Annotated in this window: 838 protein-coding genes, 11 tRNA genes and 6 pseudogenes (2 of these 855 cut by a window edge); 495 read left to right on the plus strand and 360 right to left on the minus strand. The window is 69.5% G+C overall.

What is annotated here, in order from left to right; genetic code table 11:
* From H7694_RS00265 to H7694_RS00280, 4 genes are all read left to right on the plus strand, one after another.
* Positions 1-1,160 carry the 3' portion of an ABC1 kinase family protein gene (locus H7694_RS00265; protein ID WP_193597611.1) on the plus strand. Its footprint begins 502 nt before the window's first position, so the window shows 1,160 of its 1,662 coding nt (coding positions 503-1,662); its start codon lies off the left edge, out of view; it ends in the stop codon at positions 1,158-1,160.
* Between the two features lie 128 nt (positions 1,161-1,288).
* Entirely contained in the window at positions 1,289-1,711 is a 423-nt protein-coding gene (locus tag H7694_RS00270; protein WP_193597612.1) for an ArsR/SmtB family transcription factor, read from the plus strand.
* A 1-nt stretch (position 1,712) separates the two neighbouring features.
* A complete protein-coding gene (locus tag H7694_RS00275; RefSeq protein WP_193597613.1) occupies positions 1,713-2,702 on the plus strand; it encodes an SRPBCC family protein in 990 nt (329 codons plus the stop codon).
* A 146-nt stretch (positions 2,703-2,848) separates the two neighbouring features.
* A complete protein-coding gene (locus H7694_RS00280) occupies positions 2,849-3,883 on the plus strand; it encodes a mechanosensitive ion channel family protein (RefSeq protein ID WP_193597614.1) in 1,035 nt (344 codons plus the stop codon).
* A gap of 154 nt (positions 3,884-4,037) precedes the next feature.
* Here H7694_RS00280 and H7694_RS00285 read toward each other — a convergent pair whose 3' ends face one another.
* The 3 genes from H7694_RS00285 to H7694_RS00295 all read right to left on the minus strand — a co-directional run bounded on the left by H7694_RS00285 (position 4,038) and on the right by H7694_RS00295 (position 5,928).
* Positions 4,038-4,334, minus strand: a complete 297-nt coding sequence (locus H7694_RS00285; RefSeq protein WP_193597615.1) for a DUF503 domain-containing protein — start codon at positions 4,332-4,334, stop codon at positions 4,038-4,040.
* Positions 4,335-4,403: 69 nt separating this feature from the next.
* Positions 4,404-5,078: a hypothetical protein gene (locus H7694_RS00290; protein ID WP_193597616.1), complete on the minus strand. Its 675-nt coding sequence runs from the start codon at positions 5,076-5,078 to the stop codon at positions 4,404-4,406.
* Positions 5,079-5,163: 85 nt separating this feature from the next.
* Positions 5,164-5,928, minus strand: coding sequence for a ribonuclease H family protein (locus tag H7694_RS00295; RefSeq protein WP_193597617.1), 765 nt, complete (start codon positions 5,926-5,928; stop codon positions 5,164-5,166).
* A 55-nt stretch (positions 5,929-5,983) separates the two neighbouring features.
* On the opposite strand from H7694_RS00295, the gene H7694_RS00300 reads away from it, so the two are divergent.
* Positions 5,984-6,478 (plus strand): hypothetical protein, encoded by a 495-nt coding sequence (locus H7694_RS00300; protein ID WP_193597618.1) that lies wholly within the window; start codon positions 5,984-5,986, stop codon positions 6,476-6,478.
* Between the two features lie 5 nt (positions 6,479-6,483).
* On the opposite strand, the gene H7694_RS00305 is transcribed toward H7694_RS00300, so the two are convergent.
* Genes H7694_RS00305 through H7694_RS00320 form a run of 4 tightly spaced genes read right to left on the minus strand, consistent with a single transcriptional unit; the run spans position 6,484 to position 9,300 of the window.
* Positions 6,484-6,759 carry a hypothetical protein gene (locus H7694_RS00305; RefSeq protein WP_193597619.1) on the minus strand — a complete coding sequence of 92 codons (276 nt, stop codon included), beginning with the start codon at positions 6,757-6,759 and terminating at the stop codon, positions 6,484-6,486.
* A 34-nt stretch (positions 6,760-6,793) separates the two neighbouring features.
* On the minus strand, positions 6,794-7,708 hold the full coding sequence (locus tag H7694_RS00310) for a VOC family protein (protein WP_193597620.1): 915 nt from the start codon (positions 7,706-7,708) through the stop codon (positions 6,794-6,796).
* A gap of 43 nt (positions 7,709-7,751) precedes the next feature.
* Positions 7,752-8,246, minus strand: a complete 495-nt coding sequence (locus tag H7694_RS00315; protein WP_193597621.1) for a protealysin inhibitor emfourin — start codon at positions 8,244-8,246, stop codon at positions 7,752-7,754.
* Positions 8,221-9,300 (minus strand): M4 family metallopeptidase, encoded by a 1,080-nt coding sequence (locus H7694_RS00320; protein WP_193597622.1) that lies wholly within the window; start codon positions 9,298-9,300, stop codon positions 8,221-8,223. Before H7694_RS00320 ends, H7694_RS00315 begins: the two co-directional genes overlap by 26 nt.
* A gap of 81 nt (positions 9,301-9,381) precedes the next feature.
* Here H7694_RS00320 and H7694_RS00325 point away from each other — a divergent pair, with 81 nt between their 5' ends.
* Positions 9,382-10,902 (plus strand): SDR family oxidoreductase, encoded by a 1,521-nt coding sequence (locus tag H7694_RS00325; protein WP_193597623.1) that lies wholly within the window; start codon positions 9,382-9,384, stop codon positions 10,900-10,902.
* A 200-nt stretch (positions 10,903-11,102) separates the two neighbouring features.
* On the opposite strand, the gene H7694_RS00330 is transcribed toward H7694_RS00325, so the two are convergent.
* Both H7694_RS00330 and H7694_RS00335 read right to left on the minus strand, forming a co-directional pair.
* On the minus strand, positions 11,103-12,335 hold the full coding sequence (locus H7694_RS00330) for an Nramp family divalent metal transporter (protein WP_227468200.1): 1,233 nt from the start codon (positions 12,333-12,335) through the stop codon (positions 11,103-11,105).
* A 245-nt stretch (positions 12,336-12,580) separates the two neighbouring features.
* On the minus strand, positions 12,581-13,516 hold the full coding sequence (locus H7694_RS00335; protein WP_193597625.1) for a dihydrodipicolinate synthase family protein: 936 nt from the start codon (positions 13,514-13,516) through the stop codon (positions 12,581-12,583).
* A 179-nt stretch (positions 13,517-13,695) separates the two neighbouring features.
* On the opposite strand from H7694_RS00335, the gene H7694_RS00340 reads away from it, so the two are divergent.
* From H7694_RS00340 to H7694_RS00350, 3 genes are all read left to right on the plus strand, one after another.
* The gene (locus H7694_RS00340) at positions 13,696-14,700 is read left to right on the plus strand and encodes a LacI family DNA-binding transcriptional regulator (RefSeq protein ID WP_193597626.1); all 1,005 of its coding nucleotides are present in this window, start codon (positions 13,696-13,698) and stop codon (positions 14,698-14,700) included.
* Between the two features lie 301 nt (positions 14,701-15,001).
* Complete coding sequence (locus H7694_RS00345) at positions 15,002-15,421, plus strand: hypothetical protein (RefSeq protein WP_193597627.1); 420 nt, start codon at positions 15,002-15,004, stop codon at positions 15,419-15,421.
* A gap of 23 nt (positions 15,422-15,444) precedes the next feature.
* Positions 15,445-15,699, plus strand: coding sequence for a helix-turn-helix transcriptional regulator (locus H7694_RS00350; protein WP_227468353.1), 255 nt, complete (start codon positions 15,445-15,447; stop codon positions 15,697-15,699).
* A gap of 58 nt (positions 15,700-15,757) precedes the next feature.
* Here the strand turns inward: H7694_RS00350 and H7694_RS00355 are convergent, their stop codons facing one another.
* Positions 15,758-16,447, minus strand: a complete 690-nt coding sequence (locus H7694_RS00355; RefSeq protein ID WP_193597629.1) for a FadR/GntR family transcriptional regulator — start codon at positions 16,445-16,447, stop codon at positions 15,758-15,760.
* A 20-nt stretch (positions 16,448-16,467) separates the two neighbouring features.
* Here H7694_RS00355 and H7694_RS00360 point away from each other — a divergent pair.
* Both H7694_RS00360 and H7694_RS00365 read left to right on the plus strand, forming a co-directional pair.
* Positions 16,468-16,698, plus strand: a pseudogene (locus H7694_RS00360) (N-acetylmannosamine-6-phosphate 2-epimerase); the annotation flags it as partial.
* A complete protein-coding gene (locus H7694_RS00365; protein ID WP_193597631.1) occupies positions 16,698-17,648 on the plus strand; it encodes a DUF4862 family protein in 951 nt (316 codons plus the stop codon). The pseudogene H7694_RS00360 and the gene H7694_RS00365, both read left to right, overlap by 1 nt.
* Here the strand turns inward: H7694_RS00365 and H7694_RS00370 are convergent.
* Together H7694_RS00370 and H7694_RS00375 are read right to left on the minus strand one after the other, a co-directional pair.
* Positions 17,620-20,121, minus strand: coding sequence for a DEAD/DEAH box helicase (locus H7694_RS00370; protein ID WP_193597632.1), 2,502 nt, complete (start codon positions 20,119-20,121; stop codon positions 17,620-17,622). The two genes, H7694_RS00365 and H7694_RS00370, sit on opposite strands and share 29 nt — an antisense overlap.
* A 174-nt stretch (positions 20,122-20,295) precedes the next feature.
* Positions 20,296-21,147 carry a sigma-70 family RNA polymerase sigma factor gene (locus H7694_RS00375; protein WP_193597633.1) on the minus strand — a complete coding sequence of 284 codons (852 nt, stop codon included), beginning with the start codon at positions 21,145-21,147 and terminating at the stop codon, positions 20,296-20,298.
* Positions 21,148-21,239: 92 nt separating this feature from the next.
* Between H7694_RS00375 and H7694_RS00380 the strand changes: the two genes are divergently transcribed.
* Entirely contained in the window at positions 21,240-21,986 is a 747-nt protein-coding gene (locus tag H7694_RS00380) for an SDR family oxidoreductase (protein ID WP_193597634.1), read from the plus strand.
* A 25-nt stretch (positions 21,987-22,011) separates the two neighbouring features.
* On the opposite strand, the gene H7694_RS00385 is transcribed toward H7694_RS00380, so the two are convergent.
* Complete coding sequence (locus tag H7694_RS00385; protein ID WP_193597635.1) at positions 22,012-22,362, minus strand: zinc ribbon domain-containing protein YjdM; 351 nt, start codon at positions 22,360-22,362, stop codon at positions 22,012-22,014.
* A 98-nt stretch (positions 22,363-22,460) separates the two neighbouring features.
* On the opposite strand from H7694_RS00385, the gene H7694_RS00390 reads away from it, so the two are divergent.
* Both H7694_RS00390 and H7694_RS00395 read left to right on the plus strand, forming a co-directional pair.
* A complete protein-coding gene (locus H7694_RS00390) occupies positions 22,461-22,823 on the plus strand; it encodes an ArsR/SmtB family transcription factor (protein WP_193597636.1) in 363 nt (120 codons plus the stop codon).
* 8 nt (positions 22,824-22,831) lie between these two features.
* Positions 22,832-24,475, plus strand: coding sequence for a SulP family inorganic anion transporter (locus tag H7694_RS00395; RefSeq protein ID WP_193597637.1), 1,644 nt, complete (start codon positions 22,832-22,834; stop codon positions 24,473-24,475).
* Between the two features lie 53 nt (positions 24,476-24,528).
* On the opposite strand, the gene H7694_RS00400 is transcribed toward H7694_RS00395, so the two are convergent.
* Positions 24,529-25,566, minus strand: a complete 1,038-nt coding sequence (locus H7694_RS00400) for an FUSC family protein (protein ID WP_193597638.1) — start codon at positions 25,564-25,566, stop codon at positions 24,529-24,531.
* A gap of 59 nt (positions 25,567-25,625) precedes the next feature.
* On the minus strand, positions 25,626-26,336 hold the full coding sequence (gene deoD / locus H7694_RS00405) for a purine-nucleoside phosphorylase (protein ID WP_193597639.1): 711 nt from the start codon (positions 26,334-26,336) through the stop codon (positions 25,626-25,628).
* Positions 26,337-26,376: 40 nt separating this feature from the next.
* On the opposite strand from deoD, the gene H7694_RS00410 reads away from it, so the two are divergent.
* Entirely contained in the window at positions 26,377-27,432 is a 1,056-nt protein-coding gene (locus H7694_RS00410) for a DUF998 domain-containing protein (protein WP_227468201.1), read from the plus strand.
* 8 nt (positions 27,433-27,440) lie between these two features.
* Here the strand turns inward: H7694_RS00410 and H7694_RS00415 are convergent, their stop codons facing one another.
* Complete coding sequence (locus H7694_RS00415; RefSeq protein ID WP_193597640.1) at positions 27,441-28,106, minus strand: DNA alkylation repair protein; 666 nt, start codon at positions 28,104-28,106, stop codon at positions 27,441-27,443.
* A gap of 97 nt (positions 28,107-28,203) precedes the next feature.
* Here H7694_RS00415 and putP point away from each other — a divergent pair, with 97 nt between their 5' ends.
* The 8 genes from putP to H7694_RS00455 all read left to right on the plus strand — a co-directional run bounded on the left by putP (position 28,204) and on the right by H7694_RS00455 (position 41,132).
* Positions 28,204-29,718 carry a sodium/proline symporter PutP gene (gene putP / locus H7694_RS00420; protein ID WP_193597641.1) on the plus strand — a complete coding sequence of 505 codons (1,515 nt, stop codon included), beginning with the start codon at positions 28,204-28,206 and terminating at the stop codon, positions 29,716-29,718.
* 81 nt (positions 29,719-29,799) lie between these two features.
* Positions 29,800-31,659 (plus strand): glycoside hydrolase family 35 protein, encoded by a 1,860-nt coding sequence (locus H7694_RS00425; RefSeq protein WP_193597642.1) that lies wholly within the window; start codon positions 29,800-29,802, stop codon positions 31,657-31,659.
* A gap of 101 nt (positions 31,660-31,760) precedes the next feature.
* Entirely contained in the window at positions 31,761-32,048 is a 288-nt protein-coding gene (locus H7694_RS00430; RefSeq protein WP_193597643.1) for a hypothetical protein, read from the plus strand.
* The gene (locus H7694_RS17830) at positions 32,045-35,014 is read left to right on the plus strand and encodes a helix-turn-helix transcriptional regulator (RefSeq protein ID WP_193597644.1); all 2,970 of its coding nucleotides are present in this window, start codon (positions 32,045-32,047) and stop codon (positions 35,012-35,014) included. The genes H7694_RS00430 and H7694_RS17830 overlap by 4 nt, the downstream gene beginning before the upstream one ends.
* Positions 35,015-35,156: 142 nt before the next feature.
* Positions 35,157-35,366: a heavy-metal-associated domain-containing protein gene (locus tag H7694_RS00440; RefSeq protein ID WP_193597645.1), complete on the plus strand. Its 210-nt coding sequence runs from the start codon at positions 35,157-35,159 to the stop codon at positions 35,364-35,366.
* Positions 35,366-36,334, plus strand: coding sequence for a heavy-metal-associated domain-containing protein (locus H7694_RS00445; RefSeq protein ID WP_193597646.1), 969 nt, complete (start codon positions 35,366-35,368; stop codon positions 36,332-36,334). The genes H7694_RS00440 and H7694_RS00445 overlap by 1 nt, the downstream gene beginning before the upstream one ends.
* Before the next feature lie 20 nt (positions 36,335-36,354).
* Positions 36,355-38,664, plus strand: a complete 2,310-nt coding sequence (locus tag H7694_RS00450; RefSeq protein ID WP_193597647.1) for a heavy metal translocating P-type ATPase — start codon at positions 36,355-36,357, stop codon at positions 38,662-38,664.
* A 251-nt stretch (positions 38,665-38,915) separates the two neighbouring features.
* On the plus strand, positions 38,916-41,132 hold the full coding sequence (locus tag H7694_RS00455) for a heavy metal translocating P-type ATPase (protein ID WP_193597648.1): 2,217 nt from the start codon (positions 38,916-38,918) through the stop codon (positions 41,130-41,132).
* A gap of 18 nt (positions 41,133-41,150) precedes the next feature.
* On the opposite strand, the gene H7694_RS00460 is transcribed toward H7694_RS00455, so the two are convergent.
* Positions 41,151-41,747: a GNAT family N-acetyltransferase gene (locus H7694_RS00460; protein ID WP_227468202.1), complete on the minus strand. Its 597-nt coding sequence runs from the start codon at positions 41,745-41,747 to the stop codon at positions 41,151-41,153.
* A gap of 165 nt (positions 41,748-41,912) precedes the next feature.
* On the opposite strand from H7694_RS00460, the gene H7694_RS00465 reads away from it, so the two are divergent.
* The 6 genes from H7694_RS00465 (at position 41,913) to H7694_RS00490 (ending at position 47,829) form a co-directional block, all read left to right on the plus strand.
* A complete protein-coding gene (locus tag H7694_RS00465; RefSeq protein ID WP_193597650.1) occupies positions 41,913-42,548 on the plus strand; it encodes a hypothetical protein in 636 nt (211 codons plus the stop codon).
* A gap of 107 nt (positions 42,549-42,655) precedes the next feature.
* Positions 42,656-43,519, plus strand: a complete 864-nt coding sequence (locus tag H7694_RS00470; protein ID WP_227468203.1) for an ABC transporter ATP-binding protein — start codon at positions 42,656-42,658, stop codon at positions 43,517-43,519.
* A 154-nt stretch (positions 43,520-43,673) separates the two neighbouring features.
* A complete protein-coding gene (locus H7694_RS00475; RefSeq protein WP_193597651.1) occupies positions 43,674-44,705 on the plus strand; it encodes an iron-siderophore ABC transporter substrate-binding protein in 1,032 nt (343 codons plus the stop codon).
* Positions 44,706-44,719: 14 nt separating this feature from the next.
* Positions 44,720-46,777: an iron ABC transporter permease gene (locus H7694_RS00480; protein ID WP_193597652.1), complete on the plus strand. Its 2,058-nt coding sequence runs from the start codon at positions 44,720-44,722 to the stop codon at positions 46,775-46,777.
* Positions 46,778-46,855: 78 nt separating this feature from the next.
* Positions 46,856-47,524, plus strand: coding sequence for a GTP pyrophosphokinase family protein (locus H7694_RS00485; RefSeq protein ID WP_193597653.1), 669 nt, complete (start codon positions 46,856-46,858; stop codon positions 47,522-47,524).
* Positions 47,521-47,829, plus strand: coding sequence for a hypothetical protein (locus H7694_RS00490; protein WP_227468204.1), 309 nt, complete (start codon positions 47,521-47,523; stop codon positions 47,827-47,829). Before H7694_RS00485 ends, H7694_RS00490 begins: the two co-directional genes overlap by 4 nt.
* A gap of 108 nt (positions 47,830-47,937) precedes the next feature.
* On the opposite strand, the gene H7694_RS00495 is transcribed toward H7694_RS00490, so the two are convergent.
* The 3 genes from H7694_RS00495 to H7694_RS00505 form a co-directional block, all read right to left on the minus strand.
* Positions 47,938-49,152 carry an amidohydrolase gene (locus tag H7694_RS00495; RefSeq protein WP_193597655.1) on the minus strand — a complete coding sequence of 405 codons (1,215 nt, stop codon included), beginning with the start codon at positions 49,150-49,152 and terminating at the stop codon, positions 47,938-47,940.
* A 55-nt stretch (positions 49,153-49,207) separates the two neighbouring features.
* Positions 49,208-49,900, minus strand: coding sequence for an SDR family oxidoreductase (locus H7694_RS00500; RefSeq protein WP_193597656.1), 693 nt, complete (start codon positions 49,898-49,900; stop codon positions 49,208-49,210).
* Between the two features lie 356 nt (positions 49,901-50,256).
* Entirely contained in the window at positions 50,257-50,886 is a 630-nt protein-coding gene (locus tag H7694_RS00505) for a TetR/AcrR family transcriptional regulator (protein WP_193597657.1), read from the minus strand.
* A gap of 193 nt (positions 50,887-51,079) precedes the next feature.
* Between H7694_RS00505 and H7694_RS00510 the strand changes: the two genes are divergently transcribed.
* The 6 genes from H7694_RS00510 to H7694_RS00535 all read left to right on the plus strand — a co-directional run bounded on the left by H7694_RS00510 (position 51,080) and on the right by H7694_RS00535 (position 59,148).
* Positions 51,080-52,720, plus strand: coding sequence for an ABC transporter substrate-binding protein (locus H7694_RS00510; RefSeq protein WP_227468205.1), 1,641 nt, complete (start codon positions 51,080-51,082; stop codon positions 52,718-52,720).
* 83 nt (positions 52,721-52,803) lie between these two features.
* Positions 52,804-53,628 carry an ABC transporter ATP-binding protein gene (locus H7694_RS00515; protein WP_193597659.1) on the plus strand — a complete coding sequence of 275 codons (825 nt, stop codon included), beginning with the start codon at positions 52,804-52,806 and terminating at the stop codon, positions 53,626-53,628.
* A complete protein-coding gene (locus H7694_RS00520; protein WP_193597660.1) occupies positions 53,625-54,458 on the plus strand; it encodes an ABC transporter ATP-binding protein in 834 nt (277 codons plus the stop codon). The genes H7694_RS00515 and H7694_RS00520 overlap by 4 nt, the downstream gene beginning before the upstream one ends.
* A complete protein-coding gene (locus tag H7694_RS00525; protein ID WP_193597661.1) occupies positions 54,455-55,543 on the plus strand; it encodes an ABC transporter permease in 1,089 nt (362 codons plus the stop codon). Before H7694_RS00520 ends, H7694_RS00525 begins: the two co-directional genes overlap by 4 nt.
* Positions 55,544-55,687: 144 nt before the next feature.
* On the plus strand, positions 55,688-56,791 hold the full coding sequence (locus H7694_RS00530; protein WP_193599000.1) for an ABC transporter permease: 1,104 nt from the start codon (positions 55,688-55,690) through the stop codon (positions 56,789-56,791).
* The gene (locus H7694_RS00535) at positions 56,788-59,148 is read left to right on the plus strand and encodes a glycoside hydrolase family 3 N-terminal domain-containing protein (RefSeq protein WP_227468206.1); all 2,361 of its coding nucleotides are present in this window, start codon (positions 56,788-56,790) and stop codon (positions 59,146-59,148) included. The genes H7694_RS00530 and H7694_RS00535 overlap by 4 nt, the downstream gene beginning before the upstream one ends.
* 143 nt (positions 59,149-59,291) lie before the next feature.
* On the opposite strand, the gene H7694_RS00540 is transcribed toward H7694_RS00535, so the two are convergent.
* Genes H7694_RS00540 through H7694_RS00560 form a run of 5 tightly spaced genes read right to left on the minus strand, consistent with a single transcriptional unit; the run spans position 59,292 to position 65,672 of the window.
* On the minus strand, positions 59,292-59,987 hold the full coding sequence (locus H7694_RS00540) for a potassium channel family protein (RefSeq protein WP_193597662.1): 696 nt from the start codon (positions 59,985-59,987) through the stop codon (positions 59,292-59,294).
* A gap of 30 nt (positions 59,988-60,017) precedes the next feature.
* A complete protein-coding gene (locus H7694_RS00545; protein WP_193597663.1) occupies positions 60,018-61,379 on the minus strand; it encodes a TrkH family potassium uptake protein in 1,362 nt (453 codons plus the stop codon).
* A complete protein-coding gene (locus H7694_RS00550; protein WP_193597664.1) occupies positions 61,376-62,056 on the minus strand; it encodes a response regulator in 681 nt (226 codons plus the stop codon). Before H7694_RS00550 ends, H7694_RS00545 begins: the two co-directional genes overlap by 4 nt.
* Positions 62,053-63,543 (minus strand): ATP-binding protein, encoded by a 1,491-nt coding sequence (locus tag H7694_RS00555; RefSeq protein ID WP_193597665.1) that lies wholly within the window; start codon positions 63,541-63,543, stop codon positions 62,053-62,055. The genes H7694_RS00550 and H7694_RS00555 overlap by 4 nt, the downstream gene beginning before the upstream one ends.
* On the minus strand, positions 63,540-65,672 hold the full coding sequence (locus tag H7694_RS00560; protein ID WP_227468207.1) for an APC family permease: 2,133 nt from the start codon (positions 65,670-65,672) through the stop codon (positions 63,540-63,542). The genes H7694_RS00555 and H7694_RS00560 overlap by 4 nt, the downstream gene beginning before the upstream one ends.
* A 196-nt stretch (positions 65,673-65,868) precedes the next feature.
* Between H7694_RS00560 and H7694_RS00565 the strand changes: the two genes are divergently transcribed.
* Positions 65,869-67,062 carry an MFS transporter gene (locus H7694_RS00565; protein WP_227468208.1) on the plus strand — a complete coding sequence of 398 codons (1,194 nt, stop codon included), beginning with the start codon at positions 65,869-65,871 and terminating at the stop codon, positions 67,060-67,062.
* A 114-nt stretch (positions 67,063-67,176) separates the two neighbouring features.
* Here the strand turns inward: H7694_RS00565 and H7694_RS00570 are convergent, their stop codons facing one another.
* The 3 genes from H7694_RS00570 to H7694_RS00580 all read right to left on the minus strand — a co-directional run bounded on the left by H7694_RS00570 (position 67,177) and on the right by H7694_RS00580 (position 70,945).
* Positions 67,177-68,181, minus strand: coding sequence for a LacI family DNA-binding transcriptional regulator (locus H7694_RS00570; RefSeq protein ID WP_193597666.1), 1,005 nt, complete (start codon positions 68,179-68,181; stop codon positions 67,177-67,179).
* A gap of 100 nt (positions 68,182-68,281) precedes the next feature.
* Complete coding sequence (locus tag H7694_RS00575) at positions 68,282-69,943, minus strand: glycoside hydrolase family 13 protein (RefSeq protein WP_193597667.1); 1,662 nt, start codon at positions 69,941-69,943, stop codon at positions 68,282-68,284.
* 69 nt (positions 69,944-70,012) lie between these two features.
* Complete coding sequence (locus tag H7694_RS00580) at positions 70,013-70,945, minus strand: 2-hydroxyacid dehydrogenase (RefSeq protein ID WP_227468209.1); 933 nt, start codon at positions 70,943-70,945, stop codon at positions 70,013-70,015.
* Positions 70,946-71,124: 179 nt separating this feature from the next.
* Between H7694_RS00580 and H7694_RS00585 the strand changes: the two genes are divergently transcribed.
* The 8 genes from H7694_RS00585 to H7694_RS00620 all read left to right on the plus strand — a co-directional run bounded on the left by H7694_RS00585 (position 71,125) and on the right by H7694_RS00620 (position 80,635).
* Positions 71,125-72,435: an ABC transporter substrate-binding protein gene (locus H7694_RS00585; RefSeq protein WP_193597668.1), complete on the plus strand. Its 1,311-nt coding sequence runs from the start codon at positions 71,125-71,127 to the stop codon at positions 72,433-72,435.
* Between the two features lie 2 nt (positions 72,436-72,437).
* On the plus strand, positions 72,438-73,400 hold the full coding sequence (locus H7694_RS00590) for a carbohydrate ABC transporter permease (protein ID WP_227468210.1): 963 nt from the start codon (positions 72,438-72,440) through the stop codon (positions 73,398-73,400).
* Positions 73,397-74,344, plus strand: coding sequence for a carbohydrate ABC transporter permease (locus tag H7694_RS00595; RefSeq protein WP_193597669.1), 948 nt, complete (start codon positions 73,397-73,399; stop codon positions 74,342-74,344). The genes H7694_RS00590 and H7694_RS00595 overlap by 4 nt, the downstream gene beginning before the upstream one ends.
* Positions 74,344-76,056: an amylo-alpha-1,6-glucosidase gene (locus H7694_RS00600; RefSeq protein ID WP_193597670.1), complete on the plus strand. Its 1,713-nt coding sequence runs from the start codon at positions 74,344-74,346 to the stop codon at positions 76,054-76,056. The genes H7694_RS00595 and H7694_RS00600 overlap by 1 nt, the downstream gene beginning before the upstream one ends.
* 95 nt (positions 76,057-76,151) lie before the next feature.
* Positions 76,152-77,462, plus strand: a complete 1,311-nt coding sequence (locus H7694_RS00605; RefSeq protein ID WP_193597671.1) for an ABC transporter substrate-binding protein — start codon at positions 76,152-76,154, stop codon at positions 77,460-77,462.
* Complete coding sequence (locus H7694_RS00610; RefSeq protein ID WP_193597672.1) at positions 77,459-78,349, plus strand: carbohydrate ABC transporter permease; 891 nt, start codon at positions 77,459-77,461, stop codon at positions 78,347-78,349. The genes H7694_RS00605 and H7694_RS00610 overlap by 4 nt, the downstream gene beginning before the upstream one ends.
* Positions 78,346-79,242, plus strand: coding sequence for a carbohydrate ABC transporter permease (locus tag H7694_RS00615; protein WP_193597673.1), 897 nt, complete (start codon positions 78,346-78,348; stop codon positions 79,240-79,242). The genes H7694_RS00610 and H7694_RS00615 overlap by 4 nt, the downstream gene beginning before the upstream one ends.
* A gap of 142 nt (positions 79,243-79,384) precedes the next feature.
* Positions 79,385-80,635: an ATP-binding protein gene (locus H7694_RS00620; protein ID WP_193597674.1), complete on the plus strand. Its 1,251-nt coding sequence runs from the start codon at positions 79,385-79,387 to the stop codon at positions 80,633-80,635.
* Between the two features lie 29 nt (positions 80,636-80,664).
* On the opposite strand, the gene H7694_RS00625 is transcribed toward H7694_RS00620, so the two are convergent.
* Complete coding sequence (locus H7694_RS00625) at positions 80,665-81,336, minus strand: GntR family transcriptional regulator (protein WP_227468211.1); 672 nt, start codon at positions 81,334-81,336, stop codon at positions 80,665-80,667.
* Between the two features lie 111 nt (positions 81,337-81,447).
* On the opposite strand from H7694_RS00625, the gene H7694_RS00630 reads away from it, so the two are divergent.
* The 11 genes from H7694_RS00630 to H7694_RS00680 all read left to right on the plus strand — a co-directional run bounded on the left by H7694_RS00630 (position 81,448) and on the right by H7694_RS00680 (position 94,151).
* A complete protein-coding gene (locus H7694_RS00630; RefSeq protein ID WP_227468212.1) occupies positions 81,448-83,523 on the plus strand; it encodes a beta-galactosidase in 2,076 nt (691 codons plus the stop codon).
* 8 nt (positions 83,524-83,531) lie between these two features.
* Entirely contained in the window at positions 83,532-84,941 is a 1,410-nt protein-coding gene (gene gcvPA, locus H7694_RS00635; RefSeq protein WP_227468213.1) for an aminomethyl-transferring glycine dehydrogenase subunit GcvPA, read from the plus strand.
* On the plus strand, positions 84,938-86,551 hold the full coding sequence (gene gcvPB / locus H7694_RS00640; protein WP_193597677.1) for an aminomethyl-transferring glycine dehydrogenase subunit GcvPB: 1,614 nt from the start codon (positions 84,938-84,940) through the stop codon (positions 86,549-86,551). The genes gcvPA and gcvPB overlap by 4 nt, the downstream gene beginning before the upstream one ends.
* Positions 86,548-87,705: an ATP-NAD kinase family protein gene (locus H7694_RS00645; RefSeq protein ID WP_193597678.1), complete on the plus strand. Its 1,158-nt coding sequence runs from the start codon at positions 86,548-86,550 to the stop codon at positions 87,703-87,705. Before gcvPB ends, H7694_RS00645 begins: the two co-directional genes overlap by 4 nt.
* A gap of 22 nt (positions 87,706-87,727) precedes the next feature.
* Complete coding sequence (locus H7694_RS00650) at positions 87,728-88,486, plus strand: SDR family NAD(P)-dependent oxidoreductase (RefSeq protein ID WP_193597679.1); 759 nt, start codon at positions 87,728-87,730, stop codon at positions 88,484-88,486.
* 128 nt (positions 88,487-88,614) lie between these two features.
* Entirely contained in the window at positions 88,615-89,640 is a 1,026-nt protein-coding gene (locus H7694_RS00655; RefSeq protein ID WP_193597680.1) for an iron-siderophore ABC transporter substrate-binding protein, read from the plus strand.
* Positions 89,641-89,680: 40 nt separating this feature from the next.
* The gene (locus H7694_RS00660) at positions 89,681-90,745 is read left to right on the plus strand and encodes an iron ABC transporter permease (RefSeq protein WP_193599007.1); all 1,065 of its coding nucleotides are present in this window, start codon (positions 89,681-89,683) and stop codon (positions 90,743-90,745) included.
* Complete coding sequence (locus H7694_RS00665; protein ID WP_193597681.1) at positions 90,745-91,869, plus strand: FecCD family ABC transporter permease; 1,125 nt, start codon at positions 90,745-90,747, stop codon at positions 91,867-91,869. Before H7694_RS00660 ends, H7694_RS00665 begins: the two co-directional genes overlap by 1 nt.
* Positions 91,866-92,666 (plus strand): ABC transporter ATP-binding protein, encoded by an 801-nt coding sequence (locus H7694_RS00670; protein ID WP_193597682.1) that lies wholly within the window; start codon positions 91,866-91,868, stop codon positions 92,664-92,666. The genes H7694_RS00665 and H7694_RS00670 overlap by 4 nt, the downstream gene beginning before the upstream one ends.
* Positions 92,656-93,615: a siderophore-interacting protein gene (locus H7694_RS00675; RefSeq protein ID WP_193597683.1), complete on the plus strand. Its 960-nt coding sequence runs from the start codon at positions 92,656-92,658 to the stop codon at positions 93,613-93,615. Before H7694_RS00670 ends, H7694_RS00675 begins: the two co-directional genes overlap by 11 nt.
* 104 nt (positions 93,616-93,719) lie before the next feature.
* Positions 93,720-94,151 (plus strand): DUF1761 domain-containing protein, encoded by a 432-nt coding sequence (locus H7694_RS00680; RefSeq protein ID WP_193597684.1) that lies wholly within the window; start codon positions 93,720-93,722, stop codon positions 94,149-94,151.
* 112 nt (positions 94,152-94,263) lie between these two features.
* On the opposite strand, the gene H7694_RS00685 is transcribed toward H7694_RS00680, so the two are convergent.
* The 4 genes from H7694_RS00685 to H7694_RS00700 all read right to left on the minus strand — a co-directional run bounded on the left by H7694_RS00685 (position 94,264) and on the right by H7694_RS00700 (position 98,395).
* Positions 94,264-96,579 carry an immune inhibitor A domain-containing protein gene (locus H7694_RS00685; RefSeq protein WP_227468214.1) on the minus strand — a complete coding sequence of 772 codons (2,316 nt, stop codon included), beginning with the start codon at positions 96,577-96,579 and terminating at the stop codon, positions 94,264-94,266.
* A 208-nt stretch (positions 96,580-96,787) separates the two neighbouring features.
* Complete coding sequence (gene purQ, locus H7694_RS00690; RefSeq protein ID WP_193597685.1) at positions 96,788-97,495, minus strand: phosphoribosylformylglycinamidine synthase subunit PurQ; 708 nt, start codon at positions 97,493-97,495, stop codon at positions 96,788-96,790.
* Positions 97,492-97,755 (minus strand): phosphoribosylformylglycinamidine synthase subunit PurS, encoded by a 264-nt coding sequence (gene purS, locus H7694_RS00695; protein WP_193597686.1) that lies wholly within the window; start codon positions 97,753-97,755, stop codon positions 97,492-97,494. The genes purQ and purS overlap by 4 nt, the downstream gene beginning before the upstream one ends.
* A gap of 112 nt (positions 97,756-97,867) precedes the next feature.
* Complete coding sequence (locus H7694_RS00700; RefSeq protein WP_193597687.1) at positions 97,868-98,395, minus strand: adenine phosphoribosyltransferase; 528 nt, start codon at positions 98,393-98,395, stop codon at positions 97,868-97,870.
* A 188-nt stretch (positions 98,396-98,583) separates the two neighbouring features.
* Here H7694_RS00700 and H7694_RS00705 point away from each other — a divergent pair, with 188 nt between their 5' ends.
* From H7694_RS00705 to H7694_RS00725, 5 genes are all read left to right on the plus strand, one after another.
* The gene (locus tag H7694_RS00705; protein ID WP_227468215.1) at positions 98,584-99,894 is read left to right on the plus strand and encodes an ABC transporter substrate-binding protein; all 1,311 of its coding nucleotides are present in this window, start codon (positions 98,584-98,586) and stop codon (positions 99,892-99,894) included.
* Positions 99,895-99,963: 69 nt separating this feature from the next.
* Positions 99,964-100,935 (plus strand): sugar ABC transporter permease, encoded by a 972-nt coding sequence (locus H7694_RS00710; protein ID WP_319805261.1) that lies wholly within the window; start codon positions 99,964-99,966, stop codon positions 100,933-100,935.
* The gene (locus tag H7694_RS00715) at positions 100,932-101,819 is read left to right on the plus strand and encodes a carbohydrate ABC transporter permease (protein WP_193597689.1); all 888 of its coding nucleotides are present in this window, start codon (positions 100,932-100,934) and stop codon (positions 101,817-101,819) included. The genes H7694_RS00710 and H7694_RS00715 overlap by 4 nt, the downstream gene beginning before the upstream one ends.
* Positions 101,820-101,824: 5 nt before the next feature.
* Positions 101,825-103,246 carry a glycoside hydrolase family 1 protein gene (locus H7694_RS00720; protein ID WP_193597690.1) on the plus strand — a complete coding sequence of 474 codons (1,422 nt, stop codon included), beginning with the start codon at positions 101,825-101,827 and terminating at the stop codon, positions 103,244-103,246.
* Positions 103,247-103,373: 127 nt separating this feature from the next.
* A complete protein-coding gene (locus H7694_RS00725) occupies positions 103,374-104,369 on the plus strand; it encodes a LacI family DNA-binding transcriptional regulator (RefSeq protein ID WP_193597691.1) in 996 nt (331 codons plus the stop codon).
* Positions 104,370-104,476: 107 nt separating this feature from the next.
* Here the strand turns inward: H7694_RS00725 and H7694_RS00730 are convergent, their stop codons facing one another.
* Positions 104,477-105,115 carry a GntR family transcriptional regulator gene (locus H7694_RS00730; protein WP_193597692.1) on the minus strand — a complete coding sequence of 213 codons (639 nt, stop codon included), beginning with the start codon at positions 105,113-105,115 and terminating at the stop codon, positions 104,477-104,479.
* A 310-nt stretch (positions 105,116-105,425) separates the two neighbouring features.
* Between H7694_RS00730 and H7694_RS00735 the strand changes: the two genes are divergently transcribed.
* The 5 genes from H7694_RS00735 to H7694_RS00755 are packed head-to-tail and all read left to right on the plus strand — an operon-like array spanning position 105,426 to position 111,681.
* Positions 105,426-106,703 carry an NRAMP family divalent metal transporter gene (locus H7694_RS00735; RefSeq protein ID WP_193597693.1) on the plus strand — a complete coding sequence of 426 codons (1,278 nt, stop codon included), beginning with the start codon at positions 105,426-105,428 and terminating at the stop codon, positions 106,701-106,703.
* A 33-nt stretch (positions 106,704-106,736) separates the two neighbouring features.
* Positions 106,737-107,531 (plus strand): LamB/YcsF family protein, encoded by a 795-nt coding sequence (locus H7694_RS00740; protein ID WP_193597694.1) that lies wholly within the window; start codon positions 106,737-106,739, stop codon positions 107,529-107,531.
* Between the two features lies 1 nt (position 107,532).
* Entirely contained in the window at positions 107,533-108,333 is an 801-nt protein-coding gene (locus tag H7694_RS00745) for a putative hydro-lyase (RefSeq protein ID WP_193597695.1), read from the plus strand.
* Complete coding sequence (locus tag H7694_RS00750; protein ID WP_193597696.1) at positions 108,333-109,976, plus strand: urea amidolyase family protein; 1,644 nt, start codon at positions 108,333-108,335, stop codon at positions 109,974-109,976. The genes H7694_RS00745 and H7694_RS00750 overlap by 1 nt, the downstream gene beginning before the upstream one ends.
* Positions 109,945-111,681, plus strand: a complete 1,737-nt coding sequence (locus H7694_RS00755; RefSeq protein WP_193597697.1) for an acetyl/propionyl/methylcrotonyl-CoA carboxylase subunit alpha — start codon at positions 109,945-109,947, stop codon at positions 111,679-111,681. Before H7694_RS00750 ends, H7694_RS00755 begins: the two co-directional genes overlap by 32 nt.
* Before the next feature lie 616 nt (positions 111,682-112,297).
* Here H7694_RS00755 and H7694_RS00760 read toward each other — a convergent pair.
* From H7694_RS00760 to H7694_RS00785, 6 genes are all read right to left on the minus strand, one after another.
* Positions 112,298-112,756 carry a CinA family protein gene (locus H7694_RS00760; RefSeq protein WP_193597698.1) on the minus strand — a complete coding sequence of 153 codons (459 nt, stop codon included), beginning with the start codon at positions 112,754-112,756 and terminating at the stop codon, positions 112,298-112,300.
* Between the two features lie 453 nt (positions 112,757-113,209).
* A complete protein-coding gene (locus H7694_RS00765) occupies positions 113,210-114,538 on the minus strand; it encodes a uracil-xanthine permease family protein (RefSeq protein ID WP_193597699.1) in 1,329 nt (442 codons plus the stop codon).
* Between the two features lie 179 nt (positions 114,539-114,717).
* Entirely contained in the window at positions 114,718-115,581 is an 864-nt protein-coding gene (locus H7694_RS00770) for a phosphoribosylaminoimidazolesuccinocarboxamide synthase (RefSeq protein WP_193597700.1), read from the minus strand.
* A gap of 122 nt (positions 115,582-115,703) precedes the next feature.
* Complete coding sequence (locus tag H7694_RS00775; RefSeq protein ID WP_193597701.1) at positions 115,704-116,201, minus strand: hypothetical protein; 498 nt, start codon at positions 116,199-116,201, stop codon at positions 115,704-115,706.
* 17 nt (positions 116,202-116,218) lie between these two features.
* Entirely contained in the window at positions 116,219-116,590 is a 372-nt protein-coding gene (locus H7694_RS00780; protein WP_193597702.1) for a PH domain-containing protein, read from the minus strand.
* Positions 116,591-116,611: 21 nt separating this feature from the next.
* Positions 116,612-117,616 carry an Ltp family lipoprotein gene (locus tag H7694_RS00785; protein WP_193597703.1) on the minus strand — a complete coding sequence of 335 codons (1,005 nt, stop codon included), beginning with the start codon at positions 117,614-117,616 and terminating at the stop codon, positions 116,612-116,614.
* 258 nt (positions 117,617-117,874) lie between these two features.
* Between H7694_RS00785 and H7694_RS00790 the strand changes: the two genes are divergently transcribed.
* From H7694_RS00790 to H7694_RS00800, 3 genes are all read left to right on the plus strand, one after another.
* On the plus strand, positions 117,875-119,134 hold the full coding sequence (locus tag H7694_RS00790) for a sensor histidine kinase (RefSeq protein WP_193597704.1): 1,260 nt from the start codon (positions 117,875-117,877) through the stop codon (positions 119,132-119,134).
* 54 nt (positions 119,135-119,188) lie between these two features.
* A complete protein-coding gene (locus H7694_RS00795) occupies positions 119,189-119,869 on the plus strand; it encodes a response regulator (protein ID WP_193597705.1) in 681 nt (226 codons plus the stop codon).
* Between the two features lie 174 nt (positions 119,870-120,043).
* Positions 120,044-121,462, plus strand: a complete 1,419-nt coding sequence (locus H7694_RS00800) for an MFS transporter (RefSeq protein ID WP_413782930.1) — start codon at positions 120,044-120,046, stop codon at positions 121,460-121,462.
* A 45-nt stretch (positions 121,463-121,507) separates the two neighbouring features.
* On the opposite strand, the gene H7694_RS00805 is transcribed toward H7694_RS00800, so the two are convergent.
* Positions 121,508-121,993: a hypothetical protein gene (locus H7694_RS00805; protein WP_193597707.1), complete on the minus strand. Its 486-nt coding sequence runs from the start codon at positions 121,991-121,993 to the stop codon at positions 121,508-121,510.
* A gap of 113 nt (positions 121,994-122,106) precedes the next feature.
* On the opposite strand from H7694_RS00805, the gene H7694_RS00810 reads away from it, so the two are divergent.
* The 4 genes from H7694_RS00810 (at position 122,107) to H7694_RS00825 (ending at position 125,356) form a co-directional block, all read left to right on the plus strand.
* Positions 122,107-122,301, plus strand: a complete 195-nt coding sequence (locus H7694_RS00810) for a helix-turn-helix transcriptional regulator (RefSeq protein WP_193597708.1) — start codon at positions 122,107-122,109, stop codon at positions 122,299-122,301.
* The gene (locus tag H7694_RS00815; protein WP_193597709.1) at positions 122,288-122,725 is read left to right on the plus strand and encodes a hypothetical protein; all 438 of its coding nucleotides are present in this window, start codon (positions 122,288-122,290) and stop codon (positions 122,723-122,725) included. The genes H7694_RS00810 and H7694_RS00815 overlap by 14 nt, the downstream gene beginning before the upstream one ends.
* Before the next feature lie 69 nt (positions 122,726-122,794).
* Positions 122,795-123,328 carry a GNAT family N-acetyltransferase gene (locus H7694_RS00820; protein WP_193597710.1) on the plus strand — a complete coding sequence of 178 codons (534 nt, stop codon included), beginning with the start codon at positions 122,795-122,797 and terminating at the stop codon, positions 123,326-123,328.
* Between the two features lie 141 nt (positions 123,329-123,469).
* Positions 123,470-125,356 carry a heavy metal translocating P-type ATPase gene (locus H7694_RS00825; RefSeq protein WP_193597711.1) on the plus strand — a complete coding sequence of 629 codons (1,887 nt, stop codon included), beginning with the start codon at positions 123,470-123,472 and terminating at the stop codon, positions 125,354-125,356.
* A gap of 52 nt (positions 125,357-125,408) precedes the next feature.
* On the opposite strand, the gene purD is transcribed toward H7694_RS00825, so the two are convergent.
* Both purD and H7694_RS00835 read right to left on the minus strand, forming a co-directional pair.
* A complete protein-coding gene (gene purD, locus H7694_RS00830) occupies positions 125,409-126,689 on the minus strand; it encodes a phosphoribosylamine--glycine ligase (RefSeq protein WP_193597712.1) in 1,281 nt (426 codons plus the stop codon).
* Between the two features lie 163 nt (positions 126,690-126,852).
* Complete coding sequence (locus H7694_RS00835; protein WP_193597713.1) at positions 126,853-127,551, minus strand: NUDIX hydrolase; 699 nt, start codon at positions 127,549-127,551, stop codon at positions 126,853-126,855.
* 74 nt (positions 127,552-127,625) lie between these two features.
* Between H7694_RS00835 and H7694_RS00840 the strand changes: the two genes are divergently transcribed.
* The 5 genes from H7694_RS00840 to H7694_RS00860 all read left to right on the plus strand — a co-directional run bounded on the left by H7694_RS00840 (position 127,626) and on the right by H7694_RS00860 (position 131,116).
* On the plus strand, positions 127,626-127,982 hold the full coding sequence (locus H7694_RS00840; RefSeq protein ID WP_193597714.1) for a sterol carrier family protein: 357 nt from the start codon (positions 127,626-127,628) through the stop codon (positions 127,980-127,982).
* A 148-nt stretch (positions 127,983-128,130) separates the two neighbouring features.
* Positions 128,131-128,448 carry a potassium transporter Trk gene (locus tag H7694_RS00845; RefSeq protein ID WP_193597715.1) on the plus strand — a complete coding sequence of 106 codons (318 nt, stop codon included), beginning with the start codon at positions 128,131-128,133 and terminating at the stop codon, positions 128,446-128,448.
* Between the two features lie 156 nt (positions 128,449-128,604).
* Complete coding sequence (locus H7694_RS00850; protein WP_193597716.1) at positions 128,605-129,528, plus strand: metal ABC transporter substrate-binding protein; 924 nt, start codon at positions 128,605-128,607, stop codon at positions 129,526-129,528.
* Positions 129,525-130,259 carry a metal ABC transporter ATP-binding protein gene (locus H7694_RS00855; protein ID WP_193597717.1) on the plus strand — a complete coding sequence of 245 codons (735 nt, stop codon included), beginning with the start codon at positions 129,525-129,527 and terminating at the stop codon, positions 130,257-130,259. The genes H7694_RS00850 and H7694_RS00855 overlap by 4 nt, the downstream gene beginning before the upstream one ends.
* Positions 130,256-131,116: a metal ABC transporter permease gene (locus H7694_RS00860; RefSeq protein WP_193597718.1), complete on the plus strand. Its 861-nt coding sequence runs from the start codon at positions 130,256-130,258 to the stop codon at positions 131,114-131,116. Before H7694_RS00855 ends, H7694_RS00860 begins: the two co-directional genes overlap by 4 nt.
* Positions 131,117-131,157: 41 nt before the next feature.
* Here H7694_RS00860 and H7694_RS00865 read toward each other — a convergent pair whose 3' ends face one another.
* Positions 131,158-131,757: a zinc-binding alcohol dehydrogenase gene (locus H7694_RS00865; protein ID WP_193597719.1), complete on the minus strand. Its 600-nt coding sequence runs from the start codon at positions 131,755-131,757 to the stop codon at positions 131,158-131,160.
* Positions 131,758-131,940: 183 nt separating this feature from the next.
* Positions 131,941-132,249, minus strand: coding sequence for a hypothetical protein (locus H7694_RS00870; protein WP_193597720.1), 309 nt, complete (start codon positions 132,247-132,249; stop codon positions 131,941-131,943).
* A 239-nt stretch (positions 132,250-132,488) separates the two neighbouring features.
* On the opposite strand from H7694_RS00870, the gene purM reads away from it, so the two are divergent.
* From purM to H7694_RS00885, 3 genes are all read left to right on the plus strand, one after another.
* Positions 132,489-133,610: a phosphoribosylformylglycinamidine cyclo-ligase gene (purM, locus tag H7694_RS00875; protein WP_193597721.1), complete on the plus strand. Its 1,122-nt coding sequence runs from the start codon at positions 132,489-132,491 to the stop codon at positions 133,608-133,610.
* A gap of 28 nt (positions 133,611-133,638) precedes the next feature.
* A complete protein-coding gene (gene purF, locus H7694_RS00880) occupies positions 133,639-135,117 on the plus strand; it encodes an amidophosphoribosyltransferase (protein WP_193597722.1) in 1,479 nt (492 codons plus the stop codon).
* A 187-nt stretch (positions 135,118-135,304) separates the two neighbouring features.
* Positions 135,305-136,612, plus strand: coding sequence for an MFS transporter (locus tag H7694_RS00885; RefSeq protein WP_193597723.1), 1,308 nt, complete (start codon positions 135,305-135,307; stop codon positions 136,610-136,612).
* A 150-nt stretch (positions 136,613-136,762) separates the two neighbouring features.
* Here H7694_RS00885 and H7694_RS00890 read toward each other — a convergent pair whose 3' ends face one another.
* Positions 136,763-136,951, minus strand: a complete 189-nt coding sequence (locus H7694_RS00890; protein WP_193597724.1) for a DUF3073 domain-containing protein — start codon at positions 136,949-136,951, stop codon at positions 136,763-136,765.
* 152 nt (positions 136,952-137,103) lie between these two features.
* Between H7694_RS00890 and H7694_RS00895 the strand changes: the two genes are divergently transcribed.
* Positions 137,104-137,646 (plus strand): universal stress protein, encoded by a 543-nt coding sequence (locus tag H7694_RS00895; protein ID WP_193597725.1) that lies wholly within the window; start codon positions 137,104-137,106, stop codon positions 137,644-137,646.
* A 25-nt stretch (positions 137,647-137,671) separates the two neighbouring features.
* Here H7694_RS00895 and H7694_RS00900 read toward each other — a convergent pair whose 3' ends face one another.
* Together H7694_RS00900 and H7694_RS00905 are read right to left on the minus strand one after the other, a co-directional pair.
* Positions 137,672-138,301: a PadR family transcriptional regulator gene (locus H7694_RS00900; protein ID WP_193597726.1), complete on the minus strand. Its 630-nt coding sequence runs from the start codon at positions 138,299-138,301 to the stop codon at positions 137,672-137,674.
* Complete coding sequence (locus H7694_RS00905) at positions 138,298-139,143, minus strand: DUF4097 family beta strand repeat-containing protein (protein ID WP_193597727.1); 846 nt, start codon at positions 139,141-139,143, stop codon at positions 138,298-138,300. The genes H7694_RS00900 and H7694_RS00905 overlap by 4 nt, the downstream gene beginning before the upstream one ends.
* Positions 139,144-139,319: 176 nt before the next feature.
* On the opposite strand from H7694_RS00905, the gene H7694_RS00910 reads away from it, so the two are divergent.
* Entirely contained in the window at positions 139,320-140,084 is a 765-nt protein-coding gene (locus H7694_RS00910) for a MerR family transcriptional regulator (protein WP_193599010.1), read from the plus strand.
* Between the two features lie 98 nt (positions 140,085-140,182).
* A complete protein-coding gene (locus H7694_RS00915) occupies positions 140,183-141,565 on the plus strand; it encodes a flavin monoamine oxidase family protein (RefSeq protein WP_193597728.1) in 1,383 nt (460 codons plus the stop codon).
* Here the strand turns inward: H7694_RS00915 and H7694_RS00920 are convergent.
* Entirely contained in the window at positions 141,489-142,205 is a 717-nt protein-coding gene (locus H7694_RS00920; RefSeq protein ID WP_227468216.1) for a Pr6Pr family membrane protein, read from the minus strand. The genes H7694_RS00915 and H7694_RS00920 overlap by 77 nt on opposite strands.
* Positions 142,206-142,317: 112 nt before the next feature.
* Between H7694_RS00920 and H7694_RS00925 the strand changes: the two genes are divergently transcribed.
* The 4 genes from H7694_RS00925 to H7694_RS00940 all read left to right on the plus strand — a co-directional run bounded on the left by H7694_RS00925 (position 142,318) and on the right by H7694_RS00940 (position 147,246).
* Complete coding sequence (locus tag H7694_RS00925) at positions 142,318-142,710, plus strand: FluC/FEX family fluoride channel (protein ID WP_227468217.1); 393 nt, start codon at positions 142,318-142,320, stop codon at positions 142,708-142,710.
* A complete protein-coding gene (locus H7694_RS00930; RefSeq protein WP_193597730.1) occupies positions 142,707-143,066 on the plus strand; it encodes a fluoride efflux transporter FluC in 360 nt (119 codons plus the stop codon). Before H7694_RS00925 ends, H7694_RS00930 begins: the two co-directional genes overlap by 4 nt.
* A 90-nt stretch (positions 143,067-143,156) precedes the next feature.
* A complete protein-coding gene (locus H7694_RS00935; RefSeq protein WP_193597731.1) occupies positions 143,157-143,735 on the plus strand; it encodes a TetR/AcrR family transcriptional regulator in 579 nt (192 codons plus the stop codon).
* 10 nt (positions 143,736-143,745) lie between these two features.
* Positions 143,746-147,246 carry an efflux RND transporter permease subunit gene (locus H7694_RS00940; RefSeq protein WP_227468218.1) on the plus strand — a complete coding sequence of 1,167 codons (3,501 nt, stop codon included), beginning with the start codon at positions 143,746-143,748 and terminating at the stop codon, positions 147,244-147,246.
* Between the two features lie 14 nt (positions 147,247-147,260).
* On the opposite strand, the gene H7694_RS00945 is transcribed toward H7694_RS00940, so the two are convergent.
* Positions 147,261-148,178, minus strand: a complete 918-nt coding sequence (locus H7694_RS00945; RefSeq protein WP_193597732.1) for an aldose 1-epimerase family protein — start codon at positions 148,176-148,178, stop codon at positions 147,261-147,263.
* Positions 148,179-148,445: 267 nt separating this feature from the next.
* Here H7694_RS00945 and H7694_RS00950 point away from each other — a divergent pair, with 267 nt between their 5' ends.
* Positions 148,446-150,731 carry a DEAD/DEAH box helicase gene (locus tag H7694_RS00950; protein ID WP_193597733.1) on the plus strand — a complete coding sequence of 762 codons (2,286 nt, stop codon included), beginning with the start codon at positions 148,446-148,448 and terminating at the stop codon, positions 150,729-150,731.
* Positions 150,732-150,854: 123 nt separating this feature from the next.
* The gene (locus tag H7694_RS00955; RefSeq protein ID WP_193597734.1) at positions 150,855-151,040 is read left to right on the plus strand and encodes a hypothetical protein; all 186 of its coding nucleotides are present in this window, start codon (positions 150,855-150,857) and stop codon (positions 151,038-151,040) included.
* Between the two features lie 23 nt (positions 151,041-151,063).
* Here H7694_RS00955 and H7694_RS00960 read toward each other — a convergent pair whose 3' ends face one another.
* Positions 151,064-152,605, minus strand: coding sequence for an Rv2578c family radical SAM protein (locus H7694_RS00960; protein WP_193597735.1), 1,542 nt, complete (start codon positions 152,603-152,605; stop codon positions 151,064-151,066).
* Positions 152,606-152,706: 101 nt separating this feature from the next.
* On the opposite strand from H7694_RS00960, the gene H7694_RS00965 reads away from it, so the two are divergent.
* The 3 genes from H7694_RS00965 to H7694_RS00975 all read left to right on the plus strand — a co-directional run bounded on the left by H7694_RS00965 (position 152,707) and on the right by H7694_RS00975 (position 155,057).
* Positions 152,707-153,627, plus strand: coding sequence for a M15 family metallopeptidase (locus tag H7694_RS00965; protein WP_193597736.1), 921 nt, complete (start codon positions 152,707-152,709; stop codon positions 153,625-153,627).
* A 130-nt stretch (positions 153,628-153,757) separates the two neighbouring features.
* Positions 153,758-154,462, plus strand: coding sequence for a ClpP family protease (locus tag H7694_RS00970; protein WP_193597737.1), 705 nt, complete (start codon positions 153,758-153,760; stop codon positions 154,460-154,462).
* 1 nt (position 154,463) lies between these two features.
* Positions 154,464-155,057: a ClpP family protease gene (locus H7694_RS00975; protein WP_193597738.1), complete on the plus strand. Its 594-nt coding sequence runs from the start codon at positions 154,464-154,466 to the stop codon at positions 155,055-155,057.
* 49 nt (positions 155,058-155,106) lie between these two features.
* Here H7694_RS00975 and H7694_RS00980 read toward each other — a convergent pair whose 3' ends face one another.
* A complete protein-coding gene (locus H7694_RS00980) occupies positions 155,107-155,475 on the minus strand; it encodes a helix-turn-helix domain-containing protein (RefSeq protein ID WP_193597739.1) in 369 nt (122 codons plus the stop codon).
* 199 nt (positions 155,476-155,674) lie between these two features.
* Between H7694_RS00980 and H7694_RS00985 the strand changes: the two genes are divergently transcribed.
* Entirely contained in the window at positions 155,675-156,838 is a 1,164-nt protein-coding gene (locus H7694_RS00985) for an acyl-CoA dehydrogenase family protein (RefSeq protein ID WP_193597740.1), read from the plus strand.
* Between the two features lie 156 nt (positions 156,839-156,994).
* Here the strand turns inward: H7694_RS00985 and H7694_RS00990 are convergent, their stop codons facing one another.
* Complete coding sequence (locus H7694_RS00990) at positions 156,995-157,411, minus strand: hypothetical protein (protein ID WP_193597741.1); 417 nt, start codon at positions 157,409-157,411, stop codon at positions 156,995-156,997.
* 157 nt (positions 157,412-157,568) lie between these two features.
* On the opposite strand from H7694_RS00990, the gene H7694_RS00995 reads away from it, so the two are divergent.
* On the plus strand, positions 157,569-158,543 hold the full coding sequence (locus H7694_RS00995) for an AraC family transcriptional regulator (protein ID WP_193597742.1): 975 nt from the start codon (positions 157,569-157,571) through the stop codon (positions 158,541-158,543).
* Between the two features lie 18 nt (positions 158,544-158,561).
* Here H7694_RS00995 and H7694_RS01000 read toward each other — a convergent pair whose 3' ends face one another.
* The 3 genes from H7694_RS01000 to H7694_RS01010 all read right to left on the minus strand — a co-directional run bounded on the left by H7694_RS01000 (position 158,562) and on the right by H7694_RS01010 (position 161,794).
* Complete coding sequence (locus tag H7694_RS01000; RefSeq protein WP_193597743.1) at positions 158,562-159,407, minus strand: energy-coupling factor transporter transmembrane component T; 846 nt, start codon at positions 159,405-159,407, stop codon at positions 158,562-158,564.
* Positions 159,404-161,107, minus strand: coding sequence for an energy-coupling factor transporter ATPase (locus tag H7694_RS01005; RefSeq protein ID WP_319805262.1), 1,704 nt, complete (start codon positions 161,105-161,107; stop codon positions 159,404-159,406). Before H7694_RS01005 ends, H7694_RS01000 begins: the two co-directional genes overlap by 4 nt.
* 144 nt (positions 161,108-161,251) lie before the next feature.
* A complete protein-coding gene (locus tag H7694_RS01010; RefSeq protein WP_193597745.1) occupies positions 161,252-161,794 on the minus strand; it encodes an ECF transporter S component in 543 nt (180 codons plus the stop codon).
* Positions 161,795-162,140: 346 nt separating this feature from the next.
* Between H7694_RS01010 and H7694_RS01015 the strand changes: the two genes are divergently transcribed.
* A complete protein-coding gene (locus tag H7694_RS01015) occupies positions 162,141-165,152 on the plus strand; it encodes a S8 family serine peptidase (protein ID WP_193597746.1) in 3,012 nt (1,003 codons plus the stop codon).
* Positions 165,153-165,307: 155 nt separating this feature from the next.
* Here the strand turns inward: H7694_RS01015 and H7694_RS01020 are convergent, their stop codons facing one another.
* Positions 165,308-165,604: a GNAT family N-acetyltransferase gene (locus H7694_RS01020; RefSeq protein ID WP_193597747.1), complete on the minus strand. Its 297-nt coding sequence runs from the start codon at positions 165,602-165,604 to the stop codon at positions 165,308-165,310.
* 88 nt (positions 165,605-165,692) lie between these two features.
* Here H7694_RS01020 and recQ point away from each other — a divergent pair, with 88 nt between their 5' ends.
* The gene (gene recQ, locus H7694_RS01025) at positions 165,693-167,777 is read left to right on the plus strand and encodes a DNA helicase RecQ (protein ID WP_193597748.1); all 2,085 of its coding nucleotides are present in this window, start codon (positions 165,693-165,695) and stop codon (positions 167,775-167,777) included.
* 37 nt (positions 167,778-167,814) lie between these two features.
* On the opposite strand, the gene H7694_RS01030 is transcribed toward recQ, so the two are convergent.
* Positions 167,815-168,231: an OsmC family protein gene (locus H7694_RS01030; protein ID WP_193597749.1), complete on the minus strand. Its 417-nt coding sequence runs from the start codon at positions 168,229-168,231 to the stop codon at positions 167,815-167,817.
* A 109-nt stretch (positions 168,232-168,340) separates the two neighbouring features.
* On the opposite strand from H7694_RS01030, the gene H7694_RS01035 reads away from it, so the two are divergent.
* The 30 genes and pseudogenes from H7694_RS01035 (at position 168,341) to H7694_RS01175 (ending at position 204,379) form a co-directional block, all read left to right on the plus strand.
* Positions 168,341-169,120: a methionine ABC transporter ATP-binding protein gene (locus H7694_RS01035; protein ID WP_193597750.1), complete on the plus strand. Its 780-nt coding sequence runs from the start codon at positions 168,341-168,343 to the stop codon at positions 169,118-169,120.
* Positions 169,117-169,788 carry a methionine ABC transporter permease gene (locus H7694_RS01040; protein WP_227468219.1) on the plus strand — a complete coding sequence of 224 codons (672 nt, stop codon included), beginning with the start codon at positions 169,117-169,119 and terminating at the stop codon, positions 169,786-169,788. Before H7694_RS01035 ends, H7694_RS01040 begins: the two co-directional genes overlap by 4 nt.
* Before the next feature lie 69 nt (positions 169,789-169,857).
* The gene (locus H7694_RS01045; protein ID WP_193597751.1) at positions 169,858-170,676 is read left to right on the plus strand and encodes a MetQ/NlpA family ABC transporter substrate-binding protein; all 819 of its coding nucleotides are present in this window, start codon (positions 169,858-169,860) and stop codon (positions 170,674-170,676) included.
* 341 nt (positions 170,677-171,017) lie between these two features.
* The gene (locus tag H7694_RS01050) at positions 171,018-173,069 is read left to right on the plus strand and encodes an acyl-CoA dehydrogenase (protein ID WP_193597752.1); all 2,052 of its coding nucleotides are present in this window, start codon (positions 171,018-171,020) and stop codon (positions 173,067-173,069) included.
* Between the two features lie 137 nt (positions 173,070-173,206).
* Complete coding sequence (locus H7694_RS01055) at positions 173,207-173,605, plus strand: cupin domain-containing protein (protein WP_193597753.1); 399 nt, start codon at positions 173,207-173,209, stop codon at positions 173,603-173,605.
* Positions 173,606-173,612: 7 nt separating this feature from the next.
* Entirely contained in the window at positions 173,613-174,194 is a 582-nt protein-coding gene (locus H7694_RS01060; RefSeq protein ID WP_193597754.1) for a DNA-3-methyladenine glycosylase I, read from the plus strand.
* Positions 174,195-174,391: 197 nt separating this feature from the next.
* A pseudogene (locus H7694_RS17600) lies at positions 174,392-176,851 on the plus strand (Ig-like domain-containing protein); the annotation flags it as partial.
* Positions 176,852-176,990: 139 nt separating this feature from the next.
* Entirely contained in the window at positions 176,991-180,392 is a 3,402-nt protein-coding gene (locus H7694_RS17605) for an Ig-like domain-containing protein (protein WP_227468220.1), read from the plus strand.
* A gap of 49 nt (positions 180,393-180,441) precedes the next feature.
* Positions 180,442-181,413: an AAA family ATPase gene (locus tag H7694_RS01070; protein ID WP_193597755.1), complete on the plus strand. Its 972-nt coding sequence runs from the start codon at positions 180,442-180,444 to the stop codon at positions 181,411-181,413.
* A complete protein-coding gene (locus H7694_RS01075) occupies positions 181,413-182,672 on the plus strand; it encodes a DUF58 domain-containing protein (RefSeq protein WP_193597756.1) in 1,260 nt (419 codons plus the stop codon). Before H7694_RS01070 ends, H7694_RS01075 begins: the two co-directional genes overlap by 1 nt.
* Positions 182,669-185,059, plus strand: coding sequence for a transglutaminase-like domain-containing protein (locus H7694_RS01080; protein WP_193597757.1), 2,391 nt, complete (start codon positions 182,669-182,671; stop codon positions 185,057-185,059). The genes H7694_RS01075 and H7694_RS01080 overlap by 4 nt, the downstream gene beginning before the upstream one ends.
* Entirely contained in the window at positions 185,056-186,408 is a 1,353-nt protein-coding gene (locus tag H7694_RS17770) for an RDD family protein (protein WP_193597758.1), read from the plus strand. Before H7694_RS01080 ends, H7694_RS17770 begins: the two co-directional genes overlap by 4 nt.
* Positions 186,405-187,217: a PP2C family protein-serine/threonine phosphatase gene (locus H7694_RS01090; RefSeq protein WP_227468221.1), complete on the plus strand. Its 813-nt coding sequence runs from the start codon at positions 186,405-186,407 to the stop codon at positions 187,215-187,217. The genes H7694_RS17770 and H7694_RS01090 overlap by 4 nt, the downstream gene beginning before the upstream one ends.
* Positions 187,214-188,608 (plus strand): FHA domain-containing protein, encoded by a 1,395-nt coding sequence (locus H7694_RS01095; protein ID WP_193597759.1) that lies wholly within the window; start codon positions 187,214-187,216, stop codon positions 188,606-188,608. Before H7694_RS01090 ends, H7694_RS01095 begins: the two co-directional genes overlap by 4 nt.
* A complete protein-coding gene (locus H7694_RS01100; RefSeq protein ID WP_193597760.1) occupies positions 188,605-190,221 on the plus strand; it encodes a serine/threonine-protein kinase in 1,617 nt (538 codons plus the stop codon). The genes H7694_RS01095 and H7694_RS01100 overlap by 4 nt, the downstream gene beginning before the upstream one ends.
* The gene (locus H7694_RS01105) at positions 190,209-190,949 is read left to right on the plus strand and encodes a hypothetical protein (protein WP_193597761.1); all 741 of its coding nucleotides are present in this window, start codon (positions 190,209-190,211) and stop codon (positions 190,947-190,949) included. Before H7694_RS01100 ends, H7694_RS01105 begins: the two co-directional genes overlap by 13 nt.
* The gene (locus H7694_RS01110) at positions 190,946-192,445 is read left to right on the plus strand and encodes an RDD family protein (protein WP_193597762.1); all 1,500 of its coding nucleotides are present in this window, start codon (positions 190,946-190,948) and stop codon (positions 192,443-192,445) included. Before H7694_RS01105 ends, H7694_RS01110 begins: the two co-directional genes overlap by 4 nt.
* A 19-nt stretch (positions 192,446-192,464) precedes the next feature.
* On the plus strand, positions 192,465-196,976 hold the full coding sequence (locus H7694_RS01115; RefSeq protein WP_193597763.1) for an FtsK/SpoIIIE domain-containing protein: 4,512 nt from the start codon (positions 192,465-192,467) through the stop codon (positions 196,974-196,976).
* 101 nt (positions 196,977-197,077) lie between these two features.
* Positions 197,078-197,365 (plus strand): WXG100 family type VII secretion target, encoded by a 288-nt coding sequence (locus H7694_RS01120; protein ID WP_193597764.1) that lies wholly within the window; start codon positions 197,078-197,080, stop codon positions 197,363-197,365.
* A gap of 84 nt (positions 197,366-197,449) precedes the next feature.
* The gene (locus H7694_RS01125) at positions 197,450-197,785 is read left to right on the plus strand and encodes a hypothetical protein (RefSeq protein WP_193597765.1); all 336 of its coding nucleotides are present in this window, start codon (positions 197,450-197,452) and stop codon (positions 197,783-197,785) included.
* Positions 197,785-199,107 (plus strand): hypothetical protein, encoded by a 1,323-nt coding sequence (locus H7694_RS01130; RefSeq protein WP_193597766.1) that lies wholly within the window; start codon positions 197,785-197,787, stop codon positions 199,105-199,107. Before H7694_RS01125 ends, H7694_RS01130 begins: the two co-directional genes overlap by 1 nt.
* Before the next feature lie 31 nt (positions 199,108-199,138).
* Complete coding sequence (locus H7694_RS01135; RefSeq protein ID WP_193597767.1) at positions 199,139-199,600, plus strand: hypothetical protein; 462 nt, start codon at positions 199,139-199,141, stop codon at positions 199,598-199,600.
* A complete protein-coding gene (locus H7694_RS01140) occupies positions 199,597-200,181 on the plus strand; it encodes a hypothetical protein (protein WP_193597768.1) in 585 nt (194 codons plus the stop codon). Before H7694_RS01135 ends, H7694_RS01140 begins: the two co-directional genes overlap by 4 nt.
* Positions 200,172-200,723 carry a hypothetical protein gene (locus H7694_RS01145; protein ID WP_193597769.1) on the plus strand — a complete coding sequence of 184 codons (552 nt, stop codon included), beginning with the start codon at positions 200,172-200,174 and terminating at the stop codon, positions 200,721-200,723. The genes H7694_RS01140 and H7694_RS01145 overlap by 10 nt, the downstream gene beginning before the upstream one ends.
* Before the next feature lie 101 nt (positions 200,724-200,824).
* On the plus strand, positions 200,825-201,112 hold the full coding sequence (locus tag H7694_RS01150) for a WXG100 family type VII secretion target (RefSeq protein WP_193597764.1): 288 nt from the start codon (positions 200,825-200,827) through the stop codon (positions 201,110-201,112).
* 67 nt (positions 201,113-201,179) lie between these two features.
* Positions 201,180-201,392, plus strand: coding sequence for a hypothetical protein (locus tag H7694_RS01155; protein ID WP_193597770.1), 213 nt, complete (start codon positions 201,180-201,182; stop codon positions 201,390-201,392).
* Positions 201,389-201,670 carry a hypothetical protein gene (locus H7694_RS01160; RefSeq protein ID WP_193597771.1) on the plus strand — a complete coding sequence of 94 codons (282 nt, stop codon included), beginning with the start codon at positions 201,389-201,391 and terminating at the stop codon, positions 201,668-201,670. Before H7694_RS01155 ends, H7694_RS01160 begins: the two co-directional genes overlap by 4 nt.
* On the plus strand, positions 201,667-203,232 hold the full coding sequence (locus H7694_RS01165) for a hypothetical protein (protein WP_193597772.1): 1,566 nt from the start codon (positions 201,667-201,669) through the stop codon (positions 203,230-203,232). Before H7694_RS01160 ends, H7694_RS01165 begins: the two co-directional genes overlap by 4 nt.
* Before the next feature lie 2 nt (positions 203,233-203,234).
* The gene (locus H7694_RS01170) at positions 203,235-203,723 is read left to right on the plus strand and encodes a hypothetical protein (RefSeq protein WP_193597773.1); all 489 of its coding nucleotides are present in this window, start codon (positions 203,235-203,237) and stop codon (positions 203,721-203,723) included.
* Positions 203,720-204,379: a hypothetical protein gene (locus H7694_RS01175; RefSeq protein ID WP_193597774.1), complete on the plus strand. Its 660-nt coding sequence runs from the start codon at positions 203,720-203,722 to the stop codon at positions 204,377-204,379. Before H7694_RS01170 ends, H7694_RS01175 begins: the two co-directional genes overlap by 4 nt.
* A 67-nt stretch (positions 204,380-204,446) precedes the next feature.
* On the opposite strand, the gene H7694_RS01180 is transcribed toward H7694_RS01175, so the two are convergent.
* Both H7694_RS01180 and H7694_RS01185 read right to left on the minus strand, forming a co-directional pair.
* Entirely contained in the window at positions 204,447-204,911 is a 465-nt protein-coding gene (locus H7694_RS01180; RefSeq protein WP_193597775.1) for a recombinase family protein, read from the minus strand.
* A 57-nt stretch (positions 204,912-204,968) separates the two neighbouring features.
* Positions 204,969-205,958: a malate dehydrogenase gene (locus H7694_RS01185; RefSeq protein WP_193597776.1), complete on the minus strand. Its 990-nt coding sequence runs from the start codon at positions 205,956-205,958 to the stop codon at positions 204,969-204,971.
* A gap of 106 nt (positions 205,959-206,064) precedes the next feature.
* Here H7694_RS01185 and H7694_RS01190 point away from each other — a divergent pair, with 106 nt between their 5' ends.
* A complete protein-coding gene (locus H7694_RS01190; protein WP_193597777.1) occupies positions 206,065-206,439 on the plus strand; it encodes a hypothetical protein in 375 nt (124 codons plus the stop codon).
* On the opposite strand, the gene H7694_RS01195 is transcribed toward H7694_RS01190, so the two are convergent.
* On the minus strand, positions 206,418-207,476 hold the full coding sequence (locus H7694_RS01195; RefSeq protein WP_193597519.1) for an IS110 family transposase: 1,059 nt from the start codon (positions 207,474-207,476) through the stop codon (positions 206,418-206,420). The two genes, H7694_RS01190 and H7694_RS01195, sit on opposite strands and share 22 nt — an antisense overlap.
* Before the next feature lie 118 nt (positions 207,477-207,594).
* On the opposite strand from H7694_RS01195, the gene H7694_RS01200 reads away from it, so the two are divergent.
* On the plus strand, positions 207,595-208,245 hold the full coding sequence (locus H7694_RS01200) for a neutral zinc metallopeptidase (RefSeq protein WP_193597778.1): 651 nt from the start codon (positions 207,595-207,597) through the stop codon (positions 208,243-208,245).
* A gap of 131 nt (positions 208,246-208,376) precedes the next feature.
* Positions 208,377-209,342, plus strand: coding sequence for a prolyl aminopeptidase (gene pip, locus H7694_RS01205; protein ID WP_193597779.1), 966 nt, complete (start codon positions 208,377-208,379; stop codon positions 209,340-209,342).
* Between the two features lie 127 nt (positions 209,343-209,469).
* Here pip and H7694_RS01210 read toward each other — a convergent pair whose 3' ends face one another.
* Both H7694_RS01210 and H7694_RS01215 read right to left on the minus strand, forming a co-directional pair.
* A complete protein-coding gene (locus H7694_RS01210) occupies positions 209,470-211,332 on the minus strand; it encodes an aldehyde dehydrogenase family protein (protein ID WP_227468222.1) in 1,863 nt (620 codons plus the stop codon).
* 58 nt (positions 211,333-211,390) lie between these two features.
* Positions 211,391-211,651: a glutaredoxin family protein gene (locus H7694_RS01215; RefSeq protein WP_193597780.1), complete on the minus strand. Its 261-nt coding sequence runs from the start codon at positions 211,649-211,651 to the stop codon at positions 211,391-211,393.
* A 135-nt stretch (positions 211,652-211,786) separates the two neighbouring features.
* Here H7694_RS01215 and H7694_RS01220 point away from each other — a divergent pair, with 135 nt between their 5' ends.
* Positions 211,787-212,971: a glycosyltransferase gene (locus tag H7694_RS01220; RefSeq protein ID WP_227468223.1), complete on the plus strand. Its 1,185-nt coding sequence runs from the start codon at positions 211,787-211,789 to the stop codon at positions 212,969-212,971.
* Positions 212,972-213,108: 137 nt separating this feature from the next.
* Positions 213,109-213,366: a DUF6458 family protein gene (locus H7694_RS01225; RefSeq protein WP_193597782.1), complete on the plus strand. Its 258-nt coding sequence runs from the start codon at positions 213,109-213,111 to the stop codon at positions 213,364-213,366.
* A gap of 214 nt (positions 213,367-213,580) precedes the next feature.
* Here the strand turns inward: H7694_RS01225 and H7694_RS01230 are convergent, their stop codons facing one another.
* The 4 genes from H7694_RS01230 to H7694_RS01245 form a co-directional block, all read right to left on the minus strand.
* Entirely contained in the window at positions 213,581-213,838 is a 258-nt protein-coding gene (locus tag H7694_RS01230) for a hypothetical protein (protein WP_193597783.1), read from the minus strand.
* 153 nt (positions 213,839-213,991) lie between these two features.
* Positions 213,992-214,912, minus strand: a complete 921-nt coding sequence (locus tag H7694_RS01235) for an NADP-dependent oxidoreductase (protein ID WP_193597784.1) — start codon at positions 214,910-214,912, stop codon at positions 213,992-213,994.
* A gap of 167 nt (positions 214,913-215,079) precedes the next feature.
* Positions 215,080-216,579, minus strand: a complete 1,500-nt coding sequence (locus tag H7694_RS01240) for a deoxyguanosinetriphosphate triphosphohydrolase family protein (RefSeq protein WP_193597785.1) — start codon at positions 216,577-216,579, stop codon at positions 215,080-215,082.
* A 64-nt stretch (positions 216,580-216,643) separates the two neighbouring features.
* Positions 216,644-218,026, minus strand: a complete 1,383-nt coding sequence (locus H7694_RS01245; protein WP_193597786.1) for a DUF1524 domain-containing protein — start codon at positions 218,024-218,026, stop codon at positions 216,644-216,646.
* 293 nt (positions 218,027-218,319) lie between these two features.
* Here H7694_RS01245 and H7694_RS01250 point away from each other — a divergent pair, with 293 nt between their 5' ends.
* Positions 218,320-218,736, plus strand: a complete 417-nt coding sequence (locus tag H7694_RS01250) for a YkvA family protein (protein ID WP_193597787.1) — start codon at positions 218,320-218,322, stop codon at positions 218,734-218,736.
* 186 nt (positions 218,737-218,922) lie between these two features.
* Here H7694_RS01250 and H7694_RS01255 read toward each other — a convergent pair whose 3' ends face one another.
* On the minus strand, positions 218,923-219,261 hold the full coding sequence (locus H7694_RS01255; RefSeq protein WP_193597788.1) for a hypothetical protein: 339 nt from the start codon (positions 219,259-219,261) through the stop codon (positions 218,923-218,925).
* A 62-nt stretch (positions 219,262-219,323) separates the two neighbouring features.
* Between H7694_RS01255 and H7694_RS01260 the strand changes: the two genes are divergently transcribed.
* From H7694_RS01260 to H7694_RS01270, 3 genes are read left to right on the plus strand one after another with little or no spacing between them, the layout of a single operon-like run.
* Entirely contained in the window at positions 219,324-219,605 is a 282-nt protein-coding gene (locus H7694_RS01260) for a DUF1778 domain-containing protein (RefSeq protein WP_193597789.1), read from the plus strand.
* The gene (locus tag H7694_RS01265) at positions 219,598-220,098 is read left to right on the plus strand and encodes a GNAT family N-acetyltransferase (RefSeq protein WP_193597790.1); all 501 of its coding nucleotides are present in this window, start codon (positions 219,598-219,600) and stop codon (positions 220,096-220,098) included. Before H7694_RS01260 ends, H7694_RS01265 begins: the two co-directional genes overlap by 8 nt.
* 36 nt (positions 220,099-220,134) lie before the next feature.
* Positions 220,135-220,656, plus strand: a complete 522-nt coding sequence (locus H7694_RS01270; RefSeq protein WP_193597791.1) for a DUF1643 domain-containing protein — start codon at positions 220,135-220,137, stop codon at positions 220,654-220,656.
* Positions 220,657-220,929: 273 nt separating this feature from the next.
* Here H7694_RS01270 and H7694_RS01275 read toward each other — a convergent pair.
* The 3 genes from H7694_RS01275 to H7694_RS01285 all read right to left on the minus strand — a co-directional run bounded on the left by H7694_RS01275 (position 220,930) and on the right by H7694_RS01285 (position 221,239).
* Positions 220,930-221,002, minus strand: a tRNA-Phe gene (locus tag H7694_RS01275).
* A gap of 63 nt (positions 221,003-221,065) precedes the next feature.
* Positions 221,066-221,139 (minus strand) — tRNA-Asp (locus H7694_RS01280).
* A gap of 27 nt (positions 221,140-221,166) precedes the next feature.
* Positions 221,167-221,239, minus strand: a tRNA-Glu gene (locus H7694_RS01285).
* A gap of 229 nt (positions 221,240-221,468) precedes the next feature.
* Between H7694_RS01285 and H7694_RS01290 the strand changes: the two genes are divergently transcribed.
* Positions 221,469-222,851, plus strand: coding sequence for a M23 family metallopeptidase (locus H7694_RS01290; RefSeq protein WP_227468224.1), 1,383 nt, complete (start codon positions 221,469-221,471; stop codon positions 222,849-222,851).
* A 120-nt stretch (positions 222,852-222,971) separates the two neighbouring features.
* On the opposite strand, the gene ppa is transcribed toward H7694_RS01290, so the two are convergent.
* Entirely contained in the window at positions 222,972-223,463 is a 492-nt protein-coding gene (gene ppa, locus H7694_RS01295) for an inorganic diphosphatase (protein WP_193597792.1), read from the minus strand.
* A gap of 165 nt (positions 223,464-223,628) precedes the next feature.
* Between ppa and tilS the strand changes: the two genes are divergently transcribed.
* Positions 223,629-224,621: a tRNA lysidine(34) synthetase TilS gene (tilS, locus tag H7694_RS01300; protein WP_193597793.1), complete on the plus strand. Its 993-nt coding sequence runs from the start codon at positions 223,629-223,631 to the stop codon at positions 224,619-224,621.
* Positions 224,622-224,722: 101 nt separating this feature from the next.
* Here tilS and H7694_RS01305 read toward each other — a convergent pair whose 3' ends face one another.
* Positions 224,723-225,319, minus strand: coding sequence for a DUF937 domain-containing protein (locus H7694_RS01305; RefSeq protein ID WP_193597794.1), 597 nt, complete (start codon positions 225,317-225,319; stop codon positions 224,723-224,725).
* 265 nt (positions 225,320-225,584) lie between these two features.
* Here H7694_RS01305 and hpt point away from each other — a divergent pair, with 265 nt between their 5' ends.
* From hpt to H7694_RS01355, 10 genes are all read left to right on the plus strand, one after another.
* Positions 225,585-226,136 (plus strand): hypoxanthine phosphoribosyltransferase, encoded by a 552-nt coding sequence (gene hpt, locus H7694_RS01310; RefSeq protein WP_193597795.1) that lies wholly within the window; start codon positions 225,585-225,587, stop codon positions 226,134-226,136.
* 174 nt (positions 226,137-226,310) lie between these two features.
* Positions 226,311-228,314 (plus strand): ATP-dependent zinc metalloprotease FtsH, encoded by a 2,004-nt coding sequence (gene ftsH, locus H7694_RS01315; RefSeq protein WP_193597796.1) that lies wholly within the window; start codon positions 226,311-226,313, stop codon positions 228,312-228,314.
* A 1-nt stretch (position 228,315) separates the two neighbouring features.
* Positions 228,316-228,936 (plus strand): GTP cyclohydrolase I, encoded by a 621-nt coding sequence (gene folE / locus H7694_RS01320; RefSeq protein ID WP_193597797.1) that lies wholly within the window; start codon positions 228,316-228,318, stop codon positions 228,934-228,936.
* Positions 228,933-229,742 carry a dihydropteroate synthase gene (gene folP, locus H7694_RS01325; RefSeq protein ID WP_193597798.1) on the plus strand — a complete coding sequence of 270 codons (810 nt, stop codon included), beginning with the start codon at positions 228,933-228,935 and terminating at the stop codon, positions 229,740-229,742. The genes folE (H7694_RS01320) and folP (H7694_RS01325) overlap by 4 nt, the downstream gene beginning before the upstream one ends.
* Position 229,743: 1 nt before the next feature.
* Entirely contained in the window at positions 229,744-230,142 is a 399-nt protein-coding gene (gene folB / locus H7694_RS01330) for a dihydroneopterin aldolase (RefSeq protein ID WP_193597799.1), read from the plus strand.
* Positions 230,142-230,678, plus strand: coding sequence for a 2-amino-4-hydroxy-6-hydroxymethyldihydropteridine diphosphokinase (gene folK / locus H7694_RS01335; protein ID WP_193597800.1), 537 nt, complete (start codon positions 230,142-230,144; stop codon positions 230,676-230,678). Before folB ends, folK begins: the two co-directional genes overlap by 1 nt.
* Positions 230,675-231,139, plus strand: coding sequence for a DUF3180 domain-containing protein (locus tag H7694_RS01340; RefSeq protein WP_193599016.1), 465 nt, complete (start codon positions 230,675-230,677; stop codon positions 231,137-231,139). Before folK ends, H7694_RS01340 begins: the two co-directional genes overlap by 4 nt.
* Positions 231,108-231,863 (plus strand): PH domain-containing protein, encoded by a 756-nt coding sequence (locus H7694_RS01345; protein ID WP_227468225.1) that lies wholly within the window; start codon positions 231,108-231,110, stop codon positions 231,861-231,863. Before H7694_RS01340 ends, H7694_RS01345 begins: the two co-directional genes overlap by 32 nt.
* Entirely contained in the window at positions 231,860-233,659 is a 1,800-nt protein-coding gene (locus H7694_RS01350) for a PH domain-containing protein (RefSeq protein ID WP_227468226.1), read from the plus strand. The genes H7694_RS01345 and H7694_RS01350 overlap by 4 nt, the downstream gene beginning before the upstream one ends.
* Positions 233,660-233,663: 4 nt before the next feature.
* Positions 233,664-234,368: a DUF2520 domain-containing protein gene (locus H7694_RS01355; RefSeq protein WP_193597802.1), complete on the plus strand. Its 705-nt coding sequence runs from the start codon at positions 233,664-233,666 to the stop codon at positions 234,366-234,368.
* Positions 234,369-234,541: 173 nt separating this feature from the next.
* Here the strand turns inward: H7694_RS01355 and H7694_RS01360 are convergent, their stop codons facing one another.
* Positions 234,542-235,516, minus strand: coding sequence for an arsenic resistance protein (locus H7694_RS01360; RefSeq protein WP_193597803.1), 975 nt, complete (start codon positions 235,514-235,516; stop codon positions 234,542-234,544).
* A gap of 53 nt (positions 235,517-235,569) precedes the next feature.
* On the opposite strand from H7694_RS01360, the gene cmtR reads away from it, so the two are divergent.
* The 3 genes from cmtR to H7694_RS01375 are packed head-to-tail and all read left to right on the plus strand — an operon-like array spanning position 235,570 to position 236,917.
* On the plus strand, positions 235,570-235,935 hold the full coding sequence (gene cmtR / locus H7694_RS01365; protein ID WP_193597804.1) for a Cd(II)/Pb(II)-sensing metalloregulatory transcriptional regulator CmtR: 366 nt from the start codon (positions 235,570-235,572) through the stop codon (positions 235,933-235,935).
* Positions 235,932-236,600 carry a cation diffusion facilitator family transporter gene (locus H7694_RS01370; RefSeq protein WP_193597805.1) on the plus strand — a complete coding sequence of 223 codons (669 nt, stop codon included), beginning with the start codon at positions 235,932-235,934 and terminating at the stop codon, positions 236,598-236,600. The genes cmtR and H7694_RS01370 overlap by 4 nt, the downstream gene beginning before the upstream one ends.
* Positions 236,597-236,917, plus strand: a complete 321-nt coding sequence (locus H7694_RS01375; protein ID WP_193597806.1) for a hypothetical protein — start codon at positions 236,597-236,599, stop codon at positions 236,915-236,917. Before H7694_RS01370 ends, H7694_RS01375 begins: the two co-directional genes overlap by 4 nt.
* 24 nt (positions 236,918-236,941) lie before the next feature.
* On the opposite strand, the gene H7694_RS01380 is transcribed toward H7694_RS01375, so the two are convergent.
* Positions 236,942-238,774 (minus strand): DUF2207 family protein, encoded by a 1,833-nt coding sequence (locus H7694_RS01380; RefSeq protein ID WP_227468227.1) that lies wholly within the window; start codon positions 238,772-238,774, stop codon positions 236,942-236,944.
* Positions 238,775-238,867: 93 nt separating this feature from the next.
* Between H7694_RS01380 and lysS the strand changes: the two genes are divergently transcribed.
* Entirely contained in the window at positions 238,868-240,391 is a 1,524-nt protein-coding gene (gene lysS / locus H7694_RS01385; RefSeq protein ID WP_193597807.1) for a lysine--tRNA ligase, read from the plus strand.
* A 24-nt stretch (positions 240,392-240,415) separates the two neighbouring features.
* Complete coding sequence (locus H7694_RS01390) at positions 240,416-241,591, plus strand: MarP family serine protease (protein WP_319805263.1); 1,176 nt, start codon at positions 240,416-240,418, stop codon at positions 241,589-241,591.
* A gap of 49 nt (positions 241,592-241,640) precedes the next feature.
* Here the strand turns inward: H7694_RS01390 and H7694_RS01395 are convergent, their stop codons facing one another.
* Positions 241,641-242,759: a DUF4192 family protein gene (locus H7694_RS01395; RefSeq protein WP_193597809.1), complete on the minus strand. Its 1,119-nt coding sequence runs from the start codon at positions 242,757-242,759 to the stop codon at positions 241,641-241,643.
* Between the two features lie 188 nt (positions 242,760-242,947).
* On the opposite strand from H7694_RS01395, the gene H7694_RS01400 reads away from it, so the two are divergent.
* The 3 genes from H7694_RS01400 (at position 242,948) to H7694_RS01410 (ending at position 245,513) form a co-directional block, all read left to right on the plus strand.
* Positions 242,948-243,124, plus strand: a complete 177-nt coding sequence (locus tag H7694_RS01400) for a hypothetical protein (RefSeq protein ID WP_193597810.1) — start codon at positions 242,948-242,950, stop codon at positions 243,122-243,124.
* Positions 243,125-243,266: 142 nt separating this feature from the next.
* A complete protein-coding gene (gene cls / locus H7694_RS01405; RefSeq protein ID WP_193597811.1) occupies positions 243,267-244,724 on the plus strand; it encodes a cardiolipin synthase in 1,458 nt (485 codons plus the stop codon).
* Between the two features lie 54 nt (positions 244,725-244,778).
* A complete protein-coding gene (locus H7694_RS01410) occupies positions 244,779-245,513 on the plus strand; it encodes a hypothetical protein (protein ID WP_193597812.1) in 735 nt (244 codons plus the stop codon).
* Positions 245,514-245,525: 12 nt separating this feature from the next.
* On the opposite strand, the gene H7694_RS01415 is transcribed toward H7694_RS01410, so the two are convergent.
* On the minus strand, positions 245,526-246,524 hold the full coding sequence (locus H7694_RS01415; protein WP_193597813.1) for a diacylglycerol/lipid kinase family protein: 999 nt from the start codon (positions 246,522-246,524) through the stop codon (positions 245,526-245,528).
* A 115-nt stretch (positions 246,525-246,639) separates the two neighbouring features.
* On the opposite strand from H7694_RS01415, the gene serS reads away from it, so the two are divergent.
* From serS to H7694_RS01435, 4 genes are all read left to right on the plus strand, one after another.
* The gene (serS, locus tag H7694_RS01420) at positions 246,640-247,962 is read left to right on the plus strand and encodes a serine--tRNA ligase (RefSeq protein ID WP_193597814.1); all 1,323 of its coding nucleotides are present in this window, start codon (positions 246,640-246,642) and stop codon (positions 247,960-247,962) included.
* Positions 247,923-248,753: an HAD family hydrolase gene (locus H7694_RS01425; RefSeq protein ID WP_193597815.1), complete on the plus strand. Its 831-nt coding sequence runs from the start codon at positions 247,923-247,925 to the stop codon at positions 248,751-248,753. The genes serS and H7694_RS01425 overlap by 40 nt, the downstream gene beginning before the upstream one ends.
* Positions 248,754-249,068: 315 nt before the next feature.
* A tRNA-Ser gene (locus H7694_RS01430) sits at positions 249,069-249,153 on the plus strand.
* Between the two features lie 21 nt (positions 249,154-249,174).
* The gene (locus tag H7694_RS01435) at positions 249,175-250,443 is read left to right on the plus strand and encodes an LCP family protein (protein WP_193597816.1); all 1,269 of its coding nucleotides are present in this window, start codon (positions 249,175-249,177) and stop codon (positions 250,441-250,443) included.
* A gap of 69 nt (positions 250,444-250,512) precedes the next feature.
* On the opposite strand, the gene H7694_RS01440 is transcribed toward H7694_RS01435, so the two are convergent.
* The gene (locus tag H7694_RS01440) at positions 250,513-251,694 is read right to left on the minus strand and encodes a 4-hydroxybenzoate 3-monooxygenase (RefSeq protein WP_193597817.1); all 1,182 of its coding nucleotides are present in this window, start codon (positions 251,692-251,694) and stop codon (positions 250,513-250,515) included.
* Positions 251,695-251,787: 93 nt separating this feature from the next.
* Positions 251,788-252,537 (minus strand): IclR family transcriptional regulator, encoded by a 750-nt coding sequence (locus tag H7694_RS01445; protein ID WP_193597818.1) that lies wholly within the window; start codon positions 252,535-252,537, stop codon positions 251,788-251,790.
* A 94-nt stretch (positions 252,538-252,631) separates the two neighbouring features.
* Between H7694_RS01445 and H7694_RS01450 the strand changes: the two genes are divergently transcribed.
* From H7694_RS01450 to H7694_RS01465, 4 genes are all read left to right on the plus strand, one after another.
* Entirely contained in the window at positions 252,632-254,554 is a 1,923-nt protein-coding gene (locus tag H7694_RS01450; protein WP_193597819.1) for an FAD-dependent monooxygenase, read from the plus strand.
* Between the two features lie 74 nt (positions 254,555-254,628).
* Positions 254,629-255,057 (plus strand): MarR family winged helix-turn-helix transcriptional regulator, encoded by a 429-nt coding sequence (locus H7694_RS01455; protein ID WP_193597820.1) that lies wholly within the window; start codon positions 254,629-254,631, stop codon positions 255,055-255,057.
* Positions 255,058-255,066: 9 nt separating this feature from the next.
* Positions 255,067-255,723 carry a nucleotidyltransferase domain-containing protein gene (locus H7694_RS01460; protein ID WP_193597821.1) on the plus strand — a complete coding sequence of 219 codons (657 nt, stop codon included), beginning with the start codon at positions 255,067-255,069 and terminating at the stop codon, positions 255,721-255,723.
* A 77-nt stretch (positions 255,724-255,800) separates the two neighbouring features.
* Positions 255,801-256,679, plus strand: a complete 879-nt coding sequence (locus H7694_RS01465; protein ID WP_193597822.1) for a Fic family protein — start codon at positions 255,801-255,803, stop codon at positions 256,677-256,679.
* 183 nt (positions 256,680-256,862) lie between these two features.
* On the opposite strand, the gene H7694_RS01470 is transcribed toward H7694_RS01465, so the two are convergent.
* Positions 256,863-257,759 (minus strand): LysR family transcriptional regulator, encoded by an 897-nt coding sequence (locus tag H7694_RS01470; RefSeq protein ID WP_193597823.1) that lies wholly within the window; start codon positions 257,757-257,759, stop codon positions 256,863-256,865.
* A gap of 106 nt (positions 257,760-257,865) precedes the next feature.
* Between H7694_RS01470 and H7694_RS01475 the strand changes: the two genes are divergently transcribed.
* The 8 genes from H7694_RS01475 to H7694_RS17615 all read left to right on the plus strand — a co-directional run bounded on the left by H7694_RS01475 (position 257,866) and on the right by H7694_RS17615 (position 265,086).
* Positions 257,866-258,897: an amidohydrolase family protein gene (locus tag H7694_RS01475; RefSeq protein WP_193597824.1), complete on the plus strand. Its 1,032-nt coding sequence runs from the start codon at positions 257,866-257,868 to the stop codon at positions 258,895-258,897.
* Positions 258,898-258,914: 17 nt separating this feature from the next.
* Positions 258,915-259,607 (plus strand): 4-carboxy-4-hydroxy-2-oxoadipate aldolase/oxaloacetate decarboxylase, encoded by a 693-nt coding sequence (gene ligK / locus H7694_RS01480; RefSeq protein ID WP_193597825.1) that lies wholly within the window; start codon positions 258,915-258,917, stop codon positions 259,605-259,607.
* Between the two features lie 3 nt (positions 259,608-259,610).
* Positions 259,611-260,555 carry an amidohydrolase family protein gene (locus tag H7694_RS01485; RefSeq protein WP_227468229.1) on the plus strand — a complete coding sequence of 315 codons (945 nt, stop codon included), beginning with the start codon at positions 259,611-259,613 and terminating at the stop codon, positions 260,553-260,555.
* Positions 260,556-260,574: 19 nt separating this feature from the next.
* Positions 260,575-261,978, plus strand: coding sequence for a protocatechuate 4,5-dioxygenase subunit alpha/beta (locus tag H7694_RS01490; RefSeq protein ID WP_227468230.1), 1,404 nt, complete (start codon positions 260,575-260,577; stop codon positions 261,976-261,978).
* A gap of 27 nt (positions 261,979-262,005) precedes the next feature.
* Entirely contained in the window at positions 262,006-262,971 is a 966-nt protein-coding gene (locus tag H7694_RS01495; protein WP_227468231.1) for a Gfo/Idh/MocA family oxidoreductase, read from the plus strand.
* Positions 262,968-263,942, plus strand: a complete 975-nt coding sequence (locus tag H7694_RS01500) for an aldo/keto reductase (protein WP_193597826.1) — start codon at positions 262,968-262,970, stop codon at positions 263,940-263,942. The genes H7694_RS01495 and H7694_RS01500 overlap by 4 nt, the downstream gene beginning before the upstream one ends.
* The gene (locus H7694_RS01505) at positions 263,939-264,643 is read left to right on the plus strand and encodes a substrate-binding domain-containing protein (protein ID WP_193597827.1); all 705 of its coding nucleotides are present in this window, start codon (positions 263,939-263,941) and stop codon (positions 264,641-264,643) included. The genes H7694_RS01500 and H7694_RS01505 overlap by 4 nt, the downstream gene beginning before the upstream one ends.
* A gap of 185 nt (positions 264,644-264,828) precedes the next feature.
* Positions 264,829-265,086 (plus strand): hypothetical protein, encoded by a 258-nt coding sequence (locus tag H7694_RS17615; protein ID WP_227468232.1) that lies wholly within the window; start codon positions 264,829-264,831, stop codon positions 265,084-265,086.
* Positions 265,087-265,114: 28 nt separating this feature from the next.
* Here H7694_RS17615 and H7694_RS01515 read toward each other — a convergent pair whose 3' ends face one another.
* The 5 genes from H7694_RS01515 to H7694_RS01535 form a co-directional block, all read right to left on the minus strand.
* Positions 265,115-266,290, minus strand: a complete 1,176-nt coding sequence (locus H7694_RS01515; protein ID WP_227468233.1) for an MFS transporter — start codon at positions 266,288-266,290, stop codon at positions 265,115-265,117.
* Positions 266,291-266,447: 157 nt separating this feature from the next.
* The gene (locus H7694_RS01520) at positions 266,448-267,869 is read right to left on the minus strand and encodes a rhamnulokinase (RefSeq protein ID WP_193597829.1); all 1,422 of its coding nucleotides are present in this window, start codon (positions 267,867-267,869) and stop codon (positions 266,448-266,450) included.
* Entirely contained in the window at positions 267,866-269,902 is a 2,037-nt protein-coding gene (locus H7694_RS01525) for a bifunctional aldolase/short-chain dehydrogenase (RefSeq protein ID WP_264674911.1), read from the minus strand. The genes H7694_RS01520 and H7694_RS01525 overlap by 4 nt, the downstream gene beginning before the upstream one ends.
* A gap of 34 nt (positions 269,903-269,936) precedes the next feature.
* A complete protein-coding gene (gene rhaI, locus H7694_RS01530) occupies positions 269,937-271,100 on the minus strand; it encodes an L-rhamnose isomerase (protein WP_193597830.1) in 1,164 nt (387 codons plus the stop codon).
* The gene (locus tag H7694_RS01535; protein ID WP_193597831.1) at positions 271,097-271,447 is read right to left on the minus strand and encodes an L-rhamnose mutarotase; all 351 of its coding nucleotides are present in this window, start codon (positions 271,445-271,447) and stop codon (positions 271,097-271,099) included. Before H7694_RS01535 ends, rhaI begins: the two co-directional genes overlap by 4 nt.
* A gap of 209 nt (positions 271,448-271,656) precedes the next feature.
* Between H7694_RS01535 and H7694_RS01540 the strand changes: the two genes are divergently transcribed.
* From H7694_RS01540 to H7694_RS01565, 6 genes are all read left to right on the plus strand, one after another.
* On the plus strand, positions 271,657-272,334 hold the full coding sequence (locus tag H7694_RS01540; RefSeq protein WP_193597832.1) for a DUF624 domain-containing protein: 678 nt from the start codon (positions 271,657-271,659) through the stop codon (positions 272,332-272,334).
* Positions 272,335-272,434: 100 nt separating this feature from the next.
* On the plus strand, positions 272,435-273,970 hold the full coding sequence (locus H7694_RS01545) for an extracellular solute-binding protein (RefSeq protein ID WP_193597833.1): 1,536 nt from the start codon (positions 272,435-272,437) through the stop codon (positions 273,968-273,970).
* A gap of 52 nt (positions 273,971-274,022) precedes the next feature.
* Complete coding sequence (locus H7694_RS01550; RefSeq protein WP_193597834.1) at positions 274,023-274,997, plus strand: ABC transporter permease; 975 nt, start codon at positions 274,023-274,025, stop codon at positions 274,995-274,997.
* Entirely contained in the window at positions 274,997-275,878 is an 882-nt protein-coding gene (locus H7694_RS01555) for a carbohydrate ABC transporter permease (protein ID WP_193597835.1), read from the plus strand. The genes H7694_RS01550 and H7694_RS01555 overlap by 1 nt, the downstream gene beginning before the upstream one ends.
* Complete coding sequence (locus H7694_RS01560) at positions 275,875-276,519, plus strand: DUF1961 family protein (RefSeq protein ID WP_193597836.1); 645 nt, start codon at positions 275,875-275,877, stop codon at positions 276,517-276,519. Before H7694_RS01555 ends, H7694_RS01560 begins: the two co-directional genes overlap by 4 nt.
* Positions 276,516-279,161 (plus strand): Tat pathway signal sequence domain protein, encoded by a 2,646-nt coding sequence (locus tag H7694_RS01565; RefSeq protein ID WP_193597837.1) that lies wholly within the window; start codon positions 276,516-276,518, stop codon positions 279,159-279,161. Before H7694_RS01560 ends, H7694_RS01565 begins: the two co-directional genes overlap by 4 nt.
* A 186-nt stretch (positions 279,162-279,347) precedes the next feature.
* On the opposite strand, the gene H7694_RS17835 is transcribed toward H7694_RS01565, so the two are convergent.
* The 6 genes from H7694_RS17835 to H7694_RS01595 form a co-directional block, all read right to left on the minus strand.
* Positions 279,348-285,632 carry a fibronectin type III domain-containing protein gene (locus tag H7694_RS17835; RefSeq protein WP_319805264.1) on the minus strand — a complete coding sequence of 2,095 codons (6,285 nt, stop codon included), beginning with the start codon at positions 285,630-285,632 and terminating at the stop codon, positions 279,348-279,350.
* A 230-nt stretch (positions 285,633-285,862) separates the two neighbouring features.
* On the minus strand, positions 285,863-288,067 hold the full coding sequence (locus H7694_RS01575) for a beta-galactosidase (protein WP_193597838.1): 2,205 nt from the start codon (positions 288,065-288,067) through the stop codon (positions 285,863-285,865).
* The gene (locus tag H7694_RS01580; RefSeq protein WP_193597839.1) at positions 288,064-289,032 is read right to left on the minus strand and encodes a serine hydrolase domain-containing protein; all 969 of its coding nucleotides are present in this window, start codon (positions 289,030-289,032) and stop codon (positions 288,064-288,066) included. The genes H7694_RS01575 and H7694_RS01580 overlap by 4 nt, the downstream gene beginning before the upstream one ends.
* Entirely contained in the window at positions 289,032-290,783 is a 1,752-nt protein-coding gene (locus H7694_RS01585) for a glycoside hydrolase family 35 protein (protein ID WP_193597840.1), read from the minus strand. The genes H7694_RS01580 and H7694_RS01585 overlap by 1 nt, the downstream gene beginning before the upstream one ends.
* A gap of 46 nt (positions 290,784-290,829) precedes the next feature.
* Complete coding sequence (locus tag H7694_RS01590) at positions 290,830-291,504, minus strand: rhamnogalacturonan acetylesterase (RefSeq protein WP_193597841.1); 675 nt, start codon at positions 291,502-291,504, stop codon at positions 290,830-290,832.
* A gap of 75 nt (positions 291,505-291,579) precedes the next feature.
* Positions 291,580-292,575 carry a LacI family DNA-binding transcriptional regulator gene (locus tag H7694_RS01595; RefSeq protein ID WP_193597842.1) on the minus strand — a complete coding sequence of 332 codons (996 nt, stop codon included), beginning with the start codon at positions 292,573-292,575 and terminating at the stop codon, positions 291,580-291,582.
* A gap of 95 nt (positions 292,576-292,670) precedes the next feature.
* Between H7694_RS01595 and H7694_RS01600 the strand changes: the two genes are divergently transcribed.
* The 10 genes from H7694_RS01600 (at position 292,671) to H7694_RS01645 (ending at position 303,636) form a co-directional block, all read left to right on the plus strand.
* Positions 292,671-294,527, plus strand: coding sequence for an ABC transporter ATP-binding protein (locus H7694_RS01600; protein ID WP_193597843.1), 1,857 nt, complete (start codon positions 292,671-292,673; stop codon positions 294,525-294,527).
* 72 nt (positions 294,528-294,599) lie between these two features.
* Positions 294,600-295,496, plus strand: a complete 897-nt coding sequence (locus H7694_RS01605; RefSeq protein WP_193597844.1) for a PmoA family protein — start codon at positions 294,600-294,602, stop codon at positions 295,494-295,496.
* 82 nt (positions 295,497-295,578) lie between these two features.
* A complete protein-coding gene (locus H7694_RS01610; protein WP_193597845.1) occupies positions 295,579-296,682 on the plus strand; it encodes a Gfo/Idh/MocA family protein in 1,104 nt (367 codons plus the stop codon).
* 178 nt (positions 296,683-296,860) lie between these two features.
* Positions 296,861-298,153, plus strand: coding sequence for an ABC transporter substrate-binding protein (locus H7694_RS01615; protein WP_193597846.1), 1,293 nt, complete (start codon positions 296,861-296,863; stop codon positions 298,151-298,153).
* Positions 298,154-298,232: 79 nt separating this feature from the next.
* Positions 298,233-299,228 carry a carbohydrate ABC transporter permease gene (locus H7694_RS01620; protein WP_193597847.1) on the plus strand — a complete coding sequence of 332 codons (996 nt, stop codon included), beginning with the start codon at positions 298,233-298,235 and terminating at the stop codon, positions 299,226-299,228.
* A complete protein-coding gene (locus H7694_RS01625) occupies positions 299,225-300,139 on the plus strand; it encodes a carbohydrate ABC transporter permease (protein WP_193597848.1) in 915 nt (304 codons plus the stop codon). The genes H7694_RS01620 and H7694_RS01625 overlap by 4 nt, the downstream gene beginning before the upstream one ends.
* Positions 300,140-300,141: 2 nt before the next feature.
* Positions 300,142-300,819, plus strand: coding sequence for a hypothetical protein (locus tag H7694_RS01630; RefSeq protein ID WP_193597849.1), 678 nt, complete (start codon positions 300,142-300,144; stop codon positions 300,817-300,819).
* Positions 300,820-300,976: 157 nt separating this feature from the next.
* Positions 300,977-302,266 carry an ABC transporter substrate-binding protein gene (locus H7694_RS01635; protein ID WP_193597850.1) on the plus strand — a complete coding sequence of 430 codons (1,290 nt, stop codon included), beginning with the start codon at positions 300,977-300,979 and terminating at the stop codon, positions 302,264-302,266.
* Positions 302,267-302,369: 103 nt separating this feature from the next.
* The gene (locus H7694_RS01640; RefSeq protein ID WP_193597851.1) at positions 302,370-303,392 is read left to right on the plus strand and encodes a LacI family DNA-binding transcriptional regulator; all 1,023 of its coding nucleotides are present in this window, start codon (positions 302,370-302,372) and stop codon (positions 303,390-303,392) included.
* 152 nt (positions 303,393-303,544) lie between these two features.
* Positions 303,545-303,636 (plus strand) — tRNA-Ser (locus H7694_RS01645).
* Positions 303,637-303,655: 19 nt separating this feature from the next.
* Here H7694_RS01645 and H7694_RS01650 read toward each other — a convergent pair.
* Genes H7694_RS01650 through H7694_RS01660 form a run of 3 tightly spaced genes read right to left on the minus strand, consistent with a single transcriptional unit; the run spans position 303,656 to position 305,611 of the window.
* A complete protein-coding gene (locus tag H7694_RS01650) occupies positions 303,656-304,807 on the minus strand; it encodes a tyrosine-type recombinase/integrase (RefSeq protein ID WP_193597852.1) in 1,152 nt (383 codons plus the stop codon).
* The gene (locus H7694_RS01655) at positions 304,804-305,028 is read right to left on the minus strand and encodes a helix-turn-helix transcriptional regulator (protein WP_193597853.1); all 225 of its coding nucleotides are present in this window, start codon (positions 305,026-305,028) and stop codon (positions 304,804-304,806) included. Before H7694_RS01655 ends, H7694_RS01650 begins: the two co-directional genes overlap by 4 nt.
* A complete protein-coding gene (locus tag H7694_RS01660; protein ID WP_227468234.1) occupies positions 305,021-305,611 on the minus strand; it encodes a hypothetical protein in 591 nt (196 codons plus the stop codon). Before H7694_RS01660 ends, H7694_RS01655 begins: the two co-directional genes overlap by 8 nt.
* A 114-nt stretch (positions 305,612-305,725) precedes the next feature.
* Here H7694_RS01660 and H7694_RS01665 point away from each other — a divergent pair, with 114 nt between their 5' ends.
* On the plus strand, positions 305,726-306,394 hold the full coding sequence (locus tag H7694_RS01665; RefSeq protein WP_193597854.1) for a ParA family protein: 669 nt from the start codon (positions 305,726-305,728) through the stop codon (positions 306,392-306,394).
* 482 nt (positions 306,395-306,876) lie between these two features.
* The gene (locus H7694_RS01670) at positions 306,877-307,143 is read left to right on the plus strand and encodes a glutaredoxin family protein (protein WP_193597855.1); all 267 of its coding nucleotides are present in this window, start codon (positions 306,877-306,879) and stop codon (positions 307,141-307,143) included.
* 125 nt (positions 307,144-307,268) lie between these two features.
* Here H7694_RS01670 and H7694_RS01675 read toward each other — a convergent pair.
* The 3 genes and pseudogenes from H7694_RS01675 to H7694_RS01685 form a co-directional block, all read right to left on the minus strand.
* Positions 307,269-307,539, minus strand: a pseudogene (locus H7694_RS01675) (CNNM domain-containing protein); the annotation flags it as partial.
* 109 nt (positions 307,540-307,648) lie between these two features.
* Positions 307,649-308,647, minus strand: a complete 999-nt coding sequence (locus tag H7694_RS01680) for a TerC family protein (protein ID WP_193597856.1) — start codon at positions 308,645-308,647, stop codon at positions 307,649-307,651.
* Positions 308,648-309,062: 415 nt separating this feature from the next.
* Entirely contained in the window at positions 309,063-309,608 is a 546-nt protein-coding gene (locus H7694_RS01685; protein WP_193597857.1) for a hypothetical protein, read from the minus strand.
* 229 nt (positions 309,609-309,837) lie between these two features.
* Here H7694_RS01685 and H7694_RS01690 point away from each other — a divergent pair, with 229 nt between their 5' ends.
* From H7694_RS01690 to H7694_RS01705, 4 genes are all read left to right on the plus strand, one after another.
* Positions 309,838-310,881, plus strand: coding sequence for a TerC family protein (locus tag H7694_RS01690; protein ID WP_147040069.1), 1,044 nt, complete (start codon positions 309,838-309,840; stop codon positions 310,879-310,881).
* The gene (locus H7694_RS17630; RefSeq protein WP_206495394.1) at positions 310,874-311,335 is read left to right on the plus strand and encodes a hypothetical protein; all 462 of its coding nucleotides are present in this window, start codon (positions 310,874-310,876) and stop codon (positions 311,333-311,335) included. Before H7694_RS01690 ends, H7694_RS17630 begins: the two co-directional genes overlap by 8 nt.
* A gap of 2 nt (positions 311,336-311,337) precedes the next feature.
* Positions 311,338-311,811 carry a hypothetical protein gene (locus H7694_RS01700; protein ID WP_193597859.1) on the plus strand — a complete coding sequence of 158 codons (474 nt, stop codon included), beginning with the start codon at positions 311,338-311,340 and terminating at the stop codon, positions 311,809-311,811.
* Positions 311,812-311,922: 111 nt separating this feature from the next.
* On the plus strand, positions 311,923-312,840 hold the full coding sequence (locus H7694_RS01705) for a cation-transporting ATPase (protein WP_193597860.1): 918 nt from the start codon (positions 311,923-311,925) through the stop codon (positions 312,838-312,840).
* Between the two features lie 349 nt (positions 312,841-313,189).
* On the opposite strand, the gene H7694_RS01710 is transcribed toward H7694_RS01705, so the two are convergent.
* A complete protein-coding gene (locus tag H7694_RS01710; RefSeq protein WP_193597861.1) occupies positions 313,190-314,143 on the minus strand; it encodes a zeta toxin family protein in 954 nt (317 codons plus the stop codon).
* A gap of 37 nt (positions 314,144-314,180) precedes the next feature.
* Complete coding sequence (locus H7694_RS01715) at positions 314,181-314,417, minus strand: hypothetical protein (RefSeq protein WP_193597862.1); 237 nt, start codon at positions 314,415-314,417, stop codon at positions 314,181-314,183.
* Positions 314,418-314,907: 490 nt separating this feature from the next.
* On the opposite strand from H7694_RS01715, the gene H7694_RS01720 reads away from it, so the two are divergent.
* The 3 genes from H7694_RS01720 (at position 314,908) to H7694_RS01730 (ending at position 319,653) form a co-directional block, all read left to right on the plus strand.
* The gene (locus tag H7694_RS01720; protein ID WP_193597863.1) at positions 314,908-315,120 is read left to right on the plus strand and encodes a hypothetical protein; all 213 of its coding nucleotides are present in this window, start codon (positions 314,908-314,910) and stop codon (positions 315,118-315,120) included.
* A 205-nt stretch (positions 315,121-315,325) separates the two neighbouring features.
* The gene (locus tag H7694_RS01725) at positions 315,326-318,139 is read left to right on the plus strand and encodes a DNA methyltransferase (RefSeq protein ID WP_227468235.1); all 2,814 of its coding nucleotides are present in this window, start codon (positions 315,326-315,328) and stop codon (positions 318,137-318,139) included.
* A complete protein-coding gene (locus H7694_RS01730; RefSeq protein ID WP_193597864.1) occupies positions 318,136-319,653 on the plus strand; it encodes a hypothetical protein in 1,518 nt (505 codons plus the stop codon). The genes H7694_RS01725 and H7694_RS01730 overlap by 4 nt, the downstream gene beginning before the upstream one ends.
* Positions 319,654-319,769: 116 nt before the next feature.
* On the opposite strand, the gene H7694_RS01735 is transcribed toward H7694_RS01730, so the two are convergent.
* On the minus strand, positions 319,770-320,102 hold the full coding sequence (locus H7694_RS01735; protein ID WP_193597865.1) for a hypothetical protein: 333 nt from the start codon (positions 320,100-320,102) through the stop codon (positions 319,770-319,772).
* A 61-nt stretch (positions 320,103-320,163) separates the two neighbouring features.
* Between H7694_RS01735 and H7694_RS01740 the strand changes: the two genes are divergently transcribed.
* The 9 genes from H7694_RS01740 (at position 320,164) to H7694_RS01780 (ending at position 332,477) form a co-directional block, all read left to right on the plus strand.
* Positions 320,164-321,183, plus strand: a complete 1,020-nt coding sequence (locus H7694_RS01740) for a DUF5677 domain-containing protein (protein WP_193597866.1) — start codon at positions 320,164-320,166, stop codon at positions 321,181-321,183.
* A gap of 377 nt (positions 321,184-321,560) precedes the next feature.
* Entirely contained in the window at positions 321,561-322,610 is a 1,050-nt protein-coding gene (locus tag H7694_RS01745; RefSeq protein WP_227468236.1) for a hypothetical protein, read from the plus strand.
* Complete coding sequence (locus H7694_RS01750) at positions 322,598-324,679, plus strand: sensor histidine kinase (RefSeq protein ID WP_193597868.1); 2,082 nt, start codon at positions 322,598-322,600, stop codon at positions 324,677-324,679. Before H7694_RS01745 ends, H7694_RS01750 begins: the two co-directional genes overlap by 13 nt.
* A complete protein-coding gene (locus H7694_RS01755; protein ID WP_193597869.1) occupies positions 324,663-325,322 on the plus strand; it encodes a hypothetical protein in 660 nt (219 codons plus the stop codon). The genes H7694_RS01750 and H7694_RS01755 overlap by 17 nt, the downstream gene beginning before the upstream one ends.
* Entirely contained in the window at positions 325,319-326,341 is a 1,023-nt protein-coding gene (locus H7694_RS01760; protein ID WP_193597870.1) for a ComEC/Rec2 family competence protein, read from the plus strand. The genes H7694_RS01755 and H7694_RS01760 overlap by 4 nt, the downstream gene beginning before the upstream one ends.
* Before the next feature lie 333 nt (positions 326,342-326,674).
* On the plus strand, positions 326,675-329,704 hold the full coding sequence (locus H7694_RS01765; RefSeq protein ID WP_193597871.1) for an AAA family ATPase: 3,030 nt from the start codon (positions 326,675-326,677) through the stop codon (positions 329,702-329,704).
* Positions 329,704-329,964 carry a hypothetical protein gene (locus H7694_RS01770; protein ID WP_193597872.1) on the plus strand — a complete coding sequence of 87 codons (261 nt, stop codon included), beginning with the start codon at positions 329,704-329,706 and terminating at the stop codon, positions 329,962-329,964. Before H7694_RS01765 ends, H7694_RS01770 begins: the two co-directional genes overlap by 1 nt.
* 6 nt (positions 329,965-329,970) lie before the next feature.
* Entirely contained in the window at positions 329,971-331,248 is a 1,278-nt protein-coding gene (locus H7694_RS01775) for a hypothetical protein (protein ID WP_193597873.1), read from the plus strand.
* 74 nt (positions 331,249-331,322) lie between these two features.
* Positions 331,323-332,477, plus strand: coding sequence for an AI-2E family transporter (locus H7694_RS01780; RefSeq protein ID WP_193597874.1), 1,155 nt, complete (start codon positions 331,323-331,325; stop codon positions 332,475-332,477).
* A 280-nt stretch (positions 332,478-332,757) separates the two neighbouring features.
* Here the strand turns inward: H7694_RS01780 and H7694_RS01785 are convergent, their stop codons facing one another.
* Positions 332,758-333,825: a DUF4113 domain-containing protein gene (locus H7694_RS01785; protein ID WP_264674915.1), complete on the minus strand. Its 1,068-nt coding sequence runs from the start codon at positions 333,823-333,825 to the stop codon at positions 332,758-332,760.
* A gap of 121 nt (positions 333,826-333,946) precedes the next feature.
* Here H7694_RS01785 and trxB point away from each other — a divergent pair, with 121 nt between their 5' ends.
* From trxB to chrA, 6 genes are read left to right on the plus strand one after another with little or no spacing between them, the layout of a single operon-like run.
* Positions 333,947-334,921 (plus strand): thioredoxin-disulfide reductase, encoded by a 975-nt coding sequence (gene trxB / locus H7694_RS01790; RefSeq protein ID WP_193597876.1) that lies wholly within the window; start codon positions 333,947-333,949, stop codon positions 334,919-334,921.
* Positions 334,918-335,244: a thioredoxin gene (gene trxA, locus H7694_RS01795; RefSeq protein ID WP_045263242.1), complete on the plus strand. Its 327-nt coding sequence runs from the start codon at positions 334,918-334,920 to the stop codon at positions 335,242-335,244. The genes trxB and trxA overlap by 4 nt, the downstream gene beginning before the upstream one ends.
* Positions 335,241-336,329, plus strand: coding sequence for an ACR3 family arsenite efflux transporter (gene arsB / locus H7694_RS01800; RefSeq protein WP_193597877.1), 1,089 nt, complete (start codon positions 335,241-335,243; stop codon positions 336,327-336,329). The genes trxA and arsB overlap by 4 nt, the downstream gene beginning before the upstream one ends.
* On the plus strand, positions 336,326-337,330 hold the full coding sequence (locus H7694_RS01805) for a metalloregulator ArsR/SmtB family transcription factor (protein ID WP_193597878.1): 1,005 nt from the start codon (positions 336,326-336,328) through the stop codon (positions 337,328-337,330). The genes arsB and H7694_RS01805 overlap by 4 nt, the downstream gene beginning before the upstream one ends.
* Before the next feature lie 15 nt (positions 337,331-337,345).
* A complete protein-coding gene (locus H7694_RS01810; protein ID WP_193597879.1) occupies positions 337,346-337,753 on the plus strand; it encodes an arsenate reductase ArsC in 408 nt (135 codons plus the stop codon).
* Positions 337,754-337,761: 8 nt separating this feature from the next.
* A complete protein-coding gene (gene chrA, locus H7694_RS01815; protein WP_227468237.1) occupies positions 337,762-338,988 on the plus strand; it encodes a chromate efflux transporter in 1,227 nt (408 codons plus the stop codon).
* Here chrA and H7694_RS01820 read toward each other — a convergent pair whose 3' ends face one another.
* The gene (locus tag H7694_RS01820; RefSeq protein WP_193597880.1) at positions 338,989-339,372 is read right to left on the minus strand and encodes a MerR family transcriptional regulator; all 384 of its coding nucleotides are present in this window, start codon (positions 339,370-339,372) and stop codon (positions 338,989-338,991) included. It lies immediately after the preceding gene.
* Between the two features lie 189 nt (positions 339,373-339,561).
* Here H7694_RS01820 and H7694_RS01825 point away from each other — a divergent pair, with 189 nt between their 5' ends.
* Complete coding sequence (locus H7694_RS01825) at positions 339,562-341,076, plus strand: SulP family inorganic anion transporter (protein ID WP_193597881.1); 1,515 nt, start codon at positions 339,562-339,564, stop codon at positions 341,074-341,076.
* Positions 341,077-341,107: 31 nt separating this feature from the next.
* Here H7694_RS01825 and H7694_RS01830 read toward each other — a convergent pair whose 3' ends face one another.
* The 13 genes and pseudogenes from H7694_RS01830 to H7694_RS01890 form a co-directional block, all read right to left on the minus strand.
* Positions 341,108-342,406 (minus strand): hypothetical protein, encoded by a 1,299-nt coding sequence (locus H7694_RS01830; RefSeq protein ID WP_193597882.1) that lies wholly within the window; start codon positions 342,404-342,406, stop codon positions 341,108-341,110.
* 665 nt (positions 342,407-343,071) lie between these two features.
* Positions 343,072-343,407: a helix-turn-helix domain-containing protein gene (locus H7694_RS01835; protein WP_193597883.1), complete on the minus strand. Its 336-nt coding sequence runs from the start codon at positions 343,405-343,407 to the stop codon at positions 343,072-343,074.
* On the minus strand, positions 343,397-344,452 hold the full coding sequence (locus H7694_RS01840; protein WP_193597884.1) for a tyrosine-type recombinase/integrase: 1,056 nt from the start codon (positions 344,450-344,452) through the stop codon (positions 343,397-343,399). Before H7694_RS01840 ends, H7694_RS01835 begins: the two co-directional genes overlap by 11 nt.
* A 223-nt stretch (positions 344,453-344,675) precedes the next feature.
* Positions 344,676-344,930: pseudogene (locus tag H7694_RS01845) on the minus strand (DNA polymerase V subunit UmuC); the annotation flags it as partial.
* A 6-nt stretch (positions 344,931-344,936) separates the two neighbouring features.
* Positions 344,937-345,365: a LexA family protein gene (locus H7694_RS01850; RefSeq protein WP_193597886.1), complete on the minus strand. Its 429-nt coding sequence runs from the start codon at positions 345,363-345,365 to the stop codon at positions 344,937-344,939.
* A gap of 104 nt (positions 345,366-345,469) precedes the next feature.
* A complete protein-coding gene (locus H7694_RS01855) occupies positions 345,470-346,429 on the minus strand; it encodes an ATP-dependent DNA ligase (protein WP_319805265.1) in 960 nt (319 codons plus the stop codon).
* Between the two features lie 36 nt (positions 346,430-346,465).
* Positions 346,466-346,693, minus strand: a complete 228-nt coding sequence (locus tag H7694_RS01860) for a DUF2188 domain-containing protein (RefSeq protein ID WP_193597887.1) — start codon at positions 346,691-346,693, stop codon at positions 346,466-346,468.
* A gap of 291 nt (positions 346,694-346,984) precedes the next feature.
* Entirely contained in the window at positions 346,985-347,689 is a 705-nt protein-coding gene (locus tag H7694_RS01865) for a DUF305 domain-containing protein (protein WP_227468238.1), read from the minus strand.
* Positions 347,631-348,032, minus strand: coding sequence for a four-helix bundle copper-binding protein (locus H7694_RS01870; protein WP_147040934.1), 402 nt, complete (start codon positions 348,030-348,032; stop codon positions 347,631-347,633). The genes H7694_RS01865 and H7694_RS01870 overlap by 59 nt, the downstream gene beginning before the upstream one ends.
* Positions 348,033-348,148: 116 nt before the next feature.
* On the minus strand, positions 348,149-348,415 hold the full coding sequence (locus H7694_RS01875) for a hypothetical protein (RefSeq protein ID WP_193597888.1): 267 nt from the start codon (positions 348,413-348,415) through the stop codon (positions 348,149-348,151).
* 152 nt (positions 348,416-348,567) lie between these two features.
* Positions 348,568-349,374, minus strand: a complete 807-nt coding sequence (locus tag H7694_RS01880) for a F510_1955 family glycosylhydrolase (RefSeq protein WP_227468239.1) — start codon at positions 349,372-349,374, stop codon at positions 348,568-348,570.
* Between the two features lie 195 nt (positions 349,375-349,569).
* Entirely contained in the window at positions 349,570-350,178 is a 609-nt protein-coding gene (locus H7694_RS01885) for a DUF305 domain-containing protein (RefSeq protein ID WP_147040938.1), read from the minus strand.
* 90 nt (positions 350,179-350,268) lie between these two features.
* Positions 350,269-350,718 carry a DUF6153 family protein gene (locus H7694_RS01890; RefSeq protein ID WP_147040940.1) on the minus strand — a complete coding sequence of 150 codons (450 nt, stop codon included), beginning with the start codon at positions 350,716-350,718 and terminating at the stop codon, positions 350,269-350,271.
* Between the two features lie 201 nt (positions 350,719-350,919).
* Between H7694_RS01890 and H7694_RS01895 the strand changes: the two genes are divergently transcribed.
* The 3 genes from H7694_RS01895 to H7694_RS01905 all read left to right on the plus strand — a co-directional run bounded on the left by H7694_RS01895 (position 350,920) and on the right by H7694_RS01905 (position 353,805).
* Positions 350,920-351,177, plus strand: coding sequence for a YHS domain-containing protein (locus H7694_RS01895; RefSeq protein ID WP_193597889.1), 258 nt, complete (start codon positions 350,920-350,922; stop codon positions 351,175-351,177).
* Positions 351,178-351,248: 71 nt separating this feature from the next.
* Positions 351,249-353,465 (plus strand): heavy metal translocating P-type ATPase, encoded by a 2,217-nt coding sequence (locus tag H7694_RS01900; protein ID WP_413782922.1) that lies wholly within the window; start codon positions 351,249-351,251, stop codon positions 353,463-353,465.
* Between the two features lie 22 nt (positions 353,466-353,487).
* The gene (locus tag H7694_RS01905) at positions 353,488-353,805 is read left to right on the plus strand and encodes a metal-sensitive transcriptional regulator (RefSeq protein WP_188399009.1); all 318 of its coding nucleotides are present in this window, start codon (positions 353,488-353,490) and stop codon (positions 353,803-353,805) included.
* A 46-nt stretch (positions 353,806-353,851) separates the two neighbouring features.
* Here the strand turns inward: H7694_RS01905 and H7694_RS01910 are convergent, their stop codons facing one another.
* From H7694_RS01910 to H7694_RS01930, 5 genes are all read right to left on the minus strand, one after another.
* Positions 353,852-354,043: a hypothetical protein gene (locus H7694_RS01910; protein ID WP_147040820.1), complete on the minus strand. Its 192-nt coding sequence runs from the start codon at positions 354,041-354,043 to the stop codon at positions 353,852-353,854.
* Between the two features lie 130 nt (positions 354,044-354,173).
* Positions 354,174-354,857, minus strand: a complete 684-nt coding sequence (locus H7694_RS01915; RefSeq protein WP_147040818.1) for a cation transporter — start codon at positions 354,855-354,857, stop codon at positions 354,174-354,176.
* Complete coding sequence (locus H7694_RS01920; protein ID WP_147040816.1) at positions 354,854-355,219, minus strand: ArsR/SmtB family transcription factor; 366 nt, start codon at positions 355,217-355,219, stop codon at positions 354,854-354,856. The genes H7694_RS01915 and H7694_RS01920 overlap by 4 nt, the downstream gene beginning before the upstream one ends.
* Positions 355,220-355,441: 222 nt before the next feature.
* Positions 355,442-356,335: a prolipoprotein diacylglyceryl transferase gene (gene lgt / locus H7694_RS01925; protein WP_193597890.1), complete on the minus strand. Its 894-nt coding sequence runs from the start codon at positions 356,333-356,335 to the stop codon at positions 355,442-355,444.
* A 161-nt stretch (positions 356,336-356,496) separates the two neighbouring features.
* Positions 356,497-356,790, minus strand: coding sequence for a metal-sensitive transcriptional regulator (locus H7694_RS01930; RefSeq protein WP_033105407.1), 294 nt, complete (start codon positions 356,788-356,790; stop codon positions 356,497-356,499).
* Between the two features lie 294 nt (positions 356,791-357,084).
* Between H7694_RS01930 and H7694_RS01935 the strand changes: the two genes are divergently transcribed.
* From H7694_RS01935 to H7694_RS01965, 7 genes are all read left to right on the plus strand, one after another.
* Positions 357,085-357,450: a thioredoxin family protein gene (locus tag H7694_RS01935; protein ID WP_033105406.1), complete on the plus strand. Its 366-nt coding sequence runs from the start codon at positions 357,085-357,087 to the stop codon at positions 357,448-357,450.
* A 160-nt stretch (positions 357,451-357,610) separates the two neighbouring features.
* Positions 357,611-359,020, plus strand: a complete 1,410-nt coding sequence (locus tag H7694_RS01940) for an MBL fold metallo-hydrolase (RefSeq protein ID WP_182252225.1) — start codon at positions 357,611-357,613, stop codon at positions 359,018-359,020.
* 17 nt (positions 359,021-359,037) lie between these two features.
* Positions 359,038-359,808, plus strand: a complete 771-nt coding sequence (locus tag H7694_RS01945) for a sulfite exporter TauE/SafE family protein (RefSeq protein ID WP_193597891.1) — start codon at positions 359,038-359,040, stop codon at positions 359,806-359,808.
* A 20-nt stretch (positions 359,809-359,828) separates the two neighbouring features.
* Positions 359,829-360,347 carry a DUF4395 domain-containing protein gene (locus H7694_RS01950; protein ID WP_033105402.1) on the plus strand — a complete coding sequence of 173 codons (519 nt, stop codon included), beginning with the start codon at positions 359,829-359,831 and terminating at the stop codon, positions 360,345-360,347.
* A 32-nt stretch (positions 360,348-360,379) separates the two neighbouring features.
* Positions 360,380-360,745: a rhodanese-like domain-containing protein gene (locus tag H7694_RS01955; protein ID WP_033105401.1), complete on the plus strand. Its 366-nt coding sequence runs from the start codon at positions 360,380-360,382 to the stop codon at positions 360,743-360,745.
* A gap of 374 nt (positions 360,746-361,119) precedes the next feature.
* On the plus strand, positions 361,120-361,491 hold the full coding sequence (locus H7694_RS01960; RefSeq protein ID WP_222591668.1) for a recombinase family protein: 372 nt from the start codon (positions 361,120-361,122) through the stop codon (positions 361,489-361,491).
* Between the two features lie 46 nt (positions 361,492-361,537).
* Positions 361,538-362,020, plus strand: a complete 483-nt coding sequence (locus H7694_RS01965) for a helix-turn-helix domain-containing protein (protein ID WP_227468241.1) — start codon at positions 361,538-361,540, stop codon at positions 362,018-362,020.
* Between the two features lie 185 nt (positions 362,021-362,205).
* Here the strand turns inward: H7694_RS01965 and H7694_RS01970 are convergent, their stop codons facing one another.
* The 12 genes from H7694_RS01970 to H7694_RS02025 all read right to left on the minus strand — a co-directional run bounded on the left by H7694_RS01970 (position 362,206) and on the right by H7694_RS02025 (position 373,189).
* Positions 362,206-362,466, minus strand: a complete 261-nt coding sequence (locus tag H7694_RS01970) for a hypothetical protein (protein WP_147039227.1) — start codon at positions 362,464-362,466, stop codon at positions 362,206-362,208.
* Between the two features lie 83 nt (positions 362,467-362,549).
* Positions 362,550-362,996 carry a single-stranded DNA-binding protein gene (locus H7694_RS01975; RefSeq protein WP_186806186.1) on the minus strand — a complete coding sequence of 149 codons (447 nt, stop codon included), beginning with the start codon at positions 362,994-362,996 and terminating at the stop codon, positions 362,550-362,552.
* Between the two features lie 38 nt (positions 362,997-363,034).
* On the minus strand, positions 363,035-363,514 hold the full coding sequence (locus tag H7694_RS01980) for a hypothetical protein (protein WP_193597893.1): 480 nt from the start codon (positions 363,512-363,514) through the stop codon (positions 363,035-363,037).
* Positions 363,511-363,900 (minus strand): hypothetical protein, encoded by a 390-nt coding sequence (locus tag H7694_RS01985; RefSeq protein WP_193597894.1) that lies wholly within the window; start codon positions 363,898-363,900, stop codon positions 363,511-363,513. Before H7694_RS01985 ends, H7694_RS01980 begins: the two co-directional genes overlap by 4 nt.
* Positions 363,897-365,714, minus strand: coding sequence for a type IV secretory system conjugative DNA transfer family protein (locus tag H7694_RS01990; RefSeq protein ID WP_193597895.1), 1,818 nt, complete (start codon positions 365,712-365,714; stop codon positions 363,897-363,899). Before H7694_RS01990 ends, H7694_RS01985 begins: the two co-directional genes overlap by 4 nt.
* A gap of 13 nt (positions 365,715-365,727) precedes the next feature.
* Positions 365,728-366,996, minus strand: a complete 1,269-nt coding sequence (locus tag H7694_RS01995) for a MinD/ParA family protein (protein ID WP_193597896.1) — start codon at positions 366,994-366,996, stop codon at positions 365,728-365,730.
* Entirely contained in the window at positions 366,993-368,582 is a 1,590-nt protein-coding gene (locus H7694_RS02000; RefSeq protein WP_193597897.1) for a hypothetical protein, read from the minus strand. The genes H7694_RS01995 and H7694_RS02000 overlap by 4 nt, the downstream gene beginning before the upstream one ends.
* Positions 368,579-370,072 carry an SCO6880 family protein gene (locus H7694_RS02005; protein ID WP_193597898.1) on the minus strand — a complete coding sequence of 498 codons (1,494 nt, stop codon included), beginning with the start codon at positions 370,070-370,072 and terminating at the stop codon, positions 368,579-368,581. The genes H7694_RS02000 and H7694_RS02005 overlap by 4 nt, the downstream gene beginning before the upstream one ends.
* Entirely contained in the window at positions 370,069-371,433 is a 1,365-nt protein-coding gene (locus H7694_RS02010; RefSeq protein ID WP_193597899.1) for a hypothetical protein, read from the minus strand. The genes H7694_RS02005 and H7694_RS02010 overlap by 4 nt, the downstream gene beginning before the upstream one ends.
* A gap of 95 nt (positions 371,434-371,528) precedes the next feature.
* Positions 371,529-371,816, minus strand: coding sequence for a hypothetical protein (locus tag H7694_RS02015; protein ID WP_193597900.1), 288 nt, complete (start codon positions 371,814-371,816; stop codon positions 371,529-371,531).
* 19 nt (positions 371,817-371,835) lie between these two features.
* Positions 371,836-372,453 carry a M23 family metallopeptidase gene (locus H7694_RS02020; RefSeq protein ID WP_227468242.1) on the minus strand — a complete coding sequence of 206 codons (618 nt, stop codon included), beginning with the start codon at positions 372,451-372,453 and terminating at the stop codon, positions 371,836-371,838.
* A 1-nt stretch (position 372,454) separates the two neighbouring features.
* On the minus strand, positions 372,455-373,189 hold the full coding sequence (locus H7694_RS02025) for a hypothetical protein (protein ID WP_193597902.1): 735 nt from the start codon (positions 373,187-373,189) through the stop codon (positions 372,455-372,457).
* A 279-nt stretch (positions 373,190-373,468) separates the two neighbouring features.
* On the opposite strand from H7694_RS02025, the gene H7694_RS02030 reads away from it, so the two are divergent.
* The 3 genes from H7694_RS02030 to H7694_RS02040 all read left to right on the plus strand — a co-directional run bounded on the left by H7694_RS02030 (position 373,469) and on the right by H7694_RS02040 (position 374,307).
* Positions 373,469-373,786, plus strand: coding sequence for a helix-turn-helix transcriptional regulator (locus H7694_RS02030; RefSeq protein WP_193597903.1), 318 nt, complete (start codon positions 373,469-373,471; stop codon positions 373,784-373,786).
* A gap of 27 nt (positions 373,787-373,813) precedes the next feature.
* On the plus strand, positions 373,814-374,023 hold the full coding sequence (locus H7694_RS17775) for an AMP-binding enzyme (protein WP_264674912.1): 210 nt from the start codon (positions 373,814-373,816) through the stop codon (positions 374,021-374,023).
* Between the two features lie 178 nt (positions 374,024-374,201).
* A tRNA-Ser gene (locus H7694_RS02040) sits at positions 374,202-374,307 on the plus strand.
* A gap of 83 nt (positions 374,308-374,390) precedes the next feature.
* Here the strand turns inward: H7694_RS02040 and H7694_RS02045 are convergent.
* Both H7694_RS02045 and H7694_RS02050 read right to left on the minus strand, forming a co-directional pair.
* Entirely contained in the window at positions 374,391-376,934 is a 2,544-nt protein-coding gene (locus H7694_RS02045; RefSeq protein WP_193597904.1) for a hypothetical protein, read from the minus strand.
* Positions 376,915-377,700: an IclR family transcriptional regulator gene (locus H7694_RS02050; protein ID WP_193597905.1), complete on the minus strand. Its 786-nt coding sequence runs from the start codon at positions 377,698-377,700 to the stop codon at positions 376,915-376,917. The genes H7694_RS02045 and H7694_RS02050 overlap by 20 nt, the downstream gene beginning before the upstream one ends.
* A 229-nt stretch (positions 377,701-377,929) precedes the next feature.
* Here H7694_RS02050 and H7694_RS02055 point away from each other — a divergent pair, with 229 nt between their 5' ends.
* Genes H7694_RS02055 through H7694_RS02075 form a run of 5 tightly spaced genes read left to right on the plus strand, consistent with a single transcriptional unit; the run spans position 377,930 to position 383,332 of the window.
* On the plus strand, positions 377,930-379,021 hold the full coding sequence (locus tag H7694_RS02055; RefSeq protein ID WP_227468243.1) for a zinc-dependent alcohol dehydrogenase: 1,092 nt from the start codon (positions 377,930-377,932) through the stop codon (positions 379,019-379,021).
* 45 nt (positions 379,022-379,066) lie between these two features.
* On the plus strand, positions 379,067-380,356 hold the full coding sequence (locus H7694_RS02060; protein WP_193597906.1) for an ABC transporter substrate-binding protein: 1,290 nt from the start codon (positions 379,067-379,069) through the stop codon (positions 380,354-380,356).
* 2 nt (positions 380,357-380,358) lie between these two features.
* A complete protein-coding gene (locus H7694_RS02065; RefSeq protein ID WP_193597907.1) occupies positions 380,359-381,300 on the plus strand; it encodes a carbohydrate ABC transporter permease in 942 nt (313 codons plus the stop codon).
* A complete protein-coding gene (locus H7694_RS02070) occupies positions 381,297-382,175 on the plus strand; it encodes a carbohydrate ABC transporter permease (protein ID WP_227468244.1) in 879 nt (292 codons plus the stop codon). The genes H7694_RS02065 and H7694_RS02070 overlap by 4 nt, the downstream gene beginning before the upstream one ends.
* Positions 382,172-383,332, plus strand: coding sequence for an SGNH/GDSL hydrolase family protein (locus H7694_RS02075; RefSeq protein ID WP_193597908.1), 1,161 nt, complete (start codon positions 382,172-382,174; stop codon positions 383,330-383,332). Before H7694_RS02070 ends, H7694_RS02075 begins: the two co-directional genes overlap by 4 nt.
* A 28-nt stretch (positions 383,333-383,360) precedes the next feature.
* On the opposite strand, the gene H7694_RS02080 is transcribed toward H7694_RS02075, so the two are convergent.
* Together H7694_RS02080 and H7694_RS02085 are read right to left on the minus strand one after the other, a co-directional pair.
* Entirely contained in the window at positions 383,361-384,239 is an 879-nt protein-coding gene (locus tag H7694_RS02080) for a LacI family DNA-binding transcriptional regulator (protein WP_193597909.1), read from the minus strand.
* An 11-nt stretch (positions 384,240-384,250) separates the two neighbouring features.
* Positions 384,251-386,716: a glycoside hydrolase family 2 protein gene (locus H7694_RS02085; RefSeq protein ID WP_193597910.1), complete on the minus strand. Its 2,466-nt coding sequence runs from the start codon at positions 386,714-386,716 to the stop codon at positions 384,251-384,253.
* Between the two features lie 173 nt (positions 386,717-386,889).
* On the opposite strand from H7694_RS02085, the gene H7694_RS02090 reads away from it, so the two are divergent.
* From H7694_RS02090 to H7694_RS02100, 3 genes are all read left to right on the plus strand, one after another.
* Positions 386,890-388,050, plus strand: a complete 1,161-nt coding sequence (locus tag H7694_RS02090) for an ROK family transcriptional regulator (RefSeq protein WP_193597911.1) — start codon at positions 386,890-386,892, stop codon at positions 388,048-388,050.
* Between the two features lie 105 nt (positions 388,051-388,155).
* Entirely contained in the window at positions 388,156-389,775 is a 1,620-nt protein-coding gene (locus H7694_RS02095) for a sodium-dependent transporter (protein ID WP_193597912.1), read from the plus strand.
* On the plus strand, positions 389,772-389,906 hold the full coding sequence (locus H7694_RS02100) for a methionine/alanine import family NSS transporter small subunit (protein ID WP_193597913.1): 135 nt from the start codon (positions 389,772-389,774) through the stop codon (positions 389,904-389,906). The genes H7694_RS02095 and H7694_RS02100 overlap by 4 nt, the downstream gene beginning before the upstream one ends.
* A 3-nt stretch (positions 389,907-389,909) precedes the next feature.
* Here the strand turns inward: H7694_RS02100 and H7694_RS02105 are convergent, their stop codons facing one another.
* Complete coding sequence (locus H7694_RS02105) at positions 389,910-390,725, minus strand: alpha/beta hydrolase (RefSeq protein WP_193597914.1); 816 nt, start codon at positions 390,723-390,725, stop codon at positions 389,910-389,912.
* Positions 390,726-390,803: 78 nt separating this feature from the next.
* Here H7694_RS02105 and H7694_RS02110 point away from each other — a divergent pair, with 78 nt between their 5' ends.
* The 3 genes from H7694_RS02110 (at position 390,804) to H7694_RS02120 (ending at position 392,306) form a co-directional block, all read left to right on the plus strand.
* Entirely contained in the window at positions 390,804-391,475 is a 672-nt protein-coding gene (locus H7694_RS02110; RefSeq protein WP_193597915.1) for a GntR family transcriptional regulator, read from the plus strand.
* A 51-nt stretch (positions 391,476-391,526) separates the two neighbouring features.
* Positions 391,527-392,162, plus strand: a complete 636-nt coding sequence (locus H7694_RS02115; RefSeq protein ID WP_227468245.1) for an asparagine synthase — start codon at positions 391,527-391,529, stop codon at positions 392,160-392,162.
* A 71-nt stretch (positions 392,163-392,233) separates the two neighbouring features.
* Positions 392,234-392,306: transfer RNA gene (locus H7694_RS02120), tRNA-Arg, on the plus strand.
* 182 nt (positions 392,307-392,488) lie between these two features.
* On the opposite strand, the gene H7694_RS02125 is transcribed toward H7694_RS02120, so the two are convergent.
* The gene (locus H7694_RS02125; RefSeq protein ID WP_193597916.1) at positions 392,489-393,424 is read right to left on the minus strand and encodes a LysR family transcriptional regulator; all 936 of its coding nucleotides are present in this window, start codon (positions 393,422-393,424) and stop codon (positions 392,489-392,491) included.
* A gap of 97 nt (positions 393,425-393,521) precedes the next feature.
* Here H7694_RS02125 and H7694_RS02130 point away from each other — a divergent pair, with 97 nt between their 5' ends.
* Positions 393,522-395,036 carry an L-serine ammonia-lyase, iron-sulfur-dependent, subunit alpha gene (locus tag H7694_RS02130; RefSeq protein ID WP_193597917.1) on the plus strand — a complete coding sequence of 505 codons (1,515 nt, stop codon included), beginning with the start codon at positions 393,522-393,524 and terminating at the stop codon, positions 395,034-395,036.
* 73 nt (positions 395,037-395,109) lie between these two features.
* Here the strand turns inward: H7694_RS02130 and H7694_RS17840 are convergent, their stop codons facing one another.
* Positions 395,110-395,259, minus strand: a complete 150-nt coding sequence (locus H7694_RS17840; protein WP_319805283.1) for a hypothetical protein — start codon at positions 395,257-395,259, stop codon at positions 395,110-395,112.
* Here H7694_RS17840 and H7694_RS02135 point away from each other — a divergent pair.
* Positions 395,213-395,875, plus strand: a complete 663-nt coding sequence (locus H7694_RS02135; protein ID WP_319805274.1) for an ABC transporter ATP-binding protein — start codon at positions 395,213-395,215, stop codon at positions 395,873-395,875. The genes H7694_RS17840 and H7694_RS02135 overlap by 47 nt on opposite strands.
* A complete protein-coding gene (locus H7694_RS02140) occupies positions 395,872-396,606 on the plus strand; it encodes an ABC transporter permease (protein WP_193597919.1) in 735 nt (244 codons plus the stop codon). Before H7694_RS02135 ends, H7694_RS02140 begins: the two co-directional genes overlap by 4 nt.
* A gap of 29 nt (positions 396,607-396,635) precedes the next feature.
* Here the strand turns inward: H7694_RS02140 and hrpB are convergent.
* The 5 genes and pseudogenes from hrpB to H7694_RS02165 form a co-directional block, all read right to left on the minus strand.
* Positions 396,636-399,192: pseudogene (hrpB, locus tag H7694_RS02145) on the minus strand (ATP-dependent helicase HrpB).
* A gap of 77 nt (positions 399,193-399,269) precedes the next feature.
* Entirely contained in the window at positions 399,270-400,889 is a 1,620-nt protein-coding gene (locus tag H7694_RS02150; RefSeq protein WP_193597920.1) for an SPFH domain-containing protein, read from the minus strand.
* 246 nt (positions 400,890-401,135) lie between these two features.
* On the minus strand, positions 401,136-402,482 hold the full coding sequence (locus H7694_RS02155; protein WP_193597921.1) for an HNH endonuclease: 1,347 nt from the start codon (positions 402,480-402,482) through the stop codon (positions 401,136-401,138).
* Positions 402,483-402,597: 115 nt separating this feature from the next.
* Entirely contained in the window at positions 402,598-403,035 is a 438-nt protein-coding gene (locus H7694_RS02160; RefSeq protein WP_193597922.1) for a MarR family winged helix-turn-helix transcriptional regulator, read from the minus strand.
* A gap of 289 nt (positions 403,036-403,324) precedes the next feature.
* Positions 403,325-403,507 (minus strand): hypothetical protein, encoded by a 183-nt coding sequence (locus tag H7694_RS02165; RefSeq protein WP_193597923.1) that lies wholly within the window; start codon positions 403,505-403,507, stop codon positions 403,325-403,327.
* Here H7694_RS02165 and H7694_RS02170 point away from each other — a divergent pair.
* Positions 403,502-403,741 carry a hypothetical protein gene (locus tag H7694_RS02170; RefSeq protein WP_193597924.1) on the plus strand — a complete coding sequence of 80 codons (240 nt, stop codon included), beginning with the start codon at positions 403,502-403,504 and terminating at the stop codon, positions 403,739-403,741. The two genes, H7694_RS02165 and H7694_RS02170, sit on opposite strands and share 6 nt — an antisense overlap.
* Before the next feature lie 303 nt (positions 403,742-404,044).
* On the opposite strand, the gene H7694_RS02175 is transcribed toward H7694_RS02170, so the two are convergent.
* Complete coding sequence (locus tag H7694_RS02175) at positions 404,045-405,496, minus strand: MBL fold metallo-hydrolase RNA specificity domain-containing protein (protein ID WP_193597925.1); 1,452 nt, start codon at positions 405,494-405,496, stop codon at positions 404,045-404,047.
* Positions 405,497-405,573: 77 nt separating this feature from the next.
* Positions 405,574-407,238 (minus strand): GAF domain-containing protein, encoded by a 1,665-nt coding sequence (locus H7694_RS02180; RefSeq protein ID WP_193597926.1) that lies wholly within the window; start codon positions 407,236-407,238, stop codon positions 405,574-405,576.
* A 190-nt stretch (positions 407,239-407,428) separates the two neighbouring features.
* Here H7694_RS02180 and H7694_RS02185 point away from each other — a divergent pair, with 190 nt between their 5' ends.
* On the plus strand, positions 407,429-408,070 hold the full coding sequence (locus tag H7694_RS02185) for a response regulator (RefSeq protein ID WP_193597927.1): 642 nt from the start codon (positions 407,429-407,431) through the stop codon (positions 408,068-408,070).
* Here H7694_RS02185 and H7694_RS02190 read toward each other — a convergent pair.
* On the minus strand, positions 407,994-408,527 hold the full coding sequence (locus H7694_RS02190) for a universal stress protein (RefSeq protein WP_193597928.1): 534 nt from the start codon (positions 408,525-408,527) through the stop codon (positions 407,994-407,996). The genes H7694_RS02185 and H7694_RS02190 overlap by 77 nt on opposite strands.
* Positions 408,528-408,720: 193 nt before the next feature.
* On the opposite strand from H7694_RS02190, the gene H7694_RS02195 reads away from it, so the two are divergent.
* Positions 408,721-409,374 carry a hypothetical protein gene (locus H7694_RS02195; RefSeq protein WP_193597929.1) on the plus strand — a complete coding sequence of 218 codons (654 nt, stop codon included), beginning with the start codon at positions 408,721-408,723 and terminating at the stop codon, positions 409,372-409,374.
* 28 nt (positions 409,375-409,402) lie between these two features.
* On the opposite strand, the gene H7694_RS02200 is transcribed toward H7694_RS02195, so the two are convergent.
* The gene (locus H7694_RS02200) at positions 409,403-410,368 is read right to left on the minus strand and encodes a formylglycine-generating enzyme family protein (RefSeq protein WP_193597930.1); all 966 of its coding nucleotides are present in this window, start codon (positions 410,366-410,368) and stop codon (positions 409,403-409,405) included.
* A 119-nt stretch (positions 410,369-410,487) separates the two neighbouring features.
* Here H7694_RS02200 and H7694_RS02205 point away from each other — a divergent pair, with 119 nt between their 5' ends.
* The 6 genes from H7694_RS02205 (at position 410,488) to H7694_RS02230 (ending at position 415,548) form a co-directional block, all read left to right on the plus strand.
* Positions 410,488-410,853 (plus strand): ArsR/SmtB family transcription factor, encoded by a 366-nt coding sequence (locus tag H7694_RS02205; protein WP_193597931.1) that lies wholly within the window; start codon positions 410,488-410,490, stop codon positions 410,851-410,853.
* The gene (locus H7694_RS02210; RefSeq protein WP_193597932.1) at positions 410,850-411,974 is read left to right on the plus strand and encodes a cation diffusion facilitator family transporter; all 1,125 of its coding nucleotides are present in this window, start codon (positions 410,850-410,852) and stop codon (positions 411,972-411,974) included. Before H7694_RS02205 ends, H7694_RS02210 begins: the two co-directional genes overlap by 4 nt.
* 74 nt (positions 411,975-412,048) lie before the next feature.
* Positions 412,049-412,696 carry a GTP cyclohydrolase I gene (folE, locus tag H7694_RS02215; protein WP_319805275.1) on the plus strand — a complete coding sequence of 216 codons (648 nt, stop codon included), beginning with the start codon at positions 412,049-412,051 and terminating at the stop codon, positions 412,694-412,696.
* A 46-nt stretch (positions 412,697-412,742) separates the two neighbouring features.
* Complete coding sequence (locus H7694_RS02220) at positions 412,743-413,882, plus strand: NAD(P)/FAD-dependent oxidoreductase (RefSeq protein ID WP_193597934.1); 1,140 nt, start codon at positions 412,743-412,745, stop codon at positions 413,880-413,882.
* Positions 413,883-413,917: 35 nt separating this feature from the next.
* The gene (gene folP / locus H7694_RS02225; RefSeq protein WP_193599032.1) at positions 413,918-414,796 is read left to right on the plus strand and encodes a dihydropteroate synthase; all 879 of its coding nucleotides are present in this window, start codon (positions 413,918-413,920) and stop codon (positions 414,794-414,796) included.
* Positions 414,797-414,807: 11 nt separating this feature from the next.
* Positions 414,808-415,548, plus strand: coding sequence for a dihydrofolate reductase family protein (locus H7694_RS02230; protein ID WP_193597935.1), 741 nt, complete (start codon positions 414,808-414,810; stop codon positions 415,546-415,548).
* On the opposite strand, the gene H7694_RS02235 is transcribed toward H7694_RS02230, so the two are convergent.
* A complete protein-coding gene (locus H7694_RS02235) occupies positions 415,536-416,693 on the minus strand; it encodes an FUSC family protein (RefSeq protein ID WP_227468246.1) in 1,158 nt (385 codons plus the stop codon). The genes H7694_RS02230 and H7694_RS02235 overlap by 13 nt on opposite strands.
* 227 nt (positions 416,694-416,920) lie before the next feature.
* On the opposite strand from H7694_RS02235, the gene thrC reads away from it, so the two are divergent.
* Positions 416,921-418,339, plus strand: coding sequence for a threonine synthase (thrC, locus tag H7694_RS02240; RefSeq protein WP_193599034.1), 1,419 nt, complete (start codon positions 416,921-416,923; stop codon positions 418,337-418,339).
* A gap of 33 nt (positions 418,340-418,372) precedes the next feature.
* Here thrC and H7694_RS02245 read toward each other — a convergent pair whose 3' ends face one another.
* Both H7694_RS02245 and H7694_RS02250 read right to left on the minus strand, forming a co-directional pair.
* Positions 418,373-418,642 (minus strand): thioredoxin domain-containing protein, encoded by a 270-nt coding sequence (locus tag H7694_RS02245; protein ID WP_193597936.1) that lies wholly within the window; start codon positions 418,640-418,642, stop codon positions 418,373-418,375.
* A gap of 55 nt (positions 418,643-418,697) precedes the next feature.
* The gene (locus H7694_RS02250; protein ID WP_193597937.1) at positions 418,698-419,705 is read right to left on the minus strand and encodes an FUSC family protein; all 1,008 of its coding nucleotides are present in this window, start codon (positions 419,703-419,705) and stop codon (positions 418,698-418,700) included.
* A gap of 159 nt (positions 419,706-419,864) precedes the next feature.
* On the opposite strand from H7694_RS02250, the gene H7694_RS02255 reads away from it, so the two are divergent.
* The 6 genes from H7694_RS02255 (at position 419,865) to H7694_RS02280 (ending at position 427,596) form a co-directional block, all read left to right on the plus strand.
* On the plus strand, positions 419,865-421,205 hold the full coding sequence (locus H7694_RS02255) for a purine-cytosine permease family protein (RefSeq protein ID WP_193597938.1): 1,341 nt from the start codon (positions 419,865-419,867) through the stop codon (positions 421,203-421,205).
* Positions 421,206-421,242: 37 nt separating this feature from the next.
* A complete protein-coding gene (locus tag H7694_RS02260; protein ID WP_193597939.1) occupies positions 421,243-422,790 on the plus strand; it encodes a hydantoinase/oxoprolinase N-terminal domain-containing protein in 1,548 nt (515 codons plus the stop codon).
* Between the two features lies 1 nt (position 422,791).
* Positions 422,792-423,889 carry a DUF917 domain-containing protein gene (locus H7694_RS02265; protein ID WP_193597940.1) on the plus strand — a complete coding sequence of 366 codons (1,098 nt, stop codon included), beginning with the start codon at positions 422,792-422,794 and terminating at the stop codon, positions 423,887-423,889.
* A complete protein-coding gene (locus H7694_RS02270) occupies positions 423,886-424,989 on the plus strand; it encodes a DUF917 domain-containing protein (protein ID WP_193597941.1) in 1,104 nt (367 codons plus the stop codon). Before H7694_RS02265 ends, H7694_RS02270 begins: the two co-directional genes overlap by 4 nt.
* 61 nt (positions 424,990-425,050) lie before the next feature.
* Positions 425,051-426,085 (plus strand): DUF917 family protein, encoded by a 1,035-nt coding sequence (locus H7694_RS02275; RefSeq protein ID WP_193597942.1) that lies wholly within the window; start codon positions 425,051-425,053, stop codon positions 426,083-426,085.
* Positions 426,082-427,596, plus strand: coding sequence for a PucR family transcriptional regulator (locus H7694_RS02280; RefSeq protein ID WP_193597943.1), 1,515 nt, complete (start codon positions 426,082-426,084; stop codon positions 427,594-427,596). The genes H7694_RS02275 and H7694_RS02280 overlap by 4 nt, the downstream gene beginning before the upstream one ends.
* Before the next feature lie 54 nt (positions 427,597-427,650).
* Here H7694_RS02280 and H7694_RS17850 read toward each other — a convergent pair.
* The 3 genes and pseudogenes from H7694_RS17850 to H7694_RS02295 all read right to left on the minus strand — a co-directional run.
* Positions 427,651-427,758 (minus strand): annotated as a pseudogene (locus H7694_RS17850) (RtcB family protein); the annotation flags it as partial.
* Positions 427,759-427,768: 10 nt separating this feature from the next.
* Complete coding sequence (locus tag H7694_RS02290; protein ID WP_193597944.1) at positions 427,769-428,113, minus strand: TfoX/Sxy family protein; 345 nt, start codon at positions 428,111-428,113, stop codon at positions 427,769-427,771.
* A 10-nt stretch (positions 428,114-428,123) separates the two neighbouring features.
* Positions 428,124-428,735, minus strand: coding sequence for a TetR/AcrR family transcriptional regulator (locus H7694_RS02295; protein ID WP_193597945.1), 612 nt, complete (start codon positions 428,733-428,735; stop codon positions 428,124-428,126).
* An 85-nt stretch (positions 428,736-428,820) separates the two neighbouring features.
* Here H7694_RS02295 and H7694_RS02300 point away from each other — a divergent pair, with 85 nt between their 5' ends.
* The gene (locus tag H7694_RS02300) at positions 428,821-429,489 is read left to right on the plus strand and encodes a hypothetical protein (protein ID WP_193597946.1); all 669 of its coding nucleotides are present in this window, start codon (positions 428,821-428,823) and stop codon (positions 429,487-429,489) included.
* A gap of 45 nt (positions 429,490-429,534) precedes the next feature.
* Here the strand turns inward: H7694_RS02300 and H7694_RS02305 are convergent, their stop codons facing one another.
* The 5 genes from H7694_RS02305 to H7694_RS02325 form a co-directional block, all read right to left on the minus strand.
* Positions 429,535-429,792 carry a hypothetical protein gene (locus tag H7694_RS02305; protein WP_227468247.1) on the minus strand — a complete coding sequence of 86 codons (258 nt, stop codon included), beginning with the start codon at positions 429,790-429,792 and terminating at the stop codon, positions 429,535-429,537.
* 75 nt (positions 429,793-429,867) lie between these two features.
* A complete protein-coding gene (locus H7694_RS02310; RefSeq protein WP_193597948.1) occupies positions 429,868-430,266 on the minus strand; it encodes a VOC family protein in 399 nt (132 codons plus the stop codon).
* A gap of 66 nt (positions 430,267-430,332) precedes the next feature.
* Positions 430,333-430,740 (minus strand): VOC family protein, encoded by a 408-nt coding sequence (locus H7694_RS02315; RefSeq protein ID WP_193597949.1) that lies wholly within the window; start codon positions 430,738-430,740, stop codon positions 430,333-430,335.
* Positions 430,741-430,848: 108 nt separating this feature from the next.
* Positions 430,849-431,262, minus strand: a complete 414-nt coding sequence (locus H7694_RS02320) for a VOC family protein (protein WP_193597950.1) — start codon at positions 431,260-431,262, stop codon at positions 430,849-430,851.
* A 50-nt stretch (positions 431,263-431,312) separates the two neighbouring features.
* Positions 431,313-432,080: a siderophore-interacting protein gene (locus H7694_RS02325; protein ID WP_193597951.1), complete on the minus strand. Its 768-nt coding sequence runs from the start codon at positions 432,078-432,080 to the stop codon at positions 431,313-431,315.
* Positions 432,081-432,172: 92 nt separating this feature from the next.
* Here H7694_RS02325 and H7694_RS02330 point away from each other — a divergent pair, with 92 nt between their 5' ends.
* From H7694_RS02330 to H7694_RS02345, 4 genes are all read left to right on the plus strand, one after another.
* Positions 432,173-433,162 carry a siderophore ABC transporter substrate-binding protein gene (locus H7694_RS02330; RefSeq protein ID WP_193597952.1) on the plus strand — a complete coding sequence of 330 codons (990 nt, stop codon included), beginning with the start codon at positions 432,173-432,175 and terminating at the stop codon, positions 433,160-433,162.
* 61 nt (positions 433,163-433,223) lie between these two features.
* Complete coding sequence (locus tag H7694_RS02335; RefSeq protein ID WP_193597953.1) at positions 433,224-434,213, plus strand: ABC transporter permease; 990 nt, start codon at positions 433,224-433,226, stop codon at positions 434,211-434,213.
* A gap of 16 nt (positions 434,214-434,229) precedes the next feature.
* Positions 434,230-435,243, plus strand: a complete 1,014-nt coding sequence (locus H7694_RS02340; RefSeq protein WP_193599035.1) for an iron chelate uptake ABC transporter family permease subunit — start codon at positions 434,230-434,232, stop codon at positions 435,241-435,243.
* Positions 435,240-435,995 carry an ABC transporter ATP-binding protein gene (locus H7694_RS02345; RefSeq protein WP_193597954.1) on the plus strand — a complete coding sequence of 252 codons (756 nt, stop codon included), beginning with the start codon at positions 435,240-435,242 and terminating at the stop codon, positions 435,993-435,995. The genes H7694_RS02340 and H7694_RS02345 overlap by 4 nt, the downstream gene beginning before the upstream one ends.
* 125 nt (positions 435,996-436,120) lie before the next feature.
* Here the strand turns inward: H7694_RS02345 and H7694_RS02350 are convergent, their stop codons facing one another.
* The 9 genes from H7694_RS02350 to H7694_RS02390 form a co-directional block, all read right to left on the minus strand.
* Complete coding sequence (locus H7694_RS02350; RefSeq protein WP_193597955.1) at positions 436,121-436,669, minus strand: histidine phosphatase family protein; 549 nt, start codon at positions 436,667-436,669, stop codon at positions 436,121-436,123.
* Positions 436,666-437,862, minus strand: a complete 1,197-nt coding sequence (locus tag H7694_RS02355; RefSeq protein ID WP_319805276.1) for an ABC transporter ATP-binding protein — start codon at positions 437,860-437,862, stop codon at positions 436,666-436,668. Before H7694_RS02355 ends, H7694_RS02350 begins: the two co-directional genes overlap by 4 nt.
* A 46-nt stretch (positions 437,863-437,908) precedes the next feature.
* Positions 437,909-439,591 carry an ABC transporter permease gene (locus tag H7694_RS02360; RefSeq protein ID WP_193597956.1) on the minus strand — a complete coding sequence of 561 codons (1,683 nt, stop codon included), beginning with the start codon at positions 439,589-439,591 and terminating at the stop codon, positions 437,909-437,911.
* The gene (locus tag H7694_RS02365) at positions 439,591-440,628 is read right to left on the minus strand and encodes an ABC transporter substrate-binding protein (RefSeq protein ID WP_193597957.1); all 1,038 of its coding nucleotides are present in this window, start codon (positions 440,626-440,628) and stop codon (positions 439,591-439,593) included. The genes H7694_RS02360 and H7694_RS02365 overlap by 1 nt, the downstream gene beginning before the upstream one ends.
* A 25-nt stretch (positions 440,629-440,653) precedes the next feature.
* Positions 440,654-441,442 (minus strand): metallophosphoesterase family protein, encoded by a 789-nt coding sequence (locus tag H7694_RS02370; protein WP_193597958.1) that lies wholly within the window; start codon positions 441,440-441,442, stop codon positions 440,654-440,656.
* On the minus strand, positions 441,439-442,110 hold the full coding sequence (locus tag H7694_RS02375) for a tyrosine-protein phosphatase (RefSeq protein WP_193597959.1): 672 nt from the start codon (positions 442,108-442,110) through the stop codon (positions 441,439-441,441). Before H7694_RS02375 ends, H7694_RS02370 begins: the two co-directional genes overlap by 4 nt.
* Before the next feature lie 210 nt (positions 442,111-442,320).
* Positions 442,321-443,148 carry a MurR/RpiR family transcriptional regulator gene (locus H7694_RS02380; protein ID WP_193597960.1) on the minus strand — a complete coding sequence of 276 codons (828 nt, stop codon included), beginning with the start codon at positions 443,146-443,148 and terminating at the stop codon, positions 442,321-442,323.
* Positions 443,149-443,387: 239 nt separating this feature from the next.
* Positions 443,388-444,335 carry a DNA-3-methyladenine glycosylase family protein gene (locus H7694_RS02385; protein WP_227468248.1) on the minus strand — a complete coding sequence of 316 codons (948 nt, stop codon included), beginning with the start codon at positions 444,333-444,335 and terminating at the stop codon, positions 443,388-443,390.
* 194 nt (positions 444,336-444,529) lie between these two features.
* The gene (locus tag H7694_RS02390; protein WP_193597961.1) at positions 444,530-445,222 is read right to left on the minus strand and encodes a winged helix-turn-helix domain-containing protein; all 693 of its coding nucleotides are present in this window, start codon (positions 445,220-445,222) and stop codon (positions 444,530-444,532) included.
* 337 nt (positions 445,223-445,559) lie between these two features.
* Between H7694_RS02390 and H7694_RS02395 the strand changes: the two genes are divergently transcribed.
* From H7694_RS02395 to H7694_RS02405, 3 genes are all read left to right on the plus strand, one after another.
* Positions 445,560-445,868, plus strand: a complete 309-nt coding sequence (locus tag H7694_RS02395) for a GNAT family N-acetyltransferase (protein WP_227468249.1) — start codon at positions 445,560-445,562, stop codon at positions 445,866-445,868.
* A gap of 96 nt (positions 445,869-445,964) precedes the next feature.
* Complete coding sequence (locus tag H7694_RS02400) at positions 445,965-447,194, plus strand: exonuclease SbcCD subunit D (RefSeq protein WP_193597962.1); 1,230 nt, start codon at positions 445,965-445,967, stop codon at positions 447,192-447,194.
* The gene (locus H7694_RS02405) at positions 447,194-450,214 is read left to right on the plus strand and encodes an AAA family ATPase (RefSeq protein WP_193597963.1); all 3,021 of its coding nucleotides are present in this window, start codon (positions 447,194-447,196) and stop codon (positions 450,212-450,214) included. The genes H7694_RS02400 and H7694_RS02405 overlap by 1 nt, the downstream gene beginning before the upstream one ends.
* 61 nt (positions 450,215-450,275) lie before the next feature.
* Here the strand turns inward: H7694_RS02405 and H7694_RS02410 are convergent, their stop codons facing one another.
* Positions 450,276-450,833 (minus strand): nucleoside phosphorylase, encoded by a 558-nt coding sequence (locus H7694_RS02410; RefSeq protein ID WP_193597964.1) that lies wholly within the window; start codon positions 450,831-450,833, stop codon positions 450,276-450,278.
* 50 nt (positions 450,834-450,883) lie between these two features.
* Here H7694_RS02410 and nadE point away from each other — a divergent pair, with 50 nt between their 5' ends.
* From nadE to H7694_RS02425, 3 genes are all read left to right on the plus strand, one after another.
* Positions 450,884-451,702, plus strand: a complete 819-nt coding sequence (gene nadE / locus H7694_RS02415) for an ammonia-dependent NAD(+) synthetase (RefSeq protein ID WP_193597965.1) — start codon at positions 450,884-450,886, stop codon at positions 451,700-451,702.
* A 94-nt stretch (positions 451,703-451,796) separates the two neighbouring features.
* Positions 451,797-455,297, plus strand: coding sequence for a TM0106 family RecB-like putative nuclease (locus H7694_RS02420; protein ID WP_193597966.1), 3,501 nt, complete (start codon positions 451,797-451,799; stop codon positions 455,295-455,297).
* A gap of 10 nt (positions 455,298-455,307) precedes the next feature.
* Positions 455,308-456,276, plus strand: a complete 969-nt coding sequence (locus H7694_RS02425) for a hypothetical protein (protein ID WP_227468250.1) — start codon at positions 455,308-455,310, stop codon at positions 456,274-456,276.
* Here the strand turns inward: H7694_RS02425 and upp are convergent.
* Entirely contained in the window at positions 456,261-456,893 is a 633-nt protein-coding gene (gene upp / locus H7694_RS02430) for a uracil phosphoribosyltransferase (protein ID WP_193597967.1), read from the minus strand. The two genes, H7694_RS02425 and upp, sit on opposite strands and share 16 nt — an antisense overlap.
* A 125-nt stretch (positions 456,894-457,018) precedes the next feature.
* On the opposite strand from upp, the gene H7694_RS02435 reads away from it, so the two are divergent.
* The gene (locus tag H7694_RS02435; RefSeq protein WP_413782931.1) at positions 457,019-457,450 is read left to right on the plus strand and encodes a nucleoside deaminase; all 432 of its coding nucleotides are present in this window, start codon (positions 457,019-457,021) and stop codon (positions 457,448-457,450) included.
* A gap of 89 nt (positions 457,451-457,539) precedes the next feature.
* On the opposite strand, the gene H7694_RS02440 is transcribed toward H7694_RS02435, so the two are convergent.
* Both H7694_RS02440 and H7694_RS02445 read right to left on the minus strand, forming a co-directional pair.
* Positions 457,540-458,430: an alpha/beta hydrolase gene (locus tag H7694_RS02440; protein WP_193597969.1), complete on the minus strand. Its 891-nt coding sequence runs from the start codon at positions 458,428-458,430 to the stop codon at positions 457,540-457,542.
* Positions 458,431-458,438: 8 nt separating this feature from the next.
* Entirely contained in the window at positions 458,439-459,410 is a 972-nt protein-coding gene (locus H7694_RS02445) for a cation diffusion facilitator family transporter (protein ID WP_193597970.1), read from the minus strand.
* 78 nt (positions 459,411-459,488) lie between these two features.
* On the opposite strand from H7694_RS02445, the gene proC reads away from it, so the two are divergent.
* Positions 459,489-460,328, plus strand: coding sequence for a pyrroline-5-carboxylate reductase (gene proC, locus H7694_RS02450; protein ID WP_193597971.1), 840 nt, complete (start codon positions 459,489-459,491; stop codon positions 460,326-460,328).
* Positions 460,329-460,483: 155 nt separating this feature from the next.
* Here the strand turns inward: proC and H7694_RS02455 are convergent, their stop codons facing one another.
* The 3 genes from H7694_RS02455 to H7694_RS02465 all read right to left on the minus strand — a co-directional run bounded on the left by H7694_RS02455 (position 460,484) and on the right by H7694_RS02465 (position 463,747).
* Positions 460,484-461,548, minus strand: coding sequence for an alpha/beta fold hydrolase (locus H7694_RS02455; protein WP_193597972.1), 1,065 nt, complete (start codon positions 461,546-461,548; stop codon positions 460,484-460,486).
* 104 nt (positions 461,549-461,652) lie between these two features.
* Positions 461,653-462,315, minus strand: a complete 663-nt coding sequence (locus H7694_RS02460; protein WP_413782932.1) for a potassium channel family protein — start codon at positions 462,313-462,315, stop codon at positions 461,653-461,655.
* 1 nt (position 462,316) lies between these two features.
* Positions 462,317-463,747 (minus strand): TrkH family potassium uptake protein, encoded by a 1,431-nt coding sequence (locus H7694_RS02465; RefSeq protein WP_193597974.1) that lies wholly within the window; start codon positions 463,745-463,747, stop codon positions 462,317-462,319.
* Between the two features lie 113 nt (positions 463,748-463,860).
* Here H7694_RS02465 and H7694_RS02470 point away from each other — a divergent pair, with 113 nt between their 5' ends.
* Complete coding sequence (locus H7694_RS02470) at positions 463,861-464,271, plus strand: ArsR/SmtB family transcription factor (protein WP_193597975.1); 411 nt, start codon at positions 463,861-463,863, stop codon at positions 464,269-464,271.
* A gap of 21 nt (positions 464,272-464,292) precedes the next feature.
* Here H7694_RS02470 and H7694_RS02475 read toward each other — a convergent pair whose 3' ends face one another.
* Entirely contained in the window at positions 464,293-464,811 is a 519-nt protein-coding gene (locus tag H7694_RS02475; protein WP_193597976.1) for an ABC transporter permease, read from the minus strand.
* Positions 464,812-464,918: 107 nt separating this feature from the next.
* On the opposite strand from H7694_RS02475, the gene H7694_RS02480 reads away from it, so the two are divergent.
* From H7694_RS02480 to H7694_RS02520, 9 genes are all read left to right on the plus strand, one after another.
* A complete protein-coding gene (locus H7694_RS02480; RefSeq protein ID WP_227468251.1) occupies positions 464,919-465,332 on the plus strand; it encodes a TetR/AcrR family transcriptional regulator C-terminal domain-containing protein in 414 nt (137 codons plus the stop codon).
* A 110-nt stretch (positions 465,333-465,442) separates the two neighbouring features.
* Positions 465,443-465,634 carry a helix-turn-helix domain-containing protein gene (locus H7694_RS02485; protein WP_193597978.1) on the plus strand — a complete coding sequence of 64 codons (192 nt, stop codon included), beginning with the start codon at positions 465,443-465,445 and terminating at the stop codon, positions 465,632-465,634.
* Positions 465,635-465,753: 119 nt separating this feature from the next.
* Complete coding sequence (locus H7694_RS02490) at positions 465,754-465,852, plus strand: 30S ribosomal protein bS22 (RefSeq protein ID WP_003792170.1); 99 nt, start codon at positions 465,754-465,756, stop codon at positions 465,850-465,852.
* Positions 465,853-466,005: 153 nt separating this feature from the next.
* Complete coding sequence (locus tag H7694_RS02495) at positions 466,006-466,299, plus strand: rhodanese-like domain-containing protein (protein ID WP_193597979.1); 294 nt, start codon at positions 466,006-466,008, stop codon at positions 466,297-466,299.
* Positions 466,296-466,583 (plus strand): glutaredoxin family protein, encoded by a 288-nt coding sequence (locus tag H7694_RS02500; RefSeq protein WP_193597980.1) that lies wholly within the window; start codon positions 466,296-466,298, stop codon positions 466,581-466,583. The genes H7694_RS02495 and H7694_RS02500 overlap by 4 nt, the downstream gene beginning before the upstream one ends.
* Positions 466,580-466,879 carry a Dabb family protein gene (locus H7694_RS02505; protein WP_193597981.1) on the plus strand — a complete coding sequence of 100 codons (300 nt, stop codon included), beginning with the start codon at positions 466,580-466,582 and terminating at the stop codon, positions 466,877-466,879. The genes H7694_RS02500 and H7694_RS02505 overlap by 4 nt, the downstream gene beginning before the upstream one ends.
* A gap of 120 nt (positions 466,880-466,999) precedes the next feature.
* Positions 467,000-467,827 carry a basic amino acid ABC transporter substrate-binding protein gene (locus H7694_RS02510; protein WP_193597982.1) on the plus strand — a complete coding sequence of 276 codons (828 nt, stop codon included), beginning with the start codon at positions 467,000-467,002 and terminating at the stop codon, positions 467,825-467,827.
* A gap of 31 nt (positions 467,828-467,858) precedes the next feature.
* Positions 467,859-468,650 carry an amino acid ABC transporter permease gene (locus H7694_RS02515; protein WP_193597983.1) on the plus strand — a complete coding sequence of 264 codons (792 nt, stop codon included), beginning with the start codon at positions 467,859-467,861 and terminating at the stop codon, positions 468,648-468,650.
* On the plus strand, positions 468,647-469,402 hold the full coding sequence (locus tag H7694_RS02520; RefSeq protein WP_193597984.1) for an amino acid ABC transporter ATP-binding protein: 756 nt from the start codon (positions 468,647-468,649) through the stop codon (positions 469,400-469,402). The genes H7694_RS02515 and H7694_RS02520 overlap by 4 nt, the downstream gene beginning before the upstream one ends.
* A gap of 49 nt (positions 469,403-469,451) precedes the next feature.
* Here the strand turns inward: H7694_RS02520 and H7694_RS02525 are convergent, their stop codons facing one another.
* The 5 genes from H7694_RS02525 to H7694_RS02545 all read right to left on the minus strand — a co-directional run bounded on the left by H7694_RS02525 (position 469,452) and on the right by H7694_RS02545 (position 474,021).
* On the minus strand, positions 469,452-470,543 hold the full coding sequence (locus H7694_RS02525) for an ABC transporter ATP-binding protein (protein WP_193597985.1): 1,092 nt from the start codon (positions 470,541-470,543) through the stop codon (positions 469,452-469,454).
* Positions 470,540-471,337, minus strand: a complete 798-nt coding sequence (locus H7694_RS02530; protein WP_193597986.1) for an ABC transporter permease — start codon at positions 471,335-471,337, stop codon at positions 470,540-470,542. The genes H7694_RS02525 and H7694_RS02530 overlap by 4 nt, the downstream gene beginning before the upstream one ends.
* On the minus strand, positions 471,334-472,248 hold the full coding sequence (locus H7694_RS02535; RefSeq protein WP_193597987.1) for an ABC transporter permease: 915 nt from the start codon (positions 472,246-472,248) through the stop codon (positions 471,334-471,336). Before H7694_RS02535 ends, H7694_RS02530 begins: the two co-directional genes overlap by 4 nt.
* Positions 472,245-473,384: an ABC transporter substrate-binding protein gene (locus H7694_RS02540; protein WP_193597988.1), complete on the minus strand. Its 1,140-nt coding sequence runs from the start codon at positions 473,382-473,384 to the stop codon at positions 472,245-472,247. The genes H7694_RS02535 and H7694_RS02540 overlap by 4 nt, the downstream gene beginning before the upstream one ends.
* Positions 473,385-473,481: 97 nt before the next feature.
* Positions 473,482-474,021: a GNAT family N-acetyltransferase gene (locus H7694_RS02545; protein WP_193597989.1), complete on the minus strand. Its 540-nt coding sequence runs from the start codon at positions 474,019-474,021 to the stop codon at positions 473,482-473,484.
* Positions 474,022-474,093: 72 nt separating this feature from the next.
* On the opposite strand from H7694_RS02545, the gene H7694_RS02550 reads away from it, so the two are divergent.
* Entirely contained in the window at positions 474,094-474,912 is an 819-nt protein-coding gene (locus H7694_RS02550; protein ID WP_193597990.1) for a sulfite exporter TauE/SafE family protein, read from the plus strand.
* A gap of 104 nt (positions 474,913-475,016) precedes the next feature.
* On the opposite strand, the gene aspS is transcribed toward H7694_RS02550, so the two are convergent.
* Positions 475,017-476,804: an aspartate--tRNA ligase gene (aspS, locus tag H7694_RS02555; protein WP_193597991.1), complete on the minus strand. Its 1,788-nt coding sequence runs from the start codon at positions 476,802-476,804 to the stop codon at positions 475,017-475,019.
* A gap of 137 nt (positions 476,805-476,941) precedes the next feature.
* Here aspS and H7694_RS02560 point away from each other — a divergent pair, with 137 nt between their 5' ends.
* Complete coding sequence (locus H7694_RS02560) at positions 476,942-477,565, plus strand: histidine phosphatase family protein (protein ID WP_193597992.1); 624 nt, start codon at positions 476,942-476,944, stop codon at positions 477,563-477,565.
* Positions 477,566-477,666: 101 nt separating this feature from the next.
* Here H7694_RS02560 and H7694_RS02565 read toward each other — a convergent pair whose 3' ends face one another.
* On the minus strand, positions 477,667-478,557 hold the full coding sequence (locus H7694_RS02565) for an NAD(P)/FAD-dependent oxidoreductase (protein WP_193597993.1): 891 nt from the start codon (positions 478,555-478,557) through the stop codon (positions 477,667-477,669).
* A 61-nt stretch (positions 478,558-478,618) separates the two neighbouring features.
* Here H7694_RS02565 and H7694_RS02570 point away from each other — a divergent pair, with 61 nt between their 5' ends.
* The 5 genes from H7694_RS02570 (at position 478,619) to ccsB (ending at position 483,274) form a co-directional block, all read left to right on the plus strand.
* Positions 478,619-479,044 (plus strand): MerR family transcriptional regulator, encoded by a 426-nt coding sequence (locus tag H7694_RS02570; RefSeq protein ID WP_193597994.1) that lies wholly within the window; start codon positions 478,619-478,621, stop codon positions 479,042-479,044.
* Positions 479,045-479,133: 89 nt separating this feature from the next.
* Positions 479,134-479,784 carry a TlpA family protein disulfide reductase gene (locus H7694_RS02575; RefSeq protein ID WP_227468252.1) on the plus strand — a complete coding sequence of 217 codons (651 nt, stop codon included), beginning with the start codon at positions 479,134-479,136 and terminating at the stop codon, positions 479,782-479,784.
* Positions 479,781-480,551 (plus strand): cytochrome c biogenesis CcdA family protein, encoded by a 771-nt coding sequence (locus H7694_RS02580; RefSeq protein WP_193597996.1) that lies wholly within the window; start codon positions 479,781-479,783, stop codon positions 480,549-480,551. The genes H7694_RS02575 and H7694_RS02580 overlap by 4 nt, the downstream gene beginning before the upstream one ends.
* On the plus strand, positions 480,532-482,277 hold the full coding sequence (locus H7694_RS02585; RefSeq protein WP_193597997.1) for a cytochrome c biogenesis protein ResB: 1,746 nt from the start codon (positions 480,532-480,534) through the stop codon (positions 482,275-482,277). The genes H7694_RS02580 and H7694_RS02585 overlap by 20 nt, the downstream gene beginning before the upstream one ends.
* A 1-nt stretch (position 482,278) precedes the next feature.
* Positions 482,279-483,274, plus strand: coding sequence for a c-type cytochrome biogenesis protein CcsB (ccsB, locus tag H7694_RS02590; RefSeq protein ID WP_193597998.1), 996 nt, complete (start codon positions 482,279-482,281; stop codon positions 483,272-483,274).
* Between the two features lie 293 nt (positions 483,275-483,567).
* Here the strand turns inward: ccsB and H7694_RS02595 are convergent, their stop codons facing one another.
* Both H7694_RS02595 and H7694_RS02600 read right to left on the minus strand, forming a co-directional pair.
* Entirely contained in the window at positions 483,568-485,613 is a 2,046-nt protein-coding gene (locus H7694_RS02595; RefSeq protein WP_193597999.1) for a YhgE/Pip family protein, read from the minus strand.
* Positions 485,610-488,567 (minus strand): MMPL family transporter, encoded by a 2,958-nt coding sequence (locus H7694_RS02600; RefSeq protein ID WP_193598000.1) that lies wholly within the window; start codon positions 488,565-488,567, stop codon positions 485,610-485,612. The genes H7694_RS02595 and H7694_RS02600 overlap by 4 nt, the downstream gene beginning before the upstream one ends.
* Positions 488,568-488,707: 140 nt before the next feature.
* Between H7694_RS02600 and H7694_RS02605 the strand changes: the two genes are divergently transcribed.
* The gene (locus H7694_RS02605) at positions 488,708-489,325 is read left to right on the plus strand and encodes a TetR/AcrR family transcriptional regulator (RefSeq protein ID WP_193598001.1); all 618 of its coding nucleotides are present in this window, start codon (positions 488,708-488,710) and stop codon (positions 489,323-489,325) included.
* Positions 489,326-489,392: 67 nt separating this feature from the next.
* Here the strand turns inward: H7694_RS02605 and H7694_RS02610 are convergent, their stop codons facing one another.
* On the minus strand, positions 489,393-490,373 hold the full coding sequence (locus tag H7694_RS02610; RefSeq protein ID WP_193598002.1) for an o-succinylbenzoate synthase: 981 nt from the start codon (positions 490,371-490,373) through the stop codon (positions 489,393-489,395).
* A gap of 35 nt (positions 490,374-490,408) precedes the next feature.
* Positions 490,409-491,431, minus strand: a complete 1,023-nt coding sequence (locus tag H7694_RS02615; protein ID WP_193598003.1) for a GNAT family N-acetyltransferase — start codon at positions 491,429-491,431, stop codon at positions 490,409-490,411.
* A gap of 78 nt (positions 491,432-491,509) precedes the next feature.
* Between H7694_RS02615 and H7694_RS02620 the strand changes: the two genes are divergently transcribed.
* Positions 491,510-491,842, plus strand: coding sequence for a PadR family transcriptional regulator (locus H7694_RS02620; RefSeq protein WP_193598004.1), 333 nt, complete (start codon positions 491,510-491,512; stop codon positions 491,840-491,842).
* 1 nt (position 491,843) lies between these two features.
* Entirely contained in the window at positions 491,844-492,785 is a 942-nt protein-coding gene (locus H7694_RS02625; protein ID WP_193598005.1) for a permease prefix domain 1-containing protein, read from the plus strand.
* 127 nt (positions 492,786-492,912) lie between these two features.
* Here the strand turns inward: H7694_RS02625 and H7694_RS02630 are convergent, their stop codons facing one another.
* Complete coding sequence (locus H7694_RS02630) at positions 492,913-493,611, minus strand: peptidylprolyl isomerase (protein ID WP_227468362.1); 699 nt, start codon at positions 493,609-493,611, stop codon at positions 492,913-492,915.
* Positions 493,612-493,699: 88 nt separating this feature from the next.
* Here H7694_RS02630 and H7694_RS02635 point away from each other — a divergent pair, with 88 nt between their 5' ends.
* The 5 genes from H7694_RS02635 to H7694_RS02655 all read left to right on the plus strand — a co-directional run bounded on the left by H7694_RS02635 (position 493,700) and on the right by H7694_RS02655 (position 498,641).
* Entirely contained in the window at positions 493,700-494,611 is a 912-nt protein-coding gene (locus tag H7694_RS02635; RefSeq protein WP_227468363.1) for a 1,4-dihydroxy-2-naphthoyl-CoA synthase, read from the plus strand.
* Positions 494,612-494,652: 41 nt separating this feature from the next.
* Positions 494,653-495,783 carry an AMP-binding protein gene (locus tag H7694_RS02640; protein WP_193598008.1) on the plus strand — a complete coding sequence of 377 codons (1,131 nt, stop codon included), beginning with the start codon at positions 494,653-494,655 and terminating at the stop codon, positions 495,781-495,783.
* 102 nt (positions 495,784-495,885) lie between these two features.
* On the plus strand, positions 495,886-496,677 hold the full coding sequence (locus tag H7694_RS02645; RefSeq protein ID WP_193598009.1) for a class I SAM-dependent methyltransferase: 792 nt from the start codon (positions 495,886-495,888) through the stop codon (positions 496,675-496,677).
* 74 nt (positions 496,678-496,751) lie between these two features.
* A complete protein-coding gene (locus H7694_RS02650; protein ID WP_193598010.1) occupies positions 496,752-497,939 on the plus strand; it encodes a sensor histidine kinase in 1,188 nt (395 codons plus the stop codon).
* Positions 497,940-498,005: 66 nt separating this feature from the next.
* On the plus strand, positions 498,006-498,641 hold the full coding sequence (locus tag H7694_RS02655; protein WP_193598011.1) for a response regulator: 636 nt from the start codon (positions 498,006-498,008) through the stop codon (positions 498,639-498,641).
* Between the two features lie 128 nt (positions 498,642-498,769).
* On the opposite strand, the gene H7694_RS02660 is transcribed toward H7694_RS02655, so the two are convergent.
* Genes H7694_RS02660 through H7694_RS02670 form a run of 3 tightly spaced genes read right to left on the minus strand, consistent with a single transcriptional unit; the run spans position 498,770 to position 502,774 of the window.
* Positions 498,770-499,390, minus strand: a complete 621-nt coding sequence (locus H7694_RS02660; protein WP_193598012.1) for a response regulator — start codon at positions 499,388-499,390, stop codon at positions 498,770-498,772.
* Entirely contained in the window at positions 499,387-500,682 is a 1,296-nt protein-coding gene (locus H7694_RS02665; RefSeq protein WP_193598013.1) for a sensor histidine kinase, read from the minus strand. The genes H7694_RS02660 and H7694_RS02665 overlap by 4 nt, the downstream gene beginning before the upstream one ends.
* Positions 500,648-502,774 carry an MMPL family transporter gene (locus H7694_RS02670; RefSeq protein ID WP_193598014.1) on the minus strand — a complete coding sequence of 709 codons (2,127 nt, stop codon included), beginning with the start codon at positions 502,772-502,774 and terminating at the stop codon, positions 500,648-500,650. Before H7694_RS02670 ends, H7694_RS02665 begins: the two co-directional genes overlap by 35 nt.
* 160 nt (positions 502,775-502,934) lie before the next feature.
* On the opposite strand from H7694_RS02670, the gene H7694_RS02675 reads away from it, so the two are divergent.
* The 4 genes from H7694_RS02675 (at position 502,935) to H7694_RS02690 (ending at position 506,420) form a co-directional block, all read left to right on the plus strand.
* A complete protein-coding gene (locus tag H7694_RS02675) occupies positions 502,935-503,696 on the plus strand; it encodes an ABC transporter ATP-binding protein (protein ID WP_193598015.1) in 762 nt (253 codons plus the stop codon).
* Positions 503,693-505,174, plus strand: coding sequence for an FtsX-like permease family protein (locus tag H7694_RS02680; RefSeq protein WP_413782923.1), 1,482 nt, complete (start codon positions 503,693-503,695; stop codon positions 505,172-505,174). Before H7694_RS02675 ends, H7694_RS02680 begins: the two co-directional genes overlap by 4 nt.
* A 146-nt stretch (positions 505,175-505,320) precedes the next feature.
* Positions 505,321-505,983: a 2-phosphosulfolactate phosphatase gene (locus tag H7694_RS02685; protein ID WP_193598016.1), complete on the plus strand. Its 663-nt coding sequence runs from the start codon at positions 505,321-505,323 to the stop codon at positions 505,981-505,983.
* A 62-nt stretch (positions 505,984-506,045) separates the two neighbouring features.
* Positions 506,046-506,420 (plus strand): DUF3054 domain-containing protein, encoded by a 375-nt coding sequence (locus tag H7694_RS02690; protein WP_193598017.1) that lies wholly within the window; start codon positions 506,046-506,048, stop codon positions 506,418-506,420.
* A gap of 32 nt (positions 506,421-506,452) precedes the next feature.
* Here the strand turns inward: H7694_RS02690 and H7694_RS02695 are convergent, their stop codons facing one another.
* The 4 genes from H7694_RS02695 to H7694_RS02710 form a co-directional block, all read right to left on the minus strand.
* Positions 506,453-506,941, minus strand: coding sequence for a SprT-like domain-containing protein (locus tag H7694_RS02695; RefSeq protein WP_193598018.1), 489 nt, complete (start codon positions 506,939-506,941; stop codon positions 506,453-506,455).
* A 55-nt stretch (positions 506,942-506,996) separates the two neighbouring features.
* On the minus strand, positions 506,997-507,527 hold the full coding sequence (locus tag H7694_RS02700; protein WP_193598019.1) for a hypothetical protein: 531 nt from the start codon (positions 507,525-507,527) through the stop codon (positions 506,997-506,999).
* 99 nt (positions 507,528-507,626) lie between these two features.
* On the minus strand, positions 507,627-508,496 hold the full coding sequence (locus H7694_RS02705) for a spermidine synthase (protein ID WP_193598020.1): 870 nt from the start codon (positions 508,494-508,496) through the stop codon (positions 507,627-507,629).
* Between the two features lie 41 nt (positions 508,497-508,537).
* On the minus strand, positions 508,538-509,782 hold the full coding sequence (locus H7694_RS02710) for an LCP family protein (RefSeq protein WP_193598021.1): 1,245 nt from the start codon (positions 509,780-509,782) through the stop codon (positions 508,538-508,540).
* Between the two features lie 153 nt (positions 509,783-509,935).
* On the opposite strand from H7694_RS02710, the gene H7694_RS02715 reads away from it, so the two are divergent.
* The 5 genes from H7694_RS02715 (at position 509,936) to H7694_RS02735 (ending at position 519,384) form a co-directional block, all read left to right on the plus strand.
* Positions 509,936-510,244, plus strand: a complete 309-nt coding sequence (locus H7694_RS02715; protein ID WP_193598022.1) for a hypothetical protein — start codon at positions 509,936-509,938, stop codon at positions 510,242-510,244.
* Positions 510,245-510,508: 264 nt separating this feature from the next.
* Positions 510,509-514,009, plus strand: a complete 3,501-nt coding sequence (locus tag H7694_RS02720; protein WP_193598023.1) for a DNA-directed RNA polymerase subunit beta — start codon at positions 510,509-510,511, stop codon at positions 514,007-514,009.
* A 46-nt stretch (positions 514,010-514,055) separates the two neighbouring features.
* Positions 514,056-517,931 (plus strand): DNA-directed RNA polymerase subunit beta', encoded by a 3,876-nt coding sequence (rpoC, locus tag H7694_RS02725; protein ID WP_193598024.1) that lies wholly within the window; start codon positions 514,056-514,058, stop codon positions 517,929-517,931.
* A 200-nt stretch (positions 517,932-518,131) separates the two neighbouring features.
* The gene (locus tag H7694_RS02730) at positions 518,132-519,049 is read left to right on the plus strand and encodes a PfkB family carbohydrate kinase (protein WP_193598025.1); all 918 of its coding nucleotides are present in this window, start codon (positions 518,132-518,134) and stop codon (positions 519,047-519,049) included.
* Between the two features lie 254 nt (positions 519,050-519,303).
* Positions 519,304-519,384: transfer RNA gene (locus tag H7694_RS02735), tRNA-Tyr, on the plus strand.
* 56 nt (positions 519,385-519,440) lie between these two features.
* On the opposite strand, the gene H7694_RS02740 is transcribed toward H7694_RS02735, so the two are convergent.
* Together H7694_RS02740 and H7694_RS02745 are read right to left on the minus strand one after the other, a co-directional pair.
* The gene (locus H7694_RS02740) at positions 519,441-519,830 is read right to left on the minus strand and encodes a GNAT family N-acetyltransferase (RefSeq protein ID WP_193598026.1); all 390 of its coding nucleotides are present in this window, start codon (positions 519,828-519,830) and stop codon (positions 519,441-519,443) included.
* A 142-nt stretch (positions 519,831-519,972) separates the two neighbouring features.
* Positions 519,973-520,287 carry a DUF2249 domain-containing protein gene (locus tag H7694_RS02745; RefSeq protein WP_193598027.1) on the minus strand — a complete coding sequence of 105 codons (315 nt, stop codon included), beginning with the start codon at positions 520,285-520,287 and terminating at the stop codon, positions 519,973-519,975.
* Positions 520,288-520,345: 58 nt separating this feature from the next.
* Between H7694_RS02745 and H7694_RS02750 the strand changes: the two genes are divergently transcribed.
* From H7694_RS02750 to H7694_RS02810, 13 genes are all read left to right on the plus strand, one after another.
* Complete coding sequence (locus H7694_RS02750; protein WP_193598028.1) at positions 520,346-521,026, plus strand: helix-turn-helix transcriptional regulator; 681 nt, start codon at positions 520,346-520,348, stop codon at positions 521,024-521,026.
* Positions 521,023-522,276 (plus strand): hypothetical protein, encoded by a 1,254-nt coding sequence (locus H7694_RS02755; RefSeq protein ID WP_227468253.1) that lies wholly within the window; start codon positions 521,023-521,025, stop codon positions 522,274-522,276. The genes H7694_RS02750 and H7694_RS02755 overlap by 4 nt, the downstream gene beginning before the upstream one ends.
* Entirely contained in the window at positions 522,273-525,173 is a 2,901-nt protein-coding gene (locus tag H7694_RS02760; RefSeq protein ID WP_227468254.1) for a multicopper oxidase domain-containing protein, read from the plus strand. The genes H7694_RS02755 and H7694_RS02760 overlap by 4 nt, the downstream gene beginning before the upstream one ends.
* 204 nt (positions 525,174-525,377) lie before the next feature.
* Complete coding sequence (locus H7694_RS02765) at positions 525,378-526,076, plus strand: ankyrin repeat domain-containing protein (protein WP_193598029.1); 699 nt, start codon at positions 525,378-525,380, stop codon at positions 526,074-526,076.
* A 5-nt stretch (positions 526,077-526,081) separates the two neighbouring features.
* Positions 526,082-526,579, plus strand: coding sequence for a nucleoside deaminase (locus H7694_RS02770; protein WP_193598030.1), 498 nt, complete (start codon positions 526,082-526,084; stop codon positions 526,577-526,579).
* 149 nt (positions 526,580-526,728) lie between these two features.
* Positions 526,729-526,938: a hypothetical protein gene (locus H7694_RS02775; protein WP_193598031.1), complete on the plus strand. Its 210-nt coding sequence runs from the start codon at positions 526,729-526,731 to the stop codon at positions 526,936-526,938.
* A 9-nt stretch (positions 526,939-526,947) separates the two neighbouring features.
* On the plus strand, positions 526,948-527,439 hold the full coding sequence (locus tag H7694_RS02780) for an FBP domain-containing protein (protein ID WP_193598032.1): 492 nt from the start codon (positions 526,948-526,950) through the stop codon (positions 527,437-527,439).
* Positions 527,440-527,553: 114 nt separating this feature from the next.
* The gene (locus tag H7694_RS02785) at positions 527,554-528,372 is read left to right on the plus strand and encodes an enoyl-CoA hydratase/isomerase family protein (RefSeq protein WP_193598033.1); all 819 of its coding nucleotides are present in this window, start codon (positions 527,554-527,556) and stop codon (positions 528,370-528,372) included.
* Positions 528,373-528,486: 114 nt separating this feature from the next.
* Positions 528,487-529,656, plus strand: coding sequence for a hypothetical protein (locus H7694_RS02790; protein ID WP_193598034.1), 1,170 nt, complete (start codon positions 528,487-528,489; stop codon positions 529,654-529,656).
* A complete protein-coding gene (locus tag H7694_RS02795) occupies positions 529,653-530,444 on the plus strand; it encodes an inositol monophosphatase family protein (protein ID WP_193598035.1) in 792 nt (263 codons plus the stop codon). The genes H7694_RS02790 and H7694_RS02795 overlap by 4 nt, the downstream gene beginning before the upstream one ends.
* A 232-nt stretch (positions 530,445-530,676) precedes the next feature.
* Positions 530,677-531,966 (plus strand): M23 family metallopeptidase, encoded by a 1,290-nt coding sequence (locus H7694_RS02800; RefSeq protein WP_227468255.1) that lies wholly within the window; start codon positions 530,677-530,679, stop codon positions 531,964-531,966.
* 67 nt (positions 531,967-532,033) lie between these two features.
* Positions 532,034-532,105, plus strand: a tRNA-Thr gene (locus H7694_RS02805).
* Positions 532,106-532,138: 33 nt separating this feature from the next.
* Positions 532,139-532,212, plus strand: a tRNA-Met gene (locus tag H7694_RS02810).
* Here the strand turns inward: H7694_RS02810 and H7694_RS02815 are convergent.
* Both H7694_RS02815 and H7694_RS02820 read right to left on the minus strand, forming a co-directional pair.
* Positions 532,210-533,226 carry a tyrosine-type recombinase/integrase gene (locus H7694_RS02815; protein WP_193598036.1) on the minus strand — a complete coding sequence of 339 codons (1,017 nt, stop codon included), beginning with the start codon at positions 533,224-533,226 and terminating at the stop codon, positions 532,210-532,212. The two genes, H7694_RS02810 and H7694_RS02815, sit on opposite strands and share 3 nt — an antisense overlap.
* Before the next feature lie 33 nt (positions 533,227-533,259).
* Complete coding sequence (locus H7694_RS02820) at positions 533,260-533,670, minus strand: hypothetical protein (RefSeq protein ID WP_193598037.1); 411 nt, start codon at positions 533,668-533,670, stop codon at positions 533,260-533,262.
* A gap of 146 nt (positions 533,671-533,816) precedes the next feature.
* On the opposite strand from H7694_RS02820, the gene H7694_RS02825 reads away from it, so the two are divergent.
* A complete protein-coding gene (locus tag H7694_RS02825) occupies positions 533,817-533,966 on the plus strand; it encodes a hypothetical protein (protein ID WP_193598038.1) in 150 nt (49 codons plus the stop codon).
* 359 nt (positions 533,967-534,325) lie between these two features.
* On the opposite strand, the gene H7694_RS02830 is transcribed toward H7694_RS02825, so the two are convergent.
* The 3 genes from H7694_RS02830 to H7694_RS02840 form a co-directional block, all read right to left on the minus strand.
* Positions 534,326-535,027 (minus strand): replication initiator, encoded by a 702-nt coding sequence (locus tag H7694_RS02830; protein ID WP_319805267.1) that lies wholly within the window; start codon positions 535,025-535,027, stop codon positions 534,326-534,328.
* Between the two features lie 60 nt (positions 535,028-535,087).
* Positions 535,088-536,311: an IS256 family transposase gene (locus H7694_RS02835; RefSeq protein ID WP_193596582.1), complete on the minus strand. Its 1,224-nt coding sequence runs from the start codon at positions 536,309-536,311 to the stop codon at positions 535,088-535,090.
* A gap of 1,537 nt (positions 536,312-537,848) precedes the next feature.
* Positions 537,849-538,958 (minus strand): ROK family transcriptional regulator, encoded by a 1,110-nt coding sequence (locus tag H7694_RS02840; RefSeq protein ID WP_193598040.1) that lies wholly within the window; start codon positions 538,956-538,958, stop codon positions 537,849-537,851.
* A gap of 98 nt (positions 538,959-539,056) precedes the next feature.
* Between H7694_RS02840 and H7694_RS02845 the strand changes: the two genes are divergently transcribed.
* The 4 genes from H7694_RS02845 to H7694_RS02860 are packed head-to-tail and all read left to right on the plus strand — an operon-like array spanning position 539,057 to position 544,390.
* Positions 539,057-541,225 (plus strand): alpha-galactosidase, encoded by a 2,169-nt coding sequence (locus H7694_RS02845; protein ID WP_193598041.1) that lies wholly within the window; start codon positions 539,057-539,059, stop codon positions 541,223-541,225.
* 36 nt (positions 541,226-541,261) lie between these two features.
* A complete protein-coding gene (locus H7694_RS02850; RefSeq protein WP_193598042.1) occupies positions 541,262-542,545 on the plus strand; it encodes an ABC transporter substrate-binding protein in 1,284 nt (427 codons plus the stop codon).
* Position 542,546: 1 nt separating this feature from the next.
* Entirely contained in the window at positions 542,547-543,485 is a 939-nt protein-coding gene (locus tag H7694_RS02855) for a carbohydrate ABC transporter permease (RefSeq protein ID WP_193598043.1), read from the plus strand.
* Complete coding sequence (locus H7694_RS02860; protein WP_193598044.1) at positions 543,485-544,390, plus strand: carbohydrate ABC transporter permease; 906 nt, start codon at positions 543,485-543,487, stop codon at positions 544,388-544,390. Before H7694_RS02855 ends, H7694_RS02860 begins: the two co-directional genes overlap by 1 nt.
* Before the next feature lie 523 nt (positions 544,391-544,913).
* Here the strand turns inward: H7694_RS02860 and H7694_RS02865 are convergent.
* Entirely contained in the window at positions 544,914-545,858 is a 945-nt protein-coding gene (locus H7694_RS02865) for a LysR family transcriptional regulator (protein WP_193598045.1), read from the minus strand.
* 235 nt (positions 545,859-546,093) lie between these two features.
* Between H7694_RS02865 and H7694_RS02870 the strand changes: the two genes are divergently transcribed.
* From H7694_RS02870 to H7694_RS02935, 14 genes are all read left to right on the plus strand, one after another.
* Positions 546,094-547,395, plus strand: coding sequence for a DUF6379 domain-containing protein (locus H7694_RS02870; RefSeq protein ID WP_193598046.1), 1,302 nt, complete (start codon positions 546,094-546,096; stop codon positions 547,393-547,395).
* Positions 547,396-547,546: 151 nt separating this feature from the next.
* Positions 547,547-548,845, plus strand: a complete 1,299-nt coding sequence (locus H7694_RS02875; RefSeq protein WP_193598047.1) for an extracellular solute-binding protein — start codon at positions 547,547-547,549, stop codon at positions 548,843-548,845.
* Positions 548,846-548,922: 77 nt separating this feature from the next.
* Complete coding sequence (locus H7694_RS02880) at positions 548,923-549,882, plus strand: carbohydrate ABC transporter permease (protein ID WP_193598048.1); 960 nt, start codon at positions 548,923-548,925, stop codon at positions 549,880-549,882.
* A 1-nt stretch (position 549,883) separates the two neighbouring features.
* Positions 549,884-550,720 (plus strand): carbohydrate ABC transporter permease, encoded by an 837-nt coding sequence (locus H7694_RS02885; protein ID WP_193598049.1) that lies wholly within the window; start codon positions 549,884-549,886, stop codon positions 550,718-550,720.
* Between the two features lie 80 nt (positions 550,721-550,800).
* Positions 550,801-551,595, plus strand: a complete 795-nt coding sequence (locus H7694_RS02890; RefSeq protein WP_193598050.1) for a TIM barrel protein — start codon at positions 550,801-550,803, stop codon at positions 551,593-551,595.
* Positions 551,592-553,112 (plus strand): GMC oxidoreductase, encoded by a 1,521-nt coding sequence (locus H7694_RS02895; protein WP_193598051.1) that lies wholly within the window; start codon positions 551,592-551,594, stop codon positions 553,110-553,112. Before H7694_RS02890 ends, H7694_RS02895 begins: the two co-directional genes overlap by 4 nt.
* Before the next feature lie 50 nt (positions 553,113-553,162).
* On the plus strand, positions 553,163-553,567 hold the full coding sequence (locus H7694_RS02900) for a DUF6379 domain-containing protein (RefSeq protein WP_193598052.1): 405 nt from the start codon (positions 553,163-553,165) through the stop codon (positions 553,565-553,567).
* Positions 553,564-554,682, plus strand: coding sequence for a sugar phosphate isomerase/epimerase family protein (locus H7694_RS02905; protein ID WP_193598053.1), 1,119 nt, complete (start codon positions 553,564-553,566; stop codon positions 554,680-554,682). Before H7694_RS02900 ends, H7694_RS02905 begins: the two co-directional genes overlap by 4 nt.
* A gap of 11 nt (positions 554,683-554,693) precedes the next feature.
* Positions 554,694-555,731, plus strand: coding sequence for a sugar phosphate isomerase/epimerase family protein (locus H7694_RS02910; RefSeq protein WP_193598054.1), 1,038 nt, complete (start codon positions 554,694-554,696; stop codon positions 555,729-555,731).
* 33 nt (positions 555,732-555,764) lie between these two features.
* On the plus strand, positions 555,765-556,541 hold the full coding sequence (locus tag H7694_RS02915) for a nuclear transport factor 2 family protein (RefSeq protein ID WP_193598055.1): 777 nt from the start codon (positions 555,765-555,767) through the stop codon (positions 556,539-556,541).
* Positions 556,542-556,549: 8 nt separating this feature from the next.
* The gene (locus H7694_RS02920) at positions 556,550-556,966 is read left to right on the plus strand and encodes a DUF6379 domain-containing protein (protein WP_193598056.1); all 417 of its coding nucleotides are present in this window, start codon (positions 556,550-556,552) and stop codon (positions 556,964-556,966) included.
* Entirely contained in the window at positions 556,963-558,144 is a 1,182-nt protein-coding gene (locus H7694_RS02925; RefSeq protein WP_193598057.1) for a Gfo/Idh/MocA family protein, read from the plus strand. Before H7694_RS02920 ends, H7694_RS02925 begins: the two co-directional genes overlap by 4 nt.
* A gap of 2 nt (positions 558,145-558,146) precedes the next feature.
* The gene (locus H7694_RS02930; RefSeq protein ID WP_193598058.1) at positions 558,147-559,154 is read left to right on the plus strand and encodes a sugar phosphate isomerase/epimerase family protein; all 1,008 of its coding nucleotides are present in this window, start codon (positions 558,147-558,149) and stop codon (positions 559,152-559,154) included.
* 8 nt (positions 559,155-559,162) lie between these two features.
* On the plus strand, positions 559,163-560,032 hold the full coding sequence (locus H7694_RS02935) for a ThuA domain-containing protein (protein ID WP_193598059.1): 870 nt from the start codon (positions 559,163-559,165) through the stop codon (positions 560,030-560,032).
* Here H7694_RS02935 and H7694_RS02940 read toward each other — a convergent pair.
* Together H7694_RS02940 and H7694_RS02945 are read right to left on the minus strand one after the other, a co-directional pair.
* Positions 560,014-561,525, minus strand: a complete 1,512-nt coding sequence (locus tag H7694_RS02940) for a hypothetical protein (protein WP_227468256.1) — start codon at positions 561,523-561,525, stop codon at positions 560,014-560,016. The genes H7694_RS02935 and H7694_RS02940 overlap by 19 nt on opposite strands.
* Before the next feature lie 87 nt (positions 561,526-561,612).
* Entirely contained in the window at positions 561,613-562,890 is a 1,278-nt protein-coding gene (locus H7694_RS02945; RefSeq protein WP_193598060.1) for an ROK family protein, read from the minus strand.
* A gap of 104 nt (positions 562,891-562,994) precedes the next feature.
* Here H7694_RS02945 and H7694_RS02950 point away from each other — a divergent pair, with 104 nt between their 5' ends.
* The 13 genes from H7694_RS02950 (at position 562,995) to H7694_RS03010 (ending at position 580,123) form a co-directional block, all read left to right on the plus strand.
* Positions 562,995-564,026: a Gfo/Idh/MocA family protein gene (locus tag H7694_RS02950; protein ID WP_193598061.1), complete on the plus strand. Its 1,032-nt coding sequence runs from the start codon at positions 562,995-562,997 to the stop codon at positions 564,024-564,026.
* Positions 564,023-564,799: a hypothetical protein gene (locus H7694_RS02955; protein WP_193598062.1), complete on the plus strand. Its 777-nt coding sequence runs from the start codon at positions 564,023-564,025 to the stop codon at positions 564,797-564,799. The genes H7694_RS02950 and H7694_RS02955 overlap by 4 nt, the downstream gene beginning before the upstream one ends.
* A 106-nt stretch (positions 564,800-564,905) precedes the next feature.
* Positions 564,906-565,925, plus strand: a complete 1,020-nt coding sequence (locus H7694_RS02960) for a VOC family protein (protein ID WP_193598063.1) — start codon at positions 564,906-564,908, stop codon at positions 565,923-565,925.
* A gap of 91 nt (positions 565,926-566,016) precedes the next feature.
* A complete protein-coding gene (locus H7694_RS02965) occupies positions 566,017-567,012 on the plus strand; it encodes a fumarylacetoacetate hydrolase family protein (RefSeq protein WP_193598064.1) in 996 nt (331 codons plus the stop codon).
* Positions 567,009-568,001: a cyclase family protein gene (locus H7694_RS02970; protein WP_193598065.1), complete on the plus strand. Its 993-nt coding sequence runs from the start codon at positions 567,009-567,011 to the stop codon at positions 567,999-568,001. The genes H7694_RS02965 and H7694_RS02970 overlap by 4 nt, the downstream gene beginning before the upstream one ends.
* 36 nt (positions 568,002-568,037) lie before the next feature.
* Complete coding sequence (locus tag H7694_RS02975; protein ID WP_193598066.1) at positions 568,038-569,171, plus strand: FAD-dependent oxidoreductase; 1,134 nt, start codon at positions 568,038-568,040, stop codon at positions 569,169-569,171.
* A complete protein-coding gene (locus H7694_RS02980) occupies positions 569,168-570,172 on the plus strand; it encodes an amidohydrolase family protein (RefSeq protein ID WP_193598067.1) in 1,005 nt (334 codons plus the stop codon). The genes H7694_RS02975 and H7694_RS02980 overlap by 4 nt, the downstream gene beginning before the upstream one ends.
* Positions 570,169-571,137 (plus strand): fumarylacetoacetate hydrolase family protein, encoded by a 969-nt coding sequence (locus tag H7694_RS02985; RefSeq protein ID WP_193598068.1) that lies wholly within the window; start codon positions 570,169-570,171, stop codon positions 571,135-571,137. The genes H7694_RS02980 and H7694_RS02985 overlap by 4 nt, the downstream gene beginning before the upstream one ends.
* A gap of 146 nt (positions 571,138-571,283) precedes the next feature.
* Complete coding sequence (locus H7694_RS02990) at positions 571,284-572,771, plus strand: MFS transporter (RefSeq protein ID WP_227468257.1); 1,488 nt, start codon at positions 571,284-571,286, stop codon at positions 572,769-572,771.
* A 17-nt stretch (positions 572,772-572,788) separates the two neighbouring features.
* A complete protein-coding gene (locus tag H7694_RS02995) occupies positions 572,789-574,393 on the plus strand; it encodes a GMC oxidoreductase (RefSeq protein WP_193598070.1) in 1,605 nt (534 codons plus the stop codon).
* 168 nt (positions 574,394-574,561) lie between these two features.
* On the plus strand, positions 574,562-576,031 hold the full coding sequence (locus tag H7694_RS03000; RefSeq protein ID WP_193598071.1) for a DUF3375 domain-containing protein: 1,470 nt from the start codon (positions 574,562-574,564) through the stop codon (positions 576,029-576,031).
* Positions 576,024-576,782, plus strand: a complete 759-nt coding sequence (locus H7694_RS03005) for a DUF4194 domain-containing protein (protein ID WP_193598072.1) — start codon at positions 576,024-576,026, stop codon at positions 576,780-576,782. The genes H7694_RS03000 and H7694_RS03005 overlap by 8 nt, the downstream gene beginning before the upstream one ends.
* Positions 576,779-580,123: an ATP-binding protein gene (locus H7694_RS03010; RefSeq protein ID WP_193598073.1), complete on the plus strand. Its 3,345-nt coding sequence runs from the start codon at positions 576,779-576,781 to the stop codon at positions 580,121-580,123. Before H7694_RS03005 ends, H7694_RS03010 begins: the two co-directional genes overlap by 4 nt.
* A gap of 97 nt (positions 580,124-580,220) precedes the next feature.
* On the opposite strand, the gene H7694_RS03015 is transcribed toward H7694_RS03010, so the two are convergent.
* Both H7694_RS03015 and H7694_RS03020 read right to left on the minus strand, forming a co-directional pair.
* Positions 580,221-581,630: an aspartate aminotransferase family protein gene (locus H7694_RS03015; RefSeq protein WP_193598074.1), complete on the minus strand. Its 1,410-nt coding sequence runs from the start codon at positions 581,628-581,630 to the stop codon at positions 580,221-580,223.
* The gene (locus H7694_RS03020; RefSeq protein WP_193598075.1) at positions 581,627-582,097 is read right to left on the minus strand and encodes an Lrp/AsnC family transcriptional regulator; all 471 of its coding nucleotides are present in this window, start codon (positions 582,095-582,097) and stop codon (positions 581,627-581,629) included. Before H7694_RS03020 ends, H7694_RS03015 begins: the two co-directional genes overlap by 4 nt.
* 107 nt (positions 582,098-582,204) lie before the next feature.
* Here H7694_RS03020 and H7694_RS03025 point away from each other — a divergent pair, with 107 nt between their 5' ends.
* The gene (locus H7694_RS03025) at positions 582,205-583,560 is read left to right on the plus strand and encodes an NAD(P)/FAD-dependent oxidoreductase (protein WP_193598076.1); all 1,356 of its coding nucleotides are present in this window, start codon (positions 582,205-582,207) and stop codon (positions 583,558-583,560) included.
* Between the two features lie 79 nt (positions 583,561-583,639).
* Here the strand turns inward: H7694_RS03025 and H7694_RS03030 are convergent, their stop codons facing one another.
* The 3 genes from H7694_RS03030 to H7694_RS03040 are packed head-to-tail and all read right to left on the minus strand — an operon-like array spanning position 583,640 to position 588,007.
* A complete protein-coding gene (locus H7694_RS03030) occupies positions 583,640-585,064 on the minus strand; it encodes a gamma-aminobutyraldehyde dehydrogenase (protein WP_193598077.1) in 1,425 nt (474 codons plus the stop codon).
* A complete protein-coding gene (locus H7694_RS03035) occupies positions 585,061-586,431 on the minus strand; it encodes an aspartate aminotransferase family protein (protein WP_193598078.1) in 1,371 nt (456 codons plus the stop codon). The genes H7694_RS03030 and H7694_RS03035 overlap by 4 nt, the downstream gene beginning before the upstream one ends.
* Before the next feature lie 7 nt (positions 586,432-586,438).
* Positions 586,439-588,007, minus strand: a complete 1,569-nt coding sequence (locus H7694_RS03040; RefSeq protein ID WP_193598079.1) for a CoA-acylating methylmalonate-semialdehyde dehydrogenase — start codon at positions 588,005-588,007, stop codon at positions 586,439-586,441.
* 186 nt (positions 588,008-588,193) lie between these two features.
* On the opposite strand from H7694_RS03040, the gene H7694_RS03045 reads away from it, so the two are divergent.
* Positions 588,194-589,921, plus strand: a complete 1,728-nt coding sequence (locus tag H7694_RS03045; protein ID WP_227468258.1) for a PucR family transcriptional regulator — start codon at positions 588,194-588,196, stop codon at positions 589,919-589,921.
* Between the two features lie 120 nt (positions 589,922-590,041).
* Here the strand turns inward: H7694_RS03045 and H7694_RS03050 are convergent, their stop codons facing one another.
* Together H7694_RS03050 and H7694_RS03055 are read right to left on the minus strand one after the other, a co-directional pair.
* On the minus strand, positions 590,042-591,511 hold the full coding sequence (locus H7694_RS03050; RefSeq protein ID WP_193598080.1) for a purine-cytosine permease family protein: 1,470 nt from the start codon (positions 591,509-591,511) through the stop codon (positions 590,042-590,044).
* On the minus strand, positions 591,508-591,666 hold the full coding sequence (locus tag H7694_RS03055; RefSeq protein WP_193598081.1) for a hypothetical protein: 159 nt from the start codon (positions 591,664-591,666) through the stop codon (positions 591,508-591,510). Before H7694_RS03055 ends, H7694_RS03050 begins: the two co-directional genes overlap by 4 nt.
* Before the next feature lie 134 nt (positions 591,667-591,800).
* Between H7694_RS03055 and H7694_RS03060 the strand changes: the two genes are divergently transcribed.
* Complete coding sequence (locus tag H7694_RS03060) at positions 591,801-592,460, plus strand: TetR/AcrR family transcriptional regulator (RefSeq protein ID WP_193598082.1); 660 nt, start codon at positions 591,801-591,803, stop codon at positions 592,458-592,460.
* 66 nt (positions 592,461-592,526) lie between these two features.
* On the opposite strand, the gene H7694_RS03065 is transcribed toward H7694_RS03060, so the two are convergent.
* The 9 genes from H7694_RS03065 to H7694_RS03105 all read right to left on the minus strand — a co-directional run bounded on the left by H7694_RS03065 (position 592,527) and on the right by H7694_RS03105 (position 603,458).
* Positions 592,527-592,889 carry a cupin domain-containing protein gene (locus tag H7694_RS03065; RefSeq protein ID WP_193598083.1) on the minus strand — a complete coding sequence of 121 codons (363 nt, stop codon included), beginning with the start codon at positions 592,887-592,889 and terminating at the stop codon, positions 592,527-592,529.
* A complete protein-coding gene (locus H7694_RS03070; protein ID WP_193598084.1) occupies positions 592,886-594,325 on the minus strand; it encodes an NAD(P)/FAD-dependent oxidoreductase in 1,440 nt (479 codons plus the stop codon). The genes H7694_RS03065 and H7694_RS03070 overlap by 4 nt, the downstream gene beginning before the upstream one ends.
* Before the next feature lie 212 nt (positions 594,326-594,537).
* Positions 594,538-596,175, minus strand: coding sequence for an amidohydrolase (locus tag H7694_RS03075; RefSeq protein WP_193598085.1), 1,638 nt, complete (start codon positions 596,173-596,175; stop codon positions 594,538-594,540).
* Between the two features lie 95 nt (positions 596,176-596,270).
* Positions 596,271-597,251, minus strand: coding sequence for an ABC transporter permease (locus H7694_RS03080; RefSeq protein WP_319805268.1), 981 nt, complete (start codon positions 597,249-597,251; stop codon positions 596,271-596,273).
* Positions 597,248-598,138, minus strand: coding sequence for an ABC transporter permease (locus H7694_RS03085; RefSeq protein ID WP_227468259.1), 891 nt, complete (start codon positions 598,136-598,138; stop codon positions 597,248-597,250). Before H7694_RS03085 ends, H7694_RS03080 begins: the two co-directional genes overlap by 4 nt.
* Positions 598,131-599,318 (minus strand): spermidine/putrescine ABC transporter substrate-binding protein, encoded by a 1,188-nt coding sequence (locus H7694_RS03090; protein WP_193598086.1) that lies wholly within the window; start codon positions 599,316-599,318, stop codon positions 598,131-598,133. The genes H7694_RS03085 and H7694_RS03090 overlap by 8 nt, the downstream gene beginning before the upstream one ends.
* A 22-nt stretch (positions 599,319-599,340) precedes the next feature.
* A complete protein-coding gene (locus tag H7694_RS03095) occupies positions 599,341-600,558 on the minus strand; it encodes an ABC transporter ATP-binding protein (RefSeq protein WP_227468260.1) in 1,218 nt (405 codons plus the stop codon).
* A 218-nt stretch (positions 600,559-600,776) separates the two neighbouring features.
* A complete protein-coding gene (locus H7694_RS03100) occupies positions 600,777-601,520 on the minus strand; it encodes a hypothetical protein (RefSeq protein ID WP_193598088.1) in 744 nt (247 codons plus the stop codon).
* A gap of 78 nt (positions 601,521-601,598) precedes the next feature.
* Positions 601,599-603,458 (minus strand): acyltransferase family protein, encoded by a 1,860-nt coding sequence (locus H7694_RS03105; RefSeq protein ID WP_193598089.1) that lies wholly within the window; start codon positions 603,456-603,458, stop codon positions 601,599-601,601.
* Positions 603,459-603,616: 158 nt separating this feature from the next.
* Here H7694_RS03105 and truA point away from each other — a divergent pair, with 158 nt between their 5' ends.
* Together truA and H7694_RS03115 are read left to right on the plus strand one after the other, a co-directional pair.
* Entirely contained in the window at positions 603,617-604,483 is an 867-nt protein-coding gene (gene truA, locus H7694_RS03110; RefSeq protein WP_193598090.1) for a tRNA pseudouridine(38-40) synthase TruA, read from the plus strand.
* A 43-nt stretch (positions 604,484-604,526) separates the two neighbouring features.
* Positions 604,527-605,195, plus strand: a complete 669-nt coding sequence (locus H7694_RS03115) for an endonuclease/exonuclease/phosphatase family protein (protein WP_193598091.1) — start codon at positions 604,527-604,529, stop codon at positions 605,193-605,195.
* Positions 605,196-605,401: 206 nt separating this feature from the next.
* Here H7694_RS03115 and H7694_RS03120 read toward each other — a convergent pair whose 3' ends face one another.
* Positions 605,402-606,577, minus strand: coding sequence for a hypothetical protein (locus H7694_RS03120; protein ID WP_193598092.1), 1,176 nt, complete (start codon positions 606,575-606,577; stop codon positions 605,402-605,404).
* A 272-nt stretch (positions 606,578-606,849) separates the two neighbouring features.
* On the opposite strand from H7694_RS03120, the gene rplM reads away from it, so the two are divergent.
* The 4 genes from rplM to H7694_RS03140 all read left to right on the plus strand — a co-directional run bounded on the left by rplM (position 606,850) and on the right by H7694_RS03140 (position 610,611).
* Complete coding sequence (gene rplM / locus H7694_RS03125) at positions 606,850-607,296, plus strand: 50S ribosomal protein L13 (protein ID WP_193598093.1); 447 nt, start codon at positions 606,850-606,852, stop codon at positions 607,294-607,296.
* 29 nt (positions 607,297-607,325) lie between these two features.
* Entirely contained in the window at positions 607,326-607,811 is a 486-nt protein-coding gene (gene rpsI, locus H7694_RS03130) for a 30S ribosomal protein S9 (RefSeq protein ID WP_193598094.1), read from the plus strand.
* 17 nt (positions 607,812-607,828) lie between these two features.
* Entirely contained in the window at positions 607,829-609,190 is a 1,362-nt protein-coding gene (glmM, locus tag H7694_RS03135; protein WP_193598095.1) for a phosphoglucosamine mutase, read from the plus strand.
* 92 nt (positions 609,191-609,282) lie between these two features.
* Entirely contained in the window at positions 609,283-610,611 is a 1,329-nt protein-coding gene (locus H7694_RS03140; protein WP_193598096.1) for a UDP-glucose dehydrogenase family protein, read from the plus strand.
* A 31-nt stretch (positions 610,612-610,642) separates the two neighbouring features.
* Here the strand turns inward: H7694_RS03140 and H7694_RS03145 are convergent, their stop codons facing one another.
* Positions 610,643-612,139 (minus strand): hypothetical protein, encoded by a 1,497-nt coding sequence (locus H7694_RS03145; RefSeq protein WP_193598097.1) that lies wholly within the window; start codon positions 612,137-612,139, stop codon positions 610,643-610,645.
* A complete protein-coding gene (locus H7694_RS03150; protein ID WP_193598098.1) occupies positions 612,136-612,918 on the minus strand; it encodes a glycosyltransferase family 2 protein in 783 nt (260 codons plus the stop codon). Before H7694_RS03150 ends, H7694_RS03145 begins: the two co-directional genes overlap by 4 nt.
* Positions 612,919-612,981: 63 nt before the next feature.
* On the opposite strand from H7694_RS03150, the gene H7694_RS03155 reads away from it, so the two are divergent.
* Positions 612,982-613,422: a GtrA family protein gene (locus H7694_RS03155; protein WP_193598099.1), complete on the plus strand. Its 441-nt coding sequence runs from the start codon at positions 612,982-612,984 to the stop codon at positions 613,420-613,422.
* 226 nt (positions 613,423-613,648) lie between these two features.
* On the opposite strand, the gene H7694_RS03160 is transcribed toward H7694_RS03155, so the two are convergent.
* Positions 613,649-614,020: a hypothetical protein gene (locus H7694_RS03160; protein ID WP_193598100.1), complete on the minus strand. Its 372-nt coding sequence runs from the start codon at positions 614,018-614,020 to the stop codon at positions 613,649-613,651.
* A 42-nt stretch (positions 614,021-614,062) separates the two neighbouring features.
* Between H7694_RS03160 and H7694_RS03165 the strand changes: the two genes are divergently transcribed.
* The 3 genes from H7694_RS03165 to H7694_RS03175 all read left to right on the plus strand — a co-directional run bounded on the left by H7694_RS03165 (position 614,063) and on the right by H7694_RS03175 (position 617,971).
* Positions 614,063-614,599, plus strand: a complete 537-nt coding sequence (locus tag H7694_RS03165; RefSeq protein ID WP_193598101.1) for a DapH/DapD/GlmU-related protein — start codon at positions 614,063-614,065, stop codon at positions 614,597-614,599.
* Entirely contained in the window at positions 614,596-615,747 is a 1,152-nt protein-coding gene (locus H7694_RS03170; protein ID WP_193598102.1) for a glycosyltransferase, read from the plus strand. Before H7694_RS03165 ends, H7694_RS03170 begins: the two co-directional genes overlap by 4 nt.
* 160 nt (positions 615,748-615,907) lie before the next feature.
* Positions 615,908-617,971: an endo-1,3-alpha-glucanase family glycosylhydrolase gene (locus H7694_RS03175; RefSeq protein WP_193598103.1), complete on the plus strand. Its 2,064-nt coding sequence runs from the start codon at positions 615,908-615,910 to the stop codon at positions 617,969-617,971.
* Between the two features lie 28 nt (positions 617,972-617,999).
* Here the strand turns inward: H7694_RS03175 and H7694_RS03180 are convergent, their stop codons facing one another.
* Positions 618,000-618,608 carry a hypothetical protein gene (locus H7694_RS03180; RefSeq protein WP_193598104.1) on the minus strand — a complete coding sequence of 203 codons (609 nt, stop codon included), beginning with the start codon at positions 618,606-618,608 and terminating at the stop codon, positions 618,000-618,002.
* Positions 618,608-620,074, minus strand: a complete 1,467-nt coding sequence (locus H7694_RS03185) for a polysaccharide biosynthesis tyrosine autokinase (RefSeq protein WP_193598105.1) — start codon at positions 620,072-620,074, stop codon at positions 618,608-618,610. Before H7694_RS03185 ends, H7694_RS03180 begins: the two co-directional genes overlap by 1 nt.
* 119 nt (positions 620,075-620,193) lie before the next feature.
* On the opposite strand from H7694_RS03185, the gene H7694_RS03190 reads away from it, so the two are divergent.
* Complete coding sequence (locus H7694_RS03190) at positions 620,194-621,672, plus strand: hypothetical protein (protein ID WP_193598106.1); 1,479 nt, start codon at positions 620,194-620,196, stop codon at positions 621,670-621,672.
* Here the strand turns inward: H7694_RS03190 and H7694_RS03195 are convergent.
* From H7694_RS03195 to H7694_RS03205, 3 genes are read right to left on the minus strand one after another with little or no spacing between them, the layout of a single operon-like run.
* Positions 621,648-622,625 (minus strand): GDP-L-fucose synthase family protein, encoded by a 978-nt coding sequence (locus H7694_RS03195; RefSeq protein WP_193598107.1) that lies wholly within the window; start codon positions 622,623-622,625, stop codon positions 621,648-621,650. The two genes, H7694_RS03190 and H7694_RS03195, sit on opposite strands and share 25 nt — an antisense overlap.
* On the minus strand, positions 622,622-623,653 hold the full coding sequence (gene gmd, locus H7694_RS03200; protein WP_193598108.1) for a GDP-mannose 4,6-dehydratase: 1,032 nt from the start codon (positions 623,651-623,653) through the stop codon (positions 622,622-622,624). Before gmd ends, H7694_RS03195 begins: the two co-directional genes overlap by 4 nt.
* 55 nt (positions 623,654-623,708) lie before the next feature.
* Positions 623,709-624,419: an SGNH/GDSL hydrolase family protein gene (locus H7694_RS03205; RefSeq protein WP_193598109.1), complete on the minus strand. Its 711-nt coding sequence runs from the start codon at positions 624,417-624,419 to the stop codon at positions 623,709-623,711.
* Positions 624,420-624,667: 248 nt separating this feature from the next.
* Between H7694_RS03205 and H7694_RS03210 the strand changes: the two genes are divergently transcribed.
* Together H7694_RS03210 and H7694_RS03215 are read left to right on the plus strand one after the other, a co-directional pair.
* Positions 624,668-625,975, plus strand: a complete 1,308-nt coding sequence (locus tag H7694_RS03210; protein ID WP_227468261.1) for a hypothetical protein — start codon at positions 624,668-624,670, stop codon at positions 625,973-625,975.
* Entirely contained in the window at positions 625,975-626,667 is a 693-nt protein-coding gene (locus tag H7694_RS03215; protein ID WP_193598111.1) for an acyltransferase, read from the plus strand. The genes H7694_RS03210 and H7694_RS03215 overlap by 1 nt, the downstream gene beginning before the upstream one ends.
* A gap of 62 nt (positions 626,668-626,729) precedes the next feature.
* Here H7694_RS03215 and H7694_RS03220 read toward each other — a convergent pair whose 3' ends face one another.
* On the minus strand, positions 626,730-627,482 hold the full coding sequence (locus H7694_RS03220; protein ID WP_193598112.1) for a CDP-alcohol phosphatidyltransferase family protein: 753 nt from the start codon (positions 627,480-627,482) through the stop codon (positions 626,730-626,732).
* A 186-nt stretch (positions 627,483-627,668) separates the two neighbouring features.
* Here H7694_RS03220 and H7694_RS03225 point away from each other — a divergent pair, with 186 nt between their 5' ends.
* Together H7694_RS03225 and H7694_RS03230 are read left to right on the plus strand one after the other, a co-directional pair.
* Positions 627,669-633,182, plus strand: coding sequence for a LamG-like jellyroll fold domain-containing protein (locus tag H7694_RS03225; RefSeq protein WP_193598113.1), 5,514 nt, complete (start codon positions 627,669-627,671; stop codon positions 633,180-633,182).
* 9 nt (positions 633,183-633,191) lie between these two features.
* Positions 633,192-634,547 carry a phenylacetate--CoA ligase family protein gene (locus H7694_RS03230; RefSeq protein ID WP_193598114.1) on the plus strand — a complete coding sequence of 452 codons (1,356 nt, stop codon included), beginning with the start codon at positions 633,192-633,194 and terminating at the stop codon, positions 634,545-634,547.
* 37 nt (positions 634,548-634,584) lie between these two features.
* Here H7694_RS03230 and H7694_RS03235 read toward each other — a convergent pair whose 3' ends face one another.
* The 6 genes from H7694_RS03235 to H7694_RS03260 form a co-directional block, all read right to left on the minus strand.
* Complete coding sequence (locus H7694_RS03235; protein ID WP_193598115.1) at positions 634,585-635,802, minus strand: glycosyltransferase family 4 protein; 1,218 nt, start codon at positions 635,800-635,802, stop codon at positions 634,585-634,587.
* A 4-nt stretch (positions 635,803-635,806) separates the two neighbouring features.
* Positions 635,807-637,351 (minus strand): sugar transferase, encoded by a 1,545-nt coding sequence (locus H7694_RS03240; RefSeq protein WP_193598116.1) that lies wholly within the window; start codon positions 637,349-637,351, stop codon positions 635,807-635,809.
* Between the two features lie 231 nt (positions 637,352-637,582).
* A complete protein-coding gene (locus tag H7694_RS03245; protein ID WP_193598117.1) occupies positions 637,583-638,026 on the minus strand; it encodes an adenylyltransferase/cytidyltransferase family protein in 444 nt (147 codons plus the stop codon).
* A gap of 209 nt (positions 638,027-638,235) precedes the next feature.
* Positions 638,236-638,589 carry a hypothetical protein gene (locus H7694_RS03250; protein WP_193598118.1) on the minus strand — a complete coding sequence of 118 codons (354 nt, stop codon included), beginning with the start codon at positions 638,587-638,589 and terminating at the stop codon, positions 638,236-638,238.
* A gap of 97 nt (positions 638,590-638,686) precedes the next feature.
* Positions 638,687-639,433 (minus strand): low molecular weight phosphatase family protein, encoded by a 747-nt coding sequence (locus H7694_RS03255; protein WP_193598119.1) that lies wholly within the window; start codon positions 639,431-639,433, stop codon positions 638,687-638,689.
* Between the two features lie 48 nt (positions 639,434-639,481).
* Positions 639,482-640,519 (minus strand): LCP family protein, encoded by a 1,038-nt coding sequence (locus H7694_RS03260; protein WP_193598120.1) that lies wholly within the window; start codon positions 640,517-640,519, stop codon positions 639,482-639,484.
* Between the two features lie 117 nt (positions 640,520-640,636).
* On the opposite strand from H7694_RS03260, the gene H7694_RS03265 reads away from it, so the two are divergent.
* The 3 genes from H7694_RS03265 to H7694_RS03275 all read left to right on the plus strand — a co-directional run bounded on the left by H7694_RS03265 (position 640,637) and on the right by H7694_RS03275 (position 643,744).
* Positions 640,637-641,176, plus strand: coding sequence for a VanZ family protein (locus tag H7694_RS03265; RefSeq protein WP_193598121.1), 540 nt, complete (start codon positions 640,637-640,639; stop codon positions 641,174-641,176).
* Between the two features lie 119 nt (positions 641,177-641,295).
* Entirely contained in the window at positions 641,296-642,483 is a 1,188-nt protein-coding gene (locus H7694_RS03270; RefSeq protein WP_193598122.1) for a glycoside hydrolase family 99-like domain-containing protein, read from the plus strand.
* 1 nt (position 642,484) lies between these two features.
* Entirely contained in the window at positions 642,485-643,744 is a 1,260-nt protein-coding gene (locus H7694_RS03275) for a hypothetical protein (RefSeq protein ID WP_193598123.1), read from the plus strand.
* Here the strand turns inward: H7694_RS03275 and H7694_RS03280 are convergent.
* Positions 643,716-644,942 (minus strand): hypothetical protein, encoded by a 1,227-nt coding sequence (locus H7694_RS03280; RefSeq protein ID WP_193598124.1) that lies wholly within the window; start codon positions 644,940-644,942, stop codon positions 643,716-643,718. The two genes, H7694_RS03275 and H7694_RS03280, sit on opposite strands and share 29 nt — an antisense overlap.
* Positions 644,943-645,063: 121 nt before the next feature.
* On the opposite strand from H7694_RS03280, the gene H7694_RS03285 reads away from it, so the two are divergent.
* Both H7694_RS03285 and H7694_RS03290 read left to right on the plus strand, forming a co-directional pair.
* Positions 645,064-646,257: a polysaccharide pyruvyl transferase family protein gene (locus H7694_RS03285; RefSeq protein WP_193598125.1), complete on the plus strand. Its 1,194-nt coding sequence runs from the start codon at positions 645,064-645,066 to the stop codon at positions 646,255-646,257.
* Positions 646,258-646,263: 6 nt separating this feature from the next.
* Positions 646,264-647,259, plus strand: a complete 996-nt coding sequence (locus H7694_RS03290; protein WP_193598126.1) for a glycosyltransferase — start codon at positions 646,264-646,266, stop codon at positions 647,257-647,259.
* A gap of 8 nt (positions 647,260-647,267) precedes the next feature.
* Here the strand turns inward: H7694_RS03290 and H7694_RS03295 are convergent, their stop codons facing one another.
* Complete coding sequence (locus H7694_RS03295; protein WP_193598127.1) at positions 647,268-648,089, minus strand: glycosyltransferase; 822 nt, start codon at positions 648,087-648,089, stop codon at positions 647,268-647,270.
* A gap of 302 nt (positions 648,090-648,391) precedes the next feature.
* Here H7694_RS03295 and H7694_RS03300 point away from each other — a divergent pair, with 302 nt between their 5' ends.
* Together H7694_RS03300 and H7694_RS03305 are read left to right on the plus strand one after the other, a co-directional pair.
* Positions 648,392-649,762 carry a sugar transferase gene (locus tag H7694_RS03300; protein WP_227468262.1) on the plus strand — a complete coding sequence of 457 codons (1,371 nt, stop codon included), beginning with the start codon at positions 648,392-648,394 and terminating at the stop codon, positions 649,760-649,762.
* Between the two features lie 252 nt (positions 649,763-650,014).
* A complete protein-coding gene (locus H7694_RS03305; RefSeq protein WP_193598129.1) occupies positions 650,015-651,928 on the plus strand; it encodes a DUF4012 domain-containing protein in 1,914 nt (637 codons plus the stop codon).
* Between the two features lie 200 nt (positions 651,929-652,128).
* Here the strand turns inward: H7694_RS03305 and H7694_RS03310 are convergent, their stop codons facing one another.
* Positions 652,129-653,955, minus strand: a complete 1,827-nt coding sequence (locus H7694_RS03310) for a DUF4012 domain-containing protein (protein WP_193598130.1) — start codon at positions 653,953-653,955, stop codon at positions 652,129-652,131.
* Between the two features lie 302 nt (positions 653,956-654,257).
* On the opposite strand from H7694_RS03310, the gene H7694_RS03315 reads away from it, so the two are divergent.
* Entirely contained in the window at positions 654,258-655,685 is a 1,428-nt protein-coding gene (locus H7694_RS03315; RefSeq protein WP_193598131.1) for a glycosyltransferase family 2 protein, read from the plus strand.
* A gap of 342 nt (positions 655,686-656,027) precedes the next feature.
* Here H7694_RS03315 and H7694_RS03320 read toward each other — a convergent pair whose 3' ends face one another.
* The 3 genes from H7694_RS03320 to H7694_RS03330 all read right to left on the minus strand — a co-directional run bounded on the left by H7694_RS03320 (position 656,028) and on the right by H7694_RS03330 (position 659,800).
* Positions 656,028-656,873: a response regulator transcription factor gene (locus H7694_RS03320; RefSeq protein ID WP_193598132.1), complete on the minus strand. Its 846-nt coding sequence runs from the start codon at positions 656,871-656,873 to the stop codon at positions 656,028-656,030.
* 123 nt (positions 656,874-656,996) lie between these two features.
* Positions 656,997-658,121: a hypothetical protein gene (locus H7694_RS03325; protein ID WP_193598133.1), complete on the minus strand. Its 1,125-nt coding sequence runs from the start codon at positions 658,119-658,121 to the stop codon at positions 656,997-656,999.
* Positions 658,118-659,800 (minus strand): MFS domain-containing histidine kinase, encoded by a 1,683-nt coding sequence (locus tag H7694_RS03330; protein ID WP_193598134.1) that lies wholly within the window; start codon positions 659,798-659,800, stop codon positions 658,118-658,120. Before H7694_RS03330 ends, H7694_RS03325 begins: the two co-directional genes overlap by 4 nt.
* A 72-nt stretch (positions 659,801-659,872) precedes the next feature.
* On the opposite strand from H7694_RS03330, the gene coaA reads away from it, so the two are divergent.
* From coaA to H7694_RS03345, 3 genes are all read left to right on the plus strand, one after another.
* Complete coding sequence (gene coaA / locus H7694_RS03335) at positions 659,873-660,823, plus strand: type I pantothenate kinase (RefSeq protein ID WP_193599047.1); 951 nt, start codon at positions 659,873-659,875, stop codon at positions 660,821-660,823.
* Between the two features lie 361 nt (positions 660,824-661,184).
* Entirely contained in the window at positions 661,185-663,029 is a 1,845-nt protein-coding gene (gene glmS / locus H7694_RS03340) for a glutamine--fructose-6-phosphate transaminase (isomerizing) (protein ID WP_193598135.1), read from the plus strand.
* A 406-nt stretch (positions 663,030-663,435) separates the two neighbouring features.
* Complete coding sequence (locus H7694_RS03345; RefSeq protein WP_193598136.1) at positions 663,436-664,617, plus strand: ROK family transcriptional regulator; 1,182 nt, start codon at positions 663,436-663,438, stop codon at positions 664,615-664,617.
* Between the two features lie 54 nt (positions 664,618-664,671).
* Here the strand turns inward: H7694_RS03345 and H7694_RS03350 are convergent, their stop codons facing one another.
* Positions 664,672-666,192, minus strand: coding sequence for a family 20 glycosylhydrolase (locus H7694_RS03350; RefSeq protein ID WP_193598137.1), 1,521 nt, complete (start codon positions 666,190-666,192; stop codon positions 664,672-664,674).
* 103 nt (positions 666,193-666,295) lie between these two features.
* Here H7694_RS03350 and H7694_RS03355 point away from each other — a divergent pair, with 103 nt between their 5' ends.
* The 3 genes from H7694_RS03355 to tsaE all read left to right on the plus strand — a co-directional run bounded on the left by H7694_RS03355 (position 666,296) and on the right by tsaE (position 668,434).
* Positions 666,296-666,658, plus strand: coding sequence for a holo-ACP synthase (locus H7694_RS03355; protein WP_193598138.1), 363 nt, complete (start codon positions 666,296-666,298; stop codon positions 666,656-666,658).
* 199 nt (positions 666,659-666,857) lie between these two features.
* Positions 666,858-667,955 carry an alanine racemase gene (gene alr / locus H7694_RS03360; RefSeq protein ID WP_193598139.1) on the plus strand — a complete coding sequence of 366 codons (1,098 nt, stop codon included), beginning with the start codon at positions 666,858-666,860 and terminating at the stop codon, positions 667,953-667,955.
* Positions 667,952-668,434, plus strand: a complete 483-nt coding sequence (gene tsaE / locus H7694_RS03365) for a tRNA (adenosine(37)-N6)-threonylcarbamoyltransferase complex ATPase subunit type 1 TsaE (protein WP_413782924.1) — start codon at positions 667,952-667,954, stop codon at positions 668,432-668,434. Before alr ends, tsaE begins: the two co-directional genes overlap by 4 nt.
* 467 nt (positions 668,435-668,901) lie before the next feature.
* On the opposite strand, the gene csrA is transcribed toward tsaE, so the two are convergent.
* The 28 genes from csrA to H7694_RS03505 form a co-directional block, all read right to left on the minus strand.
* Positions 668,902-669,153 (minus strand): carbon storage regulator CsrA, encoded by a 252-nt coding sequence (gene csrA, locus H7694_RS03370; RefSeq protein ID WP_193598140.1) that lies wholly within the window; start codon positions 669,151-669,153, stop codon positions 668,902-668,904.
* Positions 669,154-669,162: 9 nt separating this feature from the next.
* Positions 669,163-671,238 (minus strand): flagellar biosynthesis protein FlhA, encoded by a 2,076-nt coding sequence (locus H7694_RS03375; RefSeq protein WP_193598141.1) that lies wholly within the window; start codon positions 671,236-671,238, stop codon positions 669,163-669,165.
* A gap of 40 nt (positions 671,239-671,278) precedes the next feature.
* Positions 671,279-672,379, minus strand: a complete 1,101-nt coding sequence (locus H7694_RS03380) for a flagellar biosynthesis protein FlhB (protein ID WP_193598142.1) — start codon at positions 672,377-672,379, stop codon at positions 671,279-671,281.
* A complete protein-coding gene (locus H7694_RS03385) occupies positions 672,376-673,137 on the minus strand; it encodes a flagellar biosynthetic protein FliR (protein WP_193598143.1) in 762 nt (253 codons plus the stop codon). Before H7694_RS03385 ends, H7694_RS03380 begins: the two co-directional genes overlap by 4 nt.
* 1 nt (position 673,138) lies before the next feature.
* Complete coding sequence (fliQ, locus tag H7694_RS03390; protein WP_193598144.1) at positions 673,139-673,414, minus strand: flagellar biosynthesis protein FliQ; 276 nt, start codon at positions 673,412-673,414, stop codon at positions 673,139-673,141.
* Positions 673,411-674,328 carry a flagellar type III secretion system pore protein FliP gene (gene fliP, locus H7694_RS03395; protein WP_227468263.1) on the minus strand — a complete coding sequence of 306 codons (918 nt, stop codon included), beginning with the start codon at positions 674,326-674,328 and terminating at the stop codon, positions 673,411-673,413. Before fliP ends, fliQ begins: the two co-directional genes overlap by 4 nt.
* Positions 674,325-674,858 carry a flagellar biosynthetic protein FliO gene (gene fliO, locus H7694_RS03400; protein WP_319805277.1) on the minus strand — a complete coding sequence of 178 codons (534 nt, stop codon included), beginning with the start codon at positions 674,856-674,858 and terminating at the stop codon, positions 674,325-674,327. The genes fliP and fliO overlap by 4 nt, the downstream gene beginning before the upstream one ends.
* Before the next feature lies 1 nt (position 674,859).
* Positions 674,860-675,519, minus strand: a complete 660-nt coding sequence (gene fliN / locus H7694_RS03405) for a flagellar motor switch protein FliN (protein WP_193598145.1) — start codon at positions 675,517-675,519, stop codon at positions 674,860-674,862.
* Positions 675,516-676,436 carry a flagellar motor switch protein FliM gene (locus H7694_RS03410; RefSeq protein WP_193598146.1) on the minus strand — a complete coding sequence of 307 codons (921 nt, stop codon included), beginning with the start codon at positions 676,434-676,436 and terminating at the stop codon, positions 675,516-675,518. Before H7694_RS03410 ends, fliN begins: the two co-directional genes overlap by 4 nt.
* Before the next feature lie 45 nt (positions 676,437-676,481).
* On the minus strand, positions 676,482-677,291 hold the full coding sequence (locus H7694_RS03415; RefSeq protein ID WP_193598147.1) for a flagellar motor protein MotB: 810 nt from the start codon (positions 677,289-677,291) through the stop codon (positions 676,482-676,484).
* A complete protein-coding gene (locus H7694_RS03420) occupies positions 677,288-678,124 on the minus strand; it encodes a motility protein A (RefSeq protein ID WP_193598148.1) in 837 nt (278 codons plus the stop codon). Before H7694_RS03420 ends, H7694_RS03415 begins: the two co-directional genes overlap by 4 nt.
* On the minus strand, positions 678,124-678,354 hold the full coding sequence (locus tag H7694_RS03425) for a flagellar FlbD family protein (protein WP_193598149.1): 231 nt from the start codon (positions 678,352-678,354) through the stop codon (positions 678,124-678,126). Before H7694_RS03425 ends, H7694_RS03420 begins: the two co-directional genes overlap by 1 nt.
* 468 nt (positions 678,355-678,822) lie before the next feature.
* Complete coding sequence (locus H7694_RS03430) at positions 678,823-679,986, minus strand: flagellar hook protein FlgE (RefSeq protein ID WP_193598150.1); 1,164 nt, start codon at positions 679,984-679,986, stop codon at positions 678,823-678,825.
* 64 nt (positions 679,987-680,050) lie between these two features.
* On the minus strand, positions 680,051-680,482 hold the full coding sequence (locus H7694_RS03435) for a flagellar hook assembly protein FlgD (protein WP_193598151.1): 432 nt from the start codon (positions 680,480-680,482) through the stop codon (positions 680,051-680,053).
* 15 nt (positions 680,483-680,497) lie between these two features.
* Positions 680,498-682,027 (minus strand): flagellar hook-length control protein FliK, encoded by a 1,530-nt coding sequence (locus H7694_RS03440; protein WP_193598152.1) that lies wholly within the window; start codon positions 682,025-682,027, stop codon positions 680,498-680,500.
* Positions 682,024-682,443 (minus strand): hypothetical protein, encoded by a 420-nt coding sequence (locus tag H7694_RS03445; RefSeq protein WP_193598153.1) that lies wholly within the window; start codon positions 682,441-682,443, stop codon positions 682,024-682,026. The genes H7694_RS03440 and H7694_RS03445 overlap by 4 nt, the downstream gene beginning before the upstream one ends.
* Complete coding sequence (locus H7694_RS03450; RefSeq protein WP_193598154.1) at positions 682,440-683,735, minus strand: FliI/YscN family ATPase; 1,296 nt, start codon at positions 683,733-683,735, stop codon at positions 682,440-682,442. The genes H7694_RS03445 and H7694_RS03450 overlap by 4 nt, the downstream gene beginning before the upstream one ends.
* Positions 683,732-684,337: a FliH/SctL family protein gene (locus H7694_RS03455; protein WP_193598155.1), complete on the minus strand. Its 606-nt coding sequence runs from the start codon at positions 684,335-684,337 to the stop codon at positions 683,732-683,734. Before H7694_RS03455 ends, H7694_RS03450 begins: the two co-directional genes overlap by 4 nt.
* Positions 684,327-685,325: a flagellar motor switch protein FliG gene (gene fliG, locus H7694_RS03460; RefSeq protein WP_193598156.1), complete on the minus strand. Its 999-nt coding sequence runs from the start codon at positions 685,323-685,325 to the stop codon at positions 684,327-684,329. Before fliG ends, H7694_RS03455 begins: the two co-directional genes overlap by 11 nt.
* Positions 685,322-686,962: a flagellar basal-body MS-ring/collar protein FliF gene (fliF, locus tag H7694_RS03465; RefSeq protein ID WP_193598157.1), complete on the minus strand. Its 1,641-nt coding sequence runs from the start codon at positions 686,960-686,962 to the stop codon at positions 685,322-685,324. The genes fliG and fliF overlap by 4 nt, the downstream gene beginning before the upstream one ends.
* The gene (gene fliE, locus H7694_RS03470; RefSeq protein WP_193598158.1) at positions 686,962-687,261 is read right to left on the minus strand and encodes a flagellar hook-basal body complex protein FliE; all 300 of its coding nucleotides are present in this window, start codon (positions 687,259-687,261) and stop codon (positions 686,962-686,964) included. The genes fliF and fliE overlap by 1 nt, the downstream gene beginning before the upstream one ends.
* Entirely contained in the window at positions 687,261-687,653 is a 393-nt protein-coding gene (locus H7694_RS03475; protein WP_193598159.1) for a flagellar basal body rod protein FlgC, read from the minus strand. The genes fliE and H7694_RS03475 overlap by 1 nt, the downstream gene beginning before the upstream one ends.
* Positions 687,650-687,994 (minus strand): flagellar basal body rod protein FlgB, encoded by a 345-nt coding sequence (flgB, locus tag H7694_RS03480; protein ID WP_193598160.1) that lies wholly within the window; start codon positions 687,992-687,994, stop codon positions 687,650-687,652. The genes H7694_RS03475 and flgB overlap by 4 nt, the downstream gene beginning before the upstream one ends.
* 593 nt (positions 687,995-688,587) lie before the next feature.
* On the minus strand, positions 688,588-688,854 hold the full coding sequence (locus H7694_RS03485; RefSeq protein WP_193598161.1) for a hypothetical protein: 267 nt from the start codon (positions 688,852-688,854) through the stop codon (positions 688,588-688,590).
* Positions 688,851-689,249: a flagellar export chaperone FliS gene (fliS, locus tag H7694_RS03490; protein ID WP_193598162.1), complete on the minus strand. Its 399-nt coding sequence runs from the start codon at positions 689,247-689,249 to the stop codon at positions 688,851-688,853. The genes H7694_RS03485 and fliS overlap by 4 nt, the downstream gene beginning before the upstream one ends.
* A gap of 2 nt (positions 689,250-689,251) precedes the next feature.
* Positions 689,252-690,634 carry a flagellar filament capping protein FliD gene (gene fliD / locus H7694_RS03495; protein ID WP_193599051.1) on the minus strand — a complete coding sequence of 461 codons (1,383 nt, stop codon included), beginning with the start codon at positions 690,632-690,634 and terminating at the stop codon, positions 689,252-689,254.
* A 71-nt stretch (positions 690,635-690,705) separates the two neighbouring features.
* Positions 690,706-691,890, minus strand: coding sequence for a flagellin (locus H7694_RS03500; protein ID WP_193598163.1), 1,185 nt, complete (start codon positions 691,888-691,890; stop codon positions 690,706-690,708).
* An 81-nt stretch (positions 691,891-691,971) separates the two neighbouring features.
* On the minus strand, positions 691,972-692,784 hold the full coding sequence (locus tag H7694_RS03505) for a sigma-70 family RNA polymerase sigma factor (RefSeq protein WP_193598164.1): 813 nt from the start codon (positions 692,782-692,784) through the stop codon (positions 691,972-691,974).
* Between the two features lie 190 nt (positions 692,785-692,974).
* On the opposite strand from H7694_RS03505, the gene flgN reads away from it, so the two are divergent.
* From flgN to H7694_RS03550, 9 genes are all read left to right on the plus strand, one after another.
* The gene (gene flgN, locus H7694_RS03510; protein WP_193598165.1) at positions 692,975-693,457 is read left to right on the plus strand and encodes a flagellar export chaperone FlgN; all 483 of its coding nucleotides are present in this window, start codon (positions 692,975-692,977) and stop codon (positions 693,455-693,457) included.
* Positions 693,458-693,469: 12 nt separating this feature from the next.
* Entirely contained in the window at positions 693,470-694,870 is a 1,401-nt protein-coding gene (gene flgK / locus H7694_RS03515) for a flagellar hook-associated protein FlgK (protein ID WP_193598166.1), read from the plus strand.
* A 10-nt stretch (positions 694,871-694,880) separates the two neighbouring features.
* Positions 694,881-695,762 carry a flagellar hook-associated protein FlgL gene (gene flgL, locus H7694_RS03520; protein WP_193598167.1) on the plus strand — a complete coding sequence of 294 codons (882 nt, stop codon included), beginning with the start codon at positions 694,881-694,883 and terminating at the stop codon, positions 695,760-695,762.
* On the plus strand, positions 695,759-696,130 hold the full coding sequence (gene fliW / locus H7694_RS03525) for a flagellar assembly protein FliW (protein ID WP_193598168.1): 372 nt from the start codon (positions 695,759-695,761) through the stop codon (positions 696,128-696,130). The genes flgL and fliW overlap by 4 nt, the downstream gene beginning before the upstream one ends.
* 155 nt (positions 696,131-696,285) lie before the next feature.
* The gene (gene tsaB, locus H7694_RS03530; protein ID WP_193599052.1) at positions 696,286-696,873 is read left to right on the plus strand and encodes a tRNA (adenosine(37)-N6)-threonylcarbamoyltransferase complex dimerization subunit type 1 TsaB; all 588 of its coding nucleotides are present in this window, start codon (positions 696,286-696,288) and stop codon (positions 696,871-696,873) included.
* The gene (gene rimI, locus H7694_RS03535) at positions 696,870-697,472 is read left to right on the plus strand and encodes a ribosomal protein S18-alanine N-acetyltransferase (RefSeq protein WP_193598169.1); all 603 of its coding nucleotides are present in this window, start codon (positions 696,870-696,872) and stop codon (positions 697,470-697,472) included. Before tsaB ends, rimI begins: the two co-directional genes overlap by 4 nt.
* The gene (gene tsaD, locus H7694_RS03540; protein ID WP_193598170.1) at positions 697,469-698,530 is read left to right on the plus strand and encodes a tRNA (adenosine(37)-N6)-threonylcarbamoyltransferase complex transferase subunit TsaD; all 1,062 of its coding nucleotides are present in this window, start codon (positions 697,469-697,471) and stop codon (positions 698,528-698,530) included. Before rimI ends, tsaD begins: the two co-directional genes overlap by 4 nt.
* A complete protein-coding gene (locus H7694_RS03545; RefSeq protein ID WP_193598171.1) occupies positions 698,527-698,967 on the plus strand; it encodes a hypothetical protein in 441 nt (146 codons plus the stop codon). The genes tsaD and H7694_RS03545 overlap by 4 nt, the downstream gene beginning before the upstream one ends.
* 3 nt (positions 698,968-698,970) lie before the next feature.
* Positions 698,971-700,194, plus strand: coding sequence for a hypothetical protein (locus tag H7694_RS03550; RefSeq protein ID WP_193598172.1), 1,224 nt, complete (start codon positions 698,971-698,973; stop codon positions 700,192-700,194).
* A 15-nt stretch (positions 700,195-700,209) separates the two neighbouring features.
* Here the strand turns inward: H7694_RS03550 and H7694_RS03555 are convergent, their stop codons facing one another.
* On the minus strand, positions 700,210-701,583 hold the full coding sequence (locus H7694_RS03555) for a class I SAM-dependent methyltransferase (RefSeq protein WP_227468265.1): 1,374 nt from the start codon (positions 701,581-701,583) through the stop codon (positions 700,210-700,212).
* A 220-nt stretch (positions 701,584-701,803) separates the two neighbouring features.
* Here H7694_RS03555 and groES point away from each other — a divergent pair, with 220 nt between their 5' ends.
* The 3 genes from groES (at position 701,804) to H7694_RS03570 (ending at position 704,529) form a co-directional block, all read left to right on the plus strand.
* The gene (gene groES, locus H7694_RS03560) at positions 701,804-702,100 is read left to right on the plus strand and encodes a co-chaperone GroES (protein ID WP_099196502.1); all 297 of its coding nucleotides are present in this window, start codon (positions 701,804-701,806) and stop codon (positions 702,098-702,100) included.
* Between the two features lie 123 nt (positions 702,101-702,223).
* Positions 702,224-703,141, plus strand: coding sequence for an EamA family transporter RarD (gene rarD / locus H7694_RS03565; protein ID WP_193598173.1), 918 nt, complete (start codon positions 702,224-702,226; stop codon positions 703,139-703,141).
* A gap of 113 nt (positions 703,142-703,254) precedes the next feature.
* Complete coding sequence (locus H7694_RS03570; RefSeq protein WP_193598174.1) at positions 703,255-704,529, plus strand: ABC transporter substrate-binding protein; 1,275 nt, start codon at positions 703,255-703,257, stop codon at positions 704,527-704,529.
* Positions 704,530-704,783: 254 nt separating this feature from the next.
* Here H7694_RS03570 and H7694_RS03575 read toward each other — a convergent pair whose 3' ends face one another.
* The 4 genes from H7694_RS03575 to H7694_RS03590 are packed head-to-tail and all read right to left on the minus strand — an operon-like array spanning position 704,784 to position 708,802.
* Entirely contained in the window at positions 704,784-705,536 is a 753-nt protein-coding gene (locus tag H7694_RS03575) for an ABC transporter ATP-binding protein (protein WP_193599054.1), read from the minus strand.
* Between the two features lie 20 nt (positions 705,537-705,556).
* Complete coding sequence (locus H7694_RS03580) at positions 705,557-706,498, minus strand: ABC transporter ATP-binding protein (protein ID WP_227468364.1); 942 nt, start codon at positions 706,496-706,498, stop codon at positions 705,557-705,559.
* Positions 706,499-706,550: 52 nt separating this feature from the next.
* Positions 706,551-707,528: a branched-chain amino acid ABC transporter permease gene (locus tag H7694_RS03585; RefSeq protein WP_193598176.1), complete on the minus strand. Its 978-nt coding sequence runs from the start codon at positions 707,526-707,528 to the stop codon at positions 706,551-706,553.
* Between the two features lie 2 nt (positions 707,529-707,530).
* Entirely contained in the window at positions 707,531-708,802 is a 1,272-nt protein-coding gene (locus H7694_RS03590; protein ID WP_193599055.1) for a branched-chain amino acid ABC transporter permease, read from the minus strand.
* A 350-nt stretch (positions 708,803-709,152) separates the two neighbouring features.
* Here H7694_RS03590 and guaB point away from each other — a divergent pair, with 350 nt between their 5' ends.
* From guaB to H7694_RS03620, 6 genes are all read left to right on the plus strand, one after another.
* Positions 709,153-710,655 (plus strand): IMP dehydrogenase, encoded by a 1,503-nt coding sequence (gene guaB / locus H7694_RS03595; protein WP_193598177.1) that lies wholly within the window; start codon positions 709,153-709,155, stop codon positions 710,653-710,655.
* 179 nt (positions 710,656-710,834) lie between these two features.
* Positions 710,835-711,110, plus strand: coding sequence for a DUF2277 domain-containing protein (locus tag H7694_RS03600; protein WP_193598178.1), 276 nt, complete (start codon positions 710,835-710,837; stop codon positions 711,108-711,110).
* 81 nt (positions 711,111-711,191) lie between these two features.
* Complete coding sequence (locus H7694_RS03605) at positions 711,192-711,743, plus strand: OsmC family protein (protein ID WP_193598179.1); 552 nt, start codon at positions 711,192-711,194, stop codon at positions 711,741-711,743.
* Between the two features lie 151 nt (positions 711,744-711,894).
* Positions 711,895-713,250 carry an MFS transporter gene (locus H7694_RS03610; RefSeq protein WP_193598180.1) on the plus strand — a complete coding sequence of 452 codons (1,356 nt, stop codon included), beginning with the start codon at positions 711,895-711,897 and terminating at the stop codon, positions 713,248-713,250.
* Positions 713,247-714,704: a pyridoxal phosphate-dependent decarboxylase family protein gene (locus tag H7694_RS03615; RefSeq protein ID WP_193598181.1), complete on the plus strand. Its 1,458-nt coding sequence runs from the start codon at positions 713,247-713,249 to the stop codon at positions 714,702-714,704. Before H7694_RS03610 ends, H7694_RS03615 begins: the two co-directional genes overlap by 4 nt.
* A gap of 64 nt (positions 714,705-714,768) precedes the next feature.
* The gene (locus H7694_RS03620; protein WP_193598182.1) at positions 714,769-716,457 is read left to right on the plus strand and encodes an ABC-F family ATP-binding cassette domain-containing protein; all 1,689 of its coding nucleotides are present in this window, start codon (positions 714,769-714,771) and stop codon (positions 716,455-716,457) included.
* Positions 716,458-716,611: 154 nt separating this feature from the next.
* Here H7694_RS03620 and H7694_RS03625 read toward each other — a convergent pair whose 3' ends face one another.
* Both H7694_RS03625 and H7694_RS03630 read right to left on the minus strand, forming a co-directional pair.
* Positions 716,612-717,457 (minus strand): endonuclease domain-containing protein, encoded by an 846-nt coding sequence (locus H7694_RS03625; protein WP_193598183.1) that lies wholly within the window; start codon positions 717,455-717,457, stop codon positions 716,612-716,614.
* A 170-nt stretch (positions 717,458-717,627) separates the two neighbouring features.
* Positions 717,628-718,722, minus strand: coding sequence for an FAD-dependent oxidoreductase (locus H7694_RS03630; RefSeq protein ID WP_193598184.1), 1,095 nt, complete (start codon positions 718,720-718,722; stop codon positions 717,628-717,630).
* Between the two features lie 60 nt (positions 718,723-718,782).
* Between H7694_RS03630 and H7694_RS03635 the strand changes: the two genes are divergently transcribed.
* From H7694_RS03635 to H7694_RS03680, 10 genes are all read left to right on the plus strand, one after another.
* Complete coding sequence (locus tag H7694_RS03635; RefSeq protein ID WP_193599056.1) at positions 718,783-719,901, plus strand: GuaB3 family IMP dehydrogenase-related protein; 1,119 nt, start codon at positions 718,783-718,785, stop codon at positions 719,899-719,901.
* Complete coding sequence (locus tag H7694_RS03640) at positions 719,898-720,707, plus strand: SURF1 family protein (protein ID WP_227468268.1); 810 nt, start codon at positions 719,898-719,900, stop codon at positions 720,705-720,707. The genes H7694_RS03635 and H7694_RS03640 overlap by 4 nt, the downstream gene beginning before the upstream one ends.
* Before the next feature lie 234 nt (positions 720,708-720,941).
* Positions 720,942-725,528, plus strand: a complete 4,587-nt coding sequence (locus tag H7694_RS03645) for an ExeM/NucH family extracellular endonuclease (protein ID WP_227468269.1) — start codon at positions 720,942-720,944, stop codon at positions 725,526-725,528.
* Positions 725,529-725,642: 114 nt separating this feature from the next.
* Positions 725,643-726,110, plus strand: a complete 468-nt coding sequence (locus H7694_RS03650; RefSeq protein WP_193598185.1) for a DUF3817 domain-containing protein — start codon at positions 725,643-725,645, stop codon at positions 726,108-726,110.
* Positions 726,107-727,693 carry a glutamine-hydrolyzing GMP synthase gene (gene guaA / locus H7694_RS03655; RefSeq protein ID WP_193598186.1) on the plus strand — a complete coding sequence of 529 codons (1,587 nt, stop codon included), beginning with the start codon at positions 726,107-726,109 and terminating at the stop codon, positions 727,691-727,693. Before H7694_RS03650 ends, guaA begins: the two co-directional genes overlap by 4 nt.
* 99 nt (positions 727,694-727,792) lie before the next feature.
* Entirely contained in the window at positions 727,793-729,211 is a 1,419-nt protein-coding gene (locus tag H7694_RS03660) for a glycosyltransferase (protein ID WP_193598187.1), read from the plus strand.
* Between the two features lie 42 nt (positions 729,212-729,253).
* Positions 729,254-729,475, plus strand: a complete 222-nt coding sequence (locus tag H7694_RS03665) for a type II toxin-antitoxin system VapB family antitoxin (RefSeq protein ID WP_193598188.1) — start codon at positions 729,254-729,256, stop codon at positions 729,473-729,475.
* A complete protein-coding gene (locus tag H7694_RS03670; RefSeq protein WP_193598189.1) occupies positions 729,472-729,870 on the plus strand; it encodes a PIN domain nuclease in 399 nt (132 codons plus the stop codon). The genes H7694_RS03665 and H7694_RS03670 overlap by 4 nt, the downstream gene beginning before the upstream one ends.
* Before the next feature lie 178 nt (positions 729,871-730,048).
* Positions 730,049-730,474: a YciI family protein gene (locus H7694_RS03675; RefSeq protein WP_193598190.1), complete on the plus strand. Its 426-nt coding sequence runs from the start codon at positions 730,049-730,051 to the stop codon at positions 730,472-730,474.
* Positions 730,475-730,476: 2 nt separating this feature from the next.
* Positions 730,477-731,760, plus strand: coding sequence for an RNA polymerase sigma factor (locus tag H7694_RS03680; RefSeq protein WP_193598191.1), 1,284 nt, complete (start codon positions 730,477-730,479; stop codon positions 731,758-731,760).
* Between the two features lie 124 nt (positions 731,761-731,884).
* Here H7694_RS03680 and H7694_RS03685 read toward each other — a convergent pair whose 3' ends face one another.
* Positions 731,885-732,157 carry a GlsB/YeaQ/YmgE family stress response membrane protein gene (locus H7694_RS03685; protein ID WP_193598192.1) on the minus strand — a complete coding sequence of 91 codons (273 nt, stop codon included), beginning with the start codon at positions 732,155-732,157 and terminating at the stop codon, positions 731,885-731,887.
* A 184-nt stretch (positions 732,158-732,341) separates the two neighbouring features.
* On the minus strand, positions 732,342-733,244 hold the full coding sequence (locus tag H7694_RS03690) for a Bax inhibitor-1/YccA family membrane protein (protein ID WP_193598193.1): 903 nt from the start codon (positions 733,242-733,244) through the stop codon (positions 732,342-732,344).
* A 90-nt stretch (positions 733,245-733,334) separates the two neighbouring features.
* On the opposite strand from H7694_RS03690, the gene H7694_RS03695 reads away from it, so the two are divergent.
* Positions 733,335-734,318, plus strand: coding sequence for a glycerophosphodiester phosphodiesterase family protein (locus tag H7694_RS03695; RefSeq protein WP_227468270.1), 984 nt, complete (start codon positions 733,335-733,337; stop codon positions 734,316-734,318).
* A 36-nt stretch (positions 734,319-734,354) separates the two neighbouring features.
* Here H7694_RS03695 and H7694_RS03700 read toward each other — a convergent pair whose 3' ends face one another.
* Positions 734,355-734,762: a pyridoxamine 5'-phosphate oxidase family protein gene (locus H7694_RS03700; protein ID WP_193598195.1), complete on the minus strand. Its 408-nt coding sequence runs from the start codon at positions 734,760-734,762 to the stop codon at positions 734,355-734,357.
* A gap of 110 nt (positions 734,763-734,872) precedes the next feature.
* Here H7694_RS03700 and H7694_RS03705 point away from each other — a divergent pair, with 110 nt between their 5' ends.
* The 3 genes from H7694_RS03705 (at position 734,873) to ligD (ending at position 739,700) form a co-directional block, all read left to right on the plus strand.
* Positions 734,873-737,335 carry an ATP-dependent helicase gene (locus H7694_RS03705; RefSeq protein ID WP_193598196.1) on the plus strand — a complete coding sequence of 821 codons (2,463 nt, stop codon included), beginning with the start codon at positions 734,873-734,875 and terminating at the stop codon, positions 737,333-737,335.
* A gap of 42 nt (positions 737,336-737,377) precedes the next feature.
* A complete protein-coding gene (locus H7694_RS03710; protein ID WP_193598197.1) occupies positions 737,378-738,544 on the plus strand; it encodes an SseB family protein in 1,167 nt (388 codons plus the stop codon).
* Positions 738,545-738,638: 94 nt separating this feature from the next.
* Positions 738,639-739,700: a non-homologous end-joining DNA ligase gene (gene ligD / locus H7694_RS03715; protein ID WP_193598198.1), complete on the plus strand. Its 1,062-nt coding sequence runs from the start codon at positions 738,639-738,641 to the stop codon at positions 739,698-739,700.
* 41 nt (positions 739,701-739,741) lie between these two features.
* Here the strand turns inward: ligD and H7694_RS03720 are convergent, their stop codons facing one another.
* The 3 genes from H7694_RS03720 to H7694_RS03730 all read right to left on the minus strand — a co-directional run bounded on the left by H7694_RS03720 (position 739,742) and on the right by H7694_RS03730 (position 742,409).
* Complete coding sequence (locus H7694_RS03720) at positions 739,742-740,776, minus strand: ATP-dependent DNA ligase (protein WP_193598199.1); 1,035 nt, start codon at positions 740,774-740,776, stop codon at positions 739,742-739,744.
* 116 nt (positions 740,777-740,892) lie between these two features.
* Positions 740,893-742,071, minus strand: coding sequence for an MFS transporter (locus H7694_RS03725; protein WP_193598200.1), 1,179 nt, complete (start codon positions 742,069-742,071; stop codon positions 740,893-740,895).
* Positions 742,068-742,409 (minus strand): ArsR/SmtB family transcription factor, encoded by a 342-nt coding sequence (locus H7694_RS03730; protein WP_193598201.1) that lies wholly within the window; start codon positions 742,407-742,409, stop codon positions 742,068-742,070. Before H7694_RS03730 ends, H7694_RS03725 begins: the two co-directional genes overlap by 4 nt.
* A gap of 83 nt (positions 742,410-742,492) precedes the next feature.
* Here H7694_RS03730 and H7694_RS03735 point away from each other — a divergent pair, with 83 nt between their 5' ends.
* The gene (locus H7694_RS03735) at positions 742,493-743,794 is read left to right on the plus strand and encodes an NAD(P)-binding domain-containing protein (RefSeq protein WP_227468271.1); all 1,302 of its coding nucleotides are present in this window, start codon (positions 742,493-742,495) and stop codon (positions 743,792-743,794) included.
* 60 nt (positions 743,795-743,854) lie between these two features.
* Here H7694_RS03735 and H7694_RS03740 read toward each other — a convergent pair whose 3' ends face one another.
* Positions 743,855-745,306 carry a phytoene desaturase family protein gene (locus H7694_RS03740; RefSeq protein ID WP_193598203.1) on the minus strand — a complete coding sequence of 484 codons (1,452 nt, stop codon included), beginning with the start codon at positions 745,304-745,306 and terminating at the stop codon, positions 743,855-743,857.
* 70 nt (positions 745,307-745,376) lie between these two features.
* Here H7694_RS03740 and H7694_RS03745 point away from each other — a divergent pair, with 70 nt between their 5' ends.
* Positions 745,377-745,880 carry a hypothetical protein gene (locus H7694_RS03745; protein WP_193598204.1) on the plus strand — a complete coding sequence of 168 codons (504 nt, stop codon included), beginning with the start codon at positions 745,377-745,379 and terminating at the stop codon, positions 745,878-745,880.
* Between the two features lie 66 nt (positions 745,881-745,946).
* On the opposite strand, the gene H7694_RS03750 is transcribed toward H7694_RS03745, so the two are convergent.
* Positions 745,947-746,606, minus strand: a complete 660-nt coding sequence (locus tag H7694_RS03750; RefSeq protein ID WP_193598205.1) for a TetR/AcrR family transcriptional regulator — start codon at positions 746,604-746,606, stop codon at positions 745,947-745,949.
* Between the two features lie 131 nt (positions 746,607-746,737).
* On the opposite strand from H7694_RS03750, the gene sucC reads away from it, so the two are divergent.
* Complete coding sequence (sucC, locus tag H7694_RS03755) at positions 746,738-747,904, plus strand: ADP-forming succinate--CoA ligase subunit beta (protein WP_193598206.1); 1,167 nt, start codon at positions 746,738-746,740, stop codon at positions 747,902-747,904.
* A gap of 30 nt (positions 747,905-747,934) precedes the next feature.
* Positions 747,935-748,837: a succinate--CoA ligase subunit alpha gene (gene sucD / locus H7694_RS03760; RefSeq protein ID WP_193598207.1), complete on the plus strand. Its 903-nt coding sequence runs from the start codon at positions 747,935-747,937 to the stop codon at positions 748,835-748,837.
* A gap of 92 nt (positions 748,838-748,929) precedes the next feature.
* Here the strand turns inward: sucD and H7694_RS03765 are convergent, their stop codons facing one another.
* Positions 748,930-749,508: a TetR/AcrR family transcriptional regulator gene (locus tag H7694_RS03765; RefSeq protein ID WP_193598208.1), complete on the minus strand. Its 579-nt coding sequence runs from the start codon at positions 749,506-749,508 to the stop codon at positions 748,930-748,932.
* Positions 749,509-749,582: 74 nt separating this feature from the next.
* Between H7694_RS03765 and H7694_RS03770 the strand changes: the two genes are divergently transcribed.
* The gene (locus tag H7694_RS03770; protein ID WP_193598209.1) at positions 749,583-749,990 is read left to right on the plus strand and encodes a VOC family protein; all 408 of its coding nucleotides are present in this window, start codon (positions 749,583-749,585) and stop codon (positions 749,988-749,990) included.
* Between the two features lie 64 nt (positions 749,991-750,054).
* Positions 750,055-750,807, plus strand: coding sequence for an MBL fold metallo-hydrolase (locus H7694_RS03775; RefSeq protein ID WP_227468272.1), 753 nt, complete (start codon positions 750,055-750,057; stop codon positions 750,805-750,807).
* Positions 750,808-750,972: 165 nt separating this feature from the next.
* Here H7694_RS03775 and H7694_RS03780 read toward each other — a convergent pair whose 3' ends face one another.
* Positions 750,973-752,457 carry an NCS2 family permease gene (locus H7694_RS03780; protein WP_193598210.1) on the minus strand — a complete coding sequence of 495 codons (1,485 nt, stop codon included), beginning with the start codon at positions 752,455-752,457 and terminating at the stop codon, positions 750,973-750,975.
* A 91-nt stretch (positions 752,458-752,548) separates the two neighbouring features.
* On the opposite strand from H7694_RS03780, the gene H7694_RS03785 reads away from it, so the two are divergent.
* The 8 genes from H7694_RS03785 to H7694_RS03820 all read left to right on the plus strand — a co-directional run bounded on the left by H7694_RS03785 (position 752,549) and on the right by H7694_RS03820 (position 763,233).
* Entirely contained in the window at positions 752,549-753,820 is a 1,272-nt protein-coding gene (locus H7694_RS03785; RefSeq protein ID WP_193598211.1) for a DUF6350 family protein, read from the plus strand.
* 4 nt (positions 753,821-753,824) lie between these two features.
* On the plus strand, positions 753,825-754,400 hold the full coding sequence (gene purN / locus H7694_RS03790; protein ID WP_193598212.1) for a phosphoribosylglycinamide formyltransferase: 576 nt from the start codon (positions 753,825-753,827) through the stop codon (positions 754,398-754,400).
* Positions 754,401-754,461: 61 nt separating this feature from the next.
* The gene (purH, locus tag H7694_RS03795; RefSeq protein WP_193598213.1) at positions 754,462-756,069 is read left to right on the plus strand and encodes a bifunctional phosphoribosylaminoimidazolecarboxamide formyltransferase/IMP cyclohydrolase; all 1,608 of its coding nucleotides are present in this window, start codon (positions 754,462-754,464) and stop codon (positions 756,067-756,069) included.
* Positions 756,070-756,240: 171 nt separating this feature from the next.
* Positions 756,241-757,746 carry a DNA-3-methyladenine glycosylase 2 family protein gene (locus tag H7694_RS03800; RefSeq protein WP_193598214.1) on the plus strand — a complete coding sequence of 502 codons (1,506 nt, stop codon included), beginning with the start codon at positions 756,241-756,243 and terminating at the stop codon, positions 757,744-757,746.
* Entirely contained in the window at positions 757,743-758,237 is a 495-nt protein-coding gene (locus H7694_RS03805) for a methylated-DNA--[protein]-cysteine S-methyltransferase (RefSeq protein ID WP_193598215.1), read from the plus strand. The genes H7694_RS03800 and H7694_RS03805 overlap by 4 nt, the downstream gene beginning before the upstream one ends.
* 356 nt (positions 758,238-758,593) lie before the next feature.
* Positions 758,594-760,561, plus strand: coding sequence for an ABC transporter ATP-binding protein (locus H7694_RS03810; protein ID WP_193598216.1), 1,968 nt, complete (start codon positions 758,594-758,596; stop codon positions 760,559-760,561).
* On the plus strand, positions 760,558-762,366 hold the full coding sequence (locus H7694_RS03815) for an ABC transporter ATP-binding protein (RefSeq protein ID WP_193598217.1): 1,809 nt from the start codon (positions 760,558-760,560) through the stop codon (positions 762,364-762,366). The genes H7694_RS03810 and H7694_RS03815 overlap by 4 nt, the downstream gene beginning before the upstream one ends.
* Before the next feature lie 75 nt (positions 762,367-762,441).
* Positions 762,442-763,233, plus strand: a complete 792-nt coding sequence (locus H7694_RS03820) for a hypothetical protein (RefSeq protein WP_227468273.1) — start codon at positions 762,442-762,444, stop codon at positions 763,231-763,233.
* Between the two features lie 264 nt (positions 763,234-763,497).
* Here H7694_RS03820 and H7694_RS03825 read toward each other — a convergent pair whose 3' ends face one another.
* Positions 763,498-764,463 (minus strand): acetylxylan esterase, encoded by a 966-nt coding sequence (locus tag H7694_RS03825; protein WP_193598218.1) that lies wholly within the window; start codon positions 764,461-764,463, stop codon positions 763,498-763,500.
* Positions 764,464-764,618: 155 nt separating this feature from the next.
* Between H7694_RS03825 and H7694_RS03830 the strand changes: the two genes are divergently transcribed.
* From H7694_RS03830 to H7694_RS03845, 4 genes are all read left to right on the plus strand, one after another.
* Positions 764,619-766,046, plus strand: a complete 1,428-nt coding sequence (locus H7694_RS03830; protein WP_193598219.1) for a GH1 family beta-glucosidase — start codon at positions 764,619-764,621, stop codon at positions 766,044-766,046.
* 186 nt (positions 766,047-766,232) lie between these two features.
* Positions 766,233-767,231: an ABC transporter permease gene (locus tag H7694_RS03835; RefSeq protein WP_193598220.1), complete on the plus strand. Its 999-nt coding sequence runs from the start codon at positions 766,233-766,235 to the stop codon at positions 767,229-767,231.
* A 13-nt stretch (positions 767,232-767,244) separates the two neighbouring features.
* Entirely contained in the window at positions 767,245-768,180 is a 936-nt protein-coding gene (locus H7694_RS03840; RefSeq protein WP_193598221.1) for a carbohydrate ABC transporter permease, read from the plus strand.
* A 29-nt stretch (positions 768,181-768,209) separates the two neighbouring features.
* On the plus strand, positions 768,210-769,964 hold the full coding sequence (locus tag H7694_RS03845) for an ABC transporter substrate-binding protein (protein ID WP_193598222.1): 1,755 nt from the start codon (positions 768,210-768,212) through the stop codon (positions 769,962-769,964).
* Positions 769,965-770,088: 124 nt separating this feature from the next.
* Here the strand turns inward: H7694_RS03845 and H7694_RS03850 are convergent, their stop codons facing one another.
* From H7694_RS03850 to H7694_RS03860, 3 genes are read right to left on the minus strand one after another with little or no spacing between them, the layout of a single operon-like run.
* Complete coding sequence (locus H7694_RS03850) at positions 770,089-770,706, minus strand: YesL family protein (protein ID WP_193598223.1); 618 nt, start codon at positions 770,704-770,706, stop codon at positions 770,089-770,091.
* Positions 770,706-771,680 (minus strand): LacI family DNA-binding transcriptional regulator, encoded by a 975-nt coding sequence (locus tag H7694_RS03855; RefSeq protein WP_193598224.1) that lies wholly within the window; start codon positions 771,678-771,680, stop codon positions 770,706-770,708. The genes H7694_RS03850 and H7694_RS03855 overlap by 1 nt, the downstream gene beginning before the upstream one ends.
* A complete protein-coding gene (locus H7694_RS03860) occupies positions 771,674-774,013 on the minus strand; it encodes a glycosyl hydrolase family 95 catalytic domain-containing protein (RefSeq protein WP_193598225.1) in 2,340 nt (779 codons plus the stop codon). The genes H7694_RS03855 and H7694_RS03860 overlap by 7 nt, the downstream gene beginning before the upstream one ends.
* A gap of 60 nt (positions 774,014-774,073) precedes the next feature.
* Between H7694_RS03860 and H7694_RS03865 the strand changes: the two genes are divergently transcribed.
* The 3 genes from H7694_RS03865 to H7694_RS03875 are packed head-to-tail and all read left to right on the plus strand — an operon-like array spanning position 774,074 to position 780,909.
* The gene (locus H7694_RS03865; RefSeq protein ID WP_193598226.1) at positions 774,074-776,104 is read left to right on the plus strand and encodes a beta-galactosidase; all 2,031 of its coding nucleotides are present in this window, start codon (positions 774,074-774,076) and stop codon (positions 776,102-776,104) included.
* Positions 776,105-776,107: 3 nt separating this feature from the next.
* The gene (gene yicI / locus H7694_RS03870; RefSeq protein WP_193598227.1) at positions 776,108-778,414 is read left to right on the plus strand and encodes an alpha-xylosidase; all 2,307 of its coding nucleotides are present in this window, start codon (positions 776,108-776,110) and stop codon (positions 778,412-778,414) included.
* On the plus strand, positions 778,411-780,909 hold the full coding sequence (locus H7694_RS03875) for a glycoside hydrolase family 3 C-terminal domain-containing protein (RefSeq protein ID WP_193598228.1): 2,499 nt from the start codon (positions 778,411-778,413) through the stop codon (positions 780,907-780,909). The genes yicI and H7694_RS03875 overlap by 4 nt, the downstream gene beginning before the upstream one ends.
* A gap of 95 nt (positions 780,910-781,004) precedes the next feature.
* Here the strand turns inward: H7694_RS03875 and H7694_RS03880 are convergent, their stop codons facing one another.
* The 5 genes from H7694_RS03880 to H7694_RS03900 form a co-directional block, all read right to left on the minus strand.
* A complete protein-coding gene (locus H7694_RS03880; protein ID WP_413782925.1) occupies positions 781,005-781,886 on the minus strand; it encodes a carbohydrate ABC transporter permease in 882 nt (293 codons plus the stop codon).
* A complete protein-coding gene (locus H7694_RS03885) occupies positions 781,883-782,842 on the minus strand; it encodes a carbohydrate ABC transporter permease (protein ID WP_193598229.1) in 960 nt (319 codons plus the stop codon). The genes H7694_RS03880 and H7694_RS03885 overlap by 4 nt, the downstream gene beginning before the upstream one ends.
* Before the next feature lie 57 nt (positions 782,843-782,899).
* A complete protein-coding gene (locus H7694_RS03890) occupies positions 782,900-784,207 on the minus strand; it encodes an extracellular solute-binding protein (RefSeq protein WP_193599062.1) in 1,308 nt (435 codons plus the stop codon).
* A gap of 127 nt (positions 784,208-784,334) precedes the next feature.
* Complete coding sequence (locus H7694_RS03895; RefSeq protein WP_193598230.1) at positions 784,335-785,345, minus strand: LacI family DNA-binding transcriptional regulator; 1,011 nt, start codon at positions 785,343-785,345, stop codon at positions 784,335-784,337.
* Between the two features lie 319 nt (positions 785,346-785,664).
* Positions 785,665-786,123, minus strand: coding sequence for a GNAT family N-acetyltransferase (locus tag H7694_RS03900; protein ID WP_193598232.1), 459 nt, complete (start codon positions 786,121-786,123; stop codon positions 785,665-785,667).
* Positions 786,124-786,261: 138 nt separating this feature from the next.
* Between H7694_RS03900 and H7694_RS03905 the strand changes: the two genes are divergently transcribed.
* On the plus strand, positions 786,262-788,481 hold the full coding sequence (locus H7694_RS03905; RefSeq protein WP_193598233.1) for an NADP-dependent isocitrate dehydrogenase: 2,220 nt from the start codon (positions 786,262-786,264) through the stop codon (positions 788,479-788,481).
* A gap of 215 nt (positions 788,482-788,696) precedes the next feature.
* Here the strand turns inward: H7694_RS03905 and H7694_RS03910 are convergent, their stop codons facing one another.
* Positions 788,697-790,142 (minus strand): L,D-transpeptidase, encoded by a 1,446-nt coding sequence (locus H7694_RS03910; RefSeq protein ID WP_193598234.1) that lies wholly within the window; start codon positions 790,140-790,142, stop codon positions 788,697-788,699.
* Between the two features lie 345 nt (positions 790,143-790,487).
* Here H7694_RS03910 and H7694_RS03915 point away from each other — a divergent pair, with 345 nt between their 5' ends.
* Positions 790,488-791,267, plus strand: a complete 780-nt coding sequence (locus tag H7694_RS03915; protein ID WP_193598235.1) for a glucosamine-6-phosphate deaminase — start codon at positions 790,488-790,490, stop codon at positions 791,265-791,267.
* A 63-nt stretch (positions 791,268-791,330) separates the two neighbouring features.
* On the opposite strand, the gene H7694_RS03920 is transcribed toward H7694_RS03915, so the two are convergent.
* The 5 genes from H7694_RS03920 to H7694_RS03940 all read right to left on the minus strand — a co-directional run bounded on the left by H7694_RS03920 (position 791,331) and on the right by H7694_RS03940 (position 796,966).
* Positions 791,331-791,726, minus strand: a complete 396-nt coding sequence (locus H7694_RS03920) for an NUDIX hydrolase (RefSeq protein ID WP_193598236.1) — start codon at positions 791,724-791,726, stop codon at positions 791,331-791,333.
* On the minus strand, positions 791,719-793,080 hold the full coding sequence (locus H7694_RS03925; protein WP_193598237.1) for an FAD-binding oxidoreductase: 1,362 nt from the start codon (positions 793,078-793,080) through the stop codon (positions 791,719-791,721). Before H7694_RS03925 ends, H7694_RS03920 begins: the two co-directional genes overlap by 8 nt.
* On the minus strand, positions 793,077-793,448 hold the full coding sequence (locus tag H7694_RS03930; RefSeq protein WP_193598238.1) for a YrdB family protein: 372 nt from the start codon (positions 793,446-793,448) through the stop codon (positions 793,077-793,079). The genes H7694_RS03925 and H7694_RS03930 overlap by 4 nt, the downstream gene beginning before the upstream one ends.
* 73 nt (positions 793,449-793,521) lie before the next feature.
* Positions 793,522-795,321, minus strand: a complete 1,800-nt coding sequence (locus H7694_RS03935) for a sigma-70 family RNA polymerase sigma factor (protein ID WP_193598240.1) — start codon at positions 795,319-795,321, stop codon at positions 793,522-793,524.
* 469 nt (positions 795,322-795,790) lie between these two features.
* A complete protein-coding gene (locus H7694_RS03940) occupies positions 795,791-796,966 on the minus strand; it encodes an N-acetylglucosamine-6-phosphate deacetylase (RefSeq protein WP_193598242.1) in 1,176 nt (391 codons plus the stop codon).
* Positions 796,967-797,221: 255 nt separating this feature from the next.
* Between H7694_RS03940 and glyA the strand changes: the two genes are divergently transcribed.
* Both glyA and H7694_RS03950 read left to right on the plus strand, forming a co-directional pair.
* Positions 797,222-798,496 carry a serine hydroxymethyltransferase gene (gene glyA / locus H7694_RS03945; protein ID WP_193598244.1) on the plus strand — a complete coding sequence of 425 codons (1,275 nt, stop codon included), beginning with the start codon at positions 797,222-797,224 and terminating at the stop codon, positions 798,494-798,496.
* 96 nt (positions 798,497-798,592) lie between these two features.
* On the plus strand, positions 798,593-799,474 hold the full coding sequence (locus H7694_RS03950) for a bifunctional methylenetetrahydrofolate dehydrogenase/methenyltetrahydrofolate cyclohydrolase (RefSeq protein ID WP_193598245.1): 882 nt from the start codon (positions 798,593-798,595) through the stop codon (positions 799,472-799,474).
* Between the two features lie 109 nt (positions 799,475-799,583).
* Here H7694_RS03950 and H7694_RS03955 read toward each other — a convergent pair whose 3' ends face one another.
* The 10 genes from H7694_RS03955 to H7694_RS04000 form a co-directional block, all read right to left on the minus strand.
* Entirely contained in the window at positions 799,584-800,294 is a 711-nt protein-coding gene (locus H7694_RS03955) for a DUF6882 domain-containing protein (protein ID WP_193598247.1), read from the minus strand.
* A gap of 150 nt (positions 800,295-800,444) precedes the next feature.
* Complete coding sequence (locus tag H7694_RS03960) at positions 800,445-801,539, minus strand: mandelate racemase/muconate lactonizing enzyme family protein (protein WP_227468275.1); 1,095 nt, start codon at positions 801,537-801,539, stop codon at positions 800,445-800,447.
* A complete protein-coding gene (locus tag H7694_RS03965) occupies positions 801,536-802,471 on the minus strand; it encodes an NAD-dependent epimerase/dehydratase family protein (protein WP_193598251.1) in 936 nt (311 codons plus the stop codon). The genes H7694_RS03960 and H7694_RS03965 overlap by 4 nt, the downstream gene beginning before the upstream one ends.
* A gap of 14 nt (positions 802,472-802,485) precedes the next feature.
* Positions 802,486-803,832 carry a Gfo/Idh/MocA family protein gene (locus tag H7694_RS03970; RefSeq protein ID WP_193598253.1) on the minus strand — a complete coding sequence of 449 codons (1,347 nt, stop codon included), beginning with the start codon at positions 803,830-803,832 and terminating at the stop codon, positions 802,486-802,488.
* A 143-nt stretch (positions 803,833-803,975) separates the two neighbouring features.
* Positions 803,976-804,779 carry an HpcH/HpaI aldolase family protein gene (locus H7694_RS03975; protein WP_193598255.1) on the minus strand — a complete coding sequence of 268 codons (804 nt, stop codon included), beginning with the start codon at positions 804,777-804,779 and terminating at the stop codon, positions 803,976-803,978.
* Positions 804,764-805,549 carry a fumarylacetoacetate hydrolase family protein gene (locus H7694_RS03980; RefSeq protein WP_193598257.1) on the minus strand — a complete coding sequence of 262 codons (786 nt, stop codon included), beginning with the start codon at positions 805,547-805,549 and terminating at the stop codon, positions 804,764-804,766. Before H7694_RS03980 ends, H7694_RS03975 begins: the two co-directional genes overlap by 16 nt.
* 100 nt (positions 805,550-805,649) lie before the next feature.
* Positions 805,650-806,816 carry a 3,4-dihydroxyphenylacetate 2,3-dioxygenase gene (hpaD, locus tag H7694_RS03985; RefSeq protein ID WP_193598259.1) on the minus strand — a complete coding sequence of 389 codons (1,167 nt, stop codon included), beginning with the start codon at positions 806,814-806,816 and terminating at the stop codon, positions 805,650-805,652.
* Between the two features lie 44 nt (positions 806,817-806,860).
* Positions 806,861-808,381, minus strand: a complete 1,521-nt coding sequence (gene hpaE, locus H7694_RS03990) for a 5-carboxymethyl-2-hydroxymuconate semialdehyde dehydrogenase (protein WP_193599063.1) — start codon at positions 808,379-808,381, stop codon at positions 806,861-806,863.
* Positions 808,381-809,073, minus strand: coding sequence for a GntR family transcriptional regulator (locus H7694_RS03995; protein WP_193598260.1), 693 nt, complete (start codon positions 809,071-809,073; stop codon positions 808,381-808,383). The genes hpaE and H7694_RS03995 overlap by 1 nt, the downstream gene beginning before the upstream one ends.
* Complete coding sequence (locus H7694_RS04000) at positions 809,070-810,626, minus strand: fumarylacetoacetate hydrolase family protein (RefSeq protein ID WP_227468276.1); 1,557 nt, start codon at positions 810,624-810,626, stop codon at positions 809,070-809,072. Before H7694_RS04000 ends, H7694_RS03995 begins: the two co-directional genes overlap by 4 nt.
* 131 nt (positions 810,627-810,757) lie before the next feature.
* Between H7694_RS04000 and H7694_RS04005 the strand changes: the two genes are divergently transcribed.
* Positions 810,758-812,143 (plus strand): MFS transporter, encoded by a 1,386-nt coding sequence (locus H7694_RS04005; protein ID WP_193598262.1) that lies wholly within the window; start codon positions 810,758-810,760, stop codon positions 812,141-812,143.
* 96 nt (positions 812,144-812,239) lie between these two features.
* Here the strand turns inward: H7694_RS04005 and H7694_RS04010 are convergent, their stop codons facing one another.
* Entirely contained in the window at positions 812,240-812,929 is a 690-nt protein-coding gene (locus tag H7694_RS04010; RefSeq protein ID WP_193598263.1) for an IclR family transcriptional regulator, read from the minus strand.
* Positions 812,930-813,111: 182 nt separating this feature from the next.
* Between H7694_RS04010 and H7694_RS04015 the strand changes: the two genes are divergently transcribed.
* The 5 genes from H7694_RS04015 to H7694_RS04035 all read left to right on the plus strand — a co-directional run bounded on the left by H7694_RS04015 (position 813,112) and on the right by H7694_RS04035 (position 818,599).
* Positions 813,112-814,980: an FAD-dependent monooxygenase gene (locus tag H7694_RS04015; protein ID WP_193598264.1), complete on the plus strand. Its 1,869-nt coding sequence runs from the start codon at positions 813,112-813,114 to the stop codon at positions 814,978-814,980.
* Positions 814,981-815,128: 148 nt separating this feature from the next.
* The gene (locus tag H7694_RS04020) at positions 815,129-816,085 is read left to right on the plus strand and encodes an ABC transporter ATP-binding protein (RefSeq protein ID WP_193598265.1); all 957 of its coding nucleotides are present in this window, start codon (positions 815,129-815,131) and stop codon (positions 816,083-816,085) included.
* A 1-nt stretch (position 816,086) separates the two neighbouring features.
* Entirely contained in the window at positions 816,087-816,842 is a 756-nt protein-coding gene (locus H7694_RS04025) for an ABC transporter permease (protein ID WP_193598266.1), read from the plus strand.
* Between the two features lie 9 nt (positions 816,843-816,851).
* Positions 816,852-817,961: a sensor histidine kinase gene (locus tag H7694_RS04030; RefSeq protein WP_227468277.1), complete on the plus strand. Its 1,110-nt coding sequence runs from the start codon at positions 816,852-816,854 to the stop codon at positions 817,959-817,961.
* Between the two features lie 5 nt (positions 817,962-817,966).
* Positions 817,967-818,599: a response regulator transcription factor gene (locus H7694_RS04035; RefSeq protein WP_193598267.1), complete on the plus strand. Its 633-nt coding sequence runs from the start codon at positions 817,967-817,969 to the stop codon at positions 818,597-818,599.
* Between the two features lie 26 nt (positions 818,600-818,625).
* Here the strand turns inward: H7694_RS04035 and H7694_RS04040 are convergent, their stop codons facing one another.
* The 7 genes from H7694_RS04040 to H7694_RS04070 all read right to left on the minus strand — a co-directional run bounded on the left by H7694_RS04040 (position 818,626) and on the right by H7694_RS04070 (position 826,980).
* Entirely contained in the window at positions 818,626-820,350 is a 1,725-nt protein-coding gene (locus H7694_RS04040) for a thiamine pyrophosphate-binding protein (protein WP_193598268.1), read from the minus strand.
* Between the two features lie 146 nt (positions 820,351-820,496).
* The gene (locus H7694_RS04045; RefSeq protein WP_193598269.1) at positions 820,497-821,309 is read right to left on the minus strand and encodes a class II glutamine amidotransferase; all 813 of its coding nucleotides are present in this window, start codon (positions 821,307-821,309) and stop codon (positions 820,497-820,499) included.
* Between the two features lie 163 nt (positions 821,310-821,472).
* Positions 821,473-822,564 (minus strand): ABC transporter permease, encoded by a 1,092-nt coding sequence (locus H7694_RS04050; RefSeq protein ID WP_227468278.1) that lies wholly within the window; start codon positions 822,562-822,564, stop codon positions 821,473-821,475.
* Positions 822,561-823,502: an ATP-binding cassette domain-containing protein gene (locus H7694_RS04055; RefSeq protein ID WP_227468279.1), complete on the minus strand. Its 942-nt coding sequence runs from the start codon at positions 823,500-823,502 to the stop codon at positions 822,561-822,563. Before H7694_RS04055 ends, H7694_RS04050 begins: the two co-directional genes overlap by 4 nt.
* A gap of 1 nt (position 823,503) precedes the next feature.
* On the minus strand, positions 823,504-824,352 hold the full coding sequence (locus H7694_RS04060; RefSeq protein WP_193598271.1) for an ABC transporter ATP-binding protein: 849 nt from the start codon (positions 824,350-824,352) through the stop codon (positions 823,504-823,506).
* Positions 824,349-825,275 (minus strand): ABC transporter permease, encoded by a 927-nt coding sequence (locus H7694_RS04065; protein WP_193598272.1) that lies wholly within the window; start codon positions 825,273-825,275, stop codon positions 824,349-824,351. Before H7694_RS04065 ends, H7694_RS04060 begins: the two co-directional genes overlap by 4 nt.
* A 97-nt stretch (positions 825,276-825,372) precedes the next feature.
* Positions 825,373-826,980 carry an ABC transporter substrate-binding protein gene (locus H7694_RS04070; protein WP_193598273.1) on the minus strand — a complete coding sequence of 536 codons (1,608 nt, stop codon included), beginning with the start codon at positions 826,978-826,980 and terminating at the stop codon, positions 825,373-825,375.
* Between the two features lie 432 nt (positions 826,981-827,412).
* On the opposite strand from H7694_RS04070, the gene H7694_RS04075 reads away from it, so the two are divergent.
* A complete protein-coding gene (locus tag H7694_RS04075) occupies positions 827,413-829,722 on the plus strand; it encodes an arylsulfatase (protein WP_193599066.1) in 2,310 nt (769 codons plus the stop codon).
* A 52-nt stretch (positions 829,723-829,774) separates the two neighbouring features.
* Here H7694_RS04075 and H7694_RS04080 read toward each other — a convergent pair whose 3' ends face one another.
* From H7694_RS04080 to H7694_RS04095, 4 genes are read right to left on the minus strand one after another with little or no spacing between them, the layout of a single operon-like run.
* The gene (locus H7694_RS04080) at positions 829,775-831,256 is read right to left on the minus strand and encodes an MFS transporter (protein WP_193598274.1); all 1,482 of its coding nucleotides are present in this window, start codon (positions 831,254-831,256) and stop codon (positions 829,775-829,777) included.
* Positions 831,257-831,265: 9 nt separating this feature from the next.
* Positions 831,266-832,690: an amidohydrolase family protein gene (locus H7694_RS04085; RefSeq protein WP_193598275.1), complete on the minus strand. Its 1,425-nt coding sequence runs from the start codon at positions 832,688-832,690 to the stop codon at positions 831,266-831,268.
* 1 nt (position 832,691) lies between these two features.
* Positions 832,692-833,594, minus strand: a complete 903-nt coding sequence (locus H7694_RS04090; RefSeq protein WP_193598276.1) for an acetamidase/formamidase family protein — start codon at positions 833,592-833,594, stop codon at positions 832,692-832,694.
* Positions 833,591-834,586 carry a branched-chain amino acid transaminase gene (locus H7694_RS04095; protein WP_193598277.1) on the minus strand — a complete coding sequence of 332 codons (996 nt, stop codon included), beginning with the start codon at positions 834,584-834,586 and terminating at the stop codon, positions 833,591-833,593. The genes H7694_RS04090 and H7694_RS04095 overlap by 4 nt, the downstream gene beginning before the upstream one ends.
* Before the next feature lie 293 nt (positions 834,587-834,879).
* On the opposite strand from H7694_RS04095, the gene H7694_RS04100 reads away from it, so the two are divergent.
* The 10 genes from H7694_RS04100 (at position 834,880) to H7694_RS04145 (ending at position 842,413) form a co-directional block, all read left to right on the plus strand.
* Positions 834,880-835,704 carry a hypothetical protein gene (locus H7694_RS04100; RefSeq protein ID WP_193598278.1) on the plus strand — a complete coding sequence of 275 codons (825 nt, stop codon included), beginning with the start codon at positions 834,880-834,882 and terminating at the stop codon, positions 835,702-835,704.
* Between the two features lie 11 nt (positions 835,705-835,715).
* On the plus strand, positions 835,716-836,534 hold the full coding sequence (locus tag H7694_RS04105) for an MBL fold metallo-hydrolase (protein ID WP_193598279.1): 819 nt from the start codon (positions 835,716-835,718) through the stop codon (positions 836,532-836,534).
* Between the two features lie 123 nt (positions 836,535-836,657).
* A complete protein-coding gene (locus H7694_RS04110; protein ID WP_193598280.1) occupies positions 836,658-837,329 on the plus strand; it encodes a cysteine hydrolase family protein in 672 nt (223 codons plus the stop codon).
* Positions 837,330-837,348: 19 nt separating this feature from the next.
* Positions 837,349-838,053: a hypothetical protein gene (locus H7694_RS04115; RefSeq protein WP_193598281.1), complete on the plus strand. Its 705-nt coding sequence runs from the start codon at positions 837,349-837,351 to the stop codon at positions 838,051-838,053.
* Positions 838,050-838,877 (plus strand): MBL fold metallo-hydrolase, encoded by an 828-nt coding sequence (locus H7694_RS04120; protein WP_193598282.1) that lies wholly within the window; start codon positions 838,050-838,052, stop codon positions 838,875-838,877. Before H7694_RS04115 ends, H7694_RS04120 begins: the two co-directional genes overlap by 4 nt.
* Before the next feature lie 68 nt (positions 838,878-838,945).
* A complete protein-coding gene (locus tag H7694_RS04125; protein ID WP_193599067.1) occupies positions 838,946-839,866 on the plus strand; it encodes a polysaccharide deacetylase family protein in 921 nt (306 codons plus the stop codon).
* Positions 839,863-840,276 carry a cupin domain-containing protein gene (locus tag H7694_RS04130; RefSeq protein WP_193598283.1) on the plus strand — a complete coding sequence of 138 codons (414 nt, stop codon included), beginning with the start codon at positions 839,863-839,865 and terminating at the stop codon, positions 840,274-840,276. The genes H7694_RS04125 and H7694_RS04130 overlap by 4 nt, the downstream gene beginning before the upstream one ends.
* Positions 840,273-841,028 carry an aldolase/citrate lyase family protein gene (locus tag H7694_RS04135; protein WP_193598284.1) on the plus strand — a complete coding sequence of 252 codons (756 nt, stop codon included), beginning with the start codon at positions 840,273-840,275 and terminating at the stop codon, positions 841,026-841,028. The genes H7694_RS04130 and H7694_RS04135 overlap by 4 nt, the downstream gene beginning before the upstream one ends.
* A gap of 10 nt (positions 841,029-841,038) precedes the next feature.
* Positions 841,039-841,656 (plus strand): cupin domain-containing protein, encoded by a 618-nt coding sequence (locus tag H7694_RS04140; protein ID WP_193598285.1) that lies wholly within the window; start codon positions 841,039-841,041, stop codon positions 841,654-841,656.
* Between the two features lie 31 nt (positions 841,657-841,687).
* A complete protein-coding gene (locus H7694_RS04145) occupies positions 841,688-842,413 on the plus strand; it encodes a hypothetical protein (RefSeq protein ID WP_193598286.1) in 726 nt (241 codons plus the stop codon).
* Between the two features lie 9 nt (positions 842,414-842,422).
* Here the strand turns inward: H7694_RS04145 and H7694_RS04150 are convergent, their stop codons facing one another.
* Entirely contained in the window at positions 842,423-843,316 is an 894-nt protein-coding gene (locus H7694_RS04150; protein WP_193598287.1) for a polysaccharide deacetylase family protein, read from the minus strand.
* Between the two features lie 79 nt (positions 843,317-843,395).
* On the opposite strand from H7694_RS04150, the gene H7694_RS04155 reads away from it, so the two are divergent.
* From H7694_RS04155 to H7694_RS04170, 4 genes are read left to right on the plus strand one after another with little or no spacing between them, the layout of a single operon-like run.
* A complete protein-coding gene (locus H7694_RS04155; RefSeq protein WP_193598288.1) occupies positions 843,396-844,775 on the plus strand; it encodes a hypothetical protein in 1,380 nt (459 codons plus the stop codon).
* Positions 844,772-844,945: a hypothetical protein gene (locus H7694_RS04160; protein WP_193598289.1), complete on the plus strand. Its 174-nt coding sequence runs from the start codon at positions 844,772-844,774 to the stop codon at positions 844,943-844,945. Before H7694_RS04155 ends, H7694_RS04160 begins: the two co-directional genes overlap by 4 nt.
* Complete coding sequence (locus H7694_RS04165) at positions 844,938-846,368, plus strand: amidase (protein WP_193598290.1); 1,431 nt, start codon at positions 844,938-844,940, stop codon at positions 846,366-846,368. The genes H7694_RS04160 and H7694_RS04165 overlap by 8 nt, the downstream gene beginning before the upstream one ends.
* Positions 846,369-846,372: 4 nt before the next feature.
* Positions 846,373-846,882, plus strand: coding sequence for a phosphoribosyltransferase (locus H7694_RS04170; protein WP_193598291.1), 510 nt, complete (start codon positions 846,373-846,375; stop codon positions 846,880-846,882).
* A gap of 27 nt (positions 846,883-846,909) precedes the next feature.
* On the opposite strand, the gene H7694_RS04175 is transcribed toward H7694_RS04170, so the two are convergent.
* From H7694_RS04175 to H7694_RS04210, 8 genes are all read right to left on the minus strand, one after another.
* Complete coding sequence (locus tag H7694_RS04175) at positions 846,910-848,433, minus strand: ATP-dependent DNA ligase (protein ID WP_193598292.1); 1,524 nt, start codon at positions 848,431-848,433, stop codon at positions 846,910-846,912.
* 81 nt (positions 848,434-848,514) lie between these two features.
* A complete protein-coding gene (locus tag H7694_RS04180) occupies positions 848,515-849,285 on the minus strand; it encodes an enoyl-CoA hydratase/isomerase family protein (protein ID WP_193598293.1) in 771 nt (256 codons plus the stop codon).
* 74 nt (positions 849,286-849,359) lie between these two features.
* Positions 849,360-850,523: a 1,2-phenylacetyl-CoA epoxidase subunit PaaE gene (paaE, locus tag H7694_RS04185; protein ID WP_193598294.1), complete on the minus strand. Its 1,164-nt coding sequence runs from the start codon at positions 850,521-850,523 to the stop codon at positions 849,360-849,362.
* Entirely contained in the window at positions 850,523-851,035 is a 513-nt protein-coding gene (gene paaD / locus H7694_RS04190; RefSeq protein WP_193598295.1) for a 1,2-phenylacetyl-CoA epoxidase subunit PaaD, read from the minus strand. Before paaD ends, paaE begins: the two co-directional genes overlap by 1 nt.
* Positions 851,036-851,061: 26 nt before the next feature.
* Positions 851,062-851,961 (minus strand): 1,2-phenylacetyl-CoA epoxidase subunit PaaC, encoded by a 900-nt coding sequence (gene paaC, locus H7694_RS04195; protein ID WP_193598296.1) that lies wholly within the window; start codon positions 851,959-851,961, stop codon positions 851,062-851,064.
* A complete protein-coding gene (gene paaB / locus H7694_RS04200; protein ID WP_193598297.1) occupies positions 851,958-852,284 on the minus strand; it encodes a 1,2-phenylacetyl-CoA epoxidase subunit PaaB in 327 nt (108 codons plus the stop codon). Before paaB ends, paaC begins: the two co-directional genes overlap by 4 nt.
* Positions 852,284-853,258, minus strand: coding sequence for a 1,2-phenylacetyl-CoA epoxidase subunit PaaA (gene paaA / locus H7694_RS04205; RefSeq protein ID WP_193598298.1), 975 nt, complete (start codon positions 853,256-853,258; stop codon positions 852,284-852,286). Before paaA ends, paaB begins: the two co-directional genes overlap by 1 nt.
* 85 nt (positions 853,259-853,343) lie before the next feature.
* The gene (locus H7694_RS04210; RefSeq protein WP_193598299.1) at positions 853,344-853,763 is read right to left on the minus strand and encodes a pilus assembly protein CpaE; all 420 of its coding nucleotides are present in this window, start codon (positions 853,761-853,763) and stop codon (positions 853,344-853,346) included.
* A 94-nt stretch (positions 853,764-853,857) separates the two neighbouring features.
* On the opposite strand from H7694_RS04210, the gene H7694_RS04215 reads away from it, so the two are divergent.
* The 3 genes from H7694_RS04215 (at position 853,858) to H7694_RS04225 (ending at position 856,566) form a co-directional block, all read left to right on the plus strand.
* Positions 853,858-855,969 (plus strand): RecQ family ATP-dependent DNA helicase, encoded by a 2,112-nt coding sequence (locus H7694_RS04215; protein ID WP_193598300.1) that lies wholly within the window; start codon positions 853,858-853,860, stop codon positions 855,967-855,969.
* A 76-nt stretch (positions 855,970-856,045) separates the two neighbouring features.
* Complete coding sequence (locus H7694_RS04220) at positions 856,046-856,309, plus strand: type II toxin-antitoxin system Phd/YefM family antitoxin (RefSeq protein ID WP_193598301.1); 264 nt, start codon at positions 856,046-856,048, stop codon at positions 856,307-856,309.
* Entirely contained in the window at positions 856,306-856,566 is a 261-nt protein-coding gene (locus tag H7694_RS04225) for a type II toxin-antitoxin system RelE family toxin (protein ID WP_193598302.1), read from the plus strand. The genes H7694_RS04220 and H7694_RS04225 overlap by 4 nt, the downstream gene beginning before the upstream one ends.
* Before the next feature lie 159 nt (positions 856,567-856,725).
* On the opposite strand, the gene paaI is transcribed toward H7694_RS04225, so the two are convergent.
* Genes paaI through pdhA form a run of 8 tightly spaced genes read right to left on the minus strand, consistent with a single transcriptional unit; the run spans position 856,726 to position 865,819 of the window.
* Positions 856,726-857,133 carry a hydroxyphenylacetyl-CoA thioesterase PaaI gene (paaI, locus tag H7694_RS04230; protein WP_193598303.1) on the minus strand — a complete coding sequence of 136 codons (408 nt, stop codon included), beginning with the start codon at positions 857,131-857,133 and terminating at the stop codon, positions 856,726-856,728.
* Entirely contained in the window at positions 857,130-859,325 is a 2,196-nt protein-coding gene (paaZ, locus tag H7694_RS04235; protein WP_227468280.1) for a phenylacetic acid degradation bifunctional protein PaaZ, read from the minus strand. Before paaZ ends, paaI begins: the two co-directional genes overlap by 4 nt.
* Positions 859,322-860,176, minus strand: a complete 855-nt coding sequence (locus H7694_RS04240) for a 3-hydroxyacyl-CoA dehydrogenase family protein (RefSeq protein ID WP_193598304.1) — start codon at positions 860,174-860,176, stop codon at positions 859,322-859,324. The genes paaZ and H7694_RS04240 overlap by 4 nt, the downstream gene beginning before the upstream one ends.
* Positions 860,173-860,940: an enoyl-CoA hydratase/isomerase family protein gene (locus H7694_RS04245; RefSeq protein ID WP_193598305.1), complete on the minus strand. Its 768-nt coding sequence runs from the start codon at positions 860,938-860,940 to the stop codon at positions 860,173-860,175. The genes H7694_RS04240 and H7694_RS04245 overlap by 4 nt, the downstream gene beginning before the upstream one ends.
* Positions 860,933-862,123: a thiolase family protein gene (locus H7694_RS04250; protein WP_193598306.1), complete on the minus strand. Its 1,191-nt coding sequence runs from the start codon at positions 862,121-862,123 to the stop codon at positions 860,933-860,935. The genes H7694_RS04245 and H7694_RS04250 overlap by 8 nt, the downstream gene beginning before the upstream one ends.
* Before the next feature lie 2 nt (positions 862,124-862,125).
* On the minus strand, positions 862,126-863,676 hold the full coding sequence (locus H7694_RS04255; protein ID WP_193598307.1) for a dihydrolipoamide acetyltransferase family protein: 1,551 nt from the start codon (positions 863,674-863,676) through the stop codon (positions 862,126-862,128).
* On the minus strand, positions 863,673-864,719 hold the full coding sequence (locus H7694_RS04260; RefSeq protein ID WP_193598308.1) for an alpha-ketoacid dehydrogenase subunit beta: 1,047 nt from the start codon (positions 864,717-864,719) through the stop codon (positions 863,673-863,675). Before H7694_RS04260 ends, H7694_RS04255 begins: the two co-directional genes overlap by 4 nt.
* Positions 864,716-865,819, minus strand: a complete 1,104-nt coding sequence (gene pdhA / locus H7694_RS04265) for a pyruvate dehydrogenase (acetyl-transferring) E1 component subunit alpha (protein ID WP_193598309.1) — start codon at positions 865,817-865,819, stop codon at positions 864,716-864,718. The genes H7694_RS04260 and pdhA overlap by 4 nt, the downstream gene beginning before the upstream one ends.
* 164 nt (positions 865,820-865,983) lie before the next feature.
* On the opposite strand from pdhA, the gene H7694_RS04270 reads away from it, so the two are divergent.
* Complete coding sequence (locus H7694_RS04270) at positions 865,984-866,421, plus strand: Lrp/AsnC family transcriptional regulator (protein WP_193598310.1); 438 nt, start codon at positions 865,984-865,986, stop codon at positions 866,419-866,421.
* 55 nt (positions 866,422-866,476) lie between these two features.
* On the opposite strand, the gene H7694_RS04275 is transcribed toward H7694_RS04270, so the two are convergent.
* Both H7694_RS04275 and H7694_RS04280 read right to left on the minus strand, forming a co-directional pair.
* On the minus strand, positions 866,477-867,880 hold the full coding sequence (locus H7694_RS04275) for an MFS transporter (protein ID WP_227468281.1): 1,404 nt from the start codon (positions 867,878-867,880) through the stop codon (positions 866,477-866,479).
* 176 nt (positions 867,881-868,056) lie between these two features.
* Complete coding sequence (locus H7694_RS04280) at positions 868,057-868,707, minus strand: HAD-IA family hydrolase (protein WP_193598311.1); 651 nt, start codon at positions 868,705-868,707, stop codon at positions 868,057-868,059.
* A 250-nt stretch (positions 868,708-868,957) separates the two neighbouring features.
* Between H7694_RS04280 and H7694_RS04285 the strand changes: the two genes are divergently transcribed.
* From H7694_RS04285 to H7694_RS04295, 3 genes are all read left to right on the plus strand, one after another.
* On the plus strand, positions 868,958-870,406 hold the full coding sequence (locus H7694_RS04285; RefSeq protein ID WP_193598312.1) for a glyceraldehyde-3-phosphate dehydrogenase: 1,449 nt from the start codon (positions 868,958-868,960) through the stop codon (positions 870,404-870,406).
* A 170-nt stretch (positions 870,407-870,576) separates the two neighbouring features.
* Positions 870,577-871,638: a winged helix DNA-binding domain-containing protein gene (locus H7694_RS04290; protein WP_193598313.1), complete on the plus strand. Its 1,062-nt coding sequence runs from the start codon at positions 870,577-870,579 to the stop codon at positions 871,636-871,638.
* Between the two features lie 16 nt (positions 871,639-871,654).
* A complete protein-coding gene (locus H7694_RS04295) occupies positions 871,655-872,431 on the plus strand; it encodes a thioesterase family protein (protein WP_227468282.1) in 777 nt (258 codons plus the stop codon).
* A 52-nt stretch (positions 872,432-872,483) separates the two neighbouring features.
* On the opposite strand, the gene H7694_RS04300 is transcribed toward H7694_RS04295, so the two are convergent.
* A complete protein-coding gene (locus H7694_RS04300; RefSeq protein WP_193598315.1) occupies positions 872,484-873,926 on the minus strand; it encodes an XRE family transcriptional regulator in 1,443 nt (480 codons plus the stop codon).
* Positions 873,927-874,036: 110 nt separating this feature from the next.
* On the opposite strand from H7694_RS04300, the gene H7694_RS04305 reads away from it, so the two are divergent.
* Both H7694_RS04305 and H7694_RS04310 read left to right on the plus strand, forming a co-directional pair.
* Positions 874,037-875,908 carry a phosphoenolpyruvate carboxykinase (GTP) gene (locus H7694_RS04305; protein ID WP_193598316.1) on the plus strand — a complete coding sequence of 624 codons (1,872 nt, stop codon included), beginning with the start codon at positions 874,037-874,039 and terminating at the stop codon, positions 875,906-875,908.
* A 163-nt stretch (positions 875,909-876,071) separates the two neighbouring features.
* Complete coding sequence (locus H7694_RS04310; protein ID WP_227468283.1) at positions 876,072-876,521, plus strand: hemerythrin domain-containing protein; 450 nt, start codon at positions 876,072-876,074, stop codon at positions 876,519-876,521.
* A 28-nt stretch (positions 876,522-876,549) separates the two neighbouring features.
* Here H7694_RS04310 and H7694_RS04315 read toward each other — a convergent pair whose 3' ends face one another.
* The gene (locus tag H7694_RS04315; RefSeq protein ID WP_193598318.1) at positions 876,550-878,427 is read right to left on the minus strand and encodes an ABC transporter ATP-binding protein; all 1,878 of its coding nucleotides are present in this window, start codon (positions 878,425-878,427) and stop codon (positions 876,550-876,552) included.
* A gap of 466 nt (positions 878,428-878,893) precedes the next feature.
* On the opposite strand from H7694_RS04315, the gene H7694_RS04320 reads away from it, so the two are divergent.
* Positions 878,894-879,925 carry a S66 peptidase family protein gene (locus tag H7694_RS04320; RefSeq protein WP_193598319.1) on the plus strand — a complete coding sequence of 344 codons (1,032 nt, stop codon included), beginning with the start codon at positions 878,894-878,896 and terminating at the stop codon, positions 879,923-879,925.
* A gap of 114 nt (positions 879,926-880,039) precedes the next feature.
* Here the strand turns inward: H7694_RS04320 and ribH are convergent, their stop codons facing one another.
* The 6 genes from ribH to H7694_RS04350 all read right to left on the minus strand — a co-directional run bounded on the left by ribH (position 880,040) and on the right by H7694_RS04350 (position 885,213).
* Positions 880,040-880,516, minus strand: a complete 477-nt coding sequence (ribH, locus tag H7694_RS04325; RefSeq protein ID WP_193598320.1) for a 6,7-dimethyl-8-ribityllumazine synthase — start codon at positions 880,514-880,516, stop codon at positions 880,040-880,042.
* On the minus strand, positions 880,513-881,781 hold the full coding sequence (gene ribA / locus H7694_RS04330) for a GTP cyclohydrolase II (RefSeq protein WP_193598321.1): 1,269 nt from the start codon (positions 881,779-881,781) through the stop codon (positions 880,513-880,515). The genes ribH and ribA overlap by 4 nt, the downstream gene beginning before the upstream one ends.
* On the minus strand, positions 881,778-882,419 hold the full coding sequence (locus tag H7694_RS04335; protein ID WP_193598322.1) for a riboflavin synthase: 642 nt from the start codon (positions 882,417-882,419) through the stop codon (positions 881,778-881,780). Before H7694_RS04335 ends, ribA begins: the two co-directional genes overlap by 4 nt.
* Complete coding sequence (gene ribD, locus H7694_RS04340; protein WP_193598323.1) at positions 882,419-883,447, minus strand: bifunctional diaminohydroxyphosphoribosylaminopyrimidine deaminase/5-amino-6-(5-phosphoribosylamino)uracil reductase RibD; 1,029 nt, start codon at positions 883,445-883,447, stop codon at positions 882,419-882,421. The genes H7694_RS04335 and ribD overlap by 1 nt, the downstream gene beginning before the upstream one ends.
* Positions 883,448-883,695: 248 nt before the next feature.
* Positions 883,696-884,559 carry an Fpg/Nei family DNA glycosylase gene (locus H7694_RS04345; protein ID WP_193598324.1) on the minus strand — a complete coding sequence of 288 codons (864 nt, stop codon included), beginning with the start codon at positions 884,557-884,559 and terminating at the stop codon, positions 883,696-883,698.
* A gap of 90 nt (positions 884,560-884,649) precedes the next feature.
* Positions 884,650-885,213 (minus strand): GNAT family N-acetyltransferase, encoded by a 564-nt coding sequence (locus tag H7694_RS04350; protein ID WP_193598325.1) that lies wholly within the window; start codon positions 885,211-885,213, stop codon positions 884,650-884,652.
* A gap of 153 nt (positions 885,214-885,366) precedes the next feature.
* Here H7694_RS04350 and H7694_RS04355 point away from each other — a divergent pair, with 153 nt between their 5' ends.
* From H7694_RS04355 to H7694_RS04380, 6 genes are all read left to right on the plus strand, one after another.
* Positions 885,367-886,242: an EamA family transporter gene (locus H7694_RS04355; protein ID WP_193598326.1), complete on the plus strand. Its 876-nt coding sequence runs from the start codon at positions 885,367-885,369 to the stop codon at positions 886,240-886,242.
* 53 nt (positions 886,243-886,295) lie between these two features.
* Complete coding sequence (mfd, locus tag H7694_RS04360) at positions 886,296-889,826, plus strand: transcription-repair coupling factor (protein ID WP_193598327.1); 3,531 nt, start codon at positions 886,296-886,298, stop codon at positions 889,824-889,826.
* A 70-nt stretch (positions 889,827-889,896) separates the two neighbouring features.
* Positions 889,897-890,682, plus strand: coding sequence for an alpha/beta fold hydrolase (locus H7694_RS04365; protein WP_227468284.1), 786 nt, complete (start codon positions 889,897-889,899; stop codon positions 890,680-890,682).
* The gene (locus H7694_RS04370; RefSeq protein WP_227468285.1) at positions 890,679-891,137 is read left to right on the plus strand and encodes a GbsR/MarR family transcriptional regulator; all 459 of its coding nucleotides are present in this window, start codon (positions 890,679-890,681) and stop codon (positions 891,135-891,137) included. The genes H7694_RS04365 and H7694_RS04370 overlap by 4 nt, the downstream gene beginning before the upstream one ends.
* Before the next feature lie 111 nt (positions 891,138-891,248).
* Positions 891,249-891,407, plus strand: a complete 159-nt coding sequence (locus H7694_RS04375) for a hypothetical protein (RefSeq protein ID WP_193598329.1) — start codon at positions 891,249-891,251, stop codon at positions 891,405-891,407.
* A 59-nt stretch (positions 891,408-891,466) separates the two neighbouring features.
* The gene (locus tag H7694_RS04380; RefSeq protein ID WP_193598330.1) at positions 891,467-892,063 is read left to right on the plus strand and encodes a gamma carbonic anhydrase family protein; all 597 of its coding nucleotides are present in this window, start codon (positions 891,467-891,469) and stop codon (positions 892,061-892,063) included.
* Positions 892,064-892,183: 120 nt separating this feature from the next.
* Here H7694_RS04380 and gdhA read toward each other — a convergent pair whose 3' ends face one another.
* Together gdhA and H7694_RS04390 are read right to left on the minus strand one after the other, a co-directional pair.
* The gene (gdhA, locus tag H7694_RS04385) at positions 892,184-893,542 is read right to left on the minus strand and encodes an NADP-specific glutamate dehydrogenase (protein WP_413782933.1); all 1,359 of its coding nucleotides are present in this window, start codon (positions 893,540-893,542) and stop codon (positions 892,184-892,186) included.
* A 128-nt stretch (positions 893,543-893,670) separates the two neighbouring features.
* A complete protein-coding gene (locus H7694_RS04390) occupies positions 893,671-896,340 on the minus strand; it encodes a phosphoenolpyruvate carboxylase (RefSeq protein ID WP_193598331.1) in 2,670 nt (889 codons plus the stop codon).
* Between the two features lie 75 nt (positions 896,341-896,415).
* Between H7694_RS04390 and H7694_RS04395 the strand changes: the two genes are divergently transcribed.
* Together H7694_RS04395 and H7694_RS04400 are read left to right on the plus strand one after the other, a co-directional pair.
* Positions 896,416-897,582: a Na+/H+ antiporter NhaA gene (locus H7694_RS04395; RefSeq protein ID WP_193598332.1), complete on the plus strand. Its 1,167-nt coding sequence runs from the start codon at positions 896,416-896,418 to the stop codon at positions 897,580-897,582.
* A gap of 27 nt (positions 897,583-897,609) precedes the next feature.
* Complete coding sequence (locus tag H7694_RS04400; protein ID WP_193598333.1) at positions 897,610-898,296, plus strand: MazG family protein; 687 nt, start codon at positions 897,610-897,612, stop codon at positions 898,294-898,296.
* Positions 898,297-898,372: 76 nt separating this feature from the next.
* On the opposite strand, the gene H7694_RS04405 is transcribed toward H7694_RS04400, so the two are convergent.
* A complete protein-coding gene (locus tag H7694_RS04405; protein WP_193598334.1) occupies positions 898,373-898,702 on the minus strand; it encodes a type II toxin-antitoxin system PemK/MazF family toxin in 330 nt (109 codons plus the stop codon).
* A 9-nt stretch (positions 898,703-898,711) separates the two neighbouring features.
* Positions 898,712-898,948 (minus strand): hypothetical protein, encoded by a 237-nt coding sequence (locus tag H7694_RS04410; RefSeq protein ID WP_193598335.1) that lies wholly within the window; start codon positions 898,946-898,948, stop codon positions 898,712-898,714.
* A 77-nt stretch (positions 898,949-899,025) separates the two neighbouring features.
* Here H7694_RS04410 and H7694_RS04415 point away from each other — a divergent pair, with 77 nt between their 5' ends.
* Positions 899,026-900,372: a histidine--tRNA ligase gene (locus H7694_RS04415; RefSeq protein WP_193599071.1), complete on the plus strand. Its 1,347-nt coding sequence runs from the start codon at positions 899,026-899,028 to the stop codon at positions 900,370-900,372.
* 123 nt (positions 900,373-900,495) lie between these two features.
* Positions 900,496-901,269, plus strand: coding sequence for an SGNH/GDSL hydrolase family protein (locus H7694_RS04420; protein WP_227468286.1), 774 nt, complete (start codon positions 900,496-900,498; stop codon positions 901,267-901,269).
* Positions 901,270-901,289: 20 nt separating this feature from the next.
* On the opposite strand, the gene H7694_RS04425 is transcribed toward H7694_RS04420, so the two are convergent.
* Positions 901,290-902,525: an APC family permease gene (locus tag H7694_RS04425; RefSeq protein ID WP_193598336.1), complete on the minus strand. Its 1,236-nt coding sequence runs from the start codon at positions 902,523-902,525 to the stop codon at positions 901,290-901,292.
* A 165-nt stretch (positions 902,526-902,690) separates the two neighbouring features.
* Here H7694_RS04425 and H7694_RS04430 point away from each other — a divergent pair, with 165 nt between their 5' ends.
* The 13 genes from H7694_RS04430 to H7694_RS04490 all read left to right on the plus strand — a co-directional run bounded on the left by H7694_RS04430 (position 902,691) and on the right by H7694_RS04490 (position 915,382).
* A complete protein-coding gene (locus H7694_RS04430) occupies positions 902,691-903,785 on the plus strand; it encodes an enolase C-terminal domain-like protein (protein ID WP_193598337.1) in 1,095 nt (364 codons plus the stop codon).
* Entirely contained in the window at positions 903,782-904,627 is an 846-nt protein-coding gene (locus tag H7694_RS04435) for an amidohydrolase family protein (protein ID WP_193598338.1), read from the plus strand. The genes H7694_RS04430 and H7694_RS04435 overlap by 4 nt, the downstream gene beginning before the upstream one ends.
* Positions 904,624-905,643: a Gfo/Idh/MocA family protein gene (locus tag H7694_RS04440; protein WP_193598339.1), complete on the plus strand. Its 1,020-nt coding sequence runs from the start codon at positions 904,624-904,626 to the stop codon at positions 905,641-905,643. The genes H7694_RS04435 and H7694_RS04440 overlap by 4 nt, the downstream gene beginning before the upstream one ends.
* 175 nt (positions 905,644-905,818) lie before the next feature.
* Complete coding sequence (locus H7694_RS04445) at positions 905,819-906,664, plus strand: fumarylacetoacetate hydrolase family protein (protein ID WP_193598340.1); 846 nt, start codon at positions 905,819-905,821, stop codon at positions 906,662-906,664.
* Positions 906,665-906,745: 81 nt separating this feature from the next.
* Positions 906,746-907,111 carry a GntR family transcriptional regulator gene (locus H7694_RS04450; RefSeq protein WP_193598341.1) on the plus strand — a complete coding sequence of 122 codons (366 nt, stop codon included), beginning with the start codon at positions 906,746-906,748 and terminating at the stop codon, positions 907,109-907,111.
* A complete protein-coding gene (locus H7694_RS04455; protein WP_193598342.1) occupies positions 907,108-908,145 on the plus strand; it encodes a DUF1648 domain-containing protein in 1,038 nt (345 codons plus the stop codon). Before H7694_RS04450 ends, H7694_RS04455 begins: the two co-directional genes overlap by 4 nt.
* Positions 908,142-909,116 carry a CPBP family intramembrane glutamic endopeptidase gene (locus tag H7694_RS04460; protein ID WP_193598343.1) on the plus strand — a complete coding sequence of 325 codons (975 nt, stop codon included), beginning with the start codon at positions 908,142-908,144 and terminating at the stop codon, positions 909,114-909,116. The genes H7694_RS04455 and H7694_RS04460 overlap by 4 nt, the downstream gene beginning before the upstream one ends.
* Before the next feature lie 32 nt (positions 909,117-909,148).
* Positions 909,149-909,811 carry an O-methyltransferase gene (locus tag H7694_RS04465; RefSeq protein ID WP_193598344.1) on the plus strand — a complete coding sequence of 221 codons (663 nt, stop codon included), beginning with the start codon at positions 909,149-909,151 and terminating at the stop codon, positions 909,809-909,811.
* A 174-nt stretch (positions 909,812-909,985) separates the two neighbouring features.
* Positions 909,986-911,266, plus strand: coding sequence for a phosphopyruvate hydratase (gene eno, locus H7694_RS04470; protein WP_193598345.1), 1,281 nt, complete (start codon positions 909,986-909,988; stop codon positions 911,264-911,266).
* Positions 911,267-911,310: 44 nt separating this feature from the next.
* Entirely contained in the window at positions 911,311-911,859 is a 549-nt protein-coding gene (locus H7694_RS04475) for an FtsB family cell division protein (protein WP_193598346.1), read from the plus strand.
* 54 nt (positions 911,860-911,913) lie between these two features.
* Complete coding sequence (locus H7694_RS04480) at positions 911,914-912,450, plus strand: DUF501 domain-containing protein (RefSeq protein WP_193598347.1); 537 nt, start codon at positions 911,914-911,916, stop codon at positions 912,448-912,450.
* Positions 912,447-913,808, plus strand: coding sequence for a S8 family serine peptidase (locus H7694_RS04485; protein WP_193598348.1), 1,362 nt, complete (start codon positions 912,447-912,449; stop codon positions 913,806-913,808). Before H7694_RS04480 ends, H7694_RS04485 begins: the two co-directional genes overlap by 4 nt.
* 20 nt (positions 913,809-913,828) lie before the next feature.
* A complete protein-coding gene (locus H7694_RS04490) occupies positions 913,829-915,382 on the plus strand; it encodes an NAD(P)/FAD-dependent oxidoreductase (RefSeq protein ID WP_193598349.1) in 1,554 nt (517 codons plus the stop codon).
* Between the two features lie 147 nt (positions 915,383-915,529).
* On the opposite strand, the gene H7694_RS04495 is transcribed toward H7694_RS04490, so the two are convergent.
* A tRNA-Leu gene (locus tag H7694_RS04495) sits at positions 915,530-915,602 on the minus strand.
* Between the two features lie 71 nt (positions 915,603-915,673).
* On the opposite strand from H7694_RS04495, the gene H7694_RS04500 reads away from it, so the two are divergent.
* From H7694_RS04500 to H7694_RS04510, 3 genes are all read left to right on the plus strand, one after another.
* Entirely contained in the window at positions 915,674-916,915 is a 1,242-nt protein-coding gene (locus tag H7694_RS04500) for an alanine racemase (RefSeq protein WP_193598350.1), read from the plus strand.
* Complete coding sequence (locus tag H7694_RS04505; protein WP_193598351.1) at positions 916,912-918,225, plus strand: D-arabinono-1,4-lactone oxidase; 1,314 nt, start codon at positions 916,912-916,914, stop codon at positions 918,223-918,225. The genes H7694_RS04500 and H7694_RS04505 overlap by 4 nt, the downstream gene beginning before the upstream one ends.
* A gap of 72 nt (positions 918,226-918,297) precedes the next feature.
* Positions 918,298-918,864: a LemA family protein gene (locus H7694_RS04510; RefSeq protein WP_193598352.1), complete on the plus strand. Its 567-nt coding sequence runs from the start codon at positions 918,298-918,300 to the stop codon at positions 918,862-918,864.
* A gap of 173 nt (positions 918,865-919,037) precedes the next feature.
* Here the strand turns inward: H7694_RS04510 and H7694_RS04515 are convergent, their stop codons facing one another.
* Positions 919,038-920,324 carry a winged helix-turn-helix domain-containing protein gene (locus H7694_RS04515; RefSeq protein WP_193598353.1) on the minus strand — a complete coding sequence of 429 codons (1,287 nt, stop codon included), beginning with the start codon at positions 920,322-920,324 and terminating at the stop codon, positions 919,038-919,040.
* A 69-nt stretch (positions 920,325-920,393) separates the two neighbouring features.
* On the opposite strand from H7694_RS04515, the gene H7694_RS04520 reads away from it, so the two are divergent.
* Entirely contained in the window at positions 920,394-921,590 is a 1,197-nt protein-coding gene (locus H7694_RS04520) for an AI-2E family transporter (RefSeq protein ID WP_193598354.1), read from the plus strand.
* Positions 921,587-922,746: the 5' portion of a threonine ammonia-lyase gene (gene ilvA / locus H7694_RS04525; RefSeq protein WP_193598355.1), read on the plus strand. Its footprint extends 70 nt past the window's final position; only the first 1,160 of its 1,230 coding nucleotides appear in the window; it begins with the start codon at positions 921,587-921,589; the stop codon falls past the right edge of the window. Before H7694_RS04520 ends, ilvA begins: the two co-directional genes overlap by 4 nt.

A 922,746-nucleotide genomic window follows, 5' to 3' on the forward strand; every position in this document is an offset into this window, starting at 1 on the left:
TCGACCTCGCGGCGCTGCGGCGGGTGGCGGGGTGGCTGCGGCGGGTGCGCATCGTCTCGGATCGCGTGGACGCGCCGGCGCTGGTCGAGGAGTTCGCGCAGACCTGCTCAGAAGAGATCGACTACCTGCATGAGGCGGCCAGCGCCGAGCGGTTCGACGAGGCGTTCGCCGCCGACTCGCGCGTGGACGCGCCGGCGGTCGTCTGGGAGCGCACCACCCGGCGCGTGCTCACCCTCGAAGACGTCACGGCCATCAAGATCAACGACACCGATGCTCTGCGCGCCGCCGGGATCGACCCGGCCGAGGTGGCGCAGGTGTTCGCCGAGGTCATGCTCGACCAGGTCTTCTCGCACTCGTTCGTGCATGCCGATCCGCATCCCGGCAACATCTTCGTCACCCCCGCGCCTGCCACCACGCGAGGCTGGCGGCTCACCTTCATCGACTTCGGGATGATGGCCGAGGTGCCCGACGCGCTGCGCGACGGGCTGCGGTCGCTGATCATCGCGGTCGCCGCGCGCGACAGCCGGGGGCTGGTGGATGCCGCTCAGCAGATCGGCGTGCTGCTGCCCTCGGCGAACACGAGCGAGCTCGAGCGGGCGCTCGCCGCCCTGTTCGCCCGCTTCGGCGGCATGGGCTTCAACGAGCTGCGCCACGTCGACCCGCGCGAGCTGCGCGAGTTCGGCACCGAGTTCGGCGAGACCATGCGGGCGCTGCCGGTGCAGTTCCCCGAGAAGCTGCTGCTGCTCATGCGCGCCGTCTCGCTCACCTCGGGCATGTGCAGCTCGCTCGATCCCAGTTTCAACATCTGGGAGCCGGTCGAGCCGTACGCTGCCCGGCTGCTGCGCGATGCGACCGGCGGGCTGGTGCGGGATGCCAGCCGGCAGGTGGTCGCGAACGCCGGCATCCTGTGGCGCCTGCCCGACCGCATCGAATCGACCCTCAACCGGCTCGACAACGGCGCCCTCACCTTCGACACCTCGCGCCTGGAGCGCCGCCTCGACATGATCATCGATATCGCCCGCCGGGCGATCTCGGCGGTGCTGTTCGGCGGGATGCTCATCGGCGGCATCCTGCTGCTCGGCCCGGTACCCTGGCTCGGCGTGACCCTCATGTCGGCATCCGCTCTGCCGCTGCTGCACGCGATCTTCGCCCGGCGCTGACGCGCCGCACTCCCCCCGAGAATTGCGCTGCCGACCGGGACAGCTGCTGCCGGGGTGATCCTCACGCGGCAGAGCAATTCTCGCGGGTCGGTTGACACCGGCATACTCCCGTCGTAACGTACAACCAAATGGTTGTACGAAGTGAACTCAGCGAAGCGGAGATCGACCGTGTGTTCCATGCACTGGCGACGTCGACCCGGCGTGACATCCTGCGCCGGACGATCGAGCGTGAGCAGTCGGTATCCGAGCTCGCCCGCGACTACGAGATGTCGTTCGCCGCGGTCCAGAAGCACGTGGCCGTCCTCGAAGAGGCACGGCTCATCGTCAAGCGCGCCGAGGGACGCGAGCGGCTCGTCCGCGCGAACCCCGAGATGATCGCCCGCGCACGGGCGCTCCTCGCCCGATACGAAGAGCTCTGGCGGTCGCGCATCGCCCGGCTCGACGACCTGCTGGCACGCCCGTCGAGCGACTCGGCCGCGCCGCCGGCATCCGAGAACACCGACACATCGACAAGCTCAGCCACCCATGCTGACAACGATCAAGGAGCCTGAAATGCCTGTCACCGACATCGCCACCGACACCGAGAACCTGACGATGACCGTCACCGCCGAGTTCGACGCTCCCATCGAGCGGCTCTGGGAGGTGTACTCCGACCCGCGCCAGCTCGAGCGCTTCTGGGGCCCTCCCAGCTGGCCCGCCACCTTCCGCAGCTGGCACCACAGCGTCGGCGGGCGCGCCCACTACTCGATGACCGGGCCGCGCGGCGAGAAGTCGCACGGCTACTGGGAGTTCCTCAGCATCGAGCAGCCCTACCGCTTCTCGGTGCTCGACGGCTTCACCGACGAGCACGGCGAGCCCAGCAGCACGCTGCCGTCGATGCGAATGGACTTCGTCTTCGAATCCAGCGGCGAGGGCACACGCATGGTGAACACCACCGTCTTCGATTCGCTCGTCGCGCTCGAGCAGGTCATCGCGATGGGCGTGATCGAGGGCACCCGCCAGGCGATGTCGCAGATCGACGCCGTGCTGCGCGACCTGCGCGAGTACGCCCAGGGCAAGGGCACCCGCGTCGAGCTGCTCGACGACACGCACGTGCGCATCACCCGGCTCGTCGAGGGTCCGCGCGAACTGGTCTGGCGCGCCCACACCGAACCCGACCTGATCCGGCAGTGGATGCTCGGGCCCGACGGGTGGGAGATGACCGAGTGTGAGGTCGGCCTTGCCGCCGGCGACCGCTACCGCACCTCGTGGGCGCCGGTCGGCGACACCGAGGGTGAGCCGTTCGGCTTCGAGGGTGAGACACTGCTCGTCGACGCCCCGCGTCGCGCGGTGCAGCTCGAGCGGATGCAGGGCACCGACGGCCCCGATGTGCTCAACGACCTGAACCTCTATGAGGAGGACGGCGCCACCCTGGTCACCGTGCTCATGGAGTTCCCCGACCGGGAGACCCGCGACGCGATCCTCGGCACCGGCATGGCCGACGGCATGGAGGCGTCGTACCAGCGGCTGGAGTCCGCGGTGCTCGCTGGCCAGCCGTCGTAACTCCGCAGAAACCGGCCGGTCCGCGCGCGGATCGGCCGGTCTCGGGCGTCCGGGGCGGGGGCAGCGCCGGCGATCGGCGCCCGCCGGTCAGCATCCAGAAAGCCGCCGTACACGGGGCTCGGAGCCGCCGCACGTAGGGTGGGGCCATGGCTTTCGAATGGAACTCGTGGATCGGAACCATCGCCCTGATCGCCCTCGCGGTCGTGCTCGCCGCCGCCGCGGTGCTGGTGACGCAGCTGATCGCCTCGCTCGTGGCGCGCCGCGTGCCCTGGGTGCGCGACCTGGCCCACCGGGTGCGCAACGCCCTGTGGGTGAGCGCGGTCGTCGTGGCGGTGTGGATCGCCTGCGCGCTCACCGGCCCCGGCGAAGAGGGATGGTGGCCGGTCGTCTCGCGGCTGTTCCTCATCGTCACGATCATGGCCGGCGCCTGGCTGCTCGCCGCGTTCGTCTCGTTCGGCTTCGAGTCGATGATGTCGCGCGAGCACGGCCTGCTCATCGGTGCGGAAGGACGCCGGCGCCGGACGCAGCTGCTCGTCATCCACCGCCTCGCGCTCGTGATCATCGGCGTCATCGCGGTCGGCGCGGCGCTGTTCAGCTTCCCCGAGATGCGCGCGGTCGGCACCAGCATCCTCGCCTCCGCCGGAATCGTCAGCATCATCGCCGGCCTCGCGGCGCAGTCGATCCTCGGCAACCTCATCGCCGGCATCCAGATCGCCTTCACCGACGCGATCCGGGTCGGCGACGTCGTCGTCATCGAGGGCGAATGGGGGCGGATCGGCGAGATCAACCTGTCGTACGTCGTCGTCTACATCTGGGACGAACGCCGCCTCGTGCTGCCGTGCAGCTACTTCACCACCAACCCGATCGAGACGTGGACGCGTCGCTCGGACCTCATCCTCGGCACCGTGTACATGGACCTCGACTGGCGGGTGCCGATGGATGCCGTGCGCGAGCGCTTCCAGCAGCTCATCGAGGCGTCGCCGGCCTGGGACCGCCGCAGCTCCAGCGTCGCGGTGACGGATGCCCAGGGCGGCCACGTCACCGTGCGCTTCGTGATGTCCGCGAAGGACTCGGACGACCAGTGGACGCTGCGCTGCGACGTGCGCGAGGGCATCATGACCTGGCTGCAGCAGGAGCACCCGGAGGCGCTGCCGCGCACCCGGGTGACGATGGGGGAGTGAGCTGACAGGTGTGGGTTGCTGAGCCTGTCGAAGCACCCGTCCCGAACCCGCTGGGGCCCTTCGAGAGCCTCAGGGACCCAGCGGGGCGAGCGTGCTTGCGATGCTGGGGCCCTTCGAGAACCTCAGGGACCCAGCGGGCTTAGGGGCCCAGCAGTCAGTCGTCGCTGGAGTGCAGGCCGCGGCGGGCGGAGAGCACGGTGACCTCGGGATGCCCGTCGACCAGCATCCGCTCGGCCTCGTCGAGCACGTCGCGCACGTGCGAGGCGTGCGTGGCGACCACCGACACCCCGATCGCGGTGCGGCGATGCAGATCCTGCGCGCCGACCTCGGCGGCGGACGCCTCGGTGCGCCGGGCGAGCTCCGAGATGATGGGCCGGATCACACTCCGCTTCTGCTTGAGCGAGTGCACGTCGCCCAGCAGCACATCGAACTCGATCCAGCCGATCCACACGTCGTCAGTCTCGCACCGCTCCACCAGCCACACCAGCGCGGCCACATCAGCGCCGGGCCACGCCCGCTGTCACACCAGCGCGGGCAGCTCCTCGCGGCGATCCTGGAACGCGATGGTCGCGAACACCCCGATCAGCAGCACCAGCTCGAAGGCGTTCGTGATCGCCCCGCTCGGCACCGGCACGGGGACGGCGCTGCCGACGATGAGCACGAGCGTCGCCAGCGTCAGCCACGCCCACCGCTGACGCACCCACGCGCACACCCCGGCGACGAGCAGCGCGACGGCGACGACCAGCACCATGAGCGGTGGGCCCTCGGGAGCGTTCGCGTTCGCGTAACTGAGCGCACCATATTCGTGCTCGGGCACCAGTCTCATCGGCGCGGCGCCGACGACGATCTCGTAAACCATCAGCGCCAGCGTGACCACAGCCGCCGCGAGCACCGCCCACACGTTCGCCAGCCAGCGGATGCCGCTGCGCGCCATCACATGCCAGGCGACCATGACCAGCAGCGGAGTGAGCAGCGCGTGCAGCCAGTAGCGCGCGCCGTTCAGCGCCTGCAGGACGCCGCCCTCGCCGATGAGCGCTCCGATGCTCAGCACGGCGTTGTCGTAGACGAGCCCCAACACCACGAGCAGCGCCAGATCGCTGACGATCAGCTCGCCGCGGCGCACCGCGATGGCGATTCCCCAGAGAAGCAGTCCGAAGTGCGCGGCCGCGAAGAACAGGAACAGTACCGAGTCCATGGTGGCCTCCCACTCGCAGACGTTGCCGTGGGATTGCGCCGGTGACCAGGGGGTTGCGCTGGGCCGCTGTGATCTGGGAGTGCGCTCAGATCAGGCGGCGCAGCGCCTCCTCCAGCGAGACGCCCTGCGCCTCGGCACGGTCGCGCAAGCGGGCGTGCTCGGCGGCGGTGAGAGAGATGCGCAGATCGACGGGAGCGGATACCGTGGCATCATCCAGCCCGTCGAGCAGATCGGATGCCTCCGCCCAGAGCGTCGCCGGCGCGGCAGCGCGCGGCGCAGCGCCATCGGATGACCCCGCACCCTCGGATGACCCCGAACCACCGGATGCCGCACCGGACTCGGCCTGCACAGCCATCGCCCCGGCCAGCACCGCCCCGCCGTCGGATGCCGACGAGAACCCGGGTCCGCGGCGCGGCTCCTGCTTCTGCTGATATGCCTTGGCGGCGCTGTTCGCCCGCTCGTCGGCGGCCTCGTTGAGCGGGTGCCCGGCGTGCCCCTTCACCCAGGAGAACTCCACGTCGCGCCCGCGCAGCGCCTCGTCGATGCCCTCGAGCAGTTCGCGGTTCAGCACGGGCCCGCCGTCGGACTTGCGCCACCCGCGGCGCTTCCATCCCGGCATCCACTTGGTCACCGAATCGATCACGTACCGGCTGTCGCATTCGATGATGAGCTTCTCGTCGATGCCCGCGGTGGCCCGCAGCAGTTCGAGCACCGCCTGCAGCTCGCCCTGGTTGTTCGTGCCGTGCGGCGATCCGCCGGCCGCCCAGCGGTCGTCGTCGATGTACCAGGCCCAGCCGTTCGGCCCGGGGTTGCCGAGGGCGGAGCCGTCTGCGGCGGCGGTGATCGTCATCCCTCCACCGTACGGCGTCGGGGCGACACCGCCGGGCAGTGGGTATCGTCAAGGGGTGTCCTCGTTCGCCGTGAAGGCCGTGATCATCGTCATCGTGATCGCGCTGATCGGCGTGCTCATCGCGCGGGCATTCCGACGGGTGCGGCCCGGTGCCGCCGGCACGACAAGGCAGCGGATGCCGTTGCTGTTCGCCCTCGCCGGAGCCGTGCTGCTCGCGATCGGATTCGTCCTCGCCCTGGCGTCGTTCACGTCACGCTACACGGCCGACCTGCTGCCCGCGCGCATCGCGGCGGTCGTCGCCTTCGCCGCCGGTGTCGTCGTGCTGCTCGCATACCGCAACTGGTACGTCGAGACGGGGATGGATGCCGTGCGCTTCCGCACGATCACCGGCCGGGAGAAGCAGATCGCCTACCGCGACATCGTCTCTCGCGAGACGGTGCGCTTCCTCGGGCGCCCGCGTGTGGTGGTGCGCTCCCGCGACGGGGTCACCCTGCGGGTCGACGCGCGACGGTACGACCTCGCACGCGTGGTCACTGCCAGTCGCGGCTGACGCGCCTACTCGGCGCTGTCGGCGTCCGCGCCGGCAGAGTCGGCGTCGGCATCCGCATCGGCATCCGGGCCGGTATCGCCGTCGGTGACGTCCGCCGCCTCAGGGGCGGGCGGCGCGACGGGGAAGACCACCGTGGTGTACTTCGCGGTGAGGCCGACATCCATCAGGTCGAGCGAGGGCGCCTCGTCCAGGCGCTCGGCGACGTCGTGCTCGTCGAGCGGTTCGCCGGGCAGCGCCGCCCAGGCACTCGGCTCCTGCTGCTTCTGGCTGAACAGTCCCATGCACCCATTGTCACGCCATCGACGTGATCGCGGGTCAGAAGTCCGCGATCACGAGCTTCTTCATGTTCAGCATCCGCTCGTACGCACCCGGCCTCGCCATCAGCTCACCCATGTTCTCGGGCACGATCTGCCAGCTGATGCCGTACCGATCCACCAGCCAGCCGCACTGCTCGGCCTCGGGCACCGCCGACAGCGCCTCCCAGAGACGGTCGATCTCGGCCTGTTCCCTGCAGCGGACCTCGAGCGAGACGCCCGGCGTGAAGCCGAACTCGTGCTCGACATTCGAGTCCATCATCGAGAACCACTGGTCGCCGACGTGGAACTCACCGAACATCACACTGCCGGCGCCCGCCGTGCCGGTGCGCTGCGGGTAGGCGATGACCGTTCCGATCGCGGCGTCGTCGAGCAGCGACGTGTAGAACTCCACGGCCTCGCGAGCCTGATCCTGCACGTCGCCCGAGAACATCAGCTGCGTGATCACGAACGGACGCGGATCGCCCTTCGGATCCGTCAGCATCAGCTGCCAGCTCACGCCGTAGCGGTCCTGCACCCAGCCGTAGTGCGGGCTGAACGGATACTCGTCCAGCGGCATCAGCGCCTGCCCCTCCTCCGACAGCGCGGCCCAGGTGCGATCGAGAGCGGCGCGCGCGGCATCCGCATCGCCGTCGAAGAGCAGCGGGTCGAAGTTCAGCATGAACGAGATCGACGGCGTGGGCCGGAAGTCGTCGCCGGCGTTGATCAGCATGATCCGGAATCCGTCGACGACCAGATCGACGACCAGATCGACGACCAGCGGCTGGCCGGCGTACTCCGCCTGCCAGTCGGGCACCTCATCGGGGTAGCGCGCCGCCAGCGTCGAGGTGGTGTTCGGCAGGGCGGCGCTGTAGAACTCGCCGGCCTCGGCGGCGTTCCCGTCGCACCACACGTTGGGGATGATCTTCTGGGTCATGCGCTCACTCCTTCGTGTCACGTCCCGGCTGCAGCGGATGCCGTCAGCGGGCGCCCTTGTCGCCGCGCGGCCGGGTGTCGTCCTCCGGCGCCGCCCCGCGTCCGGCTCCGGGGCCGGTCGGGTCCGGCGCGGCGCCGCTGTCGGCATCCGTCGCGGAATCGGCATCCGTGTCGGGATCGGCATCCGTGTCCGCATCGCGCAAGGCGTCCGCATCCCGGACCGCATCGACCAGCTCACGCCATGCGCCGCGCAGCAGAGCATCCGGGATCACCTGCTCGTGCTGCTGCTCGCGCACGCGGGCATGGATGCTCCAGACGTACCGATCCGCGCCCCGTGTGCCGTCGCCGTCGAGACTCTCGTCCCACGGGCAGCGCTCGACGAGCGCGACCCACTGCGGCGCCTGCGCGGGCTCCGGCTCGACGCGCCAGCGGCGACGGAGCCCTGCGAGGCCGCCGGTGCGCACCACGGCGACGACGATGCGGCCGGTCGCATCGTCCGCGGCATCCGCACCGTCAGCGGGGGGCTCGTACTCGCGCATCCTCGATCACTCCGACGGCGATCCACGCGTCGCGAACCGCCGACTCCACGGTATCCCCGATCGAGGCCGCAGCGGCCATGGTCTGCTCGGCGAACTCCGTGAACGTCGCCGTGGATGTCAGCTCACCCGTCAGCGCGCGGTACCAGGCCAGCCCCGCGCCCTCCCAGGCATTGCCGTCGAGCGCCGTGGCGGCCAGCGCGAAGGCGCGGTTCGGGATGCCGGAATTGATGTGCACGCCGCCGTTGTCCTCGGTGGTCTCCACATAGTCGCGCATGTGGCCCGGCTGCGGATCCCTGCCCAGCTCGTCGTCGTCATAAGCCGTGCCCGGCTCGATCATCGAGCGCAGCGCGCGGCCCTGCACGGCATCCGTGAAGATCCCCTCGCCGACCAGCCACGTCGCCTGGTCGGCGGTCTGGCCGAGCAGATGCTGCTCGGTGAGTACGCCCAGCACGTCGGCGATCGACTCGTTCAGCGCACCCGACTGGCCCTGGTAGATCAGCCCGGCCGTGCTCTGGATCACGCCGTGGCCCAGCTCGTGCCCGATCACCGAGACCGAGCGGGTGAACCCGGTGAACACCTCGCCGTCACCGTCGCCGAACACCATCCGCGAGCCGTCCCAGAAGGCGTTGTCGTAGTCCTGGCCGTAGTGCACCGTCGCGTTCAGCGCGGCGCCCGCACCGTCGAGCGAGTTCCGCTCGAACGACTCCAGCAGCATGCGGAACGTGGCGCCGAGCCCGTCGAACGCCTCGTTGACCGTGGCATCCGCCACCGGCTCGTCGTCCTCCTCACGCACGATCATGCCGGGCAGTAGCTCGGTGTTCTGCGCGTCGAAGATGGTGCGGGTGGGGGCTGCGGTCACCTCGGCGACGAGCGCGCCGTCGGCGCCGATCGACAGCTCCAGCGCGGAGTGGAACGCCGGACGTCCGGCGATCAGGGTCTGGCGGGCGGCCTGCGCCGCGTGCGTGTACCGGTCGGAACGGGCAAGCCGGGCGAGCAGGTACCCGGGCACGATGCCCTGGCGGATGCGGGTCTCTGGGACGGCTGCGTTGCTCATGCAGCTGACCATACGCCGGTCGTCCGACAGCGGGCCGAACCCGGCCGGGACCATTCAGGTTCGCCGCGTAGAATCGGCCCAATGACCGATGCCCCTTCCGCCGCCTCGGGCGTTCCTGCAAGCGGCATCCACCCCGACGACCTGGCCACCGCCCTCCGCGTGCTCGCGAGCCTCGACCAGGTCGATCAGCAGCATCCGGATTATCTGGCCGTCCGCCGCGCGACGGCCAACATGTTCAAGGCCGTCAAGCGTGCCCGCCGCAAGGAGATCCGGGATGCCATCGCCGAGGCCGACAAGGCCGTCGTCGCGCGCACCGCGACCGGCGCACCCGACCGCATCGACGACGAGACCCGCGGCCTCGACCTCGCCACCAGCGTCGTCGACGCGCCCATCGCCGGCGAGCTGCTCAAGCCCCGCAACTGCTACATCTGCAAGCAGCCGTACACGATCGTCGACGCGTTCTACCACCAGCTCTGCCCCGAGTGCGCCCGCTACAGCCACGGCAAGCGCAACGCTCGCACCGACCTCACCGGCCGGCGCGCGCTGCTGACCGGCGGCCGCGCCAAGATCGGGATGCACATCGCCCTGCGCCTGCTGCGCGACGGCGCGCACCTGACGATCACCACCCGCTTCCCGCGTGATGCGGTGCGGCGATTCTCGTCGCTGCCGGATTCGGCGGATTGGCTGCACCGGCTGCGCGTGGTCGGCATCGACCTGCGCGACCCGGCGCAGGTGATCGGCCTGGCTGACTCGGTCGCCGCTCAGGGGCCGCTCGACATCCTCATCAACAACGCCGCACAGACCGTGCGGCGCTCGCCGGGTGCGTACTCGCTGCTCGCGGATGCCGAGCTGCAGCCGCTGCCCGACGGGCCGCTACCCGAGATGGAGACCTTCGGGCACACCGCCGACCCGCACCCGCAGGCGCTGCAGGCGTCGGTGGATGCGCATCCGCTGCTGTCGGTCGCGGCCCTCGGCGGCACGGTCGCCGAGCAGGGCGGGCAGGCGCTCACCGCCGAGGACCTCGCCCGGCTCGCCATGGCTCCCGGGTCGTCGTCGCTGGAGAAGCACGCCGACGGCACCGCCATCGACGCCGGCGGACTCGTGCCCGACATCAACGTCGTCAACAGCTGGGTGCAGTCGGTCGACCAGGTCGACCCGCTCGAGATGCTCGAGGTGCAGCTGTGCAACACCACGGCGCCCTTCCTGCTGATCAGCCGGCTGCGCCCCGCGATGGCCGCCTCGACCGCCCGGCGCAAGTACGTCGTGAACGTCTCGGCCATGGAGGGCCAGTTCTCCCGCCGCTACAAGGGCCCCGGCCATCCGCACACGAACATGGCCAAGGCGGCGCTGAACATGCTCACGCGGACCAGCGCCGGCGAGATGCTCTCGACCGACGGCATCCTGATGACGGCCGTCGACACCGGCTGGATCACCGACGAGCGCCCGCACTACACGAAGGTGCGCCTGGCCGAAGAGGGCTTCCACGCCCCGCTCGACCTCGTCGACGGCGCCGCCCGCGTGTACGACCCGATCGTGCAGGGAGAGGCCGGCGTCGATCTGTTCGGCGTGTTCCTGAAGGACTACGAGCCCAGTCCCTGGTGACTCAGCCCTCGGTGACCGTCTGACTGCGGGCCCCCAGGGTACGGATGCACGACCCGGGACACCTGCACGACCGAATCACTGGTTTCGTCGTGCATCCGTTCCCGAGTCGTGCAGGTGTACCGCACGGATGCCGTTCTGAAGGGTGATCCTGCATGCAGAATCCTTCAGAACGGCATCCGTTCTTCAGAAATGACGTGTGCTCAGGTGATGAGCGTCACCAGGAGCCGGATCGAGAGGGCGAGCACCGCCGCCAGCCCGATGACTCCCGCGACGTTCTGCCACCATGTGTTGCGCATGTCGTGCATGAGCTTGCTGCGGTTCGCCATGATGACGATCAGCGCCGCCAGAACCGGGGCGATGAAGACGGTCAGAGCCTGCGCGATGACGATCAGCTGCACGGGTGACGACTGGAAGATGACAGTCACGGTGACGCCGAACGAGAGGATTCCCGCGCTCACGAGCTTGGCCGTGAGCGAACCCGATGACGCACCCCGACCGAGCCCATCGGAGAGCATCGTGCCGCCGGCCGTCGCGTTGGCGAGCATGGACGAGAACGCCGCGCCGAAGAACCCGAGGGCGAAGACTGTCGACCCGATCGGGCCCGCGAGCGGCTCGAAGATCCCCGCGAGGGCGACGATGGTCGGCGCGGCTTCACCGGTCTGCCCAAGCACCGATGCCGCGACGACGATGACGAGCGCGGTCATGATTCCAGGGGCGATGATGCCGGGGATGGTGTCGACGATCGTGACATCTCGGTACTCGGCCTCGGTGCGGCCGCGCTCCTTCGTGCCGTAGGCCGTGTAGAACGCGGCGTTGATCGAGAAGTTGGTCCCCACCAGTGCCACGATCAGCAGCCACGCACCCGAAGGGAACGTCGGCAGCAGGCCGGCCCCGGCTGCGGCCCAGTCCGGATTCGAGATGAAGGCGGATGCGATGAAGGCGATCGCCATCAATGCGACGATCACGACCAGCACCTTCTCCACCACCCGGTAGACGTTGCGCAGCAGCAGGAGCGTCGCGACGGCTGCGGTGCAGATGATCGTCCACATGATGGGGCTTCCACCGAACAACATCGACAGTCCGAGCCCGGAGCCCACGGCGTTGCCGACGGAGAAGCACAGCGTGATGAGGAAGACGCCGATGCCGGCGAGTACACCCACCCAGCCGCCGAGATGATCCTTGATCGATGAGATGAGTGAGACGGGCGACTTGATGCCCAGTCGTACGCACATGTCCGTGAGAAAGATCATCAGGATGGTCGAGACGACGATGACCCAGATGAGGGTGTACTGGTAGCCGCTGCCGGCCTGGACTGCCGTGGTGAGGTTGCCGGGCCCGAACTGCCAGGCGCCGGCGACAAAGGCAGGGCCGATGAGCGCCAGATGCTGCCAGAACGAGCGGCGTTGCGTGCGTGTGGAGACGATGTTCTTCATCGTCTCAGTCGAGACCCGACCATAGCCAGTGCCAGGTGTGGAAGCCGTGTGCCGAATCTTGGTGGGTTCGCTCATGTTCGTTTCTCCTTCGTTGGAGGGCGACACGCAGGTCGCGAAGTCTTCTTTGACTGGGGTGCTCGAGCGGGTCGAGTGGGTCGAGCGGGTCGAGGGGGTCGAGCGGATCAGGGTCGGATACGAGTTGGTGGAGGAGAGCGCGGCAGCCCGAGGCGGCCGCGCTCTCCGGGTCACGCCGGGACTGTCACGCTGCCGAGGCCGGCGAGCGCGAATGCGGCGGCGATTTCAGCATCCGCTCCATCCTGCAGGGGCAGCAGGGGGGTGCGAACGGTGGCGTGGTTGAGGATGCCGCGCTGCACCAGACCCCACTTGAGTGCGACGGTGCCTTCCATGTGCGAGCCGCGGTGGTACACGTTCTGCGTGACGGGCATCAGGCGCTCGTGGATGGCGTGTGCGGCGTCGTAGTCGTGCGCCTTGCCCGCGGCGATGAGCTCGACGAGGAGTTCGGGTGCGACGTTGCCGTAGCCGACGAGGAGCCCGTCGACGTCGAACATGGTGGGCAGCAGGTACTCGTCGTGGCACGACAGGATCTGCAGTTCGGGGTACGCGGTGCGCAGAGCGGGGATCTCGGTGTACCAGCGGCGCATGTTGCGCACACCGTTCTTGGTCGCGAACACACCCTCCTGCCCGGCGATCTCGAGCTGGGTGTCGAGGTCGTACGTCGCCTTGGTGTTGTCGGGGTACTGGAAGAGGATCAGCGGCAGGCCGGACTCCTCGTAGATCTCGCGGTAGCGCGCCTGCGGCGCACCCTGCTGATAACCGAAGCGCAGCCAGCCGTGCGAGGGGTAGACCAGGCCCGCTGTGGCGCCCGCATCGAGCGCGGCCTTCGCCTCGAGCCCGGCGGTCTTGTTGCCTTCCTTGGTGATGCCTGCGATGACCGGCACCCGGCCGTCGGTGGAGGCCACGAACGCGCGGATGACGTCGAGCTGCTCACTCTCGGTGAGGAACGTGCCCTCGCCGGCGTGGCCGAGCACGACGAGGCTCTTGACCCCTTCGATCGAGCCCAGCCAGGAGCCGAGACGCTGGATGGCTTCGTGATCGACGGCACCGTCCTCGGTGAAGGGGGTTACGGGGGCCGGGTTGAGACCGCGGAGATCGAGAGTCATGATCGTTGCCTTTCGGTGGAGCTTCTTTGCTGGAGATCGACGACTGCAAACGTTCGCGGGAACGTTTGCAGGAACGATTGCAAGTATGATCGAGGAGTCCGGTCGTGTCAACATCCGGATTTCGGTCGGGGTCGACCCGGTCGTCGGATGCCACGCTGAGGCGAGTGAGGAGAGTTGCCGTGGAGCAGAACGAACGACGCGTGGTCACACTGAAGGATGTGGCCGCGGCGTCCGGCGTCAGCATCTCCACGGTCAGCCGGATCCTGGATGACCGGACTCCGCCGTCGCGTTCGGAGACCGCAGCACGAGTGCGTCGGGTCGCGGATGAACTGGGCTATCGGCGAAACATGTTCGCCTCCGGCCTGCGTCGCGGGGCGACCGGCACCATCGGTGTGCTCGTGCCGCGACTGACGGACCATGTGATGGCTCTCATGTTCGAGGCGATCGAGCGCACCGCGCGTACACGCGGATCCTTCGCGATCGTCGCCACCTGTGGGGACGATCCGACCGAAGAGCGGCAGGCCACGGAGACGCTGCTGGACCGCAACGTCGACGGCCTCATCCTTGCCACGGCTCGCCTCGATGACACCCTGCCCGCCTCGTTGCGGGAACGTGGAGTCGCGCATTCGCTCGTGTTGCGCACCGATGGTGCCAGCCCGTCGGCTCTGGGCGACGATGAAGCAGGCGGATACTTCGCGGCGCGACACCTCATCGACCTCGGGCACAGGGAGATCGCGGTGGTCACCGGACCGTGGTTCACCTCCAGCGCTCGCAGCCGGCTCGCCGGTGCGCGACGTGCGCTCGAAGAGGCAGGGATCATCCTGCGCGAGGACCGCATCGTCTCCACCGGGTACGGGATCGAGTCCGGTAACGCAGCCGGGCGGAAGCTGTTCGCCGCGGCTTCCCCGCCGACGGCGGTGTTCGCCGCGAACGACAACCTGGCGATCGGCATGGCTTCGGCCGCGGCAGCTGCTGAGATGCTCGTCGGGAGAGACGTCTCGATCGTCGGCTACAACGACATCCCCTTGGCGGGGATGCTGCCGATCCCTCTCACCTCGGTGCGCACGCCGTTCGATCAGATCGCTGCCAGTGCGCTGGATCTGCTCGGCTCGACGAGTGGCACTGTGACCAAGGCTCTTCCGACGCTTATCCCTCGCGCATCGACCGCCGCTCCTCGGGAGTGATACAGCTGCTCGCCTGAATGACATCTGCCGTCGACTCCTGTGCGGTCGCCGAGCGGCACATGTAGGTGCCGCGCGCTCGAGTGAAGGTCACGGCTGGGCCGCCAGGGTACGGATGCACGACCCGGGGACACCTGCACGACCGGATCGCCCGATTCGTCGTGCATCCGTTCCCGAGTCGTGCAGCTGTGCCCGACGGATGTCGACCAGCCCGACGGATGCCGCCCGCGCGCGCCGTTCGCTGACCGGCCAGTACTAGCACCACACGGTCATCCCGTGTCATCGACGGTCCTCCGGCACCGGGGTGATCGAGTCCGACGGGCAGTCGCACGAGGTCGGCGCCGGTGGCCTCGTGCTCGTGCCTGAGGGCGCCGTGCTGTCGGCCCGGTCAACCTCGGCCGACGTCGCGTTCGGCTCCATCCGGTTCGCCGCCTCGCCGGAGGTGCTCAGTGCGCTCATCGCCGGCATCCCGCCCCGATCGGATGCCGGACGCGACCCCGCCGTCGCATCCGCCTTCGACGAGGTGATCGAGGCGTGGTCGCGGAAGGGCCCGGGCCGATCGCTCATCGCGGCCGGTTCGCTGGCCGTGGCGCTGGGCCGAGCGACCGATTCGTCGCGCGGTCGCCACAGCGGCAGCCGACTCACCCCGTCCGGCACCTCGCGGCCGGCCGCCGGCGCGACCCGCGGATCACCCGCATCCTCGAGCGCATCGCCGCCGATCTGACGGTCACGCCCGACCCCGCCGAGCTGTGCGAGGTCGCGCACATGAGCGAATCGACGTTGCGTCGCAGCTTCAAGGAGCACACCGGCAAGACGATCGGCGAGCACCTGCGCGAGCTGCGTGTGGCCGCCGCCGCGCGGCGGCTCGCGTTCGGCGACGAGCCGGTGCGCGAGATCGCGCGGGCGGTCGGCCTGCCGGACGCCAACTACTTCGCCCGGGCGTTCCGGGAGGTGTTCGGCCTGTCGCCGAGCGGGTACAGCAGGGCCGTCCGGGAGACCTGACCGGCCGGATGCTGCGCTTCGCGGCGGGCCGATGCCGGACAGCACCGGCCGGATGCCGTCAGTGCGCCTCGGTGTTGGCCAGCACGCGCTGCAGGGGCTGGTAGTGCGCGATGACGGCCTGGCGGTACGCCTCGACGTCGCCGGCGCGCACCGCGGCGAGCATGTCTCCGTGCGCCTTCGCGGTGAGCGTGATGTCCTCGGGCGGGGCGATGTCGAGCTGGGGGAGCACGGCGGTGTGCACGTCCCAGAATGCCCCGACGAGCTGACCGACCAGGCGGTTGCCGGTCGACTCGAACAGCCGGGTGTGGAACGCGCGATCTGCCTCGAGGAAGTGCTCACCACGGTCGGCGCGGTCGACCATCTCGTCGACGAGTTCGCGCAGCTCGGGGTCGTCGGCATCCGTGGCTCCCGCGGCGACGACGCGCTCGGTCATCGACAGGTCGAGCGCGAGGCGCACCTCGACGACCTCGCGCAGCGACTGCAGCGAGCCCTCGGGCGAGAGCACGCTGCGGAAGACGAGCGTGGCGACCATGGGATCCAGCGACATCTCGCCGACGTAGGTGCCGTGACCGTGGCGCACGTCGACGATGTCGAGCGTCGACAGCGAGCGGATCGCCTCGCGCACCGAGGAGCGCGACACGTCGAGGGTCTCGCAGAGCTCGGCTTCGGTGGGAAGCGGGTCTCCTGGTCGCAGTCCCTGCGAGAGGATTAGCTGTTTGATCTGGTCAGCAGTGGTGGAGCGCCGCATCCGCGCAGCCCGTGATGGTTGGACCCGACCTCGAGTTGATCTCGCTGATCGCCGCGCACTGCAGTCGGCCGGTCGTCGCGGAGGGGCGCATCCACAGTCCGGCACAGGCCGTCGCCGCGCGGGACGCCGGTGCGCTCGCCGTATGCGTGGGCACCGCCATCACGCACCCGTCGACGATCACCTCGTGGTTCGTGGGGGCGCTCGCGGCTGATGCTGCTGGGGCTTCGCGGGGTTCCGGGGGTTCGCACTGATGGGCCGGCTGATCCAGCTGAGCGCCTATCCGCTTTCGCCGGCGTTCGCGCGCTGGGATCCGCAGATCGAGGGCGAGGTGCTCGACGGGCTGGCGGCGCTGCCCGGCGTCGCCGCGCTCGAGGTGCCGTGGATCGACGGCATCCACCCGCACGACTCGGAGTGGTTCCTGCAGAACGTACCGGCCATCGGGCTCGCGGTCACTCCGCTGCCCTGGATCATGCGTCGAGTAGGCGCATATGCCGGCTACGGCATAGCAGCCGCGGGCGATGACGGACGGTCGACGGCGATCGCCGACCTGCGTCGCGTCGCCGCCGATGTCGCCGAGATCACCGCGCGCAGCGCGGCCCGGGTCGTCACGGTCGCGCTGCACACCGCCCCACGGGGAACAGCGGATGCCGAGGCGCTCGCGCGCTCGCTCGGCGAGATCTCCGAGTGGGACTGGTCGGGGGCGCAGCTGATCATCGAGCACTGCGACGCGCACGTGCCCGGTCAGACCCCCGAGAAGGGCTTCCTCTCGCTGCAGGGCGAGATCGAGGCGATCCGCGCCTCGGGCGCCGAAGTCGGCCTTTGGATGAACTGGGGGCGTTCGGCGATCGAGCTGCGCGACCCGGATGCCGTGGCCGGTCAGATCGCAGTGGCTGCCGAGTCGGGACTGCTGGTGGGCCTGTCGCTCTCCGGAGCATCCGACCGGGAGGGGTCGTACAGCGGACCGTGGATCGACGCGCATCACCCGTTCGCGTCGATCGACCCGGATGCCGCCTCGCTGCTCACCGACGGCCGGGTGCGAGCGGCTGTGCAGGCGGCCGGTGATACGCCGTGGCTGGGAGTGAAGGTCAGCCGGCGCCCGGATGCCGTGACCTCGGACGTCGTCCTGCGCGTCGCCGAGCGGCACCTCGAGGCGCTGCGCACCGTTGAGGGCACTACAGGCGGTCGACGGCCGTCACGGTGATCACGGCCTCGCCTGCCTCATCGGATGCCGTGAGGTCGATGGTGGCCGAGATGCCCCAGTCGTGATCTCCGGCGGGATCGTCGATGATCTGGCGCACCGTCCAGGCGTCTGCGCCCTCGGTGATCAGCAGCAGCGCTGAACTGCGCGCATTCGCCCCGGTGAGGATCTCGTCGTGCTCGGCGAAGTACGCGTCGAGCGCGGCATCCCACCCGTCGGCGCCGAAACCGGGATCGAGCTCCGCCAGTGCGGCGACGTCCTCGCGGGCCGCGAGCTGTACCCTGCGGAACAGTTCGTTGCGCACCAGGATGCGGAAGGCGCGCACGTTCGCGGTGAGCCGCTTCGGCGCGGGCGGGACGACCGGTTCGTCGCCCTTCGACAGGCTCAGGGACCCAGCTCTTGGTAGCCCGTTCACCAGCTCTGACCACTCATCCAGAAGTGAAGAGTCCACCTGCCGCACCAGCTCGCCCAGCCATTCGATCAGGTCGCGCAGCTCTTCGGTCTTGAGGTGCTCGGGGATGGTCTGCGAGGCGGCGCGATACGCGTCGGAGAGGTAGCGCAGCACGACGCCCTCTGACCGTGCGATCTTGTAGAACGCGACGTATTCCCCGAACGACATGGCTCGTTCGTACATGTCGCGCACCACCGACTTCGGATGCAGTTCGAAGTCGCGGATCCACGGCTGGGCGGCGCTGAAGGTGAGGAAGGCTGCGTCGAGCAGCTCTTCGAGCGGCTTCGGGTAGGTGATCTGCTCGAGCAGCTCCATCCGCTCGTCGTACTCGATGCCCTCCGCCTTCATCGCGGCAACCGCCTCACCGCGGGCGATGAACTCCTGCTGAGAGAGCACCGCGCGCGGATCGTCGAGCGTCGCCTCGACGATCGAGATCATGTCCAGCGCGAACTGTGGAGTCGAAGGGTCGAGCAGCTCGAACGCGGCCAGCGCGAACGGCGAGAGCGGCTGGTTGAGGGCGAAGTTCGGCTGCAGGTCGACCGTGAGCCTGACCTCACCGGAGGCCACCTCGACGACGCCCGATTCGAGCAGCGTGCGGTAGATGCCGATGGCGCGCAGCGCCAGCACACGCTGCCGAGAGCGCGGCTCGTGATTGTCGTATACCAGCGCACGCATATTCGCGAAGACGTCGCCGCCACGGCCGATCACGTTGAGCATCATGGCGCTGGTGATCTGCATGTGCGAGGTGAGCGTCTCGGGCTCGGAGTCGACGAGCTTGAGGAACGACGGCTCGCCCCACGACACGAAGCCGTCGGGGGCCTTCTTCCGGATGATCTTTCGCTTCTTCTTCGGGTCGTCGCCCGCCTTCCTGATCGCGGCGAGGTTCTCGGTCTCGTGCTCGGGCGCCTGCGCGACGACCGTCCCCGCCGTGTCGTACCCGGCGCGGCCCGCCCGACCGGCGATCTGGTGGAACTCGCGGGCGTTCAGCTGCCGCATCCGGGTGCCGTCGAACTTCGTCAGCGCCGTGAGCAGCACCGTGCGGATCGGCACGTTGATGCCGACGCCCAGGGTGTCGGTGCCGCAGATCACGCGCAGCATCCCGCGCTGGGCGAGCTGCTCGACCAGACGCCGGTACTTCGGCAGCATCCCGGCGTGGTGCACGCCGATGCCCAGCCGCAGCAGGCGTGCGAGGGTCCGCCCGAACGCGGTCGTGAAGCGGAAGCCGCCGATCAGCTCGGCGATCGCGTCGCGCTGCTCACGGGTGGCGACCTTCGCGCTGGCGAGCGCCTGCGCCCGCTCCATCGCCGCGGCCTGCGAGAAGTGCACGATGTACACGGGGGCGCGGTCGGTGTGCAGCAGATCGTCGATGGTCTCGTGGATCGGCGTGGTCTCGTAGTGGAAGTGCAGGGGAACCGGCCTCTCGACGCCGGTGACCACGGCGGTCTCGCGCAGGGTGCGGCGGGTCAGGTCGGCGGCGAGCCCGGAGACGTCGCCGAGCGTCGCCGACATGAGCACGAACTGCGCCTGCGGCAGCGAGAGCAGCGGCACCTGCCACGCCCAGCCGCGGTCGGGGTCGCCGTAGAAGTGGAACTCGTCCATCACGACCTGGCCGACCTTGGCATCCGCACCCTCGCGCAGCGCGAGGTTCGCGAGGATCTCGGCCGTGCAGCACACGATCGGGGCGTCGGCGTTGACCGCCGAGTCGCCCGTGACCATGCCGACGTTCGCCGCCCCGAACACGTCGACCAGGGCGAAGAACTTCTCGCTGACCAGGGCCTTGATGGGGGCGGTGTAGTAGGTGCGCCGGCCGTCGGCCAGCGCGGCGAAGTGTGCGCCGACGGCGACCAGTGACTTGCCCGTGCCCGTGGGGGTGCTGAGGATCAGGTTCTGGCCCGAGACGATCTCGATGAGCGCCTCGTCCTGGGCGGGGTAGAGGGTGATGCCGGTCGACTCCGCCCATTCGACGAACGCCGCGTACACGGCATCCGGATCGGCGCCGCGGACGAGGGAGGGATCGAGAAGCATGATGCTTCGATCCTTTCACCTCCCCGCCCGTGCTCCTCCCGGCATCCATTCCCGAGCTCGCACGAAACGCAGGACTTCGCACGAAATGGAGGAGGGCATCCAGCATCCGGCCCTGCATTTCGTGCGATCTCCTGCATCCCGAGCGCCGCGTCCGCGCCGGCCGGCGGCCCGGCGTCAGAGAGACAGGGCGGCCAGGCGGTGGGGGTCGGCGAGCACCCGCAGCGCGACGATGCGGCCGGCGTCGATGTCGAACGCCATCAGCGAGACGACGCGATCGCCGAACGTCGCCGCCACACCTGGACGGCCGTCGATGAGCACCGGCGTCGCGTGCGCGGCGAGCCTCGCCGACAGCACGGCCTGCGCGGCGATCTCCGCCGCCCCCGCGAGGTGCTGAGTGCGCGTCCCGTAATCCGCATCGAGCACGGCGTCGTCGTGCAGCAGCCCGAGCAGCGCCCGCAGATCGCCGTGCTGGGCGGCGAGCAGCCACGCATCGACGAGCGCGCGCTCGCGTCGGCGATCGTCCCGAACCGGAACGGATGCTGCGCGCAGGCGCCGCCGTGCTCGCGAGGCCAGCTGCCGCGCCGCTGCCGGCGTGCGATCGACTGCGGCGGCCACCTCGCCGAACGGCTTGCCGAACACGTCGTGCAGCACGAACGCGATGCGCTCCGCAGGGGTCAGCGCGTCGAGCACCACGAGCAGCGCGACGTTCACCTGGTCGGCCTCGGCGACGGAATCCGCCGGGTCGGCATCCGGATCGATCGGCTCATCGCGCCACGGCTCCACCTGCCACGACTTCTCGCGGGTCATCCGGGGCGCGCGCAGCAGGTCGAGGCAGATGCGCGAGACGACGGTCGTGCACCACGCGTCGAAATTCTCGATCCGCGAGGCATCCCTCCGCGTCAGCCGCAGCCAGGTCTCCTGCACGGCATCCTCGGCATCAGCGTTCGAACCCAGCATCCGCGCCGCGATCGCGCGCAGCCGCGGACGCGCCGTCTCGAAGCGCTCGGCGAGTTCTTCCTCCGTCATGTCACATCTCCTCGGTGCGGATCGTCATGACCTCGACGGACGCGCGGGCCGGAATGTGACCGGCCGGCGCACACGAAGAGAGGACCACCACCATGAACACCCCGATTCTCGTCACCGGCGGCACCGGAACCATCGGCCGCCGCACCGTGCCGCTGCTGCGCGCAGCCGGCCGCGACGTGCGGATCCTCACCCGGCATCCGAGGGCGTCCGAGCCGGGCGTCGAGCACGTCGCCGGTGACACCGTGCGCGGCACGGGTCTCGATGCGGCGCTCGCCGGAGTCGCCACGGTACTGCATCTGGCAGGCGGCGCAAAGGGCGACGACGTCGCGGCGCAGACCCTCGTGGCCGCCGCGCAGCGGGCCGGAGTGCGGCATCTCGTGCTGATCTCGGTGATCGGCGCCGACCGGATGCCCATCGGATACTTCCGCATGAAGGCCGCCGCCGAGCGGACCGTCGAGCAGAGCGGCATCCCGTTCACGATCCTGCGCGTCGCGCAGCTGCACGAGTTCGCCGTGCCGATCGTGAAGACCCTCTCGAACATGCGCATCGCCCCGCGCGGGCTGCGGTTCGAATCGGTGGGCGTCGACGATGTGGCAGCCCGGCTCGCCGAGCTCACCCTGGGTGATCCGGCGGGACGGGTCGCCGACCTCGCCGGCCCGCAGGTGCACGAGGTGGCCGAGATGGTGCGCTCCTTCGACAGCGCCTGCGGCACGTCGCGGCGCAGTCTCGGCATCCGCATCCCCGGCGCCGTCGGGCGGGCCTACCGGGCCGGCGACAACCTCGCCGACCCGTCCGTGGTGCGCGGACGCACCACGTGGGAGGAGTTCCTCGCCGCGTGACGGGCTCTGATCCGACCGCGCCGGATCAGGCCTTCTTCACGAGGCTCGACTTCAGCAGCATCGCGCCGAATCCGTCGACCTTGCAGTCGATGTCGTGCCCGTTCACCGGCGGGATGAGGCGGATGCTGCGCACCTTCGTGCCGGCCTTGATGCCCTGCGGGGAGCCCTTGACCTTGATGGTCGTGGTGACCACGACGGTGTCGCCGTCGGCGAGGACGTTGCCGACGGCATCCTTCACGACCGGCTCGGCGGGAGCATCGGACTCGGATGCCGTCTCTGACGGCACCCATTCGTGACCGCACATCGGGCAGACGAGCAGGGCGCCCATCTCGTAGGCGTGCTCGCTCGAGCATTCGGGGCAGAGGGGGAGGGCCATGCACCCACCGTATCGCGATATGATGAAGTCGTCATGTCGGGCGGGATGCTGATGAGCTGACGCCGCCGAGCGAATGAGCCGAAGAGAGGGGAGAGCGGATGCTGAGCGATCCGAACCGGCCGCTGTACGAGGTGAAGGCCGGCCTGTTCAAGGGTCTCGCGCACCCCATCCGCATCCGCATCCTCGAGGTGCTCTCGGCTGCGCCCGAGGCGTCCGTCTCGGAACTCCTCGACGTCGTCGACCTCGAGGCCTCGCACGTCTCGCAGCACCTCGCCGTGCTGCGTCGCAACCGGCTGGTCGTCTCCGAGCGCCGCGGCAGCCTGGTGTACTACCGGCTCGCGTACCCGCAGGTCGCCGACCTGCTGCGCGTGGCCCGCACCCTGCTCGGCGAGATCCTGCAGACCACCCAGCAGCAGCTGACCGAGCGTGAGGGGCTGCCCGAGATTCCAGTGCGGGCATGAGTGCGGTCATGAGCACAGGAACGAGCGCGCGCGGGCTGCTCGCGCTGCTTCCCTCGCGCACCGACTACCGTGCCGTGCCGCGCACCTGGCGCGCCGATCTGCTGGCCGGCCTCACCGTCGGCATCGTCGCTCTGCCGCTCGCGCTCGCCTTCGGCGTCAGCTCGGGTGCGGGGGCTGAGAGCGGCCTGGTCACCGCGATCATCGCGGGCATCGTCGCGGCGATCTTCGGCGGATCGAACGTGCAGGTCTCCGGGCCCACCGGCGCGATGGTGGTCGTGCTCGCCCCGATCATGGCCTCGCAGGGCACCGGGGCGCTCGCTCTGATCTGCCTGCTCTCCGGTGTGATCGTGCTGCTGGCCGGCGCGCTGCGGCTCGGGCGGACCATCAGCTACATCCCGTGGCCGGTCATCGAGGGGTTCACGCTCGGCATCGCGGTGATCATCTTCCTGCAGCAGGTGCCCACCGCCACCGGCACGCAGCCGGGCGAGAGCACCAACGCCGCGGTCTCTGCCGTGCAGGCCGCGCTCACCGCGACCTGGCCGAAACTCGGCTGGTCGCTGCTGCTGGTCGCACTCGTCGTGGCGATCATGCTCGTCGGCGCGCGCTTCGCGCCGCGGTTCCCGGCATCCCTCGTCGCGATCTTCATCGCCGGCCTGCTCGCGGCCCTCCTCGACCTGCCCGTCGACGTCATCGGCGAACTGCCCGCCCGCCTGCCCGCGCCGACCCTGCCCGTCGTCGAGCTGCACGCCGCGGCCGGCCTGGTCGGCCCGGCTCTCGCGGTCGCCGCACTCGCCGCGATCGAATCGCTGCTGGCGGCGCGGGTCGCCGCCAGCATCTCGGACACCGGCCCGTACGACGCCGACCGGGAACTGGTCGGCCAGGGGCTGGCATCCATCGCCTCGGGGCTGTTCGGCGGGATGCCGGCCACCGGCGCCATCGCCCGCACGGCGGTCAGCATCCGCGCCGGTGCACGCACCCGCCTCGCCGCGGTCGTGCACGGCCTGCTGCTGCTGGCGATCGTGCTGGTCGGGGCGTCGGTGGTCTCGCGGATCCCGCTCGCGGCGCTGGCGGGGGTGCTCATGGTCACGGCCTGCCGCATGGTCGCGCCGGCGACGGTGCGCGCGGTGATGGGATCGACGAGGGCGGATGCCGTGGTCTTCGTCGTTACGGCGATCGTGACGGTGAGTGTCGACCTCGTCTACGCGGTGCTGATCGGGCTGCTCGCGGCCGGGTTCTTCGCGCTGCGTCAGCTCGCGAAGGCCAGCGGCGTGCACCGCGAGGAGCTGCCCGGAGCCGCGCAGCCCGGGGATGAGCGCATCGCCGTGTTCCGGCTCGAGGGTGCACTGTTCTTCGGTGCGGCGGAGCGGATGCTCGAACGCGTCAGCACGCTGCGCGACATCGAGGTCGTGGTCATCCGGATGTCGCAGCTGCAGATCCTCGACGCGACGGGCGCGCAGGTGATCACCGACATGATCCACTCGCTGGAGCGGCGCGGTATCACCGTGCTGGTCAAGGGCATCCAGCCGCAGCACCTGCAGCTCGCCGAGCGGGTCGGCGTGCTGGCGTCGCTACGGCACCAGAACCACCTCTTCGACGACCTGGCCGCTGCGGCCGCGCACGCGCGCAGCCACGTCGCCCGCGCCGCCGTCTGACCCGCCGACCGCGGGTCACAACCACCCACCCGTCCGAGACGCGGTAGTGGTGGTCAGCGCTCGGCGCGCAGTTCGTCGTGGATGCGGCGCAGATCCTCCATCAGCGAGCCGACCAGGATCCAGTGATCGGATGCCGGCGGCCGCACCACGAGTGGCGCTGTCAGCGCCGGGATCGCCGAGGTGAGCGCATCGGGCTCGGGCACGGCATCCGCCGCCTGCACCGCCAGCCGGGCGTCGTGACCGGCGCGGCGCAGCTGTTCGGCGATCGCCCGCACCGCGGGGTCGGTTGCGAGGGCATCGTCGTAGTGGTCGAAACAGGCGCGGGTCATCCCGATCACCTGCGTCACGACCGGCGAGAGCCGATCGAGCAGGGCACGCAGCTCGACGAGGTCGTCGCGGTGGCGCGAGCGTCGCGGGTTCAGCGACAGCGACTCCTCACCGGCGACCAGGGATGCCTCGGCGGCATCCTTCATCGGCCGCAGCAACCGCGCCTCGAGCATCAGCTCCTCACGCTGCGCCGGGGTGAGGGTGGCGGGCAGGGCGTCGGCGAGCCTGTCGAGGGATGCCGCGAGCTCGCGGCCCAGCATCCCGATGTCGCGCCGGGCCGGGGCGGTGAGCACCGGCGGCACGATCGCGACGTTGACGATGAAGCCGATGGCCGCGCCGATCAGCGTCTCGATGATCCGGTCGACCGCGTAGTCGGGGCTCGACGACCCCAGTGCGAGCACGAGCACCGCCGAGATCGCCACCTGATTGCCCGTACCAGGCGAGGCGCGCAGCGCCCACGCGATGAGCATCGCCACCACGATCGCCGCCAGCACCACCCAGCTCTGCGCACCCAGCAGCAGGCTCAGCAGCACCGCGATGACCACGCCAGCGATCACCCCGGCGCTGCGCTCGAGCGCCTTCACCAGCGACTGGTTCACGCTGGGCTGCACCACCAGCAGCGCGGCGATCGCCGCGAACACCGGCAGCGGCCCCGGGATCAGCCAGCCCGCGAGAAGCCAGGCCGCGATCGTCGCCGCAGCCGACTTCAGCACCTGCAGCAGCGGAGCGCGGCGGGCGGACTGGATCGCGGCGGGGATGCGCATGGCTCAACGGTAGCCCGGCTGCGCCCCTTGGAACGGGAGGCGAAACCGGCCCCAAACTCTCAGGTGGTCGCCGCGCGCAGCGCGATCTCGATCATGTCGCCGAAGGTCTGTTCGCGCTCCTTGGCGGTGGTCTCCTCGCCGGTGACGATGTGGTCGCTGACCGTGCAGATCGCGAGCGCCCGGCGACCGTAGTAGGCGGCGAGCGTGTAGAGGCCGGCGGCCTCCATCTCCACGCCCAGGATGCCGTGCTCGACGAACGGCGCCGTGAGCTCGGGGCGGGTGCTGTAGAACTGGTCGCTCGAGAACAGCTGACCCACGTGCACCGCGCTTCGCAGCTCGAGCGACTCGCTCGCCTCGACGGCGGCGCGCAGCAGCGAGAAGTCGGCGACGGGCGCGTAGTCGAGTCCGTGGAAGCGCACCCGGTTGATGCCCGAGTCGGTGCTCGCGCCGTTGGCGATGATGATGTCGCGCACCTTGAGCTTCTCGGTCAGCGCCCCGCACGACCCGACCCGCACGATGGTCTGCACGTCGTAGGAGTCGAACAGCTCGTTGGCGTAGATCGCCATCGACGGCTGCCCCATGCCCGAGCCCTGCACCGAGACGCGGTGCCCGTTCCACGTGCCGGTGAAGCCCAGCATCCCGCGCACCTCGCTGTAGAGGCGGGCGTCGTCGAGGAAGTTCTCGGCGATCCATTTCGCCCGCAGCGGGTCTCCGGGGAACAGGACGACGGGGGCGATCTCACCGGGCGCGGCGGCGATGTGGGTGCTCATGCACCCAGCGTATGGGGGACCGGCATGGTTCGATGGACGGGTGCCGACGGACATCGAGCGGATGCTGCGCGAGCAGGCCCGTGCCCTCTGGGCCACGGCGATCTGCTTCGCCGTCGGCGTGCTCGCGGGCACGGCCGTGCTGTGGGGCGCGGCCCGCCCGTTCAGCGGTGACGGCTCGGTGATCATCCCGACGGCGCTGGTCGCCGGAGTCATCTCGGCTGCGGCGTTCGTCGTGAGCACGCGGATGCACCGGGCCGGTGAGACCGCGCCGATGCCGCTGTGGCAGACGCTCGTCTCGAACATCAGCGAGGCCGCGGTCACGCTCGCGCTCGCCGGGGTGACCGGGCTCGGCGTGCTGCTGGCCGGCGAGGTGCTCGCCACCGGACTGCAGGGGCTCGAACTGCCGCCGATCGGCGGCGGTGCGTTCACGGGAGTCGCCTCCGCCATCGGCGGAAGGCTCGCGTTCCGCACCGGCATCCGCCTGGGCACCCGCGACATCGCGGGGCTGCTGTTCGCCTTCCTCATCATCGGCACACTGTTCGCGATGCTCACCGCGGCCGACGCCGCCTGGTGGGAGAGCAGCTTCTCGGACCTCGGCATCGGCGCCGGCGGCTGGGCGTTCAACGGCACCGTGATCACCGCGGGTCTGCTGATCGCGACGACCGGCTCGTACCTGGGGCGCGACCTGCACCGGATGCTGGGCGACCCGGCGCTGCGCGGGATCGCCGCCGTCGTGCTCGCCTGGGCAGGCGCCGGACTCGCGCTCGCCGGCGTCGGTCTGCTGCCGCTCGATCGCGTGCCGGTCGCCCACGCGATCGCCGCATTCGCGACGCTGGCCCTGATCCTCGCGGCGGCGATCATGACGACGTCGCTGATGGCAGAACTGCGGATGCTGCGCATCCTCACCACCGTGCTGGTGGTGCTCGTCGCGCTCGCGGTCGCGCTCGCCTTCGGATTCGGGATGCTGTCGGTCGCGGCGCTCGAGGCGGTGGTCGTCGGACTGGTGCTGCTGTGGCTGGCGACGCTCGTGCAGCTGCTCTGCATCCTGGCCCCCGCCGAGTCCCGGCCCTCCGCCCGCCGCTCCCCGCTGCGCTGAGTGCAGCGTCAGCCCTGGCGGCGCACCATCTCGGCGATCCAGAGGGGAGCGAACGGCGAGGTGCAGTTCGGCGGCACCGGGTAGTCGGCGAGCACCTGCAGCCGCTCGCCGATCGCGACGGCACGCTCGCGCAGTGCCGGGTGGTGGATGCCGATGTACGCGAGGGTCTCGTTCATCGCCCACTGCTCGCGCGAGGGCGCGTCGCGCAGCTCGCGCTCGATGCGATCCAGCAGCCCGTCCAGGTTCAGCCCGTCCGGCTTCTTCGCCACGCGCACCGAGGTCAGCGACCACGCGGCGGCCCGGGCATCGGCATCCGCATCGTCGATCCAGCGCAGCCGCAGGTCGTCGCCGAGAGGCGACTTCTTCGCGATGTAGTTCACCAGCCAGTCGTGCGCCTTGGCGCTGAGGGTTCCGCGCAGCATCCGGTCGATCTCATCCGCCGACAGTTCGCGGGGCTTGGCGATCAGCAGACCGAGCAGCTGTCCGGCGACGTCGCCGCTGTCCCACAGCTCACGGGCCAGATCCGTCGATGTCCCGACTTGCTTGGCGAGACCGCGCATCTTCGACAGGTTGACCCCGTGCGCATCGCCGTGCCGCTCGTTCACGGCTCGTGCCTTCGGATCCTCGAGGGCGGCGAGCGCGGCGAGTGCGTCAGCGGCGGTCATCGACGGCATGGTCTCAGAGTAATCGCGCGTCGCCCTGGCAGGGGAGCCGCACCCTGTGGCAGGGTCGGAGGCAACAGCGGTGCCGTGCACCGCAGAAGGGACGACGATGTCCGATCAGATCTTCCTCTATCTCGCTCTGGGGCTGTACTTCGCGGCGATGCTGCTCATCGGCTACCTCGCCTACCGCCGTACCGATGACCACGAGGACTACATGCTCGGCGGACGCAACCTGCCGCCGTGGGTCGCAGCGCTCAGCGCCGGGGCATCCGACATGTCGGGATGGCTGGTGATGGGCCTTCCCGGCGCGATCTTCCTGACCGGCCTCATCGAGGCGTGGATCGCGATCGGCCTCACCATCGGCGCCTACCTGAACTGGCTGCTGGTCGCCCCGCGACTGCGCGCCTACACCGAGGTATCGCGCAACTCCATCACGGTGCCGAGCTTCTTCGAGAACCGGCTGCGCGACAGCACCCGGCTGCTGCGCATCCTCTCGGGCCTGGTCGTGCTGGTGTTCTTCACCTTCTACATCTCCTCGGGAATGGTCGCAGGCGGCGTCTTCTTCGAGAGCTCCTTCAACGGCGACTACCTCGTCGGGATGCTGCTGGTCGGCGGCATCACCCTGCTGTACACGCTCTTCGGCGGGTTCCTGGGCGCCTCGTTCACCGATGTGGTGCAGGGCCTGATGATGGTCATCGCCCTGATCGTCGTGCCGATCTCGGCGGTCATCGCCGTCGGCGGCATCGACGAGACCACCTCGCTGATCGCCGAGAACGCCGGCTCCGGGCACCTGTCGATGCTCGGCGGGGCCGCGGTCACCGGCGGCACGGTGATCGCGATCATCTCGGCGCTGGCCTGGGGCCTGGGCTACTTCGGGCAGCCGCACATCATCGTGCGGTTCATGGCGCTGCGCTCGCCGCAGGAGGCCAAGTCGGCCCGCCGCATCGGCATCTCGTGGATGATCGTCTCGCTGTGCGGCGCGATCCTCTCGGGCCTGGTCGGCATCGCCTACATGGCCTCGCAGGGCATCGACCTCTCCAACCCCGAGACGGTCGTGCTGGTGATGTCGCAGACTCTGCTGCATCCGTTCATCGCCGGCCTCATCCTCGCCGCGGTGCTCGCCGCCATCATGAGCACCATCTCGAGCCAGCTGATCGTGTGCTCGTCGGCGCTCGTCGAAGACCTGTACAAAGTGTTCCGCAAGCAGCCGCCGAACCCGAAGTCGCTGGTGCTGATGGGCCGCCTGGCGGTGCTGGCCGTGGCGATCATCGCGATCGTGCTCGCCATCACCCCGAACGACACGATCCTCGGCCTGGTGGCGTTCGCCTGGGCCGGGTTCGGTGCGGCGTTCGGCCCGATCATCCTGCTGAGCCTGTTCTGGCGCAAGCTCACCAACTGGGGCGCGCTCGCAGGCATGTTCGTCGGCGCCGCCACGGTGTTCATCTGGAGCAGCCTCGGCACCGGACTGTACGAGCTGCTGCCGGCGTTCGTGCTGGCCCTGATCGTCGCGGTCGTGGTGAGCTTGGCCACCTACCGCCACAACGAGGAGATCCAGCGGGAGTTCACCGACACCGGCACGCTGCTCACGGTGCCCCGTCCGCACGCGGTCGGCGACACCCCCTGACGACCACCGGCGGGCGCACGGACGGTGCGCCCGCCGGTAGGGTGTGATCGTCAACACGGCGGCACATCTCACCGGAGCGTCATGTCCTCAGCATCCCTCACCTGGCGCGACGGCCGGGTCTTCCGCGACGGCGCACCGCACCGCATCCTCTCGGGCGCCGTGCACTACTTCCGCATCCACCCCGACCAGTGGGAGGACCGCCTGCGCCGCCTGGCGGCGATGGGCGCGAACACCGTCGACACGTACGTGGCGTGGAACTTCCACGAGCGCACCGAGGGCGAGATCGACTTCACCGGCTGGCGCGACGTGGCGCGCTTCATCCGCATCGCCGGCGAGGTCGGGCTCGACGTCTTCGTGCGCCCCAGCCCGTACATCTGCGCGGAGTGGTCGAACGGCGGCATCCCGTTCTGGCTCTCGGGCCGCACCCGCGCACTGCGCACCAGCGATCCGGCGTTCCTCGCCGCGGTCGACGCCTGGTACGACGCGCTCATCCCGCAGCTCGCGCCCCTGCAGGCCGCCCACGGCGGCACGATCCGGCTCATCCAGGTCGAGAACGAGTACGGCTCCTTCGGGTCGGATGCTGCGTACCTCGCGCACCTGCGCGATGGCCTCCGTGCCCGCGGGATGGTCGAGATGCTCACCACCGCCGACGGCACCACCGCCGACATGGTGCGCAACGGCAGTGTGGCGGATGCGATGGGCACCTTCACGTTCGGCACCGGGGTCGCGCTCGCCCAGGCGTTGCGCCGCGACGACCACCACCTGATGTGCAGCGAGCTGTGGGGCGGCTGGTTCGACCACTGGGGCGAGCAGCACCACGTGCGCTCGGCCGACAGCATGATCGGCACCGTGCGCGAACTGCTGGATGCCGGCGGCTCGGTGAGCATGTACATGGCGCACGGCGGCACGAACTTCGGCCTGTGGGCCGGCGCGAACCACTCGGGGCCCGCGGGCGGCGTCATCCAGCCCACGATCACCAGCTACGACTCCAACGCGCCGATCGGCGAGGACGGCACGCTGAACGACAAGTTCCACGCGCTGCGTGCCGCATTCGCGCCGTTCCACGACGGTGAGCTGCCGCCGGTGCCCGATGCTCCCCAGCGTCAGCCGGCGGCATCCGCAACTCTGATTCCGGTGGCCTCGCTGCTGGAGGTCGTGCGCGCGCAGCCGGTCGTCGCGAGCGGTCCGCAGCCGCTCACGTACGAGCAGCTCGGGGCGGAGGACGGCCTGGTCACCTATGAGGCGGACGTCACGTTCGAGGCCGGTGAGGTGCTGACGCTGCTCGAGCTGCGCGACCGCGCCACGGTCTTCCTCGACGATGAGCGCCTCGGGACGATCGAGCACGACGGTCCGTCGACGCTGCCGCTGCCCGCGGAGGGCGGCAGCGGACGGCTGACGATCATCGTCGAGAGCCTCGGCCGCATCAACTACGGACCGCTCACCGGTGAGCACAAGGGCATTCTGCGCGGAGTGCTCATCGGCCGCCGGTTCGCGCACGGCTGGGAGCACCGGATGCTGCCGCGCGACGTCATGCCCCTCCCCGATGGGTCCCTGAGCCCGTCGAAGGGCCCGTTGCAGGATGCCGATGAGGCCAGGGGCCCTTCGAGAGCCTCAGGGACCCAGGCCTCAGGGACCCAGGCCTCTGGAACCCAGGCTTCGGGCACCCAGGACGGCATGGCCACGACATCCTTCTCCATCACCGAGCCGGCGGACGCCTGGCTCGCCTTCCCCGGCGGGGCGAAGGGCATGGTCTGGCTGAACGGCTTCCTGATCGGCCGCTACTGGGAGCGTGGCCCGCAGGTCACTCTGTGCGCACCGGCGCCGCTGTGGCGCGCCGGCGAGAACGAGGTCGTCGTGCTCGACACCGACCGGCTCGGCGCGACCGTCGAGATCCGCGAGCAGCCCGACTTCGGCGAGGCCGAGGAGTTCATCGGCTCATGACGGCGATCTGAGGCGCCACGGGCGCAGGAATAGGGAATCCTCCCGATGCTCGCCCACCCCCTCAGCGAGGAGTGTAGGGATGCACCGGAAGGGGACATCCCATGTACCAGAATGACTACCTCACCTATCGCGTGACCAGCGCTGAGACCGAGCGTGCGACGCGGCTGGCCGAGCGCCGCCGGATGATCGAGGAGCACGCCGACCGCATCGTGCCGCGCCAGGGACTGCTGAGCCGGATCGTGCGAGCCATCGCTCCGCGCTCCGCCTCGCAGCACGCCACCTCGCAGCACGCCACCGCGCGGACGGCGAGCCCCGCCGCACCCCGCGCGCGGCGTGTAGCCGAGACGGCCTGCCCGGCCGGCGCCCGCTGCGCCCTGAACGACGCATGACCGACGGTCGCGACGCGCTGCTCGCCGGCGGGCGGATCCCGCCCGCCGGTGGGCAGACCCGCCCCGATGGCGGCGGCTGGTGGCACGATGAGAACATGTCCGTCATCGTGTCGAGCCCCGAGATCGTGGGCCGCGACGCCGAACTGGAGTTGCTCGACGCCGCGCTGCGTCGCGCCGTCGCCGGCGAGCCGGCATCCGTCCTGGTCGCCGGCGAAGCAGGGATCGGCAAGTCGCGCCTGCTGCGCGAGTTCCGCGACAGGACGGCGGATGCTGCGCTCGTGCTCACCGGCTGGTGCCTCGACTACGGCGCGACGCCCGCGCCGTACGGGCCGCTGCCGGCGATCCTGCGCGGTGCGCTCGCCGCCCTCGGGGATGCCGCTGCCGAGACGGCGGGGCCGGCACGCGAGGCGCTGCGGGTGCTGCTGCCCGAACTCGGTGACGAGGCCGTCGACCGCGCGGTCGGCGCCGAGGGCGTGCGCGAGGCGATCGCCAACGTGCTCGAAGCCGCGGCGGCACGGCATCCGGTCGTCGTCCTCGTCGAAGACCTGCACTGGGCCGACGACGCGACCCTTTCGACGCTCGCCTTCCTGCTGCGCGCGCTGGCCGGGCACCGCATCCTCTTCGCGATCTCCTGCCGCGTCGACGAGGTGCGCCGCGGCGGCGCAGTGCGCACCTTCCTCGTCGAAGCCGAGCGTGCGCGACTGCTCGAACGCGTCCCTCTCGGGCGTCTCGAGCCGGTGCAGGTGCGCGATCTGGCCGAGGCGCTGAACGCGTCCATCGACGACGCCGCCTTCGCGCGGCTGCTCGAGCGCTCGGAAGGCGTGCCGTTCTTCATCGAAGAGCTCGCCTGTGGCGCCACCGGGCCGCTGCCCGACTCGCTGCGCGAATTGCTGCTGGTGCGCTTCGACGCCGTCAGCGACGACGCCAAGCGCATCATCCGGGTCGTCTCGGCATCCGACGACGCGATCGACCACGATCTGCTGTCCGCACTCGTCGGCCTGCCCGACGAACGCCTCGACGCCGGCATCCGCGAGGCCGTCGGGGCGGCACTGCTGGCCGTGCGCACCGACGAGGCCTACGGGTTCCGGCACGCGCTGCTGCGCGAGGCGGTGCACGACGACCTGCTGCCCGGGGAGCGCGCCCGCCTGCACCGCGCCTACGCCGAGGCGCTCGAGGAGCGGTCGGCCCGGGGCGTCTCCGGACTGGAGTCTGCGCTCGCCTTCCACTGGCACCAGGCGCACGACGCCCGCCGGGCGCTCATCGCCGCGATCCAGGCGATGCGCAGCGCCAAGTCCCGCTTCGCGTTCGCGACCGCCGGCCGGTTCGGCGAGCTCGCCCTCGAGCTGTGGGATCAGGTGCCGGATGCCGCCGACGCGGTCGGCATCACGCACATCACCCTTCTGTCGCGACTGGGCTCTGTGCTGCGCAACGCCGGCTACGACGAGCGCGCCCTGACCGTCGTGAACCTCGCCCTGGACGAGGTCGACGACGACACGCCCCCGATCGTGCGGGTCAAGCTGCTGCGCGACAAGGGGCAGTATCTGAAGAACGTCGGCCGGCCCGGCTCGGTGGCACTCCTGCATGAGGCGCTCGAGCGGATGAAGGATGTCGACGATGAGGGCCTGCATGCGACCCTGCTGAACGTGCTCGCCGGCCGGCTCATGATCGAGGGCAGGGTCGAAGAGGCCATCGCCACCGCCGACCAGGCGATGGAGATCGCGCGGCGGGTCGGCCTCGACACGCAGCTGTCCATCGCCGCGAACCTGCGGGCCTGCTGCCTGCTGCACCTGGGCGAGATCGAGCAGTCGATGCGGGGCTACGCGATGGCCTGGGAGCATGCCCACGACACCGACGCGCGACTGCGCTACTGGGTGAACCACTCCGACTCGCTGAGCATCATCGGGCGCTACCGCGAAGCTCTGCACACCGCCGAGACCGGCATCGCCCACGCCCGCGAGATCGGGCTGGAGCGCTCGACCGGATCGATCCTCACCGAGAACATGGTCGGCCCGCTGCTCGAACTGGGCGAGATCGACCGCGTCGACAAGCTGCTGTGGAACGACCTCGCCGCCCGCAGCTACCGGATCTTCCGCGTGTACACGACACTGTCTCGGATCCGCGCGATGGTGTGGCGCGACCGCATCGATGAGGCCGAGGCACTGCTGCGGGAGTGGCGCCCGGTGATGCAGTCGATCGCCGAGTTCGAACGACAGGTCTGGTACTCGCTCACCGACGTCGAGATGACCCTCGCGATCGGCGCAGGACGGCTGCTCGACGCCGCCGACACCCTCGAGCGCATGATCGAGAACGAGCACCCGCGACTCGCGAACAGCGCCAGGAGGTTGCTGGACGGCGGCCTGATCGTGGCGGGACTGCGGGCGACCGGAGCGCACGCGCGCGCAGCCGAACTCGCCGGGCGGGTCCGCACGGCGTGGATGAGCAGCGTGCGCGAATTCGCCGACTGGGGCGTGCTGCTGGAGGCACTGCTCGACGGCGGATCCACGGCGCTGCGCGCCGCGATCCCGGTGGCCGACCGCATCGACGGTCCGGTGATGTTCACCGCCGCGCTGCGGCTCGAGCTCGCCCGCGCGCTCGTCTCCGAGCGCGGCGACCGGGCCGAAGCGGCATCCGCTCTCGCCGAGGCGGCGCGCATCGCGCACCGGATCGGACACGCACGACTGCAGCGCGAGACGGCCGAGTTCGCGGAGGCCAGCCGGCTCGGTGCGGCATCCGCCCGCGGCGGCGGCAGCGAGCTGACCGAGCGCGAGCGGCAGGTGCTCGACCTGCTCGCCGAGGGACTCAGCAACCGGCAGATCGGCGAGCGCCTGTTCATCAGCGTCAAGACCGTCAGCGTGCACGTCTCGGCCGTGCTGCGCAAGCTCGGCGTCGCCACGCGCGCCGAGGCGGCGGCGCGGCACCGTGATGCGCGCGAAGTTCCGGATGCCGTGGCGGCGCCCGCGCGCTGAACGCGCGCGCCCGGCCGCGGTGGCCGCGCACGAACAGGCTGTCCGCGAATAATTCCTGCCGCGAGGGAATACCCCTAGGGGGTATCTTGTAGTAACGTTGTGCAAGTACCCCGAGGGGGTACTCCGACGAATGGGAGGCACCATGACCACGACTGAGTTCCAGGTGACCGGGATGACCTGCGGCCACTGCGAGATGTCCGTGCGCGAAGAGGTCGAGAAGATCTCGGGCGTCGAGAGCATCGATGTCAGCGCGCAGACCGGCCGGCTCGTCGTCGGCTCCGCCGCACCCATCGACGTCGCCGCAGTGATCGCGGCCGTCGATGAGGCCGGCTACCAGGCGGTGTCGGCCTGATGAACGCCGCGGCACGCCTGGGCCTGTTCGGCCTGGGTCTGGTGGCGGTGTTCGGCCTCGCCGCAGCCGCATCGGGTGCGATCGCGCCCGAGGGCACCGCCACCGAATGGACCACCTCGCAGAAGGAGGCAGCCATGCAGGACCATGAATCCTCCGCGCCGCACGACGACGCGGCATCCGACGGCGGCACCAGCGCCGATGCCTACGGCCACGGCAGCACCAGTGCCGAGGCCGGCGGCCACGGCGCAGCGCCGGCGCACCTCGGTGGCCTCGCCATCGAGCAGGGCGGCTACACGCTCGGCGAGATCAGCGCCCCCGCCGCCACCGGCGAGAGCGGAACTTTGAGCTTCCGTATCCTCGACGCCCACGGCGAGCCGGTCACGGCCTACGAGATCGAGCACGACAAAGAGCTGCACCTCATCGTGGTGCGCACCGACGGCGCCGAGTTCCGTCATGTGCATCCGGAGCGGGATGCCGACGGCGTCTGGTCCATCGACTGGACCTGGGCACAGGCCGGCTCGTACCGCGTGTTCGCCGACTTCGCGGCATCCGGAGCCGACGCCGTCACCCTGTCGCGCACCGTGCAGGTCGCGGGGTCGCTGACCCCGTTCGACCCGCAGCCCACACGCCACACCGTCGTGGCCGGTTACGACGTGCAGCTGCGCGGCGACCTCGTCGCCGGCGCGGCATCCGAACTGACCGTCTCGGTGACCGAGGACGGCGCACCCGTCACCACCCTCGAGCCCTACCTCGGCGCCTTCGGTCATCTCGTCGCGCTGCGCCAGGGCGACCTCGGCTACGCGCATGTGCACCCCGACGGCGCCATGCCGCAGGCCGGCGACACCTCGGGCCCTGACGTGCCGTTCACGGCATCCGCGCCCACCGAGGGGCGCTACCTGCTCTACTTCGACTTCCAGATCGACGGCGTCGTGCACTCCGTGCCGTTCGTCGTCGACACCACCCGCTGACCCCCTCGAGGAGCACCATCATGAGCGCCGCAGAGCAGACCCGCATCGATCTCGAGATCGGCGGGATGACCTGTGCGTCGTGTGCGATGCGCATCGAGAAGAAGCTCAACAAGCTCGACGGCGTCACCGCGACCGTGAACTACGCGACCGAGAAGGCCCAGGTCACCGTCGACGGGCCGATCGACCCGGCGGTGCTGATCACCGAGGTCGAGAACGCCGGGTACTCGGCGGCCCTGCCCGCGCCTCCGGATGCACCCCGCGCCGACGACGCCGAGACCCGCGAGGACCGTGAGCTGCGCTCGCTGCGTCACCGGCTGATCGGCTCGATCGTGTTGTCGGTGCCGGTGATCCTGCTGGCGATGATCCCCGCCCTGCAGTTCACCTACTGGCAGTGGGCATCCCTCGCGCTTGCCGCGCCGGTGATCGTGTGGGCGGCGTGGCCGTTCCACCGCGCCGCCTGGGTGAACCTGCGCCACGGCGCAGCCACCATGGACACGCTCATCAGCATCGGCACCACGGCCGCGTTCCTCTGGTCGCTCTACGCGCTGTTCCTCGGCACGGCCGGCGAACCGGGGATGACGCACGGGTTCTCCTTCACGATCGCCCCGAGCGACGGCGCCGCCAACATCTACCTCGAGGTCGCCGCCGGAGTCACGATGTTCGTGCTCGCCGGACGCTACTTCGAGAAGCGCGCCAAGCGCCGCGCCGGGGCCGCACTGCGGGCGCTGCTCGAGCTGGGCGCGAAGGACGTCGCCGTGCTGCGCGGCGGCGTCGAGACGCGCATCCCCACGGCGGATCTGCGCGTCGGCGACGAGTTCGTCGTGCGGCCAGGCGAGAAGATCGCCACCGACGGCGTCGTCGTCTCGGGCTTGTCCGCGATCGACCAGTCGATGATCACCGGTGAATCGGTGCCCGTTGAGGTCGGCGCCGGGGATGCCGTGACCGGCGCGACCGTGAACGCCGGCGGACGGCTGGTGGTGCGGGCGACCCGCGTCGGCGCCGACACCCAGCTGGCGCAGATGGCGCGGCTGGTCGAAGAGGCGCAGACCGGCAAGGCCGAGGTGCAGCGCCTCGCCGACCGCATCTCGGGCGTCTTCGTGCCGATCGTCATCGCGATCGCCGTGGCGACGCTCGGCGCCTGGATGGGTGCCGGGTTCCCGGCATCCGCTGCCTTCACCGCCGCCGTGGCGGTGCTCATCATCGCCTGCCCCTGCGCGCTCGGGCTGGCCACTCCCACCGCGCTGCTGGTCGGCACGGGGCGCGGCGCGCAGCTCGGCATCCTCATCAAGGGGCCGGAGGTGCTCGAGTCGACCCGTCGCGTCGACATCGTCGTGCTCGACAAGACCGGCACGGTCACCGAGGGACGGATGAGTGTCGTCGCGGTCGTGCCCGAGGAGGGGGCGGATGCCGCGCAGCTGCTGCGGCTCGCCGCAGCCGTCGAGCACGCCAGTGAGCATCCGATCGCCCGCGCGATCGCCTCGGCGGGCGCGGAATCCGCGGACGAACTGGTCGGCGGCCGGCGCGCCGCCGGCGGACATGCCGCCATCGACGCGAATGGTCCGGGTTCTCCGGATGCTGGGCTGCCGCCGGTCGAGTCGTTCCAGAACGTCGAGGGGCGCGGGGTCACCGGCGTCGTCGAGGGGCACGCCATGCTCGTCGGCCGGAGCTCGCTGCTCGAGGACTGGGCGATCCACCCCTCGGACGCGTTGCTTGCGGCGAAGGCGGATGCCGAGAGCGCGGGCCAGACCGCTGTACTGGTCGCCTGGGACGGCGCCGCCCGCGGCATGATCGTGGTCTCCGACGAGGTCAAGCCCACCAGCGCCGAGGCGGTCGCCTCGCTCAAGGCGCTCGGCCTGACGCCGGTGCTGCTCACCGGCGACAACGAGGCTGCGGCCCGGCACATCGCCGCGAAGGTCGGCATCGACCAGGTCATCGCCGAGGTGCTGCCGGCGGACAAGGTCGCCGTCGTGTCGCGGCTGCAGGCCGAGGGCAAGGTCGTCGCGATGGTCGGCGACGGCGTCAACGACGCTCCCGCCCTCGCGCAGGCCGACCTGGGCATGGCGATGGGAACGGGAACGGATGTCGCGATCGAGGCATCCGACATCACCCTGGTGCGCGGTGACCTGCGCGCGGCGGCGGATGCCATCCGGCTCTCGCGCCGCACGCTCGGCACGATCAAGGGCAACCTGTTCTGGGCCTTCGCCTACAACACCGCGGCGATTCCGCTCGCCGCGCTCGGTCTGCTGAACCCGATGCTCGCCGGTGCGGCGATGGCGTTCTCGAGCGTCTTCGTCGTCGGAAACAGCCTGCGCCTGCGCACCTTCCGCTGACCCACCCACCCCTCGCTCCCATACGGGAGCCGGTGTGGTCGGGGCGTCTTCTCCGTTCAGGTCGCACTTCGTCCCGGTATGGCGGCGGCCGCTTTCCGGGACGGATCGCGACCTGGACAGGTACTGTCGGGCGTGAGCGGGTCGGATCGCGACCCGAGGGTTGTGGACCGGTAGCCGCGGGAATACCCTAGGGGGGTATTCGGTTGCGGACAACAAAGGCCGACGTCGTCGGCTGAACCGAGGAGGCTCGCATGAACCAGGATCCCCACGCCGGACACCACGGCCACGAGCACGATCACTCCGCGCACCACGCCTCCGTTCAGGAGGAGAACCCCCGGACGGGCGGCGAGCACGCGGGCCACGACATGCATGCCGAGCACGCGGGTCACGACGAGCACGCGGGCCACGACATGCACGCCGGCCACGACGCGCACGCCGCCCACACCGGCCACGACGCTCACGCCGGCCACGGCGGACACGCGGGACACGGCGACCACGTCGGGCAGTTCCGGCGGCTGTTCTGGATCAACCTGCTCATCGCCATCCCGGTTGTCGCCTTCAGCGGCATGTTCGCGATGCTGATCGGCTACGAGATCCCCGACTTCCCCGGCGCACGATGGATCGCCCCGATCCTCGGCACCGTCATGTACGTCTGGGGCGGGCGCCCCTTCCTCACGGGCGCGCTCAGCGAGCTGAAGGACCGCAAGCCCGGCATGATGCTGCTGATCGGGCTGGCCATCACGGTCGCGTTCTTCGCGTCGTGGGGTGCGAGCCTGGGCATCCTGCACCACGAACTCGAGTTCTGGTGGGAGCTCGCGCTGCTGATCGTGATCATGCTGCTCGGCCACTGGCTCGAGATGCGCTCGCTCGCCCAGACCACCTCGGCACTCGACTCGCTCGCCGCGCTGCTGCCCGACGAGGCCGAGCGCGTTGACGGCGACGAGGTCGTGACCGCGCAACCGTCCGACCTGCGGGTGGGCGACGTCGTGATCGTGCGGCCCGGCGGCAGCATCCCCGCCGACGGCGTGATCGTCGAGGGCCGCGCCGACCTCGACGAGTCCATGCTCACCGGAGAGTCCCGCACGGTCAGCCGCGAGACGGGCGACCACGTCACCGCCGGCACGGTCGCCACCGACTCCGGCCTGCGCGTCGAGGTCACGGCCATCGGCGACGACACCGCGCTCGCCGGCATCCGCAAGCTCGTCTCCGACGCGCAGGCGTCGAGCTCACGCGCGCAGCGGCTCGCCGACCGCGCGGCCGCCTGGCTCTTCTGGTTCGCCCTCGGGGCCGCGGTCATCACCGCCCTCGTCTGGTCGTTGTTCGGCAACCCCGACGCGGCCGTCGTGCGCACCATCACGGTGCTCGTGATCGCCTGCCCCCACGCGCTGGGCCTGGCGATCCCGCTGGTCGTCTCGATCGCCACTGAGCGGGCCGCCCGAGCCGGCGTGCTCGTCAAGGACCGCCTCGCGCTGGAGAGCATGCGCGACGTCGACGCCGTGCTGTTCGACAAGACCGGCACCCTCACCAAGGGCGAGCCGACGGTCACCGCCGTCGCGCCGATCGCGGGTGAGGATGCGGATGTCGTGCTGGCGCTCGCCGCTGCGGCCGAGGCCGACAGCGAGCACCCGCTGGCGCGGGCGATCGTGCGCGCGGCATCCGCCCGCCCTGCTCAGGGGCCGACCGCGCAGCCGAAGGCGACCGGCTTCCGGTCGTCGCCGGCGGTCGGCGTGACCGCGACCGTCGACGGTCACGAGATCCGGGTCGGCGGTCCGTACATGCTCAGCGAGGTGGGTGGCCAGGAGCTTCCGGATGCCGAGGGCTGGCGCGCCGAAGGCGCGATCATCCTGCATGTCGTGCGCGACGGCGACGTGATCGGCGCCCTGCGCCTGGCGGACGAGATCCGGGCCGAGTCGCGCGAGGCCGTTCAGGCACTGCAGCGCCGCGGCGTGGAGGTCGTGATGATCACCGGCGATGCCGAGGCCGTCGCCCAGACGGTGGCCGGCGAGCTCGGCATCAAGCGGGTGTTCGCCGGGGTGCGCCCCGAGGACAAGGCGGCGAAGGTCGCCGAGCTGCAGCGTGAGGGCAAGAAGGTCGCCATGGTCGGAGACGGCGTGAACGACGCGCCGGCCCTGGCGCAGGCCGACGTGGGCATCGCGATCGGTGCAGGCACGGATGTCGCGATCGGCTCGGCCGGGGTCATCCTGGCCTCCGACGACCCGCGTGCCGTGATCTCGGTGATCGAGCTTTCGCGGGCGAGCTACCGCAAGATGAAGCAGAACCTGTGGTGGGCGGCCGGGTACAACCTGCTGTCGGTGCCGCTGGCCGCGGGCGTGCTGGCGCCCGTCGGGTTCGTGCTGCCGATGTCGGTCGGCGCGGTGCTCATGTCGCTGTCGACGATCGTGGTCGCCCTCAACGCTCAGGCGCTGCGCGGACTCGACCTGCGGCCCGAGCGGGTCGTCGAGCGCTGAAGCCGGTACGGAGAGCCGTCAGGTCGGCCACTCCTCGGCGAGCAGTGCGTAGTTGAGCCCATCGAGCCACTGACCTGAGCGGTGCAGGCCGGTGGCTCGGCTGTCTTCCTCACGGCGCATGCCGATCCGCTCCATGAGCCGCCAGGAGGGCTCGTTGGCGGTGAAGCATCCGGCGTGCACGCGCAGCAGGCCGAGCGGTCCGAAGCAGCAGCCGATCACCGCGCGCACCGCCTCGGTCGCGAATCCGCGACCGACGTGAGACGGATGCAGTGCCCAGCCGAGCTCGGCCTGCACGCCGCGCGCCTGCTCGGCGACCTCGGCCTGCGCCCAGCCGTCTTCGATGTGCACGGCGACGTCGCCGATCAGGGGGCGGCGACCGTCGGCATCCGTTCCCGAATCGTCCGCGAGCTCGATGACGAGCATCGAGCCGAGCAGGGCCGGGGCGGAGTAGACCGTATGGAAGTCCTCCCGGGTCTGCGGCGCCCGGGAGAGCCAGTGGTTCACCTCGGGAAGCCGGCGGTACTCCCACACGGCGTCGAGGTCGTCGACGGTGCAGGCGCGGATCACCAGCCGCGGGGTGCGGAGCGGCAGGACGTCGGCGAGCACGGGGGACACCCGGCCAGCGTAGTCCGCCCGCAGCCACCGCAACTCTGAAGGATGATCGCAATTCTGAAGGATGCCGACAGCCGCGGCGTCCTTCAGAACCGCATCCATCCTTCAGAGGGTTAAGCACAGCCAGAGCCGCGTCCGGGCATCCGCCGAGTGGGATACGGTGCGAAGGTGACTGATTCGCATGACCTCGCCGATTCCGTCGCGGTGCTCGATGCGGATGGTGCTCCGCTCGCTCAGGCGCCGTTCGCCGACGGGCCGCTGCAGCTCGCGGGTGCGCGGCTGACGTGTGCGTCTGCCCAGCATGGCGACTGGCAGGTGCGTGCGGTGCGCGTGGAATCGGGCGATGTGGCGGGCCTGCGCCTCACGGGCTCCGAACTGGTGACGGCACCGCACGATCCGGTGCTGCTGACACAGGTCGACCAGGGGGTCGACCTGTGCGCGGCCCTCGGTGGCGGTGATGACGCCGTCGAGGACCACAGCGAGCTGCGCATCCTCGTTCCGTACGACGCCGTCGTCGACGACGTGCGCCGCAGGGATGCTGAGTACCGCACCACCGGGATGCCGCGTGTGACCGTGCGTGATGTGCCCGCGGGGTACCCGGTCGTGGTCGCGATCCGGCGCGGGGCGGAGCCGCCGTCGATCCCGCAGATGGAGGAGCGGAAGGCCGAGGGCGCCGGCAAGCCCGTCCGCGTGTGGCGCACCGGCTCGTCGATCCCGATGGTCGAGCTGAACCGCGGCCCTGGGGGCCTGCGCATCGATGTGCGCTGGCCCGATCGCGAGACCGCGTCGATTCCGATGGACTGACGGGCCGCTGCGTCATAGCGGCATCGGTGCCGGCAGCGCTGACCACGAGCCCGGCCCGCGCGAGGGGGGTGTGTGCACGCCGCCGGTATAGGTTAGGCTCTCCTAACGTGAAGACCATCGCCGATATTCCCGGGGTCCACGCCGACGAGCTGCACGGCGAGGCGCTCAGCCTCAGCTACGGCCGCACCCGTGTGGTGCACGAGGTGTCGCTGCACCTGCGCCCGGGAACGGTGACCGCCCTGATCGGCCCGAACGGCAGCGGCAAGTCCACCGCGCTGCGCGCTCTCGCACGGCTGCACAAGGTCGATGCCGGCAGCGTCCGCATTGAGGGGGAGCGCGGAGTCCGCGACGCGGCGGCCCTCTCGGCCAAGGAGTTCGCCTGCACGGTCGCGATGCTCTCGCAGTCGCGCCCGCATCCCTCCGGCCTGGAGGTGCGCGACGTGGTCGCCTACGGTCGCCACCCGCACCGCGGCCGGTTCGCCGGGCTGACGGATGCCGATCGCGCCGCGATCTCCGGCGCCCTCGCGCTCACCGGGCTCGAGGCGATGACGCACCGCCCGGTCGACGAGCTCTCGGGAGGCGAGCTGCAGCGCGTGTGGCTGGCCACCGCGCTCGCGCAGAGCACCGGCATCCTGCTGCTCGACGAGCCCACCAACCACCTCGACCTGCGGTATCAGATCGAGACGCTCGACCTGATCTGCGACCTCGCCGACCGCGGCACCGCGGTGGGTGTCGTGCTGCACGACCTGGGGCATGCGGCATCCGTCGCCGATGAGGTCGTGCTCATGCACCGCGGCCGCGTGTACGCCGCCGGATCTCCGGCGGCGGTGCTGACCACCGAGAACCTCACCGAGGTCTACGGGCTGCCCATCGAAGCCGACGTCGACGTGCGCACCGGCCGCGTGCACATCAGCCCGCGCGGACGCCACCACGAGCGTGCCCGGCGCAGCCTGGCCGCTCTGCCCGCCTGACCCCCGGCATCCCGCACCGCACCCGCCGCACCGAACTCACCAACCGCACCCGCCGCACCGCACCCACCAACCGCACCACCCGCTCGTCCCGCCTGCCTTTCACACGCACCGTCACTCACACGCACCGTCCCCTCACCATCCCGGAGCATCACGCATGAACAAGCCCCTCGCAGCCCTCGCCACTCTCGGCGCCCTCACTCTCGCGCTCACCGCCTGCGGAACCACCTCCGCGGCCCCCGCGCCCGCGGAGACGTCGACCTCGGCCGCGACCGGCGTCGGCTGCGCCGACGACAAGACCAGCACCTCGACCGACGCGGTCGAGCTGACTGACGCGTTCGGCCGCACGGTCACGCTCGACGAGCCCGCCCAGAAGGTCGCGGTGCTCGAGTGGCAGCAGATCGAGGACGTGCTCTCGCTGTGCCTGACCCCGGTCGCGGTGGCGGATGCCGAGGGCTACAGCACCTGGGACACCGCCGAGGAGCTGCCCGAGGGCGTCGCCGATGTCGGCACCCGCCAGGAGCCGAACCTCGACGCGCTGTTCGCCGCCGAGCCCGACCTGGTGATCGTCGAGGCGTACACCCGTGACGACGCGATCATCGGCCAGCTCGAGAAGTACGGAGTGCCCGTACTCGCCACGCTCGGTGCCGACGCGAAGGACCCGATCGCGCAGATGCTCTCCACCTTCGACCTGATCGCCGAGGCGACCGGCCGCACCGAGCGCGCCGATGTGGTCAAGGGCGAGTTCGAGCAGAAGCTCGCCGACGGCAAGGAGGCCGTCGCCGGTGCCGACCTCGAGGGCGCGCCGTTCGTGTTCTTCGACGGCTGGGTCGACGGCGGCAACGTCTCGCTGCGTCCGTTCGGCCAGGGCTCGCTGATCGGCGAGCTCGGCGAGGAGCTCGGTCTCACGAACGCCTGGACGGGTGAGGTCGACGCGGCATACGGCCTGGGCCAGACCGACATCGAGGGCATGACCACGATCGGCGACGCGATGCTGCTGCACACCGGCACCGCCGACCCCGACTCGGAGAGCGTCGTCGACGCCGCCGCGAAGAACCCGGCCTGGGCGTCGATCCCGGCGGTCGCCGAGGACCGCATCCACGCGTTCCCGGCCGGCATCTGGACCTTCGGCGGACCGCGCTCGGCCGAGCAGATCATCGACGCGTACGTCGACGTCATCACCAAGTGAGCGAAGGGCCGGCCGTGTCGTTCACCTCTTCGCTCAGCAAGCGCGACGAGGTGAGCGAGCCGGCTTCGATCATCGACCGGTCGGGCACGGGGCGCGCCGTGGGCGTGCTCGCGGCCCTGCTCGTCGTGCTCGTGGCCGCGGCCGGCTGGCACCTCACGCAGGGGACCAGCGGGCAGGTGCTCGCCGACCCCGAGATCCTGTTCGGCTCCCGCCTGCCGCGGCTGGCCGCCGGCGTCGCGGTCGGCTTCGCGCTGGGTGTCGCGGGCCTGCTCATGCAGTCGCTGGCCCGCAACCCGATCGCCTCACCCGACACCCTCGGCGTCACCGCCGGGTCGTACTTCGCCGTCACCGCGGTCACCGCCTTCGGCATCAGCATCCCGTTCTGGGCCTCCGGGCTCGTCGCCTTCATCGGCGGGCTGGCCGCCGCGGCGCTCGTGCTGGGCCTGGCGGGAGGCGCCGCCTCATCGACCACCCGGCTGGTGCTCGCCGGCTCCGCTCTGGCCCTGGCGCTGCAGGCCGGCACCTCGGCGCTGCTCGTGCTCTTCGACGAGGAGACCAAGGGCCTGTTCGCCTGGGGCAGCGGCAGCCTGTCGCAGCTGGGCATCGAGTCGTTCCTGCGCGCAGCGCCCGTGATCGCCGTCGCCGTCGCCCTCGCGCTCGCCCTCACGCGGCGCCTGGACGTGCTCGCGCTCGGCGACGACACCGCCGCATCCCTCGGTGTGCCGATCCGATCCACCCGGGTGATCGGCATCCTGCTGTCAGTGCTGCTCACCGCCGCCGCCGTGACGCTGGCGGGACCGGTCGGATTCGTCGGACTCTGCGCGCCCGTCATCGCCCGCCTGCTGTCGCGGCTGGTCCCGGCGCTCACCCGGCATGCGCTGCTCATCCCGGCGACGGGACTGATGGGCGCGATCATCGTCATCCTCGCGGATGCCGTGCTGCGGGCGATCATCGGCGCCGAGGGCGCGATCGCCGTCCCGACCGGCGTCGCCACGACGCTGCTGGGCGCGATCGTCCTCATCCTCATGGCACGCCGGCTGCGCGACGCGGGACCCACCCGCCGGCCTCCGAGCATCCGCTTCGGCGTGCGCAGCACCCGCCGCTTCGTCATCGTGCTCAGCGCCGGCAGCGCCGCGCTCGCCGCCGTCATCCTGATCGGGATGCTGGTGGGCGCCACCCCGCTGCTCACCGGCGACATCGTGCTCTGGCTGCAGCAGCAGGTGCCGCCGCTGGTGTCTTTCGCGCTCGACGAGCGCGCTCCGCGCGTGATCGCGGCGGTCGTGGCTGGAGCCGCCCTGGGCCTGGCAGGCACCGTCACGCAGGGCGTCAGCCGCAACCCGCTCGCCGAGCCGGGACTGCTCGGCATCACGGGCGGTGCGGGCCTGGGGGCCGTGCTCGTGGTGACCAGCGCCGCGGCATCCACGCTCGGCATGCTGCTGGCAGCGATCACCGGAGCACTGCTGGCCTTCGGGCTCGTGTACGCGCTGGCCTGGCGTGGCGGACTCAGCGCCGACAGGCTCGTGCTCATCGGCATCGGCGTCTGGTACGGCACGGTCGCGCTGACCACGTTCGTGCTGCTGCGCTCGAACCCGTGGGACACCCCGAAGATCTACACCTGGCTGTCAGGCACCACCTACGGGCGCATCTGGGAGCAGGTCATCCCGCTCGTGATCGTGCTCGTGATCGCACTGCCGTTCGTGATCGCGCAGCGGCGCGACCTCGACATCCTCGCCATGGACGAGGACACGCCCCGGCTGGTCGGCATCCGTCTCGAACGCACGCGGCTGGCGCTGCTGGCGACCGCCGCCGTGCTCGCGGCGCTCAGCGTCGCGGCGGTCGGCGTGGTCGGCTTCGTGGGGCTGGTCGCCCCGCACGCCGCGCGGGCGCTCGTCGGCGCCCGGCACACCCGGGTGATCCCCGTCGCGGTCGTGCTCGGTGCGGTGCTGGTCGGGGTGGCGGATGCCGTGGGCCGCACCGTGCTCGCCCCCGCGCAGCTGCCCGCCGGCATCGTCGTCGCGCTGCTCGGCGCCCCGTACTTCGTCTGGCTGCTCTGGCGGTCACGCGATGCCTGATGCGCCGCGTCTCGCAGCGGGTTCGCCAGGGACGAACGTCCAGCCCATTCCGAATCACGACGGCGTAACGTCGGGGATATGACAACGCTCCCCGTCGACGACGCTGCGATCGCTGAGGCGAGGCAGCTGCGCGACGCGTTCCAGCGGTTCCTGCGCGAGTACGAGTTCGGCATGCGCGAGGTCGAGACGAAGATCTCGATCCTGCGCGACGAGTTCACGCACATGCACGCCTACAACCCGATCGAGCACGTCAAGAGCCGGCTGAAGTCGCCCGACAGCATCGTCGAGAAGGTGGCAAGGCGGGGCATCGAGGCCGATTTCGACAGCATCCGGACCGGAATCACCGACATCGCCGGCGTGCGGGTCACCTGCAGCTTCGTCAGCGACGTGTACCGGCTGTTCGACCTGCTCACCCAGCAGGACGACGTCACCGTCCGCATCGTCAAGGACTACATCGCCTCGCCGAAGGAGAACGGCTACCGCAGCCTGCACGCGATCATCGAGGTGCCGGTCTTCCTGTCGACTGGCGCGGTGGCGATCCCGGTCGAGGTGCAGTTCCGCACCATCGCGATGGACTTCTGGGCCAGCCTCGAGCACAAGATCCACTACAAGTTCGACGGGCGGGTGCCCGCCCACCTCGTGCAGAGCCTGACGGATGCCGCGGAAGCCGCGCAGGAGCTCGACCAGCGCATGGAGCGCCTGCACCGCGAGGCCCACGAGATCAACCACCGCGTGCTGGAGGCGTGACCATGCGAGTCGTGGAGCAGACCCGCACCGAAGAGACCGGCACCGACGAGGCCGTCGACACCGGCGAGTCGGTCGACCTCAGCGAGCTGCCGAACCTCGAAGGCGGCGAGACGCCGCGTTGCGAGTGCGATCACGGCACCGAGACGGAGTACATCCCGTGCGGACGCCGCGCCCGCTGGCGGGTGAGCATCGACTGCAACTGCGGCGAAGGTCATCCGCGCGTCGTGGAGATCCTCTGCGGCCGCTGCCTGCGCACGCTGCGGCGCACGCAGGGTCGTGAGGCGATCACCGCGCGCCGGATCTGACGCCGGCTCGCCCCTGCCCTGGGTCCCTGAGCCGGGCCCACGCGCCCGGAGGCTCCGCGCAGTGGGGAGCGATGCGTGGAGGGGGCGTGGGGAGCGAAGGGCCGGACCTCAGTCCAGGAACTCGCGGGCCGCGACGACCATCGCCGTCACGCCCGCATCGATCGTGGGCTGGATGACCGGGGCGTAGAACGGCGAGTGGTTGGTGGGCACGTCGCGGTCGAGGGTGCCGTTCGCCTCGGCCTCTGCGTAGGCGATCGGGTCGTGGCCGCCCCAGAACCAGAACACCAACGGGACGCCGGCATCGCGCGCGAACCAGGACACGTCCTCGCTGCCGGTGAACAGGCCGGGGTCGATCACCCTCTGCTCGCCGAATGCGGCCTGGAAGGCCGCGACCGCCCTGGCCGTGGCATCCGCGTCGTTGATCGTCGCCGGCAGCGAGTGCAACGTCGAGAATTCAGGTTCGCGCTCGGCGCCGGATGCCATCGCCTCGGCGCGCACGACGCGCTCGACCTTCTCGAGCACCTTCTCGCGCAGCTGCTCGTCTGGGTACCGCAGGCTCAGCTGCAGGTTCGCGTCGGCCGGGATGATGTTGTTCTTCGTGCCCGAGTGCACGGCTCCGACCGTGACCACGGCGAGATCGTGCGGGTCGACCTCGCGCGAGACGACCGTCTGCAGGCGCATGATCGTCGCCGCCGCCATCACGATCGGGTCGATCGTCGAGTGCGGGCGCGAACCGTGCCCGCCGCGACCGTGCAGCACCACCTGGATGCCGTCGGATGCCGACATCTGCGGCCCCGGCCGCACGCCGATCACGCCCGCCGGGAGAGGTGTGACGTGCTGGCCGAGCACCACGTCGGGGCGGGGGAAGCGGTCGAGCAGGCCGTCGTCGAGCATGGCCCGGGCGCCCGCGCCGAACTCCTCGGCGGGCTGGATCACGACGACCACGGTGCCCGACCACTCAGCGCGCTGTGCCACCAGCCGTTCGACCGCGCCGATCATGGCGGTCACGTGCATGTCGTGGCCGCAGGCGTGCATCACCGGCACCGCGGCGCCGTCGGGATCGATCCCGGTCGCGGACGACGCGTACGGCAGCCCGGTCTCCTCGGCGACCGGCAGGCCGTCCATGTCGGCCCGCAGCCAGACCACGGGCCCGCTGCCGTTGCGCAGCACGCCGATCACCCCGGTGATGCCGATGCCCTCATGCACCTCGAGCCCGAGATCTCGAAGATGGGATGCCGCGACGCCCGCCGTGCGGGTCTCCTGGAAGGAGAGCTCGGGATGCTTGTGCAGATCGATGTACAGGGCCTCGAGGTCGATCGTCATGCCCAGAGCCTACGGTGCGGGTCGGACTCAGCGGTCAGGGCTCAGAGATCAGGGCTCACAGATCAGGGCGCACCGTCACGTCGGAGATCACCGCGTCGCGCGGCAGATCGAGCGCGGTGAGGACCGCCGTGGCCACGGATGCCGGGTCGATGAACTTCGACGGGTCGTAGGTCCGGCCCTCCTGCCGGTGCACGAGCTCCTGCATTGGCGTGGCGGTGCGGCCCGGATACACGGACGTGATGCGCACGCCGTTGGCACGCTCCTCACCGCGCAGCGCGTCGGCGAGCGCCTTGAGGCCGTGCTTGGATGCCGCGTACGCCGACCAGTCCGGATGCGCGCTGAGCCCGGCACCGGAGTTGATGAACAGCACCTGGCCGCGCGCTGCGCGCAGCCGCGGCAGCAGCAGCCGGGTCAGCTCAGCGGGTGCGGCGAGGTTCACGGTGAGCTGGCGGGTCCAGTCGTCCAGGGCGAGGTCGGCGACCGGCCCGAGCCGGACGATTCCGGCGGCGTGGATCAGACTGTCGACCCGGTCGGGAAGATCCGCAGCGGCAACGGCATCCGCGAGGTGTCCCGGGTGGGCGAGGTCGGCGGCGATTGTCAGGGATCCCGGATGCCGTGCGGCGAGCTCCTGCGCACGGGCCTCGTCGCGGGCGACCAGGACGAGCCGGTCGCCGCGTTCGGCGAGACGCTGTGCGATGACCTGCCCGATGCCGGAGCCGGCGCCCGTGACGACGTGAACCTGCCTCATCCCCCCATCCTCCCACCCCCGCCCCCGACCCTGCCGGGTCCCTGAGCCTGTCGAAGGGCCCGCCCGCCTGGTGAACGTCCCACCCGCTGGGTCCCTGAGGCTCTCGAAGGGCCCCAGCGGCAGCACAGGTGTCGGGCTGGGATGCTTCGACAGGCTCAGCAACCCATCCCTCCCGCACGTCCCACCCGCTGGGTCCCTGAGGCTCTCGAAGGGCCCCAGCGGCAGCACGGGTGTCGGGCTGGGATGCTTCGACAGGCTCAGCAACCCATGCTTCGACAGGCTCAGCAACCCATGCTTCGACAGGCTCAGCAACCCATGCTTCGACAGGCTCAGCAACCCACGGGCTCAGCAACCCATCAGGCGTAGGACTCGAGGGCGGGGCCGGGGTGCAGCACGCTGTTCACGATCGCGCGGATGGCGAACTCGCTGGTCTCGCCGAGGTCGATGACCTCGGGATGCAGCAGCCACTGCAGCTGCAACCCGTCCATGACGGCGAGGATGCTCGCCGAGGCGGCGGCGATGGATGCCGTGTCGGTCACGCCCTCCGCTTCGCACAGCACCGCGAAGGCCTCGGAGACCTCTCGTCGCAGCGTCGTGTACCGCTCCTCGAAGTACTCGCGGCCGGGATGCCCGTCGGTGACCGACTCCGATGAGAGCACCGTGTACGCCTGCACGATGCCCGGCCGATGCGCGTTCGCGTACGCGGTGCGCACCAGGTGCAGGAACAGTTCCGGCCCGCCCGGGATGTGCTTCTCGGCGAGCTCGGCCACGTCGGCCTGGTCGCGGTAGGCCAGCACCTCGAGCAGCAGCTTCTGCTTCGAACCGAAATGGTGCAGCACGCCCGCGTGCGTCATGCCGACCTGCTCGGCGACGTCGGCGAGCGTGCCGTTCGTCGAGCCCTTGCTGCCGAAGATCTCCACTGCAGCCTTCAGGATCTCGATGCGCTTGTGCTGCGCCGCACGGGTGCGGGGCGTGTCCTTTGCCACGTGGAGTCCTCCTGAGGCGAGTGTAACGGTCTGATAATGCTCGCTTGCAAGCTTACTGACTAGTAGGTAATCTGCTCACAGTTCACTTTCTCGCCAGTAAGTGAACAGCACTCGAGCGAAGCCGCTCACATCCCCCGACACCCGGATCAGTGCCCTAGGAGAAGCAATGAAGCTCAGCAGATCAGTTCTCGCGATGACCGCGATCGCCGCGCTCGGCGTCGGCGCGCTCGCCGGATGCGCCCCCGCATCCGGCGACGACGGCGGCACAGCGTCATCCGGCGCGGCGCTCACGATCGCCAAGCCCGACGGCGCGATCACCACCGAGTCGCACAACCCCTACCTGGGCGACTCCTCGGCGTCGAAGTACGGCTACGCGAAGGTGATCTTCGAGCCGCTCGCCCTCGTGAACCCCACCGGTGACCTCGGCACGACGCCGTGGCTGGCGGAGTCGGTGGAGTGGAACGACGACTACACCGAGCTGACCGTCGTCCCGCGCAGCGGCGTGAAGTGGAGCGACGGCGAGGACTTCACCGGCGACGACATCGTCTTCACCTTCGACCAGTTCCTCGAGGGCAGGCTCGCCGACACCTCGGGGCTGAAGTACGAGGGCGCCACCGTCGACGGCGACCGGATCACGCTGAAGTTCGCCGATTCGAAGTACACCGCGCAGTCGCGCGTGCTGCACACCCCGATCGTCCCCAAGCACATCTGGCAGGACATCGCCGACCCGAACACCGACCCGCTCACCGGCGAGGGCCTCGCAGTCGGCACCGGACCCTACGTGCTCGACAACTGGTCGACCGAGTCGGTCACGCTGACCGCCAACGAGGACTACTGGGGCGGCGAGCTGGCCGTCCCCGAATTGCACTACGTCTCCTACGGTGACAACGCCGCACTGACCACGGCACTCGTCTCGGGCGAGGCCGACTGGGCGCAGGCCTTCATCCCGCAGATCGAGGAGAGCTACCTCGCCGCCGACGAGGACAACCACTTCCTGGTCTCGCCGACCGCCGGCGCCGGAACCCTGTTCATGAACCTGCAGGCCGAGCCGTTCGACGATGTGGCGCTGCGTCAGGCGCTCGCCTGGACCATCGACCGGCAGGCCTACGTCGACATCGCCCGCGAGGGCGCGAGCGAGGCGGTCTGGAACGTCACCGGACTCGGCAAGCTGCTCGAAGACGAGATCCAGCCCGAGTACAAGGACCAGAACTACGAGGTCGACGTCGACAAGGCCAGGCAGATCCTGACCGACGCCGGCTACACGTGGAAGAGCGAGAAGCTGATCGACCCCGAGGGCAAGCCGGTCTCGTTCTCGATCTCCGTGCCCGCCGGCTGGAGCGACTGGAACACCGAGCAGGCGCTGCTGGCCGAAGAGCTCGACGAGGCGCTCGGCATTGAGGTCAAGGTCGACCAGCCCGACTGGGGTGGCTGGGATGCCGCACGCCAGGAGGGCACCTTCCAGGCGATCATCCACTGGCTCGAGGACACCGGCAACGCCTACGGTCTGTACACCTCGACCATGGACCCGAAGTGGATCGTCGACGGCAAGGCCCAGTTCAACTTCGGCCGCTTCGACGACCCGGCCGTCACCGAGGCGCTGAACACCTACGCCAACGCCGCCTCCGAGCAGGAGCGCACCGACGCCGTCGCCGTCATGCAGAAGGCGTTCGTCGAGAACGTGCCCGCCATCCCGCTGGGCGCCCACCCGCTGCTGGGCGAGTACAACACCCGCAACTACGTCGGCTGGCCCACCGAGGACGACCAGTACGCCTCGGCCGACCCGACCCAGCCCGGCATCGTGCAGGTGCTCACGAAGCTGACGCCGGCGAACTGATGACACTGCGGGGCCCTGCGCGCACGCAGGGCCCCGCACCCGGCATCCGTTCCCTTCCCTCCCGGCACGAAAGCGACCACACCATGCCCGAACCCCTGCTCTCCGTGCGCGACTTCTCGGTCGTGTACGACGTCGACCCGCCCGTCGCGGCCGTCCGCGACGTCTCCCTCGAACTGCGACGCGGTGAGATCCTCGGTCTCGCCGGCGAGAGCGGATGCGGCAAGACGACCCTCGCCTACGGCATCCAGCGCCTGCTGAAGGCCCCGGCGGTCATCACCGGTGGCACCGTCACCTTCCACGACGCGTCGGGAGACGCGGTCGACGTGGGAGCCCTGGATGCCGAGCAGATGCGCCGCTTCCGATGGGACCGGATCTCGATGGTCTTCCAGGGTGCGATGAACGCGCTCAACCCGGTGGCCACGATCGGCTCGCAGCTCTCGGACGTCTTCGAGGTGCACCGCCCCGAGATGACTCGCCGGCAGCGCCGGCTCGAGGTCGAGGAGCTGCTCGAGCTCGTCAAGGTCGGGCGCGACCGCATCCGCTCGTTCCCGCACGAGCTCTCGGGCGGCATGCGCCAGCGCGTGATGATCGCGATGGCCCTCGCCCTGCGTCCGCAGCTGATGGTCATGGACGAGCCGACCACCGCACTGGACGTGCTCGTGCAGCGCGAGATCCTGCGGCAGATCTCGCAGCTGCGCCACGAATTCGGCTTCTCGGTGATCTTCATCACCCACGACCTGCCGTTGCTGCTGGAGATCAGCGACCGCATCGCCATCATGCGCGATGGCGAGATCGTCGAGCTGCAGACCGCTGGGCGGATCTGGAACAGCCCGCAGCACGAGTACACCCGCCGGCTGCTGGAGTCGTTCCCGCGCCTGACCGGTGAGAGGGGAGTGGTGGTGCGATGAGCATCCTCGAGTTCGACCACGTCACCAAGAGCTACAACGTCCGCGGCGCCGGCCAGATCAAGGCGCTCGACGACGTCTCGTTCACGCTCGAGTCGGGCCGCACGATCGGCCTGGTCGGCCAGTCCGGCAGCGGAAAGTCGACGATCGCCAAGATCCTCACCCAGCTCGAGACGCCCAGCAGCGGCGAGATCCGCCTGGACGGCAAGCCGATCCCGCGCCGCGGACGCGGGCTGCGCACGTACCGGCAGCGGCTGCGGATGGTGTTCCAGGACCCGTTTGCGTCGCTGAACCCGTACCACTCCATCCGGTACCACATCGAGCGTCCGCTGCGGCTGGACGATGTGGTGCCGAAGAGCGAGACCGAGGGGGAGGTGCGGCGGCTGCTGGATCGGGTGCGGCTGGATCCGGATGCCGTGATCGACCGGCGCCCGCACGAGCTCTCGGGCGGTCAGCGGCAGCGCGTCGCGATCGCCCGCGCCCTGGCATCCCGGCCGCAGCTGCTCGTCGCCGACGAGCCGGTCTCGATGCTCGACGTCTCCATCCGGCTGGGAGTGCTGAACCTGCTGGCCGACCTGCAGCGCGAGGAGGGACTCGGCGTGCTCTACATCACCCATGACCTGGCGACCGCCCGGCACTTCAGCGACGAGATCATCGTGCTGAACCAGGGGCGCATCGTCGAGCAGGGGCCCGCCGACGACGTCATCCTGAATCCGCAGGACCCGTACACCCGGCAGCTGCGCGCCGCGTCGCCCGACCCCGAGCGCTGGTTCGCGGCCGGAGGGCGCGCGGACGCGGCCGCCGGTGCGGCCACGGCAGGAGGTGCGCGATGACCGCCGTCGAACCGCACGTCCCCGAGACCGCCCTTCCCGAGACGGATGCCGTCGCCTCGGGCACGACCGCCACCGCCGTCAGCAGCCGGCACGCGCGCGTGCCGTGGCGGTTCCTCGCCAACCGGGCGGCGTTCTACCTGTTCACCCTGTGGGCCGCGATCACGATCAACTTCTTCCTGCCCCGCATGATGAAGGGCGATGCGGTCACCCAGTACCTCGCCCGCAACCGCAACGTCTCCCCCGAGGCCGCCGACGCGCTGCGCGCGCTGCTCGGCCTCGACACCGACAAGACGCTGATCCAGCAGTACATCGACTACTGGGCGCTGCTGCTGCGCGGCGACCTCGGCGTCTCGCTGCTGCACGGGCTTCGCCCGGTCACCGAGGTGATCAGCCAGGCGCTGCCGTGGACGATCGGACTCGTCGGCTTCGCCACGATCGTGTCGTTCGCGATCGGCACCATCGGCGGCGCGATCGTCGGCTGGCGCCGGGGCAGCCGCCTCGACGTGTTCGTGCCGATCACCACGTTCCTCAGCACCATCCCGTACTTCTGGCTGGGCCTGCTGGCCATCGCGCTGTTCTCGGTGAACCTGAGGTGGTTCCCGATCGGCAAGGCGTACGGCGTCGGCATCCGCCCGGAATGGACGTTCGAATTCATCGGGCAGGTCATCCATCACGGGGCGCTGCCCGCGCTCACCATCGTCATCGCGTCGCTGGGCGGCTGGATGCTGGGGATGCGCAACATGATGCTCACGGTGCTCGACGAGGACTACATCATGGTCGCGCAGGCCAAGGGGATGCCGAACCGCCGCGTGCTGTGGCGGTACGCCGCCCGCAACGCCGTGCTGCCGCAGATCCAGAGCTTCGCACTGTCGATCGGGTTCATCGTCGGCGGCACGATCGTGATGGAGATGGTCTTCAGCTACCCGGGCGTCGGCAAGCTGCTACTGGATGCCACCAACGCGAAGGACTACGCGCTCATGCAGGGCGTGTTCCTCGTGATCACCCTGTCGGTGCTCATCGCGAACCTGCTCGCCGACCTCGCCTACGCATTCCTCGACCCGCGCACGCGCCAGACGGAGGCCTGAGCCATGACCGCCGAATCCGACACCCGCGCCTCTGGCGCCCGTGAAGACCGCGTCTCTGGCGCTCGTGAAGATCGCGCCTCTGGCGCACCCACCACGCGTGAGACGGTCAGCCCCGCCGCGCGCGTGGCGCGCGCCGACGGGACCATGGCGGTGCGCACCGCCCGGCCGCTGGACGAGCCCCGCGAGCCCGGCCTGTGGTCGCGCCTGGTCGGCGCGTTCGCGATGTTCCGCAACGGCAAGTCGATCACGGGCCTGGTGATCCTGGGCTTCTTCGTGCTGATCGCCCTGTTCGCCGACGTGATCGCACCCTACGCACCGACCAAGGTCGACAACACCGCGCGGTTCCAGCCGCCCTCGGCCGCGCATTGGCTGGGCACCACGCACATCGGCGAAGACGTGCTGAGCCAGGTCATCCACGGCACCCGAGGCATCATCATCGTCGGCTTCCTCGCCGCGATCATCGCCACCGTCATCGCGATCACCGTGGGCGTCATCGCCGGCTACCTGACCGGCTGGCGCAGCGAGTCGCTGTCGGCGCTGACCAACGTCTTCCTGGTCATCCCGGGTCTGCCGTTGATCATCATCGTCGCCTCGATGTTCGAGGACCCGCCGCTGTGGCTCGTCGCCGCCGTGCTCGGCATCACCGGCTGGGCGTGGGGAGGGCGCGTGCTGCGCGCCCAGACCATGTCGCTGCGCAACCGCGACTTCATCCAGGCCGCGCGCGCCAACGGCGAGCCGTTGCGGCGCATCATCACGATCGAGATGCTGCCGAACCTGATGGCGCTGATCGCCGCGAGCTTCGTCGGTACCGTGACCGCCGCCATCCTCACCCTCACGACGCTGTCGTACATCGGCGTGATCCCCGTGACCACCTACAACTGGGGCACGATCCTCAACTGGGCCAGTGCCCAGGGCGCGTTCCGCCAGAACCAGTGGTGGTGGTACCTGCCGCCTGGGCTCTGCATCGCGTTCATCGGCGTGGCTCTCGCGCTGATCAACTTCGGCATCGACGAGTACGTCAACCCGCGACTGCGCTCGGCAGGCGAGCGCGCCAGGGCGATGAAGAAGAAGGGCCTCGACGTGAACGACGCCGTCACGGCCGTCCGTCCCGAACTCGCGGCCGCGGTCAGCGGCATCCGATCCCGCTCCGTGACGGACGACCGGCGCGTCGCCGACCGAGCCGACGACCGAGTCGACCGCCGAGCCGCCGACCGAGCCCAGCACGACCAGAAGGAACCGACGTCTTGACCAGCACTGCAAGCCTCCTGACCAGCCACGCCTACCAGGATTCCTCCCGGCACATCGACGAGCGTGTCGCCGACCTGCTGTCGCGCATGAGCGTCGAGGAGAAGATCGGGCAGATGCTGCAGCTCGACGCGCGCGACGACCTCGCAGAGCACGTGCTGCGCCGCCACGTCGGGTCGATCCTGCACACCTCGCCCGAGCGCATCGTCGAGGCGAACCGGCTGACCGCGCAGACGCGGCTGCGCATCCCGCTGCTGGTCGGCGAGGACTGCATCCACGGTCATTCGTTCTGGCCGGGCGCGACGATCTACCCGACCCAGCTCGGCATGGCCGCATCGTGGGATGCCGAGCTCGTGCAGCGGGTGGCCAGGGCGACCGCCGTGGAGGTGGCCGCCACCGGCATCCACTGGACCTTCTCGCCGGTGCTGTGCATCGCACGCGACCTGCGCTGGGGGCGGGTCAACGAGACCTTCGGCGAGGATCCGCACCTGATCGGCGAGCTCGCCAGCGCCATGGTGCGCGGCTACCAGGGTGAGGGACTCGCCGATCCGACCGCCATCCTCGCCACGGCCAAGCACTTCGCCGGATACTCCGAGACCCAGGGCGGGCGCGACGCGAGCGAGGCCGACATCTCGCCCCGCAAGCTGCGCTCGTGGTTCCTGCCGCCCTTCGAGCGGGTCGCCCGCGAAGGATGCCGCACCTTCATGCTCGGCTACCAGACCACCGACGGCGTGCCGATCACCGTCAACGACTGGCTGCTCAGCGACGTGCTGCGCGGCGAGTGGGGCTACACCGGCACGCTCATCACCGACTGGGACAACGTGGGCCGCATGGTCTGGGAGCAGCAGGTGCAGCCCGACTACGCGCACGCGGCCGCGGCCGCGGTGAAGGCCGGCAACGACATGGTGATGACCACCCCGATGTTCTTCGAGGGTGCGCTCGAGGCGGTGGAGCGGGGGATGCTGACCTCCACCGACTTCGATGCCGCGGTCGCGCGCATCCTCACGCTGAAGTTCGAGCTCGGGCTGTTCGAGGATCCGCGGCTGCCCTCGGAAGGACTCGCAGACGTCGTGGGACAGGCAGCGCACGCCGACCTCAATCTGGAGGTCGCACGGCGGTCGCTGGTGCTGCTGCAGAACGACGGGACGCTGCCGCTTTCGCCGGCTGCGCCTGGTGGGCCGCTTTCGCCGGCTGCGCCTGGTGGGTCGCTTTCGGCGGCTGCGCCTGGTGGGCCGGTGCCGGATGCCGGCGGCGTGACGGCGGTGCCGGGCGCGATCGCGCGCATCGCCGTCGTCGGGCCGCTCGCCGACGACGCACAGGAGCAGCTCGGCGACTGGGCCGGAGGATCCGGACAGGCCGGCTGGATCGACGGGCAGCCGCGCGAGATGATCACGACCGTGCTCGACGGACTGCGCGAGATCGCGCCGTGGCAGGTCGTACACGCCCGCGGCGCCGACATCCTCAGCCTCGAACCCGACCCCGCGGGCGAGACCTGGCCGGACGGGCAACCCCGCCCGCCGGTGGTCCGCCCGATCCCGGCCGACGACGCGCAGCTCGCCGAGGCGGTCGCCGCGGCGGAGGATTCGGATGCCGTCGTCGCCGTCGTCGGCGACGCGCGGGGGCTGTACGGCGAGGGCCGCTCGACGGCGACCCTCGAGCTCATCGGCGGGCAGATCGCTCTGCTCGACGCGCTGATCGCGACCGGAAGGCCCGTGATCGTGGTGCTGATGGCGTCCAAGCCGCTCGTGCTGCCGGCATCCGTCTCCCGAGCCGCCGCGGTGCTCTGGGTCGCCAACCCGGGGATGCAGGGCGGCCGGGCGATCGCCGAACTCATCACCGGTGCGATCGAGCCGACCGGCCGGCTGCCGATCTCGTTCGCCCGGCATGCCGGGCAGCAGCCGACCTATTACAACCAGGTGCGCGGGCAGCACGGCGACCGCTACGCCGACCTCACCCAGGCGCCGGCCTGGGCGTTCGGTGAGGGCCTCTCGTACACGACGGTCGAGTACTCCGCCCTGATGCTGGCATCGGCGGTGCTGGATGCCGACGGCGTGGTGTCAGCGTCGGTGACGCTGCGGAACACGGGAGAACGCCCCGCGCTCGAGACCGTGCAGGCGTACGTGCGCGACGAGGTGACCTCGGCGAGCTGGACCGACCGCGAGCTGAAGGCGTACCGGCAGGTGACGGTGCCGCCCGGTGAGACGGTGCGCGTCACGATCGAGGTGCCGGTTTCGGCCTGCACGATCGTGGATGCTCGCGGCGACCGCGTCGTCGAGCCCGGCGCCTTCACCCTGCTCGTCGGCCCGTCCTCCCGCGAGCAGGACCTCCTCCCCGCCCCCTTCACCGTCCTGGGTCCCTGAGCCCGTCGAAGGGCCCTGAGCCGCTGGGTCCCTGAGCCTGTCGAAGGGCCATGCCCCCGCTGGGTCCCTGAGGCTCTCGAAGGGCCCCAGCGCAGCAAGGGTGGTCGGGATGGGATGCTTCGACAGGCTCAGCAACCCATCCCTCAGCGCAGCTGCGCGAACTTCTCCACCCTGTTGATCGGGCCGACCACGAGCATCGTGTCGCCCGGCGACAGCACCGTGTCGGGGCTGGCGTTGCTCCACTCGCCGCGCTCCGAGCGGTACGCCGCGACCGTCACGCCGTGCTCCGCGCGCACGTGGGCGTCGGCGAGCGAGATCCCGTGCAGAGACTGCGGCGCGACGGTCTTGACGATCGCGAAGCCCCTGTCGATCTCGAGGTAGTCGGCGGCGGCGCCGCGCACGAGATGCGCGACGCGACGGCCCATGTCCTTCTCGGGGTAGATCACGCGGTGCACGCCGAGCTGCTCGAGCACGGCGCCGTGGCGCTCGTCGACGGCCTTGGCCCAGATGACCGGAACGTTCATCTTCAGCAGCAGTGACGCGGTGAGGATCGAGGCGGTGATGTCATTGCCGATCGACACCACAACACGGTCGAATTCCCCGATCGACAGCTGCTGCAGTACCTCCAGGCGGGTGGCGTCGGCACGCACGACCTGGGTGAGCTCGCCGTTGAGCGACTGCACGACGTCGGCGTCGTCGTCGACCCCGAGCACGTCGGTGCCCGACGCCATCAGCTCGAGCGCCAGGGAGGTGCCGAAGCGGCCGAGGCCGATCACGGCCACGGCATCCGCCTCGGCGATGCGCCTGGCGTCGTCTCCGAAGGAGAGGAACTTTGACACGGGGATCCTTCCGTTCACGGAGCGTGGCGATCAGCCGATCGCCGGACGCTCCTTGGGCAGTTCGTAGGCGATGCGGCGCTCGCGCAGCGCGAGTGCCGAACCGAGGGTCAGCGGGCCGATGCGGCCCAGGAACATCAGGGCGATGATGATGAGCTGCGCGGAGGCAGGCAGGGTCGCGGTGATGCCCGTCGACAGGCCGACCGTCCCGAAGGCCGAGACCGCCTCGAAGAGCACCTGGTCGAGGTCGAGGTCGGTCATCGTGAGGATGCCGATGACACCGGCCATGACCGCGGCGATCGCGACGAGCACCACTGTGATCGCCTCGCGGTGCACCGCGCGCGAGAGCCGCTTGCCGAACACGTTCACCGCGGCGCCGCCGCGCAGCTCGGTCCACAGGATGAAGAACAGCACGGCGAAGGTGGTGACCTTGATGCCGCCCGCGGTGCCTGCGGGGCCGCCGCCGATGAACATCAGCACGTCGGTGATCAGCCACGTCTCATCGTTCACCGCGCCGATGTCGACCGTGTTGAATCCGGCGGTGCGCGCCTGCACCGAGTACGTGAACCCGGCGAGCAGACGGGTGCCGGGATCGAGGGCGCCGAAGGTGCGAGGGTTGTCCCACTCGATCACGGTGACGCACAGCATGCCGACCGCGAGCAGTGCGAGAGTGGCGGTGACCACGATGCGGGTGTTCATGGTCCAGTGCAGGGGCCGGCGCAACTCCCGCCGCAGCTGGCGCAGCACCGGGAACCCGAGCCCGCCGAGGATGATCGCGCCGCAGATCGGCAGGCAGATCCACGGGTCGGCGACGAAGCCCATCAGGCTGTCGGTGTACAGCGCGAACCCCGCGTTGTTGAACGACGAGACCGCGTGGAACACCGCATGCCAGGCGGCCTTGCCCAGGTCGTAACCGTACCCGGTGAGGAACCGCAGGAACAGCAGCACGGCCACCGCCGCCTCGATCAGCAGGGTCGTGAGAAGGATCCCCATCGCGAGGCGCCTGACGTCGCCGGAGTCGGGGCTCTTCGTCTCGGAGGTCGCGAACAGTCGCGACCGCACCGACAGCCGGCGGGCGAGCGCGAGGCCGACCAGCGCGGCGAACAGCATGATGCCCAGGCCGCCGAGCTGGATCAGCAGCAGGATCACGACCTTGCCGAACGGGCTCCAGTACACGGCCGTGTCGACCACGGCGAGCCCCGTGACGCAGGTCGCCGAGGTCGCGGTGAACAGTGCGGTGATGGGTTCGGTCCAGCGGCCCTGGGCCGACGAGACCGGCAGCATGAGCAGCACCGACCCGATCAGGATCGTCAGCACGAAGCCGCCGGCGGTCGCCTGAGCTGGCGCAAGGCGACGCCGCGTCGCCCGCAGCGGCGCGACGGTCCGCAGCCTCATCCGAGCACCAGCCGGTAGCCCATGCCCGATTCGGTGAGCAGGTGCACGGGCGCGCTCGGTTCACGCTCGAGCTTCTTGCGCAGCTGCGACATGTACAGCCGCAGGTAGCCCGAGTCGGTCACCTGGTCGCTGCCCCAGATCTCGCGCAGCAGCTCGAGACGGGTCACCAGGGCGCCCGGATGCCGGCAGAGGTGCTCGAGCATCCGCCATTCGGTGGGCGTCAGGTGCACGCGCGCACCGCCGCGGGTGACGAGTCTCGTCGCCAGGTCGACCGCCACATCGCCGAAGCGCACCGTCGTCTCGTTGGCCTCGCCGGCCGGCGCGACGCGGCGGGCGAGCGCGCGCAGCCGCGCGAGCAGCTCGTCGACCTGGAAGGGCTTCGTGACGAAGTCGTCGGCGCCGGCGTCGAGCGCGTCGACTTTGTCGGCCGACCCGGTGCGCCCCGAGACCACGATGATCGGCGCCTGTGTCCAGCCGCGCAGCGCGTGGATCACTTGCATGCCGTCGAGCTGCGGCATCCCCAGGTCGAGCAGGATGATGTCGGGATGCTCGCGCGCGGCGAGCGTGATCGCCTCGGCACCGTCGGATGCCGGGATCACCTCATAACCGTGCGCGGCGAGCGTGATGCGCAGCGCGCGCACCAGCTGCGGGTCGTCGTCGGCGATGAGCAGCTTCATGAGGCGTCCTCGGTCGTCGAGGGGGCGGGGTCGGGTGCGGCGGGGGCGGATGCCGCCAGCGGCAGCGAGATCACCATGGTCAGGCCTCCACCAGGGGTGTCTTCGGGGATGAGCGTGCCGCCCATGCCCTCGGTGAACCCCTTCGACAGGGCGAGGCCGAGCCCGAGTCCCGTGCCGTTGTCGGTGTCGCCGAGGCGCTGGAACGGCGCGAACATGCCGGGCTGGCGGTCGCGGGGCACGCCCGCACCGTGATCGATCACCCGGATCTCGCCGTGGCGACCGCGCCGCGCGGTGGTCACCGTCACCGCGGCATCCTCCGGCGCGTGCCGGTGCGCGTTGGCGAGCAGGTTCACCAGCACCCGCTGCAGCAGCACGGGGTCGGCCTGCAGCGGCGGCATGGCGGGGTCGAGACGCAGCTCGACGTCGGAGGGCGGCAGAGCCAGTTCGTCGAGCGCGGAGAGCACCGACTGCTCGGCATCCGTCGCCGTCAGCGACACGGCCAGCACCCCCGCCTCGACCCGGGTCACATCGAGCAGGTCGGTGACCAGCGCCGACAGGGTCGCCAGGCTCTCGTCGGCGGTGGTGAGCAGCTCCTCACGGTCGGCGGGGGAGAGGTCGTGGGCGGCGCGCAGCCCGCCGATCGCGGCGACGGCCGAGGCGAGCGGGCGGCGCACGTCGTGGCTGAGCGCCGACAGGAGAGCGCTTCGCACCTGGTCGGTCTCGGCGAGCGCCGCAGCCTCCTGCGCGGTGGCGCTGAGATCGGTGTGCTCGAGCGCGGCGCCCAGCTGCGCCACGATGACGTCGAGCAGGCGGCGGGCGGGGGCATCCAGCGGCCCGCCGTGCAGCTCGAGGGTGGCCTGCGTCGTGGCGGATGCGCCCGAGCGGGGCACCGCGACGGCCGTGAACCGTCCGTCGCGCACCGGCTCGCCGTCCAGGGCGAGCACCTCGCCGTCGGCGCCGATCAGGCGCACGCCGCTCAGCCCGAACGCCTCACGCGCGCGGGAGATGAGCGCCTGCACGGCGTGCTCACCACGCAGCACGTTGCCGGCGACGGCGGCCAGCAGCTCGGCCTCCGCGGTGGCGCGCATCGCCTCGCGCCCGCGCCGGGCCGCGGCGCTGACGATCAGGCTCACCAGCACCGCGATCACCACATACAGGCCGAGGGCCACCGCGTGCAGCGGGTGCGCGATCGTGATCGAGAACTCGGGGGCGACGAACAGCAGATCCAGCGTGAGGCCCGACAGCACCGCGGCGAACACGGCCGGAAGCATCCCGCCGATCAGGGCGACCACCACGACGAGAAGCTGGTACCACAGCACCTCGGCGGTGATCGATTCCGGGCTGCGCATCGCGAGCAGCAGCCAGGTCAGCAGCGGCCCGCACACCAGGGCGACGGCGAACCCGGCGAGCTGGCGACGCCAGCTCAGCGACACCCGGGAGATGCGCGGGAGCAGACGCCGCGCCTCACCACCGCCTTCGATGCTCATGATCGTCCTCCCGGTCGCATCGTAGCCCCGGCGGCGGGGACGGATGCGGCGGCATCCGGTCGCGTGCCGGCGGCGGCATCCGGTGGTCCTGCCGGGCGCTGGGCCCGTCGCCCCGTGACGACGGCCGGGCGGCCCGCGCGCTCCTGGCCGGGCACCGGCCGGGAACGGCGGCCGTAGATGAGCTCCGACGAGTCGAGCAGCCACGGCACCAGGGCGATCGACACACCGTGCACGAGCATGAGCTGATTGGCGATACGCCGTGCGCGGCGGTTGTGCAGCAGCGCCTCCCACCAGTGGCCGACGATGTACTGCGGCAGGTACACGGTCACGACAGCCGGGCCGTGCTTCTCGCGGTGACGCTCGATGAACTCGGCGACCGGCTGCGCGAACGAGCGGTACGGCGAGTCGAGGATCACCAGCGGCACAGGGATGCGGTGCTGGCGCCACTCGCGCTGCAGCTGGCGACCGTCGTCGGCGTTCAGCGCTACGTGCACGGCGAGCGTCTTGTCGTGCTCGGCGGCGATGGCATAGTCGATCGCCTTCAGCACGGGCTTCTGCAGCCGGTTGACGAGGATCAGCGCCACGTCACCGCTCGAGCCGAAGTGCGGGGAGTCGTCCACCGCGATCTCGTGCTCGACATCGCGGTAGTACCGCTGCACGCCCAGCATGAGCAGTGCCAGGATCGGGATCGCGAAGAACACCAGGTACGCACCGTGGGTGAACTTGGTGACGGTCACGATGACCAGCACGAGCACGGTGAACACCGCGCCGGTCACGTTGATGATGAGTCCGCTGACGACCGGACGGCGCTCGGGGACCCGATCCGCTCCGGTGTGCGAGCGGGGTGCTCGCAGCACCCGCCGCCAATGCCGCACCATGCCGATCTGCCCGAGCGAGAACGACACGAACACGCCGATGATGTACAGCTGGATCAGCGTCGTCAGCCGCGCCTGGAACACGATCAGCACGGCGATCGCGCCGAGCCCGAGCAGGATCATGCCGTTCGAGAACACCAGCCGGTCACCGCGGGTGTTCAGCGCCTTCGGGGCGTAGCCGTCGCGGGCGAGCACGGCGCCCAGCAGCGGGAAGCCGTTGAACGCGGTGTTGGCGGCGAGCAGCAGCACACAGGCGGTCGCCGCCTGGATCAGATAGAACGGGATGCTGCCCGCGCCGAAGGTCGCCGAGGCGACCTGCGCCATCAGGCTCGGCTGCGGTGTCGTGCAGTCGAAACCGACCAGCGCGCACGGGTTCTCGGCGTAGTGCACCCCGGTGATCAGGGCCAGCGCGGTCAGGCCCGCGAACAGGCAGACCGCGATCGTGCCCATCATCGTCAGGGTCATCTGCGCGTTGCGCACCTTCGGCGCGCGGAACGCCGGCACGCCGTTCGACACGGCCTCGACACCCGTCAGGGCCGAGCATCCGCTCGAGAACGCCCGCAGCACCAGCAGGATGACGGCGGCCTGACTGAGATCCTCCGCGTGCATCGCGAACCCGGCACTCGAGGCGACCGGCGCGTCGCCGGCAGCGGTGCGCGCCAGGCCGACGACGATCATCACCACCACCGATCCGATGAACACGTAGGTGGGGATCGCGAACACGAGCGACGCCTCGCGCACACCACGCAGGTTGATGATCACGATGACGATCACGAACGCGACGGCGAGCTCGACGCGCATCGGGTCGAGCTGCGGCAGCGCCGAGATGATGTTGTCGACGCCCGACGCGACCGACACCGCGACCGTCAGCACGTAGTCGACCAGCAGCGCCGCGGCGACGATCACCCCGGGGATCTCGCCGAGGTTCTTCGACGCCACCTCGTAGTCGCCGCCGCCCGAGGGGTACGCCTTGATCAGCTGCCGGTAGCTGAGCACGACCACCGTCAGCAGCAGCACGACCGCAGCCGCGACCCAGGGGGCGAAGCTGAGGAAGGCCAGGCCGCCGAGCGCCAGGATCATCAGCAGCTCCTGCGGGGCGTAGGCGACCGAGCTCAGTGCGTCGGAGGCGAAGATCGGCAGCGCTCGGCGCTTGGGCAGCAGCTGCTCATCGACCTGCTCGGTCGTGAGAGGGTCGCCGATCAGCAGCCGCTTGGCGACGAGCTGCGGAGCGTCGGCGAGGTCTTTTCCGTCCACGTCCGACGACGCTACGCCGGGTGCGGGGGCCGTACTCCGATCCTCACGGGATGCCTACGGCTGCGACCCGGCTCATCACGGAATCCTCACGGGCGGATGCCGTGCCTGACACACTGCGCTCGATGTCGCCGTCGTCGGAGGAACGCCTTTTCCCGACAGGGATCGAATCGGTTCGGAACTCTGCTTGGATGATCAGGTGCGCACCACCGATGAGACGCGTCCCGCAGGGTTCGGGGCGCTGCTGTGGCTGTCGCTGGCGACCTTCTCGATGGGCATCGACGGGTACGTACTGGCGGGCCTGCTGCCGCAGATCGCCGAAGACCTTGCCGTGTCCGACGCCGTGGCCGGCCAGCTCGTCGCGGTGTTCCCGCTGACGGCTGCGATCGCCGGCCCGGTGCTCAGCGCGCTGACCGGACGGTGGGAGCGCAAGCTCATCATCGCGATCTCGCTGGGTGTGTTCGTCGCAGGCAACCTGCTGATCGCGATCGCGCCCGATTACGCGACCGCGATGGCGGGCCGCGTCGTCTCGGCCATCGGCGGAGCGCTGCTCAGCGCCGTGGTCAGCGCCTACGTGCTCGCCAAGACCGCGCCCGAGCGCCGCGGTCGCGCGCTGTCGTTCGTGCTCGGAGGCTTCCTCGCGGCGACCGCCCTCGGCGTGCCGGTGGGGCTCGTGATCGGCCAGCAGGACTGGCGCCTGCCCCTGTTCCTGGTCACCGGCGTCGGCGCGGTCGCGCTCATCGGCATCCTGATCAACGTCCCCCGGCTGCACCTGCCGGCCCTGTCCCTGCGAGCGACGCTCAGCCCGCTGGCGCGGCCGGCGGTGATCGGGGCGATCCTCGTCGCCACCGGCATCATGTGCGCGAGCTACCTGTGCTTCACCTATGCGGCGTACATCTTCGAGCCGCGCATCGGCAAAGAGCTGATCGTCGCGGCGATGTTCGGCTACGGCGTGGTCAGCCTCGGCGGCAACATCCTCTCGGGCCGGGTCACCGACCGGATCGACCCGAAGAAGGTCATCGCGCTGATCATCGGCATCCTCATCGTCGTCGCCCTGCTGGGCACCGTCGGCCTGCTGCTGCCCGGCATCGCCGGAGCGGTCGCCGCCTTCGCCTGGTTCTTCGGCTGCGCGTTCTTCAACGGCGGGTCGGGTGTGGCGCTGCAGTCGCGCCTGGGGGATCTCGAGCCCGAATCGATCTCGCTCGTGCTCGCGCTGAACGGCAGCGGGATGCAGCTCGGCTCGGCGCTGGGCGGGATGCTCGGCGGCGCGCTGCTGGCATCCGGTCTCACCGCCGACGATCTCGTGCCCTCGTCGGCCGTCGTGCTCGCCGCGACCATGGTGCTGCACCTGTTCGTCTCGCGGGCGAAGCCCCGCGTCGCCCTCGCCGCCTGACGGCGCCGGGCGCCGCGCGCGGCCGCCGAGACTTGCGATTCAGCACGACACAGGGCGCCAGAGAGCCTGTCTCGTGCTGGAAGGCAAGTCTCGGGGGGAAGAGAGGGGCGGATGCTACCGCCGGGCGGTCGTGCCGCGGACGATGAGCTCGTAGGGCAGGTCGCCGCCGGCCGGAGCATCCGTCACACCGTCGAGCTGCGCGAGCAGCGCGGCGGCCGCACGCTCGCCCTGCGCGAGCGGCGCCTGGTCGACGGTGGTCAGCTGGAAGAACTCGCCCAGCTCGTGACCGTCAATGCCGACGATCGACAGGTCCTCGGGCACCGCGAACCCGAGGTCGCGGGCGGCGAGGATCGCGCCGATCGCCATCTCATCCGAGGCCGCGAAGATCGCCGTCGGGCGGGGCCCCGGCCGGCCCAGCAGCTGCTTGGCCGCCCGGTAGCCGCCGTCAACGGTGAAGTCCGCCGGCTCCAGGAACTCCGGCTTCAGCCGGATCCCGGCATCCGCCAGCGCCTCTTCGAAACCGAGCCGGCGCTGGGTGGGGATGTGGAAGTCGAGGTCGAACTCGGGGTTCGCGCCGATGTGCGCGATGTCGCGGTGGCCCAGGCTCAGCAGGTGCTCGGTGGCAAGCCGCGCCACCGCCGTGTCGTCGACGGTCAGCGTGTGCAGGCGCGGGTTCGGCCCGCCGATCGCGATGACAGGCAGGTCGAGGGCGAGCAGCCGGGAGGTCTCATCCTCGTCGAGTTCGATCGACACCGCGATCACGGCATCCACCCGCTGACGCCGCAGGAACGTGGCGAACACCTCGCGACGCACCGCGGCGTCGGCGGTGATGTTGTACAGCGTGACGTCGTAGCCGGCGCGCATGAGCGCGCTCGTCACCCCCGAGAGCACGGTGCTGAAGAACCAGCGGTCGAGGAACGGCACGATCACGCCGACGTTCTGCGTGCGCCCGGATGCCAGGCTCGACGCCCGTGACGACACGACGTAGCCGAGCGACTCGGCGGCGACCCGCACGCGCTCCCGGGATGCCGGCGACACGTGCCCGCGTCCGCTGAGCGCGCGCGACACGGTCGCCGTCGACACGCCGGCGAGCTTGGCGACCTCGTCGATGCTCACCATGTCGGCGCATCCTCTCCGTGAGAAACCACATTCAGCATGAGACACCACGTCCGGCGTGGTTTCTCACGCAGAACATGGTTTCTCACGGCGGGGGCCGGGCTCAGGCGCGGGTGAACCAGGCCGCGGTGTTCTGCGGCAGGGCGGTGCCGGTGAACGGCTCGCTCTGCACGACGAAGGTCACGCCCTCACCGAGTTCGATCGGCTCGGTGCCCAGGTTCGCGACCACGTGCAGGTCACCGCGGCGGAACGCCACGGCATCCGCTCCTGCATCCTCCCACACCAGCGATCCGGTGCCGAGCACGCGCTCACGGCGCTCGGAGATCAGGCGGCGGTACAGGTTCAGGGTCGACTCGGCGTCGCCGTCCTCGACGTCGCGGGCGAACTGCGCCCACTCCGCAGGCTGCGGCAGCCACGACGCACCGGTCTCGTTGAAGCCGAACGCGGGGGCGTCGGCCGACCAGGGCAGCGGCACACGGCATCCGTCGCGGCCGTACCGCTCACCATTCGTGCGGAACCAGGTCGGGTCCTGGCGGAACTCGTCGGCGATCTCCATCGCCTCGGGAAGCCCCAGCTCCTCGCCCTGATAGATGTACGCCGAGCCGGGCAGCGACAGCATGAGCGTCGTGGCGGCGCGGGCGCGCGACAGACCGATCTCGGGGTCGGGCTTGCCGGGCGACTTCGGACCGATGCCGTCGCCCTGCGGGCTGTCGGCCGTGAGCGCGAGCCGCGAGGCGTGCCGGATCACGTCGTGGTTGGAGAGCACCCAGGTGCTCGGGGCGCCGACCTTGCCGAACTCCTCGAGCGACTCGCGGATGACGGCGCGCAACTGCTCGGCATCCCACGGCGTCATCAGGTACGGGAAGTTGAAGGTCTGGTGCATCTCGTCGGGACGCACCCACAGCGCCGTCTTCGCGAGGGTCGGCAGCCACGCCTCACCGCACAGCGCGCGGTCGCCGTCGTACTCGGCGAGCACCTCGTGCCAGTCGCGGTAGATGTCGTGCACCTCGTCCTGACCCCAGTACGGCACGTTCTCCTCGCCGCCTCCCATGGAGTCGGCGTCGGCGACCGGTGCGTAGTCGGGCAGGCCCGCCTCCTTGACCATGCCGTGCGCCACATCGACGCGGAAGCCGTCGACGCCGCGGTCGAGCCAGAAGCGCAGGATGCTGCGGAACTCCTCCTTGACCTCTTCATTGGTCCAGTCGAAGTCGGGCTGGGTGACGTCGAAGATGTGCAGGTACCACTGGCCGGGCTTGCCGTCGGCCTCGATCACGCGCTCCCACATGCCGCCGCCGAACACGCTCTCCCAGTTGTTCGGGGGCAGCTCGCCGTTCTCGCCGCGACCGTCGCGGAACACGTACCGGGCGCGCTCGGGGCTGCCGGGTGCGGCCTTCAGCGCCTCCTGGAACCAGACGTGCTGGTCGGAGGAGTGGTTCGGCACGAGGTCGACGATCACGCGGATGCCGCGAGCGTGTGCCTCTTCGAGCATCCGGTCGAAGTCGGCGAGGGTGCCGAAGATCGGGTCGACGTCGCGGTAGTCGGCGACGTCGTAGCCGGCGTCCTTCTGCGGGCTGGTCATGAACGGGCTCAGCCAGATCGCGTCGACGCCGAGCTTCTTCAGGTCATCCAGCCGGCTCGTGATGCCAGGCAGGTCGCCCAGGCCGTCGCCCGATGCATCCGCGAAGGAGCGGGGGTAGATCTGGTAGATGACGGCCGTGCGCCACCATTCGGAGCCGGGGGAAGCGATCTGCTCGAGCTGTGCCATGCGACCAGGCTACTGCAAGCGCTTACAGTCCGGTAGTGCGGGGGATCGAATCGGTTCGATCTCCCCGCCTCAGCCCGGGATGACGACGTTCAGCGGCGGCTCGCCGGCCAGCATCCGCTCGATCTGGGTGCGCACGAGCCGCGCCATGCGCGGATTCATCGCGGTCGACGCCCCTCCGCCGTGCGGGCTGACGAGCAGGTTGGGGGCGGACCAGAGCGGATGCTGCTGCGGCAGCGGCTCCTGCTCGAAGACGTCGAGCGCGGCGCGGATGCGGCCCTCGCGCAGAGCGGGCAGCAGTGCGTCGGTGTCGATGAGCGGCCCGCGGCCGACATTCACGAGCAGCGCGTTCTGCGCCATCCGGCCGATGAGGTCGGTGCTGAACAGGTGGTGCGTCTCGGCGCCGCCGGGCAGGCTGAGCACGACGATCTCGGCCTCGGGCAGCAGTGCGGGCAGCTCGTCGATGGCATGCACCGCCACCTCGCCGACGCCCTCGACCTGCTCGGTGCGGGCGCTGCGCGCGACGGCGGTGATCTCGACCTCGAACGGTGCGAGGCGCTGGGCGATGGCCTTGCCGACTCCGCCGAAGCCCACCAGCAGCACGCGGCGATCGGCCAGGCTGTCCGCGAAGACGGGGGACCACTCGCCGCGCTCCTGCGCGAGCACGAACCGGGGCAGCCGGCGCTGCGCGGCGAGCATCAGTGCCAGGGCGAGCTCGGCGGTCGAGGCCTCGTGCACGCTCGCGGCGTTGGCGAACGGCATCCCGGCCGGCAGCAGCTCGGCCACCCCGTCGTAGCCGATCGACTGGCTCTGCACGAGGCCGACGCTGAGTTCCTCGAGCGCGCCGAGCGAGCCCGTGCTGCCCATGTACGGGGGCACGACGATGTCGATGTGCTGCGCCGGCGCGGGGGACTTCATGTCCCAGACCCGCAGGTCGACCTCGTCGGGGACGGCGCCGATGTTCGCGGCGAGACGGTCGGTCGGAACAGTGACGAGAAGGCTCACACCTCGACCCTAGACGCACCGCCGATCCCTGCCGCCGGTGAGTCGGTGATGGTGACCGCGAACGGCTGAGATCTCAGATCGGTCACAGTGGTTGACACATCTGCGTTTTGTATACAGAATACCAAATACTCAAAAGTCGCCGGCTCCCCGGCTCTTCCAATGACGAAAGAGGTTGCGGAATGTCCCGCTCCAGCACTCGGAAGTATCTCGCCGCCTTCGCGGTCGGTGGACTCGCGCTCGGACTCGCCGCGTGCAGCGGCGGCGGCGGAGGCGGCGGCGGCGTCGATGCCGACGGCAAGGCCACCGTCGTCTGGTCGACGTGGGGAACGCCCGAAGAGCTCACCCGGTTCGAGGAGTTCAACGAGGACTTCATGGACCGCCACCCCGACATCACCGTCAAGCTGCAGCCGGTCGCCTCGTACGGCGAGTACCACTCCAAGCTGCTCGCCCAGCTGACCAGCAACACCGCCCCCGACGTCTTCTACGTCGGCGACGACATGATCGGCCAGTTCGTCGACTCCAACCGGCTCATGCCGCTGAGCGACCTGATGGCCTCGGACGCCAGCAAGACCAAGCACGACGACTTCTTCCCGGGCCTGTTCGGCGCCGCCGAGAAGGACGGCGAGGTGTACGCCGCCCCGAACGACTCCAACCCCGACGTGCTCTGGTACGACAAAGAGGCTCTGAAGGCCGCCGGTGTCACCGAGGACCCGGCGACGCTGGCCGAGAACGGCGAGTGGACCACCGACAAGTACCTCGAGATGAACGCGGCCCTGGCCGACGCCGGGCTCACCGGCTCGATGTTCTGGAACTACTGGGCCACGCACTGGAGCTGGCTGTCGTCGCAGGGCCTGGACGCCCCGTACGACGACGGTGGCGCCTTCGTCGCCCACGAGGATGCCGACACCGTCGCCTCGGTTCAGCAGTTCGGCGACCTCTTCCAGGACGGCACGTTCGTCGTCGCCGACACCCTCCCCGAGGGCGCCGGCGCCGACAGTCTGTTCGTGACCCACAAGGCCGGCTTCTTCGTGCAGGGCCGCTACACGATCGGCACGCTGAACTCAGCCGGCGTGCAGGACTCGTACGACATCGTGCGCTGGCCCACCCCCGACGGCGAGGCAGCACCGACCGGCGTCGCCACGTCGTTCCTCGCGATCAACGGCAAGACCGAGGTGAAGGATGCCGCCTTCACCTTCTGGACGGAGTTCCTCTCGGCCGAGGGTCAGATCTTCCGCCTGCAGGGCGAGGGCAACGCCGTGCCGTCGATCAAGGGCGCCGACGAGGTCGTGCTCGAGGGCGGCTACCCGGCGCACGCACAGACCTTCCTCGACATGCGCGACATCGGCTTCGAGGACTACCCCGCCGAGGCCCGCGTGCCCGGCCTGCCCGTCGCGATCAGCGAGGAGTTCCAGAAGCTCTACGAGGGCAAGGCCGACGCGCAGCAGACGCTCGACGCCATCGCCGGACTCGTCGAGGAACGGTCGAAGTAAGAGTGACGCAGCAGATCGGCACGGAGCGGATGCCGCAGGTGACCCCTGCGGCATCCGCCCCGCGCCTGCGCAGGGAGTCCGCCTGGCGGCGGCGCGACCGGCTCTGGGGCTACGTGTTCGTCGGCCCGCAGCTGCTGGGCATGGCGCTGTTCGTGGTGCTCCCGTTCACCGCGAGCCTGGTGCTCGCCTTCGCCGACTGGGACGGGCTCGGTGAGCTGACCTGGGTCGGCGCCGACAACTTCGTCGACCAGCTGCAGGACCCGCTGCTGCTGCGCTCGATCCTGAACACCCTGGCGATCGCCGTGGTCACCGTGCCGATCGGCCTGGGACTGGCGGTCGTGATCGCCGTCGCGCTCGAGCGTCTGAAGACCCGGGCGCTCTACCTCGTGCTGTTCTTCTCACCCGTCGTCACCGCCACCGTCGCCATCGCGATGATCTGGCAGCAGATGTTCCGCGTCGACGGCGTGCTCTCGACCACCATCTCGACCGTGTTCGGCATCGAGCCGCCGAACTGGCTGCAGGACCCGCGACTGGCCCTGCTGGCCGTCTGCATCGTCACGATCTGGTCGTCGCTGGGCCTGAACGTGGTGATCTTCCTCGCCGGACTGCAGAACATCTCGCCGTCCGTGATCGAGGCGGCCCGCATCGACGGCGCAGGCGCGGTGCGCCTGCTGCTCAGCATCCGCCTTCCCCTGCTCTCGCCGATCGTGTTCTTCTCGTCGGTCATCGCGTTCATCTCGTCGCTGCAGACCTTCGACATCGTCTACGTGCTGGTCTCGGGCGGTGGGCCCGACAACGCGACCCGCACGATCGTCTATCACATCTACGATCTGGGCTTCGGGCGCTTCGAGTTCGGCCCGTCGAGCGCGGCGAGCATCATCCTGCTCGTGCTCACGCTCGTCATCACCGGCATCCAGTTCGCCGCGCAGAAGAAGTTCGTGCACTACGAGGACGACCCCGCATGAGCGAGATCACCACGCCCCGCCTCACCGACGGCACGGCACTGCCTCCCACGGACTCGACCATCGCCATCGTCGCACCGGGCACCAGGCGCCAGCGCCCCGGCCGGCACGCCGCCGGACGCCGGCGCACCGGCGCCGTGCTGCTGCACATCACGCTCGTCGTCGCCGGCATCGCGATGGTGTTCCCGTTCGTGTGGATGCTGCTGACGTCGCTGAAGACGCTGCCGCAGCTGCTGCAGCGTCCGCTGGAGTTCCTGCCGAATCCGTGGAGCGTGCAGAACTACGCCGACGCGTGGAATGCCGTGCCGTTCGGGCAGGCGTACCTGAACAGTGCGTACATCACGGCGCTGGTGGTCGCGGGCACCCTGCTGACGGCATCGATGGCCGGGTACGCGTTCGCGCGCATCCGGTTCCGCGGCAGCAAGGTGCTCTTCATCGTCTTCCTCGCGACGCAGATGATCCCGGCGCAGGTGACGCTGATCCCGTTCTACCTGCTGATGTCCAACCTCGGCTGGGTGGACTCGCACCTGGCGCTGATCGTGCCGGGCATGATCGCGAACCCGTTCGCCGTGTTCCTGATGCGGCAGTTCGTGCTGTCGCTGCCGAAGGAGCTCGAAGAGGCTGCGCTCGTCGACGGCGCCGGCCGCCTGCGGATCTTCTTCAGCATCGTGCTGCCGAACCTGCGCCCCGGCCTCGCGGCGCTCGCCATCATCACCTCGCTCAGCGTGTGGAACGCGTTCCTCTTCCCGCTGATCCTGCTGAACACGCCCGACCTGTTCACCGTGCCGCTGCTGCTCACCTCGTTCCAGGGCCAGCACGGCTCGATCAACTACGGGCTGGTCATGGCGGCATCCGCGATCGCCACCCTGCCGATGCTCATCGTGTTCGTGATCGGACAGCGGAAGATCCTCAACAGCATGGCCGCCTCGGGACTCGGTGGCCGCTGATGACGGATGCCGCCGGCCTCGCCGCGCTCGCCGCAGGCCACCTCGACCTGATCACCGCGCCGTTCACCCTGCCCAGGTCGCGGATCCTCGTGTTCCGCTCGGAGGACGGCGACGGGGTGCGCGTGCACACCTCCGAGTACGAGAAGCCGCTCGACGAATGCCGCCTGCTCGACGGCGTGACGGTGACGGATGCCGCGGGGCAGGTGCTGCCGGTGTCGGACGTGCTTCCGTGGCGCATCGCCTTCGGCTCGTCGCCCGCCTGGGTTGCCGGCCCTTCGACAAGCTCAGGGACCCAAACGGGACCGCCCACTCTCACGTTCGACGGACCCGCCGCCCTCTCGATCGCGGGCCCGGAGGGCACGCGGGTCGAGCTGCGGCATCCCGACGGTCGGATCGAGACTCTTCCGCTCACCCCCGCCGGCATCCGCTTGCGCCTCGGCGCCGGCCGCACCGCCGTCACCGAGGACGGCGACCACGCCGCCGCCCTCGCCGCGTGCGAGGCGCAGTGGCTGGAGTGGTTCGCGAAGTGCCCGCGCGTGCGCACCGACCTGCAGCCGATGACCGCGTTCTGCTGGTGGGTGCTCGGCGCCAACATCGTCGAGCTGCCCTCCCTGGGTGACGCCAGGGCCGTCGTCCCCTCGAAGATCGGCTACGTGGGCCTGTGGCAGTGGGACGCGTACTTCATCGCCGTGGGCCTGCGCCACGGTGACCCCGAGCTCGCCCGCGAGCAGCTCGACATCGCCTTCCGGTTCGCCGGCGCCGACGGGCAGCTGCCCGACGTCGTGCACGAGCAGGGCATCCTCGCCTCCAGCGACGACCTGCCCGAGAGCGACCGCGCGACGCTCCGTCGCGCCGGATCGCAGATCGCCGACCCGTCGCAGCCGGTGCCGCTCACCAAGCCGCCGCTGGCCGCGTGGGCGCTGCGCCGGGTTCTCGAGGTCGAGGATGCGCCCGACTGGGCGCGCTGGCAGCTCGACCGGGTGATCCGGTCGCAGGACTGGTGGTTCGCGGCATCCGATCTCGACGGCGACGGGATGCCGGAGTACGGCCACCCCTACTCGTCCGGACTCGACGACAGCCCCGTCTTCGACGGCCCTATCCCGACCGCCGCCCCCGACCTCGGGTCGTACCTGGTGTGCCAGGACCGCGAGATCGCGGGGCTGCTGGCCCGGTACGAACCGGATGCCGACGCCACGCGCTTCGTCACGCGCGCCCAGCGCACGCAGGAGCTGCTGCTGCGGATGTGGGATGCCACGTCATCCCGCTTCATCGCCTTCGGCGCGGGCGAGCAGATCCGCTCCGACACGGTGCTGGGGCTGCTGCCGCTGCGCACCGGCACGCTGCCGGACGACGTCCGCGACGCGCTGCGCACCGCGCTCGACGACCCGGAGCGCTACGCCCTGGCGTGGGGGCTGCCCACGGTGGCGGCATCCGACCCCGATTTCTCACCCGAGCGCATGTGGCGCGGGCCGATCTGGATCAACACCAGCGCTCTCGTCGCCGAAGGCCTCGAGGCCTCCGGCTTCGCCGACCGCGCGCGCGAGCTGCGCGAGCAGACCGTGCGCCTGGTGGTACACGGCGGCGGGCCGCACGAGTACTACAACCCGCACACCGGCCTGAAGGCCGGCCGCGCGACCACCGCCTTCGGCTGGTCGGCCGCCTTGTTCATCGACCTGGCCGTCCGGCTGACCGAGCCCGACCCGCACTCCTGATCCCCTCGCGCGGATCTCCGACCCCGTCACCCGCGCGAAATCCGACTGACAATTTCATACCCGATCGCTGTATTCAATATTCAATGGAGGATGACATGAAGAAGCCCCTCGCCCTCGCCGCTCTGACGGCGTTCGGCCTCGCGCTCACCGGCTGCGCCACCGGCGGCGTGCCCGCAGCCGGTGGCGACGCGAAGATCGAATCGGACGCCGAGCTCAGCGGCGAGATCACCGTCTGGTCGTGGGACGTCGGCGCCGTCGCGCTGGAGCGCCTCGCGGCGGACTTCGAGAAGGCCAACGAGGGGACGACCGTGAACGTCGTCGACGTCGGCTACGACAACGCCTACGACAAGATGGCCGTCGGCTTCCAGGCCGGCACCGGCCTGCCCGACGTCGTGACCATCGAGACCGAGCAGTCGGCCGGGTACATCACCCAGTTCCCGAAGGGGATGCTCGACCTGAGCCCCGTGCTCGGCGACCAGGAGTCCGACTTCGACCCGTTCAAGTGGGCGGCCGGATCCGACAAGAACGGCGCCCTGCGCATCGCCCCGTGGGACTCCGGCACCGTCGCGCTGTACTACCGCACCGACATCATCGAGGAGGCCGGCGTCGACATCGCCGGAGCCGACACCTGGGACGAGCTGATCGAGCTGGGCAAGGTCGTCAAGGAGAAGACCGGGCACACCCTGATCTCGGTCGACCTCTCCAGCAACGGTACGTTCCAGATGCTGCTGCAGCAGCTGGGTCAGGGCCTGTTCGACGAGAACGGCGACATCACCCTCGCCAGCCCCGAGGCCGAGCGCGTGCTCACGATGCTGCGCGACCTCAACGACAACGGCCTGCTCAAGAACGTGCGCGGCTGGGACGGCCGGGTCACCTCGGCCAAGGACGGCGACTCCGCCGTCACCGCAGAGGCCGTCTGGTGGATCGGCACCCTGCAGGGCGACGCACCCGAGCACGCGGGCAAGTACGGCGTGCTGCCGCTGCCGGCCTTCGACGAAGGCGGCACCCGCACCTCGAACAACGGCGGCTCCGGACTCGCGGTGCCCTCGCAGTCGAAGAACCCGCAGCTCGCGGCGGCCTTCGTCGACTTCGCGCTGGCCGAGACGGCCAGCCAGACGTCGATGATGCAGAACGAGGGGCTGTTCCCGTCGTACCTGCCCGCGCTGGAGGACGAGCTGTTCTCGCAGCCCGTCGAGTACTTCGCAGGCGAGCCCGTGTACGAGACCTTCGCCGAGCTGACCGCCGAGATCCCGCCGATCGTCTACACCTCCGACAGCGCCGAGGCCGCCGACGTCGTCATCAACCTGGTCAGCGCGGTCGTGCTCAACGGTGCGGACCCGAAGCAGGCTCTCGCCGACGCCGCCCAGCAGCTGGCCACCTCGACCGGCAGGAGCATCGCGGAATGACTCTGCTCGCCCCTCGGCGGCGGCGTCGCGGGGTCGACCCGGGGCGGGCAGGACGCTGGTTCGTCCTGCCCGCCGTGGGCCTGCTCGCCTTCTTCTTCGCCTACCCGCTGCTCGCCTCACTGTGGCAGAGCCTCACGAGCACCGAGGCCGGCGTCTCGCTCTTCGTGGGCATCTCGCAGTACCAGCGGCTGTTCGCCGACCCGCTGATCGCGAAGAGCCTGTTCAACGCCGGGATCATCCTCATCATCCAGGTGCCGCTGATGATGGCGCTCGCCGTGGGACTCGCCTACCTGCTGAACCAGTCGTGGCTGCGGTTCCGGTCGGGCTTCCGGCTGCTGACCTTCCTGCCCGCGGTGACCACGCTGGTCGCCTACGCGGTCGTCTTCCGCGTGCTGCTGGCCACCGACGGCGGCGCCGTGAACCAGCTGCTGGGCCTCGCCGGCATCGGGCCGGTGGACTGGCTGAACAACGAGTGGTGGGCACGTGCCGCGGTCATCGCGGCGGTCACCTGGCGATGGACCGGCTACAACATGGTCATCATCCTGGCGGGACTGCAGTCGATCCCCGGCGAGCTGTACGAGGCCGCGCGCATCGACGGCGCCAGCCGCTGGCAGACCTTCTGGCATGTCATCCTGCCCCAGCTGCGGCCGGTGCTCATCTTCACGAGCGTCACATCGACCATCGGCGCACTGCAGCTGTTCGACGAGAACTTCATCCTCACCGGCGGCGGGCCCAACGACGCGACGCTCACCCCGGTGCTCTACCTGTACAAGGTCGGATTCCGGCAGTTCGACTTCGGCTACGCCTCGGCGATCGCCTGGATGCTCGTCGTGCTCACCGCGATCATCGCCGTGGTCCAGTTCCGTGTGATGAGGGAGAAGCCATGACCGACCTCGCGACCAGAGTCGTCGTGACCGGCAACGCCGACGGCGTCAGCCGCGGCGCGGGGGAGCGCGGCCTGCGGAGCCGGATGCTGCGCCTGCCGCTGTATGCGCTGCTGATCCTCGCCGCCGTCGTGTCGATCGTGCCGTTCCTGTGGATGATCATCGCGTCCACGCACCCGACCTCGGCGCTGTTCGGCACGCCGCTGCCGATGCTGCCGGGCGACCAGCTGTGGGAGAACCTCGCCCGCCTCGAGGAGCGGATCGGGTTCAGCCGCGTGATGCTGAACAGTCTGCTGATCGCCGTCATCTACACGGTGTTCAGCTCGATCGTGAGCATCATGTGCGGCTACGGACTGGCCACCTACCGCTTCCGGGGCCGGGGTGTGCTGCTGGGCGTCGTGCTCGTCACGATGATGATCCCGATGCAGGTGCTGCTCGTGCCGCTGTTCCAGATCATGGCCGGCATGGGCTGGATCGACACGTATCAGGCGGTCGTCCTGCCGTTCCTGGCCAATGCGTTCGGCATCTTCCTCATGCGGCAGGGGTTCCTCGACTTCCCGCCCAGCCTGATCGAGGCGGCGCGGATCGACGGGGCCTCCGAGCTGCGCACGTTCTACCGCATCGTGCTGCCGGTGGCGAGGCCTCAGATCGCAGCGCTGGTGATCTACACGTTCATCAGCCAGTGGAACTCGTTCATCTGGCCGCTGCTCATGCTCAACACCGAGCAGAACTACACCGTGCCGGTGGCGCTTAACACCATGATCGGCATGAGCCGGGTGGACTACTCCGGTCTGATGCTCGGCTCGCTGCTGGCGACGCTGCCGCTGATGCTGCTGTTCCTGGTCTTCCAGAAGCAGTTCGTGTCGGGCCTGCTCGGCGGAGCCGTGAAGGGCTGACACGTGGGCGTGACCATGATGGTGAAACGGCGAGCACGGGGTGGTGAAACGGCGCGCATAAGGTGGTGAAACGGCGAGCAGAAGGTGGTAAAACGGCGAGCATAGGGTGGTGAAACGGCGAGGTTTCTCGTACGATCGCACCATGGAGAACCCCGGGTTGATTCATCGCAACGTATTCGGACGCGTCGAGTCTGCGCTTGCCGATACGCGGATCGTGGTCATCCAAGGGGCTCGGCAGGTCGGCAAATCCACACTCTCCAGTCAGTTGCTCGAGAGGCGCGAAGGTATCACCGTCACGCTGGATGACCAGGAGTCCTTCGATTTCGCCCGAACCGACCCTGCTGGATTCGTCGGGCAGGCGGGCGAGCGAATGCTCGTCATCGACGAACTCCAGCGGGTCCCGCAGCTCGTTGTCGCCCTGAAGGCTGCAGTCGACCGCGATCAGCGGCCGGGGCGCTTTCTCGTGACGGGCTCGGCGGATCTTCTCGACCTGTCAGCGACACACGAGTCACTTGCGGGACGGGCGGAGCGGATCGACCTCTATCCGTTCAGCCAACGCGAGCTTCACGGTGACGGCGGCTCATTCATCGACACAGTGTTCTCGGGGGCCAACCTCGGAGATCACGAGAGCCCTCTCGTTCGGTCCGACTATCTCGAGCTTGCCGTCGCCGGCGGCTACCCTGAAGCGCTCCGTCGAGGGTCCTCTCGGCGGAGACAGGACTGGTACACCGCCTACCTCGCGCAGATCGTGAAGCGAGACGCCGTCGACATCTCCGGCCTTCAGCGGCTCGCTGATCTTCCACGACTGCTGCGGCTGATCGCGGCACGTATGGGGGGCACGATGGTGTGGAGTGGGCTCGCTGCGGATGCCGGGATCCCGCGACGCACTCTCGAGCCGTATGCCGCTCTACTTGAGACGCTTTACCTCACGCACACGCTGCCCGCCTGGGCGGTGAATCTGACATCCCGCGAAGTGAAGCAACCCAAGGTGTTTCCCGTCGATTCGGGTCTCGCGGCCGCTCTACTCGGACTCGGTGACGGTTCGCTCGGACCGATCTCCCCTTCGGCCGGCCCGCTTCTGGAGTGCTTCGTGGTCGGTGAACTGCGGCGTCAGCTCGGGTGGGCCGACGCGAGAGCGACGCTTCATCACTATCGGGACAGTCGTGGCGTCGAAGTGGACGTCGTCCTCGAGACGCCGGATGGTCGTGTCGTAGGGATCGAGGTGAAGGCGGCGGCGACCGTCAATGCGAAGGATGCCGCGGGGCTGGGTGTGCTGCGCGAGCGGTTGGGCGACCGCTTCGTCGCCGGTTATGTGCTGCACACGGGTGCGCGGGCGGTCGCGGTGGGCGAGCGCATCACCGCATTGCCGATGGACGCGATCTGGACGCGCTGAGTATCGCCGTCTGACGACCCGGCGACGGCTCAGGCTGTGAAGTACTGGCTCGACGAGTTGTCGAGGATGCGGCGCATGCCGGAGTTCCAGTTGACCTTGAGCGCCTCGATGGCGGCGGGGATGTCGCCGGCGGTCAGGTGATGCGCGATCGCGCCGTGCTCGGCCGCCACGCGCTCGACCATGACGTCGGCAGCGACGAGCAGCGACTCGTAGCGATGGAAAGCGCTGCGGGTGCTCTCGATCACGTCGAGCAGCCTGCGGTTCGGGCACGCCGAGAGCATGAGGGCGTGCCACTCGTCGTCCTTGGTGATGATCAGGCCGTGCTCGGCGATCTCGTCGGCGAAGGCGGCGGCGAGGTCTGCCAGCTGCGCGCCGATGCGCTTGAGCTCGTCGATGGGCGACAGCTCGAGCGCGAGGCTCTCCAGCGCGGCCATGACGGGGGCGAGCTCTTCGAACTCGCGCGCCGACAGCGGCACGAAGCGGAAGCCCTTGCCGTTCTCGCTGGTGATCTGCCCCTCGGACTCGAGGGCGATCAGCGCCTCGCGCAGCGGGGTGCGGCTCACGCCGATCTCGGCGGCCAACTGCACCTCGTTGATGCTCCCGCCGGGCTGCGCCAGGCCGGTGCGCATTCGCGCAAGCAGTTCCTCGCGCACCTGAGATCGGAGATTCTTGCGCTCGATCGCCATTTCGGTCCCTTCCACCGCTTCGGTCAGCTTAGAGCTTGACCACGTCATTCTTTGTGTTTACGCTATTCTGTATACAGAATACATTGAACAGTGTTCGTGTCGACCCTGACTCAGAGAGGAGCCGCTGTGGCTGACGAGATCGCCGATGAGCGCATCCGCCCTGTCCGCATCGACGCTCTGGCCTTCGGCGGCGATTACAACCCCGACCAGTGGTCGGAGGAGACCTGGCTCGAGGACATCCGCCTCATGAAGGAGGCCGGCGTCACCATGGTGAGCCTGCCGATCTTCAGCTGGCCGCAGCTCGAGCCCGAACCCGGTGTCTACGACTGGGGATGGCTCGACCGCATCCTCGACCTGCTCCACGAGGCGGGCATCCGCATCGACCTCGCGACCGCCACCGCGACCCCGCCGTCCTGGCTGCTGCGCGCCCACCCCGAGATGGCGCCGTGGGACTCGGAGGGGCACCGGCTGGAGTTCGGCTCACGCCAGACCTACTGCCCGTCATCACCGATCTGGCGCGAGCACGTCGCCCGGATGGCCCGCGCCATGGCCGAGCGCTACGGCGAGCACCCCGGGCTTGCCATGTGGCACATCTCGAACGAGTACGGCGACCACATCTCGCGGTGCTGGTGCCCCGAATCCGCCGCGCACTTCCGCCGCTGGCTGCAGAACCGCTACGGCGACCTCGACGGGCTCAACGAGGCGTGGGGCGTGAACGTGTGGGGTCAGCGCTACACCTCGTGGGAGCACATCGAGACGCCGAAGAAGGCGCCGGGCCCGATCAACCCGACCAAGCTGCTCGACTTCGAGCGGTTCTCTTCCGACGCGATGCTCGAGCTGTTCCAGATCGAGATCGACGTGCTGCGCGAGGTCACCCCCGACATCGCGGTCACCACGAACTTCATGAGCATGTTCCGCGACCTGGACTACTGGGACTTCGCGGCGCGTGAGGACATCGTCACCGACGACGCCTACCCCGAGCCCGCCGACCCGACCTCGCACGTGGGCGCCGCCCTGAACTACGGACTGATGCGCTCGCTCAAGGGCGGCCGCCCCTGGCTGCTGCTGGAGTCGTCGGCCAGCGCCACCAGCTGGCGCGACGTGAACGTGCCCAAGGCGCCGGGGCGGATCCGCGTCGAGAGCCTGCAGGCCGTGGCACACGGATCGGATGCCGTGATGTTCTTCCAGTGGCGTCAGGCCAAGTACGGCCAGGAGAAGTTCCACTCGTCGATGCTCGGCCACCGCGGCGAGCGCTCGCGCAGCTTCCAGGAGACCAAGGCGCTCGGCCACGAACTCAAGCGGCTCGAGGCCGTGCGCGGCACGCGCGTGCGCTCACGGGTCGCACTGGTGGTCGACTGGGACTCCTGGTGGGGGTCGAGCGCCGTCGAGTCGCTGCCCTCGCAGCGACTGCGCTGGGACGAGCAGGCCAGGACCTGGCACCATGCGTTGCACACGCTCGGTCACGCGGTCGACACCGTGCGCGCCACGGGCCCGTTCGAGGGCTACGACCTCGTCGTCGTGCCGAACCTGTACATCACCGAGCAGCCGCAGGCCGACGCCCTCACCGCCTTCGCCGAGAGCGGGGGCACGGTCGTGGTCGGCCCGTTCTCGGGCGTGGTCGATGCGACCGAGAAGGTGCACGACGGCGGTGCCCCCGGCCCGCTGCGCGCGCTGCTGGGCGTCGAGGTCGACGAGCAGTGGCCGATCGCCGACGGACTCAGCGGGCAGGTGGGCTACGGCGCCGCCGAGCTCGCCGTACCGCACTGGGCCGAGTGGATCGAGGCCGACGCCGATGTCGAGGTGCGCGGCGGCTACGCATCCGGCGTGCTCGACGGCCACCCCGCCGTCACGCGCCGCCCTGTCGGCGACGGAGCGGCCTGGTACGTCAGCGCGAAGCTCGAGCACGACGGGATGCTGACGGTCTTCCGCGACATCCTGCACGCCGCGGGTCTCCCCGCACGCGACGTCGTGAACGTCGAGGCCGAGGCTGTGACCCGCGCCGACGACACCACCGACTACACCTTCCTGCTCAACCACGGCACGGATCCGGTGGCGTTCGAGCTGCCGGCATCCGGTGTCGACCTGCTCACCGGGGCAGATGCCACCGGCCGGGTCGAACTCGGCGCCTACGGCGCCGCGGTCATCGCCTCGCCGCGTGCGGCATCTGTGCCCTTCCTCACCCTGACCACCACGACCGAATGAAGGATGCTGTGACAGAGTCGTTCGTCCACCCGTACATTCCCAACACCGCGCCAGAGGTCCGGCGCGCGATGCTCGACGCCGTCGGCGCGGCATCCGAGGAGGACTTCTACGCCGACGTGCCGGCCGAGCTGCGCCTGCAGCGAGAGCTCGACCTGCCGGCTCCGCTGCCGGCCGAGCACGATCTCGCCCGGCACGTGCGCGGCATCCTGTCGCAGAACCGCTCGACCGAGGAGCGGCTGAGCTTCCTGGGTGCGGGCACCTACAACCACTACGTGCCGGCCGTCGTCGACGAGGTGATCCGTCGCAGCGAGTTCCTCACCGCCTACGCCGGCGAGCCCTACGAGGACCACGGCCGCTTCCAGGCGCTGTTCGAGTACCAGTCGCTGATGGCCGAGCTGCTCGCGATGGACGTCGTGAACGTGCCCACCTACGACGGCTATCAGGCCACCGCCACCGGCATCGCGATGGCGGGCCGGCTGACCGGACGCAGCCGCGTGCTGGCCGTCAGCGACGTGCTGCCCGAGAAGTTCTCGAAGGTGCACGACTACGTGCGCGCGAACGTGACCATCGAGCGGATCGGCACCGCCGACGGCATCGCCGACCTCGAGGCGCTGCGCGCAGGCCTCGGCGACGACGTCGCCGCGGTGTGGATCGAGACCCCCAGCGCGACCGGCGCCGTGGAGACCCGTCTGGCCGAGATCGCCGAAGCCGCGCATGCGGCAGGCGCCGTCGTCGTGGTCGGCACCGACCCGATCGGCTACGGCGTGCTCACCCCGCCCGCGCTGCACGGCGCCGACATCGTCACCGGCGACATCCAGTCACTCGGCCTGCACCAGTGGTTCGGCGGCGCGCACGCCGGGTTCATCGCCGTGCACGACGACCCGCGGTTCGTCATGGAGATGCCCTCGCGCCTGTTCGGCCTGGAGTCCACCGACGTGCCGGGTGAGTACGGCTTCGGCGACGTCGCCTACGACCGCACCTCGTTCGCCCACCGCGAGGAGGGCAAGGAGTGGGTCGGCACCGCCGCCGCCCTCTGGGGCATCGCCGCGGGCGTCTACCTGTCGCTGATGGGGCCCGCCGGCATGGCAGAACTCGGCAGGCTGCTGCTGGCCCGCACGCGCTACGCCCAGCAGAGGCTCTCGGCGATCGACGGCGTCGAGCTGGGCGACCAGGCGCTGCACCTGCGCGAGTTCACCGTGCGGTTCGCCGGCATCCGGGCCGCCGAGGTCGTCGACGCCCTGCGCGCTGACGGCATCGAACCGGGCGTGGTCACGGGTGAGCACACCCTGCTCGTCTGCGTCACCGACACCACCTCCGCCGCCGACATCGACCGCCTCACCGGCGCGATCACCGATCTCATCACCACGACCCGGTCCTCGAGCGCGCTCGGCGCCGACAGCAAGGAGGTTTCGAAGTGAGCCTGCCCATCACCCCCGCATCCAGCCCGCGCAGCTTCCACCAGGCGAGCTGGAACGAGCCGATCGTCTTCGAGCTGTCGACCCCCGGTGAGCGCGGCATCGCCGTGCCGGCCGTCGAGGCCGGCGTGCGCGAGGTCGTCGGCGACGTCGTCGCAGCCCTTCCCGAGGGCATGCGCCGCCCGCAGCCGCCCGCGCTCCCCGAGATCGCGCAGATGCGCGTGCTCAAGCACTACCTGCGCCTGTCGCAGGAGAACCTCGGCTCCGACCTGAACGTCGACATCGGGCAGGGCACCTGCACGATCAAGTACTCGCCGAAGATCAACGATCAGCTGATCGAGGTGCCGCAGCTGCGCGCGCTGCACCCCGCGCAGGACCCGGCCGACACGCAGGGTGCGCTGGAGATGATCTGGCGGCTCGAGCAGCTGATGGCCGAGATCTCGGGCATGGATGCCGTCTCGCTGGCCTCGCCCGGCGGCTCGGCCGGCATCTGGACGAACATCGCCATGATCCGCGCGTACCACGAGTCGCGCGGCGAGGCTGAGCAGCGCGACGAGGTGATCACCACGATCTTCAGCCACCCCTCCAACGCCGCCGCCGCGAAGGTCGCCGGCTACAAGGTCATCACGATCTACCCCGACGCCGACGGCTACCCCGACATCGACGCGCTCAAGGCCGCGCTCTCCGAGCGCACGGCGGCGATCATGGTCACCAACCCCGAGGACACCGGCATCTACAACCCGGCCATCCGGGAATGGGTGGATGCCGCACACGCCGTGGGCGCCCTCGCCTCGTACGACCAGGCCAACGCCGCCGGCATCCTGGGCATCACGCGCGCCCGCGACGCGGGCTTCGACGTGTGCCAGTTCAACCTGCACAAGACCTTCTCCGCCCCGCACGGCAGCGGCGGCCCCGGTGCGGCGGCGAACGCCGTGAGCGCCGAACTGGCGCCGTTCCTGCCCGGGCCGCGGGTCGAGCGGGTCGACGGGCGGTTCGTCGTGCGTGAGCCCGGCGAGCTGTCGATCGGCCACGTCGCGCCGGCTCACGGCGTGATCCTGCACGTGGTGCGCGCCTATGCGTGGATCATGGCGCTCGGTGCGGAGGGCATGCTCACCGCCTCGCAGATCGCCGTGCTCAACAACAACTACCTCCTCAAGCGCGTGCTCGAGATCCCGGGGGCATCGGCGCCGTACGCCGCCGGCCGCCGGCGCATCGAGCAGGTGCGCTACTCGTGGCAGGAGCTGTACGAGGACACCGGCATCAGCTCCGAGGAGATCGGCATCCGGATGGCCGACTACGGCTTCCACTACTGGACCAGCCACCACCCGTACGTGGTGCCGCAGCCGTTCACCCTCGAGCCGACCGAGTGCTACTCGAAGGCCGAGATCGACGAGTACGTGACCGCGCTCGCGCAGGTCGCGCAGGAGGCGCGCGAGAACCCCGAGCTGGTGCGCACCGCACCGCACAACCAGACCGTGCACCACACGCACCACGACGACCTCGACGACCCCGAGCGCTGGGCCATCACCTGGCGCGCCTACCGCCGCAAGTACTTCGGCGAGCTGCGGGCCGACGCGGTCGCCCCTGCCCTCGAGGGTGCCGCCGCGTCGTGATCGGACTGGTCGTCAACCCCGTCGCCGGGGTCGGCGGGCCTGCGGGCCTCGCCGGCTCCGACGGCGCGGACGTGCAGCGCCTCGCCCTCGAGCGCGGCGCGCACGCCCGTGCCCCGCAGCGGGCGACCGCCGCGCTGCGGGTGTTGGCGGCCCGGCATCCCGCGCTGGTCGTCATCACGGCCGGCGGGACGATGGGGGCGGATGCCGTGCGCGCGGCCGGCCTGGAACCCTGGGTCGTGCATCAGCCGGGCCCCGCGACGGATGCGGCGGACACCTCCGCCGCGGTCGCAGCGGTCGCCGCGGCCGGGGCGACGCTGATCCTGGTGGCGGGTGGCGACGGCACGCTGCGGGATGCGGCGGCGGGTCTCACGAGGACCCCCGTCGGTCAACTCGCTACCGACCAGCCGGCCGACCAGCCCGCCGTGCTCGGCATCCCCGCCGGGGTGAAGATGTACTCGCCGGTGTTCGCGGTCAGCCCGCACGCGGCCGGCGCGCTCGCCGCCGAGTGGGCCGACGGCACGCTGCCGACCGCTGAGCGCGAGGTGCTCGACGTCGACGAGCAGGCCATGCGGCACGCCCGCGTCGACCCCGTGCTGCACGGGATGCTACGTGTCCCGTTCAAGGTCGGCCGCACCCAGTCGCGCAAGGCCGCGACCCCGGCATCCGAGGCCGCCGCCGTCGTCGCCGCCGCGCGTGGGGTCGTGCGGCGGATGCTGCCCGGCATCCGCTACCTGCTGGGTCCTGGAAGCACGACCGCCGAGGTCGCCGGGCAGCTCGGCATCCGCAAGTCGCCGCTGGGTGTCGACGTGATCCTCGACGGGCGCCAGGTGATCGCCGCCGCCAGCGAGGAGCAGCTGCTCGCCGAGGTGGCGAAGGGGCCCGCCCAGGCCGTCGTCACCGTGATCGGAGGGCAGGGATTCCTGCTGGGCCGCGGAAACCAGCAGCTCTCAGCAGCCGTCATCCGCGCCCTCGGCGACGACCCGCTGATGGTCGTCGCCCCCGAGCAGAAGATCATCGATCTGCTCGGCAGGCCGCTCATCGTCGAGACCGGCGACCCCGATCTCGACGCCCGGCTCTCCGGGCACATCCGCATCGTCACCGGAGTCGGCACGACCAGCATGTACGCTGTCGCCGCGCCCGACCCGGCCCTCTGAAACCGAACCGAAAGGGAATCCCATGCGTCTGCAGAACAAGAAGGCCATCGTCACCGGCGGAGCCGGGGGCATCGGCCGTGCCACCTCGCTCGCGTTCGCCGCCGAGGGCGCCGCCGTCGCGGTCGTCGACCTGAACGCCGAGGCCGCCGAGGCCGTCGCCGACGAGATCCGCGCCGCAGGAGGCACGGCGATCGCCATCGGCGCCGACGTCTCCAGCGAGGACGACATCATCCGGGTGGTCGCCACCGCGAACGAGGCGTTCGACGGCATCGACGTGGTCTTCAACAACGCCGGCATCATCCGTCGCACCACCGCCGTCGAGACCACCGTCGAGGAGTGGGACCGCGTGTTCGGCGTGAACGTGCGCGCGATCTTCCTGATGTGCAAGCACGTCGTGCCGGTCATGAAGGCCGCCGGCGGCGGCTCGATCGTCAACACCGGATCCGGCTGGGGTCTCAAGGGCGGCGGCCAGGCCATCTCGTACTGCGCCTCGAAGGGCGCCGTGGTCAACATGACCCGCGCGCTGGCCATCGACCACGGCCCCGACGGCATCCGGGTCAACTCCGTCAACCCGGGCGACGTCGACACCGGGATGCTGCGCGACGAGGCCGAGCAGCTCGGCCAGGACCAGGCCGGCTTCCTCGCCGAGGCCGCCGAGCGGCCCCTGAACCGCATGGGTCAGCCGAGCGAGATCGCCGCTGCCGTGGTGTGGCTGGCCAGCGACGACGCGTCGTATGTGACCGGCTCGGCGCTGGTCGTGGACGGCGGCGGCATCGCCTGACCGCAGTCCCGGCGAGACGTCACAGAGGCGGGGAGGGGAGGTGAGGCTTGCCTAAGTCGTGATACCTTAGGCGAGCCTTACCGAAGCGCGGCTTCCCGCGCCGCGCCCCCGACCGAAGGAAATCGCCCGTGCGCACTTCCCGCCTTCTCGCCCTCGGCGCCGCAGTCGTCCTCGCCGCCGGTCTCACCGCCTGCTCATCCGCAGCATCCGGGGACTCCGCCGCCGACGCCGGCTCCGCCGCATCCGACTCCGCCTTCCCCGTCACGATCGAGCACGTGTACGGCGAGACGACCATCACCGAGAAGCCCGAACGCGTCGCGACCGTGGCGTGGGCCAACCACGAGGTTCCGCTCGCCCTCGGCATCGTGCCGGTCGGCATGAGCAAGGCCACCTGGGGCGACGACGACGGCGACGGCGTGCTGCCGTGGGTCGAGGACAAGCTCGAAGAGCTCGGCGCCGAGACGCCCGTGCTGTTCGACGAGACCGACGGCATCGACTACGAGGCCGTCGCCGACACCGCGCCCGACGTCATCCTCGCTGCGTACTCGGGCCTCACGCAGGAGGAGTACGACACCCTCTCCAAGATCGCCCCGGTCATCGCCTACCCTGGCGTCGCCTGGGGCACCTCGGTCGACGAGATGATCGAGCTCAGCTCGAAGGCGCTCGGCCTGGCCGACGAGGGCGAGGCCCTGATCGAGAAGCTCGATGCCGAGGCGGATGCCGCGCTCGAGGCGAACAGTGCGCTGAAGGACAAGAAGCTGCTGTTCACCTACATCGACCCCGCCGACCTCAGCCAGATCAGCTTCTACACCGCGGCCGACACCCGCCCCGGCTACCTGCACGACCTCGGGCTGCCCATGCCGGCGGTCGTCGAGGAGAGCGCGGACAGCACCGACTTCTACGTGTCGGTCAGCGCCGAAGAGGCCGACAAGTTCAACGACGTCGACGTGTTCGTCACCTACGGCGACGAGTCGATCATCGCCACCCTGCAGGCCGACCCGCTGCTGTCGAAGATCCCGGCCGTCGCCGAGGGCCGCATCGCCGTGCTCGGCGACGCCACCCCGCTCGCGGCATCCGCCAACCCCTCGCCGCTGTCGATCCCGTGGGGCCTCGACGACTACTTCGCCGTGCTGGCGAAGCCGCTCGCGGACTGAGCGCACGCGGAGCACGCATCCCGTGAGCACCACGACCGCCATCTCCCAGGACTCGCGAGCTTCGCAGGACCAGGGCAGAGCGACACCGGGCGTCGCCGACCTGCGACGCCCGGTGTCGGTGCGCACGGCGTGGCTGCTCGCCGGGGTCGGCGTGCTCGCCGTGCTCTGCGTGCTCTCGGTCGCCTTCGGGGTGCGCGAGGTGTCGGCCGCCGACGTCGTCGCGGCTCTCACCGGGCACGATGACACGATCGCCCAGGCGGCGATCATCAAGCGCATCCCCCGAACCGTGCTCGCCCTGCTGGTCGGGGCGGCGCTCGCGCTGTCGGGGGCGACCATGCAGGCGGTCACCCGCAACCCGATCGCCGAGCCCGGCATCCTCGGCGTCTCGAACGGCGCCGCGCTCGCCGTCGTGGTCGGCATCGCCTTCGCCGGCATCACCTCGGCCTACGGCCAGATGGCCCTCGCCATCGCCGGCGCTGCGCTCGCCGCCACCTTCGTCTACGCAGTCGGCTCACTCGGACGTGGCGGTGCCACGCCGCTCAAGCTCGCCCTGGCCGGTGCCGCCACCTCGGCGGCGTTCGCCTCGCTCGTCAGTGCGATCATGCTGCCGCGCGTCGACCTGCTGCAGGCGTTCCAGTCCTGGCAGATCGGCGGCGTGGGCGGTGCGGAGTGGCCACGCATCGCGATGACGGCCCCCGTGCTCGCGGTCGGTGCGCTGATCTGCTTCGCCGCCTCGCGCGGCATGAACTCCCTCGCCCTCGGCGACGACATGGCCGCCGGCCTGGGAGAGCACGTCTTCCGCACGCGGCTCGTCTCGGCGCTGGGCGCCGTGATCCTCGCCGGGGCTGCGACCGCGATCGCCGGCCCGATCGGGTTCATCGGCCTGGTCGTCCCGCACGTGTGCCGGATGCTGATCGGCACCGACCACCGCTGGCTGCTGCCGTTCTCGGCGCTGGCCGGTGCCGCGCTGCTGACCGCGAGCGACGTCATCGGCCGGGTCATCGCGCCGTCGTCGGAGGAGATCCAGGTCGGCATCATCACCGCTGTGCTGGGTGCACCGTTCTTCATCTGGATCGTCCGGCGGCAGAAGGTGCGTGAGCTGTGATGACCACGATCGGATCCGGCCCGGTGCGCGAGGCGCAGGACGAGACGGCGGATGCTGTGCACGCTGCGCGCTCCGGCGCTGCCGCGCCGTTCGCGCGTTCCGGCGTTGCGGCGATCCTGGCCGGGCGCCGCGCCCGCCGGCGCCGCCGCATGGTCGCAAGCGTCACCCTCGGCATCCTGCTGCTGGCGACGTTCGTCGTCGCCCTCATGGTCGGCAACACCTTCTACGGGCTCGACGAGATCATCCCGGTGATCTTCGGGCAGACCGTCCCGGGCGCCTCGTTCACGGTCGGCGAGCTGCGCCTGCCCCGGTCCGTGCTCGCGGTGCTCGCCGGTCTCGCGTTCGGCATCGCCGGCGTGACCTTCCAGACCCTGCTGCGCAACCCGCTCGCCTCGCCCGACATCATCGGGATCTCGCACGGCGCGGGCGCCGCTGCCGTGGTCGGCATCATCGTGCTCTCGCTCGACGGACCCCTGGTCTCGCTGCTGGCCCTCGGCGGGGCCCTGCTCACCGCCGCCGTCATCTACCTGCTCTCGAACAAGGGCGGATTCGCCGGCACCCGGCTGATCCTGATCGGCATCGGCGTCGCCGCGATGCTGCAGAGCGTGATCTCGTACCTGCTCTCGCGTGCCGCCAGCTGGGACATCCAGACCGCCATGCAGTGGCTCACCGGCAGCCTCGGCAACGCCTCATGGGAGCGGGTGCTGCCGCTCGCGGTCGCCGCCGCGATCACGGTGCCGCTGATGCTGCTGCAGAGCCGATCGCTCAGTGCCATGCAGCTCGGCGATGATTCGGCATCCGGTCTGGGCGTGCGAGTGAACCTCGCCCGCGTGCTGCTGATCGTGGGAGCAGTGACCCTGCTCGCCTTCGCCACCGCTGCCGCCGGCCCGATCGCCTTCGTCGCCTTCATGGCGGGCCCGATCGCCGCACGCCTGACCGGGCCCGACTCGAACCTGCTCATCCCGGCGGGACTGGTCGGCGCGCTGCTCGTGCTCGGCGGCGACCTGATCGGCCAGTTCGCTCTCGGCGCCCGCTACCCGGTGGGCGTCGTCACGGGCGTGCTCGGCGCCCCGTACCTGATCTACCTGCTCATCCGCACCAACCGATCCGGAGGCTCACTGTGACCGCGGCGCACACCCTGTCGGCCGAGTCCGTCACCCTGGCCTACGGCGACCGCACCATCATCGACGGCCTCGACCTCACCCTCGCGCAGGGACGCATCACCTCGATCGTCGGTGCGAACGGGTGCGGCAAGTCGACCCTGCTGCGCTCGCTCGCGCGTCTGCTCTCGCCCACCGCCGGGCAGATCGTGCTCGACGGCAAGTCGGTGCACGCACGGCCCTCGAAGGAGGTGGCGCGCATCCTCGGCCTGCTGCCGCAGTCGCCCATCGCACCCGAGGGCATCGCCGTCGCCGATCTCGTCGGCCGCGGTCGGCATCCCCACCAGGGAGTGCTCTCGCGCTGGAGCACGCACGACTACGAGGCCGTCGCCGACGCACTGGCTGCCACCGGCATCACCGATCTCGCCGACCGCAACGTCGACGAGCTCTCGGGTGGGCAGCGGCAGCGGGTGTGGATCGCCATGGCCCTCGCGCAGGAGACCGACATCCTGCTGCTCGACGAGCCGACCACCTTCCTCGACGTCGCCCATCAGGTCGAGGTGCTCGATCTGCTCACCGACCTGTGCGTCTCGCACGGCACCACCATCGTGATGGTGCTGCACGACCTCAACCTCGCGGCGCGCTACGCCGACGAGCTGGTCGCAATGAAGGACGGCCGGGTGCACGCCGCCGGCACCCCGCACGACGTCGTCACCGCTGAACTCGTCCAAGAGGTCTTCGGCCTCGCCAATCAGATCACCATCGACCCGGTCTCCGGTAAGCCGATGGTCACGCCCATCGGGAGGCACCATGTCCGCTGAGACCACCACGACCACCAGGACGCGACCCGCCTACGCCCTCGCGCTGACCGAGGTGCGGGCCGTCGACCGCGTCTCGCCGAACTTCGTGCGGATCACGTTCGGCGGCTCCGACCTCGACGATTTCGGCACACCCGGCGAGGTGTTCGACTCGCGTATCAAGATCGTCTTCCCGCCGTCGCCCGACGTCGTGCCGGCGATCGACCGCGACAGCGACGACTGGTGGGGCTCGTACCTGGCGGTGCCCGAGGCCGAGCGCGGATCCATGCGCACCTACTCGGTGCGCGAGCTGCGCACCACGGATGCCGGCACCGAACTCGTCGTCGACTTCGTGCTGCACCTGCAGCCCGGGCTCACCGGTCCCGCCTCGACCTGGGCGAGCACGGCCAGGGTCGGGCAGCCGCTGTTCATCGTCGGCCCGCGCCGCAACGTGCCGATGCGCGAGCACGGCGGAGCCGAGTTCTCGCCGGGCGCGGCACGATCGGTGCTGCTGGCCGGAGACGAGACCGCCGCTCCGGCGATCGCGCGCATCCTCGAGGACGCCCCGCGCGACCTGCGCGGCACGGCCTTCATCGAGGTGCCCACGGCGGATGACGTCCTCACGATCGACGCCCCCGCCGGTGTCGAGGTGACCTGGCTGCCGCGCGAGACCGGCGAGCTGCACGGCACCGCGCTCATCCCCGCCGTGCTGCAGCACCTGGGCGGGCATGCCGCCGCCGTCGAGGTGCGCGACGTCGAGACCGAGGAGCTGCTCTGGGAGACGCCGGTGTACTCCGCGCTCGGCGAGGAGATCGCCGCGACCGATGCCCCCACCGACCGCTACTACTGGATCGCCGGTGAGAGCGGCGTGGTCACCACCCTGCGCCGCCACCTGGTCAAGGACCTCGGCGTCGACCGCGCCCAGGTCGCCTTCATGGGGTACTGGCGCCGCGGCGTCGCCATGCGCGGCTGATCGGCTGTCGGCCGGCGGGCCGGCCGGCAGCGTGCGACTGGCCCGGCTGCCGGGCCGATCGGCCGCCGGGGAGTAGTCTGACCGCATCCGAGCGAGGAGGCAGGATGACCATTCCGGAGATCAACTACTGGGCAGTGCTGCTGGCGACGGTCTCGACCATGATCGTGGGATCGATCTGGTACGCGCCGAAGGTGTTCGGCACGCGCTGGTCGAGGCTCGCGAACGTCGACATGGACCGGCCGGGGTCGAGCGCCATCATCCCGATGATCACGACCGTGCTGGTGAGCTTCATCACCGCCTGGGTGCTCGCCGGTGCGGCATCCATCGCCTGGCACTTCTACGAGGGGTCGTACTTCTGGGCGGCCGTCGTCACCGCGGTCACCCTGTGGGCCGGGTTCACGGCGGCGCGCTTCATCACGCACGACGCCTTCGAGGGCCGCTCGACCAAGCTCACCACCCTGAACATCGCCCACGAACTCGTCACCATCGTGGTGATGGCGATCATCATCGGCGTCTGGCCGCCCGCCGGCATCTGAGACAGCGGATGCCGTGCGCCACGGCATCCTTCCGCATCCGTCGAACACGAAGTCCGGGCCCGCCCCCTGAGGGGACGGGCCCGGACCGTGTGTCATCCGATGCGGCCGGTGACTACTCCGCGGGGTTGGCGACCGAGACGGTCATGGCGCTGCCGGTCGTCTGACCGGTCACCGTGATCGTCACGCCGTGGCCGGCCACCAGCACGCCGCCGAGCGGGTTCGAGTCGTCGTAGAACGCCTCGGGAACGGCATCCGTGAACGTCGCCGTCTGCGTGCCGGGGGTCGAGCTGGCCGTCATGGTCTGCATGGTCTGCTTCTTGCCCTTGCCGACCAGCACCTGCTTGTGCAGGCTCACCTGGTCGAGGGCGTTCAGACCGAACGCCGCATCGAACGGCTGACGCCGGTTGCTGGGCATCGTGCCGTCCTCGTACACGATCGGCACCGGGTTCGCGTCGACCGGCAGCGCCAGCCCGTGACCGAGGTGGTCGATCGTGTTGTTGTCGCCGTACGACTCGTCGATCGCCCAGACGAGCATGCCGTCCTGGAACGGGAAGTGCTCCACCCAGTTCGGCCGGGTGATGCCCTCGCTGAACTGGTACGGGCCGACCCGCAGCGTCGTGTCGTAGTCGACGTAGGTGCGGTTCTCGGCGAGGTAGTAGCGGTCACCGGTCGAGGTGTGCGTGCCGTCGCTGAGCGTGAACCCGCCAGCCGCCGTCCAGCCGTTCTCGCCGGCCTCGACGTCGTCGGTGAGCAGGGTCGTCCCGCCGCTCTTGACCACGATGTCGTCGAGGAACGCACCGGCCAGGTGCACGCCGCCGTCGCTCTGGTACCGGAACCGGAACAGCGTGTCGGCGCTGCCGCCGGGCACCGAGTACCGCAGTGCGGCCCACCGTCCGCTCGAGCTGCCGTCCAGCGGCTTGCCCACCTGGGTCCAGTTCGCGCCGCCGTCGGTCGAGTACTCCGCGTACAGGAAGTCGTACCCGGCCTCGATGTCGTACCAGGCCTTCGCGGTCACCGTCGCCGAGCGGATGCCGGTCAGATCGAACGACCGCGTCAGCGTCGTGTTCAGGTCGTCGGCGCTCGAGGTCCACCATGCGTGGCCGCCGGCCGGTTCTACGAGTGTCGTCGTCCTGGTGGCATCCGGGACGTCGACGATCAGCGCCTGCTCCTGGCCGTCGACCTGCCGGGCCGCGGGGCTCAGCGTGAAGTCGCCCGACTCGCCGGGGTTGACGATGGCGTAGTCGAGCCAGCCGAGCTGCAGTTTCTCCCACGGGCCCATGTAGTTCGGCGTCGTGCCGATGTCGACCTGGCCGTCGCCGAGCCACGAGCCGCTGGACATCAGCGTCCAGAAGCCGGTGGAGTTCTCGCCGCCCGCCGTGTCGTACAGGTCGGGCAGGCCGAGGTCGTGGGCGTACTCGTGCGCGAACACGCCGAGTCCGCCGTTCTCGGCCTCGACGGTGTAGTCGCCGATCCAGATGCCGCTGTCGCCGATCTGGGTGCCGCCGAACTCGGCACCGGCCGGCCCGGTCTGGCCGAAGTCGGTCGCATTCACGTACCAGCGGTGCGACCAGATGGCATCCGCACCCTGCACGCCGCCTCCGGCGTCCTCGCCCTCACCGGCGTGCACGGCCTGGAAGTGGTCGATGTACCCGTCGGGCTCGTCGAAGTTCCCGTCGGCGTCGTGGTCGTAGCGGTCCCACACATCGAACGTCGCCAGGTCCGCCTGGATCTCGGCCGCGGTGCGGCCTGCGGCCACCTGCGCCGCGTACCAGGCGTTGGCCGCGTCGGCGATGAACTGCCACGCGCCACCGGCATCCTCGACGGCGTTGTCGCCGTAGGTCGACGCATTGCCCGGCACCTGCACCCAGTCACTGACCTCGCCTGCGACCGTGTACGCCCCTGACGACTGCTTGGAGTAGAAGTCCGCGAAGGACTGCTCGGTGGTGCCGGCGTCGCCGTCACCGAAGAACAGGTCGTGGTAGTAGGCGGTGTTGAAGTCGGCACGCCAGTGCGTGCTGTTGTCGAGGGTGCGGTCGGGCTCTGCGATCTGGTTGTGCAGCGGGCCCGGGTCGGTGCCCAGCTTGCCGCTGCCCTGATCGCCGAACTCGGCGAGGATCGTGAACAGCCGTCCCGTGCCGGTGACGGCGGCCTCGTAGTACTTGTCGCCCTCGGCGTTCAGGGCGACGACGCCGTCTTCGTTCGGCGTGGCCTGACCCGAGAGGATCAGCTTCTGTGCGGCCTTGCGCCGCTCGTTCTGCCGCTCGGTGAGCGGGCCGGGGCGGTTGTCCGGGCGCTGCACCGAAGAGTCGGTGGAGGTCGGACTCTCTCCCGGAGGGGCTGCCGACGCCGGCGGGACGAGCATGACCCCCGCGATCGCGGTGGCACCGGTGGCGGCTGCGGCGAGGATGCCGCGGGCACGTCGTTTCACGTTCACTCCTTTGTGTACTGGCCCGGGATCGCCGGGCACGACGACGTCAAGCTAGCACGCAGGAGGAGCGAGGGAAACGGGTTGCGGAGCATCACCCGGATGCGGCATGGGACACGCGCGCGTCAGCGGGTGCGAGCCGGGAGGATGCCGGTCAGGTGGCGATCGGCGACGATGAGGGTCGCCCGGCGTCGCCGGATCGGGATGCCGGTCAGGCGGCGATACGGGCGACCGCGGCGACGGCGCTCTCGAAGAAGCCCAGGCCGTCCACGCCCGAGCGCATCGCGTCGCGGGTGTCGGGGCCGAAGCCGGGCTCGGTGGCGTGCTCGGGGTGCGGCATGAGGCCGACCACGTTGCCCGCGGCGTTGGTGAGCCCCGCGATGTCGCGCAGCGAGCCGTTCGGGTTGACGCCCGCATAGCGGAAGGCGACCAGGCCCTCGCCCTCCAGACGGTCGAGCGTCTCGTCGTCGGCGATGTAGCCGCCCTCGCCGTTCTTCAGCGGGATGACGATCTCCTGGCCCTGCTGGAAGGCCGTCGTCCAGGCGGTGCCGGCGTTCTCGACCGTGAGCTTCTGGTCGCGGCGCACGAAGTGCTGGTGGTCGTTGCGGATCAGTCCGCCGGGCAGCAGGTGCGCCTCGACGAGCATCTGGAAGCCGTTGCAGATCCCCAGGATCGGCATGCCCTTCGCGGCAGCATCCTTGACCTCGGCCATGATCGGCGAGAGCGCGGCGATCGCACCCGAGCGCAGGTAGTCGCCGTAGCTGAAGCCGCCCGGCAGCACCAGCGCGTCGACGCCCTCGAGGTCGTGCGAGCCGTGCCAGAGGGCGACGGGCTCGGCGCCGGCGATGCGCACCGCGCGCTGCGCGTCGCGGTCGTCGAGCGAACCGGGGAAGGTGATGACCCCGATGCGAGCGGTCACTCCGCCACCTCGGCGTCGCTCACCGACACGGCGACGACGTCTTCGATCACGGAGTTCGACAGCACGTCCTCGGCCACGCGGCGGGCCTCGGCGAGCACCTCATCGGTGACCTCGCCGTCGACGGTGAGCTCGAAGCGCTTGCCGATGCGCACCTGGCTGAAGGCCTCGACGCCCAGGCGGGCGAAGGCTCCGGAGACGGCCTTGCCCTGCGGGTCGAGCAGTTCGGCCTTGGGCATGACGTCGACGACGATGGTGGGCATACTCAGACTCCGGATGTCGCGGGCGGGATCAGGGAGAGTCTACCGCGCGAACCCGGGCGTTCCGTCGTCGACGACAGCCGCGGGCGAGCGGGCTGGAAGCGGGCGAGCGCGGTCAGGCGGAGTGGAAGACCGTGTGCAGGTCGCCGATCAGATCGCGGCCGCCCAGGCCGTCGATCTCGAACAGCACGCTGATGCCGGCGACCGTGCAGCCGAGACGCTCGACGAGGTGACGGCCCGCAGCGAGGGTGCCGCCCGTGGCGAGCACGTCGTCGATGAGCAGGATGCGGGTGCCGGCGGGCAGGTCGTCGTGCATCTCGATGGTGGCGGTGCCGTACTCGAGTGCGTAGTCGACGGATGCCGCGGGCCGGGGGAGCTTACCCGCCTTGCGGATCGGCACCAGGCCGACACCGGCGGTGATGGCAGCCGCGCCCGCGAGGATGAAGCCGCGCGCCTCGATGCCGGCGACGACGTCGAAGGTGCCGGCGAACGGCTCGATCAGGGCCTCGGTGGTCACACGCAGCGCCTCGGCATCGGCCAGCAGCGGGGTGATGTCGCGGAAGAGGATGCCGGCTTCCGGGTAGTCCGGGATCGAGCGGATCAGGGACTCGGCGCGGGTGAGGGCGGGGGAGAGTTCGGGCACCGGAGAAGGTTACCGGAGCAGGCTGTGCGCGCCGCGGGCGGCATCCGGTCCGGTGGTCGCGCTTGACATTCGTGGGAGCGCTCCCATAGATTGATCCATCAGTCCGTGGGAGCGCTCCCAAAGCGCGCCGCGGACAACCCGAAGCACGACCCGCACACCCAACGCACTACTGCACAAAGGAGTGACCTGTGAACACGCACGCGCGACGCCGGATGCTGGTGACGGCATCCCTCGCATCCGTCTCGGCCCTCGCCCTCGCCGGCTGCAGCGGCACCGCTGACGCCGGCACCGACGGCTCCGGCGACGAGAAGATCACGCTGACCATCACCACGTTCGGAACGTTCGGCTACGACGACCTCTACAAGGAGTACGAGGACGCGCACCCGAACATCACCATCGAGGCGACCAACATCGACACCGGCGGCAACGCCCGCACCGACGCCTTCACCAAGATCGCCGCGGGCAGCGGCCTCAGCGACATCGTCGCGATCGAGGAGGGATGGCTCGGCGCCATCATGGACGTCTCCGACGTCTTCGTCGACCTGCGCGACCACGGCATCGAGGAGCGCAAGGGCGACTGGGTGGACTGGAAGTACGGCCAGGCGACCGACGCCGAGGGCCGCGTGATCGGCTACGGCACCGACATCGGCCCCGCCGGCATCTGCTACAACGGCGCCGCGTTCGAGGCGGCAGGGCTCCCCAGCGACCGCGAGTCGGTCGCCGAGCTGCTCGAGGGTGACTGGGAGAACTACTTCACCGTCGGCCAGGAGTACACCGACAAGACCGGCAAGGCCTGGTACGACCACTCGGGCTTCGTCTGGAACGCCATGGTCAACCAGCTCGACGAGGGCTACTACACCGCCGACGGCGAGCTGAACGTCGAGGGCAACGACGAGCTGAAGGAGCGCTTCGAGCTGCTGGGCGCCGCGACCGAGGGCGGCCAGTCGGCTGCGCAGGCCGCCTGGGACTGGAACGGCGGCAAGTCGTTCGTCGACGGCACGTTCGCCACGTTCGTCTGCCCCGGCTGGATGCTGGGCGTCGTGCAGGGCCAGGTCGAGGCCGGCGGCGGCGACGCATCCACCGGCTGGGACTTCGCCGACGTGTTCCCCGGCGGCGCGGCCAACTGGGGTGGCGCGTTCCTGTCGATCCCCGAGACCTCGCAGCACCATGAGGCGGCCGCTGAGCTCGCCGACTGGCTCACCCAGCCCGAGCAGCAGGTGAAGCAGTCCGCCGCCGCGGGCAACTTCCCCTCGACGATCGAGGCACAGGAGAAGCTCGCCGCCGACGCGACGCCGAACGCGTTCTTCAACGACGCGCCCACCGGCGCCATCCTCGCCGAGCGCGCCAAGGGCGTCGTCGCCCAGTTCAAGGGCGCCGACGACTCGGTGATCCAGGAGAACGTCTTCGGTCCGGCGCTGAGCGCGCTGGATCGCGGCGAGACCGACACCGCCGGTGCGTGGGAGCAGGCGATCTCGCTCCTGGGCGACCTGGTCGACTGACAGTCATTCCGGTCGCAGGCCGCGCCTGAGCGCGCGGCCTGCGACCGGATGCATGAAAAGAGCCCCTTCATGACGTGGAAACATCGAGTCTCCCGGTTCGATCAGAACGCCTCGCCGTACTTCTACATCTCGCCGTTCTTCCTGCTGTTCGGCCTGGTGGGCCTGTTCCCGCTGCTGTACACCGTGTGGGTCGCGGTGCACGAGTGGGACCTGCTCAAGGGGCAGGGCGAGTTCCTCGGCTTCGGCAACTTCACCGAGATCCTCGCCGACAGCATGTTCTGGAACTCGATCTTCAACACGCTGAGCATCTTCCTGCTCTCGGCGATCCCGCAGCTGGCGATGGCCCTGCTGATCGCCTACCTGCTCGATCGCGGCCTGCGCGCCCCGACATTCTGGCGGATGAGCGTGCTCATCCCCTTCGTCATCACCCCGGTCGCCGTCGCCATCATCTTCTCGAGCATCTTCAACGAGGCCGACGGCCTCGCGAACAACCTGCTGAACCTCGTCGGCATCGTCGACCAGGAGTGGAAGCACAGCACCTTCCTCTCGCACATCGCCATCGCCGTCATGGTCAACTTCCGCTGGACCGGGTACAACGCCCTCATCCTGCTGGCCGCGATGCAGGCCGTCCCGCGTGACCTGTACGAGTCCGCGGCCCTCGACGGGGCCGGCGCCGCGCGCCGGTTCTTCTCCATCACCATCCCGACGATCCGCCCGACGCTGATCTTCGTCGTGATCACCGCCACCATCGGCGGGCTGCAGATCTTCGCCGAGCCTCGCCTGTTCGACGTCTCCACCGCAGGCGGCATCGGCGGCTCCGATCGGCAGTTCCAGACCACGGTGCTGTTCCTGTGGGAGATGGCGTTCTTCCGCCGGGACCTCGGTGAAGCATCCGCCGTCGCCATCCTGCTGTTCCTGCTCATCCTCGGGATCGGCGTGATCAACTTCCTCATCTCGCGCCGGGTCGCCACCGGCGACTCCCCGCGCCCGCGCACGGTGCGCCGCCGCGCCCGCGCCCTCACGACAGGAGCCGAGCGATGACCGCCACCATGGCCCTCAGCGTCCCCGAGCGCATCCGCCGCCGTCGCGTCGCCGCCGGCACCGCCGGAATCGGCAGCCGACCCGGCTTCCTCACCTACGGACTGCTCGCCGCGTTCATCATCGGCAGCGTCTACCCGCTGTGGTGGTCGATCGTCGTCGCCAGCGGCGACAACTCGACCCGAGGCGAGACCCTGCCGCTCATCCCCGGAGGCAACTTCCTGGCCAACGCGGCGAAGGTGCTCGACGCCATCCCGTTCTGGCTGGCCCTGGGCAACTCGATCATCATCTCCTCGGTGATCACCATCTCGGTGGTGACCTTCTCGACGCTCGCGGGCTACACCTTCGCCAAGCTGCGCTTCCGCGGTCGCGACGGTCTGATGGTGTTCGTCATCGCGACGATGGCCATCCCCACTCAGCTCGGCATCATCCCGCTGTTCATGGTGATGCGCGAGCTCGGCTGGACCGGCTCGATCGGCGCGGTCATCGTGCCGACCCTCGTCACCGCATTCGGCGTGTTCTTCATGCGCCAGTACCTCGTCGACGTCATCCCCGACGAGCTCATCGAGGCGGCGCGCGTGGACGGCGCGAACCAGTTCCGCACCTTCCTCACCGTGGGACTGCCCGCCGCCCGCCCCGCGATGGCGATCCTCGGCCTGTTCACGTTCATGACCGCATGGACCGACTACCTGTGGCCCCTCATCGTGCTGCCCCCTCAGAACCCGACCCTGCAGACGGCGCTCAGCCAGCTGCAGTCCGGGTACTACATCGACTACTCGATCGTGCTCGCCGGCGCCGTGCTCGCGACCCTGCCCCTGCTGCTGCTCTTCGTCGCAGCGGGCAAGCAGCTGGTCAGTGGCATCATGGCCGGTGCAGTGAAAGGATGACCCCCATGACCCGACCCTTCCCCGAGAAGTTCCTCTTCGGCGCCGCGACAGCGGCCTACCAGATCGAGGGGGCGGCCTTCGAGGACGGACGCACGGCATCCGTCTGGGATGCGTTCACGCGCGTGCCGGGTGCGGTCGTCAACGCCGAGAACGGCGACGTCGCCTGCGACCACTACCACCGCTACCCGCAGGACGTCGCGCTCATGAAGCAGCTCGGCCTGCAGGCGTACCGCTTCTCGACGTCATGGTCGCGGGTGCGCCCCGACGGCGGTGCGGTCAACGAGCAGGGCCTCGACTTCTACAAGCGCCTCGTCGACGAACTGCTCGACGCCGACATCGTGCCGTGGCTCACCCTGCACCACTGGGACATGCCGCAGGCGCTCGAGGAGCGCGGCGGCTGGACCAGCCGCGCGGTCGTCGACCGGTTCGTGGAGTACGCGCTGAGCGTGCACGACGCGCTCGGTGACCGGGTGCAGCACTGGACCACGATGAACGAACCCTGGTGCTCGTCGTTCCTCTCCTACACCGCCGGCGTGCACGCGCCGGGGCGCACCAGCATCCTCGACGGCCTGCTGGCCTCGCACCATCTGCTGCTCTCGCACGGCCGTGCCGTGCAGGCGCTGCGCGAGCGCGCGCCGGGCCTCGATCTGGGCATCACCCTGAACCTCACGTTGGCCGAGCCCGCCGACCCGGACGACCCGCTGGATGTCGACGCCGCCCGCCGCATCGACGGGCAGTTCAACCGGTGGTTCCTCGACCCGATCTTCCGCGGTGCGTACCCGGCTGACATCGTCCGTGACATCCGCGAGGTGGATGCCGAGGCCGTATCGGCCTGGCAGGATGCCGTGCAGCCCGAAGACCTGGATGCCATCTCGACCCCGCTGGACGCACTGGGCATCAACTACTACCACGGTGAGATGCTGTCGGGGCACCCGCAGCCGGGCGTCGAGGGCAACCCGCACGAGACCGACGGGCAGGAGCGCCCCACGGCGTCGCCGTTCCCGTCGCACGAGGGCATCCACTGGGTCGAGCGCGGCCTGCCGCGCACCGACATGGACTGGGAGGTGCAGCCCGAGGGGCTCACCCGCCTGCTGGTGCAGGTCGGCGAGGAGTATGCGCCCGGCGTGCCGCTGTACGTCACCGAGAACGGCGTCGCCTACGACGACGTCGTCGAGGCGGACGGTACGGTCGCCGACGAGGACCGCGCCGGGTTCCTGCGTGATCACCTCGCGGCGACACTGGATGCCGTCGAGCAGGGCGCCGATGTGCGCGGCTACTTCTACTGGTCGCTGATGGACAACTTCGAGTGGGCGTGGGGATACGCGAAGCGATTCGGCATCGTGCGCGTGGACTACGACACACAGGAGCGCACGATCAAGGACAGCGGCCGGGAGTACGCTCGGATCATCGCCGCTCGCGCGATCTGACCCTCTGGGGCCCTGAGCCTGTCGAAGGGCCCTGAGCCCTGCTGGGTCCCTGAGGCTCTCGAAGGGCCCTGAGGCTCTCGAAGGGCCCGCCCGCCCCACCAGTCCCACCGCCCGAGAAGGAGAACCGATGGCCCGCCCCACGATCGAGCAGGTCGCGGCGGCCGCGGGCGTCTCACGGTCCACCGTCTCGCGCGTCGTGAACGGTTCGACCGCGGTGAGCCCCGAGGCGCTCACCGCGGTCAACGACGCGATCTCGCGGCTGAACTACGTGCCCAACCGTGCGGCACGCACCCTCGCCAGCCGGCAGACGCACGCGATCGCGCTGGTCGTGCCCGAGGACACCACCCGGTTCTTCGGCGACCCGTTCTTCGCGGCGATCGTCTCGGGCATCAGCGAGCGGCTCACGCGCTCGGACTACGTGCTCAACCTGCTGATCGCGAGTGACGACCCTGGTGACAAGACGACGAGCTTCGTGCGCAACGGCGGCGTCGACGGCGCGATCATCGTCTCGCACCACACCAGCGACTCGTTCGTCGACCGCATCGCCGAGGCCGTGCCGGTGGTGTTCGGCGGCCGCCCGGCGAGGCCGCACGACAGCAACTTCGTCGTCGACGTCGACAACGTGCAGGCCGCACGCGACGCCACCGACCACCTGATCGGCCTGGGCCGCACGCGCATCGCCACGATCACCGGCCCGCAGACGATGCCCCCTGGGCTCGACCGCCGCCACGGGTACGACGAGGCGCTGGCCGCAGCGGGGCTGGAATCGGCCGGCGTCCACGACGGCCAGTTCAGCGAGGAGGGCGGCGCGGAGGCGACCCGGCGGATGCTGGCCGCCGAGGTGCTGCCGGATGCCGTCTTCGTCGCCAGCGACCTCATGGCGCGTGGTGTGCTCAGCGTGCTGCGCTCAGCCGGCATCCGCGTTCCCGACCAGATCGCGGTCGTCGGCTTCGACGACTCGCAGGTCGCGGTCACGGTCGATCCGCCGCTGACCACGATCCGTCAGCCGACGCATCAGCAGGGGGTCACCATGGCATCCGTGCTGCTCGACGTGCTCGCCGGCCGCGAGCCGGAGCGGGTGACGATCCTGCCGACCGAGCTGGTCGTCCGCGAATCCGCCTGATCGACGCCGAGTCCTACGGCGTCAGCGGACGCCCTTTGCCGTGACCCCGCTCGTGTCCGATGGCGTTCGTCGCCGTCCAGGCGCCGGACGACCAGATCGAGTCGTCGCTATGCCTTGCCCATGCGGGTGAAGGCACCCAGGACCGTGCGCTCGGATGCCATCAGGTAGCGCTCCAGCTCGTCGGCGGCGGCCTCCGGACCGCGCTCCATGAGAGCCGTGAGCACCGCGCGGTTCTTGCGGACGAAGGGTTCGTGCAGTGATCGGGGATCGTCGATCTCAAGGAATACCAGGCGCAGTTCGGCTGCGACATCGCGGTAGGTGCGTGCCAGTCTCGGGCTGTCGGCGAGGGCGACGATCGCATCATGGAAGGCCATGTTCGCACTGCCGACCCGCCGCCAGTCCTCGAGCGGCAGATGGCGCTCGGCATCCGCCAGCGACGCGCGCATGAGCTGCACCGCCGGATGCTCCGGCTCCGACTGCCGCAGCGCGGTGCACTCGATGATCCGGCGGGCCCGGTAGATGTCGATGATGTCGGCGATCGTCGGCGAGGCGACCGAGACGCCGCGATGGGGGACGTGCTCGATGAGCCCCTGCTCGGCCAGTACCCGGAACGCCTCGCGCAGCGTGTTGCGCGACACGTCGAGCTGCTCGGCCAGCGCCGACTCGGACAGGCGCGACCCGGGTGCGAAATCGCCGTCGATGATGCGCTCTCGCAGAACGTCGGCGAGCGGCGCGCGGGTGGTCATGCAACCAGGGTACGGGTGGGTTGCTGAGCCTGTCGAAGCACCCAGTGATGGTCTGGGTGTGTGTGGCTGGGTTGCTGAGGCTCTCGAAGCACCCGGGGTGCAGCTTGGGGCCCTTCGAGAGCCTCAGGGACCCAAGCTGGGTTGGTCAGCCTGACTGCTGGGCTGCTGAGGCTCTCGAAGCACCCAACAGTGCAGTTTGGGCCCTTCGACAGGCTCAGGGACCCAAGCCAAGAATTGTTGAACAATCCGGGCTGATATGTTCTACACTCGGTGTCATCCGACACCCACCAACGACGATGGGACCTCCCTCATGTCCGAGCAGGCATCTGCTTCCCTCTCCGCCGAGGACGAAGCCCGCATCTCCGCCGCGAAGAAGCGCGCGGGCCGCAGTGCCGTCATCGGCGCGATCTTCCTCATGGCCACCAGCGCCATCGGTCCCGGCTTCATCACCCAGACCGCCACCTTCACCCAGCAGCTCGGATCGGCGTTCGCCTTCGCCATCCTCGTCTCGGTGCTGATCGACATCGCCGTGCAGCTGAACATCTGGCGCATGATCACCTCGTCGGGCAAGCGCGCCGGTGAGCTCGCCAACAGTGCCATCCCGTTCTCGGGTCACGTCATCGCCGTGCTGGTGATCATCGGCGGCCTGGCGTTCAACATCGGCAACATCGCCGGTGGCGGGCTGGGCCTGAACGCCCTGCTCGGCATCGACCCGAAGATCGGCGGGCTGCTCACCGGAGCGCTCGCGATCATCCTGTTCCTCATCAAGAAGGCCGGGCGGGTGATGGACATCGTGCTGATCATCCTCGGCATCGGCATGATCGTGATGACCGTCATCGTCGCGTTCGTCTCGCAGCCGCCGGTGGGCGATGCCCTGCGCCAGACATTCGTGCCCGACAGGATCAACTTCGCCACGATCACCACGATCGTCGGCGGCACGGTCGGCGGCTACATCACCTACTCGGGCGCGCACCGCTACCTCGACTCGGGCCACACCGGCCCGCAGCACGCCGGCCCGGTCATGCGTGCGGCCGCCAACGGCATCCTCGTCACCGGCATCATGCGGTACGTGCTGTTCCTCGCGATCCTCGGCGTCGTGGCATCCGGCGTCACCCTCGACCTCTCCGGTCAGGCCGCCAACCCCGCCGGCCAGGCGTTCGGCGCCGTGCTCGGCGACGCCGGCCTGCGCATCTTCGGCGCGATCTTCTGGGCCGCGGCCCTCAGCTCGGTGATCGGCGCCGCCTACACCTCGGCGTCGTTCCTGTCGTCGTTCAACAAGCGCTTCCTGGGCGGCTGGTCGCTGCAGCTGGCCACCGTCGGGTTCATCGTGGTCTCGCTGATCATCTACCTGCTCATCGGCACCGCACCGGCCGCGATCCTCGTGTTCGTCGGCGGCTTCAACGGCCTCATCCTGCCGATCGGCCTGACCGTGTTCATGTACATCGGCTGGTTCCGCCGCGACCTGCTCGGCTCGAAGAAGTACCCGCTGTGGCTGCTCATCGCCGGAACGCTCGTGACCCTGCTGACCTGGTACATGGGCATCGTCTCGGTCGGCCCGATCTTCGCGTTCCTCGGCGTCGGTGCGTGATGATGGCCCCACGCACAAGGAAGGACGGATGACATGGCATCCATCGACCTGAACTCGGATCTCGGCGAGAACACCCCCGACCGCATCGTCGGCGACGACGAGGCGATGCTCGAGATCGTCACCAGCGCGAACGTGTCGTGCGGGTTCCACGCGGGCAGCCCCGAGGGCATCCGCGAGACCCTCGCCGCCGCGGTGCGCAACGGTGTCGTGATCGGCGCGCACCCCGGGTATCGCGACTACGACAACTTCGGGCGCACGAACGTCGAGATCGACTCGGCGACGCTGCAGGCGCACGTCGAGTACCAGCTCGGCTCGCTCGAGGGACTCACCCGTTCGGTCGGCGGCGCGGTCGCGTACGTCAAGCCGCACGGCGCGCTGTACAACACCATCGCCCGTGACGAGCGTCAGGCGAAGGATGTCGTGGCCGCCATCAAGGCGATCGATCCGGGCCTGGTGCTGCTCGGGCTCGCCGGCGGCGTCGTGCTCGACGTGGCACGCCGGGCCGGCCTGCAGGTCGCGGCCGAGGCGTTCGCCGACCGGGCGTACCAGCCCGACGGGCAGCTCGTCTCACGCACCCAGGAGGGTGCGGTGCTGCACGACCCGGCCGCCGTCGCCGAGCGCATGGTGCGCCTGGCCGAGACCGGCGTGATCCGCGCGATCGACGGCACGGACGTGCGCGTCGAGGCGCAGTCGATCTGCGTGCACGGCGACAGCGCCGGTGCGATCGCGATGGCCGCGGAGACGAAGCGGATGCTGCAGGCCGCCGGCATCACGATCGCCCCGTTCGCGGGCCGTTCGGCCACGCCGTTCGACACCGCGGGAGCCTGAGATGACCGTCGTCGCCACCCCCGATCAGCTCGCCGCCGCGCGTGCCGCGCGCCGTGCGTACCGCGAGGGGCTCGCCGAGCCGACCAGCGGGGTGGCGGCGGGTCTCACGCAGGCCAACCTCATCGCCGTGCCCGCCGACTGGGCCTTCGAGACGCTGCTCTACGCGCAACGCAACCCGAAGCCGTGCCCGGTGCTCGAGGTCATCGAGCAGGGCCAGGTCGAATCCGCGCTCGCGCCGGGCAGCGACATCCGCACCGACATCGGCCGGTACCGCATCTGGCGCGACGGCGAGCTCGCCGAAGAGGTCACCGACGCCACGGATGCCTGGGCCGAGCATCCCGACCTCGTCGCCTTCCTCATCGGCTGCAGCTTCACGTTCGAGACCGGCCTCGCCGAGGCCGGCATCCCGATCCGCCACCAGGAACTCGGGCGCAACGTGCCGATGTACCGCACGAACATCGACTGCACGCCCGCCGGCCGGCTGCACGGCGAGATGGTCGTCTCGATGCGCCCGATCCCGGCATCCCGGGTGGCGGATGCCGTGCAGATCTCGGGCCGCACCCCGGCGGTGCACGGCGCACCCGTGCACATCGGCGACCCGGCCTCGCTCGGCATCCTCGACCTGAGCCGCCCGGACTTCGGCGATGCGCCCGAGGTGCGCGACGGTGAGATCCCGGTGTTCTGGGCGTGCGGGGTCACCCCGCAGGCGGCGATCATGGCATCCCGTCCGCCGTTCGCCGTCACGCACGCACCCGGCCACATGTTCGTCACCGACGTGCCCGACGCGGAGTATCTCGTCTGATGCGCATCCTCACGGCATCCGACCGCACCCTGCTCGTCGAGGCCGCCGACCTCGACGAGGCGATGCGGCTGAACCTCGCCTGGGACGGCGTGCCCGGCGTGGTCGAGCGCATCCCCGGCGCCCGCACCGTGCTCGTGCGCTTCGATCCGCTGCGGGTGTCGGCGGCGGAGCTCGCCGCGGTGCTGGAGGCGACCGAGGTGGATGCCGAGCACGTGCCGCACACCCGCGAGGTGACCGTGCCGGTGCGCTACGACGGCGAGGACCTCACCGACGTCGCCGCACTGCTGAGCGTCTCCGCCGAGGAGGTCGTGAACCGCCACCTCGCCGCCGAATGGCAGGTGGCGTTCTCGGGCTTCGCGCCGGGCTTCGGCTACACGGTCTCACCCGACCCGCTCTTCGATGTGCCGCGCCGCTCTTCGCCGCGCACGCGCGTGCCGGCCGGCTCCGTCGCGCTCGCCGGGCACTTCACCGGCGTCTACCCGCGGGAGAGTCCCGGTGGCTGGCAGCTGATCGGACGCACGGATGCCGCGATGTGGGACATCGACCGCGACCCGCCCGCCCTGCTGTCGCCGGGGACGCTGGTGCGGTTCGAGCGCGCTGAGCGGCCGACGGCGCGCGCAGCTGGGTCCCTGAGCCTGTCGAAGGGCCCCGAAACCGCAGACGGGGTGCTTCGACAGGCTCAGCAACCCAGCTCTCACGTCGAGCAACCCAGCTCTCACGCCGTCGAGGTCGTCCGCCCCTCCCTGCAGCTGCTCGTGCAGGATGCCGGCCGCCAGGGCCACGCGGCCCTCGGCGTCTCGGCATCCGGGGTCGCAGACCGCACCGCGATGCGCGACGCCAACCGCGCCGTCGGCAACCGCAGCCGCGCCGCCGTGCTCGAGAGCGTGGGCGGAGCCGAGCTGCGCTTCCACGGTGACGGCGTCGCGGCCGTCGCCGGCGCGATCGGAGAGCTGACACTGACGGATGCCGCAGGCGTGACGCACACCGTGCCGCACGGCATCCCGTTCGCGATCGCCGACGGTGACGAGCTCACGATCGGCCACCCGACCCACGGGCTGCGGTACGTGATCGCCGTGCGCGGCGGCATCGCCGCGGATGCCGAGCTGGGCAGCGTGGCATCCGACACCCTCGCCGGGCTGGGGCCTGCCCCGCTGCAGGCGGGCGACGTGCTGGGGATCGGCGCCGACGCTCCGAACGCGGTCGACCCGTATCCGCTGCCGCGTGCGCTGCCGGCATCCGGCGACCTCATCGAGCTCGAGATCACGCTCGGGCCGCGCGACGACTGGTTCGCCCCCGCCGCGATCCGTACGCTCACCGAGCAGGAATGGCTGGTCACGCCGCGTTCCGACCGGGTCGGCATCCGCCTGCACGGCGACGTGCCGCTCGAACGCGCCGTCACCGGAGAGCTGCCCAGCGAGGGTGCCGTGAACGGCGCGATCCAGGTGCCGCCCGACGGGCAGCCGGTGCTGTTCCTGCCCGACCATCCGCTGACCGGCGGATATCCGATCATCGGAGCCCTCACCGACAGCAGTCTCGACCTCGCCGGTCAGCTGCCGCCGGGGGCCCGCATCCGCTTCCGCATCACCGACCCGTCCCCGAGAAGAGCACCACATGAAGAAGATCCTGATCGCGAACCGCGGTGAGATCGCCGTGCGCGTGATCCGCGCCTGCGCCGAGGCCGGGCATGCGTCGGTCGCCGTGTACGCCGACCAGGACGCGGATGCCCTGCACGTGCGGCTGGCGGACGAGGCCGTGGGCCTGGGCGGCGTCACCGTCGCCGACACCTACCTGTCGATCGACGCGCTGCTGCGCGCCGCCGAAGCCGCGGGGGCGGATGCCGTGCACCCCGGGTACGGCTTCCTGTCCGAGAGCGCCGCATTCGCGCGTGCCGTCGAGGATGCCGGGCTGATCTGGATCGGCCCCAGCCCCGAGAGCATCGACGCGCTCGGCGACAAGATGACCGCGCGGCGCATCGCCCAGCGGGTCGGTGCACCGCTAGCCGCCGGCACCGACCAGCCGCTGGCCGGGCACGACGAGGCTGTCGCCTTCGCCGAGGAGCACGGCCTGCCGATCGCGATCAAGGCCGCGTTCGGCGGCGGCGGGCGCGGCCTGAAAGTGGTCCGCGAGCTGGCGGAGGTGGCGGATGCCTTCGACGCCGCCACCCGTGAGGCGATCGTCGCGTTCGGCCGGGGGGAGTGCTTCGTCGAGCGGTTCCTCGAGAGCCCGCGCCACATCGAGGTGCAGGTGCTCGGCGACGGGCGCGGCGGCGTGGTGGCGGTCGGCGACCGCGACTGCTCGATGCAGCGCCGCAACCAGAAGCTCATCGAAGAGGCGCCGGCGCCGGGGCTGAGTGACGAGCAGCGTTCGCGCATCCACGAGGCCGCCCGGCGCATCTGCGCCGAGGTCTCGTACCGCGGTGCGGGAACCGTGGAGTTCCTGCTCGCCGCCGACGGCACGATCTCGTTCCTCGAGGTGAACACGCGGCTGCAGGTGGAGCATCCGGTCACCGAAGAGGTCACCGGCGTCGACCTGGTGCGCGAGCAGTTCGCGATCGCGTTCGGTGAGGGGCCGTCGCTCGAGGCGACGCCCGAGCCACGAGGGCACGCCTTCGAGTTCCGCATCAACGCCGAGGACCCGGGGCGTGGGTTCCTGCCCAGCCCTGGTGTCGTGTCGGCACTGAGGGTGCCCGGTGGGCCCGGCGTGCGCTGGGACACCGGGATCGAGGCGGGGGATGCCGTGCAGGCCGCGTTCGACTCGATGATCGCGAAGCTGATCGTGCGGGCGGATTCCCGTGAGGCGGCGCTCGTGCGCGCTCGCCGCGCGCTGCGCGAGCTGGTGGTCGAGGGGCCGGCGACGGTCGTGGACTTCGACCGGCTCGCCGTGGACGCGCCCGAGTTCGCGACGGATGGTTTCGCCGTGCACACGCAGTGGATCGAGTCGACGTTGCTGCCGAGGCTCGAGCCGCAGCTGCGTCCGGCGCCGGTCGCCGAGTCGGGGCTGCAGCGGTTTCCCGTCGAGATCGACGGGCGGCGGGTGATGCTCGGGCTGCCGACGGAGTTGCTGACTGGGTTCGCGGCCGGTGCGGGTGTTGATGCCGGGGCGGGTGTTGTTGGCGGGGCGGGTGGGGCTGTCGTGGATCCGGGTGACTTGCGCGCCCCCGTCCCTGGAACGCTCGTACGCTGGCTCGTCGACGACGGTGCGGAGGTCGCGGAAGGTGACACCGTCGCAGTGCTGGATGCCATGAAGATGGAGACTCCCGTCACCGCGCACCGTGCGGGCACGCTGGCACGGTCGGCCGAGGCCGGTGCGATGGTCGTCGCGGATGCCGTGATCGCCCGCATCACCTGACTTCTGCGCTTGGGGCTGGGCCCGTCTGTTCCCCGGGGCATGTCCCATCTGTTGCGGGTGTGCGCTCGGTCGACCCGCATCTTCTGGGACACCTCACCTGGGCATGTCTCAATAGTCGTGGGTCCGCATGCCGTGCACCCGCGCCTTCTGGGACGCCCCGCCGGGGCATGTCCCACTAATCGTGGTTCCGGATGCCCTGCACCCGCACCTTCTGAGACATGCACGCGCGGCGTGTGCGCACCCGGCCTCCGCGCTTACGCCTCACGCGCGTCCGTCGTCATCCTTCCAGGCATGTCCGCTTTGTTGCGGGTGCGGGCCCGGCCGACTGCCATCTTCTGGGACACCCCGCCGGGGCATGTCCCACTAGTTGCGGGTCCGGATGCCGTGCACCCGCGTCTTATGGGACGTGCACGCGCGGCGTGTGCGCACGCGGCCTCCGCGCTTACGCCTCACACGCGTCCGCGGTCATCCTCCTGGGCATGTCCGCTTTGTTGCGGGTGCGGACTCGGTCGACCCGCACCTTCTGAGACACCGCGCCGGGGCATGTCCCACTAGTCGCGGGTCCGGATGCCGTGCACCCGCACCTTCTGGGACATGAGCGTGGGTGGTGGAGGGGTCATGCCTCCGGGGCGTGGAAGGTCAGCATCCGCACGGCCGCCGCGATCGTCGCGGCGAGCACTTCGTCAGGACTCCCGTCGAGCTGCAGATGCCGATGGCCAGCATCCGTCCGCGTCGCCCAGCCGAGGTACACCGTGCCCGGCGGATGCCCTCCGTCGGGTCCGGGGCCGCCGACGCCCGTGGTCGAGACGGCGAGGTCCACTTCGAAGAGCTCGCGGGCGCCGCGGGCCAGCTGCTCGGCGCACTCGGCAGAGCACGGATCCGTCCCAGGCTCGAGTCCGAGCAACCGCTCTTTCACGTCGGTGAAGTAGGCCACGATCCCGCCGGCGAACCATGTGGCGGTTCCTTCGCCGGCCCCGACGTGACCGGCGAGGTTTCCCGAGGTCAGCGATTCGGCGACGGCGATCCGCAAGCCGCGCGTGCGGGCGATGTCACTGAGCTGGTCGAGGTCTTCCATGAGGCACGACGCTACGCGGCGGCCGCCGACGGCGCCACGGGGCTTGACACCGCATCCTGCGAGACGTGCGCGCGGCGGATGTCCCAGAACCTGCGGGTCGATGGCGCACGCACCCGCGTCTTCTGAGACATGCGACCGCAGGATGTCTCAGAACCTGCGGGTGGTTCGCATCCGCACCCGCGTCTTCTGGGACATGCGCAAGGCGGGGCGGGTGAACCTGCCGGCGGAGGGGATGTCTCAGAACCTGCGGGTGGAACGCGTCCGCACCGGCAAGTATTGGGACACGCGACCAGGGGATGTCCCAGAACCTGCGGGTCGTCGGCCTCCGCACCCGCATCTTGTGGGACATGCGACCCCGGGTCGGATCGGGGCGGGGCGCCCAGGCGCCAGCACGAGAACGACGAAAGACCCCGGATACCGCGCAGCGCAGCATCCGGGGTCCTTGGGGTCAGATCAGGCGGGGTCGCCGCCGATCGGACCGACCGCCTCGAGAGGCTTCGGGTCGTCGGCGCCCGACTTGCGCACCCGCGCGATGAGGTTGCCGAGGTGATAGATCAGGATGGCGCCGACTGTGGCGAGCACGATGCCGCCGAGCTGGAAGCCCGAGTCCGGGTCGACGATCTGGAACCCGCCGACCGCGACGATCAGCCCGACCGCGGCGGTGTACTGGTTCACCGGACGCGAGAAGTCCACCCGGTTGTCGACCCAGATCTTGATGCCGATCACGCCGATGAGGCCGTACAGCGCGGTGGTCACGCCGCCGAGCACGCCGGCGGGCACCGAGTTGATCACGGCCCCGAACTTCGGCGACATGCTCAGCAGGATCGCGGTGATGCCGGCCACCCAGTAGGCCGCGGTCGAGTAGACGCGGGTGGAGGCCATGACGCCGATGTTCTCGCCGTAGGTGGTCGTTCCCGAGCCGCCGAAGAATCCGGCCAGCGAGGTCGAGATGCCGTCGGCGATCAGCGCCTTGCCCGTCTGTTTGTTGATCGACGGGTCTTCGACCATGGTCGCGACACCGCGCACGTGGCCGACGTTCTCGGCGATCAGCACGAGCACGACGGGCAGGAACATCGCCATGGCCGTCCAGGTGCCGGGCGAGACGAAGTCGGGCAGATGGAAGCTCGGCAGACCGAACCAGTCCGCAGCCTCGACGGCACTGAAGTCGAGCTCACCGCGAACGGCCGCGAAGATGTACCCCGCGATCACGCCGAGGAAGATCGAGATGCGCCCCAGGAACCCGCGGAACACCACCGCGAAGAGGATGGTCACGGCAAGGGTGAACGTGGCAGTGATCGGGGACAGCTCGTAGTTGCCTCGTGCGGCGCCGGCGAGGTTGAACCCGATGAGCGCGACGATCGTGCCGGCCAGCACCGGCGGCAGGAAGCGGTCGACCCACTTCACGCCGACGGTGTGCACGACGACGCCGATGACCCCCAGCAGCACGCCGACGGCGACGATGCCGGCGAGAGCCGAGCCCATTCCGGCCGTTGCGGTCGCCGCCGTCACCGGGGCGATGAACGCGAACGACGAGCCAAGGTAGCTGGGCAGCTTGTTGCGGGTGACCAGCAGGAACAGGATCGTGCCGACACCGCTGAACAGCAGCGTGGTCGGCACCGGGAAGCCGGTGAGGATCGGCACCAGGAACGTCGCGCCGAACATCGCGACGACGTGCTGCACGCCGATCGCGATGGTGGCGGGCCAGCTCAGGCGTTCTTCGGGGCGGACGACGGCGTCGGGCGCGACGGTGCGACCGTCGCCGTGGATCTTCCACAGCGGCATGCGGGCTCCTCGGGGGATCGGGGCGGGTCGGCCCCCAGCCGTGCGCGGGGCCGAGGAAACACTATCGCGGGATCGGATCTCACCCACCGTCCCGGTGCTCTCCGTCTATATGTCACGAAGTACCGGTATAAGCGGCGGATACCGGTACTTCGTGACATATAGACGGGAGGGGCGGATGCTCAGCCCTTGAGCCGGTCGATCAGCTCGCGGTAGCGGTCGGCGGTGCGCTCGACGATGTCGGTGGGAAGGGCGGGCGGCTCGCCCTGCTTGTCCCAGTTCGCGGCGAGCCAGTCGCGCACGATCTGCTTGTCGAAGCTCGCCATCCGCGCCTCGGGCGTCGCCCCGGTGCGCCAGGTCTCGGCATCCCAGTAGCGGGAGGAGTCGCTGGTGAGCACCTCGTCGGCCAGGCGCAGCACGCCGTCGGCGTCCACTCCGAACTCGAACTTCGTGTCGGCGAGGATCAGTCCGTGCGACTCGGCGATCTCGGCGGCGCGACGGTAGGTGTCCAGCGAGACGTCGCGCAGCTGTGCTGCGCGCTCCGCGCCGACGAGCTCGACCACGCGCTCGAAGGTGATGTTCTCGTCGTGCTCGCCCATCGGAGCCTTGTACGCGGGGGTGAACAGCGGCTCGGGCAGCCGATCGCCGTTCTTCAGACCGGCGGGCAGCGGGATGCCGCACACGGTGCCGCTCTCGACGTACTCGGCCCAGCCCGAGCCGGTGATGTACCCGCGCACCACGCACTCGATCGGCAGCATGTCGAGCGCCATCGCGAGCATGGCGCGGCCGGCCACGGCATCCGGGATCTCTCCCTCGGCGATGTGGTTGGGCACGTCGTCGAGCTTCTCGAACCACCACGTGCTCAGGGTCGTGAGCAGCTCGCCCTTCTGCGGGATTCCGGGGGAGAGCACGAAGTCGAACGCGCTCACCCGGTCGGATGCCACGACCAGCAGCCGCGTGTCGGACGGATCCTCCGAGGCGTACAGGTCGCGGACCTTGCCGGAGTAGATGTGCCGCCAGCCGGGGATGCTCTGTGCTTCGCTCACGCGTACATCATCCCATCCCGTCGCGCCGCACTCCTGCCCCGAGACGAGCGCGAGGCGCGGCCCCTCAGAGCGCGAGGCGCGGCCCCCTCAGACCGCGCCTCACTGTTCCCCTCGTCCCCAGGTCAGTCCCGCGTCAGCGTCAGCGTCTTCGTCGCGCCCTGAATGGTCAGGTCGAACGAGATGCCGCCGTTCGCGAAGCTGAACTCCTTCTCGGTCTCACTCGAGGCGAGCAGCGACTTCTGCATCGCCTCGGTGTCGCCAACCGAGATGAAGGTGTAGGTGTCCTCGCCCGGTTCGGGCGGAGTGAACGAGCCGGCCCAGTACAGAGCGCTGTCCATCGTGCCGCTGAAGGCATCGCCCTCCTCGCCCACCTCGAAGCTCGGCCAGAAGATCTCGATCCGGTCGGTGGTGATCGTGGCGGTGAGTGTCTGCTCGGGGTCGGGAGCCTCGTGCCAGGACCACTCACCCGTGAGGTCGAGCTGTTCCGGCGTGGGCTCGGCGGCGGCCGGGGATTCTCCCGCAGAGCTGCTGCTGGCTTCCGGCGTCGCAGCGGCGGAGCATCCCGTCACTGCGAGAGCAACGGCGATCAGTCCGGCGGCCGCGGAACGGCGAAGGTTCATCGGGATTCTCCTCGTCATCAGTGATCGTTCAGCACGGCCCAGGCGATCAGGCTGTCGATGCGCCGCACGTCGGCGCCCTTCGCGAGCTTGACCTTGATGTGACCGGCCTTGGTCCACAGCTCCAGCTCGGAGTTCCAGTCGAGGGTGCCGGCATTCTCCGACGACCACATCAGGATCGAGCTGTAGGGCAGCGAGTAGATCTCGACCTTCTTTCCCGTGATGCCCTGTGCGTCGCGGACGATGAGACGCTTCGTGGTGAACGTCGCCGAGTCACGGAACGTCTTGAACGAGGTGATCGCCTCCTCGCCCTGCGCCAGCAGTGCGAGCACATCCGGCGGAACCGGGATCTCCTGCTGCAGTGTCCAGCTGAGGATTGCGGAATTCTCCATGGTTGGGTCCTTTCTCGTGGCTCAGTACCCGACAGCGGCCAGTGCGAAGTCGATCTGCTCCGGTGTGAATTTCTCGAATGCCAACTGGTCGGCCAGACCGTCTCGCGAGAAGGCCGACATGTCCGTGTACTGCTTGGCCTTCTCGGCTGCCTCGGCGTTCCAGTCGGCCTCGGCGTTGTCCGCGCCGAATGTGGCGGACTCGGTGCTGTAGCCCTCGAACTCCAGCTGGCTGATGAGTCCGGCACGAGAGAACCCGCTGAAGTTGAGGTAGTCCTTCGCCTTGGCGATGGCATTCGTCTGCTCGACGGTGAGCTTCGGCTTCGGAGGTTCGACAGTGACGATGACCTCGGTGCCCTCTTCGACCTCCTCGCCCGCGGCGATCGACTGAGTTGCGATGACCGAGTCGTCCGTAGCGTCGGCGGGGGCGGTGAAGACGAGCCCGTATGCCTCAGCGATGGGGCGGGAGATGCTGATCCGGGTGCCGACCATGTTAGGGACGATCGCCGTCTCCGGCTCATCGGCCGTAGTAGCGTCCGCATTCTCCTCGGCCGGTGCGCTCGCCGCTGGCGGATCGGCGATCGAAGCCGCGACATCGGGCTTCGGGCTGACGATGTTGAGAATGATCCCCACCAGAATGACGGCTCCTGTGACGATCCATGCGACCTTCTTGTGATCTCCATAGCCCGCCAGCGCACGACCCGAGCGATCCCGGGTCGCACCGGCGAGCACCATGATCAGGTCAACGAGCCACCAGACGCCGATGCCACCGAGGGTTACCAGCTTCAAGATGCCCGTGCCGACCTTGCCCAGGTAGAAGCGGTCGATGCCGAGGTACCCCACCAGCAGCGAGAGCAGCCAGGTGGCGAGGAACGACTTATCGCCTTCGACCGCTCGCTGACCTGCGACCGGTGTCGGAGCCGGTGCTGGGGGCGTGACGGCTGGCGCGGCGACCGTCGAGGTGGGCTGCGGCGGGGTGATCGCACTCGGCGGCGGGGGTGGAGTCGGGCTGCTGTTCTGCTCAGTCATGTGGTTGTCCTCTGTTCGGGTGCAGGGCGCCGGGACGGCGTTCTACACGGATAACCGATGCCCCAGGGGTGGCATCGATGCTCCGCATCAACAGATGTCTATCGGTAGCTGCGGACACGACGTTACGGGCTTCATGCTCTCGTGACGTCGTCGGCGCACGGATCCGCTACCCGGGTAGACCTTCCTCGGCCGTTCGGGGGAGGTCGTAGCGGCCGCTCGGTGGACGTGGACGTCGGATGCCGGCAATACGCTCGTCGTGTGTCGTCATCGAGCATCCCCGCAGCACCGCGCCGTCGCCGCGTGGCGTTCGCGGGCGGCTCCATCGGCCTGATCGTCGGCGGGGTCGTCTTCGACGTCGCGGCGCTGCTCAACGTGCCGGGCGCCGCGCGCTTCACAGATGGCGTCACAGGAGAGGCGAAGGTGACCGACCTCGGCACCGGCCTCGTGCTGCTCGTCATCGCCGCCTGGATCACCGTGATCTGGCGCCGCCGTGCGCCGCTCGTCGTCATGGCGGCCGGCGCCGTGCTCGCCGCCGTCGGCACGTCATACGTGCTGCTGCTGATCGGTGCGGTCGGGGTCGTGCGCCGCACACCAGGACGGATGCCGCTCATCGCCGCGCTGACTTCCGGCGCGGCGCTGCTCTTCGCCGCCCGCGAGGCGTTCACGAGCTGGGGTGCGGCTCTGCCGTGGTACTTCACGACGCGGACCTCGGCACCGAACGAGCCGGTGTGGGTCGTCATGCCCTTCGCCTTCGCGCTGCTCTCCCTCGCGGTGGCGGCGGGGATCGTGCTGTACGGCCGGGTGCGCACGCGCGCCGATCGCAGCGACGAACGGGCAGCCGCCGAGCACCGTCGCGCGGACGCGCTCACCGAGCAGATGGTGAGGCAGGCCGAGCGCGACCGGATCGCCCGTGACATGCATGATGCGCTCGCTCACCGACTGTCCGTGGTCTCCTTGCACGCCGGGGCGCTGGAGGCGGCGGCATCGGCCGGGGTGTCCGGGGGCACGGGCACCGGAGAGATCGCCCGAACCGTCCGGGAGCAGACCCATGCCGCACTGCAGGACATGCGCGGGCTCATCGGCGATCTGCGCGGCACCATGGGAGCAGCGTCGAGCGCGCCCGCATCGATGAAGGCGATCGGTGCTCTGCTGGCAGAGCTGCGCGCCGGCGGTGCGGCCATCACCGCGCACGTGCTGCTCGAGTCCCCCGAACGCGCCGCCGCTCTTCTGGACACCGCGGTGTTCCGCATCCTGCAGGAGGCGCTCACCAACGCGATCAAACACGCCCCCGGAGCGGTGGTGGACGTCTACGTCCAGGCGGAGCCGGGTGTGGGGGCCCGCATCCGCGTCACCAACCCGCTCGCCGTATCCTCGGGCCGCGCACTGGTGCCCGGAGGGGGAAACGGCACCCTCGGCATCCGCGAACGGGCGTCCGCGCTCGACGGCACGGCGTGGATCGGCGAGTACGACCACGCCTTCATCGTCGACGTCACCCTTCCCTGGCAGGAACGCGGATAGCGTCGCGCGTCGTCCCGGCCCTCACGCGTCGGACGCCGTCGCTAAGCTCGGGGCGTGACTGACACCGCTCCCGAACTCGTGCGCGTGCTCCTGGTCGATGACGAGCCGCTCATCCGGAGCGGACTGCGCGCCGTGCTCGCCTTCGCGCCGGCGGTCGAGGTGCTCGGTGAGGTCGCCGACGGAGCGGCGGCGGTCGAGTTCGTGCGCAGCCACCGCCCCGACGTGGTGCTGATGGACGTGCGGATGCCGGGGATGGCGGGACCGGAGGCGACGGCCGCGATCGTCGCGCAGTCGGATGCGCGCGTGCTGGCGATGACGAGCATCGACTCCGAGGATCAGCTGATGGGGATGCTGTCGGCCGGCGCCAGCGGCTACCTGCTGAAGGACGAGTCTCCCGATCGCATCGTCGAGGCCGTGCTGCGTACGGCTGCCGGCGACACCGTGATCTCCGGTCGCAGCACCGCGCAGCTGGTGCGCCGCGTGGTCGAGGCCGAGGGAGGCGCCGGTCGCCGCGCCGCCGAGCAGCGGGTCTCCGGGCTGTCGGGGCGCGAGCGCGACGTGGCCCAGGGCGTCGCGCGCGGCGAGACCAATCAGGAGATCGGCGTGGCCCTGCACATTTCGGCCGGAACTGTGAAGACGCACCTCGAGCAGGTCTTCGCCAAGCTCGGTGTGCGCAGCCGGGTGCAGGTCGGCGTGATCCTCGAACGGGCAGGGCTGGGCCCGGCTGAGCTCTGACCGAAGAGTTCGGTGCGGCGTCCCGGCCGGATGGGGCGCCGCTGTCGGATGCAGACGGGGCACCCCGATGTCGCACCCGAGGTGTACCGTTGCCGGGTGACTTCGCCGGTGACATCCCCCATCCCGACCCGAAGCCCCTGGCCCGCCCTGTGGGCGCTGGTCATCGGGTTCTTCATGATCCTCGTCGACACGACGATCGTCTCGGTCGCCAACCCGGCCATCAAGGCCGCCCTCGATCCCGACACGAACAACCTCGACAACGTGGTGTGGGTCACCAGCGCCTATCTGCTCGCCTACGCGGTGCCGCTGCTGATCACCGGGCGGCTTGGCGACCGGTTCGGGCCGAAGAACATCTACCTCATCGGGCTCGTCGTCTTCACGGCATCCTCGCTGTGGTGCGGTCTGTCGACCACCCTCGAGGGACTCATCGCCGCCCGGGCGGTGCAGGGCCTGGGCGCGGCGTTCATGACTCCGCAGACGATGGCCGTGATCACCCGAACCTTCCCACCCGAGCGCCGCGGCGCGGCGATGGGACTGTGGGGTGCCACAGCCGGCGTCGCCACGCTCGTCGGGCCGCTGCTGGGCGGCGTGCTCGTCGACGGACTGGGATGGGAATGGATCTTCTTCATCAACGTGCCGGTCGGCATCGTCGGCTTCGTGATGGCCTGGATGCTCGTGCCGCGCCTCGAGACGCACCCGCACCGCTTCGATCTGGTCGGCGTCGTGCTCAGTGCCGTCTCGCTGTTCCTCATCGTCTTCGGTCTGCAGGAGGGCGAGAAGTACGACTGGGGCACCATCGTCGGCCCGATCTCGGTGTGGGGGCTGATCGGCGCCGGGCTCGCGCTGCTGACCGTTTTCGTGCTGCAGCAGTGGAAGACCCGCAGCGAGCCGCTCGTGCCCCTCGGGCTGTTCCGCGACCGCAACTTCTCGGCATCCAACCTCGGCATCGCCGCCGTCGGCTTCACCGTGACCGGGATGTCGCTGCCGTTCATGTTCTACCTGCAGCTCGCACGCGGGCTGACCCCCACCGAGTCGGCGCTGCTGATGATCCCGATGGCGGTGCTGTCCGGCGTGCTGGCGCCGTTCGCCGGTGGTCTGCTCGACCGGGTCGACCCCCGGTTCATCCTCATCCCCGGGCTGTTCTGCGTCGCGGGCGGCGTGCTCTGGAACGCCGCGCTCATGGACACGAGCACCCCGACGTGGATGTTCCTGCTGCCGTCCGCGCTGCTCGGCGTCGGCAACGCGGGCATGTGGGGTCCGCTGGCGACCGAGGCCACCCGCAACCTGCCGCGCCGTCAGGCCGGCGCCGGCGCCGGCATCTACAACACCACCCGCACCATCGGCTCGGTGGTCGGCTCGTCCGCGATCGCCGCGTTCATGCAGGGCCGCCTGGAGGCGAACCTCCCCGGTCTCGAGTCCGCCCCCGCCGGGTTCGGCGAAGGTGGGGCGCTGCCGGATGCTGTCGCCGAGGGGTTCTCCGCCGGCATGGCCCAGGCGATGCTGCTGCCGGCATCCGTCATGGCCGTCGCCCTCGTGGCCGCACTGTTCCTGCGCCGCCACCGGAACGGCGACGGCAACGGCTCCGCGCGCTGACGCGCAAGGCCCGCGCCGTGACGGGCGATCGCCGGAAGAACCGGGTCACCGGAAGAGCGCGATGCCGGCCTGTCCGATCAGCGCGAACACGATCGCCCAGACGATGATCGAGACAACCTGCCAGAAGATGACGAGGTTGCGGTCGGCGCCGAAGGACACCATCATGCCCGAGGTGATCTGGCTCGGCAGCACGGTCTGACCGAGCAGGCTGACGCCGGGGACGCCGAAGCGGTCGAACATGCGCTTGACCTTCTGGCGCCGAGCGGACGGCTCCTCGGGTTCGGCGCCGCCATTGCGACGGGCGAGCACCTTCTGCCGTGCGGTCGCCGCGGCGAACACGAAGGCGAGCATCGAGATCACGTTGCCGATCACCGCGGCGAGCACCGCGATCGGCACCGGCACGCCGGCGACGACGCCGACCAGGGTGCCGAAGTACGACTCGATGAACGGGATCGCTGCGGCGAGCATGACCCCCGCCCACTGCAGCCACAGGGGAAGGGACTGGGTGAAATCGACGAGTGCTTCCTGCATGGTTTCCTCCGGTGCGATGTGTAAAGCGCGTTTGACATGACAAGCATGCTTGACACGTCTGGACGATGTCAAGTCGGCTTTACACGCGTGTCGTGCTCCCGTACGGTTGAGACGTGCGCAGCAGGGTCAAGGAGCTCAGGACCGAGCGCGGGCTCTCGCAGCAGGCCCTCGCCACGGCCGTCGGCGTGTCCCGGCAGACGATCAACGCCATCGAGACCGGCCGCTACGACCCCTCGCTGACACTGGCCGTGCACCTCGCGCGTCACTTCGGATCGACCGTTGAGGAGGTCTTCGATGTCGATGGATGAACCGGTCGACGAGGAGAACGGGGGACGGATGCGGTGGCCGATGTCGCTCGTGAACACGATCCTCGTGGGTGTGTGCGCGGTGGGGGCACTGGTGTGCTTCGTGCTCGGCGCGCAGATCGCCGGCGTCGCGCTGCTGCTCGGCGCGATCGGCGGCGGGGTGGGCGCGATCCTCGCGCGTCGCTCGGGCTCGGGCGACCTCGAGCGGGTCAACGCGCTGGAGTACGCCGACGAGCGCGACCGTGCCGCGGCGGCCAAGGGACTCGCCGTGGTGGGTGTGCTCGCGCTCGTGCTCAGTGCGGTGCAGATCATCGTGCACGCCGCGGTCGACACCGACCCGGTCTCGCGCACGATGGCGATCATCACGTTCTTCGCACTCGTGATCTGCTGGTTCGCCGCGAACTGGTTCTTCGTCCGGCGCGGCTGAGCCCGCGGCATCCGGGTCGGTCGAGCCCGCCGTCCGTGCCGGACGGCGCCGACGTGGTGTGATGGACGGATGACCATCGCCCTCGCCGCACCCTCCGCGGACCTCTTCGACTCCTGGGCCGCCACCGTCGCCGAGTTCGGCGGCGTGCACATCGACGGCGCCGGACTCGAACTGGGCACGGTGCCGGATCGCGAGGCGTGCGGGGCGTTCGTCGCCAAGGCGCAGCTGTACGGCCGCGCCAGCGCTCAGCTGCCGGACGGGCACGTGCCGTGCGACTACTTCTGGATCACCGACGACGGTGAGGTCGTCGGATTCATCGCCTTCCGCCGCGAGCTCAACGACTGGCTGCGCCGCGTCGGCGGGCACATCGGCTACTCGGTTCGCCCCTCGCGGCGCCGGCAGGGCATCGTGCGCGCGGCGCTGAACCTGGTGCTCGAGCGCGCACGAGCCGAGGGCTACGACCGCGTCATGCTCACCTGTGACGACGACAACGAGGGCTCGTACCGCACCATCGAGGGGGCCGGCGGCGTTCTCGAGGACGTCATCGAGGCTCCGGATGCCGGACACCCGCGCCTGCGCCGATACTGGATCGCCCTGTCCTGAGGCTCGCGTTGTCCTGAGACTCGCGCTGTCCTGACCGCGGCCGCCACCACCGACCGCGGCCGCCACCGCTGACCGCGGAACCCGGGCTTTGACGCGGCGCAGATCAGAGCGGACGCCGCCGGCATCGGGCACAGTGGAGCCATGAGGCTTCTGCGTCCGGCGCGGCGGTATCCGATCCTCAGCTTCGGGCTGGTCGCGACGATCGCCGTGATCGTGCTGTGGCTGCTGGGGGCATCCGAGGCCGTGCGCTGGATCTCGTACGTCGTCGTCGGCGCGGTGATCGTCTGGACCGCCTGGGGGATGCTGCGCGACATGTTGCGTGGCCACTTCGGGCTCGACGTGCTGGCACTGGTCGCCATGATCGCCACCCTCGCCGTCGGCGAGTACGTCGCGGCGCTGGTGATCGTGCTTATGCTCTCCGGGGGCGAGGCGCTCGAGGACTACGCCCAGCGTCGCGCCGCCCGCGACCTCACCGCACTGCTGAGTCGCTCGCCGCAGATCGCGCACGTGATCGACGACGGCGAGCGCAGCGAACCGCGCGATCTGCCCGTCGACGAGGTCGAGCCTGGGATGACCCTGCTGGTGCGGCCCGCCGAGATCGTGCCGGTCGACGGCATCCTGATCACCGCCGAGGCGAGCTTCGACGAGTCGTCGCTGACGGGCGAGAGCATCCCGGTCACCCGTGCCGCCGGCGACGAGGTGCTCTCCGGTGCCGTCAACGGATCGGCCGCGGTGCGGATCACCGCATTGCGACGCAGCGCCGACAGCCAGTACCAGCAGATCATCGCGCTGGTGCACGAGGCGCAGCGCTCCAAGGCGCCGGTCGTGCGGCTGGCCGACCGCTTCGCCATCCCCTTCACGATCGTCTCGCTGCTGATCGCCGGCGTCGCCTGGGCGCTCGCGGGCGACCCGCTCCGGTTCGCGCAGGTGCTCGTGCTCGCCACGCCCTGCCCGCTGCTGATCGCCGCCCCGGTCGCGTTCCTCGGCGGGCTCTCGCGCACCGCCAAGGAGGGCGTGATCGTCAAGGGCGGCGCCGTGCTCGAGCAGCTCGCGCGGGTGCGCTCGGTCGCCTTCGACAAGACCGGAACCCTCACCGAGGGCAGGCCCGAACTGGTCGAGGTGCGCGCCGCGGAGGGAGCGGATGCCGATGAGCTGCTGCAGCTCGCGGCATCCGCCGAGCAGTACTCCAGCCACGTTCTCGCCGAGGGGGTGCGTCGGGCCGCCGCCGCCCGGGGGCTGCACCTGCTCGCCGCCTCGCACGCGGAGGAGGTCGCCACCAACGGGGTCACCGCCGTCATCGGTGGGCGCACCGTCGCGGTCGGCAAGCCGGCGTTCATCGCCGAACTCGCCCCGGATGCCGTGCGCACCCCGCTCGCGGCGGGCCAACTTGCCGCCTACGTCGCGGTGGATGGCCGCTACGCCGGAGCACTCGTGCTCGCCGACGCCGCACGGCCCGAGGCGGCGGAGACCATCCGCGGCCTGCGCGCGCACGGGGTCGAGCGGATCGCGATCCTCACCGGAGACGCGGATGCCACGGCGGCCTCGATCGCCGGCCGGCTCGAGGTGGCCGAGGTGCACGCCGAGCTGCTGCCCGCGCAGAAGGTCGCCCTCGCCGCCGAGATGTCGCCGCGACCGCTGCTCATGGTCGGCGACGGAGTGAACGACGCACCGGTGCTGGCGGCGGCCGACGTGGGCGTCGCGATGGGTGCGCGCGGGTCGACGGCGGCGGGAGAGGCGGCGGATGCCGTGGTGCTCAAGGACTCGCTGCGGCCCGTGCTCGGCGCCGTCGAGATCGGCCGGCACACGCTGCGCGTGGCCTACACGTCGATCTGGATCGGCATCGTGCTGAGCGTGGGGCTCATGCTCGTCGCGACCACCGGCGTCATCCCGGCCGTCGCGGGCGCCTTCACACAGGAACTCGTCGACCTGGCGACGATCCTGTACGCGCTGCGCGCGCTGACCGGCCCGCGCCGGCGTGCGGAGATCGCGGCATCCGGGTCATCCGGGGCGGAGCGGATCGCGGCCTGACGAGTGCCCGGCGGGCGCCGGGCAGGCCCCGTTCGCTTCGACGCGCTGTGCGCTACTGCTGCGCGACGCGCGCCGCGATGTCGTGGCGGTAGTGCGCGCCGTCCAGCGAGATCCGCCCGATGGCGTCGTACGCCCGGCTGCGGGCATCCGCGAAGTCCGACCCGGTCGCGACGACGTTCAGCACGCGTCCGCCGGTCGCGATCAGCGAGCCGCCGGGAGCATCCGGGCCGGCGGTCGCGGCGTGCACGATGGTGACGCCCTCGACGGATGCCGCCTCGGCGAGGCCCTCGATCATCCGGCCGGTCTGCGGTGCCTCGGGGTAGCCCTCGCTGGCGAGCACGACGGTGATCGCCACCTCGTCCGAGAACTCGGGCTGCGGCTCGTCCTCGAGGTGACCGGATGCCGCCGACAGCAGCAGCCGCGACAGCGGCGTGCGCAGCCGCGGCAGCACGACCTGGGTCTCGGGGTCGCCGAAGCGGGCGTTGAACTCGATCACCCGCACGCCGGCCGGGGTCAGGATGAGGCCCGCGTACAGCAGGCCGATGAACGGCGTGCCCTCGGCGTCGAGCTGACGGATCACCGGCATCGCGACCGTCTCGGTCACCTCGGCGACGAAGTCCTCGACGCTGCCGAAGTCCTCGGAGAGCCAGGGGAGCGGGGAGTACGCGCCCATGCCGCCCGTGTTCGGTCCGCCGTCGCCGTCGAGGGCGCGCTTGAAGTCCTGTGCGGGGCTGAGCGGGCGCACCGTGTCGCCGTCGCTGAGGAAGAACAGCGACACCTCCGGGCCGGTGAGGAACTCCTCCACCAGCACGGGGCCCGCGGGCAGGTAGTGCTCGGCGTGGGCGAGCGCCTCGGCGCGGTCGGTGGTGACGATCACGCCCTTGCCGGCCGCGAGTCCGTCGGCCTTCACGACGTGGGGTGCACCGAAGTCGTCGAACGCGGCCTCCACCTCGGCGGCCGTGGCGGCGCGCACCGCGCGTCCTGTGGGCACGCCCGCGGCATCCATGATCCGCTTCGCGAACGCCTTCGAGCCCTCCAGCTGCGCGGCGGCCTTGCCGGGGCCGAAGACCGGGATGCCGCGCTCGCGCAGAGCATCCGCGACGCCGGCGACCAGGGGCGCCTCGGGACCGATCACGACGAGGTCGACGGCGTGCTCGTTGGCGAAGGCGGCGACTGCGGCGCCGTCGAGCGGGTCGACGTCGACGAGCGTCGCATCCTGCGCGATCCCGGCATTGCCGGGGGCGGCGAAGATCTCATGCGGGGTCTTCTCCGACCGCAGGGAGAGGATGATCGCGTGCTCGCGCGCGCCGGAGCCGAGGACCAGGATCTTCATCCCGCCAGCCTACCGGCGCCCCCGCTTCCCGTGACCTCCCCATCCGCCCCATGACACCAGGCCACCCGCCCCTCGCTCCCGTATGAGTTTGTGCCGCCTGTTCGCCGATCAGGCGGCACAAACTCATACCGGAAGGAGTAGCGGTCTGCGGGTTCTGTGGCGGTCAGAGGGGGACGGGGCGCTCGATCGTGGTGTCCCAGGGCACCGACCAGCCGGCGGCATCGAAGAGCGCGTCGAGGATGCCGGCGGTGAATCCCCAGACGAGGGTGCCGTCGATGTCGAACGCGGGGCCGCGGTAGGTGCGGCCGTCTCGCCGGACCGTCGACGTGTGCCGGTTCGCCGGATCGAGCAGCTGCGCCACCGGCACGCGGAACACCTCGACCGTCTCGGCATGATCCACCGCCGCCACGCGCGACGGGCTGCGCCACCAGCCCAGCACCGGCGTCACGAGGAAGTTGCTCACCGCGAGCGGGATCTCGGGCAGCGTGCTCAGCACCTCGACGCCGTCGGGGTCGAGGCCGGTCTCCTCCTGCGCCTCGCGCAGCGCGGTGGCGACGGCGTCGGCATCCGTCGCATCCCTCCCGCCACCGGGGAACGAGACCTGACCCGGATGCGATGAGAGCGTCGCAGCCCGGCGCTGCAGCAGCACATCGAGGTCGGCGGCGACGGTGCGCTCGTCGGAACGGGCCGGGATGCTGTCGAGACGCCCGAACAGGATCAGGACGGATGCCGGAGTCGGGTCGTCCACCGTCATCGGGAACGGCGGCACCCAGCGGCCGGCCCGGCCGGCGGCATCCAGCAGCTCGGCCCGCGCGCCACGCAGCGTGCCGTCTTCGATGCTGTTCCCGACTGTGTCCGTCATCCCTGTCGAGCCTATGCCCGCCGCGCCGACTCTTGCCTCCTCCCGAAGAATCCTGCCCGGCGTAGCCTGGTCGCATGCCCGCTCGGAAGATCGACATCGCCGACGGACGCGCCGCGCTCGCCGCCGTCGCCGCAGGCGACGCACCCCGGCCCGCCCTCGCGACGGCCGTGCGGTACCTGCTGCAGCTGCTCGACGAGAAGGCGCCGGGCAACAGCGTCGAGGTGCGCGTGCCGCCGTTCGGCGCGGTGCAGGTCGTTCAGGGCCCGCGCCACACGCGCGGGACGCCGCCGAACGTCATCGAGACGGATGCCGCGACCTGGATCGCCCTCGCCACGGGCGAACTGACGTGGGCGGATGCCGTGGCAGCTGGCCGCGTCCTGGCATCCGGCACCCGCGCCGACCTCGCCGACCTCCTCCCCCTGCGCCCCTGACGCCCGCGCGCTCCCGCGCGCCGTCGTATTCCCGCCGCCCCATCCGTCTATATGTCACAAAGTGCCGCTATTCGCAGGGAATAGCGGCACTTTGTGACATATGGACGGGAGTGGGTACGGGCGCTGCGGGGCGTGGGAGAATGGAGGCATGTCCCGCAGAACGACGAACCAGACGGTCGAGGCGACGGTCCGACCCGTCCCGCGCTACGGCGTGTTCATGGGGCTCGGCGTCGTGCTCGGCGTCATCGCGGCGGGCATCCTCACCGCGGTCGGCAGCTACGACAAGTCCGCCGTGCTCGACGTCGTCTACCCGCCCGGGCAGGTCTTCGGCTTCGCACTGCTGTGGACCGTGCCGATCGGCATCGCTCTCGGCGGCGCGGTCGCGCTGATCCTCGAGCGCGTCGCCCGCAAGCACGCCCGCGTCGTGCGCGTCGAGCACGAGCACGTGACCGACGACCCCGCCTGAGCCGCGAACGTCTGAGCCGCGAACGCCTGACGCGCAGAGAACTTCTTCGACCCCGCTGGATTCCAGCGGGGTCGTCGCATTCGTGCACCCCGAAAGCGGCACGACGACCACGTCAAGGGTTTGATTTTTAGGTGCACCGAAAAATAGCATGTGAGCATGCTCAGTCGCCGATCGATTCGCGCCGGTTCCGTGGCCGCAGTGCTGCTCGCCGCGGGCCTGACGGGCTGCGCATCCCCGGCCGTCGAGCCCGCCGATGACCGGCCTCTGGTCCTGACGACCTTCACGGTGCTCGCCGACATCGCCCGCAACGTCGCCGGCGACCACCTCGCCGTCGAGTCGATCACGAAGGTCGGCGCCGAGATCCACGGCTACGAGCCCACCCCCAAGGACATCGCCCTCGCCTCGGATGCCGTGCTGATCCTCGACAACGGGCTGAATCTCGAGCTGTGGTTCGAGCGCTTCGTCTCCTCCGTCGACGCGCCGCACGTGGTCGTCTCCGACGGCATCGAGCCCCTCGACATCACCGAGGACGCCTATGCGGGCAAGCCGAACCCGCACGCCTGGATGAGCCCGCTCAATGTGCAGATCTACGTCGACAACATCGTGGATGCCTTCAGCGACCTCGCACCCGAGCACGCCGCCGACTTCGAGAGCAGCGGCGAGGCGTACAAGGCCGAGCTGCAGGCCGTGCAGGACGACCTGGTCGACGCCCTCTCGGCTCTTCCCGAGAACGAGCGGGCGCTCGTGACCTGTGAGGGCGCGTTCTCCTACCTCGCCCGCGATGCCGGACTGACCGAGGCGTACATCTGGCCCGTGAACGCAGAGCAGCAGGCGACCCCCAAGCAGATCGCCGCCGTGATCGACCTGGTCGAAGACGACGGCATCCCGGCGGTGTTCTGCGAGTCCACCGTCTCCGACCGGCCCATGCAGCAGGTCGTCCAGGCGACGGGCGCCGCGTTCGGCGGCATCCTGTACGTCGATTCCCTCTCCGAGCCCGATGGGCCGGTGCCCACCTATCTCGACCTCATCCGGCACGACGCCGACCTCATCGTCGCGGGACTGACGGGCTCCGGATCATGATCAGCGTCGAGGACGTCTCGGTCCGTTACGGCGAGGTCGTCGCCCTCGACCGGGTGTCGCTGACCGTCGAGCGGGGCAGGGTCACGGGCCTGATCGGCATGAACGGATCGGGCAAGTCCACGCTGTTCAAGACGATCACGGGCATGGTGCGCCCGACGGGCGGCACCGTGCGGCTGGATGGCGGCACGCCTGCGGTCGCGCGCCGGCGCGGTCTGCTCGGCTACGTTCCGCAGAGCGAGGATGTCGACTGGACGTTCCCGGTCTCGGTCCGCGACGTCGTCATGATGGGACGCTACGGCGGACTCGGGCCGACCCGCCGTCCGCGGGCTGCCGACCGGACGGCGGTCGACGAGGCGCTCGAGCGCGTGGAGCTCACGCACCTCGCCGACCGTCAGATCGGCGCCCTCTCGGGCGGTCAGCGCAAGCGTGCCTTCGTCGCGCGCGGGATCGCCCAGGGGTCGGAGATCCTGCTGCTGGACGAGCCGTTCGCCGGGGTCGACAAGAAGTCCGAGGCGACGATCGTGCGGCTGCTGCGCGAGCTCGCCGCCGACGGCCGCACCGTGCTGGTCTCCACCCACGACCTGGCAGCGCTGCCCGCGCTGGCCGACGAGGCGGTGCTGCTGCTGCACCGGGTCGTCTTCCACGGCGGCGTCGCGGATGCCCTGCGCCCGGAGAACCTCGCGCGGGCCTTCGGCCTCGACGTGCTCGGCGGGGAGGGGGATGCCGCATGAGCATCATCGACCTGCTCTGGGAACCCCTGCAGTACGAATTCATGGTGCGCGCCCTCGTCACCACCGTCATCGCCGCGATCGTGTGCGCAGTGCTGTCGTGCTGGCTGGTGCTGGTGGGATGGTCGCTGATGGGGGATGCCGTCTCGCACGCCGTGCTGCCCGGAGTGGTGCTGGCCTACATCGTCGGCGCCCCGTTCGCACTCGGAGCACTCGTCTTCGGGTTCCTCGCGGTCGCGCTGATCGGCCTGATCCGGGGCACGAGCCGGGTGAAGGAGGATGCCGCGATCGGCATCGTGTTCACCACCCTCTTCGCGCTCGGGCTGGTGCTCGTCTCAGTCACGCCGAGTCAGACCGACCTGAACCACATCGTCTTCGGCAACATCCTGGGGGTGTCGAACTCCGACCTCATCCAGGTCGCGATCCTCGCGGTGATCGCCTTCGCGGTGCTCGTGTTCAAGCGACGCGATCTGACCCTGTACGCCTTCGACCCCACCCACGCCTTCGCGATCGGCCTGTCGCCGAAGCTGCTGGGCGCGCTGCTGCTGGGCGTGCTCGCGCTGACTGCGGTCGTCGCCCTGCAGGTGGTCGGCGTGATCCTCGTGGTCGCGATGCTGATCATTCCCGGCGCGACCGCGTACCTGCTCACGGATCGGTTCGGCCGGATGCTGATCATCGCCCCGGTCATGTCGGTGACCTCGTCGGTGATGGGCATCTATCTGAGTTACTGGATCAACGCGTCCTCGGGCGGACTCGTGGTCGTCGTGCAGGGCGTCGTCTTCGCGCTCGTCTACCTGCTCAGCCCCCGGCACGGGGTACTGCTGCGCCGGCTGCGGCGCCCGCAGGCGCGAGCGCGCTGACGCACAGGGCACAGCGGCGTCGGCCCTCGGCATCCGCCCCGCTATGCGAGCTCGGCGATCACCGGACGCATGGCGGCGTCGAACGCCACCACGTCGCGACGCAGGCCGTCGGTGACGGCCACCGTCAGCGAGCCGATCCACCAGATGCCGCGCTGGCTGAACGGCAGCACCTGCACGTTCAGCTCGAAGGAGTGCGCGCGTCGCCCGATCTCGCGCTCGAACTCGGCGATCGCGCTCGCGTAGGCGCGGTACGCGCCGCCCGACGAGCTCACCGAGTCGACGTAGCGGTTGTGGGCATCCTGCGCGTAGCGCAGCGCGGCGGTGGCGTGCGGCACGATCGCGTCGCGCAGGTCCTCGGCACCGGTCGACGGCAGCGCGACGAGTGTGTCGAAGCCGTCGACCAGCTCGAGCGGCACCTCGGAGCGGTGCGCGCGCGGCTCGACGGTCATGTCCCAGTACTCGCGCCACTGGCTCTCCAGGGCGTCGTCGGCATCCGCGGCATCCGGGGCGCGCACCTCGAGACCGCGCAGGGTCGGCAGATCCTCAGGGGCCCGGATGCCGAGCAGCTGACGCAGCGCGAGCGCGACGAGCACCGAGGTGCCGGCGTCTTCGCGGATCAACCACTGCGGCTTGTCGACCATGGCCCCATCGTAGGGTCCTCCCCGGAGGGATGGAACGTTCCGCCCCGCCGGTTCTGCGCCGTTGGCGGGTCCCGAACGGCTGGCTCGCGCGAGGGGAGGCAGCACTTCGGGACCCGCGAGTCGACGACGGATGCCGGAACCCGGCGGGATGCCGGAACCCGGCGGGATGCGGTGGCGCGGCGCTCAGCGCCGGCGGGCGAGGATGCGGCGACGCAGCCGCTCGCGGCTGCGGGACGGCGGGCGGGTGGCGTCGACCAGCGCCTGCCGGGCGGCGGCGAGGGTCGGGTAGGCGCCGATCCGGCGGCTGTGGCTGTCGTGCACGACATGCGTGTTGCGCTCGACGGCGACGAAGCCGGCGAACTCGCCGTCGCTCGTAGCGACGAACACGTCGTGGTCGGCCTGACGCCACGCGAGCCGCGCGGTCGGATCGGTCGGGGTAGGTGTCTGCTGTTCGGGCGCGCCGGAGCGCGCAGAGGTTTCGGTACTGCTCATGATTCTTGATTCGTCTTCGGGCGGCACGCTGCCGCCTCGTCTCGGCCGGGACGGGGGATCCGCGTCTGTGCGGACCCGGCCTTGCTGGCCCTGGCCGGGGTGTGCGCTGCGCCGGTGAGATGCGGCGGGCTCGCGCAACCATTCATCATAGCAGAGGTTCGGCAACGGCATCCTTCGCAGCGGCATCCGACCCCGCAACGGCGGACTTCGACACGCCCGCGGGCCGGTAGGCTGTACGGGTGGCAGCCTCTCCCACCAATCCCTATGCCCAGGCCGGTGTCGACACCGCCGCCGGCGATCTCGCAGTCGAACTCATGAAGGCCTCGGTGCGGGCGACGCACGGGCCCGAAGTGCTCGGCGGAGTCGGCGGATTCGCCGGCATGTTCGATGCCAGTGCCCTGCTCGGCTACCGGCGCCCGCTGCTGGCCAGCAGCACCGATGGCGTCGGCACGAAGGTCGCCATCGCGCAGGCCATCGACAAGCACGACACGATCGGGCAGGACCTGGTCGGAATGGTCGTCGACGACATCGTCGTGGTGGGGGCGAAGCCCCTGTTCATGACCGACTACATCGCGTGCGGCAAGGTCGTGCCCGAGCGCATCGCCGACATCGTCCGCGGCATCGCCGAGGCGTGCGCCGCCACCGGCACCGCGCTGGTCGGCGGCGAGACCGCCGAGCATCCGGGTCTGCTGGGGCCGCGCGACTACGACGTCGCCGGGGCGGCGACCGGTGTCGTCGAGGCGGATGCCGTGCTCGGCGCCGACCGCGTGCAGGACGGCGATGTCGTGATCGCGCTGGCCTCGAGCGGCCTGCACTCCAACGGCTACTCGCTGGTGCGCCACATCGTCGCGAACGCCGGCATCGGCTACGGCGACAACGCCGCCGACTTCGGCACCACCTGGGGTGAGACGCTGCTCGAGCCCACCCGCCTCTACACGGCCCCGCTGCTGAAGCTCATCGACACGCTTCCCGCCGACGCGGTCCACTCCCTCAGCCACGTCACCGGCGGCGGCATCGCCGCCAACCTCGCCCGCGTGCTGCCACAGGGCAGCTGGGCCGAGGTCGACCGCTCGACCTGGTCGCCCAGCCCGGTCTTCCGCGTGCTCGCCGACATCTCCGGCACGCCGCTGGTCGACACCGAGGGCACCTGGAACCTCGGAATCGGGTTCCTCGCCGTGGTCGCGGAAGAGCAGAAGGATGCCGCGATCGCGGCCATCGAGGCGCAGGGCATCCCGGCATGGCAGGTGGCGACGGTGCGCACTGGCGCCCGCCCGGCCGGTGAGTTCGAAGAGGGCGCCAAGGGCGTCGATGGCGGAGCCGTGCGCCTGGTCGGCTCCTATGCGGACAGCGCTCGCGGCTGACTGAACGAATGGACGTGAAGTAACACCCATGTGCGGCATCGTCGGAATGGTCGGCAGCGGCCCCGTCAACCAGGACATCTACGACGCGCTCCTGCTTCTGCAGCATCGCGGGCAGGATGCCACAGGCATCGCCACCGCTGAGCCCAACGGCGTCATGCACCTGGCCAAGGCCGAGGGCATGGTGCGCGAGGCGTTCCGCACCCGCGACATGCGCTCGCTGCTGGGCAACATCGGTCTCGGGCACGTGCGGTACGCCACCAAGGGCACCGCGTCCAGCGAAGAGGAGATGCAGCCGTTCTACGTGAACGCGCCGTACGGCATCATCCTCGTGCACAACGGCAACCTCACGAACACGCGCGAGCTGACCGCCGACATGGCGCGTCGCGACCGGCGGCACCTGAACTCGTCGAGCGACACCGAGCTGCTGCTGAACGTGCTCGCGCACGAGCTGCAGACGACCACCTCCACCGTCGACCTCGACCCCGAGCGGATCTTCGAGGCGGTCGCCCGCACCCACCGCCGCATCGAGGGCGCCTACGCGGTGATCGCCATCCTCTCCGGCTACGGACTGCTCGCATTCCGCGACCGCTTCGGCATCCGTCCGCTCATCCTCGGCCGCCGCAAGGCGTCGTCCGAGAAGGGGGCCCTGTCGAACGGCGACGAGTGGGTGGTCGCGAGCGAGTCGCTCGTGCTCGAGAACGCCGACTACGAAGTCGTGCGCGAGGTCGAGCCCGGCGAGGCCGTGTTCATCTCGAACGACGGCGAGCTGTTCACGCGGCAGTGCTCCGACGACACGCAGCTCACGCCGTGCGCGTTCGAGTACGTGTACCTGGCCCGGCCCGACTCGGTGATGAACGGCGTCTCGGTGTACGAGTCGCGCCTGCGCATGGGTGAGCGGCTGGCCGACACGATCGCCAAGCATGTGCCGCTCGACGAGATCGACGTGGTCATGCCCATCCCCGACTCGTCGCGCCCCTCGGCCATGGAGGTCGCGCGCAAGCTCGGCAAGGAGTACCGCGAGGGCTTCTACAAGAACCGCTACGTCGGGCGGACGTTCATCATGCCCGGCCAGGCGGTGCGCAAGAAGAGCGTGCGGCAGAAGCTGAACGCGATGTCGACGGAGTTCCGCGGCAAGAACGTGCTGCTGATCGACGACTCGATCGTGCGGGGCACGACGAGCAAGCAGATCATCCAGATGGCACGGGATGCCGGGGCGAAGTCGGTCATCTTCGCCTCCGCGGCCCCGCCTGTGCGGCATCCGCACGTGTACGGCATCAACATGCCGTCGCGGGCCGAGCTGGTCGCCCACGGCCGCACGATCCCCGAGATCGCCGAGGAGCTGGGCTGCGACCACATCGTCTACCAGGAGGTCGAAGACCTCAAGGCGGCGATCATCGAGGGCTCGGACCTCACGGATCTCGACATGAGCTGCTTCGACGGCCGGTATGTGACGGGGACGGTCACCGACGAGTATCTGACCTGGGTCGAGAAGTCCCAGACGTCATGACCGCCCGGGGCGGCTGGGTGCTTCGAGAGCCTCAGCAGCCCACCCCTGTCGCCCATCCTGGGTCCCGGAGTCCATCTGGGTCCCTGAGGCTCTCGAAGGGCCCCAGCCAGTCATCTGGGTCCCTGAGGCTCTCGAAGGGCCCCAGCCAGTCACCTGGGTCCCTGCGCCCGTCGAAGGGCCGCCCGAGATGACCACCGCACCGCTCTGGCGCGGCCGCGCGCTCGCCGTGATCGGCATCCTGCTGTGCGCCTTCTCGCTGCGCACAGCGGTGGCCTCGCTGTCGCCGGTCACCGAGCTGATCGCCGCCGACTTCCCGCTGACGTCCGCGGTGCTGGGCTTCATCGGCACCCTGCCGCCGGCGTGCTTCGTGGTCTTCGGGCTGCTCACGCCCGTGCTCGAGCACCGGATGGGGCTGGAGCGCACGACCCTCGTCGCGCTCGTGGCGATCACGGCCGGTCTGGGGCTGCGCGGCTTCGTCGGCGAGTCGACGGGGCTGGTGCTCGCGACGGCCCTCGTCTTCGCGGGCGTCGGCATGGGCAACATCCTCATGCCGCCGCTGGTGAAGAAGCACTTCCCCGACCGCATCGGCCTGATGATGACGCTGTACACGACGGCGATGGCGCTCGCGACGTTCGTGCCGCCGCTGGTCGCGGTGCCACTGGCGGATGCCGCAGGCTGGCGGTTCTCGCTGACACTCTGGGCCGCATTCGCCGTCGCCGGCATCATCCCCTGGATCGTGATGCTCTCACGCCGCACCCCGGCCCCTGAGCCTGTTCAAGACGCCTGGGATGCCGAAGGGCCATCGGCCGAGCAAGCCGCGGCATCCGACCCCGCCGACTTCACCGCGACCGGACCCATCGGAACCCCGACCGCCAACCGCAGCCTGTTCGTGCGGCTGGCACGCATCCCGCTCGTGTGGGCGCTGTCGCTCACCTTCGGAACCTCGGCGACCATGGCGTACGTCGCATTCGCCTGGCTCCCCGCGATCATGGTCGACGTGGCCGGCGTCGACGCCGCCACCGCCGGGCTGATGCTGTCGGTGTTCGCATTCGTCGGCCTGCCGTCGTCGCTGCTGATCCCCGTGCTCGTCGTGCGCTTCCAGGCGACCAGGCCGCTGTTCCTCGTCGGCGCGCTCGGCGGCGCCGCCGGCATCGCCGGCCTGCTGACACTGCCCGTCTCGGGCCTGGTGTGGGTGTGGGTGGTGCTGTTCGGCTTGGTGGGCGTGCTCTTCCCGCTGTCGCTCGTGCTGATCAGCATCCGCTCCCGCACGCACGAGAGCGCGGTGCTGCTGTCGAGCTTCGTGCAGAGCGCCGGCTACGTGATGGCCGCGATCTTCCCGGTGCTCTTCGGCGTGCTGCACGACGCGACCGGCGGCTGGACGGTGCCGCTGATCGTGCTCGCGGCCCTGCTCATCGCGGCCATCCCCACCGGCATGATGGCCGGCCGCCGGCGCACGGTCGAAGACGAGTGGGAGCGCCGCCACGGCGCGTGGTGAACACGTCGCGACAACGACGAAACCCTGGTCGACTCAGCGGATGCTGGTCGCCAGGGTGTCGGCCCTTCGAGAGCCTCAGGGCCCTTCGAGAGCCTCAGGGCCCTTCGACAGGCTCAGGCCCTTCGAGAGCCTCAGGGGCCTTCGAGGAGGTCAGGCTCGTTCGAGCTCGTCCTCGTCTTCGTCTTCGTACTGGTCGGCCCACTTGTCGACGTACTCGTCGCCGTCGGAGCTCGGGTGTCCGAGCTCGCGCTCCAGCGCAGAGTAGTTCACCTCAGGACTGTACGCCTTGAGTTCGCGAGCGATCTTGGTGTGCTTCGCCTTCTGACGGCCACGGCCCATGCGCGAGACCCCCTTTTACGAGTTCAGCAGCGGGCTGTGCGACGCCCGATGATATTCACGGCACCGGCTCGAGGCCGGTAAGAGTAGCATTCAGGATAGCACGCACGCCAGAGCCTGAGGCCGTCCTGCGGCCGGTGAGGGGAACGATCATCATGACAGATTCCACGCCCACGGCATCCGACGAGAGCGCTCAGAACGCCGCACTGCAGAAGGCGGTGATCGTCGGCATCCAGCCCGGTCAGCCCGCCCACGTGCTCGGTGAGGCGCTGCGCTACGCGAAGCTGCTCGGCTCACCCCTGGTGGTGGCGCATGTCGACGTCACCCGCTTCGTCACCTACGAGGATCCCGACGGCTACGTACACTCCGCGCCCATCGATCTGAACCTCGACGCCGGCGCCGCCGAGTTCGAGGACGTGCAGAAAGAGGCCGCGGCCGCCCTGCAGAACGAGAACATCGTCTGGACGGCGCGGCAGCTCGTCGGCGATCCCGCGCTGGCCATCAAGCAGCTCGCGAACAAGCTCGATGCCGAGCTGATCGTCATCGGCACCCGCAAGCGCGGACTCGGCGAGTCGATCCGAGAGTTCTTCACCGGTTCGGTCGCCGCACGCCTGGCGCACCGTCAGCACCGCCCGGTGCTCGTCATCCCGCAGGAGGACCCGGTTCCCGACGAGCAGAAGGACATCTGGACCGAGTAGCGACGCGCACGGCGCCCCCCGCAGATCACTGCGGAGGGGCCGCCAGTGCGCGTGTGACCGCGCGGCCCGCCTCGTCGAGCGCGTTCTCGAGATCGGCGACGACGGATGCAGGCAGCGTGCCACCGCGTGCGACGTGGGTGCGCAGATCCGTGCGCACCTGCGCACGGAAGGCGTTGAGCGCGGCATCCGCCCGCTGCAGCTGCTCGCGGCCGGCGACGCGCTCATCGCTCATCCCCTCGGCGCGCGAGCGCGCCTTGGCGGCCTTCTTCTCCTCCTGAGCGGCGGTGGCGAGGTCGGCGCGCAGGCTTCGCATGGCCTCCTTCACGCTCTGGCGCACCTCGGAGGCGATCAGGCGCACCGAGTCGGCGAGACCCTCCTCGATGCCGACGAGGTCGTCCTGACGGGCGGTGAGCTCGGCGCGTCCGGCATCCGTGATGGCGTAGATCGTGGTGCGGCCGTCGACGGTCTTGGTGACCAGGCCCTCCTCCTCGAGCTTCGCCAGGCGCGGATAGATGGTGCCGGCGCTGGGCGTGTAGGTGCCGCCGGTACGGTCGGTGAGCGCCTGGATGATCCCGTAGCCGTGCTGCGGTGCCTCGTTCAGCAGCGCGAGCAGGTACAGGCGCAGGTCGCCGTGCGAGAAGACGGCCGGACTCATGCCTCCTCCTCCCACTCCGCGTCGTCGGCGACCGACACCTGCGGGCGGCGCAGCACGGTGATGCCGCCGGAGACGGTGTTGGCGCGCACGTCGACGAAGCTGCCGGCGAGCTCGCCCATCTGCCCGGTCCAGCTGCTGGGTCCGCCGCTGGAGCGCTCGATGCCGTCGATGAGCAGCTTGCCGCTCATGCTGCGCAGCACGTAGTTGGCGGGCAGGGTCTCGTCGAGCCGCACGGTCACGGCACCCGAGACGGTGTTGAGGTTGGTCGTGTTCATGTCGCCGATGGCGTCGACGAGGATCGAGCCAGAGACGGTGTCGACGGTCGCCTTGCGCAGCGTGCCGGTCACGGCCACGTCGCCCGAGACGCTGTTGGCGTTCACCGAGCCGACCAGGCCGCGGATCTGTACGTCCCCCGAGACGGAGTTGGCGGTGAGGTCGCCGGTCACGCCGTCGGCGATGATGTCGCCCGAGACGGTATTGAGCCGCAGATCGTTGCGGATGCCGGAGACGAGCGCGCCCGCGCTCACGACGCCGAGCGTCAGGGCGATGCCGCGCGGCACGGCGATGCTGATCTCGGCCTTGGGGCCGCCCGCACCGAAATTGCGGAACACCTCGAGGAAGTTGTCCCAGCCGATCTGCGGGTGGTCGATCTCGACCTCCGTGCCGTCGGACTCGATGCGCAGGTCCTTGGTGGTGACCCCGTGCACCTCGATGCGGATGCCGGGTTCGTCGTGTGCGATCACATCGACCTGTCCACCCACGAGCCCGACCTTGAGCCGGGACGCGGATGCGATGTCGATGACGCGTTCCTCGCCCGGGGCGATGAGCCACTTCTCGGTCATGTCGTTCTCTTCCTGATCGGAGCGATATCGAGATATATCGCGTGTTGCGAGCGTAACACGATATATCTCGAGTTTGTCCTGCGTTCGGGAAGATCTCAGGATTCGCGCTTGACCTTGACGCGACGTCAACTTCTAGCGTGGAACTCATCGACGAACGCGAGACGGAGGAGGACGTCATGGACTGGTCGATCCAGGAGATCGCCCGGCTCGCCGGCACCACCAGCCGGACGCTGCGCCACTACGACGACATCGGCCTGCTGGCGCCCTCTCGCGTCGCAGCCAACGGCTACCGGCACTACGACCAGGCGGCGCTCGTGCGCCTGCAGCGCATCCTGCTGCTGCGTGAGCTCGGCCTCGGCCTGCCGCAGATCACCCAGGTGATCGACCGTGAGCACAGCGAGGCCTCGGCTCTCGAGACGCACCTGGCCTGGCTGCGCCAGCAGCAGCAGCGCCTCACACGGCAGATCGCGTCCGTCGAATCCACCATCACCGCATTGAGAGAAGGAGAGGGTCTGATGGCAGAGAACATGTTCGACGGGTTCGACCACACGCAGTACAAGGACGAGGTCGAGCAGCGCTGGGGTGAGCAGGCGTACGCCGACGGCGACGCCTGGTGGCGCGGCCTGAGCGCCGACGAGCGCAGCGCCTGGCAGCAGCGTGTGGCCGACTTGAACCACGACTGGGCCGCCGCCACCGAGAGCGGCGTCGACCCGGCATCCGAGGCGGCGCAGGCGCTCGCCGCGCGTCACGTCGAGTGGCTGCGCGGCATCCCGGGCACCCCGGCCGCGTCCGGTGACATCAAGGGGTACGTCCTCGGGCTCGGCGAGATGTACGCCGCCGACCCACGCTTCGCCGCGAACTACGCCACGAGCCAGGGTGGAGCCGCCGGCGCGGAGTTCGTCCGCGACGCGCTGCGGATCTACGCCGAGGCCAACCTGTAGGCGCGACCCTTCGAGAGCCTCAGGCACCCGGGCTGGGTTGCTGAGGCTCTCGAAGCATCCCGGCCGAGCCGCACACCGCCGGGTAGTCTGGCTGGACGATGAGCATCACTCGCCGCACTCTGCTCCTCGGCGCCGGCACCGGTGCCGTCGCGGTGCTTCTCGCCGCCTGCACGCCCGAGCCGCCGGCGCCCGTCCCCACGCGCACGACGCCCCGGCCCCGGCCCAGCGCGCCGTCGCAGATCCCGGCCCCGCCGGGCTGGGCGCGCAGCACCTGGTCGGCCGATCCGTATTCGTTCGGCGCGACCAGCTACCTGCCGGCCGGATCCGACCCGACGCACCGTGAAGCGCTGGCCGAGTCGGTGCTCGACCGGCTGTTCTTCGCAGGCGAGGCGGTCGACACCGCCCACCCCGGCACAGTGCTCGGCGCCGTCGACTCCGGACTCAGCGCCGCCTTCGCGGTGAGCACAGTCGCCGCCCCCGACGACCGGGTGGCGGTGATCGGCGCCGGTGCGGCCGGCGTCGTCGCCGCACGGATGCTCGCGGATGCCGGGCACGAGGTCACCATCTTCGAGGCGCGCGAGCACTCGGGCGGACGCATCCTCAGCCAGACCGGCGACGAGTGGCCGATCCCTGCCCAGCTGGGCGCTTGGCTCATCGACGAGGAGCAGGTCGCCGCACTGAACGACCGTCTGGCCTCACTGGGCGAGAGCACGCTCGTCTTCGACACGGCCACCGGATGGACCGAAGACGGCGCGACAGACACGGTCTCGGGCGAGCCGATCGCGCAGGCCGTCGAGAAAGCGCAGACCCTGCCCGCCGACGTCCCTCTCGCCGAGGCGCTCGAGCACAACGGCGCCGACCTCGAGGATCCCGCGCTCGCCGCGGCGCTGGCCTGGCTCTCGGCCACCACGGGCGCCGACCCGGCCCGGGCATCCAGCTGGTACCCGCCCGCGTTCGCACCCGACCGGCTCACTGGCCTGACCGACGACCTCAGCGCCTTCTTCGACGATCACCTCGCCGGGCTCGAGGTCACCCTCGCCTCACCCGTCGTGCGCATCGCCTACGACGACGCCGGGGTCAGCCTGCGGATGGGAACGGGCGAGGCGCTGTCATTCCACCGCGTCGTCGTCACCGTCCCGCTGGGCGTGCTGCAGCAGCAGGGCATCGAGTTCGCACCGCAGCTGCCGTTCTCGCACCGCGGTGCGATCGCCGCGCTGGCGCCGGGCTTCATCGAGACGGTATGGATGCGGTTCGACGAGCCGTTCTGGGACGCCGAGGCACCCATCTGGCACGTGATCGGCGGCGACGGGCTCATCCGCACCTGGATCAACCTCATGCCCTCGACCGGCGAACCGGTGCTCGTCGGCATCGTCGGCGGAGCCGAGGCCGAGCAGTTCGCCGCGCTCAGCGATCGCGAGGCGCGCGCCGCAGCACGTCAGTCACTCGTCTTCTTCGCACCTCGTGACGAGGACGAGAGCTGAGCTCACCCCACGGGAACACGGTCACCCGGTGGTGGCTCAGCAGCACGAGCACCGAGGCGACCGCAGCGAAGATCGACAGGGCCATCGCGCACGACAGTGCCATCTCGAGCGGCCCGGACACCTGCCTGGGGTCGAGGAAGTAGTACGGGTACCAGCCGATGATGCCGCCCCGCCAGATCGTGAACACGCCCCAGATCACCGGATAGAGCAGCACGAACGGCACCATCCGCCAAGATGCCTCGCGTCGGCCGGGGCCGATCAGCCACGAGATCACGGCGAGGGCGGGCAGCACGTAGTGCAGCACGACATCCGACCAGGGCACGGTGATGGGGATGCCGCGCAGCCCCGCCTGCCAGACGATGATCGAGAACGCCAGCCCGGCGGTGACCGTCCAGCTGATCACGAGCGCGCGGGCGGTCGTCAGCCAGACCGGATCCTCGGCGCGCAGGAAGGCCGTGATCCCCGCCACGATCGCCAGCAGCGCGAACGCGATGTTCGACTGGATGGTCAGGTACGCGAAGAAGTTGTCGCTCGCGAGGGTCTGCGAACCCATGCCCCACAGCATCCGGTGCGCGAGGGACACGATGCAGACGGCCGCGGCGAGCAGCCGCGACCATCCGAAGATCGTTCTCGTCAGCACGCGGGCGTCGTCCTCCTGGCGGGTGCGCTCGTTCGGGTGGAGCGGCAGCCGTGCACCGAGTCTACGTAACCCCTCCGAAGGCGGGCGGGGCGCCGCGACTAGAGTGACGCTGGTGAGCACGAGTACCCCCGCCCGTACCCCGGCGCGCGTCGTGCTGCGCCGGGCGGCGCTCGCGGCCCTGGGCGGGACGCTGGGCACGGCGGCCCGGCTGGGGCTGGGGATGCTGATCCCGGATGCTGCGCTCGGCGTGCTCGCCGCGAACCTCGTCGGCGCGCTGCTGCTCGGCATCCTCACCGCCCGCCTGCCCGCCCCGGACCTGCGGATCCTGCTGGGCACAGGCCTGCTGGGCGGCTTCACCACCTACAGCGCGTTCACGGTCGACGCGGTCGGGCTGTGGGGCGCGTCGCCGGTGATGGCCGCCGGCTACGTCGTGGTGAGCATCGCCGGCGGCCTCGCCGCCGCGGCACTCGGACTGCGCCTCGGCCGGAAGCGGGCCGCGGCATGAGCCCGGTCGTGTTCCTGCTGGCGGCCGCCTGCGGCGGCCTGGGCGCGGCGACCCGCTACCTCGTCGATCTCGGCATCGCCCGGCTGACGGGCACGCGCTTCCCCTGGGGTGTGATGGTCATCAACGTCACCGGGTCGCTCGCCCTGGGGGTCGTGGTCGGGATGCTGCCCGGCGTCGTCTTCGTCGCCGGTGCCGGGTTCCTCGGCGGGTACACGACGTTCAGCACCGCGATGATCGATGCGGTCGCGCTGTGGCGCGACGGCGAGCGGCGTGCATCCGCCGCCTACGCGGCAGGGATGCTGCTGGCCGGCATCGCCGCAGCCGCCCTCGGGCTCGCGCTGTCCTCTGCCCTCTGAGTTCGGCTGCCGGGACCCCGTCACCCGGGCAGGGTTCCCAGCGTGCTCCTAGCGCGATCATGTACAGATGTACAGAAGGGGGAGGTGGGGATGCCGGATGCTGTTCAGCGCCGCAGGCGTGATCCCGAAGCGCGTCGCCGCGCGATCATCTCCGCCGCCGCCGAGCTGATCGTCGAGTCCGGCTCCGAGGCCCTCACGCACCGCAAGGTCGCCGCCCGCGCCGGCGTGCCGCTCGGGGCGACCACGCAGTACTTCGAGACGCTCGACGACCTGCGCACGGCCGCGCTGCGCGCGCTCGCCGACGAGGTCGACGCCCGGCTCGACGGCATCCGCACCGCCCTCGCCGAACGCGGCGCGACGGCCGCCGTGCTCACCGACCTGCTCACCCGGCTCGCCGACGCCCACGCGATCGAAGCCGATCGCGCCGTCGTCACCGCAGCCGTCCACGACCCGCAGCTGCGTGCGCTGGCCCGTGCCTCGTCGGCGCGCTTCGCCGGATTCCTCGCACCGGAGTACGGTCAGGAACGGGCCACCGCGGCTGCGATCTTCATCGACGGCATCCTGTGGCACTCCCACCTCAGCGACGAGCCACTGAGCCGCCGGCTCATCGAGACCGCCCTCGCCGGCATCCTCGGCGACGACACCCACCAACCGCCTGCGAACGACTGAAACGAGAACCGTGTCGAATCTCTCCGTTCTGAGCCTGCGCAACCGCGCGCTGATCGCCCTCATCACGATCGTCGCCGCGGTGTTCGGCGGGCTGGCGCTGAACAACCTCAAGCAGGAGCTCATCCCCTCGCTCGAGCTGCCGGCGCTCGTGGTGATGACCAGCTACCCGGGCGCCTCGCCCGACGTCGTCGAGAACGACGTGTCCACCCCCATCGAGACCGCCATCCAGGGGGTGCCCGGCCTCGAATCCACCAGTGCCACGAGCACCACCAACGCCTCGATCGTGCAGGCGATGTTCACCTACGGCACCGATCTCGCCACCGCCGAGCAGAAGATGCAGCAGGCGATCAACCGCATCTCGGGTCAGCTGCCCGAGGATGTCTCGCCGCAGGTGCTGAGCGTGTCGATCGACGACTTCCCCGTCATCCAGATCGCCGTCACCGGGCTCGGCGACGGTGAGAACGCGCAAGCCGAGCTCGAGAGCGTCGTGATCCCCGAGATCGAGGACGTCGACGGGGTCAACGCCGCCCAGCTGGTCGGCGGCGTCGGCCAGCGGGTCACGATCACCCCGGATGCCGCGAAGCTCGCGGCCGCAGGCGTCCCGGGCACCCAGGCCATCTCGCAGGCGCTGGCGCAGAACGGCATCCTCTTCCCCGGCGGCGACATCACCGAGGGCGACGAGACCCTCACCGTGCAGACCGGCGCCAAGATCACCTCCGGCGACGAGATCGCCGCACTGCCGCTGGTCGGCACCGACGTCACCATCGGCGACGTCGCCACGGTCGCCCAGGAGAGCGACCCGGTCACCTCGATCTCACGGGTCGACGGGAAGGATGCCCTCTCGATCGCGGTGACCAAGCTGCCGGCAGCGAACACCGTCGAGGTCTCGCAGGGCGTGCTCGCGGTGCTCGACGACCTGCGCGAGACGTTCCCGGATGCCGAGTTCACGGTCATCTTCGACCAGGCCCCGTTCATCCAGCAGTCCATCGAGACGCTTGCGACCGAGGGGCTGCTGGGCCTCGCGTTCGCGGTGATCGTCATCCTCGTCTTCCTGCTGTCGATCCGCTCGACTCTGGTGACGGCGATCTCGATCCCGACCAGCGTGCTGGTCACCTTCATCGGGCTGCAGGCGTTCGGCTACTCGTTGAACGTGCTCACGCTGGGGGCGCTGACCATCGCGATCGGACGCGTGGTCGACGACTCGATCGTCGTGATCGAGAACATCAAGCGGCACTACGTGCAGGGTGCCGACAAGATGCGCGCGATCATCCTGGCCGTGCGCGAGGTGGCCGCCGCGATCACGGCATCCACCATCACGACCGTCGCCGTCTTCCTGCCGATCGTCTTCGTCGGCGACATGGTCGGCGAGCTGTTCCGGCCCTTCGCGATGACGGTGACGATCGCCATGACGGCGTCGCTGCTGGTCGCGCTGACCATCGTTCCGGTGCTGGCGTACTGGTTCCTGCGACCGGGCAAGCCGCTGCTCGATGCCGAGGGCCGCACGATCGACCCCGAGCATCCCGACGCCCCGCCGACACCGCTGCAGCGCGCCTACCGGCCGATCCTCGGCTGGACGCTCAAGCACTCGGCGACCACCGTCGTGCTCGCCATCCTCGTGCTCGCCGGGACCCTCGCGGCCGCACCGCTGATGAAGGTGAACTTCCTCAGCGACTCGGGCCAGAACACCATGACCGTCACGCAGGACCTCGGCCCGACGGCCAGCCTGCAGGCCAAGGCGGATGCCGCGGTCGAGGTCGAAGAGGCGCTGTCGCAGCTCGACGGCCTCGAGCACGTGCAGGCCTCGATCGGCTCCAGCGGATCAGCGCTCCGGGACGCCTTCTCGGGCGGCGCCGGAATCACCTACTCGATCCTCACCGAGGAGGGCGTCGACCAGGAGAAACTGCGCGCCGACGTGCAGGACGCGCTCGATGAGATCGAGGATGCCGGCGAGCTGAATGTCGCCTCCAGCGGAGGGTTCGGCAGCACCGACATCGAGATCACGGTGACGGCGCCGGATGCCGAGGCACTGCAGCAGGCCACCACCGACCTCGTCGCCGAGCTCGAGGGCCGCGACGGCATCGGCAAGGTCACCGACAACCTCGCCGCATCGCTGCCCTACATCGGCGTGGTCGTCGACCGGGAGGCCGCCGCCGCGAGGGGGCTGTCGGAGGTGGCCGTGGGCCAGCTCGTCTCGAGCACCATGCGCCCGCAGCAGCTCGGCTCGGTCGAGATCGACGGCACCGCGCTGACCGTGTACCTCGCGGCATCCGAACCGCCGGCGACCGTGGATGCGCTGCGCGAGCTGGTGATCCCGACCGCCGCCGGGCCGATCCGCCTCGCCGACGTCGCGACGGTCGAGCAGCGGCAGGGGCCGACCTCGATCTCCACCGAGCAGGGCCGCCGCACGGCGACGGTCACCGTGCCGCCGGCATCCGACGACCTCGCCGTGGCCACGGCATCCGCGAATGCCGCACTCGACGCGGTCGACCTGCCCGACGGCGCCCGCGCCGAGATCGGCGGCGTCGCGCAGCAGCAGGCAGACTCGTTCTCGCAGCTCGGGCTGGCGATGCTCGCCGCGATCCTCATCGTCTACGTCGTGATGGTCGCGACCTTCAAGTCGCTGCGCCAGCCGCTGCTGCTGCTCGTGTCGGTGCCGTTCGCGGCCACCGGTGCGATCCTGCTGCAGATCGCGACCGGGGTTCCGCTCGGCGTCGCCTCGCTGATCGGCGTGCTCATGCTGATCGGCATCGTGGTCACCAACGCGATCGTGCTCGTCGACCTGGTCAACCAGTACCGCGAGAAGGGGCTCTCCACGCCCGAGGCTGTCATGGCCGGAGGCGAGAAGCGTCTGCGCCCCATCCTCATGACGGCGCTCGCGACGATCTTCGCGCTCACCCCGATGGCGCTCGGCATCACCGGGCACGGCGGGTTCATCTCGCAGCCGCTCGCGATCGTCGTGATCGGCGGTCTTGTGTCGTCGACCGTGCTGACCCTCATCGTGCTGCCCACGCTCTACAACCTCGTCGAGGGGGCGAAGGAGCGGCGGGCCGCCCGTCGCGCTGCGCGCCAGGGCGGTGCGGGGACGGATGGTCCGGATGCCGGTGGCGACGGGCCCGGTGGTGGACCGGATGGCGGCGGTGGTGCTGGTGGGCCGTCGGCCGCGGCCGCGCTCGCCGCGGGACCGGCACTGGTCGGGGTCGGGTCGGTCGGCGCGGAAGCCGCGCGCTCGGGGGCCGATGCCTCGGCGCCCGGCGGTGACTCCGGCTCGCCGACGGCGGTCGTGGATGCCGGTGCGATCGCGCCGCTGCATCCGGCCGCGACGTTGGTCACCGACCCTCACGACGGGCGCGCGGATCCGATGCTCGCCGCGGCGGCAGCCGCTGCAGCGGCAGCATCGGCCGCTGCGGCCGCGGCAACGGCCATCGTGCAGGCCGCCGCAGCATCCGAGCGTCACCCGACGCGGCGCGAGCTGCGTTCGCGCGGCCTCCCTACGGCGAACCAGGTCGACTGATCGCGCCGGTCAGGTCAGGAGAAGCGGATGCCCCACTCGAGCGTCCATGACTCGTCCTGAGCGAGGTGGCGCAGCCCGCGCCCGGAGTTGAACGCCTCGGCGGGTGCCGTCATCGGCTCAATCGCCACCACGAGCGGCCGGCCGGGGTAGCGGTCGGTCGTGAACGCCTGCACGAACGTGAGACCCGCGCCCTGCTGCAAGGTGACGGTGCGTCCGTCGGGGGCGGTCAGGGTCGAGCGGACCATGCCGTCGGCATCACGGTGCAGGTTCGCGAAGCCGGTGTCGAGCTGCAACTCGCCCAGGCGGCGTCCCTCACGCAGGTCGGTGCCGGATGACACCGGCGACTCGCCGATCGGCAGCATCCGCTCATCGGTCTCGAAGTAGGTCTCGGCGGGGATGCGCAGCACGAGATCGCGCGCGTCGACGTCGCCGATCGTGAGGAACGGATGCGTGCCCAGCGCGACCGCCGCCGGCTGCGCCGAGCGGTTGGTCAGGGTGTGGACGACGTCGATGCCGGCATCCGTCAGCGTGTACCGCACGGTCATCTCGACGAGGTAGGGGTAGCCGGTCTGCGGGACGATGGCCGCCGCCAGCGTGACCGCAGCCTCCGTCCGCTCCACGATCTCGTACGCGGTGAACCGCAGCAGACCGTGGCTGGCATTGCGAAACTTCGGTTCGGTGATCGCCAGCGCACGCGTGGTCTCGCCGTCCTGCCAGACGCCATCGCGGATGCGGTTCGGCCAGGGCGCGAGCACAGCACCCGAGCACAGCGGGGTGGGCTCATCCTCCGGATAGGGCGGCACGATCTCGACGCCGCCGACGGTGAGGTGGCGCAGAGAGGCGCCGACCTGCGCGATCTGCGCGGTCACGTCGCCGCGGCGCAGGTGGATCTGGATGCCGGTGGGGGAGCGGGACGTCTCGTCAGAGGGCATGTCGCCATCGTACGGCGGCACCGCCAGGTGCGGAGGGCGGGTTCCCAGGGTGGACCGGTAGACTCGGGCGGTCGGCTTCGAGCACCCGCTTCGCGCGGGGCCTTTCGAGGGTGCAGCCCTCCTTGTGAGCTCAGGGGCCGATGGTTCATCAACCATCACATGAATGGCCCCGGCCGACGGATGCCCGGGTATGTCCGCCGTGCGCTGACTCTGCGCGCACGGGGCGGACGCTGTTCTCGTGTCAGAGACAGTGAGGAAACACCCACCATGCCTAAGAACGGCAAGCCCAAGGGCGGACGTCCGTCCCGCAACTTCGAGCCGCGATACGCGAAGAAGACGTCGTTCCACGACCGTCACGCGGGTTCGCGGTTCGGCCGCGACGAAGAGCGCCGGTCCGACGACCGGCGAGCGGATGCCGGCCAGCGTCGCACCGCCGACCGCCGCCCCGGCAGCATCAGCCCGAAGCACCGCGGCTACCGCGCCGCCGAGACCGGCGGGTCTGCACCCAAGCGCCGCTGGACCGAGCAGGAGCACGCGGGTCGCGACGAGGCCCGCTCGATCCGCAACCGCGCCGAGTCCGGTCGCCGCGAAGCGCCGCACAACCGTGACGACCGCGATGACCGCCGTTTCGGTGAGCGTCGCTTCAGCGACCGCGGCTTCGCCGGGCGGGATCTGGCCGGGCGGGGCGAGCGTCGCTTCGACGACCGCCCGCGCCGCGACGACCGTGCCGGCGGACGCGGCGGGTTCGACCGCACCGAGCGTCCGCGGTTCGAGCGCGACGACCGCCAGCGATTCGATCGTGACGACCGCCAGCGCGGGGACCGTCCGCGTTTCGATCGCGATGACCGTGGCGGACGCGGCGGGTTCGACCGTCGGGATGAGCGTCCGCGCTTCCAGCGCGATGACCGCCAGCGCGGCGACCGTCCCCGCTTCGAGCGCAATGACCGCGGCGGACGCGGTGGCTTCGACCGCGACCGTCAGGGCGGTTTCGACCGTGCCGAGCGCCGCGATGACCGTCCGCGCTTCGATCGGAACGAGCGGAGTGAGCGTCCGCGGTTCGACCGCGATGACCGCCCGTCCCGCGGCTTCGACCGACGCGATGAGCGTCCGGCTCGTGATGACCGTCCACGGTTCGACCGTGATGACCGTCCGCGTCGCGACGACCGTCCTCGGTTCGACCGCGACGACCGCCCCGCGCGCCCCGCGCGCGATGACCGTCCGCGCCGCGAGGATCGTCCCAGCCGCAGCGACTGGAACCGCACTCCCGCAGCCGCAGGCCACCAGGCCGACGACGTGGTGCACGAGCGCCTCGAGGCGCAGGCCGTGCAGGCGACCGAGGTCGCGGATGTCACCTTCGGCGACCTGGGCCTCGGCTCGAACATCGTCGAGATCCTGAAGAACCTGGGTGCGGAGTCGCCGTTCCCGATCCAGGCCGCGACCATCCCGTCGATCCTCGAGGGACGCGACGTGCTGGGCCGTGGTCGCACCGGTTCGGGGAAGACGATCGCCTTCGGCGCTCCGCTGGTCGAGAGCATCCTGCTGTCGCAGAAGGGCAAGCGTCGCGAGATCGGCCGCAAGCCGCGCGCGATCATCCTCGCGCCGACCCGCGAGCTGGCGCTGCAGATCGACCGCACCGTCCAGCCCATCGCCCGCAGCGTCGGCCTGTTCACCACCCAGATCTACGGCGGTGTGCCCCAGGCGCGCCAGGTGGGTGCGCTGAAGAAGGGCGTCGACATCGTGATCGGCACGCCGGGCCGCATCGAAGACCTCATGGAACAGCGCAAGCTCGACCTCTCCGAGGTGCGCATCGCCGTGCTCGACGAGGCCGACCACATGACCGAGCTCGGCTTCGTCGAGCCCGTGCAGCGCATCCTCCGCGCCACCGGCACAGCCCTCGCCGACCGCGAAGCCAGCCAGAAGCTGCTGTTCTCGGCGACGCTCGACCGCGAGGTCGCCTCGCTGGTCGACGAGTTCCTGGTCGACCCGGCGGTCTACGAGGTCGCAGGCGAGGACCAGCAGTCCAGCACGATCGAGCACCGCGTGCTCGTGATCGAGCACCGCGACAAGGCCGAGGTGCTCACCTCGCTCGTCGACCGAGAGGGCCAGACCCTCGTCTTCGCCCGCACCCGCGCCTACGCCGAGATGCTCGCCGAGCAGTTCGAAGACGCCGGCATCGCGGCGGTCTCGCTGCACGGCGACCTGAACCAGGCCAAGCGCATCCGCAACCTGCAGAAGCTCACCTCGGGCAAGGTGCAGGTGCTCGTCGCGACGGATGTCGCCGCCCGCGGCATCCATGTCGATGACATCGATCTGGTCGTGCAGGCCGACGCTCCCGACGAGTACAAGACGTACCTGCACCGTGCCGGCCGCACCGGCCGTGCCGGGCGCTCGGGTCGGGTGGTCACCCTGATCACCCGCCACCGTCGCCGCCGCATGGAGGACCTGCTCGACCGTGCCGAGATCGAGGCGCCGTTCGAGAGCGCCCAGCCCGGCGACGACGTGATCGAGGAGATCACCGGACGGATGCCGTCGGAGGCCGAGCTGACCTCCTGATCGAGGTCGCGCCGCGATTCCGCAAAGGCGCCCCTGCCGAGCCCGCCCGGGCCCGGCAGGGGCGCTTCGCATGAGGGTCCCCCGAGTTGCGGCCGTCGGGCGGGCCCGGCCTAGGCTGATCGCATGGAATGGGAGCAGGCAGCGTCGATCGGCAGCGCCGCATGGGTGTCGATCGCCCTTCTCACGGCCGCGGTGGCCGGAATGCAGGGCCGCGGCAAGCTGTGGTGGTTCTTCATCACGATGATCTTCGGCCCGCTCGCGCTGTTCTTCCTGGCCATCTGGACGGAGCCGCTCAAGAAGCAGGAGTGAGTGCGGCTCGCCGCACCTGGATGTCAGAAGAGCATTGCCGCAGCCTCGGGCTTCGGAGCGGATGCCGCCGGCGGGCGCATGCGTTCGCGCATGATCCCGCGCATGCGGTCGTGGTCCTCCTCGGTCTGCGTCTGCAGTCCGTGCATCCGGATGAGCGGGCGCATGCGCCGCGCCAACCACTGCCGGTACGCCTTCGGTGCCTCGGCCGCGACACCCGGGTACAGGCCGCGGTACGACGACATCAGCTCCGGATGCTCACGGTGCAGCCACTGGAAGAACCACGGCTTCACACCCACGCGCAGATGCAGCGCACCGTACACGGCGTGATCGGCCCCGGCTTCCTTGATGCGGCGCAGCGCCTCATCGATCGCCGTCACCGAGTCGGTGAGGTGAGGCAGCACCGGCATGAGGAAGACGCCGACGCGGAAGCCGGCATCCGTCAGCGCTCGCACGGTGTCGAGCCGCGCCTGCGTGGTCGGCGTACCCGGCTCGATCGCGTGCTGCAGGGCGTCGTCGTACATCGCGATCGACATCTGCACGTCGATCGGCACCTGCTTCGCGGCCTCGACCAGGAGCGGGATGTCCCGGCGGATCAGCGTTCCCTTGGTGAGGATCGACATGGGCGTGCCGGAGTCGGCCAGGGCGCGGATGATCCCCGGCATGAGCCGGTACCGCCCCTCGGCGCGCTGGTACGGGTCGGTGTTCGTGCCGAGTGCCACGGTCTCGCGCTGCCACGAGCCGCGCCGCAGCTCGCGCTGCAGCACCTCGACCACGTTCGTCTTGACGACGATCTGCGAATCGAAGTCCGCACCGCCGTCGAGATCCAGGTACTCGTGCGTGCCGCGAGCGAAGCAGTTGTGGCTGATGACGCCGTTCGCCACGAAGTCTCCGGTGCCGGTGGTGATGTCGACGAGCTCACGGACCCCCGGCAGGGGCTCGATGCTCACGACCCGCAGATCGGCTACCGATTTCACCGCGACACCCTCGATGCCGTCCTCGGCCACGTCGAGCGATCGGGGGAGCATCCCGCTCCCGAATCCCATGAGTCGGTTGTTCAGCGTGAGGTGAGGTCGCTGGCCTTCGTGAGCGTCAGCGACGTGCTTCCAGCCACGATCCGTGAGGAACCGGTGGTCGCCGCTTGCGATCAGCTCCGTGCCGTCGGCGAGTGTGACGCGGAATGCCGCCTTCCGAGTCGACCATTTCGCTTCGATCCGGGTCCGCACGTATCGGCGGTAGGAACCGTGACGCTCGGTGCCGATGATCTCGTCGCCGATCTCGAGATCGCTCAGCGGTCGCTGCCGGCCGTCAGCGCAGAGGACGAGAGTGTTCGGATCCAGGCAATAGACGCAGGCATGACTGCATCCGCGGTAGGGGTTGACGGTCCACCGGAACGGCATGCGCGAGGCGCCGGGCACGGAGTTCAGCGCCGATTTGGCGAGCACCTCGTGGAACGTCATCCCGGCGAATTCCGGCGTCGTGACCGACTGCACGATCCCGGTGCGGTTCTCGAGGCCCGGCAACGCGTCACCGTCCACGTCTTCGATCGTCTGTCCCTGCCACCGCATCCCTTCATTCGAACAAAAGAACGAGCATATGTCAACACTTGGTCGAACGCGTGTTCGCCCGGCGTGGTGCATCGCGGTTCTGCGGGTGTGACAATGGAACGATGAGCGCCACGCATTCCCGGCATGCGTCGCGTGCACCGCTCGCCGTCAGGATCGCCCTGCCGATCGGCGTGCTGTTCACCGCGATCGCCTCGCTGGCGACTCTCGCGGGTGTGATGGCGACACCGCCGTCACAGCTGCCGGCGCCGGTGGCGGCACTCAGCATCCCCGATATCGACGTCGCAGCGACACCGGCGGTCAACCCCTGCGTGGATGCCGCGGTGCGGACAGCCCTCGCCGCAGGCGACGACGCAGCGGTCGTGAAGGCCTTCGGCGGGGGAGAGGCGTTCCGCTCGGCAGTGGCGGTCGGCAATGCTCCGTGCATCTCGCTGGTCGACCCCGCACTCCAGTGGGTGGTCGTCAACAAGCTGAGGCGGCTGGAGCCCGCCGAGTTCACGCCGTCGGCGGTGACGGCATCCGCTCTGCGCGGCACCTCCGGTTCCGTCGAGATGCATCCGGCCGCAGCGGACGCGCTCGGCCGCATGGCGGCCGCAGCGCAGTCCGCGGGCGCCGGGGTGCTCGGGGTGAACAACGCTTACCGCTCGTACGGCCTGCAGGAGCTCACCTACTCGAGATTCGTGCGCTCCGAGGGGCGCGCGAGTGCGGATGCCGGTTCGGCGCGGCCAGGTCACAGCGAACATCAGACCGGGCTCGCGGTCGACGTGGTGGCCTGTGCCAGTCGCTGCGGCTCGATCGGCCAGTTCGGCGGCACCCCGCAGAGTGACTGGGTCGCGCAGCACGCCTGGGAGTTCGGCTTCATCGTGCGCTACGAAGAGGGCGCGACTGCCAAGACCGGCTACATGCCCGAGCCCTGGCACCTGCGCTACATCGGCCCGGAACTCGCGGCGGCCTATCACCACGGCGGCTTCACGACGCTCGAGGACTTCTTCGGGCTTCCGCCCGCCCCGGACTACCCGCACTGAGCCGAGCGGATGCCGTGCCGCTGACAAGCAGCCCTGCAGGCAGCGCCGACTGGATGCCGCGCCGCTGACAGCGGATCCGCCGACGGCGGATGCCCGCGCCGTGCGCCCGGGACGTGCCGAGACTGGGGTCATGACCGACTCACCGGCTCCCGTCCACTTCTCCGCCGAGGCGCGCAGAGCGCTGTACCACCAGCGCGTGCTCGTGCTCGACGGCGAGCTCAATGACGACAACGGCACGCTGCTGATGACCCAGCTGGTCTCGCTCGCCGCCGAGAACGCCACCGCCGACATCGCGCTGTGGATCCATTCGCCGGGCGGCTCGGTGCCCGCGATGCTCGCCATCCGCGACCTCATGCGGCTGCTGCCCTGCGACGTGTCGACGCTCGCCCTCGGGCTCGCCTGCAGCGCCGGGCAGTTCCTGCTCTCGGCGGGAACGCCGGGCAAGCGCGCGGCTCTCGCGCACTCCCGGGTGCTGCTGCACCAGGGGTCGGCCGGCATCGGCGGATCGGCCGTCGAGATCGAGGCGCAGGCCGGCGATCTGCGCGACCTCCGCGACACGGTGCTCGGCCTGATCGCCGCCGACACCGGCCAGCCGATCGAGCGCGTGTTCGAGGACTCGCTGCACGACCACTGGTACTCCGCGCCCGAGGCGCTGGAGTACGGCTTCATCGACCGGATCGTCGACCACTTCGACCAGGTGCTGCCGGCGCGGCGACCGCGCATCGGCATCGGTCCGGACACCGAGATGCATCCGGATGCCGGCACACACCCGGATGCCGACACAGACCCGGATGCCGTGACCGCCACGGCATCCGCTCCGCCGAAGGGAGCCTGACATGACCAGCTACACGATCCCCAACGTGGTCACCTCGAACCCGCGCGGTGAGCGCATCATGGACGTCTACTCGTCCCTGCTGACCGAGCGGCTCGTCTACCTCGGCACGGGCATCGACGCCGGCGTCGCGAACACGCTCATCGCGCAGCTGCTGCACCTCGAGGCCGAGAATCACGAGCGCGGCATCCAGCTGTACATCAACAGCGAGGGCGGCGATCCGAGCGCGACGCTCGCCGTCTACGACACCATGCAGCACATCCGCCCCGCCGTCGCCACCACGTGCGTGGGCCAGGCGATCGGCGTCGCCGCCGTGCTGCTCGCCGCAGGGGCCCCGGGGACGCGTGCGGCCCTGCCGCACTCGCGCGTCGTGCTGCACCAGCCCGCCGCGCAGAACCGCGGCAGCATCCCCGACCTGATCCTGCAGGCCGACGAGGTGGTTCGGGTGCGAGGCGATCTGGAGCAGGCGCTGTCGCATCACACCGGGCGCCCGCTCGACGAGCTGCGCCGCGACACCGATCGCGACCGGGTGTTCACGGCGGCAGCCGCGCGGGACTACGGACTCATCGACGCGGTGCTCGAGCCCGGAGAACGCTGACAGGCCCGGATCGACGCCGGCACCGAGCCCCGAGCCCCGCGGCCGTCGCTCAGGCGACGAGCGCGTACGCGCCCTGCGTCGCCGCCCGGGTCGCCGCCGAGCGGCCAGACATCCGGCCCGCCGCCTGCAGCTGTTCGACGCGCTGCCCGTCGATCCACTGCTGCAGGTCGGTGGCGACGCCGATCGTGAGATCCAGCAGTGACAGCTCGAGTGCCCCGGCGACGGCGGCGAGCATCTCGCTCGAGGGCTCCTTCATGCCCCGCTCCATCTCGGACAGGTACTGCGGCGAGACTCCGGCCGATCGGGCGGTGTCGGTCAGCCGCTCACCGCGTGCGTGGCGGGCCTGGCGCAGCCGGCGCCCGACGGCATCGCGCCAGAGCGGTTCGGGGGCGGGGCGGGGGCTGCGCACATCATCCATGTCGTCACGATAGATCGACCGGTGTGCGCGGCGGCAGGCGTTCTGCTGACAGCAGAACGGGCGATCTGGTCGCATCCCACAACTACGGCATCCAGTCTCACGTTTGATGAAACCTATTCCCACAATTCGCTTCAGCCGCGTTGCGGACCCGCCGTAGACTCCCGGGTGCGAAGACGCACACGACTTTCAGGAGGACGTCATGGAACGCGACATCTACGACGAGGATCACGAGGCATTCCGCGACCTGGTCAGGGACTTCGTCAAGCGCTATGCCACCAACGAGAACATCGAGAAGTGGGATGCCGACGGCGAGATCGACCGCGACACAATGCTCGCGGCCGGTGAGGCCGGCATCATCGGCCTGTCGATCCCCGAGGAGTTCGGCGGCGCCGGGATGCTGCAGGACTACCGCTTCCGCGCCATCGTCAACGAAGAGGTCATCGGGGCCGGCGCCGGTTCGCTGGCCGGCGCCCTCGGTATCCAGGACGACCTGGCCGTGCCGTACCTCGTGCACATGGGCACGCAGGCCCAGAAGGAGAAGTGGCTGCCCCGCATGGCGACCGGCGAGATCCTCGGCGCCCTCGGCATGACCGACCCGGGTGCCGGCAGCGACCTGCGCGGCATCAAGACCCACGCCAAGAAGGTCGACGGCGGCTACATCCTCAACGGCGCCAAGACGTTCATCTCGTCGGGCAAGACCGCTGACATCGTCGTCACCTTCGTCAAGACCGGCGAGGGTGACCGCCCCGACGCGTTCAGCCTGCTGATCGTCGAGAACGGCATGGAGGGCTTCGAGCACGGCAAGAAGCTCAGCAAGATGGGCTTCCACGGCTGGGACACCGCCGAGCTGAGTTTCACCGACGTCTTCGTGCCCGACGAGAACCTGATCGGCGGCAAGGAGGGTCTGGGCTTCATCCAGCTGATGATGAACCTGCCGCTCGAGCGCCTCTCGATCGCCGTGTCGGCCGCCGCGGCCACCGAGGCCGCACTGAAGTGGACCGTCGCCTACACCAAGGAGCGCGAGGCCTTCGGCGAGCGCGTGATCGACTTCCAGAACAGCCGCTTCCGCATCGCGGACATGGCGACCACGGTCGACGCGCTGTGGGCGTACGTCGACCGCGGCATGAAGCTCTACGCGGCATCCAAGCTCAGCGCCGAAGAGGCGGCGCAGCTGAAGTTCTGGGCGACCGAGCGCGAGTGGGAGGTGCTCGACATGGGCGTGCAGCTGCACGGCGGCTACGGCTACATCACCGAGTACCCGATCGCGCGCGCGTTCCTCGACGCCCGCGTGCACCGCATCTACGGTGGCACGAACGAGATCATGCGCGAGCTCGTCGGCCGTCAGATCGCCGGCAAGCGCTGACGACACCGGATCACAGAGGAGGCCGGCCCCGGATCACCGGAGCCGGCCTCCTCTTCTTGTCCGCATCCCCATATGCGGTTGAGAGCTGCGTGCCCCGGGGCCGCAGGTGGGCTCGTGCCCCTCAGCGGGAGCCCACCTGCACGGGCGATCGCAGCCCTACTTCGTCAGCGCCGTCATGTAGATGCCGATCAGCTGGTCGATGTACTTCGCGAAGAAGTGGTCGATGCCCTTCGAGTCGTCGATGAGCTTGGCAGTGGATGTGCTCTTCGGCAGCGTGAACCGCGTGAACAGCGCGAAGCTGTCGGGAAGGCCCTGCGCCTCGGCCTCTGCCAGCGCCCACTGCGTCTGCGTCTCGTTCAGCGCGGGTACCCCGAGCATCCCGGGGGCCTCGGCGAGCAGGTCGGCGACGGTCAGGACGTACCAGTTGCCCGAGTGCGCCGCGCCCACCGTGCCCTGTGCGGAGCGGTTGACGACGTAGCACTCGTGGGCCGATGCCGCCCCGGCGCCGGCGAACACGAGCCCGACGCTGAGCGTCGCGGCGGCCGCCGCGGTGGTGATGGATCTGCGAATCATGATGTCCCCAATCGTCCGGGCTCTGCCCGGATCATCGTGATGGCGGAGAGTCCGCCGCGACACAGCTTGATGCCCCCGGATGCCGGTCTCCAGGACGCCCGCGCACTCGTGTTGTCCTGGGGGACACATTGCGGCGGCGCGGCGCTAGGATATCGGCATGCTGGGGGCTGTTGACCGCTCCTACACGACGTCGGGTCTTCGTGCGGAGCGGCAGTTCGACGCGTGGCGCGGCATCGTCGCCGATGCCTTCGTGCCGGTCGAGGTGGACAGCGGTGCGGCCGACGCGGGGCGTGGCTTCACCGCCGACTGCCATGTGCGCACGGTCGGTGATCTCGCCGTCTCGTGGATGCGGTCCGCATCGCAGCAGGTGCGCCGCACCGAGGCGCACACGGCGCGCACCCCCAGCGGCCTGTACTTCCTGAACCTCCCCCTCGACCTCGGATCCACGATCCATCAGGACGGACGCATCGCCCAGCTGCGACCGGGTGATTTCGCGATCATCGACGCCGACCGGCCGTTCTGTCTCGAGTTCGACGGCGATTTCACGCAGATCTCGCTGGCGATCCCGAAGACCGCGCTGCAGGATGCGATGGTCGACGCGGATGCCGTGACCGCCATCACGATCCCGGGCGACGACGGCGTCGGCGCACTCGCCGCCTCGACCTTCAGCGGGCTCGCCTCGTACGTCGGTGCGATCGACGGTCGCGTGGTCGACGCGGTGGCCATGCACGTCATCGGCCTGCTCGCCGCGGCACTCGATGCGCGCGCACCGGCGCCCGTCGCACGCCGCGCGATGCTGTACGGCGAGATCCTGAATGAGATCGAGCGGCACTACCACGAGCCCGACCTGACGCTGACCGACGTCGCCAGGAGCATCTCGATCTCGCCGAGCTACGCCACGAAGCTGCTCGCCGAGAACGGCACGAGCTTCGGACGCAGGCTGATGGCGCGTCGCCTCGACCACGCTTGGACCCTGCTGGTGCGCGAGCGGCGCAGCAGCATCACCGACATCGCCATCCTCTGCGGATTCAACGACCCGGCACACTTCGCGCGCGCCTTCCGCGCGCGCTTCGGCATGGCACCCAGCGACCGCAGGCGGGTGCCGGATGACCACGGGCGGAGTCTGCGCTGACGGCACCCGACGCCGTCGTCAGACGAGCCTCCACGGGAAGGTCAGAGCGAAGATCGTCGCGGATGCCGCGAGCATGATCGCGATGAAGACGACATCGCGCGCACGGAAGGGAACGGGATGCCGTTCGGTGCGGGTCGGATGCGCGCCGAAGGCGCGGGCGTCGATGGCCAGCGCCACCCGTTCGGCGTGCCGGATCGCCCCCGCCAGCAGCGGCACGATGTATCCCCAGCCGCGCGCCAGTCGCGCGATCGGGCCGCGCCCGCCCCAGAGCCCGCGGGATCCGTGTCCGCGCACCCGGTGCGCCGCCCGGATGACGGCCAGCTCGTGGCCGAACCGCGGCACGAAGCGGTAGGCGGCCAGGGCCGTGTAGCCGATCCGGTACGGCACCCGCAGCTGCGCGATCGCGGCGCGCACCAGGTCGGGCCCGGTGGTGCTGAGCCCCGGCACCAGCGCGAGCGCGACGATCGCCGCGAGCCGCAGCGCGGTCGCGAGCCCCACCTGCAGGGCGCCGGCGAACAGCGTCCACCCGCCGATCCGCAGTACCGCGGCGGTGCCGGAGACGGCCTCGGCATCCACCCACACCGAGAACCCGAGGGTGAGGACGAACACGGCCGCCGGCAGCGCGAGCAGCAGCGCCACCACGGGGGCCGTGAGACGGCATCCGGTGAGGATCAGCGCGTAGGCGAGCACGAGGAAGACGGCGGGCGTGACCAGGTCGCGCACGAACACCAGCAGCAGCACCGCCGGTGCGATCGCGGCGAGCTTGGCCAGCGGATTGAGGTGGTGCAGGAAGTGCCGGGCGGATGCCGCGACCGGCGCGTACGGGTCGGCGACGGCGATGCCCGAGGTCGGGGTGGTGGTCATCGCCCCTCCTCGGAGAGCAGGCTGCGCAGCTGCGGCGGCAGGGCGCGGTGCAGCGGCGGCAGCCGCAGACCCGCCTCGTCGAACAGCCCGTCGCTCGCGAACAGGGTGCGGGTGTCGCCTGCGGCGTGCACGCGTCCCTCGGCGAGCACCACCATGTGGGTGGAGTGCTCGGCCACGAGCTGCAGATCGTGCGTGACGATCACGATCGTGGTCCCCTCGTCACGCAGGTCCCGCAGCAGCCGCAGCAGCTCGGTCGCGCGGGCCCGATCCTGCCCGAACGTGGGTTCGTCGAGCGCGAGCACCCGGGGCCGGGTGATCAGCGCGGTGCCCACCGACAGCCGGCGCTTCTCGCCACCGGAGAGCAGGAACGGGTGCACACCGGCCTTGTGCGCCAGGCCGAACCGTTCGAGCATCTCGCCGACGCGCGACGACACCTCGTCCTCGGGCATGCGGCGCAGTCGCAGCCCGTGCGCCAGCTCGTCGAACACCGTGTGCGAGATGAACTGGTGCTCGGGGTTCTGGAACACGAACCCGACCTGCGCGGCCAGGTCGCGGGGGGATGCCGTGGCCGGGTCGAGCCCGTCGATGCTCACCTGCCGCCGGGGCGGGGGCTGCACCCCCGCGATGGCCTGGATGAGCGTGGTCTTGCCGACACCGTTGGCGCCGACGATCGCCGTCAGGGATCCGGCCGGGATGTCGAGGTCGATGCCGTGCAGCACCTCGGTGCGCCCGCGGCGCACGGTCAGGCCGCGTGCACGGATGAGGGCGGTGCCGTGACCGGCGGTGGGGTCGTCGCCCGCGGACGGGTCGCCTGTGGGGTCGGCATCCGGTGTATCGGCATCCGGAGCGAGGGGCCGGTCGTGCAGCCGCGCGGGCAGCGCGGCAGCCAGCTCCTCCGGGGTGAGCGGGAGAGGCGCGGAAGCGGGCAGGATGCCGCGCTCGCGCAGCATCCGCGCCGCCAGCATCGCCGACGGAAGCCACACGCCCATCGCGACCAGCTCGTCGGCGTGCTGCCGCAGCACCTCGGCGACCGGGCCGTCGAACGCCAGCCGGCCGTCGTGGTCGAGCACCAGCACGCGGTGCGCGAAGCGCATCGCCGCGTCGAGGTTGTGCTCCACCAGCACGATGGCGCGGTCGCCATCCGCGACGAGGTCGCCCAGCGCGGCGTAGACGTCGTCGATGCCGCGCGGGTCGAGGTTCGCGGTCGGCTCGTCGAGCACGATCAGCGACGACCCCATCGCCAGCGCGCAGGCGATCGCGAGGCGCTGGCGCCCGCCGCCCGAGAGCCGGTCGGGGTTCCAGGTGCGGCACTGCCACAGCCCCACCCGGCGCAGGGCGCGCTCGGCGCGCTCGAGCACCTCGGAGACCGGCAGCAGCAGATTCTCCAGCGCGAAGGCGACCTCGTCGAGCACGGTGCCCGTGACCAGCTGCGCATCCGGGTCCTGGAACACCATCGCCACGTCGGTGCTCAGCGCCGCCACCGGCGTGCTGACGGTGTCGCGCCCGTTCACCTCGACCGTACCGGCGACCTCGGCGGGCACCGACTGCGGGATCAGCCCGTTGAACGAGAGCGTGAGCGTCGACTTGCCCGATCCGCTCGGCCCCAGCACGAGCACGACCTCGCCCGGGGCGATGTCGAACGAGGCGTCACGTGGGGTCGGATGCGCCGCATCGGCGTGGGTGAGCGAGAGGTCACGCACGCGAAGCAGGGGTGCAGTCGGGTGCACGCTGGACCTCGGGTCGGCGATCAGTACACCCCTAACTTAGCCGCGCCTAACTTCGTGCGCGGCATCCGGGTGTCTCCTGAGGTCTCCCGAGGTCTCCCGGCGAGGCGGGGTGCGCGGTCAGCGGCGGATGACGCCCGCCCGGCGAAGCCCGCCGCCGACCCCGAGTCCGACGATCGTCCACACCACCGGACCGAGCACGAAGAGCACGACGAACAGCACACCCGCCCACGCCGGGAGGGTCGAGACGTCGAAGGCGAACCACAGCGGGATGGCGAGTGCCACGCCCGTCACGGCGGCCGAGAGCAGGAACCGCCACGACTCCCAGTGGCGGTAGCGCAGCAGCGCCGAGACGCCCTCCTGCATCCCGCCGAACACGACGGCCGCGAGCAGGTAGCGGCCGGTCATCGCGGGCACGAACGCCAGGGAGATCAGCGCGGCGACGGCGTGCGTGATGAGCGCGACCCACGGCGCGCGCAGCACCTGCTGTGCGATGACGCCGGGCAGTGCGTGGAAGCCGAGCACGAGGCCGTACAGCGGGATCGCACCCATGGCGACGATGAGATGCATCGGCGCCCACAGGGCGCTGACGATGCCGGTCGCCACACCGACTGCGGCGCAGATCAGCAGCACGCGGGTCGTCAGGACGGAGCGCTTGAGCACCCGTCCAGCCTATCGGCGGGCGGATGCCGCGAGCCGGGCCGGCGCCGGAAGAATACGACGTTCGTGCCGGGCCCGTGCGGGCGTCCGTACCGGGGCCGGGCCGGCATCCGGGCCGGTGCTCGCGACTGGACCTTCCGCGAGGGCCGATTCGACCTCCTTCCAGGGCGGATCCGACCTTCCGGCGGGTGCGCTGGACGTCCGGACAGAGCCGAGTTCGACCTTGCGGAAGGCGCGCGGCCGGTGCCTGGCAAGTGCCCCGGGTTGCCACTACGGTGAGCGTCGTCGTGCGGCAAAGACGTCGCACCTCGACCATCGGGAGACACGCATGCGACGAACCCCTCTCCGAATGGCGGCGGCCGCAACCCTGGCCGTGCTGTTCGGTACAACCGCGACGACAGCCTTCGGCATCGAGGGGGTGACACAGCCCACCCCGGTGGAGGGGACCCCCGGCCACTACATCGTCGTGATGAAGGCCGACCCGCTCGCCACCTACGACGGCGGCACCAAGGGTCTCAAGGCCACCCGGCCCGACAAGGGCGAGCGGCTCGACGCGCACTCCGCGAACTCGCAGAAGTACGTCGCGCACCTGAAGAACGAGCAGCGCAAGCTCGCCGCACAGCAGGGCGTCACCCCGGATGCCGCCTACCAGGTCACCGTGAACGGCTTCTCGGCCGACCTCACCGGCGAGCAGGTCGACCGGCTGCGCGCGTCGAAGGACGTGCTGGGCGTGTTCCCCGACAGCATCCGGCACCCGCAGGCGCAGACCTCCACCGACTTCCTCGGGCTCGGCGATGACGACGAGGGACTGGGCGGCGTGTGGGAGCAGACCGGCGGCGTCGGCACCGCGGGTGAAGGCGTCGTCGTCGGCATCGTCGACACCGGCATCGCCCCCGAGCACCCGTCGTTCGCCGGCGACAAGCTCAAGAAGAAGAGCAACAGGAAGTCCGACGGGCAGCCCTACACCGACGGCTCGTACGTGTACTTCGACAAGGCCGACGGCGGGCTCTTCAAGAGCCCGATCGTGACGGGTCAGGAGTGGAGCAAGCACGACTACTCCACCAAGCTCGTCGGCGCCCAGTACTTCTCGTCCGGCGCGACCGCCGCGGGCTTCGACTTCCAGTACGACTACCTCTCGCCGCGCGACGGCGCCGGGCACGGCTCGCACACCGCCAGCACCGCGGCCGGCAACTTCGGCGTCGAGGCCTCGATCCAGGATGTCGACTTCGGCACCGTCTCGGGCGTCGCTCCGGCCGCCCGCATCTCGTCGTACAAGGCCTGCTATGAGGGCCCCGACCCGGCCGACAACCAGGACGACATCTGCGCGCTCAGCGACCTCGTCGGAGCGATCGACGCGGCCGTCGCCGACGGCGTCGACGTCATCAACTACTCGATCGGCGGTGGAGCCGCCACGAGCATCCTCGAGCCCGACGACATCGCGTTCTTCAACGCGGCGGCAGCCGGCGTGTTCGTCTCGGTGAGTGCAGGCAACGCCGGTCCGTCGGCCTCCACTGCCGACCACGCCTCGCCGTGGTACACGACGGTGGCGGCATCCACCATCCCCACCTGGGAGGGCACCGTGCGCTTCCCGGGCTTCGAAGAGGCCGGCGCCTCGGTGAGCGTGCCGTTCGGCGAGGAGGTCACCGGTCCCTCGATCTACGCCGGTGACGCCGCGGCCGGCGCGAACGCCAACCTGTGCCTGCCCGGAACCCTGGATGCCGCGAAGGTGACCGGCCACATCGTGGTCTGCGACCGCGGCACCAACGCCCGCGCTGAGAAGTCCGAGGTGGTCAAGGCCGCCGGCGGCATCGGCATGATCCTCGTGAACGTGCCAGGCGGCGCCGACTCGCTCGACAACGACTTCCACGCCGTGCCGACCGTGCACCTCGCCGCCGCGAACCGCGCAGCCGTGCTGGCCTACGTGCAGAGCGGCACCGACTTGCCCGTCACGCTCATCGGCGAGAACATCACCGGCGAGGTCACGCCGGTGCCGCAGATCGCCGGCTTCTCGAGCCGCGGACCCATGAATGCCGCCGGCTCCGACATCATCAAGCCCGACGTGGCAGCGCCCGGCGTGGCGATCCTCGCCGCGACCGACAACGCCCGCAAGGAGTCACCGACCTTCGGCATCCTCTCGGGCACCTCGATGGCCGCGCCCCACGTGACCGGACTCGCCGCGCTGTACCTCGGCGAGCGTCCGACCGCGTCGCCCGCCGAGATCAAGTCGGCGCTGATGACGACCGCGTACGACACGGTCAACGCCGACGGCTCGACGAACACCGACGTGTTCGCGCAGGGCGCCGGCCAGGTCGACCCGACGCGCTACTTCGAGCCGGGGCTGCTGTACCTCAACGGCATCCTCGACTGGGCCGCGTACATCGAGGGCGTGCTGCCCGGCACGTTCAACGGCATCGAGGCGATCGACGGCAGCGACCTGAACGTCGCGTCGATCTCGATCGGCAGCCTCGCCAGCCGGCAGTCGGTGACCCGCACGGTCACCGCGACCGCCGCGGGCAGCTACACCGCCGAGGCGACGATCCCCGGGGTCGACGTGGTGGTCGAGCCGGCGACGCTGAGCTTCTCGGAGGCCGGCGAGTCGAAGACCTTCACGGTCACCTTCGAGAACGCCACCGCCCCCGTCGAGCAGTGGGCGACCGGCTCCCTGACCTGGAAGGGCGCGGACGGCGACGTGCGCTCGCCGCTGGCGGTCTTCCCGGTGACGGCGGATGCTCCCGCCGAGGTCGCCGCGACCGGCGCCGAGGGCTCGGAGACGGTCGAGATCATCCCCGGCCTCACCGGCGAGCTGCCGCTGAACGTGCACGGGCTGGCGCCGATGACCCTGCTCGTCGACGAGGACAACCCCGTCGAGGGGCACTCGGGCGACCAGAACTCCGGCGACGCCGACAAGGACGTGGTGTGGATCGTCGACGTGCCCGCGGGCACGGCGCTGAGCCGCTTCGACCTCGACTCGTCGGATGACGCGGGCAGCGACCTCGACCTGACGGTGTACCGCGTGGTCTCGCCCACCGATCTGCGCTACTACCAGCGCTGGCAGTCGGCATCCGCCTCGGCCGACGAGCAGGTGACCGTCACCGCGCCCACCGCGGGCACCTATCTGGTGGTGGCGAACATCTACTCGGCGCCGAACCCGATGACGTGGGACATGACCTACGCCAACGTGGCGGCCGGAGCGGGTGAGGGCGGGTTCACCGCCGACCCGAACCCGCTGAGCGTCACCCGCGGTGAGGCCGTCTCGTACGATCTGTCGTGGACGGGCCTGGCGGCCGGGTCGAAGTACCTGGGCGTCGTGCAGTACGGCGACTCCGAGGTGCGCACGATCGTCACGGTCGACGCGCGCTGAGGACGCGACGGGGCCGGTCCTTCGGGATCGGCCCCGTTCCCGTTCAACGCGGCGAACCGCTTCTCGCTCCCGTATGAGTTTGTGCCGCTCGGACGTTGTCCGGGCGGCACAAACTCATACCGGAGCGAATGGTGGGCGGGTCAGCCTTGGGCGGGTCAGCCCTGGTTGGGGACGCGCACCTCGACGCCCTGGAGCGGATACCGCTCGAGGTGCTTGGCGATGAAGGGGCAGTAGGGGGCGATCGCGTCGCCGGTGCCCGCGGCATCCGCCAGCGCCGCATCGGCGAGCCGCTGGGCCATGCCACGGCCCTGGAAGGCGTGGTCGATCTCGGTGTGCATGAACCGGAACTCTCCCGGGAGCCGTTCGAACTCGGCGAACCCGGCGAGAACCCCGTCGGAATGGATCTCGTAGCGCGAGGCCTCGTCGTTGCGGGTGACGGTGATGTCGGGCATTGCTCCTCCTTCGGTTCCGACCAACCTACGCGCTCGCGGCCTGTGGAGGGCGAGCGCCGACGTCGGCGGCGGTCGTTACGCTGGGAGGATGCCGTCGTCGAATCGGATCCCCGAGCCCGCCGAAGGGCCGTACGATCCGTACGCGGATGTGCCCTACCCGGACGACCCCTACCCCGACGAGCCCTGGGGCGCGCCGGAGGAGATGGACTGGATCCCGCCGGAGGGCGGGTTCGCGCCGCCGCTGGACTGGGGCTCAGCGCCGATGACGGCATCCGCTCCCGCCGTGCGGGCGGCCGCGCCGTCGCGCTTCCCCACGCCGCTCGACGCTCTGCGAACGGTGTTCGGCTACGACGCGTTCCGCGGCGACCAGGCGGCGATCGTCGATCACGTGATCGGCGGCGGGGATGCCGTCGTGCTGATGCCGACCGGTGGTGGAAAGTCGATCACCTACCAGGTGCCCGCGCTGGTGCGCGAGGGCACCGGCCTGGTGATCAGCCCGCTCATCGCGCTCATGCACGACCAGGTCGACGCGCTGCGCGCGAACGGCGTGCGGGCCGCTTATCTGAACTCCACGCAGGCCCTCGACGAGCGCCGCGAGGTCGAGCGCGCCTACGTCGCCGGTGAACTCGATCTCATCTACGTCGCCCCCGAGCGGCTGTCGTCGGCGCAGACCACGCAGCTGCTGCAGCGCGGCACGCTCAGCGTGATCGCCATCGACGAGGCGCACTGCGTGTCGCAGTGGGGCCACGACTTCCGGCCCGACTACCTGGCCCTGGGCGACCTCGCCGAGCGGTTCCCGGGTGTGCCGCGCATGGCGCTCACCGCCACCGCCACCCGTGCCACCCACCAGGAGCTCACCGAGCGCCTGCGCCTCGGCGGTTCCGATGGACGAGGGGGCGCCGCGCATTTCGTCGCCAGCTTCGACCGGCCCAACATCCAGTACCGCATCGTGCCGAAGGTCGACCCGCGGCGGCAGCTGGTCGAGTTCATCCGGTCCCAGTCCGAAGGCGCGGGCATCGTCTACGCGCTCAGCCGCAAGTCGGTCGAGCAGACCGCCGAGTACCTCAGCGCACAGGGCATCAATGCGCTGCCGTACCACGCGGGCCTTCCGGCCGAGGTGCGCGCAGCGAATCAGGCTCGCTTCCTGCGTGAGGACGGCGTCGTCATGGTCGCCACCATCGCCTTCGGCATGGGCATCGACAAGCCCGACGTGCGGTTCGTCGCGCACATCGACCTGCCGAAGTCGGTCGAGGGCTACTACCAGGAGACCGGTCGCGCCGGCCGCGACGGCGAACCCGCGGTGGCGTGGATGGCCTACGGCCTGGGCGACGTGGTGCAGCAGCGCCGCCTCATCGACCAGAGCCCGGGCGACCGCACCTTCAAGATGCGCCTCGGTCAGCACCTCGACGCGATGCTCGCGCTCTGCGAGACGGTGGAGTGCAGACGCCAGAACCTGCTGAACTACTTCGGTCAATCCCTTCCGGAGGCTCGGTCCCTGAGCGAGACCGGCGGAGCCGGGAGAGTCCAAGGGTGCGGCAACTGCGACACCTGCCTGCAGACGCCCGACACCTTCGACGGGCTGGTCCCGGCGCAGAAGCTGCTCTCGACCATCGTGCGCCTCAAGCGCGAGCGCAACCAGGCATTCGGCGCCGGGCAGCTCATCGACATCCTGCGCGGTGCATCGACCGAGCGCATCCGCAAGATGCGTCACGAGCAGCTCGCCACCTACGGCATCGGCGCCGACCTGTCCGAGCAGGACTGGCGCAGCGTCATCCGGCAGCTGCTGGCCCGCGGCATCCTGATCGCACAGGGCGAGTACGGCACCCTCGCACCGGGCGAGGCGGCGACGGGCGTGCTGCGCGGCGAGACAGCCGTGCCGCTGCGCAAGGACACGATCGGCCGGACGACGACGACCCGTGCCCGCAAGGCGAGTGCAGCGGATGCCCTCGACGCGGCCGACCGCGGACTCTTCGAGGCGCTGCGCGCCTGGCGCGCCGAGACCGCCCGCGAGCAGGGCGTGCCCGCGTACATCGTCTTCGGCGACGCCACCCTGCGCGCGCTCGCCGAGCACCGCCCCTCCTCAGTGGGGGCGCTCAGCGGCATCAGCGGGATCGGCGAGAAGAAGAGGGATGCCTACGGCGAGGCCGTGATCGAGGTCATCGCCGCGCACTGAGGCTTCGCGCCGGCGTCGTGGTCCGGGCGCGCCCTGCTCAGGCTGCGGTGTACTCCTCGGTGTGCACATGCACCGTCGCCGCGCCGCTCATCAGCTTCGAGACCGGGCAGCGCGAGTGGGCGGCGGCGAGCACCTGCTCGGCATCCTCGGCGGAGAGCCCCTCGGCCGACAGATACGCGTGGGCGCGGAACTCGTACCCCGGCCCGGGCTCGGCCGGATGCAGCTCGACGGTGGCGCGCACCGAGGTGCGGCGCTCGCCGCGGACGATCGCCTGCGCCGTGGAGTTCAGGCACGTCACCCAGGCCAGCGCCAGCAGCTGCTCGGGATTCGAGGCGCTCGTGTCGAAGTCGGATGCCAGCGGTGACGACACCGGCACCGCCATCCCGCCGACGATGTTGCTGACTCCATGGCCGCCATCGGTATTGATCGCTTCGGTCCGGTACCTGGCACTCATACCGCAACTATAATTTGGATCACGTACAGAAAGGGCTGGGCGCCCCTGCTGGGCGTGCCCGGCTCCTGACCCGACAGCCGCAGCACTCCCACGAGAGACCGACCCCGCGATGGCCACCGCCCCCTCCACGATCGTGGAGTTCCGCAGCATCACCAAGCGCTTCCGCCCCGGTGCAGACGAACCCGCCGCGCTCGACGACATCACCCTCAGCATCCGTAAGGGCGAGATCTTCGGCATCGTCGGCGAGAGCGGCGCCGGCAAATCCACCCTTCTCGAACTGGTCAACGGGCTGACCGCCCCCACCGGCGGCACCGTCACGGTCGGCGGCACCGATGTCGCCTCCCTCGACGCGCAGGGGCTGCGCACCCTGCGTCACGGAATCGGCACCGTCTTCCAGGGCGTGCACCTGCTCAGCAACAGCACCGTCCGCGAGAATGTGTTGCTTCCGCTGCGGCTGGCCCGTCGCGTCGGCGAGAAGATGAACCGCGCACAGCAGCGGGATGCCGTCGACGAGATGCTCGCCTTCGTCGGGCTGACCCACCGCGCCGGCCATTTCCCGGCGCAGCTCAGCGGCGGCGAACGCCAGCGCGTCGGCCTGGCGAGGGCCCTCGTCACCCGCCCGCCGCTGCTGCTGTGCGACGAGCCCACCTCGTCGCTCGACGCCTCGACCACCGGCGACGTGCTGAGGGTGCTCTCCGACGCCCGCGAGAAGCTCGGCACGACCGTGATCGTCATCACCCACGACCTCGACGTCGTGAAGGTGCTCTGCGACCGGGCGGCGCTGCTCGAGAAGGGCCGGCTGCGCGAGGTGTTCCCGATCACCCGCGCCGCGGCCGAGCGCACGGTGCCCAGCTACTACGAGCAGGTCAAGAAGGAGCTGATGTCGTGAACTGGCTCACCGACCTGCTCTCCCAGTACGGCGAGGACATGGCGCGCTCGCTCGTCGAGACCGGCTACATGATGCTCGTCTCGCTGCTCGCCGCCGTGCTCATCGGCCTGCCGCTGGGCATGACGGTGTACCTCACCGAACGCGGTGGCATCGCCGAGAACCGCGTCGTCAACACGATCGCCAACCTCTACATCAACGTGGTCCGCTCCTTCCCGTTCCTGCTGCTGGTGGTGTTCCTCATCCCGTTCACGCGGATGGTGATGGGCACGAGCTTCGGCACGCAGGCGGCGACGCTGCCGCTGTGCTTCGTCGCGGTCGCCATCTACGCCCGCCTCACCGAGCAGATCCTGCGCGAGATCCCGCCCGGCATCCCGCTGGTCGCCCGGGCGCTGGGGGCCACGGTTCCCGAGGCCGTGTTCCGGATGCTGCTGCCCGAGGCGCGCTCCGGACTCGTCTACGCGCTCACCTCGGCCTCGATCAGCCTGCTGTCGTACTCGACCGTGCTCGGCGTGGTCGGCGGCGGCGGGATCGGCGACTTCGCCATGCGCTACGGCTACCAGGTCTACAACGACAGCCTGATGTACCTGACGATCGTCATCATCATCGTCTGCGTGCTCGCCATCCAGGCCATCGGCCACCGCACCTCCGTCCGGCTCGATCACCGCTGACCGCCGCTGACGCCATCGACCCGCCGCACAACGGCATCCGAACCCGAACACCACGAGGAGAACAGAACAATGAAGAAGTCACGCTTCGTCCTGGCAGTCATCGCGCTGGGAACGGCGGTCGCCGTCAGCGGCTGCGCCGGCACCGCGCCGGCGGACGAGAAGACGGATGCCGCGGCCCCCGTCACGCTCAAGGTCGCGGCGGTCACCTCGCCGATGACCGACGTCGTCGAGGCGGCGGGCGAGGCGATCAAGGACGGCTACGAGGTCGAGCTGGTCGAGGTGGGCGACTACATCACCTCGAACACGATCCTCAACGCCGGTGACGTGTACGCGAACTTCTCGCAGCACATCCCCTACATGGAGACCTTCAACGCCGGCAATGACGGCGACCTGGTCGGGGTGCAGCCCGTCTACAACTTCGTGATCGCGTTCTACTCCAAGACGCTCGACGACATCGCCGACCTGCCCGAGGGCGCGACGGTCGCGATCCCCGACGACCCGTCCAACACCGGCCGCGCGCTCAAGCTGCTCGCCGCGCACGACGTGATCACCCTCGCCGAGGGCGTCGACCCGTACGAGGCGACCGTGAAGGACGTCGCCGAGAACCCGAAGAACGTCGAGTTCCTGCAGGTGCCGATCTCGTCGCTGAACGCCGCCTACGAAGAGGCCGACCTGGTCTTCCAGTGGCCCTCGCACATCATCGCCCTGGGACTCACCCCGCAGGAGGACGGACTGATCACCGAGCTCGACGACCGGTTCGCACTGAACATTGTCGTCAAGCAGAAGGATGCCGACTCCGCGGCGACCGAGGCGCTGAAGAAGGCGTTCACGAGCGACGCCGTCCGCGAGGTCATCGAGTCGAACGGCACCATCGAGACCGCCTGGTGACTCCGGCACGCGATCGGGGCTGACGGTCGGCCCCGGTCGCGTCCGGTCGCATGTCCCAGTTCTTGCGGGTGTGCAGGCCGCGTACCCGCAAGAACTGGGACATGCTTCCGGGGGATGTCCCATAACCTGCGGGTGTGCAGGCCGCGTACCCGCAAGAACTGGGACACGGCGCGGCCGATCCGGCCGGCGTACGGCATCCGAGAGGGGATGCTGTGGAGTCGCGACAACCGCGACGGACCAGGCCGCGCGACGCATTTGGTGATAGTCCACAGTCGAGTTCACCCGTCGTTGTCGTAGATCTACCATCGAGTCATCTCTGCTCGCCTCTGAGAGGAACCGTCATGGTCGACGCTGCCGTCCGCCCCGCCACCGCGCCCGCCGAAGCCGGCATCGATGTCGCACGCGTGAACGAGCTGCTGATGGGCAGCTGGGCGCAGACGCGCCGCGAGGCGCGCGAGATGATCAAGGACCCCGCGTTCTGGCGCGACGACAGCCTCGGCAAGGATGCGCACCGCGAGCGCGTGCTCACGCAGCTGCACCTGCTCGTCGAGAACGGCGCCGTGCACCGGGCGTTCCCGAAGCAGTTCGGCGGCGAGGAGGACAACGGCGCCAACATCGCCGGCTTCGAAGAGCTGGTCGCCGCCGACCCGAGCCTGCAGATCAAGTCGGGCGTGCAGTGGGGACTGTTCGGGGGTGCCGTGCTGCACCTCGGCACCGAGGAGCATCACAGCCGCTGGCTGCCGGGCATCATGGACCTCTCCATTCCCGGTGCGTTCGCGATGACCGAGATCGGGCACGGCTCCGATGTGGCAGCGGTCGGCACCACTGCGACCTACGATCCCGAGACCGAGGAGTTCGTGATCCACACGCCGTTCCGCGCGGCGACCAAGGAGTACCTCGGCAACGCGGCCCTGCACGGGATCGCGGCGACCGTGTTCGCGCAGCTGATCACGAACGGCGTCAACCACGGCGTGCACTGCTTCTATGTGCCGCTGCGCGACGAGAACGGCGACGACCTGCCCGGCATCGGCCGTGAGGACGACGGACTCAAGGGAGGGCTGAACGGCATCGACAACGGCCGGCTCAGCTTCGATCACGTGCGTGTGCCGCGCACCAACCTGCTCAACCGTTACGGCGACGTCGCCGCCGACGGCACCTACTCCAGTGCGATCGAGAGTCCGGGCCGTCGCTTCTTCACCATGCTCGGCACGCTCGTGCAGGGCCGGGTGTCGCTCGACGGGGCTGCGTCGTGGGCATCCGCCCTGGGCCTGCACATCGCCGTCACCTACGGCTCGCAGCGCCGCCAGTTCGACGGCGCGAACGGCGAGGAGACGGTGCTGCTCGACTACGGCAAGCACCAGCGCCGCCTGCTGCCGCGCCTGGCGACGACGTATGCGCAGATCTTCGCGCACGACGAGTTCCTGCAGAAGTTCGACGGCGTCTTCTCGGGGCGCACCGACACCCCGCAGGATCGCGAAGACCTCGAGACGCTCGCCGCGGCGCTCAAGCCGCTGTCGACCTGGCATGCGCTCGACACCCTGCAGGAGGCCCGCGAGGCCTGCGGCGGCGCCGGGTTCATGTTCGAGAACCGTCTCGTCGGCCTGCGCGCCGACCTCGACATCTACGTCACCTTCGAGGGCGACAACAACGTGCTGCTGCAGCTGGTCGGCAAGCGGCTGCTCACCGACTACGCGAAGCAGTTCCAGGGCAAGGATGCCGCGGCTCTCGCCCGGTACGCGGTCGAGCAGACCGCAGGCAAGGTGTTCCACGGTGCGGGCCTGCGCGCGCTCGGCCAGGCGGTCGCCGACCTCGGTTCGACCGCGCGATCGGTGGAGCTGGGCCTGCGCGAAGAGCAGCAGCACGAGCTGCTCACCGAGCGCGTGCAGCAGATGGTGGCCGACGTCGCCGGCCGTCTGCGCCCGGCGGGCAAGGACAAGACTCTCGCCGAGAAGCTGTTCAACGAGAACCAGGCCGAGCTGATCGAGGCCGCGCGTGCGCACGGCGAGCTGCTGCAGTGGGAGGCGTTCACCGACGCGGTGCACGCGGTCGAAGACGCCGACACCAAGCGCGTGCTGACCTGGCTGCGCGACCTGTTCGGGCTGACCCTGGTCGAGAAGCACCTCGCCTGGCACCTCATCAACGGCCGCCTCTCCACACAGCGCGCCGCCGTCGTCTCGAGCTACATCGACCGGCTCTGCGCCCGGCTGCGCCCGCACGCCCTCGACCTGGTCGGCGCGTTCGGCTACGAGCCCGAGCACGTGCGCGCCCCCATCGCCAGCGGCATCGAGCAGCAGCGCCAGGACGAGGCCCGCGCGCACTACGCCGCGCTGAAGGCATCCGGCCAGGCCCCGATCTCCGAGAAGGAACTCCGCAAGCTCCAGAAGCACGCCTGACCCACACCCGCCGAAACCCCTCGTCGTTGTCGAGACCCCTCGTGATTCGCGCGATTCACGAGGGGTTTCGGCACTGGTGAGGGGTTTCGGCGGAGGGGCGGGGCGGGGTGTCGGGGGCGGGCAGTAGCGTGAGAGTCATGAGCACTGTGACGCAGATCGGTCAGCTCGACGCCTGGGGCGGAGAGAAGGGCAAGCATTTCATCGAGAAGGAGATCGGCGCGCAGTTCGTCGGCACCTCGGTGAACACCACACAGCCGGGCGGGGAGTCGCCGTTCTGGCACGCGCACACCAAGCTCGAGGAGATCTACATCATCGTCGACGGCCGCGGCGAGTTCGCGCTCGGCGACGAGGTGCTCCCGCTCGAGCCCGGCACCACGCTGCGCGTCGCGCCCGGTGTCATGCACGCGCTGCGCGCGCTGCCCGACAGCCCGGCGCCGATGCGCTGGCTGTGCATCCGCGCGGCCGGGCAGGAGATGAGCAGCGTCGGCAACGACGCCGAGCTCGACCGCGACCGCCCGTTCCCGTGGAACGTCTGATCCGCGTATGAGCTCACTCCACGCCGGTGCGGACGGGCGCGCCCGCTGCGCCTGGGCAGGGGCGGATGCCGAATACCAGCGCTACCACGATGAGGAGTGGGGCACGCCGCTGCGCGGCGACCGCGCGCTGTTCGAGAAGATGGCGCTCGAGGGCTTCCAGGCCGGGCTCAGCTGGATCACGATCCTGCGCAAGCGACCCCGGTTCCGTGAGGTCTTCGAGGGCTTCGACCCCGCGAGGGTGGCGGCGTTCGGCCCCGATGACGTCGAGCGTCTGATGACGGATGCCGGAATCATCCGCAACCGCGCCAAGATCGAGGCCACCATTTCCAACGCCGCGCTCGTCGCGACGATGGAAGACGGCGAACTGGACGCGCTGATGTGGTCGTTCGCGCCGACGGCATCCGCTCGTCGCCAGCCGCAGGCCCTTGGCGACGTTCCGGCCGTGACGGCCGAGTCGACTGCGCTCAGCAAGGCGCTGCGCAAGCGCGGGTTCCGTTTCGTCGGCCCGACCACCATGTATGCGCTCATGCAGTCGACCGGGATGGTCGACGACCACGTGGACGGATGCTGGCGGGCCGCCTCCGGGTGACCGACGCCAAAGGGTGGGGAGTTCTCCCCATCGGCGTCGCCAGGGGCCCGGATCTCGACTGGGTAGTATGGCTCGGGCACGCCGCCGCGTGATCGAGGGGGAAATTCGAGATGAAGGCGATGGACTGGGTCCGTTCGCGGCCGAGAACATTGGCTTCTGCGGCCATCGTCGCCGTCGGTGCTCTGACGCTCACCACCATGGCCGCCGCCTACGAGGGCTTTCCCACGGCCAAGGTCGACCTCAACGACGCCGGAGTCTGGCTGACGAAGGCGTCGAGCCTGCTGGTCGGCCATTTCAACCACGAGTCGACCGTGCTCGACGGCGGACTGCGTTCGGCCAGCGACACCTACGACGTGCTGCAGAACGGCGAGACCGTGCTCGTCGCCGACAACGGCAACGACACCCTCACCGCGATCGACCCCGCCCGCGTCGCGCTGACCGACAGCACGGCGATCCCCGGCGACGCGAAGATCGCGCTGGGCCACAAGACGGTGGCGATCCTCGACAGCTCCTCGGGCGACCTCTGGGTGACGTCGGCGAAGGGGCTGTCGGGCTTCGACATCAAGGGGGCGAAGCCCCTCGTCGAACTGGGCAAGGGCGCCGACGTGAGCGTCGGGCAGGACGGCACGGTCTACGCCCTCTCGGCCAAGCGCAGCGAGGTCGTGACGATCCCCGCCGACCCGGAGGGCCTGCCCCTCGAGCCGACGACCGAGTCCGTGGGCGAGCTCGACCCGAACGCGGAACCGACCATCACCGCGGTCGGCGAGACTCCCGTGGTGCTCGACCCCGCAGAGGGCGTCGTCACGACGCCCGGCGGCTTCACCACGCCGATCGACGGAGCAGCGGATGCCGTGCTGCAGCACGCATCCGCCCCGACGGATGCCGTGGTGCTCTCGACGGCCGGATCGCTGGTGCGCGTGCCGCTCGACGGTGCCGAGCCCACCGCGATCGACACGGGGCGCGAGGGCGTTCCCGCCCAGCCCGTGCAGCTGCGCGGCTGCGCGTACGCGGCGTGGGGTGTCTCGGCGAAGTTCCTGCGCGACTGCTCGGGCCAATCGCAGGATGTCGCAGAGGACATCCCGGGTGCCGAGGAGTCGACGACGCTGACCTTCCGCGTCAATCGCGACGTCATCGTGCTCAACGACATCCTCGGCGGCGCCGCCTGGCTCGCCAACGCGAGCCTGCAGCGCGTGGACGACTGGAGCGTGCTCGTGCCGCCGAAGGGCGAGAGCGACGAGGAGGAGGACAACAGTCAGGAGACGGTCGAGACGTCCCTCCCCGAGCGCAGCGAGCAGAACACCGTCCCCGTCGCCGAGGACGACGATCTGGGCGTGCGCCCCGGTGGCACGACGCTGCTGCCCGTGCTCGACAACGACAACGATCCCGACGGCGACGTGCTCGTCGCCTCACTGCGCGGCAAGCAGCCCTCGGTGGGCGAGGTGCAGCCGATCCTCAACGGCGCCGCACTGCAGATCATGGTCCCCGAGGATGCCAAGGGCTCGGCGACCTTCGAATACGAGGTCGACGACGGTCGCCGGGGCACCGACACCGCGAGGGTGACGGTCTCGGTGCACGGCTGGGACACCAACTCGGCCCCGACTCCGAAGCGCACCACCAAGCTCGCGGTCGAAGTGGGCGGCACCGTCGCCTACAACGTGCTCCCCGACTGGATCGACCCGGACGGCGACGACCTGTACCTGCGCAGCGTCGTGGCGGCGCCGGGCGATGAGGTCGAGTTCACCACCGACGGTCAGCTGACCTACCGCGCGGTGGCCAGCTTGCAGGGGCGCAAAGAGGTCAAGGTCTACGTCTCCGACGCGCTCGGCAAGGTGAGCGAGGGCACGATCGTGCTCGACGTGAAGCCCGAGGGGTCGACGAACCCGCTGACCAACGCCGACCACGTGGTCACCCGCATCGGCGAGACCGTGACGGTCGCGCCGCTCACGAACGACACCAGCTCAGGCCGCGAGCAGCTGCGGCTGGCTCGTGTCGAGGAGACGCCTGGCGCGACGATCGTGCCCGACTACCCGAACCGCCAGTTCACCGTCCGCGCCGACGCGCAGGGCACCTACTACGTGCAGTACCTCGCGACGGCGGGCCCGAAGCCGGCGAAGGGCATCGTGCGCGTCGACGTGCTCGACGAGCGCGAGAGCGATCTCGCCCCGGTCGCCGTCCGCGACGTCGCCATGCTCCCCACCGGCAGCGAGGCGCTGGTCGGCGTGCTCGGCAACGACACCGACCCGTCCGGCGGCGTGCTGGTCGTGCAGTCGGTCACCGTGCCCCCGCAGAGCGGCATCGCGGTGTCGGTGCTCAACCACGAGACCCTGCGCATCAGCGACCAGGGCGCCCTCGACGAGCCGGTGCGCATCACCTACCGGATCTCGAACGGCGTGAAGTCGGCGGAGGGCGACGTGGTCGTCGTGCCGATCCCGGCACCGCCGAAGCTGCTGCCGCCCGTCGCGCATGACGACGAAGCCGTGGTGCGCGTGGGCGATGTCGTCACCATCCCGGTGCTCGACAACGACGTGCACCCGAACGGCGACATCCTGCATGTGGCCCCCGATCTCGTCGAGCCGCTCGTCGACCCGGAGGACGGTGAGGCGTTCGTCTCGCAGGATCAGGTGCGCTTCCGCGCCGGCACCGAGCCGGGCACCGTGTACCTCACCTACGAGGCGGTCGACTCGCGCGGGCAGAAGGCCGGCGGTCACGTGACCGTGCAGATCCTCCCGATCCGCGACGATGCCAACGCCGCACCCCGCCCGCGCGACCTGACGGCGCGCGCTGTCGGGTTCGAGCGTGAACATCCCGATCCCGCTGGACGGACTGGATGCCGACGGCGACTCCGTCGAGCTCATCGGCGTCGACACCGCGCCCACCAAGGGCCGCGTCAGCGAGCAGGGCACGAACTACCTCACCTATGGGGCCTTCGAGGATTCGACCGGCGTCGACGCCTTCACCTACCGCGTGCGGGACCGCCTCGGCAAGGAGGGCACGGCCACCATCCGGGTCGGCATCGCGCCGCCCGAGGCCATGAACCAGCCGCCCTACGCGGTCAACGACGCCGTGGTGGTGCGCCCGGGACGATCGGTCTCGGTGCCCGTGCTCGCCAACGACTCCGACCCCGAGGGCGACCAGATCGGCCTGGTCGACGACCTGCTGCTGCCCGACGGCGTCGACGGGCTCTCGGCCGAGATCTCCGGCGACCGGGTGGTCATCCAGGTGCCCGACCGCCCCATGGAGACCTCGCTGCAGTACACGATCCGGGACGCCAAGGGAGCGGATGCCACCGCGGCGATCCTCGTGACCGTCGACGAGGACGTCCCGCTCATGACCCCGATCGCCCGCGACGACCGGGTGCAGGTCGAGGACGTCAAGGAGGGCGAGCTCGACGTCGATCTCGACATCCTCGGCAACGATGAGGACCCCGACGGCACGATCGAGGGCGTCGAGGTCACCGTCGACGAGGGTGCGCGCCTGCTCGACGACGGCAAGGTGCGCGTCACGGTCGGCGAGCAGCGCCAGCTGCTGCGTTACACGATCACCGACCAGGACGGACTCGCCGCGTCGGCCTTCATCTTCGTGCCGGCGGTCAAGGAACTGCGGCCGCGGCTGGATTCGACCAAGCCGCTCGAGGTCAAGAGCGGCGAGACCAAGGAGATCCCGCTCGACGAGTACGTGATCGTCGCCGGCGGCGGCGAGGTGCGTCTCACCGAGGCCGCGAAGGTCAGCGCGATCAACGCGAACGGCGCGCCCCTGATCAAAGACGAGAAGACGCTCGTCTACACCTCGAAGGACCGGTTCTTCGGCGACGACGCCCTGACGTTCGAGGTCACCGACGGCACCGGACCGGATGACCCCGAGGGGCGCAAGGCCACGCTCACGATCCCGATCCTCGTGCTGCCGCCCGACAACCAGCAGCCCTCGTTCACCGACGGGCAGCTGCAGATCGCACCGGGTGAGGCGGCATCGTCCATCGACCTCGCCGCGTTGGCGACCGACCCCGACCCCGACGATGTCGGGAACCTGCGATTCACCATCGCCGACGAGCCGGGCCGCAGCATCGATGCGCGCATCGAGGGCACAACCCTGTACGCCGAGACCGGCCCGAACACGCCCAAGGGCACGACCGCGACGGTCGGCATCCGCATCAGCGACGGCAGCACCGACCCGATCGAGGGCAGCGTCAGCGTGATGGTGACGGCGTCCACGCGTCCTCTGGCCGTGGCGAGCCCCGACACGATCGACGAGGCCGACCAGGGCGAGACGATCACGGTGCCGGTGCTCGAGAACGACATCAACCCGTTCGCCGCGGAGGGCGAGCCGTTGACGCTGCAGTCGGCCGTCGTCGAGAGCGGCAACGGTTCGGCGCAGGTCGTCGGCGACCAGGTCGAGGTGACCTCCGCCTCCGACTTCGTGGGTGTGATGGTCGTGCGCTATCGCGTGCAGGACGCCACCGAAGACGTCGACCGCGAGGTCGACGGACGCATCACCGTCACGGTTCAGGGTGTCCCCGAGGCTCCAGGCAAACCGACCGTCACCGCGGTTGAGGATCGCACGGTGGTGCTGAACTGGTCGTCGCCCTCGAACAACGGCGCCGAGATCACCGAGTACACGGTCACGTCGGTCGCGGGGCGCCCCTACTCCAAGACGTGCGCGTCGACGACGTGCACGCTGGACGGGCTGACCAACAACGTCGAGTACACGTTCCAGGTGACCGCGCACAACCGGGTCGGCGAAGGCCCGGCCTCGCCGGCGTCCGAGCCCGCCCGCCCCGACACCCGGCCGGACACGCCGCTGCCCCCGACGCTGAAGTTCGGCGACAAGGCCCTGAACGTGGCGTGGACGACGCCGACCTCGAGCGGTTCGCCGGTGGAGTCGTACACGCTGGAGATCTCGCCGATGCCGCCGTCGGGCATCGGCCAGAAGACGGGTGTGACGGGCAATTCGCTGGTCTGGGAGGACCTCGAGAACGGCACGAGCTACACGGTGCGGGTGCAGGCGCACAACCGCGCGCCCGACCCGTCGAGCTGGAGCCTGTACTCCGCACCCGAGATCCCGGCCGGCCCTCCGGGCACGGTCGCCGCACCGCGCGTCAGCAGCGCACCCGCCGTGGGCAGCGAGGCGCAGATGACCGTCAGCTGGGATGCCGCACCGCAGAACGGGGATGCCGTCAGCGCGTACGAGCTGAGGGTCTACAACGGCGGCTCGCTGTTCAAGACCGTGCCGATCAACAGCGGCACGACCACGAGCCAGACGGTGCCGGTGCCGACCAATTCCACCGATTACACCTACGCGGTGCGCGCGCAGAACAAGGCCGGCTGGGGTCAGCTCAGCCCGCAGTCCGCCCCGCAGCGGGCCTTCGGTACGCCGGGGGCGCCGACGAACGTGACCGCGACGCCGAAGGACCGCGCGATCCACGTCGAGTTCACGATGCCCGACTCCGCGCTCAACGGCGCCCGCCGGGATGAGATCCGCTACCAGTACCAGCTGAACAGCAGTGCGTGGAAGAACTGGAACGGCACCTCCGACATCGGCGCCAGCAATGGCACCACCTACACTGTCCGCGTGCGTGCGTACTCGGTGGTCGGGGGCCAGCAGTCCAACCCCGGACCGTCCGATGCGTCGAACCAGGTGGTCCCGTTCGGTGCTCCGCATGCGCCGACCGGATCGGCGTCGCGCGCGACCGCGACATCGATCGAGCTGACCTGGAACGCGAAGGGGTCGGACAATGGCCGGCCCATCACGACCTACATCAAGATCGACGGCGGCAGCTGGCAGCAGGTCGCCGACTACGGCTCGCGGACCGTCGGAAACGGTCACGACCAGACCCACAGCATCCGGGTGAAGGCAGTCGCGAGCGAGGGCGGTGAGGCGCTGTCCCCGACGTATTCGGCGACGACGAGCAGCCCGCCGAAGGCGAGGGCGTGGGTCTCGAAGGGGAACCACTCTGACAACTGCGGTGGCTCGAACTGCAACTTCGTCCGCATCAACACCGCGAACTTCCCCGCCGGCAACTACAACATCGAGGTCTACTCCGACGGCAGGATGTTCGCGGACAACGCCGGATACAAGATGTACATCCCCGCGAACGGCGGGGTCGACACCCAGGCGTGGCACGGCTACTACCCGGGCGGTCGGACCATCTACGTGAAGATCATCGGCTGGGGCAACACGGAGTCCTACTACTGGACATACTGATGCTTTCCGGCCCCCGGCCGGATCGAGCAGGAACGGAACGATAACCGCAATGACCATGACCCCCGAACAGGCCGCCTGGTTCCAGGGCACCTTCCACCGTCTCGTCGAGAACGTCGACAAGGCGCTGCAGGGCAAGCACGAGGTCGTGAGCCTGGTGATCGCCGCCATGCTCGCCGACGGCCACGTGCTGCTCGAAGACGCCCCAGGCACCGGCAAGACGAGCCTCGCGAAGGCGCTGGCGGCCACGGTGCAGGGCACCAGCTCGCGCATCCAGTTCACCCCCGACCTGCTGCCCTCCGACGTCACCGGCGTGACGATCTACGACCAGCAGTCGCACCGGTTCGAGTTCCACAAGGGCCCGATCTTCGCGTCGATCGTGCTCGCCGATGAGATCAACCGGGCCTCGCCGAAGACGCAGTCGGCGCTGCTGGAGGTCATGGAGGAGTCCCGGGTGACCGTCGACGGCGTCACTCACGACGCCGGCCGCCCCTTCCTCGTGATCGCCACGCAGAACCCCGTCGAGCAGGCCGGCACCTACAAGCTGCCCGAGGCCCAGCTCGACCGCTTCCTGATCAAGACGTCGATCGGCTACCCCAGCCTCGAGGTGACCGAGCGGATCCTGGCAGGGTCCGCTCAGCGCAACCCCTCCGCCGCGCTGACCGCGATGATCACGACGAGTGCCGTGGCCGACATGTCCGACCTGGCGGCGACCGTTCACGTCGAGCCGGCCGTGCTGCGCTACACGGCTGAGCTGGCCGAGGCGACCCGCACCGACTCGGCGACCCGCCTGGGCGTATCGGTGCGAGGTGCGATCGCCATGGTCCGCATCGCCAAGGTGTGGGCGGCCGCTCACGGCCGCCACTACGTGCTGCCCGACGACATCAAGGCGCTCGTGCGCCCGGTGTGGCAGCACCGTCTGCTGCTGGATGCCGAGGCGGAGTTCGCCGGCACGACGGCATCCACCGTGATCACCCGGGTTCTCGAAGGCGTCACCGCCCCCCAGGCGCGAACGGCGGTCTGATGTCGGCAGGAGGGATCGCCTCGAGCCCGGTGGGGGAGCGCGAGGCCGGATGGCGCGACGTCGTCGCCGTCGTCGGCGACCGCGTTCTCGGCCGGCTGCGGCTGATCGCATCCGTCGTCCGTCCGCTGGGATGGATGCTGATCGCCCTCGCGATCCTGTTCTGGGCCGTCGGCGCGCTGCTCGGCTGGCAGGAGCTGATCGTCGCGGCGATCGTGCTCGCCCTCGTGCTGCTGATCTGCGCCCTGTTCCTCATCGGCCGCACCGCGTACGACGTGTCGCTGGATCTCGCTCGCACGCGCGTGGTCGTGGGTGAGCGCGCGGTCGGCGCGCTCATGCTCGCCAACCCCGGCTCGCGGGCGATCCTGCCCTCGCGCGTCGTGCTGCCGGTCGGCAGCGGACGCGGCGAGTTCACCATCCAGCGCCTCGCCCCCGAGCAGCAGGCCGAAGAGCTGTTCACCATCCCCACGCAGCGCCGCGGCGTCATCGGCGTGGGGCCGGTGAGCGTGGTGCGCGGCGACCCGCTGGGCGTGTTCGAACGGGCGCACCGGCGCGACGACCCCGTCGACCTGTACGTGCACCCGAAGACGGTGACCTTCGGCGGCCAGTCCCTCGGCTTCCTGCGCGACCTCGAGGGACTCCCTGCGGCCGACCTCTCGCGCGATGACGTGTCGTTCCACACCCTGCTCGAGTATCAGCCCGGCGACGACCTGCGGCACGTGCACTGGCGATCGACCGCCCGCACCGGCGTGATGATGGTGCGGCAGTTCGAAGAGACCAGGCGGTCGCACTTCGTGATCGGCCTGTCGCGCTCCAGCGGCGACTACCGCGACGACCGTGAGTTCGAGCTGGGGATCTCGGTCGCCGGCTCGATCGGCCTGCGCGCGCTGAGCGATTCGCAGCGCGTCGACATGCGCGTCCAGGGGCGTGAGCTCGCTTCGAGCACCGGCAAGCAGCTGCTCGACTCGCTCGCCATGGTCGAGGAGTCTAAGCCGCGCGAGGGCGGCATCTCCGAGCTGGCGGGCGTGCTCGCCGCCAGCATGCCGCTCGCCAGCATCGTGGTGCTGGTCTGCGGGTCGGCCGTGCGCGCCGAGGACCTGCGCCTGGCCTGCTCGCGGATGCCGTTCGGGGCGCGGGCGCTCGCAGTCGTCGTCGACTCGCACCTGAAGCAGCCGGCGCTGCGCCGCATCGGTGAGGCCGACGTGGTCACGATCGGCGCACTCGACCAGCTTCCCCTGGCACTGCGGCGGGTGCTCGCATGAGCGCCGCCGCCACCCCCGCGCTGCTTCCCGCGCGTCGCTGGGCTCTCGATCTGATTGCGGTCGCCGCGCTGCTCATCGTCGCGCTCGTCGGCTTCTGGCCGACCTTCGGCGGGCCGTCGTTCGTCCTCACCGCGATCGGCGGCATCCTGCTAGGCCTGGGCATCGCCGCCGCCGGCGCGTGGCGGCGCTGGGGCATCCTCGCCGTCGCCGGTGTGACGATCGCCGTCTACTTCCTCTTCGGCGGGGCGCTGGCCCTGCCGCACACCACGATCGCCGGCTTCATCCCCACGCTCGACACCCTCACGGGCCTGGCGCTCGGCGCCGTCACCTCGTGGAAGCAGCTGCTCACGACGGTCGCACCGGTCTCGCCCGCCGACGGGCACCTGCTGGTGCCGTTCCTGGTCGCCCTGCTCGCAGCGGTGACCGCCGGCTCGCTGGCCCTGCGCCTGCAGCACGTGGCCTGGGCGATGCTGCCGCTTCTCGGCGCACTGACGCTGGTGATCGCGCTCGGCGTTCCCGATGCGGCGTTCCCGGTCGTGCAGGGCATCCTGCTCGCCATCGGCGCCGCGATCTGGATGTCGATGCGCGCCTGGTGGGTGCCGCACGACAGCGCCGTCGACGTCGCGCAGGTCGACCACACCCGCGCCGCGCACATGCGCATGCGCCGGCTGCTCGGCGGCGTCGCGGTGGTCGCGATCGCCGCGGGCGCCGGTGTCGCCGTCAGCGCCGTCGCCTCGCCGTCCGAGCCGCGCCACATCCTGCGCGACGCGATCATCCCGCCGTTCGACGTGCGCGACTACCCCAGCCCGCTGCAGTCGTTCCGCAAGACCGTGCGCGACCAGAAGGAGAAGACGCTGTTCACCGTGTCGGGCCTTCCGGAAGGCGCCCGCGTGCGCCTGGCCGCGATGGACCAGTGGGACGGCATCGTCTACAACGTCGCCGACGGCGGACCCGGTTCGTCCAGCGCGTTCACGCCGCTGCGGTCGAACATGGCCGCGTCCGCCGAGGGCGTTCCCGCCTCGCTGCGCTTCGAGATCGGCGAGTACAGCGGCGTGTGGGTGCCCGGCGTCGAGGTCACCGACGACATCGTCTTCGACGGCGCGCGCGCCGACGAGCTGCGCCGCAGCGCGTACAGCAACACCGAGACCGGCACGAGCGTCGTGGTCGCCGGACTGAAGAAGGGCGACGCGTACACGCTGAAGGCGATCGTCGCCGGCGACGTGTCCGACGAGCAGCTCGAGGATGCCGACTTCGCGAACGTCCGCATGCCGAAGCTGTCGAACGTGCCCGACGACCTGGCGAACATCGCATCGGATGCCGTCGCCGACGCCGAGAGCCCGATCGAGCAGGTGCGGGCGCTGGAGACGCACTTCGCCGAGGGCGGCTTCTTCAGCCACGGGCTGGAGGGCGAGGTGCTCTCGCGCGCCGGGCACACGGCCGAGCGCATCGCCACGCTGCTCGGCGGCGACCAGATGATCGGCGACGACGAGCAGTACGCGGTCGTCATGGCGCTCGCCGCTCGCGAGATCGGCATCCCGGCGCGCGTCGTGATGGGCTACTACCCGAACGAGGACCAGGCGGGTGAGCCCGTCTTCACCGCGACCGGTGACGACGTGCACGCCTGGGTCGAGGTCGCGTTCGAGGGGTTCGGCTGGGTGCCGTTCTCGCCGACGCCGCCCGAGGACAAGGTCCCCAACGACCAGAACACCAAGCCGAAGGTCGATCCGAAGCCGCAGGTGCTGCAGCCGCCGCCCCCGCCGCAGGAGCCGGTCGACCTGCCCCCGACCGTGCCCGACGACCGCAAGCCGCAGGATGACGCCCCGAACATCCTCGGGATCATCGGAGTGATCCTCGCCATCGGCGGCATCTCCGCAGGCGTGCTGCTGCTGCTCGCCTCGCCGTTCATCGTGATCGGCGCGTGGAAGGCGGCCCGGCGTCGCGCCCGCCGCAACGCGGAGCGCGCCTCGGATCGCATCAGCGGCGGCTGGGACGAGCTCACCGACCGGGCCGTCGACTACGGCGCCCGCTTCCCCGCCGGGGCGACGCGCGTCGAAGAGGCCGTGACCCTGTCGGCCGCACTCGAGATCCCGACCGCCACCGCGCTGGCCGACCATGCGGACCGGCAGGTGTTCGGCCCTGCCGAGCCCACTTCGCAGGATGTCGAGGCGTTCTGGAAGGAGATCGACGCGGTGGTCGGCGGCATGGGATCCGGGGTCGGCTTCTGGAAGCGCCTCAAGGCCCGGCTGAGCGTCCGATCGCTCACCGGATCCGGGCGGCTGTCCGCCCGGCTGCAGGAGCTGAAGGATGCCGCGGCATCCCGCGTGCGGCGTGAACCTGGCAACATCGACAAGAACAGCACCCCTGCTGCGGAGAGCGAGAACCGATGACGATGCCTTCCTTCGGCCGCCCCGCGCCGATCGCGCGCCGGGCGCTGGCGTACGTCATCGACGTGCTGATCAGCTCGGCGATCCCGGTGCTCGGGATCCTCGTCGCCGTCGTGCTCGCCTTCGGCCCGCTGCGCGGGGCCGGCCTCGCCGAGGTCACCCTCCTGCTGCTCGGCGTCGTGCTGCCGGGCACGGCGGTCGTGTCACTCGCCTGGGCGCTCGTCTACACGTTCATGCAGTCCCGGGGCGGGTCGATCGGCATGCGCGCGCAGGGCATCCGGCTCGCCTCCGCCGCCGACGGCCGCCCGCTGGGCTTCTGGGCGGCGCTGCTGCGCAACGTGATCTTCGGGCTGGCCGCGTCGATCGTGGTGGGGTACTTCACGCCGCTGTTCGACGGTTCGGGCCGTTTCCAGGGCTGGCACGACAAGGTGTCCGGTGCGCTGATGCTGGATGCGCTCGGCGAGAGTCCTGCTGCCCCGGCCGGGGCAGCAGACCTTTCCTCCGCGCCCCCTCCCTCCGGGCCGCCGGTCGCTGCTGCGTCCTCGGGGGTCTTCGCGCCGCCGAGCGGTGCGCCCGTGTCCGGTGCTCCGGCGCCCAGCGCGGCAGCGCCGGTCGCGCCGGCCTCCGCACACACCGCCGCGTTCACTCCACCCGTGAGCTCTGAACTGCCGGAGGAGACCGTCATCGCCCCGCGCGGCGGTGGCCGCGCCGCGGAGGATCCGCTGATCTCCTTCGTGCCCGGCGTGACGCAGCCGCCCGCGCCGGCAGCGCCCGCGCCTGTTGCGCCCGCATCGGCACCCGAGCGGCCTGCGCCGGCATCCGCGCCTGAGCCGCCTGCGCCGGCATCCGCGCCCGAGCCGCCTGCCGCGCCCGAGCCGCCTGCTGCCGCCACGCCGTCCGCCGCACCAGCATCCACTCCCGAATCTGCACCCGCACCGCAGCCGCCCCACGCACCGCACCCGACCCCCGCCACGGTGACCGACGCGGATGACGAGGACATCGAGTCGACGCGGATCAGCATCCCTGGTCACCGCCTGGTCTTCACCTGGGACGACGGCCAGCGCGCGACCGTGTCGGGACGCACCCTGTTCGGCCGCAACCCCGAGCAGGAGCCGGGTGCCGTCGCTATCGCCGTGCGCGACGAGACGCTCTCGCTGTCGAAGACGCACTTCGAGGCCAGTGCCCAGCCGGGCAGCGGCGGCTGGGTGATGGACCGGCACTCCACCAACGGCACCGTCGTCGTCCGCGAGGGCATGCGCATCGCGTGCCCGCCCGGGCAGCGGGTGCCCATCCGGCTCGGCGACGCGCTCGAGATCGGTGACCGCATCGTGACGATCGGAGGTTACGCGTGACCAGTCCCCTCATCGTCACGTCCGCGGCGGCCACGCACACCGGCATGCGCCGCACGCTCAACGAAGACGCCCACCTCGCCTCAGCCCCCGTGTTCATCGTGGCCGACGGCATGGGCGGGCACGAGGCCGGCGAGCGGGCGAGCGCCGCGGTTGCGGCCGAGTTCGCCCGGCTGGTCGGGCGCGAGGCGCTCACGCTCGACGAGGTGCGCCAGGCGCTCGCCTCGTCCCGGGCCGCGGTGGAGGATCTTGCCAACCACGGCGCCGCGCGCGCGGGCACCACCCTCAGCGGCGTCGTCATCGCCTCGGTCGACGGCATGGGCTACTGGCTCGCGTTCAACATCGGCGATTCGCGCACCTACCGGCTCGCCGGCGGCGAGCTCGAGCAGATCACGGTCGACCACTCGGTGATCCAGGAGATGCTCGACGACGGAGAGCTCACCCCCGAGCAGGCGGTGACCGACCCGCGCCGGAACATCATCACGCGCGCCATCGGCGCCGGCAGCACGGCGGATGCCGACTACTGGCTGTTCCCGGCCGAGTCGGGTGACCGGATGCTGGTGTGCTCGGACGGACTCACCTCGGAGGTCGGCGACGACCGCATCCGCGAGGTGCTCATGCAGGAGCCCGACGCGCAGCGCGCGGCCGACATCCTCACCGCCGCGGCGGTCGAGGCGGGCGGCCGCGACAACGTCACCGTCGTGGTGATCGACGCCCTGTCGGTGGCGTCGCACCCTGGATCGATCGTGCACTCGGACGAAGTCGACGACGACACGCGTCCGCGTGAGCGGATGAAGGGAGGAAACCGATGAACGAGTTCACCTACCGTCCGGGGGACTGGCAGGTCGTCGTCGAGCAGGGAGGCGTCGCCGCCGTGCCCGCGGATGCCGCTCCGGAGCGGATCGCCGCGCTGACGCGCGTGCTGCGCGAGACCGCCCCCGCGCTGACCGAGGTCATCGACGCCGTCTCGGGCGGCTCGATCGCCGCACTCGGCGCCTTCGCCGTCGCACTGATCACGCCGGAGGGAACGCGCTTCGCCGTGCGCGGGGATGCCGTGGGCGTGCGCGCCTGGAGTGCGCAGGACGAGGAGTTCTCGGGCGCCGACATCACCACCTGGAGCGAGCGCTTCGTCGCCGGGCCTGGCGGCTTCGAACTGTCACTGGGGGCCACCGCGGAGGCGCCCGCCGGACCGGAGTACACCGTCCGCTCGGGCACGGTGCTCGCCGCCGGCATCCGGCTCGGCGAGCGACCCGCCGCCTCGCAGCCGGCGTCGGCCGCCTTCGCGCGGCCCGCCGCAGCATCCTCACCCGACGCCGACGCCGACTCGGCATCCGCCGCCACCCCCGAAGCCGATGCCGACGCTCCCGCGACGTACAGCCGGCCGGCCACCGCGGAGCTCCCGGTGGTCTCGGGGGTCCCCGGAGCGGAGGGCACGGACGGGCAGGATGCGCAGGCGACGCCGGAAGAGGATGCCGCAGCATCCACCGCCGAGCCGGAGCCGACCCCCGAACTCGAACACGAACCCGTCGCCGAGACGGGCACCGCGGCGATCGACGAGATCGAGGTGCAGCACACGCTCATTCCGAGTGAGTACACGTACGCTCCCGAGCCGCCGGCCGCGCCGGAGCCGGAGGCGGGCTTCCCCGAGGCGACCATCGCCGGCGGCTCCGCCGCCGCGGCCGCTCCCGGCGCCGCCGCAGTCGCTCCCGTCGCCGGTGCGACCGGCGACCACGACGGTGAGACGATCTCGCTGGCCGAGGCGCGGCGCCTGCGCAGCTCGACGTCGTCCGAGGCCACGCCCACTGCCTCGGCGGATGCGGCGACCGAGGTGCTGCCCGTCGTCGAGGCCGCGAAGACGGCATCCAACGGCGTCGTCCGCCTGTCGACCGGTCAGGTCATCGAGCTCGACCGCTCCGTCATCATCGGACGGCGCCCCCGCTCGACCCGGGCGAGCGGCACGAGCATGCCGCACCTGGTGGCGGTGGATAGCCCGCAGCAGGACATCTCCCGCAACCACCTCGAGATCCGTCCCGAGGGCGACTCGGTGGTCGTGATCGACCTGCACACGACCAACGGGTCGCTGCTGATGCGCCCGGGCACCGACCCGGTGCGCCTGCACCCCGGCGAGCACACCCTCGTGCTCGACGGCGACATCGTCGACCTCGGCGACGGTGTGACCCTCGGATTCGAGGGGCTCACGTGACCCGATCACCGTCGCCGCCGCCGGAGCTGCCCGGCTTCACCTATGTGCAGCCGCTCGGTACCGGCGGCTTCGCCGACGTGTTCCTGTACGAGCAGCAGCTGCCCCGCCGCAGGGTGGCCGTCAAGGTGCTGCTCGCCGAGCGCATCACCTCGGGCGCGGCGCAGGAGTTCACCGAAGAGGCCAACGTGATGGCCCTACTCTCGACGCATCCGGCCATCGTCACCATCTATCAGGCCGGCGTCGCCGGCGACGGACGTCCTTACCTGGTGATGGAGTACTGCCCGCGTCCCAACCTGCAGGCGCGCTCGCGCCGTGAGCTGTTCTCGGTCGCCGAGGCGCTGCGCGTCGGCGTGCAGGTCGCAGGAGCGGTCGAGACCGCGCACCGCGCGGGCGTGCTGCACCGCGACATCAAGCCGGCGAACATCCTCGTGACCGAGTACAACCGGCCCGCGCTCACCGACTTCGGCATCGCGTCGACCGCGGGTGCGGTCACTGAGGCAGCGGGCATGTCGATCCCGTGGTCGCCGCCGGAGTCCTTCGCCGACCCGCCGCGCAGCGGCCTGAGCACCGACATCTACGCGCTCGGCGCCACCGTCTACACGCTGCTGTCGGGGCGTTCGCCGTTCGAGCGGGTGGGGGAGCGCAACTCCAGCGCCGATCTCATCGAGCGCATCGAGCGGATGGCCCTGCAGCCGCTGGATCGCGCCGATTCGCCCGCCAGCCTGCAGGCGGTGCTCGAGCGGGCGATGGCGAAGAACCCCGACGACCGCTATCCCAGCGCGGTCGCGTTCGCGCGGGCACTGCAGAAGGTGCAGATCGAGCTCGCGCACTCCGTCACCCCGATCGACATCATCGACGAGCATCCGGCCCCCGACGAGGTCGACGACGACGGCGACGGCCTCACCCGGGTGCGTGAGGTCGTCAGCATCGACCCGGATGCTGCGCAGTCGGTCACCCGCCCCTCCGCCGCCACCGAGCCGAAGAACCGGCCCGTGCCGCAGGGGATGCCGCGGTTCGACGCGGCGCCTCCCGCCGCCGCTCCGGAGCACACGGTTCCGCGGATGCCGGCCGCCACGGCCCAGCAGGATGACAAGACGATCGTGCGCGCTCCGCGCGTGCTCGTCCCGGATGCGCCGGCGACGCCGCCACCGGCGGCGATGCCCGAACCCGCACCGGATGCCGTCGGCGAGACCCCTCGTGCGAAGCGACGCTCGGGGCTGTGGATCGCGGTCTCGGCCGTGGTCGTCGTGCTCGTCATCGGCGGCATCGTGCTCGCGAACATGCTGGGAGGCGCCACGGAGCCGGAGGCGGAACCCACGCCCCAGGAGACCTCTGAGCCCGTGGACATCACCGGCGACCTCGTGCCGAAGGTGACCGGTCTCGCCGGTGTCCGCAACGGCGACCAGGTCACGTTCACGTGGACGAACCCCGACCCGAAGGAGGGCGATCTGTACCTGTGGCAGATCGCGGATCCCGAGGCGACGGAGCCGCCCAAGACGACGGATCAGGAGACCGCGATCGTCACCTCGCCGGAGAGGGCGTGCATCGAGGTGACGCTGCGGCGCAGCGACGGACGGACGGCGGGGGAACCGCAGACAGGATGTGTGCCGTGACGGCAGCGATCAGCGAGGGTACGGTCACCGTGGACTTCGCCGGGGAGTACTTCACCGTGCAGCCCGGAGCGACGTTCATCGTCGGACGCGAAGGCGACCTCGAGCTCGACGACAACCTGTTCCTGCACCGCCACTTCCTCGAGATCACGCATGCCGACGGGCTGTGGTGGCTGACGAACGTCGGCAGCAGGCTGACCGCGACGGTGACCGACTCGTCCGGCGGTGTGCAGGCGTGGCTCGCGCCCGGAGCGCGTCTGCCGATCGTCTTCGAGCGCACCACGGTGGTGTTCACCGCAGGTCCCACCACCTACGAGCTGACCATCCATTCCGCAGAGCCGGCGTTCCGCGCGTCACGGCATGCCGTCGACACCGATGGGCTGTCCACGATCGGCGACGTGCCGCTCACCGAGAGCCAGAAGCTGCTCATCCTCGCCCTCGCCGAGCCGCAGCTGCGGCGCGACGGCACCGGGATGAGTGAGATCCCGACCACCGCGCAGGCCGCACAGCGGCTGGGCTGGACGGTCACCCGCTTCAACCGCAAGCTCGACAACGTGTGCGACAAGCTCGACCGCATCGGCGTGCAGGGCATGCGCGGCGGCCAGCGCAGCTTCGCGACCAACCGGCGCGCGCGCCTGGTCGAGCACGCCGTCGCATCACGGCTGGTCACCCGGGCCGACCTGGCCATGCTGGACGTGCCCAGGGACGACGCCGAAGGAGACCTGGATTGATCTGGGAGATCGACGACGGCACGAAGACGATCGAAGGACTCGACGAGCAGGGCCGGCCCGATCCGGCGTACGCCCGTGCGCTGGGCCTGCTCCCGGCACCGGCGGGCCGCCGCGCACTGGCGACCACGGTCGAGGCGCTCGTCCTGGTGCTGCTCTCGCTGCCCGGCATCCTCACGGCGCTGCCGGTGACGCTCTCGGTCGCAGCCGGCGAGGAGCAGCTCGCCACGATGCTCGAGCGCGGCGCGCTCGTCGGTCCCATCGTCGGGCTGTCGATCTCCAACGCACTGGTGCTGATCTTCGCGGTGGTGCAGCTCGTGCTGCACGGCCGCAAGGGCACCACCCTCGGCAAGGCGCTGTTCGGCATCCGCACGGTCAACGTCCGCACGCTGGAGCGGCCGGGATTCTGGCGGGGAGCCGTGGTGCGCGGCCTGCTGCTGTGGGTGGCCTTCCTCGTCCCGCTGCTCGGCCCGCTGCTCGTGATCGCGATCTCGCCCATGCTCGATCCCGAACGGCGCGGACGCGGCTGGCTCGACCGCGCCGCCGCGACCTGGATGGTCGATGTCCGGCGCGGACTCAACCCGTACGACGTCAAGCGCATGCGCATCGCGCGCAAGACGCAGCGCACGCCCGAGCGCGAGCAGAAGGCACCGCTGCCCTCGCTCGCCACCCCCGTCGACCGCGACGCCCCCGGCGGCTACGTGCCGTCCACCCGCTTCTCGGGCGGCGTGGTCGGCGCACATCGCGCCGCGGCATCCGAGCCGAAGCCCGCCGCTCCGGCCGGTGCGGATGCCGGTGGCGGGGCGATCTCGTCGTTCGCGCCACCCGCTGATCCCGGTGGGCTCGTCAACGCGGTGCCGCCGTCGCTCGCGCGCGGCGAGCTGCTGGATGGATTCGCTCCGCGTGCGGCGGCCCCGGCGGCCCCGCAGGCGCCCGCGCCGGCAGCATCCAGTCCCGCGCCCTCGGCATCCGCGCCCGCGCCGGCACCGGCACCTGCACCCGCGCCCGCTCCGGCGGCGTCCGCGGCATCCGCACCCGCGCCGGCGGCCGCTCCGGTGCCCGCGGCATCCGCCTCCGCCACCCCGCCGCCGGCCCCCGTGACGCCAGCGGCGACCCCCGTCACCCCGGCCGCAGCCGCTCCGGAGAGCGGCGCCGACCGCCCCGGCGGCGGCGTGCGCGCCGTCGTGGTGCTCGACAGCGGCGAGCGGATCGACGTGCGCGGCGCCACGCTGTTCGGCCGCGCGCCCGCACCCGTCGCGGGTGAGGGCGCCGTGCAGCTGATCCAGGTGGCAGACGACACCCGCTCGGTCTCGAAGACGCACCTCGCCATCCTCCCCGCCCGCCGCGGGGTCGTCGTCGTCGATCGCGGATCGACGAACGGCAGCGCCATCGTCCGCGACGGCGCCGAGACTCCGCTCACGCCCGGCGAGCCGATCGCCCTCCGCACCGGCGACGTCGTGCGGTTCGGCGACCGGACGATGACCGTCGAGCGTGCATGAACACCGCTGAGGAGAACCGATGAGGGTCAAGCTCACCCTGCACCGCCCGTCCGCCCCGCGCACCGACATCGTCGTGATGGCGGATTCGACGGCCACGGTCGCTGACGTCGCCCGGCAGATCGCCACCACCGACCCGCTGCGCAGCACCATCGCGCACCCGTCAGACGTGCTCAGCCTGTCGGTCGCCCCGCCGACCAGCGACGACCTGGTGACACTCAATCCAGACCTGCTGATCGGCGACGCGCCGGTCGGCTCGGGCTTCCTCGCCGAGGTCGTCAACCTCGGCCCGAACCGCGCGGCGACGACCCCGATCGCCGCCCGGCCGGCGGCACTGCTCACGGTCGTCTCCGGGCCCGCCGCAGGCCAGGAGTTCCCCCTCCCGGTCGGGCACTTCTTCATCGGCCGCGACGCCGCCGCCGACGTCGTGCTCGCCGACCCTCTCGTCTCGAAGCGGCACGCCCGCATCGAGATCGCGCCGACGTTCGTCGAGATCGTCGACCTCAACTCGGCCAACGGCATCCTCGTCGACGGCGGTCTCGTGCAGCGATTGCGCGTGATCCCCGGCCAGAGCTTCACGATCGGCGACTGCGAGCTGGTGGTGCACCTGGTCAGCGACTTCGACGGCTCGGCCGCCGCCGACCCCGTGCTCGAGCGCGGTGGTGCGCTGCTGTTCAACCGCAGCCCGCGGGTCGAGGAGCGTTACGTCGGCGACGAGCTCAAGGAGCCGCGCTACCCGAAGGATCAGGTCGAGCGTCTCTTCCCGTGGCCGATGCTCGTCGCGCCGATCCTGCTGGGTGCGGCCATGTTCTTCATGTTCGACAACCCGCGGTCGCTGCTGATCATGGTGATGTCGCCGATGATGATGTTCGGCAACTTCATCTCGCAGCGTACGAACATCGGCCAGCGTCTGCACAAGGAGGTCGCCTCGTTCGAGGAGCAGTTCGAACGACTCGAGGAGCGGCTGTATCACGCCGAGCCGCGCGAGCGGGAGGTGCGTCAGGCCGAGGTGCCCGCCGTGGCCATCGTGTTCGATGAGGCGATGCGGCTGGGGCCGCTGCTGTGGACCCGGCGCCCCGAGCACTGGAACTTCCTCGCCGTACGGCTGGGCACCTGCGCCGACGAGTCCCGCACGATCATCAAGCGCGGCGAGTCCGCCGACGCCCTCGCGGAGTACGTCGAGCGCGTCGACCGGCTCGAGGAGCGGTACCGGATGATCGACGACGTCCCGATCCTCGAGTCGCTGCAGAGCTCCGGGTCGATCGGTGTAGCCGGGCCCACCTCGCTGGCCAGCGACGCCCTGCGGGGACTGGCCGTGCAGCTGTTCGGCATGCACTCCCCGAACGAACTCGTCACGGTCGCCCTCACCGAACCCGGCTGGGCCAACGAGCTGGACTGGCTCAAGTGGCTGCCGCACACCTCCAGCGAACGCAATCCGTTCAAGGACGTGCCGCTGGCGGACTCCGCCTCGACGGGTACGGCACTGCTGAGCGGACTGGAGGAGCTGGTCATGCGCCGTGCGAAGGCGGCGAGCTCCCCACGTCCGCCGTACGGTGACGACTGGGACCCGATGCTCTACGGCACCGACGTCAAGCGCGCCGCCGAGGAGTCGAGCTTCAGCGGTCAGACCGCGGTGCTGGTGATCATCACCAACGACGCGCCCGTCGATCGCGCCCGCCTCACCCAGATCCTCGAGCGCGGCGCCGATGTCGGCGTCTACGGGCTGTTCGTCGCCCCCGTCGTCGAGGCGCTGCCCGCCGCCTGCCGCAGCTTCGTCGACGTCACGAACGGGCTCGAGCACTCCCGGGTCGGCACGGTGCGCAGCGGCGTCGACTACGACGATGTGCGCGTGGAGGGCGTCTCGCACGCGTACATGACGATGTTCGCCAAGCGCCTCGCGCCGGTCGTCGACTCGAGTACGGTCGTCGAGGACTCCTCCGACATCCCGAACTCCGTCATGTTCCTGTCGCTCGTCGGCGGCGAGGTCGCCTCCGACCCCACGGCCGTGATCGACAGGTGGCGACAGAACAACACGATCATCGACCGATCAGGCACCCCGCAGCCGCGCCTGAAGAAGGCCGGCAACCTGCGCGCGATCATCGGGCAGGCCAAGACGGATGCCATGACCCTCGACCTGCGCACCCAGGGCCCGCACGCCCTGGTGGGCGGCACGACCGGCGCGGGCAAGAGCGAGTTCCTGCAGGCGTGGGTGCTCGGCATGGCGGCGGCGCACAGCCCCGACCGCGTGACCTTCCTGTTCGTCGACTACAAGGGCGGCTCGGCGTTCGCCGACTGCGTCGACCTGCCGCACACCGTGGGCCTGGTCACCGACCTGAGCCCGCACCTCGTGCGCCGCGCCCTCACCAGCCTGCGGGCCGAGCTGCACCACCGCGAGCATCTCTTCAACCGCAAGAAGGCCAAGGACCTGCTCGAGCTCGAGAAGCGCCGAGACCCCGACACACCCCCCGCGCTCGTGCTCGTGATCGACGAGTTCGCGGCGCTCGCCGGCGAGGTGCCGGAGTTCGTCGACGGCGTCGTCGACATCGCTCAGCGCGGTCGTTCCCTCGGCATCCACCTGATCATGGCCACCCAGCGGCCCGCCGGCGTCATCAAGGACAACCTGCGTGCCAACACCAACCTGCGGGTCGCACTGCGCATGGCCGACGAGTCCGATTCCAAGGACGTCGTCGACGATCCGGTCGCGGCATCCTTCCCGCCCTCGATCCCGGGGCGCGGCATCGCCAAGACCGGGCCGGGGCGGCTCGTGCCGTTCCAGTCGGCGTACGCCGGCGGATGGACGACCGACGAGGTGCAGGCCGCCGAGGTGAAGGTCGCCGAGCTGCGCTTCGGTTCCACCCAGCTGTGGGAGGCCGAGCAGGCGCCCGAGTCCGACTCGCACGATGAGGATCTCGGCCCCACCGACCAGAAGCGCATCGTGGCGACGCTCGTGAAGGCCGCCGCCGTGGCGAGCATCCCCGCGCCTCGGCGCCCCTGGCTCGACGACCTCGAGCAGGCCGTCGACCTGCGCGATCTGCCACTGCTCGGCGACGGGCAGATCCTGCTCGGCAAGATGGACGTGCCGGCCCGGCAGCTGCAGGAGCCCACCTACTTCGTCGCCGACCGGGACGGCTCGCTGCTGGTCTACGGCACCAGCGGATCGGGCAAGTCCACCGTGCTGCGCACCCTCGCCATCTCGGCCGGGCACGACCCGCGCTCGGCCGTCGAGGTGTACGGACTCGACTTCGGATCGGGTGCGCTGCGCAGCCTCGAGATCCTGCCCCACGTCGGATCGATCATCGCCGGCGACGACGCGGAGCGCGTGCAGCGCATCCTCCGCTCGCTGGCCCGCGTGCTCGACGACCGCGGCAAGAGGTTCAGCGCCGCCAACGCCGCGAGCCTCACCGAGTACCGGGAGATCACCGGTCGTGACGAGCCGCGCATCCTGCTGCTGATCGACGGGTTCCCGCAGTTCCGTGCGGACTGGGAGTCGACCACGGCGCGGATGCCGTTCTATCAGACCTTCATGCGCATCCTCGGCGAGGGGCGGCCGCTCGGCGTGCACGTCGTCGCGACCGCAGACCGGTCCGGATCGGTGCCGACCGCGGTCAGCGCGAACGTGTCGCGCCGCGTGGTGCTGCGTCTGGCCGACGAGTCGGGCTACGCGACGCTGAACGCACCCAAGGACGTGCTCGACGAGCGCTCGGCGCCCGGCCGTGCGATCGTCGACGGGCTCGAGACGCAGATCGCGACCCTCGGCGGCACGCCCAACGTGGCAGAGCAGACCAAGCTGCTCGAGAAGCTCGCGGCCGACCTGCGCGCCGCCGGTGCTCGCGAGGTGGCCGAGATCGGCGCACTGCCCACGCGGCTCGCGGTGCGCGACCTTCCCGATCGCGTGGGAGAGTTCCCCGTGCTCGGCGTCGCCGAGGACACGCTGTCGGCACGCGACTTCGACCCGGTGGGCACGTTCGTGGTCGCAGGCCCGCCGCTGTCGGGCAAGACCAACGCGCTCAAGGCCATGATCACCTCGATGCGCCGCTTCGACCCCGAGGTCAAGCTGTTCCACTTCGGCGGCCGCCGGGCGCAGCTGAAGGACTGGGCCGACTGGACCCGCAGCGCCGTCACCCCCGACGATGCGAAGGAACTCGCCAAGGAGATCGCCGAGCTCGCCGCCGACGACTCGGTGCCGGTGCGCCTGATGATCGTCGTCGAGGACGTGCCTCAGTTCGCCGACGGACCGGCCGAGCGCGACATGAAGGCGCTGTTCCAGACGATCAACCGCAGCGACCACCTGCTGATCGGCGACGCCGACGTCACGCAGGTCACCAGCGGCTTCGGGTTCATCGGCGACTTCAAGGCCGGCCGCAAGGGCATCATCCTCAAGCCCGACTCCTTCGACGGTGACGCCGTGTTCAAGGTGCCGTTCCCGAAGGTCAAGCGCACCGACTTCCCCGAGGGGCGAGGCATCTTCGTGCAGGCCGGCCGTCAGGTGACCGTGCAGCTGCCGCTGGTCGAGGGGGATCGGTTGGGCGTCTGATGGGGACATGTGCCCATCGCACGTGGTTGGTGGGTGTTGTTAGTTTGGTGGTGTCGGGCCGGGGTGGTCCGGTCCAGTCGATTTAGCGGAGGTGGGGGACGATGGCCGATTTCGGTGCGTCTTATGCGGAGATGGAGCAGGTGGCGTCGTCGCTGTCGCAGGCTCGTGATGACATCCAGGGTCAGCTCGATGTGCTCAAGAGCCAGGTTGACACGCTGCTGGGTGAGGACTTCAAGACGCAGCACGCGTCGGGCAAGTTCGGTGAGGGTTACGAGGAGCTGACGACGGGTCTGAAGGGTGCCGTGGATGGCATCAACGACATGTCGGAGTCGCTGCTGGGCATGATGCGCGCGATCCAGGACCTGGATCAGCAGCTCGCCGGCGGCTGAGCACCGCCAGCACCCACGCGAAGGGGATCTCGTGGCCGAGGGGCGGCCGACCAGCCGTCCCTCGACACCTGATGGGGGAAACACATGGACATCATGCTCGACCGTCCGCGCCTCCGAGAGGCGCTGGCAGGGCTCGACGCCGCGATCGGCGCATTCGACGACGCCGCCGCGATCAACAACGATCTAGAGGACGCGGTCGACCGCCCGGACGACCGCACCTCGCTGCGAGACAAGGTCGGCGACTTCGAGTCTGCATGGAATCGAAAGCGCGACAAGCTGAGCGAGGATCTCGGCTCCATCCGCGACCAGCTGAAGTCGATCGTCGACAACTGGGACAAGTGGGACACCGAGACCGCCGCCGAGCTCGAGAGCGCAGGCTCTGAGCAGACCACCGGCGCGCAGATCGCAAGGATCCAGTGATGCGCTCGCCCAACACGAACGTCGAACTGCGTCAGCTCGCCGGATCCGCTTCGCAGATCTGGAACCGCGGTGACGAGTGGGTCGAGCTCGGCGGTCAGATGAGCGAAACCGCGCGAGAGCTCACGGCGATCGGCGACTCCTCCGTGCACAAGAGCAAGGGCACCGACAAGCTCGCCGAGATGGCATCCGAGACCGCCGTCGACCTGTCGGCAGCGGCCGTGCGCTACACCGACACGGGCAAGGCGCTGCGGATCTACGCCGACGCCCTCGAGAAGGCGCAGAACTGGATCCGGGCGAACGAGGACGCGGTCCGCGATGCAGAGACCGGGTTTCAGACCGCGCAGACCGCACAGGAGGACGCAGTCGGACGGCAGCGGTCGATCGAGCGTGTGATGCCCTGGGAGGACGAGCCCGAACAGGGCGACCTCGACGCCGCGGCGTCCGATGTCTCCGCCGCCGCCGCGGCACTCGGCACCGCCAGGCAGCATCGCGACGAGATGTGGACCGCCTTCGACGACACGTTCGAGACCTGGTCCGACGCCTACGACGAAGCCGTCGATTCGATCGAGAAGGCGTACGAGACCGCCGGCAACAACGACGGGTTCTGGGAGTTCGTCGACGCGGCGCTGGATGTGCTCGCCGTCGTACTGCTGGTGCTCTCCGTGATCGCCCTGATCATCGGCGCACCGCTGACCGGGCTGCTCGCCGGGATCATCCTCGCGCTGTCGGTCGTGGTGCTGGCGCTGAACGCTCTCAAGTTCGCCTTCGGACGCGCCACGCTGGGCGACGTGGCCCTGGCAGCGCTCGGGCTCGTGCCCTTCGGGATCGGAAAGGTCCTGTCCCGCGGCGTGCCCACACTCAGCGCCGCGATGAGCTCGGGCCGGGGCGCTGTGGTCGGTGCGATCCGCGGAGGGCTGCCTTCGGCGGTCAGCCGTTTCAGCATCCCGTTCACGCCCTTCCGCGTGCCGGTCTTCAACCCGCTCCGCGCGGTCGGCAACGCCTGGACCTGGCTCCGCGCCCCCGCCACCGCGCGTGCGGCGCTTCCGGCGCCGAGCATGTTCGTCAACCCGATCCGGTCCATCCCCCTGGGCGGCACCGAGGCGGTGCAGGTGCAGACCTTCCTGCAGACGATGCGCAACTCGCAGTGGGCGACCAACCCGGGTGTGCAGCAGGTGATATCGAGCACCTCGAGGGCGATGCCCGGTCTTCCCACCCAGATTCTCAACACGGGACTGTGGGCGGGGTTCACCGCCAACGACATCGCACAGCTGGCGGGCTGGTCTCCTCACATCCCGGTGCTGTCAGACGTGAAGGTAGGCTGAGATGGTGCAGGCGCTTCCCCACGAATCAGTCGTGCGAATCCGGCTTCGTCAGATCGTCGTGCTCACCGCGCTGGTGCAGCCGGCGCTGCTGATCCTCTTCCTCGTCGCGTCGCTCATCTGGACGGGCGGGCAGGTGCTGCGGGATCAGTCCGCGCCGTACGACCAGCTCGCACCGTTCCCGGTGTTCCCGGTGCCGGGCTGGCTGCTGGTGGTCCTCGCCGTGCTGCTCGTCGTGGCGACGACGGCATACAGCATCGGCGCCCAGATGCTCGACGCGCGCAACGTCGTCGGCATGCTCGGGCCCGTCGTCGCATCCTCCGTCGCGGCGCTCTTCTTCCTCGTGGCCCGTACCGTCGCGGGCGACCCCAGCCTCGTGATCGCGTTCATCGTGAATCTGCTGGCGCTGGTGCCGCTCGTGATCGTCCTGATCCGGTTCGTCCCGGAGTACGAGCGCAGGCGGAAGGACGATGAGCTGCCCGAGGGGTATGTGTGACGGATCCGTCCGCACAGGCCGATCCGCGGGGTTTCTCGATCATGATGCCGACCGGATGGAGCCGGTATCGGGTGGATGCTGAGGGTCGGGCCGCGTTCCAGGGCAAGGCTGTCGCCCGGATGAAAGCGCTCGGTCGTCCCGACCTCGACGTGCAGCTGCGTCTGCTCATCTCCGAGCAGTGGAAGCAGCTCGAGCGCACGCGGGCGTTCGCCGTCTATCTGCCCGACGAGGAGACCAGTGAGTGGAGGCCGCCGGTCTCGATCGCAGCTCGCAAGATCGCCGGCGTCGAAGGGACCGACTTCGACTCCGAGGTGCGACGCCGCTTCGACGTCGTGCCGGAGCGGATCGCGACGCCGCTCGGCGACGTGCTCCGGTGGCGGACCGCGCACAGCGGATCCGGTGAGCTCGCCGAGGTGCGCACTGTCACCCTCGGCTACGGCTTCGCCGCACCGGTTCCCGAGCCGCGGCTCGGTCTCGTCTTCGTCGCGGTGCTGCCGCATCCGGTGGATGCCGATCCGGAGGTCATCGAGGGCAGCGTGGAACTGGTCGACACGATCATGGAGACCTTCCGATGGCGGTGAACGCACTCTCGATCGACACGCTCGACGCCTGGCTGCCGATCCCTCTCGCCTTCCCGGAGGGGCCGTGGCGCGACGCCGACGACTGGTCGGACCAGGTGGCGACCGTCCTGCCGCGCGGCACCGGCCGTGCTCAGTTCGCACAGGCGCTGCGCGAACTGCAGGCCGTCGTGCCGCCGCTCCCCGGCGCGCAGGCGCGCATGCTGTGGCTGGGTGAGCTCGAGAGACCCCAGCTCGCCCACGTGTACGTCAGCCCCGGCTCAGACGAGGTCGACGACCTGACTGCGCTGGCCGATGCCGGACTCGGCTTCTTCGTCCAGACCGTCACGCGAACCGATGTCGAGGGCTACGACCGCGCCATCCACGCGGTGCTCACCGGCGACGAGCAGGAACCGGTCGTCAGCGCACGGTGGATCGGCGACCAGAGCGGGATGCTCGTGGTCGTCGACCTGGTGACGTTCGAACCCGGGATGCTGGCGCTGGCGGCGGACGATCTGCGTGACCTTTTCCAGGCAGTGCGCCTCGTCACGGCCCCGCCGGACTGATGGGGAGTTGTGCCCATCGCACGTGGTTGGTGGGTGTTGTTAGTTTGGTGGTGTCGGGCCGGGGTGGTCCGGTCCAGTCGATTTAGCGGAGGTGGGGGACGATGGCCGATTTCGGTGCGTCTTATGCGGAGATGGAGCAGGTGGCGTCGTCGCTGTCGCAGGCTCGTGATGACATTCAGGGTCAGCTCGATGTGCTCAAGAGCCAGGTTGACACGCTGCTGGGTGAGGACTTCAAGACGCAGCACGCGTCGGGCAAGTTCGGTGAGGGTTATGAGGAGCTGACGACGGGTCTGAAGGGTGCCGTGGATGGCATCAACGACATGTCGGAGTCGCTGCTGGGCATGATGCGCGCGATCCAGGACCTGGATCAGCAGCTCGCCGGCGGCTGAGCACGCCGTTCCCCGCACAGGGGAACTCCCGAAGAGGGGCCGGCCGTCGGCCGGCCCCTCTTCGCGCATGATCGGCATCACGGAGGGGGATACCGTGTCGGAAGAGGGACTGCGCGCCGCGCTGGACGCGCTGCACGTGCGGATACCGCAGTCGATGGCGGATGCTGCGGCGCTGCGCGCCGAGGTCCAGGCCGTCGACCGCGAAGTGGGCGAGCTGATCGGGCGCGCGAAGGCGCGCGCAGCCGCATTGGAAGGCGTCGCCGGCGGAGGCGGGTCATGAGCGATGTGAGGATCGACCTCGACGGCCTGGCGGCCACGGCATCCCGAGCCCGATCGCTGGCCTCCGACTTCGACGGAGCCGAGCGCATCGCCGACGATCTCGGGGCCCTCACCGGACACGGCGGACTGTCAGGCCGCATCGAGGACTTCGGCGGCAAGTGGGACGTGGCGCGTGAGGATCTGCGCGACAGCCTGACTTCGCTCGCCGACTTCATGCAGGCGATCGTCGACACCTTCCGCGACCTCGACCAGACGATGGCGGACGGGGGAGAAGGATGAGCGTCCTTCCCGGCGAACCCGCCGAACTCACCGAACGGGCGTCGGGCCTGGTCGCCTCGGCACGCGTCATCCTCAGCGTGATCCAAGACCTGCGCGCGATCGAACGCGACGACGAGGGCGAATCGGTCCGCGCGCTCTACGAGCAGAACGAGCAGGTCGCCGGCGACCTGAGCCGCATCCATCCCCGGTATGAGGGCACCGCCGACGCCGTCGTCGAGTACGCGGTGGAACTCACCAGGGCACATGCCGACGCCGAGGCCGCGCAGGACGATCTCGAGGCGGCGATCGCCCGGCGCGACACGGCCGATCAGGGCGTGCGCGAGGCACGGGATGCCGTGGACGCGGCCGACGCTCCCGAACCCTCGCTGCTGGACAGCCTGTCGGCCGCCCGCGGTGCGGCCACGAGGGCGCAGGACGACGTCGACGACGCGCGCGCCCGGATCGAACGCGCCCGCGCCGACATGGAGGAGGCGGCCGAGCGGGCGATGAGCCGCATCGACTCGGCGATCGACGCCACCAACGAGGGGTGGCTCGACACCGTCGGCGAGTTCTTCTCCGACATCGGCGACTTCCTGGCCGGAATCGGCGAATGGATCGGCGACTTCCTCGCCGGCGTGGTCGACCTGATCCAGCGGGTGCTCGGCACCATCGTCGCGATCCTCGGCGCGCTCGTCGTGCTGCTGCTCATCGTCGCGATCGGAGCGCTGTTCGGGACGATCGGTCTCATCATCGGCGCCGTCGTCGCCACCGTGCTTGCGGCTTTCCTCATCTGGAGCGTGCTCTCGGACGTGCTCGCGGATACACCGCAGGTGAGCGGCACCGATCCGTACGCGGATGTCAGCAGGAACCGGATCCCCGAGCATCCGAACCTCGCGACCGTGCTGAACGGCACCGCAGAGGTCGACAGACTCGGCGGCGAGACCGAGTCGGTGGTCAAGATCACCAAGGTGCTCGGGCCCGACGGCTGGTACCACACGGTCACCCTGCCGAGCACCCAGGAGTGGCTGTCGCGGTTCGGTGACCAGGGTGCCGTGAACGACCTCGACAGCAATCTGGCGCTGATGCTCACCCCGGCGCTCCGGACGCAGTACGAACGTGCGGTGCTGCAGGCCATGGAGCAGGCCGGCATCAGCCCGGACGACCCGGTCATGCTCGTCGGCTTCAGCCAGGGCGGGATCATGGCCGGTCACCTCGCGTCGTACAACTCGGACTACAACTGGCAGGCCGTGGTCGTCTCGGGTGCGCCGATCGATCACATGCCGGTGCCGGACTCGGTCGACGTCGTCTCGGTGCAGCACAACGGCGACCCCGTGCCGCGGCTGGATGCCGTCGCGGGCGACTTCGACAGCGTCTCGCACGGACCGAACTGGACGACGATCCGTGTCGACCCGCCCAACCCTGATCCGGTCCTCGGCGTCGATGCCGGTGCGCACAACGCCCTGGAGTACTCGCAGACGTATCAGCAGCATCTCGGGGACGTGCAGGCGAACCATCCCGGTCTGCAGAACTTCTTCAACGAGGATGGGTACACGGACGTGTCGTACTACCAGTGGAGCGAGTGAGCGTGGCGCAGAGAAGAACGAGCCGGCGGGGACTGCTCGCCGTCATCCTGACGGGCACGCTCCTCAGCGGAGGGCTGGCCGGATGCGGCATCCTGCCGCAGACCCCGGAGAAGACGGAGGAGACGACGGTGGATTACGGAGTCGTGGCGGATGCCGTGCCGGCGGCGGCGCCGAGGGTCGTGGCGGTGGAGGATCCGGTGCAGTGGCGCAATGGCTTCGGGCATGGGCTCGAGCTGTCGCTCGTGACCGATTCGGCGGAGCCGTTCACGGCCGACGAGCTGGATGCCGTCGTCGAGGCGGTGTGGCGGACGCTGCCGTGGGAGCCCAACGCGATCGTGCTGACGGCAGGCGTCGAAGACGGGGGAGATCCCGTCGACCTGCGAGCAGCGGCGGCCGAGCTCGAGGAGCTGGGTGTCACCGACTCCGGCCAGGGCGGGGTCAGCCTGACGGGCATGGACGCCCGCTACGGCGCCTGGACGGCGCCGGAGTGACCGGACGGGAACTGCGCTTCCGGCTGCCCGGGCGCTGGTTCGCCGTCGATCTGTCCGGCGAGGATGCCACTGCCGCGTCGATCCGCCGGATCGCGAAGGATGCCGTCGGTGCGGCCGATGACCGCGCCGTGGAACGCGCACGCATCCGGCGCGGCTTGCAGGATGCCGTCGCCGCCGGAGCCGGCGGCGACGTGCGGGCCCTCATGTGCTCCACCGAGATCGCCGCGGGGGCGCCGCTGCCCGTGACCCTGCTGGTCTTCGAACCGGCAGGGCTGCGGATGAGCCCGGCGATCGGCACCGCGCCGGAGACGGTGCTGAAGGTCATGGCCGAGGGGCTGAAGCAGCTCGACCCCGCCGCGCACGCGACGATGGTCGAGGTGCGCGGACCAGGGATCCCCGCGCTGCGCACGCACCGCGTGGAGCCCGTGCAGGACGACACGGAGGCGGACGGGACTCTGCGGCTGATCGCCGACTACTGGATTCCCATTCCCGGTAGCAAGCAGTTGCTGGTGGTGCGGCTCTCGACGCCCCTCGGCGAGCTGGAGAACATGATGTGCGCGCTGTTCGACGAGTTCATCGCCGTCTCGTACTTCAGCGACGCCAAGGGGTCGTCACTGCGCGACGACCTGCTGGCCGGAGGTGCCGGGGCGCGCTGATTCCAGCGCACGGCGTGGTCAGCGGCGCGGTCTGCGGTGTGGTCAGCGGCGTGGTCTGCAGGTGCCGTCAGCGCCCGGCGTCGGCGAGGTGCCTTGCGTGGTGTCCGAGCACCTTGACCATGATCCCGCGGCGGCGCAGCTCGGCGACCGTGCGGGTCTCCTCGTCGAGGTCGCGGCCGAGCGCGTGCACGTTCGCGACGACGAGGACGTCGCCGCGCTGCAGCGTCTCGATCAGGCGTGCCAGCCGGTCGCCCCAGGTCTCGAGGATCTCGGGCGCCGGATGACGGAACCCCTCGATCGGCACGCCGAACCGGGCCAGATCATCACGCTGCTGCGTGACCGACGGCATCCCCTCGCGAGCTACGACCAACCCGACGAGCCGCGCGCCCTCCGGGCGGGCCGACCACCAGTCGTGGTCGCTGTCCGACAGGCACTGCGGGCAGGAGGCGGCGGCATGCGGCAGGGTCAGCGGGCTCGTGAGAGCCGCCTCCAGTCCGGCATCCCCGGCATTCGCGTTCGTCACATCGGTCATGAACCGCACCTCCGCGATCCATTCTGCCCGAGTCGGCGATGTACCGCCCCTGCCGGCTCACAGCATCCCAAGAGCAAGCACCGTCTCGCGCTCCTCGACCAGCTCCGCGACCGAGGCGTCGACGCGGGCCCGCGCCCAGTCGTCCAGCTCCAGACCCTCGACGATCTCCCACCGGCCGTCGATGGATCGCACGGGGAAGGAGCAGATCAGCCCCTCGGGAACGCCGTACTCGCCGTGCGAGACCACGCCGGCGCTCGTCCAGTCATCGGTGCCTGTCACCCAGTCGCGGGTGTGCTCGATCGTCGCGTTCGCGGCGGATGCCACCGACGACGACCCGCGCACCTCGATGATCTCGGCGCCGCGTTTCGCGACGCGCGGGATGAACGTCTGCTCCTGCCAGGCGCGCACGTCGCCGACCCGCTCCGCGAGCGCGTCGGCGAGCGGGACCCCGTCGAGCGTGGCGTGCGAGATGTCGGGGAACTGCGTCGCCGAGTGGTTGCCCCAGATCGGCACGCGGCGGACGCTCGCGGCCGGCGCATCCACGGCGAGGGCGAGCTGCGCCCGGGCGCGGTTCTCGTCGAGGCGCGTCAGCGCCGTGAACCGCTCGGCGGGCACGCCGCCGGCGGCGGATGCGGCGATGAGCGCGTTGGTGTTGGCGGGGTTACCCACGACCGTGACGCGGATGTCGGATGCTGCGTGCGCGGCGATCGCCGCGCCCTGCGGGCCGAAGATCCCGGCGTTCGCGGCGAGCAGGTCGCCGCGCTCCATGCCTGGGCCACGGGGACGGGCGCCGACGAGCAGTGCGATGTTCGCGCCGTCGAACGCGACGGCGGGATCGTCGGTGACCTCCACGTGCTCGAGCAGCGAGAACGCGCCGTCCTGCAACTCGAGCGCGGCGCCCTCGGCGGCCTTGAGGCCCTGCGGGATCTCCAGCAGCCGCAGCCGCACCGGCTCGTCGGGCCCCAGCATGTCGCCCGCCGCGATGCGGAACAGCAGCGCGTAGCCGATCTGTCCCCCTGCCCCCGTGATCGTGATCGTCGTCGCCATGTCTCCAGGCTATGCCCGACGGGTCGCTGGGCGGGCGCCGAGCGCGGCATCCGTTCCGATGTCAAGACCACCGTGCGCGGTGCGCCGGCGGGGGTACCGTTTCTCCATGACCTTCAATCCGAACGCCGACATCTCGGGCAACACCACCCGTCGCCGTGGTCGCGGAGCTGCGATCGCCGGCGGCGGCATCGGTGTGGTCGGCATCCTGGCCCTGCTCATCGGACCCATGCTGGGGATCGACCTCTCCGGTCTCGTCGGCGGCGTGCCCGGCGGCGGAGGCCAGCCGGTCGCGACCGGCCCGAACACGCTCAGCGAATGCGACACCGGCGCGGACGCCAATGCGAACGACGACTGCCGCATGGCCGGCGCGGAGGTCATGCTCAACGCCTACTGGGAGGATCACGTCGACGGCTATGTCGCGCCGACGATGACCGTGGTGGAGGGATGCTCCTATGGATGTCAAGTCCGGATCAGGGTGTAGTAGATCTCTCGGGCGATGAGGCGTTTGAGGCAACGGATGATGTCTTTCTTGGTGAGGCCTTCTTCGGTGCGTCGGCGTGCGTAGGCCTGGGTTCTCGGATCCCAGCGCAGACGGCAGAGGACGATGCGGTAGAGGGCCGCGTTCGCTTGTCGATCGCCGCCGCGATTGAGTCGGTGTCGGTGGGTCTTCCCGGACGATGCGGGGATCGGAGCGGCCCCGCAGAGCATCGCGAACGCGGCCTCGGAGCGGAGACGGTCGACGTTCTCCCCTGCAGTAACGAGCAGCTGCCCGGCGACGTCAGCACCGACGCCGTTCAGCTCCAGCAGGGCGGGGTTGATCGCGGTGACGAGGGGTTCGATGATCGCGTCGAGTTCGACGATCTCCTCGACCAGCGAGGCGTGCCGTCGCGCCAGCGCGCGTAGGGCGATCTTCGTCGCCTGCTCAGGCTCGCCCGCACGGGCCGTGTCGGGGCGTAGCGCCGCGCAGGTGCACAGCAGCTCCCGATCCGAGAGGTGCCGAAGACGCTCGCGGAGCTCGTCGGGTGCAGTGACCAGCAGGGTCTTGATGCGCCGGGTGCAATCAGCGCGCTGGTCGACCGCACTCCGTCGCGCGACACGCAGATTTCGGAGCGCTTCGACCTTCCCGGTGCGGTCTTTTGGAACTCCGGTGCGGACCCGAGCCAGCCCTGCACGGGCTGCAGCCTCCGCATCCAGCGGGTCGGACTTCCCCGCGAACCGACGGGCCTTCCGGTCAGGCCGGTCGATCTCCAACAGATCAACCCCAGCACCGCGCAGATACCGGGCAAGCCCGGCACCGTATGCGCCGGTGCCCTCGATCGCTGCCAGCAGCACGACCCCGAACGCCACGGCCCAGCTCAGCAGCGCCGCATACCCAGTCATGTCAGCAGGGAATTGCTGGCAACCCAGCAGCCGGCCAGTCGTATCGATCACCGCGGCCGTATGCGTGTCCCCGTGGGTATCGACTCCGACAGTTACCTCGATCTGGTCATCTTCGACTTCTCGTGCGATGGTGGTCATCGCCGTTCCTCTCACTCAATCGGACAGAACGGCACGCACCGCCGAGAGCGAGTGGACAAGACAGTGATGGGTGCCTGCTGGCACAGGCTCCTATGAGGTCACAACCCTCGCACGGTGAGTGCAAGGCAGCCCCGCAGCGAACGACCGACAGATCCCGTTCAAGACCCGAAGTCAGTCAGACGCAGAGTCAGGACGACCGCTGCGGGGCTCCCACCACCATCATCACTGTCAGACGCCTACGCAGTGCGGCACGGCATCCAACGCCGTCGGACCGTTCTACTGCCCGCCCGAGCAGGGTGTGTACATCGACCCCGACTTCTTCCAGATCATGCGCCAGCAGTTCGGCGCCTCGGCCGAGGAGCTTGCGCAGCTGTACATCGTCGGGCACGAGTGGGGTCACCACATCCAGAACATCACCGGCGTGATGGAGCAGTACCCGAACAACGGCACCGGGCCCGAGAGCAACGGCGTGCGCATGGAGCTGCAGGCCGACTGCTACGCAGGCGCGTGGCTGGGGGACGCCGCCGAGCTGCGCGACCCCAACGGGCAGCCCTACCTGCAGGCGCCGACGGAGGAGCAGCTGGCGGATGCCGTGAATGCGGCGTACACCGTCGGTGACGATCACATCCAGAAGGAATCGGGTGGGTTCGTCAGCCCCGAGAGCTTCACGCACGGCACGAGCGAACAGCGTAAGTACTGGTTCGCGAACGGGTACCGGAACGGGCTCGGGGTCTGCGACACCTTCGCGCTGCCCGGCGACGAGCTGTAACCGCTCGAGGCGTCGCGGCAGGTCGGCATCCGGGACACGCGCGACGAGCGGTCGCGCGCGCCGCCCGACCCGTATACCGCTTTCGGGATACGGTGAATGGGCCCTGAAGCGTGCGTGACCGGGAGAGAAACATGGAGCCGGACGGACTGTATCCGCCGATCGAACCGTACGAGACGGGCGACCTGCTCGTCGGCGACGGCAACCGCATCCACTGGGAGCAGAGCGGCAACCCCGACGGCAAGCCCGTCGTCTTCCTGCACGGCGGGCCGGGCGGCGGCACCGCGCCGTGGCATCGGCGTTTCTTCGACCCCGAGGTGTACCGCATCGTGCTGTTCGATCAGCGCGGATGCGGGCGCAGCACCCCGCACGCCAGCGACCCCGCGGCCGACCTGCGTTTCAACACCACCTGGCACCTCGTGGCCGACATCGAGCTGCTGCGCAAGAACCTCGGCATCCAGACCTGGCAGGTCTTCGGCGGATCCTGGGGCAGTACCCTCGCCCTCGCCTACGCCCAGTCGCATCCCGCGGTCGTCAGCGAACTCGTGCTGCGGGGCATCTTCACGCTGCGCCGGCACGAGCTGGAGTGGTTCTACGAGGGCGGTGCCGGGGCGCTGTTCCCCGATCTGTGGGCCGACTACGAGGCCGTCATCCCGCCGCTCGAGCGGGGTCGGATGATCGAGGCGTATCACCGGCGGCTGTTCGATCCCGACCCCGAGGTGCACGTGCCCGCGGCGGTCGCGTGGACCAGGTGGGAGGCGTCGACCGTCACCCTGCGCCCCGACCCCGAGCATGTCGCGGAGGCGACCGACCCGCGGCACGCCACCGCCTTCGCGCGCATCGAGAACCACTACTTCCTCAACTGCGGCTGGCTCGACGAGGGGCAGCTCATCGACGGGGTGGGCATCATCCGCGACATCCCGACTGTGATCGTGCAGGGCCGGTACGACGTGTGCACGCCGATGATGACGGCCTGGGATCTGCACACCGCCTGGCCGGAGGCCGAGCTCGTGATCGTCGACGACGCCGGCCACTCGGCGGCCGAACCCGGCATCGCCCGCGCGCTGCGCACCGCGACCGACCGCTTCGCCTCCCTCTGACCCCCTCCCCTTCCGCCGAAACCCCTCGTGGTTGACGAGACCCCTCGTGATTTGCGCGAATCATGAGGGGTCTCGGCACTGGTGAGGGGTTTCGGCGTCAGTAGGTGACGGGGTGAGACTGAGGGAGTCAGGCGCGGAGCGCCTGCAGCAGGATGCGGATGAGGGTCAGGATGCCGCCGCGGGTGCGGAAGCGCGTCATCCCCTCGCCGACGGCGGCGCTCGTGCGCGCCGAGACGAACCACGGCGGCTTCGGCAGGATCGAGAACTTCGACCGGCTCTGGGATCGAGGATGCAGCAGGCGCCCGGGGATCCACCGCGGGAACGGGCGGAACGGCCCGCGCATGATCGAACGCTCCACGCGATCGAGTAGCAGGGCGTTGTGCACGACACCGATGCCGCTGCCGACATCGTCGACCGTGCTCCCCGGGTAGGCGCCCCAGCTCAGCGTCGGAACGGTGAACCCGACGCCGGTCCACGTGTTGATCGCGATGGCCCCGTAGCGCAGCTCGGCGATCGCGCGCTCGAGCCCGCTGCCCAGCTCGCGCTCGGTCACCGGGTCGATGAGCAGGTTCGCACCCAGCGTGCCGTGCAGCCGCTCGTTGGCGTACGCGACAGCGGCATCCAGGAACTCCTGCCCGGTGCCGGGCACCTCGACCACTCCGAGCACGGGAGCGAAGTACTCGGTCGACTGCAGGGCCGCGGCATCCGTGTCTTCGTCGATCTCGACCAGCATCCGATCGGCGAGCACGAGCGCGTCCGGGTAGTCCGCCGCAGCCTGGCCCATGCGCCCCGGCGACCCGGGGTACCAGACGGGCCGCTCGGTCGCCCCGGCGTAGGCACGGCGCAGGGCCGTGCGGAACTGCTCGGCCTGCGGCCAGTCGGGAGAGAGGATGACGACCTGCCCGGCGACGCAGTTGTGTCCGCTGTTCTGCAGGCGCATGGTCGCGATGTGCTCGGCCTGGAAGGTGAGATCGGCGTCGGTCCACGCACCGGGAACGACGATGATCGGCGAGACGCCGCCGAGCTCGGCGGTGATCGGCTTGGTCAGCAGCGGCCGGTTCTCACGGCGACGATGCGCGGTCGCCTCGGCCTGAGCTCCGGTCGACGGACCCCACACGATCGTGTCGAACGTGGCCGCGGAACCGGTGATGTGCACGTGGACGAGATCGCGATGTCCGGTCAGATACGCGCCGACCTGCGGCCCGCCGCGCACGATGCGCAGGAACCCCGGCTCGATCAGCGGAGCCAGCGCGCGCTCGTACACCGGCACCAGAGCATCCTGGGTCGGATTGACCTTCAACAGCGCGACGCGGTTGTGTGCGAGCAGCTCGTACAGCACGTCGAGCACGGGGATCGAGGTGACGTTGCCTGCTCCGAGCACGAGTCCGACCTCACTCGGCCCGTCGGGAACGCGCTGGGCGAGACCGGCCGACTCCCGGGCCGTGCGCGGAGTGACACCCGGCTCGAGCCACACCTCGCCGTGGAACCCCGACAGCAGGAACCGGTCGATGGTGGTGAGCGGGAAGGCGTCGATGCGGGTGCGACCGCCGGGTGCGCGACGGGTGCTGACACCGTCGAGGGGGCTGCCGCCGCTCGCGAGCCTGTCGAGGCTGGTGGCGTACGAGTCGAGCGCGAAGAGCACGGAGTACGGCCCGCTCAGCCACTCCTCACCGCGCAGCGGGTGGCCGGGCCGCAGGCCCTTGGAGTCGGCGGCGGTGTTCGCCCAGTCGGCCATCGCCGCGACGACGGTGGTGCGCACCGCCCGCAGCAGGGTCGCGCGCTGCGCGACGGTGAGGTGCGACCACGTGCGCGCACCGCGCTGAAGCGCGGCGATGTCGGCGTCGAGCGCGTCGAGCGCGTCGCGCGTGGCGTCGTCGAGAGCGTCCGGGGCGCCGGTTGCGTCGGCGGCGGATGCTGCGCCGGGGGTGGATGCCGTGCCCTGCCGGCCGGCATCCGTCATTGCCATCTGCACGAACGCGTCGTCGGTCATCGTCGTCTCCTCACCGGTCGGCCTCAGCGTACCCGGCGCGGCGAGGCGCGGCGGGGCGTCAGATGAGGGAGAGCTCGCGGAGCTTGGCCTCGACGTCGGCGTTCGACGGCTCGACGTGGTGGCTGGTGTCGGGGTAGACCACGACCGGAATGTTCGTGCGGCCCGAGATCTCCTTGGCGACATCGGCCGCGGCCGGGTCGGCGACGAGGTCGATGTAGGTGTACGGGACGCCCAGCTCGTCGAGCTGCTTCTTGGTGCGACGGCAGTCGCCGCACCAGTCGGCGCCGAACATCGTGATGATCTCGGATGCAGAAGTCATGTATCAAGCCTACGGGCGCCACGGTGTACGGGCGCCGGGCCCTTCGAGAGCCTCAGGGAACCAGCCCGTACTCGGCGTCCAGCGAAAGATGGCACGATGGTTCCCGCGTCGCTTGTTCCGGATCGAGGGGAGCACATGAGCGTCCCCGTCACCGTGATCGTCCCGACGTTCAACGAGCGCGACAACATCGCCGAGCTCGTCGCGCGCACCGCCGCCGCGCTCGCCGGGTCGCCCGCCGAGATCCTCTTCGTCGACGACAGCTCCGACGACACCATGGACGAGATCGCCCGCGTCGCGGCATCCGCACCGCTGCCGGTGCGCGGCATCCACCGCGACCGCAACACCGGCGGCCTCAGCGGCGCCGTCGTCCTCGGCCTCGCCGAGGCCTCGCACGACGTCTGCATCGTCATGGACGGCGACCTGCAGCATCCGCCCGAACTGCTCCCCGCGCTGCTGGCGCGGTACGAGGAGGGGGATGCCGATGTCGTCGCAGCGTCCCGCTACATCGGCGGCGGTGACTCCGCAGGACTCGGCACCGTGATGCGCTTCGGCGTCTCGAAGGCCGCCACGGCGATCACGAAGGCGATGTTCCTGCGCCGGCTGTGGCGCAGCACCGACCCGATGACCGGATTCTTCCTGGTCGACCGGTCACGCGTCGAGGTGAACACGCTGCGCCCGCAGGGGTTCAAGATCCTGCTCGAGATCCTCGTGCGCGGCGGCGAGCGCCACGACCTGCGCATCGCCGAAGTGCCGCTCGAGTTCGGCACCCGGAGGCATGGCACGTCGAAGGCGAGCCTTCGGCAGGGTGCGACCTTCCTCGCCCACCTGGCACGGCTGCGGTTCGGCAAGATGGGGCTGTTCGCGGTGATCGGCGGCATCGGCGCCGTCGCGAACATCGGCATCATGTGGGCGCTCACCCACCTCGGCATGGACTACGTGCTGGCCGCCGTCATCGGCGCGGCCGCCACGATCATCGGCAACTTCGTGCTGCAGGAGCTGTTCGTCTTCCGCGAGGAGCGTCACCTCGCCTCCCGGCTGTGGGTGCGCTTCGCGTCATCCGTGTCGTTCAACGGCGTCGAGGCGGCCCTGCGCATCCCGGTGATGGCATTCATGGTCGAGACCTGGCACATCTCCAGCGTGATCGCCACAGCGATCTCGCTGGTGGTCGCCTTCCTCGCCCGGTTCCTGTTCCACGCGCTGGTCGTCTACGCCCCGCGCAGACAGCGAGCGGATGCCGCGGGCGAGCCGCCCGTCGACACGGCCGCGCTGCGCATCGCCCGCGCGATCGACGCCGAGGCGATGCGCCCCGGCGAACTCTGACCCGCCCGAAACGCTGCTCAACCGCGCCCCGATCTGCGCACCCGTTGTCAACCCCCTTCTGGCATACCGTCGTCTCGGCCAGCCTGATGAGTGCGCGACGACCGCCCGGACGTCGCCGGAACGGAAGGGAACATGCCATGAGCATCGGTACCGGAATCGTCCTGTTCGTGATCGGCGCGATCCTCGCTTTCGCCCTCAACGTGCAGGTGGAATGGGCGAACCTGCAGATGATCGGCTACATCCTGATGGCCGCCGGAGTGCTGGCCGTCCTGATCGGCGTCATCCTGATGGCCCGCCGTCGCCGCACAGACGTCATCACGCGCACGGAGGCCACGCCCGACGGCAACGTCTCGCGTCGCTCGACGCGTGCTCCCGGCGACGACGAGGTGCTCTGAGCCCTCGCGCTGAGCTGACACCAGTCGAGGCCGGCCGGATCGCTCTGCGGTCCGGCCGGCTCTCTGCGTCTGGGATGACAGCGGATGCAGTGATGCCGACGGATGCCGTGGGCGCGATGCCGACGGATGCCCTCGGCCAGCGGCTGCGGCCGCCGGGCGGATGCCGTCTGTCAGACGGCCGCGACCGCCCGGCGACGCCGGCGGCGCGCCCGCGTCACGCCAGCGCGGACGCGGGTTCCGATGCCGTCGCCGGCTCGGCATCCATCAGTGCCTGCAGCGCATCCGTCCTCGTGGCGAACCGTTCGGGCAGCGGCACCGGCCGGAACCACCGCACCTCCACGTGACCGTCGTGCTCGATGATGCACGCGACGAGCCGATGGGTGTCCTCGGGGTCGAGGGCGGTGTCGATGATCACCCAGTCATCGGGTGACATCTGCAGCAGCGCGAAACGGTTTGGGTCGTCGACCGACATGGCAGCCTCCTGATCGTGAACGCCTCCCCGCTGCTCACAGTGTGCGCCATGATCACCCCGCTTGTCGCGGGATTGACTCGGTCAGCCGAGGTCTGGTAGCCGGATGCCGCGAAGCGCGCCCGAGACCGTCAGGGGACGATGCGGCCAAGACCGTCAGGGGACGATGACGAGCTTGCCGCGGGTGTGGCCCGACGCGCTCGCGCGGAACGCATCCGCCACCCGGTCGAGGGGGAACGCCTCGGCGACCTCGACGTGCAGCCTGCCCTCGTCGGCGAGCGACGCGAGCCGGGCGGTCTCGGCGCCGTCGGGGCGCACCCAGATATACCGCCCGCCGTGGGCTGCGGCGGACGAGTCCGCGACCGACACGTGCACACCGTCGGGCTCGAGCACGTCGATCGTGTCGCGCATCATGCCGCCGGCGAAGTCGGCGACGGCGTCGACCGGGCCGTCCACGAGGGCACGGACCCGGTCGGCCAGCCCCTCGCCGTAGGTGATCGGATGCGCGCCGAGGCCGCGCAGGTAGTCGTGGTTCCGCTCGGATGCCGTGCCGATGACCCGTGCGCCGCGGGCGATCGCGATCTGCACGGCCAGGCTGCCGACTCCGCCGGAGGCGCCGTGGATCAGCACCGTGCGGGCGTGCAGCTCGCCGAGCGCGTCGATGCACCGCAGCGCGGTGCCGCCGGCGAGGGGAAGGCCGCCCGCCTGCTCCCAGGTGAGGGATGCCGGCTTGCGGGCCACCGCCTGCACGGGCACGGCGACCCGTTCGGCGAAGGTGCCCGCGCCCACGACATCCTTGCGCGCGTAGGCCATGACCTCGTCGCCGACCTGGAACTCCGGGGTGTCGGCGCCGGTGGCGATCACGACGCCCGCGACATCCCAGCCCGGGATCACCGGGAACTGGGTCGGCAGGATCGCGTCGAGATACCCGGCCATGACCTTCCAGTCCACCGGATTCACCCCGGCGGCCTTCACCTCGATGAGCACGGATCCCGGCGCCACCTTGGGCTCGGGCACCTCGCGCAGCTGCAGGTCGTCGAAATCCTTGGTGAACCGGTCGTAGACGACAGCGCGCATGACTTCCTCCTGGCTCGGTGAGAGTGCTCCTACTCTCCCACGCCCGCCCTGCGCCCCGGCCGATCCGTTCCGTTCCGTTCCCCGCGAGACTTCACTTCCAGCATGAGACAGACGTTCAGCAGCGAAGTCTCGTGCTGGAAGGCAAGTCTCGCGAGCCGGATGCCGCGCTACAGTCCCTGCCCCGCCTCCCACAGCCGCTCGGTGCGGCCGGCGAGCATGGCGTCGAGCGAGGTGGCCTGCGCGTCGGTGAGCGAGGCGACGTAGTCGATGATGCCGCGTCCGCGCGCGAGGGCCGCGACATCGGCATCCGCCCGCGCCTCGATGAGCTCGGGGGAGTCCTTGCGCAGCCGGTGGTAGTCGTCGGTCGCCAGCTCGACGAGGTCGATGAGCCGGCGCGGAGCGCGGCGGGCGTCGCGCGGGTCGTCGAGCCACGCGGCGAACCCGTCGACCAGTCGCTCGAGCACACTGGCCTGCCCCCGCTGGTACACGGTGAGGTCGGGGCGCTCGAGGATGAACCGCTCGTGCAGGAACTTCAGCACCGCGACCTCGTGCCACGCCTGACGGCTCAGGCTCACGTGCCCGGATCGGATGTCGGGATGCCGGTGCACCTCGACCGACGACTGCAGCCGCGCGATCCAGGCGCTGGTGAACCTGGCCAGCGACCGCTCGCTGGCCAGCGACCCGTCGAAAGGCTCGGCGACGAGCCCGTCGATCACCTCCGTCGACACCTTCGCGACGGCGTCGCTGAAGGCATCCGCATCCGCCATCCAGCCGTCACGATTCTGCAACCGCCGCCAGAGCAGCTCGAGCGAGTGACCGGGCGTGCGGGTGTCGGCGGCCAGCATCTCGGCATCGGCGGCGCGCAGCTGCACGAGGTCGCGCCGCCACGAGCGGAACTCCGCCGACAGCGTCGCCGGGTTCAGCAGCCCGGCGCGGTAGAAGTCGTCGAGGTCGTGCAGCGAGTACGCGATGTCGTCGGAGATGTCCATGATCGAGCACTCAACGGTCTGCTGGCCGCGCTCGATCAGCGGGTAGGGCGAGAGGGCCTGCACGGCATCCTGCTCGTCGATCGCGTAGAAGTTGAACTTGCTCGCGCCGCCGCGGCGCGGCCCGCCCTCGCCGCGTCGCCACGGATACTTCAGCACTGCGGCGCGCACCGCGGCGGTGAGGTTCAGGCCGACGGCAGGGCGGTCGTGCTCGTCGAGGCGGGTGAGGATGCGGTAGGTCTGCGCGTTGCCCTCGAAGCCCTCGCTGAGCCCGAACCGGGCGCGCGCGAGCCGGTCGAGGGTCTGCTCGCCGAGATGCCCGAACGGCGGGTGCCCGAGGTCGTGCGCGGCGGCCGCCGCCTGCACGACGACCGGATGCGCACCGCCCAGCTCGGTGACGATGCGGTTCGCCTCGTCGGTGCGGGTGGACAGGTGCGTCGCGATCGCCCGGGCGACGGCGGCGACCTTGATGGAGTGGGTGAGCCGGTTGTGCACGGCGAGGCCTGCGCCGGCCTGCGAGATCACCTGGGTGACGGCCGAGAGCCGCGAGTAGAACGGCGAGAACCGGATGCGCTCGACGTCGACCCGGAACTGCGGATGCCCCTCCGCACGCTGGAACTCGTCGAGTGTCTCGGGCAGGCGTCGCGCCTGACGCGGGTCGGTCGTCGTGTGCTCGGGCATGACAGTCAGTGTGGCACGGAGGGTGGCCGGCGGCGGACGGGTGACACGGCGGCCGGAAGGCTGGCTACTCGCAGCCCACGCCGTCGCCGTCGCGGTCGAGCTTGGTCGAGTACCCCGGATCGCCGAGTCGGATGGGGGCGGCGCCGGCGTCGCGCACGGCGGTGCAGTTCGCGTAGGTGACCGTCGTCGGGGGAGCGGGCGCCGGGGCCGGCGCGGGTGCCGCCGTGGTCGGCGCGGGCGCCGGGGCGAAGGGCACCGGTGTCGGAGTGGGTGCGGGGGTCGTCGTCGCCACCGGTGCCGGTGTCGTCACAGGAGCCGGTTCGAGTGTCGTGTCGACGGCGGGTGCGCTCGGCGTGTGACCCGACACCGGGGCGGTCTGGTCGGGGCATCCGTCGAGGATGCGGGCGATCGCATCGTGCTCGGCCTGCGTCACCCACAGGGAGTACGCGGCCTTCACCGCGACCTGCCGGGCCACGTACTCGCAGCGGAACGCACGATTCTTCGGCAGCCAGGTCGCGGCATCGCCGTCGCCCTTCTGCGCGTTGGCCGTTCCGTCGACGGCGAGCAGGTTGAGCGGATCGTTCGCGAAGGCGGCGCGCTGATCGGCGGTCAGGGCCTGGGCGCCCTTCTGCCAGGCGTCGCTGAGTGCGACGACGTGGTCGATCTGCACCAGCTCGGATGTGCCCTGGCCGCGGACGAAGTCGATCGTGGTCGCGGTGTACGGGTCGGCGAGCGTTCCGGTGAGCACCTTGCAGCGGCCCTCGCGGGTGATGCCGGTGAGCTGGGCGGCGAGGATGTCGTTGCGGGTGTCGCAGCCGTTGCGGTCGACGTCGAGCCAGCGCTGACCGAACTGGTCGCGGGAGTATCCGGTCTTCGCGGCGCGGCCCTTGACCGGCAGGGTCGCCAGCAGCTGCCGGGCGGAGCCGGCGGACGCGTCGTCGGCCACGGCATCCGGTTCGTCATCGGCGACGGATGCCGTCGGCGTCGGGCTCGGCGTCGCGATCGCGGCGGGCGGCACGGTGGCGACCGGGTCGTCGCCCTGCTGGCCGAGCACCACGGAGCTGAGGCTCCCGGTGACGAGGAACCCCACCGCCGAGATCACGGTGACGACGGTCGCGGTACCGCGGGTGCGGAACCGCAGCCAGGTCGGCGTGCTCTTCGCGAGGGCCACGATGCCGGTGATCAGCACGGCGAGGAACAGCGGCGCGAGGATGGGCGAGAGCAGGATGCCGGCCGCGAGGGCGATGACGGCGAGCACCACCCAGGCCCAGAGCGGGAGCCCGCGGCGGGGCGCGGTCGTCGCGATGAGTGCCGGCTGCGGCGGTGGCGCGAGGGGCGCCGCGGACGGCGGAGGCAGCACGTGTCCCGTCCAGGCGGCGCCGTCCCACCACCGGGTGAGACCGGGGTCGGTCGGATCGGGGTACCAGCCTGCCGCGGGCGTGCTCATCTTCCACACTGCCGATCCGCCGTCGCGATGCGCCTGTGTGGCGCGCTCGCAAACGGCATTCCTGCGCCCACCGCGCATGCCGACGAGTCCGGGCGGTCGGGAGCCGCCCGGCACCTACCCCCTCAGGCAGATGCGTTCATCATAGGGCGGCGGCAGCGGCATCCGTCGGCACGGCACGGTACCCGGTGGCGGGGCCCCGGCGGCGTCGTTCAGCATCCCGCGCTATCGTCGTGACGCGGCCGGCGCACGATGCGGCGTCGCTCGCGAGATGACGTCGGGAAGGCGGAGAGCGGATGCCGGAGTGGGGCTGGACCGTGATCGGCGTCGTCGCCGGCTTCGTCGTGCTGTGGCTCGGGCTGATCGTCGTGCTGTGGGTGCAGCAGCGCCGTGCCGGGCGCGACGTCGACTGGCGCAGCCTCGCCCGGCTCGTGCCGGACGTGATCCGGCTGATCCGGCGGCTCGCCGCCGATCCCACCGTGCCGCGCGCAACGCGCTGGTGGCTGGCCGGGCTCCTCGTCTACCTGCTGCTGCCGATCGATCTCGTGCCCGACTTCCTGCCCGTGATCGGCTACGCCGACGACGCGATCGTCACGGCGCTTGCGATCCGGTACGCGGTGCGCCACGCCGGTCGTGAGGCGGTCGTCCGTCACTGGCCGGGGACTCCGGAGGGTCTCGAGAGCGTGATGGCGTTGGCGCGGATTAACACGTGAGCCTGGCTCGTTATACCGTCCGGAAGGCTGCCAGGCTCCGAGGGTTACTGCCCGCCGTGTAGCCATGCTATGTCCGGCAAGCGTTCCGCGGGCGTCTCGTTCCGCTCGTTCAACGACAGGGGAGAGGATGCGCTTCCCTCGCTCGACGCCCTTATCTGGGTGGCCTCCCGAGCGCCGACTGGCCGGTCATCCCTCGGGTGGCTCCCAACGGGCGTCCTCGCATGCATCGCGTATCTCCCGCGATAGCTCGTGGAAAGAGCCCTGCTCACCACGCTCGATAGCAGAGATGAAGCGCTTGGTAGAAGCCTCGATGGCACTGTCGTCGAACACGCCTGTGAGGTCTCTACGGATTTTCCGAGCGTACGCGTCGGCCCGCTCGAGACTACCGTCGCCTTCTGCCTGCCAAAGCGAGGTTGTATTGCACGCGGAGACTTCGGGGTCAGTGAGGTCCGGCGACGGTGCGCAGCCGGTCAGAAGCAGCGCAGCCTCTATGAGCGGTACGGCGGGCTTCCTCACGGTAGTCATGCGAGGAATTTACCGTCGAAGCGGAGTCTCGGCGTACGGAGGATCGCCGTACACTAGGGTGTATGACCTCATCGACTCAACGGAAAGACGCGCGCATGGAGCTTCGTGTCACGGCAGACCAGAAGCAGGTGATTGAAGAAGCTGCCGCTATCGAGGGGCGCACGGTCACGGACTTCTCGGCGACCACCCTGGTCGAGCGTGCCCAGGACGTGATCCTCCGCGAACGCCAGCTTCGCGTCGAGGCTGAGCAGTTCGACGCCTTCACCGCTCTGATGGATCAGCCAGCCCGGAGTATCGACTGCCTGCGCGATCTGATGAACCGCAAGACCGTCTTCGTTGACTGAGTTCCTGACGCCTCGCCCCATCGTGGCCGGCGACATCGTCTCGGAGTTCCGCTGCGGCGAAGAGAGTCTGGAGGTCTGGCTTCGCGGCCGCGCGCGCAGCAACGAGCGCTCCGGTGCGTCGCGCACCATGGTCAGCGTCACTCGAGACGGACGAGTCGCCGGCTACTACTGTCTGTCGGCGAGCTCGCTCGTGCGCGAGGAAGGTCCTCCTGCGCTGGCTGCCGGAATGCCTTCTTCGATTCCGGTCGTCCTACTCGGTCGTCTGGCTGTGGACAACGCGTTCCAGGCGCAGGGTCTCGGGTACTCGCTGCTGCAGCACGCGACCGCCCGCGCCCTTGAAGCAGCCGAGACGATCGGCATCCACGCCATGCTCGTGCATGCCATCAACGACGACGTGGTCCCGTTCTACGAGCGCTTCGGCTTCACGGCGTTTCCTGATCAGCAGCGCACGCTCTACCTGCTGACGAAGGACGCCAGAGCCACGCTCGCGTAGAGTTCGAACGCGCCGCACTGAATAGGAAGCCGAGGCATGACGGAGCAATGGATCTATGAGCACGCCGCGGACGGCTCTGCGCGCTTCGTCCTTGGCGCCGTCGGCAAGAATCCCCTGGTCTGCTTCGGGATCAACCCGAGCACCGCGGTGCCCGCAGCTCCCGATCGCACCGTCGCCCGGGTGACGCGCTTCGCCGCCGACAACGGCTACGACAGCTGGACGATGCTCAACGTCTACCCGCAGATCTCGACCGATCCGAAGGGCCTGCACCTTGAGCACGACGTCGAGCTGAAGGCCGAGAACGAGCGCCACATCGCGCGTATGACCGCGGGCCGACCGACGCTCCTGGCAGCTTGGGGCGGACTGGTGACGTCGCGCCCCTACCTCTGGTCTCTACTCACTGACATCCTGAAGATCACGACGGCCGCTGGCGCCCAGTGGGTATCCCTCGGTGCACCGACCAAGGACGGGCATCCGCGACATCCGCTCTACGTCCGTGCCGACACGCCGCTCGTGCCGTTCGACATCGAGGGCTACCTCGCCCTGTCGCAGGCGTGATGGGTCAGCAACCCGTGGAACTCGAGATCACCAGCATGCCGCGTGAGACGCTCGTGTGGGCACACTCTGCCGAGCTGCTCCTGGTACGCAGCCACGTGCTCTAACTGCTCATTTGGTCTCACTTCGCTCGCTCAACGACCGGGGCGAGAGCGGCCCTTCGACAGGCTCAGGGCCCCAAAGGAGTGGTTCTCAACAGGCACCAGGGCAAAGCAAAACCCCCGCCATGTAGAAGCTAGGCGAGGGTTTCTGGGACCGTTGTAACGACGGTCCTTGTGGCTCCGACCGGCATCGATCCGGTGACCTTTCGATTTTCAGTCGAACGCTCTACCAACTGAGCTACAGAGCCGCACGGCACATCTGCCGCGTCCTAGACGAAGAGCCTCCTCGAAAGAAGGCTCATCGCACGGAGCGACCCTGACGGGACTTGAACCCGCGACCTCCGCCGTGACAGGGCGGCACGCTAACCAACTGCGCTACAGGGCCATAACTTTTAAATTGTACCCGACCGAGTGACCCCAACGGGATTCGAACCCGTGCTACCGCCGTGAAAGGGCGGCGTCCTAGGCCGCTAAACGATGGGGCCGAAGTGAACCCTGGGGTTCCCTTGCCGACGCTCAAGCATAAGGGACGAGACGAGCAAAAACGAAATCGAGGGCGGGTCGACTTGGATCCCGGGCGTTTCGGGAGGACGATTGATGCGCCACCTGTACGCGGAGCATGCCTTCACCCGATCGCACGGTACAGCTGACATCTGTTGCGGATGTGACGAATGTTGTTAGTGTGGCAACTGTGAAACCGGCGGAAGGGGCCGTGTGAACGTGGACTTCAGGTCGGATGCGCGCGCAGCATCCGAGGATTGCGGGTGCGCTCCGACGCCCGCCGAGCAGCGCGCCCTCTGGCCTTCCTCGACGGTGACCCGCCGTGGTGCGATCGCCGTCGGTGCGTTCGGCGCCATCGCGCTGACCGCTCTCGGTCTCTCGGCCGGCACGCAGACGGCCTTCGCCGCCGACTATCCCAGCTGGGATGACGTGCAGCGCGCCAAGGCCAGCGAATCGGCCAAGGCCGCCGAGATCACCCGCATCGAGCAGCTCATCCAGAGCCTCACCCAGCGCGTGGCCGCCGCCGAGGCAGCCGCCAAGGTCGCCGGTGACGAGTTCTACGCCGCGCAGCAGGCGTACTTCGAGCAGGCCGAGCGCGCAGACGAACTGCAGCGCCAGGCCGACGAGCAGTCGAAGATCGCCGACGAGAGCTCGCGCAAAGCCGGGCAGGTCGCCACCCAGCTGTACCGCAGCGGCGGCGACCAGGCCGCACTCGAGCTGTTCCTCTCCGACTCCTCCTCGGGCGCCGACGACCTGCTCTCGCGCCTGGGCAGCATGGACAAGCTGCTCGAGTACAACCGCACGGTCGCCGACAAGGCTGCCGCGGCGCGCGACTCGGCGCAGGCGCTCAGCGACCAGGCCAAGACCGCTCGTGACGAGCGCGATCGCCTGCAGAAGGTCGCCGAAGAGAAGATGATCAAGGCGCAGGAGGCGGCGAACGCCGCACAGGCAGCCCTCGCCGAACGGCAGAACAACCTCACCACCCTCCAGGCTCAGCTCGCCGCACTCAAGGACAAGACGGCCGCCACGGTCGCCGCGTACCAGGAGGGCGAGCGCAAGCGCAAGGAGGAAGAGGAGCGTCGCCGGAAGGTCGAGGAAGAGCGTCGTCGCCGCGAGGCCGAAGAGGCCGCCAAGAACGCCCAGAACAACGGCGGCGGCGGTGGCGGCGGAGGCGGCGGCGGTGGATCCGGCGCATGGCGCCGTCCGCACGGCGGCCGCATCTCGTCGTACTACGGACCCCGCCCGGTCAGCTGCCAGAACGGCAGGTGCGGCTCGAGCGTGCACGGCGGCCTCGACTTCGCCAACGGATGCGGTGCCGCGATCTACGCTGCCGGCTCCGGCAGGGTCGACGCCCGGTTCTACAACGGCGGCTACGGCAACTACGTCCGCATCCAGCACGGCGGCGGTATCGCCACCGGCTACGCGCACCTCTCCCGCTACGCGGTCTCGCACGGCCAGCACGTCAGCGCCGGCCAGGTCATCGGCTACGCGGGCAACACCGGCAACTCGCTCGGATGCCATCTGCACTTCGAGGTGTACCGCTACGGCGGCCGCATCAACCCGTACCCGTTCCTCGCGGACCGCGGCGCGCTCTAGCATCCGCCCGCGCCACGGCATCCGATCCGCGCCACGGCATCCGCCCCGCGCGCCCGCACCCCGCATACGACGAAGTCCCCGGCACGAGCCGGGGACTTCGTCGTATGCACGGGGGAGGGGTCAGTGGCCCTCGGCGCCGAACCGCTCGATGGCCTCGTCGAGGATGCGCTGCGCCTCGGCGGCGTCGCCCCACGCGTCGACCTTAACCCACTTGTTGGGCTCGAGGTCCTTGTAGTGCTCGAAGAAGTGCTCGATCTCCTTCTTCGTGTACTCGGGCAGGTCGGCGATGTCCTGGATGTGCGCCCAGCGCGGGTCCTTCGAGAGCACCGCGACGAGCTTGTCGTCGCCGCCGGCCTCGTCGCTCATCTTCAGCACCGCGACGGGGCGCACGTTGACGACGACGCCCGGGTAGATCGCGTGGTCGAGCAGCACGAGCACGTCCAGCGGGTCGCCGTCCTCGCCGAGCGTGTTGTCGAAGTATCCGTAGTCGGCCGGGTAGCCGAAGGTGGTGTACAGCACGCGGTCGAGGTGGACGCGACCGGTCTCGTGGTCGACCTCGTACTTCACGCGGCTGCCGCGCGGGATCTCGATGACGGCGTCGTGTGCGCCCATGTGCTGTTCTCCTCAGGGATGACGGTCGGATGCCGGGGACAAGCCTACTCGCGAGATCGGAAGTGCTCCTGGCAGGAAGGCAACGCTCGGGCGCTCACCGATCCAGCGGGGCGGTCCGAGTTGTGCATTCGGCATCCGATCGCGTCACGCGGCTAGCGTGGTGCTGTGCCCTCGCTCGACCCCGCCATCGCCGAAGTCCGCCTCGCCGTGCGCCAGGCGCTCGCCCCGTACGCCGGCGGACGCGTCGTCGTCGCCCTCTCCGGCGGCGCCGACTCCCTCGCCCTCACCGCCGCGACGGTCTTCGAAGCATCCAGGACGGCGACGGCGGTCACCGCCGTCATCGTCGACCACGGCCTCCAGAACGGATCGGATGCGGTCGCGCGGCGCGCCGCCGACCAGGCGCGTGCCCTCGGGGCCGACGCGCAGGTGCAGGCCGTGACGGTCGCCGCGCAGCATCAGGACGGTCCGGAAGCCGCCGCGCGCGAGGCCCGGTACGACGCCCTGCGCAGCGTCGCCGCCGGCGTCGGGGCCTCCGCCGTGCTGCTCGGCCACACCCTCGACGACCAGGCCGAGACGGTGCTGCTCGGCCTCGCCCGCGGTTCGGGGGCTGCGAGTCTGCAGGGGATGCCGCCGGTGCGCGAGGACGACGACGGGATGCGGTGGCTGCGCCCCCTGCTCGGAGTGCGGCGTGCCACGACCAGGGCGTGCTGTGCAGCATCCGATCTGGAGTTCTGGGACGATCCCCACAATCTCGACCCGCGCTACACCCGCGTGCGGGTGCGCGAGCGGGTGCTGCCGATGCTCGAGGATGAGCTCGGCCCCGGGATCGCGGAGGCGCTGGCGCGCACCGCCGAGCAGCTGCGCGAGGATGCCGAAGCCTTCGACGAGATGATCCACGAGACCATCGAAGACATCGTCGAGCACGCCGAGGCCGGCATCTCGGTGAGTGTCGCCGCGCTCGCCGCGAACCCCGCCGCGCTGCGCAACCGCATCATCCGCCTTGTCGTCGACAGCGAGTTCGGCGTCGGCCTCACCCGGCTGCAGACCCTCGAGGTGGCCCGGCTGGCGACCGACTGGTCGGGGCAGGGGCCCATCGACCTGCCCGGCTGCAGCGCGCGCCGCACCGGCGGGCGGATCGTCTTCACCGCCCGGGCCTGATCCCGGCGATTCGTCCGGAACGACGTAGCGCCCGGGACCGATCCGGCCCCGGGCGCTACGCGTAACGACTGCTTGCGGCCTGCTTGCGGTCTACTGGCGGTCTACCTGCGGCCGCCGAACAGGCCGCCCAGGATGTCTCCGATGCCGCCGCCCTGGCTGCCCTTGCCGCCGGTGCCGCCGCCGAGCAGGCCGCCGAGACCACCGAGGATGTCGCCCAGGCCGCCGCCCTGGCCGGCCTGGCCACCCGAGCCGCCGCCCAGCAGTCCGCCGAGCACGTCTCCGATGCCGCCGCCGGCCCCGCCGCCCTTGCCCTTGGTCACGTTGGCGATCAGGCCCATCACGATCGGTGCGAGGATCGGCAGCAGCTTGCCGAAGTCGATGCCGCCGGCGGTCTTCTCGGACTTGGTCAGGTTCTCGGCGACCTCATCCTTCTTGTCGCCGAACACGTGCTTGACGATCTTGTCGCCGTCGGCCTGATCCACCTCATCGACCTTCGAGGCGCCCGTGAAGCCGTCGTGGCGGTTCAGCGCCTGCTCGATCGCCGAGGAGCCCTCGTCGGTCTCGGCGTTCTTGGCGAGTCCGCCCAGAAGGGCCGCACTGCCCTCCTGCACCGCCTGACGGGCGACATCGGGGCTGACGCCGAACTTCTCGGCGATGTCGTCGACCGGCACCTGCTTGAGGATCTCGTCGAGGTTCATGTCTTCCTTCCCCGCGGACGGGCGCCCGCTTCACCGCTCACAGTAGTGCTGCGCCGGGCCGCATGGGGATCTCTCCCCATGTCGGCTCCGATCGAACCGTCCTATGGTCGAGAGCAGGAGGGTACTCCGACGGAACCGGCTGCCCCGGGGGGAGCGGTCCGGTCCACTGCCGTGGATGCCGAGCCCCGCCTGAACCGGATCACCGGGATCCCGGGCCCTGGCTGCGGCATCCACGGCGTTGCAGGCGGTCGCCTAAACTCGTTGCATGCGCGCAGCGGACATCTCAGAAGACCTCTCCCAGATCCTCGTCACCGAGGAGCAGATCCGCGCGAAGCTCGATGAGCTCGCCCTCCGCGTCGCCGCCGACTACGAGGGCAAGGACCTCATCCTCGTCGGCGTGCTCAAGGGCGCCGTCATGGTCATGGCCGACTTCGCCCGTGCCCTGCCGTTCCATGCCCCGATGGACTGGATGGCCGTGTCGAGCTACGGAGCGAGCACCAAGTCCAGCGGCGTCGTGCAGATCCGCAAGGACCTCGACACCGACCTGCACGGCAAGCACGTGCTCATCGTCGAGGACATCATCGACTCCGGCCTGACCTTGAGCTGGCTGCTCGAGAACTTCGAGTCCCGCGGCGCCGAGTCGATCGAGGTGCTGGCGCTGCTGCGCAAGCCAGAGGCGGCCAAGGTCGAGATCGACTGCAAGTACGTCGGCTTCGACATTCCCGTCGAGTTCGTCGTCGGCTACGGTCTCGACTACGCCGAGCGGTACCGCAACCTGCGCGACGTCGCCGTCCTGGCCCCGCACGTCTACTCCTGACCCCGCCCCTCCCGTCTATATGTCACGAAGTACCGGAATCGGATGCGGATTCCGGTACTTCGTGACATATAGACGCGGGAGGAGGCGCGGGGAGGGGGCAGGGGAGGGGCGGGGGTACGCCGTCGGTGAACGCACAGCGGGCCCCTCAGCACCGAGCGGTACGCTGAACGAATCATGGATGTCAAGAAGGTCTCCCGCAACCCGCTGATCTACGTGGCGCTGATCGGCGTGCTGCTGTTCGCCGGGTTCCTGCTGATCTCGAACCTGTCGGCGCCCAAGCAGATCACCGTGCAGCAGGGGCTCGAGCTGCTCGAGGGCGACACGGTCACCAAGGCCGTCAACACCGACGGCGATCAGCGCGTCGACCTCACTCTCTCCAAGCCCTTCGAGGGTTCTGAGAACGTCCAGTTCTACTACGTCGAGGCGCGCGGCGATCAGGTCGTCGAGGCCATCGACAAGGCCACCCCGAAGGACGGCTACAGCGACGTCGTGCCTCGCGCGACCTGGTTCGACGGCTTCATCTCGCTGCTGCTGCCGCTGGTGCTGCTGGGCCTGCTGTTCTGGTGGCTGCTCTCGTCGATGCAGGGCGGCGGCAGCAAGGTCATGCAGTTCGGCAAGTCGAAGGCGAAGCTCGTCAGCAAGGAGACCCCGACGGTCACCTTCGCCGACGTCGCCGGCGCCGACGAGGCCATCGAAGAGCTCCACGAGATCAAGGAGTTCCTGCAGGATCCGGCCAAGTTCCAGGCTATCGGCGCCCGCATCCCGAAGGGCGTGCTGCTGTACGGCCCTCCCGGCACCGGCAAGACCCTGCTCGCGCGCGCCGTCGCGGGCGAGGCGGGCGCGCCGTTCTACTCGATCTCGGGTTCCGACTTCGTCGAGATGTTCGTCGGTGTCGGCGCCTCCCGCGTGCGTGACCTGTTCACGCAGGCCAAGGAGAACGCCCCGGCCATCATCTTCATCGACGAGATCGATGCGGTCGGCCGTCACCGCGGCGCCGGCCTCGGCGGCGGCAACGACGAGCGCGAGCAGACGCTGAACCAGATGCTCGTCGAGATGGACGGCTTCGACCCGAACGCGAACGTCATCGTCATCGCGGCGACCAACCGCCCCGACATCCTCGACCCCGCGCTGCTGCGCCCCGGTCGCTTCGACCGCCAGATCGGCGTCGACGCCCCCGATCTGAAGGGCCGCCTGCACATCCTCGAGGTGCACTCCAAGGGCAAGCCGCTGTCGAAGTCGGTCGAGCTCGAGGTCGTCGCCCGCAAGACGCCTGGCTTCACCGGTGCCGACCTCGCCAACGTGCTCAACGAGGCCGCGCTGCTGACCGCCCGCTCCAACGCGCAGCTGATCGACAACCGCGCTCTCGACGAGGCCATCGACCGCGTGATCGCCGGCCCGCAGCGCCGCACCCGCGTCATGAAGGACCGCGAGAAGCTCATCACCGCGTACCACGAGGGCGGTCACGCCCTCGCCGCCGCGGCGATGAACCACACCGATCCGGTCACCAAGATCACGATCCTGCCCCGCGGCAAGGCGCTCGGCTACACCATGGTGATGCCGCTGGACGACAAGTACTCGGTCACCCGCAACGAGCTGCAGGACCAGCTCACCTACGCGATGGGCGGCCGTGTCGCCGAGGAGATCGTCTTCCACGACCCGACCACCGGCGCCTCGAACGACATCGAGAAAGCCACGAGCATCGCCCGCAAGATGGTCATCGAGTACGGCATGACCACGGAGATCGGGCCTGTCAAGCTCGGCACCGAGGGCGGCGAGATGTTCGTCGCGCGCGACATGAACCGCGGCCGCGACTACTCCGACAAGATCGCCGAGACCGTCGACGAGCAGGTGCGTGCGCTCATCGAGCAGGCCCACAACGAGGCCTACCAGGTGCTCAGCGAGAACCGCGACATCCTCGACCGTCTCGCCCTGGCGCTGCTCGAGCAGGAGACCCTGGACCACAACCAGATCGCCGAGATCTTCAGCGATGTGCGCAAGCTCCCTAATCGTCCGCAGTGGCTCTCCAGCGACGACCGGCCGGTCTCGACGCTGCCGCCCATCGACGTCCCCGTCCGCGACGTGGACGCCGTCGCCGCAAACGCGCCGGCCACCGAAGAGACCGCACGTCCCGCGGGCAAGAAGGCCGCGGGCGGGCAGGCCCGCCCGGCGACGGCCTGACGTGTCCGTCGACAGGGCGCGTGTCGAGCGGCTCACCCGTGAGCTGCTCGAGGCCATCGGCGAGGATCCCGACCGTCCGGGGCTGAAGCAGACCCCGGCGCGGATGGCGGAGTTGTACGCCGAGTTCTTCGGCGGACTCAGCGAAGACCCGGCATCCCACCTCGAGCGCACCATCAGCGTGTCACGCGGGCCCGCCCCCGACACGCTTCCGTCCGGTGCGGTGCTGCTGCGCGACATCCGGTTCCGCTCGGTCTGCGAGCATCATCTGCTGCCGTTCGCCGGGGTCGCGCACATCGCCTATCTGCCGGGCGAGCAGGTCGTCGGCCTCGGCGCCCTGGTCAAGGTCGTCGAGACCCTCGCGACCCGGCCGCAGGTGCAGGAGCGCCTCGGTGAGCAGATCGCCGACGTCATCGCCGAGAACCTCGATACGCGGGGCGTGCTCGTCGTGCTCGACGCCAAGCACGGCTGCGTGACCTTGCGCGGCGGGCGGCAGCCCGAATCCACCACGGTGACCATCGCCGCACGGGGCGAGTTCACCGATCCGATCGCGCGGGCCGAGCTGATCTCGCTGATCGGCTCGGGAGCCGTCGCACGCGCCCCACTCACGGAGCACACGGAATGACGCTCATCTGGGGCATCCTCAACATCACCCCCGACTCCTTCAGCGACGGCGGCCGCTACACCGACCCCGCCACGGCCATCGCCCACGCCCACGAGCTGCGTGCGCAGGGCGCGGCCATCATCGATGTCGGCGGCGAGTCGACCCGCCCCGGGTCGGTGCGGGTGGATCCGGCCGTCGAGCAGGCCCGCGTGGTGCCCATCATCGAGGCGCTGACGGATGCCGGCATCGCGACCTCCATCGACACGCTCAACGCGTCGACTGCGGTGGCGGCGGTGCGCGCCGGCACCCGGATCGTCAACGACGTGTCCGGTGGCCTCGCCGACGAGCGGATGCTGCCGGCGGTGGCCGAGCTCGACGCCGACATCGCGATCGGCCACTGGCGGGGGCCATCGGATGACATGTACGCCCGCGCGCAGTACGCACGGGCGGCCCGCGAAGTGGCATCCGAACTGCGCGATCGCGTGTCGGCCGCGGCGGTCGCGGGCATCGCACCCGACCGCATCATCGTCGACCCGGGCATCGGGTTCGCGAAGACGGCCGAGCAGAACTGGGAGGTGCTGCGCGGCACCGACGAGATCGCCGCGCTCGGCCACCGGGTGCTCATCGGCACCTCGCGCAAGCGGTTCCTCGTCGACGCGCTCGGCACCGCCGCCCCGGATGAGCAGCCGACGATCCCCCGTCGCGACCTGGCCACTGCGGTGACCAGCGCGCTCGCGGCGCGCGCCGGCGCGTGGGCCGTGCGAGTGCACGACGTGGCATCGACACGCGATGCGCTGGCGGTCGTCGGCGCCTGGGACGGAGCCTGACATGGATGCCGCTGACGCGACCGCTTCGGACGCCGCCCCGCTCGACGAGATCGCCCTGTCGGGGCTGACCGTGTTCGGCCACCACGGCGTCTTCGACTTCGAGCGCCGGGATGGCCAGGAGTTCACGATCGACCTGCGGCTCGCGCTGCCGCTGCACCAGGCGGCATCCTCCGACGACGTCACCGACACCGTGCACTACGGCGAGCTCGCCGACCGGGTCGCGGCGATCGTCGCCGGCGAACCGGTGAACCTCATCGAGACGCTCGCCGAGCGCATCGCGGATGCCGTGCTCGCAGACGACCGCGTGCGGAGGGTGAGCGTCACCGTGCACAAGCCGCACGCGCCGATCGCGCAGACCTTCTCGGATGTCGCCGTCACCGTGCACCGGGAGCGCGACTGATGGACCGCCGGCTGACGCATCTGCCCCCACCACCCGACCCGCGGCCGGGGCGCGACCCGCAGGTCGCCGTCATCGCCCTCGGGTCGAACGAGGGCGACCGTGGTGAGATGCTCCGCGCCGCGGCGGAACGCCTGCGCCGGCTGCCTCTGGTCGACGAGCTGGTCATGTCGGAGCCCCTCGAGACCGTCGCGGTCAAGCCCGACGGGCCCGACCCCGACGCGCCGCCGTATCTGAACGCCGTCGCGCTGCTGACCACACGCCTGGCCCCGCAGGTGCTGCTGGGCATGCTGCACGCGGTCGAGGAGGAGCAGGGCCGGGTGCGGCTGGAGCGGTGGGGCGACCGCACGCTGGATCTCGACCTGATCGCCTACGGCGATTTCCGCAGTAACGCCGAGCACCTGCGAGTGCCGCATCCGCGTGCGGCGGAGCGGCTGTTCGTGCTGGAGCCGTGGTTGAGCATCGACCCGGATGCCGTGCTGCCGGGCGTCGGACGGGTCGACGACCTCGTGCGCGCGCTGAAGGCGGAGGAGTGGTGAAGCGGACCTCTCCGGGCGTGCTGGTGGTCCTCGCGCTGCTGTCGGCGGGGGCGGGCTACGGCTTCGACCATCTGCTCACCGCCACCGGGCGCGCCACGTTCACCCCGTCGATCCTGCTGCCGGTGCTGCTGCTCCTGCTCGCGGCCGCGACGCTCGCTCTGGCCTGGCCCGTGCGCCGCAGTGTGCGTGGCGGCAGGCGCATCGACCCGTTCCGGGCGCTGCGCGCCTCGACCCTGGCGCGCGCCTCGAGCCTGCTCGGCGCGATCCTCGCCGGCTTCGGTGCGGGACTCCTGATCTTCCTCTCGACGCGACCCGTGCCCGCGCCGGTAGGGTCGACTGTGGCGATGGCGGCTCTCATCGTCGGCGCACTGGTGCTGACCGGGGCCGCGCTCGCCGCCGAACAGTTCTGCACGCTGCCGAAGGATCCTGATGACCGAGAGCTCGACGAACCCGCCCCGTGACCCGAACAGCTTCGACGGCGCATCCCAAGCTCCCGAGCCCGTCGACGCACCACCGACCGTGCCTGCTCCTCCCGCGCCGCCTGCGCCTCCGGCGGCGGCTCCCGCCACCCCGCCTGCGCCCCCGGCCACCCCGCCTGCGCCTCCCGCCACCCCGCCGGCTCCGGCTGCGCCGACGGCATCCGGTCCTGTCGCGCCCCCGGCGCTCGATGACGGCACCTATGAGCAGCTGCGCACACCGCGCAACCCCGCGGCCCTCGCGCTCGACGGCGTCTGGCACCAGATCTCGCCTCGCTATGTCGCCTCGCAGTTCGTGCAGAACGCGATCTTCATCGCGATCGTCGTCGCCGCCGCGTTCGTGATCGGCCTCGTCCTCGAGCAGACCTGGGTGTGGGTGCCGGCTGCCGTCGTCATCGCGATCACGGTCATCACGCTGATCGTCCTGCCCCGGCAGGCGAAGGCGCTCGGCTACATGCTGCGCGACGACGACGTCGTCTTCCGCAAGGGCATCCTGTGGCAGCGCATGGTCGCCGTGCCCTACGGACGCATGCAGCTCGTCGACATCACCCAGGGCCCGCTCGACCGGGCGTTCGGCGTCTCACAGCTGAAGATGGTGACCGCAGCGGCGACGACCGGGGTGCAGATCCCCGGCCTGACGCAGGGCGCCGCCGAGGCGCTGCGCGACACGCTCATCGAGGTCGCCGAGACCCGCCGGACCGGCCTGTGAGCACGCCGGACGGCCCTGTGACCCCTTCGGACTGGCGAGCGCCCCAGCCTCCGATCGCGGGACAGCACACCGCGCCACCGGCACCGGTTCCTCTGCCGCCCGAGGGCGGCGCCTCGTCGCTCGCCGACGGCGAGTGGCACCGGATGCACCCCCTGACCCCGCTGTTCAAGGGCGGGCTGGCGCTGATCGTCGTCGCCGGAATCGTGATCTCGAACATGCGCGATCGGGTCATCGCCTGGCTGGTCAGCGTCTTCGCGCCCGGTGAGGCGCGCTTTTCGGACTTCAATGGCGGCGACCCGGTCGACTGGGTGCTGGCGAACAACATGCTCCTGGGCGCGCTGCTCGGTCTGCTCGTGCTGGTGATCGTGCTCGTCGGCGCGTTCTGGTTCGTGTGGCGGTTCCAGCAGTTCCGCATCACCGGCGACCACGTCGAGGTGCGCAAGGGCATCATCTTCCGCTCGCACCGTCGGGCGCCGCTCGACCGCGTGCAGAGCGTCAACCTCACCCGTCCGTTCCCGGCACGGCTGATCGGCCTGGCCAAGCTCGAGGTCGTCGGCGCCGGCAACGACGCCAACGTGCCGCTCGAATACCTCGCCACGAGCCGTGCGGAGTCGGTGCGTGCCGACATCCTGCGGCTCGCGTCCGGCGCGCGGGCCGCCCGCGAGCAGGCCCGCACCGGCATCCCGGCGGCTGCCGGCGGGATCTCCCCGCTGGTCGGCACCGTCAACGCCGGCGTCTCCGACCTCATCAGCGGTGTCGACCTCGCCGATGTGGTCCCCGAGAGCGTCGTGAAGATCCCCGCCGGGCGCCTGGTGGGCTCGCAGCTGATCCACGCCGTGGCGTGGCTGCTGTTCTTCGGGATCATCATCGGCGCGGCCATGATCGCCGCCCTCATCAGCGCGGTGCGCGGTGAGGACATCGAGATCGGACTCGTCTCACTGGGCGCGGGGCTGGGCGTCGGCATCCCGCTCGTGCTGACCTTCATCGCGGTGACCTGGGCGCAGATCTCCAAGTCGCTGCGGTACGCCATCGCGCCGACGCCCGACGGCGTGCGGATCACCTACGGTCTGCTCACCACCGTCACCGAGACCCTGCCGCCCGGTCGCATCTTCGCCGTCGAGGTGTCGCAGTCGCTGCTGTGGCGGCCGTTCGGCTGGTGGACGATCAAGATCAACCGGATGAGCGGCAAGAGCGCGTCGCAGCAGTCCGGCAGCGCCCAGCAGTTCAACGTCGTGCTGCCGGTCGGCAAGCGCGAGGACGTCGAGCGCGTGCTCGCGCTGATCCTGCCGGATGCGCCACAGGCCGACATCCCGCTGGTGTGGGAGCACGGCATCCTCGGCCCGGTCGAGGGCGACCCGTACCGCACCATCCCGCTGCGCGCCTGGTGGCGCCGCCCGCTGTCGTGGCGGCGCCACGGCTATGCACTCACCGAGTTCGGGGTGCTGCTGCGCCGCGGGATGCTGTGGCGCAAGCTGGCCGTCTTCCCGCTCGCGCGCCTGCAGGGCGTCTCGATCTCGCAGGGGCCGATCGACCGGCTGCAGCGCGTCGCCGACGGGCAGGTGCACTCGGTGACCGGCCCGATCTCCGGCGTGCTCGCGGGCCTCGAGCGCGACGACGCGATCGCGCTGGTCGAGGGCGTCAGCCGAGCGGCAGTGCTCGCCGCTTCGCGCGACCACACGCACCGCTGGGGCGAGCATGCGCCGGGTGTCGTGAATGCTGCTGCTGGTGTCGTGCCTCCTGCGCCGCCTGTCGTTCCGCCGGCGCCTCCTGCACCGCCCGCGCCGCGGCCGGAGTGACGACATGAACCGCGACGGACGTCTCGGCATCGGCATCATCGGTGCCGGCCGGGTGGGCCCGGTGGTCGGCGCCGCGCTCGCCGGAGCCGGCCATGCCGTCACCGGCATCACCTCGGGATCGGATGACGACAGGGCGGCCGCCGTGCTGCCCGGGGCGCCCGTGCTGGATGCGCTGGAGGTCGTCCGGCGCAGCGAGCTGGTGATCATCGCGGTGCCGCATGACGAGCTGCCGGGCCTGATCGCCGGCATCGCCGAGGTCGGCGGCTGGCAGATGGGCCAGCTCGTGCTGCACACGGATGCTGCCTACGGCATCGAGGTGCTCCGCCCGGCCGCCGAACGCGGAGCCATCCCGCTGGCTGTGCATCCGGCCATCGCCTTCACCGGGACCACGATCGACCTGCGACAGCTGCAGGCCGCGTTCGCCGCGGTCACCGCTCCCGCCGCCGTGCTGCCGATCGCGCAGGCGCTCGCCGTGGAGATGGGATGTGAGCCGGTGGTGATCGCCGAGCAGGATCGCGCCGCGTACGGCGAGGCCATCGCCACGGCATCCGAGTTCTCGCGCTCCATCGTCGGCCAGGCGACCTCGCTGCTGCGCGGGGTCGGCGTCGAGAACCCCGGCGGCTACCTGTCGGCGCTGGTGTCGTCGACGGTCGAGCAGGCGCTGCGCGAAGCATCCGGCCCCGCCGATCCGCCGCTCCCGCTGATCTGACGCCGGCGTTGCTCCCCTCCCGCGCGGATGCTTTTCGCAGGTGCGGAAGCGTGCGCAGCGACGTTCTTCATCCGCCGCTCCGCGGCGCGGATGCTTTTCGCACGCGCGAAGGCTGTCCGGCCGACGTTTTCCATCCGTGGCTCACGCGCACCTGCACGACTCGGATCGGGCGTTCAGCGGCGCGGCGCGCTCTCCGGAATGATCCGGGGAACGAGCCGGATGCAGATCACCATGACCACGAGCTCGATGAGCGTCTGAGTGACGACGACGAGTGGAACCAGATCGAAGGCCGGCGGCAGGGTGAGGGCCAGCGGCAGCACGACGAGTGAGTTGCGGGTCGTGCCGCTGAAGACGACCGCTCGCCTCGCGGGAACTTCCAGCCGCATCAGCGAGCCCGCGAGCAGGCCCACCGGGATCATGACCGCTGCGAAGAGCACGTAGACGGGGATCGTGAGCAGCAGGCTCGCGATCTGCTGCCTGACGCCGACGATCTGCGACGCGACGACGACTGCGAGGGTGAGCATCATGAGCGGCACCATCGCCGCCGTTCCCGCCCCGGCGATCGCTCGCCCCGAACGCGTCCGCGCGGCCGCGAGCTGAGTCAGGCCGGCAGTAGCGAGTGGCAGGACGATCAGCAGCACGAACGCCTCCACGAACGGCCGCAGATCGAGCGTCTGCACGAACGCGTCACCCGTGAACAGCCACAGGCACAGCGGAAGGAGCAGGATCTGGGCGAGCATGAGCATCGGCGTGGCCGCGAGAAGCCGGTCTCGCGCCCCGCCGGCCAGACCGGTGAAAACGATGACGTAGTCGACGCACGGGGTCAGCAGCACGAGGAACACACCGACGAGCAGCACCTGATCGTGCGCCACGATGCGTGACAACGCGAGCACCACCACCGGGACGACGATGAAGTTCACCCCGAGGAGCGTCGCGAGGAAGCGCCAGTCGCGGAAGGCCCTCCGGAGCCGGCCGAACGGCACGCCGAGGAAAGTGACGTAGAGCAGCAGCCCGAGCACGGGAGTGACCGCCGCCCCTGCCGGACGGGCCGCGGCAGGGAAGAGCAGCGCTGTCGCGGCGCCCGCGATCAGGGCGAGCAGGTACAGGGCGACCTGGTGTCGTTCCATCCACTCCACGCCCCGAGCCATACGACAATCCTCCCAGCCTCGCGATTGTTCATTGATGCCTGTATAGTCATCGTGTGCTGACCATTGCTTCCCGCCTCGACGTGATGAACCGACTCGGTCGTGCCATGGCAGACCCGACGCGCTCGCGGATCCTGATGTCACTGCTCGAGGGGCCGAGCTACCCCGCGGTCCTGTCGCGTGAGCTCGAGCTGTCACGCTCCAACGTCTCGAACCACCTCACCTGCCTGCGCGACTGCGGCATCGTCGTCGCCGAACCGCAGGGGCGCCAGACGCGCTACGAGATCGCAGACCCCCACCTCACCGCGGCGCTGACCGCACTGGTCGACGTCACACTGGCCGTCGATGAGAGCGCCCCGTGCGTCGACCAGGCGTGCAGGGTGCCCGGATGCTGTGGAGCCGGAGCCGGAGCAATTGCATGAGCGCCTCCCTGACGACCGCGCGACGCGCGGGCCTGCACCGGCGGGTGCGTTTCATCGTCGGGTTCACGATCACGTACAACGTCCTCGAGGCTGTCATCGCGCTGTGGGCCGGCTGCCTGGCATCGTCCGCGGCGCTGATCGGGTTCGGACTCGACTCCGTCGTCGAGGTGCTCTCGGCGGCCGCGGTCGCCTGGCAGTTCAGTCGCAAGGATCCCGAGCGGTGGGAGAGAGCCACGGTGCGGCTGGTCGGCATCGCCTTCTTCGCGCTCGCCGCGTACGTGACGGTCGACGCCGTGCTGAGCCTCATCCGGATGGAGGGCCCGGAACACAGCCCGCTCGGCCTGGGAATCACCGCGCTGAGCCTGATCATCATGCCGCTGCTCGCCTGGTTCGAAGTGCGGGTCGGACGGGAGCTGAACTCGAAGAGCGTGATCGCCGACGCCAAGCAGCTCATCCTCTGCGTCTATCTCTCGGGTGCGGTGTTCGTCGGCCTGGCGCTCAACAGCCTGTTCGGCTGGTGGTGGGCCGACTCCGCTGCGGCACTCGTCGTGGCGGTGCTCGCCGTGCGGGAGGGCATCGAGGCGTGGCGCGGCGACGTGGAGTCGCCGTTCGAGGTGCTCGAAGATCTCGAGCGTGAGTCTGACAGCGAGGAGAAGATCCGATGACACCGGGACCATTCCGCGACGTGCCGCTCGCCTGCACGCTTCCGAGCATTGCGGAGGCGAAGGCTCAGGTGGAGAGGTGGCAGGCCTTCGACGCCGATTACGCGCTCTCCTCAGAGCTGAGCGGCGCCGAGCTCACCATCCACTACGCAAAAGTCGACGACTCGATCAGCCGACTGCGGGAACTCGTCGCCGTCGAGAAGCGCTGCTGCGCGTTCCTGGAGTGGGACATCGACGAGACCGGCAGCGACCTGCGGCTCATCGCACGCGGCACCCCGCAGCAGCTCGCAGCGATCAACGTGCCCGTCCCGCCGCGCTGAACCCGGCGCGCTGAGCGGCAGCGATCAGCGGCCGCCGGAGGATCCGCCTCCGCCTCCGCCGCCGGAGAACCCGCCGCCGGTGGAGCCGCCGGACGAGCTCGACGGCGGGGTGTAGGTGGTCGCCGTGTTCATCGAGCTCGAATAGCGCGCCAGGTTCGAGCCGATCGAGACGCCCGCGGCTGTGTCGATCCACGACGGAGAGCCGCCGGATGCCGAGTAGGCGGTGTCGAGCACGGCCGTCCAGCTCTTCTCCTCACCCAGCAGCATCGCGTACGGCAGCAGCTTCTCGTACAGGTGCACGACGTCGACGGTGCCGTCGCTGCGCCGCTCGGCCCCGGTATACGACTGCAGCATCCGCAGTCGATCGGCCTCGGCGACCCGGATGAATTCCGCCACGCCCTGCAGGTACTCGTAGCGCTCCGCGCCCGCGCGGGTGAGCACGCGGTGCCGGCTGAAGGCGACGATCGCGGTCAGCACGACGACGATCGCCGCGAGCAGGACGACAAGGAACGACGGTGCGAGCAGTTCGCGGTCCTTGGATGCCGACCATCCCAGCAGCACGACTGCCACCACGAGCAGCCCGACCGCCGCCCAGGCGAACCAGGCCGCCGCGCGGCTGCGCTCGCGGCCTGTCCAGCCGCGCTCCGCGGCTTCGGCCCGGCCCGCCGCGACGAGCTTCTCCATCCGCTTGGCGAACTTCGTGCTCGACCGGGGGATGCGCCGCACTGTCTCGTCCCGCCGGAACAGGGTCGCGAGGGTCTCGCGGTCGAGCGGATGCTGCGCCCGGGACGCGTCGAGCAGGCGCAGCGCCGGGCGGTCGCCGCCCGGCCCCTCCTCCAGGCGCACCGCGCCCTGCACGGCCAGATGCACCATCTGCGCCGGCATCGGGTTCGGTGCCTTCGGCAGCAGCGCGGCGGCGATCACCGGCGGCATGTCGGCGGGGACGTCGAACTGCGCGACGACGATGCCGGTCGCGCGGCGACGCCGGCGCACGAACGCCACGACCGATGCCCACGCCCCGCTCGAGACCGCGATCGCACCGAGCCCGACGATTCCCGGTGCGTAATCGGCGACCGGGTCGGGCAGCCGCGAGGGCGGCTGCGTCACGGTGCCGGCGGCGAACCCGATCGCGACGGTCACGCCGTCGCCTGCCGCGCGTGCACCAGACTCCACGGTGAACGCCTGCCCGCCGTCCACGGCGCGCGGCCCGCTGAGCTCGCACGCGTCCGATGCACCGGCCTGCCCGCTGTAGCAGGCGACGTCACCGGTGAGCGCGTCCGCGAGCTCGGGGGAGACGACGATCTCGGCACGGAAGCGGCCGATGTCCTGGCTGCTGCTCAGCGGCAGCAGGTTCCAGTAGAACTCGTCGTTGCCGGTCTCGGTGCCGTGGATCATGACGTCGCGCATCGTGGACTCGATCACGTAGGTGTTCGAGCCGTGTACGTAGTCGTCGTCGCCGGTGAGGACGAGCAGCTCGCCGTCCTCCGTCTCGGTCTCGAACGGCACGGGCCGGCCCTCGGCATCCGTCACCGAGACGATCTCGACGCTCAGCCCCGCGCCCTCGTACCGCTGCGGATACCCGCGGATGATGCCCTTGTTCTGATCGAAATCGGGAAACTCGGCCACCAGCGTCTCGGTGACGTGCGCGACCGCCCGCCCCTTGTCATCGAGGGAGAGTTCGTACCGCGACTCCCACGATGAGTAGGAGAAGTCATCCACGTCGGCGGATGCCGCAGGCGCCGGCAACAGCACCGCGGCCAGCATCCCGAGCACCACCGCGATGACGGCGAACACGCGTCTGGGCACGGACATGCCGGAGAAGGTGTGCGGCCGGGCGAGCGGGGGAAGAGGTCGCATGGGACGAGGCTATCCCGGACCGGTTCTGCGGCCGGGAGTCCTCAGGGGCTCGCCGGTAGACTGGGGGCGACTTTCTGCAAGGAGCCCCCACCCATGACTGACGCGCCCGCGCCGACCCCCGTGACCGATGACGAGGCGGAGGACGTCTTCGAGCAGAAGGCGGTCCGTCTGGCCAAGCGCGAGAAGCTCATCGCGAACCGCGCGGATGCCGGTGGCGGGGCGTTCCCCGTCGGCGTGCCCGTGACCCACGGCATCCCGGCCCTGCGTGAGACGTACGGCGACCTCGAGCCCGGCGCCGAGACCGGCGAGGTGGTCGGCATCGCCGGCCGAGTCGTGTTCAGCCGCAACACCGGCAAGCTCTGCTTCGCCACGCTGCAGGCCGGCGACGGCTCGCGCATCCAGGCGATGATCTCGCTCGCGAACGTCGGCGACGAGTCGCTGGCGTCGTGGAAGGAGCTCGTCGACCTCGGCGACCACGTCTTCGTGCACGGCGAGGTGATCTCCAGCCGCCGCGGCGAGCTGTCGGTCATGGCCGACGACTGGGCGATCGCCTCGAAGGCGATCCTTCCGCTGCCGAACGTGTACGGCGACCTGAACGAGGAGACCCGGGTGCGCAGCCGGTTCCTCGACCTGATCGTGCGCGACCAGGCCCGCACCACCGTGCGCGCCCGCGCCACTGTGAACGCCAGCCTGCGGTCGACCTTCACGGACCACGAGTACCTCGAGGTCGAGACCCCGATGCTGCAGGTGCAGCACGGCGGGGCATCGGCGCGCCCGTTCATCACCCACTCCAACGCCTTCGACACCGAGCTCTACCTGCGCATCGCTCCCGAGCTGTACCTCAAGCGCGCCGTCGTCGGCGGCATCGAGCGGGTCTTCGAGATCAACCGCAACTTCCGCAACGAGGGCGCCGACTCGACGCACAGCCCCGAGTTCGCGATGCTCGAGGCATACCAGGCCTACGGCGACTACAACCAGATGGCCGCGCTCACGCAGGAGCTCGTGCAGAACGCCGCGGTGGCGGTCGCCGGCTCCACCACGGTCACGTGGGCGGACGGCACCGAGTACGACCTCGGCGGCGAGTGGGACCGCGTCTCGATGTACGACTCGCTGTCGGAGGCATCCGGCCGCACGGTCACCCCGCAGGATTCGGTCGAGGAGCTCATCGCCTTCGCCGAGGCCAACAACGTCGAGGTGCCGCCGCACCCGACGCACGGCAAGCTCGTCGAAGAGCTGTGGGAGCACTTCGTCAAGGGCGGCCTGGAGCGCCCGACGTTCGTGATGGACTTCCCCGTCGACACCTCCCCCCTGGTGCGCGAGCACCGCTCCATCGACGGCGTCGTGGAGAAGTGGGACCTGTACGTGCGCGGCTTCGAGCTGGCCACCGGGTACTCCGAGCTGGTCGACCCGGTCATCCAGCGCGAGCGCTTCATCGAGCAGGCCAAGCTCGCCGCCGGCGGCGACCTCGAAGCCATGCGGGTGGACGAGGAGTTCCTGCGCGCCCTCGAGCACGGCATGCCGCCGTCGGGTGGCATGGGCATGGGGATCGACCGTCTGCTGATGGCCATCACCGGGCTCGGCATCCGCGAGACCATCCTCTTCCCGCTGGTCAAGTAGCCGCCGACGGCTGTGCTGCCGAACTTGGTCGATCTGCTGATCGCGGTGCTCCTGATCGCCGCGGTCGGAATCGGCCTGAGCGTGGGCTTCTTCGCCGCCGTCGGCGCACTGTGCGGACTCGTCGCCGGCGGCCTCGCCGCCCCGTGGGTGCTGCCCTGGGTGGCCAGGATCCTGCCGGAGAGCGAGTGGCGCGGGCTGCTGGTGGCCGGCAGCGCGGTGCTGCTGCTGCTCGTCGGAGCGAGCATCGGATCGGCGATCGGCCGACTGCTGCGGCACGGCGCCGACAGGCTGCGGCTGCGCGTGGTGGAGCGGATACTCGGCGGGCTGGCGACCCTGATCGCCGGAACGCTGGCGATCGCCATGACGGGCGCAGCCGTCGCCTCGGCCGGCATCCCGGTGGTGTCGAGCACCGTCGCATCCTCCGTGGTGCTGCGCGCGATCGACCAGTACACGCCCCCTCCGCTCGCGGAAGCGGCCGCGCGCCTGCACGCCCTCGTGCTCGGTGATTCGGTGCTGCCCGCCATCGACGGGCTGCTCGGCCCGGGTGATCTCGACGCCGCCCCCGACGCGAGCCCGATCGACCTCGATTCGCCGCAGCTGAGAGCCGCGAGCGCGTCGATCGCCCGCATCTCGGGAGTGGCGCACCAGTGCAGCACCATCCCGACCGGAACGGGCTTCGTCATCGCCGAGGACCGGATCCTGACGAACGCGCACGTCGTCGCCGGTGTTGCGGCGCCCGTCGTCGAGCTTCCCGGCCAGCCGGCCCGCGACGGCAGGGTGGTGTACTTCGACCCCGTAGACGACATCGCGGTGATCGCGGCGAACGTCAGTGCGAAGCCGCTCCCGCTCGCAGACGGCATCGGCGCGGGCGAGGGCGGGGCGGTGATCGGCTACCCGTTCGGCGGCCCGCTGCGCAGCGTCCCGGCCGGCGTGATCTCCACCTTCACCGCACCCATCGACGACATCCACGGCACCTCGGCTGCCCCGCGTGGCATCCACGCGCTGCGGTCGGATGTGAATCCCGGCAACTCCGGCGGCCCGCTGCTCACGCAGGACGGCGGCGTCGCCGGCATGGTGTTCGCCAAGGACGACGCCAGGGAGGGCATCGGCTACGCCATGACGAACGCCGAGCTGGCACCCGTGATCTCCGGCCTGGGCGCCGCGCAGGACAGCGTCCCGACGGGCGCCTGCATCCGCTGAGCCCGGCTCTCCTGCCGGGCTTCCGCTGCGCCGCGTCAGTCCCGCCACCTCAGCCCCGCTGCAGCAGCCACTCGGGCAGCACCGCCGCCGACAGCATCGTCGAGATCAGTGACGCCATGCTGTGCCCGGGTTCGATCTCGAGCGCCTGATCGATGTACCGTCCGGCGTGCGAGGAGCGCCCCAGTGCCCACGCCAGCCAGCCTGCGGCGGTCAGAGCGCCGGGCTTCGCGTGCCGCGGTGCCCGGGCGGCTGCGAAGCGCACCACCTGCAGGGCACACTCCAGCCGGTCGGGATCGGGGTGCACGCCGCGCCCCAGGAACACATCTCCGATGGCATCCGGGATGCCGCTCTGCTGGGCGGAGTACTCCAGCTGGGCCTCGAGCGCACGGCATCCGAACTCCTCGTCGGTCGCCCACTGGACGAGGATCGCGTCGCGCAGCACGGGCCGGTTCAGGCACCACAGCAGTGCTGCGCAGGAGTACACGCCGTCGTCGTCCGGTGTCTCGAGCAGATCCTCGGCGAAGGCCGGCAGGTCGTCGAGCACGGCATCCGCGGCCAGCAGCGCCAGCGGATTGTCCTCGGCGCCGACGTTCGGGTTGCCGCGCCGGATCCTCTCGAGCACGTCGTCGAGTTCGCCGAGGGCGCGCCCGACCCGCTCACGCTGCGTCAGGTCGGCGTGCGGCAGCTGCGCGCCCGCATCCTGATCGCCGCTGACGTCTCCGATGCCGGGTACCTCAGGCGGGGCCGGGATGCTGTCGAGGGGCCGGATCACCGGATCGTCGTCGAGGTAGTCACCCCACCCGGCGGGCGTCACGCACAGGGCGTCGACGATGTGCAGCCCGGCCTCGCCCGCCATCTCCACCAGCGCGTCCACGAGCGTCAGGCGGGGGAGCAGCACGCCGTCGGGTATCGGCTGCGGCTCGTCGTCGGTGTACACCGCGATCGCGACGGCATCGACGCCGCTCACCTTCAGCAGTGTGGGCAGCACCGCCTGGGCGACAGCATCCGGGTGGACGTCGTCGCCGGGCAGATCCATCCGCATGGCACCGTAGGTGCGTCTGCCGCGGAACGGCAGCAGCACCAGGCTCTGCCGCGGGGTGAAGCCGGCCAGGGCCGGGATGAGGCCGAGCAGCTCGGCGGGGTCGGTGGCGTGGATGATCGTCGTCATGCCCGCGAGTGTGCCCCGCGGGAGCGACGCTGCGGACGGCGCATCCCGGTCGCTGTGCACAACCCGCCGGAATCGGCCGGCGGTGCAGGGAGAATGACGGGACGGCACCGGCGACGTGCGGAGCCGGCGACGCCCGGAGACGGCCACGGGCGGGGAGATTGACAGGAACCCCGGCGTACGATGGACGTGTGGATGAGTTCTGGCTTGCAGTGGCGTGGTCGATCCTGCCGACCATCGCGGTCAGCGTGATCTTCGTGATCGTGCTGCGCGGCATCCTGCGCTTCGACCGCACCGAGCGCAAGGTGCACGCTCGCATCGAGGCCGAGGAGCGCGCTGCGCGCGGGCTCCCGCCTCGCGCATCCTGACCCGCCTCGCCCGTCGGCATCCGCGCATCCCGACCCGCCTCGCGGCGCACTCGGACGTCTGCGCAGACCCGGCCACGGCGGAGATCCTCGATGTCGCCGTCTGCGGCTACGCTGATCCAAAGCGAGCGGGAGGGGTGAGCTGATGAACTTCGGCAGCTGGCCCTGGTGGGCTGTGCTCGGCTACGTCATCGTCGACCTGACGGTGCGCGTCATCGCCATCATCGTCGTGCCCCGCAACCGGCGCCCGACCTCGGCGATGGCGTGGCTGCTGGCAATCTTCTTCATTCCCGTGCTGGGCGTGCTGCTGTTCCTGCTGATCGGCAATCCCAAGCTGCCGCGCGCACGGCGCCGCAAGCAGGATCAGATCAACGCGTACATAGCCGACACGGCATCCGGTCTCTACCTCGGGTCGCTGCGACCCGACCCGCCGCGCTGGTTCCCGCCGCTGGTCAAGATGAACGAGGCCCTCGGGGCGCCGCCGCTGTCGGGTGACAACGACGCGCACCTCATCAGCGACTACCAGACCGCGCTGGATGCCATGGCCGAGGCCATCCGCGGTGCACGCGAGTACGTGCACATCGAGTTCTACATCCTGCAGTCCGACGGCTCGACCGACAACTTCTTCCGCGCCATGGAAGAGGCAGCCGCCCGCGGCGTGCCGGTGCGGGTGCTGCTGGACTACTGGGCGAACCGCTGGAAACCGAAGTACCGCGAGACGGTGAAGCGACTGGATGCCATGGGCGCCGACTGGCACCTCATGCTGCCCGTGCAGCCGCTGCGCGGCCGCATCCAGCGCCCCGATCTGCGCAACCACCGCAAGCTCGTCGTCGTCGACGGGCGCGTGGGGTTCCTGGGCTCGCAGAACATCACCGACTCCTCGTACAACCTGCCCAAGAACATCCGCAAGGGCCTGCACTGGGTCGACCTCATGGTGCGCATCGACGGACCCGTCGTGGCGAGCCTGAACGCGGTCTTCCTCAGCGACTACTACGCCGAGACCGACCGGGTGCCCGAGATCGACATCACCCGGGTCGAGTTCGGCGAGGGCGACCTGGACTGCCAGATCGTGCCCTCGGGCCCCGGATTCGAGGCCGAGAACAACCTGCGCCTGTTCCTGGGGCTGCTGTACGCGGCCAAGCAGCGGATCATGATCGTCAGCCCCTACTTCGTGCCGGACGAGGCGCTGCTGCTCGCCGTCACCGCAGCCGTCGACCGCGGCGTGCAGGTCGAGCTGTTCGTCTCGGAGCAGGGCGACCAGGCCATCGTCTACCACGCGCAGCGCAGCTACTACGAGGCGCTGCTGAAGGCCGGTATCCGCATCTGGATGTACCCCAAGCCGTACATCCTGCACACCAAGAGCCTCACGATCGACGACCAGGTCGCGGTGATCGGATCGAGCAACATGGACATGCGCTCGTTCGGTCTGAACATGGAGGTGTCGATGCTCGTGCGCGGCGAGGAGTTCGTCGACGAGATGCGCATGGTCGAGGACGAGTACCGGTCGCTCAGCCGCGAACTGACGATCGAGGAGTGGGACAAGCAGCCGCTGCGCTCCACCGTGCTCGACAACCTCGCCCGCCTCACCTCCGCTCTGCAGTGACGGCACTGCAGTGACGGCCGTGAGACGGATGCCGCCGGCGCGACACTGGGGAGTATGAGCTCTCTCAGACGCCGTCTCGTTCCCACCGCGATCGCCGTCCTCGCGATCGGCCTGATCACCGCCGGCTGCACGGCGACCCCCGGCTCGTCCGCGCCCACCAGCGGGACGGGATCAGGGGGCGCGCCGGTCGAGCGCATGCCCGATGACGTCGATGCGGTCTGGCTCGACGGCGGGCGCATGATCGCCGTGGTCACCTGGGGCTCTTCGACTCCCACGTGCCGGCCGGTGCTGTCTGAGGTGCAGGCAGACGGGCAGGCGCTGACCGTCACGCTCACCGATCTCGAGGAGGCGGCCGACGGATGCGATTCCGACCTCACGCCGCGGGCGATCGCGCTCGGACTGCCCGAGGGCGTCGACCCGGAACAGGACATCGAGCTCACCGTGGTGCACGGTGACCTCCGCGAGCAGGTCGACCTCGACGCGATCGAGGGTGCGCCGCAGGGCGGGCCGCTGCCCGACCCGCAGGTCTCGGCGACCTGGCTGGACGATGACGCCATCGCACTCCTGACCTGGGGCTCCTCTTCGTGCCCGCCTGACCTCATGGAGGTCGAGATGACCGCGGACGGCGCCACCGCCACGTTCGCGACCACCGACCGCGTCTGCACCATGGACTTCGCCCCGCGGGTCACCATCGTCACGCTGCCCGAGGCGCGTGACGACGACGCCCCGTTCACGCTGACGCTCAGCGGCGACAACCTCGACGGCACCGTGCAGGTGGCCGGGGACTGAGACGTCAAGAGGTCAGAATCGCGGGATGCCGTGGCCGGCGGGCAGCACGATCGCGAGACCGCCCTGCTGGATGCGGCACGACATCCGCACCGCGGTGCCCAGCTCGTCGCCGTCGAGCTCGATCGACGTCGCCGCGACCATCGCGGCCTCAGCCGACCGCGCTCGCAGGTAGCGGATAGAGCGGTCCCTGCTGCGCCGCTCGAGCACGCGGCGGCCGGCGCGCGTGCGCAGCAGCACCGAGTTGTCCCACCAGATCTTGCGCCACAGGCCCAGCCAGCCGAGCGGCCCGGTGGGCTGGATCACGGCGATGTCCATCACGCCGTCATCGACCGCGGCATCCGGCATGAGTGCGATGCCGGCCGGCAGCGCGCCGCAATTGGCGAACAGCATGCTGTGCACCTTCGTCGAGTGCAGGCGGCCCTGGTCGAGCTGATAGACGATGCGGAACGGCTTGGCCCCCGGCAGCGAACGCGCCGCACCGTCGAGGTAGGCGACCCACCCCATCGTGCGCTTGAGGTCGGGGCGGGTGTTGGCGATCATGTCGGCATCCAGCCCCATCCCGGCGAGCACGACGAACCCGTGCTCGCTGTGGCTGCCGTCCTCGCGCGTGAGCGTCGCCCACCCGATGTCGACCGGATGCGTCGAACCCGTGAACACGCCCTCCATCACCCGCTCGGGATCGAGCAGCGGCAGGCCGAGATTGCGCGCGAAGAGATTGCCGGTGCCGCCGGGCACGACGCAGAACGGGATGCCGGTGCCGGCCATCGCCTCGGACGCCGCACGCACCGTGCCGTCGCCGCCGGCGGCGAGCACCGCCGCGGCGCCCTCGGCGAGGGCCTGACGGGTGACCTCGCGCCCCGGGTCGTCGATGCTCGTCTCGTAGAACTGCGGGGGAGCCCAGCCGTGCCGCTTGGACAGGGCGATCAGCGCCGACCGCATCCGCCAGGCATCCACCTTGACTGGATTGAGCACGAGCGCCGCGTGCGCGTGCTCGTCCCCGGATGCTGCCATGCCGCCACTCTACGACCGAACCTGTGCGCGGGGCTGCGCGGAGGAGCGCCTCGGCCGGCCGGCATCCCGCGCAGGCCGATCAGGCCGGGACAGAGGCGGTCGATAGACTTGCCCAATGATCGATCTCGCCCTTCTCCGCGACGAGCCCGAGCTCGTCCGACGCTCACAGATCGCGCGCGGGAACGCGCCCGAAACCGTCGACGCGGCGATCGAGGCCGACCGATCGCGCCGCGACGCCCTGAACGCCTTCGAGACGCTGCGCGCCGAGCAGAACGCGTTCGGCAAGACGGTCGCCAAGGCCCCGAAGGACGAGAAGGCGGCGCTGGTCGCGCAGGCCAAGGATCTCGCCGACCGGGTCAAGAGCGCGCAGCAGGCGGCCAACGACGCGGCCGAGGTCGCGGCATCCGCTCTCGCACGCATCGAGAACGTCATCATCGACGGCGTCCCGACCGGCGGCGAAGAGGACTTCATCGAGCTGCGCCGCGTGGGCGACATCCCCGCGTTCGGCTTCGAGCCCCGCGATCACCTCGAGCTCGGCGAGATGCTCGGCGCCATCGACATGGAGCGCGGCGCGAAGGTGTCGGGTGCGCGGTTCTACTTCCTCAAGGGCATCGGCGCGCGCCTCGAGATCGCGCTGATGAACCTCGCCCTCGACAAGGCGCTGCAGAACGGCTTCACGCCCATGATCGTGCCGACCCTGGTGCGGCCCGAGATCATGCAGGGCACCGGCTTCCTCGGCGAGCACGCCGACGAGGTGTACCACCTCGACAAGGAGGACCTGTACCTGGTCGGCACCAGCGAGGTGCCCCTCGCCGGGTACCACAAGGACGAGATCCTCGACATGTCGCAGGGGGCGCTGCGCTACGCCGGCTGGTCGACCTGCTACCGCAGCGAGGCCGGCTCGCACGGCAAGGACACCCGCGGCATCATCCGGGTGCACCAGTTCAACAAGCTCGAGATGTTCGTCTACACGACCCCCGAGGATGCCGAGGCCGAGCACGAGCGCCTCGTCGCGCTGCAGGAGGAGATGCTCACCGCACTGGGCCTGTCGTACCGCGTCATCGACGTCGCCGCAGGCGACCTGGGCTCGAGCGCCGCGCGCAAGTTCGACATCGAGGCGTGGGTGCCGACGCAGAACGCGTTCCGCGAGCTGACGTCGACGTCGAACTGCACCACCTACCAGGCCCGCCGTCTCGACGTGCGGTACCGCCCGGAGGTGGAGGAGCAGGATGCCGCGCAGGCGAAGACCCGCAACGTCGCCACGCTCAACGGCACGCTCGCGACCACCCGCTGGATCGTCGCGCTGCTCGAGACGCACCAGCAGGAGGACGGTTCGGTGACAGTGCCCGAGGTGCTGCGCCCGTACCTCGGTGGCCTCGAGGTGATCCGTCCGCTCGGATGGTCGGAGCAGTCCGGCGACGCGCAGGACGCCGAGTGACCGCCCGCGGCCTCATCGGCCTGGATGTCGACGGCACGATCCTGCTTCAGGACGAGACGTACAGCCCCGGGGTGCGTGAGGCCGTCGCCGAGGTGCGGGATGCCGGATACGAGGTCATGCTCGCGACCGGGCGCAGCTGGGGCGGCACCCGCCGCTACGTCGAGGAGCTCGGGCTGAGCGCCGACTACGTGGTGTGCTCGAATGGTGCGGTCATCCTGCGTCGCGACGGCGACGGGTGGGAGCGCTGGCACGTCGAGGTGTTCGACCCGTCGACCGTGCTGGGGCTGCTGCAGGACCGGCTTCCCGAGGCGCGTTACATGGTTGAGCTCGCATCGGGGCAGCGGCTGTACACGGCGGTGCTGGATGACTGGACGCTCGACGGGGGCCGGCAGGTCGGCTTCGACGAGCTTGCCGCGCAGCCCGTGTCGCGCATCGTGGTCGTCTCGCCGCAGCACGACGAGGCCGAATTCCAGCGGCTCGTGGCCGAGGTCGGCCTGAACGAGGTGTCGTACGCGATCGGATGGACGGCCTGGCTCGACATCGCCCCGCAGGGCGTGGACAAGGGCACCGCGATGGAGCGGGTGCGCCTGCAGCTCGACGTGCCCGAGGACCGTGTGCTCGTCGCCGGTGACGGCCGCAATGACATCGGCATGTTCGGCTGGGCGCTCGCCGGTGGCGGCCGGGCCGTCGCGATGGGTCAGGCACCCGACGAGGTCAAGGCCGCAGCCGGCGAGGAGACCGGCGTCGTCGACGACGGCGGCCTCGCCACAGCCCTCCGCACCCTCCTCTGACTGGGTGTGCGCTTGTTGAGGCCGTAGGCCCAGCAAGGCGTCCGATCTGAGCAGGGGCCACGCGCCCCGGAGGCTCGGGACGGCGCGAAGCGACGACCCGAGTGGGGCGTGGGGATCGAAGGGCCGTTCCCTGCTGGGTCCCTGAGGCTCTCGAAGGGCCGTTCCTTGCTGGGTCCCTGAGGCTCTCGAAGGGTCCCAGGCCCCGGCCGATCCAGGCCTTCCCCAGGTGAGCACGGAAGAATGGCATGTCGGCGAAATCCGGATCCAGGGAACCGGATAGACTCGACCCCTGATCGCGCGGCGAGAGCCGTGCGGGGAGGGTTGTCCGAGCGGCCGATGGAGCTGGTCTTGAAAACCAGTGGGCAGAGATGTCCCGTGGGTTCGAATCCCACACCCTCCGCTTCGTATTGAAAGGCACCGAGTGAGCGAGTTCGGCACACGACGCACACCCGTCGCGCGGCATGGTCAGCTGCGCTCCCCGGGTGCCACCGGCCAGCTGCTGAAGCTGATCAGCATCGCGCTCGCCGTGGTGCTCGTCAGCGGCCTGGGCGTGGCGGGCTTCGTGGTGGGCGGTCTGCTCGGCACGGTGAGCGCCAACGCCGTCGAGCTCGAGGGTCAGAAGGAGCTTCCGCCGGACATCGCCGCCTACGAGGGCGGGTTCGACATCCTGCTCACCGGCGTCGACACCTGTGAGCCGAAGTACGCGCACCTGTTCGGCAAGCGCTGCACCGGATCCGATGCCGGCGGAACCCTGAACGACGTCAACCTTCTCGTGCATGTCTCCGCCGAACCGCGCCGCATCACCGCGGTGAGCTTTCCGCGCGACCTGATGCTCCCGATCCCCGAGTGCACCGATGCGAACGACCGAACCAACTCGTCGATGAGCAAGCAACCGCTGAACGTCGCCTACGAGCACGGCGGCGACGGTGGCGGCCTGAACTGCGTCGCCAAGACGATCTCCGAGCTGACCGGTGAGGACATCGAGTTCGCCGCGAAGGTCACCTTCGGCGGTGTGATCGAGATCACGGACTCCATCGGCGGCGTCGACGTCTGCCTGGCGAACCCGATCAAGGACCGCTACACCGGCCTCGACATGGCCGCCGGTGACCACACCATCCAGGGCCTGCAGGCGCTGCAGTTCCTGCGCACCCGCCACGGCGTCGGCGACGGCAGCGACCTGGGCCGCATCGGAAACCAGCAGCAGTACATGTCGAGTCTGGTGCGCAAGCTGATCAGCGGCGAGGTGCTCGGCAACGTCGGCGTCATGCTCAAGCTGGCCGACACCGGGCTGAACAACCTCGAGGCCTCGACGTCGCTCGCCAACCCGATGACGATCGCCCAGATCGCGCTCGCCGTGAAGGACGTGGCCTTCGAGGACATCGTGTTCGTGCAGTACCCGACGGTCGAAGACCCCTATGACCCGAACAAGGTCGTGCCGAACAAGTCGGCGGCGACGGCGCTGTGGGATGCGATCAGCGCGAACAAGCAGCTGCAGATCACGCACCAGAACACCGACAACGACGGTGTGGTCGTGAAGGAGCCCGAGGGCGGAGAGGTCGCCGGCACTCCGGAGACCCCCGAGACCCCCGCTCCGGCCGAGACCGCCGGTGACGTCGTCGAGCTGCCCTCGTCGATCCGCGGCACCTCGGCCGCCGTGCAGACCTGCTCGAACGGCAACGTCCGCCGCTGACGTCCGCCGTCGTCGCTGCGGCGCGAGCGGTCCGAACCGCCCGAGACTCGCGCCGACCGACGGCATCCGTCAGCTATCCAGCGGCCACCCCGTGTACGCCTCGGCGAGGTAGGTGCGGCCGGCCTCCGACTCGACGACCGAGCGCAGCTCGCCGAGCTGGCGGCGACGGTCGAAGTCGTTGTTCTCGGGCAGCAGGTGCAGCATGCTCGTCATCCACCATGAGAAGTGCTGGGCCTTCCAGATGCGCTGAAGGGCCTTCTCTGCGAACCCGTCGATCAGGCGCGCGTCGTTCTCGTTCAGCAGGGCGGTGAGGGCTCGGGCGAGCAGGACGACATCGGCGACGGCGAGGTTCATGCCCTTTGCGCCGGTGGGTGGCACGGTGTGGGCGGCATCCCCCACGAGGGCGGCGCGGCCGTGCCGCAGTTCGCTGGCGACGAAGCTGCGGAACCGCAGCACGTCACGCTGGAAGATGCGGCCCTCCTTCAGCGTCGTGCCGGGCACGCGCGACTGCAGCGTCTGCCAGATCTCCGCCTCGCTCATCGCGTTCGGGTCGGCATCCGGGTCGCACTGGAAGTACATCCGCTGCACCTCGGGGCTGCGCTGGCTGATCAGCGCGAAGCCGTTCTCGGAGTTGCTGTAGATGAGTTCGTCCGCGCTCGCCGGCGCCTCGCACAGGATGCCGAACCACGCGAACGGGTATTCGCGGAAGTATCCGCCCCGCGACGTGCCGGTGACCGCGGGGCGCACGACCGAGCGCGACCCATCGGCGCCGACGACGAAGTCGGCGTCGATCACGAACTCCTGGCCGTCGGCATCCGTCGCGATGACCCGGGGGCGATCGGTCTCGACGCCCTCGACTCGGGATGCCGTGATGCTGAAGCGCAGGTCCTGCCCTTCGCGCAGGCGCAGGGCGAGCATGTCCTTGAGCACCTCGTGCTGCGGGTACAACCACACGCTGCGACCCACGAGGCCGGGGAAATCGATGCGGTGGCCCTCGCCCTGGAAGCGCAGCTCGATGCCCTCGTGCCGGTCGCCGACGGTGTGCACTCGGGTGTCGGCGTCGATCGCGGTGAGCAGGTCGACCGTGCCCTGCTCGAGGATGCCGGCGCGGATGGTCGACTCGATCTGCTCACGCGTGCGCTGGTCGATGACGACCGATTCGATGCCTGCGTCTGCGAGCAGGTGGGAGAGGATCAGGCCGGCGGGGCCGGCGCCGACGATCGCGACGCGGGTGCGGATCGACGTGGTCATGGCGTCTCCTTCGACGTGCAGATGCGGTGAGGTTCGTCGATCAGTGTCACTCCCGGCGCACCTGGCGGCCGCGTGAATCCCGTTGAACGGGATTCAGCGGAGTGCGCTCAGGTCCTGCTCGATGCCGCGGGCGGCGGCGAGGAGCGCGTTGATCGCGGGCTCGGTGGCCGCGCCCCGCGGCAGCACCACCGACAGCGCCGCGATCACCTCGCCGCGGTCCCGCACCGGCACCGCCACCCCGGTCGAGACCGACTCGATGGAACCGGGCGCGATCACGTAGCCGCGCCGCCGGATGGCGGTCAGCAGGGCGCGCAGCGTCACGGCATCCGTCACCGTCTCCGGCGAGACTGCGGGCAGTGGTGCGGACAGCACCCTCTCGCGGACCGCGGGGTCGGCGTGGGCGAGCAGCACGAGTCCCGACGACGAGGCGTTCAGCGGAAGCCGGCCGGCGATCCGGGTGATGTTGGCGCCGGCCTGCAGGTGCGAGAGCCGCTCCACGAACAGCGCCTCCTCGTGCTCGAGCACGGCCAGCTGGGTGTGCTCGCGGATGACCGACTGCACGCGCTCCATGTGCGGCAGTGCGGCCTGACGCAGGCGCAGCGCACGCGATCCGCGCAGCGCCAGCTCCCACAGCCGCATGCCCAGTCGCACACGTCTGTCCTCATCGCGCTCGAGCAGACCCGCGGTGATGAGGTCGCCGATGATGCGGTGCGCGGTGGATGCGGGCAGCTCCGCACGCTGCGCGATCTCGGTGGCCGTCTGCATGGTCCGTTCGGCGGTGAACGTCTCCAGCACGCGCACGATGCGATCGGTCATCGAGTCGCCGGAGCGGGAGTTCGCCATGTGGTCAGCTTCTCACGCGGCATGCCGTATAATCGTTGGTGCCCCAACGAATCCGGACGCGTCCGGGAGCGATCAGACGATCAAAGGAGATCCCATGCAGTTCTACCGCGACGGATACCGCCCCGGTGACCCCGACATCCAGCCCGCCGACCCCTCTGTCGCGGTGCGCACGGCGGACTTCCCCGACGCGGTCGACGTGCTCGTCGTCGGAACGGGCCCGGCGGGCACGGTGCTCGCGGCGCAGCTCGCGGCGTTCCCCGACATCACCACGCGGGTGATCGAGCGCCGCGAAGGACCGCTGCAGGTCGGGCAGGCCGACGGCGTCGCTTGCCGCACGGTGGAGATGTTCCAGGCGTTCGGGCTGGCCGACGCCCTGGTACGCGAGGCCTATTGGGTCAACGAGGTGCGCTTCTGGGGTCCGAGCGAGGCCGACCGTTCGAAGATCACGCGCACCGGCTGGGTGGAGGACACCCCGGCGGGCCTCAGCGAGTTCCCGCACGTCATCGTCAACCAGGCGCGCATGCAGCAGTTCCTGCTCGACCACGCCGCCCGCTCGGCGAGCAGGCTCGAGGCCGACTACGGCATCGAGTTCGTCGGCTACGAGATGGACGCCGAATCCGAGCATCCGGTCGTCGTCACCCTGCGCCGCACGGCGGGGGAGCGCGAAGGCGAGGAGTTCACCGTCCGCGCCAAGTACGTCGTCGGCAGCGACGGCGCGCGCAGCAACGTGCGCCGGGCCCTCGGCATCCATCTGCAGGGGGACGCGGCCAACCACGCCTGGGGCGTGATGGACGTGCTCGCCAACACCGACTTCCCCGACTGGCGCACGAAGAACTTCATACAGTCCGACGGCAAGGGCAGCCTGCTGATGATCCCGCGCGAGGGCGGCACGATGGTGCGCTGCTATGTCGACCTCGGCGTGGTCGCCGCCGGCGACAGCGAGATCCGCAAGACCACCCCGGCCCAGCTCGCCGAGGTTGCCAACGGCATCCTGCACCCCTATTCGATCGACGTGCGCCAGGTCGCCTGGTCGAGCGTGTACGAGGTCGGTCAGCGCGTCGCCGACCGGTTCGACGACCTCACCGCCGACTCCCCGGCCGACGCCGTGCCGCACCTCTTCCTCACCGGAGACGCCTGCCACACCCACAGCGCCAAGGCCGGCCAGGGGATGAACGTGTCCATGCAGGACGCATTCAACCTGGGCTGGAAGCTCGCCGCCGTACTGCAGGGACGATCGGATGCCGCGCTGCTGCGCACCTACTCCGAGGAGCGGCAGTCCGTCGCGCAGGACCTCATCGACTTCGACAAGCACTGGTCGGCCTTCATCGCCCAGCCCGCCCTCGACCCCGAGCACCCCGAGCGCGGCGGCGTCACCCCGGCAGACATGCAGGCCGAGTTCGCCCGCCAGGGCCGCTACACCGCCGGCGTCGCGACACGCTACACGCCCTCGACGCTCACCGGCACCGCCGAGCACCAGCAGCTCGCGACGGGCTTCGAGATCGGCACGCGCTTCCACTCGGCGCCGGTTCGCCGCATCGCCGACGCCCGGCGCATGGAGCTCGGACACTCGCACACCGCCGACGGGCGCTGGCGCATCTACGCCTTCGGCGACGAGAGCGGCGAGGCGCTGCGCGAACTCGCCGGCTGGCTGTGCGAGGGCGAGGACTCGCCCGTGCGCGCGTTCACCGCACCGGATGCCGACATCGACAGCGTGATCGACGTGCACGCGGTGTTCCGCGGTGCGCACCATGACATCGACGTCACCGCGCTTCCCGGCATCCTGCTGCCGCAGTCGGGTCCGTTCGGCCTGCAGGACTGGGAGAAGGCCTGGTCGGCGGACGCCGACGACGACATCTTCGCTCGGCGGGGCATCGCCGGCGAGGGTGCGATCGTCGTGGTCCGCCCCGACCAGTACGTCGCGCAGGTGCTGCCACTGTCGGCGCGCGCCGAACTGCGCGAGTTCTTCGGCGCGTTCCTGCTGCCGGTTGGCGCTCCCGCGCCCGTGGCCGTCGCCTGAGCGCGGCAGGTGAGTGAGCGCGGCGGATGCTGTGAGCGTGCCGCGTCCGCGGGACTGAGAGGATGGATGCCGTGATGACCATGGCCGATCTCCCCGAACCGCAGCGGCACGTCGGCAACCTCATCCGCCGCGCCCAGCAGCTGCACCTGGCGACCTGGGCGCGCGTCGCGTCGGCCGAGATCACCAGTGCGCAGTACAGCATCCTCGCGGTGCTCGATCGGCTGGGCGAAGCGAGCCAGCGCGAACTGTGCGACGAGGTCGACCTCGACCGGTCGACGATCGCCGACCTCGTGCGGCGGATGGAGAAGGCAGGGCTGATCGCGCGCCGGCGCGCGGAGGGCGACGGACGCCGCAACGTCGTGACCCTCACGGCGCTCGGCGAGGCCGAGCGCGCGCGGCTCGCACCGCTCGTGATCGAGGTGCAGCGCGAGCTGACCGACCACCTGGATGCCGCCGAGACCGACGCGCTGTTCCGCGGTCTCTGGCGGATGCTCGAGCGGTAGCCTCGATCCATGCCCGATTCCCCCTCCGCCTCCGCGACCCCGTGGGCGCCGCTCGCCCCCGACGTGGTCGCCGAGATGCTCTCCGCTGCATCCGTGCGGTGGTGGCTGTCGGGCGGGGCTGCGCTCGACAGGTGGGTCGGGCGCAGCATCCGCCCGCGCACGAACATCGACGTCAGCGTCGTGGCCGGCGACCTCGCGGCCCTCGTGGCCGTGCTGCCGGAGGGGTTCAGCGCCTGGGCGCCGGCAGGTGAGGACGATCGGATCGTGCCGTTCGCGGACGCCCCGACGGATGCCGATCTGCAGCCGGTGCTGATCCGCGACGACGCCGCAGGCGCCTGGGTGCTGCAGGTGAACGCCGAAGACGGCGCGCCCCGCGCCTGGGTCTACAAGCGCGACCCGCGACTGACGCTGCCCTGGGATCGCGCGGTGCTCGACCTCGACGGCATCCCGACCGGCGCCCCCGAGGTGCAGCTGGTGTGGAAGGCGCTGCGCCCCCGCCTCGAGGACGACGTCGACAGGGATGCCGTGCTGCCGACCCTGTCGGACGAGGCGAAGCACACGTACGAGACGGCGCTGCTGCGCATCCACCCGCACTCGTCGTGGACGATCCCGATTCGCAGCCCGTTCGCGCCGGCCAAGGCCAGCTGGAACCGCAAGCGAAGCTGACCGGGCCGGCGATTCGCAGTGCGTATTCTGCGTGAATTTTTCAGATCTGTCGCTGTGATTCACGGTAAATTGGAGGCATGATCAACCGCGCGACCTGGGAGCGCGTCGACACCGTCGTCGACGAATACCGGCGGGCGGCGGCCGGCCATCCCGAGGCTCTCGCGCAGATCGCCCTCGCCGAGCTGGCGGAGGCCGTGCAGCAGTCGAACGCGATCGAGAACTCCACCCTCACGCTCGATGACACGGAGCGGATCCTAGCGGGGCTGACACCGAACGGGCGACGGGATCTGCGTGAGGTCTACGAGGCGAAGAACCTCGCAGCCGTGACCGAGGACCTTCTGCGCGGAGGTGAGGCGCTGTCCGTCGACCTGCTCCTGCGATGGCACGGCATGCTCCTCGCCGGCATCCGCGATGATGTCGCCGGGAGGTTCCGCCGCGGCGACGAATGGGTGCGAGTCGGAGGGCATCTCGGCGCCAACCCGGCATTCGTGCCTTCACTCATTGACGACGCCTTCACGCGATTCCAGAGCGAAGACGCGTTACCGGACATCGAGCGGATCGCATGGTTCCACTGCGAGTTCGAGGTCATCCACCCGTTCGTCGACGGCAACGGCCGGATCGGGCGGGTGCTCATCAACCGGCAGTTGCAGGACGTCGGGCTGCCGCCCGTGATCGTGCGGGCGCATAACCGACGAGTGGACTATTACCCGCAGCTGGAGGAGTACGCCAGGACGAACTCGCACGAGGGCATGACGCGACTGCTCATCGTGCTGGTTCTCGAAGCCCTTCACAAGCGCGTCACCCTGATCACCAGCCGGCGCGTCATCAGGCTCGCCGACTGGGCGCGTGCCGCGGGCATCGGCGCGGCATCCGCCACCAACAAGGCGAGACGGCAGACCATACCGGCGTTCCGGATGCGCGATCGCTGGATGATCGACGAGGAGTTCGCGCTGTGACGCGGCGGGCGCCGGCGTGACCTACCGGGTCGCGCCGAGCTGGTCCAGCGGAGTGCGGTAGGTCTCGCGGCCGGATGCGATCGCCGTCGCCGACAGCACGCACGCGACGGTGGTGAAGGCGGCCGCCGGCCACCAGGCGTTGCCGTTCGCGCTCCCGCCCCCGCCGCGAGCGTCCGGAGGCGCCTACTCGTTCGCCGACACCGAGCTCAGCACCACCGAGCGGAACCACCGCTGCGCCGGTGACAGCCTCGCCTCGCGCCGGGTGTAGAGCGAGACCGGGGTGCTGTGGCCCGGCCACGGCAGCTCGGCGATCCGCAGTCCGGTGAACCAGCCGCTGAACACCTCGGCCACGTGCCGGGGCAGCAGCACGACCAGGTCGGTGGCCTGCACGACGGCGGGGACCGTGGCGTACTCCTCGACGGTCAGGGCCACCTGCGACATCAGGCCGTGCTCGGTCAGCGTCTGTAGCGGGAAGATGTGACCGCCGCGGGCCGAGACGCGCACGAAGCGGCGCCCGGCGAACATGTCCGGCCCGGTCTCGGGGAGCGGATGCCGTTCCGACGTCAGCGCGACGTACTCGACGCCGCGCACGTGCGTGCGCCAGAGCCGCGGGCTGCCGATCATCGAGACGGTGAGGGCGAGATCGATCGTGCCGCGCACGAGACCCTCCTCGACCTGGTCGGCATCCAGTCTCTCCACCTGCAGATGCGGGCCCGACGCCTCGCGGGCGAGCGCGGCCATGATCGGCGGCAGGAAGGTCTGCTCGCCGATCGAGGTGAGTCCGAGCGAGAGCTCGCCGCGGAAGCCAGCCGGCTGGAAGTCATCCGGATCGGTCACCGTCTCGTCGATCCGCGCCAGCGCCTCGTGCAGCGGGCCGAAGAGTGCGGTCGCCTTGGCCGTGGGCACCATGTCGTGGCCTTCGCGCCGGAAGAGCTCGTCGTCGAACCTCTCGCGCAGCCGCCGCAGCGTGTAGCTCACGGTCGGTTGGGTGACGTGCAGCTGATCGGCGGCGGCGGTCACGCTGCGCAGCTCGTAGAGCACGACGAAGGTGCGCAGCTGGTTGAGATCGGCAAGGGCCATCCATTGATGATATCTATGCGGCAACCGGTCAGCATCTATTGGACTGTATGGAAGCGGCGACTTAGAGTCGGTGGCGACCGCATCCGAGTGACAAGGACGACACGCGTTGATCATCGACATCCACGGCCACTACACGACCGCCCCCGCACAGCTGGGCGCCTGGCGTGACCTGCAGATCGCCTTCACGAAGGGGCAGGGCGAGGCGCCCGACCCCGCGTCCCTGAAGATCAGCGACGACGACATCCGCGAGACGATCGAGGCGAACCAGCTGCGCCTGATGAACGACCGCGGCAGCGACATCACCGTCTTCAGCCCGCGTGCGTCCTTCATGGCGCACCACATCGGCGACCTCGCCGTCAGCAAGACCTGGGCGCGCATCTGCAACGACCTCGTCGCCCGGGTCAGCGAGCTGTTCCCCGACCGCTTCCTGATGGGCGCGATGCTGCCGCAGTCGCCCGGGGAGGCTCCCAAGACCACGGTCGAGGAGCTCACCCGCGCGGTCGAGGAGCTCGGCGCCGTCACCGTCAACCTCAACCCCGACCCCTCCGGCGGCAAGTGGAGCGCCCCGGCGCTGACCGACCGCTCGTGGTACCCGATCTACGAGAAGCTCGTCGAGTACGAGATCCCCGCGATGGTGCACGTGAGCACCACCTGCCGGCCCGACGTGTTCCACACCACCGGCGACCACTACCTCGGCGCCGACACCACCGCGGTCATGCAGCTGATCAAGGGCGACCTGTTCCGCGACTTCCCCGACCTCAAGCTCGTCATCCCGCACGGCGGCGGAGCGGTGCCCTACCACTGGGGCCGGTTCCGGGGACTGGCGATGGCACTGGGCAGGCCCGACTTCGAAGAGCACCTGCTGAACAACGTGTACTTCGACACCTGCGTGTACCACCAGCCCGGCATCGACCTGCTCACCGAGGTCGTCCCCGTCGACAACATCCTGTTCGCCAGCGAGATGATCGGCGCCGTCCGCGACGTCGATCCCCGCACCGGCCACTACTTCGACGACACCAAGCGCTACGTCGACGCGACCCCGAATCTCACCGACGCCCAGCGTCAGCAGGTGTTCGAGGGCAACGCCCGCCGCGTCTACCCGCGCCTGGACCGCGCCCTCACCGCCCGCGGCCTGTGAACCCCGGAAGAAGAGAAATGCGACTGAACAATCTCGGCATCGTCCGCACCAGCATCCAGCGCCCCGATCCCGACGACGTCGCCCGCCTGTCGGAGTTCGGCGTCGCCACGATCCATGAGGCCATGGGCCGCGTGGGGCTCATGCGTCCGTACATCCGCCCCGCCTACAACGGCGCGAAGCTGTGCGGGCCCGCGGTGACCGTACTGCTCCAGCCGGGCGACAACTGGATGTTCCACGTCGCCGCCGAGCAGGTGCAGGAGGGCGACGTCATCGTCGCCGGCTGCACCACCGAGAGCGAGGACGGCTTCTTCGGCGAGCTGCTCGCAACCTCGCTCACCGCCCGCGGCTGCAAGGGCCTGGTCATCGACGGCGGCGTCCGCGACGTCGCCGACCTCGAGCGGATGGACTTCCCCGTCTTCTCCCGCGCGATCAACGCCAAGGGCACCGTCAAGGCCACCCTCGGCTCGGTGAACATCCCGGTAGTCGCGGCCAACGCGCTCGTCAACCCGGGCGACGTGGTCGTCGCCGACGTCGACGGCGTCGTCGTCGTGCCGCGAGAGCTGGTCGGCGCGGTGGCGGATGCCAGCCGCAAGCGCGAGGACAACGAGGAGTCCAAGCGCCAGCAGTTCCGCGACGGGGTGCTGGGGCTCGACCTCTACAGGATGCGCGAGCCGCTCGCGGCCGCCGGCCTGGAATACGTGGAGGACTGACGGATGCCGCACACGCAGACCACGCACGGCGAGACCACCGGCGGCTTCACCAAGACCGAAGGATGGCTGGACTGGTACGACGGTCCGGCGAAGCCGACCTTCGTCCTTCCGGAGGGCGCGGTCGACGCGCACTGCCACGTCTTCGGCCCCGGGGCCGAGTTCCCGTACGCGCCCGAGCGCAAGTACACCCCGTGCGACGCATCCGCCGCCCAGCTGTTCGCCTTGCGCGACCACCTCGGGTTCGACCGCAACGTGATCGTGCAGGCCACCTGCCACGGCGCCGACAACCGCGCCCTCGTCGACGCGCTGCAGCGCAGCGAGGGGCGCGCCCGCGGCGTCGCCACCGTGCGGCGCGACGTCACCGACGAGCAGCTCGCCGAGCTGCACGAGGCCGGCGTGCGCGGCGTGCGCTTCAACTTCGTCAAGCGGCTCGTCGACCGGGTGCCCACCGACTCGCTGCAGGAGATCGTGGCGAAGATCGCCCCGTTGGCGTGGCACGTGGTCATCTACTTCGAGGCCGAGGATCTGCCCGAGCTGTACGACTTCTTCTCCAGCATCCCCACCGACGTCGTCGTCGACCACATGGGCCGGCCCGACGTCACCAAGGATGTGAACGGCCCCGAGTTCGAACTGTTCCTGCGGTTCATGCGCGAGACCCCGAACGTGTGGACCAAGGTCTCGTGCCCCGAGCGACTCAGCGTCACCGGGCCCCGGGCGCTCGACGGCGAGCAGCACGCGTACACCGACGTCGTGCCGTTCGCCCGACGCGTGGTCGAGGAGTTCCCCGACCGCGTGCTGTGGGGAACCGACTGGCCCCACCCCAACCTCAAGGAACACATGCCCGACGACGGGCTGCTGGTCGACTACATCCCGCAGATCGCGACGACCCCCGAGCTGCAGCGCAAGCTGCTCGTGGACAACCCGCGCCGCCTCTACTGGGCAGACTGACCACCGAAGGAGAATGACCATGGCACTCGACAAGCCGTACAAGGACATCCCCGGCACCACGATCTTCGACGCCGAGCAGGCCCGCAAGGGCTACCACCTCAACCAGTTCTCGATGTCGCTGATGAAGCCCGAGAACCGCGAGCGCTTCCTCGCCGACCAGCAGGCGTACCTCGACGAGTGGCCGCTGACACCGGTGCAGCGCCAGGCCGTGCTCGACATGGATCTGAACACCATGATCGCCGAGGGCGGGAACATCTACTTCCTCAGCAAGATCGGCGCCACCCACGGGCTGAGCTTCCAGCAGATGGCCGGCTCGATGACCGGCATGAGCGAGGCCGCCTACCGCGACATGATGGTCGGCGGCGGGCGCAACCCGCAGGGCGTGCGGCTGAAGGACCTCGACGGCTGGACGCCGCCGAGCACGGAGAAGGCGACGACCATGCGGCCGGATGCCCCGGCCAAGTACACCTCCGCGCTGTTCACCTCGCACGTGCCGGCGATCGGTGCGGCCATGGACCTCGGCAAGACCGAGGAGCCGTACTGGAAGCAGGTGTTCGACGGCTACCAGTGGACCCGCAAGTGGGCCAAGGAGAACACCCCCGACGTCGTCATCCTGGTCTACAACGACCACGCCACCGCCTTCGATGCCTCGATCATCCCGACGTTCGTGCTCGGCACCGGCGCCGAGTACCCGGTCGCCGACGAGGGCTACGGCCCCCGCCCGGTGCCGGATGTGAAGGGCTACCCCGAGTTCGCCGCGCACCTCGCGCAGTCGATCATCCAGGACGACTTCGACCTCACCCTGGTCAACGAGATGGTCGTCGACCACGGTCTGACCGTGCCGCTCTCGCTCGTCTACGGCGAGCTCGGCGCCGACGAGCAGTGGCCGGTGCGCGTCATCCCGCTCGCCGTGAACGTCGTGCAGTACCCGGTGCCGTCCGGGCGCCGCTGCTACGAGCTCGGCAAGGCGCTGCGCCGCGCGATCGACAAGTGGGACGGCGAAGAGCTGAACGTGCAGATCTGGGGCACCGGTGGCATGAGCCACCAGCTGCAGGGGCCGCGCGCGGGCCTGATCAACAGGGAGTGGGACAACGCGTTCCTCGACCACCTGATCGCCGACCCGCTGGGCCTGACCGAGTGGCCGCACATGGAGTACGTCGACGAGGCGGGCTCCGAGGGCATCGAACTGGTCGACTGGCTGATCGCCCGCGGTGCGATGGACGACCAGTTCGGCGGCGAGGAACCCGAGGTCGACCACCGGTTCTACCACGTCCCGGCATCCAACACCGCCGTCGGTCACCTGGTCATCTCCAACCCGGTCGGCAAGACCACGGTCGCCATCGACGCGGCGGACGCGGCCGAGCCCGCGTCGCAGACGCCGGCGCCCGAGCCCGCCGAGACCGCAGCCGTGGCGAACGCCTGACATCCTGATACGGAACTGGGAGAGCGAATGAGCGACAAGATCCGCATCGCCGTGGTCGGCGCCAACGGCGCCTTCGGCATGAAGCACCTGGACGGGCTGAAGAACATCGACGACGCCGAGGTGACGGTCGTGGCCGCCACCTCGCAGGAGAAGGCGGATGCCGTCGCCGCACAGTACGGCGTCGCGAACGCGGTCGTCGGACTCGACGCCGTGCTCGAGCGCGACGACGTGGATGCCGTCATCCTCGCCACCCCGACCGGGCTGCACGCGAGCCAGACCCAGGCGGTGCTCGCCACCGGCAAGCACGTGCAGGTCGAGATCCCGCTCGCCGACTCGCAGGCGGATGCCGAGGCGACCCTCGCCGCGGCTGAGTCAGCGGAAGCATCCGGGCTCGTCGCGATGGTCGGGCACACCCGCCGCTTCAACCCCTCGCACCAGCTCGTGCACGACCGCATCCAGGCGGGCGAGTTCGCCGTGCAGCAGATGGACGTGCAGACGTACTTCTTCCGCCGCACGAACACGAATGCCAAGGGCGAGAAGCGCTCGTGGACCGATCACCTGCTGTGGCACCACGCCGCGCACACGGTCGACCTGTTCGCGTACCAGGCGGGCAGGATCGTCGACGCGCACGCCATGCAGGGACCGATCCACCCGGAGCTGGGCATCGCGATGGACATGTCGATCCAGCTGAAGAGCGAGACCGGCGCGATCTGCACGCTGTCGCTGTCGTTCAACAACGACGGCCCGTTCGGCACGTTCTTCCGCTATATCGGCGACACCGCGACCTATATCGCCCGCTACGACGACCTGTTCACCGGCAAGGACGAGCAGATCGACGTCTCGAACGTCGCCGTCAGCATGAACGGCATCGAGCTGCAGGACCGCGAGTTCATCGCCGCGATCCGCGAGGGCCGCGAACCCAACTCGTCGCTGCGTCAGGTGATCGACTGCTACCGGGTGCTCGGACAGCTGGAGGAGCAGCTCGCCTCATGATGCTCCCACGCATGGGTCTCGGCTGCATGAATCTCAGCCACGCCTACGGCATCCCGCCGTCGCCGGAGGAGGGCCTCGCGGTGCTCCGCGGAGCCCTCGACGCCGGGGTCACCCACCTCGACACCGCGACGCTCTACGGCGGCGGCCGCAACGAGGATCTCGTCGGGCGCGCCCTGAAGGGGCGCCGCGACGAGGTCGTGCTCGCCAGCAAAGGCGGGATGGCGCTGGTCGACGGGGTGAAGGTGATCGACGGTCGCCCGGAGACGCTCCGGGCGCAGGTGGATGCCTCGCTGGCGCGGCTGGGCGTCGAGCACATCGACCTCTACTACCTGCACCGCTGGGACAGGAACGTGCCGATCGGCGAGAGCGTCGGCGCGCTCGCCGCGCTGGTGGATGCCGGCAAGATCGGCGCGATCGGCCTGTCGGAGGTGTCGGTGGCCAGGCTGCGCGAAGCGCAGCAGGTCGCCCCGATCGCCGCCGTGCAGAACGAGTACTCGCTGTGGAGCCGCAACCCCGAACTCGGGATGCTCGAGGCGACGCGTTCCTCGGGCGTGACACTGGTGGCTTTCTCACCGGTCGCCCGTGGGTTCCTCAGCGACTCCGTCGGCGACCCGGATGCGCTCGCCCCGAAGGACATCCGGCGGTCGATGCCGCGGTTCCAGGGCGAGAACTGGCAGGCGAACGCCGCTCTGCTCCCGGCCTGGCGTGCGCTCGCTGCCGAGGCCGGTTGCACCCCGGCCCAGTTGGCGCTGGCCTGGGTGCTCTCGCGCGGCGAGCACGTCGTGCCGATTCCCGGCACGACCCGCCTCGACCACGTGCGCGAGGACTTCGCCGCGCTGACGCTCCCGATCGACGGCGCAGTGCTGGCTCGGGCCGGCGAGCTGATCGACACCGCCACCGTCTCGGGGCCGCGGTACGCGCCTGGCCCCGCCGCCGAAGTGGATGCCGAGACCTTTGAGGGAGACGTATGAGGGCCATCTCATCCATGGCGACCCGTCACGTGCTCGCCGACCTTGTGGCCGCCGCGGTCTCTTCCGGCCTGCCCGCGGTCGACGTCGAATCGGTCGGGGGAGTGGATGCCGCTGCGCGCGTGGCGGACGGCGAGCCGTTCGACCTGGTCTTCCTCGCCGACGGCGCCCTGGCGAAGCTCGCTGACGCCGGGCATGTGGATGCTGCCACAGCGAGGCCGCTCGTGCTGTCGCAGGTGGCCGTCGCCGTGGCATCCGGCTCTTCCGAACCCGCCGTGCGGCCGGACGGTCCGGCGTTCGCGGATGCCGCCGGGCTGCGCGAGGCGCTGCGCGCCGCCGGCCGGATCGGCTACTCGACCGGGCCGAGCGGAACCGCGCTCGTGCGGATGATCGAGGAGTGGGGCCTGGCAGACGAGCTGGGCGACCGCCTCGTGCAGGCGCGCCCCGGAGTCCCGGTCGCCGCGTCGCTGGCCGCAGGTGACGTCGACCTCGGCTTCCAGCAACTCAGCGAACTGGTCGGCCAGCCCGGTGTGCGCATCCTCGGCGTCATGCCCCCGGATGCCGCGATCGACACGGTCTTCGCCGGAGCCGTGGCGACGGCATCCGCCGACCCCGCCGCCGCGCGCGAGGTTTTGGCCTTCCTCACCTCAGCCGCCGTCGCCCCGATCAAGCAGCAGCACGCCTTCGGCGTCCCCGCTCTCTGACCCCGCCTGCCGCCGCGCCGCGACGCCGTCACCGGGATGAGCCAACCACTCCCCGAGGCGGGTCAGCGCTCCATGGCGCGCTGGGCGGCGAGGCGAATCGGGGCGTTGGCGCCGCCGTAGCCGTCGTAGCCGCCGCGGTGCTCGGCCACCTCGAAGAACACCCCACCGATCGTGCACGTGTAGAAGTGCAGGAACTCGCCGTCACCGACCCGGTCGTACTCGAGAAGGTGATCGAGCGCGGCAGCGCTGAGGGCGTGATGCGCTCGGATGTCGATGCCTTCGACGTGCACCTGCTGATCAGCTCGTACTGCTTCTTCCAGGTCGCCAATCAGCACACCTTCGGTTACCTCTTCGACCGCGACCTGCTCGCCGAGGACAGCCGCGACCACCTGCGCTCGATGATCGGCGACGTCGTCGTCGCGTGGATGACCGACGGCATCTGACCCGCCCGGCCCCGAGGGTGTGGTGGGGTCAGTGCTGCAGGACGTAGCGGTCGCGGGCGGCGAACGCGCCCACGAGCGCCTGAGCGGTCATCGACGCCAGCAGGATGACGAGCGCCGCCGGCCAGCTGCCGGTCGCCGCCTGCACCACGCCGAACAGCACCGGCCCGATCGCGGCGATCGCGTAGCCGACCGACTGCGACATGCCCGACAGGGCCGATGAGGTGCTGTGATCGCGGGCGCGCTGCGCCATCAGCGTGAGCGAGACGCCGAGCGACGCACCCGAGAACACCCCCAGTGGCACGACCCAGACACCGACGGCGGCCGGCCAGAGCATCAGCCCGACCACACCCGCCACGCCGAGCAGCGGCAGCAGTGCCGGGGTGATCCGCGCACCGCGTCCGTGCATGGCGAAGGCGACCGCGAGTGAGCCGACCAGCGAGAACACCTGGTACACCATCACGTCGACTCCCGCGAGGGCGGCGCTGCGGCCGGTGGCCAGCGACATCGGGGCCAGCCAGGTGACCAGCACGTAGAAGTTCGTCGACTGCACGCCCATGTAGACGGCGACCTGCCAGGCCACCGGATCGCGCCAGATGCCCAGCCTGGTGACGGGTCCCGCCCCGGCCGCGCGTTCCGCCGCAGCGCCGCGGCGGCTGCTCAGCCACCAGGCGAGCAGGGCGAGCGGCAGCACGGCGGCGCCGGTGATCAGCAGCGAGAGCCGCCAGCCGGCCCCGATGTCGTCGCCGGTGAGGTCGGCGAGCGGAATGGCCAGACCGGATGCCACGGCACCGGCGCCGCCGAGCAGGGCGGAGTACACGCCCATCATCAGCGGCACGCGCAGCGGGAAGTCGCGCTTGACCACCGCAGGCAGCAGCACGTTGCCGATCGCGAGGGCGATGCCGATCAGCGCCGTGCCGATCCAGAGCCAGACCGCCGAGCCGGGGATGGATCGGATGACGGTGCCCGCGCCCAGCAGGGCGAGCGCGCCGAGCACCGCTGTACCCAGGCCCGCGCGCCGCCCGACGCCGTGTGCGAACGGCGAGACGACCGCCCAGGTGAGGAGCACGATCGTCGGCAGCGCGCCCAGCACAGGGAGCGGGATGCCGGTGTCCTGTGACATCCGGTCGATCAGCGGACCCACCGCCGAGATCGCCGGGCGCATCAGCAGCGCCACCAGGCACAGGGCGACGACGGCGATCGTCACCCGCGGCATCCGCCGGTGTCGTCGTGGTGCGCTGATGGTCGGTCTCCTCTCAGCGCGGTTGTCCTCGGCCCGCTGGATATCACCATAGGTGTGGTGCCCCAGTTGGACGAGCCGTGGGTCGGAGCGTGTCCGGAGCCGCTCGACGACCGGCACCCCCTCAGCGCGGCTGGTATCGCTCGAGCGGGTACCCGGCGGCGACGAGAACGCGCAGCTCTTCGAGCGCCGTGGGCGCGGCCTGCGCCGCACGCGCCTGCACGAGCACGTTCCCGAGAGCCGTCGCCTCGACCGGGCCCGCGAGCACCGGCAGACCCGCGCGGTCGGCGGTCGCCTGGCAGAGCAGGCGGTTCAGCGAACCGCCGCCGACGATGTGGATGCTGTCGACCGGCCGCCCGGCCAGCTCGCCCGCCCTGCGCACGGCATCCGCGAAGGCTGAGGCGATCGACTCGACGATCGACCGGACAAGTCCCGCCCGATCGGCCGGCACGTCCGCACCGGAGGCGCGCAGCAGCGCCGCGATGCGGGCGGGCATGCCGCCGGGGGCGCTCAGCGCCGGGTCGTTCGCGTCGAACAGTGGCACGTCGGCAGGCACCGCACCGGCGGCCTGCAGCAACTCCGGCAGGACGATCGGGGTGCCGTCCTCCTCTTCCCACGCGCGCACGGTCTCGCTGAGCAGCCAGAGCCCGGTGACGTTGTGCAGGAAGCGGATGCGGCCGTCGACGCCGAGCTCATTGGTGAAGTTCGCCGCGCGAGCGGCATCCGTCAGCACCGGCTCCGCCAGCTCCAGGCCCACCAGGCCCCAGGTGCCGCACGAGATGTACGCCGAGTGGGGCGTCGAGAGCGGCGCGGCGACGACGGCGGATGCCGTGTCGTGCGAGCCGACCGCGACGACCGGCAGCTCGGCGCCGATCCGGTCGGCGAGCTCCGGGCGCAGCGTGCCGATCACGGTGCCCGGATCGACGAGCTCGGGCAGGATGCCGGCCGGGATGCCGAGACGTCCGGCCAGGTCGAGATCCCATTCCGAGGTGCGCACATCGAGCAGGCCGGTCGTCGAGGCGTTGGTGCGCTCGGCGACCTGCCGCCCGGTGAGCAGGAAGGCGAGCAGATCGGGGATCAGCAGTGCGGCGTCCGCCTGGTCCGTCCGCTCGTCGATGCGGTACTGGTACAGGGTGTTGAACGGCAGGAACTGCAGGCCGTTGCGCGGGTACAGCTCGGCGAACGGGACGATCGCGTGCGCCTGTGCGACGCCGCGCTCGGTGCGCTCGTCGCGGTAGTGGAACGGCTCGGCGAGCAGCGTCCCGTCGCGCAGCAGGCCGTAGTCGACCGCCCACGAGTCGATGCCGATGCTCTCGATGCCGGGCTCACGGCGCACGGCCTCGGCGAGGCCGGCGACGATGTTCTCGTACAAGGCGCCGAAGTCCCAGTGCAGGCCGTCCTCGCGCTGCACGGGCCCGTTCGGGAACCGCGCGACAGGCTCGAGCTGCACCGAGCCGTCGCCGACGCAGCCGATCATGACCCGGCCGCTGGTCGCGCCCAGGTCGACCGCAGCGAAGGTGCGGGCCGGTCGCTCGGCCCTGATCATCGCAGGAACGCGGCGGCGACGCCGGAGTCGACCGGGATGTGCAGGCCGGTGGTGCGGCTGAGCTCGGGGCCGGTGAGCACGTACACGGCGTCGGCGACGTTCTCGGGAACGACCTCGCGCTTGAGGATGGTGCGGTTGGCGTAGAACTGGCCGAGGTCCTCTTCGGCGACGCCGTAGGTGGCGGCGCGGTTGGCGCCCCAGCCCGAGGCGAAGATGCCCGAGCCGCGCACGACGCCGTCGGGGTTGATGCCGTTCACGCGAACGCCGTGCTCGCCGAGCTCGACTGCCAGCAGGCGCACCTGGTGGGCCTGGTCGGCCTTGGTCGCCGAGTAGGCGATGTTGTTCGGGCCCGCGAAGACCGAGTTCTTCGACGAGATGTAGATGATGTCGCCGCCGAGCTTCTGGTCGATCAGCACCTGTGCGGCCGCCTTCGAGACGAGGAACGAGCCCTTCGCCATCACGTCGTGCTGCAGATCCCAGTCCTTCTCGGTGGTCTCCAGCAGCGGCTTCGACAGCGACAGGCCGGCGTTGTTGACGACCAGGTCGACACCGCCGAAGGCGAGCACGGCCTCGTTCAGGGCTGCCTGCACGGCATCCGCGTCGGCGACGTTCGCCGCGACGCCGATGGCGACGTCGGTGCCGCCGAGTTCGGCGGCCGCGGCCTGTGCCTTCTCGAGGTCGAGGTCGGCGACGACGACGCAGGCGCCCTCGGCGGCCAGGCGGGTGGCGATGGCCTTGCCGATTCCGGATGCTGCGCCCGTGACGAACGCGATACGACCCTGGTGCGACTTCGGCTTCGGCATCCGCTGCAGCTTGGCCTCTTCGAGCGCCCAGTACTCGATGCGGAACTTCTCGGCATCAGAGATCGGGGTGTAGGTCGACAGCGCCTCGGCGCCGCGCATCACGTTGATCGCGTTGACGTAGAACTCGCCCGCCACGCGGGCGGTCTGCTTGTTCGCCCCGTACGAGAACATGCCCACACCGGGCACCAGCACGATCAGCGGGTCGGCGCCGCGGATCGCGGGGGACTCGGACGTCGCGTGCGCGTTGTAGTAGGCCTGGTAGTCGGCGCGGTATTCGGCGTGCAGCTCGTGCAGGCGCGCGAGCTGCTCGTCGAGCGTGGCCGTGGCGGGCAGGTCGAGGATGAGCGGCTTGACCTTGGTGCGCAGGAAGTGGTCGGGGCAGCTGGTGCCCAGCGCCGCCAGGGCCGGCGCCTTCTCGGAGGCGAGGAAGTCGAGCACCACATTGGAGTCGGTGAAGTGCCCGACCATCGGCTTGTCGGTCGAGGCGATGCCGCGGATGCTGGCCGCCAGGGCGGCTGCGCGCTCGCGCCGCTCGCCCTCGGGCAGTGCCTCGAAGCACGGACGGATGCCGCCGAACGGCGCCGCCTTGCCGTGCTCGGCGATGTAGGCGGCGGCGGTGTCGATGATCCACAGCGAGTTGGCCTCGGCCTGCTCGCTGGTCTCGCCCCACGCCGTGATGCCGTGCCCGCCCAGGATCGTGCCGATCGCCTGCGGGTTCTCGGCCTTGATCTGCGCGATGTCCAGGCCCAGCTGGAAGCCCGGGCGACGCCACGGCACCCACACGACCCTGTCGCCGAAGATCTTCTGCGTCAGCTCGGGGCCGTCGGCGGCGGTCGCGATCGCGATGCCGCTGTCGGGGTGCAGGTGGTCGACGTGCGCAGCATCCACCAGTCCATGCATCGCCGTGTCGATCGACGGCGCCGCACCGCCCTTGCCGTGCAGGCAGTAGTCGAACGCGGCGACCATCTCGTCCTCACGGTCCAGCCCCGGGTACACGTCGACCAGGGCGCGCATCCGGTCGAGACGCAGCACCGCCAGGCCCTGCTCGGTGAGGGTGCCCAGGTCGCCGCCAGAGCCCTTCACCCACATCAGCTCGACCGGGAGACCTGTGACCGGGTCGGTCTCGGTGCCCTTGGCCGACGTGTTGCCGCCGGCGTAGTTGGTGTTCTTCGGGTCGGCGCCCAGGCGGTTCGAGCGCGCGATCAGGGCTTCGGCGGTGGGGTTGATCATCAGGATGTCCTTGTCTCGTCTCGAGGTGATGCGCTCAGGCGCCCCAGCCGGCCTGCACGCCGCCGACGCGGTCAGCAGCGGTCTGCGCCAGGTAACCGGATGCCGCGAAGGCGGCCATCGGGTCGGCGGGAAGGCCGCGCTCCTCGCGCCACTCGGCCAGCGCCGGGCGCACATCGGTGTAGAACGCGTCCATGAAGACGGCGTTGGCGGCGAGCACGTCGCCGGACCTCTGCGCCGCGGCGAGAGCATCCAGGTCGACCAGCAGGGCGCGGGCGGTCATCTCCTGCACGTTCAGCACCGAGCGGATCTGGCCGGGGATCTTGTCCTCGATGTTGTGGCACTGGTCGAGCATGAATGCCACGTCGGGGTTGTTCAGTCCGCCACCGCGGACCACCTCGAACAGGATGCGGAACAGCTGGAACGGGTCGGCCGCGCCGACGATGAGGTCGTCATCGGCGTAGAAGCGCGAGTTGAAGTCGAACGAGCCGAGCTTGCCCAGGCGCAGCAGCTGCATGACGATGAACTCGATGTTGGTGCCGGGGGCGTGGTGGCCGGTGTCCAGGCACACCATCGCCTTGTCGCCGAGGGCGCTGACCTGCGCGTACGAGGTGCCCCAGTCGGGAACGTCGGTGTGGTAGAACGACGGCTCGAAGAACTTGTACTCCAGCACCAGGCGCTGGTCGTCGCCGAGGCGCGCGTAGATCTGCTGCAGCGACTCGTGCAGCCGGTCCTGACGGCCGCGCATGTCGGCCTGGCCCGGGTAGTTCGAGCCCTCGGCGAGCCAGATCTTCAGATCGCGGCTGCCGGTGGCATCCATCACGTCGATGCAGGCGAGGTGGTGGTCGATCGCCTTGCGGCGCACTGCGGCATCCTCGTGGGTGAGCGCACCGAACTTGTAGTCCTCGTCCTGGAACGTGTTCGAGTTCACTGTGCCCAGCGCGACGCCGAGATCCTCGGCGTGCTTGCGCAGGTCGCCGAAGTCGCACATGTCCCACGGGATGTGCAGCGCCACCGACGGCGCGAGCGCGGTGTGCTTGTGCACCTGCGCGGCATCCGCGATCTTCTCGAACGGATCGCGCGGGGTTCCCGGCGTGCCGAACACCTTGAAGCGGGTGCCGGAGTTGCCGAACGCCCACGACGGCAGCTCGATCGACTGCTTCTCGAGAGCGGCGAGATGGTCGGCGGTGAGGATGCTCATGATTCGGTGCTTTCTGCTGCGGCGAGCTGGGATTCGAGGTTGAAGACTTCGGTCAGCGGGGTGGCGGCCTGGTCGGGGCGGCCCTCGAGGCCGATGAAGAACCGGCCCATCTCGGCCTCCCACCGGCCGGCCACCTCCGAGGCGGCGAGGTAGGCCTGCGCGGCGGCGTCGTCATCGGTCTCGTAGTAGCCGATGAGGGTGCCGCCGTCCGCGAGGAAGAGCGAGTAATTGCGGCGGCCGGATGCTGCGATCTCGGCGAGCATCTCGGGCCACACGGGGGAGTGCCGTTCGAGGTACTCGTCGAGCAGCTCCGGGCGTACCTGAAGCCTGAAGGCGACGCGGGTCATGGTGCGTTTCTCTCCTCATCGAGGCCGATCACCGACGATCGGTTGAATCGTTTCATATCACGATATGCAGAGGGGTGCCGGCTGTCAAGCCAGCGAGTCCTGCGAATGACGAAGTGTTTGACACGTTTCAAACTACCCGTTATCGTTCCGGACGGAAAGCGTATTCCCGAATTCGGGTGCGTCCCGACACGGACATCGACGGAGATCCCATGCAGACGCAGGACCTTCACGCGCACTGGGCGGTGCGGCTGCACAGTGCCTTCGAGTGGGTGCTCTGGGTGGCGACCGTCAACGCGCTCTGGTACCTGTTCGCCCTGGCCGGCGGCATCCTGCTGGGCACCGCGCCGGCATCCGTCGCCGCCGCCGAGCTGACCCGGCGGCGCCTGCGCGGCGAGGGCTTCCGCACCCTGCCGGCATTCGCATCCGCCTGGCGACGAGAGTTCGTGCGCGCCAACCTCGTCGTCGGCCCCGTGCACCTCGTGCTGGCTCTGCTGGCCACGGCGGTGCTGGGCCGATTCCGGGCGGATGCCGTCGGCAGCGCCTGGTCGGCGGCCGCTCTCGTCGCCCTGGCCGTCACCGCCGTGATCGCCGCGCTGCTCGTGCCGCTGTACGTCGAGTACGACCTGCCGCTGCGGTCGTACCTCGGCGTCACGGTGCGGTGGATGGCCGCGAACCTCGCGCACGTCGCGCTGCTGATCGCGGTCGCCGCAGCGATCGTCGTCGCCAGCGCGCTGGTGCCGGGCATCATCCCGTTCCTCTCCCTCGGCGCCTGGATCACCGCCAGCACCGCACTGTGCCTGGCCTTCTTCGCGGCGAACGAGCGTCGTCTCGAGGAGAACGCGCGCCTCGCCTCCGCATCCACGGCCCGGCCGGCATCCCTGAACTGAAATCCGTCCCTACGTGCAACACCGAACGCCCCAACACCGAACGCCCCTACACCGAACGCCCCAACACCGAACGCCCCTACACCGAACGAAGGAGTTCTCCATGAGCACCAGAGCACGCACCACCGCAGGGCTCGCCCTGCTGACCGCATCCGCCATCGTTGTCACCGGCTGCTCCAGCGGCGGTTCCGACGAGGCCGAATCCGGCGACCTGAAGAGCCTGAGCGTGATGGCGCCGTTCCTCAGCACGACCTCGCCGAAGGACGGCAACGAGATCGAGCTCGCCATCGAGAAGCAGATCGGCGTCGACCTCGAGATGACGTGGGTGCCCAACGCCTCGTACGGCGACAAGGTGAACATCACCCTGGCCGGCGACGACCTGCCCCAGGTGATGGTCATCCAGGGCAAGGACCCCGGCTTCGTCCGCAACGCCGAGGCCGGCGCGTTCTGGGACCTCACCGAACACCTCGACGACTACCCGAACCTCGCGACCGACCTGCCCGAGGTGCAGAAGGCGTCCAGCATCAACGGCAAGGTCTACGGTGTGTTCCGCGCCCGGGATGCGATGCGCGAAGCGGTGATCATCCGCAAGGACTGGCTGCAGAACCTCGGCCTCGAGATGCCGACCACCGTCGACGAGCTCGCCGAGGTGGCGCGCGCATTCACCGAGGACGACCCCGACGGCAACGGCGCCGACGACACCTACGGCCTGATCATCCCCAAGTGGCCCGGCACGATCGGCACCAACAGCCCCTGGGATGCCATCGAGACCTGGTACGGCGCTGGTACCCGCTGGACCGAGCGCGGCGGTGAGCTTGTGCCGAGCTTCACGACCGACGAGTGGCTCGAGGCCGTGCAATTCGAGCGGCAGCTCGTCGAGGACGGCGTCGTCAACGCCGACTACGCCACCTTCGACTCGGCGAAGTGGAACGAGCCGTTCCTCACCGGTCAGGGCGGCATCATCATCGACGTGCACTCGCGTGCAGGTCAGCTGATCGGTTTGTTCAAGCAGAGCGACCCCGAGAACTTCGAGAACTACGTCGACATCACCGGCAACCTCGAGGGCCCCGACGGCGAGGTGCATGCCCTGCCCACCGCCGGCTACAGCGGCTTCCTGGCGATTCCGCGCTCCAGCGTGCGCACCGAGGAGCAGCTGAAGCAGGTGCTGCAGGTGCTGAACGACCTGAACTCCGACGAGGTCGGCCCGCTGCTGAACAACGGCATCGAGGGTGTCACGTACGAGCTCGAGGGTGACCTCGCGGTCGGCATCGACGACGTGTCGCAGGAGCTCAAGGACACCGTCGGCGCCTACGCGCAGCTGGGCACCAACGTGAACGGCTTCAAGGGTTACCGCCCGAAGCAGGCATCCGAGTACGAGCAGGAGATGTACGACAAGCGCAAGCAGATCGAGGCAGCCGACCTCGAGCTCGCCGAGTTCGACCCGGCCGCGCCGTACATGTCGCCCACCTACGTCTCGAAGGGCGCGCAGCTCGACACGATCGTCGCCGATGCCCGCATCCAGTACATCGCCGGTCAGCTCGACCTCGACGGACTGAAGGATGCCGTCGCCCGCTGGCGCTCCAGCGGCGGTGACGACGTGATCACCGAGATCAACGAGCTGGCGGACGCCGACTCCTGATGGATGTGCCGGGGCGGCCGCAGTCCGCCCCGGCATCCCGAGAGAACCCATCATGACGCTCCTGATCGATGACCAGGTGACCCAGACCGAGGCGGTCACCGTCCATGAGCCGCGGAAGCGCCGACGCGGCGTGCGCGTGCACTTCAGCCAGTTCAAGTGGCTGTACCTGCTGCTGATCCCCGGCGTGATCTACTTCCTGCTGTTCCGGTACTGGCCGATGTTCGGCGCGATCATCGCGTTCAAGGACTACGTGCCCTTCCTCGGCATCGCCGACAGCCCGTGGGTCGGCTGGCGGCACTTCGACGACTTCTTCAGCAGCCCCGACTTCGGCCGGCTGCTGGCGAACACGCTCATCCTCGCGCTGCTGAGCCTGGTCATCGCGTTCCCGCTGACGATCATCGTGGCGCTGCTGCTGAACGAGCTGCGGCTGTCGATGCTCAAGCGCACCGTGCAGACCCTCATCTACGTGCCGCACTTCCTGTCGTGGACCGTGGTCGCCTCGCTCACCTACCTGCTGTTCGCGCTCGATGTCGGGCCGCTGTTCCAGCTGGTGAACTCGCTGCTCGGCACCGACATCAACTTCCTCGCCGACCCGGCCTGGTTCCGGCCGCTGATCGTGCTGCAGGACATCTGGAAGAACACCGGCTGGGGAACGATCATCTTCCTCGCCGCGCTCGCCGGAGTCGATCAGGCACAGTACGAGGCGGCGATCATCGACGGCGCCGGGCGCTTCCAGCGCGTCTGGCATGTCACGCTGCCCTCGATCATCCCGACCGTCATCGTCATGTTCGTGCTGCAGATGGGCTCGGTGCTCAGCACCGGCTTCGAGCAGATCTACCTCATGACGAACTCGCTGAACCGCTCGGTCGCCGACGTCTTCGACACCTACGTGTACTTCATGGGCATCACGCAGGGCTCCTACAGCTACTCGACCGCGGTCGGCCTGTTCAAGGCGATCGTCGGCGTGATCCTGATCTTCGGCGCCAACGCCCTCGCGCGCCGCTACCAGCAGACGGGGATCTTCTGATGGCTCGCGAGAAGTACCGGTTCAACACCCCCGCCGGGCGCGTGTTCGATGTGTTCAACATCACGCTGATGGTGGTCGTCTCGATCATCGCGCTCGTGCCGTTCATCTACGTGCTCGCCGGCTCGTTCGCCACCGAGGCCGAGCTCGCGACGCGCTCGTTCTTCCTGTGGCCCGAGACGTTCTCGACAGAGGCTTACAACTCGATCTTCAGCAGCCCGGCCTTCCTGCGGGCGCTGATCACCACCATCCTCGTGACGGCGGTCGGCACGATCGTGCAGCTCGTGCTGACCGCAGCCATGGCCTATCCGCTGAGCAAGGCGAACCTGCCCGGCGGGCGGGTGATGCTGTCGCTGATCGTGTTCACGATGGTGTTCGGCGGCGGCATGATCCCCACGTTCCTCGTGGTCAAGGATCTCGGTCTACTCGACAACTACTGGGCGCTGATCCTGCCGGCCGCGATCAACCCGTTCAGCCTGATCATCATCAAGAACTTCTTCCAGCAGCTGCCCAACGAGCTCGAGGAGTCGGCGAAGATCGACGGCGCCAACGAGCTGCAGACCCTGTGGAGCATCGTGCTGCCCCTGTCGAAGCCCGTGCTGGCCACGTTCGCGCTGTTCTACGCGGTGGGCATCTGGAACGACTTCATGTCGCCGCTGCTCTACCTCAACGACAACTCGATGTGGACGCTGCAGATGTTCCTGCGGCAGGTCACCGTCGCCACCGACATGACCGTCGTCGAACAGGATCCGACCCAGCTGCCGCCCTCGCAGGGCATCAAGTTCGCGGTGATCATCGTCGCCACCCTGCCGATCGTGCTGTTCTATCCGTTCCTGCAGAAGCATTTCGCCAAGGGCATGCTGATCGGCTCGGTGAAGGGATGAGCCTGCTGTACCGCAACGCGCTCACCGGTCCCGACGACATCGCCGACTGGGTCGCCGAAGGCCCGGTGGACGCGCGACGCGGCGACGACGGCCTGCTGCTCTCGAGCGGCGGCGGTCACGACGACCACTGGACGCTGTGGTGCCCCGAGGTGTTCGGCGACCGCATCCGCGTGACCTGGGAGTTCTCACCCCGTGAGGAACCCGGGCTTGCGATGCTGTTCTTCGGCGCCGCGGCTGCGGCCGGCGGCGGCATCTTCGACCCCGGCCTCGCACCGCGCAGCGGCGCCTACCCGCAGTACCACTCGAGCGATCTGCGCACCCTGCACGTGTCGTACTTCCGCCGTCGCTGGGAGGACGAGCGCGCCTTCCACACCGCCAATCTGCGCAAGTCGCCCGGGTTCCATCTCGTCGCGCAGGGTGCCGACCCGCTGCCCCCGGTGCGCGATGCGCGCGGCAGCTTCTACCGGATCGAGCTCGTGCACGACGCGGGCCGGGTGCAGTTCAGCATCGACGGGCTGCCGCTGTTCCAGTGGGACGACGACGAGACCACCGGGCCCCGTGCCGGTGCCGGGCGGATCGGCTTCCGGCAGATGGCACCCCTCACCGCCACCTACCGCAATCTGGAGGTTCACCGACTGTGACCGGCAATTCTCTCCGCATCCCGCTGCGCTGGCTGGACGGCCACGCCCCCGAGGCACTGCCCGCCGGCGCCACCTGGGGTGTGCCCGTCGCCCGCGGTCGTCTCGCGTCGACCGGCGGCCTGCGGCTGCGCACGGCATCCGGCGCCGACGTGCCGGCGCAGTTCTGGCCGCTCGCGACCTGGCCCGACGGCTCGGTGAAGTGGGCCGGCTGCGCGATCGGCGCGGGTCCGGTCCCCGACGACTGCGTCGTGACCGAAGCGGATGCCGCGCAGCAGCCGCCCGCCCCCTCGGCGCCGGTTCGCGTCGACGAGGGGGAGCGGGTGGTCGTGGACACCGGAGCGCTGCGCGTCGCGATCGGTCGGGTGGGCGACGACGTGCTGCTGCACCGCGTCGAGCGCGGCGGCCGCGCGGTCGCCGAGGATGTGCGGCTGGTCAGCCTGCTGCAGGACGAGATCGACGAGGACGGCGGCGGCACCCGCCGCCGGTTCCGCTGCCGCGTGGACGGTGTCGCCGTCGAGCAGCGCGGGCCGGCGCGCGCCGTGATCCGCATCGACGGCGTCCACCGCGAGGAGCGCGGCGATCGCGCCTGGCTGCCGTTCCGGGTGCGCGTGGTGGCGGTGGCGGGCTCGGCGCAGCTGCGCCTCGTGCACACGGTGATCTGGGACGGCGACGCCGAGAGCGACTTCCTCGCCGGGCTCGGCATCCGCGCCGACGTGCCCCTGCGGGCTCCGCTGCACGACCGTCACGTCCGCCTGGCGGGCGCCGGCGGCGGTCTCTTCGCCGAGGCGGTGCGCGGCATCACCGGCCTGCGCCGCGACCCGGGCCACGACGTGCGTGCGGCGCAGATCGCCGGCCGCCCCACCGGTGATCCGGCCACCTGGAAGCCGGCGGTGTCGCAGCGCCTGCATCTGATCCCCGCGTGGGCCGATGTGACCCTGACCCAGCTCAGCGCCGATGGGTTCCGCATCCGCAAGCGCACCGGAGCCGGCCACGCGTGGATCGACGCCGGGGCGGGTACCCGCGCCGAGGGGTACGCGTCGATCAGCGATCCCGAGGGCGGCTTCGCCATCGGCATCCGCTCGTTTTGGCAGTCATGCCCCGGCCAGCTCGACCTGCGCGACCTGACCGGCGACCGGGCGCAGCTGACCGCCTGGCTGTACGCCCCGGCGGCCGAGCCGATGGACCTGCGGTTCTACCACGACGGTCTCGGGCAGGACGACTACGCCTCGCAGCTGGACGCACTCGAGATCACCTACGAGGACTACGAGCCGGGCTTCGGCGACCCGCACGGCGTGGCCCGCACGCACGAGATCACACTGTTCGCGCACGACCGCACCCCCTCGGCCGCCGAGACGGCATCCGCCGTCGAGCAGCTGCAGCGGCCTCCGCTGCTGCAGCCCACACCGCAGCACCTGCACGAGGCGGGGGTGTTCGGCGATTGGGCGCCGATCGACCGCTCGACCCCGCTGCGCGCCGAGATCGAGGACAGCCTCGACTTCCTGCTCGACTTCTACCTCGGCCAGGTCGACCAGCGCCGGTGGTACGGGTTCTGGGACTACGGCGACATCATGCACACCTACGACCTCGACCGGCACGTGTGGCGGTACGACGTCGGCGGATACGCGTGGGACAACAGCGAGCTCTCACCCGACCTGTGGCTCTGGTACTCGTACCTGCGCAGCGGCCGCGCCGATGTGTTCCGTTTCGCCGAGGCGATGACCCGGCACACCGGGGAGGTCGACGTCTATCACCTGGGCCGCTGGCAGGGCCTCGGGTCACGGCACAACGTGCAGCACTGGGGATGCAGCGCCAAGCAGCTGCGCATCAGCAGCCCGGTCTACCGGCGCATCTTCCATTACCTCACCGCTGACGAGCGCACCGGTGATCTGCTCGACGAGCTGCGCGACAGCGACGAGCGCTTCCTCGACACCGACCCCACCCGCAAGGTGCGGGAGGACGCCGCCACCTACCGTCCCGACCCGAAGGCGCTCGCCGTGGGGCTCGGCACCGACTGGAGCGCCCTGGCGGCGACCTGGCTCGCCGACTGGGAGCGCACCGGCAACGAGCGCTCGCGCGACCGGCTGCTGGGCACCATGGCCGACATCGCGGCACTGCCGAACGGCTTCCTTACCGGCGAGGCGCTCTACGACATCGAGCGGGGGCGCTTCGACACCAGTCGCGAGCGCATCGCCGTCTCGCACCTGAGCGCGGTCTTCGGCCTCGTCGAGGTGTGCAGCGAGCTCATCGACCTCGTCGATGTGCCGGGCTTCCGCGAGGCGTGGATCGACTACTGCCGGCTCTACCTCGCCTCTCCCGAGGAGCAGCAGGCGGCGGTCGGTCAGACCCTGACCGGCATCCATCTCGAGCAGGCGCACAGCCGCCTGCTGGCCTTCGCCGCCGCGCGCACCGCAGACGGCGATGCCGCGCGGCGTGCCTGGGAGGCGTTCGAGGGCGTCGGGGAGTGGCTGCTGCACCGCCGCGACCTCGAGCTGCACCGTCTCACCGGTCCTGAGGTGCTCAATCCTGTCGACGAGGTGCCCTCGCTCGGCACGAACGACGCCGCGCAGTACGGTCTCGCCGCGATCCAGAACCTCGCCCTGATCGGCGATGCCCTGCCCAGCGAGGCGCCCGTCACGCGCTGAGTGCGCTGAGCGACACGGCGAACCGGCGAACCGGCGAACGCGCCGCAGACTCCGGTCTGCGGCGCGTTTCGCGTGCCGGGGTGATGCGCTACCCGGCGACCCGCGGGCGCTGAGGGTCAGCGCGGCACACGGAAACGGGGCCGAACCACCTTCTCAGGCGATCCGGCCCCGCGGCCCGTCCCGACCTCAGCGCACGGTCACGGTGATCCGCTGCGATGTCGTCGAACCGGCGGCATTGCTGAACTCCGCGACGTAGACGTACTCCCCGGCGGTGCGGCCGCTGATCGGGGTCTGCACGTGCTGGGCGTTCGGCGAATCGGCGACCAGGGTCTGCTCGTCGATCACGACGCCGTTCTCGAACAGCCGGTAGCCGATCGCGTTCGTGCCCCACCACAGGTCGGTCGAGATCGTGTACTCGCCGTCCTTGTCGTGGTTGTCATGGCTGATCACCGGGGCCGCCGGTGCGGCATCCGTCACCTTCACACGCACCGAGGTGGTCTGAGTCGTGCCGTTGGCGTTGATCAGCTCACCGGTGTACGCGTAGGTGCCGTTCTCCTTGCCCGAGACCCGCACCGTCGCCACCTGTGCATTCGGTGAGTCCGCGTCGAGCAGCTCGGTCGAGATCAGCTCGCCGTTCTCGTACAGGCGGAACACGGCGCCGTTGACGCCGTGCCACAGGTTCATCGACACCGTGTACTCGCCGTCGTGCAGCCCGTCCTCCCATCCCGAGTCGGTGGAGAGCACACCGCGAGCGGGTGCCTTCTTCGCCCCCTCGTCCTCGTACACGAGCAGCTGCACCGCGGTGCGGGCGGAGAGCCCGTCGTGGTTGACCGCGTTCACGGTCAGCGTGTGCGGGCCCACGAGGTCGTCGAGGTCGATCGTCTGCCCCGGCGCCACCGGCTCGCCGTCGAACGCGATGTCGAGGTTGCGCACGCCCGACTCCGGATCGTCGGCGGTGACCGCCACCGTGTACGACGCGCTGCTGGCCAGCAGCATCCCGTCGTCGGGGAGCCCCGAGATCACCGGTGCCGTCGTGTCGGCGGCGCCGGTCGGGTCGCCGGTCACGGCGATCCGCGGTGCCGGCGGCTGCTCCATCCCGTCGCCGAGGAAGAAGCTCGTCTGCGGCGGCTGGTTGTAGCCGGTGTTCTGCCAGGCCACCGACAGGCGGTAGACCGGGTCGTGCATCAGCGTGCGCAGCCGGATCTCGGTCGGATCGGTCGTCGAGTAGATCCGCAGCTCGGTGGAGTCCTCCGAGCGCCAGGCGATCTCTTCGCGCCAGTCGCCGAACAGGTCGGCCTGCAGGTTGGGCGTGCCCTTCGTGTCGTTGTTCGACAGCGCGCCGTTCGCGGTGAGCACCGGCTCGGCCGAACCGGTCTGCGGGTTCCACTTCGACACCGTCGGCACGCCGGTGCGGGTCGCCTCCATCCAGTCGTGGTCGACGATCTCGCGCAGCGGGTCGCCGTCGAACCAGGCGAGGAAGTTCGCGGCCGGGATGCTGCTTCCGATCCGCTCGCCGCTCGCCGACATCAGGTACCCCTCGCGGGAGTTCCAGGCGGCGTCGCCGCCGACGGCCCACCCCTCGGCACCCTCGTACCGGGGATCGATGTCGGCGGATGCCGCACGGCCGGTGTCGCGGGCGGCCGGGATCGACCAGAGTACGTCGCCCGTGCGGGCGTCGCGCATGGTGGCGCCCACGTTGCCCGAGCGGTTCATGTCCTCATGCGCGGCGAACACCTCCAGCCCGGGGTTCGAAGGCACGAGGTCAGACAGGTGGATCGCGTCGCCGTGGCCGAGCCCGGTCGAGTACAGCAGGGTGCCGTCGTCGTCGACCGTGGCCGAGCCGAAGACGATCTCGTCCTTCTGGTCGCCGTCGACATCCGCCACCGACAGGTTGTGGTTGCCCATGCCGTACAGCGCCGCGCTCTCAGTGTCGTTCGAGTCGATCACCCAGCGCTGCACCAGGTTCTCACCGTCGAAGTCGTACGCCGCCAGCACCGCGCGGGTGTAGTACCCGCGGCTGAACACCGCACTGGGGCGCTCGCCGTCGAGATAGGCGGTCGCCGCGAGGAACCGGTCGACCCGGTTGCCGTAGGTGTCGCCCCACGCGCCGACATCGCCGCGGGCGGGAACGTAGTCGACGGTGTCGATCGCAGCGCCGGTCTCGCCGTCGAAGACGGTGAGGTACTCCGGTCCGGTGAGGACATAGCCCGCGCTGCTGCGCCAGTCGGCGCTGGCGCTGCCGATCGGCTGGCCGACACCGTCGATCGTGCCGTCGGTGGTCTTCATCATCACCTCGGCACGGCCGTCGCCGTCGTAGTCGAACACCTGGAACTGCGTGTAGTGGGCGCCGGCGCGGATGTTCACGCCGAGATCGATCCGCCACAGCCGCGTCCCGTCGAGACGGTAGGCGTCCAGGTAGACGTTGCCGGTGTAGCCCGAGCGCGAGTTGTCCTGCGAGTTGGTGGGATCCCACTTCACCAGCAGCTCGTACTGGCCGTCGCCGTCCACATCGCCGACGCTCGCGTCGTTCGCACGGTACGAGTACGGCTGCCCGTCCTTCGTGTAGGCGTCGGCCGGCTTGTCGAGCGGCACCGAGAGGTGGTCGCCGCTCTGCACAGCGAACTCGTCGGTCACGGTGACCTCGACACCCTCCAGCACACGGGTCACGAAGTACTTCGACCCCGTGTCGCCGTCGGCGTCGAGCAGGTTGGTCGAGTCGGTGATCGGCTCGCCGGTGATGCGCTCGCCGTCGCGGTAGACGTGGAAGCCGATCGCGTCGGGATCCGTCCCCAGCATCCGCCAGCTGATCAGCACGCCGTCACCGGTCTCGACGGCCGCCGGGGCGCGGTCGAGGAACTCCGCCTGACGCTGCAGCACCGTGGTGGCATCCGTGATCAGCTGCTCCGAGCCGGGGCCGACGCCTCCCGCGTTCACCGCGACGACGGTGTAGTGATACGGGATGGTGGTCAGCACGTCAGTGTCGGCGAATCGGTTCGTCGCCGTGAACCCGGCGAGCACGCCGCGCTCTCCGGCGATCTCGGAGCGGAACACCATCGCGTACTCCGCGGTGCTCGGCTGCGCCCACGACAGCGCGATCTCGCGCTTGTCGAGGTGGTCGACCGCGACCCCGGTGGGTGCGGACGGCACGGTCACGTCGGGGTCGACGAGCGAGACGTCGACGGATGCCGAGGGCACCGACTCGAGTCCGGTCTGATCGACCGCGGTGACGTGGTACGCGTAGTCGAGCCCGAGTCGTGCGGTGGTGTCGGTGAAGGATGCCGTCGGCGTCTCGCCGAGCAGCGTCGCCGCCTTCTCGAACGCGGAGGTGCGGTACACCTTCCAGGTCAGATCGGGCTCATCCGTCCAGCCGAGCGTCACGGTCGGCGCTGCGGGGTCGGCGTTCACCTCGGTCGCCGAGAGACCGGCCGGTCCCAGAAGGATCGGGGTGATCTCGAGGCCGTTCAGCCGCGTTCCCGCCGCCGAGCCGTGCACGCGCACGGTGAGCTGGCCGTCGGTGACGAGCACGGGGCCTCGCACCGAGGCGTTCACCGAGCCGGCTCCGGCGTTGCCGGAGCCGAACGACCGGCCCTCGATGTCGAAGTTGGTGCGGGTCGTGCCGATCCAGTCACCGGAGTACGTCTTCACCGAGTAGGTGCCGTTGGGAACGTCCAGCACGAAGGTCGAGCTGTCGCCGGGAAGGACGAAGTCGCGCTCGATGTCGTTCGCGCCGCCGGCGGTGCCGCGGTCGCGCCCCGCGTTCGAGGCGAGCGGCGTCTGGAAGCCGAAGCCGGTCTCGGCGTCGTACGCGTCGTCGGGGTTCACCTCGGTGTAGCCGGTCATCAGCACGTTGCCGCTGAGCTGGAAGTCGAACTTCCACTTGGCCTGCTTGGTGAAGAACGTGACGACGTTCGACGCCGCCGAGGTGCCGCGGCCGTTCACCGCGAACACCCGGTAGCGGTAGCCGGTTCCCTCGGCCAGACCCTGCACGACCGCACTGGTCTGGGTCGTGGTGGTCACCAGCGACCAGGTCTCGTCGGGGTCGGCGACCGCCTGACGCTCGATGCGGTAGATGTCGGCGGTGGCCGAAGCGCTCCACTTCAAGAGCGCTCCGGCGTTCGAGATCGAACCGGCGACGAGGTCGGCCGGAGCGGCCGGGACGGATGCCGGGGGCTCGATGTCGGTGACCTTCGCGGCGAGCGGGTCGTCGAGCTCGGCGACGTCCTGCGCGATGAGTCGCGCCATCTGGATGGCGCCGTACTCCTGGAAGTGCGTGTCGTCCTGGGTGCCGCTCGGGCGGTTCGGGAAGATGCCAGGGTCGACCCAGAGGAACACCGACTTCGCGGCTTCGGGGCCGATCTCGTTCAGGTAGGCGCGGCTGGATGCCGACAGGTCGACGAGGTCGACGACCTCCTCGTGGGCGAGCTCGGTCATCTTCGCGACGTAGTCGGGGAAGCTGACGTTGAACTCACCGGTCTCGGCGTCGAAGCTGCGCCGCGAGACCGGGGTGACGAGCACCGGGGTCGCACCGCGCTGGCGTGCACCCTGCACGTAGCTGCGCAGGTACTCCTTGTAATCGGCGGGCGACGCGTAGCGGTCGTCGACACCCTGGGTGGCGTCGTTGTGCCCGAACTGCACGAACAGGTAGTCACCGGGGCGGATGCCGCGGAGGATCTCGTCCAGACGCCCCTGGGTGATGAAGTTCTTCGACGACCGGCCGCCGATCGCGTGGTTGGCGAAGGCGATGTCGCCGGCGAAGAACCGGTCGATCATCTGCCCCCAGCCCGCCTGCGGGGCGAAGACGTCGGCGTAGGTCTGCACGGTCGAGTCACCGGCGATGTACACCGTGGGCAGTGCGCCTTCGAGGCGCGGTGCCTGACGCGTGATGGTGAGCGCGTCCAGCGCGGCGGCCGAGCCGCCGATCTGCAGGGTGAGCCTGCCGTCGATCAGTGCGATCGGGAACACCATCTCCAGGTGCTCTCCGGCCGGCTTCGCGGTGGTCTGCACCTTGGCGATGCTCTCGGCGGTGATCGATATCTCGCTGGACGCGGCGCTGTCACCGGCGATGAGGGCGACCGTGTAGTCGCCGGCACCCAGCTGCACCTCGAAGGTGCCGCCCTGGGCGGCGACGTAGTCGCTGCGCAGCGGGTCGTCACCGCCGCGATCGACATCCGCCTCCGTCGAGGCGGGTGCCGTGCTGAAGCCGTAGCCCCACTCGTCCGAGAACGAGGTGGTGCTGGTGACGGCGATGGCGCCCTCGGCGAGAGCACCGGGGCCGAAGTCGAAGACGACCCGGTCGCCCTCCGGAAGCGGAACCGGGGCGACGTAGACCGTGGAGGTGACCGGCTCGGATGCCGCGGAGGTTCCGGCAGCGTTGCGGGCGGTCACGCGGTAGGACCATTCCTGCGTCGTGTCGACGGGGTCGGTGTGCGCGGGTGCGGTCACCGTGGCGAGCTCGGTGAACACGCCGTCGGCGCCGGCGCGCTCGACGACGTACTCCTCGGCGTTCGGGGCGGGTGCCCAGGTCAGCGAGACCGCGTCCTTGGTCACCTCGGCGACAGCGAGATCGGCCGGGGTGGTGGGAGCGGTCAGCGCCGGGATCGGGCCGCTCAGCACGGTGGCGGTGCGGGCCGAGACCAGGCCGTAGGAGTTCACCGCTTCGACCGCGTAGGCGAATGAGTCGCCCTCGGCCACGGCGGTGTCCGAGTAGCTCGTGGTGTCGATCTCGGCGATCTGCTGCAGGTCGCCGACGGTCTCGCCGGTGACGGGGGCGCGCAGCACTCGATAGGCGGAGGCGCCGTCCGAGGCGCTCCACGAGAGGTCGACCGCGTTCCAGGCGATGCCGGTGAGGGCGAAGCCGGCGGGGACGGCGGGGACCACAGGGGTGACGACGAGCCCGTTGAGGTAGGCGCCCAGACCGCTGCCGGTGAAGCCGACGGTGAGCTGGCCGTCTTCGACGGCGGTGCGGAAGGTCTCGGTCGTGGTGCCGCCGCCGCTCGTGGTGAGCCGCGTCTGTGCGGTGCCCTCGAGCGTCACGGTGGCGTTGGTGCCCGACGTTCCGGTCAGCGCGTCGCCGATGGTGATCGTGACGTCGTACTCGGCGGTGGGCACGTCGTCGAGCTGGAAGCCCCAGTCGAGGCCGGCGACGAAGTCCTCGGCCACCGGATCGGCGGGGGTGCGGTTGCCGGTGCGATCGCGGTCGAACAGCGTCACGCCGTCTGCGACGGTGATGCCCCAGCCCGTCTCGGCGGTGTAGAGCGAGGCCATCGTGACCTGCTGGTGGCCGTCGGCGACCGGGCTGGTCGGGGTGCCGAAGTCGAACCGCCACGCGCCGTCATCAGCCGGAGCGAGGGCTGCCGCGGCGGGCACGGCAGACAGGGTCGCGGCGACGACCAGGGTGATGGTGGCGCCGGATATGGCGCCGAGCGTGCGTCGTCTCAGGGGTGTTGCTGGTGCAGAGCGTGGGGATTCCACGGTTCCTCCTCGGGCGTCACTGACAAAGGGGTTCGGATGTGAGCGGCGACTGCGCCGCGCACATCAACGGACCCGGGCTCGTGTCGACCCGGGTGGGCGGTCGCAAGATGGAAAGCGCATTCCCGCACCTGCCGACGAGATTGGCAGGCGCGCGAACGGCTGTCAAGGGTCAATATGAGACGTTTCACTTCGCGACGCCCGGCGGCAACGGATCCACGGGCGGCCGGCGGCTACCCGGCGACCGGCGTGCTCGCCCGCTGCCGCAGGCGCACGGCGTCGACGGCGAGCAGCATCCCGTCGGTGGCGTCCAAGCGGTCTCGTGCGCGCGCCGGCAGCCACACCGTCGACTCGGCCGACAGCCCCAGCACGTGCAGGGTGATCCCGCTGCCGGGTCGGGCGCCGAGGTCGCGCAGCGCGACCGACCAGCGGGTGCCGTCCCAGAACCGGTCGTCGACCGTCTCGCCATCGATGCGCAGCTGTGCCGCATCGCCCGCCCAGTCGATGTCGAGCACGGCATCGCCGGTCCAGCCGGGCACCTCGACTGCGAACACCGCCGCGTGCTCGTCGAACGCCTCGGCCGAGGGGGCGCGATGGCGGGCACCGCCGAATCCGTAGTCGGCGGGCACGGCGCTCCCCGGGCGGACGAGCCGCGTTGTTACCGCGACCGACGGTGCCAGCACCGGGGCGACCGGCACGTCGGCCCAGTCGCGGCTCGCCGGGTCGAACCGGTGCAGGCGAGTGGCATCCCGCACCTCGATCCGCCCACCGTCCCACAGCAGCTCGCCGTCGCACCGCCACAGCTGCTCGCCGAGCACCCACGCGTCGTCGGCGGAGTCGAGCACGAGCAGCGTCATCCCGCCGATCTCGTGCACGCCGGGTTCGACGATCACCGGTGGCTCGTCGCCGGCGGCGACCTCGACGGGGATGCCGGCGTCCGCCGCCAGCACGAGGATGCCGCCCGGCAGCAGCGTCAATGCCGAACCCGTCGCCCACCTCAACCGCGCATCGCCCACCCGCAGCCCGATCGGCCAGCGCGCCAGCGTGCCGGGCGGGATGTCGACCGGCCGGCTCGGCACGAGCAGCGTCTCGCCCGGCAGCTCGATCCGCAGCTGCACGTCACGCACGGTCTCGACGGCCACGTGCGGCTGGTGGTGCGTGATCACGCAGAAGCCCTCGGCGCCGTCGGAGCGCAGCGCCCAGCGCAGCGTCGTCGTGTCATCGAGATCCTGCGGGCGCTCGTCGGGCAGGCTCGAGGTCATCCCGCCGAGCCGATCGCCGAAGGCGGCCAGGAAGGCGTGCTGCGCGCGCAGCAGTGTCGCCGACTCGTGCAGGTCGCCGGACTGGCCGATCGGGGCGTGGAAGTCGTAGCTCCACTCCGTCATGTCGTTCGGGTAGCCGGTGTCCTGCGTCTCCTGCATCCCGGGGCCGGGGTTCCGGCCGCCGACGTACATGTAGTAGCCCTGCCAGGCCGAGCCGTTGCCGATCTTCACCTGTGCGAGCGCGGCGATGTCGCGGCCGTCGAGTACGGGACGACGATGATAGGCGGTGGCCATACCGCCGCCCAGCTCGCAGGTCGCGGGCGGGAATCCGCCCAGCGATCCCGCACAGGATGCCGTCGCCGCGGCGTCGAACCCCTGCGTCGCCCGCACGTCGGCACCCACACCGGGGTCGTCCCACTCGTGCGAGGGGAAGTAGTGCGCACGGAATGAGGGGTCCCAGTCGTCCGCAGGGTCGGCCCAGAAGCCGTCGCCGTACCCGCCGAACAGCGGCATGACCTCATCCAGTGGCAGCTGCGCCCCGCCCCAGGCGGTGGCGGTCCACAGCGGTGCCGACATGCCGGCCTCGCGTGCGAGCCGCTTGAGCGTGACGAGGTGCTCGGGGCGGTCGTACAGCTCGTTCTCAAGCTGGATCGCGAGCACCGGGCCACCCGGTTCGGCGCGTCCGTCCAGCGCGGCGGCCAGCTGGCCGAACCACTCGCCGACCAGTTCGAGATAGCCGGGGTCGTCGCTGCGATGCACGACGTCGGCCTGCTGCACCCAGTCGGGAAAGCCGCCGTTGCGCGCCTCGCCGTGCGCCCACGGGCCGATCCGCAGCACCACGCCGAGCCCGGCGGCGGCGCATTCATCGATGAACGCGCCCACATCGAGCGCACCGTCGAAGTGCGCGACGCCGTGTGCGGGGGAGTGATGCAGCCACAGCACGTACGCCGAGGCCAGGGTCATGCCCGAGGCGCGCATCTGCCGCAGCCGTTCGGACCAGCGCTCGCGCGGCAGCCGGCTGAAATGGATCTCGCCCGACACAGGGACGATCGGCGTGCCCTCGCGCAGCACGGCCCGGTCGGTCACGCTGATGCCCTGCGCCGCCTCGGGGGGATGCGGCAGGGCGCTCGCGGCGGCAGGCGCCGGCCACCCGCGGTAGCGGAGGGTGTGGATCATCGGCCCGAGACCACCGCGTTGTCGAGCTCGTCGGCGTCGACGCCGGGCCGGTTCACCCGGTTGGTCAGCAGCACCCAGCACAGCCCCGCGCCCGGGTGCACCCAGAACTCGGTGCCCGCCCAGCCGCCGTGCCCGTACACGTCGCGGTCGATCAGCCCGGGTGCCCGGGTGCGCAGGTTGAACGTGAAGCCCCAGTCCTGCCCGCGCTCGGCCGGGTACGGCTCGAGCCGCGGGATGTCGCCGGTGAGCGGCATCCGCATCATCCGCAGCGTCGCGGGGGAGAGGATGCCGTCGGCCGCGCCGGCGTGGACGCGCAGCAGCTCCGCGCCGATGCGCAGCAGATCCTCCGCGCGTCCGAGCAAGCCCGCGCCCGGCGCGCGGGTGGCGCGGAAGCGATCCATGTCGACGCCGGATGCCGCGGCATCCGTCACGTCGACCGAGCCCTCGGCATCCAGGGTGAGACCGTCCGCCCCCACGGATGCCGCCCACCGGGCGGTGTCGACGTCCCAGGCGGTGCCGGTGGCATGCTCGGTGAGCGCGGCGACACCCTCGAACGCCAGTGTCGAGTAGCGCGAGGCGGTGCCGGCGGCGAAGTCGCGGCCCTGGCTGATCAGGGTCGCGCGCAGGGGGAGCGCGGCGCTGTCGAGCGGCACCTCGGTGATGCCGGAGGTGTGGCTGACCAGGTGGCGCAGTCGCACGATGTCGTCGCGGCCCGCGCCGAACTCCGGCAGCGCCGCGGTCAGCGGCGTCTCCGGGGTGAGCAGTCCTCGTTCGACGGCGCGGGCGGCGGTGATGCCGACGAGCGCCTTCGTGATCGAGAACAGCGGATACACGGCATCCGTCTGCGCGCCGAAGCCGTCGAGGGCGACGATCCCGTCGGCGGTGGCGACACCGAGCACCGCGGTGGGCAGCCGCTCGGCCTGCACGTGCCGGCGGGCCCAGTCGAAGGCGCTGTCGAAACCCATCACTCCACCTCGTGTCCCAGGTCGGGGCGCGCGAGGAAGCGCGCCGTGGCGTCCGTCACCGTCTCGAGCTCGATGATGACGACCTCGTTGCCGCCGGCTCGCGTGACCGGGCTGGGAACGTACAGCGTGCGCTGCGGCCCGCGCCGCCAGTAGCGGCCGAGGAAGAAGCCGTTCACCCAGGCGTACCCCTTGCCCCAGCCGCTCGTGTCGAGGAACAGGTCGGCGGGCTCGTCGAGGTCGAAGGCGCCGCGCAGGCCCACGGGGCCGATCGCGCGGCCGCTGGGCACCGGCGTCGCCGCGGACGCCGCCGCGACGGCGGCACCGAGCCCGGCGACGTCGAAGGTGCGCACCCGCCAAGGTCCGTCCAGCCGAGTGCCGTCGAGCAGCGGGATGCCGATCAGGCCCTTCGCCTCGCCGATCTTCTGGTCGTAGTTCACCCGGCCGGTCTCCTCGACCAGCAGCCGCAGCGTCCGGCCCGCGGGCAGTGCCAGCGACAGGTCGCCGATGGTGCGCTGCAGCCGCCCGGCTGGGATGCCGTCGCGCTCGACCCAGGCGTAGTCGCGCACCTCGGCCTCGAGCACGCCCTCGCCCTCGGCATCCGTCACGTACTCCGCGAGCACGACGTCAGAGCCGAGCTCGTCCATGGTGGGCGGCGCGTCGAACTCGCCGCGGGCGGTCGTGACCAGCGCGAGCGGGTCGGCGACGGCCTCGAGCACCGCGTGCGGGGTGGGGGCGTCGGCCGGGGTGATCTCGGGCAGCTCGGGCACCGGGGCGTGCTTGGCGATCACCTCGCGGAACGCGTGGAACTTCTCGGTGAGGTCGCCCGACTCGGTGATGGGGGAGTCGTAGTCGTAACTGGTGACCATCGGCAGGTAGCGGCCCGAGTCGTTCGCGCCGGCCGTGAGACCGAAGTTCGTGCCGCCGTGCACCATGTAGATGTTAACCGAGGCGCCGGCCGCCAGCAGCCGGTCGAGGTCGGCGGCGCTGTCGGCGAAGGTCGTGGTGTGGTGCTTCTCGCCCCAGTGGTCGAACCAGCCGCACCAGAACTCCATGCACATCAGCGGCCCGGTGGGCTGGTGCTGGCGCAGGGTGGCCAGGCGCTCGTCGATGCGGCTGCCGAACGAGCCGGTCTTGTGCAGCTCGGGGTGCGCGCCGTTCTCGAGCATGTGCGGGATCGGCTGGTCGACCTGCGTGAGGGGGACGGTGATGCCGGATGCCCGGGTGAGCCGCACGAGCGCCTCGAGGTAGTCCTTGTCAGCACCATACGCGCCGTACTCGTTCTCGATCTGCACGAGGATGACGCTGCCGCCGCGGTCGATCTGCCGCGGGGCGATGATCGCGTTGACCTTCTCGAGGTAGCCGGTGACCGCGTCGAGGTAGGCCGGGTCGCTGCTGCGCAGCCCCATGTCCTGGTGGGCGGTCAGCCAGGTGGGGAGTCCCCCGTTGTGCCACTCGGCGCAGACGTAGGGCCCCGGGCGGACGATGGCGTGCATGCCCTCGTCGGCGACGACGTCGAGGAAGCGCCCCAGGTCGACGTCGCCGTCCTGCCGCCACTGCCCGCGCACGGGTTCGTGCGCGTTCCAGGCCACATAGGTCTCGATGGCGTTCAGACCCATCAGGCGTGCCTTGCGGATGCGGTCGCGCCACAGGTCGGGGTGCACCCGGGGGTAGTGCATCGCACCCGAGAGGATGCGGTGCGGGGCGCCGTCGAGCAGGAAGTCGGTCTCGCCGATCGTGAAGCGGGAGGTCATGGCTGACAGCGTACCGGAAAGCGCTTTCTAGATGGTGGGGTTCGAGTCAGGCGAGGTCCGGCGCGCCTCGTGCCGGCAGGTCTCCGTCGCGGCGCTCGATCGCGCGCAGTGATCGGGCGACGAAGGCGGCGATGCGGCGTGCCCCGTCGAACCGGAAGTGCGTGTTGTCGGTGAGTCCGTCCGGCCAGGCCGCAGCCTCGCCGGGCGCGAAGTGCGAGAACAGTGCGGTCGAGGCTTCGCCACCGAGATCCTCGTACAGCCACGACGTGAACACGGTCAGATCGATCAGCGGCGCATCCAGCTCGCGGGCAAGGTCGCGCACCGCGTTCGGGTAGTCGCCGTGCGATGGCACCACCTGCTCGCCGTCGAAGAGCCGCCGCTCGGCTGACGTGCAGAGCACGGCGGTGCCGTCGCGCTCGCGCACCTCGGTGGCGAAACGGCGCAGCCGGTCGGTGTATCCGCCGCGCGAGGCCAGCAGCTCGGGCTGCTTCTGATCGTTGTGGCCGAACTGGATGATGACCGTGTCACCGGCGCGCACCTCGGCGATGAGCCGGTCCCACGTGCCGGATTCGATGAACGATTCGCTGGTGGCCCCGCCGAACGCGTGGTTGCGCACCGGGGCGTCGACGAACGCGTCGAGCGCGTGCCCCCAGCCCGACATCGGCGACTCGCTCGACTGCATGGGGGCGACCGTCGAGTCGCCGGCGAGGTGGTACGTCATCGTGGATCCTCTTTCGCTACGCCGGGAAGCGATTTCCGACCGTAGCACGGCGCGACGCGGCACCGCGGCGGCTGCTCACACCGAGACGGGGCCGGTGCTCTCGCGCACCACGAGTGCCGGTGTGAGGATCTCACTCGCCGTCGGCTCGGCATCCGCGAGCAGCGCTCGCATCGCCGCCCACGCCTGCCTGCCCAGCTGGGCGGCAGGAACCGCCGCGGTGGTCAGCGGCGGCGTCGTGAACGCCGCGAACGGGATGTCGTCGAAGCCGGCGACCGACAGCTGCTCGGGCACCCGGATGCCGCGGGCCGAGAGCTGCGAGAGCAGGCCCATCGCGACGAGGTCGTTGAAGGCGAGCACACCCGTCGCGTCGCTGCCGAGCACGGCATCCGTCGCCGCCGCACCGCTGTCGAAATCGACGCCGGCCGGGATCTCGACGATCTCGAGTGTTCGGTCGTGCGCCGTCGCCTGGGCGATGGCGTGCCGGCGCGCGTCGCCCGAGGCGCTCGCGACTCTCCCGGAGAGGTAGGCGAGGCGGCGGTGGCCGAGACCGCGCAGGTGCGCGATGAGCTCGCCCAGAGCTGCCGCGTAGTCGGCGGCGACGGTGGGGATGCCCGGCTGGGCCGGGCGGTTGATCACGACGGCCGGGGCGATGGCCGGCAGAAGTTCCGACAGCTCGTGCTGGGCGAGCCGCGGCGCGCACAGGATGACGCCGTCGGTGCGCCGCCGCGTGGTCACGGCGATGTCGCGCTCCGCGCCGACCTGCTCCTCGGTGTCTGAGACGAGCACGTGATAGCCGTCCTGGGCGGCGGCATGGCTGACGCCGCGCAGCACCGCCTGAAAGGTGGGGTTCGCAAGATCGGGCACCACGACCGAGACGGTCTGCGTGCGGCCGAGCACCAGACTGCGGGCGAGTGGATTGGCGGTGTATCCGAGCCGGGCCGCCACCTCGCGCACCCGCTCGGCCAGGGTGGGGTCGACCGTGGGGTTGCCGTTCATCACCCGCGAGACCGTCGAGAGCGACACGCCCGCTTCGCGGGCGACCTCGGTGATCTTCACCCGGTGCTGCGGCATCCGTCCTCCTGCTGTCAGAGCGAGCCTAGCTTCGGCGGGTGGCCCCACGTGGCTGCGCACTTGGGTCGGCGCCGACTGCGCCCTACGATGGGACCATGCGACAGAAAGCGCTTTCCCATCCGGCGGCGCTCATCGATGGTGAGCAGCCGATCCGTTCGGTGCTGCGCCTCGTCGTGCGCCGGCCGTGGCGGCTCACCGCCGCGGTGCTCGCGTTCGCGGTCAAGGAGATCCCGGTGTGGATCCTGCCGGTCATCACCGCCGCGATCATCGACATCGTCGCCGCCGACGGCGACGTGACCGCCGTGCTGTGGTGGTTCGCGCTCGCCGCGGTGCTGCTGCTGCAGAACTACCCCAACCACCTCATCTACACCCGCAACTTCATGACCGTGGTGCGCGACCTCGGCGCCGACCTGCGCAACGCGCTCACCGCCCGCCTGCAGAGCCTGTCGATCGGGTACCACACCCGGGTCAGCGCCTCGATCGTGCAGACCAAGCTCGTCCGCGACGTCGAGAACGTCGAGCTGATGCTGCAGCAGGTCACCCACCCGCTGCTCTCCTCGACCATGGTCATGCTCGGCGCGCTGACCATGACCGGCATCGCCGTGCCGCAGTTCCTTCCCGTGTACGCGCTGGCCGTGCCGATCGCCATCGGCATCCGCTACGGCATGCGGCGGCGCTCGCAGCGCCGCAACGAGGTGTTCCGCCGCGAGATCGAGACGCTGTCGGCGCGGGTGGGCGAGATGGCCTCGCTCATCCCGGTCACCCGCGCGCACGGACTGGAGCAGACCGCGATCACCCGCGTGGCCGACGGCGCCGACGGCGTGCGCCGCGCGGGGCTCGACCTCGACCTGCTCAACGGGCGGGTCGCCTCGGTCTCGTGGGTGGCCATGCAGCTGCTCGGCGTCGCCTGCCTCATGCTCGCGGCGGTCTTCGCACTCACCGGCATCCTGCCGATCTCACCCGGTGAGGTGGTGATGCTCTCGACCTACTTCACCCTGCTCACCGGCGGTCTCACCCAGCTGCTCATGCTCATCCCGGTCGGTGCTCGCGGGCTGGAATCGGTGCGCTCGATCGCCGAGGTGCTGCAGGAGCCCGACATCGAGCAGAACTCGGGCAAGCAGGTGCTCGATGAGGTCACCGGTGAGATCGTGCTGGATGCCGCATCGCACCGCTACCCGGACGCCGACGACGACGCGTTGCACGCGATCGAGCTGCGCATCGCTCCCGGCGACACCGTCGCCTTCGTCGGCTCTTCAGGCTCGGGCAAGTCGACCCTGCTGAACCTCGTGCTCGGGTTCGTGCGGCCCACCGGCGGGCGCCTGCTCATCGACGGGCACGACATGCAGCAGCTCGACGTGCGCACCGTGCGCCGCTCGATCTCGGTCGTGCCGCAGGAATCGGTGCTGTTCGAGGGAACCATCTTCGACAACGTCACCTACGGGCTCGCCGACGCCACCCCCGAGCGCGTGGAGAAGGCGCTGCGCGAGGCCAACGCCTGGGAGTTCGTGCACGCCCAGCCCGACGGATGGAACACCGTCGTCGGCGAGCGGGGCGCCAGGCTCTCGGGCGGGCAGCGTCAGCGCCTCGCCATCGCCCGCGCGCTCGTGCGTGATCCCCGCATCCTGCTGCTCGACGAGGCCACCAGCGCGCTCGACCCCGAGTCGGAAGGGCTCGTGCAGGAGGCGCTCGAGCGGCTCATGCGCGGCCGCACCACGCTCATCGTCGCCCATCGGCTCTCGACCGTGCGACGGGCGGACCGCATCGTCGTGCTCGAGCAGGGCCGCATCGTCGAGCAGGGATCGCACGACGAGCTCATGGCGCTCGGCGGCCGGTACGTGCAGCTGCACCGCGCGCAGAACGGAAGGCCGCCGGTCATCACCGGCGCGATCCGGCTGCCGCAGGGGGACGGCGGTACGGCATCCGATTCCACGGCATCCGGCGCCGCCGGCTGAGATACCGTCGAGCGCACGACACCCTGACCAGCCCCTCCCACCCGCCCCTCCGACTCACCCCGAGGAGAACCCATGACCCTGACGCTCGCCGCGACCGGCACCGAGGCGGTCGTCTCCGACGGCGCCGTCGAACTGCTGCGCTACGTGTTCGCCCCCGGCACCGCGCAGCTCGAGTCGCCCAAGCCGTACCTGCATCCGATCCGCACCCGCGCCGGGCGCGAAGTGAGCCTGTTCCGCCCGTGGGATCACATGTGGCACAAGGGCATCGCCTGGTCGCTGCCGGTGGTCGACGACGAGAACTTCTGGGGCGGCCCGACCTACCTCGCCGGTCAGGGCTACGTGCAGCTGCCCAACGACGGCACCCAGTCGCACACCTCCGTCGCCGAGGCCGGCGTCGACGACGACGTCGCGCGCTTCGCCCACGACCTCGAGTGGGTCAGCGAGGGCGGGCGTCGGATGCTGTCCGAACGACGCACGCTCACCGTGCGCGTGCTCGATGAGACCACCTGGGCGCTCACCGTCGAGACCGCGATGACGAACGTCACGGATGCGGCCATCGCCTTCGGATCGCCGACCACGCGCGGACGTGACAACGCCGGGTACGGCGGCCTGTTCTGGCGTGGTCCGCGCTCGTTCACCGGTGGCCGGCTGGTCACCGCCGACGGCGTCGGCACGGGAGATGGCGTGCGCGGCCAGCGTCACGAATGGATGGCCTTCGAGGGCCGTCACGACGTCGTCGACGCGACCTCGCTGATCGTGATGGCCGACGCCGCCGAGAACCCGCATCATCCGCCGCAGTGGTTCGCCCGGTCGGAGGAGTTCGCCGCGCTCAATCCGGCACCGTTCTTCAGCGAGGAGCTGCACCTGCCCGCCGGCGACACCGTCGTGTTCCGGTACGCGGTCGGCATCGCCGATGCGGATGCCGAGGCCGCACCGGGCATCGCGGCCGGGCTGCGCCTGCTGCTCTGAGCATCCGGGTCACGCGTTGTGACCGGCGCACCGGCGCCACACGAGTTGAAACGTTATGATCGAGCATCCACAAGGAGGATCGATGGAGTCCCACCCTCGACAGGCCGGCACGCTGCGCTGCGTGCTCGTCGGCACCGGCGCCGTCGCGAACCTGCATGCGAAGGCCGTCGCGGCGCATCCCCGCGCGCAGATGGTCGCAGTCGCCGACCTCAGCGCCGAGCGGGCGGCGGAGTTCGCCGCCCAGCACGCCGTGCCCGCGTCGTACGACGACTACGAGGGGATGCTGGCCGCCGAGCGGCCGGACGTGGTGCTCATCTGCACCCCGCCGGCCCCGCATCGCGCGCAGGCCCTCGCGGCATTCGCCGCCGGGGCGCACGTGATCGTCGAGAAGCCGCCGGCGCCGTCACTGGATGAGCTGGACGACATGCGCGCAGCGGCGGACGCCGCCGGACGGCAGCTCGCCGTGGTCTTCCAGCAGCGCACCGGCACGGCGGCGGCGCACGTGCGCAGGCTGCTGTCCGAGGGTGCACTCGGGCGTCCGCTCGTGGCGGTGTGCCAGACGCTGTGGTTCCGCGACGCCGGCTACTTCGCCGTCCCGTGGCGCGGCAACTGGCAGACCGAGGGCGGCGGGACGACGCTCGGGCACGGCATCCATCAGATCGATCTGCTCGCGCACCTGCTCGGTGACTGGTCGTCGGTGCAGGGGCGCCTGTTCCGCACCGATCGCGAGACCGAGACCGAAGACGTCTCGACCGCGACGGTCGTGTTCGACGGCGGCGCCGTCGCGCAGATCGTCACGAGCGCGGTCTCGCCCCGCGAGACCAGCTCGATCCGCATCGACACACAGAAGGCCACCGTCACGGTCGACCACCTGTACGGGCACGGCCACGAGAACTGGCGGATCACCCCGGCGCCCGGCTTCGAGGCCGAGGCGGAGACATGGGCGTTCCCGGATGCCGAGGAGCGCAGCGACCACGCCCCGCTGCTGCGCGACGTCTTCGACGCATTGCTCGACGGCACGCCGCTGCCGCCCACCGCTGACGCCCCGGCCCGCTCGCTCGAGCTGGTCGCGGCGATCTACGCCTCCGCCGCCGCCGACTCGGCGATCATCACTCCGCAGCAGCTCGCCGCCCACCCCACGCACCGGGCCGGGTTCGCCAGCCCCGTGCAGGACCTGCGTCGGTGACAATAGGAGAGGACAACGTTGTAGATCCGTATCCAGACGGGTCTTGCGAAACGTTTCAATTTGGATTAGCTTGTAGGGCAAGCGCTTTCCCATACCCCAGGACAGCGCGCCTGCACTCCACATGAACACGGACGTTCCCCGGCTCCGCCGAACGAGGACGTTCACAGAGAGGACAAGGATGTTCAGCAAGAAGCGCCTGGCGGCCGGCACCGCCCTCGCCACGGGAGCCATGCTGGTTCTCGCCGGCTGCGCCGGAGAGTCCGCCGCCCCCGCAGACACGTTCGATCCCGATGAGAAGGTCACCCTGAACCTCGCGTTCTGGGGCAACGATGTGCGCGCCGACCTGTACAACCAGGTCATCGACGCGTTCAACGAGGAGTACCCGAACATCACGGTCAACTCCACCTTCCTCGGCTTCCCCGAGTTCTGGGAGAAGCGCCAGACCGAGGCCGCCGGTGGCGGACTGCCCGACGTGATGCAGTTCGACTACTCGTACCTGCGCCAGTACGCGCAGAACGGCCTGCTGCTCGACCTCGACCCGTACATCGGCGGCATCATCGACAAGGAGCCGCTGGCCGACAACATCCTCAAGATCGGCGTCGTCGAAGACACCACCTACGCGATCCCGACCTCGACCAACGCCTGGGGCCTGTTCACCAACCCGAAGCTGCTCGAGACCGCGGGCGTCGAGGAGTTCGCCGGCGGAAGCTGGGACGACTACACCGACTGGATGAAGACCATCACCGACGCCGCGGGCGGCGAGTTCTACGGCGGCAGCGACTACACCGGCCGCATCCAGAACTTCGAACTGCAGCTGCGCAGCGAGGGCAAGAACCTCTTCAACGAAGACGGCACCGCCGGCTTCGACGAGGAGCGCCTCACCGAGTTCTGGGAGGAAGGTGCCCCCATCCGCGAGGGCATCGGCATCCCGCAGCAGAAGGTCGAGGAGCTCTCGCCCCTCGGCTCGTTCGACTCGGCGAAGACCGCCAGCGAGCTGACCTGGGACAACTTCGGCGCCGGCTACCTGGGCAACCTGGGCGAGGGTTACACCGAGCTCGGCCTGGTCGCCCCGCCGGTCACCGAGGAGGGCGCGAAGGACCTCTACCTGAAGCCCTCGATGCTGCACGCGATCGCGGCCAAGACCAAGCACCCCGAGGCTGCGGCCACGCTGGTCGACTTTCTGATCAACTCGCCCGAGTCGGGCAAGATCTTCGGCACCAACCGTGGTCTGCCGGCATCCACCACCGCCCTCGAGGCGGCCGACCTCGACCCGCTGAGCACCCAGATCAAGGAGTACGAGGCCTCGATCGCCGACCGTCTGGGCGACGCCCCGCCGGTGCCGATCGTCGGCTACGGCACCCTGGAGGAGAAGTTCCGCCAGCTCGGCACCGAGCTGAACTTCGGCACCATCACCGTCGAGGATGCTGTCAAGCAGTTCTTCGCCGAGATGGACGTCGTCCTGAACCAGTGAGAACCTCCGGCGGGTCGGAGCACGTCTCCGGCCCGCCGGGCACCACCTGCACCTGCTCCGCATCCCGAAGGAGAGACCCGTGAGCACCACCGCGACGAGGGTCATCGTCACCGACGACCGTCCCAGTGCGCACCTGCTGCGCAAGGGACGCCGCGAGCTCGATCCTGTGCGCCCCGGCCAGCGCGCCCGCGCGCGGCGGGAGACCGCCGCAGGATACGCGTTCCTCACGCCGTGGCTGATCGGCTTCCTCGGGCTCACGCTCGTGCCGATGGCCTACTCGCTGTACCTGTCGTTCACGCGGTACAACATCTTCCAGCCGCCGAAGTGGATCGGCCTCGACAACTACATCCGGCTGTTCGCGAAGGACCCGGTGTTCCTGCAGTCGGCCGAGATCACCCTGATCTACGTGTTCGTCGGCACCCCGATCACCCTCGCAGCGGCGCTGGGCGTGGCGATGCTGCTGAACTACCGCGATAAGGGCGCCGGCTTCTTCCGCTCGGCCTTCTACGCGCCCTCGCTGATCGGCGCCTCGGTCTCGGTCGCCATCGTGTGGCGGGCGATGTTCTCCACCGACGGCCCCGTCGACGCCGGCCTGCAGATCTTCGGCATCAACCTGGGCGGCTGGATTGGCAACCCGCCCATGGTGCTGCCGATGATGATCCTGCTGCACGTGTGGACGTTCGGATCCACCATGGTCATCTTCCTCGCCGGCCTCAAGCAGATCCCCAAGGAACTGTACGAGGCGGCCGAGATGGACGGTGCCGGTGCCTGGCGCCGGTTCCGCGCGGTGACCATCCCGATGCTCTCGCCGGTGATGTTCTTCAACCTGCTGCTGGGCCTGATCGGCGCGTTCCAGGTGTTCGCCTCGGCGTACATCATCTCCAACGGCACCGGCGGCCCCGCGGGCATGACGAACTTCATCACCGTCTACCTCTACAAGCGCGGCTTCTCCGACGGGCAGATGGGCTATGCCGCAGCCATGGCGTGGGTGCTGCTGATCGTCGTCGCGCTGCTCGCCTTCATCCTCTTCCGCACGCAGAAGTCCTGGGTGCACTACGCAGGAGACGACAAATGACCTCCACCGCCGTCGACAGCACCCGCCGGGCCGACGCCCAGCGCCGCAACGCCGTTCCGCCGCGACGCAAGGTCAAGCGCAAGACCGTCCAGACCATCATCTGGTTCGCCGGCCTGATCGTGCTCACCGCGATCGTGCTGTACCCGCTGCTGTGGCTGTTCCTTGCCACCTTCAAGCCCAACGGCGAGTTCGGGCAGAACCCCGGGCTGTTCCCGCAGGCGCCGACCTTCGACAACTACGGCAAGGTCATGGAGGGCATCGCCGGCGTTCCGATGTGGCGGTTCTTCCTGAACTCGTTCATCCTCGCGGCATCCGCCGTGGTCGGCACCGTGCTGTCGTCGGCGCTGGCGGCCTACGCGTTCGCGCGGGTGCAGTTCAAGGGCCTCGGCATCCTGTTCGCCGCGATGATCGGCACGCTGCTGCTGCCGTTCCACGTCGTGATCATCCCGCAGTACATCATCTTCAACAAGCTCGGCTGGATCGACACCTTCATCCCGCTGATCCTGCCGAAGTTCCTCGCCACCGAGGCGTTCTTCGTGTTCCTCATCGTGCAGTTCATCCGGCAGATGCCGCGCGACATGGACGAGGCGGCGCGCATCGACGGCGCCGGGCACATGCGCATCTTCTGGTCGATCATCCTGCCGCTGATCCGCCCGGCACTGATCACCTGCGCGATCTTCGCGTTCATCTGGACGTGGAACGACTTCCTCAGTCCGCTGCTGTATCTGACCAGTCCCGAGAACTATCCGCTGCCGATCGCGCTGCGCCTGTACAACGACCAGACCTCGTCGAGCGACTACGGTGCCACCGTGACCGCGTCGTTCGTGGCGCTGGTGCCGATCATCTTGTTCTTCGTCGTCTTCCAGCGCTTCCTCGTCGACGGCGTCGCCACGCAGGGGCTGAAGGGCTGATCATGGCCACGGTCAGCCGGAGTCAGGCAGGCACGAGCCGGAGTCAGACCAGGGCGGCGGCGCGCGAGGCGCGCTCGGGCGCAGGTCCCGTCGCCGAGGGTTACGACCCGGGGCCCAACCCCGGGGCGACCGCCCGGTTCGGCCTGTTCGGCGAGACCCTGACGATCGGCCTGCTGATCACGCTCGTCTCGCTGGGCGTGGTGACGCTGCCGATCGCGCTCGCCGCCGGCATCCGTCACCTGCGGCGCTTCGTCGCCGCCGATGATTCGCGGATCGCGCTGTTCTGGCAGGACGTGCGCGCCGGCATCCTGCCCTCTCTCGCCGTCGGGGTCCCCGCGGCGCTGGCCGCCGGGGTGCTGATCCTCGACGTCCGGCTCGCCGGTACCGGCGCGCTGCCCGGCGGCGAGCTGATCGCCGTCGTCGGCTGGGCCGGCCTGGTCGTCCTGGCGACCGCAGTGCTCGTCGCCGCCTGCACCTGGAACCCCGGGATCGGCTGGGTCGCGGCGGCGCGCGCCGTGCCCGGCATCGTCAGAGCGGATGCCGCCGGCGCGGCGTACCTCGCCGCCGCGGCCGTGTTCGTCGGCGTGGCGAGCTGGGCTCTCGCGCCGCTGTTCATCCCCGCCATCGGCTGCGCCGCGCTCGCCGTCGTCGCGGTCCCCGCGCGCCGGCGACGGCGCTGACGCGCAGCATCCGACCCCCGTCCGGTTCTCCGGGTGGTCCTTGCTGCGGATATTCACTCTTGCAGTTCACCCGTGCAGTTCACCCGTGCAGTTCACCCGTGCAGTTCACCCGTGCAGTTCATCACTGGCAGTTCATCGTCGAAAGGTTATGCCACCCATGCGTGCATCCATCCGAGGCCGACGCCTCCTTCTCGCCTCCGCCGCCGCGCTCACCGGCGCGCTCGTGCTCGCCGGCTGCTCGGCCGGCAGCGCACCGGCCGCCGAGTTCGATCCCGACGCCGAAGTCGAACTCGACTTCGCGTTCTGGGGCAACGACGACCGCGCCGACCGGTACAACCAGCTCATCGAGGCGTTCAACGAGGAGCATCCGAACATCACCGTCAACGTGACGTTCACCGACTTCCCCAGCTACTGGGAGAAGCGCGCGACCGAGGCCGCCAGCGGCGGCCTGCCCGACGTGTTCCAGTTCTCCGACAGCTACCTGCGCCAGTACGCCGAGAGCGGGCACCTGCTCGACCTCGCCGAGGTGTCTGACCACATCGACTTCTCGACCTTCGAGGACGCGCTGCTGGGCACCGGACGGCTGAACGACGTGCAGTACTCGCTGCCCACCGGCTACAGCATGTGGGCGAACTTCGTGAACGACGACCTGCTCGCCCAGTACGGCATCGAGGCGCCCGAGGGCGGGTCGGACCCGGCAGAGCTCGACGAGTGGATGGCATCGGTGACCGAGGCGTCGGGCGGCGAGGTCTACGGCGGCACCGACTACACCCAGCGCATCCAGGGCTTCGAGCTGGTGCTGCGGGCGGAGGGGAAGAACCTCTACACCGACGACGGCGAGCTGGGCTTCTCGAAGGACGAGCTGCGCGACTACTGGAGCAGCGGTGATGCGTTGCGCGACGGCGTGACCGTGCCGCAGCAGCGCCTGGAGGAGATCAGCCCGAAGTCGGGGCTCGGCGCGCAGCTGACCGCGAGCGAGATGAGCTGGAGCAACTTCCTGGGCGGCTACCTGGCCGACTCGGGCGCGAAGTCGATGTCGATCGTCGCACCGCCCACCGCCGTCGAGGGCTCGAAGGACCTGTACCAGCAGGGCGGGCTGCAGGTGGCGATCGCGCCGAACACCGAGCACCCCGAGGCTGCTGCGATGTTCCTCGACTTCGTCGTCAACAGCGAGGACGCGGGTCGCATCTTCGGCACCACGCTGGGCTTCCCGGCTTCGTCGAGCAAGCTGGCCGGCACCACCCTCGAGGGCGTCGACAAGCAGGTCGCCGATTACATCGAGTCGGTCTCCGACCGGGTCGGCGAGGCCCCGCCGGTGCCGGTGGTGGGCTACGGCTCGCTCGAGCAGAAGTTCTGGGACCTCGGCCGCGAGCTGGGCCTGGGCACCACGACCGTCGACGAGGCGGTGGAACAGTTCTTCGCTGAGGCGGACGTCATCCTGGAGTGACGCTCGCCGCCACGACGGGGTGGTGCCGCAGAAGGTTCGCGGCGAGGTGAGAAGGTGGAGTCCGGCCCGCGATTCGCGGGCCGGACTCGGAGAGGGACGCAGCATGGCAGTGGGCGTGAAAGACGTCGCCGCCGCCGCCGGAGTGTCGGTGGGAACGGTGTCGAACGTGCTCAACCGGCCCGACCGCGTGTCGGAGCGCACCGTCGAGCGCGTGCAGCGCGCCATCCGCGAGCTGGGATTCGTGCGCAACGACGCCGCCCGCCAGCTGCGGGCAGGGCGCAGCCGCAGCATCGGGCTGGTCGTGCCCGACATCGGAAACCCGTTCTTCGCCGACGTGGCACGCGGGGCCGAGGATCGCGCAGCGGATGCCGGCATGACCGTTCTGCTGGGCAACAGCGACGAGAGCGATGAGCGCCAGCAGGCGCACCTCGAGCTGTTCCAGGAGCAGCGGGTCAACGGCGTGCTGCTGACCCCGGCATCCGAGGATCTCACGGCGCTGCGCCGGTTCGCCGCCGGCGGGATGCCCGTGATCCTCGTCGACCGCGAGGTCGAGGAGGGCATCTTCCCCTCGGTGTCGGTGGACGACGTGGAGGGCGGACGGCTCGCCGCCCGGCACCTGCTCGACGCCGGGCGCCGCAGGCTCGCGTTCGTCGGCGGACCGCAGTCCGTGCAGCAGGTCGCCGACCGTCTGCAGGGCGCGCAGGCGGCGGTCGCCGAGGTCGACGGCGCGGCGCTCGAGGTGATCGAGCAGCCGTCACTGACGGTGCTGCAGGGGCGCGAGGCCGGCGAGGCGATCGTCGCGCGGGCTCCGGATGACCGGCCGGATGCCGTCTTCGCCGCCAACGACCTGCTGGCCGTCGGGCTGCTGCAGGCGTTCAGCTTCGGGTCGGGCGTGCGCGTGCCCGAGGACATCGCGATGGTCGGCTACGACGACATCGACTTCGCCGCCGCGACCGTCGTGCCGCTCAGCTCGGTGCGCCAGCCCGCGCGCCTGCTGGGCTGGACGGGCGTGGACCTGCTGCTGAAGGAGCTCGACGGCGTCGAGCACGACCGCCGCGTGCGCTTCCAGCCCGAGCTCGTCGCCCGCGACTCCACCGCCTTCTCCTCCCGCCGAAACCCCTCATGATTGCCGACACCCCTCATGATTCGCGCGATTCACGAGGGGTCTCGACACTGCTGAGGGGTATCGGCGGATGCTGTGCCCTGCGGATTCGTGACAGCACCGCAGAACCGTTATGATTGCATGACGCATCAGCGCGCCTCGCGTGCCGGATGTATGGAGACGTCGCATAGTCAGGCCTAGTGCACCACCCTGCTAAGGTGGAGTCCCCTCACGGGGACCGAGGGTTCAAATCCCTCCGTCTCCGCCATAAAATTCCTGGTCAGGGCTTAGATCCCAAATTCTGGTCGATCGCTCGGGCCGCTCGGCGGGGCCGATTCTGGGCCCCAAGTGTACGTGGAGTGTACGCGGTTTTGAGATTTGCTCTCCGCGGCCGCGAGCCGGTCCACGAAATCGCGGCGTTGCCCCTCACCCAGGACGTGTGCGTATGTAGTGAGGACTGTCCGAGCCTCGTCCCCCAGATACTCTGCAACCTCGTTGATCGGCGTGCCCAGCCTCAACCATGTTGAAGCGGCGAAGTGCCGAAGCGCGTGCCGGCGGAACCCGAGCGGAAACTTGCGTACCAGGTTGGCGGAGAGCTGTCCGCCGAGCTGGTTGGTGAAGACATAGCTGCTGGTTGATCTTCCGGCGGCGTGGGCGTGGAAGATCTCGACCGCTCGCGGGGATAGCGGGATCGATCGAGTGCCGCGCCAGGACTTTGGGTTCTTTTCCGCGTACCCATCCGAGTGGGAACGTCGAACGTTGAGCTGTGTCAGTCCGTGCTCGCTGAGCCAGCTCACGCGCGCGGCTCGTGCTTCACCCCACCGGATGCCGGTCAGGGACATGAACTCGAAGACGTCGGCGATATCAGACCGTCGCTCGCGGAGCAGGGCCAGAGTGGACGTGACCTGCTGGGGCGTAGGGATCTCGCTGAGGCTGAGCGTTCGCTGCGCTGCCGTGCCGAGCTCGGGGATCTTCTTCATCGTGCGGACAGGGTGGGGCTGGCGAAGCAGATCATGTTCAGCGGCGTACGTGAACAGGGCGCTGAGCGTCGTCCGCGCTCGCGCGACTGTTGCCGGGGCTTTTCCTGATTGGAGCTCGGCAAGCAGATGCTCACGGACGTCCTCCGCCTGGATCGACGACACCGGTCGGACCAACAGTCGCTTCGACAGCGCGGCTAGGTTGTGGTTGTCCGTGTCGATCGTGTGCGGGTTGCCACTCGCGCGTGCGCGCTGGAACATCGCCACCAGTTCGCCCAGGCTGATCGACTTTGTCGGCGGTAGTGGGCGACCGGTGGTAAGCAAGTGCTTCTGTTCTCGTTCCCATGCCTCGGCTTCGCTCTTTCGATGGAAGGTCTTGGTGGCGACTTGGACATTCCCGACCTTCACCCGGGCGAGGTATCTCGTCTTGCCGGCGCTCGTCTTTCGTGTTTCGACACTCATGTCACGATGCCGGCGAGGCGCTCGACGTCGATCCGGCGATAGATGCGCTTGTGCTCAGTGATGTGTACGGGTGGCACGGGGGCTTTGCCGTCGACGGCGAGGTGACGCAACGTCGTGCGGTGGATGCCGAGGAGCAGTGCTGCTTCCTCTTCGGAATAGAACAGCGGCGCGAGTGCCGTGGTGGGCGTGGCGTCTGTCTCGGTGAGTTGGGCGTTATCCATCTGCCTGGCGGCCGACGTTGTACGTCATGCCCTCCAGGCGTCCCGCGTCGCGGGCCTTCCTGATCCAGTCGGATGCCGTGCGGTGCGGGATATCGAGCTCGACCTGTACGGCACGAACGGGGGGTGCGCCAGAAAGTGCGGCGGCGCCGTAGAGGATCTCGATGACCTCCATGCGCTCGTCCTTCGTCCCGCGCTTCACTGCCGCGGCTGCCATCCAGGGCGGGATGATCCTGCCTTCCGTTGAGGTGAGATCTGCGATCGAGGTCCAGCCCGCGTCGGGCTCGTCGGTGATCCGAACTGCGATGCAGTGAGGGATCGCTGCCTGCAGGATTGCGACCGATGCAGTTCGTCGCAGTGCCTGTTGATCGAAGTCGTCACGTGTCGCGCGGTTGATGATCGCGGTGACGATGTAACGGCCTTCGTTCGCGTTGTAATGCGCCTCGATGGTTGTCTCCACGCCGGCGTCATCGTCGGTGGTTGTAGCGACGAATGCCGGGGCTATGCGCAGCGCGGACCCGACGGGCTGCGTGGCGGAGTGCCACGTCATCGTCTTGCCCTCGAGATTGTTCACGTCGACCTTCACCCCCTTAGTTTGTCTTACCGCGCTGGAGATTCGCAGATCCTTCTTGCCAAGTGTACGACTAAGGCGTTTACTTGTGTCAATACCCAGTTTCTATTCGCAAGATGGGCGGCAATCATGACGGAACTGAGGATCATCTCTGCGGTGAACCAAAAGGGCGGGATGGGAAAGACAACGGTCACGATGCAACTTGCAGCTGCTCTGTCGCGCCGGCACCACGTACTCGTCGTCGACGTCGACCCGCAGCAGTCGACGGTGTGGTGGGCGGAGAACGCCGACCGCCGCCTTCCATTCGACTTCGCCGGCAGGCAACATCCGAAGGTGTTGGCGCGTCTGGAGCATCTCTCTGGCGACTACGACTTCGTGATCGTGGACACGCCCGGGAGCCTGGACGATCCGCGCACGCTCGATGTCGTCGTCGATGCGTCGCACCTCGTGATCGTGCCGCTTGCGCCGGAACCGCTCGCCGTCGAGCCGACGATGCGAACGATTGAGCGCGTGATCGAGCCCCGCGCTACCCGCTTCGGGGTGCTGCTCAATCGCATCGATCCTCGCGTGCACGGCCAGCTGCACACGTGGACCCACCTGCTGGACGTCACGCTCGGCGTGCCCCGCTTCGACGCGTATCTCCGCCAGTACAAGACGCAAGCGGATGCACCGGTGCTCGGCAGCCTCGTGACGACGGTTCGGGACAACCGAAGAACGCAGGGAGCGATCTGGGACGTGACCCGTCTGGGGCACGAGGTTACGGAGCAGCTCAATCCGCAACTTCAAGGAGCATGGTGAGCCATGGCACACGTGGACTAGGGTGCGAGGCTCAGTGAGACGCGCGAGCGATTGCGACGTCAGGAGGGCGGACGGGAAGAGCCGACCGCGAAGTTCGCGCGGCTCACGCGGAAGGAGACGCGCGTTCGTGAGGACCAGTACGTCGAGCTCTCACACCTGGCACGGGCCCTCATGCGAGACCGCGTCTCGCGCCGCGAACGGATCACCGAGAACACGCTGATCCGCGTCGCCATCGACCTGCTCCTCGCGCAACGTGACCAGCTTCGCGGCTCTGACGAGGGCGAGCTCCGCCGTTCGATGATGCCCGAAGTTCCGGACTTCCGAAGTTCGGCGGTTGCGGAGACTGGAACGTCCTGCGCCCCGGACTCTCGAACGACGGATGCCCCAAACTCCCGAAGTTCGGGCATCGCAGACTCGCCGACTTTCGGACCTCGGAACTACGAGCCTCCGGAACCCGCCAAGTCCCGATAGGGGAGGCGATCATGACGCAGGTCACCGTGTACTCGACCGGGCCCACGTGCCAGCGCTGCCGGCTCACGTGCCAGCGGCTCGATGCGCTCGGCATCCGGTACGACCTCGTGGACATCCACGATGAGCACAACGCCGCAGTCCGCAGGTTCCTGGTGGACGAGCTCGGATATCGTGAAGCGCCGATCGTCCAGGCGGGCGACTCGCGATGGGCCGGCTTCCGGCCGGATCTCATCGACGGCGTCGCTAAGCGAGCAATATTGCCGTCTGATGCATCATGAAAGAGAGCAAGGTCGAGCCCACGCCGCAGCGAGAAGTGGGTACTTGTGGCGTTGCTGAAAGAGGTTGGCCCCGAGATCGGGAACCTCGGCAGGGCATTTGCATCAATGTCTGGTCTGATGCATCACAGCGGAGCGACAGACGGTGCGATGGAGGTCGCACCGTAGGCGGCCGAAGCGAATCCCTGCGACGGTCACACCGATCTGCACCGCCGACAGGAACGTGTTGGGGTTGCGTGCCAGCGCGGCGGCGCGCTCACCACGCCGGCCGCGCGCGGCGATCGCGTTGACCTGGCTCTCGCGGAGGGTGACCAGCGCCATCTCGGTGCGTGCGAAGACGCCGCCGATGAGCACGAAGGCGATGACCAGCGCGATGTTCAGGATGAGGTCGCCGTTCATCGAACGTCAAGCCCTTCGTCAGCGTACGCCCGCCGAATCGGCCGGTCGCCGGGTCTGTCGGGGTCGGGGGAGGGATCAGCGCGGTGCAGGATGCTCACGAGAGTTCCTTCTATGTGTCATCGGCTGAGACCTGCTCGGCTGGGCGGCGGTCGCCGCGGGTCTTGATGAGGCTGGCGATGGTCGCCACCGCGATCGTCCCGGCGATGAAGAGTAGCGAGAGCCAGATCGGGATCTCGGGGATCACCGTGATCGGCTCGCCGCCGTTGATGAACGGCAACTCGTTCTTGTGCAGGGCGTGGATGAGCAGCTTCACGCCGATGAAGGCCAGGATGACAGCGAGCCCCTGCGCGAGGTAGACCAGCCGCTCCAGCAGGCCGCCGATCAAGAAGAACAGCTGGCGTAAGCCCATGAGCGCGAACGCGTTGGCGGTGAAGACGATGTACGCCTCTTCGGTCAGCCCGTAGATCGCCGGGATCGAGTCGACCGCGAAGATGAGGTCGACGAAGCCGATCGCGATGATGGTGAGCAGCATCGGCGTGGCCCAGCGGCGCCCCTGCTGCACGATCGTGAGGCGGTCGCCGTGGTACTCGTCGGTCACGCGCATATGGCGGCGCACGAAGCGCATGAACCTGCCGTCGGCGGGGTTGGAGTCGCCGTGTGTGAAAGCCTGCCGGTAGGCGAGGAAGAGCAGCAGTGCGCCGAATCCGTAGAACACCCACGAAAAGTTCTCGATGAGCGTCGCGCCGACGGCGATGAAGATGCCGCGGAGGATCAGTGCGATCACGATGCCGATCATCAGCACCTTCTGCTGATAGATCTTCGGCACGGCAAAGCTTGTCATCACGATGAGGAAGACGAACAGGTTGTCGATCGACAGCGCCTTCTCGGTCAGATACCCGGCGAAGTACTCACCGCCGTACGTCCAGCCTGACACCATTCCGATGCCGACGCCGAACAGCAGCGCGAGACCGATGTAGAAGGCCGACCAGCGGGCGGATTCGCCTATGGTCGGCTCGTGGGGCTTGCGCACGTGCGTGTAGAACTCGTAGACGAAGAACGCGATCGTGACTGCGATCGTGATGATCCAGACGAGCGGGGTGATGTTCACAGCGGGGTCCTAACCGTGGCGTGAGCGGATCAGTGCCAAGGTCTTCTCCATCCTCGTGATCGAGGACCGGTGGCCCGGGATGCGGCGTGCATCCGTAATGACGAGCCGACTGTGGCGGAGTACTCCCCTTGGACTTCCAAGTATGCATGTCCTCGCCGTGTTTCCTGAACAGGTCGTGGTGGGCTTGCACGATGACGCCTTGGTGGGGAAGCCGAGGCGGGTGGCGATCTCGAGGACGCCGGATACCTGGAGCGGGAGAAGCGCGGTCGGCGCAACCACTACGTGTTGTACCAGGACCGTCCGTTGCGGCATCCTGCGAACGCCGCGCATACCGTGGGCGACCTCATCCGCGCGTTACTGGACATCCACTAAGACACGCGCGTTACCGCTCGGCTCAGCGGATGCCGGGGCGCGGTCAGTGCACGAGTGCTTTGAGAGCGATCAGCGCGAGTCCCATGCCTGCCGTCGCGGCGGCGGTGACCACCTTCACCAGGGCGGGGTCGTTGCGTTGCCGGGCCGCCCACCATCCCAATATGGCGAGGGTGACGACGCCTCCCCACAAGGAGATGTCTACGGCGGCATCCATCGATAGTCCGAGGAGCGCGGCCGCGGTCAGGCAGGCGACCGGGACGATGAGTGCCCACAGGAGTCCGGCGGAGCGTTGCAGGCCTTCGCGGACCGCTTCTCGCCAGCTCATTGCGCGGTTGCCGACGATCTCGGCGTAGACGTGTGCACCCCAGAACACCAGGACGGTGCCGATGGTGCGCGCGATCAGGACCGGCAGTCCCGGGTTGTAGAGAGAGAACGCGGAGATCAGCCCAGCGGTCAGAACGGTGCCGTAAACGGCCTCCGCGTTCATGGCCCTCGACACCCACGGGTATCGCCGCAACCCGGCATCGACGTCGAACCCCGAACCCTTCACCCGCCACCACCACTTCGCCGTGCAGCTCGAATACAGCATAGTCCTGCCAGAACACCGCGAAAGCGCCCCCAGGCTCGCCCATCTTTTGACCGTGGTTCCGGGAACTTCTCGCGAGCCGACTTGACGTGAAGCATACTTCTCCTGTTTGATGGGGCAAGAAGGGGAGTAATCCTCGCTCCGCATCGTCAATACGTTCCCGCCTCGGGATCCGGTGCGCAGGGCCGTCAGTCCGATGAGACCTTCACGAGTATTCGTGGAGGTCTTTGATATGTCAGTGCCGTTGTGGGCGTGGTTCGCCGTCCTGGGCGTGATCCTGGTGATGCTCGCCGTCGATCTGGTCGCACACCGCAAAGCCCATGTGATCGGTGTGCGGGAAGCCGCCGCGTGGTCGATCGTGTGGGTCGTGCTGGGCGTGAGTTTCGGTGTGCTCGTGTGGTCGCTGTGGGGGGCGGAATTCGGGCAGCAGTACTTCGCCGGCTACCTGATCGAGAAATCCCTCGCCGTGGACAACGTGTTCGTCTGGGCGATCATCTTCGCCGCATTCGCCGTCCCCCGCGAGTACCAGCACCGGGTGCTCTTCCTCGGCGTCCTGGGCGCCCTGATCTTCCGCGGGATCTTCATCGCCGCCGGCGCCGCACTGATCGAGAACTTCGCCTGGATCCTGTACGTGTTTGCCGCGTTCCTGATCTACACCGGATGGCGGATGTTCCGCTCCCGCAACGACCACATTCACCCCGAGAAGTCCAAGATCCTCAAGGCCTTCCGCCGGTTCGTGCCGATGACCGACGCCTACCACGGGCAGAAGTTCCTGATCCGCAAAGCCGGAATCGTGGTGGCGACGCCGCTCTTGGCGGTGCTGGTCCTGGTGGAGATCACCGACATCATCTTCGCCGTCGACTCCATCCCCGCGATCTTCGCCGTCACCTCCGAACCGTTCCTGGTGTTCACCGCCAACGCGTTCGCCATCCTGGGGCTGCGTGCGATGTACTTCCTCCTCGCCGACCTCATCCACCGGTTCATCTACCTCAAGGTCGGGCTCGCGTTCGTCCTGATCTGGGTGGGCATCAAGATGCTCCTCCTGGACGTCCTCTACATCCCGACCACCATCAGCCTCGCCGTGGTGGCCACCATCATCACCGTCTCGATCGTCGCCAGCCTCCGTGCCACCCGAGGCCAAGGACGACGTGAGGTGCAAACCGAAGCCGCCGGGGCGTTCCGCCTCGCCAGCGACGAGGAGCTCGCCGCCGCGGAGCCGGTCTTCCGCCGCCGCGGCAGAGTGCCCGCAGAACGGAAGGTGAGTTCCGATGACTGACCGTGACCCCTCGGCGGCCCTGGCCCCCGATTCCCAGCCGGTGAGGAGGGGTCGCCGAGGTTCGACGGTGGCGGTAGTTGTGTTGCCGCTGCTCGCTGTGACCGGGATTCTCGCAGTCGCGTGGACTGTCGGTGTCGGTGACCGCTGCGGCGGACCTCTGCCGGGGTGCGGGAGTCTGCGCAACGCGGGAGACAATCCGGTCACCGTGCGTGAGGTCACGGATCAATCCGTGACGGACGTTGTCGTCGCGGCGGGGCAGCGGGTCTTGCTCGGCGGCTCGAGCAACGAGCTGCACGTGGATGCGGGGCAGTGCCTCATCGTCGAGGGAGGTCCGTCCTGGGACGCCCGGACGGTGATCGACCGGACTGCTGCGGCCACCGGTGTGTTGCATCCGATTGATGACTGGGGCGCGCGTGTGCAGCTACACGACGATGCCTGCCCGGATCGGAGCTGATCGTGATCACGAAAGAACACGATCTGTGCTTGCTGCATTACGGTCAGCTCACCACCCCGATCGACCGCGTCATCCTCGAAGCGCCCGTATGGCCCAACGATCTCCGCTCGTTCGTCGGGGACGGTGAGCGGTGCGTGCACATCGCCCTGCCGCGCCAAAGAGTCCGGTGGAACGGACTGTTCACCGCGGTTCGGCTCCTCGCAGAGCGCACCGCACATGTGGGAGTACACGTGCAGCCGGAGCGGGCAGGGTTCAGCCTCGACCCGGCGGTCTTGCTGCATTCTCGCACTCGACGGCACCGCGAGATTCTCACCGCGGTGCTCGCGGATGCCGCCGCCGCGAGGGTTGAGCTGACCCCCGAGCAGGTGCGCGTCGAATCCTACTCAGCCACACGTTCTTCCCTCCGCCTCCCACCCTCCGCAGGTCGGGCACAGGCGTGGGGAGTGATGTCCGTGGCATGGCTCCCGCTCGCCTGACCTGCCACGTGATCGACCAACGTTCGCGAAGCAGGAGGGACGTCCACTCGCCCGGAAGAGGCGCACTCACGTTCCACAGAACCCCAGCACCTACCCAGAAGGAAGACGCTCATGACCATGTTTGACCGCCTCACCGGCCTGGCCCAACGGGCACTCAACAAGACCCCCGCGCCTGCGCAGACCCCTGGCAGCGAACCGCGCGACTGGAAAAGCACACTGCGTGGTGCGGTGGGCGCGATCACCGGCGCCGCGCCCACCCCGCCTGCCCCGGGCAGCGCGCCGGCGACACCCGTCCCGCCAGCGGGACCCGGGCATCCGCTCAGCCCACCTGCCGGCGCACCCGCCGGCACCGCACCCTCGAAGACCGTCGGGCTGACCTCACCCCCGGCAAACGATCACGCGTCCGAGCGTGCCGCAGTGGCCCGCTACGAATACCTCCTACATACCGCCGAGCCTGCCCAGTTGGAGCGGATCCACGCCGATGCGTTCAGCCGACTCACTCCTGCAGAACGCAACCAAATCCAGGCGCGACTGCGGACCGAACTCCCCCTCGCAGAACAGCCCCGCACATCCCAACCGGCTGATCTTGCCCGCACCGCCACCCGCGCCGAGGCAGCTCGGCCTGGTGCTCTGGCTGGGATCCTCGCTCGTACCCCTCGAACCGGTAACGCCACCACCGGGCAGAGGGCCGGCGTGGCCGCCGCCGGTGCTGCCGGTGGGCTCTTGGTTGTCGTCGCTGCCGGCGCGATCGGAAGTGCCATTGCCGCGCCTCTTCTTGCCGAAGCGCTCACCGCGGGCGTCGATTTCGATGCTCTTGCCGGCGCGATCGACCTTTCCGCGCTTGCCACGGGACTGGAGGACGTCACCGCCACAGCCACCGACTTTGCCGGCGGGGCGAGTGATCTAGCTGGCGGGGCGAGCGACCTCGCTGCCGGAGCCACAGCGGGCTTGGGCGAGAACATCAGTGGCTTCGGGGAACAACTCTCCAACATTGACATCCCTGGCTGGGGAAACCTCTTCGGCAGATGACTGAGGCCATCACGTCATTTGACCTCGGGCTGCGACTGGGGTGGCCATCGGAGTGAATTAGTCGGCTGCGAGAGGTCGACGCTCCGCGCAACCGACCAATACTGCACCCCTCAGTATTGACTCTCCGCCAGTCCGCGGGCTGGGCATCTCGTAGGTCCGAGACGAGATCGAGAGGCGGGCAGCCCCGCCGGCTGCAAGAGGGTAGCGGACGGCACCCCGCTCCGTGCCGCGCTTTCGCGGCATATCCTCCCTCGCTGCGCTCGGTCCGGTATTCCACGACGCGGCACTGCGCAGCGCACCGTCCACTAGGAGTCGGCAGCTATCCGGCCGGAGCAGGAGTGCGGGCAGCTCAGCGTGAGATCGATGTCCCTGGTGTAGCTGGGGTGACGGTCGGGGCTGCGATATCAGGCGAGACGTAAGGGACAGAGCGCTGCTTGAGCGCTGCGAGGCTCGATCGCAGGGAGGCCAGCTGGATGGGCACGACCTTGGAGTCCGGGGGAACCGGTAGATCGGGCACCACCTTCCGGATCGCCATCTCGTGAAGCTCGATGATCGACTCGACCGCAGCGTGAGGAATCGAGCGCAGCGATTGCGCGTACGCGGTCATATGGCGCAACTCGCTCAGCCACTGCGTTGCTTCGAGGGCGGACATCCGCTCAGAGCATGACGCGCGAAATGCGGCAGATACGTCGGCCATCGCCATGGGGTCGGCGCGGTGAGCATCGAGCACGGTCTGCCCTCGTCGGCCGATCACCGATACGCGTTCGACGGCCGAGTCAGTCACGGATGCCGAAACGAGCGCATCAACATCCGCGAGGCTCCGCTCATTCTCCACAGGGGTGACGAATCGCGACTGCAGACCCTGCTGCATCTGCCGCAAGCCTCGCGACGTCGCCGACAACAGACTCTCCTCGTTGCGGGCGGCGGCGACGACGACGTGCACTTGATAGTTGGAGGCCGCGAAGCGGCGTGCTACAGCAAGCGCAGTGCTCGGTGAACGGAACGCACCCTCGAGAAGCAACGAATAGCGGTTCTCACGCGCAGAAGCGATGCTCGCTTGCAGCCAGGTGGCCGCGGCCTCAGACAGTTCGTTCCGGCCGGCCACTGACGCACGGAAAGACGGGTCGAGATAGCGCGGATGAAACGCTTGAAGATCCTCGCTCGAGATCGGAACGAGATTGCCGCCATGCATTCGTCGAACCAGCGCGATCGCTCGTCCGACGCCCGTCCCCGTTGCTCCGGCAAGCAGGACCAACACCGGGTGCGGATCGGGCTTTGCGCCGTGGAACACCGATCGCAGCACGAGCGTCTCGAGGTCCGCGGCGGAAGTCTCTGGAGGATTAGCCACTAGCGGGCCCGACGTTGTGGATCGCGTTAAGTTTCGCGACGACCTCGTCGCGATCGAATCCGTTCACGTTGTAAAGCTCCGAGCGAGCCTGCGCGATCCGAATTGCGACGCTCGCGTCATGAGCTTCGCTAGACGCGAGGAGTCCGGCTATGGCTACGCGTGCCTCGTCGCGGAGCGCCTCATAAAGCACCGCATCGTTCACTCGCCATTGTGAAGGGCGCTGGGACATGTTGACTCCTTGCCGCGAGTTTACCAATGGCGCTGGTGCAGGACCGGCCCGGGAATCTGCGGTGTCAGAGGCGCCCCCTACGATCGCGGTGGGCCGGGGAAGGGGACCGGTGTGGGATCGAGTAAGCGTCTCGCGGAACTGTATGCCAAGTACGCGGCTGAGAAGCACCTCGCGAGATTGATGGAGGAAGCGCCCCTCCAGTCACTCGCCTCCCGAGAGCTGGAACTGGACCGGCTGCCGGTGACGATCTACCCGCACCCACGAGGATGTCAGGCCTGGGTGCGTATCGGGCCACACGCGGTCCGTGTTTCGGCCAGGATCGTGCGGTCGACTTCACGTGCCGCCGGGATTGAGTTTGTCGTCGAGGAACGGACAGTACGGTGCTGGGTCTGGGGTTCGGCCGTCGACGTGGAAGCAGCGGACGAGGAGGCGTAAGGTCAAACTTCAAGGCCCCACATCTGAGTGGATCGCCGCGCGCGGACTCTGGCCAATGAGCGCCGATCCAAGCGAACTCGTGATTCCCGACCACGTGCTGAACGACGTGGAGCTCTCGCTCGCGACCAAGGGACTGTTCGCGCTACTCGTCGCGTCTCAAGGACAACCCATCGACCCATTCGACGACGCGCTCGAAGACCCAGCCGACATCTCGGCAGCGATTGACGAGCTTCTCCTGGCGGGACTGACTGTCCGCGTCGTGAGATGAGCGCAGCGGCTGTTGAAACGCAGTCGACTCGAACGGGCTGCGCATCATTCCGCGGCGCACGTCGCACGTCGATCCCCAAGCGCGCGCTGAACGATAGCTGGACCCTCGTGAGCAATCTTCGGTCCTTCGGTAGGGAGCCCCGCTGCGAGATTGGCGCAGGACGCGCTCGCGTTACGCGGAAGGATGATGCTGGGCGGCTACCGTAGTGACCGTGCCGAAGTCGTTGTCGATGAATGAGATCCGAACTCGAGCCGCGCAGTTCATCCGCGACTGGGAGGACGAGCCCGGTGACGAGAAGCAGCAGGCGCAGTCATACGTTCGGGACCTGCTCGGAGTGTACGGAATCACTCAGACCCGCGCTGCCTTCTATGAGAAGCGCGTCAACCGCTCGTCGACCGGCTCCCGCGGATACATCGACGCGCTGATCCCCGGCCTCGCGCTGATCGAGATGAAGTCTGCCGGCAAGGATCTCGTCGCGGCAGAGCAGCAAGCGCTCGACTACATCGACGATCTCCCCGATCCCGAGGTTCCCCGCTGGGTTCTGACGAGCGACTTTCATCGGCTTCGGCTGCTCGACCTGCATGCCAAGGACGACGGTGTCCGGGAGTTCACTCTGACCCAGTTGCGGGATCACGCCGACCGACTGGCCTTTCTCGCTGGCTACGGGGAGCGCACTTTCGGGTCGAAGGCTCAGGAGGAGGCGTCGATCAAGGCGGCGAAGCTGATGGCGTCGCTGTACGAGGCCCTCGAGGATTCGGGGTACGACGATCACGAGGCGTCGGTGTTCTTGGTGCGCACTCTCTTCGCGCTCTATGCCGATGACGCTGGGGTGTGGGATCGCGATCTGTTCCTAGAGTTCCTCGAAACGCGTACCGCCCAAGACGGCTCTGATCTCGGCCCGCAGCTGTCGCTGCTTTACCAGGTCATGGGCCGAGAGCCCAGCCGGCGGCAATCAAACCTCGACGAGCTGATCGCACGCTTCCCATACGTCAACGGCGGCATCTTCGAGGAATCAGTGTCGATCCCCTCGTTCGACACTGGAATGCGCGATCGGCTGATCGCCGCGGCCATGTTCAACTGGTCAGCGATCTCGCCGGCCATCTTCGGCAGCCTCTTCCAAGCAGTCAAAGACAAAGCCGCTCGCCGCGAGCTCGGCGAGCACTACACCACCGAGACCAACATCATGAAGGTCATCGGTCCAATGTTCCTTGACGAGTTGCGGCAACGATTCTCTGACGACTACCACGACACCGGCAAGCTCAAGAAGTTGCGCTCTGACATGGGGCAGATGCGATTCCTCGACCCGGCGTGCGGCTGCGGCAACTTCCTCGTGGTCGGCTATCGACAGATGCGCGCGCTCGATCTCGAGATCCTCCTACGTATCCAGGAGCTCTCAGGCGACACCGCCCGCACGATGTTCTTCACCGAGGAGCACCTTTCCGTTCGGCTGTCGAGCTTCCATGGCATTGAGCTCGAGGAGTGGCCGGCCCAGATCGCCGCCACTGCGTTACACCTGGTGGAACACCAGGCGAACCAAGCGATGGAGCTGGCTCTGGGCGCCGCACCGGACTCCCTTCCGCTGGACAAGATCCGAAGCATCCAGGTCGGCAACGCACTGCGCGTGGACTGGGGCGACGTCGTCGAACCGACCGAGCACCTGTACATCATGGGCAACCCGCCTTTCCTCGGTCACGCGACTCGCTCGCTCGAGCAGGCCCAGGAGTTGCGGGACGTGTGGCGTCGCACAGACATCGGCCGGCTCGACTACGTCACCGGCTGGTATGCAAAGGCGCTCGAACTGTTCAACCGACAGAGGTACGTGGGGGAGTTCGCTTTCGTCTCCACGAACTCGATCGCGCAGGGCGAGCCGGTACCGGCGCTGTTCGGCCCTGTCTTCGCCGCCGGGTGGCGCATCAAGTTCGCTCACCGCACGTTCGCGTGGACGAGCGAAGCACCCGGCGCCGCCGCAGTGCACTGCTCTGTCATCGGATTCGACCGAGCACAGAAGAAGCGCGCTCGACTATTCGACTACTCGGGCAACGTGAAGGGCGAACCCATCGAGCTGCCGGTCACCGGACAACTCAACGGATACCTGGTGGACGGGCCCAACGCGCTCGTCGAGCAGCGTCGCACGCCACTGTCTCCGCAGCTCCCGCCGATGGTGTTCGGCAACATGGCCCGTGACGACGGCAACCTCCTCATCGAGGCGGAGGACTACGACGAAATCGCCGCAGACCCCGTCGCGGCGAAGTACATCCGACCGTTTGTCGGTGCGCGTCAACTCATCCACAACGAGCCGCGCTGGTGCCTCTGGCTTGTCGATCTGGACCCGAGCGACATCGCCCGCTCGCCCGTGCTGCGACGCCGCCTGGACGCCGTCCGGCAATTCCGAGCGGCCTCCACTGCGGGGTCCACTCGGCAGATGGCCGAGACCCCGCATCTGTTCGGTCAGCGCTCGCAACCCGACACTCCATATGTGTGCGTGCCACGTCACGCTAGCGAGACCCGACGCTACTTTCCGACCGCCGTCTTCGCACCAGAAGTGATCTGCGGGGACGCGAACTTCAAAGCCGACGATCCAGATGGCATCGCGTTCGCAACCATTTCCTCGTCGGCTTTCATCGCCTGGCAGAAGGCGGTGGGCGGTCGTATCAAGTCGGATCTCCGCTTCTCGAACACGCTGACCTGGAACACATTTCCGCTGCCGCCAATGACGGACAAGGAGCGGGCCGCCATCATCGCCGGCGGCCGGGCGGTGCTGGACGCGCGAGCGCTACACCCTGAACGCTCGTTGGCAGACCACTACAACCCCCTCGCGATGTCCCCGGAGCTCGTGCGAGCACACCGCGAACTCGACTCCGCGGTTGACAAGTGCTTGGGGCTAAGAGGCGCGGTCACCGACGACAACCGGCTGCGCGCGCTGTTCGCCAGCTATGCCAAGCTCACGACAGCCGACGAACTATCGATCCCCGGCAAAGCATCCCGCCGAAGGAATGTCCAGTCGGGTGCCACGAGATGACCGAAAGAAGCTGGCCGTACCCCACCGTGCCCGTTCGTGGCAGTCTCACGGTGGACAGCGACGGCGAGAATCAGCGGTGCGCGTGTGGAAACTCTTCGTACGCGCAGGATTGGAACCACGCTGATCAGACCGGCCAACTGACATTCGAAGCGTCCGGATCGTCCGAGCCTGAGGAGTTTGCGGTGTGCCCCTCGTGCGGCCGGGTATACAGCAACGCCGATCTCTTCCAATCCGACGACGGAATTGTCGCGGCCGTCGCTCGATACGACGTGAACACCCGAGTCTTCAAAGCAGCGCGTGTGCAGTATGACCGGGAGGCGTACACCGCCGATCCAAGCCGCCCAGCGCTTACCACAAGACGGGGAGCCGAGTTTGAGGACTCCTGTTATCAGGTTGCGGTGCACGCCCAGGACTCCGCCATCGGTCGAGTCGGTGTCGTGCTCGAGGCGATCGCTCACGCTGCAGACAGAGCAGGTGACTACGAGTGCGTCGACATTGCTGTCGCCTACGCGTCCGCGGAGGGGGTTCGACTTCTCGAAAACGCACTAGCCGGCCCGAGTTGGACGGAAGCCCGTAAGAGATTCCTCGTCAGTTTGGACTTCGGTTTCACCCAGCCGAAGGCGCTCGCGCGTCTCAGCGAGATCAGCAACGCGGAGGTTCGTATTCCCAATGGGCGAGAGGTGCTGGGGTCAGCTGCCCTGCGACCACAAACGGCCTTCCACGCCAAGGTGTACAGCTTCGGCGTTGAACAGTATCCGTACCTGCGCGCGTTGGTTGTCGGATCTGCCAACTTGACCGCAAGCGCGCTCTCGACGGGCGCCGAGGTGGTCACAACTCAGACCTGGAAGTCGTACTCAACAGCTGCCCTGAACGACTTGAGACGCGCACGATCTGTCCTCGAATGGTTCCGGGACACCTGGAAGAATGCGGACGCACTCGCTGACGTGCTCGATGAGTATCGGGAGAAGCGCCGCGCGCTACCGAGGCCTCCGCGAATCCGTGAGGAGAGGACCAAGGCAACGCGCCGTTATCTGGCCTCCCTGGAAGACCATGAGATCTCCGGAGATCTCTCCGTCCAACTCGCGGCGGCCAAGGCGCTGTGGATCGATGCCTCGTCAGTGATCCGTAACCGGGGCGCTCTGCCGGGAAGTCAGCTCAACACCCCTCGAGGGACTCGCGTCTTCTTCGGTTTCGCGTCAGAGAAGGTGCCAAGAGACACCACTCTAGGGTCAATCGATCTGCGCATCGTCGGCCACGCCTACCACGACCGCACCATCCGCTTCAGTAACAACGGTATGGACATCATCAATCTGCCAATCCCCGAACAGAACGGCGTCGAGACTTATCAAGGTACGTTCTTGCTCTTTGCTCGCGACTCCCCATGGAGTGACGGTCGTCGCAGTTACACCCTGACGGTCACGGACGCAGCAGGAGTCGACGTGAAGAGGGCGTCCGCCGCCAACAGTGTTGACTTAAAGATGAGTAGCGGTAGAAAATACGGTCTGTTGTTCTGAACAACGGGCGACCGGCCCGCCCAGGAGCCATCCCTTAGCGGTCGATGTGCGCTTGAGGGGGCCGCCTAGCGATGCTAGTCAGCTACACCGCCGAGACGCGGGGTGCGGGTACCTCGCTATCCACCAGCGTTCAGTTCGGCCTCGTACTCCGCGGCGGAGTCCACGAGCTCCCGCTCCTCGACGAAGTTGTCCACCGCCCGTAGATACGGGCGAGGGGAGTCGCTGCCGTTGCTGCAAAGCACGTCGTCGCACCACTCATTGTCATACGTCGGAGAGTACGTGCACGACCAGGAGCCCAGCCCGAGCTCTTCACGTATGAACTCCTCATAGCCCGGCTGAGGGCGTTCCTCGATCTCGAAACGGCGAGTCGGGCCTGAGCAACCCGAGACGACGCCGATTAGCGACACGACCGTGACGAGGACCGGCGTCTGCCTCCCCAGAAGCGCCATGCTCCCCCGGCTCATGTCGTGCCGCACCGCGAGATGCCCTCCTATGGGACACGATGAGTGGGTGCAACAACTCTTCGATCCTGACGACGCCCCTGAGTTGAGGCGAGAGAAGGCGTTCATCTTCGGCACCGCTCCGAAGCTCGCCGGCGATTTCCTCAGAGCGGGGCGCGAAACGCGTATGAGCCGGGCGTCGAAGGATGCAAGCGTCGCAGAGGATATCGCGCACGTCTGGGCGCGCGGTTGGACGGTTCTTGACGCAGTGATCAACGCGATGGAACAGAGCAGCGCGCTCATGTTCACCAGGTCGGAGGTCCTCGACGACCACGCAGACGTCCGAGAAGCGCTACTTCTGCTGCAGAGCGCCACGACCCTTACCCTGCGCGAAATCTCGGAGCTATTGCGAGCTGGCTACTTGTCGGGTGCTGCGGCACGGTGGAGGGCACTGCACGAGACAGCCGTGACGGCTGTCGTCGTCGCTGAGGGAGGACCTTCTATTGCGCGGCGTTACATCGACCATGGTGTCACCACGCAGCTTCTCCGCTTAGAAGCGTTCTACCAGCAACCTCACCCGGACGCACCACCTGCCGCTGAGCGCGCTGAGCGGATGCAATTGGTTGCAGACCTCATTGCGAAGCACACGATCCCCGGCGAGACGGTCAGTTTCCGACGTCCGTACGCGTGGGCAACGCCGGTCATGCCAGCTCGGGCCAAGGATGGCAAGCACCTGGAGCCGAACTTCACTCGACTGGAGGCCGTCGCTGGGCAGATCGACATGCGCCTGCTAGTTCAGCACGGCGCTCACGGACATGTTCATAACGACGCTGGAGCAGTGCGGACGGCCGTCCTGAAAGACGGCAACCTGCTTCTGGCGGGTCCGCGTTCTGATGAGGTGCAGACCGTCGCTATACCCGCACTGCGAACCATCGTCGTCGCCGCAGCCGCCACGCATCTAGGCTTTGAGCCTCAGCTGGATGAGTTTGGTCGCTTGATCAGTTTGACTGGCGCGGCGATCGCTGACCTCGCGGCGACGGGCGTGCAGGCGTTCGAAAGCGTTCACCGGTCTTCACAGATGCTCTTTTGACTCGGCGGGGGCGAGCGCAGGGTGCGGCCCTGTTTCGACGTCGGCTTAGCGTCGGAGTCCTACCCCGACTCCGAGTGGCACCCAGAGGACCCGCCAGATTCGCCCCTGGCTGCGACCGTCAATGGAGCGCCGGCAACGAATGCCCCCGTAGGCTGATTCTCGATGAGCTTCACGACACAGCCGCGGCATGCACGCACGCGACGCGCCACGTCAGCATGGCCCGGGGCGCGGCGCGTCGCGAGGGCGCTGGCCGGTAGGAGCGGGTACCTGTGACGTCGGAGGCTTTTCGCGCTTACGCCGAGACGTTCGCGCCGACTGACGGCGATGGACCCGGAGACTATGTTTCGCCCTACGATGCGCTCCGCCGCCTCGCAGACGTGGACACTCTTCGCCAGAAGGGGACGTTCTTCACCGCGAGTCAGCTTGCCTCCGAGCTGTGGGAACCGGAGCTCGCCGGCCTGCCGGAGGGCGCCGTCATACTTGACCCCGCGAGTGGCGCCGGAGACCTGGTGATGCCGGTAGTGAAGTGGGCTGCCCACACCGATACCGCGATATCCATCCGACTGAATGACGTCGAGGATGTCTTCTTGCCTATTGCGCGGTCGCGGCTGTTGCACGCGGCAGAGTCGGTGACGGTGAAAACGACATGTTCGGATTTTTTGGCGGACACCAAATTTGCTGAAGGTGTGACACACCTGGCTCTCAATCCCCCGTACTTTTCGCTTGAGTCTGAGCGCGTATGGGGCAGCGGTAGAGTCAGCGCGGCGGCGGTCTTCGTTGAACACGCACTTCGCCATATGAAACGTGGGTCGACACTGCTGGCCGTGTTGCCAGACGTGCTCCGGTCTGGCTCACGCTACGGAAAGTGGCGCGATTTTGTAGAGTCGACTGGCGCAGTCGGCCGCGTAGCTCCCTGGGGACAATTCGACAGTCACACCGATATCCACGTTTTTCTCCTCACGGTCCGCGTCGGCTGCACCGGTCCGCACGTCCCTTGGGTCAGGGACGACGGCGCGCGCGAGCGGCTGCAAGATCACTGCGAAGTTCGAGTCGGACCCGTCGTCCCACACCGTGATGCGGACGAAGGACCAACCGTGCCGTACCTGACGGCGAAGAATCTCGCGACGGGGAAGCCGGAACGACGCCGGTTCGCGGGTCGGTTGGAGCGCGGGCCGCTGGTTCTCGTCAACCGTACGTCGCGCCCGGGTGATCGGCCGCGCCTACGAGCCCGGATCCTTTTAGACACGACACCGTCCGCCGTTGAGAACCACTTGCTTGTCGTTAAGCCGTTGGATGGCACCCTTCAAGGTTGTGAGACGATCGTCGAACTACTGGGCCGGGAGTCCACCTGGGAATTCCTCGACGAACGAATACGATGCCGACACCTGACAGTTTCTGCGCTGAAGGAGATTCCATGGCGGACGTAGTCGAGTCGTCTGCTCGGATTCGGTTCTCGCCTGCCATTCTCCGACGGCTGGGCGAAGAGCTGAATCCAAGCATCGACCAGGGCATCATAGAACTCGCCAAGAATGCTTACGACGCGGACGCCACTGAATGCAACGTGTGGCTTGATCGCGACGGCGATCCCAAGACGATCGTGGTTGATGACGACGGTTGTGGGATGACCGCTGATGACATCTTGGACGGCTGGCTCGTCCTGGGAGGCTCGAGCAAGAGCACGCACGAATTGACCGCGCGCGGACGCCACCCTGCGGGAAACAAGGGCCTGGGACGGCTTGCTGCGCTGCGACTGGGGCGCGTCGCTCACCTCCGATCTCGGCCCGGTGATGGGTACGAGTACTCGGTGCTAATCGACTGGCAGCGATTTGAGTCTGTTCAGACCGTCGACGATGTCGAACTGGAAGTGGAACGTATCCCCACGGCTGCACCCCGGGGCACAACAATCGAGCTTCGGCAACTCCGCGGTCCCGTCGGCAGGGTTGACGCCCGGCGGTTGGCTCGTGCCCTCGTTCTACTCGCGGACCCATTCAACGACGCCAAGGGATCCTTCCGCCCACACTTGCATTCGGATGTGTTTGCGGACTTGGCGGCGCAAGTCGAGCAAAGGTATTTCGACCAAGCGGAATATCACCTGGTAGCAAGTGTGCGCGCGGGGATAGCTTCAGCCCGGGTTGAGGACTGGCGCGGCGAGGCGCTCTGGACCGCTACCCATGAGAATCTCTCTGGGAGTATCTCGCCCTACGAGGTCCCCGACTCCGATGTTGAACTCTGGGCGTTCATCATGAACGCGCGGTCATTTCAATCGCGATCAGTTCAGCTCTCGGCCGTCCGAGAGTGGCTCGAGAGTTTCGGCGGTGTGCATATCTATGTCAACGGGTTACGGGTAGCTCCATACGGCAACCCCGGGAACGACTGGCTCGACATGAATCTCGCGCGAGTGCGGAGTCCTGAGGAGCGCCCGAGCACAAACACCTCAATTGGGCGCGTGCGTGTCACTGATGCGCAAGATCTGCTCAGTCAGAAGACCGACCGTTCAGGTTTCATAGAAACGCCGGCATTCGAAGAATTGCGCCGGTTCGCGACAGATTCCCTCAATTGGATGGCTCACAAGCGGCTAGAAGCCGCTGAGCACAAACGCCGCGCTGCTCGGGTCGAAGTCGCGGAAAGAAAAACACGTAGCGAGAAGGCCGTCGCCGACTCAATCGAGCAGGTTCAGGACGACGAATCTAAGGCTGCGCTGCAACGTGCCTTTGATCAGTATCAGCGCGACCGTGATCGTGAGGCGGAGACCCTGAAGCGGGAAGTGCAGCTCTACCGGACGCTCAGCACAGCGGGCATCACAGCGGCCACATTCGCGCACGAGTCCACCGGAAATCCGATCAAAGTCATCGGAACCTCCCTTACAGGAATCGAGAACAGACTCAGACGCAACCCCCAAGTCGACTACGACTCGGACTATGCCGCCGCAGTCACCAGGATGCGCGGGGCGACATCCGCTTTGACCGTCCTTTCGACAGCTACTCTCGATCTGATCGCGGCTGACAAGCGTCGTCCCGGCAAGGTGTACCTGAACCAAGCAGTCCGCGATGTGTGCTCGAATTTCGAGCCCTTCTTCGCGGGTCGCGCGGTTGAGCTTGATCTCAAGATCGAGGGTGGCCGCGAACCATTTACCCGCGGCTCGGCTGCTGCGCTTGAGTCAATCGTCACTAATCTCATCAACAACTCATTGTCCGCGTTCGAGCAGTCGTCGAACGGAGCGCGTTTGCTTGAGATCATCACGACGCACGATGCCGACACATGGCACCTTGCGATCTCGGATAATGGTCCTGGCATCGTTGGAATTACGCTGGATGAGATCTGGCTCCCCGGACATACTCAGCGAGCCCAGGGAACGGGGCTTGGACTCACCATTGTGCGCGACTCGGTAAGCGACTTGGGAGGACGAGTTTCGGCGATCGCGAACGGCGCCCTAGGCGGGGCGACGTTTACGATAGAGATCCCCACAATAGGAGAAGACGATGGCGCACTCTTCTGACTCGTCAAGCCCGATCGCGATCCTCGACGACGATAAGAATGTTCGCGATGGCCTCGCTTACGCCATCGAAAGCGACGAGTGGGAACCCATCGATCAGCCGGGGCCACTCGGAACAATGGAGGACTTCCTCGCCCGCAATATTGGCGCTGTTGGTGCAGTCAGTGACCACAAGCTCGCCCCGGCAGGCTACGCACAGTTCACCGGCGCACAACTGGTCGCGGCCTGGTATAGGCGAATGTTCCCCGCTCTCCTCTGCACGACCTACAACAAGTCCGCGGTGGACGAGTTCCGATCCTTGCGCCGATGGATTCCCGTGGTGATGCCACCCGACGGACTCACTCCGGACACACTCGGGGTTGGTCTCGAACTCGTTCGCAAGGAGCAACAGGGCGACTTTGTCGCGGAGCGCCGCCCGTGGCGCGCCGTCGTGCGATTCACTGACTACGCCCCTGAGAACCGCACGGTCTACGCAAAGCTGGCGGGCTGGAGTTCCGAAGCGGTGGCATTACGTGAAGTCGATCTGCCTGACGCGCTTCGCGAGATCGTCACACGCAAGCCTGACTTCCTGTGTCATGCCGAGGCGAATCTGGGCACTGTGAGCGGTGACGAGCTTTATCTCTCGGCATGGGAGTTCGAAGCGTGACCAGCACATCGGTTGACGCTCCACCAGGCCTAGAGGTCGTCGTTCTTGATGTCGGGCATGGCAGTTGCATCTTCATCTCCACTCCAACAGCGACAGCACTCGTGGACACAGGCCCGAATGGTGCAATCCTCGAGTTTCTTCGTGAGCGAGGACTGACGTACATCGATGTTGTAGTGATCTCCCATGCAGACCACGATCACATCGGCGGATTGTCAGCCCTGCTTTCGAACGGCATCGGGATCGGTCGTGTCATCTGGAACTCCGACGGCATGAAACGCACGGACGCATGGCTGAGTCTTGCGTACCAACTCGACGACCTCGCGGAGTCTGGTCAGACAATCGCAGACGATGAAGCAGCAAAGGGGATGGACATCTCAGAGCTCGGCCCACGAGTCGCGATCGAGGTCCACGCGCCACGACTGCGCTTGCGGAGACTGGGTGTTGGCGGCCGGGACAAGTCTGGATCACATATCTCGAGTAACTCAATGAGCGTCGTGGTCCGTGTGACAGTCGATGGCGAACCCCTCATAGTCATTCCGGGCGACCTGGATTCAGTTGGCCTGAGCCATCTCTCTGACACCTCGACGCTCGACCTCCAAGCTCCTTACTTGGTGCTTCCCCACCATGGCGGTCTCATGGGCACTCCTGCAGCGACCCCCGCAGCGATTGAGCACCTCGTGCGCGCAGTTGACCCGACCGTAGTGTTCATATCGAATGGACGCACTGCACGTTGGGACAACCCGCGCGATGACGTACTGATGGCCGTCCGCAGAGCGAAGCCTGAGTTGCCAATCGTGTGCAGTCAGCTGTCGAAGTCGTGCTCGGCCGCAGCACAACCTCGCACAATCGCGCCGGAGGCGTATTCGGCGGGATGGCGGAATGGTTCATCGTGCGCCGGCACGATCAAACTCACGCCGCAGAGCGGCATAGGCCACACGTTTGACAGGTCGGAGCACTCGAGGTTCATCGCGAGCCTCCCCACCCCGCGGTGCATCGCTGCGCACAGGCACGCCCTCTAAACGCAGTACACGTCGGCAACGCGCGACCCGCAGTCCGGCTCCTGAACGCACGGCTTCAGTTCCTTCAGATCGAACACTACGTTGACCGCGCCATCGGCGCACGAGTATGCCGCTCGCACCCATGTCCGATCAGCACACGTTTGCGAACCCCGAGAAGCGCGTTGGAACGATACCCCCGAGGCGCCCACTGACGAGACGAAACAAGTGCAATGCACGCAGGCACTTTCTGTGAATCATCTGGCGTGTTAGGCAAACTCGGCGTACTCTGATGGCGTGCGAGGAGGACTGGAGCGCTGGAAACGTGGCGTCGGCTCGCGAGGAGTCGGCCAGGCGATGGACTACGCCTTGCGTGGCTCATGCGATTCCCATCTCCGATCTGCGGGCGCGACGGCCCTCGACGCCTACAGCGGTGTCGGCGACGCCACTGTCACTCGGTTCACTGCCGAGCCCGGAGCCATCGAGCGCGATGAGCTCAACGCCGAGCAGCTCGCTCAGTGGATCGACGGCTGCGACCCAGCGTCGGGGGAGCGGCGCGGTCGTCAACTGGACTCCCCACACGCCGACCTGGTGCTAGACAGTACTGTCAATGCGCCGAAGTCGTTCAGCATTGCCGCGCTGATTCATCCGGAGCTCGCCGGCGAGTTCGAGGCGCTGCAGGATCGGCTTCGGGATCAGATCATTTCGACATGGCAGGTGGAGCTCAACGCGCGTCGGGGGGCCGGCGGGCGTGTCCGGGAGCAGCTCGCACGTATCGAAGTGGTGGAGCTGCAGCATCGCCGGTCGCGGGCGTTGGACCCACACATCCATCGTCATCTTTGGCTGGGGGTGAAGGTCCGAGGCGTTGACGGGAAGTGGTCGAACGTCGACTCGCGGGTGGCGATGCGTGTGCAGAACCTCGTGAACGCGGAAGGGGATCTCGCCGCGCGCACGGACCCGGCATGGGTGGCCGCGCTCGCTCGACACGGATACACGCTCGACGAGGATGGTGAGATCTCGCAGCTTGCGCATCTGGTGCGTCCGTTGTCGCGGCGGGCGAATCAGATCGAGGCGAACCGTGCCGTGGAGCTGGCGAAGTGGCGCGCCGCGCACCCGGGGGAGGAACCGAGTCACGATGTGCTGCAAAGAATCGACCGGTACGCGTGGGCCACGGGCCGACCGGTGAAACCGCACGACCTTGACGAGGGCGAATGGTCCCGGATTGTCACTGACGAGCTCGTACGCCTCGACCCGCATGTGCTCGACCGTCGTGTCCCCGTGTTCGCGCCACACAAGAGTCCGGAGGCTGTCGACAGAGGGCTGCTCGCTCGACGTGCCGTGGCAGATGCGGACGAGCGCTCGAAATCGAGCAACGGCCGCTTCAGCCTCCTCGACATCCGGGCCGGCGCCACACGCGCAGTCGCAGCCTCAGGCGTGACCGGTGACCGCGAGACTCTGCAGAGCCTCATTGATGACGTCGCATGGCGGGCGCTCGCGCACACCCGGGATCTGCTCCCCGATGCGTCAGGCAAGCCCGCTCACGTGAAGGCTTTCGTGACGAACCAGTTCGCGACGTTGAAGACCGAACTAGGCGAACGACTCTCGAGCCTCAGCATCGAAGGCGGGAGCGCGCCAGACGATCCACGCCATAGGGGCCGCACCCATCCACTGCTGCAGGGGAGCGGACTGGACCCTACGCAGTCCGCCGCGGCGACGGCCGTCGCCAGCACCCGTCGACTGGTCACGGTGACGGGACCGGCCGGCACCGGCAAGACGACTTTGCTGCGTGCGGCGCGCACCGTGCTGGAAGCAGAAGGCCGGCACATGCTGATCGTCGCCCCGACTCGGAAGGCGGCCGCGGTTGCCAGCCGCGAGGTCCGCACGGCCGGAACGAGCGTTCATGCGTTGCTCGCCGATCACGGATGGCGGTGGCGGAAAGACGATGCCGGGGCAGACGTCTGGTGGCGGCTGCACCCCGGTCAGCGCGACCCAGCGACCGGCGCGATCTTCCGAGGCCCACGACACCTGTCCCTGGACCCCCACGTGCGCATCGTCGTGGACGAGGCCGGGATGCTCGATCTGCACGCCGCCAACGCGCTCACGACGCTCGCCCTCGAGACCGGTGCCGGCATCGCCCTTGTCGGAGATCCACATCAAGCGACCCCGGTCGGGCACGCCGGCGCGATGGCGCTGGCCGAGCGTCGCGCCGGCACGACGGTGGAACTCTCCGGCGTGCACCGGTTCGAGGATCCCATGTACGCCGCATTGACGTTGTGCCTGCGGTCACCTCGGTCATCGGAGGATGCGGCGAACATCGCCGCCGAGCTGCAGCGGACAGGCCACGTTCGACGAGTCGATGATGCACTGACCGCTCGCGACGCGCTCGTCGACGGATATTTGACGCGGCAGAGACACTCTCGAACGGTCGCGATTGTCACCGCGACGAACGAGGAAGCAGCCGACGTCAACGAGGCGATCCAGGAACAACGACTCGCCCGTGGTGAGATCGGCCTCGACCGGATCGCGGTGGGAAGTGACGAGCAGCGCATCCTCGAGGGGGACGTGGTCCAAACCCGCCGTAACGACCGCCTCGCCGGGATTGAGAACCGGGCCATTTGGATCGTCAGACGCATCGGTCCCGCTGCCCTTGAACTCCAGCGAGCGGACGACGCATCCGACATCCGCATGGTCACACGTGACTACGCCGCGGAACACGTTCACCTCGCCTATGCGACCACGGTGCACGGCATCCAGGGCGAGACTACCGACGCCGCCCTTGTCGGGCCCGGCGTCGACGCATCCGGACTGTATGTGGGCCTGACTCGTGGGCGTCGCCACAATGAAGCCATCGTGATCGCCTCAACGGACGCCGCAGCGCGGAAGATCGTCGCCGAGGAGATGCTGCGCGGCCTACCCGAACCGGATCTTGACGACGCCTCCCACGCTGCTCACCAGGACCTCGCCCGTGCGGCCCGCGACGCCGACACCGACACCGACACGGACACCGCAGCAGACAACCACACGCACGCCCTGCGCGCGCCGAACGGAGAGGCAGCGGGGGAGAGAAGCTATCGCCGGCTGATCGCGCAGGTGGCGGCCTGGATCCTCGCCGCGCGCACGGCCTTGCTCCAGGCAACTGTCGCGGCCGCCGCCAACGACGCGCTTCTTCACGCCCGGCCCGCGCGCGACGATATCCCTCGTCACATCGAGCTCCCGCCGCAATCGCGTGAGGAGCTGGAGGAGCGGCTGCACCAGTACGAGCGTCTCGCAGCGGATCTCGAGTACGGGCGTGCCGTGTCTCCGCTGGACCGCAGGCGTGACGAAAGAGGCGACCCACGACTCGCGCCCGCCGCCCCGTATGCGACATCGATCGAAAGAGGAATCTGATGAAACTGGAAGACGCAGACCTGCTCCTACAGAGGGTCGCAACCATCGCGATCATGTACTACCCGGGGCTTCCCGCCGACGCCCCGGAGTACAAGCTCGACGATGACATCGACTGGTGCCTCGACGAGACTCCGCCCGGTGATGTATCCGCCGAGCTCCGCGATCTCATCGGGCGCACCGTCGTGGATCCAACGGCCCACCGCGAAGCCTTGACCGCGCTGGTCTACGGCAAGGTCCCCGACACGGATAACCCGGACTGATGTCCCATGGCCGCGAAAAGCGAAGAAGCGATCGCTCGGGCGAGAGCCCGGGCGAAGGCGTGGCGAGAAGCCAATCCCGAGCGGGTGGCGGCGTGGGGCAAGCAATATCGCGAAGCACACTCCGAGAAGATCGATGAGCAGAGACGGGCATGGCGGGACGGCAACCGTGAACAGATCGCGAGCCAACGGAAGGCTGCACGAGAAGCGAATCCCGAACGCGATCGTGAGACACAGCGTCGTGCCCGAGAGCGCCGACGCTCCCGCGAGCTCCGGCGTCTCGCGCACAACGCGCACAGCCGGCTCATGCGCGAGAGGGATCCGGAGGCGGCTCGCGAGCGCAGTCGGCGTTTCCGGGAGGAGCATCCGGACAAAGTTCGTGAGTATCAGCGTCGATACCGTGAACGACACCCAGAGCGCGCACGACAGAACCAAGCAATGGCCGCGCAACGGCATCGCGACGCGAACGCCGAAGCGATCCGGGAACGCCAACGATCCGCAGCAGCCGAGCGTCGGCAACAGCGGCCCGACGCATATCGCCAGTGGTATGAGCGCAACCTCGAGGAACAGCGCGCCCGCGGCCGAGAAGCATCCCGACTGCGCAGCCGACTAAAGAAAGCAGGGCTCCCCCCACGCAACATCCATCGCGCCTACGCGGCCGACCGGCGGGCCAACGACGCCGCGGCTGACAGGTACTTTCGGCGAGAACGCTCCGTTGAGGAGCTTGCGGTGATCGCTACGGAGCTCGAGCAGCGAGGAAACCTGCGCCTTCCGCGGTCAGTCAGGGAACTGCGACGCGATCTGATGGACGGTCCGCTCCCGGCCGCGTACTACCTGCAACAGTCGGTGGAGAATCGAGATCCTCGAGATGAGTCCGGCGACTTCACGTCGCAGCGGTATCTGACGGCATTGAAGCGGATGCGGAACCGGGAACTTGAGGCACTGCGAGAACAACACGAGCAAGGTCTCCAGAACATCCACGCCCAGCGTCCGCAGATCTACGAGCACCTGCAGCTACGGCGGCGCGCAGCGCTCAGAGAAGAGATCCAGATGGACTCGATTGCCCGAGTGGCCAGAGGGCTCAAACCGTATGACATCGACCACGAACTGCGAGTGCGACTGGACAAGGAGGTCACGCCCGTCGTCAATGCAAAACTCACCGAAGTGAAGGAGCATACGCTGCAACGGGTCGACGAGATACTTGCACGCTACGGGGAGGTTTCCGACCCGGCGGCGCCTTACCGGGCGCCGGGGGCGACACCAACGTCGGGGCCTGGCCTGCGCTGACGCCGATAGGTCTCGACGCGTGGTGCAGAAGGCTGCATCTCCCGTATGTCCTGAGGGTCGTTAGTCTGAAGCGCATGGGACTGTTCCGAAACGACCCACAGCGAGTACGACTCGAGTCGCAGGATGTTGAACTGAAAGCAACTCGGGCGCCGTGGAGCCTGTGGACCGACAGTTTCGGCAAGCTCGCCATTCGCGCGATCCAGATCATCGTCGTGGTCATCGTCGCGGTCGCGATCATCTTTGCGTTTCAGCAGCTCACGCTCGTTACGATTCCGCTCATGATCGCGCTGATCTTGGCGTGCGCATTCAATCCCGTGATGAGTTGGATGCGACAGCGCGGGGTGCCGTCGCTCCTGGCGACGGTGATCACACTTCTCGGGATCCTCGTGATCTTGGGGGCACTTGGTTGGCTGATCGTGTGGGCGGTTCGGGATCAGTGGGACGAGCTGTACTCCCAGGCGGAGGAAGGCTTCCAGCATCTACTCGCATGGCTGCAGACTTTGCCGTTCGATTTCCTCCAGCCCGATCAGATCGATGAGTGGGTCGACACGCTGGTCGGATTCCTGACCAGCGCCCAGTTCGGCTCAGGTGCCATCGCCGGCGTGAGCGCCGTCGCCAGCTTCGTCACCGGCCTCGTGCTGATGGTGACTGTCCTGTTCTTCTTTCTGAAGGACGGACCGCAGATGTGGGAGTTCTTGCTGCGCCCGTTCCAGGGTCAAAGCTACGTGCGAGCCCGCCGCGTCGGGGACAAGACCGTGAGCACCCTCGGCTCTTACGTGCGCGGCACCGCGACCGTCGCGGCCGTGGACGCTGTCGGGATCCTCATCGGCCTGCTCATCCTGCAGGTACCCCTCGCCATCCCTCTCGCTGTTCTGGTCTTCCTCCTCGCGTTCATCCCCATCGTCGGTGCGACAGTCGCCGGAATTCTCGCCGCGCTCGTAGCGCTGGTGGCCAATGGATGGGTGAACGCCCTCATCGTGGTCGGCATCGTGGTACTCGTCAACCAGCTGGAGGGCAACTTCCTGCAGCCCTTCCTGATGGGACGATCGATGCGGCTGCACGCGTTCGTCATCCTCGTCGCGCTGACAGTCGGAACAGTGCTCGGCGGAATCGTAGGGGCCGTTCTCGCCGTGCCGATCACCGCCGCCCTGTGGGGCGTGATCAAGGTCTGGGACGGACCGCAGCTCCCCGCACGCTGGGCTCGGCCGAAACAACCTGCAAACAGCTGAAGCGGAGACTGACCCCAACTTCTCGCCAGACTTGAGGTGGGAAGGCCTCGGGGCCTGGCATGCGCTGACGCCGACAGGTTTCGATGCTCGAAGGACCGAACCTGTGGCCTGAAGTCACGGCGTTGGCGGCGCGAGTACTTGTCACGTCTGCGAACGTGTCCCGGTGAGCCTACGGAGCGCGGATCCACGTTGCCCATGACGCGATGCAGATCAAGAGCTCCCTTTGCCAAGCCGTGGTCGATCTTGCCGACGAGGATCACGAATGCCGCCTTCAGGAATCTCACGCTCGTACTCGTGCCAGCTCGGCCCAGTGCGTCGTCGCGCGCGGCGTCAGCATCCCCCGCTTCATCTGCCAGGACGGCCCGGGCCGGAACCCGCCGTTGCCGAGCCCCAGTGCATCCTTGCCGGCCTTCTTCTGCACGCCGTCGACGAGCGCCGCTATCCCGGCGTCCTCGTGTGGCTGTCGAAACGGCTCCAGCGGCAGATGCACGCCGGCCGGTAGGAGATCTGTGAGCATGAGTCCAGCGCGCGCGTAGCGCGTGCCGTCCTCGATCTGGTTGAGCAGTTGATGAGCTGCGCGCGTCAGCTCGACAGGATCGGCCGTGGGGAACGGGAGGCGGACCCGCACGCTCGGATAGTGCTTCTGCTCGGTCCAGTGGCTCGTGCCCGCGAAGGCGTCGACGCTGCGGGCGACCTGCGAGTGCCGTACCAGGCGCGCGGCGGCCTGCTGTGCATAGACCGATAGTGCCTGACGGATGCCGTCTCGTGTCGTGACTTTCTCCGAGAACGATCGCGACACGATGAGCTGATCCTTCTTGCCCGTTCGATCCTCTTCCGGGCCGATGCATGCGACTCCGCGCAGCTCCAGGGCCGTGCGCATCACCACGACGTTGAACCATTTCCGCACCTGTACCGGATCGACCGTCGCCAGGTCCCAGATCGAGCGGACCCCGTACCCGTTCAGCCGCCGCTCCAGGCGGCCGGCGATGCCCCAGACCTCCGAGACAGGCAACGCCTCCATGAGCCGCTGTCGCCAGTCCGGTCGGGTCGCCGGCCAGACGCACACGCCGTCGAACACACCGATCTTCTTGGCCGTCCGATTCGCGAGCTTCGCCAGCGTGCGCGTCGGCGCGATCCCGACGCACACCGGTACGCCGATGAGGCGGCGCAGCGTGTCTCTGATATCGCGGCCGACGCGCGTCATGGCCTCCACGTCCGCCGCGGTGCGACGATCCACCGACAGGAATGCTTCGTCGATCGAGTACACGTCCAGCTCGTGCGTGAATCGGTCCAGGACCTCTACTGGTAGGTCCGATTGTCGAAGAGTGCACTTTTGTGCGCGGCTCAGCGACGACGCGGGCTCGCCGCGAAGCGCGTTGGTAGGCCGTATTCGACCGCGGTAGGTGAACATCGGGTGACGAAGCCAGCATGGACTCACGGTCTGAATCGATGAATGTCAATATAGAAACATGTCAAATCAAGAGGTGGAGTTGGTTATCGTCGGGTCCGGTCCCGCCGGGTATACCGCGGCGGTCTATGCAGCCCGTGCGGGTCTCGCTCCGGTCGTGATCGCGGGTTCGGTCACCGCGGGCGGTGCGTTGATGACGACGACTGAGGTGGAGAACTTCCCCGGTTTCGTTGACGGTGTGCAGGGTCCGGAGCTGATGGAGTCGATGCGAGCGCAGGCGGAGCGGTTCGGTGCTCGGATCGTCTACGACGACGCGATCCGCGTCGATCTTGACGCTGACATGAAGACCGTTGAGACCGGTGCCGGCGAGACGTACCTGGCGCGGACAGTGATCCTGACGATGGGCTCGGCGTACCGCAAGCTCGGCCTCCCCGAGGAGGAGCGCTTGTCCGGGCACGGAGTGTCTTGGTGCGCGACGTGCGACGGGTTCTTCTTCCGTGACAAGGAGATCGCCGTGATCGGTGGCGGGGACTCGGCGATGGAAGAGGCTCTGTTCCTCACTCGGTTCGCGTCGAAAGTGACCGTCGTGCACCGCCGGGGCGAGTTCCGCGCGTCGAGGATTATGGCGCAGCGCGTGCTGGACGATCCGAAGATCGAGGTCGCGTGGGACAGCGAGGTCGCCGCGATCCTCGGCGACGAGCAGGTCACCGGGCTCATGCTGCGCGACACCGTCACCGGGGCCGAGCGCACGCTCGACGCGACGGGGGTGTTCGTCGCGATCGGGCACGATCCGCGCTCCGAGCTCGTCGCGGATCAGGTAGACACCGACGCGGACGGCTACGTTCGTGTCGCGCACCCGTCCACGCGGACGAACCTGCCAGGGGTGTTCGCGGCCGGGGATCTCGTCGATCACACGTACCGGCAGGCTATCACCGCCGCGGGCACCGGCTGCGCGGCCGCGCAGGACGCCCAACACTACCTGTCGAACCTCGCACCCGCTACCGTTTCCGCACCTGTTCTGGAGGTCTTCGCATGAGCACCGTCACCCCCGTCACCGACGCCACTTTCCAGGACGAGGTCCTCGACTCCGAGCTGCCCGTCGTCGTCGACATCTGGGCGACCTGGTGCGGGCCGTGCAAGGCAATCGCTCCGATCCTGGACCAGCTCGCCGGCGAGTACGCGGGGCGTGTGAAGATCGTGAAGCTGGACGCCGATCAGAATCCTGAGACTGTGGCCGCCGCGGGCGTGACATCGATCCCGACCCTTGGCTTCTACCGGAACGGGGAACGGGTGGACGTGCTGATTGGCGCGCACCCGAAGCCCGTCTACTCGGCGAAGATCGAGGATCTGTTCGCATGACCGACACTCTGACCCGCACCGCGCCGAAGCGCCTTTCCACGCTCGACCGGTGGCTGCCGCTGTGGATCGGCCTCGCCATGGTCGCGGGCCTCCTCCTCGGACGATTCGTGCCAGCGCTTTCCGACGCGCTCTCCGCAATGGAGGTCGGCGGGATCTCGATCCCGATCGGGCTGGGCCTGCTGGTGATGATGTATCCCGTGCTCGCGAAGGTCCGCTATGACAAGGTCGCGGCCGTCACCGGGGACAAGAAGTTGCTGGTCTCGTCGCTGGTGCTGAACTGGCTGGCGGGCCCCGCGGTGATGTTCGCTCTCGCCTGGATCTTCCTGCCCGATCTGCCCGAGTACCGGACCGGGCTCATCATCGTGGGCCTGGCGCGGTGCATCGCGATGGTCGTGATCTGGAACGACCTGGCCTGCGGGGATCGCGAGGCCACGGCTGTGCTCGTCGCGATCAACTCCGTCTTCCAGGTCGTGATGTTCTCGGTGCTGGGCTGGTTCTACCTCACGGTGCTGCCGGGCTGGCTGGGCCTGGACGCGCAGGGCCTGGAGGTCTCCGTCTGGCAGATCGCGCTGAACGTGCTCGTCTTCCTCGGCGTGCCGCTGGTGGCGGGGTTCGCGTCACGGTGGATCGGCGAGAAGCGCCGCGGCCGCGCGTGGTACGAGGAGAAGTTCCTCCCCCCGGTCGGCCCGTGGGCGCTGTACGGGCTGCTGTTCACGATCGTTCTGCTGTTCGCGCTGCAAGGTGAGCAGGTCACGTCCCGCCCGCTGGATGTGGCGCGGATCGCGCTGCCGCTGTTGGTCTACTTCGGCCTGATGTGGTTCGCGGGGCTGCTGCTCGGCAAGGGTCTCGGTCTCGGCTACGCACGGTCGACGACGCTGGCGTTCACCGCGGCGGGCAACAACTTCGAACTCGCCATCGCGGTCGCGATCGGCACCTTCGGCGCAGCCTCCGGGCAGGCTCTCGCGGGCGTTGTCGGCCCCCTGATCGAGGTGCCCGTGCTGGTCGGTCTCGTCTACGTCTCGCTCCGGGCCGCGAAGGCCTGGTTCCGCACCGACCCCTACGCTGTCGAATCGAGGATGTCATGACCGATACCGCCGTCATCTCCGACACGGAGGCGTGCGCGCCGTCCGCGACGCATGCCATCGGCACCGAGGCCGCGACCACCGTGGCCGGCGCGCTAAAGGCGCTCGCTGATCCGCTGCGTCTGCGGATGCTCTCCGCGATCGCGACCGACCCTCGCGGAGAGTCCTGCGTGTGCGACCTCGCCGAGCTCGCCGACGTGTCCCAGCCGACGGTCTCCCACCATCTGAAGGTGCTGAAGGAGACGGGGATGCTGCTGTCCGAGCGGCGGGGTACCTGGGTGTACTACCACATCGCGCCAGGCAAGCAGCGCGCGGTCGCAGCTCTCCTTGACGCATTCGCTCCCGCCGCAGCCGTCATGGACGAGCCCGAAGACACCGCAGCACGGGCCGAGGCCTTGCAGCAGATGGACGCCCGCGTGACCCGCCTCGCCGAGGAACTCGCGGACGAACTGACCGGGCTGAACCGAGAACTCGTGGTCGCGATCGTGCGCGAGTCCTACGCGGGCCTGGTGCGTTCGGCGAAGCTGACGGCGCACATGATCCCGCTCACCGAACGCTTCGCCCGACAGCGCCTGGCCGACCTGACCCGTGATCGCAGCGCGGGCGTGCCGCAGGTACTGTTCGTGTGCGTGCAGAACGCGGGCCGCTCGCAACTCGCCGCCGCGATCGTCAACCGGCTCGCTGGGGGCAAGGTCATCGCCCGCTCCGCCGGGTCGACGCCGGCGGTCGATGTGCACCCGCACGTGCGCTCCCTGCTCACCGAGATCGAAGGCGAACAGCAGGCCGGGGATGCGTTCCCGAAGCCGCTGACCGACGACGCGGTGCGCGCCGCGGACGTGGTGGTGACGATGGGCTGCGGCGACGTGTGCCCAATCATCCCCGGCGTCCGCTACGAGGACTGGGCCGTCGGAGACCCAGCGCTGGCCTCCCGGGAAGGGGTCGAAGCGATCCGCCACGACATCGAGGGCCGCGTGCGCGAGCTCCTCGCCACCCTCACCGACTGAAAGAAGCGAACAACGATGACTGATCAGAAGCCCTCCGTCCTCTTCGTCTGCGTCCACAACGCCGGCCGCTCCCAGATGGCCGCGGGCTGGCTCCGCGAGCTCGCCGGTGACCGCGTCGAGGTTCGCTCCGCAGGCTCCATGCCCGCTAATCAGATCAACCCCGTCGCCGTCGAGGCCATGCGTGAGGTCGGCATCGACATCACCGCCGAGCAGCCGAAGGTGCTCACCACCGAGGCTGTGCAGGGCTCCGACGTGGTCATCACGATGGGCTGCGGCGACGCCTGTCCGTTCTTCCCGGGCAAGCGCTACGAGGACTGGAAGCTCGACGACCCCGCAGGGCAGGGCATCGAGTCGGTGCGCCCGATTCGCGACGAGATTAAGCGCCGCATCGAAGCGCTTCTCTCCGAGCTGATCGGACAGTGAGCCGGGTGGTGAGCGTGCGACCTTCGTCCGAGCGTGGTCGCGTCGGGGAGGTGTTTCGGGCGTTCGCGAAGCTCGGTGTGACGTCGTTCGGCGGCCCGGTCGCGCATCTCGGATACTTCCGCGAGGAGCTCGTTGCCAGACGGAAGTGGGTGGGCGACGCGCAGTACGCGGAGCTCGTCGCCCTGTGCCAGTTCCTCCCTGGGCCGGCGTCGAGCCAGGTGGGCTTCGCGCTCGGCCTCGTTCGCGCAGGCTTCCGCGGGGCGCTGGTGGCGTGGACGGCGTTCACGTTGCCGTCCGCGGTGCTGCTGGTGCTCTTCGCCATCGGCGCGGTGTCCCTGGACGGTCCGGTGGGTGCGGGATTACTCTTGGGTCTTAAAGCCGTCGCCGTGGCGGTTGTCGCGCACGCCGTGCTGGGGATGGCCCGAACACTCACGCCCGATGTCCGCCGCGCCCTGATCGGCGTCGCCGCCGCGGTGCTGGCGCTGCTGCTGCCCGGGAACCTCGGCCAGCTCGCCGCGATCCTCATTGGCCTGGCCTCGGGGATCCTCTGGTGCCGGCGGATCGACGCCGCGGCCTCCGAGCCGCTTGCCGTGCGCGTCTCACGGCGTCTCGGGGCCTCGTGCCTGGTCGTGCTCGGCGCTCTGCTCGTCGTACTCCCCGTGGCCACCGCGCTGACGCGCAACGCCTGGTTCGGGATCGCGGACGCATTCACCCGGGCAGGAGCACTCGTCTTCGGCGGCGGGCACGTCGTCCTGCCGCTGCTGCAGGCGGAACCCGCCGTCGCGGGCGCGGTCAGCCACGACCAGTTCCTCGCCGGCTACGGTGCGGCGCAAGCCGTGCCCGGTCCGCTGTTCACCTTCGCCGCCTACCTCGGCTTCGAAATGCAGGTCGGATCGGCGGCACCGCTCGCGGCGCTCGTCGCCCTCGTCGCAGTCTTCGTGCCCGGCCTGCTGCTCCTGCTCGGTGTGCTTCCCTTCTGGGAGCGCCTCCGCGGAAACCCGACGGTCCGGTCAGCGATGGCAGGCGCGAATGCTGCGGTGGTCGGGATTCTCGCCGCCGCGCTGTGGACGCCCGTGATCACATCCGGAGTGACCGGACTCGCACCCTCGATCATCGCGCTCGGGTGCTTCCTCGTGCTCACCGTCTGGAAACTACCGGCATGGATCGCTGTGCTCGCAGGCGCGGCGGCAGGCATCATCGCGAGCGTCGCTGGGATCGGCCTCGCTTGGGCGTGATCATGTCCCGATACGGTCGCCCAGCAGGCCGATGAACTCATCGGCCGCGGCGAGCTGCTTCTCGAGTTTCGCCCGCCGCTGCTCCGCGTCAGTAAGGAACTCGGAGAGAAGCTGAGTGGCCTCAGTCCCGACGGAGCCTTCGGCCTGGCCGGCGTCGAGCGCTCGTAGCAGATCGCCCATCTGCTCCAGCGAGTACCCGAGCGGCTTCATCCGGCGGATGAGCATGAGCCGTTCGTAGTCTTCCTCGGTGTAGAGGCGGAACCCGCCCTCGGACCTGCCGGAAGGCTCCAGGAGGCCGATTTCGTCGTAGTGGCGCAGCGTCCGCAGGGACAGCTCGGTGCGCTCGGCGAGCTCACCAATGTGCATCATCGCGGTTCCAGGCACGGCGCAGCTCCTTCTCATTCGCCCCCAACTCTCACGTTACGTTAGAGTTGGGGCTGGCTCGCATCTTCTAGCGGGTTTCATCCCGACTGCCACCCCTGACCGGGGCGCACCGTCGGGCGCGCGCCGACGCGCACTCACGCTTTCGATGGTGTCACATCGACCCATCTCGATCCCTGGGAGGCCTGCCTCATGATGACCATGACCGACGACAAGACGCGGTACCGACCCGAGCCCTCGGTGCTGACTGCACTGAAGAGCCCCCGGATCCTCACACGCGAGGTCCTAGCCGGCCTCGTCGTCGCGCTGGCGCTCATCCCTGAGGCGATCTCGTTCTCGATCATCGCAGGCGTGGACCCGAAGGTCGGACTGTTCTCGTCGTTCATCATGGCGGTGACGATCGCGTTCGTCGGCGGACGCCCCGCCATGATCACGGCGGCAACCGGTGCGATCGCGCTCGTCATCGCGCCCGTGGCGCGCGAGTACGGGATGGACTACTTCATCGCGACGGTGCTGCTCGCGGGAGTGCTGCAGATCGTGCTCGCGGTTCTCGGCGTCGCGAAGCTGATGCGGTTCATCCCGCGCAGCGTCATGGTCGGCTTCGTGAACGCCCTAGCGATCCTGATCTTCACCGCGCAGCTGCCGCAGCTCATCGATGTGCCGTGGATGGTTTACCCGCTCGTCGCCGTGGGCTTGCTGATCATGGTGTTCATGCCGAAGATCACCAAGGTGATCCCCGCACCGCTCGTGTCGATCATCATCGTCACCGCGGCCGTGGTGGTCTTCGCGATCAACGTGCCGACCGTCGGCGACCAGGGCGAGCTGCCCCGCAGCCTGCCTGAGCTGTTCATCCCGAACGTGCCGCTCACGTGGGAGACGCTCACGATCATCGCTCCCTACGCCTTGGCCATGGCACTCGTCGGCCTCATGGAATCCCTCATGACCGCGAAACTCGTCGACGATGTCACAGACACTCATTCGAACAAGACCCGAGAGTCCTGGGGGCAGGGCGTGGCGAACATCGCCTCGGGTCTGTTCGGCGGCATGGGCGGATGCGCGATGATCGGCCAGACCATGATCAATGTGAAGGCGTCCGGTGCGCGCACCCGCATCTCGACCTTTCTGGCTGGGGTATTCCTGCTGATCCTGATCGTCGTGCTCGGCGACGTCGTGGCGATCATCCCGATGGCCGCACTGGTCGCGGTGATGATCATGGTCTCGGTCGGCACTTTCGACTGGCACTCCATCAAACCCTCCACGCTGAAGCGGATGCCGAAGAGCGAGACCGCCGTCATGGTCATCACCGTCGCCGTGGTCGTCGCGACCCACAACCTTGCGGTCGGCGTGATCATCGGTGTCTTCGTCGCGGCGATCATGTTCGTGCGCCGAGTCGCGCACCTCGTCGACGTCACCCGCGAGGTCACCGAACGCGACGGCGCTCAGGTCGCGCACTACACCGTCGAGGGGCAGCTGTTGTTCGCCTCCAGCAACGACCTGACCACGCTCTTCGAATACGTAGCCGACCCCGAACGGGTGGTCATCGACCTCTCGAGGTCGCACGTCTGGGATGCGTCGACCGTCGCGGCGCTCGATGCGATCGAGACGAAGTACGAGCATCACGGCAAGACCGTCGAGTTCGTCGGAATGAACGACTACACAAACGCGTTCCACGCCCGACTCACCGGCGGGCTCGGGAACGGTCACTGACCTGCAGTAGGCAATGGCGGTCGCGGTTTAGTCAGGGTTCTGCACGGAGTTTTGGATAGTCCGTCCAGTCGCCACTGGCAAGGCGCGACCAGGCAGCTGCTGACGCTGCTGTGATGCCGAGGAGATCGGAGACGATTCGTGGGTGCATCTGCCGGGTCAGTTCGATCAGCGCGGTCGTTCGAGCGCTTCCTGAACGCAGCCCCTGCTGGCGCAGACGTCGGCTGAGTGGGCCTGGCGTGAGATGCAACCCCGGATTCCTGCCGGGAAAGAGCCATCCCTCGGGTCGGTGTCTCGATGTGTCAGCGAGCTCGGCGATCGCATTCCCGAGGACCTCGGGCAGTTCGATTGGCTCGGCTCCGACGGTGAGCTTCACCGGTCGTGATGTCACGTCGACCTGCTCACGGGTGAGCGCGACGATGCGAGTGAGGTGGACGCCGTAGAGGAGCACGAGCAACCCAGCGGCACGCGTCTTGGGATCCATGTCGAGGTCCGAGAGGAACCTTCGAGCCATCTGCCACCGATGGTCGGATTCGTAGTGCCGGCCCTCGAGGTGGCTCGTGCGGAACTCGACGTGGAGTGTGCTGAGCCGGTGCCGTCGCAGCCAGCGTGTGAACGGGGCGAGAGCGTCGCGCTGGCTCGGTGAGCCCGTGAGAAATGCGTCGAGTCCGCGCTGCGAGAAGGTGGCCAGTGTCTCGTGCTGCGATCGGATCTCGTGCAGGAGCGCGGCGCAATGCTTGAGTGCTGCTCGCTGTCTCTGGAAGCCGGCCGCGGGGCTTGAGGGGCCCTGAGACACGGCCCGGAACGCTCTGGTGGACCGGAGAAGCTCCCAGGTGCAGTATCGACGCAGGATTAGCCGATCGTCGGCAGCTTCGATGCTCGCCAACCATTCGTCAAGCCAGTGATCGAAACGCACGGTCTCGACGTCGAGTTCTGGTAGCACGTTGGAGCGGACCAGCAGTGAAAGAAGGAAGGCGACCGACTGGCCAGACCGGGCTCTCGTGATGATCGCGTCCGCGGTGAGAGGCAGGGTTCCTTCTGCGAGTTCACGGAGCACAGCGGCGCATTTGCGCTTGTGCTGCCACCGTTCGAGAGAATTCGCCTTGCCGTGATGTGTGAGGAGGTAATCCGCGAGCGGCTGGAGTTCGGGACGGACACTGCCTGTGTCATCGCAGAGGAGCCGCTGGATGGTGATCGGTCGTCGACACTCAGCGCAGAGGCGATGCTTACGCACTTCTTCGATTGATCCGCAGCTGGGGCATGCCATCGTGATCGGCGAGCCGGCGCAATCGGCGCAGACCTTCTGCCCGTTCATGAATCCGGTGAGAAACACCTTGCGTCCGCACTCAGGGCAGGGTTGCGGGGTGCGCATCGCGTAGTAGCAACGAGCGCATACTCGCCGCCCGTCGAGATGGGAAGCGACACGTCCCGGTTCGCCGCAGAGCCCGCAGGTCTTTATCGGTGCGGTGTAGCAGTTCAGGCAGACAAGCTCTGGACGGCGGACGACGATAGTTGCGTGCTGACCGCACCGGGAGCAGAGGCCGAACGATCGACGATCAGCTCGCCAACATTCGCGGCAGTATCGCTTCCCGTCGATGGTGCGCTGCACTGGCCTGACCCGTCCACAGGTCGCGCAGGCGACCGATCTGGCGTTCCGCTCGCAGCGCGAGCAATGCCTCCCGCCGTTCGGGGCCTTATGCGGCATCCGGACTGCTCGCCCACATGACTCGCACGTCGGCAGCACCACCCGACTCGCGCCCTCTGCGACGAGTGCGTGGGCCAGGTCTTGGACGGTTACTGGCACGTTCCGGTGCCGGCCCTCCAACACCCCGGGTTGCTTCAGCAATGCGAGTTCGAGAAGCCGCTGCGTGAGGGGCACCGGCGCGACCGAATGCACGATCTCGGCCAGTTGCTCGGGTGAGATCTCAGGAATGAGGGGACGGACGAGAGCGACGATCTCCGCGACCCTCGGCTCCTGCGGAGGCTTCGCCGCCACGGCTACTTCGTACGCGGCCGGCGGATGGCGGCCCGGACCGGCCGGAGATCGCCGATAGATCCGCGCGTCGCTTCCTCGCCCACGGCGACCGGGATCCCGGCCTCCCGGCGGGTGATCGCCACGAGATCGTCGAGCGTGCACTCCAGCGCATCGCAGAGCGCTGCGAGGACATCGAGGCGGACGCGCTGTGGCGGCTGCGTCACCAGCCGATACACCTGCTCCCGTGACAGGTCGATGCCGCGCTCCTCGAGTAGCGGTTTCAGCTTCGATGTCTGGAAGATCCCGCGCGATGCCATCACGCTGCGCAGGTTCCAACCGGTCTCGAGCTCAACGACCATCAGCTTCTCCTTCGATCAGGGCCTTCAACGCCTCCGCGAGCACCCGGTTCTTATAGTCCGAACTGACGGAGGCGTAGATGGAAGTCGTCGACGCGTGCATGTGTCCCACCTGCTCCTGGACGAACCGCTCCGCGTAGCCGAACTCCAGGAGGTGCGTGACGTACGAATGCCGGAGGCTATGCAGCGTTAGATCCTTCGACAGGCCAGCCTCGTCGCGCAGCTCTGCGAACCTCCGGTCGAGGTACCCGGCGGACAGGCGCGTGCGCCGCTCGGTCACCCAGAGCGCGTCGAGGTCGGCACTCGGGGCAAAACGCTCCCTCGCCTGCTCGAGCCACCGCTGCATGCCTGGCACCCACCAGTCGAACTCCGGCACCAGCAGTACCGTGCGACGACGAGGCGCACCGCCTCCCGCCGCCTTCGCCCATCGCACGTGGATCGCGCCGTAGCGCCCCCATTGGCGCATCTTGGCGTTGTGATGCAGATCGACGGTGTCGAGCATGACCGCCTCGGTGCGGCGCAGCCCGAACGCATACACGGTCTTCAGCAGTTGCGCGTCCCTCAGGGCTCCGAGCGCGCCCTTCCGTCCGGAATTGACCAGCAGCTCGACACGGGCATCGGCTGTGTCGAACAGGCGCTCGACCTCGTCATAAGTGAACGGACGACGCTTCCCGTCGCCTTCGAACTCAAACCGGTGGGCGACCGTGTTCCATGGCAGGCACACCTGCGACGGGAACTCTCCGAACTCCCGATCGCAGATCTCCATCCAGTCGTACAGCGGGCTCGTGAGGTAATCGCAGAACCCACGGATCGCACCATGATTGGCGCGCATCGTCGAGAGCGTCCGAGTACGCCCGCCGGACTCAGCGGTGAACTCGTCGACATCCGCGACGCTCCACTTCCACGGCGGTTTGTCCACAAAGTCGCGGAACCTCACCACGGTGGCCACCCGATTCCGGATGGTCTGCTCACGCAGGCCTCGGGACAGCTGCTGCTTCCGCCAGCCTTCGATCATCGCGTCGAAGACCTGCTGCTCCGGGTTCGCCAACGCGACGTTCGACGTCGAAGTGATCAGCCGAAGCGCGGTAGGAGAGACCCCAAAATCTTGCATTAGATGCAACAAAGTACGAGACAGTGCATCACCCTGTCAACTCTGATCCCAACATCCGCGAGATCACGCTGTTATGGTCGGAGGTGCTCGGCATCGGGTGCGACCAATAAGCCTCGATTGCAAGCGTAGACAGTTGCATTCACTGCAACTTGCGACGGTTCATCACGCGCCGGCTCATATCGCCGTACAGCTCATAGCTCGACGAGACGGCTGCGACATTGAGTCGCTGTGCGTGCGGGCGCAGCTCAAACCACGGTTTGCCGAGATCCAGGCCCAGGGCTTTGGCCTCCTTGGAGGCTGCGACCACCATGCCGTCGTTGTTGCTCAAGACGACGAGCGGCCGGCCCTCCAGAGACGGGTCAAAGACCCGCTCGAAGGACGCATAGGCCGAGTTGACGTCGACGTGCGCGAGCATGCCAGATCACCGCAGATGGTGGATGCAGTACGTCGCGACACCCCACACCTGGAGGTCGCTCAGCTCGGGCACAACGATGTCCGGGTGCTGCGCGTTTTCCGCCCGCAGGACCACGCCGGCCGGCGTGAGTTCCAAGCGCTTGACGGTCAGTTCCCCGTCAAGGACGGCCACGATAACGTCGCCGTGCTGCGGGAGCTTTGACCGGTCGACCAGCAGCTCATCCCCATCGCTGATGCCGGCACCGGTCATGGAATGCCCGGACGCGCGGACGATGAACGTCGCCGCCTGATCGTCGACGAGCATGTTCGTGAGGTCTATCGGGCCGTCGTAGTAGTCCTGCGCGGGAGAGGGGAACCCACACGCGACCGCGACCGGCGCGGCCATGATGGTCGCCACCGTGTCCGCATCGATCAGACGTGGCAGAGTCGCCAGCATCCCCGCCTCCCAAGCAATGAACATACAACCGATACTCCAGTATGCGCGTTCTGTTCTAGCTTCGAAGATTTACCTGATGAGTGGGCAGGGAGTCGGGCGCGTCGCTACCTCACGTTCGTGACCTCAGCGACCGGCACTTCGGGCCGCGCGCGCAGGTATCGGACGGCGTGACGAAACGAGTTGCCGGTCATGGCGGTGTCGGCGGATATCTCGACCACGAGCGGCTGTACAAGCGTGAGCTGCACCGATTCCCCGCGGGCCCGACTGAACCGGTCGACCGCGACAGGCTTCACGGACGCCGGCCACGGGTGCGTACCCGTCGGAGCCTCCAGCAGCTTGCCGAGCGTCCCTGATGCCGCAGCCGAAAGCGATGTAGAGCGGCCGACGATCCGCAGCTCGCCATCGATAGGCAGGCCGAGGACCAGTTCTCGAGGGCGGTCGCGTGATCCGATGACCGCGCCGCAGATCACGTCCAGAGTGTCACGATGCTTCACCTTCACCCAGACGCGATCGCCACCCCTATAGGGCTGCGCTGCGCCCTTCACGACGAGCCCTTCAATGCCGGAAGGTGTCAGCGCCTCGAACCACTGGGCGGCCTCGACGGCATCCGCCGTCACGGGGGAGAGGTTCAGCGGCGGCGACCAGTCCGTCGCTAACTCTTCAAGCAGCATCCGCCGATCATCCAACGCCAGATCCCGGGCGTCGCGATCCGCGATCGCGAGGACGTCGAAAGCGACATACGACGCCGGTTCCAGCCGAGCCAGTGTGGCCGCTCTCGCCGCCCCAGCGCTTGTGCGGCGCAGCAGCGCATCGAAATCGAGACGGCCGTCGATCCACACGACGGCCTCGCCGTCCAGGACGACACCGGCTGGTAGCTGCGCCGCCGCAGCTACCAGTTCGGGGAAACCGCGGGTGAGGTTCTTCCCTTGCCTCGACCAGAGGGTTACCGTGTCGTCATCGACGACGAGCAGCATACGGAACCCGTCCCACTTCGGTTCATACCGGGCGCCGCCGGGGAGTGAGTCGGCCGCAGGTAGTGACGTCGCCGGCCGAGCTAACGCCACCCCCAGGGGTGGCCGCAGCTCGGCCGGCAGGGCATATCAGCCCTTCACGTCGCGAGGATCATTGCCGTAGCTGTTGCGCTCGGCAATCTGCCCGTCCTCGTTCTTGACGATGTGCTCAACCTTGCGGCTTCGAGCGAGGGCGCGACCGGCGTCGACCGCCTCTTCCTTCGTGCGATGCGCGCCACCTTCGTTCGATGCAGCGCCGGTCACACGGTTGTGCCACGCGCCGTCCTGGTGGAAGGTCTCAACGTCTCCAGCTGGCATGTTGCCTCCGATCGGTCATTGAGACCCCATCTTCACAACTGTGCACCTACGCCAACAGCCCCTTGCCGAGTGGCGCGCGCGCCGTTATCGGGGACTACTCGGCAAAGGGCAGGATCACTTGGCCAGTCTGCCCGTCCGATCAATCTGCCGTAAACGATCGTTAGCGGCGGATCCGGGTTTCGAGCGTCAGTATGCTGCCGTAATGGTTCTCCGGAACTCCGTTTCGGCAGGGGTTTTCAACTCTCCTCGGCAACTAAGTTGTGGCAGATCTACGGGTCACGTCAGAGATCGTCATTCGGGAGAACAGTCACGGTCGGCGGCCCGGTTGAAGTCGGGGACGGGCCGGTTCTGTGCGTCCTGGGGTGTCGGGGCGAGTCCGTTGCGTTCGATGTCGTCGATGAGCCAGTCCATTTCGAGGATCTCTCGGCGTTGCGCTTCGCTGATCTCGACGGCGAGCTCGCAGACACGAATGTCCTGAATCTGCGCTCGTTCGGATCGAGTGATCGCCAGGGAGTGGTGAGGGATCATCGCGCGCATGTACGCGGTGTCATCGACGGTGATCTGGCTGCGGTCGAGGGCGACGCCGCCTCCGAGCAGGAGCACGCTGATAATGACGACGGCGATGTTTGCCTTGGTGTTCTTGTACATGTTCAGCATCCAGGCGAGCATGACGAGTCCCATGGCGCCGCCCATGGTGAGTGCCATGAATACGCGGCTTTCGCTGAAGCGGATGTGGTCCCATTCCCACACTCCGGCGAACATCGTCCAGTACATCACGACCATGCCGGTGAGGATCATTGCTGCGAATCGCAGGTACATTTTCAGCGATCCGCGCTTCTTGTCCTCTGCTTGTCGTTCGCTTCCGTCGTGTGCATGCATGTGATTCACCTGTGCATCTGGATTGTTCGTGCGTCGCGCGGTGGACGTGCGCGCCGATTCAGAGGGCTGCGAGGAGTGTGGCGCACGCGTCTTCGCATCGCCGGCAAGCGGCTGCACACACGGTGCAGTGTTCGTGCATCGTGTGCTTCTCGCACTCATCGGCGCAACTCGCACACGCGGTGCGGCACGCTTCCAGGGCAGCCCGGGTGAGGTTGGCGTCGTAGCCGGTATGCCGGGACAGGACGCGCGCGGTGGTGTCGCAGAGGTCAGCGCAGTCCAGGTTCGTGCGGATGCACTTCGTGAGTTCTGCGACCATCTCCTCGCTCAGACACGCATCGGCGCAGGCCGTGCACGATTGGGCGCATTCGAGGCACGCCTCGATACAGTCCACGAGCGCCTTCTGGTCCACCTGGCCGAGGTCCTTCGGATAGGTGCGGAGCATTTCTGCCGCGACAGTCATGATCGAATCCTCTCGTCGGTTTTGGAGGCTCCCAAACTACGACCGCCGCGTTGTCTCCGGGACCCCGTTGAATACCCCGGGAGGGCATGGTAGCCATCGGTCATGTGCGCATCAGCTCACGGGCCGGTGTCTCGGTGATTCGTTCCCGCAACCGGGTGAGGAGACGTTCGCAGGATCAGCGCCACGGCACCTATGACCATGATCAGCGCGACGTCGTAGCTGGCGACCGTGTAGGTCCACCAGGCAGCATCGGTCGACTGTGTGTCGCTCACCAGGTGCGCCAGGGCAAGGGCCGGCCCCAAGGCCAGGAGTACGTACCCGAGGCGAACGAGCCGTCGATGCGTTCGCACAGGATCGAGCGGGTGGGTTCCGGTGCGGGTCATCGGAAGATCGCTCCAATGGTGAGGAAGCTGGCGGTGGAGAGGAGGGCAACGGCGATCGTCGCGGCGGTGATGAAGAACGTGAGATTCCGCAGAGGGTTCTTGGGTTCATCCATGAGAAGTCCTTGAGTATGGAGCGTTGTGGGTATCCGCCGTTACTGGGCGGGGCTGAGGACGGTCGCGCCGTCCGTGGTGATCTCGACGATGCCGCGGTCGTCGACGAGGATGATGCGCTCGTCGATGACGGCGAGGGCTTGCACGACGCCTTGCAGTGATTCCAGCTTCTGCCAGGCGCCGCCGTCGTCTTGTGACCACAGGACGCCGTCGGTACCTGCACCGAGAAGGGCGCCGTCCGTGCGGGCCTCCAATGCGTAGAGAACGGGGGCTGCGTCGACGGGCGTGAAGGTATTGCCGCCGTCGGTGCTGACGAGGACGCCTTCTTCGGCTGCGGCGTACACGCCGGACTCTGTGGCGGCGAGGTCAGCAGCACCGAGGGGGGCACGTTCTGTCCATGTGTTGCCCTCGTCGGTGCTGGTGAGCAGGGTCACTTGACTGGAAGGGACGCCGTAGAGGACGCCGTCTGGTCCTGCGGTCAGGACGTGGAAGTCGGTGGTGCCGTTGAGCGCGATCGGAGACCAGGAGTTCCCGTAGTCGTCGCTGCGGATGATGCCGAGGTTCGGGGCTCCCAGCTCAGCCGGGGTGTTTTCCCCGGGGTGCCCGGACGCGAACAGTGCGTCTTCTGAGACGGTGAATCCCATGGCGTCGAAGTTATGTCCGCCGATCGGGCCGGAGATCGTCCCGTCGGGGGCGAGGGTGAAGATTCCGTTGTGCGTGGCGACGAACAGGTCATCGCCGCGGGGGTCTTCGGCGATGCCGTGGATGTGGTCGATGCGGGGTGCCGAATCGGGGTTGCCGAGCGGTGTTGCGGTGCATCCGGTGGCGAAGATCGCGAGGGCGGTCACAGTGGCAGTGGCGAGAAGAAATGAGCGTTTCATGAGGGCTTCCGGTGGCGGCCGCGGGACGGCCTGGTTTCACGGCGCGCACGGCGAGGGCGCACCGACATGTCATGGATGTCGCTGTGTGGCGGGTCGATGTAGATGTGGTGGAGGGGCCACAGGTTCGGGCGGGCCGATCGGTCTCGGCCCGCCCGAGTCGTCCTAGAGTTGTCCCAGGAGTTCCTGCATAGCGGCGATCTCTGCGGTCTGATCGTCGATCACCTGCTGCGCGAGGTCGAGAACGTCCGGGTTCTGCGCATCGTCAAGCGCAGTCTGCGCCATATCGACAGCACCTTCGTGGTGCACGATCATCTGCTCGAGGAACAGACGGCTGGCCTCGGCGGCGTCTGCATCCTCCAGCAGGGTCATGTCCTCCTCGGACATCATGCTGTCGTCACCGCCTATTGACCCATGGTCCATACCGCCCATGGAGTCCGGGTCGTAGTCCACGCCCCAGGCTTCGAGCCATCCGAGCATCTTGTCGATCTCGGGGCCCTGCGCCGCTTTGATCTGCTCGGCAAGTTCGACCACGCGGGGGTCGGCCCCGTCCTTGGCAAGCAGAATGTCGGCCATATCGATGGCCTGCTGGTGATGCGGGATCATCATCGTGACGAACATCTCATCCGCCTCAGTCGCCATCGATGCCGATGACGACTGAGACGGAGAGGTGGTCTCGCTGGACGGTGCGGTGCTGTTGTCCGCGCAGCCGCTGAGCGCCAGAGCGAGTGTCAATACACCGGTGCTGACCGCGAGGGGGATCTTCTTGTTCATGATTGTTCCTTCGATAAGTCGCATGAGGGGTCGCAAGTAACGGCGCCAGGCGGCGCCACGAAACCGACCGTTCGGGCCGGCGGCGACTACTCAGGTGCGACTGATCGAAAGGAATGTGAGCGAAGGAGCCCGCGGAAGAACACCGGTCGCATCCCAGCGCATCAGGCTCATCACGCGGTGAAGGAGCAGTCCGCGACCGTGGATCAACATCGGAGGAAGTAGCAGGAGAAAACCGGCGAGCAGCGCGAGCACGCACGCCATCAGCATGTCATCGTGTCCCTGCCCCGGGCCGGTGCTCACATGACAGAGCCCATCACACGCGATGTCTACGGTGTCAGTGCTCCCCGTCACATCAGCGGCATGCTCGTCACCAGCCACGGATGCTGAATGGGCGAGACCGGGTGAGCCGTGCCCGGCCGGTTCGGCGGTGAAGGTGTGCATTGCCAGCAGCCCGACGATGACCATGAGCGTGGCCGCACCCAGCATCAACAGCGCGCGCAGCGACAGTTGCGAGCGTGCGCTGCGAAACGCGACATGCATGCGTTGACCCTCCATCCTGCTCAGGATGCTAACACCACGAACTATGCGCCTCCGCGGGTGACGAACCGACCCCGCTCGCGCGAACAGGAAACGAGCCGCGAGACCCTTCTCTTCGTACCCGGAATACCCCCCAGGGGTATAGTGTTTGGCTACAGAGGCACGACAGTCCGTACTCCGACTCGAGAGAAAGAGGAACAGCGCATGTCCAACTCCACCACAGGATCCTGCTGCAGCCACAACCCCGGCGCCGTCGCTGCCGACGGACGCAAGGATCTTCTCGCCCGACCGGCCGATGAGTACGCCGAATGCCCCGTCATGGTGGGCAGCACCGTCGTCAAGGCGGATGCGGAAGCCGCGGGCTTGTTCCGCGACTACGACGGCAAGCGGTACTACTTCTGCTGCGCCGGATGCGGGCCCGCGTTCGACGCTGACCCGGCCAAGTACGCCGCCGCCGTCTGACGGCGTCTCTCGTGCGAGGCCGCGCACAAGTTGGCCCGCACGGTTCATCCACACCGGAGGAGGATAGGTCCATGAGCACCCCGCACAACGACGGCGCGGAGCACACACACGCGCCTGACGATCATGCAGCGCATGGTCACAACCCGTCTCACCCTGCCACGGTGACCGCGGCAGGGCACGAGTCACAGACGGCCCATCGTGCCATACCGCATGAGCACGGCCAGTCGATGTCGCACGAGGGCCACGGGTCGCCGTCCGGACACGATGGGCACGGCGACCACGATGGATACGGCGGTCATGCGGGGCATGGCGATCACGTCGGTCAGTTCCGTCGGCTGTTCTGGATCATGCTCGTTCTGGCCGTTCCCACCGTCGCGCTCTCGGGCATGTTCTCGATGATCCTCGGCTACACCCTCCCGGACGTTCCGGGTCTGTCATGGGTGTCGCCCGTGCTCGGCACGGTCATGTATGTCTGGGGTGGCAAGCCGTTCCTCGTCGGAGCGGTCAGCGAGCTTCGCTCTCGCCAGCCCGGGATGATGCTCCTCATCGGCCTGGCCATCACGGTCGCGTTCGTCGCCTCCTGGGGTGCGACGCTGCGAATCCTGCACCATGAGCTCGATTTCTGGTGGGAACTCGCCCTTCTCATCGTCATCATGCTGTTGGGGCATTGGATCGAGATGCGCTCTCTCGCTCAGACCACGTCCGCTCTGGACTCTCTCGCTGCTCTTCTGCCGGATGAGGCGGAACGCGTCGAGGATGATCAAGTAGTGACTGTCTCACCGGCCGAGCTCGTCGTCGGAGACGTCGTGATCGTGCGGCCCGGTGCAAGAGTCCCCGCGGACGGACGCATCGTCGACGGACGCGCATCGATGGACGAGTCGATGGTCACGGGCGAGTCCCGCACGGTGGAGCGCAGCATCGGTGACCAGGTCACGGCGGGAACCGTTGCCACCGATTCGGGGCTTCGGGTGGAGATCACCGCGACCGGCGATGACACGACCCTGGCCGGCATCCAACGTCTGGTGACGGAGGCGCAGAGTTCCTCTTCCCGCGCGCAGCGTCTGGCCGACACTGCTGCCGCGTGGTTGTTCTGGTTCGCTCTCGGCGCTGCGGCGATCACGGCGATCGTGTGGACGCTCATCGGCTTCCCCGACGCTGCGGTCATTCGCACGATCACGGTTCTGGTCATCGCTTGCCCGCACGCGTTGGGCCTGGCCATTCCGCTGGTGGTCTCCATCGCCACCGAACGCGCAGCGCGCGGGGGCGTGCTCGTCAAGGATCGTATTGCCCTGGAGAGCATGCGCACCGTCGACACGGTGCTGTTCGACAAGACCGGCACCCTCACCAAGGGTGAGCCTGTCGTCTCGGAAGTCTCCGCCGTCGACGGCGCAGATCCCGACCGCGCTCTCGCGTTGGCTGCAGCTGCCGAGGCCGACAGTGAGCACCCGCTTGCGAGGGCCATTGTCCGCGCGGCCGCCGACAAGCAGCTCACGCTCCCGCGCAGCGGTGATTTCCGGTCGTCACCCGCCGTGGGTGTCACCGCGACCGTCGAGGGGACGACTGTTCGGGTCGGTGGACCGCACCTGCTCTCCGAGGAGAGCGCGGACGAGCTCCCGATCGCCGATCAGTGGCGTGCAGATGGCGCCATCATCCTCCACGTCACCCAGGACGGCCGCGTTCTCGGGGCTCTGAAGCTCGCTGACGAGGTGCGCTCCGAATCGCGCGAAGCCGTCGACGCCCTCCATGTGCTCGGCGTTCAGGTCGTGATGATCACCGGTGACGCTGAAGCCGTCGCACACGCCGTCGCCCAGGATCTCGGCATCGATCGTGTCTTCGCCGGGGTGCGCCCCGAGGACAAGGCCGCGAAGGTTCAGGAGTTACAGAGCGAGGACCGGAAAGTTGCGATGGTCGGCGACGGCGTCAACGACGCCCCCGCCCTCGCGCAGGCTGACGTCGGGCTCGCGATCGGTGCCGGCACGGATGTCGCGATCGCCTCAGCCGGTGTGATTCTCGCCAGCGACGACCCTCGCTCTGTGCTGTCGGTGATCGAATTGTCGCGGGCGTCATACCGGAAGATGAAGCAGAACTTGTGGTGGGCGGCTGGCTACAACCTCATCTCCGTGCCACTGGCCGCTGGCATCCTCGCCCCTATCGGCTTCGTGCTTCCGATGTCGGTCGGAGCGATCCTCATGTCGTTGTCCACGATCGTTGTCGCCTTGAACGCGCAACTGCTGCGCCGGCTCGATCTGCGGCCCGACACCACGACCCGCGCCATCCTGAATCGATGACAACGACCGCCCGGAGACCCCGATGACTGACACCGCCGACCAGACAACGTGCGACCACGGTGAGCACGGGTACATCACCGACAAAGCCCGCTACCTCACCCGCCTCAAGCGCATCGAGGGGCAATCACGCGGTATCTACCGCATGGTCGAGGACGAGAAGTACTGCATCGACATCCTCACTCAGATCTCCGCGCTGACCAGCGCGTTACAAAGCGTTGCCGTCGGACTCCTCGAAGACCACCTGCGCCACTGCGTGGCAGATGCAGCTCGCGCCGGCGGCGACATCGCCGAAGAGAAAGTGCGTGAAGCGTCCCAGGCGATCGCGCGCCTGGTGCGCTGAACCACTTCAGATCAGTTCCGATGGGTCTGGTGAAGCCCAGAACGGTTCACGCTCTCGCGCGCCTGTACTCAAACACACCGTCCGGCCCCTGAGCTTCAAGGAGGTCATAGAGCACGCCATCGTGATCGATGCTGGGCTTCGGTTGCCCATTGGGCTGGAGCGGGCAGAGGACGGATTCGCCATCATCGGCCGCCGCCTCATCGTCGTGCAGAACCGCGATATACGTTTCGATCGACATACCGCCACGCTACCTGCGGCACCGCGCATTTCCTGGTGCTCTGTGCGGTGATGAGACCACCCACCGCAGCTTCGCATGCCCAGCACATCGGGCGGACCTACCGTTTAATCGCCAGCGGGTCGGTGGATTCTTAGTGCTCGTGCGTGTCGTGCTCGCCGTGCTCGTGGTCGTCTTCAAGGAGCATCCCTACGGAGGTCGCGCAGGCGTCGCCGCGCCAGGCTTCGCTGCCCTCGCGGATCGCGAAGCCTGCAATGACGAGACCCGCGATCGCGTCGGCCCACCACCAGCCGAACAGGCTGTTGAGCACGAGCCCGATGAGCACCGCGGCGGACAGGTACGTGCAGATGAGGGTCTGTTTTGAGTCCGCGACTGCCGTCGCCGAACCGAGTTCGCGGCCGGCGCGACGTTCCGCGAACGAGAGGAAGGGCATGGTCGCCACGCTGAGCGCGGTCATGACGATGCCGAGCGTCGAATGCTCGACATCTGTCTGAGTGAGCAGGGCCAGAGCAGAGGAGACGATGACGTATGCGGCGAGGGCGAAGAAAGCTATTGCAATGACGCGCAGCGTCCCCTGCTCCCACCGCTCTGGATCGCGGCGTGTGAATTGCCACGCGACGGCTGCCGCCGAGAGGACTTCGATGGTGGAGTCGAGGCCGAATCCGATGAGCGCGGTCGAGGACGCGATTGAGCCAGCCGAGATGGCAACGATCGCTTCGACGATGTTGTAGACAATCGTTGCGGTGACGATCCACCGGACGCGCCGCTGGAGGACACCGCGGCGCTCCTTGGTGAGCCGAATATCGGTGGCGCTCATGCGCAGGTGCAGCTCTCTCCGCCACAGCAGCCGGGCTCGAGAAACAGAACAACGCCCATCAGCTCGTCGAGGGCAGGGGCGAGGTGGGCATCCGCTAGTCGGTACCAGGTGCGCCGACCGTCCGGGATTGCCTCGACCAGTCCGCAGCCGCGCAGGCATGCAAGCTGGTTCGACATGACCTGCCGCGAGACGCCGAGAGCATCCGCGAGGTCTGACGGGTATGCAGGAGCTTCCCGCAACGCCAACAGGACACCCGCACGGGTCGGATCAGACAGCGCGTGGCCGAGACGGGCGACCGCCGCGGTGTGGGTCGCGGACGCGAGAGCAGTAATGGGCACAATCAGGACAATACAGGAACTCATGAATTAACGACATCGTGAACTAATCCGCGTTTCTGCAAGGCTCGATCATCAGCCGTAAACGATCGTTTTCGGCGTTACTGGCCCGTTCGCTCCTTATGAGGCGCCGCAAACGATCTCCGGAATCCCCTTTCGGCAGGGATTTTCGGCGCACCACGTCAAGAGGCGTTTTGTCTGTGATCGCTCAGACAGAACTAGCTGACAGCTGGAGGGGTCGGGTGGTGTTCAGGTCGCGTCTGCGCTGCTGGGCTGATGTTCCACCGCTGGCGCGCGTCCTTCTTGGTACACGGAGGGTTCCGGTTCGGGGTGGCGCCGGCCCTGGACGATGAACAGGACGATGCCGAGGGCGACGACGACGAAGGATGCCCAGACGTTCGCGGGGATGCCGAACAGGGCGTCGCTGGTGGGGTCGATTCTGATGGCCTCGAGCCAGCTGCGTCCGAGGCCGTACCAGATGAGGTAGAGGGCGAAGGTGCGTCCCCACCGGAACCGGTATCTGTGCTCGAGGAGGAGGATGATCGCGACGCCGATCAAGTTCCAGATGATCTCGTACAGGAACAGCGGGTGGAACAGCGTTCCGGCCGGGAGGCCGTCCGGGAACATGGTGTCCGTCGGCAGGATCTCGAGCCCCCACGGCAGCGTGGTGGGCAGCCCGAAGAGTTCGTGGTTGAAGTAGTTACCGATCCGACCCATGGACTGCGCGATGAGCATCGCGGGCGCGAGAGCGTCGGCGAAGGACCAAAGCCGGATGCCGGTTCGTCGGCAGCCGATGTACGCACCGACAGCGCCGCCCAGGAGGGACCCGTAGAGGGCGTTGCCGCCGTCCCAGATGGCGAAGATGTTCCCGAGGTTCGCGCCGGGATAGAAGTAGTCCCCGACGTGGGTGAACACGTGATAGAACCGGGCTCCGATGATGCCGATCGGGACAGCCCAGATGACGATGTCGACAACCACGCCGTCCTCCGCGCCTCGTGCCGACAGGCGTCGTTGGGTGATGATCACGGCGGCGATGATCCCGGCGATGATGCACAGCGCGTAGGTGTGGATTGTGAGCGGCCCGAGGGTGAACTGTGCCCACGACGGTGGGGGCTGGGAAGACTCGTCAAAAGCACGAAGCACCGCTCCTCATCTGGCATCGCTGTGAATGCCTCAACACATCATTGTTCAGCGCCGGTCCCCTGTGAACAGCGCCCTGGGAAGATTAACGGTGTTCGACACGGGAATCGTCGAACTCCTCCCAGGTCACCAGGCGAGGGCCCCGAGGAGCGGGCCTGACCGGTTTAGGCCAGGGAGAGGAAGAGCTTCTCCAACTCGGCGGGGGAGGTGACGTCGTCGGCGTCCGGATCGGTGAGGCATTCCCGCAGCGCGGTCGAGATCACGAGGAATCCGGCCCGGTCGAGGGCCTTCGAGACGGCGGAGAGCTGCTGCACGACGTCGCGGCAGTGCGCGTCGTCCTCGACGGCCGTAATGACCGCCGCCAGCTGGCCCTGAGCTCGCTTGAGGCGGTTGACGACTTTGCGCTTGGCCTTGGGGTCGTGGACGAGCGGGTCGCCGGGGACGAGGGTGTCGGTCATGGGTGGTCCTTCCGTCGAGTTGACAACCACTATACCCCCCGGGGTATCGTATTCACATGAACTGATACTCCCCGGGGTATCGCCGAGCAAGGAGATCAGCGTATGTGCAGAGCAACGAAGTGCCACACCTGTGGAAAGACGACCTGGACCGGGTGCGGTCAGCACGTCGCATCCGTGCGGAAATCCGTGCCCGCATCCGACTGGTGCAATGGCAGCCATACCCGTGCCGAAGTCCAGGCCGCCCAGTCTCAGCGGGGTGGCTTCTTCGCCCGCCTGTTCGGACGGTGATCGGCGATGGCGACCGTTGAACTGACCACCGGGAACTTCGAACAGCTCACCCACGCCGAGGGCATCGCGCTGATCGACTTCTGGGCTGAGTGGTGTGGACCCTGCCGGGCCTTCGCCCCGGTATTCGATGCCGCATCCGACAGGCACCCCGACATCATCTTCGGGAAGGTCGACACCGAGGCCGAGACCGCTCTGGCCTCCGCCCACCGCATCACCTCGATTCCGACCCTGATGGTCTTCCGCGACGGCGTCCTGGTCTACCGGCAGCCGGGAGCTCTTGCCGAGCCGCAGCTCGAGCTGCTCATCGAGAAGGCCCGCGGACTGGACATGGACGATGTCCGCCGCCAGCTCGCCAACACCGCTACCCCCTGAAAGGACTTGGCACCATGTGCGCACGAATCACCTGCTCCTCCTGCGGCAAGCCCACCTGGGACGGCTGCGGCCAGCACATCGAACAAGCCCTCGCGGGCGTCCCCGAATCCCAGCGCTGCACTTGCACGCACTGACCCAGAAGAAAGCGACGGAGACCCTTATGCTCCTCGAACGCCTCTACGACGACGACCTCGCCCACGCCAGCTACATCATCGGCTGCCAGCGCACCGGTGAAGCGATCGTCGTCGACCCGCGCCGCGACATCCAGGTCTACCTCGACCTCGCCGCGAAGAACAGCATGACCATCACCGCGGTCACCGAGACCCACATCCACGCCGACTACCTCTCCGGCACCCGCGAGCTCGCAGCCCGTACCGGGGCGACGATGTGTGTCTCCGGCGAGGGCGGTCCGGACTGGCAGTACGGTGTCGGGTTCCAAGACGCCACCCGGATGATGCACGGTCACCGCATCACGGTCGGCAACATCACGGTCGAGGCGGTCCACACTCCCGGGCACACCCCCGAGCACCTGTCCTTCCTCGTCATCGACGGCGCCACGACCTCCGAGCCGGGCTATGTCCTCACCGGTGACTTCGTGTTCGTCGGGGACGTCGGACGCCCGGACCTGCTGGACGAGGCCGCAGGCGGCATCGACACCCGCTTCGACGGCGCACGGGATCTTTTCGCGAGCCTCCGCGACTACTTCCTCACCCTGCCCGACTACGTGCAGGTACTCCCCGCGCACGGGTCGGGGTCCGCCTGCGGCAAGGCGCTCGGCGCCGTCCCGAGCTCGACAGTCGGATACGAGCGGCGCTTCGCCTGGTGGGCTCCCTACCTCGAGGCCGGCGATGAGCAGGGATTCATCGACACGCTGCTGAACGATCAGCCCGACGCACACGCCTACTTCGCACGAATGAAGCGGCAGAACCGCGTCGGACCGGCCGTGCTGGGCGAACTTCCTCCGCTCCTCGAGCGCAGCGTCTTCGATCTTGACGCCGACATCGACGCCGACCGGGTCATCATGGTCGACACCCGCCACCACTCCCTCGTGCACGAGGGCACTGTTCAGGGCGCGCTGAACGTGCCCGGAGTCGCGAGAGCAGCCAGCTACGGTGCCTGGGTCTACGACCCCGACACCGAGACGCGGCCGCTCGTCCTCCTCATCGACTCGGGGGACGCCGCGGCCCGGTTCCGAGATCATCTGCTGCGGGTCGGCATCGATCAGGTCGACGGGTTCATCACCACCCTCGATGGCCTCCCCACGGTGCAGCCCAAGACGATCGCCCCCACCGACCTGGACCAGGTCGACGCGGCGCTCCTCCTCGACGTGCGAAACCGTACCGAGTACAACGCCGGGCACATCCCCGGCGCCGCGCAGCTCTCCGGTGGTCGGGCCCTCTGGCACACCGACGAACTGCCCGCCGGCAAGATCCTCACCTACTGCCAGAGCGGCGTCCGCAATAGCGTCGTCGCCAGCGCCCTGCGCCGGGCCGGGCACGACGTCATCGAGATCGAAGGCAGCTACAACGCCTGGCTCGCCGCGACGCCGTCTCGGCCGACGGCCGCCTGAGCGGCCGAGGAGCTCGAGTGGACACCTCCATCATCCTCGCGATGACTCTCGCGGCCCTTGTCGGTGTCGCACTCGGGCTCCTCGGCGGCGGGGGCTCCATCCTCACCTTCCCCATCTTCTCCCTCGTCCTGGGCATCGGAACGAGGGAGACGATCGTCTCCTCTCTCTTCGTCGTCGCCATCACCAGCGCCGTCTCCGCCGCCTTCCGTGTGCGCCGACACGAGGTGCGCTGGAAAGTCGCCGGCGTCTTCGCGGCGACCGGCTTGATCGGGGGAATCGGTGGCGGGATGGCTGGTCAGCTGCTACCAGAAACCGTGCTCACCGTTCTGTTCGCGGCGATCATGATCGTCACAGCGATCGCCATGATGCGGCCGCGACGAGAACGCGCGGGGCGCCCTCCGACGCGGCCGGTCGTCCGTGGGATCCGAACGACAGGTACGGGACTCGGCGTGGGAGTCCTCACAGGGGCACTGGGAGCAGGCGGTGGGTTCCTCATCGTCCCCGCCCTCACCTTCCTCGGCCAGCCCATCGCCGCTGCAGTGGGGACATCGCTACTAGTCATCGTCGTGAACTCGTCCGCCGGCTTCCTCACCCAGATCACGACCGTGGCCATCCACTGGCCCATCGTCCTCACCTTCACCGCGCTCGCCGTCGCCGGATCCTTCATCGGTCTGGCACTGTCGCATCGCCTCCCGGCTGCCGGCATCCGCACCGGGTTCGGGGTTCTGGTGCTGGCCGTGGGGCTGACCATGCTCGCCACCCTCATCATTCAGACGCTCTCCGCCTGACCACCACCAGAAAGAAGCCGATGCCTCACGCGACCGACACCGCGCCCCGCGCCGGGGAACACGTCGACGGATACGAGGTGCCCGTCCTCGACGAGCACGCCGTCCGCATCGCCGCCGGCATCCTCCTCGCCATAGGCATCACCGCTCTTACCATCACGCTCGCCTCCGACAGCATCAGGCCGCTGCAGATGTTCGGCATGTTCTTCCTCCTCGACATGACGACGCGCGTACTCATCAGCGACCGGCTGTCCCTCACTCTCGCCCTCGGCCGTGCTCTGACACGCCGCCGCCGTCGGCACTGGGTAGGCGCGCCGCAGAAGGTCTTCGCCTGGTGGCTCGCCCTCGGTCTCGCTGCTATCTCGTGCGTGACGATGCGCGCTGGAATGGTCCCGCTACCCGTGACTCTCGGGCTCTGCGGACCCTGCTTCACAGTCCTGCTCCTAGAAGCCACCCTCGGGTGGTGCGCGGGATGTGCCCTGCACCAACGCTTCAGTAGGCAGCCCACCCGCCACTGCGCCAACGGCGCCTGCGACCGCTGACACCCTCGCTCCCTCACAACGAAAGGACGCACATGCGCCGCCTCACCCTCACCACCCTCGCCGTCATCACCGCACTCACGCTCACCTCCTGCGCCAGCACACCCACACCACAGGCCGACCTCGACCCCGACGCGGTCATCATCGACGTGCGCACCCCCGCCGAGCACGCGACCGGCCACCTCGACGGCGCCCTCCTGCTCGACGTCACGGGCGGCGACCTCCAAGCTGCGCTGCCGGACCTCGACCCCGAAGCCACCTACCTCGTCTACTGCCGTTCAGGTAACCGGGCAGGAGTCGCCATCGACCTGATGAAGCAGGCCGGCTTCACCGACCTCCTCAACCTCGGCTCCCTGGAAGACGCCGCCGCCACGACAGGCCTCCCCGTCGTGCAGCCCTGAGACGTACGTGCTCGCCCCCACGAGCACGTACCTGCGTGCACAGCACGCCACCGCATCGCTCGAGCGCTGCCTCGCGATGCACAGGCGGGGCGGGGTCCCCAGATACCCGCCCCGCCTGTTCAAGCCTGCTCGCCTTAGCCCACCGAAAACGATCGTTATCGGCAGCCCCGCCGACGTCGACGACCAAGTGCACGACACGCCGAGAAATGACCCGCCGAAACCCCCTGCCGAAACCCAACCGCGCCGAAACATCGGCGGTACCGTTTTCGGCATGGCACACGAAGTCGGCTACGCCTGAGTCTCCAAGCGCGAGCAGAACCGCGCCCGTAGTGGCTCGCCTGTCTCGAGTACCTGCGTCCGGGGGTAGCCTCAAAGTGCGCCGCGTCGACCGTCTCGCTGGCAGTGAGCACATCCCGATCGAGACGTTGCAGGAGCTCGACGCCCGACAGGTGAACATCGTCAGCCTCACCGAGCCGACGATCGACACCGCGACACCGATGGGTCGCGTCCTCTACGGCATCGTCGCAGTGTTTGCGCAGCTCCGCGTCGACACCATCCGAGACAACACAACCCGCGGCCTGGATTACGCCCGCAGCCAGGGCCGCGTCGGCGGCCGGCCAAGCGTCACCATACCCGAGCGGATCGGAACAGCCGAGCGCATGCGGGCCGAGCAGTACAGCTGGGCGAGCATCTCCCGCGTGCTGGGAGTCGGAGCCACCAGCGTGCGCCGAGCCCTCAACCGATAACGGTATCTATCACCCCTGATAGAATGGCCTATCGGAGGTGGCCGCCATGACGATCGCGGAGGTTCCGCCCGAGGCGCGTGCGGCAGTGCTCGCGCGCCGCCGGAAGGAGATGGTCGAGCTGGACTACCGGCGCGAGCTGCGCCGCCTGGATCAGCACGGATACAGTCAGCGGGAGATTGCCAAGTGGCTCGGGATCGCGCAGCCGTCGGTGCTCAGCGCGCTCCGCACCGCGGCGAAGGTGACGATGCCGCTGGACGGATTCTCCGGCGCGACCCCCTACGAGATTTGCCAGCGCTACGCCGCCGATTTCATTGACCGGGCGAAGCTCGTCGACGAGCTCACGCGATTCCCCTACGTGAAGGGCGTGCAGACGGACGGGTATGACTCGCTGATCGTCGACCCGGACGGCACCTGGTCGGAGGTCGGAGACGCCGTACGCCGCGGGCTCATCGAGGACGAGGTCTGCGAGGAAGTCTGCAACCGCCGACACGGTATCGCGGTGGCTCGTGCAGAGCACGCCGACACCTAGGCCACCGCGGCTCCTGCGCAGCGCCCCGATACCACTCTCCACAGCCCGTCAGGATTCCCTGTTGGGTAGTGGCGCAGTGTCCGGTTTGGCTGTGCTCGTTCAGGTTTCATTCGGTCGCGGATCCGCCGTCTCTCTTGGGGACGGTGAGGTTCGGCATCCGGGCGCCTTCCTCTACTGGATTTCCTTTACTGCTTTGTTGTGCGTACAACCAGGCCGGCGGCGACGAGCTCGTCGATCGCTGCGTGGATGTCCTTCGAGTCCTCGAATGCGTCCTCAAACGGGTTGAGTGGCCGACCCTGTGTCGAGAGCACTAGGGCATACAGTGCCTTCGCCGTGAGAGACAGCGAAGGGCCGTTGAGCACGGCGTCGGGAATGGCCGAGTCGTTGGGGTCATCGCTCACCGGGCGAAGGCCGAGTGCGAGGATCCATTCTTCGGCGTCAGGCATGGGCTCAGGGTACTGGTCGGTCGTTGGGATGTCATTGGTAAGCGGACGGGAGTACGATGACTCCCGTCCGCTTGGCTGGATGGTCAGCGGGTGACTCCGGTTCCGGCGTACGAGGCCGGTTCCGCTACCGGCCCCGAAGCTTCTGCTGCGGGGCCGTTAGCTTTTGGGGCGCGGTTGATGGTCGCGTCGGTGAACCGCAGGGATGCGCCGACGTTGTCGGCGACGACGTCGCGGGTCTCGCGTGTCTGGCCGCTGTCCTTGTCGGTGTACGTGCCGAAGCGGAGGTCTCCGACGACGATCGCGGCGTCGCCCTTGTGGAGCGAGTCGGTCACGTGGCGGGCCTGCTGGTTGAACACGACGACCCGGTGGAACACCGTGCCGGCGTCTTCCCAGCGTCCGGTGTCCTCGTTGAGGCGACGGTCGTTGACCGCGAGTGAGAACCGGGCGTACTCGTTGCCTGATTCTCCGGTGCCGTGTTCCGGGTCGGCGGTGAGGTTGCCCTCCAGCGTGACCGGGATCTTGGTGGTCATCTCCTTCTTCCTTTCGTCAGGGACACCTGGTGGCGTCCTCATTGTGCGTGGCCCTGGCTGGCCCACGCCGTCCATTCCTGCTCGTCAGTGACGTCCGTCCAGGTGCGGGGTTTGGCGGGTTTGTGCCCGTTGTTGCATCCGCCGCCATATGCCCTCGCGAGTCGGGGGGTGGCGATGGCGAGTCGTTCGTGCCAACCGATAGGTCCGAATCCGGCGTCGCTGGAATCGAACGCGGCGACGTGTGCGGTGTGGAGGGCGGAGAGCTCTTCGACGAGGTGGCCGTGTTTCCACCAGCAAGTGGGGACGACGCTGAGGGGGATGTTGTAGCGGACCGTGAACCACTCGACCCATGCCCGCAGGACGTTCCATCGCTCGGCGGCTTCGTCGGCTGTGAGTTCTCGCCAGTTGGTGACGAGTCCGCCGATCGGGGCGGATCCGCCGTGCCGGGAGTGCGGGTCGAAGCCGCTAAGTTCCTGGGCGAGAAGCGCATCGACATCTGCCGGGTCGAAGTCACTCATGATGCGTGCTTCGCCGGTCGCAGCTTCACCTGCAGCACCTGCAGGGCATGCGCCGATGCCTGCCGACGGGTCCGGTGCGAGGCCAGGACGATGTCGCGGTCGATCAGTCGATGCAAGAGTTCGTGACAATACGGGTGCAAGGCGATGAGGTCTTCGTCGTCTTCCCATGCCTGCCACTCACCCCGAATGATCCGCACCCCGCGATAGTCGAGATGGTGCAGCTCGAGTTGCGTCTTCGATCCCGGGAGTCCACAGGCCGCGCATGGCACGTTCCCGTTGCTGGTGTGGTCGCGGAACCAGCGCTCTCGTCTGGCGAACCAGGCGCGGGAGCGGAGGAACTCGTCTCGGTACAGGTTCTTCAGACCGGTGCGTCGTCTGTTGCTCATTCGTCGCTCACCGCCTCTGCCTGTTTGACTGGGTCCGCAGCCTGTGGCGGTTGCGGGGCCGCGGTGAACACGGCTTGCTGTTGCTGTTCGGTGTGGCGTTTGCCGTGCTGGATCTCGCGCGCGTCGCGCCGTTCGTCCCAGCCGGCGAGGTCGAGGAGCACACCCCTGCGGTTGCGGTAGGCGAGGAGGCCGAGGGTTTGCGGCATCCGCCGGATCTCGTCGACCGACATCAGCGGCAACCGTTCCTGACGCTCGCTGGTGTGGTGCCCGGTATGGTCGCTGTCCCAGGACCGTTCGGTGCGGCGAGCGTCACGCGTTCCGAGCAGCGCTTCAACGTCCCGCAGGTGCGCGACGTGGGATGCCCCGCCGAGGAGGACTTTGGCTGTGGCGGCGGCCCAGATGGTGTCGGCTTCTGCGCGGGACCATGCTGTTTCTGCTTGGGAGAGGGCTTGGAGGACAACGAACGTGCAGATGCCGCGGCCGCCGCCGTCTGCCATGACGCGGGGGAGTGCTCCCCAGCGGAACATGTTCGCGATCTCGTCCAGAATGAGCCCCAGCGGGTGCGCGAGCCGGGACCCCGGTGAGGCGAGCGCGCGTACGCGGGCGACCTCAACGATGTCATCCAGCAGCGCGCCGAGGAACCCGCCCATCGCGGACGCACCGGAAGACGAACCGACCAGGTACAGCGTGTTCGCGGCGTCGAGGAACTCGTTCGGGTTGAAGACCGGGTCGCCGCGACCGGGCATCAGCGCGGCACGGATCTGCGGGACAGCAAGAGGCGCGACGGCGCCTTGGACGCCGAACCAGATCGAGGAGACGAGCTTCTCGTCCCCGCTGATGGTCGCTTCGAGGTTATCGCCCCATCCGGGTGCGCCGTCGGAGCGGAGCACGTCGACGGCGGTGCGGGCGAGGGCGGGGCTGGATCCCCAGTCATAGATGTCTTCGATGGTGCGGTCGCCGACGGCGGCGGCGTGGAGGAGGCGGCCGAGGACGACGCCGGATGCTTGTGCCCATTCTCCGTTCGTGGTCGAGGCGCCCAGCGCGGTGCCGGTGATGATGGCATTGCCGCGCTGCATCGCCACGAGGGGATCCTCGCACCCGGCCAGGGGGCTCACCCGGAGTGGGTGGCGGATGCCGGAGAGTCCTTGGGGGTCGAAGACGTGGGTTTGTCCGCGGTGCTGGCGCATGTGCATCGTCGCGGTGAGGTTGTCGTTCGTCGTCGAGGTGGTGATGAGGGGGCCTGACCAGTCGAGGATCGCGGAGATGAGCACCCGGTACCCCTTACCGGAGCGGGGTGGTCCTTCGAGGGCGACGGAGTCTTCGATCGACACGTAGACGTCGCGGCCGCGGGAGCGTCCGACACGCCACCCCACATCCGTCGGCTTCGGATGCTCCAGGTCTGGGCGGAGCTGGCGGGCGCGGCGCAGCACGGCGCGGGCGGAGAGGTGCTGGCGGATCTCGGATGCCGGAGCGAACCCGGGCCGGTTGCGCAGGTCGGCGACGAACGCCCGATCCGATTCCCGGTACCGGCGGTAGAGAACGTACACCGCGACCCCGAGGCCGACCAGCAGCAGTACCGCGACGAGACCTGCGACGCGGATCTGCCACAGGGGCAGCGCGCACCCGTTGAGCCGGTACTGGGCTGGGTCTCCGGTGACGGCGAGGATGAGACCGGAGAACAGGCTGGTCGCTTCAGGCCGGACACCGCACACCATCTGGGTGATGGCTTCAGCGATAAAGGTGAACGCAAGCGCCAGGATGAACGCTGCCGCCACGACGACAGCGAGTGCCTTGCCGAACCAGCTGCTGTTCATGATGAGGTCCTGTTCAGTCCAGCCCGGTGGCGCCAGCTGCGGCGACGCGAAGCCACGCGTCCTGCGCGGTCCGGCCGAGGGCGTCGAATCGCAGCGGCCCGCTCTTGAGCGCGGGGTCGAACGGGATGGTCTCGACGACCCTGACCTGGTCGGCGAATCCGGCGGCGATGGTTTCGGCGTCGCGGCGGGAGCCTGATTCGGGGGTGGTGACGACCACGACGGCGTTCGCGGCCAATGCCGCCGAGTGCCGGTCGCGCTGGCGGAGCGCGTCCAGGAGCAGGGAGGCGGACTCGGCGGATTCGGGGGAGGGGAGGGTGGGGATGACGAGTTGGTGGGAGTTGTCGATCATGCGGAGCCACCGGTCGGCGGACTCATCGTTGCCGGAGTCGAACACGATGAGCCGGTAGTAGCGCACGGCGACCTGCAGCAGCAGGTCGAACTCGTCCTTCTCGATCCGCTGATGTGCGGCGAGCAGTTCCGGGTTGGAGCGGAGGACGTCGTAGCGATCATCGGGCTGGTGATGTACGAACCGGGAGATGTCCGAGACGGATGCTGTCGCGGCGAGCAGGTCGTGGGCGGCGGGGAGGAGATCGCGGATGGTCGTGTCATAGAGTCCCTGTTCAGTGCGCCAGCCCAGCGTGCCGCGGGTGTCGTTGTTGTCCCAGGCCAGAACGTTGCCGCCGCCGTATCGGGCGAACACTGCCGCGACCATCGCGGATGTCATGGTCTTGCCGACACCGCCCTTGCCGTTGGCGACCGCGATGTTCCGGTATCCGGCCCAATGCCGAGACACCCGTGAGATGGCTTCGCGCCGTCGCTGCTGCATTTTCGTTTCGGCGATCGGGATGCCGGCGCGTGCCGCGAGGCCTCGCCATCCGGTGCTCGCGTGTGGCGCGTCGGCGCCAGGCGCGATGAACGAATGTCGCGAAGCCGAGGCATCTTCTTCGGCGCTGACGTCGTCCGGCCCAGGTGGGGCAGCGGCAGGAGCGGGCTCCGTCGCCTCGGGGGTGATAGACGGCAGCGTGGCGTCGGCTGTTGGTGCGGCGGTGATGTCGCCGGTTGCGCTGATGAGGAGGTGGTGTTCCCCGCGGTCCCCGGAGGTGATGAGCTCGAGGGCGCTTCCGGTGCGCCTGGCTTCGTCCGTCGCGCGCCGCACGACGATGTGGCGGATGTCCTCGTCCGCGGAGGCGGAGATGGGTTCTGCGTCACCGTTGGGGGCGATGAAGGTGGCGTTCGGGCCGGTGACGGTCGCGTATGCGCGGGGCGTGGTCTTGGTGGTCATTGCAGTTCCTTCTGGGCGGTCAGCCATCCGTCGACCGAGGTGTCGTCGGGCCAGAGCGAATCGACCACCGGGTCGTCGAGATTGCGGAACTCGTCGTCGTATCGGCTGTCGAGGTCCATGGCGTCATCGGTCTCGAAGAGGTCGTACTCCCACTCGGTAGAGGTGGCGAACGCATCCACCAGGTAGGAGAACTGTCCGACGTAGGCGAGGAACTCACCCTTCCGCAACTGGCGCGCCATGGCGGCGTGCGCGGGCGGGATGCTCAGGCGCTGTTGGATGCTGGTACCTTCTTGCTGGTTGATGCGGAAGATGAACTTGTTCTCGATATCGCCGGCGATCGAGTAGGCGAGATTTCGTTCTTGGGAATCTGCTTCGCCGACAGCGTCCAGGTCGCCCATCTTGTGCAGAATGACGATGTTGCTGATCCCGTAGTGACGAGAGAGCTTCAGCCACTGCTGGTACATCTGCAGCGAGGCGAGTGAGGTCATGTCGCGCCAGCCTTCTTCGCGGATGACGTACCGGGTGCGGTGTGCGCTGCGGTCGGAGATTACGGCCTGATTCCAGGCAGTGGTGCAGATCTGTGACAGCTGCGCGACCAGATCCCCACGAGCGAACAGCTCGGAGGTGTCGACGACGACAATGGGGGCGGCGTCGTCGAAGCTGACGGTCGATTCGTCTTCGAAGAGTCCGGAGAGGTCGCCGTTGACGAATCGACGCAGGACGAAGCTGGGCTGGATGGCGCCTTGCGCAAGATGCCGGTCCTGATCGGTCTCCCGAGCCAGCGCAGTCAGCTCGACGTACACCCCGCGCAGGGTCGGCCGGTCGTTCGTGTGGGTGATGCAGCGCTCGAGAGCTTCGAGGAGAGCGGCGTGCTCGACGGCCGTGAGATGCGAGGCGGGGAGGGCCGCTTCCACCAGGGAGGTCAGGACGGTGATGCGGCGCTGCTTGACCATCTGCTCGTGCTGTTCATTCGTGACACCGGTGCGGCGCGGGCCCCGGTCGAGCGGGTTCAGACGGGTGTCGTATGCGCCACCGAGCCGGATGACGTTCCCTCCGGGGATCGCTTCGGCGACGGTCACCCATTCACCTTTCGGATCGGAGGGCACCACGGCTTGGTGCCCGAACGCCATCGACCGGGTCACGAGGGTCTTGATGACCGCGCTTTTCCCGGCCCGGTAGGCGCCCAGCACCAGCACGTTGGTCGAGAACGAGCCCCGGTCGCTGCTGTCCGCGTAGGTTTCCCAGGGCGAGAAGTGCCAGAGCGAGTCGGCGTTGAGGTCCACACCCACGATCGGCCCCCGGTGCCCGAGCCCGGCGTCCGCGACGAACGGGTAGATGCCGGCGATGTGCTGCGATGTCGCCTGATGGGGCGGAACCTGCAACGGGGCGAGACTCCAATATCCGGATTCGGCGAGTCCGGGGCCGAACGGACCCGGGACAGCCGGCTCCGGGAGTCCGTGGTCACGGCGCGCGACAGGAGGCGGGGCATCGTATCGTTCGTACCGGGCGTTCTCCCTGTGGAGTGCGCGGCGTTCCCTTCGGGAGAGGCCGTCGGGTTCGAAGATCAGGCTGCGGCGGGTCATCATCTCATCCCCAGCCCGATGGGGATTGCGTTGACCATGAGCGCTTCGGCTTGCTGGCAGTACAGGATCTGCGCTTCCATCTCCGCTTGCGCGAGAGCGTTCCGCATCCCGGCCAGCGCCTGGTCGAGTTGCTCCTCATCCGGAGCGGTCACGGTGAGATACCCGCCGTAGCGAAACTCACCGTGACCGGCGACAAGTTCCTGCTCTTCCTTTTCGAGGGCGAGCCAGTCGGCGTCGTCGGCGGCGTTCCCGTCCGTGCCCCGTTTCGCGCGGAGCTTCTCGTTCCCGCGCCACACCTTCTTCTCATCCCGCACCCGCTTGAGCGCCTGCTTCAAGGGAACGGGTGTGAGGACGAGGGAGAGGATGTGCGTGACAGCTTCCCCGGTGTGCGGGTGCCGAGCGAACACCAGGGGAGAGACGAAGCCGACGTGGGCATCGGACCGTGGCCACTCGTGGATCCACATCGTCGTATGCACACCGGAGTCGGTGCGCACCAGCCGGTTCGAACCGGCCGGCTCCTCGAGATACATCGGCCCGATCGCCAGCGGATCTACACCGGAAAGACTCTCCGTGCGGTTTTGGACGTTGGCGGCGAATTCGGGGTCGAACGCGATCCGCGCGAGGGCGGCGATCTCCCGGGGCGACAGCCACGAGCGGACATTGATCTTCGCGGCGGTCAGAGCGTCGGCGAGGGTGCGGGTTTCGATCAGCGCCAGGGCCTGGGCCCCGGTTCGGCCGCCTCCGAGCGCTTTGACCTGTGCGCCGAGGGTGACGAGGTTGAGCGTGAACGTCAGGTAGTTGCGATGCGCGACAGCGAACCGTTCGGAGTCGTTCATGACGCGCTCATAGTTCGCCGCGACAGGTGAGGTCCGGTCGAGCTCTCGATGCTCCGTGACCGTGTCGTAGTGCTCTCGCGCGCTGCGAATAGTCGTCGGCAGCGTGCGCTCCTGCAAGGTGATGCGCGTGACGCCGGGCCGCTGCGTGAACGATGCCAACACTCGCGACCACTGCTGCGCGAGATCGAGACGCTCCGGGGCGTTGTGCATCAAGAACCCTTGAACTTCAAGCTCCGCGGTCACCGACACGGTGCGGCCACGTGGGTCGTACACGCACGCGACACCATCCACGTCCCATAACTGGACCGAGGCGCGAACCCCGGGCAGGTTCAACGTGCCGACCACCTGGACATGCTCGGGGCGGAAGACCTGGGTCGTGGCACCTGTCGCGTGACGCGTCTGCTTCATCACCCACAGACCGAGCATCTTTGGCGCAGACAGCCCGTGGACGGTGATCACCGCGCCGATCCCGAGCGCGAGGTAGAGCGGGGCCGCGTAGAGAAGCCCGACCGGGCCGAATCGGTTGGTGAAGATCAGCACGATGACCGCGGCCGCGGCGATGCACCCCAGCTGCCAGCCGTCCATGCCCAACACGATCCCCTGGCGTGAGCGGCCAGGAAGCCGGACCGGGCGCTCTTCATTCGATGCAGCGGTCATGGCATCTTCCTCTCAGGGTGCGGAGGTGCCGGTGTTGCCGGCGGCGTCGGGCGGGACGCGGTAGGGGCGCTATTTGCGGCGGGCTTCGCGGTCGGTGCGGTGCGGCTCCGGGCTGGGCTCCCGGCCCCCGCGGGGCGTTGCGTGCTGGAGCGGGACGGCTTGGCCGCGGTTGCGGATACGGCGCCACGGGCGGCTCCTGCTGCGGGGATGCCGGCGGGCATGCCGGCCAATCGTGACGGCATCCGACCGGCCGAACGCGCCGCGCTCGTGGCGACCCGGCCCGCAGAGCTGCCGATGCGGGAGCCGAGGCTGTCGGTGGCCGATCCTCCGACGAAACTGAACAGCCCAAATACCGCCAGCGGTGCGAACGCGGCGAGGACGAGACCCACCAGGAGCGGCCAGGACTGCGGGTCCCAGATGCTCTCCACGTCCGCCAGCCCGTTCACGATCAACGCGACGAACCCGTTCGTCAGCGGCCCCGCCAGCAGCAGGGCGACCGTGGCCGAGACGTATCTGACGACCCACTGCGGACCGACGGTCTTCACCGGGAACAGCATCCACGCGACCGGACCTACGGCGATCAGCGCGGCCAGTGCGATGTTCCGGAATGCGAAGACGAGCATCAGCAGCAACATCGCCAACAGCAAGAGCCCGTGGATGAGGAAGGCGAAGAAGTAGTTGGCCTGTCCGCCGGCCCACATCACTTTCTGCAGGTCCTGGAAGAGCGTGATCGGGCCGTCCCGGTTCATGACGTACCAGGTGAGGTCATCGATCGCGTTCAAAAGATGCCCGATGCCCCACAAGGTCAAAGGGACGGCGGGAATCGCGATGAACGTGCGCACGATGGCGCCGACCAGTTCGTCTCGGTTGCCGGACACGATCGCCGCCGCGATCGCCCAGACCATCGCTCCGAAGAGCACGGCGAGCACTGCCCACTGCCAGAACGACCATTCGCCGACCGCTGCCGTCCACAGCACTGTGGTGGTGTCGAACCGCATGTTCGCCGCGACCAGCAGCATGACGGCGGTGGTACCCATCGCCATGCCGCGCCCCGCGTTCTCGAACGTTACGCAGACCACGTCGCCCACGCTGCACCCGTACTCGACTATGAGCGCTTTGCCGCCGGCTTCTTGAATCGCCCGCACATGACCCTCGTAGGTCGTGCAGACTGTGGCGCGGATACCATCCATGAGGACGCCTCGGAAACACTGCTGTGGCTTGACGTCGCTGCCGTTCGTGGGCGTGCACGACACTTGGCCGGAAGTTTCCTTGCAGAGGACCGGATACGCGGGGGATGACCATGGTTGTCCAGTGACTGGAATCAGAACTCTGGCCGGTGCGGTCGCGGCCATGGTGGTCACATGATCATGAGTGACTGCGTGGGCAGGGGCCAGCGCGCACACTCCTGCCAGGAGCCCGAGGAGGACTCCCGCGATGGTTGTGCGCCTTCGGTACATCAGAACCCGAAGTCGAAATTGACGAACCAGGCAAACAGTCCGTTCGCCGCACCCAAGACGGCGGCGGCGATGAAGATCCACAGGATGTTCTCTCCCGCCCACGTGCGGACACGGTCGGACGCCAACCCGCGAAAGCTGAGCGCCGCGCCGGCGACGACCAGCATGATGAAGACCACGATCATCGCGCCGGCAAGGATGTAGGAGGCGATGACTTGTAACCCTTGGAAGAACGGGGCGGAGAAGTCCGGATTTATATCTGGGACGTCGACGGTGAATGGACTGTGCACGATGATCTCTCTTTCGGTCTCACTTCAGGGGCAGGCCGAGCGCGGTCATGAACGGCTCGGGATCGATCGCGACTCCGTCGCGCTGGACTTCGTAATGCAGATGGCAGCCGAAGGACCTACCGGTGTTGCCTTCGGACCCCACCGGATCACCTGCCACGACGGCATCTCCGACAGCGACGCGAAGCGACTCCCATTGCATGTGCCCGTACAGCGTCACAAGGCCCCCGCCGTGATCGATGCGGACGGTGTTGCCCCAGCCGTAGAACTCGCCAGCGGTTATGACGGTGCCCGGGCCGGCGGCGTGGATGGTGGTTCCGCAGCCCTGGGCCATGTCGTACCCCTGATGGTCAGTGGAGCAGTAGGAGCATCCGACGACCGGGTTGTAGCCGTACCCGCGACCCTTGAAGTAACCGCCTGCAAGCGGGTAGCCCCAATCTCCGCTGGCTGCCGGAACTTTGGCGGCGCTGACCGCGGCCGCGGGGGCGATGGAAGAGCCGGCCAGAGCCAACGGGATCATCGCCAACGGAGCGAGGGCGAACAGGGCAAGCAGCGCCACCGCCGCGAACAACATGACCACTATCCGACGCGCGGTCCTCGAGCGGGCGAGGGCCGTGATGGCGAAAGCGGGAACGCCCACGTCAGGGCTCCATGGGCTCCGGGAAGTAACGCACGACCTTGCAATCGCCCGGTTGCTGCGACGACCCCGGCGTCGGCACGGAACCCTCACCACAGAGCACCTGCACGCTGACCCGCACGGTCTCGTCGTAACTGTGCTCAGAGCCGTCACCAGAAACCCGCACGAACGTCAACGTCACATCCGCCGTGCCGATACGCATGTCACCACTGGGATCCTCAGGCACGTCGACGAAGTCGATATCGCCGACAACGGATGCCGTTACACGTCCTTCCTCTCGTCTGAGCGAGTCCCACTCTGGCTCCGGGAGAACTACCGACTGCCGCAGCTCGAGTTGTGCCGCTTCCATCTCTTCCTGCTGGTCGGCGGACGATGTGTACCGGGTGTCCGGGGTGAACCAGGTGTCGAGGTAAGTGAGCCAGTCCTCGCGCTCGCCCAGCTGCGTGTCGAATGCGGACGCTGCCTCGAGGGCGCGCCGAATGTATAGTTCCGGATCGGTCGTGATCGGTTCAGGAACCCACCCGACCTCCGCCACATCGGGGTCTACTACATCCCCCTTTGTAACCGGCGGCGAGGTCCCCGTTGGGGCCGAGGGGGCGATTGTCGGCGGTGGCGTCGGGTCGTCTGCAGGCGGGGTGAGCACGGCGTTCACGAAGATCGCGATAAGGCCAGCAAGCAGGATCGCTCCGCCGATGAGAGCCCAAAGAAGGCCCCGTTGGCGTGTGCGCTCCCTGGCCATGATGGTCAGCCCTCCCGAAGCATCAGGATGGCGGCGTAGCCGGGGCTGCACTGCACCGGCGAACGCCGCAGTGACGAACTGGACGTTACTCCGGTCCGCTTTCGCGTGTCTGTAGGCCGTTTGGGGGACACGACTGGTCGCTCATCCCTGCGAATTATCACGTTCTCCATCGTCGACCTGAACATGATGTGAACGGTACACCCATCCACTTAGGAAGTAAACCGGTAATCAATCCGGTTCCAAGTGGATGTGTACACGCCTACGGCGCACAATGGAGGCATGCCCAAGTACGCACGCCCAGTGGATGGCGAAGGAGCCGAGGGGCCGCTTGCCGTCTTTGGGAACATGGTCAAAGCGGGGATCATTCGACAGGTGCGCCGCACACCGAACGTCGGACGCAAGGCGATCGCCGACGCGCTCGAGGTGGCGCCGACGACGATCGTCCCCTACCTCGGGGAGCTGGAAATGGCGGGGCTTCTACTGGCTGATCCGCCGAAAGCCGTGCGGAGGCGGGGGGAATGGGTTGTCTACCGCGTCAACGACGAAGCTGTCACCGAGCTGTATCTGCGGCTTGGGCAGGAGATCGGGGAGATCTAGATCTCACCGGGTGGGCCCCGTTGCCGTTTGGCGCTCGCCGCTGAGTGCACCCTCGGCTGGAGCCCGAAGAATAGGCGCACAACAAACCCGGCTCGACTTACTCTTGTTCTGCAGGGCCGGTTGGCGAAGTACAAGATCCCGCGCGACGTGATCTTCGTGGATGATCTGCCACGCACCGCCAGTGGCAAGGTGCGCAAGAACGAGCTGCGGCAGCAGTACAGAGGTGCACCAGCGTGAGGGGCGCGAGGCGTCGTTTATCGCCCGACCCTGACCACTCTCAAGTGTCCGAAAAGTGTCCGGAGTCTCCCGGGTAGAGCGATTTTGACGAGCTATGACCGTGTCTGAAGTGTGTGACGAGTTGGACACTGATGCAGACGAGATCCGCGAAATCTCGCGGTTCTCAGGCATGAGTAGGGGAGTGAGCCCGATCGGCACCGATATGCTCCGGGCCCAGGCCGCGACCCTGCTAAGGTGGAGTCCTCGCAAGGGGACCGAGGGTTCAAATCCCTCCGTCTCCGCCAAGAATCCGGATCCTGGGACGAAGTCTCGGGGGCCGGATTTTTCGCTGCGGTGGGTGGCGCTTTTCGGCCCTGGACTCTGGCGGCTAAACGCCCTCTTCCCTCCACGCCACGCTGAGCACCCCGCTCACGCCCGTCACGACGATCCGGTCGGATCCCTCGTGCGCGATGACGGCATCCGGTGATGTCGGAGTCTCGACGCGTGCGCCGGCGGCGGTCGCCGGCGGCAGCGTCAGCACGACCCGGGCGTCGGTCAGACCCTCGACGCGCAGTCCGCGGGTGCGGTCGGCGGGGAAGGGGGCGATCTCGCGGCAGCGCAGCATCCCCTCCGCCTGCTGGGTGACGAACACGCGGCACTCAGCGTGCACCGACTTCGGCAGCTGGTAGACCGTCGCTCCCTGCTCGTGCCACGCCTCGGTGTGGTTCAGCAGCGGCGCGCCGTCGGCGAACGACAGCCGCAGCCGCGTCGTCGTGTCGGGCACGTACCCGCTCAGCCACAGCCCGCCGGCGTGGCGACGGATGCCGAGCACGGCACGCGCGCCGTCCGCCGAGCACAGTTCGTGCGAGACCGAGACGCCGAGCGTTGCCACGGCATCCCGCAGCAGCGCGGCGGCGTCGTCGAACCGCGCGCGGTCGACGAGGATGCGGTGGCGCACGCCGCGCTCATCGGGCTCCGAGTAATCGAACGGCGCGGAGCCGCGCACCCAGATCGCCGTCCCCGGCGATCCGAGGTCGCCGCCGCCGTACGCCGTCGCGTACGGCGCCTCGGCCCCGGCAGACGTGCGCACGCTCGCCAGCATCCGAGTACCGTCCACCGGATGCACGACACCGATCGGTCCGTCGGACAGCAGCGCGTTGTGATGCAGCATCCTGCGGCGCCCGCCCGGCAGGCGGTCACCGACGAGGTCGGTGACGAGCGCGAGATCGCCCTCGATGACCGCCGCACCGTCAGCCGCACCATCAGCGGCTCCATCGCCCGTACCATCACCCGCATCAGAGCCCGCCTCGAGCCCCAGCAGCCCGAGCGCCTCATCCGCTACCCCGCGCAGTGACCCGTAGACGACGACGTGGCCGCCGGCATCCCGGTGCGCGCGCAGTGCGGTGATGACGTGCGCGGCGAGCGCTCCCGCGGGCACGATGAGGATGCTGCTCCCCAGCGCGCCCGACGCCTGTGCGCCGGCCAGTTCATCGGTGCTGACCACGGTGTTCAGCGGCAGTCCGGCCGTGATGGCCGCGGACAGATACCAGTCCTCCGCATAGGGCCGCGCGATCGTCTCGGGGTCGGCGGCCATGGCCTCGTGGTACTCCCGGAACGGGTACACCCACACCAGCGGGCCGGCCGCGTCGGGCCGGGTCTCGAGGTCGATCGCGATCGCGCTGCCCACCTCGCGCGCGCAGCGCTCGTCGAGCACCCCGTGGGCGGTGTCGATCGAGAGGATGTTCACCTCGCGCGGCGGCTGGATCGTGCCGTCGCCGGTCACTCGGGCGGCGCTCAGCGGCAGGTGGATGTCGAAGGTCTCGCGGTGGTAGAAGTCCCACCACGGCTGCTGCCAGAACCACGGGTCGTTGGCGTAGAAGCGGAACCGGTACCCCTCCGAACCCGTCGGCAGCATGGCGATGCGCGACAGGTATCCGCCGATCTCTATGCCGAAGTCCTCGTTCAGCGGACCCCACGGCGAGTTCGGCGGCGGGCCGGCGATGTGGCCGCGCTCGTAGATCTCCAGGGCCGGCACGCTGTCGGCGCCGATGTCGATGCCCGCGCTCTGGTTGGTGCCGCGCACCTCGATCGGTACGGACAGCTCGCGGCGCAGATCATCCCAGAACTCCAGCGCCCGTGCCCGCAGGCCGGCGGTGCGGTCGGTGTGGAAGCTCGCCCCGTCGAACGATTCGCCGAGCTCCGACCAGGCGTAGCCGCTGAAGCCGAAGCCGTTCGACAGCCACAGGTAGTCGAAGCCCATCGCGGCGAGGTAGTCGTCGGCCTGCCGCCCGAGGAACTCGCCGAAGCGGGTGCCGGTCGGGATGCCGTCGGGGTATGCGGCGTAGTGATGGTCGTCGGCGTCGAGCACGGAGAAATGGCGCACCATCTCGATGATCGGCCCGATGCCGACATCGGCGCCGCGGGCGAGGATCTCGGGATGCCGGCGGAACTTGAATGCCGAGGCCGCGAACTCCGGTCCCGGGTCGAAGGTCGCGCCGACACGGGTCGGGATGCCGCGGCTCTCGCCGGTTTCGCGGATGATCCGCACGAGCGAGCGGATGCGGTCGTAGTCGAGCGCGGGCGGATCGTCGCGGTAGCGCACCGCGACCCGCTCGGGCTCCTTGTGCTCGCCGTAGGGGTCGGCGTCGACGTTGTTGAAGCCGATGGTGTCGGCCCACACGACGGGCGCAGCGAGGTCGCCCGCCCAGTCGAGGATCTCGCTGCCGTCCGAGATCCACAGCAGCAGCGAGCACTCGCCGGCGGTGGCCAGCAGTGTGCTCCACTGCGTGAACATCTCCTCGACGCCGGTGCGCAGCGAGGCGTCGTCGAAGGCGTCGAAGGGCTTGAGGGAGGTCTCGAGGGTGACGGTCGCCAGCTTCGGTGCGAGACGGTGCGCGCGGGCCGGAATGCGCTCAGGACTGCGAGATGTCATCGCTGATGCGCTTCTGCAGCTTCTGGGCGGCATCCTGCAGCGCCGTGAGCGCGGCGTGGATGTGCTCGTCGTCGAAACGGTGGACGGGGCCGCTGACAGACAGGGCCGCGACGATCTGCTCGTCGCGCGAGAGCACGGGCACGGCGACGCAGCGGATGCCGAGGATGTACTCGCCGTGATCCTCGGCGTAGCCGAGTTCCCGCGCGCGGGCCAGATCGACCTTCAGCGCAGCCAGGTCGGCCATGGTCGTCTCGGTGAACTGCTCCAGCCCGCCGCCGGGGTAGAGCGCGTCGAGCTGGGCGTCGTCGAGGCCGCTGAGCAGCGCCTTGCCGAGTCCGGTGGCGTGCGCGGGCAGGCGGGCGCCGATGCGCTGGTCGAACACGAGGGTGTGCGAACCGGGGCTCTTGGCTATGCACACCTGCCCCTGCCCGGAGAGCACGGCCAGACGAACGGTCTCGTCGATCTCGTCGCGCACCTCGTCCATGAAGCCGCGTGCCCGCTGGCTGAGCGTCTGCGCGTGGTCATAGGCCTGCCCGACCTCCCAGGCGCGCAGGCCGAGGCTCAGTCGCAGGTCGGCGTCGCGCTCGACCCAGCCGCGATCGATCAGGGCTCCCAGCACGTGATGCACGCTCGACTTGGGCAGCCCCAGGCTCGACGCGATGGTGGTGAGCGTCTGGCCCTCTTCGGCGTCAGCGAGCAGTTCGAGCACGCGCAGGGCCCGGTCCGCGGCCGGCGCGGTGATCTTCGAGGAGGCGTCGTCTGGCATTCGTCTTCCGTTCGATATGTCGAATCGCTGTTGCTTTGACTGAACAGTACTGGGAACCCTAGTGGGCGCCCGTCGGTGATGTCCACCGAACCGCCGCTCGATCGAGCGCCCGGCAGTCCTGCCGGAAAGCTCCGGCGAGTGAGGCTTGCGCGGCGTCGGCATCCGGGCTTAGTCTGCACGATACAGCATATGAAAACCCGGTTCCAGATGTGGAACAGATTGGTGAACAGTGTCTCTGTCCCTCTCCACCACCGCGACGCACTCCGCCGCCCCGGCGGCGACGATGAGCGCGCTCGTCCTCGAGGACTACGGCCGCATGGTCGTGACGCAGCGACCCGTGCCGGCCGTCGGTGACGGCGAGGTGCGCGTGCGCGTGCACGGCGTCGGCGTCTGCGGATCCGACCTGCACGGCTACACCGGCGCGAACGGCCGCCGCTTCCCGGGTCAGATCATGGGGCACGAGGCGGTCGGCACCGTGGATGCCGTCGGCGCCGGCGTGACGACTCTCGCGACCGGGCAGTGGGTGGTCGTCAACCCCACCCTCGCCTGCAACGACTGCGCCTGGTGCGCGCGCGGCCAGCAGCACATCTGCCCGCAGCGGCGCGTGCTCGGCGTCGACCCGACTCTGTCGAGCGCCTTCGCCGAGTTCTTCGTGGTGCCCGAGCGCAACCTCATCCCCTTCGGCGGCATCCCGCTGCACGGTGCGCTCGTCGAGCCGCTCGCCGTCGGGTACCACGCCGCCCGGCGCGCGGGCGTGGGCGCGGGAGACACGGTCGCCGTCGTCGGCGGGGGACCGATCGGTCAGGCCGCCGCGCTCGCCTGCATCCGTCTGGGGGCCGCGCGCGTGATCGTCAGCGAGCCGCGCGAGGCGCGTCGGCGGCTGCTGGAGGACATCGGAGCCGAGACCTTCGATCCGTTCACCGAGAGCGTCCCGCTCGGTGCCGGCGAAGCGGATGCCGCGATCGACGCGGTCGGCGCCAGCGAGACCATCCTCACCGCGCTCGAGGTGACCGCCCCCGGCGGCACCGTCGTGCTCGTCGGGATGGATGCGCCCGCCGTCGAACTGCAGGCGTACCCCCTGACCACCCAGGAGCGCTCGCTCGTCGGCGCCTTCTGCTACACCGCCGAGGAGTTCGCCGAGACGGCGGCCTGGGCGGCCACGGTGCCCGAGATCCTCGATCGGCTGATCGAGCGAGCGGTCTCACTCGACGAGGCCCCCGCGGCCTTCGACGAGCTCACCGACCCTGAACGCCTCGCCGGGAAGATCATCATCGAGTTCCCCGCGATGCCCGAGAGCGCCGGATCACCGGCGACCTCTTGACCGTCCTGCATCACCCGAGTTACCAATCATCCAATGGAGGATCGCATGTCACAGTTCATGTCGAGTCGTCTCACCCGGCTCGCCGGGGTGTCGCTCGTCGCGGCGCTGGCCCTCACGGGCTGCTCCGCACCGAGCGAAGAGGCACCCAAGAGCACCGGTGAGGTGAGCGGCGAGCTGAGCATCGCCACGACGAGCGACATCGGCATCGGCGCGCTCATCGAATCGTTCGAGAAGGAGACCGGGGTCGACTTCGAGACCACGTTCGCCGAGGCGGGCGCCCTCAACGAGCAGCTCTCGCTGCAGATCAACGGCGGCACCGCACCCGACATCTTCCGTTCCGCGCCGGGCTGGGCGGCACCCTCCTCGGTGCTCAACCTCGCCGACATCGGCGCCGTGCGCGACCTTTCCGGCGAGGACTGGACCGCGAACGTGCCGAAGGCGTTCGAGTCGCTGCAGGTCTACGAGGGCGGCACCTACGCCTACCCCACCTTCGGGCAGGCCATCCTCGCCTTCTACAACATCAGCGTCTTCGAAGAGGCCGGCGTCACCCCGCCCACCACCTGGGACGAGCTGATCGAGGTCTCCGACAAGCTCAAGGCCGCAGGCAAGGTGCCGATCTCGCTCGGCTTCGCCGACAACTACGTGACGCAGTTCATCACCTACGCACTCTCGGCCACCCTCGTCAACGGCGCCGAGCCCGACTTCTACGAAGAGCTCAACGCCGGCAAGACCACGTTCGCCGAGTCGGACGGATGGCGCGAGACCTTCGAGAAGATCGTGAGCCTGATCGAAGACGGCTACACCACCGCCGACCCGCTCGGCACCCCCGGCGACCCGGCGATGCAGGCGGTCGGCAACGGCGATGCCGCGATCGTGATCATGCCCTCGGGTGCTTCGCCGAATCTCGCCAAGATGACCAAGGGCGGCTGGGACAACCTGGGCATCTTCGCCTTCCCGGCCACGAACTCGGCTGACGACACCTTCATCCCGTTCAGCCCCGACTTCCTCGTCGTCAGCAGCAAGACCGAGAACCCGGATGCCGCTCTCGCGTTCCTGGATCACATCTCCCAGCCCGACAACGCGGCGGCATTCGCCGAGGCGCAGGGCGCCATCCCGGCGCTGACCAACGCGACGCCGGTCGACAACCAGCTCAACACCGCCATCCAGGTCTACCTGGATGAGGAGCGCACCACGCCGTTCGCCAACCACACCTGGCCGGGCGGAGAGGTCGCCGCGGCGCTGATGGCCGGCCTGCAGCAGGTCGTCCAGGGCGACAAGGACATCGACGGGCTGCTCGCCGACCTCGACACCGCCTATGCCGGAGTCAAGCGTTGACGATGACCGCCATCCCGAGGAGCCCTGCGGACGCGCAGGGCTCCTCGGAGCGCCCCGCCCGCAAGCCGGGCCGGGTGTTCCGCCTCAACCGGGTGCCGCAGTGGTTCCTGCTGCCTGCCCTCATCTTCTACATCGTCGTCGTGCTGTACCCGAGCGTCGCCGGCGGCGTGCTCGCCTTCACCGACGCCAGAACGCTGCGCGGCGGCGACTGGGTCGGCTTCGAGAACTTCGTCACCATCCTGCAGAACGAGGCCGCGCGCGCCGCGCTGCTGAACACGCTCACGATCGCCGTCACCCTCACGATCGTGCAGACCACGCTGGGCCTGCTGCTTGCGGTCGCGCTGAACAGCGCCATCCGCGGACGCAACCTGCTGCGCACCATCTTCTTCGCGCCGATGATGCTGCCCCCGATCATCACCGGTCTGCTGTGGCAGTACATCTACACGCCCAACGGCCCGCTCGACTCCGCGATGGACTTCCTGGGCCTGGGCGCCTTCAAGGCCAGCTGGCTCGGCGACGCCGACATCGCGCTGTGGTCGATCATCGGCAGCGTCATCTGGCATCACGTCGGCATGTCGATGGTGATCTACCTCGCCGGGCTGCAGGGCATCCCCGATGAGCTCTACGAAGCCGCCGCGGTCGACGGGGCGGGGCCGATGCGCCGGTTCTGGAGCATCACCCGCCCGTTGCTGGGCCAGGCGACCACGATCGCGACCGTGCTCACCATGACCTCGTCGCTCAAGCTGTTCGATCAGATCTTCGTGATGACCGGCGGCGGACCGGGCGTCTCGACGCAGACGCTGTCACTCATCATGTACCAGGAGGCGTTCGTGTACGGCAAGCAGGGCTACGGCTCGGCCATCGCCCTCGTGCTGGCCATGATCGTCGCCGCCATCGTCTTCGTGCAGATGAGTCTGACCCGGCGAGGGGAGCAGGAGGCATGAGCACCATGACCCTCACCGTCCCGAAGAGCGAGGCTGCGCCCCGCCGGCGCCGGATGCGGCAGGGCTACGGCCGTCCGCTGCTCGAGGTGGTCATGGTCCTGGTGACCGTGGCGTACCTTTTCCCGCTGTACATCATGCTGACGATGTCGTTCAAGGCGCCGGTCGAGATCGCCGAGTCGTCGGTCGCGCTGCCCAAGGGGCTGTTCCTCGACAACTATGCCACGGCGTGGTCGCAGGCGAACCTCGGCCGGGCGCTGCTGAACAGCGCGCTCATCACGAGCGTCAGCATCACCCTCGTGGTGATCATCGGCGCTATGGCCGGCTACGCCATCGCGCGCGGCAGCCGCCGCACCAGCACGCCGAAGCTGATGCTGTTCATGCTCGGCCTCATGATCCCCGGCCAGCTCGGCATGGTGCCGCTGTACAACCTCATGCGCGACGTGGGGCTGCTGCAGAGCTACTGGTCGCTGATCATCTTCTACGCCGGATCGATGATGCCGATGACGGTGTTCCTGTACACCGGGTTCCTGCGCGCCCAGTCGTCGACCTACGAAGAGGCGGCGCGCATCGACGGTGCCGGCTGGTGGCGGTCGTTCTGGCACGTCGTCTTCCCGCTGCTGCGGCCGGTCACCGGCACCGTGATCATCGTCAACGCGATCAACATCTGGAACGACTTCCTCACCCCGCTGCTGTACGTGTCGGGGTCGGTGAACCGCACCCTGCCGGTCGCGGTGTTCTCGTTCCAGGGAGAGTTCGCCAGCGAGTGGGGTCTGATCTTCGCGGGAATGGTGATCGCCGCGATGCCGGTGCTCATCGTGTACTTCTTCCTGCAGCGGCACATCATCCACGGCTTCGCCGGCGGGCTGAAGGGATGAGCGCGCTCGCCCCCATCGCATCCACGACGCACCAGCCGGTGCGCGTAGGGGACGGCCGCAATCTCTCGGACGGCACCACGCAGACCCTCAGCACGCTGTTCACGCACCAACTGCTGAGGCCGGCCGCCAGCATCCGGTTGGTCTTCGCGAACTGGTACAACACCGACGGGGACAGCCTGCCCGGCACCGACCCGATCCGGGTCAGCGCCGAGGTGCGGGCGGGCGGCATCCTGCCGGTGACGTTCGACGGACGCGATCACATCCGGATCGAACCCGGCGCGACCGTGCTGTCCGATCCGGTGCCGCTCGATCCGCACGGCGGTGCGGGGGCGGATCGGATGCTGCTGTCGACCTGCACGGTCGTCTCGGTCGGGCCGGGCGGGCGGTTCCCGCTCGGTTCGAGCACCGATGCGTCCTCGGGAGAGGGAGTGGCGGCGGGAGACCTCCGCGGACGGCCGGTGCCCACGGCATCCGCGTACGGATACGGGCCGTGGCAGGTGCTCGCCGAGGCGCCGGAAGCCGATTCAGCACTGCTGCTCGTGGTGGGCGACTCCAACGGAGTCGGCTTCGGCGACCGCCGAGGAGGCGCCGAGCATTTCGGCTGGGTGCGCCGCCGGTTCGACGGGCGCTGCGACGTGATGAACATCTCGGTCAGCGGCGCGCGGCTGGAGAACAGCATGACGGCGTCGCAGCTGGCGCTGCGCCTGGCGCAGGTGCAGTGGTCGTCACCGACCACCGTGCTGACGGCGCTCGGCACGAACGACATCCGCTGCGGTGTGCCGGGGGTCGCCGAGGTGCGAGAGCGGATGCTGAACCACTGGGGTGTGCTCGCCACCGTCGCCCCGTGCCTGATCGCGACCACGGTGCCGCCGGCGACGACGAGCACCGACGGCTGGCGCACGCTCGAGGCGCAGCGGCTGGATCACGGCAACGACACCCGCCGCATCATCAACGACTGGCTGCGGACGGTGCCCGCCCCGCTCGACGCGGTGTTCGACCTCGCCGCCGCGGTCGAGGCCGAGCCGGGCCTGTGGCGGCCGGGCATGACCGAGGATGGCGTGCACCCCAGCCCCGAGGGGCACGCGGCGATCGCGGCGGCCGCGCGGGACTTCTCGTTCGAGGGGGATGACGCGGCGGTGCGGGCGGTGAGGGGATAGCACGGTTCAGGCGGTCTGCGTCGGCGGATCAGCGTGGCGTGGCCGTGGACTCGCGTGCGATCAACCGCGGGGGAACGGCAGCGATCACGGTGCGCTCCGCGCCGTCCACCAGACGCAGCAGCGCCTGTGCGGCCTGCTCGCCGAGCGCGTGGATGTCGCGGCTCATCGCCGTCAGCGGCGGACGCGTGACGCGGCACAGGACCGAGTCGTCGCCGGCGAGCACCGACAGGTCGTCCGGGATGCGCAGACCGCGCGCCGTGAGGGCGTCCACCGCCCCTGCGGCCATCACGTCGTTGTCGAACATGACCGCCGTGGGCGCGGCATCCGATCTCAGCAGCTCGTCGGCGGCGGCCGCGCCGCCCTCCGGCGAGAAGTCGGCGTTCGCCACGGCGGGCACCCCGCCGACCGCCCGGACGGCCTCGGTGAACGCCGCCGTCCGTCGCTGCGTGTGCGAGAAGCCGACGGGACCGGCGACCCGGCCGATGCGCGAGTGCCCGAGCGCGATCAGGTGATCGACGGCGCCCTGAACCACCGCTGACTCGTCGGTCCAGAGCACGGCATGGTCACCGGCGTCATCCGGGTGGGCGAGCGCGAGAGCCGCGAAGCCGAGTTCGTCGACGAGACCGAGCCGCGGGTCCTCCGGCACGAGCACATCGACCAGCAGCACCGCGCCGACCCTACCCCTCTCATGCCAGCGGTGATAGGCGTCGAGCTCAGACGCCATGTCGGGCACGACCTGCAGGACGAGGGCGCGACCGTGCGCGGTGAGCACGTCTTCGACGCCGGCCATGAAGTCGTTGTAGAAGGCCTCGATCCCCAGCGTCCGCACCGGGCGGCGCAGCACCAGGCCTACGGCCCGGTGATCAGCGGCCGCGGCGGTGTCGGCCTCCGAAGTGGCAGGGGTCATGCTCAGCAGTATCACGCATCCCGCAGGTCGCAGAGATCATTCGCCGTGCGCAGCACGCGCGGATCCGTGAACGCCATCGGATCCAGCCCGGAGCGCGCCCGTACCAGGATCTCCGCGCTCTCACCCGGCAGCAGCGTGAGCAGACCATCCTCGGCGCGGGCTTCGGCATCCACCTTGTCGGCGAGGATCATGAGGTCCTTCACCAGGCCCCGCGCCTCGACGCGGACGACGTACCCGCCTGGCGTGTCCGACGCGGTCGCGACCACGGCATCCGCGCGCAGCGCGAGTGCGGGGTCCTCGGCGAAGTACCAGAGTGCGCGCTCGCCGCTGTCCGCGATCGCGGTGACGAACTCGTGCGACGGGCGCTCGGCGGATGCGATGGAGGCGGGCAGCGCGAGCTCGGCGCCGCCGCGGGCGGCGACCTCGAGCGGCATCCGCTCCTCGGCGAGCGTCTCTCCGGTCAGGGAGCGGCGCGTGAGGGCCACGGTCGTCGACAGCGCCTGGGCGGTGTCGTTGTGCAGCACGGCCGCCGGTCCGCCATCACGCGGCTGGATGGTCAGTAGCCGGTCCGCGTAGACGCGGCGAAGCGCATGCCAGAGCGGCTTGCGGTGGCGCAGGCCGTCGACGGCGGCCCACGAGACGACCGGCCAGCAGTCGTTGAGCTGCCAGACGATCGCACCGCGGTTCAGTGGGAACAGCGACCGGAAGTGCTCGATCCCGTAGGCCACCGCCCGCGCCTGGTTGAGCTGCATCGTCCAGTGCCAGTCCTCGTACGACTCCGGCTGCGGCAGGTGCTCGCCGAGGCCGCGCTGCAGCTTGCCGTTGCCGTCATCGGCCTTCTGATGCACGAGCATGTCGGGGCCGAACGGATCGCGGGGCTCGTCGTGCACGGCGTACTCCAGCGTCGACCAGGCGGGCGGTCCCTGGAAGCCGAACTCCGACACGAACCGCGGCCGGTAGTCGCGATAGTGGGTGTAGTCGACGCGGTTCCACACGTCCCAGATGTGCATGGTGCCGTGCGCGTCGTCGTTGGGGTGCACGTAGCGGCTGAACGAGAACGGACTGCCCTCGGAGTACGGCGTGTTCGGTGCGAGCTGACGGACGAGGCGGGGAAACAGGTCGATGTAGTACCCCTCGCCCCAGGTCATGTCGCCCAGCTGCGAACGCCAGTTCCAGTCGATGTAGCCCCAGATGTTCTCGTTGCCGCCGTTCCACACCACGAGGCTCGGGTGAGCGGTGAGCCGGGTGATCGCCTCGGTGGCCTCGGCTTCGAACTCCGACCACAGCACGTCGTCCTCCGCGTAGGCGGCGCAGGCGAGCAGGAAGTCCTGCCAGACGAGGATGCCGTACTCGTCGCAGAGATCGTAGAAGTCCTCGGACTCGTAGATGCCGCCTCCCCAGACCCGCAGCATGTTCATGTTCGATTCGAGAGCATCGGTGATGCTCTTCTGCAGCGTGTCGCGGGTGATGCGCGGGAAGAAGACGTCGTCGGGGATCCAGTTCGCGCCGCGGATGTAGACATCCTCGCCGTTGACGATGATGCGGAACGCGCTGCCCTGCTCGTCAGGTGCGACGTCGATCTCGACGCTGCGGAACCCGATCCGGCGGCTCCAGCGCGACAGCTCGTCGCCGGCGTCACTCGACAGGCGCACGTCGAGCTCGTGGCGCGCCTGCTCGCCGTGACCGCGCGGCCACCACAGAGCGGCGCCGGGGGCGTCGATGGTCGTGGATGCAGAGGTCTGCCCGGCGCTGAGGGCCACTCGCGCTGTGTGACCCGCCACCTCGAAGGCGAGCTCCGCACCCTCTGCGGGCTCGGCGTCGGCCCACTCGACGTCGACGTGCACGGTCACGGTGGGTACGCCGTCGATGACGTCGACGAGAGGACGCACGGCGGCGATCCGCGCGCCGGACCAGGAGTGGACGCCGATCGGCTTCCAGATCCCGACCGACGCGAGATCGGGACCCCAGTCCCAGCCGAAGTTGCAGGCCGCCTTGCGCATGGCGTTGAAGGGATTCTCGTACGAGTGCGGGCGCTCGCCGAGCAGCTGCTCCTGCTCGCGTGCGTAGGCGTACGGCGAGCGGAACGTGATCACGATGTCGTTGCGGCCGGGGTGGAGCAGCTCGCCCACGGCGAAGCGGTAGCCGCGGTGCTGGTTGGCGGTGCGGGCGACGGAGTGGCCGTTGAGCTCGATGTGGGCCACCGTGTCGAGACCCTCGGCGACGAGGTCGTGCCGGGTGTCGCCGGTGTCGGACCACTCGAAGCTCGTGCGGTACTCCCAGTCGCTCTCGCCGATCCAGCGCAGCGACGCTTCGGCGTCGTCGACGAAGGGATCCGTGATCAGGCCGGCGGTGAGCAGATCGGTGTGCACCACCCCTGGAACGGTCGCGGGTACCCCGTCAAGGTGGCCGGCCAGGTGATCCGGTGCGTCGCCTGTGACGAGACGGACGGTCCAGCCGGTGGCCAGGTCGAGATGCATGACGGTTCCCCTCGTCGAACTTTCTTAAACAGGTGAACTTAGTGTGGCATGGTCGGATCGTCGTTGGCGAGCCCCTCGCTACACTGAGCGACGCGGGCCTGCCCGCGTGCTTGCGCGCCTGCCTGCCGACGTCGCTGCCGACCTCGCCGCCAACCTCATGAAGGGATCGTCCGATGGGATCGTCCGATGAGGTCCGCGCGCAGCGCCGGGACACGCGCGGGCTGGTGCTCGAAGTCATCCGCTCGCGGGGACCCATCAGCCGCACCGAGCTGGCCGAGTCGACCGGGCTCACCGCCGCGACCATGACCGGCGTCGTCCGTCGTCTGCTGGCGGACGGCCTGGTGGTCGAGACCGGCCGTGCGGAGTCCACGGGCGGCAAGCGCAAGGTGCTGCTCGAGGTCGATGCGGGTGCTCGCCTCGCCATCGGCATCCAACTCGGTTTCACCGCCACGGTCATCGTGGTGACGAACATGTGGGGAGCCGTTGTGGGGCGATCCCGGATGCCGGGCATCGGCGGTGCGCAGCCGGACGAGTATCTGGATCGCCTGGCCGAGAGCGCGGACGGACTGATCGCCTCCCTCGGACTGGACAGGGCGACCGTCATCGGGGTGGGGCTCGCAGTGCCCGCTGCGCTCGAGCATCCGGTGCACGCGGACACCGCGCAGCCGCCGGATGACGTCTGGGCGTCGTTCCCCCTGCGCGACGGGGTCGCACAGCGAATGGATGCGGACGTCGTGATCGAGCGGGACGCGCTCGCCGCCGCGGTCGGCGAGCGGTGGAGCGGCGCCGTCGGCGAGTCGGACGCCTTCGTGCTGATCCATATGGACGGCACCATCGGCGCCGGCATCGTGCTGCACGGCCGCCCCGTGCGGGGCGCCCACGGCCGTGCCGGTGACCTCGGTCACATGAGCGTCGATCCGAACGGCCCGCACTGCTCGTGCGGTGCACGCGGGTGCCTGTCGGCGATCGCCGGCAGCACCGCCTCGCTGACCCGCTACCGCGACGCGGTCGGACGCAAGGTCGGCGAACAGACGCTCAACCTGGCCGCTGTCGCGGGCGAGCAGGAGGCGCTCGATGCCCTCCAGCCCGCGGTGTCCGCATTCGCGACCGCCGTGGCGACGCTCGTCGACCTGATCGATCCGGATCGGGTCGTGCTCGCCGGCAGCGGGTTCGGCAGTGCCATCTCGCTGTTCATCAGCGGCATCCAGTCCCGGCTCGACGAGCGCTTCGGCGCCCCGGCGGGCTCGCGCGTGCGCGTGGAGCCATCCGTGAGCGTCCGCGACGCTCCCGCCATCGGCGCGGCGGCGCTCGTCCTCGACTCGACGATCGGCTGACCAGCCTCGTCGACGGCGGGATGACCACGCTCTGACGCCCTCGCCTCACCCCGCGGGCGGCGATGCGACCGCATCCGTGTGCGCCTGAGGAGTATTCTCAGCGGCATGGCGAAACCGACCACGCAGCCCACCCGACGCGAGGGCTTCGGCTCACGCAACGTCTTCATCATGTCGGCCATCGGCTCGGCCGTCGGTCTCGGCAACATCTGGCGCTTCCCGTACGTCGCCTATGAGGGTGGCGGCGGCGCGTTTTTGATCCCGTACCTGTGTGCGCTGCTGACCGCCGGCATCCCGCTGCTGTTCTTCGACTACGCGATCGGCCACCGCTTCCGCGGGTCGGCACCGCTGGCGTTCCGCCGGATGCACCGCGCCGCCGAGCCGCTGGGCTGGTGGCAGGTGCTCATCTGCGTCGTGATCGCCACCTATTACGCGGTCATCATCGCGTGGGCGGCGATGTACACCTGGTTCTCGGCGCAGACCACCTGGGGCGCCGGGAACGAGAACGACTTCTTCTTCGGCGAGTTCCTGCAGCTCGGCGATCTCGGGGCCGGTGTCTCGACCCAGTTCGTGCCGCAGGTCGGGTATCCGCTGATCGGTGTCTGGCTCGTCGTGATCATCATCATGGCGCTGGGCGTCAAGCGCGGCATCGGCCGGGCGAACATGGTGCTCATGCCGCTGCTGACGGTCATGTTCGCCGTGCTGGTCGTGCAGTCGCTGTTCCTGCCCGGCGCCGTGGACGGACTCAACGCGTTCTTCACCCCGAACTGGGAGGCGCTCGCCGACCCCGCCGTCTGGGCCTCGGCCTACGGGCACATCTTCTTCTCGCTGTCGGTGGCGTTCGGCATCATGGTGACCTACTCGTCGTACCTCAAGCGCAAGACCGACCTCACCGGGTCGGGCCTGGTCGTCGCCTTCGCGAACTCGGGCTTCGAGATCCTCGCCGGCATCGGCGTGTTCGCCGCCCTCGGCTTCATGGCCCAGGCGCAGGCCACGGATGTCTCGGGCGTCGCGACCGCCGGCATCGGACTGGCCTTCGTCGCCTTCCCGACGATCGTGTCGCAGGCCGCCGGCGGCTCGATCATCGGCGTGCTGTTCTTCGGCGCCCTGGTGTTCGCCGGCATCACCTCGCTCATCTCGGTGCTCGAGGTCATCGTCGCCTCGCTGCAGGACAAGCTCGGCTGGGGCCGGGTGCGGACGACACTGGTCGTCTCGATCCCGATCGCGCTGATCTCCGTCGCGCTGTTCTCGACGACCACCGCCCTGTTCGTGCTCGACGCGACGGATGCCTTCGTCAACGCGTTCGGCATCATGGCGGTCGCACTCGTGGCCGTGATCCTCGTGGCCTGGATCCTGCACCGCCTGCCCGTGCTGCGCGAGCACCTCAACCGCCGCTCGAGCTTCCGCGTCGGCTGGATCTGGATGCTGCTCGTCGGCCTGCTCGGCCCGGTCGTGCTCGGGTACCTCTTCGTCAGCGAGATCATTGCGAAGACCAGCACGCCCTACGAGGACTATCCCGACTGGTTCCTGTGGATCTTCGGCTGGGGCATGGTCATCGCCCTCGTCGTGCTCGCGGTGCTGCTCACCCTGCTGCCGTGGAGCAGCCGGTCGCATGCGAAGAGCGACCCCGATTACGACGCGTTCCTCGTCGACGAGAACTACCCGCCGAACACCGAGACGGGCGCGGTGGTCCTGCCCGGCGTCGCATCGAACGGAGCACGGTCATGACCCCGATCGCCATCACCATGATGATCATCGCGATGGTCACGGTCTGGGGCGGCCTCGTCGCCGGGATCGTGAACCTCTCGCGTCACCCCGAGGTCGCCGAGGCCGAGCCGCAGCCGCCTGTCGAGCTGTAATCGTCAGTGCGCCGCCATCCACTCCGTGACGCGCGCGATCGTGGGCGCGAACCCGGGCTCCTCGGGACGGTTGAGATGGCCGTGCTGCGTGCCCGGCTCCAGTGACAGGTCGACAGGCACGCCCGCCTCGATCAGCGTCGCGGCGAAGGCCTCACCCGACACCCGCAGCTCGTCGGTGTCGCCGTTGATCGTGATGGTGGGCGGGAATCCGGTGACGTCGGCGACGCTCGCGAGCCCGGGGATCGCCGGCAGCGGGGCGCCCTCGACGTCGCCGCCGAGGTACGTGCGGTACATCTCCAGCACGCCGGCCGGGGCGAACCGGTCGGCATCCGGATTCGCGTCCAGCGCCGCCCGCAGCTCGGGCGACGGCGCCGGCTGCACCGCCAGCAGCGTCGGGTAGGCGAGGAACACCCCGGCGGGCAGGGGAGCGGATGCCGTGGCCGGCGCGTGGCCGAGCAGCCGCAGCACCGCGCCGGCGATGAGGTTGCCGCCGGCGCTCGTGCCGCCGGCGAACAGCCGCGCGGGATCCGCGCCGAGCTCGGTCGCGTTCTCTGCGAGCCAGGCCCACGAGGTGAGGATGTCGTCGGAGCCGGCCGGGAAGCGCCCTGCACCGTCGCCGACCAGCCGGTAGTCGACCGACGCCACCACGGCGCCGCGAGAGGCGAAGGCGCGCGAGACGGCATCCGCTTCGGGCATGTCCAGGTCGCCGTGCACGAAACCGCCGCCGTGCGCCCACAGCAGTCCGGCTCCGCGCAGCGGGCCGTCCCCGGCGGGGTAGAGGCGGATCATTCCATCGAGCTCGGCGCGCGGGCGTGTCATCCCTCCAGCATGGCATCGGCGGCATGTCGGGAAGCTCAAGCCTGGTCGAATGTCCCCGTCTGGTGATTGAATCCGTCCATGGGCCTGGATGGGGCGGAGCGGCTGGAGTCGGCACGCGTGGCGGATGCGCTGCGCGACGACATCATGCTCGGCCGCCGGCAGCCGGGCTCGCGTTTGATCGAGCGCGACATCGCCGCCGAGCTGCGGGTGTCGCGGCTTCCGGTCCGCGAGGCGATCAAGGCGCTCGTGGCCGAGGGCATCGTCGTCGCCCGGCCCCGCACCTGGGCGGTGGTGCGGGAGTTCTCGGTGCAGGACGTGCAGGACTTCGCCGAGGTCCGAGAGGCGATCGAGACACTGGCCTTCGTGCTGGCCACGCAGCGCATCGACGAGGACGGGCTGCGCCTGCTCGAGTCCATCGTCGCCCGTGAGGAGCAGACGGCCGCCTCAGGCGATGCGGATGCCGCGCGCACGGCATCCGCGATGTTCCACATCACCGCCGTCCGCCTGGCCGGCAACGCGATGCTCGACGAACTGGCCGCGATCCTCGTGACGCGGCTGCGCTGGCTGTTCGGCCAGCACGAGGAGCTCGGCCACATGGCCGCCACGCACCGCGAGATCCTCACGGCGATGCGCGACGGTGACATCGCCGCCATCCGCGCGCTGATCCCCGCCCACCTCGCCGAGGGACGCGACGCCGCCGAGCGGCGTCTTCGCACCGGTGCGGGCGATCGCGCTGACGATGTGCGCTGAGTTCCCCTGCAGGGTCGGTGGCGCCCGGTACGCTCGATTCGGGAGGTGCGTGTGACACGAACATCGGATGCGATCGCCGAAGGTGTCGCGATCGCCACAGCGGCCGCCCGGCTGACCGTCAAGAACCAGATCCTGGTCGGGACCATCGCCGGCGGAGGCACCTTCGAGATCGAGCACTACATGGACGAGGCCCGCGCGGCGCTCCTCGCGATGGCGCACGAGTCCGACGAGGCCGCCGAGCTGCTCGTCCAGTTGCGCAAGCGCGCCCGCGGCCGTCATTCCGACCCGCACGGCACCCACGACTACCGCGACCGCGATGTGCGCAACCTGCGCCGCCGCGCCAAGCAGTCCGCGGGTGTCGCCGACCGGCTGCGCAAGATGACCGACGAACCCGACGTGCTGCGCGAACTCGTCGAGCAGGCCCGCGCCGCCGCCTGGGGAGACGTGCGCGCCAACCTCGACCGCCGGTTGCAGGTCGAGGGCATGCGCCCCGACCAGGACCCCGACTACGACCGGATGCGCGAAGCGCGGATGCAGGCGCTGCGACTGGTCGACCTGCAGGCGCTGTCGTCCGAGCAGCGAGCGCGCCGCAAGCGCGAGAAGGCGGCGGAGAAGACCGCCGAGAAGCAGGCCGCGAAGAGCGAGCGCGCAGCCCGGCGCGAAGCGCGACACGCGGACAGCCCCTGACGGCACCGCCTCGATTTCGCTTCTCGGCGAGGCGTGTTGTAGGCTGTTCCCTGGCCCGCTGAGCGGGCCGTGCGCCTCTAGCTCAATGGATAGAGCATCTGACTACGGATCAGAAGGTTGGGGGTTCGAGTCCCTCGAGGCGCGCACTGTGTTGAGACAGTAGCTGAAGGCCCCGGGCTCCACCCCGGGGTCTTCTTCCTTTCTCCACCACCCCGCCGAAACCCCTCGTGGTTGTCGATACCCCTCGTGAATGGCGCGAATCACGAGGGGTCTGGGCACTCACGAGGGGTTTCGGCGGGAGGTGTGGCGAGGCCAGGGGACGGGGGTCAGTCCTCGTCGCGGAGGCTGCGCAGGGCCGAGTCGCGCTCGACGAAACGCGCGGCGGTGGCGATGATCACGTCGCGCATCGCCGCGACAGCGGCGCCGGGCGTGACGTCCGAGCGATGCGCCAGGCTCACCGTGCGGCTCAGCGTGGTCGACAGCCGTGCCGACCGCAGCTCAGGGCGATCGGTGAGCACCATCGCGGGGACCACGGCGACGCCGAGGCCCTTCTCGACGAATCGCAGCACGGTGTCCATCTCGGGCCCCTCCAGCACGGGGTTCGGCGAGAGGCCGGCGGCCCGGAACGCGGCATCCATCGTCGCGCGCAGGTCGTAGCTGCGATCCAGCGCGATCATCGGCAGCGAGGCGAGGTACGCCAGGCCGATCGTCGCCCCCTCCGCGACCAGCGGATAGCTCGACGAGGTGACCACGACCAGCTCCTCGGCCAGCAGCGGCATGCGCGTGAGGGTGACCCCGGGCATCACCCGGGTGTCGGATGCCGTGACCAGCGCGATGTCTATGCCCCCCACGGCGAGCCGCTCCACGAGGGTGCGCGAGCCGGCCTCGGCGAGATGCAGGTCGATGCCGGGATGCGCGCCGTGGAAGACGGCGATCGCCTCGGCGACGAGGTTGCCGCACAGCGTGGGCGGGGCGCCCAGCCGCACCCGGCCGCGGCGCAGCCCGGCGAGTTCGTCCATCTCGTCCTGGATGGCACCGACCTCGGCGAGGATGCGCTGGGCGCGCGGCAGCAGCGCCTCACCGGCCGGCGTGAGCGAGATGTGCCCCCGCGCGCGGTGCAGCAGATCGGCCCCAAGCTCGCGCTCGAGCGTGGAGATCTGGCGGCTCAGCGACGGCTGGGCCAGGTGCAGCGACTCGGAGGCGCGCGTGAAATGGCCGAGGCGGGCGACCTCGACGAATCCGCGCAGCTGCTCCAGGTTCATGTGCCCAGGCTATCGATATCAGACGCATAATGCATCGACCTCATGGGGCGTGCACGGCTGGGACCCGGAAGCAGGCCGGCGGATCTAGGCTTGAGGGGTGACTGCGTACGTCTCGGCCTTCGATCTGTTCTCCATCGGTGTGGGACCATCGAGCTCCCACACGGTGGGCCCGATGCGAGCCGGAGTCGACTTCGCCGAGAGGTTGCAGGCCGATGGCCTGCTCGAGCGCGCCGAGCGCGTCACCTGCGAGCTGTTCGGGTCCCTGGGCGCCACCGGCCTCGGCCACGGAACCCCGGATGCCGTCGTCGCCGGACTGCAGGGCCTGCGGCCCGAGACCTGCGATCCCGACGACGTGCGGGCGGTCTGGCAGGAGTGGCCGGAGGGCCGGATGCTGACCCTCGCCGGACGGCATCCGATCCCGTTCGCCAAGGATGACATCGTCTTCACCCCGCGCACCCGCCTGCCCGGGCATCCCAACGCCATGACGCTGCGCGCGCTCGACGCCGACGGCGGGGTCGGGGCCGAGCAGACGTATTACTCGATCGGCGGCGGTTTCATCCGCCGCGACGGCGAGGAGGCGCGCATCACCTCCGCCGAGCAGCCGTATCCGTACAGCGATGCCGCGTCGCTGCTGGCCCTGTGCGATGAGAACGGACTCTCGATCGCCGAGGTCGCCCGCCTCAATGAGATGGCGGTGCGCAGCGAGGAGGACGTCGCCGCTGGGCTCGACGCGATCTGGGATGCGATGGCAGCCTGCGTCGACGCCGGCCTGCACACGGGCGGCACGCTGCCCGGCATCCTCAAGGTCAAGCGGCGGGCATCCGACATCCGCGAGCAGCTCGAGGCCGCCGAGACCGACGGGCGCCGCGAGCTGCCCGGTGAGTGGCTGGGTGCCTTCGCGCTCGCCGTCAACGAGGAGAACGCCGCCGGCGGGCGGGTCGTCACGGCGCCGACCAACGGCGCGGCCGGCATCCTGCCCGCAGTGGCGATGTACTGGTGGCGCTTCCTCGCCGACTCCGGTCTGGGCGCGGGCAACGCCGTCACCCCCTACGGCGAGCTGGTCGGCAGCGCGCTGCTGGGCTTCGGCGGCCAGTATGAGACCCCGAACGCCGATGGCTCCCTGAGCCTGCCGACGGGCCTCGACGACGAGCAGACCGCCGAGGCGAACCGCCGCCGCGGCATCCGGCGCTTCCTGCTGACCGCCACCGCGCTCGGATCGCTGTTCAAGGCGAACGCCTCGATCTCGGGCGCCGAGGGCGGCTGCCAGGCCGAGGTCGGCTCGGCGTGCGCGATGGCCGCCGGGGGCCTGACCGCCGTCATGGGCGGCACGAACCGGCAGATCGAGAACGCCGCCGAGATCGCGATGGAGCACCACCTGGGCCTGACCTGCGACCCGATCGGCGGGCTCGTGCAGATCCCGTGCATCGAGCGCAACGCGATCGCGGCATCCACCGCCGTCACCGCCGCGCGCCTCGCGCTGCGCGGCGACGGCGAGCACTTCGTCTCGCTGGATGCCGTCGTCGAGACCATGCGGCAGACGGGCCTGGACATGTCGACGAAGTACAAGGAGACCAGCGAGGGCGGCCTCGCGGTGAACGTCATCGAGTGCTGAGAGCATCCGGACGCCGCGGCATCCGAGCTTGAGCCGCATCAGGGCTTGACCGCATCCGGGCGCGGTTGAATGATCAACGCATGACGGATGCCGCGGTGGTGGTCGACGGGCTGACGGTGCGGCGCGGGCACCGCACCGTGTTCGACGGGCTGTCGGTGAGCATCCCCGCCGGGCAGGTGATCGGCCTGCTCGGGCCATCGGGATGCGGCAAGACCACGCTCATGCGCGCGATCGTCGGCGTCCAGCGCATCCACGGCGGATCGGTGACCGTGCTCGGCGAGCCCGCGGGCGCACGAGCCCTGCGTCACCGGGTGACCTACGGCACGCAGGGCTCCGCCGTGTACTCCGACCTAACGGTGCAGGAGAACCTGCGCTACTTCGCGTCGGTCGCCGGGGCGTCGCGCACCGACGTCGACCGCGTCATCGCCCAGGTGGGGCTGGCCTCGCAGGCGCGCCAGTCGGTGGATGCACTCAGCGGCGGGCAGGTCAATCGCGTCTCGCTCGCGGTCGCGCTGCTCGGCGGACCCGAACTGGTCGTGCTCGACGAGCCGACCGTCGGACTCGACCCGGTGCTGCGCACCGAGCTGTGGAACCTGTTCCGCGAGCTCGCCGCAGCCGGCACGACGATGCTCGTCTCGAGCCACGTGATGGACGAGGCGCTGCGCTGCGACCGGCTGCTGCTGATGCGCGACGGCCGCATCATCTCGGACACCATCCCGCAGCGGCTGCTCGCCGACACCGGACAGGCGGATGCCGAGGCGGCCTTCCTCACGCTCATCGAACGCGACATCGGAACGCACCGCGAGACGCGGCGCTCGCTGAAGGACGAGCAGCGATGAACCCGCGCCGCACGTTCGCCACCGCCGGTCGTGTGCTGCACCAGCTGCGCCACGACCCCCGCTCGATCGCGCTGATGCTCATCGCGCCGAGCCTGCTGATCGGCCTTTTCGCGTGGCTGTTCGCCGACCAGGAGGGCGTCTTCGACATCTTCGGCGGCGCAATCCTGGCGCTGTTCCCCTTCACCGTGATGTTCCTCGTCACCTCGATCACCACGCTCCGTGAGCGCCGCTCCGGCACGCTCGAGCGGCTCATGACCACGCCGCTCGGCAAGGCCGACTTCATCGCCGGCTACGCGCTCGCGTTCGGGCTGATGGCGGTGCTGCAGGCGCTGATCACCGTTGTGTACGCCGTGTACGTCTGCGGTCTCACGGTCGACGGCCCGCTCTGGCAGCTCGGCCTGGTCGCCGTGGTGGATGCCGTGCTCGGAACGTCGCTCGGGCTGCTCGCGAGCGCGTTCGCGTCGACCGAGTTCCAGGCCGTGCAGTTCATGCCCGTGCTCGTGTTCCCGCAGATCATCCTCGGCGGGCTGTTCATGCCGCGCGAGGACATGCCCGAGGTGCTCTACGCGATCTCGCACTGGCTGCCGCTCAGTCACGCCATCGACGCGATCCAGGCGGTCGCCGCCGGCGACGAGGGGTGGGATGCCGCCGGCCCGATGCTGATCGTCGCGGTCTTCGCGCTCGCCTTCCTCGTGCTCGCTCCGCTCACCCTGCGCCGCCGCACGCCGTAGCCCGCCGTAGTCCGGGTGGCGGGCGCGCGTCAGTCGCGCGCAGCGCGCCTGGTCGTGTGCCGGGTCGGGGTCGCCGCCCACGGATCTTCGGGCCACGGATGCTTCGGGTAGCGGCCGCGCATCTCGGCGCGCACCTGCGCGTACGGGCCGGCCCAGAACGAGGCGAGGTCGCCGGTGACGGCCAGCGGGCGCCCGGCGGGCGAGAGCAAGTGGAACAGCACCGGCACGCGGCCGGCCACCAGCCGCGGGGTCTCGGCCCAGCCGAAGCACTCCTGCAGCTTGACGGCGACGACCGGGGGGCGCGCCCGGATCATCCACGGGCGGGTAGGCGATGCGGATGCGCGACCCGCTGGGCACCTCCAGCCGCTCGGGAGCGAGCACGTCGAAGTCGACCGCGGACGGCCAGGGCAGCAGCCGGCGCAGCGCCGGGGCGAGGTCGATCCGGCCTGCGGGCGTTCCGGAGGCCAGCGCGTCGAGCTCCGTGCCGAGCCAGCTGTCGAGCCCGTCGAGCAGTGCGGCATCCGACACATCCGGCCAGGGCTCACCCAGCTCGCGATGCAGCAGCGCGAGCCGGCGGCGCAGGTCATCGGCGGCATCCGACCAGGTGAACACTCCCAGGCCCTCCGCCTGCAGTGCCCGTCGCACCGCGTCGTGACCCTCGTCGGCGGTGGCGCGCACCGGTACGGATGAGCGCACGATCGCGCCCACGCGGCGTTCGCGGCGGGCTGACACCCGCCCCGAGACGAACTCCGCCTCGACCCGGTCGGTCAGCAGGTGGCTCGCCGCCTGCTCGACCTGGGCCTCGGAGATCACCGCGGCCGAGCGGATCACCGCACCCGAGCCCGCCGCGGCGCGGCCGGATGCCCGGGCGACGTCGGCGACGGCCAGCCATTCGGCATCCGCCAGCGCCCCGCGCACCCCCGCCCGGGTTCCTGATGCCAGTAGGAACGTCGCGCCGTCGGCCGACCGGTCGACGCGGCGGGCGATGCGCTCCGGGAACGCGTGGGCGATCACCAGCCCGACATCGTCGGAACCGCCGCGCCGGGACTCCTGGGTGCGGACGTACCGGCTGAAGCGCGCGACGTCGCGCACCCAGCGCTGCGCCTCCGGATCGCGGCGGTTCCGCAGTGCGACCACGGCGTCGGCGGCGTCTGCGCCGGGGATACGGATGTCTCCGGAGAGCAGCGCGACCACCTCGGCAGCCAGTCGGATGCCGACCAGCGGGGCGCCGTCGCGCAGCGCCCGCGCGAGGCGCGGGTCGGCGGGGATGCGGGCGAGCGCCCGGCCCTCGTCGGTGGCCCGGCCATCGCCGTCGATGGCGCCGAGACCGCGCAGCACGGTGGTGGCGTCCCGCAGCGCATCGGCGGGCAGCGGGTCGATCAGCCGCAGCCCCGCACCACCGGGCGCACCCCAGCAGGCGAGCAGCAGTGCGGCGTCCGTGAGGTCGGTCGTCGCGATCTCGGGCGCCGACCGCGCGGGAGCCGCCGCGAAGGTGCGCTCGTCGATGCAGCGGATGACGGTGCCAGAGCCCTGACGGGTGGCGCGCCCCGCGCGCTGCACGGCAGACGCGCGCGGAGACCCTGAGGTGACGAGTCCGGTCATGCCCCGCCCCGCGTCGCGTTGCGGATGCCGTGACAGGCACGTGTCGACGACCACCCGCACGCCCGGCACGGTGAGCGACGATTCGGCGAGTGATGTGCTCACGATGATGCGTGGTGAGTCGCCGGCTCGGCGGCCGCGGATGACGGCATCCTGCTCGGTTGCCGGGATCTGCCCGTGCAGCTCCCGCACGTCGAACCCTGATGCGCGTTCGCGCAGCCGGCGTGCGATCTCGGTGACCTCGTACGCGCCGGGCGCGAAGATCAGCACGTCCGCCGACGGGTCGTCACGGGTCAGGTCGCGAGCAGCGGATGCCGCCGTGCGCGCCACGTGGTCGAGGAAGTCGCGGGTGACGCCGCGCTCGTCGAGCCGCGGCGTCGGGCTCGGCGCCCAGAGTTCGGTGAGCGGATGCGCGGGCACGGTGTGCTCGACGATCGGGGCGGGGGAGCCGTCGTCGCCGATGACCTGCGCGATCCTCGCCGCGTCGAGGGTCGCCGACATGGCCACCAGGGTGAGGCCGTCGCGCAGTTGGCGCGCCTCGCCGAGCAGCCCGATCAGCAGGTCGGTCTCGAGCGCCCGCTCGTGCACCTCGTCGATGACGACCGCGTCGACACCCTCGAGTCCGGGGTCATCCAGCATCCGGCGCAGCAGCACCCCCGCCGTGACGAACTCGATGCGCGTCTCGGCGCTGACCTGGCGCTCGCCGCGGACCGTGAAGCCGACGCGGGTGCCGAGCGCGCTCCCGTCGAGCTGCGCGAGTCGCCGGGCCGCGGCGCGGGCGGCGACCCGGCGGGGCTGGGTGACGATGACGCGGCCGGGGGAGCGGGATGCCAGCAGCGGCGGCACGAGCGTGGTCTTGCCGGTGCCGGGCGGGGCGCTCACGACGGCAGAGGTGCTGCGATCGAGCGCCGCGCGGAGGTCGTCGAGGGCGGCCGCGAACGCCAGGCCGTCGCCGATGGCGGCGAGGTCGAACGGGGCGGGCAGCATCCCTCCATCTTCCCGTGCGCAGACAGAAGGAGCCGCCTCGCACGCGTGCGAGACGGCTCCCCGGTGTCAGCGGACGGTCAGTCCGCGGTGGGTGCGTCCATGGTGATGGGCTGCTCGACGACGGCGGTCGAGACGGATGCCGCAGGCGAGGCGGATGCCGCGGGGGCAGCATCCGTGGCCTGGGCGACACCGGCACCGAAGCCGCGGCCGACGGCCTGGCCCTGGATGATCGCAGCGAGGTCGAGGCCGGTGGCGGCGCTGACGCTGTCGAACACCGAGCGCATCGCGCGGGCGCTGTCGCCGCCGACGACACTGGAGGCGCCGTCTTCGCCGTTGCCGCCGATGATCGAGACGTTGCCGATGGTCGAGTACCCCTTGGCGAACTCGGCCATGATCGACGGCAGAACCTCGAGCACGCGCTGCGACAGGAACGCCTCCTGGTTGGACGCGATGGCCTTCGCTTCGGCCTCGACGGCTGCCGCACGCGCCTCTCCCTCGGCGCGGATGGCGTCCGCTTCGGCGTTGGCGCGCAGGCGGCGGGCCTCGGCCTCTGCCTCGGCCTGGGCGCGCAGCGCGTTGGCCTCACCGGTGGCGAGGGCCTCGGCCGCCGCGGCCTCACCGGCGGCGCGGGCCTTGTCGGCCTGCGCCTGCTGCTCGGCGATGCGGGTGCGTGCCTCGGCCTGCTTGACCTGCTCGATGGCGGCCGCCTCGGCCGCCTTCTCACGGGTGAACAGCTCGGCCTGTGCCCGGGTCTCGGCCTCGTAGCGCTCGGCGTCGGCGACGCGCTTGACGTCGGCGTCGAGCTGGGCCTGCTTGTTCTCGGCCTGCTGCTGCAGAACGGCCTGCTCCGCCTGGGCACGAGCGAGCTGTTCGGCCTGCTCGGCCTCGGCGCGGGCACGACCGATGCCGGCGTTGGCGTTGGCGGTGTTGGTGTCGAGCGCGGTCTGCTCGATCAGGTTCGCCTCCTGGTTGGCGATGTCCTTCTGGTTGATCGCGCGGTCGGCGTTGGTCTGCGCGATCTCGGCCGCCTGCCGCTTCGCCTGGATCTCGGGTGCCCCGAGCGAGCGGATGTATCCGACCGCGTCGGTGATGCCCTTGATCTGGAACGAGTCGAGGATCAGGCCCTGCTCGGCGAGGTCCTGCGACACGTCGGCGGCGATCTGGTCGGAGAACTTCTTGCGGTCGCGCATCAGCTCGACCACCGACAGAGTGGCGACGATGCCGCGCAGGGCGCCCTCGAGCTGTTCAGTGGTGAACTGCTCGATCGCCTTGTCCTGCGAGGCGAATCGTTCGGCCGCGCGGCGCACGTACAGCGGGTCGGATCCGATCTTCACGATCGCGACGCCGTCGACGTTGAGCGTGACGTTGTCGAGCGACTGCGCCTCGGCGTTCAGCGACACCTGACGCGAGCGCAGTGAGATGATCTCGTGGCGCTGTGTGATCGGGTTGACCAGCGACTTGCCGTTGACGATCACCGTGACCGGCGATTCGGCGAGCTCTGATGTGGTGGTGCCGTCGGCGGCGATGACCGCCCGCTGCACCTTCTGCTTGCGACCCGAGATGACCAGAGCCTCGTCGGCGCGGGCGACCTTGATCCAGCTGCGTGCGAACAGCAGCAGGACGAGTCCGATGATGACGACACCGACGACGACGATGCCGACGATGACCAGGATGCCGATGATTCCGGCGATCTCCATGGTGACCTCCCTTTCCCCTCATAAGGTTCCAGGTACACCATGCCAGACCTGTCCCCCCGACTTCGCCCCCGACTTTCGCACCCGACGCTCCCGTCTGGCCCTGCCACTCGCGTCTCGGGGCTCACGTCTCGGGCTTCGGGCCTCGGGCCTCGGGCCTCGGGCCTCGGGCCCCGGGCTTGGGCCTTGGGCCCTGGGCTTGGGCACGGGGCTGGGGCATCGGGTCGCGCCGCGGGTCGCAGCCCACGGTCACGCGGCGAGCGTGTACCTGGCCAATCCGCCCAGCCGGGGTTTACGGGATGGATCGACGCTGGGTGGCGGGATGAACCACACTCGTGCGGCCACGCCGGTTCCCTCGACGCGGATGTCCCAGCCGTTGTCGTGGATGCGATGGTGACACGACTCGCAGAGCAGCACGCCGTTGTCGAGGTCGGTCGGACCGGCATCTCGTTGCCACCATCTGATGTGGTGGGCGCGCGTCATGTCGGGCGGGAGGCCGCACATCGAGCATCCGCCGTCTCGTTCTGCCAGCGCGAGGCGCTGTGCGGTGGAGAAGAAGCGCTTGCGGCGGCCCCAGTCGAGGATCTCGCTGTCGGTGCCGAGTACGCACGGGATGACGCCACCGGATGCCGCCATGCGGCGGACGGCGCCGATGCTGATCGGGGTGTCGATGCCGTCGACGGTGCCGTAGCCCGTGCCGTCGACGAGGTCGTCGACGGCCACCCGGACGATCACGGTGGCCCCGGCGAGGGCGGGGGCGTCGTTGTCGCAGCCGAGGGCGTGCGCGCAGATGGCGGACAGGCCATCGGCCTGCAGTTGGGCGACCGTCCGGTGGTCCGCGTCGGGCGCATCGGGGTCGATGGCGTCCTTGCGGGCGGCGAACTGCGCTGAGACGTAGGCGTTGAGGGCTGCGCGAACGGGGGCACCGCACTCGATGTCGAGCACGCCGTTGACGTGGAACGCACCGTCGCGCTCGAACATCGTCACCGCGCGCTGCGCGCGGATCTCTTCTTCGCGCGGCGCGACGCCGTCGGGGTCGAGCCAGGCTTCGGCACGAGTGAGCAGCTTGCGGACGTCATCGACCGACTGTCCGGCGGCCTTCTCGACGAGCTGTTCTTCGGCGGCGGCCAGGTGCTCGGCGGATATCTTGAACCGCACCCTGTCGAGCAGCGCGATGATCAGGCCCGTGGTGCCGGCGCCGAGCGCCCCTGACCAGAGCGCAGCTTGCACCGCGGGATACTTCGCCGGGAGGCGGTCACCCACCAGATCGGTGCGCGGCGCGGTGGCCTCGCCGACCTTCACGTGGCGTGAGGCCTCTGCCGTGGACATGCCCGTGGTCGTCGCGATCAGCTGCGAAGCATTGCGGAATCCCTGCTGCTTTGCGAGCGAGTCGGGGCCGAGGCTCGAGCGCGATTCGGAGGCGATCCCCGCTGCGACTTCCGACTGCAGCGCCTCGGTGAGGCGTCGCACTGCCCCCAGCGCATCATTCGCCGCCATCAGCTGCTGCCGTGTGAGACCCGTCGCGTCAAGTGCGCCTGACCACGCCGCATGCAGACGCTCGATCGCGTCATCCAGCGGGGTCAGGTGATCCGTCATATGTCCAGCTTACGATGGCGACACATGAGAGTCAAACAAATGTTCGAAGTTTATCTTCGACATTGCTGGAACTCCGGGCCCCTGCGCCTTCGAGAATCCGAAGCAAACTCCGAATCTATGTACGATCGCGCTCGCGCAGCTTCTCTGTGAGCGCCAGCAGCTGCTGAAGTTCGACGTCGTCGAGTGTCGACATCCGCTCGGCGATCGAGCGGCCGTGCGACGTGGCGACAGAACGGAACGCCCGTGCCCCGGCATCCGTCGCGGTGACGATCGCGCCGCGCCCGTCGTCGGGGTCGGTGGTCTTCGTGATCAGCCGCCTGGCGACCATCCGGTCGACCAGGCGCGAGACGCTGGGCTGGCTGATGAGGGAGTTGGCGGTGACGTCGCGCAGGCGCGCGCTCATCCCGGGTGCGCGTGTCACCGTGAGCAGCACGTCGTACTCGGCCTGGGTGATCTCGGCGCCGTCGAAGTCACTGCTCATCTCGCCGAGCAGTTCATGCTGCGCGCGGAACAGGCTCTCCCAGGCCTGAAGGGCCAACTGGCGGTCGGTCATCCCCTCAGATTAGTGGGGCGGGTGCGCATCCCGGCCGCACGCCGCCTCGTGCCGGACACAAGTCAGGGCCGGTCGGAGAGGCTTCCGACCGGCCCTTGTCCCTTGCACCAAGAGTGTCCTGCAATCACATGCGGTGTATGCCACAGCAAACATTCACCGTGCGATCACTCTATAACGGCGAGGTAACGAATGCAACGGTTTGGTCACGAAAGTCTGTTTCGGAATCTGTCTTCGACTCGGCCGAGCTGATCGGGCGGATTCAGTCAACTTCGATGCACCCTCATCGCCTTCACGCGATCGGGAAGCTCCCGGCGATCCGGGCGTGCGCCGCTGTGATGTCGAAATCATGGGGCTGTGCCTCGTTGATGCGTCTCACGAGCAGGCGCGGCCAGAGGACTTGGATGCCGTCGACGGTGAAGCTGCCGCCGATCATCGGCCAGTCCGCCTCGAGGAAGCAGAGTGCGCCGTGCACTGGGATGTCCGCGCCATCGAGGGCGGCGCGAACCAGCGCGACCTGCCTTCCCACGCTGTCGACGAGTTTGGTCCCGTCGCGGCCACCGATGCGCAGGCTCTCTACACGCGGCCGGAGGATGCCGCCTTCGACGCGCAACTGGGCGGACCGCCCCGTGCAGGTCGACCGCGAGACGAGGTGCACGGTCTGGATGCGCGCGACATCCTGCTGCGGGTCGGCGAGCGGGCGCTGTGAGCCCGGCCGGACGCGACCGGGGATGATGCTGCGGCCCGCACGGGACGAAGGTCCCGTCCTTACCGGACGCCCCGCGCGCAGAGTGGACAGCAACTCGATCGAGATGGGGAACTGGGAGGGAGAGGGGAGCGTTGCTGATCCGGCAGGTCGCTGTCTGCCGGCTCAGCAGCGGCCACCCCTGGGCCCCTGAGCCCATCGAAGGGCGCTCGTCAGCACGGTGTCCGGCATGGGTGGGGCGTGGGGATGCTTCGACAGGCTCAGCAACCCATCCCTGCGACACACCCGTCCCCGAAGGGCCGTCACTCACGCAGGCGCCTCCTGCGCCCACACCTCGCGCCCCCGCCGCTCGTGCCCCCGCTCCCGGGCATCCCCGTCCCCGCCCCCGACGACGACGAACTCCTCCTCTACCCGCGGCACGCGCGCGTTCCATCCCAGCTCATGCCGGATCCGTGCCCGCAGGGTGTCGGCTGCCGCCGGCTCGCCGTGGGTCAGGAACACCTGCCGCGGCGGGATCGGTGCGGTGCGCATCCAGTCGATGATCTGATCGGCATCCGCGTGTGCCGACATCGTGTCCAGCGAGCGCACCTCCGCCAGCACCGGGATGTCCCGGCCGTAGATGCGCAGCGTGCGTACCCCTCGCCGCAGCGCGTCCCCGCGGGTGCCGCCGGCCTGGAACCCGGTCAGCACGATCGCGTTGCGCGGATCGGGCCCGTAGGCGGCGATGTGGTGCAGGATGCGGCCGCCCTCGACCATCCCGCTGGCGGAGATGATGATGGCGGGGCCGCCGCGCAGATTCAGCGCCTTCGAGTCCTCGACGCTGCGCACGAGGGTCGCGAGTCCGTACATCCGGCGGAACTCCTCTGCCGAGACCCGGTGCTCCTCGGGGAAGCGGGCGTAGATGTCGGCGCCGTTGACCGCCATCGGGCTGTTCAGAAAGACCGGCACGTCGGGGATCCGCTTCGACGTCCGCAGCCGGCTCAGATGCAGCAGCAGCGACTCGGCCCGGCCGATGGCGAACGCCGGCAGCAGCACCACGCCGCCCCGGCGGCACACCCTCGTGACGATCTCCGCGAGGGCATCCGAGGGGTCCTCACCCGAGTGCGTCCGGTCGCCGTACGTCGACTCCGAGACGAGGACGTCCGTCTGCCCGAGCGGACGCGGCGGCAGCATCAGCGGGTCATCGGGCCGGCCGAGATCGCCGGTGAAGTGGATGCTCACCCCGCCGACCTCGATCCGCACCTGCGCGGCGCCCAGGATGTGCCCGGCGGGGATGAGGGATGCCGTGATGTCGCCGGCGCCCAGGCCGGTGCCGAAGCTCTCGTCGAAGGGGTGCGTCTGGAATCGGTCGAGAGCGTTCCTGGCGTCGCGTTCGGTGTACAGCGGACGGGGATCCGCATGCCGCGAGCTGCGGCTCCGCGCGGCATAGGCCGCCTGCTCCTCGAGCAGCCGGCCGCTGTCGGGCAGGATCAGGCCGCTGAGCCTGGCGGTGCCCTCGGTGCTGTGGATCGTGCCGCGGAAGCCGTCGCGCACCAGTGCGGGCAGGTAGCCGGTGTGGTCCAGGTGCGCATGGGTCACCACGACCGCGTCGATGCTCGCCGGCGGCACCGGGAACGGCATCCGGTTGCGCTCGCGCAGCACCTTGTACCCCTGGAACAGCCCGCAGTCGACGAGGATCCTGGTCCGCCCGCTGTCGATCAGATAGCGGGATCCGGTGACGGTGTCGGCCGCCCCGAGGAAGCTCAGCGTCACACTCATACCCATCAGACAACTCCGCCGCGACCGTGCGGAGCGGGACCTTCGTCATCCGGTCGATGTTCGGGGCACGCCCGCGATCACCCGGCGGCGACGGGATCGAGCGGTGCGCACCAACGCACCCGGGTTCCGCCGTCGGGCTGCGGCTCGAGTGAGTAGTCCCCGCCGCGCCGGGCGGCGCGCGTGGCGAGGTTCGCGGTTCCGCTGCGGGTCATCCGCTCCGGCAGCCCCACGCCGTCGTCCTCGACGACGACGCTGACGTCCTCATCGGTCACCCCGAGGGACACAGCGGATGCCGTGGCATGGGCGTGCCTGCTGATGTTCGCGAGCGACTCCCGCACGACGGCGACGACGTCGTCGGCCAGGTCTCCGGCGACCGCGAGGTCGACCGGGCCCGAGAACGACACCCGCGGCAGCGGAGTGAACTCCGAGACGACGCCGAGCACGCGGTGCCGCAGTCCGCGATCCGAGGCGTCATGGCTGCGCAGGGCGAAGATGGCGGTGCGGATGTCGGCGATCGCCCCGTCGAGCGCTTCGACGTGATGCTCCAGGGTCGCCGCGTGCTCGGGGTGCTCGGATGCGAATCCCTGCAGCCCCAGCGCCGTCGCGAACAGCCGCTGGATGACATGGTCGTGAAGGTCGCGGGCGATGCGGCCGCGGTCCTCGATGATGCCCATCTGCTGCCGCTGCTCGCGCGCACGGGCGAGCGAGATCGCGATGCCCGCCTGCGACGCGAACTCCGAGACGGTCCTGAGCTCGGTGGCCGTATAGCTCTCGCTGCGCCGCGAAACGCACAGCGCGCCGACGGCATCCCCCGCGGTCACCAGCGGCACCGCCACCGTGTGCCCGAACGGCCGCAGCACCACCTCGTCCGGATCCGGCAACCGGCCGGTGACCGGCCTGCCCTCGTCGATCGCGCGGGCGGCGAGGGCGCCGGCGGCGGGATAGTGACTGCCCTCGATGACCTCCGCGCCGTCGCCCAGGGCGATGTCGATGCGCAGCTGTTCGTCCTCGTCCGGGGTGATGATCGCGACGAGCTCGGCGGGGATGACCGCGGCGACGCCCTCCGCGACCACGCGCAGCGCATCGCCTTCAGCGGAGAGCAGCGTCGCGGTGACGTCGGCGAGAGCCGCGCGCAGCTGCTCGCGGCGCCGCGCCTCGGCGTACAGACGGGCGTTCTCGATCGCGACACCAGCCGTAGTGGCGAGTGCCTCGATGATCTCCTGATCCTCGGCCGAGAAAGCCGAGTTCTCGGGATCGGTCAGGTAGAGGTTGCCGGTGGTCCGATCGCGCAGGCGGATCGGCACCCCGAGGAACGCCTTCATCTCGGGATGGTGCGCGGGGAAGCCGACCGAACGCGGATCGTCCGCGATGTCGGGGATCCGGATGGTCTCTCCCGTCTCGATCACCGCTCCCAGCAGGCCGCGGCCCTGCGGCAGCGGACCGATCCGCTCCGCATCCTCCGTGCTGATGCCGGCGTGCAGGAAGCGCTCCAGGCGGCCCTCCTCGTCGAACACGCCCAGGGCGCCGTAACGTGCGCCGACGAGTTCGATGGCGGCATCGACGATCCGCACCAGCACCTGGTCGAGGTCGAGGTCCTCGTTCACGGCGCGCGTGGCGGTGAGCAGGCTGCGCAGCCGCCCTTGAGCGGTGAGCACGCGCTGCGCGCGCGCCATCAGCTCCGCGATGGTCCGCTCGAGCTCGAGTCGGGGCACATCCGGAAACCGCAGCAGGTCATCTTCCATGGGGCTCCCCAGCCGTCTGTGAGGGAATTTTACCCGGTGGGCGGGACTTTGTGCCCGGTGATCTGCGTCACGTGCGTGCACTGTGAGCAGGTGCGGTCCGCCGTGCCTGTGCGGGAGGATGGCGGTGACGGTCCGTGCGTGCGCGATCCGGATGCCGGCGGCGCGCGACTCTGAACGAGCGGAGGATTCCATGAGCACCGTGTTCCTCGTCGACGACCACGAGATCGTCCGGCAGGGCCTGGCGGCCGCCATCGACTCGCAGGAGGGCCTGCGCGTGATCGGCGAGGCGTCGAACGTCGCGGATGCCGTGCACCGGATCGCCGCGACCGAACCCGACGTGGCGGTGCTCGACCTGCGGCTTCCGGACGGCAACGGCATCGATCTGTGCCGGCAGATCCGCCAGTCGCAGCCCGAGGTGAACTGCCTCATCCTCACCGCCTACGACGACGATGACGCGATGTTCGCCGCCGTTGTCGCCGGCGCCTCCGGGTATCTGCTCAAGAGCGTCCGCGCCGCGGAGCTGATCGACGCGATCCGCAGGGTCGCATCGGGCGGACGGCTGCTGCACGCCCAGGCCGAGCGGGCCGCCGTGCAGCGCATGCGCGATGCCACCCAGGAGGACCCTCGATTCGGTTCGCTGGGGCTGCGCGAGCGGCAGATCCTCGCCCTGATCGCCGACGGGCTGACGAACAGGCAGATCGGCGAGCGCCTGGGCCTGGCCGAGAAGACCGTGAAGAACTACGTGTCGGGTCTGCTCAGCAAACTGGGCCTGGACCACCGCACCCAGGCGGCGGTGTTCGAGGTGGAACGGGCGCGCGGCGGCAGCGGCTAATCGCGCCGCTGCCCGTCGGCGGCCCCCCAGAGGTGCGATGCACGACGACGACCGGGCAGTGCGCGTGCGTCACGCAGGCCGAGCTGACCGATCCGAGCAGCAGGCTGGCGAACCCGCCGCGTCCGCGATTGCCGAGCACGAGCATCTCGGCACCCCCGCTCTCATCGATCAGGGCAGGGGATGCCGGCCCCGGCAGCACGGCCGTCGTCATGTCCTCCGGAGGCTCGCCCGCGAAGACCGTGTTGAGAGAGGACTCGAGGATCATCGCGGCATCCGCCTCGGGTGACCACTCGGCCGAAGACATCACATCCACCAGCGGCGGGTACTCCCAGGTGGTGACGACGCGCAACGGCGCACCCAGCGCCGTCGCCAGCCGGGTCGCGTAGCGCAACGCGCCGAGAGAGGAGTCCGAGCCGTCCACGCCGACGAGGACGGGAGCCTTCGCAGAGCTGGCCATACGCCCACCCTGACGGCTGGCAGGACACGTGTCCGGGACGAAGGTCACACCCCGGTGACGATCCGTCCCGCAGGGCGGACGCACGTCCGGCCCCTCCCATAGGGTGGGGACGGCGCATGGGGGGATGCCAGGCACACGGCACCATCGCCGCCGTCGCGAACGACGCGAACGACGAGAGAACGGAGTGCTGTCCATGACCACGCCCGAGGCTTCCGCAGCGTCGAGCCGCCGCATCCGCCTTCCCGGTGCAGGAGTGCTCGGTGCGCTGCTGCCGCTCGTCACCGCCATCACCCTCGTCGCCTGCACTCCCGCCCAGACCGCGGTCGACGGCATCGAGGCGGCCGCGCGCGAGCCGGCGGCCGGCGCGGGCGACGCACCCGAGACCGCCGACTCCGAGATGACCGCCGTCTTCGATCGCATCACCGGTTGCGACGACGTCGCCGCCCACGTGGCGCCCTTCATCGAGGGACTGGAGCTGCACGAGGACAGCATCGTCGACGAGTGGGGCGTGTACTGCACCTGGGAGTCGCCGGAGGGCATCACCGACCTGTCGCAGATCGCGTCGGTCGAGGTGATGATCGAGCCCACGGGAACCACCGAGCTCGCGGCGGATGCCGACGATCTCGAGCGGGGCGGGCTGGTCATCATCCCGGATGCGGCGATCGAGCGTGCCGGGGGAGTCGCCTACACGATGGACGTGCAGACCTCTGTGGCAGCCGCCGCGACGACATCGGTCGACGTTCCGGGCGTCGAGCTCACGGTGACCGGCGGGCAGTGGGGCGACCTGCCGGCGCTCGATGCGGATGCGGCGATCGAGGTCGCCAAGTCGCTGCTGTCGCTGGGCTGAGTACGGCGCCGCGCCTGCGCCGAGCGGATCAGCGGGCGACGGTGCGGAACCCGGCGTTGCCCATCGACGAGTCGGGGGTGTTCTGCGAGCGGGCCGAGTTGCGGTACCGGTTGCAGTAGGAGTGGTGGCACAGGTAGCTGCCGCCGCGCAGCACCCGCGCACTGCCGTGCTGGGGACCGATCGGCGCCACCGCCGCCTCGGGCGTGTAGGTGGTGGGGGAGTACCAGTCGCTGCACCACTCCCACACGTTCCCCACGGTCTGCCACAGGCCGTAGCCGTTGGGCTGGAAGGTCTCGACGGGCGCGGTGGTGAGCCAGCCGTCCTCGCGGGTGTTGCGGGTGGGGAACTCGCCCTGCCAGATGTTCACGCGCCAGCCGTCCACGTCGGGCTCCTCATCGCCCCACGGGTACTTCGCGTCTTCCAGGCCGCCGCGCGAGGCGTACTCCCACTCGGCCTCGGTGGGCAGCCGGCGCCCGGCCCATTCGCAGTACGCCTGCGCATCGTTCCAGCTGATGTGCACGGCCGGATGGTCGTCGAGTCCCTCGATGACCGAATCCGGACCACCCGGATGCCGCCAGTCGGCGCCGCGCACCCCGTACCACCACGGCGTGCCCGCCGCGGGGCCCATGATCATGTCGTCGTCGGCCTGCACCGCGAGGTGGAACACCGCCGAGTAGCCGAACGTCTCGGCCTCGGTGAGATAGCCGGTGTCGTCGACGAACGCGCGGAAGGCGCGGTTGGTGACCGACGTGGTGTCGATCGAGAACGCCTCGAGGGTCACCCGGTGCCGTGGGGTCTCTCCGTCGCCGCGATTCTCGTCGCCCGAGGAATCTCCCATGGTGAACGAGCCGGCCGGGATCCGCGCCTGCGGGATGAGGTGCTTCGAGCCGGATGCGCCGCCCGCCAGGAGCGGGATCGCGGATGCCGGGGCGGCGAGGAAGGCGCCGCGGCTGGGCGTGCCGCACGTGCAGGAGCCTGCGGGGTGGTCGGTCATCGATCCCTCCGTGTCCGCGCCGGATCGGGCACGACGCGGGTGGCGTCAGTCTATCGGCGCGCGTCGGCGCCCCAGCCACGGGGATGAAGTGCGGTGAGCCACTGTATTAGTATCTGCGTATGAGTGCAGATAAGCAGAGATGTGGCTACACGCCCGACAGCTCGTTCATCGAACTGGCGGTGGAGGTGTTCGGGATGCTGGCCGACGCGACCCGCGTGCGCATCATCCTCGCCCTGCAGGACGCCGAGGAGCTCTCGGTGAACCACCTCGCCGACATCGTCGACAAGTCGCCGGCCGCGGTCTCGCAGCACCTCGCGAAGCTGCGCCTCGCGCGGATCGTCGCGACCAGGCAGGACGGCCAGCGGGTCTTCTACCGGCTCGAGAACGAGCACGCGTCAGAGCTCGTCGCCTCCGCCATCTTCCAGGCCGAGCACTCCCTCGGCGGCATCCCCCGTCACCACCACCAGGATCGAGCAGGCGCATGAGCGCCCACGACGACGCGCGCGGCAGCACCCGCGACCACGACCACGATCACACGCAGGCGCATGAGCACGGCCACAGTCATGATCGCCGCGACCATGAACACGGCCACGACCGCGGGCATGGTCACGATCACCCCCACGACCACGGGCATGGTCACGACTACTCCCACGAGCACCCGACCGGGTTCAAGGGGTTCCTGCACGCCCTGTTCGTGCCGCACTCGCACGACGCCGCCGACTCGATCGATGACGCGATGGAGGCCGACAGCGCCGGCATCCGCGCCCTGAAGATCAGCCTGGTGGTGCTGCTGGCGACCACCGTGCTGCAGGGCGTCGTCGTCGCGTTCAGCGGTTCGGTCGCGCTGCTGGCCGACACCATCCACAACTTCTCCGACGCGCTGACGGCCGTGCCGCTGTGGATCGCCTTCGTGCTCGGAAGCCGCGCGGCCTCGCGCCGGTACACCTACGGACTCGGTCGCGCAGAAGACCTCGCGGGCCTGTTCATCGTGCTCGTCGTCGCGCTCTCGGCGGTGCTCGCGGCGTGGCAGTCGATCGACCGGCTCATCAACCCCCAGCCGCTCAGCAACCTCGGCTGGGTGATCGCGGCCGGTGTCATCGGCTTCGCCGGCAACGAGGCGGTCGCGGTCTACCGCATCCGGGTCGGACGCCGCATCGGCTCCGCCGCCCTCGTCGCCGACGGCGTGCACGCCCGCACCGACGGCTTCACCTCGCTGGCGGTCGTGTTCGGCGGGATCGGCGTGCTGCTCGGCTTCCCGCTCGCCGACCCCATCGTGGGCCTCATCATCTCGGCCGCGATCTTCGTGCTGCTCATCGGAACCGTCCGCAGCATCGGCGCCCGGCTTCTCGACGGCGTCGAGCCGCACCTCATCGACCGGGTCGAGCACGCCCTCGAGCACGTCGGCGGGCTCACCGGCATCGAGCGCGTCCGGCTGCGCTGGGTGGGCCACCGGCTGCAGGGCGACGCGATCGTGACCGTCGATCCGCAGCATCCGGATGCCGCCGAGGCGGCCGATGCCGCCGAGCGCAGCGTGCGCGCGCATCTGCCCAACGTCGACGACTTCGTGATCGCGGTGCGCACCACGGGCAAGGCTGACCCTCTCTAAAAAATATCTCTCTTGCTTTTAGAACGTTCCGGGTGTCTGATGGAAGGAGCAGCATACGGGAGGTCGACATGACGATGACAGCGGTCCACGACGAAGACGCACTCGCACTCGAACCGCGAGCCCCGCAGCGGGTGCGCATCGAGGCGGCGCCCCGGCCGGTCGACCTCGTGGCGGCCGAGCACGCCGGGCGGCTGTTCCTCAAGGCGCTCGGCATCGATCCGGATGCCGCCGACACCCCTGATCTCGCCCGCACCCCGCGCCGGTTCGCCGAGGCCTTCGCCGAACTGCTCTCGCCCGAGCCGTTCGACTTCACCACGTTCGCCAACAGCGAGGGCTACGACGAGCTGGTGTTGATCCGTGACATCCCGGTGCGCTCGCTGTGCGAGCACCACCTGCTGCCGTTCACCGGCGTCGCGCACGTGGCCTACCTACCCGGTGACAGCGTCGTCGGGCTGTCGAAGATCCCCCGCATGGTCGATCACTACGCCCGACGCCCCCAGACCCAGGAGCGGCTGACCGTGCAGATCGCCGACGCGCTGGCGGCCCGCCTGCAGCCGCGCGGTATCGGCGTCGTCGTCGAGGCGGCACACAGCTGCATGACCCTGCGCGGCGCGCGCGCGACCGGCGCCATGACGACGACCTCGGCGCTGCGCGGCATCCTGCGCGACGACGCCCGCTCGCGCGCCGAGTTCTTCGCGCTCGCCGCCGACCGCACCCGCTGACCCGGTACCCACCAGCGTCCGCTCACCACTCGGGAAGGAAGACACGATGACCATCGCGATCGTCGGAGGCGGGCTGGCCGCCGCCACCGCAGCCACAGAACTGCGAGAGAAGGGGTACGACGGCGACGTCGTCATCTACTCCGCCGAGGACCACCTGCCGTACGAGCGGCCGCCGCTGTCGAAGGACGTGCTGCTCGGCGCCAAGCAGGTCGACGACGCCCGCGTGCACGACGAGGACTGGTACGCCGAGAACCGGGTGCGCCTCGAACGCGGTGTGAAGGTCATCTCGATCGACCCGGCCGCGCACACCCTGCGCACCGAGCCGGTCGGCGGCGGAGAGAGCACCGAGCACGACTACGAGAAGCTGCTGCTGGCCACGGGCGCAGAACCACGGCACTTCGACGTCGCCGACCGCGTCGCAGACCCCGTGTACCTGCGCACCGTCGAGGACAATGCCCGGCTGCTCGCAGCCCTCAAGCCCGGCGCGCACATCCTCATCGTCGGCGCCGGATGGATCGGCCTCGAGGTCGCCGCCGCGGCCCGCCATCACGGTGCCGAGGTCACCGTCTACGAGGTCGCCGACCTTCCCCTGGTCACCGTGCTCGGGCCAGAGATCGCCCGGCTGTTCGCCGACCTGCACCGCCACCACGGCGTCGACCTGCGCCTGGGCACGTCCGTCGACGAGGCCGCGCTCGCCGCCGCCGACACGGTGGTCGTCGGCATCGGCGCGATCCCCTCCACCGAGCTCGCCGAGCGGGCCGGCCTCGCCGTCGACCACGGCATCCTCGTGGATGAGACCCTGCGCACCTCCGACCCCGACATCTACGCCATCGGCGACGTCGCCTCGCAGCAGCATCCGGTGCTGGGCCGCCGCATCCGCGTCGAGCACTGGGACACCGCCATCGAGCAGGGCAAGGTCGCCGCGCACAACCTCGTCGGCGGCGACGAGCAGTACACCCACCTGCCGTACTTCTTCACCGATCAGTACGATCTCGGCATGGAGTACTTCGGCAGCGTCGGACCCGACGGGTACGACCACGTCGACATCGAGGGCGACACCGACATCGCCCACGGCGGGGCGTTCCGCGCGTACTGGGTGAAGGACGGCACGGTGCGCGCCGCCATGCACGCGAACGACTGGGACTCCTCGGATGCCGTCCGCGACAGCGTCGGGACGAGCCGGTGACCTCAGCCCCCGCAGCACCCGTGGCCGCCGCGTCGATGCTCCGTCGCATCGGCGCCCGCGAGTTCGACTTCTCGCGGCAGGTGGCGGTGATGGCGGTGATCAACCGCACACCCGACTCGTTCTACGACAAGGGCGCCACCTTCGCTCTCGATCGTGCGGTCGAGAGCGCGCTGCGCGCGGCCGATCAGGGGGCCGACTGGGTCGACATCGGCGGCGTGCCGTTCGGGCGCGGGCCCGCCGTGAGCACGGCCGACGAGATCGAGCGCGTGGTGCCGGTGGTGGCTGCCATCGCCCGCGCCCGCCCCGATCTCGTGATCTCGGTCGACACGAACAGCGCCGCGGTCGCCGAGCCCGCGATCGCCGCCGGCGCCGCGGTGATCAACGACACCAGCGGCCTGGGCGACCCGCGCATGGCCGAGGTGCTCGCCGCGAGCGAGGCGCACGTGGTCATCACCCACAGCGTCGGACCCCCGCGCGCCGAGAAGCCCGCCGCGCACTACGACGACGTCGTCGGCGAGGTGCGGCGGTTCCTGCTCGAGCGCATGGCGCGGGCCGAGGCCGCCGGCATCCCGCGCGAGCGGCTCATCGTCGACCCGGGCCACGATCTCGACAAGAACACCCTGCACACCCTCGAGCTCACCCGCCGCCTCGGCGAGATCGCCTCGATCGGCGCGCCGCTGCTCGTCGCGGTGTCGAACAAGGACTTCATCGGCGAGTCGATCGACCGGGCCCAGGGCGAGCGGCTCGCCGGGTCGCTCGCGGCCATGACCGCCTGCATCCTCGCCGGGGCGCGGATCGTGCGCATGCACGACATTCCCGCGACCGTCGACGCCGTGCGCATGACCGAGGCGATCCTGGGGATGCGCCGGCCGAGGCGCCTCGAGCACAACACCCACCCCACGAACAATGTGTGATCCCACCGACGATGTCTGACTCCACGATCGACCGCGTCTGGCCCGAGCCGGCCGACGACCTCGACGACGCCGCCCTGCTCGCCCAGACCGCGTTCCCCGCAGGGCGCGTGTGGCTGCGGGCCAACTTCGTAGCCAGCGTCGACGGCGCGGCGACCCGAGGCGGGCTCTCCGGTGGGCTCGGCGATGCCGCCGACAGGCGGCTGTTCGGCCTGCTGCGCCGCCCCGCCGACGTCGTGCTCGTCGGCGCGGGAACCCTGCGCGACGAACGGTACGAGGGCCTGCGGGTCGACGATGCGTCGGTCGCCTGGCGGAGGGATGCCGGGATGCCGCCGCATCCGGTGCTCGCGACCGTCAGTCGCGAGCTGGATCTCGACCCCGCCTCGGCGGTGTTCGCGGATGCTCCCGTGCGGCCCATCGTCTACACGGTCGCGTCCGCCCCCGCCGCGCGACGGACGGCGCTCGAGGAGGTCGCCGACGTCGTCGTCATCGGCGAGGAGGACGCCGACCCCGCCCGCCTGCGCGACGATCTGGCGGTGCGCGGGCTGCGCCGCATCCACTCCGAGGGCGGCCCGCACCTGTTCGGATCCCTGCTCGCGGCAGGCGCCGTCGACGCGCTGCACATCACGCTCGCCCCCACGGTCGAGCGAGGGCAGGCAGACCGGATCGCGCAGGGCGTCGCGGTGCCCACGCGGGCGCGGCTGGCGTCCGTGCTCCGCGCGGGCGACGAGCTGCTGCTGCACTATCTGCTCTGAGCCTCGTCCGAACCCTCGGCGGCATCGTCGTCGTCCTCGTCGTCTTCATCCGGTTCGAGCAGCTGCACGATCCGCTGCAGGTGCATTGCCGTGAGCACACCGGGGCCGGTCACGGCATCCGTGTCGATCGAGCGCCGGTGCACGGCGTGCAGCAGCTCCTGCACGGCATCCGTCGCCGCTTGGCGGTGGCGGGGCAGGTCGTCGTCGGCGGCGAGCAGCTCGGCTACCGCCCGGCACGCATCCGACAGCGGCTCGACGATCCCGGCATCCAGCGGCAGGCCCGAAGGTCGCTCGAGGATGCTGTCGCTCAGGCTGCCCGAGATGTCGCGGATCTGGTACGCCGTCTCGGCGAGCAGCTCCAGGCGCGCATGCTCCCGGCTCGTGTCGGTGTGCCGCAGCCAGGCGCGCGGGTTGCCGCGCCGGCTCTCATCGGCCTCGGCCAGCGCGCCGCGCAGCGTGCGGCTGGTCTCGGCGAGCGAGTGCGCGTCCTGCTCCCACACGCCGTGATCGGACGGTTCGGCGTCGGCCACGGCATCCGCGATGTCGTGCAGGTGCTCCGCCAGCCGGTGCTGGAACGCATCGATGCGCTCGACGGCCTCCGACACCAGCGGGGCGGGCGGGATCAGCAGGTTCACGCCCAGGCCCACCACGACGCCGATCGCCATCTGCAGCACGTAGCCGAGCGAGTAGTCCTCGGCATCGGTCCCGCCGATGATCAGCACGAACAGGGCCGCCATCGGGATGTACTCGCGGCCGATGCCGAACCAGCCGGTGCCCGAGATGAGGGTGCCGACGGCCACCGCGACGACCGTCGACCACAGGCTCGGGCCGACCGTGAGCACGACGACGGCTGCGATCCCCACGCCGACGGCGAGTCCGAGCAGGGTCTGCAGGCTCGATCGCACCGATGACATGAGCGTCGGGTACATGCTGACCAGTGCGCCCAGTGGCGCGTAGTACGAGTACCGGTCGGTCTCGCCGGGCAGCAGCGATCCGAGCAGCCACGCGATGCCGACGGCCGCCGCGGTCTTGACGGCGAACAGCAGTCGCCCGGGCAGCACCGCCGCGCGCAACGATCCGCCGACCGCGCGCAGCGCCCGCGCCGAACCGGCGCGCAACGCCGTCATCGTCCGTGTGCGGGACATCGTGCCCGCCCTTCATCTCGACCGACCCGCCTTCAGCAGACACCCCGCGGCGCCGAACGGTGAAGGGCCTTCCCCTGGGGCGAGTCGTTTGCGACAATCGGGGAAGCCGCGGCACCCGTGCGCCACCGGTTCGCCCTGTCATGCGGTCCCGCTGCGCGGACGACCCTGCGACAATGGAGATCCCCCGAGCGATCGACCCGAGGAGCGTTGCGTTGTCCAGGAGCGATGTGCGGTACATCTCCACCCGCGGCGGCATGGAGCCGCAGCCGTTCAGTGAGACCCTGCTCGAGGGGCTCGCCCCCGACGGCGGCCTCGCCGTGCCCGAGCAGCTGCCGCAGGTCGACCCCCAGACCCTCGAGCGCTGGCGCGCCCTGACGTACCCGCAGCTGGCCGCCGAGGTGATCGGTCTGTTCGCCACCGACATCGCTCGCGAGGACCTCGCGCGGATGACCGCCGACGCGTACGCGGACTTCCCCGACGAGGTCGTGCCGCTGCGCTCGATCGGCGACGGCATCACGCTCGTCGGGCTCTCCGAGGGCCCCACGCTCGCATTCAAGGACATGGCGATGCAGTTCCTCGGCCAGGCACTCGAGCACGTGCTCGAGCAGAAGGACCGGGTGCTGAACATCGTCGGCGCAACCTCGGGCGACACCGGCTCGGCGGCCGAGCACGCGCTGCGCGGCAAGGAGCGGGTGGCGGTGTTCATGCTGTCGCCGCAGGGCCGGATGAGCACCTTCCAGCGCGCGCAGATGTACTCGCTCGACGACGAGAACGTGCACAACATCGCCGTCGAGGGCGTGTTCGACGACTGCCAGAACCTCGTCAAGAAGCTCGCGGGCGACATCGACTTCAAGCGCGCCAACAACATCGGCGCCGTGAACTCGATCAACCTCGGACGCATCGCCGCGCAGGCGGTGTACTACTTCTGGGCCTGGCTGCGGGTGACCGACGCCGTCGAGCCCGAATACCGCGAGGGCTTCGAGGTCTCGTTCACGGTTCCCTCGGGCAACTTCGGCAACATCCTCTCGGGCTTCTACGCGAAGAGCGTGGGCGTGCCGATCCGCCGGCTCGTGCTGGCAGCCAACGAGAACAACGTGCTCGACGAGTTCTTCCGCACCGGCGTGTACCGTCCGCGCTCGGCATCCCACACGTTCGCGACCTCGAGCCCCTCGATGGACATCTCTAAGGCGTCGAACCTCGAGCGCTTCATCTTCGAGCTGCTCGGCCGTGACGCCGGCGGTGTCGTCGGGGCGTGGTCGCAGCTGGACGCGCAGAGCTTCTTCGACTTCTCGGCGCTGCAGCCGCGGTTCGAGGCCGAGTTCGGCATCGTCAGCGGCATGTCGACGCACACCGATCGCCTCGAGACCATCCGATCGGTGTACGAGGGGTCGGGCGAGATCATCGACCCGCACACCGCCGACGGCGTGAAGGTCGCGCGTGAGCACCTCGAGCAGGACGTGCCGATGCTCGTGCTCGAGACCGCGAAGCCGCAGAAGTTCGCCGAGACGATCGCCGAGGCGATCGGCGTCGAGCTGGAGTACTCGGACGAGGTGCGGCGGATGCTGGACGCCCCGCAGCACGTCACCGAGATGGCCGACGACGAGGCCGCGCTGCGCGCGTTCGTGCAGAAGCACGCGCTGCGCTGACTGTATCTGCGGGTGCCTGGCTGTTGTGCGCGGTCAGGCTGGGGGCAGAGCCCGCACCGCCGCGGCGAGCACCTGAGGGACCGTCGGCACGCCCTCGGATCGGAACACCTGCTCGCCGGCATCGTCGCGGATGATGACGGTCGGCGTCGCACGGATGTCGAGCGCCTCCGCGGCATCCGGGTCGCGTGCGACGTCGATCTCGACGACCGTCGCGTCGGGCAGGAACCGGACGGCGTCAGCCACGACGGCGCGCGTGCGCGCGCAGGCGCCGCAGAACGCGGACGTCACGAGCGTCAGTTCCATGTCGGATGCAACCGCCTGACCGTCTGTGCTGTTCCCGGTCCTGTGCTGTTCCGGCTCAGTCGTCCGGTTCGGCGCGCGGATGCAGCAGTCCCGACAGCGCGCCCAGCGCGGCGCCCGCGAGCGTGTCGACCACCCGCTCCAGGGCGAGCGCCGGATCGGCGGCGCCGCCGGTGGCGGCGCCGAGCAGCAGCAGCACGAGCGGCGTGATCAGCGCCAGCGCCAGGGCGTAGTGGCGCACCACCACCATCTCGATCGCGAACTGCAGCACGCCCAGTAGCAACGCCAGCCACAGCCCGGCCGGATGCAGCAGCACCAGCAGCGCGTACACGCCGGTGCCGACGACCGTTCCGAGCAGACGGTGCACGGCGCGCTGCATCGCCAGCCGCCGGGTCGCCGCGACGCCGATGACGGCGACCGCGGCGCCCACGATCCAGTAGCCGCGGCCGGGGTCGAGGATCGTGCCCAGCAGCGAGCCCAGTACCGCGACGATGACCACGCGCAGCACGAGCATCCGCGCATCGGCGTCCCATGCGGGGCCCGGCAGCAGTTCGCGCAGCGGCCGTGAGTGCTTCGCCCGCACGGCGGGCAGCACGAGCGCCGACACGGCGACCAGGTACGAGAAGAGGCAGCCGGCGGCGAGCGCGCCGAGGTGCACCACCGGGCTGAGCCCGGTCGCCGGGATCACGGTCGTCGTGACCCCGAATATCAGCACGAAGAAGAGCGGACCGGGAGGGCCGAGACGGAAGCCGAAGGCGAGAGCCGCGCTGACGACGGCGATCACGACCACGCCGATCGCCACCAGGAGCGGTGAATGCGCGACCGCTGCGCCGAGCGCCGCGCTGACGAGCAGCCCTGCGGCGACGAACGGCAGGATGCGGGCGCGCTCGACGATGGGGGAGGTGCCGGCGAACAGCACGGTGAACGCGCCGGAGGCGGCGATGTGGCCGAGCACGGGCTGGCCCGCCAGCGTCATCACCGCGATCGGCACCGAGATCCCGAGGCCCGCCTGCAGTCCGATCTGCCAGCGGGGGCCGCGCGACGGGCCGAAGGCGAACAGGCTCACGTATCCATTGTTCCGCAGGTGGGTCTGAGTCGACTGACGGCAACAGTGGTGATGTGCATACTGCACATCAATGGCTGACACTCGTGCTGAAAGCACATATCGACGGCAGGTTCACGTGACTACTGTTGCCACATCCGCCCCTCATCTTGAAGGAACCTCATGGCACGCATGTCACACACCGACGACTTCGCGCTCTCCCGGGTGACACCGGAAGCACGCAAGCCGTGGTTCGGAATCGCAGTGCAGCGATTCGGCCAGGTCTCCGCACTCTCGCAGTTCCTGCTCGGAGCCACGCTCGGCTACAGCATGACCTTCGGCGAGGCCGCCCTCGCCTTCCTGTTCGGCTCGCTCATCCTCGAGGTGATCATGTGCGTGGTCGGCTTCATCGGTCAGCGCGAGGGTCTGAACACCGCCCTTCTGGCACGCTGGACCGGCTTCGGAGAGATCGGCGCCTCGCTCGTCGGGCTCGCGATCGGCATCAGCCTGATCGGCTGGTTCGGCATCCAGTCGGCGATCTCGGCCCAGTCGCTCGACGTGCTCATGCCCGGCGCGCTGCCGGTCTGGGCGTGGAGCCTGATCTTCGGCCTCACGGTCACCGCGATCGTCGCGTTCGGATTCGTCGGGATGCAGTGGCTCGCGAACGTGACCGTGCCGCTGTTCCTCATCCTGGTCGGATGGTCGGTGATCAGCGAGCTCAGCCGCCACGATCTCGGCGAGCTGCTGACCAGCCCGGCCCCCGGACCCACCATGAGCGTCTGGGCCGGCACCGGCATCGTCGCCGGTGGCCTGATCGTCGGTGCGATCATCACCGGCGACATGACCCGGTTCAACCGCTCCCGCCGCGACGTGATCAAGCAGACGGTGGTCGGCGTCACCCTCGGTGAGTTCGTCATCGGTCTGGCCGGAGTGCTGCTCGCCCACGCGGCCGCCACCGGAGACATCGTCGCCATCGTGACGTCGTCGGTCGGGTTCATCGGCCTGTTCATCGTGCTCACCGGCACCCTGAAGATCAACGACTGGAACCTGTACTCCTCCACGCTCGGTCTGGTGAACTTCATCTCCACCGCGTTCGGCCGCAACCTGCACCGCGTCTCCACGACGATCGTGCTCGGCATCGTCGGATCGGTGCTCGCCGCCGTCGGCATCCTCGGTCAGTTCACCTCGTTCCTGATCGTGCTGAGCGTCGCCTTCCCGCCCATCGCCGGCATCATGGTCGCCGAGTACTACATCGTGCGACGCTGGCGCTCCGACCTCGATGCCACCCGTGACGCAGGCATCCTGCCCGCCACCGCACCGCGCATCGTGCCGGCGACCATCGTCGTCTGGCTCGTCTCGTCGCTGGTGGGCTACTTCGTCACCTGGGGCATCCCGTCACTGCTGAGCCTGTTCCTCTCGATGGCCCTCTACGTCATCGCGGGCAAGCTCGGCCTCGTCAAGGGCGTCGGCACCGCGCGCACGCGCCAGGCCGAGCCCGCACCCGCCGAGACCGCCGTCGCGTGACCGGCGCCCGGATCAGCTGAGACAGAAAGCGAGAATCATGCACATCGGCATCGACGTCGGAGGCACCAACACCGACGCCGTCCTCATGGACGCCACCCGGACCCTGGCCGGGGTCAAGCACTCCACCACGGCTGACGTGACGAGCGGCATCGTGCACGCGATCGAGGATCTGCGGGCGAACCACCCGTTCGAGGGCTCCGACATCGACGCCGTCATGATCGGCACCACGCACTTCATCAACGCGCTCGTGCAGGCCAGCCGCCTCGCGCCGACCGCCGCGCTGCGCCTGGGCCTGCCCGCCACGCGGGCACTGCCTCCGCTGGTCGACTGGCCCGAGGTGCTCGTCGAGGCCACCCGCGCGCGCAGCTACCTCGCGCACGGCGGGTACGAGTTCGACGGCCGGCCGATCTCGCCGCTCGACCCCGATGAGCTGCGCGCCCACGCCGAGGACATGAAGGCCAACGGCATCCGCTCGGTCGCGATCTCGTCGGTGTTCAGCCCGGTCAACCACGACCTCGAGATCCAGGCCGCCGAGATCGTCGGCTCGGTGCTCGGCCCGGACGTCGCGATCTCGCTCTCGCACGAGATCGGCCGCATCGGCCTGCTCGAGCGCGAGAACGCGACGATCATCAACGCGGCGCTGCGCGAACTCGCCTCCGAGATCGTCGACGGACTCACCTCCGCCGTCCGTGCGCAGGGCATCGAGGCGCCCATCTTCCTCAGCCAGAACGACGGCACGCTCATGGACGATGAGTACGTGCGCCGGTACCCGGTCGCGACCTTCGCATCCGGCCCAACCAACTCCATGCGCGGCGCGGCGGCCACCAGCGGGCTCCAGGACTGCGCGGTCATCGATGTCGGCGGCACCACCGCCGACATCGGGCTGCTCATCAACGGCTTCCCGCGCGAGACCGCCAACGAGGTGAAGGTCGCCGGCATCCGCACGAACTTCCGGATGCCCGACGTGCTCTCCCTCGGCATCGGCGGCGGCAGCATCGTCGACGAGGAGACGGCGGAGGTCGGCCCGGCATCCGTCGGCTACCGGCTCACGACCGAGGCGCTCGTCTTCGGCGGCAGCACCCTCACCGCCACCGACATCGCCGTGGCCGCAGGCCGGGCGGACGTCGGCGACCCCTCCCGGGTCGCACACCTCGACCCGGCGTTCGTCGCGCGCGTCCTCGACCGCATCGCCGAGCGCGTGGCCGAGGCGGTCGACCGGATGCGCACCTCACCCGAACCGATCGCGGTCGTCGCAGTGGGCGGCGGCTCGATCCTGCTGCCCGACGAGCTGCCCGTCTTCGGCACCGTGCACCGCCCCGAGAACTACGCGGTCGCCAACGCCATCGGCGCCTCGATCGCTCAGGTGGGCGGTGAGATCGACAAGGTGTACGCCATCGAGCCGGGCCGCCGTGACGAGACCATCGCCGAGGTGCGCGCCGAGGCCGTCGACAAGGCGATCGCCGCGGGCGCCAAGCCCTCGACCGTGTCGATCATCGACTTCGACGAGGTGCCGATCCCATACCTCCCGGGCAACGCCACACGCATCCGCGCCAAGGCGGTCGGCGACCTCGACATGGGGGTGTGAGATGGCCTGGACCATCACCACCGATCACATCGACGGTCTCGCCCGCGGCGCGGCGGTGCTCGGCACGGGCGGTGGCGGCGACCCCTACATCGGCGCGCTGCTGGCCCGCCAGGCTCTCTCCGAACGCGACGTCACGGTCGTGAGTCTCGATGAGGTGCCCGACGACGCCCTCGTGCTGTTCGTCGCGATGATGGGCGCCCCGACTGTCATGGTCGAGAAGCTGCCGAGCCTCGCCGAGGTCATCGAGCCGGTGCGTGCGCTGGGCGTGCACCTCGGCCGGCCGATCACCCACATCGCCTGCGCCGAGGTCGGCGGGGTCAACTCCACGATCCCGATCGCCGCTGCAGCGGCCCTCGACCTGCCGCTGCTCGACGCCGACGGGATGGGCCGGGCGTTCCCCGAGCTGCAGATGGTGCTGCCCACGCTGTACGACATCACCGCCTCTCCGCTCGCCTTCAGCGACGAGAAGGGGAACACCGGTGTGCTGCAGACCGTCGACAACTCCTGGACCGAGCGCATCGCACGGGTCGCCTGCGTCGAGATGGGGTGCTCGGTCATGATCTCCGGGTTCCCCATGTCGGGCACCGCGGCACGCGAGTCGCTCGTCTCGGGCTCGCTGTCGCGCTGCATCGAGATCGGCCGGCAGATCGCCGGCGCCCGTGACGGCAAGAGTGACCCGGTCGCCGCGGCAGTCGAGCTGCTCGGCGGGCGCGAGCTCTTCGACGGCAAGGTCGTCGACGTGCAGCGCGCCACTACGACCGGGTTCGCCCGCGGCCAGGCCCGAATCGACGGCGAGGGCGGCGCCTCGATCATCCTGCACTTCCAGAACGAACACCTCGTCGCCGAGCAGGACGGCGAGACCCTGGCCACCACGCCCGACCTCATCATGGTGCTCGAGGCGGAATCGGGTGAGCCGATCACCACCGAGGGGCTGCGGTACGGGCAGCGGGTGCGCGTCATCGCCGCCCCGGCCGACGAGCGCTGGCACTCCGCCGAGGCGCTCGCCATGGTAGGGCCCGGGTACTTCGGCTACGACATCCCCGCCCGCCGTTTCGACGGCACGATCTCCACCGGCATCCCCGCGGAGGTGATGGCATGAGCTGGCAGCTGACCGCAGCCGACCTGCCCGATCTGGCCCGCGGCGCGACGCTGCTGGGAACCGGCGGTGGCGGCGATCCCTACATCGGCAAGATGCTCGTCGAGCGCGTGCTCGGCGAGGGATCGATCACCATCCTCGACCCGGATGAGATCGCCGACGACCTGTTCGTCATCCCCACCGCGCAGATGGGCGCGCCGACCGTGATGGTCGAGAAGATCCCCGCCGGGACCGAGCCTTCGCTCGCGCTGCGCACCCTCGAGGAGCACCTCGGCCGCACAGCCGACGCGACCATGCCGATCGAGTGCGGCGGCATCAACTCGATGATCCCGCTGGTCGTCGCCGCAGAGACCGGTCTGCCGGTCGTGGACGCCGACGGCATGGGTCGCGCCTTCCCCGAACTGTCGATGGAGACCTTCGCCGTCTACGGCGTGCACGGCTCGCCGCTGGCACTCGCGGGGGAGCGCGGCGAGCAGGTCATCATCGACACCGGTGACGACGACCGCCAGATGGAGTGGCTGGCCCGCGGCATCACCATCCGGCTCGGCGGAGTCGGGCACATCGCCGAATACTCCATGACCGGTGCCGACGTGCGGCGCACGGCCGTGCCGCGCACCATCTCGATGGCCCTCGCCCTGGGGCGCGCCATCCGGATCGCCCGCGAAGAGCACCGCTCGCCGTTCGACGCGATCGCCGAGGTGCTCTCCACCACGCTCTACTCGCACGTACGCGAGCTGTGCGTCGGCAAGGTGATCGACGTCGAGCGGCGCACCACCGACGGCTTCGCGAAGGGACGGGCGGTCATCGCCCCGCTCGGTGCGGAGGCGGACGACCTCTTCGAGATCCTGTTCCAGAACGAGAACCTCATCGCCCGCCGCGACGGGCGCCTGGTGGCGATCGTGCCCGACCTGATCTGCGTCGTCGACCACGAGAGTGCCGAGCCCATCACCACCGAGGGACTGCGTTACGGTCAGCGGGTGCGCGTGCTGGGCATCTCGACCCCCGACATGATGCGCACCGCCGGCGCGCTCGCCGCATTCGGGCCGTCGGCCTTCGGCCTCGACGAGGGCTTCGTCCCGGTGGAGAAGCTCAACGCCCAGTGAGACGCGCGGTGCGATGGGTCCCCGCCCGCGAGAGATCGCGGGTGGGACCTAGTCTTGACCCATGGTGAGCCGGCTGCAGCGTGAGGACCTGACCGCGCTGGCGCGCGGCTACGCGCTGCTCGGAGCAGGCGGGGGCGGGGCGACGACCATGCTCGAGCTGATGCTCGCGGGCTCATCCGACTGGCCGATCGGCATCTCGGCGCTCGACGACGTGGATCCTGCGACGCCGTGCCTCGGTGTGGCGTTCGTCGGGTCCACCATGCTCCTGGGAGAGCGGATGCCGGGCGAGAACTCGTTCGGGCCGCTCATCGACGCCGTCGAGCGCTGGCTCGGCCACCCCGTGCCGGCGGTGTGCTCGCTGGAGGGCGGCGGCATGAACGGACTCGCCCCGCTCACTCTCGCGGGCTCGCGGACGATCGTGGATGCCGACTGCACGGGCCGGGCCGTACCGGGCCTGGATCAGATGTCGCTGTTCGTCGACCGCGTCCCCGGACTCGTGCTCGCGTGCGATACCGGTGCGGGCGGTGTGGCGGTGGTCGAGCCGGTGCGCGCTGTCGACGGCGAGCGCGTGGTCCGCGCTGCGATCATCCAGGCGGGCGGCGTCGGCGGCACGGTGCTGGCGGGTTTCACCGTCGGTGACCTGCGCGAGCATGCGATCGCCGGGCATCTCGCCCGGGCGCTCGAGCTGGGACGCGCGTACGTCTCGGCATCCGCTGGGCCGATCCGCGAGCTCGCCGACGCGCTCGGTGCCGACCTGATCGCACAGGGACGCATCGTCTCGGTCGTGCCGCATGAGGCCGACCCGCATGTCAGCGGTGTCGAGATCGCCGGCGCAGACGGCGCCGTGCACCGGGTGATCACCCGCTCCGAGACCCTGGCCGTGCTCACCGACGGGGTCGTGGTCGCTGCCGTGCCGGCGGTCATCGTCGTCATCGACGCCATCTCGCGGGAGGTGCTCGAGGTGACCGACCTGTCCCTCGCACGCACCGTCGTCGTCCTGTCGATCCCGGCGCCCGCGTGGTGGAGTGCCGTCCGCGGTCGTGTCGAGCATGTCCGTCCGTCTGCGTACGGACTGACCGGGCTGGACGTCGCATGAGTGACGGACTGCGACTGGCATCCCTGCTGTCCCAACCCGAGAACGGCGGCCTCGCGCTCGTCGCCGGCCCCGCGGACGCCGCTGTGGACGGCGTCGTCGTCGAAAACGCTGACGCCGACCTCCCGGCTCTCGGCGCGGGCAGGCTGGCGATCCTCACCTCCGGCATCCCGGTCGCGACCTGGCAGCAGGATGCTCTGCTGCGCCGTGTACGCGACCGCGGGTACACCGCCCTGGCGCTGCCCGGTGCCGCCGGCATCGACGCGGGCGCCCGCAGGCTCTCCGACCGGATCGGGCTGAGCCTGCTCGACGTCGCCCGCCCGGTGCAGCTCGCGAAGACGTGCTGGATGCTCATCGAGGCGCGCGATGCGCTCACGCTGAGCCAGGTGCGAAAGGTCGCCCAGTCGTTCGAGTACTCGGCCGTCGACCTCGCCGACCTGCTGCGGCACATCTCCGCGAACCTCAGCCGCGGGGTCGCGCTGATCGACCGCACCGGGGTTCTGCTCGAGGCCGGTGGGGAGCTCGGCGACGAACTGCATGCCGTCATCGGCTTCGATTCGTGGATCGACGTCGCACGCGCGGGTGACGCGTCTGCGGCATCCGTTCGCGTCGACACGCCGGGACGCACCGGGCTGCGACTCGCGATCTTCGGCGACGGACTCGGCGAGGCGCAGCTGCAGTCGCTGACCGTGGCGGCCGAGATCGCGATGCCGGCCATCGCCGCCCGCATCCTGATCGACGAGGTCGCAGCCATCAACGACGTCGCCGTCTCGTCGGCGCTGCTGCGGGATTTCGTCGACCTGCACGGTGCGCCGGACGATGACGTCGACCGCCGGATGGCTGAACGCGGGTGGCGCACGCAGGGTCACCACCTCGGTTTCCGGCTCGTCGCGCGCGGCCGGCTCGACCCCTTCTCGCTGCTGCGATCGCTGCGGCCCGGCCTCGGCTCGATCGATGCGGAGGCCCACGCCACCACCGCCGGACGCGGCGTGAGCGGCTGGCTCACCTTCGCCGAGCCGCCGGGGCCCGAGCGGGTCGAGCGTGCGGTCACGGCGCTTCGTGAACTGCACGTCGCCGCGATGCGGGATTTCCCCGTCGCCACCGGCGTCGGCTCGTTGCAACAGGGACCCGTCGGACTCGCGGCCACAGTCGACGAAGCCGGTGACGCCGCCCGCATCGCCTCGGCGCGCTCGGCGACAGGCTGGTTCGTGCGCGTGGACAGTCTCGGGTTGGAGCAGCTGCTGCTCGCCTGGACAGACAACGACACCTTCGTGCCGGCCGCCGAGTCACTGCTCGCCCCACTGGGTGAAGGCGGGGGAGAATTGCTGACCACCCTTGCCGCCTATCTCGACCACGAGTCGGGGATCGCAGCGACTGCGGCCGCCCTCGGCCTGCACCGCAACACCGTCACCGTCCGCATCCATCGCGTGCAGGAGCTGCTGGGCATCGACATGACCGACCCCGAGGCCCGGCTCGCGCTGCACCTGGCCTGCCGGGCCGTGCGGATCGGCTGAGCCGATCCGCACGGCGGTGACCAGGCGGGTGCGAGCCGGTCTGGTCGATACGAGTCAGTCGCCCTTCACGTTGACGATCTGACGCAGCGTGTGCCTGATCGTCACCAGGTCGGCGGCATCCGCCATCACGGTGTCGATCGGCTTGTAGGCCTGCGCGTTCTCGCTGCGCCGCTCAGCGCTTCTTGGGAGCTTTCGCGGGCATGGCTGACACGTGCGCGTGCGCGCGGGTGGTCCACTCGGCGGCATCCGCGCCGGAGGGGATGCTGAGATAGCCGCCCATCGGACGCTCGGCGGGCCCGAAGGGCCCGGCCCCGAGCGCCGTCAGCTCCGCGGCATCCGGCTCCGAGAGCTTCACTCCGATGTCGGCGCCGAACAGCCCGGCGAACATGTTGCCGTTCACGAAGGCGCCCAGCTGGCCGAACATGGGTTTGATCTCGGCGGCCCCGCTCTCGGTCAGTGCGGCCACCGCGTCGCGGAAGCGCTGCTTGTCGTCATCCGTCGCCTTGGGCATCTGCATGGATGCATTCTCAGCCCGCGGTGGCGCCGGCCGCAACGCCGATGCCGGTGAGGGCGAACTGGTCGTGCAGGGCGGCGAGGGCCTCTGCAGGGGAGAGGGCGGAGGTCAGGACCTTCACCCCGAGACCTTCGGCGGTGCCGAGCAGGGCGGTGGCGCGGACGGATGCCGCGGCGTCGTCGACGCCGGTCGCCGCAGCGAGCAGCGACGCCAGCCAGCCACGCAGCTCGATGTCACCTGCGGCCAGCCCCGCGACCAGGTCGTCGCGGCCGGTGGCGTATGCCTGGAACTCGAGGCTGATCCGCCCGTCATGCCGCTCCTCCTCGGAGCGGGGGATGAAGTTCTCGAGCACCGCGCGAAGCGCCGCACCCGGTGCCGGGTTCTCGCCGAGGGCACCGACGGCGGCGCGGATGCGGTCTTCATATCGAGCGCCGGCCGTCTGCATGGCGAACGTCATCAGCTCTTCTTTGGAGGCGAAGTAGTGCTGCACCATGCCGGCGGTGACGCCGGCCTCTGCGGCCACATGCCGCAGGCTCACCGCCCCGAGGCCATCCCGCACGATCACGCGGAACAGGGCGTCGGTGATGAGCTCGCGGCGCTCTGCGTGGTCGACGATCCGGGGCATGGCGCCATCGTTTCACATTGCAGTCGTATTGACAACCGGCTCGCCGATCTATAAATTACAACTGCAATGAAACGAGAGGATCGCCATGACGCAGACCGCAGCGCGTGACGCCGAGCCGCGTCGCCTCGGTCCGGACCTTCGCGGCGCGGATCGGCTGCGCCACGGCATCCGGCGGGGAACCGCGATGGAAGCCGCCGGCTGGCGCAGCATCGGCCGTGCGATCAGCGGCCGACCCCGCGTTCCGCGCGGTGCGTCGGGGTTCACCTACGACCGGCCGGTGCGCACGATCCTCATCGTCTTCCTCGTGCTCTCGGCCGTCGAGATCCCGATCATCGATCTGCTGGTGCATGGCATCCCGTGGCTGCGCTGGCCGCTGATGGCGCTAGGCGTGTGGGGAGTCCTGACCATGCTCGGGATGCTGCTCGGCTACCTCACCCGGCCGCACGCGGTCGGGCCCGACGGCATCCGGGTGCGTCATGGCGGCGAGGTCGACATCGACCTGCCCTGGGACGTGATCGCCTCGGTGCAGCGGCGCCGCCACTCGCTGAGCGGTGCGCCGCAGCTGAGCCTGACCGGTTCGGGCGACGAACAGGCGCTGAACCATGTGATCCAGGATCATGCCGAGATCGAGATCACCCTCGAGCAGCCGACCCTGCTGCAGCTGCCGCAGGGGGATGTCACCGTCTCGACGGTGCGCATCTCGGTCGACGATCCCGCCGGGTTCCTGGACGCCGTGCGCACGCACATCCCGTGACCGGCAGTGGTGTCGCCGGACCTGAGCCGAGGGCTGGGGTGAGCACTACTCGCGGTCGAGGCCGAAGGTGCGTTTCACGAGGGCCTGAACATCGCGGTCGATTCCCTCGATGCGGGTGTTCACCGCATCGAACCGGGCATTCATCTCGGTGCGCAACCCGCCGATCTGTCCGTTCATCTCGGTGCGCAGCCCGCCGATCTCCGCGCGCAGAACCCGCACGAAAAGGGTGGAGACGACGGTCAGCATCCCGAACATGAGCGCGCAGAAAGCGCCGATCATCGTCCAGATCTGTGCATCGTTCATGAATCCCACTCCCTCATCGTCGCATTGATGGCGCGGAATGTGCAGAGCGAGTCCGACACCGAATCAGGTTCCGTCTCACCCCGCGGGGTTGTGCATGAACTCGAGGCGGATGCCGTTGTCGTCCTCCACGAACGACGCGTAGTACCTCTCGGTGAACCGCGGATACTCCTTCGGCTCGCGCACCGCGACCCACCCTGCCGTCAGCGCGATGTCGTGCAGCCGCTCGACCTCTTCGCGGGAATCGACCGCGAACGCCAGATGCTGCCATCCCACCCGTCCGTGCACGTGCGGGCCGGTGCCGGGCTCGCGCGCCGGGTACAGCAGCAGCTCGGGCTGCCCGGACTGTCGCCAGTACGCGTGGTCGGGCGCGTCGTACGCCCGCCGGTACCCGAGCGCTTCGAGCACGGGATTCAGCTGCGCGGACGCGCGGGGAACGTCATCGACGGTGATGCCGAGATGATCGAGAAGAGCCATCCCCACAGTGTGCCGGATGCCGCGGACATCGAGCGTCGCGGCATCCGGCGTGCAGGCTGCGCGTGCTCAGGCGTTGACCACCACCATCCAGGCGATGCCGAAGCGGTCGACGAGCATGCCGAACTCACCGCCCCACGGAGCAGGCGCCAGGGGTATCGTCGCGGTACCGCCGTCGAGCAGGCCCCGCCAGATCGCCCGAAGGCGATCGCCGTCGTCGCCGCTGACCGACACAGAGATGCCCTGCGGTTCGCGGTACTCCATGTGCGACGGGGTGTCCGAGGCCATGAGCACCATGCCGTCTTCGGTGGTGATCGAGCCGTGCATCACGAGTTCGCTCTCGTTCGGTTCGTAGCCCATCTCGGGCATCGAGCCGAACGTCATGATCTGCAGGTCACCGCCGAGCACCTGATGGTAGTGCTCGAGCGCCGCACGGGCGTTGTCGCGGAAGGAGAGGTACGGGTTCAGGGTGGTCATGAGTCGCCTTTCGGGCGGAAGCGGAGCTTCCGGCGACGACAAGTCTTCGCCGCCCCACAGACATGCGCAATGCCTCTCAGCGCGCGTGGCACCGCGGCGCCCGCGCGATCACGCTGACGCGTCGCGCGGCGGGTTGTGCATGAACTCGAGGCGGATGCCGCTGTCGTCCTCGACGAACGACGCGTAGTAGCGCCCATTGAACCGCGGAAACAGCTTCGGCTCGCGGACGGCGCTCCAGCCGGCATCCATCGCGATGCCGTGCAGCCGGTCGACCTCCTCGCGCGAATCGACGGCGAACGCGAGGTGCTGCCAGCCGACCTCGCCGTGCCGGTGCGGAACGTCGTCGGCCTCGTCGCGGATGCCGAAGAGGATCACCTCGCTCTCATCTCCGTTGTCCCACGCGATGCCGCCTTCGTCTTCGGATCCGATCGTGTAGCCGAGGGCCGTGAGCACGGGGTCGAACTGCGCCCGGCCCCGCTCGAGGTCGCGAACGGTGATGCCGATGTGATCGAGAAGAGCCATCGCCACAGTCTGCCGCAGGGAGACGGATGCCGAAAGCCGGACCGTGCGGGTCAGTGCGGGGCGTGGTACTCGGTCTCGCCGCGCTTCCAGTAGCCCTTCACGACGGCCTTCGCCACGTCGACACCCCAGCGTGCCAGCAGCGCCCGGCCGGGCTTGACGATCGACTGCTCGGCGGCGATGAAGCAGAACGGGTCGTCGCCCACGGCATCCGCCTCGCCGAGGCCGTCCAGGAAAGTGATCAGTGCCGAACCCGCCGGGGCGTCGCCGCGGTGCAGCCATTCCACCTCGACGGGAGCGTCGATGGCGACCTCGTGCTCGGCCGAGAGCACCTCGATCACGATGCGTGCCGGCGTGCCCTCGGGGATCAGCGTCGCGAAGCGGCGGATCGCCGGGATCGCCGTCTCGTCACCCGCAAGAAGCCACGCCCCGGGGGCGCCGGTGATCACGGCCGAGCCGCGCGGGCCGCCGACGCCCACGAACGAACCCAGGGGAGCGGATGCCGCCCACGGCGCACCCACACCCTCATCGCCGTGCACCGCGAACTCGACGTCGAGCCAGTCCTCGCCCCACGCCAGCGGGGTGTACTCGCGGCTCGGCGCCGCGCGCAGCTCTTCGACCGACGATGTCGGGGCGGCGGCGAAGAACAGCCGCATGTGGTCATCCGAGCCGCGCGAATCGAAGCCCGCGAGGTCGGCTCCCTGCAGCCGGACGCGCACATAACCCGGCGCGAGCCACTCGCGCGAGGCGAGGCTGACGGAGCGGAAACGCAGCTCCAGACCCTGGCGTTCGATCGAGAAACCGGATTTCACTTCGCTCATAAAGTAAGGCTAACCTAATTTCTGTCGGCGGACGGATCCGCCCCCGGCGCTCTGCGTGACTCGCGCAACCCACGAAGAAGAGGAGACTCTCCATGTCCGTGCCCAGAATCCTCGGCGGAACCGCTGCCGGCCTCGCCAGCATCCTCGCGCTCGCCGGCTGTGCCACCCAGCCCGCGGCCGAAGCGGAGGAGAAGCCCGCGGCGACCACCGTCACCGTCGAGGACAACCACGGCACGCACGAGGTGCCCCTGGACGCGGCGTCCGTCGTCGCGACCGACAACCGCACCTTCCAGACCCTCGCCGACTGGGGCATCGAGCTCAGCGCCGCCGCCCGCGCGCTGATGCCGGCGACCAACCCGTACCGGGACGACGAGTCGATCATCGACCTCGGCAACCACAACGAGCCCGACCTCGAGGCCGTCGTCGCAGCCGAGCCCGACCTGATCATCAACGGCCAGCGCTTCGCCCAGTACTACACCGACCTCACCGCCCTTGCCCCCGACGCCGCCATCATCGAGCTCGACCCCCGCGAGGGCGAGCCCTTCGACGCCGAGCTCAAGCGCCAGGTCACCGTGCTCGGCGAGATCTTCGGCAAGCAGGACGAGGCGCAGAAGCTCGTCGACGACTTCGACGCGGCCGTCGAGCGCGCCAAGGCGGCCTACGACCAGGCCGACACGGTCATGGCCGTGAGCACCTCCGGCGGCGAGATCGGCTATCTCGCCCCGACCGTCGGCCGCACCCTCGGCCCGATCTTCGACCTGCTCGAGCTGACCCCCGCACTCGAGGTCGCTGACGCGACCGACGACCACCAGGGCGACGACATCTCGGTCGAGGCGATCGCCAAGTCGAACCCGTCGTGGATCCTCGTGATGGACCGGGATGCCGCCATCGCCGCCGACGACCCGAGCTACGTGCAGGCCGCCGAGATCCTCGTCTCGTCCGAGGCGCTCGCCGCCGTCGACGCGATCAAGAACGAGCAGCTGGTCTACATGCCCGCCGACACGTACACGAACGAGAGCATCCAGACGTACACGAAGTTCCTCAACGACTTCGCCGACGCCCTCGAGGACGCGAAGAACTGACCGCCCGGCGGCGGCATCCGAACCCGGATGCCGCCGCCGCCTCGACCCCGCACCGGACGTCATGACCGTCACCGCACCCGCCTCGCCGCCCCGCGCTCGCGCAGGGCGGCTGTTCGACGTCAGGCTGCTCATCGGCATTCTGGTCGTCGCAGCCCTGCTCATCGCCTCGCTGTTCACCGGCGTCTACGACGTCACCGGCGCCCCCGACGGGGGCCAGATGTTCCAGATCACCCGCATCCCGCGCACCCTCGCGCTCGTGCTCGCCGGCGCCTCCATGGCGATGGCGGGCCTGGTGATGCAGCTGCTCACGCAGAACCGCTTCGTCGAACCCACCACGACCGGCACGACCGAATGGGCCGGGCTCGGCCTGCTCGCGGTGATGGTGCTGGTGCCGCAGGCGTCGATCCCGCTGCGCATGACCGCCGCGGTGATCGCCGCATTCATCGGCACGATGATCTTCTTCCTCTTCCTGCGCCGGGTCTCGCTGCGCTCCTCGCTGATCGTCCCCATCATCGGGATCATGCTCGGCGCGGTCGTCAGCGCCGTCTCGACCTACTTCGCGCTCGCCACCAACATGCTGCAGAGCCTGGGCGTGTGGTTCGCCGGCAGCTTCACCTCGGTGCTGCGCGGCCAGTACGAGATGCTCTGGATCGTCGCGATCGCCGGGGTGGTGATCTTCATCGTCGCCGACCGGCTCACCGTCGCAGGCCTCGGTGAGGAGATCGCCACGAACATCGGCGTGAACTACAACCGCGTGGTGCTGCTGGGAACGGCGCTGATCGCCGTCGTCACGGGGGTCGTGACGGTCGTCGTCGGCAACCTGCCCTTCCTCGGGCTGATCGTGCCGAACATCGTCTCGATGGTCCGCGGCGACGACCTGCGCAGCAACCTGCCGTGGGTGTGCCTGCTGGGTATCGCGATCGTCACGGCGTGCGACCTGATCGGACGGACCATCATCATGCCCTTCGAGGTGCCCGTCTCGCTCATCCTCGGCGTGGTCGGCGCCGTCGTGTTCGTCGCCCTTCTGCTCAGGCAGCGTCGCCGTGCTTAAGGCGCTGGAGACGCGGATGCCGGAGCCGGGCGCCCGGCTGTCCGGACCCTTCACGCCCCGCGCGCGACGCCGCTACGTCGTCATCCTGACGGTCCTCGTGGTGCTCTCCGCCGGCTTCGCGGTCGGCCTGCTCGCCTGGGACAACCCGATGCCGTTCGGCTCGAAGGGGTTCTGGCTGATCGCCGAGCGACGGCTGAGCAACGTGACCGTGATGCTGCTGGTCGCGGTGTGCCAGGCCGTGGCGACGGTGGCGTTCCAGACCGTCACCACCAACCGCATCATCACCCCGTCGATCATGGGATTCGAGTCGCTCTACCGTGCGGTGCAGACCTCAGCGGTGTACTTCTTCGGCATCGCCGGCGTCGTCGCCGTGCAGGGCCTGTGGCAGTTCGCGCTGCAGATCGCGATCATGGTGGGCCTGGCGATGCTGCTGTACGGCTGGCTGCTCACCGGACGCTACGCGAACCTGCAGGTGATGCTGCTGATCGGCATCATCATCGGCGGCGGGCTCGGCGCCGTGGCCACGTTCATGCAGCGACTGCTCACCCCGAGCGAATTCGACGTGCTGGCCGCGCGGCTGTTCGGCAACGTCTCCAACGCCGACCCGGCCTACCTGCCGATCGCGATCCCGTTGTGCGTGGTCGCCTCGGCTCTGCTGTGGATGCGCGCCCGGCGGCTGAACGTCATGGCGCTCGGCGCCGATGCGGCATCCGCTCTGGGGGTCGACCACCGTCGCGAGCTGCTGACGGTGCTGTTCCTGGTCGCCGTGCTCATGGCCACCTCGACAGCGCTGGTCGGGCCGATGACGTTCCTCGGGTTCCTCGTCGCGACCCTCGCCTACCAGTTCGCCGACACCTACGACCACCGGTTCGTGTTCCCCGTCGCGGTGCTGACGGCGTTCAGCATCATCGCCGGGGCGTACTTCCTGATGCGCAACGTCTTCTACGCGCAGGGCGTGGTCTCGATCATCATCGAGCTTGTCGGCGGCGTGGTCTTCCTCATCGTCATCCTCAGAAAGGGCCGACTGTGATCACCATCGAGCAGGTGCGCCGCGAGTACAGCGACGAGGTCGCGATCGGCCCGGTCGACCTCATCATTCCGGAGGGCGGGGTCACGGCGCTGATCGGACCCAACGGCGCCGGCAAGTCGACGCTCCTGACCATGGTCGGGCGGCTGATGGGGATGGATGCCGGGACCATCGAGATCGCCGGCTGTGACGTCGCGAAGACCAAGTCGGCCGACCTGGCGAAGATCGTGTCGATCCTGCGGCAGGAGAACCACTTCATCACCCGGCTCACGGTGCGCCAGCTCGTCGGGTTCGGGCGCTTCCCGTACTCGAAGGGCCGCCTGAACCGCGCCGATGAGCAGATCATCAGCCGGGCGATCGACTTCCTCGACCTGGGTGCTCTCGAGGGGCGCTACCTCGACGAGCTGTCGGGCGGGCAGCGGCAGCGTGCGTACGTCGCGATGGTGCTCGCGCAGGACACCGAGGTGGTCTTGCTGGATGAGCCGCTGAACAACCTCGACATGAAGCACGCGGTCACGATGATGGCGCAGCTGCGCCGTGCCGCCGACGAGCTCGGCCGCACGGTCGTGATCGTGCTGCACGACATCAACTTCGCCGCGCATTACGCCGACCGCATCTGCGCGATGAAGGACGGCCGGGTCGTCGAGTTCGGCACGCCGCAGGAGATCATGACGGATGCCGTGCTCACCCGCGTCTTCGAGACCCCGGTCCGCGTGATCGAGGGCCCGCACGGCCCTCTCGCCGTGTACTACTGACGCCGTCGCTGACCGGCGAGACTTGCGTTCCAGCACGAGACTTGGCGCCGTGAGCGAAGTCTCGTGCTGGATGCCAAGTCTCGCGAGGGAGGCGAGGAGGAGGCGGGGGGACGGGCGGCGCGCCGTCAGGTGAGCAGGCGGGCGACGTAGCCGCCGCCGGGCGCGCGGTCGACGAGGATCACCTGGCCGTTCAGGATGCGGGGGCACGGCGACCCCGTCAGCGACTGCACGCCCAGGCGCAGCAGGGTTCCATGCGCGACCACCACGCTGTCACCGGCCTCGCCGGCGAGCCGGGTGAGCGCTTCATGCGCACGGGCGGTCGCGGCGGATGCCGGTTCGGCATCCGGGTACTCGCCATCCGGCCAGCGCTCGCGCACGTGGCCGACGGCGAGACCCTCGGCGCGGCCGTAGTCGCGCTCGATGAGCTGCGCGTCCAGTGCCACCGACGGAGCGGTGCCGTCCGCTGCCAGCTCGGCGGCGATCAGCTGCGCGCTCTGCACGGCCCGCTGCAACGGCGACGACACGACCCGCGCCCACTGCGCGCGGGCGAGCAGCCGCCCCGCCGCGGCGGCCTGGCAGCGTCCCTGCTCGTCGAGCACGATGTCCGTGCGGCCCTGCATCCGCCGGTCGGCATTCCACGCCGTGCGCCCGTGGCGCACCAGCGCGAGGGTCACGCGTGCACCAGCTCGCCGGCGCGACGCGCGCCCGCCGCGACGGCCGGAACCCCGGCGGATGCCGCATCGCCGTGCCCCTCGTAGACGACGGCTCGTCGCACGCGGACGCGCATCCGGTCGCCGGCGCGGGGGCGCAGCCCCTCGGCGTGCACGCGCAGCGCCACGCCCGCCCAGTCCAGCACGAGGTCGCCGCCCGAACGGGTGAACAGTGATGAGCGCACGACGGCGTCGCCCGCGGCATCCGGTGTCACCTCGACGTCTGCGGGGAGGATCGCCGCACACGCCGCGCCGCTCACCGTGATCGCGTCGCCGGCGACACGCAGCGGATGGCCGGCCGCCGTGAAGACGCCGCCCTCCGCGTGACCGTCGACGAGCGTGGCATCCGAGAGGAACCGGGCGATGAAGGCGCTTGCCGGGCGCTGCACGAGGTCATCCGGTGTGCCGGTCTGACGGATCCGCCCGCCGTCGAGCACGACGACGCGGTCGGCCAGGGCGAGCGCCTCGGCACGGTCGTGCGTCACGTGCACGACCGTGAGCCCCAAGCGACGGGTCAGGTCGTGCAGCTCGAGCCGCAGCCGGTCGCGCAGCGGCTCGTCCAGTGCCGAGAGCGCCTCGTCGAGCAGCAGCACGCGCGGGCGGGCGACGAGCGCGCGGGCGAGGGCGACCCGCTGCCGCTGACCGCCCGACAGCGTCGCCGGATCGCGGAGCGCCGCCCCGCCGAGGCCGACGAGATCGAGCGCCTCCTCGACCCGCACGCGACGCTCGGCGCGCGGAACGCGGGCGCGGCGCAGCGGGTAGTCGACGTTGCGTCCGACGTTCCAGTGCGGCCAGACCGCGTGCTGCTGGAACACCATCCCGAGCCCGCGCTGCTCGGGCGGGGTCGACGCGCCCCGCTCGGCGACGGTGCGGTCGCCGATGCGTACGCTGCCGGCCGTCGGGGTCAGGAACCCGGCGATCGTGCGCAGCAGCGTCGTCTTCCCCGAGCCCGACGGGCCGACGAGGGCGACGAACTCGCCGTCGGCGACGTCGAGGTCGATGTCATCCAGCCCGACGGTGCCGGACGGGTAGCGGAGGGTGACGGAGTCGAGCGTGACGGATGCGATGGTGGATCTCCTCGAGAGCTCCCGGCTGGTGCCGGGTGCCGGCGGTGCCGGCGGACGGTTCGGACGGGTTCGTAGGGGTGGGGGACGGATGCTGCGCTCAGCCGGAGCGGCCGGCTGCTGCGCTCGGCCGGGGCGCTCAGCCGGAGCGGCCGGCCGGCGCGCGGGTCGCGATGCCGATCACGGCGATGCCCAGCACCGCGACGATCAGCGACCACGCCGCGGCGGTGCTGAACGCTCCCGCCTGCTGGAAGCTGAAGATCGCGACGCCGAGCGTCTGCGAGCCGGGGGAGAGCAGCAGCACCGACAGGGTGAGTTCGCGCACGGCGGTGACCGCGACGATCACCATCCCCGACAGGGCGGCGGGCAGCGCCATCCGGCAGGAGATGTCGATCAGCGCCCGCAGGCGGGTCGCCCCCGAGATGCGCGCGGCCTCTTCGGCGCTCGCGGGCGTTCCGGCAAGAGGGGCTGCGATGGCCTGCACGACCAGCGCCGTGAACGAGGTGACGTACGCGACGAGGATCAGCCACGGCGTGTTGAACAGCCCCAGGCGCGGGGCGAGGATCAGCCAGGCCACCGCGATGACGATGCCGGGGATCGCCTGCGGCAGCATGACCGTGGCCTGCAGTGCCCGGGTGGTGCGGATCCGCGTGCGGGTGGCGAGCACCGCGATCGCGAGCCCCAGCACACCGCACACGAGCGCCGCCCCGAGCGCCAGCAGGATCGAGTTGCGTGCCCCGGTGAGCGCGTTCGCCGAGGTGAGCGCGCGCACCAGGTTGTCGAGCGTCAGGTTCTGCCACACCAGCGGCAGCCCGGGTGCGCGCAGCAGCGCCTGCGTGAGCAGGGCCAGCAGCGGCAGGATCGTGATGGCCAGCACGATCGCCCAGGTGACCACAGCGGTGGGGATCCGCGCGGCGCCGAGCGCCAGCGGTGAGGTGGGGGATGCCGCGGCATCCAGTTCGCGCCCTCGGCGCCCGCTCAGAGCATCCGCCAGCACCGCGAGCAGGGCGACGGCGAGCAGCAGCGTCCCGATCGTCGCGACCACCGCGAGCGGCTCCGCGACCGTGCCGGACTGCAGGTAGCGGTAGACGAGCGTGGCGAGGGTGACGTACCGCTCGGGCAGCCCGATGATCGACGGGATGCCGAAGTCGGCGAGGTTGCCGACCGCGATGAGCAGCAGTGACGACAGCAGCGCGGGGCGCAGCAGCGGCAGCGTGACGGTGCCGAGGACGCGGGCGGGTCCGGCGCCCGAGATGCGGGCGGCCTGTTCGAGATCGGCGGGGATGCGGCGCAGCGCGGCCGCGACGATGAGCATCGCGAGCGGGTAGCTGTGGATCGTCAGCAGCATGATCACCCCGTCGCCGCCGTAGATCGACCACAGCGGTGCGCCGGTGAGCTGCATCCACCACTGGTTGACCGGGCTGGCGGGGCCGAGCACGCCCAGCCAGGCGATCGCGCCGACGAACGGCGGCACCAGCAGCGGAGTCAGGGCCAGCAGGCGCAGGGTGCGCCGGCCGGGCAGATCTGTGCGGTCGAGCAGGATCGCGAACGCGGTGCCGACGATGACCGCCAGCACGGCGGACACCCCCGCGGAGACGAGGCTGTTCAGGCCCGCCTCGAGCACGTCGTCCTGCAGCAGGGCGCCGAGCTGGAAGCTGCCGCTGGCCAGGATGATGATCGCGCCGAGCGGCAGCAGCACGACGAACGCGCACGCCGCCCAGGTGGCGACGGTGAGCGAGCGGATGCCGTCCAGGCGACGCGCCCCGCCGCGGGCCCGGCCGATGGCCGGACCCGCGACGGGGAGAGCAGAAGCGGATGCCACTACTGGAACAGCGAGCGGAAGGTGTCCACGGCCGCCGGCTGCGAGGCGCGGATCTTCTCGAGGTCGGGGGTGAGGATGGTGATCTCGTCCATCGACGGGGCGCCCTCGGGGGTGCCGACGTCCGAGCGCACCGGCAGGTACGACTGCTCGACGGCCAGGCTCTGGCCGGCCTCGCTCACGAGGAAGTCGACGAACGCCTTCGCCGCCTCGGGCTCCTTCGAGTCGGCGAAGATACCGGCCGGCTGTGAGACGTACGGGACGCCCTCGGTCGGGTACGAGATCGCGATCGGCGAGCCCTGCGCGGCGAGTTCGCGCACGAGGTAGTCGACGACGATGCCCACCGGCTGCGCACCGGTGGCGATGGCCTGCGAGACCGGGCCGTTGCTGTCGGCGATCACGGGCTTGTTGGCGGCCAGCTCCGACAGCCACTTCTCGCCGAGCTTCGGCTCGTCCAGCCACACGGCGGCGTTGTAGGCGGCCGCACCCGAGACATCCGGGTTCGGCATCACGAGCTTGCCGGCGTAAGCGGCGTCGGTGAGGTCGGACCACGAGGTGGGAGCCTCGGTGACCAGGCTCGTGTTGTACGCGATGACGGTCGGGATGATGCGGGTGCCGACGTAGAAGCCCTCCGCATCGACGACATCCGGGTTGACGCTGTCGATGTCGGCGGGGGTGTACTTCTGCAGCATCCCCTCGGCGGCGTAGTTCTCGAACGTGCCGGCGTCGGCGGCGAGGAACACGTCGGCCTGCACGCCGCCCGCCTCCTTCTCGGCCGCCACGCGGGTGGTGAGGTCGCCGGTGCCGGCGCGGAAGACCTCGACGGTCACCTCGGGGTGCACCTCGTTGAAGGCCGCGACGAGGGCGTCGGCCTTCTCCTGCGGCTCGGACGTGTACAGCGTGATGGTGGCGGCCTCGAGAGCGGCGCTCTCGGAGGCGGCCGGCTCCTCGGCCGCGGGGGCGGCGGTCGAGCAGCCCGCGAGGACGAGGGCGGCGATGCCGAGCGCGACGGCGCCGGCGGTGGAACGCAGAACGGACATGATTTTCCTAACGTGAGGGTGATTATCAGGAGGGAAGGGAAGACGTGAAGAGGGGAGCAGGCGACTCGAGGCCGACGCTTGTGGCGGTGACGCCCTGCGGCAGCAGGTGCACGAGCGAGAACATCGCCTTGTCATGGCCGCTGACCGTGTCGGGGCCGGCATCCATCACCTGGTGGTAGGCCAGCGACGGTCCGACGAACACGGGCATCCCGCGCAGGGTGGCGGTCAGCGGGTGGTGGAAGTGCCCGCACAGCACGGCGCGCACATCGGTGCCGGCGATCACTCCGAGCAGGGATGCGGCGTCGCGCAGCCCCGCCTTGGCGAGCGTCGGAAGCGGGGAGCCCAGCGGCGGGTGATGCAGAGCCACGATCGTGCCGTCGCCGTGCGGTTCGGAGATCACCGCGGCGAGCCAGGCCAGCTGGGCGGGGCCCAGCTCTCCGGATGCCGAATCGAGCAGCACGATCCGAAGTCCGTCCAGCAGCACGACCCGGTGGTGGCCGGCCGCGTGGCCGGGCAGGATGCGGGCGGCATCCGGGTCGTCGTGGTTGCCGAGGGTGGTCAGCACCGGCACGCCGATCTCGTCTTCGAGCCGCATCAGCGCCTCGGCGAGGGCGGGGTAGACGGCGGCGTGACCGCGCTGGGCGAGGTCGCCGGTGATCACGACCGCCTCGGGGGTGATCGCGGCGTGCCGCACGTAGTCCGAGACCGCGCGCAGCCGGGCGAAACCGTCGACCGTGCCGTACAGCAGTGTGCCGTCGGTGGCGTGCACATCGCTGATGTGCAGCACGGTCAGGCGCCCGGTCTCGCGGCTCATGCCGGCACCCGTGTCTTCGCGTCGAGCAGCCTCAGCTGTGCTTCGCCGAGCCCGTGCGCGCGCAGGTAGGCGACCGCGCCGCCGAATCCGTCGATGACCTCGAGGGCGTGCAGGATCGCCTCGCGCGGGCTGTCCAGGTGCAGGCGCAGCGCCTCGCGCTGCTCGGAGGTGGGGAGCGCGGCGGCCACCGTACGGGCGTGCGCCTCGCGCACCGGGCGGACGCGCTGGCCGGAGAGCGCGTAGTCGGCGACGACGGCATCCCGATCCTCGCCGGCGGCCAGCCGGGCGAGTGCCACCACGAGGCCGGTGCGGTCCTTGCCGGCCGTGCAGTGCACGACGACAGCGCCCTCTGCTTCGGCGATCAGGCCGACGGCCTGGGCCAGCGCCGCGCCGCGGCGGCGCAGCAGCGCCTCGTACACGTCCTCCAGGCGGCCGGCCTCGGGGGGAGCCTCACCGTACAGGGCGACGCGGCGGACCGGGATGCCGTGGGCGGCGGGGGCTGCCTCGGACTCCTCGCGCAGATCCACGATGAGCGAGACGCCGAGTTCGCGCAGCTCTTCGGCTCCGGCAGCGGTGAGCGCATCGACGGATCCGGTGCGCACGAGCCAGGGGGCGCGGGCGTCGGTGGCCCGTGCGTTGAAGAGCCCGTCGACCTCGATGGCCTGCATGGCGCCTCCGTTACGTTCGTTACATGTGACGAGAAATCTCGTTACATCCCGACGATGGCGCGCGAAGGTGACCGCCGGGTGAACCGGATCGGGCGGTCAGGGGAACGACGGATGTGCACCAGGAGGTCGAGGTGCGGGCGGCGGTTTCGGGTGGGGTGTGCGGGACGCGCGGGGTGGCGTCAGCCGTCGCTCAGGACGGCGGCGGCGACGTCAGTCGTCGCTCAGCGCGTCGGCGACGGCGTGGCGGATGCCCTCGACGTCGGACTGCGCACTCTCCTCGGCGAGCTGCTCGTGCAGGGCGTGCAGCACCACCGTGTGCCCGAGCCGGGCGAGGAACGGGTCGACGTCGTGTGCCACCGCGGCGGGGCCGGTCGCGATGGTGGTGTCGGCGAGCCGGCCGAGCGGCGAGCGCGCATAGCTGGTCACGAGGATGACGTGCGCGCCGTGCTCGGATGCCGCCGTGCACGCGCGCAGCGTCTGCACGTTCGCACCGGAGTAGCTCAGCGCCAGGCAGACATCGCCCGCGCTGAGCGAGGTGACGGCGAACTGCTGAGCGAGCGGGTCGATCGGCGCCTCGACGGAGCGCCCGCGGGTGCTCAGCCGCATCGCGAAGTCCTGCAGCGGCGGCCCGGAGAACCCGTTGCCGACCAGCACCACCCGCCGGGCGGCGCGCAGCTCGTCGGCGGCTCGGACGATCAGCTCGGGATGCACGCTCTCCTGCGCCAGGCGCAGGGCATCCACAGCCTCGTCGAAGGTGTCGCCGTGCACCTCGGCGGTGACCGGGTGCACGAGCGGAGCGGCACGGGCGAGCTCGAGGCGCAGGTGCTGGAATCCGCGGAAGCCGAGATTCTGACACGCACGGATCACGGTCGCGGTCGACGTGCCGGCCGCGGCGGCGAGCTCGGTGGTCGACCAGTCGACGACCTCGACGGGCTGGGCGAGGATGATCTCGGCGACCCGCGTCTCGCTCGGTCCGAGGCTGCGCATCCCGGCGCGCACGCGGGCGAGCACGGTGATCTCCGGCCGGATCACGGTCATTCAGGCTCCTCGCTTTCGTGCACACAGACTAGCGGCCCGACATGTCGCCCCGTCCTCGCACCGCCTCCCCGCGCCGTGCCCGTCGCCCCCGCCCGTCACCCGCGAGAAACCACATTCCGCATGAGAAACCATGCGTGCCGTGGTTTCTCGCGCGAGAAGTGGTTTCTCGCGGGCGGCACGCAGGGCGGTGGCACGCAGTGCGGCGGCGCGAAGCGCGCGGCGGCGTGAAGCGCGCAGCGTCAGCGGCGGCGGTGGTCCTCGGGGGCGAGGCGGGGGCCGCGGCGCGGCTCGCGGATGCCGGAGGCGAAGATCAGGCGGATGATGCGCTGGCGGTGGCCGGCCCACGGCGCGAGCAGTTCCAGCATCCCGTCGTCGTCGGTGCGGCTGCCGGTGAGCGCGTAGCCGACCTCGTGCGCGAGGTGGAAGTCGCCGACGCTGACGGCGTCCGGGTCGCCCAGTGAGCGGATGCGGGTCTCGGCCGACGTCCACACCCCGATCCCCGGCAGGCTGGTGAGCACGCGGTCGCGGCGGTCGCCATCGGATGCGGCGAGCATCGCGCGCTCGATGCTCGCGCCGCGCATCGCGGAGCGGGCGATCGTGCGCGCCTGCGGCGGCTCGACGGCGGCACGGTGGAACTCCCACGACGGGATGCTGCGCCACACCTCATGTGACGGCGAGGCGAACAGCGGCCGCGGCGTCGGGCCTGGTGCGCGCACCCCGAAGCGGGTGACCAGGTATCGCCATGCGCCGAAGGCCTGCATCCCGGTGACCTTCTGCTCGATGATTGCGCACGCCAGCGCATCGAAGACGCGATCGGTGCGTGTCATCCGGATGCCGGGATGCCGTCGCGCTGCCTCTTCGAGCTGCGGATGGCCGATGACGAATCCCGCCGAATCGTCGTCGGCGCCGCACAGGCGGGGCACGCGGTCGAGCGCCTCCGCGGCGCCGGGGCCCCAGGCCGAAGCACGGACGCCGTCGGTGCCCTGCCTCAGGCAGAGCGTGGCCACGCCCGCATCCGTCCGGAAGGCCATCCAGAGCCGTGGGCCGTCGGCGACCATCGTCGGATCCGTGCCGCCGCGGCGCAGCATCCCGACGGTGCGGGCGAGATCGAGCGGATGCGGTGGCCGGTAGACGGACTCGCGCGGGGCCGGAGTGGCCCGCTGTGCAGCATCCGTCATCAGGGTCATGGAAGCACCCTACGCGGCGTCGCTGACATCGCCTCCCCGCGCCGGACTCGCGCGCTCTTCCCGGGGAGGAGATTCATCGCAGGTAGGCGATTCATCGCAGGTAGGAGGGAATGCGCGGCATCCGTCCTACGTCGGCCGGATCTCCTACGTCCGATGAAGCGACAGCCCCGCAGCCCGAGAAGCGGAAGCCGGACTCAGAAGCGGTCGGGCGAGGGGGTGCCGTGGCCGAAGCGGATGGTGACGTCGGCGTGCCGGTCGAAGCGGTAGCCGACGCCGCGGACCGTGCGCACGATGTCTTCGTGGCGTCCGAGCTTGGCGCGCAGACGACGCACGTGCACATCGATGGTGCGCTCGCCCGGGGCATCCTCGTCCGAGCTGGACTGCCACAGGGCCGAGACGAGCTCGGAGCGCTCGATGGTGCGTCCCTCGCGCAGCACCAGGTACTGCAGCAGCTCGAACTCCTTGTACGTGAAGGCGGCCGACTCGCCGTCGAGCAGCACGCGCTTGCGGGAGATGTCGACGACGACGCCGGCGTCCTCGTCCTGCTCCTCTTCGATGGCGGCGTTCGCGCGGGCGATCGCACCGGGCTCGTGCAGGGCGAGACGGACGACGTCCAGGTCGCGGCCGCCCGCGGACTGCGGGGCGAGGGCGACGGTGGCGTGGGTCTCGGCGTTCGGGGCCAGCTCGGCGAGCGTGCGGCGCAGCGCGTCGACGAGCAGCGGAAGGCTGACACCGGCCTCGGCGGCCTTGATCTCGTCGATGCCGACGTAGAGGGCGAAGCCACGGGGCGAGCGGATCGACGGCAGGTCAGCGGCGGCGTCGGCGCGGGAGACCACGCGGACGGGGGCGGTGACGGGGCGATCGAGAAGAGCGGCGGTGTTCGGCATGATGATGGTCCTTGGAGGATGCGAGCCGGCGGGCTCGGAATGCGTTGCACGAATGACCGGAATGGGCCGGTGAGGGGGATGAGCGCAGAGGGTGGGCGCTCAGAGACTCGTCCCCTGAGATGAGGGGATCAGCGAATCAGCTGGGGTGGTTGCGCCTTAGCAACACATTCGGCAACACATGCCAACGCGACCGGGCATCATCATCCCGGCAGTCCCGTTCGCCTCCTGGGCGGACATGGGGCGTGCGTTGGTGGTCATGGCGCGATTATTTCCCAACATGACCCGCCATGTCAAAACGTGTCGGCCGACCCCTCGTCACACGGCGTAACGTGGTCGCGTGATTCAGCCTGCATATGCCTCCGGATTCGAGCTGACCGACGAGAAGGACGCGTCGCGGTACACCCTGACGCGCGACGGCGAGCTGGTCAGCGTGCTCGACTATCGCGACGACGGGCGGACCATCGCCCTGACCCGCGCGTTCACGATCCCCAAGCACCGCGGCCACGGCTACGCCGCGCACATCGTCGCCGGCGCGGTGGATGACATCGAGGCACGCGGCGACCGCCAGGTGTCGCCGGTGTGCTGGTACGTCGCCGACTGGTTCGACGCGAACCCCGGCAAGCGCCACCTGCTGCGCCGCGGCTGAGCCCCGACGCGCTTCCCAGCGCCCTGAGCGACCCAAGGCAGGCGAACGACGGCACGCCTCGACCGCGATGTCGGAGGCTGTTCGTACCGTGTGAGTATGCGAATCCTGCACACCTCCGATTGGCACATCGGCCGCACGTTCCACGGGCACTCCACGCTCGCGGCGCTGGCCGAGGTGCTCGTCGCGCTGGTCGCGCAGGTGCGCGAGCACGAGGTCGACGTCGTGATCGTCGCGGGTGACGTGTTCGACTCCGCCACGCCGGCGGCATCCGCCTACACCCTTCTCGATGAGGCGCTGCTCGCGCTGCACGAGACCGGGGCGACGGTCATCATGACCAGTGGCAACCACGACTCCGCCGCGCGGCTGGGCTTCCACTCCCGGCTGCTGCGCGACGGCATCCATGTGCTCACCGATCCGCTCGCGATCACGACGCCGGTCACGGTGAGTGACGAGCACGGTCCGGTGCACTTCTTCGGCATCCCGTACCTCGAGCCGGCGATCGTCCGCCGGCACTGGACGGATGCCGCGGATGCTCCGGATGCCGACGCCGAGACGACGGATGCCGATGAGGAGACGGATGCCGTAGCCGCGCCGCGCCCCGCGCTGCGCACCCAGGCGCAGGTGATGCACCACGCCATGAGCCTCGTGCGGGAGGGGATGGCGGTCCACCGGGGACGCTCCGTCGCCGTCGCGCACTGCTTCGCCGCCGGCGTGGACGCCACCGCCGGGCTGGAGCGCGAGGTCCGCCAGGGCGGACTCGACATGGTTCCGCTGGCCTCGTTCGACGGACCCGACTACGTCGCGCTCGGCCACATCCACGGCCGCCAGCAGCTCAGCGACCGGGTGCGCTACAGCGGCGCACCGCTGCACTACAGCTTCGGCGAGCAGCACAAGGAGCGCGGTTCATGGCTGGTCGACCTCGACGCGTCGGGTCTGGTGAGCACGACGTGGCTGGCCCTTCCGGTGCCGCGTCCGCTGGTCACGCTGACCGGCACGCTCGATGAGATCCTCTCCGACGAGAACGCCGCCGCACACGCCGACAGCTGGGTGTGCGCGGTCTACACCGACGCGGTGCCGCAGCACGAGCCGATGCGCCGGCTGCGCGAGCGGTTCCCGTTCTGCGCGCTCGTGCAACACCAGCCCGACGGCGCGGATGCCGTCGATGACCGCTCCTATGCGCAGCGACTGCGCACCGCGGTCACCGACGTCGAGCGGATCGAGGCGTTCCTCGAGCACGTGCGAGCCGGGCAGGGTGCGACCGAGCGCGAGGCCGAGCTCATCCGCGACGTTCTCGATGACCGCGTGCGCGCCGAGGCGCTCGCCTGATGCAGCTGCACCGCCTCGAGGTCGAGGGCTTCGGGCCGTTCCGCAGTCGCCAGGTCGTCGACTTCGACGCGTTCGGCGACGACGGCATCTTCCTCATCGCCGGACGCACCGGGGCCGGCAAGTCCAGCATCCTCGATGCCGTGTGCTTCGGGCTCTACGGCGGTGTGCCGCGCTACGACGGCGGTGAGAAGCGTCTGCGCAGCGACCACTGCGAACCCGACGACGTGACCGAGGTGGTCGTCGAGTTCAGCACGGTCGCCGGCCGCTACCGGGTGACGAGGTCTCCGGCCTACGAGCGCCCGGCCAAGCGCGGCGGCGGGATGACCACCCAGCAGCCCTCCGCCCTGCTGGAAGAGCTCATCGACGGGGAATGGGCAGGCCGGGCGGCGCGTGTGGTCGACGTCGCCAACGAGCTCGACGAGATCCTGCAGCTCAGCCAGGAGCAGTTCCTGCAGGTCATCCTGCTCGCCCAGAACCGGTTCGCCGACTTCCTGCTCGCCGACAGCAAGGAGCGTCAGGCGCTGCTGCGCCGGCTGTTCGGCACGGTCCGGTTCTCCGACTACCTGTCCCGCTTCGACGAACGCCGCCGCGCGGCCGAGCAGGCCCTCAGCGGACGCCGCGCGACGGTCGATGCGCGGCTCGACGAAGCCGAGCGGATCGTCGCGGACGCCGAGCTGTGGGGCGAGGATGCCGAGTCCGCGCCCGACACCGCCGAAGAGCGCATCGATCGGCTGCGCCGCGCGATCAGCCGTGCCGACTACCAGGTCGAGCGGCACAGCACCGAACGTGCGGCCGCCGAGAAACAGCATGCGGCGGCGGATGCTGCGCTCGCCGAGCTGCGCGAGCAGCGCCAGGGACAGATCGACCGCGACCGCGCCCGAGCCGCCCTGGCCGCGCTGGACGCGCAGGCCGAGGAGATGGCGGATGCCGCGTCGCGGCGCGACCGCGGTCGCGCCGCGGAGGCCCTGCGCAGCCTGATCACGGCGGCGAACCGTGCATCGAGCGCAGCGGAGCAGGCGGCGCGGGCCGAGACGGATGCTCTCGCCGCCGCTGAGGCGGCGGGGGTTCCCGGCTCCGAGTCGCTGAGACCTGATTCCGAGTCGACTCATGCCAGCGAGCTCCTGCGCACCTGGGCATCCGATCGCACCCGCGAGAGCGGCGCCTGGCAGCGCGCGGCCGAGCTGGAAGCATCCGCCTCCGCACGTGCCACCGAACTGTCCGCCGCCAAGGCCGCGGCGGACACGGCCACCGAGGTCCTCGCCGCGATCGAATCCGAGCGCGAGACGCTCCCCGACCGGATCACCGCTCTCACCGCCGAGCGCGACGCCGCTCGCACCGAGGGCGCCCTCGTCGACGCCACGACGCAGACCGTCGCCGCCGCAGAGCAGCGTGCCGCCGGCGTGCTCGACGCCGAACGCCTCACCGGAGAGCGCGACGCCGCCGCACGGGCGGAGGCCGAGGCGAGCGAGACGCACGCGCGTGCGCAGGCCGAGCTGTCGGCACTGCGCAAGCGCCGGCTCGACGGCTATGCGGGTGAGCTCGCCGACGCACTGGTCGCGGGCGAGCCCTGCGCGGTGTGCGGGTCGATCGAGCATCCGTCACCCGCCGAGCACGCGGACCCCGTCTCGGCCGACGACGTGGCACTGGCCGAGAGCACGCGCGACGCGGCCGCGAACGCCGAGCGCGAAGCCTCTCGCGCCCTCGCAGCAGTCACCGCGGCGCACGCGGCGGCAATGGAGCGCTCGGGCGGACGCGATGCGGAACAGGCCTCGGACGAGCTCGCACGGGCGCGCGACGCGCAGGCCGCCGCCCTGGCCGCCGCGGAACGCGCGGAGCGGCTCACCGGCGAACTCGAGACTCTGCGACAGAGCGCGGCGGCCCTCGACGCGCGGCGCACCACGGCATCCGAGTCGCTCCACGCGGCGCGCACCGCTCTGTCGCTCATCGAGCAGCGCATCGCTGACACCGACCAGCTGATCGCCGCCTCACGGGGCGACTACGCGACCGTCGCCGAGCGCGTCGCAGAAGCACGCGAGCAGATCACCGCCGCGACTGCGGCGGCCGACGCCGTCGACCTGCACGATGACGCCGTGCAGCGAGCGGCCGCCGCTCGTACCGAGCTCGATGAGGCGATCACGGCATCCGAGTTCGACGCGATCAGCGACGCCGAGCAGGCGCTGCTGACCGCCGCCGAGATCGCCGCCCTCGACGCCCGCGTGACCGCCCACGCGGTCGAGGTGAAGAAGGAGCGCGCGCTGCTGCTCGACCTCGAGCTGCGCGTGCTGCCCGATGAGCCGATCGATCTCGCCCCTGCCGAGCAGGCGGCGCAGCAGGCCCGAGAGGCCTGGCAGCAGGCGGTCGACGCCGACAGCCGGGCCCGCGGAGTGCAGCAGAGCCTCGTCGCGACCGTCGACTCCGCGGCTTCCGAGCATGCGGCCTCCGCGGTGGATGCCGAGGAGTTCGAGGTGCTGCGCGCGCTTGCCGACACGCTTGCGGGCCGCGCCGGCAACACCCGCCGGATGAACCTCGAGACCTTCGTGCTCGCCGCCGAGCTCGAAGAGATCGTCGCCGCCGCGAACCTGCGCCTGCGCGACATGTCCGATGGGCGCTACGAGCTGCGTCACTCCGATGCGCTCGCCGCGCGCGGTGCGGCATCCGGCCTCGGCATCGTCGTGTTCGACGCCTTCACCGGTCAGACCAGGCCCGCCCGCTCGCTGTCGGGAGGCGAGACGTTCCTGTCATCGCTGGCCCTCGCGCTCGGCCTCGCCGAGGTCGTCACAGCCCGCGCCGGCGGCATCCGCCTCGACACCCTGTTCATCGACGAGGGGTTCGGATCCCTTGACGGCGACACGCTCGAGACCGCGATGCGCACCCTCGATGAGCTGCGCCAGGGCGGGCGCACCGTGGGCGTGATCAGCCACGTCGAGGCGATGCAGGAGCAGATCCCCGCTCAGCTCACCGTGCGCGCCCTGCCCGACGGCCCGAGCATCATCGACGCGCCACGGGCACCGCGCGGCTGACTCCGCCACCCGCGACCGCCCGGCGGTCGTCGGCAGCCCGCGACCGCACCCGCGACCGAGTTCAGACGGCGTACTCGCTCCGCATGTGCTCCCACAGCTTCGCGCTGCACTCCGCGACGACCTCGTCCCACACCTGGGTCGCGCCGTCCTGCGCGCGATCGGACACCACCCGCATCACCCGGATCGGCACGTCGAACTTCTGCGCCACCCAGATGAACGAGAACGTCTCCATGTCGACCAGCACGCCGCCGAGATCGCGGATCCGCGCCACGGCATCCGCGTCGTCGACGAAGATGTCGCCCGTCGCGATCGTCACCCCGTCGCGGCCCGTCTCCACGCGCGAGGGCAGCGAGACGTGCCGGCCGATGACGCCGTCGAGGTCCTGCACGTCGTGCTGGATCGCGGCGCTGACGTCGTAGATGCCCGACTCCACCGAGTCGTCCACGGCGCCGGCCGTGCCGACGACGACGATCTCCTCGTACTTCGCGGCATCCAGCGCCCGGGTCAGGCCGTACGCCGCCATGAGCTTTCCGGGCCCGGTGACCAGGCGATCGAAGCCGGGCAGCTCGGCGGGGAAGGCCTGCAGTTCGGATGCGAGGGCGGCGACGAGAAGTTTCACGACTCCATCCTGTCAGGTGGGGGAGACTGGAACCCGACCAAGGAGGCGACATGAGCATGCAGCAGCGGATCATCGACGACCTGGGCGTTCGGCCCGAGATCGACCCGGCAGGAGAGATCGAGAAGCGGATCGGATTCCTCATCGACTATCTGCGCGCCAGCGGCGCCGCCGGTTTCGTGCTCGGCATCTCGGGCGGGCAGGATTCCACCCTCGCTGGCCGGCTCGCACAGCTCGCTGTCGAGCGCGTCAGGGCGGAGGGCGGCGATGCGACGTTCCTCGCCGTTCGCCTGCCGTACCGGGTGCAGGCGGATGCCGCGGATGCCGAGGACGCGATCGACTTCGTCGCCGCCGACCGATCGGTCACGATCAACATCGAGCACGGCGTGGATGGCCTCGAGCGCGACCTCGAGGAGGGGCTCGGCGGCAGCATCAGCGACTTCAACCGCGGCAACATCAAGGCGCGACTGCGGATGGTGACCCAATACGCGCTGGGCGGTCACGACCGGCTGCTGGTCATCGGCACCGATCACGCGGCCGAGGCCGTCACCGGCTTCTACACGAAGTTCGGCGATGGGGCTGCCGACCTGCTGCCGTTGTCCGGGCTCAACAAGCGCCAGGGGCGCGCGGTGCTCAAGCAGCTCGGCGCGCCGAAGCACCTGTACACGAAGGTGCCGACGGCCGATCTGCTCGACGGCATCCCGGGCCGCCCCGATGAGGACGAGCTCGGGCTCACCTACGAGCAGATCGACGACTATCTCGAGGGGAAGGAGATCGCCCCGGCGGCGGCGCTGCTGATCGAGGCGAAGTACACCGCATCCCGCCACAAGCGCCACCTGCCGGTGACCCCGGGCGACACCTGGTGGCGCTGACACCTGGTGGCAGCCCTGCGTGCTCGCCGACTCCCGGCGACGGGATGTCTGACCCGGCGGATAGTGTCGGGAGCAGCTGAGGGAAAGGGGCATCGTGCGGGTCATCGCAGCGGAGAACCGGGTCGTCTGGAGTGCCAGCGACCTGAAGCTGGCAGCGGAGTGCGAGTTCGCCTGGGCACGCGCGCTCGATGCCAAGCTCGGCCGCGTCCCCGCCGTGGAGGAGCCCGAGGACGCGACGCTCGCCCGCGCCGCCCAGCTCGGTGACGTCCACGAGCTGGCCGTGCTCGCCCGCCTCGTCGACGAGCTCGGCGAGTCCGTCGACGGCGGTGCCGGGGTCGTCACGTTGCCCAAGGTCTCGTCCGCGGATGCCGAGGCACTGGCGACAGCCGCAGCCGACACCGAGCGCGCACTGCGCTCGGCAGCATCCGTCGTCTTCCAGGCCGCATTCTCGACCCCCGAATTCGTCGGATTCGCCGACTTCCTGCGCCGTGACACCGACGGCAGCTGGCGCGTGCAGGACTCAAAGCTGGCGCGCACCGCGCGCGCCACGGCGCTCATGCAGCTGGCGGCATACGTCGACCAGCTCGACCGGCTGGGCGTGCCTCGTTCCGACGAGGTCGACCTGCTGCTCGGTGACGGCAGCACGAGCACCCACCGCGTCGACGACATCCTGCCACTGTTCCATGTCCGGCGTTCGCGCCTTCGCGCGGTGATCGCCGATCGGCGCATCGGCGACGGCGCCGCCGGCGAACCGCTCGCCTGGGGAGACGACCGCGGCGACCTGCAGATCACGGCGTGCGGACGGTGCGCGACCTGCGAGGAGCAGGTGATCGGGCATCGCGACCTGCTCATGGTGGCGCGGATGCGGCCGGTGCAGCGGCAGCGGCTGCGTGCCGCCGGCATCCTCACCATCGACGAACTCGCGATCGCCGCCGATGCTCCCGACGGCATGAATGCCGACACGTTCACCGCGCTGCGCGCCCAGGCGCGGCTGCAGGCCGGAGTCGCCCCGCTGCCGGGCAGCATCCCGCCGTTCGAGCTCGTCTCTCCGCACGCCATCAGCCTGATGCCGCGCCCCAGCCACGGCGACCTGTTCTTCGACTTCGAGGGCGACCCGCTGCACACCGAGCCGACGGCTCCCGGCGAGAAGAACGAGTGGGGCATCGACTACCTGTTCGGCTGGGTTGACAACGCCGAGCAGTACTCCGCCCTGTGGGCGCACAGCTTCGCCGACGAGAAGCAGGCGCTGCTCGACTTCCTCGAGTTCGTGAAGCTGCGGCGGCAGACGCACCCCGACCTGCACATCTACCACTACGCGCCCTACGAGACCGCGCACCTGTCGGCCATGGCGGCGCGGCACGGCGTCGGCGAGGCCGACGTCGACCGGCTGCTGCGCGAAGGCGTGTTCGTCGACCTGTACCCGATCGTGCTGCGCTCGGTGCGCGTGGGATCGCGGTCGTACTCGATCAAGAAGCTCGAGCCGCTCTACATGGGCGAAGAGGTACGCACCAGCGACGTGCAGAAGGGCGACGAGTCGATCGTCCAGTACGTGCACGCGCGTTCGCTGCTCGACGCCGGGAAGGAAGCCGACGCCCAGGGGATCCTCGACGACATCGCCGACTACAACCGCTACGACTGCGTCTCCACCCGGCGACTGCGCGACTGGCTGATCGGCCTCGCCAAGCAGGCCGGAGTGCTGCCCGCTCCGCCCGATGACCCGCAGACCCGGGCCTACGAGCCGTCGCCGCTCAGCCTCGCGCTGCTGGCCGAGGGACAGCAGGCCGTGCAGGCGGGCCGCGACGGAGAGGTCTTCCGGGTCGCCTCGGCCGCGATCGACTACTTCCCGCGCGAGGCCAAGAGCTTCTGGCAGGGTCACTTCCAGCGGCTGCGCGAACCCGTCTCGATGTGGGAGTCGACGCGTGACGTGCTGCGCATCGACGCCGGCTCCAGCGCGGTCGCGGAGGACTGGGGGATCGGCGAGGGGCAGCGCACCCAGACCCGGATGCTGCGGCTGCGCGGCGAGGTCGCTCCCGGCAGCACACTCGGCGTCGGCGGGCGGCCGTTCGCGCTGTACGCGGTGCCGACCCCGTTCGACGTCACCGCGCCGTCGCGGGTGATCCACGTGCCGCACGAGGTCGAGATCGCCGAGGTGCTCGACGACGGCTATCTCGTGCGCGAGCGCACCGTGCAGGGACAGACCTGGGACGAGCTGCCCATCGCACTCGCACCGGCGGCACCGCCGAACGTCGCCTCGCAGCAGGGGGCGATCGAGGAGTGGGCCGCGGCCGTGCATCACGCGGCGCCGGGATTCCCGCAGGATGCCGCATCCGACATCCTGCGCCGGGCGGTGCCGCGCACGCTCTCGGGGCAGCCGCTCCCGCCGGCAGGGGATGACATGGTCGACGCGATCGTGCGCGGCGTGCTCGATCTCGACCGCAGCTACGTGGCCGTGCAGGGTCCCCCGGGCACGGGCAAGACGTACACCGGATCACAGGTGATCGCGCGACTCGTGCGTGACCACGGCTTCCGCATCGGGGTGGTCGCGCAGTCGCACGCCATCGTCGAGAACCTGCTCGACCGGGTCGTCGCCGACGGCGTTCCCGCAGCCCAGGTCGGCAAGGCCCCCAAGAACGGCGACGAGGCCGAACACGCCTACACGCCGCTGCGCAAGGACGGCATGGCCGCGTTCCTCGCCGACCACGCCGAGCACGGCGCGGTCGTGGGCGGCACGGCATGGGACTTCAGCAACACCCGCCGCGTCGACCGGGGCGGGCTCGACCTGCTCGTCATCGACGAGGCCGGGCAGTTCTCGCTCGCCTCGACGATCGCCGTCGCCGCCGGTGCCCAGCGACTGCTGCTGCTGGGTGATCCGCAGCAGCTGCCGCAGGTGAGCCAGGGCACGCATCCCGAGGCCGTGGACACGTCGGCTCTCGGCTGGGTCATGGACGGCGACTCGGTGATCGACCCGGCCCACGGCTACTTCCTCGCGAAGTCGTGGCGCATGCATCCGGAGGTCGCCCGGCCCGTGTCGTGGCTCTCGTACGCGGGGCGGCTGGCATCGGCATCGGGCGCCGAGCGGCGCACCGTCGAGGGCGTCGATCCGGGACTGCACGTCGTGCCCGTACGGCATCGCGGCAACGCGACCCAATCGCCCGAGGAGGCGGCGGAGGTCGTGCGCATCGTGCGCGATCTCATCGGCCGGCGGTACGTCGACGGGATGACGGATGCCGCGCCGCGCCCACTGGCGCAGGACGACATCATCGTCGTCGCGCCCTACAACGCGCAGAAGCAGCTCATCCACGACGAGCTCGCCGCCGCCGGCTTCGGGGGAGTGGCGGTCGGCACGGTCGACAACTTCCAGGGCAAGGAGGCGGTCGTCTCGATCACCTCGCTCGCGGCATCCAGCGGCCGTGACGCTCCGCGCGGCCCGGAGTTCCTGCTGCTGCAGAACCGCCTGAACGTCGCGATCTCCCGTGCGATGAGCGTCGCCTACCTCGTGCACTCACCCGCACTGCTCGATGACCTGCCGTGGACGCCCGAGGGCGTGGCGCGGCTGAGCGCCTTCGCCCACCTGGTCGGCGCGGACAGTGACTGAGCGCCCGCGCGTGAACAGCGAGGTTGCCGGCGTGCACACCGTCGATGACATCATGCGGGCATCCGCGGCCTGGGTCTGGTTCCCGCGCGACAGCGATCAGGTGAAGTCCGAGCTGCAACTCGTCCGCTACCCGGAACGCTTCGGCGGCGGGGTGCGGGGATCGCAGGTGGAGTCATCTCTTGGTGCCGCGGACGTGCTAGACCATGCCGTCGAGCGCACCCGCGCCTGGGGCGAGAGCAGGCTGACCTTCTGGACCAACGCCTCGGACAGCCCCGACCTCGAGGGTGAGCTGCGACGCCGGGGCGCGGAGCACATCGACACGGTCGCGGTGTTCGCCAGGCCCATCGACGGTCTCTCCGTCGAGGCGCCTCCGCACGTCACGGCCGAGGTCGTGCGCACGCTCGAACAGGTGCGCGAGGTCGATGCCGTCAACGTGCCGGTCTGGGAGCAGCGTCCGCTCGACGATGAGGGGCTGCAGGAAGAGCTCGCTGAGGTCGTCTCGGGGCTGGAATCGGGCGAGGGCGCGCGGGTGCTCGCCCGCCTGGACGGCGTCGCCGTCAGCACCGGCGGGTGCACCATCGTCGATGGCTTCGTGCGACTGTGGGGCGCGGCCACCCTTCCCGAAGCGCGTGGACGCGGCGCCTACCGCGCGGTGCTCGCCGAGCGACTGCGCGTCGGGGCTGAGCTCGGTGCGACCACGGCCCTCGTGAAGGGTCGCATCTCCACGTCCGCCCGCATCCTCGCCCGCGCGGGCTTCACGCACATGGCGACGAGCGTGCCTACGTGCTCGAGGTCGCGTAGCGCCGCGCCCGCGGCATCCGCGTCGCCCGACGCGCCCGCTCCCCGTGTGAGAAACCACTTTTCGCGTGGGAAACCACGGCAGAACGCGTTTCTCGTGCGGAATGTGGTTTCTCGGCGAATGGGGGCGCGGCGCGGGAGGGCACGCGGGGCGCGTCGCGTGGGTCAGACGGTGCCGTAGAGGCGGTCGCCTGCGTCGCCGAGTCCGGGCACGATGTAGCCCTTCTCGTTGAGGCGCTCGTCGAGTGCGCCGAGCACGAGGGTCACGTCGCGGTCGCCGACGAGCTTCTCGATCGCCTCCACACCCTCGGGGGTGCCGAGCAGGCAGATCGCGGTGACGTCCTTCGCACCGCGGTCGAAGAGGAACTGGATCGCCGCGCCCAGCGAGCCGCCGGTCGCGAGCATCGGGTCGATGGCGAAGCACTGCCGGTCGCTGAGATCGTCGGGCAGACGCTCGGCGTAGGTGGTGGGCTCGAACGTGGTCTCGTCGCGCACCATGCCCAGGAAGCCGACCTCGGCCGTGGGGATGAGCTTGACCAGGCCCTCGAGCATCCCGAGCCCGGCGCGCAGGATGGGGACGACGATCGGCCGCGGCTCGGCGATCTTCACGCCGGTCGTCTTCGTGACGGGCGTCTGGATCTCGATCGGGGTGACCTTCACGTTCCGCGTCGCCTCGTAGGCGAGCAGGGTCACGAGCTCCTCCGTGAGCTGACGGAAGACCGGCGACGGTGTCTTCTCATCCCGCAGCACCGTGAGCTTGTGAGTGATGAGCGGGTGATCGGCCACATGAACGCGCATGATTACAGGCTACTTCCCAGTGGCCCGAGCTCGCGCCCCGGCTTCGCGTCGGGCGCGCCACGCGAGAGGATGGGGATGCAGCACGCACGGAGGGACCGACCATGATCAGCGCGTACGACGAGCCGATGTGCCGTGCCCTCGTGCTCGCAGCCGAAGCGGGGGTCGCCGGGGATGTGCCGGTCGGTGCAGTCGTGCTCGACCCGGATGGACGGGTGATCGGCGAGGGGCGAAACCTGCGCGAGGTCACTCACGATCCGACCGGTCACGCCGAGATCGTCGCGCTGCGCGCCGCCGCCGAAGCGCACGGCGGCTGGAACCTCGAAGACCACACCCTCGTCGTCACGCTCGAGCCGTGCGTGATGTGCGCCGGCGCGATCCTGCAGGCTCGCATCGGCCGAGTGGTCTTCGGGGCCTGGGATGACAAGGCCGGTGCGGCGGGATCCATGTACGACCTGCTGCGCGACCGGCGGCTGCCGTACCGCGCCGAGGTGGTCGGCGGCATCCGCACCGAAGAGGCGACCGCCCTGCTGCGCGACTTCTTCGAGTCCCGGCGCTGAGCGCGCCCACCGCGTTCGCGGGTCCCGAATGGCGGGCTCGCGACCCCGCAGGTCGCCACATGGGACCCGCGAGGACGAAGCTGCGGGACTCAGCGCGCCGCGACGGCGGCATCCGCGAGTCGCGCGACCATCGTGAGGTACCCCTGCGCGTGTTCGTCGTAGTACCCGATGTGACGGATGCCGCGGTCGTCGACCGACGTCTGCGAGGAGTGTCCTTCGACGGCCAGGCCGACGACGGTGCTCCCGTCGATGCCTGGCGCCTCGCCGCCGTCGCACTCGTACACGACCACCCCGCGGATGTCGCGCGGATCGAGCGGATGCTGTCCCAGCCGTCCGAGTGGGGCGATGCTGTCGTTCGCGCCCTCGGTCGCGTACATCACCAGCTCACCGCGCGCGATGGCATCGGCCATCGCGACACCGGCGGCGTGCGTGACCCCCGCCGAGGCGATCGAGAAGGCGGTGTGCACGTCGTCGCCGATGCCCATCGCGAACAGCTCGCCGAGCAGGGTCGACGAGTACGAGTAGGCGGCGACCGCGATGTGCGCACGGGCGTTGCGCAGCTGCATGCGGTCGATGTCCACCGCGAGGCGTGCGGCCCCGACCGTGGCGTTCCTGGTCGCCAGCGCCGAGGTGTGGGTTCCCGAATCCCACGCGAACCACGCGACGGTCGCCACGTTGCGCGGCTCGCCCCGTGCGACACACGAGCGGATGATGTCGACGCAGAGCCGCTGCGCGGCATCCGCCCATTCCGGGAACAGCGTGAGGTCGGTCTCGATGCCGTGCAGCACGTAGACGACGAGGTCGGCGGCCGCCAGGTCGCCGAACGCGACGACGGCGTGTGGTCCCGGCGCCGCCATCGTGAACGACTCCAGGTGCGCCTGGGAATCCTTCTCCAGCACGGTCAGCACGTTGCGCAGCTGCTGCTCGGTGAGCGGCGGCAGGTCGCCGCGCGCCAGCTCGGCGCGCAGATCATCGATCATCGCGTGGGTCAGTCGGAGGACTTGAAGACGAACGCATCCGTCGACGGCTCGGGGTCGAGCGCCGGACGGTAGATGTCGGGCTCGAGATAGACCACCCGGGCGGCGGGGACGGCAGCGCGGATGCGGCGCTCGATCGCGTCGATGTCGGATGCCGCATCACGCACCGACTTGTCGGCGGTGAGCGCGATCTTCGCCGCCACCATCAGCTCGTCGGGGCCCAGGTAGAGCGTCTTGATGTGGATGAGCTTCTCGACTTCGGGTCCGCCGGAGATCGCGTCGACGACGCGGTCGAAGTCGGCGCGGCTGGCGCCCTCGCCGACGAGCAGGCTCTTGGTCTCGTAGCCGAGCACGAGGGCGATCAGGATGAGCAGCAGACCGATCAGCAGGGTGCCGATGGCGTCGAAGACCGGGTCGCCGGTGATGACGCTGAGCCCGACGCCGAAGAGGGCGAAGACGAGGCCGGTCAGGGCCCCGGTGTCCTCGAGCAGCACGACGGGAAGCTCGGGCGCCTTGGAGTGCCGTACGAAGGCGATCCAGGACTGACCGGGCTCGCGCACCTTGTTGCTCTCCTGGATGGCGGTGCGCAGCGAGAACGACTCGAGCACGATCGCGATGACGAGCACGGCGATCGGCAGCCACCACCAGGTGTGGTCGAGCTCGTGCGGGTCGATGAGCTTCTGCACGCCCTCGTAGACCGCGAACAGGCCACCGAGCGAGAACAGCACGATCGAGACGACGAAGGCCGAGACGTAGCGCTCGCGGCCGTAGCCGAACGGGTGGTCGCGGTCGGCCTCCCGGCGGGCGCGGCGTCCGCCGAGCAGAAGCAGCAGCTGGTTGCCCGAGTCTGCGACCGAGTGGATCGCCTCGGCGAGCATCGACGCCGAACCCGAGAGCGCCCACGCGATGAACTTCGCCACGGCGATGCCCATGTTCGCCAGGAATGCCGCGATGATCGCCTTGCTGCCACCGGATGCGCTCATGGCACGAGTCTACGTCGCGCTCCCCGTCCGGTCGGAGTACGCGGCCGGGGCGACCCGGGCGGCTCGTAGGATGGCGGCATGGTCGACTCGCTTCCCTCCCTCGCATTCCTCGGCGCCGGCTCGATGGGCGGTGCGGTCCTGCAGGGGGTCGTCGCCTCGGGCGTGCCGGTCGAGGGCGGCATCACCGCCACGAACCGCACGCGCGAGAAGGCCGATGCGCTGGCGTCGCTGCCCGGCGTGACGAGCATCGCCCTCGAGGAGAACCCGGCGGGGAACACGGATGCCGTGGCCACGGCGCGAATCGTGCTCGTGGGCGTCAAGCCGGCGATGGTGCCGGATCTGCTCCGCGAGATCGCCCCCGTGCTGCGCGACGACGCGATCGTCGTGAGCCTCGCCGCCGGAGTCAGCCTCGCGACCTTCGCGGATGCCCTCGGCGCGGACGCGCACACCGTCCGCTCGATGCCGAACACCCCGGCGACGGTCGGACGGGCCCTCACCGGAATCGCCGCCGGACCCGCAGCCACCGCGGAGGACATGGCGCTGGTGCGTGCGCTGTTCGAAACCGTCGGCGCAGTCATCGAGATGCCGGAATCGCAGATCGATCACCTCGGCACCGTCTCGGGTTCCGGTCCTGCCTATGTGTTCCTGCTCATCGAGGAACTCACGAAGGTCGCGGTGGGGATGGGATTCTCGGATGCCGATGCCCGCCTCATGACCGCGCAGACGTTCATCGGTGCGGCCGCGCTGCTCGAGGCATCCGGCGAGGACCCGGCCGAGCTGCGCCGGCGCGTCACGAGCCCCAAGGGCACGACCGAGCGTGCGATCGCGGTGATGCAGGAGGCGCGCCTGGATGACATGTTCGCCCGTGCGACCGCTGCCGCGCTGGCCCGCTCGAAGGAGCTCGCCGCCGGCGCCTGACCTCTTGGGTCCCTGAGGCTCTCGAAGGGCCGATCCTCGACAACCCGCCCGTGGGTCCCTGAGGCTGTCGAAGGGTGGGTGCTTCGAGAGCCTCAGCAACCCAGCTTCTTGGGTCCCTGAGGCTCTCGAAGGGCCCCAAACCACGACAACCGAGCTCACCGAATGTGCGCGACCACCGCGTTGCAGAAGTCGTCGACGCGCTCGAGGTGAGGGGAGTGGCCCACGCCCTCCCAGTTGAGCTCCGTGACCCTGCCGCCGGCGGCGGCGTACGCGTCGAGCACGTCGCGCGTCTGCGACACCATCTCCTGCGCGGGCGCCACGTCCGCACCCGGCCACCCGGGGATCACTCCCAGCGCACCGAGGTGATTGAGGTCGAAGAACGACGCGTCCGAGACGATGGCATCCGCGGTGCCGTGTACCCACAGCACCGGAGGCTTCTCGGCGAGATCGACGATGCCTGCCGCATTGAAGTACCGCGGCGCCATGGTGTTCAGGATGCCGCTGCCGCCGGCGGCGAAGCCCGGCCAGCTCTCGCTGGCGACGGAGTCGCCGGGGTAGCCGCCCTCGTCGGTCGAGGTGGTGAGCATGGATGCCACCCAGACATCCTCGTGCGGGGACGAGTACCCCTCGGAGACGTAACTCGAGCGGAAGACGTTGCGCGGCGAGGTGGCGGCCTCGGCCGAAGTGTCGCCGTCACGCAGTCGCTGGATGAAGTCGGGATTCGCGCCGCCCCCGCCGCATCCGGCATCGTCGTCGGTGAGACGCGATCCGTCACGGCGGGTGCCGCCGAACCCGTACGGCGAGACCGGCGCCTGCAGGGTCAGGGTGAGCACGGGGTGGTCGAGGGCGTACTGCATCACCACGCCGCCACCCATCGACCAGCCGACCAGATGTGCGGTCGGGATGCCGAGTTCGGCGAGCACCGACGCGACGTCGTCGCTGTAGTCCCGCAGGCCGCGGGTGGCGTCCACCGGCAGGTGCTCGCTGCCCCCGAAACCGCGCAGGTCGACCGCGAGCACTCTGAGGTCGTCGGGCAGGGCGAGCATCGCCTCCTGCCACAGCAGCGCCGAGGAGACGTTGCCGTGCACGAGCACGACGGTGCGCTCGGGCACGGCATCCGTGTCGTCGCCGGTGCGTTCGAGCACGTGCGCGGCGAGCCGTGGCGTGCGGACGATGCGCGCGGTGATGCCGTCGAAGAGCAGGGAGTCGGGGGTGGTCATGGCCGTTCCTTCGCGCCTGGACGCGACCTCGACGTCGCGTGCTGAGCACGACTCTAACGCGACTCCGCGCGAATGTGAATCAGCTTTCAGGTTAAGGGCCCGCGTCAGCGGTCGAGGCTGGCGAAGCGCTCGATGTCGCTGTTCGTGCCCGAGACGATGATGAGGTCGTGGTTGGTGACGACGGTGTTCGCCTCTGCGTAGCGGAACGGCTTGCCGGGGCTCTTCACGCCGACGACGGTGACCTTGTACTTCGTCCGCACGCCCGATTCGTTCAGTCCCACGCCTCGGATGAACTTCGGCGGGTACATCTTCGCCAGCACGAAGTCGTCGTCGAAGCGGATGAAGTCGAGCATCCGGCCGCTGACCAGGTGCGCCACGCGCTCGCCGGCCTCGCGCTCGGGGTAGATGACGTGGTTCGCCCCCACGCGGGCCAGGATCTTGCCGTGCGACTGCGACACGGCCTTGGCCCAGATCTGCGGCACCTTCAGATCGACGAGGTTGGCGGTGATGAGCACCGACGCCTCGATCAGCGAGCCGACGGCGACCACGGCGACCTGGAAGTCCTGGGCGCCGATCTGACGCAGCGCGTCGATGTTCCTGGCATCCGCCTGCACGGTGTGCGTGACGCGCTCGGACCACTTCTGCACGAGGCCGAGGTCCTCGTCGATCGCGAGCACCTCGCGGTCGAGCCGATCGAGCTCTCCGGCGCAGGCGGCGCCGAAGCGTCCGAGTCCGATCACGAGAACCGGCGCGTCGCCGCGAACCATCTCAACCAACGATCGGCCTTTCCACGGGCAGCGAATAGAGCTGCGAACGGGACGTCGCGGCGACCGCCGCGGCGAGTGTCACTGTACCAACGCGCCCCATGAAGATAGTCAGCGCGAGCAGGTACGAGCCGGAGTCGGGCAGTTGCTCGGTGACGCCCGAGCTGAGGCCCACCGTGCCGAAGGCCGAGATCACATCGAACAGCACCTCGACGACGGGGAACTTGGTCAGCTGGGTGATCGCGATCGTGGAGATCGCGACGATCGTCGCACCCCACGCCACGACCGACAGCGCGACGCGCTGCACGTCCGAGGGGATGCGGCGCCCGAAGGCCTCGACCGATTGACGCCCCTTCGCCTCCGACCAGACGGCGATGGCGAGCACGGCGAGGGTGGTCACCTTGATGCCGCCGGCGGTGGATGCCGAACCGCCGCCGACGAACATGAGCATGCACGCCACGAGCATCGACGAGCCGTTCAGGTCGGAGATGTCGATGACGCTGAAGCCGCCGGAGCGTGTCATCGCCGACAGGAAGAACGCCTGCACCGTCGTGTCGACGGCATCCATCGATCCGAACGTGCGGGGGTTGTCGTACTCCAGCAGCAGGAACACCGCGGCGCCGGCGAAGAACAGCAGGATGGTCGTCACGAGGGTGAGCTTGGAGTGCAGCGACCAGCGCTTCACGTGCCACACGTGCTTGGCGAGCGTGTAGATGACGGGGAAGCCGATGCTTCCCAGGAAGACGCCGGCCATCAGCAGGAAGAGCACGAGGTAGTCGTCGCCGAAGACGGCGACGCCGCCGTCGTTGGGGGCGAACCCGGTGTTCGTGAACGCCATCGCGGCGAAGTAGGGTGCCTCCCACAGTGCCGAGAAGGGATCGACGCCCGCCATCACCAGTGCCGGGTAGAGCAGCACGGCGAGGGAGCCCTCGATGATGAGGGCCGAGAAGGCGACCGTCGTCAGCAGCTGGCCGACCTCGCCGAGCCGCACGGTCTGGCTTTCGTTGACCACGCCGCCGTGGGCGCGCAGCGGGTTGGTGTCGCCGGCGGCCATGAGCTTGGCGCTCAGTCCCAGGCGCTTGGAGATCACCAGTCCCATGAGCGAGGCGAGCGTGAGCACGCCCAACCCGCCGATGTTCACGCCGATGAAGATGACGACCTGGCCGAACCCCGACCAGTGCGTGCTCATGTCGACGGTGGCGAGTCCGGTGACGCAGATCGTCGAGACCGCCGTGAACAATGCGTCGCTGAGGGGCGTGACCGTGCGGGATACCGAAGAGATCGGCAGCGATAGCAAGCCGGTGAACACCAGGATGAGGGTGGCGAACACGACGATCGCGAAGCGCGAAGGCGACGAGGTGACGACGTGCTTGATCCGCTTGGCGACCAGGCCCACCGGGGTGCGCTGAGAGGATGCCGACATGGTGCCCGACATCGATCCCCCTCCTGCTGTGCATGCGACGGCCGTTGCCGGATCTCCGCAATCGTACTCCGTGCGCAGGGTCGCCATGCTAGGCGACTCACCCGGGCGCCGACTACCCTGATGGCATGACCGACATCTTCGATGTGATCGCGGACGGCACGAGGCGCGACATCCTCCAGCTGCTGCTCAGCCGCTCCAGCGAGAGCGATGCCGGCACCAGCGTCACCGAGATCGTGAGCGAGCTGGGCGTGAGCCAGCCGACCGTGTCGAAGCATCTCAAGGTGCTGCGGGAGGCCGAACTGGTCACCGTGCGCGAAGACGGTCAGCGCCGTTTCTACAGCCTCGCCGTCGAGCCGCTGGAGGTCGTCGACGACTGGCTGGTGCCGTTCCTCGTCGACGCCTACGGCGATCAGGCCCCGCAGATCACCCTTCCTGCGGCCCCGCTGCCAGACAGTGCCGCGCACGCGGCCGAGGTGGTCGGCCGCGCCGCGGCATCCGCCAAGCACGCGGTGGCGAGCGCGTTCAAGCGCCGCTGAGCGTCACCGCCGCGCCGCCCCTCACCGCCGAGCCGCCTTGCGGCGGAACAGCCACGCGCCCCAGACCGCGGCGATCACGAGGATCAGCACGCACCACAGGACGGCCAGGATCGGCTCGCTGTCGACGGACGTTCCCATCAGCAGTGCCCGGATGCTCTCGACGATCGGCGTGATCGGCTGGTGCTCGACCACCGGCTGCAGCCACTCCGGCATGCTCACCACCGGCACGAACGCGCTCGAGAGGTACGGCAGGAACAGCAGGACGAAGCCGTACCCGTTGGCGCCCTCGGGCGAGCCGGCGGCGAGTCCGATCGCGGCGAAGAGATACGTGATCGTGAGGATGTAGAGCGCGATCAGTGCGGCCGTCAGCATCCAGTCTCCGAACGTGGCCGTCGGCCGGAAGCCGACCAGCACGCCGACGCCGATCACGACGGCGGTCGCGACGATGTTGCGCAGCAGGCTCGCCACGACGTGGCCGGTCAGCACGGCGTCCGCGCGCAGCGGCATGGTGCGGAACCGGTCGATGATGCCGGTGCGCATGTCGTTGGCGACGTGCCGGACTCGAGGCGCTCTCCGAGACCCCGCTCTCCGAGAACGAGCGGCTGGCCGTCGCGCTCGCCGCGAGCGGTCACGCCCGGTGGTACGGGATGGTGGTGGCCGGGTACGCCGAGCAGGCGCGCACGCGGGGTCTGAGTCCCGACGAGATCTCGGCCGAGGAGGCCGCGCTGTTCGATCGCGTCGTCACCGGCGACGAGTTCCCCCACCTTCGCAGGGCTGTCGATGCGGGGGTGTTCACGGCTCCCGACGACCCGTTCCGCTTTGCGATCGAGCGGCTGCTCGACGGTGTCGCGATGTACATCGACGCGCTCGACCGGGGTGAGGAGCACGCGGCCGCGCACGACTGGATCGGTGTCGAGCCGGCCGAGCTCTCGGACGACAGGAAGCTGCGCGAGGCGCAGAAGGCGGTGCGGGATGCCGAGAAGGCGCTGCGCGCCGCGCGCAAGGCCGAGCGTCAGGCGCATCGCGAGGCCGCCGACCGCGCGGCACGCGCACGTCCCTGACGCGCGGCAGTCCGGTGTGCGAGGAGTCCCAGGACTCACATCAGTCACAGCGGTTTACAGGTGTCGCACCTACCCCATAGAGTGTGCATCAGCAGAAAGGGGTACGTGGGATGCCCGATGTTCAAGACGTTCGATTCCTGACGGTGGCGGAGGTCGCCGAGCTGATGCGCGTGTCGAAGATGACCGTGTACCGGCTGGTGCATGCCGGTGAGCTGCCCGCGATCCGGTTCGGTCGCAGCTATCGCGTGCCCGAGTCGGCGGTCGCCGAGGCGCTGAACCGGCCCATCGCCGACGTCGGCTGATCCGAGCGCGCGTTCAGGGTGGGCCCGACGGTTTGCTAGAATCGTCGGAGGCATTTTTCCGTGCCCGTACCCGGGTGCCCGCCTTCGTGGCATCCAGCCCCTGACTTAGTGAGGTTTCCGTGGGTTCAGTCATCAAGAAGCGCCGCAAGCGCATGGCGAAGAAGAAGCACCGCAAGCTGCTTCGCAAGACTCGCCACCAGCGCCGCAACAAGAAGTAAGCGGCACGACACTGAGCGCCTCCCGACCGGGCCTGTTCCCGTCGACGGGGGCGCTTCGTGTCTCGCTGCCACGGATGCCGGAGCACCCCAGGAACACGGATGCCGGAGCACCCCAGGAACACCGATGCCGGAGCACCCCACGAAAGGGAGTCCATGAAATCGATCGACATCGCCCAGCTCGCCGCCCGTGAGGGCGTGCCGCTCATCGACGTCCGCGAGCGCGATGAGTACGCCTCCGGTCGCGTCCCCGGTGCGGTGAACATCCCGCTGTCCGAGCTCGGTGACCGGCTCGAAGAGCTGCCGGGCGAGGCGTTCGACGTGATCTGCCTGCTGGGCGGGCGGTCGGCGCGCGCCGTGCAGGCGCTCGAGTCCCGCGGCTACGACGTCACCAACGTCGAGGGCGGCACCGACGCGTGGATCGCCCAGGGGCATCCGGTCGAGAAGTGACCACAGTCACCCTCATCGGCAAGCCCGACTGCCACCTCTGCGAGGTCGCGAGCGAGATCGTCGACGTCGTCGTCGCCGAACTGCCGGATGCTGCCGCGGAGCGGCTCGAGATCATCGAGCAGTCGATCAACGACGATCCCGCACTGTACGAGCTGTGGTGGGAGAAGATCCCCGTGGTCCTGATCGACGGCGAGCTGCACGCGCACTGGCGCGTCACCCCCGACCGCCTGCGCAGCGCGCTCGAAGACGCCCTCAGTGCTGCCCCGGACAAGGAGAATCAGTGATCCGTCACGTCGTAAGCTGGAAGCTCGCCGAAGAGGATGCCGCGCTGCGCGGCGAGCAGGCCGCAGAGGTCGCCCGCCGGCTCAACGCGCTGATGGGCGTGGTGCCCGAGCTGCGCACGGTCTCGGCCGGCGCGAACGTCGCGCACCCCGACATCAACTGGGACGTCACCCTCGTCGCCGACGTGGATTCCCTCGAGGCGCTCGAGGCCTACCAGGTGCATCCGGCGCACAAGGAGGTCGGAGCATACATTCGCTCCGTGGTCGCATCCCGGGTCGCCGTCGACTTCGAGATCTGAATCCGTCGCAATACAACCGTGACCACCGGTCATCCAGGTGGTTGTTCCATGTCGCCGTCATCGTGTCAAGATGATGGCGAACCCGTTCCCAGGGCAGATGCCCGTCACGCAGGAGTGATCATGAATCGTCGTCCTCTTCTCATCGGTGCGGCCATCGCCGCCACCGCAGTCCTCGCCCTCACCGGATGCGCCGGCAACCCTGCATCCGATGGCGACGGTGGTGACGGCGGCGACGCACCCTCCGGTCCCGACTACGGTCTGGTCACCGAGGGCACGCTGACCGCGTGCTCGGACGTGCCCTACCCGCCCTTCGAGTTCGAGGACTCGTCGACCGAGACCGGCTACTCGGGCTTCGACATCGAGCTGCTCGGCGCGATCGCCGACAAGCTCGGCCTCGAGCTGGCCGTGCAGGACGTCAACTTCGACGCCCTCCAGTCGGGCACCGTGCTGCTCGCCGGTGACTGCGACCTCGGCGCCTCGGCCATGACCATCACCGAGGAGCGCAAGGCCAACATCGACTTCTCCGAGCCGTACTACGACTCGCTGCAGTCACTGCTGGTGCGCGTCGACTCGGGCATCGAGAGCATCGACGACCTCGACGGCAAGAACGTCGGCGTGCAGCAGGGCACCACCGGTGAGAACTACGCGACCGAGAACGCCACGGGCGCGACCCTGGTGCAGTACCCCTCCGACGGCGAGCTGTGGCCGGCGATGCAGGCGGGGCAGATCGACGCGATCCTGCAGGACCAGCCGGTGAACCTCGAGCACGAGAAGGCCGACGACGCGTACAAGATCGTCGAGGAGTACGACACCGACGAGTCGTACGGCTTCGCCTTCGCCAAGGGTGAGAAGGTCGAGCTGCGCGACGCGATCGACGGCGCTCTGCAGGAGCTGCGCGACAGCGGCGACTACGACACGCTCTACGACAAGTACTTCAGCGCGAACTGACCGCCGCAGGCGGGTGGGAAGGATCTCCACGATGGCGCTGAAGCGCAGCACCCGGAACCGGGCGTACCGGTATTCCATGTACGCCCTGTTCATCGGGGTGGTCGTCTGGGCCGTCCTCGCGACGGACTGGCCGCGGATCGCACGGCAGTTCTTCAATGCCGAGGTCGCGGCGAAGATGTTCCCGGGCATCATCACCACGGCTCTGGTGAACACGCTGCTGTTCACCCTGATCGGCTTCCTCGGCGGACTGCTGCTCGGCATCCTGTTCGCCCTGATGAAGCTGTCGGTCATCGGGCCGTTCCGCTGGTTCGCGACCGCGTGGATCGAGCTGTTCCGTGGCCTTCCCGCCCTGCTGACCATCTTCGCGGTGGCGTTCATGCTGCCGATCGCGCTCGGGATCAAGATCCCCGGCGGCCCCGCCGGTGCGGGGCTGCTGGGGCTGATCCTGGTCGCCTCGGCCTACATGGCCGAGGTGATCCGCGCCGGCATCCAGGCGGTGCCGAAGGGGCAGGCCGAGGCCGCCCGGTCGCTGGGCATGTCGCCGATGAAGACGATGTTCTGGATCATCCTCCCGCAGGGCTTCCGCATCATCATTCCGCCGATGACGAACGAGTTCGTCCTGCTGCTGAAGGACACCTCGCTGCTGTTCATCGCGGGTGTGACGATCCAGACCAAGGAGCTGACGAACTTCGCCCGTGACGCATCGACGGCCAACGCCAACGCGACTCCGCTGGTGATGGCGGCCCTGCTGTACCTCCTCGTGACCATCCCGCTGACGCGGGTGGTCGCGTGGCTCGAACGACGAATGGCGAAGCAGCGATGAGCACGGATCTGATCGACGTCCACGCCCCCGCCATCGAGGTGCGGGGCCTGGTGAAGACCTTCGGCGACAACGAGGTGCTCAAGGGCATCGACCTCACCGTCACCGCGGGCGAGGTGGTCTGCGTGATCGGGCCGTCCGGCTCGGGCAAGTCCACCCTGCTGCGCTCAGTGAACCTGCTCGAAGAGCCGACCGGCGGCAGCATCCTGATCGAGGGGATCGACATCACCGACCCCGAGACCGAGATCGACCGCGTCCGCACTCGCATCGGGATGGTCTTCCAGAGCTTCAACCTGTTCCCGCACCTCACGGTGCTCGGCAACCTCACCATCGCGCAGCGCCGCGTGAAGAAGCGCTCGAAGGACGAGGCCGAGCGCGTCGCCCGCGAGATGCTCGGCCGCGTGGGGCTGAGCGAGAAGGCGGATGCCTACCCGAGCCACCTCTCCGGCGGACAGCAGCAGCGCGTCGCCATCGCGCGGGCGCTGTGCATGAACCCCGACATGATGCTCTTCGACGAGCCCACGTCGGCGCTGGACCCCGAGCTGGTCGGCGAGGTGCTGCAGGTGATGCGCAGCCTGGCCGACGAGGGCATGACGATGCTCGTCGTCACGCACGAGATGGGCTTCGCCCGCGAGGTCGGCTCGCGCCTGATCTTCATGGACGGCGGGCACATCCTCGAGCAGGGCGACCCGCGTCAGGTGCTGGCGAACCCGCAGCATCCGCGCACGCAGGACTTCCTCTCCCGCGTGCTCTGATCCGCACGGACATCGACGCCTGCGTCGTATCCGGGGCGGGTCCCGCCGCTCAGTCGCGCGGCCGCGCCGCGACAGGCTCGGCCAGCAGGCGCAGGCCGACGACGTCGCCGAAGGCGGGCCGGATGCCGGGTGCATGCTGCACGGTGACCCGCTCGCCGGCCTCGGTGCGCACGACCGTGCGGCGCATGCTGCCCAGGAACGTCGACTCCTCGACGATGCCGGTGGCGACGGCATCCGCCTCCGCCGCGAAGTGCACGTTCTCGGGCCGCAGATACACGTCGACCGGACCGTCCGCCGGCGTCTGCAGCGGCAGTCGCTGCCCCCACACGGTGACGTGGCCGCCGTCGGCGACCCCGGCGACGAGGCTTGAGAGGCCGACGAAGCCGGCCACGGATGCCGTCGCCGGCGCGCCGTACAGCTCCTCGGGCGTGTCGATCTGCTCGATGCGGCCCGAGTTCATCACCGCGATGCGGTCGGAGACGGCCAGCGCCTCCTCCTGGTCGTGCGTGACGAACACGGTCGTGATGCCCAGGCGCAGCTGCAGGCGGCGGATCTCGTCGCGCAGCTGCACGCGCACCTTCGCGTCCAGCGCCGAGAGCGGCTCGTCCAGCAGCAGCACCTTCGGTTCGGTCACCAGGGCGCGGGCCAGGGCCACGCGCTGCTGCTGCCCGCCGGAGAGCTGGTGCGGGAACTTCTCTGAGTGCTCCGCGAGCCCGACCAGGGCGAGGGCGTCGAGGGCGCGCCTGGCAGCCTCAGCCCGGCCGACGCCGCGGCGCCGCAGCCCGAAGGCGGTGTTGTCGGTGATGCGCAGGTGCGGGAACAGCGAGTACGACTGGAACACCATGCCGATGTCGCGGCGGTTGGTGGGCACGTGCGACACATCGGCGCCGCCGAGCAGCACGGTGCCCTCGTCGGCATCCTCGAGACCGGCCAGCACCCGTAGCAGAGTGGTCTTGCCGCATCCGGAGGGGCCGAGCAGCGAGACGAACTCACCGGGGGCGATGTCGAGATCGATGCCGTGCAGCACGCGCGTGCCGCCGTACGACTTGACGATGCCGCCGAGCTCGACGCGGGTGCCCTCGCCGGCCTCGGCGAGCAGCAGGTTGTCCTTCGTGGCCGGCAGTGCCTGGTCGGTGGTCATGATTCGGCCTTTCCTGAGCGATCGCGCGCCGCCCGCCCGATGGCGAGCAGCAGCACGAAGCAGAACGCCAGCGCCAGAAGCGTGAAGATGGCGGGCGCGTACGGGTCCTGCTTCTGCACGACGACGAGGGCGGTCTGAAGCACCTGACGGTTCAGCAGCGACGCGATGGTGAACTCGCCGAGCACGACGGCGATGGAGATGAGCGAGGCGGCGAGCAGCCCCTGGCGCAGGTTCGGGGCCAGCACCCGCAGCACGACCGTGGGCCAGCTCGCGCCGAGCGAGCGTGCCGCCTCACTGAGGGTGCGCATGTCGACGGCATCCATCGACGCCTGGATCGATCGGTACGCGAACGGCAGCACGGTGACGCCGTAGGCGAAGGCGAGCGTCCAGGTGCCGGTGCCGAAGGTGCGCCCGACCTGCAGGTAGATCGGCGCCAGGCCGACCACGAGCACGATCGCCGGGATCGAGATGGGCAGCAGCACCACGAACTCGAAGATCGGCTTGAGCCGCGGGAACCGCAGGTTCACCAGGATCATCGTCGGTGCCAGCAGGAACAGCACGATCGCGACGGTGACGATCGACAGCTGCAGCGAGTTGCCCAGGCCCGTCCAGATCGGACGCAGCACCTGTGCCTGAGCGGGGTCGGCGAGGGCGGCCCAGTGGATGCCGCTCAGCCCGCCGGCCGGATCGCGCAGCGTGTACAGCAGCGTCGAGACGAGCGGAATGGCGAACAGGCCGCCGACCAGGATGCCGATGACCCAGCGGGTGGTGCGCGAGGGGGCGATGCGGTTCATACCCGCCACCTCGCCGCCCGCCGCTGCACCAGCGAGTAGAGCCACATGACTACGCCGACGACGACGATCATGCCGAAGGCGAGGGCCCCGGCGAGGTTCTCGCGGCCCAGCACGGTCTCGCTCGTGAGAGCCGCACGGATCTGCAGCGGCACGATCTGCGAGCCCTGGCTGGCGAGCGCGGCGGCGGTCGCATACGACGAGAACGCGTTCGCGAACAGCAGCAGGAAGCTCGCCAGGAACGAGGGGGCGAGCACCGGGAAGCCGATGCGCAGCCAGAAGCTGGCGCGCGTGCCGCCGAGGGTGAGGTTCGCCTCGGCCCACTGCGGTCGCAGCGCGGTGAGTGCGGGCAGGAAGGTGATCACCATCAGCGGCACCTGGAAGTAGATGTAGGGCAGGATCAGCCCCGGCACCTCGTAGATCCACGGGCCGGTGGCGAAGATATCGACGCCGAGCGAGTCGCGCAGCAGCACCGTGATCACTCCCTGCAGGCCCATCGTGGCGATGAACGCGAAGGCGAGCATGACGCCGCCGAACTGGGCGAGCACGCCCGCGGCGGCCTCGACAGTGGTGCGGATGGCGCCGTCGGGCCGCAGACCGAGCAGCGCGTAGCAGACGGCGGCGCCGACCACCGCGCCGACCACGGCCGTGAGCAGCGAGATCCAGGCCGAGTTCCAGAACGTGGCGATGATGACGGGATCGGCGAGGGCCGACAGGTTGGTCCAGGTGAAGGCGCCCTCGCTGTCGAACAGGCCCGACAGCAGGGCGAGCGCTGTCGGCAGGGCGAGGAACAGCAGCACGTACGCGGCGAACGGCACGAGGCCGAGACCGGCGAGCAGCTCCCTCGAGGAGACGGCGCGCCGGGCCGGAGCGATGCGCTCCGACCCGACGCGTGCGAGTTCGACGGCGGTCACCGAACCGCCGCGGCCCACTTCTCGCCGAGCAGGGTGCCGGCGGCGGTGCTCTGCTTCTCGGTCGGGACGACGGTCTCGGCCGGTGCCTCGGGGAGTGCCGCGGCCAGCTCGGTGTCGATGGTGCCGGCCTCGATCATGGCCTCCATGCGAACGGGGCGGGCGCCGCCCTTCAGCCACAGGTTCTGCACCTCGTCGCTGTAGAGGAACTCCTGCCACAGACGAGCCGCGGCCGGGTTCGGGGCGTCCTTGTTGATCGCCTGGTTGTAGTACGCGGCGTAGCCGACGCCGTCGAACACGACGACCTCCCAGTTCGGGTTGGCGGCCTTGTGGGCGGCGTTGAGGTAGTCCCAGTCGAAGACGACCGGAGTCTCGCCGCTCGTGACCGTCGCGGTGGTGACGTCGACCTTCAGCAGGTTGCCCGACTTCTGCAGGTCGGAGAAGAAATCGATGCCGGCCTGGTAGTCGTCCAGCTCCCCGCCGGACTGCACGGTGGCCAGGCCCACGGCGCCGAAGGCGGCGCCGGCCTGCGTGGGGTCGCCGTTCAGCGCGACCGAGGCCTTGTAGTCGGCGCCCTTGAGGTCGTCGAGCGAGGCGGGGGCCGGGTACTTCGACGAGTCGTAGCCCACGGACATGTATCCGCCGTAGTCGCCGACGAACAGGCCGGTGGGCTCCTTAAGGGCATCCGGGATCTCGTCCCAGGTCTGCACCTTGTAGGGGGCGAAGACGTCGGTGCTCTGCAGCGCGACGGTCAGGCCCAGGTCGAACACGTCGGGGGCCGTGTCGAGGCCCTCGTTGGTCTCGGCCGCCTTGATCTCATCGGCGCTGGACACATCCGGCGACTGCTCGTTGACGGTGATCTCGGGGTAGCGCTCTGCGAACAGGTCGAGGATCTCGCCGTAGTTGGCCCAGTCGCGGGGGAGGGCGATGACGTTGAGCTGGCCCTCCTCCTTCGCGGCGGCCTCGAGGTCGGCGAAGGTGCCGAAGTCGCTGACCGAGGTCGCGGTCGCTGCGTCGGCCGCGCCGTCGCCCGAGCCGCCTGCGGCGGGAGCGCCTGCGCAGGAGGTGAGCAGCAGAGCCGCGGTGGTCGCGAGGGCGATGCCGGCGCCCAGGCGCGCGCGGCGGGGGATGATTGCCATGAGTTTCCTCTCGGGAGTCCGGCCGATGGCCGAGTCGGGACGAGAGGAAACTACGGCCCGCCGGTTACCCGGCAGGGCGGCGGCGGTGAACGCCGGGTTACGAAGTCATGACACCGGATGCCGTGGCCGGTGGCACCGCGTACTTGAAGCCCCGGTGCGACCCGGCGAAGCCGAGGTTCTCGTAGAAGCGGTGCGCGTCGACGCGCGCGGCATCCGAGGTCAGCTGCACGAGCGTCGCACCCAGTGCCGGGGCGGCGACGTCGGTGACCCACCGCATCATCGCCGAGCCGATCCCGGCGGAGCGCAGGCCGCTGCGCACCCGCACCGCCTCGACGAGCAGCCGGCGCGCGCCGCGTCGCGCCATGCCCGGGATCAGGGTGAGCTGGAAGGTGGCGACGACGACGCCGTCGCGCTCGGCAACGAGCAGGTCGTTCATCGGATCGGCGAGGATCTCGTCGAGCCCGGCGCGGTACAGCGGCTCGTCCTCGGCGCTGGCGCGGTCGCCGCGGGATGCGCTGATGGGGTCGTCGGCGAGCAGGGCGATGAGCGCTTCGGCGTCGGCGCGGGTCGCACGGCGCAGCGTGACCTCGCCGGTGCGGGACGGGAGCGGATGCGGCAGCGGCAGCTGATCGAGCATGCCCCCAGTCTGGCACCCGCCGTTCTGGCGTCGTGCGTTCTGGCATCCGAGGTTCTGGCATTCTGAGTGGTGATGGACATCGGAGCACTCCTCGGACTCGAACAGCTCACCTGGGGCGTGCTCGTGCTCGTCATCATCGCCGCCTTCGCCGCCGGCTGGATCGACGCCGTCGTCGGAGGAGGCGGACTGCTGCAGCTGCCCGCGCTGCTGCTTATCCCCGGCATCGCGCCCGTGCAGGCGCTGGCGACCAACAAGCTCGCATCCGTGTTCGGCACCGCGACGAGCAGCGTCACCTACTACCGGCGGGCGAAGCCCGACATCCGCACGGCGCTGCCGATGGCGGGAATCGCCCTGGCCGGGTCCTTCGGCGGGGCGGCGGTGGCCACCGTGCTGCCTGCTGCGGCGTTCAAGCCGATCATCGTCGTCGCGCTGCTGATCGTGGCGGCGATCACGGTGTTCCGCCCGGCGATGGGGCAGGTCATGAAGCTGCGCTTCACCGGCCACCGACACCACATCACGGCCGGGGCGGCGGGGCTGGTGATCGGCTTCTACGACGGGCTGATCGGCCCGGGCACCGGGACGTTCCTCGTCATCACCCTCGTGGCGCTGATGGGCTACGACTTCCTGCAGTCCAGCGCCAAGGCGAAGATCGTGAACCTCGCGACCAACGCGGGCGCGCTGCTGCTGTTCATCCCGCACGGTGCGGTGCTGTGGCTGCTGGGCGGCATCCTGGCCGTCGCGAACGTCGCCGGCAGCTATCTGGGGTCGCGGATGGCGATCTCGCGCGGATCCCGGTTCATCCGCTGGGTCTTCCTGATCGTCGTGGTGCTGCTGATCGGCAAGCTCGGCTTCGACGTGTGGAACGAGAACGTCGCCCCCGCCCTCCCCTGACCCTCCCGCCGAAACCCCTCATGAATGTCGAAACCCCTCGTGATTCGCGCAGATCCTGAGGGGTCTGGGCAACCACGAGGGGTTTCGGCGGTAGTGACGGGGGGTCAGCGCTCTGCGGACTCGGGCTCGGGAGCGGCGTCGACGCCGGCCTCGGCGCGCTGCTCCGGGGTGATCGGGGCGGGAGCCTCGGTCAGCGGGTCGAAGCCGTTGCCCGACTTCGGGAACGCGATGACCTCGCGGATCGACTCGGTCTTGGTCAGGTGCTGCATGACGCGGTCCATGCCCAGCGCGATTCCGCCGTGCGGGGGAGCACCGAACTTGAACGCCTCGAGCAGGAAGCCGAACTTGTCCTCGGCCTGCTCCTCGCTGATGCCCATCACCTCGAAGACGCGCTTCTGCACGTCCTCGCGGTGGATGCGGATCGAGCCGCCACCCAGCTCGGAGCCGTTGCAGACGATGTCGTACGCGTAGGCCAGGGCGGATCCCGGATCGGTGTCGAAGGTGTCCTCGAACTCGGGCTTCGGTCCGGTGAACGCGTGGTGCACGGCCGTCCAGGCGCCGGCTCCGACCGCCACATCACCGGATGCCACGGCATCCGACGCCGGCTCGAACATCGGGGCGTCGACGACCCAGGTGAACGCGAACACGTTCGGGTCGAGCAGCTCGAGGCGGCGGCCGATCTCGACGCGCGCGGCGCCGAGCAGCGCGCGGCTGGCCTTCGTCTCACCGGCGGCGAAGAAGGCGCAGTCGCCGGGCTTTGCGCCCACGAGCTCGGCAAGACCCGCCTGCTCGGCCTCGGAGAGGTTCTTCGCGACCGGTCCGCCGAGAGTTCCGTCCTCGTTGAAGAGCACGTAGGCAAGACCGCGGGCACCGCGCTGCTTGGCCCAGTCCTGCCAGGCGTCCAGCGTCTTGCGCGGCTGCGAGGCGCCGCCGGGCATGATGACCGCGCCGACGTACTCCGACTGGAACACCCGGAACGGGGTGTCCCTGAAGTAGTCGGTGACCTCGCTGAGCTCCAGGCCGAAGCGCAGGTCGGGCTTGTCGGAGCCGTACTTCGCCATCGCGTCGGCGTAGGTGATCCGCGGCAGCGGCGTCTGCACGTCGACGTCGATGGTCTTCCACATCGCGACGATGAGCGACTCCATCATCTCGATGACGTCCTCCTGCTCGACGAAGCTCATCTCGATGTCGAGCTGCGTGAACTCAGGCTGACGGTCGGCGCGGAAGTCCTCGTCGCGGTAGCAGCGCGCGATCTGGAAGTACTTCTCCACACCGCCGACCATCAGCAGCTGCTTGAACAGCTGCGGCGACTGCGGCAGCGCGTACCAGCTGCCCGGGTGCAGGCGCGCCGGCACGAGGAAGTCGCGGGCGCCCTCGGGTGTGGAGCGGGTCAGCGTCGGGGTCTCGACCTCGACGAAGTCGCGCTGGTGCAGCTCGTCGCGGATCGCCTTGTAGACGTCCGAGCGCAGGCGCATCGCCGCGGCCGGGGCCGGACGGCGCAGGTCGAGGTAGCGGTGCTTGAGGCGCACCTCTTCGCCGATCGGGTCGGACTCGGCCAGACCGCTGGAGACCTGGAAGGGCAGCGGCGCCGACTCGTTCAGCACCGTCACGACGCTGGCGATGAGCTCGACCTCGCCGGTGGGCAGGTTCGGGTTCTCGTTGCCGGCGGGCCGGCGCGAGACCTCACCGGTCACCTGGAGCACGAACTCGCTGCGCAGCGGGTGCGCCACCTCTTCGTCGCGGATGACCACCTGAGCGATGCCGGATGCATCGCGAAGATCGATGAACGCGACGCCTCCGTGATCGCGGCGACGATCGACCCAGCCCGAGAGGGTGACGGTCTGACCGATGTGCTCGGCTCGCAGCGAGCCTGCCGTGTGTGTGCGAAGCACGGAGGATTCCTTCTGATCGGGGAATATGGGACCCGCCCAGTCTACGGGGAGGGCGATGAGCGCCCGCCGCCCGCCGGCGGCATCCCGGGCCCTCCCCCATGCGCGGCGGGGGAGGGCGCCTGGCTAGACTCGCGGGCATGGTCGCTTCCCGCCTGCATCTCGTCCGCCACGGTGAAGTGCACAACCCGCTGCGGGTGCTCTACGGCCGGCTCCCCGGCTATCACCTCAGCGAGACCGGACACCAGATGGCGCAGGCGGCGGCCGCGCATGTGGCATCCCTCGGTCGCCCCGTGACCGGCCTGCGCTGCTCTCCGCTGGAGCGCGCCCAGGAGTCGGCCGAGCCCTTCGCCGAGCGCTTCGGACTCACCGCCGAACTCGACGCGCGCATCATCGAGCCGACGAACGTGTTCGAGGGCCGGCGCATGTCGCGGGCGCTGCGCGACCCGCGCAACTGGTGGCATCTGCGGCGCCCGTCGCTGCCCAGCTGGGGAGAGGCGTACCGTTCGATCGCCGACCGCGTGCAGGAGGCGATGGACGAGGCCTGGGATGCCGCGGACGACGGCGACGTCGTCTTCGTCTCGCACCAGGCGCCGATCTGGATCACGCATCTGGCGATCGCGGGGCTGCCGCTGCGGCACGACCCGCGCACCCGCCGCTGCGCCCTGTCGAGCGTCACGAGCTTCGAGCGCGTGGGCGACGTGTGGCGCGAGGTCGACTACGCCGAGCCGGCCGCCGCCGGCATCGACCTCGGCGCGGTCTGAGCGGTCCGGCGCGCGGCCGGAAAGCACAGAACAGAACAGAGCGGATGCCGTGGGCCACGGCATCCGCTCCGTCGTTCGGGCGCCTCGAGGCGCCCTGCCCGTCACGCCATCGCGAGCTCCTGCACGATGCCGGCCGCGGCCAGCTGACCCGCAGCCGCGGCGATGGTGACCGCGGCCATGATGCCGGGGACAGCCGCCCGGTGTGCCAGGTCGCCCGCCGCCGAGACGCCCGGAAGCGACGTGCGGCCGAATTCGTCGATCTCGATGGCACCGCTGGGCAGCATCCGCAGGCCGAGCTGCTCGGGGAACGGCGCACGCTGACGCGTCGTGCCGTTCGTGACGAACAGCGCCCCCACGTCGACCTCGCCGCCAGCGCTCACCCGTACGCCGTCGTCGTGCGCGGCCACCGCTGTCACCGGTGCTGAGTGCACGTCCGCGCCGAGCTCCTCGAGGGCCGAACGGGCCTGGGCGTCGAGCTCGCCGCCGTCGAAGACGGTGAGCGAGCCGACGATGGGGCGCAGCATCCGCACGAGATGCTCGGCGCGGCCGCCGCCGAGCACTCCGACCCGGCGTCCGGCGAATTCGTGGCCGTCGCAGAACGGGCAGGTGAACGCCCGCAGTCCCCACAGCTCGGCGAGGCCGGGAACGGCGGGCAGGTCATCCGCCATTCCGGTCGCCAGCAGCACCCGCGGGGCGTGCTCGGTCGTGCCGTCGGCGAACCGCACGGCGAAGCCGTCGTCCGCAGGAGAGACGGCGGTGACCGATCCCTCGCGCAGGGTGATCGTCTCGTAGGCGGCCAGCTGGGCGCGGGCGGTCGCGCGGAACTCGGCCGGGGGAGTGCCGTCGTTGGCGACCACGTTGTGCATATGCAGCACGGGTCCGTTGCGGTACTCGCCGGAATCGACGACCAGGGCGGTGCGGTGCATCCGTCCGAGGGTGAGGGCTGCCTGCAGGCCTGCGGGGCCTGCGCCGATGATGATGACGTCGCGCATCTGTCGTCCTCCTGAGGTGTTCGCACTTGCGTTCTCCGTCAGTGTGTGACTTCATGTCAACATGAAGTCAAGTGCTGAGCGTCCCTGGTCCGTCGGAGAGGTCGCCGAGCGGTTCTCCCTGCCCACGAACGTGCTGCGCCACTGGGAGTCGGTGGGGCTGCTCGCCCCCGAGCGGGATGCCGCCGGCCGGCGCCGCTACGGGCGCGACGACGTCGTCAGGGTGGCGGTGATCGTCCGCAGCAAGGATGCCGGGATGAGCCTCGACCAGATCGCCCATCTGCTCGAGCGCGACATGTCGGGCAGGCACCGCGTGCTTCAGGCGCACATCGACGACCTCGACCGGCGGATGGCCGAGATGCGCCGGTCGAAGGCGATGACCGAGCATGCGCTGAACTGCTCCGCACACGACATCTCCACCTGCCCGCGGTTCCGCGCCGCGCTCTCGGACGTGCTCGGCGAGTTCCCCGACCTGCAGACCGCGGGGTGATGCAAACGCCCGACGGCGGCCCCCGGCCGCGCTTCTCGCGCCTCCGCCCTTCCGGCTCACCCATAGGATCCCGTGCATACACTGACAACGTGCCTCTCGCGTCGACGGTTCCATCTGTCCGCAGCGGGCGCTCTTCCCGCAGCATCCGATCCCGGCGTGCTGCCAGTGCAGCGCTCGCCGCGGTGCTCGCCGTCGGCCTGAGCGCATGCGCCCCCGACCCCGCCACCGAGGCCTTCCTCAACGGCGAGGAGAAGGCGTACACCACCGCCGACTTCCGCGTCGTCGAGATCCCCGCCGAAAAGCGCGGTGAGCCGGTCGTCTTCGGCGGCGTCACCGAGGACGGCGAGAAGTTCTCGAGCCAGGACATCGCCGGCGACGTCGCCGTCGTGAACTTCTGGTACGCCGGCTGCGGCCCGTGCCGCCTCGAGGCCCCCGATCTCGAAGCCGTCTGGCAGAAGCACCAGCCCGACGACGTCGCCTTCATCGGCGTGAACATCTACGACCAGGCCGACACCGCCAAGGCCTTCGCCGAGAACTACGGCATCACCTACCCGAGCCTGATGGACGCCGACACCGGCGAGGCCAAGCTCGCCTTCGCGCAGGTCACCCCGATCCAGGCGCCGCCGACCACCCTCGTGCTCGACCGGCAGGGCCGGGTCGCCGCCCGCATCATCGGCCCGATCGACGGCACCTCGATCCTGTCGACCCTGATCCAGGACGCACTCGAGGAGAAGGCGTGACCCCGGATGCCGTGATCGGGGCCGGCGCGCTCTGGCTCGCCATCCCGCTCGCGCTCGCCGCCGGCCTCGTCTCGTTCCTCTCGCCCTGCATCCTTCCGCTCGTTCCCGGGTACCTCGGGTTCATCGGCGGCGCCGCCGGCGCCTCCGCCGGTGCCCCGGCGTCGGGTTCCGCGGCTCGTGTCCGCACCGACCGGCGGCGGATGCTGCTGGGGGTGCTGCTGTTCATCGCCGGGTTCACGGTCGTCTTCGTCGCCTACACGGTGGTCGGCGGCGCGGCATCCGTCTTCTTCCTGGAGTGGGGCGAGCTGATCACCCGCATCCTCGGGGCGGTCGTGATCGCGATGGGGCTCGTGTTCCTCGGCTTCTTCGGGTTCGCGCAGCGGCAGTACAAGCTGCAGGTGAACTCCACCACCGGGCTCGTGGGTGCGCCGCTGCTGGGCATCACCCTCGCGATCGGCTGGGCGCCGTGCACAGGTCCGACCCTGGGCGCGATCATCAGCGTCGGCTGGACGCTGGGCGACCCGTGGCGGGCAGCGCTGCTGGGCGTCGCCTACTCGCTCGGCCTCGGCATCCCGTTCCTCCTGGTGGCCCTCGGCTTCGGCTGGGCGACCAGCGCGACGGCGTTCATGCGCCGCCACATCCGCACCGTCAACATCATCGGCGGTGCGCTGCTGATCATCCTCGGCCTGCTGATGGTGACCGGGGTGTGGACCCAGATCATGTCGAGACTGACGGCGGTGATGAGCAGTGTCATCCTCCCGCTCTGACGGCACCCGCATCGAGCAGGACGGCGCGTCCGCGGCATCCGACCCGCTGCGCCCCGCCGACCACGTCGATTCCGTCCGCTCGCGCGACGACGAGATCAACCAGCCCAGGCTCGGCCTCGTCGGCTGGCTGCGCTGGGGCTGGCGGCAGCTGACCTCGATGCGCGTGGCGCTGGTGCTGCTGCTCATCCTGGCGATCGCCGCGATACCGGGGTCGATCTTCCCCCAGCGGATGGCCGACCCGAACGGCGTCATCCAGTACCGCACCGACAACCCCGACCTGTTCCCGATCCTCGACGATCTGAGCATGTTCGACGTGTACTCGTCGCCGTGGTTCTCGGCCATCTACCTGCTGCTGTTCGTGTCGCTGATCGGCTGCATCATCCCGCGCATCAAGCACCACCTGAAGGCCCTGCGTGCGCAGCCGCCGCGCACGCCCGTGCGGCTGGCGCGCCTCGAGGATCACCGCGAGACCACGCGCGAGGGGTCGGATGCCGATGCCGAGGCGGCCGTCGACGCCGCGCAGAAGCAGCTCAAAGCACTCGGCTACCGCGTCGCACGCTACGACACCGCCGCGGGCCGCGGCCGAGGCGCCACCTGGTCGGTGTCGGCCGAGCGCGGCTACTGGCGCGAGACCGGCAACCTGCTCTTCCACATCTCGCTCGTGGGCGTGCTCGTCACCGTCGGCATCGGCGGCAGCTTCGCCTACACCGGGCAGAAGGTGGTCATCGAGGGCAAGTCGTTCGTGAACACCCTGCTCGACTACAACTCGATCAACCGCGGCCGCTTCGTCGCCGACGACGCCCTGCAGCCGTACGCGCTGACCCTGGACTCGTTCGACATCACCTACGAGGACTTCGGTACGCCCGGCGCCGGCCAGGCGGGCAACTTCAAGGCCAACCTCACGGTGCGCGAGCCCGACGGCTCGACCCGCAAGGGCGACGTCGAGGTGAACCACCCGCTGGATGTCGGCGGCGACAAGGTCTACCTGCTCGGCAACGGCTACGCCCCCACCATCACGGTGCGCAACGCCGAGGGCGTGCAGGTGCTCAGCCAGCCGGTCGAGTTCCTGCCGCAGGACAGCAACATGAGCTCACTGGGCGTCGTGAAGATCCCCGACGGGATGCCCAAGCAGCTCGGCCTGATCGGCTTCTTCTACCCGACCGCCGTCAAGCTCGACACCGGGGCGTTCGCCTCGGCGCACGGCGCGGTGGCCATCCCGCTGCTCACCCTCGACGTCTACCAGGGCGACTTGGGCATCGACGGCGGGCGGCCCGTCTCGGTCTACCAGCTCGACACCGAGGACATGACCAAGCTCAACGGGCGCGGCACCGACGTGGAGTCGATCCAGCTGCAGCCCGGCGAGACCGCCGATCTGCCCAACGGCCTGGGCACCGTCACGTTCGAGAACGAGGCGCCGGCTGGCGCGACCGACTTCACTCAGTCGGTCAAGCGCTACGTGTCGCTGCAGATCCACCACGACGCCTCCGCCGTGTGGGTGCTCGTGTTCGCGCTGCTCGCCCTGGGCGGTCTGGGCCTGGCCCTGTTCGTGCCGCGCCGGCGCATGTGGGTCAAGGCCACGGCATCCGATGACACCATCCACCTGGAGTACGCTGGCCTCGCGCGCGGCGAGGATCCGACTCTGGCCGCCGCCGTGGACGATCTCGTCCGCGGGCACGAGCGGCTGCTCGATGCGGCCGCGACGCGGCGCCCCGTGAAGGAGGCATGACATGCCCGACCTCGATTCCATCTCGATCCTGACGCTGTGGACGGCGATCGCCGTCTACGCCGGCGCCTTCATCGCCTACGCGTTCGACCTCGCGAAGCGGTCGAGCTCGACGGCGGTGGGTGCGAGGGTGCTGGTCGCCGCCGGGGGCGGCGAGGTCGGTGGTGGTGCGGGTGGTGCGGATGCTGTCGACATCGCCGCTCCCGCCGATGCCCAGGATGCTGCTGCGAAGCCGCGGTACGTGCTCGCCCGCATCGGCACCTCGCTGATGGTGCTGGGCTGGCTCTTCCACCTGGTCGCGACCCTCACCCGCGGCTTCGCCGCCGGACGCGTGCCGTGGGCGAACCTGTACGAGTTCGCGATGATCGGCACGCTGCTGATCGGGCTCGTCTACCTGATCATGCTCACCCGCATCGACCTGCGCTTCCTGGGGACCTTCATCGCCGGCCTCGTGCTGGTGCTGCTGGGAGCCGCCGCGGCGAACTTCTACGTCGAGGTCACCCCGCTCGTCGACCCGCTGAAGTCGGTCTGGCTCGTGATCCACGTCTTCGTGGCCTCGCTCTCGGTGGGCGTGTTCGCGCTCGCCTTCGCGCTGTCGACCATGCAGCTGCTGCAGTCGCGCCGCGAGCGTCGCCTGGCCGAGGGCATCGAGAACCCCGGGCCCGGCTTCCTTCGCACGCTGCCCAGCGCGCTGCACATGGAGAACCTCGCGTACCGCTTCGCGGTGGTCGGCTTCATCTTCTGGACCTTCACGCTCATCGCCGGTTCGATCTGGGCGCAGGACGCCTGGGGCCGCTACTGGGGCTTCGACGTCAAGGAGACCTGGACGTTCATCATCTGGGTGCTCTACGCCGGCTACATCCACGCCCGCTCGACGCGTGGCTGGCGCGGCACCCCGTCGGCCTGGCTGTCGATCACCGGCTTTGCGGCCGTGATCTTCAACTTCACGATCGTCAACGTCTTCTTCAAGGGCCTGCACGCCTACTCCGGCCTCAGCTGAAGCGCGCGCGGTCTCTGAGTTCTCGCCGGGCGTTGGCCCGTCGCCTGTTCGCACGCACGTAGGCGATCCACCCGGCGTAGGACGCATGCCGCGCGTTCCGTCCTACCCCCGTGCTTTCTCCTACCTCCGGTGAATGCTCGGTCCGGCTCCGGATGCTGCCCGGATGCTGGATCCCTCGGATGCCGGTCGCACGAGCGTAGGTGATTCACCCGGCGTAGGACGCAGGTCGCAGGATTCGTCCTACGCCCGCGCTTTCTCCTACGCCGGGTGAATGCGCGCCACGGCACACAGCGCTACGCGGCCGCCAGCACAGCCTTCGCGCTGGTCGTGCGGCGGGCGGTGACGGCGAGTGTCGCCGCGCCCAGCGACAGCACGGCCCACACGATCAGGCCGGCGGCGGCGGCTCCGTTCGGGGCGATCAGCCCGCTCACCGCCGGCGCGGTCGGCATCGCGGCGCCGAGACCAGCCAGCCAGCCGGGAATCGTCGAGATGATCCCGGTCGCGAGCGCGATGACGCCGACCAGCGCGCTGATCCAGCGTCCGATCCCGCCCAGCACCGCGACCAGCGCCTGGTTGATGGCGGCGAACGCGACCCCGGCGAGCACGGCGAACCCGGCGAAGCCCCACCAGGCGGCGGCGTCGTACGTGGCGACGATCTGCACGATCAGCGCGACCAGCACGCCCTGGCCGGCACCGAGCGCCGCGGCCGGCCAGAATCCGCGCAGCACCATGCCCATCGACGACCGGCGCGATGTGAGCGCGCTGCCGGGCACCGCGCGCAGCGCGATGAACGAGGCCAGGGCGCCGAACCACAGCACCACGGCGGTGAGCAGCGGAATGGCGGTCGGCCCGAACATGGCATCCGATTCCGACGACGACGCGACCGGATCGGCGATGACGGACGCCAGCGACGTGGACTGCGCCTCGTCGAACGAGGGCAGCGAGGTCGAGGCGGTCTTCAGCCCGTCGGCGAGTTCGCCGGTGCCGGAGGCCAGGGTGTCGAGCCCCGTCGCCAGCTCACCCGCACCGTCGCCCAGCGCGGTGATGCCATCGCCGAGCTGCGTGGCACCGGATGACAGCGCATCGGCACCGGATGCCGACTGCGCGACACCGTCGGCCAGCTGGCCGAGTCCACCGCCGAGCTGCGTGGCTGCGGTGCCGGCGGTGCGCAGCTGCTCGGCGATCGCCTTGGGAGCTGCGACGCTGAGCTGCGTCAGCCCGTCGGCGGTGCCGGCGGCGGCCTGCGCGGCAGGCCCTGCGTACTGGGCGGCCGCTGCGGCGGCCTGCGCGGCCTGCGACGACGGCTCGACCAGCGCGTTCGCGGTGCCGGCGGCCTGATCCAGCTGGCCGCAGAACTCCGGGGTGGCGGCGCGATCGCACTGCGCGGCGAGGGCCGCGAGCTGCTGCGAGAGCCCGCCGATGCCCTGCTGCACACCTGCGGTCGCCTGCTTGGCCCCGTCGGCGGCCTGCTGCACGCCGGCGGTGGCCTGCTTGGCCCCGTTGGCCGCGTCGAGCAGCTGCTGCGGTACGATCCCGTCGCGCTCGAGGGCGGCCGCACCGGCGGTGAGCCCCTGTCCGAGCTGGGTGGCCCCGGCACCGGCCTCACGCGACTTCGACGCGATCGTGTCCAGACCGCCCGAGAGCGCGCCCGCGCCGTCAGCCAGACCGCCCGCACCGTCGGCGAGCTTCGAGGCGCCGCCCGGCAGCTCACCCGCGCCGTCGGCGGCGCTGCGTGCGCCATCGGCGAGCTGCGACGCCCCGTCGGCGGCATCCGAGATCTGATCCCCGATGGTCTTGAATCCGATCAGCACGTTGCCGACCGTCGCCTCGCTGAGCATGGTTCCCATGGTCGAAGCCGCGACCGTCGCGATCTGATTCGTGATGAGGTCGTCCGCGACCCGGCCGTCCGGCGGGGTCGTCACCGTGATCTCGGCCTGCTCGGCGGTGCCTTCGCCGTCCTTCAGCGCGGCGCCGGCCGAGGTCGCGTCGGCCGAGAACGACTTCGGGATCGTCACGACCGCCCGGTACTCGCCGTCGGCGAGTCCCTCGGCCGCGTCGTCCTCGTTCGAGATGACCCAGGTGAGGTTCGAGTCGAAGTCGTCGGAGCCCTCGACCAGCCCGGCGGCGAGCTGACGCCCGAGCGGCGTGTACTGCCCGTCGATGGTCACCGGCTTGTCGAGGTTCACGACGGCCGCGGTCATCGAGTCGAGCCGGTCGGTGGGGTTCTGCAGCGCGGTCACGAGGATGCCGCCGATCAGGGCGGGCAGCAGCAGCACCCCGCCGAGGGTCAGCCAGGTGATCGGCCGGCGCGAGCGCGCGCGTTCGATGGGAAGGGTCACTTCGTCTCACTCCGTTCGCTCAGTACATCGCATGCGTTCACCTCGGAGTCGGTTGCCGGTCGCCGAGACCCCGTGTTCGCGTCGACACCCCGTGCTGCGGACGTCTGCAGTCGGGGGTCTGGACGAGAGGTGGGGGTGTCGGGGGAAGAGAGATCGACGAGGGATGCCGCCGGGCGGCCGGCATCCCTCAGCACGGCGTGCGCGGCGGCGGGGTCGACCGCGGTCACGAATACGGCGACATCGCGGCCGGCGTCGCGCAGGCGGGCGGCGAGCTGGTCGCGCTCGGATGCTGTGAGCCGGTCGACGCCGTCGAGCACGACCAGTCCGGTGCGACCGCGCAGCGCCTCGGTGGTCTGCGCCGCGGCATCCGGCTCTCCGAGCAGGACGACGCCGACGTGCGCACGCACCCACACCGCCCGCCCGGGCAGCAGGTGGCCGGCGACGCGCAGCATCCCGGAGTCCGGCTTGACCCTGCCCGCGACGGCGAGCGACAGAGCGCGCAGGGCGCGCGGCGTCGCGCCGGTGACGACGAGGCTGCCGCCGGGTGCGAGACGCAGATGAGCGTCCCGGATGCCGGCCGCGTCGATCACCAGATCGTCCGCGGCGAGCACGCTGTCATCGCCCGGCCAGCCGGCCAGCGTCCGCTCGCGCTCGACGGCCTCGCCCTCGATGTCGACGTGCGGAAGGATGCGCTCGAGCCAGCGGGGGATGCGCCAGGCGCGGTCGCCCAGGATGGTCATCACCGCGGGGATCAGCGTCATCCGCACGAGGAACGCGTCGATCACGATGCCGGCGGCCAAGCCCAGGGCGATGGGCTTGAGCGAGGAGTCGCCCTCGGGCACGAATGCGACGAACACGGCGAACATGATGAGCGCTGCGGCGGTGACCACGCGGGCGCTGCCGGCGAAGCCGGAGCGCACCGCCTCGACTGCTGCCTCGCGACCCGAGCCAACGGCGTGCACGAAGTCCTCGCGCATCCGCGAGACGAGGAACACCTGGTAGTCCATGGCCAGGCCGAACAGCACGCCCATCAGCACAATCGGCATGAAGCTGATGATCGGTCCGGTGCGGGCGACGTGCAGGGCATCGGCGAACCAGCCCCATTCGAACACGGCGGCCACGACGCCGAAGGCGGCGACGATCGAGAGCAGGTAGCCGGCCGCGGCGGTGATCGGCACCCAGATCGAGCGGAACACGATCGCGAGCAGGATGAGCGAGAGACCGATCACGAAGACGCCGAACGGCAGCAGCGCCGCGCCCAGCTGATCGGAGATGTCGATCGCGACGGCCGTGAAGCCGGTCACCTTCAGGTCGATGCCGTACTCGTCCAGCCACTGGTCGTGGTGCGCGCGCAACTCGCGGACGAGGTCACTGGTCGCCGGGTCGTCGGGGGCGGTCTCGGGGATGATCTGCACGATGCCGGTGTCGGCGGTCTCGTTCGGGGTGGCCAGGGCGACCTCGCGCACACCGGGGATCTTCTCGACCTCGTCGCCGAGATCCTGCATGAGGTTCAGCGGGTCGGTCGAGGTCACGATGGTGCCGGTGAGGATCAGCGGACCGTTGAAGCCGGGGCCGAACTCCTCGGCGGTGAGGTCGTAGCTGACTCGCGCCTCCGAGCCCTTCGGCAGCACGCCGGCGTTGGGCAGCGCGAGGTTCAGGCTCAGGGCGGGCACGGCGACGATCCCCAGCCCCAGCACGACGGCGATCGTCACGAGCACGGGCCGCTTCGTCACCCCGTCGACCCAGCGCCGGGAGGCGCTGCGGCGCGGTGCGCGCGCAGCATCCTTCCCCTCCACCTGCCGCCGAGACCCCTCATGATCGTCGAGACCCCTCGCTGCTGACGTTGCTGCGGAGGGGTCTCGTCGCTGCGTGGGGGTCTCGGCGGAGGAGGATGCGGAGGAGGCGGAGCGGGAGCGCGAGCGGCGCGGACGCCCCGCCACGCGGCCCTTCATGAATCCGAGCAGCGCCGGGGTGAGGGTGACGGCGATCGCGACGGCGATCGCGACGGCGACGGATGCGGCGATGCCCATCGTCGTCAGGAACGGGATGCCGGCGAAGCCGAGGCCGATCAGGGCGATCAGCACCGTGATCCCGGCGAACACGACCGCCGACCCGGCGGTGCCCACGGCCCGGGAGGCGGACTCCTCGGGGGCGACGCCGTCGCGCACCTGATCCTGGTGCCTGGCGACGATGAACAGCGCATAGTCGATGCCGACCGCAAGCCCCAGCATGAGCGCGAGCAGCGGGGTCGTCGACGAGACGGTCGCGAACGCCGTGGCGGCGAAGATGCCCGCCATCGAGATGCCCACTCCGAGCACGGCCGTCAGCAGGGGGAGCCCTGCGACGACGAACGAGCGGAACGTGACGATCAGTACGAGCAGGGCGATCAGCAGGCCGACCGCCTCGGTGATCGTGACCGTCGGGATCGACATGGCGAACAGGTCGCCGCCGAGCGCGGTCTGCGAGCCCTCGGGCAGCTGCGCGCCGAGTTCGTCGACCGCGGTCTGCAGCTCGGTCTTCACGCTGTCGGACACGTCGCTGGCCTGGCCGTCGAACTGCAGCCGCACGATCGCGGCGGTCTGCTCTTCGTTGATCATGCCGTCGATGTTCTCGTCGAACGGCGAGGTGACGGCGAGGACGCTGTCGTCGAGGTCGGCCAGCTCGTCGACGGCCTTCTCGATGTCGTCGCGGTAGACCTCGTCGGTGATGTCGTCACCCGGTGCGGCCACGACGATGAACTGCGCGTTCGTGCCGCTCACCTGCGGGAATGTGCGCTCGAGCTGCTCGAGACCCGCCTGCGACTCGGTGCCGGGGATCGTGAAGGTGTTGTCCGTTCCCGCGCCGAGAGCGACGGCGCCGCCACCGGCGACTCCCAGGACGATCAGCCACGAGACGAGCACGCGCCAGGGGTGCCGGAACGACCAGCGTCCGAGGGTGGACAGGAGTGTGGACACGCGGTTCCTCCGGCTGAGTTCGATACACGAACGTATTCAATACGTGGATGTATCGTAAAACAGATCCGGGGCCGGATGCTGTGCGCAGGATGTGAACATGAAGCGACGGCCGCATGAAAGAGTGGGGTCGAGGAGGAACGATGTCGACACCAGCGACGCGAAGCCGCGAGAACACCCGAGCGCGCCTGCTGGACGCCGCCGCCCAGGTGTTCGCCGAGGTGGGCCTCGAGGGCGCCACCGTCGAGGCGGTCTGTGAGCGCGCCGGCTTCACCCGCGGCGCGTTCTACTCCAACTTCGAATCGAAGGACGAGCTGTTCCTCGCCCTCGCCGGGGCCGTGGCGGACGCGCGTCTGAATGCGGTCCGCGAGCGAGTCGCGGCGCTCGCAGCGGACGGCGCCTTCACCGACTGCGACCCTGCCGTGCTCGTGCGCCGGGTGATCGACTCGGTCGGCGATGACCGCCTGGGGGTCATGCTGCACAGCGAGATCCGCATCCGCGCGCTGCGCGACCCGGCTTCCGGGGCGGCCTACCTCGCCAAAGAGGAGGAGATGCTCGAGAGCATCACCGAGATCGTCCGAGGAATCGTCGATTCGGGCGCCATCTCGCTGCGCATGGAGCCCGAGCCCGTGGCGCGGCTGCTCATGATCGTCTGGGAGGGCATGACCGTACGCGGCGCCATGGCCGGTGACGACGATGCGCGGCTGCGGGATGCCAGCGGCGAGGCGCTCGGGCGCCTCGTCGAAGCACTCATGGTCTGAGGTTGCGACGGCGGGCGCGCTGGGCGGCGCGCTCGACGGTGCGGCGGCGCCGGGGCGCGCCCCGGACTCAGTCGCTCTCGGCAAGCAGCGCGTGGCAGCGCTCGAGCCGCTCGAGCCACCACTGCCGGCGTTCGGCGGATGCGGCAAGGCGGTCCAGCGCCGCGGCATCCGGAGTCACCCGGGCGACGGACACCGTGCCGCCGGCCGGGCGCGCATCGGCGACGTCGTCGGCGAAGAGCGAGGCGGTGCCGAGTCCGCAATCGTGGTCGAGTTCGGGGAGGGATGCCGCCAGCGCGGCGCCCTGCGCCAGGCCGACGCCGGTGTCGAGGGCGCTGGAGACCACGGCCGGCAGGCCAGCCTCGGCGACGATCGCGAGGGCGCGGCGAACCCCGCCCAGTGGCTGCGCCTTGATCACGAGCAAGTCGGCTGCGCCCGCTCGGGCCACAGCCAGCGGATCGGCTGCCTTGCGCACGCTCTCGTCGGCGGCGATCGGGATGCCCATGTAAGCGACCCTGCGTCGCAGCTCGGCCAGCTCGGGAACGCTCGCGCACGGCTGCTCGGCGTACTCCAGGTCGAACTCGGCCAGCGCGTGGATGGCGTGCTCGGCCTCGTCGACGTTCCATCCGCCGTTCGCATCCACCCGGATGCGGCCCTCGGGCCCCATCGCCTCGCGTATCGCGCGCACCCGGGCGACGTCGTCGGCGAGCCGCTGGCCGCGCTCGGCGACCTTCACCTTGGCAGTGCGGCATCCGTCGAACCGGGCGAGCACCTCGGCCACCCGCGACGCCTCGACGGCCGGGATCGTCGCGTTCACCGGGATCCGCTCGCGCCGCGGCGCGGGCTGCAGGCGCCACGCGAAGTCGATCGCCGCGGCCAGCCAGGTGGCAGCCTCGCCGTCGTCGTACTCGGTGAACGGCGAGAACTCGGCCCAGCCCTGCGGACCCTCGAACAGCACAGCCTCGCGGGTGTCGACGCCACGGAAGCGGGTATTCATCGGCAGGGCGACCACTCGGGCGGTGTCGACCAGTTCGGCGAGCGTCGGCGTCATGCGTCCATCATGCCGCCACGCGCTGCTTCGCCGCGTCAGGGCGCGAGGCGCTCCTGCAGTTCGGCCATGCGTGCCGACGCGACGAAGCCCAGGCGCCGGTTGACCTCGAGCATGTGCGTGTTCGACTCGGCGTTGAACGTGTGGATCCGCGGCGGCACGGGGGAGTGCCGCTGCAGCATCCGCAGGTTCTCGAGCTTCACGCGCAGTCCCAGCCGGTGCCCGCGATCCTCGCGGCGCACCAGCGTGCCCCACTGGTAGGCGTTGCCGTCGTCGCCCGAGACGACGACCTGCGTGTAGGCCGCGATGCGACCGTCGGATGCCAGCGCCACCGTGCCGAACGAGGTGCGGCCCTGCGTCCGCTGGAGTTCCTCGTCGGCGCGGTGGTCGGCCACGTCGGCGTTCGAGGCCTCCAGGTCGAGGTCGCCGGTGGGCGCCTCGGTGTCGAGGAGCGCGTCGAGGGCGGCCCACTCCGCGACGAACTCCTCGGGCACGGGGCCCACCCAGCTGCGCAGCTCGTATCCGGTGGCCGGGGCCTGGGCGAGCAGGTCGCCGACGACGGCGTCGGCGACGGGCAGGTCGAGCCGGTTCTGCAGGTCTCCGAGGGCGATCTCGTAGCCGTGCCGGCGGGCGAACTCGCGGTTCGCCGCGCCCGCACCGTCGGCGGGGAGCGACGCCGGCCAGTAGATGTCGGCGCGCATGGTGCTGCGTCCCGCCCGCCTCGCCTCGGCTTCGAGGTGCGCCAGCAGGGCGGAGCCGATGCCGGTGCGGCGATGCTGCGGCGGCACGTTCACGCCGATCCCGGCGATGTGCAGGTTGTCTTTGAGAGACAGCGCGAGCGAGCAGGCGCCGACGACCTCGCCGTCGCGCCGCGCAACGAACGCGTGCCGCTCGGTGGTCGCCGATTCCTGCAGCAGCTCGGCACGACTCTCCTGGTGCGACCAGATCAGGGCGTCATCGCCCAGGTCGGCGCGGCGGGCGGCTGCATAGGCGTCCCACCAGGCGTCGTACTCTCCGTCGTCCGACGGGTCGACGCGGCGGATCTCGAGGCGGGAGGTCATCGCGCCAGGATACGGGCAATCAGATCCACAATGATGAGCCATTGACAATAGTGTGCAACGCACAATACAGTGACGGACATGAGCGATACCGAGTTCGACGGACACCTGCAGGAACTGCGGCGCGGCACGATCGTGCTCGCCAGCCTGCAGCTGCTGCGCACACCCGGGTACGGCTACGGCCTGCTCGAGCAGCTCGCGTCGGCGGGATTCCCGACCGATGCGAACACGCTCTACCCGCTGCTGCGCCGACTCGAGAAGCAGGGCTTCCTTGAGAGTGAGTGGAACACCGACGAGGCACGTCCGCGCAAGTTCTACCGCACCTCCGAGGCGGGCATCCGCCTCTCCACCACCTTGACCCAGGAGGTCGCCGCCATCGCCGCGGCGACCGCCGCCCTCACCGACGGAGAGTGAGATGACCGCCACACTGACCGACCGCTACATCGCCGCGACCATCCGCAGCCTGCCCCCGCAGCTGCAGTCCGAGGTGCGCGACGAGCTGCAGGCCTCCATCGCGGATGCCATCGACGCGCGCGCCGAGCGCGGCCAGTCGCACGATGACGCTGAGCACGCGGTACTCACCGAACTCGGCGACCCGAGCGTGCTCGCCGCCGGCTACGCCGACCGTCCGCTGCACCTGATCGGACCGAAGTACTTCCTCACCTGGTGGCGGCTGCTGAAGCTGCTCATGGCCATCGTTCCCGCGTGCGCCTTCGGCGGCGTCGTCATCGCGCAGGCACTGACCGGCGCGGGCATCGGAGAGATCATCGGCGAGGGCATCGCGATCGCCCTGTCGGTGGCCATGCACATCGCCTTCTGGGTGACGCTGATCTTCGTCGTCCTCGAGCGCACCGGCGCCGACACCGGTGTGCGGTGGAGCGTCGACCAGCTGCCGGACGAGAGGCACCCGGGCACCGGTCGCGCCGACCTCATCGCGTCGCTCGTCATGCTCGCGATCTTCGTCGGCGCGCTGTTCTGGGATCGCTTCCGCGGATTCGCGTTCCTGCAGGGCGAGTGGCTGCCCGTCATGAACCCCGACCTGTGGCCGTGGGGGATCGGTGCGCTGCTCGTGCTCATGGCGGCCGAGGCCGCGCTCGCCATCGTCGTGTACGCGCACGGCCGGTGGACCTCGGCGCTGGCCTGGGGGAACATCGCCCTCGCCGTGATCTTCGTCAGCCTGGGCCTCACCGCCCTCGCGCGCGGAGAGCTGTTCAACCCCGAGTTCGTCACTCTGCTCGCCGAGAACGGCGTGAACGACGCTGCGCGAACCGTGCTCGCAGTGCTCACCGGACTGGGCATCGCCGCCGTCGCGATCGGCGACGGCATCGACGGCTGGCGCAAGGCCCGCCGCGCCTAGCGCGCCGCCCTAGCGCATCCCCCATCACCACACCCGCCGAAACCCCTCAGGGCTGCCGATACCCCTCGTGAATTGCGCGATTCACGAGGGGTATCGGCAATCAGGAGGGGTTTCGGCGGGTAGGCGATCAGTTGGTGACGGACTCGATCGTCACGGGCGACTTCGGCTGGCCGTCGGGACCGCCGGATGCCGTGCCCGCGGCGGCGATGCCGGCGACGACCGCCGTGCTCGCCTCGTCGAGCTGACCGAAGACGGTGTACGCGGGCGGCAGCGAGGTGTCGGCGTAGACGATGAAGAACTGCGAGCCGTTCGTGTCGGGCCCGGCGTTGGCCATCGCCAGGGTGCCGGCGTCGTAGGTCTCGGAGCCGCTCAGCTCGTCGGGGAACGAGTAGCCGGGGCCGCCCCGGCCGGATGCTGTCGGGTCACCGCACTGCAGCACGAAGATGCCCGCGGTGGTGAGACGGTGGCAGGTCGTGCCGTCGAAGTAGCCCTGGTCCGCGAGCGACAGGAAGCTGTTGACCGTGCACGGCGCCGAGTCCGCGTCGAGGGTGACGGTCAGGTCGCCGGCGCTGGTCGCGATGGTCGCGGGCACCTCGCCGGTGGCCTTCGGCTCGGCCGGCGGAGCGTCGACAGGACGCGACGCCGGGCGTCCGCCGGCGGAGTAGACGCATTCGCCGGATGCCGTGGACTGCGGCGCCGCAGCCGACGCGTCCTGAGTCTCCTGTGGGGCATCCGGGGTGGAGGCGCAGCCGGCGAGGGCCAGAGCACCCGCCGCGCTCAGCGCGAGCAGGATGCGACGGACACGGGACGGGGTGATCAGAGGCATGCGCACCCGACGATCGTACGCGAGGCCCGCACGGCATCCGTCCCGCGGCATCCCGTACTCCCGTACCCACCGGAATAGGCTGGATGCCGTGACCGCAGCATCCGTCTCCGACATCTTCGACCCGGCCGAGTGGACCCTGGCGCCCGGCGCCGAGGCGTACACCGACATCACCGCGCACGTCTCGCGCGACGGCGGCGTCGCGCGCATCGCGTTCGACCGGCCCGAGGTGCGCAACGCCTTCCGTCCGCACACCGTCGACGAGCTGTACCGCGCGCTCGACGTCGCCCGGCAGGACCCGCGCATCGGCGTCGTGCTGCTCACCGGCAACGGACCGAGCCCGAAGGACGGCGGCTGGGCGTTCTGCTCGGGAGGCGACCAGCGCATCCGCGGTCGTGACGGGTACAAGTACTCGGATGCCGTCGACTCCGTCGAGAACCCGGCGCGCGCCGGCCGGCTGCACATCCTCGAGGTGCAGCGCCTGATCCGCTTCATGCCGAAGGTCGTCATCGCCGTCGTGCCCGGCTGGGCGGCCGGCGGCGGGCACTCGCTGCACGTGGTGTGCGATCTGACGATCGCCAGCGCCGAGCACGGCCGGTTCAAGCAGACGGATGCCGATGTCGGCAGCTTCGATGCCGGATACGGCTCGGCGTACATGGCGCGGCAGGTCGGTCAGAAGTTCGCCCGCGAGGTGTTCTTCCTCGCCGAGGAGTACTCCGCGCCGCGCGCGTACGAGATGGGCGCGGTGAACCGGGTCGTGCCGCACGCCGAGCTCGAGCGCGAGGCGCTCGCGATGGCGCGGACGATCCTGACGAAGTCGCCCACGGCGATCCGGATGCTGAAGTTCGCCTTCAACGCCGTCGACGACGGGATGGTCGGCCAGCAGGTGTTCGCCGGCGAGGCGACCCGGCTGGCCTACGGCACCGACGAGGCCGTCGAGGGCCGCGACGCGTTCCTGCAGAAGCGCGACCCCGACTGGTCGGCCTTCCCGTACCACTTCTGAGCTTGCCGGGGGTCGGGGCGAGAGGCTGGAGGAGGGGCGTGATGCGACTGCATCCGATCGGCGGGGGTGACGCGCGGGCGGTCCGCGATGCGCTGCCCGCCGCGCTGGCGGGCGAGCGGGCACTCGCGCTCGGGTTCACGCCGGCGCCGGATGACGAGGTGCCGGAGGGCACCGCGGTCGTGATCGCGACGTCCGGCTCATCGGGCGTGCCCAAGCGCGTGGTGATCAGTGCCTCGGCGCTGCGCGCCAGCGCTGAGGCCACGGCCGCGCGCCTCGGGCAGGGCCGCTGGATCCTCACGCTGCCTGCAGGCTACGTCGCGGGGCTGCAGGTGCTCGTGCGCTCCCTCCTGGCGGGGACCTCGCCGGTGGTCATGGAGGGCCGGTTCACGGCGGACGCGTTCGTCGCGGCGACCCGCGAAGCCGGAGGCGCGGGCCTGTACACCTCGCTGGTCCCCGCGCAGCTCGCGACCCTCGTCGACGCGGCCGGCGACAGCGAGGTGCTCGCCGCGCTGCGCGCGCATCGTGCGATCCTCGTCGGCGGGCAGGCGCTCTCGGACGGCATCCGGATGCGTGCCGCCGAGCTGCGTGTGCCGCTCGTGCACACCTATGGCTCGAGCGAGACCAGCGGCGGCTGCGTATACGACGGCGTGCCGCTCGACGGCGTCGCAGTGCGCCGATCCGGGGATGAGCTGCTCATCAGCGGCCCCACCCTCGCCGACGGATACCTCGGCGATGACGCGCTGACCGCACGGGCCTTCGAGACCGACGAGCAGGGCGTGCGCTGGTATCGCACCGGCGACCGGGGCGCCATCCACGATGCTGTCGTCGAGGTGCACGGGCGGCTCGACAACGTGATCGTCTCGGGCGGCATCAACATCTCGCTCGACCGCGTCGAGCGGGTCGTGCGCAGCGTGCCCGGCCTCGAGCAGGCGGTCGTGCTCGGGATGCCGGACGAACGCTGGGGTGAGGCGCCGATCATCTTCGTGGCTCGCGGTGAGCGCAACGGTGACGACCTTCTCGACGAGGCCCGCGCGAGGGTCACCGCCGAGATCGGCAAGCACGCGCGCCCGGCGCAGCTGGAAGAGGCGCCCGAGCTGCCCCTGCTGGCATCGGGCAAACCCGACCGCGAGCTGCTGCGCCGGATGATCCACGAGGTGCCCCCGCCGGGATGACACCCCGCCCCGGCCCCCTGCGCACCGACCGAACCCCGTCGGGAACCAGGTCTCCGGACTCATGGCGCAGCCCAGGCCAGGCACTGCGGCATACTGACGCGCATGGCCGTCTACACGCATGGGCACCACGCCTCGGTGCTGCGCTCGCACAACAACCGCTCCATCGCGAACTCGGCGGCTTACCTCGAACCGCTTCTGACGGCTGACGCGCACCTGCTCGACGTGGGGGCGGGTCCGGGCACGATCACGGTCGACTTCGCCTCCCGGGTCTCCCGCGTCACGGCGACCGAGATCGACGCGGATGCCCTCCGCCTGTCGCAGAGCCTCGCGGCCGATCAGGGCGTGGACAACATCGACTTCGCCGTCGAGGACGTGCACGCGCTGAGCTTCGCCGACGACACCTTCGACATCGTGCATGCACACCAGGTGCTGCAGCACGTCGGCGACCCCGTGCAGGCGCTGCGCGAGATGCGCCGGGTCACCAAGCCCGGCGGCATCGTCGCCGCGCGCGACTCCGACTACGCCGGCTTCATCTGGTTCCCCGTGCTGCCCGAACTCGACGAGTGGCTGCGGCTGTACCGCGAGGCGGCCCGCGCGAACGGCGGCGAGCCCGATGCCGGGCGGCGCCTGCTCGGCTGGGCACGGGCCGCGGGTTTCACCGACGTCACCGTCACGGCATCCACCTGGTGCTACGCGACGCCGGCCGAGCGCGAATGGTGGGGCGGCATGTGGGCCGACCGCATCCTGGGCTCCGCCCTCGCGCACCAGCTCGAGCGCGACGGGTTCGCCACCCGCACCCAGCTGCAGGACATCAGCGACGCCTGGCGTCGCTGGGCGGATGACGGCGACGGCTGGTTCCTCGTGCCGCACGGCGAGATCCTCTGCCGCGCCTGACCGGCGCCCGCCACACGCCCGGATACATCTGCAGGCGGATGCCGCCGGGCCGCCCGGTCGCCTAGCGTAGGGGAGTGATCCGGCCCCTGAAGACCCACCAGCTCGTCCTCGACATCATCGGGGCGTTCCTGGGCCTGGTCATCACCCTGCCGCTGAGCATGCTCCTGCTCGCCACGCCGTCGCTCACCTGGCTGTCCGACCTGCGGGTCGAGATCGTGCACCACGTCGTGGTGGCGCTGATCATGTGGAGCGCCGCCGCCATCGCGCGGCTCTCACCGCCGATCGCCCTCGCGATCGCCTGGGCGGGCGCGGTGGTGCAGATGGCGGGCGGGATGCTGCCCTCGCCGGCGAACGTCGCCATCTTCGTCGTGCTGTTCGCCTCGGCCGCCTGGGGAAGCACCCGCCTGCTGTGGATCGGCGGCGCGTCGTCCCTGGGCGGCGGCGGCATCGCCGGGCTGTACGTCGCCGTCATCGAATGGGGATCGCTGGTCGTCGACGAGCAGTTCCCCGTGCGCGTGCTGGCGTTCGGCTCGCTGGTCGGCGCGGTCGTCATCCTCTCACTGGCCATGTCGTGGGGTGCCGGGCTGCTGTGGCGGGTCGTGCTGCGCAGTCGCGCCACCCGCGAGGCGCAGCTGCAGGCCGAAGCCGTCGCCGCCGAGGAGCAGGAGCGGGTGCGCATCGCGCGCGACATGCACGACATCGTCGCGCACTCGCTGGCGGTGGTGATCGCGCAGTCCGACGGCGCCCGCTACGCGGCGGCCGCCTCGCCCGAGCTCGCGCAGGAGGCCCTCGGCACGATCGCGCAGACGGCGCGCGCGGCGCTCTCGGACGTGCGGATGCTGCTCACGCAGCTGCGTCACCGTCAGGGCGACGGACCCCAGCCGACGCTCGCCGACCTCGAGGCGTTGTTCGCGCAGGTGCGCGCGGCGGGCATCGAGCCCCGCGTGACCGTCGACCCCACCCCGCCGGGCGAGCCGCCCGGGGTGATCCAGCTGGCCGTGTACCGCATCCTGCAGGAGGCGCTCACCAACGCGCTGCGTCACGGAGAGGGCGACGTCGACGTGCGGATGTCGTGGTTCGCCGAGCGCGCCGACATCGAGGTGCGCAACCGCGTCGCAGCATCCGCCGGTTCCGGGGCCGGTCACGGACTGGTCGGGATGCGTGAGCGAGCGCAGCTCGTCGGCGGCACGTTCTCGGCCGTCCGCGACGGCGCGTGGTTCGTCGTGCGGGCCTCGCTGCCCGTGCACGCCGGTCAGCGGTAATGCCGCGCGGGACGGTCGCCGCGAGCGGCGAAGATGGAAGCAGCCGGGACGAACCAGGAGGTGACGATGATCAGAGTCGTGCTCGTCGATGACCAGGCGCTGTTCCGCGCCGGCGTCCGGATGCTGGTGTCGTCGCAGCCCGACATGGACGTGGTCGGCGAGGCCGGCGACGGCCAGGAGGCGCTCGAGGTCGTCGCACGCACCCGCCCCGACGTGGTGCTGATGGACATCCGGATGCCGGTCATGGACGGTCTGACCGCCACGGCCGAGCTGCTGGCCCGCCCCCACGCACCCCGGATCGTCATGCTCACGACGTTCGACCTCGACGAGGCCGCGGCGCGTGCCATCCAGCAGGGCGCCAGCGGGTTCCTGCTCAAGGATGCCGACCCCGAGTTCCTGCTCGCCGCGATCCGCACCGTGGACTCCGGCTCGAGCGTGATCGCGGCATCCGCGACCCGCGAGCTGTTCGCGCACTTCACCTCCGAGACCAAGCCGGTGCCCGCCGCGTACGCCGACCTCACCGACCGCGAGCGCGAGATCTTCGCGCTCGCCGCCCGCGGCCTGTCGAACTCCGAGATCGCGGCGCGCGAGTACCTCAGTGAGGCGACCGTGAAGACGCACATCAGCCGCATCCTCGCCAAGCTGGCCCTGCGCGACCGGGTGCAGCTGGTCGTGTTCGCCTTCGAGCACGGGCTCGCCTGACGCTACGGACGGCATCCGGCGCCCCGGGCCCCGCCCCGATCTGCTGAGCCCGCCCCGATCTGCTGACGTTCCTGCCCGATTCCTCCGCAGAACGGGTCAACGTCAGCAGATCGTGCACCGGATGCCGCTCAGATGAGCCCGGTCTCCTGGGCGACGTGCACCGCACGGGAGCGGCTGTCGACGCCGAGCTTGGTGAGGATGTGGGCGATGTGGCTCTTCACGGTCGCCTCGGTCACGAACAGGGCCCGCGCGATCTCCTTGTTCGACGCGCCGGTCGCGAGCTGGCGCAGCACGTCGATCTCGCGCGTGGTGAGCCGGGGCAGGGGGTTGCGCATTCCGCGCAGCACCCGGGTGGCGAGCTCGGGACCGAGCACGACGTCGCCGGCGGCGGCACGCCGGATGCCGTCGGCGATCGCATCGGGGGCGACTTCCTTGAGCAGGTATCCGGCGGCTCCGGCCTCGATCGCGCCGAGGATCTCGGCATCGCGGTCGAAGGTGGTCAGGATCAGCACGGCAGGCGGATGCTCGAGGGCGCGCAGCGCCGCAGTCGTCTGGATGCCGTCGATGCCGGCACCCAGGCGCAGGTCGCACAGCACGACATCGGGTTCCAGGTGGGCGGCGAGGGTGATCGCCTCTTCGCCGGTCGCGGCTTCGCCCACGACGCGCAGGCTGTCGCCGTCGTCGAGGACGGTGCGCAGGCCGCTGCGCACCACGGGGTGGTCGTCGACCAGAAGGACGGTGATGCTCACGAGATCTCCTCAGTGGTGCTGCCGCGGGGGCCGTTCGGCGAGGCGGGGCTGTCGGGGTGGATCGGCAGGTGCGCCGAGATGGCGGTTCCCTCGCCCGGCGTGCTCTCGATGTCGAGGCCGCCGCCGAGCTCACGCAGCCGGGCACGCATGAATCGCAGGCCGTAGCTCGACCCGGTCGCCTCGCCGCGCCGCTCCCACCCGGAGACGTCGAACCCGGCGCCGTCGTCGATGAGATCCAGGCGCACGCTGTCCTCGGCATCGATCAGGCTCATCACGATGTGCGTCGCGCCCGCGTGCAGCCGCACGTTGGCGATCGCCGACTGCGCCGTGCGCAGCAGCGCGACCTCGACCTCGGTGGGCAGCTGCGGCAGCGAGTCGTCGACGTGCAGCTCGACCTGCAGGCCGGTCTCGTCACGCGCCCGGTCGAGCATGCGCTGCAGCGCCGGGGCGAGGGCGCCGTTCTCGAGCTCGGCAGGGGCGAGCGCGGCCACGATGCGCCGCACGTCGGCGAGGCTGTCGGTGGCGAGTGTCTCGAGCTGTGCGAACGCGCGGCTCGTGACCGGATCGTGCTCGCGTGCGGTCTCGGCGTGGGCGAGCAGCCGGATCGACGACAGCGACTGGGCCACGGTGTCGTGGATGTCGCGTGACAGCCGGGTGCGCTCGGCGATCACGCCCGAATGCCGCTGCGCATGGGCGAGTTCCTCCTGCAACTCGGACATCTCGCTCTGGGCGCGGGTCAGCGAGGCGACCAGGCGCTCACGCTCGGCAGCGTCGCGCAGCAGCTGCAGGTATCCGCGCGAGATGCCGAATGCGAACACGCCGCCGATCAGTGGCCCGAACACGTTGGCATAGCTGGTGGTGCCGTGGTGCAGGATCGGGGCAGTGATCACGATCGTCAGCACGATCAGCGAGAAGAGCAGCCCCCAGGGAAGGCGCAGCAGGTGCCCGGCGAGCAGCCAGAGCAGGAACGCCAGCCAGACGAACTCGGCCGAGACTGCGACGGCGGCGACCCAGACCAGGGCGAACCCGATCAGCCACCAGACGATGACCGTGCGCGAGCGGGACTTCGACGGCAGGATCGCGCCGGCGGTATGCCAAGCCAGGATGGCGAGGCCGGTGATCACCGCGACGATGATCGGTGTGCCGTCGCCGATCGCGCGGATCACTCCGATCGCGGTGAGGACGACGGCCATGAGGTGCTGCCCCACCTCCATGGCACGAACGGTGAGGCCGGCCGGAGCCGGCCCCACCGCGTCGTCAGCGTGCGTCAAGGGCGAGTTCACGAGACTCATGCGCCCATTCTCCGCCCTCGGCTCCGCCGCCCTCGTGGTTGGCGGACCCGTGGCGGCGTCGCGGCCACCAGATGCGGTCGCCCATCAGAGCGAAGATGGCCGGCACGGTCACGGTGCGCACCACCAGCGTGTCGACGATCACGCCGACCCCGACGATCAGGCCGAGCTGGCCGAGGGTCACCAGTGGCAGCACGCCCAGCGCGGCGAAGACCGCGGCGAGCACGATGCCGGCGCTGGTGATCACACCGCCGGTGTGCGCGACCGCCTGCACCATGCCGCGGGCCGTGCCGAGCCGGTCGGCCTCGGTGCGGGCCCGGTGCACGAGGAAGATCGTGTAGTCGATGCCCAGGGCGACCAGGAAGAGGAAGGCGAGCAGAGGCACCTGCAGGTCGAGCGCGGGCTGGTCCAGCACCACCCGGCTCAGCCAGGCCCCGGCACCGATCGCCGCGATCGCACTGGCGAGGTTGACGGCCAGCAGCAGGATGGGAGCCACGAGTGAGCGCAGCAGCACCAGCAGCACCAGGAAGCTGACGGCGAGCACCAGCGGTGCGATCAGCAGCAGGTCCTGCTCGTTGCCGTCCCGGGCGTCGAGGTCGGTGGCGACGGCACCGCCGACGACGGCATCCGCTCCCGGCACCGCGTGCACGATGTCGCGCAGGTCGGTGATCTGAGCCAGACTCTCGGTCGTGCTCGGGGCATACTCGCTGGTGACCATGATCTTGGTCAGGGCGCCGTCATCGGTCTCGCCGACCGGGTTGGCGCGCACCACGCCCTCGGCATCCTGCACGGCCTCGACGACCTCCGCCGCGTGGTCGCTGTCGGCGACGATCAGGATCGGCTGCGCCTCGCCGGCCGGGAAGTGATCCGAGAGCACCTCGAGCCCGACGGCGGATTCGGACTGCACGCGGAACTTGTCCAGCTGGTCGAGTCCGACCGACGTGCCGAACAGGCCGGTCGCCATCACGGCGAGCAGCGCGAGCCCCCCGAGCAGCCCCATGACGGGGCGGCGCACGACGCTCTGAGCGATCGCCCGCCAGGCGCGACCCTGCGCGCGCTCGGCTCCAGGGCGCGGCACGAACGGCCAGAACACGCCTCGGCCGCACACGGCGAGGAACGGCGGCAGCACGAACAGCACCGCGGCCAGAGCGATCAGCAGGCCGATCGCCGACGAGATGCCCAGACCGTGCGTGCCGGGGATCACGGCGAGCGCCAGGGTGAGCAGGGCGAGCACGACGGTGACGTTCGAGGCGACGATCGCGGGGACCGTGCGACGCCACGCCGTGCTCAGCGCCTCGCGATGATCGTCGGCGCGCAGCAGCTCCTCGCGGTACCGCGAGATCAGCAGCAGGGCGTAGTTGGTGCCGGCGCCGAAGACCAGCACGCTGATGATCCCGCCGTCGAACTGCAGCTCCCACTGCGAGGCGGCCGCGGCCGTCATGCGCCCGGCAAGGCCATCGGCCAGCGCGACGACGCTGAGGGGGATCAGCCACAGCACGGGGGAGCGGTAGGTGATGATGAGCAGCACGGCGACGATGAGGATGGTCACGAGCAGCAGGGTCAGGTCGGCGCCCTCGAAGGATGCCGCGATGTCGGCGCCGAACGCCGGACCACCCGTGACCTGCAGCTGCAGACCGTCGGGGGCATGATCGGCGATCTCGGCGCGCAGATCCTTCAGCACCTCCGCGTTCTCGGTGTTGATCGCACTCGTCTCGATCGGGGTGACCAGCACGGCGGCCTCGCCGTCGTCGCTGACCAGGGGGCCGGAGGTGGTGGCATCCGACCCCTCGTCGAGCACCGGCACGAGCGCCGAGAGCTCCGACAGGTCGGCGTCGGTGAGCTCGGCCCCGTCATCACGGGAGGCGACGACCAGCACCGACTGCCGGTCGGCATCCGGGAACTGCTGCAGCAGCTCGGCGACCTGCGTCGACTCGGCACCGGCCGGTGCCTGTGCGCTGCTGTCGGGGGCCTTCGCGCTGCCGAACAGCCCGAACAGGGCGAGCATCGCGATGAGGCCGATCGCGAGCGCCACCCAGGCGCCGCGTCGAGAGGTGAGCTTGTCTGAGAAGCGAGGGCGAACAGAGGTCTGGGGCATGACATCAAGCCCACCAGGCGGGCCGTTCCGCGGCATCGGGAAGGAGGGTGGAACTGTTCTCGTCCGAAAGGATGAGAACGCCGGGATCATCCTCCCGGCGTACGCGGATGCATCGCCGGGCCGATGCGCGGTGACGGATGCGGAAAATAGCGTCGAAGCCATGGAGATCATGACTTCGGACCTCGGCCTCGCCGCTCGCGTCCAGCACCTCACGAAGACCTACGGTTCGGGCGCGGCCGGCGTGCGCGCCCTCGACGACATCAGCGTCGGCATCCGCCGCGGCCAGTTCACCGCGATCATGGGTCCCTCGGGTTCGGGCAAGTCGACGCTCATGCACATCATGGCCGGGCTCGACGCCCCGACCGAGGGCCGCGCCTGGATCGGCGACACCGACATCACCGGCCTCAGCGACATCGAGCTGACCGTGCTGCGCCGGCGCCGGGTGGGATTCATCTTCCAGGCGTTCAACCTGGTGCCCACGCTCGACGCGATCGGCAACATCCTGCTGCCGTTCGAGCTCGACGGCCGCCGTCCCAGCGCCATCGAGAAGGCCCGCATCGACGGGCTCGTCGAGCGGCTCGGGCTCGCCTCGCGCCTGAACCACCGCCCGCACGAGCTCTCGGGCGGCCAGCAGCAGCGCGTCGCCATCGCCCGTGCGCTGGCGACCGCCCCCGACCTGGTCTTCGCCGACGAGCCCACCGGCAACCTCGACTCGCGCACAGGACGCGAGGTGCTGCAGCTGCTCGCCACCGCCAGCCGCGAGCAGGGCCAGTCCATCGCGATGGTCACGCACGACGCGATCGCGGCGAGTTACGCCGACCGCGTGCTGTTCCTCGGCGACGGGCGCCTCACCGCCGATCACCCGCAGCAGAGCGCCGAGCAGATCGCCGCGCACATGCTCGCCGCCGAGGTGGCGGCATGAGCGCCGTCACCGCGACACCGCCCGCGAATGCGGCATCCGTCGTGCTCGACCGCCCTCGCCCCTCGCGCCTGGCATGGCTGCGCGAGCGGGGGATGGGCGCCAGCATCCTCGTCTCCGCGCTCGCCGCGGGGTTCGGCGTCGTCCTCGTCGAGGTGACCGTCTACATCGGCGAGATGCTGAAGGCCGACCCGTTCATCGGCGACAGCGAGACCCTCGCGATCGTCGTGGCGATCCTGTCGGTGCTGCTGACCGGTGTCGCCATGTACGTCGCCGCCATCGTCACGGCCAACACCTTCTCGACGATCATCGCCGGGCGCACGCGCCGGATCGCGCTCATGCGCCTGATCGGCGCCTCCGCCCGCTCGCAGCGTGCCGAGGTCACCGGCCAGGGCTTCGGGGTGGGGCTCGTGGGTGCCGCGATCGGCCTGGCCGCCGGCATCGGCCTCTCGGCGATCGGGATGCTGATCGGCGACCGCTTCCTCGAATTCACCCCCGAGCGGTTCACGCTCGTCCAGCCCGCCGTCGCGCTGCCCGTGATCGGCGTCGCACTGACCACCTGGCTCGCGGCGTGGGTCGGCTCGCGCCGGGTGCTGGCGGTCACCCCGCTGCAGGCACTGGGCGGCGCGGTCGAGCGCACGCACGGCGAGGTCGCCGCCCGCGGCGGACGCCACATCGGCGCTCTCGTGCTGCTGATCGCCGGCCTCGCCCTGCTCGCGGCCGGGGTGCTGCTCGGGCTGATCACCCCGCTGGGTGTGGTCGTGGCATTCTTCGGCGGCATCCTGTCGTTCACCGGTCTGTCGATCGGCGCGGCGCTCGTCATGCCGCCGATCCTGCGGCTGGTCGGCCGGTGGTTCGGCGGTGGCGCGACCGCCAGGCTCGCCGCCGAGAACGCGCTGCGGTACCCAGGGCGGTCCAGCCGGATGGCGATCGGCGTGGTGATGGGCGTGACCCTGGTGACCATGTTCGCCGTCGCACTGGAGTCGACGAAGGCGCTGCTGGGACGTCAGGCCGATGAGGCGACGCTGCAGGAGTCCTTCGCGGTGCTCGACGCCTTCGCCGCGGTCATGATGGTGCTCGTCGCGGTGTCGGCGGTGATCGCCGGCGTGGGCCTGGTGAACCTGCTCACCATCGGCGTCGTGCAGCGCACCCGCGAGCTCGGTCTGCTGCGCGCGGTCGGGCTGACCGGACCGCAGGTGCGCCGCATGGTGCTGCTGGAGACCGTGCACATCACGGTCGCGGCGACGCTGACGGGCCTCGTGCTCGGCATCGTCTACGGCTGGGTCGCCGCGCAGTCGCTGCTCGGATCGGTGCCGGTGCTGCCCGACTTCGAGCCGGCCGGGCTGGTGTACCCGGCGGTTCCGTGGCTGCCGGTCACGATCATCGTCGCGGCGACCGCGCTGCTCACGGTGGTCGCCGCGGTGACCCCGACGCGGCTGGCCACGCGCGTCGCGCCCGTCGAGGCGCTCGCCGCTGACTGAGTGCCGCGGGCGCCGGCGCGGGCCGGCTGAGCGTCGCCGGCGCCGGCTGAGTGCCGCCGGCGCCGCACGGCGCGGACGCGGACGGCTCCCGCCGCCGCTCGGGTGGGTGACCCGGGCGGCGGCGTGCCGGGCCGTAGGCTGGTCGGATGCCGTCGCCCTTCGACCAGTCCGCCTATCAGGTCCGTCTCGAGTGGGGCGCGGAGGGCCTGGCCCGCCTCGCCCCGGCCGATGTCGTGGTGGTCGTCGACGTGCTGCGGTTCTCATCGACGATGGCGGATGCCGTGGCCGCCGGCACCGAGGTGGCGCTGCAGGATGCCGTGACCTGGTCGACCAACGGGGCGGCCGTCGTGAAGGCCGCCGAGTCATCCGGCGCTGTCGTGCTGATCGGCGGCATCCGCAACGCCGCGGCGACCGCGCGGGCCGTCATGACGCTTCAGGAGCGCCGGGCCGATCGCACCTCCGTCACCGTCATCGCGGCGGGCGAGCGCGCGTCCGACGGCGGCCTGCGCTTCGCCGTCGAGGACCAGCTCGGGGCGGGCGCCGTGGTCGCGGCGCTCACCGAGCGCGGCATCGACCACTCCGCCCCCGAGGCGGCGGTCGCCGCCGAATCGTTCCACTCCCTGCGCCGGGCGCTGCGCCACCTGCTCAGTGCGAGCGGTTCGGGCCGCGAACTCGTCGACGGGGTGGTGTCGACGGCACGGATGGCCGAGGCCGGAATCCATCCCGCCACGACGGCGGAAGCGGCGGAACTGGATGCCGTCGACGCCGTCCCGGTGCTGCGCGACGGGGCGTTCGTGCGGTTCGCCTGAGCGACTCACCTGGCGCCCGCGCGTCGCGGCCCCGCTCGCGGGGATGCGCCTAAAGTCGGAGCATGAGGTACCTGCCCGCGTTCGTCGTAGACGTCGTCCTCGTGCTGATCTTCGCCGTGATCGGCCGTGCCTCGCACAACGAGGATCCGCTGGGTTTTCTGCTCACCGCCTGGCCGTTCCTCGTCGCCCTGGTCATCGGGCACGCGGTGGCCGCGCTCGTGCCGATGCGGCCGCGGCGGCCCTGGTCGCTGGGCTGGGGTGTCGTGACGTGGGTGGTGACGGTCGCCGGAGGGATGCTGCTGCGCATCGTCAGCGGCGACACGGCCGAGGCCGCGTTCATCATCGTCGCCACGCTCGTGCTGGGTGTGTTCCTGCTGGGCTGGCGTCTGGCCGCACTGCTCGTGCGTCGCTATCGCGGTGCGCGCGAGCCCGCCTGACCCGTCTCGATCGCGGGCGGCCGCACCCGGTCTCAGCGCGGCGCCTGTGCCGCCAGCCGGTCGGCGGCGGTGATCTCTCGGCGCGTCCAGGTGAACAGATAGCGCGCGTCGAAGCGGCGCGAGCACTTCGCGCACGAGGTCTCGCGCGCGGGCTTGCGATGCCGGTAGGCGACGTGTCCCGCCGGGCACTCGCCGATCCACGGCGCCAGCTCGGTCGCTGTCTCGCCGTGATGGGTCGTGCCGCCGACGTACCCCAGTTCGCGTGCGACGCGCCGCCACTCCGGACCGTGCGCGGCGGCGTGACCGGCGATCGCATGCGCGACCTCGTGCAGCAGCGTCTGATGGACCTCGTCGTCGTCGAACCGCGCGGCCAGGTACCGCGAGACCGTGATGCGCTTGCGCCGGTAGTCGCACAGCCCGGCCCGCCGCTTGGCGTGGTCGAAGTCGAACGTCCACGACTCGTCGAGATGCATGGCGATCAGCGCCTGTGCCCAGACGCGCACGCGGTTCGGATCGGCCATGAGATCAGAGTAGATCCGCCTACCGACATCGGCTCGGGCTGCGGTGGTCCGTTCCTCAGACCAGAACGTCGGACGTGGCGGCGCTGCGGCGCTCGGCGGCCTCGATGGCGCGCAGCGCCTTCTCGAGCTCACCGTCGTCGGCACCGGCCTCGCGGCGCAGGAACAGCGAGCGCTTGAAGCTCTCGCGGGCCTCGTCGAAGTCGCGCGCCTCGTAGGCGTTGCGGCCGTGGTGCTGGTGGGCGAAGGCGGCGATGCCGGCCCACCCCTGGCCCTCGGCCTCGTTCGCGCAGGTGGCGAGCTCCTGGGCGGCGGCGGCGTGCGCGCCGCGGTTCTGCAGCACGGTCGCGTGCAGCACGCGGGCGCGCAGCAGGTCCTTGCGGGTGCCGGCCATCCGGGCCTGACGCACGGTTTCATCGGCGAGCTCGAGGGCCTCATCGAGACGCTCGAGCACCTTCAGCAGCCACACCCGCTCCAGCAGCACCGGCAGGCTGCGCTGGTTCTCGATCTCGGCGAGCCGCGCGTTGCACTCGCGCTCATCGACGAGTTCGCGAAGGGTGTCGGGGTCGTATCCCTGGATCAAATTCACGACGTCTCCTCTCCGCGACTGCCGTCCAGTCTGCCTCGCCGACCTGGGAACCGTTCGAGGCACGCCCTGATACCGCCCAAACCGCCCGCGTCCACGTGCTCAGCGCAGGAAGATGCTCGCGTCGGGGCGCGGCGAGGCCACGGCATCCGCATCCGTCACGATCGCCGCCCCGCGCGCGAACGCGGCCACCTCGTCGCCCTGCACGATCTTCGCGGGGTGCGGGCCTGCGGCCAGGATCCGCGGCAGCCATTCGGTGGGGAGGGGACGAGCGGATGCCGCGAGCACGAGGTTGCCGAACCGGCGCCCCTTGAGCACCTGGGTGTCGGCGAGCAGGGCGATCTCGGGGAACACCGCCGCGGCCGTCGCGACCTGGCGGCGGGCGAACGCGAGCCCGGGACCGTCGGCGACGTTCACGAGCAGCACGCCGTCCGGGGCGAGCAGGTCGGCGATCTCGCGGTAGAACTCGACGCTGGTCAGGTGCGCGGGGGTCTGCGCCCCCGAGAACACGTCCGAGACGATGAGATCGCAGTTCCCGGTGAGCGCCGGGGGCAGCCGGCGCAGCCCCTCACGGGCATCCCCGATGCGGATGCGGATCGCCGCATTCCGGGGCAGCGGCAACTGCTCGCGCACGAGCGCGACCAGCGGCGCCTCGAGCTCGATCACCTGCTGGCGCGACCCCGGCCGGGTCGCCTCGATGTACCGCGGGATGGTGAGGGCGCCGGCACCGAGGTGCACGGCGCTCAGCGGAGCGGATGCCGAGGCGCCGAGCTGGTCGATCACCGCGCCCATGCGCACGATGTACTCGAAGTGCAGATGGGTGGGATCGTCGAGGTCGACGTGCGACTGCGGGGTGCCGTCGACGACGAGCTCGTACCCGCTGGTGAACTCGCTGGGCGCCACCTCGGCGATGCCGCCGTGATCCAGGCGGGCACGCGGATTCTCGGCATCCCGCCCGCGTGCTCGTCCCATGGGCTCGAGCCTATCCGCCCGCCCCGCGACCGGCGCCCGCGTCAGCGGCTGCCGGCGCAGGTCTCCTGGTTCAGGTCGATGCCGCTGATCTCGGGCGACAGCACCGTCGTGTCAGAGGTCGCCGACGCCGAGGGGGAGGGAGCCGGGCCGGGGGAGGCGGATGCCGTCGGCGTCGGCGTCGATTCAGGCGCCGGCTCCTCGGCGACCGCGCCGCCGTGGTTGCTGGCACGGCCGGTGATCTCCATCGACCGGCCGGCGCCGATGGCATCCCACATCGGCTGTGCGGCCTCTTCGTTCGGCACCACGCGCGCCGGGTCCTGCGGATCGTCGAGCGTCGGATACTGCAGGAACACGAAGTCCTCGAAGGGCACATCCTTCGTCGCCAGTGCGAGCTGGGCGAGCCGGCGCGGGTCGGCGAGCGTGTCACTGGGGTCGACGTTGGTCGCCACGGTGCTGGCCAGCCGCAGCAGCTTCGGGATGTCGGTGAGCGTCTCGCTGCTGAGCACCGTGCGCGCCAGCCGCGACATGTACTGCTGCTGATTCGAGATGCGCGCCAGGTCGCTGCCGTCGCCGATGCTCTTGCGCACCCGGATGAACTGCAGCGCCTCGTACCCCGAGATCGTGCGCGGCCCCGGCCCCCAGTCCAGTCCGGTCAGCTCGTCGTGCAGGCCGCGCTCGCCGATGCAGACCTCGACGCCGCCGATGGCATCCGTGATCTCCATCACGCCGTCGAAGCCGAGCTTCGCGGCGAAGCCGATCCGCAGCCCGCTGAGGTCGGTCACGGTCTTCGCCACGCACGAGAGCCCGGCGTGCGCGAACACCGTGTTGATCGGCGCCCGCGACATCCCGGATGCCGTGCTGCCGTCCTCGCGCTCGCACTCCGGCACCGCGACCATCAGGTCGCGCGGCAGCGAGACGACCGACACCTTGCGCGGCGACGCCGAGACGTGCACGAGCAGGTTGATGTCGTTCAGGACGCCGTCCTCGCGCTCGCAGCGCTCGCCGAGCCGCTCGGTCGAGACAGGCCCGCACTCGTCGGTGCCGATGAGCAGGATCGCGAAGGCGCCGGGGTACGCGCCCAGTGAGGGAGGGGCGACGTCAGGAGCATCCTCGAGCGGTACGGCATCCTCACTGACGCGCATCGCGAGATCCGCTGCGATGAATCCGACGACGCCCAGGGCGGCGACGACCACGACCGCGAGGGCGATGCCCAGCAGTCGCAGCAGCGTGCTGAACGCCGAGGGCGTCCGGTGCGGGGCGTGCCGGGCCTTCGAGGTCCGCTTCATGGCATCCGACACTACATCCGGCAGCCTGCGGAACGCCGTGTGAACTGCCCTTGTGCCGGGGCCCGGGGAGGACTAGCTTCGCTCTCGTGCGGCAAGGATGCCGCACCGAGCCGAATAGGGAGGCGACTCGTTTCTCTGGGGATGGGAACGAAGATGAAGAAGACCGCAGTGGGGACCGCACTGGCCCTGATGCTCGTCCTGGGCGGCGCAAGCGCGGCGATGGCGGGCGAGTACACCGGCAACGGGGGTGACGTGCCCGGGGGCGACAAGGCCCACTCCGCATGCCATTTCTCGGGCCGCGACCTGCCCGACGACGTCGAGGGGAACCCGATGGGTTTCGATGACGACGCCATCACGGACGGGCACGTGCAGAACTACGGGATGCTGGTGCGTGCAGGCATGAAGGGCGTCGAAGGCGGCCCCGGAGTGGCCTGCCGCGGCAACGTCATGCACGAGGGCTGATCCCGGCCGGCATCCGCGAGCGCCGGTCGTGCCGCCGCTCCGGATGCCGGCTTCCGCGTGCGCCCGCGGTGCCAATACCGCAGCATCGGGGATTGGTCAAGGATTCCCTTTGCCATGTCGCAAGATCTTGCGTATAGTTGGTAGTTGCGCTCGCTTCTCCGTGCCCTCATATGGTGGTCGGCAATCGTTGAGTTCTCGAGCGCGCACTCCACCGACGTCAGGAATCGACCAGCCCCATGCCCGGGGCTCACGGAGGTTACTCCCTTGGCTGCTGCTCAGAACGCATCCACATCCACCACCAAGAAGAACGGCCGCGGAGTATCCCGCCTCTCGTTCGCCAAGATCTCCGACACGCTGACTGTTCCGGATCTGCTTGCTCTGCAGACCGAGTCCTTCGGCTGGCTCGTGGGCAACGAGGACTGGAAGGCCCGCGTCGCCGAGGCCAAGAAGGCCGGCCGCACCGACGTCTCCGAGGTGTCGGGTCTGGGTGAGATCTTCGAGGAGATCTCCCCGATCGAGGACCTCGCCGAGACGATGCAGCTCTCGTTCACGAACCCGTACCTCGAGCCCGAGAAGTACTCGATCGAGGAGTGCAAGGAGCGCGGCAAGACCTACGCCGCCCCGCTGTACGTCGAGGCCGAGTTCATGAACCACCTCACCGGTGAGATCAAGACCCAGACGGTCTTCATGGGAGACTTCCCGCTGCAGACAGACAAGGGCACGTTCATCATCAACGGCTCCGAGCGCGTCGTGGTGTCGCAGCTCGTGCGCTCGCCGGGTGTCTACTTCGACAAGACCCCCGACAAGACCAGTGACAAGGACATCGTCACCGCCCGGGTCATCCCGAGCCGTGGTGCCTGGCTCGAGTTCGAGATCGACAAGCGCGACCAGGTCGGCGTGCGCATCGACCGCAAGCGCAAGCAGTCGGTCACGGTCTTCCTGAAGGCCCTGGGCATGACCAGCGAGGAGATCCTCGCCGAGTTCGCCGGCTTCCCCTCCATCGAGGAGACCCTCGCGAAGGACACCATCCTCACCAAGGAGGACGCGCTCCGCGACATCTACCGCAAGCTGCGTCCGGGCGAGCAGGTCGCCGCCGAGGCCGCCCGCGCGCTGCTGGACAACTTCTACTTCAACCCGAAGCGCTACGACCTGGCCAAGGTGGGGCGGTACAAGATCAACCAGAAGCTGGGCCTCGCCGGCTCGCTCACCGACTCGGTGCTGACCGTCGAGGACATCGTCGCGACCATCAAGTACCTGGTGCGCCTGCACCGCGGTGACGAGACGTTCGAGGGCATCCGCTCGGGCAAGAACACCGAGATCCGCATCGCCACCGACGACATCGACAACTTCGGCAACCGCCGCATCCGCGCCGTCGGCGAGCTGATCCAGAACCAGGTCCGCACCGGTCTGTCGCGCATGGAGCGCGTCGTCCGCGAGCGCATGACCACGCAGGACATCGAGGCGATCACCCCGCAGACCCTGATCAACGTGCGTCCCGTCGTGGCCGCGATCAAGGAGTTCTTCGGCACCTCGCAGCTGTCGCAGTTCATGGACCAGAACAACCCGCTCGCGGGTCTGACCAACAAGCGCCGCCTCTCGGCTCTGGGCCCCGGTGGTCTGAGCCGTGACCGCGCCGGCGTCGAGGTCCGTGACGTCCACCCCTCGCACTACGGCCGCATGTGCCCGATCGAGACCCCTGAAGGCCCGAACATCGGTCTGATCGGTGCGCTCGCGACGTTCGCGCGCATCAACTCGTTCGGCTTCATCGAGACGCCGTACCGCAAGGTCGAGGGTGGCAAGGTCACCGAGCACATCGACTACCTGACGGCGGCCGAGGAGGCCGACTTCAACATCGCCCAGGCGAACGCTCCGCTCGCGAAGGACGGCAGCTTCACCGAGAGCCACGTGCTCGCCCGCCCCCGCGGCGGATCGGGTGAGGTCGACCTGTTCCTGCCCGAGGAGATCGGCTACATCGACGTCTCGCCGCGCCAGATGGTGTCGGTCGCGACCTCGCTCGTGCCGTTCCTCGAGCACGACGACGCGCAGCGCGCGCTCATGGGCGCCAACATGCAGCGCCAGGCCGTGCCGCTGCTGCGCTCGGACTCGCCGCTGGTCGGCACCGGTATGGAGGGCTACACCGCCATCGACGCCGGTGACGTGGTCACCGCGCTCAAGGCCGGTGTCGTCAGCGAGGTCTCCGCGGACCGCGTCGTCGTCATGCTCGACGAGGGCGGCACGCAGGAGTACCACCTGCGCAAGTTCGACCGCTCGAACCAGGGCACGTCCTACAACCAGCGCGTGATCGTCAACGCCGGTGAGCGCGTCGAGGTCGGCGAGGTCATCGCCGACGGCCCCGCCACCCAGGACGGCGAGCTCGCGCTCGGCAAGAACCTGCTCGTCGCGTTCATGCCGTGGGAGGGTCACAACTTCGAGGACGCCATCATCCTCAGCCAGGAGCTGGTGAAGGACGACACCCTCTCGTCGATCCACATCGAGGAGTACGAGGTCGACGCCCGCGACACCAAGCTGGGCAAGGAGGAGATCACCCGTGACCTCCCCAACGTCAGCCCCGAGCTGCTGAAGGACCTCGACGAGCGTGGCATCATCCGCATCGGCGCCGAGGTCCGCCCCGGCGACATCCTCGTCGGCAAGGTCACGCCCAAGGGTGAGACCGAGCTGAGCGCCGAGGAGCGCCTGCTGCGCGCCATCTTCAACGAGAAGAGCCGCGAGGTCCGCGACACCTCCCTGAAGGTGCCGCACGGTGAGCAGGGCACGATCATCGCCGTCAAGGAGTTCAACGCCGAGGAGGGCGACGACGAGCTGGGCTCGGGCGTCAACCGCCGCGTCGTGGTCTACATCGCCCAGAAGCGCAAGATCACCGAGGGTGACAAGCTCGCCGGCCGTCACGGCAACAAGGGTGTCATCGCGAAGATCCTGCCCGTCGAGGACATGCCGTTCCTCTCCGACGGAACGCCGGTCGACGTAGTGCTGAACCCGCTCGGCATCCCGGGTCGAATGAACTTCGGTCAGGTGCTCGAGACCCACCTCGGATGGATCGCCAAGCAGGGCTGGAAGGTCGAGGGCAACCCGGAGTGGGCCGTCAAGCTCGCCCCCGAGGCCCGCGAGGCCGCCCCGGGCACCAAGGTCGCCACCCCGGTATTCGACGGTGCCGAGGAGCACGAGATCGCAGGGCTCCTCGACTCGACCCTGCCGACTCGCGACGGTGACCGCCTGATCGACCGCTCGGGCAAGACGCAGCTGTTCGACGGTCGCTCCGGCGAGCCGTTCCCGGCACCCATCTCGGTGGGCTACATGTACATCCTGAAGCTGCACCACCTCGTCGACGACAAGATCCACGCGCGCTCGACGGGCCCGTACTCGATGATCACCCAGCAGCCGCTCGGTGGTAAGGCGCAGTTCGGTGGTCAGCGCTTCGGTGAGATGGAGGTGTGGGCCCTCGAGGCCTACGGTGCCGCGTACGCGCTGCAGGAGCTCCTCACGATCAAGTCCGACGACATCCTCGGCCGCGTCAAGGTGTACGAGGCGATCGTCAAGGGCGAGAACATCCAGGAGCCCGGCATCCCCGAGTCGTTCAAGGTGCTCATGAAGGAGATGCAGTCGCTCTGCCTGAACGTCGAGGTGCTCTCGGCCGACGGCACTGCGGTGAATCTCCGCGACACCGATGACGAGGCATTCCGCGCAGCGGAGGAGCTCGGCATCAACATCTCCAGCCGTTTCGAAGCCGCATCGATCGACGAGATCTGATCTCGGCACATCGACAAGCGACAGATTTTTTCTAATAGGAGAACTAGTGCTCGACGCAACTACTTTCGATGAGCTTCGAATCGGCCTCGCCACCGCAGACGACATCCGTGGATGGTCGTACGGTGAGGTCAAGAAGCCCGAGACGATCAACTACCGCACGCTGAAGCCCGAGAAGGACGGCCTCTTCGGCGAGCAGATCTTCGGACCCTCCCGTGACTGGGAGTGCGCCTGTGGCAAGTACAAGCGCGTCCGCTTCAAGGGCATCGTGTGCGAGCGATGCGGCGTGGAGGTCACCAAGAGCTCCGTGCGCCGTGAGCGCATGGGCCACATCGAGCTCGCCGCCCCGGTGACGCACATCTGGTACTTCAAGGGTGTGCCCTCGCGCCTGGGCTACCTGCTCGACATGGCGCCGAAGGACCTCGAGAAGGTCATCTACTTCGCCGCGTACATGGTGATCTCGGTCGACGAGGATGCTCGTCACCGCGACCTCGCCACCCAGGAGAACAACATCCGCCTCGAGCTGAAGACGCTCGGCGACCGCCGCGACGCCAAGATCGCGGAGCGCCTGGCCAAGCTGGAGGAGGAGCTCGCAGCCCTTGAGGCCGAGGGTGCCAAGGCCGACGCCAAGAAGAAGGTCAAGGACGCCGCCGAGAAGGAGATGTCCCAGGTCCGCAAGGGCGCCGATGAAGCGATCGCCCGTCTCGAGCGCGTGTGGGAGGACTTCCGCACGCTCGAGGTCGGCGCGCTGCGCCCCGAGGACGACGTCTTCCACGAGCTGCAGGACCGCTTCGGTCAGTACTTCGAGGCCCACATGGGTGCCGAGTCGATCAAGCGCCGCCTGGAGACCTTCGACCTGAAGGCCGAGGCCGAGAGCCTGCACCTGCAGATCTCCGAGGGCAAGGGTCAGCGCAAGATCCGCGCGATCAAGCGCCTGAAGGTCGTCAACTCGTTCCTGGAGACCGGCATGAGCCCGGCCGCCATGGTGCTCGACGTTGTCCCGGTCATCCCGCCGGAGCTGCGTCCGATGGTTCAGCTCGACGGTGGCCGCTTCGCGACCAGCGACCTGAACGACCTGTACCGTCGCGTGATCAATCGCAACAACCGTCTTCGTCGTCTGATCGACCTCGGCGCCCCCGAGATCATCGTCAACAACGAGAAGCGGATGCTGCAGGAGGCCGTCGACGCCCTGTTCGACAACGGCCGTCGCGGCCGCCCCGTCACCGGCACCGGAAACCGCGCCCTGAAGTCCCTCAGCGACATGCTGAAGGGCAAGCAGGGGCGCTTCCGCCAGAACCTGCTCGGCAAGCGCGTCGACTACTCGGGCCGTTCGGTCATCATCGTCGGCCCGCAGCTGAAGCTGCACCAGTGCGGTCTGCCCAAGCAGATGGCCCTGGAGCTGTTCAAGCCGTTCGTGATCAAGCGCCTGATCGACCTCGGTCACTCGCAGAACATCAAGGCCGCCAAGCGTGCCGTCGAGCGCACCCGTCCCGAGGTGTGGGACGTGCTCGAGGAGATCATCCGCGAGCGCCCGGTGCTGCTGAACCGCGCCCCCACCCTGCACCGCCTGGGCATCCAGGCCTTCGAGCCGCAGCTCGTCGAGGGCAAGGCCATCCAGCTGCACCCGCTCGTCTGCGCGGCGTTCAACGCCGACTTCGACGGTGACCAGATGGCCGTGCACCTGCCGCTGTCGGTCGAGGCTCAGGCCGAGGCCCGTGTGCTGATGCTCGCCTCGAACAACATCCTCAAGCCGTCGGACGGCCGCCCGGTGACCCTGCCCTCGCAGGACATGATCATCGGTCTGCACCACCTGACCACGGTCAAGGAGGGTGCTGCCGGTGAGGGTCGTGCGTTCGGTTCGGTCGGTGAGGCGATCCTCGCCAAGGACGAGGGCACCCTCGACCTGCAGGCGAAGGTCCGCATCCGCATCCCGGGTCTGACCTTCCTCGAGGGCGAAGCGCCCGAGGGCTACGAGCGCCACGGCCTCGTGGACGCCTCACTCGGCCAGGCGATCTTCAACGACGCGCTGCCGAAGGGCTACCCCTTCGTGCGCGGCGTCGCCGACAAGGGCAAGCTGTCGCAGATCGTCAACAAGCTGGCCGAGGAGTACCCGAAGGTCGAGACCGCGGCCGCGCTGGACCGCATCAAGGACGCCGGCTTCTACTGGGCCACGCGTTCGGGTGTGACCGTCGCGCTGAGCGACATCCTCACCCCGCCGAACAAGGCCGAGATCGTCGCGACCTACGAGAAGCAGGCCGCGAAGGTCCAGTCGCAGTACGACAAGGGTCTGACCACCGACGCCGAGCGCCGTCAGGAGCTCATCAAGATCTGGACCGAGGCGACCGACGAGGTCCAGGCCGCGATGAAGGCGAACTTCCCCGAGGACAACACCATCAACCGCATGGTGTCGTCGGGTGCTCGTGGTAACTGGCTGCAGATCCGCAACATCGCGGGTATGCGTGGTCTGGTGAACAACCCCAAGGGTGAGATCATCCCCCGTCCGATCATCTCCTCGTACCGCGAGGGTCTGTCGGTGGCGGAGTACTTCATCGCGACGCACGGTACCCGTAAGGGTCTGGCCGACACCGCTCTGCGTACCGCCGACTCGGGTTACCTGACCCGTCGTCTGGTGGACGTCTCGCAGGACGTCATCATCCGCGAGCAGGACTGCGGCACGTCGAAGGGCCTCGAGCTCCCGATCGCCGCTCCGAACTCGCAGGGTGTGCTGGTGCGCGACGCGAACGTCGAGAACTCGGTGTTCGCCCGTACGCTGGCTGCCGACGTGGTCACCGAGGCCGGCGAGGTCGTCGCCTCTGCCGGTGACGACGTGGGCGACGTGCTGATCGACAAGCTGGTCGAGGCGGGTGTCGAGACGATCAAGGTCCGCTCGGTGCTGACCTGCGACTCGGCCGTCGGTGTCTGCGCGCAGTGCTACGGCCGTTCGCTCGCGACCGGCAAGACCGTCGACATCGGCGAGGCCGTCGGCATCATCGCGGCCCAGTCGATCGGTGAGCCCGGCACCCAGCTGACGATGCGTACCTTCCACACCGGTGGTTCGGCATCGGCGGATGACATCACCCAGGGTCTGCCCCGTGTGCAGGAGCTCTTCGAGGCTCGTACCCCGAAGGGCGCCTCCCCGATCGCCGAGGCCGACGGCCGCATCACGATCGAGGAGAACGAGAAGGCCAAGAAGGTCATCCTCACGCCTGACAACGGTGACGAAGAGGTGGTCTACCCGGTGCTGAAGCGTGCGACGCTTCTCGTCGAGGACGGCCAGCACGTCACGGTCGGTCAGCCCCTGCAGGTCGGCACGCTCGACCCCAAGGAGGTCATGCGAGTCATGGGTGCCCGCGAGGTGCAGAAGTACCTCGTCGGCGGCGTGCAGGGCGTGTACCGCTCGCAGGGTGTGCCGATCCACGACAAGCACATCGAGGTCATCGTGCGCCAGATGCTGCGCAAGGTCACCGTGGTCGACCACGGCGACACGACGCTGCTGCCTGGTGAGATGGTCGACCTGAAGCGCTACCAGATGATCAACCGCGAGGCCGTGGGCGAGGGCAAGCGCCCGGCATCGGGCCGTCCGGAGCTCATGGGTATCACCAAGGCGTCGCTGGCGACCGAGTCGTGGCTGTCGGCCGCGTCGTTCCAGGAGACGACCCGCGTGCTCACCCAGGCCGCCATGGAGGGCAAGAGCGACCCGCTGATCGGTCTCAAGGAGAACGTGATCATCGGAAAGCTGATCCCCGCCGGCACCGGTCTGCGCCGCTACCGCGACATCACGGTCGAGGCGACGGAAGAGGCCAAGAGCGAGCGCTACCCGAACCGGATCTTCGCATCCGACGGCGCGTACGCGGACGGCGACTTCGGCTACGTCGACTTCGACGCGTTCTCGACGGACGACATCACGCCCGGCACGTATAACTGAGTGCCGCTGATGTGACCTGGCCCCGGCCCCTCTTCGGAGGGCCGGGGCCTTGTCCGTCCCCCCCCGGGCCTTGTCCATCCCCGCGAGACTTGCCATTCAGCATGAGACAGAGTGCCAGGAGGCCTGTTTCGTGCCGGATGGCAAGTCTCGTTGGCGGGAGCGAGGGGAGCGCGGTGCGGAGCGCGCGGTAGTCTCACGGAGTGAGTACTGAGAGCAACGGCGTCGTCGTCATCGGCGATGCGCTGATCGATGAGATCAGGGATGCCGCGGGCGTCCGCGAGCTGGTCGGCGGGGCCGCGCTGAACGTCGCCGTCGGGCTGCGCCGGCTGGGCGTGCCCGTCACCCTGATCGCGATGCTCGGGGCGGATGCCGCGGGCGACCACATCCGCGAGTACCTCTCCGATCACGGCGTCGCGCTGATCGACAGCCCCTCGCCGCTCGGCTCGTCGCGCGCGGTCGTGCAGATGGTGGGTGGAGAGCCGCAGTACGTCTTCAACGACGCGGCTCAGCAGCGCAGCATCCGCTATTCCGAGGCCGCACGGGCGGCGATCCGGGATGCCGCGCTGGTCGCCGTCAGCTGCTTCCCGTTCGACGTCGAGGCGGAGGTGACGGCGCTGGCGGATGCCGTCGCCGACGCGCGCCTGGTGATCGACCCGAACCCGCGGGCCGGAATGCTGCACGACCGCGACGCGTTCGTGCGCGGCTTCGAGAGCCTCGCCGCGCGCACCGAGCTGGTCAAGGTCGGCTCGGACGATGCGGCGCTGCTGTACGACGGCGACCTCGGGGCGCTGCGCCGGCGACTGCGCGTGCTCGGTGCGGGTGCTGTGCTGGCAACAGCCGGGGCCGACGGTGCGGTGCTCGACACGGAGGCCGGCGAGTTCGCCGCGCCGATCGCGCAGCTTGCCGGACCCATCGTCGACACCGTCGGCGCGGGCGATGCCACGCTGTCGGCCGTCGCCGAGGGTCTTGTGGCGGGGCAGCCGTCGTCGGGCGAGGAGTGGCAGCGGCTGGTGGACCGTGCCATGGCGATCGCTGCGGCGACCTGCCGCGCTGAGGGTGGGCTGCTGCGCACTCCGGAGTCGCTCTCCGCGCCGGAGCGCGGCATCTTCGGCAGCTGATCGCCCGCCACAGCATCCGGTCGTCCGCTTCGGCAGCTGATCGCCCGCCGGCCTTTCCCCAGGTCGCGATCCGTCCCGTTCCACCCCGTTCAGGTCGCGATCCGTCCCGCTCCGGGGCTGGGAAAGCGTGACGGATCGCGACCCGGACGGGCCGCGGCGTGGCGGCGATCGCTCGATTTCTGTCGAGCGGTTCCGGCGGGTATGCTTGATCTTCGCGCCCCCGGTTGGCTGTTCAAGTCGGACGGGTGTGCACTGGCAAGTTGCCCGAGCGGCCAAAGGGAGCTGACTGTAAATCAGCCGCGTAAGCTTCGGGGGTTCGAATCCCTCACTTGCCACCGAATGATGAAGGGCCCCGCGATGCGGGGCCCTTCATCGTTTCAGCCGATAACCCTCAGCCCTCCGACAGGTCGAGCGCCCAGTCGTTCACGGTGAGATCGGCGTCGCGGAACGTCGTGGTGAACGTGCCGTGCAGGGTGAAGCCGTTGCGGCGGCACACGCCGTTCGATGCGAGGTTGTCGACGGAGGGGCAGGCGGTCAGCATCCGCCTCTCACCGCGGTGCGCACGCGCGTCGTCGATGAGTGCAGCCAGCGCTTGCGAGGCGATGCCGCGCCCCTGCGCCTCGGGCAGCACGAACCATCCCGTCTCGAACGCCGGCTCGTCGTGCCAGTCGAGGTTCCAATAGCCGATCGACCCGACGGGATGCCCGCCGTCGAGGATGACGAACATGTGGGCCTCGCCGGCCGCGTTGAGTCGCAGGTACCGCTCGTGCCGCTGCGCCACCTGCTCGTCGGTGCGTTAACCACATTCGCGGGTCCCATGTGGCCGCCTCCGAGGGGGACGAGGCAGCCCTATGGAACCCGCGAACGGGGCTGGGTGCGGGGCAGAAGCCCGACAGCAGAAACCCAGCAGTATGGAACGCCGCTCAGGCGGCGTTGCGGACGAGGATGCGCCAGCGCTCGGGGCCCTCGTCGAGGTAGCGGGTCTTGTACGCCCCGCCGTGCTTGGCCTGCAGCTGGGTGAGCAGCGGCACCGGGTTGTGGGTCGCCGAGATCACCATGGCGGCGCCAGGGCGCAGCGATTCGATCGCGCCGAAGATGGCGGCGTGACGCACGGCGTGCGGGATGGTCTGCACGTCGAGTTCGGGCAGCTCCTCGTCGTGTTCGCCGCAGTCGCATCCCGCGGTGGGGGACTGCTCGGTCGCCTCTGACCTCGACCGGTGGATCTCGATGTGGCCCATGATTTTCTCCGTCTCTGCGGGTAGGGGTTACGGCACTGATTTTATTACACTGATTACCGTGGAAAAGCATCAGGGTGCCGGAGAAAATCGGCCGGACGGGAACCGCCCCGACAATCGTCGCCGCGGCGCCGATGGCCGGCGGTACTCGTCCACGCGCGAGCGCATCCTGCGCGAGGTCGAGTCCCACGGCTCCGCATCCACCGCCGAGATCGTCGCCGCGACCGGGCTGCACGAGAACACCGTCCGCGAGCACCTCGACCGGCTGCGCATCGACGGCCGGCTGCGCCGCATCCGCGCCCAGGCGCAGGGCCGGGGCCGTCCCGGCTGGCGGTGGCAGGCCCCGCCCGCCGAGGTGGTGAGCCCCTACGCCGGACTCGCCCTCGCGCTCGCCGATACGGTCGCGCGGGTCGCCGCAGACCCCATCGCGCAGGCGCGCATCTCGGGCGAGCACTGGGGTGCTGAGATCGTCGCACAGCGAGCGGATGCCGGTGTCGATGCGCGTTCGCTGGTCGTCGACGTCATGCGCGAACAGGGGTTCGCGCCCGCCGAGTCGGGCGACGACATCGTGCTGCACCGCTGCCCGCTGCTGGCGGCCGCCGCCCGCCGCACCGACGTCGTGTGCGCGGTGCACGAGGGCATGATCGCCGGGATCGCCGGCACACACGACGAGAAGACGGATGCGGCACTGCTGCCGTTCCGCGCCGACGGGGCCTGCATCCTGCGGCTGCGTGCGTCGTGAGCGCCGCCCGAACCCCCGTGACCCGTGCGGTGAACCGGAGCCGGCCCCGGCTGCCGTTGCGGATGCTGTGGATGCTGCCCGCCGGCCTCGCCCTGCTCGCCGGCCTCGACGCCGGCCTGCTGCTTCTCGGGCTGCCCGCCCCGGTCACGACCGAGCGCCTGCCCGATGTGCACGGGATGCTGCTGGTGCTCGGCTTCGTGGGCACTCTCATCAGCCTCGAGCGCGCGACCGCCTGGGCGCGTCCGCTGGGCTTCGTCGCCCCGGCGCTGCTCGGCGTCGGCGGCATCCTGCTGGTCACGATCCCCGTGTCGCTGGTGGTCGCGAAGATCGTGCTGGCCGCGGGCGCGGCATCCTTCCTGCTGCTCTATGTGCCGCTCTGGCGCCGGCAGTACGACGCGGCGCTGCTCACGCAGCTGCTCGCCGCGGGGCTCGCCCTCGCGGGTGCGGTGATCTGGATCGGGCAGGACACGATGACCCGCATCATCCCGTGGCTGATCGGGTTCCTCGTGCTCACGATCGCCGCCGAGCGCGTGGAGCTCGCGCGCATCACCATGGGGCCGCAGGCCGGCATCCGGCTGCTGCTGCACGGCTGGGGCGTGACCGGCGCGCTGATCGTCGGCCTCGTCTTCCCTGACGCCGGGGCGATCCTGCTCGGCATCACCCTGCTGTCGCTGACCGGCTGGCTCATCGTGCACGACGTCGCCCGGCGCACGATCCGTGCGTCCGGGGTGACGCGCTACATGGCCGCGTGCATCCTCGCCGGATACGTCTGGCTCGCCGTCGCCGGGGTCGTGCTGCTGCTCGGCTATCCCACCGAGCAGCCCGCCTACGACGCGGTGATCCACGCCATCTTCCTGGGCTACACGTTCTCGATGATCATGGCCCACGCGACCACGATCCTCCCGGCCGTGCTGCACATCCCGCTGCCGTATCGACCTGCGTTCTGGGCGCCGATCGCGCTGCTGCAGGTCGCGCTGGTCGTGCGGGTGTGGGTCGGTGACGGCCTCGGGATGCCGCTGGCCTGGCAGGTCGGCGGAGTGCTCGGCGTCGCCGCCCTGCTGCTGTTCGTGCTCACCGCCGTCACGAGCGCCGTGCTGGGTGCCCCGCGCCGCCCCTCCGCCGCACCCCGCCCCTCCGCCGCCACCCGCCCCTCGCGCGAAACGCAGGAGACCACACGAAATCAAGGAGCAGAATCCCAGATGGGTCCTGCATTCCGTGCGAAGTCCGTCGAATCGAGTGAGTCCCGATGAACCCCGACCTCAGCTCCGCCCGCGCCGAAGGCCACGAGCCCGCCGCGTCCACCAAGCCCAAGCGCCCCCGCAACCGCGGGTTCTGGCCGATGCGCGACCTGCCGACGAGCATCTGGCTGCTGCTGACGATCATCGCCGCGGTCGCGCACCGTGCGCTGCCGATGCCGGGCTGGCTGATGATCCACCTGCTGCTGCTGGGCGCCGTCACCCACGCGATCCTGGTGTGGAGCCAGTACTTCTCGTTCGCGCTGCTGCGCAGCCGGGCCGATGAGGCCGACCTGCGCTCGCAGAACATCCGCCTCATCCTCAGCAACGCCGGCGCGGCCGTCATCGTCACGGGCGTGCTCACCGGCATCTGGCCGGTCACCCTCGTCGGCGCGGCATCCCTGATCACCGCGGTGGTGTGGCACGGCGTGAGCCTGGTCCGGCGCACCCGGGGCAGCATCCCGGGCCGTTTCGGTCGCACGATCCGCTACTACATCGCCTCCGCCGCGCTGCTCACGATCGGCGCCGCGCTGGGCGCGTGGCTGGCCCGCGGCGACGGTGCACCGAACCTCGTGCTCGCGCACGTGTTCCTCAACGTGCTCGGCTGGATCGGGTTGACCGTCGCCGGCACCGTCGTCACGCTGTGGCCCACGATCCTGCGCACCCGCGCCGACGAGCACGCGGCATCCGGTGCGGCCAAGGCGCTGCCCGCGCTCGCCGCCGGAGTTCTCGTCGCGGCGGTCGGCGCCGCACTCGGACAGCTGCTCGTCGTCGCCGTCGGACTCGCCGGGTACCTGGCGGGCCTGATCGTGATCGGCGTCTCGCTGCTGCGCGCCGCCCGCCAGAAGGCACCGCGCAGCTTCGCCGCACTCTCGGTCGGCATGGCGCTGGTCTGGTGGGCCGGGGCCGTCGCCATGGTCGCGGGCGGCGCGGTCGTCGCGTTCACCGCCGGCACTGGGTTCGAGGCCCTCTCGACGCTGGTCGACCAGGTGGTGCCCTACCTCGCCGCCGGCTTCGCCGCGCAGGTGCTGGTCGGAGCCCTCAGCTACCTGATCCCCGTCGTGCTCGGCGGCGGCCCGACCCCGGTGCGCATCGGCACGACCGCGCTCGACGCCGCCGGCCCGCTGCGGGTGTCGGTCGCGAACGCCTCGCTCGCGGTGTGTGCGCTGCCGGTGTCGAGCCTCATGCGGGTGGTCGCCTCGATGCTGTACCTCGTGGCCATGGCATCCTTCCTCGTCGTGATGCGCCGGGCGATGGGCGCGCAGCGCCGCGCCAAGCTCGCGGCCCTCGCGGCGGGTCCGGGGCGCACCCCCGCAATGGCGCAGAACGGCACAGCGGATGCCGAGACCCGGGGCGTCTCCGAGGCACCCACATCGGATGCCGAATCGGATGCGGCCGCTGGATCCGCGCGGTCGGATGCCACAACGCGCACGACCGCGCTCGCAACTCCCGCGACGGATGCCACAACGCGCACGACCGCGCTCGCAACCCCGGCCGCAGGCGCGGGAAAGGGCGGCGGGCGCCGGCGCGGGCCGATGGTCCCGGAGGGCGAGCAGCCCCGCGGACGACGCGCAGGGCAGGCCGTCGCCGGCCTGCTGTCCGTCGTGCTCGTCGCCGCGATCACCGCCGCGGTGGATCCGGCGGGTCTGGGCTGGAGTGCGACCCCGACCGGACCGGCGGATGCTCCCGTGCAGACCGTCCAGGTCGAGGCGGCCGACATGCGCTTCACCCCCAACCGCATCGAGGTGCCCGCAGGGACCCGCCTGATCATCGAGATCACCAACACCGATGACGAGCAGGTGCACGACCTCGTCTTCGCGAACGGCGTCGCCGGTGAGCGGCTCGCGCCGGGGGAGTCGCAGACCATCGACGTCGGAGTGATCAGCGCCGACCTCGACGGGTGGTGCTCGATCATCGGCCACCGGCAGATGGGCATGACGATGCAGATCGTCGCGACCGGAGCATCCGCCGATCCCGCCCCGGCGGCGACCGACGATCCCGCGGGTCACGCCGACCACGAGATGCCCGCCATGCCTGACATGGCCGCCGAGCCGGGCGACGACTTCACCCCCTACGACGCCGTGCTGCCCCCGCTGCCGGCATCCGATGGTCCGGTGACCCGCGAGCTGACCCTCACCGTGCGCGATGAGGAGAAGGAGGTCTCGCCGGGGATCACGCAGACGCTGTGGACGTACAACGGCTCCGCGCCCGGGCCGCTGCTGCACGGGAAAGTCGGCGACAGGTTCGTCATCACGCTCGAGAACAAGGCGTCGATGGGGCATTCGATCGACTTCCACGCCGGGGCGCTCGCGCCCGACCGGCCGATGCGGACCATCGCCCCGGGTGAGAGCCTCACTTACACGTTCACCGCGACACGCGCCGGCATCTGGATGTACCACTGCTCGACCATGCCGATGACCGCGCACATCGCCAATGGCATGTACGGCGGCGTGATCATCGAGCCCGACGACCTGCCCGCGGTCGACCGCAGCTACGTGCTCGTGCAGGGGGAGTACTACCTCGGCGACCACGACGGCGGCATGGTCGACATGGACCGTGTCGCCACCCGGAACCCCGACCTGGTCACCTTCAACGGCTACGCGAACCAGTACGACCACGCGCCGCTGCCGGCGACCGTCGGCGAGCGGGTGCGGGTGTGGGTGCTGGATGCCGGCATCGAGCGGCCGTCGAGCTTCCACGTGATCGGCGGGCAGTTCGACACCGTGTGGGTCGAGGGGGCGTACCTGCTGAACCGCTCGGAGACCACCGGCTCGCAGGCACTGGGCCTGCAGCCCGCGCAGGGCGGATTCGTGGAGCTGAACTTCCCCGAGGCGGGCAGCTACCCGTTCGTGTCGCACTTCATGATCGACGCCGAGCGCGGCGCCCACGGCCTCTTCACCGTGACCGACTGACCCCTGCCGCCGGCGCCCGCGCCCGCGCCCGCCGGCGCGGCGCCGCCGTCCCGGCGCCGACTGCCGCTTCCGCTGAGAAACCACATCCAGCGCGAGAAACCACGGCACAGACGGTTTCTCATGCGAAATGTGGTTTCTCGCGGAGGAGGCGGGGGAGCGCCCCGAAGGTTGGTATACCATTCGGGGGTGGTGAAGGAGAGCGCGATGAAGAAGGTCCGTACGAGTCTGCTGGCGCTCGCCGCACTGTTCGCCGTGGGCGGGCTGCTCGGCTGCTCACCGGCATCCGAGTCCTCCGCGACGCCGGCCGCCGACGCGACCGAGGCGCTGTGGGATGCCGTCGAAGCCGCGGATGCGGATGCCGCGCAGCGCGCGATCGACGACGGCGCCGACCTCGAGGCGCGCGGTGACGGCGAGGCGACGCCCCTGGTCGCCGCCACCAAGCGCAACCTCGCCGCTGTCGCGCGGGTTCTCATCGACGCCGGCGCCGACGTGAACGCCAAGGACGGCATCCAGGATTCCGCCTTCCTCTACGCGGGAGCCGAGGGCTTCGACGAGATCCTGCGGCTGACGATCGCTGCGGGCGCCGATGTGACCAGCACCAACCGGTACGGCGGCACCGCGTTGATCCCCGCCAGCGAGCACGGGCACGTGAGCACTGTGCGCATCCTCATCGAGGCCGGCGTGCCGGTCGACCACATCAACAACCTCGGCTGGACCGCCATGCACGAGGCGATCATCCTCGGCGACGGCGGACCCGACCAGGTCGAGACCGTGCGGCTGCTGCTCGAGGCCGGTGCCGACCCCGACATCACCGAGGGGAACGGCCTCACCTCACGCGAGCTCGCCGTCGAGCACGGCTACGACGAGATCGTCGCCGTCATCGACGCGGCTTCGGCAGAATGAGCGGCATGAGCATCGCACCCGCCACCGACCCCGTCGACCTCGTGCACCTGCGCCGGTGCGTCGACCTCGCCCGTGAGGGACTGGATGCCGGTGACGAGCCCTTCGGCTCGCTGCTGGTGGATGCCTCGGGTGCAGTGCGCTTCGAAGACCGCAACCGCGTCGCGGGCGGCGACCACACCCGGCATCCGGAATTCGAGATCGCCCGCTGGGCCGCCGCGAACCTGACCCCCGGCGAGCGCCGCGCGAGCATCGTCTACACCTCGGGTGAGCACTGCCCGATGTGCAGCGCCGCGCACGCCTGGGTCGGCCTGGGGCGCATCGTCTACGCGACCAGCTCCGCGCAGCTGGTGCAGTGGCGTGCCGGTTGGGGGCTCGAGCCCGGTCCGGTGGCCGCGCTCCCGATCGGCGAGGTGGCACCGGGAATCGAGGTGACCGGACCCGCACCCGAACTCGTGGACGAGGTGCGAGAGCTGCAGCACCGGCTCGCCGAGCGCTCGCGCTGAGCGGCAGAGCACCAGAGCGAGCCGGCGCCATATGAGATGGGGCCCCGCGTTCCGGAACGCGGGGCCCCATCTGGACTCGACCTGCATGTCGTGACATGCGCTGCCCGGCGATGTGGGGAACGGGCGGCGGGTGATCCGGGCCGAACCCGGTGCTCGTCTCACTCGCCCACCGGTACGGGCGGTCGCTGGGCTTTCATGTCCTCCATGCTCGCGGCGGCGTCACGGGCATCGTCGGCCGGCTGGGCGAGGCGTACGCCTCGCTCGAGGCCGCCATGCGCGACGGAGAGGCGAGCATGATCGACGCCGCGACGCGCAGGGTGTTCCTGATCGACGTCGATAGCGCGGGCACCGCTTCCTAGACTGGAGCGATGCGACCACTCACCGAGGCCCAGGTCCGCGAGGCGATCCGGAACGCGGATGCCGACGAGATCGCGGAGATCGGGATGCCGCACGACTTCATCCTCACCGACTGGGACTACATCGACTTCCTCGCCTGGCGCGATCCGGAATCGAGCAGGCGCGCGGTGGTGATCGTCGAGCACGAGGGGATGCCGATGGGCATCGTGCTGCGCGCGACGGACCCGAGCCGCGTGCGGTCGGGGATGTGCAACATCTGCCACACGCTGCAGCCGGGCAACCAGGTGGCGCTGCTGACCGCGCGCCGTGGGGGAGCGAAGGGACGCCGCGGGGATTCCGCCGGCACGTACATCTGCGCCGACCTCTCCTGCCACGACAACGTGCGCCTCGCGCATCCGCTGGCCCCGAACGAGGTGCGTGCACCCGGCCAGGCCGACATGCGCCTGGACGGCACGCGCCGCCGCATGGAGTCCTTCGTCGTGCGGGTGCTCAGCGAGGAGTGAGGCGCGGCCGGTCGGCCGCCGCCCGCCCCGTGCCGCTCTCCGTGACCCCGTGCGCTGCGTGAGCCTGAGTCCCGGATAGGCTGGCACCGAAGTCCTGCGCATCGAAGGAGAGCCATGACCGATTCCATCCTGCTCACGGTCGACGAGGGTCTCGCCCGCCTCACCCTGAACCGCCCCGCGAGCCTGAACGCGTTCGACCAGGAGCTCGCCATGGCCTGGCGGGATGCGACGACCGAGGCCGTGTCGCGCGACGACGTGCGGGCGATCCTGCTGCAGGGCAACGGCCGGTCGTTCTGCGCCGGCGGCGACGTGATCGCGATGGCGAAGGGCATGAGCGGCGGCAGCGAGATCACCGCGCTGGCGCAGGTGATCAACGAGGGCATCCTGTCGCTGACGACCTCGTCGATCCCCGTCGTGGCGGCCGCGCACGGCACGACAGCCGGCGGGGGCCTGGGCATCCTGATGTGCAGCGATTACGCGGTGGTCGGCGCGAGTTCCCGGATCGGCAGCCTGTACGCGAACATCGGGCTCACGCCCGACCTGTCGGTCTCGGCGCAGCTGGCGCGCGCCGTCGGCGAGCGGCGGGCCCTGCAGCTGGTGCTGCAGGACCGCCTGCTGACGGCATCCGAGGCGGTGGAGTGGGGTCTGGTCGCCGAGGCGGTCGCCGCCCCGTCGGCGGAATCCGGGGCCGCGGATGCCGAGGCCGAGGCGGATGCCGTGCGCGAGCGCGCCGAGCAGATCGCGCGGTTCTGGCTGGCCGGCGCCGCCGGCGCCTACGGACAGGCCAAGCGGCTGGTGCGCTCGCAGCCGTCGCGCAGCTACGCCGACCATCTCGCGGAGGAGGCGCGCTCGATCGGCGAGGCGTTCGACACGCCGGATGCGCGGGCCCGGGTGGCGGCCTTCGCGTCGGGCTCGCGGAAGGCGTCGCGCTGAGGCATCCCGCTGAGGCATCCCGCTGAGTCGTCGCGCTGAGCCGAGGGTTATCCACACCTCCCGTTGCCCGCCCGCCCTGCGTGGCAGGATGAGAGCACGACCGGGAGGATCCTCATGTCTGACACCACGCCGCGCTCGGAGCGGCAGCCGCTGACCTCGAAGCTCATGCGAGGGTCGATCTGGATCGCCATCGGAGCGCTCATCGCCGCGGCTCTCGTCTGCGTCGTCTGGGTGCTCATCGGCGACCAGGACGGCATCATCGGCCGCGCCTTCCTCACCATCCTGCTGCTGGCCGTGTTCGCCGGCATCGCGATCGTCGAGTCGAACCTCGCCGAGCGGCGCCCCGACTGGCTGGCGCTGGCGAGCATGGGCGCTTGGATCATCGCGCTGCTGGTCGGCGCGGTGAAGATCTGGCTGCCGTGGGTGCCGTTCTCGGACGACGACGGCGTGATGCGCTTCGTGCAGCTGCTCGCGGTGGTCGCGATCCTGCAGCTCGCGCTGCTGCACGTGCGCCTGTTCCTGCGCGCGTCGCAGCGGTACGTGACGACCTTCACGCGCGTCATCGTGATGGTGACCTTCGCGCTGCTCGGCATCCTCGTCGCGATGCTGGTGTTCTTCCTCACCTTCGCCTTCCACATCGACTTCGACGACCTGTACTGGCGCATCGTCATCGCGCTGACGATCCTCGTGGCGGTGGGCACCACGCTCATCCCGCTGCTGAACGCCCTGTTCGCCCCGCGCAAGCCGCAGGTGCCGCGCCCGGCGCAGCCGCTCCCCGTCCAGCAGGCGTGGCCGACCTATGCCGACGGACGCACCCCGCTGCCGGTGATGCCCGACGGCTCGCCCGACTGGAACGCCTACTACACCGGCTACCCGACGTACCCGGCGCCGGTCGCCGCGCCTGCGCAGAGCTTCCCGGTGCTGGATGCTGCGACGCAGGCGCCGTACGTGCCGGCAGGACACCAGGCGGATGCTGCGCCGGCTGCACCTGCGCAGACGGCATCCGCTTCGCCGAGCGCGCCTGCACCGTCCGACGGGCCTTCGGCCCAGACGACGGACGCGCCTTCGGCTCAGGCGCCGATCGCGCCTACGGCCGCGGCCGCGTCGATCCCCGACCAGCCCGCACCTCCCGCCGAGCCGGCACCGCCGTTCTCCCCGCCGGTTCCGCCGGCACCTCCCGTGCCGCCGCCCACGCCGCCCGCACCGCCGGCTCCTCCTGCGCCGCCGGCCGCCGACGGATCGTTCCCGCCTCCGCCGCCCGCGAGCACGGGATCCGCACAGTGAGCGCGGTCGATCTGGGCGCACTCGCCGCCGACATCGCCAGAGAGGCCGGCGAGCTCGCCCTGCGCCGTCGCACGGCCGGGTATGCGCTGGCCGCGACGAAGTCCACTCTCGCCGACATCGTCACCGAGGCCGATCGCGAGGTCGAGCAGCTCATCCGCGAGCGGCTGCGCAGTGAGCGGCCCGGCGACGGCTTCCTCGGAGAGGAGACCGGGGCCGAGCGCGGCACGAGCGGACTGACCTGGGTGGTCGACCCGATCGACGGCACGGTCAACTACGCGTACGGCATCGCCGCGTACTCGGTGAGCATCGCCGTGGTCGAGGGCGAGCCCCACCCCGAGGAGTGGCAGGGGGTGGCATCCGCCGTGTCGGCGCCGATGCTCGGCGAATTGTTCACCGCCGTGCGCGGCGAGGGCGCCTGGCTCGGCGACCAGCGGCTCACCGTCACCTCCGAGACGCCGGCGGGTGCGCTGCTGGGCACCGGCTTCGGCTACGACCCGGCGACGCACGACGGCGATCTGGTGATGGTGCGGAGGGTGATGACGATGGCGCGTGACCTGCGCCGGATGGGATCCGCGGCCATCGACCTGTCCTATGTCGCGGCCGGCCGGCTGGACGGCTTCTTCGAGCGCGGCCTCAACGCCTGGGACTTCGCAGCCGGTGCGCTGCTGGTGCAGGAGGCCGGCGGATTCGTGAGCCGGCTCGAACTCGACATGCCGCGTCCGATGGTCATCGCGGGCGGTTCCGCGGTGCATGATCGACTGCGTTCGATCATCTCCGGCGAGGCCTGAGAAGCGGTCCGCGAAGTTTGTTCGGATCGATAGCTTTCTCAGGTACGACCCTGTAATGTGTTTATCCGATCGTTACTTTCGTTACCCCGAAGCATCGAAGGTGACCAAGCGCCCCCGAGCTTGACCACGACCCGAGAGATCTGTTTTGCCCCCTGTACGTCCTGAGGTTGAATCCGCGCCCACGCGCCGATCCAACCGACTCCGCACCGCGTCAGCGGCCCACGGGAGCTCGGTGACCTCGGACGACTCGCTCACCGCATCCCTCGCCGCGCAGCCCGTCTCCGACACGACTGCCACGCTCAGCCGTCGCGCGCGCCGCCTCGCGCAGGCTGGATCGCTCGTCGACCCCGCCGCCGTGATCGAGGCTCCTGAGATCGCCGAAGACCCCGTCGTCCTTGATGTGCTGGCCGTCGTCGAGGCGCCCGAGGCCGCGACCACTCCGGTCGTCGTCGACATGCCCGGTGCTGCGGATGCCGCCGAGGCCGCACCGTCGCTCGCGGAGCCCGTCGTTCCGGACGCCGCCGAGGAGCCTTTCGTCGAGATCATCGCCGAATTGGCCGTCGCCGACGAGATCGTCTTCCAGTCCAGTGAGCCTGTCATCGCCGAGCCCGTTGCCGAGCCGGCATCCGAGGTCGTCGACGCCTTCGCGCGAGCATCCGATGCCTTCGGCTTCTCGCCCGTCGATGACACCGAGGGTGCGTCCGAGGTACCCGCGGCCGATGAGCCGGTGCTCGTCGGCGCCGCGCCGGCATCCGGCGATGTCGCCCCGCGCCGCCGGATCGGCCGTCGCGTCCTCGCCGCCGGCGCCAGCCTCGGCGTGATGGGCGTGGCGGGACTGATCGCCGTGTCGATGACGCTGCCCGCCAGCGCCGTCGCGGCCGTGCAGGGCAGTGGTGCGACGCCGGTCGCCTCGCTGGTCGCGCCGGATGAGACCGCCGTGGCGGGCAAGAAGGTCTCCGAGGATGAGATCCAGGCGTTCGTCGCCTCCGAGGGTGTGCAGGATGCGCCGCTGACGCGATCGGACGACTACCAGTCCGTCTCGCTGCTCGAGGTCGCGGCCGAGGAGCACATCAAGTTCTCCGACAGCCTGTACACGAACGACCCGAACGCCGCGATCCAGTGGCCCTTCATGGTCGGCGTGGCGATGAGCTCGGGCTACGGCATGCGCAACGGCCGCATGCACGCCGGCATCGACCTGGTGCCAGGCAGCGGAGCGACGATCCAGGCGATCGCGGACGGCACCGTCCGCATCGCGACGGAGTCCGGTGGCGCCTACGGCGTCAGCGCGTATGTGGACCACGTGATCGACGGCAAGGTCGTCACGAGCCACTACGCGCACATGCAGTACGGCTCGCTGGAGGTGCGTGCCGGCCAGAAGGTCAAGGTCGGCGACACCATCGGAAAGGTCGGGAACACCGGCCGTTCCTACGGTGCGCACCTGCATTTCGAGGTCATCATCAACGGTTCGACCGTCAATCCGCTCACGTGGATGCGCGAGAACGCGGGCCGGTACTCGTACTGACGTCTCGATTTCGCGAGACGGCCCGGCGGATGGTAATCTCATCTGGTTGCCCTGAAACGGGTAGCACGCCCCGATAGCTCAGTGGCAGAGCACTTCCATGGTAAGGAAGGGGTCGTCAGTTCAATCCTGACTCGGGGCTCGTAGCGTTCACTTCAATGAGGTGGGCGATTGCGGCGGAGTAGCTCAGATGGTGAGAGCGCACGACTCATAATCGTGAGGTCGCGGGTTCGAGTCCCGCCTCCGCTACGGAATGAAACCCTCGGCTCGCCGGGGGTTTTGTCGTATCCGGCCCACGCTTGCCGCGTTCTCACCCCCTCGATTGGCGACCTCACGATTTAGCCCGTTGATCGCGTCGCGCACTGCATACGCTGCAGCCGTATCCGAGGTGTGGGTGTATCGCTCTGTTGTGGTGATCGAGGCGTGACCGGCGACGCGTTGAATCATGGCCGGAGCAACGCCAAGGCGTGCGAGGCGAGAAACGTAGGTGTGTCGCAGGTCGTGGAAGCGCAGCGGCATCCCGTCCGGGAATGTCGCGATCTGATCGCGGATGACTGGCCAGCGCACGGCACGCGATAGGTTGCCGCTGTCGAATGGCCCACCGCGTACACCGGTGAAGATGCGCTCATGGCCGGCGGCGCGAGCGGTGTCGAGGAAGGGGCGCAGTTCTTCGAGGATCGGCACTCGTCGGATGCGCCCGCTCTTCGTCGCGCGCTCTTCTAGCTGCCCGTGTCCGTTGGGCGACAGAGTGCGCCGCACAGTGATGAGGTCGGCGTGCTCGTCGAGATCATCCCAGCGGAGGCCGACCAACTCACCGAGCCGAAGGCCGGTGAAGGCCAGTCCGGCCAGCGCCCGCTGCCCTGTCGGAGTGCCGGCAGTGAGCGCGAGCATGCGGCGCACCTGAAGGTCATCGAGGGCGCGCGAGGAGGGGTCGGCCTCGTCAGCCTTGCCGCGGGTGCGATGAATCGCTCTAACGGGGTTCGAGGTGAGCAGGTCATCGAGCACGGCGAAGCCGAGCACCTTCGACAGCAGCGACAGCGCCTCCTGCTTCGTCGAGGTCGATCCGTCCCACGAGGCGCGTGCATTCATGATGACGAGCGGCCGCAGATCGGCAAGGGGGAGTGCCCCCAGCGTCGGGAGGATGCGTCGCCGCCAGGCGCGGTCGTATGCCGCCTCGGCGTTCGAGGTCAGTCCGTCATAGACCACAGCGCGAACCGTGCCGAAGAATTCGGCGAGGGTCGTCACGCTCGGGTCTAGTCTCATATTTGAGACTGTAGACCTACTTGCTAGCTAGTGTCAATCTTCGGACTGGGTTTCTCGAGCTGCCTTGAAGGCATCATCGAAACCAGCAAGCCACGCTTCGACGTCGACCGTCACGCCGGGCATCTCAAACACGTCGGGGTGAACGCCGAAGGCTGCGCGGAACAACGAGATACGCCGGAAGATCGTTGATCGACTCATGCCGATCTGACGCATGCCCTCGAACCCGCCGACGAGTCGCCAGGTCAGCCAGAAGCCGAAGAGATCCACCGTCGTCGAGCCGACCCAGCCGCGCATCAGGGACTTGATGCCGGGGAAGGCTGCGTGCAGCGGCCGATTCACCGCCTTATTGGCTGCGTGGTAGGTGTCCCAGGCAGCCTCAAGGGCGCCACGCGCCTTGCCCTCGCCCTCGGGCGACGGCATCCGATCCGCTCTGAAATCCGCCACGTCTGCCAGTCCGATAGTTGAAACTTCGTTGACTACCAGAGTACGGCCCACCACCGACCCCAGCCACTGCCTCGACCGTTCTCCCGAAATTTCCTTCACAGGATCAAGACGGGCGCTGCGCGCCCACCCTGTGGGACACTCCCAGCATGAGCGAATGGGACTTCTTGCATGGCCTCACCGGCCAGGAACTCGACGACGCGATGTCGAGCGGCGCAACCGCCGAAGAATGGGCGTGGATCGAGGCCCACGATGCCGAGGAAGCGGAGAAGCGCACGGAGCATCCGGGCGAGAAGTAGTCTGCCGCCTCTCGCGCAAGCGCGAGAGTTGCCACAGGCAGAGGTCGCAGGCGATCTGGCCACGCTGACGCGATCCGATGCGCTGCATGTGGGCAAGAGCGCCAGCCGCGCGGCGCGCGGTGCGCCGCGCTGCGACGCATCCGCGCGCCCCACGGCCCGCCCCTCTCGCTCACCCGCTCCACTTCGTCACGCACCATACGCGCATAACTCGCAGAACTCCCGCCCGAAGGCGTCGACCACCATCAGGAACCCGTCCGGCTCACCGTCCTCGCAGATGGGGGTACCGCACCGGTCGCACGCTCGAAACCCGAGCGCCTGGCACGTCTCACAGTCAGCAACTGCCACAAGATCACCCCCTTTCACGGCCCCGCCGCTATCCGCGTCACGAGGGCGCGCCGCTGGCTCGCAGCGAGCCGCTCGCCGAGCGCCACAGGCACGACGGGATGCGTGGCAGGCTCGTCTGCCGCAGTGGCAGACATGCGCTCGAACCACTCGCGACGAAGCCGCCGCTGCACGGTACGCGTGAGGCCGGTGAACGACCAGCCAGGCCGGTTCTTCGTGCGCCGCGACGCGGACACGACATGCGAGCGTGACCCGAACCGCCGGTGAACCTCCTTTGTGCACTCACCGGGCACACACGACATCGAGCAGCGCATCCGCCGCGCCGCCTCGTGGAGCCGCGTCTGATGCGCCCACACCGCGACCGGCGGCACGTCCTCGCCCGTCGCCACGTCCTTGAGGACATAGTTCAGAGCCTTGGACACGTACCAGATGCGCCGCCGCGCATCTGCCCCCGCGCGAATCTCCTGGCAATCGGCGCGGTCACCCCAGACGACCTGCGCGCCGTCGATCCTCGAGAACGCCGACGCGTCCCGCGCAGCATCCCGCAGCCCGTCCGGCGTCGGAGCCTCAACGCGTGCGATCCGCACCAGCGCGTGCAGGTGCAGCACGCCCCTGTCCTGCCACTCCCGGACGATGAAGAACTCCACCGACGGCCACCAATCGCGCAGCCGACGTCGCGTGCGATCCCATAGCAAGGGCGCATCACGGTTCCACGCCACCTGGTGACGTCCCGCTGAGTGGTGGAGTTTCTCAACACCGTGCGAGATCAGCTTCTGTGATTATGCTGCAGCGAGTTCGGGGATCGCGACCTCCTTCTCGGTGGTGTTGAGGAGCTTCATGGAGTGCTCGCTGAAGTAGCGTCGGTCGGCGCCGTCCCATTCGTCGTGTTGCTCGATGAGGACGTGCCCGGCCAGGCGCAGCAACGCGGCGGGGTTGGGGAAGGTGCCGACGACGTCGGTGCGCCGTTTGATTTCCTTGTTCACCCGCTCCAGGGGATTCGTGGACCAGATCTGCCGCCAGTGCTGCTGCGGGAACCCGCAGAACGCGAGGATGTCGTCCTTCGCGTCCTCGAGCATGTCCGCGATCTTCGGGTGCGACCGTGTCAGCATGCGCACGACCTCGTGGAACTGCGCGAACACGTGCTCGGTGTCGGGTTGAGCGAAGATCGTGCGGATGATCGACGCGACCATCGGCCCCGCGGTCTTCGGGACCGAGGTGAGCACGTTGCGCATGAAGTGAACTCGGCATCTCTGCCAACTGGAGCCTTGGAAGACGGTGTCGATCGCGGCGATCAGACCGGTGTGCGCGTCCGAGATGACCAGCTTCACCCCGTCCAGCCCGCGGGCCTTCAACGACCGCAGGAACGTGGTCCAGAACGGCTGCGACTCGGTCTCCCCGACCTCGAACCCGAGCACTTCCCGCCGCCCGTCCGCCGCGATACCCACGGCGACGACCACGGCCTGAGAGACGACCCGCCGGCCGACCCGTGCTTTGCAGTAGGTCGCGTCGAGGAACACATACGGGTAGGTGGTGTCCGCGAGGGGCCGGTCGCGGAACGCAGCGACGTCCTCATCGAGGTTCGCGCAGATCCGAGACACCTCGGACTTGCTGATCCCGGTGTCAGCGCCGAGCGCTTTGACCAGGTCGTCGACCTTCCGGGTCGAGACGCCGTGGACGTAGGCCTCCATCACGACCGCGAACAGTGCCTGATCGACCCGGCGGCGCCGTTCCAACAGCGACGGGAAGAACGAGCCCTGCCGCAGTTTCGGGATCCGCAGATCCAGCTCCCCGGCGGTCGTGGTCAGCGTCCGCCGGCGGGTGCCGTTGCGTTGCGTGGTGCGATCCGGGGTGCGTTCAAACGGGGCGGCGCCGATGAACGCGGCCGCTTCCGCGTCGATCAACTCCTGGTAGAGCGTTTCGGTCGCGACCCGGATCCGGTCGGTGACGTCGGTGAGTTTCAGTTCCCCGAGGAGCTCGAGGAGGGCAGACTGGTCAAGAGCCATCGTGCGTCGTGTCTTTCTGTGAGTAGCTTTAGTCGGTTCTCACTGACCATCGCACGATGGCTCACCACGTCAACGACGTGACACCCAGCACCGGAAACTACACCACCCCAGGGGACGCCACCCGCCACCTGCCCCGCGTAGTCGTAGGTTGATGCGTCGAGCGGCACACCACGCAACCCAGCAGCCGTCGCCGTGTGCTGCACACCGCACCGGCATCGCGGCACGGGCTGTTTTCGGTCAGGACTATCGGCTCGAGTTGATGCTCGCGATCAGGGATGCGCGAGAGGAGATCGTCACTTTGGGCGAGCTCGCCACGGGTCTTGGTGTCCCCGTCAGCAGCTTGCAAAAGCCATTTCACGCGCTGGTCCGAGCAGGCTTGCTCACTCCGCTCCCGTCAGACGACTCGCGGCGCAAGTTATACGGCGTGGCCAGGAGCGCGGCGTGGGCCTGGGCCGAAGAGCTCGCGAAGCGGGTCGAGTTCGAGGCGATCACGTCCTCGAGTAGCGGACGTTCGGGCCGTAATCAGTCCTCCCACCCTTAGCCGTTCGCAGGTGAGCGCGAAGATGCTGCTGCCTTCTGTCATGCAGAAACTGGCGCGGTTCCTGCAACGAACTGGTCGAGCGAAGGCAGGCGCTCACTGCTTCTCTGTCGAACACGCGACGGATTCAGGGTGTTGTGTTGGCGGCGCTCGTTATCCGGAGGTGTCTGATGAGAACGCGCCGATGAGTCGGGGAGAAGCCGGGACACGTGGGAACTGCGCACCGGGGCAGGCATCCGCGTGGAGCAATCTGATCTGCTTCGCGGACCGGAAGAGTCGACGTCGGGTTCCCACGCCAAGTCGGCAAGCAGAAATCGGGATCATGATCGCCCACGCGCTGCCTGATGAGGTCGGCTTGTCTGCTGCTCGTCACTTGAATCGGTAGGCCCGTGGCAGTCTCCAACAAGTACATGCAAACGCAGAGCTCATCGTCCAGCAGCGGCAGCGGTGGAATCGCGAGGGGGTCGCGCGGCCGCACCGTTATGGCGGACTCGACCTCCAAAGCGGCCGCAGTGAGCTTCTGCTCGTCGGTTTCGCGCGCTGTAAGTTCGCAATAAAGCGCAGACAGCGCGCGATCCAGCTTGTCCAGAGCGTCGTTCAACTCGCGGTGGTGCTGGAGAAATAGGGTGACGACGATGCCGAGAACACCGAGCGTGATCGCCGGCCAGACGACTTGCGATGTCAGGTAACGGGCCGCGATGGCTCCGCTGACTCCTCCGATCGTGCATATTCCGAGCGCTCCGACAAGCAACGCCGAGCGGCGGCCGCGGTATCCCTGCGCGTCGCTAGTGGTTGAAACAACGGGGGCACCAGTCGAGAGCGCGATGCTCGCAAAAAACGTGCTGACTAACGCAAGTGCCAGCCGTCAAATCGGCCATTGGCCTGCTGGCGACGGCATGTTGCCGGGTCAGCTGTTTGGATCGGCGCCCGTGTCGGACCGGGCGATCGGCGAAGAGGCCTCCGGCGGCTGAGTCTCGCTAATGCTGCTTCATCCACGTCTCACAGCCGTTCGAAGGCGGCCTGGATCGCGACTGCTGCAGCCCCTCGCGCCCAGGCGGTGAAGCCGCTGTCATCGACATGCAGTCGCACGGGGGAGGCATTCGGGTCACGGCCCGCGGTGATCTCGGCCCGCACCTCATCCTCGGCGACCGCGAACAGGCCCATGCCCTCTCCGGCGAGCACGATGTCGGCGTGCAGGGTGAGGTTCGCGGACAAGGCGATGAGGCGGCCGAGCGCGCGGGCGCTGGCATCGACTATCGCCCGCGCCGCCGGGTTACCGGACGTCGCGAGTTGGAGGACTTCGTCGTAGCCGACGGGGCGATGCAGCGCGGTGGTGGCCTGTGCCGCGATCGAGGCGGAGCCGAGCATCGCCTGCGCGCAGCCACGGTGCCCTTCGGAGCACAGTGGCCCGTGCGGCTCGAGCTGCACGTGAGCCGCGAGGCTGATGCCCGAATCGATGTTGCGCACCACCTCGCCGCCGGAGACGACGCCGTACCCGACGCCCACGCCGATGGTGATGACGGCGAAACCGTCGAGTCCGCGCACGACGCCGAACCAGCGCTCGGCCTCGGTGAGCGCGATGAGGTCGTTCTCGATGCGGGTGGGCAATCCGGTCGCGGCGGTGACGAGCTCGCCGAGCGGCACACCCTCCCACTCCAGGTACGGGCCCCAGATCACCCGGATGCCGTCGGTCACGCCGCCGACGCTGATCCCGATGCCCACCGGGCGGGGGCCGTCGCCGACGAGCCGCGCCATACCGTCGATGATCGTGTCGACGACCACCCCGGGCTTGTGCGACTCGAGGGGCAGAACGACCGTGCCGCGCAGCTGCGCGCGCACATCGGTGAGCACGACATGAGCTTCGCCGCCGGTGAGCTTCACGCCGAGGAAGGTGCCGATGCCCCCTGAGACGTCGAGCGGACGGGAGGGACGGCCGACGCCGTCGACGACGTCGTCGAGCTCGACGAGGATGCCGCGATCCACGAAGGGCTTCGTCAGGCGGGTGAGGCTCGCGGGCGACATCCCCATGCGCACGGCCAGAGCCGACCGCGAGATCGGCCCGTGGATGAGCACGGTGCGCGCGACGGCGGCTTCAGTGTCGGTGATCATGAGCCTCCCTATTGATTCCATTCTGGCAGATAACCGCCACCGAATCGGGGACAAGGACAGCATTGACCCCCCGGTTACTTCCGTGCTAAAACTAATTCATGCATTCCAGCGATGTGAGCAGCGCAGCGTCCGTCACCGACGAGAGGCGCTCCCCCGACGTCCTGCACCTCCGTCGTGGCGGCACCAGTGTCGTACTCGAGATGATCGCGCCGCCCGTGATCGTGCACTGGGGCGAGGATCTCGGCGAGGTCGATCGGCAGGCCCTCGCCGGGCTGGCCCTGGCTGCCGCCCCGCAGCGGGTCTCCGGCGGCCTCGACATCACCCCGGTGCTCTCCCTACTCCCCACCCCCGCGCACGGCTGGCTCGGCACCCCCGGACTCGAGGGGCATCGCGCCGGCACCGGGATCAGCGCCCGCTGGACTCTCGCCGGCGTCGACGCGACGGTGGACCGGGTCAGCATCTCCCTCTCCGACGAGGAGTCACGGCTCGCCGCCACCGTCGAGCTGAGGCTCGGCGCCTCGGGCCTGCTCCACCAGCGGATCACCCTGCGCAACAGCGGTTCGAGCGCCTATACGGTGCAGCGGCTCGCGGCATCCTTCCCCGTCCCGTGGGATGCCACCGAGATCCTCGACACCACCGGACGCCACCTGCGCGAACGCTCGCCGCAGCGCCACGACGCGACATTCGGCACCTACCTCCGCGAGAGCCGCCGCGGCCGGCCGGGCGCCGATGACACCCTCCTCCTCTGCGCCGGCCGCCCGGGTTTCGGCTTCGAGGCCGGCCGCGTGCACGGCATCCACGTCGCATGGAGCGGCAGCCACACCGCACTGGCCGAGCGTGTGCCGACCGGTGAGGCGTTCCTCGCCGGCGGCGAACTCTACGGACCGGGCGAGGTCATCCTCGAACCGGGTGCCGCCGTGACCACGCCGTGGATCATCGGATCGTGGGGCGACGGGCTCAACGAGCTGTCCTGGCGGTTCCACGACGAGCTCCGCGCCCGCCCGCAGCATCCGCGCCGCCCCCGCCCGATCACCCTCAACACCTGGGAGGCCGTCTACTTCGACCACCACCTCGACCGGCTGACGGCACTGGCGGATGCCGCGGCCGAGGTCGGCGTCGAGCGCTTTGTGCTCGACGACGGCTGGTTCCTCGGCCGTCGCGACGACACCGCCGGCCTCGGCGACTGGCAGGTCGACACGAAGATCTGGCCGCAGGGGCTGCATCCGCTCGTCGACCACGTCCGTGCGCTGGGAATGGAGTTCGGCCTGTGGGTGGAGCCCGAGATGGTGAATCCCGACAGCGACCTGGCACGCGAGCATCCGGACTGGATCCTGCGGTCCCGCCTCGACCTGCCGCCGGTCGCCCGCCAGCAGCAGGTACTCGACCTCGCCCACCCCGAGGCGTACGCACACATCGCGGGCCGCCTGCACGCGCTGCTCGACGAATACCCGATCGCGTACCTGAAGTGGGACCACAACCGCGACCTCGTCGACGCCGGAACCGGACCGGGCGGCGGATCCCACGTGCACGCGCACACTCTCGCGCTGTACCGTCTGCTCGACGAGCTGAAGGCCCAGCATCCGGGGCTGGAGATCGAGAGCTGCGCCTCCGGCGGCGCCCGCGTCGACCTCGGAATCCTCGAACGCACCGACCGCATCTGGACCAGCGACTGCATCGACCCGCTCGAGCGCCTCGACATCCAGCGCTACACCGGCCTCGTGGTGCCGCCGGAGCTCATGGGCGCGCACCTCACCAGTGCCGTCGTGCACTCCACCGGGCGCGCGACCGACCTCGACCTCAGCGCCGCGATCGCCGCGTTCGGGCACTTCGGCATCGAGCGCGACATCAGCCGCGAGACCGACGCCGACCGCGCGCGCATCGCCGCCTGGGTCGGCTTCGCGAAGCGCATCCGCCCGCTCGTCGCCACCGGCCGCGTCGTGCACGTCGACGGGACGGATGCCGGCATCGACGTCCGCGGCATCGTCGCGCCCGGCGGTGCGCAGGCCGTGTTCACGATCACGCAGGCCGCGACCTCGATCGCGTACCCGGCCGGCCGCGTCCGCATCCCCGGCCTCGACCCGCAGAAGACCTACCGACTCGGCGTCGTCGTCCCCGGAGGCGAACACGCGGATGCCGGGCAGTCGCCGCTGCGCTGGGCGCAGGACGGTGTCGCACTGACCGGCCGGCAGCTCGCCGTGACCGGCATCCGCCCACCCGTGCAGCACCCCGGCCGCACGACCGTCGTGGAGCTGACTGCAGAGAACTGACCGGCGATCCGGTCCGAAGCGCAAGGAGGCGCAGCTATGAGATCCATCCATCCGCTCCGAGGAGCAGTCGCGGCGATCGCCGTCGCCGCGCTCGCCGGGACGCTGGGAGGCTGTTCGGCAGGCAGTGACCTCGGTGTCACGACGCTGAACTTCTTCCAGTTCAAAGGCGAGGCCCGCGAGGACTTCGACGCGATCATCGAGAAGTTCGAGGTCGAGAACCCCGACATCAAGGTCGTGCAGAACCAGGTGGCGGATGCCGACACCATCATCCGCACCCTGCTCGTGAAGGACAAGGCGCCCGATGTCATCACCCTGAACGGCAACGGCAACTTCGGCCGCCTCGCACAGGCCGGGGTGTTCTACGACTTCAGCGATGAGCCGGTGCTCGACACCATCAATCCGGCCGTGCAGGAGATCCTCGCCGATCTCGGCAACAAGGAGGGCGAGGTGAACAGCCTCGGATACGTGAACAACGCCAACGGCATCATCTACAACGCCGACATCTTCGCCGAGCAAGGGATCGAGGTGCCGGAGACCTGGGACGAGCTCATCGCCGCGTGCGAGCAGCTGCAGGATGCCGGCATCCAGCCGATCTACGCCACCCTGGCCGACTCGTGGACGGCGGTGCCGTCGTTCAACGGTCTCGGCGCCTACGCCGTGCAGGACGGGTTCTTCGAGGAGATGCGCGCCGAGGGCGAGAACGTCGGGCCCGACTCGCCCGCCTCGTTCACGCAGGACTTCGCCGAGCCCCTCGACCGCGAGCTGCAGCTGTACTCCTACGCGCAGGAGGGCTTCCGCGGGGCGACCTACGACGACGGCAACGCCGCCTTCGCGCGCGGCGAGGCCGCCATGCTGCTGCAGGGCATCTGGGCCGTCAACGGCATCAAGCAGGTCGACCCCGACATCAACGCCGCGATCTTCCCGTACCCGACGGATGCCGAACAGGACAGGGTGATCGTCTCGGGCGTCGACGTCACCGTCACGATGGGCCGCAACACCCCGCACCGCGAGGAGGCGCTGCGCTTCATCGAGTTCATGTTCCGCCCCGACGTGATCGAGGAGTTCGCGTCCTCGCAGAACATGATCCCCTCGGTCGAGGGTGCCGAGCTCAGCGACGACCTCGCTCTGCAGTCGGTCAAGCCGTTCTTCGACGAGGGCCGGATCACCGGCTTCCTCGATCACCAGATCCCACCTGGCATTCCTTTGGCGGAATACATCCAGGCGTCGGTCTTCACGAGCGACGCGGACGCCGCGCTCGCCACCCTCGACAACGAGTGGCGCAAGATCGCCGCCCGCACCATCCCCGTGACGGAGGACTGACATGAGCACCCTCACCGAAGCGGTGCGGTCCTCGGCATCCGGCGGCACCCGCCGCGCCCGTGCCGACCGCATCCGCACCACCGCGCCGCGCGCACTCTCCGCGTACCATTGGATGATCTGGCCGGCCGTCATCGCGTTCGCCGCGTTCCACACCGTGCCCATGCTCGTCGGCGTCTTCTTCAGCTTCACGAACTACGCGGGGTACGGCGACTGGAACTTCGTCGGCGTCTCGAACTATCTCAACCTGTTCAAGGACGACCGGGTCTGGGGAGCCTACGGGTTCTCCTTCCTGTTCGCGATCGCGGCCACGATCCTCACGAACGCGATCTCTCTCGCGATCGCGATGGGGCTGAACGCGAAGATCAAAGCGCGGAACTTCTTCCGCGGCGTCTACTTCGTGCCCTACGTGCTCGCGATGCTCGTCATCGGGTACGTGTTCCAATACCTGTTCACGAACTCACTGCCGAAGCTGCTGCCCGGCATTCCGCTGATCGCCGACAACATCCTGTCCAACCCGGACTGGGCGTGGCTGGCGATCGTGACGCTCGCGGTCTGGCAGGGGTGCGCCTTCACGATCATCATCTACCTCTCGGGTCTTCAGACGATCCCGTCCGAGCTCTATGAGGCGGCGTCGCTCGACGGGGCGTCGAGCTGGCGACAGTTCTGGGCGATCACCTTCCCCCTGATCAGCGCCTTCTTCACGATCAACGTGGTGCTGAGCCTGAAGGGATACCTGCAGGTATTCGACCCGATCGTCGCCCTCACCAACGGCGGGCCCGGCACCGCCACCGAGTCGGTGACGATGCTGATCTTCAAGGGCGGCTACGCCGGTGGCGAGTTCGCCTACCAGACGGCCAACGCGGTGATCTTCTTCATCGTGATCACGATCGTCTCCCTCCTGCAGTTTCGAGTACTCCAGCGCCGAGAGGCGGATGTCTGATGTCTGTCGCAGCCCCCACCACGTCCACCACGTCCATCATCACAGCAGGGCGACGCCGCCGCGGCAGTGCCGACCGTGACGACGACACCCGCCGCACCAACTGGTGGGCCACCGCCGTCATCGCGGTGTGCGCGCTCACCGTCCTCATCCCGCTCTACCTCGCGGTGGTCGTGGCGCTGAAGACGCCCGACCAGCTCGTCAGCGGCACCGGCTTCGAATGGCCGAACCCGGTGCGCTGGGAGAACTTCGCCGAGGCGTGGGAGCGCACGCAGTTCCCGCAGGCGCTGATGAACACGGCGCTTATCACCGTCGGCTCGGTGGTCTTCACGATGTTCACGAGTTCGATCGCCGCCTACGCGCTGGCGAGGAACATGCACCGGCCGTTCTTCAAGGGCGTGTTCTACTACCTGCTCGCCGCCCTGTTCATCCCTTTCCCCATCATCATGCTCCCGCTGGTGAAGCAGACCGCGATGTTGGGGCTCGACAATCAGGTCGGCGTTATCATCCTGTACACGATCTACGGGCTTTCACTGAATGTGTTCATTTACTCCGCCTACATCCGATCGATCCCGATCGAGCTCGAGGAAGCGGCCCGGATGGACGGCGCGTCGACGTGGCGGGTGTTCTGGCAGGTCATCTTCCCGCTGCTCACGCCGATGAACGCCACCGTCGGCATCCTCACCTGCGTGTGGGCGTGGAACGACTTCATCCTGCCGCTCGTGGTGCTCACCGACCCCGGTGCTCGCACGCTGCCGCTCGCACAGTACGTGTTGCAGGGGCAGTACAACACCGACTACACGGTCGCCTTCGCGTCGTACCTGATGGCGATGGCGCCCCTACTCATCGTGTACATCTTCTCTCAGCGCTGGGTGATCTCCGGGGTCACAAGAGGCTCGATCAAGTGAGTGGGATCACGGGTGTCCTCCCTACGGGGTGGACACCCGTGATCATTCCGCAGGAGGCAGAGCGTGCTGTGCTGGGCCGCCTCGATGCGGAGCGGTAGGCCCCGCGCGAGTCGCGACAGAGTCACTGGTTGGTGAGGCCGCCCTGGAACGCCAGTCGCGGAACCCACTCGATGCGTCACCACTTATCCACCGATTATTCCGCCGAGATCACCCCAACTGACGCGAGCCCCCGCGTAGTATCGACAACGCCAATGACAAGAAACACCCGGTCAAGTCCAGGTAGGTCGAGTTGCGGCGAGGCATCCGAACCACCGGAATCTCTCGATGCCTAATCGTGAGGTCGCGGGTTCGAGTCCCGCCTCCGCTACGGAATGAAACCCTCGGCTCGCCGGGGGTTTTGTCGTATCCGGGCGTCGTCAGTCGCGCCGCCCGCGAGACTTGCCGTCCAGCACGGTACTTCCGTCCCTGAGCCAAGTCTCGTGCTGGAACAGAAGGCTCGCGGCTGCCGGGCGGCTGGTGGCCGTCAGCCGCTGGCAGGTGCCGGCTCGCCGGACAGGGATGCCGCGGCCTGCTCGAAGATGCCGCGCATCCACGCATGCTCGGGGTCCCGGCTGTGGACCGGATGCCACCAGAGCGCATTGACGACCGGCGTCGCGTCGAACGGCGGCTCGAGGGTGCGCACGCCGGCGACCGATTCGGCGATGTGAGCCAGACCGGCCTGGATCAGGCCGAGGCGGTTGGTGCCCGCGATGAAATGCGGCAGCGCGAGGAAGCTCTCGACGACCGACTCGATGCGGGGCTCGATCCCGAGCTGCTGAAGCTGCCGCGCCGCCGACGTGAACGCGGTGCGCGACTGATAGGTCAGCACCCAGGGCAGGGCGCCGAGCATGTCCATCGTCAGTTCGTCGCCGATCAGCTCATTCGACTCCGCCGCCACCACGACCCAGCTGTCACGCCACAGGTCGGCGTACGGGAGGTCGGTGAGGTGACCGTGGGGGATGACCATCCCGTCCACTGAACGAAGACGGTTGAGCGCGTCGTCGACGATCGCCGGGTTGTGCAGCATGAACCGGAACCGCACCCCGGGCGCCACCTCGGCGGCGATCCGCGACACCTCGCTTCCGATCGTCGCGAAACCGTAGTCCGATCCGTAGATGGAGAACTCCCTGGTCGAGTCTTTCGGGCTCCACGTCGCCTGGCTCTCGAACACGCGGCGTGCCGCCTCGAGCGCCGTCGTCGTGTGCTCGGTCAGACGCACTGCCAGCGGAGTGAGCTCGTACGTGTTTCCTCGCCGCGCGAGGATCTGGTCGTTGAAGTGGGTTCGCAAGCGCGCCAGTGATGCACTCAGCGCCGGCTGGCTCAGGTGCAGCCGCTCGGCCGCACGCGTCACGCTGCGCTCGGTCAGCAGTGCATCGAGCGCGACCAGCAGATTCAGGTCGAGCCTGGAGAGGAGCGGTTGGTTGGACACGACGGTGTGCTCCTGGAGTTCGGGTATCGTTTCGCCAGTGTATCCGCCGGATCTATGGAGGCGGTAGGTCGTATCGCTCGCAACGATGTCCCGAATGGCTCGTGCGTGAAGACGTCGGAACTGTTATGCGGATATTGCACCTACTTATGTCGGGGTGGGTCATAACCCGCTAGTCTCGAACGGCCCGCGACCCGTGATTCGCGCGCAGTCGCGTCCATATAGAGAGTGAGCAACGATGCTTCTCGAGAGAGATCTCATCCAGTCCGTCGGGTTCCGCAATGTGTGGGACGGAGACCGCATCACGGGATTCCAGTTCCGGCTGCGGATGCCGTCGTACCGAGGGATGGTGGCATCCCTGATCGACGGCGTCGCGGTGCGCGTCGGCGACCTCGTCGATGTTCCCGCGGACGTGCCGCACTGGACCTTCGGCTCCCGAAGCTACACGCTCGCGGAGCTGTGGGACTCCGACGACGTGCGCTGGCCGCTTGAGGAGGCCGCTGTCGTCACGGTGCCCCACCCCGGCGGGCTGCCCGAAGGCACGCACGAGGTGGCGATCCAGCTGCGGCTGCGCATGTCATACATACCCCAGGAGCACCAGCCCTCGACGTACGACGTCTCGCGGCACATCACGCTGACCTCGTCAGACCAGGGAGCGCCTTTCAAGTACGGCGTGAGTCTGTACAGCTTCATGACCGACTACGGGACGGTGATGGATCTCGAGACCGCTCTCGCCGCTGTGGCGGACGTCGGTGCGACCGGCGTCGAGATCCTCGGCGAAGGGCATGTCGCCGGATACCCGGAGCCGACGAACGCGTGGATCGACCGGTGGTACGCCCTGCTTGAGAAGTACGCGCTCGAGCCCACCAACTACGGTTCGTGGATCGACACGCGCCTGCATTCGAGTGGCGCGAATGCGCGTGACCTCACGGCGGTCGAGGGTGCGGGGATGCTGCAGCGTGATCTGCGCCTGGCGAAACGTCTCGGGTTCCGCTTCGTCCGCCCCAAGATCGGGGTCGTCTCGAGCGACCTCATCCCGCATCCGATCTGGACCGAGTCCGTCGAGCGTTCCCTTGACCTCGCCCAGGAGCTCGATGTCGTCATCTGCCCCGAGATACACGCGCCGACACCGATCAGGCATGAAGTCGTCGACGACTACATCGACCTCATCGAGCGCACCGGCACGGAGCATTTCGGGCTCCTGCTCGACACTGGGATCTTCCAGGACAGGCCCATTCCGTTGAAGCCCGGTGAGCTCCCCGGCCGCCGCCCCGCGTTCATGGACGGCATCGCCGTGGACCCTGCCGACATCGCCGACATCGCGAAGTACGTCGTCTTCATCCAGGCGAAGTTCCACGACATCGATGAGCACGGCGAGGACCAGCAGATCCCGTGGGAGCCCGTGCTCCGCGCGCTCAAGCAGGCCGGGTACGACGGCTACCTCTCGAGCGAATACGAGGGTGAGCGAAGCCCGTGGCGCTCGATCGAGCAGGTGCGGCGGCAGCATTCGCTGATGCGCTCGATCGCGTCGCGCCTCTGAGTCTGGACGGGTGCGACCGCGGTGCCGTCAGAGTTATGCGCAGTATCGTCAATACTTATGTGTGTTTCTGGCGCATCCCGGTGATACTGAAGTCACAGCACAGGCGCTCGAATGGGCGAGCCGCCGACGATGAAGTCAAGAAAGGCTGGACATGACACAGCACAGTTCCTCGACCCGGCGTCGAGGCGCCCTGATCGCCGTCCCTGTCGCAGGAGCGCTGCTCCTGGCCGGCTGCTCGGCCGCCGGCGGCTCGGACGAAGGGAACGAGTCGGGTTCGGCCGCGTTCTCCTTCACCTTCGCGACGTCCAACAACCTCGAGAGTCCTTACGAGACGCTCGCGAAGGCCTACATGGATGCCAATCCCGATGTCACCATCACGACCAACCCGACCCCGAACGACAAGTACGGTGAGACCATCCGGACCCAGTTCCAGGCGGGCAACGCCGCGGACGTCGTGCAGACCACTCCCGGCTCGGGAGACGCTCGGGGGATCATCCCGCTCGCCGAGGCGGGCTTCCTCGAGCCGCTCGGCGACACCGCCGCCGACCTCGTGCCCGAGGGGAGCGAGACGATCTTCGAACTCGACGGCGAGGTGTACGGTCAGCCGATGGACTTCACGATCGCAGCGGTCGTCGCGAGCATGGGAACCGCCGCGATGAACGGCGTCGAGGAGTGGCCGACATCGGAGTCGGAGCTCTACGAAGTCTGTGAGGCTCTTGCTGCCGACGGCAAGTCGCTTCTCGCGCTCGCCGGTGCGGCCGGCCCCAACGCCGGCCTGACGGCCCAGGGCATCGCTGCCACGCGCGTCTACGCTGACACGCCCGACTGGAACGAGCAGCGCGCCGCCGGCGACGTGACCTTCGCCGAGAGCGACGGGTGGGCGGACACGCTCCAGACGATCATCGATCTGAAGGACGGCGGCTGCTTCCAGCCGGGTGCCGAGGGCGGCGGCTTCGACGCCATCACCAACGGTCTCGCGCAGGGTATGTCCGTCGGCAGCTTCATCCCCTCAGGGGCTGCCATCGAGATCTCCAAGGCGGCTCCGCCGGAGGCGAACTTCAAGGTCCAGCCCTTCCCGGCCGCCGACGGTGGCGATCCGTACATCGTCGCCAGCTCGAACTACACGATCTCGATCAATGCGGCGTCCGAGAAGAAGGACGCGGCGTCCGACTTCGTCGAATGGCTCGCCACGCCGGAGGCGCAGGAGATCTACTACGAGGCGTCGGGTGAGCTGCCGATCTCGTCCTACAAGGACATGGATCTGAGCGAAACGATCTACTCGCCGGTCGTCGATCTGCTGGCAGAGGGCGCCTACACCCCGCTCCCGAACAACATCTGGCCCAACCCTGCGGTGTACGAGGCGCTGCAGGTCGGGGTCCAGGGGCTGCTGACCGGTCAGAAGACCATCGACCAGGTGCTGCAGGACATGGACGCCGCCTGGGGCGATTGAGCAGGATGGCCGCCCGGGCAGCGCGCCCGGGCGGCTCACCCGCCCACCCGAAGGACCACGGATCAACACGAGGAATCATGACCGCGACGCTCAACTCCGAGACCGAGGCGCTGATCGTCCCCAAGCGCAATCGACGGGGACATCGGCCCGATGCTGATCCGCGCCGCCCGGGGCTGCTCAAGTTCGGCCACTGGTGGTGGGCGCTGCCCGGCATCCTTCTGGTCCTCGCGATCCATTACGCGGCCACCGCGATCGGCGGGTTCTTCGCCTTCACCGACTGGTCGGGGATCGGCGACTTCAACTGGATCGGGTTCGAGAACTTCATCAAGATCTTCGGCGATCCCACCCAGATCGGGGCGGTCACCAACACGCTGTTCCTCGCGTTCGCCTCGGTCATCCTGTCCAACATCGCGGGACTCGCCCTCGCCCTCGGCCTCAACCGCGGGCTGAAGAGCCGCTACGCCCTGCGCGTGCTGTTCTTCATGCCCGTCGTGCTCAGCCCGCTGGCCGTCTCGTACGTGTGGAAGTTCATCTTCGACTACAACGGGCCGATCAACGGTGTGCTGCGCTCACTCGGCCTCGGCGAATTCGCGAAGGCGTGGGTCGCAGACCCCACCTGGGCGATCTGGACCATTCTGATCGTCATCGTGTGGCAGAACACGGGTTTCGCGATGGTCATCTACATGGCCGGCCTCGCAGCGGTGCCCCTCGAGATCGAAGAGGCAGCGGCGATCGACGGAGCGGGTCTGTGGCAGCGCTTCTGGCAGATCACGCTCCCGTCGATCCGTCCGGCCGTGGCGATCGCGACCACATTGGGGCTGGTCAACGGGCTGCGGGTCTTCGACCAGATCATGGCACTCACCGGTGGTGGACCTGCCCGGGCCACCGAGACCCTGGCGACGCAGGTCTACAAGGAGTCGTTCGCACTGGGCAACTTCGGGTACGGCGCCGCCCTGGCGCTCGTGCTCACGGTCATCATTCTCGTCTTCGCCGTCATCCAGCAGCGGGTGACCACCGGTCGCCCTGAGGAGGCCTGACATGTTCCGCTACACGAAGTTCACCGCCCTGCGCGAAGTGCTCTTCTGGGGGCTCGCGGTCGTCTTCCTCGCCCCGTTCTACTTCCTGGTCACGACCGCCCTGAAGTCCGACGAGGAGGTGCTGACGACCTCGAATCTGGCACCGCCCACGAGCCCCGACTTCGGCAACTTCGCCGACGTGCTCACAGCACAGGGCAACTCGAACGTGGTCCAGGGCCTGATCAACAGTCTCATCATCACCGCGGGCAGCATCCTCGGGCTCATCCTCCTGGGGGCGCTCACCGGCTACGTCATCGCGCGGAGCACCCGTCGCTGGAGTCGCGCCGTCTTCTACCTGTTCCTCATCGCCATCGTCCTGCCCACACAGCTCGGAACCGTACCGCTCTACATCGGCGCCCGGGCGGTGGGCCTCACGGGGTCGGTGTGGGGGATGATCCTGCTGTACACCGGGATGCTCCTCCCACTGGCGATCTTCCTCTACTCCGGCTTCTTCCGGGGACTCGGCACCGAGTACGAGGAGGCGGCGACGATCGATGGGGCATCGCGCACGCAGATCTTCTTCCGCGTCGTTCTGCCGCTGATGTCGCCGGCGACGGGAACGGTCGCGATCCTCGCGGGGCTCATCGTCTGGAACGACTTCTTCACGTCGCTGATCTTCCTCGGCGGCTCCGCGAACCAGACTCTCCCCGTCGCGATGTATTACTACATCGGCTCGCTCGTGTCGTCCTGGAACAAGATCTTCGCGATCGTGATCGTCTCGATGATCCCCATCCTCGCCTTCTACCTCTTCGCGCAGAAGCGCTTCATCCAGGGATTCGCCGGCGGCCTCAAGGGCTGAACGACGACCCCGCCCCGCGACGGCCGTCGCGTCTCTCATCCATGCCCACACCGATGTCCTGACGACCCCAGGAGAAGCACATGTATCAGCTCGCACCCAACATCGAACTCCTCTTCACCGAGGCCGGCGACTATCACGACCGCGTCCGTGCGGCCGCGGAAGCGGGCTTCGATGCCGTGGAGATGTGGGGGCCGACCGGCGTGGATGCGCCGGCGAAGCCCAAAGACCTTCCGGCGCTCAAGGCGGCATTGGAGGAGACCGGCACCCAGCTGACCGCACAGCTCTCCGAACCGCGCACGCAGTTCATGATCCCGCCGTGGGATCACTCGGAGTTCTTCCGCAAGCTGGATGAGGGCGTCGCCATCGCACGCGACCTCGGCTGCCCGCGCGTCGTCGTCGGCAGCGGAACCGGATTCGGCGGCTGGAAGCGGCAGGTGCAGCTCGACAAGCTCATCGAGATCTACCAGAAGGCCGTCGCGCAGATCGACGGCTCCGGGATCACCCTGGTGCTCGAGCCCGTGAACATCCGCGTCGATCACCCGGGGTCGCTGCTGGATCGCACGGCCGAGGCGGCCTACGTCGCCCGGGGCGTCGAGTCGCCGCACTTCGGTGTGCTGTACGACATCTACCACTCCGCCGTCGAAGGGGAGGACATGGCCGCCGAACTCGCCGACGCCGGTGACCTGATCAAGTACGTGCAGCTGGCTGACGCGCCTGGCCGCGGAGAGCCCGGTTCGGGCGCACTCGACTGGCCGAACCGGCTCGGCATTCTCCGGGCCGCCGGCTACGCGGGCCCGATCGGGCTGGAGTACTACCCGACGCAGGAGTCGGCGGCGTCGGTCGCCCTCATCCGGGACGTGGCGGTTACGGCATGAACGCGTATCCCGCCTCGGTCGACGTCGCGATCGTCGGCAGCGGACCCACCGGTGCGACGTACGCGCGCATCCTGACCGAGCGTGCCCCGCACGCCACGATCGCGATGTTCGAGGTCGGCCCGACCGTCTCGCAGCCGCCGGGCGCGCACGTGAAGAACATCGAGGATGCTGAGCAGCGGACACACGCACAGCGCCGTTCCGAAGGACCGGGCGCCGGGTCTGCGACAGTGAACTCTCCCGGCGCGGTGCGGTCGGGTGAGCGGCGGGCGAGGCCCGGTACGTATCTGCTCGCCGACGGCTTTCAGGCGGACGGCGAGGACGGACTGCCCGTGGTGGCGTTCTCGAGCAATGTCGGCGGAATGGCCGCGCACTGGACCGGTGCGTGCCCGCGACCGGGAGGAAGCGAGCGCATCGGATTCATCCCCGATATGGACGAGCTGCTCGACGATGCCGACCGCCTTCTGGGCGTGACGACGGATGCTTTCGACGCCGCGCCCTTCACCTCTCTGGTGCGGGAGCGGCTCGCCGCTGTGGTCGATGAGGGCCGGGACGAAGCCGCCCGCGTGCAGCGGATGCCGCTCGCGGTGCATCGCCGAGAAGACGGCAGGCTCGTGTGGTCCGGCTCGGACGTCGTGCTCGGAGACGTCACACGCAGCAACCCCGGCTTCTCACTGTTCGATGAATCGCTGGTGACTCGCGTCCTCGTCGAGGATGGACGGGCTGCCGGGGTGGTGGTTCGAGACCTGAGCACCGGGGATGAGCACGAGATCCGCGCTCGCGTCGTGGTGGTCGCAGCCGATGCGCTCCGCACTCCGCAGGTGCTGTGGGCCTCCGGCATCCGTCCCGCTGCGCTCGGCAGGATGCTCAACGACCAGTCGCAGGTCGTCTACGCCGCCCGGCTGCGCGACGTGGATCCGCCGCGCGAGGATCAGATCGCCGCATCCGGCGCGCTCAGCGAGCAGAGCGGGGTGAGCTGGGTGCCCTTCACGGATGACATGCCGTTCCACGGTCAGATCATGCAGCTCGACGCCTCACCCGTTCCGCTCGCCGATGACGACCCGGTCGTCCCTGGATCGATCGTGGGCCTCGGGCTCTTCTGCGTGAAGGATCTGCAGTGGGACGACAGGGTCGAGTTCTCGGACTCCGAGCTCGACTCGTACGGCATGCCGGCGATGCGCGTGCACTACCGGCTCACCGACCGGGATCACGACGTGCTCGATCGCGCACGCGCCCAGATCGTCGAGCTGGCACGTGCGGTCGGTGAGCCCATCGGCGAGCATCCGTTCACGATGCCGCTGGGTGCCTCGCTGCACTATCAGGGCACCACGCGGATGGGTGAGACCGAAGACGGTCGCAGCGTGTGCGGCCCCGACAGCGAGGTGTGGGGAGTGTCCGGCCTGTTCGTCGCCGGCAACGGCGTGATCCCGACATCGACAGCGTGCAACCCGACGCTCACCTCGGTGGCGCTGGCGATTCGCGGTGCACGGCGGATCGCATCCGCTCTTGCTTATGTCTGATTCAGACATTAGAGTGTAGAAACAAGGAATAAGTAGTCAAGGAGGACTCTGTGATCCCCGATCGCATCATCGAGCAGGGCACGCTCACGACCGACGGCACGCGCGTTGCCGTCGAGGTGCGCCTGCCCTGGTATCGCGCCCTGCCCGCATCCTGCATCGGCGGCGCGACCCTCACGGTCGACGGCGTCGCAGCGCCGGCCGCGTCGCTCCGCTGGACGATGAACGGCCGCACCCGCACCTTCGAAGAACTCGTCCCGGACACCGAGCAGTGGTGGTTCCCCACCGACTCGGCCGTGCTCTCGGGTGAGCTCGCACTCGACGACGACGCTGAGCACGACGTCGAGGTCGGCTTGGTGCTCTACATCCCCTACATCGTCATCGGCGCCGATGAGGTGCTCCACATCGAGGAGCACGACGCCAAGCGCATGACCGCTCGGAAGGCGGTGGCAGCATGAACACTCGGCAGGTTCAGGGATCGAAGGGCTCGCCCATCCAGGGCGTCACCCTGTACAGCTTCACCCGCGCCTTCCACGGCCGTGAGTACGACCTCGAAGGGCTGATCCGCAAGGTCGCCGCGGACGGCTATGGCCCGGGACTCGAGATCATCGGATTCTCGAGCTTCCGCGGTTTCCCCGTGATCGACGATCGATTCGCCGGCTGGTTCCGCGACCTCGTCGCCGAGACCGATCTCGTCACCACCTCGCTTGCCGTGAACGCCGACATCGGCATCCACCGCGACAGGCTCCTCACGCAGGACGAACTGCTGGAGTACATGCGCCTCCAGATCGCCGCAGCGGCCAAGCTCGGCTTCCCGATCGCACGCGTGCAGATCTCGATCACACCGGACTCGATGGAGGCCCTCGCCCCGATCGCCGAGGACTACGGCGTCACCCTCGCCCTGGAGGTGCACGCGGATCAGTACGCGTCGCATCCCCGCATCCTCGCGCTCCGCGACCGATACGAGAAGGTCGGCTCGCCGTTCCTCGGATTCACCATGGACTGGGGAGCGACCGTGAGCGGCTTCGCACCCTCGCTGCTGGAGGCGTACCGGCGCCGCGGGGCCTCAGAAGACCTCCTCGGCAAGGTCGTCGAGCTCTGGGACGAGTTCTACCAGCAGGGCCCGCCGGCCGACCAGGCCGACCACGGCCAGCGCTTCGGACGCTTCATCGCCCTCGCTGCGCAGAACGGGCGCCCCGACCTCGGCATCGACTTCGGGATCAACGGCACGGGACTCTTCGGCCCGGCACGCGTCGACGACTGGCTCGAGATCCTTCCCTGGATCAAGCACGTCCACGGCAAGTTCTTCGGCATCGACGAGACCGGAGAGGAGCCCTCCGTGCCGGTGCGCGACCTCATCCGCCTGCTCGTGGAGAACGGTTACAACGGCGCCGTCTCGAGCGAGTACGAGGGGTGGCACTGGAACCACTGGCAGTCGCCGTTCGAGATCATCGCCGGCGAGCAGGCCGTGCAGCGCTCCGCCGCCGAGGCCGCCGGGTCTCGCATGATCACGGATGCCGACCAGGCTCGCACCGCGCTCTCCCACCATCTTCCCCAGACCGCCGGTCGCTGAAAGGACCCATCATGACCGCAGACGGCATCGCAGGCACCGACATCAAGCTCGGTACGACCCTCTACTCCATGACCAGCGAGTTCGCCGCGGGGCTGTACTCGCCGGAGACCCTCATCCGCGCAGTCCACGACGAGGGCATCGGCCCGGGCATCGAGTTCAACATCGCGCAGCTGCTGCGCACCTACCCCGACGTCGACGACGCCTTCGTGAAGCTCTGGTTCGACTCGATCGAGCGATACGGGCTGGAGCCGAGCGCCATCGGAACCAACCTCGACATGGGGCGCCGCAAGGACCGCGACATGACTCCCGACGAGGAGCACGAATTCCTGGCACGACAACTGAAGACCGCGCACACACTGGGCTTCAAGCGTGTGGTGATCCGCTCCCACGGCAAGGAGCTGCTGCGCAGCCTGCTGCCACTGGCGGAGAAGTACGACCAGAAGCTCGGCTACGAGATCCATGCGCCGTCAGGACCGAACGACCCGCACGTACTGCAGATCCGGGAGATGTACGAGGAACTCCAGTCCGACCGCCTCGGGTTCACCGCCGACTTCTCATCGACCATGCACAGCCTGTCTCCCACTCTGCTGCGGACACTGCGGCAGATGGGCATGGATGAGAAGCACTTCTCGGTCATGGACGAGATCTGGCACGAGCCGACGCCGATGCACGTGCGCAACCAGAAGTTCGAGGACTACCTCACGGGTGAGGGCGTCGACTTCCTGCGATTCGGCCCGTTCACGCGACTCGCGTTCAACATGCACGGACTCGTCCCGCCCGAGGAGTGGCTGGACATCATGCCGCAGATCTTCCATGTGCACGCGAAGTTCTACGACATCGGCGCGGACGGCGAGGAGCCGGCGATGGACATTCCGCGTATCGTCCGACAGTTCGTCGAGGGCGGATACCAGGGCTATCTCTCGAGCGAGTGGGAGGGCCACGCCTTCTCGGATCTCGGCGAGTCGGATCCGATCGATCTGGTCCGCAAGCAGCACGCGCTCATGCGCGGCGCCATCGAAGAGGCCGTCGCCCGGCGTCAGCCGGCGTGACCGCGGCCCGGTATACGGATCACAAGGAGTGACATGACCGACACCGTCGTCGACGTCTCGCAGCTCGCCGCCGAAGTGGCGCGGCTGCGGGAACAGGTCGCGGGTGCCCAGCGGCTCGCGCAGCGCGCGGAGGACCGCGGCCAGGTGGAGAACCTATTCAACCGCTACATGTACCTGCACAACGCGTTCCAGGACGAGCAGATCATCCCGCTGTGGGTCAAGGAGGGCACCGAGGGCATCCGTGCCCGCTACACCAACGCCGGGCAGTACACCACGTGGGAGAGCGTCACGCGTTATCACCGCGACCGTCCCTCCCCGCAGGGAAAGCTCATCCTCCACGCCACGACGACGCCTGTGATCGAGATCGCAGGCGACGGGCGGACGGCGAAGGGCGTGTGGCTGATGGCCGGCACCGAGTCCGGACTGACCGACCCGGAGGTCGCACAGGCGTTCCCCGACATGTACTCGCCCGACGAGGTGCTCGGCAAGAAGGTCTGGGCGCACTGGGTGTGGTGCAAGTACGCGATCGACTTCCTCAAGCAGGACGGCGAGTGGAGGTTCTGGAAGTTCCGCTGCTACGAGCTCGCGCGTGCCCCGTTCGAGGAGAACTGGGTGAGCTTCGGTCTGAAGAACCAGGACGCCTTCGACCTCGACCTGATGTACTTCGGCGATGACGGCAAGCCGGTCTTCATGCCGCCCGCCGACGAGCCTGTTCCGGCGACCAACCATCCCTACAGCCCCGAGACCGTCCAGAAGCTCGAGCCCGTGCCGCCGGTGGCGCACGAGCGATTCACCGACACTTTCGCCTAGGAGGCATCATGGCCACTCACAACTCCCTCTTCTCCGAGAAGGACGTCCGTCGCACTGACGACGGACTCGCGGTCTCGGTGCAGCTGCCCTGGTACCGCAGCCTCTGGCTCTCGGCGGTCGACGACGTCGCAGTGACCGTCAACGGCACTCCGGTGCCCACCGACGACCTGCGCTTCGCACTCGCCGGCAGCGAGTACAGCGTGACCGAGCTTCCCGAGCGATCCGACACCCTGTGGTTCGTCGCAGATCGTCCGGATGTGCTCATCCACCTCGACGAGGTTCCCGCCGCGGGCGAGAGGATCACGGTCGAGGTCGTGCTGACGATGCGCCTGCTCTACATGCAGATCATGCCGGGCGTCGACGGCGGACCCGGCCGCTACGTCACCAACCGCGTCCCCGTCGAGCGTGAACTGGTGCTGGCATGACCATCCGGGTGGCCATGATCGGTCACGGCTTCATGGGTGCCGCGCACTCCGTCGGCTGGCGGCAGGCGCCGCGGATGTTCGACCTGCCCGACGATGTCGAGATGGCGGTCGTGGTCGGTCGCGATCCGGAGAAGGTCGCCGCCTCGGCCGCACAGTGGGGCTGGTCGGAGTGGGCGACCGACTGGCGCGAGGTGGTCGCCCGCGACGACATCGATCTGGTCGACATCGTCACGCCCGGTGACTCGCACGCCGAGATCGCGATCGCCGCGCTGGAAGCAGGCAAGCACGTGCTGTGCGAGAAGCCGCTGGCGAACACGGTGGACGAGGCGACTGCGATGGCGGATGCCGCTGCACGAGCAGCCGCACGCGGCGTCCGCTCCATGGTGGGCTTCACCTACCGTCGCGTTCCCGCCGTCACGCTGCTGCGTGATCTGATCGCACAGGGCGCGGTGGGGCGGATAGCTCAGGTGCGGGCCGCGTACCGGCAGGACTGGCTCGTGGATCCCGCGATGCCGCTGGCGTGGCGACTGCAGAAGGAGCACGCCGGTTCGGGCGCTCTCGGCGACATCGGCGCGCACATCATCGACATGACGCAGTTCGTGACCGGACTCGACGTCACCTCGGTATCGGGTGTCGTCGACACGATCGTCAGGAAGCGTCCGCTGCAGGCCTCCGGGGTGGGGCTGGCGGGAACGGCTGCCGACGGTTACGGTGACGTGACGGTCGACGACATCGCGCTGTTCTCCGGCCGGCTGTCGACCGGAGCGCTCGTCTCGTTCGAGGCCTCGCGCTTCGCGACCGGACGGAAGAACGACCTCTCGATCGAGGTGTCCGGTGACAGGGGCGCGCTGCGGTTCGACCTTGAGGACCTCAACACCCTCTGGTTCTACGACCGCACCGCTCCCGAGTCGACGCAGGGGTTCACCCGCATTCTCGTGACCGAGCCTCAGCATCCGTATCTGGCCGGCTGGTGGCCGGCGGGGCACATGCTCGGCTACGAGCACGGCTTCAGCCACCAGGTGGTCGACCTCGTCACCGCGATCGCCGAGGGCACGGACCCCCACCCGTCGTTCGAGGACGGGCTGTCGGTGCAGCGCGTGCTCGCCGCCGTCGAAGCGAGCTCGGCCGACGACTCCGCCTGGACCCGCGTCGATGCCGACGCCACTGTGAAGGGATAGACATGTCACGTCCGATCACGCTGTTCACCGGTCAGTGGGCCGACCTGCCGTTCGAAGAGGTCGCCCGCCTCGCGGGCGAGTGGGGCTATGACGGCCTCGAGATCGCCTGCTGGGGTGATCACATCGACGTCTCCCGCTGGGATGACGCCGACTACGTGCAGTCGCGCCTGGACATCCTCGAGCGCAACGGGCTGAAGGCCTGGGCCATCTCCAACCATCTCGCCGGTCAGGCCGTCTGCGACGACCCGATCGACGAGCGGCACCGCGACATCCTGAACGACCGCGTGTGGGGTGACGGCGACCCGGAGGGTGTGCGTCAGCGCGCTGCCGAGGAGCTGAAGATGACCGCCCGGTTCGCCGCGAAACTCGGCGTCAAGACGGTCACCGGGTTCACCGGATCGTCGATCTGGAAGGCCGTGGCGATGTTCCCGCCGGCCTCAGACGAGTGGATCGCGGCCGGCTACCGGGATTTCGCGGATCGCTTCCACCCGATCCTCGACGTGTTCGAAGAGGTCGGAGTGCGCTTCGCGCTCGAGGTGCATCCGTCCGAGATCGCCTATGACTACTGGACGGCGAAGGCGACCCTCGAGGCGATCGGCCACCGCGAGAGCTTCGGCATCAACTTCGATCCGTCGCACTTCATGTGGCAGCAGCTGGATCCCGTCGCGTTCGTGCTCGACTTCGCCGACCACATCCTCCACGTGCATGTGAAGGAGTCGATCACCAACCTCGACGGCCGCAACGGCGTGCTGGGGTCGCACCTGCCATGGGCCCACCCGCGCCGCGGGTGGACGTTCGTGTCCACCGCGCACGGCGAGGTGCCGTGGGAGCCGCTGTTCCGCGCGCTGAATGCGATCGGCTATACCGGCCCCACGTCGGTCGAATGGGAGGATGCCGGAATGGATCGTCTGCACGGCGCGCCGGAGGCGATCGCGTTCGTGCGCGAGCTGAACGCCATCACGCCCCCGGCGGCAGCCTTCGACGCGGCGTTCTCGACCAAGACCGAGTGACGGCGAGTATGGGCGAGATCCTGGATGTGCTCATCCTCTCCGGTCACATGACCCGGGAGCACGACAACGAGTTCCGCAGCTTCCGCCAGCACAACCAGTGGCTGACGACCCTGCTCGAGGACACCGGGCGTTTCCGCGTGCGGGTGATCGAGGACCCTCGGGGCCTCGGCGCCGAGGTCATCGACCGGTACGACGTCGTGATCGTCGTGTTCGAGGGGCGCGACGGCTACCACGAGAAGGCGATCGGCTTCGGCGAGGAGACGGATGCCGCACTGCTCAGGTTCGTGCACGACGACGGCAAGGGCATCGTGTGGTTCCACGGCTCAGCGGCACAGGAGGACGACTGGGGGCATCCGCAGGAGTACAACGTGATGCGCGGCTCGAGGATGACCGTGGCCGGCGGGCTGCGGCCACGGCCGTGGGGTGAGGCGCAGCTCGACACCGTCGAGCCGCGACACGCGATCACCGAGGGGATCAGCGCGCGGTGGACGGTGACCGGCGACGACATCCTCACGGGCGTCGAGATCCTCGACGGTGCGCAGGTTCTTCTGACCACCTACGACGACCTCGAGTCCTACGTGAACGCGCCGAACTGGCCCATGTCGCACTACCCGGTCGCGATCCCGCAGGAGGGCGTGGCGGCGCTGCCCGGTATGAACACCGACCAGCCGATCGCCTGGATCAACGAGTACGGCGCCGGGAGATCTTTCACGATCACGATCGGTCACGACATCGACACGTTCCGGCGTGTGGAGTTCATCCGGATGTTCCCGCGGGGCGTCGAGTGGGCTGCGACGGGCGAGGTCACGCTCAGCGGTCCCGACCGCCGCGGCGAGCGGCGCTTCCTGCCGTGGCCGTACTACAACGGCGAGGGCTGAGCGTGGTCTGACAGTGCCCGCCGCGCGAGGGCCAGGTGGCTGCGTGTCATGGTGGCCGCGTCGGCTTCGAGCCACTCGTGGCCGCCCCATTCGCTGGTCAGGCTGCCGGTGAAGCCGCTGCGGCGCAGAGCGGCGCCGATGTCGCGGATCGGACCCGAGACCCGGTCGTCGTCATCGTCGAGATCCCAGAACTTGAGGTGGACGGCGCCTGTCAGGGGGAGCAGAGGCTCGAGGTCGGCGATCTGAGAGCGTCCGAAGCGCACGAGCAGGTTCATGAAGAGCATGTGCGCGGCCGCGGGGACCTGCCCGCCCCGCAGTGCGTCGCGTACGGCTGACTGCGTCTCGGATGACTGCCACTCCTGCTCGAGCCGCGTGGTGAGCGCGGCATCCACGCCCGCACGGCGCAGCGCGTCGAGGTAGCTCGGCGGCAGCGACGGCATGAGCATGCTGATGTCGATCAATACGCGCAGGTGCGGGTCATCGAGGTCGTGCAGGAGCGTCAGGTTCGCCGCGGTGTCGGGCGCATCGAGTGACTGCGGGCCCTGGATCTCCTCGTAGAGAACGATGTCGAACTCGTTCAGCACCGGCTGCACGAGGCGCAGGAGATCACGGCCCGCCTGGCCGAAGGGCACGCGAACGCCTCGGGCGCCCAGCCGGGCAGCCGCGCGCAGCTGCGGTGCGAGGAACGCGAATCGCTCCTGCTCGGTGCGCCGTCGCGACGGGGAGGCCCAGTCGTCCAGACTCGCCCCGACGATCGTCACGCGACCCCCTGCAGCTGCCAGGCGCGTGCGGAACGCGTCGACGTCCGCGGTGGACGGCTCCGGGAACGATCGCCACATCTGGCCGGGCTCGATCTCGATCGCCGGCGCGATGTCATCCGCCACGATTCCGATCGCGATGTCGGCCGCTGATCGTGCGGTGCCGATCACCTCACGAGTCCAGTTGAACGCACTCGCCGACAGCATCCAGTCCTCGGGGTCGGAGGGCGGATCGATGGTCCGCTCCGTGACCGCTGCACCCGCTGCCTCGCGAGGATCGGTGCCGGTCCCGGCATCGGCACTGTGCGGTGCGCCGGGGGTGTGCGGTGCGCCGGGGGTGTGCGGCGCGACGGGGGTGTGCGGTGCGACGGGGGTGAGCGGGCGTTCGTCATGGAACCGCAGCACGAGTGGTGCGTCGGGTCCTGCGGGCAGGTAGGGCACGTGCAGCCTCATCGACACCGCGACGTCGTGTTCGCCCGGAGGGAGGACCTGCGCGCAATGCAGTTCGAGTCGATCCTGAATGAACCACCAGCCGGGTTCCCGGGTGAGTGAACCCGGTGCGATCCGCCTCCCGTCGATGGCTGCTCTGACCGGGATGGAGGAGCCGTCGACCCGCACCTCGAGGTGGGTGACTGCGGCGAGGGGCATGGATCGGATCCACGGCAGGCTCAGCCGCAGGACGAAGCCGGAGTCGGTCGTCTCAAGTGCATCGTCCAGCAGCAGCGGCAACGTCATGCGTGTACTCCCTTGTCCACAGCCGTACGGCTTCTGGCAGAAAAATACACGCTTATGCCGGTTATTGGAAGAAGTGCGATTGTGTCATCACGGCGCGATCTCGGCGGTGCCGCGGATCGCATCGATCGACGGTCGTCCGTCGCCGAACCAGCGTGGGAAGGTCACATCGAACAACTGCTCGCGCACCATCTCCACGCCGCCGCGCAGCGGCTCGCGGCGATCACTCACAGACGTTGCGATGGTCAGATCGCGTGTAGCCAGGGGGATCGAGAGCTCGTACACGCGCTGGCGCACCTCGGCGAGCAGCAGCTCGCCCGCCCCCGCCATGGCGCCCCCGATCACGATGACCGACGGGTTGAACATGTTCACGAGCGCGGCGATCGACTCTCCGACGACTCGCGCCGAGCGCTGCACGAGGCGGATGGCGAGTGCGTCGCCGTCCTCGGCGGCCGATGAGATGAGCTCGGGCGTGAGCTCATCGCCCGCCGAGACGGCGGCGGCCAGCACACCCGTCGCTCCTGCTTCGATCTCGGCGAGTGCGTCGCGGATCAATGCCCAGCCGCCGGCCACTGCTTCGAGGCAGCCGACCTTGCCGCACCGGCACAGGACCTCGGAGTCCCGCACCCGAACGTGGCCGATGTCACCGGCTGCGCCGTTGACGCCTCGATGGATGCGGCCGTGTGACAACAGGCCGGCACCGATGCCGGAGCCGATCTTGCAGTAGATGAGGTCCAGGTGCTCGTCACCGCGGCGTGCGCGCTCGCCGAAGGTCAGCAGATTGACGTCGTTGTCCACCCAGACCGGGACGTCGTAGCGCTGCTCGAATCGACGCCGCACGTCGAAGCCATTCCATCCGGGCATGATCGGCGGCGCGACCGGACGTCCGCTTTCGAAGTCCACGGGTCCGGGCACGCCGACCCCGATACCCCAGACGGGCAGGTCTGGCGTGCGGCCGAGCAGTTCGTCGATCAGGCGGAGCGCCTCATCCAGCGTCTCGGCGGGGCCTTTGGAGATGTCCCAGCGGGCGTGAGCCTGATCGATGACGTCTCCGTCCAGGAGGGCCACGCCGACGTGGATGTGCAGGGCGCCGAGCGCGCACACCACGATTCGTCCCGCGTCGCCGCGGAAGCGAAGTGTGCGCGGGGCGCGGCCGCCGGACGAGGGGCCGAACTCGCCGTCGGCGAGATAGCCGATCTCGATCGCGTGATCGACGCGCTGCGTCACGACCCCCCGGCCCAATCCCGTCACGCGGCCGATCTCGGGGCGGGTCGTCGCCTCGCCTGTGCGAACCATGTTGACGATGCGCAGAAGGCTCGTCATCTCGTCAGTCTGTGCGCCGAATCGCAGCGTGGACTCTCTGGCCATGGTCGATTGTTGCATAACTGGGTGTCGTTCCGGCGGATTTCGCGCAATCTATAGTCAAACGTCTTCAAACTTAGGTACGCTTCGTGCGAAAGCGAGGAGGCGACATGACGCTCGGTGTGGGAATCATCGGCGCCGGTCCGGGCGTGGCCGCACTGCACGTCCCGACGCTGGCCCGGCTGGCGGAGACCTTCCGCATCGCGCACGTCGCCGATGCGGGCAGCGGCCGCGCTGCGGCGCTCGCCGGGCAGGTGGGTGCGCGCTCATCGACCGGCATCGAGACGCTGCTGGCGGATGACGATGTGGATGTCGTCGCGATCTGCAGCCCGCCGGACGAGCATGCCCGGCATGTCATCGCCGCGGTCGAAGCGGGCAAGCGCGCCGTCTTCTGCGAGAAGCCGCTGGCAGTGACGATCGAGCAGGCGGAGGAGGCCGCCGAGGTATGCCGACGGGCCGGAGTGCCGCTGATCGTCGGCACCAATCACTGCTTCGATCCCGCGTGGGGTCGGGCGAAGCACCACCTCGCCCGGTCCGGCGGCCAGGTCGTCTCGATCTCCGTGACCCTCGCCCTGCCACCCAATACGCGTTATCACGAGCTCGTCGCCGAGATTCCTGTCGCTTCCGGCGGACATCGGCCACCCGATCTCACCCGGCCCGAGATCGCAGCCGATGTCGTCCGGCGGCTTCTCGTCGGACTCGGCATCCATGACCTCCCGCTCGTGCGCGACCTCGCCCCACGGCTGGAGAGGGTGCTCTTCGCTCGGGCAGTCCCGCCGCTGGGGTGCGCCGTGGGCTTCATCGCGCAGGGCATCCCCGTCCAGTTCACGACCGTGATGCTGCCCGGCGGCGCCGACGCGCTCTGGCGCATCACCGTCACGACCTCCGGCGAGCGGGTCGACGTGACCTTCCCGCCTGCCTTCGTGCACGCGGGCGGCGCGGAGGTCCGCGTGCGCACGGCTGACGGTCGCGACACGCTCTATTCGCAGGGCGCCATCGACGGGTACATCGCCGAGTGGCGCGCCCTCGCCGAACTGCTCGACGCCGGGCTCCCGGTGGAGTACGACGAACTGCTCGACGACGCGCGCTACGCCCTCCGCCTCGCCGATGAGGCAGCCGCACTCGTAGGGTCCGCCGCATGAGGGCGCGGGTCGTCACGCGCCTCGAGCCGTATCTCGTCGCGATCGCCGAGCTGCCCGAAAGCGCCGAGTCCGCCCCAGAGGCTGAGGGCTCCATCGTGGTCGTGGACGGTCAGGGCGACTGGTGCTCGGCTGCGGCGGACGCGCTCGCGCGCGGCGCGGCCGCGATCATCGTCTCTCGGCCGTCGCCGGCCCCAGTCGGGTCACTGGACGCCCTCGCCGCCGTCGTGCAGAGCGTTCCGGTGATCCTCGAGCGCGACCTGCTGCGCGCTGACGCCGTCGATCTGGTCAGGGACTCGATGAGCGAGATCGCGACGCCGGCCGTCCTCGCCGTCGAATGTCATGCGCCCCGTCCTCAGCTAGGCACGGCATTGCATGATGCGATCGGCTGGGCCCGAGTGATCGCCGGGGCGCGGCTGTCGGTGCGATCGGGCGCTTCGTCCGGCGGGCGGGTGCTCGGCCTGCTCGAGGCAGGCCCGGACGCGGCGGTGCCAGTGATCGCCGGGGAGCAGCCCGGTGCCGGGCCGCTCGGATGCGTGCGCGTCACAACCCTCGCCGAGACGCGTCTCGAGGTCGAGGCGGCGCGGGATGTCGTCGTGGCCGTCACCGATTCCACCGGTCGACGTGTCCTACCGGCCCTGTTCGAGTCCCCGCACCGTGTCGCCCTGCGTCGCGCGATCGCCGCCGTGTGCACAGGCACGGGGACGGTTGACCTCCGCGATCTTCGTGACGACGCGGCCGCCGTCGAGGCCTTGCTCGCCACCGCAGGCGCATAAATGTGAGTGATCATGAAGATCGACGATATGGGATTCCTCGATATGCCCGACTTCGGCAAAAGTGGATGACGGGATCACCCCGCCGACTCACCGAAAGGGATCGAAGATGATCAAGCTGCTGTCACATCTGTCATATGTGGCCATCACGTCGCCGGATGTCGAGGCGTCCGTCGATTTCTACGTCGAACAGGTCGGCCTCACCGTCGTCGACCGCGTCGACGGTGCCGTCTACCTCCGCTGCTGGGGTGACTACTACGCGTACTCGGTCGTGGTGGTTCCGGGCGATGAGCCCGGCCTCGTCACGGCCGCGTGGCGCACGTCCAGCGCCGAAGCGCTCGAGGAGGCCGCCAGGCGGGTCGAGGCCACAGGCATCGAGGGGGAGTGGATCGACGTGCACGCCATCGGCCGTGCGTACCGGTTCACCGGCCCGTGGGGCCACACCCTCACGCTGCACTGGGACGTCACGCGTCACCACGACACCGAGGGCGACGCCGCCTCGATCTACCCCGACCGCCCCTCTCGTCGCAGCAAGGTCGCAGGTGCCCCGAGGCAGCTCGACCACGTCACGATCGCCACGAGCGACGTCGACGCGTTCGTGAAGTGGCACGTCGACGTGCTCGGGTTCCGCTTCATGGCGCGCACGCAGCTCGACGAGGCGCCGATCTCGGTGTTCTCCGTGCTCACGACCAATGAGAAGTCCCACGACCTCGGTGTCGTGCTCGATGGCTCCACCCGCGCCGGCCGCGTCAACCACTACGCGTTCTGGGTCGACACCCGCGAAGAGCTGCTCATCGCCGCCGACGTCCTCGGTGAGAACGGCTACCCGATCGAGTACGGCCCGTCGATCCACGGCATCGGCGAGCAGAACTTCCTCTACTACCGCGAGCCCTCCAGCCTGCGTATCGAGCTGAACACCGGTGGCTACCGCAACTACGTGCCCGACTGGGAGGCCAACACCTGGAAGCCGTCTCAGGGGTCCAACAACTTCTACCGCAACAGCGCGATGCCGATGTCGATGACCGAGTCGTTCCCGCCCGCGGACGGCCCGACGGCGACCGAGGAAGGCGTGCCGGAGGAGATCAAGGATGCCCTGCTGAACCCCTACGCCAAGCACGGCCAGGGCTGACGGAAGAGGGGGAGCGGGTCACGCTCCGCTCCTCCGCATCCCGCATCCCGAACCCGTACCTGCTTCGCACGATGGAGAGCGAGAACCAGTGATGACACTGCACGACCCGAGCGCCGGACTCGACGCACCCTTTGCGCTCGCCCGCTACCGCGACGGTGAGAGGATCCGACTCGGAGTGGTCGCGGGCGGCCGGATCCGATCGCTCGGAGCCGACGAGCTCGGCGCCGCCGATCTGAACGCATTCCTCGCGGCTCCCGACTGGGATCGCATCGGCGCGCTCGTCGCCGCGGACAGCTCGGCACCCGATCAAGAATGGATGCCACTGGCCGAGGTCGCCCTGACCGCACCCGTCGAGCCGAGGCAGGTTCTGCAGACCGGCGCGAACTACCGCCAGCACGTCATCGAGCTCGTGGCCGCGGGGCTCACGCAGAAGACGGATCGCACACCCGAGGAGGCGCGCGAGTTCGCCGCGCGGATGATGGACGAGCGGAAGGCCAACGGCGAACCGTACTTCTTCATCGGCCTCCCGGCGTGCGTGGTGGGTGATGACGTCCCGCTGACGCTACCGGGGTACAGCGAGGTGCACGACTGGGAGCTCGAACTCGCCGTGGTCATCGGACGCGAGGCGTTCCGTGTCTCACGCGAGGAAGCACTGAACCATGTCGCCGGCTACACCATCGTCAACGATGTGACCACGCGCGATCTGGTCTTCCGCCAGGACATGAAGGAGATCGGCACGGACTGGTACCGCGCGAAGAACGCCCCCGGCTTCCTGCCGACCGGACCGTTCCTGGTGCCGTCGCCTTTCGCCGACGGTTCCGACCTTCACGTGCGCCTCGAACTCAACGGCGACATCATGCAGGACGCCTCGACGCAGGATCTGCTGTTCGACATCCCTGCACTCATCTCCGGGGCCTCTCAGACCATGCCGCTGCTGCCGGGGGATCTGCTGCTGACGGGCAGCCCCGCAGGCAACGGCCAGCACTGGAAGAGGTTCCTGCGCGACGGCGACGTCATGACCGGTACCATCCAGGGGCTGGGCACGCAGCGCGTTCGCTGCATCGCGGAGAGCGAGGTGGAGGCATGACGAGCGAGAACCCGGCCGACCTCGACCGGAGCAGCCCCGAGAGTGAGATCGCCGCGCGGGCCGAGGCCTTCCGCAACTGGGGCCGGTGGGGCGAGGACGACCGCCTGGGCACACTCAACTTCATCGACGCAGCGAAGCGGGTCGAAGCCGCCGGCCTGGTCACCGCGGGCAGGGTCGTGTCGTTGTCGCAGTCCTTCGACATGAACGGCCCGCAGAAGGGCTGGCGTCGCAGGACCAACCCCGTGCACCTGATGATGGACACAGGGACGGATGCCGAGCGCGGGGCGCAGGGCTTCCCGCACGGCATCGGCGGGGCAGACGACCACATCTCCATGCCGCTGCAGTGCTCCACGCAGTGGGATGGGCTCGGGCACATCTTCGACCACGGTCGTGCGTGGAACGGCCGCCGTGCCGGCGACGTCGTCACCAGCGACGGTGACCTCGTCACCGGCATCGAGCATGCGGCATCCGTCATCGTCTCGCGTGGGGTCCTGCTCGACGTGGGCCGGCACCTCCGCCCGGCCACCGGAGAGCTCGAGGACGGCTACGCGATCACCGCGGCGGACCTGGATGCGACCATCGCGGCGCAGGGCTCGTCGAGCTGCGTCGGCCGCGGTGACATCGTGCTCGTTCGGACCGGACAGCTCACCCGCACGAGACGCGACGGCTGGGGCGACTACGCGGGCGGTCCCGCGCCAGGGCTCTCGCTCACCACAGCGGCCTGGCTGCACCGCACCGAGATCGCCGCGATCGCGACCGACACCTGGGGCTTCGAAGTGCGCCCCAACGAGTTCGATGCGGCGGCGTTCCAGCCGCTCCACCAGGTCGTGATCCCGAACATCGGGCTCACGATCGGAGAACTGTGGGATCTCGACGAGCTCGGCGCCGTCTGCGCCGAGCGCGGCGACTACGAGTTCCTGCTCTCCGCCGCCCCGCTGCCCATCACCGGTGCGGTGGGGTCTCCGATCAATCCCGTCGCCATCCTCTGACATCTCTCAACAGACCCAGAACAGGGAGGTTCTGACATGACCGCAGTGAACAAGGTCGCCATCGCCGGCGCCGGCGTGACCGGACTGGCCGCAGCGATCCAGCTGGCCAAGGCGGGCGTCGACGTCGACGTCTTCGAGGCGAAGCCCGAGCTCAGCGCGCTGGGCTCCGGCATCTCGCTGCAGGGCAACGCCCTGCGCGTGTTCGACGCGCTCGGCGCGTGGGACGACATCCGCGCGGCGGGATACCCCTTCGAGGGCCTCAACCTGCGCGCCCCGGGACCGGGAGCGCCGATCGTGGCAGAGCTGCCCGACGTCAAGACCGGAGGTCCGGACTATCCGGCGGCGATGGGGATGCCGCGCCCCGAGCTCGCCCGGATCCTTCTCGATCATGCGCAGCGTGCCGGCGCCGACGTGCGGTTCGGTGTGCGGGTGACCGGCGTCGAACAGCACGCCGACACGGTGTGGGTCTCGTCCGACGATGCGGTGCTCGGCACCTACGGCCTGCTGATCGGAGCCGACGGTCTGAACTCGGCGGTGCGGGAGCTCATCGGCATCGAAACGAAGCCCGAGCCGACCGGTATGGGCATCTGGCGCTCCTTCGTGTCACGCCCGTCCGAGGTCGTGCGCAGCGAGCTGTACTACGGAGGGCCGGTCTACATCGCCGGGTACACACCCACCGGCGAGGACACGATGTACGCGTTCCTCGTCGAGAAGGCGCAGCACCGCTTCTCGGTGAGCGATGAGGAGGCCACCCGGATCATGCTCGAGGAGTCGCGCGCGTACGACGGGCCCTGGAACGCGATCCGTGCCGACCTCGAGAACGGCGCGCATGCGAACTACACGTGGTTCACCAAGCATCTCGTGTCGGAGCCGTGGAACCGCGGCCGGGTCGTGATCCTCGGTGATGCCGCGCACAGCTGCCCGCCGACCATCGCCCAGGGCGCCGCCCAGGGGCTGGAGGACGCCCTCGTGCTCACTGAGCTGCTCACCGGGCGCGACGCCGTCGAGGCGTCGCTGTGGGACGAGTTCCACGCCCGCCGTCTGCCGCGTGCGAAGGCCGTGGTCGAGGCCTCGGTGCAACTGGGGCAGTGGCAGATCGACGGCGATCGCGACGCCGACGCCGGAGGCCTGATCTTCGGCATCGCGCAGCAGATGGCACAGCCGGCATGATCACCGACGTCCACGCCCATCTGCTGCTGCCTGCGCTCCATGCCGAGGTCGAGCGCCGAGTGCCCGGACTGGTCGCCGAGGCCGCCGAACTCGAGCGGCGCCGCAACGGGGCTGAGAGCCTCGCGGCCTCCGGGGCGATGATCGGCGCGCGCATCCCGAAGCTCACCCAGGTGGGAGCGCGCCTGTCCGCGATGGACGCCGTCGGGGTCGATCGTCAGTGGGTCAGCGTCTCCCCGAACCACTTCTATCCGTGGGCGCCCGAGGGTCTTGCGGTGTGGGTGGCACTGGAGACGAACCGCCTGATCGCGGCGCACGTCGCCGAGGCGCCCAAGCGGCTCACCGGGCTCGGCGTCGTGCCTCTGCAGCATCCCGAGCGCATCGTCGAGTGCCTCGATGACGCGGTTCTCGGACGCGGGCTGGCCGGGGTGGAGATCTCATCGTTCGCCGGTGACGTCGAGCTGTCCGACGAACGACTCGAGCCCTTCTGGGCACGTGCCGAGGAACTCGGCGCCGTGGTGTTCCTGCATCCTTTCGGGTGCAGCCTGGACGAGCGGCTGGACCGGTTCTATCTCTCGAACACGGTCGGTCAGCCCGCTGAGAACGCGGTCGCCCTCTCACACCTCATCTTCGCCGGGGTGCTCGATCGGTACCCGTCGCTCAAGATCGTCGCCGCGCACGGCGGCGGCTACCTGCCGTTCGCGATCGGCCGTTCCGATCGCGCGTGGCGGGTGCGTCCCGAAGCGCAGCGCTGTGAACACGCCCCGTCGACGTATCTGCGCAGGCTGTGGTTCGACACCGTCGTGCACGACGCCGCCGCCGTGCAGCACCTCGTGGAGATCGCCGGAGCGTCGCAGATCGTGCTCGGAAGTGACTTCCCGTTCGACATGGGCATCGACGACCCGGTCTCGCTCGTGCGCACCGCGGATCTTCCCGAAGACGTCTCGCAGCGCATTCTGTCCGGCAACGCGGACGCGCTCCTGCAGACCACGGTGCGCGCATGAGGATCGCACGCTGGACGAAGAACGGCGAGGTCGGTGAGGGGTTCGTCATCGACGAACGCGTCGTGTCCTTCCCTGACGGGCAGACGGTCGCAGACATCCTGGCGGGAGGGCTGGATGCCGCCCACGCGGCATTCGCGCGCGTCGGCACCGAGCCCGGCACCGCGCTGGAGGAGGTGCGCCTGCTCGCACCCCTCGTGCCGGCGGCGGTGCGTGACTTCGTGGCGTTCGAAGAGCACGTCGAAGGGGTGAGCGCCTCGGTCGACGGTCGCAGCGAGGTCGTGCCCGAGTGGTACCAGGCGCCGACCTTCTACTTCACCAATCCGCACACCATCCTCGGTCCCGGCGAGCCGGTATCACCGCCTGTGACCGAGCGACTCGATTTCGAACTCGAGGTCGCCGTGGTGCTGGGCAGTGCGCCGGGAATCGGCGATGCCAATCTGACTGCGGGGCAGGCCGCATCGCGCATCTTCGGCTACACGATCATGAACGACTGGTCCGCGCGCGACATCCAGTCGCGCGAGATGAAGGTGAAGCTCGGCCCTGCGAAGGGCAAGGACTTCGGCACCAGCCTGGGGCCGTGGATCGTGACCGCCGACGAACTCGCTCCGTACCTCGACGACGATGGGTTCCTGGCGGTCCGTGCGGAGGTGTGGGTCAACAGCGAGCTCGTCGGGGAGGACCTCGTCTCGAACATGGGCTGGCCGTTCGCCGAGCTCGTCGCGTATGCATCGCGCAATGCGCGGGTTGTCCCCGGTGATGTGCTCGGCAGCGGCACTGTCGGCAACGGCGGCTGCCTCGGTGAGCTGTGGGGCAGAGGGTCGGCGATAGCGCCGTTGCGTGAGGGCGACGTGGTGCGCATGGTCGTCGAGGGCATCGGCGAGCTCGCAGCGACGGTGGGGACCCCGGTGACGGCGCCTGCGCTTCCGGCAGCGCGTCCCCGCTCGCGAGCCCGCCGGCGCAGCTGAATTCTTTAGTTGTTTTTCGACGAAAGAATGATTAGAATTGACAGTGACGTCGGGGCCACAGCGGCCCGATCCCTGAGGTGAAGTCGCCCAGGGGCACACCCCGTCGCGTCGATCGCCCGGTCGTACGGGTCAGAACGCGTATGAGCATGTCACCGTGGAGGCTGCGCCTCCTTATCGTCTCCCTCCTCACCGTCGCGATCCTCGGAGCGCTCGATCACACGATCGTGTCGACCTCGTTGGCGACCGTCGCCGGAGAGCTCGGCGCCCTCGCCCAGATGGGCTGGGTGGTGGTCGGCTACATGCTGGCCAGCACCATGCTGCTGCCGGTGATCGGCAAGCTCGGCGACGCCGTCGGGCCGCGTGGTGTGTTCCTGACCTCGCTCGTGCTCTTCCTCGTCGCCTCGCTCACCTGCGGGTTCGCGCAGGACATGCCGCAGCTGATCGCCGCTCGGATCGTGCAGGGGATGAGCTCAGCGGGCCTGCAGCTCATGTCGCAGACCATCGTCGCCCGCGTGACCACGCCGCGTGAGCGGCCCCGGTACCTCGCCATCATCGGCGCCGCGTTCCCTGTCGCGATCCTCGTCGGCCCCGTGCTCGGCGGGCTCATCACCGACTACTGGGGGTGGCAGTGGGTGTTCTGGATCAACATCCCCTTCGGCGTCGGCGCACTCCTCCTCGCGCTGGTCGCGGTGCCCCGCCTGCCAGGGTTCGGCCGGCGTCCGTTCGATGTCGCGGGCTCCGTCGCGTTCGCGGTCGCCATGGTCGCGCTGGTGCTCGCGGTCACCTGGGTCGGCGACCCCGTGCGGGCCGCAGCATCCGTCACCGCATTCGCCGTGACGATCGTGGCGCTCGCCGCGTTCTTCCTCATCGAGCTGCGCGCGCGTGAGCCCCTCATCCCGCTGCGGCTCTTCTCGAACCCGACGATCGCCGCCGGTGCCGCACTCTCGGCCATCATCGGAATCGGGCTCTTCTCCATCACCGCGTATCTGCCCACGTACTTCCAGATGGCCTACCGCACGAGCGCCACCGTGTCGGGACTCGTCCCGATCGCGACCGTGTTCGGGATGCTCGTGAGCAACCTCGCGACCGGGTGGCTGGTGAGCCGCACGGGGCACTACCGCATCTACTGCATCGCCGGTCCGGTGGTCAGCGCGGCGGGGCTCATCGTGATGGCGGCACTACCGGTCGGGCTGCCGCTGTGGGTGCCGATGGTCGTCATGGCACTCGTCGGAATGGGCACGGGTGCCTTCATGAGCCTCGTCATCGCCATCGTGCAGAGCGCGGCGCCGGCCCGTGACACCGGCAGCATGACGGCCACGGTCAATCTCGTCCGCCAGGTCGGAGCGACCGTCGCCACCGCGATCATCGGCGGTGTCATCGGCTTCGGGGTCGCGGGTCTGCTGCCGGCGTCGCTCGACGCCGCGACCCTCACCCCGCAGTTCGTGCATTCGGCGTCGGAGGCCGTGCAGGCCGCGGTCGCCGGGATCTACCGCGACGTCTTCGCCCCTGTCTTCGCGTCGCTCGCCGTCGCCTACGTCGCCGGCGTCATCGCCGCAGTTATGCTCCCCGCCGGCCGGCTCGCCGATGAGCCCGAGTCGGCAGCCGCCCCCAGCACCGAACCGCTCAACGCGTGACCAGAAGAGGTACTCCCATGTCGCACACACCCACCGTCGCCATCGTCGGCAGCGGACCGATCGGCTCCGCCTACGCCCGCGTGATCCTCGAATCGAACCCCGGCGCGCGCGTCGTCATGTTCGAAGCCGGGCCGCAGCTGACCGCCGTACCCGGCGAGAGCGTCCGCAACATCGCCGACCCGGATGCGAAGGCCCGGGCGCGCGAGATGTCGCAGGGCCCCCAGTCGGGGGCGTTCCGCGAGAGCCTCGGCATTCCCGCCGGCGTCGTCGTGGAAGGCATGTTCACCGCACGCCAGGGAACGCACCTGCTCGATTTCGGCGGGCCCGGTTCGGCCCACGCACCGAGCTTCCCCGCCGCAGCGGCCGCGACGAACGTCGGCGGCCAGGGAGCGCACTGGACGTGCGCGATTCCCCGCCCAGCGTTCAGCGAGAAGATCGGCTTCATCGCCGACGACGAGTGGGAGGAGCTGATCGAGGCCGCCGAGGCGCTGCTGCACGCGCAGAGCGACGCCTTCTCCGATTCGCCCATCGGCTCCGCCATCCGCTCGGTGCTGCACGATGAGTTCGGTGACGAGCTGCCGGCCGGGTACGGCGTGGGGACACTCCCGGTCGCGGGGGATCCCCAGCCCGACGGGTCGATGGTGTGGGCCGGGGCCGACACGGTGCTCGGGCCGCTCATCGAAGACGGGACGCCCGAGTCGGCGCGATTCGAGCTGCGCGACCTCGCGCTGGTACGGCGGATCGAGCACGAGAAGGGAGAGGTCACCGGGCTCACGGTCGAGGACCTGCGGACGAGAGAGGTCGGGTTCTTCCCGGCTGATGCCGTGGTCGTCGCGGCCGATGCGTTCCGCTCTCCGCAGCTGCTGTGGGCCAGCGGCATCCGTCCCCGCGCCCTCGGGCGCTACCTCACCGAGCACCACGTCGTCATCACGACCATCGCACTCGACGACACGCGCATGAGCGGGCTGGTCTCCGATGACGAGTTCTCGGCAGAGCTCGCCCGACGGGCGCAGAACGCAGCCGATCCCGTCGCCGCGGTGAACCGCATCCCGTTCTCCGAGCCGGACCACCCCTTCTCGCTCCAGGTGATGTACGCCGAGAACCCTCCGTTCCAGCTCGACCCCTCTCATCCGTCCGCCGGAAACCGCTGGGGGTACGTGAACATGGGCTACGGCGTGCGCAAGCATCCGCGGTTCGAGGACAGCGTCACGTTCGACGACGGCGAACTCGACTACCGCGGCTTCCCGAACATGACCATCGAGTACGCGCTGACAGACGCGGAGCAGCCTGAGATCGAGGAGGCGACCGCCCGCCTCCGCCGTGCAGGAGCGGCCCTCGGCGCGTTCGTCGCCGAACCGCGTCTGCTGCCCAACGGCTCGAGCCTGCACTACATGGGCACGATGCGGATGGGGGCCGACGACGACGGCACCTCGGTGGCCGACCCGTGGTCCCGCGTGTGGGGCTACGACAACCTCATCGTCGGAGGCAACGCCCTCATCCCCACGGCCAACACCATGAACCCCACGCTCATGAGCGTCGCCATCGCGGTGCGAGGGGCCCGGCGCATCGCCGAGCAGCTGGCGGAGCGGGCGGCCGAGCGGACGGAGGAGCTGGCCCGCTGAGGGGTTCGCCGCCCGTCGAGACTTGCCATCCAGCACGAGACTTCCTCCAGGAAGCAAAGCCTCGTGCTGGAAGAGAAGTCTCGCGGCTGCCGGGCGGCTGCCCGACGGCTGCAGGCACGGGCCAGGGCGGCGCAGGAGGCTGCCGCCCCGGCCGATAAACTGGAGCGTGTGACTGGCGCGCGTGCCGAGGCGGCATACTCTCGCTCCCTCGCGGCTTTCCGTACGCCGACGCTGGGGCTGCTTCACGGTCGGCAGGCGCCGTTCGTCATCGCCGCGCTGTCGATGCTGTTCTCCGCTGACCGGCCCTCGGTTCCCGTCGCCGACGCGCATGCCGAGGTCGCCGAGGCGCTCGATGAGCTGCGCGCGGCGGGGTACGACGATGAGGACCGCCGCATCCCGACCGGCACTGGACGCGAGGTGTGCCGCAACTGGGCGAAGCAGGGCTGGCTGGTGCAGCAGATCGACGATGACGTCGAGGTGTACCGGCTCTCGGCCCACGCGGTCGAGGCGCTCGAGATCACCGGACGAACCGGTGGCGGGCGCACGCGCGTGTCGAACTCCCGCGTGCGCACCCTGCTCGAGGCCGTCGAGCGCCTGGCCGATGAGGCCGAGGCCGATCCGGTCAAGCGCATCGCGCGGCTGACCGCCGAGCGTGACGTCCTCGACGCCGAGATCCTGCGCGTGCAGGCGCACGGCACGGTTCCCGTCGACGACGAGGAGCTCTACGAGGAGGCCGAGAACATCCTGCACCTGGCTCGCGAGCTGCCCGCCGACTTCACCCGCGTCGCCGAGTCGCTCAAGGCCATGCAGCGCGATGTGGTCGCGCACCTGCGCCGCGACGAGCGCCCCACCGGCGAGGTGCTGCGCGAGTACCTGCAGCGTGCGAAGGATGTCATGCAGTCCACCCCCGAGGGTCGGGCTTTCGCCGGAGCGCTGCGCCTGATCGGCGATCCCGAGCGCATCGATGCGCTCGCCGAGCAGCTGCACGATCTGCTCGCGCATCCGTTCGCCCGGTTCCTCGACGGAGGGCAGCGGGCGGAGTTCGACGCGATCGGACGCCGGGTCGAGCTCGGGGTGGAAGAGGTGCTCGCCGCGCAGCGTCGCGCCTCGCACGTGATCACCGGTCAGGTGAAGACGCACGACCCGCTGCGCGACCGGCAGATCGACGATCTGCTGCGCGACGTCATCTCGGGCCTGCACCAGTGGGCCCAGACCGCTCCGGCGAACGCCGCGGTCGACCCGGTGCGCAGCCTGCCGCTGATCGACCTGGGGCGTCTCCGCCAGACGGCCGGCGATGTGCGCCCGCCGGGCGCCCCGGCGCCGCTGACGGATGCCGAGGACGTCGAGTACCTCGAGACCGACTCGCGCTCGTGGGGCGGACCGCGCTACGCCGAGCTCGAGGCGTACGTCGCGGGGCTGGGGGAGCGGTTCGACCTGGGTGAGGCGTTCGGCGACGCCCCCGACGACACCCGGCGGCCGGTGGATCTGGTGGGCCTGCTCGAGATCGCCCACCGCAACGGCATGGATGAGACCGACGGTCTGTCGACCGTCGAGACCTTGCGCCCGGATGGCACGACCAGACGCTTCGCGTTCGTCTCGGTCACCGCCCACGCGGCGAAGGAGGAAGACGATGACTGACACGACGTTCGCGCCTGAGACGGCGACGGGGATCGAGATCGAGAACGCAACGGATCAGGATGCCGCGACCGACGCGCCGTTCATCGCCCCCGTCGCGATGGAGGACGACCCCGACGAGCTCTTCCCCGGCGACCGCGGCACCCTCGACCCCGAGGTGCGGCGGGTGCTGGTGCACGTGCTGCAGCGCCGCTTCCTCAGCGCCGACAGCCGCGCCGAGTGGGCGCTGCTGCTCGAGCACCAGCAGATCATCGAGTCGCGTATGCACGACCTGTACCTGCGCCTCATCGTCGATCTCGGTCGCGGCCTGGCGTACAAGCAGCAGGTGCGCTCCGACGAGTTCGAGGTGCCGATCCTGCTCAAGGACGCCCCGTACAACCGCACCGAGACGCTCGTGCTCGTGCACCTGCGCACGGTGTTCCAGCGCGAGTCGGCGGCGGGCGGGACTGCGCCGCGCATCGACATCGAAGACGTCGAGCAGACGGTGCTCAGCTACCTGACCGATGCCGACGGCAGCACCGCCCGGCAGCAGAAGGCCATCCGTGCGGCGCTCGACCGGCTCGACCGCGAGGGCGTCATCGACGAGGAATCGGCCGGACGCTACCGGATCAGCCCGCTGGTCGAGGTGGTACTCAGTGCCGAGAAGCTCGCCGAGCTGCGTGCCTGGCTGCGCCAGCAGGCGCCCGGCCAGCAGGCGCGTGACGCGCAGCACGGCGACCAGGAGGACGGCGACCAGCAGGAGGACGCCTCATGACGATGCTCGACACGCTCTTCGGGCTGATCCCCGCCGAATCCCGCGGCCAGCAGTGGGTCGCCGAAGACCTGCAGCTGGTGAACTGGGGCGGCTACGACGGCGGGCCCCACCGGGTGCGGTTCTCGCCGCACGCGACGCTGCTGTGCGGTGGTTCGGGCTCGGGTAAATCCACGCTGATGGATGCCTACATCGCCCTGATGATGCCGCACACCACCCCGTTCAACGGCGCCTCGAACGGCGGCATCACCGGCCGCCCGCGCGGTGACGAGCAGCGCAACATCCTCTCGTACGGCCGTGGCAAGATCGACGAGTCGCGTACCGAAGAGGGCACCAGGCTGCGCGTGCTGCGCGGCGACGGTGAGGACACCTGGACCGCCATCGCGATGACCTGGCTCGACCATGACGGTTCGCGGTTCACGGCACTGCGCGCCTGGTACATCCCCGCGGGCGCCCGCATCCTCGAAGACACCGTGCGCGTGCGCGCCACCGCTGACGGCTTCTTCGACCTCGCCCGCCTGGAGGAGGCGGCCGGGCAGCGCCTCGCCGACTCGGCGCTGCGTGCCATGGGCCTTGAGACCCTCGGCACCGACCGCGAGTTCTCGGCCCGCCTGCACGCCGTGCTCGGCATCGGCGCGGCAGGATCGGGGGCGAAGGCGATGAGCCTGCTCGCCCGCATCCAGGCCGGTCAGCAGATCACCACGGTCGACGACCTGTACAAGCGTCTGGTGCTCGAGGAGCCCGAGACCATGGCGACGGCGGATGCTGTCGTGGCGCATTTCGACGAGCTCGAGAGCACCCGCACCAGCATGATCACCGCCCGCCAGCAGGTGAACGCGCTGGAGCCGATCCGCGGAATCAGGGAGAGGATCGCGGCCGCAGCCGAACAGGTGCGGCTGATCGACGAGGTCGGTGACTTCGCCGACACGGCATCCCGCGCCGCTCTGTGGCGTGCGCAGCGCCGCCTCGATCTGCTGCGCGAGGTCGAGACCGAGCTGGGCGAGCGCAAGCGGATGCTCGATGCCGGCATCCGCGAGAAGAAGGCGCTGGTCGATGCCGCCGAGGTCGAGCGCGACGGCCTGCTCGATGTGCTGCGGCAGTCCGGTGGCGACCGCCTCGAGACCGCGCAGCGCGAGCTTCGTGCGGTCGAGCGGCGCCTGACGGACGTGCGTCGCGAGCGCGACCGGGTGGATGCCGTACTGGCGGAGCTCGGACTGTCCGCCGCGACCGCCGAGGAGTTCGCGGCGGTCGTCGCGGAAGCCCGCGCGGTGCAGAGCGAGGGCACCGCGCGCCGTGCCGCGCGTGCGGCTTTTGCGGATGCCGAGACCGCGCGGCGCTCGCTGATGCGCCGCCGCGGCGAGCTCGACGCGGAGCGCGAGAAGGCGGATGCCGTGCACGGCAGCATCCCGTCGGCCCTGCACGAGGCGCGGATGCTGCTGGCGCGGGCCGCCGGTCTCACCGCCGACGATCTGCCGTTCGTCGGAGAGCTGGTCGAGGTGCGCACGGAGTTCGAGCCGTGGCGTGAGGCGTTCAACCTCGCGCTCGGCGGCTTCGCCACGACGCTGCTCATCGACGCCGCGAACGTCGCCGCGTTCCGCGCGGCCATCGACCAGGTGCGCACACCCGTCCGGCTGCGGTACGAGGGCGTGCACACCGGACTCGCGACGTCGTCCGCCGCGGACGGACGGACGCTGCCAGGGCGACTGGACTTCCGGCCCACCCCGTTCACGGGCTGGCTGCAGCAGCGGCTCGACGAGCGCTTCGGTTTCGTGTGCGTGGACTCCTCCACGCAGCTGTCCGCGCATTCGATGGCGCTGACGATCACCGGCCAGATGTCACAGGGCAACCGCGGAGCGCACGGCGGTCACGGACGCGAGAACGTGCTGGGCTTCTCGAACGAGCGCCGCCTGCACGATCTCGAGGAGCAGCTCGAGCAGCTCGACGCGCAGATCGTCGCCGCGACGGATGCCGCGGACGCCGCCGAAGGCGCGATGGACGCGATCGAGAACCGGCTCACCGCGTTCGCGAAGATCCAGGACATCACCTGGGAGCAGATCGACGTCGAGGCGCTCTCGCAGGAGTTCGAGCGCTGGGCATCCGTCGAGGCCGAGGTGACCGGTGCGAACCCCGAGATCGCGCAGCTGAAGCACCAGGCCGAGAGCCTCAGGCTCACGGCATCCGCTCTGCGCGATGAGATCGGCGCCCTGAGCGCGCAGCGCGATCAGGTCGCCGAGCGCTGGGGCGATGTGACCGACGACGTCGATGACTGCCAGCGGGTGGTGGATGCCGCTGACGGCATGGAGCTGGATGCCGGGCAGACGGCGTTCCTCGACGAGCGGTTCATCCTGGCGGATTCGGATGAGGATGCCGCGAGCGACAGGCTCGCCCGGCTGGACGTCGCGCTGAAGACGGCCGCGGCGCGGCTCGCGGGCGACCGGCGCGCGGCATCCGAGGCGCATGACGAGCAGCGCGAGCGGATGCGGCAGCTGATGGCCTCGTTCCTGGAGCGCTGGCCGAACCTGAACCTGCTGCCCGACCCGGACGAGTCCGTCGACGAGTTCGAGGGCATCCTCGAGGCGCTGCGCACCAGCGGGCTGCACGAGCTCGAACGCGAGTGGCGCGACAGCCTGCTCGGGCTCTCCGGCAACGACCTGACCAGCCTCGACTCGACGCTGAGCCGCTCGGTGCGCGAGATCAGGGAACGCATCGAGCCGATCAACGCCATCATGCGCGAACTGCCGTTCTACGACGACGCCCACCGGTTGCAGATCACCCCGCGCGAGAGCCAGTCCGAGGCGCGACGGAGGTTCCGCCGCGACCTGCGCGAGGTGCGCGGGCTGATCGAGGCGGCGTCCACCGACGACGAGCGCGAGAACGCGTACCGGCGGATGAGCCGGCTGATCGGGCGGATGCGCCGCTCAGCGCCAGACTTCGCCGAGCTGATCGACGTGCGCAACCACGTGCGGGTCTCGGCCGAGCGGGTGCTCGCCGCGACCGGCGAGCACGTCGCGCTGTACGACCACATCGGCGAGAAGTCCGGTGGCGAGTCGCAGGAGCTGGTCGCGTTCATCGTCGGCGCCGCGCTGCGGTATCAGCTGGGGGATGCCGGGGCCGAACGCCCGCGTTACGCGCCGGTGTTCATGGACGAGGCGCTGATCAAGGCTGACGCGCACTTCACCAAGCGCGCGATCGGCGCGTGGCGGGGCCTGGGCTTCCAACTGGTGATCGGCGCGCCGAACGACAAGTACAGCGCCATCGAGCCGCACGTCGATGTGGAGTACACGATCCTGAAGGACACCCGCGGCCGTTCCTGGGCCAAGCCCAAGGTCGCCGTCGGCGCGTAGCCCCCACCGCCCACACAGTTCGCGGGTCCCGAACGGCTGCCTCGATGAGGGCTGAGGCAGCCGAACGGGACCCGCGAACCGAGAAGCGGTCAGTGTGTCAGAGCCGCGTCCACGCCTCGGTGAGCACGCCGCGCAGGATCTGCTCGATCTCGTCGAACTCGCGCTGCCCGATCGTCAGTGGCGGCGCGAGCTGGATGACGGGGTCTCCCCGGTCGTCGGCGCGGCAGTACAGGCCCGCGTCGAACAGCGCCTTGGAGAGGAACCCGCGCAGCAGCCGCTCGGACTCGTCGCCGTCGAAGGTCTCCTTCGTGGTCTTGTCCTTGACCAGCTCGATGCCGAAGAAGTACCCGTCGCCGCGCACGTCGCCGACGATCGGCAGGTCGGTGAGCTTCTCGAGCGTCGAGCGGAACGCGGGGGAGTTCTCGCGCACGTTCTGCAGCAGCCCCTCCTCCTCGTAGATGTCGAGGTTCTCGAGCGCCACGGCCGCCGCGACAGGATGCCCGCCGAAGGTGTACCCGTGCGGGAACGACTCCTGCCCGTGCGCGAACGGCTCGTAGATCCGGTCGCTGACGATCGTGCCGCCCAGCGGCGCGTACCCGCTGGTCGCGGCCTTGGCGAAGGTGATCATGTCGGGCTGGTAGCCATATGCCTCGCAGGCGAAGTACTCGCCGATGCGCCCGAACGCGCAGATCACCTCGTCAGAGACGAGCAGCACGTCGTACTTGTCGCAGATCTCGCGGACGCGCTTGAAGTATCCGGGAGGCGGCGGGAAGCATCCACCCGAGTTCTGCACCGGCTCGAGGAACACCGCCGCGACCGTCTCGGGGCCCTCGAACTGGATCATCTCCTCGATGCGGTTCGCCGCCCACAGGCCGAACTCCTCGGCGCTGCCGCCGGGGAAGCCCATCTCATCGGCACGGTAGTAGTTGGTGTTCGGTACGCGGAAGCCACCGGGGGTGACCGGCTCGAACATCGCCTTCATGTCGGGCAGACCGGTGATCGCCAGAGCGCCCTGGGTGGTGCCGTGATAGGCGATGAACCGCGAGATCACCTTGTGCTTGGTGGGCCTGCCCTGCATCTTCCAGTAGTGCTTGGCGAGCTTGAACGCGGTCTCGACCGCCTCGCCGCCGCCGGTGGAGAAGAAGACGTGGTTCAGGTCGCCCGGGGCGAGGTCGGCGAGCCGGTCGGCCAGCTCGATCGCGGCCGGGTGCGCGTACGACCAGATGGGGAAGAACGCGAGCTGCTCGGACTGGCGCGCCGCGGCCTCGGCGAGACGGCGCCGGCCGTGCCCGGCGTTGACGACGAACAGGCCCGAGAGTCCGTCGATGTACCGGCGGCCCTGCGAGTCCCAGATGTGGTGGCCCTCGCCCTTGACGATGATGGGCACGCCGGGGCCCTCGGTCATCACGGACTGCCTGGCGAAGTGCATCCAGAGGTGGTCGCGTGCCATCTGCTGCAGATCGGCGTCGCTGCGGATCGCGGCCGTGGTGGCGGGTGCGGAGTTCATCGTGTCCCCCAGTCGTAGAGCTGTTTGTGGAGTTTGAGATAGACGAACGTCTCGGTCGAGACGACGCCGTCGAGGCCGCGGATGTCGCGGTTGAGGATGCCGATCAGCTCGTCGTCACTGGTACAGACCACTTCGGCGAGCAGGTCGAAGGAGCCGGCCGTCATGACGACGTAGCTGACGCTGGGAAGTTCTGCCAGGGCGTCGGCGACGACGCTGACGTCGCCGGTGACCTTGATGCCGATCATGGCCTGGCGGGCGAAGCCGAGCTGCATCGGGTCGGTGACCGCGACGATCTGCATCACGCCGCTGTCGACGAGACGCTGCACGCGCTGCCGGGTCGCGGCCTCGCTGAGCCCGACCGAGCGGCCGATGTCGGCATAGGAGCGGCGGCCGTCGGCCTGCAGCTGCTCGATGATCGCCTTCGACGTGTCGTCGAGAGCGATCGCCGTGCGGTTGGTTCCGGGCATCACTGCACCTCCTGTTTGTGACGATATCAGCGGTTCAAGTCTTCCTGCAAGAAGGATTCCGCACCTAAGATTGTTACAGACAACGAAATCCGAAGAAGGAGTGGTGGATGCTCAACGGCGAGGTGTCCTTCTGGTGGCAGCAGATCGGCAGGCCGGCGGCCCGCCCGGCCCTGCCGGGCGACATCGACGTCGATGTCGCCATCGTCGGCGCCGGATACACCGGCCTGTGGGCCGCGTACTACCTGCGAAAGCATGACCCGTCGGTGCGCGTCGCGGTGATCGAGGCGCGGTTTGCCGGCTTCGGGGCATCCGGTCGCAACGGCGGCTGGCTGACCAACACCGTCACCGGCGGCCGCGAACGGTACGGCCGCGACGGCGGCATCCGGCAGCAGGCGGCGCTGAACGACGCGGTCGACGAGGTGATCCGGGTGGCGGATGCCGAGGGCATCGACGCCGACATCGCCAAGGGCGGCGAGCTGAACGTCGCCTACACGCCCGCCCAGCTCGGGCGGATGCGCCGGTTCGCGGCGGCCGAGGCCGACTGGCCGGGCGCCGACCTCACCGAGTTGTCGCCGGACGAGACCCGGGAACGGGTCGGCGTCGCGAATCCGCTGGGTGCCGTATGGCATCCGCACTGCGCGCGCGTGCACCCCGCCAAGCTCGTGCGCGGCCTCGCTGAGGCTGTCGAGCGGGCCGGCGCGACCATCTACGAGAACACCCGGGCGCTGTCGATCGAGCAGGGCAGGGTCGAGACCGACCGGGGCGTCGTGCGTGCGGCGCACGTGCTGCGGGCGACCGAGGGGTTCACGGCGAACCTGCGCGGCGAGCACCGCACCTGGCTGCCGATGAACTCCTCGCTGATCGTCACCGATCCGCTGCCCGCGCACGCCTGGGACGAGATCGGCTGGACGCACGCCGACACCCTCGGCGACATGGCGCACGTGTACACCTACGCGCAACGCACCGCCGACGGCCGCATCGCCTTCGGCGGACGCGGGGTGCCCTACAGCTACGGCTCGCACGTCGACACCGACGGCCGCACCCAGGAGCGCACGGTCGCCGCGCTCACCGAACTGCTGCACCGGGCCTTCCCGGCATCCTCCGGCGCCCCGATCGCGCATGCGTGGTCGGGTGTGCTCGGGGTGCCGCGCGACTGGGCGGCATCCGTCGGTCACGATCGCGCGACCGGCCTCGGCTGGGCGGGCGGCTACGTCGGCACCGGCGTGACCGCCACCAACCTCGCCGGCCGCACCCTCGCCGATCTCGTACTCGGCCGCGACACCGACCTCGTGCACCTGCCGTGGGTGGGCCACCGGGTGCGGCGCTGGGAGATCGAGCCGCTGCGCTGGCTCGCGGTCAAGGCGATCTACACCGCCTACGGTCTCGCCGACCGGCAGGAAGCGGGTGGGCGGGCGACGACGTCGCCGATCGCCCGGCTCGCCGACCTCGTCTCCGGGCACTGAACCCCAGGACACCGCCGACACAGCACAAGACCGCCGCGCCTCGTGGTCGCGGCGGTCTTCTGCGTCGATCGAGCCGGGCCTACTCCAGGCTCGACATCACATGCTTGAGGCGCGTGTAGTCCTCGAACCCGTAGACCGACAGATCCTTGCCGTACCCGGACTGCTTGAACCCGCCGTGCGGCATGTCCGACACGAAGGGGATGTGCGCGTTCACCCAGACGCACCCGAAGTCCAGCGCACGGGTCATCCGCATCGCGGTGGCGTGCTCGGTCGTCCAGGTCGAGGCGGCCAGTGCGTACGGCACCCCGTTGGCGAGCTCCACCGCCTCGTTCTCCGTCTCGAACGGCTGCACCGTGAGCACCGGGCCGAACACCTCGTTCTGCACGACCTCATCGTCCTGGCGGACGCCCGTCACGACGGTCGGCTCGAAGAAGCATCCGGTCTCGCCCTGGCGCCGTCCGCCGGTCTCGACCCGCGCGTGTTCCGGCAGTCGTTCGACGAACCCCGCCACGCGCTCGAGCTGGGCGGGGTTGTTCAGCGGGCCGTAGAACGCGCCCGAGTCGGGCGCGCCGGTGCGGATCTCGGCCTCGACGTGCGCGACGAGGGTGCGCACGAACTCGTCGTGCACCGAGGAGTGCACGAGCACCCGGGTCGCCGCGGTGCAGTCCTGCCCGGCGTTGAAGAACGCCGCCTCGGCGATGCCGCGTGCGGCACGCTGCAGGTCGGCATCCGCGAAGATCACCGCCGGCGCCTTGCCGCCGAGTTCGAGATGCACGCGCTTGAGCTGCTTCGACGCCGACTCGGCCACCGCCTGGCCCGCGCGCACCGAGCCGGTGATCGCCACCAGCTGGGGCACCGGATGCTCGGTCAGAAGAGCGCCGGTGGTGCGGTCGCCGAGCACCACGTTGAACACGCCCGCCGGCAGGATCCCGGCGGCCAGCTCTGCGAGCCGCACCGTCGTCGACGGGGTGGTCTCGCTGGGCTTGAGCACGATCGTGTTGCCCGCGGCCAGCGCCGGGCCGATCTTCCAGATCGCCATGTTCAGCGGATAGTTCCATGGCGTCACCTGCGCGACGACGCCGATCGGCTCGCGGCGCACGTACGAGGTGAAGCCCTCGGCGTACTCCGCCGCCGCACGGCCGTTCAGCTCGCGCGCGGCCCCCGCGAAGAACCGCAGCTGGTCGACGGACTGCTCGATCTCGTCGGAGACCAGCGTCGCGCGTGGCTTGCCGGTGTCACGCGATTCGAGATCGGCGAACTCCTCGGCGTGCTCGGCCAGCGCATCGGCGAGGCGGAACAGCGCCAGCTGGCGCTGCGCCGGGGTCGCGTCGCGCCAGGCCGGGAACGCGCGGGATGCCGCGGCGAACGCGGCATCGACCTCGGCGGCCGTCGAGATCGGCGCCTGCCCGTAGACCTCGCCGGTCGACGGGTCGATGAGGTCGAGCAGCTCACCGTCGGATGCCGTGGGCCGGCCGTCGATGATGTTCTGCAGCACGGCCGTCATGATGCGTGCTCGTCGGCCACGTGCAGGGCGTTGTCGATGGCATCCAGCCCACGCACCAGCTCTTCCTCGGAGATCACCAGGGGAGGGGCAACGTGCAGGCGGTTGAAGTGTGTGAACGGCCAGACGCCGGCCTTCTTGCACGCCGCGGCGACGGCGGCGACGGGTGCCGCTGCGGCGCCCGAGGCGTTGAACGGCACGAGCGGCTCGCGGGTGGTGCGGTCGCGCACCAGCTCGATCGCCCAGAACAGCCCCATGCCACGCACCTCGCCCACCGACCGGTGGCGGCGGGCGATCTCACGCAGCCGCGGCTCGACCACGCGGGTGCCGAGGTCGCGGACGCGCTCGAGGATGCCGTCGCGCTCGAACACCTCGAAGGTCGCCACGCCCGCGGCGCACGCCAGCGGGTGCCCCGAATAGGTGAGCCCGCCCGGGAAGGGCACGGTGTCGAAGTGCGCGGCGATGCGGTCGGAGATGACCACGCCGCCCAGGGGCACGTAGCCGGAGTTCACGCCCTTGGCGAAGGTGATCAGGTCGGGCACGACGTCGAACGCCTGGAAGGCGAACCACTCGCCGACCCGGCCGAAGCCGACCATCACCTCGTCGGCGATGTACACGATGCCGTACCGGTCGCACAGCTCGCGCACCCCGGCGAGGTAACCGGACGGCGGGACGAGCACGCCGTTGGTGCCCACGATCGACTCGATGATGATCGCGGCGATCGTCGACGCACCCTCGAGCACGATCGTCTGCTCGAGATGCTCGAGCGCGCGGGCGGTCTCCTGCTCGGGAGAGGTGGAGTGGAACGGCGAGCGGTACGGGTAGGGGCCGAAGAAGTGCGCCACCGAGCCGTCTCCGGGCTCGTTCGCCCAGCGCCGCGGGTCGCCGGTCAGGGTGATGGCGGTCGAGGTGCTGCCGTGGTAGCTGCGGTACATCGACAGCACCTTGCGGCGGCCGGTGTAGGCGCGTGCCATGCGCACGGCGTTCTCGTTGGCATCCGCGCCGCCGTTGGTGAAGAACACCTTCGAGAAGCCGTCGGGGGAGACCTCGCTGATGCGCCGGGCGAGTTCGCCGCGCACATCGTTGGCCATCGCCGGCTGGATGGTCGCCAGGCGCCCGGCCTGCCGCTGGATCGCCTCGACGAGGTCGGGATGCTGGTGCCCGAGGTTCAGATTCACCAGCTGACTCGAGAAGTCGAGGTAGCTGTTGCCGGCATAGTCCCAGAACGTCGCGCCCTCGCCGCCGGCGATCGGCAGCGGGTCGATGAGCGCCTGCGCGCTCCAGGAGTGGAAGACGTGCCCGCGGTCGTCGGCGCGCACGGCGGCGTCGGCGGAGAGATCGACGGCGGTGGAGGTGAGCGTGTCGGTCATGATGATCTCAATCGTTCTGCGGGAATCCGAGGTTGATGCCGCCGTGCGAGGCGGGGTCGAGCCAGCGCGCGGTGATCGCCTTCTCGCGGGTGAAGAAGTCGAAGCCGTGCGTGCCGTAGGCCTTCGCATCGCCGAACAGCGAGCTCTTCCACCCGCCGAACGAGTGGTACGCGACGGGCACCGGGATCGGCACGTTGATGCCGATCATGCCCACCTGCACCTCCGACTGGAATCGGCGGGCGGCGCCGCCGTCGTTGGTGAAGATCGCGGTGCCGTTGCCGAAGCGACCGGAGTTGATCAGGTCGAGCCCCTCCTGGAAGGTGCCCACCCGCACGATCGAGAGCACCGGCCCGAAGATCTCCTCGGTGTAGGCGCGCGAGTCGGTCGGGATGCGGTCGATCAGCGTCGGCCCGAACCAGAAGCCGTCCTCGTGGCCGTCGACCGCGCAGTCGCGCCCGTCGACGACGATCTCGGCGCCGTCGGCCTCGGCGATGTCGACGTAGCCCGAGACCTTGTCGCGATGCGCGGCGGAGATCAGCGGGCCCATGTCGGGCTCGCCCTCATCACCCCCGGCGCCGTTGCCGACCCGCAGTCGGGCGATGCGCTCCTGGATCTTGACCGACAGGGCATCGGCGATGCCGTCGACGGCGAGCACGACCGACACGGCCATGCAGCGCTCGCCGGCCGCGCCGTAGCCGGCGTTGATGGCCTGGTCGGCGACGAGGTCGAGGTCGGCGTCGGGCAGCACCAGCATGTGGTTCTTCGCGCCGCCGAGTGCCTGCACGCGCTTGCCGGTGCGCGATGCCTCTTCGTAGATGTACTGGGCGATGGGGGTCGATCCGACGAACGAGACCGACTGCACGGCATCCGACTGCAGCAGTCCGTCGACGGCAGCCTTGTCGCCCTGCAACACCGTGAACGCGCCGTCGGGAAGGCCGGCCTCCTGCCAGAGCCGGGCCAGCCACAGCGCCGCAGACGGGTCCTTCTCGCTGGGCTTGAGCACCACGGCGTTGCCTGCGGCGAGGGCGATGGGGAAGAACCACAGCGGCACCATCGCCGGGAAGTTGAACGGCGAGATGATCGCCGTGACGCCCAGCGGCTGACGCACCGTGTAGACGTCGATGTCGGTGGAGACGTTCTCGCTGAAGCCGCCCTTCAGCAGCGCGGGGAAGCCGCAGGCGAGGTCGACGACCTCGAGACCGCGGGCGATCTCGCCCATCGCATCCGAGAGCACCTTGCCGTGCTCGGCGGTGATGATCTCGGCCAGCTCGCGACGGCGGCTGTTGAGCAGCTCGCGGAAGGCGAACATCACCTGCTGGCGCTTGGCGATCGAGTATCGGCTCCAGGTGTCGAAGCCACGCTGCGCGGACGCGAGGGCGGCGGCGATGTCATCCTCGTCGGCGAGGGCGACGTCGGCGGTGACCCGGCCGGTGGCCGGGTTGAACACCGGTGCCGTCCGTCCGCCCGGTGCGGCGTGCAGTGCGCCGTCGATCCAGTGTCCGATCAGGGTGCGGGGTTCGGCCGCCGAGTCGGCGGACTCGGTCTGCTCGGTCTGCACAGCCTGCACAGTAGTCATGGGCGTCCTTTCGGCGAGTGCGACACTGCCGTCGATCGGACAGATCGACCGGGGCCGCCAGGTTGGAGTGTTCCCCAGTTTTGCAGGGCTCAACGAGCGACCGAAGGGGCTGACCGTCGCGAAGTTGCGACCGGATCGGACGCACTGTCCGGCTAGGATGAGGCATCCAGGATCGAGAGGATGCCGATGAGCGGTGCTGTGTCCGCGCGCGACGATGCGCGGGGTGCGAAGTCGAGGGCTGGAGCGGTGCCGGAGGCTGGAGCGGAGCCGGGTGCGGGAGCGGCGCCGGACGCGGGAGCGGCGCCGGGTGCCGCGAGCGAGCATGCCGATGTGCACCTCGCCCTGCCGACGGTGCGCGAGGTGCTGCGGCTGGATGCGGTCGTCGAGGGCGTGCCCGAGGTGCTCAGCGGCGCGGACGCCCTGGACGGGCGGGTGCGCTGGGTGCATGTGTCCGACAGTGCGGGCGTCGCCCGGCTGCTCAACGGCGGTGAGCTGCTGCTGTCGACGGGGTCGGGGTGGCCGCAGGATCCCGATGCGCTGCGCGCCTTCATCGCCGGCCTGATCGAAGTCGGCATCGCCGGTCTCGTGCTCGAACTGGGCACGCACTACCGCTGGGTGCCCGCGGTCATCGCCGAGGCGGCTCAGGAGCACGGGCTGGTGCTGGTGGCCCTGCACCACGAGGTGAAGTACGTCACGATCACCGAGGTCGTGCACCGGCTGATCATCGACCGTCAGACCGCGGCGCTGCGGGCGCGCGACGAGGTGCGCGACCGGTTCACGGCGCTCACCCTGCGCGGATCGCCCGCCGACTACGTGGTGCAGCAGCTGTCGGTCACGCTCGGTGCCCCGGTCGTGCTCGAGAACCTCGCGCACGAGGTGGTGGCGGCCGAGGTCCCGCCGGCCCGTGAAGAGGAGCTGTTCGGCGACTGGGAGCGCCGGTCGCGGGCGGCGCACCAGGCCGCGGGAGCGCACGGCGTCACCGAGTCGGGCTGGCTGGTAGTGCCCGTCGAGGCGCGCGGCACGCGGTGGGGTCACCTGCTCGCGCTGCCCGGACCCGAGCATCCGGCCGGGCGGCTGGGCGTGCTGCAGCAGGGCGCGATCGCGCTGGCGCTGGGGCGGCTGGCCGACGGGCCGGTGGACGAATGGGAGCGTCAGGCGCGTCGGCGCCTGGTCGATCGGCTGCTGGCGGGACGGTTCGCGAGTGTCGCCGGCGCGGTGGCGCGGCTGGATGCGGCGGGCTTGCCGGTGCAGGGGCGCCGGCTGTTCGGGCTGGTGATCTCGCGCGCCGAGGTGACGGCGGCGAAGGCGGATGCTGCCGCGCGGGCGATCAGCGGCCGGGCCATCGTCGGGGCTGCGCCGGCGGGTGCCGGGGGACTGGCCGCCACGCTGCTGCTGTCGCTGCCCGCCGAGGCGATGTTCTCCGACGATGCGGCGATCGCCTTCGCGACCGCGGCGGCCGGTGAGGGCGCCGTGGTGTCGGTGGGGTCGCCGGCCGCCGGGCTCGATCAGGCGCTGCGCTCGCTGCAGGAGGCGATCGATCTCTCGCGCGGCGGACTGCGCGGCGACCGCCGCAGCGCCCAGCTGCGACGGGCCGACACCCGCCCGCTGGTGCGCCTGGTGACGAATCTGCGTGAGGACCATCGGCTGCTCGAACACGGCGAGCGGATGCTGGCTCCGCTCGTCGAGTACGACCTGGCCCGCGGTGGAGACCTGCTCGATGTGCTGGGGGCCGTGCTGTCGCATCCGGCCAACCGCACCGCGGCCGCCGCGGCCTCGCACCTGTCGCGCTCGGTGTTCTACCAGCGCATCGCGCTGATCGAGGAGCTGCTCGACCTCGACCTCGACGACGGCGAGACGCAGACCGCGCTGCACTTGGCCCTGCTCGTCCGCCGCAGCGGCGCCGCCCGCCGCTGACCCCTCTCTCACGTCGGCGCCCCCTCTGGTTGTCGGCGCCCCCTCGTATTGACGTCACTCAGAGGGGGCGTCGACACCCAGAGGGGGCCTCGACGGAGGTGGGAACGGGGTCAGCGCGGGTCAGCGCGGGGTGGGGGTGGGCGCGGGGGCGGTGGGTGACGGGGTGGTGGCTGAGCGGGTGGCAGCGGTGCGGGTGGTCCACAGGCCCGGCACCAGGCGCATGAGCAGGTAGTAGCTCGCTCCGGCGGTGATCGCGCAGGGGATGGATGCTGAGATGAAGCCGATCTCAAGCCCGGGCACGTACGTGAACGGGTCGAGCAGCACCAGGTAGGTCACCGCTCCGATCACGATCGACACCAGGCCCGCGGGGTTGAAGCCTGCGAAGTACCAGTAGCTGCTGCCCGCGCCGTCGCTGAACAGGCCGCGCACGTCGAGGTGCTGGCGCCGGATCAGGAAGTAGTCGACGATCTGCATGCCGCAGATCGGGCCGAGCAGAATGCCGGCGAGGGTGATGAACGCGCCGTAGTTCGCCATGAACGGCTCCGAGAGCACGGTGGCCACCAGCGCCACGGGCGCCAGCACGATCACGACTGCCCACGCCCACGGCACGCGCCGGTCGACGGCCGGCAGCTGCTTCAGCCCGAGGGCGGCAGAGTAGGCGCCGACCATCACGGTGCCGATGTTGGCGAACACCAGGAACAGCAGCGCGAACACCCCGAAGACCGGTCCGCCCAGTTCGATCAGGAAGGCGGTCGGATCACCGCCCGAGGCGGGCACGGCGAGAGCCGCGATCATGCCGATTGCGAGCACGAGTCCCATCATCAGACCGAGGCCGGCGACAGACGGGAACGCGGCGTGGCGCATCGACTTCGCATTGCGGGTGAGGCTGCCCACGTACGGCCACCAGGACAGACCACCCGCGACGCCGAGTTCGACGACGAGCATGAAGTCGAGGTGGTTGTCGCCGAACGGGGCGAGCGCCTTGGCCGAGAGGATTTGATCGAGGCCGAACTCGGCGATCAGTGTCGCACCGATCCAGATCGCCAGAGCCAGCACGGTGACGGCGACCAGCGGGCCCGCCCAGCGCAGCGTGCGGTTGCCGCGACGCAGCAGCAGGAACACCGCGACGATGCCGAGCAGCGAGAAGACGGGTGCCCACGCTCCGGCATCCGCTTCACCGATCACGCCCAACTGGGCCAGCGCTGCCGACGATGCATCCGAGAGCGAGATCATCAGCACGGCGTTCCAGCCGATCAGGATGGTCAGCGCGAGCACGACGGTGAGGTACGAGCCGCGAACCCCGAAGATCGTACGGGTGGAGCGCACGGCCTCGATGCCGTATCGGCTGGCGGCGGGGAGGGCGGCGAGCAGCACGACGAAGACGCCGATCAGCGTTCCGGCGATGATGGCCATCACGCCCTGGGTCGCGCCGAGATAGGCGGCGACGAAGCCGCCGCTGATGAAGCACCACGTCGCCACGGCCGCTGACGAGGTGTTGCCGAAGACGGCGAGGCCGCCCCAGTTCTTCTCAGCGCGGGAGAGCGGGATGCTGCTCTCGAAACCCGCCTCGGAGATGGTCTGCCTGCTCATGCGCCCAGCCCCCATCCGATGACGATCAGCACGATCGGGAGGAACAGTCCCAGCCAGGCGAGTGACAGGAAGTCTCGGGTGCTGAACGGGCGATCGAGCTTATCGGGACCCTCCAGGACCCGCAGCCGCTCTTCGATCTCAGCCTGCGTTGCCATCTCTTCTCCTCGTCGAGTCGATGTGTGCGCGTCGTCGCGCTTGCGGTGCAGTCTAGGGTGGGTGCAACGCTGGTGTCAACGGTGGTGACTGCTGGTAGTGTCACAGCATCCGCATCGGCGCTGAGGAGATATTCGTGAAGGTCCGCACCCCCCTCGATCGTGAAGCGCTGATGCAGGGCGCGCGTCAGCTCGCCGCCCGGCCCGGCGGGGGGAGCGTCTCGCTGCGCGACCTCGGCAAGCTGCTCGGCGTCGACCACACCGCGCTGTACCGACACGTGCGCAACAAAGAGGAATTGGTGCGGATGCTGCTCGACAGCATGCTGCAGCAGGCCGTCGACGCGGTCACCGCCCCCGAGGACGACTGGCAGCAGCGCCTCATGCAGTTCGCCGCGGCGGTGCGCGACGTGTTCGTGCAGTATCCGGCCATCGGCAGCGAGGCGGTGGTGCTCAGCACCTACGGCGAGGGCGAGCTGAACGCGATGGAGCTGATGATGTCGGCATTCCACACCGCCGGCCTGCGTGATGACGAACTCGTGCAGCACTACGGCCTGTTCTCGAGCTTCACCCTCGCACGGGCGGCGGGCATCGCGCGTTCGCGTGCTGCGCGCGGCGTCGCGCGCGAGGCGAGCGTGCCGTGGATGGACGCACCCCTGCACGCCGGAGTCGCGCAGCCGCTGGTCGGACGCTGGCGCGAGCAGATCCTCGGGCTCGTCGACGACGACCTGTTCGAAGAGGGCGCCCGCACCATCGTCGAGTCCGCCGCCCGCGCCGCCCTCATACACTCCCGCTCCTGACCCCACGCACCACCACCGTCGACGGGTGGAGAACGGACGCAAGAAGGGGGCGGGGGAGAGCGGGGGTCAGGCCACGTAGACCTTGCGGAGGGTCTCGTGGATCGTCCAGACCGTCCGCATTCCGGCATCCAGGCGCACGATCATGCCCGGGCGCAGCTCGACCGGCGGCAGCGGGGGATGCTCGAACTCGAGCGTCGCCGCACCCGCCACCACGACGAACACCTCGTCGGCCTCGACGTCGGTCGAGACGCCCGGCGTGTGCTCCCACACCCCGATCGAGCGTCCGCCGAGTTCGTCGAGCACGACGTGCCCGGCCCGCGGAGCGCCCTCCCGCACCTGGTCGGCGTCGATCGGCGCAGAGGGCAGGGCGAGGGATGCCACGGGCACGGCGCTCCCGGCATCCAGGCGGGTCGCATCCAGGCGGGTCATGAGTCGAACCCCAGGCCCAGCGCGTCCAGCGTGCGCAGCAGCAGATCGCGGCGGCCCTCGTTGTGATCGGCCTTGTCGAGCGACCGGCGGGTGGCATTGATGCCGATCGCGGCCGCAGGCTCTGGCGGGAACGGCAGCGGCCGGCGCCGGACCATCCGCAGCCCGGTGCGCTCGTTCTCGACGCCGCCGAGCAGGTCGAGCATGACCTCGGCGGCGAAGCGGGTCGAGGCGACACCCAGCCCGGTGAACCCGGCCGCGTACGCGACGCGTCCGCGCCGCGCGGTGCCGAAGAACGCGGTGAACTGCGTGCTGGTGTCGATCGCCCCGGCCCACTGGTGCGTGAACCGCAGCCCCTCCAGCTGCGGGAAGGTGGTGAAGAAGTGCTCGGCCAGGCGACGCCAGCTCTGCGGCCGGTTCTCGTACTCGGCGCGCACCTTGCGCCCGTAGTGGTAGATCGCGTCGTAGCCGCCGAACAGGATGCGGTTGTCCTTGGTGAGCCGGTAGTAGTGGAACTGGTTCGCCATGTCGCCGATGCCCTGCCTGCCCTGCCAGCCGATCTCGGCCATCTGGGCGTCCGAGAGCGGCTCGGTCATCAGCACGTAGTCGTACACCGGCACCGTCATCAGCCGGTTGCGCTTGAGCAGCGACGGGAACACGTTCGTGGCGAGCACCGCCTGACGCGCGCGCACGCGCCCGCCGTCGGTGATCACCTCCACCCCGTCCGCTGAGGTGTCGAGTCCAGACACCCGGGAGCGCTCGAAGATCACCACGCCGCGCTCCTCGGCGACGCGGGCGAGTTCTGCGGCGAAGCGGGCGGGATGCAGCATCCCCTCCTTCTTGTCCCAGATGGCGCCGAGGTAGGTGGGCGAGTTGACCTGGGCGCGCGCGGCGTCCTGGTCGAGGAAGACGATGTGTTCGTCGCCGTCGGCGATCGCCTCGTCGCGCATCTCGTGCAGCCAGGGCAGCTCGTGCTGCTCGAGGGCGGGGGAGAGCACCCCGGTGCGCTCGAACTGGAAGTCCATGCCGTACTTCGCGCCGGCCGCTTCGATGGCATCCAGGTTCTCGTGCCCGAGCCGCTCGAGCAGCGGCATCTCGTCTGGCCAGCGCGACATGCCGTTCTGATGCCCGTGGGTGAGGCTCGCCTCGCAGAATCCGCCGTTGCGGCCCGACGCCGCCCAGCCCACCCGCTGCGCCTCGACCACCGCGATGCGTGCTCCTGGCATCCGCTCGGTGGCGAGCAGCGCCGTCCACAGCCCGCTGTATCCGCCGCCGACGACGACCAGGTCGGCGTCGTGCGCGCCGCGTAGCGGCGGGCGGTCGGGGGTGAGTGCGGCGGGCAGGTCGTCTCGCCAGAACACGGAGTGCGCTGTGCCCTGCAGGGCGTGCTCGACGACGGACTCGGCGGGGCGGTTCCGCTCGAAGACGGTGGATGCCACGGTGTATCAGCTCCGATCAGAGGGGGTCGTTCTCATCCTCGCGGATGGGTGCGAGCGGCCGCAGGGGCGCGGTGTCGCGTTCTGGGGGTGCGGCCGGACGGACTGTCGGGCGGCGGCGGCGACGATGCAGAGCGGGTGCCGGCCGCGGCGCCGGCCGCGCGCGCCGCCGCCGGTACCGACGCCGGCGGCGCCGGGCCGCGACCGACCACTCGTCACGACGCCGCGTACACCCGCTCGCCCTCGACGAAGGTCTGCAGCACCCGCGTCGAGCCGATCTCGTCGATCGGCCCGTCGAAGGGGTCGCGGTCGAGCACCACGAGGTCGGCGTACTTGCCGACCTCGATCGTCCCGGTATCGCGGTCGAGGTGGTTCACCCAGGCCGAGCCCGCGGTGTAGGCGGTCAGTGAGGTCGCCAGGTCGATGGCCTGCTCGGGCAGGAAGCGCTCCTGCTCGGCATCCCCGACGTCGCGCCGGTTCACGGCGGTGTGGATCGCCGCCAGCGGGTCGGGGCTCGACACCGACCAGTCGCTGCCGGCGGCCAGCACGGCGCCCGAACGCTGCAGATCGCCGAACGGGTACTGCCAGCCCGCGCGGCGCTCACCGAGGAACGGCAGGGTCAGCTCGACCATCTGCGGTTCGAGCGAGGCCCACAGCGACTGCATGTTGGCGGCGACGCCGAGTTCGCGGAACCGCGGGACGTCTTCGGGGTGCACCACCTGCAGGTGCGCGATGTGGTGCCGGTTGTCGCTGCGGCCGTTGCGCCGCACGGCGTGGTCGACCGCGTCGAGGCACTGCCGCACGGCGCGGTCGCCGATCGCGTGGAAGTGCACCTGGAAGCCGAGTTCATCGAGCTGCGGCACCGCTTCGTTCAGGATCTCGGGGTCGACGAACGAGATGCCCGAGTTGTCGGTGGGGTGCCCGTGCCCGTCGCAGTACGGCTCGAGCATGGCGGCGGTGAAGTTCTCGGCCACGCCGTCCTGCATGACCTTCACGCTCGTCGCCGCGAACCGGCCGGCCCGGTAGCGCTCGCGGCGCTCGAGCAGCGACGGGATCTGCTCGAGGCCCGCCGCACGATCCCACCAGATGGCGCCGACGACGCGGGCGGTCAGCCGCCCGTCATTCGCGGCGGTGACGTAGGCGGGGCCCGGGTCGCCGGCGTCGCCGTATGCGCCGACGATGGCATCCTGCCAGGCGGTGACGCCGAACGAGTGCAGGTAGCGCTGCCCCTCGAGCAGCGCGTCGACCAGGCGCTCGGGCGGCTCGACCGGCAGCAGCCGGTTCACCAGCGTCATCGCCCCCTCGTGCAGGGTGCCGGTGGGGTCGCCGGCCGCGTCGCGCTCGATGCGCCCGTCGGCGGGGTCGGGGGTGTGCCGGTCGATGCCGGCCAGGCGCAGCGCCGCCGAGTTGACCCACGCGCCGTGCCCGTCGCGGTTGGGCAGGAACGCCGGCCGGTCGGGCACGACGGTGTCGAGGGCGGATGCTGTGGGCGTCCCGCCCGGGAACGCCGACATCGCCCACCCGCCGCCGAGCACCCACTCGTCGTCGGGGTGCGCCGCGGCGTAGGCGGCGATGGTCTCGAGGTATTCCGGTTGCGTCGAGCACACCGACAGGTCGCAGCGCAGGATGTCGAGCCCGCCCCACAGGGCGTGCACGTGGGCATCCTGGAAGCCGGGCACCAGCATCCGTCCGCCGAGATCGACCACCTCGGTGGCCGGGCCGATCAGGTCGTCGACGTCGCGGCCGACGGCGACGATGCGTCCGCCGCCGACCGCTACGGCGCTCGCGCGCGAGCGCACGGCGTCGGAGGTGAAGACGGGGCCGCCGGTGAACACGAGGTCGGCGTACGGCATGGGGACTCCTTTGCTGGCGGCGCGGACGGCGCCGGAGGGGCGTGCGTGTGGGTCCGGTCTGTGAGACCGGGGGATGGATGCCGGAGCGCGGCGGACTACCCGCCCGACATGGTGCGGGCGATGTCGGCCGTCGAGTCGCCCGCGCGGCGGAGCACGATGGCGACGACCGAGAGCGCGAGCAGCGTGACGATCAGCATGATCGTCGAGACACCGGCGATCTCGGGGCGCAGTCCGCTGCGCAGCGAGCTGAGCACGTAGACCGGCCACGGGGTCGACCCCGACACCTGCACGAACGCCGAGACGATGGTGTTGTCGAGGCTGAACGTGAACGACAGCAGGAGCCCTGCCAGCACGGCGGGCATCGCCAGCGGCAGAGTGACCTTCAGGAAGGTGCGCAGCGGCGGTGCGTACAGGTCGGCCGAGGCCTCTTCGAGGTTCGCGGGCAGGCCGATCAGCCGGGCGCGCACGATGTAGGTGACCACCGCGACCGAGAACAGCGAGTGGCCGATCACCAGGCGGAAGGTGCCGTCGTTGAACAGCCACATCCCCATGTCCTGACCGAGGAAGACCAGCCACGGCAGCAGCGAGACCGCGTCGACGATCTCGGGGGTGACCGCCACCAGCAGCAGCATCCCGATGAACCAGCCCGTCCACTTCCCGGGGCGGCGCGCCAGGGCGATGCCGGCGAGGGTTCCCAGCAGCGACGCCAGCACGGCGGCGATCGCTCCGGTGCGCAGCGACACCATCACGGCATCCGCGATCGCGGGCTTGCGGAACAGGGCGAGATAGCCGTCGAAGCCGAAGCTGTCGAAGGCGACCAGCAGGCGCCCGTTGTTGAACGAGTAGATGACGATCACGAGGATCGGGGTGAACAGGAAGACGTAGACCAGCACGCTCCAGGCCTTCAGCATCCGATCGGTCAGCGCCCGGCGCTGCCTGTGCTGACGCGGCTCGGCGTGCGCGTCGGCGACGTTCGCGGACGGCCCGCCGGCGCCGACTCCGCTGTCACCGCGACCGGCGGACAGGTCGACCGCGGCGGCCGGGAGGGTTCCCGTACCAGGCTCGACGGATGTCATGATGCGAACTCCTCGAGGGTGATGCGGTTGCGCATGCGGAACGGCAGGGCGATCAGCCACAGCGCCCCGGCCAGCACGACGACCGAGAGCAGGATCACGAGGATCAGCATGACCGCCATCGCCGACCCGAGCGCCCAGTTCTGGGCGGTCTGGAATTGCGAGGCCACCAGCTGGCCGACCATGTTTCCCTTCGCGCCGCCCAGCACGGTCGCGGTGATGTAGTCACCCATCAGCGGGATGTACACCAGCAGCGCGCCGACGACGATGCCGGGGCGGGCCAGCGGGAACGTGATCCGCGCGAAGGTGCGCCACTTGCCGGCGCCGAGGTCCTGCGAGGCTTCGCGCACCGGCAGCTCGACGCGGTCGAAGGCGACGAACAGCGGCAGGATCATCAGCGGCAGGTAGTTGTAGACCACGCCGAAGAGCACCGCGGGGCGGGTGTAGAGCACATCGAGCGGGTCGAACCCGATCGCCTGCATCGCCGTCGAGATCCAGCCCTCGGGCGAGAGCAGCACCATCCAGCCGATCGTGCGCACCAGGAAGTTCGTCCAGAACGGCACGAGCACGAGCGCCAGCAGCAGGCCGCGCCGGTGGGCGGGGGCCTTCAGCGCCATCCAGTACGCGACCGGCGCGCCGATCACGAAGCACAGCACGGTGCCCGAGACGCCGATCCACAGGGTGTTCCAGAACGTGTCGAAGAACGTCGGGGTGAGCACCTCGGCGTACCGGTCGAACGACAGCACGTCGTTGGCGTGGGTTCCGAACAGCCCCGGCTTGTAGCCGAAGCTGTACCAGAACACCACCAGCACCGGGGCGACGAAGAACGCCAGCAGCCACAGCCACGCCGGGACGGCCAGCAGGAACCCCGGCAGGCGGATCCTACGCACCCGCGGCCGCCTTCGCCTTGTTGTAGATCTCGACCGTGCGGGTCTGGGCCTCGTTGACCTCGCCGTCCTTCATGGTGGCGAGCTGCTCAGGGGTGAAGAAGACGAGGTCGAGCAGTTCGAGGCCCGCTTCGCGCGCCTTCTCCTCGATGTCCTTCGCGCCGGTGTGGTAGCCGATGTAGTCGACGTTCGCGAGCTGGTTCTCGGGGGTGAGCACGAAGTTGATGAAGGCGTGTGCGGCCTCGGGGTGCGGGGCGGATGCCGAGATGGCCCAGTTGTCCATCCACAGCTCGGTCTCGGGCGAGCCGAGCACCCACTGCCACTTGTCCGGCTCGTCGGAGTTGTTCATGCCCTGACGGGCGTCACCGTTCCAGACCTCGATCAGGGCGTGCGAGCTCTGCGGGATCGCGCCGCTGCCGGGGTACGAGTCGAAGGCGGCGATGTGCGGGGCGAGCTTGCCCACGATGAACTCCTCGCACGCGTCGATCTCGGCCGGGTCGGTGGTGTTCCAGTCGATGCCGTTGGCCCAGTAGTACATGCCGGTGATCTCGGCCGGGTCGTCGAGCACGCTGGTGGCACCGCTGGCCTCGTTCTGCGCGCAGTCGAGGAAGTCGTTCCAGGTCTTCAGCTCGCGGGTGATCTTGGTCTTGTCGTACACGAAGCCGGTGGTTCCCCACGCCTTGCAGATCGAGTAGTCGTTGTTCTTGTCCCAGCTGCGGCCGAGGAAGGCGGGGTCCATGTGCTCGAGGTTGGGGATCAGGTCCTTGTTGAGCTTGAGCAGCAGGTCGTTCTCGATCATCTGCGGGATGAACGCGCCGGTGGGCACGATGATGTCGTAGCCGCCGGTGCCCTTGGCGGCGACGAGCTTGGCGATGAGCTCTTCGTTCGATCCGAACGAGTCGACGGTGAGCTTGGGACCGAGCTCCTTCGTGAACGCGGCGAGCACGTCGGGGGAGTCGTAGTCGCCCCAGGAGTAGATCGACAGCTTGCTCTCCAGCTCGCCGCCGGTGGCCTGCGGTGCGGGCCCTCCGCCCGGGCCGCCACCGGGTGCGCAGGCGGCCAGCAGTGCGGTGCCGCCGACCACGCCCATCAGCGAGAAGAAGCGGCGGCGGGTCATCTCGTTCACGATCCGGGTCGCCGAGCTGTTGTCGGCAAGGATGCGGACGGTGCGGTGTTCGGTCATGGCTTTTCCTCTCGCGGGTGCGTCAGCGCGTGCGCGTGCTGCGTGGGCTTCGGGTGTTGGTGCGCGTTGTGGTGCGGATGCTTCGGGTGGTGGGGAGCTCGACGAAGCCGCCGTGGGCGGCGGACTCGTCGACGGGGAAGACGTGCACGGACTCGGGCCGCCACGCGCACCACACGGTGGTGCCGATCGCGACGCGCGGGGCGTCCGGGGTGGGGCGGCGGGCGATGATCGACATCTCGCGGCCGAACTGGACGAGGTACTGCATGGTCTCGCCGAGGTGGGAGATGCCGATGATGCGGCCCTCGGCGACATTGACGTCCGAGGACGGACGCTCGGTCAGGATGTCGACGAACTCGGGGCGTACGGCCGCGCGCGCCGGCATCCCGGGGGCGATGTCATCGATGCGCTGTGCGGGGCGCAGCACGGTGTGCGCGGATTCGACGGCCGAGCCGTCGGCCGAGACCGTGCCGTCGAAGAAGTTCTGCTGCCCGACGAAGGCGGCGACATACGCGGATGCCGGGGCGCTGTAGATGGTGTCGGAGTCGGCGAGCTGCTCGATGCGGCCGGCGCGCATGACCGCGATGCGGTCGCTCATCGAGAGCGCCTCGCCCTGGTCGTGGGTGACGAACACGAACGTGATGCCCAGCTGCGCCTGGATGAGCTTGAGCTCGAGCTGCATCTCCTCACGCAGCTGCCGGTCGAGGGCGCCGAGCGGCTCGTCGAGCAGCAGCACCGCCGGCCGGTTGACGAGCGCCCGGGCGAGTGCGATGCGCTGCTGCTGTCCGCCGGAGAGCTGGGTGGGACGGCGATCGGCGAACGAGCGCATCTGCACCATGCTCAGCGATTCGGCCACGCGCTCGCGCACCTCGGCCTTGGGCACCCGGCGCTGCTGCAGCCCGTAGGCGACGTTCTCTGCGACCGTCATGTGCGGGAAGAGCGCGTAGGCCTGGAAGACGGTGTTGACGTTGCGCTTGTACGGCGGCTGCCCCAGGACGGAGCGTCCGGAGATGCGGATGTCGCCCGCGTCGGGATGCTCGAATCCGGCGATCATGCGCAGCGTGGTGGTCTTGCCGCAGCCCGACGGGCCCAGCAGCGAGAGGAACTCGCCGGCGTGGATGTCGAGTGAGAGATCGTCCACCGCGACCTGCCCGCCGTACCGCTTCGTGATGTGCTCGATGCGGATCGCACCCGTGGCGGCATCCTCGTGCGTCTGCTCGGGAATCAGGCTGGTGGTGGACACCTGTACCTCCATCTGGGCTGCTTCGCCCTTCGCGGGCCGGGGTCGCCCTCGCGGGCTGCTCCGCCCTTCTGCGGGCACCGGTGCCCTGTCCCAGATTCAATCCTGGCGGGTGTCACCGGCGCAATGCGGCGGCGGGGAACCAGACGGATTCGTCTGCGGTGTGCACCGGTCAGACAGATTGTCCGATGGGGTGTGTGGTGCCCGGCCGCGGCGGCGGATCAGACGCCGGTGGCCGCCGCCTTCGTCGTCGGCGGGTGCGCACCGGCATCCTGCGGGTGGAAGTGGGCGCCGCCGATCATGAAGATGCCGCGCTGCGGCATCCAGAAGTCCCCGAGCCGTGTCTGCTCGCGCAACGGGCGCGGGGCGCCCAGGTCCTCTCCGCCCAGGCTGGCGGAAGAGCTCGCGACCACCCACATGCGCAGCACCTTGGCCAGGTAGCGCTGCCGGTTCGGCGTGCTGCCGACCATCCCGATGCGGCCGGCGCGCAGCGCCGGACCTGCGACGCCGCCGAGCATCGAGAGGAATGCGCCGCTGCGCCAGAAGGCGTCGGGCAGGATGCCGGCCATGCCGGACATCACGCGGCTGACCGGAGTCGCGGTGAGGGCGACGTCCCATCGCAGGTCGACATCGTCCCCGATGGTCACGGTGAAGGAGTGGTCGCCCGTCCAGTCGATCGCGATGTCATGGACCGCAGCCGATTCGATCGCACTGCCGAAATACCGCGGACACGACACCTCCGGCGGCACGGTGGTGTGGAAGTGCCAGGCGCCGTCGGGATCACGCAGCCACACCGAGGTGTAGCCGGGGCCGATCGAGGTGACCGGGAACCGGCGCAATCCGAGCACGTGGCCGAAGGCGAACGGCACGCTCATCACGCCGTAGCCGGAGAACCGCTCGGTTGCGCCGGGGACGAGGCGGTCGCGGCGTTCGGCTGCGGCGGCGAGTTCGCGCGGAGTGGACATGGGGTGCCTCCGGCGCTGACGATACTCCCGTCACGGCCCGCGCGTCAGTGCGATCTGCGGCGGATGCGGAAGCGCCGATCAGCCCGGCGGGAACGGCGTCCAGCGCAGGGCGGCGGGGCGGGCGCTGCGCTCGGCCTCGGCATCCCGGATGCCCTTCTCGACGACCTCCGCGAAGATGCGCCCACCCGACGAGCCGGGGTGGATCTTGTCTCCGGCGAGCAGGTCGGTCTTCGCCGAGATCGCACCCGACCAGTCGGCCACCACCACCCCGGTGCGCCCGCTCGCGAACGACTCCAGCTCTTCGTTCACGCCGGGTATCCAGTCGCGCGGGGCGTAGGCGTTGACGAGCACCAGGTCGCGGTCGCGCCCCACGGTCGAGGCGATCTTCCGCAGCACGTCGCGGTCGACGGGTCCGTTGGTGCCCAGCGCCACGACGACGTGCTCGCGGAGCTTCCCCGACGAGGCGAGGGAGGTGATGATCTCGGGCCCCGCCCAGATCGAGCGCGACACGGCGGCATCCACCTCGGCACCGGGGAACCGCTCGTACAGAGCCGGCGCGGATGCCAGCATCACCGAGTCGCCGACGGCGGTGACCTCCTCGCCCGAGATCGGCGCATCTGCGTCCGCCGTCGGGGTGGGGGAAGGGGCAGGCCGCGCCGCGGCATCCTTCATCGCCTGCTGACCCTGCCGGATCGCCTGCTCCGTCGTCGTCATCGCCGGGGCGCTCGCGACCGCCGCGGTCGTGCCGCCCAGCGCGAGCGCGGCGACCACGAGCCCGCCCGCCATCGCGAAGCGGCTCACCGGGCCGTGCGCCAGCCGCACGCGCACGGCGCGCAGCGTGCGCCGGAAACCCAGCCGTCGCAGCGGCATCTCGACGAGCGTGTACGACACGGCCGCGGCGAGCACCGAGATCACCAGCGCGGTGGCGCCGGCCAGCACCGGCACCTCGACCGCGCCGACGCCCTGACCGGTCGCGGCGACGACGAGCACGAGCACCGGCCAGTGCCACAGGTAGATCCCGTACGAGCGATCGCCGGCCCAGCGCAGCGGCGCGACGTCGATCGCCCGGCCGAACCACGAGCCGGGCAGGATCCCGGCGAGAATCGCCAGCAGCGTCCCGCCGCAGGCGAGCAGCAGGGTGCCCGGGAACGCGGATGCCGCCGGCGCATCCGGCTGCACCGCAGCGATCACGATCAGGGCGATTCCCAGCATCCCGGTCACGATTCCGGCGATGCGCGCCGGCGTGCGCCGCATCCATTCCCGCTCGGGCATATTCCGCACGGCGAACGCGAGGGCGATGCCCAGCAGCAGCCCGAAAGCGTGCGAGTCGGTGCCGAAATACGCCCGCGTCGTCGCCCCCGAGGCGGCGAGCGTCCACATCCACCAGGCGGATGCCGCGGCCGCGACCAGCGCGACGGCGACCAGCGCCCAGCGCACCCGGAAGACGACCAGCAGGATCGGCAGCAGCAGGGGCCAGAGCAGGTAGAACTGCTCCTCGACGGCCAGCGACCAGACGTTGCGGAACAGCTCGGGCTCGGATGCCGTGAAGTAGTCCGCGCCGCCGGCGAGGGCGACCCAGTTGTAGCTGAACGTCGCCGCGCCGAGCAGCTGTCGACCGATGCCGACCAGCACGTCGCCGCCGATCAGCCACGCTGCTGACGCGCAGACGGTGAGCATCACGGCCAGTGCCGGCAGCAGGCGCCGGGCACGGCGGCGCCAGAAATCCACCAGCCGGTGGCGCGCGCTGTGGCGGGTCGGGCGCAGCATCAGCGCGGTGATGAGGAACCCGCTGACCACGAAGAACACGTCGACGCCGACGAAGCCGCTCGGCAGTGGCAGGGCGGGGAAGAGGTGGTAGACGAGCACCAGCCCGACCGCGATCGCCCGGAGCCCGTCGAGTCCCGCGTACCGCGGCAGATGAGGGGAAAACGGAGACATCAAGACAGAGCGGGGGCTTCTCAGAAGGGGATCGGGCTATCCAGTCTAGGCGCGGTCGATGTCGGTTCCCGGGGTGTCTGAGGACACTCGCAGGTGCGGTCGTGGCTCGGCCGCGACAGGGCGGGGGAGCCGCCCGGCCGCCCCGTAGGCTGGGATCCGTGCGGATTCGCTTGGACATCGCCTACGACGGCACTCACTTCCGCGGCTGGGCGACGCAGCCCGGGCTGCGCACGGTGCAGGGTACGCTCGAGGCCGCCCTGGCGCGGATCGTCGGATCCGAGGCGCGGCTGGTCGTCGCGGGACGGACGGATGCCGGGGTGCACGCCGCCGATCAGGTGGCGCACGTCGATCTCGACGAGGAGCAGTGGGCGCGCGTGCAGACCCGCCACGGGCACGCGGCATCCGATCCCGCCGGTTCTCTGGCCCGCCGCATCCGGGGGGTTCTCGGGAGCTATCCCGATGTGACCGTCACCCGTACGAGCCTCGCGCCCGAGGGGTTCGACGCGCGGTTCTCGGCGGTGTGGCGCCGGTACCGCTACCGGCTCGCCGACGACACGGTCGGCTATGACCCGATGCGCCGCAACGACACGACGACCATCCGCGCCCGGCTCGACGTCGAGCAGATGGATGCCGCCGCAAGGACCCTCATCGGACTGCACGACTTCGCCGCATACTGCAAGCCGCGCGACGAGGCGACGACCATCCGCACGCTGCTCGACTACCGGTGGGAGCGGGATGCCGAGGGCGTGCTCGTCGCCGAGGTCAAGGCCGACGCCTTCTGCCACAGCATGGTGCGCGCGCTGGTCGGCGCGTGCGCGGCGGTGGGGGAGGGCAAGCTCGAGGTCGACGACGTCGCGAGGCTGCGCGATGAGCTCACCCGCACGAGTGCGTTCAAGGTGCTTCCCGCCCGCGGCCTGACCCTTGCGGAGGTCGGCTACCCCGCCGATGACCTGCTCGCCGCCCGTGCCGAGCAGACCCGCGCCCGGCGGGATCACGAGGTTGGACGCTTCTCCGATGAGGGGTGAGCCGGGGGCTGACACTCGCCGGCGGCGCGGGTAGCGTTGCCGTATGAGGGTCATCTCGTACAACCTGCGCAAGCATCGAGCGGCCACCGAGCTGGTCGCGCTGGTCGGCGAACACGATCCCGACATCCTCTGCCTGCAGGAGTGCGACACCACCGACCTGCCGGATGCCATCGACGGCCTCTCGCTGGTGCAGGCCACCAGCGGCAACCGGCTGGGCCTGGCGATGTACCTGCGGTCGAACACGTTCCGCGTCGAGCAGGTGCGCACGATCGGGCTGAAGAAGTCGCTGCACGACCGGGTGCTCAAGCCCGCGCACGAGCGCGTGCTGGGCGCGCGGCTGTTCGACATCGACAGGAGCAGGGGGCTGATCGTGGCGTCGTTCCATGCCGCCCCGCTGACGGCGCTGAACTCGCTGCGCCGCAATCAGATCCGCGCCGGGCTCGATGCGCTGCAGGCGCTGGGGCCGGAGCTGCCTGTGCTGATGGTCGGCGACTACAACTACCCGGTGTTCAAGGAGAGTCTCGGGCAGACGGTGCGCGAGCACGGCTACCGCCTGACCCTCAGTGACGACCACACCTACACGCGGTACCGGGTGTTCCGCGGGCACTACGACTTCGCCACCTCGTCGGGCTTCCACATCTCCAACATCACGACGCTGCCCCAGGGCACCAGCGACCACCGCCCGATCCTCGTCACCGCCGAGGCCGCCTAGCCCCGCTGTCCTCGGTGTCGTCCCTGCCAGCGCTCGTCGTTCGCTCGCGGGTCCCAAATTGCGGCCTCAAGCGCCTCGACGCGGCCATTCGGGCCACGCGAACGTGTCGCGCGGCGAGCCCTGGGTCGACCTCTCCTCGTTCGTGGGTCCCATATGGCGGCCTCACGTGCCTCGACGCAGCCATTCGGGCCCCGCGAACCGAACCCCTAGGCGCGACGAGCGAGGGTGGCGCGCACGATGGCCGTCGCGTCACGCGTCACGCGGATGTTCACAGAGGTGAGGCGCACGACCTCCCAGCCCGCGGCGGCGTAGTCGCGATACTTCTGGATGTCGCGATTCCATTGCTTCTTCGACGTCCGGTGATGGTCGCCCTCGATCTCGACCGCGACCTTCAACGCGGGGTACGCGATCTCGGAGATCCCCAGCAGCCGGCCGCGCGCATCCCTCACTTCGTAGTCCAGGACAGGCGTGGGAAGCCCGGCATCCTCTGCATCCAGCCGGTAATCGGTCTCGAGCGGCGACGAGCTTCCCACCCGGATCCGCTCGACGGCCACACGCAGCTTCGCCACGCCGATCTGCCGCCCGGCCTCGATGGCCGCACGCAGTTGCTCGACGGTGGCATCCGCGAGTTCGGGATGCGGATTTCCGTACGGGTCGCGGGGAATCTGCACGATCGCGTCTCCGACGGCGATCAACGCCCTGACGCTCAGGTGGCGGGCGAGCATCGTCCAGGTGGTCGCGGGTGATGTGATCGCGATGCCGTCCAGCGATTCCAGCTCCGCCAGATGGGCCTCGATCCGCCGACCTCTGACGCCCGCTCCCTTCGGGGCGCGACGTGGAGAGAACACACCGACGTCGAGTTCGTCGGGAGCAGCCACGGGGTAGCCGCGGATGACGGCTGCACTTCGCGCGCAGATGAACGCACCGGGCGCCATGACCGTCAGGAACGACTCCGCCAGCGAACGCATCCGGCGCGACGCTTCACGGGTCCGCGCCAGGGGACCGCTGTCGAGGGCGATCGCGTCGTCCTCGGCTCGGATGTCGGACGCTGTGCGCCGCGCCCCATGGAACGGAACCGTGAGATCGAGTGCCCTGAGCCGAGATCGGCTGACCCCCGCTTCACGTGCGTCGGCGGTGCTGAAATGTGCGCCGAGCCCGTGCGGCAGTGGCGTTGGCGAGATGGGCATGGCACCACCATGCGCGTCGCACGAGGCGGCCGATGCCCAGATCCCCGGCAACTGTGCACAACTCCATGCGGGCCGAAAATGTGCAGGAGGAATGTGCACGCGTCTTGCCCGCGCTCGCGGGTCCCGAATGGCGGCCTCGTGCGCGGGGAAGCAGCCATATGGGACCCGCGAGCCGAAGGGTGAGTCGAGCGTCAACGTTCGCGGGTCCCGAATGGCGGCCTCGTGCGCGGGGAAGCAGCCATATGGGACCCGCGAAGCGACAGACGAGGGGCGCGCGAAGCCAACTTGGGGGCAGAGCGACGGATGCTGTAAGCTAACCCTTTGGTGCCTGCGCCCTCGGCTCGCCAGGGGTGCTGCACGACGAACGTGAGCCCTCCACTGGCGTGTTCCCGAGCCGATCAGGCAGAGAACCACCCCGGAGTGGGATTCACGAACCTCTCCGTTCGAATCAAGAAAGCAGCACTATTGTGACGCGCACATTCACCCCGAAGGCCGGGCAGATCCAGCGTGACTGGATCGTCATCGACGCAACCGACGTCGTTCTCGGTCGCCTGGCTTCGCACGCCGCCGCCATCCTGCGCGGCAAGCACAAGCCGACCTTCGCCCCCCACGTCGACACCGGTGACTTCGTCATCATCGTCAACGCCGACAAGGTGGCCCTCACCGGTCAGAAGCTCCAGAAGAAGATGGCCTACCGCCACTCGGGCTACCCGGGCGGCCTCACCGCCACCAGCTACGCCGAGCTGCTCGAGAAGCACCCGGTCCGCGCCGTGGAGAAGGCCATCCGCGGCATGCTCCCGAAGAACACCCTGGGCCGTCAGCAGCTGTCGAAGCTGAAGGTGTACGCCGGTGCCGAGCACCCGCACGCCGCGCAGCAGCCCACGCCGTACACCCTCGACCAGGTCGCCCAGTAAGCGCCTCTCAGATTTCAAAGGACATACTCGTGGCTGAAATCCAGGACACCACCGAATTCCCGCAGAACTTCTCCACCTCGACTCCCGAGGCTGAGACGGTCGAGTCGGCTCCCCGCCCCGTGCTCTCGGTGCCGGGCGCTGCCGTCGGCCGCCGCAAGCAGGCCATCGCCCGCGTGCGCCTGATCCCCGGCTCGGGCACGATCACGATCAACGGTCGTACCCTCGAGGACTACTTCCCGAACAAGCTGCACCAGCAGCTGATCAACGACCCGTTCACCGCCCTCAACCTCGTGGGCGCGTACGACGTCATCGCCCGCATCTCGGGTGGCGGCGACTCGGGTCAGGCCGGTGCTCTGCGCCTGGGCATCGCCCGCGCGCTGAACAACATCGACGCCGAGAACAACCGTCCGACCCTCAAGAAGGCCGGCTTCCTCTCGCGCGACGCCCGCGTCATCGAGCGCAAGAAGGCCGGTCTCAAGAAGGCCCGCAAGGCTCCTCAGTACTCGAAGCGCTGATCCGCTCAGTCCCTTCTATGGCACTGTTCGGTACAGACGGCGTGCGGGGGCTGGCCAACGGCCCCCTCACCGCCGAGCTCGCGCTCACCCTGGCCCAGGCGACCGCTGTCGTCCTGGGCCAGGGCCGTATTGCCGAGGCGCGTCGCGCTGCCGGCAAGCGTCTCACCGCCGTGGTCGCCCGCGACCCGCGGATCTCCGGTCACTTCCTCAGCGCCGCCGTCGAGGCGGGACTCGCCTCCTCCGGCGTGGACGTGCTGGATGCCGGCACGCTGCCGACCCCGGCGGCCGCCTTCCTGATTGCCGACGTCGACGCCGATTTCGGCGTCATGATCTCGGCGTCGCACAACCCGGCCCCCGACAACGGGATCAAGATCTTCGCCCGCGGCGGAGTGAAGCTTCCCGACATCGTCGAGCAGCGCATCGAAGAGACGATGGCCGCGGGCACCAAGCTGCAGCCCACCGGCGGCGACGTCGGTCGCGTGCAGCGCTTCTCGGATGCCGAGGACCGCTACGTCATGCACCTGCTGGCCTCGCTGCCGCATCGCCTCGATGGACTCCACGTGGTGCTCGACTGCGCCAACGGCGCGGCATCCGGTGCGTCTCCCGAGGTGTTCCGCAACGCGGGCGCCAAGGTGACCGTCATCGGGGCTGACCCGGATGGCCTGAACATCAACGACGGCGTCGGATCGACGCACCTCGACAAGCTGGCCGCCGAGGTCGTGCGGGTCGGAGCCGACGTGGGCATCGCACACGACGGCGACGCCGACCGGTGCCTCGCGGTCGACGCCGAGGGCAACATCGTCGACGGCGACCAGATCATGGCGATCCTCGCCGTGTCGATGAAGAGCCGCGGGGTTCTCGCGAACGACACTCTCGTCGCGACCGTGATGAGCAACCTCGGTCTGCACGTGGCCATGCGCGAGCAGGGCATCACCGTGCGTCAGACCGCTGTCGGCGACCGCTACGTGCTCGAGGACATGAACGCAGGCGGGTATTCGCTCGGCGGCGAGCAGTCCGGCCACGTCATCATGCGCGCCTTCGCCACCACCGGCGACGGCCTGCTGACCGGCCTGCACCTGGTCGCCGAGATGGCCCGCACCAAGAAGTCCCTCGCGGAGCTCGCGTCGATCATGACGGTGTACCCGCAGGTGATGATCAATGTGAAGGACGTCGACAAGGACGCGGTCTCGGACCACGTCCACGTGCAGGATGCCGTGAAGGCCGTCGAGGCCGAGCTCGGCTCGACCGGCCGGGTGCTGCTGCGCAAGTCGGGCACCGAGGCGCTCGTGCGCGTGATGGTCGAGGCGGCGGATGCCGAGACGGCCAACGCGCACGCCGAGTCGCTCGCCGCGATCGTGCGCACGCACCTGTCGCTCTGACATCGGCCCACGCAGAGGCGCCTCCACTTCGGTGGGGGCGCCTTCACCTTTCGGTCACCTGCGCGTCATGACCGCCGGTTAGCTTTCCGCGCATGAGGCTCTCGGTGATCGGATGCGGCTACCTGGGGGCCGTGCACGCCGCGGCCATGGCATCCCTTGGCCACGACGTCATCGGCGTCGACGTCGATCGCGACCGGATCGCCGCGCTCGCCGGCGGGCGGGCGCCGTTCTTCGAACCCGGGCTGCCCGAGCTGCTGCGCGACGGCCTGGCGTCCGGGCAGCTCACGTTCAGTACGGACGTGCGGGATGCCGCGGGCGCGGCCGTGCACTTCCTTGCGGTCGGCACTCCGCAGCGCCAGGGAGCATCCGCCGCTGACCTGAGCTACGTCGATTCGGCTGTCGACGCACTGCTGCCGGTGCTGCGGCCCGGCGACGTGGTCGCGGGCAAGTCGACGGTGCCGGTCGGCACCGCGGCGCGACTGGCGGATGCTGTGGAGCGCACAGGTGCGTCCCTGACCTGGAACCCCGAGTTCCTGCGCGAGGGGTGGGCCGTGCACGACACGCTCACCCCCGACCGCATCGTGGTCGGGGTCGGCACGGGAGACGGAGGCGCGCCGACACCCGACGGGCTGCGGGCCGCCGGCATGCTGCGCGAGGTGTACGCGACGGCGTTGGGCGTGGGCACACCCTGGATCGTGACCGACCTGGCGACCGCCGAGCTCGTCAAGGTCGCCGCGAACGCGTTCCTGGCGACGAAGATCTCGTTCATCAACGCGATGGCCGAGATCGCCGAGGTCACCGGCGCCGACGTCACCACACTCGCGGATGCGATCGGCCACGACGACCGCATCGGCCGGCGCTTCCTGGGCGCAGGGATCGGCTTCGGAGGAGGATGCCTGCCCAAGGACATCCGCGCCTTCGCCGCGCGTGCCGAGGAGCTCGGGCGCGGCGAGTCGGTCGGATTCCTGCGCGCGGTCGACGAGATCAATCTGCGCCGCCGCGACCGGGCTGTCGAGCTCGTGCAGCAGGCGCTGGGCGGCGCGGTGCACGGCCGCCGGGTCACCGTGCTCGGTGCGGCCTTCAAACCGCACAGCGACGACGTCCGCGATTCGCCGGCTCTGCACGTCGCGACGCGCCTGCACGGCCTCGGCGCGGTCGTCACGGTCACCGATCCCGCGGCGATCGAGAACGCGCGGCGGGTGAGTCCGCAGCTCACGTACGTGCACGACCGCGACGAGGCGCTGCGAGACGCGGATGCCGTCGTGCTGGTCACCGAGTGGGACCAGTACCGCCGTGAACTCTCACCCCAGCATCTGGCGACGCTCACGGCGGGTCGCGTCATCGTCGACGGACGCAACGGGCTGGATGCCGCCGCCTGGCGGGCGGCCGGCTTCGCGTACTACGGCATGGGCAGGCCCTGAGCCGCAGCGGGAGACGGCCCAGGGACGGCCGTCAGTTCGGCGGAGCGCAGACCCGGTAGCGCCCGCCCTCGACGAGCACCTCGGTCTCGCAGGCGAGACCGGTCAGCCGAGGTACGTCGCGCATGGCCTCGGCATCCCACAGTCCGGCGTGCGCGCCCGCGAGCACGATCGGGGCGACGGCGGCGCCCCACGGCTGCGCGGCCAGCCAGTCGGTGCCGGTGCTCTCGACCCAGTCGCGGATCGGAGCGACGGCGGCGCGCTGGCTGGCCAGTGTCTCCGACTGGGGAGCCGACGTCTGCGCGACGTGCCCGGCGACGCTCCAGGCGAGCGAGGCGCTCACGAGCGTCATGCCCACGACGGCTGCGGCGCGGCCCGCCGTGCGCCCTGCGAGCAGCACGCGGGCGCCCCACACCGCCACGATCGCCGCGATCGGCACGAAGGCGAGAACGCCAGGGGCCGGATGCCGCACCCACAGCGGCGTGTGCGACGCGGTCGCCCACCATCCGACGAACGCGAGTACGCCGGTCGCTGCGGCGAGGGCCAGCATGAGAGCGTGGCGCCGACCGGCGGCATCCACCCGAGAGTCGGCATCCACCTCCGACGCCGTCCCGGCGGCGCCCGCGCGCGTGACGATCAGCGCCCACGCCGCGATCGCGACGCAGAGCACCGCGACGCCAGCCGCGACCCACACCGGCACGAACCACGCTCCGGCGAGCGCCTCGAGTTTCTGCGGCACGGTGGTCGGAGTGACGCTCTGTCCGCCGCCGCGCACGAAGTGCGCCAGCCCGCGCAGGTGTTCGACGAAGCCAGCGGGTCCCAGGCTCAGCAGGGCGGCGAGCTCCAGCAGCAGAGTGGGCACGCCGACGAACACGAGAGGCAGGATGCTGCGCCTGAGTGCGGCGAGAACGCGCGGCCACCCGCGCCCGGGCGCGAGTACCCACAGTGCCACGGCGAAAGCCGGCAGCGCCAGGAGGGCGATGAGCTTGGCCTGCACAGCGAGCCCGACCAGCAACCCGGCGAGCCAGGCGCGGCGCGGGAGGACGACGAGTGCCCAGACGAGCAGCGCGGCAGCGGGAATCTCGCCCAGCAGATCCGCCGGCCCTTGAATGGGCGAGACCGATCCGAACCCGTTGAATGCGAGCGGTACGGCTGCGGCCACAAGACCGGCCCAGCGGCCGGCGGTGCGGATGCCGAGCACGGCCAGCCCGCCGATCAGCAGCATCCAGAACAACACGGAGACGAGCCGTGCGCCGATCACCGGATCGGCGCCGAGCGCCAGCACTGCGGTGACGGGCAGCAGCACGGTCGGGCCGGTGGAGATGCGGGGGTCGAAAGGCGTGATCGTCGACCCCGACAGGGCACCGTCGCTCGCGTAGCCGAGGCCGGCGAGCAGATTCAGCGGCACCGTGAGGTTGAACGCCTCGTCCTCCCAGAACCGCGCGGAGAGGCTGTGCTGGATGACGATCACGTGGCAGGCCGCCAGCGCGGCGACCAGCAGCCAGAAGGCGACCGTGCGTGCGATCCTCATCCCCGCGCATCTCCGAGGCGGAACCGGCGCAGCGGAGCGCCCGGGCGCAGCGACAGCCGCCACAGCTCACCGAGTGCCGCGATGGCGAACCGGCGCAGGCGCGCAGGCGGCAGCGCGACCTTGACCCCGCTGCCCCACATCGTGCCGGCCGCCGAAGCTCCGCGACGAGGGATGCTGCGCACCCCCACGTACCGCACGGCGAGGCCGGCACGGGCCTCGGCGAGCGAGAAGTGCACGTGCGGCACGAGGGTGCCGGCGGGAACGGCATCCACCAGCGATCGCAGCGCGGCGGGACGGTACACGCGCAGCGGAGTGTTGACGTCGGGAACACGGCGTCCCGCCGTGAGCGTCACCAGTGCTCCCACGCCCGCTGTGAGCACGCGGCGGTACCAGGGGTCGGCGCGGCTGTGGCGCACGCCGTGCACGACGTCGCTTCCGGTGGAGACGGCCGCCGAGATCGCGCGCGCGAAATCCGGACCCAGGAACTGGCCGTCGCCGTCCACGTGCACCAGCAGGTCGGGCTGCAGGTCGAGTCCGGCGCGATAAGCCGCCAACGCCGTCGGGCCGTGACCGCGATTGGCCGGCTGGATCTGCACGCGTACGTCTTCGAGGCCGGCGAGGGCGCCTGCGGTGTCGTCGGTGGAGCGATCGTCGGCCACCACGAAGGTCACCCGCGCGGCGAGAGGGGCGACGTGCTCACGGATCTCGTCGATGAAACCGCGGATGCCCTCCGCCTCGTTGTAGGCGGGCATGACGATCACAAGATGGGAAACTGGCACGCGGGGTCCTCACACGATCCGTCGAGAGCGGACGGTCGCACTCCCTAGTAGCCTAATGGAGTCATGAAGATTCACCCCCGACTGCGTCGGCTCGCCTCTGTCGGGAGTCGCTTCCTCATCGTCGGCGCCATCAGCACACTCATCGAGATCGGCGTCTTCAATCTGCTCGTGTACGGACTGGGCATGGGCCTGGTGTGGGCGAAGATCATCGCCTCGCTGGTCGCGCTCGTGAACGCCTACGTCGGCAACCGGGAGTGGACGTTCCGCAACCGTGACCGGCGCACCCGCCTGAACGAACTGACACTGTTCCTGATCACCAACGCGGTGTGCACCGGGCTCGGGGCGCTTCTCGTCTGGCTGGGAGTGCAGGGCGCCGAGCTGCTGCTCGGTCGCGACCCCGGTCCGTTCGCCGTGAACTTCGTCAACCTGGTGAGCATCGTCGTCGTGGTGCTGCTGCGGTTCGTGCTCTACCACAAGGTCGTGTTCCGCCCGAAGGTCGTCTGACGCGCATCACGGCGACTGTCCGCCATATGAGCGCGGCCTCAGCGAGTGGGGACTCGGCTGAGGCCGCTGGTCCAGAGACCTGGGGAGGCTCTGCACCTGGTGCGGGGCACTGGGGATGCCTCACCGCACCAGCGGCGTGTGTAGACAACGCCGCAGCTCCAGCATATCGGGCGCCTACCCGCTGACCCGACAGACGTATGGGTGAATTCGCGTGTTGCGTGCGACGTCAGTCCGTGACGATGAGCGTGAACGACACCTCGTCGACCGTGCCGTCCGGATCACCCAGGAGCACCTCGGTGGTACCCGGTGCGACAGCGGTGATGCGGATCTCGCTTCCCTCGCGCGACGGAGAGTAACTGGCGATGCTGCCGTCGAGGATCATGGCGTCATAGACGACGGGATCCTGCCCCTGCGTGTCGATGCCGAGCGTCTCATCCGGCGCGAGCTCCACCTCCGCGCCTTGCAGCTCTTCGATCGTCTTGACGATCGTCGCGGGCTCCTGCTCCTGGTCGGGCGGAGTCGTGTCCCCGAAGCATCCGGTGAGCATGAGCGTCCCCGCGATGATCAGCACAGTCCCCACACTTCGTGACGTGATCATGGAGCAAGTGTGCCAGATCGAAGCCTCCAGTAGTATGCCCGCATGGGGACCAGACGAAGGCTTGGGGACTTCACGGGGGCGGGGTACGACAAGGGTCGCGGCCTGCTGTGGCAGGCGGCCTGGCAGCTCGCATCGAGTGTGCTGGTGATGCCGTGGTTCGTGCCGCCGCGCGTGCGCGTGGGCGTGCTGCGGCTCTTCGGCGCGAAGATCGGCACGGGCGTGAACATCCGGGCCGGAGTGCGGGTGCACTGGCCGTGGAAACTCGAGATCGGCGACGACTCGTGGATCGGTGAGCGCGTGTGGCTGCTCAACCTCGAGCCGATCCGGATCGGCTCGAACGCGTGTGTGTCGCAGGCCGCGTTCCTGTGCACGGGCAGCCACGATCACCGATCGCCGTCCTTCGAGTTCGACAACGCGCCGATCCGCATCGAGGACGGCGCCTGGGTAGCGGCCCGGGCCACGGTCCTGCGCGGAGTGACGGTCGGGGCGGATGCCGTGGTCGGCGCGACTGCACTGGTGACGAAGGATATCGATCCAGGCGCGATCGTGCTCGCTCCACGCGCACAGGTGTCGCGGTGAAGATTCTCGGCGTCGTCACGCTGGTCAGCCCGAACGGCGAATACGGCGGACCGCTTCGCGTCGCCGTCAACCAGCTGCGTGAACTCTCGCGCCGCGGACACGATGTCGTGCTCGCGGGCAGCGCCCGTGGATATGAGGGGCCACCGCCGTCGAGCATCGAGGGTGTGCGCACCCGTCTGTTCCCCGCGCGGACCGCGCTTCCGGGTGCGGGGTTCGCAGGGCTCACCTCACCCGGACTGCTGCGTTCTCTGTATTCGCACGTGCGTGAGTTCGACGTCGTGCATGTGCACGCCGCCCGAGACCTCGTCACCCTACCGGCTGCGCGGCTGGCGCAGCGCGCCGGGGTGCGGACTGTGCTGCAGACGCACGGGATGATCGACGAGTCCTCGCATCCGCTCGCCGGACCCCTGGATGCCGTTCTTACGCGCCCCGCGCTGCGCGATGCGGCGGCTGTCACCTACCTGACGCCCGAGGAACGACGTTCACTCGAAGTCGTGGGGCGTGGCGACGCGCATCTGGCGCACCTGATCAACGGCGTCCCCGCCGCCGATGACGGCGACGAGGACTCCGCCGAGAGCCGCGCGGGGGGCGGCGACGACGAAGTCGGTGGTGGAGAGGTGCTCTATCTCGCCAGGCTGGCGCCTCGCAAGAATCCGGTGATGTTCGCGCAGGTCGCCGCGCAGCTCGCCGCTCAGTTCCCTCATACCCGTTTTCGCCTGGTGGGACCGGACGAGGGCATGGGCGCGGAGGTCTCGCGGGTCGCCGCGGATGCCGCGCTGGGCGACCGCCTGCGCTGGGAGGGGCCGCTCGCTCCTGAACTGACCCTTGACCGCATGAGAGCCGCATCCGTGTACGTTCTGCCGAGCGTCGATGAGCCGTATCCGATGTCGGTGCTCGAGGCGATGTCGGTCGGGCTGCCTGTCGTGGTGACCACCTCGTGCGGGCTCGCCGGTCTGGTCGCCGAGCACCGTGCGGGTGCGGTGGTCGAGCCCGAGGCCGGCGCGCTGCGCGCGGCCATCGCAGACCTGCTCGCAGACCCGGTCGCAGCGGCGCGGGCGGGGCAACGCGGGAGGGATGCCGTGGCGCGGACGCGGAGCATGACATCCGTCGCCGAGAAGCTCGAGGACCTTTACTCCTCGGCGAGCTGAGCGCGTCGCATTCGCGAGAACGTTTTGGAAACGTTACAATCGAAGGACCTCGGGGGAGGGCAACCGGTGCGGAAGCACCGGCGTCTCGTGTACGCGGACCCCGAAAGGCCCCATGTATCCCCTCCCCATCCCAGTTCGATCGCGCGCGCGCACTCTCCCCATGCCGCGCGCAATCTCACTCGCGGCGCTCGCCGTCATCGCTCTCGTCATGGGAGTGCTCCTGCCCGCATCGCCGCTGAGCGGCACCGCCGCCAGCGCGGCCACGACCGAGACCACGCTCACCGCCACCGCGGCCACGTGGACGACGTCGCGCAAGCCGACCACTCCGCACGGCAATCTGCCCTACCTCAGCGCGACCTCCTCTCAGGACCGCACGTACGTGAAGTTCGACGGCTCCGCGCTGCGGGGCCAGAAGATCGTCAGCGCGAAACTGGTGCTGCAGGTCGCCGCGTCGTCTGCGACCAAGCCCGGTGTCGTCGTGTACCCCGCGTCCACCTCGTGGACCGAACGCTCCCTGACGCACGTCAACCGGCCGAAGGACAGTAAGGTCCGGTTGAATTCGGTCTCGCCGCAGGCACGCAGCCACAAGACCCTCACGGTGCCGCTGAAGAACCTCAGCACGCTGTCGTCGAAGGGTGCGTTCGCGCTGCGCGTGCAGTACTCGCAGCGATCCGTGCCGACGACGTACGTCGCCACCGGCCCCCGTGCGCCGCGACTGATCGTGACGGTGCAGAGTCCGGTGTCATCGTCGAAGACCACGACACCCGCTCCCTCCACGACGGCTCCGACCACGACGGCGCCCACGCCGGCCCCGACGCCGACCGCACCCACGACTGCGCCGTCGACCACGACTGCGCCGTCGACCACGACTGCGCAGTCGACCACGACTACGACGACCACGACGGCCGCCCCCGCGGCGGCGAGTGACAAGAAGGTCTTCGCGCACTACTTCCCGCCGTACCCGCTGTCGTTCGACAACAAGCCCGCTGACAGCGATTACTACACGCGCAACTACCTGACGGTCGGTGGCGAGGGCGGTATCCATGCCGAGTACGGCGGACTGCTGCGCGACCGCCCGATCGCCGTCGGACAGTCCTCGTCCCCGACGTGGAAGATCGACAACCTGCGCACCGAGATCCGTCAGGCGAAGGCCGGCGGCATCGACGGATTCGTCGTCGACATCATGAACATCGAGGGACTGAACTGGGAGACCACCAAGAACCTGTTCATCGCCGCCGAGAAGGAGGGCTTCAAGGTCGTCCCGATGATCGACGGCACCGCGACGATCTCGCGTCTCACTCCCGCGCAGGTGGCCTCGGCCATCGCATCGCTCTACCGCAGCCCGGCTGCGTTCAAGTCCGGCACCGACTACCTGCTCTCGTCGTTCAAGGCCGAAGGGCCCGGAGCGGCCTGGTTCAAGCAGGTCATCGACCTGCTCGAGACGAAGCACGGTGTGCCCATCTCGTTCCAGGCGGTGTTCCTGTCGGCCGGCTCGACGAACATGACGGCATTCGCACCCATCTCCGACAGCTTCGGCAACTGGGGTGCGCGCAGCCCGCAGGCGATCAACAGCCTTCCGGTGTACGACGCGCAGGCCGAGAAGTACGGCAAGGACTGGATGGAGCCCGTCGCGCCCCAGGACATGCGGCCACGCTCGGGCGTCTACGCCGAAGCCGGCAACACCGAGGCGCTGCGCGCCGGCTGGGCGAAGGCCATCCGTGACGACGCCGAGTACGTGCAGATGGTGACCTGGAACGACTACAGCGAATCGTCGCAGTTCGCGCCGTCGGGATCGCACGGCACCGCGTTCCTCGAGATCAGCCGTTACTACTCCGACTGGTTCCACACCGGCAGCGCACCGCAGATCACGACCGACAAGCTGTTCGTCACCCATCGCGAGCACTTCGCGAATGCCGCCGTCGCGGTGAAGCACGACCCGATCACGCCGACGCTCAGCGGCAGCCCGGGCACGCCGCGCGACACGGTCGAGGCGCTCGTCTTCCTCACCGCGCCTGCGACGGTGGAGATCACCGTCGGTGGCGTGAAGTCGACGTTCAGCGCCAAGGCCGGGGTGTCGGCCTTCACCGCTCCGCTGCGACTCGGAACCGTTCAAGCGAAGATCATCCGCAACGGCACCGCCGTGAAGGCGGCCGCCTCACCGTATAAGGTCGTCGCCACACCTGAGGTGCAGGACCTGCAGTACTACGCCGTCACCGGCAAGTGACGTCCGCGGTCCGGCTGGCGGACGGAGCTCACGCTCCGGCCGCCAGCCGGACCGCCAGCGGAATCATCAGATCATCGATGCGGTCGGCGACCCGGCGGTAGACGCGGCGAGGACGCAGCCACGGGTCCTCGAGGTCGTCATCGGCCGACGCCGACGTCGTCATCCACCCCTGCGCGGCGTGCGCGGCGCGCACCAGTCCCGGCACCGTTCCGAGCGGCACCGTTCCGAGCGGATCGGCCGATGCGGCGTCGTACGGTGCCGCATCCGCCGCGAGAAGCCGCGTCAGCTGCGCCAGTGTGAAGGTCCGGTCGGCGCTGTCGAAGCTCGCACTCACCACCTCACGACGATGCTCGCGGGTGGCGGTGATCACGATCCCCGCGGTCTCGAGCAGCTCGGTTCCCAGCCCGGTCGCGCGGAACGCCGACGTGTCGATGCCGCGTGATCGCAGGCGCTCCGCCATCGGCGGAGCCATACCGTGACCACGCAGCGCCCGGGTGCCCGCTGACCGCACGACCAGGTCGGCCACGCCGAGTTCGGCGAGCGCGGCACGCAGACTGTGCTCCATGTACGGCGATCGGCACACGTTGCCCGTGCAGACGAACAGGATCGTCGGGGCGGGCGCCGGCTGCTCGGCCACTATGCCGGATTCTCGTTGGCGCTCAGCGGCCGGACGGAGTGCTCGGTCAACGGCTGACGGGCGCGAGCGCGTGACGCACGCGGCGCAGCGGACGACGCCGAGGTACGGGCCGGGCCGGCCTTCGGCGAAGGCACGTACCCGTAATCGAACCGGTCGGCACGCGGCACGGAGACGAAGTTGACGACGATGCCCTCGACGGCGACGCCGATCGTGTTCAGCCGGTTCACGGCGCGCCGCAGTTCGCGTGCTCGCACCCGGCGCGAACCGACGACGAGCACGGCGCCGCCGAGCTGGCGGGTCAACGCCGCCGCATCGGCGACGGCGGCCAGCGGCGGACTGTCGATGATCGTCACATCGAACCGCTGCCGGATCGCCGCGAAGATCTCGGCTCCCCGCGCGGACTCGATCAGCTCGCTCGGGTTGGGGGGCATGTCGCCGGCGAGCAGCACCTGCATGCCGTCCGGCCCCCAGCTCTGAAACGCATCCTCGAGCGACACCTGGTCGGTGAGCACACCGGCGAGGCCGGGCCCCTCGGTCATGTCCAGCAGATCGGCGAGGGTGGGCCGGCGCAGGTCGGCTTCGACCAGGCCCACCCGCAGTCCGGATGCCGCCAGCGCGGCGGCCATGTTCGCCGAGGTCGTGCTCTTGCCTTCACCGGGAACCGACGAGGTGACCACGAACACCTTGTGATCGGTGTCGGGCTGCAGGTAGCGCAGGTTCGTGCGCAGCTGACGGTACTCCTCGGCGCGCCGCGACCAGACCCCGTCCGCGACGGGAACGGGCTGGCGTCCCGCCTTCCTGTCCAGCGCGATGGTGCCGATCAGGGCAGCGCCGGTGATCGCGGCGGCCTGGCTCGCAGAATGCACGCGTGTCCCGACGGCCGCCCGGATCGCGACCACGACGGCGGCGGCCACGACTCCGGCGAGCAGACCCAGCACCAGCAGCAGCGGAACATTCGGCGACGAGGCGGTGGCGGGCGGGTTCGCGCTCTCGATGATCTGCATGCGCACCGTGGACTTGCCGGTGACCTCCGGGGTCAGGCGTGGGACGACTGCGGTCAACTCTGCGGCGACGGAATTCGCGATGTCGGCGGCGGTGTTCGGAGAGCTGTCGGTGCCCGAGATGGTGATCATCGTCGAGTTCAGCGGCACCACGGTGCTGACCTGCTTTCGCAGCTGCGGCACGGTGACGTCGAGTTCGAGTTCGTCGATCACCTCCTGCAGGACGATCTCGCGCGTCGCGACGGCACTGAAGTTGCGGGCCTGCTGCTGGGAGTAGTTCGTCGCCGCGGCGACGTCGCTCGTGCTGCTGCCGCCGGTCACCTGCACGAAGACGTCGGCGTGGGCCGTGTACTCACGGGGCGTCACGATCGCCAGCGCAGCACCGAACAGGATGCCGAGCTGGGCGCAGATCAGGATCGCAACCCAGTGGTAGCGGATCACCCTCATCAGGTTGTTCGATTCCATGGCCCCTCCCATGATCGTAGAGAAGGGCATGCCCCAGACATCATCCCCTCCCCGGTTATCATGATAGCCACAGCGGCCGGAGTCTGTTCAGGGGATTCGCTGTCGGATCGGAATCACAGATGACCCACAGCACGGACGCCCTCCGCGACCCCGCGGATGACGCAGCGGCATCCGCCGATGGTGCCGAGCTGCGCAGCGGCATCCGTCTCGTTCTCCTGGCGGTGTCGGTGGCGGTGCTCGCCGTCGCTCTGCCTGCGGCCCTGCTCGCCGATGTGCCGGCGGCTCCCCGCAGCGACGGCTGGATCGTCACCCTGATCATCATGATCTGGGCGGGGGTGCGGATCTCGCTGCTCTGGGTGAGCGGAATCCCGCGCCTGTTCGACTACTTCCTCTGGCTGTTCACGTACATCTTCATGGGCATCGCGCCGACGGCGCAGATCCTGTCGGGGCTGACGTCCACCACGACGCCCGGCGTGGATGCGGGGCTCGACCTGCCCACTGCCGGCATCGTCGCGCTGGGACTGGTCTGCTACGAGGTCGGACGCCTCGGGTGGATGCTGTGGGAGGGCGGCCGAGCCGGTCGCGCCGAGCCGCGGGTGCTGCCCGTGCACCCCACGCGTGCGATCCTGCTCGCCATGGCCGGCGCGCTGCTCAGCGCGTACTACGTCTCGCGGATCGGCTTCGCGGGATCGCTGGGCAGCCGCGAGGGGGCGCTGGCGGCGCGCCAGGCGGCATGGCCCGATCCGGCGATGCGGTCGATCTTCTACGCGAGCGCCGTGTACCCGCTGCTGGTGGCGACAGGCGCACTCGCCCAGCTCACCCGCACGGCGCGCTCGCGGACGAACCGCCGCTGGGCCCTGGGGGGCGCGATCGCAGCCGTCGTGCTCGTGCTGCTGGTCGTGAACCCGGTGGCCAGTGCGCGGTACACCTTCGGCACGACCGCGTTCGCGCTCGCCGTGTTCGCCGGCGCCGTCGCCACGACAGCCAGGGCGAGGATCACGATGCTCTCCGGCATCGTCGGCTTCCTGGCGCTGTTCCCGCTTGCGGACGCGTTCCGAACCGCCGATGGCACGGCGACGCGCACCGGGTTCTTCGAGGAGTACCTGTCGAACCCCGACTACGACGCCTTCTGGCAGATCGCCAACGCCCTCTCGTACTGGATCGACGGACTCGTGATGCCAGGGCGCCAGGCGATGGGCAGCCTGCTCTTCTTCGTGCCGCGCGCGATCTGGCCCGACAAGCCCACCGACACGGGCATCACCCTCGCCGAGTATCGCGGCTACTCGTTCGACAACCTGTCCGCGCCGATGTGGGCCGAGGCCCTCGTCAACGGGGGCATCATCGCGGTCGTCATCGTGTTCGCCGCACTCGGCGTCGCGCTGCGAGCGATGGACACGCGGATGGTCCCCGCCTTCGCGACGGGCGGCGTCTGGGCGATCGCCGGCGCGATCCTGCCCGTCTACATGACGATCCTGCTGCGCGGCTCGCTGCTGCAGGCGACCGGCGCCCTCGCGATCACGATCGTCTCGGTTCTGCTGGTGGCAGGGCGCGACCGTGAGGCCGCCGCACCGGATTACACCCGCAGCGCGCCGATGTGATCCCGGTACCAGGCGACGGTGCGCTCGAGCCCCTCACGCAGGCCGATGCGCGCCCGCCAGCCCGTCGCGGCCAGTTGCGACACGTCGAGCAGTTTCTGCGGGGTGCCGTCCGGCCGTGCGGCATCCCATTCCGTCTCGCCCGTGTACCCGACGACCTCGGCGATCGTCTCCGCGATCTCGCGGATCGTCGCGTCCTCCCCGGTGCCGACGTTGACCTGCATCGGGCCGTCGTAGTTCTCCATCAGGTGCAGCACGGCATCCGCCATGTCATCCGAATGCAGGAACTCGCGCCGCGGCGTTCCCGTGCCCCAGTTGGTCACCGATCTCGCGCCCGACGCCTGCGCCTCGTCGTAGCGCCGGATCAGCGCGGGCAGCACGTGCGAACCGTGCCGTGAGAAGTTGTCGTTCGGTCCGTACAGGTTCGTCGGCATCGCCGAGATCCACGGCAGGCCGTACTGCCGCCGCACCGCCTGCACCTGCAGGATGCCGGCGATCTTCGCGATCGCATACGCGTCGTTGGTGGGCTCCAGGTGGCCGGTCAGCAGCGCGTCCTCGCGGATCGGCTGCGGCGCCAGCTTCGGGTAGATGCACGACGACCCGAGGAACACGACGCGCTCCACGTCGTTGGTCAGTGCTGCATCGAGCACATTGGTCTGGATGCGCAGGTTGTCGCTGAGGAAGTCCACCGGGTAGGTGCTGTTCGCGAGGATGCCTCCCACCTTCGCGGCGGCCAGCACCAGGTAGCGGGGCCGGGTCTCGGTGAGGTAGCCGAACACGGCATCCCGATCCTTCAGATCGAGCTCGGCCGAGGTCGCACCGAAGACGTTCGTGAACCCGCCGGCATCCAGCCGCCGCCGGATCGCGGAACCGACCAGGCCCCGGATGCCGGCGACGTAGAACGGTGCGTCGCGGTCGAGGGCTCCGGGGGTGTACTGCACGCTGTCGCTTCTCATACCAGCTCCCAGGAAGGAATGGCGACCGCATCGATCCACGGCCGCCCTTCGCAGGTGAGCAGCTCGATGTCCGCATCGACCATGATCCTGGCCAGAGCGGTGCCGTCGACCGTGGGCCGCCAGCCGAGCTGATCCTGCGCTTTCGACGAGTCGCCGATCAGGGCATCCACCTCGGTCGGACGCAGGTAGCGCTCGTCGAATCGCACATGCTTCTGCCAGTCGAGGCCGACGTGGCCGAACGCGGCATCCAGGAACTCCTTGATCGTGTAGCCGCGGCCGGTGGCGAGCACGTAGTCCGTGGGTTCGTCCGCCTGCAGCATCCGCCACATCCCCTCGACGTATTCGGGGGCGTACCCCCAGTCCCGGATCGATTCGAGGTTACCCAGGTACAGCTCATCCTGCATGCCGGCGAGGATCCGCGCGACCGCCCGGGTGATCTTGCGGGTCACGAACGTCTCGCCTCGGCGCGGCGACTCGTGGTTGAACAGGATGCCGTTCACCGCGAACAGGCCGTACGCCTCCCGGTAGTTCTTCGTGATCCAGTAGCTGTACAGCTTTGCTGCCGCGTACGGCGACCGCGGATAGAACGGGGTGTCCTCGTTCTGCGGTGGCGGGGTCGCCCCGTACAGCTCCGACGAGGATGCCTGGTAGTACCGCGTCTTGATGCCCGACAGCCGCACCGCCTCCAGCAGCCGGATCGTGCCGGTGCCTGTGGTGTCGGCCGTGTGCTCTGGTTCGTCGAACGACACCCGCACGTGCGACTGCGCGGCGAGGTTGTACACCTCGTCGGGATCGATCTGAGCGAGCAGCGTGACCAGCCGGACGCCGTCGCTGAGGTCGCCGTAATGCAGGAAGAGCCGGGCGTCCGCCTCGTGCGGGTCGACGTACAGATGGTCGATCCGTGCGGTGTTGAAGGTCGAGGCACGACGGATGATGCCGTGCACCTCGTATCCCTTCGAGAGCAGCAGCTCAGCGAGATACGAGCCGTCCTGCCCCGTGATGCCTGTGATGAGTGCGCGCTTGGTCAATGTTCTCCCCTTTGTTCATCGAGCCGTTGTGCATGAAGTCCTGATGCGTTGATCCCTAGCCGGACTGCTGTGTCGCATCGAGCAGCAGTGGCGCCAGAAGCGCCGACAGCTTCGTATAGCCGGCGGTGTTCGGATGCACGCCGTCGGCCGAGATGAGACCGGGGTGTCCGACGAACGGCTGCCCGGTGTCGATGTAGACGATCCCCGCTTCACGGGCGGCCCTGCGGACGGCGGTGATCTTGGCGGTCAGCCCCTCGGTGACCGGATCATCGTCGGCCCACGGTGACAGGGCGATGACTGTCGCGCCCGGATGCTCGGCGCGCAACGTCGTGAACAGCCGGTAGGCCGCGCTCTCGATGCTGTCGGCCGCATCGTTGCGGCCGCCCGCGACGACGATGATGCGCGGTGCGCCCTCGATCGCCTTCGACTGCTCGAGGAAGGTGCCGCAGTGCTCTCTGCCGCAGCCGGCGGGGCCTGATTCGGTGGCGTATCCGGTGCCGCCCAGCGCCAGATTCACGACGGTCCAGCCGAGCTCACCGGCGACGGTGGTCGGCCAGGCCACGCCGTCACCGCCGACCCCGGCTGTGTACGAGTCGCCGAGGAAGACCGCCTGCGGCGGCTCGACCTTGTCATCGGCGCTGCTGGAGAGCAGCGCGAACGACACCATGCCGACCGTCGCCGCCGAGGTGACCGCGAGCGCGATCAGCTTGGCCAGTGAGCGCGGCTGACGCCACCTGCGGTCGACGCCGCGCGCGGTGCCAGACACGCGTGCGTGCGGCGCGCGTGTACGCAAAGCCGCTCTCCCCATCGCGTCTCCATCCCCAGAGACGGTGCCGTCGAATCCCCAGACTGATGGCACCATCCGTTAGCTGTGATCATAGGGCAACTGGCGCGCGGCGCAAGGGGTCCGTGCCAGAATCCCTCCCATGCGGCGTCCGATGGGACTACGGTGTGAGGCACAGCCGGGTGGGGCCGGCGAGGGGATGCCGGATGGGGGCGGCGGGGATGACACGAGTGACGAACGCGCGCGCACGATCGAGCGCGCTCTTGCACGGCGGCGGCCGGCTGGTCGGCTTCGGGCTCTCGGTGGGCCTGCTCGCCGTCTCGTCGCTGCTGCTGATACCCGCGATGGTCGACGTCGGCGGGCAGCGGGCTTGGGGCGCGATCGCGGTCGGCCAGTCGATCGGCGCGGTCGGGGCGGTGATGATCTATTTCGGCTGGGGCCACACGGGGCCGGCGATGATCGCCCGCGCGGATGCGGCTGCGGCGCGTACGGAGTTCGTCGACTCGCTGCGCACCCGGATGCTGCTGTTCGTGCCGGTCACGACGATCGCCTGCGTCGTAGCGGCGGTCGTCGCTCCCTCGCATCCGCTGCTGTCTGCCGCCGGGTGCCTGTCGGCCGCGGCGGTCGGGTTCACCTCGGACTGGTTCTTCGTCGGCAAGCGGCGACCATACGCGTACCTTCTGCTGGAGACCGTGCCGCGGGTGCTCGGCACCGCGGTCGGCATCCTGCTGCTGATCTCGGGAGCGCAGGTGATCGCCGGGCCGCTGTGCATGCTGGGCGGGATGCTGCTCGGCTTCGCGGCCACATCGTGCTGGGTGGTTCTGCGTGATCGTCCGCCGGTCGCCGAGCCCCGCCGCACCGTGCGGCGCGTCATCGTCGCGCAGCGCGCGGGGGTCGGCTCCGCGGTCGGCACATCCGCGTACTCGGCCCTGCCGCTGGTGCTGATCTCTCTGGTGGCGCCCGGCATCCAGCCCGCGTACGCGCTGGTCGACAAGCTGCAGCGCCAGCTCAGCGTGGCGCTGGGGCCGGTCGTCTCGGTTGTGCAGGGGTACGTGCCACGCAGGGATCCGGCGGTGACCATCCGTCGCGCGACACGGGCGCTGTGGGCCGGCGCCGGGTTCTGCGCGGCGCTCGCCGCGGCGGTGCTGGTCGCCGCACCCTGGCTGTTCGCATGGCTCGGTGCCGGGCAGGTGCAGCCGGAGTACGCCGTGATGGCGCTGATGGCGGCGTTCGTCGGGCTGAACGTCTGGGAGTCGATCCTGGCGCGGGCGGTGCTGGCCTCGTTCGACCGGCTGGATGCCGCCGCACGCGGCACGATCATCAGCGCGGTGATCGGGCTGCCGCTGGTGATCGCCGGCGCACTGACGCTGGGGCTGGTGGGGGCGTTCGCCGGACTGCTCGTCGGGCTGCTGGCGCGAACCGGGTACGAGCTGACCGTCGCGGTCGTGCACGTGCGCCGCGGTGGCCGCGATGCAAGCGAATCAGAGGGAGCACGGGAGCCCGCAGAGGGCGCCCGGGAATCAGAGGAGAGGGACTGATGATGAGAGATGCGATCCTGCTGGTGCTGTGGCTGCTGCCGGCATCCCGGATGAAGAACCGTCTGCTCACGGCGTGCGGTCATCGCATCGCGCCGCAGGCGACGGCGCGGCCGAACCTGGTCTGGAGGGTGCAGGCGTTCGAGATGGAGCCGTATTCGCGCATCAGCATCGGCAACCTGATCAAGGGGATGCGCGCCGTACGACTGTCGGCGCATGCGACGATCGGCAAGCAGAACATCATCACCGCCAACGCCGCCTATCGGGGCCTGCGCGGCGGAGGCCGTCTCGAGCTCGGCGAGCACGCCTACCTCACCAGCCGGCACAGCGTCGACGCCTCGGGCTCGCTGATCCTCGGGCCGTTCTCGGCGTTCGCCGGCTTCGGTTCGCAGGTGCTGACCCACGCCATCGACCTCTCGCGAGACGCGCAGACCGCCTATCCGGTCGTGATCGGCGAGCGGTCGTTCGTGGGAGCGAGGTGCCTGCTGCTCGGTGGCTCGCATCTGCCTTCGCGCTCGGTGCTCGCGGCCGGTTCGGTGCTGACGGACACCGAGCGTACCGAGCAGGGGCTGTGGGCGGGCGTTCCGGCGCGGTTCAAGACGAAGGTCGAGGGGAAGTGGTTCGATCGAGAGGTCGGGGCCACCCGTGATGTCTACCTTCCCGACGACGATCGCATCATCCCCGCCGGCTTCTGAATCATCCCCGCCGGCTTCTGAACCATCCCGCCGGCTTCCGGATCATCCCGTCGGCCTCCGGATCAGCCCGGCGCGATCGACAGACTGCGGAACCACTTGACGGACAACGCGGCGGCGATCAGCGTCGTCGCGACGAACAGCGCCGTGTAGACGACGAGGAACACGGGCTGCGCCCCCCACAGCACGAACGACGCAGCCAGCACGCCGTAGTCGGCGGGCAGCAGCCCGACCGCGCGCAGCGGTGACGGCGCAGCGGCAGCAGCTCCCGCATCCCCGGACGGCGCTCCGGCATCCCCGGATGGCGGTCCGGCCGCGACGCGCTCGCCGCGCTGCAGCAGCGGATGCAGTGTCAGCGCCGCGAAGAACACCACCGAGACGAGCTGATAGGCGAGCACGACGCCCAGCCAGCCGGCATCCGCTCCGTTCCGCCACAGTGCGATGAGCACGGCGGCGTGCAGGGCCGTCATCTTGCCGGCATCCACCACGTGATCCAGCCATTCACCCGCCGGCGAGCTGGTGCCGGTGAGCCGGGCGACCTGTCCGTCGGCCGAGTCGAGGGCGAAGCCGAGCACGAGCAGAACGGCGACGGCGATTCCAGTGCCGATGCTCACCGGCGCCACCGCGAGCGTCACCAGGCCGGCGGCCGTGACGACGGCCGAGATGACGGTGACCGTGTTCGGGCTCAGCCCGGCGGTCGCGGCTGCAGCGGCCAGAACCCTGCCCAGCGGACGGTTCACCCAGCGCGTGTACAGCGACACGCCCCTGCTGGTCTTCTGCGCCCGGCGCAGCGACTGCAGCGCATCTGTGAACGTCATGGTCCCGCTCCTTCGTGCTCTCCGGCTCGGGCGTCTGCCGAAGCAGCTATGGCGGTGACGGGTGCCGGGGGTGTATGTTGCGTGAGAGTCTAACGACGAGGCGCTCTTGGGGAGAGTGTCGCCCCGCGAATCGCGGGTCAACTGGGGAAACGCCGCGAGACGGCGACTGAGCACTTTTGGGGAATCGTGCGCACACGCAATCTGACGTCCGTTCTGGCGATCACTGCGGTGGTCATGGGTCTGCTCGTCGTACAGGCGCCGCCACCGGCGGCGGCACTGTCGGCCGGCATCGAGTTCAGCGCCGACGATCTGCCCACCTGGCAGACCAACGGAACGGTCTGGGCGATAGATGCCGCGAAGGGCAAGGTCGTCGCGGGCGGCACCTTCTCGCAGGTGCGCCCGCCGACGGGGCAGGCCGGGACCGTTCGCTCACAGGACGCGCTCGTGATCCTCGACGGCGAGACCGGTGCCCCCGACCAGTGCCAGTTCAGCATGTCGCTGTCGGGGGGCACCCCGACGGTGCGCGCTGTGCAGACCAGCGATGACGGCTCGGTCGTCTACATCGGCGGCAACTTCTCCAACGTCGGCGGGGTGAACGTCGCCCGCATCGCCGCGCTCGACGTCGCCACGTGCCGGGTGCTGCCGTTCCGCGCTCCGCTGCCCGGTTCGACCGTGACCGCCCTCGACGTGCACGAGAACACCCTGTACGCGGGCGGGCTGTTCACCAGCGTCGGTTCGGCTCGGCGGCTGGCGTTCGCCGCGTTCGACGCCACGTCCGGCGCGCTGCTCGACTGGGTCGCGGATGCCGTCCGCACCCGCGACGACCTGCCCAGCGCGGTCGGTCAGGCACGGGCCGTTCAGGCATCACCGGACGGCACGAAGGTCGTCGTCGGCGGCGACCTCTTCGAGATCAACGGGGTCTACTCGCATTCGATCGCGATGGTCACCGCTGCCACCGGCCCCAACGGCGCCGGCGGCGAGGTCGTCCGCACCTACCCCTCGGGCTTCATCCCGAACACCTCGGTCACCAAGACGATCGTCGACGGCGGTGACGGGCGTTTCTACATCGGCAACGAGGGCACCGGTGGCGGCGTCTTCGACGGCAAGGCCGCGTTCTCGTGGGAGACGGGCGACCAGATCTGGCGTGACACCTGCCTGGGCGCCGTGCAGGACCTGCTCGTGCGCGGCGGCACCGTCTACTCCGCCAGCCACCACCACAACTGCGCGGGGATCAACGCGTTCCCCGACGGCATCCGCCGGTACTTCAACGCGCAGAGCACCGAGACGATGGAGTTCTTCGGATGGCTGCCGCTCGGCAACGACGGCATCGGCGAGGGGATCGGGCCGCGGGCGCTGACGGTCGTGACCGGCCGCACCACCGGCAAGGACTACCTGTGGTCGGGCGGCGAGTTCACCCGCATCAACGGCAGCGACCAGCAGGGTCTCACCCGCTTCGGCCCCGATGACGTCGGGGCTCCGCCGGTGCCGGTGACGACGGCGCAGGCGACCAGCGATGGGACCATCCAGGTGAGCTTCCGCACCGTGGTCGACCCTGACGACGACCGCCTCACCTACAGCGTGTACCGCACGGGCACGTCCGGCCCGATCTGGCAGGGCCCCGCGAAGTCGCTGTGGTGGGTGCGTCCGCAGGTCACCTTCGTCGACTCGAACGTGACTCCGGGCACCAGCTACACGTATCGGGTCACGGCATCCGACGGCACGAACACGTCCGGGCTGTCCGCCCCCGTCAGCGCCCGCGCCATCGCACCGGCCGACGACTACGGACGCGCGGTGCGAGCGCTCCAGCCGGAGGCGAACTGGTCGGGCCCCGTCGTCGGATCCTGGGTCGTCGACACCTCGGCCAAGACGAACAGAGCGGATGCCGTGAACGGCCTGCTCATGGACGGCGCGGCGAGCGTCGCCGGCGACAGCGCAGTCCCCACGGATGACAGCGCCTTCAGCTTCGACGGCAGCAACGACTACATCCGCACGGACCAGCTGCACCCCGGTCCGACGACCTACACGGTGTCGGCCTGGGTGAAGACGACGACGACCCGAGGCGGCAAGATCATCGGCTTCGGCAACGGGCAGCCCAACACCGGCACGAACGCCTCGAGGCTGAGCGTCAGCTATGACCGCCACCTGTACATGACCAACGCCGGTCGCGTGATCTTCGGCGTGTACACCGCCGGTGCGGTGACGCTGACGACGCCGCAGAGCCTCAACGACGGCGAGTGGCACTACGTGGTCGGCACGCAGGGCCCGGCGGGCATGACCCTGTACGTCGACGGTCTGCCGGTGGCCTCGAACGGCCAGACGAACGCGCAGAACTACTGGGGAATCTGGCGCGTCGGCGGTGACCAGCTCAACGGCTGGCCCAGCCGCCCGACGAGCAACTTCCTGTCGGGGCTCATCGACGAGGCCACGGTGTACCCGTCGGCCCTCAGCCGCAACGATGTCGCGCGCGTCTACCTGGCCTCGGGCCGTTCGCTCGACACGAACCCCGCGCCGACCGATCAATACGGTGCGGCGGTGTTCGACGACGACCCCGACCTGTACTGGCGGTTCGACGAGAGCACCGGTCAGGCGAAGGACTCGTCGCTGCTCGGTCTGCGGCCCGGCACGTACGGCCTCGGCACGCAGCCCGGCGTCACGGGCGTGATCTCGGGCAACACGGCCGTTCGCACTCCGGGCACCCTCACCGGAATCGTGAGCACGACCGAGGCGCTCGCGCCGGCACGGGTCTTCACCGCTGAGGCGTGGTTCAAGACCACGACCACCTCGGGCGGCAAGATCTTCGGCTTCGAGAACATGCCGACCGGCAACGGCACAGGGTACGACAAGCACCTCTACATGACCGACGACGGGCGGCTGATCTGGGGATCCTGGATCGGGTCGGCCGCAGTCGTCACCTCGCCCGCCGCGTACAACGACGGAGCGTGGCACCATGTCGCCGGTGTGATCGACGACTTCGGCCGCAAGCTGTTCGTCGACGGCGAGCAGGTGGCGCAGAGCAACGTGGTGGGAGCCGAGACCGGCAACGGCTACTGGCGGGTCGGCGGAGGCAACCTGGGCGGCTGGCCCGACCAGCCCGCCAACGGCTACTTCGACGGCGTCATCGACGAGTTCGCGGTGTACCCGCAGTCGATGCCGCTCGCCACGGTCGCCGCGCACCATCTGCTCGGCGTCGGCGATGCCGCAGCGCCTTCGGCACCGACCGGCCTTCAGGCCAGCGCCGGCGACGACGGCATCACGCTCACCTGGACGGCTGCCGAGAGCGGCTTCGGCGTGGACGAGTACCGCATCCACCGCAGTGCGGAGGCGGGCTTCACACCCTCGGCCGAGACGCTGATCGGCACCAGCGAGCAGCTCTCGTTCCTTGACGAGACCGCGGCACCGGGCGACGCCTACTACCGCGTCGTCGCCGTCGGGCCCGGCGAGAACGCGGGGCCGCCCTCGGATGAGGTGCACATCGTGGTGCCCGACACCACCCCGCCGAGCGCGCCTACCGGCCTGACGGCCGTGGTCGACCAGGACTCGGTGAGCCTCTCGTGGACGGCGTCGACCGATGACGTCGGTGTGACCGGGTACCAGGTGCACCGCGGCGACGCCGCCGGGTTCACCCCGTCGAGCACCACCCTGCTCGGCACCACCGCCGAGACGAGCTACGTCGACGCGGATCGTCCGGCGTCGGCCGGCGACTTCTACCGGGTGATCGCCGTCGACGCCGCCGGCAACGCCAGTGACCCGTCAGAGGCGGCCGAGGCCACCGAACCCGACACGACGCCACCGTCTGCCGTGACCGGAGTTTCGGCGGAGCCGGGCGAGTCCGGGGTGAACGTCAGCTGGCAGGCAGCCGGTGACGACGTGGGGGTGGCGGCGTACCGCGTCTTCCGCGGCACCACGGCCGACTTCACCGTCTCCGCCTCGAACCAGATCGCCGAGGTGGCCGGGCTGTCGCACCTGGATGCGGCGCCGGCGGGCACCTGGTTCTACCGGGTCGTGGCCGTCGACGCGGCCGGCAACGCCGGCCTCGCCTCGGATGCCGCACAGGCGTCGGTCGCCGATGTGCAGGCTCCGTCGGTGCCGTCGGGTGTGGGGGCGTCGGTGGATGGGTCGAGTGTGATGGTGTCGTGGTCGGCGTCGTCGGATGATGTCGGGGTTGTGGGTTATCAGGTGCATCGGGGTTCGTCGGCGGGGTTCGTGGTGTCGGCGGGGTCGAAGGTGGCTGATGTGACGTCGACGTCGTTCACGGATGCGGGCCGGCCGGCGGGTACCTGGTATTACCGGGTGGTCGCGGTGGATGCTGCGGGGAATGAGAGTGCGGCGTCGGCGGAGGTGTCGGGCACGGTGGCGGGTTCTTCGGAGCCGGTGACGGTGTCGGTGCCTGTGGTCGAGGATGCGATGGTGTTCGGGGTGGCTGCGGGGTCGAACTACGGTTCGGATTCGCAGTTGTCGTCTCGTGGCGGGTCTTCGCCGATCGAGTCGTTCCTGTCGTTCGATCTGCCGTCGGCGCCGTCGGGCATGGTGCTGGCCGGGGCTGAGCTGCGGCTGCGGACGTCGACGGATCCGTCGGCGTCGTCGGGGGATGCGCATGCGGTGCATCTGATGTCGGGGGCGTGGTCGGAGTCGACGGTGACGTGGAGCACGCGGCCGACGGCCGCCGGCGCGGTGCTGGGGTCGCTGCCGGCGGCGCCGGCGACGAACACGGCGTATGCGGTGTCGTTGTCGGCGGGTGCGCTGGGCGGGGTGCTGGGATCGACGCAGACGCTGCGGATCTCGAGCACCGGTGCCGACAACGTGCGCCTGTGGTCCTCCGAAGCCAGCTACGCCCCCTACCGACCCGAACTCGTCCTCACCTTCATCGAGGGCGCCGGCCCGGAGCCCGATGTGCAGGCGCCGTCGGTGCCGTCGGGTGTGGGGGCGTCGGTGGATGGGTCGAGTGTGATGGTGTCGTGGTCGGCGTCGTCGGATGATGTCGGGGTTGTGGGTTATCAGGTGCATCGGGGTTCGTCGGCGGGGTTCGTGGTGTCGGCGGGGTCGAAGGTGGCTGATGTGACGTCGACGTCGTTCACGGATGCGGGCCGGCCGGCGGGTACCTGGTATTACCGGGTGGTCGCGGTGGATGCTGCGGGGAATGAGAGTGCGGCGTCGGCGGAGGTGTCGGGCACGGTGGCGGGTTCTTCGGAGCCGGTGACGGTGTCGGTGCCTGTGGTCGAGGATGCGATGGTGTTCGGGGTGGCTGCGGGGTCGAACTACGGTTCGGATTCGCAGTTGTCGTCTCGTGGCGGGTCTTCGCCGATCGAGTCGTTCCTGTCGTTCGATCTGCCGTCGGCGCCGTCGGGCATGGTGCTGGCCGGGGCTGAGTTGCGGGTGCGGACGTCGACGGATCCGTCGTCGTCGTCGGGGGATGCGCATGCGGTGCATCTGATGTCGGGGGCGTGGTCGGAGTCGACGGTGACGTGGAGCACGCGGCCGACGGCCGCCGGCGCGGTGCTGGGGTCGCTGCCGGCGGCGCCGGCGACGAACACGGCGTATGCGGTGTCGTTGTCGGCGGGTGCGCTGGGCGGGGTGCTGGGATCGACGCAGACGCTGCGGATCTCGAGCACCGGCGCCGACAACGTGCGCCTGTGGTCCTCCGAAGCCAGCTACGCCCCCTACCGACCCGAACTCGTCCTCACCTTCACGCCCGCGATGTGAGGAGTACACATGGACGTTCGCCGGTCGGTGTTCGATTTCAAGGTCGCAGCGGTCGGAGGCTCGGCATACCGCAGCTTCCTGGCCCGATCGCGACTCGCGGACAGGAGCGGACGGGAGGCTCTGCTCCAGCAGCAGCGGGCGGACGCCGCAGAACTCGCCCGCTGGGCCTCGGTCAAGTCGGTCTGGTACCGAGAGCGCATCGCACCCCTTCTGGCTGACGACCTGGCGGACCCGCAGACGTTCGAGCGCATCCCGATTCTCGAGAAGGAGGATCTGCGCGACCACTACGACGAGATCATCGCAGTCGACAGCGGTGTGCGGCGCACGACCGTGGCCCGCACGGGCGGAAGCACCGGGCAGCCGCTGAAGGTGCTCAAGGACTTCTCCGTCCGCCCTGCCACCCTCACCTGGCGGTTGATGCATTGGTGGGGCGTCGACCCTTCCGACAACTCCGCGAGCGTCGAACGGCTGCCCTGGCATGGCATCAAGCAAGTGGCGAACACCGTGTTCTGGTGGCCGACGAAGAAGGTCAACGTCGACGCGGGGGCGATGGATGAGTCGGATCTCGCCTACTTCGCTCGCGCGATCCGCCGGATCGAGCCGACGATGATCTGGGGGTATGCCCACTCGCTCCACGAGTTCGCGCTCGCGGTCGAGCGCAACGGTTGGCAGCTGCCTTCGCCGCGCGCGATCTCCTCATCCGCCGCACCACTCACGGCGACACAGGCCGCCGACATCGAGCGGATACTCGGGGCACCGGTCTACGAGACCTACCGTGCCGCGGAGGTGTCACTCATCGCCGGTCAGTGCGAGCATCGGCGAGGCCTGCACGTCCAAGCCGACCACAAACTCCTCGAGGTGGTCGACGATGATGGGCGGCGGGTGCCCGACGGTGAGCCGGGCGAGATCGTCGTGACCGACCTGCTCAACCATGCACAGCCCATACTCCGCTACCGTCTCGGCGATGTCGGCGTGATCGATACGGAGCCATGCCCCTGCGGTCGGCCGTTCCCGCTGCTGAACGCGCTGCTGGGGCGCAGCAACGACGTGATCCGCACCAAGGAGGGCTTGGTGAGCATCTACAGCTTCGCCTCGGCCTTCTCGAAGCATCCGGCGATCCAGCAGTATCAGATTCACCAGCTCGAGGATTATTCGCTGTTGCTGAAAGTGGTGCCGAGTGGTCCGGCGGTCATGATCGAGGATCTCGGTGGCGCACTGGCGGACCTCTCACGGGAGTTCCGCGGCGCGCTTCCTGTGTCGGCCGAGCTCGTCGAGCGATTGCCTCATATCCGTGGGAAGCAGAAGTCCGTGGTCAGTCATCTGAGCGATGCGCAGGGCACCGGCGATCCGCAGGGAACCGGGTGAGACCGCAGCGGCGCGAGGGGCACCGCTGCGATGAAGTTCAGCGCGTCATCGCAACGGCTATGGTGCGCTCGAAGGCGTCCAGTGCGGCATCCGCTGTCAGATGCTCCGCCCGGTACGCACGTCCTGTCGCGCCGTACGCGGCGGCCGCCGACGGGTCGTCGGCGAGAGCCTCGATCGCGTCGACGAGAGCGACCGGATCGCCTGCGGGCACGACGGGGCCGGCGCCGGCCGCCAGGATCTCGTCGTGGGTCGTGCTCGACGCGTCGACGGCCGCGATGACCGGAAGGCCGGTCGCGAAGTAGGTGGTCAGCTTGCTCGGCACCGACATCTCGGTGAGGCCCGGCCGCTCGTTCGCGAGCAGCACGTCGGCTGCGGCGAGGGTCGCCAGGAACTGCTCGTCGGGCAGCGGATCCACGAACTGCAGCCGCGGGTCGCCGCCGAGCGATTCCAGGTGCTCGCGCTGGTTCCCGTCTCCGAGCAGCACGAAGCGCACCTTCGATGAACGCCGCGTCGCCTCGCGCGCCGCGTGCACGACATTCTCGAGCCCCTGCTTCGCGCCCATCGCGCCGGCGTGCAGCACGACGATCTCGTCGTCGGCCCAGCCCAGGCCGCGGCGCGTCTCGACGCGTCGGGCGTCGCTGACTTCGGGCACGTGCGACCAGTTGCGCACCACGTCGACGGGCGCCGTGGTGCCCACGTCTTCGACGAGCATCCGGCGGAAGCGTTCGTGGATCACGACGACGCGAGCGGCGCAGTCCGCGAGGTTCCGCTCGATGCGGCGGATGACGCGGCTGCCGGCGCCGTCGGATGCCTCAGAGATGCCGAGGGTGTAGATGTCCTGCACCCAGGTGATGACAGGGATGCGCTGCAGCCGGGCACGTGCTGTGACGAGGCGGGAGGCGAGCAGCGCGGGGGAGACCACGACGACGACGCCTGGTCGGCCCCAGCGGTTGAACAGCGCCCGGATGCCGAAGGACAGCTCGAACAGCGCCCTGCGCAGATTGTCCGGACGCCGCGGGATGTAGTGTCGCAGCCGCCGCACGGCGACGCCGTTGATGTCGGCATCCCGCGGCAGCCCGGCATGCTCTTCGGGCACCTGCCACCACGGATAGTGCGGGTACGAGGTCAGCACGCGCACGCGGTGGCCTCGTCGGGCGAGGCCCTCGGCCATGCCGGTGGTGTACGGACTGATGCCGGTGGGCTCGGGCGCGTAGTTGATGCCGACGAACAGGACGGCCCGATCAGAGGTGTCCATGGCGTCAGTACGCACCCGTCGGGCGGACCATGACCTTCGCGGTGCGCCACATGATCTGCAGGTCGCTGACGACCGACCAGTTCTCGACGTACCTCAGGTCGAGCCGCACGCTCTCGTCCCACGACAGGTCGCTGCGGCCCGACACCTGCCACAGCCCGGTGATGCCCGGCTTGATATAGAGCCGGCGGAAGACGCTGCCGTCGTAGGCGCCGACCTCGCTGGTCAGCGGCGGACGCGGGCCCACCACGCTCATGTCGCCCACGAGCACGTTCCAGAACTGCGGCAGCTCGTCGAGCGAGAGCTTGCGCATCACGCGTCCGACCCGGGTGACGCGCGGGTCGTCCTTCATCTTGAACAGCAGCCCGGCGCCCTCGTTCTGCGCGCGCAGGGCGACGAGCTGCTGTTCGGCATCCGTGTGCATCGAGCGGAACTTGACCATCTTGAACAGCCGGCCGTCCCGCCCGACCCGTTCTTGGAAGAAGAAGACCGGGCCGGGGGAGTCGAGCTTGATCAGGATCGCCAGGAACGGCAGCGCGATGGCGATCGGGATCAGTGCGATGGCCGCGACGACGACGTCGAGCACGCGCTTGACGGCATGCTGTCCGCCGGAGTACGCCGGAATGCGCATGCGGATCAGCGGCAGCCCGTCGAGCGGCTCGAACGACAGCCGAGGGCCCGCGACGTCGGCGAGCCTGTTGCAGAGCACGAGCTCGGCGGCGGTGCCCTCGAGCTGCCAGCTCAGGCGCTTGACGTACTCGGGATCGCCCTGCGGGCGGCTGGCGACGATGATCGTGTCGGTGCCGAGATCGCGGGCGATGTCGCTGACGGTGTCGGCGTCGCCGAGCACCGGGTAGGCGCCGTCGCCGATCACCAGCTCGGCGGGCTGTGCGGAGGCGCGGCCGTCGAGCAGGGTGACACCGACGACCCGCAGCCCGGCTGAGGCGGCGTCGTCGAGGCTGCCGATGACGTAGTCGACGTCTTCACGGTTCCCGACGACGAGTGTGCGTGAGGCGAAGCCGCCTGTCGCGCGCTGCGCGAGCAGCCATCGACGCCAGGACCACCGGCTCAGCATCAGCATTCCCAGCCCGAGGGGGAGGGCGACGACCACAAGCAACTGCATTCCATGCAGGCTCATGAGCGCGTCACCGATGGCCAGGATGCCGAATGCCAAGCCGGTGGCGTGCGCTACCCCACGATATTCCGCCACGCTGGGGCGGAACAGCGCGGAGTCGCGCGTGTGGGTGCCGCTGAGCGTCGCCATCCACACCGCGCACAGGAGCCCGGCGCGGACGGCGGTGTCGAGGGGGGCGGCCCCCAGCTGGATCTGGATGCCGACGGTGAGACCGACCACGAGGACGATCATGCCGACATCCGTGACGTGCAGGAGCATCCGATAGTGCCGTTCCCAGCGGCGTCGTTGCTCCAGTACTGTGGTCGCGCGCGGTGCCACGACAGTGTCGGGCACCGCGCGCAATGCCCGCGGTGCCGGGACGGCGCGGAGCCCCGCGTCGCCTCGGCTGAGCTTCAGGACTTCCCCAACGGAAGTCATGCTGAAGCTCCGCGGACCGTTGATGTACGCAAACCCCAGTGCGACATTCTTTCCCCAGTTTCCCCAGAACCTGACGTCTCGCGACGGCAGGCGTCTTGCATGCACCGACGCGGCGGTGCTGTCGATCGTGATCGGATCAAAGAGCGGATGCGGCTCCCCAGCCGCGTCCGCTATCGACGGAACAGATATTCGCTCAGGCGCAGGGCGGTGAGCGCGAGACGCTGCAGTGGCTCATCGTGACGCCGCCATCTCGGTGCGGGTGAGGGCATCGAGTGCGCGTCGCAGCACCGTGCTCGAGGTGTGGACGGTGTACGGGAAGTACACGACATCCACGCCGACCGTCGCGAGCTCGCGTTCGAGCCGCAGCCCCTTCTCGGTGCCGCGCCAGTCATCGCCCTTGAAGAAGCACGTGAAGTGCAGGTTGTGCCACGCATCCAGCTTCGACCCGGTGGTCTCGATGTAGATGTCGTCGACGTAGATGATGCTGCGCACGATCTCGGCGCGTTCGGCGGTCGGTATGACGGGCTCGACGCCTTTGACCGTGCGCAGCATCTCGTCACTGGCGACCCCCGCGATCAGATAATCGCAGTGCTCTCGGGCGTGCCGCAGAATGTTGAGGTGTCCGACATGGAACAAGTCGAACGCCCCAGTGGTATACCCGATGCGAGTCCCCATGATCTCCCCAGATCATTCCCCAGTGATGGCGGATCCCCATCCGCCACGGCTCCCACAGCCGTGCTGTCACTCTACTCACGTTTACGCGAGTAACGCAATCACATTTCGGCGTGGCGCAACCGAGTTCCATGCATTCAAGGTCTGGACGTTCTGCATTGTGCGAGAGGTGAAAGAAGGCGACCGGTCAGGTCGACCGAAGCCCACCCGCATCAACCCGCATCCCGGCCTGATCCGGCAGATACCCGATGCGTCGGCGTCGCCTGCGTCGCCGTCAGCTCGGGTTCGGACTGACCGGCGACATGCGCGCTGCCGTACGCGTAGCTGCCGTACCCGTAGCTGTCGGGGCCCTTGGTCGGCAGCATCGTCACGACCGTTCCGAACAGCTCGACGCCGGCGGTCGACAGACCGCGCACGGCTCCCGCGAGCTCCTGCTTCTTCGTCTTTCCGGACGCGGCGACGAGGATCACCCCGCGCGTCTTGCTGCCCAGCACGGTGGCGTCGGTCACCAGCAGCAGGGGACGGCGCCTTCTCTCGGCGCGGCTCTCGGCTCGCGTCTCGGTCATGCGGGCCATCGTAGGTGGTGGCAGCGACGAGGCCCAGGGGGATGCGCCGATTCCGGAATTCCGATAGATCGCCTCTGGCAGCCGCCTGCAGGGCGGTTCAGCTCAGCGCAGCGCGGATGACGCGACTGACCTCGGCAACGGCCGGGACCAGCTGCGAGGCGCACAGTTCGTAGGTCTGCTGAGAGCGGCGATACGGGTCGATGACGTCGTGTTCGTCCGGCTGCGCGTGCACCATTCCGCGCTGGGCCCCGGCCAGGCGGGCGAGGGCCTGCAGCCGCAGGCCGGCATCCGGTCCGGCGTCGGCGACGCCGCGGCGCACGTCGTCGTCGGTGAGGGGTTCGACCAGCCGTGCGAACTCACGCACTGTGAACGTGCGATGCAGCAGTGCCGGCACCAGCTGCACGACATGCGAACGGTGTTCGCGTGTCATCGTCAGGACAAGGTCGGTCTCGGCGAGCAGCGGCGGGCTGAGCAGCCGTGCGCGGTGCGCACGAGCCTGCTCGGCATCCGCTCCGTGCACGATGGCGAGCTGCAGCGCGGGGTCGGTCATCGACTCGTCGACGAGCGCGTGCGTACCCGCGCTGTGCACCCGGATGCCGAGATCGGCGAGAGCGCTGCGCAGCAGCATCTCGCCCATCGGCGACCGGCAGATGTTTCCCGTGCAGACGGTGAGCACGGTGCCGCCCTGCTCGGCGGGGTCGGGCGCCGCACTCTGATCCGGGCTGGCCTGTGGTGGCGTCACCGCGGCCGAGAATCGGCTCTCCGTCTTCACCAGCGAGTCGCGCAGGTGGCGCAGGGCGGACCGCCGCAGACGCGGCCGACCGGTGGCGTCGGGGTCGGTCATCGCTTCAGACTACGACGTCGCATCGGGGAGCGGCCTGAGTCATCGATGTCACTGCCCGGTGTGCGTCGCCGCGTACTCGGGCACCTTGTCGTCCTTGAGCGCCTGTGAGAGCGCGGCCAGTCCGTCCCAGTCCGGGCGGACGATCGACTGGCTGCCGACTGTGCCCGTGCCGTGCGTCGGTGAGGTGAGGAAGAGGATCTCGCTCTTGTCGACGTCGCGCAGCGACAGGCCCAGTGCCGCGACGGTGCCGGCGTCGAGTCCCTCGTCCACGGCGAGGTACGGTGCCAGCGCATCGACGGATGCCGCGATGCGGGCCGGGTCGGTCAGCGTCTCGCGGCTCACGAGCTTGTCGAGCATGCCTTTGATGAATGCCTGCTGATTGCGTACCCGCTGGTAGTCGCCGTCGGGAAACGAGTAGCGCTCGCGCACGTATCCGAGTGCGGCGTCACCCTGCAGCTCGATCGGTCCCTGCTCGTACCGGTGCCCGCCCTTCGAGAACGCGACCTCGTTGTTCACGGTGACGCCGTCGAGTGCCGTGCTCAGGCCCTTGAAGCCCTCGAAGTCGGTGATGGCGACATGGTCGATCCGCACGTCGACGATGCTCTCGAGGGTCTGCACCAGCAGGGGAGTGCCACCGTACGCGAGGGCGGCGTTGAGCTTGGCCTCGCCGTGGCCCGGTATCTCGACCCAGTTGTCGCGCATGAACGAGATGATCTGCACGCCCGAGCGATCGGCGGGGATGTGCACGAGCAGCATGGTGTCCGCGCGCTGGCCGCGGATGTCCGACACGGAGCCGCCGAGGCCGCTGCGAGAATCCGACCCGAGCAGCAGGATGTTCACCGCTTTGGGGTTCGTCGCCGGAGGACGCGTCGTTGGGAAGACCTCGTTCGTGGGCATCGTCTCGGCCTGGTCGTATGACGAGGCGAGGGTCGCGAGGTAGGCGAACGCCGCGACCGCGACACCGAGCAGCAGCCCGACGATCGTCAGGGCCGTCACCCACACCCAGCGGTGCTGGCGACGCGGGCGGGCGCCACGAGGGGCGTCGAGGACGGGGTCGGATGCTGTCACCGCGCGATCATCTCTCATCGACCTGGCAGGATGCCGGGGTGAGGGATGCGCGTTGACCGAGTAGCTCGGTTGTCACGGGTAGAGTAGTCGGATCTTATCCGGACGGGGGAGCGCCGGATCCAGACAGGGGATGACGTGACCGACGAGATCACGCGGCTGCTCGATGCCGCGCCTACGGCGTTGCCTAAGCGACCCGCGAAGAGCCAGGCGCGCTTGGGCATCACGCTGACCTTGCTGCTCATCTATGTGGGCGTCGTCGTCGCAATGACGATGTCGCCGACGCCACTCGACCGCGGCTACGAGAGTTCGATCGCGAAGGTGCTGGACGTCCTGCACCGCAACGGTGTTCCCGAATGGTTCGGCTACTCGAAGCTCGAGTTCACGGCGAACATCGCTATGTTCGTACCCCTCGGCTTTCTGGTCGGACTCGCCCTGCCCCAGGTGATCGCCTGGCTCGGCATCTTCCTGTTGCCGGCGTTCTCCGGCCTCATCGAGTTCACGCAGTCGTCGCTGCTGGCCGAGCGGTTCGCGACATTCGAGGACGTCATCGCGAACAGCGTCGGTGGGTGGATCGGATTGCTTACGGCCTTCGCCGTTCGGGCGATGGTGCATTCACGAGACCAGAGAGTGATCGCGAGGGCGGTCTGGGACGCGAGGAACGGACAGTACAGATAGTGTCCGGTACGCACAGCACACCACCCATGCCCCGCATTGCGCGGCTGACCGGCGAGGTAGGATCGGGTAACGCGGCCGACTCCCGGCGCATGACTGAACCACTGCAGAAGGGGGTAGCAATGCCACGAACGATCGCCTTTTATCTGCCTCAGTTCCATGCGATACCGGAGAACGATGAGTGGTGGGGTGACGGTTTCACGGAGTGGGTGAATGTTCGTCGGGCTCGCCCGCAGTATGAGGCTCACGTGCATCCTCGAGTCGCAGGCGCACTCGGCGAATATGACCTAACGGACGCTACTGTCTACGAGCGGCAAACCTTGCTCGCCAGGGAGGCGGGAGTCGATGGCTTCTGCATGTACTTCTACTGGTTCAACGGCAAGCGCCTTCTTGAAGCGCCTGTCGAGGCATGGCGGCAGGACTCGTCGTTGCTCCCGTACTGCCTGAGTTGGGCGAACGAAAGCTGGACCCGACGATGGGATGGGAAATCCCGGAGTGTCCTCATCGCTCAAAGCTATGACGAGGCGTTCGAAGAGCGTCTGTTTGAAGACTTGCTACCCCATTTCCGCGCTCCTCACTACATCAAGCACGACGGCAAGCCTGTCCTCCTCGTACACCGAGCTCAGATCGTGCCGTCGAGTCGAGATTTCGCCGCCCGGTTGAACGAATTTGCGACTGCAGCAGGGTTTCCGGGCGTGCACCTGGTGGCATCGGAGACGACCCCCGGGCTGGTGCCGGAGTCACTTGGGTTCGACGCGGTGGCAGAGTTCCCGCCCGTCGGAGCCAACACGTTACGCTCGGCTCAGATAGCACCTGTCCGTGGTGTTCGCAGAGGGTTCCGCGGGAGGCTGATGTCCTATCCGCGAATGGCTCGGCGATTCGAGGAGAGACGGCCTGCGGCATATGTGCGATATCCAGGGGTCACACCCGGTTGGGACAACACTGCACGTAGGCAAGAATCGGCAACCATCTATCTGGGTTCGTCGCCGGCCCGCTACGCAGCGTGGCTCGCGAGCGCCCGACGTCGAGAGGAATCGGCCCGGGGCGCGAACGGCTTCGTGTTCATCAATGCTTGGAATGAATGGGCCGAGGGCGCGTACCTCGAACCCGATGCTGAACACGATCACGAGTACGTCCGAGCCACTTCCGACCCCGAGCATTACACGCCACGACCGGGCACACCGCGACCGCGGTTTGGTCGCTTCTGGGCACTTGGGCACCTTCAATCCCTCGCGCTGATCACCATTGGGACTGTCCTGGCAACGGGCAGACAAATAGTCAACCGATTGAGATCACGCACAAGGGTATAGCATGGCAGAATTTCCGAGCCTCACTCAGAAGCGTGACGCGCGCGCCCCTGTGCTTTGGTCACCATTCATGCTCATGTCCTACTGGCTCGTCGGGGCGAGCCTACTGTACCTTCTTGGCTGGTCGGACCTTTTCGTGGCGTTGCGAAGCGACACGATTGGGTTCATGGTGATCGTCGCGCTGATCTTTGTTGTGCTAGCAGTCCGCCACCCCGTGCCCACCATTCGTCAGGCGGCTGACCCGCTACGACTCGGCGTCCCCTTATTGTTCACTGCATATTTCGTCGGTGCGTTCGTGAAGAATAATGGTGTGCCTATCATCCAGATCCTGCAGGGCGTAGAGTACGATATCTACGGGTTCGGACTGGATGGATTGCATGTATTCATGCTATGTCTGAGCGGATATTACGGCGTACGTGCTTTTCGGCATTTTTTGGAGTCCGGGAGATGGGGCTCGCTGGCGGTGACAATATGGGTTTTTGTCCTCTTCATCGCGATTGTTAACCGAAGCGCTCCGTCTTTTCTTGCATTCGCCTGTGCCCTTGTGTACCTGTATGTCAGGGGGATAACCCTGACTGGCTTCGCTGTAATCGTCCTGTTGGGTCTGTGTTTCGCATACTTGTTCGGAGTGGTCGGCGATTTCCGGCTCAGCCATCAGATCGAAGCGGCAACCGGCGTTCCGGGGAGGTCGGACGCGGTCGTCCAGTTGGCGCGCGCGACTCCGGCTTTCCTAGATTCAGGGCTATCCACGTCCTGGCTATGGGCCTACATGTATTTCGTCTCCCCGATTGCCAACCTGAATGCCGCGTTCGCGGCAGCCGGTGGGCGGATTTGCGGCATCTCGTGCAACATCGATTCTGTTGTAGTGCACGAACTTATGCCGGATTCCATAGGGTCGAGAATCGGTGCCGCGTTTGACATCGGTGACGTCGATAAGGCCTCATTCCTGATCGCTCCGGACATCACCGCGTCAACCACCTTTGGTTCACCGGTCGGTGGTGCCGGAATGATAGGTGGCACCGTAATGCTGCTCGTGCTCGTGGTCGTGAGCGTGATGGCAGTCCGCCTCCTGGCTGGGACCGCGGTCGAGATAGAGGGACTCGCCTTGCTTGGAACGCTGGTCTTCTTCAGCTTCTTCGAGAATATGATCTCGTATACGTCTCTATCGGGCCAGCTCATCATTGCGCTGGTTTGCTCTCAGTCCGCGAGAATACGCACCGTTCTGGTGAGCCTGTCTAGCCGGTCAAAAGCTGTCGTCGCGTGACGTAGTGGAGGATCATAGAAAGGGCGAGGATCCGAGCGAACGCGACGATGGCTATGCCGACGCCCCCCAAGATAGCGCCTCCAACTGTGAGGCCGATGAGGAATGGAAGAACAAGGGTCAACTGGTGCAAGGCAACGATTTTTTGTGCGTGCAGGGCCTGTAGCACTGCGATGTACAGTTGCGATGTCCAATTGACCACAGTCGCCGCAATCAGCAAGAACGCGATGGTTCGTGTGTCATCCTTGGCGATGGCATTGCTCAGGAAGCTGAGTACGGACGGCGGAGCTAGGTAACATACGGCGCCGGCGAGTCCTACGATAACAAGCGCAAGCAGTGGAATTCTCACCGTCGTCCAGGCGCGGAGTCGTTCGACGTGTTCGGTGATGTTTGCCGCTAGCCAAGGAAATGCGACCGACAGCACTGCGCTCGGGATGATGTAGGACTTCATCAATAGTTCTGAGAGCGTGGAGTAGAAGATCCACATCTCCGTGGGAACCCCAACCAGCGCAAGCGCAAGGCGGTCGGCGTATAGGAAAGCGGGGCCGAGGATACTCGACAGTGCAACCCAAAAAACAACTCCTTGGCCTGCGTCGAATCTTTTGGAGATGAGGTGCTGAAAGACATCGCGCGGCCCGATGCGCAACTTATGCGTCAGCATCACGACGATGATGAGTCGTGTCGCGACCAACGCCGCAAACGCCAGTGGGAGACCGGCTTCTGTGTCGAGGAGAAGCACGAGGGCGGGAGGGAGGATGTAGACGCTAACGGCGTTGGCGACGCGCTGGCCAGCGAGCAAGTCGAACGCTCCACGCGCTTCCAGAGCGCCGACCACTGGAAACTGTACTGAGAGAAGAAGAGGCGCGGGCGCGACAACGAGCAGGATCGGATCGATCATGAGCGCGAGCGCGGCCGTTGCAGCGGCAAGAACGAGTCCGAGAGGTATCGCGGTGCGCCACAGTGTCCCGATAACGGCTCCGGTGCTGCTACCGCTTGCCACGAGTTTGGCGGCCGACCGCGTAAGCCCCAGGTCTGTAAGCGTCATGTAACCGAGGACGCTCCAAGCGGCAAGGATCAAAACGGACGCCGATGACGGTAACGAGACAAGCAAGATCGTTCCGGATGCGCCGATCGCAGCGGGGAGGAAACTCCCGGTCAGAGCTATCACCACGTTGTGGCCAAACCTGCGCATGCGGCTCATCTGATCTCCAAGTCATCGTGGACGTGAGTCGTCACCGCACGCGTCGGCGGAGATCTCTCGATACGGTATCGTAAGAAGTCGGTGTGTGCCAGACGCGACAGGGCACCGGGAAAGCGAGTTCATGACCGATCCAGTGAATATCGTGATCGTTAATCAGCACACCAACAACTATGGCGACGATGCGGCTGGTATCGCGCTTGTCGAGCGGTGTTTCTCGGAACTGTCGGCTGGCCGTGTTGATGTTTTCTATATCTGGGACCGCGGGCAGGGTGGTTTGCCGATCAACGACGATCGAGTCCACCACCATTTTGTGCCGGTGTTGAGCGGGAAGGACGACCAACGGGCGAATCTTTTCAAGGCTGCCCTCTGGCAGTTGATTCAATCTCGACACGCACACGACCAACTCCGACCGTTGGTCGCGGCGGCTCGCGCGGCGGATTTTGTGCTCGTATCTCCCGCTGGTTCCAACATCGGCATATACAAGGACTGGATGTATTTGTTTGTGCTGCTCGCGATGGTGCGATGCGGGGTGCGGCCAATCTTCTTCCAGAACACGGTGGGCCAAAGTAACTCGAAGATATTTGACCGCGTGGCTAAATATGTTCTGGCTAGATCTGAACTGTTTGTGCGAGAGCAGTCTTCAAAAGAATGGTTAGCGCGCCAGCACCTTCATTCATACCTCGGTGTTGATACTGCGCTCCTGCTCGATCCTGTTGCTAATGCAGTAACACGCGACGTTATCGCGGTCGTGCCCACCGCGCTGGGAAATTGGCATCGTGATTTCCGAGGTGCGGATGAGCGTGGGCTCTGGCGCGACGTGGTCGCAAATTCAGTTGCGAAGGCTGCGGTTAGCGAGGGATTGAGGGTCAGGGTCGTGCCTCACCTTTATGGTCCGCAGGCCGAACCTGAACAGCTGCAACAGTTGGCGGACGCGCTAGCTGGTCAAGGTTGTGTGGTGGAAATTGCGCCGGTTGCGTCGCTGTCCGATTACGTCGCCGAGCTGGCGAAGTCGCACATTGTTGTGTCGATGCGCTACCACGGACTGATTCTTGCGGCACTGAATGGCGTGCCATGCGTGTCCCTCGCGTACGAGAACAAGATGCTCGAGGCCGCCCGCTATCTCGATCAGCAACAACTATCGATTAGCGTTAAGGACCTTTCGGTCGAGAGGCTCGACTCATTGCTCGACCTCGCGTTGCGTTCGCGCGATGCTGTCGCGCAGCGCACTGCAGACGCGGTGCAGGCGGTTCGAACCGTCGCGCTCGGGCCGTTGCTCTCCATGCAGGCTCATCTTCGGCGTCGCAGCGGACGGTGATCGCAATTGCGTGAGGCGCAGTCAGATAACATTCGAGGCAACCTCGCAGGCACAGGGACTGGGTTTATTGGTCTGGCCGTCTACCGGCCATCCTACGAGCTTCTCGCGCGCCAGATCGCATCAATCCAGAAGCAAACTGTCTGCAGTTGGACCTGCCTCATCGGGATCGACGGCGCGGACATGGAAACGCGTGGGATTGTCGATGATCTGGTTGGCGGTGATGCCCGCTTCTTCGTTCGCGAGTATGAGACGAACGTGGGCTTCTACCGAAATTTCGAACGGCTCCTCGAAGGTGCTCCTGAGGGCGTCAGTTGGGTTGCTCTGTCGGACCAGGACGACGAGTGGGATCCGGAAAAGCTCGAGAGGCTGTTGCCAGGCCTAGCGCATGCCGACCTTGTTCTCGGTCAGGTGCGTGTAGTGGATGAGTCACGGCAGGATGTCGGTGGAGTTAGCGCCCGACGTTCGGTGTCGTTAGCGTCCGAGTTCTTCGATAACCAGGTGACAGGTAGTGCGTGCGCGTTTCGTGCGCAGTTACTGCGGATCGCGCTGCCGTTCCCAGAAGCCACCGATCTTGCGTTTCACGACCATTGGTTAGGCGTGTGCGCCGCGTCAGGCGCGGGCTTCGCAGTGGTCGATTTGCCTCTCCAGATGTATGTGCAACACCAACATAATGTGATTGGCGAAGAACGGCGCGCAGGGCTCATGGATAGGGTGGCGCGCACTCGTGGACGTGGTCGGGCTACATCGACAGGTCCATGGAGATACATCAGCCAGCATCGATGGGGGTGGAGGGTCAACATGGCTCGCCGGCTGCTGCAGGCGCCTGTCGAACTAGGACGGGGAAACCTAGAGTTTGTCTCGGCCGTGGCAGAGGGGCGATTCAGTGCGGTTCTGCTCCGTGACATGACGACCGCAGTCGCGAGCCGGCAAGCCCCACTACTCAGAACGCTCAGCCTTGCAATCGGTTCGCTTCATCCTTCCAGGTTCCGGCGCAAGCGATAGAGATCTGTTTATGTATCGAACACCGCTCCGGTAACTCTCGGATGCGCTCGCTTCGCGTAGTTCCTATTGGTGAGGAGACGTGGATACCTCCAGTAGAACTTGATCATGGAAGGGATCTCGCGCAACCACGGTGTAAGGCGGAACTTGCCGGCAGTCTCGCGCGCCCATCCATGCAACATGCGAGCGCGAGGGATCAGCATGACCGGCACTCCAGCTCGCCAGCTCCGCAACCCCAGATCGGAGTCTTCGTAGTAAAGGAAGAAGCGTGGATCCCATGCCCCGAACTGATCGAATTGGGCTCGATACCCGAGTACGGCTGCACCCATGAGCCACACAACGTTACGAGGAGCGTCGCCGCTTGCGTACAGAAGATACTGCGAGTCATCCGCTCGCAGCCGGTTGCGGATCTTCACGGCAAGCGTGGGGAACCCCCGCCCGTTGGGCTGTCGAGTTCCATCAGAATTGTAAAGCTGCGGGCCGACTATCGCGTCGTTCTCGTTTGCCGCTCGCTCAAGTATGCGTAACGCGTTCTGATCCGGGCGGACGTCGGGATTAAGGAAGGCGATGAAGTCGGACTCTGCCACGGAGTAGCCAACGTTGTTCGCGTAAGAGAAACCATGGTTCTTCTCAAGCTGGACGACGCGCGCACCGAGTTCGCGGGCGACAAGGACGGTGTCGTCCGTGGACGCATTGTCGACGACGACCCATTCAACTCCGCTGGTCAGATCGACCTGAGACCAGAAGTGCCGCAACGTTCGAGCACTGTTGAAGGTTACGGTGATGATCGAGCACCAGGGGGCCTGAGAGTTGTGGAGGTCTGCGGAAGTCATCTTCAATCGGTGGCGGATTCCAGAGGCCTCCGCGAGGTTGTCAGCTTGTACGATTACCGAGGCGCTCAGCGCCTTGGACCCACCTCAGCATACTGACCCGTGCCCGGGTGAGCGCGGAGTGTCCCTGCGTCTACTTTGACTGTCGGATCTATCCGGACGGATAATGTTACGCGGGTTGATTTGAGTCAGATGGGAGTGACGTGCCGGACGCAAGACCGCGAGCCAACGGTGCGGCGCACCGTCGCGCTGTACGACGTTGGCCTCGACGATACGCGGTCAGGGTACGCGCGACGGACGGCGTAGTGATCGCAGTCGTACTGGGGCTGTACTTCTGGATCTCGCGTGCCGCGGGCGCAGAACTCGATGTCGTCGCATGGCCGGCCGGGCCCGCAGTGCCCTACTGGGTCGCACTCGTGATCATCTGGGTGATTTGGATGCTTGTGCTCGATGCTGCAGACAGCCGGGACGAGCACGTCGTCGGGCACGGAATTACGGAGTACGACCGCGTCTTCCGTGGCACGCTGTCGGCGTTCGCTGTGACGTTGGCTGCCGCTTTCTTCCTTCGGATCGACCTGGCCAGAACCATCTTCCTCGTGGCCTTTCCCGTGGGTCTCATTCTCCTTATGGTCGTCCGGTGGATGTGGCGGCAGTGGCTGCGTCGCCAGCAACGCGTCGAGCGGTTCGTGCATCGGGCGGTCGTGATCGGCGAGCTCCGCAAGTCGGCGCACATCATCAAGACCCTGCACCGCACGGAAGACACCGGTGTGAAGATCTTGGGTCTGCTTACTGAGCACAGCGACGGGATGATGGTGGAAGGCGTGCCGGTGCTCGGCAAGTTTCGTGATCTGGAGCGCGTCGTCGAACAACTCAGTATCGATACTGTCGTGCTTTCGGGCGCCGATGAGATCTCACCCAAGGTCATGCGGCGTATCGGCTGGAACATGGCCAACCAGGACGTGGACTGGATCGTTGCGCCGTCGCTTACGGACGTTGCTGGACCACGCATCCATTCGCGTCCTATGGCTGGGTTGCCGCTCGTGCACGTCGACTTCCCTCGACTCGATGGCGCTCGGCGATTCCTCAAGCGCACCTTCGACATCGTCGGGTCGTCGCTGCTCATCCTGCTGCTCTCGCCGGTGCTCATCATCACCGCAATCGCCGTGAAGGCATCCAGCCCGGGACCCGTGTTCTACAAGCAGGAGCGGGTGGGGCGCAACCGCACGCACTTTGACATGCTCAAGTTCCGCTCGATGGTGACTGACGCGGACGCGCAGTTGGCTGCGCTGCTCGAAGAACAGGGTCGTGCAGACCAGCCGCTCTTCAAGGTGGAGAACGATCCGCGTATCACCCCGGTAGGAAGGTTCATCCGCAAGTACTCCCTCGACGAGCTACCGCAGCTGTTCAACGTGTTGCGCGGCCAGATGAGCCTCGTGGGGCCGCGTCCGCAGCGCGACGCCGAGGTCGCTCTCTATGATGATGCCGCGCACCGACGATTGTTGGTGAAGCCCGGCATGAGCGGTCTGTGGCAGGTCAGCGGACGATCGTCGCTCTCGTGGGAAGACACGATCCGTCTCGACCTGTACTACGTGGAGAACTGGTCGTTCATGCAGGACATCGTCATTCTCTTCCGCACTTTCAAGGCAGTGGTCGCTCCGGGCGCCAGCGCCCACTGATCGGTCGTTCCACAGGAACGGCTCGGTAGGATCACGGCGACCCAAGGAGCAACCATCAGCAACCCGACACCCCCGCGCACTCGGCGCGAGGCCCGTCTCGCACGCCTCACCGCCGAGGATGCACTGCGCCCTGCAGACGCACCGTCCGATGCTGCCCAAACGGCCCCCGTTGATCTCGTCGAGTTCGTCTCGGCCCGCGCTGTGGCGCCGCACGCAACGGTAACCGATAGTTCGCCGCGGATCGACGACCCGATGCTGCTGCTCCAGCAGGCCTACGAGCAGATGCATACTGAGCGATCGCTGTCGGCCGCTGAGGACGCTGAGTCCGACACGGGGGACGGAGACGGAGTGAACGACGCTACTTCAACTCGTAAGCGCCGACGCCGGCGGTGGCCCTGGATCGTGCTCTCCATCCTTGTAGTCCTGATTCTGCTCGCTGGCGTCGGGCTGGTGTTCCTTCTGCAGGCGATGCAGGTTCGAGACGACCTTCAAGACGCGAAGGCCAGAATCACCGAGGTCGTGCCCCTCGTCAAGGCCGGCCAGACGGATGCCGTCGCGGCGACTGCATCCGATGTGCTCGAACTCACCCAGAATGCCGATGAGATCGTCGACGGTCCACTATGGCAGATCGCCGCAGCTGTTCCTTTCGTCGGTCAGAACGTCGCCGCTGTCAGTGAGACGACCAAGGCCACACACGTACTTGTCCGCGACGCAATGCCGATCGCCCTGGAACTGTTGGCGACGCTTGACGTCGAGAAGCTACGTGTCGAAGGTGGTGGCATCAACCTGCAGCCATTCCGTGACATCCAGCCGAAGCTCCCTCCTATCAAGGCGGCCTTCGGCGAGGCGAAGGCACATGTCGACACCATCGACCGCGATGCCATCCTGCCCTTCGTAGACGAGAACATCGGGCAGCTGATTGACATTATCGACCAGACCACGCCGCTCTTGACGACCGTCGAGAAGTACCTGCCCGATATCCTCTCGATCCTCGGTGATGGAGGTGAACGCACATACGCGTTGCTGTTCCAGAACAACGCGGAGAGCCGAGCGACGGGCGGCAACCCCGGAGCGGGTGCGATCATGACGATCACCGACGGCAAGGTGGAGATGCGCGAAGACCGTGAGGTGCTGCGCTACTACATGGCGGGTCAGAAGGGCTACTCTCCGCAGGAGATCGAAGCTGAAGAGAAGCAAAACCTCTTCGAACCCGACACTGGACGCTACTCGCAGAACTTCACGCGTCTACCGCATTTTCCCGATGCGGCAAGCATGTTCACTGGGCTTTGGACAGATAGGACGGATGGCCACCTCGATGGCGTCATCTCGCTCGATCCCGTGGTGCTGTCGTACATGCTGAGCGTCGCGGGCCCCGTGCAGATCGAGGGCGAGCGCGAAGCAGTCACTGCGGAGAACGCCGTGTCGCTACTCCTGTTCGATACCTACGAGCGCTTTGGCACCGATGGCCTCGCGTCAGACGAGTACTTCGCCAAGGTATCGTCCGCAGTCTTCAAGCACGTGATGGGTGGCGGCTGGGACCCCGTCGCCATGCTCGAGCAGCTGCAGAAGAGCGCCGAGGAGCAGCGACTGTATCTCTGGTTCACGAACGAGAGTGAGCAGGCCATGTCGATCGACCTCGGCCTGGACGGCGCAGTCGACGCGACCAACGAGGACTCCACGCAGTTGGGCATCTATCTCAACGACGCGTCGTACTCCAAGCTCGAGTACTTCCTCAGCACGTCGATGGCGGTCACATGCTCGGCCGAGAACCGCACCGTCACCACCAGCATCACCTTGAACAACGCCGTGCCGAGTGCGGATCTCAACGGATACACGCTGAACTGGCGTGGCAACAAGCTTGGCGTTCCGCGGACCACCATGGTCTTCGACGTGCTCTCGATGGCGCTTCCAGGCGGTCAGTTCGTCGCGACCGAGCCGGCCAAGGGCGACAAGAACGGCTGGGATCGCGAAGGCGTCTACAACGGCCGGGCGGCGAAGAGCCTCTTCATCACCGTGCCGATGGGGGAGTCGCGCACGGTGTCGTTCACATCGACGGTGCCTGAGGACGCGACGCCGCCATTGTCGGTGCGGTACACGCCTACCGTGACGCAGACGCCTGTGACGATCGATGCGTCGTGCGGGGAGATGTTCCCGGCGGGCGAGTGAGGTTGTAGGGCGGGGCGGCCCCTCGACAGGCTCAGGGACCCAGCGGGTTGTGGACGCTGGGGCCCTTCGATCCCCACGCCCACTCCACCCATCGCTTCGCGCTGCGCGGAGCCTCGAGGGCGCGTGGGCCCGGCTCAGGACCCGAGCGGCTCCGGCCCTTCGACGGGCTCAGGGACCCAGAGGGAGGGGTCAGGGACCAGTCAGTCGCAGGTGAGGGTGACGGAGGTCGGGCGCACCATAGGTGTGTGGCGCACCTCGACCGGGCCGTACTCGCCCGCGGCTCCGGTGAACGTCGCGACGACCACGTGGGTCTTGCCGGGACGGTTCTGAATCGGCACCTTCACGGCCGGGCGGCCCAGATGCGGCATCCCCTTGGCGCCTGACGGTGCACCGTCGACCGTCACACCGCTGAATGTCGCACCGACCGGACCGTACAGCACCAGATCCGTGCCGACGGTGCCCTTCGGGAAGAAGCGCGCCGGAGACACGTAGTGGGCGAGCCCGTCGGCCTGATCCGGCGCGAGGGTGTTCGTCAGCGTGGCTGTTGTGGTGAACACCGGTGACTCGGGCGCGGAGCACTGTGTCGACTGCGCGGCGATGTCGAGCTGCATGTAGTAGTCGAGCTTGCCTTCGGTGACATCGTTCACGTACACGCCGAGCATCGTCGACTCGGTGTTGTCGACCGGCAGCCGACCCGACAGCCGGCTCGTGGCGAGCAGCGCCGCCTCGGCCTCGTCCGACGGCGCATACAGCAGCCGCCCTTCGCCGACCGCCTTGGTCAGGCTGTCCAGCAGCGCGCGCGGCTGCACATCACCGGACGTGAGCGCATCGAACACTGACGCCGCGGCAGCGGCGAAGAACGCATCCTGCCGCTCAGGATCGGGCAGCAGCGAGTACACCTGGCTCAGCAGCAGCAGCACCACATTCTCGGCGTTGATCACGACGGGTTGGCCGCGGATCAGCAGTGGCTGTCCGTCGACCTGGACCTGTGTCGGACCGGTCGCCGCAAGAAGGTAGCTCAGCGCCACCGGGTCGAACGAGACCACGGCATCCACCGGCGTGCCGAACGATTCCGCCCAGAACGCCTTCACGATCGCGGCGGTCTCGGTGAAGTCGGGCGTCAGCGTCGTGTCCTGGATGTACCGGCCGATCTTCGTGCCATACAGCGCCGCCGTCTCGGCGGACAGCGGGATGACCGGTTGCGCTCGGCCGTTCTTGAAGTCCGTGCTCGACGCCTGCTGCCCGATGCTGATCCGGCCCTGATCGACATCGATCATCACGAGCGCGGCCGGGTTGCCACCCGTGCCCCGCGACTCGGCGTTGTTCTGGAACATCATCAGGTAGTGCCGGGGAGCCTCGGCGCCCAGCGCCTTGGGCAGCACCCCGAGGATCTCGGATGCCGGAGCCAGCATCGGCTGCAGCTCGTCGATCGCGCCGGTGAGCTGACCCAGCGCGCTGTCGACCTGGTCGATCAGCTCGTCGCGGTCGATCGACTCCAGATCCTCGGATGCGGTGTTCAGCGCCTTCGTGGCACGGTCGACGACGTCCTGCATGGCGGCGATGCCGGCCAGATCGATCGCGCCGTCGCGGGGCTTGAGCGCATCCAGCGACAGGCTGGTCGCGGGGACGAGTGCGTCGCGGACGAGATCGTCGGTCACCGCGGCCGCCGTGCGCACGGCGTACAGGTTGGGTCCGGCGACGGGAACCCACTCCAGGCTCTTCCACACGTCGTCGTCGGTCTGCTCGCGGGCATCGGCCGTGAGCCGGGCGAGCTGCGCCGCCGTGGCCTTCGCCGCATCGCCGTTGCCCGCGAGTACCTGGTCGGCTGCTGTGGAGGCGAGCGGCATCGCCTGCTCGAGCGAGCTCTTCGCCGCCATCGCCCGGTCGTACACGTGCTTGCCCAGCAGCGCAGCGACCCCGGCAGCGATCAGCAGCAGAACGAGGATGCCGATGGGAACCCACAGCCGGAAACGGCGTCGAAGCGGACGACGAGCGCGCTCGACGTGACCTTCCCCTCTGGTCGTCATCTGTTCATCGTATGAGGCGGCGGGTGTCTGGGCCCTTCGACAGGCTCAGGGACCGAGCAGTTGAGTGGGGCTGGGGCCCTTCGAGAGCCTCAGGGACCCAGCGGGGCGGGGCCCTTCGACAGACTCAGGGACCCAACAAGGCGGCAGGGTCAGGGATCCAGCACCCTCAGGGGGCCAGCGGGGGACGGATCTTGCGGAGATCTTGCGGTTGCGTCGCGGCGGCCTCGCGGTTACGCGGATGTCCATGGCGCAGGATCGAGCGTGCCGGGGCGGATCCGAACGCCCCGCAAGAAGGACTGGTCATGTCGTCTCCGTACCCGGGATCGAACCGCGCCGCCGAGGCCGGGCCCCTCGATGCCGCCGACATGCTCGACTGCTTCCCCGGCCCCTGCCTGACGATCGGCTGCGTCGTCGCGGCGAGCAACGACGAAGCCACCATCGCCGCGGTGATCAGCGCGCTGCTCTCGCAGACGCGGGTGCCCGATGTCATCCACGTGGTCGTCACCGGATCGTCCGACCGCACCGTGCCCACGGCATCCGCCTTCGCCGGCCCGCACGAGACCGTCACCGACCTCGGTGAGCAGTTCACCGAGGTCTTCGTGCACGACATCGGCCTCACGCCCGACGGGCGGGCAGGCGCCCTGAACTACGGCTTCGCCCTCGTCGAGGGCTACGACTACCTGCTCAGCGTCGACGGCGACACCGTCGCCGACCCGCACGCCCTCGAGCACCTCGTCACCGAGGCCCGCGCCGACTCGCGCATCGGCGGCATCTCGGCGATCCACACGATCACCCCGGCCCGGCGCACCGGGCAGCTGCGGCGGATGCTGCACACCGGCCAGCGCGCGCAGCTCGCCGACCGCACCCTGGGCAGCCTGCTGCGCGGCCGTGACGCGCCGGTGCTCGGCGGCGAGTTCTCACTGTTCGCCACCTCGGCGCTGCGCACGGTGATGGAGGCGACGCACCAGAGCACGCCGTGGCTGCGCGACGGCGACCTCGAAGACGCGCGGCTCACCCTGCAGCTGAAGACCGCCGGCTACTTCACCCGGATCAGCGCGCTCGCCCGCGCCGGCGTTCCCGCCCCGGCGACGCTGCGCGAGTACGACGCGCAGCAGGTCGCCGCGGCGTCCGGAGCCATCGAGCTGATGTGGCCAGGGCAGCGCGGCGACATCACCGGGCAGCCGCGGCATCCGAATCTGCGGCAGCGCTGGTCCGAGAACCTCGGCCTGCTCGCCGACCTCACCCTGCGCATCGGATTCGTGACGCTGGCGGTCGCCTCGCTGTCGGTCGGCGCGCTGCGCCTCTCACCGCTCTGGCTGATCCCGGTGGCGGTCGCGGTGCTGCTGAATCTGCGGATCGCGCTGTCGCTCGGCGACCGCCGGCCCGCCGACGTGCTGTTCGCGGCGCTGGTGTTCCCCGCCGAGCTCTTCCTGTGGGTGCGGCTGGGGCACTTCCTGCGGTCGTGGTCGCGGTTCTCGACCCGCGACCGCACCGACGGCTGGGTGCAGCGCACCGAGACCGGCGGACGCCGCGACAGCCGCTACTGGATGCCGTGGGTCGCGGTGACCGCCCTGATCGCCGTGCTCGTCGGCCTCTGGCTGCTGCTGCCGCCGGTCGTCCGCACCGGGGTGCTGGCCGTGGGGTGGCCGGCACTCGGCATCCTCGCCGCGGTGCGCACCGCCTTCATGATCTTCAAGCTGCTTCGACGGCATCGGGGGTATGCCGTATGACAGTGGCTTGAAACTGGGGAGGACTGGGGTCGCCGGGGAGGGGATGAACTCGGCGGAATCCGGGACGCGAGGGGCGGCCCGGGCAGACTCTGGGGCGACAGCCGCCAAGGGGACGGCTGACTGAATAGGGGATGGGGAGAGAGGCGTCTCGCCCCGCTCGCAGGCCACGGGGAGGGCAGGTGAGCGGGACGGGGCGCCTCGGCCCGTTCCGGGCCGGTGCGGTTCGGGCCGGATGCCGTCGGTCGGCCGTCGGGCGGATGTTGTTCCGGGCGGATGCTGTTCTGGGCCGATGCCGTTCCGGGCGGATGCCGTTCCCGGGCGGACGCGCTCAGGCGGACGCGATCAGGCGGATGCCTCGGAGGTGAGGCGGTAGCCCACTCCGCGCACCGTCTCGATGTACCGCGGCTGCGCCGGGTTGTCGCCGAGCTTGCGTCGCAGGTTGGTCATGTGCGCCTCGATCGCCCGCTTGTCGGCATCGCCGACGTAGTAGCTCGTGACATACGACTCACCGCGCAGCGCGAGGGCCAGATCGGTCTTGCTGCGCACCCGGCGCTTGGTCTCCATCAGCGCGCACAGCAGGTCGAACTCGGTGCGGGTCAGTTCGACCTCGCGTCCCTCGACGATCACGATGCGGGTGTCGGGGTTGAGCTGCAGGTCGCGGTGCCGGATCCACGGTCCGTCCGCCGGGTGGCCGGCGGCGGCGCCGACGGCATCCGTTCCGTGCCCGGCCGGCACCACGTCGACCACGCGCGCGGCGCCTTCGGCCATCGCGCCGAGCAGCGACGGGCCGACCGGCGCGGCGCCGATGCGCGGGCGGCGCAGCAGCGCCTCGATCCGCGCCCGCAGCTCGCGCGGACGGAACGGCTTGTTCAGGTACTCGTCGGCGCCCGCCGAGAGTCCGAGCACGACGTCGGCCTCCTCATCGTGCGCGGTGAGCATGACGATGTACGTGTCGCTCTGGGCCCGGATGCGGCGGGCCGCCTCGAAGCCGTCGATGCCGGGCATCGTGACATCGAGCGTCGTGATCAGCGGCTGGTGGTCGAGTACCGCCTGCACCCCGTCGAGCCCGTTGTCGACCGAGACCGTCGAGAACCCCGCCGACTCGAGCACGCCCGCCAGCAGGTGGCGCACGTCGGGATCGTCTTCGACGATCACCGCGGTCTTGGGGGCAGCGGACTCTTCGGACATCACAGGCGATCCTTCATCGGGGCGGTGCGGATGCGACAACATCGTCATGCTACAGGCGCGATGACGCCGATCCACGCGCGTAACCGCTCGCGCACGGTGGGCCGGATGACGGCATCCGGGTCGTCACTCGCCGGAGCCGCGGATGCGCTCCCACCGGTCGCCGCCCTTGGCGGATGCCGTCAGCGCGGCCTGGGCGGCCGAGTTCACGAGTTCGTCGAAGCCGTAGCCCGCCACCGACACCGGCGCCCAGCCGATGCTCGCCGACAGGCGCAGCTGCATCGGCTGCGCCCCGAGCGGGGCCGAGACCCGCTCGAGCAGCTCGGTCACCAGGTCGCGCACGCCGCCCTGCGGACGCGGCACGAGCACGAGGAAGCGTGAGGCGTTCATCCGCTCGATATCGGCATCAGCGGGGAAGACGCTGTCGATGTCGCGGGCAAATTTCTCTGACACGGCGTTGAAGGCCGAGGCGCTCGTGGCCAGGCGGATCTCATCCGGGTCGTCGAGCCGGATGTCGAGCAGCGCCCACCACTGGTCCTCCGCAGCCTGGGCGCGGTTCAGGCGGTTGCGCACGATGCGCTCGAAGTCGCGGTGCGGTGAGGGGTTCACCCCCGAGCGCGTGGTCAGCAGCAGCAGGGTGATCAGCGCGCAAGTGATGTAGACGTTCACGCCGATCAGGTTCAGCGTGCGGATGAACTGCAGGCTGTCGGCCGGCTGGATCTCACCGGACGCCTGGAACGCGGCGTTGATGATCGTGATCGCCGAGAAGACGACATAGGCGGCCGAGACGCCGATCAGCGGCAGAGCCTCGTCACGCAGCTGCGGCCCGAGCTTCATGAGGTCGAGGAAGATCAGCACGGCGAACACCGCGAGCGACGCGAACGCGATGCGGAACGAGATCGGGTAGATCCCCAGCGCAACGGCCGTGAGCAGGAATGCGGGCAGGATCACGACGACTGCGACCGACAGCGCCACGTACTGGCGGCGCAGCCCGCGGTAGGCGCGCAGACCCGACCAGATCAGTGGCATCGGCGCGATGGTCAGTGCCGAGCCGAGCGCGCGCAGCTGCTGCGGGAAGGGGGTGAACCCCTGGGCCAGCCACACGTACGACCCGACCATCGCCACCGCAAACGCGGCCGACCACAGTGCGGTCGCGCGGGACGGGCGGGGCAGGAATCCCAGGCCGATGAAGATGATCGTCGCGAGGGTGGAGAGCGCGATCAGCGGCATCGCGAGAGTCGACGTGATCATGCGGTCTTCCCTTGTGCGTTCGGGGTGGAGTCGTGGTCTTGCGTGGTCTCGGGGCCTGCGGGGAGCACGACGGTCACCTCGGTGCCCTGTCCGAGTTCGCTGCGCACCTCGAACCGGCCGTCGGCGGCCACGACGATCTCGCGCGAGATGCTCAACCCCAGCCCGGTGCCGGGGATGCCGCGCTCGCGGGCGAGCTCGGTGCGGAACTCGCGCTCGAAGATGCGCGGCAGATCCTGCTCCGAGATGCCGATGCCGGTGTCGGCGATGACCAGGGCGACCTCGCCCGGGGCCGGCCGGAACCCGCGCACCGAGATGCGCCCGCCGCGCTGGGCGTACTTGATGCCGTTGCCGACCACGTTGTCGACGACCTGACGCATGCGGAAGGCGTCGCCCGACACAGGCAGGCGCTCGTCGAGGTCGGCGTCGACAGCGATGCCGGCGGACTCGGCGGCCGGGGCGAAGCCCTCGAGCGATGCCCGGGCGAGGTCGGCGAGGTCGAAGTCGATCCCCGCTTCGTCGCGGCGCTGCGCCGGCGTGAGCAGGGCGTCGTCGATCAGCCGCTGCATCCGCCCTCCCGCTCGCTCGACCACCGTGAGCTGGTCCCGTGCCGACTCGGGCAGGTCCTCCCGCTCGAGCAGCAGGTCGATGTGACCGAGGATCGCGGTGAGCGGATTGCGCAGCTCGTGCGAGATCGTGCGCCGCTTGGCGTTCTCGCTCGCGCTGGGGTCGGCGGTCTGCGTGACATCCTCGACGACCAGCAGCAGGCCGTCGCCGGTGACGACACCGTGGTCGATCATCTTCGTCGACACCTTCACCGCCCGCCATTCGCCGTCCAGGCCGAACAGCCAGACGATCTCGTCGCTGAACTGCTCGCCGCGCGAGGCGCGGGCGATCGAGGTCTGATCGGACGGGATCGGCTCGCCGCGGCGGGCGCGGTACTCGACCGGGCGCACCGGGTGCTGCTGCGCCGCGCCGCCGAGGGCGTAGATCGTGCGGAACGTGTCGTTCGGCTCGTCGATCAGGCCGCCGTTGAGCACACGGGCGACGCCGATGTCGAGCGAGTTCATCAGCCGGCTGGTGCGCGCCTTCTGGTCGTTCACGCGCTGCAGGGCGTGCACGAGGCGATCCGACTGGGCGCGCAGCAGCCCGCGGATGGAGCGGTTGCGCCGCGAACCCACCGACGAGACCAGGCCTGCGAAGCCGAGGGTGATCATGAGCGTGACACCGTAGATGGTCGTCTCGGGCGTGAGCCCGCCCGCCAGCAGCCCGGCGATGTCGATCACGGCGATCAGCGAGAGCACGCCGATCAGCACGCCCATCGAGAAGTAGGTGCCGGTCCACACGACGGGGAACACCCACAGCACGGTCGCCACCGGCGCGCCTCCGGCAGCGACCACGCCGATGAACAGCACGTTCAGCACCGGCAGCGTGACCACGCCCGCCGAGCCGATGCGATGCCACGGAATCGCCAGCGAGATCACGGTGGTGAGGATGATCAGCACCAGGCCGATGCTGAAGAGCGGGTCCAGGAAGCGCTCCGGGGTAAGCAGGGCGACACCCACGCTGATCGTCACCACCGCGAACGCGATCACCAGCTGCCATTGCCAGATCGACCGGCACCGGCTGTCGCCGAAATACTGGGCCGCCGATGACGGGGGCACGGTGAACCCAGTCAGCATGGCGTCAGTCTATCGACGGGCGTGTCGCCGCCCGCGGCATCCGGCGCATTCGCGCCGTGGCGCGCCATTACGATGGATGCCGTGACCGCTGACGCCTCGCTGACTCTCTCGCCGTACCGCGAGATCGGACGTGCGGAATGGGCGCGCCTCGCCGCAGACCTCGATCAGCCGCTGAGCGAGACCGAGGTCGTCGGCATCCGGGGCATCGGCGACCGGCTGAACCTCACCGAGGTGCGCGAGGTGTACATGCCGCTGAGCCGCCTGCTCAGCCTGTACGCCAGCTCGATCCGCAAGCTCGGTGCGGCGACCAGCGACTTCCTGCACGAAGAGGACTCGACCACCCCGTTCGTGGTCGGCATCGCGGGATCCGTCGCCGTCGGCAAGTCGACCATCGCGCGCCTGCTGCGCGAGCTGATGAGCCGCTGGCCCGGCACCCCGCGCGTGGAGCTGGTCACCACCGACGGCTTCCTCTACCCGAACGCCGAGCTCGAGAGGCGCGGGCTGATGGACCGCAAGGGCTTCCCCGAGTCGTACGACCGTCGCGCGCTGATCTCGTTCCTCACCGAGGTCAAGAGCGGTGCCGCCGAGGTGCGGGCGCCGTTCTATTCGCACATGCGGTACGACATCGTCCCCGACGCGCACGTCGTCGTGCGCCGGCCCGACGTCGTCATCGTCGAGGGGCTGAACGTGCTGCAGCCGCCGCCCGCCCCCAACGACGTCGCCGTGAGCGACCTGTTCGACTTCTCGATCTACGTGGATGCCGAGACCGAGCACATCGAGCGCTGGTACACCGACCGGTTCCTGGCGCTGCGCAAGGGCGCGTTCAGCAACCCCTCGTCGTACTTCAACGTGTTCGCGCACCTCACCGACGACGAGGCCGTGACGACCGCGCTGGGCTACTGGCGCGAGATCAACATGCCGAACCTCGTCGAGAACGTGCTGCCGACGAAGCACCGCGCGACGCTCGTGCTGCGCAAGGGCGCCGACCACGCCGTCGAGACGGTGCAGCTCCGCAAGGTGTGAGGTCGGGGCGGGTCGGGTCGGCGTTCTTCTCGTTCTCTTCCTTGAGGTGGCGCAACACGCGGCATCCGGTGGGCGTGAGGCCACCATCTGTGACACCTGAACCGGGGGAGGGGTCGCCAGTCTTCCGCTCTTCCTCGTCAAGGTGGCGCAACACGCGGCATCCGGTGTGCGTGACGCCACCATCTGCGACACCTGAGCGGGGGGGGAGGGGTCGCTCGTCTTCCGCTCTTCCTCCTCGAGGTGGCGCAACACGCGGCATCCGGTGGGCGTGACGCCACCACCTGCGACACCTGAACCGGGGGAGCCAGGCCCTGGAGTTCGTTCGGCTCCCTTGCAAATTGCGCCGCTTATCCTTGAATCCATGTGTGGAATCGTCGGATATGTGGGCCCGCGGCCCAGCCAGGACATCCTGCTCGCCGGGCTCGCCCGCCTCGAGTACCGCGGCTACGACTCGGCCGGCATCGCCGTGATCGATGAACAGGGCGACCTGGGCATGCGCAAGAAGGCCGGCAAGCTGGCCGTGTTGCGCGACTCGCTCGCCGACGCCGCCCTCGGCGACGGCACCACCGGAATCGGCCACACCCGCTGGGCGACCCACGGTGGACCGACCGATGTCAACGCGCACCCGCACCTGGCCGACGACGACAAGCTCGCCGTCATCCACAACGGCATCATCGAGAACTTCGCCCCGCTGCGCGACGAGCTGATCGCCGAGGGCGTCACCTTTCTCAGCGAGACCGACACCGAGGTCGCCGCGGCCCTGCTCGGTCGCGAATTCCGTCGCACCGGCGACCTGCAGCAGGCGTTCCGCGCCGTCGTGAACCGTCTCGAGGGGGCGTTCACCCTGCTCGCGATGCACGAGGACCAGCCCGGTCTCGTCGTCGGCGCTCGCCGCAACTCTCCGCTGGTGATCGGCCTCGGCGAGGGCGAGAACTTCCTCGGCTCCGACGTCGCCGCCTTCGTCGAGCACACCCGCAAGGCGCTCGCGATCGGCCAGGACCAGATGGTCGCGATCACGCCGTCCGAGGTCACCGTCACCGACTTCGAGGGCAACGTCGTCGAGGCACAGCCGTTCGACGTGTCGTGGGACGCCGCCGCCGCCGAGAAGGGCGGATGGCCGTCGTTCATGGCCAAGGAGGTCGCCGAGCAGCCCGAGGCCGTCGCGGACACCATCCGCGGCCGCATCCAGGGTGATGACGTCGTCATCCCCGAGCTCGACGGACTCGACGACCTGTTCACCGGCATCAACCGCGTGATCGTCACCGCGTGCGGCACCGCCTCGTACGCGGCGCTCGTCGGCAAGTACGCCATCGAGCAGTGGGCGCGCGTGCCTGTCGACGTCGAGCTCGCGCACGAGTTCCGGTACCGCGACCCGGTGATCGGCGCCGAGACCCTCGTCGTCTCGATCAGCCAGTCGGGCGAGACGATGGACACCCTTATGGCCGTCAAGTACGCGCGCGAGCGCGGCGCGAAGACGCTGTCGATCTGCAACACACAGGGCGCGACGATCCCGCGCGAGTCGGATGCCGTCGTCTACACGCACGCCGGCCCCGAGGTCGCCGTCGCCTCGACCAAGGCGTTCTCCGCTCAGATCACCGCGCTGCTGCTGCTCGGTCTGCACATGGGCCGCGTGCGCGGCTCGCTGCAGAACGGCGCGGCCGAGGTTGCCGAGCTGCAGGCGCTGCCCGAGAAGGTCGCGCAGGTGCTCGCGGGCGAGAAGGAGCACGTCTCGCAGCTGGCCGGCTGGATGGCCGACACCCGCTCGGTGCTGTTCCTCGGCCGCCACGTGGGCTACCCGATCGCGCTCGAGGGCGCGCTCAAGCTCAAGGAGATCTCGTACATCCACGCCGAGGGCTTCGCCGCCGGCGAGCTCAAGCACGGTCCGATCGCCCTGATCGAGCCGGGCCAGCCGGTGTTCGTGATGGTGCCGTCGCCGCGCCACTCGGCCCTGATCCACTCGAAGGTCGTCTCGAACATCCAGGAGATCCGGGCCCGCGGTGCCCGCGTGATCGTCGTCGCGGAGGAGGGTGACGCCGCCGTGCTGCCCTACGCCGACGAGGTCATCCGCATCCCGCTGGCCGGCGCCCTGTTCGAGCCGGTGCTCGCGGTCGTCCCGCTGCAGATCTTCGCCATGGCGCTCGCCACAGCGAAGGGCCTGGACGTCGACCAGCCCCGCAACCTCGCGAAGTCCGTCACCGTCGAGTGATCTGACTCAGCGAACCGCCTCGGAGCCGCGTGCCCCGGGGCGGTTTCGCATTGTGGGGCCGTCCTGACGTCCGTTCGGGTGTCGCAAATGGTGGCGTCGGGTGGGGAGGATGCCGCGTGTTGCGACACCTCGAGAGGGAAGGGCTGGGGCGTCGGCGTGGCCGACCTCGGTTCGGGTGTCGCACATGGTGGCGTCGGGTCGGGAGGAAGCCGCGTGTTGCGACACCTCGAGAGGGAAGGGGTGACGCTCGAGGTAAATCCTCGGCTCGATCCTGCCTTGGCGGTGGGGCCGAGACGCCACGGAGACGTCCATCGCGTGGAGCGCTGAATGAGAAGCATCCCAGATGTATGCAGCATCGCTCACGTACGCTGGCCAGCGGGGCCGTCGGTAAGGTTTACTAACAAATATGCTGCAGTCAGACGGCCCCCAGGACGCGCAGGGACGCACCGCTGCATCCGCGCGCGCCTTCGGGCCGTCGCGGCGGCTCCGCTCGCGCGCGAAGCTGCTGCCCGAGCACGCACGCGGACACAATCGCGCCCTCGTACTGCAGACGCTCTACCACTCCGGGGCGATGAGCCGCGCCGACCTCGCCCGCGAGACCGGGCTCACCCGCGTGACCATCTCCGACCTCGTCTCAGAGCTCATCGCCGACGGCGTCGTCAAGGAGAAGGGGCTGCGCGAGGTATCGGGCCCCGGCAAGCCCGCGACCCTGATCGACATCGACCGCACCGGGCACCAGGTCATCGGCATCGACCTGTCGGGCTCGACCCGCTTCGAGGGTGCCGTCATGTCGCTCGACGGCGAGGTGATCACCCGCGATGCCATCGAGCGCCCGGAGGGGCGCGACGGCGACGCCACGCTCGCGGTGATGCTGCAGCTGGCCAGGCGGCTGGTGGACGCCGCCGATCAGCCGATCCTCGGCGTCGGCATCGGCACGCAGGGCGTGGTCAGCGCCGACGGCGTGGTGCTCAGCTCGCCCAACCTCGGCTGGCACGGCCTGCCGCTGCAGGCGCGCACGAGCCTCGAGCTCGGCCTGCCCGTGATCGTGCGCAACGACGCCAACGCCGCCGTGCTCGCGGAGTACACGTTCGGCGCGGAGCGCAGCGACTTCATCCTCATCAAGATCGGCCGCGGTGTCGGTGCCGGACTCATCTCGGGAAGCCAGCCGCTGGTCGGCAGCCGGTTCGCCGCGGGTGAGATCGGGCACGTCGTGGTCGGCACCGACGGCGGGCCGCGCTGCGTTTGCGGCCGGGACGGGTGCCTGGAGGCATGGCTGAACGTCGGTCGGCTCACGGCGGCGATCGAGGCGGACCCCGAATCCCGCGACAGCGTGCTGCACGACGCCGGGGCGCGCATGGCGATCGGCATCGCGCCGATCGTCGCCGCCCTCGACCTGTCGGACATCGTGCTGTCGGGGCCGACCGAGCTGCTCTCGGACGTCTTCATCCGCGCGGCGATCGACACGCTCCGCGAGCGCACCCTCGCCGAGGTCTTCGACGACGTCGTGATCCGCGTCACCGCACAGCAGGACATCGTGCTGCGCGGCGCGGCGGTCATGGTGCTCTCGGATCAGCTGGGGATCTCGTAGGCCTGCCGCCGGGCCGGGCTGACGGGGTCAGTCCGCCGGGCCGGGCTGCCGGTGTCAGTCCGCCGGCAGCGTGACCTGCACGCCCGACTCGCGCAGCACGGGAGCCAGGTGCTCGAGGCGGCTGCGGTAGGACTCCCACGTGCGGCCCTCGGCATCCCGCGGCGACCAGGCGACCTCGGCGTGCGCGGTCACCCGCGGGTACACCAGGGCGTCGGACTGGCCGAACGTCTCGATCGTCTCCGACCACAGCGGCGCCTCGACGCCCAGGATCGCCGACTCGGGTACGTCGACCACGTCGGCCGGCTCCCAGTCGTACGCCAGGCGCAGCGGAACGATGCCCGCCCACGACAGCCCCAGCAGGAAGTCGGCGTGCGGCTTCATGTCGAGGTACGTGCGATCCGACGGCGACATGATCAGCGCGCCGCCGCGCTCGACGAAGTGGATCGCCTCCTTGGCGTGCGAGCCCTTCGGCTCGACGCTGCCCCAGTACTGGCCGATCGTGCCCTCGGCGATGTCCTGCACGGCGCCGGCCTCGTGCCAGGCGACCGGGGTCTTGCCGGTGCCGGCGGCGATGCGCGTGACGCGCTCGAAGAACGCCGCGAAGTCCGCCGCCGGGGTGCCCAGGCATTCATCGCCGCCCACGTGCAGGTATGGGCCGGGGGTCATCTCGGCGACCTCGGTGAGCACGTCGGTGACGAACCCGTAGGTGCGCTCGTCGTGGATGCGCACCGAGGAGTGCCCGACCGCCCAGCCGGCGTAGTGCTCGCCGTGCACGGGGTCGGGCTGGCCCAGCCGCTTGGCATCGGCCCGTGACTGCTCGGTCAGCCAGGGCTGCTCGACCAGGTCGGGGTAGGCGACGCCGACGGCGTGCGTGTGGCCGGGCAGGTCGATCTCGGGCACGACCGTGATGTGCCGGCGGGTCGCGTAGTCGACGATCCCGGCGTAGTCGGCCTTGGTGAAGAACCCGCCGGCGCCGCCGGTGGAGTCACCCGACGCGGCACGCTCGGTCAGCAACGGCCACGAGTCGATCTGGATGCGCCAGCCCTGGTCGTCGGTCAGATGCAGGTGCAGGTGGTTGAACTTCAGCGCCGCGGCGCGATCGATGAAGGTCTTCACGTCGTCGACGCCGAAGAAGTGCCGGGCGACGTCGAGCATCACGCCGCGGTAGGCGAAGCGGGGTGCGTCCTCGATGAGCAGGCGGGGGAGGGCCCAACCCGTGTCTGCGCGGTGGAGCAGCTGCAGCAGGGTGCGGGTTCCGTAGAACAGGCCCGCGGCATCCGGTGCGGTGATGCGGACGCTCTCACCGCGGCTGTCGATGGTGTGGCTCTCAGGGGCGCCCTCGCCCTCGAGGGCGAGGATGATCGCCGCGCCCGCGGCATCCGACTCCGCGGCATCCGACTCCGCGGCATCCGACTCTGCGGCATCCGCGCCGAAGCGGTCGGCGAGGTCGCGCCGCAGCAGTGCGGCGGTCTCGGGGTGGCCCTCGACGCCGAGGGACACGAGCTCGAGCACGCCGTCGCCTGCACTGACGCGGGCAGGCAGGGGGATGAGCGGCAGCGAATCAGTAAAGGGCATGAACAAAACCTAGCCTGACCGGATGCCGTACGCCAGAACCCGGATCGTGCCGCAGACGCGGGCGCGCCACGGCCTGACGGACGCCGCCGAGTAGGCTGGGCGGGTGATCATCGGCACCGGTATCGACCTCGTGGACATGGCGCGGTTCGAGCGTTCGGTGACCCGCACGCCCCGGCTGCTGGAGCGCCTGTTCACCCCGGCCGAGCAGACCCTGCGGCTGCGTTCGCTGGCCGCGCGGTACGCCGCGAAAGAGGCGCTGATCAAGGCGCTCGGCGGCAGCGACGGGGTGTACTGGACCGAGATCGAGATCGCCTCCGAGCCCTCGGGGCGTCCGCACTTCGTGCTCAGCGGCTCGACCGCCCAGGTCGTGTCCGAGCGCGGCATCACCGCGCTGCACCTGAGCATGACCCACGACGCCGGCCTCGCCGCGGCCTACGTGATCGCCGAACGAGTGGATCTGCCATGACGACAAACTCCGCGTCCCCCGCCCGCGACCTCCCCCTCATCGCCGAAACCCCTCGTGGTCGTCGAGACCCCCGCGTATTCGCGTCAGCAGGGAGGGGTCTCGGCGCTCAGGAGGGGTTTCGACGGGTGGGGACGGAGGCCGCGCACGAACGTCGCGTCGCGCGCGCGAGACGTGTGACCCGCGACAGAGGGGATGTCGCATGACCACGCCGTTCCGTGAGGCAACGATCGACCTCGGTGCGGTCGCCGACAACGTCCGCCACCTGCGCAAGCTGACCGGTGTCGAGGTGATCGGCGTCGTCAAGGCCAACGGCTACGGTCATGGTGCGCCCGCCGTCGCGACCGCCGCGCTCGCCGGAGGCGCCACGCGCATCGGCACCGCCACGCTCGAGGAGTCGTTCGCGCTGCGCCGCGCCGGCATCACCGCGCCGCTCATGGCCTGGCTGCACGAACCGGGCCGGCGCTTCCACGACGCGGTCGAGGCGAACATCGAGATCGGCGTCTCCTCGCTCGAGCAGCTCACCGCGACGGCGGAGTCGGCACCGGCATCCGTCCATCTCAAGGTCGACACCGGCCTCTCGCGCAATGGCATCGCCGCGCACGACCTCGACCGGGTGCTCGCGGAGGCGGCGCGGCTCGACCGCATCGGCCGCATCCGGATCGTCGGGATCTTCAGTCACCTCTCCGGGGCCAGCCCCGATGACGACCGTGCGCAGCTGGCACGGTTCGAGCAGATCCTCGCGCAGGCCGAATCCTTCGGCATCCGTCCCGAGATCCGTCACCTCGCCGCGACCGCCGGCGCGATCTCGCTGCCCGAGGCGCGCCTCGACGCCGTGCGGGTCGGGCTCGGTCTGTACGGGCTCTCGCCGTTCGCCGGACGCAGCTCGGCAGATCTCGGACTGCAGCCGGCGATGACGCTGCGGGCGTCGGTCGCGGCCGTGCGCCGCGTGCCCATCAGCACCGGTGTCTCGTACGACTACGCGTACCGCACCGACCGTGAGACCACCCTCGCACTCGTGCCCCTCGGCTACGCCGACGGCGTGCCCAGGCAGGCATCCGGACGCGGCCCCGTGCTCATCGGCGGACGGCAGTACCGTGTCGCCGGCCGCATCGCGATGGACCAGTTCGTCGTCGACGTGGGCGACGCCCCCGTCGCCGTGGGCGACGAAGTGGTGCTGTTCGGCGACCCGACGCTGGGTCAGCCGTCGGCGACCGACTGGGCGGATGCCGCGGGCACCATCAACTACGAGATCGTGACGCGCATCGGCGACCGCGTGCCGCGCCGGACCGTGTCGTGAGCGTCGACGCGGCGCTGATCGGCCGGCACGAGATCACCACCTCGGATGCCATGGAGCGCCTCGGTCTGCGCATCGGCGAGCAGCTGCAGGCCGGCGACGTGCTCGTGCTGACCGGACCGCTCGGCGCGGGCAAGACGACCTTCACGCGGGGTCTCGCCGAGGGGCTGGGCGTGCGCGGACCCGTGCAGAGCCCGACGTTCGTCATCGCCCGCACGCATCCGTCGCTGGTCGGTCGCGCGCCGCTCGTGCACGTCGACGCCTACCGGCTCGGATCGGCGGCGGAACTTGACGACCTCGACATCGACTTCGCGCGATCGGTGGTCGTCATCGAGTGGGGCCGGCCGATGGCATCCGCCGTCGCGGACTCGTGGTGGGACATCGAGATCGAGCGTCCGGTCGGCGGCGTGGGAGACCTCGCCGACGAGGACCTGGATGCCGACGCCCCGCGCTTCGTGACCATCGCCCGCGTCGCCGCGTAGCCCGTCGCGGCTGCGGCGGCTCCCGTTCGCTCGCGCCCCCTGCACTCGCTCGCGGGTCCCGAATGGCTGCATCCGTTGGCGCGAGGTCACCATGTGGGACCCGCGAACTGGGGGTGGGGGTCTGTGACGCGCGGGGGGCGGTGCTGCGCGCTGGCCCTGTTCGCTCGCGGGTCCCGAATGGCTGCATTCGTTGGCGTGAGGCCACCATGTGGGACCCGCGAATCTGGGGGTGGGGTCTGCGTCGAGAGGGGGGCGGTGCTGCGCGCTGGCCCCCTGCACTCGCGGGTCCCGAATGGCGGCATCCGTTGGCGCGAGGTCACCATGTGGGACCCGCGAACCTGGGGGTGGGGTCGGCGACGAGAGGGCGGGGCGGTGCTGCGCGCCGGGCCTGCTCGCTCGCGGGTCCCGAATGGCTGCATCTGAGGGCCCGAGGCCGCCATTCGGGACCCGCGAACCCGGCGTGCGGGTCAGGGCTGGGCGTCGCGGCGGCGGGCGAGCGCGGCGACGATGGCATCCGCGGCGTCCGCTCCGGCGCCGGTGTCGGCGGCGGCGGTGTTCTCGGCCACGACGGCGTTCACGATCTCGGAGCGCTGGATGCGGGTCTCACGGGGGGCGTTCACCCCGATGCGGATGCTGTCGCCCTTGATGTCGAGCAGCGTGACCTCGATCTCGCCGCCGATCAGAACGCTCTCACCGATCTTCCTCGTCAACACCAGCATCGTTTCAGCCTACTGGTCTGCCGGCACGAGACCGCTGACCGCCTGCTGCGCGCCGTCGCGGACGACTCCGACGGTCTCGATCCCGAACGCCCCGGTGGCCTCGGTGTACGACAGCACGGGCAGCCCGTCGGTCTGCGCCGACACCATGCGTCGCACGGCCGAGCGCAGCGACGGCGCGCACACGAGCACCGGCTCGCCTCCGTCACCGGCGGATGCCGCGGCAACGGCCTGGCGCACCGACTCGACGACCGCCTCCATGCGGTGCGGGTCGAAGACGATCTGCGGGCCATCGTCGCCCATCCGCAGGCTCTCGAGCATCGCCTGCTCGAGCAGCGGGTTGATCATGATCACGCGCAGCGTGCCGCCCTCGGCGAACCGCGCCGCGATGGCGGGGCCGAGCGCGGCACGGGCGGCCTCGATGAGCCCCTCGGGGTCGGTCGACGTCTTCGCGCGCAGCGCGAGCGCCTCGTAGATGCGGCTGAGGTCGTTGATCGGCACCCGCTCGGCCAGCAGCCCCTGCAGCACCCGCTGGATCTCGGCCAGCGACAGCAGTGCTGGCGTGAGCTCCTCCACCGCCGAGGGCGAGACCTGCTTGAGCGCGTCGGTGAGCTGACGCACATCCTCGCGGCTGAGCAGCCGTGCGGCGCCCGCGTGGATCACGCTCGACAGGTGCGTGATGACCACGCTCGCCCGGTCGACGGTGGTCGCCCCGGCGAGTTCGGCGCTGTGCCGCATCTCCACCGGGATCCACTTGCCCTCCAGACCGAAGACCGGGTCGTGCACGGCGGCTCCCGGCAGCGAGTCCAGGCCCGAGCCGAGGGCCAGCATCCTTCCCGGCGGCACGACGCCGCGTGCGGCCTCGACGCCGGCGATGCGGATGACATAGGTCGAGGGCGGCAGCTCCACGCTGTCGCGGGTGCGCACGGGCGGCACGATCAGGCCGAGGTCCAGCGCGATGCGGCGGCGCAGCGACCGCACCCGGGCGAGCAGGTCGTCGGGCCCGCCGGTGACGAGGTCGACGACGTCGGAGGCGAGCAAGATCTCCAGCGAGTGCACCCGCATCCGCTCCATGAGATCTTCGTTGCTGTCGCCCGACGGGGCGTCGGGCGATGCGGCCTCGGCGGCGGCGGCCTCCGCCGCGGCATCCTTCTGGTTCGCCTTGATCCGCTGGGCGGCGAGGATCAGCAGCCCGCCGATGGCGATGAAGGTGAGCATCGGCATGCCGGGGATGAACGACATGACGATCGCCGCGCAGCCGGCGATGTTCAGCGCCGTCACCGACTGGCCCAGCTGCGCGAACGACTCGCTGCCCATCTCGGTCTCGGCGTTCGAGCGGGTGACGATCATGCCCGTCGACACGGCCATCAGCAGCGCCGGGATCTGGGTGACCAGGCCGTCGCCGATCGTCAGCAGGCTGTAGGTGCTGACCGCCTCGTCGATGGCCATCTCGTGCTGCACCATGCCGATGGCGATGCCGCCGATGACGTTGATGATGATGATCACCAGGCCCGCGATCGCGTCGCCCTTGACGAACTTCGAGGCACCGTCCATGGCGCCGTAGAAGTCGGCCTCGGCGGCCACCTCCGCACGGCGCTCGCGCGCCTGCGCGTCGGTGATGAGGCCGGCGTTGAGGTCTGCGTCGATGGCCATCTGCTTGCCGGGCATGGCGTCGAGGGTGAAGCGCGCGCCGACCTCGGCGACGCGCTCGGCGCCCTTGGTGACCACGACGAACTGGATCACCACGAGGATGAGGAATACCACCGCGCCGATGATGAGCGACCCGCCGACGGCGATGTGGCCGAACGCCTCGATCACCTGACCGGCGTACGCCTCACCCAGCACGAGACGGGTGGATGCGACGTTCAAGCCGAGCCGGAACAGCGTCGCCACGAGCAGCAGCGACGGGAAGACCGAGAAGTCCAGCGGCTTGCGGATGAACATCGTCGTCAGCAGGATGACCAGCGCGAACAGGATGTTCAGGATGATCAGCACGTCCAGCAGCAGCGGCGGCACCGGCACCACGAGCAGCATGATGATGCCCACCACGGCGATCGGCACCGCGATCCTGTTCAGCATTCCGCGCATGCGGTCCTCCTCGTCATCATCCTCGTCATCGTCATCGTCGTCATCCGGCCGCCGCCCCCGCTGCGCTCGGCACGGGCAGGGAATGGATGCCGCGCGCGGACCCGCGCCGGCGCAGCATGTCGACGAACACCAGCACCCGGGCGACGGCGGTGTACAGCTCTTCGGGGATCTCCTGCCCCAGCTCGCAGGCGGCGTGCAGCGCGCGGGCGAGCGGGATGTCGCGCACCATCGGCACCCCGGCCTCCTTGGCGCGGTCGCGGATGCGCTCGGCGATGACGCCCTTGCCCTTCGCGACGACCTTCGGGGCCGACCGGCCGACGTCGTAGCGCAGAGCCACCGCGACGTGGGTGGGGTTCACGAGCACGACGTCCGATCCCGAGACCGCCGCGATCATGCGGTTGCGGCTCATCGCCAGCTGCCGCGAGCGACGCTGCTGGCGGATGAGCGGGTCGCCCTCGGAGTTCTTGTTCTCGTCGCGCACCTCGCGCTTGGTCATGCGGGTGTGCTTGGTGTTGCGGCGCATCACGACGAAGACGTCGATGGCCGCCAGCCCCAGTCCCACCGCGATCGCGACCTGCAGCAGGGCGGCCGTGCCGTCGGCGGCGATGGTCAGCAGCCGCGAGACCGAGTGCGCCCCGGCGACCGAGAGCACGGGAACCAGGGTGGCGATCACGGCCCACAGCGCCAGGGCGATCGCCCCCGTCTTCAGCAGTGCCTTCGCGCCCTCCCACAGCGCCTGCAGCCCGAAGATGCGCTTCATGCCCGAGACGAGATTGAACTGCTCGTAGCGGCCCGACAGCTTGCGCATCCGCACGCCGCCCTGCACGACCGCGCCGACCAGGGTGACCACGACGACGGCTGTCAGCAGCGTGCCCAGGGTCGGCATGATCGAGCCGAGTCCCAGGCCGAGCACGCCGAGCGCGGCGGCCGGCGACGGGTCGCGCATCACCGACGAGAGCGTGATCAGCTGCTCGGTGCCGGCCGAGGCGCCGGCCGAGACCGCCGCGGGCATGGTGATCGCCGCGGCCATGATCCCCAGCCACGCGGTGAGGTCCTGGCTGCGCGAGAGCCGGCCCTTCTGCCGCGCTTCGCGCAGGTGCTTCTCGGTGGCTTTCTCGCTGCGCTCACCGCTGTCGCTCATCGCCCCACCCCCTGCATCATCCTCAGGGCCTGCGAGGTGAGGGCGTCGACGATGCCCGGCAGGGCGATGAACGTGAAGCCGACGAGCACCAGGGTGAGCAGGATCTTGATCGGGAAGCCCATCGCGAAGGCGTTCAGCGCCGGGGCGACGCGGGTGATCAGACCGAGTCCGGCGTCGGCGAGGAACAGCACGAGCAGCAGGGGACCGGCGATCTGCACGGTCGCGAGGAACATCTGCACCAGGCCGTCGACCAGCAGCTGCGCCGGCGACGACAGGTCGAACACGCCGTCGATCGGCACGACGTCGAAGCTGCGCGCCAGCCCGCCCAGCACCACCTGATAGCCGCCCGAGGCGAACAGCAGGGCGAGCGCGGTGAGGTGGAACAGCCGGGTGAACTGGGCGCCGTTGATCTGCGAGTGCGGGTCGAAGGCCTGCGCGAGCTGGAACCCGCCGAACACGTCGATCAGGCTTCCCGCGCCCTGCACCGCCGAGAAGCACAGCATCACGAGAAAGCCGAGCAGCGCGCCGGTGAGCACCTGCAGCGTGAGCGCGCCGAAGAATGCCGCCGTGCCCAGGCTCTCGTAGCCGGGGGTGACCGTCCCCGACAGGGCGAGGGCGACCGCCACGGCGAGCATCGCCTTGATCCGCACCGGGATCGCGCCGTATGAGAACGGCGGCGCGATCATCACGAACGCGGTGACGCGGACCCCGGCGAGCATGGTCGCCTCGATCCAGGCGAAGTCGATCGGGATGAACACCTCAGCCGCCGCTCAGCAGCATCGGGATGCGGTCGAACATCATCTCGGTGAACTGCACGATCTCTGAGATCATCCAGTTGCCGGCGATCAGCAGCGCGATGCCGACCGCGACGATCTTCGGGACGAACGACAGCGTCACCTCCTGCACCTGGGTGATCGACTGCAGCAGTGAGATGGCGAACCCGACCACGAGCGCGGTCACCAGCAGGGGAGCAGCCAGCTTCGCGGCGATGATCAGGCCCTGCGTCCCGATGTCGAGTACGGCTTCGGGACTCATCCGACACCTCCATAACTCTCCAGCAGGGTGCGCACGATGAGCCCCCAGCCGTCGACGAGGATGAACAGCAGGATCTTGAACGGCAGCGAGATCATCACGGGCGGAAGCATCATCATGCCCATCGACATCAGCGCCGCGGCGACCACGAGGTCGATCACGAGGAACGGCACGAAGATGACGAACCCGATGATGAACGCGGCCCGCAGCTCCGAGATCATGAACGCCGGGATGAGCGTGTGCATCGGCACGCTCTGCGGGTCGTCGGGGTTCGGCAGAGACGCGATGCGCGTCATCAGCGCGAGGTCCTCTTCGCGGGTGTAGCGCAGCATCCAGTCCCGCAGCGGCGGCTGGCCGAGATCGAACGCCTGCGCGAACGTGATCGACCCGTCGATGTACGGCTGCACCGCGACCTCGTTGATGTCGGTGAGCACCGGCCACATGATGAACAGCGACAGGAACAGGGCGAGCCCGGCGAGCACCTGGTTCGGCGGGATGGTCGGCAGCGACAGCGCGTTGCGGGTCATCGCCAGCACCACGAAGATCTTCGTGAACGACGACATCATCAGCAGCAGCGCGGGTGCGATCGAGAGCACCGTGATGCCCAGCAGCGTGAGGATCGACGTCGACGGCGTCCCGTCGACGCCATTGATGTCGATCGTGATCCCCTCGCCCTCCGGCTCGGTCGGAGGGATCGGAGCCTCGGGGTCCTCGGGGTCGGTGACGGCGGCGGGGATGGTCAGATCTGCGGATGCCGTGGCGGCGGATGCTGTTGTCGCGGCCGCCTGCGCGCCGGCCACACCGGCCCCTGCCGCCTGTGCGCTCGCACCGGAGCCGAGCGCTGCGGCGCCGGCGAGCAGCAGACCGCAGATGAACAGGAGGATGCCGCGCGCCCCCCGCGCTGCCGGCCGGATCATCGCGTGCGTCGCAGGAACTCGGCGGTCTGCCGCCAGGTCTCGGGGGAGAGGATCGACCCGCGCAGCGGGTCGGCTCGACGGGTGCGGCGGTGGCGTCGCAGCGACGGCTGGTCCGCGGATGCCGCAGCCTCGGCCGCGAGCAGCCGCTCGAACTCGCCGCGCGACGACGGGGCCGCCTGGCCCGCGGCATCCGCGTCGCGTGCGACGGCATCCGATCCCGCCGGAACGATCTCGGGGGCGGCGGATGCCGGCGTCGAGTGCAGCACGGGGTGCGTGACGTGTCCGGCGGGCAGGCTGTCGAGCAGGTTCACGCCGTGCTCGGTGACGCCGAGCACGTACCGGCGGTCGTCGGTCTCGACGATCACGAGCTGCGCCTTGGCACCCAGCGAGCGACGGCTCACGACCGTGACCTCGGCCTCGTCGCGGCGCTGCGTCATCCGTTTGCCGACCCGGCGCTGTACATACCAGAGCAGCCCGAGCACCGCCGCCAGCGAGAGGGCGACGCGCAGCAGCAGGAGCAGCTCGTCCAGGTCAGACCTCGGCGTTCTCGAGGATCCGGGTGATGCGCACCGCGTAGTCCTGGTCGACCACGACGATCTCGCCGTGCGCGATGACCCGGCCGTTCAGCAGCACGTCGGCCGGTGCGCCGGCCGAGCGGTCGAGCTCGACGATGCGGCCGGGCTCGAGGTCGAGCACGTCACGCACGGCCATGCGAGTGCGGCCGATCTCGACCGTCAGGTCCATCTCGACGCCGGCGATGCGCTGCAGGCGACGCGAGGCGGCAGGTGCCGACTGCGGGCTGTGCGTGATGCGCACGGCGATCCGGCCGATCGTGCGTCCGGTGTCGTCCTGCAGATCGAACAGCTGCGTCGCCGGGTGCGAGAACACCGCCGAGGCGTCGCCCGCGGTCACGGCGTCCAGCCGTCCGGCGCCCAGGGCGCCTGCCGCCGACTCCAGCGGACCCTGCAGGCGGTCGGTGAGAGCGGCATCCGCCAGCCCGTCGATGAGCGCGTCGGGCTCGAGGATCTGCACGGCGATCTGGGCGCTGGCCTCGCCGACGTATGTGACGATCACGGCATCCCCGGTGTCGCCCGACGCCTGCGACGCGACGGCCGTGGTCGGCGCGGCGGTGGGCAGCCGTGCCGCGAAGGCGGCGGCCACGGCGGATTCGAAGGCGATGGTGGTGGTCACGGAGTCTCCTGAGCGGGGGCGGTGGCGGCGTTCGTCGAGGTGACGATGCAGGCGAGGCGGGCGCCGCTGGCGCCGACCGCGGCGGTCGCGACCGAGTGGTCGCCGACCATCAGATCCAGCGGGCGGTCCGCGGCATGCGGGAAGGTGAGCAGATCGCCGACGGCGAGGTCGAGCACCTCGTGCGGGCGCACGGTGCGCGGCGCCAGCCGCAGCGCCAGCTCGATCGGCGTGTACTCGACGTGACGGTCGATCACACCGGCCTCGGCGCCGTCGGCGGGGCCGGTGGCGCCGGCGGTGAACGACTGCAGGATCACCGTCGCGGGCAGCATGATGCTCGCCTCCAGCGGGCGCCCGCCGGAGAGGATCGAGAAGTGCGCGACGATCACCGGCTCGTTCGCGGCGGCCACCTGGGTGAACTGCGAGCTGTGCTGGATGCCGGCGATCGTGATGCCCTCGGGCAGCAGACCGTCCAATGAATGGGTGAGATGCTCCACGGCATCCGTCATCACCGAGCGCACCAGCGCCTGCTCGATGTGGGTGAGCGGGCGGCCCTCCGTGGTGTCGACCGCCCGGCCACCGACCATCTGCACGACCCAGGCGGTCGCCAGCGACGCGGGGAACTGGATGACCGCGCGCGCGTCGGTGCCGGGGATCGCGCACACCACGAGCGTCGTGGCCGGGGGGAGCGTGCGACCGTACTCGTCGTAGGTCTGCATCGCCACCGACTCGACGGCCACATGCGCGCGGCCGTGCGTGCGGGCGGACAGCTGCGAACCCCACTGGCGCGAGAACGTCTCGAACGACATCTCCAGCACGCGGGCGTGCTCGCGCGACAGGGTCGTCGAACGGCCGAAATCGTACAGTTCGACTTCGGCTCCGCCGCGCACGTCTGAACGCGCGCTGTCCTCGATCACCACGACCCCGACTATCGGGCGGTGATCCGCGCGCGTAAGCAGTCTGTGTCAGCGAACCGGTGAGCTCGCCTGCAGACCCGGAAGCAGCTGGCGCACCTCCTCCTCGGCATCCGAGAGGATGACGACGTCGACGCGGCGGTTCTTCGCGAGCGCCTCCTTCGAGCGGCCCTCCGCGATGGGCCTGGCGTCGCCGAATCCGACCGATTTGATCGCGGCCGGGTTGATGCCGTCCGCCTCGACCAGACGCCGCAGCACCTGGGTCGCGCGGGCGGACGAGAGCTCCCAGTTCGTCGCGAACGGGGCGGCCGACTGGCGGTTGTCGGCGTGCCCTTCGACGGAGATCTCATTCGGCACCGTCACGAGCACGGCTCCGAGCGCATCGATGATGCGCACCGCGACGTCGCTGAGCGCGGTGCTGTTCGTGGCGAAGAAGGTCTCGGCGCTGACCAGGCTGACCGTCAGCCCGCGCGCGTCGATCGTGAACGTCGCCTTGTCGCCCAAGCCGTTCTGCTCGAGCGCGGTGCGCAGGCGCTCGCGCAGGGCCGAGAGGTTGTCGAACTCCTTCTGCGCGGCGCTCAGCTCGACGTCGGCGAAGGCCTCGCCGTCCTCGTCGACCAGCTCGGCGGGCACGATCACGCCCTCGGAGACGTCGATGCGCTCGCTCTCCTCCTGACCGAAGCCGGTCGCCAGCGACGAACGCAGCGCGTCGAACTTCTGCTGGTCGACGGATGACATGGCGAACAGCACGATGAACATGCACATGAGCACCGTGACCATGTCGAGGTACGATGCCATCCACCGCTCGTCGGGGCCGCTGTGCCCCTCGGGTTCGACGCGACGGCGCCGGCGGATGCTCATGATCCGAACCCGGCCAGTGGCGGCGTACCGTCACGGGTGCTGCCGACCTTGTCGGTCTTGTTCTTGCTCTTGCCCTTGCCCGGCTTCGCGGCATCCGAGACGAGGGCGCTGAGCCGCTCCTCGACGAACGTGGGCGCGGCGCCGGCCTGCACGGCCAGCATCCCCTCCATCAGCACGGTCATGCGCTCGAGTTCGAGCTCGCCCAGACGCTGCAGACGCCCGCCGATCGGCAGCCAGATGAAGTTCGCCGACAGCAGCCCCCACAGCGTGGCGACGAAGGCGGCGGCGATCAGGGGTCCGAGGGTGTCCGGTTTGTCGAGCTTCTCGAGCACGTGGGTGAGCGACACGACGGTGCCGATGATGCCCACGGTGGGTGCGAACCCGCCGAGAGTCATGAAGAAACGCGAGGCCGTGCGGTTGCGGGCGGCGGCCGAGGCGATCTCGTCTTCGAGCAGCACGCGCAGGTCTTCGGCGTCGATGCCGTCGGCGATGCTCTGCAGTGCCTGGCGCAGGAACGGGTCCTTCTCGTCCGAGACGCCCTGCTCGAGCGACAGCAGGCCCTCGGTGCGCGCCTTCTCGGCGTAGCCGACGACGGTGGCGATCACGCTGCGGGGCGAGCGGCGGTCGCCGCGGAACGCACGGCCGAGCGACTTGACCGCCTGCATGGCGTCGCGCAGCGTGCCGCTGGCGATGCCGACCGCGATCGTGCCGCCGAAGACCAGCACCATGGGGGCGGGCAGCAGCAGCGCCGAGATCGAGGCACCCTCCATGCTGATCATCGCCAGCAGGGCGCCGAACGCGAGGGCGAGTCCGACGATGAGTCCGAGATCCATCAGCTGTTCTCCGTCCAGCGCGGGGTGGAGGAGGAGAGGCGCGTCGCCTGCGCGAGCACGCGGGCGCGGAAGTCGGCGATCTGCGAGATCAGCTCGTCCATGGTCTCGCGCACGACGAAACGGGCCCCGTCGACCATGATGATCGTCGTGTCGGGTGACTCCTGCACGCGTTCGATCAGGTCAGGGTTCACCGCGAACCGGCTGCGGTTCAGGCGCGTGACGACGATCATGGGCTCCATCCTGGAAGATCGGCTCCGGCGCGGGGTCGGAGCGGCGACGGCCCATCCTGGTCCGTCGGCGAGGACTGTCGGCAGCTTCCCGCCGTGCGTAAGCGGGCGGGGTTCCCTGTTCGCGGGTCATCCCATCCCTCGAGGTGTCGCAACACGCGGTGTCGGGGGTGGGGGATGCCGCGTGTTGCGCCACCTCGAGCAGGGTGCATCCCCTCTTCCTTGGCGGGTCCGACATGGCTGCCTCGGGGCGGGGGATGCCGCCATTCGGGACTCGCGAGCGTGAAGAGGGCGCCCCACCCTGCCCATTGAGGTGTCGCAACACGCGGTGTCGGGGGTGGGGGATGCCGCGTGTTGCGCCACCTGAAGCAGGGTGCGCGGGGTGGGGCAAGGACGAGAACGGCGCGAGCGCCGGATGCCGAGGAGGCATCCGGCGCTCGCGAGAAGAATGCAGCAGCGAAGAGCGCGCGGTCAGCGCTTGAGGTTGGTCAGCTCCTGCAGCACCTCGTCGCTGGTCGTGATGATGCGGGCGTTGGCCTGGAAGCCGCGCTGCGCGACGATCAGGTTCGTGAACTCCTGCGACAGGTCGACGTTCGACATCTCCAGCACGCCGCTGATGATGCCACCCAGGCCCTCGTCGCCGGCCTGGCCGATGGTGGCCTGACCCGAGTTCGCGGTCGGCCGGAACTGCGACGAGCCGGCCTTCTCGAGTCCGCCGGGGTTGGTGAACCCGGCCAGCGAGATGCGGGCCAGCACCTGCGTGTCGCCGTTGCTGAACGTGCCCATCAGGCTGCCGTCCTCGGTGAGCGCGTACGAGCTGAGGGTGCCGGCCTGGCGTCCGTCCTGCCCGGTCAGGGCGACCGAGCTGATGTCGGCGTACCCGGTGATCGCCGACAGATCGACGGTGATCCCCGTGGTCGTCGTCAGCGAGCTCGGGCCGGCCTGCACGCCGTTGACGAACGCCAGCGAGGTGGGCGTGCCGCCCTCGTGGGAGACATCCCAGCCGGTGCCGGTGCGCTCGAAGGTGAGGCGCAGGGTGGATGCCGTGCCATCGGCCGAGTACACCTGGATGTCGCGCACGAGCTGGTCGCCGACAGCGGCATCCGAGGGCAGGTTGCCGCTCGCGGTCGCGCCGGTGGTGGCGACGGCTGGCACGACCGCGCCGACCGGCAGTGTGATGTCGCCGACGGCCTGGCCGGCGGTGATCACGCCGTCCTGCGCAGTCCAGCCCTGCACGAGCGCGCCGTCGACCGTGGTCAGGCGGCCCGCCGCGTCGAACGAGAACCCGCCGTTGCGGGTGTAGAGCGTCTCGCCGCCGGCGCGGACCATGAAGAAGCCGTCGCCGGCGATCATCAGGTCGGTGGGCACACCGGTCGGCTGGGGTGCGCCGGTGGTGAAGTTGGTGCGGATGCCGGCGAGCTGCACGCCCAGGCCGACCTGCGCGGGGTTCGAGCCGCCGGCGTCGTTGCGGGGGCCGGTGGAGTTCTGCACGAGCTGCGAGAGCGAGTCCTGGAACTGCGCTGCCGACGACTTGAAGCCGACGGTGTTGACGTTGGCGATGTTGTTGCCGGTGACGTCGAGCATGGTCTGGTGCGTGCGCAGGCCCGAGATGCCGGCGAAGAGCGAACGGAGCATGGTGTGCCTTTCAGGGGGAAGGTCTGGGGGAGAAGGTCAGAGGGGAGAATCAGGGGGGGGGAGATCAGGATGCTGAGGAGGAGCCGGCCCGCAGCCCCGAGACGGCGTCGAGCGGGATGCTCTTGTCGCCGATCGTGACCATCGGAACGCTGCCGGCGAACGAGACCGAGCTGACGATGCCGGTCTGCGTGACACCGTCGGCGTCGACGTACTCGGCCTGGGTGCCGATGAGCGCCGCGGCGGTCTGACGCATGCTCAGCGCGAAGCTCTCGGACGTCATCGTCGTCAGCTGCGTGAGCTGCTCCATCGAGGCGAGCTGCGTGGTCTGCGCGATCATCTCGTTGGTGTTCATCGGCGAGCTCGGGTCCTGATTCGACAGCTGGGCGACCAGCAGCTTCAGGAACACCTCGGAGTCGAGCGTCTTCTTCTGGGTGGTCGGGGCGACGGTGCTGCCGGTGTGCAGCCCCGGCGCGGTGACCGGTTCGACGGAGGTCATCGTTCTCCTTTCGGATCAGGCGTAGACGTCGATGCGAGAGCGCGACGACGGGTCGGTCGGGACAGATGGGGAGGTGCGCGGGCTCTCGCGGGTGGCCGGAGCCACCGGACCACCACCGGATGCCGGCTGCGCGGCGGACTGCGAGCCCGAGCCCGCCCCCGAGCCCTCGCCGAGCTGCGACTCCGCCCGAGCGTGCGCGTTCTGGCGTCCGGCATCCGAACCCGTGGGGGAGTCCTGCGTCGAGACGGCGACCGAGGCGCCGGGGGCGGCGATCGAGAGGTCGCGGCGCAGGTCGGCGATGATTGCGCGCAGCGCCTCGCGTCCGGCATCCGAGGGGGCGTGAAGCTCGACCCTGATGCCGGATGCCGTGACAAGAGCGCGGACCGTGACCGGCCCCAGCGACTCCGGCGACACGGTGAGCGTGATGCTGTGCTCGCCCTCACCGGCGCGCGCGAGCGCGACGAGCGGAACGCTGACCTGCGGCAGCAGCGCCGGCCGTGGCGCGGCGGCGGGCTCGGCCACACCGGCCGGCACCGGCGCCGACAGCCGCGCGGCGACGGGTGCGGCCGTCGACGTCGGAGCGACGGTCTGCTCGGCCTCCGTCGCACGGCCGCCGCGGGCGGCGACAGGTGCGGCGACGGATGCCGCCGGGGAAGCGGATGCCGTCGGCGCAGCGGCGTCGCCGGGCTGGCCGGGCAGAGAGCCCGCGGCACCGGTGGTTGCGGATGCCGACGGAGAAGCGGATGTCGTGGCCTGGGCCGCGCCATCCGGCGTGACCGACAGGGCCTGTGGAGCGGTCGCTGTGGCGGTGCCACCGGCGGCGGTGCCGGCGGGAACGGTTCCGCTCGAAGCAGTACTGGCTGGGGCGGTGCTGCCCGGAACGGCCCCGCTCGACGCAGCGCCTGCGCCGACGGCGGAGGCGGTCGGCATCCGACCCTCGGCGCCCGCAGCTGCCGCGCTCGCCGCGGCCGTCGTCGTCGCTGCGACCGCAGCCGTGTTCGCAGCGCCAGCGGCGTCCGCCGCAGCAGCACCGGCGACGGACACGGAAGCGGATGGCGTCGCGGAAGCAACGATCGTGGTCGACCCGGCCACCGTGGCTCCGGCCTGCGCACGTCCGGTGACGGTACCGCCCTCCGCCTCACCGGAAGCCACAGCATCCGCGGTCACAGCGGACTCGACGGCAGCGGCGAGTTCAACAGGAACCACGCCGGCGACCGCCGCAGCACCGTCGACCCCCGCGATGGACTCGCCACTGGTGCCTGGCAGCATGTCCTTGCCGCTCGGCTGCGCGGCATCCTGACCAGGCGCACCAGCATCGGCGGCAGCGCCGCTCGTCGCACCAGCACCTGCGCCCGCAGCCGCGGCATCCTGCGCTACGGCGCCGCCAGCAGCACCAGCACCAGGTCCGCCCCGCCCCGCCTCCTCAGCAGCCACCTGACGAACGGCATCCGCGAATCCCGTCGCCGCGGCGCTCGACCCGCCCGACCGCGCACTCGCGACAGGGCGCGGTTCAGCCGCCGCCCCGAGCACGATCTGCAGGCTCATGCGGATCCCGCCCCTCGCCGCAGCGCGATCTCGTCGAGTTCATGCTGCTCGACGCGCAGCTGCTCGGCGCGCACGCGCATCCGGTGCGCGGTCGCGAGCCGGTCGAGCCCGCGCAGCTCGCGTCGCACCGACTCGTGCGCGGTCTGCGCCGATTCGACCTCCGCCTGCTGCAACTCGGCCAGCGTCTGCAGGTCGGCGAGCATGCTGCGCCCGGCCACTCGTGCGGCGGCCAGCGCCGCCAGCGAGCGAACATCCGTGGCATCCGATTCGTCCGCCGCGAGCGCCGCGCGCAGGTGGCGGTCGCGGGTGGCGGTCTGGTTGGCCTCGATGGTGGCGCGCGACAGCTCCTGCGCGGCGGCGCGCTCCTGGATCGATCGCACGCGCAGCAGGCCGGCGAGGGAGAACGGACGTGTCATGACGTGCCTCCGAGATCGGTGACGAGCCGCGCCAGACGCTGCCAGGAATCGGCGGCGGCGCTGGGCTCATCGAGGGACTGGGTGAGGAACTGCGAGATCCCGCGCTCGTTGGCGAGCGCAGCATCCACGCGCGGGTTCGCACCGGGCTGGTAGGCGCCGATGTCGATCAGGTCGTTGGCGGACCGGCGCGCGGCCAGCACCGCACGCAGCGTCGTGGTCTGCGCGCGCTGCTCGGCAGTGGTGATCTTCCCGGCGACGCGCGAGGCCGAGGCCAGCACGTCGACCGCCGGATGGTGCCCCGAGATGGCGAGCGAGCGGTCGAGCACCACGTGTCCGTCGAGGATCGAGCGCACCGCATCCGCGATCGGCTCGTTGTGGTCGTCGCCGTCGACGAGCACCGTGTAGATGCCGGTGACCGAACCGCCCCGGTCGGTGCCGGCACGCTCGAGCAGGCCGGCGAGGATCGAGAACGTCGACGGCGGATAGCCGCGGGTGGCGGGCGGTTCGCCCGCAGACAGGCCGATCTCGCGCTGCGCCATCGCGACTCGGGTGAGCGAGTCCATCATGAGGATCGCATGGGCGCCCTCGTCGCGGAACGCCTCGGCGATGCGGGTGGCGGTGAAGGCGGCGCGGATGCGGGCCATCGCCGGCTGATCAGAGGTCGACACGACCACCACCGAGCGGGCAAGGCCCTCCGGGCCCAGGTCGTCCTCGAGGAACTCGCGCACCTCGCGGCCGCGCTCGCCGACGAGGGCGATCACGGTGGCATCCGCCTCGGTGCCGCGGGCGATCATCGACAGCAGCGACGACTTGCCGACGCCCGAGCCGGCGAACAGGCCCATGCGCTGCCCGCGTCCCACCGGCAGCAGCGTGTCGAGCACGCGCACGCCCAGCGGCAGCTGCGCGGTGATCCGGTCGCGCCCGAGGATCGACGGCGGCTCGTGGTCCAGGCTCACCAGCGGGGTGCCCAGCGGTCCCTTCCCGTCGATCGGGCGTCCCAGCCCGTCGAGCACCCGGCCCAGCAGCCCGCGCCCGGCGGGCACGCGTAGCGGACCGCCGCGGCCGCGCACCGGCACGCCGATGGTGAGTCCTGTGGTCGGGGCGAGCGGCATGCAGCTCAGGCCCTCGGGCCCGGTGGCGACGACCTCGGCGTCGATGTCCTCGCCGATCTCGACCAGGTCGCCGACGGCGCAGTCGAGTCCGCGCACCTCCACGCCCAGGCCACGCACGCGCGAGACCCGCCCGCGGCGCTCGGGGCGTGCGGCGTCGAGCACGGCGCCCCAGGCGGTCACGGCGACACCTCGTCCAGGGCCCGGCGAGCCCGCTGCACGGCCGCGCCGACACGGGCGTCGACGATGCCCTCGGCGACCTCGGCGGTCGCGTCACCCGGTGCGAGGGTGTCGTCGGCGACGATGAGGATGCCGGCGGGCACGGCATCCTTCTCCTCGAGCGTGCGCAGGTCGGCAGGGCTCAGGCGCACCTCGGCCGGCGGCTGCGAGCTGTGGGCGGCCAGCGCACGACGCAGCGCCGAGGTGGCCGCGAACTCGCGGTCGGAGAGTACCTCGGCGAGGATCGCCTCGGCCAGCTCGATCGCCCGTTCCGAGACCTGACGCTCGGTCGCGTCGACGAGGGTTCCGGTGCGAGCGGTCAGGGCGGCTGCGGCGGCGTGCAGCGACGACAGAGCGGATGCCAGCTGGGCCCGCGCCTCGGCATCCTCGACGCCCCGCCGCTCCGCGGCGAGAGCCGCGGCGGCATCCGCCTCTGCTTTCCCGACCCGGAAGCCCTCGGCGTGGCCCTCGGCGTATCCGCGCAGCCGCGACTGCCGGTGCTCGGCTTCGGAATCCCTGCCCAGCAGGCGGGGGAAGGCGGCGGGGGCGAAAGCGTCAGAAGACATATTCGTCCTCGTCGGCGCGCTGCACCGAGATCTCGCCGGCGGCTTCCATGCCGCGCAGCAGGTGCACGATGGCGGCGCGCGCCTCCTCGACCTGCGAGATGCGCACTGGTCCGATACTGCGCGATTCGAGGTCAAGATTCTCGCGGTTGCGCTCGGAGACGTTGCGGCGGATGACCTCGGCGATGCCGTCGTTCGCGCCTTTCAACGCCAGCGCGAGGGTGCGCAGGTCGACGCCGCGCAGCACGCGCTGGGCGTCGCGGTCGTCCAGGCGCACCAGATCGGCGAAGGTGAACATGCGCGAGCGGATGTCGTCGGCGAGTGCCTGGTCTCGGTCTTCGATGCTCTCCAGCAGGGCCTTCTCAATCGACGCGTCGGAGCGGTTGATGATCTCCACCAGCGGCTGCACGCCGCCCAGGCGTTCCGGGTTGTCCCGGAGCGCGAGCATACCCGTGCGGGCCTGCAGCGACTCCGCGACGATTCCGATCGCATCCTGGGTCGCGGTGCCCATGGTCGCGATGGACTGCGCGACATCGGCGCGGATCGACTCGGGCAGCGCTGCGAGTACTGCTGCTGCCTGATCAGTCGCGAGATGCGCGAGCACCAACGCGATCGTCTGGGGCAGTTCGCCGTCAAGTTGCCCGGCGATATGCACGGGGTCGGCGGCGCTTAGGAAGTCGAAGGCGGAGTTGGACGATCCCACCCGACCGAGCACGGCCGCTGCACGTTCGGAGCCGAAAGACGCCTGCAGTAGGGTCGCCGCGAGGTCGCGTCCGCCTCGAACGGGTGGGAGGTTTCCGGCAGCGAGATGCTGGAACCGTCCGAGTGCGTATGCGGCGGTCGCGGCGTCGACGTTCTGCAGTCCGATGATCTCCGCGGTGATGGCTTCCGCCTCAGCTTCGGACATGTGCTTCATGACGTCGATCGCCGCCGATCGGTCGATGTTCATGATCACCAGGGCTGCGGTCTGCCGTCCGGTCAGTGCCTTCATACGCCGGCCCGGTCTGTGAGGAGTGTGCGCAGCAGCTCTGCCGTACGCTGCGGGTCGCGGCGACTGAGTGCCTCGACCTCCGCCCGCCGGCGCTGGAGGCTGATCTGCGCCGGCTCGGTCTCGATCTCGAGTTCCACGACCGTGTCGGCGGTCGCCGTGTCGGCGGGCGGCTCAGGCGCGGGGGCGAGCGGCATAGGCACCGTGGCCGGCTGCTCCAGCGGCAGGGCGCCCGCGTAGGCGGCCACCGACGGGGCGCGCTCGCCGAACATGAGGTCGAACTCGTCGGGCTCGCGGGCCTTGCGGCGGGAGCGCACGATGAAGAAGATCACGACCGCCAGCAGCGGCAGCGCGACGGCGGCGACGATCAGGGCCGTGGTCAGCAGGGCGGTGCGCTGCTCGGCCTCGGCGGCTTCCTTCGCGGCATCCAGTGCGGCCTGCGCGGCCTGCGCGTCGAGGTCGCTGAACTCGACGCGCTCGACCGAGAGCACGTCCCCGCGCTCGGTGTCGATGCCCGCCGCCGCGGCGATCAGGTCGCTGAGCTGCCCGGTGTCGATGGCGGCCGCGGCCTCGGCATCCACCGCGACCGAGACGGATTGGCGGGTGATCGAGCCGGCCGGGGTCCGCGTGGTCTGGGTGGACTTGTTGACCACGTTGTTGCGGGTCTCCTCGGTCACCTCGTAGCTGCCGCCGGCGCCGTTCGAGGGGACCGCGATGTTATCGGGACCCAGCACGCCGGCACCCGACTGCCCGCCCGTGCCGGTCTCGGTGCGGATCTGCTCCGACGAGGCACCGCCTTCGACGGGCGTGTAGGTCTCATCGAGACGCTCGTTGACTGAGCGGTCGATCTCGGCGGCGACGGTGACCGTTGCGTTGCCTGCGCCGACGACCCGGTCGAGCAGCTGCTGCACGCTCGTCGCGATCCGCGCCTCGTAGTCGCCGGCCTGCCGGTCGACGCCGCCGGTGGCGCCGACGCCGACGGATGACAGTGTGCGGCCGCTCTGATCGACGACCGCGACGTTCTCGGGCTTCAGGCCGCTGACCGCGGCCGAAGTCAGGTGGATGATCGCCTCGATCTGCGGCGGCGTCAGCGACGAGCGCCCGGTCTCGACGAACACCGAGGCGGTGGGGTCGACCTGCTCCGAGACGAAGACGCTCTCCTCGGGGATCGCCAGGCGCACGGATGCGGCGGAAACCCCGTTGAGCGACGAGATGGTCGCCGCCAGCTCGCCCTCGATGGCGCGCTTGTAGGCGACGGACTGCTGGAATTCCGAGGTGGTCACGCCCAGGTCGTCGAGCAGCGAGTAGCCGTCCGAGCTCGCGCTGGGAAGACCCGCGGATGCTGCGGTGAGCCGCTGGTCGTACACGTCGGACTCGGGCACGAGCACGGTGGTGCCGCCGTCGGTCAGCTCGTACGGCACCGACGAGGCGCGCAGCTGCTCGACCACGGCGTTGGCGTCGCTAGCGCTCAGCCCCGTGAACAGCGGGGTCATCACCGGACGCGCGGCCCAGCTCGCGAGCGCGGCGATACCCAGGGCAAGCACGGCCAAGCCGATGAGCGCGATCGTGCGCTGCGCGACCGTGAACCCGGCGATCGCGCGCCGCATGCGCTGGAAGATGCTGGTGACGGCAGCGGGCATCAGGCCTGCATCCGCATGATCTCGTTGAACGCGTCGACGCCCTTGTTGCGCACGGCGGCCACGAGCTCGAGGGTCACCGCAGCGCGCGACGAGGCGATCATGGCGGCGTGGATGTCGTCGAGGTCACCGGTCACGGCGGCGACCTTGAGAGCATCCGACTGTGACTGCAGCGCACGCAGGTCGTCGATGGCGCCGGTGAGGCTCGACGCGAACGCCGAGTCGTCGCCGCGCGCCGACGAGGCGGCGAGCGGCGAGGGAAGAGAGGCGGCGATCCCGTCGATGCCGGAGATCGGGTCCATCAGCCGCGTCCGATCTGCAGGGCGGCCTCATAGGCGTTGCGCACCCGGTCGACGGTGCCGGCGCTGGCCTGGTAGCCGCGCTGGGCCATGATCAGCTGGCTCATCTGCGCGCCGAGGTCGATGTCGGGGTAGCGCACGTAGCCGTCGGCATCGGCCAGCGGGTGATCGGGCTGGTGCACGAGGCGCCCCTCGTCGTCGCCGAGTTCGACGCCGGCGACGTACACGCCGGGGGAGGAGGCGCTGTTCTCGACCAGCACGTAGCGCTCCTGGAACGCGGGCGCCGCCGGCGAGACAGCGGTGTTGATGTTCGTGATGTTGTCGCTGATGGCGTCGAGCCACTTGCGGTGCACGGTCAGTCCGGTGCCGGCGATGCCGATCGAGTCGAAGGTCATGATGTGGTCCTCAGAGCCGTGCGCACCGACGAGAACGAGCCGTTGATCGCCTGCGTGGCGAACTGGTAGCGCAGCATCGTGTCGATGCTCGAGAGCGTCTCGGTGTCGAGATTGACGTTGTTCCCGTTGAGTCGGGTCGGCTCCAGGGACTCGCCGACCGTCGCCGTGACCGTGCCCCGGCCCGCCTTGACGGCGTCGGAGAGGGCCTGCTCGAACTGCACGCGCTTGGCGTGGTAGTCGGGGGTGTTGACGTTGGCGATGTTGTCGGCGATGGCGCGCTGGCGGAGCGAGAGCCCGTCGAGCGCGCTCGAGAGCGCAGAGAAGGTCACTGAGTCGAACACGAACCGCTTTCCGTCCGTCGGGGGATGTGGCCTGTCCATGGCCGTTCTCGGCGAGCGTTCCCTGCTCAGCGGCTTCTATCGGCAGATTCTCGGAATGCGTTAGCCGAGACCTCGGATGTCGCCACCCGTCTCGTCTCGTCGCTCGCTCATCCCTCCTCTCATTCCCCCGCGTGAGGTGTCGCAATTGGTGGGGTCGGCGGGGTGGGATGCCGCGTGTTGCGACACCTCGAAGGAAGGAGGAAGGAGGAAGCGAGGGGCGGGATGCCGTCGGCCGAGGTCGTCGATCTTCTCTCGTCGCATCGCGGCCGCGGTCATCCCTCCGCGTGAGGTGTCGCGAATGGTGGGGTCGGCGGGGTTGGATGCGGCGTGTTGTGACGCCTCGAAGGAGGGGAGGGGCCGGATGCCGTCATCCCTCGGCTTGAGGTGTCGCAAGTGGTGGGGTCGGCGGGGTTGGATGCGGCGTGTTGTGACACCTCGAAGGAGGGGAGGGGCCGGATGCCGTCATCCCTCGGCGTGAGGTGTCGCAAGTGGTGGGGTTGGCGGGGTGGGATGCCGCGTGTTGCGACACCTCGAAGGGAATGGGCGGGATGCCGTCAGCCGGCGACGTCGAGGTACGCGGGGGTGTCGACGGCTGCATCCGGGACGCGGCGCAGCGCGACCAGCTGGTTGACGATAGCGTCCTGCTGCTCGCGGATGCGGGCGATGCGCTCCTGCTGGCGCAGCAGCACGTCGCGGGCGCGGTCGGCGAGCTCCTCGGGCATCGGGCCGGCCGGACGCTGCCACTCCGACAGCGGCATCCCAGGGTCGTCGATCTCGCGTTCGAACAGCGTGAACAGCTCGTCCCAGTCAGGCGCTGTCATGCCCGTGCCGCCGCGGGCTCGGCGGAGAGGGAGTCTGCGGCCGCATGCCACGCCTCGCGCAGCGGCGCGACGAGTTCGGCACACGCGCGGGTGCGCTCGGGGTCGCGGCCGATGTTCGCCCCGATGAGCGTCTCGGTGAGGAAGACGTACACCGAGCGCAGCTGCGCGCTGCCATCCCAGGCGTCCGTGAGCGACGACTGCAGCTCGGCGATGATGGCCTGCGCGTGCTGCAGCTGGCTGTTCGCCTCGGTCCAGTCACCGCGACGCTGCGCCGCCTCACCGCGCTCGATGTCGATCAGCATCCGGTCGTACAGCATCGTCAGCAGCCGCTCGGGGCCGGCCGAGAGGATCGCCTGCTCCTTGTAGCGCTGCTGCGCCTTCATCGCCGCGTTCATGATCAGGAGTCCTTCTGCACGGGTGCCAGCGCTGCCAGCTGTGAGGAGAGGTACGACGACTGCGACTGCATCCGCGACAGCTGCACCTCGAGCTGCGCGTAGGTGCGCTCGAGCGTTGCCTTGCGCTGCGCGAGGCGCACGTCCCAGCGCTCGATCTGGTCGCCGAGCGCGTCGACCTCGTTCTGCTGTCCGGTGATCCGGGCGGTGAGCAGTCCGTCGTACTTGTCGGAGTAAGTTTCGGCCACATCCTGCACGCGCGTCGCGATGCCCGAGAAGACCGCGGCGACCTTCGCCGGGTCGTCGGCGAGCGCCTTGGTGAAGCGGTCGTCGTCGAAGGTCAGCACGCCGTAGCGGTCGATCGAGACCCCGATCTCGGACGGAGAGACACCGTCCACGGGATACTGCACGGCATTGGCGAGCGCGCCGCGCAACGACCGCACGGTGCTGTCGCCGGTGAACACGCCCAGCGTGGTGGTCTCACCGGCACCATCCGGCACCGTCGCCGTGGATCCGCGGTCGATGTTGCCGAGGATCTTGGCGATCTGATCGATGAACTCGCCGTGCGCCTTCGCCTGCTCTGCCGCATCGGCGGTGACCCCGATCGTGACAGGGTCGGCGGACACGGCGGTGACCGTGACGTCGACACCCGTGAACAGCTCGGTGAACGTGCCGCTCGCCGAGGTGACGACCTGCTCGGCAGCGGTTCCCGCCCACAGGCGGATCTGCGCGTCGGCGCCGGTCGTGCTGGTGGCGGCGCCCGGCTCGGCCGCCAGGTCGATGGCCGTGCCGGCGTCGACGTCGGCGATGCCACCGCGGTGCACGTCGAACGCTCCGGCGGTGCCGGATTCGGATGCCGTGAGCTGCAGGCGGTACTGCGGCGTGCCCGCGCCGTCGGTTCCGGCGGCGACGGCCTGCGCCGTGACGCCGAATCCGGATGTCGTGATCGCGCGGGCGATGTCGCTGAGCGACGACGAGGCGGCGGTGATCTCCAGCCGCTCTCCGGCGGAGTTCTGCAGGGTCAGCACAGGCGGATCGTCCGGCCAGGTGGTGTACGCGGCGCTGACCACGGAGTGACGCGTGGCGACGGCATCCACGACGATCTCGGCCGAGACCGGCTGGGCGTCGGCGCCCGCCGTCACCGTGACACCGGAGGCGGAGGACGTCGTGGTGAACCGGGCCATCGCGTCGGGGGCGGCGGCGGCCTTCGCCTTGGTGGCGAGATCCTGAACCGAGGCGTTCAGGGACTGCAGGTTGGAGATGATGACGCCCTTGTCGGTCATCTTGTTCTGCAGCAGCGTGCGGGGGATGGCCTGTACATCCATCAGCGCCTTGACAAGGGCGGTGGTGTCGAGGCCCGAGACCAGTCCGTCGAGCGAGATTCCCATGCTCACCTTTCCTGCTCGAGAGGGGGTGAGCCCCGGGTGGCGAACGTCCGTCACCCGGGGCCCGGGGTGGGTCAGCGCAGCAGCTGCAGCACGCCCTGGTTGGCCTGGTTGGCCTGGGCCAGCATGGCGGTGCCCGCCTGCGACAGGATGTTCGCCGACGTGTAACGGACCATCTCGGCAGCCATATCGGTGTCGCGGATGCGGCTCTCGGCAGCCGACAGGTTCTCTGCCGACACGTTGAGCGAGTTGATCGTCGACTCGAAGCGGTTCTGCACCGCACCGAGGTCGGCGCGTGCGGACGAAACCGACGTGATGTTACGGTCGATCATCGCGATGGATGCCTGCGCGTTCGCCGCGGTGTCGAACTTCAGGCCGCCTGTCACAGGAGTGCCGGCAGCGCCCTCCACCGTGCCGGTGGGGTCGGTGGCCGAGGTGACGACTCCCCCGTCGAGGGCGGTGACGACGATACCGGTTCCAGCACCGTTCGCGTCGCGAGTCACGGACACAGTGAAGTTGGCTGCGAAGTTGCTGTCGGAACGCAGTGCCTCCGCGTACTCGTCGACACTCTGGAAACCAGCTGCGCTGCCATCCGCGGTGTCGCTGAGCGTTCCCGTGGTAACGGTCGTCGCGATTCCGCCCACGGTCGTGGTGAACTCGGCCGCACCCGTGGTGAGAGCGGTGATGTCGGCGATTGCGTACGCCGTGCCGGTCGTCGTCAGGTCGCCGCCGGCGAGTTCCGTGGCGATTGCCTTGACATTCGCGGTGCTCAGGTCGACCGAGATCTGGCTGCTCGCCACGCCGTCGGCGCCCACCTGGAACTTCAGCTCCGAGTTGGAGCCGTCCAGCAGCTGAATTCCGTTGAAGTTCGTCGAGTCGGCGACTCGAGAGAGCTCCGAGACAAGCTGGCCCGCTTCCTTCGCGATCGCCGTGCGGGACTCGGCGTTGTTCGAGTCGTTACCGGCCTGCACCGCGAGGTCGCGGAGTCGCTGCAGGATGGAGTGGACCTCGGTCAGGGAGCCTTCTGCGGTCTGGATGACCGAGATGCCGTCCTGGGCGTTGCGCGCCGCGACGTTCAGCCCGTTGATCTGCGAGCGCAGACCCTCGGAGATCGCCAGGCCCGCCGCGTCGTCCGCGGCCCGGTTGATGCGCAGACCGCTCGAGAGCTTCTCGAGCGACTTCGACAGGTCGTTCTGCGTGCTGGACAGGTTGCGGTAGGCGTTGAGCGCCGACACGTTGGTGTTGATCTGCATACCCATGATGTGTTCCTCCGTGATGGGATCAGTACGGAGCCCGTCCGTGGGCTCCGTACAGACCTATCGGCGGAATGGGGCGGGACGTTAGCTGCAGGTGGTGACGGCATCCTTCGTCGCGAATACCCGGGCGATGTTCCCGCCACCGCTCTCGGCGATCCGGGCGAAGAATCCCTCCCGTACGGATGCTGAGACGCGCGAGACCACGGGCGCTTCCTGGTCGTCGTGGAAGTATTTTTCCAATGCATCGCGCAGTAGCCGGATCGCCTCCGAGCGCTGCTGCGAGACCGCGGAGTGCGAGACGCCGAGCTCCGCAGCGATCTCCTTGACCGGGCGCTCCTCGATGTAGACCGCGTGCACGATGAACCGCATCCGCTCGGGCAGGGCGCCGATCGCGTGCTCGAGCACGCCGCGGCGCTCGGCGATCGCGACCGACTCCTCGGGAAGGGGCAGGGGAGAGGCGAGTTCGGACTCAAAGGCGTCCTCGAGACCGCTCACGGTACGGGCGGCGTCGGCGAGTGCGGTCACCACCTCGTCGTGCGACGATCCCAACGCCGTGGCGATCTCGGCAATGGACGCCGGGCGACCCAGCGCGTTGGACAGCGTCTCCTGCACTGCGGTGGTCTCTTTGATGCGCCGTCGGATGCCGCGTGAGGCCCAGTCCATCGAGCGCATCTCGTCGGCGAAGGCGCCGAGGATGCGCCGGCGGGCGTAAGCTCCGAAGGGGACGCCGAGGGAGGGATCGAAAGCCTCGGCGGCGGTGACCAGGGCGAGTGCGCCCGCGGAGGCGAGATCCTCACGCGGAACGTGCGTCGCGCGGGCATGCGTCTCGGAGGCCAGGTACCCCACAAGCGGCAGATTCTCTTCGATCAGCCGGTTGCGGGCATCACGTCTCGACACGTTGGCAGCTTCCCTCTACGCCAAGGGGTTCCGCCGTCCTCCGGTTGCCGGCAGATCCCCCTACCACGACTTGAATGATAGCTCCATGGGGAGAACTACCCATGCCGTGGCGTATAACCATATCCAGAAGTTTGCCGATAGGTAAGGAAAGACTGGCCGAATGGCCAATCAGTCACTGGGGAGAGACGCGATGGGAACGAATGAATTGAGCATGCAGCTGTGGCGAGAACGCGAGCTGCTCGAACTGCTGCTGTTCAAGCTCGAAGAGCAGGAACTGCTGCTCGCCGCGGGGCGCTCGCGGTGGATGCACTTCGCGACCCGCGAGATCGAGCAGGTGCTCGAGGCCATGCGCACGGCGGGCATCGCGCGGGTCGTCGAGGCCGAGACGGTCGCCGAGGAGTGGGGCGCCCCCGAGGGGGCCAGCATCCGCCAGCTCATCGAGCACGCGCCGGAGGGGGCCTGGCGCGAGGTGCTGACCGACCACCTGCGGGCCATGACCAAGCTCACCGACGAGATCGGGCGTCTGCGCGACGCCAACTCCGAGCAGCTGCGCGCGGTCCTGCGCGCCACGCAGGAGACCATCGCCGGGCTCGGCGACGAGACCGGCGAGTACACCACACAGGGTGATCGCGCGCGCGACGACTCGGCGCGCATCATCGACACGGAGATGTGACCGGGAGGCATCTTGTCCACTTTCAGCGGAATCGGCACGGCGGCCAGCGCGCTCGCCGCCGCGCGGCGCGGCATGGACGTCGTCGGTCAGAACATCGCCAATCAGGCTACCGAGGGCTACAGCCGTCAGCGCGTGAGCACCTCGGCCATCGCGGCCGTGGCGCAGTCGGGGCGGTTCAGCATGGGCGCCCTTCCGGGGCACGGCGTCTCGGTCGACGGCATTCTGCGTCTGGGTGACGCGCTGCTCGACGCGCGCGTGCGCGACACGGCGGGGGCCGCCGGGTTCTGGTCGGCGCGCGCCCTGGCGGCGACGACCGCCGAGGCGGCGCTCGGCGAACCGGGGGAGCAGGGGCTGTCTGCGCGTCTGTCGGGCTTTTGGTCGGCCTGGCAGGACCTCGCCAACACCCCCGACTCGGGTGCCGCCGGAGCCGTGGTGATCGAGTCGGCGGAAGAGCTCGTCTCGCGCATCGGAACCGGCTACCGCGCCGTCGCGGCGCAGTGGTCCGACGGACGTGCCGCCGTCGACCGGAACGTGTCGCAGCTCAACGCCGCGGCCGAGCAGATCGCGGCACTCAACATCGACATCAGGGATGCGCTCGCCGCGGGAAGGTCGGCGAACGAGCTCGTCGACCGCCGGGATGCGCTCGCGCAGACCACCGCCCGCCTGGCCGGCACGCGAGCCACGGTCGAGACCGACGGCACCCTGACCGTGCGCCTGGACGGCAACGCCCTGGTCTCGGGTGGTGACGCGCGCGCGGTCTCGGTCTCGGGGCCGACTGCGCTCACCGACGGCGGGCAACTGACCGTGTCGTGGGCCGGGCCCGACGGGTTCGGCATCGCCGTCGACAGCGGTGAGCTCGGCGGCCTGCTGAGCACGCTCGCCCCGGATGGAACACTCGCCTCGCTCGCCGACTCGTTCAACGCCATCGCCGCCTCTCTTGCCGAGAAGGTGAATGCCCTGCACACCACGGGTGTGACGGCCGACGGGACGGACGGCGGCGACTTCTTCGCGATCTCGGCCGCAGGTCCTGCGGCCCTCGGACTGAGCACGGTCGTGCAGACGGCATCCGACATCGCCGCAGCCCGCCCCGATACGGGAGCGCACGACTCCGGGATCGCCGACGCGATCTCGCAGATCGGCCGCGCGCCCGACGGGCCGGATGCGAAGTGGACGGATGCCGTGGCACGCCTGGCCATTGGCACTGCGGGCGATGTGCAGCGCGCCCAGCTCTCGGAAGCGGCATCCGTGGCGGCCGTGGGCGCCCAGCGCTCGGTCGCCGGGGTGGACGGCGACGAGGAGACCATCAACCTGCTCACCTACCAGACTGCTTACCAGGCCGCCGCGCGCGTGCTGACAGCCATCGACGAATCGCTCGACGTGCTCATCAATCGCACCGGCATCGTGGGTCGATAGGAGGATGACGATGATCTCGCGAGTGACGTCGACATCGATGACGCAGTCGGCCATGCGCCAGCTGCAGGTGAATCTGTCGGAACTGTCGCGGCTGCAGGAGAAGGCGATCTCGCAGCGCGCCTTCCTCTCTCCCTCGGAGGACCCGTCCGCGGCGACGACCACGCTGCGCCTGCACGGCGAGCAGCGCCGCACCGAGCAGTACGCCCGCAACATCGACGACGGCCTGGCGTGGCTCACGACCGCAGACTCGGCGATTGCCGGCGCCACCGCGCTGCTGAGCCGTGTTCGCAGCCTCACGGTGCAGGGCGCGAACGACGGTGCGTTGGACGCCACCGCCAAGGAGGCCATCGCGGTCGAGCTGGAGGGCATCCGCGACGAGATGCTGGCGACAGCCAACCGCACGGTGCTGGGCCGCTTCGTCTTCGCCGGCACCTCCGACACCCCCGCGTTCGCCGCGGACTACAGCCACAGCGGCGTCGCCGGATCCGAGGTGCTTCGGCGCGTATCCGACGAGGCGTCGATCCGGGTGGATGCCGACGGTGCGGCCGTCTTCGGTACCGGTGACGACTCGGTGTTCGCACTGATCACCGGCATCGTCGAAGACCTGCGCATGGGCGTGAACGTAGGTGCGCGGCTCAGCGAGATCGATGAGCGGCGCACCGCTATGCTCAGTGCCCAGGGTGCAGTGGGCGTGCGGCAGCTGCAGATGGAACGCGCGAAGGAGGCGATCGTGGACAGCTCGGTCTCGCTCGAGGCGCGCCGCGCCGCGGTAGAGGATGTGGATTCTGTGGAGATCCTCGTGCAGCTGAAGGCCCAGGAGCTGGTGTACCAGTCGTCGCTGTCGGTGACCGCTCGCGTGCTGCAGCCGTCGCTGATGGAATTCCTGCGATGAGCGCTGTGCTCGACTTCGTGGCGCCGCCGCCGGGCTTCGCCCCGCACACGCGCTTCGCCCTCACACCGGTCGACGGTGCCGACGGGCTGTTCGCCCTCGATGCGCTCGATGACGACGCTCTGCGCCTGTTCCTGGTCGATCCGAAATCGGTGGTCGCCGACTACGCGCCGACGCTGTCGGACGAGCATGTCGACGAACTGGGGCTCGCCGCTCCCGATGACGCGCTGCTGCTCGTGGTCGTCAGCCGCGGCGCCGACGGTGTGCACGTGAACCTGCTGGCGCCGATCGTCGCGAACCTGCGCACCGGCGTCGCCGCGCAGGTCATCCTCGACGGGCAGGATCTGCCCCTTCGCGCCGCGCTCGGGTGACGTGCGGCACCCGTCCGGTGGGCGGTCGCTGTTCGCGCATGCCGCCCCCAGACGCCGATTGACCTCCGGGGCGGATCTTCGCGCAATCTTGAGCGAGAGTTCAGCGCGTACCGGGGATGCGGCTTCCGCAGCCGCACGACGACTACCCTGAAGAGGTGATCCTCGCCGTCGACACCTCTCTGGGAACGGCCGTCGCCGTCATCGACGCCGACGGGCGCACCGTCGCCGAGGCGTCCACTCCCGACCCGCTCGGCCACGCCGAGGTCATCGGCGATTTGCTCGCCCAGATCGCGCGCCCCGGCATCACCCACGTCGTCGCCGGCATGGGACCCGGTCCCTTCACAGGGCTGCGGATCGGCATCGCCGCCGCGCGCACGTTCGCGCTCGGCCGCGGCATCCCGGTCGTCGCCGTGCCGAGCCACTACGCGATCGCGCTGGACGCCGGCGTGACGGGACAGTTCGCGGTGGTCACCGACGCGCGCCGCCGCGAGATCGCGGTCAGCGTCTTCGACGGGAGGGATGCCGACGGCATCCCGCAGCTGCGCATCCCCACCCGCCTCGAGAAGCGCGGCAGCGAGATCGCCGAGCCGGTCGTCGAGGCGCTCGAGCTGTCGGCTGCGGCCCTCGCCCGTGTCGGGGCCCGTGCGATCGCCGCAGGACGAGTCCTCGCCGATGCCGAGCCCCTGTACCTGCGCTCGCCGGATGTCGTGCAGCCCGGCGCACCGAAGCGGGTGAGCGCATGACCCTGCGCATCGCGGTGCTCGCCGACCTTCCCGCGATCATGGAGCTCGAACGGCGCAGCTTCCCCTCGGACGCGTGGAGCGAGCAGACCATGGGCACCGAGCTCACCAGCACCCACAGCCACTACCTCGTCGACGACGAGGACGGACGCATCGTCGGGTACGGCGGGCTGCGTGCCCTGCCGGGTGGAGCGGATGCCGACATCCAGACCATCGCGCTCGACGAGGCGGTGCGCGGGCGCGGGAGGGGCCGCGCCCTGCTGCGCGCGCTCATCGCCGAGGCCGTGAGCCGCGGGGCGAAGGAGCTGTTCCTCGAGGTGCGCGCCGACAACCCCGTCGCCACCGGGCTGTACGAGTCGGAGGGCTTCACCGAGCTGGGCCGCCGCCCGCGGTACTACCAGCCCGACGACGTGGATGCCGTGGTCATGCGCCTCGACCTGCGCGCCTGGATTGCTGAGGGCTCGCACGGTGCGCAGGAGAACGCACGACCTGAAGGAGCGGATGCCGAAAAGGCTCCTGCGGATCGTGCGAACTCCTTCGAATCGCGCGGCGGGGATCCGACGAACCGGGCACAGGATGCCGCGGGGGAGGAGCGCGCATGACCGGAGAGCCTCTGGTGCTGGGCATCGAGACCAGCTGCGATGAGACCGGCATCGGCATCGTGCGCGGCCGAACGCTGCTGTCGAACACGATCGCGTCGAGCATGGATGAGCACGCCCGCTACGGCGGCGTGGTGCCCGAGGTCGCCGCGCGGGCACACCTCGAGGCGCTGCAGCCCTCGATCGAGCGCGCGCTCGCCGAGGCGCAGGTGACGCTCGACGAGCTGGATGCCATCGCCGTCACGAGCGGTCCGGGTCTGGCCGGCGCGCTGATGGTCGGTGTCGGCGCGGCCAAGGGCCTGGCGGTGTCGCTGGACAAGCCGCTGTACGCGGTGAACCACCTCGTCGGGCACATCGCGGCCGACATCCTCGACGCCGATGCCGAGCCGCTGGAGTATCCGACGATCGCGCTGCTGGTCAGCGGCGGGCACACCTCTCTGCTGCACGTGCGTGATCTCACCACCGACGTCGAGCTGCTCGGCGAGACGATCGACGATGCGGCGGGCGAGGCCTTCGACAAGGTCGCGCGCCTGCTCGGGCTGCCGTACCCCGGCGGTCCGCAGATCGACCGGGCGGCGGTCGACGGCGACCCGAAGGCGATCCGCTTTCCGCGCGGCCTGTCCAAAGCATCCGACCTGGAGAAGCACCGCTACGATTTCTCGTTCTCGGGGCTGAAGACGGCCGTCGCCCGCTGGGTGGAGCGTGCCGAGGAGAACGGCGAGCAGATTCCGGTCGCCGATGTGGCCGCGAGCTTCCGTGAGGCCGTCGTCGACGTGCTCGTCACGAAGGCGCTCGCAGCCTGTGCGGATCGGGGCGTGCCGCGCCTGCTGCTGGGCGGCGGCGTGATCGCGAACCGGCGTCTGCGAGAGGTGGCGATCGAGCGGGCGGCCGCGGCGGGAGTCACCGTGCGCATCCCGCCGCTGTCGCTGTGTACCGACAACGGTGCCATGATCGCCGGACTCGCGGCCGAGCTGATCGTCGGCGGACGCGGCGCATCGACGCTCGCCTTCGGCGCCGACTCGACTCTTCCCGTCACCGAGATCCAGGTGAGCCCGGCATGACCGATCCGCGCAGCGACGAGCCCACCCCCGAAGTCGAGAGACCGGGGGAGTCGGCGGGTCTGCCTGGCGCGTCATATGGGTACGGCAGGCTGCCCACCGGGCCGGTGCCGGTGGACCAGACCCACCGTCAGCAGGACGACGACGAGCCCGTCGAGCGTCGCTGGTCGCCGTCGCAGTCGGAGGAGCCGCCCGCGGACGACTCGCGGCTGGCGCCGTGGGCGCTGTTCGCGGCCATCGTCGCGCTTGCGACGTCGATGTTCGTCGGGTGGGGCGTGCCGGTGGCGGTCGTCGCGGTGATCGCCGCGATCATGTCGCTGCGACGACCGATCGAGAATCGCGCGGTCGCCATGTGGGCGCTCGTGCTGGGGCTGTGCGCGACGCTGTTCAGCACGGGGTGGCTGATCTGGGCGGCGATGCAGTTCGAGAGACTGGGGTGACGGATGCTGAATGCCGACGAGGCTGCACGACGACGTGAGCTTCAACTCCGGGCCTTCGCGCCCGGCGGTCGGCTGAGCGCCGACGAGACCGCTGAGCTCCAGTCCCTGGAGCGCCGCAACACCCCGCGCTGGGATGCTGAGGCTCTCGAAGCACCCGGCTCTACAGGTGGCGACAACCGCTGGGATGCTGAGGCTCTCGAAGCACCCAGCGCAGCTGGATCCGACAACAGCTGGGATGCTGAGCCTGTCGAAGCACCCAGCGCAGCTGAATCTGCCAACAGCTGGGTTGCTGAGGCTCTCGAAGCACCCAGCGCCCCCAAGCGTGCGCCCTGGGGCCCTTCGACAGGCTCAGGGACCCAAGGTGAGACGGGCCCTTCGAGAGCCTCAGGGCCCCAAGCCGACCGCCCCCGCCGGCTCCACGCCCGCTGGGTGCTGCCTCTCGTCGCCGTCCTCGCCGTGTTCGTCGGCCTCGGCGCCGGCTGGCTGGCGTTCGAACGAGACGCCATCCTGCCCGGGATGACCGCCGAGCAGCAGGAGACGCTGACGGGTCTCGAGGCGTCGGGAACCCTCGATCCCGGTTCGGTGCGACTGCTCGGATCGAAGCACGGGGCCGACGTCTGGGAGGCGACGCGCGACGAGGGCGCGTTGACCTGCCTCGTCCTGACGAAGACCCCCGCGCAGCAGTCGCACGCGTGCGACGAGTGGCGCGACGACGGCGCGGGACTCGGCGTCCAGACCAGTCTGAGCTTCGAGGAGGACGGCGAGCAGTTCATGGTCTGGGCCGTGCTCGTCGAGAACATCGACGGCGAGCGCGTCGCCATCATTCAGCGCCAGAGCTCGGACGAGACCTGGGACTGGCGGTCGCAGTACACCGAGAGCGAGCTGGCCGTCGTCGACCAACTCGAGGCAGGCGGATTCGACGGCGAATGGCTGCAGCTCGTCGGCTACGACGGCGAACAGCCCATCTGGGTGCATCAGGCCGAGCGCGGCTGCGTGCTCGTGGTGCAGAACGACGGCACCATCGCCCAGGAGTGCAGCGAGGCGATCCTCGACATCGACCAGACCATCGACCTGGCTCTGCCCGGCGTCACCTACAGCGTCCGCAACACCGCCAACCGCGGCATGACGCTGACGATCGTCCGCACCCCCGGGATCGACGCGGTGCGCTGCGACACCGAGACCGGAACGTGCGAGTCGATCGACGATAAGACCGGCGAAGTGGAGTGAACCGGGCCGGCCGGCTCAGGCCCGGTCGGCGAGGATCGCGATGCGGCCGGCCGCGGTGCGGGTGAGGATGAGCGTGGCCTCCTGAGAGCCTTTCAATGACAGCTTCTTCCGGAAAGCCGCCGGGTCGATGTCCATGCCGCGCTTCTTGATCTCCAGGCGTCCGATGTCGTGAGCCCGCAGGGCGGTGCTGATCGTCTTCGCGTGCGCGGGCATCGTCTCGCGCACCCGGAACGACTGCACGAACGGGCTCGTCACCGCGGCATCCCCGGTGAGGTAGGCGATCTGCTCGTCGAGCATGCCTGCATCCAGCATCCGTCCCGCATCGCCGATCAGCCGCGCGCGGATCACCGCGCCGTCGGGCTCGTGAAGGAAGGCGCCGAGAGGGCGGACCGGCACGTCTTCGGCATCCGCCGGAGCGGTCAGCTCGTGCGTCTGGCCGCCGTGCACGACGAGGGCGGCCCGGCGCACGCCCTCGCGGGCGAGCGCGCCGCTCCACAGCACGAGCTCGACGACGCTGCCGTCGGCGCTCACCCACTGCGCCTCGACGTCGTCGGGGATGAGGTCGCGGTCCAGTCCCGGGCCGAGCTTGATACCCGCCGGATGCCGCCGCGCGACCTCGAAACACCAGTCCAGCGACGGAGACCAGTCGGATGCCGTCAGCCGGCGGGTCTCGCTGTGCCCCGCCGTGCGCCGCGCCGGATCCAGCCACACTGCCTGCGCCTGGGTCCCCGAGCGCGGCTGGGTCCCTGAGGCTCTCGAAGGGTCCTCGTTCTCTGCTTCGCCGGGTGCTTCGAGAGCCTCAGCAACCCAGCCAGTGTTGCGTGCTTCGCTCCCCACGCCCCACTCCACCGGCCGCTTCGCGTCCGCCGGAGCCTCCGAGGCGCGTGGGCCCGACTCAGCAACCCAGCTGGCCGGGAGGTTGTCCTCGGCGAAACCCTGACGCACGGCGACGTCGTCGCCGAAGGGTGCGAGGTTGTACGCCGCGATGCCAGCGGTGACGGCATCGGCATCCACCGCGGTGACCTCGAGACCCGCGGCGGCGAACGCCAGGCTGTCGCCGCCGATCCCGCAGCCCAGGTCCGAGACCGCGGTGATCCCGGACCGCCGCATCCGCACGGCGTGCAGCGTCGCGATGTTCAGCCGGGTGGCCTGTTCGAGGCCCGCCCGGGTGAACAGCATCCGATCGGCGAATTCGCCGAACTTGGCACGCGCCTTCACCCGCAGATGCGCCTGGCCGACGACGGCCGAGACGAGGTCGGGGGAGTGCCCGGCCGCCCGCAGCCGTGACACCGCGCGGGCGACGTCGGCCGAGGTCTCGACGGAGCCGGTCTCGTCGAGCAGGGTCAGGCCCTCGCGCGTGAGCAGGGCGGTCAACTCGGACATCTCCACCACCCCAGCCTATGGGCCGCACTTCACCTTCGCGGGGCCCATCTGGCCGCCTCCCCGCGCAGGAGGCCGCCACTCGGGACCCGCGAAGCATGGGGAACGGCGACGATGGCTGGCACTCGCATTGCATGAGTGCCAGCGCTCCGCTTAGACTGGCATTAGCACCCTCGGTGTGAGAGTGCTAACAGTCTTCTGATCTCAGTCACGAAAGAAGAGGTACACCGTGTCGGTTTCCATCAAGCCGCTCGAGGACCGCATCGTCATCCAGCAGGTCGAGGCAGAGCAGACCACCGCAAGTGGTCTGGTCATCCCCGACACCGCCAAGGAGAAGCCCCAGGAGGGCCAGGTCGTGGCTGTGGGCCCCGGCCGCATCGACGACAACGGCAACCGCGTTCCGCTCGACGTCGCCGTGGGCGACCGCGTGCTCTACAGCAAGTACGGCGGCACCGAGGTCAAGTTCGGCGCCGACGAGTACCTCGTGCTCTCGGCCCGCGACGTCCTCGCGGTCGTCGTCCGCTGACACCTCTGAACCCGGATCGGGTTCACGAAAGGGCCCGGATGCCTCGGCATCCGGGCCCTTCGTCGTCCCGTCGACCCGCCGCGCTCGGTCCGCGCACCGCGCCGCGGCCACTAGGCTGACTCGGTGACCACGAAGACCGCAGGCGTCGCCGCCACCGTCGGCGCCTACCTGCTGTGGGGCGTGCTGCCGCTGTACTTCCTCGCCCTCGTGCCCACCGGCCCCTGGGAGGTCGTGGCCTGGCGGGTGCTGCTGTCGTTCGTCTTCTGTCTCATCCTGCTCACGGTGATGCGCGGCTGGGGCGCTCTCGGCGTGATCGTCCGGCAGCCGCGGCTGCTGGGCTGGACTGCCGTGGCCGGCGTGCTCATCTACGTCAACTGGCAGGTGTTCCTCATCGGCACGCTGACCGGCCACGTCATCGAGACGAGCCTCGGATACTTCATCAACCCGATCTTCACGGTCGTGCTCGGCGTGCTCGTGCTGCGCGAGCGCATCAGCCGGCTGCAGTTGGTCGCGATCGGCATCGCCGCGATCGCCGTGATCGTCATCATCGTCGCGTACGGGCAGTTCCCGTGGATCGCCCTGTCGCTCACCGCCTCGTTCGGCATCTACGGCCTGGTGAAGAAGCGCATCGGCGCGGCGGTGGATGCCGTTAGCGGACTCACGCTGGAATCCTTCTGGCTCATCCCGATCGCCGTGGTCACGCTGATCGTCGTCGCGCAGACCGACGCCGCCGGCATCACCTTCGGCGCAGTGTCGGTACCGCACACCCTGCTGGTCGCCGGCGCCGGCATCGCCACAGCGGTGCCGCTGCTGCTGTTCGCCGCCGGGACGCGGCGCATCGACCTGAGCCTGGTCGGCATGTTCCAGTTCATCACCCCGGTGATGCAGTTCCTCGTCGGCTGGGCGCTGCTGCGCGAGCCGATGCCCGCCGAGCGGTGGATCGGATTCGCCCTCGTCTGGTGCGCGATCATCGTCTTCGTCGTGGATCTGCTGACCAGCCGCAGGCGCGGTCGGCGTGGGATGCCGTCCGAGCTGGTGTGACACCGGATCGTTAGGCGACCGAGACACGCAGGATGCCCCCGGAAGCATCCGAGCCAATAGGGTAAGAGGCACCCGAAGGTGGTTATCCACGTTCAGTTACGCAAGGGAGCAACATGAACGCATTGAAGGGCTCGCGACCCGCGAGAATCTTCGCCGGTCTGGCGCTGGTCAGCGCCTCCGCACTCGTCGTCGCAGGCTGCAGCAGCACACCTGCTGAGGAGCCGAGCGACGGCGGCAACGACAAGCCTGCCGCCGACCTCACCCTCAAGCTCGGATCGCTGCTGCCGCAGACCGGTTCGCTGGCCTTCCTCGGCCCCCCCATGCAATCCGGCGTCGGACTCGCGGTGCAGGAGATCAACGAGGCCGAGGCGGGCATCACCGTCGAGATGAACTCTCAGGACGAGGGCGACAGCGACACCAAGGCATACGAGACCTCGATCACGACGCTGCAGAACTCGGGCGTCTCGGGCATCGTCGGTGCCGCGGCATCCGGTGTGTCGAAGATCATCCTCGACGGCAACGTCGCCAAGGGGATCATCACCATCTCGCCGTCGAACACGTCGCCTGACTTCACCAAGCTCGCCGAGGACGGCGTCACGAAGGGCCTGTACTTCCGCACCGCCCCGAGCGACCTGCTGCAGGGCGAGGTGCTCGGAAACCTCATCTCCGAGGACGGGCACAAGACGCTGGGCATCATCTTCCAGAACGACCCGTACGGCACCGGTCTGCGTGACGCGATCCAGGCGACCTTCGAGGGCGCCGGCGGCACCGTCGTCGCCACCGCGGGCTTCAACGTCGGTGACGCGCAGTTCGACGCACAGGTCGAGACCATCAAGGCCGAGAACCCCGACGCCGTCGCGATCGTCTCGTTCGACCAGTTCAAGACCATCGCGCCGCTGCTGGTGAACGCCGGCATCACGGCCGACAAGTTCTACATGGTCGACGGCAACGTCTCCGACTACGGCACCGAGATCCCGGTCTCGCTCGAGGGCGCCCAGGGCACCCGCCCCGGTCCCGCGCTCGCGGACGACTTCACCGACCGTCTGCAGGAGTACTGGACCGGTCAGGGCAACGCCGAGGTGAAGGACTTCACGTACGCGGCTGAGGCCTACGACGCGGTCGTCCTGATGGCGCTCGCCTCGCTGGCGTCGGGCTCGACCGACGGCGCCGACATGGCCGAGAAGATGCAGGAGGTCTCGGGCGGATCCGGCGACGGCGAGGCCTGCACGAGCTTCGCCGACTGCGCGAAGATCATCAACGACGGCGGCACGGCCGACTACAACGGCTACTCCGGCGACGTGACCTTCAACGAGTTCGGCGACCCGCAGGGCGCCGCGATCGGTGTCTACCAGTACGACGCCGAGAACCACTACAAGCGCACCCAGTGATCGCGTAGAAAGGGCTCCGGATGCCACAGCATCCGGAGCCCTTTCGCCTACCCGTCGGCGGCCCCGCCGCCGCCGTGCGCCGTCGCCGTACCTACGCCGCTGTACCTCCGCCGAAACCCCTCGTGCATGCCGAGACCCCTCGTGATTCACGCGAATCACGAGGGGTCTCGGCAGTGGTGAGGGGTTTCGGCGATAGTGCTGCCGGACACAGGAGAGGGGCGGATGCCGTCGGCATCCGCCCCTCTCTTCCCGCGTCAGGCGGCGTCCTGGCCCAGCGTTCCCAGGTACAGGCCGATGACCTTCGGGTCCTCGAGCAGCTCGCGGCCGGTGCCCTCGTAGGCATCGCGGCCCTGGTCGAGCACGTAGCCGCGGTCGCAGATCTGCAGGCACCGGCGGGCGTTCTGCTCGACCATGATGGTCGTCACGCCCGCCTTGTTGATGTCGGAGACGCGGATGAACGCGTCATCCTGACGCACCGGCGACAGGCCGGCCGAGGGCTCGTCGAGCAGCAGTACCGACGGATCCATCATGAGCGCCCGCGACATCGCGACCATCTGGCGCTCACCGCCCGACAGCGAGCCCGCGCGCTGCTTGAGGCGCTTGCCCAGCTCGGCGAAGATGCCGGTGACGAACTCAAGCCGCTCCTCGTACGCCTTCGGCTTCTGGTACAGGCCCATCTGCAGGTTCTCCTCGATGGTGAGCGAGGGGAACACGTTGTTGGTCTGCGGCACAAAGCCCACACCGCGCTGCACGAGCTTGTCGGCCTTGAGCCCGACGATGCTCTCGCCGTTGACGGTGATGTCGCCCTGGCGCACCTGCACGAGCCCGAAGATCGCCTTGAGCAGGGTCGACTTGCCGGCGCCGTTGGGGCCGATGATGCCGATCAGCTCGCCCTTGCGCGCGACGAGATGGGCGCCGTTGAGGATGTTCACGCCCGGCAGGTAGCCGGCGTGCACGTCGGTCAGCTCGACGACCACCTCGCCCTTGGGCGTGGGTTCCGTCGGCATCCCGGTGCTCTGTGCGTCGGTCATGGCCTGTCCTCCTCGTCGAGCTCGGCTTCCGCCTCGGCGTCGATCTTCTCCCGGATGCGGGTCGCATGCGTCTCGGACATGACCGGGATGCGGCCGGTGACCGCGCCCAGGTCGACGTCCTGGTGGGCGCCGAGGTAGGCGTCCACGACGGCCGGGTCCTCCATGACCGTCCCGGGCGGGCCCTCGGCGACCACCCGGCCCTCGGCCATGACGACGACCCAGTCGGCGATGTGGCGCACCATGTGCATGTCGTGCTCGACGAACAGCACCGTCATGCCGCGGTCCTTGAGACCGAGGATGTGATCCAGCAGCGACTGCGTGAGCGCGGGGTTCACGCCGGCCATCGGCTCATCGAGCATGACCAGCGTGGGGTCGCTCATCAGCGCCCGCGCCATCTCGAGCAGCTTGCGCTGACCGCCCGACAGCGACGCGGCGAAGTCGGATTCCTTGGCGTCGAGCTTGAAGCGCGTGAGCAGCTCGCGCGCCTTGTCCTCGATCTGCTTCTCCTGCGTGCGCCAGAGGAAGGGGAACAGGCTCTGCCAGAACCCCTCGCCGACCTGGTGCGGGGCGCCGAGCTTCATGTTCTCGAGCACCGACAGCAGCGACAGCGACTTGGTGAGCTGGAACGTGCGCACCTGCCCCATCCGGGCGACCTTGAACGAGGGGACCCCGGCCAGGTTCGTGCCGTCGAACGACCAGGTGCCTGCGTTGGGCTTGTCGAAGCCGCACAGCAGGTTGAACAGCGTCGTCTTGCCGGCGCCGTTGGGGCCGATCAGCGCCGTGATGGCGCCGCGCGGGATCTCGAGGTGATCGACGTCGACGGCGATGAGACCGCCGAAGCGCCGCTCGACGCCGTCCGCGATGAGGATCGGGTCGACCTTGGGTACGCCGGGTGCGGCGGGTCCCTTGGCGAGACCGGTGGTCTTCGGGCGGCGGATGCTGCCGGGCGGCGTCTGCTCGACCGGCGTGGCCCCCTCTTCGGGAAGGTTCTCAGTGGACAAAGGTCATCTCTCTCTTGTCGCCGAGCAGGCCCTGCGGCCGGAAGATCACCAGCAGCATCAGGGCGAGCCCCACCAGCACGAAGCGGATCGTGCCGGCCTGGCTGTCAGACATGGGCAGCACCCCGGCATCCGCCAGGGCGGGGAGCAGGTTGCCGAGGAACGCGAAGACGATCCAGAACAGCACCGCACCGAGCGTCGGGCCGAAGACCGTCGCCGCGCCGCCGAGCAGCAGGATCGTCCACAGGAAGAAGGTCAGCGACGTCGAGTAGCTGCTGGGGACGACCGCCGAGGGGAGGACGAACACGATGCCGCCCGCCGCGCCGATCACGCCGCCGACGACCAGCGACTGCATCTTGTAGGCGAAGACGTTCTTGCCCAGCGAGCGCACCGCGTCCTCGTCCTCGCGGATGCCCTTGAGCACGCGGCCCCAGGGGCTGCGCATGAGTGACCAGACCAGCAGCAGTGACAGTGCCAGCACGCCGATGCCGAACACGCGGTTCCACAGGTCGTTCTGGTTCATCGTCCACGGGCCGAAGCCGTAGGTGCCCTCGGGGAACGGGTTCGCCGAGCGGAACCCGCCGTGGTACCCCGCCAGACCGCCGGCCGAGTTGGTCCACTTGTGCAGCACCTCGGTGGTGAACAGCAGGCGCACGATCTCGCCGGCCGCGATGGTCGCGATGGCGAGATAGTCGGCCCGCAGTCGCAGGGTCGGGATGCCGAGCAGCAGGGCGAACAGTGCCCCGCCCATCAGGCCGATCAGCATGCCGAGCCACCAGGGCAGGCCGAAGCTGAGGACCGAGATCGCGTAGCCGTACGCGCCGACGGCCATGAACGCGGCCATACCGAAGTTCAGCAGGCCGGCGTAGCCGAAGTGCACGGCAAGACCGGTGGCGGCCAGGGCGTACGCGATGGTCACCGGGCTGAACAGATAGACCGCGGTGTTGTCGAGAATGCTCAAGATGTCCATGGTCAGCCCAGCCTCTCCTTGCGCCCGAAGATGCCCTGCGGACGCACCAGCAGGATGATGATCAGCGCGATCAGGGCGCTGGCGTACTTCAGATCGGACGGGATCCACAGCGTGGAAACCTCGACCACGATGCCGACGATCAGCGAGCCGATGATGGCGCCGAACGCGGTGCCGAGACCTCCGAGGGTCATTGCGCAGAAGATCAGCAGCAGCATCCCGGTGCCCATGTCCCACTTCACACCGGGGCGGAAGTACGCCCACAGGATGCCGGAGATCGCGGCGAGTCCGCCGGCGAGGATCCACACCAGGCGGATGACCTTGTCGACGTCGATGCCGGTCGCCGAGGCGAGCTGCGGGTTGTCCGAGATCGCCCTGGTCGCCTTGCCGATCCGCGTGCGGGTGAGGAACAGCCCGACCGCGATGATGACCACGAGGCTCACGCTCATGCTGATCACGTCGATGTACGACAGTGAGATCGGCCCGAGCTGGAACGGCTCGGGGCTCGCGCCGGGCAGCTGATGGGTGCCGCCGCCGATGATGTACTGGAACACGTAGCGCAGCGTGAGCGAGAGGCCGATGCTGACGATCATCAGCGGCACCACGCTCATCCCGCGTCGTCGCAGCGGCGCCCAGAGACTGACATCCAGCCCCCAGCCCAGCGCCAGGCCGCCGATGATCGCGGCCAGCAGACCCACCCAGAGCGGCAGGTCCCACCACGTGGTGAACACCAGCGTGATCAGCCCGCCCCAGGTGACCATCTCGGCGTGGGCGAAGTTGCCCAGCCGGGTCGTGCCGTAGATGAGCGCGGCGCCCATGGAGGCCAGGGCCAGCAACAGGCCGAAGTTCACGCCGTTCACCGTGCGCGAGAGCAGCTGCTCCCAGATCGACTCGGTGATGCGCTCGCCCTCGCCCAGGAACAGGTTCACGATCTTCGTGCCCGTCAGCCCGAACTCGGCCTCGAACGAGCCGCTCGTGCCCTGCACGGCGACCACGCCCTGCGGCAGCTGCTCCGCGTCGACGATCACGCCCTCGGGCAGCGTGTCCTCGTCGACCGAGATGGTGTACTTCTCCTTCTCGGGAACGTAGAGGCGCCACTTGCCCTCGGCATCCGTCTCCGTCTCACCCTCGAAGCCGTTGCCCTCCACTGACAGGACCACGCCTTCGACCGGTTGATCGTCGAAGGTGATGTTCCCGCCGAAGTAGAAGTCGGTCACTTCCTGGCCGTCGTCTGTTGTCTCGGCCCAGGCGGTTCCGGCTGGTATGCCCAGCACCATGAGTGCTGCCGCCAGCGCTGCGAGCAGCGCAATGAGCGCGCTTCGGGATCGCCGAAGCGTCGTTGATCTGAGTCCCACGCATCCTCCACATCGAGTGCCCTCGAACGAGCCTCGGGGAGCCGTTCGGGTGATGGACGTCGCTCTGAGCGTAGCTCCCAGGTGGCCGGAATCGCACCATCCGTGTCCTGATCGCAATGCCGGGAGTGTCGGGGACAGGCCGCTCAAGGAATATCCGCAGGTTGTTCGCGCTTAGAATCAGTACACGACGGACACCGCTCCCGTCCCGGCTGCAGTCGTCCACGCGCACTCGTCATTCGATCGCGCCATCCGGCGCAGAGGAGCCAGATTTCATGCAGCAGCACGACCCCTTCGGATTCGTCGGACTCACTTACGATGATGTGCTGCTGCTCCCGGGGCATACCGACGTCATCCCCAGCGAGGCCGACACCTCCTCGCGCATCACCCGCCGCATCTCGGTCGCGACGCCGCTGCTCTCGAGCGCCATGGACACCGTCACCGAGGCGCGCATGGCGATCGCCATGGCACGCGAGGGCGGCATCGGCATCCTGCACCGCAATCTCTCCATCGCCGACCAGGCCGCGCAGGTCGACCGGGTCAAGCGCAGCGAGTCGGGCATGATCACCGACCCGATCACCACCACCGCCGATGCCACCGTCGAAGAGGTCGACAACCTCTGCGCGAAGTACCGCATCTCGGGGCTGCCGGTCGTCGACGACGAGGGCCGCCTGGTGGGCATCATCACCAACCGCGACATGCGCTTCGTGTCGGGCTTCGAGCGCCAGACCACCCTGGTCAAGGACGTCATGACCAGCGAGAACCTCGTCACCGCCCCGGTGGGCGTGGCCGCGGGCGAGGTCATCTCGCTGTTCGCCCGCCACCGTGTCGAGAAGCTGCCGCTCATCGATGAGAACGGCAAGCTCGCCGGCCTCATCACCATCAAGGACTTCGACAAGAGCGAGAAGTACCCGCTCGCCACCAAGGACGACCAGGGCCGCCTGCGCGTCGGCGCCGCCATCGGATTCTTCGGTGACGCGTGGGAGCGCGCGGAGGCGCTGCGCGACGCGGGTGTGGACGTGCTCGTCGTCGACACCGCCAACGGTCAGTCGGCCGGCGTGATCGAGCTCGTCAAGCGGCTCAAGGCCGACCCGACGTTCGAGCACATCGATGTCATCGGCGGCAACGTCGCCACCCGCGAAGGCGCCCAGGCGCTCGTCGACGCGGGCGTGGATGCCGTCAAGGTCGGCGTGGGCCCCGGCTCGATCTGCACCACCCGCGTGGTCGCCGGCGTCGGCGTGCCGCAGGTCACCGCCGTGTACGAGGCGTCGCTGGCCGCAGGCCCGGCCGGCATCCCGGTCATCGCCGACGGCGGACTGCAGTACTCGGGCGACATCGCCAAGGCGCTGGTCGCTGGAGCGGATGCCGTCATGCTGGGCTCGCTGCTGGCGGGCACCGACGAGTCGCCGGGCGAGATCGTCTTCCAGTCGGGCAAGCAGTTCAAGCAATACCGCGGCATGGGCTCGCTCGGTGCGATGCAGACCCGCGGCAAGCAGACCTCGTACTCGAAGGACCGCTACTTCCAGGCCGACGTGCCCAGCGACGACAAGCTGATCCCCGAGGGCATCGAGGGCCAGGTGCCCTACCGCGGCCCGCTGTCGGCCGTCGCGTACCAGCTGATCGGCGGCCTGCGTCAGTCAATGTTCTACGTCGGCGCGCGCACCATCGAAGAGCTCAAGCAGCGCGGCCGCTTCGTGCGCATCACCGCGGCGGGCCTGAAGGAGTCTCACCCGCACGACGTGCAGATCGTCGTCGAGGCGCCCAACTACAAGAAGTGAGCTGAGGGGCTACCAGCCCGCTGCCCGGATTCATCCGGCGTAGGACATCGCGCGAGGGTAGGACGAGAACCGGAGTTCTCGTCCTACCCTCGCGCTTTCTCCTACCTCGGGTGAATCGGTGGGGGCCGGGGATGCCGGTGGGGTTCCGGATGCCGCGGGCGCGGCGTACGGTGAACGGCATGTGCCGCAGCATCCACACCCTTCACAACTTCGAGCCGGCCGCGACCGATGACGAGGTGCACGCCGCCGCCCTGCAGTACGTGCGCAAGATCGCCGGGACGACCAAGCCGTCGAAGGCGAACCAGGAGGCCTTCGATCGCGCCGTCGCCGAGATCGCGCACGCCACGCAGCACCTGCTGAGCGACCTGGTGGCCACGCGGCCGCCGAAGAACCGCGAGGAGGAGGCCGAGAAGGCGCGTGCCCGTGCGGTGGCATCCGGACGGTACGCCGCCTGAGTGTTGCACTCCGTGACGATGTGTTGCGGGGCATGACGCCGCCGCGTGCGCGGCATCCGGTTCGGCGATTACGGTCGCCGCATGACTCTTCTCACCGACCAGATCCCCGCCATCGCCGACGTCACCGCCGACGAGCGCGCGCAGCGGCTCACCGAGGCCGGCACGGCCTGGAACGAGCGCATCGCCCGTGACGCCTCGGCCGCCCAGCTCACCTACAAGGTCACCGGCCGCGGCGTCGGCTCGGTGGGCACCGAGATCCGCGCCGGCAAGCACCGCTTCCTCGTCGATGAGCCCGCCGGCCTCGCGGGCGACGATGCAGCCGCGAGCCCCGTCGAGTACGCGCTGGGCGCCCTGATCTCGTGCCAGGTCGTGGTGTTCCGCCTCTACGCCCAGGCGCTGGGGCTCACCATCGACGATATCGAGGTGACCGCCGAGGGCGACCTCGACGTGCGCAAGCTGTTCGGCATCGACGAGTCCGGTCGCGCCGGCTTCCACGATGTGCGGGTGAAGGTCGACATCACCGGCCCGAACACCGCCGAGGAGTACGAGCGGCTGCGCGTCGTCGTCGAGGAGCACTGCCCGGTGCTCGACCTATTCGCCAACACCGTCCCCACCTCCGGCTCGCTCGTCTGACGCGCGCCGCGCGCACTCTCCCGTTCGCGGGTCCCATCCGGCGGCCTCACCACCCCGTGAGGCCGCCATTCGGGACCCGCGAACTGCTGCGTGCGGGCATGGCATCTCGGCGTCGCCGAGCCCGTCGGTACCCGCCGCTAGAGCGAGCGGCATGCATTCAGGGTCGAATTCGCTGTCGCGCGGCGACGTCACGCGCTACGCGATCGGTTCGCTCGGAACCGGCGGCTTCGCCACGCTCCCGGGCCTCGTCCTCGTCTACTACCTCACCGACTCGCTGGGCGTGACCGCGCTCGCCGCGGGCGCCATCGTCACGGCGGCGAAGGTGTGGGACGTGCTGATCGACCCGGTCATCGGCGGGCTCAGCGACCGCGCCCTGGCACGCACCGGCAGCCGCCGCGGCCCGATGCTCATCGGCGGGATCGGATTGCCCATCGCCTTCGTGCTCACGTTCGCCGTGCCCGCCTCGTTCGGCCCGGTGCCCGCGGCGATCTGGGTGCTCATCGCCTTCATGCTCGCGGCGACGTTCTTCAGCCTGTTCCAAGTGCCCTACATCGCCCTGCCCGCCGAGCTGACCGACGACTACCGCGAGCGCACCCGGCTGCTCACCTGGCGGGTCGTCGTGCTGACCGTCGCGATCCTGCTCTTCGGCGCCGGCGGCCCCGAGCTGCGCGCCCTGTTCCCCGACGACCCGCTGCTCGGCTACCTCGTCATGGCGGCGGTCGCGGCCGTCGTCCTCGGCGCGGGGCTGCTGATCTCGTCGACCGTCGCGCCGCGGCGTCCGCTGCTGCCGGTGCAGCCCGGTTCGTCGATCGCGCAGCATTACCGCGACGGGATCGTGGTGCTGCGCGAGAGCCAGCCGTTCCGGGCGCTGCTGATCACGTTCATGCTGCAGGGGCTCGCCACGGGCCTGATGCTCGCCGCCGCGCAGTACGTCGCGCGCTGGGTGCTCGATGACGAGTCGGCCGTCACCCAGCTGTTCGTCGCACTGATCGCCCCGGCTCTGCTCGTGGCACCGGTGTGGAAGATGATCGCCGACCGGGTGGGCAAGGAGCGCGCCTTCCGCATGGCGACCGCGCCGTTCCTGCTCGCCACGATCATCCTCGCCGGGATGGTGTGGGTGCCGGGCTGGTGGATCGTCGCACCGGTCGCCCTCGCCGGCGCGGCCTACGCGGGGATGCAGACCCTGCCGATGGCGATGCTGCCCGATGTGATCGCGTTCCACCGGACCGCATCCGGTGGCGACGGCCGCTCGGGCATCTTCGGCGGCGTCTGGACCGCGGCCGAGACCACCGGGATGGCGCTCGGCGGCACGGTGCTCACGATCGTGCTGGCCGTCACCGGCTACGTCGAGACCACGGCGGGCCGCGTGGTCGACCAGCCGGATGCCGCCGTCACGGGGATCGCGGTGGCGTTCAGCATCCTGCCCGCCGTGCTCATGCTGATCAGCCTGCTCACGCTGTCGCGCTACCGCCTGCGCGAGCACGACATCACGGGCACCGCGGCATGACGGCGTCCGGACCCGCCGAGATCCTCGACCGGCTGCGCGCCCTGCGCGCCGGCGATGCGCCGACGCACGGCGGGCGGGTGCTGTCGTACGTGTACGACTCCGGCCGCGAGGATCTCGACGAACTGGCGGATGCCGCAGCGCGCCTCGCCCGTCCGCTGAACGGGCTCGACCCGACCGTCTTCCCCTCGATCGCGGCGATGGAGCGCGATCTGATCGGCTTCACCCGGCGGATGCTGCACGGCGGCCGCGGTGTCGCCGGCTCGGTGACCAGCGGCGGGACGGAGAGCTGCCTGCTGGCGGTGAAGACCGCGCGCGATCTCTGGCGGCAACGGCATCCGGATGCCGGAAGACCGCGGCTGGTGACCGCGACGACCGTGCACGCGGCGTTCCAGAAGGCCGCGCAGCTGTTCGACCTGGAGTGGGATCCGGTGCCGTGCGGCACCGACGGTGCCGTGGTCGCGGAGGATGTGATCGCCCGCCTCGACGACGACGTCGCGCTCGTCGTCGTCTCGGCGCCCGCCTACCCGAGCGGTGCGCTCGACCCGGTCGCCGCGGTCGCCGGCGCCGCCGCGGACCGCGACCTCTCCTGTCACGTCGACGCGTGCTTCGGCGGCTTCGTGCTGCCATGGTGGCCGGGGCTCGCCGCGTGGGACTTCCGCGTGCGCGGGGTGACCAGCATCTCGGCCGACCTGCACAAGTACGGCTACGCGCCCAAGGGCGTCTCGGTGCTGCTGCACCGCACCCGCCGCCGGCATCGCGCGCAGTTCTTCGCGACCACCCGCTGGCCCGGGTATCCGGTCGTGAACCCGACCCTGCTCGGATCGCGGTCGGCCTCGCCGCTGGCCGCCGCCTGGGCGATCACCCAGCACCTCGGCGCCGACGGGTACGCAGAGCTGACAGCGGCGATCCACCGCGTCGCCGTGGCTGTGCGGGATGCCGTGGACGGCATCCCGGGGCTTGCCGTGATGGGCGACCCCGCAGGACCCGCGATCGCCCTCGTCGCCGACACCGCCGTGCTGCCCGCCGAGCAGATCGATCCGCATCGGCTCGCCGACGAGCTCACGACCCACGGGTGGCGCATCCAGCACCAGCCCGGATTCACCCAGGCGGACGGAGTGCGGATGCCGCCCAGCGCGCACCTGACCCTGACCCCCGTCCTCGAACACGGTGTCGCGGAGTTCACGCGGGCGCTGCGCGCAGCATCCGACGCGGTGCGAGGCCGCCCGCCCGCCCGAGTCCGCACCCTGCTGACGGGCATGCGGCTGCTCGGCTACGGCGAGGGCGGCCGGGTGCCGGGGCCGAAGGCCGCGTGGCGACTGCTGCGGCTGGCCGGTGCCGACCACGTGTCGGCCGAGCAGCCGATGGCCGCGCTCATGGCGCTGATCGAGCAGCTTCCGGCGCCGGTCGCCGAGACGCTGCTCACCGAGCTGCTCGCCCGCATCTCCGAACCCTGAGCCGCCCGGTCACTGATAGTCTGGTCGGCTCGCTTCACTACGGTGCGGGCGGAAGGATCCCACCGTGGGCTACATCGACGTCAGCGCCATCGCGCTGACCCTCCCTGACGGGCGGCCGCTTCTCGACGAGGTGACGTTCCGCGTCGGCGCCGGCTCCACCAGCGCCCTCATCGGCCCGAACGGCGCCGGCAAATCCACCATGCTGCGGATCATCCGCGGCGACCTCGCACCCGATTCGGGGGCCGTCACGATCGACGGCTCGCTCGGCGTCATGGACCAGTTCGTCGGCCACGGGGATTCAGGCACGACCGTGCACGACCTGCTGATCCGGGTGGCGCCGGCGCGGATCCGTGCGACTGCCGAGGCACTGGATGCCGCCGAGAACGCGCTCATCGAGGATGACACCGAGCGCACGCAGATGCGCTACGCGACCGCGATCGCCGAGTACGCCGATGCGGGCGGGTACGAGCACGAGACGGTGTGGGATCAGTGCACGGTCGCCGCCCTCGGCATCCCGTTCGATCGGGCGCGCTTCCGCGACCTCGACACGCTCTCCGGCGGCGAGCAGAAGCGGCTCGCGCTGGAGGCGCTGCTGCGCGGACCCGACGACGTGCTGCTGCTGGACGAGCCCGACAACTACCTCGACGTGCCCGGCAAGCGGTGGCTCGAGCAGCGCCTGCGCGAGACGCCGAAGACCGTGCTGCTCGTCTCGCACGACCGCGAGCTGCTCGCCCGAGCCGCCGACCGCATCATCACTCTCGAGATCGGGGGAGCGGGCGCGAACGCCTGGGTGCACGGGGGTGGTTTCGGCACCTATCATCGAGCGCGCGAGGAGCGCATGGACCGGCTCGACGAGCTGCGCCGCCGCTGGGACGAGCAACACGAGAAGCTGAAGAAGCTCGTGGCGACGTTGAAGGTGAAGGCCGCAGCCAACGACGGCTTCGCCTCGCGGTACCGCGCGGCGCAGACGCGACTGCGCTGGTTCGAAGAGGCGGGGCCGCCCGAGGAGCGTCCGCCCGCTCAGGACTTCGACATGCGGCTGCGCGGTGCGCGCACCGGCAAGCGCGCCGTGGTGTGCACCGGACTCGAGCTGACCGGGCTGATGAAGCCGTTCGACGCGGAGATCTGGTTCGGCGACCGGGTCGCCGTGCTCGGCTCGAACGGCTCGGGCAAGTCGCACTTCCTGCGGCTGCTGGCGGGCGGCGGCAGCGACCCCGACGTCACCCTCGGGCACCTCACCGAGGCGGCCGGGATGCTGGAGCCGGTCGCGCACACCGGCAGCGCCACCCTCGGCGCGCGCGTCGTGCCGGGTCTGTTCGCGCAGACCCATGCGCATCCGGAGTTCGCGGGGCGCACGCTGCTCGAGATCCTGCACCGCGGTGACGACCGGCGGGCCGGGATGCCGAGGGATGCGGCCAGCTCGGCGCTGGACCGGTACGGGCTGGTGCGCCAGGCGCAGCAGGAGTTCGATCTGCTGTCCGGGGGACAGCAGGCGCGGTTCCAGGTGCTGCTGCTCGAGCTGAGCGGCGCGACCCTGCTGCTGCTCGACGAGCCGACCGACAACCTCGACCTCGAGTCGGCCGAGGCTCTCGAACAGGCGATCGCCCGCTTCGAGGGCACGGTCGTCGCGGTCACGCACGACCGCTGGTTCGCGCGCTCGTTCGACCGGTTCCTCGTGTTCGGGCAGGACGGCGAGGTGTACGAGTCGGATGCGCCGGTGTGGGACGAGAGGCGGGTCGCCCGCGCTCGGTGACGGGTCTGTCGTTTCGCCGGGCGTAGGCGATTCGGCGGGCGTAGGACGGATTCCGCGGAATTCGTCCTACGCCCGCGTTTTCTCCTACGTCCGGTGAATGGTTGGGGGGATCGGATGCCGCTCGGGGATCGGATGCCGCGCGGCGGGATGCCGTTCACCGGCGGGGTGCCAGGTGCAGGCCCTGCGCGATGGCGTTCAGCAGTGTCTCCTGCACGTACCGCGGATCGAACATGATCTGCTGATAGTCGAAGCGCAGCACGGTGTAGCCGAGCAGAGCCAGCCGGGCATCCTGCCGGATGTCACGCCGCCGGTCCTTCGCCTCGCTGTGGAACTCGAATCCGTCGAGCTGGATCACCAGACGATCGCCGATCAGCGCGTCGACCTCGTGCCCGTCGATGATCACCTGCTGGCGCACCTCGGCCCCGCAGCTGCGCGCGATCGAGAGGAAGGCGGTCTCGATGCCCGAATCCGACTGCACGCCGACCCTCCGGAGCACGTGCGCGGCCGCCGGGGTGCCCCACTGCGTGCGGCGCAGCTGCGGCAGCGTCACCGCGCCGATGCGCAGCGCCGACTCCCAGACCGTTGCAGCCGAGGCCGGTTCGAGGCACCGCGCGACGTGGAACAGCACGTTCAGCACGGGCTCCTCAGTGCTGAAGCGGGGAACCGGAAGAGGTCCCTGCGCCCAGTGCACCACGAGCCCGGCGCGTCGATTGCGGGATGCCGTGGCGGGAACGGCCACGTGGGTGTGCGCAGCATCCGGTGTCCAGAGTCCCTGCTCACGCGCCGCACTGACGCAGGTGACCCGGCCGCTGACCTGCGCCGCTGCGCGGCGCTCGGCCGTGCACTCCGGGGTGACCAGCCACGAGCGGTGCACCCGGTCGAGCATCCCCGCCGCCTCGGCCTTGCGGATCTCGTACGCCGAGTAGCCCGCCGCGCGCAGATCCGAGCTGTGCGAGACGCCGCCGCGCTGCCGCATCCAGGCCATCAGAGGTGTGCTCATAGCGCCCGAGCCTGCCCGTCTCAGCCGTCCGGTGGGCGCCTGGAACGGTGAATGTGGACAGATCACAGCATCCGCGTACCTGTGCAGGAAGATCGGCATTCACCGGAGGTAGGCGATCATTCCGAGGTAGGACGCATTCCGCGGAATCCGTCCTACGCTCGCGCTTTCTCCTACCTCCGAGGAATCCCGAGCCGGAACGGTTCTGCGGCGCGCGCCCCCGGATCGACCGCGAGATCGGCGAGCACCGCGCCCACGGCGGGGACGAACTTGAACCCGTGGCCGGAGAACCCGGCGCCGACGACAATCCTGCCGATCCGGTCGAGCACGAAGTCGCCGTCGTCGGTCGACGTGTAGGTGCAGCTGATGGGCGCTGCGCTGTCGGCATCCAGCCCCGGCATCCATTCGCGGACGTACTCCGCCAGTTCCGCCTGGTGCGTCGGCCGGTGCGGGCGGGCGTCGGGGTCGACCTCGTCGCCGACCCGGTGGAAGCCGACCTTGACGCCCTCCCCGGGCGTCGGCATCCCGTACACGATGCCGGGGAAGCGTGCGCCGGCGTAGTGGTTGAACGACGGCCACGCCTCCGCGCCGCGAGGCGCGAAGTGGGCGGGCGTCTCCTCCGTCACCACCAGCCGCGGCAGCGGCGCCGCCGGCAGCAGCGTCTGCGTCCACGCCCCGGCGGTGACGATCACCGTCTCGGCGCGGATCGCCACGCCATCGGGCAGGCTCAGCGTCACGCCCGATGGATCCTCCTCGAGCGCCGACACCGGCGTGCTCCAGCGCACGTCACCCCCGGCGAGGACCACGCGCCGCTCCAGCTCGGTCAGCGCCGCTGCGGCACGGATGACACCGGCATCGGGCGAGAACAGCACGGCATCCTCGAACCGCATCCCCGGCCACCGGCGCGCCGCCTCGGCGCCGCCGATGATCTCCGCCCGCGTGCCGCGCGCGACCAGCGCCGACTGGATGCCCTCGAGATCGTGCTCGCCGTGCGTGATCAGGCCGTGCGCCCGCAGCAGCGGTTCGCCGTCCACGGGGGAGAGCGCCGCCCAGCCTTCCCGTGCCCGGCTCAGCAGGTCGAGGTAGTGCGGCTCGGCGTAGGCGTCGTTGAAGTTGCGGGTGGCGCCGTGCGATGCGCCATGCGTGTGCCCGCGCGGGAACCGCTCCAGCACCACGGGCCGCCGCCCGCGACGGGCGAGTTCCCAGGCCGCGGCGAGCCCCATCGCACCGCCACCGACCACCGCGACATCGACCGATTCCGTGCGCATGCTGCTCCTCCCGCTCCAGTCTGTCAGCATCGGCGGGCCGGGTAGGCTGGGAGGGTGAGCATGGACATCGAGATCGGCCGAGGCAAGCGCGCACGTCGCGCGTACACGTTCGACGACATCGCGGTCGTGCCGTCGCGGCGCACCCGAAACCCGGAGGACGTCTCGACCGCGTGGACGATCGACGCGTTCTCGTTCGACATCCCCGTCATCGGCGCTCCGATGGACTCGGTCGTCAGCCCGACCACGGCCATCATGCTCGGCAAGCTCGGTGGCCTCGGCGTGCTCGACCTCGAGGGGCTGTGGACCCGCTACGAGAACCCGCAGCCGATGCTCGACGAGATCGCCGCGCTGCCCGCAGAGCGCGCGACGGTGCGGATGCAGCAGCTGTACTCCGAGCCGATCAAGCCCGAGCTCATCAAGCAGCGCCTCGCCGAGATCCGTGACGCGGGCGTCACCGTCGCCGGCTCCCTCACTCCGCAGCGCACGCAGGAGCTGTACGAGACCGTCGTCGCCGCCGGAGTCGACCTGTTCGTCATCCGCGGCACCACCGTCTCGGCCGAGCACGTCTCAAGCGTGGCCGAGCCGCTGAACCTGAAGAAGTTCATCTACGACCTCGACGTGCCGGTGATCGTCGGTGGCGCCTCGACCTACACGGCGGCCCTGCACCTCATGCGCACGGGAGCGGCGGGCGTGCTCGTCGGCTTCGGCGGGGGAGCGGCATCCACAACGCGGGTCACCCTCGGCATCCACGCCCCCATGGCCACGGCCGTCTCCGACGTCGCCGCGGCCCGCCGCGACTACCTCGACGAGTCGGGCGGACGCTACGTGCACGTGATCGCCGACGGCGGCGTGGGCACGTCCGGCGACATGGTCAAGGCGCTCGCGATGGGGGCGGATGCCGTGATGCTGGGCGTCGCGCTGGCACGAGCCACCGACGCGCCCGGCCAGGGCTTCCACTGGGGTGCCGAGGCGCACCACACCCAGCTGCCGCGCGGCCGTCGCGTCGCGGTGGACGGCGTCGCGAACCTCGAGGAGATCCTCTACGGACCCGCACCCGTCGCCGACGGCACCGCCAACCTCATCGGCGCGCTGCGCAAGTCGATGGCGACCACCGGCTACTCCGACCTGAAGGAGTTCCAGCGCGTCGAGGTCGTGCTCGCCCCGTACGAGCTGGGATGACGAACAGCGCGCCGTACGCGTCGCAGGAGTTCCCGCCGACCCTGCGCGAGGTCATGCTGCGCGGGCGCTGGATCGGCGTCCTCGTGCTGTGCCTCGTCGTCGCAGGCGTGTTCGCGTGGCTCGGCCAGTGGCAGCTCGCGCGCGCGATCGACACCGACCCGCCCGCCCCCGGCGCCACCGAGCAGGTGCAGCCGCTGACCGAGGTCGTCGAGCCGGGCCAGTACCTGCGCGAGTCGTCGGGCGGGCAGCGTGTGGAGACCAGCGGCACCTGGGTGGCCGAGGACTTCATCGTGCTCTCGCAGCGCTTCAACGACGGCGCCGAGGGCTACTGGGTCACCGGTCAGCTGCGCGTCGCCGAGCGCACCTCGATCGCCGTCGCGCTCGGCTGGGCGCCGACCCGCGAGGAAGCGGATGCCGTGGCGGCAGGTCTCGCCGAGCGCGGCGCCGTCGAGGGCGAGATCACGGGCCGCATCATCGACGACGAGGGCGCCGCCGTGCCGCCCCGCGCCGACCCGTACCGGCTCACTCTCATGTCGCCCGCTGCGCTGCTGAGCCGCTGGCACGACGTCGACGGACTGAACGTGTACCGGCCGTACCTGGCATCCACTGAAGCACCCGAGGGGCTCGTGGACATCAGCTCGCCGGCACCGGTGGAGAAGTCGCCGGTGAACTGGCTGAACGTGTTCTACGCGGCCGAGTGGGCGGTGTTCGCGGGCTTCGCGTTTTACCTCTGGTACCGGCTGGCCCGCGACGCCTGGGAGCGCGAGGTCGAGGAGTTCGAGGACGCGGCGGCACAGCATCCCTGATCGATGACCATCCGGTTACCGGTCTGAGAACATGCTTGCCGATGTCGGCGGGGCCACCTATGGTCACATCTGTTGGTGCGTGCGCGCCAGTCGCGCATCACGCCGGCTCCACGAGAGACCCGGCGTCCCATCCTGACCGAGGAGACAGCAGTGACGATGTCCGCCCCCGATGACCGGAACCGCAGGGTTCGGGTCGCACACCACAGAGACCGGGGGCGCATCCGCGCTCTCGCCATGACCACCGCCTTCGGCCTGGGCTTCGGCTCGCTGATCGTGGCGCCGGCGGCCTTCGCCAGCGTCGACGGCACCGGCGTGGTCATCAGCGAAGCGGCGCTGTCCGGAGGCAGCTCCGGCGCGGCCTTCAAGAACAAGTTCATCGAGCTGTACAACCCGACCGGCGCCGACATCACCCTCGACGGGATGTCGCTGCAGTACCGTGCCGCAGGCACGACCACCGCGTTCACCGGCATCGCCGCCCTCTCGGGCGTGATCCCGCCCGGCGGCTACTTCCTCGTGCAGGCCAACAGCAACGGCACCACCGGCGCGGCACTGCCCACCCCGGATGTCGTGAGCTCGCTCACCCCGAGCGGCACCACCGGCACGCTCGCCCTGGTCAGCGGCACCGCCGCCATCAACCCGGGCACCGGGTCTCTCGTCGGCGTCGACGGCATCGTCGACCTGCTCGGCTACGGCGGATCGAACACCTTCGAGACGGCGCTGGCCCCTGCTCCCACCAGCAACAGCAGCGCCCCGTCGATGAACCGCACCGACGGAGCCGACACTGACGACAACAGCGCCGACTTCACCCTGTCCGCCACCATCACCCCGACCAACTCGAAGGGCGAGACTGAGGCTCCCGGCACCGACCCGGAGCCCGACCCCGAGCCGCAGCCGACCGAGAAGGTCGCGATCGCCGCGGTGCAGGGCACCGGCGCGACTTCGCCGCTGGCCGGCCAGAAGGTCACGGTCGAGGGGGTCATCACCGCCGATCACCGCACCGGAGGGTACGCCGGCGTCGTCATCCAGACGCAGGGCTCCGGAGGCGCCGACGACAAGACGCCCGGCGCATCCGACGGCCTGTTCGTGTACCTGAACGGCAAGACCGTCCCCAGCGCGATCGGCGACCTCGTGACGGTCACCGGCACGGTGAGCGAGTACTTCGGTCAGACGCAGATCACCCCGGCATCCGCCGCGGACGTCGCGCTCGTGACCGCCGGTGTCGGCGTCCCGGCCGCCACCGCGCTGCCGGCCACCGTCGTCGGCGCCGACCGCGAGCAGTACGAGAGCATGCTCGTGCAGCCCACGGGTGACTACCTCGTCGCCTCCAGCCACCAGCTCTACAACTACGGCACGCTCTGGCTGAACCCCGGCGAGCTCAACGTGAAGAGCACCGAGCTCGAGCGTCCCGGCGCCGAGGCGGATGCCATCGCAGCCGCCAACCGCGCCGACCGCATCCTGCTCGACGACGGCTACGGCGTCCAGATCAGCAACGCCGCCCACCCGGGCAACCAGCCGTACTTCACGAAGGACGTCGTGGTGCGCAACGGCGACGCGGTCGACTTCGGCGACCGCGCGTTCGTGCTGCAGTACGGCTTCGACGACTGGCGTCTGCAGCCGGTCGTGCCGCTGAACAGCACGTCGCCGGCGGAGCAGAAGGTGTCGTTCACGACGAACAACCCGCGTCCCGAGGTGCCGTCGGTCGGCGGCGATGTGCAGGTCGCGTCGTTCAACGTCTACAACTACTTCACGACGCTGAGCGGCGAGAACTCCGACGCGCGCGGTGCGGACGATGCGGCGCAGTTCGCGATCCAGAAGTCGAAGATCGTCTCGGCGATCAACGCGCTCGACGCCGAGATCGTTTCGCTCATGGAGATCGAGAACTCGATCAGGTTCGGCGACCCGATCGACACGGCCCTCGCCGACCTCGTCGACGGGCTCAATGCCGAGGCGGGCAGCGAGGAGTGGGCCTTCGTGCCGACCCCGGACGCCCTCGCCGATGCGGCGACCACGGACTTCATCACCAACGCGATCATCTACCGGAAGGATGCGGTGACGCCCGAGGGTGACAGCGCGACCATCACCGATGAGACCGTCTGGGGCAACGCCCGCGAGCCGATCGCCCAGGCGTTCGACGTCGACGGGCGCACGGTGACCGTCGTCGCCAACCACTTCAAGTCGAAGTCGGGCAGCGGCACCCAGCCGGCCGACGGCCAGGGCTTCTTCAACGACGACCGCGTCAAGCAGGCTCAGTCGCTGCTGGCGTTCACCGAGCAGCTCGCGGCCGACAGCGGCAGCGACGACATGCTGCTGATCGGCGACTTCAACGCGTACAGCCACGAAGACCCGATCGACGTGTTCACGTCGCAGGGCTGGGTCGACACGGTGTCGGCGAAGGCCGCAGGGCAGTACACGTACACGTTCGACGGCGAGCTCGGCTCGCTCGACCACGTGATCGCATCGCCCTCGCTGGCCGCCTCGATCACCGGCGCGGGCGTGTGGACGATCAACTCGCCGGAGTGGAGCGACCGCGGCTACGCGTTCGGTGCCACCGAGTCGGGCACGCCGTTCCGCTCCAGCGACCACGACCCGATCCTCGTCGGCGTCTCGGCCACCGAGCCGCCGGCCAGCATCGACATCGTCACGATCAACGACTTCCACGGTCGTATCGAGGCCGACGGCGCCGCCGCCGGCGCCGCGGTGCTCGCCGGAGCCGTGCAGTCTGTGCGCGACGCGAACCCGAACACGATCTTCGCCGCCGCCGGCGACCTGATCGGTGCGTCGACGTTCACCTCGTTCATCCAGGACGACAACCCCACGATCGACGCGCTCAACGCCGCCGGGCTCGATGTGAGCGCGGCCGGCAACCACGAGTTCGACAAGGGCTGGGCCGACCTGCGCGACCGCGTGCAGGACCGCGCCGACTGGGAGTACATCTCCTCGAACGTGTTCCTCACCGAGACCGGAGAGCCCGCGCTCGCCCCGGCCTGGGTCAAGGAGCTCGACGGTGTGCGCGTCGGCTTCGTCGGAGCAGTAACCGAAGATCTCGGCACGCTCGTCTCGCCGGACGGCATCCGCGATCTCGAGGTGCGCAGCATCGTCGACTCCGTGAACGCCGTCGCCGACGACCTGCGTGACGGCGACGCCGCCAACGGCGAGGCCGATGTGGTCATCCTGCTCGTGCACGAGGGGGCGACGACCAAGGAGGTCGGCAGCATCACGCCCGAATCGCCGCTCGGCGAGATCGTCTACGGCGTCGATGGCGACGTGGACGCGATCGTCTCGGCTCACACGCACCTCGCGTACAACCACGTCATCGACGGCCGCCCGGTCGTCTCGGCCGGTCAGTACGGCGAGAACATGGGCGTGATGAACCTCCAGGTCGATCGCGAGACCAAGGAGCTCGTGTCGATCGTCAATGAGGTCCGGCCGCTCGCGCATCAGGAGACCAGGGAGGACGGCTCGAAGTTCTGGGTGCCGAACTACCCGGCCGTCGCCGAGGTGCAGTCGATCGTCGACACCGCCAAGCAGGAGGCCGATGTGCTCGGCGCCGTCAAGGTCGGCGACATCACGGCGGACTTCAACCGCGCCCGCCAGAGCGACGGCAAGACCGAGAACCGCGGTGGCGAATCGACCATCGGCAACTTCGTCGCCGACGTGCAGAAGTGGGCGACCGGTGCACAGATCGCGCTGATGAACCCGGGTGGCCTCCGCGCCAACCTCACGTACGCGTCGAGCGGCGGGAGCGACCCGGCGGGCAACGTGACCTACCGCGAGGCGGCGACGGTGCAGCCGTTCGCCAACACGCTGGTCACGCTGAACCTCACCGGTGCGCAGCTGAAGAACGTGCTCGAGGAGCAGTGGCAGCCCGCCGACGCCTCGCGTCCGTTCCTCAAGCTCGGCGTCTCGGAGGGTCTGGTGTACACCTACGACCCGACCGCGGCCGCCGGCTCGCGCATCACCTCGATCACCCTGAACGGCACGGCCATCGATCCGGCACAGACCTACCTGGTCGTGGCGAACTCGTTCCTGGCCGCGGGCGGCGACAACTTCGCCACCCTCGCCGAGGGCACCGACAAGAAGGACACCGGCAAGATCGACCTGCAGTCGATGGTGGACTGGTTCACGGCCAACAAGACCGCGACGCCCGACCTCGGCCAGCGTGCCGTGGGCGCCGTGATCACCCCGGCCGCCACCGAGTACGCCGCGGGCGAGCAGGTCACCGTGGCGCTGTCGTCGCTGGCGTTCAGCGCCGGCGAGGCCGCACCGACCGAGGTCGAGTTCCGCCTGGGCGACACGGTGCTCGGCACCGCGCCGGTCACGACCACCGTGGTCGACGCGTTCGACGAGGCCGGGACGGCGAGCTTCTCCTTCGAGGTGCCGGCGGATGCCGAGGGCAAGACCCTCACCGCCACGCCGAACGTCGGTGAGACCGTCGCACTGCCTGCGGCGTTCGCCGGTTCCGACGCGGAGCCCGGCCCCTTCGAGGGCACGATCGAGCTCGACTCGTGGAAGGTCCGCGCGGGCGGCGAGATGACGATCAGCGGCGAGGGCTACACGCCCGGTGAGACCGTGACCGTCGAGCTGCGCCCGAAGAAGGGCGACACGATCGCCCTCAGCGAGATCGTGGTCGGCGACGACGGCGCCTTCGAGGAGTCCGTCACCGTGCCGCGCAGCGTCCACCCCGGCAAGCACACCCTCGCGGTGTCGCAGGCCGACGGCGACGAGGCCACCCAGACGGTCCACGTGAACCGCGCCGGCGGTTCGGGAGGCCCGGGCGGCTGGCTGCGCGACCTGATCGAGTGGATCACCGGACTGTCCTGACCAGACTGCTCTGATAGGGCAACCGACGACGCCCGTCGTGGACCTCGAATCCACGGCGGGTGTCGCTGTTCACGCGGCGGCGGGCGCACGGCATCCGCCGTCTAGACTGGAGGCATGCCCGAGCCCAGAGTCGCCAGCTTCCCGGCGATCCGCGGAGCGCTGAAGTTCTATCAGATCGCCTCGATCATCACCGGCGTCATGCTGCTGCTGCTCGTCGCCGAGATGGTGCTGAAGTACACGCCGATCGGCCTCGAACTCTTCCTCGGCGGGTCCGGCGGATTCCTGTGGTTCGCCGAGGTCGTCGAGGGGCCCGAGGGCCTCGAATCGACCGGCGACGGACTGAACGTGTCGCTGGGCATCCTCATCGCGCACGGCTGGTTCTACGTCGTGTACCTCTTCGCGTGCTTCCGGATGTGGAGTCTGATGCGCTGGCGGTTCCCGCGGTTCATCATGCTCGCCCTCGGCGGCGTCATCCCGCTCCTGTCGTTCTTCATGGAGACGCGCGTCGCGCGCGATGTGAAGGCCTATCTCTCCACTCGTGAGACCGCCGAGGTCTCCGCCGCCACGGAAGGTGCCCGTTGACCGAACAGACCGAGACCCAGCAGCGCCCCGCGCTGGTCGTCGACTTCGGCGCGCAGTACGCGCAGCTGATCGCCCGCCGCGTCCGCGAGGCGGGCGTGTACAGCGAGATCGTCCCGCACACCGCGACCGCCGATGAGATTGCGGCGAAGAACCCCGTCGCGATCATCCTCTCCGGCGGCCCCTCGTCGGTGTACGAGGACGGCGCGCCCAAGCTCGACCCGGCGGTCTTCGACCTCGGCATCCCGACGCTGGGCATCTGCTACGGATTCCAGTACATGGCGCAGACCCTCGGCGGCGAGGTCGCGAACACGGGGCTGCGCGAGTACGGCGCCACCGACGCGCACATCTCGGCGACCGAGAGCACCCTGCTGGGCGGCCAGCCCGCCGAGCAGAACGTGTGGATGAGCCACGGCGACCAGGTCTCGCGCGCCCCCGAGGGCTTCGACGTGCTCGCCACCACGGATGCCACCAACGTGGCCGCCTTCGCCGACGAGTCGCGCCGCTTCTACGGCGTGCAGTGGCACCCCGAGGTCAAGCACTCCGACCACGGCCAGGCGATCATCGAGAACTTCCTGCACAAGGGAGCGGGCCTGTCCGCCGACTGGAACAGCGACAACGTGATCGCCGAGCAGATCGAGCGCATCCGCGAGCAGGTCGGCGACGCCCGCGTCATCTCGGCGCTCTCCGGCGGCGTGGACTCCGCGGTCTCGACCGCGCTCGTGCACCGCGCGATCGGCGACCAGCTGACCGCCGTGTTCGTCGACCACGGTCTGCTGCGCAAGGGCGAGCGCGAGCAGGTCGAGAAGGACTACGTCGAGTCCACCGGCGTGCGCCTGATCACGGTCGACGCTGTCGACACCTTCCTCGGCCACCTCGCCGGCGTCACCGACCCCGAGACCAAGCGCAAGATCATCGGCCGCGAGTTCATTCGCGCCTTCGAGCAGGTGCAGCGCGACCTCGTCGAAGAGGCCAAGGCGACCGGCGGAGCGCCGGTGAAGTTCCTCGTGCAGGGCACCCTGTACCCCGACGTCGTCGAGTCCGGCGGCGGTGCGGGCACCGCGAACATCAAGTCGCACCACAACGTCGGTGGCCTGCCCGACGACCTCGACTTCGAGCTGGTCGAGCCGCTGCGCGCCCTCTTCAAGGACGAGGTGCGTGCGATCGGCCGCGAGCTCGGCATCCCCGAGGCCATCGTCGGACGCCAGCCGTTCCCCGGCCCTGGCCTCGGCATCCGCATCATCGGCGAGGTCACCCGCGAGCGCCTCGAGGTGCTGCGCGAGGCCGACGCGATCGCCCGTGAGGAGCTCACGAAGGCGGGTCTGGACCAGGCGATCTGGCAGTGCCCCGTCGTGCTGCTCGCCGACGTGCGCTCGGTGGGCGTGCAGGGCGACGGTCGCACCTACGGTCACCCGATCGTGCTGCGCCCGGTCTCCAGTGAAGACGCCATGACGGCCGACTGGACCCGCCTGCCCTACGACGTGCTCGCCCGCATCTCGAACCGCATCACCAACGAGGTGCGCGAGGTCAACCGGGTCGTGCTCGACGTCACCTCGAAGCCACCGGCGACCATCGAGTGGGAGTGAGCGCTGTTGCGGGGTTCCGCGTCGGGCCAGTCGGTCCCTGAGCAGGGCCCACACGCCCCCGAGGCTCCGAGCGGCGCGGAGCGACGCTCGGAGGGGGGCGTGGGGATCGAAGGGTTCCCCGACGCGGCGTTTCTCGTGCTGTCGAGCCGGCTGATCCCCGACCTCGACGGCGGGTACACGATCGCCACCGCGGCTCGCGCCAGGCAGCTGGCGGAGCGCGGCGCGGATGTGCAGATCGTCACCGTCGACCCGGGCACGGCGTCGGCGCACGCCGCGCACCGCGAGGAGTTCCTCCGAAGGGGGATGCTGCCGGTGAGCGTGCCGCTGCGGAACCTCTTCGACGAGGCCGTGGCGCCCGACGGGGGAGCGGCGGGATGGCTGCGCGATGCGGTTGCCGCTGCCGCTGCTGCGGCATCCGATACTGCGGTTGCCGCTGATGCGGCATCCGATCACCCCGGTGGGACGGCGGCCGTCGCGAGCGAGTATCGCGAGCTGACGGATGCCGCGGGCCGGCGCTATGCGGCCCTGCCCGTGATCCAGGGGAACCCGGACTGGCATCTGAGCACCGCCCCCGTGATCGTGTACGACGCAGACGGCGCGACGGCGGGCACGCTGCCCGGTTTCGGCGGACTGTACCGCGCCTGGCTCGCGCACCTCGCCGGCGAGACCGACCGGCCCGTCGTGGTGATCTGCGAGTCGCGGCAGCTCGGTGAGCTGCTGGCGGGCTGGTCGCACCCGCGGGTGCGCATCGTCCACGCGATCCACACCATGCACCTCGAGCCGCCGTACACACCGGATGCTCCGCTGAACGCCCTGTGGACCCGCTGGTTCGCGATCAGCGACCGCTTCGATGCGGTGCTGTGGCCCACGCAGGCGCAGCGCGACGACGTCGAGGCCCGCTTCGGCGACGCTGCGGTGAACCTCGTGGCGCCGCACGGCATCCCGCTCCCGCCTGTCGACGATGACGCACGCGAGCCCGGCCTCGTCGTCAGCGTCTCGCGGCTCGCGCCCGGCAAGCGCATCGACCACCTCGTGCGCGCCTTCCTCGCCGCCGACGTGCCGGGCACGCGGCTGGAGATCTGGGGCGACGGGCCGTCGACGGCATCCCTCACCGCACTCGTCGAATCGCTCGACACCGGCGGCCGGGTGCGGCTGATGGGTCACACCGATGACCCGGCCGCCGTGCTGCGCCGCGCAGCGCTGATGGTCACCTCGACCGCGTTCGAGGGACAGGGGCTGTCGATCGTCGAGGCGCTCGCAGCCGGCTGCCCCGTGGTCGCCTATGACGTGCGCTACGGACCCGGCGACGCGCTGCGTCGCGGGGGAGGGCTGCTGGTCCCGTCGGGTGATGAGGCGGCGCTGGCCGACGGCATCCGCCGGGTGATGACGGATGCTGCGCTGCGGACGCGCCTGGCCGCCGAGGCGCCTCAGGCGGCCTCCGCCTGGAGCGAGGATGCCGCGATGACCGCCCTCGCCGCCGCCGTCCGCACGGCGCTGGCCGGCGCTCCGCGCCGCTGAGGGCCCGCCGCTTTGCGCACCCGCCAGGTGTATCCTTGGTGTATGAGCCGCACGAACATCGACATCGACGATGACCTCGTGAGCGAGGTCATGCAGCGCTACAGCCTGACCACCAAGAAGGACGCAGTGAACTTCGCGCTGCGCCGGCTGGTCGGTGTGCCGCTGACGAAGGAGTTCCTGCTCAGCATGGAAGGCTCGGGCTGGGACGGCGATCTCGACGAGATGCGAGATGATGCTCCCCGCGAGGCCTGGGCGCGCCAGTGATCCTCATCGACACCTCCGCGTGGATCGATTATCTTCGCGCGGCTCGGACCGAGGCGCATTTCGAGGTTCGGTCAGTGTTGCAGTCGGATGCTGATGTTCGGATCAGTGAGCCGATCATCATGGAGCTCGTCGCCGGGTCGAGGGGCAATGAGGTGGGAATCGAGGCGCTGGTCGACGGGCTTCCCCTGCTTCCCATCGAGCCCGGTCTGGACTTCCGCGCAGCGGGCGAGCTGTTCCGTGCGTCGCGTGCCAATGGACATCCGATCCGCAGCCTCGTCGACTGCCTGATCGCGGCGATCGCGATGCGGCACGGCGCAACTCTTCTCCACAAGGATCGCGACTTCACCTTCCTCGCCGAGATCAGCCCGCTGAAGCTGCACTCGCCGTCGGCGTGACTCATGCTGTCCGAGACTGCGCACCCGGCGCGCCACGGCCAGCCCCCGCAACCCCCGGAAAAAGAATCTCAGAAAAATCCTGCGCCGATGTCGATCCGACGTCTTCTCGTTCGACGTCTTCAGTGAGAGGGTCGAGAAGCGGCCCTCCGATCGCGAACACCGACCAAGGAGACACATCATGAAGTTCATGCTGATCATGCGCGCAAACGACGAGGGTGTGAAGGCGTACCAGGACATCCCGTTCGAGCAGATCATCGAGGCGATGGGCAAGTACAACGAGTCGATGATGAAGGCCGGAGTGCTGCTGGCAGGCGAGGGCCTGACCGACGCGGCCGAGGGCTTCGTCGTCGACTTCAGCGCCGAGACGCCGCTCATCACCGACGGCCCCTACGGCGAGACCAAGGAGCTGTTCAACGGCTTCTGGATCATCGAGACCGCCACCCGCGAAGAGGCCGCAGAGTGGGCGAGCCGTGCCCCGCTCGGCCCCGGCGCCTTCCTCGAGGTGCGCCGCGTCACCGAGATGGAGGACTTCCCGCAGGACAACGAGTGGATCGAGAAGGAGGCGGGCTGGCGCGACGAGCAGGCACAGCGCGCGCAGGGCTGACCATGTCCACCGGTGAGTCGACGGCGCGCCCCGCATCGCAGGACGCCGCGGGGCGCGCCGTCGCCGCTGTCTGGCGCATCGAGTCGGCGAAGATCGTCGCCACGCTCACCCGCATGGTCGGCGATTTCGCACTCGCCGAGGACCTGGCTCAGGATGCTCTGGCGGAGGCGCTCGAGCAGTGGCCCGAGACGGGTGTGCCGCGCAATCCCGCCGCCTGGCTCACGGCCGTCGCGAAGCGCCGTGCCATCGACGGCTGGCGGCGGCGCGAGCGCTACGACGACCGCATCGCCGCGATCGCGCACGATCTGGAGCGCGAGCAGGCGGATGCCGCCGAGGCCGACCCCTGGGACCCGGATGCCGTCGACGACGACGTGCTGCGCCTGATCTTCATCGCCTGCCACCCCGTGCTCTCCCGTGAGGCGCAGGTCGCCCTCACCCTGCGTGTTGTCGGCGGCATGGGCACCGACGAGATCGCCCGCGCCTTCCTCGTGCCGGTCGCCACAGTGCAGCAGCGCATCGTGCGGGCCAAGAAGACGCTCGGCGCCGCACACGCGCCGTTCGAGCTGCCGCCGCGGGAGGAGTTCCGCGAGCGGCTGGCAGCCGTGCTGGGCGTGCTGTACCTCGTCTTCAACGAGGCGCACACCGCGAGCGCCGGCGACGCGTGGATGCGGCCCGATCTGGCTCGCGAGGCCACCCGGCTCGGCCGCATCCTCGCCGGGCTGCTTCCCGCAGAGCCCGAAGTGCACGGCCTCGTTGCCCTCATGGAGCTGACCGCCGCGCGCTTCCCCGCGCGCGTGGACGCGAACGGCGACCCGGTGCTGCTGGGCGACCAGGACCGCACTCGCTGGGACCGCAGCGCCATCGGACGTGGGCGCGCGGCCCTCGCCCGTGTCGACGCCCTCGGGCGCGGACGCGGGCCGTATGCGCTGCAGGCGGGTATCGCCGAGTGCCATGCCGTCGCGGCATCCGTGGAGGAGACAGACTGGGAGCGGATCGTGATCCTCTACGAGGCGCTGCTGCAGCTGAATCCCTCGCCGGTGGTCGAGCTCAATCTCGCCGCCGCGGTGGCGATGGCGACGGGCCCCGCGTCGGCGCTGCGCATCATCGACCGGATCGACGCGAGCGGCGCGCTGCGCGGCTATCACCTGCTGCCGGCGACCCGCGGGGAGCTGCTGCAGCGCCTGGGCCGCGACGCCGAGGCCAGGACGGCATTCGCCTCCGCCGCCCGCCTCGCGGGCAACGCCCGCGAGCGCCTCCTCCTCGAGCGCCGCGCCGCCCCCACTTGACATCCCTCTCTCCGTCCGCCGAAACCCCTCAGCAGTGTCGAGACCCCTCGTGATTCACGCGAATCACGAGGGGTCTCGACAACCAGGAGGGGTTTCGGCGGGGTGCGACGCGCTGACTACCAGGTCAGGCGCGGCTGCGGTCGCCGCGGCCCACGATGAGGCCGTAGATCAGCAGCACGATGATCGAACCGCCGATCGCGAGGAGCCAGCTCTCCAGGCTCCAGAACTCCTCCAGGTTGGCGCCGAAGAGCAGCCCGCCCAGCCAGCCACCGAGAATGGCACCGACCACGCCGAGGAGGAGGGTGACGATCCACCCGCCACCCTGCTTGCCTGGCAGGATGAGCTTGGCGATGGCGCCGGCGATCAGTCCGAGGAGCAGGAATCCGAGGAAGCTCATGATGGAGTCTCCGTTCTGTTCGGTTGGGCGGCGGATTGCCGTCCCGAAAGCATGGCGCAGGGCAGCCGCAGGCGAGTAACCCCTTGCGCAATGACCCCCGGATGTGGCAGAGCGGAACCTCCTGGCGATGCGGAACGGCCGCTCTCCACAGGGAGAGCGGCCGTTCGATGCGAGGCGGGAGGCGTCAGTCGCTTCCGCGCAGGATCGCGAGGATGCGCAGGATCTCGACGTACAGCCACACGACGGTGACCATGATGCCGAAGGCGCCGACCCAGCCGTACTTGCGGGGAGCGCCGTTGCGCACGCCCTGCTGGATCTGGTCGAAGTCGAGCACCAGCGAGTACGCGGCCATGAAGACCACGAACACGCCGATGATGAGTCCGAGCGGGATGCCGAAGATCTCCATGCTGCGCAGACCCCAGGCGTTGTCGTTGACGCCGGTCCACATCAGCACGAGGTTCAGCAGCGAGAAGACCAGGTAGCCGATCATCGCGATCATGAAGATCTTGGTCATCTTTGCCGAGGCACGGATCTTGCCGCTGGCGAACAGGGCGAGGGTGACGCCGACGACGGCGACCGTCGCGAGGGTGGCCTGCAGGACCACGCCCGGGAAGAGCACCTCGAAGAAGGCCGAGATGCCGCCGATGAACAGACCCTCGAAGGCTGCGTACGCCCAGATCAGCGCCGGACGCACCTTCTTGCGCGAGGTGAATGTGATGACGAGGGCGAGCACGAAGCCGCCGAGCGCGCCGATGATCCACGGCGTCATGTTCGGCTGACCGGTGGTCGAGATGTTCGCGAGCGTCCAGACCCAGCCGACGACGGCGGTGACCAGAAGGATGCCGAACAGGCCGGCGGTCTTCCAGACCGTGTCCTCGACCGTCATCCGGTCGGTCTCGATCGCGCCGGCCGGAGGAGCGGCGTACATGCCCTCCAGATGCGCGTTGGCGGCGGCATCGACGCCCGCGTGCGCGGCGCCGGGAGGCGGCGGCGGGGCGTACTGCTGCTGCGGCGCACCCGGGTACGTCGCGACGTTGCGCGGGTCCTGCTGCTGGAACGCCGGATTGTTGAATGCGAAGTTGCTCATGGTGTGGCCTCTGCTCCCCGAGGGATCGGTCAACGCTTTTCTCCACGATACCCGCGCGTGGCTATGAGAGAGGTGCTTTACGCTGTGAGCGTGCCCAGGAGATCTCCGCTCGTCATCGGCCATCGCGGCGCCCCCGGGTACCGTCCCGAGCACAGCCGTTCGTCGTACGAGCTGGCGCTCGCGATGGGGGCGGATGCCGTGGAGCCCGACGTCGTGGCGACCAGGGACGGCGTGCTCGTGCTGCGGCACGAGAACGAGATCTCAGGCACCACGGATGTCGCCGATCATCCCGAGTTCGCCGACCGGCGCACCACCAAGAGCATCGACGGTCAGTCGCTGACCGGATGGTTCACCGAGGATTTCACCTGGGACGAGCTGGCCACCCTGCGCACCCGCGAGCGGCTGCCCAAGATCCGCCGCTCCAGCGCCACGTTCGACGATGCGCAGCCGATCCTGCGCCTGCCCGACCTGCTCGACCTGGTGCGCCGTGGCTCCGAGGAGCACGGGCGCGAGATCGGGGTCGTGCTCGAGATCAAGCACGCCACCTACTTCGAGGGGATCGGCCTCGACCTCGCCCCGCTGATCGAGCGCGACCTGCGGGCGGCCGGATGGGCGGACGGCGAGCTGCCGCTGGTGATCGAGTCCTTCGAGTCGACGGTGCTCGCGCGCCTGCGCGCGGCCGGGATCTCAGCATCCTTCATCTATCTCATCGAGGCGACCGGCAAGCCATTCGACCTCGTCACCGCGCTCGGGAAGGAGGCGCCCGACTACGCCGAGGCGGTCACGCCCGCAGGGCTCGACCGCCTGCGCGGCGAGGTAGACGGCGTGAGCGTCGCCAAGCGGATGCTGCTGCAGCCGGGCAGCACGATCGTGGCCGACGCCCACGAGCGCGGGATGCAGGTGTTCACCTGGACGTGCCGGCCCGAGAACGCGTTCCTGGCGCCGGCCTTCCGGGCGGGCGGAGGCAAGGCGGCGTTCGGCGACTACGAGTCGGAGTGGCGCGTGATCGCCGACACCGGTGTCGACGGCGTGTTCGTCGACCACCCCGATCTCGGCGTCGCCTTCTTCCACTGACCCGCCCCGCCGGAACCCCAACCGCTGTTCGCGAACCTAGTCGGTGGGGAACTGGGGGCGGCGCACCCGCCTGCCCGAGACCCTGTCGGCGACGAAGCGGAGCCAGAGCTCACGGTCACCACCAGCCCACGGCAGCACGCGCTCGGCGGCGGAGAGGGCTTCGACCTCTTCGGGCGTCATCGCCTCGACGCGTCCGCTCAGCAGCACGTTCCACGCGGTGCCGGCGACATCGTCGTGATGGTCGACCTCGAAGGCGACATGCTGCTGTGTCGGAAGCTGCGCGAGCACGCCCTGCTCCCGCGTGCGCAGCACGACATCCCGGCCGTGCATGCGGAAGTTGACCGGGATGATCTTGATCCGGCCCTCGTTCATGAACCCGACGCGTCCGACCGTCGTCGACGCGAGCAGCGAGAAGCAGTCGTCCTCTTCGATGATGCCGATCATGGGGCGCTCACCTTCCCGGCGGCGCGGCAGGGCCGCCGTGCGACGATCGTACCGCGCGGGCGCAGGCGGCGGGCCGCGACGTCGGACGCACGACCTAGACTCGAAGAGCCATGACCGACGCCCCCCTCATCGTCCCCGCATCCTCCGGCCCGCGCAGCGCAGACGGCAGCGACGAGCTGCTCGCCGGACTCAACCCGCAGCAGCTCGAAGCCGTCACCCACCGCGGCCCCGCACTGCTCATCGTCGCCGGTGCCGGCTCGGGAAAGACGAGCGTGCTCACCCGCCGCATCGCCCTGCTGCTGCGTCAGCGTGAGGCGTGGCCGAGCCAGATCCTCGCGATCACGTTCACGAACAAGGCCGCAGGCGAAATGCGCGAGCGCGTCGCCGGGCTCGTCGGCGATGTCGCGCGCGGCATGTGGATCTCGACCTTCCACTCCGCGTGCGTCCGCATCCTGCGGCGCGAGGCCGATCAGTTCGGGTTCACGAAGTCGTTCACCATCTACGACTCGGGTGACTCCCGTGCCCTGCTGAAGCGACTCGTCAAGGAGCACGAGGCCGATGCCTACGGGCTCACCCCTGGTGCGGTGCAGTCGCGCATCTCGAAACTCAAGAACGAGCTGCTCGACGCCGAGGGGCACGCCAGGCAGGCGAACATGTCCGACCCGGCGGAGCGCAAGTTCGCCGACATCTTCACCGATTACCAGCGAGCACTTCAGAAGGCGAACGCGTTCGACTTCGACGACCTCATCGCGCAGACCGTCTTCCTGTTCCGCGCGTTCCCGAAGGTGGCGAACACGTACCGCCGTCGGTTCCGGCACATCCTCGTCGACGAGTACCAGGACACCAACCACGCTCAGTACGCGCTGATCCACGAACTCACCCGACCCGTCTCGGGCGAGGCGCCGGAGCCGTATGCCTCGAACGGCATGATGATCTTCGAGCCCGACCCTTCGGCAGGCAACGGGGTGGGAGCGGCGGATGCCGACGCCGGCGCCTCGCTGACCGTGGTCGGCGACTCGGACCAGTCGATCTACGCATTCCGCGGTGCCGACATCCGCAACATCACCGAGTTCGAGCGCGACTTCCCCGGTGCGAAGGTGGTGCTGCTCGAGCAGAACTACCGGTCCACGCAGAACATCCTCTCGGCCGCGAACGCCGTGATCGGCAACAACTTCGACCGCAAGGCGAAGAACCTGTGGAGCGACCGGGGTCCGGGAGAGCGGATCGTCGGGTTCACCGGCTACTCGCAGCACGACGAGGCGCAGTTCGTCGCCGACGAGATCGAGCAGTTGCGCCGAGCCGGGATGCCGTACTCCGAGATGGCGGTCTTCTACCGCACCAACTCGCAGTCCCGTGCGCTCGAGGAGATCTTCATCCGCGCCGCCGTGCCGTACAAGATCATGGGCGGTACGAAGTTCTACGAGCGCGCCGAGATCAAGGACGCCCTCGCCTATCTCATCGCGGTCGCGAATCCCGCGGATGACATGGCGGTGCGCCGCATCCTGAACAAGCCGCGTCGCGGCATCGGCGACGTCACCGAGACGTCGATCGCCCGCTTCGCCGAGGAGAACGGCCTGAGCTTCCGCGACGCGCTGCGCCACCCGCGCGAGCTCGGCGTGGGGCCGAAGATCCAGGCGGCGATCGCGCAGCTGGACGGCGTGCTCGATCAGGCCACGCAGATCATGATCCCGGCGTCGGGAGAAGTGCCGCCGGCCACTGCGGTCGCCGAGGGCCTCACCGCGCTGCTCGACCGCAGCGGCTACTTCGAGTCGCTGCGCGCCAGCCGCGACCCGCAGGACGAGGCACGACTCGAGAACCTCGACGAGTTCGTCGCGGTGGCCCGCGACTTCGCCCGCAACAACCCTGACGGAACGATCGTCGACTTCCTCACCGAGGTCGCCCTGGTCTCGGATGCCGATGACCTCGACGACGAGTCCGGAGTGGTGTCGCTGATGACGATGCACACCGCCAAGGGCCTCGAGTACGACGCGGTCTTCGTCACCGGCGTCGAAGAGGATCTCATCCCGCACCGCATCTCGGCGGGGGAGCCGGGAGGGCCGCAGGAGGAGCGCCGGCTGTTCTACGTGGGCATCACCCGTGCCCGCAAGCGCCTGCACCTGTCGCTCGCGATGACCAGGGCCCAGTTCGGCGAGGTCACCGTCGCGATGCCCAGCCGGTTCCTGCAGGAGATCCCGGGGGATCTCATCGACTGGCGGCAGTCGCCCGGCGATGTGAACTCGCGTGGCCAGTCACGTGCGCTGAACGCGCGCCGGCCCGGCGGCGACAGGTTCGGCGGCGGCGACCGGTTCGGAGTGAAGGCCCTTCCCAAGCGCGAGAGCCTCACGCCGCTCTCGACGGCGATGGACCGCTTCCCGAACAAGGTGACCGGCAAGGTGCGCGACAACGGCGACCTCGAACTCTCCGCCGGCGACCGCATCCGCCACGATGATTTCGGTGAGGGGCGCATCGAGGCCGTGACCGGTGAGGGGGCCAAGCGCATCGCGCATGTGCGCTTCGACACGGCCGGTCAGAAGAAGCTGCTCATCAAGATCGCGCCGATCGTCAAGCTGTAGCCCGGTCCCGTCGACACCGCCGCGGCGGTTAGGCTGGCGGATATGGCCCTCTTCTCCCGCCGCAAGAAGTCCGTCGATCAGCCCGAGGTCGCGCCCGACGCATCCGTCGAGGAGCCGACCGCCCGAGAGACCGCCGAAGAGACCGCCGACGCGGCGATCGACGCGGTGCCCGAGACACCGGCTGAGCCGGTTCCCTCGGTGGGGATCTCGGTGCAGGCGTTCCGCGGCGTGGGTGCCGAGGCCGGTCCCGAGGTCGCTCTTCCCGACGAGCAGGCACCGGCCGCCGCCCAGCGGCCGCAGGCGGCTCCTGCCGCCGGAGCCGCCAGGCCCGCCGGTTCTTCGGCCATGCCGGTGGATCAGCCGGCCGTTCCCCGGCTGCCGCTCGCTCCTGCACTGCCGCCCGAGCAGAAGCACACCGTCGACGGTCTGATCGATAACGTGCTGCTGCGCGTGGCCCTCGCTGAGCTCGAAGAGGGCGCAAGCAACCCGCAGCTGCTCGGCGTCATGCGCCAGTCGCTGCAGGGGCACCTGTACCTGCGCGTGAACGGCGACGCCCGTGAGCAGATCGCCGAGGGCAAGCCGCTCTCGGTGGGCGTCGTCCGCGACGGCGACCGCTCGTTCATGCTTGCTTACAGCTCGGGCGCCGCGCTGCAGGCATCCGTGCAGGGTGCGGAGGATGCCGCATCGACCTCGGCGATCGCCCAGCCCAGCGCCGCGGTGTACCAGCAGGTCATCTCCGGCGGCTTCACCGGGATCATCATCGACAACTCCTCCGCACCGCACCGGGCGGTGTTCCCCGCCGAACTGCTGCAGAAGGCGCTCGAGCAGGGTGACGCCGACATGACGGTCAAGTCGCTGCTGGCGGGGCCGCGCGACGAGCAGACGCCGGTGAAGGTCGCCGAGGCGCTCGCGAAGACGCGCAGCTGGGTCGCGATCAACGACGGCGGAAACGGCCAGCCCGTCGGCGTCGCCGAGGCACGCACCACCGACGGACGGCGCTTCCTGCAGGTGTTCTCGCACCCGCTCGAGATCGTCGCGCTGGGCCGCGAGGACAAGCCCGCACCGTTCCAGCCCGAGCAGCTGGCGAAGGTGCTCAGCGAGCACTCCGAGATCGCCGGCATCCTCGTCGACATCGCAGGACCCTCGATCGCGATCGAACGCGAGCACCTCAGCGCGCTGCTCGTGCTCGCCGTCGACCTCGGCGACTGACGCGCCCAGACTGACGCACCCTCGCCTCCGTGTGAGGCGAGGAACGCCGCGCAACCCCTCCCGCGGCGACACCCCGACCACATAAGGTCGGGGCATGGCATCCGAGCGCGTGACTCTGACCGTGACCGACGCCGATGGCGAGCGCGAGGTGTCGCTGTCGAGCCCGAACAAGGTGATCTGGCCGGTCGAGGGCGGTGACGGCATCACCAAGGCCGAGCTCGCCGACTACGTTCAGCAGGTGTCAGCGGCGTTCCTCTCCGCGAACGGGCACCGCCCGGTGTCGCTGGAGCGGTTCCGTGACGGCATCACCGGCGAGCAGTTCTTCTCGAAGAATCCGCCCAAGGGCACCCCCGACTTCGTCGACGCCGTGACCGTCACCTACAACAGCGGACGCCGCCACCCGCAGATCGTGCTGAACCGCGCCAGCGCGATCGTGTGGGCGGTGCAGATGAACACGGTCGTCTTCCACCCGTGGGCCTCGCTCGCCGACGACACCGACAACCCCGTCGAGCTGCGCATCGACCTCGACCCGCAGCCGGGCACCGGCATCGCGGAGGCGATCCCGGCAGCGCACGAACTGCGCGAAGTGCTGCGCGAGGCGGGCCTGGAGGCCTTCATCAAGACCAGCGGCAACCGCGGCCTGCACGTGTTCTGTCCGATCGTGCCGGAATGGGAGTTCCTCACCGTGCGGCACGCGGTGATCGCCGCCGGACGGGAGCTGGAAAGGCGGATGCCGAAGCAGGTGACGACGAACTGGTGGAAGGAGGAGCGCGGCGAGCGGATCTTCGTCGACTTCAACCAGGCCAACCGCGACCGCACGATGGCGGGTGCCTACAGCCCGCGGGCCAAGCCCGGGGCGCCGGTGTCGACGCCGCTCCACTGGGATGAGGTGGATGACGTGGATCCGAGCCGGTTCACCGTGCGCAGCATCCCCGCCCGGCTCGCCGAGATCGGCGACCCGTGGGCCGATCTGCAGAAGGACCCCGGCCGCATCGACACGCTGCTGGAGTGGTGGGAGCGCGATGTGGAGAACGGGCTCGGCGAAATGCCGTTCCCGCCCGAGTTCCCCAAGATGCCCGGTGAGCCGCCGCGGGTGCAGCCCAGCAAGAAGGTGGCGGAGAACTGGGATGCCGAGGGCAACCGCATCGACGACTGAGATCTAGGGGGTCTGTCGAGCGAGAAGCGGTGAAGCGAGGGTCAGGTGAGGACGTCGGCGAGGTCGTAGCCGGCGACGGTGTCCAGCTGCGCGTAGGTGCATGAGACGGCATCCCGATCCGGTCGCCAGCGCTCGAACTGCACCGTGTGCCGGAACCGCGCCCCCTCCAGCTGGTCGTAGCGCACCTCGAGCACGCGTTCCGGACGCAGCCGCACGAACGACACGTCCTTCGCGCCGGTGAACCGCGACCGCTCGCCCTCACCGGTGACGACCTCACCCGACTCGTCGCGCTCGACCAGCGGCGCGAGCTCGTCGACGAGCTTGCGCCGCATGGCATCCGTCCACGCGGCCACTCCGCCCACCTGCCGCAGCACGCCGGCTTCGTCGTACAGCCCGACCAGCAGCGACCCGACGCCCGAGCCGCTCTTGTGCACCCGGTAGCCGAGCGCGACGACGTCGGCGGTGCGGGCGTGCTTGACCTTGATCAGCGTGCGCCTCCCGGGCGCGTAGGGGTCGTCGAGCGGCTTGGCGACCACCCCGTCGAGACCCGCGCCCTCGAACTCGGCCAGCCAGCGGCGGGCCAGCTCGGGGTCGTCCGTGGTGCGCGTGAGGTGCAGCGGGTGCGCGGCGCCGGCCAGCATCCGCTCCAGCCGTGCCCGGCGCTCGCGGAACGGATGCTGCTGCAGATCGTCCTCGCCGTCGGCGAGCAGATCGAAGGCGATGAACATCGCCGGCGTCTCGGCCGCGAGCTTTGCGACGCGGGAGGCGGCGGGATGGATGCGCTGGCTGAGCGCCTCCCAGTCCAGGCGCTGCGCGCCGGCCGGGCCGGTCGCGACGACGATCTCACCGTCCAGCAGGCACGGCCCGGGCAGCAGGCCGGGGAGCTGGTCGACCAGCTCGGGGAAGTAGCGGGTCAGCGGCTTCGCACCGCGCGAACCGATCTCGAGCGTCTCGCCGTCCCAGGCGATCAGGCCGCGGAATCCGTCCCATTTCGGCTCGTACAGCATCGGACGCTTCGACGGGTCGGGAACGGATGCCGCCGCCTTGGCGAGCATCGGAGCGGGGATGTCGTACATGTCTCCATTAGCGGCCGCGGGGCGGGTGAGCGCAACCCGCCGGTCGGTCGCGGCACGCGCTTCGCGCCGCGCCCGGCGCGCCACGCGCTGCGCGCCGGGCTCCGAGCACCAGGACCTCAGGAGAACCGGGCGAGCACGAGCGAGACGGCTGCCAGCGCTGCGGCGATCAGGGCCATCGCGGTGTACGAGCCGGTGGCGACCGCGAGCAGAGGGCCCAGGGCGGGTCCGAACGCGCCGACGAGGGTGATGGGTGCCGCGAAGACGCCGTTGATCGCGCCGTAGTTGTGGACGCCCCACCGGTCGGCGACAGCGGATCCCTGCACCAGGGTCTGCGCGCCTCGCACGGCTCCTGCGGCGATGCCGATCACGATGAGCAGCCACGGCGGGCCGGGAACGACGGCGAGAAGGGCGAGGAACACGACGCTCAGCGCCGCGGTGACGGCGAGGGCGATCCAGGGCGCGGCCGTGTGTGGGATGACGATGTAGACGAGCCGGCCGATCACCTGCCCGGCTCCCAGGAGCCCGAGTGCCCAGGCCGCGAGTTCGTAGCTGAGACCCTTCTCGGTGAACAGCGGGATCAGCGCGAGCGTGACGCTGAACAGCGCGGCTGCGAGGGTGAGCATCGACAGCTCCAGCATCCAGAAGCGGCGTGTGCGAACGACCGCGCTGACGGTGTGCGCCTTCTCGGAGTCGGAATGCTCGTGGGTGTGGGCCCAACGGGCTTCGAGGCTGAACCAGTGCAGCGGCGCGGTGGTCACCAGCAGCGTTCCGGCGAGGATCAGGAAGGTCGTGCGCCAGTCGGTGACCGTGAGCAGTCCGGCCACGACGGGCGCGAAGACCGTGGAGGCGAGCCCGCCGGCCAGGGTGAGGATGGTCATCGCCCCGCGTCGGCGTGCCCCGTGACGTCGCGCGATGACCGTGAACGCGGCCTGGTAGAGCACGGCGGACTGCCCGACCCCCGCGACCATCCATCCGGCCGTGAACACCGCGAGGTTCGGCGCGAGAGCGACGATCGCGAGTCCGAGCGGGCCGACGATGCTGCCCACGGTCATGATGAGGCGAGGACCCCGGCCGTCGAGCCACCGCCCGACGAACACCCCGGCCGCGGCCGAGACGATGAGGCTCGCGGAGAACGACAGCGTGACGAGAGTGACCGGCCAGCCGGTGTCGGTCGCGATGGCGGGTGAAGCGACGATCAGCGCGTAGTACAGGATGCCCCAGCTGATCACCTGCCCCACGGAGAGGGCGGCCAGCCGGCCGCCCAACCGGGGCGGAGCGGCCAGGTCGACGCTCATGCGGAGCGGATGGCGTCGGCGGCGGCGTTCAGCGCTCCGTCGTCGAGGGCGAAATACGCCCACTTGCCGCGCTGCTCGCGAACCACCAGGCCGGCATCAGCCAGCAGCTTCATGTGATGCGACACCGTCGCCTGCGAGAGGCCCACCGGCTCGGTGAGGTCGCAGATGCACGCCTCACCGCCCTCGCTTGCGGCGATGAGCGAGAGCAGCATGATGCGGGTGGGGTCTCCCATCGCCTTGAACACGCGGGCGACGCGCTCGGCATCCTCATGAGTGAGAGACGAGGTCACGCGCGGCACGCAGCAGGCGTTCTTCTCGATGGTCACGGGCAGGCTCACGCGAACAGTCTGACACGTATTGACAAACTTCGATAGGTGCGCGAGCGTTCTCGTATTGAAGTTCTTCGATCTGAGGAGATGTGATGTCCGAGCTTCCTGTCGTCGTCATCGGTGCCGGCCCGCAGGGCCTGGCGGCAGCCGCCCACCTGACCGAGCGCGGTCTTGACGCGATCGTCGTCGAACGCGGAGCGTCAGCCGGTGCAGCGGTGACCGAGTGGGGGCACGTGCGCCTGTTCTCCGCCTGGCCGGAGCTGACGGATGCGGCGGCCCGACGCCTGCTGGAGCCGACAGGCTGGGCCGCGCCGGAGAGCGGATACCCGACCGGCGCCGAGTGGGTGGCCGGCTACCTCGCGCCGCTCGGCGCGGCACTGGGGGAGCGGATCCTGTACGGCACGACGGTGACGGGCATCGCGCGACAGGGACGCGACAAGGTGGTCGACAGCGGCCGCAAGGGTCAGCCGTTCGTCGTGCACACCGTCGACCAGGACGGTCGTGATGGCCGGATCCTCGCGCGTGCGGTCATCGACGCGAGCGGCACCTGGACCCTCCCGAACCCGGCGGGCGCCGATGGCCTCCTGGCCGTCGGCGAGGCCGCAGCCGCCGAGCGTGTCTCCTACCGCATCCCCGATGACGTGTCCGAACTCGCCGGCTCCCACGTCGTCGTGATCGGGGCAGGGCACTCCGCGACGCATGCCGTGCTGCGCCTGAGCGAACTGGCTCGTCGCGAACCCGGAACCCGCGTGACCTGGCTGCTGCGCCGAGGCAGCACCGCGAGCGTGTTCGGCGGAGGCGCGGGCGATGAGCTTCCCGAACGGGCCGCGCTCGGCTCACGTGCGCGAAAGGTGATCGAGGCGGGTGTCGTCGACGTGGTCACCGGATTCCGGGTCACCGAATTCCAGCACGACGGCGACGTGCTGACGCTCCTCGCCGAAGACGGTCGCGACGTCACCGGCGTCGCGCATGTCTTCGCTCTCACAGGCTTCCGTCCCGACACCAGCATCCTCCGTGAGCTGCGCATCGCGCTCGATCCGGTCCTGGATGCCGTCGCCGGGATCGCCGCCGAGATCGATCCGAACATCCACTCGTGCGGGTCGGTCGGTGCGACGGGCGCTCGCCAGCTCGTCCAGCCCGAGCAGGGGTTCTTCATCGTCGGCGCCAAATCGTACGGCCGCGCCCCGACGTTCCTCGCGCTCACCGGCTACGAGCAGGTGCGCAGCGTCGTCGCCCACCTCGCCGGGGACCACGAGGCGGCCGAGCGCAACGAGCTCGTGCTCCCTGACACCGGTGTCTGCGGCGGAGCCGGCGGTTTCGACGCCGAGGGGAGCGGATGCTGCGCTGCGCCGGCCGTGCTGCAGATCGGAGAGCGACCCGTCTCCGTCGGCTGACGCGTCTCCAGGAGGAGGGTTCCCGCAGAGTGGCGATCCGCGACGATGTTCCGCCTGCCGTCAGGGGAACAGGTCGCCGAGCCCGTGGGGCAGGCCGGCGTCGGCGAGAGCGGTGCGGACGGCGTGCCAGCCGGACATGCCCGAGACGCCGGGGCCGGGCGGGGTGGCGGCCGATGCCAGGTACACGCCCGGCATCGGTGTGCGCCACGGGGCACGGCTGGCCACGGGCCGGCGTACCGCCTGCTGGATCGTGAACGCCCCGCCGAACACGTCGCCGCCGATCTCGGCGGGGTTGATCATCTCGCGGGCCGAGGCGGGAACCGCGCGGCTGGCCAGCACGCGATCGCGGAACCCGGGGGCGAAGCGCTCGACCTGACGGGTGATGAGCTCGGTGGCATCCAGATCGGAATCCGGCGGCACGTGGATGTACGACCACAGCACGCTGTGGCCCTCCGGCGCGCGGGAGGCGTCGAGGACCGAGGGCTGCACCGCCAGCACGTACGGACGCTCGCTGACCCTGCCGCGTGCGACCGCATTCTCGCTCGCATGCACCTCGTCGCGGGTGCCGCCCAGGTGCACGGTCGGCGACAGTGCCACCTCGGGATTCGCCCACGGCACCGGTCCGTCGAGCGCGAAGTCGACCTTCGCGGCCGCCGCGCCGTACCGATAGGCGCGCAGCGCCCGCGCATAGCCCGCAGGGATGCCGGGATGGCTGAGCGCCAGTCGCGGCGAGGTGTTCAGCAGCAGCAGATCGCCCCGTCGCGGGTCGCCCCAGTCGACACTCGCCAGGTCGCGGACCTGCTCATCGGTGCGGATGCTGCCGCCATGGGCCTGAAGGTCCGCGACCAGCACGTCGGCGATGCGCTGCGCCCCACCGCGCGGATACGCCCACCCGCCGGCATGCCCGTGTGCGGCCAGCAGCAGCCCCGCCGCAGCGGCGCTGAGCGAGGGGAGCGGGGTGTTCGCGTGCGCCATCACGCCCGACAGGAGTGCGGCGCCCGCCTCGGTGCGCAGCGTGAGGCGTGAGAACGGGGTGCCCTGCTCCAGCATCCGCAATCCGTACCGGACTGCCGTGATCGGGTCGTCCGGCATCCGCAGCAGCGCGTTGCCGGTGAAGTCGACGACCCCGTCGATGCGCCGTGCCAGCGGGCGCAGCAGCGCCAGCCAGGCGTGCGCATCGGCGCCCAGGGCATCCGCGGTGCGCTCGATGTCGCGCCAGGCGATCGCGGCACGGCCGCCGTCGAGCGGATGCGCGTACGAGATCTCGGGAACGATCCAGTCCACCCGCTCGGCGATGCCGAAGGCCTGGAAGAACGGCGACGCCAGCACCGCGGGATGCACGGCCGAGCACACGTCGGCCACGAACCCGGGCAGCGGGCCCGGCTCGGTGCGCACTCCGCCGCCGACCGTGCCGGCCGCCTCGAGCACCTCGACCTCGTACCCGGCGCGCGCGAGCGAGACGGCCGCGGCGAGCCCGTTCGGGCCGCTGCCGATCACCGTCGCCCGAGCCATGCCCCCCAGTGTGTCACGCGCGGCCGATCCTGGGTGTGGGGAGGGTGCAGACGGTGAGATCATGGAAGGAATGAACGAAGTACAGGGCCCGACGCCCGCTGGAACCTCTCGCCCCTACCGATCCCTCGCCGAGGCGCTGCGCGCGCACCGCATCCCGGAGGAGAACCACGCGTTCATCGCCGAGATCGCGGATGCCGTCGGCGGGATCACGAGCTTCATCGACCGCGGTCGCTACATCGAGGCGCTGCGCCGCGAGGGCGCCGCCCTGCACATCGGCCGCACCTACACGAACGGCTTCACCGAGGACGAGCAGGTCGTGATCGGCGGGCGGGTCATGCCGCTGCTGCCCAGCGAAGGACGCGCGCCGTACTTCTACGTGAACCACCCGAGCGTGCTGCCCTCCGCCCCGTCGGCGGTCAAGCGCACGGCATCCCGCGCCGCAGGCAGCCGCACGGCGAAGCCCGCCGCCGAGCCCCGCGAGCCGCGCGTCGCCAAGCCGATCGAGCGCGACTACGGCATCTGCGACGTGTGCTTCATGGTGCGCAACGCGAACGGCAGCTGCGGCTGCGACTGACCCGCCGGGTGATGTTCGCGGACTGAGCGGTGTCCGCGGGGCGAGCGGTGTTCGCGGGGTGACGGGTCAGGACAGCTCGGCCTGCACCCGGCGCGACATCTCGGCGATCGGCATCGACCGGGGGAACACCGCGACCACGACGTCGTCCAGCGCCGGCTCCGACCCGCCCGGCAGCACGCCGTAGCGGCGTCGCACGTCCTCGAGCGCGGCGCGCAGCGTCGTCACCGGCACGCGCGTGCCGCGCAGCAGCTGACGCAGCACGTGGTTGTGCACGGCCGTGACCAGCGCCGAGAAGCCGACCGCGTCGATCGGCGCGATGCCCGGCAGCGCGGTGCGCAGGTACTCGTCGAACAGGCGCTCGTAGCGGAACACCGTGACGATCTCGCGGGCGCGCAGCACCGGCACCTGACGCACGATCTCATAACGACGGCGGGCGAGGTCGGGGTCACGGGCGAAGTGCGAGAACACCCGCTCGGAGGCCTCGCACACCGCGGCCCACGGGTCGTCGTGCGGCTCGTCGAGGAAGGTGCGCAGCTCGTCGATGAGCGCCTCGTGGTCGGTGAAGACGACATCCTCCTTGCCGCCGAACTGGCGGAAGAAGGTGGAGCGCGAGACACCGGCGGCCTTCGCGATCTGCTCGACCGAGGTCGCCTCGAACCCCTGCCTGTCGAAGAGCTCCAGAGCTGCGGCCACGACGCCGGTCCGAAGCTGAGTCGGTTGCTGCATAGGGGAAGCCTAGTCCTGGCCGTTCGGGCGATGTCGCCAGCGGTAGTAGGCTTTTGGATCGGGTCGAACTCCGTTTCGACAACCGACAGAACTGTCGCGTCCCACCCGCCGCAACCAGCGAAGGACTGCACGTGGATCTCTACGAGTACCAGGCACGAGACCTTTTCGAATCGTACGGAGTGCCGGTTCTCGCCGGCATCGTCGCCGACACCCCTGAGGAGGTGAAGGCAGCGGCTGAGAAGCTCGGCGGCGTGGTCGTCGTCAAGGCGCAGGTCAAGACCGGCGGCCGGGGCAAGACCGGCGGCGTCAAGGTCGCCAAGAACCCCGACGAGGCGTACGAGGCCGCCAAGGCCATCCTCGGCCTGGACATCAAGGGCCACGTCGTCAAGCGCGTCATGGTCGCCGCGGGCGCCCGCATCGCCGACGAGTACTACTTCTCGGTGCTGCTCGACCGCGCCAACCGCTCGTACCTGAGCCTGTGCTCGGTCGAGGGCGGCATGGAGATCGAGCAGCTCGCCGTCGAGAAGCCCGAGGCGCTCGCCCGCATCGAGGTCGACCCGCTGGTCGGCATCAACAAGACCAAGGCGATCGAGATCGCCAAGGCCGCGAACTTCCCCGACGAGCTCGTCTCGAAGGTCGCCGACGTCTTCGTCAAGCTGTACGAGGTATACAAGGGCGAGGACGCCACCCTCGTCGAGGTCAACCCGCTGGTGCGCACCGAGGACGGCGACATCATCGCCCTCGACGGCAAGGTCACCCTGGACGACAACGGCTCCGAGGTGCGCCACCCCGACCACGAGAAGCTCGAGGACAAGGCCGCCACCGACCCGCTCGAGGCGAAGGCCAAGGAGTCCGGCCTGAACTACGTCAAGCTCGACGGTCAGGTCGGCATCATCGGCAACGGCGCGGGCCTGGTCATGTCGACCCTCGACGTCGTCGCCTACGCCGGCGAGAACCACGGCGGCGTGAAGCCCGCCAACTTCCTCGACATCGGTGGCGGCGCGAACGCGCAGGTCATGGCCAGCGGTCTCGACGTCATCCTGGGCGACGAGCAGGTCAAGAGCGTGTTCGTCAACGTCTTCGGCGGCATCACGTCCTGCGTGGCCGTGGCCGAGGGCATCGTGAAGGCACTGGAGATCCTCGGCGACGCCGCCACCAAGCCGCTGGTCGTGCGCCTGGACGGCAACCAGGTCGAAGAGGGCCGCGCGATCCTCGCCGAGGCGAACCACCCGCTGGTCACCCTGGCCGCAGGCATGGACGAGGGCGCCGACAAGGCCGCCGAGCTGGCGAACGCCTGACCCCGGTCAGAGACTGAAGGAACGAGAGAAATGTCGATCTACCTCAACAAGGACTCCAAGGTCATCGTCCAGGGCATCACCGGAGGCGAGGGCACCAAGCACACCGCGCTGATGCTGAAGGCCGGTACGAACATCGTCGGCGGCGTGAACGCCCGCAAGGCCGGCACGACCGTCACGCACGAGAAGCCGCACGAGGGCGAGGTCGAGCTGCCCGTCTTCGCTTCGGTCGCCGAAGCGATCCAGAAGACCGGCGCCGACGTGTCGGTGGCGTTCGTGCCCCCGAAGTTCGCCAAGGACGCGATGATCGAGGCCATCGACGCCGAGATCCCGCTGCTCGTGGTCATCACCGAGGGCATCCCGGTGGGCGACAGCGCCGAGGCGTGGGCGTACGCGAAGTCCAAGGGCAACAAGACCCGCATCATCGGGCCGAACTGCCCCGGCATCATCACCCCCGGTGAGGCGCTGGCCGGCATCACCCCCGCCAACATCACCGGCTCCGGCCCGATCGGCCTGGTGTCGAAGTCGGGCACGCTGACCTACCAGATGATGTTCGAGCTGAAGGACATCGGGTTCTCCACCGCCATCGGCATCGGCGGCGACCCGGTCATCGGCACCACGCACATCGACGCGCTCGCCGCGTTCGAGGCCGACCCCGACACCAAGGCGATCGTCATGATCGGCGAGATCGGCGGCGACGCCGAGGAGCGCGCGGCCGAATACATCAAGGCGCACGTCACCAAGCCGGTCGTCGGCTACGTGGCGGGCTTCACCGCCCCCGAGGGCAAGACCATGGGCCACGCCGGCGCCATCGTCTCGGGCTCGGCGGGCACCGCGCAGGCCAAGAAGGAGGCCCTCGAGGCCGCCGGCGTCAAGGTCGGCAAGACGCCGTCCGAGACCGCGGAGCTGATGCGCGCCATCGTGGAAGCGCTGTAGCCACGAGCTGACGTCTCGAAGGCCCCGGGGTTGCGATCCCGGGGCCTTCGCCGTGTCCGGATGCTCCCCGGAGTCGAACCGTCGCGGGCGTCTCAGCCTCGCGCGGCGATCGCGTCGAGCAGCCGGTCGAGCGCCCCGTGAGCGTGTCTGCGGGCGGCTGCGTCGCCGGGGCGAGCGGCCAGCCACAGGGCGAGTTCGTTCATGGCGCCAGACAGGGCGGTCGCGAGCGGATCGAGCAGAGCGGCAGGGATGCCCGCCTCGCGCAGCCCGGTGCGCAGCTCCTGCTCAGGGCCCTCCGTATCGAGCTTCCGCCACTGCTCCCAGCCCAGCACGGCCGGCCCGTCGACGAGCAGCACGCGCGCGGAAGCGCCGTGGGTGATGGCGTCGAGGAACGCGTGGCTGCCGTCGCGCAGGGCGGTCTCGGGGGAGGAGTGCCGGGTGGCGGTTTCGATCGTCTCGGCCACGGCCGTCTGCAGCTGCGCCGCGACCGCGGCGAACAGCAGTGGTTTCGACGTGAAGTGGTGGTAGACGGCGCCCCGGGTCACCTCCGCGGCTCGTGCGATGTCGTCCACAGAGGCGTCCGCATACCCGTGCGCGGCGAAATGCTCGGTCGCGGTCTGGAGGATGCGGTGCGCCGTGGCGGCGGCATCCGCGGCGGAGGCTCGGGGCATGGCGTTCCTTTACGTGCGTTGTGTATGTATTCTAGCTGCACGGATACAAACACGTTGTATGTAAAGGAGAGCGCATGAAGATCACGAGCTTCTACCCGGTGGTGATGGTCGACGACGTCACCGAGGCCTCCCGGTTCTACCGGGAGGAACTGGCATTCGAGACGACCTTCGAAACCGGCTGGTACGTGAGCCTGCGCAACGACGGCGGCGAACTCGCCATCCTCGACCGCACGCACGAGACGATCCCCGAGGGTTTCGGCGAGCCCGTGCGTGGACTGCTGCTCAACATCGAGGTGACGGATGCCGCGGCCATGCACGCGCGGCTGGTGGGGGAGCGCCGCCTTCCGGAACGGCTGACGCTGCGCGACGAGGACTTCGGGCAGCGGCACTTCATCATCGAGGCGCCCGGCGGCGTGCTGGTCGATGTGATCGAGCCCATCGACCCGTCGCCGGAGTTCGCCGCCGCCTACGCCACGGCCTGAGCCGCAGCGATCGGATCCGCCGCAGGCAGTGCCCGAGGCGGCTGGCGGGGGCAGGATGGAGAGCATGACGGCACGGATGACATTCACGCTGGTGGGCGGCCCGACCGCCGTGATCGAGTACGCCGGGCTGCGCCTGCTCACCGATCCGACCTTCGATCCGCCGGGCAGCTACGAGGGCGGCGTCACGCTGCACAAGCTGACCGGCCCCGCCCTCGGCCCTGATGAGGTCGGCGGCATCGACGCGGTGCTGCTCTCGCATGATCAGCATCCGGACAATCTCGACGATGCCGGCCGCGAGTTCCTCTCGCGAGCCGGCGTCGTGCTCTCCACTCCCGATGCCGCGTCCAGGATCGACGGCGTCATCGGACTCGAGCCGTGGCAGAGTCACATGCTCGGCGAGGTCGAGATCACCGCGATGCCCGCGCTGCACGGCCCCGAGGGCGCCGAGGCCCTCTCGGGCATGGTCACAGGATTCCTGCTGCGCGCACTCGGTCATCCCGTCGTCTACATCTCCGGCGACAACGCCTCGGTCGCGCTGGTCGCCGAGATCGTCGTGCGGGTGGATGCCGTCGACGTCGCGGTGCTGTTCGCGGGCGCAGCGAATGTCGGCCGCTTCGGCGACAGCGACCTGACACTCAACGCCCGCACCGCGGTCGCCGCTGCGCGGGCGCTCGGCGAAGCCGTCATCATCCCTGCGCACGCCGACGGCTGGCATCACTTCTCGGAGACCCGTGAGCGGCTCGTGCGCGAATTCGGGTACGCCGGACTGGCGGAGCGGCTGCGTGTGCCCGTGCACGGCGAACCGCTGACGGTCTGACCGTCACGAATGAAGGACGATCGCAAGTCTGAAGGATGCTGCGGTGCGCAGCATCCTTCAGACCTGCAGGCATCCTTCAGAGTTGCGGGCGCGAGGGCGGCTGAGCCGCCGTACGCACGCAGAGGGGCCGGATGCCGCAGCATCCGACCCCTCTGCGAACCGGTCTCAGAGACCGGTGCCGAAGAGCATCTCGATCGGCCCGCGGGCGAAGAAGATGAGGAAGCCGGCGCCGACCACCCACAGCAGCGGGCTGATGCGCTTGGCCTGGCCCGAGAGCGCGTGGATGATGACCCAGCTCACGAAGCCCGCACCGATGCCGTTCGCGATCGAGTACGTCAGCGGCATGACGGTGACCGTCAGGAAGACCGGCAGCAGCACGCGGAAGTCCGCGAAGTCGATGTGCCGGATCTGCGCCATCATCATGGCACCCACGATGATGAGGGCGGCCGCGGCGATCTCGGTCGGGACGATCGAGGTCAGCGGGGTGAGGAACATCGCGATGAGGAACACCACACCGGTGACGATGTTCGCGAAGCCCGTGCGCGCGCCCTCGCCGATGCCGGCGCCCGACTCGATGAACACGGTGCTCGACGACGACGAGGTCGCACCACCGGCGATGGCGCCGACGCCCTCGACGATCAGCGCCGACTTGATGCGCGGGAAGTCGCCCTTCTCGTCAGCCAGGTCGGCCTCCTTCGCCAGGCCCGTCATGGTGCCCATGGCGTCGAAGAAGTTCGTGAACAGCAGTGTGAAGACGATCATCACCAGGGCGACCGCGCCGACCTTGCCGAAGTCGAACGCGAAGTCGACCTGGCCGACCAGGCTGAGATCGGGCAGGCTCACCGGCGAACCCTGCAGGGCGGGGACGGTCAGGCCCCAGCCGCCAGGGTTGACCACGTTGCCGGCGTCGTCGAACGTGCGAGGGCCGATCTTCCAGACGGCCTCCACGATCACGGCGACCACGGTGCCGGCGACCAGGCCGATGAGCATGCCGCCCTTCACGCGCAGCGCGACGAGGATGCCGGTGACGATCAGCGTGAGCACGAACAGCAGCGTCGGCACGGTGGCGACCGAGCCGTTGACGCCCAGGCCGACCGGCGGCGACGACGTGCCGGTCGCGGTCACGAACCCGGAGTTGACGAAGCCGATGAATGCGATGAACAGGCCGATGCCCACGGTGATCGCGATCTTGAGCTGGAACGGAACGGCGTCGAAGATCGCCTTCCGCAGCCCGGTGGCGGCCAGCAGCACGATCAGCGCACCGTTGATGATGACCAGCGCCATCGCCTCGGGCCAGGTCACCTGGCCGACGACGCTGAACGCGACGAACGCGTTGATGCCCAGACCCGCGGCGAAGCCGAAGGGCAGGCGGCTGACCAGACCGAACAGGATGGTCATCACACCCGCGGTCAGCGCGGTGGCAGCACCGACCGCGTTGAAGTCGAGCATGTTCCCGGCGACGTCGGGCTTGCCCGAGAGGATGATCGGGTTGAGGATCACGATGTAGGCCATCGTCACGAACGTGACGAGCCCACCGCGGATCTCGGCGCCGAAGCTCGATCCTCGCTTCGTGATCTCGAAGTAGCGGTCGAGTGCGTTGCGCGGCTCGGTTCCGGAGTCGGTGTCAGGGCGGGCAGGGGCAGTTGTCATCGGGACCTCCGCAGGAGAATCTATCGTGTCGCGGCCCGCCTCGCGTGGCTCGCCGGGCGGGCGTCGATGCGCGACGTAGGCTCGATCTGAAATGCAGCGTCTCGTCGTCGTCCTCCTCGCCGCCCTCGACGCCGCCATCGCGGCGGCCGTCGGGCTGGCCGTCGTGCTCGCGCCGCTCACCGTGCTGTGGGTGCTGGCGTTCGGCGTGAGCGCCGACTGGGGTGCGCTGTGGCCCGCCAGCGGCACACTCTGGCAGTTCGGGCACGGGGTGCCACTGCAGGTCGTGCTGCCCGACGAGCTGCTCGCGAACCTCGGCATCGCGAAGGAGGCGGCCACTTTCGCCGTCTCGGTGCCGCCGCTGGCCCTCCTGCTGTTCACGCTGCTGTTCGCCGTGCGCTCGGGTCGCCGTGCGGCCGTCGCCGGAGCCTGGATCACGGGCGTCGCCTCCGGCGCCGTGGCCTTCGCCGGAATCTCGGCCCTCGTCGGCCTCACCGCGCAGTCCGGTGTACTGCGGGTTCCGGTCGCAGCAGCCATAGCCCTGCCGGCATCCGTCTACCTCGTCGGCCTGCTGGCCGGGGCGGTGAAGCACGCCTGGTCGGACGGCGACGACAACGGCCCCATCGACCGGCTGCACGACGTCATCGACGGATGGGGTGACTGGGCGCCGGTCACGGCGGAGTCGCTGCGCGGTGCGGCGGTCGCCGTGGTCGCGCTGTTCGGCACCGCGGCCGTCGGGCTGGCGGCGATGACGTTCCTGCGCGGCGGCGAGGTGATCGCCCTGTTCGAAGCGGCACGTGTCGACGGCCTCGGAGCGACGATGCTCACCCTCGCGCACCTGCTCTACCTGCCGACCCTGCTCATCTGGACGGCGAGCTGGATCGCGGGCCCCGGGTTCGCGCTCGGTGCCGGCACCGCCGTGTCGCCCGCGGGCACCGAACTCGGCGTGGTCCCCGGCATCCCCGTGCTCGGGCTGGTGCCCGAGAACGCATCGATGTGGATGCTGGTGTGCGTGCTCGTGCCGATCGGATGCGGCGCGCTGGCCGGCTGGATGGTGCGCTCCCGGCTGGTCTGGGAGGGCACGGGGGAGCGGATCGCCGTGCGCGCGGTCATCGCGGGCGGCATCGCCGCGCTCTCGGCGGGCGTCGCCGCGCTCGCCGCGGTGCTGGCATCCGGATCCATCGGTCCTGGTCGCCTCGCCGAGACCGGTCCCGACGCCGGTCAGCTGGCGCTCGCCGTCGGCATCGAGGTGCTCATCGGCTGCGGCATCCTGCTGCTGGCGCCCCGCCACCGGGACGAGCTCGCCGAGGAGCGCACCGACCGCTGGCATGAAGAGATGTCGGCCCTCGGCACCCCGGTAGACTGACCGGGTGCTGACGCTCGCCGTTCTCATCTCAGGTACAGGCTCGAATCTCCGAGCGCTGCTCGAGGCCGCGAGCCACCCCGATTTCCCCGCCCGCGTGGTCGTGGTGGGCGCCGATCGGGATGCCGATGGCCTCGCGCACGCCGAGGAGTTCGGCGTGCCGACCTTCACGGTGCCGTACTCGGCGTTCCCGAGCCGTGAGACCTGGGGTGAGGAGCTCGCCGCCCAGCTGGACGTGTGGAGCCCTGACCTGATCGTGCTGAGCGGCCTCATGCGCCTGCTGCCCGCCGCGGTCGTCGCCCGCTACGCACCGCGCATCATCAACACCCACCCGGCGCACCTGCCGGAGTTCCCCGGCGCGCACGGTGTGCGCGACGCCCTCGCCGCCGGCGTCGAGCAGACCGGTGCCAGCGTCATCGTCGTCGACGACGGCGTCGACAGCGGGCCCGTCCTCGCACAGGAGCGCATCCCCGTGCTGCCAGGCGACACCGAGGCGGTGCTGCACGAGCGCATCAAGCCCGTCGAGCGCCGCCTGCTCATCGACGTCGTCCGGCGCATCGCCGACGGCGACCTCACGCTCTGAACATCCGCTCAGACCCTTCCCGATCCGAACCCCCTCCCCGCAAGAACGAAGGAGCATCATCATGGCCGGCCCTCGCCTCGATCCCTCGCTGTACCGTCACCGCGACCTGGTGCCGATCCGGCGCGCGCTGGTCTCGGTGAGCGACAAGACCGGCCTGCTCGAGCTGGCCGCCGCCCTCGCCGGCGCCGGCGTCGAGATCGTCTCCACCGGTTCGACCGCGCAGACCATTCGCGATGCCGGCCACGAGGTCACCGACGTGGCCACCGTCACGGGTGTCGCCGAGATGCTCGACGGGCGCGTGAAGACCCTGCACCCGAAGGTGCACGGCGGCCTGCTCGCCGACCTGCGCCTCGAGGACCACGAGCGTCAGCTGGCCGACCTCGGCATCGAGCCCTTCGAGCTCGTCGTCGTCAACCTGTACCCGTTCGTCGAGACCGTCGCCTCGGGTGCTGAGTCCGATGCGATCGTCGAGCAGATCGACATCGGCGGCCCGGCCATGGTGCGCGCAGCGGCGAAGAACCACGCCAACGTGGCGATCGTCGTCTCGCCCGAGTCGTACTCGTCGATCGTCGAGGCGCTCGACGCGGGTGGCACCACGCTCGTGCAGCGTCGCGAGCTCGCCGCGCGTGCGTTCTCGCACACCGCGACCTACGACACCGCCGTGGCGCAGTGGTTCGCCGAGGGCACCATGGCGGACGGCGTCGACCTGCCCGCGCACCTGACCATCAAGGCCGAGCGCCTGGCCACCCTGCGCTACGGCGAGAACTCGCACCAGCGCGCCGCCATCTACACCCGCGCCGGTGGCCACGGCATCGCCCAGGCCACGCAGCTGCAGGGCAAGGAGATGTCGTACAACAACTACGTCGATGCGGATGCCGCGCTGCGCGCCGCGTACGACATGGTGCTGCCGGCCGTCGCCATCATCAAGCACGCCAACCCGTGCGGCATCGCGACCACCGCGCCCAACGCGCTCGACCCGATCGCCAGCGCCCACCTGCGTGCGCACGAGTGCGACCCCGTATCGGCGTACGGCGGAGTGATCGCCGCCAACGGCACCGTCACCCTCAAGATGGCCGAGAACCTCAAGGACATCTTCACCGAGGTCATCGTCGCCCCCGACTTCGAGCCCGCCGCGCTCGAGGTGTTCAAGGCGAAGAAGAACCTGCGTCTGCTGAAGCTGCCCGAGGACTGGCAGCAAGAGCGCATGGACGTGCGCCTGGTGTCGGGCGGCCTGCTGCTGCAGGACGCCGACCGCTTCCCGGACGACATCGTCTCGGTCGCCAAGAACTGGGAGCTCGTCTCGGGCGAGCGCCCCGACGAGGCCGAGATGGAGAACCTCATCTTCGCCTGGAAGGCGTGCCGCGCCGTGAAGTCGAACGCCATCGTGCTCGCCAAGGGCAACGCGACCGTCGGCGTCGGCATGGGCCAGGTCAACCGCGTCGACTCGTGCCGCCTCGCGGTCGAGCGCGCCGGTGACCGGGCAGCCGGCTCGGTCGCGGCATCCGACGCATTCTTCCCGTTCGCCGACGGACCCCAGGTGCTCATCGACGCCGGCATCTCGGCGATCGTGCAGCCCGGCGGTTCGGTGCGCGACGGCGAGGTCGTCGATGCCGCCCGCAAGGCGGGCGTCACGATGTTCTTCACCGGAGAGCGTCACTTCTTCCACTGATCCCTCGCCTCCCTCAGGTCATCGCTTCGCGCTGCCCTGAGCCTCGGAGGCGTGGGGCCCTTCGCGGGTGGATCGCGTCGTTCGTCGGGCCTGTCCTGTGCACCACCAGGCGCAGACTGTCGTGTCCGATTTCCGCCAGCCGGCGGGTTGCGGACATGACAGCATGGACTCATGAGCCCCACCGCCCCGCACGAGGAGATGTACCGCGCCATCAGCGCGCGCGACACCCGTTTCGACGGGCAGTTCGTCACGGCGGTGCGCTCCACCGGCATCTACTGCCGCCCGAGCTGCCCCGCCCGCACGCCGAAGCCCGAGAACGTCACGTTCTATCCGACCAGCGCAGCCGCGCACGAGGCCGGCTACCGCGCATGCAAGCGGTGCCTGCCCGAGGCTGCGCCGGGGTCGCCGGCGTGGAACATCCGCGGGGACGCCGCGGCGCGGGCGATGCGGCTGATCGCCTCGGGTGTCGTCGAGCGCGAGGGCGTGCCCGGTCTGGCACGTCGTCTCGGATACTCACCCCGGCACCTGAACCGACTGCTGACCACCGAGCTCGGCGCCGGCCCGCTGGCCCTGGCACGCGCGCACCGGGCGCACACCGCCCGGATGCTGCTCGTCGGCACCTGCATGCCCATCTCTGACGTCGCATTCTCCGCCGGATTCTCGAGCATCCGGCAGTGCAACGACACCATCCGTGAGGTGTTCGGGATGACGCCGGGTGAGCTGCGCGCGCGCCGTCGCGGCGCCGTCGCCGATGTGCAGGGTGAGATCGACCTGCTGCTGCCGCACCGTGCGCCGATCGACACGGCCGGGCTGTTCGCGTGGATGGCCGCACGCGCCCTGCCGGGCGTCGAGACCGCGACGGCGACATCCTTCGCCCGCCACCTGCAGATGCCGGGCGGCCCCGCGCACCTCGAGATCCGCCGGACCCCCGAGGGCCAGCTGCGGCTGCGCGCCCGGGTGACCCGCCTGGGCGATCTCGCACCGCTGGTCGCCACCGCACGCCGGCTGTTCGATCTGGACGCAGATCCGGATGCCGTCGACGACGCGCTCTCCGCCCACGACGAGCTCGCCCCTCTCATCGCCGCGCTGCCCGGCATCCGCGTTCCCGGTGCCGCCGATCCGCATGAGATGCTCATCCGCGCGATGGTCGGGCAGCAGATCACCGTGGCGGCTGCACGGACCGCGCTGACCGCGCTCGCCGATCAGCTGGGGGAGCGCACCCCGGACGGCGGGCTGCTGTTCCCGACCATGGCGGCCATCGCCGAGCACGGCGCCGAGGTGCTGCGCGGCCCCGCCGCCCGCATCCGTGCCATCACCGGGGCCGCCGCGGCGCTCGCCGACGGATCCCTGCCGCTCACCGTCGGCGACGACGGCGCCGAGCAGCGCGCGCGCCTGCTGGCCATGCCCGGCATCGGCCCGTGGACCGCCGACTACGTGCGCATGCGCGTACTCGGCGACCCCGACGTACTGCTGCCCGGCGACGTCGCCATGCGCGCGGGCGCCGCAGCATCCGGACTGCCGGGCGACCCGGCATCCCTCACCGCCTGGGCCGAGCGCATCGCCCCCTGGCGCAGCTACCTGACCGCACACCTCTGGCACGCGGCACCGGTGCGCACCCCGCGCCGCCGCGCTGCGACGACCTCGCCTGTCCTGGCCACCTCGAAGGAGTCCTCATGACCGCTCTCATCCAGACCATCGACACCCCCGACGGCGCGCTCACGATCCTCGCCGACGACGAGCGGCGCGTCCTCGCGTCGGGGTGGACCGACGACCAGGCCGCCATCCTCGCGCGCGTGCACCCGTCGCTGCGGCCCGACGCCGTGGCCGAGGGAGTGACGGATGCCGCCGACGCCGCGCTGGCCTACTACGGAGGCAACCTCGCCGCGATCGACGGCGTCGCCGTGCGCCAGCACGGCACCGAGCTTCAGCGCGCCGGCTGGGCGGCGCTGCGCCGGATCACACCCGGCACGCCGCTCACCTACAGCGAGTTCGCCGTCGAGCTGGGCAGCCCGCAGGCGGTGCGTGCCGCGGCATCCATCTGCGCGCGCAACGCGCCCGCGCTGTTCGTCCCCTGCCACCGCGTGCTGCGCGCCGACGGATCGCTCGGCGGCTTCGCCTGGGGCCTGCCCGTCAAGCGCAGCCTGCTCGCCCGCGAGTCATCCGCCTGACCGCCGAAACCCCTCGTGGCTGCCCACACCCCTCGTGAATCACGTGATTCACGAGGGGTCTGGGCGCTCATGAGGGGTTTCGGCGGAAGGGCGGAAAGGGATTTCCTCTTGCACCCGGTGCGTCGACGGGCATAGGCTCGAAGGCTGTCGCGCCGACCGGCCCGACGAAGCCGAACCCTGGGGGGACACCATGGCCACGACGACTGTCACGACGTTCATCGCCCCCGGTTCGCGCGCACCGCGTCTGCGCGACTGATCGACACGGCGGCACGCGCATCGCGCCCCGCCCTCGCTTCCACCGGACCTCTCGCGTCCGCCCCTGTCTTCGTCATCCGATCGCCACGCATCTGAGAGTCATGTCTGTCAACTCCGCCTCGTCGTCTCTGTCCACCGTCGCCGCACTCTGGCGCCTGAAGCCCTTCGTCCGGCCGATCGTCGGCCGGCTCATCGGCGGTGCGCTCAGTGCGCTCGCCGCCGCCGTCATCGCCCTGATGATCCCGATCGTGCTCGAGCAGATCGTCAGCGGCCCGCTGCAGTCCGGCGTCATCGGGCTCATCGCCGCCGGCGCCTTCGGCGTGCTCGCCCTCGCCCTCGGCGAGGCGGTCATGGTGTGGCTGCGCCGCTGGTTCGTGCTCACCCCGGCGACCGAGGTCGAGTTCCAGATGCGCGCCGAGCTGTACGCGCGGCTGCAGAACCTGCCGGTGGCCTTCCATGACCGCTGGCAGTCCGGCCAGCTGCTCAGCCGCATGATGCAGGACATCGGCCTGATCCGGCGCTGGCTCGCGTTCGGCCTCATCCTGCTGGTCGTCAACATCCTCACGATCGCCATCGGCGCGGTGCTGCTGTTCCGCTGGCACTGGCTGCTGGGCGTGATCTTCCTCGTCACCGGCGTGCCCATGTGGATTCAGGGCTACCTGTTCGAGAAGCGCTACGGCACGCTCGCCCGCCGCAGCCAGGACCAGGCCGGCGACCTCGCCACGAGCGTGGAGGAGAGCGTGCACGGCATCCGCGTGCTGAAGGCCTTCGGCCGCGGCAAGCACGCGCTCAGCCGCTTCAGCCGCCAGGCCGAGACGCTGCGCGAGACCGAACTGAGCAAGGCCCGAGCGGTCGGTGAGATCTGGTTCTGGCTCGACCTCATGCCGCAGATCGCCTTCGGCCTGAGCCTGATCACCGGCATCTGGCTGATCGCCGACGGCGCCATCGACGTGCCGCAGCTGTTCGCGTTCTTCGCCATGGCGACCGTGCTGCGCTGGCCGATCGAGTCGATCGGATTCCTGTTCTCGTTCATGCTCGACGCGCGCACCGCCACCGACCGCGTCTTCGACATCTACCAGGAGACCAACACCATCACCGATCCGGCCGAGCCGGTCACGATCGCCGAGCCTCGCGGAGAGCTCGCCTTCGAAGGCGCGCACTTCCGGTACCAGGATGCCGGTGCATCCGAGCGTGATCTGCTGGACGGCATCGACCTCGTGCTGCGGCCGGGGGAGACCATGGCGCTGGTCGGCCTGACCGGATCGGGCAAGACGACGCTGACCACGCTCCCCGCGCGGCTCTACGACGTCACCGGCGGGCGCGTCACGCTCGACGGCGTCGACATCCGCGACCTGCAGCTGTCGGAGCTGCGACGTCACGTGGCGATGGCGTTCGAGGACGCCACTCTGTTCTCGGCGTCCGTGCGTGAGAACGTGCTGCTCGGCCGCGCCGACCTCGACCTGCACAGCGAGGAGGCCGACCGTGTGCTGCGCGAGGCTCTCGACGTCGCGCAGGCCGGCTTCGCCGACAGTCTGCCCGACGGACTCGAGACGATCATCGGCGAGGAGGGGCTGAGCCTCTCCGGCGGTCAGCGGCAGCGCCTCGCGCTCGCGCGCGCCGTCGCCGCCGCGCCCAAGGTGCTCGTGCTCGACGACCCCCTCTCGGCGCTGGACGTCGACACCGAGGCGCTCGTCGAGGAGGCGCTGCGTCACGTGCTCGCCGAGACGACCGCGCTCATCGTCGCGCACCGTCCGTCGACGGTCGCACTCGCCGACCGCGTCGCCCTGCTGGAGGCGGGCCGCATCACCGCGGTCGGCACGCACTCCGACCTGCTGCGCACCAGCTCGCACTACCGGCACGTGATCTCGAGTCTCGAGGCCGAGCAGGCCGCGCGCACGGGAACGATCCCGATCATCACGGATGCCATGGCCGAGGCGCACGCCGCTGAGACGGCGGCAAACGCCGCCGAGACGACGGCATCCGCACCGACGGCATCCGCCGAGACCGGGACGGAGGCGGTCGCCGACGATGTCGAAGACCGCGCGAACGAGGAGGAGGTGCAGGCATGACCATCACCGGCACCCAGGGCGAGGATCGCTCGAACTACACCAAGGAGGAGAGCCGCGCGATCCGCCGGCGCTCACTGCGCCTGCTGGGCTCGTTGATCCAGCCGCTGCGCATGCGCATCGTGATCGCCGCGCTCGTGCTGATCGTCTCGACCGCACTGCAGGTCGCGGGCCCCATCCTGATCGGCATCGCGCTGGATGACGCCCTGCCCCGCCTGCTGCAGACCCAGGACTGGATGCCCGCCATCCTCGTCACCGGGGTGTACCTGCTGGCCGGCATCCTCGGCTCGGCGCTGATCGGCCTGTACGTCGTGCTCGCGGCCCGCATCACCCAGGCGGTGCTGCTGGATCTGCGCAAGCGGATCTTCCTGCACACCCAGCGGCTGAGCCTCGAGTTCCACGAGTCGTACACCTCGGGACGCATCATCTCGCGGCAGACCAGCGACCTCGACTCGATCCGCGAACTGCTCGACGGCGGTCTGAACAACCTCGTCTCCGGCGTACTGTTCGGCCTGTTCACCTTCATCGCGCTCGTGATCGCCGACTGGCAGTCCGGTGTCATCCTCGCCCTCGCGGGCGTGCCGCTCGTGCTGCTGATGCGCTGGTTCTACCGCCGCTCGCAGCTGGTCTACCGCGAGTCGCGGGTGATCAGCGCGAAGGTGATCGTGCAGTTCGTCGAGACGATGACCGGCATCCGCGCCGTGAAGTCGTTCCGCAAGGAGCCGCGCAACGACGCCTCGTTCCGCAAGGTCGCCGGCGACTACCGCGACATCAACCGCCGCTCGATGGTGCTGTTCGGCACGTTCGAGCCCGGCCTGATGTCGGTCGCCGCGCTCACCCTGGCGGCCGTCGTGCTGTGGGGCGGCATCCGCGTCTCCGACGGCGCCCTCGGCGTCGGCGTGCTGCTGGCGACCGTGCTGTACGTGCGCAACTTCTTCGCGCCGATGCAGGAGATCGCGATGTTCCTGAACTCGTACCAGTCCGCCACGGCGGCGCTGGAGAAGGTCTCGGGAGTGCTCGACGAGGTGCCGACCGTGCCCGACCCCGACAAGCCCGTCGACCTATGGGAGGCGCGCGGGGCCATCCGCTTCGACGATGTGACCTTCGGGTACAACGGTGACAAGACGATCCTGCCGAACTTCTCGCTCGACATCCCCGCCGGGCAGACCATCGCACTGGTAGGCACGACAGGTGCGGGCAAGTCGACGCTCGCCAAGCTCGTGTCGCGGTTCTACGACCCGACCGAGGGTGCGGTCACGCTCGACGGCGTCGATCTGCGGATGATGCATCCTAAGGATCTGCGCCGCGCGATCGTCATGGTGACGCAGGAGGCGTACCTGTTCAGCGGCACGGTCGCCGACAACATCGCGCTCGGCAAGCCCGACGCGACGCTCGACGAGATCCGTGCGGCTGCGCGGGCGGTCGGGGCCGACGGCTTCATCTCGTCGCTGCCCGACGGCTACAACACCGACGTCAACAAGCGCGGCGGACGCGTGTCGGCCGGTCAGCGTCAGCTGATCTCGTTCGCGCGGGCGTTCCTCGCCGATCCGGCCGTGCTGATCCTCGACGAGGCGACCGCCTCGCTCGACATCCCGTCCGAGCGGCTCATCCAGGACGCGCTGCAGACGCTGCTGGCCGACCGCACCGCGATCATCATCGCGCACCGCCTGTCGACGGTCGCGATCGCCGACCGGGTGCTGGTGATGGAGCACGGCCGCATCATCGAGGACGACGCCCCCGACGCGCTCATCAGCGGCACGGGCAAGTTCGCCCAGCTGCACGCCGCCTGGCAGGAGACCCTCGTCTGAGGGGCCCGGGCAGATGATCTCCAGCCCGTCCGTCTGCACCTCCGGTGCGGGCGGACGGGCTGTTAGGTTGAGGGAGTGGATCCGACCTGGGTTGCGGCGGCGACGGAGATGTGGTGGATCGCCCCGGCCGCAGCCGGCGCGGGTGCGGTCGGCTTCGCGACGTTGCGGAGGGTGCAGACGGTGAACGGCAAGCGGCTGGGGTACGACGCGGCGCGGCTCGAGCTGCGCCAGGCGCGGCTGGATGCCAAGAGCGCGGCCGACGCCCTGCGCGTCGCGCGCGCCGAGGCGGCACGGCTGGCTGCCGAGCGGGCAGCATCCCGGACGGATGCCTCGGTCGTGGCATCCGCTCGCCGCGCCCTGCGCGAGCTGCAGCTGGCAGAGAAGGCGGCGATGGCGCGAGTGCGCGCCGCCCGGGCGCTCGTCGTGTCGGAGCGCACTGCGCTCACCTCGGCGACCGTGCTTCCGCTCGAACGGATGCGGCACCGCCATGAGGTCGTGCTCGGCCGGTGGATGCGGTACGAGACCGATCCCGCGCTGCTGCTCGCCTACCCCGCGATGAGCGACGCGCGGATGCCGGCGACGGCCGTGTTCCTCGCCGCGGTCGAGCGCGCCAGAGACCTGCGGCCCGCGGATGCCGCGCGCGTCACCGCCGCCGACTTCGCGCCCTACCGACGCGCGGTCGAAGAGCTCGAGCGCGCCTTCGACATCGCGGAGCGCTCGGCGCGCGGGGAACGGGTCGACGCCGATCCGCTGCCGGATGCGCTGTGGGATGCCGCGCGCTCGGTCGTCGACCGATCGACCGAGGCGCTCGGACGCGTCACCGACGCGCTCTCGGCCTGGACCACCCGCCGCAACCGGGACAGGTGAGGCATATATCGCTGAGTCTGTGGATGGGTTGCTGAGCCTGCGGATGGGTTGCTGAGCCTGTCGAAGCATCCAGCTCAATGGGACGGCCCTTCGACAGGCTCAGGGACCCAGCAAGGTATGGGTTGCTGAGCCTGTCGAAGCATCCCCACGCCCCACTCCGGTCGTCGCTTCGCGCCGTCCGGAGCCTCGGGGGCGCGTGGCCCCTGTTCAAGCCGGACACCTTGCTGGCGTTGGGGCCCTTCGACAGGCTCAGGGACCCAGCGGTCAGAGGCGGTCGGTGAGCCAGCGGGCCTGACGCACCCACTGGGCGTGCTGGCCGCCCTCGTGACCGTTGAACTGGTAGACCTCGATCGCGGCATCCGATGAGGCCACGTGGTTGAACGCGGCGAACACGCTCGACGGCAGCACGATGGCGTCCATGAGCCCGACCGAGAACAGCGCCGGCACGGTCAGGCGCTTCGCGAAGTTCACGCCGTCGAAGTTCGACAGCGTGTCGAACACCCGCTCGACCTTGTCGCGGTGCACCGCGAGGTAGCGCTCGATCTCGCGGTACGGGTTGTCGGGCGTGAGCTCCACCGAGCGCACGAAGTGGCACAGGAACGGCACATCGGGCATCGCGGCGAACACGTCGGGGTTCAGCGCGGCAGCGGCGAGCGTGATGCCACCGCCCTGGCTGGCGCCGGTGACGCTGACGCGCGAGGCGTCCACGAAGGGCAGGCCGCGCACGGCGTCGACGGCGAGCACGGCATCCGTGAACACCCGGCGGTAGTAGTAGTCGTCACGGTTGAGGATGCCGCGGGTCATGTACCCGGTGGTGGCACCTTCCGAGCCGTGCGGGTCAGGAGTGTCGCCGCCTGAACCCCAGTTCGAGCCCTGCCCGCGGGTGTCCATGAGCACGTGCACGAAGCCGGCCCCGGCCCAGTGCAGGCGCTCGCCGGCGATGCCCCGGCCGCCTCCGTAGCCGATGTACTCGACCACGGCGGGAAGAGCGGCGTCGGTGCGCGGACGGGTCACCCAGGCGCGGATCGGCTCGCCGCCGAAGCCCGAGAACGTGAGGTCCTCGACGATGAACTGGGTGATCGGGGTGTCGGCGGTGACGAGAGTCGGATCGGATGCCGCGGCGCGGGACTCGGCGATCGTCGCCTCCCAGAACGCGTCGAAATCGGGGGAGACCGCCACGTCGGGGCGATAGCTGCGGAGGTCGGTCAGAGGCATGTCAGTCAGCGGCACCCGGTCACGTTATCGCACGTCGGATGCCGGTGTGCGACGTCGATGTCATCTGATTGCGTCATCCGGACCCGACGGTCTATATTCGATCGAAGCGTTTCGACATCGTGCGTGGTCGCACAGCGGGACGCACTCGACGAACGAGCGGAGAATCGACGATGATCGGCAGCAGCAACCCAGCCCCCGGCCTCGCGGACGGAGGCCTGCGCTTTCCGGACGGCTTCGTCTTCGGCGCGGCTACGGCCTCGTACCAGGTCGAGGGCGCCGCAGGCGAGGACGGGCGCGAGCCCTCGATCTGGGACACCTTCAGCCGGACCCCCGCAAAGGTCTGGAACGGCGACACGGGCGACGTGGCATGCGACCACTACCACCGTCTCGACGAGGACCTCGACCTCATGGCCGACCTCGGCCTGCACGCGTACCGCTTCTCGATCGCCTGGCCGCGGATCGTCCCGGCCAGCCGCGGCGCCGTGAACGCCAAGGGCGTCGACTTCTATTCGCGGCTCGTGGACGGTCTGCTCGCCCGCGGCATCCGCCCCGTCGCGACGCTGTACCACTGGGATCTGCCGCAGACGCTCGAGGATGCCGGCGGCTGGCCGGCACGTGACACCGCGGCCGCCTTCGGCGACTACGCGGCCGCCATCGGCGCCGCGCTGGGTGACCGGGTGCACACCTGGACCACGCTCAACGAGCCGTGGTGCAGCGCCTTCCTCGGCTACGGCCAGGGCGGTCACGCCCCTGGACGCACGGATGCCGCGGCAGCGCTCGCCGCCGCTCATCACCTCAACCTCGGGCACGGGCTGGCCCTGCAGGCACTGCGTGCGGTCACCACCAACGACCCGGAGTACTCGGTCACGCTCAACCTGCACGCGATCCGCGGCGAAGCCGAGGCTGTGCGCCGCATCGACGCGGTCGGCAATCGCATCTTCACCGGACCGATGCTGCGAGGCGTCTACGACGACGACCTGCTCGCCGACACCGCGCACGTCACCGACTGGTCGTTCGTCCGCGACGGAGACACCGGGATCATCCACCAGCCCATCGACGTGCTCGGCGTCAACTACTACTCGACCACCCTCGTGCGCAGCTGGGACGGTCAGGGCGAGAAGCAGAGCAGTGACGGGCACAAGCCGGCCGACGGCGGCACGGCCTGGCCGGGAAGCGACGAGCACGTCGAGTTCCTGCAGCAGGAGGGGCCGTACACCGCGATGGGGTGGAACATCGCCCCCGACGGACTCGTCGAACTGCTCACCTCGCTGCGCGACCAGCATCCGGACCTGCCGCTGATGATCACCGAGAACGGCTCGGCGTTCGAGGACCGGGTCGACCCCGACGGCGTCGTGCGCGATGCGGAACGCGTCGACTACCTGCGCCGGCATCTGGCCGCGTGCCACCAGGCGATCGAGGCCGGGGTCGACCTGCGCGGCTACTTCGCGTGGTCGCTGCTGGACAACTTCGAGTGGGGCTACGGGTACGACAAGCGGTTCGGTATCGTGCGCGTCGACTTCGACACCCTCGAGCGCACCGTGAAGGACTCCGGCCGCCTGTACCGCCGGGTCGCGCGTACCGGGGTGGCCCCGGCGTGACGCGCCCGCAGGTGAGCGGTGGCGCGCAGTGTGCTCTGCGGCTCGGTCGATGAGAGCGCTCCCAATCGTTACGTTCGCGTGATGCGCCTCGCGTTGACTCGCCCGAACGTACGTGATTATTCTATCGAAGCGGTTCGACAAATCGATGAGGATCGAGCCGGCAGGACGAGGCGGTAAGCGATGACGATGACCACTCCCACCACGGTGACTCGCACCGTGGCCGAGCAGCTGGATGAGCGCGGCGAGCGTTCGCCGCGCGTGCAGAAGCGTTGGCAGAGGCAGGCAGGCGGCAGGAAGTCCTATGGGATGTTCCTGTGCATCGTGCCGTTCCTCGTGCTGGCGTTCCTGTTCAGCTATCTGCCGCTGTACGGCTGGATCTACTCCCTCTACGACTACAAACCCGCCCTCGGCCTGGAGGGCAGCGAGTTCGTGGGCCTGCAGTGGTACCAGATGCTGGTCAGCTCGCCCACGCAGATGGCGCAGATCGGCCAGGTGCTGCTGAACACGCTGGCGATCAGCTTCCTCGGGATCGCGACGTCGATCCTGCCGCTGGTCTTCGCGGTGTTCCTCAACGAGGTGCGGGCGAAGTGGTTCCGCAACGCCGTGCAGACCCTGACCACGCTGCCGAACTTCATCTCGTGGGTGCTGGTCTACATGATCGCGTTCTCGCTGTTCTCGAGCTCGGGCCTGGTCAACAACGTGCTCGGCGACTTCGGGATCATCACCACGCCGATCAAGTTCCTCGACTCGGCCGACAACGTCTGGCTCGTCATGACGCTGTGGAGCGTGTGGAAGGGCCTGGGCTGGGGCGCGATCATCTACCTGGCTGCGATCAGCGGGATCGATCCGTCCATGTACGAATCGGCCCGCATCGACGGCGCCGGCCGCTTCCAGACGATCTGGTACATCACGGTGCCCGCGCTCATGCCCACCTACCTCGTGCTGCTGCTGCTGTCGGTCGCGAACCTGCTCAACAACGGCATGGAGCAGTACTTCGTGTTCCAGAACGCCTTCAACATGCAGTGGATCCAGGTGCTCGACCTCTACGTCTACAACATCGGCATGACGGGCAACAGCCTGTCGATGGCGACCGCGATCGGAATGCTCAAGAGCGTCATCTCGGTCGTCCTCCTGTTCACCGTCAACGCCATCGCCAAGCGCGTGCGCGGCGAAGCGATCGTCTGAGAGGCGCCGCACCATGACCCGACTCGACACCGCAGTCCTCCGGCCGCGCCGCGTGCGCCGCGCCCCCGGCGACGCCGTCTTCGCGATCGTCAACTACACCGTCTTCGCGCTGCTCGTGCTGATCTGCGCGTACCCGTTCTACTACCTGATCATCAACTCGGTCAGCGCCAACGACGTCTCGGCGCTCGGCAAGGTGCGCCTGCTGCCGGTGGACTTCCACCTCGAGAACTACCAGCAGGTGTTCCAGCTGAACGGGCTGGGCGGCGCCGCCGTCGTCAGCATCGCCCGCACGGTGATCGGCACCGTCGCGACGGTGCTGGCCTCGGCGTTCCTCGGCTTCATGTTCACGCAGAGCCGCATGTGGGCGCGGCAGTTCTGGTACCGCTTCGTGATCGTCACGATGTACTTCAGCGCGGGCCTGATCCCGGTGTTCATCATCATGAAGAACCTCGGTCTGACCAACAACTTCTGGGTGTACGTGCTGCCGTTCATCGTGCAGCCGTTCTTCATCATCCTCGTCAAGACGTACGTCGAGTCGATGCCGGAGTCGCTGCAGGAGGCCGCCGAACTCGACGGCGCCAACATCGTGCAGATCTTCTTCAAGGTCTACCTGCCGAACATGACGCCGATCCTCGCCACCGTGGCGATCTTCGCCGCCGTCGCGCAGTGGAACAGCTTCCAGGACACACTGATCTACATCACGGATCAGAGCCTGTACACGCTGCAGTACCTGCTCTACATGTTCATCAACCAGGCCTCCAGCCTCGCGCAGGCCGCCCAGAACGCCGGCGGCGACCTCAGCGCGATAGCCGGGGCGGCCACCTCGCAGACGCCGACCTCGATCCGCATGACCGTCTCGGTGATCGTCGTGCTGCCGATCATCTTCATCTACCCCCTGTTCCAGCGCTTCTTCGTGAAGGGCATCATGCTGGGCGCCGTCAAGGGCTGAGACGCCCTCACCCGAAAGAAAGGAAAGCAATGAAGCTGCAGCGGACACTCGTTGCGGGAGCCGTGGCGCTCCTCGCCGCCGGACTCCTCACCTCCTGCACCGCAGGCGACACCGAGGCCAAGACGGAGTCGATCGACGCGTTCCCCTCCCAGTGGGAGGAGGAGATCACGATCGACGTCTTCGACGGCCTGGCGAACTACATGGGCATCCAGAAGGGCTGGTTCGCCAAGATCGTCGACGACAAGTTCAACATGAAGCTGAACATCATCGCGCCGAACGTCGCCGGCGGTGGCGACACGCTGTACAACACCCGCGTCTCGGCCGGGGAACTGGGCGACCTCATCATCACCGACAAGGGTGAGCGGCTCGACGAGCTGATCGAGGGCGGGCTGGTCGCCGATGCATCGCCGTACTACCCGGCGATGAAGAACGCGGCGCGGTTCGACAAGGCGGTCGACGCCATCAACGAGGGCAACGACGGCATCCACGCCTTCCCGAGCTCGGTGTCGAGCCTGCTGCCGACCGAGTCCTCCGAGGGGATCGACTCGACCTTCGGGCCGTTCCTGCGCTGGGATCTGTACGCCGAACTGGGCTACCCCGAGATCGACACCCTCGAGGACCTGCTGCCGATCCTGAAGGACATGCAGGACCTCGAACCCGTGGCGCCCAACGGGCAGAAGACCTACGCGCTGTCGCTGTTCAAGGACTGGGACGGCAACATGATGAACAACGCCAAGCAGCCGGTCACCTACTACGGCTACGACGAACTCGGCTTCGTGCTGGCCAAGGCCGACGGCTCGGACTACCAGGGTCTGCTCGACGGCGGCGGCGAGTACGAGCGCGTGCTGCGCTTCTTCCATGAGGCCAACGAGCTGGGCCTGGTCGACCCCGAGTCGACCACCCAGAACTACGACACGCTGTGGTCGAAGATGCAGAACGGGCAGGTGCTCTTCACCTGGTGGCCGTGGCTGGGCCAGTCGGCCTACAACACCGACGCCAACATGGCCGAGGGCAAGGGCTTCATGATCGCCCCGCTGAAGGACCAGCAGATCTTCTCGTACGGGGCCGAGGCCTACGGCGGCAAGCAGGTGCTCGCGATCGGCTCGAAGGCCGAGGACCCCGAGCGCATCGCCGCCTTCATCGACTGGCTGTACTCGGCCGAGGGCTCGCTGTCCAACAGCAGCCAGACGATGGGCGCGGCCGGCCCGCAGGGCCTGACCTGGGATGTGAACGACGCCGGCGAGCCGGAGCTCACCGACTTCGGCAAGGAGGTCTTCCTCAGCGGAGACGCCGACGTGCCGGCGGAGTGGGGCGGCGGAACCTACCTCGACGGCGTCTCGACCCTGAACATCAGCGTCGTGCTGCCGATCGACACCGACCCCGAGACCGGGTTCCCGTACAGCTATAAGATGTGGGACTCGTACCAGAAGTTGACCGCGAACCCGCTCACCGAGGACTGGTCCGCGCACATGGGCGGGGCGGTGACCACGATGGAGTACCTGAAGGCCAACGACCAGGTGATCGTGGCACCGGGTGCCAGCTACACCGCGCCCGCCGACGACTCCGAGATCGAGACGCTGCGCAACCAGGTCAAGGCCGTGATCGTGCAGTCGTCGTGGCAGGCCGTCTTCGCTGAGGACGACGCCGAGTTCGACAGGATCTGGTCGGGGCTGCAGGACACCGCAGAGGGCCTCGGTTACGAGAAGGTGCTCGAGGTCGACATGGACCGCGCGAAGGAGCAGAACGCTCAGCGCGAGGCCATCGCGAAGGAGTTCGCGGACTGACGGACGGATGCGAAGCGGGGGCCGGCCCAGCCGGCCCCCGCTTTCGTGTGCCCGGCGACCGGATGCCGGCGGTCGGTCCCCGATCGGATGCCGGCGATCGGATGCCGGCGATCAGGCCCGTCGTTCACGCCCCGGGCGTGTGGCGCCGGAAGACGGAACGGAACAGGAACGCCGTCAGGTAGGCGCCCACCGAGAATCCGACGGTCAGCAGGACGACCGCGAAGATCGGGAAGACGAGAGTGATGCACACGAGCGTGACCGGGATGATCAGCACCCCGAACGTGCGCAGCGGCTCGGTCATCGGCAGCAGCACGGCGTTGCGCAGGCTCTGCCGCACCGGCGCGTCGTAGACGGCGGTGAGGGCCATCGCGTACAGGAACGCCATGAACGCGAACACCGCGGCGACGATCGAGATCACCATGGCGATGCCGCCGAGCAGCGTGGGATTGCCCGACCAGAACACGGCGCTGAAGGTGAGCAGCAGCATGGGCAGCAGCGTCGCTGCGCCCAGCAGCGACGCGCGCCGGAAGTTCGAGCGGAATGCGGGCAGGTAGTCCTTCAGCGGCCGCCCGCTCTCGTCATCCGAGTAGCGGATCGTCACCTCGAACAGCGCCGCGGTCGCCGCCGGGATCGTCACGATGGGCACGCAGCAGACCAGGTGCAGCAGATTCAGGGCGACGAAGCTCAGGAACCCCGTGATCCCCTGGGCGGTGCTGCCGGCAGGGTCGATCCCGATGCGCATCAGGAGCCCGTGGGTCCGAACAGCCGGGGCGGCAGCAACTGCATCCGGTCGACGCTCTCCCCGGCCAGCAGCGCGAGGATCGCGCGGGTCGCGACGGTGCCGATCTCGATCGCCGGGACCTCGATCGTGTCGGTCAGCCCCGGCACGTCGCGCACGAGGTGCAACGGGCTCAGCGCGATCACATCGCAGTGCGGGCTGCGTGCGGCGATGTGCGCGGCCACATGCGGCAGGGCCGCCTCGTTGTGGAACAGCACTCCCGAGATCTCGGGTGTCTGCGTGAGGATGTCGTCGACCACGCCGACGGCATCTGCCGAACTCGGGCACGGGTGCACCGAGCCGGTGATGCCGTGCTCCGCGCATCCCGCCAGGAAACCGCGATTCAGCCGCTCGGCGTACGAGGTGTGCCTGTCGAGCACCTCGGCAGGGGCGCCGAACAGCGCGACCCGGGTGTGCCCCAGCTCGGCCAGGCGTGCCGCGGCAAGACGGCCGGCGGCCTCGAAGTCGAAGTCGACGCAGACCAGATCGTTCGCCCCGTCGGGAAGGCCGATGAGCACGCTCGGCGTGCCGAGCTCCTGCAGTGTGGCCAGACGCGGGTCCTCGGACTCGACGTCCAGGACCATCAGCGCGTCAACCATCGAACCGCCCGCCGCGCGGCTGAGCCCCTCGGCGTCGTCGCTGGTCAGCAGCAGGATGTCGTAGCGGTTCGCGCGCGCCTCGGCGACGACGCCCGAGACGATCTCCATGATCACGTGCACGTCCACGCCCGAGCGCAGCGGTGCCTGCAGGCCGATCACCCTCGTGGAACGCGACGCGAGCGAGCGGGCGCTCGCATGCGGCCGGTAGCCCAGCTTCGTGATCGCCGCCTCCACGCGGTCCCTGGTGTCCTGCGAGATCGTGCGCTTGCCGCTCATGACGTACGAGACGGTCGAGATCGACACCCCCGCAGTCGCCGCGACGTCGGCGATCGTCACCATGCAAGCTCCTTCGTCTCAATGGTCATCGGCTGATCGGCGCTCAGCTGCACGGACCGCTCCGGCAGCCCCGGTCCGTGCACGCGCAGGGTCAGCGAGCGGGTGCTGTGCAAGGCTACCCGGCGGATCCGCCCCGACGCCCACGCCACATCGACGACGACGCCGCCTCGTGCCCGGATGCCGTGCACCGAGCCCTCCTGCCAGGCCTCCGGCAGGGCGGGCAGCAGTCGCAGCATCCCGTCGTGGGACTGCACCAGCGACTCGGCGACCGCGGCCGTGAAGCCCAGGTTGCCGTCGATCTGGAACGGCGGATGCGCACTGAACAGGTTGCGGTAGACGCCGCCGCGCTGCTCCGCGGAATCATGGGCGCCCGGGCTGGGCACGGGACGCAGCAGCATCCACAGCTGCTCGTGCACCCGGTTCCCCTCGTGCAGGCGCGCCCACATCAGCGCACGCCACGCGAGCGCCCAGCCGGTCGACTCGGGGCCGCGGCCGAGGATCGACGCGGCGGCAGCCGCGGCGAGCTCGGGTTCGGCATCGGGGGTGATCAGCCCGAGTGGGAAGACGCCGACGAGGTGTGACAGGTGGCGGTGCTCGGGTTCGGCATCCGGCACGTCGCGCGCCCACTCCTGGATGCGGCCCTGCGCCGAGATCGCGAGCGGCGGCAGCAGGTCCACGAGCGCGGCGAGATCGCCGACCCAGGCGTCTTCGCGGCCGAGCACGGCCGCCGCCTGGCGGCATGCGGCCGACAGGGCGCGCAGCAGCTCGGCATCCATCGTCGCGGTCAGCCCGATCGCGCGCGGGATGCCGTCGGCGTCGAGCCAGCGGTGCTCCGGCGAGGACGACGGGCTCGTCCACGCGCGCTCGCCGTCGGACTGGATCCAGCTCGAGGCGAACCGGGCGGCGCGCTCGAGCACCGGCCAGGCCCGCTCGCGCAGCGCGTCGAGATCGCCGTCGAACAGCCAGCGCTCCCAGAGGTGCAGGCTCAGCCAGACTCCGCCCATCGGCCAGGTCGACCAGCTAGGATCGCCCACGCCCTCGCCGACCGCCGCGGCATGCCCCCACGGGTCGGTGTTGTGGTGCAGCACCCAGCCGTCGGCGCCGTACAGCTCGCGGGCGGTGGTGGCGCCGGTGCCCTCCGAGACGCGGGCGATGAACTCGAGCAGCGGCAGGTGGCATTCGGCCAGGCCCGTCGTCTCGGCCGGCCAGTACGCCATCTGCAGATTGATGTTCGCGGTGTAGCCGCTCGACCACGGGCCGGGTAGCTCGGCGTTCCAGATGCCCTGCAGGTTCGCGGGCAGGCCCCCGGGCCGTGACGACGACATCAGCAGGTAGCGGCCGTAGTGGAACGACAGGGCTGCAAGACCCTGGTCGTCGTGCTCCTGCGCCCGCAGCACGCGCTCGTCGGTGTCGAGGTCGACGGACTCCGCGGGGGAGGGGAGATCCAGAACGCACCGCTCGTACAGCGCCCGATGCGCGACGACGTGTTCGTCCGCCTCGGCGCCCGCGCCGGCGACGGCGCGGGCCTCCGCCACGGCGTCGCCGCCGGCATCCGCCGTCGCCGTCCCGATCGTCAGCAGGTGGGTGGTCGCGGCGGCGGTGCGCAGCACGCCGCCCGTGATCGCGGATGCCGTGCTGGCGAGCACCACGACGGCGCCGCGGCGCCCCCTGGCCTCGTCGTAGCGGATGCCGGCGGACGAGGCCGCGTGCCCGGGCGGCACGTCGACCGGCAGGTGCCAGTGCGCGGTCAGGCCGGCCTCGTCCGAAGAAGGGGTCGCGGATGCAGAGGGGAACGGGCCGGTCAGGCGCACCTCGAGTGACACCGGCGTCTCGGCGGTGATCCGGTGAGCGATCGCGCCGGTCACGGCATCCGCCCAGGTCTCGTGCGTCACGCGGCCGGCATCCGGCGCCTTGTACGTGTGCGTCGCGATCCCGGTGCGCAGGTCGAGGGTGCGCTCGAGTCCGCTGGTGCGGGCGGCGTCGACGCCGGCGAGCGACACCTCCAGCGTGCCGAACGGCAGGAACGCCTGCGCCCAGGGGGTCTGCTGGCGTGCGACGAGCGCCTCGGCGCGGTCGAGGTCGCCGGCCCCGATCGCCTCGCGCACCGCGGCGATCGCCGCGGGGCCGCGGTCCAGGGCGCCGGCGAGCGGATCGTCGATGACGCCGCCCGACCATGCGGTGGTGTCGTTGAGCAGCAGCCGCTCGCCGCCCGCGCGCCCCTCGCACATGGCCGCGCGAAGGCCGTTGCCCACCGGCAGGGCATCGGTCCAGCGTGCTGACGCGCTCCGGTATCTCAGCGTGTGCAGGGCGTCCGACCGCTTCGTGGACATCGACATGTGGTTAGTATATGTTCCGTTGTTGAAACGCTTCGACACTTCGATGGAGAATCACGGGACATGTCATCGCAGACCTCAGCGCGTCGCGCCTTCGACGCGCTCATCACCGAGCGCGGGCTCGCCTTCGGTGGCGACTACAACCCCGAGCAGTGGCCGCGCGAGGTCTGGCACGAGGACGTGCGTCTCATGCGAGAAGCCGGCGTCAACTTCGTCACGGTCGGAGTGTTCAGCTGGGCGACGATCGAACCGCGCGAGGGGGCCCGCGAATGGGCCTGGCTCGACGAGATCCTCGACCTGCTGCACGAGAACGGCATCGCCGTCGACCTGGCCGCCCCCGTGGCATCGCCCCCGCCGTGGCTCGGACTGCAGCATCCCGATGTGCTGCCCGTCGACCGCGACGGCGTGCGCCTGGTCGCGGGATCGCGCAACCAGTTCTCGCCGGCGTCGAGCACCTACCGCGCGTACGCGCAGGCCATCACCCGCGATCTCGCCGAGCGATACGCGCAGCATCCCGCCGTGCGGATGTGGCACGTCGGCAACGAGTACGGGCAGATCGACCACGGCGACGAGGCGGCGCGCGAGTTCCGGTTCTGGCTGCGCCGCCGGCACGGCGACATCGAGACGCTGAACGCCGCGTGGAACACCGCGTTCTGGTCGCAGCGCTACGACTCCTTCGACGAGATACTCCCTCCCCGTCGCACGCCGTACCTGATCAACCCCGCGCAGTCGCTGGATTTCCGGCGGTACAGTTCCGACCAGCTGCTCGCCTGCTACGCCGAGCTGCGTGACGCGATCCGTGCCGCGGGGGCCGCGCAGCCGATCACGACGAACTTCATGGGGTTCTTCGCGCACGCCGACTACCACTCCTGGGCGGATCAGGTCGATGTGATCTCGGACGACCAGTACCCCGACCCGGCCGACCCGCAGTCGGCGAGCGGCATCGCGCTCGTGCAGGACCTCATGCGGTCCCTCGGCGGCGGGCGCAGCTGGATGCTGATGGAGCAGTCCATCAGCGCCGTCTCGTGGCGTGAGCACAATCTGCCCAAGTCGCCGCAGCGCGCGCGACGCGACTCGCTGCAGGCCGTCGCCCGCGGGGCCGACGCGATCTGCTACTTCCAGTGGCGGCAGGCGCGCTCGGGCGCGGAGCGCTTCCACTCGGCGATGCTGCCCCACGCCGGCACCGACTCCGACGTGTTCCGCGGCACCTGCCGTCAGGGTGCCGACCTGAAGCTGCTGTCGGCGGTCGCGGGCGCGCGAGTGCCCACCGACGTCGCCATCCTGTTCGACTGGTCCAGCTGGTGGGCGGGCGAGGAGCCCGCGCGCCCCACCGAGCGGCTCTCGACCATGCAGCAGCTGAACCGCTGGTACCGGTCGCTGTGGCGCCGCGGCATCGCCGCGGATGTCGTGCATCCGGATGCCGGACTCGACGCGTACCGCGTCATTCTGGTGCCCCACGCGTACATCCTGAGCCCCGAGGCGGCGGCATCGCTCGCCGGGGCCGCGGCTGGGGGTGCGCAGATCGTCATCGGCCCGTTCAGCGGCGTCGCCGACGAGCACGCCGCGATCCTGCAGGGGCGTTCACCGGTGCTGCTGCGCGAGCTGATCGGGGCCAGCGCAGAGGAATGGGCCGGGATGCGGCCGGGCATGCTCCGTCTCGCCGACGGATTCGGGCCCGCCGAGCCGCAGAGCGCCGACGTGCTCGCCGAGCGCCTGCGCACGGAAGGCGCCGAGGTGCTCGCGGCGCACAGCGGGGGCGACCTCGACGGCATCCCGGCGATCACGCGCAACGGCGGCGCCTGGTACCTGGGCGCCGTCGTATCGGACGGGGCGCTGGATGCGGTCATCTCGGGGGCGCTGGCCGCGGCATCCGTGTCGGGCCCGATCGCGGGCGTCGACGTGCTGCCCGAAGGGCTGGAGGCCGTCCGCCGCGGCGGCGTGCTCTTCCTGCTGAATCACGGGGAGAGCCCCGCAGAAGTGCCGGTGACGGCGGGTCTGTTCGACCTGCTCACCGGAGAGAAGACCGCGGACACGGTGGGCATCGCGCCCGGCGAGGTCCGCGCATTGAGCGAAGCACTGAGCGAAAGGCACTGACAGGTGAAGTTCACCGACGGCTACTGGCTGACCCGCCCCGGACTGACCCCGCTGTTCGCGGTCGAGGTCGATGACATCCGCATCGACGAGACCGCCGGCACGATGACCGTGTACGCCCCCACCAAGCACATCGAGCACCGCGGCGACACGCTGAACCGCCCGATGATCACCACGACGTACTCCTCGCCCGCCCCGGGCGTGGTGAAGGTGCGCGTGCAGCGGCACTCCGGCGGCGTGCACCGCGGTCCGGACTTCGCCGTCACCGGCGAGGAGGGGTTCGTCCCCGCGGTCTCGCTCTCCGAGGCGGGCGGCGAGCTGCGCACCGGCGATCTCGTCGTGCGGGTCGCGCGCGGCGCGTGGGACGTGACCTTCGAAGAGGGCGGGCGCGTGCTCACCCGCTCGGAGGCCCGGTCCGTCGCGCACTACACCGGCACGGCCCAGACGGATAAGGCCCAAAGCACGCATACCGCGGAGAGCACCTGGATGCTGCAGCAGCTCGGCCTCGCGCCGGGGGAGCGGGTCTTCGGGTTCGGCGAACGCTTCGGCGCCTTCGTCAAGAACGGCCAGGTCGTCGACACCTGGAACGCCGACGGCGGCACCTCGAGCGAGCAGTCGTACAAGTCGGTGCCCTTCTACGTCACCTCCCGCGGCTACGGCGTGCTCGTCGACAGCCCCGACCGGGTCTCGTTCGAGGTCGGCAGCGAGATCAACTCGCGCGTGCAGTTCTCGGTGCCCGGCGAGACGCTCGACTACTACCTGTTCGGCGGCGGCACCCCCAAGGCCGTCCTCGGTCGCTACACCGCCCTCACAGGCCGGCCCGCCCGCGTGCCGGCCTGGTCGTTCGGGCTCTGGCTGACCACGTCGTTCACGCCCGACTACGACGAGGCGACGGTCAACGAGTTCATCGACGGCTTCGCCGCGCGTGACCTGCCGCTGAGCGTCTTCCACTTCGACTGCTTCTGGATGCGCGAGTTCCAGTGGACCGACTTCGAGTGGGATCCGCGCACCTTCCCCGACCCGGAGGGGCAGCTGGCGCGCCTGCACGATCGCGGCCTGCACGTCTCGGCGTGGATCAACCCGTACATCGCCCAGCGCTCGGCGCTGTTCGCCGAGGCGGCCGAGAAGGGCTACCTGCTGCGCCGCACCGACGGTTCGGTGTGGCAGTGGGATCTGTGGCAGGCCGGCATGGGCATCGTCGACTTCACCAACCCGGATGCCGCAGCCTGGTTCACCGCGCATCTGGAGCGCCTCATGGACCAGGGCGTCGACACCTTCAAGACCGACTTCGGTGAGCGCATCCCGCACGAGGGCGTGCAGTGGTTCGACGGGTCCGACCCGGCGCGCATGCACAACTTCTACCCGCAGCTCTACAACGAGGTCGTCTTCCGCGCGCTGCAGAAGCGGCGCGGCGAGGGCGAGGCCGTCGTCTTCGCCCGGTCGGCCACCGCCGGCGGCCAGCAGTTCCCGGTGCACTGGGGCGGCGACAGCGACTCGACGTTCTCGTCGATGGCCGAATCGCTGCGCGGCGGACTGTCGCTGTCGATGAGCGGCTTCGGTTACTGGAGCCACGACATCGGCGGCTTCGAGGGCATGCCCGACCCCGCCGTGTTCAAGCGCTGGCTGGCGTTCGGGCTGCTGTCCTCGCACTCGCGCCTGCACGGATCGCAGACCTTCCGGGTGCCGTGGCTGTTCGATGACGAGGCGGTCGACGTGACCCGCCGCTTCACGAACCTGAAGATGCGGCTCATGCCGTACCTCGCCCGCGTGGCGGGCGAGGCGCCGGCCGAGGGCGTTCCCATGATGCGCCCGATGGTGCTGGAGTTCCCCGCGGACCGCGCCGGGTACGACGCCGACACCCAGTACATGCTGGGCGAGGCGCTGCTCGTCGCCCCCGTCTTCGACGCCGACGGCGATGCCTCGTACTACCTGCCCGCCGGCCGGTGGACCTCTCTCCTCGACGGTTCTGTCGTGGACGGCGGCCGCTGGATCGACGAGCAGCACGACTACCTGTCGGTGCCGCTGCGCGTGCGACCCGGCACCGTGCTGCCCTGGGGCAGCGAGGACTCCCGGCCCGACTACGACTGGGCCGACGGTGTCACGCTGCGCTGCTTCGAGCTGCCTGAGGGGTACGACCGTGAGACGGCCGTCCCCGGGCCGGACGGGGGATCGACGACCTTCCGCGTACGGCGCACCGGCAGCACGATCGTCGCGACCAGCGACGACGCGACCGCACCGTGGTCGCTGCAGTCCGGCGATGATGTGGTGCACGCCGACGGAGCGGGCACGATCTCCCTGGAGGTGACCGGATGAGGTTCCGCAGCACCGACCTGCCGGTGGCAGAGCGCGCCGCCGACCTGCTCGCGCGGCTCACGCGTGAGGAGCGCATCGCCATGCTCCACCAGGCGATGCCCGCGATCGAGCGCCTCGGCATCGCCGAGTCGCGCACCGGAGCCGAGGTGCTGCATGGAGTCGGTTGGCTCGGAGAGGCCACCGTCTTCCCACAGCCGGTCGGCCTGGCGGCGACCTGGGACACCGACCTCATCGAGCGCATCGGCGAGGTGACCTCGACCGAACTGCGCGCGAAGCGCGCGGCCGATCCGCTGGTCAGCCTCAACGTCTGGGCGCCCGTGGTCAACACGCTGCGCCACCCGCAGTGGGGTCGCAACGAGGAGGGCTACTCCGAGGACCCGCACCTGACCGGCCGGCTCGGCTGCGCCTACGCGCAGGGTCTGCGCGGCAGGCACGAGCGGGTCTGGAAGACCGTTCCGGCGCTGAAGCACTTCCTCGGCTACAGCAACGAGACCGACCGCTCGGCGACCTCGTCGGAGATGTCGCTGCGCACCCTCCACGAGGAGGAGCTGCCCGCCTTCCGCCCCGCGATCGAGCACAGGACGGCCGGGTCGATGATGCTGGCCTACAACCAGGTCAACGGCACCCCGGCGCACACGCAGCCTGAGCTCGTCGCCGAGGCGCGCAGCTGGAGCGACGAGTCGCTGGCGATCGTCTCGGATGCCGGGGCGCCCACCTTCGTCGTGACCGTGCAGGGTGCGCAGCCCGACGCGGTGCATGCCGCCGCTGCGCTGATCCGCAGCGGCATGGACTCGTTCACCGACAACGACGCCGACGCGCGCCCGACGATCGAGAACGTCACCCGCGCACTCGAGCAGGAACTGCTCGACGAGGCCGACATCGACGCCGCGGTCATACGCATCCTCGAGATGCGCATCCGCACCGGCGAGTTCGACGGCGACGAGGACCCCTATGCGGGAATCGGGGCGGATGCCGTCGACGCCCCCGGCGCGCGCGAACTCGCCCGCGAGGCGGCAGGGCGCTCGGTGGTCGTGCTGCGCAACGACGAGGGCGTGCTGCCGCTCGCCGACCCGGCACGAATCGCCGTGGTCGGTCCGCTCGCCGATGTCGTGCTCACCGACTGGTACTCGGGCACGCCGCCGTACGCGGTGGGCATCGCCGCGGGCCTGGCCGCCCGCTACCCGTCCGCCGACGTCGTCGTCGAGACCGGCGCCGACACGATCGCGCTGTGCGCGCCGGACGGCCGGTACGTGGTCGCCTCCGCCGACGGCGCCGTCGTCGCCGCGACGGGAGAGGATGCCGACCCCGACGCGCTCTTCGATGTCACCGACTGGGGCGACGGGCTGCTCACGCTGCGCTCGCACGCGAGCGGACGCCTGCTCACCGGCGGCGCCTGGCCGATGAAGGCCGATGCGAGCCGCGTCGGCGGCTGGGTCGTGCAGGAGAGCTTCCGCCGGCACGTGCACGCCGACGGCACCTGGTCGCTGCTGCACCTGGGATCGGGGCGGTGGGTGCGCGTGTCCCGCGAGGTCGGGCTGCTACTCGCCGAAGGGGTCACCCTCGACGACGCCGAGCGGTTCGGCGTGCGCACGGTGCGCACGGGAGCGGATGCCGTCGCCGCGGCCGCGGCATCCGCCGATGTCGTGGTCGTCGCCGTGGGCAACGATCCTCATCTCGCCGGGCGCGAGACGGCCGACCGGCCGCATCTGCTGCTGCCCGAGGCCTTCGCCGGGATCTGGCGCATCAGCCGGCAGCACAACGCCCGCACGGTTCTCACGATCGTGTCGAGCTACCCCTACGTGCTCGCGGGGGCGGAGGCTGCGGCCACCGTCGTCTGGTCGAGCCATGGCGGGCAGGAGCTCGGCAACGGCATCACCGATGTGCTGAGCGGCGATCGCGAGCCGAGCGGGCGACTGGCGCAGTCATGGCCGGCCGATCCCGCACAGGCCGGCGACCTGTTCGACTACGACACCAGGCGCCAGCGCGCCACCTACCGACACCAGCCGGAACCGTACGCGTTCGCCTTCGGGCACGGCCTGACCTATTCGACGGTGTCGTACGACGCGCTTGCGCTCGCCGCAGCATCCGCCACCGCACCGGCACCGACGCACCGGCACGCGGCGCTGGGCGAACCCGGCGACGTGCGCGTCTCGGTGACCGTGTCGAACCGCGGCGAGCGGGCCGCCGAGGAACTCGTGCAGGTGTACGCGCTGACCGAGGCCGGGGCACCCGGACCGCTCAGACTGCTCGTGGCCTATCAGCGCGTGCGGCTGGCGCCGGGGGAGACCCGGGAGGTCGAGCTGTCGTTCGACGTCGCGCGGCTGGCGGTGTGGGATCCGGCGCTGCGGCTGGACGGTGCGGCCGATGACTGGCTGCACGAGGGTGCGCTGCGCGTGCTCGCCGGGACGTACCGGATCTGCGCCGGCCCGAGCGCCGACGACCTCCCGGTCGCGGCCGAGCTCGTCGTCACCGACGGCGCGCCCGCTCCACTCTGAAGGAAGACCGAAACTCTGAAGGATGCTGCGGCGCGCAGCATCCTTCAGAGTTTCAGGAGTCCTTCAGGCTTGCGGCGTCCTGCGCCGCACCGGCCTCACTTCACTGCACCGGCAGTGATGCCGCGCGTGAGGGTGCGCTGGAAGATGAGGAAGAAGATGAGCGTCGGGATGATGCCCAGCAGCGCGGACGCGCTCGTGGTCGTGACGTCCATGAGGCGGTCGCCCTGCAGCACGCTGATCGCCACCGGAACGGTCTGGTTGGCGTTCGAGGCGAGGAACGTCAGCGGCAGCAGGAACTCGTTCCAGGTCCAGATGAAGAAGAAGATGAGCAGCACCGACAGGGTCGGGCGGCTGATCGGGAACACGACGCGCCACAAGATCTGCCAGCGGCTCGCACCGTCGAGGGATGCCGCCTCGAGCACCTCCTTGGGGAAGGTGCCGTACACCGATGAGAGCAGGTACGTGCCGAAGGCCGCCTGGATGACCGTGAACACGATGATCACCGACCACACGCTGTCGTACAGTCCCACGTTCTTGAACATGTAGTACAGCGGGTACAGCAGCGCCTCCTGCGGCAGCAGGTTCGCCAGCAGGAACAGCAGCACGATCCAGCTGCGCCCCCGGACGCGGCCGATGCCGATCGCGAAGGCGTTGAGCATCGAGATCAGCACGGCCAGCACGGCGACCACGCCCGAGATGAGCACCGAGTTCCACACCTTCTGCGGAAAGTTCACGCGCTCCCAGAACGCGACCAGACCCGTGAGGTCGAGTTCGCGGGGAAGCGCGAGCGGGCCCGACGTGGCATAGTCGACCGGCGACTTGAAGGAGTTGACGAGCACGAGGTAGAAGGGCACGAGCACCAGCAGCGCACCGGCGACGACCAGTGCCAGCAGCAGCCAGTCGACCCCGCGAGGGCGGCTCATGCCTCCGCGACGGCGGGCGGGCTTGCCGGTGACGATAGCGGTGGTGGCGCTCACAGTCCCGCCCTCTCCTTCTGCTCCATGGCGTTCTGCACGTGGATGAACACGACCGAGACGATCACCACGACGATCGTGAGCACCGTGGCGATGGTCGCGCCGTAGCCGATGTTCCGCTTCGTGAAGAACTCCTGATATGCGTAGTAGGCCGGCACGAGGGTCGCCCCGGCCGGGCCGCCGCGGGTGATGACGTAGACCGGGCCGAACACCTTCAGCGCGGCGATCGTGCAGGTCAGGGTGACGACGAAGATCTCAGGACGGATGATGCTCATGGTGATCGCGGTGAATCGCTGCATCCAGTTCGCGCCGTCGAGCTCCGCTGCCTCGTAGAGCTCAGGATCCACCCGTTGCAGGGCGGCCATGAAGATGACGACGGGGTAGCCGATCTGCACCCACACCATCACGACCATGAGCACGATCAGCGCGGACGGCATCTGGCCGAGCCAGTCGACGGCCGGCAGACCCACCCAGCCGAGCATCTGATTCAGCGCGCCGTCCCGGTCGGGCCGCACGATCCAGCCGATGACGATACCCGCGACGACGACGGGCAGGATCTGCGGCAGGTAGTAGGTGGCGCGAAGGAAGCTCGCCACGCGTCCGCCGAACCTGCGTCCGATCACATCGAACAGCAGCGCGGCGATCAGCAGTCCCAGCACCGTGGGAAGGACTACCATGGCCACGATCATCCAGACCGAGTTCGTGAACGAGACCCAGAAGTCGTCATCCGTGAACAGCTTCTGCCAGTTCTCGAGTCCGATGAATTCGGGGGCGCGCACGCCGCGCCACTTCTGGAATGTGAGGTACACGTTCCAGACCAGCGGGATGAGCACGATCACCACCAGCAGCACGAAGCCGGGGAGAAGATACAGCCAATAGGCGCCCGACCCGCGTCCGCTCTGCGGGATCGCGGGCTGCTCCGGGGGCGCCGTCCGTCGGGCGCGTGTGGACAGAGACATGCTCAGCACTCCTGGGACAGGCCGGGGCGGCGGGATCCCGCCGCCCCGGCGCGGTGATCAGCGGAAGTCCGCGGTGCCTTCGTCGTATGCCTCGCCGAGGCCCTTCGTCGTCTCCGCGGCATCCTGCACGCCGGTGACGAGACCCTGCAGCTCCTGGACGATCACGTCGTAGAAGCCGGGCGCGGGCCAGTCCGGGTAGAACGACAGTCCGTCCCTCTCGAGGATGCCGTTGAAGGTCGCGATCAGCTCGGAGCTCTTCTCGTCGGTGATGTCGGCGGGGTCTGCGGCGACCGGAAGGCCGCCATTGTTGCCGATGATGGCCTGGATCTCGGGACGCATCGTGATGTCGATGAACTCGTAGGCGAGCTCCTTGTTCGCAGCGTTCTCGGGCACGACCCAGAGATTTCCCGACGAACCCAGCGACAGGTCGGCGCCGGGGAAGGCCGTCATGGTCCAGTCGAAGGCGGTGGCCTCGGCGACGAAGCGGCCGAACCACCACGACCCGGACACGAAGATCGGCGCCGTGCCGTTGATGAACGAGACGCCGGCGTCCTCGGCCTTGACCGAGGAGACATCCGAGGCGATGTAGCCCTTGTCGACGTACTCGGCGAGAGTCTCGGTCGCAGAGGTGATGATCGGGCCATCCCAGTCGACCGGGTTCTCGTACAGCTGGTAGTCGTCGACGAAGGCGCGGTCGCCCTCGAGCAGCGCGAGCTGGTACCAGAGCTGGCCGAGCGGGTACTCGGCCCCGGCCTCGGCGAGCGGCGTGATGCCCTTCGCGACGAACGCGTCGAGCACGGCGACGAACTCGTCGTAGGTGGTCGGGATCTCGAGTCCCGCCTCGGCGAAGGCATCCTTGTTGTAGTAGACGCCGACGAACTCGCCGTAGTTCGGCACGCCGTACCAGGCGTCGCCGCCCATCACGCCGTCTTCGGTGTACTTCGCCGTGGTCTGCAGCGAAGGGGCGAGCATGTCGTCCCAGCCGTATTCCTCGACCGCGTCGGTGATGTCGCTGATCAGGCCGGTCGACGCCAGGAAGCCGGCGGTCGCGTTGCCCTTGTTGAATTCCATGAGGTCGGGGGCGGCATCCGTGTCCAGCACCTGGCTGGCGGTCTTCTGGATCTGCTCGAAGGACTTCTCCTCGAACTCGACAGTCGCCCCGGTCTCCTCTTCGAAGATCTTGATGGCCTCGGCCCATGCCTTGCCCATCGCGCTGTCTGCGCCCTCGTAGTGCCACAGCTTCAGAGTCTGACCGTCACCTCCGTCGTCGGAACCGGCGGATGAGCATCCGCTGAGCGCGATCCCGGCGCTGGTGAGGGCGGCGAGGGTCATCAGGGTCCTGGTTCTGCGGGTGGTGCGTGCCATCATCGGCACTCCTTTCTCATGGCCCGGGAGGGGCGGACACTTCATCGGGTGGTTGTTCTGTTGTGGGAGAGAGGCGAGGTCGAAGCGTTTCGCTCGCGGGCATGAAGCCTCACGACCGGGTGGGCTTTCAGCGCGGCGGACGCACCGATCCGGTCGCGAGATAGTCGGGAGGGATGAGGTGGATGCCGGGGGAGGGGTCCCGCTGCTCGAGATGCCGGATGGCGATCTCGACGGCGAGCTCGCACGAGCGGCTCGGCACGAGCGGGATCGTGTCGACGGGGGTGCTGAGTGCAGTGGTGTCGAAGGCGGTCGCGGTGGAGATCACCGACACGTCGCGGCCGACCTGCAGGTCTCGCTCGGCGAGCACAGCCAGCAGCACCTCGTGGACGTCCTCGACGGCGTGCACGATGAACGCGCGGATGCCGCGGTCGAGTGCGGACTCCACGGCGCTTCGGACGCCGGCACGCTCGGTCGAGATCCGGCCCGTCGTCGCGGCTTCGAGATCGATACCGCGCGTGGCTGCGGCATCGCTGACGCCGCGCAGCAGCCGGCGCGAGAAGTTCGAGGTGCGGTACGCGGCCTCGGACTGGCCCAGGAGCATGATCTCGGGATGGCCTGCGTCGGCAAGCCGATCCACGGCCATGCGGCCGGCAGATTCGAAGTCGAGGTCGACGCAGGTCAGGTCTTCGGTGTCGTCCGGGATGCCGATGAAGATCGTTGGTGTGCGGATGGTGCGGGCGATCGCGACGCGCGCGTCGTCGGGCGCGACGTCGAGCACGAGGATGGCGTCGACAAGCCTGCTCGAGGTGACCCGGTTCATGCCGCCCGCGGCCTGCTCGTCGGTCAGCAGCAGGATGTCGTAGCCGTGCCGTCTGGCGGCCACCGAGGTCGCGAGCACGAACGCCATGTGCGTGGGGGCGTGGGTGTCGGCGCGCAGCGGCTCGGTCAGGGCGAAGATGTGCGTGCGCCGGCCGGCCAGCATCCGCGCCCCCGCATCGGGGGTGTAGCCGAGTGCGGTCGCGGCATCCTCGATGCGACGGCGCGTCTTCTCGGCGACCGGCCGTTTGCCCGAGAGCGCGTACGAGACGGTGCTGATCGACACGCCGGCGGCCTGGGCCACCTCGTGGATCGTCGTCATCGGTACTCCATCGTCGCTGTGGGACACGACTGGGGTCGAAGCGTTTCGACCCCGCCTCAGCGATGATAGAACGCCCTGCGGGGCGCACACAAGGTGTTTGTGGCTAGTTGCAACAAATCTTGCGCCGCGGGTAGGTTGCTGAGCCTGTCGAAGCACCCCACGTGACGACGCGGCCCTTCGACAAGCTCAGGGACCCAGCAAGGAGGACGACCTTGCTGGGGCTGGGGCCCTTCGACAGGCTCAGGGACCCAGCAGAGGATGGGTTGCTGAGCCTGTCGTTGCAGGTGTCTTTCAGAGTTGCGGGCTGCGAGGCCCGAGCTCAGCCGTCGACGCGGATCTGCGCGATGACCTCGGCGTACTCGGTCTCGCCGATCGGGTCGAAGCCGACGCGGCGGAAGAACGCCTCGGGGCCACCCTCGCCGGCTTCGTAGATCACGTTCACGTGATCGACACCGCGGGTGCGGGCCTCATCGATCAGCGACTGCACGGCGAAGCGCCCGACGCCGCGGCCCTGATCGTCGGCGTCGACGTTGATGCGCCACAGCACGTTGCGGAAGTGCTCTTCGGGGGTGTCGGCGCCGAAGCTGGCGCTGACGAAGCCCACGACCTCGTCACCGTCGAGGACCACGCGCTGCCATGAGGTCTGCGGGTTCACCACGGTGGCGGCGATGCCGTAGGAGACCGGGGCGAGGAACTGCTCCTGCCCAGGCTTGAGGGACAGGTTGTTGACGGCGACGATCGTCGCAGCTGACAGTTCGACCAGACGCAGTTCCGACATGGCACCAGGCTAGACCCTCGGCCGCGTTCTGTGTCGGAAACGGTGCCACGTGCGACGAAATGCGACGCCCGTGGCGGAAAGCAGACTCGGGTATCTTGGTATCGAGATAAATCTGCTGCCCTCGCGAACGGAGATCCGGTGACCGACGACGCCATCATCTACACCTATACAGACGAGGCGCCGGCTCTTGCCACCGCTTCGTTCCTGCCGATCATCAAGGCCTACACCGGCCAGGCGGGCATCGAGGTGGAGACGCGCGACATCTCGCTGGCGGGTCGCATCCTCGCCGCCTTCCCGCAGAAGCTGACCCCCGAGCAGCAGGTGGGCGACGCGCTCGCCGAGCTCGGCGGCCTGGCCACGCTGCCCGAGGCCAACATCATCAAGCTGCCGAACATCTCGGCCTCGATCCCGCAGCTCAAGGCCGCGATCGCCGAGCTGCAGCAGAAGGGCTTCGACGTCCCGGACTACCCGGACGAGCCGGAGTCGCTCGAGGAGAAGGACGTCCGCGCCCGCTACGACCGCATCAAGGGCTCGGCCGTGAACCCGGTGCTGCGTGAGGGCAACAGCGACCGCCGCGCCCCGCTCGCGGTGAAGAACTACGCCAAGAAGCACCCGCACCGCAACAAGCCGTTCGCCGACGGCTCGAAGACCCGCGTCGCGACCATGGGTCACGACGACTTCAAGCACAACGAGCGCTCGTGGGTCGCCGCCCAAGACGACGTGCTGAGCTTCCAGCACATCGCCGCCGACGGCGCCATCACCGTGCTCAAGGACGGGCTGAAGGTGCTGCCGCGCGAGATCATCGACGCGACCTTCCTCTCGGCCTCGCACCTTGACGCCTTCCTCGCCGAGACGCTCGAGGCGGCCGAGGCAGACGACGTGCTGTACTCGGTGCACCTGAAGGCCACGATGATGAAGGTCAGTGACCCGATCATCTTCGGCCACGTGGTGAAGGCGTTCTTCAAGGACGTGTTCGCGCAGTACGGCGACAAGCTCGCCGAGGCCGGCCTGAGCGCCAACGACGGGCTGGGGTCGATCCTCTCGGGCCTGTCAGAGGTCGCAGGCGGCGACGAGATCGCGGCCGCTTTCGACAAGGCGATCGCCGAGGGCCCGCGTCTGTCGTACGTGAACTCCGACAAGGGGATCACGAACCTGCACGTGCCCAGCGACGTGATCGTCGACGCCTCGATGCCCGCACTGGTCCGCAACGGCGGCAAGCTGTGGGGCAAGGACGGCGGCGAGGCCGACACCATCGCAGTGATCCCGGACTCGTCGTACGCCGGCGTCTACCAGGCCGTGATCGACGACGTGATCGCCAACGGCCCGCTCGACCCCGCCACGATCGGCACCGTCCCCAACGTGGGTCTGATGGCGCAGGCGGCCGAGGAGTACGGCAGCCACGACAAGACCTTCGAGATCGCCTCGGCCGGTGTCGTGCAGATCCTCGACAGCGACGGCACCGTGCTCATCGAGCACGAGGTCGGCGCCGGCGACATCTGGCGTGCCACCCAGACCAAGCACATCCCGGTCATGGACTGGGTCAAGCTGGCCGTCACCCGTGCCCGCGCCACCGGCGCACCGGCCGTGTTCTGGCTCGACGCGAACCGCTCGCACGACGCGCAGATCATCGCCAAGGTGCACCAGGGCCTCGCGACGCTCGACACCAAGGGACTGACGATCACGATCCTCGCCCCCGAGGACGCCACCCGCTACACCCTGGAGCGCCTGCGTCAGGGACTGGACACCATCTCGGTGACCGGCAACGTGCTGCGCGACTACCTGACCGACCTGTTCCCGATCCTCGAGGTCGGCACGTCGGCGAAGATGCTGAGTATCGTTCCGCTGCTCGCGGGCGGTGGCCTGTTCGAGACCGGTGCCGGCGGATCGGCGCCGAAGCACGTGCAGCAGCTCGTCGGCGAGAACTACCTGCGCTGGGACTCGCTGGGCGAGTTCTTCGCGCTCGCCGCTTCGCTCGAGCACTTCGCCGACCGCACCGGCAACGAGAAGGCCCGAGTGCTCGCCGAGACCCTGGATGCCGCCACCGGCACCTTCCTCGAGGAGGACCGCTCGCCCGGCCGTGCCCTCGGCACGATCGACAACCGCGGCAGCCACTTCTACCTGGGCCTGTACTGGGCGCAGGAGCTGGCGAAGCAGACGAAGGATGCCGAGCTGGCCGCCGCGTTCGCTCCGGTGGCCGAGTCGCTGGCATCTGCTGAGCAGACGATCGTCGAAGAGCTCAACGCCGTCCAGGGTGAGCCGGTCGACATCGGCGGGTACTACCGTCCCGACGTCGACAAGGTCGCCCGCGCGATGCGGCCCTCCGCGACCCTGAACGCCGTCATCGACGGCCTGGCCTGATCGCACGCCGGCCTGACCGGCAGAAGGAACGGGCGGATGCTGCACAGCATCCGCCCGTTCTGCGTCCGCGGAGCCGGGGGCGGGAGTCGGGTTCGGGCATGGCGGCCCGCGGTACCCCGGTCGAGCGGACGGAGGCGCGGGGGCGCGCCAGCGGCGCGCGAGAGCGACGCGCCCTACCGCGCCTCAGCGCGGGAAGCGTGAGCGGAGCCGTCCGCTCAGGCGTGCACCCACACCTCGAGGCCGGTGGGAGACCACTCGTAGACCTCCTTGGCGACCGACGGCGGCAGGTTCACGCAGCCGTGGCTCATGCGCTGGCCGAAGTTGTTGTGCCAGTAGGCGCCGTGGAAGGCGATGTCCGGGGCGAACCAGGTGTTCCAGGGGACATCCGGGGTGCAGTAGCTGGCGCCCTCGAAGCAGCCCATGTCCTGCAGCGGAGTGTGACCGAACACGCGGAAGCGTCCGAGCGGGGTGGGCGTGCCGGGCAGGCCGGTGGAGGTGGCCCACGACTTCACGAGCTTCTCGTTCTCGAAGAGGTAGGTGCGCTGCTCGCTGATGTCGACCTCGATGCGGCGGAACAGCGTCGTCGTCTCGAACGGCGTCGATGCGACCGGCAGCTGGAAGGCCGCCTCACCGCCCTCGAGGTCGGTGGCGAACTCCGAGGCGATGCCGGTGGTGTCACCGAGCACGCGCCCGTCCTTGCCCTCGGTGAGGGTGCGCAGCACCTTGCCCTGCGAGTCGATGATGTTCGCCGCAGAGGTCACCTCACGATCGACGAGACCGGGCAGCGTGCCCACCATCGTCTGGATCGCCGAGGGGTCGGCCGTGATCTGCAGCTCACCGTCGACCGCGTCGACGCTCAGCCAGGTCGCGGCGACGTCGGCGGCGACGGGAACGGTGCGCTCCTCGCCGACGTAGAAGCCGATCGTCGACAGCATGCCGTTGAGCTGCTCGACGGTGGCCGCGGCATCCTCGTCGGTGATCGGGGGAGTGACCTCGGTGGGGTCGCCCGAGAACGTGAAGGACGATCTGCCGTCGGCGGATGCTGCGGTGAAGGCCGCCGCGAGGTCGTCGATGGAGATGCCGGTGCCGCTCGCGGCAGGCGTGGCGACGTAGGTCGCTGATGCCGGGGCGAACTCGACGGTGGCATCGACCGGGTCGACGTAGCTGGTGGGCACGGCGGCACGCAGCGCGCGATCGGCCGCCTCGGGGTCGAGGGTGATCTCGGCGGGGATGGGCTCGCCCATCCAGGTGCCGAAGTTCCACAGCGGGCGGTCGGCGAGAGCCTGCTCGGCGAGTGCGGTCGCATCGACCGAGGCGCCCAGGTCGGCGCCGTCGACGATCGCACCGGCGCCCGCGCCGGTCAGTTCGATCTCGGTACCGGCCAGCCGGCTGCCGATGGCGTCGGCCGCCATACCCGGAGTCATGCCGCCGACGGGCACACCCGCGATGGTCGTACCCGGTGCGATGAGGATCAGCGAAGCCGCGCCCGCAGCCACGGCGAGTGCGCCTGCACCGAGACCGATCCACAGTCCGAGACGGCGCCTGCGCGGGGCCGGAGTCGTGGGCGCCCACTCGAAGGGCTGCTCCTCGTAGCTCAGCGCGGCCGTCTGCGCGGATGTCGCGGTGGCGCCGGTGTTCGGTCCGGAGTAAACGTCGGTCACAGCTACTCACCCCCCAAGCACGGTGTGACTTCTCTCTCATGGTACGTGACGACACGCCGACGCCGGGTGGTGATCGGGCCTGCGAACTGGACGCAGCCGTAACGTTTCGGTAACCTGCGCCCCGCACGCGCCCGGCTTGCGTCGAGGGTGGTTCGTAAGGTGTACTAACAAATAGATTCCTCGTGCGGGGAGAGCTCACGGCCGTCACCGGTCGCGGGCGCGCGTCGCGCCCCGATGAGAGAATCGAAGGGCTCCCGGCTGACTCGCCGGTGGCGGCCGTCGCAGCCGCCTTGCTGGGCTCTGCACCTGCGGAGAGCACCACCCTCGACAAGGAGAACATCGCTCATGGCTGAAGTCGTCATCGTGGAGAACCGGTCCGTCGCCGGGGCACTGGTCGCGGATGAGATCGTGCGTCTCATCGACACGATCCCCGAGCCGGTGCTCGGGCTCGCGACCGGCTCGACCCCGCTGCCGGTGTACGAGGCGCTGCGCGAGCGCCTGGATGGGCACGACGTGTCGCACCTGCGCGGCTTCGCGCTGGACGAGTACGTCGGCATCGACCCGGCGCACCCCGAGAGCTACCGCTCGGTGATCACCCGTGAGGTCATCGAGCCGCTGGGCCTGGACCCCGAGCTGGTCCGCGTGCCCAATGGTGCGGTCGAGACCATCGAGCACGCCGGCGACGACTACGAGAAGGCGATCGCCGACGCCGGCGGCGTCGACCTGCAGATCCTCGGCATCGGCACCGACGGTCACATCGGGTTCAACGAGCCCGGCTCCTCGTTCGCCTCGAGCACCCGCATCAAGACGCTCACGCAGCAGACCCGCGAGGACAACGCGCGCTTCTTCGACTCCATCCACGACGTGCCCCAGCACTGCATCACGCAGGGCCTAGGCACGATCCTGCGCGCCCGCCACCTCGTGCTGCTCGCCTTCGGCGAGGGCAAGGCCGACGCGGTCGCCGCAGCCCTCGAGGGCCCGGTCAGCGCCATGGTTCCGGCATCCGCGGTGCAGCTGCACGCGCACGTGACCGTCGTGCTCGACGAGGCCGCCGCGTCGAAGCTCCGGCTCGCGGACTACTACCGCTACACCTACGCGAACAAGCCCGCCTGGCAGGGCCTGTGAGCCGCACCGGCGGCACCGGGGAGTCCCTGCGCCGCCGGTGTCCGGCCCTGCGCCGCCGGTGACTCAGTCCCAGGCGAACGCCAGCAGGTGCTCCTCGCTGAGCGGGGCCAGCGGCACGCTCGTGCGGTCGCCTGGCTCCAGCCAGCGCAGCTCGGCGAGCTCGGCCTGCACGACGACGTCGCCGGGCTCGGCGCGCAGCGCGAAGGCGTCGGCGATCACCCGGTGACCGGGCTCGTTCGCCGCAGCCGAGACGAAGGTGCCGAGCGGTTCGAGGTCGGCTTCGTCCACCTGCAGCGACAGCTCTTCGTCGAGTTCGCGGATGAGCGTCTGCGCGGGGGTCTCGCCGGCCTCGGGCTTGCCGCCGGGCTGCATGAACCGGGTGGTGCCGTGCTTGCGGACCACGAGCACGCGGCCCGCGCTGTCGACGATCACGGCGGCGCTGACGCGGATGTCAGGCATCGGAGAACACCTTTCCCGGGTTGAGGATGCCCTGCGGGTCGAAGACGCGCACGATCTGACGCTGGATCTCCCACTGGTCCTCGCCGAGCTCCTCGGCGAGCCAGCGGCTCTTCAGCATCCCGATGCCGTGTTCGCCGGTGAGCGTTCCGCCGAGCCGGATGGCGGCGCGGAACAGCCCGGCGGCGGCCTCCCAGATGAGCGCGGGGACCGTCTCGCCCTCGAAGATGAAGTTCGGATGCAGGTTGCCGTCGCCGGCGTGCGCGACGGTGGGGATGCTGAGACCGAAGGCCTGCTCGATGCGGGCGATCTCGTCGAACATCGCCGGCATCGCGCTGCGGGGCACGGCGACATCCTCGATGAGGGTCGTGCCCAGTGCCGCCATCGCGGGGTGCATCGCGCGACGGATGCCGAGCAGCCGCTCGCCCTCCAGGGGATCGTCGGTCATCGCCACGACGCCCCCGGCTGCGCCGAGGACCGCGGTGATGCGTTCGGCCTCGTCGCGCGCGGCCGGGCCGTCGGTCTGGATGGTCAGCTGTGCCGTGCCGGCGGCCGGGGCGGGCAGGCCGAGCAGATCGTGCGCGGCGGCGAGGGAGCGGGCGTCCATCAGCTCCATGATCGCGGGCTGCACGCCCGCCGCCGTGACGGCCGATGAGGCGGATGCGGCCGCGCGCACCGAGTCGAAGGACGCGGCGATCGTGCAGATGACGCCCTCGGTCAGCCGGCGCAGCTTCAGGGTCGCTCCGACGATCACACCCAGCCGCCCCTCCGAGCCGATCACGAGTGAAGTGAGGTCGAGGCCGGTGACGCCCTTGACCGATCGGTGTCCGAGTCGCAGCAGCCGCCCGTCGGCGAGCACGATGTCGACGCCCAGCACGGCATCCCGGACGACACCGTACTTGGCACACAGCAGTCCGCCCGCACCGGTGGCGATGTTGCCCCCGACGGTGGAGATGTCGCGGCTGGCGGGATCGGGTGCCCACCACACGCCCTCGGCGGCCAGGTGGGCGTTCAGCGTGGCGTTGAGGATGCCGGGCTCGACCACGGCCAGCAGGTCATCGGGGCGCACTTCCAGGATGCGGTCCATGCGTGTCATGGAGAGGACGATCTGGCCGGGCCCGGCGTTGGCGGCACCGGCGAGTCCGGTGCCGGCCCCGCGCACGACGACGGCGGTGCGGGTCTGCGAGGCGATGCGCATGGTCGCCTGGACGTCGGCGACGTCACGCGCGTGCACCACCGCGAGCGGCTGGCCGGTGGAGCGGTGCCCGCTGCGGTCGGCCCTGGCCGCTTCGAGCAGCTCCGGATCGGTGTCGACGATGTCGCCGAGTTCCTCCCGCAGCTGCGCGACGACGCTCATGCCAGGGCGCGTCGTCCTGCGATGACGCCGGCGGTGACGGCGACCGCGGCGAATGCGATGCCCAGCCAGGCCTGACCCATCGACCACCACGCGAGAGTGACGGCCGCATAGATCAGCAGCTCGACCAGCGCGCGCAGGAATGGATGAAGTCGCAGCACCGGGCGCGGAGAGAGGAACAGCGCCCACACCAGCAGGGTGATGACCGGAGCGCCGATGCCGACCACGATGTTCCACGGCATGGGCCAGCTGCCGAAGCCCCACAGCGCCAGGGTCGCCAGGGCGACCAGCAGCACGACCACGCGGATGAGATCGAGCGGCGTGACGGCGGGACGGTTCACGCCGGGTTCGGCGACGGACTCCTCAGGCATGCCTCAAGTCTATTCGCCGCGGTCCGGACTCATTCCCGCCCGGATCGCCCGACGCGGCCGGCGGGCAGGAGGATCACAGCGACCAGAGGCTCGTGAGCGTCCAGTCTCCGCTGACCGTGTCCACGATGTACCGGAACGCGACCTCGACGTCGGTCAGGAATTCCATGGTCGTGGGTCGCAGCTCGGCGATCCCCTTGCCGTCCGCGTCGAGCACCACCTCATGGATGCGGGTCGCGTCGCCGGCCAACTGCGACTGCACGGTCGCGCCGGGCATGCCGGTGATCGGCACCAGGTAGACGAGATCGCCCTGCGCGTCCTGCCCCACCAACGGAGTGCCCCACGACAGCGGGACGACCACACTCGGCTCGGATCCGGGCTCCGTCTCCGGCTGCGTGCTGGGTTCCTCGGTGCCGCCGGTGTCGGTGCCCGGCTCCGGCGTCGGTTCGGGGGCCGGGGTGGGCGTCGGCTCGGGCTCGGGCTCGGGCTCGGGCTCTGGAACGGGCGTCGGCTCGGGCGTCGGCTCGGGCTCGGGAACGGGCGTCGGCTCGGGCGTCAGCTCCGGCACCGGCGTCGGGGCCGGCACTCTGTTCTCGGCGGTCGCCTCGGGGGCGGGCGCCGCCAATGGCGGGGCGGGGGCCACGGCATCCCCGGCATCCGGAATCGCCGGCACCGGCTCGTCGATCTCGATGACCATCGGATCGTCGGCGGGCAGCGTCGAATCCGGCAGCACCTCGGACGCGATCGCCGGCAAATCCGCCTCGGCGGCGCTCGGCAGCGAGGTCGTGGTGCTGTCGAACATCCGCGGCACGACGGCGGCAGCCGCCACCACGGCGGCCACGGCCAGGGCAGCGACCCCAGCGCTCACCAGTGCGCCGATCCCCGTCAGCGCCCCGGAACCGCTGGTCGAAGCCGTCCCGCCGGCCGATCCCGACCCTCCGGGGGAGATCGCTCCGCCGGACGCATCGGCGCCCGGGTCGGCGGATGCCGCATCGGCATCCGCCTGCACATCGCCGGAGGCGACGACCGCACCCTCGACCACGCTGGAGGGCATCGCGGCCAGCGCCACCACCGGGGCGCCGCCGCCCTGCAGCGTCGCGAGGTACGCCGAGGCGCCGGAGCCCCCGAGCACCAGGGGCAGGAGCACGAGCGCGAGCCGGCCGGAGACCTCCTCGGCCTCGGCGGCGACGATCATGCACCGTGCGCACTCCTTCAGGTGGGCGTCCACGCGCTGACGCACCCGCACACCGAGGTTGCCGCGCGAGTACGCGCCCAGCTGCTGGATGGTCCGGTGGCACTCCGAGCCGTCCTCGACGCTGCGCAGGTGCGCCTGGACCCAGGCCTCGCGCAGGCCCTCGCGGGCGCGGAACGCGAGCTGCGAGACCGCGCCGGCGCTCATGCCGAGCAGCGTGCCGATGGCGGCCGGCTTCATCTGCTCGATCTCCGAGTACCACAGCACCTCCTGCCAGCGGGAGGGCAGCGAACGGAACGCCTGCGCCGTCAGGCCGCGGTCGAGCCCCTCGCTCACCGCCTCCTCGGTGCTCGCCGGATCGGCGCCCGTCTCCAGCTCGTCGATGGCCGTCTCGCGGCGGGCGCGACCCCAGGCGGCGGCGGTGTTGCGGATGCTCGTGAACAGGTACGCGCGGAACGACCCGTTGGGGCCGCCGCCCTTGAGGATCGCCTGGTAGATGCGCGAGTACGCCTCCTGCACCAGGTCGTCCGGGTCGAGGGACGAGGTGATCGAGCGCGCCACCGCCATGCCCGAGCCGTAGTGGCGTCGCCAGAGTTCGCCGAATGCTGATGCGTCACCCGATCGGGTGCGCAGCACGAGGTCGGCATCAGCCGGTGCTGGTCGTTCGCTGCTCTGGTCGTCCACGTTCTTCCTCGTCGTCGTGCGCGCAGGATCACGCTCACGAGAAGAGACGCGTGAATCGGGGGATCATCACGCGCCCGACCCATTCTCACGTGAAAACGGTCGGCTGGCCACCCCTGAGAACGCTCCCGGCGACCACCCCGAAGTCGTTCCGCGGAAAATCTCCGAGAAATTCGCGGAAGTCCCGTAATGATCCGCAGAATGCGTCGTCTCATCATGCAGAGCGGTCCTGATGCACCGACTGGGGAGGATGCGTCGGGAGCTGCGATGTCTGGGGACATCGCAACGAACCGGCCGGGCCGGGTTCCCCGTGGGGAGGAGACCTCGGCCCGGCACCGCTCAGAGGAGCGGAGGCCGTCGCACCGGGGGGGGCGCGACGGCCTTCCGCGTGTCCGCTGCGAATCCGTGAATTCTGCGGCGGTCAGCGCGTGTCGGCGGTCAGCGACCGGCGGCGGTCAGAGACTGGGCGCGGTCAGCGCGTGGGCGCGGCCCCGACCCACACGCCGTGCACGGTGTGATCGGCGCCCAGCAGCACCGCATCCGCGACGAAGCCGGGACGCAGCTGACCGAGCACCCCGCCGAACCCGATGGCGCCGGCGGGCGTCGACGTCAGGGCGCGCACGGCCTCGGCCAGCGGCACGCCGGCCTCGAGGGCGCGGCGCAGGGCGACGTCCTGCGTGAGTGTGGAACCGGCGATCGAGCCGGTGTCGTCGGTGCGGGCGATGCCGTCCTTGACGGTCACCTTCACCGCGCCCAGATCGTAGTGGCCGTCGGCGCTGCCGGCTGCGGCCATGGCATCCGTGATCAGCGCTACGCGCCCCGGGGCGACGTCGAAGAGCAGCTTGATGACGCGCGGGTCGAGGTGGATGTTGTCGGCGATGCCCTCGAGCACGGCGCGGTGATCGGTCGCGGCGGCGAGCACCGGCCCCGGTTCGCGGTGATGGATGCCGTTCATCGCGTTGAACGCGTGGGTGAGGATCGATGCCCCCGCCTCGAACGCGGCGCGGGCGATGTCGGTGTCGGCATCCGTGTGGCCGACCGCCACCGCCGCTCCCGAGGCCACGATCTGCCGAACGGCATCCAGTCCGCCGGGCAGTTCGGGGGCGATCGTGACCTGGCGGATCGTGCCGCGGCCCGCCTCGAGCAGCCGGGCGACGTCCGCCGGCTCGGGGTGGCGCAGCAGCGACGGGTCGTGGGCGCCGTGGTGCCTGGGGTCGAGGAACGGCCCCTCGAGGTGGCTGCCGAGGATCTCGTGGTCGGTGTCTGCGAGATCGGCGATCGTCGCCGCCTGCGCGGCGAGCTGGTCGATCGTCGCGGTGACCAGCGAGATCACGGCGCGGGTGGTGCCGTGCGCGCGGTGCAGGTCGCGGCCGGTGCGGATGGCGTCGGCGCCGTCGTCATAGGCGGCGCCCGCGCCGCCGTGCCCGTGGATGTCGACGAACCCGGGCGTGAGCACGGCATCCGCTCCGGCGAGGGTCGCCGCGTCGATGACGTCGTCGGCGTCGGTCCATCCCGTGCCGGTGCCGCGCGCGGCGACCAGCCCATCCTCGAACCGCACCCACGCGTTCTCGGCGATCGTGCCGTCGCCGTCGACGATGCGCACGGAGTGGATCACTCGCGATCCGCGGTGGTCGGTGGTCGGGTTCATCGCAGGCTCCAGGGGATCTCGGGGTGGGGACGGAATCGGATGTCGCCCGCGCGCCGCCGTCACTGCATCGGCCGCAGTGCGACAGGCAGGGTCATGAACAAAACCTACCGCGCGGGCGGAGCTGATCCGGTAGGCTTTTCCCCGTCGCGACTGGCGTCTGGGTGGGTCACCACCGGGGAGCGGCCTCATAGGAATCGACCGCGCGCCTGGGCCGATGAGGAACACACCCCCTTTCCCTGCGAACAGGAGACCGCCATGACCGACCGCTACTTCGATGCCCCTCTCTCTGAGGTCGACCCCGAGATCGCCGAGGTGCTCGAGCGCGAGCTGAACCGCCAGCGCACCTACCTCGAGATGATCGCATCCGAGAACTTTGTGCCCGTGTCGGTGCTGCAGTCGCAGGGCTCGGTGCTGACCAACAAGTACGCCGAGGGCTACCCCGGACGTCGCTACTACGGCGGCTGCGAAGAGGTCGACGTCGCCGAGGAACTCGCCATCGCGCGCGCCAAGTCGCTGTTCGGCTCGGAGTTCGCCAACGTGCAGCCCCACTCGGGCGCCTCGGCCAACGCGGCCGTGCTGCACGCCATCGCCCGCCCCGGCGACACCCTGCTCGGCCTGTCGCTCGACCAGGGCGGCCACCTCACGCACGGCATGAAGATCAACTTCTCGGGCCGGCTCTACAACATCGTCGCCTACGGCGTGAACCCCGAGACCTCGACGATCGACATGGACGAGGTGCGCGCGCTCGCCCTCGAGCACAAGCCGAAGGTGATCATCGCCGGCTGGTCGGCCTACCCGCGCACGCTCGACTTCGCGGCCTTCCGCGCCATCGCCGATGAGGTCGGCGCCCTGTTGTGGGTCGACATGGCCCACTTCGCCGGTCTGGTCGCGGCGGGGCTGCACCCGAACCCGGTGCCGCACGCCCACGTCGTCTCGTCGACCGTGCACAAGACCATCGGCGGCCCGCGCTCGGGCTTCATCCTCACCAACGACGCCGACATCGCCAAGAAGATCAACTCGGCCGTGTTCCCGGGGCAGCAGGGCGGACCGCTCATGCACGTGATCGCCGCGAAGGCGACCGCGTTCAAGCTCGCCGCGACCCCCGAGTTCGCCGAGCGGCAGCAGCGCGTGCTGTCGGGCGCGCGGATCATCGCCGAGCGCCTCTCGCAGCAGGACGTCAAGGACGCCGGCATCGCCGTGCGCTCGGGCGGCACCGACGTGCACCTCGTGCTCGTCGACCTGCGTGACGCCGAGATCGACGGCAAGCAGGCCGAGGATCTGCTGCACGAGATCCACATCACCGTGAACCGCAACGCGGTCCCCAACGACCCGCGCCCGCCGATGGTGACCTCGGGTCTGCGCATCGGCACCCCGGCGCTGGCCACGCGCGGCTTCGGCGACGCCGAGTTCACCGAGGTCGCCGACATCATCGCCCTCGCGCTGCTGCCCGGCGCAGATGTCGAGGCGCTGCGCACGCGCGTGGACGCCCTCGCCACGGCGTTCCCCCTGTACCCCGGCCTGCAGCAGTAATCCCGCTCACCCGTCTATTTGTCACGAAGTGCCGTTATCGGACACCGATTCCGGCACTTCGTGACAAATAGACGCAACCAGAGGAGGAGGCTCGCGATGACCGCGAAGATCCTGGACGGCAAGGCCGCATCGGTGGCGATCAAGAGCGAACTGGCCGAGCGGGTCGCGGCGCTGCGCGAGCGGGGCATCGTGCCCGGCATCGCCACGGTGCTGGTCGGCGCCGACCCCGCCTCGCAGCTGTACGTCGGCATGAAGCACCGGCAGTCCGAGGCGATCGGGATGAACTCGATCCAGCGCGAGCTGCCGGCCGACGCCACGCAGGCCGAGGTCGAGGCGGTGATCGACGAGCTCAACGCCGATCCGTCCTGCCACGGCTACATCGTGCAGCTGCCGCTGCCCAAGCACCTCGACACGGATGCGATCCTCGAGCGCATCGACCCGGCGAAGGATGCCGACGGCCTGCACCCGACGAACCTCGGGCGGCTCGTGCTCAACGTCAACGCCCCGATCCACACCCCCCTGCCGTGCACGCCGCGTGGTGTGATCGAGCTGCTGCTGCGTAACGACTACGACCTCAAGGGCAAGCACGTCGTGGTCGTGGGGCGCGGGGTGACGATCGGCCGGCCGATGGGGCTGCTGCTGACCCGCCGCGACATCAACGCGACCGTCACGCAGGTGCACACCGGCACGCCCGACATGGCTCCGTACCTGCGTCAGGCCGACGTGATCGTCGCCGGCGCGGGGGTGAAGCACCTCATCCGCGCCGAAGACGTCAAGCCCGGCGCCGCCGTGCTCGATGTGGGCGTCACCCGCGAGGACGACCCGGAGACGGGCAAGTCGAAGGTGTTCGGTGATGTGCATCCGGACGTCGCCGAGGTCGCCGGCTGGATCTCGCCGAACCCCGGCGGTGTCGGCCCGATGACCGTCGCCCTGCTGATGACGAACGTGGTCGAGGCCGCCGAGCGCTCCGTCGCCTGACACTCTCTGTCGCCGAGACCCCTCGTGATCGTCGAGACCCCTGCCTGCTGGCGTCGATGCGCGGGGGTCTCGGCAGTGCTGTGGGGTCTCGGCGTCAGGGGGAGAGAAATCAGGAGACGGGGGTGATGGCGGCGATGCGGGCGTACTGGTCGAAGCGGAACGTGGCCGAGCCCGTGGCATCCGTCACCGTCGCCGCCGAGAACGCCTCGTCGGTCCACGTGAGCCGCCACCCTGCCAGCCGGCCGAGGTCCCAGACCGACGCACGCTGATCGCGCATCCGCACGTCCGGCAGCAGGCGGGGGAGTGCGTCGACGGCCGCCGCCACCGTGAGCGGCTCGAGCGGAGCGTCGAGCAGCAGCACTGCGGTGGTGTCGCCGACGGGTGCCGCCAGGCACGGCGAGAACCCGGTGATCTCCATCGCCGCCGCGGCGACGTCGTGCGCGAGCTGCGAGATCCAGGCGCCCAGGTCGTCGCTTGTGTCGTGCGGAAACGGCACCTCGCCCTGGGTCAGTTCCGGGATGCCGTGCTCGGCGCCGTATGCGAGCAGCTGCTCGGTGATCCCGGTGCGATCTCCCTCGGGCAGTGCCCACGACCACATCAGCGACCGCGGGCCCGGCGCGATCGATGCCAGCAGGTGCGGCGTGGCGGCGAGGACGCGCGAGGGGTCCTCGACCGAGGTGAACGTGAGTGTGCCGGCGTCGAGATCGGCATCCCAGCGGTGCTCGCCGAGAGCGTTCGTCGCGGAGAGCAGCTGGTCCTGGCGGAGTGCGGTGAACAGGGCGGCCCGGTCGGCCAGGGCACGCAGCGTCTCGAAGGTCATGCGCCCAGTCTGGCCCCGGATGCTATGCGCTTCCCAGGTGTGCGCCGTGAGGTCGCCATCATCGAGTCCGCCTCCGCGCCGGCGCTCAGGACCGGACGGTCGCCGCCTCGACGCGCCCCATCCGCCAGACGCTCGGCACGAGCGTCGTGGTCAGCGCGACGGCGCACCGCCACCGCCACCGCCACCGCCGACGAAGTCGAATCCCAGGCCGAGTTCGGGGCCGCCCGAGACCCAGCCGTCCGAGGCCGTGAGGATCGGATGCTCGAGCGCGCCGAGCTGTGCGAATCCGGCATCCTCGACGTCTTCGATCCAGGTCTGCTCGGGCAGCGTGAACGCGATCTGCGCCGAGAGTTCGGGCAGCAGATGTGCGGCGAGGACGACGCCGCGCTCGCGGGCCAGGTCCGCGATGCGCAGGAACGGTGTGATGCCGCCGACGCGGATGATGTTCGGCTGGACGATGTCCACGGCATCCGCGTCGAGGAAGTCACGGAACCGGTGCACGGTGTGCAGGTTCTCGCCTAGGGCGACGGGCACGTCGATCCGCCGGTGCAGCTCTCGGTGCACCGCGAGATCGTCGGCGCGCAGCGGCTCCTCGATCCAGCCGATGTCGTGAGCAGCCAGCGCGGGGATGGCGCGGGCTGCGGCATCCCCATCCCAGCGCTGATTGGCATCGACGAGCAGCCTGCGGTCGGGGCCGATCGTCTCGCGCACCGCCGCGACCCGGTCGAGGTCCTCTGCGAGCGATGGCTTGCCCACCTTGATCTTCACCGCCTGAAGCCCCGCAGCGACCCAGCGCTCGGCCTGTGCGACCAGCTCATCCAGGGGATAGTGCAGGTTCACGCCGCTGCCGTAGACCGGCAGACGCTCGTGCAACCTGCCGCGCAGGGACGTCACGCTCGTGCCCGCTCTGCGCGCCTGCAGGTCCCACAGGGCGAGGTCGATGCCGGCGAGGGCGATGGTCGTGATCCCGCCGCCGCCCGCCTCGTGTAGGTGCGCCCAGGCGGCATCCCACTCATCCGGTGTCGACGGGCGTCCGACGAGGAACGCCGTGAGGTCGTCGTCGATGAGGGCGCGCACCGCGGTGGCGCCGATCGAGGGCGTCCATGTGAAGCCGCGACCGACCTCGCCGTCGGCGGTGTGCACCTCGACTGAGATCACCCGGATGTCGGGCACGTCCGGACCCCACGGCCGGCGCAGCGCGAAACGGTGCGCCCGGGTGCGGATCGCGGTGATGGGTGCGGTCACCGGAGGCGACCCGCGTCGATGGGGGCGGCCTCGGCGGCTGCGGCTTCGACGGGGGCGGCGAGTTCGGTGCGCCAGGTGCGTCGCGCCCGCCATCCCAGCAGTTCGGCGGCCCGCCGACCTGAGAAGACGGCATCCGACCCGGTGAGGGATGCCGCGGCCGCAGCAGCCCCCGGGACGAGCGCCGCCACCGCCTCGGCGGTGGGCAGATCGACCAGCGCGTCGGGTGCGGTGACGAAGAACACCTCGCCGTTGGGCGCCTGGTCGCAGCGCTCGATCCAGGTGCGGACGAAGTCCGCGGCATCCCGGGCGTCGAGGTAGTTGAACAGCGCGACGGCCGACAGGGCGGGGTCAGCGATGCGCTCGGCGACGGTGTGGCCCTGCTGGGTGACGGCGCCCTCCCACTCCTCAGGAGCGATCACGTAGCAGGGGCGGAATAGGCCGAACCGCATCCGGTCACCGTGCCGGCGCGCGGCCATCCGGATGATCTCCTCGACGGCGACCTTCGACACGGCGTACCCGTTCCACGGCTCGCGCGGGTAGTCCTCGTCCAGCGGCAGGTACGACGGCGTCCAGCCGGGGGCGCCGTAGCCGATCACGGTCGGACTCGAGGCGACCAGCAGAGCGGATGCCGATGACGCCAGGCACGCCTCGACCACGTTCCATGCCAGCCGGGTGTTCACCTCGAACATCTCGGGGTCGGGCAGAGCGCCGGGAACGGCGACGGCGGCGAGGTGCACGACGGCATCCGGTCGCACCTCGCTGAACGCGGCGGCGGTCCCGGCGGGGTCCATCAGATCCACTGCGAGCTCGCGAACGGGCAACCCCGACGCGACGCGGTCGATAGAGACGACCTCGTGCCCGGCATCCGCCAGCGCCTGCACGACGCTGCGACCCAGGCGACCCGAGCCGCCCGTGACGATGATCCGGCTCATCGGCACGATCCGGCTCATCGGCGGGGGCCGGCGAGAGCGGCAGCGGCATCGCCGAGGTCGAGGTCTGCGATCCGGATCGCAGTGCCCTCGGCCAGCGAGCGGTTTCCCGCCAGGCCGACGGCCATGCTGCGCACCCCGTCGGTCCAGTCGGCGGTGCGGCCCAGCTCGTCCTGCTCGGCGCCGACGAACACGTCGCGCAGCAGCATGGCGTCGCCTCCGCCGTGCCCGCCCTCGGCCACCGGGATGGGAACCTCGACAGCGGTCTCGAAATGCCGCTGCACGAGCAGCCGCTCGGCGACCGGGCGCACGACGTCGTCGACGACGAGGTCGGGGCGTGCGCTGGGGTCGATGACCGTGCGCCCCTGCTCGTCGACGAGCACCGAACCGCGCTCGACGACGGTCAGCTCTGCCCGGCCCTTCGTGCCGTTCACCGCGACGGTGTACCCCTCCCAGGGGGAGTGGGCGTTCAGCGAGTACGACATCGTCGCGCCGCGCGCGTAATCGACCACGAGCGAGAGGTTGTCCTCGATGGTGATGCCCGGATCGAACACGTCGCGGTCGCGCCGGTATCCGTCGTGCTGCTCCTGGTCGAGATACAGGCCCTTCCAGGTGGGGTCGGTGCGCAGGTCGAGGCTGAACCGGTCGCGCAGCGGCGAGTCGGTGGTGCCGCGCTCGGGTCGCGGGCCGAGGCCCCTGGCCGCGGCGTTCTCGGCACCGTAGAAGCGCAGACCGCCCGAGGCGAACACGCGCACCGGCACGTCATCGATCCACCAGTTCACGAGATCGAAGTGGTGGCTCGCCTTGTGGATCAGCAGCCCGCCGGACATGTGCTTGTCGCGGTGCCAGCGGCGGAAGTAGTCGGCGCCATGCGCGGTGTCGAGCACCCACTCGAAGTGCACGCTGGTCACCTCGCCGATCTCGCCGGACGCGATCACGCGCTTCAGGGCGCTGTTGCGCGGCGAGTACCGGTAGTTGAACGTGATGGTGACGTCGCGGCCGGTGCGACTGGCCGCCTCCGCGATGCGGCGCACGCCGTCTTCGCTGGTGGTGAGCGGCTTCTCGACGATCACGTCGGCGCCGGCATCCAGGGCCGTCACGACGTGATCGGCGTGCGTGGCGTCGGGGGAGGTGATGATGACGCGCTGGATGCCGTGCGCGGCGATCGCCTCGGCCAGGTCGTCGACGCCGAAGCGCGCTGGGGTGCCGATGCCGGGATGCTGCGCCTGCGACCAGTCCAGGCGACCCGGGTTCGTGTCGCTCCACGCGACGAGCTCGGCGACGTCGGAGTGCGCTCCGGCGATCGCTCCGAGGTACATCTGCGCGCGGGAGCCGGAGCCGATCAGGGCATGGCGGCGGGTCATATCGAAAGCCTCTCGGTCACGACGCGCCGACCGGACGGAAGGGGATGCGGGAGATCAGCGCTCGCAGCCAGCGTACCTGAGAAAGCGCTTTCTCGGGGGGACGGTTTCGAACCCGATGCGCCCGGCGGCGGGCCGCACGCCGCTCAGTAGCTCGCGCGCCCGCCGTCGCCGGAGGCGCTGATGAACCGCGCGGCGAGCCCTTCGGATGCACGCGCCAGCATCGCGACATCCGCCCCTACCGCGACGAAGTCCGCTCCCGCCGCGATGTAGCCGTCGGCGCCGGCGGGATCGAAGGCGTTCACCCCGACCGCCTTGCCGACTTCCTTGACCGCGGCGAACGTGCGGGTCACCGCATCCACGACCTCGGGGTGCGCCTGCGCACCGAGATGCCCGAGGGATGCCGACAGGTCGGACGGGCCGACGAACACGGCATCCACCCCGTCGACCGCGGCGATCTCCGCCGCGTTCTCGACGCCCGCCGCCGTCTCGATCTGCACGGTGAGCGAGATGTGCGAGGCGGCATCCTGCAGGTAGCCGTCGACGCGGTTCCAGCGGGCGCTGCGTGAGAGCGCGCTGCCGACCCCGCGGATGCCGTGCGGCGGGTACCGGGTCGCGGCCACCGCGGCCTCGGCCTCGGCGGCGGAGGACACCATCGGGACGATGATGTTCTGCGCGCCGAGGTCGAGCACCTGCTTGATGGTCACGGGATCGTTCCACGGCACCCGCACGAGCGGTGCGACCGGGTAGGCGGCGACCGCCTGCAGCTGATGCAGCACCGACTCCAGGGAGTTCGCGGAGTGCTCCATGTCGATCAGCAGCCAGTCCACCCCCGACCCCGCGGCGATCTCGGCGATCAGCGGGCTTCCTGAGCACACCCACATGCCGATCTGCGCCCGCTCGGCCTCGGCGAGGCGATCGCGGAAGGGCTGATCTAGACGAAGCGGCATTCGATGGTTCCCATCTCGCGGTAATCGCACAGCACGGCGTCGCCGCGCGAGACCCACATCGGCCTCGTGAACGATCCTGCCAGGATGATCTCACCTGCCTCCAGTCGCTGACCGTGCTGATGGAACTTGTTCGCCAGCCAGGCCACTCCCAGCACCGGGTTGCCGAGCACGCCCGCCGCGACCCCGGTCTCCTGGATCTCGCCGTTGCGCGATAGCACGCCTGGCACCCAGCGCAGGTCGATCTCGTCGGGCCGCAGGTGCACGTCACCCAGCACGATCGCGCCATAGGCGGCATTGTCGCTGATGGTGTCGACGATCGTGCGACCCTCCAGCTCGATGTGCGAGTTCAGCACCTCCAGGGCGGGGACCGCGTAGTCGATCGCGGCCAGAGCCTGCTCGACCGTGCAGTCCGGGCCTTCGAGCGGCGTCTTCATCCGGAATGCGAGTTCGACCTCGACGCGCACGTTCGAGAAGTGATCGAAGGGGATCTCCGAGCCGTTCGCGTACACGGTATCGTCGAAGATCACGCCGTAGTCCGGCTCGGTGATCCCGGTCGCCTGCTGCATGGCCTTCGACGTCAGGCCGATCTTGCGCCCCACGAGCCGGCGGCCGGCAGCGAGCTGCGAGTCGCGCCAGACGCCCTGGATCGCGTACGCGTCGTCGACGGTCGCGTCGGGGTGCCGCGCCGTGATCCTCGGCATCACCCCGCGGGTGCGCTCGGCCTCGGCGAGCTCGGCCGCGAGGGCCGTGATGGTTTCGCGTGTCAGCATCCGCTTCTCCTGCTCTCAATCGCGTCTATATGGCACAAAGTGTCGCTATGCCGCCCCGATACCGGCACTTCGCGCCATATAGACGCGTGGTGGGGTGCGCTCACAGCTGGTGGCCGAGCTTGTACTCGCCCTGCTTCCACTCGGGCATCGACTTCTCGCCCTCGTCGGCGCGGGTGTACGAGAAGCCGTCGGCGCCGATGGTCACCGCCATCTCGCTCGTGTCGGTGCGCGCGATGACCGGCTGCGGGTTGCCGTCGAGGTCGAGCACCAGCGAGGCGTCGGTGTACCAGCTCGGGACCACCGGGTTGCCCCACCAGTCACGGCGCTGGTTGTCGTGCACATCCCAGGTGACGACCGGGTTGTCGGGGTCGCCGGTGTAGTAGTCCTGCGTGTAGATCTCCACGCGGTGCCCGTCGGGGTCGCGCAGGTACAGGTAGAACGCGTTGCTGACGCCGTGCCGGCCGGGGCCGCGCTCGATGGCGTCCGAGCGGCGCAGGGCGCCGAGCTTGTCGCAGATCGCGAGGATGTTGTGCTTCTCGTGCGTGGCGAAGGCGACGTGGTGCATGCGCGGGCCGTCACCGCCGGTGGCCGCCGTGTCGTGCACGGTGGGCTTGCGCCGCATCCATGCCGCGTAGACCGTGCCCTCTTCGTCCTGGATGTCTTCGGTGACGCGGAATCCGAGGTCCTGGTAGTGGCGCACCGCACGGGGCACGTCGGGGGTGACCTGGTTGAAGTGGTCCAGGCGCACCAGCTCGCCGGGCTTGTGCAGGTCGTAGCGCCACGACAGGCGCTCGACGTGCGTGGTGGCGTAGAAGAACTCGTACGGGAAGCCGAGCGGGTCGACCACCCGCACCGAGTCGCCGATGCCCTTGACGAAGCCGTCGGGGTTGCGGCGCACATCGCAGCCGATCTCGGTGTAGAACTCGACGGCGCGGTCGAGGTCGGCCTCGCTGCGCACCCGGTACGAGAACGCGGCAACCGCCGCGAGCGCGCCCTTGCGCAGCACGAGGTTGTGGTGGATGAACTCCTCGGTGGAGCGCAGGTAGATGGCCTCGTCGTCCTCCTCGGTGACGTACAGGCCGAGCACGTCGACGTAGAACTCGCGGGATGCCGCGAGGTCGGTCACGACGAGCTCCATGTAGGCGCAGCGCAGGATGTCGGGCGGCGAGGCCTGCGGTGTCGTCACCGGGTTCGCGCTGCGGATCGGCGCCTCCTGGCTCACGTAGAAGCCCGAGGAGGTGAGGGTCATCTCTTCACGGTTGGTCATGTCAGCGTCCTTGCTTGATGGTGGTCTTCCGGAGTGGGGGTCGGTCAGCGGGGGTCGGGGTCGTCGAGATCCTGCTTGCCGAACGCGGGGTTGTGCGGGGCGCCGAGCGTGATGTGCACGCTCTGCTGGTCGGTGTAGAAGTCGAGCGAGCGGTAGCCGCCCTCGTGGCCGAGGCCGGAGGCCTTCACGCCGCCGAACGGGGTGCGCAGGTCGCGCACGTTGTTCGAGTTCAGCCACACCATGCCGGCCTCCACGGAGCCGGCGAAGTTGTGCGCCCGCTTGAGGTCGTTGGTCCAGATGTAGGCGGCCAGGCCGTACTTCGTGTTGTTCGCGAGGGCGAGCGCCTCTTCGTCGGTGTCGAACGGGGTGATCGCGACGACCGGTCCGAAGATCTCCTCCTGGAAGATGCGGGCGTCGGGCGACACGTCGGCGAAGGCGGTCGGGGCGACGTAATTGCCGGTCGGGAAGCCCTCGGGGCGTCCGCCTCCGGCGATCAGCCGGCCCTCGGACTTGCCGAGCTCAACGTAGCTCATCACCTTCTCGTAGTGCTCCGGGTGCACCAGCGCGCCGACCTCGGTGGTCGGGTCGTGCGGCAGGCCCACCTTGACGCGCTTGGTGAGTGCGGCGAAGCGCTCGACGAACTCGTCGTAGATCTCGCGCTGCACGAGCACCCGCGAACCGGCGGTGCAGCGCTCGCCGTTGAGGGAGTAGACGCCGAAGATGCACGCGTCGATCGCGGTGTCGAGGTCGGCGTCGGCGAACACGACGGCGGGGCTCTTGCCGCCCAGCTCCATCGACAGGCCCTTCAGGTACGGCGCCGAATTGCCGAAGATGATCTGCCCGGTGCGGCTCTCGCCGGTGAACGAGATCAGCGGCACCTCCGGATGCTTGACCAGCGCGTCGCCTGCTTCCTCGCCGAGCCCGTTGACGAGGTTGAAGACGCCCTGGGGCAGGCCCGCCTCCTCGAAGATCCCGGCCCAGAGCGATGCCGACAGCGGCGTGAACTCCGCCGGCTTGAGCACGACGGTGTTGCCCGCGGCCAGCGCCGGCCCGAGCTTCCACGACTCGAGCATGAACGGCGTGTTCCACGGCGTGATCAGGCCGGCGACACCGATCGGCTTGCGGTTGACGTAGTTCATCTGCTTGCCCGGCACCTTGAAGGCGTCATCGGCCTGCGCGACGATCAGGTCGGCGAAGAAGCGGAAGTTCTCGGCGGCGCGACGCGCCTGGCCGAGGGCCTGGGTGATCGGAAGGCCCGAGTCGAAGCTCTCGAGCTCGGCCAGGCGCGCGTCGCGCGACTCGACGATGTCGGCGATGCGGTGCAGCACGCGCGAGCGGTCGCGCGGCAGCATCCGCGGCCACGGGCCCTCGGTGAACGCGCGGCGTGCGGCGGCGACGGCACGGTCGATGTCGGCCTTCTTGCCGGCTGCGGCGTGCACGTAGGTCTCGTTGGTGACGGGGTTGAGCACCTCGAAGGTGTCGCCGTCGATCGAGTCGACGAACTCGCCGTCGATGTAGTGCTGAATCTTCTCCGGCAGATCGGCCGGGGTGTACGCGTCGGTCATCATCGTCCTTCTTCGCTGGGGTGTGGGTGTCTGGCGTCCAGGAACGCGTCCAGGGTGCGCCAGCGGTGGTCACGGGCGGCGAGCTCGATCTGCAGCGGGTCGGCGCCGCCGCGGATCAGCTCGAGGATGTGGGTGTGCTCGTCGACGGAGTGCCTGGCACGGCCGGGGACGAACGCGAACGTGGAGTCGCGGATGCCGGAGAGCCGGCCCCATCCGCGGTGCACCAGGTCGAGGATGTGCGGGTTGGGGCACGGCTCGTAGAGCACTGAGTGGAAGTCGCGGTTGAGGTTGGTGAAGGTGTGCGCGTGGAAGTGGTCGAGCAGGCGCAGCATCCGGTCGTTGATCTCCTCGGCGCGGGCGAGCGCCGCCTCGTCGAGCAGCGGCGCGGACAGTGCGGTCGCCGCGCCCTCGACGAGCCCGAGGGTCTGCATGGTGTGCGCGTACTCGCTTTCGTCGATCAGCGCGACATGCGCGCCGACGTTGCGCTCGAAGGTCACCAGGCCCTCGGCCTCGAGGCGGCGGATGGCCTCGCGCACCGGCACCACGCTCATGCCGAGCTCATCGGCGATCGCACCCAGCACCAGGCGGTAGCCGGGCACGAAGGCGTGCGACGAGATGCGCCCGCGGATCCAGGCGTACGCCTGCTCGGACTTGCTGCCCTGCTTGCCGTCCTGGGCGACCGTGCTGCTCATGACTGCGCCGCCTCGCCCTGTGCCGCCTCACCCTGTGCCGTTCCGCGCGCGTCGAATCGGGCGCGCCACTCGGCGTTCATCGGGAACAGCCCGTCGACCGGATGCCCGTCGGCGACCTGCTCGGCGATCCAGGCGTCCTCCTCTTCCTGGGCGAGCGCCTCGTCGGCGACCTCCTCGGCGAGGGACGCGGGGATCACGATGACCCCGTCTCCGTCGCCGACGATGATGTCGCCGGGCTGCACCGTGGCGCCGCCGCAGGCGACCGTCACGTCGTACTCCCACGGCACGTGCCTGCGCCCGAGCACCGACGGATGCGCGCCGCGCGAGAAGACCGGCAGGCCGATCTCGGTGACCGTGTCGAAGTCGCGCACGCCGCCGTCGGTCACGACGCCGGCGGCGCCGCGGGTCTTCGCGCGCAGGGCGAGGATGTCGCCGAGCGTGCCGGTGCCCGCGTCGCCGCGGGCCTCGATCACGATGATCTCGCCCTCACCGACCGCGTCGAACAGGCGCTTCTGGGCGTTGTAGCCGCCTCCGTGCGAGGTGAAGAGGTCTTCGCGCAGCGGCACGAACCGCAGCGTGCGCGCGGTGCCGACGATCTTCGCTCCGGCGATGTTCGCGGCGACACCGTCGATGAAGCACGACCGCAGCCCGCGCTTGCGCAGCTGGCTGGACAGCCCGGCAGTCGGCGCGGCCTCGAGCTTTGCGCGCAGCTCGGGGGAGATGCCTCCCGCTGCGGCGGCATCCGGCAGCGCGGCGGCATCCGGCGCCCCGGCGGCATCCGCTCCTTCGTCTCGCTGCGCTCCCTCAGGGACCGGGGGGATGAGCGCGGCCGAGCCCCAGGCCTCCTCGCGCTGCAGGTCGTCGACGGCCGGCAGCGATCCGAGGGAGGCGTCGAAGGGGATCGCACCCTGCGTCACGGTGGTGCGCAGTCGTCCTGAGGTCGGCGCGCCCTCGGCATCCGGGGCGTCGACCTCGATCTCGACGACGTCACCCGGGACGATGACGCTCGACCCCGCCGGCGTGCCGGTGAGGATCACGTCGCCGGTCTCGAGCGTGAAGTGCTGGGAGAGGTCAGCGACGAGCTGGGGGAGCGAGAAGATCAGGCCGGCGGTGGTGTCGTCCTGGCGCAGCTCGCCGTTCACCCAGGCGCGCACGCGAAGGGCGCCGGGGTCGACGCGCGAGGCGTCGATGAGCTCCGGGCCGAGCGGCGTGTAGCCGTCGCCTCCCTTCGAGCGCACGTTGGAGCCCTTGTCGTTGGCTCGCAGGTCGTACAGGCCCAGATCGTTCGAGGCGGTGACGGATGCCACGTGCGACCATGCGTCGGCCAGCGAGACGCGGCGTGCCGGTGCGCCGATGATCAGCGCGATCTCGCCCTCGAAGGCGAGCAGCTCGGTGCCCGCCGGTCGCTCGACGGTGCCGCCGGAGGCGGCGACGGAGCTGGCGGGCTTGAAGAAGTACGAGGGGGCGGCGGGCCTGCGGCCGCGCTGCGCGGACCGCGACTCATAGCTCAGGTGGATGGCGATGATCTTGCCGGGTCTGGTGATCTCTGTCACGGGGCGCCTCCTCGCGCTGATCGGACACCGTCGGACGATGCCTTGTGCGTCGTATTTGAAATCGTATATGATGACCGCGCAGGTGGCAAGCATCAGGGGCCATCCGACAACGACGTCACCTAAGGAGCATCATGAGTGATCACACCGGCTCGCCCGGATTCACCCCGACCGGCACCATCGCCAGTCCGCACGATCGCCGCCGCGTGGTCTTCGCCACCGTCGTCGGCACCACCGTCGAGTGGTACGACTTCTTCATCTACGCCTTCGCGGCCGCGACCGTGTTCGCAGCCCTCTTCTTCGAGCCCATGGGTGCGGAGTTCGCGCAGATCGTGTCGTTCTTCACCGTCGGCGTCAGCTTCCTGTTCCGCCCGCTGGGCGCGTTTCTCGCCGGACACTACGGAGACAAGATCGGCCGCCGGCCGATGCTCGTCATCACGCTGCTGCTCATGGGTGTCGCGACCACGCTCGTGGGTCTGCTGCCCACGCACGCCGTCATCGGCGTGTGGGCGCCGATCCTGCTGATCTTCCTGCGCGTGGTGCAGGGCATCTCGGCGGGTGGCGAGTGGGGCGGCGCGGTGCTCATGGCCGTCGAGCACGCGCCCAAGCCCAAGCGCGGACTGTTCGGCGCCTCGCCGCAGATCGGCGTGCCGATCGGCCTGCTGCTGGCATCGATGATGCTGGCGCTGATGGCGCAGATCGCTCCCGGTGAGGCGTTCCTGGCATGGGGCTGGCGCGTTCCCTTCCTGCTCTCGATCGTGCTGATCGGCGTCGGCTACTGGGTGCGCCGACGCGTCTCGGAGAGCCCGGTGTTCACCGAGATCGCCGAGCGCAAGGAGGAGTCGCGGATGCCGATCGTGCAGCTGCTGCGCCACCACCTGCCGCTCGTGATCGTCGCCGCCCTCGTGTTCGCCGGCAACAACGCTGTGGGCTACATGACCACCGGCGGCTACATGCAGCGGTACGCCACCGCCACGCCCGGCCCGATCGAGCTCGACACCTCGGCGGTGTTCTGGGTGGTCGCGCTCTCGGGTGTGACCTGGCTGATCTCCACCTGGTTCGGCGGCTGGCTCTCCGACAAGCTCGGGCGTCGCAACACCTACATCCTCGGCTGGGTGCTGCAGCTGATCGGCGTGTTCCTGCTGTTCCCGCTGACCAACATCGGCACGGTGGGCTCGCTCGCCGCGGCCCTGATCATCCTCACGATCGGCCTCGGCCTCACCTACGGCCCGCAGTCCGCGCTGTACTCCGAGCTGTTCCCGGCATCCATCCGGTTCTCGGGCGTCTCGATCTCGTACGCGATCGGCGCGATCCTCGGTGGCGCCTTCTCGCCGATGATCGCGCAGGCGATCTTCCAGGCGACCGGGGCCACCACTGGCATCACCTGGTACCTCGCCGGCATGACCGTCATCGGCCTGATCGGCACGCTGCTGCTGCGCGACCGCACCGGTATCCCGCTCGGGCCCGAGCACGAGGCCGAGCAGGCCAAGAGCCCGATCTACGGGCTGTCGAAGGCCTGACCCCGCTGCAGCTCTGAAGGACATCTGCAGGTCTGAAGGATGATCCCCGCCGGATCATCCTTCATATCTGCATTCCTCCTGCATTCCCGAGGCCGCTCAGCCCTCCAGCGACTCGCGGATCGCGCGCGCCGAGCGCTGCAGGCGGGCGGCGATCTCGGCATCCTCGAACCGGGATGCCGCATGCACGACGGCCAGCGTCGCAGGGCGCTTGCCCCGCAGCACCAGGGGGACGGCGACCGAGCGCACGGTGGGGATCACCTCGTCGTGGCTGGTCGCGAAGCCGCGCTCGCGCACGACGGCGATCTCGGCGCGCAGCGCCTCGGAGACCTCGGGCCACTCGGCATCCGGCAGCTGGGCGAGGATCGCCTTGCCCGGTGCGCCGACGGTGACCGGATGCCGAGCGCCGGGGCGCTGGGCGACGTTCGCGACCGCATGCCGCGGCTCGACGCTCGAGAGGGTGATGCACTCGTCGCCGTCGAGCACGGCCAGCAGCGCTGTGAGCCCGAACTCGTTGGCGACGGCCGTGAGCTCGGGGAGCGCCTCGGCCTGCAGATCGTGGGCGACGCCGGCGGCGAGGGCCGCCATGCGCGGCCCGAGCGACGCGAGCCCCGCCGCGTCGCGTGCGACGAGGCGGTGATCCTCGAGCGTGCGCAGCAGCCGGTAGGCGATCGAGCGGTGCACCTCGAGCCGGGTGGCGACCTCGTCGATCGAGAGCGGCCCGTCGGCCAGGATCTCGAGGATCCGGATGCCGCGGCTCAGCGTCTGCGAGGCGGGGGCGGCGACCATGCAGCTCCTTCTGTGCGCGATCCGCGCGCGTCCGTGCGCGGGCGGTCTTGTCACCGCATCCGCTCTTCGTATACGATCTGTTCAATAGTAGAACGTCGCGTTCGAATATAGAACACGCCGTTCCTTGTGAGCAACACCTCGCGAGCAACACCTGACGATGCTGTCCAGGGAAGGACCCGACGATGCAGTTCCACCACCACGGCTACGTATCCGGCGAGCCCCGCGTGCTCCCCGCCGAAGGCGTCGGCGTCGACCGGCCCGCCGAGCTTCCCGACGAGACCGACGTGCTCATCGTCGGCTCGGGACCGGCCGGCATGCTCCTCGCCGCGCAGATGTCGCAGTTCCCCGATGTCACCACCCGCATCATCGAGCGCCGCGACGGACGGCTCGTGCTCGGCCAGGCCGACGGCATCCAGCCCCGCAGCGTCGAGACGTTCCAGGCGTTCGGCTTCGCCGAGCGCATCATCGCCGAGGCGTACAACATCGGCTGGATGAACTTCTGGGGCCCCGACCCCGAGAACCCCGACAACATCATCCGCACCTCGCGCACCGAGGACTACGGGCTCAAGATCAGCGAGTTCCCGCACCTCATCGTCAATCAGGCGCGCGTGCTGGACTACTTCGCCGAGGCCGCCGCCTACGGACCGGGACGGATCGAGCCGGACTACGGCATCGAGTTCGCCGGCCTCACCGTGCACGAGGACGGCGAGCACCCCGTCGAGGTGCGGGTACGGCACACCGCCGGCCCCCGCGCGGGGGAGGAGCGCACGATCCGCGCGAAGTACGTGGTCGGCTGCGACGGCGCCCGCAGCGGGGTGCGCGAGGCGATCGGCCGCAAGCACGTCGGCGCCATGGCCGCGCACGCCTGGGGCGTCATGGACGTGCTCGTGAACACCGACTTCCCCGACTGGCGCATCAAGTGCGCGATCAACGCCGAGGCGGGGAACATCCTGCACATCCCGCGCGAGGGCGGCTACCTCAGCCGCGTCTACGTCGACCTCGGCGAGGTGGCGGCCGATGACAACCGGCAGGTCAAGCACACGCCCATCGAAGACATCATCCGCAAGGCCAACGAGATCCTGCACCCCTACACGCTCGACGTGAAGGAGGTCGCCTGGCACAGCGTCTACGAGGTCGGCCACCGGGTCACCGACGGCTTCGACGATGCGCTCGACGCCGACCGCCACCCGCGCGTGTTCCTCACCGGAGACGCCTGCCACACGCACAGCGCCAAGGCCGGGCAGGGCATGAACGTCTCGATGCAGGACGGCTTCAACCTGGGCTGGAAGCTCGGCCACGTGCTCTCGGGCCGCGCCCCTGACGAGCTGCTGTCGACCTACGCCGCCGAGCGCCGCCCGGTCGCGCAGCAGCTGATCGACTTCGACCGCGAGTGGTCCTCGCTGATGGCGCGCAAGCCCGAGGAGATCTCCGACCCGCAGGACCTGGCGACCTACTATCTGGCCACGGCCGAGTTCCCCTCCGGCTTCATGACGCAGTACGCCGAGTCGATGATCACCGGCACCGACGCGCACCAGGCGCTGGCCGCGGGTTTCCCGCTGGGCAAGCGGTTCAAGTCGGCCGAGGTCACCCGCGTCTCGGACGGCAACGTCGTGCACCTGGGCCACCACGCCCACGCCGACGGACGCTGGCGCGTATACGCGTTCGCCGACCCGGATGCGTCGAAGCTCGCGTCCTGGGCGGAGGAGGCGGCACCGCTGTTCGCCCGCTTCACGCCCGCGGACGGCGACTCGGACGCCGTGATCGACGCGAAGGCGATCTACCAGCAGCGCTTCGACGAGTTCGAGGTCACGCACGCACCCGAGCTGTTCCAGCCCAGAACCGGCCCGTTCGGGCTGACCGACTGGGAGAAGGTTTACGCGGCGGCGCCGTCGGCGTGGTGCGCCACCGACATCTTCGACGAGCGCGAGCTGTCCCGCGACGGCGTGGTGATCGTGGTGCGACCCGACCAGTACGTCGCCGCGATCCTGCCGCTGGATGCGGTCGACGAGCTGGGTGCCTTCCTCGACGGGGCGCTGCTGCCGGCATCCTGACGGGTAGGGAGCCGGCCCCTGCCGGGCCGACCCGCCGGCCCGCGCCGACCCGTGCCGGGCCCCGCCGAGCCCGGGCATGACAGATGTCATGCCGAACGGGTGACATCGGCCCCCGGCGCAGGCGGCATCACGCGGCCAGGCTGGGGGTATGCAGACCACAGCCGAATTGCAGACGCGGGTAGCGCCCGCACCCACCGAGCGCGGCGTCGTCATCGAACTGCGCGGTGTCAGCCGCCGGTTCGGTGTCGGCGACCGCCGCGTGCGGGCCGTCGACGGAGTCGATCTCAGCATCTGCCGCGGCGAGGTCGTCGCGCTGCTCGGACCGAACGGGGCCGGCAAGACGACGACGCTCGACATGCTGCTGGGCCTCACCGACCCCAGCGACGGGACCGTGCAGGTGCTCGGCGGCACGCCGATGCACGCGGCCAAGAGCGGCTCCATCGCCGCCGTGCTGCAGACCGGCGGCCTGCTCTCGGATCTCACCGTCGGCGAGACCGTGCGGCTCGTCGCGTCGCTGCACGGCCGGGCCGCCCTCGCACGGGTGCCCGAGATCCTCGAGCGCACCGACCTCACCCGCCTCGCCCGCCGTCGCGTGGCGAAGTGCTCGGGCGGTGAGCAGCAGCGCGTGAAGTTCGCGCTCGCGCTCACCGCCGACCCCGACATCCTCGTGCTCGACGAGCCCACGGCCGGTATGGACGTCACCGCCCGCCGCCGCTTCTGGGACGTCATGCGCGCGGATGCCGATGCCGGCCGCACCATCGTGTTCGCGACCCACTACCTCGAAGAGGCCGAGCAGTTCGCCCGCAGGACGGTCGTCATGAACCACGGGCGGGTCGTCGCCGACGCCCCGACCGCGGAACTGCGCGCCGGGCTCGGCGCGCGCAGGGTCGCGGCGACGCTGCCCGACGCGGGCGCCGATCACATCGTGGCGGCTCTGCGACAGCATCCGGCCGTCTCCGACGTGCGCCTCGACGCCGCCCGCCTCACCCTGCGCAGCACCGACTCGGATGCCGTTGCAGCCGTGCTGCTGGCCGAGCGCGCCCGCGATCTCGAGATCACCGCACCCACCCTTGAGACCGCCTTCACCACCCTGACGGAGGACTGAGATGATGACGACGACCACCATGCTGCGGATCGAGGGCGTCCGCCAGCTGCGCAATCCCTACACGCTCGCCTTCACCCTCGCGATGCCCGTGGTGATGTACCTGCTGTTCGGCGCGAGCGCCGGCTACGGCAGCATGTCGGCCGGGCACGGCAACGTCGCCTTCTACGTGATGGTGTCGATGGCCGCCTACGGCACGGCCGTGGCGATGAGCTCGCTGACCTCGCTCGCCGCGGCCGAGTCGAAGCAGGGCTGGGGTCGGCAGCTGGCGATGACCCCGCTGAGCACAGCGGGGTACGCGCTCACCAAGCTGCTCACCGCCTTCACCTTCGCCGTCCTCGCCCTCCTGGCGGTCTTCATCGCCGGTGCCGTCACCGGGGCGCAGGCCACCGACCTGTGGCGCTGGTTCGCGACGGCCGGGATCATCCTCGGCATCGGGCTCATCTACGGGCTGTACGGCCTCGGGGTCGGACTGTTCTTCAACGCCGACTCATCGGCTGCGCTGGCCTCGATCTCGATGACGTTCTTCGCGTTCTTCGGCAATGTGTTCATGCCGCTGGACGGTGTGATGCTCGACATTGCGCGGTTCACGCCGCTCTACGGATTCGTGGCGCTCTCACGCTGGCCGCTGACAGACGGCGTGCTCACCACAGGTCAGACCGACCCGCTGTGGATGGTGCTGCTGAACATCGTCGTGTGGGTGCTGCTGTTCACCGCGCTCGTCGTCGCCGGTGTGAAGCGCTCGCGCCGCCGTCAGTAGGGTGAGACGGTGACCAGCCAGTACCGCACCGCCGCGCGCCCCGAGCCGAAGAGTCATTGGGACCGGTACGGCTGGCTGATGGCGGTCATCTGGCTGTTCTTCCTGATCTACCCGGCGATCGCGCTGATCGAATCGACCGCAGCCCCGATCTGGATCGCCATCGGCTGGACGGCACTGGCCGCCTTCGTGGTGCTCTACGTCGGCGGCTTCATCCGGGGGCTGCGCCGGGGAGACGGACTCGGGCGGCCGGTGTCGGCAGGGCAGTGGTGGATCTTCGGCGGTCTGATCGCCTGTGCGCTCGTGTCGATCCCGGCCGAGCGGGCGAATGCACTCAGTTTCCTGCCGTTCATCATGTCATTCGCCTCGTACGGCCTGACCCGGGCGGCGCACTGGATCACCACGATCGGCGGGGTCGTGATCACCGCGGCGTGCGTGCTGCTCATCCCCGGCTGGTTCGCCTTCGCGACGATCCTGGTGATCGTGGTGCTGATGGGCGTGGTGAACACCGTGTCGACGTGGCTGATCATCCGCTCATCCGAGGCCGAGCAGCTGGGGCGCGAGCTGGCCACCAGCGAGGGACGCGAGGCCGTCGCCCGCGATGTGCACGACCTGATCGGTCACTCGCTGACCGTCGTGCAGCTGAAGGCGCAGCTGGCGCAGCGGCTCATCGACACCGATCCCGGACGAGCCAGGGCAGAGCTCGCCGACATCACCGCGCTGACGGCCGAGGCGATCGCCGGGGTGCGGGCCACGGTCGCGGGGGCGCGGGCGACGACGCTGATCGAGCAGCTGGCATCGGGGCGCGACGCGCTGCGATCGGCCGGCATCTCGATGCACGTCGACGGCGAACCTGCCGCGCTCTCTCCCGTGCAGTCGCTGACGGCCAGCTGGGTGCTGCGCGAGGCGATCACCAACGTGCTGCGTCACGCGCACGCGACGGTGGTCGCCGTGACCATCGCCGCGGGCCGGCTCGTCGTGGTCGACGACGGACGCGGCCCTGCCGGCACGGGCGAGGGCAACGGGGTGCGCGGCATGCGCGAGCGCGCCGCCGCCGCCGGCGCCACACTCGAATTCGGCGCGGGGACGGAGGCGGGGACTCGAGTGGAGATCAGATGGTGAATCGGATGCCGCAACCCGGGCGTTCAGGGCAACGCATCCGCCTGGTGATCGCCGACGACCAGGCGCTGGTGCGCGGCGCGCTCGCCGCCCTGCTCGAACTCGAGGGCGATCTCGAGATCGCCGGCGTCGCCGCCGACGGCGAGCAGGCGGTGCGATCGGTCGCCGAACTGCGGCCGGATGTCTGCCTGATGGACATCCAGATGCCCGATCTCGACGGCATCGATGCGACCCGGCGGGTGCGGGCGGCCAACCCCGGCACGCGCGTGCTCATCGTCACGACGTTCGCCAGACCCGGGTATCTGCGCGCGGCGCTGGATGCCGGAGCGAGCGGCTTCATCGTCAAGGACACTCCTGCCGAACAGCTCGCCGACGCCGTGCGCCGCGTGCACGCGGGGCTGCGCGTGCTGGATCCGGCGCTCGCCGAGGAGAGCCTGTTCGACGGCGCGAATCCGCTCACCGACCGCGAGCAGCAGGTGCTGCGGCTGGCTGCCGACGGCCGGTCGGCCGGCGCGATAGCATCCGAGGTCTTCCTCTCGGCCGGCACCGTGCGCAACCATCTCTCCTCGGCGATCGGCAAGACCGGCGCCGCCAACCGCACCCAGGCCGTGCGCATCGCGCAGGACAAGGGATGGATCTGACCGGCGACTGATCGCCGCGGGTGCGATCAGGAGTTCACGCGGATGATCTCCTGCTGGTACGGGGCGATCACCTTGCCCGAGATACGCAGGTCGAGCACGAGGAAGCGGCGCTCATCGGGGTTCTCGGCGGCCCAGGTGCGCAGACGCTCGAGGTCGTCGAGGGTGCGCACGACCACGCCCTCGGCGCCGACGGCCGTGCCGAAGGCGGCGAAGTCGACCTCGGGGATCAGCATCGGCGCCTCGGCCAGGCCCTTCAGCCCGTACAGGTTCACCTCGGCACCGTAGGCGGCGTCGTTCCAGATCACCGCGATGCCGTGCCCGCCGGCCGCTCGCACGGCGGATTCCAGGTCGGCGATCGCCATGAGCCCGCCGCCGTCGCCCGAGGTCAGCACCACGGTGGACTCCGGCCGCGCCCGGGTCGCGCCGACCACGCTCGGCCAGCCCTGCCCGATGGACTGGAACGCGGTGCCGATCATCATCATCCGGTCGGGGGCGGCGACCGGCCAGTACATGTTCGCCCAGCCGATGAAATGCCCGCCGTCCGAGACGACGACGCGGTCCTCGGGCAGCAGCTCGGCGATGCGGCGCGCGGCGGAGCGCGGGTCGAGGCGGCCGTCGTCGGCGAGGTCGTCACCCGCGGCGTACGCGCGGGCGGCGGTGAGGTCCACGCTCTCGCGCCACGGGGTGTGCGCTTCGCGCGGGGATGTGCGCTTCGCGCGGACGGATTCCGCGGATTCGTCCGCGGCAGGCGCATTTTCCCGCGCGGAGTGCGCGGCGGAGAGGCGGGAGACGAGTTCGGATGCCGCGATGCGGGCGTCCGCGCGCACGAATCCGCCGATGTGGGCGTGCGTGGCAGCCGGCGCCACATCGACCTGGAACACCCGGGTGCCGGGGGCGAACAGCTCGCCGAAGCGCATCGTGAACTGGTTCAGTGACGCGCCGAAGACCACCGCGACATCGGCCTCGCGGATCAGGCCCATCGCCCCGTCCGCGCCGAAACCGCCGGTCACGCCCAGGTCATAGCGGCTGTCGGGGAAGATCCCGCGGCCCAGGGCGGTCGTGGCGGTCAGTGCGCCGGTGGCATCCGCGAGCGCGCCCAGCGCCTCGCCGGCGCCGGCCAGCCACGCACCTCGTCCTGCCAGCAGGAAGGGACGCTCGGAGGTGCGCAGCGCCTCGGCGATCTCATCCAGCATCCCCTCGGCGAACTCGCCGCGTGCGACCAGCGGCTCCGGGATGCGGGGGGCGGGCGCCTCGGGTACGGGGCCCGCTTCGAGCGCGGCCACGTCGTAGGGGATCGCGAGCACGACGGGCACCCGGTAGGTGAGGGCGTGCTCGACGGCGATGACGGTGGTGGCGGCAGCATCCGCCCGCCCCGTCGTATAGGTGCGCGCGCCGACCGCGGAGGCCATGGCGATCTGATCGACGTCCCAGGGGCGAGGGCCCGAGGTGGGCTCGTCGCCGACGACGAGCACGAGCGGCACGTGCGCCTGCACCGCCTCGGCGAGGGCGGTCAGGGTGTTGGTGAACCCGGCGCCGTAGGTCGAGGTCGCCGCGGCGATCCGTCCCGAGGCACGGAAGTGCGCGTCGGCGGCGACGACGGCTCCCTGCTCGTGGCGGACGGCTGTGAAGATGGCATCCGTGTGCGTCTCGATGGCGTCGAGGAAGTAGGCGTTGCCGTTGCCCATGACGCCGAAGACGTGATCGACGTGCTGGGCGAGGGTGAGGGCGACGTGGGCGGAGACGGTGGGCATGGCGAAGCCTTTCAAGACGGGAACGGAGGGGATCCGTATATGTCTCGCCGCTCGCGCGTCATCGCGCGGACCATCGGGTCTCAGAGTGCTTCGTGCCCCTTTTTCGGGCACCGGCCGCAGCCGGACGATTCGATTCTAGCGTCCGATCAGCCGTGTGCCGCGGCCACAGGCGCCAGTTCGAGCGTCGATGTCGACCGGTCGGCGAGGTCGATCGCGGTCACCGACTCGGCCGGCAGCGCCTGCCACTCGGCCGCGGCGACGCCCGTCGAGCCGATCAGGATCGTCCCGTCGTCCACATGGCTCCAGCGCAGCGCGAAGTAGTCCTCGTTGTGCTCATCGGGCAGCTGGGGATGCTCGCCGATCACGTGCAGGTCGGCGTCGGAGAGGATGCTGCGCGCGCTGGCGTGCACGACGATCAGCTGAGTGCGATCGAGCAGGATGGCGTTGAGACTGGCACGCGGGAACACCTCGCGCAGCCGGCGGGCGACCGTGGTGGTCGCCTCGAGCAGCGGGGTGCCGAGGGCGAGCTGCTCGCGGATGAGCGCGAAGTACATCTCGCTGTCGGTGTCGCCGGTCAGCGACGCACGGCTCTCGTCCGTCAGCAGCGCGGCCACGTCGCCGATGGGCTTCAGCGACCCGTTGTGCTCGAAGGCGAGGTCGCCGAACCTGAAGGGATGCGCGTTGCGCTCGATCACCGGAAGCCCCGACGTCGCCCACCTCAGGTGCACCATCGCGGCACGCGCGGGCACTGCGAGCGCCGCGTCGAACACGGGATCGGTCGCCGCCGAGATCGCCGAGCGCTTGACCACCGGGGCATCGCCCGGATGCCGCACGCCCGCCCAGCCCCATCCGTCGCCGTGCAGCCGCGCCAGCGACAGCAGGCTCTCCTTGCCGTCCGGCCCGAGCTCACCGCCCGCGGTGGCGGGTTCGGGGGAGACGTAGGCGAACAGACGACACATGAAAGGACCTCGGACGGATATCGGGATGCAGCCGTGCATTCATCCGCGTGACGAATGCACTCTTCGTTTGTACCCCATCCACAGCGCGTGAGGGCCGTCGGTTTACGGCGGATGACGCGCCGGATGTTCAATGCCTGGAGTCGTTGTGGGTTGCCGTGATCGCTCATCCCGCTATGGCGTCGTTGATGACAGGTTCGGATGACGCTGGCTTGGGGGAGTCTGCGCGCTTGTTCCCGCCGGCGGTGACCTGGGAACGAACTCGTGGGTCAGTGCATGCGATCACGATGTCGACGGCGACGTACGCGAACAGGAGGGTGGTGGCGATGATGAGGACGAATCCTTGGATCACCGGGATGTCGACTTGGAGAATGCCGGTCAGTGCCCACGTGCCGATCCCGGGCCAGGAGAACACCGTCTCCAGGATCACTGCACCGCTGAGCGCGGCACCGCTCAGGATCACAAGGAAAGTGAGCAAGGTGCGACGAATGTCGCCCATCGCGTACCGGAAGACCATCCACTCACTCAGCCCGCAAGCTCTCGCGAACTCAACCTGCGGAGACAGGAGCGCAGCGGTCAGGCCTGTTCGAACGACTCGGGCGAAGAATGCCGAGAAGAAGATTCCTAGGGTGATGATCGGCAGCACCGCCCGAGCGATGGCGCTGCCGATCGTCTCCCAGGAACCCGCCAGCGCAGCGTCGATGAGCACCGATCCGGTGACCGCCGGTGGAATCGGGTCGAGAGGGGACAACATGCCAAGTGGGGGAGGCGCGATGCGCAGTATCTGAAAGAAGACATAGATGACGATGAGGGCCAGCGCGAACTCCGGCAGCGCAAGGGTGGCGGATGTGTACCCGGACAGCACGCGATCAACCCGTCCCCCACGCCGATAGGCGCTGAGGGCGCCGATGGCGGTCCCCAGAACCACCGCCAGCAGGATTCCCGGTATCACGAGCAGCAAGCTGGGGACCAGTCGCACCAGAATCTCCTCCGTGACAGGTGTTCCGGAGAAGTATGACGTACCGAGATCGCCAGAAAGCGCCGATGTCAAGTAGTTCCACCACTGGACATGAAAAGGCTGGTCGAGCCCGAGCTGGGCATTCAGCGTCGCAACCTGCTCCGGCGTAGCGAATTCGCCGAGGACAGCCAGCGCTGGGTCACCGGGGATGAGGGAGACCAAGGCGAAACTCGCGGAGATGACGACTATGAGCAGAAAGCCCGCCAGTAGGACACGTCCGAGGACGAAGCGGATCATCATCTGCTCCTCTCACCGGTGAGGTGCAGCGCCTCGACCTGCAGCTCACAAGCATCATCCGGCATGTCACACTTTCGGCCTGAGGACGATATGGCAGTCGTCGGGTGGTCGTCGGTGTTCCCTCCGCGCGTGGACTCTCCGGGGGTGAGGGAGAGAACTGCCGAAAGCAACTTCTTGGTGTACGGGTGTTGTGGGCGTTCCATGATGTTCTCCGTTGGGCCGATCTCCACGATGTTCCCCAGATGCATCACCGCTGTGCGGTTGCAGAGTCTCCTGACCGTGTGGATGTCATGGGAGATGAAGACGAATGTGAGCGACTTGGTCCGCTGAAGGTGGACGAGCAGCTGGAGGATGCTGGCTCGTACTGTCTGGTCGAGAGACGAGGTCGGTTCGTCCAGCACGACGAAGGTAGGTTCGCTGATGAGGGCGCGGGCAATTCCCACGCGCTGCTGCTGTCCGCCGCTCAGGGCACCGGGTTTCCGTGAGATGAACTCTCGGGGCAAGCCAACATCGTCCAGCATCGCCAGCACGCGTTCGCGGCGCTCCTTTGCCGACTTCACGATCTTGGTCGCGACCAGCGGCTCCTCGATGATCTGGAGGACCGTCATCCGAGGGTCGAGGGAGGCGTAGGGTTCCTGGAAGACCACCTGGAACCGCGATCGCGCACGTCGTAGTGCCCGGCCGCGCAGCGACGTGAGGTCTGTGCCTTCGAGGACCACCGTCCCGTCATCGGGGTCGATGAGTCGGGCCAGCAGCCGGCCGAGGGTGGACTTTCCTGAACCGCTTTCGCCCACGAGGCCGAGAGTGTCACCGCGTTGCAAGGTGAGGCTGACGTCGTTGACCGCGACAACGCTCCCTCGCTTTCCTCGGGAGGCGAATGTCTTGCTCAGATTTCGAGCGGTGACGATCGGCATATCCGTAACACCCGTTTCCTTGTCCATATCACGCTGCTCCGGTCCTGGAGGTCGACTGCCGGAGGGCGTGGTCACGTTCCTCGATCAGCCCCTTGCCAGAGGCAGCGTCCAGCAGCGCACGCGTGTATTCGTGCTGGGGTGAAGTGAAGACACTCGAGACTTCGCCGATCTCGAGAATGTCGCCGCGATACATGACCGCGACTCGATCGCAATATGTGGCGACGACCGTCAGGTCGTGGGTGACCAACAGCATTGATCGACCGGAAGACACGATGAGGTCCCGCATCAGGTCGAGGACCTGTCGCTGCACCGTCATGTCGAGCGCCGTTGTCGGCTCGTCGGCGATGAGGAGTTTCGGATCGAGGCTCAGCGCGATCGCGATCACTACTCGCTGAGCCATGCCGCCGCTCAGCTCGTGGGCGTGTCCGGCGAGCACACGATCCGCGTCGGTGATGCCGACAGAGTGCAGAAGTGCAGCTGCACGCGCTCGCGCCGTCTTCCGGCTGATCTTCTCGTGTGCACGCATGACGTTGAAGAACTGATCTTCGATCGACAGGATCGGATTGAGCGCATCGAATGGATTTTGGGCCACAAATCCGATCTGCGTACCTCGGATCGAACGAATCCTCCTCGGCGACAGCGTGCTGATCTCAGCGCCATCGAACGCGATGCTCCCGAAGCTCCGACCGGTGGGCGGCAACAGCCCGATGATCGACCGCGCGGTCGTGGACTTTCCTGAACCTGATTCGCCGACGAGTCCGATGATCTCGTTGCGTTCGACTGTGAACGAAATGCCGTTGAGGATCTGGCGGGTCTGACCGTGCAGGCCGAACTCAACGCTGAGATCCGAGATCTCCAAGAGTGGTCTGGTGCTCATGAGTTGCCTCCTGTTGCTTCAGCGCGAGTCTCAATGCCGTCGGCGATTGCATTGAAAGAGACCACTACGAGGAAGATGGCCAGGGTCGGGAAAGCCGCCGCCCACCACTTGCCGTCGATGAGGAGCGTCATCCCGTCACGAATCATGCCGCCCCACGTCGGAGTGGGCGGGTTGATACCGACACCGAGGAAGTTGAGCGCTGCGATGACCCCGATAGCGTTCGCTGCGGCGAGGGTCGTTTGCACAAGCGCAATCCCGTAACTGTTACGGAAGATGTGCTGCACCGCGATGCGCAACGGAGAGCATCCGGCTGCTACAGCGGCTTCGACGAATCTCATCGAGCGCAGCGCCACTGCTTCTGCACGCACCAGACGGGCGAAGCGCGGGGTGTTCACGATCGCGATGGCGATGATGATGTCAAAGGCAGTCCCGCCCATGAGCTTGATCGCGACGATCACGAGAATGAGGATCGGGAGGGCCGAGAAGCCGTCCAATCCGCGCATGAAGATGTCGCCGGCTCTTCCGCCGGATGCCGCGAGGCCGACCGGCACGCCGAGCCCCAAAGCCACCAGAGCACCCGCTATGGCGATCGGGATGTCGCGGGTTGCGGCGTCGAGCACCCGAGAGAACACATCGAAGCCATATCCGTCTGTCCCGAAAAGGTGAGTAGCGCTCGGCGGCAACGCGATCGAACTGACATCTGGCTTTGTCGGAAGATGCGGGAGGTCGATCACTACGCTCGAGAGGATGAACGCACCGAGGAACACAAGTGCGAGGACGATCGTGATGTCACTCTTGTGTTTGAGTGCGGCCAACTGTGCGCGCTTGAGCCGCGGGAATCTGCTGGCTGCGACGAGCGAGGATGTCGTTGCGCCGACGACCACCGCAGAAGTGGGAGTTGAACTGTACTCCGCGAATTTCATGGTTCACCGTGGCTTTCGGGTAGGTGCTTGATCACAGTGCGGTGAGTCCGGAGGCCTGCCGGGAAGCGACTTCCATCAGTCGCCTCCCGGCCGTGCATCACTTGCCGAACGACGACCAGGCCAGCTGCCCGTTGGGCATCGGAATGCCGGTGGTCATGCCGTTCGTCGCGATCACATAAGGCGTCTCGACCAGTTCGATGAGGGGGACCTCGGTGTCGCCGATCTCAGCGATCCGCTGGAACAGAGTGTCTCGCTTCTCCTTGTTGTCCGCCGGGGTAGACGACGCCTCGGCGAGTAGCTCAAGCAGTTCGGGGCTCGTCCAGAACGTGCCGCTATTGTTCGGCGACTCCCCGAACTTGACGTAGGTGAGCCATGCAGGATCCGCCATCGCGACCGGCTCGCCATATAGGGCACTCTGATAGAGGTGCGTCTGATACATGATGTCCGTCATCTGAGTCGGGCTCGTGATCAGCTCCAACTTCACGTCGACACCGATTTCGGCGAGCATGGACTGGACGAGCACGGAACTCTTCGCGGTGACGGGGCCCGGCCGGGTGGGACTGTAAGTCAGAACCAACTCGAAACCGTCGGGGTAACCGGCCTCTGCGAGGAGTTGCTTCGCCTTTTCAGGATCGTACGTGTAGGCGTCGCCATACTCGCCGAAGCCGAACGCCTTGTTGAAGGACGACACAGCCGGAGTCGCGTAGTCCGAGTACGCGCCCTTGACGAGCTCCTCGCGATTGATCGCCATCGAAAGTGCGGTACGGACCCGCACATCGTCCAGCGGGGCCTCGCGAGTCGAGAACATCAGGTTGTCCATGTTCAGGCTGGCGCATTCGAGGATGTCGATCCCGGGCTTCTCGGAGAGGGCGCGGAACTGACTGGGCTGGAACCCGACCGCGACCTGGGCTTCGCCGGTCTCCAGCAGCTGCTGGCGGGTGGTGTCGTCCGGGACGCTCTGCACGGCGACCTTGGACACGACGCGGTCTCCGCCGCCCCAATCCGGATCAGCGGTGACGGTGAGAGATTCGCCGGGACTGAAGCTGCTCAACTCCCAGCCGCTGTAGTCGGCCAGATTCGTGAACAACCACTTCTGGGCTACGGGGTCCTCAGCGGTCGCATGCGACATCGCTTCGGTCGAGTCGTAGATGTACGCGAGTGGATTCTGCAGGGCATCCAGCGCGTTGGACTGGAACGACTTGAGATTGAACCTGAACGTGCTGTCGTCGATCTTGGTGATGAGATTGTCGACGTCGTAGCCGGAGCGCGCGAAGGAGGACTTCAGCACCGGCTGTACGACGAAACCGTATTCGGTGAAACTCCAGATCACGTCATCAGTGCTGAGAGTGTTGCCGGCCTGACTCTTGAGGGGGCGCAGCTTCACCTCGATCGACTTCAGGTCGTCACTGAGCTCGATGCTCTCGGCGAGCTTCCCAGCAACCTTGCCGGGAACGGGGTTCTCACAGGCCACCTCGTAATTGGCCAGTTGAGAGCCCAGACCCGTGAGAACCGCCTGTGACGCGTTTCCCCCGTACGGGAATATCGTCAGATTGTCCGGAAGACTGGGTAGGACCATCACGGCGGTGTCAGGAACCGCCGCGTCGCCCTCGGGAGAACCTGCCTGGCTTGCGCCGCATCCGGACAATCCGAGGACTGCGGCGATTCCGGCGGCTGTTACGCCGAACATTCGATTTGACTTGATCATGCTGCCCCTTATTCAGGGTGCTTCGATAGCGAGCACCACGCTGTGACTCAGTGGCTTCACTGTACTGAAGATGCCATCAATATGTCAAGAGAATCGATGCTTGGATGAAGTGGTCGTGCTGGATGGCTGGTTTCGCGTGCGCCAAGGCCAGCCTAGTTGGTTTGCGTCCGCGTAAGTCGGCTGTTGACGCAGGTGTGCGGGTCGAGGGTGTCAGGGGGTGCCGCTGTCGCATCCGGGGTTCAGGTGGGGCGCGGGTAATGCATCCGACTTCGCGACGTGCCCCTCGGTCTACGCGTGTGTCCACACTATAGTGAAGCTAGCTCATCATGATGAAGATCCGTGTCGGCGGAAAACATACGGCCTCACGGAGATCGCGCACTCCCTGGGGTGACGCGGTCATCGACACGAAGTGGAGGGACCCTGGTGGACACAATGGCACATGCCTATCCCGACGGAGCACGCGGCTATGAGACCTTCTCCGGTGTGGTCGATGAACTGGCTTCCCGGTCCACACCGAGTTGGCCGCCGCTGACCGAGGCGGCGGATGGCTCTCCAAATGTCATCCTGGTGTTGGTGGACGATCTTGGATTCAGCGACATCTCTCCGTTCGGGGCCGAGATCGAGACCCCGACGTTGCGCGAGATCGCTGAGGCGGGGTATCTCTTCACCAACTACCACACATCGACGGTCTGTGCGCCGGCGAGGGCGTCGTTGCTAACTGGCCTGAACCCGCACCGCGCGGGCTTTGCCACGGTCGCTGGATCCAGCCCGGGGTACCCTGCGTTCACGGCCGAGCTGCCTCCGGACGCGCCGACACTCGCGGAGTCCTTTCGCGCGGCGGGGTACGCGACGTTCATGGTCGGAAAATGGCACCTCACGCCGTCGAACAGGCTGCACGACGCCGCGGAGAAGTCATCGTGGCCGACCCAGCGGGGATTCGACCGCTACTACGGGTGCATGGACGCGTACACGACGATGTTCCAGCCGCATCGCCTGATGCGGGACAACAGTCCGGTCACGGTGGACGAGTACGACAGCTCGTTCTATCTCACGGATGCACTGACCGACGAAGCGCGTTCGATGATCGCCGGCTTGCGGGCAAACGATCCGAGCAAGCCGTTCTTTCTGTATTTCGCGCATCAGGCGGTGCATGCGCCGTTGCAGGCAAGACCCGAAGACATCGAGAAGTACCGGGGTAAGTATGAGGCCGGCTGGGACGTCGTGCGCAGAAACAGGGAAGCGCGCCAGCGGGCAGACGGACTCTTTCCGAAGGGATGTACGGCGGCCGCGCCGGATGAAGAGTTGACTCCATGGGCGGATCTCTCTCTGCCACAACGTGCCTGGTTTGCGCGTTGCATGGAGGTCTACGCCGCGATGGTCGACAGCGTCGACCAGAGTCTGGGGAGGCTCCTGGCTCAGCTGCGTTCGATGGGCGAGTATGACAACACGATCGTTGCGTTCACCTCCGACAACGGCGCCAGTGGTGAAGGCGGCGTTCACGGTACCAGCGCTTACTTCGCATCGATGGGAGCGCCGACCGAACTGGGGCTGGCGACCTCGGACTCGGAGCTGAGTCTGGACGAGGTCGGCGGACCTCGACTCATGATGCACTATCCACGCGGTTGGGCTGCAGTATCGAATGCGCCCTTCGCCAAGTACAAGCGATACATGACAGAGGGGGGCATCCGTGCCCCACTGATCGTTTCGTGGCCCAAGGGGCTGCCGCGTGACGTCGAGGATGCTGGGTTGCGCACGCAATACGTCTACGTCTCCGACCTCGGTCAGACCCTGCTCGCGCTCGCTGGAGTCGAGCCGCTCAAGCGACTGAACGGCCAGAAGGTGAAGGCGGTCGACGGCATCCCGTTCGACGAGGTGCTTCGTGATCCGGAGGCTGACTGCACCCGCACCGAGCAGTATTCGGAATTCGGCGGCAGCCGGGCCCTCAGCAGTGGCCGATGGAAGATCTTGACCTCGCACCGTCAGGGCGACGAATTCTCCGACTCGCAGTGGCAACTGTTCGATATGGAGAACGACCCGTGCGAGACGAGGGATCTGGCACAGGAACTCCCTGAGGTCGTCTCGCGACTTGCACGCCGATGGAATCAACAGGCGTGGCACAACACTGTGTTCCCGCTCAATGATGATGGGACGCTTACCCGTACCCGACCCTCCTCGGATCTGATTCTGGAGCAGCCGACTGTACTGACGCCGGAATCGCCGACGCTGGAGCGTTTCCGCTCGAACCGGTTGATACGTTTGCGGTCCTTCGAAGTCGTGGTGCGGCTCGTGCCGGATCGAGTTCAGCGGGGAGTGCTCTTCGCCCACGGTGATCAGGGAGGTGGCTACGTCGCTTTCCTCGAAGATGGTCGCCTCTGCTTCAGCTACAACGAATACGGCCGGATGCACCGGGAGACTGTGCCGCTCGGGTCGTGCGACCCGGAGGTCATCGCGTTCTCGTTCTCGGCGCTCGCGGACATCCGATGGCAGATCGACGTGAGCATTGACGATGAGCCGGTGCTTGCGATGGGGCCTGTTGTGCAGCTCACCGGTGCGGCGCCCTTCACCGGAATCAGCGTCGGCATTGACCGCGGAAGCCCGGTCGATTGGGAACTGCACGACCGAAGAGGGCCCTTCCGGTATTCGGGGCCGCTTGAAGTTGAGTACCGACCAGGGAACCGCGCGGACTACAACACAGAGATCATCGCGGACATCGATCGCACGGCCGCTGCGCGAACCGATTGAGCCGACTCGGAGCTCGCGACGACTCGTGTCGGAGAGCGGCGGTCCGCGGTTCCTACTCCGCGAGAGGATGCCGCTCGAGCAGCGCGATCATCACCATGGCGGCGACAGCGAGTGGCACCAACGCCAAGAAGAGGGGGGACAACGCTGCCGCGTAAGCTTCGGCGATAGCAGAACGCAGCTGCGGGTCGAGCAGGGCGAGTCGATCTGGAGAGACCGTCGCCAGCGGCAGATCATCTTGAGCCGCTATACCGCGGCGGTCCAGCGCGGCGGCGAGCGTGTCTTGCAGGCGCCCGGCGAATGCGACCCCGACCAATGAGATCCCCATCGTGGCGCCGGCCTGACGGAAGAAGTTGTTCGCAGCGGTGGCGACACCGACGTTGTGTGCGGGTAGCGCATTCTGCGCGAGCAAAGTCAACAGGAGCACGTTGGTGCCGATCCCGGCACCGAGTAACGCTGCTGATAGCGCCAGGCGCATCGGAGTCGTGTCGGCGCCGAGAGTTCCCAACAGAACGAGGCCGGCCGCGACGGCACCGGCACCGACTGTGGGAATGAGGATATACCGCCCGGTGCGTGACACGGCGAACCCCGTGAGAGCGGATGCGATCACGGTGGTGAGGATCATCGGGAGCAGCAACAGCCCAGCTTGGAGGGCGGACAGGCCGAGCACCATCTGGGCGAACGACGGAAGATACGAAAGCACGACGAACGAGGCCACTCCACTGCAGATCATGCCGGCAGCGGTAGCCAGAACGAACGTGCGACTGCGGAAGAGGATGCCCGGCAGCACGGGCTGCTCGGCCCGGCGCTCCGCAGGCAACAGCGCGAAGCAGGTTGCGGCGGCGATCACTCCAAGAAACCAGGACCACTCAGCAGAGAGCGATCCTGAGGCTGCGGTCACCAGCGCCGTCGTTCCGATGCAAAGCAGGAGCATGCCCCCGATGTCGGGTGCGACGCGGCTTGAGCCTGGACCGCTCGCCGCGATGTATCGCGCACTGAGCGCCAAGGCCATGACGAGCAGTGGAAGGGTCCCCCAGAACACCCAGCGCCACCCGGGGCCGTCGGTAAGCCATCCTCCGATGAGTACTCCGCTGATCGTGGCCACTGCCCAGACCGAACCGAATGCGCCTGCGTACTTCGCTCGTTCACGTGAAGGAACGGCCGCCGCCATGATCGTCTGCGTCAGCACCATGACCGCACCGCCACCGATCCCTTGTGCAAGACGAGCGATGATGAGCACGTCGAGATTCCAGGAAGAAGCCCCCAGCAGGGTGCCGGCGCCGAACACGACGCTTGCTCCGAGCAACAGCCTCTTGCGATCGACGACATCGGCCAAAGCGCCAGCCAGCGGCATGCTGAGAGTGGCAGTGAGCACGAACGCTGCGACGATCCAGCCGATACGATCCAGACCTCCGAGCTCGGCGATGACGGTGGGCAACGCGGTGTTCAGTACGGTCTGGTTGAAGGAGACGACCAGCATCGAGGCCATCAGCGTCACCACGAGCATGCGCACCGACACCGGCGGCGACGCGGTCATCTCAGCGACTCAGCAGGCCGGGCGGCTGAGCACGTCAGACGACACGCGCTGCGACTGGATCTCTCCGACGGGGCTGGCGACCAGCCGACGATCGTCCACCATCACGCGACCGCGCAGCAGTGTCATCGTGTTCCACGCGCGCGTGCGGTACCCCTCCCACGGCGTGTAGTCGGCCTCGTGCAGATCGGCTGCTGTCACACGGCGGTCCACATCGATGTCGAGTATGGCGAGATCGGCGTCGCTGCCGACGGCGATGGCGCCCTTGCGAGGGTAGAGGCCGAGGATCTTCGCCGCGTTCGCCGAGGTGAGGTCGACGAAACGGGTGAGCTCGAGGCCGCGGCCGACCACGCCCTCGGTGTAGGCCACGGCCATGCGCATCTCCACCCCAGCGTGACCGCCGGTAGCGTCGTAGATCGTCTTGCCGCGCGTCTTCACGTCGAAGTCGGTGCACACGCCGTCGGTCGCGAGGGTGCTCAGCGTGCCGTCGATCAGGGCAGGCCACATGTCGTCGCGGTCGTCGGCATCCTTTAGCGAGGGATACGTGTGATAGATGGCGCCGTGCGGCTCGCGGTAGTTCTCGGCAGAGAAGTACGCGTAGTGCGGGAGTATCTCGCCGTAGATGGGGGCGCCAGCGCCTCGAGCCTGACGGATCGCGTCGATGCCGACGTTGGCGCTCACGTGCATGAGGTAGATCGCGGCGCCCACGTGGCGGGCGAGCGTGATCGCGCGCTGGAACGAGAGCTGCTCGGAGAGTACGTTGTGCGCGTGGTGCATGTTCTCGAGTCCGATCGCGCCCTGGTGCTTGAGGCGGCGGTACGAGTACATGACGATGTCGTCGTCCTCGGCGTGCACGGCGAGCATGGCACCGGCCGCAGCGGTCTGCTCCATGATCCCCCACATGTTGCCGAGATCGGTTTTCTGATGCGGGCGCGTGGGAGTGGTGTTCGTCATCCACACCTTCCAGCTGCCGTGTCCGTTGCGCACTGCATCCGGGATCTGCTCCAGAACGCTGAACGGGATCTCAGGCTCTTTGAAGGTGCCGTGCAGGGCGAAGTCCGTGTAGCTCTGCCCAGTCCACTCGGCGGCCTTACGCGCGAACGATTCGGTGAGTTCGTCGCCCGGCTTCCAGTGGGCGAAGTCGACAAGCGTGGTGGTGCCGCCGTAGATTGCGCCCTCACTGACACGGTCGGCGCCGAAGCACATGATGCCGCTCTCCGCTGCGGTGGGCAGGACCGAGTTGGTGTGCACGTGCGGGTCGACGCCGCCGGGGACCACGAGCTTGCCGCCCACGTCGATCACGCGGTGCGCGGCGTCGGTCGGCGTGGTTCCTGCGAAGGCGAGCGCCGCGATGCGTCCGTCGGCGATCGCGATGTCCAGTGGCTCCGCACCGGATGGGGTGACGACGAGGCCGCCGGTGATGAGGAGGTCGTACATGTCAGTCCTCTTTCGTCTCGAAGGGGGCGGTGAGCAGATAGCGCGTGTCGAGCGAGACCTTCACGCTCTTGCGGGCGTTGACGAGCTGCGACACTGAGACGTCGGCGGCGGCGGACAGCAGCATCGCAGTGTGCTCCCTCGACCAGCCCCGGTCGGCCCGGACGATCGCCATGGTCTCGTCGAGGGCGACGGTCGCCGCCTCGTCGAGGTCCTCGCCGTCGCCGAGCACGATCATGCGGTCCTCTGAGAAGACGACCGGGCCGCGCACCGGAGCGGGGCGCACGACCCGGCAGGAGAGCTCGACCGAACCCTCCATCTCGACGGCGGTGAGCGAGCACTCGCCGTCGCCCTGCACCGCATGCAGATCACCGGCGTAGAGGCTGCCACCGTCGACCTGAGCGGTCACGAACAGTGATGAGCCGGCGATGATGTCGCGGCAGTCCATGTTGCCGCCGTAGCGGCCGACGGTCGACGAGTTCGGGCTCTCGCCCGCAGGGGCGAGCCCGATCTTGCCGACCATGGGCCGGATCGGCACGCGCACGCCATCGGGGAAGTGCGCGTGACCGTCGTGCACGGGGATCACCAGTCCGTGCATGGCGAGCGGTTCGCCGAAGCCACCGCGCCCCGGCATGGTCACCATACCGCCGCGGTCGGCGATGCTGATCTCGTGCACGTCGATGCGCACGAGATCGCCTGGCCGGACACCCTCGATCCTCACCGGTCCCGTCACGGGGATCGAGAAGATCGAGAAGTCCTCGGCGGTCTCGAATCGGGGGTCTGTGAGCACGCTGCGAGTCTCGAGGACGAAGTGCTGCCCCTGTGCGACGGTCAGCACCGGCGGGGCTTCGGGGGCGAACTCGCTCCGGGCATGCAGGAAGTCGGCGTGTGCCGTCGCGCCGGTCATGCTCCTGCGGAATCGTAGAGGACTTCTGCACCGCCGCTTTCCGCGGAGCCGGGTTCTGCCGTGCCGTAGACGGGGGTGACCCAGTGGGCGAAGTCGGTGACGCGCCCGCGCACCGCGTCCTGATAGAGCTCCTGGAGACCTGCCGTGATCGGGCCCGCCGTGGCGCCGTCGCCGATCAGGGTGCGGTCCACCGACGTGACGTGGTTCACCTCGGCGGCGCTGCCGCACACGAAGATCTCGTCGGCGGAGTACAGCTCGGTGCGGTCGATCGGTCGGATGTCCACGTCAAGGCCGAGCTGTGTGGTCGCCAGCTGCAGCACGGAGTCGCGGGTGATGCCTTCGAGGATGCTCTCGGTCGACGGCGGCGTGCACAGACGGCCCTGGCGGACCATGAAGACGTTGTAGCCGGCGCCTTCGGCGACGTGGCCGGTCTCGGTGAGCAGGAGCGCCGCGCTGTAGCCGTTGCGCTTGGCCTCGAGCAGAGCGAGGCGGCCGTTCTGGTAGTTCGCGATCGACTTCACCCGGGGCGGCATCGCACGATCGGAGAGCCGGGCCCAGCTCGAGATCTGCACATCGAGGCCGGTGGCGCCGAAGTAGTTGCCCATGGGGATCGCGGCCATGAACACTGTGGCGGGGCCGGTGTCATCAGGCTTGCCGTCAGGTGAGTCGACGAACACCTGGGTGCGCATGTGCAGATTCGAGCGCAGGTCGTTCGCGCGGATGAGTCCCAGCAGTTGCTCGGACAGCGCTGCTGTGTCTGTAGGGCCGTCGATCTCGACGACGCGCATGGAGTCGATGAGTCGGCGCATGTGGTCCTCGACGCGGAAGGCATACAGTTCGCCGTCCTCTTCGCTCCAGTAGGCACGGAAGCCCTCGAACACGCCGACGCCGTACTTGGTGCTCGTGCTGAGCACGTGCAGACGCGCATCGGCATAGTCGATGAGTTCACCGTCGTGCAGCAGGTAACGGACTGGGGAGGAAATGGGGGACATCAGCGCACACCATCCTGTCTTCAATCGATGCGTATGTTCATCACCATAATGAAGATCGATCGCAGGTGTTGTCAACCATGCTCATGGCGCGTGCACTGTCGTCATCGGTGGTGACCGGGAATGTGCGGTCGAGGCCCGGAGCATCCGTGGCTTCCGCAGAATAGGGTGGAGGGTGGGGTCCGCAGGCGGTTGGCCAGTCGGGATCCGGCACTGTGGTCGATGTCGCGCTGAACCTGGGGTGATCCGCCGTTTCGGTGGTTGACACGGATGCTTAGTTTCAATAGATTGAAGTCATGTTCAATACGCTATCCGACGACTTGGCGGTCCTTGGCGGAGCATATGCGCTGGGCGACAACGTGAGTTGGGTGCCCCGTGGCTCGACTGGATACCAGGCCTCCAACTGCTATCTCCTCACGGAAGGTGACGCTCACCTGCTCATCGACTCAGGCATGGCTGTGCACAGCATGCAGGTGCTCGATGACCTCGCCGCGTTGATCGGCGAGGGCGGAGGAGTCTCGATATTCTTCACTCGCCCCGAGATGGACTGCGTGTCGAATCTCGAGTCCATTGCCCACCGGTTCGATGTGTTGCGTCTGTTCACCGGCGGGGTGATCAATCCGTTCGACGCGTTCGATGATGTCAGCCGTTTCGCGCTTCGCGGCCGGCGGCAGCAGATCGACGGCACTCGCACTGCCACGGGTGATGCACTGGAGCGTTCGATGAGCATCGAGATTGCTCCCGGTCGTATCCTGGACGTCCAGTCCCCTCTGCTTCGACTGCTGCCGACCTTCTGGGGTTGGGACGCGAAGACCGGTGCGCTTTTCACGTCCGACACATTCACGCATGGCGTCATGGATGGTCCGGACGGGTATCGATTCATCGACGACACGGTGGAGGACGACACGACGCCCGCGCAGGTCGCAGCGCATCTGTTCGCCAAGTACGAATGGCTCCCTCGCGCCACCAAGCATCCGTTGCGGGACTGGCTCGCGGAGACATTCGACAGATTTGAACCCGAGATCATCGCCCCCTCGCGGGGCGCGGTGATCCGTGGGCGGGCGACTGTTCGTCGCCACCTCGATCTCATGCTGGCCGCATTGGCCGACGAAGCGGCATAGGAGGAGCTGCATTGGAGAACATCATCACTGAGACGATGGCTGCAGAGTTTCCGCGCGAGATCCGGCCGGGTGTGTTCTGGATGGGGGCGTGTCTGCCTTTCCATCTCGCCGACCGGGTGATCCACGGGCATAATTCCGCGTACGTGGTCAAGGGCGACACTGCGTCGATGATCATCGATACGGGCAATCCGTCGAGTTGGAACACGATCTCCAAGAAGCTCGACGAGATTCTTGGAGACGAGCCGCTGACCTATGTCTTCCCCACGCACCCGGAACTGCCTCATACAGGAAATCTGCCGCGCCTGGTGGAGAAGTATCCCGACGTGAAGGTGGTGGGTGATATGCACGATTACCACCTGTTCTATCCGCAGATCGTCCCGAACCTGAATTCCCGCGATCCAGGCGAGGTGATCGACCTCGGTGGGGGACAGGAGGTCCTCATCGCAGAGGCGATGATTCGTGATCTGCCGAACACCCAGTGGGCCTTCGCCCGGCGCGAGAAGGTGCTGTTCACCGCCGACGGCTTCTGCTATATGCACCGGCCGGAGCTCGATGACGAGGATCCTCTGCATCTCCCGGGTGAATGCGCTCTCACCACCGATGAACTCGCACAGCCGATCGCGGTGGAGAATGCTGAGTTCTTCACCGGCAGCGCGCTGTACTGGGCGCGGTTCAAGAACGACGCCGATCAGGTGTATGACCGTGTGCTCGCGCTGGTCGATGAACTGGGCGTCGAAGTCGTCGCACCCACGCACGGAAACGTCATCACCAATGTCCGCGAAGTGGAACCGATCATCCGTGAGGGGCACAAGCGGGCTTATCGCTACTAACGCGGTAGTCACCGCACAGCCGACGACGAGGTCCGGCCCGCACCGCGTCTGGCACGCGCTCGTCGTCCCCAATCTCCGGTTCCGGCGCTTCCGCCGCAGTCCGGGCTCGAAAGGAACAGAATCATGATCGAGATCTGCGGCAAGCAGGTGCGAGACACACTCGAGGAGCTCCTCGACCCGGCCACGACAGCACTCGTCGTGATCGACATGCAGAAGGGCGCCGTGTCGCACGGTGGTGCGATCGGCGACTCCGGGCATGACCTGAGCATGATGCCGCGCGTCGCGGATCAGTGCGGTCGCGCAATCCAGGCGGCTCGCGCCAACGGGGTGCCGATCTTCCACATCCGTGTCGAGAACCTTCCCGATGGGAAGAGCTCGCCGGCGGCGTGGTTGCGGGCCCTCTACACGGCAGCGAATGGTCGTCCTATCGATCTCGGCCGGCTCAGCCTCAAGGGGGATCCGGCCACTGACTTCTGCGAGCAGTGCGAGCCCGAGGGGGATGAGATGGTCATCACCAAGCGCCGCCCGAGTGCTTTCGTGAGCACCGAGCTCGAGCTGCTGCTGCGTAGCCAGGGCATCGAGTCGGTTGCGCTGGTCGGCGTCTCTACCGGCGGATGCGTGGAGGCCACTCTGCGCGATGCCGTGCACAACGACTTCTACGCGGTGCTCATCGATGATGCCGTCGGCGCGTACGACGAAGTCGTGCACGACGCAGCACTGACCGTGATGCGCGCGCGTCACGACCACTGCTCGCTCGACGAGGCCATCGCGGTCTGGGAGGGCGCCGCTCGCTGAGCGGCGTCTGGTAACTCGGATGTCCTCCGTCACCGTTCACCGCATCGGCGGTGAGATCGAACTGGACGATCGCGTCAGCTGGTGCCCGCCGGGTGTGCGCGCGTCGCAGCCGGTGAGCTGCTACCTCATCGTGGGCGAGACCGGGATGCTTCTGGTCGACACCGGCATCCGCGCACACGAGATCGAAGTCCTCGCCGCGCTGCGCGAGCTGTATGACGATGCACTGCCGCTGTCGATGCTGCTCACCCGCACCGAGATGGAATGCTGTCTCAACCTCCCGGCCATCGAGAAGCGGTTCCCGATCGAGGCGGTGTATTACACCGGTGGCATCACCGTGCCCCGCTCTCGTGCGGAGGTCAGGCGCGTGAGCGTGGAGCCGGGCAGCTCCCAGTGGATCGAACCGCACCCGGGGATGCGCATCGAGCTGATCTCGCCGCTGATGCGACTGCTTCCCACGCTGTGGGTGCACGAGCCCGAGACCGGGACGCTGCTGACCTCGGATGCCTTCACCCACGGCGATGGTCCCGCCGAGAACGGTCTGGCCAAGTTCCGCTGGTTCTCACGCGCCGAGACCGGAGGGATCGCGGCGCATGTGCGCGAGGTCGTCGCCGATCGCAGGATCGTCGCCATCGGCCCGGGCTACGGGCGACCGTTCCAGGGTGAGGAGGTGGCGGTGCAGGCCGCCGCCCTCGCCGACGCGATCGAGAGGATCGGACTGTCATGAGCACGGGAACCACTTCGGCCAGGCGCATCGCGGATGGCGTGTTCTGGCTGGGCGGATGCCTGTCGGCCTTCGGCCACGGCGAAGAGGTGCACTACCACGTCAACGCCTACCTGGTGATCGGCGAGCAGCGCACAGCACTCGTCGACACGGGTGATCCCGCGCATCGGGACGTCGTGCTCGCGCAGCTCGACGAAGCCCTCGGCGGGCGCAAGCTCGACTACCTCGTGCCCACGCACCCCGAGATCCCGCACGCCGGAAACCTTCCGGCGCTGATCGAGCGTCATCCCGAGGCCGTCGTCGTCGGCGAGACCCGCGACTATCACTTGCACCTCCCGGAGTTCGCGGACCGACTTACCCCGCTCGGACCCGGCGCATCCCTCGATCTCGGCGGGCGCGAGCTCGTTCTCATGCCTGCGCACATCCGCGATCTGGAGAACACGACGTGGGCCTGGGACTCCGGTGCGGGTGTGCTCTTCGTGTCGGACGGCTTCTCGTACATCCACGACGTGCCGGCGCCCGACGACGAAGAGGACGAGCCGGTGCACCGCCCCGGTCAGTGCCGCCTGCTCTCCGGGGAGATGCCCGAGCCGCCGACGGTCGAGCAGGCCGCCTACGGCACCGGACGGGCGCTGTACTGGACGAAGTTCGTCGATGTCAGTGATGCCTTCACGGCCATCGAGGAACTGCTTGACGCGCACCCGACGCGGTTCATCGGTCCCGCACACGGGAATGTGATCGACGACGTCGACGGGATGCTGCGTACCTCGCTGGCCGCGCATCGCGCGGTGTATCAGAATCGACCGGTCGGCAATGATTCACTATAATGAAGATGCACTCGCCGGAGTGAACGCGACGAGGCGTCCGCCCGGTCTCGAAGGAAAGAGCAGTGACCATGCGTGATCTCATCGGCTACGGAGAGAACCCGCCCGTCGTGGGCTGGCCGAACGGCGCGCGAGTCGCCGTGTCGCTCGTGCTCAACTTCGAAGAGGGCGCGGAGCGCTCGATCGAAGCCGGAGACGACAAGGACGAGGACATCTCGATCTTCGGCGGCTGGTCCGCCGACCCCTCTCGCCGCAGCCTGATGAAGGAGTCGTTCTTCGAATACGGCAGCCGCGTCGGGATCTGGCGCTACCTCGGGCTGTTCCGCGAGTTCGGCGTCCGATCCACCGTGATGGCCTGCGGCATCGCTCTCGAGCGCAACCCCGAGGCGGCGCTGGCGATCGCCAGGGATGGTCATGAGATCTGCGGTCACGGCTACAAGTGGCAGGGCCTGGTCGACATGACTCCCGAGGAACAGCGGGCGGAGATCCGTCGCTGCGTCGCCGCGATCGAGTCCACCGCCGGTGTGCGGCCCACGGGTTGGTACGCCCGTGAGGGCATCACCGAGGAGACCAGGGACGTGCTCGTACAGGAAGGCTTCCTGTACGACTCCAACTCGTACTCCGACGACCTGCCGTACTACGTCGACACCGCCGAAGGCGCGCATCTGGTGGTGCCCTATGCGGGCGACACCAATGACGCCCGATTCTGGGGTCATGGCAGTCTTGGCAGCCCCGACGACTTCTTCGCCGTGCTGCGCGACTCGCTTGACTGCCTGCTGATCGAAGGCGCCGAGACTCCGAAAATGATGTCCGTCGGTATTCATCTGCGCATCGGCGGCCGCCCCAGTGTGGCGATGGCGGTGCGCCGGTTCCTCGCGTACGCCAGCGCGCAGGAGGGCGTCTGGTTCGCCACGCGCGAGGAGATCGCGCGCTGGTGGCTTGCGAACGCTCCAGCTATAGCGACGCAGCAGCTCGAAGAGGTCGGCCGATGAGCGTCCGTCCCGCGGCGGATCTCGAGCGCCTGGTCCATAACGCGTACGACATCGGCTTCACCGACCTCGCCAAGGTCGGGCTGAAGGGGCAGCGCGATCAGGGACAGGTTTGCAACCTCATCTCGCGTGATCTGAGCGGTTCCGACGATCTCAACGTCAGCCTCGGTCGCATCCTGCCCGGCCAGCACCACCTGTGTCATCACCATCCAGACGCTTCCGAGTTCTACGTAGTGATAGCCGGAACGCCGCTCGTTCACCTCGACGGCACCGACTACCGCGCACGTCCCGGTGACGGCATCTACATCCCGCGCGGGACGAGCCACGGCATCACCAACGACACCGATGAGAACGTCGAACTGGTGGTGGGCATGAGCAAGCCCGCCGACTGGGAGTTCGTGTCAGACGAATGAGCGCGCACAACGGCATCCGCAACGAGGTCGGCCTGATCACGGCGGACCCGACTCCCACGCTGCTCGGGCTGCTTGAGGTGACCGGCGTCGATTCGATCGTGATCGACGCCGAGCAGACCGGGCTCACCGTCGCCGCCTGCCTCGATGCTGTGCAGCGGCTGCGCGGCAGCGGGGTGCGCGTCGGCATCCGGATCCCGTCGCTCGACGATGACTGCGTGCTCGCGTTCGCGAACACCGGCGCAGACGAACTTGTCCTGCCTCGTGTGCGCCGGATCGACGAGCTTGAGCGAGCGTACCGCGCAACGCGCTTCCCGCCTGCTGGGGAGCGTCCGCGGCAGGTCTCGCCCGCGTCGCGCTACGGCACCGCGTACCTGCATGTCCCGGTGCTCTCGGTGCTCGTGGAGACGGTGGATGCGGTGGATGCGATCGAAGACTTCGCCGCGCACCCGCTCTTCCAGGGTGCGTGGATCGGCCCAACCGACCTCGCCGACGACCTGGTCCGCTTCGGCCGGGGTGACGAGCTGAACGCCGCTGTGCAGAGGGTCATTGACGTGGTGGCCGCTGCCGGGCATCCCGTCGGGCTCCCCGCGCCGTCGGCGGCCCGCGCCGGCGAGGTGCATCGCCGTGGCGCCAACCGTGCGGCGATCTATTGGGAGCGCGAAGTGACAGCGACCCTGCGCTCCCTAGTTTCGGCGCGAGAAGCCGAGGACACGCTATCGTCTCGATACAACGACGCACCGTCAATGAGCTGAAGGGCTGAACGTGAGTACCACCTCTACGCCGAAATCGATCCCCGAGGAAAGCCTCGACCGCAACTTCTGGATCACTCATCTCGGTGCGCAGCTGCGCGAGCAGCGATCGGGCCGCTACACCGTCGAGGAACTCGCCGAGCGTGCAGGCGTGAGCGCGGGGCTCATCAGTCAGATCGAGCGAGGCATCGGGAACCCGTCGTTCGCGACATTGCTGCGGCTCGCGAACTCCCTCGACCTGCCACTCGCCAGCATGTTCGCCGATCCGGGGTCGGGGGACGATCAGATGCTCGTGCGGCGCGCGGACCGCCGGCGCATCGAGATCCCATCTCAGGGTGTCATCATGGAACTGATCGTGCCGGATGCCGAACGCAAACTCGGCGTCGTGAGCATGACGATTCCCGCCCGATTCGACGGCTCGGCCGCCCCGCATTCCCACGAGGGCGAGGAGGTCGTGCTGGTGAGTGCCGGAAGGCTGGTCGCCACCGTCGCGGGAAAGGACTTCGAACTCGAGGCGGGCGACAGCCTCACCTACGATGCATCGCTGCCGCACTGGTGGAGCAACCGCACCGACTCTGCCGCTGTGATGCTCGCGATCTCGACTCCGCCATCGCTCGGTCGCGCGCACTGATCGCGGACTCCACGCCCTCACGAGGAGGATCATGACCACGACCGCCCCGGGTCCTTCCGTGCGCCTGGGCGTGCTCGCACCGTCGTCGAACTCCAACGCCGAGTCGTCCATGCAACGGATGCTCGCGGACGAGGCCGACGTCGGCGTGCATTTCAGCCGCTTTCGTCTGCCGCCGTCGCTCGGCGATCGGATCGATGCCGCCGTCCTAGGTGATGCGCCGGCGCTGCTCGCCGACGTGGAGCCGGATGCTGTGGCCTTCCACGGCACGTCCGGATCGTGGACCGGGTTCGACGGAGACCGCGAGCTCTGCGCGCAGCTCACGGACGTCATCGGCTCGCCGGCGACGACGGCGTCGCTGGCTGTGCGCGCCGCGCTAGACGTGCTCGGCCTGCGTCGCGTCGGGCTGCTCTTCCCCGGGCCGCGTCCGATCGCCGAGCAGATCGCCGCGCAGTACGGCGCGGACGGCGTCGACGTCCCCGTGCTCTCGGCTCCGGAGGCCGAACTCACCAACGCGCAGATCGCCCGTGTGGGCGCGGACTGGATTGATGCGCTCGCCGGGCCCGCATTCGACGGCGACGTGGACGGCGTCGTCTGCATCGGAACCAACCTGCGCAGTGCCTATCGCGTCACGAAGCTCGAGGCCGAGTACGGCATCCCCGTCATCGACAGTGCGACGGCCACACTCTGGCAGCTGATGCGGCTCGCCCGCGCACCCAGGTCGATCCGCGGATGGGGGCGGCTGCTCGCCGAGGGGTGACCTTGGCTGTCAGGCCGAGATCGCAGATGTCCAATGCGCCAGGATCTGCTCGCGCGTCGCGATCCAGGCTCCCTTCTCCCGCGCCTGCTGCAGCAGGGCCTCCAGCGCCCCGATGTGAGCGGGGCGGCCGATCAGGCGCGGATGCAGCCCGACGCTGAGCACCGACGGACCTTCGCGCGGATCGTCCGCCAGCATGTCCAGCGCATCGCACAGGTGCGCGGCGAAGGATGCTGCGGTCGGATACTGCCGCAGCAGCGCCGAGTCATTGGTGTCGCCGGCGTAGGGCAGCACCGGCAGCGGCAGGCCGTCGACGCCGGGGTGCGGGAGATCGTCGTTGAAGCTGTTGGCGTCGTATGAGAACCCCTCCGCGAGCATGGACGCCCGGGAGTGCTCGGTGAGGCCATCTCGGGAATACCACGTGGTGGCACGCCGCCCGGTCAGCTGCTCGATCTGCTCGCGGGAGCGGAGCATGCGATCGCGCTCCTCGGCCGGGTCGAGCAGGGTGTGCGGCTCCCACAGAAGGCCGTGATCTGCGACCTCATGTCCGTCACGCACGAGGGCGGACGCGACGAGCGGGTTGGCCTGCAGTGCGGCTGCGCAGCAGAACGCTGTCGCGGGTGCGTCGTAACGCCGCAGCAGCCGGAGCAGGCGCCAGATCCCCGCACGGCCGCCGTACTCGAACGCGGACTCGAGGTCGAGGTTGCGGTGATCGGGGCGCACCGGATGCGCCAGCCAGTGCGCGCCGAGATCGTCCGCGCCATCTCCGCGTGAGACGCTGCGCTCGGCACCGTCCTCGATGTTGATCACGAGCGAGATCGCGACGCGGGCGTCGCCGGGCCAGCGCACCTGCGGTGGGTGCTCGCCGTAGCCGCGCAGATCGCGCGGCAGGGTATGAGCAGTCATGACCACTCCTGGTTATAGTGAAGCGACTTCGATATGATGAATCTACCGGCGAAGAGGCCGGACGTCGAGAGGAAGAGCGATGCCGACGCTGATTCGCGCGGGAGTGGTCGTACCGGCCACCGGCGGGATGGTCTTCGAAGGCGGCGCCGTCGTCATCGACAGGGGCCGCATCGTCGAGGTGCTCGACGCGCTCGGCTCCCACCGGGCCGCTGGCGCGTTCTCCGGTGACATCGTCGACGAACCGGACAGCATCCTCATGCCGGGCCTGGTGAACATCCACACACACGGGGTCAGCCCGTCGCCGCTCTTCCCCAGCGGGTCGGCAGCGTTGCCGGAGGAGCGCTGGCTGGGAAACCTCGACAGGCATGCCGCGGCGGGGACCACCACCGTGCTCAGCACCTGCGGGCTCGGGAGCATGGATGAGATCCGCGAAGCCGACCGCCGGCACGCCGTGCATGTGCGCGGGTCCACCGCCCACACTCCGGGCGCGCTGCAGGCTGCGCTCGCCGCAGACGGAGCGGGTCTGACCGAGCGGCATCGCGCGCTGACGATCGAGCGGATGCTGGATGACGGCGCGGTCGCGATCGGCGAGCTCGCCGGCGGGCAGACGCTGGGGGGAGGAGGTCAGGACCTCGTCTTCCTCCCCGCCGCCATCCGGGCGCGCACCGGGATCGTCGTGACGCAGGCACAGGCTCGCGGCCTCAAGGAGGCCGTGCTCGGGCGCTTCATGGACGAGCGCCGTCATGATGCGGCGCTGCTGGCCGCGCGCGCGCAGCAGGCGGGCCTGGAAGGCCTCGGGCTTGAGGAGCTCCGTCAGCTCATCGTCGACACCGTCCTGCCGTCCGTCGCAGCCGCGCGATCGGGGATCCGCGAGGGTGTCGAGGCCGCGCGCAGGCTGGGCGTGCCCGCCCTCGTGCACAGCGCCTCGGCATCCGCCGACCTCATCCGCGAGCTGCAGGGTTCCAAAGATCGCCGTCCCGCGACGATCATCGCCGGTCATGTGAACCACACCTCGCACACGGTCGACGAGGCGGTCCGGCTCGCAGAATCCGGACGTGATGCGGGCTGGTACGGCGAGGCGAGCGTGTTCGATCTGCTCGAGGGGCGTGAGACCGTGCAGACCAGGGAGCACTGGGATGCTCTGCTCGCCGGGGTCGATCTCGTCGACGTGCTCGCCACCGACTACGGTCACGACGGGCGGCACGATCCGCTCATCTCCGCCCTGCAGGATGTCATCGCCACCGGTCAGCGCGGGCTCGCCGAGGCCGTCGAGATGGTCACATCCGTACCAGCCGGGCTCATCCCCGGGCTCGTGGACGGCGGGGCGATGCTGCGACGGGGCGCGCCTGCCGACCTCGTCCTCGCGGATCGGGACGACCTGCGGATCGTCCGAAGGGTGTACATCGACGGGGTCCCCGTCGCGGAGCACGGGCGGATGCTTGCACAGGTGGGTGCATGAGCGCGCTCAGCCCGGCCGATCTGGCGACGGTCTCCGAACTTCTCGGCGCCGACATCGCACAGGAGGATGCCCCCGGGATCGCGGCATCCATCGCCGACCTCCGCGACGCGCTGCCGGAGTTCCGCCGGGTCTCGGGGGAGTTGCTGGCCACGGAAGGTCAGGATGACTGAGGCGTGGCGACTCGGGGTCGAACAGGCCGCCGCGGCCCTCGCCGACGGCTCCCTGACCAGCGCCGAGCTGGTGGCGGCGAGCGTCGAGCGCATCGACGTCACCGAGCCTCACGTGCATGCCTGGGCGTTCGTCGACGCCGAAGCCGCTCTCGCCCAGGCGCGGCAGAGCGATGCACGCAGGCGCGCGGGTCGTGCCCGCGGACCGATGGACGGCATCCCGGTCGGTGTCAAAGACGTCATCGACGTGGCCGGCATGCCGACCAGGGGCGGGTCCGTCTCGCTCGCGGATGCCGCGCCGGCGGCGCGGGATGCGGCATCCGTCGCCCTGCTCCGGCGGGCCGGCGGCGTGCTGCTCGGCAAAGCCCACACCTACGAGTTCGCCTTCGGACAAGGGCAGCCGCCGACGCGCAACCCGCGCGACCCCGATCGCTATGCCGGCGGATCCAGCATCGGCTCGGGCGTTGCGGTGGCGGTCGGGGACGCCCCGGCGATGCTGGGCACCGACACGGGCGGGTCGATCCGCAATCCCGCATCCATCAACGGCATCGTCGGCCTCAAGCCCAGCGCGGGTCTCGTGCCCACCGACGGGGCGATCACGATCAGCCGCACCATGGACGCGATCGGTCCGCTCACCGCATCAGCGCTCGGCAGTGCCCTCGTGCTCGACGCCATCACCGATCCGGTCATCCGTGATCGGGCGTTCGCGGGGACGGTGGCCGATCGCGCGCGGGAGGTGCTTGCCGGCACGCGTGCGAGGATCGGCGTAGATCGGGCGCTCTGGCGCACCTGGGGTGTGGCGGAGCCCGTCTGCGCAGCCGTCGACGAGTCCCTCGCGCAGCTCGCCGGCAGCGGCGTGGAGATCGTCGAGCTCGATCTCTCGTTCCTCGACTCGGCGCTCACGGCGGGTCTTGTGATCTCGCTCTCCGAGTCGGTGCCCGAGCATCGCTCGCGGCTGCGCGCCGGCGCATCGGACTACCTTCCGGGCACGCGCATCATGATCGCCACCGGTGCGCTCATCGGGCAGGCCGACATCGAACTCGCCCATCGGATGCGGCACGCGTTGCGTGCCCGGATCGAGCTGACGCTGCGCGAGCACAGGCTCAGGGCGATCGCCGCCCCGACACTGCCGGCCGGCGCGCCTCTGCTGGCGACGATGGCCAGCGAGCTGACCGACTCGGCGGGGGAGGAGTCGCTCGGCAGCGCGCTGCGGATGCTCAGCGCCGCGAACCTTACCGGTCTGCCCGGCCTCGGAATTCCGAGTGGCGAACCCGGCGGCCGACCGGTCGGCCTGCACCTGCTCGGCCGGATGCACGGGGACGCGGAGCTGATCGCGCTCGGCATGAGGCACGAGGCGATGTCGCCCTGGCGGGTGCGCATCCCGGTCGACCCGCGAGCCGGATCGCCGCAGGATGCACGACAATGAGCAGATGACGGATGCACCGATCGAGCGCGAGACGCTCACCTGGGACGGGTTCGGCGCGGCGACCAGGTCGCTGGCCAGGACGATCATCGACAGCGGCTTCGCCCCCGAGGTGGTCGTCGCGATCGCGCGCGGCGGGCTGCTGCCGGCGGGCGCCATCGCCTATGGGCTGGGCGCGAAGAACTGCGGCGCCATCAACGTCGAGTTCTACACCGGGATCGGCACCGTGCTCGACGCACCCGAGGTGCTCCCACCCGAGCTCGACATGGCCTATCTCGACGGGCGTCGCGTGCTGCTCGTCGACGACGTGGCCGATTCCGGCCGCACCCTCGCGCTCGCCGTGCAACTGCTGAAGGACAAGGGCGCCGACGTGCGCTCGGTCACGATCTACACCAAGCCGACCACGATCATCCAGCCCGACTATGCCTGGAAGGACACCGATCTGTGGATCGACTTCCCGTGGTCGTACAAGGGCACGGTCGTCGAAGAGGATCAGGGGCTCGCGCCGACGGCGTGAGCCCGCCGGCGGCTCCGCCCGCACGGGTCAGCCGCGCAGCAGCGCCCGCAGAGCCTGGATCGTGTCCGCCTCGGCAGGGCGCTTGTCGGGCCGGTACCCCTTCACACGCGCGAACCGCAGTGCGATGCCGCCCGGATAACGGGGCGAGCGCTGCACGCCGTCGATCGCGATCTCGACGACCAGTTCGGGGCGCACGAAGACGGCCTGCGCAGTGCGGTGACTCTCGATCTCGGGGAACGTCTCGGTCTGCCACCGCAGCAGTTCGTCCGTGAGCCCTTTGAAGGTCTTGCCGACCATCACGAGCCCGCCCGGATCGCCGAACTCGCCGACAGGGTCGAGCGCGCCGAGATGCAGGTTCGACAGCATCCCGCGCCGACGCCCCGAACCCCACTCCGCGGCGATCACGACCAGGTCGAAGGTGAGCACGGGCTTCACCTTCACCCAGGACTTTCCGCGTCGGCCGGCGGTGTAGGGCGAGTCGATCGCCTTCACGAGCACGCCCTCGTGGCCGGCCGCCAGCGCCTCGCGGGAGAGCTGCTCGGCGGCATCCGGGTCGTCGGTGACGATGCCGGGCATCCGCCATTCGCGGGCGATACGATCGAGTTCCGCCAGGCGCGACGACAGCGGCTCATCGGTCAGGTCGCGGCCGTCCAGGTGCAGCACGTCGAAGAACCAGGGGCGCAGAGCCAGTTCGCGCGAGGCGTCCGCGCCGAAGCGGGACATGGTCTCCTGGAACGGGCGCGGCCCGCCGTCCTCGTCGAGCAAGAGAGTCTCGCCGTCGAGGATCACGTCGTGCACGGGCAGCGCACGCACGATCTCGACGATCTCGGGCACGCGGTGAGTGATGTCGGCGAGACTGCGGGTGTAGACGCCGACCACGTCACCACGCCGGTGCACCTGGATGCGGGCGCCGTCGAGCTTGTACTCCACCGAGGCCCGGCCGGTGACCTCCAGCGCCGCGGTCGGCGTCGCCGCGCTCGCCGCGAGCATCGGCATCACGGCCCGGCCCACCTGCAGGCCCACAGCGTCGAGGTCGGCCTCGGTTCCCGTCAGGGCGAGGCGGGCGGTCTCGCCGAGGTCGCCGGAGAGCATCGCGGCACGGCGGACGGATGCCGGTGCCCGGCCGGATGCGCGCGCGATCGCATCCAGCAGCACGCCGGCCAGCGCCCCGGTGCGCAGCTCTCCCAGCATCGCGCGGGCGAGCAGATTCCATTCCGGTGCGGTGGCGCGCTCGGCCAGTGTGGCGAGCAGGTCATGCCGCGCCGCGGTGGAGCCCGAACCGGATGCCGCGGCCAGGGCATCCAGCATCCGATCCACGTCGGCGACGGTCAGCGCGGGCTCGACCGCGTGCGTGACGTCGAGCGCGGTCAGCGTGCGCCATCCGACTCCCAGCCGGCCCTGCCGTGGTGCAGCCAGCAGAAGCCCGATCAGCGGCGCGATCTCGTCGGGCTCGGCGCGCGCGAGCAGTCGCGCGAGCGCGTCGATCTTGGCCAGCCGGGATGACGTCGCCGCGACCTCGTCCGTCGTCGTGACCAGCTCCGAGAGCATCATCCCGGCATTGTCGCACCCGCCGCCGACATCTGGGAGCGACGGTTCCTACCTTCTGGCGCAGCCGCGGCGCCGAGCCGCTGCTCAGCGGCCGCGGAACTCGGGCCTGCGCTTCTGCTGGAAGGCGGCGAAGCCCTCGCGGTAGTCGTCGGTGTCGCACAGGGCCGCCTGGGCGGCGTTCTCGATCTCCACGGCCTCCCACAGTGCCAGCCGTTCGTCACGGATGCGGGCGACCAGCTGCTTGCTGGCCAGGAACGCCGCCGTCGCGCCACGGGATGCCGCCGCCGCGGCATCCTCGGTCGCCTGGGCCACCTCGTCGTCGGGGAAGACGCGCGAGAACAGACCGGATGCCACGGCCTCGGCGCCCGACATCAGCCGGCCCGTGTAGATGAGGTCGAGCGTGCGATGCGCGCCCAGCCGATCCAGGAACAGGGCGTGCCCGCCGGAATCGAGCGTCGCACCGAGCGCCGCGAAAGGCGAACCGATCTTCGCCGACTCGGCGACATACACCACGTCGGTGGCGATCAGCAGCCCGAGGCCGACGCCCAGACACGCGCCGTGGGCGACCGCGAACGTCGGGGCGGGAAACGCCGCCATCTGCTTAAGCAGCGGCGTGACGAGGCCACCCAGGTAGCCGATCACATCGTCGTCGCGCGGGTCGACGTCCGAGATGTCGCGCCCCGCGCAGAACGCGCGGCCCTCGCCGTGCAGCACCAGAGCGCGCACACCGGCGTGCTCTGCCTGCTCGTAGGCCGAGTGCAGCTCATTCAGTGCCTGCTCGTCGAGCGCGTTGAGCTTGGCCGGTGCGTTCAGCGTGACGTGCGCGATGTGGTCGGCGATGGCGAGGTCGATCATGCGTGCTCCTTCGTGAAGCCGGGGCGCTTCGACAAGCTCAGCGACCCAGTGGATGCAGGCTCAGGATCCCAGTGTCAGACGTCGTAGTCCACGACGACGCGGTCACTGGTCGGGTGCGACTGGCAGGTCAGCACGTAACCGCGCTCGATCTCGTCGGGTTCGAGCGCGTAGTTCTCGGTCATCGTCACGCTGCCCTCCAGCACCCGCGCGCGGCAGGTGCCGCACACGCCGCCCGAGCAGGCGAACGGCGCGTCGGGCCGCACCCGCAAGGCGGCGTTCAGCACCGACTCGTGTGCGTCGACGGGGCTCTCGACGGTCGACGAGACGCCGTCGAGGTTGATCTCGAGCCGGTATGCCTTCTCGCCACGGCGCACCTCGACCTGGCGGGGTCCGCGCTCGGCGGGCGCGTCGCCGGTGGTGAACAGCTCGAACCGGATGTGCTCGCGCGGCACCCCGACGTCCGCGAGCACCTCGCGGCACAGATCCACGAGCGCGAACGGTCCGCACAGGAACCATTCGTCGACGGTCGACGGGTGGATCAGCGCCGACAGGATCGTGCGCAGCCGCTGCTCGTCGATGCGGCCCGAAAGCACCGGCGCGGTGCGCTGCTCGCGGGAGAGCACATGGTGCAGCACCAGGCGGGTCGGGTAGCGATCCTTGAGATCTGCGAGGTCTTCGAGGAACATCACGTCACTCGTGGACCGGTTGGTGTACAGCAGCGTGAACCGCGTGGTCGCTGATGCCGACAGCAGGTTGCGCGCCAGCGCCATCATCGGGGTGATGCCCGAGCCGGCGGCGATGCCCACGACATGCGTGCCCTCGAGCTCTTCGAGCCCGGAGGTGAATGTGCCCTGCGGGCTCATCACGTCGATCTCGAAACCCGGGGTCAGCTCGGTTTGCGCCCAGGTGGAGAACAGCCCGCCCTCGTCGCGCTTGACCGCGACGCTCAGGCTGGTGGCGCCGTCGCGCACGGGTGCGGGCGGCCGGCACAGCGAGTACGAGCGACGCACTTCGGTGCCGTCGAGGTGCACGCGAAGGGCGACGTACTGCCCGGGCAGGTAGGCGTAGTCGTCGGCCAGGTCGGCGGGCACCGTGAAGCTCACCTCGATGGCGTCATCGGTGAGCCGGCGCACGTCCGAGACGGTCAGGGTGTGGAACCGCGCACGGTGGCGGTCGCCCGCCGGGTGCGGCGCGGTGGAGGTCGGGGTGGATGCCGAGGGCAGGCGGAACAGTGACATCAGATCACCTTGAAGTGGTCGAAGGGCTCCAGGCAGGCGCGGCACTCGTACAGCGCCTTGCAGGAGGTGGAGCCGAAGCGGGAGACTTCGCGGGTGTCGAGCGAGCCGCACTGCGGGCACTTGACCGCGAGCTGCAGCCGGATGGGTCCCTGTCGAGCGGCTGCGCTGCCCGAGGGCGGGGCGATGCCGTACTCGGTGAGCTTGCGCTTGCCGTCCTCGCTCATCCAGTCGGTCGTCCACGCGGGGGAGAGCACCAGCCGCACCTCGACGTCGTCGAACCCGTCGGCGGTGAGGGCCAGCACGATGTCGTCGCGGATCGCATCCATGGCCGGGCATCCGCTGTATGTCGGCGTGATGTCGACGGTGATGCGGCCCTCGGCATCCGCTCTCACCTCGCGCAGCACACCGAGGTCCTCGATGGTCAGCACGGGGATCTCCGGGTCGGCGACGCGCGCCGCGACCTCGCGCGCGCGTGTCGCGCGTGCCTCGGTCGTCGGGTGCGGTGCGGTCATGATGGGTCCCTGAGCGAATCGAACGGTCACCAGGTCGCCCCCGGATGCCGTCGGGCGAGCACCTGCATCTCGGCGAGCAGGTGCCCGAAGGGCGTGGCGTGCGCGCCGCGTCGGCCGCCGCCGGACGACTGACCGCCCTTCGCTTCGCCTCGCTGGCGCTCGCTCAGTACAGGCGGCAGGGTCGGCGACCCAGCGCCTTCTTCGAACCCGGCCTCGGCGAACACGGTGTCGATGACGGCGTCGAAGCCCGGGCGCAGCGCCGAGGGCCGTGCGGCCGCATCCCCGAGCCGGTCGGTCAGCGGCTCGTCGCGGAACAGCTCGTCGACGTACGGCCAGACGTCGCCGAGAGCACGGATCATGCGCCGGCGTGACTCGTCGGTGCCGCCGGCCAGGCGCAGCACCCACTGCACGGCGTGATCCCGGTGGTAGTCGACCTCTTTGAGCGACTTCGCCGCGATCGCCGCGAGCGTCGCGTCGCTCGACGTGCGAAGTGCGGAGTACAGCTCGAACATGTAGGTCGAGGCGATGAGCTGACGGGCGATCGTCTGTGCGAAGTCGCCGTTGGGCTGCTCCATGATCCAGGCGCTGCGGAACTCGGGTTCGTCACGGAAGTAGGCGAGGTCGTCCTCGCTGCGGCCGTCCCACGAGCCGGCGTAGCGCAGCAGCGAACGGGCGTGGCCGAGCAGATCGAGGGCGATGTTCGCCAGCGCGACGTCCTCCTCCAGCTCGGGGGCGCGCGAGATCCACGCACCCAGCTGCTGCGAGAGGATCAGCGCGTCGTCACCCAGCCACAGTGCGTACTCGGCGACGTCGGCCGAGGTGGCCTTGGTCTCGCCGCCGGAGAGCTCGGATGCCAGCTGCAGCTCCTCGACCGAGACGTCGCCATGCCCTTCTGAAATGGGTTCCTGAGGTTCTCGAAGGGTCACAGGTGAGGCACCCCCTCGGACGCCGTGTAGTACACGGCGTGCCGGTAGTTCTTGCCTGCCGGGCTCTCGAAGAACGCGCCCTTGTCGTCGGGGTCGCTGGTGGTGATGGCGTCAGCCGGCGCCACCCAGATCGACACGCCTTCGCCGCGCCGCGTGTAGAGGTCGCGCGCGTTGCGCACCGCCATGCTCGCGTCGGGCGCGTGCAGCGAGCCCACGTGCACGTGGCTCAGGCCGCGGTTCGCGCGGACGAAGACCTCCCACAGGGGCCAGGTCTCCTGCCCTTCACCTGCTGACTCCTTCGAAGGGCCGCCGGGAGTCGTCATCACGCCACCTGCCCTTCGACGCGGAGGGACTGCTTGCGCGCGTACTCGGCCGCCGCCTCGCGTACCCACGCGCCCTCTTCATGTGCCGTGCGCCGGCGCTCGATCCGCTCGGCGTTGCACGGTCCGTTGCCTCGGAGCACCTCGAAGAACTCGTCCCAGTCGATCTCGCCCATGTCGTACGCGCCCGTCTCCTCGTTCCAGCGAAGCTCGGGATCCGGCAGGGTGACGCCGAGGATCTCGGCCTGCGGCACGAGCATCCCGACGAAGCGCTGACGCAGGTCATCGTTCGAGAACCGCTTGATCTTCCACTGCATCGACTGGGCGGAGTTGGGCGACTGGTCATCCGGCGGGCCGAACATGGCCAGGCTCGGCCAGTACCAGCGGTTCACGGCATCCTGCGCCATCTCGCGCTGCTCGTCGGTGCCCTGCATGAGTGTCAGCAGGATCTCGAAACCCTGTCGCTGGTGGAACGACTCCTCTTTGCAGACGCGCACCATCGCCCGCCCGTAGGGGCCGTACGAGGCGCGGCACAGCGGCACCTGGTTCACGATCGCTGCGCCGTCGACCAGCCACCCGATCGCACCCATGTCGGCCCAGGTCGGGGTGGGGTAGTTGAAGATCGACGAGTACTTGGCCCGTCCGTCGATGAGCTGCTGCATCATCTCGTCACGGGTGATGCCCAGGGTCTGCGCGGCCGAATAGAGGTAGAGCCCGTGGCCGGCCTCGTCCTGCACCTTCGCCATCAGGATCGCCTTGCGCTTCAGGCTCGGAGCGCGGGTGATCCAGTTGCCCTCGGGCTGCATGCCGATGATCTCGGAGTGCGCGTGCTGCGAGATCTGGCGGATCAGCGTCCTGCGGTACGCGTCGGGCATCCAGTCGCGGGGCTCGATGCGCCGTTCTTCGGCGATGAGCGCCTCGAAGTGGGCAAGAGCATCGGTGTCGTCCACGAGGGACAGGTCGGAGGGGGTGGTCATCGTCGACTCCTCGGCGTGCATCTTTACTGACCGATCGTTAGGTAATCCTCTCATGCGGCGACGGGCCGGGCAAGTTCACTGCCGGTCAGCGGGTGCGGGAGATGAGCTCGAGCAGAGCGCGACCGTACGCCTCCGAAGGCTCGGGATGCTCGAAGCGCAGCGACTCGCCGGCGATCTCGACCTCCACGGCGTAGGTGTCGGGCAGGCGCACGAGACGGCGGAAGGTGCCGCGCAGCAGCTCTCTGAGCTGGTCCTCGCGGGGCAGCCAGACGGCATCCGCGAGCTGCACGGCATCCAGCGCCCATTCGGTCGTGCCGTTGAACGCGAGGTCGGTGCCGCTCGGTGTGCGGCGTGCTTCGATCGTCATCTCACTGACGGTGAAGACGTCGGCCTCCGCCTCCATCTCGACCTCGTCCGGCAGGTCGAGCTGGAACCGGTCGCCGCTGGCGGGATGCCACACCAGACCGAGGTCGCGCAGGGCGACGGCGAGCTCACGGCTGATCACCCCTCCACGCTAGACGACCTGAGCCGAGTGCGGATCGATCGTGCCTGTGGATGACGCCGGACGGCTGTCAGTGGGGTGCGGCAGAGTGGAGGCCATGACTTCCACGACGTCGACCGAGGTGCGGGATGCCGCGATCGGGGCGCTGCGCGAACTGGTCGGGCGACCGGATGCGCAGTTCCACGAGGGGCAGTACGAGGCCATCGAGGCGCTGGTCGAGGGGCGCCGCCGGGCTCTGGTCGTGCAGCGCACGGGCTGGGGCAAGTCGGCGGTGTACTTCGTCGCGACATTGCTGCTGCGCAGGCGGGGCGCAGGACCGACCGTGCTGGTCTCGCCGCTGCTGGCGCTGATGCGCGATCAGATCGCCGCTGCCGAGCGAGCTGGTGTGCGCGCTGTCGCGATCAACTCCACGAACGCGCACGAGTGGGACGAGGTGATCGCACGGCTCGACCGCGACGAGGTCGATGTACTGCTGGTCTCGCCCGAGCGGCTGAACAACCCCGCTTTCCGGGAACAGCAGCTGCCGGCTCTGGTGCAGCGGATCGGGATGCTGGTCGTCGACGAGGCGCACTGCATCAGCGACTGGGGGCATGACTTCCGGCCCGACTACCGTCGGCTGCGCGACCTGATCGCCGGCATGCCCGACGGCGTGCCGGTGCTGGCTACCACGGCCACGGCGAACAGCCGGGTGGTGGCGGATGTGGCCGAGCAGCTCGGTGGGGGAGACGGACGGGGACCGGAGGTCGTGACGATCCGCGGGCCGCTCGCGCGGGCGTCGCTGCGGCTCGGTGTTCTCGAGCTGCCGGGCTCTGCTCAGCGCCTCGCCTGGCTGCTCAGTCACCTCGACGACCTGCCCGGATCGGGCATCATCTATACGCTCACCGTCTCGGCGGCCGTCGACACCGCGCGTCTGCTGCGTGAGCACGGGCACGAGGTGCGCGCTTACACCGGGCAGACGGATGCCGACGAGCGCGAGGAGTCGGAGGGGATGCTCAAGCGCAACGAGGTGAAGGCGCTGGTCGCCACGAGCGCACTGGGCATGGGTTTCGACAAGCCCGACCTCGGGTTCGTCATCCACCTGGGCGCTCCTTCGTCTCCGGTGGCGTACTACCAGCAGGTGGGCCGTGCCGGCCGTGCCAGCGAGAGCGCCGATGTGCTGCTGCTTCCCGGTCCGGAGGACCGCGACATCTGGCACTACTTCGCGACTGCATCGATGCCGGACCGGGAGCGCGCCGAGCGCGTCATCGCCGCGCTGGGTGATGCGCCGATGTCGACCCCCGCGCTGGAAGCGGTTGTCGACATCCGCCGCACTCCGCTGGAGCTGCTGCTGAAGGTGCTCGACGTCGACGGCGCGGTGCGCCGTGTGCAGGGCGGCTGGGTCGCCACCGGCCGGCCCTGGACCTACGACGCCGAGCGCTACGAGCGCATCGCCGCCGAGCGTCGTGCCGAGCAGCAGCACATGATCGAGTACGAGCGCACCGACCGCTGCCGGATGGAGTTCCTGCAGCGTTCGCTCGACGACGACACGGCAGCGCCGTGCGGCCGGTGCGACAACTGCGCCGGTGCGTGGTTCCCGCGCGATATCGGAACGGATGCCGGCTCCGCAGCATCCGAGTCGCTCGACCGTGTCGGTGTGCCGATCGAGGCCCGTCGGCAGTGGCCGACCGGTGCCGATCGCGTCGGCGTGCCCGTGAAGGGCCGCATTCCGGCGGACGAGCAGGCGAGCGAAGGCAGGGCGCTGGCGCGACTCACCGACCTCGGCTGGGGTGGCACGCTGCGCGAGCTGTTCGCGGCGGGTACGGCCGATGCACTCGTGCCGCCGCAGGTGCTGGCCGCCTGCGTGCGCGTGCTCGCCGGGTGGGGCTGGGCGCAGCGACCGGTGGCGGTCATCGGCATGCCGTCGCGGTCACACCCGCAGCTGGTGGACTCCCTGGCGCGCGGCATCGCCGAGGTCGGCAGGCTGCCGTATCTGGGCTCGCTGTCGTTCGCCGGCGGTGGTCCGACCGGCCAGCCCGGCGGGAACAGTGTCTTCCGTCTGGCCGGTCTCTGGGATCGGTTCACCGCCGAAGGGCTGGTTGTGCCGGCAGGGCCCGTGCTGCTCGTCGACGACCAGGCCGACAGCCGCTGGACCCTCACGGTCGCCGCTCGCGAACTGCGGCGGGCTGGGGCGAGTGAGGTTCTGCCTTTCGTGCTCGCGCTGCGGGGGTGACGCATCGTTGATGCGATGCATTGTGCAATGCTGTCGTACATGTGTACACAACTGCGCTAAATGCTACTATTGCCACATGGGATCGATGGAACGTGAGGTCACGACTCGCGAGTTGCGCAGTCAGCTCTCTGACGTACTCGGCCGCACGATGTATGCCGGAGAGCGCATCGGCGTGACCCGAAACGGAAAGCTCGCCGCAGTGATCGTCAGTGTGGCTGATCTCGAAACGTTGGAAGAGTTCGAGATGGCACAGGACGTGGCGGCATATCGTGAGGCCAAGCGGTCTGATGACGGCGCCCGTGTCTCGCTTGATGAGTTGCGGGCCGAACTGGCCTCATGAGCTACCGCGTCGAGTTCACTGCAGCTGCGGCTCGGCAGGTCAAGAAGCTCCCGCGACCGGCCCGCGATCGCGTACTCGAAATGGTCGCGGTGCTGGCGGAAGACCCCAGACCCCATGGGGCCAAGAAGCTTGTGGGTGAGCAGACCGCGTGGCGCATCCGCATCGGCGAATACCGAGTGATCTATGACGTGTTCGACGCCGAGCTGACCGTCACCGTCGTTCGAGCTGCACACCGCAGGGAAGCGTACGACCGCTGAGGCGAACACCTGGCACTCGTTCAACGAGCGGCCTGCCGACGAGAGTGACCATCGGAGTCCACCGCAAACGATCAGAGGTCGAGAACACCTGGATCGAGCGCGGCTGACGTCGCGTCGTCGTGGCTTGCTCGAAAGCGGTGACGGGATCGAGGTTGGCTGTCAGCCCATCCCGCGGTTGGTGATCATCGACCTTCCCCGGAACTCGGCGACGACGGCACCGGTCTCGTCGATGATCGTCACGTCGTACAGGCCGGTGCGGCCGCTGACCACCCGCCGGACGGCCGTCGCGGTCAGGGTCTGGCCGGCGGTCGTCGACTTCAGGAAGGTGATGTCGGCGCCGGCGGCCACGGTGACCCGCTCGTCCTCGTTGCACGCGATCGCGAATGCGGTGTCGGCGAGGGCGAACACCAGGCCGCCGTGCGTGATGCGGAAGCCGTTGAGCATGTCCTCGCGCACGGGCATCGACACCACGGCGCGGCCGGGCTCGTCCACCTCGACGACCATGCCGAGCATCGCCGAGGCTGCGTCGCGCCGCATCATCTCCCTCATGCCGATCCTCTCGCTCATACGGGCACCGTTGCGCCGGACTGATATGCGCCGGCCTGAGTTGCGCCGGACTGAGCCGCACCGGCGCCCGGCTCCTCGCCGGTCGGCTCCTTGCTCACCAGCGTCAGCACGTCGTACGTCGCGACGGTCTCGTCGTCCTGGTTGCGGATGACGGCGTCCCAGCGCACCTCGCCGTACTCATCGGTCTCGCGGGGCGTGATCTGCTTGGCGGTCAGCTCGACCCGGATGCTGTCGCCCGGCGACACCGGCGTGATGAACCGCAGGTTCTCCAGCCCGTAGTTGGCCAGCACAGGCCCGGGCTCGGGGTCGACGAACAGGCCGGCCGCCCACGACACGAGCAGGTAGCCGTGCGCCACCCGGCCGGGGAAGAACGGGTTCGCGGCCGCGGACTCCTCGTCCATGTGCGCATAGAACGTGTCGCCGGTGAAGTGCGCGAACGTCTCGATGTCATCCAGGGTCACCTCGCGCGAGGCCGAGACGACCTGGTCGCCCAGGCGCAGCTCGGCGAGCGACTTGCGGAACGGATGCCGTCCGTCGCTGTTCGTCGCCGCACCCGCATGCCACACTCCAGTCAGCGCCGTCAGCATCTCGGGCGAGCCCTGCACCGCCGTGCGCTGCATGTGGTGCAGCACGGCGCGGATGCCGCCCAGCTCCTCGCCACCGCCCGCGCGCCCGGGGCCGCCGTGCACCAGGTTCGGCAACGGCGAGCCGTGTCCGGTGGACGAACGCGCGTCGTCGCGGTCGAGCAGCAGCATCCGACCGTTGAACGGAGCGATGCGGGTGGCGAGCTCGACGGCCTGCGCCGGGTCATGCGTCGCGATGCTCGTGACCAGTGACCCGCCACCGCGGGCGACGAGCGCGGCAGCCTCGGCGGTGGTGCGGTACGTCAGCAGTGATGAGACCGGTCCGAACGCCTCGACGTCGTGCACGGCATCCGCCTGCGCGTCGTCGAAGCGCAGCAGCACGGGCGAGACGAACGCGCCGTCGGGCGCCGCGCCGGTCGAGCCGTCGGCGTGACGCACGTCGGGGGCGTCCGTGGATCCGACCACGACCTGCCCGCCGGCATCCTGCAGCTTCTGCACCTGCCGCAGCACCTCGTCGCGCTGGGCGGTCGAGGCGAGCGGCCCCATCGTGACACCCTCGGCGCGCGGGTCGCCCAGCACCGTCTTCTCGGCGATGCGGGCGCGGACGGCGTCGATCACGTCGTCGGCGGCATCCGCGGGGACGATCGCCCGGCGGATGGCGGTGCACTTCTGGCCGGCCTTCGTCGTCATCTCCACGACGAGCTGGCGCACGTAGGCATCGAATTCGGGGGTGCCGGCGACGGCATCCGTTCCCAGCACCGAGGCGTTGATCGAGTCGGTCTCGGCGGTGAAGCGCACCCCGCCGGTCTGCACAGCCGGATGCTGCCGCAGGCTCTCGGCGGTCGACGCGCTGCCGGTGAACCCGACCAGGTCGCCCAGCCGCAGGTGCTCGAACAGGCCGGGCACGCTTCCGCTGATCAGCTGCAGCGACCCCGCGGGAAGCAGCCCGGAGTCGACGAGTATGCGCACCATCGCCTCGGCGAGATAGCCGGTCGGGGTGGCCGGCTTGACGACGGTCGGCATGCCGGCGAGGAAGGCGGGTGCGAACTTCTCGAGCGAGCCCCAGACCGGGAAGTTGAAGGCGTTGATCTGCACGGCCACACCGGGGAGCGTCGTGTACACGTGCCGTCCCAGGAACGAGCCGTCCTTCGACAGCGGCTCGACCGGGCCGTCGACGTGCACGGTGCTGTTGGGCAGCTCGCGGCGCCCCTTGCCGGAGTACGAGAACAGTACGCCGATGCCGCCGTCGATGTCGACCCACGAGTCGGTCTTCGTCGCGCCGGTGCGCGCGGACAGTGCGTACAGCTCGTCCTTGCGCTCGGTCAGCGCGAGCGCGAACTGCTTGAGCAGCACGGCGCGCTGGTGAAAGGTGAGGGCGGCCAGGCTCGCGTGCCCGACGGTGCGCGCGTACTCGAGCGCACCGGCGAGGTCGAGACCCTCCGTCGACACGCGCGTGACCACCTCACCGGTGGAGGCGTCGCGCACCTCGGTTCCCTTCGACGGGCTCAGGGGCCCAGAGGCGCCGGCTACCGCGCCCGGCTCGGCAACCCGGTCCTGCGCCGGCGTCCACCATGCGCCCTGCACGTAGCTCGGCAGATATCCGGTCATCTCTCCTCGTTCCATACGTAGAATCCCTCGCCGCTCTTGCGGCCCAGCTTCCCCTCGGCCACCATCCGCCGCAAGAGCTCCGGCGGCTCGAACCGCGGACCCAGCTCGCGGGCGAGCTCCTCCGCGATCCCCAGCCGCACATCGAGGCCGACGACATCGGTGGTGCGCAGCGGCCCCATCGGGTGCCGGTAACCGAGCTCCATCGCGGCGTCGATATCGGCGGCATCCGCGACGTTCTCCTCGAGCATCCGGATGGCCTCCAGCGCCAGCATCACCCCGAGCCGGCTCGATGCGAAACCGGGGGAGTCGCGCACCACCACGGGTGTCTTGCGCAGCGTGGTCACCCATTCGCGGGCGGACGCGACGACATCGCGGCCGGTGCGGTCGCCGACGACGATCTCGACCAGCTTCGATGCGGGCACCGGGTTGAAGAAGTGCAGCCCGATGAGCCGGTCGGGGCGGGAGAGGGATGCCGCCAGTGCGTCGATCGAGATCGACGAGGTGTTGGTGGCCAGCACGGCATCCGCCGCGACGACGTCCTCGATCCGTGCCAGGGCCCCGGCTTTGAGGTCGCGATCCTCGGGCACGGCCTCGACGACGAGCGATGCGACGGCGAACGCGTCGAAATCGACGCCGACGGAGAGGGATGCCGTGGCGTGATCGGCATCCGCGAGGTCACCGCGCTGCACCGAGGCGGCGATGCTCGCCAGCACGCGCTCGCGTGCCGCGGCCGCCGACTGCTCATCCCGCTCGACCAGGCGCACGCGCGCGCCGGCGAGCAGGAAGGCGTGCGCGATGCCGGCGCCCATACGGCCGCCGCCGAGCAGCCCGACGGTTCCGGGAACGGTCATGGCGTCTTCACCTCGCCGGCACGCGCGCGGTCCGCGCGGCGCTCGAGGAAGGCGGTCATGCGGCGGTGCTTCTCGTCGCTCTCGAACAGCTCGGCCTGCACCTCGAGCTCGATGCCGGGATGCTGGTCGGCGGGGGCGAGCAGCACGAGCTTGGTCAGCGCTGTGGCCCGGGGACCGTTGGCGCAGATGCGATCGGTCAGCGCATGCGCCGCCGCCATAAGGTCGCCGGGTTCGTGCAGCGCGGAGAGCAGGCCCCAGGCCAGTGCCTCCTCGCCGTCGATGATGCGGCCGGTGAGCAGCAGTTCGCTCGCGCGCGCATGGCCGATGATCTCGGGCAGCCGCCAGGTCGCTCCCGCGGCGGCGATGATGCCCAGCCCGGTCTCGGGGTTGCCGAAGCGCACCCGGGGCGTGCCGATGCGGATGTCCGCGGCGTAGGCGAGTTCGGCGCCGCCGCCCAGCGCGTAGCCGTCGACGGCGGCGATGACGGGCATCGGCAGGGCGCGGATGCGGCGGAACGCCGTCGTGTTGACGCCGCGCCTGGCATCGGCCGCGTCACGGTCGCGCAGCTGCCCGATGTCGGCGCCCGACGCGAAGACCCCGTCGGAGCCGGTGAGGATCAGCACACGCGGGTTCTCTTCGAGCTCCTCGCACAGCGCGTGCAGCTCGTCGATCACGGCCTGGTCGATGGCGTTGCGCACCTCCGGCCGGTTCAGGGCGGCGACGACGCGATCGTCGCGTCGCTCGATCTGCAGCATCTCAGCCATCGATCCGCTCCACGATCATCGCCGTGCCCTGGCCGACGCCCACGCACATGGTCGCCAGGCCGTAGCGGGCGCCGGAGTCCTCGAGACGGCGCAGCAGCGTGACCACCAGCCGGGATCCGCTGGAGCCCAGCGGATGCCCCAGCGCGATCGCACCGCCGTCGGTGTTGACGATCTCAGGGTCGAGCCCGAGGCGGCGGATGCTGGCGAGCGACTGCGTCGCGAACGCCTCGTTCAGTTCGACGGCGCCGAGATCGTCGACGGTGAGCCCGGCACGGCGCAGCGCCTTCTCGGTCGCGGGAACCGGCCCCAGGCCCATGATCTCGGGTGCCAGCGCGGCGCTCGCGGACGCGACGATGCGGGCGCGGGCGCGCAGGCCGTGCCGCTGCACGGCATCCGCGCTCGCCACGACGATGGCCGAGGCGCCGTCGTTGAGCGAGCTGGCGTTGCCTGCGGTGACGACGTGCCCGCCGGCGACGACGGGACGCAGCTTCGCCAGCGCCTCCGGCGACGTCTCCCGGCGCGGGCCCTCATCCACCTCGACCACGCCGCGCGGCGTCTGGACCGCGACGATCTCGCGCGCCAGCCGCCCGGCGTCGATCGCGGCCAGGGCGCGCTGATGGCTGAGCAGGGCGAAGGCATCGGCATCCTCGCGGCTGATCCCGTCGACGCGGGCGACCTCCTCAGCGGTCTCGGGCATCGAGAAGGTGGCCTTGTCGCGGGCGAGCAGTCGTGGATTCGCGAACCGCCAGCCGATCGACGTGTCGTACGCCGCGCCCGGTTTCGCCCACGCCCGCTCGGGCTTGGCCTGCACCCAGGGTGCCCGGGTCATCGACTCGACACCGCCCGCGACGATCACCTCCGCGTCGCCTGAGCGGATCGCCTGCGACGCCATCGCGATCGCCGACATGCCCGAGGCGCACAGCCGGTTCACGGTGATGCCGGGCAGGGTGTCGGGCAGTCCCGCCAGCAGCACGGCCATGCGTGCGACGTTGCGGTTGTCCTCGCCTGCCTGGTTGGCAGCGCCCAGGATGACCTCGTCGATCGCCTCGTGCGGCACACCCGACCTGGCGACCGTCTCACCGACGACGAGCGCCGCCAGGTCGTCGGGACGTACGCCGGCCAGCGCACCGCCGTAGCGGCTGACGGGGGTGCGGATGCCGTCGACGAGATACGCCTCCGCCATGGTCAGACCCTCCCGTAGGCGCGCAGCGGATGCTCGATGAGCTCGACCACGCGGCGCAGGAACCCGGAGGCGTAGCCGCCGTCGCACACCCGGTGGTCGAACACCAGCGAGAGCTGGGCGATCCGGCGGACCACGATCGCCCCGTCGACCACCCAGGGACGCTCGATCATCCGGCCGATACCGAGGATCGCCACGTCGGGATGATTGATGATCGCGGCCGATCCGTCGACCCCGAAGCCGCCGTAGTTGTTCAGCGTGAACGTCGATCCGCGCAGCCGCTCGGGCGGCATGGATCCGGCGCGTGCGGTCTCGGCCAGTTCGCGCAGCGCGGCATCCAGCTGCTCGACGGTGAGCTCGTGGGCGCGCGGGACGACGGGCACGAGCAACCCGCGCGCGGTGTCGGCGGCGATGCCGAGGTTCACGCCCTCGAACGAGATGATCTCCTCGCCGTCCTCGCTGAGGCGTGAGGCGAGCAGCGGGTAGTCGGCGAGGGCCAGCAGTGCGAAGCGGGCCACGAGCGCGGTCAGCGACGGCGCCTTCGCGCCCTCGGTGGCCATGTCGGCACGCAGCTCCCACAGTCGGGTGGCGTCCACATCGACCCACACGGTCGCCTCGGGGATCTCGGAACGGCTGCGGCTGAGCTTGGCGCTGACGGCCTTGCGCAGCGGCCCCATCCGCTCCCGCGAGCGCACGGCGAGCCCGTCGATCGCACCCGCGTGCGGCGTTGCCGACGAGCCGGTCGATACGGCGACGCCGTCCACCGCGCTGTCGACGGCCGCACGCAGCACGTCACCGCGGGTGATCGCCCCATCGGGGCCGGTCGCGACGACCGTGCGCACATCGACGCCGAGGTCGCGGGCGAGGCGGCGCACGAGAGGGGAGCGCACCGCGACCGGGCGGGACGACGGGCCATCCGATCGCTCGGCCGGCGCCGCGGCGCCGGGCGCCGGGGCGCCGGGCGCCGGGGCGTGTTCCTGGGGAGCATCGACGGCCGGCGCGGATGCCGTCGTCGCGGTGGAGGTGGATGGCGCAGGGGAGGCGGATGCCTTCGCCGCAACGGGGACGGCTGCCGACGCAACGGAGGCGGGTGCCGCCGCGCGTGCACGGCGCCGGCCGGAGCCGGCGCGTTCGCTGGTGCCGTAGCCGATCAGTACGTTCCCCGACCCTGCGCGCTCCTCGGAGCGGTAGGCGTCCTTCTCGGTCGTGCCGGAGCTTCTCGCGCGAACGGCATCCCTGCTCGCGACGGCATCCGCGCTCGCCGCAGCATCCGGGTCGCCGACGGCATCCGCTGTCCGCGGCGCCGGGGCGCCGTCGACCTCGAGGACGGGTGCTCCGACCAGGATCGTGTCGCCAGGGGCGCCGTGCAGCGCCGTGATCACTCCCGAGAACGGCGAGGGCAGTTCGACGATGCTCTTCGCGGTCTCGACCTCGGCGACGGCCTGGTCGGTCGCGATGGTGTCGCCGACCGCGACGAGCCACTGCACGAGACCTGCCTCGGTGAGCCCCTCGCCGAGATCGGGCAGACGGAAGACGCGAGCGGTCGCGGTCGTCATCGTGCAGCCCCCTCGGCGGGCTCGTCGTCCCAGTGCAGCGAGTCGATGGCATCGAGGATGCGATCGGCATCCGGCAGGTACCAGTGCTCGAGCTTCGGGGGAGCGAAGGGCGTGTCGAATCCGGTGACCCGGCGCACGGGCGCCTCGAGGTACTCGAAGCAGCGCTCGAAGACCCGGGCCTGGATCTCGCCGGCCACGCTCACGTATCCGGGTGCCTCGGCCACCACCACTGCTCGTCCGGTGCCGCGGACGGCGGCGGTCACCGTCGCGTCGTCGAACGGCGAGAGGCTGCGCACATCGATCACCTGCACGCTGCGGCCCTCGGATGCGGCGATCTCGGCCGCCTCCAGGGCGACGGGCACCATGGCCGCGTACGCGAGCACGGTGACGTCGGTTCCCTCGCGGACGACACGCGCGGTGCCCAGATCGGCGGTGATGGAGGTGTCGACCTCGCCCTTGGACCAGTACAGCTTCTTCGGCTCGAGGAACACGACCGGGTCGGGCGAGGCGATCGCCGCCCGCAGCAGCGAATACGCATCCTGCGGGGTCGACGGCGCGACCACGGTCAGCCCGGGAGTGTGCGCGTAGTACGCCTCGGACGAGTCGCAGTGATGCTCCACCCCGCCGATGCCGCCGCCGAACGGGATGCGGATGACGATCGGCATCCGCACGCCGCCGCGGGTGCGGTTGCCGAGCTTGGCGACGTGGCTGACGACCTGCTCGAACGCGGGCAGCGCGAACGCGTCGAACTGCATCTCGACCACCGGGCGCATGCCGTTCATGGCCATGCCCACGGCGGTGCCGATGATGCCGGACTCGGCCAGCGGGGTGTCGAAGCAGCGGTCCTCGCCGAACCGCTCCGCGAGTCCGTCGGTGATGCGGAACACGCCGCCGAGCGCCCCGACGTCCTCCCCGAAGACGACCACACCGGGGTCCTCCTGGATGGCGTCGGCGAGGGCACGGTTCAGCGCGGCGGCCATGGTCATGGTGCCCACCACGTGGCGGTTGGTGTCGATGTTGATGTCGTCGTGTGCGATCGTCATCGGTGGCCTCCGGCGTCGGTGAGGGATGAGCGCTCGATCTCGCCACGCAGCAGCTGCCATTGCTCCTCGAGCTGCGTCGAGCGGTCGGCGGTGACGAAGCGGAACAGGTCTTCGGGGTCGAGGTCGGCATCCGTGTTGAGCGCGTCGCGCAGTGCGGATGCGATGCTCTCCGCGCCGGCGGCGAGGCGCTCTTCTGCCGCGTCGTCGAGCAGGCCGCGTGAGAGCAAGTGAGCTCGCATGCGGCTGAGCGGATCGCGCGCGACCCACGCCTTCACCTCGTCGCGCTCGCGGTAGCGGGTGTCGTCGTCGGCGTTGGTGTGCGCCTGCATCCGGTAGGTGTGCGCCTCGATGAGGGAGGGGCCGCCGCCGGAGCGGGCGCGCTCGACGGCCTCACCGAGCACCGCGAGCACGGCGGCGACGTCGTTGCCGTCGACCCGCTGCCCGGGCATGCCGTACCCGATCGCCTTGTGCGCCAGCGACGGCGCCGCGGTCTGCCGCGACAGCGGCACCGAGATCGCGAACTCGTTGTTCTGCACGAAGAAGACCACCGGCACGTGGAAGACCGCCGCGAAGTTCATCGCCTCGTGGAAGTCCCCCTCGCTGGTCGCGCCATCGCCGCACAGCGCGAGCACGACCGTGTCCTCACCGCGGTGCTTCGCGGCCTGCGCGAATCCGACTGCGTGCAGCAGCTGCGTGGCCAGGGGCGTGGCCTGCGGGGCGACGCGGTGCTCGGCTGGGTCGTAGCCGGAGTGCCAGTCGCCCTTCAGCAGCACCATGGCATCGGCCGGGCTCACGCCGCATCCGATCACGGCGACGGAATCACGGTAGGTCGGGAACAGCCAGTCGTGCTCACCGAGCACGAGCGAGGCTCCCACCTGGCACGCCTCCTGTCCGTGCGAGGACGGGTAGACGGCCAGGCGTCCCTGACGCACCAGTGCGTACGCCTGGTCGTTGATGCGGCGTCCCTCGACGAGGCCGCGGTATGCGCGCAGCAGGGTGTCGTCGTCCGGCATCGCGTAGCGCTCGTCGGCGACGGCCGCACCGTGCTCGTCGATGAGTGCGACGGGTGTGTCGCGGGGGAGCAGGTCATCATGCTGCATCGGTTCGCCCTCCTTGCCGAACGTGGTGTGGCCAGTCTGGCCCTCGCGTGTCAATCGTCCAATCAACCTCAGAAAGATCTGGATGATTGGCGATAGTCTCGGTCTTCAGGAAGCGAACTGTCAGAGCCCGCTGACGGAACGACGCCGAGGACGAAGGGGTTCATATGACGCTGCTGGATGCCACCGACCGTGCGATCCTCGACCAGCTGCGCCGCGATGCGCGCACCTCGATGACGGCCATCGCGGATGCCGTGCACATCTCGCGCGCCGGTGCCCACGCCCGCATCAAGCGGCTCACGGATGCGGGGGTCATCACCGGGTACACGGTGCGCACCGACCCGGTGCAGCTCGGGCACCACGCCTCGGCCTACGTCATGCTCGCCATCGAGCAGGCCACCTGGCAGGACGTGCAGGCTCGGCTGCGGGCGATTCCCGAGGTTGAGCACATGGCACTGGTGGGCGGGGACTTCGACGTCATCCTGCTCGTGCGTGCCAGCGACGCGCGCGACCTGCGGCGCATCGTGCTGGAGGACATCCAGGCGATTCCGTCGATCCGCTCGACCCGCACCACGCTGATCTTCGAGGACTTCACGCGCGAGTGAGCCGCGGCATCCGGTGACAGCATCCGGATGCCGCGGCCGCAGGCTCTCCCCGCGGTCAGGCTGACTGGCGCGGGGCGCGCAGCAGCGCGACGCCGGCGACGAGCCCGGCCAGGGCGATGATCGCGGCGCCGGTGAACGCGGCGCCGTATCCCGCCTCGGCGCCCGCGGAGGCCGCGATCGGCGCGGAGATCGCCGCCAGCGCGGCCAGGCCCAGCGCCGAGCCGATCTGGTAGCTGGTGTTCACCAGTCCCGACGCCACGCCGGCGTCGGCCGGGGGAGCGCTGGCGATCGCGGTGCTCAGCGAGGGCACGAAGGCCAGCGCCATGCCCGCCGCGGCGACCAGCGAGGCGGGGAGCACGTGGCCCGCGTAACCGCCATCTGCGGGTGCGAGCGCCAGCCATCCGATGCCGGCGGCGAGGGCTGCGAAGCCGCCGATGAGCATCGCGCGGGTGCCGAAGCGCGCAGCCAGGCGCGGGGCGACCAGCGTCATACCGAGCACGATCAGCAGGGTCATCGGGATCAGTGCCGCACCGGCCGCGAACGCGGTCGCGCCGAGCACGTTCTGCAGGTGCAGGTTCAGGAAGAACCACATCGGGATCCAGGCGGCGCCGAGGAGCAGCTGGGCGACGTTGGCACCGGCTAGCTGGGGCAGGCGCAGCATGCGCGGTCGCAGCAGCGGCTCGGCGGCCCGCGCCTGCCGCACTCCGAAGCCGATCAGCAGCAGGATGCCGGCGCCGATCGCCACGAGAGTCGTGGTGCTCGCCCATCCGGTCTCGGGCGCCTGCACGACACCGAAGACGGTGGCGGCGAGTCCGAGCGTGCCGGTCACGGCGCCGAGGACGTCGACGCGGCCGGCGCTGCGCGCTCCGGCCGGGAATGCGGCGGGCGTGAGCAGCAGGATGGCGAGTGCGATCGGGACGGTGACGTAGAACACCCACGGCCAGCCGAGGTACTCGGTGAGCACGCCGCCGAGGAACACACCCGCGGTGCCGCCGATCGGTGCCGCGGCGCCGTATACGGCGAACGCACGCGGCAGCTGCGGCGTGCCGCCGAAGACGGCCATCAGCAGACTGAGGGCGGCGGGGGCGATGAGTGCGGCTCCTGCGCCCTGCACGGCGCGAGCGGTGATCTCGATCCACGGTGCGGTGGCCACTCCGGCGCCGATCGAGCCGATGAGCAGCACGGCCCATCCCAGTGCGAACATGCGGCGTGCGCCGAGCAGGTCGGCGAGACGGCCGCCGAGCAGCAGCAGCCCGCCGAAGGCGATCACATAGGCGTTGAAGATCCAGGTGAGCGTGTCGGGTGTGAAGCCGACGTCCCTCTGGATGTCGGGCAGGGCGACCCCGATGATCGAGGTGTCCATGATGACGACGAACTGCGCGGCCGCGATCAGCGTGAGAGCGAGGCCCTTGCGTGATCGAGCCGTCGTCGCCGCGGCTGGCATGGTCTGAGTGGACACGGTGAGTCCCTTCGTGGGTGCGGATGCCGTGAATCGGCATCCATCAATGGGACCCAACGGGTATACCCCAGGGGGGTATTCCCGATTCGAGTTGTTTGCGACGCGGCGTGCGGTCGGTGGCGCAACGTGGGAGCGGGCCCGAGTCCGGCACCAAGGGGGCGGCGGTCAGCCGGAGGTCAGGGCAGAACGATCTCGATGCCGTCGTCGAACACCGAGATGCTCACCTGCGTGAGGTCGTCGACGACGTGAGTCGCGCCGTGGGCTGCGGCGTGGGCGCCGACCCCGATCACCCGCATCCCGGCTGCGAGTCCTGCCGCCACGCCCGCCTCGGAATCCTCGAACACCACGCAGTCGGCGGGGTCGATGCCCAGCGCTTCGGCTCCCTTTAGGAAGCCTTCCGGGTCGGGCTTGGAAGCCGACACGCTCTCGGCCGTGACGGTCAGAGCGGGAACGGTGAGGCCTGCGGCCCCCATCCGCGCGGTCATCAGCGCGATGTCGGCCGAGGTCACGATCGCGTGCGGTGCGTCTCGCAGCGCCGCCAGCAGAACGCCCGCTCCGGGGATCTCGATGACGCCGTCGACATCCGCGCTCTCGCGCGCGAGCATCTCGGCGTTCTCGACGACGTTGATCGCGTGGTCGCGGTCGGGGAGCAGGATCGCCATGCTCTGATGTCCCTGCCGCCCGTGCACGACGCTGAGCACGTGCTGCGGGTCGATTCCATGCGGCTCGGCCCACTCGAGCCAGAGCTTCTCGACGACGGCTGTCGAGTCGACGAGCGTGCCGTCCATGTCGAGCAGGACGGCACGGGCGAGGAGGCGCTGAGTCATGCATTCAGGCTATCCGCCGCACGCGTTCCGGCCCGGGGCGTCACTCGAGCGCGTGATTTCCGCCGTTGTGCACGCCGCTTCGTGACGCGAATCTTCGCAGCGGTTAAGAACGCTGCTTTTCGGCATCCGGAATCGCCTGAAACCGCAGGCCGGGCGGATTCGCGCGGATAGCCTGGTCTGCGGGCGGATCCGCCCCATTCCACGCCGCGCCGCACCCCGATGGCGCGCGCCGACGCACGCAAGGACGCACATGTACGATGTCGTGACCGCCCACGATGACTGGCGCATCAAGGAAGAGCTGGCAGAGCGGATGATCCCCCTCATCGGCGGCCTGAACCGCGAGCGCGACGTCGTCACGTCGTTGCACGGGCATCGCCTGCTGGGGCTGTCGACGACCGGCATCCTCGAGGTGCACGAGCGCGTCGCGCAGCTGGGCCACAGTCAGATGGCGCTCACCGACACCCTCGCCGTGCTCGAGGCGCTGCGCGAGATCCGCCCGGGGGCGTCGTCGCTCGACCTCGCCCGCCTCGCCGAGGGGCACGCGGCCAGCGGACAGGACCTCGCCGACTACCTGCGCGCCGAACTGGCGCCGGCACTGGGCGCCGAACTGGCAGCCCCCGTGAATGTCGTCCTGTACGGCTTCGGCCGCATCGGCCGCCTGCTCGCCCGGATCATCATCGCCCACAAGGGCGGTGGCAGCGGCCTGCGCCTGCGTGCGATCGTGGTGCGCCGCGGATCCGACAACGACCTCGTCAAGCGTGCCTCGCTGCTGCTGCGCGACTCGGTGCACGGCCGGTTCGAGGGAACCGTCGACGTCGACGAGGAGAAGTCGCAGATCATCGCCAACGGCACCCGCATCCAGCTGATCTACTCCGACGACCCGGCCACCGTCGACTACACCGCCTACGGCATCGACGACGCGATCATCGTCGACAACACCGGCCGCTGGCGCGACGAGGCGGGCCTGAGCCGTCACCTGCAGGCGAAAGGCGCCGGTCGCGTGCTGCTGACGGCCCCCGGCAAGGGCGAGCTGAAGAACATCGTCCACGGCATCAACGACTCGACCATCACCGCCGATGACCGCATCCTCTCGGCGGCATCCTGCACGACCAACGCGATCACCCCGGTGCTCGCCGCGATGGACGAGGCGTACGGCATCGTGCGCGGTCATGTCGAGACGGTGCACTCGTTCACCAACGATCAGAACCTGATCGACAACTTCCACAAGGGCGACCGGCGCGGCCGCTCGGCGGTGCTGAACATGGTGATCACCGAGACCGGTGCCGCCAAGGCCGTCGCCCGCGCGCTGCCGCAGCTGGCGGGCAAGCTGACCGGTTCGGCGATCCGGGTGCCCACCCCCGACGTGTCGCTGGCCGTGCTGCACCTGACGCTGGAGAACCCGGCGACCAGGGACGAGTTGAACGACTACCTGCGCCGCGCCTCGCTGCACTCGAAGCTGCGCCAGCAGATCGACTACGTCGAGAGCCCCGAAGTGGTCTCCACCGACTTCGTCGGTTCGCACCGCGCCGGCATCGTCGACGGCCTGGCCACGATCGCCAACGACCGCGATGTCGTGCTCTACGTCTGGTACGACAACGAGTACGGGTACTCGTGCCAGGTGGTGCGCGTGCTCGAGGTCATGGCCGGCTCGCACCCCGTCGTGCTGCCCGCGCGCCGCGAGGTCACGCTGTACGCCTGAGTCCGGCATGGCCGAGCCCGGGCCGCCGGGTGTGCCGGATCACTGACGGGATGCCGTGCCGCCGGCGTGTCGGGCGGACGACACGCCGTTGTGCGGCCTGTGCATCAGTGATCCGGGACGGCCGGATGTCGGTCCGGGACGATGTCGGAGGCGAGCGTCATCATGGGACGATGAGCGACCTGCTGACGCACCGGCTCCGCGCCCACCGGCTGACCGCGCCGGCAGGGACGGTGACGGATGCCGCACGGCACATGCTCGCCGTGCAGAGCCAGGACCTGCTGGCGGGCCGGTGGGCGCTCGGCGTCCGCACCCGGGCGTCGGCGCGAAGGGGTGAGCCCACGCTCGCCCACGTCGACGCGGCGTTCGCGCGCGGCGACCTCGTGCGCGCCTGGACCATGCGCGGCACGCTGCACATCATCGCCGCGACCGACCTGCGCTGGGTGCTGTCGGTGACGGCGGATCGGCAGCGTCAGCAGGCGGCGGGCCGGCATCGCGACCTCGGGGTCGACGAGCGGATGCTGACCAGCGCCGCCACCGCGCTGCGCCCGGCCCTGCGCGACGGCGGGTGCACGCGCGCCGAGGCCTTCACCCTCTTGGAGGGCGCGGGTATCGACCCGCGCGGGCAGCGCGGCATCCACCTGCTGTTCGCGCTGACGATCGCGGGGGAGATCTGCCAGGGGCCGATCGACCCGGCTCGCAACGGCGGGGTCGCCCGCGAGCAGCGTTTCGTGCTCACCGAGGACTGGGTGCGTGACTCGCACCAGCCGGACGATCCTCTCGCCGAGCTCTTCGTGCGCTACATCGACGGTCACGGCCCGGCAGGTGTCGCCGACTTCGCCTGGTGGTCGGGGCTCACGAAGGCCGCCGCGCGCGAGGCATGCGAGCGCGCGCAGGACCGGGTGACCGAGGTGTCGGAGGGTCTGTACGCGGCGCAGAGAGCCCCACGGCGCTCGCCGGAGGCTGCGGATGCCTTCGCCCTCCCGGCCTTCGACGAGTACTACATCTCGTACGCCGACCGCACGCCGGTCTGCCCACCCCAGCATCAGACTGCGGTGGGGCCGGGTTCCAACGGCATGGTGCGTCCGACGCTCATCCACGATGGCCGGGTCGTCGGGACCTGGGCGCATGCCGATGCCACCCGGCACGAGCCCCCGGTGTTGTTCGACGACGACCACGACCCGGATGCCGCGGCATCCGCGTTCGCCCGCTTCGCACGGTTCACCGGCGGCTGAGCGGCAGAATGGTGACGTGTCGAGCTACTTCCGCCGCCTGTCCGAGACCGCCTTCGAGCCGACCGAGCACGTCGGCGGGGCATGGAATCCCGACGAACAGCACATCGCCCCCGTGCTGGGCCTGCTGGCACATCTCGTCGAGGTCGACCACGCCGCCCGCAGGCCCGAGGCGCCACTCGTGCTCGCGCGGGCGAGCTACGACATCCTCGGCGTGCTGCCGATGGAGCGCTTCGAGGTCGCCACGCGGGTCGTGCGCCCCGGGCGCACGATCGAGCTCGTCGAGGCGACGCTGAGCCACGACGGACGGCCCGCGGTCACGCTGCGCGGCTGGATGCTGCAGCGCAGCGACACCTCCGCGATCGCCGGAGACCCGCTGCCGACGATGCCCGACATCGTGAGCCTGCCGACATGGGCGCCGGCCGACCTGTGGCCGGGCGGCGCCATCCGGTCGATCGACGTGCATCGCGAGTACGTGGGCCCGGGCCGGTCGAGATGCTGGATCCGCCCGCGGCATCCGCTTCTCGAGTCCGAGCCGGTCTCATCCCGTGCGCGAGTGCTCGGCATGCTCGACTTCGCGAACGGCATCGCGACCCGGGTGGCGCCCGAGGAGGCGCTCTACCCGAACGTCGATCTCACGGCGAGCCTGTTCCGCGAGCCGGCCGGCGAGTGGTTCGGCCTCGACACCTCGGTGTCGTTCGGCGCCGACGGGATCGGCCTCACCGAATCCGTGGTCAGCGACCTGGCCGGCCCGCTGGGCACCTCGTCTCAGACGCTCACGGTCCGGCCGCGGTGAGACGGCGCCCGGACGGGGCCCGCTGGTCCGGTTCGCGCCGGACCGGATGCCGTCACTCGCCGGCGTGCCGGTCGAGGAACGAGTACACCTCGCTGTCGTCGACGCCCGGGAAGGCGCCACGGGGGAGCGGGCGGAACATGTGCGTGTGCACGCGGGCGCTCGGCCAGGCGCGGCCCTCCCAGCGCTGCGAGATCGTGGCCGGAGCCCGGCGGCAGCAGGTCTCGTCGGGGCAGGTCGACTGCGCGCGGTGCGAGGTCTCGCGGCCACGCCACCAGCGCGCGTCGTCGAAGGGCACGCCGACCGTGATCGAGAACCCGCCGTCGCTGGCCGAGCCGGTCTGGGTCGCGCACCAGAACGTGCCCGAGGGCGTGTCGGTGTACTGGTAGTGCTCGGTGGTGCGGTTGCGCTGCTCGAACGCCGCCCGTGCCGAGAACTTGCGGCAGGCGGGCTGGCCCTCGACGGCTCCGGTCACATCCATCGGCAGCGGCAGGTCGTCGTTCTCGTACACGCGCGTGATCGCGCCGTTCTCGTCGACGCGCAGGAAGTGCAGGCGCATGTCGAGGTGGTGCGTCATGAGGTTCGTCATGCGCATCGCGGCCGCTTCGTGGGTCACACCGAACGCATCGCGGAAGTCCTCGACGGCGAGGTTGCGATCCTTCTTCGCCTGCTGCAGGAATGCGACGCCGGCCGTCTCGGGGATCAGGCAGCAGGCGGCGAAGTAGTTGATCTCCAGACGCTGCTGCAGGAAGTCGGCGTAATCGGTGGGCTTGGTGTGGCCGAGCAGGCGGTGCGCCATGGCCTGCAGTGCCATCGACCGCAGACCGTGCCCGCCCGGGATGGAAGCCGGGGGCAGGTAGATGCGGCCGTTCTCGAGGTCGGTGATCGAGCGGGTCGAGTGCGGCAGGTCGGCGACGTAGATGAGCTCGAAGCCGAGCTTCTCGGCCATGATGCTCACCGTGCGGTGCGTGAGCGCGCCCGACACGTGGCCGGCCGACTTGAGCTGCTTCTCGGCGAGGGCCTCGATCTCGGGCAGGTAGTTGCCCCGGGCGCGCATGGTCAGGCGCATCTCGGTGTTCGCGCGGCGCGCCTCTTCGGGCGTGGCGATCGCCTCGCTCTCGCGGCGGTGCAGCTCGCGGTGCAGACCCAGCACCGATTCGATCGTCTCGTCGCTCATGCCCTTCGTCACGCGCACCGGCGCGATGCCGAGCTGGCGGAACACCGGACTCGCCTGCGCGCGGTCGAGTTCGATCTCCAGCGCCGCCCGCCGGTTCGGCGGCTCGCCCGAGATGAGGTCGGCGACATCCGTGCTGCACGCCTGGGCGATCGCCTGCAGCAGCGACAGCTTCGGCTCGCGCTTGCCGTTCTCGATCAGGCTCAGCTGCGAACCGGCGATTCCGACCAGCGCGCCGAGCTCATCGAGGGTGAGTCCCTTGCGGGTGCGGTGATGCCGGATGCGATGTCCGAGGGTGCTGAGCTCGAGTCCACTTGACGCCATTCCTTGAGTATATCCGAAAGAATCATCCTTCTTTCCCGCCAATTGCGTCGAAAGTGCGAGAAAAGCTCGCAGAAGATGGGTGTAACGCATCCCCTTCAGAAGGAGCAGACATGGCCATGGTCGACACGTACGACGCACGAATCCCCTCGGTGGCGCCGGTGCGCAACTACGGTGCCGTGCCGTCGTACGACACCCCGGCGATGGCTGAGCTGCGCGAGTGGGTCGACGGCATCGCCGCGCTGACCCAGCCCGAGCGCATCCACTGGATCGACGGGTCGCGCGCCGAGAACGACATGATCCTGCACGAGCTCGTCGACGAGGGCAAGCTCATCAAGCTCAACCCCGAGTGGCGTCCCGGCTCGTACCTCGCCCGCTCGCACCCGAGCGATGTCGCCCGCACCGAGGCGCGCACCTTCATCGCCTCCGAGCGCGAAGAGGATGCCGGCCCCACGAACAACTGGGCCGATCCTGCCGAGATGCGCGAGACCATGGACCGCGTGTTCGAGGGTTCGATGCGCGGACGCACCATGTACGTCATCCCGTTCTCGATGGGTCCTGTCGGCGGCAAGCTCTCGCACATCGGCGTCCAGGTCACCGACAGCGCCTACGCGGTCGCCTCGATCGGCATCATGACCCGCGTCGGCGACGCGGTCACCCGTCGCATCGCGGAGGGTGCGCCGTGGGTGCGCACCGTGCACTCGGTCGGCGCTCCGCTCGAGCCGGGTCAGGCCGACGTCGAGTGGCCGTGCAACGACGAGAAGTACATCGTGCACTTCCCCGAGACTCTCGAGGTCTACTCGTACGGCTCGGGTTACGGCGGCAACGCCATCCTGGCGAAGAAGTGCTTCGCGCTGCGCATCGCCTCGGTCATCGCCCGCGACGAGGGCTGGCTCGCCGAGCACATGCTGCTGATCCGCGTCACCGACCCGAAGGGTAAGGCCTACCACGTCGCCGCCGCCTTCCCGTCGGCCTGCGGCAAGACGAACCTCGCCATGCTGCGCCCGACCATCCCGGGCTGGAGCGTCGAGACGCTCGGCGACGACATCGTCTGGATCCGTCCCGGCGAAGACGGACGCATGTACGCGATGAACCCCGAGGCTGGCTTCTTCGGCGTCGCACCCGGCACCGGCGAGTCGACCAACGTCACCGCGGTCGAGACCCTGTGGGGCAACACGATCTTCACGAACGTCGCGCTGCGCCCCGACGGCGACGTCTGGTGGGAGGGTCTGACCGAGACCCCGCCGGCGAACCTCATCGACTGGGAGGGCAAGCCCTGGACGCCCGACTCCGGACGCCCCGCCGCGCACCCGAACTCGCGCTTCACCGTCTCGGCGGCGCAGTGCCCGCAGATCTCCGCGGACTGGGAAGACCCCGAGGGCGTCGCCCTGGATGTCATCCTGTTCGGCGGCCGTCGTGCGAGCAACGTGCCGCTCGTGGTCGAGGCGACCGACTGGACTCACGGTGTCTTCCTCGGCTCGACGATCTCGTCCGAGCGCACCGCCGCCGCCGAGGGCAAGGTCGGCGAGCTGCGTCGCGACCCGTTCGCCATGCTGCCCTTCTGCGGTTACAACATGGGTGACTACTTCGGCCACTGGCTGAAGGTCGGCCGCATGCTGCGCTTCGACCGCGCGCCGCGCATCTTCCAGGTCAACTGGTTCCGCCGCGGTGAGGACGGTCGCTTCCTGTGGCCGGGCTTCGGCGACAACTCCCGCGTGATCGACTGGATCATCCGGCGGATCACCGGCGAGGTCGGCGCTGTCGACAGCCCGATCGGCCGTCTGCCGCGTCGCGAGGACCTCAACCTCGAGGGGCTCGAGATCACGGATGCCGATCTCGACGAGCTGTTCGCCGTCGACGTCGAGGCGTGGAAGGCCGAGGCCGACTCGACCGAGGAGTTCTACTCGATCTTCGGCGATAAGCTGCCGGCAGCGCTGCGCAGCGAACTCGAGGCACTGCGCTACCGGCTCGCCGAGAATCGCTGACCTCCTCGCTCCCGAGCGAGCGACCCAGACCCGCGACGGCGGGATGCAGGAACGACCCATGGCTGAGTGGTTCCGGCATCCTGCCGTCGCGTCTTTCCGTGTCCGCCTCCGGCGATAGAGTGAATTACCACGGAACCGACTGTGGTCAAAGATGGAGGTGGCCATGGGAGTCACGGACCAGATCGCCGACGCCCTCACCCGGGAGCACCACGCGATCGACGCAGGCATCGAGACCTTCCTCGCGGACGACGCCGATCCGGCGACGCTGCGCGAGGCGCTGGATGCCCTTCGGCGGCACATCTACCTCGAGGAGAGGTTCCTGTTCCCGCCGCTGAAGCAGTCGATGATGATGCCGATCATCGTCATGCTCCGCGAGCACGGGGAACTGTGGCGCGGCATGGATGCGATCGAGTCGGCGCTCTCGCAGCCCGAGGCCGACGCCCAGGTGCAGTGCCGCGAGCTGCTGAGGCTGCTCGACGACCACAACCGCAAGGAGGAGCCGATCATCTACCCGCGGGCGGATGCCGACCTTCCCGACGACGTGCGCGCCGAGCTGATGGAGTTCATCGCGACCGGTTCATACCCGGCGGGCTGGGTCTGCGAGCAGGCCTGACCGGCCTGGGTCCCTGAGCACGTCGCCCTCACACCAGCAGCTGGTGCCGCGCGAGATCCCGGTACAGCGGGGTCGAGTCGATGAGCTCGGCGTGCGTACCCTGACCCACGACGACGCCGTTCTGCAGCACGACGATCAGATCGCTGTCGACCACGGTCGACAGCCGGTGCGCGATCACGACGAGCGTCCGATCGGCGGCGGCTGCATCGATCGCCTCGCGCATGCGCTGCTCGTTCACGCCGTCCAGCGATGAGGTCGACTCGTCCAGCAGCAGGATCGGCGCATCCGTCAGCAGGGCGCGGGCGATCGCAAGGCGCTGCCTCTCGCCGCCGGAGAGCATGACGCCGTCCTCGCCGACGGGAGCATCCAGCCGCAGCGGGCTGCGATCGAGCACGTCGCCGAGGTTGACCGAGCGCAGCACGCGCTCGCAGTCGGCATCCGAGGCGTCAGGGGCGGCCAGCCGCAGATTCTCCGCGAGCGTGCCGGCCAGGGTCGGCGCATCCTGCTCGACGTAGCCGAACTGCGCGCGCAGCCGCGCGCGCGGGTAGCTGCGCACGTCGTGCCCGGCGAGGCGGATCGAGCCGCCGGTGGGGTCGTAGAAGCGCTCGATGAGCGAGAGGATCGTGCTCTTGCCGGCGCCGCTGGGGCCGACGAGGGCGACCCGGGCGCCGCGGGGCACGGCGAATGAGACGCCCTTGAGCACGTCGCGATCGACCTCGCCGGTGGCGTCGCCCGCGCGCTCGAGGTGCGCGTCGATCAGCACGTTCTGCGCCTCGCGGGCGGCGGCTTCACGGGCGGCGATCACGTCGTCGGGGTACCGGAATCGCACGTCGCGGAACTCCAGTGCTGGCGCGCCCACGACGGGCGCCGCGGTGGCCTCGGCATCCGGCTGGTCGTCCTGCGTCTCGGTGGGCAGGTCGAGGATCTCCTGGATGCGGCCGAGCGCCCCCAGTGCCTGGTTCACCGAGGTGATCGCACCGATCGCCTGGCCGAGCGGCATGACGAGCATGAACAGGAACATGATGAACGTCACCAGCGAAGCGATCGTGAGCGCGCCGGATGCCACGCGGAACCCGCCCACGCCCAGCACGACCAGCAGTGACACCTGCAGGGCGATGCCCGCGACGGGCACCACCGTCGACGAGATCTTCGCGATACGCACGCCGAGTCCGTAGGCCTCGGCGGCCAGACCCTCGACGGATGCGGTCTCGCGTTCGGTAGCCCCGGAGGCGCGCACGGTGCGGATCGACGAGATCCCGCGCTCGATGCCCGAGGCCAGCTCGCCCACCTTGTGCTGCTGGGCGGCGGATGCCGTGCGGATGCGGCCGCTGAGCACCACCACCACGGCGATCGAGCCGCCGATCACGATGACGATCAGCAGCAGGAGCAGCGGGTCGATGAGCAGCATCGCGATGAGCGCGCCGACGAACAGGATCGCGCCGCCCACGGCATCCGCCAGTCCCTGAGTGAGCACGGCGTACAGCATCGTCGTGTCGGTACCCACGCGCGAGACCAGGTCGCCGGTGCGGCGGGCGTCGAACTGGCTGATCGGCAGGTGCAGGATGCGTGCGATCAGCCGCCTGCGGCTGGAGTGCACGACGGCCGTGCCGGTGCGCTGCAGCAGGTAGTGCTGGTAGCCCGAGATCACCGAGGCGATGATCACCAGTGCGATCAGCAGCCAGACGAGTGCGCCGAGCATCTCGCCGCGCTGCACGCGTTCGATGACCTGGCCGACCAGCAGCGGCTGGGCCAGCGATGCGGCGGCGCCGATGATGCTGAGCACGGCCACGATGACCAGCACGCCCTTGTGCTCGAGCAGGAAGGGGAGGAGCTGGCGGAACGTGGCGCGCGGACTGTCCTGCTGCGCGCCGCGTCCGCGTCGGCGTGATGTCGCCGTGCGAGACATGGGGACCTCGTTCTCGGGGAGTCGCGCCCGCAGGCTGTGCGGGGCGCTGCTTCTATTGTCGGCCGTACTTCTTATGTGCCGCCTGCTTCGTGACACCCGCTTCGCCGGTGGGCATGTCCCAGTAGGTGCTGGTGCGCGCGGCGGGCACCCGCAGCTTCTGGGACATCCCCGTTCTGGGACATCGTCTGTGGGCGTGTCCCAGTAGGTGCGGGTGCGGCCAGCAGAGACCCGCAGCTTCTGGGACATGGTCTGGGGGCGTGTCTCAGTAGGTGCCGGTGCGGCCAGCAGAGACCCGCAGCTTCTGGGACATCGTCTGGGGCCGTGTCTCAGTAGGTGCCGGTGCGGGCGGCGGAGACCCGCGACTTCTGGGACACCGCCTGCGGGCATGTCCCAGTAAGTGCCGGTGCGGGCGGCGGTGACCCGCGACTTCTGGGACAGGTGACCGGAGGTCGGCCAGGATGGAGGGATGCTGATCCCGCCGAAAGCACGACCCGGTGACCGCGTCGCCATCCTCTCGCCGGCCTTCGCCGCACCCGCCGTCTCTCCGGCGCTCCACGAGCAGGCGATGCGCCGGCTGACCGAGCTCACCGGCCTGATTCCGGTCGAGTACCCCACCACGCGGCAGCTGGATGCGAGCCCCGAGGCCCGTGCGGCCGACGTGAATGCGGCGTTCGCCGATCCCGGCATCCGGGCGATCCTGGCCACGATCGGCGGCGACGACCAGATCCTGGTCACTCCGCACCTCGACCCGGCGCTCGCCGTCGGCGACCCGAAGCCGTTCGTCGGCTACAGCGACAACACGAACATCCTGAACTGGCTGTGGCGGCTCGGCGTCGCCGGATACTACGGCGGCTCCACGCAGGTTCATCTCGGTGCCGGCCCCGCCGTCGACGACGAACAGCTGCGCTCGCTGCGCGCCGCGGTGATCGACGGCGGCGAGATCGCGCTCACCGAACCGGGTGAGTCCGAGGACTTCGGGCGACGATGGGAGAGCTCCGACGCGCTCACCGAGTTCGGGGATCGAGAGCCGACCGAACCCTGGTCGTGGGCCGGGCCCGCGAAGTCGGTGACCGGACGCACCTGGGGCGGATGCGTCGAGGTGCTCGCACAGCTCGCCCTGGCCGACCGGATGCCGTCGGTCGACGAGCTGCGCGGCGGCATCCTGCTGCTGGAGACCAGCGAGCGCCTCACGCCCGCCGATGTCGTCGCCGAGCAGCTGCGCGCGTACGGCGAGCGCGGTCTGCTGGCGGCGGTCGACGGCGTCATCGTGGCGCGGCCTGCGGTGAGCTCCTTCGACGTACTCCCGTCGGCGGATGAGCGCATGGCGCTGCGCGCCGCCCAGCGCGATGCAGTCCTCGACACGGTCGGCCGCTACAACCCGGATGCCGTCGTCTGCATCGGCGTGCCCTTTGGGCACACCCGCCCGCAGTGGATCGTGCCCTACGGCGGCACGATGACGCACGACGGTGCAACCCGGACGGTCACCGCGTCGTACTGACCGGCGAACCGCCGACGCGCACGCGAACGCCTCCCGATCGCTGATCGGGAGGCGTTCGTGGCATGCTGCGGGGCCGCCGCTCCTCGCGGAAGCCTCCGGAAGCCCCCGCTCGGCTCAGCCGCGCAGCTGGGCGATCACCCGGGCGGTGCGCAGCGCGGCATCGGCCGCCTCGGCGCCCTTGTCCTCCTGCGAGCCGGGCAGACCCGCCCGGTCCAGTCCCTGCTGCTCATCGTCGAGGGTGAGCACTCCGAAGCCGACCGGCTTGCCGGCATCCAGTGCCACGCGGGTGAGCCCGTCGGTGGTGGCGGCCGACACGTATTCGAAGTGCGGTGTGCCGCCGCGGATGATCACGCCGAGCGCGACCACCGCGTCGGCGCCGCCGGCGAAGGCGGCCTGCGCGGCGACGGCGAGCTCGAACGACCCCGGCACGCGCACCACCGAGTGGGCCGCGTCGGAGGCGTCGAGCACCCGCTGCGCCCCGGCGATGAGCCCGTCGGTGATCGTGTCGTGCCAGGTGCCGGCGATGACGACGACCCGCAGGCCGGTACCGTCGATCGGGCTGTCGGTGGTGGGGGCGCCTTCGCGGCTCATTCGTGGTCCTTTCCGCTCGCGAGCGCCTCGGCCAGCTCGGACTCGCCGATGATGTGGCCCATGCGATCGCGCTTGGTCTCGAGGTACTGGTGGTTGTTGGGGCCGACGCCGACGATGAGCGGCACCTGCTCGACGACGTCGAGGCCGAGCTCGCGCAGCTTGGCGACCTTGTCGGTGTTGTTGGTCAGCAGGCGCACCTTCGACACGCCCAGATCGGCGAGGATGCCCGCTGCCGCCGCGTACTCGCGTGCGTCGGCGGGCAGGCCCAGCGCGAGGTTCGCATCGACCGTGTCGAGGCCCTCCTCCTGCAGGCTGTAGGCCCGCAGCTTGTTGATAAGCCCGATGCCGCGGCCCTCGTGGCCGCGCATGTAGATGACCACGCCGCCCTCGGCGTCGATCATGTCCAGTGCCGCCTGCAGCTGCGGGCCGCACTCGCACTTCTGCGAGCCGAACGCCTCTCCGGTCAGGCACTCGGAGTGCACGCGCACCAGCGCGGTCTCACTCGGCGTGCCCGAGACGACCGCGATGTGGTCGGTGCCGGTGACGCGGTCCTTGTAGGCGAGGAAGCGGAACGTGCCGTGGTCGGTGGGGACGGTCGCGTCGGCACGCATGCTGACGCGGCGACGCGGATGCCGTGCGGCATCCGGGGCCAGCGGCTCGGTCTCGTTGACGTGGGCGATGAGCTGCTCGATCGTGATCACCGGCACGCCGTCGCGCTGACCGAGTTCGATCAGGCCGGGCAGGCGCATCATGCTGCCGTCCTCGTCGACGACCTCGGCGATCGCCCCCACCGGGCGCAGACCTGCCAGGCGCATCAGCTCGACGGCCGCCTCGGTGTGGCCGGCGCGCTCGCGCACGCCGCCGTCGACGGCGCGCAGCGGCAGGATGTGGCCGGGGCGGATGATGCTCGTTGCGGTGGATGCCGGGTCGGCGAGCACGTTCAGGGTGTGCGCGCGGTCGTGCGCGCTGATGCCGGTGGTGACGCCCTCGGCGGCGTCGACGCTGACGGTGTACGCGGTCGATCGGGCGTCTTCGTTGCTCTCGACCATGGGCGGCAGGTTGAGGCTGTCGGCGAGGTCGGCCGGCATCGGGGCGCAGATCAGGCCCGAGGTCCAGCGCACCATCCACGCCATGGTCTGCGCGGTGGCCAGCTCGGCCGAGATGATGATGTCGCCCTCGTTCTCGCGGTTCTCGTCGTCGGCGACGATCACCGGCCGTCCGGCGCGCAGCGCCTCGAGGGCATCGTTGATGGTGGACAGGCTCATCGCGAGCCTCCTTCCGGAGCAGTGCGGAACGCAAGCAGGCGCTCCACGTGACGGGCGAGGATGTCGGTCTCGAGGTTGACGACGTCACCGGGCTGAAGCGCACCGAGGATGGTCACCTCGAGGGTCTCGGGGATCAGCGACACCTCGAACCAGTGCCCGGCATCCGTGTCGCCGCCGGCGGGGGCGCTGACGGCGCTGACGGTCAGCGAGGTGCCGGCGACGCTGATCGATCCCTTGTCGACGACGAGCGGGGCGAGCTCGGCGGGCAGGCTGAAGCGCAGCACGCGCCACTGCGCACCCGGCCGCACCTCGATCACCGTGCCGACGCCGTCGACGTGCCCCTGCACGATGTGCCCGCCCAGGCGGGCGCCGACCGGCATCGCCTTCTCGATGTTGACGCGCGTGCCCACCTCGACCGCGCCGAGGGCGGAGACGTCGAGGGTCTGCTTCATGACATCGGCGTCGAACGTGTCGGCGGTGGAGGCCACCACGGTCAGGCAGACGCCGCTGACGGCGATGGACTCGCCGTGCACGGCGTCGGATGCCGCGTGCGGGGCGCGCACGGTGAGGCGCCAGCCGTCTCCGGAGGGCGTGATCGCGGCGATCTCGCCGATCTCCTCGATGATTCCGGTGAACATCAGCTTCCTTCCGGTTCGGAGGTGACGTGGGCGACGACGAGCAGGTCGTCGCCGAGCGGCAACCACTGGTCGACGGTGAGACGTCGAGCCTGTGCGATGGTGCCCACGCCGATGTCGGTCAGCGCCAGGCGCCGGCCGCCGATCAGCACGGGGGCGAGGTAGGTGAGCACGGTGTCGGCAAGACCCGCGGCGACGAACGCGCTGGCGAGGGTCGGACCGCCCTCGACGAACACGCGCTGCACGCCGCGGTCGTGCAGATCCGCCAGCACGGCGGTGAGGTCGCGGGTGTCGTAGAACAGCGGGGGATGCGGATGCCGTCGCACGGCGGCATCCTGCGGTGTCGGACGCGAGCCGATGATGACGGGAACGGGCTGGTGGGGCAGAAGCGCGTCGCCGTCGCGCGCGGTGAGCGCCGGGTCGTCGGCGAGCACCGTGCCGGTGCCGGCGACGATCGCGTCGGCCTCGGCGCGACGGCGGTGCACATCGGCGCGGGCGACCGGCCCGGTGATCCACTGGCTGGTGCCGTCGGATGCCGCGGCACGGCCGTCCAGGCTCTGCGCCCACTTCACGGTGACGTGCGGGCGGCCCAGCCGCTGCACGGTCAGCCAGTCGGCGATGAGGGCGTGCGCGGCATCCGCCTGCTCGCCCGCGACCACGTCGACTCCCGCGGCGCGCATCCGGTCGGCTCCGCCGCTCGATGCGTCACCCGGGTCGTCGAGCGCGTAGACGACGCGGGCGACACCGGCGTCGATGAGTGCCTGCGCGCACGGGCCGGTGCGGCCGGTGTGGTTGCAGGGCTCGAGCGTCACGACGGCGGTCGCGCCGCGGGCGGCGCCGGGCGCGAGCTGCGAGAGCGCATCGACCTCGGCGTGCGCGGTGCCGGCACCGCGGTGCCAGCCCTCGGCGATCACGTCGCCGGCGGGGGATAGGATCACGGCGCCCACCTGCGGGTTCACTCCGCGGGGACCCTTCGCGGCCAGCGCGAGGGCGCGGCTCATCGCGTCGCGTTCCGCGTCTGTGACTGCCATCGGTCGTCTCTCTCTGGATAACCGGGGCCGGCAGCGCACGCGTTCGCGTCGCCCGTGCTGCCTCTCCTCCGGACTAGCGAGTATTCACTCGCATCACCGTCGGTTCCGGATTTCCACCGGATCGGCGCCTGTCGCCAGGCGTTCGCGGACTGTCACCGCCGGTTCGGATTCTCACCGACCCCGGAGCACGTTGATGCTCTGAGTGTAGTCAACATGCCATCCGGGGATTCATTCCCGCTGATACATGTTCATTTCAGCAGCCGGGACAGCCGGCGGTCCGCGAGGATCTTCCCGCCGGTCTGGCAGGTGGGGCAGTACTCCAGGCTGCGGTCGGCGAAGAACACGCTGCGCACCGTGTCGCCGCACACCGGACACGCCTCGCCACGACGGGCGTGCACCCGGAAGCCGGCGCGCTTGGCATCCTTGAGCTCCGCCGGCGGACGGCCGGCGGCCTCGGCGATCGCCTCGTGCAATGTCTCCTGCATCGCGGCGTAGAGCCGGTCGATATCGTCGTCGCCGAGGTTCGCGGCCGGGGCGTACGGTGACATCCTCGCCGCGTGCAGGATCTCGTCGCTGTAGGCGTTGCCGATGCCGGCGATGAGTCCCTGATCCCTCAGCAGTCCCTTGATCTGGGTGCGCCGCCCGGCGAGCAGCGCGGCGAAGGCGTCGCGTGTGAAGGCGGGATCGAGCGGATCGGGGCCGAGCCGGGCGATGCCGGGCACGTCCTGCGGGTCGCGCACCACATACACGGCGAGCGACTTCTTGGTGCCCGCCTCGGTCAGATCGAATCCGCGGCCGTCGTCGAAGGCCACGCGCAGCGCGATCGGCGACCTGCCCGGCTTGATCAGCGTCTTGGGCAGCTCGTCGTGCCAGCGCAGCCAGCCGGCCTTCGCGAGGTGGAAGACCAGATGCAGGTCATCGCCGAGCGCGAGGTCGATGAACTTGCCGTGGCGTGCGGTGCCGGTGATCACGGCATCCTGCAGCGCCGTCACCGGCGGATCGAACGTCTTCAGCGCCGCGATGGCGGCCACGGTGACGCGCGTGACCGTCCGCCCCACGGCGCGCTCGCCGAGGAACCCGACCAGTCCCTGCACCTCCGGCATCTCGGGCATGGTGCCATCCTGTCACGCGCATCCGACGCGGCCCAGGGGCGACCGGATCTCGGGGCCCCGAGCCCACTGCCCGGCCGGCAGCGGACGAGCTCAGAGCACCGGCCACTCCACCGGCGTGCGGTCGTCGGTCGCCAGCAGCCCGGCGATCCAGCCGTCGTCGCGTCCGTGCGGGCCTGCCAGCCCCTGCCGCAGCATCCCCTCGTACCGGAAGCCGAGGCTGCGGGCGGTGCGAGCCGAGGGGACGTTGCCGGCCACGGCGCGCCACGACAGACGGACCGCGCCCAGCTCGTCGAAGGCGAAGTCGACGACGGCCCGTGCCGCCTCGCCGATCACACCCTGACCGCGGAACGACGCCACGCCCCAATAGCCGATCTCGGCCTCGCCGCCGCTCGGGTGCGCCGTGATCCGGTGCAGGCCGATCATGCCGGCGAGTTCCCCGTCCAGGCGGACGGCCCAGACCGACTCCACACCCTCCGCCCACGACTGCGTGACCTTCTCGACGAAGTCGACGGCGTGCTGACGCGAGTACGGGCTGGGCACCGTGGTCCAGCGCGAGACCTCGGGATCCTGGCAGGCGGCGGTGATCGCGTCGATGTCGGCCCCGGTGGGGATGCTGAGGACGAGTCGTTCTGTGCGCAGGGTCACCGGTTCCATCGCGCCAGAGTACCGGTCGCCGGGCGTCCCGGGAGCCGGGAGGCGGCGCAGGGCGCGCCGGTAGACTCGGGAGGGCGAGCGATCGCCGTCGCCGCACGGTCATCGAGAGCCGCACGGTCATCAAAGCCGCACGGTCATCGAAAGGGGACGGCAGTGGTCGAGTCGCGGTCCTCTCCGCGTGGCGTGGTGTTCTCGCTGCTGGCCTCGGCGATCTTCGCCGGCATGTTCTACGTCGCGTCGCTGGTCACCTCCTCGGCCGACGTCGTCTTCGCCGCGCGCGTGCTGCTCACCCTGCTCTGCTACGCCGCTGCGCTCGCTCATCCGGCGGCGCGGCGCGAGGTCATCATGCTCTGGCGCCGTTTGCGCTCGCGATGGTGGATGCCGCTGCTCGGCCTGCTGCTGACGGCCATCGCCGGAGTGCAGCTGTGGCTGTTCATGTGGGCGCCCATGCACGGACACGGCCTCGACGCCGCACTGGGCTTCCTGCTGCTGCCGATCTCGCTCGTGCTCGCCGGGCGCTTCCTGATGAAGGCGCACGTCAGCCGGATGCAGTGGCTGGTGATGAGCCTGGCGGCGGTGGCCGTCGCGGTGAAGCTCATCGGCACCCCCGAGCTGTCGGGGGTGACGCTGATGATCTGCGGTCCGTACGCACTGTACTTCGTGCTGCGGCAGCGATTCGGCCTCGACGGGCCGATGGTCTTCGGGCTCGACATGGCGCTGCTCGCGCCGTTCGCCGTCCTCGCCCTCACCGCGTCCCCCATCGAGCCCTCGGTGCTCGAGTACACCGTCCTCGCCGCGATCGGCCTCGGCAGTGCCGCGGCCATGACGTTCTACCTCGGTGCCTCGTCGCTGCTGTCGATGCCGGTCTTCGGGCTGCTCGGCTACGTCGAGCCGGTGCTGCTGGTCAGCGTCGCCCTGCTGCTGGGGGAGCGGATGCAGGGGGCGGACGCACTGGTCTACGGCATCCTCGCCGTGGCGCTGAGCATCCTCGCCGTCGACGGCTTCCGCCGCGCGCGGCGAACACGCTGATCGGGAGGCGGAACCCCCGGCCGTGATGTCGGACCGGCAAGTAGACTCGTCCGGTGACTGTTCCGGGGATTCTGCGTGCCTTGGAAGAGGCGAACCTGTACCGCGACGCCCTCACCTGGGCCCGCACCGATGCCGAGATCTCCGTGGTCGACGGGCTGGACGCCCCGGTCATCGCCGGGCTCCTGGGCAAGCGCGCACAGGCCGGCCTTCCGGCATCCGCCCTCGTCGTGACGCCCACGGGCCGTCGCGCCGAGTCGGTCGCCGCCGCGCTCGGGTCGTATCTGGCGGATGCCGAGGTGCTGACCTTCCCCGCCTGGGAGACGCTTCCGCACGAGCGGCTGAGCCCGAGCCCCGACACGGTCGGCCACCGTCTGGAGACCCTGCGGCGCATCACGACGTGGACGGGTGAGAAGCCGCTGGTCGTCGTCGCCTCGGTGCGTGCGGCCCTGCAGCCGCTGGCCGCCAACCTCGGCGCCGCCGCCCCTCTCGAGCTGCGCATCGGAGGTCGCGGCATCGAGCTGGAGGAGGCCGTCGAGCGGCTCGTCGAGCGCGCCTACTCGCGGGTGGACATGGTGTCGCGCCGCGGCGAGTTCGCCGTGCGCGGCGGCATCCTCGATGTCTTCCCGCCGACCGCCGACCACCCGCTGCGGGTGGAGTTCTTCGGCGACGAGGTCGATCAGATCCGCGCATTCTCGGTCGCCGACCAGCGCTCGCTGCCGGGCGATGTCGCCTCGGTCGAGCTGCCCGCCAGCCGGGAGCTGCTGCTCACCCCCGAGGTCCGCGAGCGGGCGGGCGGGCTGGTGGGCAAGTTCCCGGCCATCTCGGGGATGCTGGAGAAGATGGCCGAGGGCATACCGGTCGAGGGCATGGAATCGCTGCTCCCGGCGGTGGCCGGCCCCCTCGTGACCCTCGCCGACTACCTGCCTGCCGGCTCGGCCACGGCGATCGTCGACCCCGAGCGGGCGAGCACCCGCGCGCAGAACCTCGGCGAGACCAACCGCGAGTTCCTGGATGCCGCCTGGAGCGCGGCGACCTCGGGCGCCTCGGCGCCCATCGACCTGGGTGCCGGCGACTTCATCTCGATCGGCCGGCTGCGCGAGATCGTGCGCGACCGAGACGGGGTCTGGTGGCGGCTGAGCACCTTCGCGACCGACGATGCGGATGCCGCGAACCTCGACTCGTCGATCATCCCCTCGTTCCACGGCAACGTCGACGGGGCGATCTCGTTCGTCGAGGCACGCCTGGGTGAAGGGTGGCGGGTCGTCGTCATCGCATCCGGCCAGGGTCTCGTCGAGCGCGCCCGCGACGTGCTCAGCGACCGCGGACTCGCGGCCCGCGTCGTCGGCGATCTCGTCGCCGCACCGGAGGGCGGCGTCGCGACGCTGGTGGCGGGCGCGGTGGAGTCGGGCTTCCAGGTGCCCGATGCGAAGCTCGCCGTGCTCACCGACAACGAGTTCTACGGGCGCACCATCGGCGGCGACCAGCGGGTCGTGAAGAAGCTCGCCTCGCGCCGGCGGAACGTGGTCGACCCGCTGCAGCTGAAGCAGGGCGACCACGTCGTGCACACCACTCACGGCATCGGGCGGTTCGTCGAGATGACCAAGCGCGAGGTGTCGACCGGCGGGCGCAACGCCACCAAGTCGACCCGCGAGTACCTGGTGCTGGAGTACGCGCCGTCCAAGCGCGGCTACCCGGGCGACAAGCTGTTCGTGCCCACCGATCAGCTCGACCTGCTCTCGAAGTACGTCGGCGGCGAGGCGCCGGTGCTGTCGAAGATGGGCGGCAGCGACTGGGCTGCGGCCAAGGGCAAGGCGCGCAAGGCGGTGCGCGACATCGCCGTCGAGCTGGTGAAGCTGTACTCGGCGCGCATGAGCGCCAGGGGGCACGCCTTCGGGCCCGACACACCCTGGCAGCGCGAGCTGGAGGAGGCGTTCCCGTTCGCCGAGACGCACGACCAGCTGCAGACCATCGACGAGATCAAGGCCGACATGGAGCGGCCGATCCCCATGGACCGGCTGCTCTCGGGCGACGTCGGCTTCGGCAAGACCGAGGTGGCCGTGCGCGCCGCGTTCAAGGCCATCCAGGACGGCAAGCAGGTCGCGATGCTCGTGCCGACCACGCTGCTGGTCAAGCAGCACCTCGAGACCTTCACCGAGCGCTTCGCCGGATTCCCCGTCAAGGTGCGGCCCCTCTCGCGGTTCCAGACCGACAAGGAGGCCAAGCTCACCCTGCAGGGGCTGCTGGACGGCTCGGTCGACATGGTCATCGGCACGCACCGCGTGCTCACCGACCAGGTGATGTTCAAGGACCTGGGCCTGATGATCATCGACGAGGAGCAGCGCTTCGGCGTGGAGCACAAGGACGCACTCAAGAAGATGAAGACCAACGTCGACATCCTCGCGATGAGCGCCACCCCGATCCCGCGCACGCTCGAGATGGCGGTCACCGGCATCCGCGAGATGTCGACGCTGCAGACTCCGCCCGAGGACCGGCATCCGATCCTGTCGTTCGTCGGCCCCCGCAGCGACAAGCAGATCGCCGCGGCGATCCGCCGCGAGATCCTGCGCGAGGGGCAGGTGTTCTTCGTGCACAACCGGGTGCAGTCGATCCAGCGGGTCGCCTCAGAGCTCGCCGAGCTCGTTCCCGAGGCGCGCATCGCCGTCGCGCACGGCCGGATGGGCGAGCACCAGCTCGAGCAGGTCGTCGACGACTTCTGGGAGCGCAAGTACGACGTGCTCGTGTCGACGACGATCATCGAGACCGGTCTGGACATCTCGAACGCCAACACGATCATCATCGACAAGGCCGACAAGTACGGGCTGTCGCAGCTGCACCAGCTGCGCGGACGCGTGGGCCGCGGGCGCGAGAGGGCGTACGCGTACTTCCTCTACGACGACGCCAAGCCGCTGTCCGAGACCGCCGCCGACCGGCTGCAGACCATCGCCGTGAACAACGACCTCGGCTCGGGCATGCAGGTGGCGCTGAAGGACCTCGAGCTGCGCGGCGCGGGCAACCTGCTCGGAGCCGAGCAGGCCGGGCACATCGCCGGCGTCGGCTTCGACCTGTACCTGCGCATGATCGGCGAGGCCGTGGCCACCTTCCGCGGCGAGGAGACCGAGACCGGTGCCGAGCTGCGGATGGAGCTGCCGGTCGAGGCGCGCATCCCCGAGCACTACATCGACAGCGAACGACTGCGGCTGGAGGCGTACCAGAAACTGTCATCCGCGGCGACCGCGACCGCCCCCGACGACGCGATCGATCTCGTCGCCGAGGAGCTCATCGACCGCTACGGCGCGCTGCCCGAGGAGGTCGAGACGCTCGTCACGGTCGCCCGCCTGCGGCGTCGCGCCGCCCGCGCCGGTCTCACCGACGTCGTGGCGATGGGGTCGAACCTGCGGGTCGCCCCGGCGCGCTTCGAGGACTCGATGAAGATCCGGCTGCAGCGGCTCTACCCGAAGGCCAAGCTCGTCGGCGGGGGAGAGGCGCTGGTCGTGCCGATGCCCGGTCCCGACGGTCCCGCGCTGATCGAGTGGGTCGGCAACCTCTTCACCGCGATGTTCCCGGAACCCGTCAAGGCGGGCTGAGCCGGCGACGGCTCGCGGCCGCCGACATCGCCGCCGCTGCTATTTTCAGAGAATGGTGAAACTGGCGGGAGTGCTGGAGCGACCCGGCGCGCAGCTGCAGTACGAGGATCCGGGTGGAGACGGACCGGCGGTCGTCCTCACCCACGGAGCCGGGATGGATCACACCATGTTCGCCGCACAGGCGGATGCCCTGCGCGCCGCCGGGTTCCGCCCGGTGCTCTGGGATCTGCGCGGGCACGGCGGATCGCCGCTGCGCGACGGCGCCCGCTTCACAGCATCCGATGCTCTCGACGATCTCGGCGAGCTGATCGAAGCCTGCGCCCTCGACCGGCCGGTGCTGGTCGGGCACTCGCTGGGCGGCAACCTCGCGCAGGCGTTCGTGCGCCGGTGGCCCGAGGCGGCGTCGGGCCTGGTCGTGATCGATTCGACCTGGAACGCCGGCCCGCTGACGGCCGTAGAACGGTTCGCGCTGCGGCTCGCCGCACCGCTGCTCGGCCTGATCCCCGCCGCGCGTCTGCCCGGCCTGATGGCGCGGGCATCCGCTGTCCGCCCCGAAGCGGTCGACGAGATCGAGGCGCTCTTCGCGAGGATGCCGAAGCGCACCTTCCTCGACCTGTGGCGGGCGACCGCGTCCTTCGTCGAACCCGAGGCCGGATATCGCACGCCGGTGCCGCTCGGCCTCATCCGCGGTGCGCAGGACGCCACCGGCAACATCGCCTCCGCGATGTCGCGCTGGGCGCTCGCCGAAGGCGTCCGAGAGCACGTGATCGAGGGCGCCGGCCACGTCGTCACCCTCGACGAACCGGCGGCGAGCACGACTGCGCTGCTGTCGATCCTCGAGGAGATGACCTCATGAACGATGCCGGGATGACGGATGCCGAGCGCTTCGCGGATGCGATGGGCGACATGCTTCTCTCCTGGAACCTGCCCAGGGCGACCGGGCGGGTCTACGGGCACCTGCTGCTGCGGGCTGAGCCGTGCACGGCTGAGCAGCTGCGGCAGTCGCTCGGACTCAGCAGCGGTGCCGTGAGCACCGCGGTCCGATCGCTGGCCAGCTGGGGTCTCGCCCGCACCATCCCGCAGCCGGGTAGCCGCCGGCTGCTGGTCGAGGCCGCTGGCGGGTTCGAGCAGCTGCTGGCGGCCAGCCACGAGAGGGCGCGCGCCTTCATCCGCACGCTGCGCTCCGGCGAGCAGCTCGCCGAGGACGATCATGCAGCCCGCCGTCTCGCCGACGTCACCGACCTGTTCGCGGCGTACGTGGATGCAGGGGAGCAGATGCTGCGCGCCCGGTCGGGTCTCAGCGCAGGGTGAACCCGCCGTCGCTGGTGAGCACCTGGCCGACCACCCACGAACCGGTAGCGGACGGCGGGAGCGCGGTCAACGGCCTGTGCGACGCGCGGGGGAGGGAGGATGCTGTTGGGCATGTGGACTCTTGTGATCGTGCTTCTGGTGGTCTGGGCGGGCCTGTCGATCCTCGGCTTCGTCGTGAAGGGGCTCTTCTGGCTCGCGGTTCTCGGGATCGTCCTTTTCCTGGCGACCCTTGTCTTCGGCATGTTCCGGGGGCGGGGCGCGAACCGCTGACGTCCGTGCGGCATCCCCGATTCCTGGGCAGCGCGCTCACACCCGGCTAGTCTGGCCGCATGATCTACGAGCACCTCGGGGCTCGGCCCCGCATCCACGACACTGCGGTCGTGGCGCCCACCGCTGTGATCTCGGGTGATGTCGAGATCGGTCCGGACTGTCAGGTGCTGCACGGCGCCGTGATCACCGCCGAGGGCGGGCCCATCACCCTCGGTGAGCACGTGATCGTCATGGAGAACGCGCTGATCCGCGCCACCGCCGCCAACGCCGTGCACATCGGCGATCACACGCTGGTCGGCACGCTGGCGAGCATCGCGGGTGCGACCGTGGGCGAGGAGGTCTTCTTCGCCTCCGGCGCTCGCGTCTTCAACGGCGCGGTCGTCGGCGCGCACTGCGAGATCCGGGTCAACGCCATCGTGCAGCGGCGGGCGGTGCTGCCCGAGGGGACCGTGGTGCCGATCGGCTGGGTCGCCGTCGGAGACCCCGTGCGCCTCTTCTCGCCCGATCGCGCCGACGAGATCGCCGAGGCGATGCCCGACCTCGACTTCCCGGGACACGTGTTCGGTGTCGATCGCGACACCCCCGATCTGATGGTGCAGCTCACCGAGCGGTATGCCAGCTCACTGGCCCGTCACGCCGACGACCACCGCCTCTGACAGCGCCCGCGCCGCGCCCGCCCCGCCCCGCCCCGCCCCATCCGTCTATATGTCACGAAGTGCCGCTATCCGAGGCGGATAACGGCACTCAGTGACAAATAGACGAGAGGGGGGACGGGGTCAGATGACGCCCTGGGCGAGCATCGCGTCGGCGACGCGCTCGAAGCCGGCGATGTTCGCCCCGGCGACGTAGTCGCCCGCGACGTCGTAGCGCTCCGCGGCACGGAACGACGCGTCGTGGATGTCGGCCATGATGTCGCGCAGCTTCTGCTCGCTGTTCGAGAAGTTCCAGCGCTGACGCGCGGCGTTCTGGCTCATCTCCAGCGCCGAGGTGGCCACGCCACCCGCGTTCGCGGCCTTGCCCGGTGCGAACAGCACCGACGAGTCCTGGAACGCGCCGACCGCCTCGGGGGTCGAGGGCATGTTGGCGCCCTCGGCGACGGCACGCACGCCGTTGGCGATCAGCATCCGCGCCGAGTCCACATCCAGCTCGTTCTGCGTCGCCGACGGGACGGCGATGTCGACCGGGACCTCCCAGACGTTGCCGCCCTCGACGAAGCGGGCGCCCGGACGGCGGTTCGCGTACTCGACGATACGGCCGCGCTCGACCTCCTTGATCTGGCGCAGCAGGCTCAGGTCGATGCCGGCGTCGTCGATGACGTAGCCGGAGGAGTCGGATGCCGTCACGGCGCGGGCGCCGAGCTGGGTGGCCTTCTCGATCGCGTAGATCGCGACGTTGCCCGAACCCGAGACCGCCACGCGCTTGCCCTCGAGGGTCTCGCCGTGCACGGCGAGCATCTCCTGCACGAAGAACACCGCGCCGTAGCCGGTGGCCTCGGTGCGCACCTGCGCACCGCCCCAGCCGATGCCCTTGCCGGTGAGGATGCCGGACTCGTGGCGGTTGGTGATCTTGCGGTACATGCCGAACATGTAGCCGATCTCACGGCCGCCGACGCCGATGTCACCCGCGGGGACGTCGGTGTGCTCGCCGATGTGGCGGTACAGCTCGTTCATGAACGACTGGCAGAAGCGCATGACCTCGGCCTCGCTCTTGCCGTGCGGGTCGAAGTTCGAGCCGCCCTTGCCGCCGCCGATGCCCTGGCCGGTGAGCGCGTTCTTGAAGATCTGCTCGAAGCCGAGGAACTTGATGATCGAGATGTTCACCGTCGGGTGGAAGCGCAGTCCGCCCTTGTACGGGCCGAGCGCCGAGTTGTACTGCACGCGGTAGCCGCGGTTGACCTGCAGCTTGCCGGCGTCGTCGATCCACGGCACACGGAAGATGATCTGCCGCTCCGGCTCGACCAGACGCTCGAGGATGCCGTTCTCGATGTACTCGGGGTGCCGATCGAGCACCGGCCCGATCGAGTGCAGCACTTCGTGCACTGCCTGGTGGAACTCCGGCTCATTCGGGTTGAGCGCACGCACTGCGTCGAAGACGGGCTGTGCGATGGTGCTGAGCGGGTGGAAGTCGGCAGTGATATCGGTCACGCGGGAAGCTCTCTGAGAGATGGGTATGGGGGATGCGAGCGATCGTGTCGCATGATGCTTCGCCGGATCAGGCTGAGTTTTCACTTTACAACGCTCGCTAGGGGTCCCTAGCATCCGTGTCACCCGGTGTTCTGAAGACCCGCCGCGACGCCGCTGACAGACAGCAGCAGCAGCCGCTGCAGATCGGCATCCTGCACGGGCTCGACCGTCGCCGTGCTGCGCAGGGCGCGCAGCGCCCGCAGCTGCAGCAGCGAGAGCGCGTCGACGTACGGCGTGCGCAGCTGCACGGCGCGCTGCAGGATCGGCTTGTTCGTCAGCAGCGCGTCGCCGCCGGTGAGGCGCACGACCCACTCGCGGGTCAGGCGCAGCTCGTCGAGCACGATCGCGGCGAGGTCGTCGCGGTCGCCGAGTGCGAGGTACTCGCGGGCGATGCGCTCGTCGGTCTTCGCCAGGCTCATCGCCACGTTGTCGACCATGGTGCGCAGCAGCGGCCACTCCCGGTACGCCTCGATCAGCGCCTGCTCGTCGCCGACGGCATCCAGGGCGGTGCCCAGGCCGAACCAGCCGGCGAGGTTGATGCGCGCCTGCGTCCAGGCGAACACCCACGGGATCGCCCGCAGGTCCTCGAGCGACTCGACCGACAGGCCGCGCCGAGCGGGGCGTGAACCGAGGGCGAGCAGCCCGATCTCCTCCATGGGCGTCACGGTCGCGAACCACGGCGCGAAGCCCTCGGCCTTGACCAGCGAGAAGAACCGCTCACGGGAGGCGGTGTCCATCGTGCTCGCGATCGACGCGAACCGCTCGGCCGCGCCGCTGGTGCGCTGCTCCACGGTGGGGGATGATGCCAGCAGCGTGGCTGCCGCGACCTGATCGATGTGGCGCATCGCGATCGCCGGCTCGCCGTAGCGGGCGAAGATCACCTCGCCCTGCTCGGTGAGCTTGAAGCGCCCGTCCACCGAGTGCGGCGGCTGCGCGAGGATGGCCGAGTTCGCCGGTCCGCCGCCGCGGCCCAGGGCGCCACCCCGGCCGTGGAAGAGGGTGAGACGGATGCCGTTGTCGACCGCCCACTGCGCGATGTCGCGCTGCGCCTCGTACAGGGCGAGGTTCGCGGCGACGGGCCCCACGTCCTTGGACGAGTCGGAGTAGCCGAGCATGACCTCGAGCCGATTGCCAGTGGCCTCGAGCCGGGCGCGGAACTCGGGGAAGGTGACGACCTCGGCGAGGATGCCGGGAGCGGCCTGCAGGTCGGCGAAGGTCTCGAACAGCGGCACGACGTCGAGCACAGGGGCGTCGTCGCCGAGCGCGTAGGCGGCGAGGCGGTGCACCGCGGCCAGATCGCCGGCGGAGCGGGTGAACGAGACGACGTAGCGGCCGGCGGCCCGCATCCCGTACCGCCGCTGGATGTCGGCGACGGCGCGGAACACGTCGAGCACCTCGGTGGTGCGCTCGCTGATCTCACCGCCGGCGTCCAGTTCGGCCAGCGCCTCGGCGTGCACCTGGGAGTGCTGGCGCACCTCGAGCTCGGTCAGGTGGAAGCCGTAGGTCTCCACCTGCCAGATCAGGTGCTGCACCCCGCCGAAGGCGTGCCGCACCGCACCGGCCGACTCCAGGGAGGACTGCATCGTGCGCAGGTCTGCGAGCAGCTCTTCGGGGGCGCTGTAGGCGCCATCCGCCTCGGTGCGCGTGGCGTGCACCCGGTGGGCGAGGGTGAACATCACCCGGCGGTGGGGCTCGTCGGGCGAGCGCTTGGCGATCTCGGCCGCCAGCTGCGGCTCGGCCTGCTCGAAGCGCGTCCACAGCGCGAGCACGTCGGCGCTGGGCGGGGTGTCACCGGCGTCGAGGGTGAGCGTGCGGCCGATCCGCTCGATGGCGCGCTCGATGCCGCGCAGCACGTGATCCGCCGCGATGTCGGAGGCCTCGCGGGTCACGGATGCGGTGACGAACGGGTTGCCGTCGCGGTCGCCGCCCACCCACGACCCGATGCGCACGAAGGCCGGGACGACCGGGGCGACGCTGCCCGACTGCTCGCCGCGCAGGGCGTCGTCGATGCGGCGGTACACGTGCGGCACCGTGGTGAACAGCGTCTCGTCGAACACGTTCATCACCGTGCGCACCTCGTCCGTGGGCGAGGGCTTCTGCGCCCGCAGGGGAGCGGTGCGCCAGAGCGTGTCGATCTCTTCCAGCATCCGGCGGAGTGCGCGCCGCTGCTCGGCCCCGCCGTCGCTGGCGGCGTCGTGCTGGGTGAGCAGCTCGGAGAGCCGGCGGATGCTGCTGGACACCGCGCGGCGGCGCGCCTCGGTGGGGTGCGCGGTGAAGACGGGGTGGAAGCGCAGCTCGGCGAGGCGCGCGGCGGCCTCGTCGTCGCCGACCTCCCGGCGCAGCTGTGCGAAGGCGCCCGCGACGGTGTCGGTCGCCTCGTCGCGAGAGGGGCGGCCCGCGCGCTCGCGCAGCACGCGCACCCGCTGGTGCTCCTCGGCGAGGTTCACGAGGTGGAAGTAGCAGGTGAACGCCCGGGCGACCTCGTCGGCCCGCTCGATCGAGAACGAATCGGCGATGGATGCTGCGCGCTCGAACGCGTCGTCGCCGTCGGCATCCGCCGCCTGGATCGTCGCCAGGCGCAGCCGCTCGACGTCCTCGAACAGTCCGGGCGTGCCGGATTCGCGCAGCACCTGACCCAGCAGACCGCCCAGCATGCGCACGTCGGCGCGCATGCTGTCGGGGATGCCGTTGGACGCCTCGAAGCGGCTGATGACGCGGATGGCTTCGGTATTCGTGGGCTCGGGGGGCATATCCCGAGCGTAACGCGGGGCCCGTCGGCGCCCGTGCTTCGTGACGGCGCCAGGGCAAGTCCTAGCATGGACGGGATGCGCATCTCGGCAAACCCTCTTCGCGGCCAGCAGTTCCCGGCCTTCCTCCTGCTCGCGGCAGCGGCCATCGGCCTGCTGCTGGCGAACCTGCCCACGCACGGCCCGATCGCCGACGTGCTCCACGCGCACATCGCCGTCCCCGGCACCTCGCTCGATCTGTCGATCGCGCACTGGGTCTCTGACGGGCTGCTCGCGATCTTCTTCCTCGTGGTGGCGATCGAGCTGCGGCACGAGCTCACGCACGGCGAGCTGAACTCGCTGCACAAGGCCGTGCAGCCGGCCATCGCCGCCGCCGGCGGCGTGCTCGTGCCGATCGGCGTCTACCTGCTCATCGCCGGCGACTCGTCGACAGCGTCCGGCTGGCCGATCCCGACCGCCACCGACATCGCCTTCGCGCTGGGCGTGCTCGCCATGTTCGGCAAGGGGCTGCCCCCGGCCGTGCGGGTGTTCCTGCTGGCGCTGGCCATCCTCGACGACATCATCGGCATCGTCTTCATCGCCGTGCTGTTCGCGCACGACGTCGACTGGCTGGTGTTCGCGCTCGCCGCAGTCGCCGTGGCGGTCTTCTGGCTGCTCAGCCGCTGGCTGCACAGCGCCGGGCACTCGGGCATCGCGGTGGCGATGGGCGTGGTCGGCGTGATCGCGTGGGGGCTCATGGCGGCATCCGGCATCCACGCCACGATCGCCGGCGTCATGCTCGGTCTGGTCATGGCGCCCGTGCCGGCCGAGCGCACCCGCCACGCGCTCGAGCCCACCGTGAACGGGCTGATCCTGCCGGTGTTCGCGTTCGTCGCCGCGTTCGTCGTCATCCCGCAGGTGTCGCCGAGCGAGCTGTCGCCGGCGTTCTGGGCCATCCTGGTCGCCCTGCCGGTGGGCAAGATCATCGGCATCACGCTGTTCGGGTGGATCAGCCTGCAGCTGCGCCCGCGCGGCACGGCCCCCGCACTCGTGCTTCCCGATCTCGTCGCGGCCGGTGTGCTCGGAGGCATCGGCTTCACCGTCTCACTGCTGCTGGCCAACCTGGCCTTCGCCGACGACGCCGCGGTGCGCGACCAGGCGATCCTCGGTGTGCTGGGCGGCTCGCTGATCGCCCTGCTGCTCTCGGGAGTATTCGTGTCGCTGCGAGCGCGGCACTATCGCACCCTGGCAGCGCGGGAAGCCTGACCCGGCTCACTTCTGGAGGAGAACGCGATGACCGACCCGCTCGAGCTCTCCGACCCGCTGCGCGCGGCTGCCGAGACCATGCGTCAGGTGCGCGAACGCTGCGTGTGGTCGCAGCGGATCACCCACCGCGATCTCGTGCCGTACCTCATCGAGGAGTCGCACGAGCTCATCGACGCCGTCGAATCCGACGATCGCGCCGAGCTGCGCGAGGAGCTCGGCGATCTGCTCTGGCAGGTGCTCTTCTACACCGCCGTGGCGGCGCAGCATCCCGATGACCCGTTCGACATCGACGATGTCGCGCGCGGCCTCGCGGAGAAGATGGTCCGCCGGCATCCGCACGTCTTCGCGGATGCCGTGGCAACCACACCCGAAGAGGTGCTCGTGCACTGGAACGCCGCCAAGGCGGCCGAGAAGCGCGAGCGGCGCAGCGTGCTCGACGGGGTGCCGAGCGGGATGCCGGCGCTGGCGCGGGCGCAGAAGGTGCTCGGGCGTGCGGAGAAGGTCGTCGATCAGACCCCGGTCGTCGAGCGAGCCGGAGGCGAGACGATACGCGTCGCCTCCGAATCCGCCCTCGGCGACCTCCTGCTCGCCCTCGTCGCCCAGGCCCGCGAGAACGGCTGGGACGCCGAGCGCGCCCTGCGAGAGCGCACCCGTCTTCTGGAGGACGAGGTCCGCGCCGTCGAGGCCGTGCGCGCGCCCAGCGTGGATCGATAACGCTGCGCAAGCAGCGTCCGGCGCTCGGCGGGGATCGAAGACGCACCGGATTCCGCATCCGGGAATGGGAACTCGGTCACAGGTCCAGAAACCGTCGCAACCAGTGCCGGATGCGGTCCATCGCCAGTTCATCGGCGGCGCCGATCCGTCCGTGCAGGCGCTCTCGCGAGATGACGCGGAGCTGTTCCGTCATCGCCCAGGACGGACCCGGCAGTCCGAGCAGCGGGACGTGATTCGGCCACCTTCGGTCGCGAGACGTGACGGGCACGACAAACGCCAGGGAATCGACGAGCTCCAGGAATTCGTTACCCGCCACGATGACGGCCGGTCGCCGTCCTTTCTGCCCGCGGCCGATCGCGCCGTCGGGTGTCATCCAGACGATGTCGCCCTGCACCAGGTCTGTCATAGGCCGTGCTCAGTCCTGAATCGGTCCCTGCGCGGCATCCCACCAGGCGGTCTCCTCGCGGTAATCCGCCCAGTCATCCGGCGTCATGCGCGCCATCGCCTCGCGCAGCCCTGCGAAGTCCTGCTCACGGCGGTGCGCATTCACGAGGAACGCCAACTGCTCACCGATCGTGCGGTTCTCGGCGCGGGCCTGCTCCTTCAGCAGGTCCCGCAGCTCGGTCGAGACCTTGATCGTCGTCATGGTCATACTTCGAGTATACCGTGAGGAATACCTGCAAGACCTGGAAAGATGGACGGGTGGCAACCGTGAACCCGCCGCGCGGAATGCGCGACTTCCTCCCCGCTGACAAGGCCCGTCGCGAGCGTGTGCTCGCCGTCATCCGCGACCGCTATCGCGCGCACGGATTCGACGAGATCGAGACGCCCGTCGTCGAGGAGTACGACCGCCTGCACGCCGGCATCGGCGGCGACAACGAGAAGCTCTCGTACAACATCCTGCGACGGGGACTGGATGCCGACGGCATCCGCGCGGCCGCAGACGACCCCGCCGCCCTCAGCGACCTGGGCCTGCGCTACGACCTGACCGTGCCGCTGGCGCGGTTCTACGCGACCAACCGCGGTCAGCTGCCGACCGTGTTCCGCGCGATCCAGATCGGCCCGGTGTGGCGCGCCGAGCGCCCGCAGAAGGGCCGCTACCGACAGTTCGTGCAGTGCGACATCGACATCATGGGCGATGAGTCCGCGCGCGCCGAGGCCGAGCTGATCGTCGCCTCGCTCGACACGATCGACGCGTTGGGCCTGCAGGGCGGCAGCGTGCGCGTGAACGATCGCCGCGCGCTGGAGTGGATGCTCGACTCCTTCGGCTTCACCGCCGACGAGCGCCCGGGCGTGCTCATCACGATCGACAAGCTCGACAAGATCGCCGCCGACGGCGTCGCCGCAGAGCTGCGCGAGCGCGGCGTCACCCCGACGGCCGTCGACGCGTTCGAGGCCTTCCTCACCCGGCCGCAGACCCTCGAGCACCACCCCTACGGCGAGACGCAGATCCGCAGGGCGCTGCCCGAGGGGGCGCCCGACGAGATCGTCGCGCACCTGGTCTCGCTGGGTGAGGCCGTCACCGCCGCCCGCCCTTCGATCCCCACGCCCCACTCCAGCCGCCGCTCCGCGTCGCCCGGAGCCTCGGGGGCGCGTGGGCCCAGCGCAGGGGCCCAGCTGGAAGAGGAGCCGCCACTCGTCTACGACCCGTTCCTCGTGCGGGGGATGGGCTACTACACCGGCACGATCTTCGAACTCGCACACCCCTCGGTCGGCTACTCGCTCGGCGGCGGCGGACGCTACGACGGCATGATCGGACGGTTCCTGGGCCAGCAGGTGCCGGCCGTCGGATTCTCGATCGGCTTCGAGCGCATCGTCGACCTGGTCGCCGAGCAGGAGCAGGCCTCGGCGAACGCCGTGGTGCTCATCCACGACGCCGACGTGCCGGTGGCCGAGCTGCTCGCGCACAAGACCGCTCTGCTGCGTGACGGCGTCGCCGACCGGGTGCGGCTCGAGCGCCGCACGAAGAACCTGAAGGCGCTGCTGGAGCGCTCCGCCGCCGACGGTTACACGGGTTTCGCGTCGGTGCGCGCGGGAGACCGGCCCGGCGCCGCGGAGATCAAGCCGCTGTCCTGATACCGCTGTCCTGATACCGCGGACCCCGGGACCGACCCCGGGCCCACCCGGGGTCAGCGACTGTCGCCGGACGGTCGCGTGACGTTCACGCGCGGTTCACGCCGGCGCGATGGGATCGGATGCGTGAACCGCATCCGCACCGCGCTCGTGACGACCGCGGTGCTGGGCACCGCCGTGGCGGCCGTCCGCCTGGGGCTGAGCCGGCAGGCGTCGATCGCCCGCAGGCGCATCGGCAAGCCGCTCGGCGAGCAGGCGCTCGACGTCGACCGGGTGTGGCGGCCGCGCCTGCCCGGTGAGCCCATAGACCTGCTGATCCTCGGCGACTCGGTCGCTGCGGGCCTCGGCGCCACCCGCCCGAAGGAGACTCTCGGCGGGCGGCTCGCGAAGAGCCTGGCGAAGCGCGCGGGCCGGCCGGTACGGCTGCGGTCGCTCGCCGTGGTCGGCTCCGAGTCGCCGGACCTGCCCGGTCAGCTCGACCGCCTGGGCGACGACGAGCGCCCGCAGGTGGCGGTGATCGTGGTCGGTGGGAACGACGTCACGCACCGCATCCCGGTCGCCGAATCCGTGCGGCATCTGGTCGGTGCCATCGTCCGGCTGCAGAACCGGGGAGCGCACGTCGTGGTGGGCACGTGCCCGGATCTGGGCGCACTGCGCCCGGTGCCGCAGCCGCTGCGCTCGCTCGCCTCGCGCCTGTCGAGGCGGCTCGCGCTCGCGCAGGCCGCGGGGGCGGCGCGCGCCGGCGCGGCATCCGTCGACCTGCGCCGTGCCGTCGGGCCGCTGTTCCTCGACGAGCCGGAGCAGATGTTCAGCCTCGACCGCTTCCACCCCAGTGCGCTGGGGTACCGGCGCACCGCCGAGGCGCTGCTGCCGGCCGTCGAACGCGCCCTGGCAGGCTGACCCGCGAGCTCGGCGGGGAGTCAGGCCCGGGTGGCGAGCAGGCGCAGGCGCAGCATCCGGTACCCGAGCCCCGCGAGCACGATGCCGACCCCGATCAGCGAGCCCAGTGGCGGCAGGGTCGCCACGAGCACCACGCATCCGGCTGCACCCAGCACCTGCAGAGCACGCGGGTAACGGCGCGCGTCCCCGCGCTGGCGGAACGCCGACAGATTCGCCAGCAGGTAGTACAGCAGCACTCCGAAGGACGAGAAGCCGATCGCGCCGCGCAGATCGGCGACGAGCACGACCCCGATGACGATGAGCGCGATGGCGATCTCCGCTCGGCGCGGCACGTGCCAGCGGTCGTCGATCACCGACAGGAAACGCGGCAGGTCTGCCTCGCGCGCCATGGCGAGCGTCGTGCGGCCGATGCCGGTCAGCAGCGCCAGCAGCGCCCCCAGCGACGCGGCGGCCGCGGCGATGCGCACGACCGGCGCCGCCCAGGTCCAGCCCGCCGCCGCGGCGACGTCGGCGACCGGGTGCGCGCTGCCCACGGCATCCCCGCCCAGCGTCAGCCACACGACGATCGCGATGAGCACGTAGACGACCAGGGCGCCGCTGAGCGCCAGCACGATGGCGCGGGGGATGTTTCGCGCCGGGTCGACGACCTCTTCGCCCATCGTCGCGATGCGTGCGTAACCGGCGAACGCGAAGAAGATCAGCCCGGCACCCTGCAGCACGCCGTAGGCGGTCGCGTCGGGCAGGGGAGCGGGTGAGGCCCCGGGCGTCGTCGAGAAGCCCGCCACCATGACGATGGCGAGGCCGAGCAGCGAGAAGAAGACCAGGATGCGGGTGAGCAGCGCCGTGCGGGTCACGCCGAAGCAGTTCACGGTCGCCAGCGCCGCGACCGCGGCGACGGCCACCGGCGTGCGCCACTGCTCGGGTGCGGCGTACGCGGCGAAGGTCATGGCCATGGCCGCGCAGCTGGCGATCTTGCCGATCACGAAGCACCAGCCGGCGATGAACCCCGACCACGGCCCGATCTCGGCCCGCGCGTAGGCGTAGGTGCCGCCGGCGACCGGGTGCACGGCGGCCAGCTGTGCCGAGGAGGTCGCGTTGCAGAACGCGACGAGCGCGGCGACGGCGAGGGCGATCAGGATGCCCGAGCCGGCGGCGCCGAGCGCAGGCGCCCAGACGGCGAAGACACCCGCCCCGATCATGGAGCCGAGCCCGATCGAGACGGCATCGGTGAGGTTCAGGCGACGTGCGAGGGGCATTCGCCCATCGTGCCACCGGACGGTGAACGTCGGGTGACGCGCGCGCCGGGGGCGCGGCATCCGTTCCAGATATTGAACATGGAATCCATGAGTTGAACGACGATCGGGAACTCGCTACGGTGTCGTCAGGATGTAAAGTCCGAGCAGACCCAGCGAGGAGCACCGATGCGCATCACCGAGGTGACGACTGCCGTTGCGCCCTTCACCCGCGGAACGCGACTCGACCAGACGCGCATCTCGACGCCGATGAGCGCATTCCCGCGCCACGCCGAGCAGCGATCGACCTGGCGCGGGCCGGGGTCGGATCTCGTGTGGGTGCTGGTGCGAACCGATGACCCCGAGGTGTGGGGCATCGGGCAGTCCCGCGGCGGCCGCGTCACCGAGGCGCTGATCGGCGGGCACCTCGCCGAACTGCTGCGCGACCGCGATCCGCTGGCGATCGCGGAGCGGGTGGAAGAGTTGCGCCGCGCGACCCAGCCCTACGCTGCGGGCGGCATCGCGTCCATGGGGGTCGCTGCCGTCGAGCTCGCGCTGTGGGACCTGGCCGCTCGCGCGGCGGGCCTGCCGCTCGTGCGGATGCTGGGCGGGGCGGGGGAGCCGGCGCCGTACTACCTGACCGTCCCGGACCGCTCGGTGTTCGACCTGCTCGACCCCGAGCTGATCGCCGGCGCGCGCACCGTGAAGATCCCGGCCCGGCTGGGCCCGGCCGACGGCCCGCGTGCCGTCTCGGGCGTCGTGGCCGACCTCGAGGCGACCCGCGAGCGCGTCCCCGAGCACATCCCGCTCTCCATCGACTGCTTCATGTCGTGGGATGTGGCCTTCACGCGGCAGGTCGCCCGTGCGGCATCGCCCCTCGGGCTGGACTGGATCGAAGAGCCGCTGCATCCGCTCGATCTCGACGGTCACCGGATGCTGCGCGAGATGATCTCGCCGCGCATCGCCTCCGGCGAGCACGTCTTCACCCTGCGCGACGGACGCCGGCTGATCGAACAGGGCTGCGTCGACGTCGCGCAGTTCGACGTCACCTGGTGCGGCGGCATCGACGTCGCCCGCACCCTCGGGCGCCAGGCGGTCGACGCCGGGATGCTGTTCGCCCCGCACGCCGCGGCACTGCAACCCTGGGCGCTGCACCTAGTGAGCGCCTTCGGCCCCGGCGTCTGGCTCGAACTGCTGGTCGGCATCGACGGCACGACGAGCGTTCCCGTGCCCGGCGAAGCGCCGGGAGTGGGGATCGGCCCCGCCGAGGTGGGGCTCGCGTGATCGTCGACACGCACTGCCACTGCTGGCCGCGCTGGCCGTACGCTCGCGCCGCAGACGCGCCGCCCATCGACGTGCACCGCCACGGCTCTGCCGAGCGGCTCCGCGAGACGATGACGGCGGCCGGCATCTCCCACGCGCTCATCGTCGCCGCCGGCATCGGCGACCCGCCGATCGACGACAACGCCTACGCGCTCGAGGCCGCCCGCCGGCATCCGGGATCGTTCTCCGTCGTCGCCGACGTCGACTCGAAATGGAGCGCGACGCACCACGACGGTCGCATGGCCGACCGCATCCGGGCCCTTCCCGACGCTCCGGCGCTCGCCGGGGTGAGCCACTACCTCGCCGACGAGACGGACGACTGGATGGCCTCGCCGGAGGCCGATGCAGCCGGAGCCGCACTGACGGAACGGCGGATGCTGCTCAGCCTGCACGCCCCTCCCGCCTGGCACGCGGCCGTCGGGGGATGGGCGCAGCGTCACCCCGAGGTGCCCGTGCTGCTTCACCACCTCGGCCTGGTGCGGGATCAGCGTGAACTCGACGGACTGCTCGCGCTGGCGGAGGTGCCGAGCATCATCGTCAAGGCATCGGGCTTCGCCTACATCGACCCGTCCGGTGCGCCGCCGTATCCGGCGGGCGTCGAGCGTCTGCGTGCAGTGGTCGAAGCCTTCGGACCCGACCGGGTCGCGTGGGGATCGGATTTTCCCGTCTCACCCGAGCACGGCGTCGGCATCGACCGTGCTCTCGGACTCGTGCGCGACGCCGTGGGGGCACGGGGTGCATCGGCATCCGAGGCGATCATGGGCGCGACCGCACACCGGCTCCTGAGCAGGAGGCACGCATGACCTACCGGATCGCCGTCGTCGGGGCAGGCGACTGGGCGTCGCGGCACCACCTGCCCGCCCTCGCGAGCGACCCCCGCGCCGAGATCGCCGTGATCGTCGACGCCGATCCCGCGCGTCGTGCGGACGCGGGGGAGCGGTTCGACGCCCCCGTGGCGGAGTCGCTGCAGCCGCACCTCGATCGCGGTGGACTGGATGCCGTCGTCATCGCCACGCCGCACACGACGCACGCGCCGCTGCTCACCGCCGTGCTGGATGCCGGAGTCGCCGCCCTCGTCGAGAAACCGCTCACGCTCAACTCGGCCGAGGCGACCGCACTCGTCGCGCGAGCCGGCCTGGCGAGCGTGCCGGTGCTGGTCGGCTACACCGCGCAGTACACACCGGCCGCGCTCGCCGCGAGGTCATGGGTGCAGGAAGAGCTCGGGGAACTGCGCCAGGTGATCGTGGAGTTCTCCTCGCGCGCGGGCGCCCGGTACGCACAGGCCGACGCAGGCGACACCCGCAGCGCGTATTCGGCGGCATCCGGCGCGGGTCAGGCGACCACCCAGCTCACGCACGCGTTCGCGGCCATCTGCTACACCACGGGACGAGCGTTCACCGAGATCGCGGCGCTCACCGCTGATGCCGGTGGCGCCGTCGACGTCGACGACGCCGTGGCGTTCCGGCTCGACGGCGGCGTCACGGGCGCCGCAGCCTCGACCGGGGCGCTGCCGGCGGGGCTGCCGATGCGGCACGTCGTGCGCTACATCGGAGAGTACGGCATCGTCGAGCATGATCTGCTGCTCTCGACAGCGCGCCTCGACGGCCAGGGCGGCGTCTCCCGGCGGGTTGCGCCGACGCACGCGGAGCGGCCGTACCCGGCGGACGCGCCGGTGCGCGCGCTGCTCGACGTGCTCGACGGCGCCGCCATGAACCCCGCCCCGATCTGGCCGGCCGCGGCAGCCGTCGCCGGCATCGAGTCGGTGCTGCGCTCCGCGCGCAGCGGACGGCGGGAGGCCGTCGCGGTGATCCCGCGCTGACGGCCGCGCCGGCAGTCATTCGCCTCCGCCGCTGCCACCCGCCACCCGTCACCGGACTCGTCCACGGACCTCGCCGCTCGTGAGCCTCGCCGCTCGCGACCCCTCTCCGCTCGCGACCTCAACGCCCGCGACTCCTATCCGCCTGCGAACCCGCCCTAACGACAAGGACACCGTCATGCACCTCCTCCGCCTCGGCCCCCTCGGCCACGAGATCCCCGCCCTCCGCGACGACGAGGGGATCATCCGCGATCTGCGCCCGCTCACCTCCGACATCGATGGTGCCTTCCTGCAGGATGACGGGATCGCCCGGGCTCGCGCTGCGGCGCCGGGACTCCCCGTGCTCGATGGTGCCGGTGCCCTGCGTGTGGGGGCGCCCATCGCGCGCCCGACCGCGGTGATCTGCGTGGGGCAGAACTATGCGGCGCACGCCGCCGAGTCGGGCGACTCACCGCCCGAGGTGCCGATCATCTTCTTCAAGCACCCGAACACCGTGGTCGGTCCCTACGACGACGTGCCGTTCCCGGCCGGTGCCGAGAAGCTCGACTGGGAGGTCGAGCTCGGTGTGGTGATCGCGCGCCGCATCCACCGCCTCGCCTCGCCGGACGATGCGACCGACGCCATCGCCGGATTCGCCGTCAGTCACGACGTGAGCGAGCGCGACTGGCAGGTCGCCGAGTCGGGAGGGCAGTGGTCCAAGGGCAAGTCCGGCCCTTCGTTCAATCCGCTGGGCCCTGCACTGGTGCCGCTCGCCGACATCGCCACCCCCGATGCGCTGCGGTTGTGGTCGCGCGTCAACGGTGAGAAGCGGCAGGACTCGAACACGGCCGACCTGATCTTCAGCGTCCCCACCCTGGTCTGGCACATCTCGCAGTACATGGCGCTCGAGCCGGGCGACCTCATCAATACCGGCACGCCCGAGGGCGTGGCACTGTCGGGCCGGTTCCCGTACCTCGCGCCCCGCGACGTCGTCGAACTCGGCATCGAGGGACTCGGCGAGCAGCGCCAGGTCATCGCCGGCTGATTCGTGCCGCGCGCCGCAGCGCGGGTTCCGACTTCCCTGATTGATCTAGTTGTAATAGAATAATCACGCAGGGAGGTGCACATGCTGATCCGAGTGGATGCAGACAGTCCGCGACCGCTCTTCGAGCAGATCGCGGCATCCGTGCGCGGCGAAGTGCTCGCGGGCCGGCTGCGGCCGGGCGACCGGCTGCCCGCGGCACGCGAGGTGGCCGAGGCGATCGACGTCAACGTCCACACGGTGCTGCGCGCCTACCAGCAGCTGCGCGACGACGCACTGATCGACCTGCGCCGCGGACGCGGGGCGGTCGTGTCCGCGTCGGCCGGCGCACTGGTCGAACTGCGCGAGGACATCCACGCACTCGTCGACCGCGCGGCATCCCTCGGCCTGTCAGCCACGGCGCTGGCCGCCCTCATCCAGGAATCCGACACTCGAGGACAGGACTCATGAACCACAGCGCATCCGACATCCGCCGCGCGCGGACCGCATACGTCTGGGCCGGCGTGATCGCACCGGTCATCCTGCTCGTGGCCGCGCTCGCCGTGCTCGCCTCGTGGATGCCCGTGCTGCCCGACCCGATCGCCTCGCACTGGGGCCCGGGCGGGGCGGATGCCTTCGCGCCCCGGTGGACGGTGCTGCTCCTTCCCGTGCTGGGGCTCGTGATCGCCGGCGCGATGGCGGCCACGGTGCTCATCACCACGCGCCGGACGGCGGCACGCGGCTGGCCCGCGACCTCGCGGTTCCTGGGCGCGATGGCGCCCGGCATGAGCGGGATGCTCGCCGTTCTCGCGGTCGCGATCGCGGGGGCCCAGCGCGGGCTGGACGACGCGAGCGACGTGCAGGATGTGACCGCATGGGTGCTGCTGGCGCTCGGGATCGGCGTGGTCATCGGGCTGGTCGCCTGGTTCGCGCAGCCGTCGGTCGCCGCCGTGCCGGCGGCGCAGCATCCGATCGTCGCCGTCCCGCTGGGGGCGAACGAGCGCGCCGTCTGGTTCGGCACGGTCTCCACGGCGCTGCCCGCCCGCATCGTCATCGGCGTCGTCACCGGCGTCATCGTCATCACCGCCCTGGTCACCCTCGCCATGGGGCAGGCGGTCGGATGGATGCTGCTCGGCGTCGCCGCGTTCATGCTGTTCCTGCTGGCGATCACGCTCGTGTTCCGCGTCACCGTGAGCGAGGCGGGGCTGCGGGTGCGGTCGCTGGTGGGCTGGCCCGACACGCGCATCCCTCTGGAGTTCGTCGCAGCAGTCACGGTCGTGCCGCTCGACCCGTTCGCGGAGTTCGGCGGCTGGGGCTGGCGGCACAGCCTCGACGGCCGGCGCGGGGTCGTGCTGCGGCGTGGCGACGCGCTGCAGATCACCGGGAGCGACGGACGCGTGTTCGTGGTCACCGTGGACGGCGCGGATGAAGCCGCAGCCGTGCTGCTGGCGCTCAAGGACAGGAAGGCCGCGGGAGCGCCCGCGGCGGACGGGGAGGGATCATGACCGATCGGGTGATCGACGACGCGGATGCCGTCGCGGTGACGCGCGTGCGACCTGCGGCAGTCGTGGCCTTCGTGATGCTGGCGTTCGCGCTGGCATGGCTCGCGGTGCTGCCGCTGTGGCTGGGCGACGGGCTGGCCGCGCCGTTCAGCTTCGCGATCCTGCCGCTGATGATGACGACGCCGACCCTGGCGCTGCTGATCGTGCTGCTCGTGCTGCGCCCGCTGCCGCGCGGCCGGCGACTGCGGTTCCTCGGCGTGTGGCCGCTGCGCCCCGCCAGGCGGGTGATCGGGATGTCGCTGATCGGGCTGTTCGGCCCGATCGTGCTGATCGCGCTGTCGGCGTTCCTCGCGATCGCCCTCGGCTGGGTGCAGGCCGACCTGACCGGCTTCTCCGGCTTCGCCGGCGCGCTCGAGGCGACGACGCCCGACGGCGTGCCGGCGCCGCCCGTGCAGCTGATCATCGCGCTGCAGCTGATCTCGATCCCCGTGGTGGGCGCCACGCTGAACGCGCTGTTCGCGTTCGGCGAGGAACTCGGCTGGCGCGGCTTCCTCGTGCCCGCGCTGCGACCGCTCGGCACCTGGTCCGCACTGCTGCTCAGCGGGGCGATCTGGGGCCTGTGGCACACGCCGGTCATCCTGCTCGGGCACAACTTCGGGCGCACCGACATCACCGGCGTGCTCGTCATGACCGTCGGCTGCATCGGCTGGGGCGTGCTGCTGGGATGGCTGCGCCTGCGCTCGGCATCCGTGTGGCCCGCCGTGTTCGCGCACGGCGCGATCAACGCCGCCGCGGGCATGGTGATGCTGTTCCACGCGGCGGGCAGCACCGTCGACCCGGCACTGGCCGGACCACTCGGCGTCGCCGGCTGGATCGTCTGCGCCGTCGCCATCGCGATCCTCGCCCTCGCCGGCCAGTTCCGCCGCCAGCCGCAGCTCGCCGACCCTGCCGCGCCGCCCGCCGCGAACCCTTGACGGGTGCGCGGGCGTCGCGGTTGGCTGAGGGCATGGTAGAATCCACCCCGCGCGCCTGGCGCGCCGCCGACGAGTACCTCGCAGACGTCCTGGTCGGTGACGACCCCGCACTGGAGGCGGCGCTGGCCGCGCAGCGGGAAGCGGGCATGCCCGAGATCGAGGTCGCGCCGGTCGCGGGCAAGCTGCTGAACCTGCTGGTGCGGATCAGCGGTGCACGCCGCGTGCTCGAGATCGGCACCCTGGGCGGGTACTCGACGATCTGGATGGCCCGGGCCGTCGGAGACGGCGGGCGTGTCGTGACGATCGAGGCCGAGGCGGGCAACGCCGCCATCGCCCGGGAGAGCATCGACGCGGCCGGGGTCGGCGACCGCGTCGACATCCGGATCGGCCGCGGAGCCGACGTGCTGCCCACTCTCGTCGGCGGATTCGACCTCGTCTTCATCGACGCCGACAAGGAATCCAACACCGTCTACCTCGACTGGGCGGCGCGGCTCGGGCATCCCGGCACCGTCATCGTCGTCGACAATGTCGGCCGCGACGGCGAGATCGTCGACGAGAACACGAAGGACACGAAGGTCATCGGCACGCGCGACGGGCTGCGGATGCTGGGTGAGGACCCGCGCTTCGACGCCACGGCGCTGCAGACCGTTGGGATCAAGGGCTGGGACGGCATGGCGATCGCACTCGTCGTCTGATGCTTCGATCCCCCCCCCACTCCCCCCGCCGTTCGCGTCGCGCGGAGCCTCCGGGGCGCGTGGGCCCGGCTCAGCAACCATGGATCGCTGAGCCTGTCGAAGGGCACGGCTAGACTGGCGCACGGATCGACGTCGCTCCACATACCCTTTCCTCTCTGAGCAAGGAGCACATCTGTGGCACTTATCGAGGCAGTAGGCGCACGCGAGATTCTGGACTCGCGGGGCAACCCGACCGTCGAGGTGGAGGTGCTCCTCGATGACGGCATCGTGCAGCGCGCCGCCGTTCCCTCCGGCGCGTCCACCGGCGCGTTCGAGGCGTACGAGCTGCGCGACGGCGACAAGAGCCGGTACGGCGGCAAGGGCGTGCTCAAGGCCGTCGAGGCCGTCATCGACGAGCTCGGCCCCGCCATCGAGGGCGTCGAAGCCAGCGAGCAGCGCGTCGTCGACGAGATCCTGAACGAGGTCGACGGCACCGACAACAAGAAGCGCGTCGGCGCCAACGCCATCCTCGGCGTCAGCCTCGCCGTCGCCAAGGCCGCGGCCGACTCGGCCGACCTGCCCCTGTTCCGCTACCTGGGCGGACCGAACGCGCACCTGCTGCCCGTTCCGCTGTTCAACGTCATCAACGGCGGCGAGCACGCCGACAACGGCATCGACATGCAGGAGTTCTTCCTCGCGCCGATCGGTGCCGACACCTACTCCGAGTCCCTGCGCTGGGGCGTCGAGACCTACCACGTGCTGCGCAGCGAGCTCAAGGCCGCCGGCTACGCCACCGGCCTCGGCGACGAGGGCGGCTTCGCACCCGACCTGCCCAGCAACCGCGAGGGCCTCGAGTTCCTCATCAAGGCGATCGAGAAGGCCGGCTTCACCCCCGGCAAGGACATCGCCCTCGGCCTCGACGTCGCCGCCACCGAGTTCTTCAAGGACGGCGTCTACCGTCTCGACAACAAGGACTGGACCGGTCCCGAGCTGATCGAGTACTACCAGGGCCTGGTCTCGGACTTCCCGATCGTCACCATCGAGGACGCCCTCGCCGAGGACGACTGGGACAACTGGAAGCAGCTCACCGATGCGCTCGGCAGCAAGGTGCAGCTGGTCGGCGACGACCTGTTCGTCACCAACCCGCAGCGCCTCGGCGACGGCATCCAGCGCGGCGTCGCCAACTCGCTGCTGGTGAAGGTGAACCAGATCGGCACGCTCACCGAGACCTTCGACGCGGTCAGCCTCGCGCAGCGCTCGGGCTACACGGCGATGCTCTCGCACCGTTCGGGCGAGACCGAGGACACCACGATCGCCGACCTGGCCGTCGCCACCAACGCGGGTCAGATCAAGACCGGTGCGCCCGCTCGCAGTGAGCGCGTCGCGAAGTACAATCAGCTTCTGCGCATCGAGGAGGAGCTGGGAGACGCCGCGGTGTTCGCCGGCGCTTCCGCATTCCCGCGCTTCAAGGGCTGATCCGGGAACACCGACACCCGGACGAGACACGAAGGAGGGGGAGCATGGCACGACGACCGGCTCCCCCTTCGCCGTCCCGTGGCCCGGCCGCGGGCGGCTCCGACCGCCCTGCCCGCCCGGCAGGTTCCGCGCGCCGCAGCGCTGCGGGCACCCGCTCCGTCGATGTGCGCGAATGGACGGGCGGCATCCGGCTGTCGACCTTCGCGGTGATCATGCTCTCGCTGGTCATCCTCGGCACCTGGGTGCTGGTGCCCTCCATCGGCACCTACCTCGACCAGCGTCAGAAGATCGCCGCCCTCGAGCAGTCCGTGCAGCTCACGAAGGAGCAGATCGCCGAGCTCGAGCAGGAGCGCGTGCGCTGGGACGACCCCGCCTACATCACCACGCAGGCGCGTGAACGGCTGTACTACATCAAGCCGGGAGCCGTGGTCTATCTGGTGGACAACGACCTGGATCCCGCCGACATCCCGCCCGAGCAGCGCGAGGTGAGCGATGAGATCCGCGAGCGGCCCTCGGACTGGATGCCGCAGCTGCTGCGCAGCCTCACCGCGGCCGGGCTCGCCAAGAACGCCATCGAGGCGCCGGCGGACTGACCGCCGCGCGGTGCCCTGAGCCTTCGCTCAGGTCGCGGCCTCTACGCTGGAGGTGTGACGAGACCGCCTTACGAGACGCCGACCCCCGCCGAGATCGACGTCGTCTCGCAGCAACTGGGCCGCGAGGCCCGCGGTGTCGTCGGCATCGCCGCCCGCTGCGTCTGCGGCAACCCGACAGTCGTGGCCACCGCTCCGCGGCTGGCGGACGGCACGCCGTTCCCGACGTTCTACTACCTGACGCACCCCGCCGCGACCGCGGCGATGTCGACGCTCGAGGCGACCCAGGTCATGCCCGAGCTCGCGGCACTGCTCGAGGAGGATGCCACGGTCGCCGAGGCCTACCAGGCAGCCCACCACGCCTACCTGGCCGATCGTGCCCAGTTCGGAGACGTGCCCGAGATCGACGGCATCTCCGCCGGCGGCATGCCCACCCGCGTCAAGTGCCTGCACGCCCTGGCCGGCCACGCGCTCGCCGCGGGCCCCGGTGTGAACCCGATCGGCGACGCCGCCCTCGCCCGCTCGAGCTGGTCTCCGGAGCGCTGCGCGTGCACCGACCCGGGAGCGGCCCGCGCGGGGAGCACCGGGGGATGAGCTCGCGCCGGATGCTGTCGGGCATCGCCGTGTCGACGGCGATGGCGGCATCCGTGCTTCTCGCGGCCATGCCGGCGACCGCCGCGCCACCGGCATCCGCCGCCGTCCAGACCGCGACGACCCCCTCGCCGACGCCGACCCCGCTGCCGATCCCGGATGACCCGGCCGACCCGGTCCGGGCACAGGAGTACTGGCTGGACGGGGCGCGCATCCGTGACGCCTGGCACGTCACCCGCGGCGCCGGCGTCACGATCGCCGTGATCGACACCGGCATCGGCAAGCCCCCGGTCACCTTCAAGGGCGCCGTCGTAGACGGCACCGACGTGTCGGGCAACGGCAGCCCCGACGGCCGCACGCCGGTCGGCCCGGTCGACAGCAACCACGGATCCTGGGTCGCATCACTGGCGGCCGGACGCGGCAACCCCGACGGCACCGGCATGATCGGGGTGGCGCCGGAGGCGAAGCTCCTCTCGGTGTCGCTCGGCTTCGGAGCATCCGCGTCCGTGCCGTTCACCGAACAGGTCGCCGAGGCCATCCGCTGGTCGGTCGACCACGGCGCCGACATCATCAACCTCTCGTTCACCACCAACACGCTCGACTGGGACAGAAGCTGGGACGAGGCGTTCCTGTACGCGTTCGAGCACGACGTCGTCGTGATCGTCGCCGCGGGGAACCGCGGCAGCGGCACCACGATCGTCGGCGCACCCGCGACCATCCCCGGAGTGCTGACCGTGGGAGGCGTGGATCAGACCGGCACCGCGAGCCGTGAAGCGTCGACACAGGGCATCACGATCGGGATCTCCGCCCCCAGTGAGTCGCTGCTGGGGATGTCGGCCGACGGCACGCTGGTGCCCTGGAACGGCACCAGCGGTGCGGCGCCGATCGTCGCGGGCGCCGCGGCGCTGGTGCGCTCGGCGCATCCGGATCTGGATGCCGCGAATGTCATCAACCGGCTCATCCGCACCGCCATCCCGGTGCCCGACATGCGCAGCACCCCCGACGTGCTCTACGGCTACGGGCTCCTGGACGCGCACGCAGCGGTCACAGCATCCGTGCCCGCGGTGAAGCAGAACCCGATGGGCGATCTGAAGGAGTGGATCCGGCTGCACCGCCGCGCCGATTCGCCCACCGAACCCGCTCCCGACACGTCGGCGACACCGATCGCGGTGCCGCCGCTGCCGGCCGCCGATCCGCCGCGGGAGAAGGGTTCACCGCTTCTTCCCTCAGAGGAGAGCCTGAGGTACGGTACCCTGCCGCTCTTGGCACTCACGGTGCCTGGTACTCTGATAGCGCTTGGCGTCACCGCAGCTGCCCGGCGCATCCGAACGGAGCGCGGTCGACGCACTCCCACACCCTGACGACGAGGAGTTGTCCCCCTGTGCCTCAGAACAGCACTGCACCCCGCATTCTGATTGTCGGTGGAGGCTACGCAGGTTTCTACACCGCATGGAAGCTCGAGAAGCACCTTCGACGAGGTGAGGCCGACGTCACGATGGTGGATCCGCTGCCGTACATGACGTACCAGCCCTTCCTGCCCGAGGTCGCTGCCGGTTCGATCGAGGCGCGCCACGCCGTGGTCGCCCACCGTCGTCACCTCAAGCGCACCAATGTGATCACGGCGAAGATCACCGGCATCGATCACGCCAACAAGGTGGCGACCATCACCCCGCCGGTCGGCGACCCGTACGAGTTCGCGTACGACCAGATCGTCGTCACCGCCGGTGCCGTCTCGCGCACTTTCCCGATCCCCGGCATCGCCGACAACGCGATCGGGCTGAAGACCATCGAAGAGGCCGTCGCCGTCCGCGACAAGCTGATGTCGAACTTCGACAAGGCTGCCTCCGTGCCCGCGGGCCCTGAGCGTGACCGCCTGCTGACCACGGTCGTGGTCGGCGGTGGCTTCGCAGGCATCGAGGTGTTCGCCGAGCTCCGCTCGCTCGCCTCGTCCCTCATCTCGAAGTACCCGCAGCTCTCGTTCGATGACACGCACTTCCACCTGATCGAGGCGATGGGCCGGATCATGCCCGAGGTCTCGCTGCCGACCAGCGAGTGGGTGCTCAAGGACCTCGCCAAGCGCGGCGCCAACGTGCACCTCGACACCCAGGTCACCGGCGCGGTCGACGGCAACGTCGAGCTCTCCACCGGCCAGGTCATCCCGACCGATCTCATCGTCTGGACCGCGGGCGTCATGGCCAACCCGACCGTCGTGCGCGGCGGCGACCTGCCCGTCGAGGAGCGCGGCCGCATCCAGACCCGCGCCGACCTGCGCGTCGGTACGGCCGAGCAGCCCGTCGAGGGCGCATGGGCCGCCGGTGACGTCTCGGCCGTTCCCGACCTCTCGGGTGGCGGCGTCGGCGGCTACTGCGTGCCGAACGCCCAGCACGCGGTGCGTCAGGCGAAGCTGCTCGCCAAGAACCTCGTCGCCGTGCTGCGCGGCGAGGGCACCAAGGACTACTTCCACAAGAACCTCGGCGCCGTGGCCGGCCTCGGCCTCTACAACGGCGTGTTCCAGTCGGGCAAGCTCGCGATCAAGGGCTTCCTCGCCTGGGTCGCGCACCGCGGCTACCACGGCCTTGCGATGCCGACCTGGGAGCGCAAGTTCCGCGTGTTCGGCGGCTGGTGGAACAACCTGTGGCTCGGCCGCGACATCGTGAACCTGCAGACCGTGCAGAACCCGCGCTACGTGTTCGAGGAGTTCGCCGCCCGTCCGCGTCCGGCCGCCGCGCCCGCAGCCCCGGCTGCCCCGGCCGTGCCGTCGCCGGCCGACAAGACGCCGGCGAAGTCCGAGACCGCTGCCGACGTCAAGGAGAAGCGCACGGAGTCCGGCGCCGTCAAGACGGATGCCGTGAAGCCCGCCGCGAAGAAGGCGCCCGCCAAGAAGGCGCCCGCGAAGAAGGCTCCCGCAGAGGAGACCGCTGAAGCCAAGGCCTGAGCCACAGCAGCTGAAAGGGTCCGACCGAGATCTGATCTCGGTCGGGCCCTTCGCTGTGCCGGAAGGCGTCACGCCGCGTTGAACTCGTCGGGATGCGGGCCGGTGCGGCCGTCGCGCTCCAGGGAGTCGATGGCTGATGATGTCTCGTGCCCCCACCGGGATTCGAACCCGGACTGAAGCGTGTTTAAGACGCCTGCCTCTGCCGTTGGGCTATGGGGGCCCGCGAGCCCCAGCCTAGCGAGCGTCAGCGTGCCGGGATGAAGGGCGGGGCGGAGGTCGTAGGGTGGGGGAGTGCTCGACCTCACCGTGGAACAGGGCCCCGCCTCTTCGTCGCGCGATGCCGCGTGGCTCGACCCGCGCCGCTACTGGGGCTCTCTCACCGAGGCCACCGCGCATCTTCCGGCACCGGTCGCCGTGATCGACCGCGAGGCGCTGCGGCACAACGCGATGGACCTGCTGGTGCGCTCCGGCGGCATCCCGATCCGCGTCGCCACCAAGTCGGTGCGCGTGCGGGCGGTGCTCGACGCCGTGCTCACGATCCCGGGGTTCCGCGGACTCCTCGCCTTCACGCTGGCGGAGGCGCTCTGGCTGGCCGAGGATCACGACGACATCGTGCTCGGCTACCCGACAGCCGATCGCGCCGGCCTCACGCGTCTTCTTGCCGATGAGCGGCTCGCGTCGCGGATCACCCTCATGATCGACGACGAGACCCACCTCGACCTGATCGATTCCGTCGCCGCGCCGGGAGTGCGGCCCGAGATCCGGGTCGCGATCGACGTCGACGCCTCGCTGCGCAGCCGCACGCTCGGCCACATCGGCGTGCGCCGCTCGCCGCTGTTCACGGCCGCCGACGTCGCCGGGTTCGCGAGGCGGGTCGTCCGCCGCCCCGGGTTCCGCCTCGTGGGTCTGCAGATGTACGAGGCGCAGATCGCCGGTCAGGGGGATGCCGCCGGCGCCGACGCGCCCGTCATCCGGATGGTGCAGGCTCGGTCGCGCGATGAGCTGCGCCAGCGCCGCGCCGAGATCGCCGAGGCCATGCTCGGGATCGCTTCGCTGGAGTTCCTCAACGGCGGCGGCACCGGCTCGCTCGAGTTCACCGGCAGCGACGAATCGCTCACCGAGGCGACGGCAGGCAGCGGCCTGCTCGCCGGGCACCTCTTCGACGGCTACCGCTCCTTCACACCGGCGCCCGCCACCGGCTTCGCCTTCGACGTCGTTCGCCGGCCCGCACCCGACATCGCCACGGTGCTCGGCGGCGGATGGATCGCCTCCGGCCCCGCACTGACCTCACGACAGCCCGAGCCGGTATGGCCAGCGCAGCTGCGCACCCTGCCGCGCGAAGCGGCGGGCGAAGTGCAGACCCCGCTGCAGGGCCGCGCCGCCCGCGACCTGCGCGTGGGGGACCGGGTCTGGTTCCGTCATGCCAAGAGCGGCGAACCCGCCGAGCACATCGACCGCTACCACCTGGTCTCGGACGGTCAGGTCGTCGGCGAGCTGCCCACTTACCGTGGTGAGGGGAAGGCCTTCCTATGACACGACCAGGCGGCACCTGGCAGAACTGGGGGCGCTCGGCATCCGTGCGTCCCATGCGCGTGGAGCGCCCCCGCTCGCCGGAGGGCGTGCAGCGCGCCATCCTGGCAGCAGCCGCGCAGGGCTTCACCGTCAAGGCGGTCGGCGCCGGGCACAGCTTCACCGGCATCGCCGTCGCCCCCGGTGTGCTGCTCGAGCTCGACGACCTGCAGGGGCTCGTCTCGGCCGATGCGAACACGGGACGGGTCACGCTGCTGGCCGGTACCCGGCTGCACCGGATCCCGGCGCTGCTGAAGCCCTACGGGCTCGCGATGCAGAACCTCGGCGACATCGACCGGCAGTCGATCTCGGGCGCCATCTCGACCGGCACGCACGGCACCGGCACGGGATTCGGCGGCATCGCCACCCAGGTGCGCGGACTCACCCTGGTCACCGCCGAAGGCGAGTTCCTGCGCATCGACGAGACGCACAACCCCGAACTGCTGCCCGGGGCTGTCATCGGCCTCGGTGCACTCGGCGTCGTCGTCGAGGTCACCCTGCAGTGCGTCCCCGCCTTCATCCTGCACGCTGTCGACGAGCCCGCGCCGCTGGACGAGGTGCTCGCCGACGTGCACGGCCGGGCCGCGGCATCCGATCATTTCGAGTTCTACTGGTTCCCGCACACCGATGTGGCCCTGACCAAGCGGCAGACCAGGCTTCCCGAGTCGGCGCGGCGCGAGCCGCTGCCGCCGGTGAGCCGCTGGGTCGACGAGACGCTGCTCTCGAACGGCGTGTTCCGTGCGGTGTGCGGAATCTCGCGGGCCCTGCCGGCGATCACTCCGCCGTTCAACCGGCTCGCGGTCGGGCTCACCGGCGACCGGGAGTACACCGACCGGTCGCACGCCGTGCTCACCCAGCGCCGCACGGTGCGGTTCCGCGAGATGGAGTACGCCATCCCCGCCGAGAACGTCGTGCCGGCCTTCGATGAGCTGCGCCGGCTGATCTCCGACCGCGGCTGGCGCATCGAGTTCCCCGTCGAGGTGCGCTTCGCGGCCGCCGACGACCTGTGGCTCTCGACGGCGTCGGGCCGCGACACCGCCTACATCGCCGTGCACCGCTACTGGCGGGTCGATCCGCGCGAGTACTTCGACGCGGTCGAGGAGGTCATGCTGCGACACGGCGGACGGCCGCACTGGGGCAAGCTGCACGGACTCGATGCCGCCCGGCTGCGCGAGCGCTACCCGCGCTTCGACGACTTCATCGCACTGCGCGATCGGCTCGACCCGCAGCGCCTGTTCGGCAATCGGCATCTGGAGCGCGTTCTCGGGGCGTGACGGGTGTCCATCGTCCAGCCGACGCGCATGTCAGCCGCATAGGATGGGTTCTGATCCAAGAGGGGGCTTCGCATGGAATGGCTGTGGCCGGTACTGATCGTCGTCGGAGTGCTCGCGCTCGTCGGGATCTACCTGTGGTCGACGTACAACTCGCTCGTACAGCTGAACGTGCGCGTCGATGAGGCGTGGAGCGGCATCACCGTGCAGCTGAAGCGCCGGGCCGATCTCATTCCGAACCTCATCGAGACGGTACGCGGCTACGCGTCGCACGAGAAGTCCGTCTTCGAAGGGGTCACCCGCGCCCGCGCCGAGACGCTTTCCGCGACCGGACCTGCAGAAGCGGGCATCGCCGAGGGGCATCTGCAGCAGGCGCTGCGCAGCCTCTTCGCGGTCGCCGAGGCGTACCCGCAGCTTCAGGCGAGCCAGAATTACCTGCAGCTGCAGCACTCGCTCGTCGACACCGAGGACAAGATCCAGGCCGCTCGCCGCTTCTACAACGGCGGCGTGCGTGAGCTGAACACCAAGATCAAGGTCTTCCCGAACAACATGTTCGCCCGCGGGCTCGGCTTCACCGAGCGCGAGTTCTTCGAGGTCGCCGACGACAGCGCGATCTCCGAACCGCCCCGCGTCCAGTTTTGACACGAAGAGGCTCAATGCTGGGTTGCTGAGCCTGTCGAAGCACCCTGAACAGACTCCGGTCATTCGTCCGCTGCTGGGTTGCTGAGCCTGTCGAAGCACCCTGAACGGTCTGTCCGTCCGCAGTTGGGTTGCTGAGCCTGTCGAAGCACCCTGAACGGGGCCCTTCGACGGGCTCAGGGACCCATGCATGCTGAAGCGGCTCGCTCCCGTGGGTGCACGTGCCGTTCCACGGGCGTCTCACGTCCATGGAACGCATGAGTGAGAGCATCCGCCGCATCGCCCCATCCGGACACGCTGATGCGCTCCAGCCCCTGCCACAGGGCGGCACGGGTGAGCTCCTCGGCGATCCGCTCGGCATCGGCATCCGGATGCGCCCGCGGCTCCCACCACGCCGACTGCACCCGCAGCACCGACGCCGCCCGGTCGGCCTTCAGATCGACCCGGGCCACGATGCGGTCGCCGACCAGGACGGGCAGCGAGTAGTAGCCGTACCGGCGTTTCTCGGCAGGAACGTAGATCTCGATGCGGTAGTCCAGGCCGAACACGCGCAGCGCCCGGTCGCGGAACCACACCACCGGGTCGAACGGCGTCAGCAGCGCGGCACGATCGATGCGGCGGGGGAGGGCGGCGTCGCGATGCCGCCACGCCGGGATCTGCCGTCCGCCGCGCTCCCAGCCGCGCACCGTGACCCGTTCCAGCTCGCCGGCGTCGACCAGCTCGGCGACGGCCGAGCGAACGGTCGCCTGATCGCGCAGCCGGTAGTAGTCGCTGAGATCGGCGACGGTCGCGACGCCGTAGGAGCGCGCCGCGCGGCGCACGAGCTCGCGCACGGCATCCTGCTCGGGCATGGCAGACGCCAGCACCTCGGCGGGGATCACGTGCTCGGCGAGACCGTAGCGCCGTTCGAAACCGCTGCGCCCCGCGATCGCCACCTCGCCGCACCGCCAGAGGTGCTCGAGGGCGCGCTTGGCGTCGTCCCAGTCCCACCACGGCCCACGCGGGCGGGGTGCGTCCTCGCGCAGATCGCCGGGCCGCAGCGGCCCGCGATCGCGCAGCTCGGCCCGCACCCAGTCCAAGGTTCGGGCATGGGCGTGCATCCACTGGCCGGAGTCGGATGCCCGCTTGCGCCAGTGGTCCATCCGGAACCGCCAGAGCGCCCAGTCGGCCACGGGCATGAACGCCGCCTCGTGCGCGAGGTACTCGACGTAGTGGCTGGTGCGAGAAAGGAACGTGCGATCCAACAGCGCCGGGTCGTACGAGCCGAGCCGCGAGAACATCGGCATGTAGTGCGACCGCGCGAACACGTTGACGGAGTCGATCTGCAGCACGCCGAGGCGCTCCATCGCCCGGTGCAGGTGCCGTGCCGAGACGGCATCCGGTCTGCGCCGCGAGAGGCCCTGCGCCGCGAGCGACATGCGCCGCGCCTCGGCGGCGCTGAGCGTGGGTGCGGTCGATGTCATCCGGCCAGGCTATCCGCAGCCGCCGACACGCAGCGGTGTGCGCTCAGCGGCGGTACGTAGAATTGAGCGATGAGCGACGAGCGCAGGCCGAGGTTCCGGAATCCGTTCCGTCACTACCCGCCCGTCACGGATCGGACGATCACCACAGAGGTCGACGAATCCGTTCCCAGACCGCTGCGGGTGACCGCCGCCTATTCCTGGCGGCTGCTGGTGATCGCGGGCGTCATCGCCCTGTTCATCTGGCTGGTGATGCTGCTCAAGCTGCTGGTCATCCCGCTGATGGTCGGCATCCTCATCACCGCGCTACTGTGGCCCATATTCCAGCTGATGCTCCGCGCCAGATTCCCGCGCTGGCTGTCCATCGCGATCACCGTGGTCGCAGCGCTCGGCGTGGTCACGGGGCTGTTCTGGCTGGTCGTCTGGCAGGTGCGCGAGCAGCTGCCAGACGTGCAGATCAAGACCCAGGAGGCGATCGAGCAGCTGCGTCAGTTCCTGCTCGAGGGCCCGCTGCACCTGACAGAAGACCAGATCGACGAGTACATCCGCAAGGGGATGGAGCTGCTCAACGAGCAGGCCGACCTGCTGCTCAACGGCGCGCTGGCCATCACGGGCACCGCCGCCCACATCGTCACCGGCGCGCTGCTGTCGCTGTTCATCCTGATCTGCCTGCTCGCCGACGGCGGCGGCATCTGGAGATGGACGCTGAAGCTCTTCCCGCGCACCGCCCGCCCCGCGGCCGACGCCGCAGCGCGCAACGGCTGGTCGACCGTGATCAACTATGCGCGCACGCAGCTGCTGGTCGCCGGCATCGACGCGGTCGGCATCGGCGCCGGCGCCGCGATCCTGGGCGTGCCGATGCCCATCCCTGTCGCCGTGCTGGTTTTCCTCGGTTCGTTCGTGCCGATCGTCGGAGCCGTCGTGACCGGCGCCGTGGCGGTGTTCCTCGCCCTGATCTACAACGGCCCGCTGATCGCCCTGGCCATGCTCGGCGTCGTGCTGCTCGTGCAGCAGGCGGAGGGACACCTGCTGCAGCCGATCCTGATGGGGTCCGCCGTCAAGGTGCACCCGCTGGCGGTCGTGCTGGTGGTCGCAGGCGGCGCCATGATCGCGGGCATCCCCGGCGCGCTGTTCGCGGTGCCGCTGGCGGCATTCATCAACGTGGCGGCGGTGACGATCAGCACCGGCGCCTGGCGCACGGGCGAAGAGCCCGCCGCCGATCTCATCTGGAGCACAGTGCCGCGCGAGCGGACAAGGAGGAATCGATGATCGAAGTCCCGAGCCTGGACGAGTTCACTGCCGCGGCCGAGAGCCTCGCCGGCGTGATCTCGCACACACCGACCGAGCTGTCGCGCGCGCTCAGCGACGTGCTGGGCTCACCGGTGCTGCTGAAGATGGAGAACCTGCAGCGAACGGGCTCGTTCAAGGTGCGCGGCGCAACCTACCGGCTCGGCCAGCTCACCGCCGAGGAGCGCTCGCGCGGCGTGGTGGCGGCCTCGGCCGGCAACCACGCCCAGGGCGTCGCCCTCGCCGCCCAGTCGCTCGGCATCCCCGCCACGATCTTCATGCCGCTGGGCGTGCCGGTGCCGAAGCTGCTGGCCACCCGCGGCTACGGCGCCGAGGTCGTGCTCGAGGGCGAGACCGTGGCCACCTCGCTGCGGCTGGCAGCCGAGTTCTCCGAGCGTACCGGCGCCGTGCTCGTCCCGCCGTTCGACCACCGCGACGTCGTCATCGGCCAGGGCACCCTCGGGCTCGAGATCCTCCAGGACGTGCCCGACGTCGACACGGTCATCATGGGCATCGGCGGCGGGGGCCTCATCGCCGGCGTCGCCGCGGCCATCAAGCAGGCGGCCGCGGCCGCGGGCCGCACGGTGCGGATCATCGGCGTGCAGTCCGAGAACGCCGCGGCGATGCCGCCCTCGCTCGAAGCGGGGCATCCGGTCGAGATCACGACCCATCCGACCATCGCCGACGGCATCCTGGTCGCACGCCCTGGCGCGATCCCATTCGAGATCATCCGCGACCTCGTGGACGAGGTCGTCACGGTCTCCGAGGATGACATCGCCCGCGCCATCCTGATGCTCCTCGAGCACGCCAAGGTCGTCGTCGAGCCGGCCGGCGCCGTCGGCGTCGCCGCGATCCTCGCCGGCAAGGTCACCGGCACCGGCAAGACCGTGCCGATCCTCTCGGGCGGCAACATCGACCCGATGCTGCTGCAGCGGGTCGTCTCGCACGGCCTGGCGGCATCCGGCCGGTACGCCACGGTGCGCGTGCCGCTGCCCGACCGCCCCGGTCAGCTCGCCAAGGTGTCGGAGAGTCTCGCCGAGGTGGGCGCGAACGTCATGGAGGTGCTGCACACGCGGCACGGCCATGGGCTGCAGATCAGCGACATGATCCTGCAGCTGTCGATCGAGACCCGCGGACC

It is taken from the genome of Microbacterium sp. YJN-G, assembly GCF_015040615.1.
Taxonomy (GTDB): domain Bacteria; phylum Actinomycetota; class Actinomycetes; order Actinomycetales; family Microbacteriaceae; genus Microbacterium.

Coding starts and splice junctions, on each gene's coding strand:
- ribD (WP_193598323.1), bottom strand. CDS start 883,447: ATGGCAGTCACAGACGCGGAACGCGACGCGATGAGCCGCGCCCTCGCG.
- H7694_RS02605 (WP_193598001.1), top strand. CDS start 488,708: ATGTCGACACCAGCGACGCGAAGCCGCGAGAACACCCGAGCGCGCCTG.
- H7694_RS02640 (WP_193598008.1), top strand. CDS start 494,653: ATGCGACTGCATCCGATCGGCGGGGGTGACGCGCGGGCGGTCCGCGAT.
- H7694_RS04345 (WP_193598324.1), bottom strand. CDS start 884,559: ATGCCCGAGATGCCGGAGGTGCAGGGACTGGTCGGGTTCCTCGGCGAG.
- H7694_RS04160 (WP_193598289.1), top strand. CDS start 844,772: ATGAGCGCGCTCAGCCCGGCCGATCTGGCGACGGTCTCCGAACTTCTC.
- deoD (WP_193597639.1), bottom strand. CDS start 26,336: ATGAGCACCCACATCGCCGCCGCGCCCGGTGAGATCGCCCCCGTCGTC.
- H7694_RS01665 (WP_193597854.1), top strand. CDS start 305,726: ATGACGGAACTGAGGATCATCTCTGCGGTGAACCAAAAGGGCGGGATG.
- H7694_RS03345 (WP_193598136.1), top strand. CDS start 663,436: ATGCTGCAGTCAGACGGCCCCCAGGACGCGCAGGGACGCACCGCTGCA.
- H7694_RS00855 (WP_193597717.1), top strand. CDS start 129,525: ATGATCAGCGTCGAGGACGTCTCGGTCCGTTACGGCGAGGTCGTCGCC.
- H7694_RS00280 (WP_193597614.1), top strand. CDS start 2,849: ATGGCTTTCGAATGGAACTCGTGGATCGGAACCATCGCCCTGATCGCC.
- H7694_RS02710 (WP_193598021.1), bottom strand. CDS start 509,782: ATGAAGCGGACCTCGAAGGCCCGGCACGCCCCGCACCGGACGCCCTCG.
- H7694_RS01910 (WP_147040820.1), bottom strand. CDS start 354,043: ATGTCGATCGAAACGTATATCGCGGTTCTGCACGACGATGAGGCGGCG.
- H7694_RS03590 (WP_193599055.1), bottom strand. CDS start 708,802: ATGGTGCTGGGCATACCAGCCGGAACCGCCTGGGCCGAGACAACAGAC.
- rimI (WP_193598169.1), top strand. CDS start 696,870: ATGACCCTGCGCATCGCGGTGCTCGCCGACCTTCCCGCGATCATGGAG.
- H7694_RS02460 (WP_413782932.1), bottom strand. CDS start 462,315: ATGGTTCGCGGCGACGCGCCGGTTCTCGTGATCGGACTCGGACGCTTC.
- H7694_RS01720 (WP_193597863.1), top strand. CDS start 314,908: ATGAGCGCCGATCCAAGCGAACTCGTGATTCCCGACCACGTGCTGAAC.
- H7694_RS04405 (WP_193598334.1), bottom strand. CDS start 898,702: ATGACAGACCTGGTGCAGGGCGACATCGTCTGGATGACACCCGACGGC.
- purD (WP_193597712.1), bottom strand. CDS start 126,689: ATGAAGATCCTGGTCCTCGGCTCCGGCGCGCGCGAGCACGCGATCATC.
- H7694_RS01245 (WP_193597786.1), bottom strand. CDS start 218,026: ATGAGCACGCCCGCGGCAGGCTGGTACCCCGATCCGACCGACCCCGGT.
- H7694_RS01270 (WP_193597791.1), top strand. CDS start 220,135: ATGACGGAGCAATGGATCTATGAGCACGCCGCGGACGGCTCTGCGCGC.
- H7694_RS02185 (WP_193597927.1), top strand. CDS start 407,429: ATGAGCACCGTGTTCCTCGTCGACGACCACGAGATCGTCCGGCAGGGC.
- H7694_RS01580 (WP_193597839.1), bottom strand. CDS start 289,032: ATGGGTTTCGACAGCGCCTTCGACTGGGCCCGCCGGCACGTGCAGGCC.
- H7694_RS03415 (WP_193598147.1), bottom strand. CDS start 677,291: ATGAGCATCCGCCGGCGCCGTCGCGTCGAACCCGAGGGGCACAGCGGC.
- H7694_RS00860 (WP_193597718.1), top strand. CDS start 130,256: ATGAGCATCATCGACCTGCTCTGGGAACCCCTGCAGTACGAATTCATG.
- H7694_RS00555 (WP_193597665.1), bottom strand. CDS start 63,543: ATGAGCATCGAAGGCGGTGGTGAGGCGCGGCGTCTGCTCCCGCGCATC.
- H7694_RS03220 (WP_193598112.1), bottom strand. CDS start 627,482: ATGACGTTCACAGATGCGCTGCAGTCGCTGCGCCGGGCGCAGAAGACC.
- H7694_RS03270 (WP_193598122.1), top strand. CDS start 641,296: ATGCCACGAACGATCGCCTTTTATCTGCCTCAGTTCCATGCGATACCG.
- H7694_RS00840 (WP_193597714.1), top strand. CDS start 127,626: ATGCCCGCTCGGAAGATCGACATCGCCGACGGACGCGCCGCGCTCGCC.
- H7694_RS02485 (WP_193597978.1), top strand. CDS start 465,443: ATGCCCGATGTTCAAGACGTTCGATTCCTGACGGTGGCGGAGGTCGCC.
- H7694_RS00890 (WP_193597724.1), bottom strand. CDS start 136,951: ATGGGCCGTGGCCGTCAGAAGGCGAAGCACACCAAGATCGCTCGCGAA.
- H7694_RS02470 (WP_193597975.1), top strand. CDS start 463,861: ATGACCGACATCTTCGATGTGATCGCGGACGGCACGAGGCGCGACATC.
- H7694_RS01360 (WP_193597803.1), bottom strand. CDS start 235,516: ATGGCTCGGGGCGTGGAGTGGATGGAACGACACCAGGTCGCCCTGTAC.
- H7694_RS02645 (WP_193598009.1), top strand. CDS start 495,886: ATGGCCGTCTACACGCATGGGCACCACGCCTCGGTGCTGCGCTCGCAC.
- H7694_RS04020 (WP_193598265.1), top strand. CDS start 815,129: ATGCAGACCACAGCCGAATTGCAGACGCGGGTAGCGCCCGCACCCACC.
- H7694_RS02860 (WP_193598044.1), top strand. CDS start 543,485: ATGTCTGTCGCAGCCCCCACCACGTCCACCACGTCCATCATCACAGCA.
- H7694_RS04475 (WP_193598346.1), top strand. CDS start 911,311: ATGGCACGACGACCGGCTCCCCCTTCGCCGTCCCGTGGCCCGGCCGCG.
- H7694_RS03575 (WP_193599054.1), bottom strand. CDS start 705,536: ATGCCGACGGAACCCACGCCCAAGGGCGAGGTGGTCGTCGAGCTGACC.
- H7694_RS01860 (WP_193597887.1), bottom strand. CDS start 346,693: ATGCCAGCTGGAGACGTTGAGACCTTCCACCAGGACGGCGCGTGGCAC.
- H7694_RS04130 (WP_193598283.1), top strand. CDS start 839,863: ATGAGCGTCCGTCCCGCGGCGGATCTCGAGCGCCTGGTCCATAACGCG.
- H7694_RS00870 (WP_193597720.1), bottom strand. CDS start 132,249: ATGAGCAGTACCGAAACCTCTGCGCGCTCCGGCGCGCCCGAACAGCAG.
- H7694_RS03980 (WP_193598257.1), bottom strand. CDS start 805,549: ATGCTGACACGCGAAACCATCACGGCCCTCGCGGCCGAGCTCGCCGAG.
- H7694_RS01130 (WP_193597766.1), top strand. CDS start 197,785: ATGCGCTCGCCCAACACGAACGTCGAACTGCGTCAGCTCGCCGGATCC.
- glmM (WP_193598095.1), top strand. CDS start 607,829: ATGGCACTGTTCGGTACAGACGGCGTGCGGGGGCTGGCCAACGGCCCC.
- flgN (WP_193598165.1), top strand. CDS start 692,975: ATGGGAACGAATGAATTGAGCATGCAGCTGTGGCGAGAACGCGAGCTG.
- H7694_RS00775 (WP_193597701.1), bottom strand. CDS start 116,201: ATGAACCTTCGCCGTTCCGCGGCCGCCGGACTGATCGCCGTTGCTCTC.
- H7694_RS04005 (WP_193598262.1), top strand. CDS start 810,758: ATGAGTGATCACACCGGCTCGCCCGGATTCACCCCGACCGGCACCATC.
- H7694_RS00945 (WP_193597732.1), bottom strand. CDS start 148,178: ATGCCCTCTGACGAGACGTCCCGCTCCCCCACCGGCATCCAGATCCAC.
- H7694_RS00380 (WP_193597634.1), top strand. CDS start 21,240: ATGAACACCCCGATTCTCGTCACCGGCGGCACCGGAACCATCGGCCGC.
- H7694_RS00930 (WP_193597730.1), top strand. CDS start 142,707: ATGAGCCCGGTCGTGTTCCTGCTGGCGGCCGCCTGCGGCGGCCTGGGC.
- H7694_RS03855 (WP_193598224.1), bottom strand. CDS start 771,680: ATGGTGACGATCGCCGACGTCGCGGCGACTGCGGGGGTGTCGATCTCG.
- H7694_RS02315 (WP_193597949.1), bottom strand. CDS start 430,740: ATGACCACCCTGAACCCGTACCTCTCCTTCCGCGACAACGCCCGTGCG.
- H7694_RS01415 (WP_193597813.1), bottom strand. CDS start 246,524: ATGGCAGCATCCGGGGACGAGCACGCGCACGCGGCGCTCGTGCTCAAT.
- H7694_RS01445 (WP_193597818.1), bottom strand. CDS start 252,537: ATGGCGAACTCCCGCTCCGGCGACTCGATGACCGATCGCATCGTGCGC.
- H7694_RS01755 (WP_193597869.1), top strand. CDS start 324,663: ATGGCGCACTCTTCTGACTCGTCAAGCCCGATCGCGATCCTCGACGAC.
- H7694_RS02690 (WP_193598017.1), top strand. CDS start 506,046: ATGAGGTACCTGCCCGCGTTCGTCGTAGACGTCGTCCTCGTGCTGATC.
- paaI (WP_193598303.1), bottom strand. CDS start 857,133: ATGAGCGAGAGGATCGGCATGAGGGAGATGATGCGGCGCGACGCAGCC.
- H7694_RS01980 (WP_193597893.1), bottom strand. CDS start 363,514: ATGAGTGACTTCGACCCGGCAGATGTCGATGCGCTTCTCGCCCAGGAA.
- H7694_RS03895 (WP_193598230.1), bottom strand. CDS start 785,345: ATGACGACGATCCACGAGGTGGCCCAGGCCGCCGGCGTGTCGATCAGC.
- H7694_RS02995 (WP_193598070.1), top strand. CDS start 572,789: ATGTCGCACACACCCACCGTCGCCATCGTCGGCAGCGGACCGATCGGC.
- H7694_RS01995 (WP_193597896.1), bottom strand. CDS start 366,996: ATGACCACCAAGACCACGCCCCGCGCATACGCGACCGTCACCGGCCCG.
- H7694_RS02545 (WP_193597989.1), bottom strand. CDS start 474,021: ATGCTCGATCAGCTGCCGCTGCCGCATCCGCTCCCGTCCCGCACCGGC.
- H7694_RS02270 (WP_193597941.1), top strand. CDS start 423,886: ATGAGCTGGCAGCTGACCGCAGCCGACCTGCCCGATCTGGCCCGCGGC.
- H7694_RS02025 (WP_193597902.1), bottom strand. CDS start 373,189: ATGGCCAGGGAGCGCACACGCCAACGGGGCCTTCTTTGGGCTCTCATC.
- H7694_RS03930 (WP_193598238.1), bottom strand. CDS start 793,448: ATGCCTGAGGAGTCCGTCGCCGAACCCGGCGTGAACCGTCCCGCCGTC.
- H7694_RS00270 (WP_193597612.1), top strand. CDS start 1,289: ATGGTTGTACGAAGTGAACTCAGCGAAGCGGAGATCGACCGTGTGTTC.
- H7694_RS03325 (WP_193598133.1), bottom strand. CDS start 658,121: ATGATCACGTCGACTCTCGCGATGCCGCTGATCGCGCTCTCCACCCTC.
- H7694_RS04175 (WP_193598292.1), bottom strand. CDS start 848,433: ATGATGCTCTCGGAGCTGGTCACGACGACGGACGAGGTCGCGGCGACG.
- H7694_RS00375 (WP_193597633.1), bottom strand. CDS start 21,147: ATGACGGAGGAAGAACTCGCCGAGCGCTTCGAGACGGCGCGTCCGCGG.
- fliW (WP_193598168.1), top strand. CDS start 695,759: ATGAGCGCTGTGCTCGACTTCGTGGCGCCGCCGCCGGGCTTCGCCCCG.
- pdhA (WP_193598309.1), bottom strand. CDS start 865,819: ATGCAGCATGATGACCTGCTCCCCCGCGACACACCCGTCGCACTCATC.
- H7694_RS03690 (WP_193598193.1), bottom strand. CDS start 733,244: ATGAGCAACTTCGCATTCAACAATCCGGCGTTCCAGCAGCAGGACCCG.
- H7694_RS02380 (WP_193597960.1), bottom strand. CDS start 443,148: ATGACCGTGATCCGGCCGGAGATCACCGTGCTCGCCCGCGTGCGCGCC.
- H7694_RS03090 (WP_193598086.1), bottom strand. CDS start 599,318: ATGACCGAACACCGCACCGTCCGCATCCTTGCCGACAACAGCTCGGCG.
- H7694_RS00545 (WP_193597663.1), bottom strand. CDS start 61,379: ATGAGGCTGCGGACCGTCGCGCCGCTGCGGGCGACGCGGCGTCGCCTT.
- H7694_RS00495 (WP_193597655.1), bottom strand. CDS start 49,152: ATGACGATCGACCTCGAGGCCCTGTACATCGATCTGCACAAGCATCCC.
- H7694_RS02265 (WP_193597940.1), top strand. CDS start 422,792: ATGGCCTGGACCATCACCACCGATCACATCGACGGTCTCGCCCGCGGC.
- H7694_RS04310 (WP_227468283.1), top strand. CDS start 876,072: ATGGGAGTCACGGACCAGATCGCCGACGCCCTCACCCGGGAGCACCAC.
- H7694_RS03305 (WP_193598129.1), top strand. CDS start 650,015: ATGCTGCTGCTCCAGCAGGCCTACGAGCAGATGCATACTGAGCGATCG.
- H7694_RS02945 (WP_193598060.1), bottom strand. CDS start 562,890: ATGGCCAGAGAGTCCACGCTGCGATTCGGCGCACAGACTGACGAGATG.
- H7694_RS03475 (WP_193598159.1), bottom strand. CDS start 687,653: ATGACCTTCGACTCGATCGGCATCGCCGGCACCGGACTGACCGTGCAC.
- H7694_RS02440 (WP_193597969.1), bottom strand. CDS start 458,430: ATGATCGATGATCTGCGCGCCGAGCTGGCGCGCGGCGACCTGCCGCCG.
- H7694_RS00515 (WP_193597659.1), top strand. CDS start 52,804: ATGCCCGAACCCCTGCTCTCCGTGCGCGACTTCTCGGTCGTGTACGAC.
- H7694_RS00715 (WP_193597689.1), top strand. CDS start 100,932: ATGACCGCCACCATGGCCCTCAGCGTCCCCGAGCGCATCCGCCGCCGT.
- H7694_RS04255 (WP_193598307.1), bottom strand. CDS start 863,676: ATGACGACCGCGACCGCTCGCGTCTTCCGTCTGCCCGATCTCGGCGAG.
- H7694_RS03955 (WP_193598247.1), bottom strand. CDS start 800,294: ATGACCTTCGAGACGCTGCGTGCCCTGGCCGACCGGGCCGCCCTGTTC.
- H7694_RS01030 (WP_193597749.1), bottom strand. CDS start 168,231: ATGAGTGCCAGGTACCGGACCGAAGCGATCAATACCGATGGCGGCCAT.
- H7694_RS01735 (WP_193597865.1), bottom strand. CDS start 320,102: ATGGCGCTTCTGGGGAGGCAGACGCCGGTCCTCGTCACGGTCGTGTCG.
- H7694_RS03310 (WP_193598130.1), bottom strand. CDS start 653,955: ATGACGACCAGAGGGGAAGGTCACGTCGAGCGCGCTCGTCGTCCGCTT.
- H7694_RS00615 (WP_193597673.1), top strand. CDS start 78,346: ATGACCGACCTCGCGACCAGAGTCGTCGTGACCGGCAACGCCGACGGC.
- H7694_RS03005 (WP_193598072.1), top strand. CDS start 576,024: ATGACTGACACGACGTTCGCGCCTGAGACGGCGACGGGGATCGAGATC.
- H7694_RS04380 (WP_193598330.1), top strand. CDS start 891,467: ATGATCTACGAGCACCTCGGGGCTCGGCCCCGCATCCACGACACTGCG.
- H7694_RS02955 (WP_193598062.1), top strand. CDS start 564,023: ATGAGGGCGCGGGTCGTCACGCGCCTCGAGCCGTATCTCGTCGCGATC.
- H7694_RS04250 (WP_193598306.1), bottom strand. CDS start 862,123: ATGGCGGAGGCGTATCTCGTCGACGGCATCCGCACCCCCGTCAGCCGC.
- H7694_RS01550 (WP_193597834.1), top strand. CDS start 274,023: ATGACGCTCCTGATCGATGACCAGGTGACCCAGACCGAGGCGGTCACC.
- H7694_RS01395 (WP_193597809.1), bottom strand. CDS start 242,759: ATGACGACGATCATCCACGCCACCGACCCCGCCGAGCTGCTCGGCCTC.
- H7694_RS02080 (WP_193597909.1), bottom strand. CDS start 384,239: ATGACCCCTGCCACTTCGGAGGCCGACACCGCCGCGGCCGCTGATCAC.
- H7694_RS03815 (WP_193598217.1), top strand. CDS start 760,558: ATGACCATCACCGGCACCCAGGGCGAGGATCGCTCGAACTACACCAAG.
- H7694_RS01890 (WP_147040940.1), bottom strand. CDS start 350,718: ATGCATGTCGCGTTTCGCAGCGCACGCTCGCAACTGTCGCTGCGCGCG.
- H7694_RS04445 (WP_193598340.1), top strand. CDS start 905,819: ATGCACCTCCTCCGCCTCGGCCCCCTCGGCCACGAGATCCCCGCCCTC.
- H7694_RS03640 (WP_227468268.1), top strand. CDS start 719,898: ATGACGAACAGCGCGCCGTACGCGTCGCAGGAGTTCCCGCCGACCCTG.
- serS (WP_193597814.1), top strand. CDS start 246,640: ATGATCGATCTCGCCCTTCTCCGCGACGAGCCCGAGCTCGTCCGACGC.
- H7694_RS01650 (WP_193597852.1), bottom strand. CDS start 304,807: ATGAGTGTCGAAACACGAAAGACGAGCGCCGGCAAGACGAGATACCTC.
- H7694_RS00585 (WP_193597668.1), top strand. CDS start 71,125: ATGTCCCGCTCCAGCACTCGGAAGTATCTCGCCGCCTTCGCGGTCGGT.
- H7694_RS01165 (WP_193597772.1), top strand. CDS start 201,667: ATGAGCGTCCTTCCCGGCGAACCCGCCGAACTCACCGAACGGGCGTCG.
- H7694_RS02515 (WP_193597983.1), top strand. CDS start 467,859: ATGGCGCTGAAGCGCAGCACCCGGAACCGGGCGTACCGGTATTCCATG.
- H7694_RS04395 (WP_193598332.1), top strand. CDS start 896,416: ATGCGCATCTCGGCAAACCCTCTTCGCGGCCAGCAGTTCCCGGCCTTC.
- H7694_RS00520 (WP_193597660.1), top strand. CDS start 53,625: ATGAGCATCCTCGAGTTCGACCACGTCACCAAGAGCTACAACGTCCGC.
- arsB (WP_193597877.1), top strand. CDS start 335,241: ATGACCGACACTCTGACCCGCACCGCGCCGAAGCGCCTTTCCACGCTC.
- H7694_RS02300 (WP_193597946.1), top strand. CDS start 428,821: ATGACGCAGACCGCAGCGCGTGACGCCGAGCCGCGTCGCCTCGGTCCG.
- H7694_RS01095 (WP_193597759.1), top strand. CDS start 187,214: ATGAACGAGTTCACCTACCGTCCGGGGGACTGGCAGGTCGTCGTCGAG.
- H7694_RS02705 (WP_193598020.1), bottom strand. CDS start 508,496: ATGGGACGAGCACGCGGGCGGGATGCCGAGAATCCGCGTGCCCGCCTG.
- fliE (WP_193598158.1), bottom strand. CDS start 687,261: ATGGACCCGATCTCCGGCATCGACGGGATCGCCGCCTCTCTTCCCTCG.
- H7694_RS02510 (WP_193597982.1), top strand. CDS start 467,000: ATGAATCGTCGTCCTCTTCTCATCGGTGCGGCCATCGCCGCCACCGCA.
- hpaD (WP_193598259.1), bottom strand. CDS start 806,816: ATGACCAACCGTGAAGAGATGACCCTCACCTCCTCGGGCTTCTACGTG.
- hpt (WP_193597795.1), top strand. CDS start 225,585: ATGCGCGCAGCGGACATCTCAGAAGACCTCTCCCAGATCCTCGTCACC.
- H7694_RS04335 (WP_193598322.1), bottom strand. CDS start 882,419: ATGTTCACCGGAATCATCGAGGAGATCGGCGAGATCGCCGCGATCACG.
- H7694_RS03865 (WP_193598226.1), top strand. CDS start 774,074: ATGTCATCGCAGACCTCAGCGCGTCGCGCCTTCGACGCGCTCATCACC.
- upp (WP_193597967.1), bottom strand. CDS start 456,893: ATGCGCGTTCATGTGGCCGATCACCCGCTCATCACTCACAAGCTCACG.
- ligK (WP_193597825.1), top strand. CDS start 258,915: ATGCGACTGAACAATCTCGGCATCGTCCGCACCAGCATCCAGCGCCCC.
- H7694_RS03350 (WP_193598137.1), bottom strand. CDS start 666,192: ATGCCCTTTACTGATTCGCTGCCGCTCATCCCCCTGCCTGCCCGCGTC.
- H7694_RS02920 (WP_193598056.1), top strand. CDS start 556,550: ATGGCCACTCACAACTCCCTCTTCTCCGAGAAGGACGTCCGTCGCACT.
- H7694_RS00650 (WP_193597679.1), top strand. CDS start 87,728: ATGCGTCTGCAGAACAAGAAGGCCATCGTCACCGGCGGAGCCGGGGGC.
- H7694_RS03015 (WP_193598074.1), bottom strand. CDS start 581,630: ATGAACTCCGCACCCGCCACCACGGCCGCGATCCGCAGCGACGCCGAT.
- H7694_RS02625 (WP_193598005.1), top strand. CDS start 491,844: ATGACCGCCACACTGACCGACCGCTACATCGCCGCGACCATCCGCAGC.
- H7694_RS00570 (WP_193597666.1), bottom strand. CDS start 68,181: ATGGTGAGCATCGACGAGGTCGCCAAGCTCGCCGGCGTGTCGACGGCG.
- H7694_RS00475 (WP_193597651.1), top strand. CDS start 43,674: ATGAACAAGCCCCTCGCAGCCCTCGCCACTCTCGGCGCCCTCACTCTC.
- H7694_RS02325 (WP_193597951.1), bottom strand. CDS start 432,080: ATGAGCGAAGTGAAATCCGGTTTCTCGATCGAACGCCAGGGTCTGGAG.
- H7694_RS04045 (WP_193598269.1), bottom strand. CDS start 821,309: ATGTGTCGTCTGTTCGCCTACGTCTCCCCCGAACCCGCCACCGCGGGC.
- H7694_RS01715 (WP_193597862.1), bottom strand. CDS start 314,417: ATGTCCCAGCGCCCTTCACAATGGCGAGTGAACGATGCGGTGCTTTAT.
- H7694_RS01060 (WP_193597754.1), top strand. CDS start 173,613: ATGAGCTCACTCCACGCCGGTGCGGACGGGCGCGCCCGCTGCGCCTGG.
- H7694_RS02885 (WP_193598049.1), top strand. CDS start 549,884: ATGTTCCGCTACACGAAGTTCACCGCCCTGCGCGAAGTGCTCTTCTGG.
- H7694_RS01835 (WP_193597883.1), bottom strand. CDS start 343,407: ATGGTCGTTGAGCTCGAGACCGGTTGGAACCTGCGCAGCGTGATGGCA.
- H7694_RS02530 (WP_193597986.1), bottom strand. CDS start 471,337: ATGAACCGCATCGCCCCCTCGCGCACCACCCGCTGGGTCATCGGCATC.
- H7694_RS04010 (WP_193598263.1), bottom strand. CDS start 812,929: ATGGTCGCCGCCCCCGCCTCGCAGACGCTGAGCCGCGGCATCCGGATC.
- H7694_RS00835 (WP_193597713.1), bottom strand. CDS start 127,551: ATGACGGACACAGTCGGGAACAGCATCGAAGACGGCACGCTGCGTGGC.
- H7694_RS03075 (WP_193598085.1), bottom strand. CDS start 596,175: ATGCCGTACGCCGACCTCGTGTTCACCGGCGGCCCCGTCTTCACCTCC.
- H7694_RS03705 (WP_193598196.1), top strand. CDS start 734,873: ATGACCGACGCCCCCCTCATCGTCCCCGCATCCTCCGGCCCGCGCAGC.
- H7694_RS01410 (WP_193597812.1), top strand. CDS start 244,779: ATGAGCTCTCTCAGACGCCGTCTCGTTCCCACCGCGATCGCCGTCCTC.
- H7694_RS01655 (WP_193597853.1), bottom strand. CDS start 305,028: ATGGATAACGCCCAACTCACCGAGACAGACGCCACGCCCACCACGGCA.
- H7694_RS04060 (WP_193598271.1), bottom strand. CDS start 824,352: ATGAGCACCAGACCACTCTTGGAGATCTCGGATCTCAGCGTTGAGTTC.
- H7694_RS02560 (WP_193597992.1), top strand. CDS start 476,942: ATGGTCGCTTCCCGCCTGCATCTCGTCCGCCACGGTGAAGTGCACAAC.
- H7694_RS03035 (WP_193598078.1), bottom strand. CDS start 586,431: ATGACCGACACGCTCACCTCCACCGCCGTCGATCTCTCCGCCGACGCC.
- H7694_RS01050 (WP_193597752.1), top strand. CDS start 171,018: ATGGTCGACGCTGCCGTCCGCCCCGCCACCGCGCCCGCCGAAGCCGGC.
- H7694_RS02655 (WP_193598011.1), top strand. CDS start 498,006: ATGATCAGAGTCGTGCTCGTCGATGACCAGGCGCTGTTCCGCGCCGGC.
- flgL (WP_193598167.1), top strand. CDS start 694,881: ATGATCTCGCGAGTGACGTCGACATCGATGACGCAGTCGGCCATGCGC.
- H7694_RS04100 (WP_193598278.1), top strand. CDS start 834,880: ATGTTCAATACGCTATCCGACGACTTGGCGGTCCTTGGCGGAGCATAT.
- H7694_RS01535 (WP_193597831.1), bottom strand. CDS start 271,447: ATGACCCGCGTCGCCTTCAGGCTTCAGGTACGCCCGGAGCTGCTCGAC.
- H7694_RS00965 (WP_193597736.1), top strand. CDS start 152,707: ATGAGCGCCACGCATTCCCGGCATGCGTCGCGTGCACCGCTCGCCGTC.
- H7694_RS02310 (WP_193597948.1), bottom strand. CDS start 430,266: ATGGCTCTTCTCGATCATCTCGGCATCACCGTCGATGACGTTCCCCGC.
- H7694_RS02760 (WP_227468254.1), top strand. CDS start 522,273: ATGAACCCCGACCTCAGCTCCGCCCGCGCCGAAGGCCACGAGCCCGCC.
- H7694_RS03165 (WP_193598101.1), top strand. CDS start 614,063: ATGGGGACCAGACGAAGGCTTGGGGACTTCACGGGGGCGGGGTACGAC.
- H7694_RS02210 (WP_193597932.1), top strand. CDS start 410,850: ATGAGCGCCCACGACGACGCGCGCGGCAGCACCCGCGACCACGACCAC.
- H7694_RS03215 (WP_193598111.1), top strand. CDS start 625,975: ATGATGAGAGATGCGATCCTGCTGGTGCTGTGGCTGCTGCCGGCATCC.
- H7694_RS01210 (WP_227468222.1), bottom strand. CDS start 211,332: ATGACCGACGACGCGTTCGTGCAGATGGCAATGACGGATGCCGGCCGG.
- H7694_RS02105 (WP_193597914.1), bottom strand. CDS start 390,725: ATGACACGCCCGCGCGCCGAGCTCGATGGAATGATCCGCCTCTACCCC.
- H7694_RS04285 (WP_193598312.1), top strand. CDS start 868,958: ATGTACGATGTCGTGACCGCCCACGATGACTGGCGCATCAAGGAAGAG.
- guaB (WP_193598177.1), top strand. CDS start 709,153: ATGCAGCAGCACGACCCCTTCGGATTCGTCGGACTCACTTACGATGAT.
- H7694_RS01605 (WP_193597844.1), top strand. CDS start 294,600: ATGACCCTGACGCTCGCCGCGACCGGCACCGAGGCGGTCGTCTCCGAC.
- H7694_RS01685 (WP_193597857.1), bottom strand. CDS start 309,608: ATGCTGTATTCGAGCTGCACGGCGAAGTGGTGGTGGCGGGTGAAGGGT.
- H7694_RS03140 (WP_193598096.1), top strand. CDS start 609,283: ATGAGGCTCTCGGTGATCGGATGCGGCTACCTGGGGGCCGTGCACGCC.
- H7694_RS03050 (WP_193598080.1), bottom strand. CDS start 591,511: ATGAGCAGGCAGACCATCTCCGAGGCGGGTTTCGAGAGCAGCATCCCG.
- H7694_RS01630 (WP_193597849.1), top strand. CDS start 300,142: ATGGCCACGGTCAGCCGGAGTCAGGCAGGCACGAGCCGGAGTCAGACC.
- H7694_RS01625 (WP_193597848.1), top strand. CDS start 299,225: ATGACCTCCACCGCCGTCGACAGCACCCGCCGGGCCGACGCCCAGCGC.
- H7694_RS01615 (WP_193597846.1), top strand. CDS start 296,861: ATGTTCAGCAAGAAGCGCCTGGCGGCCGGCACCGCCCTCGCCACGGGA.
- H7694_RS03835 (WP_193598220.1), top strand. CDS start 766,233: ATGACCACTCCCACCACGGTGACTCGCACCGTGGCCGAGCAGCTGGAT.
- H7694_RS03155 (WP_193598099.1), top strand. CDS start 612,982: ATGAAGATTCACCCCCGACTGCGTCGGCTCGCCTCTGTCGGGAGTCGC.
- H7694_RS02565 (WP_193597993.1), bottom strand. CDS start 478,557: ATGCGCGACGTCATCATCATCGGCGCAGGCCCCGCAGGCCTGCAGGCA.
- H7694_RS03700 (WP_193598195.1), bottom strand. CDS start 734,762: ATGATCGGCATCATCGAAGAGGACGACTGCTTCTCGCTGCTCGCGTCG.
- H7694_RS00955 (WP_193597734.1), top strand. CDS start 150,855: ATGGAATGGGAGCAGGCAGCGTCGATCGGCAGCGCCGCATGGGTGTCG.
- sucD (WP_193598207.1), top strand. CDS start 747,935: ATGTCGATCTACCTCAACAAGGACTCCAAGGTCATCGTCCAGGGCATC.
- H7694_RS02070 (WP_227468244.1), top strand. CDS start 381,297: ATGAGCACCATGACCCTCACCGTCCCGAAGAGCGAGGCTGCGCCCCGC.
- H7694_RS04125 (WP_193599067.1), top strand. CDS start 838,946: ATGCGTGATCTCATCGGCTACGGAGAGAACCCGCCCGTCGTGGGCTGG.
- H7694_RS02550 (WP_193597990.1), top strand. CDS start 474,094: ATGGACATCGGAGCACTCCTCGGACTCGAACAGCTCACCTGGGGCGTG.
- H7694_RS03830 (WP_193598219.1), top strand. CDS start 764,619: ATGATCGGCAGCAGCAACCCAGCCCCCGGCCTCGCGGACGGAGGCCTG.
- H7694_RS00845 (WP_193597715.1), top strand. CDS start 128,131: ATGTCCCGCAGAACGACGAACCAGACGGTCGAGGCGACGGTCCGACCC.
- H7694_RS01875 (WP_193597888.1), bottom strand. CDS start 348,415: ATGACCCGCACCGGAACCCACCCGCTCGATCCTGTGCGAACGCATCGA.
- H7694_RS00455 (WP_193597648.1), top strand. CDS start 38,916: ATGAACCAGGATCCCCACGCCGGACACCACGGCCACGAGCACGATCAC.
- H7694_RS03940 (WP_193598242.1), bottom strand. CDS start 796,966: ATGAACCCGACCACCGACCACCGCGGATCGCGAGTGATCCACTCCGTG.
- H7694_RS01970 (WP_147039227.1), bottom strand. CDS start 362,466: ATGCCTGACGCCGAAGAATGGATCCTCGCACTCGGCCTTCGCCCGGTG.
- H7694_RS04245 (WP_193598305.1), bottom strand. CDS start 860,940: ATGGCTGAGATGCTGCAGATCGAGCGACGCGACGATCGCGTCGTCGCC.
- H7694_RS02125 (WP_193597916.1), bottom strand. CDS start 393,424: ATGAACCTGGAGCAGCTGCGCGGATTCGTCGAGGTCGCCCGCCTCGGC.
- H7694_RS04410 (WP_193598335.1), bottom strand. CDS start 898,948: ATGACCATGACGACGATCAAGGTCTCGACCGAGCTGCGGGACCTGCTG.
- H7694_RS01070 (WP_193597755.1), top strand. CDS start 180,442: ATGACCATGACCCCCGAACAGGCCGCCTGGTTCCAGGGCACCTTCCAC.
- H7694_RS02255 (WP_193597938.1), top strand. CDS start 419,865: ATGGCACGCATGTCACACACCGACGACTTCGCGCTCTCCCGGGTGACA.
- H7694_RS00415 (WP_193597640.1), bottom strand. CDS start 28,106: ATGCCGTCGATGACCGCCGCTGACGCACTCGCCGCGCTCGCCGCCCTC.
- H7694_RS02845 (WP_193598041.1), top strand. CDS start 539,057: ATGCATTCCAGCGATGTGAGCAGCGCAGCGTCCGTCACCGACGAGAGG.
- H7694_RS02870 (WP_193598046.1), top strand. CDS start 546,094: ATGCTTCTCGAGAGAGATCTCATCCAGTCCGTCGGGTTCCGCAATGTG.
- H7694_RS01485 (WP_227468229.1), top strand. CDS start 259,611: ATGCCGCACACGCAGACCACGCACGGCGAGACCACCGGCGGCTTCACC.
- H7694_RS03040 (WP_193598079.1), bottom strand. CDS start 588,007: ATGACTACTGTGCAGGCTGTGCAGACCGAGCAGACCGAGTCCGCCGAC.
- H7694_RS02925 (WP_193598057.1), top strand. CDS start 556,963: ATGACCATCCGGGTGGCCATGATCGGTCACGGCTTCATGGGTGCCGCG.
- H7694_RS01180 (WP_193597775.1), bottom strand. CDS start 204,911: ATGACCGATGTGACGAACGCGAATGCCGGGGATGCCGGACTGGAGGCG.
- H7694_RS03950 (WP_193598245.1), top strand. CDS start 798,593: ATGACCGCGAAGATCCTGGACGGCAAGGCCGCATCGGTGGCGATCAAG.
- H7694_RS03045 (WP_227468258.1), top strand. CDS start 588,194: ATGAGCGGTGCTGTGTCCGCGCGCGACGATGCGCGGGGTGCGAAGTCG.
- H7694_RS02480 (WP_227468251.1), top strand. CDS start 464,919: ATGGTGGTGGCCGGGTACGCCGAGCAGGCGCGCACGCGGGGTCTGAGT.
- H7694_RS03750 (WP_193598205.1), bottom strand. CDS start 746,606: ATGCAGCAACCGACTCAGCTTCGGACCGGCGTCGTGGCCGCAGCTCTG.
- H7694_RS03055 (WP_193598081.1), bottom strand. CDS start 591,666: ATGGCAACGCAGGCTGAGATCGAAGAGCGGCTGCGGGTCCTGGAGGGT.
- H7694_RS03455 (WP_193598155.1), bottom strand. CDS start 684,337: ATGTCTTCTGACGCTTTCGCCCCCGCCGCCTTCCCCCGCCTGCTGGGC.
- H7694_RS01895 (WP_193597889.1), top strand. CDS start 350,920: ATGTCCAACTCCACCACAGGATCCTGCTGCAGCCACAACCCCGGCGCC.
- H7694_RS03315 (WP_193598131.1), top strand. CDS start 654,258: ATGTCGTCTCCGTACCCGGGATCGAACCGCGCCGCCGAGGCCGGGCCC.
- H7694_RS04025 (WP_193598266.1), top strand. CDS start 816,087: ATGATGACGACGACCACCATGCTGCGGATCGAGGGCGTCCGCCAGCTG.
- H7694_RS01470 (WP_193597823.1), bottom strand. CDS start 257,759: ATGGCCCTTGCCGATCTCAACCAGCTGCGCACCTTCGTCGTGCTCTAC.
- H7694_RS03175 (WP_193598103.1), top strand. CDS start 615,908: ATGCCGCGCGCAATCTCACTCGCGGCGCTCGCCGTCATCGCTCTCGTC.
- H7694_RS17770 (WP_193597758.1), top strand. CDS start 185,056: ATGACGATGCCTTCCTTCGGCCGCCCCGCGCCGATCGCGCGCCGGGCG.
- H7694_RS00915 (WP_193597728.1), top strand. CDS start 140,183: ATGAGCATCACTCGCCGCACTCTGCTCCTCGGCGCCGGCACCGGTGCC.
- H7694_RS03485 (WP_193598161.1), bottom strand. CDS start 688,854: ATGACAGCGCCTGACTGGGACGAGCTGTTCACGCTGTTCGAACGCGAG.
- H7694_RS03650 (WP_193598185.1), top strand. CDS start 725,643: ATGCCCGAGCCCAGAGTCGCCAGCTTCCCGGCGATCCGCGGAGCGCTG.
- H7694_RS02970 (WP_193598065.1), top strand. CDS start 567,009: ATGACGAGCGAGAACCCGGCCGACCTCGACCGGAGCAGCCCCGAGAGT.
- H7694_RS03680 (WP_193598191.1), top strand. CDS start 730,477: ATGTCCACCGGTGAGTCGACGGCGCGCCCCGCATCGCAGGACGCCGCG.
- cls (WP_193597811.1), top strand. CDS start 243,267: ATGAACTTCGGCAGCTGGCCCTGGTGGGCTGTGCTCGGCTACGTCATC.
- H7694_RS00750 (WP_193597696.1), top strand. CDS start 108,333: ATGCGCATCCTCACGGCATCCGACCGCACCCTGCTCGTCGAGGCCGCC.
- H7694_RS02390 (WP_193597961.1), bottom strand. CDS start 445,222: ATGCCGAACACCGCCGCTCTTCTCGATCGCCCCGTCACCGCCCCCGTC.
- H7694_RS04170 (WP_193598291.1), top strand. CDS start 846,373: ATGACGGATGCACCGATCGAGCGCGAGACGCTCACCTGGGACGGGTTC.
- fliP (WP_227468263.1), bottom strand. CDS start 674,328: ATGATCCGGCCGGCAGCGCGGGGGGCGCGCGGCATCCTCCTGTTCATC.
- H7694_RS01975 (WP_186806186.1), bottom strand. CDS start 362,996: ATGACCACCAAGATCCCGGTCACGCTGGAGGGCAACCTCACCGCCGAC.
- H7694_RS00740 (WP_193597694.1), top strand. CDS start 106,737: ATGGCATCCATCGACCTGAACTCGGATCTCGGCGAGAACACCCCCGAC.
- H7694_RS01460 (WP_193597821.1), top strand. CDS start 255,067: ATGCCCGATTCCCCCTCCGCCTCCGCGACCCCGTGGGCGCCGCTCGCC.
- paaD (WP_193598295.1), bottom strand. CDS start 851,035: ATGACCGCACCGCACCCGACGACCGAGGCACGCGCGACACGCGCGCGC.
- H7694_RS00450 (WP_193597647.1), top strand. CDS start 36,355: ATGAGCGCCGCAGAGCAGACCCGCATCGATCTCGAGATCGGCGGGATG.
- H7694_RS04430 (WP_193598337.1), top strand. CDS start 902,691: ATGCGCATCACCGAGGTGACGACTGCCGTTGCGCCCTTCACCCGCGGA.
- H7694_RS01705 (WP_193597860.1), top strand. CDS start 311,923: ATGACCATGTTTGACCGCCTCACCGGCCTGGCCCAACGGGCACTCAAC.
- H7694_RS00675 (WP_193597683.1), top strand. CDS start 92,656: ATGTCCGCTGAGACCACCACGACCACCAGGACGCGACCCGCCTACGCC.
- H7694_RS04505 (WP_193598351.1), top strand. CDS start 916,912: ATGACACGACCAGGCGGCACCTGGCAGAACTGGGGGCGCTCGGCATCC.
- folE (WP_319805275.1), top strand. CDS start 412,049: ATGACAGCGGTCCACGACGAAGACGCACTCGCACTCGAACCGCGAGCC.
- H7694_RS01020 (WP_193597747.1), bottom strand. CDS start 165,604: ATGCCCGACATCACCGTCACCCGCAACGACGAGGCCTCGCGCTACGAG.
- H7694_RS00500 (WP_193597656.1), bottom strand. CDS start 49,900: ATGAGGCAGGTTCACGTCGTCACGGGCGCCGGCTCCGGCATCGGGCAG.
- H7694_RS02930 (WP_193598058.1), top strand. CDS start 558,147: ATGTCACGTCCGATCACGCTGTTCACCGGTCAGTGGGCCGACCTGCCG.
- H7694_RS02050 (WP_193597905.1), bottom strand. CDS start 377,700: ATGCCAGACGACGCCTCCTCGAAGATCACCGCGCCGGCCGCGGACCGG.
- H7694_RS02620 (WP_193598004.1), top strand. CDS start 491,510: ATGAGCGATACCGAGTTCGACGGACACCTGCAGGAACTGCGGCGCGGC.
- H7694_RS03445 (WP_193598153.1), bottom strand. CDS start 682,443: ATGACACGTCCGTTCTCCCTCGCCGGCCTGCTGCGCGTGCGATCGATC.
- H7694_RS02110 (WP_193597915.1), top strand. CDS start 390,804: ATGGGCCTGGATGGGGCGGAGCGGCTGGAGTCGGCACGCGTGGCGGAT.
- H7694_RS04300 (WP_193598315.1), bottom strand. CDS start 873,926: ATGGCGTCAAGTGGACTCGAGCTCAGCACCCTCGGACATCGCATCCGG.
- H7694_RS00985 (WP_193597740.1), top strand. CDS start 155,675: ATGGAACGCGACATCTACGACGAGGATCACGAGGCATTCCGCGACCTG.
- glyA (WP_193598244.1), top strand. CDS start 797,222: ATGACCGACCGCTACTTCGATGCCCCTCTCTCTGAGGTCGACCCCGAG.
- H7694_RS00665 (WP_193597681.1), top strand. CDS start 90,745: ATGACCACGATCGGATCCGGCCCGGTGCGCGAGGCGCAGGACGAGACG.
- H7694_RS01495 (WP_227468231.1), top strand. CDS start 262,006: ATGAGCGACAAGATCCGCATCGCCGTGGTCGGCGCCAACGGCGCCTTC.
- H7694_RS01825 (WP_193597881.1), top strand. CDS start 339,562: ATGATGACCATGACCGACGACAAGACGCGGTACCGACCCGAGCCCTCG.
- H7694_RS00395 (WP_193597637.1), top strand. CDS start 22,832: ATGAGCACAGGAACGAGCGCGCGCGGGCTGCTCGCGCTGCTTCCCTCG.
- H7694_RS04315 (WP_193598318.1), bottom strand. CDS start 878,427: ATGTCTCGCACGGCGACATCACGCCGACGCGGACGCGGCGCGCAGCAG.
- H7694_RS02290 (WP_193597944.1), bottom strand. CDS start 428,113: ATGCAGATGCCCAAGGCGACGGATGACGACAAGCAGCGCTTCCGCGAC.
- H7694_RS04085 (WP_193598275.1), bottom strand. CDS start 832,690: ATGTACGACCTCCTCATCACCGGCGGCCTCGTCGTCACCCCATCCGGT.
- H7694_RS03275 (WP_193598123.1), top strand. CDS start 642,485: ATGGCAGAATTTCCGAGCCTCACTCAGAAGCGTGACGCGCGCGCCCCT.
- H7694_RS03115 (WP_193598091.1), top strand. CDS start 604,527: ATGAGGGTCATCTCGTACAACCTGCGCAAGCATCGAGCGGCCACCGAG.
- H7694_RS03845 (WP_193598222.1), top strand. CDS start 768,210: ATGAAGCTGCAGCGGACACTCGTTGCGGGAGCCGTGGCGCTCCTCGCC.
- H7694_RS04425 (WP_193598336.1), bottom strand. CDS start 902,525: ATGCCCCTCGCACGTCGCCTGAACCTCACCGATGCCGTCTCGATCGGG.
- H7694_RS00745 (WP_193597695.1), top strand. CDS start 107,533: ATGACCGTCGTCGCCACCCCCGATCAGCTCGCCGCCGCGCGTGCCGCG.
- H7694_RS02100 (WP_193597913.1), top strand. CDS start 389,772: ATGACCCCGATCGCCATCACCATGATGATCATCGCGATGGTCACGGTC.
- H7694_RS02840 (WP_193598040.1), bottom strand. CDS start 538,958: ATGATCACCGACACTGAAGCCGCCGTCGCGCGCACCGTGCTCATCCAC.
- H7694_RS00315 (WP_193597621.1), bottom strand. CDS start 8,246: ATGCGCGAGTACGAGCCCCCCGCTGACGGTGCGGATGCCGCGGACGAT.
- H7694_RS02765 (WP_193598029.1), top strand. CDS start 525,378: ATGAAGAAGGTCCGTACGAGTCTGCTGGCGCTCGCCGCACTGTTCGCC.
- H7694_RS00785 (WP_193597703.1), bottom strand. CDS start 117,616: ATGACTGAGCAGAACAGCAGCCCGACTCCACCCCCGCCGCCGAGTGCG.
- H7694_RS03230 (WP_193598114.1), top strand. CDS start 633,192: ATGGACGTTCGCCGGTCGGTGTTCGATTTCAAGGTCGCAGCGGTCGGA.
- tsaD (WP_193598170.1), top strand. CDS start 697,469: ATGACCGGAGAGCCTCTGGTGCTGGGCATCGAGACCAGCTGCGATGAG.
- H7694_RS01930 (WP_033105407.1), bottom strand. CDS start 356,790: ATGACCGACACCCTCGTCCCCGGCGACCCGCTCGTCCACGACCCCAAG.
- H7694_RS04460 (WP_193598343.1), top strand. CDS start 908,142: ATGACCGATCGGGTGATCGACGACGCGGATGCCGTCGCGGTGACGCGC.
- H7694_RS04120 (WP_193598282.1), top strand. CDS start 838,050: ATGAGCACGGGAACCACTTCGGCCAGGCGCATCGCGGATGGCGTGTTC.
- H7694_RS02915 (WP_193598055.1), top strand. CDS start 555,765: ATGACCGACACCGTCGTCGACGTCTCGCAGCTCGCCGCCGAAGTGGCG.
- H7694_RS01950 (WP_033105402.1), top strand. CDS start 359,829: ATGCCTCACGCGACCGACACCGCGCCCCGCGCCGGGGAACACGTCGAC.
- H7694_RS00815 (WP_193597709.1), top strand. CDS start 122,288: ATGTCGATGGATGAACCGGTCGACGAGGAGAACGGGGGACGGATGCGG.
- paaA (WP_193598298.1), bottom strand. CDS start 853,258: ATGACCACCCCCTCCGACCTGTCCCTCGTGGACGACACCGATGCTCTT.
- H7694_RS04450 (WP_193598341.1), top strand. CDS start 906,746: ATGCTGATCCGAGTGGATGCAGACAGTCCGCGACCGCTCTTCGAGCAG.
- H7694_RS00310 (WP_193597620.1), bottom strand. CDS start 7,708: ATGACCCAGAAGATCATCCCCAACGTGTGGTGCGACGGGAACGCCGCC.
- H7694_RS02075 (WP_193597908.1), top strand. CDS start 382,172: ATGAGCGCGCTCGCCCCCATCGCATCCACGACGCACCAGCCGGTGCGC.
- H7694_RS00805 (WP_193597707.1), bottom strand. CDS start 121,993: ATGCAGGAAGCACTCGTCGATTTCACCCAGTCCCTTCCCCTGTGGCTG.
- H7694_RS04215 (WP_193598300.1), top strand. CDS start 853,858: ATGACTTCCACGACGTCGACCGAGGTGCGGGATGCCGCGATCGGGGCG.
- H7694_RS01145 (WP_193597769.1), top strand. CDS start 200,172: ATGGCGGTGAACGCACTCTCGATCGACACGCTCGACGCCTGGCTGCCG.
- H7694_RS01635 (WP_193597850.1), top strand. CDS start 300,977: ATGCGTGCATCCATCCGAGGCCGACGCCTCCTTCTCGCCTCCGCCGCC.
- H7694_RS01590 (WP_193597841.1), bottom strand. CDS start 291,504: ATGACGTACCACCTCGCCGGCGACTCGACGGTCGCCCCCATGCAGTCG.
- H7694_RS03550 (WP_193598172.1), top strand. CDS start 698,971: ATGCTGAATGCCGACGAGGCTGCACGACGACGTGAGCTTCAACTCCGG.
- H7694_RS03800 (WP_193598214.1), top strand. CDS start 756,241: ATGAGCCCCACCGCCCCGCACGAGGAGATGTACCGCGCCATCAGCGCG.
- H7694_RS01920 (WP_147040816.1), bottom strand. CDS start 355,219: ATGAGTTCCTGTATTGTCCTGATTGTGCCCATTACTGCTCTCGCGTCC.
- H7694_RS00400 (WP_193597638.1), bottom strand. CDS start 25,566: ATGCGCATCCCCGCCGCGATCCAGTCCGCCCGCCGCGCTCCGCTGCTG.
- H7694_RS01955 (WP_033105401.1), top strand. CDS start 360,380: ATGCGCCGCCTCACCCTCACCACCCTCGCCGTCATCACCGCACTCACG.
- H7694_RS00825 (WP_193597711.1), top strand. CDS start 123,470: ATGAGGCTTCTGCGTCCGGCGCGGCGGTATCCGATCCTCAGCTTCGGG.
- H7694_RS00990 (WP_193597741.1), bottom strand. CDS start 157,411: ATGATTCGCAGATCCATCACCACCGCGGCGGCCGCCGCGACGCTCAGC.
- H7694_RS02715 (WP_193598022.1), top strand. CDS start 509,936: ATGAAGAAGACCGCAGTGGGGACCGCACTGGCCCTGATGCTCGTCCTG.
- H7694_RS17840 (WP_319805283.1), bottom strand. CDS start 395,259: ATGAGCGTGGTCTTGCCGCATCCCGATGGCCCGAGCAGGCCGATCACC.
- H7694_RS03885 (WP_193598229.1), bottom strand. CDS start 782,842: ATGTCTCTGTCCACACGCGCCCGACGGACGGCGCCCCCGGAGCAGCCC.
- H7694_RS00605 (WP_193597671.1), top strand. CDS start 76,152: ATGAAGAAGCCCCTCGCCCTCGCCGCTCTGACGGCGTTCGGCCTCGCG.
- H7694_RS02825 (WP_193598038.1), top strand. CDS start 533,817: ATGAGCGAATGGGACTTCTTGCATGGCCTCACCGGCCAGGAACTCGAC.
- purH (WP_193598213.1), top strand. CDS start 754,462: ATGGCCGGCCCTCGCCTCGATCCCTCGCTGTACCGTCACCGCGACCTG.
- ccsB (WP_193597998.1), top strand. CDS start 482,279: ATGCCCGACCTCGATTCCATCTCGATCCTGACGCTGTGGACGGCGATC.
- lysS (WP_193597807.1), top strand. CDS start 238,868: ATGACTGACGCGCCCGCGCCGACCCCCGTGACCGATGACGAGGCGGAG.
- H7694_RS00910 (WP_193599010.1), top strand. CDS start 139,320: ATGGACTGGTCGATCCAGGAGATCGCCCGGCTCGCCGGCACCACCAGC.
- H7694_RS02815 (WP_193598036.1), bottom strand. CDS start 533,226: ATGAGACTAGACCCGAGCGTGACGACCCTCGCCGAATTCTTCGGCACG.
- H7694_RS04520 (WP_193598354.1), top strand. CDS start 920,394: ATGAGCGACGAGCGCAGGCCGAGGTTCCGGAATCCGTTCCGTCACTAC.
- H7694_RS02855 (WP_193598043.1), top strand. CDS start 542,547: ATGAGCACCCTCACCGAAGCGGTGCGGTCCTCGGCATCCGGCGGCACC.
- H7694_RS04280 (WP_193598311.1), bottom strand. CDS start 868,707: ATGACTCAGCGCCTCCTCGCCCGTGCCGTCCTGCTCGACATGGACGGC.
- H7694_RS00895 (WP_193597725.1), top strand. CDS start 137,104: ATGACAGATTCCACGCCCACGGCATCCGACGAGAGCGCTCAGAACGCC.
- H7694_RS01440 (WP_193597817.1), bottom strand. CDS start 251,694: ATGACCACGTCGATCCGCACCCGCGTCGCGATCGTCGGCGCCGGCCCC.
- H7694_RS03890 (WP_193599062.1), bottom strand. CDS start 784,207: ATGGCACGCACCACCCGCAGAACCAGGACCCTGATGACCCTCGCCGCC.
- H7694_RS00730 (WP_193597692.1), bottom strand. CDS start 105,115: ATGACCACCCGCGCGCCGCTCGCCGACGTTCTGCGAGAGCGCATCATC.
- trxA (WP_045263242.1), top strand. CDS start 334,918: ATGAGCACCGTCACCCCCGTCACCGACGCCACTTTCCAGGACGAGGTC.
- H7694_RS04065 (WP_193598272.1), bottom strand. CDS start 825,275: ATGAAATTCGCGGAGTACAGTTCAACTCCCACTTCTGCGGTGGTCGTC.
- H7694_RS00905 (WP_193597727.1), bottom strand. CDS start 139,143: ATGACCGAGAAGTGGCTCATCGCCCCGGGCGAGGAACGCGTCATCGAC.
- H7694_RS02745 (WP_193598027.1), bottom strand. CDS start 520,287: ATGGGCCACATCGAGATCCACCGGTCGAGGTCAGAGGCGACCGAGCAG.
- H7694_RS03725 (WP_193598200.1), bottom strand. CDS start 742,071: ATGAGCGTCGACCTGGCCGCTCCGCCCCGGTTGGGCGGCCGGCTGGCC.
- H7694_RS03675 (WP_193598190.1), top strand. CDS start 730,049: ATGAAGTTCATGCTGATCATGCGCGCAAACGACGAGGGTGTGAAGGCG.
- H7694_RS01595 (WP_193597842.1), bottom strand. CDS start 292,575: ATGCCGCAGCACCGGGTGAAGATCACCGAGGTCGCCCGCGAAGCGGGC.
- H7694_RS03380 (WP_193598142.1), bottom strand. CDS start 672,379: ATGAGCGACAGCGGTGAGCGCAGCGAGAAAGCCACCGAGAAGCACCTG.
- H7694_RS02680 (WP_413782923.1), top strand. CDS start 503,693: ATGAGCGCCGTCACCGCGACACCGCCCGCGAATGCGGCATCCGTCGTG.
- H7694_RS00710 (WP_319805261.1), top strand. CDS start 99,964: ATGACGTGGAAACATCGAGTCTCCCGGTTCGATCAGAACGCCTCGCCG.
- H7694_RS02675 (WP_193598015.1), top strand. CDS start 502,935: ATGGAGATCATGACTTCGGACCTCGGCCTCGCCGCTCGCGTCCAGCAC.
- H7694_RS02085 (WP_193597910.1), bottom strand. CDS start 386,716: ATGCATCTCGACCTGGCCACCGGCTGGACCGTCCGTCTCGTCACAGGC.
- H7694_RS01225 (WP_193597782.1), top strand. CDS start 213,109: ATGAGCATCGGTACCGGAATCGTCCTGTTCGTGATCGGCGCGATCCTC.
- H7694_RS00355 (WP_193597629.1), bottom strand. CDS start 16,447: ATGCGGCGCTCCACCACTGCTGACCAGATCAAACAGCTAATCCTCTCG.
- ligD (WP_193598198.1), top strand. CDS start 738,639: ATGGCATCCGAGCGCGTGACTCTGACCGTGACCGACGCCGATGGCGAG.
- H7694_RS04075 (WP_193599066.1), top strand. CDS start 827,413: ATGGCACATGCCTATCCCGACGGAGCACGCGGCTATGAGACCTTCTCC.
- H7694_RS01750 (WP_193597868.1), top strand. CDS start 322,598: ATGGCGGACGTAGTCGAGTCGTCTGCTCGGATTCGGTTCTCGCCTGCC.
- H7694_RS02835 (WP_193596582.1), bottom strand. CDS start 536,311: ATGGCTCTTGACCAGTCTGCCCTCCTCGAGCTCCTCGGGGAACTGAAA.
- H7694_RS04370 (WP_227468285.1), top strand. CDS start 890,679: ATGAACGATGCCGGGATGACGGATGCCGAGCGCTTCGCGGATGCGATG.
- H7694_RS01905 (WP_188399009.1), top strand. CDS start 353,488: ATGACTGACACCGCCGACCAGACAACGTGCGACCACGGTGAGCACGGG.
- H7694_RS02525 (WP_193597985.1), bottom strand. CDS start 470,543: ATGACCACCGACCAGGCACTGCCGGCCACGAAGGACAACCTGCTGCTC.
- H7694_RS02570 (WP_193597994.1), top strand. CDS start 478,619: ATGAAGTCAAGTGCTGAGCGTCCCTGGTCCGTCGGAGAGGTCGCCGAG.
- H7694_RS03770 (WP_193598209.1), top strand. CDS start 749,583: ATGAAGATCACGAGCTTCTACCCGGTGGTGATGGTCGACGACGTCACC.
- H7694_RS00330 (WP_227468200.1), bottom strand. CDS start 12,335: ATGAAGAACATCGTCTCCACACGCACGCAACGCCGCTCGTTCTGGCAG.
- H7694_RS02975 (WP_193598066.1), top strand. CDS start 568,038: ATGACCGCAGTGAACAAGGTCGCCATCGCCGGCGCCGGCGTGACCGGA.
- H7694_RS04150 (WP_193598287.1), bottom strand. CDS start 843,316: ATGACTGCTCATACCCTGCCGCGCGATCTGCGCGGCTACGGCGAGCAC.
- H7694_RS02335 (WP_193597953.1), top strand. CDS start 433,224: ATGACCGTCACCGCACCCGCCTCGCCGCCCCGCGCTCGCGCAGGGCGG.
- H7694_RS01770 (WP_193597872.1), top strand. CDS start 329,704: ATGAAACTGGAAGACGCAGACCTGCTCCTACAGAGGGTCGCAACCATC.
- H7694_RS01690 (WP_147040069.1), top strand. CDS start 309,838: ATGTCAGTGCCGTTGTGGGCGTGGTTCGCCGTCCTGGGCGTGATCCTG.
- H7694_RS03975 (WP_193598255.1), bottom strand. CDS start 804,779: ATGCCGCTTCGTCTAGATCAGCCCTTCCGCGATCGCCTCGCCGAGGCC.
- glmS (WP_193598135.1), top strand. CDS start 661,185: ATGTGTGGAATCGTCGGATATGTGGGCCCGCGGCCCAGCCAGGACATC.
- H7694_RS02630 (WP_227468362.1), bottom strand. CDS start 493,611: ATGCCTCTGATCACCCCGTCCCGTGTCCGTCGCATCCTGCTCGCGCTG.
- H7694_RS01160 (WP_193597771.1), top strand. CDS start 201,389: ATGAGCGATGTGAGGATCGACCTCGACGGCCTGGCGGCCACGGCATCC.
- H7694_RS03925 (WP_193598237.1), bottom strand. CDS start 793,080: ATGAGCGTCGTCGCGCAGCTGCGGGAGGAACTCGGCGACATCGTCGAC.
- H7694_RS04510 (WP_193598352.1), top strand. CDS start 918,298: ATGGAATGGCTGTGGCCGGTACTGATCGTCGTCGGAGTGCTCGCGCTC.
- folP (WP_193599032.1), top strand. CDS start 413,918: ATGCTCCGTCGCATCGGCGCCCGCGAGTTCGACTTCTCGCGGCAGGTG.
- H7694_RS00820 (WP_193597710.1), top strand. CDS start 122,795: ATGACCATCGCCCTCGCCGCACCCTCCGCGGACCTCTTCGACTCCTGG.
- H7694_RS02175 (WP_193597925.1), bottom strand. CDS start 405,496: ATGAGTGTGACGCTGAGCTTCCTCGGGGCGGCCGACACCGTCACCGGA.
- H7694_RS04400 (WP_193598333.1), top strand. CDS start 897,610: ATGACCGACCCGCTCGAGCTCTCCGACCCGCTGCGCGCGGCTGCCGAG.
- paaB (WP_193598297.1), bottom strand. CDS start 852,284: ATGACGACTCCCGGCGGCCCTTCGAAGGAGTCAGCAGGTGAAGGGCAG.
- alr (WP_193598139.1), top strand. CDS start 666,858: ATGACCACGCCGTTCCGTGAGGCAACGATCGACCTCGGTGCGGTCGCC.
- H7694_RS04390 (WP_193598331.1), bottom strand. CDS start 896,340: ATGCCCCCCGAGCCCACGAATACCGAAGCCATCCGCGTCATCAGCCGC.
- coaA (WP_193599047.1), top strand. CDS start 659,873: ATGGATGCCGTGACCGCTGACGCCTCGCTGACTCTCTCGCCGTACCGC.
- H7694_RS00975 (WP_193597738.1), top strand. CDS start 154,464: ATGACCAGCTACACGATCCCCAACGTGGTCACCTCGAACCCGCGCGGT.
- H7694_RS00290 (WP_193597616.1), bottom strand. CDS start 5,078: ATGGACTCGGTACTGTTCCTGTTCTTCGCGGCCGCGCACTTCGGACTG.
- H7694_RS02465 (WP_193597974.1), bottom strand. CDS start 463,747: ATGTCGGGCACCATGTCGGCATCCTCTCAGCGCACCCCGGTGGGCCTG.
- H7694_RS01155 (WP_193597770.1), top strand. CDS start 201,180: ATGATCGGCATCACGGAGGGGGATACCGTGTCGGAAGAGGGACTGCGC.
- H7694_RS02260 (WP_193597939.1), top strand. CDS start 421,243: ATGCACATCGGCATCGACGTCGGAGGCACCAACACCGACGCCGTCCTC.
- H7694_RS03025 (WP_193598076.1), top strand. CDS start 582,205: ATGCTCAACGGCGAGGTGTCCTTCTGGTGGCAGCAGATCGGCAGGCCG.
- H7694_RS02180 (WP_193597926.1), bottom strand. CDS start 407,238: ATGGAAGATGACCTGCTGCGGTTTCCGGATGTGCCCCGACTCGAGCTC.
- H7694_RS00800 (WP_413782930.1), top strand. CDS start 120,044: ATGATCCTCGTCGACACGACGATCGTCTCGGTCGCCAACCCGGCCATC.
- H7694_RS00320 (WP_193597622.1), bottom strand. CDS start 9,300: ATGAGCAACGCAGCCGTCCCAGAGACCCGCATCCGCCAGGGCATCGTG.
- putP (WP_193597641.1), top strand. CDS start 28,204: ATGTCCGATCAGATCTTCCTCTATCTCGCTCTGGGGCTGTACTTCGCG.
- H7694_RS00305 (WP_193597619.1), bottom strand. CDS start 6,759: ATGGGACTGTTCAGCCAGAAGCAGCAGGAGCCGAGTGCCTGGGCGGCG.
- H7694_RS04290 (WP_193598313.1), top strand. CDS start 870,577: ATGAGCGACCTGCTGACGCACCGGCTCCGCGCCCACCGGCTGACCGCG.
- H7694_RS03065 (WP_193598083.1), bottom strand. CDS start 592,889: ATGACCCGCCTGGATGCGACCCGCCTGGATGCCGGGAGCGCCGTGCCC.
- H7694_RS03295 (WP_193598127.1), bottom strand. CDS start 648,089: ATGACTTCCGCAGACCTCCACAACTCTCAGGCCCCCTGGTGCTCGATC.
- H7694_RS00485 (WP_193597653.1), top strand. CDS start 46,856: ATGACAACGCTCCCCGTCGACGACGCTGCGATCGCTGAGGCGAGGCAG.
- H7694_RS02665 (WP_193598013.1), bottom strand. CDS start 500,682: ATGAGTCTCGTGAACTCGCCCTTGACGCACGCTGACGACGCGGTGGGG.
- H7694_RS03330 (WP_193598134.1), bottom strand. CDS start 659,800: ATGCTGACTGGGTTCACCGTGCCCCCGTCATCGGCGGCCCAGTATTTC.
- H7694_RS02405 (WP_193597963.1), top strand. CDS start 447,194: ATGCAGCTGCACCGCCTCGAGGTCGAGGGCTTCGGGCCGTTCCGCAGT.
- H7694_RS03780 (WP_193598210.1), bottom strand. CDS start 752,457: ATGACAACTGCCCCTGCCCGCCCTGACACCGACTCCGGAACCGAGCCG.
- H7694_RS03030 (WP_193598077.1), bottom strand. CDS start 585,064: ATGACGGCCGTGCTGCAGAACATCATCGACGGCCGGCCCACGGCATCC.
- H7694_RS02615 (WP_193598003.1), bottom strand. CDS start 491,431: ATGACCTCCCGCCTCGAGATCCGCCGCGTCGACCCGTCGGACGACGGA.
- H7694_RS03635 (WP_193599056.1), top strand. CDS start 718,783: ATGGACATCGAGATCGGCCGAGGCAAGCGCGCACGTCGCGCGTACACG.
- H7694_RS01150 (WP_193597764.1), top strand. CDS start 200,825: ATGGCCGATTTCGGTGCGTCTTATGCGGAGATGGAGCAGGTGGCGTCG.
- H7694_RS01990 (WP_193597895.1), bottom strand. CDS start 365,714: ATGAACAGCAGCTGGTTCGGCAAGGCACTCGCTGTCGTCGTGGCGGCA.
- H7694_RS01900 (WP_413782922.1), top strand. CDS start 351,249: ATGAGCACCCCGCACAACGACGGCGCGGAGCACACACACGCGCCTGAC.
- trxB (WP_193597876.1), top strand. CDS start 333,947: ATGTCAAATCAAGAGGTGGAGTTGGTTATCGTCGGGTCCGGTCCCGCC.
- H7694_RS01260 (WP_193597789.1), top strand. CDS start 219,324: ATGACCTCATCGACTCAACGGAAAGACGCGCGCATGGAGCTTCGTGTC.
- H7694_RS01115 (WP_193597763.1), top strand. CDS start 192,465: ATGAGGGTCAAGCTCACCCTGCACCGCCCGTCCGCCCCGCGCACCGAC.
- H7694_RS00995 (WP_193597742.1), top strand. CDS start 157,569: ATGCTGGGGGCTGTTGACCGCTCCTACACGACGTCGGGTCTTCGTGCG.
- H7694_RS01465 (WP_193597822.1), top strand. CDS start 255,801: ATGATCAACCGCGCGACCTGGGAGCGCGTCGACACCGTCGTCGACGAA.
- paaZ (WP_227468280.1), bottom strand. CDS start 859,325: ATGACCGGATATCTGCCGAGCTACGTGCAGGGCGCATGGTGGACGCCG.
- H7694_RS03160 (WP_193598100.1), bottom strand. CDS start 614,020: ATGATCACGTCACGAAGTGTGGGGACTGTGCTGATCATCGCGGGGACG.
- H7694_RS02330 (WP_193597952.1), top strand. CDS start 432,173: ATGTCCGTGCCCAGAATCCTCGGCGGAACCGCTGCCGGCCTCGCCAGC.
- H7694_RS04485 (WP_193598348.1), top strand. CDS start 912,447: ATGAGCTCGCGCCGGATGCTGTCGGGCATCGCCGTGTCGACGGCGATG.
- hpaE (WP_193599063.1), bottom strand. CDS start 808,381: ATGACCGACGCGTACACCCCGGCCGATCTGCCGGAGAAGATTCAGCAC.
- H7694_RS03240 (WP_193598116.1), bottom strand. CDS start 637,351: ATGACTTCCGTTGGGGAAGTCCTGAAGCTCAGCCGAGGCGACGCGGGG.
- H7694_RS01850 (WP_193597886.1), bottom strand. CDS start 345,365: ATGCTGGCGACTCTGCCACGTCTGATCGATGCGGACACGGTGGCGACC.
- H7694_RS03740 (WP_193598203.1), bottom strand. CDS start 745,306: ATGGCTCGGGCGACGGTGATCGGCAGCGGCCCGAACGGGCTCGCCGCG.
- H7694_RS00935 (WP_193597731.1), top strand. CDS start 143,157: ATGCCGGATGCTGTTCAGCGCCGCAGGCGTGATCCCGAAGCGCGTCGC.
- H7694_RS00755 (WP_193597697.1), top strand. CDS start 109,945: ATGAAGAAGATCCTGATCGCGAACCGCGGTGAGATCGCCGTGCGCGTG.
- folB (WP_193597799.1), top strand. CDS start 229,744: ATGGATGCCGCTGACGCGACCGCTTCGGACGCCGCCCCGCTCGACGAG.
- H7694_RS00600 (WP_193597670.1), top strand. CDS start 74,344: ATGACGGATGCCGCCGGCCTCGCCGCGCTCGCCGCAGGCCACCTCGAC.
- H7694_RS03785 (WP_193598211.1), top strand. CDS start 752,549: ATGCAGCGTCTCGTCGTCGTCCTCCTCGCCGCCCTCGACGCCGCCATC.
- H7694_RS00960 (WP_193597735.1), bottom strand. CDS start 152,605: ATGCGGTGGCAGGGACAGACGATCGAAGACGTGGACGGTGACGCGTTG.
- H7694_RS03320 (WP_193598132.1), bottom strand. CDS start 656,873: ATGTCCGAAGAGTCCGCTGCCCCCAAGACCGCGGTGATCGTCGAAGAC.
- H7694_RS02060 (WP_193597906.1), top strand. CDS start 379,067: ATGTCACAGTTCATGTCGAGTCGTCTCACCCGGCTCGCCGGGGTGTCG.
- H7694_RS02305 (WP_227468247.1), bottom strand. CDS start 429,792: ATGAACGATGCACAGATCTGGACGATGATCGGCGCTTTCTGCGCGCTC.
- H7694_RS02445 (WP_193597970.1), bottom strand. CDS start 459,410: ATGAGCGCATCCGGTGGCAGCAAGGCGATCATCGCGGCATTCCTGGCG.
- H7694_RS01775 (WP_193597873.1), top strand. CDS start 329,971: ATGGCCGCGAAAAGCGAAGAAGCGATCGCTCGGGCGAGAGCCCGGGCG.
- H7694_RS01810 (WP_193597879.1), top strand. CDS start 337,346: ATGACTGATCAGAAGCCCTCCGTCCTCTTCGTCTGCGTCCACAACGCC.
- H7694_RS03630 (WP_193598184.1), bottom strand. CDS start 718,722: ATGCGCACGGAATCGGTCGATGTCGCGGTGGTCGGTGGCGGTGCGATG.
- H7694_RS03840 (WP_193598221.1), top strand. CDS start 767,245: ATGACCCGACTCGACACCGCAGTCCTCCGGCCGCGCCGCGTGCGCCGC.
- H7694_RS00610 (WP_193597672.1), top strand. CDS start 77,459: ATGACTCTGCTCGCCCCTCGGCGGCGGCGTCGCGGGGTCGACCCGGGG.
- H7694_RS03720 (WP_193598199.1), bottom strand. CDS start 740,776: ATGTACGACATCCCCGCTCCGATGCTCGCCAAGGCGGCGGCATCCGTT.
- H7694_RS01870 (WP_147040934.1), bottom strand. CDS start 348,032: ATGACTGTCGCGGCAGAAATGCTCCGCACCTATCCGAAGGACCTCGGC.
- H7694_RS04220 (WP_193598301.1), top strand. CDS start 856,046: ATGGGATCGATGGAACGTGAGGTCACGACTCGCGAGTTGCGCAGTCAG.
- H7694_RS02960 (WP_193598063.1), top strand. CDS start 564,906: ATGATCAAGCTGCTGTCACATCTGTCATATGTGGCCATCACGTCGCCG.
- H7694_RS03285 (WP_193598125.1), top strand. CDS start 645,064: ATGACCGATCCAGTGAATATCGTGATCGTTAATCAGCACACCAACAAC.
- H7694_RS02790 (WP_193598034.1), top strand. CDS start 528,487: ATGTCTGACACCACGCCGCGCTCGGAGCGGCAGCCGCTGACCTCGAAG.
- H7694_RS00445 (WP_193597646.1), top strand. CDS start 35,366: ATGAACGCCGCGGCACGCCTGGGCCTGTTCGGCCTGGGTCTGGTGGCG.
- H7694_RS01380 (WP_227468227.1), bottom strand. CDS start 238,774: ATGCGACCTCTTCCCCCGCTCGCCCGGCCGCACACCTTCTCCGGCATG.
- H7694_RS01640 (WP_193597851.1), top strand. CDS start 302,370: ATGGCAGTGGGCGTGAAAGACGTCGCCGCCGCCGCCGGAGTGTCGGTG.
- H7694_RS17630 (WP_206495394.1), top strand. CDS start 310,874: ATGACTGACCGTGACCCCTCGGCGGCCCTGGCCCCCGATTCCCAGCCG.
- H7694_RS02140 (WP_193597919.1), top strand. CDS start 395,872: ATGAACCCGCGCCGCACGTTCGCCACCGCCGGTCGTGTGCTGCACCAG.
- H7694_RS02150 (WP_193597920.1), bottom strand. CDS start 400,889: ATGGAGATCGCCGGAATCATCGGCATCCTGGTCATCGTCGGCATCGTC.
- H7694_RS03195 (WP_193598107.1), bottom strand. CDS start 622,625: ATGAGAAGCGACAGCGTGCAGTACACCCCCGGAGCCCTCGACCGCGAC.
- H7694_RS01765 (WP_193597871.1), top strand. CDS start 326,675: ATGGACTACGCCTTGCGTGGCTCATGCGATTCCCATCTCCGATCTGCG.
- fliG (WP_193598156.1), bottom strand. CDS start 685,325: ATGAAGGCACTGACCGGACGGCAGACCGCAGCCCTGGTGATCATGAAC.
- H7694_RS00275 (WP_193597613.1), top strand. CDS start 1,713: ATGCCTGTCACCGACATCGCCACCGACACCGAGAACCTGACGATGACC.
- purS (WP_193597686.1), bottom strand. CDS start 97,755: ATGCCCACCATCGTCGTCGACGTCATGCCCAAGGCCGAACTGCTCGAC.
- H7694_RS01455 (WP_193597820.1), top strand. CDS start 254,629: ATGACCATGGCCGATCTCCCCGAACCGCAGCGGCACGTCGGCAACCTC.
- H7694_RS01345 (WP_227468225.1), top strand. CDS start 231,108: ATGACCGAGAGCTCGACGAACCCGCCCCGTGACCCGAACAGCTTCGAC.
- H7694_RS03810 (WP_193598216.1), top strand. CDS start 758,594: ATGTCTGTCAACTCCGCCTCGTCGTCTCTGTCCACCGTCGCCGCACTC.
- H7694_RS00425 (WP_193597642.1), top strand. CDS start 29,800: ATGTCCTCAGCATCCCTCACCTGGCGCGACGGCCGGGTCTTCCGCGAC.
- fliS (WP_193598162.1), bottom strand. CDS start 689,249: ATGAACGCGGCGATGAAGGCGCAGCAGCGCTACAAGGAGCAGGCGATC.
- H7694_RS04095 (WP_193598277.1), bottom strand. CDS start 834,586: ATGTCCCCCATTTCCTCCCCAGTCCGTTACCTGCTGCACGACGGTGAA.
- ppa (WP_193597792.1), bottom strand. CDS start 223,463: ATGGGCGCACACGACGCCGTCATCGAGATCCCGCGCGGCAGCCGCGTG.
- H7694_RS01080 (WP_193597757.1), top strand. CDS start 182,669: ATGAGCGCCGCCGCCACCCCCGCGCTGCTTCCCGCGCGTCGCTGGGCT.
- nadE (WP_193597965.1), top strand. CDS start 450,884: ATGAGCATGCAGCAGCGGATCATCGACGACCTGGGCGTTCGGCCCGAG.
- H7694_RS03190 (WP_193598106.1), top strand. CDS start 620,194: ATGACCCACAGCACGGACGCCCTCCGCGACCCCGCGGATGACGCAGCG.
- H7694_RS01105 (WP_193597761.1), top strand. CDS start 190,209: ATGTGTGCCGTGACGGCAGCGATCAGCGAGGGTACGGTCACCGTGGAC.
- H7694_RS03970 (WP_193598253.1), bottom strand. CDS start 803,832: ATGACCCGCCGCCATGCCCTGATCGGCTCCGGCTCCCGCGCGCAGATG.
- H7694_RS00950 (WP_193597733.1), top strand. CDS start 148,446: ATGCCTAAGAACGGCAAGCCCAAGGGCGGACGTCCGTCCCGCAACTTC.
- H7694_RS02200 (WP_193597930.1), bottom strand. CDS start 410,368: ATGACCGACCACCCCGCAGGCTCCTGCACGTGCGGCACGCCCAGCCGC.
- H7694_RS01375 (WP_193597806.1), top strand. CDS start 236,597: ATGACACCGGGACCATTCCGCGACGTGCCGCTCGCCTGCACGCTTCCG.
- H7694_RS03105 (WP_193598089.1), bottom strand. CDS start 603,458: ATGTCTCCGTTTTCCCCTCATCTGCCGCGGTACGCGGGACTCGACGGG.
- H7694_RS01940 (WP_182252225.1), top strand. CDS start 357,611: ATGCTCCTCGAACGCCTCTACGACGACGACCTCGCCCACGCCAGCTAC.
- H7694_RS03615 (WP_193598181.1), top strand. CDS start 713,247: ATGACGGCGTCCGGACCCGCCGAGATCCTCGACCGGCTGCGCGCCCTG.
- H7694_RS03235 (WP_193598115.1), bottom strand. CDS start 635,802: ATGGACACCTCTGATCGGGCCGTCCTGTTCGTCGGCATCAACTACGCG.
- H7694_RS02280 (WP_193597943.1), top strand. CDS start 426,082: ATGAGTGACGGACTGCGACTGGCATCCCTGCTGTCCCAACCCGAGAAC.
- H7694_RS03375 (WP_193598141.1), bottom strand. CDS start 671,238: ATGCGCGGAATGCTGAACAGGATCGCGGTGCCGATCGCCGTGGTGGGC.
- H7694_RS03915 (WP_193598235.1), top strand. CDS start 790,488: ATGGCTGAAGTCGTCATCGTGGAGAACCGGTCCGTCGCCGGGGCACTG.
- H7694_RS03100 (WP_193598088.1), bottom strand. CDS start 601,520: ATGTCCACTCCGCGCGAACTCGCCGCCGCAGCCGAACGCCGCGACCGC.
- H7694_RS03420 (WP_193598148.1), bottom strand. CDS start 678,124: ATGGATCTCGGACTCATCGTCGGACTCGCCCTCGCGTTCGGCGCCCTG.
- H7694_RS02155 (WP_193597921.1), bottom strand. CDS start 402,482: ATGACGGATCACCTGACCCCGCTGGATGACGCGATCGAGCGTCTGCAT.
- H7694_RS02965 (WP_193598064.1), top strand. CDS start 566,017: ATGACACTGCACGACCCGAGCGCCGGACTCGACGCACCCTTTGCGCTC.
- H7694_RS04080 (WP_193598274.1), bottom strand. CDS start 831,256: ATGACCGCGTCGCCGCCGGTGTCGGTGCGCATGCTCGTGGTGACGCTG.
- H7694_RS03900 (WP_193598232.1), bottom strand. CDS start 786,123: ATGTCGGAACTGCGTCTGGTCGAACTGTCAGCTGCGACGATCGTCGCC.
- H7694_RS01425 (WP_193597815.1), top strand. CDS start 247,923: ATGGTCGGAGCAGTCCGGCGACGCGCAGGACGCCGAGTGACCGCCCGC.
- H7694_RS02990 (WP_227468257.1), top strand. CDS start 571,284: ATGTCACCGTGGAGGCTGCGCCTCCTTATCGTCTCCCTCCTCACCGTC.
- H7694_RS00365 (WP_193597631.1), top strand. CDS start 16,698: ATGGGCCGGCTGATCCAGCTGAGCGCCTATCCGCTTTCGCCGGCGTTC.
- H7694_RS01235 (WP_193597784.1), bottom strand. CDS start 214,912: ATGCGCGCTGTCGTCTACGACCGGTTCACCAAGGATTTCGACGACCTG.
- H7694_RS03255 (WP_193598119.1), bottom strand. CDS start 639,433: ATGACCGACCCCGACGCCACCGGTCGGCCGCGTCTGCGGCGGTCCGCC.
- H7694_RS01575 (WP_193597838.1), bottom strand. CDS start 288,067: ATGATCCACACCCTCCGCTACCGCGGGTGGCCGGCGCCTGCCGCCGCG.
- H7694_RS00735 (WP_193597693.1), top strand. CDS start 105,426: ATGTCCGAGCAGGCATCTGCTTCCCTCTCCGCCGAGGACGAAGCCCGC.
- H7694_RS01885 (WP_147040938.1), bottom strand. CDS start 350,178: ATGAACAAGAAGATCCCCCTCGCGGTCAGCACCGGTGTATTGACACTC.
- H7694_RS02455 (WP_193597972.1), bottom strand. CDS start 461,548: ATGACCACCCCCGACTCCCTGCTCTTCGACGGCATCACCGCGCGCATC.
- H7694_RS01195 (WP_193597519.1), bottom strand. CDS start 207,476: ATGACCACCATCGCACGAGAAGTCGAAGATGACCAGATCGAGGTAACT.
- H7694_RS01490 (WP_227468230.1), top strand. CDS start 260,575: ATGGCACTCGACAAGCCGTACAAGGACATCCCCGGCACCACGATCTTC.
- H7694_RS04145 (WP_193598286.1), top strand. CDS start 841,688: ATGACCACGACCGCCCCGGGTCCTTCCGTGCGCCTGGGCGTGCTCGCA.
- H7694_RS17830 (WP_193597644.1), top strand. CDS start 32,045: ATGACCGACGGTCGCGACGCGCTGCTCGCCGGCGGGCGGATCCCGCCC.
- H7694_RS01670 (WP_193597855.1), top strand. CDS start 306,877: ATGACGCAGGTCACCGTGTACTCGACCGGGCCCACGTGCCAGCGCTGC.
- H7694_RS03735 (WP_227468271.1), top strand. CDS start 742,493: ATGTCCGAGCTTCCTGTCGTCGTCATCGGTGCCGGCCCGCAGGGCCTG.
- H7694_RS02205 (WP_193597931.1), top strand. CDS start 410,488: ATGAGTGCAGATAAGCAGAGATGTGGCTACACGCCCGACAGCTCGTTC.
- H7694_RS02275 (WP_193597942.1), top strand. CDS start 425,051: ATGGTGAGCCGGCTGCAGCGTGAGGACCTGACCGCGCTGGCGCGCGGC.
- H7694_RS01125 (WP_193597765.1), top strand. CDS start 197,450: ATGGACATCATGCTCGACCGTCCGCGCCTCCGAGAGGCGCTGGCAGGG.
- H7694_RS03625 (WP_193598183.1), bottom strand. CDS start 717,457: ATGAGCACACCTCTGATGGCCTGGATGCGGCAGCGCGGCGGCGTCTCG.
- H7694_RS04415 (WP_193599071.1), top strand. CDS start 899,026: ATGCGCGACTTCCTCCCCGCTGACAAGGCCCGTCGCGAGCGTGTGCTC.
- H7694_RS00780 (WP_193597702.1), bottom strand. CDS start 116,590: ATGGAGAATTCCGCAATCCTCAGCTGGACACTGCAGCAGGAGATCCCG.
- H7694_RS03995 (WP_193598260.1), bottom strand. CDS start 809,073: ATGAGCAGCACGGTCGCCCAGGACGGCAAGCAGGGCAGCAAGTCCGAG.
- H7694_RS03570 (WP_193598174.1), top strand. CDS start 703,255: ATGAACGCATTGAAGGGCTCGCGACCCGCGAGAATCTTCGCCGGTCTG.
- ribH (WP_193598320.1), bottom strand. CDS start 880,516: ATGAGCCGCGAAGGCGCCCCCACCACCGACAGCCCGATCGACGGTACC.
- H7694_RS02670 (WP_193598014.1), bottom strand. CDS start 502,774: ATGCCCCAGACCTCTGTTCGCCCTCGCTTCTCAGACAAGCTCACCTCT.
- H7694_RS02220 (WP_193597934.1), top strand. CDS start 412,743: ATGACCATCGCGATCGTCGGAGGCGGGCTGGCCGCCGCCACCGCAGCC.
- purF (WP_193597722.1), top strand. CDS start 133,639: ATGTGCGGCATCGTCGGAATGGTCGGCAGCGGCCCCGTCAACCAGGAC.
- H7694_RS04090 (WP_193598276.1), bottom strand. CDS start 833,594: ATGACCGGCGCGACGGCACACGCCGACTTCCTGCATGCCCGGAGCGAG.
- H7694_RS01055 (WP_193597753.1), top strand. CDS start 173,207: ATGAGCACTGTGACGCAGATCGGTCAGCTCGACGCCTGGGGCGGAGAG.
- H7694_RS00850 (WP_193597716.1), top strand. CDS start 128,605: ATGCTCAGTCGCCGATCGATTCGCGCCGGTTCCGTGGCCGCAGTGCTG.
- H7694_RS03280 (WP_193598124.1), bottom strand. CDS start 644,942: ATGAGCCGCATGCGCAGGTTTGGCCACAACGTGGTGATAGCTCTGACC.
- H7694_RS01045 (WP_193597751.1), top strand. CDS start 169,858: ATGAAGAAGTCACGCTTCGTCCTGGCAGTCATCGCGCTGGGAACGGCG.
- H7694_RS02780 (WP_193598032.1), top strand. CDS start 526,948: ATGCGACCACTCACCGAGGCCCAGGTCCGCGAGGCGATCCGGAACGCG.
- H7694_RS00725 (WP_193597691.1), top strand. CDS start 103,374: ATGGCCCGCCCCACGATCGAGCAGGTCGCGGCGGCCGCGGGCGTCTCA.
- H7694_RS02365 (WP_193597957.1), bottom strand. CDS start 440,628: ATGTCCGTTCTGCGTTCCACCGCCGGCGCCGTCGCGCTCGGCATCGCC.
- H7694_RS04225 (WP_193598302.1), top strand. CDS start 856,306: ATGAGCTACCGCGTCGAGTTCACTGCAGCTGCGGCTCGGCAGGTCAAG.
- H7694_RS03245 (WP_193598117.1), bottom strand. CDS start 638,026: ATGGGGACTCGCATCGGGTATACCACTGGGGCGTTCGACTTGTTCCAT.
- H7694_RS00595 (WP_193597669.1), top strand. CDS start 73,397: ATGAGCGAGATCACCACGCCCCGCCTCACCGACGGCACGGCACTGCCT.
- H7694_RS01780 (WP_193597874.1), top strand. CDS start 331,323: ATGGGACTGTTCCGAAACGACCCACAGCGAGTACGACTCGAGTCGCAG.
- csrA (WP_193598140.1), bottom strand. CDS start 669,153: ATGCTGGTGTTGACGAGGAAGATCGGTGAGAGCGTTCTGATCGGCGGC.
- H7694_RS02890 (WP_193598050.1), top strand. CDS start 550,801: ATGTATCAGCTCGCACCCAACATCGAACTCCTCTTCACCGAGGCCGGC.
- H7694_RS03765 (WP_193598208.1), bottom strand. CDS start 749,508: ATGCCCCGAGCCTCCGCCGCGGATGCCGCCGCCACGGCGCACCGCATC.
- H7694_RS00865 (WP_193597719.1), bottom strand. CDS start 131,757: ATGGTCGACAAGCCGCAGTGGTTGATCCGCGAAGACGCCGGCACCTCG.
- H7694_RS00980 (WP_193597739.1), bottom strand. CDS start 155,475: ATGGATGATGTGCGCAGCCCCCGCCCCGCCCCCGAACCGCTCTGGCGC.
- H7694_RS03250 (WP_193598118.1), bottom strand. CDS start 638,589: ATGACCGAGACGCGAGCCGAGAGCCGCGCCGAGAGAAGGCGCCGTCCC.
- H7694_RS01000 (WP_193597743.1), bottom strand. CDS start 159,407: ATGACCACCACCCCGACCTCGGGCATCGCCGTCGCCGACCCGTACGCG.
- H7694_RS00575 (WP_193597667.1), bottom strand. CDS start 69,943: ATGGCACAGCTCGAGCAGATCGCTTCCCCCGGCTCCGAATGGTGGCGC.
- H7694_RS03875 (WP_193598228.1), top strand. CDS start 778,411: ATGAGGTTCCGCAGCACCGACCTGCCGGTGGCAGAGCGCGCCGCCGAC.
- ribA (WP_193598321.1), bottom strand. CDS start 881,781: ATGAGCCTGTCCACCATCAACGATGCCCTCGAGGCGCTGCGCGCCGGA.
- H7694_RS03185 (WP_193598105.1), bottom strand. CDS start 620,074: ATGGAATCGAACAACCTGATGAGGGTGATCCGCTACCACTGGGTTGCG.
- H7694_RS01545 (WP_193597833.1), top strand. CDS start 272,435: ATGAGCACCAGAGCACGCACCACCGCAGGGCTCGCCCTGCTGACCGCA.
- H7694_RS01965 (WP_227468241.1), top strand. CDS start 361,538: ATGACGATCGCGGAGGTTCCGCCCGAGGCGCGTGCGGCAGTGCTCGCG.
- H7694_RS00370 (WP_193597632.1), bottom strand. CDS start 20,121: ATGCTTCTCGATCCCTCCCTCGTCCGCGGCGCCGATCCGGATGCCGTG.
- fliD (WP_193599051.1), bottom strand. CDS start 690,634: ATGGGAATCTCGCTCGACGGACTGGTCTCGGGCCTCGACACCACCGCC.
- H7694_RS03080 (WP_319805268.1), bottom strand. CDS start 597,251: ATGACATCCGTCGAGCCTGGTACGGGAACCCTCCCGGCCGCCGCGGTC.
- H7694_RS01935 (WP_033105406.1), top strand. CDS start 357,085: ATGGCGACCGTTGAACTGACCACCGGGAACTTCGAACAGCTCACCCAC.
- H7694_RS03610 (WP_193598180.1), top strand. CDS start 711,895: ATGCATTCAGGGTCGAATTCGCTGTCGCGCGGCGACGTCACGCGCTAC.
- H7694_RS04350 (WP_193598325.1), bottom strand. CDS start 885,213: ATGGAACCGGTGACCCTGCGCACAGAACGACTCGTCCTCAGCATCCCC.
- H7694_RS00760 (WP_193597698.1), bottom strand. CDS start 112,756: ATGGAAGACCTCGACCAGCTCAGTGACATCGCCCGCACGCGCGGCTTG.
- H7694_RS03425 (WP_193598149.1), bottom strand. CDS start 678,354: ATGATCGTCGTCACGCGCCTGAACCGCAGCCGGTTCGCGGTGAACCCT.
- ftsH (WP_193597796.1), top strand. CDS start 226,311: ATGGATGTCAAGAAGGTCTCCCGCAACCCGCTGATCTACGTGGCGCTG.
- H7694_RS01915 (WP_147040818.1), bottom strand. CDS start 354,857: ATGAGCGCCACCGATATTCGGCTCACCAAGGAGCGCCGCGGTGTCCTC.
- rhaI (WP_193597830.1), bottom strand. CDS start 271,100: ATGAGCATCCTCACCGCCGACCATCTCGCCGCTCTCGAGAAGCAGTCG.
- H7694_RS02190 (WP_193597928.1), bottom strand. CDS start 408,527: ATGGCCAGCTCTGCGAAGGCTCCCGTCCTCGTCGGCGTGGACGGCTCG.
- H7694_RS04270 (WP_193598310.1), top strand. CDS start 865,984: ATGACGCTGCTGGATGCCACCGACCGTGCGATCCTCGACCAGCTGCGC.
- H7694_RS00765 (WP_193597699.1), bottom strand. CDS start 114,538: ATGCCGCTGTGGAAGATCCACGGCGACGGTCGCACCGTCGCGCCCGAC.
- H7694_RS00525 (WP_193597661.1), top strand. CDS start 54,455: ATGACCGCCGTCGAACCGCACGTCCCCGAGACCGCCCTTCCCGAGACG.
- H7694_RS01560 (WP_193597836.1), top strand. CDS start 275,875: ATGAGCCTGCTGTACCGCAACGCGCTCACCGGTCCCGACGACATCGCC.
- H7694_RS01610 (WP_193597845.1), top strand. CDS start 295,579: ATGGAGTCCCACCCTCGACAGGCCGGCACGCTGCGCTGCGTGCTCGTC.
- H7694_RS03440 (WP_193598152.1), bottom strand. CDS start 682,027: ATGAGCCTGCAGATCGTGCTCGGGGCGGCGGCTGAACCGCGCCCTGTC.
- H7694_RS02295 (WP_193597945.1), bottom strand. CDS start 428,735: ATGCCCCGGATCGTCGACCACGCAGAGCGCCGCGAGCTCATCACCGAC.
- H7694_RS02090 (WP_193597911.1), top strand. CDS start 386,890: ATGGGATCGTCCGATGAGGTCCGCGCGCAGCGCCGGGACACGCGCGGG.
- H7694_RS02045 (WP_193597904.1), bottom strand. CDS start 376,934: ATGACATCTCGCAGTCCTGAGCGCATTCCGGCCCGCGCGCACCGTCTC.
- H7694_RS04260 (WP_193598308.1), bottom strand. CDS start 864,719: ATGACGATCGCACACGACGACATCAACATCGACACCAACCGCCACGTG.
- H7694_RS00620 (WP_193597674.1), top strand. CDS start 79,385: ATGGAGAACCCCGGGTTGATTCATCGCAACGTATTCGGACGCGTCGAG.
- H7694_RS02030 (WP_193597903.1), top strand. CDS start 373,469: ATGCCCAAGTACGCACGCCCAGTGGATGGCGAAGGAGCCGAGGGGCCG.
- H7694_RS02520 (WP_193597984.1), top strand. CDS start 468,647: ATGAGCACGGATCTGATCGACGTCCACGCCCCCGCCATCGAGGTGCGG.
- H7694_RS01120 (WP_193597764.1), top strand. CDS start 197,078: ATGGCCGATTTCGGTGCGTCTTATGCGGAGATGGAGCAGGTGGCGTCG.
- H7694_RS01540 (WP_193597832.1), top strand. CDS start 271,657: ATGCAGACGCAGGACCTTCACGCGCACTGGGCGGTGCGGCTGCACAGT.
- H7694_RS04070 (WP_193598273.1), bottom strand. CDS start 826,980: ATGATCAAGTCAAATCGAATGTTCGGCGTAACAGCCGCCGGAATCGCC.
- H7694_RS02065 (WP_193597907.1), top strand. CDS start 380,359: ATGACCGCCATCCCGAGGAGCCCTGCGGACGCGCAGGGCTCCTCGGAG.
- folK (WP_193597800.1), top strand. CDS start 230,142: ATGGACCGCCGGCTGACGCATCTGCCCCCACCACCCGACCCGCGGCCG.
- recQ (WP_193597748.1), top strand. CDS start 165,693: ATGCCGTCGTCGAATCGGATCCCCGAGCCCGCCGAAGGGCCGTACGAT.
- H7694_RS01600 (WP_193597843.1), top strand. CDS start 292,671: ATGCGACAGAAAGCGCTTTCCCATCCGGCGGCGCTCATCGATGGTGAG.
- H7694_RS03860 (WP_193598225.1), bottom strand. CDS start 774,013: ATGTCGATGTCCACGAAGCGGTCGGACGCCCTGCACACGCTGAGATAC.
- H7694_RS04110 (WP_193598280.1), top strand. CDS start 836,658: ATGATCGAGATCTGCGGCAAGCAGGTGCGAGACACACTCGAGGAGCTC.
- H7694_RS02385 (WP_227468248.1), bottom strand. CDS start 444,335: ATGACCCTGATGACGGATGCTGCACAGCGGGCCACTCCGGCCCCGCGC.
- H7694_RS02235 (WP_227468246.1), bottom strand. CDS start 416,693: ATGTCCCGCACACGGACGATGACGGCGTTGCGCGCCGGTTCGGCGCGG.
- H7694_RS02935 (WP_193598059.1), top strand. CDS start 559,163: ATGGGCGAGATCCTGGATGTGCTCATCCTCTCCGGTCACATGACCCGG.
- H7694_RS04465 (WP_193598344.1), top strand. CDS start 909,149: ATGGTAGAATCCACCCCGCGCGCCTGGCGCGCCGCCGACGAGTACCTC.
- H7694_RS02875 (WP_193598047.1), top strand. CDS start 547,547: ATGACACAGCACAGTTCCTCGACCCGGCGTCGAGGCGCCCTGATCGCC.
- H7694_RS04320 (WP_193598319.1), top strand. CDS start 878,894: ATGCTGATCCCGCCGAAAGCACGACCCGGTGACCGCGTCGCCATCCTC.
- H7694_RS02245 (WP_193597936.1), bottom strand. CDS start 418,642: ATGGAACTGACGCTCGTGACGTCCGCGTTCTGCGGCGCCTGCGCGCGC.
- H7694_RS02160 (WP_193597922.1), bottom strand. CDS start 403,035: ATGACCGACCGCCAGTTGGCCCTTCAGGCCTGGGAGAGCCTGTTCCGC.
- H7694_RS04305 (WP_193598316.1), top strand. CDS start 874,037: ATGGCCATGGTCGACACGTACGACGCACGAATCCCCTCGGTGGCGCCG.
- H7694_RS04440 (WP_193598339.1), top strand. CDS start 904,624: ATGACCTACCGGATCGCCGTCGTCGGGGCAGGCGACTGGGCGTCGCGG.
- H7694_RS00510 (WP_227468205.1), top strand. CDS start 51,080: ATGACCGCGATCGCCGCGCTCGGCGTCGGCGCGCTCGCCGGATGCGCC.
- H7694_RS01220 (WP_227468223.1), top strand. CDS start 211,787: ATGAGCGTCCCCGTCACCGTGATCGTCCCGACGTTCAACGAGCGCGAC.
- H7694_RS00385 (WP_193597635.1), bottom strand. CDS start 22,362: ATGGCCCTCCCCCTCTGCCCCGAATGCTCGAGCGAGCACGCCTACGAG.
- fliQ (WP_193598144.1), bottom strand. CDS start 673,414: ATGAGTCCCGAAGCCGTACTCGACATCGGGACGCAGGGCCTGATCATC.
- H7694_RS02370 (WP_193597958.1), bottom strand. CDS start 441,442: ATGAGCCGCGAGACCGGGCGCCTGACCGTGCTGCACATCAGCGATGTG.
- H7694_RS01585 (WP_193597840.1), bottom strand. CDS start 290,783: ATGACCTCCCGCTTCACGATCGGCGAGACCGACTTCCTGCTCGACGGC.
- paaE (WP_193598294.1), bottom strand. CDS start 850,523: ATGTCACTGTTCCGCCTGCCCTCGGCATCCACCCCGACCTCCACCGCG.
- H7694_RS02195 (WP_193597929.1), top strand. CDS start 408,721: ATGACCACGCCCGAGGCTTCCGCAGCGTCGAGCCGCCGCATCCGCCTT.
- H7694_RS02950 (WP_193598061.1), top strand. CDS start 562,995: ATGACGCTCGGTGTGGGAATCATCGGCGCCGGTCCGGGCGTGGCCGCA.
- H7694_RS03585 (WP_193598176.1), bottom strand. CDS start 707,528: ATGGACATCTTGAGCATTCTCGACAACACCGCGGTCTATCTGTTCAGC.
- H7694_RS00900 (WP_193597726.1), bottom strand. CDS start 138,301: ATGAGTCCGGCCGTCTTCTCGCACGGCGACCTGCGCCTGTACCTGCTC.
- H7694_RS03020 (WP_193598075.1), bottom strand. CDS start 582,097: ATGCCCGGAACCAACCGCACGGCGATCGCTCTCGACGACACGTCGAAG.
- folP (WP_193597798.1), top strand. CDS start 228,933: ATGACGCTCATCTGGGGCATCCTCAACATCACCCCCGACTCCTTCAGC.
- H7694_RS01505 (WP_193597827.1), top strand. CDS start 263,939: ATGAGGGCCATCTCATCCATGGCGACCCGTCACGTGCTCGCCGACCTT.
- H7694_RS02905 (WP_193598053.1), top strand. CDS start 553,564: ATGAACACTCGGCAGGTTCAGGGATCGAAGGGCTCGCCCATCCAGGGC.
- H7694_RS03710 (WP_193598197.1), top strand. CDS start 737,378: ATGGCCCTCTTCTCCCGCCGCAAGAAGTCCGTCGATCAGCCCGAGGTC.
- H7694_RS03805 (WP_193598215.1), top strand. CDS start 757,743: ATGACCGCTCTCATCCAGACCATCGACACCCCCGACGGCGCGCTCACG.
- H7694_RS04055 (WP_227468279.1), bottom strand. CDS start 823,502: ATGGACAAGGAAACGGGTGTTACGGATATGCCGATCGTCACCGCTCGA.
- H7694_RS03500 (WP_193598163.1), bottom strand. CDS start 691,890: ATGGGTATGCAGATCAACACCAACGTGTCGGCGCTCAACGCCTACCGC.
- H7694_RS00335 (WP_193597625.1), bottom strand. CDS start 13,516: ATGACTCTCGATCTCCGCGGTCTCAACCCGGCCCCCGTAACCCCCTTC.
- H7694_RS00390 (WP_193597636.1), top strand. CDS start 22,461: ATGCTGAGCGATCCGAACCGGCCGCTGTACGAGGTGAAGGCCGGCCTG.
- H7694_RS02340 (WP_193599035.1), top strand. CDS start 434,230: ATGCCGGAGCCGGGCGCCCGGCTGTCCGGACCCTTCACGCCCCGCGCG.
- H7694_RS01305 (WP_193597794.1), bottom strand. CDS start 225,319: ATGAACCTCGACGAGATCCTCAAGCAGGTGCCGGTCGACGACATCGCC.
- H7694_RS02230 (WP_193597935.1), top strand. CDS start 414,808: ATGTCTGACTCCACGATCGACCGCGTCTGGCCCGAGCCGGCCGACGAC.
- H7694_RS01255 (WP_193597788.1), bottom strand. CDS start 219,261: ATGACTACCGTGAGGAAGCCCGCCGTACCGCTCATAGAGGCTGCGCTG.
- H7694_RS02980 (WP_193598067.1), top strand. CDS start 569,168: ATGATCACCGACGTCCACGCCCATCTGCTGCTGCCTGCGCTCCATGCC.
- H7694_RS03010 (WP_193598073.1), top strand. CDS start 576,779: ATGACGATGCTCGACACGCTCTTCGGGCTGATCCCCGCCGAATCCCGC.
- H7694_RS03745 (WP_193598204.1), top strand. CDS start 745,377: ATGAACGAAGTACAGGGCCCGACGCCCGCTGGAACCTCTCGCCCCTAC.
- H7694_RS04180 (WP_193598293.1), bottom strand. CDS start 849,285: ATGATCGACCTCGCCATCGCCGACCACATCGCGCACGTCACGCTGAAC.
- H7694_RS01985 (WP_193597894.1), bottom strand. CDS start 363,900: ATGAGCAACAGACGACGCACCGGTCTGAAGAACCTGTACCGAGACGAG.
- H7694_RS00680 (WP_193597684.1), top strand. CDS start 93,720: ATGACCATTCCGGAGATCAACTACTGGGCAGTGCTGCTGGCGACGGTC.
- H7694_RS01075 (WP_193597756.1), top strand. CDS start 181,413: ATGTCGGCAGGAGGGATCGCCTCGAGCCCGGTGGGGGAGCGCGAGGCC.
- H7694_RS02375 (WP_193597959.1), bottom strand. CDS start 442,110: ATGCAGGCCATCGAGGTCGACGGGCTCTTCAACGCACGGGCCACCGAC.
- H7694_RS02400 (WP_193597962.1), top strand. CDS start 445,965: ATGCGAATCCTGCACACCTCCGATTGGCACATCGGCCGCACGTTCCAC.
- H7694_RS00885 (WP_193597723.1), top strand. CDS start 135,305: ATGACCACCGCACCGCTCTGGCGCGGCCGCGCGCTCGCCGTGATCGGC.
- H7694_RS00970 (WP_193597737.1), top strand. CDS start 153,758: ATGACCGACTCACCGGCTCCCGTCCACTTCTCCGCCGAGGCGCGCAGA.
- H7694_RS03430 (WP_193598150.1), bottom strand. CDS start 679,986: ATGCTCCGTTCGCTCTTCGCCGGCATCTCGGGCCTGCGCACGCACCAG.
- H7694_RS03685 (WP_193598192.1), bottom strand. CDS start 732,157: ATGAGCTTCCTCGGATTCCTGCTCCTCGGACTGATCGCCGGCGCCATC.
- pip (WP_193597779.1), top strand. CDS start 208,377: ATGGAGCCGGACGGACTGTATCCGCCGATCGAACCGTACGAGACGGGC.
- H7694_RS04040 (WP_193598268.1), bottom strand. CDS start 820,350: ATGCCCACCGTCTCCGCCCACGTCGCCCTCACCCTCGCCCAGCACGTC.
- H7694_RS02475 (WP_193597976.1), bottom strand. CDS start 464,811: ATGCGCACCGGCATCATCGACCGGTTCCGCACCATGCCGCTGCGCGCG.
- H7694_RS01215 (WP_193597780.1), bottom strand. CDS start 211,651: ATGACTTCTGCATCCGAGATCATCACGATGTTCGGCGCCGACTGGTGC.
- H7694_RS01035 (WP_193597750.1), top strand. CDS start 168,341: ATGGCCACCGCCCCCTCCACGATCGTGGAGTTCCGCAGCATCACCAAG.
- H7694_RS00430 (WP_193597643.1), top strand. CDS start 31,761: ATGTACCAGAATGACTACCTCACCTATCGCGTGACCAGCGCTGAGACC.
- H7694_RS01185 (WP_193597776.1), bottom strand. CDS start 205,958: ATGGCGACGACGATCACGATCACGGGGGCAGGGGGACAGATCGGCTAC.
- proC (WP_193597971.1), top strand. CDS start 459,489: ATGGTCGACTCGCTTCCCTCCCTCGCATTCCTCGGCGCCGGCTCGATG.
- H7694_RS02850 (WP_193598042.1), top strand. CDS start 541,262: ATGAGATCCATCCATCCGCTCCGAGGAGCAGTCGCGGCGATCGCCGTC.
- H7694_RS03435 (WP_193598151.1), bottom strand. CDS start 680,482: ATGACCTCCGTCGAACCGGTCACCGCGCCGGGGCTGCACACCGGCAGC.
- H7694_RS00530 (WP_193599000.1), top strand. CDS start 55,688: ATGGCGGTGCGCACCGCCCGGCCGCTGGACGAGCCCCGCGAGCCCGGC.
- H7694_RS04115 (WP_193598281.1), top strand. CDS start 837,349: ATGTCCTCCGTCACCGTTCACCGCATCGGCGGTGAGATCGAACTGGAC.
- H7694_RS00295 (WP_193597617.1), bottom strand. CDS start 5,928: ATGACGATCACCGCCGCCGCAGACGGCTCCGCCCTCGGCAACCCCGGG.
- H7694_RS02005 (WP_193597898.1), bottom strand. CDS start 370,072: ATGACCGCTGCATCGAATGAAGAGCGCCCGGTCCGGCTTCCTGGCCGC.
- H7694_RS03645 (WP_227468269.1), top strand. CDS start 720,942: ATGACCACCGCCTTCGGCCTGGGCTTCGGCTCGCTGATCGTGGCGCCG.
- H7694_RS00720 (WP_193597690.1), top strand. CDS start 101,825: ATGACCCGACCCTTCCCCGAGAAGTTCCTCTTCGGCGCCGCGACAGCG.
- H7694_RS04240 (WP_193598304.1), bottom strand. CDS start 860,176: ATGACCGTTCCCGGAACCGTCGGGCTGCTCGGCGGCGGCCGTATGGGC.
- H7694_RS03850 (WP_193598223.1), bottom strand. CDS start 770,706: ATGCGCATCGGGATCGACCCTGCCGGCAGCACCGCCCAGGGGATCACG.
- H7694_RS02785 (WP_193598033.1), top strand. CDS start 527,554: ATGACCGATTCCATCCTGCTCACGGTCGACGAGGGTCTCGCCCGCCTC.
- H7694_RS04155 (WP_193598288.1), top strand. CDS start 843,396: ATGCCGACGCTGATTCGCGCGGGAGTGGTCGTACCGGCCACCGGCGGG.
- H7694_RS01250 (WP_193597787.1), top strand. CDS start 218,320: ATGCCGGAGTGGGGCTGGACCGTGATCGGCGTCGTCGCCGGCTTCGTC.
- H7694_RS01015 (WP_193597746.1), top strand. CDS start 162,141: ATGGCGGCGGCCGCAACCCTGGCCGTGCTGTTCGGTACAACCGCGACG.
- H7694_RS04375 (WP_193598329.1), top strand. CDS start 891,249: ATGTGGACTCTTGTGATCGTGCTTCTGGTGGTCTGGGCGGGCCTGTCG.
- H7694_RS02000 (WP_193597897.1), bottom strand. CDS start 368,582: ATGATGACCCGCCGCAGCCTGATCTTCGAACCCGACGGCCTCTCCCGA.
- H7694_RS01240 (WP_193597785.1), bottom strand. CDS start 216,579: ATGCCCGAGCACACGACGACCGACCCGCGTCAGGCGCGACGCCTGCCC.
- H7694_RS01450 (WP_193597819.1), top strand. CDS start 252,632: ATGCAGTTCTACCGCGACGGATACCGCCCCGGTGACCCCGACATCCAG.
- H7694_RS02985 (WP_193598068.1), top strand. CDS start 570,169: ATGAGGATCGCACGCTGGACGAAGAACGGCGAGGTCGGTGAGGGGTTC.
- H7694_RS01730 (WP_193597864.1), top strand. CDS start 318,136: ATGACCGAAAGAAGCTGGCCGTACCCCACCGTGCCCGTTCGTGGCAGT.
- H7694_RS03665 (WP_193598188.1), top strand. CDS start 729,254: ATGAGCCGCACGAACATCGACATCGACGATGACCTCGTGAGCGAGGTC.
- H7694_RS02940 (WP_227468256.1), bottom strand. CDS start 561,525: ATGACGTTGCCGCTGCTGCTGGACGATGCACTTGAGACGACCGACTCC.
- H7694_RS03545 (WP_193598171.1), top strand. CDS start 698,527: ATGACCGATCCGCGCAGCGACGAGCCCACCCCCGAAGTCGAGAGACCG.
- H7694_RS04135 (WP_193598284.1), top strand. CDS start 840,273: ATGAGCGCGCACAACGGCATCCGCAACGAGGTCGGCCTGATCACGGCG.
- H7694_RS03260 (WP_193598120.1), bottom strand. CDS start 640,519: ATGAGAGATGATCGCGCGGTGACAGCATCCGACCCCGTCCTCGACGCC.
- H7694_RS02910 (WP_193598054.1), top strand. CDS start 554,694: ATGACCGCAGACGGCATCGCAGGCACCGACATCAAGCTCGGTACGACC.
- H7694_RS02540 (WP_193597988.1), bottom strand. CDS start 473,384: ATGGCAATCATCCCCCGCCGCGCGCGCCTGGGCGCCGGCATCGCCCTC.
- H7694_RS01500 (WP_193597826.1), top strand. CDS start 262,968: ATGATGCTCCCACGCATGGGTCTCGGCTGCATGAATCTCAGCCACGCC.
- H7694_RS04455 (WP_193598342.1), top strand. CDS start 907,108: ATGAACCACAGCGCATCCGACATCCGCCGCGCGCGGACCGCATACGTC.
- H7694_RS01355 (WP_193597802.1), top strand. CDS start 233,664: ATGAACCGCGACGGACGTCTCGGCATCGGCATCATCGGTGCCGGCCGG.
- H7694_RS02495 (WP_193597979.1), top strand. CDS start 466,006: ATGAAATCGATCGACATCGCCCAGCTCGCCGCCCGTGAGGGCGTGCCG.
- H7694_RS02095 (WP_193597912.1), top strand. CDS start 388,156: ATGGCGAAACCGACCACGCAGCCCACCCGACGCGAGGGCTTCGGCTCA.
- H7694_RS04050 (WP_227468278.1), bottom strand. CDS start 822,564: ATGATGATCCGCTTCGTCCTCGGACGTGTCCTACTGGCGGGCTTTCTG.
- H7694_RS01805 (WP_193597878.1), top strand. CDS start 336,326: ATGACCGATACCGCCGTCATCTCCGACACGGAGGCGTGCGCGCCGTCC.
- H7694_RS03920 (WP_193598236.1), bottom strand. CDS start 791,726: ATGCCTGACATCCGCGTCAGCGCCGCCGTGATCGTCGACAGCGCGGGC.
- H7694_RS00550 (WP_193597664.1), bottom strand. CDS start 62,056: ATGAAGCTGCTCATCGCCGACGACGACCCGCAGCTGGTGCGCGCGCTG.
- H7694_RS01525 (WP_264674911.1), bottom strand. CDS start 269,902: ATGATCAACCCCACCGCCGAAGCCCTGATCGCGCGCTCGAACCGCCTG.
- H7694_RS01555 (WP_193597835.1), top strand. CDS start 274,997: ATGGCTCGCGAGAAGTACCGGTTCAACACCCCCGCCGGGCGCGTGTTC.
- H7694_RS03145 (WP_193598097.1), bottom strand. CDS start 612,139: ATGAGGATCGCACGCACGGTCGCCTTCTGGCTGCTGGTCGCCGCGCTG.
- H7694_RS01190 (WP_193597777.1), top strand. CDS start 206,065: ATGACCTTCAATCCGAACGCCGACATCTCGGGCAACACCACCCGTCGC.
- H7694_RS04165 (WP_193598290.1), top strand. CDS start 844,938: ATGACTGAGGCGTGGCGACTCGGGGTCGAACAGGCCGCCGCGGCCCTC.
- H7694_RS02880 (WP_193598048.1), top strand. CDS start 548,923: ATGACCGCGACGCTCAACTCCGAGACCGAGGCGCTGATCGTCCCCAAG.
- H7694_RS04015 (WP_193598264.1), top strand. CDS start 813,112: ATGCAGTTCCACCACCACGGCTACGTATCCGGCGAGCCCCGCGTGCTC.
- H7694_RS02895 (WP_193598051.1), top strand. CDS start 551,592: ATGAACGCGTATCCCGCCTCGGTCGACGTCGCGATCGTCGGCAGCGGA.
- H7694_RS00440 (WP_193597645.1), top strand. CDS start 35,157: ATGACCACGACTGAGTTCCAGGTGACCGGGATGACCTGCGGCCACTGC.
- H7694_RS03775 (WP_227468272.1), top strand. CDS start 750,055: ATGACGGCACGGATGACATTCACGCTGGTGGGCGGCCCGACCGCCGTG.
- H7694_RS03600 (WP_193598178.1), top strand. CDS start 710,835: ATGTGCCGCAGCATCCACACCCTTCACAACTTCGAGCCGGCCGCGACC.
- H7694_RS02610 (WP_193598002.1), bottom strand. CDS start 490,373: ATGACGCCGACGCTCGCCGAACTGGTCGACACCGCCCGAGTGGTCGCC.
- H7694_RS01520 (WP_193597829.1), bottom strand. CDS start 267,869: ATGATCAGGGCCGAGCGACCGGCCCGCACCTTCGCTGCGGTCGACCTG.
- H7694_RS03605 (WP_193598179.1), top strand. CDS start 711,192: ATGACTCTTCTCACCGACCAGATCCCCGCCATCGCCGACGTCACCGCC.
- H7694_RS00325 (WP_193597623.1), top strand. CDS start 9,382: ATGACCGATGCCCCTTCCGCCGCCTCGGGCGTTCCTGCAAGCGGCATC.
- H7694_RS02685 (WP_193598016.1), top strand. CDS start 505,321: ATGCCGTCGCCCTTCGACCAGTCCGCCTATCAGGTCCGTCTCGAGTGG.
- H7694_RS01370 (WP_193597805.1), top strand. CDS start 235,932: ATGAGCGCCTCCCTGACGACCGCGCGACGCGCGGGCCTGCACCGGCGG.
- H7694_RS02695 (WP_193598018.1), bottom strand. CDS start 506,941: ATGGCCGATCCGAACCGCGTGCGCGTCTGGGCACAGGCGCTGATCGCC.
- H7694_RS01230 (WP_193597783.1), bottom strand. CDS start 213,838: ATGTCGGTCGACGACCCAAACCGTTTCGCGCTGCTGCAGATGTCACCC.
- fliF (WP_193598157.1), bottom strand. CDS start 686,962: ATGCCCGCTGCCGTCACCAGCATCTTCCAGCGCATGCGGCGCGCGATC.
- H7694_RS02435 (WP_413782931.1), top strand. CDS start 457,019: ATGTGCCGTGCCCTCGTGCTCGCAGCCGAAGCGGGGGTCGCCGGGGAT.
- H7694_RS02320 (WP_193597950.1), bottom strand. CDS start 431,262: ATGGCTCTTCTCGATCACATCGGCATCACCGTTCGCGACCTCGAGCGG.
- H7694_RS02770 (WP_193598030.1), top strand. CDS start 526,082: ATGAGCATCGCACCCGCCACCGACCCCGTCGACCTCGTGCACCTGCGC.
- H7694_RS04515 (WP_193598353.1), bottom strand. CDS start 920,324: ATGACATCGACCGCACCCACGCTCAGCGCCGCCGAGGCGCGGCGCATG.
- H7694_RS04035 (WP_193598267.1), top strand. CDS start 817,967: ATGCCGCAACCCGGGCGTTCAGGGCAACGCATCCGCCTGGTGATCGCC.
- H7694_RS03965 (WP_193598251.1), bottom strand. CDS start 802,471: ATGAGCCGGATCATCGTCACGGGCGGCTCGGGTCGCCTGGGTCGCAGC.